Source organism: Pseudomonas sp. B7, from assembly GCF_016735645.1.
GTDB lineage: Bacteria > Pseudomonadota > Gammaproteobacteria > Pseudomonadales > Pseudomonadaceae > Aquipseudomonas > Aquipseudomonas glycinae.
This window is the reverse complement of record NZ_JAERRE010000001.1, coordinates 1-909,096: the sequence shown is the minus strand read 5'-3', so window position 1 is coordinate 909,096 and position 909,096 is coordinate 1. Positions and strand designations below refer to the sequence as shown.

844 protein-coding genes, 11 tRNA genes, 1 other RNA gene, 11 pseudogenes and 1 riboswitch (1 of these 868 only partly in view) are annotated in these 909,096 nt (G+C 60.2%); of the genes and pseudogenes, 507 read left to right on the top strand and 360 right to left on the bottom strand.

All coding sequences use genetic code 11. From position 1 onward, the window contains the following. Positions 1 to 119, bottom strand: partial view of an NADP(H)-dependent aldo-keto reductase gene (locus JKA62_RS04290; RefSeq protein WP_011335874.1) — the 5' end (the start) only. It extends 922 nt beyond the left edge of the window; 119 of the gene's 1,041 nt are visible here — the first part of the coding sequence; the start codon lies at positions 117 to 119; its stop codon lies off the left edge, out of view. A 244-nt stretch (positions 120 to 363) separates the two neighbouring features. Between JKA62_RS04290 and rplM the strand changes: the two genes are divergently transcribed. The 7 genes from rplM (at position 364) to JKA62_RS04255 (ending at position 5,250) form a co-directional block, all read left to right on the top strand. Beyond that, positions 364 to 792, top strand: coding sequence for a 50S ribosomal protein L13 (gene rplM / locus JKA62_RS04285; RefSeq protein WP_003228062.1), 429 nt, complete (start codon positions 364 to 366; stop codon positions 790 to 792). Between the two features lie 14 nt (positions 793 to 806). After that, positions 807 to 1,199, top strand: a complete 393-nt coding sequence (gene rpsI, locus JKA62_RS04280) for a 30S ribosomal protein S9 (RefSeq protein WP_007956794.1) — start codon at positions 807 to 809, stop codon at positions 1,197 to 1,199. Positions 1,200 to 1,467: 268 nt separating this feature from the next. After that, positions 1,468 to 2,061: a ubiquinol-cytochrome c reductase iron-sulfur subunit gene (gene petA / locus JKA62_RS04275; RefSeq protein ID WP_007917031.1), complete on the top strand. Its 594-nt coding sequence runs from the start codon at positions 1,468 to 1,470 to the stop codon at positions 2,059 to 2,061. Next, entirely contained in the window at positions 2,061 to 3,272 is a 1,212-nt protein-coding gene (locus tag JKA62_RS04270) for a cytochrome b (RefSeq protein WP_007956792.1), read from the top strand. Before petA ends, JKA62_RS04270 begins: the two co-directional genes overlap by 1 nt. Further along, entirely contained in the window at positions 3,272 to 4,054 is a 783-nt protein-coding gene (locus tag JKA62_RS04265) for a cytochrome c1 (RefSeq protein WP_011335873.1), read from the top strand. Before JKA62_RS04270 ends, JKA62_RS04265 begins: the two co-directional genes overlap by 1 nt. 148 nt (positions 4,055 to 4,202) lie before the next feature. Beyond that, positions 4,203 to 4,820 (top strand): glutathione S-transferase N-terminal domain-containing protein, encoded by a 618-nt coding sequence (locus tag JKA62_RS04260; protein ID WP_011335872.1) that lies wholly within the window; start codon positions 4,203 to 4,205, stop codon positions 4,818 to 4,820. 16 nt (positions 4,821 to 4,836) lie between these two features. After that, entirely contained in the window at positions 4,837 to 5,250 is a 414-nt protein-coding gene (locus JKA62_RS04255; RefSeq protein WP_007956787.1) for a ClpXP protease specificity-enhancing factor, read from the top strand. 51 nt (positions 5,251 to 5,301) lie between these two features. Here the strand turns inward: JKA62_RS04255 and JKA62_RS04250 are convergent, their stop codons facing one another. The 4 genes from JKA62_RS04250 to JKA62_RS04235 form a co-directional block, all read right to left on the bottom strand. After that, positions 5,302 to 5,880: a BON domain-containing protein gene (locus tag JKA62_RS04250; RefSeq protein ID WP_011335871.1), complete on the bottom strand. Its 579-nt coding sequence runs from the start codon at positions 5,878 to 5,880 to the stop codon at positions 5,302 to 5,304. Next, complete coding sequence (locus JKA62_RS04245) at positions 5,877 to 6,470, bottom strand: phosphoheptose isomerase (protein WP_007928463.1); 594 nt, start codon at positions 6,468 to 6,470, stop codon at positions 5,877 to 5,879. Before JKA62_RS04245 ends, JKA62_RS04250 begins: the two co-directional genes overlap by 4 nt. A 102-nt stretch (positions 6,471 to 6,572) precedes the next feature. Further along, a complete protein-coding gene (locus JKA62_RS04240) occupies positions 6,573 to 6,935 on the bottom strand; it encodes a YraN family protein (protein WP_011335870.1) in 363 nt (120 codons plus the stop codon). Then, entirely contained in the window at positions 6,935 to 8,746 is a 1,812-nt protein-coding gene (locus tag JKA62_RS04235; RefSeq protein ID WP_011335869.1) for a penicillin-binding protein activator, read from the bottom strand. The genes JKA62_RS04240 and JKA62_RS04235 overlap by 1 nt, the downstream gene beginning before the upstream one ends. A 177-nt stretch (positions 8,747 to 8,923) precedes the next feature. Here JKA62_RS04235 and rsmI point away from each other — a divergent pair, with 177 nt between their 5' ends. From rsmI to lpxC, 18 genes are all read left to right on the top strand, one after another. Then, positions 8,924 to 9,829 (top strand): 16S rRNA (cytidine(1402)-2'-O)-methyltransferase, encoded by a 906-nt coding sequence (gene rsmI / locus JKA62_RS04230; RefSeq protein ID WP_080511027.1) that lies wholly within the window; start codon positions 8,924 to 8,926, stop codon positions 9,827 to 9,829. Between the two features lie 73 nt (positions 9,830 to 9,902). Beyond that, positions 9,903 to 10,256, top strand: an RNA gene (gene rnpB, locus JKA62_RS04225) — RNase P RNA component class A. A gap of 402 nt (positions 10,257 to 10,658) precedes the next feature. Then, positions 10,659 to 11,114, top strand: coding sequence for a division/cell wall cluster transcriptional repressor MraZ (mraZ, locus tag JKA62_RS04220; RefSeq protein WP_007917012.1), 456 nt, complete (start codon positions 10,659 to 10,661; stop codon positions 11,112 to 11,114). Next, a complete protein-coding gene (gene rsmH, locus JKA62_RS04215) occupies positions 11,111 to 12,058 on the top strand; it encodes a 16S rRNA (cytosine(1402)-N(4))-methyltransferase RsmH (RefSeq protein ID WP_011335867.1) in 948 nt (315 codons plus the stop codon). Before mraZ ends, rsmH begins: the two co-directional genes overlap by 4 nt. Next, positions 12,055 to 12,348 carry a cell division protein FtsL gene (ftsL, locus tag JKA62_RS04210; protein ID WP_007956777.1) on the top strand — a complete coding sequence of 98 codons (294 nt, stop codon included), beginning with the start codon at positions 12,055 to 12,057 and terminating at the stop codon, positions 12,346 to 12,348. The genes rsmH and ftsL overlap by 4 nt, the downstream gene beginning before the upstream one ends. Continuing rightward, positions 12,348 to 14,087: a peptidoglycan D,D-transpeptidase FtsI family protein gene (locus tag JKA62_RS04205; protein ID WP_170929382.1), complete on the top strand. Its 1,740-nt coding sequence runs from the start codon at positions 12,348 to 12,350 to the stop codon at positions 14,085 to 14,087. The genes ftsL and JKA62_RS04205 overlap by 1 nt, the downstream gene beginning before the upstream one ends. After that, positions 14,087 to 15,550: a UDP-N-acetylmuramoyl-L-alanyl-D-glutamate--2,6-diaminopimelate ligase gene (locus JKA62_RS04200; RefSeq protein WP_011335866.1), complete on the top strand. Its 1,464-nt coding sequence runs from the start codon at positions 14,087 to 14,089 to the stop codon at positions 15,548 to 15,550. The genes JKA62_RS04205 and JKA62_RS04200 overlap by 1 nt, the downstream gene beginning before the upstream one ends. Continuing rightward, positions 15,543 to 16,910, top strand: coding sequence for a UDP-N-acetylmuramoyl-tripeptide--D-alanyl-D-alanine ligase (locus tag JKA62_RS04195; RefSeq protein ID WP_011335865.1), 1,368 nt, complete (start codon positions 15,543 to 15,545; stop codon positions 16,908 to 16,910). The genes JKA62_RS04200 and JKA62_RS04195 overlap by 8 nt, the downstream gene beginning before the upstream one ends. Then, the gene (gene mraY, locus JKA62_RS04190; RefSeq protein ID WP_007956769.1) at positions 16,910 to 17,992 is read left to right on the top strand and encodes a phospho-N-acetylmuramoyl-pentapeptide-transferase; all 1,083 of its coding nucleotides are present in this window, start codon (positions 16,910 to 16,912) and stop codon (positions 17,990 to 17,992) included. Before JKA62_RS04195 ends, mraY begins: the two co-directional genes overlap by 1 nt. Before the next feature lie 5 nt (positions 17,993 to 17,997). Further along, positions 17,998 to 19,344, top strand: a complete 1,347-nt coding sequence (gene murD / locus JKA62_RS04185; protein ID WP_201816470.1) for a UDP-N-acetylmuramoyl-L-alanine--D-glutamate ligase — start codon at positions 17,998 to 18,000, stop codon at positions 19,342 to 19,344. Beyond that, a complete protein-coding gene (ftsW, locus tag JKA62_RS04180; protein ID WP_007956765.1) occupies positions 19,341 to 20,558 on the top strand; it encodes a putative lipid II flippase FtsW in 1,218 nt (405 codons plus the stop codon). Before murD ends, ftsW begins: the two co-directional genes overlap by 4 nt. Next, on the top strand, positions 20,548 to 21,618 hold the full coding sequence (murG, locus tag JKA62_RS04175) for an undecaprenyldiphospho-muramoylpentapeptide beta-N-acetylglucosaminyltransferase (RefSeq protein WP_011335863.1): 1,071 nt from the start codon (positions 20,548 to 20,550) through the stop codon (positions 21,616 to 21,618). Before ftsW ends, murG begins: the two co-directional genes overlap by 11 nt. Then, positions 21,611 to 23,071 carry a UDP-N-acetylmuramate--L-alanine ligase gene (murC, locus tag JKA62_RS04170; protein WP_011335862.1) on the top strand — a complete coding sequence of 487 codons (1,461 nt, stop codon included), beginning with the start codon at positions 21,611 to 21,613 and terminating at the stop codon, positions 23,069 to 23,071. The genes murG and murC overlap by 8 nt, the downstream gene beginning before the upstream one ends. After that, the gene (locus JKA62_RS04165; RefSeq protein WP_007956758.1) at positions 23,068 to 24,042 is read left to right on the top strand and encodes a D-alanine--D-alanine ligase; all 975 of its coding nucleotides are present in this window, start codon (positions 23,068 to 23,070) and stop codon (positions 24,040 to 24,042) included. Before murC ends, JKA62_RS04165 begins: the two co-directional genes overlap by 4 nt. A 4-nt stretch (positions 24,043 to 24,046) precedes the next feature. Then, positions 24,047 to 24,913 carry a cell division protein FtsQ/DivIB gene (locus JKA62_RS04160; RefSeq protein ID WP_007956757.1) on the top strand — a complete coding sequence of 289 codons (867 nt, stop codon included), beginning with the start codon at positions 24,047 to 24,049 and terminating at the stop codon, positions 24,911 to 24,913. Positions 24,914 to 24,928: 15 nt separating this feature from the next. Next, positions 24,929 to 26,188 carry a cell division protein FtsA gene (gene ftsA / locus JKA62_RS04155; protein ID WP_011335861.1) on the top strand — a complete coding sequence of 420 codons (1,260 nt, stop codon included), beginning with the start codon at positions 24,929 to 24,931 and terminating at the stop codon, positions 26,186 to 26,188. A 67-nt stretch (positions 26,189 to 26,255) separates the two neighbouring features. Then, on the top strand, positions 26,256 to 27,452 hold the full coding sequence (gene ftsZ, locus JKA62_RS04150) for a cell division protein FtsZ (RefSeq protein WP_007956754.1): 1,197 nt from the start codon (positions 26,256 to 26,258) through the stop codon (positions 27,450 to 27,452). Between the two features lie 112 nt (positions 27,453 to 27,564). Further along, positions 27,565 to 28,476, top strand: a complete 912-nt coding sequence (lpxC, locus tag JKA62_RS04145) for a UDP-3-O-acyl-N-acetylglucosamine deacetylase (protein ID WP_007956752.1) — start codon at positions 27,565 to 27,567, stop codon at positions 28,474 to 28,476. Positions 28,477 to 28,537: 61 nt separating this feature from the next. Here the strand turns inward: lpxC and JKA62_RS04140 are convergent, their stop codons facing one another. From JKA62_RS04140 to JKA62_RS04110, 7 genes are all read right to left on the bottom strand, one after another. Beyond that, positions 28,538 to 30,043 carry a sensor domain-containing diguanylate cyclase gene (locus JKA62_RS04140; protein WP_201816467.1) on the bottom strand — a complete coding sequence of 502 codons (1,506 nt, stop codon included), beginning with the start codon at positions 30,041 to 30,043 and terminating at the stop codon, positions 28,538 to 28,540. A 109-nt stretch (positions 30,044 to 30,152) separates the two neighbouring features. After that, complete coding sequence (locus JKA62_RS04135) at positions 30,153 to 31,469, bottom strand: OprD family porin (RefSeq protein WP_201816464.1); 1,317 nt, start codon at positions 31,467 to 31,469, stop codon at positions 30,153 to 30,155. A 196-nt stretch (positions 31,470 to 31,665) separates the two neighbouring features. Continuing rightward, a complete protein-coding gene (locus tag JKA62_RS04130; protein ID WP_041475427.1) occupies positions 31,666 to 31,887 on the bottom strand; it encodes a hypothetical protein in 222 nt (73 codons plus the stop codon). A gap of 121 nt (positions 31,888 to 32,008) precedes the next feature. Beyond that, positions 32,009 to 33,373 (bottom strand): heavy metal sensor histidine kinase, encoded by a 1,365-nt coding sequence (locus tag JKA62_RS04125; RefSeq protein WP_201816461.1) that lies wholly within the window; start codon positions 33,371 to 33,373, stop codon positions 32,009 to 32,011. Then, positions 33,363 to 34,040, bottom strand: coding sequence for a heavy metal response regulator transcription factor (locus tag JKA62_RS04120; RefSeq protein ID WP_011335857.1), 678 nt, complete (start codon positions 34,038 to 34,040; stop codon positions 33,363 to 33,365). Before JKA62_RS04120 ends, JKA62_RS04125 begins: the two co-directional genes overlap by 11 nt. A gap of 8 nt (positions 34,041 to 34,048) precedes the next feature. Continuing rightward, on the bottom strand, positions 34,049 to 37,150 hold the full coding sequence (locus JKA62_RS04115) for a multidrug efflux RND transporter permease subunit (RefSeq protein WP_011335856.1): 3,102 nt from the start codon (positions 37,148 to 37,150) through the stop codon (positions 34,049 to 34,051). Beyond that, the gene (locus tag JKA62_RS04110) at positions 37,147 to 38,307 is read right to left on the bottom strand and encodes an efflux RND transporter periplasmic adaptor subunit (protein ID WP_201816458.1); all 1,161 of its coding nucleotides are present in this window, start codon (positions 38,305 to 38,307) and stop codon (positions 37,147 to 37,149) included. The genes JKA62_RS04115 and JKA62_RS04110 overlap by 4 nt, the downstream gene beginning before the upstream one ends. Before the next feature lie 1,009 nt (positions 38,308 to 39,316). On the opposite strand from JKA62_RS04110, the gene JKA62_RS04105 reads away from it, so the two are divergent. The 4 genes and pseudogenes from JKA62_RS04105 (at position 39,317) to JKA62_RS04095 (ending at position 41,775) form a co-directional block, all read left to right on the top strand. Next, positions 39,317 to 39,676 carry a DUF6124 family protein gene (locus tag JKA62_RS04105; RefSeq protein WP_011335854.1) on the top strand — a complete coding sequence of 120 codons (360 nt, stop codon included), beginning with the start codon at positions 39,317 to 39,319 and terminating at the stop codon, positions 39,674 to 39,676. Positions 39,677 to 39,810: 134 nt separating this feature from the next. Then, positions 39,811 to 40,038, top strand: a complete 228-nt coding sequence (locus tag JKA62_RS04100) for a hypothetical protein (RefSeq protein ID WP_039765632.1) — start codon at positions 39,811 to 39,813, stop codon at positions 40,036 to 40,038. Positions 40,039 to 40,185: 147 nt separating this feature from the next. Further along, positions 40,186 to 40,467, top strand: a pseudogene (locus tag JKA62_RS29165) (PAS domain-containing protein); the annotation flags it as partial. Between the two features lie 243 nt (positions 40,468 to 40,710). Continuing rightward, a complete protein-coding gene (locus tag JKA62_RS04095) occupies positions 40,711 to 41,775 on the top strand; it encodes a methyl-accepting chemotaxis protein (RefSeq protein ID WP_373423138.1) in 1,065 nt (354 codons plus the stop codon). Here JKA62_RS04095 and JKA62_RS04090 read toward each other — a convergent pair. The 5 genes from JKA62_RS04090 to norR form a co-directional block, all read right to left on the bottom strand. After that, positions 41,772 to 42,521 (bottom strand): YkgJ family cysteine cluster protein, encoded by a 750-nt coding sequence (locus JKA62_RS04090; protein WP_201816455.1) that lies wholly within the window; start codon positions 42,519 to 42,521, stop codon positions 41,772 to 41,774. The genes JKA62_RS04095 and JKA62_RS04090 overlap by 4 nt on opposite strands. Before the next feature lie 87 nt (positions 42,522 to 42,608). Then, complete coding sequence (locus tag JKA62_RS04085; RefSeq protein ID WP_011335850.1) at positions 42,609 to 42,926, bottom strand: hypothetical protein; 318 nt, start codon at positions 42,924 to 42,926, stop codon at positions 42,609 to 42,611. A 61-nt stretch (positions 42,927 to 42,987) separates the two neighbouring features. After that, positions 42,988 to 43,446, bottom strand: coding sequence for a GNAT family N-acetyltransferase (locus JKA62_RS04080; RefSeq protein ID WP_011335849.1), 459 nt, complete (start codon positions 43,444 to 43,446; stop codon positions 42,988 to 42,990). Between the two features lie 27 nt (positions 43,447 to 43,473). Next, entirely contained in the window at positions 43,474 to 44,376 is a 903-nt protein-coding gene (locus JKA62_RS04075) for a chemotaxis protein CheV (protein ID WP_011335848.1), read from the bottom strand. A 124-nt stretch (positions 44,377 to 44,500) separates the two neighbouring features. Further along, positions 44,501 to 46,054: a nitric oxide reductase transcriptional regulator NorR gene (gene norR / locus JKA62_RS04070; RefSeq protein WP_011335847.1), complete on the bottom strand. Its 1,554-nt coding sequence runs from the start codon at positions 46,052 to 46,054 to the stop codon at positions 44,501 to 44,503. Positions 46,055 to 46,217: 163 nt separating this feature from the next. Here norR and hmpA point away from each other — a divergent pair, with 163 nt between their 5' ends. From hmpA to JKA62_RS04025, 9 genes are all read left to right on the top strand, one after another. Continuing rightward, positions 46,218 to 47,399 carry an NO-inducible flavohemoprotein gene (gene hmpA, locus JKA62_RS04065; protein WP_011335846.1) on the top strand — a complete coding sequence of 394 codons (1,182 nt, stop codon included), beginning with the start codon at positions 46,218 to 46,220 and terminating at the stop codon, positions 47,397 to 47,399. Between the two features lie 164 nt (positions 47,400 to 47,563). Further along, positions 47,564 to 48,124, top strand: a complete 561-nt coding sequence (locus tag JKA62_RS04060; RefSeq protein WP_201816453.1) for an ester cyclase — start codon at positions 47,564 to 47,566, stop codon at positions 48,122 to 48,124. A 25-nt stretch (positions 48,125 to 48,149) separates the two neighbouring features. Continuing rightward, on the top strand, positions 48,150 to 48,659 hold the full coding sequence (locus JKA62_RS04055; RefSeq protein WP_201816442.1) for a disulfide bond formation protein B: 510 nt from the start codon (positions 48,150 to 48,152) through the stop codon (positions 48,657 to 48,659). Positions 48,660 to 49,483: 824 nt separating this feature from the next. Further along, complete coding sequence (gene cyoA, locus JKA62_RS04050) at positions 49,484 to 50,425, top strand: ubiquinol oxidase subunit II (RefSeq protein WP_011335843.1); 942 nt, start codon at positions 49,484 to 49,486, stop codon at positions 50,423 to 50,425. A 3-nt stretch (positions 50,426 to 50,428) separates the two neighbouring features. Further along, positions 50,429 to 52,459 (top strand): cytochrome o ubiquinol oxidase subunit I, encoded by a 2,031-nt coding sequence (gene cyoB / locus JKA62_RS04045; protein WP_007956721.1) that lies wholly within the window; start codon positions 50,429 to 50,431, stop codon positions 52,457 to 52,459. Between the two features lie 3 nt (positions 52,460 to 52,462). Then, entirely contained in the window at positions 52,463 to 53,089 is a 627-nt protein-coding gene (locus JKA62_RS04040) for a cytochrome o ubiquinol oxidase subunit III (RefSeq protein WP_007956720.1), read from the top strand. After that, positions 53,089 to 53,424 carry a cytochrome o ubiquinol oxidase subunit IV gene (cyoD, locus tag JKA62_RS04035; protein WP_011335842.1) on the top strand — a complete coding sequence of 112 codons (336 nt, stop codon included), beginning with the start codon at positions 53,089 to 53,091 and terminating at the stop codon, positions 53,422 to 53,424. The genes JKA62_RS04040 and cyoD overlap by 1 nt, the downstream gene beginning before the upstream one ends. A 10-nt stretch (positions 53,425 to 53,434) precedes the next feature. Beyond that, positions 53,435 to 54,322: a heme o synthase gene (gene cyoE / locus JKA62_RS04030; protein ID WP_007956716.1), complete on the top strand. Its 888-nt coding sequence runs from the start codon at positions 53,435 to 53,437 to the stop codon at positions 54,320 to 54,322. Between the two features lie 230 nt (positions 54,323 to 54,552). Continuing rightward, positions 54,553 to 55,044, top strand: coding sequence for a RidA family protein (locus tag JKA62_RS04025; protein WP_011335841.1), 492 nt, complete (start codon positions 54,553 to 54,555; stop codon positions 55,042 to 55,044). Positions 55,045 to 55,113: 69 nt separating this feature from the next. On the opposite strand, the gene JKA62_RS04020 is transcribed toward JKA62_RS04025, so the two are convergent. The 6 genes from JKA62_RS04020 to JKA62_RS03995 form a co-directional block, all read right to left on the bottom strand. Then, entirely contained in the window at positions 55,114 to 55,818 is a 705-nt protein-coding gene (locus JKA62_RS04020; protein ID WP_011335840.1) for a hypothetical protein, read from the bottom strand. 173 nt (positions 55,819 to 55,991) lie between these two features. Further along, positions 55,992 to 56,516: a DUF6622 family protein gene (locus JKA62_RS04015; protein ID WP_201816429.1), complete on the bottom strand. Its 525-nt coding sequence runs from the start codon at positions 56,514 to 56,516 to the stop codon at positions 55,992 to 55,994. Between the two features lie 78 nt (positions 56,517 to 56,594). Next, positions 56,595 to 57,722, bottom strand: a complete 1,128-nt coding sequence (locus JKA62_RS04010) for an alginate O-acetyltransferase AlgX-related protein (protein ID WP_201816426.1) — start codon at positions 57,720 to 57,722, stop codon at positions 56,595 to 56,597. A 10-nt stretch (positions 57,723 to 57,732) separates the two neighbouring features. Then, positions 57,733 to 59,214: an MBOAT family O-acyltransferase gene (locus tag JKA62_RS04005; protein WP_011335837.1), complete on the bottom strand. Its 1,482-nt coding sequence runs from the start codon at positions 59,212 to 59,214 to the stop codon at positions 57,733 to 57,735. 185 nt (positions 59,215 to 59,399) lie between these two features. Further along, positions 59,400 to 59,804: a GNAT family N-acetyltransferase gene (locus JKA62_RS04000; protein ID WP_011335836.1), complete on the bottom strand. Its 405-nt coding sequence runs from the start codon at positions 59,802 to 59,804 to the stop codon at positions 59,400 to 59,402. 45 nt (positions 59,805 to 59,849) lie between these two features. After that, positions 59,850 to 60,755, bottom strand: coding sequence for a LysR family transcriptional regulator (locus JKA62_RS03995; RefSeq protein ID WP_011335835.1), 906 nt, complete (start codon positions 60,753 to 60,755; stop codon positions 59,850 to 59,852). Between the two features lie 102 nt (positions 60,756 to 60,857). On the opposite strand from JKA62_RS03995, the gene JKA62_RS03990 reads away from it, so the two are divergent. Next, entirely contained in the window at positions 60,858 to 62,030 is a 1,173-nt protein-coding gene (locus JKA62_RS03990; RefSeq protein WP_201816423.1) for an aspartate aminotransferase family protein, read from the top strand. Between the two features lie 8 nt (positions 62,031 to 62,038). On the opposite strand, the gene JKA62_RS03985 is transcribed toward JKA62_RS03990, so the two are convergent. From JKA62_RS03985 to JKA62_RS03970, 4 genes are all read right to left on the bottom strand, one after another. Continuing rightward, positions 62,039 to 62,293 (bottom strand): Txe/YoeB family addiction module toxin, encoded by a 255-nt coding sequence (locus JKA62_RS03985; RefSeq protein ID WP_011335833.1) that lies wholly within the window; start codon positions 62,291 to 62,293, stop codon positions 62,039 to 62,041. Continuing rightward, entirely contained in the window at positions 62,290 to 62,544 is a 255-nt protein-coding gene (locus JKA62_RS03980; protein WP_039765667.1) for a type II toxin-antitoxin system Phd/YefM family antitoxin, read from the bottom strand. The genes JKA62_RS03985 and JKA62_RS03980 overlap by 4 nt, the downstream gene beginning before the upstream one ends. Positions 62,545 to 62,743: 199 nt before the next feature. Beyond that, a complete protein-coding gene (locus tag JKA62_RS03975; RefSeq protein WP_201816420.1) occupies positions 62,744 to 64,663 on the bottom strand; it encodes an alkaline phosphatase D family protein in 1,920 nt (639 codons plus the stop codon). Between the two features lie 71 nt (positions 64,664 to 64,734). Beyond that, complete coding sequence (locus JKA62_RS03970; protein ID WP_011335830.1) at positions 64,735 to 65,481, bottom strand: hypothetical protein; 747 nt, start codon at positions 65,479 to 65,481, stop codon at positions 64,735 to 64,737. 130 nt (positions 65,482 to 65,611) lie between these two features. Between JKA62_RS03970 and JKA62_RS03965 the strand changes: the two genes are divergently transcribed. Then, entirely contained in the window at positions 65,612 to 66,361 is a 750-nt protein-coding gene (locus tag JKA62_RS03965) for a hypothetical protein (RefSeq protein WP_011335829.1), read from the top strand. A gap of 24 nt (positions 66,362 to 66,385) precedes the next feature. Here the strand turns inward: JKA62_RS03965 and JKA62_RS03960 are convergent, their stop codons facing one another. From JKA62_RS03960 to JKA62_RS03950, 3 genes are all read right to left on the bottom strand, one after another. After that, complete coding sequence (locus JKA62_RS03960; RefSeq protein WP_011335828.1) at positions 66,386 to 66,751, bottom strand: hypothetical protein; 366 nt, start codon at positions 66,749 to 66,751, stop codon at positions 66,386 to 66,388. Positions 66,752 to 66,861: 110 nt separating this feature from the next. Continuing rightward, entirely contained in the window at positions 66,862 to 67,191 is a 330-nt protein-coding gene (locus JKA62_RS03955) for a hypothetical protein (protein WP_007956700.1), read from the bottom strand. Between the two features lie 94 nt (positions 67,192 to 67,285). Next, positions 67,286 to 67,370 (bottom strand) — tRNA-Leu (locus JKA62_RS03950). Between the two features lie 108 nt (positions 67,371 to 67,478). Here JKA62_RS03950 and queA point away from each other — a divergent pair. The 6 genes from queA to JKA62_RS03920 all read left to right on the top strand — a co-directional run bounded on the left by queA (position 67,479) and on the right by JKA62_RS03920 (position 73,567). Next, positions 67,479 to 68,528, top strand: coding sequence for a tRNA preQ1(34) S-adenosylmethionine ribosyltransferase-isomerase QueA (gene queA / locus JKA62_RS03945; RefSeq protein ID WP_085610925.1), 1,050 nt, complete (start codon positions 67,479 to 67,481; stop codon positions 68,526 to 68,528). Between the two features lie 14 nt (positions 68,529 to 68,542). After that, the gene (gene tgt, locus JKA62_RS03940) at positions 68,543 to 69,658 is read left to right on the top strand and encodes a tRNA guanosine(34) transglycosylase Tgt (protein WP_161794909.1); all 1,116 of its coding nucleotides are present in this window, start codon (positions 68,543 to 68,545) and stop codon (positions 69,656 to 69,658) included. A gap of 43 nt (positions 69,659 to 69,701) precedes the next feature. Next, positions 69,702 to 70,037: a preprotein translocase subunit YajC gene (gene yajC, locus JKA62_RS03935; protein WP_007956696.1), complete on the top strand. Its 336-nt coding sequence runs from the start codon at positions 69,702 to 69,704 to the stop codon at positions 70,035 to 70,037. A gap of 64 nt (positions 70,038 to 70,101) precedes the next feature. Continuing rightward, positions 70,102 to 71,973 carry a protein translocase subunit SecD gene (secD, locus tag JKA62_RS03930; RefSeq protein WP_011335820.1) on the top strand — a complete coding sequence of 624 codons (1,872 nt, stop codon included), beginning with the start codon at positions 70,102 to 70,104 and terminating at the stop codon, positions 71,971 to 71,973. A gap of 9 nt (positions 71,974 to 71,982) precedes the next feature. Continuing rightward, positions 71,983 to 72,897, top strand: a complete 915-nt coding sequence (gene secF / locus JKA62_RS03925) for a protein translocase subunit SecF (protein WP_064383915.1) — start codon at positions 71,983 to 71,985, stop codon at positions 72,895 to 72,897. Between the two features lie 121 nt (positions 72,898 to 73,018). After that, positions 73,019 to 73,567, top strand: coding sequence for a glycine zipper 2TM domain-containing protein (locus tag JKA62_RS03920; RefSeq protein ID WP_011335818.1), 549 nt, complete (start codon positions 73,019 to 73,021; stop codon positions 73,565 to 73,567). A gap of 97 nt (positions 73,568 to 73,664) precedes the next feature. Here the strand turns inward: JKA62_RS03920 and suhB are convergent, their stop codons facing one another. Next, entirely contained in the window at positions 73,665 to 74,483 is an 819-nt protein-coding gene (gene suhB / locus JKA62_RS03915; RefSeq protein WP_007941397.1) for a type III secretion system regulator SuhB, read from the bottom strand. A gap of 145 nt (positions 74,484 to 74,628) precedes the next feature. Between suhB and trmJ the strand changes: the two genes are divergently transcribed. The 21 genes from trmJ (at position 74,629) to JKA62_RS03810 (ending at position 93,380) form a co-directional block, all read left to right on the top strand. After that, positions 74,629 to 75,399 (top strand): tRNA (cytosine(32)/uridine(32)-2'-O)-methyltransferase TrmJ, encoded by a 771-nt coding sequence (trmJ, locus tag JKA62_RS03910; RefSeq protein ID WP_007956692.1) that lies wholly within the window; start codon positions 74,629 to 74,631, stop codon positions 75,397 to 75,399. A 2-nt stretch (positions 75,400 to 75,401) separates the two neighbouring features. Beyond that, positions 75,402 to 76,178 carry a serine O-acetyltransferase gene (cysE, locus tag JKA62_RS03905; RefSeq protein ID WP_011335816.1) on the top strand — a complete coding sequence of 259 codons (777 nt, stop codon included), beginning with the start codon at positions 75,402 to 75,404 and terminating at the stop codon, positions 76,176 to 76,178. Between the two features lie 168 nt (positions 76,179 to 76,346). Continuing rightward, complete coding sequence (gene iscR / locus JKA62_RS03900) at positions 76,347 to 76,838, top strand: Fe-S cluster assembly transcriptional regulator IscR (protein WP_007956690.1); 492 nt, start codon at positions 76,347 to 76,349, stop codon at positions 76,836 to 76,838. Between the two features lie 50 nt (positions 76,839 to 76,888). Continuing rightward, positions 76,889 to 78,103, top strand: a complete 1,215-nt coding sequence (locus tag JKA62_RS03895) for an IscS subfamily cysteine desulfurase (RefSeq protein WP_007956689.1) — start codon at positions 76,889 to 76,891, stop codon at positions 78,101 to 78,103. A 101-nt stretch (positions 78,104 to 78,204) separates the two neighbouring features. Then, complete coding sequence (gene iscU / locus JKA62_RS03890) at positions 78,205 to 78,591, top strand: Fe-S cluster assembly scaffold IscU (protein WP_003227907.1); 387 nt, start codon at positions 78,205 to 78,207, stop codon at positions 78,589 to 78,591. Between the two features lie 34 nt (positions 78,592 to 78,625). After that, positions 78,626 to 78,949, top strand: a complete 324-nt coding sequence (gene iscA, locus JKA62_RS03885; protein WP_003227904.1) for an iron-sulfur cluster assembly protein IscA — start codon at positions 78,626 to 78,628, stop codon at positions 78,947 to 78,949. Positions 78,950 to 78,957: 8 nt separating this feature from the next. Beyond that, positions 78,958 to 79,479, top strand: a complete 522-nt coding sequence (gene hscB, locus JKA62_RS03880; protein WP_011335815.1) for a co-chaperone HscB — start codon at positions 78,958 to 78,960, stop codon at positions 79,477 to 79,479. A gap of 51 nt (positions 79,480 to 79,530) precedes the next feature. Further along, positions 79,531 to 81,396 carry a Fe-S protein assembly chaperone HscA gene (hscA, locus tag JKA62_RS03875; protein WP_201816418.1) on the top strand — a complete coding sequence of 622 codons (1,866 nt, stop codon included), beginning with the start codon at positions 79,531 to 79,533 and terminating at the stop codon, positions 81,394 to 81,396. Beyond that, on the top strand, positions 81,396 to 81,737 hold the full coding sequence (gene fdx, locus JKA62_RS03870) for an ISC system 2Fe-2S type ferredoxin (protein ID WP_007956685.1): 342 nt from the start codon (positions 81,396 to 81,398) through the stop codon (positions 81,735 to 81,737). The genes hscA and fdx overlap by 1 nt, the downstream gene beginning before the upstream one ends. A gap of 14 nt (positions 81,738 to 81,751) precedes the next feature. After that, positions 81,752 to 81,952: a Fe-S cluster assembly protein IscX gene (gene iscX, locus JKA62_RS03865; protein WP_011335813.1), complete on the top strand. Its 201-nt coding sequence runs from the start codon at positions 81,752 to 81,754 to the stop codon at positions 81,950 to 81,952. An 88-nt stretch (positions 81,953 to 82,040) separates the two neighbouring features. After that, on the top strand, positions 82,041 to 82,466 hold the full coding sequence (ndk, locus tag JKA62_RS03860) for a nucleoside-diphosphate kinase (RefSeq protein WP_039765715.1): 426 nt from the start codon (positions 82,041 to 82,043) through the stop codon (positions 82,464 to 82,466). Between the two features lie 28 nt (positions 82,467 to 82,494). Continuing rightward, positions 82,495 to 83,643 carry a 23S rRNA (adenine(2503)-C(2))-methyltransferase RlmN gene (gene rlmN / locus JKA62_RS03855; RefSeq protein ID WP_011335811.1) on the top strand — a complete coding sequence of 383 codons (1,149 nt, stop codon included), beginning with the start codon at positions 82,495 to 82,497 and terminating at the stop codon, positions 83,641 to 83,643. Positions 83,644 to 83,655: 12 nt separating this feature from the next. Further along, positions 83,656 to 84,414 (top strand): type IV pilus biogenesis/stability protein PilW, encoded by a 759-nt coding sequence (pilW, locus tag JKA62_RS03850; protein WP_011335810.1) that lies wholly within the window; start codon positions 83,656 to 83,658, stop codon positions 84,412 to 84,414. After that, positions 84,414 to 85,472 (top strand): RodZ domain-containing protein, encoded by a 1,059-nt coding sequence (locus JKA62_RS03845; protein WP_011335809.1) that lies wholly within the window; start codon positions 84,414 to 84,416, stop codon positions 85,470 to 85,472. Before pilW ends, JKA62_RS03845 begins: the two co-directional genes overlap by 1 nt. Positions 85,473 to 85,475: 3 nt before the next feature. Further along, positions 85,476 to 86,585: a flavodoxin-dependent (E)-4-hydroxy-3-methylbut-2-enyl-diphosphate synthase gene (ispG, locus tag JKA62_RS03840; RefSeq protein ID WP_007956680.1), complete on the top strand. Its 1,110-nt coding sequence runs from the start codon at positions 85,476 to 85,478 to the stop codon at positions 86,583 to 86,585. Between the two features lie 22 nt (positions 86,586 to 86,607). Further along, the gene (hisS, locus tag JKA62_RS03835; protein WP_011335808.1) at positions 86,608 to 87,897 is read left to right on the top strand and encodes a histidine--tRNA ligase; all 1,290 of its coding nucleotides are present in this window, start codon (positions 86,608 to 86,610) and stop codon (positions 87,895 to 87,897) included. 41 nt (positions 87,898 to 87,938) lie between these two features. Further along, the gene (locus tag JKA62_RS03830; protein ID WP_011335807.1) at positions 87,939 to 88,580 is read left to right on the top strand and encodes a tetratricopeptide repeat protein; all 642 of its coding nucleotides are present in this window, start codon (positions 87,939 to 87,941) and stop codon (positions 88,578 to 88,580) included. Then, the gene (gene bamB / locus JKA62_RS03825) at positions 88,573 to 89,724 is read left to right on the top strand and encodes an outer membrane protein assembly factor BamB (RefSeq protein WP_041475426.1); all 1,152 of its coding nucleotides are present in this window, start codon (positions 88,573 to 88,575) and stop codon (positions 89,722 to 89,724) included. The genes JKA62_RS03830 and bamB overlap by 8 nt, the downstream gene beginning before the upstream one ends. A gap of 136 nt (positions 89,725 to 89,860) precedes the next feature. Then, positions 89,861 to 91,333 carry a ribosome biogenesis GTPase Der gene (gene der, locus JKA62_RS03820; protein WP_007956675.1) on the top strand — a complete coding sequence of 491 codons (1,473 nt, stop codon included), beginning with the start codon at positions 89,861 to 89,863 and terminating at the stop codon, positions 91,331 to 91,333. Between the two features lie 119 nt (positions 91,334 to 91,452). After that, complete coding sequence (locus JKA62_RS03815; protein WP_011335805.1) at positions 91,453 to 92,601, top strand: pyridoxal phosphate-dependent aminotransferase; 1,149 nt, start codon at positions 91,453 to 91,455, stop codon at positions 92,599 to 92,601. Further along, positions 92,589 to 93,380, top strand: a complete 792-nt coding sequence (locus tag JKA62_RS03810) for an amidohydrolase (RefSeq protein WP_041475425.1) — start codon at positions 92,589 to 92,591, stop codon at positions 93,378 to 93,380. Before JKA62_RS03815 ends, JKA62_RS03810 begins: the two co-directional genes overlap by 13 nt. Before the next feature lie 110 nt (positions 93,381 to 93,490). On the opposite strand, the gene leuA is transcribed toward JKA62_RS03810, so the two are convergent. After that, the gene (gene leuA / locus JKA62_RS03805; protein WP_108563179.1) at positions 93,491 to 95,170 is read right to left on the bottom strand and encodes a 2-isopropylmalate synthase; all 1,680 of its coding nucleotides are present in this window, start codon (positions 95,168 to 95,170) and stop codon (positions 93,491 to 93,493) included. 165 nt (positions 95,171 to 95,335) lie between these two features. Between leuA and JKA62_RS03800 the strand changes: the two genes are divergently transcribed. Beyond that, a complete protein-coding gene (locus tag JKA62_RS03800) occupies positions 95,336 to 95,536 on the top strand; it encodes a hypothetical protein (protein WP_201816550.1) in 201 nt (66 codons plus the stop codon). Here the strand turns inward: JKA62_RS03800 and JKA62_RS03795 are convergent. Genes JKA62_RS03795 through JKA62_RS03785 form a run of 3 tightly spaced genes read right to left on the bottom strand, consistent with a single transcriptional unit; the run spans position 95,514 to position 98,616 of the window. Beyond that, positions 95,514 to 96,335 (bottom strand): peptidoglycan DD-metalloendopeptidase family protein, encoded by an 822-nt coding sequence (locus JKA62_RS03795; RefSeq protein ID WP_201816415.1) that lies wholly within the window; start codon positions 96,333 to 96,335, stop codon positions 95,514 to 95,516. The two genes, JKA62_RS03800 and JKA62_RS03795, sit on opposite strands and share 23 nt — an antisense overlap. Positions 96,336 to 96,338: 3 nt before the next feature. Then, entirely contained in the window at positions 96,339 to 97,718 is a 1,380-nt protein-coding gene (xseA, locus tag JKA62_RS03790) for an exodeoxyribonuclease VII large subunit (protein ID WP_201816413.1), read from the bottom strand. 10 nt (positions 97,719 to 97,728) lie between these two features. Then, positions 97,729 to 98,616, bottom strand: a complete 888-nt coding sequence (locus JKA62_RS03785) for a LysR family transcriptional regulator (RefSeq protein WP_011335801.1) — start codon at positions 98,614 to 98,616, stop codon at positions 97,729 to 97,731. Positions 98,617 to 98,716: 100 nt separating this feature from the next. Here JKA62_RS03785 and JKA62_RS03780 point away from each other — a divergent pair, with 100 nt between their 5' ends. The 4 genes from JKA62_RS03780 to guaA all read left to right on the top strand — a co-directional run bounded on the left by JKA62_RS03780 (position 98,717) and on the right by guaA (position 103,351). Then, positions 98,717 to 99,484: a sulfite exporter TauE/SafE family protein gene (locus tag JKA62_RS03780; RefSeq protein ID WP_011335800.1), complete on the top strand. Its 768-nt coding sequence runs from the start codon at positions 98,717 to 98,719 to the stop codon at positions 99,482 to 99,484. Between the two features lie 73 nt (positions 99,485 to 99,557). Then, complete coding sequence (locus JKA62_RS03775) at positions 99,558 to 100,106, top strand: hypothetical protein (protein WP_011335799.1); 549 nt, start codon at positions 99,558 to 99,560, stop codon at positions 100,104 to 100,106. Positions 100,107 to 100,221: 115 nt separating this feature from the next. Next, positions 100,222 to 101,691, top strand: a complete 1,470-nt coding sequence (guaB, locus tag JKA62_RS03770; RefSeq protein ID WP_011335798.1) for an IMP dehydrogenase — start codon at positions 100,222 to 100,224, stop codon at positions 101,689 to 101,691. A gap of 82 nt (positions 101,692 to 101,773) precedes the next feature. Further along, complete coding sequence (gene guaA / locus JKA62_RS03765) at positions 101,774 to 103,351, top strand: glutamine-hydrolyzing GMP synthase (RefSeq protein ID WP_011335797.1); 1,578 nt, start codon at positions 101,774 to 101,776, stop codon at positions 103,349 to 103,351. A 79-nt stretch (positions 103,352 to 103,430) separates the two neighbouring features. On the opposite strand, the gene JKA62_RS03760 is transcribed toward guaA, so the two are convergent. Beyond that, positions 103,431 to 106,574: a membrane-targeted effector domain-containing toxin gene (locus JKA62_RS03760; protein WP_011335796.1), complete on the bottom strand. Its 3,144-nt coding sequence runs from the start codon at positions 106,572 to 106,574 to the stop codon at positions 103,431 to 103,433. Positions 106,575 to 106,708: 134 nt separating this feature from the next. Between JKA62_RS03760 and JKA62_RS03755 the strand changes: the two genes are divergently transcribed. Beyond that, complete coding sequence (locus JKA62_RS03755; RefSeq protein ID WP_041475607.1) at positions 106,709 to 108,085, top strand: multicopper oxidase family protein; 1,377 nt, start codon at positions 106,709 to 106,711, stop codon at positions 108,083 to 108,085. Beyond that, positions 108,085 to 108,582 (top strand): tRNA adenosine(34) deaminase TadA, encoded by a 498-nt coding sequence (gene tadA, locus JKA62_RS03750; protein WP_011335794.1) that lies wholly within the window; start codon positions 108,085 to 108,087, stop codon positions 108,580 to 108,582. The genes JKA62_RS03755 and tadA overlap by 1 nt, the downstream gene beginning before the upstream one ends. Positions 108,583 to 108,715: 133 nt before the next feature. On the opposite strand, the gene cmoB is transcribed toward tadA, so the two are convergent. The 8 genes from cmoB to JKA62_RS03710 all read right to left on the bottom strand — a co-directional run bounded on the left by cmoB (position 108,716) and on the right by JKA62_RS03710 (position 119,450). After that, complete coding sequence (cmoB, locus tag JKA62_RS03745) at positions 108,716 to 109,672, bottom strand: tRNA 5-methoxyuridine(34)/uridine 5-oxyacetic acid(34) synthase CmoB (protein WP_011335793.1); 957 nt, start codon at positions 109,670 to 109,672, stop codon at positions 108,716 to 108,718. Next, positions 109,669 to 110,376 (bottom strand): carboxy-S-adenosyl-L-methionine synthase CmoA, encoded by a 708-nt coding sequence (gene cmoA, locus JKA62_RS03740; protein ID WP_218888027.1) that lies wholly within the window; start codon positions 110,374 to 110,376, stop codon positions 109,669 to 109,671. The genes cmoB and cmoA overlap by 4 nt, the downstream gene beginning before the upstream one ends. 121 nt (positions 110,377 to 110,497) lie before the next feature. Beyond that, positions 110,498 to 111,142, bottom strand: coding sequence for a lysoplasmalogenase (locus JKA62_RS03735; protein ID WP_011335792.1), 645 nt, complete (start codon positions 111,140 to 111,142; stop codon positions 110,498 to 110,500). A 2-nt stretch (positions 111,143 to 111,144) separates the two neighbouring features. Then, positions 111,145 to 111,537, bottom strand: coding sequence for a protease inhibitor I42 family protein (locus JKA62_RS03730; protein ID WP_011335791.1), 393 nt, complete (start codon positions 111,535 to 111,537; stop codon positions 111,145 to 111,147). A 110-nt stretch (positions 111,538 to 111,647) separates the two neighbouring features. Next, positions 111,648 to 114,071: an endopeptidase La gene (gene lon, locus JKA62_RS03725; protein WP_011335790.1), complete on the bottom strand. Its 2,424-nt coding sequence runs from the start codon at positions 114,069 to 114,071 to the stop codon at positions 111,648 to 111,650. Between the two features lie 696 nt (positions 114,072 to 114,767). Then, on the bottom strand, positions 114,768 to 115,136 hold the full coding sequence (locus tag JKA62_RS03720; RefSeq protein WP_011335789.1) for a DUF6124 family protein: 369 nt from the start codon (positions 115,134 to 115,136) through the stop codon (positions 114,768 to 114,770). Positions 115,137 to 115,540: 404 nt separating this feature from the next. Further along, complete coding sequence (locus tag JKA62_RS03715; protein ID WP_011335788.1) at positions 115,541 to 117,952, bottom strand: glucose/quinate/shikimate family membrane-bound PQQ-dependent dehydrogenase; 2,412 nt, start codon at positions 117,950 to 117,952, stop codon at positions 115,541 to 115,543. 136 nt (positions 117,953 to 118,088) lie between these two features. Beyond that, positions 118,089 to 119,450, bottom strand: a complete 1,362-nt coding sequence (locus JKA62_RS03710; protein ID WP_201816411.1) for a carbohydrate porin — start codon at positions 119,448 to 119,450, stop codon at positions 118,089 to 118,091. A 300-nt stretch (positions 119,451 to 119,750) separates the two neighbouring features. Here JKA62_RS03710 and JKA62_RS03705 point away from each other — a divergent pair, with 300 nt between their 5' ends. Beyond that, complete coding sequence (locus JKA62_RS03705; RefSeq protein ID WP_007956650.1) at positions 119,751 to 119,981, top strand: VF530 family DNA-binding protein; 231 nt, start codon at positions 119,751 to 119,753, stop codon at positions 119,979 to 119,981. 1 nt (position 119,982) lies between these two features. Then, complete coding sequence (locus JKA62_RS03700) at positions 119,983 to 120,621, top strand: Pr6Pr family membrane protein (protein WP_011335786.1); 639 nt, start codon at positions 119,983 to 119,985, stop codon at positions 120,619 to 120,621. An 18-nt stretch (positions 120,622 to 120,639) separates the two neighbouring features. On the opposite strand, the gene JKA62_RS03695 is transcribed toward JKA62_RS03700, so the two are convergent. After that, entirely contained in the window at positions 120,640 to 121,425 is a 786-nt protein-coding gene (locus JKA62_RS03695) for a siderophore-interacting protein (protein WP_011335785.1), read from the bottom strand. Further along, complete coding sequence (locus tag JKA62_RS03690; RefSeq protein ID WP_011335784.1) at positions 121,422 to 121,997, bottom strand: PadR family transcriptional regulator; 576 nt, start codon at positions 121,995 to 121,997, stop codon at positions 121,422 to 121,424. The genes JKA62_RS03695 and JKA62_RS03690 overlap by 4 nt, the downstream gene beginning before the upstream one ends. 503 nt (positions 121,998 to 122,500) lie before the next feature. Here JKA62_RS03690 and JKA62_RS03685 point away from each other — a divergent pair. The 6 genes from JKA62_RS03685 to JKA62_RS03660 all read left to right on the top strand — a co-directional run bounded on the left by JKA62_RS03685 (position 122,501) and on the right by JKA62_RS03660 (position 129,480). Further along, complete coding sequence (locus JKA62_RS03685) at positions 122,501 to 122,995, top strand: CS1 type fimbrial major subunit (protein WP_011335783.1); 495 nt, start codon at positions 122,501 to 122,503, stop codon at positions 122,993 to 122,995. Between the two features lie 83 nt (positions 122,996 to 123,078). Continuing rightward, positions 123,079 to 125,601 (top strand): CS1-pili formation C-terminal domain-containing protein, encoded by a 2,523-nt coding sequence (locus tag JKA62_RS03680; protein WP_041475422.1) that lies wholly within the window; start codon positions 123,079 to 123,081, stop codon positions 125,599 to 125,601. A 3-nt stretch (positions 125,602 to 125,604) separates the two neighbouring features. Then, complete coding sequence (locus JKA62_RS03675) at positions 125,605 to 126,828, top strand: hypothetical protein (protein WP_011335781.1); 1,224 nt, start codon at positions 125,605 to 125,607, stop codon at positions 126,826 to 126,828. Between the two features lie 33 nt (positions 126,829 to 126,861). Next, the gene (locus JKA62_RS03670) at positions 126,862 to 127,602 is read left to right on the top strand and encodes a molecular chaperone (protein WP_201816410.1); all 741 of its coding nucleotides are present in this window, start codon (positions 126,862 to 126,864) and stop codon (positions 127,600 to 127,602) included. A 59-nt stretch (positions 127,603 to 127,661) separates the two neighbouring features. After that, the gene (locus JKA62_RS03665; protein ID WP_011335779.1) at positions 127,662 to 128,165 is read left to right on the top strand and encodes a CS1 type fimbrial major subunit; all 504 of its coding nucleotides are present in this window, start codon (positions 127,662 to 127,664) and stop codon (positions 128,163 to 128,165) included. A gap of 52 nt (positions 128,166 to 128,217) precedes the next feature. Continuing rightward, a complete protein-coding gene (locus JKA62_RS03660; protein ID WP_011335778.1) occupies positions 128,218 to 129,480 on the top strand; it encodes a hypothetical protein in 1,263 nt (420 codons plus the stop codon). Positions 129,481 to 129,532: 52 nt separating this feature from the next. Here the strand turns inward: JKA62_RS03660 and JKA62_RS03655 are convergent, their stop codons facing one another. Then, a complete protein-coding gene (locus JKA62_RS03655; protein WP_050761172.1) occupies positions 129,533 to 134,587 on the bottom strand; it encodes an NEL-type E3 ubiquitin ligase domain-containing protein in 5,055 nt (1,684 codons plus the stop codon). A 151-nt stretch (positions 134,588 to 134,738) separates the two neighbouring features. Continuing rightward, a complete protein-coding gene (locus JKA62_RS03650) occupies positions 134,739 to 137,864 on the bottom strand; it encodes a transglycosylase domain-containing protein (RefSeq protein ID WP_041475421.1) in 3,126 nt (1,041 codons plus the stop codon). Positions 137,865 to 138,177: 313 nt separating this feature from the next. Between JKA62_RS03650 and JKA62_RS03645 the strand changes: the two genes are divergently transcribed. The 3 genes from JKA62_RS03645 (at position 138,178) to JKA62_RS03635 (ending at position 144,755) form a co-directional block, all read left to right on the top strand. After that, positions 138,178 to 141,357 (top strand): dermonecrotic toxin domain-containing protein, encoded by a 3,180-nt coding sequence (locus JKA62_RS03645; RefSeq protein WP_146615284.1) that lies wholly within the window; start codon positions 138,178 to 138,180, stop codon positions 141,355 to 141,357. Between the two features lie 301 nt (positions 141,358 to 141,658). Continuing rightward, the gene (locus JKA62_RS03640) at positions 141,659 to 143,080 is read left to right on the top strand and encodes an amino acid permease (RefSeq protein ID WP_011335773.1); all 1,422 of its coding nucleotides are present in this window, start codon (positions 141,659 to 141,661) and stop codon (positions 143,078 to 143,080) included. A 169-nt stretch (positions 143,081 to 143,249) separates the two neighbouring features. Continuing rightward, positions 143,250 to 144,755: a glucosyltransferase domain-containing protein gene (locus tag JKA62_RS03635; protein WP_011335772.1), complete on the top strand. Its 1,506-nt coding sequence runs from the start codon at positions 143,250 to 143,252 to the stop codon at positions 144,753 to 144,755. A 32-nt stretch (positions 144,756 to 144,787) separates the two neighbouring features. Here the strand turns inward: JKA62_RS03635 and JKA62_RS03630 are convergent, their stop codons facing one another. Together JKA62_RS03630 and JKA62_RS03625 are read right to left on the bottom strand one after the other, a co-directional pair. Next, the gene (locus JKA62_RS03630) at positions 144,788 to 146,407 is read right to left on the bottom strand and encodes an FMN-binding glutamate synthase family protein (RefSeq protein ID WP_011335771.1); all 1,620 of its coding nucleotides are present in this window, start codon (positions 146,405 to 146,407) and stop codon (positions 144,788 to 144,790) included. A 36-nt stretch (positions 146,408 to 146,443) separates the two neighbouring features. Further along, the gene (locus JKA62_RS03625) at positions 146,444 to 147,244 is read right to left on the bottom strand and encodes a helix-turn-helix transcriptional regulator (protein ID WP_011335770.1); all 801 of its coding nucleotides are present in this window, start codon (positions 147,242 to 147,244) and stop codon (positions 146,444 to 146,446) included. 125 nt (positions 147,245 to 147,369) lie between these two features. On the opposite strand from JKA62_RS03625, the gene JKA62_RS03620 reads away from it, so the two are divergent. After that, entirely contained in the window at positions 147,370 to 148,191 is an 822-nt protein-coding gene (locus tag JKA62_RS03620) for a carbon-nitrogen hydrolase family protein (protein ID WP_011335769.1), read from the top strand. Positions 148,192 to 148,398: 207 nt separating this feature from the next. Further along, a complete protein-coding gene (locus tag JKA62_RS03615) occupies positions 148,399 to 149,724 on the top strand; it encodes an APC family permease (RefSeq protein ID WP_011335768.1) in 1,326 nt (441 codons plus the stop codon). A gap of 7 nt (positions 149,725 to 149,731) precedes the next feature. Here JKA62_RS03615 and JKA62_RS03610 read toward each other — a convergent pair whose 3' ends face one another. From JKA62_RS03610 to JKA62_RS03590, 5 genes are read right to left on the bottom strand one after another with little or no spacing between them, the layout of a single operon-like run. Beyond that, positions 149,732 to 151,135 carry an ATP-binding protein gene (locus tag JKA62_RS03610; RefSeq protein ID WP_201816408.1) on the bottom strand — a complete coding sequence of 468 codons (1,404 nt, stop codon included), beginning with the start codon at positions 151,133 to 151,135 and terminating at the stop codon, positions 149,732 to 149,734. Further along, complete coding sequence (locus JKA62_RS03605; protein ID WP_409438510.1) at positions 151,132 to 152,946, bottom strand: DAHL domain-containing protein; 1,815 nt, start codon at positions 152,944 to 152,946, stop codon at positions 151,132 to 151,134. Before JKA62_RS03605 ends, JKA62_RS03610 begins: the two co-directional genes overlap by 4 nt. Next, on the bottom strand, positions 152,943 to 153,887 hold the full coding sequence (locus tag JKA62_RS03600; RefSeq protein ID WP_011335765.1) for a cytochrome-c peroxidase: 945 nt from the start codon (positions 153,885 to 153,887) through the stop codon (positions 152,943 to 152,945). Before JKA62_RS03600 ends, JKA62_RS03605 begins: the two co-directional genes overlap by 4 nt. Beyond that, complete coding sequence (locus JKA62_RS03595) at positions 153,884 to 155,758, bottom strand: putative bifunctional diguanylate cyclase/phosphodiesterase (protein ID WP_201816406.1); 1,875 nt, start codon at positions 155,756 to 155,758, stop codon at positions 153,884 to 153,886. The genes JKA62_RS03600 and JKA62_RS03595 overlap by 4 nt, the downstream gene beginning before the upstream one ends. Next, complete coding sequence (locus JKA62_RS03590) at positions 155,755 to 158,028, bottom strand: EAL domain-containing protein (RefSeq protein WP_201816403.1); 2,274 nt, start codon at positions 158,026 to 158,028, stop codon at positions 155,755 to 155,757. Before JKA62_RS03590 ends, JKA62_RS03595 begins: the two co-directional genes overlap by 4 nt. Before the next feature lie 255 nt (positions 158,029 to 158,283). Here JKA62_RS03590 and JKA62_RS03585 point away from each other — a divergent pair, with 255 nt between their 5' ends. The 4 genes from JKA62_RS03585 to JKA62_RS03570 are packed head-to-tail and all read left to right on the top strand — an operon-like array spanning position 158,284 to position 161,329. Next, positions 158,284 to 159,639, top strand: coding sequence for an HD domain-containing phosphohydrolase (locus JKA62_RS03585; protein WP_201816395.1), 1,356 nt, complete (start codon positions 158,284 to 158,286; stop codon positions 159,637 to 159,639). A 60-nt stretch (positions 159,640 to 159,699) separates the two neighbouring features. Beyond that, positions 159,700 to 160,134: an NUDIX hydrolase gene (locus JKA62_RS03580; RefSeq protein WP_201816393.1), complete on the top strand. Its 435-nt coding sequence runs from the start codon at positions 159,700 to 159,702 to the stop codon at positions 160,132 to 160,134. A 23-nt stretch (positions 160,135 to 160,157) separates the two neighbouring features. Next, complete coding sequence (locus JKA62_RS03575) at positions 160,158 to 160,796, top strand: LysE family translocator (protein WP_011335760.1); 639 nt, start codon at positions 160,158 to 160,160, stop codon at positions 160,794 to 160,796. A 2-nt stretch (positions 160,797 to 160,798) separates the two neighbouring features. Next, positions 160,799 to 161,329 (top strand): GNAT family N-acetyltransferase, encoded by a 531-nt coding sequence (locus tag JKA62_RS03570; RefSeq protein ID WP_011335759.1) that lies wholly within the window; start codon positions 160,799 to 160,801, stop codon positions 161,327 to 161,329. Here the strand turns inward: JKA62_RS03570 and metR are convergent. Then, a complete protein-coding gene (gene metR / locus JKA62_RS03565) occupies positions 161,313 to 162,230 on the bottom strand; it encodes a transcriptional regulator MetR (RefSeq protein WP_011335758.1) in 918 nt (305 codons plus the stop codon). The genes JKA62_RS03570 and metR overlap by 17 nt on opposite strands. Positions 162,231 to 162,341: 111 nt before the next feature. Here metR and metE point away from each other — a divergent pair, with 111 nt between their 5' ends. After that, on the top strand, positions 162,342 to 164,654 hold the full coding sequence (gene metE, locus JKA62_RS03560) for a 5-methyltetrahydropteroyltriglutamate--homocysteine S-methyltransferase (protein ID WP_201816390.1): 2,313 nt from the start codon (positions 162,342 to 162,344) through the stop codon (positions 164,652 to 164,654). Positions 164,655 to 164,696: 42 nt separating this feature from the next. On the opposite strand, the gene JKA62_RS03555 is transcribed toward metE, so the two are convergent. After that, positions 164,697 to 170,231, bottom strand: coding sequence for a dermonecrotic toxin domain-containing protein (locus tag JKA62_RS03555; RefSeq protein ID WP_201816388.1), 5,535 nt, complete (start codon positions 170,229 to 170,231; stop codon positions 164,697 to 164,699). Positions 170,232 to 170,436: 205 nt separating this feature from the next. On the opposite strand from JKA62_RS03555, the gene JKA62_RS03550 reads away from it, so the two are divergent. Together JKA62_RS03550 and JKA62_RS03545 are read left to right on the top strand one after the other, a co-directional pair. After that, positions 170,437 to 171,468 (top strand): alpha/beta fold hydrolase, encoded by a 1,032-nt coding sequence (locus JKA62_RS03550; RefSeq protein WP_011335755.1) that lies wholly within the window; start codon positions 170,437 to 170,439, stop codon positions 171,466 to 171,468. A 175-nt stretch (positions 171,469 to 171,643) separates the two neighbouring features. Next, a complete protein-coding gene (locus tag JKA62_RS03545) occupies positions 171,644 to 172,093 on the top strand; it encodes a hypothetical protein (RefSeq protein ID WP_146615285.1) in 450 nt (149 codons plus the stop codon). A gap of 42 nt (positions 172,094 to 172,135) precedes the next feature. Here JKA62_RS03545 and JKA62_RS03540 read toward each other — a convergent pair whose 3' ends face one another. The 11 genes from JKA62_RS03540 to JKA62_RS03490 form a co-directional block, all read right to left on the bottom strand. Further along, positions 172,136 to 172,465, bottom strand: coding sequence for a GlpM family protein (locus JKA62_RS03540; RefSeq protein WP_162831789.1), 330 nt, complete (start codon positions 172,463 to 172,465; stop codon positions 172,136 to 172,138). Positions 172,466 to 172,485: 20 nt separating this feature from the next. Further along, entirely contained in the window at positions 172,486 to 173,814 is a 1,329-nt protein-coding gene (locus tag JKA62_RS03535) for a sigma-54-dependent transcriptional regulator (RefSeq protein WP_085606770.1), read from the bottom strand. Beyond that, positions 173,811 to 175,724, bottom strand: a complete 1,914-nt coding sequence (locus tag JKA62_RS03530; RefSeq protein WP_011335752.1) for a sensor histidine kinase — start codon at positions 175,722 to 175,724, stop codon at positions 173,811 to 173,813. Before JKA62_RS03530 ends, JKA62_RS03535 begins: the two co-directional genes overlap by 4 nt. A 64-nt stretch (positions 175,725 to 175,788) precedes the next feature. Continuing rightward, positions 175,789 to 176,523: an amino acid ABC transporter ATP-binding protein gene (locus JKA62_RS03525; RefSeq protein WP_007953170.1), complete on the bottom strand. Its 735-nt coding sequence runs from the start codon at positions 176,521 to 176,523 to the stop codon at positions 175,789 to 175,791. Further along, positions 176,520 to 177,191 (bottom strand): amino acid ABC transporter permease, encoded by a 672-nt coding sequence (locus JKA62_RS03520; protein WP_011335751.1) that lies wholly within the window; start codon positions 177,189 to 177,191, stop codon positions 176,520 to 176,522. The genes JKA62_RS03525 and JKA62_RS03520 overlap by 4 nt, the downstream gene beginning before the upstream one ends. Beyond that, positions 177,191 to 177,937: an amino acid ABC transporter permease gene (locus tag JKA62_RS03515; protein WP_007953174.1), complete on the bottom strand. Its 747-nt coding sequence runs from the start codon at positions 177,935 to 177,937 to the stop codon at positions 177,191 to 177,193. Before JKA62_RS03515 ends, JKA62_RS03520 begins: the two co-directional genes overlap by 1 nt. 194 nt (positions 177,938 to 178,131) lie before the next feature. Continuing rightward, positions 178,132 to 179,046: a glutamate/aspartate ABC transporter substrate-binding protein gene (locus JKA62_RS03510; RefSeq protein ID WP_011335750.1), complete on the bottom strand. Its 915-nt coding sequence runs from the start codon at positions 179,044 to 179,046 to the stop codon at positions 178,132 to 178,134. Positions 179,047 to 179,385: 339 nt separating this feature from the next. Further along, positions 179,386 to 180,924, bottom strand: a complete 1,539-nt coding sequence (gene glpD, locus JKA62_RS03505; protein ID WP_201816386.1) for a glycerol-3-phosphate dehydrogenase — start codon at positions 180,922 to 180,924, stop codon at positions 179,386 to 179,388. Between the two features lie 199 nt (positions 180,925 to 181,123). Then, entirely contained in the window at positions 181,124 to 181,879 is a 756-nt protein-coding gene (locus tag JKA62_RS03500; protein ID WP_007953179.1) for a DeoR/GlpR family transcriptional regulator, read from the bottom strand. 95 nt (positions 181,880 to 181,974) lie between these two features. Continuing rightward, positions 181,975 to 183,477, bottom strand: a complete 1,503-nt coding sequence (gene glpK, locus JKA62_RS03495) for a glycerol kinase GlpK (RefSeq protein ID WP_011335748.1) — start codon at positions 183,475 to 183,477, stop codon at positions 181,975 to 181,977. Between the two features lie 78 nt (positions 183,478 to 183,555). Then, positions 183,556 to 184,407, bottom strand: coding sequence for an MIP/aquaporin family protein (locus JKA62_RS03490; protein WP_011335747.1), 852 nt, complete (start codon positions 184,405 to 184,407; stop codon positions 183,556 to 183,558). Between the two features lie 360 nt (positions 184,408 to 184,767). On the opposite strand from JKA62_RS03490, the gene ybaK reads away from it, so the two are divergent. Then, a complete protein-coding gene (ybaK, locus tag JKA62_RS03485; RefSeq protein ID WP_011335746.1) occupies positions 184,768 to 185,238 on the top strand; it encodes a Cys-tRNA(Pro) deacylase in 471 nt (156 codons plus the stop codon). 89 nt (positions 185,239 to 185,327) lie between these two features. Beyond that, positions 185,328 to 186,110, top strand: coding sequence for a PhzF family phenazine biosynthesis protein (locus JKA62_RS03480; protein WP_011335745.1), 783 nt, complete (start codon positions 185,328 to 185,330; stop codon positions 186,108 to 186,110). A gap of 50 nt (positions 186,111 to 186,160) precedes the next feature. Here the strand turns inward: JKA62_RS03480 and JKA62_RS03475 are convergent, their stop codons facing one another. Further along, positions 186,161 to 187,270, bottom strand: a complete 1,110-nt coding sequence (locus JKA62_RS03475; RefSeq protein ID WP_011335744.1) for an ABC transporter ATP-binding protein — start codon at positions 187,268 to 187,270, stop codon at positions 186,161 to 186,163. Then, positions 187,267 to 188,187, bottom strand: a complete 921-nt coding sequence (argF, locus tag JKA62_RS03470; RefSeq protein WP_039765834.1) for an ornithine carbamoyltransferase — start codon at positions 188,185 to 188,187, stop codon at positions 187,267 to 187,269. Before argF ends, JKA62_RS03475 begins: the two co-directional genes overlap by 4 nt. 406 nt (positions 188,188 to 188,593) lie before the next feature. Between argF and JKA62_RS03465 the strand changes: the two genes are divergently transcribed. From JKA62_RS03465 to grxD, 3 genes are all read left to right on the top strand, one after another. Continuing rightward, entirely contained in the window at positions 188,594 to 188,884 is a 291-nt protein-coding gene (locus JKA62_RS03465; protein WP_007963969.1) for a hypothetical protein, read from the top strand. A 129-nt stretch (positions 188,885 to 189,013) separates the two neighbouring features. Continuing rightward, positions 189,014 to 191,119 (top strand): molybdopterin oxidoreductase family protein, encoded by a 2,106-nt coding sequence (locus JKA62_RS03460; RefSeq protein ID WP_201816384.1) that lies wholly within the window; start codon positions 189,014 to 189,016, stop codon positions 191,117 to 191,119. Positions 191,120 to 191,216: 97 nt separating this feature from the next. Next, on the top strand, positions 191,217 to 191,558 hold the full coding sequence (gene grxD / locus JKA62_RS03455; RefSeq protein WP_011335741.1) for a Grx4 family monothiol glutaredoxin: 342 nt from the start codon (positions 191,217 to 191,219) through the stop codon (positions 191,556 to 191,558). Between the two features lie 105 nt (positions 191,559 to 191,663). On the opposite strand, the gene bfr is transcribed toward grxD, so the two are convergent. Together bfr and JKA62_RS03445 are read right to left on the bottom strand one after the other, a co-directional pair. Next, on the bottom strand, positions 191,664 to 192,140 hold the full coding sequence (gene bfr / locus JKA62_RS03450; protein ID WP_011335740.1) for a bacterioferritin: 477 nt from the start codon (positions 192,138 to 192,140) through the stop codon (positions 191,664 to 191,666). 199 nt (positions 192,141 to 192,339) lie between these two features. Continuing rightward, a complete protein-coding gene (locus tag JKA62_RS03445) occupies positions 192,340 to 192,558 on the bottom strand; it encodes a bacterioferritin-associated ferredoxin (protein WP_007953193.1) in 219 nt (72 codons plus the stop codon). A gap of 291 nt (positions 192,559 to 192,849) precedes the next feature. Here JKA62_RS03445 and JKA62_RS03440 point away from each other — a divergent pair, with 291 nt between their 5' ends. After that, complete coding sequence (locus tag JKA62_RS03440) at positions 192,850 to 193,452, top strand: peroxiredoxin (RefSeq protein ID WP_007963972.1); 603 nt, start codon at positions 192,850 to 192,852, stop codon at positions 193,450 to 193,452. 74 nt (positions 193,453 to 193,526) lie between these two features. Here JKA62_RS03440 and rnt read toward each other — a convergent pair whose 3' ends face one another. Together rnt and pyrC are read right to left on the bottom strand one after the other, a co-directional pair. Next, positions 193,527 to 194,201, bottom strand: a complete 675-nt coding sequence (gene rnt / locus JKA62_RS03435; protein WP_011335739.1) for a ribonuclease T — start codon at positions 194,199 to 194,201, stop codon at positions 193,527 to 193,529. After that, on the bottom strand, positions 194,198 to 195,244 hold the full coding sequence (pyrC, locus tag JKA62_RS03430; RefSeq protein ID WP_011335738.1) for a dihydroorotase: 1,047 nt from the start codon (positions 195,242 to 195,244) through the stop codon (positions 194,198 to 194,200). The genes rnt and pyrC overlap by 4 nt, the downstream gene beginning before the upstream one ends. A gap of 160 nt (positions 195,245 to 195,404) precedes the next feature. Here pyrC and JKA62_RS03425 point away from each other — a divergent pair, with 160 nt between their 5' ends. Together JKA62_RS03425 and JKA62_RS03420 are read left to right on the top strand one after the other, a co-directional pair. Continuing rightward, the gene (locus JKA62_RS03425; protein WP_007953200.1) at positions 195,405 to 196,313 is read left to right on the top strand and encodes a flagellar protein MotY; all 909 of its coding nucleotides are present in this window, start codon (positions 195,405 to 195,407) and stop codon (positions 196,311 to 196,313) included. A gap of 129 nt (positions 196,314 to 196,442) precedes the next feature. After that, on the top strand, positions 196,443 to 197,660 hold the full coding sequence (locus JKA62_RS03420) for an argininosuccinate synthase (RefSeq protein WP_011335737.1): 1,218 nt from the start codon (positions 196,443 to 196,445) through the stop codon (positions 197,658 to 197,660). 163 nt (positions 197,661 to 197,823) lie between these two features. Here the strand turns inward: JKA62_RS03420 and JKA62_RS03415 are convergent, their stop codons facing one another. Beyond that, a complete protein-coding gene (locus tag JKA62_RS03415) occupies positions 197,824 to 198,408 on the bottom strand; it encodes a hypothetical protein (protein ID WP_011335736.1) in 585 nt (194 codons plus the stop codon). A 398-nt stretch (positions 198,409 to 198,806) separates the two neighbouring features. Between JKA62_RS03415 and JKA62_RS03410 the strand changes: the two genes are divergently transcribed. Beyond that, positions 198,807 to 199,433: a response regulator transcription factor gene (locus tag JKA62_RS03410; RefSeq protein WP_011335735.1), complete on the top strand. Its 627-nt coding sequence runs from the start codon at positions 198,807 to 198,809 to the stop codon at positions 199,431 to 199,433. An 88-nt stretch (positions 199,434 to 199,521) separates the two neighbouring features. Here JKA62_RS03410 and JKA62_RS03405 read toward each other — a convergent pair whose 3' ends face one another. The 8 genes from JKA62_RS03405 to metG form a co-directional block, all read right to left on the bottom strand. Continuing rightward, entirely contained in the window at positions 199,522 to 199,701 is a 180-nt protein-coding gene (locus JKA62_RS03405) for a PA3496 family putative envelope integrity protein (protein WP_011335734.1), read from the bottom strand. Between the two features lie 107 nt (positions 199,702 to 199,808). After that, positions 199,809 to 200,447 (bottom strand): endonuclease III, encoded by a 639-nt coding sequence (gene nth / locus JKA62_RS03400; protein WP_007953205.1) that lies wholly within the window; start codon positions 200,445 to 200,447, stop codon positions 199,809 to 199,811. Beyond that, the gene (locus JKA62_RS03395) at positions 200,444 to 201,025 is read right to left on the bottom strand and encodes an Rnf-Nqr domain containing protein (protein ID WP_011335733.1); all 582 of its coding nucleotides are present in this window, start codon (positions 201,023 to 201,025) and stop codon (positions 200,444 to 200,446) included. The genes nth and JKA62_RS03395 overlap by 4 nt, the downstream gene beginning before the upstream one ends. After that, a complete protein-coding gene (locus JKA62_RS03390; RefSeq protein ID WP_201816382.1) occupies positions 201,022 to 201,627 on the bottom strand; it encodes an RnfABCDGE type electron transport complex subunit G in 606 nt (201 codons plus the stop codon). The genes JKA62_RS03395 and JKA62_RS03390 overlap by 4 nt, the downstream gene beginning before the upstream one ends. Continuing rightward, entirely contained in the window at positions 201,624 to 202,607 is a 984-nt protein-coding gene (locus JKA62_RS03385) for an RnfABCDGE type electron transport complex subunit D (protein ID WP_011335731.1), read from the bottom strand. Before JKA62_RS03385 ends, JKA62_RS03390 begins: the two co-directional genes overlap by 4 nt. Next, positions 202,594 to 203,808, bottom strand: a complete 1,215-nt coding sequence (gene rsxB / locus JKA62_RS03380) for an electron transport complex subunit RsxB (RefSeq protein ID WP_011335730.1) — start codon at positions 203,806 to 203,808, stop codon at positions 202,594 to 202,596. The genes JKA62_RS03385 and rsxB overlap by 14 nt, the downstream gene beginning before the upstream one ends. Next, positions 203,805 to 204,374, bottom strand: a complete 570-nt coding sequence (locus JKA62_RS03375) for an electron transport complex protein RnfA (protein ID WP_011335729.1) — start codon at positions 204,372 to 204,374, stop codon at positions 203,805 to 203,807. The genes rsxB and JKA62_RS03375 overlap by 4 nt, the downstream gene beginning before the upstream one ends. 131 nt (positions 204,375 to 204,505) lie before the next feature. After that, a complete protein-coding gene (gene metG / locus JKA62_RS03370) occupies positions 204,506 to 206,557 on the bottom strand; it encodes a methionine--tRNA ligase (protein WP_039765864.1) in 2,052 nt (683 codons plus the stop codon). Positions 206,558 to 206,712: 155 nt separating this feature from the next. Between metG and apbC the strand changes: the two genes are divergently transcribed. Beyond that, positions 206,713 to 207,807, top strand: a complete 1,095-nt coding sequence (gene apbC / locus JKA62_RS03365; protein ID WP_011335727.1) for an iron-sulfur cluster carrier protein ApbC — start codon at positions 206,713 to 206,715, stop codon at positions 207,805 to 207,807. Positions 207,808 to 207,875: 68 nt separating this feature from the next. On the opposite strand, the gene JKA62_RS03360 is transcribed toward apbC, so the two are convergent. Further along, positions 207,876 to 208,634, bottom strand: a complete 759-nt coding sequence (locus tag JKA62_RS03360) for an SDR family oxidoreductase (protein WP_011335726.1) — start codon at positions 208,632 to 208,634, stop codon at positions 207,876 to 207,878. 160 nt (positions 208,635 to 208,794) lie between these two features. On the opposite strand from JKA62_RS03360, the gene JKA62_RS03355 reads away from it, so the two are divergent. The 4 genes from JKA62_RS03355 to groL all read left to right on the top strand — a co-directional run bounded on the left by JKA62_RS03355 (position 208,795) and on the right by groL (position 212,319). Beyond that, a complete protein-coding gene (locus JKA62_RS03355) occupies positions 208,795 to 209,526 on the top strand; it encodes a HugZ family pyridoxamine 5'-phosphate oxidase (protein ID WP_201816371.1) in 732 nt (243 codons plus the stop codon). Between the two features lie 65 nt (positions 209,527 to 209,591). Continuing rightward, complete coding sequence (locus JKA62_RS03350; protein ID WP_007953217.1) at positions 209,592 to 210,068, top strand: FxsA family protein; 477 nt, start codon at positions 209,592 to 209,594, stop codon at positions 210,066 to 210,068. 259 nt (positions 210,069 to 210,327) lie between these two features. Beyond that, positions 210,328 to 210,621 (top strand): co-chaperone GroES, encoded by a 294-nt coding sequence (locus tag JKA62_RS03345; RefSeq protein ID WP_011335724.1) that lies wholly within the window; start codon positions 210,328 to 210,330, stop codon positions 210,619 to 210,621. 51 nt (positions 210,622 to 210,672) lie between these two features. Further along, positions 210,673 to 212,319: a chaperonin GroEL gene (groL, locus tag JKA62_RS03340; protein WP_011335723.1), complete on the top strand. Its 1,647-nt coding sequence runs from the start codon at positions 210,673 to 210,675 to the stop codon at positions 212,317 to 212,319. A gap of 75 nt (positions 212,320 to 212,394) precedes the next feature. On the opposite strand, the gene JKA62_RS03335 is transcribed toward groL, so the two are convergent. Continuing rightward, positions 212,395 to 213,138: a phosphatase PAP2 family protein gene (locus JKA62_RS03335; protein ID WP_201816368.1), complete on the bottom strand. Its 744-nt coding sequence runs from the start codon at positions 213,136 to 213,138 to the stop codon at positions 212,395 to 212,397. 51 nt (positions 213,139 to 213,189) lie between these two features. Then, a complete protein-coding gene (locus tag JKA62_RS03330; RefSeq protein ID WP_201816355.1) occupies positions 213,190 to 215,139 on the bottom strand; it encodes an LTA synthase family protein in 1,950 nt (649 codons plus the stop codon). A gap of 203 nt (positions 215,140 to 215,342) precedes the next feature. Here JKA62_RS03330 and colR point away from each other — a divergent pair, with 203 nt between their 5' ends. The 5 genes from colR to JKA62_RS03305 all read left to right on the top strand — a co-directional run bounded on the left by colR (position 215,343) and on the right by JKA62_RS03305 (position 219,068). Further along, entirely contained in the window at positions 215,343 to 216,026 is a 684-nt protein-coding gene (colR, locus tag JKA62_RS03325; RefSeq protein WP_007953224.1) for a two-component system response regulator ColR, read from the top strand. Then, entirely contained in the window at positions 216,016 to 217,290 is a 1,275-nt protein-coding gene (locus tag JKA62_RS03320) for a sensor histidine kinase (RefSeq protein ID WP_011335720.1), read from the top strand. Before colR ends, JKA62_RS03320 begins: the two co-directional genes overlap by 11 nt. Positions 217,291 to 217,451: 161 nt before the next feature. After that, on the top strand, positions 217,452 to 218,120 hold the full coding sequence (locus tag JKA62_RS03315; RefSeq protein ID WP_011335719.1) for a class I SAM-dependent methyltransferase: 669 nt from the start codon (positions 217,452 to 217,454) through the stop codon (positions 218,118 to 218,120). Positions 218,121 to 218,124: 4 nt separating this feature from the next. Next, the gene (locus JKA62_RS03310) at positions 218,125 to 218,838 is read left to right on the top strand and encodes a lipopolysaccharide kinase InaA family protein (protein WP_201816343.1); all 714 of its coding nucleotides are present in this window, start codon (positions 218,125 to 218,127) and stop codon (positions 218,836 to 218,838) included. 2 nt (positions 218,839 to 218,840) lie between these two features. After that, positions 218,841 to 219,068: a hypothetical protein gene (locus JKA62_RS03305; RefSeq protein WP_011335717.1), complete on the top strand. Its 228-nt coding sequence runs from the start codon at positions 218,841 to 218,843 to the stop codon at positions 219,066 to 219,068. A 72-nt stretch (positions 219,069 to 219,140) separates the two neighbouring features. On the opposite strand, the gene JKA62_RS03300 is transcribed toward JKA62_RS03305, so the two are convergent. The 10 genes from JKA62_RS03300 to JKA62_RS03255 form a co-directional block, all read right to left on the bottom strand. Continuing rightward, on the bottom strand, positions 219,141 to 222,170 hold the full coding sequence (locus JKA62_RS03300; RefSeq protein WP_201816342.1) for a multidrug efflux RND transporter permease subunit: 3,030 nt from the start codon (positions 222,168 to 222,170) through the stop codon (positions 219,141 to 219,143). Between the two features lie 13 nt (positions 222,171 to 222,183). Further along, a complete protein-coding gene (locus tag JKA62_RS03295; protein WP_064383816.1) occupies positions 222,184 to 223,332 on the bottom strand; it encodes an efflux RND transporter periplasmic adaptor subunit in 1,149 nt (382 codons plus the stop codon). A 146-nt stretch (positions 223,333 to 223,478) separates the two neighbouring features. Beyond that, positions 223,479 to 224,579, bottom strand: coding sequence for a DUF1513 domain-containing protein (locus JKA62_RS03290; RefSeq protein WP_201816339.1), 1,101 nt, complete (start codon positions 224,577 to 224,579; stop codon positions 223,479 to 223,481). A 14-nt stretch (positions 224,580 to 224,593) separates the two neighbouring features. Beyond that, positions 224,594 to 225,658: an imelysin family protein gene (locus tag JKA62_RS03285; RefSeq protein WP_007953243.1), complete on the bottom strand. Its 1,065-nt coding sequence runs from the start codon at positions 225,656 to 225,658 to the stop codon at positions 224,594 to 224,596. Between the two features lie 26 nt (positions 225,659 to 225,684). Further along, positions 225,685 to 227,112 carry a di-heme oxidoreductase family protein gene (locus JKA62_RS03280; protein ID WP_201816337.1) on the bottom strand — a complete coding sequence of 476 codons (1,428 nt, stop codon included), beginning with the start codon at positions 227,110 to 227,112 and terminating at the stop codon, positions 225,685 to 225,687. Between the two features lie 155 nt (positions 227,113 to 227,267). Next, positions 227,268 to 228,623, bottom strand: coding sequence for an imelysin family protein (locus JKA62_RS03275; protein ID WP_201816335.1), 1,356 nt, complete (start codon positions 228,621 to 228,623; stop codon positions 227,268 to 227,270). Positions 228,624 to 228,820: 197 nt separating this feature from the next. Next, on the bottom strand, positions 228,821 to 230,872 hold the full coding sequence (locus tag JKA62_RS03270) for a putative bifunctional diguanylate cyclase/phosphodiesterase (RefSeq protein WP_064383811.1): 2,052 nt from the start codon (positions 230,870 to 230,872) through the stop codon (positions 228,821 to 228,823). A gap of 354 nt (positions 230,873 to 231,226) precedes the next feature. Further along, positions 231,227 to 231,823 carry a superoxide dismutase gene (locus JKA62_RS03265; RefSeq protein ID WP_003227660.1) on the bottom strand — a complete coding sequence of 199 codons (597 nt, stop codon included), beginning with the start codon at positions 231,821 to 231,823 and terminating at the stop codon, positions 231,227 to 231,229. 175 nt (positions 231,824 to 231,998) lie between these two features. After that, positions 231,999 to 232,601: a LysE/ArgO family amino acid transporter gene (locus tag JKA62_RS03260; RefSeq protein ID WP_011335710.1), complete on the bottom strand. Its 603-nt coding sequence runs from the start codon at positions 232,599 to 232,601 to the stop codon at positions 231,999 to 232,001. A 5-nt stretch (positions 232,602 to 232,606) separates the two neighbouring features. After that, positions 232,607 to 233,008 (bottom strand): ACT domain-containing protein, encoded by a 402-nt coding sequence (locus JKA62_RS03255; protein WP_011335709.1) that lies wholly within the window; start codon positions 233,006 to 233,008, stop codon positions 232,607 to 232,609. 96 nt (positions 233,009 to 233,104) lie between these two features. Here JKA62_RS03255 and JKA62_RS03250 point away from each other — a divergent pair, with 96 nt between their 5' ends. From JKA62_RS03250 to JKA62_RS03235, 4 genes are all read left to right on the top strand, one after another. Continuing rightward, positions 233,105 to 233,998 carry a LysR family transcriptional regulator ArgP gene (locus JKA62_RS03250; protein WP_011335708.1) on the top strand — a complete coding sequence of 298 codons (894 nt, stop codon included), beginning with the start codon at positions 233,105 to 233,107 and terminating at the stop codon, positions 233,996 to 233,998. 54 nt (positions 233,999 to 234,052) lie between these two features. Further along, positions 234,053 to 235,045, top strand: coding sequence for an NAD-dependent epimerase/dehydratase family protein (locus JKA62_RS03245; protein WP_201816333.1), 993 nt, complete (start codon positions 234,053 to 234,055; stop codon positions 235,043 to 235,045). Between the two features lie 117 nt (positions 235,046 to 235,162). Then, the gene (locus JKA62_RS03240) at positions 235,163 to 236,038 is read left to right on the top strand and encodes an ATPase (RefSeq protein WP_201816331.1); all 876 of its coding nucleotides are present in this window, start codon (positions 235,163 to 235,165) and stop codon (positions 236,036 to 236,038) included. A 124-nt stretch (positions 236,039 to 236,162) separates the two neighbouring features. After that, positions 236,163 to 237,011, top strand: a complete 849-nt coding sequence (locus JKA62_RS03235) for a cache domain-containing protein (RefSeq protein WP_011335705.1) — start codon at positions 236,163 to 236,165, stop codon at positions 237,009 to 237,011. Positions 237,012 to 237,055: 44 nt separating this feature from the next. Here JKA62_RS03235 and JKA62_RS03230 read toward each other — a convergent pair whose 3' ends face one another. Both JKA62_RS03230 and pobA read right to left on the bottom strand, forming a co-directional pair. Continuing rightward, positions 237,056 to 238,573, bottom strand: coding sequence for an MDR family MFS transporter (locus JKA62_RS03230; protein WP_011335704.1), 1,518 nt, complete (start codon positions 238,571 to 238,573; stop codon positions 237,056 to 237,058). A 79-nt stretch (positions 238,574 to 238,652) separates the two neighbouring features. Beyond that, on the bottom strand, positions 238,653 to 239,846 hold the full coding sequence (gene pobA, locus JKA62_RS03225; protein WP_201816329.1) for a 4-hydroxybenzoate 3-monooxygenase: 1,194 nt from the start codon (positions 239,844 to 239,846) through the stop codon (positions 238,653 to 238,655). Between the two features lie 178 nt (positions 239,847 to 240,024). Here pobA and JKA62_RS03220 point away from each other — a divergent pair, with 178 nt between their 5' ends. Next, a complete protein-coding gene (locus JKA62_RS03220) occupies positions 240,025 to 240,921 on the top strand; it encodes a helix-turn-helix domain-containing protein (RefSeq protein WP_011335702.1) in 897 nt (298 codons plus the stop codon). Positions 240,922 to 240,930: 9 nt separating this feature from the next. Here the strand turns inward: JKA62_RS03220 and JKA62_RS03215 are convergent, their stop codons facing one another. Beyond that, the gene (locus tag JKA62_RS03215) at positions 240,931 to 241,107 is read right to left on the bottom strand and encodes a hypothetical protein (RefSeq protein ID WP_007953274.1); all 177 of its coding nucleotides are present in this window, start codon (positions 241,105 to 241,107) and stop codon (positions 240,931 to 240,933) included. Between the two features lie 86 nt (positions 241,108 to 241,193). After that, the gene (locus JKA62_RS03210; protein ID WP_201816327.1) at positions 241,194 to 242,099 is read right to left on the bottom strand and encodes a LysR family transcriptional regulator; all 906 of its coding nucleotides are present in this window, start codon (positions 242,097 to 242,099) and stop codon (positions 241,194 to 241,196) included. 115 nt (positions 242,100 to 242,214) lie between these two features. On the opposite strand from JKA62_RS03210, the gene JKA62_RS03205 reads away from it, so the two are divergent. Together JKA62_RS03205 and JKA62_RS03200 are read left to right on the top strand one after the other, a co-directional pair. After that, complete coding sequence (locus tag JKA62_RS03205; RefSeq protein WP_201816325.1) at positions 242,215 to 243,093, top strand: MBL fold metallo-hydrolase; 879 nt, start codon at positions 242,215 to 242,217, stop codon at positions 243,091 to 243,093. Positions 243,094 to 243,139: 46 nt separating this feature from the next. Beyond that, positions 243,140 to 243,754 carry an NAD(P)-dependent oxidoreductase gene (locus tag JKA62_RS03200; protein WP_102687223.1) on the top strand — a complete coding sequence of 205 codons (615 nt, stop codon included), beginning with the start codon at positions 243,140 to 243,142 and terminating at the stop codon, positions 243,752 to 243,754. Between the two features lie 227 nt (positions 243,755 to 243,981). Here JKA62_RS03200 and JKA62_RS03195 read toward each other — a convergent pair whose 3' ends face one another. Next, entirely contained in the window at positions 243,982 to 244,860 is an 879-nt protein-coding gene (locus tag JKA62_RS03195; protein WP_201816323.1) for a LysR substrate-binding domain-containing protein, read from the bottom strand. A gap of 139 nt (positions 244,861 to 244,999) precedes the next feature. Between JKA62_RS03195 and JKA62_RS03190 the strand changes: the two genes are divergently transcribed. The 6 genes from JKA62_RS03190 to JKA62_RS03165 all read left to right on the top strand — a co-directional run bounded on the left by JKA62_RS03190 (position 245,000) and on the right by JKA62_RS03165 (position 252,302). Further along, the gene (locus JKA62_RS03190; RefSeq protein ID WP_201816320.1) at positions 245,000 to 246,637 is read left to right on the top strand and encodes a 5-guanidino-2-oxopentanoate decarboxylase; all 1,638 of its coding nucleotides are present in this window, start codon (positions 245,000 to 245,002) and stop codon (positions 246,635 to 246,637) included. After that, complete coding sequence (locus JKA62_RS03185) at positions 246,637 to 248,085, top strand: aldehyde dehydrogenase family protein (RefSeq protein WP_201816318.1); 1,449 nt, start codon at positions 246,637 to 246,639, stop codon at positions 248,083 to 248,085. Before JKA62_RS03190 ends, JKA62_RS03185 begins: the two co-directional genes overlap by 1 nt. A gap of 216 nt (positions 248,086 to 248,301) precedes the next feature. Beyond that, on the top strand, positions 248,302 to 249,405 hold the full coding sequence (locus tag JKA62_RS03180) for an ABC transporter substrate-binding protein (RefSeq protein WP_011335694.1): 1,104 nt from the start codon (positions 248,302 to 248,304) through the stop codon (positions 249,403 to 249,405). Positions 249,406 to 249,476: 71 nt separating this feature from the next. Then, positions 249,477 to 250,385: an ABC transporter permease gene (locus JKA62_RS03175; protein ID WP_201816315.1), complete on the top strand. Its 909-nt coding sequence runs from the start codon at positions 249,477 to 249,479 to the stop codon at positions 250,383 to 250,385. Continuing rightward, a complete protein-coding gene (locus tag JKA62_RS03170; protein ID WP_007960165.1) occupies positions 250,382 to 251,230 on the top strand; it encodes an ABC transporter permease in 849 nt (282 codons plus the stop codon). Before JKA62_RS03175 ends, JKA62_RS03170 begins: the two co-directional genes overlap by 4 nt. Before the next feature lie 16 nt (positions 251,231 to 251,246). Continuing rightward, positions 251,247 to 252,302: an ABC transporter ATP-binding protein gene (locus JKA62_RS03165; protein WP_011335692.1), complete on the top strand. Its 1,056-nt coding sequence runs from the start codon at positions 251,247 to 251,249 to the stop codon at positions 252,300 to 252,302. On the opposite strand, the gene JKA62_RS03160 is transcribed toward JKA62_RS03165, so the two are convergent. Continuing rightward, the gene (locus JKA62_RS03160; RefSeq protein ID WP_011335691.1) at positions 252,303 to 253,232 is read right to left on the bottom strand and encodes an AraC family transcriptional regulator; all 930 of its coding nucleotides are present in this window, start codon (positions 253,230 to 253,232) and stop codon (positions 252,303 to 252,305) included. Between the two features lie 335 nt (positions 253,233 to 253,567). Between JKA62_RS03160 and JKA62_RS03155 the strand changes: the two genes are divergently transcribed. Both JKA62_RS03155 and JKA62_RS03150 read left to right on the top strand, forming a co-directional pair. Further along, positions 253,568 to 253,921 carry a putative quinol monooxygenase gene (locus JKA62_RS03155; RefSeq protein WP_201816313.1) on the top strand — a complete coding sequence of 118 codons (354 nt, stop codon included), beginning with the start codon at positions 253,568 to 253,570 and terminating at the stop codon, positions 253,919 to 253,921. Between the two features lie 43 nt (positions 253,922 to 253,964). Continuing rightward, a complete protein-coding gene (locus tag JKA62_RS03150; protein ID WP_007960172.1) occupies positions 253,965 to 254,207 on the top strand; it encodes a hypothetical protein in 243 nt (80 codons plus the stop codon). Positions 254,208 to 254,211: 4 nt separating this feature from the next. Here the strand turns inward: JKA62_RS03150 and JKA62_RS03145 are convergent, their stop codons facing one another. After that, positions 254,212 to 254,841, bottom strand: a complete 630-nt coding sequence (locus JKA62_RS03145) for a flavin reductase family protein (RefSeq protein WP_011335689.1) — start codon at positions 254,839 to 254,841, stop codon at positions 254,212 to 254,214. A 124-nt stretch (positions 254,842 to 254,965) separates the two neighbouring features. After that, positions 254,966 to 255,283: a hypothetical protein gene (locus JKA62_RS03140; protein WP_011335688.1), complete on the bottom strand. Its 318-nt coding sequence runs from the start codon at positions 255,281 to 255,283 to the stop codon at positions 254,966 to 254,968. A 348-nt stretch (positions 255,284 to 255,631) separates the two neighbouring features. On the opposite strand from JKA62_RS03140, the gene JKA62_RS03135 reads away from it, so the two are divergent. Further along, the gene (locus JKA62_RS03135) at positions 255,632 to 256,390 is read left to right on the top strand and encodes a COG4705 family protein (RefSeq protein WP_201816310.1); all 759 of its coding nucleotides are present in this window, start codon (positions 255,632 to 255,634) and stop codon (positions 256,388 to 256,390) included. A gap of 63 nt (positions 256,391 to 256,453) precedes the next feature. Here JKA62_RS03135 and JKA62_RS03130 read toward each other — a convergent pair whose 3' ends face one another. The 8 genes from JKA62_RS03130 to JKA62_RS03095 all read right to left on the bottom strand — a co-directional run bounded on the left by JKA62_RS03130 (position 256,454) and on the right by JKA62_RS03095 (position 275,597). Further along, complete coding sequence (locus JKA62_RS03130; RefSeq protein ID WP_011335686.1) at positions 256,454 to 257,773, bottom strand: MFS transporter; 1,320 nt, start codon at positions 257,771 to 257,773, stop codon at positions 256,454 to 256,456. A 214-nt stretch (positions 257,774 to 257,987) separates the two neighbouring features. After that, a complete protein-coding gene (locus JKA62_RS03125) occupies positions 257,988 to 259,316 on the bottom strand; it encodes a sigma-54-dependent transcriptional regulator (RefSeq protein ID WP_201816307.1) in 1,329 nt (442 codons plus the stop codon). Continuing rightward, positions 259,316 to 261,076: a sensor histidine kinase gene (locus JKA62_RS03120; RefSeq protein WP_201816304.1), complete on the bottom strand. Its 1,761-nt coding sequence runs from the start codon at positions 261,074 to 261,076 to the stop codon at positions 259,316 to 259,318. The genes JKA62_RS03125 and JKA62_RS03120 overlap by 1 nt, the downstream gene beginning before the upstream one ends. 76 nt (positions 261,077 to 261,152) lie before the next feature. Further along, the gene (locus JKA62_RS03115) at positions 261,153 to 263,828 is read right to left on the bottom strand and encodes an RHS repeat domain-containing protein (RefSeq protein WP_011335683.1); all 2,676 of its coding nucleotides are present in this window, start codon (positions 263,826 to 263,828) and stop codon (positions 261,153 to 261,155) included. Between the two features lie 6 nt (positions 263,829 to 263,834). Next, positions 263,835 to 266,669 (bottom strand): RHS repeat-associated core domain-containing protein, encoded by a 2,835-nt coding sequence (locus JKA62_RS03110; protein ID WP_201816301.1) that lies wholly within the window; start codon positions 266,667 to 266,669, stop codon positions 263,835 to 263,837. A 1-nt stretch (position 266,670) separates the two neighbouring features. Continuing rightward, positions 266,671 to 269,457: an RHS repeat-associated core domain-containing protein gene (locus tag JKA62_RS03105; RefSeq protein WP_201816299.1), complete on the bottom strand. Its 2,787-nt coding sequence runs from the start codon at positions 269,455 to 269,457 to the stop codon at positions 266,671 to 266,673. Then, the gene (locus JKA62_RS03100) at positions 269,454 to 273,920 is read right to left on the bottom strand and encodes a SpvB/TcaC N-terminal domain-containing protein (RefSeq protein ID WP_201816297.1); all 4,467 of its coding nucleotides are present in this window, start codon (positions 273,918 to 273,920) and stop codon (positions 269,454 to 269,456) included. The genes JKA62_RS03105 and JKA62_RS03100 overlap by 4 nt, the downstream gene beginning before the upstream one ends. 153 nt (positions 273,921 to 274,073) lie before the next feature. Further along, positions 274,074 to 275,597 carry a fumarate hydratase gene (locus tag JKA62_RS03095; RefSeq protein WP_007960181.1) on the bottom strand — a complete coding sequence of 508 codons (1,524 nt, stop codon included), beginning with the start codon at positions 275,595 to 275,597 and terminating at the stop codon, positions 274,074 to 274,076. Positions 275,598 to 276,118: 521 nt separating this feature from the next. Here JKA62_RS03095 and JKA62_RS03090 point away from each other — a divergent pair. From JKA62_RS03090 to JKA62_RS03080, 3 genes are read left to right on the top strand one after another with little or no spacing between them, the layout of a single operon-like run. Then, on the top strand, positions 276,119 to 277,225 hold the full coding sequence (locus tag JKA62_RS03090; protein ID WP_201816295.1) for a GGDEF domain-containing protein: 1,107 nt from the start codon (positions 276,119 to 276,121) through the stop codon (positions 277,223 to 277,225). After that, a complete protein-coding gene (locus JKA62_RS03085; protein ID WP_201816293.1) occupies positions 277,218 to 278,153 on the top strand; it encodes an iron-sulfur-binding ferredoxin reductase in 936 nt (311 codons plus the stop codon). Before JKA62_RS03090 ends, JKA62_RS03085 begins: the two co-directional genes overlap by 8 nt. Positions 278,154 to 278,182: 29 nt before the next feature. Beyond that, positions 278,183 to 278,932: an enoyl-CoA hydratase-related protein gene (locus JKA62_RS03080; protein ID WP_201816291.1), complete on the top strand. Its 750-nt coding sequence runs from the start codon at positions 278,183 to 278,185 to the stop codon at positions 278,930 to 278,932. Positions 278,933 to 279,070: 138 nt separating this feature from the next. Here the strand turns inward: JKA62_RS03080 and pyk are convergent, their stop codons facing one another. Next, positions 279,071 to 280,522 carry a pyruvate kinase gene (pyk, locus tag JKA62_RS03075; protein ID WP_007951250.1) on the bottom strand — a complete coding sequence of 484 codons (1,452 nt, stop codon included), beginning with the start codon at positions 280,520 to 280,522 and terminating at the stop codon, positions 279,071 to 279,073. 173 nt (positions 280,523 to 280,695) lie between these two features. On the opposite strand from pyk, the gene JKA62_RS03070 reads away from it, so the two are divergent. Together JKA62_RS03070 and JKA62_RS03065 are read left to right on the top strand one after the other, a co-directional pair. Beyond that, the gene (locus JKA62_RS03070) at positions 280,696 to 281,082 is read left to right on the top strand and encodes a tetratricopeptide repeat protein (RefSeq protein WP_011335675.1); all 387 of its coding nucleotides are present in this window, start codon (positions 280,696 to 280,698) and stop codon (positions 281,080 to 281,082) included. A gap of 218 nt (positions 281,083 to 281,300) precedes the next feature. Further along, on the top strand, positions 281,301 to 281,660 hold the full coding sequence (locus JKA62_RS03065; RefSeq protein WP_007951248.1) for a PilZ domain-containing protein: 360 nt from the start codon (positions 281,301 to 281,303) through the stop codon (positions 281,658 to 281,660). Between the two features lie 44 nt (positions 281,661 to 281,704). Here the strand turns inward: JKA62_RS03065 and JKA62_RS03060 are convergent, their stop codons facing one another. The 8 genes from JKA62_RS03060 to JKA62_RS03025 all read right to left on the bottom strand — a co-directional run bounded on the left by JKA62_RS03060 (position 281,705) and on the right by JKA62_RS03025 (position 289,784). Continuing rightward, positions 281,705 to 282,109 carry a DUF6124 family protein gene (locus JKA62_RS03060; RefSeq protein ID WP_011335674.1) on the bottom strand — a complete coding sequence of 135 codons (405 nt, stop codon included), beginning with the start codon at positions 282,107 to 282,109 and terminating at the stop codon, positions 281,705 to 281,707. Positions 282,110 to 282,651: 542 nt separating this feature from the next. Then, the gene (locus JKA62_RS03055; protein WP_041475416.1) at positions 282,652 to 282,867 is read right to left on the bottom strand and encodes a hypothetical protein; all 216 of its coding nucleotides are present in this window, start codon (positions 282,865 to 282,867) and stop codon (positions 282,652 to 282,654) included. A 194-nt stretch (positions 282,868 to 283,061) separates the two neighbouring features. After that, positions 283,062 to 284,396 carry a DUF58 domain-containing protein gene (locus tag JKA62_RS03050; RefSeq protein ID WP_201816289.1) on the bottom strand — a complete coding sequence of 445 codons (1,335 nt, stop codon included), beginning with the start codon at positions 284,394 to 284,396 and terminating at the stop codon, positions 283,062 to 283,064. Next, entirely contained in the window at positions 284,393 to 285,394 is a 1,002-nt protein-coding gene (locus JKA62_RS03045) for an AAA family ATPase (RefSeq protein ID WP_085610826.1), read from the bottom strand. The genes JKA62_RS03050 and JKA62_RS03045 overlap by 4 nt, the downstream gene beginning before the upstream one ends. Next, on the bottom strand, positions 285,391 to 286,557 hold the full coding sequence (locus JKA62_RS03040) for a DUF4350 domain-containing protein (RefSeq protein WP_201816275.1): 1,167 nt from the start codon (positions 286,555 to 286,557) through the stop codon (positions 285,391 to 285,393). Before JKA62_RS03040 ends, JKA62_RS03045 begins: the two co-directional genes overlap by 4 nt. Next, complete coding sequence (locus JKA62_RS03035) at positions 286,554 to 288,098, bottom strand: DUF4129 domain-containing protein (protein ID WP_201816272.1); 1,545 nt, start codon at positions 288,096 to 288,098, stop codon at positions 286,554 to 286,556. The genes JKA62_RS03040 and JKA62_RS03035 overlap by 4 nt, the downstream gene beginning before the upstream one ends. After that, entirely contained in the window at positions 288,085 to 289,062 is a 978-nt protein-coding gene (locus tag JKA62_RS03030; RefSeq protein ID WP_201816269.1) for a stage II sporulation protein M, read from the bottom strand. The genes JKA62_RS03035 and JKA62_RS03030 overlap by 14 nt, the downstream gene beginning before the upstream one ends. Continuing rightward, positions 289,059 to 289,784 (bottom strand): RDD family protein, encoded by a 726-nt coding sequence (locus tag JKA62_RS03025; RefSeq protein ID WP_011335668.1) that lies wholly within the window; start codon positions 289,782 to 289,784, stop codon positions 289,059 to 289,061. The genes JKA62_RS03030 and JKA62_RS03025 overlap by 4 nt, the downstream gene beginning before the upstream one ends. Before the next feature lie 180 nt (positions 289,785 to 289,964). Here JKA62_RS03025 and sbcB point away from each other — a divergent pair, with 180 nt between their 5' ends. After that, on the top strand, positions 289,965 to 291,395 hold the full coding sequence (gene sbcB / locus JKA62_RS03020) for an exodeoxyribonuclease I (RefSeq protein ID WP_011335667.1): 1,431 nt from the start codon (positions 289,965 to 289,967) through the stop codon (positions 291,393 to 291,395). 101 nt (positions 291,396 to 291,496) lie between these two features. On the opposite strand, the gene mvaT is transcribed toward sbcB, so the two are convergent. Beyond that, positions 291,497 to 291,874, bottom strand: a complete 378-nt coding sequence (mvaT, locus tag JKA62_RS03015; RefSeq protein WP_007951234.1) for a histone-like nucleoid-structuring protein MvaT — start codon at positions 291,872 to 291,874, stop codon at positions 291,497 to 291,499. 339 nt (positions 291,875 to 292,213) lie between these two features. On the opposite strand from mvaT, the gene purU reads away from it, so the two are divergent. Together purU and JKA62_RS03005 are read left to right on the top strand one after the other, a co-directional pair. Further along, positions 292,214 to 293,062: a formyltetrahydrofolate deformylase gene (gene purU, locus JKA62_RS03010; RefSeq protein WP_011335666.1), complete on the top strand. Its 849-nt coding sequence runs from the start codon at positions 292,214 to 292,216 to the stop codon at positions 293,060 to 293,062. Positions 293,063 to 293,155: 93 nt separating this feature from the next. Continuing rightward, the gene (locus JKA62_RS03005; RefSeq protein ID WP_011335665.1) at positions 293,156 to 293,332 is read left to right on the top strand and encodes a hypothetical protein; all 177 of its coding nucleotides are present in this window, start codon (positions 293,156 to 293,158) and stop codon (positions 293,330 to 293,332) included. Here the strand turns inward: JKA62_RS03005 and JKA62_RS03000 are convergent. From JKA62_RS03000 to JKA62_RS29155, 5 genes and pseudogenes are all read right to left on the bottom strand, one after another. Continuing rightward, positions 293,316 to 294,314, bottom strand: a complete 999-nt coding sequence (locus JKA62_RS03000; protein WP_011335664.1) for a lysylphosphatidylglycerol synthase transmembrane domain-containing protein — start codon at positions 294,312 to 294,314, stop codon at positions 293,316 to 293,318. The genes JKA62_RS03005 and JKA62_RS03000 overlap by 17 nt on opposite strands. Continuing rightward, the gene (locus JKA62_RS02995) at positions 294,311 to 295,087 is read right to left on the bottom strand and encodes a DUF2334 domain-containing protein (protein WP_011335663.1); all 777 of its coding nucleotides are present in this window, start codon (positions 295,085 to 295,087) and stop codon (positions 294,311 to 294,313) included. Before JKA62_RS02995 ends, JKA62_RS03000 begins: the two co-directional genes overlap by 4 nt. Next, positions 295,080 to 296,192 (bottom strand): glycosyltransferase family 4 protein, encoded by a 1,113-nt coding sequence (locus tag JKA62_RS02990; protein WP_011335662.1) that lies wholly within the window; start codon positions 296,190 to 296,192, stop codon positions 295,080 to 295,082. The genes JKA62_RS02995 and JKA62_RS02990 overlap by 8 nt, the downstream gene beginning before the upstream one ends. 157 nt (positions 296,193 to 296,349) lie before the next feature. Next, positions 296,350 to 297,114: a methyl-accepting chemotaxis protein gene (locus JKA62_RS29160; protein WP_371915539.1), complete on the bottom strand. Its 765-nt coding sequence runs from the start codon at positions 297,112 to 297,114 to the stop codon at positions 296,350 to 296,352. A 93-nt stretch (positions 297,115 to 297,207) separates the two neighbouring features. Beyond that, positions 297,208 to 298,239, bottom strand: a pseudogene (locus JKA62_RS29155) (HAMP domain-containing protein); the annotation flags it as partial. A gap of 187 nt (positions 298,240 to 298,426) precedes the next feature. Between JKA62_RS29155 and JKA62_RS02980 the strand changes: the two are divergent. Next, positions 298,427 to 299,914 carry a helicase HerA-like domain-containing protein gene (locus tag JKA62_RS02980; RefSeq protein WP_011335660.1) on the top strand — a complete coding sequence of 496 codons (1,488 nt, stop codon included), beginning with the start codon at positions 298,427 to 298,429 and terminating at the stop codon, positions 299,912 to 299,914. A 10-nt stretch (positions 299,915 to 299,924) separates the two neighbouring features. Here the strand turns inward: JKA62_RS02980 and JKA62_RS02975 are convergent, their stop codons facing one another. Further along, on the bottom strand, positions 299,925 to 300,380 hold the full coding sequence (locus JKA62_RS02975) for a DUF721 domain-containing protein (RefSeq protein ID WP_011335659.1): 456 nt from the start codon (positions 300,378 to 300,380) through the stop codon (positions 299,925 to 299,927). 307 nt (positions 300,381 to 300,687) lie between these two features. Here JKA62_RS02975 and secA point away from each other — a divergent pair, with 307 nt between their 5' ends. The 4 genes from secA (at position 300,688) to JKA62_RS02955 (ending at position 306,402) form a co-directional block, all read left to right on the top strand. After that, complete coding sequence (gene secA, locus JKA62_RS02970; RefSeq protein WP_041475415.1) at positions 300,688 to 303,426, top strand: preprotein translocase subunit SecA; 2,739 nt, start codon at positions 300,688 to 300,690, stop codon at positions 303,424 to 303,426. Between the two features lie 122 nt (positions 303,427 to 303,548). Beyond that, on the top strand, positions 303,549 to 304,766 hold the full coding sequence (gene argJ / locus JKA62_RS02965) for a bifunctional glutamate N-acetyltransferase/amino-acid acetyltransferase ArgJ (RefSeq protein ID WP_011335657.1): 1,218 nt from the start codon (positions 303,549 to 303,551) through the stop codon (positions 304,764 to 304,766). A 62-nt stretch (positions 304,767 to 304,828) separates the two neighbouring features. Next, positions 304,829 to 305,461: a glutathione S-transferase family protein gene (locus JKA62_RS02960; protein ID WP_201816267.1), complete on the top strand. Its 633-nt coding sequence runs from the start codon at positions 304,829 to 304,831 to the stop codon at positions 305,459 to 305,461. Continuing rightward, complete coding sequence (locus JKA62_RS02955; protein ID WP_011335655.1) at positions 305,458 to 306,402, top strand: Nudix family hydrolase; 945 nt, start codon at positions 305,458 to 305,460, stop codon at positions 306,400 to 306,402. The genes JKA62_RS02960 and JKA62_RS02955 overlap by 4 nt, the downstream gene beginning before the upstream one ends. Positions 306,403 to 306,469: 67 nt before the next feature. On the opposite strand, the gene JKA62_RS02950 is transcribed toward JKA62_RS02955, so the two are convergent. The 3 genes from JKA62_RS02950 to JKA62_RS02940 are packed head-to-tail and all read right to left on the bottom strand — an operon-like array spanning position 306,470 to position 310,057. Next, a complete protein-coding gene (locus tag JKA62_RS02950; protein WP_201816264.1) occupies positions 306,470 to 307,054 on the bottom strand; it encodes a cob(I)yrinic acid a,c-diamide adenosyltransferase in 585 nt (194 codons plus the stop codon). Between the two features lie 3 nt (positions 307,055 to 307,057). Beyond that, complete coding sequence (locus JKA62_RS02945; RefSeq protein WP_011335653.1) at positions 307,058 to 309,094, bottom strand: sensor histidine kinase; 2,037 nt, start codon at positions 309,092 to 309,094, stop codon at positions 307,058 to 307,060. Positions 309,095 to 309,139: 45 nt separating this feature from the next. Next, positions 309,140 to 310,057, bottom strand: coding sequence for a putative 2-dehydropantoate 2-reductase (locus JKA62_RS02940; RefSeq protein ID WP_011335652.1), 918 nt, complete (start codon positions 310,055 to 310,057; stop codon positions 309,140 to 309,142). A 140-nt stretch (positions 310,058 to 310,197) separates the two neighbouring features. On the opposite strand from JKA62_RS02940, the gene JKA62_RS02935 reads away from it, so the two are divergent. Beyond that, positions 310,198 to 310,683 carry a YajQ family cyclic di-GMP-binding protein gene (locus tag JKA62_RS02935; protein ID WP_011335651.1) on the top strand — a complete coding sequence of 162 codons (486 nt, stop codon included), beginning with the start codon at positions 310,198 to 310,200 and terminating at the stop codon, positions 310,681 to 310,683. A gap of 136 nt (positions 310,684 to 310,819) precedes the next feature. Beyond that, complete coding sequence (locus JKA62_RS02930) at positions 310,820 to 311,659, top strand: mechanosensitive ion channel family protein (protein ID WP_007951217.1); 840 nt, start codon at positions 310,820 to 310,822, stop codon at positions 311,657 to 311,659. Positions 311,660 to 311,782: 123 nt separating this feature from the next. Here the strand turns inward: JKA62_RS02930 and JKA62_RS02925 are convergent, their stop codons facing one another. Continuing rightward, positions 311,783 to 313,129, bottom strand: a complete 1,347-nt coding sequence (locus tag JKA62_RS02925; protein WP_011335650.1) for an OprD family porin — start codon at positions 313,127 to 313,129, stop codon at positions 311,783 to 311,785. Positions 313,130 to 314,028: 899 nt separating this feature from the next. On the opposite strand from JKA62_RS02925, the gene JKA62_RS02920 reads away from it, so the two are divergent. Both JKA62_RS02920 and JKA62_RS02915 read left to right on the top strand, forming a co-directional pair. Continuing rightward, complete coding sequence (locus JKA62_RS02920; RefSeq protein ID WP_041475414.1) at positions 314,029 to 314,454, top strand: HIT family protein; 426 nt, start codon at positions 314,029 to 314,031, stop codon at positions 314,452 to 314,454. A 3-nt stretch (positions 314,455 to 314,457) separates the two neighbouring features. Beyond that, the gene (locus tag JKA62_RS02915) at positions 314,458 to 314,664 is read left to right on the top strand and encodes a SlyX family protein (RefSeq protein WP_007951214.1); all 207 of its coding nucleotides are present in this window, start codon (positions 314,458 to 314,460) and stop codon (positions 314,662 to 314,664) included. Between the two features lie 90 nt (positions 314,665 to 314,754). On the opposite strand, the gene JKA62_RS29060 is transcribed toward JKA62_RS02915, so the two are convergent. Then, a complete protein-coding gene (locus JKA62_RS29060) occupies positions 314,755 to 315,357 on the bottom strand; it encodes a cold-shock protein (RefSeq protein WP_011335647.1) in 603 nt (200 codons plus the stop codon). Between the two features lie 307 nt (positions 315,358 to 315,664). On the opposite strand from JKA62_RS29060, the gene JKA62_RS02905 reads away from it, so the two are divergent. The 19 genes from JKA62_RS02905 (at position 315,665) to nadA (ending at position 330,772) form a co-directional block, all read left to right on the top strand. Then, positions 315,665 to 316,135, top strand: coding sequence for a Dps family protein (locus tag JKA62_RS02905; protein ID WP_085697174.1), 471 nt, complete (start codon positions 315,665 to 315,667; stop codon positions 316,133 to 316,135). Positions 316,136 to 316,377: 242 nt separating this feature from the next. Beyond that, positions 316,378 to 316,725, top strand: a complete 348-nt coding sequence (locus JKA62_RS02900; protein ID WP_011335646.1) for a ribbon-helix-helix domain-containing protein — start codon at positions 316,378 to 316,380, stop codon at positions 316,723 to 316,725. A 113-nt stretch (positions 316,726 to 316,838) separates the two neighbouring features. After that, on the top strand, positions 316,839 to 317,060 hold the full coding sequence (locus JKA62_RS02895) for an FmdB family zinc ribbon protein (protein ID WP_007951210.1): 222 nt from the start codon (positions 316,839 to 316,841) through the stop codon (positions 317,058 to 317,060). 108 nt (positions 317,061 to 317,168) lie between these two features. Further along, a complete protein-coding gene (gene aspS / locus JKA62_RS02890; protein ID WP_201816255.1) occupies positions 317,169 to 318,944 on the top strand; it encodes an aspartate--tRNA ligase in 1,776 nt (591 codons plus the stop codon). A gap of 124 nt (positions 318,945 to 319,068) precedes the next feature. Next, entirely contained in the window at positions 319,069 to 319,815 is a 747-nt protein-coding gene (locus JKA62_RS02885; protein ID WP_003227527.1) for a YebC/PmpR family DNA-binding transcriptional regulator, read from the top strand. Between the two features lie 140 nt (positions 319,816 to 319,955). Continuing rightward, the gene (gene ruvC, locus JKA62_RS02880) at positions 319,956 to 320,483 is read left to right on the top strand and encodes a crossover junction endodeoxyribonuclease RuvC (RefSeq protein WP_007951206.1); all 528 of its coding nucleotides are present in this window, start codon (positions 319,956 to 319,958) and stop codon (positions 320,481 to 320,483) included. 114 nt (positions 320,484 to 320,597) lie between these two features. Next, positions 320,598 to 321,206: a Holliday junction branch migration protein RuvA gene (gene ruvA / locus JKA62_RS02875; protein WP_007951205.1), complete on the top strand. Its 609-nt coding sequence runs from the start codon at positions 320,598 to 320,600 to the stop codon at positions 321,204 to 321,206. Next, positions 321,207 to 322,268, top strand: coding sequence for a Holliday junction branch migration DNA helicase RuvB (gene ruvB / locus JKA62_RS02870; protein ID WP_064383750.1), 1,062 nt, complete (start codon positions 321,207 to 321,209; stop codon positions 322,266 to 322,268). It abuts the gene before it with no gap. Between the two features lie 127 nt (positions 322,269 to 322,395). Then, positions 322,396 to 322,863: a tol-pal system-associated acyl-CoA thioesterase gene (gene ybgC / locus JKA62_RS02865; protein WP_007951203.1), complete on the top strand. Its 468-nt coding sequence runs from the start codon at positions 322,396 to 322,398 to the stop codon at positions 322,861 to 322,863. After that, complete coding sequence (gene tolQ / locus JKA62_RS02860) at positions 322,853 to 323,548, top strand: protein TolQ (RefSeq protein ID WP_039766018.1); 696 nt, start codon at positions 322,853 to 322,855, stop codon at positions 323,546 to 323,548. Before ybgC ends, tolQ begins: the two co-directional genes overlap by 11 nt. A gap of 23 nt (positions 323,549 to 323,571) precedes the next feature. Then, positions 323,572 to 324,024 carry a protein TolR gene (gene tolR, locus JKA62_RS02855; protein WP_162130475.1) on the top strand — a complete coding sequence of 151 codons (453 nt, stop codon included), beginning with the start codon at positions 323,572 to 323,574 and terminating at the stop codon, positions 324,022 to 324,024. After that, positions 324,024 to 325,103 carry a cell envelope integrity protein TolA gene (tolA, locus tag JKA62_RS02850; RefSeq protein WP_011335641.1) on the top strand — a complete coding sequence of 360 codons (1,080 nt, stop codon included), beginning with the start codon at positions 324,024 to 324,026 and terminating at the stop codon, positions 325,101 to 325,103. The genes tolR and tolA overlap by 1 nt, the downstream gene beginning before the upstream one ends. Before the next feature lie 17 nt (positions 325,104 to 325,120). Next, a complete protein-coding gene (gene tolB / locus JKA62_RS02845; protein ID WP_166742344.1) occupies positions 325,121 to 326,401 on the top strand; it encodes a Tol-Pal system beta propeller repeat protein TolB in 1,281 nt (426 codons plus the stop codon). A 52-nt stretch (positions 326,402 to 326,453) separates the two neighbouring features. Then, the gene (gene pal, locus JKA62_RS02840) at positions 326,454 to 326,951 is read left to right on the top strand and encodes a peptidoglycan-associated lipoprotein Pal (protein ID WP_003178634.1); all 498 of its coding nucleotides are present in this window, start codon (positions 326,454 to 326,456) and stop codon (positions 326,949 to 326,951) included. A gap of 6 nt (positions 326,952 to 326,957) precedes the next feature. Further along, positions 326,958 to 327,797 (top strand): tol-pal system protein YbgF, encoded by an 840-nt coding sequence (gene ybgF / locus JKA62_RS02835; RefSeq protein ID WP_201816242.1) that lies wholly within the window; start codon positions 326,958 to 326,960, stop codon positions 327,795 to 327,797. A 164-nt stretch (positions 327,798 to 327,961) separates the two neighbouring features. Next, positions 327,962 to 328,609 carry a 7-carboxy-7-deazaguanine synthase QueE gene (gene queE, locus JKA62_RS02830; protein WP_007951198.1) on the top strand — a complete coding sequence of 216 codons (648 nt, stop codon included), beginning with the start codon at positions 327,962 to 327,964 and terminating at the stop codon, positions 328,607 to 328,609. Between the two features lies 1 nt (position 328,610). After that, positions 328,611 to 329,303 (top strand): 7-cyano-7-deazaguanine synthase QueC, encoded by a 693-nt coding sequence (gene queC, locus JKA62_RS02825; protein WP_011335637.1) that lies wholly within the window; start codon positions 328,611 to 328,613, stop codon positions 329,301 to 329,303. Positions 329,304 to 329,366: 63 nt separating this feature from the next. Continuing rightward, positions 329,367 to 329,442: transfer RNA gene (locus JKA62_RS02820), tRNA-Lys, on the top strand. Positions 329,443 to 329,713: 271 nt separating this feature from the next. Next, the gene (nadA, locus tag JKA62_RS02815; protein ID WP_011335636.1) at positions 329,714 to 330,772 is read left to right on the top strand and encodes a quinolinate synthase NadA; all 1,059 of its coding nucleotides are present in this window, start codon (positions 329,714 to 329,716) and stop codon (positions 330,770 to 330,772) included. A 58-nt stretch (positions 330,773 to 330,830) separates the two neighbouring features. On the opposite strand, the gene JKA62_RS02810 is transcribed toward nadA, so the two are convergent. The 12 genes from JKA62_RS02810 to arcD (JKA62_RS02755) form a co-directional block, all read right to left on the bottom strand. Then, positions 330,831 to 331,319, bottom strand: coding sequence for an RDD family protein (locus JKA62_RS02810; RefSeq protein WP_011335635.1), 489 nt, complete (start codon positions 331,317 to 331,319; stop codon positions 330,831 to 330,833). A 97-nt stretch (positions 331,320 to 331,416) separates the two neighbouring features. Further along, entirely contained in the window at positions 331,417 to 331,629 is a 213-nt protein-coding gene (locus JKA62_RS02805) for a cold-shock protein (protein ID WP_011335634.1), read from the bottom strand. Between the two features lie 404 nt (positions 331,630 to 332,033). Next, positions 332,034 to 333,158, bottom strand: coding sequence for a glycine cleavage system aminomethyltransferase GcvT (gene gcvT, locus JKA62_RS02800; RefSeq protein WP_011335633.1), 1,125 nt, complete (start codon positions 333,156 to 333,158; stop codon positions 332,034 to 332,036). Positions 333,159 to 333,251: 93 nt separating this feature from the next. Continuing rightward, on the bottom strand, positions 333,252 to 334,628 hold the full coding sequence (locus JKA62_RS02795) for an L-serine ammonia-lyase (protein ID WP_011335632.1): 1,377 nt from the start codon (positions 334,626 to 334,628) through the stop codon (positions 333,252 to 333,254). Between the two features lie 142 nt (positions 334,629 to 334,770). Next, the gene (gene gcvP / locus JKA62_RS02790) at positions 334,771 to 337,623 is read right to left on the bottom strand and encodes an aminomethyl-transferring glycine dehydrogenase (protein WP_201816238.1); all 2,853 of its coding nucleotides are present in this window, start codon (positions 337,621 to 337,623) and stop codon (positions 334,771 to 334,773) included. Between the two features lie 10 nt (positions 337,624 to 337,633). Further along, positions 337,634 to 338,017, bottom strand: coding sequence for a glycine cleavage system protein GcvH (gene gcvH / locus JKA62_RS02785; protein WP_011335630.1), 384 nt, complete (start codon positions 338,015 to 338,017; stop codon positions 337,634 to 337,636). A gap of 306 nt (positions 338,018 to 338,323) precedes the next feature. Next, complete coding sequence (locus tag JKA62_RS02780) at positions 338,324 to 339,832, bottom strand: sigma-54-dependent transcriptional regulator (RefSeq protein WP_011335629.1); 1,509 nt, start codon at positions 339,830 to 339,832, stop codon at positions 338,324 to 338,326. Positions 339,833 to 340,111: 279 nt separating this feature from the next. Further along, complete coding sequence (locus JKA62_RS02775; RefSeq protein WP_011335628.1) at positions 340,112 to 340,474, bottom strand: DUF5064 family protein; 363 nt, start codon at positions 340,472 to 340,474, stop codon at positions 340,112 to 340,114. Between the two features lie 62 nt (positions 340,475 to 340,536). Further along, a complete protein-coding gene (arcC, locus tag JKA62_RS02770; RefSeq protein ID WP_064383742.1) occupies positions 340,537 to 341,466 on the bottom strand; it encodes a carbamate kinase in 930 nt (309 codons plus the stop codon). A 73-nt stretch (positions 341,467 to 341,539) separates the two neighbouring features. Continuing rightward, positions 341,540 to 342,550 (bottom strand): ornithine carbamoyltransferase, encoded by a 1,011-nt coding sequence (locus JKA62_RS02765; RefSeq protein ID WP_201816234.1) that lies wholly within the window; start codon positions 342,548 to 342,550, stop codon positions 341,540 to 341,542. A gap of 69 nt (positions 342,551 to 342,619) precedes the next feature. Further along, positions 342,620 to 343,876 carry an arginine deiminase gene (gene arcA / locus JKA62_RS02760; protein WP_011335625.1) on the bottom strand — a complete coding sequence of 419 codons (1,257 nt, stop codon included), beginning with the start codon at positions 343,874 to 343,876 and terminating at the stop codon, positions 342,620 to 342,622. A 34-nt stretch (positions 343,877 to 343,910) separates the two neighbouring features. Next, positions 343,911 to 345,338: an arginine-ornithine antiporter gene (gene arcD / locus JKA62_RS02755; RefSeq protein ID WP_011335624.1), complete on the bottom strand. Its 1,428-nt coding sequence runs from the start codon at positions 345,336 to 345,338 to the stop codon at positions 343,911 to 343,913. A 448-nt stretch (positions 345,339 to 345,786) separates the two neighbouring features. On the opposite strand from arcD (JKA62_RS02755), the gene arcD (JKA62_RS02750) reads away from it, so the two are divergent. Further along, entirely contained in the window at positions 345,787 to 347,214 is a 1,428-nt protein-coding gene (gene arcD, locus JKA62_RS02750; protein ID WP_201816231.1) for an arginine-ornithine antiporter, read from the top strand. A 74-nt stretch (positions 347,215 to 347,288) separates the two neighbouring features. On the opposite strand, the gene JKA62_RS02745 is transcribed toward arcD (JKA62_RS02750), so the two are convergent. From JKA62_RS02745 to gap, 9 genes and pseudogenes are all read right to left on the bottom strand, one after another. Then, on the bottom strand, positions 347,289 to 348,635 hold the full coding sequence (locus JKA62_RS02745; protein WP_201816217.1) for a CoA transferase: 1,347 nt from the start codon (positions 348,633 to 348,635) through the stop codon (positions 347,289 to 347,291). Positions 348,636 to 348,673: 38 nt separating this feature from the next. Next, a pseudogene (locus tag JKA62_RS29150) lies at positions 348,674 to 349,201 on the bottom strand (methyl-accepting chemotaxis protein); the annotation flags it as partial. A 330-nt stretch (positions 349,202 to 349,531) separates the two neighbouring features. Continuing rightward, a pseudogene (locus JKA62_RS29145) lies at positions 349,532 to 350,539 on the bottom strand (PDC sensor domain-containing protein); the annotation flags it as partial. A 453-nt stretch (positions 350,540 to 350,992) separates the two neighbouring features. After that, positions 350,993 to 351,388 (bottom strand): YbaN family protein, encoded by a 396-nt coding sequence (locus tag JKA62_RS02735; protein WP_108563072.1) that lies wholly within the window; start codon positions 351,386 to 351,388, stop codon positions 350,993 to 350,995. 91 nt (positions 351,389 to 351,479) lie between these two features. After that, positions 351,480 to 352,076 carry a biliverdin-producing heme oxygenase gene (locus tag JKA62_RS02730; RefSeq protein ID WP_201816213.1) on the bottom strand — a complete coding sequence of 199 codons (597 nt, stop codon included), beginning with the start codon at positions 352,074 to 352,076 and terminating at the stop codon, positions 351,480 to 351,482. 109 nt (positions 352,077 to 352,185) lie between these two features. Then, positions 352,186 to 354,771 carry a TonB-dependent receptor gene (locus JKA62_RS02725; RefSeq protein WP_201816211.1) on the bottom strand — a complete coding sequence of 862 codons (2,586 nt, stop codon included), beginning with the start codon at positions 354,769 to 354,771 and terminating at the stop codon, positions 352,186 to 352,188. A gap of 122 nt (positions 354,772 to 354,893) precedes the next feature. Beyond that, positions 354,894 to 355,859: a FecR family protein gene (locus JKA62_RS02720; protein WP_011335617.1), complete on the bottom strand. Its 966-nt coding sequence runs from the start codon at positions 355,857 to 355,859 to the stop codon at positions 354,894 to 354,896. Positions 355,860 to 355,983: 124 nt separating this feature from the next. Then, positions 355,984 to 356,502: an RNA polymerase sigma factor gene (locus JKA62_RS02715; protein ID WP_201816208.1), complete on the bottom strand. Its 519-nt coding sequence runs from the start codon at positions 356,500 to 356,502 to the stop codon at positions 355,984 to 355,986. A 119-nt stretch (positions 356,503 to 356,621) separates the two neighbouring features. After that, positions 356,622 to 357,623 (bottom strand): type I glyceraldehyde-3-phosphate dehydrogenase, encoded by a 1,002-nt coding sequence (gene gap, locus JKA62_RS02710; protein ID WP_085689348.1) that lies wholly within the window; start codon positions 357,621 to 357,623, stop codon positions 356,622 to 356,624. 220 nt (positions 357,624 to 357,843) lie between these two features. Here gap and edd point away from each other — a divergent pair, with 220 nt between their 5' ends. The 11 genes from edd to JKA62_RS02655 all read left to right on the top strand — a co-directional run bounded on the left by edd (position 357,844) and on the right by JKA62_RS02655 (position 371,130). After that, on the top strand, positions 357,844 to 359,670 hold the full coding sequence (gene edd, locus JKA62_RS02705; RefSeq protein ID WP_064598951.1) for a phosphogluconate dehydratase: 1,827 nt from the start codon (positions 357,844 to 357,846) through the stop codon (positions 359,668 to 359,670). Next, positions 359,667 to 360,623: a glucokinase gene (locus JKA62_RS02700; protein WP_201816205.1), complete on the top strand. Its 957-nt coding sequence runs from the start codon at positions 359,667 to 359,669 to the stop codon at positions 360,621 to 360,623. Before edd ends, JKA62_RS02700 begins: the two co-directional genes overlap by 4 nt. Positions 360,624 to 360,702: 79 nt before the next feature. Then, a complete protein-coding gene (locus tag JKA62_RS02695) occupies positions 360,703 to 361,434 on the top strand; it encodes a response regulator (RefSeq protein ID WP_011335612.1) in 732 nt (243 codons plus the stop codon). Positions 361,435 to 361,465: 31 nt separating this feature from the next. Further along, the gene (locus JKA62_RS02690) at positions 361,466 to 362,893 is read left to right on the top strand and encodes an ATP-binding protein (protein ID WP_201816532.1); all 1,428 of its coding nucleotides are present in this window, start codon (positions 361,466 to 361,468) and stop codon (positions 362,891 to 362,893) included. 104 nt (positions 362,894 to 362,997) lie between these two features. Further along, on the top strand, positions 362,998 to 364,257 hold the full coding sequence (locus JKA62_RS02685; RefSeq protein ID WP_201816202.1) for a D-mannose isomerase: 1,260 nt from the start codon (positions 362,998 to 363,000) through the stop codon (positions 364,255 to 364,257). Positions 364,258 to 364,375: 118 nt separating this feature from the next. Further along, positions 364,376 to 365,677, top strand: coding sequence for an ABC transporter substrate-binding protein (locus JKA62_RS02680; protein ID WP_007951167.1), 1,302 nt, complete (start codon positions 364,376 to 364,378; stop codon positions 365,675 to 365,677). A gap of 93 nt (positions 365,678 to 365,770) precedes the next feature. Continuing rightward, entirely contained in the window at positions 365,771 to 366,679 is a 909-nt protein-coding gene (locus JKA62_RS02675) for a carbohydrate ABC transporter permease (RefSeq protein WP_011335609.1), read from the top strand. Further along, positions 366,672 to 367,517 carry a carbohydrate ABC transporter permease gene (locus JKA62_RS02670; protein WP_007951164.1) on the top strand — a complete coding sequence of 282 codons (846 nt, stop codon included), beginning with the start codon at positions 366,672 to 366,674 and terminating at the stop codon, positions 367,515 to 367,517. Before JKA62_RS02675 ends, JKA62_RS02670 begins: the two co-directional genes overlap by 8 nt. A 2-nt stretch (positions 367,518 to 367,519) precedes the next feature. After that, complete coding sequence (locus JKA62_RS02665) at positions 367,520 to 368,680, top strand: ABC transporter ATP-binding protein (protein WP_201816199.1); 1,161 nt, start codon at positions 367,520 to 367,522, stop codon at positions 368,678 to 368,680. A 132-nt stretch (positions 368,681 to 368,812) separates the two neighbouring features. Further along, entirely contained in the window at positions 368,813 to 370,159 is a 1,347-nt protein-coding gene (locus tag JKA62_RS02660) for a carbohydrate porin (RefSeq protein ID WP_201816196.1), read from the top strand. A 116-nt stretch (positions 370,160 to 370,275) separates the two neighbouring features. After that, a complete protein-coding gene (locus JKA62_RS02655; RefSeq protein ID WP_201816194.1) occupies positions 370,276 to 371,130 on the top strand; it encodes a D-hexose-6-phosphate mutarotase in 855 nt (284 codons plus the stop codon). 248 nt (positions 371,131 to 371,378) lie between these two features. Here the strand turns inward: JKA62_RS02655 and JKA62_RS02650 are convergent, their stop codons facing one another. Then, positions 371,379 to 372,239 carry a MurR/RpiR family transcriptional regulator gene (locus tag JKA62_RS02650; RefSeq protein ID WP_169842436.1) on the bottom strand — a complete coding sequence of 287 codons (861 nt, stop codon included), beginning with the start codon at positions 372,237 to 372,239 and terminating at the stop codon, positions 371,379 to 371,381. Positions 372,240 to 372,465: 226 nt separating this feature from the next. Here JKA62_RS02650 and zwf point away from each other — a divergent pair, with 226 nt between their 5' ends. The 4 genes from zwf (at position 372,466) to JKA62_RS02630 (ending at position 376,199) form a co-directional block, all read left to right on the top strand. Continuing rightward, on the top strand, positions 372,466 to 373,932 hold the full coding sequence (gene zwf, locus JKA62_RS02645; protein ID WP_201816191.1) for a glucose-6-phosphate dehydrogenase: 1,467 nt from the start codon (positions 372,466 to 372,468) through the stop codon (positions 373,930 to 373,932). After that, complete coding sequence (gene pgl, locus JKA62_RS02640; protein WP_201816176.1) at positions 373,919 to 374,632, top strand: 6-phosphogluconolactonase; 714 nt, start codon at positions 373,919 to 373,921, stop codon at positions 374,630 to 374,632. The genes zwf and pgl overlap by 14 nt, the downstream gene beginning before the upstream one ends. Before the next feature lie 17 nt (positions 374,633 to 374,649). After that, positions 374,650 to 375,315: a bifunctional 4-hydroxy-2-oxoglutarate aldolase/2-dehydro-3-deoxy-phosphogluconate aldolase gene (locus JKA62_RS02635; RefSeq protein WP_064383724.1), complete on the top strand. Its 666-nt coding sequence runs from the start codon at positions 374,650 to 374,652 to the stop codon at positions 375,313 to 375,315. 167 nt (positions 375,316 to 375,482) lie between these two features. Next, on the top strand, positions 375,483 to 376,199 hold the full coding sequence (locus JKA62_RS02630) for an intradiol ring-cleavage dioxygenase (RefSeq protein WP_201816161.1): 717 nt from the start codon (positions 375,483 to 375,485) through the stop codon (positions 376,197 to 376,199). Here the strand turns inward: JKA62_RS02630 and JKA62_RS02625 are convergent. After that, on the bottom strand, positions 376,196 to 377,377 hold the full coding sequence (locus tag JKA62_RS02625; protein WP_201816159.1) for an aminotransferase class V-fold PLP-dependent enzyme: 1,182 nt from the start codon (positions 377,375 to 377,377) through the stop codon (positions 376,196 to 376,198). The genes JKA62_RS02630 and JKA62_RS02625 overlap by 4 nt on opposite strands. 30 nt (positions 377,378 to 377,407) lie before the next feature. Further along, entirely contained in the window at positions 377,408 to 377,644 is a 237-nt protein-coding gene (locus JKA62_RS02620) for a DUF3820 family protein (RefSeq protein WP_003213031.1), read from the bottom strand. A 205-nt stretch (positions 377,645 to 377,849) separates the two neighbouring features. Here JKA62_RS02620 and JKA62_RS02615 point away from each other — a divergent pair, with 205 nt between their 5' ends. Continuing rightward, positions 377,850 to 378,317 (top strand): PA2169 family four-helix-bundle protein, encoded by a 468-nt coding sequence (locus JKA62_RS02615; RefSeq protein ID WP_007951153.1) that lies wholly within the window; start codon positions 377,850 to 377,852, stop codon positions 378,315 to 378,317. A 75-nt stretch (positions 378,318 to 378,392) separates the two neighbouring features. On the opposite strand, the gene JKA62_RS02610 is transcribed toward JKA62_RS02615, so the two are convergent. Together JKA62_RS02610 and JKA62_RS02605 are read right to left on the bottom strand one after the other, a co-directional pair. Then, a complete protein-coding gene (locus JKA62_RS02610; RefSeq protein WP_003227420.1) occupies positions 378,393 to 378,863 on the bottom strand; it encodes a MaoC family dehydratase in 471 nt (156 codons plus the stop codon). Positions 378,864 to 378,907: 44 nt separating this feature from the next. Beyond that, complete coding sequence (locus JKA62_RS02605) at positions 378,908 to 379,852, bottom strand: alpha/beta hydrolase (RefSeq protein ID WP_201816158.1); 945 nt, start codon at positions 379,850 to 379,852, stop codon at positions 378,908 to 378,910. 248 nt (positions 379,853 to 380,100) lie between these two features. Between JKA62_RS02605 and fadD2 the strand changes: the two genes are divergently transcribed. Further along, complete coding sequence (gene fadD2 / locus JKA62_RS02600) at positions 380,101 to 381,789, top strand: long-chain-fatty-acid--CoA ligase FadD2 (protein WP_201816156.1); 1,689 nt, start codon at positions 380,101 to 380,103, stop codon at positions 381,787 to 381,789. A gap of 352 nt (positions 381,790 to 382,141) precedes the next feature. After that, positions 382,142 to 383,839, top strand: a complete 1,698-nt coding sequence (fadD1, locus tag JKA62_RS02595; RefSeq protein WP_011335597.1) for a long-chain-fatty-acid--CoA ligase FadD1 — start codon at positions 382,142 to 382,144, stop codon at positions 383,837 to 383,839. 52 nt (positions 383,840 to 383,891) lie between these two features. Here the strand turns inward: fadD1 and JKA62_RS02590 are convergent, their stop codons facing one another. Then, on the bottom strand, positions 383,892 to 384,269 hold the full coding sequence (locus JKA62_RS02590) for a hypothetical protein (protein WP_007951149.1): 378 nt from the start codon (positions 384,267 to 384,269) through the stop codon (positions 383,892 to 383,894). Between the two features lie 197 nt (positions 384,270 to 384,466). Between JKA62_RS02590 and JKA62_RS02585 the strand changes: the two genes are divergently transcribed. The 3 genes from JKA62_RS02585 (at position 384,467) to def (ending at position 386,328) form a co-directional block, all read left to right on the top strand. Next, a complete protein-coding gene (locus tag JKA62_RS02585) occupies positions 384,467 to 384,658 on the top strand; it encodes a CsbD family protein (RefSeq protein ID WP_011335596.1) in 192 nt (63 codons plus the stop codon). Positions 384,659 to 384,835: 177 nt separating this feature from the next. Beyond that, positions 384,836 to 385,786 carry a YihY/virulence factor BrkB family protein gene (locus JKA62_RS02580; protein ID WP_011335595.1) on the top strand — a complete coding sequence of 317 codons (951 nt, stop codon included), beginning with the start codon at positions 384,836 to 384,838 and terminating at the stop codon, positions 385,784 to 385,786. Positions 385,787 to 385,788: 2 nt separating this feature from the next. Beyond that, the gene (def, locus tag JKA62_RS02575; protein WP_007951144.1) at positions 385,789 to 386,328 is read left to right on the top strand and encodes a peptide deformylase; all 540 of its coding nucleotides are present in this window, start codon (positions 385,789 to 385,791) and stop codon (positions 386,326 to 386,328) included. Here def and JKA62_RS02570 read toward each other — a convergent pair whose 3' ends face one another. Further along, the gene (locus JKA62_RS02570) at positions 386,329 to 386,748 is read right to left on the bottom strand and encodes a GNAT family N-acetyltransferase (RefSeq protein WP_011335594.1); all 420 of its coding nucleotides are present in this window, start codon (positions 386,746 to 386,748) and stop codon (positions 386,329 to 386,331) included. Between the two features lie 337 nt (positions 386,749 to 387,085). Here JKA62_RS02570 and JKA62_RS02565 point away from each other — a divergent pair, with 337 nt between their 5' ends. From JKA62_RS02565 to JKA62_RS29135, 6 genes and pseudogenes are all read left to right on the top strand, one after another. Then, complete coding sequence (locus JKA62_RS02565) at positions 387,086 to 388,027, top strand: fatty acid desaturase (protein WP_201816154.1); 942 nt, start codon at positions 387,086 to 387,088, stop codon at positions 388,025 to 388,027. A gap of 7 nt (positions 388,028 to 388,034) precedes the next feature. Then, positions 388,035 to 388,826 carry a phosphate/phosphite/phosphonate ABC transporter substrate-binding protein gene (locus JKA62_RS02560; RefSeq protein ID WP_201816152.1) on the top strand — a complete coding sequence of 264 codons (792 nt, stop codon included), beginning with the start codon at positions 388,035 to 388,037 and terminating at the stop codon, positions 388,824 to 388,826. A 127-nt stretch (positions 388,827 to 388,953) separates the two neighbouring features. Continuing rightward, positions 388,954 to 389,499, top strand: a complete 546-nt coding sequence (locus JKA62_RS02555; RefSeq protein WP_201816148.1) for a sigma-70 family RNA polymerase sigma factor — start codon at positions 388,954 to 388,956, stop codon at positions 389,497 to 389,499. Beyond that, entirely contained in the window at positions 389,496 to 390,509 is a 1,014-nt protein-coding gene (locus JKA62_RS02550; protein ID WP_201816147.1) for an ABC transporter substrate-binding protein, read from the top strand. The genes JKA62_RS02555 and JKA62_RS02550 overlap by 4 nt, the downstream gene beginning before the upstream one ends. A gap of 515 nt (positions 390,510 to 391,024) precedes the next feature. After that, positions 391,025 to 391,795 (top strand): annotated as a pseudogene (locus JKA62_RS29140) (PAS domain-containing protein); the annotation flags it as partial. A gap of 9 nt (positions 391,796 to 391,804) precedes the next feature. Next, complete coding sequence (locus JKA62_RS29135; RefSeq protein ID WP_442962195.1) at positions 391,805 to 392,344, top strand: methyl-accepting chemotaxis protein; 540 nt, start codon at positions 391,805 to 391,807, stop codon at positions 392,342 to 392,344. A 46-nt stretch (positions 392,345 to 392,390) separates the two neighbouring features. Here the strand turns inward: JKA62_RS29135 and JKA62_RS02540 are convergent, their stop codons facing one another. From JKA62_RS02540 to JKA62_RS02525, 4 genes are all read right to left on the bottom strand, one after another. Beyond that, positions 392,391 to 392,804 (bottom strand): hypothetical protein, encoded by a 414-nt coding sequence (locus JKA62_RS02540; RefSeq protein WP_108563056.1) that lies wholly within the window; start codon positions 392,802 to 392,804, stop codon positions 392,391 to 392,393. Between the two features lie 180 nt (positions 392,805 to 392,984). Then, a complete protein-coding gene (locus JKA62_RS02535; protein WP_201816134.1) occupies positions 392,985 to 393,551 on the bottom strand; it encodes a hypothetical protein in 567 nt (188 codons plus the stop codon). Between the two features lie 153 nt (positions 393,552 to 393,704). Next, complete coding sequence (locus JKA62_RS02530; RefSeq protein WP_201816131.1) at positions 393,705 to 395,126, bottom strand: MFS transporter; 1,422 nt, start codon at positions 395,124 to 395,126, stop codon at positions 393,705 to 393,707. Positions 395,127 to 395,251: 125 nt separating this feature from the next. Further along, positions 395,252 to 395,692, bottom strand: a complete 441-nt coding sequence (locus JKA62_RS02525; RefSeq protein WP_201816129.1) for a PACE efflux transporter — start codon at positions 395,690 to 395,692, stop codon at positions 395,252 to 395,254. A gap of 120 nt (positions 395,693 to 395,812) precedes the next feature. Here JKA62_RS02525 and JKA62_RS02520 point away from each other — a divergent pair, with 120 nt between their 5' ends. Further along, positions 395,813 to 396,685, top strand: a complete 873-nt coding sequence (locus JKA62_RS02520) for a LysR family transcriptional regulator (protein WP_201816121.1) — start codon at positions 395,813 to 395,815, stop codon at positions 396,683 to 396,685. 1 nt (position 396,686) lies between these two features. Here JKA62_RS02520 and JKA62_RS02515 read toward each other — a convergent pair whose 3' ends face one another. Then, positions 396,687 to 397,718: a LacI family DNA-binding transcriptional regulator gene (locus JKA62_RS02515; protein ID WP_039766142.1), complete on the bottom strand. Its 1,032-nt coding sequence runs from the start codon at positions 397,716 to 397,718 to the stop codon at positions 396,687 to 396,689. Between the two features lie 216 nt (positions 397,719 to 397,934). Between JKA62_RS02515 and JKA62_RS02510 the strand changes: the two genes are divergently transcribed. After that, positions 397,935 to 398,468, top strand: a complete 534-nt coding sequence (locus tag JKA62_RS02510) for a gluconokinase (protein ID WP_011335582.1) — start codon at positions 397,935 to 397,937, stop codon at positions 398,466 to 398,468. An 83-nt stretch (positions 398,469 to 398,551) separates the two neighbouring features. Further along, complete coding sequence (locus tag JKA62_RS02505; RefSeq protein ID WP_011335581.1) at positions 398,552 to 399,904, top strand: GntP family permease; 1,353 nt, start codon at positions 398,552 to 398,554, stop codon at positions 399,902 to 399,904. A 76-nt stretch (positions 399,905 to 399,980) separates the two neighbouring features. Here JKA62_RS02505 and alaC read toward each other — a convergent pair whose 3' ends face one another. After that, a complete protein-coding gene (gene alaC / locus JKA62_RS02500) occupies positions 399,981 to 401,189 on the bottom strand; it encodes an alanine transaminase (RefSeq protein ID WP_201816119.1) in 1,209 nt (402 codons plus the stop codon). Between the two features lie 139 nt (positions 401,190 to 401,328). Between alaC and JKA62_RS02495 the strand changes: the two genes are divergently transcribed. The 3 genes from JKA62_RS02495 (at position 401,329) to JKA62_RS02485 (ending at position 403,360) form a co-directional block, all read left to right on the top strand. After that, on the top strand, positions 401,329 to 401,991 hold the full coding sequence (locus tag JKA62_RS02495; RefSeq protein WP_201816113.1) for a LysE family translocator: 663 nt from the start codon (positions 401,329 to 401,331) through the stop codon (positions 401,989 to 401,991). Positions 401,992 to 402,059: 68 nt separating this feature from the next. Next, positions 402,060 to 402,554, top strand: a complete 495-nt coding sequence (locus JKA62_RS02490; protein WP_201816109.1) for a GyrI-like domain-containing protein — start codon at positions 402,060 to 402,062, stop codon at positions 402,552 to 402,554. A 317-nt stretch (positions 402,555 to 402,871) separates the two neighbouring features. Then, positions 402,872 to 403,360 carry a GNAT family N-acetyltransferase gene (locus tag JKA62_RS02485; protein WP_201816106.1) on the top strand — a complete coding sequence of 163 codons (489 nt, stop codon included), beginning with the start codon at positions 402,872 to 402,874 and terminating at the stop codon, positions 403,358 to 403,360. 75 nt (positions 403,361 to 403,435) lie between these two features. On the opposite strand, the gene JKA62_RS02480 is transcribed toward JKA62_RS02485, so the two are convergent. The 5 genes from JKA62_RS02480 to JKA62_RS28875 form a co-directional block, all read right to left on the bottom strand. Further along, on the bottom strand, positions 403,436 to 404,122 hold the full coding sequence (locus JKA62_RS02480; protein WP_201816099.1) for a dTMP kinase: 687 nt from the start codon (positions 404,120 to 404,122) through the stop codon (positions 403,436 to 403,438). Then, a complete protein-coding gene (locus JKA62_RS02475; protein WP_201816098.1) occupies positions 404,119 to 405,255 on the bottom strand; it encodes a radical SAM protein in 1,137 nt (378 codons plus the stop codon). Before JKA62_RS02475 ends, JKA62_RS02480 begins: the two co-directional genes overlap by 4 nt. A 23-nt stretch (positions 405,256 to 405,278) precedes the next feature. Beyond that, entirely contained in the window at positions 405,279 to 406,115 is an 837-nt protein-coding gene (locus JKA62_RS02470) for an inositol monophosphatase family protein (RefSeq protein ID WP_108563049.1), read from the bottom strand. Then, positions 406,112 to 406,963, bottom strand: coding sequence for a hypothetical protein (locus JKA62_RS02465; protein ID WP_236676402.1), 852 nt, complete (start codon positions 406,961 to 406,963; stop codon positions 406,112 to 406,114). Before JKA62_RS02465 ends, JKA62_RS02470 begins: the two co-directional genes overlap by 4 nt. 278 nt (positions 406,964 to 407,241) lie before the next feature. Further along, a complete protein-coding gene (locus JKA62_RS28875) occupies positions 407,242 to 407,862 on the bottom strand; it encodes an MATE family efflux transporter (RefSeq protein ID WP_236676401.1) in 621 nt (206 codons plus the stop codon). Between the two features lie 298 nt (positions 407,863 to 408,160). Here JKA62_RS28875 and JKA62_RS28870 point away from each other — a divergent pair, with 298 nt between their 5' ends. Continuing rightward, the gene (locus tag JKA62_RS28870; protein ID WP_234420583.1) at positions 408,161 to 408,481 is read left to right on the top strand and encodes a hypothetical protein; all 321 of its coding nucleotides are present in this window, start codon (positions 408,161 to 408,163) and stop codon (positions 408,479 to 408,481) included. Between the two features lie 123 nt (positions 408,482 to 408,604). Here JKA62_RS28870 and JKA62_RS02455 read toward each other — a convergent pair whose 3' ends face one another. The 3 genes from JKA62_RS02455 to JKA62_RS02445 all read right to left on the bottom strand — a co-directional run bounded on the left by JKA62_RS02455 (position 408,605) and on the right by JKA62_RS02445 (position 410,995). After that, positions 408,605 to 409,663, bottom strand: coding sequence for a hypothetical protein (locus tag JKA62_RS02455; protein ID WP_201816092.1), 1,059 nt, complete (start codon positions 409,661 to 409,663; stop codon positions 408,605 to 408,607). Positions 409,664 to 409,886: 223 nt separating this feature from the next. Further along, positions 409,887 to 410,492, bottom strand: a complete 606-nt coding sequence (locus tag JKA62_RS02450; protein WP_201816090.1) for a pyridoxamine 5'-phosphate oxidase family protein — start codon at positions 410,490 to 410,492, stop codon at positions 409,887 to 409,889. A gap of 17 nt (positions 410,493 to 410,509) precedes the next feature. Continuing rightward, positions 410,510 to 410,995, bottom strand: a complete 486-nt coding sequence (locus JKA62_RS02445) for a GNAT family N-acetyltransferase (RefSeq protein ID WP_011335575.1) — start codon at positions 410,993 to 410,995, stop codon at positions 410,510 to 410,512. 141 nt (positions 410,996 to 411,136) lie between these two features. Between JKA62_RS02445 and JKA62_RS02440 the strand changes: the two genes are divergently transcribed. From JKA62_RS02440 to JKA62_RS02430, 3 genes are read left to right on the top strand one after another with little or no spacing between them, the layout of a single operon-like run. Then, on the top strand, positions 411,137 to 411,562 hold the full coding sequence (locus JKA62_RS02440) for a YybH family protein (RefSeq protein WP_201816087.1): 426 nt from the start codon (positions 411,137 to 411,139) through the stop codon (positions 411,560 to 411,562). A gap of 40 nt (positions 411,563 to 411,602) precedes the next feature. Then, entirely contained in the window at positions 411,603 to 411,947 is a 345-nt protein-coding gene (locus JKA62_RS02435) for a YciI family protein (RefSeq protein ID WP_007951101.1), read from the top strand. Next, a complete protein-coding gene (locus tag JKA62_RS02430) occupies positions 411,940 to 413,184 on the top strand; it encodes an RNA polymerase sigma factor (protein WP_011335573.1) in 1,245 nt (414 codons plus the stop codon). The genes JKA62_RS02435 and JKA62_RS02430 overlap by 8 nt, the downstream gene beginning before the upstream one ends. A 195-nt stretch (positions 413,185 to 413,379) precedes the next feature. Here JKA62_RS02430 and JKA62_RS02425 read toward each other — a convergent pair whose 3' ends face one another. Then, positions 413,380 to 414,105, bottom strand: a complete 726-nt coding sequence (locus JKA62_RS02425; RefSeq protein WP_201816074.1) for an SDR family oxidoreductase — start codon at positions 414,103 to 414,105, stop codon at positions 413,380 to 413,382. Positions 414,106 to 414,216: 111 nt separating this feature from the next. On the opposite strand from JKA62_RS02425, the gene JKA62_RS02420 reads away from it, so the two are divergent. Then, entirely contained in the window at positions 414,217 to 415,053 is an 837-nt protein-coding gene (locus JKA62_RS02420) for a LysR family transcriptional regulator (RefSeq protein WP_201816071.1), read from the top strand. A gap of 1 nt (position 415,054) precedes the next feature. Here the strand turns inward: JKA62_RS02420 and JKA62_RS02415 are convergent, their stop codons facing one another. Then, positions 415,055 to 415,909, bottom strand: coding sequence for a LysR family transcriptional regulator (locus JKA62_RS02415; protein ID WP_011335570.1), 855 nt, complete (start codon positions 415,907 to 415,909; stop codon positions 415,055 to 415,057). An 88-nt stretch (positions 415,910 to 415,997) separates the two neighbouring features. Between JKA62_RS02415 and JKA62_RS02410 the strand changes: the two genes are divergently transcribed. Beyond that, complete coding sequence (locus tag JKA62_RS02410; RefSeq protein ID WP_011335569.1) at positions 415,998 to 416,435, top strand: multidrug/biocide efflux PACE transporter; 438 nt, start codon at positions 415,998 to 416,000, stop codon at positions 416,433 to 416,435. Positions 416,436 to 416,495: 60 nt separating this feature from the next. Here the strand turns inward: JKA62_RS02410 and JKA62_RS02405 are convergent, their stop codons facing one another. Further along, on the bottom strand, positions 416,496 to 417,251 hold the full coding sequence (locus JKA62_RS02405) for an SDR family NAD(P)-dependent oxidoreductase (RefSeq protein ID WP_011335568.1): 756 nt from the start codon (positions 417,249 to 417,251) through the stop codon (positions 416,496 to 416,498). Positions 417,252 to 417,371: 120 nt separating this feature from the next. On the opposite strand from JKA62_RS02405, the gene JKA62_RS02400 reads away from it, so the two are divergent. Next, the gene (locus tag JKA62_RS02400; RefSeq protein WP_011335567.1) at positions 417,372 to 418,268 is read left to right on the top strand and encodes a LysR family transcriptional regulator; all 897 of its coding nucleotides are present in this window, start codon (positions 417,372 to 417,374) and stop codon (positions 418,266 to 418,268) included. A gap of 53 nt (positions 418,269 to 418,321) precedes the next feature. Here JKA62_RS02400 and JKA62_RS02395 read toward each other — a convergent pair whose 3' ends face one another. Next, positions 418,322 to 419,935, bottom strand: a complete 1,614-nt coding sequence (locus JKA62_RS02395; RefSeq protein ID WP_201816068.1) for an inorganic phosphate transporter — start codon at positions 419,933 to 419,935, stop codon at positions 418,322 to 418,324. 108 nt (positions 419,936 to 420,043) lie between these two features. Next, a complete protein-coding gene (locus JKA62_RS02390) occupies positions 420,044 to 421,066 on the bottom strand; it encodes a transporter (RefSeq protein WP_201816060.1) in 1,023 nt (340 codons plus the stop codon). A 274-nt stretch (positions 421,067 to 421,340) separates the two neighbouring features. Here JKA62_RS02390 and JKA62_RS02385 point away from each other — a divergent pair, with 274 nt between their 5' ends. Next, entirely contained in the window at positions 421,341 to 422,963 is a 1,623-nt protein-coding gene (locus JKA62_RS02385; RefSeq protein WP_236676400.1) for a methyl-accepting chemotaxis protein, read from the top strand. A 112-nt stretch (positions 422,964 to 423,075) separates the two neighbouring features. Next, positions 423,076 to 423,519, top strand: coding sequence for a hypothetical protein (locus JKA62_RS02380; RefSeq protein WP_011335563.1), 444 nt, complete (start codon positions 423,076 to 423,078; stop codon positions 423,517 to 423,519). A 280-nt stretch (positions 423,520 to 423,799) separates the two neighbouring features. Here the strand turns inward: JKA62_RS02380 and JKA62_RS02375 are convergent, their stop codons facing one another. Both JKA62_RS02375 and JKA62_RS02370 read right to left on the bottom strand, forming a co-directional pair. Continuing rightward, positions 423,800 to 424,105 carry a PepSY domain-containing protein gene (locus tag JKA62_RS02375; protein WP_011335562.1) on the bottom strand — a complete coding sequence of 102 codons (306 nt, stop codon included), beginning with the start codon at positions 424,103 to 424,105 and terminating at the stop codon, positions 423,800 to 423,802. Positions 424,106 to 424,243: 138 nt separating this feature from the next. Continuing rightward, positions 424,244 to 425,371 carry a glycerophosphodiester phosphodiesterase gene (locus JKA62_RS02370; protein ID WP_201816054.1) on the bottom strand — a complete coding sequence of 376 codons (1,128 nt, stop codon included), beginning with the start codon at positions 425,369 to 425,371 and terminating at the stop codon, positions 424,244 to 424,246. A gap of 215 nt (positions 425,372 to 425,586) precedes the next feature. Between JKA62_RS02370 and JKA62_RS02365 the strand changes: the two genes are divergently transcribed. Next, complete coding sequence (locus JKA62_RS02365; RefSeq protein WP_011335560.1) at positions 425,587 to 425,913, top strand: DUF2025 family protein; 327 nt, start codon at positions 425,587 to 425,589, stop codon at positions 425,911 to 425,913. Here JKA62_RS02365 and JKA62_RS02360 read toward each other — a convergent pair whose 3' ends face one another. Continuing rightward, positions 425,914 to 426,234: an antibiotic biosynthesis monooxygenase family protein gene (locus JKA62_RS02360; protein ID WP_011335559.1), complete on the bottom strand. Its 321-nt coding sequence runs from the start codon at positions 426,232 to 426,234 to the stop codon at positions 425,914 to 425,916. Then, positions 426,231 to 426,938 carry a CTP synthase C-terminal region-related (seleno)protein gene (locus tag JKA62_RS02355; protein WP_201816051.1) on the bottom strand — a complete coding sequence of 236 codons (708 nt, stop codon included), beginning with the start codon at positions 426,936 to 426,938 and terminating at the stop codon, positions 426,231 to 426,233. The genes JKA62_RS02360 and JKA62_RS02355 overlap by 4 nt, the downstream gene beginning before the upstream one ends. 15 nt (positions 426,939 to 426,953) lie before the next feature. Here JKA62_RS02355 and JKA62_RS02350 point away from each other — a divergent pair, with 15 nt between their 5' ends. Further along, the gene (locus tag JKA62_RS02350; RefSeq protein ID WP_041475409.1) at positions 426,954 to 427,895 is read left to right on the top strand and encodes a LysR family transcriptional regulator; all 942 of its coding nucleotides are present in this window, start codon (positions 426,954 to 426,956) and stop codon (positions 427,893 to 427,895) included. Here JKA62_RS02350 and JKA62_RS02345 read toward each other — a convergent pair whose 3' ends face one another. The 5 genes and pseudogenes from JKA62_RS02345 to JKA62_RS02330 all read right to left on the bottom strand — a co-directional run bounded on the left by JKA62_RS02345 (position 427,896) and on the right by JKA62_RS02330 (position 431,790). Further along, positions 427,896 to 428,426, bottom strand: coding sequence for a DUF1003 domain-containing protein (locus JKA62_RS02345; RefSeq protein WP_011335556.1), 531 nt, complete (start codon positions 428,424 to 428,426; stop codon positions 427,896 to 427,898). 61 nt (positions 428,427 to 428,487) lie between these two features. Further along, positions 428,488 to 428,925: pseudogene (locus tag JKA62_RS29130) on the bottom strand (methyl-accepting chemotaxis protein); the annotation flags it as partial. A 108-nt stretch (positions 428,926 to 429,033) separates the two neighbouring features. Continuing rightward, a pseudogene (locus JKA62_RS29125) lies at positions 429,034 to 429,717 on the bottom strand (PAS domain-containing protein); the annotation flags it as partial. Between the two features lie 265 nt (positions 429,718 to 429,982). Beyond that, positions 429,983 to 431,035 (bottom strand): diguanylate cyclase, encoded by a 1,053-nt coding sequence (locus JKA62_RS02335; RefSeq protein ID WP_201816048.1) that lies wholly within the window; start codon positions 431,033 to 431,035, stop codon positions 429,983 to 429,985. Between the two features lie 146 nt (positions 431,036 to 431,181). Beyond that, on the bottom strand, positions 431,182 to 431,790 hold the full coding sequence (locus tag JKA62_RS02330) for a TetR/AcrR family transcriptional regulator (RefSeq protein WP_201816035.1): 609 nt from the start codon (positions 431,788 to 431,790) through the stop codon (positions 431,182 to 431,184). A 212-nt stretch (positions 431,791 to 432,002) separates the two neighbouring features. Between JKA62_RS02330 and JKA62_RS02325 the strand changes: the two genes are divergently transcribed. Continuing rightward, complete coding sequence (locus JKA62_RS02325) at positions 432,003 to 433,076, top strand: MBL fold metallo-hydrolase (RefSeq protein ID WP_201816033.1); 1,074 nt, start codon at positions 432,003 to 432,005, stop codon at positions 433,074 to 433,076. Between the two features lie 112 nt (positions 433,077 to 433,188). Beyond that, the gene (locus JKA62_RS02320) at positions 433,189 to 434,706 is read left to right on the top strand and encodes an amidase family protein (protein WP_201816030.1); all 1,518 of its coding nucleotides are present in this window, start codon (positions 433,189 to 433,191) and stop codon (positions 434,704 to 434,706) included. Between the two features lie 49 nt (positions 434,707 to 434,755). On the opposite strand, the gene JKA62_RS02315 is transcribed toward JKA62_RS02320, so the two are convergent. From JKA62_RS02315 to JKA62_RS02305, 3 genes are all read right to left on the bottom strand, one after another. Beyond that, positions 434,756 to 435,076 (bottom strand): helix-turn-helix domain-containing protein, encoded by a 321-nt coding sequence (locus tag JKA62_RS02315; RefSeq protein WP_011335550.1) that lies wholly within the window; start codon positions 435,074 to 435,076, stop codon positions 434,756 to 434,758. Positions 435,077 to 435,119: 43 nt separating this feature from the next. Next, the gene (locus JKA62_RS02310) at positions 435,120 to 435,437 is read right to left on the bottom strand and encodes an XRE family transcriptional regulator (RefSeq protein WP_201816027.1); all 318 of its coding nucleotides are present in this window, start codon (positions 435,435 to 435,437) and stop codon (positions 435,120 to 435,122) included. Between the two features lie 93 nt (positions 435,438 to 435,530). Further along, positions 435,531 to 436,298 (bottom strand): AraC family transcriptional regulator, encoded by a 768-nt coding sequence (locus JKA62_RS02305; protein WP_201816026.1) that lies wholly within the window; start codon positions 436,296 to 436,298, stop codon positions 435,531 to 435,533. 113 nt (positions 436,299 to 436,411) lie between these two features. Between JKA62_RS02305 and JKA62_RS02300 the strand changes: the two genes are divergently transcribed. After that, positions 436,412 to 437,227: a sulfite exporter TauE/SafE family protein gene (locus JKA62_RS02300; RefSeq protein ID WP_201816529.1), complete on the top strand. Its 816-nt coding sequence runs from the start codon at positions 436,412 to 436,414 to the stop codon at positions 437,225 to 437,227. Next, complete coding sequence (locus JKA62_RS02295; protein WP_330932737.1) at positions 437,215 to 438,471, top strand: hypothetical protein; 1,257 nt, start codon at positions 437,215 to 437,217, stop codon at positions 438,469 to 438,471. The genes JKA62_RS02300 and JKA62_RS02295 overlap by 13 nt, the downstream gene beginning before the upstream one ends. Positions 438,472 to 438,474: 3 nt before the next feature. Here the strand turns inward: JKA62_RS02295 and JKA62_RS02290 are convergent, their stop codons facing one another. From JKA62_RS02290 to JKA62_RS02270, 5 genes are all read right to left on the bottom strand, one after another. Next, complete coding sequence (locus JKA62_RS02290; RefSeq protein WP_201816024.1) at positions 438,475 to 439,461, bottom strand: hypothetical protein; 987 nt, start codon at positions 439,459 to 439,461, stop codon at positions 438,475 to 438,477. Positions 439,462 to 439,581: 120 nt separating this feature from the next. Next, a complete protein-coding gene (locus tag JKA62_RS02285; RefSeq protein WP_085654873.1) occupies positions 439,582 to 440,295 on the bottom strand; it encodes an HNH endonuclease in 714 nt (237 codons plus the stop codon). 114 nt (positions 440,296 to 440,409) lie between these two features. After that, positions 440,410 to 440,940, bottom strand: coding sequence for a BRO-N domain-containing protein (locus JKA62_RS02280; RefSeq protein ID WP_011335543.1), 531 nt, complete (start codon positions 440,938 to 440,940; stop codon positions 440,410 to 440,412). A gap of 347 nt (positions 440,941 to 441,287) precedes the next feature. After that, the gene (locus tag JKA62_RS02275) at positions 441,288 to 442,538 is read right to left on the bottom strand and encodes a ribonucleotide-diphosphate reductase subunit beta (RefSeq protein WP_007951068.1); all 1,251 of its coding nucleotides are present in this window, start codon (positions 442,536 to 442,538) and stop codon (positions 441,288 to 441,290) included. A gap of 555 nt (positions 442,539 to 443,093) precedes the next feature. Next, a complete protein-coding gene (locus JKA62_RS02270) occupies positions 443,094 to 443,354 on the bottom strand; it encodes a DUF2790 domain-containing protein (RefSeq protein WP_011335542.1) in 261 nt (86 codons plus the stop codon). Between the two features lie 451 nt (positions 443,355 to 443,805). On the opposite strand from JKA62_RS02270, the gene acs reads away from it, so the two are divergent. The 7 genes from acs (at position 443,806) to argR (ending at position 451,575) form a co-directional block, all read left to right on the top strand. After that, positions 443,806 to 445,761, top strand: a complete 1,956-nt coding sequence (gene acs, locus JKA62_RS02265; RefSeq protein ID WP_007951065.1) for an acetate--CoA ligase — start codon at positions 443,806 to 443,808, stop codon at positions 445,759 to 445,761. A 558-nt stretch (positions 445,762 to 446,319) separates the two neighbouring features. Next, positions 446,320 to 447,093: an ABC transporter substrate-binding protein gene (locus JKA62_RS02260; RefSeq protein ID WP_011335541.1), complete on the top strand. Its 774-nt coding sequence runs from the start codon at positions 446,320 to 446,322 to the stop codon at positions 447,091 to 447,093. Between the two features lie 91 nt (positions 447,094 to 447,184). Beyond that, complete coding sequence (locus tag JKA62_RS02255; RefSeq protein ID WP_007951063.1) at positions 447,185 to 447,874, top strand: ABC transporter permease; 690 nt, start codon at positions 447,185 to 447,187, stop codon at positions 447,872 to 447,874. Further along, positions 447,871 to 448,569 carry an ABC transporter permease gene (locus tag JKA62_RS02250; RefSeq protein ID WP_011335540.1) on the top strand — a complete coding sequence of 233 codons (699 nt, stop codon included), beginning with the start codon at positions 447,871 to 447,873 and terminating at the stop codon, positions 448,567 to 448,569. The genes JKA62_RS02255 and JKA62_RS02250 overlap by 4 nt, the downstream gene beginning before the upstream one ends. Position 448,570: 1 nt before the next feature. After that, positions 448,571 to 449,695 (top strand): succinylglutamate desuccinylase/aspartoacylase family protein, encoded by a 1,125-nt coding sequence (locus JKA62_RS02245; protein WP_011335539.1) that lies wholly within the window; start codon positions 448,571 to 448,573, stop codon positions 449,693 to 449,695. Positions 449,696 to 449,718: 23 nt separating this feature from the next. After that, a complete protein-coding gene (locus JKA62_RS02240) occupies positions 449,719 to 450,483 on the top strand; it encodes an ABC transporter ATP-binding protein (RefSeq protein WP_003227281.1) in 765 nt (254 codons plus the stop codon). 111 nt (positions 450,484 to 450,594) lie between these two features. Then, positions 450,595 to 451,575: a transcriptional regulator ArgR gene (gene argR / locus JKA62_RS02235; protein ID WP_011335538.1), complete on the top strand. Its 981-nt coding sequence runs from the start codon at positions 450,595 to 450,597 to the stop codon at positions 451,573 to 451,575. Positions 451,576 to 451,633: 58 nt separating this feature from the next. Here argR and JKA62_RS02230 read toward each other — a convergent pair whose 3' ends face one another. After that, positions 451,634 to 459,376 (bottom strand): dermonecrotic toxin domain-containing protein, encoded by a 7,743-nt coding sequence (locus JKA62_RS02230; protein ID WP_201816021.1) that lies wholly within the window; start codon positions 459,374 to 459,376, stop codon positions 451,634 to 451,636. A 308-nt stretch (positions 459,377 to 459,684) separates the two neighbouring features. On the opposite strand from JKA62_RS02230, the gene JKA62_RS02225 reads away from it, so the two are divergent. The 7 genes from JKA62_RS02225 to astE all read left to right on the top strand — a co-directional run bounded on the left by JKA62_RS02225 (position 459,685) and on the right by astE (position 467,456). Beyond that, positions 459,685 to 460,905 (top strand): aspartate aminotransferase family protein, encoded by a 1,221-nt coding sequence (locus tag JKA62_RS02225; RefSeq protein WP_011335536.1) that lies wholly within the window; start codon positions 459,685 to 459,687, stop codon positions 460,903 to 460,905. Between the two features lie 131 nt (positions 460,906 to 461,036). Beyond that, complete coding sequence (gene aruF, locus JKA62_RS02220) at positions 461,037 to 462,056, top strand: arginine/ornithine succinyltransferase subunit alpha (protein ID WP_064598807.1); 1,020 nt, start codon at positions 461,037 to 461,039, stop codon at positions 462,054 to 462,056. Positions 462,057 to 462,107: 51 nt separating this feature from the next. Then, complete coding sequence (gene astA, locus JKA62_RS02215) at positions 462,108 to 463,133, top strand: arginine N-succinyltransferase (protein ID WP_011335534.1); 1,026 nt, start codon at positions 462,108 to 462,110, stop codon at positions 463,131 to 463,133. Next, positions 463,130 to 464,599 (top strand): succinylglutamate-semialdehyde dehydrogenase, encoded by a 1,470-nt coding sequence (astD, locus tag JKA62_RS02210; RefSeq protein ID WP_201816523.1) that lies wholly within the window; start codon positions 463,130 to 463,132, stop codon positions 464,597 to 464,599. The genes astA and astD overlap by 4 nt, the downstream gene beginning before the upstream one ends. Before the next feature lie 137 nt (positions 464,600 to 464,736). Then, positions 464,737 to 466,083 (top strand): N-succinylarginine dihydrolase, encoded by a 1,347-nt coding sequence (astB, locus tag JKA62_RS02205; protein WP_011335532.1) that lies wholly within the window; start codon positions 464,737 to 464,739, stop codon positions 466,081 to 466,083. A gap of 59 nt (positions 466,084 to 466,142) precedes the next feature. Continuing rightward, complete coding sequence (locus JKA62_RS02200; protein ID WP_011335531.1) at positions 466,143 to 466,433, top strand: hypothetical protein; 291 nt, start codon at positions 466,143 to 466,145, stop codon at positions 466,431 to 466,433. A 12-nt stretch (positions 466,434 to 466,445) separates the two neighbouring features. Beyond that, positions 466,446 to 467,456: a succinylglutamate desuccinylase gene (gene astE, locus JKA62_RS02195; protein ID WP_201816018.1), complete on the top strand. Its 1,011-nt coding sequence runs from the start codon at positions 466,446 to 466,448 to the stop codon at positions 467,454 to 467,456. A 46-nt stretch (positions 467,457 to 467,502) separates the two neighbouring features. On the opposite strand, the gene JKA62_RS02190 is transcribed toward astE, so the two are convergent. Further along, entirely contained in the window at positions 467,503 to 468,012 is a 510-nt protein-coding gene (locus JKA62_RS02190) for a 6,7-dimethyl-8-ribityllumazine synthase (RefSeq protein WP_011335530.1), read from the bottom strand. A gap of 102 nt (positions 468,013 to 468,114) precedes the next feature. Next, a riboswitch (FMN riboswitch) is annotated at positions 468,115 to 468,286 on the bottom strand. Positions 468,287 to 468,483: 197 nt separating this feature from the next. Here JKA62_RS02190 and ltaE point away from each other — a divergent pair. The 8 genes from ltaE to JKA62_RS02150 all read left to right on the top strand — a co-directional run bounded on the left by ltaE (position 468,484) and on the right by JKA62_RS02150 (position 474,601). After that, complete coding sequence (gene ltaE / locus JKA62_RS02185; RefSeq protein ID WP_201816015.1) at positions 468,484 to 469,488, top strand: low-specificity L-threonine aldolase; 1,005 nt, start codon at positions 468,484 to 468,486, stop codon at positions 469,486 to 469,488. 146 nt (positions 469,489 to 469,634) lie between these two features. Then, complete coding sequence (alaS, locus tag JKA62_RS02180) at positions 469,635 to 472,259, top strand: alanine--tRNA ligase (RefSeq protein ID WP_129974031.1); 2,625 nt, start codon at positions 469,635 to 469,637, stop codon at positions 472,257 to 472,259. 90 nt (positions 472,260 to 472,349) lie between these two features. Then, positions 472,350 to 473,591, top strand: a complete 1,242-nt coding sequence (locus JKA62_RS02175) for an aspartate kinase (RefSeq protein WP_007951048.1) — start codon at positions 472,350 to 472,352, stop codon at positions 473,589 to 473,591. 186 nt (positions 473,592 to 473,777) lie between these two features. Next, entirely contained in the window at positions 473,778 to 473,966 is a 189-nt protein-coding gene (gene csrA / locus JKA62_RS02170) for a carbon storage regulator CsrA (protein ID WP_002554426.1), read from the top strand. 62 nt (positions 473,967 to 474,028) lie between these two features. After that, positions 474,029 to 474,119: transfer RNA gene (locus JKA62_RS02165), tRNA-Ser, on the top strand. A 107-nt stretch (positions 474,120 to 474,226) separates the two neighbouring features. Continuing rightward, positions 474,227 to 474,303: transfer RNA gene (locus tag JKA62_RS02160), tRNA-Arg, on the top strand. A gap of 72 nt (positions 474,304 to 474,375) precedes the next feature. Next, a tRNA-Arg gene (locus tag JKA62_RS02155) sits at positions 474,376 to 474,452 on the top strand. Positions 474,453 to 474,524: 72 nt separating this feature from the next. Further along, positions 474,525 to 474,601 (top strand) — tRNA-Arg (locus JKA62_RS02150). 19 nt (positions 474,602 to 474,620) lie between these two features. Here the strand turns inward: JKA62_RS02150 and JKA62_RS02145 are convergent. After that, a complete protein-coding gene (locus JKA62_RS02145; RefSeq protein ID WP_201816006.1) occupies positions 474,621 to 475,139 on the bottom strand; it encodes a cell envelope protein SmpA in 519 nt (172 codons plus the stop codon). Positions 475,140 to 475,459: 320 nt separating this feature from the next. Between JKA62_RS02145 and mgtE the strand changes: the two genes are divergently transcribed. Next, positions 475,460 to 476,902 carry a magnesium transporter gene (mgtE, locus tag JKA62_RS02140; RefSeq protein WP_011335525.1) on the top strand — a complete coding sequence of 481 codons (1,443 nt, stop codon included), beginning with the start codon at positions 475,460 to 475,462 and terminating at the stop codon, positions 476,900 to 476,902. Between the two features lie 114 nt (positions 476,903 to 477,016). Here the strand turns inward: mgtE and JKA62_RS02135 are convergent, their stop codons facing one another. Beyond that, a complete protein-coding gene (locus tag JKA62_RS02135) occupies positions 477,017 to 477,343 on the bottom strand; it encodes an Arc family DNA-binding protein (RefSeq protein WP_003178899.1) in 327 nt (108 codons plus the stop codon). A 389-nt stretch (positions 477,344 to 477,732) separates the two neighbouring features. Here JKA62_RS02135 and phnN point away from each other — a divergent pair, with 389 nt between their 5' ends. After that, complete coding sequence (phnN, locus tag JKA62_RS02130) at positions 477,733 to 478,302, top strand: phosphonate metabolism protein/1,5-bisphosphokinase (PRPP-forming) PhnN (RefSeq protein WP_011335524.1); 570 nt, start codon at positions 477,733 to 477,735, stop codon at positions 478,300 to 478,302. Here phnN and JKA62_RS02125 read toward each other — a convergent pair. Then, positions 478,277 to 478,456 carry a PA3371 family protein gene (locus JKA62_RS02125; RefSeq protein WP_007960291.1) on the bottom strand — a complete coding sequence of 60 codons (180 nt, stop codon included), beginning with the start codon at positions 478,454 to 478,456 and terminating at the stop codon, positions 478,277 to 478,279. The two genes, phnN and JKA62_RS02125, sit on opposite strands and share 26 nt — an antisense overlap. Before the next feature lie 20 nt (positions 478,457 to 478,476). Further along, entirely contained in the window at positions 478,477 to 478,704 is a 228-nt protein-coding gene (locus JKA62_RS02120) for a hypothetical protein (protein ID WP_011335522.1), read from the bottom strand. A gap of 285 nt (positions 478,705 to 478,989) precedes the next feature. On the opposite strand from JKA62_RS02120, the gene JKA62_RS02115 reads away from it, so the two are divergent. Next, a tRNA-Arg gene (locus tag JKA62_RS02115) sits at positions 478,990 to 479,066 on the top strand. Positions 479,067 to 479,120: 54 nt separating this feature from the next. Here JKA62_RS02115 and JKA62_RS29120 read toward each other — a convergent pair. Both JKA62_RS29120 and JKA62_RS29115 read right to left on the bottom strand, forming a co-directional pair. Next, the gene (locus JKA62_RS29120) at positions 479,121 to 479,984 is read right to left on the bottom strand and encodes a methyl-accepting chemotaxis protein (RefSeq protein WP_409438513.1); all 864 of its coding nucleotides are present in this window, start codon (positions 479,982 to 479,984) and stop codon (positions 479,121 to 479,123) included. Beyond that, positions 479,979 to 480,761, bottom strand: a pseudogene (locus JKA62_RS29115) (MCP four helix bundle domain-containing protein); the annotation flags it as partial. The gene JKA62_RS29120 and the pseudogene JKA62_RS29115, both read right to left, overlap by 6 nt. 363 nt (positions 480,762 to 481,124) lie before the next feature. On the opposite strand from JKA62_RS29115, the gene JKA62_RS02105 reads away from it, so the two are divergent. Genes JKA62_RS02105 through JKA62_RS02095 form a run of 3 tightly spaced genes read left to right on the top strand, consistent with a single transcriptional unit; the run spans position 481,125 to position 484,714 of the window. Further along, positions 481,125 to 482,525 (top strand): cytochrome c, encoded by a 1,401-nt coding sequence (locus JKA62_RS02105; protein ID WP_201816004.1) that lies wholly within the window; start codon positions 481,125 to 481,127, stop codon positions 482,523 to 482,525. Positions 482,526 to 482,528: 3 nt separating this feature from the next. Further along, entirely contained in the window at positions 482,529 to 483,083 is a 555-nt protein-coding gene (locus JKA62_RS02100) for a sugar dehydrogenase complex small subunit (protein WP_011335519.1), read from the top strand. Beyond that, entirely contained in the window at positions 483,080 to 484,714 is a 1,635-nt protein-coding gene (locus JKA62_RS02095; RefSeq protein ID WP_011335518.1) for a GMC family oxidoreductase, read from the top strand. Before JKA62_RS02100 ends, JKA62_RS02095 begins: the two co-directional genes overlap by 4 nt. A gap of 81 nt (positions 484,715 to 484,795) precedes the next feature. Here JKA62_RS02095 and JKA62_RS02090 read toward each other — a convergent pair whose 3' ends face one another. Next, positions 484,796 to 486,178 (bottom strand): lysozyme inhibitor LprI family protein, encoded by a 1,383-nt coding sequence (locus JKA62_RS02090; protein ID WP_041475407.1) that lies wholly within the window; start codon positions 486,176 to 486,178, stop codon positions 484,796 to 484,798. Between the two features lie 215 nt (positions 486,179 to 486,393). Between JKA62_RS02090 and JKA62_RS02085 the strand changes: the two genes are divergently transcribed. From JKA62_RS02085 to JKA62_RS02070, 4 genes are all read left to right on the top strand, one after another. Continuing rightward, a complete protein-coding gene (locus JKA62_RS02085; protein WP_011335516.1) occupies positions 486,394 to 487,998 on the top strand; it encodes a tetratricopeptide repeat-containing response regulator in 1,605 nt (534 codons plus the stop codon). Beyond that, positions 487,995 to 488,687: a sensor histidine kinase gene (locus JKA62_RS02080; protein ID WP_011335515.1), complete on the top strand. Its 693-nt coding sequence runs from the start codon at positions 487,995 to 487,997 to the stop codon at positions 488,685 to 488,687. Before JKA62_RS02085 ends, JKA62_RS02080 begins: the two co-directional genes overlap by 4 nt. Before the next feature lie 219 nt (positions 488,688 to 488,906). Further along, positions 488,907 to 490,148, top strand: a complete 1,242-nt coding sequence (locus JKA62_RS02075) for a glutamine synthetase family protein (RefSeq protein WP_181457874.1) — start codon at positions 488,907 to 488,909, stop codon at positions 490,146 to 490,148. 68 nt (positions 490,149 to 490,216) lie between these two features. Beyond that, complete coding sequence (locus JKA62_RS02070; RefSeq protein ID WP_011335513.1) at positions 490,217 to 491,575, top strand: MFS transporter; 1,359 nt, start codon at positions 490,217 to 490,219, stop codon at positions 491,573 to 491,575. Positions 491,576 to 491,634: 59 nt separating this feature from the next. Here JKA62_RS02070 and JKA62_RS02065 read toward each other — a convergent pair whose 3' ends face one another. From JKA62_RS02065 to flgA, 4 genes are all read right to left on the bottom strand, one after another. Further along, complete coding sequence (locus JKA62_RS02065; protein ID WP_011335512.1) at positions 491,635 to 492,369, bottom strand: flagellar brake protein; 735 nt, start codon at positions 492,367 to 492,369, stop codon at positions 491,635 to 491,637. Positions 492,370 to 492,464: 95 nt separating this feature from the next. Next, positions 492,465 to 492,932, bottom strand: coding sequence for a flagella synthesis protein FlgN (locus JKA62_RS02060; protein ID WP_011335511.1), 468 nt, complete (start codon positions 492,930 to 492,932; stop codon positions 492,465 to 492,467). Positions 492,933 to 492,980: 48 nt separating this feature from the next. Further along, positions 492,981 to 493,307, bottom strand: a complete 327-nt coding sequence (flgM, locus tag JKA62_RS02055; protein WP_007960324.1) for a flagellar biosynthesis anti-sigma factor FlgM — start codon at positions 493,305 to 493,307, stop codon at positions 492,981 to 492,983. A gap of 206 nt (positions 493,308 to 493,513) precedes the next feature. After that, a complete protein-coding gene (gene flgA / locus JKA62_RS02050) occupies positions 493,514 to 494,275 on the bottom strand; it encodes a flagellar basal body P-ring formation chaperone FlgA (RefSeq protein WP_084777063.1) in 762 nt (253 codons plus the stop codon). An 82-nt stretch (positions 494,276 to 494,357) separates the two neighbouring features. Here flgA and JKA62_RS02045 point away from each other — a divergent pair, with 82 nt between their 5' ends. The 6 genes from JKA62_RS02045 (at position 494,358) to flgE (ending at position 499,364) form a co-directional block, all read left to right on the top strand. After that, entirely contained in the window at positions 494,358 to 495,290 is a 933-nt protein-coding gene (locus JKA62_RS02045) for a chemotaxis protein CheV (protein ID WP_201816002.1), read from the top strand. A gap of 47 nt (positions 495,291 to 495,337) precedes the next feature. Then, positions 495,338 to 496,165 (top strand): protein-glutamate O-methyltransferase CheR, encoded by an 828-nt coding sequence (cheR, locus tag JKA62_RS02040; RefSeq protein WP_007960327.1) that lies wholly within the window; start codon positions 495,338 to 495,340, stop codon positions 496,163 to 496,165. 238 nt (positions 496,166 to 496,403) lie between these two features. Further along, entirely contained in the window at positions 496,404 to 496,811 is a 408-nt protein-coding gene (gene flgB, locus JKA62_RS02035) for a flagellar basal body rod protein FlgB (RefSeq protein ID WP_007960328.1), read from the top strand. Between the two features lie 3 nt (positions 496,812 to 496,814). Beyond that, a complete protein-coding gene (flgC, locus tag JKA62_RS02030) occupies positions 496,815 to 497,258 on the top strand; it encodes a flagellar basal body rod protein FlgC (RefSeq protein WP_007960329.1) in 444 nt (147 codons plus the stop codon). Between the two features lie 15 nt (positions 497,259 to 497,273). Further along, the gene (gene flgD, locus JKA62_RS02025) at positions 497,274 to 498,002 is read left to right on the top strand and encodes a flagellar hook assembly protein FlgD (RefSeq protein WP_011335508.1); all 729 of its coding nucleotides are present in this window, start codon (positions 497,274 to 497,276) and stop codon (positions 498,000 to 498,002) included. 30 nt (positions 498,003 to 498,032) lie between these two features. Next, the gene (gene flgE, locus JKA62_RS02020; protein ID WP_197871820.1) at positions 498,033 to 499,364 is read left to right on the top strand and encodes a flagellar hook protein FlgE; all 1,332 of its coding nucleotides are present in this window, start codon (positions 498,033 to 498,035) and stop codon (positions 499,362 to 499,364) included. A gap of 686 nt (positions 499,365 to 500,050) precedes the next feature. Here the strand turns inward: flgE and JKA62_RS02015 are convergent. Further along, entirely contained in the window at positions 500,051 to 502,945 is a 2,895-nt protein-coding gene (locus tag JKA62_RS02015; protein WP_011335505.1) for a ribonucleoside-diphosphate reductase subunit alpha, read from the bottom strand. 735 nt (positions 502,946 to 503,680) lie between these two features. Here JKA62_RS02015 and JKA62_RS02010 point away from each other — a divergent pair. Both JKA62_RS02010 and JKA62_RS02005 read left to right on the top strand, forming a co-directional pair. Continuing rightward, the gene (locus tag JKA62_RS02010; RefSeq protein WP_201816000.1) at positions 503,681 to 504,403 is read left to right on the top strand and encodes a response regulator; all 723 of its coding nucleotides are present in this window, start codon (positions 503,681 to 503,683) and stop codon (positions 504,401 to 504,403) included. After that, positions 504,400 to 506,010: an ATP-binding protein gene (locus tag JKA62_RS02005; protein WP_201815989.1), complete on the top strand. Its 1,611-nt coding sequence runs from the start codon at positions 504,400 to 504,402 to the stop codon at positions 506,008 to 506,010. The genes JKA62_RS02010 and JKA62_RS02005 overlap by 4 nt, the downstream gene beginning before the upstream one ends. Positions 506,011 to 506,016: 6 nt before the next feature. On the opposite strand, the gene JKA62_RS02000 is transcribed toward JKA62_RS02005, so the two are convergent. Together JKA62_RS02000 and JKA62_RS01995 are read right to left on the bottom strand one after the other, a co-directional pair. After that, entirely contained in the window at positions 506,017 to 506,742 is a 726-nt protein-coding gene (locus tag JKA62_RS02000; protein ID WP_201815979.1) for a 4'-phosphopantetheinyl transferase family protein, read from the bottom strand. Positions 506,743 to 506,834: 92 nt separating this feature from the next. Beyond that, positions 506,835 to 507,626 carry a dienelactone hydrolase family protein gene (locus JKA62_RS01995; protein ID WP_201815977.1) on the bottom strand — a complete coding sequence of 264 codons (792 nt, stop codon included), beginning with the start codon at positions 507,624 to 507,626 and terminating at the stop codon, positions 506,835 to 506,837. 142 nt (positions 507,627 to 507,768) lie between these two features. On the opposite strand from JKA62_RS01995, the gene JKA62_RS01990 reads away from it, so the two are divergent. From JKA62_RS01990 to JKA62_RS01975, 4 genes are all read left to right on the top strand, one after another. Further along, positions 507,769 to 508,374, top strand: a complete 606-nt coding sequence (locus JKA62_RS01990) for a hypothetical protein (protein ID WP_064598671.1) — start codon at positions 507,769 to 507,771, stop codon at positions 508,372 to 508,374. Between the two features lie 104 nt (positions 508,375 to 508,478). Then, the gene (locus JKA62_RS01985) at positions 508,479 to 509,156 is read left to right on the top strand and encodes a response regulator transcription factor (protein WP_011335499.1); all 678 of its coding nucleotides are present in this window, start codon (positions 508,479 to 508,481) and stop codon (positions 509,154 to 509,156) included. Continuing rightward, positions 509,153 to 510,499 (top strand): ATP-binding protein, encoded by a 1,347-nt coding sequence (locus tag JKA62_RS01980; protein WP_201815976.1) that lies wholly within the window; start codon positions 509,153 to 509,155, stop codon positions 510,497 to 510,499. Before JKA62_RS01985 ends, JKA62_RS01980 begins: the two co-directional genes overlap by 4 nt. Before the next feature lie 148 nt (positions 510,500 to 510,647). Next, positions 510,648 to 511,703, top strand: a complete 1,056-nt coding sequence (locus JKA62_RS01975) for a hypothetical protein (RefSeq protein ID WP_201815973.1) — start codon at positions 510,648 to 510,650, stop codon at positions 511,701 to 511,703. Between the two features lie 40 nt (positions 511,704 to 511,743). On the opposite strand, the gene JKA62_RS01970 is transcribed toward JKA62_RS01975, so the two are convergent. Continuing rightward, complete coding sequence (locus JKA62_RS01970; RefSeq protein ID WP_201815969.1) at positions 511,744 to 512,739, bottom strand: AraC family transcriptional regulator; 996 nt, start codon at positions 512,737 to 512,739, stop codon at positions 511,744 to 511,746. 353 nt (positions 512,740 to 513,092) lie between these two features. Here JKA62_RS01970 and JKA62_RS01965 point away from each other — a divergent pair, with 353 nt between their 5' ends. Together JKA62_RS01965 and JKA62_RS01960 are read left to right on the top strand one after the other, a co-directional pair. Next, positions 513,093 to 514,427: a dicarboxylate/amino acid:cation symporter gene (locus tag JKA62_RS01965; protein ID WP_007957758.1), complete on the top strand. Its 1,335-nt coding sequence runs from the start codon at positions 513,093 to 513,095 to the stop codon at positions 514,425 to 514,427. 145 nt (positions 514,428 to 514,572) lie between these two features. Continuing rightward, entirely contained in the window at positions 514,573 to 515,754 is a 1,182-nt protein-coding gene (locus tag JKA62_RS01960; protein ID WP_201815965.1) for a CaiB/BaiF CoA transferase family protein, read from the top strand. Between the two features lies 1 nt (position 515,755). Here the strand turns inward: JKA62_RS01960 and JKA62_RS01955 are convergent, their stop codons facing one another. Together JKA62_RS01955 and JKA62_RS01950 are read right to left on the bottom strand one after the other, a co-directional pair. After that, the gene (locus JKA62_RS01955) at positions 515,756 to 516,250 is read right to left on the bottom strand and encodes a SprT family zinc-dependent metalloprotease (RefSeq protein ID WP_007957760.1); all 495 of its coding nucleotides are present in this window, start codon (positions 516,248 to 516,250) and stop codon (positions 515,756 to 515,758) included. Between the two features lie 158 nt (positions 516,251 to 516,408). Next, positions 516,409 to 517,011: a Yip1 family protein gene (locus JKA62_RS01950; protein ID WP_007957761.1), complete on the bottom strand. Its 603-nt coding sequence runs from the start codon at positions 517,009 to 517,011 to the stop codon at positions 516,409 to 516,411. Between the two features lie 289 nt (positions 517,012 to 517,300). On the opposite strand from JKA62_RS01950, the gene ttcA reads away from it, so the two are divergent. Together ttcA and JKA62_RS01940 are read left to right on the top strand one after the other, a co-directional pair. After that, entirely contained in the window at positions 517,301 to 518,125 is an 825-nt protein-coding gene (gene ttcA, locus JKA62_RS01945; protein ID WP_011335493.1) for a tRNA 2-thiocytidine(32) synthetase TtcA, read from the top strand. Between the two features lie 68 nt (positions 518,126 to 518,193). Continuing rightward, positions 518,194 to 518,868, top strand: a complete 675-nt coding sequence (locus JKA62_RS01940; protein WP_085683575.1) for a DNA-3-methyladenine glycosylase I — start codon at positions 518,194 to 518,196, stop codon at positions 518,866 to 518,868. A 129-nt stretch (positions 518,869 to 518,997) separates the two neighbouring features. On the opposite strand, the gene JKA62_RS01935 is transcribed toward JKA62_RS01940, so the two are convergent. From JKA62_RS01935 to arsC, 3 genes are read right to left on the bottom strand one after another with little or no spacing between them, the layout of a single operon-like run. Next, on the bottom strand, positions 518,998 to 519,423 hold the full coding sequence (locus JKA62_RS01935) for a DUF2069 domain-containing protein (protein WP_039772886.1): 426 nt from the start codon (positions 519,421 to 519,423) through the stop codon (positions 518,998 to 519,000). A gap of 1 nt (position 519,424) precedes the next feature. Next, complete coding sequence (wrbA, locus tag JKA62_RS01930; protein WP_007957765.1) at positions 519,425 to 520,021, bottom strand: NAD(P)H:quinone oxidoreductase; 597 nt, start codon at positions 520,019 to 520,021, stop codon at positions 519,425 to 519,427. Beyond that, the gene (gene arsC / locus JKA62_RS01925; RefSeq protein WP_011335489.1) at positions 520,018 to 520,371 is read right to left on the bottom strand and encodes an arsenate reductase (glutaredoxin); all 354 of its coding nucleotides are present in this window, start codon (positions 520,369 to 520,371) and stop codon (positions 520,018 to 520,020) included. Before arsC ends, wrbA begins: the two co-directional genes overlap by 4 nt. A gap of 114 nt (positions 520,372 to 520,485) precedes the next feature. Here arsC and JKA62_RS01920 point away from each other — a divergent pair, with 114 nt between their 5' ends. Continuing rightward, a complete protein-coding gene (locus JKA62_RS01920; protein WP_011335488.1) occupies positions 520,486 to 520,953 on the top strand; it encodes a TlpA disulfide reductase family protein in 468 nt (155 codons plus the stop codon). Between the two features lie 62 nt (positions 520,954 to 521,015). Here the strand turns inward: JKA62_RS01920 and JKA62_RS01915 are convergent, their stop codons facing one another. Together JKA62_RS01915 and JKA62_RS01910 are read right to left on the bottom strand one after the other, a co-directional pair. Then, positions 521,016 to 521,420 carry an META domain-containing protein gene (locus JKA62_RS01915; RefSeq protein WP_007957769.1) on the bottom strand — a complete coding sequence of 135 codons (405 nt, stop codon included), beginning with the start codon at positions 521,418 to 521,420 and terminating at the stop codon, positions 521,016 to 521,018. Next, positions 521,420 to 521,854 (bottom strand): hypothetical protein, encoded by a 435-nt coding sequence (locus tag JKA62_RS01910; protein ID WP_007957770.1) that lies wholly within the window; start codon positions 521,852 to 521,854, stop codon positions 521,420 to 521,422. The genes JKA62_RS01915 and JKA62_RS01910 overlap by 1 nt, the downstream gene beginning before the upstream one ends. A gap of 133 nt (positions 521,855 to 521,987) precedes the next feature. Here JKA62_RS01910 and JKA62_RS01905 point away from each other — a divergent pair, with 133 nt between their 5' ends. After that, positions 521,988 to 522,428, top strand: coding sequence for a hypothetical protein (locus JKA62_RS01905; RefSeq protein ID WP_011335487.1), 441 nt, complete (start codon positions 521,988 to 521,990; stop codon positions 522,426 to 522,428). Positions 522,429 to 522,438: 10 nt separating this feature from the next. Here JKA62_RS01905 and JKA62_RS01900 read toward each other — a convergent pair whose 3' ends face one another. Then, on the bottom strand, positions 522,439 to 523,428 hold the full coding sequence (locus tag JKA62_RS01900) for a 2-hydroxyacid dehydrogenase (protein WP_011335486.1): 990 nt from the start codon (positions 523,426 to 523,428) through the stop codon (positions 522,439 to 522,441). 83 nt (positions 523,429 to 523,511) lie between these two features. Then, positions 523,512 to 526,265: a response regulator gene (locus JKA62_RS01895; RefSeq protein ID WP_201815962.1), complete on the bottom strand. Its 2,754-nt coding sequence runs from the start codon at positions 526,263 to 526,265 to the stop codon at positions 523,512 to 523,514. Positions 526,266 to 526,481: 216 nt separating this feature from the next. Between JKA62_RS01895 and JKA62_RS01890 the strand changes: the two genes are divergently transcribed. The 7 genes from JKA62_RS01890 to JKA62_RS01860 all read left to right on the top strand — a co-directional run bounded on the left by JKA62_RS01890 (position 526,482) and on the right by JKA62_RS01860 (position 534,813). Further along, positions 526,482 to 527,204: a response regulator transcription factor gene (locus JKA62_RS01890; protein WP_201815959.1), complete on the top strand. Its 723-nt coding sequence runs from the start codon at positions 526,482 to 526,484 to the stop codon at positions 527,202 to 527,204. Beyond that, on the top strand, positions 527,191 to 528,615 hold the full coding sequence (locus JKA62_RS01885) for a sensor histidine kinase (RefSeq protein WP_201815946.1): 1,425 nt from the start codon (positions 527,191 to 527,193) through the stop codon (positions 528,613 to 528,615). The genes JKA62_RS01890 and JKA62_RS01885 overlap by 14 nt, the downstream gene beginning before the upstream one ends. A 170-nt stretch (positions 528,616 to 528,785) precedes the next feature. Beyond that, positions 528,786 to 529,688, top strand: a complete 903-nt coding sequence (gene cysM / locus JKA62_RS01880; protein WP_041475402.1) for a cysteine synthase CysM — start codon at positions 528,786 to 528,788, stop codon at positions 529,686 to 529,688. After that, on the top strand, positions 529,688 to 531,073 hold the full coding sequence (rlmD, locus tag JKA62_RS01875) for a 23S rRNA (uracil(1939)-C(5))-methyltransferase RlmD (RefSeq protein WP_011335481.1): 1,386 nt from the start codon (positions 529,688 to 529,690) through the stop codon (positions 531,071 to 531,073). Before cysM ends, rlmD begins: the two co-directional genes overlap by 1 nt. Positions 531,074 to 531,161: 88 nt before the next feature. Then, positions 531,162 to 533,405 carry a GTP diphosphokinase gene (gene relA, locus JKA62_RS01870; protein ID WP_007957789.1) on the top strand — a complete coding sequence of 748 codons (2,244 nt, stop codon included), beginning with the start codon at positions 531,162 to 531,164 and terminating at the stop codon, positions 533,403 to 533,405. A gap of 5 nt (positions 533,406 to 533,410) precedes the next feature. After that, the gene (gene mazG / locus JKA62_RS01865; RefSeq protein ID WP_041475600.1) at positions 533,411 to 534,244 is read left to right on the top strand and encodes a nucleoside triphosphate pyrophosphohydrolase; all 834 of its coding nucleotides are present in this window, start codon (positions 533,411 to 533,413) and stop codon (positions 534,242 to 534,244) included. Positions 534,245 to 534,270: 26 nt separating this feature from the next. Further along, a complete protein-coding gene (locus JKA62_RS01860; protein ID WP_011335479.1) occupies positions 534,271 to 534,813 on the top strand; it encodes a DUF2058 domain-containing protein in 543 nt (180 codons plus the stop codon). Positions 534,814 to 534,910: 97 nt separating this feature from the next. Here JKA62_RS01860 and JKA62_RS01855 read toward each other — a convergent pair whose 3' ends face one another. From JKA62_RS01855 to JKA62_RS01830, 6 genes are all read right to left on the bottom strand, one after another. Beyond that, a complete protein-coding gene (locus JKA62_RS01855; protein ID WP_007957795.1) occupies positions 534,911 to 535,099 on the bottom strand; it encodes a hypothetical protein in 189 nt (62 codons plus the stop codon). Between the two features lie 278 nt (positions 535,100 to 535,377). Further along, positions 535,378 to 536,598, bottom strand: a complete 1,221-nt coding sequence (fabB, locus tag JKA62_RS01850) for a beta-ketoacyl-ACP synthase I (protein WP_007957797.1) — start codon at positions 536,596 to 536,598, stop codon at positions 535,378 to 535,380. Between the two features lie 11 nt (positions 536,599 to 536,609). After that, positions 536,610 to 537,125 (bottom strand): 3-hydroxyacyl-[acyl-carrier-protein] dehydratase FabA, encoded by a 516-nt coding sequence (fabA, locus tag JKA62_RS01845; RefSeq protein ID WP_003227150.1) that lies wholly within the window; start codon positions 537,123 to 537,125, stop codon positions 536,610 to 536,612. 247 nt (positions 537,126 to 537,372) lie between these two features. Continuing rightward, a complete protein-coding gene (locus JKA62_RS01840; protein ID WP_201815943.1) occupies positions 537,373 to 539,274 on the bottom strand; it encodes an ATP-binding protein in 1,902 nt (633 codons plus the stop codon). Continuing rightward, positions 539,271 to 540,203 (bottom strand): ABC transporter substrate-binding protein, encoded by a 933-nt coding sequence (locus JKA62_RS01835; RefSeq protein ID WP_201815942.1) that lies wholly within the window; start codon positions 540,201 to 540,203, stop codon positions 539,271 to 539,273. Before JKA62_RS01835 ends, JKA62_RS01840 begins: the two co-directional genes overlap by 4 nt. Continuing rightward, positions 540,204 to 542,267, bottom strand: coding sequence for a TonB-dependent receptor domain-containing protein (locus JKA62_RS01830; RefSeq protein ID WP_236676427.1), 2,064 nt, complete (start codon positions 542,265 to 542,267; stop codon positions 540,204 to 540,206). Between the two features lie 256 nt (positions 542,268 to 542,523). On the opposite strand from JKA62_RS01830, the gene JKA62_RS01825 reads away from it, so the two are divergent. The 9 genes from JKA62_RS01825 (at position 542,524) to JKA62_RS01785 (ending at position 550,397) form a co-directional block, all read left to right on the top strand. After that, positions 542,524 to 543,549 carry an NAD(P)H-dependent glycerol-3-phosphate dehydrogenase gene (locus JKA62_RS01825; protein ID WP_041475401.1) on the top strand — a complete coding sequence of 342 codons (1,026 nt, stop codon included), beginning with the start codon at positions 542,524 to 542,526 and terminating at the stop codon, positions 543,547 to 543,549. An 18-nt stretch (positions 543,550 to 543,567) separates the two neighbouring features. Continuing rightward, positions 543,568 to 543,915, top strand: a complete 348-nt coding sequence (locus JKA62_RS01820; protein WP_011335474.1) for a DUF4389 domain-containing protein — start codon at positions 543,568 to 543,570, stop codon at positions 543,913 to 543,915. After that, complete coding sequence (gene sixA / locus JKA62_RS01815) at positions 543,912 to 544,364, top strand: phosphohistidine phosphatase SixA (RefSeq protein WP_085655763.1); 453 nt, start codon at positions 543,912 to 543,914, stop codon at positions 544,362 to 544,364. Before JKA62_RS01820 ends, sixA begins: the two co-directional genes overlap by 4 nt. Positions 544,365 to 544,445: 81 nt before the next feature. Continuing rightward, positions 544,446 to 546,101, top strand: coding sequence for an AMP-binding protein (locus tag JKA62_RS01810; protein ID WP_201815938.1), 1,656 nt, complete (start codon positions 544,446 to 544,448; stop codon positions 546,099 to 546,101). Positions 546,102 to 546,132: 31 nt separating this feature from the next. After that, positions 546,133 to 546,576, top strand: coding sequence for a hotdog fold thioesterase (locus JKA62_RS01805; protein ID WP_007957810.1), 444 nt, complete (start codon positions 546,133 to 546,135; stop codon positions 546,574 to 546,576). A gap of 118 nt (positions 546,577 to 546,694) precedes the next feature. Continuing rightward, positions 546,695 to 547,501, top strand: a complete 807-nt coding sequence (locus JKA62_RS01800; protein ID WP_085683559.1) for an alpha/beta fold hydrolase — start codon at positions 546,695 to 546,697, stop codon at positions 547,499 to 547,501. Next, a complete protein-coding gene (locus tag JKA62_RS01795; RefSeq protein ID WP_201815937.1) occupies positions 547,498 to 548,352 on the top strand; it encodes an alpha/beta hydrolase in 855 nt (284 codons plus the stop codon). Before JKA62_RS01800 ends, JKA62_RS01795 begins: the two co-directional genes overlap by 4 nt. Positions 548,353 to 548,479: 127 nt before the next feature. After that, positions 548,480 to 549,286, top strand: a complete 807-nt coding sequence (locus tag JKA62_RS01790; protein ID WP_007957816.1) for a DUF4892 domain-containing protein — start codon at positions 548,480 to 548,482, stop codon at positions 549,284 to 549,286. A gap of 70 nt (positions 549,287 to 549,356) precedes the next feature. Continuing rightward, positions 549,357 to 550,397, top strand: a complete 1,041-nt coding sequence (locus tag JKA62_RS01785; protein WP_011335470.1) for an AI-2E family transporter — start codon at positions 549,357 to 549,359, stop codon at positions 550,395 to 550,397. A gap of 648 nt (positions 550,398 to 551,045) precedes the next feature. Here the strand turns inward: JKA62_RS01785 and xopAW are convergent. The 3 genes from xopAW to JKA62_RS01770 all read right to left on the bottom strand — a co-directional run bounded on the left by xopAW (position 551,046) and on the right by JKA62_RS01770 (position 553,809). Next, positions 551,046 to 551,900 carry a XopAW family type III secretion system calcium-binding effector gene (gene xopAW, locus JKA62_RS01780; protein ID WP_201815935.1) on the bottom strand — a complete coding sequence of 285 codons (855 nt, stop codon included), beginning with the start codon at positions 551,898 to 551,900 and terminating at the stop codon, positions 551,046 to 551,048. 110 nt (positions 551,901 to 552,010) lie between these two features. Further along, on the bottom strand, positions 552,011 to 553,060 hold the full coding sequence (locus tag JKA62_RS01775) for an ATP-binding protein (protein WP_011335468.1): 1,050 nt from the start codon (positions 553,058 to 553,060) through the stop codon (positions 552,011 to 552,013). Further along, positions 553,060 to 553,809 carry a response regulator gene (locus tag JKA62_RS01770; RefSeq protein ID WP_039772900.1) on the bottom strand — a complete coding sequence of 250 codons (750 nt, stop codon included), beginning with the start codon at positions 553,807 to 553,809 and terminating at the stop codon, positions 553,060 to 553,062. The genes JKA62_RS01775 and JKA62_RS01770 overlap by 1 nt, the downstream gene beginning before the upstream one ends. Positions 553,810 to 554,104: 295 nt before the next feature. Here JKA62_RS01770 and pyrF point away from each other — a divergent pair, with 295 nt between their 5' ends. After that, a complete protein-coding gene (pyrF, locus tag JKA62_RS01765; RefSeq protein ID WP_007960372.1) occupies positions 554,105 to 554,803 on the top strand; it encodes an orotidine-5'-phosphate decarboxylase in 699 nt (232 codons plus the stop codon). Between the two features lie 52 nt (positions 554,804 to 554,855). Here the strand turns inward: pyrF and JKA62_RS01760 are convergent, their stop codons facing one another. Beyond that, positions 554,856 to 555,860, bottom strand: coding sequence for an NADP-dependent oxidoreductase (locus JKA62_RS01760; protein ID WP_201815932.1), 1,005 nt, complete (start codon positions 555,858 to 555,860; stop codon positions 554,856 to 554,858). A 228-nt stretch (positions 555,861 to 556,088) separates the two neighbouring features. On the opposite strand from JKA62_RS01760, the gene JKA62_RS01755 reads away from it, so the two are divergent. The 4 genes and pseudogenes from JKA62_RS01755 (at position 556,089) to JKA62_RS29105 (ending at position 560,517) form a co-directional block, all read left to right on the top strand. Next, entirely contained in the window at positions 556,089 to 556,850 is a 762-nt protein-coding gene (locus tag JKA62_RS01755) for an SDR family oxidoreductase (RefSeq protein WP_007917441.1), read from the top strand. 193 nt (positions 556,851 to 557,043) lie between these two features. Continuing rightward, the gene (locus JKA62_RS01750; RefSeq protein ID WP_011335464.1) at positions 557,044 to 558,444 is read left to right on the top strand and encodes an aminotransferase-like domain-containing protein; all 1,401 of its coding nucleotides are present in this window, start codon (positions 557,044 to 557,046) and stop codon (positions 558,442 to 558,444) included. Positions 558,445 to 558,552: 108 nt separating this feature from the next. Continuing rightward, positions 558,553 to 559,656 (top strand): annotated as a pseudogene (locus JKA62_RS29110) (HAMP domain-containing protein); the annotation flags it as partial. Further along, a complete protein-coding gene (locus JKA62_RS29105; protein ID WP_371921047.1) occupies positions 559,636 to 560,517 on the top strand; it encodes a methyl-accepting chemotaxis protein in 882 nt (293 codons plus the stop codon). The pseudogene JKA62_RS29110 and the gene JKA62_RS29105, both read left to right, overlap by 21 nt. 589 nt (positions 560,518 to 561,106) lie before the next feature. Here JKA62_RS29105 and JKA62_RS01740 read toward each other — a convergent pair. Continuing rightward, positions 561,107 to 561,865, bottom strand: a complete 759-nt coding sequence (locus JKA62_RS01740) for a hypothetical protein (RefSeq protein ID WP_011335462.1) — start codon at positions 561,863 to 561,865, stop codon at positions 561,107 to 561,109. Positions 561,866 to 562,253: 388 nt separating this feature from the next. Between JKA62_RS01740 and JKA62_RS01735 the strand changes: the two genes are divergently transcribed. The 4 genes from JKA62_RS01735 (at position 562,254) to JKA62_RS01720 (ending at position 562,665) form a co-directional block, all read left to right on the top strand. Then, positions 562,254 to 562,329, top strand: a tRNA-Glu gene (locus JKA62_RS01735). A gap of 2 nt (positions 562,330 to 562,331) precedes the next feature. Beyond that, positions 562,332 to 562,407: transfer RNA gene (locus tag JKA62_RS01730), tRNA-Gly, on the top strand. 104 nt (positions 562,408 to 562,511) lie between these two features. Next, positions 562,512 to 562,587 (top strand) — tRNA-Glu (locus JKA62_RS01725). A gap of 2 nt (positions 562,588 to 562,589) precedes the next feature. Beyond that, positions 562,590 to 562,665, top strand: a tRNA-Gly gene (locus JKA62_RS01720). A gap of 125 nt (positions 562,666 to 562,790) precedes the next feature. On the opposite strand, the gene JKA62_RS01715 is transcribed toward JKA62_RS01720, so the two are convergent. The 4 genes from JKA62_RS01715 to JKA62_RS01700 all read right to left on the bottom strand — a co-directional run bounded on the left by JKA62_RS01715 (position 562,791) and on the right by JKA62_RS01700 (position 566,853). Next, complete coding sequence (locus JKA62_RS01715) at positions 562,791 to 564,530, bottom strand: dipeptidase (protein WP_201815928.1); 1,740 nt, start codon at positions 564,528 to 564,530, stop codon at positions 562,791 to 562,793. A gap of 195 nt (positions 564,531 to 564,725) precedes the next feature. Further along, positions 564,726 to 565,364: a LysE family translocator gene (locus tag JKA62_RS01710; protein ID WP_201815926.1), complete on the bottom strand. Its 639-nt coding sequence runs from the start codon at positions 565,362 to 565,364 to the stop codon at positions 564,726 to 564,728. Position 565,365: 1 nt separating this feature from the next. Further along, positions 565,366 to 566,136: a 2OG-Fe(II) oxygenase gene (locus tag JKA62_RS01705; RefSeq protein WP_007952184.1), complete on the bottom strand. Its 771-nt coding sequence runs from the start codon at positions 566,134 to 566,136 to the stop codon at positions 565,366 to 565,368. Positions 566,137 to 566,226: 90 nt separating this feature from the next. Then, on the bottom strand, positions 566,227 to 566,853 hold the full coding sequence (locus JKA62_RS01700) for an alanyl-tRNA editing protein (RefSeq protein WP_201815924.1): 627 nt from the start codon (positions 566,851 to 566,853) through the stop codon (positions 566,227 to 566,229). Positions 566,854 to 566,943: 90 nt separating this feature from the next. On the opposite strand from JKA62_RS01700, the gene JKA62_RS01695 reads away from it, so the two are divergent. After that, complete coding sequence (locus tag JKA62_RS01695; protein WP_201815922.1) at positions 566,944 to 567,939, top strand: LysR family transcriptional regulator; 996 nt, start codon at positions 566,944 to 566,946, stop codon at positions 567,937 to 567,939. 57 nt (positions 567,940 to 567,996) lie between these two features. On the opposite strand, the gene JKA62_RS01690 is transcribed toward JKA62_RS01695, so the two are convergent. Beyond that, positions 567,997 to 568,404 carry a PA2817 family protein gene (locus JKA62_RS01690; RefSeq protein ID WP_007950758.1) on the bottom strand — a complete coding sequence of 136 codons (408 nt, stop codon included), beginning with the start codon at positions 568,402 to 568,404 and terminating at the stop codon, positions 567,997 to 567,999. Between the two features lie 74 nt (positions 568,405 to 568,478). Then, on the bottom strand, positions 568,479 to 570,926 hold the full coding sequence (locus tag JKA62_RS01685) for an acyl-CoA dehydrogenase (RefSeq protein WP_201815920.1): 2,448 nt from the start codon (positions 570,924 to 570,926) through the stop codon (positions 568,479 to 568,481). Between the two features lie 251 nt (positions 570,927 to 571,177). On the opposite strand from JKA62_RS01685, the gene JKA62_RS01680 reads away from it, so the two are divergent. From JKA62_RS01680 to JKA62_RS01665, 4 genes are all read left to right on the top strand, one after another. After that, positions 571,178 to 571,837, top strand: a complete 660-nt coding sequence (locus tag JKA62_RS01680; protein WP_201815919.1) for a transglutaminase-like domain-containing protein — start codon at positions 571,178 to 571,180, stop codon at positions 571,835 to 571,837. Positions 571,838 to 571,880: 43 nt separating this feature from the next. After that, positions 571,881 to 572,504 (top strand): glutathione S-transferase family protein, encoded by a 624-nt coding sequence (locus tag JKA62_RS01675; RefSeq protein ID WP_041475399.1) that lies wholly within the window; start codon positions 571,881 to 571,883, stop codon positions 572,502 to 572,504. Positions 572,505 to 572,637: 133 nt separating this feature from the next. Continuing rightward, positions 572,638 to 573,570 (top strand): ABC transporter ATP-binding protein, encoded by a 933-nt coding sequence (locus JKA62_RS01670; RefSeq protein WP_201815918.1) that lies wholly within the window; start codon positions 572,638 to 572,640, stop codon positions 573,568 to 573,570. Further along, complete coding sequence (locus tag JKA62_RS01665) at positions 573,567 to 574,346, top strand: ABC transporter permease (protein ID WP_011335453.1); 780 nt, start codon at positions 573,567 to 573,569, stop codon at positions 574,344 to 574,346. Before JKA62_RS01670 ends, JKA62_RS01665 begins: the two co-directional genes overlap by 4 nt. A 54-nt stretch (positions 574,347 to 574,400) precedes the next feature. On the opposite strand, the gene JKA62_RS01660 is transcribed toward JKA62_RS01665, so the two are convergent. Then, positions 574,401 to 574,919, bottom strand: a complete 519-nt coding sequence (locus tag JKA62_RS01660; protein WP_007950764.1) for a DUF2062 domain-containing protein — start codon at positions 574,917 to 574,919, stop codon at positions 574,401 to 574,403. Between the two features lie 136 nt (positions 574,920 to 575,055). Here JKA62_RS01660 and JKA62_RS01655 point away from each other — a divergent pair, with 136 nt between their 5' ends. The 12 genes from JKA62_RS01655 (at position 575,056) to JKA62_RS01600 (ending at position 586,508) form a co-directional block, all read left to right on the top strand. Next, a complete protein-coding gene (locus tag JKA62_RS01655) occupies positions 575,056 to 577,299 on the top strand; it encodes a DNA internalization-related competence protein ComEC/Rec2 (RefSeq protein ID WP_201815916.1) in 2,244 nt (747 codons plus the stop codon). A gap of 78 nt (positions 577,300 to 577,377) precedes the next feature. Then, the gene (locus tag JKA62_RS01650) at positions 577,378 to 578,013 is read left to right on the top strand and encodes a MotA/TolQ/ExbB proton channel family protein (RefSeq protein ID WP_011335450.1); all 636 of its coding nucleotides are present in this window, start codon (positions 577,378 to 577,380) and stop codon (positions 578,011 to 578,013) included. Next, on the top strand, positions 578,010 to 578,438 hold the full coding sequence (locus JKA62_RS01645) for an ExbD/TolR family protein (protein ID WP_007950767.1): 429 nt from the start codon (positions 578,010 to 578,012) through the stop codon (positions 578,436 to 578,438). Before JKA62_RS01650 ends, JKA62_RS01645 begins: the two co-directional genes overlap by 4 nt. Next, positions 578,438 to 579,448: a tetraacyldisaccharide 4'-kinase gene (gene lpxK / locus JKA62_RS01640; RefSeq protein ID WP_011335449.1), complete on the top strand. Its 1,011-nt coding sequence runs from the start codon at positions 578,438 to 578,440 to the stop codon at positions 579,446 to 579,448. Before JKA62_RS01645 ends, lpxK begins: the two co-directional genes overlap by 1 nt. A gap of 24 nt (positions 579,449 to 579,472) precedes the next feature. Then, positions 579,473 to 579,658: a Trm112 family protein gene (locus tag JKA62_RS01635; protein ID WP_003179363.1), complete on the top strand. Its 186-nt coding sequence runs from the start codon at positions 579,473 to 579,475 to the stop codon at positions 579,656 to 579,658. Then, positions 579,655 to 580,419, top strand: a complete 765-nt coding sequence (gene kdsB / locus JKA62_RS01630) for a 3-deoxy-manno-octulosonate cytidylyltransferase (protein ID WP_201815914.1) — start codon at positions 579,655 to 579,657, stop codon at positions 580,417 to 580,419. The genes JKA62_RS01635 and kdsB overlap by 4 nt, the downstream gene beginning before the upstream one ends. After that, a complete protein-coding gene (locus JKA62_RS01625) occupies positions 580,419 to 580,883 on the top strand; it encodes a low molecular weight protein-tyrosine-phosphatase (RefSeq protein ID WP_007950772.1) in 465 nt (154 codons plus the stop codon). Before kdsB ends, JKA62_RS01625 begins: the two co-directional genes overlap by 1 nt. Beyond that, on the top strand, positions 580,880 to 581,899 hold the full coding sequence (gene murB / locus JKA62_RS01620) for a UDP-N-acetylmuramate dehydrogenase (RefSeq protein WP_011335447.1): 1,020 nt from the start codon (positions 580,880 to 580,882) through the stop codon (positions 581,897 to 581,899). Before JKA62_RS01625 ends, murB begins: the two co-directional genes overlap by 4 nt. Positions 581,900 to 582,146: 247 nt before the next feature. Next, complete coding sequence (locus tag JKA62_RS01615; protein ID WP_039770687.1) at positions 582,147 to 582,617, top strand: (2Fe-2S)-binding protein; 471 nt, start codon at positions 582,147 to 582,149, stop codon at positions 582,615 to 582,617. Further along, the gene (locus JKA62_RS01610; RefSeq protein ID WP_201815912.1) at positions 582,614 to 584,935 is read left to right on the top strand and encodes a xanthine dehydrogenase family protein molybdopterin-binding subunit; all 2,322 of its coding nucleotides are present in this window, start codon (positions 582,614 to 582,616) and stop codon (positions 584,933 to 584,935) included. The genes JKA62_RS01615 and JKA62_RS01610 overlap by 4 nt, the downstream gene beginning before the upstream one ends. Then, a complete protein-coding gene (locus JKA62_RS01605) occupies positions 584,935 to 585,915 on the top strand; it encodes an XdhC family protein (RefSeq protein WP_011335444.1) in 981 nt (326 codons plus the stop codon). The genes JKA62_RS01610 and JKA62_RS01605 overlap by 1 nt, the downstream gene beginning before the upstream one ends. Beyond that, entirely contained in the window at positions 585,912 to 586,508 is a 597-nt protein-coding gene (locus JKA62_RS01600) for a nucleotidyltransferase family protein (protein WP_201815910.1), read from the top strand. Before JKA62_RS01605 ends, JKA62_RS01600 begins: the two co-directional genes overlap by 4 nt. 67 nt (positions 586,509 to 586,575) lie before the next feature. On the opposite strand, the gene rne is transcribed toward JKA62_RS01600, so the two are convergent. Then, the gene (rne, locus tag JKA62_RS01595; RefSeq protein ID WP_201815908.1) at positions 586,576 to 589,806 is read right to left on the bottom strand and encodes a ribonuclease E; all 3,231 of its coding nucleotides are present in this window, start codon (positions 589,804 to 589,806) and stop codon (positions 586,576 to 586,578) included. Between the two features lie 699 nt (positions 589,807 to 590,505). Between rne and rluC the strand changes: the two genes are divergently transcribed. Genes rluC through sppA form a run of 3 tightly spaced genes read left to right on the top strand, consistent with a single transcriptional unit; the run spans position 590,506 to position 593,131 of the window. Beyond that, the gene (rluC, locus tag JKA62_RS01590; RefSeq protein WP_011335441.1) at positions 590,506 to 591,468 is read left to right on the top strand and encodes a 23S rRNA pseudouridine(955/2504/2580) synthase RluC; all 963 of its coding nucleotides are present in this window, start codon (positions 590,506 to 590,508) and stop codon (positions 591,466 to 591,468) included. Next, a complete protein-coding gene (locus JKA62_RS01585; RefSeq protein WP_041475397.1) occupies positions 591,455 to 592,117 on the top strand; it encodes an HAD-IA family hydrolase in 663 nt (220 codons plus the stop codon). The genes rluC and JKA62_RS01585 overlap by 14 nt, the downstream gene beginning before the upstream one ends. 24 nt (positions 592,118 to 592,141) lie before the next feature. Beyond that, on the top strand, positions 592,142 to 593,131 hold the full coding sequence (sppA, locus tag JKA62_RS01580) for a signal peptide peptidase SppA (protein ID WP_011335439.1): 990 nt from the start codon (positions 592,142 to 592,144) through the stop codon (positions 593,129 to 593,131). 48 nt (positions 593,132 to 593,179) lie between these two features. Here sppA and JKA62_RS01575 read toward each other — a convergent pair whose 3' ends face one another. Continuing rightward, complete coding sequence (locus tag JKA62_RS01575) at positions 593,180 to 593,758, bottom strand: Maf family protein (RefSeq protein ID WP_201815906.1); 579 nt, start codon at positions 593,756 to 593,758, stop codon at positions 593,180 to 593,182. A 106-nt stretch (positions 593,759 to 593,864) separates the two neighbouring features. Here JKA62_RS01575 and JKA62_RS01570 point away from each other — a divergent pair, with 106 nt between their 5' ends. The 27 genes from JKA62_RS01570 (at position 593,865) to JKA62_RS01440 (ending at position 618,570) form a co-directional block, all read left to right on the top strand. Next, positions 593,865 to 594,392 carry a YceD family protein gene (locus JKA62_RS01570; RefSeq protein ID WP_003204262.1) on the top strand — a complete coding sequence of 176 codons (528 nt, stop codon included), beginning with the start codon at positions 593,865 to 593,867 and terminating at the stop codon, positions 594,390 to 594,392. 13 nt (positions 594,393 to 594,405) lie between these two features. Next, a complete protein-coding gene (rpmF, locus tag JKA62_RS01565; protein ID WP_003179396.1) occupies positions 594,406 to 594,588 on the top strand; it encodes a 50S ribosomal protein L32 in 183 nt (60 codons plus the stop codon). Positions 594,589 to 594,592: 4 nt separating this feature from the next. Beyond that, on the top strand, positions 594,593 to 595,603 hold the full coding sequence (gene plsX, locus JKA62_RS01560) for a phosphate acyltransferase PlsX (protein ID WP_201815904.1): 1,011 nt from the start codon (positions 594,593 to 594,595) through the stop codon (positions 595,601 to 595,603). Positions 595,604 to 595,728: 125 nt separating this feature from the next. Then, complete coding sequence (gene fabD, locus JKA62_RS01555) at positions 595,729 to 596,667, top strand: ACP S-malonyltransferase (RefSeq protein WP_011335436.1); 939 nt, start codon at positions 595,729 to 595,731, stop codon at positions 596,665 to 596,667. 16 nt (positions 596,668 to 596,683) lie between these two features. After that, positions 596,684 to 597,427, top strand: coding sequence for a 3-oxoacyl-ACP reductase FabG (gene fabG / locus JKA62_RS01550; RefSeq protein ID WP_007950790.1), 744 nt, complete (start codon positions 596,684 to 596,686; stop codon positions 597,425 to 597,427). Between the two features lie 196 nt (positions 597,428 to 597,623). Continuing rightward, positions 597,624 to 597,860 (top strand): acyl carrier protein, encoded by a 237-nt coding sequence (acpP, locus tag JKA62_RS01545; protein ID WP_003175607.1) that lies wholly within the window; start codon positions 597,624 to 597,626, stop codon positions 597,858 to 597,860. 108 nt (positions 597,861 to 597,968) lie between these two features. After that, positions 597,969 to 599,213, top strand: coding sequence for a beta-ketoacyl-ACP synthase II (gene fabF, locus JKA62_RS01540; RefSeq protein WP_041475396.1), 1,245 nt, complete (start codon positions 597,969 to 597,971; stop codon positions 599,211 to 599,213). Next, on the top strand, positions 599,213 to 600,028 hold the full coding sequence (gene pabC / locus JKA62_RS01535) for an aminodeoxychorismate lyase (RefSeq protein WP_011335434.1): 816 nt from the start codon (positions 599,213 to 599,215) through the stop codon (positions 600,026 to 600,028). The genes fabF (JKA62_RS01540) and pabC overlap by 1 nt, the downstream gene beginning before the upstream one ends. Positions 600,029 to 600,031: 3 nt before the next feature. After that, positions 600,032 to 601,213 carry an endolytic transglycosylase MltG gene (gene mltG, locus JKA62_RS01530; RefSeq protein ID WP_201815902.1) on the top strand — a complete coding sequence of 394 codons (1,182 nt, stop codon included), beginning with the start codon at positions 600,032 to 600,034 and terminating at the stop codon, positions 601,211 to 601,213. 19 nt (positions 601,214 to 601,232) lie between these two features. After that, positions 601,233 to 601,865 (top strand): dTMP kinase, encoded by a 633-nt coding sequence (tmk, locus tag JKA62_RS01525; protein ID WP_011335432.1) that lies wholly within the window; start codon positions 601,233 to 601,235, stop codon positions 601,863 to 601,865. Next, on the top strand, positions 601,858 to 602,841 hold the full coding sequence (locus tag JKA62_RS01520) for a DNA polymerase III subunit delta' (protein ID WP_201815900.1): 984 nt from the start codon (positions 601,858 to 601,860) through the stop codon (positions 602,839 to 602,841). Before tmk ends, JKA62_RS01520 begins: the two co-directional genes overlap by 8 nt. Before the next feature lie 42 nt (positions 602,842 to 602,883). Further along, on the top strand, positions 602,884 to 603,240 hold the full coding sequence (locus JKA62_RS01515; protein ID WP_011335430.1) for a PilZ domain-containing protein: 357 nt from the start codon (positions 602,884 to 602,886) through the stop codon (positions 603,238 to 603,240). A gap of 15 nt (positions 603,241 to 603,255) precedes the next feature. Then, positions 603,256 to 604,041 (top strand): TatD family hydrolase, encoded by a 786-nt coding sequence (locus JKA62_RS01510; RefSeq protein ID WP_201815898.1) that lies wholly within the window; start codon positions 603,256 to 603,258, stop codon positions 604,039 to 604,041. A gap of 341 nt (positions 604,042 to 604,382) precedes the next feature. Continuing rightward, the gene (locus tag JKA62_RS01505; RefSeq protein ID WP_201815896.1) at positions 604,383 to 605,021 is read left to right on the top strand and encodes a TetR/AcrR family transcriptional regulator; all 639 of its coding nucleotides are present in this window, start codon (positions 604,383 to 604,385) and stop codon (positions 605,019 to 605,021) included. Between the two features lie 138 nt (positions 605,022 to 605,159). Continuing rightward, positions 605,160 to 606,128 carry a GTP 3',8-cyclase MoaA gene (locus tag JKA62_RS01500; RefSeq protein ID WP_102686506.1) on the top strand — a complete coding sequence of 323 codons (969 nt, stop codon included), beginning with the start codon at positions 605,160 to 605,162 and terminating at the stop codon, positions 606,126 to 606,128. Positions 606,129 to 606,250: 122 nt separating this feature from the next. Then, on the top strand, positions 606,251 to 606,856 hold the full coding sequence (locus tag JKA62_RS01495; RefSeq protein ID WP_007950810.1) for a DUF4823 domain-containing protein: 606 nt from the start codon (positions 606,251 to 606,253) through the stop codon (positions 606,854 to 606,856). A gap of 15 nt (positions 606,857 to 606,871) precedes the next feature. After that, entirely contained in the window at positions 606,872 to 607,432 is a 561-nt protein-coding gene (locus JKA62_RS01490) for a DUF1285 domain-containing protein (RefSeq protein ID WP_201815894.1), read from the top strand. A gap of 101 nt (positions 607,433 to 607,533) precedes the next feature. After that, positions 607,534 to 608,250 (top strand): FadR/GntR family transcriptional regulator, encoded by a 717-nt coding sequence (locus JKA62_RS01485; RefSeq protein ID WP_064383471.1) that lies wholly within the window; start codon positions 607,534 to 607,536, stop codon positions 608,248 to 608,250. Positions 608,251 to 608,275: 25 nt separating this feature from the next. Next, a complete protein-coding gene (locus tag JKA62_RS01480; RefSeq protein WP_201815886.1) occupies positions 608,276 to 609,151 on the top strand; it encodes an SMP-30/gluconolactonase/LRE family protein in 876 nt (291 codons plus the stop codon). Between the two features lie 270 nt (positions 609,152 to 609,421). Then, on the top strand, positions 609,422 to 610,240 hold the full coding sequence (locus tag JKA62_RS01475; RefSeq protein WP_011335425.1) for an SDR family oxidoreductase: 819 nt from the start codon (positions 609,422 to 609,424) through the stop codon (positions 610,238 to 610,240). A gap of 144 nt (positions 610,241 to 610,384) precedes the next feature. Continuing rightward, complete coding sequence (locus JKA62_RS01470; protein ID WP_197869173.1) at positions 610,385 to 611,389, top strand: substrate-binding domain-containing protein; 1,005 nt, start codon at positions 610,385 to 610,387, stop codon at positions 611,387 to 611,389. A 56-nt stretch (positions 611,390 to 611,445) separates the two neighbouring features. After that, complete coding sequence (gene araG, locus JKA62_RS01465; protein WP_201815884.1) at positions 611,446 to 612,990, top strand: L-arabinose ABC transporter ATP-binding protein AraG; 1,545 nt, start codon at positions 611,446 to 611,448, stop codon at positions 612,988 to 612,990. Between the two features lie 12 nt (positions 612,991 to 613,002). Beyond that, positions 613,003 to 613,971 carry an L-arabinose ABC transporter permease AraH gene (gene araH / locus JKA62_RS01460; protein ID WP_011335422.1) on the top strand — a complete coding sequence of 323 codons (969 nt, stop codon included), beginning with the start codon at positions 613,003 to 613,005 and terminating at the stop codon, positions 613,969 to 613,971. A 283-nt stretch (positions 613,972 to 614,254) separates the two neighbouring features. Then, positions 614,255 to 614,968, top strand: a complete 714-nt coding sequence (locus JKA62_RS01455; protein ID WP_011335421.1) for a GntR family transcriptional regulator — start codon at positions 614,255 to 614,257, stop codon at positions 614,966 to 614,968. Continuing rightward, positions 614,965 to 615,963: an ADP-ribosylglycohydrolase family protein gene (locus JKA62_RS01450; protein ID WP_201815882.1), complete on the top strand. Its 999-nt coding sequence runs from the start codon at positions 614,965 to 614,967 to the stop codon at positions 615,961 to 615,963. Before JKA62_RS01455 ends, JKA62_RS01450 begins: the two co-directional genes overlap by 4 nt. Before the next feature lie 218 nt (positions 615,964 to 616,181). Next, complete coding sequence (locus JKA62_RS01445; protein ID WP_201815879.1) at positions 616,182 to 617,648, top strand: purine-cytosine permease family protein; 1,467 nt, start codon at positions 616,182 to 616,184, stop codon at positions 617,646 to 617,648. Then, on the top strand, positions 617,641 to 618,570 hold the full coding sequence (locus tag JKA62_RS01440; protein ID WP_201815870.1) for a PfkB family carbohydrate kinase: 930 nt from the start codon (positions 617,641 to 617,643) through the stop codon (positions 618,568 to 618,570). The genes JKA62_RS01445 and JKA62_RS01440 overlap by 8 nt, the downstream gene beginning before the upstream one ends. 60 nt (positions 618,571 to 618,630) lie before the next feature. On the opposite strand, the gene JKA62_RS01435 is transcribed toward JKA62_RS01440, so the two are convergent. From JKA62_RS01435 to JKA62_RS01420, 4 genes are all read right to left on the bottom strand, one after another. Continuing rightward, entirely contained in the window at positions 618,631 to 619,011 is a 381-nt protein-coding gene (locus tag JKA62_RS01435; protein ID WP_201815868.1) for a Rho termination factor N-terminal domain-containing protein, read from the bottom strand. An 88-nt stretch (positions 619,012 to 619,099) separates the two neighbouring features. Then, positions 619,100 to 619,354, bottom strand: a complete 255-nt coding sequence (locus JKA62_RS01430) for a hypothetical protein (RefSeq protein WP_011335416.1) — start codon at positions 619,352 to 619,354, stop codon at positions 619,100 to 619,102. A gap of 52 nt (positions 619,355 to 619,406) precedes the next feature. Then, entirely contained in the window at positions 619,407 to 619,751 is a 345-nt protein-coding gene (locus JKA62_RS01425) for a hypothetical protein (RefSeq protein ID WP_011335415.1), read from the bottom strand. Between the two features lie 82 nt (positions 619,752 to 619,833). Next, complete coding sequence (locus JKA62_RS01420; protein ID WP_011335414.1) at positions 619,834 to 620,502, bottom strand: HD domain-containing protein; 669 nt, start codon at positions 620,500 to 620,502, stop codon at positions 619,834 to 619,836. Between the two features lie 111 nt (positions 620,503 to 620,613). On the opposite strand from JKA62_RS01420, the gene JKA62_RS01415 reads away from it, so the two are divergent. The 10 genes from JKA62_RS01415 (at position 620,614) to JKA62_RS01370 (ending at position 628,669) form a co-directional block, all read left to right on the top strand. Then, positions 620,614 to 621,093 (top strand): GNAT family N-acetyltransferase, encoded by a 480-nt coding sequence (locus tag JKA62_RS01415; protein ID WP_041475599.1) that lies wholly within the window; start codon positions 620,614 to 620,616, stop codon positions 621,091 to 621,093. A 328-nt stretch (positions 621,094 to 621,421) separates the two neighbouring features. Continuing rightward, entirely contained in the window at positions 621,422 to 621,676 is a 255-nt protein-coding gene (locus JKA62_RS28865) for a hypothetical protein (protein ID WP_011335412.1), read from the top strand. Then, positions 621,673 to 622,167 (top strand): PAAR domain-containing protein, encoded by a 495-nt coding sequence (locus JKA62_RS01405; RefSeq protein WP_011335411.1) that lies wholly within the window; start codon positions 621,673 to 621,675, stop codon positions 622,165 to 622,167. Before JKA62_RS28865 ends, JKA62_RS01405 begins: the two co-directional genes overlap by 4 nt. A gap of 6 nt (positions 622,168 to 622,173) precedes the next feature. After that, a complete protein-coding gene (locus tag JKA62_RS01400; protein WP_201815866.1) occupies positions 622,174 to 622,914 on the top strand; it encodes an alpha/beta fold hydrolase in 741 nt (246 codons plus the stop codon). Further along, the gene (locus JKA62_RS01395) at positions 622,907 to 623,401 is read left to right on the top strand and encodes a hypothetical protein (RefSeq protein WP_201815864.1); all 495 of its coding nucleotides are present in this window, start codon (positions 622,907 to 622,909) and stop codon (positions 623,399 to 623,401) included. The genes JKA62_RS01400 and JKA62_RS01395 overlap by 8 nt, the downstream gene beginning before the upstream one ends. Before the next feature lie 169 nt (positions 623,402 to 623,570). Then, on the top strand, positions 623,571 to 624,560 hold the full coding sequence (locus tag JKA62_RS01390; protein WP_201815862.1) for a 2-dehydro-3-deoxygalactonokinase: 990 nt from the start codon (positions 623,571 to 623,573) through the stop codon (positions 624,558 to 624,560). 19 nt (positions 624,561 to 624,579) lie between these two features. Further along, positions 624,580 to 625,200: a 2-dehydro-3-deoxy-6-phosphogalactonate aldolase gene (locus tag JKA62_RS01385; protein ID WP_011335407.1), complete on the top strand. Its 621-nt coding sequence runs from the start codon at positions 624,580 to 624,582 to the stop codon at positions 625,198 to 625,200. A 48-nt stretch (positions 625,201 to 625,248) separates the two neighbouring features. Then, positions 625,249 to 626,397 (top strand): galactonate dehydratase, encoded by a 1,149-nt coding sequence (gene dgoD / locus JKA62_RS01380; RefSeq protein ID WP_007950849.1) that lies wholly within the window; start codon positions 625,249 to 625,251, stop codon positions 626,395 to 626,397. A 97-nt stretch (positions 626,398 to 626,494) separates the two neighbouring features. Beyond that, positions 626,495 to 627,805, top strand: coding sequence for an MFS transporter (locus JKA62_RS01375; RefSeq protein WP_011335406.1), 1,311 nt, complete (start codon positions 626,495 to 626,497; stop codon positions 627,803 to 627,805). A gap of 60 nt (positions 627,806 to 627,865) precedes the next feature. Continuing rightward, positions 627,866 to 628,669 (top strand): IclR family transcriptional regulator, encoded by an 804-nt coding sequence (locus JKA62_RS01370; protein ID WP_007950852.1) that lies wholly within the window; start codon positions 627,866 to 627,868, stop codon positions 628,667 to 628,669. Between the two features lie 4 nt (positions 628,670 to 628,673). Here JKA62_RS01370 and JKA62_RS01365 read toward each other — a convergent pair whose 3' ends face one another. After that, positions 628,674 to 629,726 carry an NAD(P)-dependent alcohol dehydrogenase gene (locus JKA62_RS01365; RefSeq protein WP_011335405.1) on the bottom strand — a complete coding sequence of 351 codons (1,053 nt, stop codon included), beginning with the start codon at positions 629,724 to 629,726 and terminating at the stop codon, positions 628,674 to 628,676. Positions 629,727 to 629,917: 191 nt separating this feature from the next. Between JKA62_RS01365 and JKA62_RS01360 the strand changes: the two genes are divergently transcribed. Further along, on the top strand, positions 629,918 to 630,808 hold the full coding sequence (locus JKA62_RS01360) for an AraC family transcriptional regulator (RefSeq protein WP_201815861.1): 891 nt from the start codon (positions 629,918 to 629,920) through the stop codon (positions 630,806 to 630,808). Positions 630,809 to 630,874: 66 nt separating this feature from the next. On the opposite strand, the gene JKA62_RS01355 is transcribed toward JKA62_RS01360, so the two are convergent. Then, positions 630,875 to 632,539 (bottom strand): electron transfer flavoprotein-ubiquinone oxidoreductase, encoded by a 1,665-nt coding sequence (locus JKA62_RS01355; protein WP_007950858.1) that lies wholly within the window; start codon positions 632,537 to 632,539, stop codon positions 630,875 to 630,877. 525 nt (positions 632,540 to 633,064) lie between these two features. On the opposite strand from JKA62_RS01355, the gene JKA62_RS01350 reads away from it, so the two are divergent. The 10 genes from JKA62_RS01350 to JKA62_RS01305 all read left to right on the top strand — a co-directional run bounded on the left by JKA62_RS01350 (position 633,065) and on the right by JKA62_RS01305 (position 642,509). Continuing rightward, positions 633,065 to 633,814, top strand: coding sequence for an electron transfer flavoprotein subunit beta/FixA family protein (locus tag JKA62_RS01350; protein ID WP_007950859.1), 750 nt, complete (start codon positions 633,065 to 633,067; stop codon positions 633,812 to 633,814). Positions 633,815 to 633,816: 2 nt separating this feature from the next. Next, positions 633,817 to 634,746, top strand: a complete 930-nt coding sequence (locus JKA62_RS01345; protein WP_011335403.1) for an electron transfer flavoprotein subunit alpha/FixB family protein — start codon at positions 633,817 to 633,819, stop codon at positions 634,744 to 634,746. Between the two features lie 80 nt (positions 634,747 to 634,826). After that, a complete protein-coding gene (locus JKA62_RS01340) occupies positions 634,827 to 635,663 on the top strand; it encodes a substrate-binding periplasmic protein (RefSeq protein ID WP_201815860.1) in 837 nt (278 codons plus the stop codon). Between the two features lie 9 nt (positions 635,664 to 635,672). Then, the gene (locus JKA62_RS01335; protein ID WP_170929392.1) at positions 635,673 to 636,029 is read left to right on the top strand and encodes a DUF4398 domain-containing protein; all 357 of its coding nucleotides are present in this window, start codon (positions 635,673 to 635,675) and stop codon (positions 636,027 to 636,029) included. Further along, the gene (locus tag JKA62_RS01330; protein WP_201815859.1) at positions 636,026 to 636,838 is read left to right on the top strand and encodes an OmpA family protein; all 813 of its coding nucleotides are present in this window, start codon (positions 636,026 to 636,028) and stop codon (positions 636,836 to 636,838) included. The genes JKA62_RS01335 and JKA62_RS01330 overlap by 4 nt, the downstream gene beginning before the upstream one ends. 201 nt (positions 636,839 to 637,039) lie before the next feature. After that, positions 637,040 to 638,479 (top strand): aminotransferase-like domain-containing protein, encoded by a 1,440-nt coding sequence (locus JKA62_RS01325; protein WP_007950868.1) that lies wholly within the window; start codon positions 637,040 to 637,042, stop codon positions 638,477 to 638,479. Positions 638,480 to 638,553: 74 nt separating this feature from the next. Beyond that, positions 638,554 to 639,033 (top strand): hypothetical protein, encoded by a 480-nt coding sequence (locus JKA62_RS01320; protein ID WP_011335399.1) that lies wholly within the window; start codon positions 638,554 to 638,556, stop codon positions 639,031 to 639,033. 166 nt (positions 639,034 to 639,199) lie between these two features. After that, the gene (locus JKA62_RS01315) at positions 639,200 to 639,454 is read left to right on the top strand and encodes a YkgJ family cysteine cluster protein (RefSeq protein ID WP_007950870.1); all 255 of its coding nucleotides are present in this window, start codon (positions 639,200 to 639,202) and stop codon (positions 639,452 to 639,454) included. A gap of 41 nt (positions 639,455 to 639,495) precedes the next feature. Then, positions 639,496 to 640,101, top strand: coding sequence for an START domain-containing protein (locus tag JKA62_RS01310; RefSeq protein WP_011335398.1), 606 nt, complete (start codon positions 639,496 to 639,498; stop codon positions 640,099 to 640,101). 314 nt (positions 640,102 to 640,415) lie between these two features. After that, complete coding sequence (locus tag JKA62_RS01305; protein ID WP_201815858.1) at positions 640,416 to 642,509, top strand: LTA synthase family protein; 2,094 nt, start codon at positions 640,416 to 640,418, stop codon at positions 642,507 to 642,509. Positions 642,510 to 642,569: 60 nt separating this feature from the next. Here JKA62_RS01305 and JKA62_RS01300 read toward each other — a convergent pair whose 3' ends face one another. Continuing rightward, positions 642,570 to 642,728 (bottom strand): DUF3309 family protein, encoded by a 159-nt coding sequence (locus JKA62_RS01300; RefSeq protein ID WP_169432680.1) that lies wholly within the window; start codon positions 642,726 to 642,728, stop codon positions 642,570 to 642,572. A 256-nt stretch (positions 642,729 to 642,984) separates the two neighbouring features. Between JKA62_RS01300 and JKA62_RS01295 the strand changes: the two genes are divergently transcribed. The 3 genes from JKA62_RS01295 (at position 642,985) to csrA (JKA62_RS01285) (ending at position 644,519) form a co-directional block, all read left to right on the top strand. Beyond that, positions 642,985 to 643,800 carry an SDR family oxidoreductase gene (locus JKA62_RS01295; RefSeq protein ID WP_201815857.1) on the top strand — a complete coding sequence of 272 codons (816 nt, stop codon included), beginning with the start codon at positions 642,985 to 642,987 and terminating at the stop codon, positions 643,798 to 643,800. A 64-nt stretch (positions 643,801 to 643,864) separates the two neighbouring features. Then, positions 643,865 to 644,197, top strand: a complete 333-nt coding sequence (locus JKA62_RS01290) for a YnfA family protein (RefSeq protein ID WP_197869157.1) — start codon at positions 643,865 to 643,867, stop codon at positions 644,195 to 644,197. 136 nt (positions 644,198 to 644,333) lie between these two features. Then, a complete protein-coding gene (csrA, locus tag JKA62_RS01285; protein WP_201815855.1) occupies positions 644,334 to 644,519 on the top strand; it encodes a carbon storage regulator CsrA in 186 nt (61 codons plus the stop codon). A 6-nt stretch (positions 644,520 to 644,525) separates the two neighbouring features. On the opposite strand, the gene JKA62_RS01280 is transcribed toward csrA (JKA62_RS01285), so the two are convergent. The 11 genes and pseudogenes from JKA62_RS01280 to JKA62_RS01230 form a co-directional block, all read right to left on the bottom strand. After that, the gene (locus JKA62_RS01280; RefSeq protein WP_003192759.1) at positions 644,526 to 644,753 is read right to left on the bottom strand and encodes a YheU family protein; all 228 of its coding nucleotides are present in this window, start codon (positions 644,751 to 644,753) and stop codon (positions 644,526 to 644,528) included. Between the two features lie 59 nt (positions 644,754 to 644,812). Next, positions 644,813 to 646,003: an osmoprotectant NAGGN system M42 family peptidase gene (locus tag JKA62_RS01275; RefSeq protein WP_007950879.1), complete on the bottom strand. Its 1,191-nt coding sequence runs from the start codon at positions 646,001 to 646,003 to the stop codon at positions 644,813 to 644,815. 61 nt (positions 646,004 to 646,064) lie between these two features. Beyond that, the gene (gene ngg, locus JKA62_RS01270; RefSeq protein ID WP_201815853.1) at positions 646,065 to 647,810 is read right to left on the bottom strand and encodes an N-acetylglutaminylglutamine synthetase; all 1,746 of its coding nucleotides are present in this window, start codon (positions 647,808 to 647,810) and stop codon (positions 646,065 to 646,067) included. A 3-nt stretch (positions 647,811 to 647,813) separates the two neighbouring features. Then, on the bottom strand, positions 647,814 to 649,586 hold the full coding sequence (locus JKA62_RS01265) for an N-acetylglutaminylglutamine amidotransferase (protein ID WP_201815850.1): 1,773 nt from the start codon (positions 649,584 to 649,586) through the stop codon (positions 647,814 to 647,816). A 36-nt stretch (positions 649,587 to 649,622) separates the two neighbouring features. Beyond that, positions 649,623 to 650,807 carry a tyrosine-type recombinase/integrase gene (locus tag JKA62_RS01260; protein WP_201815843.1) on the bottom strand — a complete coding sequence of 395 codons (1,185 nt, stop codon included), beginning with the start codon at positions 650,805 to 650,807 and terminating at the stop codon, positions 649,623 to 649,625. 267 nt (positions 650,808 to 651,074) lie between these two features. Continuing rightward, positions 651,075 to 651,812 carry a hypothetical protein gene (locus JKA62_RS01255; RefSeq protein WP_201815841.1) on the bottom strand — a complete coding sequence of 246 codons (738 nt, stop codon included), beginning with the start codon at positions 651,810 to 651,812 and terminating at the stop codon, positions 651,075 to 651,077. After that, on the bottom strand, positions 651,805 to 652,002 hold the full coding sequence (locus JKA62_RS01250; RefSeq protein ID WP_201815840.1) for a hypothetical protein: 198 nt from the start codon (positions 652,000 to 652,002) through the stop codon (positions 651,805 to 651,807). Before JKA62_RS01250 ends, JKA62_RS01255 begins: the two co-directional genes overlap by 8 nt. Beyond that, entirely contained in the window at positions 651,999 to 652,268 is a 270-nt protein-coding gene (locus JKA62_RS01245) for a hypothetical protein (protein WP_201815839.1), read from the bottom strand. Before JKA62_RS01245 ends, JKA62_RS01250 begins: the two co-directional genes overlap by 4 nt. Positions 652,269 to 652,447: 179 nt before the next feature. Beyond that, positions 652,448 to 652,636 (bottom strand): annotated as a pseudogene (csrA, locus tag JKA62_RS28860) (carbon storage regulator CsrA); the annotation flags it as partial. Positions 652,637 to 652,723: 87 nt separating this feature from the next. After that, positions 652,724 to 653,104: a LuxR C-terminal-related transcriptional regulator gene (locus tag JKA62_RS01235; protein ID WP_201815837.1), complete on the bottom strand. Its 381-nt coding sequence runs from the start codon at positions 653,102 to 653,104 to the stop codon at positions 652,724 to 652,726. A gap of 128 nt (positions 653,105 to 653,232) precedes the next feature. Beyond that, complete coding sequence (locus JKA62_RS01230; RefSeq protein ID WP_126359956.1) at positions 653,233 to 654,009, bottom strand: LexA family transcriptional regulator; 777 nt, start codon at positions 654,007 to 654,009, stop codon at positions 653,233 to 653,235. A gap of 61 nt (positions 654,010 to 654,070) precedes the next feature. Between JKA62_RS01230 and JKA62_RS01225 the strand changes: the two genes are divergently transcribed. The 12 genes from JKA62_RS01225 (at position 654,071) to JKA62_RS01170 (ending at position 660,791) form a co-directional block, all read left to right on the top strand. Next, a complete protein-coding gene (locus tag JKA62_RS01225; protein ID WP_201816514.1) occupies positions 654,071 to 654,406 on the top strand; it encodes a Cro/CI family transcriptional regulator in 336 nt (111 codons plus the stop codon). A 472-nt stretch (positions 654,407 to 654,878) separates the two neighbouring features. Continuing rightward, a complete protein-coding gene (locus JKA62_RS01220; RefSeq protein WP_201815834.1) occupies positions 654,879 to 655,238 on the top strand; it encodes a DUF3077 domain-containing protein in 360 nt (119 codons plus the stop codon). Beyond that, positions 655,235 to 655,480: a hypothetical protein gene (locus JKA62_RS01215; protein WP_201815832.1), complete on the top strand. Its 246-nt coding sequence runs from the start codon at positions 655,235 to 655,237 to the stop codon at positions 655,478 to 655,480. Before JKA62_RS01220 ends, JKA62_RS01215 begins: the two co-directional genes overlap by 4 nt. Next, positions 655,477 to 655,737, top strand: a complete 261-nt coding sequence (locus JKA62_RS01210) for a hypothetical protein (RefSeq protein ID WP_201815830.1) — start codon at positions 655,477 to 655,479, stop codon at positions 655,735 to 655,737. Before JKA62_RS01215 ends, JKA62_RS01210 begins: the two co-directional genes overlap by 4 nt. After that, positions 655,734 to 656,498 carry a BRO-N domain-containing protein gene (locus JKA62_RS01205; protein ID WP_201815829.1) on the top strand — a complete coding sequence of 255 codons (765 nt, stop codon included), beginning with the start codon at positions 655,734 to 655,736 and terminating at the stop codon, positions 656,496 to 656,498. Before JKA62_RS01210 ends, JKA62_RS01205 begins: the two co-directional genes overlap by 4 nt. Further along, positions 656,495 to 656,827 carry a hypothetical protein gene (locus JKA62_RS01200; protein ID WP_201815828.1) on the top strand — a complete coding sequence of 111 codons (333 nt, stop codon included), beginning with the start codon at positions 656,495 to 656,497 and terminating at the stop codon, positions 656,825 to 656,827. The genes JKA62_RS01205 and JKA62_RS01200 overlap by 4 nt, the downstream gene beginning before the upstream one ends. Further along, on the top strand, positions 656,824 to 657,048 hold the full coding sequence (locus tag JKA62_RS01195) for a hypothetical protein (RefSeq protein WP_201815827.1): 225 nt from the start codon (positions 656,824 to 656,826) through the stop codon (positions 657,046 to 657,048). Before JKA62_RS01200 ends, JKA62_RS01195 begins: the two co-directional genes overlap by 4 nt. 2 nt (positions 657,049 to 657,050) lie before the next feature. After that, positions 657,051 to 657,782, top strand: a complete 732-nt coding sequence (locus JKA62_RS01190) for a helix-turn-helix domain-containing protein (protein ID WP_201815825.1) — start codon at positions 657,051 to 657,053, stop codon at positions 657,780 to 657,782. Continuing rightward, positions 657,763 to 658,566, top strand: a complete 804-nt coding sequence (locus JKA62_RS01185) for an ATP-binding protein (protein ID WP_201815823.1) — start codon at positions 657,763 to 657,765, stop codon at positions 658,564 to 658,566. The genes JKA62_RS01190 and JKA62_RS01185 overlap by 20 nt, the downstream gene beginning before the upstream one ends. Then, a complete protein-coding gene (locus JKA62_RS01180) occupies positions 658,563 to 659,936 on the top strand; it encodes a replicative DNA helicase (RefSeq protein WP_201815816.1) in 1,374 nt (457 codons plus the stop codon). Before JKA62_RS01185 ends, JKA62_RS01180 begins: the two co-directional genes overlap by 4 nt. Before the next feature lie 184 nt (positions 659,937 to 660,120). Further along, positions 660,121 to 660,405, top strand: a complete 285-nt coding sequence (locus tag JKA62_RS01175) for a hypothetical protein (RefSeq protein ID WP_201815814.1) — start codon at positions 660,121 to 660,123, stop codon at positions 660,403 to 660,405. Next, the gene (locus tag JKA62_RS01170; RefSeq protein ID WP_201815812.1) at positions 660,402 to 660,791 is read left to right on the top strand and encodes an antiterminator Q family protein; all 390 of its coding nucleotides are present in this window, start codon (positions 660,402 to 660,404) and stop codon (positions 660,789 to 660,791) included. The genes JKA62_RS01175 and JKA62_RS01170 overlap by 4 nt, the downstream gene beginning before the upstream one ends. A gap of 108 nt (positions 660,792 to 660,899) precedes the next feature. Here the strand turns inward: JKA62_RS01170 and JKA62_RS01165 are convergent, their stop codons facing one another. Further along, positions 660,900 to 661,232 (bottom strand): hypothetical protein, encoded by a 333-nt coding sequence (locus JKA62_RS01165; RefSeq protein ID WP_201815810.1) that lies wholly within the window; start codon positions 661,230 to 661,232, stop codon positions 660,900 to 660,902. A gap of 543 nt (positions 661,233 to 661,775) precedes the next feature. Here JKA62_RS01165 and JKA62_RS01160 point away from each other — a divergent pair. The 24 genes from JKA62_RS01160 to JKA62_RS01045 all read left to right on the top strand — a co-directional run bounded on the left by JKA62_RS01160 (position 661,776) and on the right by JKA62_RS01045 (position 677,953). Then, positions 661,776 to 662,105 (top strand): phage holin, lambda family, encoded by a 330-nt coding sequence (locus JKA62_RS01160; protein WP_201815808.1) that lies wholly within the window; start codon positions 661,776 to 661,778, stop codon positions 662,103 to 662,105. Continuing rightward, on the top strand, positions 662,105 to 662,266 hold the full coding sequence (locus tag JKA62_RS01155) for a hypothetical protein (protein ID WP_201815802.1): 162 nt from the start codon (positions 662,105 to 662,107) through the stop codon (positions 662,264 to 662,266). Before JKA62_RS01160 ends, JKA62_RS01155 begins: the two co-directional genes overlap by 1 nt. Beyond that, on the top strand, positions 662,227 to 662,592 hold the full coding sequence (locus tag JKA62_RS01150) for an HNH endonuclease (protein ID WP_442962194.1): 366 nt from the start codon (positions 662,227 to 662,229) through the stop codon (positions 662,590 to 662,592). The genes JKA62_RS01155 and JKA62_RS01150 overlap by 40 nt, the downstream gene beginning before the upstream one ends. 262 nt (positions 662,593 to 662,854) lie before the next feature. Beyond that, entirely contained in the window at positions 662,855 to 663,190 is a 336-nt protein-coding gene (locus JKA62_RS29100; RefSeq protein ID WP_201816511.1) for a phage terminase small subunit P27 family, read from the top strand. After that, complete coding sequence (locus JKA62_RS01140) at positions 663,144 to 664,940, top strand: terminase large subunit (RefSeq protein WP_236676397.1); 1,797 nt, start codon at positions 663,144 to 663,146, stop codon at positions 664,938 to 664,940. The genes JKA62_RS29100 and JKA62_RS01140 overlap by 47 nt, the downstream gene beginning before the upstream one ends. Then, positions 664,937 to 665,128, top strand: coding sequence for a hypothetical protein (locus tag JKA62_RS01135; RefSeq protein ID WP_201815797.1), 192 nt, complete (start codon positions 664,937 to 664,939; stop codon positions 665,126 to 665,128). Before JKA62_RS01140 ends, JKA62_RS01135 begins: the two co-directional genes overlap by 4 nt. Beyond that, complete coding sequence (locus tag JKA62_RS01130; RefSeq protein WP_201815796.1) at positions 665,128 to 666,339, top strand: phage portal protein; 1,212 nt, start codon at positions 665,128 to 665,130, stop codon at positions 666,337 to 666,339. The genes JKA62_RS01135 and JKA62_RS01130 overlap by 1 nt, the downstream gene beginning before the upstream one ends. Continuing rightward, positions 666,317 to 666,976, top strand: coding sequence for an HK97 family phage prohead protease (locus JKA62_RS01125; RefSeq protein WP_201815791.1), 660 nt, complete (start codon positions 666,317 to 666,319; stop codon positions 666,974 to 666,976). Before JKA62_RS01130 ends, JKA62_RS01125 begins: the two co-directional genes overlap by 23 nt. 10 nt (positions 666,977 to 666,986) lie before the next feature. Continuing rightward, on the top strand, positions 666,987 to 668,192 hold the full coding sequence (locus JKA62_RS01120; protein ID WP_201815789.1) for a phage major capsid protein: 1,206 nt from the start codon (positions 666,987 to 666,989) through the stop codon (positions 668,190 to 668,192). Between the two features lie 41 nt (positions 668,193 to 668,233). Continuing rightward, positions 668,234 to 668,659 (top strand): hypothetical protein, encoded by a 426-nt coding sequence (locus JKA62_RS01115; RefSeq protein WP_201816548.1) that lies wholly within the window; start codon positions 668,234 to 668,236, stop codon positions 668,657 to 668,659. Beyond that, entirely contained in the window at positions 668,652 to 668,969 is a 318-nt protein-coding gene (locus JKA62_RS01110; protein WP_201815787.1) for a head-tail connector protein, read from the top strand. Before JKA62_RS01115 ends, JKA62_RS01110 begins: the two co-directional genes overlap by 8 nt. Further along, the gene (locus tag JKA62_RS01105; RefSeq protein WP_330932748.1) at positions 668,966 to 669,298 is read left to right on the top strand and encodes a head-tail adaptor protein; all 333 of its coding nucleotides are present in this window, start codon (positions 668,966 to 668,968) and stop codon (positions 669,296 to 669,298) included. The genes JKA62_RS01110 and JKA62_RS01105 overlap by 4 nt, the downstream gene beginning before the upstream one ends. Before the next feature lie 10 nt (positions 669,299 to 669,308). After that, on the top strand, positions 669,309 to 669,476 hold the full coding sequence (locus JKA62_RS01100) for a hypothetical protein (RefSeq protein ID WP_201815785.1): 168 nt from the start codon (positions 669,309 to 669,311) through the stop codon (positions 669,474 to 669,476). Positions 669,477 to 669,479: 3 nt separating this feature from the next. Further along, positions 669,480 to 670,058, top strand: coding sequence for an HK97-gp10 family putative phage morphogenesis protein (locus JKA62_RS01095; RefSeq protein WP_201815784.1), 579 nt, complete (start codon positions 669,480 to 669,482; stop codon positions 670,056 to 670,058). Continuing rightward, positions 670,051 to 670,437: a DUF3168 domain-containing protein gene (locus JKA62_RS01090; RefSeq protein ID WP_201815782.1), complete on the top strand. Its 387-nt coding sequence runs from the start codon at positions 670,051 to 670,053 to the stop codon at positions 670,435 to 670,437. Before JKA62_RS01095 ends, JKA62_RS01090 begins: the two co-directional genes overlap by 8 nt. Before the next feature lie 55 nt (positions 670,438 to 670,492). Further along, positions 670,493 to 670,990 (top strand): hypothetical protein, encoded by a 498-nt coding sequence (locus JKA62_RS01085; RefSeq protein ID WP_127648850.1) that lies wholly within the window; start codon positions 670,493 to 670,495, stop codon positions 670,988 to 670,990. Positions 670,991 to 671,029: 39 nt separating this feature from the next. Continuing rightward, positions 671,030 to 671,356: a hypothetical protein gene (locus tag JKA62_RS01080; protein ID WP_201815780.1), complete on the top strand. Its 327-nt coding sequence runs from the start codon at positions 671,030 to 671,032 to the stop codon at positions 671,354 to 671,356. A gap of 92 nt (positions 671,357 to 671,448) precedes the next feature. After that, positions 671,449 to 671,607, top strand: coding sequence for a hypothetical protein (locus tag JKA62_RS01075; protein WP_236676396.1), 159 nt, complete (start codon positions 671,449 to 671,451; stop codon positions 671,605 to 671,607). A gap of 49 nt (positions 671,608 to 671,656) precedes the next feature. Further along, complete coding sequence (locus tag JKA62_RS01070; protein ID WP_201815778.1) at positions 671,657 to 672,004, top strand: hypothetical protein; 348 nt, start codon at positions 671,657 to 671,659, stop codon at positions 672,002 to 672,004. A gap of 47 nt (positions 672,005 to 672,051) precedes the next feature. Beyond that, positions 672,052 to 675,486: a tape measure protein gene (locus JKA62_RS01065; protein ID WP_201815776.1), complete on the top strand. Its 3,435-nt coding sequence runs from the start codon at positions 672,052 to 672,054 to the stop codon at positions 675,484 to 675,486. Further along, positions 675,486 to 675,830 carry a phage tail protein gene (locus JKA62_RS01060; protein WP_201815774.1) on the top strand — a complete coding sequence of 115 codons (345 nt, stop codon included), beginning with the start codon at positions 675,486 to 675,488 and terminating at the stop codon, positions 675,828 to 675,830. Before JKA62_RS01065 ends, JKA62_RS01060 begins: the two co-directional genes overlap by 1 nt. A gap of 54 nt (positions 675,831 to 675,884) precedes the next feature. Continuing rightward, positions 675,885 to 676,586 carry a phage minor tail protein L gene (locus JKA62_RS01055; protein WP_201815773.1) on the top strand — a complete coding sequence of 234 codons (702 nt, stop codon included), beginning with the start codon at positions 675,885 to 675,887 and terminating at the stop codon, positions 676,584 to 676,586. A gap of 3 nt (positions 676,587 to 676,589) precedes the next feature. After that, on the top strand, positions 676,590 to 677,372 hold the full coding sequence (locus JKA62_RS01050) for a C40 family peptidase (RefSeq protein ID WP_201815769.1): 783 nt from the start codon (positions 676,590 to 676,592) through the stop codon (positions 677,370 to 677,372). Beyond that, positions 677,369 to 677,953, top strand: a complete 585-nt coding sequence (locus JKA62_RS01045) for a tail assembly protein (protein ID WP_201815768.1) — start codon at positions 677,369 to 677,371, stop codon at positions 677,951 to 677,953. The genes JKA62_RS01050 and JKA62_RS01045 overlap by 4 nt, the downstream gene beginning before the upstream one ends. 22 nt (positions 677,954 to 677,975) lie before the next feature. Here the strand turns inward: JKA62_RS01045 and JKA62_RS01040 are convergent, their stop codons facing one another. Next, positions 677,976 to 678,380 (bottom strand): hypothetical protein, encoded by a 405-nt coding sequence (locus JKA62_RS01040; protein ID WP_201815766.1) that lies wholly within the window; start codon positions 678,378 to 678,380, stop codon positions 677,976 to 677,978. A gap of 136 nt (positions 678,381 to 678,516) precedes the next feature. Here JKA62_RS01040 and JKA62_RS01035 point away from each other — a divergent pair, with 136 nt between their 5' ends. The 8 genes from JKA62_RS01035 to JKA62_RS01000 all read left to right on the top strand — a co-directional run bounded on the left by JKA62_RS01035 (position 678,517) and on the right by JKA62_RS01000 (position 686,309). Next, entirely contained in the window at positions 678,517 to 682,182 is a 3,666-nt protein-coding gene (locus JKA62_RS01035; RefSeq protein WP_201815764.1) for a host specificity protein J, read from the top strand. Beyond that, on the top strand, positions 682,182 to 682,478 hold the full coding sequence (locus JKA62_RS01030; RefSeq protein ID WP_201815763.1) for a hypothetical protein: 297 nt from the start codon (positions 682,182 to 682,184) through the stop codon (positions 682,476 to 682,478). Before JKA62_RS01035 ends, JKA62_RS01030 begins: the two co-directional genes overlap by 1 nt. A gap of 8 nt (positions 682,479 to 682,486) precedes the next feature. Continuing rightward, positions 682,487 to 683,212 carry a hypothetical protein gene (locus JKA62_RS01025; protein ID WP_201815762.1) on the top strand — a complete coding sequence of 242 codons (726 nt, stop codon included), beginning with the start codon at positions 682,487 to 682,489 and terminating at the stop codon, positions 683,210 to 683,212. Positions 683,213 to 683,276: 64 nt separating this feature from the next. Beyond that, entirely contained in the window at positions 683,277 to 684,500 is a 1,224-nt protein-coding gene (locus JKA62_RS01020) for a pyocin knob domain-containing protein (protein ID WP_201815760.1), read from the top strand. Between the two features lie 11 nt (positions 684,501 to 684,511). Next, entirely contained in the window at positions 684,512 to 684,925 is a 414-nt protein-coding gene (locus JKA62_RS01015) for a hypothetical protein (RefSeq protein ID WP_201815759.1), read from the top strand. A 58-nt stretch (positions 684,926 to 684,983) separates the two neighbouring features. Further along, entirely contained in the window at positions 684,984 to 685,409 is a 426-nt protein-coding gene (locus tag JKA62_RS01010; protein ID WP_201815758.1) for a cell wall hydrolase, read from the top strand. Beyond that, complete coding sequence (locus JKA62_RS01005) at positions 685,409 to 685,930, top strand: lysis system i-spanin subunit Rz (RefSeq protein ID WP_201815757.1); 522 nt, start codon at positions 685,409 to 685,411, stop codon at positions 685,928 to 685,930. The genes JKA62_RS01010 and JKA62_RS01005 overlap by 1 nt, the downstream gene beginning before the upstream one ends. A gap of 16 nt (positions 685,931 to 685,946) precedes the next feature. Next, positions 685,947 to 686,309 (top strand): hypothetical protein, encoded by a 363-nt coding sequence (locus JKA62_RS01000; RefSeq protein ID WP_201815756.1) that lies wholly within the window; start codon positions 685,947 to 685,949, stop codon positions 686,307 to 686,309. 62 nt (positions 686,310 to 686,371) lie between these two features. Here the strand turns inward: JKA62_RS01000 and JKA62_RS28855 are convergent, their stop codons facing one another. Then, positions 686,372 to 686,863, bottom strand: a complete 492-nt coding sequence (locus tag JKA62_RS28855) for a DUF4224 domain-containing protein (RefSeq protein WP_236676395.1) — start codon at positions 686,861 to 686,863, stop codon at positions 686,372 to 686,374. Between the two features lie 66 nt (positions 686,864 to 686,929). Continuing rightward, entirely contained in the window at positions 686,930 to 687,160 is a 231-nt protein-coding gene (locus tag JKA62_RS00990; protein ID WP_201815754.1) for a hypothetical protein, read from the bottom strand. Between the two features lie 681 nt (positions 687,161 to 687,841). Here JKA62_RS00990 and JKA62_RS28845 point away from each other — a divergent pair. Then, positions 687,842 to 687,937: pseudogene (locus JKA62_RS28845) on the top strand (lysis protein); the annotation flags it as partial. Positions 687,938 to 688,063: 126 nt separating this feature from the next. Here JKA62_RS28845 and JKA62_RS29095 read toward each other — a convergent pair. Continuing rightward, positions 688,064 to 688,300, bottom strand: coding sequence for a type II toxin-antitoxin system HicA family toxin (locus tag JKA62_RS29095; RefSeq protein ID WP_368388961.1), 237 nt, complete (start codon positions 688,298 to 688,300; stop codon positions 688,064 to 688,066). Between the two features lie 9 nt (positions 688,301 to 688,309). Continuing rightward, positions 688,310 to 688,633 carry a hypothetical protein gene (locus tag JKA62_RS00980; protein ID WP_201815750.1) on the bottom strand — a complete coding sequence of 108 codons (324 nt, stop codon included), beginning with the start codon at positions 688,631 to 688,633 and terminating at the stop codon, positions 688,310 to 688,312. A 755-nt stretch (positions 688,634 to 689,388) separates the two neighbouring features. Here JKA62_RS00980 and JKA62_RS00975 point away from each other — a divergent pair. Continuing rightward, a complete protein-coding gene (locus JKA62_RS00975) occupies positions 689,389 to 694,224 on the top strand; it encodes an NEL-type E3 ubiquitin ligase domain-containing protein (protein WP_201815748.1) in 4,836 nt (1,611 codons plus the stop codon). A 20-nt stretch (positions 694,225 to 694,244) separates the two neighbouring features. Here JKA62_RS00975 and mnmC read toward each other — a convergent pair whose 3' ends face one another. Then, the gene (gene mnmC / locus JKA62_RS00970; protein ID WP_201815746.1) at positions 694,245 to 696,224 is read right to left on the bottom strand and encodes a bifunctional tRNA (5-methylaminomethyl-2-thiouridine)(34)-methyltransferase MnmD/FAD-dependent 5-carboxymethylaminomethyl-2-thiouridine(34) oxidoreductase MnmC; all 1,980 of its coding nucleotides are present in this window, start codon (positions 696,222 to 696,224) and stop codon (positions 694,245 to 694,247) included. 172 nt (positions 696,225 to 696,396) lie between these two features. Between mnmC and pap the strand changes: the two genes are divergently transcribed. Next, positions 696,397 to 697,911: a polyphosphate:AMP phosphotransferase gene (pap, locus tag JKA62_RS00965; protein ID WP_011335390.1), complete on the top strand. Its 1,515-nt coding sequence runs from the start codon at positions 696,397 to 696,399 to the stop codon at positions 697,909 to 697,911. A gap of 102 nt (positions 697,912 to 698,013) precedes the next feature. Continuing rightward, positions 698,014 to 699,198, top strand: a complete 1,185-nt coding sequence (locus tag JKA62_RS00960) for a thiolase family protein (RefSeq protein ID WP_201815744.1) — start codon at positions 698,014 to 698,016, stop codon at positions 699,196 to 699,198. On the opposite strand, the gene JKA62_RS00955 is transcribed toward JKA62_RS00960, so the two are convergent. Beyond that, positions 699,195 to 699,395 carry a DUF6316 family protein gene (locus JKA62_RS00955; protein ID WP_011335388.1) on the bottom strand — a complete coding sequence of 67 codons (201 nt, stop codon included), beginning with the start codon at positions 699,393 to 699,395 and terminating at the stop codon, positions 699,195 to 699,197. The two genes, JKA62_RS00960 and JKA62_RS00955, sit on opposite strands and share 4 nt — an antisense overlap. Positions 699,396 to 699,609: 214 nt before the next feature. Here JKA62_RS00955 and JKA62_RS00950 point away from each other — a divergent pair, with 214 nt between their 5' ends. Then, the gene (locus tag JKA62_RS00950; protein ID WP_011335387.1) at positions 699,610 to 700,569 is read left to right on the top strand and encodes a DMT family transporter; all 960 of its coding nucleotides are present in this window, start codon (positions 699,610 to 699,612) and stop codon (positions 700,567 to 700,569) included. Between the two features lie 36 nt (positions 700,570 to 700,605). Here JKA62_RS00950 and JKA62_RS00945 read toward each other — a convergent pair whose 3' ends face one another. Next, positions 700,606 to 702,000, bottom strand: coding sequence for a class II fumarate hydratase (locus JKA62_RS00945; RefSeq protein ID WP_011335386.1), 1,395 nt, complete (start codon positions 701,998 to 702,000; stop codon positions 700,606 to 700,608). A gap of 193 nt (positions 702,001 to 702,193) precedes the next feature. Here JKA62_RS00945 and JKA62_RS00940 point away from each other — a divergent pair, with 193 nt between their 5' ends. From JKA62_RS00940 to JKA62_RS00920, 5 genes are all read left to right on the top strand, one after another. Next, positions 702,194 to 702,712: a DUF2059 domain-containing protein gene (locus JKA62_RS00940; protein WP_011335385.1), complete on the top strand. Its 519-nt coding sequence runs from the start codon at positions 702,194 to 702,196 to the stop codon at positions 702,710 to 702,712. Positions 702,713 to 702,724: 12 nt separating this feature from the next. Continuing rightward, a complete protein-coding gene (locus JKA62_RS00935) occupies positions 702,725 to 703,024 on the top strand; it encodes a BolA family protein (RefSeq protein ID WP_007950896.1) in 300 nt (99 codons plus the stop codon). A 117-nt stretch (positions 703,025 to 703,141) separates the two neighbouring features. After that, entirely contained in the window at positions 703,142 to 704,083 is a 942-nt protein-coding gene (trhO, locus tag JKA62_RS00930) for an oxygen-dependent tRNA uridine(34) hydroxylase TrhO (RefSeq protein ID WP_011335384.1), read from the top strand. Positions 704,084 to 704,118: 35 nt separating this feature from the next. Next, positions 704,119 to 704,721 carry a DsbA family protein gene (locus JKA62_RS00925; RefSeq protein ID WP_170928299.1) on the top strand — a complete coding sequence of 201 codons (603 nt, stop codon included), beginning with the start codon at positions 704,119 to 704,121 and terminating at the stop codon, positions 704,719 to 704,721. Then, positions 704,714 to 706,531, top strand: coding sequence for an ABC transporter ATP-binding protein (locus JKA62_RS00920; protein ID WP_011335382.1), 1,818 nt, complete (start codon positions 704,714 to 704,716; stop codon positions 706,529 to 706,531). Before JKA62_RS00925 ends, JKA62_RS00920 begins: the two co-directional genes overlap by 8 nt. A 1-nt stretch (position 706,532) precedes the next feature. On the opposite strand, the gene JKA62_RS00915 is transcribed toward JKA62_RS00920, so the two are convergent. Beyond that, positions 706,533 to 710,696 (bottom strand): hypothetical protein, encoded by a 4,164-nt coding sequence (locus JKA62_RS00915; RefSeq protein WP_011335381.1) that lies wholly within the window; start codon positions 710,694 to 710,696, stop codon positions 706,533 to 706,535. Between the two features lie 212 nt (positions 710,697 to 710,908). Here JKA62_RS00915 and JKA62_RS00910 point away from each other — a divergent pair, with 212 nt between their 5' ends. Both JKA62_RS00910 and JKA62_RS00905 read left to right on the top strand, forming a co-directional pair. After that, the gene (locus JKA62_RS00910) at positions 710,909 to 713,371 is read left to right on the top strand and encodes an EAL domain-containing protein (RefSeq protein ID WP_011335380.1); all 2,463 of its coding nucleotides are present in this window, start codon (positions 710,909 to 710,911) and stop codon (positions 713,369 to 713,371) included. Positions 713,372 to 713,417: 46 nt separating this feature from the next. Then, positions 713,418 to 714,212: a TenA family transcriptional regulator gene (locus tag JKA62_RS00905; protein ID WP_011335379.1), complete on the top strand. Its 795-nt coding sequence runs from the start codon at positions 713,418 to 713,420 to the stop codon at positions 714,210 to 714,212. A gap of 63 nt (positions 714,213 to 714,275) precedes the next feature. On the opposite strand, the gene JKA62_RS00900 is transcribed toward JKA62_RS00905, so the two are convergent. From JKA62_RS00900 to JKA62_RS00880, 5 genes are all read right to left on the bottom strand, one after another. After that, a complete protein-coding gene (locus JKA62_RS00900) occupies positions 714,276 to 715,202 on the bottom strand; it encodes a GGDEF domain-containing protein (RefSeq protein WP_011335378.1) in 927 nt (308 codons plus the stop codon). Between the two features lie 362 nt (positions 715,203 to 715,564). Continuing rightward, complete coding sequence (locus JKA62_RS00895; protein WP_201815742.1) at positions 715,565 to 716,305, bottom strand: YciK family oxidoreductase; 741 nt, start codon at positions 716,303 to 716,305, stop codon at positions 715,565 to 715,567. 80 nt (positions 716,306 to 716,385) lie between these two features. Continuing rightward, entirely contained in the window at positions 716,386 to 717,057 is a 672-nt protein-coding gene (gene mupP / locus JKA62_RS00890; RefSeq protein WP_011335376.1) for an N-acetylmuramic acid 6-phosphate phosphatase MupP, read from the bottom strand. A gap of 4 nt (positions 717,058 to 717,061) precedes the next feature. After that, positions 717,062 to 717,760, bottom strand: coding sequence for a bifunctional 2-polyprenyl-6-hydroxyphenol methylase/3-demethylubiquinol 3-O-methyltransferase UbiG (gene ubiG, locus JKA62_RS00885; protein WP_007950906.1), 699 nt, complete (start codon positions 717,758 to 717,760; stop codon positions 717,062 to 717,064). Between the two features lie 57 nt (positions 717,761 to 717,817). Further along, on the bottom strand, positions 717,818 to 719,152 hold the full coding sequence (locus JKA62_RS00880; RefSeq protein ID WP_011335375.1) for a TRZ/ATZ family hydrolase: 1,335 nt from the start codon (positions 719,150 to 719,152) through the stop codon (positions 717,818 to 717,820). 108 nt (positions 719,153 to 719,260) lie between these two features. Here JKA62_RS00880 and mtnA point away from each other — a divergent pair, with 108 nt between their 5' ends. The 8 genes from mtnA to rpsA all read left to right on the top strand — a co-directional run bounded on the left by mtnA (position 719,261) and on the right by rpsA (position 731,521). After that, positions 719,261 to 720,337, top strand: coding sequence for an S-methyl-5-thioribose-1-phosphate isomerase (mtnA, locus tag JKA62_RS00875; RefSeq protein WP_011335374.1), 1,077 nt, complete (start codon positions 719,261 to 719,263; stop codon positions 720,335 to 720,337). 424 nt (positions 720,338 to 720,761) lie between these two features. Continuing rightward, positions 720,762 to 723,425, top strand: coding sequence for a DNA gyrase subunit A (gyrA, locus tag JKA62_RS00870; RefSeq protein WP_011335373.1), 2,664 nt, complete (start codon positions 720,762 to 720,764; stop codon positions 723,423 to 723,425). Positions 723,426 to 723,489: 64 nt separating this feature from the next. Beyond that, the gene (gene serC / locus JKA62_RS00865; protein WP_041475390.1) at positions 723,490 to 724,575 is read left to right on the top strand and encodes a 3-phosphoserine/phosphohydroxythreonine transaminase; all 1,086 of its coding nucleotides are present in this window, start codon (positions 723,490 to 723,492) and stop codon (positions 724,573 to 724,575) included. Continuing rightward, positions 724,575 to 725,669, top strand: a complete 1,095-nt coding sequence (pheA, locus tag JKA62_RS00860) for a prephenate dehydratase (RefSeq protein WP_007950913.1) — start codon at positions 724,575 to 724,577, stop codon at positions 725,667 to 725,669. The genes serC and pheA overlap by 1 nt, the downstream gene beginning before the upstream one ends. Before the next feature lie 12 nt (positions 725,670 to 725,681). Further along, a complete protein-coding gene (gene hisC / locus JKA62_RS00855; protein ID WP_007950914.1) occupies positions 725,682 to 726,794 on the top strand; it encodes a histidinol-phosphate transaminase in 1,113 nt (370 codons plus the stop codon). 28 nt (positions 726,795 to 726,822) lie between these two features. Then, positions 726,823 to 729,030, top strand: a complete 2,208-nt coding sequence (locus tag JKA62_RS00850; RefSeq protein ID WP_011335370.1) for a bifunctional prephenate dehydrogenase/3-phosphoshikimate 1-carboxyvinyltransferase — start codon at positions 726,823 to 726,825, stop codon at positions 729,028 to 729,030. Beyond that, positions 729,027 to 729,716, top strand: a complete 690-nt coding sequence (gene cmk / locus JKA62_RS00845; RefSeq protein WP_011335369.1) for a (d)CMP kinase — start codon at positions 729,027 to 729,029, stop codon at positions 729,714 to 729,716. The genes JKA62_RS00850 and cmk overlap by 4 nt, the downstream gene beginning before the upstream one ends. Before the next feature lie 119 nt (positions 729,717 to 729,835). Continuing rightward, entirely contained in the window at positions 729,836 to 731,521 is a 1,686-nt protein-coding gene (gene rpsA / locus JKA62_RS00840; protein ID WP_011335368.1) for a 30S ribosomal protein S1, read from the top strand. A 118-nt stretch (positions 731,522 to 731,639) separates the two neighbouring features. Here rpsA and JKA62_RS00835 read toward each other — a convergent pair whose 3' ends face one another. Genes JKA62_RS00835 through JKA62_RS00790 form a run of 10 tightly spaced genes read right to left on the bottom strand, consistent with a single transcriptional unit; the run spans position 731,640 to position 744,799 of the window. Continuing rightward, positions 731,640 to 732,650, bottom strand: coding sequence for an NAD-dependent epimerase (locus tag JKA62_RS00835; RefSeq protein WP_011335367.1), 1,011 nt, complete (start codon positions 732,648 to 732,650; stop codon positions 731,640 to 731,642). Positions 732,651 to 732,661: 11 nt separating this feature from the next. Beyond that, the gene (locus JKA62_RS00830; RefSeq protein WP_011335366.1) at positions 732,662 to 734,011 is read right to left on the bottom strand and encodes a UDP-glucose dehydrogenase family protein; all 1,350 of its coding nucleotides are present in this window, start codon (positions 734,009 to 734,011) and stop codon (positions 732,662 to 732,664) included. Positions 734,012 to 734,054: 43 nt separating this feature from the next. Then, entirely contained in the window at positions 734,055 to 735,227 is a 1,173-nt protein-coding gene (locus JKA62_RS00825; protein WP_181457891.1) for a glycosyltransferase, read from the bottom strand. A 44-nt stretch (positions 735,228 to 735,271) separates the two neighbouring features. Further along, positions 735,272 to 737,308: a class I SAM-dependent methyltransferase gene (locus tag JKA62_RS00820; RefSeq protein ID WP_011335364.1), complete on the bottom strand. Its 2,037-nt coding sequence runs from the start codon at positions 737,306 to 737,308 to the stop codon at positions 735,272 to 735,274. Then, positions 737,305 to 740,535 carry a glycosyltransferase gene (locus JKA62_RS00815; RefSeq protein ID WP_011335363.1) on the bottom strand — a complete coding sequence of 1,077 codons (3,231 nt, stop codon included), beginning with the start codon at positions 740,533 to 740,535 and terminating at the stop codon, positions 737,305 to 737,307. The genes JKA62_RS00820 and JKA62_RS00815 overlap by 4 nt, the downstream gene beginning before the upstream one ends. Beyond that, on the bottom strand, positions 740,532 to 741,563 hold the full coding sequence (locus JKA62_RS00810; RefSeq protein ID WP_011335362.1) for an acyltransferase family protein: 1,032 nt from the start codon (positions 741,561 to 741,563) through the stop codon (positions 740,532 to 740,534). Before JKA62_RS00810 ends, JKA62_RS00815 begins: the two co-directional genes overlap by 4 nt. Positions 741,564 to 741,613: 50 nt before the next feature. Then, on the bottom strand, positions 741,614 to 742,372 hold the full coding sequence (locus JKA62_RS00805; protein WP_011335361.1) for an ABC transporter ATP-binding protein: 759 nt from the start codon (positions 742,370 to 742,372) through the stop codon (positions 741,614 to 741,616). Then, the gene (locus JKA62_RS00800; RefSeq protein WP_011335360.1) at positions 742,369 to 743,166 is read right to left on the bottom strand and encodes an ABC transporter permease; all 798 of its coding nucleotides are present in this window, start codon (positions 743,164 to 743,166) and stop codon (positions 742,369 to 742,371) included. Before JKA62_RS00800 ends, JKA62_RS00805 begins: the two co-directional genes overlap by 4 nt. Continuing rightward, complete coding sequence (locus tag JKA62_RS00795) at positions 743,163 to 743,675, bottom strand: GNAT family N-acetyltransferase (protein ID WP_011335359.1); 513 nt, start codon at positions 743,673 to 743,675, stop codon at positions 743,163 to 743,165. The genes JKA62_RS00800 and JKA62_RS00795 overlap by 4 nt, the downstream gene beginning before the upstream one ends. Next, on the bottom strand, positions 743,672 to 744,799 hold the full coding sequence (locus JKA62_RS00790) for a DegT/DnrJ/EryC1/StrS family aminotransferase (RefSeq protein ID WP_011335358.1): 1,128 nt from the start codon (positions 744,797 to 744,799) through the stop codon (positions 743,672 to 743,674). Before JKA62_RS00790 ends, JKA62_RS00795 begins: the two co-directional genes overlap by 4 nt. A gap of 835 nt (positions 744,800 to 745,634) precedes the next feature. Between JKA62_RS00790 and JKA62_RS00785 the strand changes: the two genes are divergently transcribed. The 9 genes from JKA62_RS00785 to JKA62_RS00745 all read left to right on the top strand — a co-directional run bounded on the left by JKA62_RS00785 (position 745,635) and on the right by JKA62_RS00745 (position 752,684). Then, entirely contained in the window at positions 745,635 to 745,919 is a 285-nt protein-coding gene (locus tag JKA62_RS00785; protein ID WP_011335357.1) for a hypothetical protein, read from the top strand. 177 nt (positions 745,920 to 746,096) lie between these two features. After that, complete coding sequence (gene ihfB, locus JKA62_RS00780; protein ID WP_011335356.1) at positions 746,097 to 746,393, top strand: integration host factor subunit beta; 297 nt, start codon at positions 746,097 to 746,099, stop codon at positions 746,391 to 746,393. 27 nt (positions 746,394 to 746,420) lie between these two features. Further along, on the top strand, positions 746,421 to 746,660 hold the full coding sequence (locus JKA62_RS00775; protein WP_041475389.1) for a lipopolysaccharide assembly protein LapA domain-containing protein: 240 nt from the start codon (positions 746,421 to 746,423) through the stop codon (positions 746,658 to 746,660). Positions 746,661 to 746,887: 227 nt separating this feature from the next. Then, positions 746,888 to 747,964, top strand: coding sequence for a dTDP-glucose 4,6-dehydratase (gene rfbB, locus JKA62_RS00770; RefSeq protein WP_011335354.1), 1,077 nt, complete (start codon positions 746,888 to 746,890; stop codon positions 747,962 to 747,964). Continuing rightward, entirely contained in the window at positions 747,961 to 748,854 is an 894-nt protein-coding gene (rfbD, locus tag JKA62_RS00765) for a dTDP-4-dehydrorhamnose reductase (RefSeq protein WP_011335353.1), read from the top strand. Before rfbB ends, rfbD begins: the two co-directional genes overlap by 4 nt. Continuing rightward, complete coding sequence (rfbA, locus tag JKA62_RS00760; protein WP_011335352.1) at positions 748,851 to 749,741, top strand: glucose-1-phosphate thymidylyltransferase RfbA; 891 nt, start codon at positions 748,851 to 748,853, stop codon at positions 749,739 to 749,741. Before rfbD ends, rfbA begins: the two co-directional genes overlap by 4 nt. A gap of 53 nt (positions 749,742 to 749,794) precedes the next feature. Continuing rightward, entirely contained in the window at positions 749,795 to 750,718 is a 924-nt protein-coding gene (locus JKA62_RS00755; RefSeq protein ID WP_011335351.1) for a glycosyltransferase, read from the top strand. Continuing rightward, entirely contained in the window at positions 750,715 to 751,677 is a 963-nt protein-coding gene (locus JKA62_RS00750) for a UDP-glucose 4-epimerase family protein (RefSeq protein ID WP_011335350.1), read from the top strand. The genes JKA62_RS00755 and JKA62_RS00750 overlap by 4 nt, the downstream gene beginning before the upstream one ends. Beyond that, on the top strand, positions 751,674 to 752,684 hold the full coding sequence (locus JKA62_RS00745; protein ID WP_011335349.1) for an MraY family glycosyltransferase: 1,011 nt from the start codon (positions 751,674 to 751,676) through the stop codon (positions 752,682 to 752,684). Before JKA62_RS00750 ends, JKA62_RS00745 begins: the two co-directional genes overlap by 4 nt. 39 nt (positions 752,685 to 752,723) lie before the next feature. On the opposite strand, the gene JKA62_RS00740 is transcribed toward JKA62_RS00745, so the two are convergent. Next, positions 752,724 to 753,713: a glycosyltransferase family 2 protein gene (locus JKA62_RS00740; RefSeq protein WP_011335348.1), complete on the bottom strand. Its 990-nt coding sequence runs from the start codon at positions 753,711 to 753,713 to the stop codon at positions 752,724 to 752,726. A 296-nt stretch (positions 753,714 to 754,009) separates the two neighbouring features. On the opposite strand from JKA62_RS00740, the gene JKA62_RS00735 reads away from it, so the two are divergent. The 12 genes from JKA62_RS00735 (at position 754,010) to fabF (JKA62_RS00680) (ending at position 766,575) form a co-directional block, all read left to right on the top strand. Continuing rightward, positions 754,010 to 756,004 carry a polysaccharide biosynthesis protein gene (locus JKA62_RS00735; protein ID WP_011335347.1) on the top strand — a complete coding sequence of 665 codons (1,995 nt, stop codon included), beginning with the start codon at positions 754,010 to 754,012 and terminating at the stop codon, positions 756,002 to 756,004. 445 nt (positions 756,005 to 756,449) lie between these two features. Beyond that, positions 756,450 to 757,268: an ABC transporter permease gene (locus tag JKA62_RS00730; RefSeq protein WP_011335345.1), complete on the top strand. Its 819-nt coding sequence runs from the start codon at positions 756,450 to 756,452 to the stop codon at positions 757,266 to 757,268. Beyond that, positions 757,258 to 758,574 (top strand): ABC transporter ATP-binding protein, encoded by a 1,317-nt coding sequence (locus tag JKA62_RS00725; protein WP_011335344.1) that lies wholly within the window; start codon positions 757,258 to 757,260, stop codon positions 758,572 to 758,574. Before JKA62_RS00730 ends, JKA62_RS00725 begins: the two co-directional genes overlap by 11 nt. Continuing rightward, complete coding sequence (locus JKA62_RS00720; protein WP_011335343.1) at positions 758,561 to 759,490, top strand: methyltransferase domain-containing protein; 930 nt, start codon at positions 758,561 to 758,563, stop codon at positions 759,488 to 759,490. Before JKA62_RS00725 ends, JKA62_RS00720 begins: the two co-directional genes overlap by 14 nt. Positions 759,491 to 759,510: 20 nt before the next feature. Then, positions 759,511 to 760,593: a DegT/DnrJ/EryC1/StrS family aminotransferase gene (locus JKA62_RS00715; RefSeq protein ID WP_011335342.1), complete on the top strand. Its 1,083-nt coding sequence runs from the start codon at positions 759,511 to 759,513 to the stop codon at positions 760,591 to 760,593. Positions 760,594 to 760,619: 26 nt separating this feature from the next. After that, positions 760,620 to 761,288, top strand: a complete 669-nt coding sequence (locus tag JKA62_RS00710) for an acetyltransferase (protein ID WP_011335341.1) — start codon at positions 760,620 to 760,622, stop codon at positions 761,286 to 761,288. Further along, positions 761,285 to 761,752: a MaoC family dehydratase gene (locus tag JKA62_RS00705; protein WP_011335340.1), complete on the top strand. Its 468-nt coding sequence runs from the start codon at positions 761,285 to 761,287 to the stop codon at positions 761,750 to 761,752. Before JKA62_RS00710 ends, JKA62_RS00705 begins: the two co-directional genes overlap by 4 nt. Further along, positions 761,745 to 762,704: a glycosyltransferase family 2 protein gene (locus JKA62_RS00700; RefSeq protein ID WP_011335339.1), complete on the top strand. Its 960-nt coding sequence runs from the start codon at positions 761,745 to 761,747 to the stop codon at positions 762,702 to 762,704. Before JKA62_RS00705 ends, JKA62_RS00700 begins: the two co-directional genes overlap by 8 nt. Further along, on the top strand, positions 762,701 to 763,777 hold the full coding sequence (locus JKA62_RS00695) for a glycosyltransferase (RefSeq protein WP_011335338.1): 1,077 nt from the start codon (positions 762,701 to 762,703) through the stop codon (positions 763,775 to 763,777). Before JKA62_RS00700 ends, JKA62_RS00695 begins: the two co-directional genes overlap by 4 nt. A gap of 144 nt (positions 763,778 to 763,921) precedes the next feature. Further along, entirely contained in the window at positions 763,922 to 764,257 is a 336-nt protein-coding gene (locus JKA62_RS00690) for a ComEA family DNA-binding protein (RefSeq protein WP_011335337.1), read from the top strand. Between the two features lie 216 nt (positions 764,258 to 764,473). Then, entirely contained in the window at positions 764,474 to 765,268 is a 795-nt protein-coding gene (locus tag JKA62_RS00685) for an SDR family NAD(P)-dependent oxidoreductase (RefSeq protein ID WP_011335336.1), read from the top strand. A 32-nt stretch (positions 765,269 to 765,300) separates the two neighbouring features. After that, positions 765,301 to 766,575: a beta-ketoacyl-ACP synthase II gene (fabF, locus tag JKA62_RS00680; protein ID WP_201815741.1), complete on the top strand. Its 1,275-nt coding sequence runs from the start codon at positions 765,301 to 765,303 to the stop codon at positions 766,573 to 766,575. Here fabF (JKA62_RS00680) and JKA62_RS00675 read toward each other — a convergent pair. Further along, on the bottom strand, positions 766,572 to 767,129 hold the full coding sequence (locus JKA62_RS00675; RefSeq protein ID WP_011335333.1) for a TetR/AcrR family transcriptional regulator: 558 nt from the start codon (positions 767,127 to 767,129) through the stop codon (positions 766,572 to 766,574). The genes fabF (JKA62_RS00680) and JKA62_RS00675 overlap by 4 nt on opposite strands. A 175-nt stretch (positions 767,130 to 767,304) precedes the next feature. Here JKA62_RS00675 and JKA62_RS00670 point away from each other — a divergent pair, with 175 nt between their 5' ends. After that, complete coding sequence (locus JKA62_RS00670; protein WP_011335332.1) at positions 767,305 to 768,156, top strand: urea carboxylase-associated family protein; 852 nt, start codon at positions 767,305 to 767,307, stop codon at positions 768,154 to 768,156. Positions 768,157 to 768,202: 46 nt separating this feature from the next. Here the strand turns inward: JKA62_RS00670 and JKA62_RS00665 are convergent, their stop codons facing one another. After that, positions 768,203 to 768,370 (bottom strand): DUF2897 family protein, encoded by a 168-nt coding sequence (locus JKA62_RS00665; RefSeq protein ID WP_007950938.1) that lies wholly within the window; start codon positions 768,368 to 768,370, stop codon positions 768,203 to 768,205. A 119-nt stretch (positions 768,371 to 768,489) separates the two neighbouring features. Then, positions 768,490 to 769,854, bottom strand: coding sequence for an ethanolamine permease (gene eat, locus JKA62_RS00660; protein WP_011335331.1), 1,365 nt, complete (start codon positions 769,852 to 769,854; stop codon positions 768,490 to 768,492). A gap of 417 nt (positions 769,855 to 770,271) precedes the next feature. Here eat and kdpF point away from each other — a divergent pair, with 417 nt between their 5' ends. The 7 genes from kdpF (at position 770,272) to JKA62_RS00625 (ending at position 778,954) form a co-directional block, all read left to right on the top strand. Beyond that, positions 770,272 to 770,361 carry a K(+)-transporting ATPase subunit F gene (gene kdpF, locus JKA62_RS00655; RefSeq protein WP_007950940.1) on the top strand — a complete coding sequence of 30 codons (90 nt, stop codon included), beginning with the start codon at positions 770,272 to 770,274 and terminating at the stop codon, positions 770,359 to 770,361. Positions 770,362 to 770,369: 8 nt separating this feature from the next. Further along, positions 770,370 to 772,064, top strand: coding sequence for a potassium-transporting ATPase subunit KdpA (gene kdpA / locus JKA62_RS00650; RefSeq protein ID WP_201815740.1), 1,695 nt, complete (start codon positions 770,370 to 770,372; stop codon positions 772,062 to 772,064). 10 nt (positions 772,065 to 772,074) lie between these two features. Continuing rightward, positions 772,075 to 774,141: a potassium-transporting ATPase subunit KdpB gene (kdpB, locus tag JKA62_RS00645; protein WP_011335329.1), complete on the top strand. Its 2,067-nt coding sequence runs from the start codon at positions 772,075 to 772,077 to the stop codon at positions 774,139 to 774,141. A gap of 57 nt (positions 774,142 to 774,198) precedes the next feature. Further along, a complete protein-coding gene (gene kdpC, locus JKA62_RS00640; RefSeq protein WP_011335328.1) occupies positions 774,199 to 774,744 on the top strand; it encodes a potassium-transporting ATPase subunit KdpC in 546 nt (181 codons plus the stop codon). 34 nt (positions 774,745 to 774,778) lie between these two features. Beyond that, positions 774,779 to 777,430, top strand: coding sequence for a sensor histidine kinase (locus JKA62_RS00635; RefSeq protein ID WP_201815739.1), 2,652 nt, complete (start codon positions 774,779 to 774,781; stop codon positions 777,428 to 777,430). Positions 777,431 to 777,478: 48 nt separating this feature from the next. Next, positions 777,479 to 778,204, top strand: coding sequence for a response regulator (locus tag JKA62_RS00630; protein ID WP_011335326.1), 726 nt, complete (start codon positions 777,479 to 777,481; stop codon positions 778,202 to 778,204). 153 nt (positions 778,205 to 778,357) lie between these two features. Next, positions 778,358 to 778,954 (top strand): Ig-like domain-containing protein, encoded by a 597-nt coding sequence (locus tag JKA62_RS00625; protein ID WP_201815738.1) that lies wholly within the window; start codon positions 778,358 to 778,360, stop codon positions 778,952 to 778,954. A gap of 78 nt (positions 778,955 to 779,032) precedes the next feature. Here the strand turns inward: JKA62_RS00625 and JKA62_RS00620 are convergent, their stop codons facing one another. Continuing rightward, the gene (locus JKA62_RS00620; RefSeq protein WP_064383337.1) at positions 779,033 to 780,070 is read right to left on the bottom strand and encodes a patatin-like phospholipase family protein; all 1,038 of its coding nucleotides are present in this window, start codon (positions 780,068 to 780,070) and stop codon (positions 779,033 to 779,035) included. 217 nt (positions 780,071 to 780,287) lie between these two features. On the opposite strand from JKA62_RS00620, the gene JKA62_RS00615 reads away from it, so the two are divergent. From JKA62_RS00615 to JKA62_RS00605, 3 genes are all read left to right on the top strand, one after another. Then, positions 780,288 to 780,566: a hypothetical protein gene (locus JKA62_RS00615; RefSeq protein ID WP_201815737.1), complete on the top strand. Its 279-nt coding sequence runs from the start codon at positions 780,288 to 780,290 to the stop codon at positions 780,564 to 780,566. Positions 780,567 to 780,642: 76 nt separating this feature from the next. Then, on the top strand, positions 780,643 to 781,410 hold the full coding sequence (locus tag JKA62_RS00610; RefSeq protein WP_201815735.1) for a CHAD domain-containing protein: 768 nt from the start codon (positions 780,643 to 780,645) through the stop codon (positions 781,408 to 781,410). A 121-nt stretch (positions 781,411 to 781,531) separates the two neighbouring features. Then, a complete protein-coding gene (locus JKA62_RS00605; protein ID WP_011335321.1) occupies positions 781,532 to 782,326 on the top strand; it encodes an acyl-CoA thioesterase in 795 nt (264 codons plus the stop codon). A gap of 1 nt (position 782,327) precedes the next feature. Here the strand turns inward: JKA62_RS00605 and JKA62_RS00600 are convergent, their stop codons facing one another. The 3 genes from JKA62_RS00600 to JKA62_RS00590 form a co-directional block, all read right to left on the bottom strand. Further along, positions 782,328 to 782,693, bottom strand: a complete 366-nt coding sequence (locus JKA62_RS00600) for an Mpo1-like protein (protein WP_007950951.1) — start codon at positions 782,691 to 782,693, stop codon at positions 782,328 to 782,330. A gap of 120 nt (positions 782,694 to 782,813) precedes the next feature. After that, positions 782,814 to 784,295: a methyl-accepting chemotaxis protein gene (locus JKA62_RS00595; protein WP_011335320.1), complete on the bottom strand. Its 1,482-nt coding sequence runs from the start codon at positions 784,293 to 784,295 to the stop codon at positions 782,814 to 782,816. A 108-nt stretch (positions 784,296 to 784,403) separates the two neighbouring features. Continuing rightward, positions 784,404 to 785,210 (bottom strand): TatD family hydrolase, encoded by an 807-nt coding sequence (locus JKA62_RS00590; RefSeq protein ID WP_201815734.1) that lies wholly within the window; start codon positions 785,208 to 785,210, stop codon positions 784,404 to 784,406. Between the two features lie 236 nt (positions 785,211 to 785,446). Between JKA62_RS00590 and JKA62_RS00585 the strand changes: the two genes are divergently transcribed. From JKA62_RS00585 to JKA62_RS00575, 3 genes are all read left to right on the top strand, one after another. Continuing rightward, the gene (locus JKA62_RS00585) at positions 785,447 to 786,868 is read left to right on the top strand and encodes a transglycosylase SLT domain-containing protein (RefSeq protein WP_201815728.1); all 1,422 of its coding nucleotides are present in this window, start codon (positions 785,447 to 785,449) and stop codon (positions 786,866 to 786,868) included. Between the two features lie 107 nt (positions 786,869 to 786,975). Further along, positions 786,976 to 787,410, top strand: a complete 435-nt coding sequence (locus tag JKA62_RS00580) for a DoxX family protein (RefSeq protein WP_007950955.1) — start codon at positions 786,976 to 786,978, stop codon at positions 787,408 to 787,410. Positions 787,411 to 787,660: 250 nt separating this feature from the next. Continuing rightward, positions 787,661 to 787,969: a hypothetical protein gene (locus tag JKA62_RS00575; RefSeq protein ID WP_011335317.1), complete on the top strand. Its 309-nt coding sequence runs from the start codon at positions 787,661 to 787,663 to the stop codon at positions 787,967 to 787,969. 3 nt (positions 787,970 to 787,972) lie between these two features. On the opposite strand, the gene greB is transcribed toward JKA62_RS00575, so the two are convergent. From greB to JKA62_RS00560, 3 genes are read right to left on the bottom strand one after another with little or no spacing between them, the layout of a single operon-like run. Then, positions 787,973 to 788,470, bottom strand: coding sequence for a transcription elongation factor GreB (greB, locus tag JKA62_RS00570; protein ID WP_039770483.1), 498 nt, complete (start codon positions 788,468 to 788,470; stop codon positions 787,973 to 787,975). A 34-nt stretch (positions 788,471 to 788,504) separates the two neighbouring features. Continuing rightward, positions 788,505 to 791,009 (bottom strand): ABC transporter permease, encoded by a 2,505-nt coding sequence (locus tag JKA62_RS00565; protein WP_011335315.1) that lies wholly within the window; start codon positions 791,007 to 791,009, stop codon positions 788,505 to 788,507. Then, complete coding sequence (locus tag JKA62_RS00560) at positions 791,009 to 791,692, bottom strand: ABC transporter ATP-binding protein (RefSeq protein WP_011335314.1); 684 nt, start codon at positions 791,690 to 791,692, stop codon at positions 791,009 to 791,011. Before JKA62_RS00560 ends, JKA62_RS00565 begins: the two co-directional genes overlap by 1 nt. A gap of 10 nt (positions 791,693 to 791,702) precedes the next feature. Here JKA62_RS00560 and JKA62_RS00555 point away from each other — a divergent pair, with 10 nt between their 5' ends. From JKA62_RS00555 to JKA62_RS00545, 3 genes are all read left to right on the top strand, one after another. Next, positions 791,703 to 792,308: an arylesterase gene (locus JKA62_RS00555; RefSeq protein WP_011335313.1), complete on the top strand. Its 606-nt coding sequence runs from the start codon at positions 791,703 to 791,705 to the stop codon at positions 792,306 to 792,308. A gap of 57 nt (positions 792,309 to 792,365) precedes the next feature. After that, positions 792,366 to 792,659: a hypothetical protein gene (locus tag JKA62_RS00550; protein WP_003226812.1), complete on the top strand. Its 294-nt coding sequence runs from the start codon at positions 792,366 to 792,368 to the stop codon at positions 792,657 to 792,659. Between the two features lie 152 nt (positions 792,660 to 792,811). After that, entirely contained in the window at positions 792,812 to 793,783 is a 972-nt protein-coding gene (locus tag JKA62_RS00545; protein ID WP_011335312.1) for a L,D-transpeptidase family protein, read from the top strand. 123 nt (positions 793,784 to 793,906) lie between these two features. Here JKA62_RS00545 and oprI read toward each other — a convergent pair whose 3' ends face one another. Then, positions 793,907 to 794,158, bottom strand: coding sequence for an outer membrane lipoprotei OprI (gene oprI, locus JKA62_RS00540; RefSeq protein WP_011335311.1), 252 nt, complete (start codon positions 794,156 to 794,158; stop codon positions 793,907 to 793,909). Positions 794,159 to 794,795: 637 nt separating this feature from the next. Between oprI and JKA62_RS00535 the strand changes: the two genes are divergently transcribed. Continuing rightward, the gene (locus JKA62_RS00535) at positions 794,796 to 795,077 is read left to right on the top strand and encodes a GNAT family N-acetyltransferase (RefSeq protein WP_007955658.1); all 282 of its coding nucleotides are present in this window, start codon (positions 794,796 to 794,798) and stop codon (positions 795,075 to 795,077) included. 67 nt (positions 795,078 to 795,144) lie between these two features. On the opposite strand, the gene JKA62_RS00530 is transcribed toward JKA62_RS00535, so the two are convergent. Together JKA62_RS00530 and JKA62_RS00525 are read right to left on the bottom strand one after the other, a co-directional pair. After that, positions 795,145 to 796,221, bottom strand: coding sequence for a 3-deoxy-7-phosphoheptulonate synthase (locus tag JKA62_RS00530; protein WP_007908583.1), 1,077 nt, complete (start codon positions 796,219 to 796,221; stop codon positions 795,145 to 795,147). 130 nt (positions 796,222 to 796,351) lie between these two features. Then, on the bottom strand, positions 796,352 to 796,795 hold the full coding sequence (locus JKA62_RS00525) for a PilZ domain-containing protein (RefSeq protein WP_011335308.1): 444 nt from the start codon (positions 796,793 to 796,795) through the stop codon (positions 796,352 to 796,354). Between JKA62_RS00525 and JKA62_RS00520 the strand changes: the two genes are divergently transcribed. The 5 genes from JKA62_RS00520 (at position 796,794) to cysB (ending at position 800,752) form a co-directional block, all read left to right on the top strand. Beyond that, positions 796,794 to 797,180, top strand: a complete 387-nt coding sequence (locus tag JKA62_RS00520; RefSeq protein WP_011335307.1) for a thioredoxin family protein — start codon at positions 796,794 to 796,796, stop codon at positions 797,178 to 797,180. The genes JKA62_RS00525 and JKA62_RS00520 overlap by 2 nt on opposite strands. Continuing rightward, positions 797,177 to 798,133 carry a putative 2-dehydropantoate 2-reductase gene (locus JKA62_RS00515; RefSeq protein WP_181457892.1) on the top strand — a complete coding sequence of 319 codons (957 nt, stop codon included), beginning with the start codon at positions 797,177 to 797,179 and terminating at the stop codon, positions 798,131 to 798,133. Before JKA62_RS00520 ends, JKA62_RS00515 begins: the two co-directional genes overlap by 4 nt. Before the next feature lie 23 nt (positions 798,134 to 798,156). Further along, on the top strand, positions 798,157 to 799,062 hold the full coding sequence (locus JKA62_RS00510) for a 5'-nucleotidase (RefSeq protein ID WP_007955682.1): 906 nt from the start codon (positions 798,157 to 798,159) through the stop codon (positions 799,060 to 799,062). Between the two features lie 98 nt (positions 799,063 to 799,160). After that, positions 799,161 to 799,664 carry a universal stress protein gene (locus tag JKA62_RS00505; RefSeq protein WP_007955683.1) on the top strand — a complete coding sequence of 168 codons (504 nt, stop codon included), beginning with the start codon at positions 799,161 to 799,163 and terminating at the stop codon, positions 799,662 to 799,664. Positions 799,665 to 799,777: 113 nt separating this feature from the next. Continuing rightward, positions 799,778 to 800,752: an HTH-type transcriptional regulator CysB gene (cysB, locus tag JKA62_RS00500; protein WP_007955684.1), complete on the top strand. Its 975-nt coding sequence runs from the start codon at positions 799,778 to 799,780 to the stop codon at positions 800,750 to 800,752. 8 nt (positions 800,753 to 800,760) lie between these two features. On the opposite strand, the gene JKA62_RS00495 is transcribed toward cysB, so the two are convergent. Both JKA62_RS00495 and JKA62_RS00490 read right to left on the bottom strand, forming a co-directional pair. Beyond that, the gene (locus JKA62_RS00495) at positions 800,761 to 801,243 is read right to left on the bottom strand and encodes a GreA/GreB family elongation factor (RefSeq protein ID WP_011335305.1); all 483 of its coding nucleotides are present in this window, start codon (positions 801,241 to 801,243) and stop codon (positions 800,761 to 800,763) included. 2 nt (positions 801,244 to 801,245) lie between these two features. Further along, on the bottom strand, positions 801,246 to 801,653 hold the full coding sequence (locus tag JKA62_RS00490; protein WP_011335304.1) for a hypothetical protein: 408 nt from the start codon (positions 801,651 to 801,653) through the stop codon (positions 801,246 to 801,248). A gap of 124 nt (positions 801,654 to 801,777) precedes the next feature. Here JKA62_RS00490 and earP point away from each other — a divergent pair, with 124 nt between their 5' ends. Then, complete coding sequence (gene earP / locus JKA62_RS00485) at positions 801,778 to 802,920, top strand: elongation factor P maturation arginine rhamnosyltransferase EarP (RefSeq protein WP_011335303.1); 1,143 nt, start codon at positions 801,778 to 801,780, stop codon at positions 802,918 to 802,920. A gap of 48 nt (positions 802,921 to 802,968) precedes the next feature. Beyond that, entirely contained in the window at positions 802,969 to 803,538 is a 570-nt protein-coding gene (locus tag JKA62_RS00480) for an elongation factor P (protein WP_007955690.1), read from the top strand. Between the two features lie 65 nt (positions 803,539 to 803,603). On the opposite strand, the gene JKA62_RS00475 is transcribed toward JKA62_RS00480, so the two are convergent. The 4 genes from JKA62_RS00475 to JKA62_RS00460 form a co-directional block, all read right to left on the bottom strand. After that, entirely contained in the window at positions 803,604 to 804,617 is a 1,014-nt protein-coding gene (locus JKA62_RS00475) for an alpha/beta hydrolase (RefSeq protein WP_011335302.1), read from the bottom strand. Positions 804,618 to 804,650: 33 nt separating this feature from the next. Beyond that, entirely contained in the window at positions 804,651 to 805,070 is a 420-nt protein-coding gene (locus tag JKA62_RS00470; RefSeq protein WP_201815721.1) for an organic hydroperoxide resistance protein, read from the bottom strand. Between the two features lie 273 nt (positions 805,071 to 805,343). Further along, positions 805,344 to 805,808 carry a MarR family winged helix-turn-helix transcriptional regulator gene (locus JKA62_RS00465; RefSeq protein WP_011335301.1) on the bottom strand — a complete coding sequence of 155 codons (465 nt, stop codon included), beginning with the start codon at positions 805,806 to 805,808 and terminating at the stop codon, positions 805,344 to 805,346. A gap of 83 nt (positions 805,809 to 805,891) precedes the next feature. Further along, positions 805,892 to 806,848: a LysR family transcriptional regulator gene (locus JKA62_RS00460; RefSeq protein ID WP_201815719.1), complete on the bottom strand. Its 957-nt coding sequence runs from the start codon at positions 806,846 to 806,848 to the stop codon at positions 805,892 to 805,894. A 112-nt stretch (positions 806,849 to 806,960) separates the two neighbouring features. On the opposite strand from JKA62_RS00460, the gene JKA62_RS00455 reads away from it, so the two are divergent. Next, positions 806,961 to 807,710: a sulfite exporter TauE/SafE family protein gene (locus JKA62_RS00455; protein ID WP_201815717.1), complete on the top strand. Its 750-nt coding sequence runs from the start codon at positions 806,961 to 806,963 to the stop codon at positions 807,708 to 807,710. Here the strand turns inward: JKA62_RS00455 and JKA62_RS00450 are convergent. Further along, positions 807,700 to 808,554: a LysR substrate-binding domain-containing protein gene (locus tag JKA62_RS00450; RefSeq protein WP_172829543.1), complete on the bottom strand. Its 855-nt coding sequence runs from the start codon at positions 808,552 to 808,554 to the stop codon at positions 807,700 to 807,702. The genes JKA62_RS00455 and JKA62_RS00450 overlap by 11 nt on opposite strands. A gap of 97 nt (positions 808,555 to 808,651) precedes the next feature. Here JKA62_RS00450 and JKA62_RS00445 point away from each other — a divergent pair, with 97 nt between their 5' ends. Both JKA62_RS00445 and JKA62_RS00440 read left to right on the top strand, forming a co-directional pair. Then, positions 808,652 to 808,867 (top strand): DUF1127 domain-containing protein, encoded by a 216-nt coding sequence (locus tag JKA62_RS00445; protein WP_007955702.1) that lies wholly within the window; start codon positions 808,652 to 808,654, stop codon positions 808,865 to 808,867. Positions 808,868 to 808,931: 64 nt separating this feature from the next. Then, positions 808,932 to 810,152, top strand: coding sequence for a winged helix-turn-helix domain-containing protein (locus tag JKA62_RS00440; protein ID WP_201815715.1), 1,221 nt, complete (start codon positions 808,932 to 808,934; stop codon positions 810,150 to 810,152). A gap of 17 nt (positions 810,153 to 810,169) precedes the next feature. Here the strand turns inward: JKA62_RS00440 and JKA62_RS00435 are convergent, their stop codons facing one another. Then, entirely contained in the window at positions 810,170 to 811,516 is a 1,347-nt protein-coding gene (locus tag JKA62_RS00435; protein WP_007955704.1) for a class II 3-deoxy-7-phosphoheptulonate synthase, read from the bottom strand. Between the two features lie 150 nt (positions 811,517 to 811,666). Between JKA62_RS00435 and JKA62_RS00430 the strand changes: the two genes are divergently transcribed. Then, positions 811,667 to 812,422, top strand: coding sequence for a spermidine synthase (locus JKA62_RS00430; protein WP_201815713.1), 756 nt, complete (start codon positions 811,667 to 811,669; stop codon positions 812,420 to 812,422). 3 nt (positions 812,423 to 812,425) lie between these two features. Here JKA62_RS00430 and JKA62_RS00425 read toward each other — a convergent pair whose 3' ends face one another. Then, positions 812,426 to 813,217 (bottom strand): crotonase/enoyl-CoA hydratase family protein, encoded by a 792-nt coding sequence (locus JKA62_RS00425; protein WP_064383294.1) that lies wholly within the window; start codon positions 813,215 to 813,217, stop codon positions 812,426 to 812,428. Between the two features lie 423 nt (positions 813,218 to 813,640). Here JKA62_RS00425 and JKA62_RS00420 point away from each other — a divergent pair, with 423 nt between their 5' ends. Beyond that, entirely contained in the window at positions 813,641 to 815,314 is a 1,674-nt protein-coding gene (locus JKA62_RS00420; protein WP_007955707.1) for a DEAD/DEAH box helicase, read from the top strand. Between the two features lie 77 nt (positions 815,315 to 815,391). Here the strand turns inward: JKA62_RS00420 and JKA62_RS00415 are convergent, their stop codons facing one another. After that, positions 815,392 to 816,159 (bottom strand): DODA-type extradiol aromatic ring-opening family dioxygenase, encoded by a 768-nt coding sequence (locus tag JKA62_RS00415; RefSeq protein ID WP_011335294.1) that lies wholly within the window; start codon positions 816,157 to 816,159, stop codon positions 815,392 to 815,394. A gap of 102 nt (positions 816,160 to 816,261) precedes the next feature. Between JKA62_RS00415 and JKA62_RS00410 the strand changes: the two genes are divergently transcribed. Then, positions 816,262 to 816,915, top strand: a complete 654-nt coding sequence (locus JKA62_RS00410) for a thiopurine S-methyltransferase (protein WP_011335293.1) — start codon at positions 816,262 to 816,264, stop codon at positions 816,913 to 816,915. Between the two features lie 59 nt (positions 816,916 to 816,974). Here JKA62_RS00410 and htpX read toward each other — a convergent pair whose 3' ends face one another. Together htpX and JKA62_RS00400 are read right to left on the bottom strand one after the other, a co-directional pair. Continuing rightward, positions 816,975 to 817,862 carry a protease HtpX gene (htpX, locus tag JKA62_RS00405; protein WP_011335292.1) on the bottom strand — a complete coding sequence of 296 codons (888 nt, stop codon included), beginning with the start codon at positions 817,860 to 817,862 and terminating at the stop codon, positions 816,975 to 816,977. Positions 817,863 to 818,166: 304 nt separating this feature from the next. Beyond that, positions 818,167 to 819,378 carry a pyridoxal phosphate-dependent aminotransferase gene (locus JKA62_RS00400; protein WP_007955711.1) on the bottom strand — a complete coding sequence of 404 codons (1,212 nt, stop codon included), beginning with the start codon at positions 819,376 to 819,378 and terminating at the stop codon, positions 818,167 to 818,169. Positions 819,379 to 819,603: 225 nt separating this feature from the next. Between JKA62_RS00400 and msrB the strand changes: the two genes are divergently transcribed. The 3 genes from msrB (at position 819,604) to JKA62_RS00385 (ending at position 821,045) form a co-directional block, all read left to right on the top strand. Further along, positions 819,604 to 819,999 (top strand): peptide-methionine (R)-S-oxide reductase MsrB, encoded by a 396-nt coding sequence (gene msrB / locus JKA62_RS00395; protein ID WP_011335291.1) that lies wholly within the window; start codon positions 819,604 to 819,606, stop codon positions 819,997 to 819,999. A 102-nt stretch (positions 820,000 to 820,101) separates the two neighbouring features. Beyond that, a complete protein-coding gene (locus JKA62_RS00390; RefSeq protein ID WP_011335290.1) occupies positions 820,102 to 820,587 on the top strand; it encodes a glutathione peroxidase in 486 nt (161 codons plus the stop codon). Continuing rightward, a complete protein-coding gene (locus JKA62_RS00385) occupies positions 820,584 to 821,045 on the top strand; it encodes a MarR family winged helix-turn-helix transcriptional regulator (RefSeq protein ID WP_011335289.1) in 462 nt (153 codons plus the stop codon). Before JKA62_RS00390 ends, JKA62_RS00385 begins: the two co-directional genes overlap by 4 nt. Here the strand turns inward: JKA62_RS00385 and JKA62_RS00380 are convergent. After that, on the bottom strand, positions 821,029 to 823,350 hold the full coding sequence (locus tag JKA62_RS00380; protein ID WP_201815711.1) for a hybrid sensor histidine kinase/response regulator: 2,322 nt from the start codon (positions 823,348 to 823,350) through the stop codon (positions 821,029 to 821,031). The genes JKA62_RS00385 and JKA62_RS00380 overlap by 17 nt on opposite strands. A gap of 166 nt (positions 823,351 to 823,516) precedes the next feature. On the opposite strand from JKA62_RS00380, the gene JKA62_RS00375 reads away from it, so the two are divergent. Both JKA62_RS00375 and JKA62_RS00370 read left to right on the top strand, forming a co-directional pair. Continuing rightward, positions 823,517 to 824,407 carry an ATP-binding protein gene (locus JKA62_RS00375; RefSeq protein WP_201815709.1) on the top strand — a complete coding sequence of 297 codons (891 nt, stop codon included), beginning with the start codon at positions 823,517 to 823,519 and terminating at the stop codon, positions 824,405 to 824,407. After that, positions 824,404 to 824,886: a GAF domain-containing protein gene (locus tag JKA62_RS00370; RefSeq protein WP_011335287.1), complete on the top strand. Its 483-nt coding sequence runs from the start codon at positions 824,404 to 824,406 to the stop codon at positions 824,884 to 824,886. The genes JKA62_RS00375 and JKA62_RS00370 overlap by 4 nt, the downstream gene beginning before the upstream one ends. On the opposite strand, the gene JKA62_RS00365 is transcribed toward JKA62_RS00370, so the two are convergent. From JKA62_RS00365 to JKA62_RS00330, 8 genes are all read right to left on the bottom strand, one after another. After that, on the bottom strand, positions 824,887 to 827,829 hold the full coding sequence (locus tag JKA62_RS00365; RefSeq protein WP_201815707.1) for an HD domain-containing phosphohydrolase: 2,943 nt from the start codon (positions 827,827 to 827,829) through the stop codon (positions 824,887 to 824,889). Positions 827,830 to 827,877: 48 nt separating this feature from the next. Next, positions 827,878 to 831,522: a transporter substrate-binding domain-containing protein gene (locus JKA62_RS00360; RefSeq protein WP_201815705.1), complete on the bottom strand. Its 3,645-nt coding sequence runs from the start codon at positions 831,520 to 831,522 to the stop codon at positions 827,878 to 827,880. Positions 831,523 to 831,530: 8 nt separating this feature from the next. Further along, on the bottom strand, positions 831,531 to 832,157 hold the full coding sequence (locus JKA62_RS00355) for a response regulator transcription factor (RefSeq protein ID WP_011335284.1): 627 nt from the start codon (positions 832,155 to 832,157) through the stop codon (positions 831,531 to 831,533). Between the two features lie 348 nt (positions 832,158 to 832,505). Then, on the bottom strand, positions 832,506 to 833,834 hold the full coding sequence (locus JKA62_RS00350) for a deoxyguanosinetriphosphate triphosphohydrolase (RefSeq protein WP_011335283.1): 1,329 nt from the start codon (positions 833,832 to 833,834) through the stop codon (positions 832,506 to 832,508). Between the two features lie 68 nt (positions 833,835 to 833,902). Then, positions 833,903 to 835,066, bottom strand: a complete 1,164-nt coding sequence (locus JKA62_RS00345; protein WP_011335282.1) for an EAL domain-containing protein — start codon at positions 835,064 to 835,066, stop codon at positions 833,903 to 833,905. A 124-nt stretch (positions 835,067 to 835,190) separates the two neighbouring features. Next, the gene (locus tag JKA62_RS00340) at positions 835,191 to 835,529 is read right to left on the bottom strand and encodes a hypothetical protein (RefSeq protein ID WP_011335281.1); all 339 of its coding nucleotides are present in this window, start codon (positions 835,527 to 835,529) and stop codon (positions 835,191 to 835,193) included. Then, a complete protein-coding gene (locus JKA62_RS00335; RefSeq protein WP_011335280.1) occupies positions 835,526 to 835,912 on the bottom strand; it encodes a phage holin family protein in 387 nt (128 codons plus the stop codon). The genes JKA62_RS00340 and JKA62_RS00335 overlap by 4 nt, the downstream gene beginning before the upstream one ends. A 2-nt stretch (positions 835,913 to 835,914) precedes the next feature. Further along, positions 835,915 to 836,229, bottom strand: coding sequence for a DUF883 family protein (locus JKA62_RS00330; RefSeq protein WP_007955729.1), 315 nt, complete (start codon positions 836,227 to 836,229; stop codon positions 835,915 to 835,917). A gap of 318 nt (positions 836,230 to 836,547) precedes the next feature. Here JKA62_RS00330 and JKA62_RS00325 point away from each other — a divergent pair, with 318 nt between their 5' ends. Next, a complete protein-coding gene (locus tag JKA62_RS00325) occupies positions 836,548 to 837,756 on the top strand; it encodes an ammonium transporter (protein ID WP_201815703.1) in 1,209 nt (402 codons plus the stop codon). On the opposite strand, the gene JKA62_RS00320 is transcribed toward JKA62_RS00325, so the two are convergent. Next, on the bottom strand, positions 837,753 to 839,465 hold the full coding sequence (locus JKA62_RS00320; protein ID WP_011335278.1) for a cation:proton antiporter: 1,713 nt from the start codon (positions 839,463 to 839,465) through the stop codon (positions 837,753 to 837,755). The two genes, JKA62_RS00325 and JKA62_RS00320, sit on opposite strands and share 4 nt — an antisense overlap. 190 nt (positions 839,466 to 839,655) lie before the next feature. Here JKA62_RS00320 and JKA62_RS00315 point away from each other — a divergent pair, with 190 nt between their 5' ends. From JKA62_RS00315 to JKA62_RS00305, 3 genes are all read left to right on the top strand, one after another. After that, on the top strand, positions 839,656 to 839,892 hold the full coding sequence (locus JKA62_RS00315; RefSeq protein WP_011335277.1) for a glutaredoxin family protein: 237 nt from the start codon (positions 839,656 to 839,658) through the stop codon (positions 839,890 to 839,892). 165 nt (positions 839,893 to 840,057) lie between these two features. Beyond that, on the top strand, positions 840,058 to 840,375 hold the full coding sequence (locus JKA62_RS00310; protein ID WP_007955735.1) for a hypothetical protein: 318 nt from the start codon (positions 840,058 to 840,060) through the stop codon (positions 840,373 to 840,375). Between the two features lie 69 nt (positions 840,376 to 840,444). Then, positions 840,445 to 841,338, top strand: coding sequence for a pseudouridine synthase (locus tag JKA62_RS00305; RefSeq protein ID WP_011335275.1), 894 nt, complete (start codon positions 840,445 to 840,447; stop codon positions 841,336 to 841,338). 82 nt (positions 841,339 to 841,420) lie between these two features. Here the strand turns inward: JKA62_RS00305 and JKA62_RS00300 are convergent, their stop codons facing one another. Together JKA62_RS00300 and mobA are read right to left on the bottom strand one after the other, a co-directional pair. Then, positions 841,421 to 841,642, bottom strand: coding sequence for a YgdI/YgdR family lipoprotein (locus tag JKA62_RS00300; RefSeq protein WP_007955739.1), 222 nt, complete (start codon positions 841,640 to 841,642; stop codon positions 841,421 to 841,423). A 78-nt stretch (positions 841,643 to 841,720) separates the two neighbouring features. Then, positions 841,721 to 842,323, bottom strand: a complete 603-nt coding sequence (gene mobA / locus JKA62_RS00295; RefSeq protein WP_011335274.1) for a molybdenum cofactor guanylyltransferase MobA — start codon at positions 842,321 to 842,323, stop codon at positions 841,721 to 841,723. Positions 842,324 to 842,404: 81 nt separating this feature from the next. On the opposite strand from mobA, the gene moaB reads away from it, so the two are divergent. Continuing rightward, on the top strand, positions 842,405 to 842,944 hold the full coding sequence (moaB, locus tag JKA62_RS00290; protein ID WP_011335273.1) for a molybdenum cofactor biosynthesis protein B: 540 nt from the start codon (positions 842,405 to 842,407) through the stop codon (positions 842,942 to 842,944). Then, positions 842,928 to 844,154 carry a molybdopterin molybdotransferase MoeA gene (locus JKA62_RS00285; RefSeq protein ID WP_041475386.1) on the top strand — a complete coding sequence of 409 codons (1,227 nt, stop codon included), beginning with the start codon at positions 842,928 to 842,930 and terminating at the stop codon, positions 844,152 to 844,154. The genes moaB and JKA62_RS00285 overlap by 17 nt, the downstream gene beginning before the upstream one ends. Before the next feature lie 56 nt (positions 844,155 to 844,210). Here JKA62_RS00285 and JKA62_RS00280 read toward each other — a convergent pair whose 3' ends face one another. Beyond that, positions 844,211 to 844,519, bottom strand: coding sequence for a hypothetical protein (locus tag JKA62_RS00280; RefSeq protein ID WP_011335271.1), 309 nt, complete (start codon positions 844,517 to 844,519; stop codon positions 844,211 to 844,213). A gap of 314 nt (positions 844,520 to 844,833) precedes the next feature. Here JKA62_RS00280 and yegS point away from each other — a divergent pair, with 314 nt between their 5' ends. After that, positions 844,834 to 845,751, top strand: coding sequence for a lipid kinase YegS (gene yegS / locus JKA62_RS00275; protein ID WP_041475384.1), 918 nt, complete (start codon positions 844,834 to 844,836; stop codon positions 845,749 to 845,751). Here the strand turns inward: yegS and JKA62_RS00270 are convergent. From JKA62_RS00270 to JKA62_RS00260, 3 genes are all read right to left on the bottom strand, one after another. After that, the gene (locus JKA62_RS00270; protein ID WP_007955750.1) at positions 845,735 to 846,394 is read right to left on the bottom strand and encodes a response regulator; all 660 of its coding nucleotides are present in this window, start codon (positions 846,392 to 846,394) and stop codon (positions 845,735 to 845,737) included. The two genes, yegS and JKA62_RS00270, sit on opposite strands and share 17 nt — an antisense overlap. Beyond that, positions 846,391 to 847,284: a sensor histidine kinase gene (locus JKA62_RS00265; protein ID WP_041475383.1), complete on the bottom strand. Its 894-nt coding sequence runs from the start codon at positions 847,282 to 847,284 to the stop codon at positions 846,391 to 846,393. Before JKA62_RS00265 ends, JKA62_RS00270 begins: the two co-directional genes overlap by 4 nt. Positions 847,285 to 847,765: 481 nt before the next feature. Then, positions 847,766 to 848,236: a hypothetical protein gene (locus JKA62_RS00260; protein ID WP_011335268.1), complete on the bottom strand. Its 471-nt coding sequence runs from the start codon at positions 848,234 to 848,236 to the stop codon at positions 847,766 to 847,768. A 452-nt stretch (positions 848,237 to 848,688) separates the two neighbouring features. Here JKA62_RS00260 and JKA62_RS00255 point away from each other — a divergent pair, with 452 nt between their 5' ends. Further along, positions 848,689 to 849,624, top strand: a complete 936-nt coding sequence (locus JKA62_RS00255; protein WP_003226705.1) for a chemotaxis protein CheV — start codon at positions 848,689 to 848,691, stop codon at positions 849,622 to 849,624. 90 nt (positions 849,625 to 849,714) lie between these two features. Further along, positions 849,715 to 850,521 carry an MOSC domain-containing protein gene (locus JKA62_RS00250; RefSeq protein WP_011335267.1) on the top strand — a complete coding sequence of 269 codons (807 nt, stop codon included), beginning with the start codon at positions 849,715 to 849,717 and terminating at the stop codon, positions 850,519 to 850,521. Positions 850,522 to 850,592: 71 nt separating this feature from the next. Here the strand turns inward: JKA62_RS00250 and ppnP are convergent, their stop codons facing one another. The 8 genes from ppnP to JKA62_RS00210 all read right to left on the bottom strand — a co-directional run bounded on the left by ppnP (position 850,593) and on the right by JKA62_RS00210 (position 859,924). Then, positions 850,593 to 850,877, bottom strand: a complete 285-nt coding sequence (ppnP, locus tag JKA62_RS00245) for a pyrimidine/purine nucleoside phosphorylase (protein ID WP_011335266.1) — start codon at positions 850,875 to 850,877, stop codon at positions 850,593 to 850,595. 82 nt (positions 850,878 to 850,959) lie between these two features. After that, positions 850,960 to 851,502, bottom strand: coding sequence for an exonuclease domain-containing protein (locus JKA62_RS00240; RefSeq protein ID WP_011335265.1), 543 nt, complete (start codon positions 851,500 to 851,502; stop codon positions 850,960 to 850,962). Positions 851,503 to 851,571: 69 nt separating this feature from the next. Next, positions 851,572 to 853,533 (bottom strand): acetyl/propionyl/methylcrotonyl-CoA carboxylase subunit alpha, encoded by a 1,962-nt coding sequence (locus tag JKA62_RS00235; protein WP_011335264.1) that lies wholly within the window; start codon positions 853,531 to 853,533, stop codon positions 851,572 to 851,574. 117 nt (positions 853,534 to 853,650) lie between these two features. After that, positions 853,651 to 854,448 (bottom strand): enoyl-CoA hydratase/isomerase family protein, encoded by a 798-nt coding sequence (locus JKA62_RS00230; RefSeq protein ID WP_011335263.1) that lies wholly within the window; start codon positions 854,446 to 854,448, stop codon positions 853,651 to 853,653. Then, positions 854,445 to 855,602, bottom strand: coding sequence for a citronellyl-CoA dehydrogenase (gene atuD / locus JKA62_RS00225; RefSeq protein ID WP_007908685.1), 1,158 nt, complete (start codon positions 855,600 to 855,602; stop codon positions 854,445 to 854,447). Before atuD ends, JKA62_RS00230 begins: the two co-directional genes overlap by 4 nt. 29 nt (positions 855,603 to 855,631) lie before the next feature. Continuing rightward, positions 855,632 to 857,248: a geranyl-CoA carboxylase subunit beta gene (gene atuC, locus JKA62_RS00220; RefSeq protein ID WP_011335262.1), complete on the bottom strand. Its 1,617-nt coding sequence runs from the start codon at positions 857,246 to 857,248 to the stop codon at positions 855,632 to 855,634. A gap of 3 nt (positions 857,249 to 857,251) precedes the next feature. Next, positions 857,252 to 858,121: an SDR family oxidoreductase gene (locus JKA62_RS00215; protein ID WP_011335261.1), complete on the bottom strand. Its 870-nt coding sequence runs from the start codon at positions 858,119 to 858,121 to the stop codon at positions 857,252 to 857,254. A 12-nt stretch (positions 858,122 to 858,133) separates the two neighbouring features. Continuing rightward, positions 858,134 to 859,924: an acyclic terpene utilization AtuA family protein gene (locus tag JKA62_RS00210; protein ID WP_011335260.1), complete on the bottom strand. Its 1,791-nt coding sequence runs from the start codon at positions 859,922 to 859,924 to the stop codon at positions 858,134 to 858,136. Positions 859,925 to 860,118: 194 nt separating this feature from the next. Between JKA62_RS00210 and JKA62_RS00205 the strand changes: the two genes are divergently transcribed. From JKA62_RS00205 to JKA62_RS00195, 3 genes are all read left to right on the top strand, one after another. Then, positions 860,119 to 860,742: a TetR/AcrR family transcriptional regulator gene (locus JKA62_RS00205; protein WP_041475382.1), complete on the top strand. Its 624-nt coding sequence runs from the start codon at positions 860,119 to 860,121 to the stop codon at positions 860,740 to 860,742. A gap of 90 nt (positions 860,743 to 860,832) precedes the next feature. After that, complete coding sequence (locus tag JKA62_RS00200; RefSeq protein WP_080511040.1) at positions 860,833 to 861,630, top strand: substrate-binding periplasmic protein; 798 nt, start codon at positions 860,833 to 860,835, stop codon at positions 861,628 to 861,630. Positions 861,631 to 861,717: 87 nt separating this feature from the next. Continuing rightward, positions 861,718 to 862,731, top strand: a complete 1,014-nt coding sequence (locus JKA62_RS00195) for a GNAT family N-acetyltransferase (protein WP_201815701.1) — start codon at positions 861,718 to 861,720, stop codon at positions 862,729 to 862,731. Between the two features lie 73 nt (positions 862,732 to 862,804). On the opposite strand, the gene JKA62_RS00190 is transcribed toward JKA62_RS00195, so the two are convergent. After that, positions 862,805 to 863,359 (bottom strand): RNA polymerase factor sigma-70, encoded by a 555-nt coding sequence (locus JKA62_RS00190; protein ID WP_011335256.1) that lies wholly within the window; start codon positions 863,357 to 863,359, stop codon positions 862,805 to 862,807. Positions 863,360 to 863,738: 379 nt separating this feature from the next. Between JKA62_RS00190 and JKA62_RS00185 the strand changes: the two genes are divergently transcribed. Together JKA62_RS00185 and JKA62_RS00180 are read left to right on the top strand one after the other, a co-directional pair. Further along, positions 863,739 to 876,737 carry a non-ribosomal peptide synthetase gene (locus JKA62_RS00185; protein WP_201815699.1) on the top strand — a complete coding sequence of 4,333 codons (12,999 nt, stop codon included), beginning with the start codon at positions 863,739 to 863,741 and terminating at the stop codon, positions 876,735 to 876,737. Positions 876,738 to 876,883: 146 nt separating this feature from the next. After that, entirely contained in the window at positions 876,884 to 877,696 is an 813-nt protein-coding gene (locus tag JKA62_RS00180) for an alpha/beta fold hydrolase (protein ID WP_201815697.1), read from the top strand. A gap of 31 nt (positions 877,697 to 877,727) precedes the next feature. Here JKA62_RS00180 and dsbG read toward each other — a convergent pair whose 3' ends face one another. From dsbG to dsbD, 3 genes are read right to left on the bottom strand one after another with little or no spacing between them, the layout of a single operon-like run. Continuing rightward, positions 877,728 to 878,498, bottom strand: coding sequence for a thiol:disulfide interchange protein DsbG (dsbG, locus tag JKA62_RS00175; RefSeq protein ID WP_085655122.1), 771 nt, complete (start codon positions 878,496 to 878,498; stop codon positions 877,728 to 877,730). Beyond that, on the bottom strand, positions 878,474 to 879,346 hold the full coding sequence (locus JKA62_RS00170) for a TlpA disulfide reductase family protein (RefSeq protein WP_201815695.1): 873 nt from the start codon (positions 879,344 to 879,346) through the stop codon (positions 878,474 to 878,476). The genes dsbG and JKA62_RS00170 overlap by 25 nt, the downstream gene beginning before the upstream one ends. Next, positions 879,346 to 881,076, bottom strand: coding sequence for a protein-disulfide reductase DsbD (gene dsbD, locus JKA62_RS00165; protein ID WP_201815694.1), 1,731 nt, complete (start codon positions 881,074 to 881,076; stop codon positions 879,346 to 879,348). The genes JKA62_RS00170 and dsbD overlap by 1 nt, the downstream gene beginning before the upstream one ends. A gap of 153 nt (positions 881,077 to 881,229) precedes the next feature. Here dsbD and JKA62_RS00160 point away from each other — a divergent pair, with 153 nt between their 5' ends. The 5 genes from JKA62_RS00160 (at position 881,230) to JKA62_RS00140 (ending at position 885,689) form a co-directional block, all read left to right on the top strand. After that, a complete protein-coding gene (locus JKA62_RS00160; protein WP_201815693.1) occupies positions 881,230 to 881,910 on the top strand; it encodes a response regulator in 681 nt (226 codons plus the stop codon). Further along, complete coding sequence (locus JKA62_RS00155) at positions 881,910 to 883,232, top strand: ATP-binding protein (protein ID WP_201815692.1); 1,323 nt, start codon at positions 881,910 to 881,912, stop codon at positions 883,230 to 883,232. The genes JKA62_RS00160 and JKA62_RS00155 overlap by 1 nt, the downstream gene beginning before the upstream one ends. A 108-nt stretch (positions 883,233 to 883,340) precedes the next feature. Further along, positions 883,341 to 883,826: a GNAT family N-acetyltransferase gene (locus tag JKA62_RS00150; RefSeq protein ID WP_201815691.1), complete on the top strand. Its 486-nt coding sequence runs from the start codon at positions 883,341 to 883,343 to the stop codon at positions 883,824 to 883,826. Between the two features lie 142 nt (positions 883,827 to 883,968). Continuing rightward, the gene (locus JKA62_RS00145) at positions 883,969 to 885,381 is read left to right on the top strand and encodes an aspartate aminotransferase family protein (protein ID WP_201815690.1); all 1,413 of its coding nucleotides are present in this window, start codon (positions 883,969 to 883,971) and stop codon (positions 885,379 to 885,381) included. Positions 885,382 to 885,464: 83 nt separating this feature from the next. After that, entirely contained in the window at positions 885,465 to 885,689 is a 225-nt protein-coding gene (locus JKA62_RS00140; RefSeq protein WP_011335246.1) for an MbtH family protein, read from the top strand. Positions 885,690 to 885,759: 70 nt separating this feature from the next. On the opposite strand, the gene JKA62_RS00135 is transcribed toward JKA62_RS00140, so the two are convergent. The 11 genes from JKA62_RS00135 to soxR form a co-directional block, all read right to left on the bottom strand. After that, a complete protein-coding gene (locus JKA62_RS00135) occupies positions 885,760 to 886,659 on the bottom strand; it encodes a metal ABC transporter substrate-binding protein (RefSeq protein WP_201815688.1) in 900 nt (299 codons plus the stop codon). Further along, complete coding sequence (locus JKA62_RS00130; protein WP_011335244.1) at positions 886,660 to 887,559, bottom strand: metal ABC transporter permease; 900 nt, start codon at positions 887,557 to 887,559, stop codon at positions 886,660 to 886,662. After that, the gene (locus JKA62_RS00125) at positions 887,559 to 888,302 is read right to left on the bottom strand and encodes a metal ABC transporter ATP-binding protein (RefSeq protein WP_011335243.1); all 744 of its coding nucleotides are present in this window, start codon (positions 888,300 to 888,302) and stop codon (positions 887,559 to 887,561) included. Before JKA62_RS00125 ends, JKA62_RS00130 begins: the two co-directional genes overlap by 1 nt. After that, positions 888,299 to 889,228, bottom strand: coding sequence for a metal ABC transporter substrate-binding protein (locus tag JKA62_RS00120; protein ID WP_011335242.1), 930 nt, complete (start codon positions 889,226 to 889,228; stop codon positions 888,299 to 888,301). Before JKA62_RS00120 ends, JKA62_RS00125 begins: the two co-directional genes overlap by 4 nt. Before the next feature lie 35 nt (positions 889,229 to 889,263). Further along, positions 889,264 to 889,830 carry a DUF6162 family protein gene (locus JKA62_RS00115; RefSeq protein WP_011335241.1) on the bottom strand — a complete coding sequence of 189 codons (567 nt, stop codon included), beginning with the start codon at positions 889,828 to 889,830 and terminating at the stop codon, positions 889,264 to 889,266. Next, positions 889,827 to 890,135, bottom strand: a complete 309-nt coding sequence (locus tag JKA62_RS00110; protein WP_236676411.1) for a hypothetical protein — start codon at positions 890,133 to 890,135, stop codon at positions 889,827 to 889,829. Before JKA62_RS00110 ends, JKA62_RS00115 begins: the two co-directional genes overlap by 4 nt. Positions 890,136 to 890,155: 20 nt before the next feature. After that, a complete protein-coding gene (locus tag JKA62_RS00105; protein ID WP_011335239.1) occupies positions 890,156 to 890,698 on the bottom strand; it encodes a hypothetical protein in 543 nt (180 codons plus the stop codon). Beyond that, entirely contained in the window at positions 890,695 to 891,894 is a 1,200-nt protein-coding gene (locus JKA62_RS00100) for a PepSY-associated TM helix domain-containing protein (RefSeq protein WP_011335238.1), read from the bottom strand. The genes JKA62_RS00105 and JKA62_RS00100 overlap by 4 nt, the downstream gene beginning before the upstream one ends. A gap of 252 nt (positions 891,895 to 892,146) precedes the next feature. After that, positions 892,147 to 893,022 (bottom strand): alpha/beta fold hydrolase, encoded by an 876-nt coding sequence (locus JKA62_RS00095; protein WP_011335237.1) that lies wholly within the window; start codon positions 893,020 to 893,022, stop codon positions 892,147 to 892,149. 141 nt (positions 893,023 to 893,163) lie between these two features. Continuing rightward, complete coding sequence (locus tag JKA62_RS00090) at positions 893,164 to 893,622, bottom strand: VOC family protein (RefSeq protein ID WP_201815681.1); 459 nt, start codon at positions 893,620 to 893,622, stop codon at positions 893,164 to 893,166. A 153-nt stretch (positions 893,623 to 893,775) separates the two neighbouring features. Further along, on the bottom strand, positions 893,776 to 894,234 hold the full coding sequence (soxR, locus tag JKA62_RS00085; RefSeq protein ID WP_064378554.1) for a redox-sensitive transcriptional activator SoxR: 459 nt from the start codon (positions 894,232 to 894,234) through the stop codon (positions 893,776 to 893,778). Between the two features lie 90 nt (positions 894,235 to 894,324). Here soxR and JKA62_RS00080 point away from each other — a divergent pair, with 90 nt between their 5' ends. Continuing rightward, complete coding sequence (locus tag JKA62_RS00080) at positions 894,325 to 894,690, top strand: antibiotic biosynthesis monooxygenase (protein ID WP_011335234.1); 366 nt, start codon at positions 894,325 to 894,327, stop codon at positions 894,688 to 894,690. On the opposite strand, the gene JKA62_RS00075 is transcribed toward JKA62_RS00080, so the two are convergent. From JKA62_RS00075 to msuE, 4 genes are read right to left on the bottom strand one after another with little or no spacing between them, the layout of a single operon-like run. Then, the gene (locus JKA62_RS00075) at positions 894,687 to 895,790 is read right to left on the bottom strand and encodes a sigma-54 interaction domain-containing protein (protein WP_201815679.1); all 1,104 of its coding nucleotides are present in this window, start codon (positions 895,788 to 895,790) and stop codon (positions 894,687 to 894,689) included. The two genes, JKA62_RS00080 and JKA62_RS00075, sit on opposite strands and share 4 nt — an antisense overlap. Positions 895,791 to 895,814: 24 nt before the next feature. Next, positions 895,815 to 897,002: an acyl-CoA dehydrogenase family protein gene (locus JKA62_RS00070; protein ID WP_201815677.1), complete on the bottom strand. Its 1,188-nt coding sequence runs from the start codon at positions 897,000 to 897,002 to the stop codon at positions 895,815 to 895,817. Positions 897,003 to 897,012: 10 nt separating this feature from the next. After that, on the bottom strand, positions 897,013 to 898,158 hold the full coding sequence (gene ssuD, locus JKA62_RS00065; RefSeq protein WP_108562874.1) for an FMNH2-dependent alkanesulfonate monooxygenase: 1,146 nt from the start codon (positions 898,156 to 898,158) through the stop codon (positions 897,013 to 897,015). 10 nt (positions 898,159 to 898,168) lie between these two features. After that, positions 898,169 to 898,732 (bottom strand): FMN reductase, encoded by a 564-nt coding sequence (msuE, locus tag JKA62_RS00060; RefSeq protein WP_197869054.1) that lies wholly within the window; start codon positions 898,730 to 898,732, stop codon positions 898,169 to 898,171. Between the two features lie 388 nt (positions 898,733 to 899,120). Between msuE and JKA62_RS00055 the strand changes: the two genes are divergently transcribed. From JKA62_RS00055 to JKA62_RS00040, 4 genes are all read left to right on the top strand, one after another. Further along, positions 899,121 to 899,390 (top strand): hypothetical protein, encoded by a 270-nt coding sequence (locus JKA62_RS00055; protein ID WP_011335229.1) that lies wholly within the window; start codon positions 899,121 to 899,123, stop codon positions 899,388 to 899,390. A gap of 101 nt (positions 899,391 to 899,491) precedes the next feature. Continuing rightward, the gene (locus JKA62_RS00050) at positions 899,492 to 900,106 is read left to right on the top strand and encodes a LysE family translocator (RefSeq protein WP_201815675.1); all 615 of its coding nucleotides are present in this window, start codon (positions 899,492 to 899,494) and stop codon (positions 900,104 to 900,106) included. Between the two features lie 206 nt (positions 900,107 to 900,312). After that, a complete protein-coding gene (locus JKA62_RS00045) occupies positions 900,313 to 901,479 on the top strand; it encodes an aminotransferase class V-fold PLP-dependent enzyme (RefSeq protein WP_201815674.1) in 1,167 nt (388 codons plus the stop codon). A 57-nt stretch (positions 901,480 to 901,536) separates the two neighbouring features. Next, positions 901,537 to 903,345 carry an aminopeptidase P family protein gene (locus tag JKA62_RS00040; RefSeq protein WP_201815673.1) on the top strand — a complete coding sequence of 603 codons (1,809 nt, stop codon included), beginning with the start codon at positions 901,537 to 901,539 and terminating at the stop codon, positions 903,343 to 903,345. On the opposite strand, the gene JKA62_RS00035 is transcribed toward JKA62_RS00040, so the two are convergent. Continuing rightward, the gene (locus tag JKA62_RS00035) at positions 903,338 to 904,246 is read right to left on the bottom strand and encodes a LysR family transcriptional regulator (protein WP_011335225.1); all 909 of its coding nucleotides are present in this window, start codon (positions 904,244 to 904,246) and stop codon (positions 903,338 to 903,340) included. The genes JKA62_RS00040 and JKA62_RS00035 overlap by 8 nt on opposite strands. A 112-nt stretch (positions 904,247 to 904,358) precedes the next feature. Between JKA62_RS00035 and JKA62_RS00030 the strand changes: the two genes are divergently transcribed. After that, a complete protein-coding gene (locus JKA62_RS00030; RefSeq protein ID WP_201815672.1) occupies positions 904,359 to 905,357 on the top strand; it encodes a zinc-dependent alcohol dehydrogenase family protein in 999 nt (332 codons plus the stop codon). On the opposite strand, the gene JKA62_RS00025 is transcribed toward JKA62_RS00030, so the two are convergent. Both JKA62_RS00025 and JKA62_RS00020 read right to left on the bottom strand, forming a co-directional pair. After that, the gene (locus tag JKA62_RS00025; protein ID WP_011335223.1) at positions 905,354 to 905,944 is read right to left on the bottom strand and encodes a 2-hydroxychromene-2-carboxylate isomerase; all 591 of its coding nucleotides are present in this window, start codon (positions 905,942 to 905,944) and stop codon (positions 905,354 to 905,356) included. The two genes, JKA62_RS00030 and JKA62_RS00025, sit on opposite strands and share 4 nt — an antisense overlap. Before the next feature lie 33 nt (positions 905,945 to 905,977). Further along, positions 905,978 to 906,706: an SDR family oxidoreductase gene (locus tag JKA62_RS00020; RefSeq protein ID WP_201815671.1), complete on the bottom strand. Its 729-nt coding sequence runs from the start codon at positions 906,704 to 906,706 to the stop codon at positions 905,978 to 905,980. Positions 906,707 to 906,798: 92 nt separating this feature from the next. Between JKA62_RS00020 and JKA62_RS00015 the strand changes: the two genes are divergently transcribed. Further along, positions 906,799 to 907,368 (top strand): TetR/AcrR family transcriptional regulator, encoded by a 570-nt coding sequence (locus tag JKA62_RS00015; protein ID WP_201815670.1) that lies wholly within the window; start codon positions 906,799 to 906,801, stop codon positions 907,366 to 907,368. Between the two features lie 10 nt (positions 907,369 to 907,378). Here the strand turns inward: JKA62_RS00015 and JKA62_RS00010 are convergent, their stop codons facing one another. Both JKA62_RS00010 and rhtA read right to left on the bottom strand, forming a co-directional pair. Next, positions 907,379 to 907,660 (bottom strand): hypothetical protein, encoded by a 282-nt coding sequence (locus JKA62_RS00010; RefSeq protein WP_011335220.1) that lies wholly within the window; start codon positions 907,658 to 907,660, stop codon positions 907,379 to 907,381. A 168-nt stretch (positions 907,661 to 907,828) separates the two neighbouring features. After that, complete coding sequence (rhtA, locus tag JKA62_RS00005) at positions 907,829 to 908,716, bottom strand: threonine/homoserine exporter RhtA (RefSeq protein WP_011335219.1); 888 nt, start codon at positions 908,714 to 908,716, stop codon at positions 907,829 to 907,831. Between the last annotated feature and the right edge of the window lie 380 nt (positions 908,717 to 909,096).

Sequence of the window (909,096 nt, the reverse complement as noted above, 5' to 3'; positions counted from 1 at the left end):
TTTGCCCGTTCGATCTGGGCGAAGGCTTCAGCTTCAGTGTTTTGCTCGCCCCAGGTCATGGTGCCGAGGCAGATTGCACTCACGTTCAGGTCGGTACGGCCTAGCTGGCGATAGTCCATCGGGTGCTCCTTGGGCAAAACAAGCATAAAAGCAGGTTGAAATTTTTTTCGCAATCTGCATAATTGCCGACCTCTTTCTGCAGTGGAAGTGATGCCCCGCCGCCGAAGAATCTTGCCGTTGAACGGACGCGCCGACCCGAGCCCCCGAAAGCGTCTGTATCCGGCTGCCTTTGACTTGTCAAAGTACGCACTATTCAGTAAGATCCGCCGTCTTATTTACAGGCGGCCCCTGAGGCTATAAAGAATGAAAACTTTTACTGCTAAACCGGAAACAGTAAAGCGCGACTGGTTTGTCGTCGACGCTGCTGGTCAGACCCTGGGTCGTCTGGCCACCGAAATCGCGAGCCGTCTGCGTGGCAAGCACAAGCCTGAGTACACTCCTCACGTTGACACCGGCGACTACATCGTCGTAATCAACGCTGAGCAGATCCGTGTTACCGGCGCTAAAACCACTGACAAAATGTACTACTCCCACTCCGGTTTCCCGGGCGGCATCAAGTCGATCAACTTTGAAAAGCTGATCGCCAAGGCCCCTGAGCGCGTGATCGAGACCGCGGTTAAAGGCATGCTGCCTAAAAACCCACTGGGTCGCGACATGTACCGTAAGCTGAAAGTCTATGCGGGCGCTGCACACCCTCATACTGCTCAGCAGCCCCAAGAACTGAAGATTTAACGGAATAGTTCATTATGTCGGCGACTCAAAATTACGGCACTGGCCGTCGCAAGACCGCAACCGCACGCGTTTTCCTGCGTCCGGGTACTGGTAACATCTCCATCAACAACCGCTCCCTGGACACGTTCTTCGGTCGCGAAACTGCCCGCATGGTAGTTCGTCAGCCGCTGGAACTGACTGAGACTGTCGAGAAGTTCGACATCTACGTCACCGTCATCGGTGGTGGTGTAAGTGGTCAGGCTGGCGCAATCCGTCACGGCATCACTCGCGCTCTGATGGACTACGACGAAACCCTGCGTAGCGCTCTGCGCAAAGCTGGCTTCGTTACCCGCGACGCCCGTGAAGTTGAACGTAAGAAAGTTGGTCTGCGTAAAGCGCGTAAGCGTCCGCAGTACTCGAAGCGTTAATTTCGCTTCCACGTTCAAAAAGAACGCCCGATTCCTCACGGAACCGGGCGTTTTTTTATGCGTGCGATTTCTTGAATAATTGCGCTGTGACAACTTGCCACATTCGTAGACCCCCTATACTACAAGGCTTGAGGGCCAGCCCTCCGGGTAATTACCTTGTCAGAATTGGGGGTTTTCATTACCATTCGGCAAAATTTTTATAAGTACATAGTTTCAATTTAGTAGACGCCTGATTTAACAGGCCACAAAGCTGATGGGAGAGGACTGAATGAGCAATGACGGCGTGAATGCAGGCCGGCGTCGCTTCTTGGTAGCAGCCACATCCGTGGTGGGTGCTGCAGGAGCGGTGGGGGCTGCGGTCCCGTTCGTGGGGTCATGGTTTCCCAGTGCCAAGGCGAAAGCTGCCGGAGCACCGGTGAAAGTGAATGTCAGCAAAATCGAGCCAGGACAGCAGATGATTGCTGAATGGCGCGGCCAGCCGGTGTTCATTGTCCGCCGTACCGAGGAAATCCTGGGGAATCTCAAAAAGATCGAAGGCCAACTCTCCGATCCGACCTCCAAAAACTCCACGCAACCCACTTATGTCGACCCTGAAGTGCGTTCGATCAAGCCGGAAATCCTCCTGCTGATCGGGATCTGCACTCACCTGGGTTGCTCACCGACCTTCCGTCCCGAAGTGGCACCCGCGGATCTGGGCAAAGACTGGGTAGGCGGTTATTTCTGCCCTTGCCACGGTTCCCACTACGATCTGGCTGGCCGCGTCTACAAGTCGCAACCTGCGCCTTTGAACCTGCCAGTACCCCCGCATTCCTATGAGACCGATGACCTGATTGTCATTGGCGTCGATACGGAGAAAGCGTGATGAGCAAGTTCATGGATTGGGTTGATGCACGCTTCCCCGCCACCAAAATGTGGGAAGACCATCTCAGCAAGTATTACGCGCCAAAAAACTTCAACTTCTTCTATTTCTTCGGCTCGCTGGCGCTGCTCGTTCTGGTCAACCAGATCGTCACCGGCGTCTGGCTGACCATGAGCTACACCCCGTCGGCGGAAGAAGCGTTCGCTTCCGTCGAATACATCATGCGCGACGTCGAGTACGGTTCGATCCTGCGCCTGCTGCACTCCACCGGCGCTTCGGCGTTCTTCATCGTGGTCTATCTGCACATGTTCCGTGGCCTGCTCTACGGTTCGTACCAGAAGCCGCGTGAGCTGGTGTGGGTCTTCGGCATGCTGATCTACCTGGCGCTGATGGCTGAAGCCTTCATGGGTTACCTGCTGCCGTGGGGCCAGATGTCCTACTGGGGTGCCCAGGTGATCATCTCGCTGTTCGGCGCGATTCCGGTCATCGGCAACGACCTGACCCAGTGGATCCGTGGTGACTACCTGATTTCCGGAATCACCCTGAACCGCTTCTTCGCCCTGCACGTGGTTGCGCTGCCTATCGTGATTCTCGGTCTGGTGGTGCTGCACATCCTGGCATTGCACGAAGTCGGTTCGAACAACCCGGACGGCGTGGACATCAAGAAGCACAAAGACGAAAACGGTATCCCGCTGGACGGCATCGCCTTCCACCCGTACTACACCGTGAAAGATATCGTCGGCGTTGTGGTGTTCCTGTTCATCTTCTGCTTCATTGTGTTCTTCTTCCCGGAAATGGGCGGTTACTTCCTCGAAAAACCTAACTTCGAGCAGGCCAACCCGTTCAAGACCCCAGAGCACATTGCACCGGTCTGGTACTTCACACCGTTCTACGCAATCTTGCGGGCGGTCCCTGACAAGCTCATGGGCGTTATCGCCATGGGTGCCGCGATTGCGGTGCTGTTCGTCCTGCCGTGGCTCGACCGCAGCCCGGTCAAGTCGATGCGTTACAAAGGCTGGATGAGCAAGATCTGGCTGGTGGTGTTCTGCATTTCGTTCGTGATCCTCGGCATTCTGGGCGTTCTGGCCCCGACGCCAGGCCGTACGCTGCTGTCGCAGGTCTGCACCTTCCTGTACTTCGCCTACTTCATTCTGATGCCGTTCTACACCAGGCTCGAGAAGACCAAACCGGTTCCGGAAAGGGTGACTGGCTGATGAAAAAGTTATTTTTTGCTCTGATTTTTGCTGCTCTGCCAGTGCTGTCTTTCGCGGCCGAACACGGTGGTCCGGAACTGGAAAAGGTCGACATCGACGTTTCCGACAAGGCTGCCCTGCAGGATGGCGCGCGTACTTTCGCCAACTATTGCATGGGCTGCCACAGTGCCAAGTTCCAGCGTTACGAGCGTGTGGCCGATGACCTCGGTGTTCCGCACGAACTGATGCTGGAAAAACTGGTGTTCACCGGCGCCAAGATCGGCGATCACATGAACATCGGCATGCAGCCGGCCGACGCCAAGACCTGGTTCGGCGCAGCGCCGCCAGACCTGACGCTGGTGGCTCGTGTTCGCGGCACCGACTGGCTCTACGGTTACCTCAAGTCGTTCTACGAAGATCCTGCGCGTCCATGGGGCGTGAACAACAAGGTCTTCCCGAACGTCGGCATGCCCAACGTGCTGGTCGGCCTGCAAGGTCGCCAGGTTGTGGGTTGCAAACAGGTACAGATCGTCGAGGACGGCAAGAAGCAATATGACCCGCTGACCGGTACGCCTCTGACTCATGAAGCGTGCGATCAGTTGACCATCGTGCCGAAAACCGGAAGTCTCAACGAAGAGCAGTTCGATGAGAAGGTCAAGAATCTGGTAACCTTCCTGGCTTACTCGGCTAACCCGGTTAAGCTGCAACATCAGCGCATCGGTACTTACGTCTTGCTGTACCTGGCGTTCTTCTTTGTGTTCGCCTACCTGCTCAAGCGTGAATACTGGAAAGACGTGCACTGATAACGCTTCAAGCAATTGCTGTTAATCGCGCGCGCCCAAGGGCGCCTCTGAAAACGCAACGCCTGGTTCGCCAGTCGTTGCGGGAGGTGCCCTCTGGGCGCGCGCGTTTTTCCGGCTCCGACTATTTCAACAAGCGAGGAGGATCGCCATGGGCGTGACCAATCGGTTGGCCTGTTACTCCGACCCCGCCGACCACTATTCCCACCGAGTGCGCATCGTGCTTGCAGAGAAGGGTGTCAGCGCCGAAATCATTTTTGTGGAGGCTGGTCGTCAGCCGCCTAAACTGATTGAAGTGAACCCTTACGGCAGTCTGCCCACGCTGGTCGATCGAGACCTGGCGTTGTGGGAGTCGACCGTGGTGATGGAATACCTGGATGAGCGTTACCCGCATCCACCGTTGATGCCTGTGTACCCGGTGGCGCGTGCCAACAGCCGTCTGCTGATTCATCGTATTCAGCGCGACTGGTGTGGTCTGGTGGATCTGATTCTGGATTCGCGCACCAAGGAAGCGGCCCGTGCCGTGGCGCGCAAGGAATTGCGCGAAAGCCTGACGGGCGTGTCGCCGCTGTTTGCCGACAAGCCGTTTTTCCTCAGTGAGGAACAAAGTCTGGTGGATTGCTGCCTATTGCCAATACTCTGGCGTTTGCCGATTCTGGGTATAGAACTGCCGCGGCCGGCCAAGCCGCTGCTTGATTATATGGAGCGTCAGTTTGCGCGTGAGGCATTCCAGGCGAGTCTGTCTGGTGTCGAACGTGACATGCGCTAAGGCTTAAGGAGCCGCTATGAACTCCAGTCGACCTTATCTGGTCCGCGCGCTCTACGAGTGGATTGTGGATAACGATTGCACCCCGCACATGCTGGTCAATTCCGAGTACCCGGCGGTGCAGGTGCCACAGGGCTTTGCCAGTGACGGGCAGATTGTCCTGAACATTTCGCCAAGTGCCGTGCGGCACTTGCACATGGACAATGACGTTGTGACCTTCGAAGGTCGCTTCGGTGGCGTCCCGCACAGTCTGTACGTGCCGATTGCTGCGATTCTGGGGATCTATGCCCGGGAGAACGGTCAGGGCATGGTGTTCGATCTGGAGTCGCCGATGGATGACGAAGACGAGATCGAGCAGGATGACGATGTTCCGCCACCGGACAGCGAGCCACCGCGCCCAAGCGGTCGGCCAAGTCTGAAAGTGGTGAAGTAATAAAAAAGGCGATCCGGTTGGATCGCCTTTTTTGTGCCTGCGTTTTGCGGGTCAGTCGATGTATTCGAACAGCTTCACAATCTTCTGTACGCCGGAAACACCCTGCACCAGGTTGGTCGCCTGGGCGGCTTCCTGTTTGGTCAGCAAGCCCAGCAGATAGACAATACCGTTCTCGGTCACGACCTTGATGCGCGAGCCGGGAATGCTGGCGTCAGTGAGCATCTGGGTCTTGATCTTGGTGGTCAGCCACGCATCGTTCTGGCGAGCCAGCAGGGAGGAGGGCTGCAACACTTGCAGTTCGTTATGGACCTTTTTCACGCGCTGAACGTTGGCGGCGGCCTGTTCGGCCTTTTCCTTGAGATCTGCGCGCGGGGTCTGGCCGGCCAGCAGCACGACACCGTTGAAGCTGGTCACGACGATGTGCGAGTCGTTGTCCAGGGCCGGATCGGCCTTGGCTACGTTGACGCCGACTTTGGTTTCGATCAGCGAGTCATCGATCTTGCTGCCGAAAGTGCGGGTGCCGCGGTCGTCTTCGATCGGCGCTTCACGGCTGGCATTCACCACCGAGGTGCAGCCACTGATGCCGAGGCACAGGGTCAAGGCCAGAAGGCCAAGGCGATTAGGGGTCATTCTTCACTCCCGAACAGTTGGCTGTCGATCAGATCGCAAAGGCAATGGATCGCTAGCAAGTGGACTTCCTGAATACGTGCGGTGACGTTGGCCGGTACGCGAATCTCGACGTCTTCGGGCAGCAGCAGTGAAGCCATGCCTCCGCCATCGCGTCCGGTCAATGCTACGACAATCATTTCGCGATCATGTGCGGCCTGGATCGCCTGAATAATGTTCGCCGAGTTGCCGCTGGTCGAAATCGCCAGCAATACGTCGCCCGGCTGGCCGAGTGCGCGAATCTGCTTGGAAAACACTTCGTTGTAGCTGTAGTCGTTGGCGATCGAGGTGATGGTCGAGCTGTCGGTGGTCAGCGCGATCGCCGGCAGGCTCGGGCGCTCACGCTCGAAACGGTTGAGCAGTTCCGAGGAGAAGTGCTGGGCATCGCCGGCCGAGCCGCCGTTACCGCACGAGAGCATTTTGCCCTCGTTGAGCAGGGCGTTGACCATCACCTGGCTGGCTTGCTCGATGTGCGGTGCAAGTACGTCCATCGCCTGTTGCTTGGTGTCGATGCTGGCCTGGAAAAGCTGGCGAATTCGGGATTGCATGTCCATCTGTGTGACCTTAATTAGCGCGGCTGTCCGGCACGTGAATGTGCAGCCCGCAAAGCAAAGAGCAAAAGTGTTGAGTGAAAGTGTCCGGGTCGGGGCAGGTGGTCAACTGTCGAACGCATTCTGCAACCAGTTCAGCTGATCCTGGTGACTGTCGATGGCCACCACGTCGAAGCGGCAGGGGGAATTGGCCCAACGCGATTCGCGCTGAAGAAAATACTGTGCGGCGAAAATCAGTTTCTGCCGCTTGCGCCCATCGATGCTGTCGAGTGCGCCACCCCATTGAGTGTTCTTACGGTAACGGACTTCGACGAATACTACTGTATCGCCATCAAGCATGACCAGATCAAGCTCACCGCGTTTGCATAACCAGTTCTGCGCCAGCAGGCGCAGACCCTGGTGTTGCAGATGCTCGAGCGCCTGGCGCTCGGCATCCTTGCCGCTTTGCAGGTGTGACCTGTCGGGCATCAGCGTGGAGTGTCCGGCAGGCGCTGGATCTGACCGCTGACGAACTGTGCCCATGGCAACTGACGTACGACTCGCTGGGACTGAGTCATGCCCAAGCTGCCCGACTGACCTTCAATGCGGCTGTCCGGCAGTGCCTTGAGCTGATCCAGGCGCGGCGCGAGGCGGTAGGCATCGACGCCCATCGCGTACAGGCGGCCGAGGCTGCCGGCGGCTTGTGGCCATTGCGCGGTGACCTGCTGACGCAGCGGATCGCTGGTTTCCAGCAGCCACGGGGTTTCGCAGAAGCGCACGCCGTTCATGTCGTTGTACTGGTTCACGTCGCCGCTGGCGCTGAACACGTGGGAGGTCGCGTAGACCGGCACGTCACCGGCGTACTGGAAATTCAGGGTCGGCTTGATTTGCTGCGCCTGTTGTGGTGTGGCGGCGAGGAAGATGAATTCGATGTCCTGGCGACGCGAAGGCTGGGCGGCAACGTTGGTGCCGGCAGCATTCTGCAGGCTCTTGGCGCGAGCTTCGCTCTGACGCAGTTGGAACATGTCGGCGATCTGCTGGGCCAGTTGCACCGGCTGATCGACGCGCTCGGTGGCGACAATGCTGCCGCCGTTGGCTTGCCAGTCCTGGCTGAACGCGCGCAGGACGCGGTCGCCCCATTCGCCTTTCGGCACCATGATCGCGGCGCGGTGCAGGCCGTCTGCACGGGCGCGGCGGGAGACTTCGCGGGCTTCGTCTTCAGCGGCCAGACCGAACTGGAACAACTGCGCCGGGCCTTGATCGCCTTCGCTGTAGTTCAGGGCGAGGGTGGTGATCGGCAGTTGCGGGCGAGTGCTCAACTGTTTGACCAGCGGCTTCTCCAGCGGGCCGACGACCAGTTGCACGCCATCGGCCTGGGCCTTGCGGTAGAACTCGTCGAGATTGGTCAGTTTCGAGCTGTCGTAGAACTCGATGGCCGGTGGTTTCTGGCCGGCTTGCTGAGCCTGATAGTGTGCGGCCATGAAGCCGTCACGCAGGGCCTTGCCGACCGAGGCCAACTGGCCGTCCTGTGGCAACAGCAGGGCGATCTTGCTCAGGGGCTGGCTGGCCAGTTCCTTGAGTTTGGTCAGGGGCAGCGGCAGGTTGATCGCGGCTGGGTGCTTTGGATGCTGGTTGCGCCAGTTGTCGATGGCGGCTTGCTGCTGTTCCAGGGTGCCGGCGGTTTTCACGGCCAGGGCCAGGCTCATCCAGCCGCCGAGGTCATCGGTGGTGTTCGCTTGCAGTTGATCGGCCGGCAGCGACGCAATCAGGGTCCAGATCGCTTCGTGGTTCTTGCTGGCTGCTTCGCCTTCCAGCATCGGCGCGATGAAGATGCGCTCGCGGGCAGCGGCCAGGGTCTGGCCGTCGGCTTCAAGGGCGCGGGCGTGAACCGTGCCGGCGCGAACTTGCAGCGGTACGGACAGTTCGCTCAGGCGTTGCAGGCTTGGATGGCTCAAGGCAGTCAGCGCGGCTTTCGGCTGGTTGCGGGTCATGGCCAGTTCAGCAGACAGGGTGCTGGCGAATGCCTGCTGGCCCGGCTGGAGTTGTTCCATCGGCACTTGCTGCAGGATTTGCGCGGACTGTCCGGCATTGCCCTGGCGGTACGCCATGTCTGCCGCACTCAGGCGCAACAGCGCAGCCTTGTCCGGCGATTTGGCCTGGGCAGCCTGTTCGAGCAATTGCTCGATGGTGGCATCCGGGGTCCGAGGAAGTTCGCCAAGGCTGGAGGAAGGGGAGCTGGCGCAAGCCGCCAGCAAGGCAGCGAGGCAGAGGGCAGTGAACAGCCGCAGGCAAGCGATCATGTAAGTGTTCCTGATACTCGATCAAATTAGCGTCGAATTGTACCCAAGCACTGGCCGGGGCGCGATGTTACTGGCGTGAAACCGTCAATTTAGCTGATACAAAGAGTGCGCAGCCTCACAATGGTGCGACAAACCGTGTCCGACCCGAGCGCATCGTTCGACGTACTACGCGCTACAATGGCGGTTTTTACCGATCATGAGGTGTGCGCTTTGACTGCTCCAGGTCCTTTGAATTCCGCTGCGGGCTCGCTTTATGTGGTGGCGACGCCCATCGGCAACCTGGATGACATCAGTGCGCGGGCGTTGAAGATCCTGCGCGAGGTGGCGCTGATCGCCGCCGAAGACACGCGCCACTCACAGCGCCTGATGCAGCACTTCGGCATCTCCACACCGCTGGCGGCCTGTCATGAACACAACGAGCGGGATGAAGGCAGTCGCTTCATAACTCGTCTGTTGGCAGGTGACAACGTTGCACTGATTTCCGATGCCGGTACGCCGCTGATCTCCGATCCTGGTTATCACCTGGTGCGTCAGGCGCGTGCCGCCGGGATCAATGTGGTGCCGGTGCCAGGTGCGTGCGCGTTGATCGCGGCATTGTCGGCTGCCGGTCTGCCATCCGACCGTTTTATCTTCGAAGGCTTTTTGCCGGCCAAGGCCGTAGGGCGCAAGGCGCGGCTGGAAGCTATCAAGGAAGAACCGCGCACGTTGATTTTCTACGAGGCGCCGCATCGTATTCTGGAATGCCTGCAGGATATGGAAGCGGTGTTCGGCGCTGACCGTCCGGCATTGCTCGCTCGTGAAATCACCAAAACCTTCGAAACACTCAAGGGATTACCGCTGAGCGAGTTGCGGGCATTCGTCGAGGCCGACAGCAATCAGCAGCGCGGCGAGTGCGTTGTTGTGGTGGCGGGCTGGACCGCACCGGAATCCGAAGACGCTGTCAGCAGCGAGGCGATGCGTATCCTTAACCTGTTGCTGGAAGAGATGCCGCTCAAGCGTGCGGCAGCCCTGGCAGCGCAAATCACCGGTGAGCGCAAAAACGTGCTGTATCAGGTCGCGCTGGATCAGCAAAAAGATGCGTAACCCGTCGCGCAGACCGGTTTGCGGGCTATTAGCGCTTGTTCTTCGGCCGCTCTGCCGTTAACCTGCGCGGCGGAGAGTCGATCGGACAGTCGCTGCCCTCTATGAAAATTAGGGGGGGGAGGAAAGTCCGGGCTCCATAGGGCGAAGTGCCAGGTAATGCCTGGGAGGCGTGAGCCTACGGAAAGTGCCACAGAAAATAACCGCCTAAGCGCTTCGGCGCCGGTAAGGGTGAAAAGGTGCGGTAAGAGCGCACCGCACGTCTGGCAACAGTTCGTGGCTAGGTAAACCCCACTTGGAGCAAGACCAAATAGGGTCCCAAGGCGTGGCCCGCGCTGGGACCGGGTAGGTTGCTAAAGATGTCCAGTGATGGCCATCGTAGACGAATGACTGTTCAAGACAGAACCCGGCTTACAGATCGACTCTCCACCTTTTTCTTTTCCCTGCTTGAATTAAAGGCGACAGGGCTGTTTATTATCAGCAGGCCTGCGCTGGAAACCGGCAGCGGCAAACGCAGTAATAGCCATTTCCCACCTTGCTTCAATCAACAGCAGAAGCGCTTTTGTAATACCGAAAAAATCTTACTCTTAACAAATTACTTTAACTTTCGAGCGCAGCTTTCAGTGCTGCTTCAAGTTATTGGATAAAAGCATCCGCCAGATTCTCGTTGCTCCTCCTTTTATGCTCCTAAATCTCCGTTCTGTAAGGGTTTTCCTTTAATCCGCGCCTTGACGGTGTGGTGGGCGCATTCCTATAGTGTGCGCAAGTGGCGGAAAGTGGCATGAAGTGGGTTTTTTGAGCTCAAAACGATAAAAATTGGAGAAACGCAGACGTGTTTCGCGGAGCTAACGCTATCAGTCTCGACGCAAAGGGCCGTCTCGCCATGCCGAGCCGGTACCGTGACGAGCTCGATTCGCGCAGTTCCGGCCAGTTGATCGTGACCATTGATGCCGTTGATCCATGTTTGTGTGTCTACCCGCTCGATGAGTGGGAAATTATCGAAACCAAGTTGCGCGCGCTTCCTTCGCTTCGCGAAGAGAACCGTCGTCTGCAGCGTTTATTGATTGGTAATGCCGTTGACCTCGAGCTCGACGGCAGTGGTCGTTTCCTGGTGCCGCCGCGCCTGCGCGAATACGCGAAGCTCGACAAGCGCGCGATGCTGGTGGGCCAACTGAACAAGTTCCAACTGTGGGACGAAGATGCCTGGAACGCGGTTTCTGCCGCTGACTTGGCTGCCATACAACAACCGGGCGCCATGCCTGACGAATTGCGTGATCTGATCCTGTGACTATTGATAGCGGCTTTAACCACATCACCGTACTGCTTGACGAAGCCGTCGAGGCTCTCGCCGTACGCCCTGATGGCTGCTATCTGGACGGCACGTTCGGACGCGGCGGGCATAGCCGGTTGATCCTGAGCAAGCTCGGGCCGGACGGTCGGCTCATCGGATTCGACAAGGATCCTCAAGCGATTGCCACCGGGCAAACGCTAGCGGCCGAAGACGGCCGCTTTGTCGTTGTGCAGCGCAGCTTTGCCGAGCTCGGTTCGGTCGTTGCCGAACGGGGGCTGACAGGCAAGGTCAGCGGCATTCTGCTGGATCTGGGCGTGTCTTCGCCGCAGCTCGATGACGCCGAGCGCGGCTTCAGTTTTCTCAACGACGGCCCGCTGGACATGCGCATGGATCCGTCCCGTGGCATCAGCGCAGCCGAGTTCGTCAACACCGCGCCGGTGGAAGAAATTGCCCGTGTCTTCAAAGAGTACGGCGAAGAACGTTTCTCCGGTCGCATGGCCCGTGCCGTTGTCGAGCGCCGTGATGTCACGCCGTTCGAGCGCACCGCCGATCTGGCCGAAGTCCTGAAAGTCGCCAACCCGGCGTGGGAAAAGGGCAAGAACCCGGCAACCCGCGCTTTCCAGGGCCTGCGCATTCAAGTCAACAACGAACTGGGCGATCTGGAAGCGGGTCTTGAAGCCGCGCTCGAATGCCTGGAAGTGGGCGGTCGTCTGGTCGTGATCAGCTTCCACTCGCTGGAAGACCGTATTGTCAAACTGTTCATGCGCAAGCTGGTGAAAGGCGAAGCCGACAACCTGCCGCGCAACCTGCCGGTTCGCCACGTTGCGTTCGAACCGAAAATCAAAGTCCATGGCAAAGCGCAGACGGCCTCCGACGCCGAACTCAAAGCCAACCCACGTTCCCGTAGCGCCGTCATGCGCGTCGCGGAGAAGCTGCGGTGAGCAAGCTTTTCGCCAAGCCACTGCCCGGCGGCAGCTTTTTCATGCTGCTGCTGTTCATCGGCGTGCTCGTGTCGGCCATCGGCGTGTCTTACAGCGCCCACTGGAACCGGCAGTTGCTCAACACCCTTTACAACGAACTGAGCGTGCGCGACAAGGCGCAGGCCGAGTGGGGGCGTCTGATCCTGGAGCAAAGCACCTGGACCGCCCACAGCCGGATCGAAGTGCTGGCCACCGAACAACTGAAGATGCACATCCCCGGCGCAGCTGACGTGAAGATGGTGGCGCCATGATGAAACTCGAAGGGGCTCTCTTCCCGTGGCGCTTCCGTCTGATGGTGGCACTGCTCGGCGTGATGGTCGCGGCCATCTGCTGGCGCATCATCGACCTGCAAGTGGTTGACCGAGACTTCCTCAAAGGCCAGGGCGACGCGCGCAGTCTTCGGCACATTCCGATTCCGGCTCACCGTGGTCTGATCACCGACCGTAACGGCGAGCCGCTGGCCGTGAGTACCCCGGTGACCACGCTCTGGGCGAACGCCAAGGAAATGCAGACCGCCAAAGAGAAGTGGCCGGCACTGGCCGCCGCGCTGGGGCAGGATCCGAAAGCCCTGGCCGAACGTCTCGAAGCCCAGGCCAACAAAGAATTCATTTATCTGGTGCGCGGGTTGACCCCCGAGCAGGGCCAGGCCGTGCTCGACCTCAAAGTCCCGGGTGTCTACGGCATCGAAGAATTCCGCCGGTTCTACCCGGCCGGTGAAGTGACGGCGCACATGGTCGGGTTCACCGATATCGATGACCACGGTCGTGAAGGTGTCGAACTGGCCTACGACGAATGGCTGGCCGGCGTGCCCGGCAAGCGGCAAGTCATCAAAGATCGGCGCGGTCGGCTGATCAAGGATGTCCAGGTCACCAAAAACGCCAAGGCCGGCAAGCCCTTGGCGTTGTCGATTGACCTGCGCCTGCAATACCTGGCCAACCGCGAACTGCGCAACGCGATCATCGAGAACGGCGCCAAGGCCGGCAGTCTGGTGATCATGGACGTGAAGACCGGCGAGATTCTCGCCATGGTCAACCAGCCGACCTACAACCCGAACAACCGTCGCAACCTGCAACCGGCGATGATGCGTAACCGCGCGATGATCGACGTGTTCGAACCCGGTTCGACCATGAAAGCGATCTCGATGAGCGCCGCGATCGAAACCGGCCGCTGGAAACCGAGCGACACCGTCGAGGTGTATCCGGGCTCCCTGCAGATCGGTAAATACACGATCAAGGACGTATCGAAGACCGAAGGTCCGGTACTCGATCTGACCGGCATTCTGATCAATTCCAGTAACGTCGGCATGAGCAAGGTCGCGTTCGACATCGGCGGCGAAACCATTTTCCGCCTCGCACAGAAAGTCGGCCTCGGTCAGGACACCGGCCTCGGCTTCCCGGGCGAGCGTGTCGGCAACTTGCCGAACTACCGCGAGTGGCGCAAGGCCGAGACCGCAACGCTGTCGTACGGCTACGGTATTTCGGTGACTGCGATCCAGCTGGTGCATGCATTCTCGGCGCTGGCCAACAACGGTCGTCTCGCACCGCTGACCCTGATCAAAACCGACAAGGCACCGCAGACCACCCAGGTGCTGCCGGAGGCCGTCGCGAAAACCATGCAAGGCATGCTGCAACAAGTGATCGAAGCCCCGCGCGGCGTGTTCCGTGCGCAGGTGCCGGCGTATCACGTGGGCGGCAAGTCCGGTACCGCGCGTAAAACGTCGGTCGGCACCAAGGGCTACGCCGAAAACTCTTACCGCTCGCTGTTCGCCGGTTTCGGCCCGATGAGCGATCCACGTTATGCAATCGTCGTGGTGATCGATGAACCGACCAAGGCCGGTTACTTCGGTGGTCTGGTTTCGGCGCCGGTGTTCAGCCGTGTGATGTCGGGCACCCTGCGCCTGATGAACGTCACCCCGGACAACCTGCCGACCACACAACAGGCCAACGCCACCCCGGCCGTTCCGCTGAAAGCCAATGGAGGGCGCGGCTGATGTCTCTGAGTCTGAACAAGATTTTCCCCCACGCCGGCCACGATCTGTTGATCCGTGAACTGGCGCTCGACAGCCGCAACGTGCGCGCGGGTGACCTGTTCCTCGCCGTGCCGGGCGGCAGGTTCGACGGTCGTGCGCACATTGCCGACGCCTTGCAGCGCGGTGCTGCTGCCGTGGCTTATGAAGTGGAAGGCGCCACCGTGCTGCCGATCACCGAAGTGCCGCTGATTCCGGTCAAGGGCCTGGCGGCGCAGTTGTCGGACATCGCCGGGCGTTTTTACGGTGAGCCGAGTCATCATCTGAATCTGATCGGCGTCACTGGCACCAACGGCAAGACCAGCGTGACTCAACTGGTGGCGCAGGCGCTGGATCTGCTCGGTCAGCATTGCGGCATCGTCGGCACCTTGGGCTCCGGTTTCCATGGCTCGCTGCAAAGCGGCCTGCACACGACGCCGAATCCGATCGCCATGCAAGCGACCCTGGGCGACCTGAAAAAGGCCGGCGCCAAAGCCGTGGCCATGGAAGTTTCGTCCCACGGCCTGGATCAGGGCCGGGTTACTGCGCTGGCGTTCGACGTGGCAGTGATGACCAACCTGTCCCGCGATCACCTGGATTATCACGGCACCATGGAGGCCTACGCGGAAGCGAAGGCCAAGCTGTTTGCCTGGAATGACCTGAAGTGCCGCGTGGTCAACCTCGACGACGACTTCGGCCGGCAACTGGCCGCTGAAAAGCGCGAGTCGCGGCTGATCACTTACAGCCTGCTCGACAGCAGCGCCTATCTCTATGTGCGTGAAGCGCAGTTCGACGACCATGGCGTGCGCGCCACGCTGGTCACGCCACAGGGCGAGCACCATCTGCGCAGCACGCTGCTCGGTCGTTTCAACCTGAGCAACGTACTCGCCGCCGTCGGCGCCTTGCTCGGTCTCGACTACGCGCTCGACGAAATCCTTAAGGTATTGCCGAAACTCGAAGGCCCGGCCGGACGCATGCAGCGTCTCGGCGGCGGCACTCAGCCGCTGGTGGTGGTCGATTACGCGCATACCCCGGACGCCCTGGAAAAAGTACTGACCGCGTTGCGTCCGCACGTCAAAGGTCAACTGCTGTGCCTGTTCGGCTGCGGCGGTGATCGCGATCGCGGCAAGCGTCCGCTGATGGCCGAAGTGGTCGAGCGTCTGGCCGACCGCGTGCTGGTGACCGATGACAATCCGCGCACCGAAGACCCGGCGGTAATTTTCGATGACATCCGCGCCGGCTTCACGGCTGTGGATAACGTGACGTTCGTGGCTGGCCGTGGCCAGGCCATCGCGCAACTGATCGCCGGCGCTTCGGCCGACGACGTGATTGTCCTGGCCGGCAAAGGTCACGAGGACTATCAGGAAATCAACGGCGAGCGCCATGCATTCTCGGATCTGGTCGAGGCGGATCACGCCCTGACCGCGTGGGAGGTGGCCCATGCTTAAGGCCCTGAAACTCAGCGAACTGACCAACGCGCTCGACGCCCGTCTGATCAGCGCCGATGCCAGTTTTGACGGTGTGAGCATCGACAGCCGCGCGATCAAGGCTGGCCAACTGTTTATCGCCCTGACCGGTCCGCGTTTCGACGGTCATGACTATTTGAATGAAGTCGCCGCCAAAGGCGCCGTTGCGGCATTGGTCGAACGTGAAGTCGCCGACAGCACGCTGCCGCAATTGCTGGTCAAGGATACCCGTCAGGCTCTCGGCCAGTTGGGTGCCTTGAACCGTGCCGCATTCACCAAACCGGTTGCGGCAGTCACCGGCTCCAGCGGCAAGACCACGGTCAAGGAAATGCTCGCGAGCATCCTGCGCACACGCGGTTCGGTACACGCGACCCGTGGCAACCTGAACAACGACCTCGGCGTACCGCTGACCCTGCTCGAACTCGCCCCGGAACACAGCGCGGCAGTGATCGAACTGGGCGCCTCGCGTCTAGGTGAAATCGCCTACACCGTAGGGCTGACCAAGCCGCACGTAGCGATCCTCAACAACGCCGGAACCGCCCACGTCGGTGAGTTCGGCGGGCCGGAGAAAATCGTCGAAGCCAAAGGCGAAATCATCGAAGGGCTGGCGGCCGACGGCGTCGCTGTGCTGAACCTCGATGACAAGGCGTTTGGCATCTGGAAGACCCGCGCTGCCGGTCGCAAAGTGCTGACTTTCGCATTGAGCAACACTCAGGCGGACTTCCATGCCAGCGATCTGGCCACCGATGCCCGTGGCTGCCCGGCGTTCAACCTGCACAGTCCTGAAGGTGTGGAACGGGTTCAACTGAACCTGCTCGGCACTCATAACGTCGCCAACGCCATGGCCGCTGCTGCTGCTGCGCACGCCTTGGGTGTGTCGCTGTTCGGCATCGCCACCGGGCTTGGCGCGGTACAACCGGTCAAGGGTCGCACCGTCGCGCAACTGGCGAAAAACGGCATGCGCGTGATCGATGACACTTACAACGCGAACCCCACCTCGATGTGCGCGGCCGTTGATATACTCGCCGGCTTTTCCGGCCGCACCGTCCTGGTGCTCGGGGATATCGGCGAGTTGGGCGACTGGGCGGAGCAGGGGCATCGCGACGTGGGCGAATACGCCCGGGGCAAGGTTTCCGCGCTATACGCCGTCGGGCCGAACATGGTCCACGCCGTGAGCGCATTCGGTAACGAGGCGCAGCACTTCGGCACACAGGCCGAACTGATCCAGGCTCTCGGCGCCGAGCAGGACACAAACACCACCATTTTGATCAAGGGTTCGCGCAGCGCAGCGATGGAAAACATCGTTGCGGCCCTGTGCGGGTCCAGTCTGGAGAAACATTAATGCTGCTGCTGCTAGCGGAGTATCTGCAACAGTTCTACAAAGGCTTCGCGGTCTTCCAGTACCTGACCCTGCGCGGGATCCTCGGTGTGCTGACCGCGCTGGTCCTGTCGCTGTGCTACGGCCCGTGGATGATCCGCACCCTGCAGAACCGTCAGATCGGTCAGTCGGTTCGTAACGACGGCCCGCAATCGCACTTGTCCAAGTCCGGTACGCCGACCATGGGCGGTGCGCTGATTCTGTCTTCGATCGGCGTCAGCACTCTGCTGTGGGCTGACCTGAGCAACCGCTACGTGTGGGTCGTGCTGCTGGTGACCCTGCTGTTCGGCGCCATCGGCTGGGTCGACGACTACCGCAAGGTGATCGAGAAGAACTCCCGTGGTCTGCCGAGTCGCTGGAAGTATTTCTGGCAATCGGTGTTCGGCCTCGGTGCGGCGATCTTCCTTTATATGACTGCCAGCACTCCGGTGGAAACCACCCTGATCCTGCCGATGCTCAAGGACTACAGCATTCCGCTGGGCGCGGGTTTCATCGTGCTCACCTACTTTGTGATCGTCGGTTCGAGCAACGCAGTCAACCTCACCGACGGCCTCGACGGTCTGGCGATCATGCCGACGGTGATGGTCGGCGGTGGTCTGGGCATCTTCTGCTACCTGTCGGGTAACGTGAAATTCGCTGAATACCTGCTGATCCCTTACGTACCGGGCGCAGGCGAGCTGATCGTGTTCTGCGGCGCATTGATCGGTGCCGGCCTGGGCTTTCTTTGGTTCAACACCTACCCGGCGCAAGTCTTCATGGGTGACGTCGGCGCACTGGCGCTGGGCGCAGCCCTGGGCACCATCGCGGTGATCGTCCGTCAGGAAATCGTCCTGTTCATCATGGGCGGCGTGTTCGTGATGGAAACCCTGTCAGTCGTCATTCAGGTTGCGTCCTTTAAGCTGACCGGTCGCCGTGTGTTCCGCATGGCGCCGATTCACCACCACTTTGAACTCAAGGGCTGGCCCGAGCCGCGCGTGATCGTCCGTTTCTGGATCATCACCGTGATTCTCGTGCTGATCGGCCTTGCCACCCTGAAGCTGAGGTAGAACGAGTGTCTCTGATCGCTTCTGACCACTTCCGCATCGTTGTCGGCCTCGGCAAGAGCGGCATGTCCCTGGTTCGCTTCCTGGCGAACCGGGGCGTGGCGTTTGCCGTGGCCGATACGCGGGAAAATCCACCGGAACTGGCCACGCTCCAGCGTGACTATCCGCACGTGGAAGTGCGTTGTGGCGAGCTGGACGTCGAGTTCCTGTGCCGTGCCGACGAGCTCTACGTGAGCCCCGGCCTGGCGCTGGCGACCCCGGCCCTGCAAGCCGCCGCGGCCCGTGGCGTGAAGCTTTCCGGCGACATCGAGCTGTTCGCGCGTAACGCGAAGGCGCCGATCGTGGCCATCAGCGGTTCCAACGCGAAAAGCACCGTCACCACCCTGGTCGGCGAGATGGCGGCTGCGGCCGGCAAGCGCGTGGCCGTGGGCGGCAACCTCGGTACGCCGGCGCTGGATCTGCTCAGCGATGACGTCGAGCTGTACGTGATGGAACTGTCGAGTTTCCAGCTGGAAACCACCGACCAGCTCAACGCCGAAGTGGCGACCGTGCTCAACATCAGCGAAGACCACATGGACCGCTACAGCGGTCTGCCGGCCTATCACCTGGCCAAACACCGGATCTTCCGTGGCGCCAAGCAGTTCGTGGTCAACCGTCAGGATGCGTTGACCCGTCCGTTGATGGGCGAGGGCCAGCCGTGCTGGACCTTCGGCCTGAGCAAACCGGATTTCAAGGCGTTCGGCCTGCGTGAAGAGAATGGCGAGAAATACCTGGCCTTCGAATTCCAGAACCTGATGCCGGTGCGCGAACTGAAGATTCGCGGCGCCCACAACCAGTCCAACGCCCTGGCGGCGCTGGCACTCGGCCACGCGGTCGGGCTGCCGTTCGACGCCATGCTGGTGGCGCTGCGCACCTTCGCCGGTCTCGAACACCGTTGTCAGTGGGTGCGTGATCTGGACGGCGTCGGTTACTACAACGATTCCAAAGCCACCAACGTGGGCGCCGCACTGGCCGCCATCGAAGGCCTGGGTGCCGACATCGACGGCAAGGTCGTGCTGATCGCCGGTGGCGACGGCAAAGGCGCCGAATTCAAGGACCTGCGCGATCCGGTGGCGACCCATTGCCGCGCCGTGATCCTGATGGGCCGTGACTCCGACAAGATCGGCGAAGCGATCGGCGATGCCGTTCCGCTGATTCGCGCCACCACGCTGGTCGATGCGGTTGACCAGTGCCGCGCCGCCGCCCAGCCGGGTGATGTGGTGCTGCTGTCGCCGGCCTGCGCCAGTTTCGACATGTTCAAGAACTACGAAGACCGTGGTCACCAGTTCGTCCGCGCCGTGGAGGATCTGGCATGAGCTTGAGAAACATCATCAAGCCATACCCGTCGCCGCTCATTACCGGACGCGGAATCGACCTCGACTTCCCGATGCTCGCCGGTTGCCTGGCGTTGCTCGGTCTGGGCCTGATCATGATCGCCTCGGCATCGACAGAAGTCGGCGCAGCGCAGTCGGGCAGTGCTCTGTATTACATGACCCGTCACCTGATCTACGTGGTGCTGGGCCTGGGCGCGTGCGTCGTCACCATGATGATTCCGATCGCCACCTGGCAGCGGCTGGGCTGGCTGATGCTGATCGGCGCGTTCGGCCTGCTGGTGATGGTGATCATCCCCGGGATCGGCCGTGAGGTGAACGGTTCGATGCGCTGGATCGGTTTCAGCTTCTTCAACGTGCAGCCGTCCGAGATCGCCAAGGTGTTCGTGGTGATCTACCTCGCCGGTTATCTGGTGCGTCGCCAGAAAGAAGTGCGCGAGAGCTGGATGGGCTTCTTCAAGCCGTTCATCGTGCTGCTGCCGATGGCGGGCCTGCTCCTGATGGAGCCGGACTTCGGTGCCACCGTCGTGATGATGGGCGCTGCGGCGGCGATGCTGTTCCTCGGCGGGGTCGGGCTGTTCCGGTTCTCGCTGATGGTGGTGCTGGCCGTCGGTGCGGTGGTGTTGCTGATTCAGATGCAGCCGTACCGGATGGCGCGTCTTACCAACTTCGCCGACCCGTGGGCCGACCAGTTCGGCGCCGGTTATCAGTTGTCGCAAGCCCTGATCGCGTTCGGTCGCGGTGAATGGCTGGGCGTCGGCCTGGGAAACAGCGTGCAGAAGCAGTTCTACCTGCCGGAAGCGCACACCGACTTCGTGTTCTCGGTCCTGGCCGAAGAGCTCGGCGCCGTAGGCTCGCTGTGCACCGTGGCGCTGTTCGTGTTCGTGTGTATTCGCGGCATGTACATCGGTCTGTGGGCCGAGAAAGCCAAACAGTTTTTTGCCGCTTACGTTGCCTACGGCCTGTCGTTCCTGTGGATCGGCCAGTTCCTGATCAACATCGGTGTGAACGTCGGCCTGTTGCCGACCAAGGGCCTGACCTTGCCGTTCCTCAGTTATGGCGGCAGTTCCCTGGTGATCTGCTGCGCCTGCCTTGGCCTGTTGCTGAGGATCGAGTGGGAGAGCCGGACCCACCTGGGCAGTGAAGAGATGGAATTCCATGAGAGCGACTTCGCCGAGGAGCCGAACCATGGGCGCTAACGTATTGATCATGGCCGGCGGCACCGGTGGCCACGTGTTCCCGGCGCTGGCCTGTGCCCGCGAATTCCAGGCACGCGGCTACACCGTGCACTGGCTCGGTACGCCGCGCGGGATCGAGAACGATCTGGTGCCGGCGGCGGGTCTTGAACTGCACCGCATCAACGCCACAGGACTGCGTGGCAAGGGCAAGCTGTCGCTGCTCAAGGCGCCGTTCATGCTGCTGAAATCGGTGTGGCAGGCGCGGGCGATCATTCGCCGCTTGCGGCCGGTGTGCGTGGTCGGATTCGGCGGCTATGTGACCGGCCCCGGTGGTCTTGCCGCCAAACTGGCCGGCGTGCCGGTGATCGTTCATGAGCAGAACGCCGTGGCCGGCACCGCCAATCGGTTGCTGGTGCCGTTCGCCGCCCGGGTGTGTGAAGCCTTCCCCGACACCTTTACCCTGTCGGACAGCCGCCGTACCACCGGTAACCCGGTGCGCAGCGAGCTGTTCCTCGAAACACCGCGCCCGGCCCTGGCCGGACGCAAGGCGCGTTTGCTGATCCTGGGCGGAAGCCTGGGCGCAGAGCCGTTGAACAAGTTGCTGCCTGAAGCCCTGGCACAAGTCGCTGCCGACTTGCGTCCGGAAGTGTTCCATCAGGCTGGCAGAAACCACGATGAAGTGACTGCAGAGCGCTACCGCGCCGCCGGCGTGGATGCGCAGGTGCAGCCGTTCATCAAAGACATGGCCCAGGCCTATGGCTGGGCTGACCTGGTGGTGTGCCGCGCCGGCGCATTGACCATCAGCGAACTGGCCGCCGCCGGTCTGCCCTCGATGCTGGTGCCCTTGCCCCACGCGATCGACGATCACCAGACCCGCAACGCCGATTATTTGGCCCGCGAAGGCGCTGCCTTCCTGATGCCGCAAAGAACGACTGGTGCCGCGGACCTTGCCGCGCGCCTGACAGAGGTCTTGATGCAACCGCAACGACTCGAACAAATGGCCCAAGCGGCCCGCCGTCTGGCGAAACCCGAAGCCACCCGTAGCGTGGTCGATACCTGTCTGGAGGTGGCCCATGGTTGAGAATCAGAAAGCCATGCCGCAACCGGAAATGCGCCGCATCCGTCGCATCCACTTCGTCGGGATCGGCGGCGTGGGCATGTGCGGCATCGCCGAAGTGCTGCTGAACCTGGGCTATGAAGTGTCCGGTTCGGACCTGAAAGCTTCGCCGGTGACCGAGCGCCTGGAATCCTTCGGTGCGCAGATCTTCATCGGCCACCGTGCCGAGAACGCCGCTGCCGCCGATGTGCTGGTGGTGTCGAGCGCCGTCAACACCTCCAACCCGGAAGTGGCGACCGCACTGGAACGCCGCATCCCGGTGGTGCCGCGTGCCGAAATGCTCGCCGAACTGATGCGCTACCGCCACGGCATCGCCGTCGCCGGTACCCATGGCAAAACCACCACCACCAGCCTGATCGCTTCGGTGTTCGCGGCGGGTGGCCTGGATCCGACCTTCGTCATCGGTGGCCGTTTGAATGCTGCGGGCACCAATGCCCAGCTCGGCACCAGCCGTTATCTGATTGCCGAAGCCGATGAAAGCGACGCAAGCTTCCTGCATCTGCAGCCGCTGGTGGCTGTGGTCACCAATATCGACGCCGACCACATGGCGACCTACGACGGTGACTTCAACAAACTGAAGAAAACCTTCGTCGAGTTCCTGCACAACCTGCCGTTCTACGGTCTGGCGGTGATGTGCCTGGACGATCCGGTGGTGCGTGAAATCCTGCCGCTGGTCAAGCGTCCGACCGTGACCTATGGCTTCAGCGAAGACGCCGACGTGCGCGCGATCAATGTTCGTCAGCAGGGCATGCAGACCTTCTTTACCGTGCTGCGCCCTGATCGCGAGCCTCTTGATGTGTCCGTGAACATGCCGGGCAATCACAACGTGCTCAATTCCCTGGCGACCATCTGCATCGCCACCGACGAAGGCGTCAGCGACGAGGCCATCGTCCAGGGCCTGTCCGGCTTCCAGGGTGTCGGCCGACGCTTCCAGGTCTACGGCGAACTGCCGGTGGACGGCGGCAATGTGATGCTGGTCGACGACTACGGTCACCACCCGACCGAAGTCGCAGCCGTGATCAAAGCCGTGCGCGGTGGCTGGCCGGAGCGCCGTCTGGTGATGGTCTACCAGCCGCACCGTTACAGCCGCACCCGCGACCTGTACGACGATTTCGTCAATGTCCTGGCCGACGCCAACGTGCTGCTGCTGATGGAAGTCTACCCGGCCGGCGAAGAGCCGATCCCGGGCGCCGACAGCCGCAAGCTGTGCAACAGCATCCGCCAGCGCGGTCAGCTCGACCCGATCTACATCGAGCGCGGCGTCGATCTGGCGCCACTGGTCAAGCCGCTGCTGCGTGCCGGCGACATTCTGCTGTGCCAGGGCGCCGGTGACATCGGCGGTCTCGCACCGAAACTGTTGAAAAGCGAGTTGTTCGCCGGTGCCGTGGCGGCATCGGTCGAGGGGAAGTTGAAATGACTGCTGCCTACGCCAATCTGTTCTCCACCATCGCCCCGAAGGATTTCGGCCGTGTGGCCGTGTTGTTCGGTGGCCTGAGTGCCGAGCGTGAAGTCTCGCTGAAGTCCGGCAATGCCGTGCTCACTGCGCTGCAAAGCGCAGGTGTGGACGCGTTCGGCATCGACGTCGGCGCCGACATTCTGCAGCGCCTGCTGAGCGAGAAGATCGACCGCGCGTTCATCATCCTCCACGGTCGTGGCGGTGAAGACGGCAGCATGCAGGGCCTGCTCGAAGTGGCCGGCATTCCGTACACCGGCAGTGGCATCCTGGCTTCGGCACTGGCGATGGACAAGTTGCGCACCAAGCAGGTCTGGCACACGCTCGGGATTCCGACGCCGCGTCACGCCGTGCTGCGCAGCGAGGCCGATTGTATTTCGGCGGCGACGGAACTGGGCTTCCCTTTGATCGTCAAACCGGCGCATGAAGGTTCAAGTATCGGGATGGCCAAAGTGAGTTCTGCGTCCGAGTTGATCGACGCATGGAAAGCGGCCAGTACCTACGATTCGCAAGTGTTGGTCGAGCAATGGATCCACGGTCCGGAGTTCACCATCGCCACCCTGCGTGACCAGGTGTTGCCTCCTATCGCTCTGGGTACGCCGCACACGTTCTACGACTACGACGCCAAGTACATCGCCAACGATACCCAGTATCGGATTCCGTGCGGGCTCGATGCCGCCAAGGAAAAAGAACTCATGGACCTCACGGCGCAAGCCTGCGAGGCGCTGGGTATTGCCGGTTGGGGCCGGGCGGACGTGATGCAGGACGCCGACGGCAAATTCTGGTTCCTGGAAGTCAACACCGCTCCCGGCATGACCGATCACAGCCTGGTACCGATGGCGGCGAAAGCGGCCGGTCTGGATTTCCAGCAGCTGGTCCTGGCCATTCTGGCCGCCAGTGTCGATGCCGACGGCAAGAAAGAGGCGCGAGGTTAAAACCATGCAAGGCGCACAGCTCAGACATCAGCCACCCGCACCCGGCCGCAAGCCGGTGCCGCGGGGTGCCAGCCGAATGGTGGCCAAAGAGCCGATGTCCGCGCGCCTGCCAAAAGCCAACTTCGGCTTTTTGAAAGGTCTGTTCTGGCCGGTGCTGCTGGTGGCCCTGGGGTTCGGCACTTACGAAGGCGCGCAGCGATTGCTGCCGTACGCCGACCGGCCGATCACCAAGATCGCGGTGCAGGGCGACCTGAGTTACATCAGCCAGCAGGCGGTGCAGCAGCGAATCGCCCCGTACGTGGCGTCGAGCTTCTTCACCATCGACCTGGCGAGCATGCGCACCGAGCTTGAGCAGATGCCTTGGATCGCCCACGCCGAAGTACGTCGGGTGTGGCCGGACCAGGTGGTGATCCGCCTCGAAGAGCAACTGCCGGTGGCCCGTTGGGGCGACGAGTCGTTGCTCAACAACCAGGGCCAGGCGTTCACGCCCAAGGAACTGGCGAACTACGAACACCTGCCGCAGCTGTTCGGTCCGCAGCGGGCCCAGCAGCAAGTGATGCAGCAATACCAGGTGCTGAGCCAGATGCTCCGGCCATTGGGCTTCTCGATTGCGCGGCTGGAGCTGCGTGAACGTGGCAGCTGGTTCCTGACCACCGGTGCCGGCAGTTCCGGCCCCGGGATCGAGCTGCTGCTGGGACGCGGCAACCTGGTGGAAAAGATGCGCCGCTTCATTGCCATCTATGACAAGACGCTCAAAGAACAGATTACGAACATTGCGCGCATCGATCTGCGCTACGCCAACGGCCTCGCTGTTGGCTGGCGGGAACCAGTAGCGCCGACGACAGCCCAACCCGCTGTCGCAAAGAATTAAGAAGAGGCAGGACCCATGGCAAACGTGCAAAGCGGCAAAATGATCGTCGGTCTCGATATCGGCACCTCCAAGGTGGTGGCGCTGGTCGGCGAGGTTGCGGACGACGGCTCGCTGGAAATCGTCGGGATCGGCACTCATCCGTCCCGCGGCCTGAAGAAAGGCGTGGTGGTCAACATCGAGTCCACCGTGCAGTCGATCCAGCGCGCGATCGAGGAAGCCCAGTTGATGGCGGGCTGCCGCATTCACTCGGCGTTCGTCGGCGTGGCGGGCAATCACATCCGCAGCCTGAACTCCCACGGCATCGTCGCGATCCGTGATCGCGAAGTCAGCGCGGCGGACCTGGAGCGTGTACTCGATGCCGCCCAGGCCGTGGCGATCCCGGCCGACCAGCGTGTGCTGCACACCCTGCCGCAGGATTACGTGATCGATAACCAGGAAGGCGTGCGCGAGCCGCTGGGCATGTCCGGCGTGCGTCTGGAGGCCAAGGTTCATGTGGTCACCTGCGCCGTCAACGCCGCACAGAACATTGAAAAATGCGTGCGTCGCTGCGGTCTGGAAATCGACGACATCATTCTCGAGCAACTGGCCTCGGCCTACTCGGTTCTGACCGACGACGAAAAAGAGCTGGGCGTTTGCCTGGTCGACATCGGCGGCGGCACCACCGACATCGCGATCTTCACCGAAGGCGCCATCCGCCACACGGCCGTGATCCCGATTGCCGGTGACCAGGTGACCAACGACATCGCCATGGCGTTGCGCACCCCGACCCAGTACGCCGAAGAGATCAAGATCCGCTACGCCTGCGCCCTGGCCAAACTGGCCGGTGCCGGCGAGACCATCAAGGTGCCGAGCGTCGGCGACCGTCCGCCGCGTGAACTGTCCCGTCAGGCCCTGGCCGAAGTGGTCGAGCCGCGTTACGACGAACTGTTCACCCTGATCCAGGCCGAGCTGCGTCGCAGCGGCTACGAAGACCTGATCCCGGCCGGCATCGTGCTGACCGGTGGTACCTCGAAGATGGAAGGTGCCACCGAGCTGGCCGAAGAAATCTTCCACATGCCGGTCCGCCTGGGCGTGCCGCATGGCGTGAAGGGGCTGGATGACGTGGTACGCAACCCGATTTATTCCACTGGCGTTGGCTTGTTGATGTACGGCCTGCAGAAGCAGTCCGACGGGATCTCGTTCTCGGGCATCGGCAGCCGCGACAGCTACAGCAACGATGAGCCGCAGGCGCCGTTGCTGGACCGTTTGAAGAAGTGGGTTCAAGGCAACTTCTAACGCTTTACCGCAGCACCGCAACAAACAGCAGTAGGCGAAAAAACTAGAGAATGTAAGGAGAGGGAAAATGTTCGAACTCGTAGACAACATCCCCGCAAGCCCGGTAATCAAAGTTATCGGTGTTGGCGGTGGCGGCGGCAACGCTGTCAACCACATGGTCAAGAGCAACATCGAAGGTGTGGAATTCATCTGCGCCAACACCGATGCTCAAGCGCTGAAAAACATCGGCGCGCGCACCATTCTGCAACTGGGCACCGGCGTGACCAAAGGCCTTGGCGCCGGCGCCAACCCGGAAGTCGGCCGTCAGGCTGCGCTGGAAGATCGCGAGCGCATCGCTGAAGTGCTGGCCGGCACCAACATGGTGTTCATCACCACCGGCATGGGCGGCGGTACCGGTACCGGTGCTGCGCCGATCATCGCCGAAGTGGCCAAGGAAATGGGCATCCTGACCGTTGCGGTCGTGACCCGTCCTTTCCCGTTCGAAGGCCGCAAGCGTATGCAGATCGCCGACGAAGGCATCCGCATGCTCTCGGAAAGCGTCGACTCGCTGATCACCATTCCGAACGAAAAACTGCTGACCATCCTCGGCAAGGACGCAAGCCTCTTGTCGGCTTTCGCCAAGGCTGACGACGTACTGGCCGGTGCCGTTCGCGGTATCTCCGACATCATCAAGCGTCCGGGCATGATCAACGTCGACTTCGCCGACGTACGCACCGTGATGAGCGAAATGGGCATGGCGATGATGGGCACTGGCTGCGCCAGCGGTCCGAACCGTGCACGTGAAGCGACCGAAGCGGCCATCCGCAACCCGCTGCTGGAAGACGTGAACCTGCAAGGCGCACGCGGCATCCTGGTGAACATCACCGCCGGTCCTGACCTGTCCCTGGGTGAGTACTCCGACGTGGGTTCGATCATCGAAGCCTTCGCTTCCGAGCACGCGATGGTCAAGGTCGGTACCGTTATCGATCCGGACATGCGCGACGAATTGCACGTGACCGTGGTTGCCACCGGTCTGGGCGCGAAAATCGAGAAGCCTGTAAAGGTCATCGACAACACCGTTCACACCTCGATGGCGGCTGCTCAAGTGCAGCAACCGGCACCTGCTCGTCAGGAACAGCCAGCGGTGAACTACCGTGACCTGGACCGTCCGACCGTCATGCGCAACCAGGCTCAGGCCGGTGCTGCGACTGCCGCGAAGATGAATCCGCAAGATGACCTGGACTACCTGGACATCCCGGCTTTCCTGCGTCGTCAGGCCGATTGATGAAATGTATCAGGGGTATTCAGGTGATTGGTGTTCAGCAAAGGCTCGGTCTGCTATCATCGCCAGCCTTTGTTGATACCAGTTCGCAATTTGCGCTGAAGCGGCCCATGCCATGATTAAACAACGCACACTGAAAAATATTATCCGTGCCACCGGTGTAGGTCTGCACTCCGGGGAGAAGGTTTACCTGACCCTCAAGCCTGCACCTGTCGACACCGGGATCGTCTTTCGTCGTGCCGATCTCGATCCGGTTGTCGAGATACCGGCTCGTGCGGCCAACGTCGGCGAGACAACCATGTCGACAACGCTGGTCAACGGTGACGTGAAGGTAGACACGGTGGAGCACCTGCTCTCGGCCATGGCTGGCCTGGGCATCGATAACGCCTACGTCGAGCTCTCCGCGTCTGAAGTCCCGATCATGGATGGCAGCGCAGGACCTTTCGTATTCCTGATTCAATCGGCTGGCCTGGAAGAACAGGACGCCGCCAAGAAATTCATCCGCATCCTGCGTGAAGTGACAGTGGAAGACGGCGACAAGCGCGCCACTTTCGTCCCTTTCGAAGGGTTCAAGGTGAGCTTCGAGATCGATTTCGATCACCCGGTTTTCCGGGACCGCACCCAAAGTGCAAGCGTGGATTTTTCCAGCACTTCGTTCGTAAAAGAAGTCAGCCGCGCCCGTACTTTCGGTTTCATGAGTGACATCGAGTACCTGCGCAAGCACAACCTCGCACTCGGCGGCAGCGTGGAAAACGCGATTGTGGTCGATGCCGATGGCGTACTGAACGAAGACGGCCTTCGCTATGAAGACGAATTCGTGAAGCACAAGATCCTCGATGCAATTGGCGACCTGTACCTGCTGGGCAACAGCCTGATTGGTGAGTTCAAGGGCTTCAAGTCCGGCCACGCACTGAACAACCAGCTGCTGCGCAAGTTGATTGAGCAGAAAGATGCCTGGGAAGTCGTGACGTTCGAAGACGCCAGCACTGCACCAATCTCTTACATGCGCCCGGTTGCGGCGGTGTAAGTAAAAAACCTCTCTAGTTTTTTGAAGGCCACCTTTGGGTGGCCTTTTTTTATGCCTGTTCTCAGGCCACGACGACCCGGTTTCGCCCACCTTCCTTGGCCTGGTACAACGCCTTGTCCGCCGCGAACAACAGCTGCTCCAGGCTGATCTCGCTCGTCGCCGTCCAGGTGCTGATGCCGATACTCACGGTCATCGGTGACTGGTCTTCATTCACGCTCGACAGTTGTTCCACCGCTGCGCGAATGTGCTCGGCGATCTGCTGCGCCCCGACACTGTCGGTTTCCGCGAGGATCACCGAAAACTCCTCACCGCCATAACGCGCCACCAGGTCCGCCGGGCGCCGCACATTGGTGGTGATTACCCTGGCCAGTTCACGCAACGCCTGATCCCCGGCCTGATGCCCATGCCGGTCATTGAAGGCCTTGAAGTGGTCGGCATCGATCATCAGCAATGACAGTGGCTTGCCCGAGCGCTGGGCGCGGAACCACTCGTGGCGCAGCGACTGATCAAGCATCCGCCGGTTGGCGACCCCGGTCAGGGCATCGGTCGCCGCGAGCTGCGCCAGTTCGCGTTCGGCACGCTGACGCAGGCGCAGCTCCCGGGCCAGCAGCCAGGTCAGCCACAGCAGCCCGGCACACAGCACGCCGGTGGCGCTGCTGATCAGGATCGCCGTGCGTCGCCACGCGCCGAACACTTCCTCGCTGGACAGGGCAACGATCACCGTCAGCGGCAGATTGCCGACCCGCGAGTAGGTGTACAGCCGTTGCTGATGATCCATGCTCGAGATGCTGTTGAAACTGCCATTGCCGCTGCTGTCGCGCAGGATCCGCACCACATTGGGCCGCGCGGCAAAGCTCTTGCCGATCGAATCGCTCTGCAGATAAGGCTTCTGTGCCAGCAGGATGCCGTCGTTATTGATGATGTTGAGGGTGCTGTCGATGCCGATGTCGAGGCTGTTGAACAGCTGATCGAAGTAATCGAGTTTCATCGACGCCACGGCCACGCCGAGGAACTCGCCGGTGTCCGACGAGATGCGCCGACTGAAACTGATCCGCCACTGGTCCGCGTCATCGCAGTCGCAGCGGGGCTTGAACGGACGGCTGATGAACATGCCGGTGTCGCGGTTGAAGGCGTGGGCGAGGAAATAGTCACGGTCGGCGAAATTGCCTGGCAGCGGATCGACCCGTGAGGAATCGGCGATCACTTCGCCATGCTTGTCGAGCAGCAGGATGTCGCCCTTGAAGCGCGCCGTGGTGGAGCGATCAAACAACGCCAGATGGCGGATCTGCGGCGACACATCTTTCAGGTCGTCACGCTGAGCGGCGGCGATCAGCCCTTGCAGCGTCAGGTCATACAGCTCGACGGTGCGCAGCACGTCGGCGTCGATCAGTTGGGCGATGGTGGTGGCGCCACGGGTCGCCGACTCCTGAGCGTTGGCGTGTTCGCGGATCAGCAGGAACGTCACGATGCACACAATCGCGATCACGCTCAGCAGGCTGCCGAGGATCAGCAGCAGCTCGGAGCGTCCGGTCGTGCCGGGAACGGTAGGGGTGCGGCTCGCGATCATGGTTCGGTTTCGGTAAGGGATTCTTGTAAGCGTAGTTGTACCCGCTTCGCTGCCGCAGGCAAGAAAAAGGCCAGCGCATCAGGCTGGCCTTTTTACTGTAGCGCCGATCTTAGAAGACGTTGATCGGGTAGTCGATGATCACACGGTATTCATCTGTGTCTGAATCCAGTGCGCCGTAACCGTTGCCGCCACGGTTGGTCGCCCATTGCAGGCGCACCGCCAGGTCTTTGGCCTGACCGCTCTGCACCACATACTTGAGGTCGATGTCGCGCTCCCAGTGCTTGGCGTTGCGGCCTTCGGCGCTGTACCACGAGGCGTAACCCTTGCTGTGCGGATCGACCTTGGTCAGGTCCAGCGTACCGCGCGAGTAAGACAGCGCCGAGGTCAGACCCGGCAAGCCGACGCCGGCGAAGTCGTAGGCGTACTTCAGCTTCCACGAACGCTCGTTCGGGCCGTTGAAGTCCGAGTACTGCTGCGAGTTGTCGAGGTAAACGCTGTCGCCCTGGCTGATGTAATCGAACGGCGTGTTGCCGTTGACCCGCTGGTACGCGGCGGTGACGCTGTGACTGCCGACGCCGACGGTGAAATGCAGGCTGTAGGTGTTGTTGTCGATGTTGCCCAGCAGCGCGTCGCCGGTGTCCTGGGTGTGATAGAAGTGCAGACCCGGGTTGAGGGTCACCCGATCATTCAGCGCCCATGTGTAGTCGAGGTCGTAGTAGTACTGGTTCCAGATGTCCTTCAGCTCGGACGCGTACAGGCTGCTGGTCAGGCCTTCGACGCCGCTCCAGGCCACGCCGGCCCAGTTCAGGTGCTGGCTCTTGTCGCCGTCGGCGAGGGTGCCGTAAGAGGTGCCGATGCGTTTGTGGCCGCTCTGGTTGTAGGGTTTGGTGAAGCTGGCCTGGCCGCCTTCGATCATCCAGCCGTCGAAGCTGTGGTTGGTCAGGCTGAGGCCGCGAAAGGTCTGCGGCAGCATGCGCGTCTCGCCACCGGCGATCACCGGGTTGGCGAGGAACAGATCGCCGGCCTTCAGCTCGGTATCGAACGCGCGCATTTTCAAGGTGCCGCCCGCCGTGGAGAACGCGCCCGGCGCTTTGCCGCTGCCGTCACTGACCGGCAGGATGCTGGAGTTGTCCGTTCCGCCACCGCCGTCGAGTTTCAGACCGAGCATGGTGTGGGCATCGAGGCCGAAGCCGACCGTGCCTTCGGTGTAGCCCGACTCGAATTTGCCGAGGAAACCCTGGCCCCACTCGATGTTGTCATCCGCCTGCTGCAGACGGTTACGGTTCATGTAGTAGTTGCGGGCATTGAGGTTGAGGCTCGCACCTTCGACGAAACCCTGTTTCTCGGATTCGGCGGCGTGGGCAGTGGGGGCAATCGTTGCGGCAATTGCAATGAACAGCGGGGTGAAGCGAACTGGGTAACGCACGTGCGGTAAAGCTCCTTGGGTCAACTGACACTTCAATGTCTTGAGGTGCGGGATGTTTCCAGTTGTTAAAGACGAACCAGACAGCGTTCAGACCACAACGAAAAAAGGCCGCTGAAAATCAGCGGCCTGCAAGGACGACGGTTGAACGGGAAGAGCCAAACAACCGCGTCGAGGGAAACGTTGCGCGGTGCGGTACTCAGCTGTCTTTCTCAGAAGCTTGAGCCTGCGAAGTTGCGGCCTGAGGGGCTTGCGTGGCGTCTTGAGCCTTGGCCATCACTTCTGCCTGATGCTGTTCGAATGCGTGAGCGCGAGCGGCGTTTTGCGCTACAAACGTCTGGGATTCTTCAGCCATCGCCAGCGGCGACAGGATCAATGAGGACAAAACGAAAGCGCTGGCAATACCCATACTGTTGGACATCTTGAAAACCTTCTTGCTTGGCAAGTGCTGTTTGGTGCGGGCAAAGATAAGGTTGCCGGGCGTTGGGAAACAGCGTGATTTTCATAAATGACTGTTGCGGGAATGGCAATGATCCCTGACCTCAGACCGGAAGGTGGATCCCGAAGGTGTTCATCCCGCGATCACTGCGCACAAACACATCGCCGCCATGCATCAGCGCAATCGCCTTGACGATCGCCAGCCCCAACCCGTGATTGTTGCCGCTGTTGCTGCGCGACGCATCGACCCGGTAAAAGCGCTCGAACAAGCGCGGCAAATGCTCGCTGGCAATCGGCAAACCGGGGTTGGCCACGCCGATGCTGACCTGATGTTCCTCGGCCGCGATCTGTACTTCGATCACCTGACCGGGCGCGGTGTGTTGTACCGCGTTGCTCAGCAGATTGATCAAGGCCCGGCGCAGATGGGCGATCTCGATCTGTACCCGCGCGTCGCCGCTTACCCGCACCTGGACCTGCGCATCTTCGAGAATGAAGTCGAGGTATTCGAGGGTGGTTGCCACTTCATCGGCCAGCGACGTTGAGGTCAGTTTGGTGGCTTTACTGCCCTGATCGGCGCTGGCCAGGAACAGCATGTCGTTGATGATCGAGCGCAGGCGTTCCAGCTCTTCGAGGTTGGATTGCAGCACTTCGAAATAATGCTCGGCAGAGCGCCCGCGCGTCAGGGCGACCTGGGTCTGGCCGATCAGGTTGGTCAGCGGCGAGCGCAGTTCATGGGCGACGTCGGCGTTGAATGATTCGAGCCGCGAATAAGCCTGTTCGACCCGCTCCAGCGTCGAGTTGAACGACTCGACGAACTGCTCCAGTTCCGGTGGCAACGGTGACAGACGCAGGCGCCCGGCCCGCAACGGCGGGGCCAGACGCTGGGCTTCGTGGGACAGTTTGATCAACGGTTTGAGGCCGATCCGCGCCACCCAGTAACCCAATGCCGACGCCAGTAGCACACCGATCACCGCCAGACTCACCAGCGCGATCAGCAACTGATGCTGGGTCTGGTGAAAGGTCTCGGTGTCGATGCCGATCATGAAGCGCAACGGCGGGCGTTGATCCTTGGCCGGCAATTCGGTGAGCAGCACTTTCAGCGGATAAGGATGGTCGGGCAGTTGCAGGTCGCGCATGCCCAAGGGGCCTTGGGCAAACGCGCGGATCAAGGCATCCGGCTCGCCAAACTCGTAGCCCGGATTGCCGCTGACCACCCAGAAGCGGATGCGCTTGTCCTCTTCGCCGAGCAGCTTGAGCTTGGCGTTGATCTTCACCCAGTGCTCAGGGGTGCCATAGCGGTTGAGCGCGGATTCCAGCACGCTGTAACGCGCATCGAGCTCCGCTTCCGGCAGCAGGCCGAGGCCTTTGTCCACTTGTTGATACAGCGCGCCGCCGATCAACAGGAACACCAGCAGCGCCACCAGCGTGAACATCCCGCTCAAGCGCAGCGCAATGGAATTACTGGACACCACGGCTCTCCAGCACATAACCCATGCCACGGATGGTGTGCAGCAGTTTCTCGTCGAACGGCCCGTCGAGCTTGGCCCGCAGGCGTTTGATCGCGACTTCGACGACGTTGGCGTCGCTGTCGAAATTGATGTCCCAGACCATCTCCGCAATCGCGGTTTTCGAGAGGATTTCGCCTTGGCGCCGGGCCAGCACGCTGAGCAGTGAAAACTCTTTCGCCGTCAGATCCAGCCGCGTGCCGGCGCGGGTGGCCTTGCGGCTGATCAGGTCGATCCACAGGTCGGCGATGCTCACTTGTACCGGTTCGTGGCCGCCACTGCGCCGGGTCAGCGCTTGCAGGCGCGCCACCAGTTCGAGGAAGGAGAACGGTTTGCCGAGGTAATCGTCGGCGCCGTCGCGCAGGCCGCGGATCCGGTCTTCGACCCGTTCGCGGGCGGTGAGCATGATCACCGGTGTCTGCTTGCGCGCACGCAACGCCCGCAATACGCCGAAGCCGTCGAGGCCCGGCAGCATCACGTCGAGGACGATCACCGCGTAGTCGCTTTCCAGCGCCAGGTGCAGGCCCTCGACGCCGTCGCGGGCCCGATCCACGGTGTAACCCTGTTCCGTCAGGCCGCGGTGCAGGTAGTCCGCGGTTTTCTCTTCGTCTTCGATAATCAGAACGCGCATGACCCGCCTCAGTCTGTCGTTGCCAGCGCCGCGACGGGCGCAGGTTTGGGCTTGTGGAACAGCCGCTCAAGCCACAAGTATATGACCGGCGTGGTGAACAGCGTCAGCATCTGGCTGACCAGCAGCCCACCCACCACTGCGATCCCCAGCGGCTGGCGCAGTTCGGCGCCGGTGCCGTAACCGAGCATCAGTGGCAGGGCGCCGAGCAGGGCGGCGAGGGTGGTCATGATGATCGGCCGGAACCGCGTGATACATGCCTCGAAAATCGCATCCTGCGGCGACAAGCCGCGATGACGCTGCGCTTCCAGGGCGAAGTCGATCATCAGAATACCGTTCTTCTTGACGATACCGATCAGCAGCACCAACCCGATCAACGCCATGATCGAAAAGTCCTGCCCGCAGATCCACAGCATGATCACCGCGCCGAGACCCGCCGCCGGCAAGGTCGAAATGATCGTCAGCGGATGGACGAAGCTCTCGTAGAGCACGCCAAGGATGATGTACACCGCCACCAGCGCCGCGAGAATCAGCCACGGCTGACTTTTCAGCGAGCTCTGAAACGCCTGCGCCGCGCCCTGGAAGTTGCCGCTGATCGCGGTCGGCATGCCGATCTCGGCCTTGGCCTGATTGAGCAGGATCACCGCGTCGCCCAGTGCCACGCCGGGCGCCAGGTTGAACGACAGGTTGGCGGCCGGGAACATGCCGTCGTGGGCGATGGACAGCGGACCGATGGTCGGCGCGTCGAATCGGGCCAGTGCTGACAGCGGCACCATCTCTCCGCTGAGCGGCGAGCGCAGGTAGAAATAGTTGAGGCTTTCGGCCTTGCCGCGCTGCTTGGTGTCCAGCTCCAGAATCACGTTGTACTGGTTGACCTGGGTCTGGAACTCGTTGATCTGCCGCTGGCCGAAGGCGTCGTACAGCGCCTCGTCGACATCACTCGCCGTCAGGCCGAAACGCGCGGCGGCGCTGCGGTCGATGCTGATGTGGGTGATGCTGCCGCCCAGTTGCAGGTCGTTGGAAATGTCACGGAACGCCGGGATGCTGCGTAGCTTTTCGGTGAGTTTCTGGGTCCAGGTGGCGAGGGTCGGCCCGTCGTTGCTCTTGAGCACGTATTGATACTGCGCACGGCTCGGGCCGGAACTGAGGTTGATGTCCTGGCCGGCGCGCAGGTAAAGCACGATGCCGGGGACTTTCATCAGTTGCGGACGAATACGGTCGATGAACTGGCTGGCTGAAACATCGCGGTCACCGCGTTTTTTCAGGGCGATCCAGAAGCGGCCGTTGGCGATGGTCTGGTTGCTGCCGGACACGCCGACCGAGTGGGAAAACGCCTGGACGGCAGGGTCGGCAGCGACGATTTCGGCCATCGCCAGGTGTTTTTTCACCATGTCGCTGTAGGAAATATCGGCGGCGGCTTCGGTGGTGCCGAGGACGAAACCGGTGTCCTGCACCGGGAAGAAACCCTTGGGGATAAACACGTAGCCGCCAATCGCCAGCGCGACGGAAATGCCGAACACGCCGATCATCAGTTTCTGGTGGGCGAGGGCGCGGCGCAGGCCTTTTTCGTACCAGCCGAGCAGGCGTTCGCTGAAGCCCGGTTTGTCATGGGCGTGATGCACCGGTTTGCGCATGAACAGCGCCGCCAGTGTCGGCGCAAGCGTCAGGGATACCACCACGGAAATCATGATGGTCGAGGTGGCCGTCAGGGCGAACTCCTTGAACAGGCGCCCGACCACGCCGCCCATGAACAGCAGCGGAATGAACGCCGCCACCAGCGAGAAACTGATCGACACCACGGTAAACCCGATCTCGCCGGCGCCCTTGATCGCAGCGTCGCGCATGCTGTCGCCGGCCTCCAGATGGCGGTGAATGTTTTCCACCACCACGATGGCGTCGTCGACCACGAAACCTACCGCCACCACGATGGCCACCAGCGTCAGGTTGTTCAGACTGAAGCCGAGTAAATACATCAGCGCGAAACTGGCGGTCAGCGACACACCGAGCACCGCCGACACAATCATCGTCGCCGACAACTGGCGCAGAAACAGCGCCATCACCGCCACCACCAGCAGGATCGCGATCAGCAAAGTGATTTCCACTTCGTGCAGCGAGGCGCGGATGGTCTGGGTGCGGTCGATCAGTGTCTTGACCTGCACCGAGGCCGGCAGCATGGCTTCGAGGCCGGGCAGGGCGGCCTGAATCCGGTCCACCGTTTCGACGATGTTGGCGCCGGGCTGGCGGGAGATCACCAGGTTCACGCCCGGCCGATCGCCGGCCCAGGCCTGCACGTAGGCATCTTCCGAACCGTTGACGACTTTCGCCACATCCTTGAGGTGAACCGGGGCGCCGTCCTTGTAGGAAACGATGAGCTGGCTGTATTCCTCGGGGTGGAACAACTGGTCGTTGGTCGACAACGTGGAAATGCTCGAGTCGCCGTACAAGGCGCCCTTGGCGAGGTTGAGGCTGGTCTGCTGGATCGCCACACGAATGTCGGCGAGGGTCAGGCCGATGGCCGCCAGTTTGTCCGCCGAGGCCTGTACGCGGATTGCCGGACGTTGCTGACCGGTGATGTTGATCTGGCCTACACCGTCGATCTGACTGATCTGACGCGCAAGCAGGGTTTCCACCAGGTCGCTGAGTTCAGTGCCGGGCATTTGCGTGGAGCTGACGCTGAGGATCAGCACCGGGCTGTCGGCCGGGTTGACCTTCTTCCAGGTCGGCAGGGTCGGCATGTCTTTCGGCAGTTTGCCGGCGGCGGTGTTGATCGCGGCCTGCACTTCCTGGGCGGCGGTGTCGATGCTCTTGTCGAGGGTGAATTGCAAGGTCAGCAGGGTCGAGCCCAGCGCACTGCTGGAGGTCATCTGGGTCATGCCGGGGATGGCGCTGAATTGCACCTCCAGCGGCGTGGCCACGGAAGAAGCCATGGTGTCGGGGCTGGCGCCGGGCAGTTGGGCGGAGACCTGGATCGTCGGAAATTCCGCTTCCGGCAGCGGGGCAATCGGCAGGCGCGGGAAGGCAATCACCCCGACCAGCACCAGCGCGATGGTCAGCAGAATCGTCGCCACCGGGTGATCGATGCACCAGGTCGAAACGCCTTTGTGCTGCTTCATGGCTTGGGCTCCGCTTGCACCACCTGCGGCGGTTCGCTCATGACCTGCACGGTCGAACCGGGCTTGAGCCGCGACTGGCCGTCACTGACCAATACGTCGCCGGGTTTCACGCCTTTGATGATGTCCTGACCGCTGCCCTGATAAACCATTTGCACCTGCACCGCTTCAACCTTGTCGCCGTTGACCCGGTACACGAAGTGCTGATCGAGTCCGCGTTGTACGACAGTGGGCGGGACCACCAGTGCATCTTTATCCAGCGCTGTCTGAATCTTTACCGTCACCAGCAGGCCGGGCCAGAGCTTCTGGTTGGGATTGTCGAACTCAGCCTTGGCGCGGATGGTGCCGGTGTTGGCGTTGATCTGGTTGTCGATCAGGGTCAGGTGACCTTCGCCGAGCAGGTTGCCGGTTTCGCCATCGGTGTCGGCGCCGATGTAGGCCTTGACCTGCGCGCGCTGCGGGTCGCTGATCAGGCCTTGCAGGGTCGGCAGCATTTGCTGGGGCAGGGAAAACTCGACGGCGATCGGGTCGATCTGGGTCACGGTGAACAGACCCTGGGTGTCGGTCATGCGCAGGAAGTTGCCTTCGTCGACCGTGCGAATCCCGACGCGGCCGGTGACCGGGGAACGAATCTGGGTGTAGGAAAGTTGTACCTGTGCCGCGTCAATCGCGGCCTGATTGCCCTGGGCGGTGGCTTTGAGCTGGTTGACCAGTGCCTGCTGCTGGTCGTAGGTCTGCTTCGATACACCGTCGTCGACGCTGAGCAGTTTGTAGCGCTTGAGGTTGACCAAAGCGACTTGCAGTTGCGCCTGGCTTTCGCCCAGTTGCGCCCGGGCCTGGTCGAGGCTGGCGCGGATCGAGCGGTCGTCGATGGTGGCGAGCAGGTCGCCCTGTTTCACCAGTTGGCCCTCTTTGACCAAAAGCTTGGTGAGGATGCCGTCGATCTGTGGGCGCACCACGACGCTGTGCAACGAGAGGACCGAGCCGATGCCGCTGGTGTAGCGGGGGACGTCTTTTTCGCTGACGGCGACGACTCGCACCGGGATGGCGGTGGGGGTTGCCAGTTTGGCCGGGGCGGGTTTCAGGGTGAACCACAGGGCCCCGACTGCGAAGGCGATCAGCAGGATAGCGAGCAGGGCTTTTTTCTTCTGGGTTTGCATGCTTGTGGGGCGCCAGGGGGACGGGGTTTGGGCAGGTTTTGTCTTTATAAACTTGTTTGGGGGTCAGGAGGGTGACGGCTAGCTGACGGCGCTGTCAGTTTCGGCTTTTGACTTGGCGGCCTTTGGGCCGACCATGCTGTTTTGGGTTTGGGTGAATATCCGTTTCTTCGGGTGTTGCGGATGGCGGTTTCGCTCTTACAGCGAGTCACTTTTGCAGACGCCCAAAAGTAACCAAAACGCTGGGCCCCGGCGTTCGGCGCCTCGCTGTGGCTCGGCGTTCGGCGCCTCGCTGTGGCTCGGCGTTCCTTCGTTCCGGGATTCATCCGGGGGCATCGCCTACGGTTTGCTTCGCTGCACCTCCTCTCGATGCATGCGGCTGCGCCGCACGGTCGCTGCGCTCCCACCCCCGGATAAATCCCTCCACTCAGCCTTCCGATGGGGCCGGCACGTCAAGAGCGGTACTCGAGCTAACGCTCATCGTGCTGAGTGGTGAAGGGCGTGCGGTCGGCTTTTGGTTTTTGTTGGGTTTGCTCACCTCGGCCCTTTCTCGAGGGAGTGGAGGACAACACAGGAGCTTTTCAAAAGCTGAATTCACCTCGGTCTTTCACGTCGGCGTACCTCCTCCAAACACCTCGGTCAGTCCCCTCTCCCCCTGGGAGAGGGCTAGGGTGAGGGGGCTTTTGAGGTTGTTTAAATCTCAACAACCAAACCGGATACTTCCCACAATGTTTTCAGGTTGTCCGTCGGAAGCACGCTCTCTAGTCTTTGGCTGTCGCTGCCAATTCAGCGAACAGGCGTGGAAACCTGATTTCAAGTAGTTGCAAAGCATCTCCCCGTAATCGTTGCCGATGTCTTCTTTCGTCTGCAAACTGCGTCGCGGCGGCTGTGCGCAGGCAGACTTCGGTCTGGCCGGTTGCCTACTTATCGGTTTTCCACCCTGCGTACAGCTGCCACCTTTTGTCGTGTGGAAACGACAAGGGATGGCTCCATAGCCAAGTAGGAGCTTTTCATGGACAAACTGATACCCGACCCACCCCTCGAATCACCCACCCCTCTCGAAGAGGCCATGCGCGCCGAAGACCTCGCCCGTAACCGCGAAGCAATCAAACGCGCCCTCGACTACTACCTCTGCCCCAACCCCACCAAGCCGCGCCCGAGCACGATGTACATGGTCACTCCTAACGTCGACACCGAAAGCCTGCTGGCCAATGCCTGCGAGTCCCTGGCGTCGGCCAGTACCATCGCCAGCAATTTCGCCAATGAGCTTTCGGGCCCGCAGCGCAGTACGGCGTTGGGAATCCAGCAGATCATCATGCTGGCGGAGCTGGCGGTGAACCGGGCGCTGGATCGGGTTGATCCGCAAACGTGATCCGCTAGTCGAAGAGTCCCGAAAAGAAACCGGTCGTACCCTTTTGGGGGCTCTTTAAAGTCCGCACACGCAGGTATACTGCGCGCTTTCGCGGCTCGTCCACCGGGCCGGACTTTTTGCTTCGCGGAGCTTTCATGACTTCCCCAATCGACAACGCTGTGAGCGATGTCCCGGCAGAGCTGGCCGAGGCCGGCGAATCCAAGCCGACCATTCCTGCGTTCAAGTTTCCGTTCAAACCAGGTGAGCTGGCGGCTGCCAAAGCGGCGAAGCAGCCGCAGTTCAAGGGCAAGGACGGTGATCGCCATGCCAAGATTCCGGGTGTGGCACCTTCGGGCACTCGCCGTTCGATGGGCAAGCGCTGATTCAATCCCGCTTCGGCCGTTGCTGTGATTTTCGGTCACAGTGATGGCTAATTGCTCAGTTCCTGAGCCAGATCAACGTTTCACCAGTGAGTGCGCTTAGAGTCAGCAGCCCTGCCGACTCTTTCCAATAAAACGAGCGCGCTTTCCATGAAGATCAATCTCCCGGTGACCGGGCGCAATGTCGATGTTGCGCCGGATGCGAACATTCTCTCGACCACCGATCTGACCAGCGCGATCACCTACGCCAACAACGACTTCATCAGGATCAGCGGTTACAGCCGCGACGAGCTGCTGGGTGCGCCGCACAATTTGCTGCGTCATCCGGACATGCCCGCGCAGGCGTTTGCCCATATGTGGCAGACGCTCAAGGGTGGGCGGTCGTGGATGGGGCTGGTCAAGAATCGTTGCAAGAACGGTGATCACTACTGGGTCAGTGCTTATGTCACGCCGGTCACGCAGAACGGTGCGGCGGTGGAGTATCAGTCGGTGCGCACGCGGCCGGATACGCGGCAGATTGCGGCAGCGGAGCGGGCGTATGCGCAGTTGCGCGAGGGGCGGGTGGCGCGGTGGCCGCGGCTGCCGAGCCTGAGTTTGCGGGCGAAGATCATGGCGTTGACCAGTTCGTTGCTGGCGCTGGTGCTGGGGATGGAAGCCTGGCTGCGGCCGGAGTCCATGGGCATCGAAGCCGCTGCGCTGGTGGCCGGCAGTGGCGCGTGTGCGCTGGGCGTGGGTTGGTTATTGCGGCCGCTGGAGCATTTGACCGAGCGTGCCCGGCTGATTGCCGATAACCCGTTGAGCCAGGGCATTTATACCGGGCGGCGGGATCAGTTCGGGCAGATCGAGTTTGCCTTGCAGATGCTTGAAGCGCAGGTCGGCGCGGTGGTGGGGCGGATCGGTGATGCATCGCAGCGGCTGGCCGGGCATGCGGCGCAATTGGTCGATCATCTGCACAGCAGTCACACCAGCACGTTGGCGCAGCAGGCGGAAACCGATCAGGTGGCGGCGGCGATTCATCAGATGGCGGCCAGTGTGGCCGAGGTGGCCAGCCATGCGCAGCAGGCGTCGGTGGCGGCGGACATGGCGGGTACGGAAACCCGTGAAGGTCATCTGCTGGTGGGCGAGAGTCGCAGTGCAGTGTTGCGGCTGGCCGAGGAGTTGGGGCGGGCGACCGAGGTGATTCATCAGCTCGAAGGCCACAGCATCGAGATTTCCGGGGTGCTGGAGGTGATTCGCAGCATCGCCGAGCAAACCAATCTGCTGGCGCTCAACGCGGCGATCGAAGCGGCGCGGGCCGGGGATGCCGGGCGTGGGTTTGCGGTGGTCGCCGATGAGGTGCGTGGTCTGGCTCAGCGTACTCAGCAGTCGACCAACGAGATTCAACGGATGATCAGCACCCTGCAAAACGGCGCGCGGGATGCGGTGCTGGTGATGCAGCAGAGCAGTGAGCATGTGGATAACAGCGTCGAACAGGCCCAGCGTGCGGCCCGGGCCCTGGACGGGATCAGCGGCCGGGTCGAGCAGATCACCGAGATGAGTCTGCAGATTGCGGCGGCGGTTGAAGAACAGAGCGCGGTGAGCGAGGACATCAACCGCAACATCGTCAGTATTCGCACGGCCTGTGAACTGACGGTGGATGAGGGGCGCCAGAGCCAGCTCAACTCACAGGATGTGGCGGGGCTGGCGGGGGATTTGCGTTCGCTGGCGCGGGAGTTCTGGGGGCGGCGGCAGGGCGCTTAGGCCGCTCGCAACGAAATGAACGCGTAGGTCTGCGGCGGCTCGGACACCACCTGTGCCCCGGCCGCCCGCACTTGCCCGGCAATGTCGTCGCCGGAGACATGGAACAGCCATTCGCTGGAAACTTCGCTCAATGGCTGCGCCGCGACCTGATCGATCACTGAGGCAAACGCGCCCATGTCCGGCAGGTACGCGGTAAACCCGTCGCCCTTGAGCGCTGTGGTGCGGATGCCGAGCAAGCCGCAGATCGCATCCTTGATCCGGATGTCGTCGCGATCCGCCTGACGCGAGCGCTGGATCAGCGTCACCAGTTCCTGATCCACCAGTTCACCGCCGACGATCAGGTCTGGCCCTTGCTCCCAGGACTCTGGCGGGCAGTCCTTGGCGGCGGGGTTGAGCGGGATGTGCGGATTGATTTCGGCGGGATAGATGCGGCACACAAGTGGCCGGCGCTCGTAGATGCGGCACAGCTTGTCGTCGTCAAGATTCCGGCAGGGGCCGACGTTGTAGGCGGCGAAAGTGATCGCCACATGGGCGTCGGACATTCCGCTGCGGACAACTGCAGAACGGCGTTGCGCATGCTCGCGCTGCTGCTCCGGCAGCCCAAGGCCGTTGGCAAGAAACGCCTCCACCAGCACGATCACCTGACCGCCGTCGGCCGCCCACATGCGGGCTTCCGCCAGGGTCAGGGGCACATGGTGATCGGTGCAGCATTTGCCGCAGCCTACGCAGGAAAAGGTCGTATTCATTGAGCGGGCAATCTTCAATCAGGGTGTGAATCGGCGACATAAGGCCGCCGTACAGGCCCGAAGTGAAGCAAGTTGTGCGCCATTCGCTCAGGGTTTGGCGGTGGGGCGGATCGAGTCCCATTCGGTGACGAACGCGGTTTTCGACTTTTTGTTGTACAGGCACAGCTCGGTGCCTTGCTGGCCCTTCATGTGCTTTTGCGGGTACTGGCCTTGCAGCAACAGCGCGGTGTAGCCGACGCGGTCATCGAATTGCGCGGCGTTGCCGACCGGTTTGGCGTTTTTCAGGCCGCTGGCCTTGGTGCAGCTGGTGAGCACGGCTTTGTCGTAGGCCGCCCAGGCGTCGGGGCTGGAGGCGTGGGCAAGCGGGGCGATGAGGCAAAGTACGGAGAGGGCGAGGCGTTTCATGGTTCGGGCATCCTTGGAAGTTGATCGCCAAGGTTGGAGTATGCCGCAGGATTTTAGTTTGTCAGTCCGGCACCAGTTCCCGGCGAACCACATACATTCCAGACATTTCGTACAAGCGCTGCGCTCGCTGATTGCTCTCCAGCACCTTCAGGTCGACAAATCCTTCACGCCGATCCTGAAACGTCTTGAACGCATGAAGCAGCAACGCCCGACCCAATCCCCGACCTTGCCCCCGAGGATGCACCACCAGATTCTTGATATAGGAACTGGTCCAGCACTGCGCCAGGCCAATGACGCCTTCGGCATCGCTGGCGATGAAACACAGTGCCGGATCGTATTCCGGATCGGTTTCGAACTGCTGTTGCCAGACGTCCGGCGCCGGCACCCGGCCACCGCCTTCGCGGTAGCCGATCTGCATCAGTTCATGCACGGCGGATGCGCGTTCGGCGCTGTAAGTCGTGAGTTCGATGCCGTTCGGCCATTCGATGGTCGGCACGTCCTGGCTCAGGTCGCGCCGCATCAGGAAGCAGAACGTCTCGCTCAAGACTCAGTGACCCTGAGCAGCGACATGCTTGGCCGCTTCGATCAGGCAGTGGGTCAGCTCCGGCGAGGAGAACTTGGTCAGCACGCCGTTGGCTCCGGCGAGGCGGGCCTTTTCGCTGTTCATCGCGCTGTCCAGCGAGGTGTGCAGCAGCACGTAGAGGTGGGCGAAGTCCGGGGTTTCGCGCAGGGTACGGGTGAAGGCGTAACCGTCCATCTCGGACATTTCAATGTCGGAGACGATCAGGTTGATCTGCTGCGCCGTGCCTTGCAGGTCCAGCAGGCAGTCGATGGCTTCCTTGGCGCTGCGCGCAGTGTGGCATTGCAGGCCGAGGTTGCGCAGGGTGTGCACCGATTGCTGCAACGCCACCTGACTGTCGTCGACCACCAGGATCCGCGCGTTGCCCAGCACTTCGGCGTCTTCCATGCTCAGCTCGGTCGGGGCCATTTCGATCTGTGCCGGGGCGATGCCGTGGATGACTTTTTCAATGTCCAGCACCTGCACCAGCGTGCCGTCCACCGAGGTCACGCCAGTGATGTAGGCGCGCGAACCGCCGGAACCGAACGGCGGCGGTTTGATGTCGGTGGTCAGGCAATGCACGATCTTGCTCACTGCCTGCACGTGCAGGCCCTGTTTCGAACGGCTGACGTCGGTGACGATCAGGCAGCCGCCGTTCGGGTCTTCCAGCGGCCGCTCGCCGATGGCGCGGCTCAGGTCGATCACCGACAGCGAAGCGCCGCGCAGGGTGGCGATTCCTTTGACGTGCGGGTGCGACTCCGGCAGCTTGGTCAGCGGCGGGCAGGGGATGATTTCACTGACCTTCAGCAGGTTGATCGCCATCAGCTTGCCGCTGCGCAAGGTAAACAGCAGAAGCGAAAGTGAATCTGCGCGGGCTTTGTTGGAAGACATAAAAACCTTCTGTGGAAAAAGGTGAGCGGCGATCGCACGGATCGCCAGCAGGTATCGATGCCGGGTTATCGACTTGTAACCGGCAGGCTTTAGGGATTCTGGCGCCAATCCGACGGCGGGACTTTTATTTCATCCCCAAGCGCTTGGCCATCCGCCCCAGATTCGCCCGGTCCAGCCCCAGTTCACGGGCGGCACTGGCCCAGTTGTCCTGATTGCGCTCAAGCGCTGCACTGATCAACTGCCGCTGATACTGCTCGGTGGCGGTGCGCAGATCGCCGCTGATCAAGGGCAGAGCGGCAGTCGCTTCGGACGGCATCGGCGAGTTATCCACAACCTCGCGCGGCAGATCGAGGTCCATCGCGCTCAGGCTGAGAATCTTCGGTCGCACCTTGCAGTTGCCCAGCGCCTTCAGCGCGCTGCGTCCGATCAAGTGCTCCAGTTCCCGCACGTTGCCTGGCCAGGTGTAGGTCAGCAGCGCCTCCTGGGCATCGCTGTTCAGGCGCAGGCTGTTGAGGCCCATGCGCGAGCGGTTCTGTTCCAGGAAATAGCCGCTGAGCAACAACACATCGCGCCCCCGGTCACGCAGCGCCGGCACTCGCAATGGGTAGACGCTGAGGCGATGGTAGAAGTCGGCGCGGTAGCGGCCGCTGCGCACTTCTTCGGCCAGGTCGCGGTTGGTCGCGGCGATCAGGCGCACGTCGACCTGATGCTCCTTGTCCGAACCCAGACGCTGCAACTGGCCGCTCTGCAAAACCCGCAACAGTTTGGCCTGGACGGTCAGCGACAACTCGCCGACTTCATCGAGAAAAAGCGTGCCGCCGTTGGCCAGTTCGAACTTGCCGCGCCGGTCGCTGGTGGCGCCGGTGAAGGCGCCGCGCACGTGGCCGAACAGTTCGCTTTCCACCAGCGTGTCCGGCAGGGCCGCGCAGTTGAGGCTGATGATCGGTTTGTCGGCGCGCTTGGAGGCGGCGTGGATCGCCTGGGCCACCAGTTCCTTGCCGACCCCGGTTTCGCCGGTGATCAGCACGGTCAGGTCGCTGCCGCCCACCAGATTGATTTCTTCGACCAGCCGTTTATGCGCTTTGCTCTGGCCGATCATTTCGCGATTCTGCTGACCGCTGGCCTGGCGATAGACCTCGGCGCGCTGGTGTTCGTCTTCGGCGCGGGTCGCCAGACGCTCGATGCGTTCGGCGGCGTTGACCGTGGCCGAAGCGAGGCTGGCGAAGGCTTGCAGGGCGTCGAGTTCGATCGGTTCGAAGCGCTCCGGATCGAGGGCGTCGAGGGTGATCAGCCCCCACAGCTTTTCATCGACGAACAACGGACAGCCGAGGCAATCGTGAACTTCAAGATGATCGTCGAGGCCGTCGACCAGTCCGTCGTACGGATCGGGCAGATCGCTGTCGGCGGCGAAACGGGTCGGCCCTTCGCCGGCCAACAGCACTTCAAAGCGCGGGTGTTCGCTGACCTTGAAACGGCGGCCGAGGGTGTCGGTACTCAAGCCGTCCACGGCCAGCGGCACCAGCCATTCACCGTCGAGGCGCAACAATGCGGCGGCATCGCAGGGCAGCAGGGCGCGCATGGCTTCGAGCAGGCGTCGGTAGCGCTCGCCTTCGGGCAATTCGCGGGACAGGTCGGAGACCAGTGGGAGCAGGGCGGTGAGCAATGATTTGGCGGACATAGGCTTGTAGTCAAAGAGACACGTTGTAGTCGAAGCGACTATAGAGGCACTTGTGTCGATCTGACTACATAATTTTCAAGCTATTGATTTATATAGAAAAAATAGTTGGCACGAATACTGGAATGGATAAGGCACTTTTAGAGAAGGCTCAGGAGTCACCCTTATGCTTAGCGTCCAGGATCGTGCCATCGTCAAATCCACTGTGCCTCTGCTGGAAAGCGGCGGTGAAGCGCTGATCACCCATTTCTACCGGATGATGCTCTCCGAGTACCCGGAAGTCCGCCCGCTGTTCAACCAGGCCCACCAGGCCAGCGGTGACCAGCCTCGCGCCCTGGCCAACGGCGTGTTGATGTACGCCCGTCACATCGATCAACTCGACCAGTTGGGCGATCTGGTGGCCAAGATCATCAACAAGCACGTGGCGTTGCAGATTCTGCCGGAACACTACCCGATCGTTGGCACCTGCCTGCTGCGCGCCATCTCCGAAGTGCTCGGCGAAGAAATCGCCACGCCGGAGGTGATGAGCGCCTGGGGCGCGGCTTACGGTCAGTTGGCCGAGATTCTGATCGGTGCCGAAACCGCCATTTATGACCAGAAAGAGCAAGCCGTCGGCGGCTGGCGCGGGGCACGGGAGTTCATCGTCGCGGCCAAGGTTGAGGAGAGCGCGGAAATCATTTCGTTCTACTTTGAACCGGCGGACAAAGGCCCGATCCTCGCCGCCGAGCCAGGCCAGTACATCGGCATGAAGCTGGTGCTCGACGGTGAGGAAATCCGCCGCAACTATTCGCTGTCGGCCCTGGCCAACAAAGGCCAATACCGCATCAGCGTCAAACGCGAACCGGGCGGCCGTGCCTCCAATTACCTGCATGATCAACTGCATGTCGGCGCCAGTATTCAGCTGTTCCCGCCATCGGGTGAGTTCACCCTGACTGCCAGCGACAAACCGCTGGTGCTGATCAGCGGCGGCGTCGGCATCACTCCGACACTGGCGATGCTGGAAGCGGCGCTGGAAACCGAGCGTCCGGTGTACTTCATCCACAGTGCGCGCAATGGCAGCGTGCATGCGTTCCGCGACTGGATCGACGGGCTGGCCGCGCGTCATCCGCAGCTCAAGCGCTTCTATTGCTACGCCGAAGATGATGGTGTGAGCCCGGCGGCGGACAAGGTCGGGTTGTTGAGCGAGGAGCAACTGGGCGAGTGGCTGCCGGCGGAGCGTGATGTGGACGCTTACTTCCTTGGGCCGAAAGGTTTCATGGGGGCGATCAAGCGTCATCTGAAGGCGCTGGGTGTGCCTGAGAAGCAGAGCCGGTATGAGTTCTTCGGACCGGCTGCTGCTTTGGAATGATCTGAAACCGGGTTGCCTTCATCGCGGGCTTGCCCGCGATGGGGGCATCGCTAACTTGATTCTTAAATTCTGTTTAAAGGTTAATCGTTTCTTAACCGGTTTATCGTTTATTCCCCGATGCTGATGATAGGCGCTCGTTCGTTTACATGATCAGGATCGCCCCCATGTCGCACTTCGCCTCTTCCCGTCGTTTCAGCCTGGCCACTTTGGGCCTGTCGGTTGCCTTGCTGTCCAGTCCGTTCGCGTTCGCCGAATCCGCCTTGATCGAACCCCAGACCCTGATCGTCGATCAGAGCCTGCCCAAGGCGCAGCGAGATGCAATGGAACTGGCGGCGCGGCGTTACGGCAGTTTCTGGAACACGGGCGAAGAGGCGTTGGCCACCGCTGCCCTGTCGCCGCAGTTCGTCGACAAGACCCCGCCGGAAGGCCGGGTGCAGGGGCCGACCGGGCCGCTGCTGGCGTCGAAGTTCTTTCGCACGGCGGTGCCGGACTTGAGATGCGAGATCGAGCAAATGATCGTTGCCGGGGATCACGTGGTGGTGCATCTGCACTTTCGCGGGCATTTCACCGGCACGTTCAAGGCTCTCAAAGGGCAGGGCCAGCGTGTAGACTTCCGGGCAACCGATATCTATCAGATCGACAACGGTCGCATCGCGGCCAATTGGCATATCGAAGACAACATCAGTCTGATGGCGCAACTGCAAGCGCAGCCGCCGGCCAGCTGAACCATGGACATGAAAGGGAAACGCGATGAGCGAGGAAACGATTCGATTGGGACGTGAGCGGCGCTATCTGGTGTTGCTGGGCATCATCTGCCTGGCACTGATCGGCGGCGCGCTGTACATGCAGATCGTGCTGGGCGAGGCGCCGTGCCCGCTGTGCATCCTGCAGCGTTATGCGTTGCTGCTGATCGCGCTGTTCGCGTTCATCGGCGCGGCCATGCGCACCCGGCGCAGCATCACCGTGTTCGAGGTGCTGGTGGTGATTTGCGCCATCGCCGGCGCTGGTGTCGCCGGGCATCACGTGTACACCCAGTTCTATCCGGCGGTGAGCTGCGGCATCGATGTGTTGCAGCCGATCGTCGATGACCTGCCGCTGGCGAAGATCTTCCCGCTGGGCTTCCAGGTCGACGGTTTCTGCTCGACGCCGTACCCGCCGATCCTCGGTCTGTCGCTGGCGCAATGGGCACTCGTGGCCTTCGTGCTGGTGGTGATCCTGGTGCCGCTGCTGATCTCGCGTAACCGAAAAGCGTTGCGCTGAATCAACTTTTCGGCGCGTGCGCCGATAAAACAAACGCCTCGATTTGCGGTGACGCGAATCGAGGCGTTTTGCATTTCAGGGTCTGTGTGAAAACACCGTGACGAACGGCAAGGAAGGGTGCGACAGGTGTGCGACATGTTGTCACACAGGCCGGGTCGCAGCTCGTTTCACAGGCCCGGATTGGAGTGCTGTTACAAAAAAGGATTGGTCTGTTTCAGCGTTTTTCGGTTTTTGCACGCGTGTGCCGGATCAGGCAGTTTTAACAGACGCTGGCAGATGGCCAAAAGCCTTGGCATATCGGGCTTTGCGCGGATTGCGCCGTGGGAAAAAGCCCTCGGAGCTGTCTGAACTGAGGCCGATAGACCTACATTTTTTGGTGTTTTTGTTGAGAATCGATTTCGATAACATACGGAACTTTTGCAAAAACGGTGATGGATTGTTGCTCTGAGCGATAAAAATTATTTCGGGATAAGACATGGTGTATAGGGCGCTACCTATCTACAATCGCCCGCACTGAATTCCCGGCACTGTTCAGCCTTTATTAAGGAGGCGAGCAGGAAGTCGGGTGTCGAGCGGCCGAGAGGCTTGCGAGACACCCAGGTGTCGGTGCCTTCCAACTTTCCGCACCAAATGGAATTGGTCTGTGACAAGGCCTTTGACCACGAATTCGAATAAGAACTGACCGCTGTCCCAGGTTTTGTCGAGCGTCTGACGCGCGACGGGCAGCCCTTATTCAATCCAAAGAAAATGCCAACCCTTGGCAGGGTGAAGTGTTGGCGATCAAAACCCAACTGCATTGCGCAAGCTGCTTTAGAGGTCGTGAGATGAGTAAAAACAGGTACCCCAGATTACTAGGCCTAGTGCCGCTGCTCGGCACGTTGTTGCTGGGAGGCTGCAACATGACCTTGCTCAATCCAACGGGCCAGGTCGGCCTGGAACAGCGCAACCTGATCATCACCGCCACGCTGCTGATGCTGTTGGTTGTTGTGCCGGTCATCGTCATGACCTTCCTGTTCGCCTGGAAGTACCGCGCCTCGAACAAGAACGCCGTCTACACCCCGAAATGGTCGCACTCGACCAAGATCGAAGTGGCCGTCTGGACCATCCCGGTCCTGATCATCATTGCCCTGGGTTACATCACCTACAAGTCGACCCACTCGCTGGATCCGTATCGTCCGATCGAATCCGACGTCAAGCCAGTGACTATCGAAGTGGTCGCGCTGGACTGGAAGTGGCTGTTCATCTACCCGGAACAAGGCATTGCCACGGTCAACAAGATCGTGTTCCCGGCGCACACGCCAGTTAATTTCCGGATCACTTCGGACGCGGTGATGAACTCGTTCTTCATCCCGGGCCTGGGCGGCCAGATCTATGCGATGGCGGGCATGACCACCAAGCTGCACCTGATCGCTGACCGCAACGCTGAAATGGACGGTATCTCCGCCAACTACAGCGGCGCTGGTTTCACCGGTATGAAATTCAAAGCGATCGCAACTTCTCAGGAAGATTTCGACGCCTGGGTAAGTGAAGTCAAAAAGGCACCTAAACAGCTTGAAGCCGCTGAATACGCAGCCCTTGCCAAGCCAAGCCAGAACAATCCAGTCGAGCTCTACTCCTCGGTCACGCCGAACCTGTTCCAGACCATCGTCGACAAGTACGAAGGCATGAAACCAGGCAAGCCGCTGAAGCACGAGAAGAAAGAGAAAGAAGTGGCGGCAACGGATATGGACTCGAATTCGCATTCAGCTGCCGGGGCAGAGGAGTAAACGATGTTTGGTAAATTAAGTTGGGAAGCGATCCCTTTCCACGAGCCGATCGTGATGGTCACCATCTCGATGATCGCGCTCGGTGGTCTGGCGTTGTTCGCTGCAATCACCTACTTCAAGAAGTGGACTTACCTGTGGACCGAGTGGCTGACGTCGGTCGACCACAAGAAAATCGGCGTGATGTACATCATCGTCGCCATGGTCATGCTGCTGCGCGGTTTTGCCGACGCCATCATGATGCGTACCCAGCTGGCCATGGCCACCGAGGGTTCGCCTGGCTATCTGCCACCTGAACACTATGACCAGATCTTCACCGCTCACGGTGTGATCATGATCATCTTCATGGCGATGCCATTCTTCACCGGCCTGATGAACCTTGCAGTGCCGCTGCAGATCGGCGCACGTGACGTTGCGTTCCCGTTCCTGAACTCCCTGAGCTTCTGGCTGCTGGTGTCCGGCGTCGTGCTGATCAACCTGTCCCTGGGCGTCGGCGAATTCGCCAAGACCGGCTGGGTTGCCTATCCACCGCTGTCGGGTCTGCAATACAGCCCTGGCGTGGGGATGGACTACTACATCTGGGCGCTACAGCTATCGGGTCTGGGTACAACGTTAACCGGGGTCAACTTCCTCGCGACCGTGCTGAAAATGCGTACCCCTGGCATGAAACTGATGGACATGCCGATCTTCACCTGGACCTGCACCTGGGCAAACGTTCTGATCGTGGCTTCGTTCCCGATCCTGACCGCTACCCTGGCACTGCTGACCCTTGACCGTTACATGGATTTCCACATTTTCACCAATGAACTTGGTGGCAATCCAATGATGTACGTCAACCTGTTCTGGGCATGGGGCCACCCTGAGGTTTACATCCTGATCCTGCCGGCATTCGGCATTTTCTCGGAAGTCATCTCGGCCTTCACCGGCAAGAAACTGTTCGGCCACCACTCGATGATCTACGCCTCGGGCGCGATCTCGGTACTGGGCTTCATGGTTTGGCTGCACCACTTCTTCACCATGGGTTCGGGTGCCAGCGTCAACGCCTTCTTCGGTCTGGCGACGATGCTGATTTCCATCCCGACGGGTGTGAAACTGTTCAACTGGCTGTTCACCATCTACCAGGGCCGTCTGCGCTTCACCAGCCAGGTTCTGTGGACCCTGGGCTTCATGGTGACCTTCGCCATCGGCGGCATGACCGGCGTACTGCTGGCCATCCCGGGTGCTGACTTCGTTCTGCACAACAGCCTGTTCGTGATCGCTCACTTCCACAACGTGATCATCGGCGGCGCGGTATTCGGCTACATCGCAGGTTTCGGCTTCTACTTCCCGAAAGCGTTCGGCTTCAAGCTGCACGAAGGCTGGGGTAAAGCAGCGTTCTGGTTCTGGATCTCGGGCTTCTTCGTCGCGTTCATGCCGCTCTACGCTCTGGGCTTCATGGGCATGACCCGTCGTCTGAACGCCACCACCAACCCTGAGTGGGTACCGTACCTGTACGTTGCCATGTTCGGTGCGGTGATGATCGCTGTGGGTATCGCCTGCCAGCTGATCCAGCTGTACGTGTCGGTGCGTGACCGCAACAAGCCGGAAAACATGTGCGAACACGGTGACCCGTGGAATGCCCATACCCTGGAATGGTCGACCTCGTCGCCACCTCCGTTCTACAACTTCGCTGTACTGCCAAAAGCAGACTGCATCGATCCGTTCACCGAGGCCAAGGAAAACGGTACCGCGTACAAGGCACCAGCCAAGTACGAACCGATCCACATGCCGAACAACACCGCCACTGGCGTGGTGATGGGCGCACTGCTGACCGTGTTCGGTTTCGCGATGATCTGGCACATCTGGTGGTTGGCGATCGCCAGCCTGGCCGGCACTGTCATCTACTTCGTGATCCACGCAGCACGTGACGATCAGGGCTACATGGTGCCGGTTGAAACAATCGAGCGCATCGAAGCCGAGCAGCACAAGCGTCTGGTAGCGGCCGGGAAGATCCCTGCTTCCGCAACCCGTGTTGAAACCAAGTTGGAACAGGCTTAAACAATGTCGAACTTAGTGACCAATGCTGGACACGCCCATGGTCATGACCATGGGCACGATGACCATCACCACGACTCGGGCGAGATGACCGTATACGGTTTCTGGCTCTACCTGATGACCGACTGCATTCTGTTTGCGTCGATCTTCGCGGTGTACGCGGTACTGGTAAACAACGTCGCCGGTGGCCCGTCGGGCCACGACATCTTCGAACTGCCATACGTGCTGGGCGAAACCGCTCTGCTGTTGTTCAGTTCGATCACCTACGGCTTCGCCATGCTGGCGTTGTACAAGGGTAAAAAGCAGCAGGTTCTGGGCTGGTTGTTCATGACCTTCCTGCTCGGCGCAGGCTTCATCGCCATGGAGATCAACGAGTTCCACCTGCTGATCTCCGAGGGCTTCGGTCCTAGCCGTTCGGGCTTCCTGTCGGCGTTCTTCACGCTGGTCGGTACCCACGGTCTGCACGTGTCCGCCGGTCTGATCTGGATGGGCATCATGATGTACCAGGTCAACAAGCACGGCCTGACGGCGACCAACAAGACCCGTCTGAGCTGCCTGAGCCTGTTCTGGCACTTCCTGGACGTGGTGTGGATCTGCGTATTCACCGTTGTTTACCTGATGGGGACCCTGTAATGGCTAATGCACACTCCCATGACAGCCATGATGCTGGCCACGGCAGCGTAAAGTCGTACGCCATCGGCTTCATCCTGTCGGTAATCCTGACCGTCATCCCGTTCGGCCTGGTGATGTACCCGACCCTGCCGAAGTCGACGACGCTGGCAATCGTCCTGCTGTTCGCGGTGATCCAGGTGATCGTTCACCTGTATTACTTCCTGCACCTGGATCGTTCCATCGCTCAACGTAACAACGTGATTGCGTTCGTCTTTACGGCCATCGTGATCGTGCTGCTGGTCGGTCTGTCGCTGTGGATCATGTTCAGCATCCACACCTACATGATGGCGAAGTGAGGTAAACCCGATGTCGCTCAAGCACTTTATCCAAATCACCAAACCGGGGATCATTTTCGGTAACGTGCTTTCTGTGGCAGGCGGGTTCTTCCTGGCCTCGAAAGGGCATGTCGATCTGGCCGTGTTTCTGGCAGCCATGATCGGCACTTCCCTGGTTGTGGCCTCCGGTTGCGTGTTCAACAACTGCATCGACCGCGACATCGACCTGAAGATGGAACGCACCAAGAACCGGGTGCTGGTCCAGGGCTTGATCTCCCTGAAACTGGCCCTGGTCTATGCAACCGTCCTGGGTGTCGCCGGCGTTGCGTTGCTGTACAAGGTGGCCAACCCGTTGGCCGCATTGTTCGCCGTGATCGGCTTCATCATCTACGTCGGCTTCTACAGCCTGTACCTCAAGCGCAAGTCGGTTCACGGCACGCTGGTGGGCAGTCTGTCGGGCGCCATGCCGCCGGTGATCGGTTACGTGGCCGTGACCAATAGCTTCGACATGGCCGCGCTGACCCTGCTGGTGATGTTCAGTCTGTGGCAGATGCCGCATTCCTACGCCATCGCGATCTTCCGCTTCAACGATTACCTGGCCGCATCGATTCCGGTGCTGCCAGTGAAGCGCGGAATCCAGGTGGCCAAGAAGCACATCCTGATCTACATCCTGGCCTTCCTCGTGGCGACCTTGATGCTGACCTTCAGCGGTTACGCCGGCATGAGCTACCTCGCCGTCGCCGCGGCCATGGGCATGTACTGGCTGTACATGGCCTGGACCGGCTACAAGGCGGTGGATGACACGGTCTGGGCACGCAAGCTGTTCGTCTTCTCGATCTTCACCATCACCGCGTTGAGCGTCATGATGTCTCTGGACTTCAAGGTGCCGACCGAGCTGCTGCTGACGTACGCGCCGTAAGGTTCGAACGTTGTACGAGAAACCCCGTTCATCGAGAGATGAGCGGGGTTTTTTGTTGCTCGGATGATGGAGAAACGACGTCCTTTGTCGTTAACAGACTCTCTCCCAAAAGGGTGGGGTAATCAGCCATTCCCTCGAAACGACTAGCTAGAAATCGACAGGTTGCGGTCGATAGGCAAAAGCCCTAGATTCGGATCCAACTACATGCATCGATCAAGAGGCTGGGCGAAATGACTGAGAGGATGACCTGCGACGAGCGCTTCATTGCCCTGGCAAAAGAGCTGAATTACGACATCAACGGTGAGAACACGGTGGGTGGCAATTACGCGCCATTGATCCGTCATCGCGATGAAATCTACATCAGCGGCATGGTGCCGCGCACCGAGGGCAAGATTCAGTATCCTGGGCGAGTGGGGCAGGAGTTGACGCTCAAGGATGCGCAGGCGGCGGCAAGCATCAGCGCGATGCGCTGTCTGGCCTTTATCGTCGATGCAGTCGGTTCGCTGGACAAGGTCAGGTCGTTGTTGCGGGTCACGGTGTACGTGAAGTCCACGCCGGATTTCGTTGACCTCAGCGAAGTCGCCAACGGCGCATCGGATGTATTCAGTTATGTGTTGGGCGATGTCGGGCGACACACCCGCACCACCGTCGGCGTCTATCAGTTGCCGAAAAACGCAGCCATCGAAGTCGATATGATCGCCGCAGTGCATCCTTCGGCGTAATCGCTGAAAGCCGCACAACAAAAAGCCCCGCCTGAATGTCAGAGCGGGGCTTTTTCGTCAGCGCCGGTATTACTGGGCGGCGATGCTGTAGCCATCAAACGCGGTCTGCTGTTGCAGCGCGGTGATGATGTTCTTGCGGTTGATTGCGTGCTCGGTGCCGGCGTTGTCGACGAAGGTTTCGCCTTCGATTTCTGCTTCGTCGCCTTCACCGACGAAGGTGAAGCCGAGGAACTCCAGCGCCTCGCGATCCACGCTCAGGCGCGAACGCGGTGTGCGCATTGGGAGGGTCACGCTGATGCCGTCCTTGCTGATGCTGAACACTTCGACGTCTTTCTTGGCGCGTGCGGTCTTGCTCTTGCCGCCGCTCGGGTTGCTGATCGCTTGATGGGTCTGGTTCAGCACCTTGAGTGCCAGGCCATAGACGATTTCCTGGAACGCCGGATCGTCCTTGAAGCTGGACAGGATGCGGCTGATCGGGAACTTGCTGCTGAGGTCTTCGAGGGCGGCGATGTCGGCAGCCTCGGCGTCCTTCAGACGCTTGAGTTCGCCCATCAGCTCGTAAGCCTGGTCGTCATCGAAGCGGTCGTGGGCCTGACGGATCGCGGCGCGCAGTTCGCGGATCTGATCGCTCTCGCGGCTCGACTGGAACGCGTCCAGCACCATCTCGCTGATGATCTTCGCCTGTGGGATGTGTTGTGAAAGATTGATGGAGTTTTCGTATTCCGCTTTGGACGACAGAGTGACTACGGATTCAGCGGTGTTGAAATCGGACATTGAAATTTCACTACTTTTTTAACTTGAGATGAGACGAGAAAGCGCTGGGGGCTTTTTCAGGCCGACTAATTTAGGGGAGCGCGACGGCGTTGTCACGGAACAAGGGGCCGGTGGTGCCGATTATTTATCCGGATGATTTGTGATGAGCAACCAGACACCGCGCGTGCCTTGTCTCATTCATTGGCGACAGCGTTCTCGGGTAGTCGCCGGGACGTCAGGCCACGCAACGTCCAGTAGAGCTTCAGAGAACGGGTGCTGATCAGGCCGCACATGAAACCCGCAATGCCGGACTTGAGCAGCAGCATGTCCGGGGACGCGGAACGCTCCGGATTCACGTCATGCTGGTAACCGAAGTAGTAGTTCGCGGAAAAGAACATCAGGTACATGATCAGGATTTTTACCGTGCCCGGCATGATCAGCCCTGTCGCAGAGTCGTCGAGCACCACGCCCCGCCGAGAGAACACCAGCCATGCCGAGAGACCGCCCAGCAACAGCGCGGCGAGCCAGGTGCTGAAAAACAAGACCGGGTTGATCGACAGGTTCAGGGAATACAGCGACCACGCCAGAAACGCCGGGGGTGTTATCAGCATCGAGGCACGGCTCTCTCGGCGGGGAGAGAACGCCTTGATGCCGAAATAAACCAGCAGGAGAAAAATCAGGTAAACCCGTATCGGGGTGTTTTGCAGAATCGTGAGCATTGCGCAGCATCCATGCTGGAAAGAGAGAGACGAGCATAGCCGTTGCCGAGTTCAAGGCAAACGCATCTGCCTGTTGGGCTAGTTGATCACGGCTGCATCGACGTGGGTGACGGGAGGGCCCGACTGGAAAAAATCACCGCGAATATCGCGCTCGACACTGGTGATGAACACATAGTCCGGTTGAAACCGTTCAACGAGGGCGACAAGTGCTTCGGGTTTGAGCAGCAAGTAATACACATGCAGCGTCTCGGTGAAGGTCGCGGTCATCAAGGGAGTCATGGCTGTGCCAAACGAATCACGTAGCCAAAGCACTTTTTTCGAGTTCAAGGCTTGCGGGGAACTGACCAGAAGGGGCGACGCCGGGGATGCGATACCGATGTTCTGACCGGAGAAGGTCATTTCACCGGAGTTGAAGTCATGGTGTTCGACCGGCAGCGAGTACTCGTCGGGGAAGTTGAGTAGGACTTCATTGTCGCTCAGCGACTCCTGGATCCGTAGAAAGTGCGCGAGGTCGCCGCCAGCGCGCTTGTGAGTGGTCAGGGTCAGGGGTTCCCGGGCCTGTGGCCAGGTCAGCCGAGCCTGGGTTTTATCCAGGCTCTTGCGTAATTCATCGAAGGCTATCCAGGCTCCGGCGTTGTTCCAGTGCGTGTCGGTCTGGTAGTAGAGCGGATGAGCGAACTGTAGTTTGGCTTGTACCACCGCCTTTGTGGGGTCGACATAAATATTGCCCCGGGCGTGGCGCAGTAGCACGTCGGTTGGTCTGGGGCTTGTGTGTGACGACCATTCCGGAAGGTATTCCGGATATACGGAGTCTTTGTCCGGGCCTATGACAATGCGAAAGGCAGTTACGCCTTTGCTGCTTAGCCGCTGATCCCAGGACTCCATGGATCGGGCGACGCTTTCGATGATTTGCGTTTCTTTCTGGTCAACACCTGCGCGTTTTACAGAAATCTTGTCGGCATATTCATCGCCGAGAAACAGCCAGCCTTCCTTTCCGATGATGACCTTGCCCGGATGAATCGATATCCCCATGGGATAGATCAGTTTGCTGATGAGTCCATGAAACAGGTCCATGTTGTACAGCACCTTGGCCTTCCACCATTTCACGTCGCTCTGTGTCGTAAACACCTGGTACAGATTGACGGTCGGAACAGTGCACATGATCAATGCAGTCAGGGTGAGTGCCGCATATAACTGTCTTTTCACAGGCGAGCCCCTAGAAGTTGAAGTAGAGGAAAACGGGGCTTTTGCTTTGCACGCTGGCGTACAGCGAAAGACAAAACAGCGTGGACATGGCGAGCGTCTTCGCCTTGCCAAAATCAGTGTGAGCGGTGAGTTCGAAAGCGTTTTTACAGCGGATGATCAACAGCGCGACGGCAATCATCAATGTCGGAGCAAGATTGGCTGTCAGGCCTGTGGGAAGGGTCTCGAGCAAGCGATCGGATAGCGTCCCTCCCCAGGCAAGGTTGGCAGTCGGGACGGTGTTTACGGAGAGCTGATCGATAGAGTCGAAATCAATCATCCCGTGCAATATGCGCAGTGCGTCGTCAACGGAATCGGCTCTGAAAAACACCCATGTGATGTTCACGAACATGAACGTGACGAACCATCCGACAGGGTCGGGCAGCGACAGGCCCACTTGTTTCCAGATCCGGTGCATGACAATGGCGCCGCCATGCAATGCCCCCCAGATGATGAACATCCAGCTCGCACCATGCCAGAGCCCGCCGAGAACGAAAGTCACCATCAGATTGAAATACAAGCGCTGCCGGCCGCACCGGTTACCGCCCAGCGGTACGTATAGGTAGTCGCGAAGATAACGGCTCAACGTCATGTGCCAGCGCCGCCAGAAGTCCTGGATGTCCAGCGCCTTGTAAGGTGAGTTGAAGTTCAGCGGCAGCCATATGTTGAACAGCAACGCGGCGCCTATTGCCATGTCGCAGTAACCGCTGAAGTCGAAGTAGAGCTGAAAGGTGTAGGAAAGACTGGTCGTCCACGCGCTGAAAAAATCATGACTGACACCCTGAGCGAATCCGGCATCCGCCCAAATGGCAAAGGTGTCGGCAATCATCACTTTCTTGAACAGACCGATGCTGAAAATGAACAGGCCCATGACCACGTTTCTGTGGCGAATGACGAGCGTCCAGCGTGACTGGAACTGACTCATCATTTCTTTATGGTGAAGAATCGGCCCGGCGATCAGGTGAGGGAAGAACGTTACGAACAGCGCATAGTTGACGAAGCTGTACTCTTTCGCGAGGTTCTTGTAGCAGTCCACCAGAAAGGCGATTTGCGTAAACGTGTAGAAGCTGATGCCCAGAGGCAAAATGACCTGGTAGAAAAACAACTCGGTTCCGAGCACCGAGTTGATGTTGTTGACCAGGAAATTGGTGTATTTGAAATACCCGAGCAAGGCCAGGTCAGTGACTATTCCAATGCCCAGAATGGCCCTTTTCGACAGGCCTGACGGCAGGGTGTTGTCGGGGGCGGCGAGGGCTTTTCCGACTATGAAGTTGAAGCCGATGGAGAACATGAGCAAGGGAATGTAAGCGACGCTCCAGCGCCCATAGAAAATCAGACTGGCAATGACAAGCCAGACTTTTCCAGCTGTGACCAGCCGCTGACGATTCAGGAAGAAGTACACAAAAAAGACAATGGGCAGGTAGATCAGGAAGAACTTGGGTGAGCTGAAGGTCATGAGGGGCCTTGAATGCGTCCGCGCTTTCAGAAGTCGGCGGATTGTATTCAGGCTCGATGAGTGTGCGAATGCCGAAAATGCAGGTCGAGACGGTTCCTACGGACATCTCGGAAATGGCATTCAAGGTTGTTGAATAATTGAACAAGCGCAATGAACGATCAGTGTTTAAGCGTCGATTGTGCAGGCTATTTCAGCCGTAAACGCTCCATCGCGATCACCGACGTTTCAAACCCCAGGCTGGCAAAAAACGCCTCCGCACCTTCGCGCCCGGCACGCAAAACCCAGGTAATGTCGCTGTTATCCCCCATCACATGTTCGACCAGCGCCCGCCCGATGCCCGCGCGCCGATGTTGCCCGTCGACCACCACCATCGACAGGTAACCGTTGGACAAACCATCGGTGATGCCACGGGCGAAACCGACAATTTGCTGGCCGCTCAGTGCCACGGCGGTGCGCTGAGAGTTCTGAACAAGCTGTGCGAAATGTTCGGCGGTACCGGTGCGATGAGCCCAGCCGTGCCGCTCAAGAAACTGCCTTGCCGCCTCCACTTCCGTGGGCAGGAGGTCGCGTATTGAAATGTCTTTGTTCATTCCTTGATCCCGTCCCTGGTGTATTTCCAACAGTAGTCGCGTTGCTTACGGTCTGCCCCACATCTGCAGGGCGAACTCGACGAAGCGACGCAGTTTAGGCAGCCGATAGCGATCCGGCGCATAGAGCAGATGCATCGGGCGGTTCGGCGGCTGGTAGTCAGGCATCACGACGACCAGCCTGCCATCGCGCAGGTCCTGTTCCACCAGCGCATCCGGCAGCATCACGATGCCCATACCGGTGCGTGCAGCCTGATGCAGACCGGCGGAGCTGTTGATCAGCATCGGACCTTTGACGTCGACCATGATTTCGCCGTCCGGGCCGCTGAGGCGCCACTGTTTTTCCACCGATTGCCAGTCATCGCCAGCGGGGTAGGCGAAGGACAGGCAATCGTGCTGACGCAGTTCCTCAGGGGTGAGCGGCATGCCGCGTCGGGCCACGTACTCCGGGGAGGCGCAGACCGTCAGGGTGTAGTCGATCAGGGGGCGGGCGATCAGGTTGGACTGGTCGAAGTGGCCCAGTCGGAAGGCCACGTCGAGACCGCTTTCCAGCAGATCCGGACGGCGGTTGGTCAGGATCACGTCGAGTTTGACCTGCGGACATTGCAGGGAAAACTCACTGAGTGCCGGGGCCAGGCGTTCGACACCAAAGGTCAGCGGCGCGGTCACCCGCAGGATGCCGCGCGGTTCATCCAGCGTCTGCTCGGCGAGGCGTTCGGAGTCGGCGACCAGGCCAAGTACTTCCAGACAGCGCTGGTAGTAAACGCTGCCGAACTCGGTCAGCCGCTGGCGGCGGGTGGTGCGTTGCAACAGTTGCACGCCGAGCCGTTGCTCCAGCGCCCGCAGGTGATTGCCCACCATGGTCGTGGACATTTCGCACTGCAGCGCGGCCGCCGTCATGCTGCCGGACTCCACAACCTTGACGTACACGCTCATCGACTGGAACAGATCCATTATCAAGCCCGGCTTTTAAATGATTGAAGTTTTGCCGAGTTTATCCAGTTCAGGTGGATAACCATACTGCCAGCACCTCTCACCTCGCTGGAGTTTGCCGACATGACCGCCGCCCTGATGAACACCTATCAACCGCTGGACTTGAGCTTCATCAAAGGCCTGGGCACCCGACTCTGGGATCAGTCGGGCCGCGAGTATCTGGACGCGGTGGCGGGCGTGGCGGTGACCAATGTCGGCCACTCGCACCCACGCATCGTGTCGGCGATCAGCGAGCAGGCGGGATTGCTGCTGCACACCTCCAACCTCTACAGCATCGACTGGCAACAGTCGCTGGCGCGGAAGCTGACGCAGCTGGCGGGGATGGAGCGGGCGTTCTTCAACAACTCCGGTGCCGAGGCCAATGAAACCGCGCTGAAACTGGCGCGTCTGTACGGCTGGCACAAAGGCATCGAGCAGCCGCTGGTGGTGGTGATGGCCAACGCGTTTCATGGCCGTACCCTTGGCACCTTGTCCGCCAGCGATGGCCCGGCGGTGCGCCTGGGTTTCAATGAGTTGCCCGGGGATTTTGTCAAGGTGCCGTTCGGCGATCTTGAGGCGCTGGAGCAAGTGCAGCGCAAGCATGGCCAGCGGATCGTGGCGATTCTGGTCGAGCCGATCCAGGGTGAAAGCGGCGTGCAACTGGCGCCTCCCGGCTACCTCAAGGCCCTGCGTGAATTGTGCAACCGCCACGCCTGGCTGTTGATGCTCGACGAAATTCAGACCGGCATCGGTCGCACCGGTCGCTGGTTCGCGTTTCAGCGCGAAGGCATCGTTCCCGACGTCATGACCCTCGCCAAGGGCCTGGGTAATGGCGTGCCGATCGGTGCCTGCCTGGCACGGGGTCGGGCGGCGGATCTGTTCACCCCCGGCAGCCACGGCAGCACCTTCGGCGGCAATCCACTGGCGTGTCGGGTGGGTTGCACCGTGCTCGAGATCATCGAGGAACAAGGCCTGCTGGAAAATGCCAGGGTCCAGGGCGAGCGCCTGCTGACTCGCTTGCGTGCAGAGCTGACGGACAATCCGAATGTGCTGGCGATTCGCGGGCAAGGGCTGATGATCGGCATCGAACTCAAACAGCCGATCCGCGACCTGACACTGATTGCCGCACGGGATCATGGACTACTGATCAACGTCACGCGCGGCAAGACGATCCGGTTGCTTCCGCCGCTGACGATTGATGAGCGGGAGGTGGGGATGATTGTCAGAGGGGTGGGCCGTTCCCTGAGCCATGTCTGATCCCTCGGTCAGTAGTGAAATCTGCAAGTTATGACGCAGATTTCGCCGTCTACGATCGCATAGACCAAGCGATGCTCGGCAGTTATCCGCCGTGACCAGAAGCCGCTCATGTTGTGCTTGAGCGGCTCCGGTTTGCCCAAGCCTTCAAAGGGTTGGCGCTGGATCGCTTTGATCAGAAGATTGATTCGTTTGAGACCGGCCTTATCGTTTTGTTGAAACCATAAGTAGTCTTCCCAGCCCGTTGGCGTGAACTGGATTTTCATTCTTCAATCAGTTGCCTGACTTTGGCTTTTCCAGCGCGCATTTCGCCAATTGATTTGATCAAGCGCTCGGCATTGGCCGGAGAACGCAGCAGATAAGCCGTTTCTTCCAGCGCGTTGTATTCGGCCAGAGACATCATCACTACAGGCTCGCCTTTTTGTCGGGTTACCAGAAGCGGGGCGCAGTCTTCATTCACGCGATCCATGGTTTCAGCCAAGTGCGCACGAGCTGTGGTGTAGTTGATAGTGTCCATGTTGTAGTCCTCGCTTGATGCAAAGAACGTACAGAAATGAGTACAGGATGACAAGGCGATACCTATCATTGGTTGTGCCACAGACGGGCTGCCTGCGGTGTGCTGAGTATCACCGAAGTCTCGTCGAGACGTTTCTGGGTCTTTTGTAAGCTGATTCCGACGCGCCTGCCATCCCTCTCACTCTCTACGTGAGATTTTTCTAATCAGGGTAGTCCGACAAATCCGGCGCCAGCATCCGGGTCTTCGGTGCGCCGTTCGCGTTGTGCTGGATGATGTCGCTCGGCTGTCCCTGATGATTGAAAAATACCTGGCCGATCCCCGCCGAATTCCACAGTCGCTCACCCGCTTCTGCGTGTTCCGGCACGTACGGGACGATGCGCATGCGGCGGCGTTTGGTCAGCCAGTTGAGCGGCGAGCGTGGTGAGTAGAGCCAGCGGTTGAGACGGTCGAACCATTCCAACAGGGTCGGGGGAAATTCGTTCTTGATGCCGCTGCTGGTGATTTGCCAGATGCGCGGGCCGGCCTTGCGGTGTCGGATCAAGACTTCGTAGACGAAGGAATAATGCACGTCGCCTGACAGCACCACGTAGCTGCCCGGTGTACGCGAGTGTCGGAAAATGTTCAGGATCACCTGGGCGGCGCCGCGATGGGCCATCCAGTTTTCTGCGTCCACCAGCAGTGGATAACCGCACCAGCTGAATACTCGCTGCACGGTTTCGATCAGCTTCACGCCGAAGATCGGTGCCGGCGAAACGATGATCGCCGAAGGATGGTCGAGCAGTTCCTGCTGCAGTTCGCTCAAGGCTTCCCAGTCCAGCAGGCCCGACGGCTGCTTGAGTGCCATTTCGCTGCGCCAGCGTCGGGTGCGGGTATCGAGCACCACCAGCGCCGGGCTGGTCGGCAATACGAAATGCCATTGCTGAAAGCGCAGCAATTCCTCAATCAATTCGTCCTGCACGGGAGCGTCGAGGTAGCGGTCGTCACCGTTGGCGCTCAGGCCGCGGGTTTTCTCCAGCACTGCGCTGAATGCATCCGGATTGTTGCCCCAACCCTGACACAGCATGTAGGCGATCAGCGCGTTGCCGATGATGCGTTTGGAGAACGGGTGGCCGTAGGCCGTTTCCTCCCATTGCGCAGACAGGTTCCAGTCGTCGGTGATGTCGTGGTCATCGAAGATCATCAGGCTCGGCAGATGCGCCAATGCCCGGGCCACTTGGCCGAGGCCGGCCTTGAAACCGTCGATGCGGGTCTGCTCGAGGGCGTAGCGCTTGAGGCGTTCAGGCGTCAGTGCCGGTGGCTGCGGATTGACCAGTGTCCAAGGTGTTGGCGACCACACCAGCAAATACATCGCCATGACTTCGGCAAACGTTACGAGGTGATTGTCGGCGCTGCTGCTGGTGAAAATCGGCTTGCGCGCACCGCCGAAGAAACGCTCGCGCAGTGTCTCGTTGCTCTCGAGTGCAGGCAGCAAATCCGCGCGATGGTAGTAACTGGCCGGGTGTTCGTAGAGTTTCGCGCTGTCGCTGACCACCGCGCCTTCGAGGTGCTCACCGAACAGGCCGAGGCGCTCGATCAGGGCGTGAATCGCTCGTAACATCGGGCCGGCAACGTCGTCGGCGTAGACCTGATCACCGCTCATCATCAACAGGGCGGGACGTTGCTGCGGATCGGTTTCGGCGGCCAGTAAGCGGTCAACGCAAAGCAAACCGTCGGCGGCCGGATGATGGGGCTTGCGACAGGAACCGTGGAGCAACTGGTCAATGCGCGAGCGCGGGACGAAGTTCGGGCTGGTGGCGTTGTCGTAGAGCAGGTGCGGCGCCCAGTCGGCGATCGGCTGCTGGCCATCGATCAACAGGTCGTAGTCGATGCGGGTGTCGCAGGGCGGGGCGGTTTCCAGCGGAACGTCGATCAGGTGAACAAACGCCCGGGTGCCTATCGGAATGACCGTGCATTTCCCGCTATCGAGAGGAATGTCCCCTACGCCTTGCAGGCGCAGGGTCAGCGACAGCTCGCGGCTGCCGACCAGCCAAAGAACGATGCGCGTCGGTTCCAGCCGTCGCAGCAACGGCCCGGCCAGAACAGCGGGCAGCGGGCTCAGGTCATCAGGTGTCGGAGGCATCGGGGGAAAAGCTCAAGGCGCACAGGCCGGCGATGATAGCGCAGCCGGCGCCTCGAACCCTTAAACCAGGCTTAAGAGCCCGTTTTTTCCAGCTTCAACGCCAACAGGCGCCATTCGGCAGGCGTCGCATCGACTCTTGGCTGTTCCTGTACGGAGCAGTCGAAACGGTACGTCACATCGTCGCCATTCATGTTTCGTGCGGTGACGGTGTTGCTGAAGGTGTAAACCTGATCCTTGAAGCGTTGCGGCGTCAGGCTTTTGCTGTCGGCAAACCGGGCAGATGCGGGGAAGCGCAATGTGCTGGTCACGAACGGGCTGCACATGACATACGCGAGCATCGATTTGTCGCCGTGGGCGTCGGCGCGCAGTTTTTTGCTCAGCGCCGTCAGGGCCTTGCGCCCCTCATCGTCACTCTGGTCGATTACGGTTTGCACCGACATCGTCTTCGGCGCCCGACTGGCGTAGTTCGGCAGCAACGCGGAATCCGCTGGAGAGGGCTTGTTGTCCGGCACGATAGCGGCAAACACCGGCGCATCTTTCAGCGCAGCAGGGCTCGCAACCGCCTCGGCTTCCGGCAGCAACGAGGTCGGCTCGGCTTCCCGCTGCGCCACGACGTTTTCAGTCTGCGCGGCTTCGTAGCGATGCGCCGACGGGAACAGTGAAAAAGTGATCGCCAGCACAACCATCGAAACAATGAAACCGCCCGCGACACCGACCAGGTTGGCGTAAAACAGATTCCAGCTGCCGCGGTTTTTCACCACCCAGCGCCACATGAAACCCCAGGCCGCGACAAATGCCAGAAAACGCAGAAACTCCATTCGATCCTTTCCTTAATCCTGCAAAAAAACTGAAATCAGTGCGTCGCGCAGATTGACTACTGACGATGGACGGCAAGATAACAAAATAGTAGCTTCGCGCCACTTTCCTGATTCCTGTAATGGACTACTCATGTCAAAAGTCGCCCCTGTTTTGCGTCTGCTATGTGCAATCACTTTCGCCAGCGCCATGACCCCGGCATTCGCCGCCTGGAAAGAGCACCCGGAAAACAGCTGGAAGTATTACCTCGCCAACTGTCAGCGCATGCAGGAAAAAATGGCCGACGTCCAAAGCGGTCGCGTGCCCGGCGCCTTTGAGGTGATGGGCGATCTGGAGAACAGCCAAGGGAGCATGAATGAGCACCGCCCGAACCTGCCGCCCCAGTACCTCGCCTCCCGGGAATTCGCTCAATGCGAAAACGTGGCGGCCGAGGCCGATGCGATGATTGCCCGTGGCAAAGCCGAGTTCGCCGACAGAATGAACCAGGCCGCGGAGCAAGGCCGCATCGCCCACCAGAACTCCCCCGAATACCAACGCGCCCGTTCACTCGGCTACAGCGATGTCGGCGAAATCTCCTTCCTCAAACTTCACGAAGACATGGACGGCGAAGCGCGCCTGAAAACCATGCTGATTACCGTCGATGAAGTCTGCGGCCAATATTTTCGTGCCACGCAATATGTGAAGCCGTATGTGATCTACACCGTGCGGCCGTCGGATGGCGGGTGTGGTGAGGAAAAGCGCGTGGCGATCGTCGGCGGCAGATCGGTGGAGAAGGGCGATTACATCGATGAGCGGGGCGAGTTCCAGTATGTGGGCTGGAAGAAAATTGTCGGCGCGGATGGGTTTGCGACGGATATTCGGGTGTTGAAGGCTCGGCGCTGACTGCAAAGCAGTCACGCCGTCCTGTCATGTGTGGGGGAAATAATTCACTGCGAGGAACATCAGAGTCGCCATGCCAGCGGCCAAGCCACACACCGCGCCGAGCAACTGACGTGCAACCGGATGTTCGGGTTGGCGACGATTGGCAATCCACAGCCATACCCCCGCCAGAACGCCCGCGCTGGTGATGAACACCACCAGACTGCGATGCAGGTTGGGTGTCGCCATCGACGTACCAATGATTGCGTCGTAAATCAGCGTGAACACAATGCCGGTAACCACGCCGCTGCCGGCGCCGGCAAGGTTGGCCAGCAACAGGTTCCACTCACCCCGTTGCTTCACCACCCATAACCAGGTTCCAGCCATCACCAGCAAGCACAACACAGCATCCATTTTGGTTTACTCCCGAGTGCGCGATAACAGAGGCGGTTGACCGGCCTCTGGCGAGTGGGCGGCAAGATATCAAAATAGAACCTTCGCGCCACTTTCTTCATCTGCGTAGCTTAAAGAATGTCCTTCAAATAACCCTTGAGCGCGAGGAGCGGCTGATCCAGCTGCTCCAGCGACTGCGCCTGACTGAAGTCGGTCGACAACTTGTGCAGTTCGCGCCCCAACGGTTTCTCGACGCCACCCAACGCATCCATCGCCAGCGCCAGACACTCGTTCATCTTGAACTGGATCGTCTCGACATCACCCCGGCGCACCAGCAGTTCGAACACGTCTTTCTGGTAGTCGCCCATGACCATGTCATCGCGCAGAATCGGGCTCAGGCCTTCTTCCTCATACGCGAGTTTGAGGGAGAACAGGGCGACGGTTTCCAGTGACGTTTCCATGCGGTGAACCTGTGTGAGATCTCGCCGGGAGGGCCAGCGGCACTTTCCGACAGACGAAAAAAAAGGCCTTGCTAAGCAAGACCTTTTCTAATTTTGGTGCCCCGAGGGAGACTCGAACTCCCACTCCTTTCGAAAACGGATTTTGAATCCGCCGCGTCTACCAATTCCGCCATCAGGGCTCAATGGCGGCGAAGTATAGAGAGGTGCCTACCGTTGGTCAATCACGTTTCATGGTCAATTTTCGATATTTCCGCTAGACTTTCCGGCCCTGCTAGACGAACCCCATCATGCGCGTTGCTGACTTTACCTTCGAGCTTCCTGATTCGCTGATTGCCCGCCATCCTTTGGCCGAGCGTCGCGGTAGTCGCCTGTTGACCCTGGATGGGGTCAGCGGCGCCCTGGCACACCGTCAATTCACTGATCTGCTGGAGCATTTGCGCCCCGGCGATCTGATGGTGTTCAACAATACCCGGGTGATTCCGGCGCGCTTGTTCGGGCAGAAGGCGTCCGGCGGCAAGCTGGAAATCCTCATCGAACGCGTGCTCGACACCCACCGCGTGCTGGCCCATGTGCGTTCCAGCAAGTCGCCGAAACCGGGCTCGAAGATCCTGATCGACGGCGGCGGCGAAGCCGAGATGCTGGCGCGTCACGATGCGCTGTTCGAGCTGGGATTTGCCGAAGAAGTGCTGCCGCTGCTTGATCGCGTCGGGCACATGCCGTTGCCTCCTTATATAGATCGCCCGGACGAAGGTTCGGATCGCGAGCGCTATCAGACCGTGTATGCCGAGAAGCTCGGCGCGGTGGCGGCACCGACCGCCGGGCTGCATTTCGATCAGACGCTGATGGAGGCGATCGCCGCCAAGGGCGTCGAGACGGCGTTCGTCACGCTGCACGTCGGCGCCGGCACGTTCCAGCCGGTGCGCGTCGAGAAGATCGAAGATCACCACATGCACAGCGAGTGGCTGGAAGTCGGTCAGGACGTGGTCGATGCCGTCGCCGCTTGTCGTGAGCGTGGCGGTCGAGTGATTGCTGTCGGCACCACCAGCGTGCGTTCGCTGGAAAGCGCCGCCCGCGATGGCGTACTCAAGCCGTTCAGCGGTGACACCGACATCTTTATCTACCCGGGCCGGCCGTTCCATGTGGTCGACGCCCTGGTCACCAATTTCCATTTGCCCGAGTCCACGCTGTTGATGCTGGTTTCGGCGTTCGCCGGTTATCCGGAAACCATGGCCGCCTACAAAGCCGCCGTGGACAACGGATACCGCTTTTTCAGCTACGGTGATGCGATGTTCATCACCCGTAATCCCGCGCCGCGCGGCCCAGAGGAAACAGTATGAGTCGCACCTGTCGTATGTCGTTCGAGCTGCTTGCCACCGATGGCAAGGCCCGTCGTGGTCGTCTGACCTTCCCCCGTGGCACCGTCGAGACCCCGGCGTTCATGCCGGTGGGCACCTACGGCACGGTCAAGGGCATGTTGCCGCGTGACATCGTCGCCACGGGCGCGGAGATCATTCTGGGCAACACCTTCCACCTGTGGCTGCGCCCGGGTACCGAAGTGATCAAGGAGCACGGCGACCTGCACGATTTCATGCAGTGGAAAGGCCCGATCCTGACCGACTCCGGCGGTTTCCAGGTGTTCAGCCTCGGCGCCATGCGCAAGATCAAGGAGGAGGGCGTGACCTTCGCCTCCCCGGTCGACGGCTCGAAAGTGTTCATGGGCCCGGAAGAGTCGATGCAGGTCCAGCGCGACCTGGGCTCGGACATCGTGATGATCTTCGACGAATGCACCCCTTACCCGGCTGACGAAGACGTGGCCCGCGTGTCCATGGAACTGTCGCTGCGCTGGGCCCAGCGTTCGAAGAATGCCCATGGCGACAACACGGCGGCACTGTTCGGCATCGTTCAGGGCGGCATGCACCAGGACCTGCGCATGCGCTCGCTGGAAGGCCTGGACAAGATCGGCTTCGACGGCCTGGCCATCGGCGGTCTGTCGGTGGGCGAACCCAAGCACGAAATGATCAAGGTGCTGGACTATCTGCCGGGCATGATGCCGGCTGACAAACCTCGTTACCTTATGGGCGTTGGCAAACCGGAAGATCTGGTTGAGGGTGTGCGCCGCGGTGTGGACATGTTCGATTGCGTGATGCCAACCCGTAATGCCCGCAACGGGCATCTGTTCATTGATACAGGCGTGCTGAAGATCCGTAACGCGTTCCATCGCCATGATGATTCGCCACTGGATCCGACCTGCGATTGCTATACCTGCCAGAACTTCTCCCGCGCTTATCTGCATCATCTGGACAAGTGCGGCGAAATGCTCGGCAGCATGCTCAATACCATCCACAATTTGCGCCATTATCAGGTGCTGATGGCTGGTTTGCGCGAGGCTATTCAACAGGGTACATTGGCCGCCTTTGTCGATGCCTTCTACGCCAAACGCGGGCTTCCCGTTCCGCCTTTGGACTGAGTTTTCTGACCCCAAGATTCAACATTTGCAACTGGAGTGCTAAATGAGCTTTTTTATCTCTAATGCCATGGCTGACGCGGCTGCACCGGCTGCAGCGCCTATGGGCGGCGGCTTCGAGTGGATTTTCCTGGTCGGCTTCCTGGTCATCTTCTACCTGATGATCTGGCGTCCACAGGCCAAGCGCGCCAAAGAGCAGAAGAACCTGCTGAGCAGCCTGCAGAAGGGCGACGAAGTGGTCACCACCGGCGGCATCGCCGGCAAGATCACCAAAGTGGCCGATGACTTCGTGGTTCTGGAAGTTTCCGACACCGTGGAAATGAAGTTCCAGAAGGGCGCCATCGCCGCCACGCTGCCAAAAGGCACGCTGAAAGCGATCTAAGGTTCCAACTTCTACTCAATCGACGGGGCGCGCAAGGCGCCCCGCGTTCATAACGGGCGGCGTGATGCTGAACAAATATCCTCTGTGGAAATACATTCTGATCCTGGCGGTGCTGGCGATCGGTCTGATTTATTCCGCTCCGAATCTATACCCCGATGACCCGGCCATTCAGATCAGCGGCGCCAGCACGGCCCTGCAGGTCAATCAGGCCGATCTGGATCGCGTGAGCACCGCGCTCAAGGAATCCGGGATCAACGTCAAGGCTTCGAGCCTGGCTGCGAACGGCAAGGGCGGTCTGATCCGTCTGACCAAGGCTGAAGACCAGCTGCCGGCAAAAGACGTTGTTCGCAAGGCATTGGGTGATGACTACGTCGTCGCGCTGAACCTGGCACAAACCACCCCGCAATGGTTGCGCAACCTGGCTGCGCATCCGATGAAGCTGGGTCTGGACTTGTCCGGTGGTGTGCACTTCCTGCTGGAAGTGGACATGGACAAAGCCCTCGACGCCCGCCTGAAAGTCTACGAAGGCGACGTCAAGAGCCTGCTGCGCAAAGAGAAGCTGCGTTATCGCAGCCTGCCGCAACTCAATGGCGCCATTCAGCTGGGCTTCAGCGATGCTGATTCCCGCGAACAGGCCCGTGCGCTGATCCGCAAGAATTTCAACGATTTCGACATTGTTCCGGCCGACCTCAACGGTCAACCGGTGCTGCGTCTGGCGATGACCCCGGCCAAGCTGGCGGAAATCCGTGAATACTCCATCAAGCAGAACCTGACCACGGTCCGTAACCGCGTCAACGAGCTGGGTGTTGCCGAACCGATCGTCCAGCGTCAGGGTGCCAACCGTATCGTGGTTGAGCTGCCGGGCGTGCAGGACACTGCCGAAGCCAAGCGTATCCTCGGCAAGACGGCCAACCTGGAGTTCCGTCTGGCTGCAGAGCCGGGCGCTTCGAAAGCCACTTCCGAGACCTTCGAATTCCGTGAAGGCAAGCGTCCTCCTGCGCAGATCGAGCGTGGTCTGATCATCACCGGTGACCAGGTGACTGACGCCAAGGCCGGTTTCGATTCGCAGCACGGTACGCCTGAAGTGAACATCCGCCTGGATGGTCACGGTGGTGATCTGATGAACCGCGCGACCCGCAGCAACGTCGGTCGCAGCATGGCGGTGATCTTCATCGAACAGCGCCCGGTCACTACTTACGTCAAGCAAGTGGTCGACGGCGTCGAAAAAGACGTGCCGGTGCAGACCTTCAAGGAAGAGAAGAAAATCATCAGCCTGGCGACCATTCAGTCGCCGCTGGGTGCGCAGTTCCGTATCACCGGCCTGAACGGCCAGGGCGAGTCGTCCGAACTGGCGCTGTTGCTGCGTGCCGGTGGTCTGGCTGCTCCGATGTACTTTGCTGAAGAACGCACCATCGGCCCGAGCCTGGGTGCGGACAACATCACCAAGGGTATCGATGCATCGCTGTGGGGCATGTTGTTCGTCTCGCTGTTCATCATCGCCATCTACCGCTTCTTCGGCCTGATCGCCACCGTTGCACTGGCGGTGAACATGGTGTTGCTGCTGGCGCTGATGTCGCTGCTGGGTGCTACGCTGACCCTGCCGGGTATCGCCGGTATCGTGTTGACCATGGGTATGGCGGTCGACGCCAACGTGCTGATCTTCTCGCGGATTCGTGAAGAGATCGCCGCCGGCATGACCGTGCAACGTGCAATCAACGAAGGCTTCGGCCGGGCATTCACTGCGATTCTCGACGCCAACCTGACCACCTTGCTGGTCGGCGGCATCCTGTTCGCCATGGGCACCGGCCCGGTGAAGGGCTTTGCAGTGACCATGTCCCTCGGGATCTTTACCTCGATGTTCACGGCCATCATGGTGACCCGCGCAATGGTCAACCTGATCTTTGGCGGACGTGACTTCAAGAAGTTGTGGATTTAAGGGGCTGCCATGTTACGTACAATCAACTTCATGGGCGTCCGCAACTTTGCGTTCGGCGTCACCGTATTTCTGACCTTGCTGGCAATCTTCAGTGTGTTCCACAAGGGCATGAACTGGGGGCTGGACTTCACCGGTGGTACGCTCATCGAGCTGACCTACGAGCGTCCGGCTGACGTCACCAAGGTGCGCGAGCAACTGGTGACTTCGGGTTACCACGAGGCCGTCGTGCAGAACTTCGGTGCAACCACCGACCTGCTGGTGCGTATGCCGGGTGAAGACCCGCAACTGGGTCATCAGGTTGCAGAAGCGCTGCAAAAGGTCGGCGGCGATAACCCCGCTACCGTCAAGCGTGTCGAGTTCGTCGGCCCGCAGGTCGGTGAAGAGCTGCGTGATCAGGGCGGCCTCGGCATGCTGCTGGCACTCGGCGGCATCCTGATCTACCTGGCTTTCCGCTTTCAGTGGAAGTTCGCGGTCGGCGCCATCGTATCGCTGATCCACGACGTGATCGTGACCATCGGTATCCTGTCGTTTTTCCAGATCACCTTCGACCTGACGGTGTTGGCGGCGGTGCTGGCGATCATCGGCTACTCGCTCAACGACACCATCGTCGTATTCGACCGGGTGCGTGAGAACTTCCGTGTCCTGCGCAAGGCTTCGCTGATCGAGAACATCAACATCTCGACGACTCAGACCTTGCTGCGGACCATGGCAACGTCGATCTCCACCCTGCTGGCGATCGCGGCGCTGCTGTTCTTTGGTGGCGATAACCTGTTCGGCTTCTCCATCGCCCTGTTTATCGGTGTTCTGGCGGGTACCTACTCGTCGATCTACATCGCGAACGTGGTGTTGATCTGGCTGAACCTGAGCACTGAAGATCTTATTCCACCGGCCAACACCGAGAAGGAAGTCGACGACCGTCCATAACGGCCATCGATTTTCCGGCGGTCAGTCAAAAAAGACGCGAGTTGAACTCGCGTCTTTTTTTTTGCTCCAAGGCTGGGAGAAGCGCGGGCGCGTTCCCGCATGTGATGGTCAGGAGGTTCATGTGAACAAGTCGTTGCTGGTTGGTGCGGTATTGGGTGCTGTCGGTGTAACTGCCGGGGGTGCTGTTGCCACCTACAGCCTGGTTAAAAGCGGCCCTGAGTATGCGCAAGTGCTGGCCGTAGAGCCGGTCAAAACACAGATCAAGACTCCACGTGAAGTGTGCAAGGATGTGACGGTGACCCGGCAGGCACCGGTGAAAGATCAACACCAGATCGCCGGCACCGTGGTCGGTGCGTTGGCGGGTGGTCTGCTGGGTAATCAGATCGGCGGCGGCACCGGCAAGAAGATTGCCACGGTGGCCGGTGCGGTCGGTGGTGGTTACGCCGGCAACAAGGTTCAGGAGGGTATGCAGGAGCGTGATACCTACACCACGACTCAGACTCGCTGCAACACGGTGAATGACATCAGCGACAAGGTCGTGGGCTATGACGTCCGGTATTCGCTGGACGGCAAGGAAGGCAAGGTGCGCATGGATCGTGATCCGGGCAACCAGATCCCGGTCGACAAGGAAGGCAAGCTGATCCTGTCGCAGAACCAGCCAGGCCAGTAATTGGCTGACGGCTTATAAAAAAAGCACCCTTCGGGGTGCTTTTTCATGCCCATAAAAAAACACCCCGAAGGGTGTTTTTTTTGGTTTCGCGAAACGCTTAGCGCTTCAGCGAGGCCGGCAAGTGCGGCTGGATCGCCGTCAGAACTGCCTTGAAGCATTTGGTGTTGCCGGCAACGACGTGGCCTTTTTCAAGGAAGTCGTGACCGCCGGTGAAGTCGCTCACCAGGCCGCCTGCTTCCTGAATCAGCAGGGCGCCAGCGGCCATGTCCCACTCGGACAGACCCGACTCCCAGAACGCGTCGAAACGGCCGGCGGCTACGTAAGCCAGGTCCAGGCTTGCCGAACCGGCGCGGCGGATGCCGGCAGTCTGGCCAACCAGGGCGCGGAACATGCCCAGGTAGTTGTCGAGGTTGTCCATCTGGTCGTCACGGAACGGGAAACCGGTGCCGAGCAGGGCGCCGTCCAGGCTGGTGCGACCGCTGACACGCAGGCGACGACCGTTCAGTTGAGCGCCGCGACCACGGCTGGCGGTGAATTCTTCCTGACGAACCGGATCCAGAACAACGGCGTGTTCCAGGCGACCACGGTATTTGCAGGCAATGCTGACAGCGAAGTGAGGAATGCCGCGCAGGAAGTTGGTGGTGCCGTCCAGTGGATCGATGATCCACAGGTATTCTTCGCCTTCGATGCCGGTGCCGGCATGCAGGCCGGTCTCCTCACCCATGATCGAGTGATTCGGGTAAGCCTTGCGCAGGGCGTCGATGATTTTCTGTTCGGCGGCGCGATCGACCTCGGATACGTAATCCTTGGCGTCTTTTTCGTCGACCTTGATGGTATCCAGGCGCTCGATGGAGCGGAAGATCAGTTCACTGGCGCTGCGGGCGGCGCGCAGCGCGATATTCAGCATGGGCTGCATGGATGTGTCACCTAAGGTTGTTAAAGAAAGCCGCGCATTCTATCAGAACTTTTCTTCAGGTGAAGGTCGCTGTTCGCTTTCATAGCTTAACGGTAGGCTGTTCTGTAAGATTTGCACCCCTTTGCCGAGTCCGAGAGCGCCCGCCGTGCTGCAAAATATTCGTGTCGTCCTGGTCAATACCAGCCATCCGGGAAACATCGGCGGGACCGCGCGCGCCATGAAAAACATGGGCCTGTCGCGTCTGGTGCTGGTTGATCCGCGAGTCTTTCCGCATCACGAAGCCGATGCCCGTGCTTCCGGTGCTGGTGACATCCTTGAAAACGCGCAAGTCGTCGCCACCTTGGAAGACGCCTTGGTCGGTTGCAATCTGGTGCTCGGCACCAGTGCCCGTGACCGGCGCATTCCCTGGCCATTGCTGGATCCGCGCGAGTGCGGGACCAAAGTGGTCGAGGAGGCCGGGCAGGGCGCGGAAATCGCGCTGGTGTTCGGTCGTGAGGATTCCGGCCTGACCAATGACGAGCTGCAGCGATGTCACTATCACGTGCACATCCCCTCCGATCCTGAATTCAGCTCGCTGAACCTCGGGGCGGCGGTGCAGGTGTTGAGTTATGAAGTGCGCATGGCGTGGCTGGCTGCACAAGGCCAGCCGACCAAGATCGAGAAGGAAGAAGTGGCCTCCGTGAAAAGCGCAGAGCTTGCGACCATGGATGAGCTGGAGCGGTTCTATGAACACCTGGAGCAGACCCTGGTGGCCATCGAATTCCTCGATCCGGAAAAGCCGCGGCACTTGATGGCGCGCCTGCGCCGGTTGTATGGACGCAGCTCGGTCAGCCGGGCGGAAATGAATATTTTGCGTGGCATCCTCACGGAAACCCAGAAAGCGGCCCGTGGCGAGCTCCTTAAGCGGAAGGATTAATGATGTTCGAGCGTTTGCGTGAAGATATCCAGAGCGTATTCCACCGAGACCCGGCGGCGCGTAACGCTTTTGAAGTCCTGACCTGCTACCCCGGCATGCATGCGATCTGGATTCATCGACTGGCCGGGATGCTCTGGCGCAACGATCTGAAATGGCTGGCGCGGCTGGTGTCGAACTTCGGTCGCTGGCTGACCGGGATCGAGATCCATCCGGGTGCCAAGGTCGGTCGACGCTTCTTCATCGACCACGGCATGGGCATCGTGATTGGCGAAACCGCTGAAATCGGCGATGACGTGACGATCTATCAGGGCGTGACGCTCGGCGGCACCAGCTGGAACAAGGGCAAGCGTCATCCGACCCTCGGTGATGGCGTGGTGGTGGGCGCAGGTGCGAAGGTGCTCGGCCCGTTCACTGTGGGTGCCGGCGCCAAGGTCGGGTCCAATGCTGTCGTCACCAAAGAAGTGCCACCGGGTGCCACCGTGGTCGGGATTCCGGGACGGATCATCGTCAAGTCCGATGATGAGGCCGACGCCAAGCGCAAGGCGATGGCCGAGAAGATCGGCTTCGATGCCTACGGCGTCAGTGAAGACATGCCCGATCCGGTGGCGCGTGCCATCGGCCAGTTGCTTGATCACCTGCAAGCGGTGGATGGGCGTCTGGAAGGAATGTGCGGCGCGCTGAAGGATCTGGGCAGCAATTACTGTGCGAAAGATCTGCCCGAGCTGCGTGAAGAAGACTTCGCCTGCGTCAAGGGCAAGGGCGAATCCAAGCTCCACTGACGCACTTGCAGGGCTGCTGCCGACCGGTGTGCCATTAGGCCGCAGACCCTGCTATCATTCGCGCGCTCTTTTGCGGGTAAACCCGACTAAAGCACTAGGTCTTATAGTTGACTTAAATGCTCGGGAATTGCATACTCCCGCCCATTCCGAACTCCGTGGTAATTGTCCATGCGACTGACTACAAAAGGCCGATACGCCGTGACCGCCATGCTTGACCTGGCGTTGCACGCGCAACACGGGCCGGTGTCCCTGGCCGATATCTCCGAGCGCCAAGGCATCTCCCTGTCCTATCTCGAACAGCTTTTCGCCAAGCTGCGCCGCAGTAACCTGGTTTCCAGTGTTCGCGGTCCGGGCGGTGGCTACCAGTTGTCCCGCGACATGCAGGGCATCCAGGTGGCTCAGGTGATCGATGCGGTGAACGAATCGGTCGATGCAACAAAATGCCAGGGCCAGGGCGACTGCCACTCCGGTGACACCTGCCTGACCCATCACCTGTGGTGCGACCTGAGCCTGCAGATTCACGAATTTCTCAGCGGTATCAGCTTGGCCGACCTCGTAACTCGCCGTGAGGTGCAGGAAGTGGCCCAGCGTCAGGATCAGCGTCGTTGCAATGGCAAGGCGCCGCGCCTGGACAAGATTGAAGCGTCCGCCGTCGAATGACAGCCAGAGAGCTAGCGGCACGCCAGCCAGCCTGATTTAGGAGATAGTCCATGAAATTGCCGATTTACCTTGATTACTCTGCGACCACCCCGGTCGATCCGCGCGTTGCGCAAAAAATGAGTGAATGCCTGCTGGTCGACGGAAACTTCGGTAACCCGGCGTCCCGTTCCCACGTGTTCGGCTGGAAAGCCGAAGAGTCCGTCGAAAACGCCCGTCGTCAGGTGGCCGATCTGGTCAACGCCGACCCGCGTGAAATCGTCTGGACCTCCGGTGCCACCGAGTCCGACAACCTGGCAATCAAGGGTGCGGCACATTTCTATGCCTCCAAGGGCAAGCACCTGATCACCTCCAAGATCGAACACAAGGCTGTTCTCGACACCATGCGCCAGCTGGAGCGTGAAGGTTTCGAAGTCACCTACCTCGACCCGACCGAAGATGGCCTGATCACCCCGGCCATGATCGAAGCCGCGCTGCGCGAAGACACCATCCTGGTGTCGGTAATGCACGTGAACAACGAAATCGGCACCGTCAACGACATCGCCGCCATCGGCGAGTTGCTTCGTTCCAAAGGCATCCTGTTCCACGTTGACGCCGCTCAGTCCACTGGCAAGGTCGAAATCGACCTGCAGAAACTGAAAGTCGACATGATGTCGTTCTCCGCCCACAAAACCTACGGCCCTAAAGGTATCGGCGCGCTGTACGTTAGCCGCAAGCCGCGTGTGCGCATCGAAGCGACCATGCACGGTGGCGGTCACGAGCGTGGCATGCGTTCTGGCACCCTGGCGACTCACCAGATCGTCGGCATGGGCGAAGCGTTCCGTGTGGCCAAGGAAGACATGGCTGCCGAAAACGTCCGTATCAAGGCATTGAGCGACCGCTTCTACAAGCAGGTCGAGCACCTGGAAGAGCTGTACGTCAACGGCAGCCTGACCGCCCGCGTTCCGCACAACCTGAACCTGAGCTTCAACTACGTTGAAGGCGAGTCGCTGATCATGGCGCTCAAGGATCTGGCGGTTTCGTCCGGTTCGGCCTGCACCTCGGCGTCGCTTGAGCCTTCGTACGTACTGCGCGCCCTGGGCCGCAACGACGAACTGGCACACAGCTCGATCCGTTTCACCTTCGGCCGTTTCACCACCGAAGAAGAAATCGACTACGCCGCGCAGAAAGTCTGCGAGGCCGTTACCAAGCTGCGCGCTCTGTCGCCGCTGTGGGACATGTACAAAGACGGCGTCGATATCTCGAAGATCGAGTGGGCGGCACACTAAATATAGAAGCCGCCGGATACAGATCCTGTAGCGACGCGGCGGTTTACGCAGCGCAGTTGCAGGGTCTCAAGAGCGGCCCTGATGAGTGAGGATTGAGAATCATGGCTTACAGCGAAAAGGTCATCGACCACTACGAAAACCCGCGCAACGTCGGCAAGATGAACGCGGAAGATCCTGATGTCGGCACTGGCATGGTCGGCGCTCCGGCGTGCGGCGACGTGATGCGTCTGCAAATCAAGGTCAACGATCAGGGCGTTATCGAAGACGCCAAGTTCAAGACCTACGGCTGCGGTTCGGCTATCGCCTCCAGCTCCCTCGCTACCGAGTGGATGAAGGGCAAGACTCTGGACGAAGCTGAAACCATCAAGAACACTCAGCTGGCCGAAGAACTAGCTCTGCCGCCAGTGAAAATCCACTGCTCGGTTCTCGCTGAAGACGCTATCAAAGCGGCCGTTCGCGATTACAAGCAGAAGAAAGGCTTGATCTGACTTTCAAGATTTGGCGACGAGTAAGGAGTCAACGATGGCTATCAGCATGACAGAAGCGGCTGCTCGACACGTGCGGCGCTCCCTCGACGGGCGCGGCAAGGGTGAAGGGATTCGTCTGGGTGTTCGCACCACAGGCTGTTCCGGCCTTGCCTACGTGCTGGAGTTTGTCGACGAGGTGGTTGCAGAAGATCAGGTGTTCGAAAGTCACGGCGAGAAAGTGATCATCGACCCGAAAAGCCTGGCCTACCTCGACGGCACCGAGCTCGACTTCGTCAAGGAAGGATTGAACGAAGGCTTCAAGTTCAACAATCCCAACGTACGCGGTGAATGTGGCTGCGGCGAAAGCTTCAACATCTGAGGCTTGTCGTGGGTATTCCTTGTCATTTCGCTTTATTCGAGCTGCAACCGGGCTTTCGTCTGGATCTCGAGCAGTTGGCCACGCGCTATCGTGAGCTGGCGCGCGGTGTTCATCCTGACCGCTTTGCCGATGCTTCCGAGCGCGAGCAGCGGTCAGCGCTGGAGCAGTCTGCGCGGCTCAACGATGCCTACCAGACACTCAAGAGTCCGGCCCAGCGTGCACGCTACCTGCTGACCATCAGCGGGCATGAAGTGCCGATGGAAGTTACCGTTCACGATCCCGAGTTTCTTCTGCAGCAGATGCAATGGCGCGAAGAGCTCGAAGATCTGCAGGACAGTGCCGACCTGGCCGGTGTCGCGGCTTTCAAGCGTCGCCTGAAAACCGCCCAGGAAGAGCTCAACGAAAGCTTCGCAGCCTGTTGGGATGATGCAGCGCAACGCGAACAGGCCGAACGCCTGATGCGGCGCATGCAGTTCCTCGACAAGCTCACCTACGAAGTGCGCCAGTTAGAAGAGCGCCTCGACGATTAACCCAGTGCCGCTCCGGTCGCACGCCTGATATACAGATAAGTCCTGATCACGATGGCCCTACTGCAGATCGCCGAACCCGGCCAAAGTCCTCAACCACACCAGCGTCGTCTGGCTGTGGGAATCGACTTGGGCACTACCAATTCGCTGGTCGCTGCGTTGCGCAGTGGTCTTTCCGAGCCGCTGGCCGATGCCGAAGGGCGGGTCATCCTGCCTTCCGCCGTGCGTTATCACGCCGATCGCGTCGAAGTCGGCGAGTCGGCCAAGCTGGCCGCATCCTCCGATCCCCTGAATACCGTGCTGTCGGTCAAGCGCCTGATGGGTCGTGGTCTGTCCGACGTCAAGCAATTGGGCGATCAGCTGCCGTACCGCTTTGTCGGCGGCGAATCGCACATGCCGTTCATCGACACCGTGCAGGGCCCGAAAAGCCCGGTCGAAGTGTCCGCCGATATCCTGAAAGTATTGCGTCAGCGCGCTGAAGCCACCCTTGGCGGTGAGTTGGTGGGCGCGGTGATCACCGTTCCGGCGTACTTCGACGATGCTCAGCGCCAAGCTACGAAGGACGCGGCGAAACTTGCCGGTCTGAACGTGTTGCGTCTGCTCAACGAGCCGACCGCTGCGGCGGTGGCATACGGTCTGGATCAGCATGCCGAAGGCCTGGTCGCGATTTATGACCTGGGCGGCGGCACCTTCGATATTTCGATTCTGCGCCTGACTGGCGGTGTCTTCGAAGTCCTGGCCACTGGCGGCGATAGCGCGCTGGGCGGCGATGATTTCGATCACGCGATTGCCGGCTGGATCATCGAGAGCGCCGGTTTGTCCGCCGACCTCGATCCGGGCGCACAGCGCAGCCTGCTGCAAGCTGCCTGCGCAGCCAAAGAAGCCCTGACGGATTCTGACAGTGTTGAAGTTGCTTACGGCGACTGGAAGGCTCAGCTGACTCGCGAAGCCTTCGATGCGCTGATCGAGCCAATGGTCGCCCGCAGCCTGAAAGCCTGTCGCCGCGCCGTTCGTGATTCCGGCGTCGAGCTGGAAGATGTGCACGCCGTGGTCATGGTCGGTGGTTCGACCCGGGTTCCACGTGTTCGCGAAGCCGTCGCCGAAGCCTTCGGTCGTCAGCCGCTGACCGAAATCGACCCGGATCAAGTGGTGGCCATTGGTGCTGCGATCCAGGCCGATACGCTGGCCGGCAACAAGCGCGATGGCGGCGAACTGCTGCTGCTCGACGTGATTCCGCTGTCCCTGGGGCTGGAAACCATGGGCGGCCTGATGGAGAAGGTGATTCCGCGCAACACCACCATCCCCGTCGCTCGCGCCCAGGACTTCACCACTTATAAAGACGGCCAGTCGGCCATGGCGATCCACGTGTTGCAAGGCGAGCGTGAGCTGATCAGCGATTGCCGCTCTCTGGCTCGCTTCGAGTTGCGCGGCATCCCGGCGATGGTGGCCGGTGCGGCGAAAATTCGCGTGACCTTCCAGGTCGATGCCGACGGTCTGCTCAGCGTCTCTGCCCGTGAATTGGGTTCGGGCGTTGAAGCGAGCATTCAGGTCAAGCCATCCTATGGCCTGACCGATGGCGAAATCGCCAAGATGCTGAAAGATTCGTTCCAGCACGCCAACGATGACAAAGTCGCCCGCGTTCTTCGCGAGCAACAAGTCGATGCCCAGCGCCTGATCGAAGCGGTGCAGGGCGCTCTTGAGGCGGATGGCGAGCGCTTGCTAGATGCCGAAGAGCGCATGGTCATCGATCTGCAGGTGCAGGAACTGACCGAACTGATGAAAGGCACTGATGGTTATGCCATCGAGCAGCAGACCAAGCGTCTGTCGCAAGTGACCGATGCTTTTGCAGCCCGTCGTATGGATCAGACGGTGAAAGCCGCTCTGTCGGGGCGCAATCTGAATGAAATCGAGGATATCTGATGCCGCAGGTCATTTTTCTGCCCCACGAGAAGTTCTGCCCTGAAGGCATGGTCGTCGACGCTGCGCCTGGCACGTCGATCCTCGAACTGGCTCACGAGCACCACATCGAGATGGAAAGCGCCTGCGGCGGCGTCTGCGCCTGCACCACTTGTCACTGCATCATTCGCGAGGGTTTTGACTCGCTGGAAGAGGCCGACGAGTTGGAGGAAGATTTCCTCGATCGTGCCTGGGGTCTGGAAGCCCAGTCGCGCTTGGCTTGCCAGGCGATCGTCGGTGAAGAAGACATCACCGTCGAGATTCCGAAATATTCGCTTAACCATGCGGCCGAAGCGCCGCACTGACTGGTAAGACTGTCATGAGCTACGGTTGGAATGATGTTCAACGTATTGCAGAAGAGCTGGCTGAGGCCAAGCCGGGTGTAGATCCGTATTCTGTCAATTTCGTCGAGTTGCAGCAGTGGATCCAAGAGCTGCCGGACTTCGACAATACCTCTGGTCGTGTCGGCGAGAAGGTATTGGAGGCGGTGCAGACTCTCTGGGCCGATGAATTGGACTGATCGTCCTCGCAGGTTAGGCAATACCCAAGAACCCGCGTATAATTCGCGGGTTTAATTTTTCGCAAATTACCGTTTCTGGAGTTACACCATGGCTGTTCAACGTACTTTCTCCATCATCAAGCCTGACGCCGTTGCTAAAAACGTGATCGGCAAGATCACCACTCGCTTCGAAGACGCTGGCCTGCGCGTTGTAGCTTCGAAACTGAAGCAACTGTCGAAAGCCGAAGCCGAAGGCTTCTACGCTGAGCACAGCGCTCGTGGTTTCTTCGGCGACTTGGTTGCCTTCATGACTTCGGGTCCTGTTGTCGTTCAGGTTCTGGAAGGCGAAAACGCCATCGCTCGCAACCGTGAGCTGATGGGCGCTACCAACCCTAAAGAAGCTGCTCCAGGCACCATCCGTGCTGACTTCGCTGAATCGATCGACGCCAACGCCGTTCACGGTTCGGACTCCGAAGCCGCTGCTGCTCGCGAAATCGCTTACTTCTTCGCAGCTACTGAAGTAACCACTCGCTAAGCATTGGCTTAAGAGTGAAGGTGAATCCATGACGACATCGACTGTTAAAAACAACCTGCTGGGTCTGACCCAGCCGGAAATGGAAAAATTCTTCGACTCAATCGGGGAGAAGCGTTTCCGTGCCGGTCAGGTAATGAAATGGATTCACCACTTTGGCGTCGATGATTTCGACGCCATGACGAACGTCAGCAAGGCCTTGCGCGAAAAGCTCAAGGCTGTTGCTGAGGTCCGTGGTCCCGAAGTGGTCAGCGAGGACATTTCCAGCGACGGCACCCGCAAATGGGTGGTGCGCGTGGCGTCCGGCAGCTGCGTCGAGACCGTTTACATTCCCCAGGGCAAACGCGGCACTCTGTGCGTTTCGTCCCAGGCAGGCTGTGCCCTGGACTGCAGTTTCTGCTCCACCGGCAAGCAAGGCTTCAACAGCAACCTCACCGCCGCCGAAGTCATCGGCCAGGTGTGGATTGCCAACAAATCCTTCGGCAGTGTTCCGGCTACCATCGACCGCGCCATCACCAACGTGGTGATGATGGGCATGGGCGAACCGCTGCTGAACTTCGACAACGTCGTGGCCGCCATGCATCTGATGATGGATGACCTGGGCTACGGGATCTCCAAGCGCCGCGTGACCCTGTCCACGTCGGGTGTGGTGCCGATGATCGATGAGCTGGCCAAGCACATCGACGTATCCCTGGCGTTGTCCCTGCACGCACCGAATGACGCATTGCGTAACCAATTGGTGCCGATCAACAAGAAATATCCGCTTAAGATGCTGCTCGAGTCGTGCCAGCGCTACATGTCCGCCCTTGGCGAGAAACGTGTGCTGACCATCGAGTACACCTTGCTCAAGGACGTCAACGACAAGCTTGAGCACGCGGTGGAAATGATCGAGCTGCTCAAGGATATTCCGTGCAAGATCAACCTGATTCCGTTCAACCCGTTCCCGCATTCCGGGTACGAGCGGCCGAGCAACAACGCCATCCGCCGGTTCCAGGATCAGCTTCACCAGGCCGGTTTCAACGTCACCGTGCGCACCACCCGTGGTGAAGACATCGACGCGGCTTGTGGTCAATTGGTAGGGCAGGTGCTGGATCGCACCCGTCGCAGCGAACGTTACATCGCCGTCCGCGAATTGAGCGCCGACAGCGATCTGGCACAGAACGCCGCGAACACTAACTAAGAGAGGATCTCTATGTCCCTGCGCTTTGCGCTGCTGTTGCTGTTGGCCAGCCTGTGTGCTGGTTGTGTCCTGTCGGGCGACTACAACCCGATGAAGACCAGCAAGGGCCGTGACGAAGCGCGAGCTGCCTACGTGCAGCTGGGATTGGGATACTTGCAGCAGGGCATGACCGAACGGGCCAAGGTTCCACTGAAGAAAGCCTTGGAGCTGGACGGGTCGGATCCCGACGCCAACGCCGCGCTGGGGCTGGTGTTCCAGGCCGAAATGGAACCTGGGCTTGCTGACGAACACTTCCGCAAAGCCTTGTCCTCCCGTCCCGCCGATGCGCGCATCCTCAACAACTACGGCAGTTTTCTCTACGAAGAACAGCGTTACAAGGAAGCCTACGAGCGTTTTGAACAGGCGGCCGCCGATACCCTGTATCCTGAGCGTTCGCGGGTGTTCGAGAACCTCGGCATGACGGCGGCAAAGCTCGGTCAGCGTGATCTGGCGCAGCAGCAGCTGGAAAAGGCGCTGCGTTTGAACCGCCAGCAGCCACGGGCATTGCTGGAAATGGCTGAGTTGTCATTCGAAGACAGGCATTATGTGCCCGCGCGTGACTATTACGACCGTTTCAGCCAGCTCTCCGAGCAAAATGCACGTAGTCTGTTGCTCGCCGTTCGGTTGGCAAAAGTATTTGAAGATCGCGACAAGGCCGCCAGTGCGGGCCTGCAATTAAAACGACTCTATCCCGGTACGCCGGAATATCAGCAATACCTGTCGGAGCAATGATGAAAGCGGCGCATCCCGAAGTTGTAGCAGCGAATCGCGTTAACCCCGGTGAGACCCTGCGCCAGGCCCGCGAAAGCAATGGCTGGTCGCTGGCCGAAGTGGCCCTCAAGCTCAACCTCACCGTGACTTCCCTGAGCAATCTTGAAGCCGGCGCATTCGACAAGTTGCCCGGGCATACCTTCGCTCGCGGCTACATTCGCGCCTACGCCAAATTGCTCGGCATGGATCAGACCGTTCTGGTCCAGCAATTCGACCAGTCTACCGGCACCGATTCCCAAGGCAGCAACGTCCACGCTCTGGGCCGTATCGAAGAGCCGGTACGGGTTTCCCACACCATTTTGCGTATCGTCAGCCTGTTGCTGCTGATCGCAGTCATCGGCGGTGGTTTCGTCTGGTGGCAGGATCAGACTTCGCAGCGCACCAAGGACCTGATTGGCCTGGCCCCGGAGCACGTCGAAGTCGAAGGCGCCGATGGCACCACCCAGATTCATCCGCTCGACGAGCCGGAAGATCAGGCAGTCGCGGAAGGCGAAGCCGAGGGCTCGACCGCTCTGGCACTGCCTCAATCGGAATCCACGGCTGAATCGACCGGCGCCGAGACCGATGCCGCGGCTCCAGCGACTGCACCGGTTGCTCCGGCACCTGCTGCGCCAGCCGCTACTCCGACTGCACCGGCTCATACGCCAGCGCCTGTGGTTGCTGCTCCTGCAAATCCGGCACCTGCCGCTCCGGCCACGCCTGCACCGACCGTTACTGCCCCGGCAGCTCCGGCCGTCGCGGCACCCGCGCCGACAGCGCCCGTTGCTCCGGCTGCTGGTCAAGGCCAGGTTCAGGTGCAGTTCATCGCCGATTGCTGGACTCAAGTGACCGATGGCAGCGGCAAAGTGCTGTACAGCGGCCTCAAGCGTAAGGGCGACAGCTTGTCTGTCGTCGGCAAGCCTCCGTTTGCCGTGCGTCTGGGCGTTGCCCGTGGCGCGCAGGTCAGCTACAACGGCCAGCCGGTCGATGTCGCTCCGTTCACCAGTGGCGAGACTGCTCGCCTGAAGTTGGGTCAATAAGTCATGCACGGCGAATCTCCAATCAAACGTCGCGAATCGCGCAAGATCTGGGTCGGTAACGTGCCCGTGGGCGGCGATGCCCCTATCGCTGTGCAGAGCATGACCAACAGCGACACCAATGACGTCGCTGCCACCGTCGCGCAGATCAACCGTCTGGAAGCCGCCGGCGTCGACATCGTCCGCGTTTCGGTGCCGGACATGGACGCCGCCGAGGCGTTCGGCAAGATCAAGCAACTGGTCAAGGTGCCGTTGGTTGCCGACATCCATTTCGACTATAAGATCGCTCTGCGCGTGGCCGAACTGGGTGTGGACTGCCTGCGCATCAACCCGGGCAACATCGGTCGCGAAGACCGCGTGCGTGCGGTGGTCGATGCCGCCCGTGACCGCGGGATCCCGATCCGCATCGGCGTCAACGCCGGCTCGCTGGAAAAAGACCTGCAAAAGAAATACGGCGAGCCGACGCCGGCCGCGCTGGTCGAGTCCGCCCTGCGTCACGTCGAGCATCTCGAACGCCTGAATTTCCAGGACTTCAAGGTCAGCGTGAAGGCTTCCGACGTGTTCATGGCCGTTGAAGCCTACCGTCTGCTGGCCAAGGAAATCGTTCAGCCACTGCACCTGGGCATCACCGAGGCCGGTGGATTGCGCTCTGGTACAGTGAAATCCGCCGTGGGCCTAGGTATGCTGCTCGCCGAGGGGATTGGCGATACTATCCGCATCTCGCTGGCGGCCGACCCGGTCGAGGAAGTGAAGGTCGGTTACGACATTCTCAAGTCTTTGCATCTGCGTTCCCGTGGCATCAACTTCATCGCCTGCCCGAGCTGCTCGCGGCAGAACTTCGATGTGGTCAAGACCATGAACGAGCTGGAAGGGCGCCTTGAAGACCTGCTGGTGCCGCTGGATGTCGCGGTGATCGGTTGCGTGGTCAACGGCCCCGGCGAAGCCAAGGAAGCCCATATCGGCTTGACCGGCGGCACGCCAAACCTGATTTACATCGACGGCAAGCCGTCGCAGAAACTGACGAATGACAATCTGGTGGACGAGCTGGAAAAGCTGATCCGCGAGAAAGCGGCCGAGAAGGTCGAAGCTGACGCAGCGGTTATCGCGCGCGGCTGATCGAACGAATTAAGGAATTTCTGTGAGCAAGTCTCTGCAAGCCATTCGTGGCATGAACGACATCCTGCCGGAACAGACGCCGGTATGGCGTTATTTCGAAGGCACCGTTTCGCGTCTGCTGGATAATTACGGTTACAAGCAGATCCGCATGCCAATCGTCGAGTTCACCGAGCTGTTCAAACGCTCGATCGGTGAAGTGACCGACATCGTCGAAAAAGAGATGTACACCTTCGAAGACCGCAACGGCGACTCGCTGACCCTGCGTCCGGAAGGCACGGCCGCGTGCGTACGTGCGGTGCTCGAACACGGCATCACCGGCGGTGGCCAGGTACAGAAACTCTGGTACATCGGCCCGATGTTCCGTCACGAGCGTCCACAGAAAGGCCGTTATCGCCAGTTCCACCAGATCGGTTTGGAGGTGTTCAACCTCGACGGTCCGGACATCGACGCCGAACTGATCATCATGACCTGGCGCCTGTGGGGCGAGCTGGGCATCCGCGATGCGGTCAAGCTTGAACTCAACAGCCTCGGCACCAGCGAATCCCGCGGCCGTTATCGTGAAGCGCTGGTCGAGTACCTCTCGGCGCACCACGACAAACTGGACGAAGACAGCCAGCGTCGCCTGAAAACCAACCCGCTGCGCGTGCTCGACACCAAGAACGCCGACACTCAAGCGGTGTTGGTCGATGCGCCGAAAATGGCCGACTACCTGGATGACGAATCCCGTGCCCACTTCAAAGGCCTGAAGGCCCGTCTGGATGCCGTCGGTATTCCTTACGTGCTGAACCCGAAGCTGGTGCGTGGTCTGGATTACTACAGCAAAACCGTATTCGAATGGGTCACCGACAAGCTCGGCGCCCAGGGCACCGTTTGCGCGGGTGGGCGCTATGACGGTCTGGTCGAGCAGATGGGCGGCAAGCCGACCCCGGGCGTCGGTTTCGCCATGGGCATTGAGCGTCTGGTACTGCTACTGGAAACCCTGGAGCAGATCCCGGAAGAAATCTCCCGTCAGGTCGACGTCTATCTCTGCGCCTTCGGCGAAGAAGCAGAGCTGGCCGGTCTGGCCCTGGCCGAGCGTGTACGCGACCAACTGCCCAACCTGCGCCTGCAAGTCAATGCCGGCGCCGGCAGCTTCAAGAGCCAGTTCAAGAAAGCCGACAAGAGCGGTGCGCTGTACGCACTGATCCTCGGTGACGACGAAATGGCCCAGCAAGTGGTAGGTTTCAAACCCCTGCGTGGCCAGGGCGAACAACAAAGCATTGCCTGGGATGCGCTCGCTGCACACCTGGCCACCTGCGTCGTGCAGGGTTGAAGCTGTCCAAACAGCCGATTTAGCGATTAAGGAGTATTGGGGTGTCGAGTACCGAAGACGAACAGTTGGCGGATTTGAAGGACTGGTGGACACGCAACGGCAAACCTCTGGTCACCGGCGGCCTGTTGGCGCTGGTCATCGTGTTCGGCTGGCAGGCTTATCACAAGTATCAGAGCAACCAGTCGCAAGGCGCCTCGGTGCTCTATCAGCAATTGCTGGAAACCACGCTGACCCCGGACGGCAAGCCTGACGCCGCGCGCGTTGCGGATCTGGCCGGCAAGCTCAACAGCGAATTCGGCGGTTCTGCCTACGCGCAGTACGGCAGCCTGTTCGTGGCCAAGGTAGCGGTCGACAGCGGCAAGCTGGACGACGCGGCGACCGAACTCAAGGCCATCGTTGCCAAACCGGCCAACCCGGCGCTGGGCGAAATCGCCCGTCAGCGTCTGGCGCAGGTACTGGGCGCACAGAACAAGGCCGACGAAGCCCTGAAACTGCTCGAAGGCGATGCCGACAAGTCGTTCCTGGCCACTCGCGAAGAACTCAAGGGCGACCTGCTGGTACAGCTGGGCCGTACCGACGAAGCGAACGCGGCGTATCAAAAAGCCAAGGCAGCACTGTCGGATGAAGCGGCGGTCGGTGGCCTTCAAATCAAGCTGGACGACCTGGCCAAAGGGGATGCGTGACGTGATCCGTTGGAAGCATGCAGCATTGCTGGCTCTGGCCATTCTGGCCGCGGGTTGCAGCAGCAACAGCAAAAAAGAACTGCCACCGGCCGAGCTGACCGACTTCAAGGAAGAAGTGGTCCTGCACAAGCAGTGGAGCCGCTCGATCGGTGACGGTCAGGGCGAAACGTACAACATGCTGGTGCCGGCGATCGACGGTGACACCATCTACGCGGCCGACGTGACCGGTATCGTGATGGGCCTGGATCGCGGCAACGGTGACGTGAAATGGAAGAAAGACCTCGAACTGCCTGTGTCCGGCGCCGTTGGCGTGGGTTACGGTCTGGTCATGGTCGGCACCCTGCGCGGTGAAGTCGTTGCCCTCGACGCCATCAACGGCGAAGAGAAGTGGCGCTCGCGCGTCAACAGCGAAGTCCTCGCGCCACCGGCCAGCAACGGTGACGTGGTGGTGGTACAGACCCAGGACGATCGTCTGATCGGTCTGGACGCGTCCACCGGCAACCAGCGCTGGGTGTATGACAGCACGCCGGCCGTACTGACCCTGCGCGGCACCAGCGCACCGATCGTCACCAACCGCCTCGCGGTGGCTGGCCTGTCGACCGGTAAAGTGGTCGCTCTCGACATTTCCAACGGCGTGCCGGTCTGGGAACAGCGGATCGCGATTCCACAAGGTCGTTCGGAACTGGAGCGCGTGGTCGACATCGACGGCGGTCTGCTGCTGTCCGGCGGTACCCTGTACGTCGCTAGCTATCAGGGTCGCGTTGCGGCACTGGACCTGGAAAGCGGCCGTCAACTCTGGCAGCGCGACGCGTCGAGCTACGCCGGTGTTGCCCAGGGTTTCGGCAACGTCTACGTAAGCCTGTCGTCGGGTACCGTTGAAGGCGTCGACGAGCGTTCCACCACAGCACTGTGGAGTAACGACTCGCTGGCCCGTCGTCAACTGTCGGCGCCGGAAGTGTTCTCCAGCTACGTTGCAGTCGGTGACCTGGAAGGTTACCTGCACCTGCTGAGTCAGGTGGACGGTCGCTTCGTCGGCCGCGAGCGCATCGACAGCGACGGCCTGCGTGCCCGTCCGCTGGTGGTGGGTGACACGATTTATGTGTATGGCAACAGCGGCAAACTGGAAGCCCTGACCATCAAGTAACAACTATGCTTGGGGTTAATTCCCCAGGCGGCCTTGCTTCTGCAGGGTTTGCAGCACCCACGGGTGTTGCCCCGAGCACCAGCCGCTGCCTCGCAGCGGCTTTTGTATTTTCTGAAATAACGAAGTGGAGAGCCGCATGGTTCCCGTAATCGCCCTGGTGGGCCGACCGAACGTCGGCAAGTCCACCTTGTTCAACCGCCTGACCAGGACTCGCGACGCCATCGTCGGCGACTTGTCCGGTCTGACCCGTGATCGCCAGTACGGTGAGGCCAAGTGGCAAGGGCGTTCCTACATTCTGATCGACACCGGCGGTATCTCCGGTGACGAGCATGGTATGGACGAAAAAATGGCCGAGCAGTCGCTGCTGGCCATCGAAGAAGCGGATGTCGTTCTGTTCCTGGTAGATGCCAAGGCCGGTTTCACCGCCGCCGACCAGATGATCGCCGAACACTTGCGCAAACGTAACAAGCGCTCCCACGTGGTGGCCAACAAGGTCGACAACATCGACCCGGAAATGGCCCGCGCCGAATTCGCCCCGCTGGGCATGGGCCACGCGATCCCGATCGCCGGCGCCCACGGTCGCGGCATCACGCAATTGCTGGAAGCCGCCCTGAGCGACTTCCCGCGCGATGATGACGAGCCGGCCGAAGGTGAAGAGGAAGAAGTGGTCGCCGAAGGCGAGGAAGCCAAGCGCATTCCTGGGCCGAGCGAAAAAGACGGGATCAAGATTGCCATCATCGGCCGTCCGAACGTCGGCAAGTCGACCCTGGTTAACCGCATGCTTGGTGAAGACCGGGTAATCGTCTACGACCAGCCCGGCACCACCCGCGACAGTATCTACATCCCGTTCGAGCGTAACGACGAGAAGTACACGCTGATCGACACCGCCGGTGTGCGCAAGCGCGGCAAGATCCACGAAGAAGTCGAAAAATTCTCCGTGGTCAAAACCCTGCAGGCGATCAAAGACGCCAACGTGGTGATCTTCGTGATGGACGCCCGCGAAGGCGTGGTCGATCACGACCTCAACCTGCTGGGCTTCGCCCTTGAAGCAGGTCGTGCGCTGGTGATCGCGATCAACAAATGGGACGGCATGACCCCGAGCGAGCGCGACTTCGTGAAGGTCGAGCTACAGCGTCGGTTGTTCTTCGTTGACTTCGCCGATATCCACTTCATCTCGGCACTGCACGGTACTGGCGTGGGCAACCTCTACGCCTCGGTGCAGAACTCGTTCAAGTCCGCGGTCACCCGCTGGCCGACCAGCCGCCTGACGCAGATTCTCGAAGACGCGGTCAGCGAGCACCAGCCGCCGATGGTCAACAGCCGCCGGATCAAGCTGCGTTACGCTCATCTGGGTGGTGCGAACCCGCCGATCATCGTGATCCACGGCAACCAGATCGAGAAAGTGCCGAAGTCGTACGTGCGCTATCTGGAGAACACTTATCGCCGTGTGCTCAAACTGGTCGGTACGCCGATCCGTATCGAGTTCAAGGGTGGCGAGAACCCGTACGAAGGCAACAAGAACACGCTGACCGACCGCCAGGTCAACAAGAAGCGTCGCTTGATGTCGCACAACAAGAAAGCCAGCAAGAAGCGCCGCGACAAGAAGTAAGGTCGTTGCGAACAAAGAGAAGGGGCGCCGTTTGGCGCCCTTTTTTTATGGGCGCCGGATGGGCTATCCTCGGGCTCTCCCGCGCCGTCGTCAGAGCCGGGGCAGAGCAGGGAACCCCGATGATCACCAGCAAGCTGCCGAATGTCGGCATCACTATTTTCACGCAGATGTCTCAGCTCGCGGCGCAGACCGGAGCGATCAACCTTTCCCAGGGTTTTCCCGATTTCGACGGCCCGCAGGCACTGCGCGATGCAGTCGGTCGACACATCGCCAGCGGCCATAACCAGTATTCGCCCATGACCGGCCTGCCGGCGCTGCGCCAGCAGATCGCTGCGAAAATCGCCCGCAGTTATGGCGCCAACGTCGATGCCGACACTGAAGTGACCGTGACCCCGGGCGCAACCCAGGCGATCTTCTGCGCTATCCAGGCGGTTATCCGCACTGGCGACGAAGTCATCGTGTTCGACCCGGCCTACGACAGCTACGAGCCGGCGGTGGAACTGGCCGGCGGGCGCTGCGTGCATGTGCAGCTGGGCCTGAAAGATTTCTCCATCGACTTCGACAGACTCAGCGCAGCCCTGAGCCCGCGCACGCGGATGATCATCCTCAACACCCCGCATAACCCGAGCGGTGCTTTGATCAGTCGCGCCGAACTGGATCAGTTGGCGGCGTTGATCCGTGATCGCGACATCTATGTGATCAGCGACGAAGTCTACGAACACCTGGTGTTCGACGGTGTGCCGCACGTCAGCGTGCTGGCCCATGAAGAGTTGTATCAGCGCGCATTCGTGGTCAGCTCGTTCGGCAAGACCTATCACGTCACAGGCTGGAAAACCGGTTACGTCGTGGCGCCGCCGGCCCTGACGGCGGAGCTGCGCAAGGTGCACCAGTACGTCAGTTTCTGCGGTGTGACACCGTTGCAGTATGCCCTGGCCGATTACATGGCCGAGCATCCGGAACACGTTGAAGAGCTGCCAGGCTTCTATCAGGCCAAGCGCGATCTGTTCTGTGATTTGCTCGCGCCGTCGCGATTCAGCTTCACCCGGGTCACCGGCACTTATTTCCAACTGGTCGATTACTCGCAGATTCGCCCTGACCTGAACGATGTCGAGATGGCGATGTGGATGACCCGCGAGCACGGCGTGGCAAGTATTCCGGTGTCGGTGTTCTACCAGCATCCACCCGAAGGCCAGCGCTTGGTGCGCCTGTGCTTTGCCAAACGTGAGGAGACGCTGCGGGAAGCGGCGGCCAAACTATGCGTGATTTGAGTGCGTTGCCCGATCTCAATCTGGCGCTGATCCAGACCAGCCTGGCCTGGCATGACCGTCAGGCCAACCTCGAGCATTTCGACGCCTTGCTGGAGCAGGCGCGCGGTGCGGATCTGATCATCTTGCCGGAAATGTTCACCACCGGATTCTCCATGGCGTCCGAAACCCTGGCCGAATCCGAAAACGGCCCGACCAGCAAATGGCTGCGGATCCAGGCGGCGAAACTGAACGCGGTCGTCACCGGCAGCGTGATCATCCAGGCCGCCGACGGCAGTCATCGCAACCGCTTGCTGTGGGCGCGGCCGGACGGCGAAGTGCTGCATTACGATAAACGTCACCTGTTCCGCATGGCCGGCGAGCACAATCACTACACCCCCGGCGAGCGTCAGGTGCAGTTCGAGCTCAAGGGCTGGCGGGTGCGTCCGCTGATTTGCTACGACTTGCGCTTCCCGGTGTGGAGCCGCGACGCTCAGGACACCGATCTGTTGCTGTACACGGCCAACTGGCCGGGCGCGCGGCGTCAGCACTGGAACCGCTTGCTGCCGGCCCGGGCCATCGAAAACCTGTGCTATGTGGCGGCGGTCAACCGGGTTGGCACCGATGGCAAGGGCTTTGCCTATACCGGCGACAGTCAGGTGCTGGATTTTCAGGGCGAGACGTTGCTGGCGGCGGGAGAGGCTGACGGGGTGTTCAAGGTGGTTCTGGAAGCGGCTTCACTGGCGGCTTACCGCGAGCGGTTCCCGGCGAATCTGGATGCGGACACCTTCGAGTTCACCTGATAGTCACGAGGCGCCTGATCGTTCCCATGCTCTGCGTGGGAACGATCAGAAGAAGCAATAAAAAGGCCCCGGGGTGCAAACCCCGGGGCCTTTTGCATTGCAGCGGTCAGTTACGCCGCTTTCGCTTCCGGTTGGCTCAGCGAGCGGTTCAGCGCGCTGAACAGTGCCTTGAAGCTGGCGGTGGTGATGTTTTCATCGATGCCCACGCCGTGCACCGCACGTTCGCCGTTCACACGCAGCTCGATGTAGGCTGCCGCCTTGGCGTTAGTGCCCGCGCCGATGGCGTGTTCGTTGTAGTCCATGATTTCCACCGGAATCGGCAGACCGGCCACCAGCGCTTCCAGCGCGCCGTTGCCCTTGCCGCGCCAGTGCAGGTTGGTTTCGCCCTGACCCTTGCTCGCCACTTCCACTTCGACGGCGCTGTTACCGTTTTCTTCCTGCAGGCGATGGCTGACCAGCGCGTACGGGGTGTTGGCTTGCAGATATTCGCTGTGCAGCAGCGCGTGGATTTGCTGCGCGGTCATCTCCAGGCCCAGGCGATCGGTTTCACGCTGCACGACCTGGCTGAATTCGATCTGCATGCGACGTGGCAGGCTGATGCCGTATTCCTGCTCCAGCAGGTAGGCGATGCCGCCCTTGCCCGACTGGCTGTTGACGCGGATCACCGCCTCGTAGCTGCGGCCGATGTCGGCCGGGTCGATCGGCAGGTACGGCACTTCCCACAGGGTGTCCGGTTTCTGCTGGGCGAAGCCCTTGCGGATCGCGTCCTGGTGGGAGCCGGAGAACGCTGTGTGCACCAGGTCGCCGACGTACGGGTGACGCGGGTGAACCTGGATCTGGTTGCACTCTTCGACGACTTTGCGCACGCCGTCGATGTCGGAAAAGTCCAGCTCAGGATTGATGCCCTGGGTGTACATGTTCAGTGCCACAGTCACGAGGTCGACGTTACCGGTACGCTCGCCGTTGCCGAACAGGCAGCCTTCGACGCGATCGGCGCCGGCCATCAGGCCCAGCTCGGTGGCGGCCACGCCAGTGCCGCGGTCGTTGTGGGTGTGCAGGCTGATGATCACGCTGTCACGGCGGTTGATGTTGCGGTGGAACCACTCGATCTGGTCGGCGTAGACGTTCGGGGTCGCACATTCAACGGTGGCCGGCAGGTTGAGGATGATCTTGTGCTCAGGCGTCGGGTTCCAGACCTCGATCACCGCGTCACAGACTTCCTTGGCGAATTCCAGTTCGGTGGCGCTGAAGGTTTCCGGCGAGTACTCGAAGGTCCACTCGGTGTCCGGCTGCATGGCCGCGTATTTGACGAACAGCTTGGCGGCGTTCACGGCGATGGCCTTGATCCCGTCCTTGTCCTGGTTGAAAACGATGCGACGGAAAGAAGGGGAGGTGGCGTTGTACAGATGAACGATGGCTTTCTTCGCCCCGCGCAGGGATTCGAAGGTGCGCTCGATCAGGTCTTCACGGCCCTGGGTCAGCACCTGAATGGTGGTGTCGTCCGGGATGTGGCCGTCCTCGATCAGGGTACGCACGAAGTCGAAGTCGGTTTGCGAAGCGGCCGGGAACGACGCTTCGATTTCCTTCACGCCCACCTGCACCAGGGTTTTCCAGAAGCGCAGCTTTTTCACCGCGTCCATTGGCTCGATCAACGACTGGTTGCCGTCACGCAGGTCGGAGCTGCACCAGATTGGCGCGGCATCGATGGTTTTCGACGGCCACGTGCGATCCGGCAGGTTGATCACTGGAAACGCGCGGTATTTCGAAGACGGGTCTTTGAGCATGCTCATCGGGAAATTCCTTATTGTCTGGGCCGAAAAGAGGCGGCCTGCCGGTGGAACGAACGTTCCTGGAAAAGCGTGGGACGAGGTGCAGCGATTCAGCCCGGCAGTCGTGCGCTGACGAGGCACAGGCTGCGGTGCTGGCGAAGCTGAATGAGGGTGTGAGAGGTTTTCATGCCTTCAACCCTAACCGCGGGGGATGAGGATGGCAAGCAGTCGAAAAAAATTGAGAGGAATACCCGGAAAGCGGTTTTTTCCGAGATTTTATTCTTGATATGGCTGTATTTGTTTGCGGGGATTGCGCGGACCAATCGTCGTGCGCAATCCCTGCTGGAAGGGCTTCAGCCTGAAATCAAGGCTGGAAAGCCCCAATGAAAATCGCCGGATCGACCCGCGCATCGTTCAGGCTGACGTTCCAGTGCATGTGCGGCCCGGTCGCGCGACCAGTGGCGCCCACCTTGCCAACCACCGCGCCGCGCGCCAGTTGCTGGCCGTTCTGCACATCGATTTTCGACATATGACAGAACATGCTGATGAAGCCCTGGCCGTGGTCGACGAACACGGTGTTGCCATTGAAGAAGTAGTTACCGATCAGGATCACCTTGCCCGCTGCCGGAGTCTTGATCGGCGTGCCGGCCGGCACCGCGAAGTCCAGACCTGCGTGCGGATTACGCTCTTCACCGTTGAAGAAACGGCGCACGCCGAACTTGCTCGACAGCGGCCCGTTGACCGGTTTGTCCAGCAGCAGGTTGCTCGGGGTGTTCGGGCTGAAACTGCGGTAGGCCTTGATCTGTTCGGCCAGCTCGCCCTCGATACGCTTGAGGTTGGCCGGGTTCGGATTGACCTGCTGGGTGTTCTTCAGGGTGATGTGCTGTTCCGGGTATTTCTTGTTGCCGACACTGAAATTGAGGTTGCGGCCGCCACTGCTGATCTGCTGAATGCCGGGTTTGACGGTCAACGCAAGGCCGACAATCGCCAGCCAGTTGTTCTGTTCCTTGACCACCAGCACCGGTTTGCCCTGATACGTGGCTTTCGGCGCTTGCGCAGCTGTCCCCAGATCGACGACAGCCACGCCGCCCGGCACCGGTTTGTTCAGCAGGCGGGTGATGTAACTGTCGGCGTGGGCGTTGAAGGTCAGGCACAGCAACAGCAGCGGAGCGAAAAAACGCGGCATGGATCAGTCCAGTAAAGAGAGAGTGACGGGCGTCAGGTGATTGTCCTCGACGCGCACTTGCAGTTCGCCTTCGCCCAGTCTGGCCTTGAGGCGCTGACCGGTGTGAGTTTGCGCGGCGTTGCGGATCGCGTTGCCGCGTTCATCCAGCAGAATGCTGTAGCCGCGACCAAGAGTCGCCAGCGGGCTGACCACGTGCAGGGTCTGCATCTGGCTTTGCAACTGCAGGCGACGGCGTTTCAGGCCTTCGTTCATGGCGCGTGGCAGGCGCTCGGCAAGACTGTCGAGGCGCTGGCGCAACAGGGCCAGTTGGCGCCCCGGGTGTTGCCCGGCGAGGCGGGTTTCCAGGCGGATCAAGCGTTCGCGACGGGTATTGAGCTGGCGCTCGAAGGCGCGGCGCATGCGCATGTCCAGGTCATCCAGACGCTGTGCCTGCTGGCGCAGACGTTCGCCGGGATGGCGCAAGCGGCGGGTCATGCCTTCGAGGCGCAATCGATCGCGCATCAGGCGATCACGCATGCGCATCACCAGCCGGCGATGCAGGCTTTCGACCTGTCGGATCAGGTGGCTGGAATCCGGGGCAAGCAGTTCAGCAGCAGCGGACGGTGTAGGCGCGCGCACGTCAGCCACAAAGTCGCTGATCGACACATCGGTTTCATGCCCGACTGCACTGACGATCGGCGTAACGCAGGCATCCACCGCCCGGGCCACCGCCTCTTCATTGAAGCACCACAGGTCTTCCAGCGAGCCGCCGCCACGGGCCAGGATCAGCGCGTCGAAGCCACGGGTATCCGCCAGTTTCAGGGCGCGGACGATCTGCGCGGTGGCTTCGCGGCCCTGAACGGCGGTGGGTATCAGCGTCAGTTGTACTTGCGGCGCGCGGCGGCGGAACACGCTGATAATGTCGCGAATCACCGCGCCGGTCGGCGAACTGATGATGCCGATGCGCTGCGGATGGGCCGGCAGCGGCACTTTGCGCTCGGCACTGAACAGGCCTTCGGCGCTGAGCTTCTCCTTCAAGGCATCGAAGGCCAGACGCAGGGCACCGTCACCAGCCGGCTCCACGGTGTCGAGGATCAGCTGATAGTCGCCACGCCCTTCGAACAGCGAGACCTTGCCGCGCACTTTGACCGCCAGGCCGTCCTTCAGCGCCTGACGCACCCGCGCCGCATTCTGCCGGAACAGTGCGCAACGCACCTGCGCGCCGCTGTCCTTGAGCGTGAAATACACGTGGCCGGACGCCGGGCGGGCGAGGTTGGAGATTTCGCCTTCGACCCAGATGTTGCTGAACACGTCTTCGAGCAACACCCGCGCGCGGCCGTTGAGCTGGCTGACGGTCAGGACTTCGCGGTCGAGGCCGAGTCTTGCAAAGGGATCTTTAATCATGGGGCGCAGTTTAAAGGCATTCGCCGGTGAATGTCTGGAGGAAGTGTTGCACCAGAGGTGTGGGATTTTGCCGAGAAGCGAGGGCGACAGTGCTTTGGCAATCGCCGGTCAGCGGCAGAAATCTCACACCAGCGGGCGCGATGTCCTGCATCGATTCCGGCAGTAGAGCGATGCCGAATCCGGCCTGGATCAACTGCAATTGCGTGGTCTTGCGCGACATCACCCTCGCAGCCTGGGGGAAGAAACCGTGACGCATGCACAGATCGGCGCACAAATAGCTCAGCCCGCCGCGCTGCGGATGCGGGATGGAGATGAATGCTTCGTCCTTCAATTGCGCCAGATCGACTGCCTCCATCAAAGCCAGTCGATGATCCGCCGGCACGGCAAGCAGCAAGCGTTCGTTATAGAGCGGCACAACCTGAACGCCCTCGCGCTGGCGCAGCACCGGCAGACGCAGCAGACCGATATCGAGCCGACCCTCGGCCAGTTCTTCAAGTTGCGCCTCCGAGGAGAGCGTGCCGATGTCCAGCGAAACGCCGGGCTGCTGCTCCAGATATGCGCTCATGTCGCGCAACAGTCGGCCACTGATCGGCACGGTGCTGGAGTGACAAAGGCGCAAGGTGCCGCGCTGCCCTTGGCCGATTTCCGTGGCCAGGGTGCTGGCCTTGTTCAGTTCATTGAGCAGATTTTTCGCCCGGGGCAGGAACGCTTCGCCAGCGGCGGTGAGTCGGGGCTGGCGCGCGGTGCGTTCGAACAGCGGCGTTTGCAGGCGGGTTTCCATGTCCTTGATCTGTCGGCTCAACGCCGATTGAGCAATGAACAGCCGTTCGGCTGCAGCACTGAAGCTGCCGCTCTCGGCGATTTCCACGAAGTAACGCAATTGACGGGTTGAAAGCACGAGACATGCCTTTTCGAGATGGCTTGGCGGTTTCGAAGATATTAGTCGCAACCCTCGGCGCTGGCTAAAGTCATCGCAGGCTTATAAAGGAAGCGAGCGAATGAGCGTGGCGGGGTTGTTGAGCGAATGGTCGTGGGGCGCGCAGGGCTGGGTGGTGATCGGACTGGCCATCGCGCTGGCCTACATCGTGTTCGGGATTGCCGGTTTCGGCACGGCGCTGGTGGCGGGGCCGATTCTGATTCTGTTCATGCCGCTGTCGAAGATCGTGCCGTTGCTGGTGCTGCTGGATTTCGTCGCGGCGTTCGGCAATCTGCTGCCGTCGCGGCGGGATGTGGCGAAACCGGAGTTGCTGCGGCTGCTGCCGTGCATGGCGGTGGGCTGCACGCTGGGGGTGATTTTCCTGCTTAACCTCAAGTCCGATCTGCTGTTGCTGCTGATGGGGTTGTTCATCAGTGCCTACGCGGTTTACAGCTTGTGGATCAAGGCACGACCGGCGCAGTTGTCCGCTGGATGGGCGTTGCCGATGGGAACCGTGGGCGGGTTGTTCGGGGCGTTGTTCGGCAGCGGCGGCTTTCTTTATGCGATCTACCTCAACAGCCGACTGCCCAAGGACGCGGCACGGGCCACGCAGAGTGCGCTGATCAGTTGCAGCACGGTGGTCCGCTTGAGTCTGTTTGCCATCGCCGGGGTGTATGCCGAGCTACCCTTGTTGATGCTTGCAGTGTGTCTGTTGCCAGCCATGGCGCTGGGCTTGTGGGGCGGGCGACGTTTGACCATGCGCCTGTCCCGCGAGGCCTTCGTGCGGCTGGTGACCTGGCTGGTGCTGGCGAGCGGGATTGCTCTGATCGGCCGCTATTTAAGCACTTGACCGGATTTTGTCAGGGATTAAGCTGCCGGCCGCGTTCGTCGCAGAACATCCTTTGACGTAGCAGGCTTGCACCATGAATTCCCAAAGCATCATCGTCCCGAAAATCTCCAACCTGCCGGTGCACGAGCCCCGCGCCCGGGCGATTCTGCGCTGGCTGGTGCGCAAGAACATCGTCAAGGAAGAACTGAGCACCTGCGGACGCACCGGCAATCGCATGGCCTACGCCATCGCCGATGGCGCCCGCGCGGTGGTGCTGCATCCCGAGGCGTTACCGTTCGGTGAGCCGATCAATGGGCTGGAAGTCATCACCAAGCGCTGCATCTACACCCCGGCCAAGGGTTTTCTCGAAGAGGCCGGTTGCGCCGAGTGCCGGCAGGAGATCGGCGAAGCGCTGTTCGAAAGTCTGGAAGACTGGATGCCGGGGCGCACCGACAACTTCACCTGCCCCGAATGCGGGCATGAAGACGATATCAACGGTTTTCTGTATTTACAGGAATGCGGGTTTTCCAACCTCGGTTTCATCTTCAACAACTGGCTCGAGGCGGGGTTCAAGCAGAGTTTCATCGACGAATTCGCCGACTGGCTGGATCAGCCGGTGAGCTGGGTCAAGGTCGAGTTGTAAGGGGCGTTTTTCCCGTACATCAGCAACATTGATATAAGACAAGTTTTACATTGAGCCCGGTAGGGTGTCTGAGTATAATGGCGCGCTTCCATTTTCCCGCTCGGGAGCCCCCGCGATGCTGCGTATCAGCCAAGAAGCTCTGACCTTCGACGACATTCTCCTAGTGCCCGGTTATTCCGAGGTACTTCCTAATGAAGTCAGTCTGAAGACCCGCCTTACCCGTGGCATCGAGCTGAACATTCCTCTGGTTTCTGCCGCCATGGACACCGTCACCGAAGCCCGTCTGGCAATCGCCATGGCTCAGGAAGGTGGCATCGGCATTATCCACAAGAACATGACCATCGAGCAGCAAGCTGCCGAAGTTCGCAAGGTCAAGAAGTTCGAAGCCGGTGTGGTCAAGGACCCAATCACCATCGAGGCTGACGCCACGGTTCGTGATCTGTTCGAACTGACCCGCATGCACAACATTTCCGGCGTTCCGGTGCTGCACGATGGCGACCTGGTCGGCATCGTCACTTCCCGTGACGTGCGTTTCGAAACCCGTCTGGACGCCACCGTTCGTGAAGTGATGACGCCTAAAGAGCGTCTGGTCACTGTTCGCGAAGGCGCCGACAAGAACGAAGTCCGCGAGCTGCTGCACAAGCACCGCCTGGAAAAAGTCCTGATCGTCGACGACAAGTTTGCCCTCAAAGGCATGATGACCGTCAAAGACATCGAAAAAGCCAAGGCCTACCCGCTGGCCAGCAAGGATGATCAAGGTCGTCTGCGTGTCGGCGCTGCGGTCGGTACCGGTAAAGACACCGGTGACCGCGTTGCAGCCCTGGTCAATGCCGGTGTGGACGTGGTGGTGGTCGATACCGCACACGGTCACTCCAAAGGTGTGATCGACCGCGTTCGCTGGGTCAAAGAGAACTTCCCTGAAGTGCAGGTGATCGGCGGCAACATCGCCACCGGCGCAGCCGCCAAGGCCCTGGCCGAAGCCGGCGCCGACGCGGTCAAGGTCGGTATCGGCCCTGGCTCGATCTGCACCACCCGTATCGTCGCCGGTGTCGGCGTTCCGCAAATCAGTGCCATCGCCAACGTTGCCGCTGCCCTTGAAGGCACCGGTGTTCCGTTGATCGCCGACGGCGGCATCCGTTTCTCCGGTGACCTGTCCAAGGCCATCGTGGCCGGTGCGTCCTGCGTGATGATGGGCTCGATGTTCGCCGGTACCGAAGAAGCACCGGGCGAGATCGAACTGTTCCAGGGCCGTTCGTACAAGGCTTATCGCGGCATGGGTTCGCTGGGCGCCATGTCCCAGGCTCAAGGTTCCTCCGACCGTTACTTCCAGGACTCCTCGGCAGGCGCCGAGAAACTCGTTCCGGAAGGCATCGAAGGCCGTGTGCCTTACAAGGGCACCCTGAGCGCGATCATTCACCAGTTGATGGGCGGTCTGCGTTCCTCGATGGGTTACACCGGCAGCGCCAACATCGAAGAAATGCGCACCAAGCCTGAGTTCGTGCGGATCACCGGTGCCGGCATGGCCGAATCCCACGTTCACGACGTGCAGATCACCAAGGAAGCGCCAAACTACCGCGTAGGTTGAGGCTTCAAGCAAAACGTTAAATGACCGGGGCTGTTTTATTCAGCCCCGAGTCGTTTCTGAATTACTTAGACGAGACTGAATCATGGCCCTCGACATTCACGCTCACCGCATCCTGATCCTCGACTTCGGTTCGCAATACACCCAACTGATCGCCCGCCGCGTGCGCGAGATCGGTGTGTACTGCGAACTGCACCCGTTCGACATGGACGAAGATGCGATCCGCGAATTTGCGCCAAAAGGCGTGATCCTCGCCGGCGGTCCCGAGTCCGTGCACGAAGCCAACAGCCCGCGCTGCCCGCAAGCGGTGTTCGACCTGGGCGTACCGGTCTTCGGTATCTGCTACGGCATGCAGACCATGGCCGAGCAACTGGGCGGCAAGGTTGAAGGCTCCGAACTGCGTGAGTTCGGTTATGCCCGCGTTGACGTGGTCGGCAAGAGCCGTCTGCTCGACGGCATCGAAGACCACATCGACGCCGACGGCCTGTTCGGCCTCGACGTGTGGATGAGCCACGGTGACAAGGTCACCAAGATGCCAAGCGATTTCCACATTCTGGCCAGCACCCCGAGCTGTCCGATCGCCGGCATGTTCAACGACGAGCGCGCTTACTACGGCGTGCAGTTCCACCCGGAAGTGACCCACACCAAGCAGGGCGGTCGCATCCTGTCGCGTTTCGTTCTCGACATCTGCGGCTGTGAAGCCCTGTGGACCCCGTCGAAGATCGCCGAAGACGCCATCGCCAACATCCGCGCACAGGTCGGTACCGACAACGTGCTGCTGGGGCTGTCCGGCGGTGTGGATTCCTCGGTGGTTGCGGCGCTGCTGCACAAGGCCATCGGTGATCAGCTGACCTGCGTCTTCGTCGACAACGGCCTGCTGCGTCTGCACGAAGGCGAGCAGGTGATGGCCATGTTCGCCGAGAACATGGGCGTCAAGGTGATCCGCGCCAACGCGGAAGACCAGTTCCTGAATAACCTGGCCGGCGAAGCCGATCCGGAGAAGAAGCGCAAGATCATCGGTCGTACCTTCATCGACGTGTTCGATGCCGAATCCTGCAAACTGGACAACATCAAGTACCTGGCTCAGGGCACCATCTACCCGGACGTGATCGAGTCGGCTGGCGCGAAAAGCGGCAAGGCCCACGTGATCAAGTCGCACCACAACGTGGGCGGCCTGCCGGAAGAAATGAACCTGAAACTGGTCGAGCCACTGCGCGAACTGTTCAAGGACGAAGTCCGTCGTCTGGGTCTGGAACTGGGCCTGCCGTACGACATGGTCTACCGTCACCCGTTCCCGGGCCCGGGCCTGGGCGTACGGATCCTCGGTGAAGTGAAGAAGGAATACGCCGACCTGCTGCGTCGCGCCGACCACATCTTCATCGAAGAACTGCGCAAGGCCGACTGGTACCACAAGGTCAGCCAGGCGTTTGTCGTGTTCCAGCCGGTGAAATCGGTGGGCGTGGTCGGCGATGGCCGCCGTTACGCCTGGGTCGTGGCCCTGCGTGCCGTGGAAACCATCGACTTCATGACCGCACGTTGGGCACACCTGCCTTACGAACTGCTGGAAACCGTTTCCGGCCGAATCATCAATGAAATCGAAGGCATCTCCCGCGTGACTTACGACGTGTCGAGCAAGCCGCCGGCGACGATTGAGTGGGAGTGATCCCGCGACACCGGTTGTATTGATGCAATGAAAAACCCTGGCTTCGGCCAGGGTTTTTTTGTTTGTGGCAATGGGCAGGTCAGTGGGGAAGGCGGCTTTGCAGTTGCAGCCCCATCTGTTTCAGTGCGCTGGATAACTGCTCAAGATTATCGTAGGGGACGCGGTGTACCGGACCCCAGGACGGGCGATCAATGTAATAGCGCCCGTCTGCGAAGGTCTGGACAGGGGTTTGTACAATCTCGCCGTTCACACTTCTGTGGAACAACCGATAGGTACCTTGTGAACGTTCGAAAACATACATGCCCGCGCGGTACAGCAGTCGGTGTATTTGCAGTTCGCTTCGGCTGACCGGCGCCGCTTCCAATTGCACCAGCGCGTCGACGTAATGGGTATCGAAAGTCCCGCGTTGTACCAGCGTTTCTGAATGCGGGCCCCGTTCTATATCGATACCTGGGTCCGGTGAGACACGTTCGCCCAGTCCCGGATCAACTTCTTCAATGCGCAAACCAATGCCGCCTTCCAGTTCGCTGATGCCGGCAACGCCCCTGAACGTATTGGTGTTTTCCACGCCTGTCAGTACCACCCACTTGCCGACGTCATTCAGGTTCTTGTCGATAAACATGATGTCGGCTGTCAGGTGATTGGTCATGATTTGTTCCTCGGGCCGTGCGAGCGTATCGGGCCTTTTGTAGGAAGCCGCGCAATCGGTTGCCTGGACTCGAATACCGTTTTCTCGGGCACTTTTGACCAGTGCCAGTTCGTCGAACCGCCCTGCCGGATCGGTACCGAGGCGACTCAGGTACTGCTGCAAGTCCTCGGACATGACGCCGGACTTGAAGTATGCATTCAGGTCAGCCTGGGCAAAGTCGCTGAGCAGTCGGCGCACATAAAGCGTCTTGACGCCTTCGCGCGCCAGAGCAGGCATGTTTTCAATGATCAGTCGCATGCTGGTGATACGGCCAGGCGTTTCGCCGATCACCAGACCGGGCGCTTCCTTGAGTGCCTGTGCTACGAATTCCATGAAGGTCATTGAAGAGGTAATTGCAGGTATCGGCGGGCGTGGCGGCAGGTTTGCCCATGGCAGATTCTTGTAGAAGCGCCTGGCGGAGATCCGAAGCGCGCGGGCTTTATCGGCGAAATACAGGGCATAGCGATCCGGAGCGATCAGCCCGCCGTCAGGACCAATTCGCAGTTGAATATGGGTTTCACGTAATTGCAGGGCCCAACGCCTCAGTTCGAACTCCCGCTGCGGATCGACTGCGTAAGGCGTCTTGACCAGTCGGATGTTCAGGGGCTCGCTGGGCGCAGGGTTTGACGGTCCAGGTTGTGTGACCAACGGCTCCGGCTCAGCGGGCGAGGGTTCGCGTGTATCAAGTTCAAGTGCCACATCGACGGTGCATTGCCTGCCCAGACACTGACCGCCCCCCTTGAGTCCCAGTTGAGTCATGCGCTCCCACAGACCTTCACTGTTCAAGCGCACGGGTATTGCGTGAATCAGCTGGTTCGGTTTTGCCGGGTCGATGATCGCCCAGAATCCGCCACCCAGTGAGTCGTTGAAGTAACGGACGCAGTAGGCCGTGTCGTTCATCTGGATGGCGTAGGGAGGATCGGTGTCGAGTCTGTAGATGCCGCGATATTTGCCCGGCTCCGTAACCGGATCAAGACCGTCGAGGATTGCGTTGGATTGAAAGCGTTGCGGGATTTGTGAAGCTTGCACTGGTTCGGATATGACCGAGGGCTGTTCTGGCAGAACAGGCACGATGTCATTCGGTTGTTCTGGCTCCAGTTCCGCTGCTGTATCGGCTTCTGTCAGTTCGCTTGCTTCGATGGCTTCTGACGGCATGTCGAGCTCCGCCAGTGAGCCTGTGCCCTTGAGAAACGGAATATTGAACAGCGCATCGATACCGCTGAAAACGGCCCCCAGGACACCTTCCTTGCGCTCCGCGGAAGTCTTGCCGTTGACGGCCTTGTCGATGTTCAGCCCCATGTCGGCGAGGCTGGCGCCAATCACCGGCAATGCAACAGGCCAGCCCACCACGGCCATCGGGCCGAAGACTTTCAGACCAGCGCTCAGATAGCCGATCCAGAGTTTCTTGCGCAGATCACCGTTCGAGGTCAGGGAAAGATCCGCTTCGGCGAACATCGCGCTATGGGCACAGTCACGCAGCCAGCTGAATGCATCCACCGTGACCGTGTGATCGTTACGGTTGATCAGATGATGATCCGAATGCCCCCAGGTGCTGACCAGTCGATTCATCAGGTCACTGATGTGTTCGGTCATCCAGTGCCGGTCAGCCAGCGAGAAGTGTTTGAGGAACAGTTCGCGCGGTGCTTTCTCGTTCAGCTGTTGCAAGGCCCACCAGTGCATGTCAGTGGGGGTGTCCAGCACATGAAATGGTTGGTTGTCGCCGGGCACATAGAGGATCTGCCGGCCTGTCGAGTCAATGATGCGCAGGATATCGGTGGCCATACGGCCGTCGATATCCAGCGTGCAAACCCGCAGGCCATGGCCGGGGATGAACTCGGTTTGCAGACTGTGCAGGCTCACTGGCCAGCTCAGCAGGCCGATGACCGCGCTGATTGCAGTCTGGAAGTCCTCGTCGTTCAGGTGGCCGAATTCCCGGGCTTCAACGGCTTTGCCGAGAAAGTTGCATTTGGCCAGCGTGCGGAATTCACGGGAGTGCTGATCCCAGAACGACTGCAGCTCGTTGCGGTAACGCTCGCTGAAGTTGATGTTCCAGAAGTCGTCGAGTACCTCGTTACCGTGCAGCCGGACTTCGTTGGTTGTATCGAAGTTTTCGGTGTCCGGCCCTGCGCTGTAAAACCCGCCGTATACATCGAGCAAGTCGGCGTTGTCCTGATCCGTGGCGCGGAACCGGTGTATCACCAGTTGCGTCAGGGTCAGGCTTTCATAGGGTTTTTCACCATAATGCTGCCAACCGGTGAATGATGTGGAAAGACTCTGAGCAGTTCTGAATCGATGGTAATAGACGTGATCGGGATCGAGGCCGGTAAGGCCATGTCTGGCGAGCATTTCAATGGCAATCTGACGGGCCGTGTCGTTCAGGCTCGGGCACGCCGTGATCACCTGTGTGGCCATGACCTTGAGTGCAGCTCTGTCGGCGTCGTTGGGCAGCGGACGTTGTTCTGTCGGGTTCATTCGTTCTATTCCTTGAGAGGGAAGAGAAGGGTGATCCACTCGCTCAAGGGGTGTGCGGTACATGATTACCACCCGATATTGTCCCGGATGTGCGGCCATCCGCCGCGCCGCCCTTACTGTTTCCCAGGCGCAGGTGTATCGTATTCGCCTTTTGCGGGCGCCCTGGCCCGCGGCTGATACGTGAGGTAGTTGTGTCCATCTCCTTTACCCGTCGACAAATTCTCGGTGGCCTGGCCGGTCTTGCAGTGGTTGGCGCGGGAGCCGGTGGTGCGACGCGTTACTGGTTGGGCAAGGTGGCGGATGCCAACGCGGGACACGACTACGAACTGATCGCTGCGCCTCTGGACGTCGAGCTGGTGCCGGGACACAAGACCGAGGCCTGGGCGTTCGGTCCGTCGGCGCCGGGCACCGAATTGCGTGTGCGTCAGGGCGAGTGGCTGCGGGTGCGGTTCATCAACCATCTGCCGGTGGCGACGACCATTCACTGGCACGGCATCCGCCTGCCGCTGGAGATGGACGGCGTGCCCTATGTGTCGCAGTTGCCGGTGCTGCCGGGCGAATACTTCGATTACAAATTCCGTGTGCCGGACGCCGGCAGCTACTGGTATCACCCGCACGTCAGCAGCAGCGAAGAACTCGGTCGCGGGCTGGTCGGGCCGTTGATTGTCGAGGAGCGCGAGCCGACCGGGTTCAAGTACGAAAAGACCCTGAGCCTGAAAAACTGGCACATCGACGACGAGGGCAACTTCGTCGAGTTCAGCATTCCCCGTGAAGCGGCCCGAGGCGGTACGGCGGGGCGGCTGTCGACGATCAACGGCGTTCCGACCCCGGTGATCGAGTTGCCGGCGGGGCAGATCACCCGCGTACGCCTGCTCAACCTCGACAATACCCTGACCTATCGCATCAACATTCCCGGCGTCGAAGCGCAGATCTATGCGCTGGACGGCAACCCGGTCGAGCCGCGCCCATTGGGCAAGGAATACTGGCTCGGCCCGGGCATGCGCATCTGCCTGGCGATCAAGGCACCGCCGGCCGGTGAAGAACTGTCGCTGCGCAACGGCCCGGTTCGCCTGGGCACCCTGCGTTCAGTGGCCAACACTGACGCGCCGACCGACTGGCCGAAAGCACTGCCGGCCAACCCGGTGGCCGAGCCGGACCTGGCCAATGCCGAGAAACTCAACTTCAATTTCGAATGGGTCGGTTCGGTGTCGGTCAACGTCGACAACGGCAAGCCACCGAGCCTGTGGCAGATCAACGGCAAGGCTTGGGACATCACCGACAAGACCTGCGCCGACCGGCCAATCGCCAGCCTGAAACTCGGCCAGAGCTATATTTTCGAACTGAAGAACATGACTCAGTACCAGCACCCGATCCACTTGCACGGCATGAGTTTCAAGGTGATTGCGTCGAACCGGCACAAGATCGTGCCGTACTTCACCGACACCTACCTGCTGGGCAAGAACGAGCGCGCGCAAGTGGCGCTGGTGGCGGATAACCCCGGGGTGTGGATGTTCCACTGCCATGTGATCGACCACATGGAAACCGGCCTGATGGCCGCCATCGAGGTGAAGTGATGCGCCAGATTCGCCCCGCGGCGATCATCGACCGCAGCCGTGACCGCGACTTCATGCGCGAGGCGCTGGAGTTGGCAGCCCAAGGCGCGGCCCTCGGCGAAGTGCCGGTGGGCGCGGTGCTGGTGCAGGATGGCGAGATCATTGGCCGTGGTTTCAACTGCCCGATCAGCACCAGTGATCCCAGCGCGCACGCAGAAATGGTCGCGATCCGCGCTGCCGCGCAAGCGGTGGATAACTATCGACTGCCGGGCAGTACGCTCTACGTGACGCTCGAGCCGTGCAGCATGTGCGCCGGGCTGATCGTGCATTCGCGGGTTTCGCGGGTGGTGTTCGGCGCGCTGGAGCCCAAGGCCGGGATTGTGCAGAGCCAGGGGCAGTTCTTCACTCAGGGCTTTCTCAACCATCGAGTGTTGTATGAAGGTGGGGTGTTGGCGGAGGAGTGTGGGGCGGTGTTGACCGAGTTCTTCAGGGCGCGGCGGGCAAAACCCGCAGACTGAAGAACAACACAAACCCTGTGGGAGCTGGCTTGCCGGCGATGGCGTCGGCACATCAAGCATTGATGTCGACTGATCCACCGTTATCGCTGGCAAGCCAGCTCCCACAATTTTTTGCAGTGTCTGGAAGGGATCGTTACTTCTTCGCGACGATGACCGCCCGCATCGGCGCCGGCAGCCCTTCAATCGTCTTGCTGTGGTCATCCGGATCAAGGAAATCACTCAGCGACTGATACTTCATCCACTCGGTCCCACGCTGTTCATCGACCGTTGTCATGCTGACATCCACGCAACGAACGTCGGTGAACCCCGCACGACGCAGCCACAATTCCAGCGCCGGCACCGACGGCAAGAACCACACGTTACGCATCTGCGCATAACGATCTTCCGGCACCAGCACCTGATGCTTGTCGCCTTCGACCACCAGCGTCTCCAGCACCAGTTCGCCACCCTTCACCAGGCAATCCTTCAGCGCCAGCAAATGCTCGATCGGCGAACGACGGTGATAGAACACACCCATCGAAAACACCGTGTCGAAGCCTTCCAGATTCGGCGGCAGGTCTTCGAACGGGAACGGCAGGTGCCAGGCATTCGGCTCTGACAGATAACGCTGTACCGCTTGGAACTGGCAGAAGAACAGCCAGTTCGGATCGACACCGATCACGCTGTCGGCGCCGGCACCGAGCATTCGCCACATGTAATAGCCGTTACCACAACCGACATCGAGGATGCGCTTGCCCTTCAGATCCAGATGCGGAGAGACCCGCGACCACTTCCAGTCCGAGCGCCATTCGGTGTCGACGTGCACGCCGAACAGATCGAACGGCCCCTTGCGCCACGGCGACAGCCCCATCAGCGCCGTACGCATTTGCGCGCGGGTTTCGTCGTCGCAATTGGTGTCCAGCTTCAGGCCGTCGAGCAGGTCGACTTCGGTCGGCTGGATCTTCGGCAGGGCGTCCAGCGCACTTTGCCAGCGCTCCAGATCGCCGTGGCCTTTCTCCATTTTTTTGTCGAGCTGCACTTGCAGGGTGTTGGCCCATTCGGCCAGCGGCGTGCCGGCCAGACGGCGGGCGAGGGGGGACAGATCAATCATGGCAAGGCAATCAACGAGGCAAAGTTAAGACACTGGAACCACGGCACGACCTTCGAGAACCCGGCGGCCAGCAGGCGCTCGCGGTGTTCTTCGAGGCTGTCGGGCTTCATGACGTTTTCGATGGCGCTGCGCTTCTGGGCGATTTCCAGTTCGCTGTAACCGTTGGCGCGCTTGAACGCGACGTGCAGATCGGTCAGCAGCGCATGTTCTTCGGCATCGTTGAAGCGCAGCTTCTCCGACAGAATCAGCGCGCCGCCCGGCAACAATGATTGGCGAATGCGCGACAGCAATGCCGTACGCTGATCCGGAGCGATGAATTGCAGGGTGAAGTTCAGCGCCACCACCGAGGCCGGTTTGAAGTCGAGGGCGAGGATGTCGCCTTCGATCACCTCGACCGGCAGCAACTCCTGGAACATCGAATCCTGACCGTTGAGGTACTCGCGGCAGCGCTCGACCATCGCCGCCGAGTTATCCACCGCGATCACCCGGCAACCGTCGGTGCGCACGTGGCGACGTAATGCCTGGGTCACCGCTCCGAGGGAGGCGCCGAGGTCGTAGAGCACGCTGTTCGGCTGAGCAAATTGTGCCGCGAGCACGCCGAGATTTTCGACGATGGTCGGATAACCCGGCACCGAGCGCTTGATCATGTCCGGGAACACCCGCACCACGTCTTCGTTGAAGGCGAAGTCAGGCACCTGGGCCATCGGCTGGGCGAAAATGCGATCGGGTTCTTTGCTCACGGCGGTTCCGGCGGTGTCGATGAAAAGGCCGGCATTTTAGCCAAACTGGCGCGCAGATGCGCGGGTTGTCTGATAAACCGCTGGTTCAAAGCTCCGGACGTTTGCTCTGTGAAAACGCCGACGCCGCAATCCCCCACTGCCCCAGCCAGTAACTGAGAATGATGATGTAGGGCGCTGCATTGAACGGTGAGACAAACCGGTTGATGCCGATCACGCTGTCGGAGAACACGAACGCTACTGCGCCGCCCGCCGCCAGCAGTGCCGAACGTTGCGGTACGTCGCTGCCGAGGCGGGCGAGAGCGCGCCAGAGCATGGCGCTGATGGCCGTTCCGTAAACGATCACCGGCACGGTCAATGGCCCGAGTCCACTGGAAATCAGAATGCCCAACAACACGGCACCCACGCTGAGCGCCAGAACCAGCGGCAGTAATGCCGGGCGCCGGCAATCGCTGAGGTAAGCCTTGAGGTACGCCAGATGCGCGACCAGAAACGCGCCCAAACCGAAGACGAACAAATCCCCCGGCCACGCCAGCAGTACATCACCGACCAGCGAGAAAATCAGACCGAGGCTGATCCAGCGGCGATAGTCGCTGGGTGGCGCGTCATGCAGCCAGCCGAGCAACGCCAACACCGGCAACGGTTTGACCAGCAGACACAGCAGCGCCGCATGGGTACTGAGGCCATAGAGAAAGGTCACTGCGCCCATCAGCGCGAGGATCAGCCAGCCCACGATCAGTTCACCGAAATGGCGCAGTCAAAAGTTTCCACCGGCAACACTTCCGGCGCCCACGGTTGCTGCGAAGTCAGGCGCAGGCGCCCGGTGCCGGTGGCGAAGGCCTGGAAGCGCCAGGTCGAGAGCCCGGCCGCGCCGACCACGCCGGCATCCTCCGGATTGCTGTAGACCTCGGGGCTGAGGGCGCGCAATACGCCACCGGCAGAATCCTGGATGGCCCAGCGGTAGCCGGTAGTGGGGTTGCTCGGGAGCATGACGATCAGGTTTTGCCCGTTGGTCAGGCGCACCGGGCATTCGCTTTGTTTCTCCACGGTCACGTTGGTTTTCGGTTGCGTGGCGCAGGCGGCCAGCAGGGCGAGGGACAGGGGGACAAACAGGCGAAGGTAGGACATGGATTCAGTGGCTCCAGCGTTGGCGACGAACGGCGAGCATAACTGAAGATGAGGCAAAGTGTGACGGTGAGGGGGAGCGATGGCAGCCCCCTCGATAGCTCAAGAAGAAATCAGAAAAGCACCTTCGCCACATCCGAAAACTTCTTGGCGAAGTGCACGGTAATGCCTTCCTTCAAGTAATCCGGCAGTTCCTCGAAGTTACCCCGATTGGGTTCCGGCAGAATCAACTCGAAAATCTTCTGCCGCCGCGCCGCAATCACCTTCTCGCGCACCCCGCCAATCGGCAGCACATGGCCGGTCAGCGTCAGTTCACCGGTCATGGCCACGCCTTTTTTCGGCGGCTGATTACGGGCGAGGGAGAGCAGGGCGCTGGCCATGGTCACGCCGGCGCTTGGGCCGTCTTTCGGTGTGGCGCCTTCCGGTACGTGCAGGTGGACGAAAGCTTCGTCGAAGAATTTCGCGTCACCGCCGAACTGTTTCAGGTGCGAGCTGACGTAGCTGTAGGCGATCTCCGCCGACTCCTTCATCACATCGCCCAGTTGCCCGGTGAGTTTGAAACCTCGATTGAGCGTGTGAATCCGCGTCGCTTCAATCGGCAGTGTCGCGCCGCCCATGCTGGTCCAGGCAAGTCCCGTGATCACGCCAGTGCCGGACAGCACTTGCTCGTTGCGGAACACCGGATGGCCGAGGGACGCTTCGAGGTCTTTCGGGCCGATCTTGATCGCCGCTTTCGGGTCGTCGATCAGCTTCATCACCGCTTTGCGCACCAGTTTGCCCATCTGTTTTTCCAGCTGGCGCACGCCGGCTTCACGGGCATAACCGTCGATCAGAGCCTTGAGCGCCGTGTCGCTGATGCTCAGGCTGCCTTTGGACACGCCAGCCTTTTCCAGCAGTTTCGGCCACAGGTGACGCTTGGCGATGGCGACTTTTTCTTCGGTGATGTAGCCCGACAGGCGAATCACTTCCATCCGGTCCAGCAACGGGCCGGGAATCGAATCCAGGGTGTTGGCGGTGCAGACGAACAGGACTTTCGACAGGTCCATCCGCAGGTCCAGATAGTGGTCGAGGAATTCGACGTTCTGTTCCGGGTCGAGGGTTTCGAGCAGCGCCGAGGCGGGGTCGCCCTGGTAGCTCTGGCCCATCTTGTCGATCTCGTCGAGCATGATCACCGGGTTCATCACTTCGACGTCTTTCAACGCCTGCACGAGTTTGCCCGGCTGCGCGCCGATGTAGGTGCGGCGGTGGCCCTTGATCTCGGCTTCGTCGCGCATGCCGCCGAGGCTGAAGCGGTAGAACGGCCGGCCGAGGGATTCGGCGATGGATTTGCCGACACTGGTTTTACCCACGCCCGGCGGGCCCACCAGCAGCACGATGGAGCCACTGATCTCGCCTTTATAGGCACCGACCGCTAGGAATTCGAGAATCCGGTCCTTGATGTCGTCGAGGCCGGCGTGGTGTTTGTCCAGCACCTTGCGCGCGTGCTTGAGGTCGAGTTTGTCCTCGCCATACACGCCCCACGGTACCGAGGTTGCCCAGTCGAGGTAGTTGCGGGTGACCGCGTACTCCGGCGATCCGGTTTCGAGGATCGACAGTTTGTTCATTTCTTCTTCGAGGCGCTTTTGTACCTGCGTCGGCAGGACCTTGCCTTCCAGACGCTGCTCGAACTGCTCGAGGTCGGCGCTGCGGTCGTCCTTGGTCAGGCCCAGCTCTTGCTGGATGACCTTGAGCTGTTCCTTGAGGAAGAACTCGCGCTGATGCTCGCCGATCTTGCGGTTCACTTCGGCGGAGATTTCTTTTTGCAGACGCGCGACTTCGACTTCCTTGCGCAGCATCGGCAGGACTTTTTCCATGCGCTTGAGCATCGGCACGCAGTCGAGCACTTCCTGCAGCTCATTGCCGGTCGCCGATGTGAGGGCGGCGGCGAAGTCGGTCAGCGGCGACGGATCGTTGGGGCTGAAGCGGTTGAGGTAGTTCTTCAGCTCTTCGCTGTACAGCGGGTTGAGCGGCAGCAGTTCCTTGATAGCGTTGATCAGCGCCATTCCGTAGGCCTTGACCTCGTCGGTCGGCTCGGTGGGCTGGTGCGGGTATTCGACTTCAACGAGATACGGCGGGCGATGGTGTTTGAGCCAGGTCTTGATGCGTACGCGGCTCAGGCCCTGCGCGACGAATTGCAGTTTGCCGTTTTCGCGGCTGGCGTGATGCACCTTGACCAGGGTGCCGTATTGCGGCAACGCCTTGGTGTCGAAGTGGCGCGGGTCTTCCTGGGGTGTGTCCATGAAGAACAGGGCCAGGGAGTGGTGTTCGGATTTGCTGACCAGTTCAAGGGTTTCGGCCCAGGGCTCTTCGTTGACGATAACCGGCAGGACCTGGGCCGGGAAGAACGGGCGGTTGTGGATCGGGATGATGTAGACCTTGTCCGGCAGGTTCTGGCCGGGCAGGGCCAGGCCTTTGCCGGGGACGTGGTGTTCGATGTGTTCGGCGTCGGTTTCGGTGATGTCGTCGGGGTTTTCGGGGAATTCTTGCTGGTCGCTCATGGGGCACCTGCGCAATTGGGTATGGCTGTTAGATGGGGCAGGGGTTGGGTGGTTTCAATGGGGGTGAATGTTTCTGCTTGTGTGTTCAGGGTTTTGACAGGGTTTTGAGCTTGGCGGCCTTTGGGCCGACCATGCTGCGGTTTTATCGAGTACATATCCGTTTCTTCGGGTGCGCCCGCTGGCGGTTTCGCCCTTACGGCGAGTCCCTTTGGCAAACGCCCCAAAGGAACCAAAGGTCTGGGCCCCTGCGTCCGGCGCCTCGCTGTGGCTCGGCGTTCCTTCGCTCCGGGATTCATCCGGGGGCATCGCCTACGGTTTGCTTCGCTGCACCTCCTCTCGATGTGTTTGGCTTCGCCAAACGGTCGCTGCGCTCCCACCCCCGGATAAATCCCTCCACTCAGCCTTCCGATGGGGCCGGCAGGTCAAGAGCGGTACTCGAGCTAACGCTCATCGTGTTGAGTGGTGAAGAGCAGGGAAGAGCAGGGAACAGCAGGGAAGAGCAGAGTGAGAAGGTGATGGTGAGAGGAGGGAGCCGATTGGGGCTCTAAAACCTGAGTTCGACTCGGTATCTCACGTCGGCGTACCTCTCCCAGACAACGCGGTCAGTCCCCTCTCCCTCCGGGAGAGGGCTAGGGTGAGGGCAGCGTCCTGACTGACTCACCACAAGCCTGGCTCCCGCAGAAACCTCATCAGCATTTACGCCGGATATCGACTGACCTCGACATTATCCAGCACCCGATTCACCGCCAGTTCCGCCAGCATGATCACCTGCTGAATGCCCAGGATCCGATGCCGCTGCGGCGTATCGACAAAAGCCGCTACATCACTGGCCATGACACTTGCGGTAGCCAGGGACTCACAGGCATGGGCCAACAGGCTTTCATCGTCCATGTCTGGCGAGATCTGGAACATCTGGCTCGGTCGGCGACCGGGGCATTTTTTTGGAATCGGATTGAAATGGTGGTCGAGCGCGCGTTCGGCGGCGTCGTGGAGTTTCATTGAATCAGGGGATTCGTATGGCGAGGTGTCGTTTGATTCGGGGGGATTGGGTGTTGGTTTTTTCATGGTGAATACTCAGTTGGTGAAATTGGAGCTGCCTTCGATTGCCGCGACGCAATCTGAGGTGGCAGCTGTACGCGGGTTCGCGGACCGATAACTGAGGAATCGGCATACCTCCAAGGAAGGTATCCCGCGCACAGCCGCCATGAAACAAACAACAGGCACCGAGGTGCCGTGAGGTTGGCGATTATGCATCAGTTATCGGGCCGCGACGCCCGTTCGCTGAATTTGCAGCGACCCCCAAAGCCTATCCACCCCATTTCCGAGCGACAACCGACGCGACATGTCAGAAACATCCCCCGCAAACACCCCTTCTGTAGGACATAAACACCTCGTTTAGAAACCGCAGTCCACAAAAAAAGGCGACACCCCTCACAGGGCATCGCCTTTTTCCTTACCGCCGCTAAAGCTTATTCCGGCAGTTTGTAGGCAATCACATAGTCACCCATCTTGGTGCCCAGCGAGCCGTGACCACCCACCACGAGCAGGACGTATTGCTTGCCGTCCTTGCCGGTGTAGGTCATTGGGGTCGCCTGGCCGCCGGCCGGCAGACGCGATTTCCACAGTTCTTTACCGGTGTTCACGTCGTAGGCGCGCAGGTACTGGTCCAGCGTGCCGCTGAGGAAGCCGACGCCGCCGGCAGTGACGATCGAGCCGCCCATGCTTGGCACGCCCAGGGTGAAGCCGATCGGGATTGGCGAGCTGTCGCGGCTGGTACCGTTTTTGCGTTTCCAGACGACTTTGCCGGTGGTCAGGTCGATACCGGCGACGTAGCCCCAGGCCGGGGCCTGGCACGGTACGCCCAGTGGCGACATGAACGGGTGCATGGTCACGGCATACGGCGCACCGGTGTTTTTCTGGATGCCGGAAGTTTCGCTTTCGCGCTTGCTGTCGGCGGGTACGTCGGCACGTGGGATCATCTTGGAGACGAAAGCCATGTAGTTCGGGCTGGTGAACAGCATCTGGCGAACCGGGTCGACAGAAACACCGCCCCAGTTGAACACGCCGACGTTACCCGGGTAGATCAGGCTGCCCTGTTCCGACGGAGGCGTGTATTGGCCTTCGTAGCGCAGTTCCTTGAACTGGATGCGGCACAACATCTGGTCGAACGGGCTGGCGCCCCACATGGCTTTTTCGGTCAGTTCCGGGGCCAGCAGGTTCAGGTCCGAACGGGCCTGGGTCGGGGCGGTGTGGTCGCCTTTCACGGCGCCTTGCGGCACCGGGATCTCGCGGATCGGGATGATCGGCGTGCCGTCACGACGGTCGAGGACGTACAGGCTGCCCTGCTTGGTCGGGGCGATCAGCGCAGGCTTGATGCCGTCGGCGGTTTTCATGTCCAGCAGGGTTGGCTGGCTGCCGACGTCCATGTCCCACAGGTCGTGGTGGGTGAACTGGTAGTTCCAGCGCACCTTGCCGGTCGCCAGGTCCAGCGCGACCAGGCCGGCGCTGAATTTCTCGGCACCGGGGGTGCGATCGCCGCCCCACTGGTCAGGCGTCTGGTTGCCCAATGGCAGATAGACCATGCCGAGTTTTTCATCGACGCTGGCCAGCGACCACATGTTGGCCGAGTTGCGGCTGTAGGTCTGGCCCGGGGCCAAGGGTTCGGTGGCGTCCGGGTTGTTGCTGTCCCAGTTCCAGACCAGATGGCCGTCGCGCACGTCGTAGGCGCGGATCACGCCGGACGGCTCGTTGGTCGATTCGTTGTCGGTGACGTGACCGCCCATGATCACCAGATCACGGGTGATCGCGGCAGGAGAGGTGGAGTAGTAACCGCCAGCGGTGAACGGGCCGATGCCCTGGGTCAGGTCAACCACACCGTTGGTGCCGAAGCCTTCGCAGATCTTGCCGGTGTCGGCGTTCAGTGCGATCAGGCGGGCATCGGCGGTAGGCAGGTACAGGCGACGCGGGCAGGCCTGGGCGACGGCTTTGCCGGCCTCGGAGATCACGGTGGACGCCGCGTTTTCAGACTTGGCGTACGCGGCTTCGTCGTAGTACGACACGCCACGGCAGGTCATGTGGGCGAAGCCCTTGAAGCCTTCCGGGCTTTTGATCTGCGGATCGAAGCGCCATAGTTCCTTGCCGGTGTCCGGGTCCAGTGCCAGCACTTTGCTGTGCGCAGTGCAGGCGTAAAGCATGCCGTTGGCTTTCAGCGGGGTGTTTTCGTTGGTCAGCTCGACCGGGTCGTCGGCAGTCGGCAGGTCGCCGGTCTGGATGCGCCAGGCTTCTTGCAGCTTGCCGACGTTGGCCGGGGTGATCTGTTTCAGTGGCGAGTAGCGGTCACCGAATTCGGTGCGGCCGTAGGCCTGCCAGTCGCCGTCCGGCATTTGCGGGGCGGTGCTGGTGGTGTCGGCGGTGTCGCGACCCAGTTCGCCGAAGGTTTCGCCCGGGTGGGTGAACAGGCTGGCCAGGGCAGTGACGCCGGCCAGAATCACAGCCACGGTCAAACCGCCGGTGCCCATCGGCGCAGGGCCTGCGAGCAGCAGCGGACGACGGAACCACGGCAGCAGCATCACGAAACCGAGGACAAACCACAGCGCCAGACGCGGCACCAGTTGCCACCAGTCCAGACCAACTTCCCACAGCGCCCAGACAGTGCTGGCGAACAGCACGATGGCGTACAGGCCCAATGCTGCGCGACGGCGCATCAGCATCAGAATGCCGGTCAGCGTGATGCCGATACCGGCCAGCAGGTAATACAGCGAGCCGCCGAGCGTACTCAGCTTGATTCCCCCGGCCAGCATGGCCAGGCCCATCAGCAGAAGCAGAATGCCGAGCAGGTTCGGCAGAAGACGGCTTCGACTCGAAGCACCTTCAGTGCTCATAGTGTGGTTCTCCGTGACGTTTCAAGTAGTCCCGCGCTGTAGTCACTGTAGATGACGATTTGGCGCGGGCAGGGTTCAGATAAAAACTTGTCTTGCTATCGAATTTCTTTCGCAGGGCTGAGCCGCGTGCGCTGGGTCAGAACGACGACTGGATTTTGATCCCGCCAATCAGCGCGTCGTCGACCTTGTCCACACCGCCCGGATGGCGGATGTATTGCAGGTTCGGGCGCACGGTCAGCCAGTTCGTGACGTGCACGCCGTAGTAGAGTTCGGCGCTGTATTCGGTGTCCTGCGGTGGCAGGAACGACGGATCGTCGTAGTCGTAGACGGCGCGGGCCTGGTTGGTCGCTTCGGCGTTCTTGCGGTACGCCGGGTTGACGTGAACGCGAGCCAGAGCGAAACCGATGTCGTCCCTGGCGCGGGCGTCGAACAGGCCTTTGTAGACCACGCCGGCCTGGACGTAGTTGTCGATGGCGTTGGTCTTCTTGTCGTGCATCGTGCCGTTGGCGAACACGCTCAGGCCACGGGAATTGTCGCTGGCGACGCTGGTGATCTGCTGCTGCACACCGAGCCACACACCGTGTTTGCTCGAAGCGCTGCGATAGGCTTCGCCGCTCAGGGCCGCCGGCTGGCCGTTGCTGTCTTTATAGGCATCGGTGGCCTTGGCGTTGCTGTAGTAGTAACCGGCGCGGTATTCGCCCGGCAGGCCGTTGAGCTTGGGCTTCCACACCAGTTCGATCGGCAGGATCGCGCCCTGGGTGCCGCTGCCGCTGAGCTTGAAGCCGTTACCGCGATCGAGGTTCGACGGGTTTTGCTCGTAGGCGCCGACCTGCGCGTACAGCTCTGGCGTCAGGTGATATTTGACGCGCAGTGCCCATTGGCTGACCGGCCAGTTGTACCAGATGCCACCGACCCAGTTGCCGACCTGCGAGCCGCAGAACGCCAGGTTCTGGAAGTCGCACGGGAAGCTGTTGAAGTCTTCGCCTTCGCCGAAACGGCCGACCTTGATGTCGAGCTTCTGGTCGAAGAATTTCTGCTGGTACCACATTTGTGTCAGGCGGGTGGTCTGGCCACGGCCCCAGACTTCCTGGGCCGAGGTGAAGCCCCCGACGCGCGGGTCGTTGATGCGGTCGTTGCTGATGTTGTTGCCGCTGCGCTTGGTTACGGTCAGCTGGAATTCAGCGTCGTTCCAGCCGAGCAGTTTTTGCAGGTCCAGATGAGTGCCGAGGCCCCATTGGTCGCTGTAGCGCGCGGTGCGGTCGTGGTCGTAGCCGCCGTGCAGGTTGCTGCCCATTTCGCCGGTGTAGTCGAGCTTGAAGTCGATGCCTTTTGCCGCGAGTTCGTTACGGGTGCCGTTCCAGTCACCGAGCATCCACGGTGATTCACTGTCGAAGGCCGGAGCGGCCTGGGTGCAGGTGGCGAGGCCAAGGGCGGTGCAGCCGCCGATCAGGCGCAGGGTTGAGATAGCGCTGTCTCGGGAGAACGGAAAATCGGGCATTGAATAGGTCTTTCTTGATCTTTTTGGGGGATAAACTGGCCGCTACGATTTGACGCAGGCAGTGAAGCGGTTCAGCAGAAGGGCGGCAGGATAATGTCCTGTTACAAAAACACAAAGGGCTTTTGCTGACATGAACCCTTTCGGATTCGGTAACAGTGCGGCAATACAGCGCATTGCAGGTGTTAGCGCAGGCTGCGATCTTCTCCGGTTGGCCTACATTTAACCCAAGGCCTTCCACCCGCCCATGCCCTCGGCTAAGGTGCGCGGCTTCTGCATTTTTACTTCGCCCAAAGGCCCGGCATGAACGACCACAACCCCGATCCGCTGCACGGCGTGACCCTCGAACAGATCCTCAATGCGCTGGTGACCCACTACGAATGGTCGGGCCTGGCCGAGCGCATCGACATCCGTTGCTTCAAGAGCGATCCGACCATCAAGTCGAGCCTGACCTTTCTGCGCAAGACGCCTTGGGCGCGGGAGAAAGTCGAGCGGCTGTACGTGAAACTGATGCGCACCAAGCGTCCGCTCTGAGATGAACGCCGTCTTGCGGCGACGCCTGATCACTTCGGTTGCGGTGCTGGGCTGGGCCGGGCTGGGAATTCAGCTGTACCTGATTTTCTTCGCACGCCTGAGTGTCGGCGCCAGCCTGCTCGGCGGGCTGGTGAGTTTCTTCAGCTATTTCACCGTGCTCACCAACACCCTGGTGGCGGTGGTGCTGACCTGCGCGGTGACCGATCGTGAATCCACCGCGCGGCGCTGGTTTCTGCAACCTTGGGTCAGCAGTGGAATTGCCGTCAGCATTGCGGTGGTTGGCCTGGCCTACAGCATTCTGCTGCGGCATCTGTGGCATCCGCAGGGCTGGCAGTTTATCGCGGACGAATTGCTCCACGATGTGATGCCGCTGCTGTTTCTGGCTTATTGGTGGTTGTGTGTGCCCAAGGGCAGCTTGCGTCTGAAGCACCTGCCGCTGTGGCTGATCTATCCGCTGGTGTACTTCGCCTATGCATTGCTGCGCGGGCATTTGCTGGGGGCTTACGCGTATCCGTTCATTGACGTGGCACTGCTGGGTTATCCACAGGTGTTCATCAATGCCGGGGGCATTCTGCTGGGGTTTGTGCTGATGGCGTTGCTGGTGATCGGGATTGATCGCTGGCAGGGGCGGCGCCTTTAGCAGCGCCGCCGCGCGTATTCACTCCTCTTCGGAGCCCTCGGCGCGCCAGTAACCGACCGCTTTGACGAACTTCTCGTCGAGTCCGTGTTCATCGAGCAGCACCCGGCGGATCTGCCGCGAGACTTTCGTTTCCGTCGCCACCCACGCATACAGATTGCCCTTGGGCACCTGCAATTGTTTGACGGTCGCCAGCAGGTTGTCCTTGCCGCCCTCGCGCAGTACCCAGATCACATTGACCTGTGCCGCGCTTTCCAGCGTTTGCTGCTCCTTGCCGTTTTCCACTTCGATCACCACCAGCGCCTTGCGATTGGCCGCCAGGCCTTCGAGGCGGCGGGCGATGGCGGGCAGGGCGGTTTCGTCGCCGATCAGCAGGTAGCTGTCGAAGATGTCCGGCACGATCATCGAACCGCGCGGGCCGCCGATGTGCAGGAACTGTCCCGGTCTGGCCTGTTCAGCCCAGGTCGAGGCAGGGCCGTCGCCGTGCAGGACGAAGTCGATGTCCAGCTCAAGCTTGTCGAGGTCGTAACGGCGCGGGGTGTAGTCGCGCATCTCCGGCATCGGCACATCGCTCTTGCCGGCACCCAGCACCAAAGTTTCCAGCGCGGCGGCCTGTTCGGCGTTCTGCGGGAACAGCAGTTTGACGTGATCGTCGGTACCGAGGCTGATGAACCCGGCCAGTTCCGGACCGCCAAGAGTGATGCGGCGCATGCGCGGGGTCAGATCGACCACTCGCAAAACCTCGAGTCGGCGGCGTTTGATTTCATGCATCACACGGTGGATGCCTTGGGTCTGGACTTCAGTCATTCGGCTTTCTCCGGGGCAGATTGAACGGCGGGGCCGTCGACGATGGCTTTGGCGGTGTCGTTGAGCAGGTCGCGCACTCGCAGGATTTCTTCCGGGCTCCAGCGCCCGTGGTGCATTTGCAGGGCGTGGCGCAGGTTGTGCACCGCTTCATGAATTTCCGGCGGCCGGTCGTGGCCGCGAAGCGAGCGCTTGCTGACGTCGATGCGCATGCGCACGCCGTCCAGCGCCACCGCCTGTTCGCTGAGGGATTGGCGGCCGGCATCGGTCACCGCGTAGCGCTTTTTGCCGCCCTCGGCGTCGCCGGTGATCATTTCGCTCTCTTCGAGGAATGTCAGGGTCGGGTAGATCACGCCGGGGCTGGGGCTGTAGGCGCCGTCGAACATGGTTTCGATCTGGCGGATCAGGTCATAGCCGTGACACGGCTGTTCGGCGATCAGCGCCAGCAGCAGCAATTTCAGATCGCCCGGGGCGAATACCCGCGGGCCGCGACCTCCGCGTTCGCGACCATGGCGTTTTTCGAAGCCGTCACGGCTGTCGCCGTGGTCGCGGTGGGGGGAATGATGGTCTCTCATTTAAGTCTTCTCTCGTCGTATTTAGATACAACGTAAGATATATCTTTTGCAGTGAGCAAGCGGTTTTTTACTGAGCGCGCGTCCGCCCTGACCAACGGTAAGCAGATCTGGAGACGCATTTTCGTAATTCGGAAACACCACGAAATATCTGTATCAATGACCAAAAAGTTAAAGTTTAAACTCTACAGGTGGTTGAGAAGATGCTCTGGAAAGTGCAATTATCCCGCGTTGATTAGTTGAAAGTGCTGTATGGTTTTTTATCTTTAACTGTATGTAGTCTTAAACTTACAGCTATTGTTTTGAATATTGAAAATATCGCGTTTTTTCTTTCTGGTCATAAGCTGGTTTAACTACAAGCTTGTGGGAAGTTGCCTGCTTACATTCCAGAGTGAACAGTCGATCATGCCCCGGCGTTGAAACTTCAGGTCAATACGGCCCTTGTCGGCTTGAATGACTTGAAAGTTCAACGCTTCGATCCTTTAAAAGAAGACAGGTACTGACCGATGTTCAAGAAAATCGCTTTCGCTGCCCCACTGGCTGTTCTGGCTCTGAGCTCTTCCGTGGTCTTCGCCGCCGGTGAAGCACGTCACTCCATCAGCCTGGTGGCGCATGTGCCAACCAATGGTTTCTATGTGGTGCCAACGGATGCTGACCTGGTCAACAAGGATCAGGACATGAGCTTCAGCCCGATTACCGGAACCATGAAACCCGTGGAAGGTTTCTTCGATGTGCGCAACACCAACGGTTCGGTTCATGGCTATCTGGAAGGCGTGCCGAAACTGGTCGGCGGCTCAAGCATCATTGATCTCAAAGTCGAGTTCAATAACAAGGTTCTGACCCAGACCCCGCAAATGGTTGTTGGCGAGGCCGAGTCCGATGTGAACTACCGTGCACCGCTGCGCATCACCGCCGCCGGCACCAACTTCACCCCGGGCGATTACACCGGCGCAGTCACCATGATGTTCGACGCTGTTCCTCCCGTCGGCGCCGCGCTCTAACCCGTGAAGTAACAAAAGCCGGCTGGCTGACGCGAATGTCTGTCAGCCGGACTTTTTTCCGTTCGCAATCAGAGTCCGTGTTCATGTTCCCGATGACCCCCGTCGCGGCTGCGCTTGCGCTGTTGTTGTGTGCTGGCGCAGTAGTGGCTTCCGAACCTGCCGGTACGACGCCGCGTAGTTTGCTCGCGCAAGCCAAAGGCTTGCCGAAAGACTTCGAGGAGCACTTTTTTGATGTCCCTCTGGCTGTTCGGGTCGAACTCGACCATCAGCCGTTGGGCGAAGCGATGATTGTGCTGTCTCGTGATGACCGCCTCACCCTGCTCGAATTCACCGACACCAGCGAGAACCGTTTCGGCGCTGTCGAACGGGAAAAGTGGGCGAGCTATCTCAAGCCCGGCGTGGCGCTGGGATCATGCGCCGGTCAATGCCCCGAGCAAATGCTGGCGGTGCATTACAACCTGGAAAACTCCCTCGTCTCCATCCTGACCGAGAATGCCGAACGCGACGTCGAAGCCAAGCGTTTCTACGACCAGCCGGAAAATGGCAGCACCGGTCTGATCGTGCGTAACCAGCTCAACCTCAACGGCGGCCAGGAGCAGGATCTGGGTGGGCGTTTCGGCCTGGAGGCCAACGGCAGCCTGGGCAACTGGAGCCAGACGTTCAACATGCAGCTGGCCCGTCTCGGTGGTCCGGACGACAAGCTCTATCACGCCGTCTACGAGCTGCATACCCAGCGCGAGCTGCAAGGCAGTTTTCTGCGACTGGGCTATTTCACCCCCACGTCGGAAGGCTTGACCCGTCAGCTGCGCTCATTCGGCACCAGCCCCGATACCACCGTGGGCTTGATGTACGGCAGTTCCGACAGCCTGGCGATCGACCTGCAAAACCCGAGCGTCTACCCGATCTATGTCACCGCCAACCGTCAGGCCTCGGTGGAAATCTACCGCGACGGTCTGCTCATCAACACCCAGTCGGTGCCCGCCGGTTTGCAGACCCTCGATACCCGGCCCTTGCCCGGCGGGATTTATGAAGTGGAAGTGCGCCTGATCGAGGACGGTCAGACGACATCGAGCACCCAGGAGCTGGTCTACAAGCCGAGCAACTGGCGTAACCCCGACGAGCGCTGGCGCTACAACCTGTTTGCCGGTCAGGAAACCAAACTGCTCAGCAACTGGGACAAGCAGGCCAGTGGCGACGCCACCGCAGGGGCTTCGCTCAACTATTTGCTGCACCCGCGGGTCGTCCTCGGGCTGTCGGCGCGTCAGGTTCGGGAAAAGCTGCAATACGGCACCTCCATCGACTGGACCCTGGCCAACAGCACCAGTCTGTACGCCAACTTCTACCAGACCGAAGACCATGGCACCGGCATCGATCTGCAGGGCCTCTACAACTATGGCGCCGGCAGTCTGGTGATCAGTCACAACCGCAGCTGGCTGGACACCACCAATATTTACGACACGCTGCCGGACGGCACGCGCATCCGTCAGCGCAACGTGTTCACCGGGCAGACCAGCAATTCCTCTCTGGCCCTGAACCATCGCGTCAGCCGCAACAGTTCGCTAAATGCCCGGGTTGCCCACAGTGAAGGTAACGTCGAAGGCATTGGCGTCGACCTGGGCTGGACCCAGCGCACGACGGTGTTTGGCAGTGATTCGAACTGGCGGCTGTCGGTGTTCGACCGGCCGGGCAGTTACAGCAGTGGCGATGCGCGCAACCGGGGTATTGATCTGAGCCTGAACGTGGCGCTCGGCGGACCGGGGCAGCAGATTTCCGGCAGCATCGGCACGCGCACCGCACGGGACGGCAGCCGGGACAACAACGCTTCGCTGGGTTACCGCAAAACCCTTGAGGATCACGTGCTGCAAAGCGTGGCGGCGACCATGATCACCGACACCTACGGAATCGGCTTGAACGGTCAGGCTTATTTCAGCACCGACACGGTCAACGGCGATGGTTTCGTCCAGCGCTCGTCCTATAACGGCAATTACACCGGTGGCCTGAACCTCGACAGCACTGTGGCCATCGGTAGGCAGCAGATCGTGATGACCAGCCAGCACCAGGGGCGCGGAGCGGGAATGATCGTGGATGTCGAGTCCGATATCGACGGCATCGCTTTGCGCGCCGACGACTTGAGTGGTGGCAGCGCATCCCTGCGGCCGGGACGCAACTTCATTCCCCTTACGGCCTACAAGAACAGCTCGGTCAGCTTCGACTTCGAAGGCAACGACGTGCCGGCAGCGTCCATCGAACCGCCGCGCGCCCGTTATCACTTGAACAAGGGCGGCGTGGAGTATCGCAAGGTGAAAGTGATGAAAACCCTGACCGTGCTCGGCCGTCTGCTCGACCCCCAGGGGCGACCGCTCAAGGGGCACCACGTCATCAATCACGCCAGCCGCGGGGTGAGCGAAGTGGACGGGTTCTTCTCCATGGAAATGAACGAGGGTTCTCCGACGCTGGAGGTTCGCTACGCGGACCAGTTGCTGTGCCAGTTCCGCCTCGATCCGCAACAGGGGCGAGTGGAGAACAACGTGCTGATGATTGGTGACCTGCGTTGCAGCCCCGACACCCTGGCCGATGCCACATTCACCGAACAGAAGGCGGGCTGAGCGATGAAGAAAACAGCGTGTTGGCTGGGTTTGCTGACAGTGCTGGGCATGTCAGGGGCGCAGGCAGCGAACCAGGAGATCCGGGCGCTGTTCCAGCCCGATCCGTCGCAACCCAATAAAAACGTGTTCATCAACAAGACGCCGAACAGTGGTTATTGCGCCAGTCATCCGGCCCAATGCGCGGACAACAACATGTTCAGTATTCAGGTGCCGATTCGCTTCAGCACCTTCACGCCCATGTTTTCGGGTAACGGCGTGTGGGTAAAAGTGCCGTCCGAATGGCGACAGTTGAACGTGATCAATCATGAAACTCAGCAAACAAGCATCGTTGAAGTCCGTATCAGCGGTATCGGGTCGAAGTTTCAACTGAGTAAACCGGTCACCGAACTGACGGGACAGACCGATGTGCTTGAGGGGCATCGAAAGTTGTGGACCGGCAATTCCTGGGTATACGCACCGCCGCCATGCGAGTACAGCGGCGTTGGCTATTACAGCCCGACCACTTACCAGTTTTTCTGGAAAACGCCGCAGCCGGGAACCTGCATCAAGACGGCGGCGTTCGACGTGGGGCACATGTCCTTCGACTACCTCGATATCGCCTATGAGTTGCGCACGCCTGATCCCTTGAGCATGTCGTCCGGGTTGTACACCGGATCGTTGACCTACAGCGTCGGTCGAGGCAGCGCCGATTTCACGATGGGGCCGTTCATGGGGGCGGATGACGGCAACCTCACGCTGGATTTCGTGCTGGACGTACAGCACACACTGAAGGTGGATCTGCCACCGGGTGGCAACCGGATTACCTTGCAGCCCGAGGGCGGGTGGCAGCGCTGGTTGAATTCAGGGCGGGCCCCGGAACGCCTGTTCAGTGACCAGACCTTCCACATCTCGGCCAGCTCCAGATTCAAGATGTACCTGGAGTGCGGCTCCGGAACGGTAACGGCCTGTGGATTATGGAATGAGGGGACCAACTACGGCACACCGATCATCGTCAGTGTGACCCTGCCCAACGGTTTGACCGACACCAGTGGACGGCCAGTCAAGCGACAGGAACTGTTCCCGCAGGAGTCGAGGGCCATCTTTTTTCAACCGGGAATCTATGTCGATCGCAAGCCCGGAACCCTGCATTTCGAAATCGACAAGGCCAACACCGAACGAATACTCAAGGCTGATCGTGGAAACAGGTATTCCAGTACGGTCGTGGTGATTTGGGATTCGGAAATCTGATCGAGTCACTGTACTCAAATCGAGGTTCTGCTGATGAAACAACTCGTTGCTCTGCTGGTGGCAGGTTTGCTTTTTCAAAGTGCGTACGCCGGTCCGAACATCAATATCGGCGTCGTCTACGACTATCTGGCCGGTGATAAAAGCACGTATCTGAAACGTGTCTACAACAGCGGTGACAGCACGGCATTCGTCAAGATCAATGTGCTGGAAATCATTTACAACGCCGATGGCACATCCTCCGAAGTGCCCGTGAAAGTCCAGGCCGATGCCAGTGCGCGGGACGGTCTGATGGCCAGCCCGGCCCGCTTGATCATTCCGGCCCAGGGCATGCAGGGCACCCGGTTACTGTTTATGGGCGAGCGGGACAAGGAGCGTTATTTCCGGGTGCGGTTCGTGCCGGTGGTGCCGGAAAAGGAAGACGAATTCGCGGTTTCTCAGGAAGAGCGCGAGGACTACAAAAAGACGCTGACGGCGGGCGTGAACGTCATGGCCGGCTTCGGCACCATTTTCTTCGTGCGTCCGGCCAATACGCGTTTCGACAGCGTGATCGAAGACAGTGCCGGTGCTTACAAGGTGCGTAACAACGGCAATACGGTGGTGGTGATCGACGAGTTCAAGAGCTGTTCGAAAACCGATGAAACCGACTGCGAGCCAACTACCAAGCACCATGTCATGGCCGGCAAATCATTCGAATTCGAAAAGAAGCCGGGACGTGAGTACCGCTTCATCCTGGTCGAAGGTGAGGCGAAGAAAAACCTGCGTGTCACCGGCTGACAGCGCCCGAAGGCACAGGCAATTGCTCTTCATTCATGCAAGTAACGGGTATCGGAAAAATGATCAGACAATGGATCGCTCTGACCTCAGCCAGCGGGTTGGCGTTGACGGGCACCTGGGCATTCGCCGCACGCGAGGAAATCGAATTCTTCGTTTCGGTGGATATCCCCACCTTGAACTTCTATGTCATCCCCAGCGAGCCGGACTGGATACATCGTGAACAGCGCCTGCACTGGAATGTGCACACTTCGAAGCTGGGAACGCTGCGTCGCAACTTTGATGTGAAACATGACAGCAGTGCCATAGAAGCACGCCTGGAGAGTTTTCCCTATCTGACCAATGGCCGCGATTCTCGGGAAAACATCAATTTGCGGGTGACATTCAACGGCAAGGAACTCACCAACAATCCGTTCCCCCAACAAGTGGTGTCGGCCGAAGAGGCAAAGCTCGGCGTGCGGGTGCCCCTGGAGATCGAGCCCAGGGAGCAGGCCGGAGGCTACAAGCCGGGTGATTACTACGGCACCGTCAACATCATGTTCAGCGCGGCAGCTCCGGCGGGGTAATTGAAGGACAACCTCAAGCAATCACCACGGCTTTCAGTGCAAGGAAGGGTCAATGGATTTCAGCTTTGGAACAGTCAGGACGTTCGGTAAAGGATGGTTTTTTGTTCACGTGCTCGCAGGAGTGTTTTCGTCCTCGGCGCTGGCGGTCACTCAAGAGATTCGCGCCAGTTTCATTCCCGATCCCGCCAATCCGCAAAACAATCAATTCATCAACCAGACCCCGCAGAGTGGTTATTGCGCCACGTACGTCAATGATTGCAAGGCCTACAACCTGTCCGGTCTACGGTTGCCACTGCGTTTTTCCGCAATCCACGCCATCGAACCCGGAGCGCCCGAACGGGCCGGGGCGACGCTCAAGGCGCCAGCGCAGTGGCGAAGTCTGAACGTCTCGAATGTGGTGACGGGGGAGTCGCATCCCGTGGAAATCCGGATCGGAGCCCTTGGATCGCAATATGTCCTGAGCGACACCGTGACCGATCTGACGGGTGCCTCGAACGATCTGGAGGGACACAATCGATTGTGGGTCGGTGGCTCATGGGGAGGTGCGCCCGGCTCCTGTCAGCATGGCGCGATGGCCACCTACGGGCCTGACAGTTATACGTTTTTCTGGCGGACCCCGAGCGATTCGGCGTGCAGCAAGGCAGCAGCCTACTCCATTCCGTGGATGACCTACGACTACCTGGATCTGGGTTACGAACTGCGCACCCCCGATCCCTTGGTCATGTCGGCGGGGCTGTACACGGGGGAACTGAGTTACTCCATCGCGCCTGGCGGCGACTTTGACATGGGCGACAACATGCTGCCGGACAATTCGAGCCTTACCTTTCGCTTCGTACTGGATGTCCAGCATGTACTCAAGGTCGCCCTGCCGCCGGGTGGCAACAGGATCGAACTGGTGCCGCAGGGCGGCTGGCAGGCCTGGCTTCAGGAAGGACGCCGGCCTGCACGACTGTTCCGGGATCAGACCTTCAACATTTCCGCCTCTTCGAAATTCAAGATGTTCTTCCAGTGCGAGTATGGCGGTATCGGTGCCTGTGCCCTGCGTGATACCGAAACCGGCTCGACGTTCCCGCAGGTCTACCTCAGCGTGAGCCTGCCTCACGGCATCACCGACATGGCCGGTCAACCGGTCAGACAAAGGCCTCTGACGGACGATTCGCAGGGGACGATCTTTCAACCCAAGCGCGTTCTGGAGCGGGCGGCGGGCACCTTGCACTTTGAAATACCGGCGTTCTACGTGGAGCAGATGTTGCAACCCGGCAAGGCCAGACGGTATGCCGGTAACATCACCGTGATCTGGGATTCGGAGGTCTAGGTCGCGCCTGTGCCACGCCCTGAAGGCAGCTGCCTTCAGGGCGTGGCGAGGGTCAGATCCTCGCCCGGCTCATGGCTTCGCGGGTCAGCCTTCTGCTCAGTTCCTTCTCCTGATAGCCGATGTCTCGCAGCAAGCGTTCGTAGGTCTGGTCGCTCATCGGTTCTGGTGTGAAGACTTCCTCCTCGGGTACGGACAGTTTGCGGGCAAGCTCACTGAGGGCATGCCTGCGCAAATAACGTTGCTCCGGCGGCAGGTGTGCCGAACGAACCCAGTCCTCCTGGGCCGAGCGCAGATCCTCCAGCAGATCGAATTTTTCCAGGTGAACACGTTTATTGCTTTCGTATTCTCCAGGCCAGGTCTCACGCAAGTACGCTTCCCAGAACGGCTGCTCGATCATCTGGTTGACCAGACCGTCGCCTGTCTCGCGCTCGATCACTGTGTCGTACGCACGGTCGATGGTCGCGTCATCGACCCCGGCGACCGGGCGAAACTTCATGGCTTCGGACTGCCAGGGCAGTTCCAGGCGTTTGGCCAGACCGGTTTCATAGGCCAGATGCACCTCGACCTCATCGGGGTTGCCCTCGCGCGCCCGGATGTCTGCCCGGGCGATCTCGCCGACTTGTCCAAGGCGCGCCGAGCCCTTGGCCAGCGTTACCAGCTTGCTTTCCAGTTCCGCGCGGTGGGTGGAAAACGAGCGGGCCTCGGAGGCAAGTACCTTGACGCCCATGTTGTTGAACAGTTGGGCGCCGGCATCCTCGCAGCCTTCAGGATCGGTCGACATGAGGAACAGGTCTTCGCGCAGCGGCGTATCGATGTCCATGGCACCTATCATTCGCCATACACGGTCGGTCAACTGGTCCTGCGCCTCTCCCCCCTGCTCGTAATCGGCGGAACGGGTCAGGTCTTGCAGAACCCTGAAAAATCCGTCGGAACCGGGTTCGCTGGCCACCGCATGCCAGGCTTCCGCCCGGTAGGCACCCACGCCCGCCGTTTCTTCCATAAAGGACGTGTCGACAGAGACGGGCCACCGTTCGAGCAGGTCATCGGCGACAGTGGAATAGGTGTCGTGAGGGGCCCTGCCCACCGACGTTCTGTACGCCTCGAATGTGGCGCGCGCGGACGACGACAACCGGTCCCCGTGAAGTCGGGAACGTGCAATCAGCTGCGCTTCATTGGAGCCCAGAGGTACCTGGGGGACATCCCTGATCGTGTTCATCCGCAGGTCCAGAAAGAAGCCTCGAGGCCGGGCCTTCGCAAACAAACCCTCGGGCCAGGCGTCGATATGGGCGTTCACCAGGCTCAACACCTTGAGTCTGGGCATCCGCTCGATATTCGGCGGCGTGCCCAGAGGGTTGTCATCCAGCCTGAGGGTTTCAAGGCGTGTCAGATTACGCAGTTGCTCGAGGGCGGGAGGCGTCAACCGGATCTGATTGTCGTTCAGGCGCAGTGTCTCGAGCAGCCGCATCTTGCCGACGCTTTCAGGGAGTGCGGGCAATCCACAGCCTCTGGCGCTGAACTGACGCAGATGATGAAAGTCCTTGAGCAGACCGTTCGGTGCCGGGGAGAACCGTGAGCCATCCAGGTTCAGGGTCGTGACCTGTTCGAGCCAGGGCTTGAGCTCGCTCGGCATCTCCCGCCACCAACGTTCAAGATCATGGGCGAGAAACTCCTTGGACAGATCCAGCGCATAGCCGCTCTCCAGGCTCGTGGAGCGCTCGCCGAACACTTCGGACTTTCTTTCGAAACACTCCAGCAGCCGGTCGGCGATGAAGCGTCCGCCCTTGCGATGATAGTCCCAGTAGCCTTGAGGCAGGTTGGTATCGGCGGCATCGGGATCCCAATTGCTAAGGTAGCGTTGTCGCCACTGTTCGAGTTCCTGCTTCAACGTCTTGAGCTCGCGTTCAAGCCGATCGATATGCGCATGAGGATCGCCATTGGCATGCAGCGATCGGCTGAAAGCCGCTACTTCGTTTTCGTTGAAATGCGGATAGAGGTTCCTGACTTTTTCTTCCACGGTCCGGGCATCTCTGGACAGTCCCCCTCCGCGCAGCAGCAACTCGGTTTCCAGTGGTACGACCGGGCGGATCGGGGGCCGGGCGAGTAATGTCCTGCGCTCGGCGGGCGCCTGGGTTTTGGCCATCACCCATTGCCTGAACATTTCTCCCTGCCCGGTGCGATAGCCCAGGGCCGCGCGCTTGTCAGCAGGCAGCGCCAGCAGGATGGCCTCATACAAGTCGCCGGCCTCGTGCAGTTTATTGTTCGTGCCGTCGCGCACTTCATATTGGCCATGTTCGTCCCTGATCAACACACGTCGGGTCGTGGCCTCTGTACTGCCTGCGCTGCAGCGTAGCGGACCGTCGTAAGTGCCTTCGCGCACATCCATGCGTAAATCGGCAAACGTGTCGGTATGAAACTTCAGGGCATTGAGGGTCAGGCGTTCGGTGTCGACCCCGCTCAGTGCCGGCTCATGCAAGCCTTCAGCCGCGCGCGCAGCGCTGATCTCAAAAGCGCTTTCCCGGGCCTGGACCTTAAGGCGCAGCGGGATGCGTCGCTCCTCGAGCATGACCTGCTGTTCATCGGGAGTCGCTCTTGTCAGCAGGGTTTCAGCGACCCTGGAAGGCAGTTGCGGATACTGCTGCTGCAGCAGTTGAACCCGGGCATCGCTGTTGTGATCCTTGAGTCGGTACTGGTACTGGAAGATGTCCGGCGTGCGGGTTTCCACGATATCCGCCAGTTGGTTGCGCAAGACCTGTGCCCGCTGGTTTTTCGGATACTGGTTGCCGAGCAAGGTCTTCATATCGGCATCGTCCAGAAAATTCACGAGCCGCTCCGGGAGCTTGCCGGCCATCATGTCGGCCAGGCTGATGCCGAGCGTCTGCCGGTCCGTGGCTTGCCGGTTGCCGTACTGTCGATAACTACCGCTCAGATCGGCATTTTCATAAACCTTCAGGGCTTTGTCGGCCGGCCAGCCGGGCATGTCCGGCACCATTCGTTCAAACCAGTACGAGGCCGGGTCCAGCGACTGCCCCGAGCGGATCAGCCGACCCACGTTTTTGGCCTCATTCCAGGTGTTGAAGCGTGTGAGCGTGTCGGTCAGCAGGGGCGGGGGAGCGGCATTTTCGACGTGCATGCGGCGCAGCGAAGCTTCCGGCGTCCCGCTGATATTGCGCAGGTGATCCTGTTCGGCGGTGGTATAGCCATCGACGCTATGACCAAGGCGTTGCATGAGCCTGGGCCCGTGCCAGTCCTGCGGTTTTTCGCCCTCATGGACCCAGGCTCCCTGACCGTTATGGCGCAGCTCGGGCGAATAGGCGTTTGGGCGTGTCGGGTGGCGAATCCGATGAAGTCCGCTGCGCGGGTCGCGCTGCACTTCGTAGTGCTTGCCCTCGAGTGGCAAAACAATCTTGCCGGCATGCCTGTGCAGCCCCAGTGCATCGGGGCGTGATGTCTTCGGTGGCGCCAGCTGCGGTTGTTCGTAAGGTCTGAGGTCCGGGTGCCAGAGACGGGTTTTGCCGTCGAACGACTGTACCGGTTTCATCCCCTCGACCAAGAGTGACGGTTTGAGCCCCAATGCGTGACCGGTTTCGGAACCGGCGGCAAAGATTTCCAGTTGCAGGACATCGGTCAGGACTCCCACCACATATTCTGCCGCCTCGACCCAATGCCCCTGGATCATGTCCACCACGCTCTCGACGGCGTCGTTGACTATCTGATAAGCGGTATAGGCCATCATCAGTTCGCCCAGTCCCGGAACAAAGGGCGTCATCACCAGTAGCGCGGCATTGAAGATGTCCGAGGCGATCTTCTTGAAGTTCTCCCACCAGGCCCAGCGCGCCTGGCTGTCGGCATCGGCGGTCGATACTGCGAGACCGCGCGCGTCGTTGAGAATTTTATTGAGTCGTTGCTGGTACAGATACGTCCACAGGGGGGCTGTGATCGGCGGTGCGCTGAATTGCAGCTGAGGTTTCTCGACCGGAGTTTCCCGCCAGGACGGTCGCGGATCCCCCGGTTCCCTGGCGTACCACTTGACATACGTCAGGCGCTGCTCGAGCCCGGCGAAAAAGTGCCCGCGCTGTTCCTGATCAACAAACTGGCTGAAAAACTGGCGATAGCTGATACCGGAAGACGGCAGCGTTCTGTTTGCCCGTAACTGGCGTGTCAGCTCGTCCATGAACGCCAGTGTGGAGGCATATTCCTTGAGCGGGTGGTCGGGGTCGTGCGGCACGTAGGCAATCATTTTCCGAGAGTGTTGTGCCTGTGCCGGGTCGGGGCGAATGATCAAGATCCCCGTCAAGGTCAGGTCCATCAGGCCCAGATCGCAGACGCACATGGCCTGACCGTCCAGTACCAGATTCTGCCGGCCCAGCAACAGCTCGCGAATCAATACGTAGGCATCGGGGCCAATGTCCTTTTTGATCTGCGCCATGCGGGCGGCAGCCTTCAGCGCAGCTTGCTGACTTTGCTCGACCCGTGTGCGCAGATAGGTCTCGGCGACTGGCTCCTTGTTCAGCAGGAATGTTTCGAGATGTGCCCTGTACTGGGCCCCGATGTCCAGTTCCCGGCACAGCGTCTGAAACTGGCTGATGCTGATTGTTTTGCCAATCGGCGAGACGTCGAACAAGTCGCGGGCCGCATCGGTTTTGATAATGAATGTTGAGTAGTGTTGATAGGTTTCACCGTGCGCGAAGTTGTGCAGTGCGGCATCGAGCATTGAAACGGTGCGGGCCCGTGACGCTTCCGTGATATCAATCACGTACCAGGGGGTTGTCGCCGCCGCGTAGAGTCTGACGTATGTATTTCTCACATCGACTTCGATATTGAACTGTTCGAGCAACTTCTTCTTCAGCAAAGGCTCGGCAAATGCATAAACGTCCTGCAGGCTCCCGAGCAGTCGATCAATGCGGTTCTGCGCACCCCAGGCGCGACGGTTGTCGGCTGACAGGCGTTCCAGCTCGGTTGCCGGCGCCGTCATCATCCAGGGCTCACGGTTGAACGATGTCTTTCTCAGCGTTCGGGCACGGTGCAACTGCATATCGCGGAATACCGGATCGATGCGCGATTTAATTAAATCGTAATGTTGCCCTTTATATGTGGATGTTGCTGTCATTGTGCAGGCCTTGAACAAGTAATGAATTCTCAGCCTAACGTTCAATGTCTCGATTAATTAGTTTAAATGCCTGTTGTCTCCGTGTCGGGTTGATACGTTAATCATTGAATATTGATATGTATAAAACACATAACTACCGCCCACTATCGGTTCAATCTGAAGCCAGGGCCACGGTCGTTGTCTGCGTGGCACGGCACTGTGAGTCGCTGCCCGGTTGCAGGTAAGGCATCAGAATCGGCGCCATGCCCTTGAGGACCTGTACCGGCAAGGCCGAGGTGAACTTGAAGTTCTCCGCCGAACGCCCCGGCACGAACGCGGTGAGCGTGCCGAAATGGTGGTCGCCGATGTAGAACACGAAGGTCGCCGTGCGGTTGATCGATTTCGAGCTGAGAATTCGCCCGCCGGAGCCGATGGCCTCGATCCGGTTGTCACCGGTACCGGTTTTTCCACCCATGGTCAGCGGTGTTCCATCAGCCAGTTTGAAACTGCCGGAAACACGTTTGGCCGTTCCCGAGTCCACCACCTGCGACAGCGCTTCACGCATCGCCGTGGCCACTTCGGACGGCATCACCCGTTTGCCGACGTGAGGATCATTGACCAGTTTCGTTTCGTAAGGCGTGCCGGCGGCAAAGTGCAGACTGTCGATGCGCAGGGTCGGCATGCGCACACCGTCGTTGAGGATGGTGCCGATCAGTTCGGCCAACGCCGCGGGGCGGTCGCCGGAGCTGCCGATGGCGGTGGCCAGCGACGGCACCAGGTGATCGAACGGATAGCCGACTTTCTGCCAGCGCTGATGGATCTCGAGGAACGCCTCGATCTCCAGCATCGTGCGGATGCGACTGTCACGGGCACCCTTGTGCCTGCTCTTGAACAGCCAGCTGTAGACTTCCTGACGCTCGAACTGGCTGGCCTTGACGATGTCCTTGAAGGTCGCGTCGGGGTGGTTGAGCAGGTAGCCGATCATCCACAGGTCCAGCGGGTGAACCTTGGCGATGAAGCCCTGATCCGGTAGGTCGTAGGTGCCGGGACCGTAGGCCAGATACAGCCGTTCCAGGCGTTCGTCGGTGAGTTTTTCGGTGATTTTGACGCCCTTGAGGTGCGAGCGCACAAAGGTGTTGAAGTCTTCCTGGCTGGCGTTGGGCAGCAGGTAACGGTGCACGGCGGCCATGCGGATCGGGGTCGGGCGCATGCTGTCGAGGAAGGTGTCGAGCCGGGCCTGGGTGTCCTTGTTCCGGTACTTTTTCCAGAACTTGAGCAGGAACGAGGTGCCCTCTCGGTCGGCAAACGAGGCGAGGTATTCCTGACGTCTTGGGTCGCGGTCGTCCTTGAGCAGTTCGGCGCTGTTGTTGGGACCTGAGTAGGTGGTGTAGCGCACCAGATCGCGCATCAGGCGAATGAACGGCAGGTTGATCGATTCGCGCAGGGCATCGCGCAGCGTCGGCAGGCGACCGTTGTCTTCCTTGCGAAAGTTATGGAACACATGCAGGCCGCCACCGGTGAAAAACGCCTCGCCAGGACTGGCCGAGTATTTGCGGTCGAGGGCGGAGGAGAGCATCTTCGACAGGTCGTGATCCTTGTTCTGGATCAGGTAGTCGATCACCCACTGGCTCAGGCGATCCTGATCCGGTACCTCGACTTTCTTCAGTTCCGGCACGCTCATGGCGCCGTACTTGTCATGCAGCTCCGCGATGATTTGCAGGTAGGTGGTGAGCACCCGCATCTTGGCGGTGGAGCCCAGTTCCAGTTTGCTGCCCTCATTGATGTCGAACGGCTGATCAGTGCTGTCGGTCTGCACCCGCACGCGTGAACCGTCCGGGGTCAGCTCGAACAAAGTGAAGCTGTAGCGCACCTGAGTGGTGCTGGTGGGCGTCAGGAGGCGTTCGCCCATCAGGCCGATTTCAGCGGCATAGGCCGGGTCGGCCAGTCGTTTCAGGTATGCAGTGGCCTGGGTTTGCAGCTCGCCTTGCAGGGTGCTGGTAGCGGACAAGTCGAGGCGGTCAAGGTCGTACAGCGGACGGTTGAGCATCGACGCCAGCCGGCTGCGGGCGACACTGATGCCCTTGTTGGTTTCGATCGGCTGAATCGTCGGCTGGGTCTGCCAGTCGCGGTAGCTGATGGTGCTGGCCAGCGCGGCATCGGCCAGGGCAGCGTCGATCACGCCGTTCTGCTTGAGCAGGCGCAAGTGGCTGTTGGTCAGTTCGACCAGTTCTTCACGACCCTTGGTCAGGTAATGCGAAGGGCGGCGCTGGGCGATCATCAGCGAGAGCATCTCGCGCAGGGCCAGGCCCTTGTCCGCCATGGATTTCGGATCGGTGGCGGTACTGGCGAGTGTTCGGTTGGCCTCGTTGAAGTCGGCGCCATACCAGACCCGCAGGCCCTCGGCCATGCCATGTACCTCACCATGCCCCGGCACCGCCGACAGCGGCACGCTGTTGAGATAATCGCGAACGATGTTCTGCCGCGCCGGCAAGGTGTCCGGGCCACCCTGATAGGCGCGCACGCTGGCGGAAATCATCTGGCGGATTTTCTCCGCGCCGGACACCGTCAGGCCATCGGGTGAATGGCGGTATTTCTCCAGTTGCGTGGCCAGGGTACTGCCACCGGCCGACTGCCCCGGCAAGTGCAGCAGCTTGGCAACTTGCGACCACGCGGCCATGCCGAAGCGCGGCCAGTCCACCGCCGGGTTGGCCATCGGTTGTTTTGGATCAAGTAGAAAACGGTTTTCGATGAACAGCAGGCTGTTGACCACCACCGGCGGGATCGAATCGAAACTCGCGTACAGCTGCTGCGGATAGTTGTACTGATACAGCGGCGCGGCGCGGCAATCGGTGATCGACAGCCCGGCCTGGATCTTTTCGGAATAGGGCACGAACAGGCCCTTGTCGGTGTAGTTGAGCAGGGCCGGGGAGAAGCGCGTCTGCTCGGTGATCACGTAGTTGCGCTTGATCAGCCGCGGCAGGAACTCGTCCAGCGAGCTGTAGCCCAGACGCAGATCGAACGGCCCGTTGCCCGGATAGCGGATCGCTTCGCTGGGCCCCGGTTGCAATTCGTACTTGAGTTTGGCGGCGTACTGGCTGACCTCGCGGGACTGAAAACGCGAGGTGCGCATTTCCTTCATCGCGGCCAGGCCCACGACAATCGCGATGATCACCAACAGGAGCCAGAAAGCCTTCCACCCATGCCGGTTGCGACGGGGTTTCTCAGGTACAGGCGCTTCATCCACACGTTCAGTCGGAACCACTTTTTCACTCGAATCGGTTTGCCACAAAGCGCCCATAGTCGATTGATCCATTCACGCAGATTGATCGGACTTGACTGAAGCTTAGTCGCTGGTTGGCGTCGGTGAAAAAATTGTGAAGGTCATCGAGCGGTGACAGGACCGAGCGACGGGGCGGTGAGGATCCGAAGCGCACAGGTATCGTCGCGCCTGTATCGGGAAACATAACAAGGTGAGCAAAAAGCTTCTGACTGACGCTCGCCAATCTGAAAAAAGTTGTCTGGATTTGCAATTGGTTGATGTTTTTTTCAAGTGTCAAATTCAAGTTGAGTGATGTTTATTAAAGTCTCATTTCTTGATTTGGAGTTGCATCGTGGGTACGTACTTCCGGTCTTTTGCACGCTTCGCGCCTGCAGTAGTTAATAATCTTGAAAGTTTAAACGATGAGTATTCCGAGGTGGTGCTGGCAGCAACTCCACCTGCGCTTGTTAATATGTCGAAGTCCAATCTTGAGATGTTGAAAAAGATTACGCCGTCGAGACCTGATTGGCTGACAAGCGCGTCGCCTCAACAACTGGCGGAGGCACGCAGGGCCATAGAGGAAAGCGTGGCCGCGCATACTGCTTTCAGTGACCTGATGGACCAGGTCAAGTCCCCGGAGGCGTTCGCCGAGCCACTGCTCAGGGCGAAGCTGAAGGGCGAGACGGGATCTGATATCGAGGTGCAAAGCTTGTGGCTGGCTTTCTCTCCTTCTTCGATATCCCCTTCGCGTCCGCCGACTGAACGTTATACGTTTTTGCAAGCTGCCCTTCATAACTTCGATGAAGCAGAAACGGACTTCAGGTCATTTTCCCGTATCGGCTGGGAAGGCGATCAACCGACCGATAGGAGGATCAGTGCGCTTCGTTTCATCGAATTGTGTCGAGAGCTGGATGTCGGCCGGCTTTATCAGGCCCATATCCGGCAAGCACTGAAGCTGGATGATGCGACGGGTCTTAAAGCGCTGAGTGATGCCTTCACTGCTTATCAGAGCGCTTCGTTGAAAGCGTCAAGTCATGTTGCTGTGCTCAAGGGCGATATTGAGGCCAGACATCATCGGGCCCTGCTTGAAGTGGCAAACGGCAAAAAAGATGTGAAGGTCGACGGCAAGTCGCTCTGGTATCGCGGCATGAGCTTCATGAATATGCCATTGCACGGTTGCGCGATTTTCGAGATTGCCGATCCGGAAGACGATAGCGTTCTCGATAAATTGCTGCCAACAGTTGATGGATTCTGGCCAAACGACTTGATCGCCTGGATTCCGGATGATCCCGATCATCCGCTGAAACTTTATCCGAAGTTGACGGCACTCAAGACTCAACTTGTCAGCCAGTTTGTGCGCAAGTCCCAGGATGAAAAGGCCGACCCGCAAGCACCGACCGACTATCAGGTGTTTTTTAGCCGCTTCGTAAAACATAAAGACCGGCCGAAGTTTTTTTCCAGCTTTACCGAACTCGTCACTGCGAACGATCCGAGAACCCGTCGTCAAAAAAAGGCGCCGGACTTTCTCCTGCAGGAGCTGATAGTGAGCCCTTCAGGCGATCGCTGGGATACGAGCCTCGACATCTGGCAGGTGTCTTTCAGACGCTTCAGGCATCGATTACTGGCTGATGCACGCAGTGCCGCTGTGCCTACCGCTGACGCTGATGCTCGCGGGCGCCGTGCCTGGTTTGCACAACTCCTGGACATTGGTTTGATGGCGTTGAACCTGCTGTCCTTCACGGTACCCGCAGTCGGAGTTCTGATGCTCGGCGTCACGGCGATCCAGCTGATGGATGATGTTTTGGAGGGGCTTGAGGATTTGAGTCTCGGCGACCGGGAAAATGGCTGGCGGCTGATCAACGGGGTTCTGGAGAATGTGGCGATTGCGGCGGCTGGGGGCGCGTTGACAGGGAGCATTGCATCGGGAGGCCGCACGGAGTTCTTGCCGATCAAACTTGAGAGCGGACAGAAACGTTTGTGGAAACCAGACCTGACGGAGTACCGGAGCAACGTGTCGCTCGCCGATATCGAGCCCAATGTTCGCGACCAGTTTCTTGTCGCGAACAAACTGTATGTGCGTGTCGAGGGGCACGTTTATGAAAAACGTTTCGATCCAGCAACCAACACCTGGCGCATCATCCACCCCCGCAATGCCAGCGCGTATCAGCCTTTCCTTACTGAAAACATGAACGGCTGGAGCCACAGTCCGCATCGGCCCGTACCGGTGCTATCGCCCGAATCCGCATCTGACGCATCCGTTTACGGTCCGCTTGTAACAGGCGAAGCGGCTTCGCTGGATGTCGCTGCCGCACATCCCGCTGCGGCGTCGGGCATCGATAATCGATTCAATGCCCGATATGCAGTCGAGGAGTCACTGATTCTGGGCCTTCAACCGAGCAAAGGCATTTACCGCAGTGTCGACGGACAATGGTGTTACATCCGCAATATCGACGACAGTGGGGTTGTGGCGGTGTATCAGATTCGTGATGCGTTCAATCTCAATGCCGAGATCGTGGACGTCAACATTGTCGATCCGCAGAGCAATCGGGCGACGGAGCTGCGCCTGCGGGAAGTAGCGCCCGACCGATGGCAGCCTCTGTCATTGAGAGGGGGCGCCAGGTCTGACAGTTCACTGGCTGACGGTCCTTCCTTCTTGCGCAAGCGACTGCCCAATGGTTTGTGGGAGCCGGAAATCGAAGTGGTTTCCAGCGCCGACGTGAGGCACCTGCCATTTGATTGGGGGGAGATGCATCAGCTTCCCTATTCCATCGAACCGACCAGCATTCATCAGGCGCTTGAGATGCCCGAGTTGGGTCGACTGCCCATTGCAACCGATCTGATGGAAGAAATCACGGGGGGATTGTCGAAGGGGACTGCGTCGCAACTCGACATGCGAAAAGGCGGGGGCAGCTTCCTGTTTACCATGCAGCGCATGAAGTATTCAGGTGCCGTGGAAGGGGAGTTCAATGCACTCAAAGTCCTCGATCTTGAGGCGGGTGATCTCCCTGAGCGTACGAACGCGATTTCCGCATACTGGTCGCCGCAGGGAGGTTACGTCGATATCCCCGTTCACCCTGGATGGGCGCAACCGGATCATGTCTTCACACCCGGTTTCAGCGGTTGCTCCCTGGTGGTGGATCAGATGGATGAAAACCTGCTTCGGGTCCGGCATGTCGAGGGCGGCAAGGAAGCTGCCCAATACAACGATCTGGCCCGGGAAGAGCATGGATGGGGACTGAGTGTCGCCATGGAGTATCCGGACTACGGACTCCGTCTGGACCAGAACGGCAATCCCGACTCGATCCTGACGGGCTTCGCCTTCATGAGGTACGACCGAACGGCTCGCGTCTGGAAACTGCACTATCAATCCAATCAGGGGGCGACCGCCATTGCCCGCTATTCGATGGCGCAACCGGGCTGGTTTTCCCGTCCCGATACGCTGGCTCGAGTCTTTGGCCGGACGAAAGTCTGGAGGGTCGAGACCCGGCCAGTGACGACCATCGAAAGGTCTGTCGCACCGGCCGGCCTGTGACGTTGCACCATTGCTGTGCAATACTCGGCGCCCATTTGCGCGGTGAATAATCCTCGAAATGCAGGATGGTTTGTCTCGTAAACCTGTTAATTGACGAGGTTTACGTCTGAATCAGATGCCTTATAGAGTGAAAAAACCTGTCGCAAGCTTTTTATACTGCACGCCCCGCTGATCCCGCAGGTTGCTTCTGCGGGACGGTTCTGCCCACGAAGCAGGGCCGGTATTTACCCAGGCGCAGGCTTATCGGCCGACGCTTGAACACTCGGTGGTCACATCCAATAACAAGACGAGGAAGTCCCCCATGCCAGTCGGCAATCACCCGCCCCATGGCGAAACCGCTCAAGGCGGTCCGCTCAAACGCGAACTCGGTGAACGGCATATTCGCCTGATGGCGCTCGGCGCCTGCATCGGTGTCGGTCTGTTTCTCGGTTCGGCCAAGGCCATCGAAATGGCCGGCCCGGCGATCATGCTGTCTTACATCATCGGCGGTCTGGCGATCCTGGTGATCATGCGCGCCCTCGGCGAAATGGCCGTACACAACCCGGTCGCCGGCTCCTTCAGCCGTTACGCACAGGATTATCTCGGCCCGCTGGCGGGCTTTCTCACCGGCTGGAACTACTGGTTCCTGTGGCTGGTGACCTGCGTCGCCGAAATCACGGCGGTGGCGGTGTACATGGGCATCTGGTTCCCCGATGTCCCGCGCTGGATCTGGGCGCTGGCGGCGCTGGTCAGCATGGGCTCGATCAACCTGATCGCGGTGAAAGCCTTCGGTGAGTTCGAGTTCTGGTTCGCCCTGATCAAGATCGTCACCATCATCGCCATGGTGCTCGGCGGCATTGGCATCATCGCCTTCGGTTTCGGCAACGACGGTGTGGCACTGGGGATTTCCAACCTGTGGGCCCACGGCGGCTTCATGCCCAACGGTGTGACGGGCGTGCTGATGTCCCTGCAAATGGTGATGTTCGCCTATCTGGGCGTGGAGATGATCGGCCTGACCGCCGGTGAAGCGAAGAACCCGCAGAAGACCATCCCGAATGCGATCGGCTCGGTGTTCTGGCGGATCCTGCTGTTCTACGTCGGCGCGCTGTTCGTGATCCTGTCGATCTACCCGTGGAACGAAATCGGCACCCAGGGCAGTCCGTTCGTGATGACCTTTGAGCGTCTGGGCATCAAGACCGCCGCCGGCATCATCAACTTCGTGGTGATCACTGCAGCGCTGTCGTCGTGCAACGGCGGCATCTTCAGCACCGGTCGCATGCTCTACAGCCTGGCGCAAAACGGCCAGGCGCCGGCCGGTTTCGCTCGCACCTCGAGCAACGGCGTACCGCGTCGGGCACTGCTCCTGTCGATCTTCGCGCTGCTGCTGGGCGTGCTGCTCAACTATCTGGTACCGGAAAAAGTCTTCGTCTGGGTGACGTCCATCGCCACCTTCGGCGCGATCTGGACCTGGGTGATGATCCTGCTGGCCCAGCTGAAATTCCGCAAAGGCCTGAGCGCCAGCGAACGGGCGGGCCTGAAGTACAAGATGTGGCTGTTCCCGGTCAGCTCCTATCTGGCGCTGGCGTTCCTGGTGCTGGTGGTCGGCCTGATGGCGTACTTCCCGGACACTCGCGTGGCGCTGTATGTCGGCCCGGCGTTCCTGGTGCTGCTGACCGTGTTGTTCTACGTGTTCAAGCTGCAACCGAAGGATTCGGTACAGGGCGCGATGCGTTCGGCTTCGTAATTCGTTGTCGCTGAAACCTGAAAGCCCCGGTCGAAAGTCCGGGGCTTTTTCATGGGTGTGAGTTGATGCCGCTGGTCTGAAATCAGCGCAAAAAACGACTTCTGATTCAGAGTCATGTTCGAAGGTTTATCTACTTCGTTTCCAGCGCAGCCGTGAACAGAGGCGCAGTATGAGGATCAGCGATTTTCTCGTACGAGAACTCGGCCGCCGTCAGGTCGTGCTGTTCTTCCTGCTTGCCACAATGCTGTACATCCTGCCGCTGATCCTCGCTGACTTCCCCTACATCGATGACAACTGGCGCACGCTGGCAGCCGGCAACGCCTGGGCCGGGCAGGGGCGGTTGTTCATGGACTGGCTGTATCAGGCGCTGACCTTTACCGGCGCTGCACCGAACATTTTTCCATTACCGCTGTTGCTCGCCACCGTAGCGATGTCGTTCGCTCTGACCCGGCTGACCTTCCACTATTTTCCCGAACCGACGGTGGCCTGTTGCCTGGTGCCCTTGCCGCTCTGGTACAACCCGTTCCTGTTGCAGAACCTGTCCTATCAATACGACGGGGCCGGCATGGCACTGAGTCTGGTCGCGGTGATTTACGCGATCACTTTTTGCGGCGCTTCACGCATTCAGCGATGGCTGGTGCCGTCGGCGTTGCTGGCGCTGGCGATCGGGCTGTATCAGATCAGTCTCAATGTGTTTCTCGGTCTGTGCTGCCTGGAATTGCTGCGCAATGTCCATCGGCGAGTACCGTGGTCGGAGCTCTGGCACCAGTCAGGCTGGCGGCTGGCGCAACTGCTGCTGGCAGTGTTGATTTACAGCGTCACGGCCTATCCGTTCACTGACCACGGACGCACGCAATTGCTGAAGGCAAGCGCTGATCCGTTGCTGCAGATCGGCATCAATATCGCTCGGGTGATGGAGAAGGTAGCGCTGCTGTTTCACGGCGGTTACACGGCGGTTTTTATTGCGCTGGTGCTGTGTGCTGTGATCGGCGCCGTGCAGTTGGGGCGGCAGATTCGCGAGCGCCACCTGTCGCGCGCCAAGGGCTTGCTGCTGAGCTTCAGCTGCCTGCTGGCAATGCCGCTGATTGTGCTGCTGGTGCCGGGCATGACGCTGCTGTTTCGCGACTTCAATGAAGGCGCGCGCACCCTGATGGGGTTCGGCGTGCTGCTGATGTTGCTGTTCTATCTGGCCTATGTCGGATTGACGTCGCTGCACTCGCGATTGCCCCTGTTGTTGGCAATTCCGCTTCTGGCAACCTTGTCGCTGTCCTTCGCTTACGGGCGGGTGCTGATGATGGAAAAAACCTTTGCCAATAGCGCCCTGTTCAGCCTCAGTCAGGACATTTCCTCTCATCGCGAACTGCGCGAAGCCAAACGTATTTACCTGTCGGTCACTTACTCCGACCGTTGGCTGGCGGGTGCGGAGGGCACCTTCAAACAGCTACCGGTGCTGCGCTATCTGTTGAACATCGACTACTTCATGCTCGCCGAAAACCTGCCGTCGGCCGGCATCACCAACGTGGTTGCAGAGCGCGAACGGCGCAATGCCACCCGCGTCGGCTATCAGGGGTTTCCAGCCTTGGTGGATCGCCTCTATTACCGCATCTATCTGACCGGCGATTACGGTTTCATCGTCATGAAAGAGCCGCCCCATGGTCGGCTCTTGAGTTGGTGAGTATCCGAGGTGCTATGCCCTGAGCGTTACTGCTAGGCGGCCGCGATCTCCTGCGGCTCAAAACTGTCCGCCCTAGCCATCTGCCACATCCGCGAATAGAACTCGCCGTTCACTTCCCCGGTGAGCAACTCACCCGGTTTCAGGAACACATGCAGCTGCGAGAACAGTTTGATTTCGGTGGCCGACATGCGCCGCACCAGATGCTTGGCCGACAGTTGCGACGGGTGATCGAGGCCGGCGGCGGCGAGCATTTCCGCCAGGGCCTTGAGCGTATTGCGGTGGAAGTTGTAGACCCGCTGGGCCTTGTCCGGCACCACCAGCGCACGCTGGCGCAGGGTGTCCTGAGTGGCGACGCCGGTCGGGCATTTGTTGGTGTGGCAGCTTTGCGACTGGATGCAGCCGATGGCGAACATGAAGCCGCGCGCCGAGTTGGCCCAGTCGGCGCCGATGGCCAGCACGCTGGCGATGTCGAAGGCGCTGACGATCTTGCCGCTGGCGCCGAGTTTGATCTTGTCGCGCAGATTCAGACCGACCAGGGTGTTGTGCACGAACAACAGGCCCTCGCGCATCGGCACGCCGATGTGGTCGGTGAACTCCACCGGCGCGGCGCCGGTGCCGCCTTCCTTGCCGTCGACCACGATGAAGTCCGGCAGGATGCCGGTTTCCAGCATGGCCTTGGCGATGCCCATGAACTCCCATGGATGGCCGAGGCAGAACTTGAAGCCCACCGGTTTGCCACCGGACAGTTCACGCAGCTGCTGGATGAAATGCATCATCTCGATCGGTGTGGAGAACGCGCTGTGTCGCGACGGTGAAATGCAGTCTTCGCCCATCAGGATGCCGCGGGTGTCGGCGATTTCCTGGGTGACCTTGTGCTTGGGCAGGATCCCGCCGTGGCCGGGTTTGGCGCCCTGGCTCATTTTGATTTCGATCATCCGCACTTGCGGGGTCTGCGCCTGGGCGGCGAAGCGTTCCGGGTCGAAGCGGCCGTCGCTGGTACGGCAGCCGAAATAGCCGCTGCCCAGTTCCCAGGTCAGGTCGCCACCGTGTTCGCGGTGATAGGGGCTGATGCTGCCTTCGCCGGTGTCGTGGGCGAAGTTGCCGAGTTTGGCGCCCTGGTTCAGCGCGCGGATCGCGTTGGCGCTGAGCGAGCCAAAACTCATGGCCGAGATGTTGAACACTGACGCCGAGTACGGCTGGGTGCACTGCGGGCCGCCGACGGTGACGCGGAAACTGCTCGGGTCGCTCAACGGCGCCGGGCGCATCGAGTGGCCGATGAATTCGAAACCGGATTGATAGACGTCGATCAGGGTGCCGAACGGTTTGTCGGCGGTTTCATTCTTGGCCCGCGAGTACACCAGCGAACGCTGGGCGCGGGAGAAGGGCAGGGCGTCGCTGTCGGATTCCAGCAGGTACTGGCGGATTTCCGGGCGGATGCCCTCGACCAGATAACGGATGTTGCCCAGGATCGGATAGTTGCGGCGCACCGCGTGCGGGCTCTGCATCAGGTCGAACAGACCGATCAGGCTCAATACGCCGGTGACCGCGGTGATCGGCCACAGCCAGTCGTGTTCGAGAAAGGGCAGGCTGGCGAGGGTGAACATCACGCAGACGGCAAAGAAGGCGTAGCGGCTCAGGAGTGACAGGCTCATACGGTTTCCTTGGTTCGGACGGTTTTTTTGCGGCAGTCAGGCGTTCTGCGCCTGCAGAAAGATCGAAAACAGCTCCGACTGGGATTTGATCCCCAGCTTGCTGTACATGTGTTTCTTATGGACTTTCACGGTTTCAACAGAGATTTCCAGCTTACGGGCGATTTCTTTACTGGAGCAACCGCTGAGCATCAGGCGCCCGACGTCCAGTTCCCGGGCGGTCAGTTGCGCGCCCTTGAGCTGCTGCACCGACGCTTCGAGCTGTACCCGCCAGTCCGGTTGCGCAGGCGCCGGGGCCAAGGCCACGGTTTCGTTGATTTCATAGGGCAGGCGCTGGCGCAACAGGCCGAGCACCCACGGCTGGATCAGCGACAACAGGGCAATCTGCTCGCCGGTGAAGCGTTGCTGGCTGCCCAGTGACAGACACAGCGTGCGGTCGCCCTCGAGCTGGCAATTGAACTGGATTTCGTCGGCCACCACATTCAGACGAAAGTATCGCTGGTAATACTCGGTCAGTTCGAAGTGCTCCGGTGCGACCTCCGACAGGCGATACAACCCGGTGCGCGATTGCTCGCGGCAGGCGATGTAGAACGGGTCGAGCAGGTACAGACCGCGCAGGTAGTCCTGAAACAATTGGTCGGGACTGCCGTCGGCACCGGGGCATTCGGCGAACACCTGCGGGTGGCGGTCGGCGCTGAACAGCAGCGCCACCCAGCTATCGAACGGCACGTACTGGTCGAGCAGGCGCACCAGTTGCGCCCAGAAATTCGGCTTGTCGAGGGCGTCGATCAACTGCCCCACGGCGCGGTGCCAGGTGATGTCGTCAAACGAAAGAGTCATGCCTCTACCCCTATCGGGTTACCCCGGCCGCGTAATTCCCGGGCCGGTCGAATGCGAAGCATACTGGCCCACAGACAGCCGCCGGGCAATCTTTCGGCGCCCGGCGCTCATAACAAGGACTACCCATGAAAGTCGAACTCGCCCAGTTGGCGGGCCGTGACAAAGACACGGCGTACAACCTCGAACGCGCCCTCGCGGCGATGGCGGCCTGCGCCGCCGACACGCAATTGATCGTGTTCCCCGAGACCCACCTGATGGGCTTTCCGACCGCCGACACCGTGGCGCAGATCGCCGAACCGCTGGACGGCCCGACCGTCAGCACCGTGCAGGCTGCCGCCCGTGAGCGCAACATTGCCGTGGTGATCGGCATGGCCGAAAACGACAACGGCCGCTACTACAACACCACGCTGCTGATTACTCCCGAAGGCATTGCCCTGAAATACCGCAAGACCCACCTCTGGGCCTCTGATCGCGGTGTGTTCGAGGCAGGCGACCGTTACGCCACCTGCCTGTGGAACGGCGTGCGCGTCGGTCTGCTGATCTGCTACGACATTGAGTTCCCCGAGTCGGCCCGCGCCCTGGCGCAACTGGGCGCCGAATTGCTGATCGTGACCAACGGCAACATGGACCCCTACGGCCCGACCCACCGCACCGCGATCATGGCCCGGGCCCAGGAAAACCAGGCGTTTGCGCTGATGGTCAACCGGGTGGAAGCCGGGGATGACGGGTTGATGTTTGCCGGCGGCAGTGCGCTGGTGGATCCGCTGGGCACGCTGCTGTTCGAAGCCGGGCGTGAGGAAGGGCGGTTCAGTGTCGAGCTGGATTTCGGCCAGCTGGAGCTGGCACGCAAGGATTATCGGTATCTGGATGATCAGCGGTTGAGGTTGCCGGGGGAGGTGGTTGAACACGCCTGCGGAGTACGTGAGCTGCTGATCCCCTCGCGCTGATCCTGATCCTGTGGCGCCACGGCTGGCGCCATCGCGAGCAAGCTCGCTCCCACAGGGGAACGCGGTCACTGTTGGAGCGAGCTTGCTCGCGATGGGGCCCGTCCAGACAACACATCTGTTTGACCCAAGAACAACAACGCAACACCCGAAACATTCGCCGAACTCGGCCTCTGCCATAAATCCAATAAAATCCGGAGTAAGTCGCCCATGGCTCGTTTGCAACGCACCCTTTCACTAGGGTCGGTGGTGCTGTTCGGCATCGCCTACATGACGCCGATCATTGTCCTCGGCACGTTCGGCATCCTCGCCCAGTCCACCGCCGGCATGGTGCCCGCCGCGTATCTGGCGGCGCTGGTGGCGATGTTTTTCACCGCCATGAGCTACGGTCGCATGGCCGCTGCGTTTCCGGTGGCCGGCTCGGCCTACAGCTACGTGCGCAAGGCCATCAGCCCGAAACTCGGCTTCATCGCCGGTTGGGCGGTGCTGCTCGATTATCTGTTTCTGCCGATGGCGATCTGGCTGATCGGCGCCGCGTACCTCGCGTCGGCCTTCCCGTCGATCCCGCAGTGGATCTGGGTGCTGGCGTTCATCGGCATCACCAGCGCGATCAACATCATCGGCCTGAAGCTGGCCAACGGCATCAACGCCTTGCTGATGCTGGTGCAGTTCCTGGTGCTGATCGCCTTCGTCGGGCTGTGCGTGCATTACGTCGGCGGCGATGCCAGCCAGCCGCTGTGGTCGATCAAACCGTTCTTCAATGGCGACATGCAAATGCCGCTGATCATGAGCGGCGCGGCCATCGCTTGCTATTCGTTCCTCGGTTTTGATGCGGTCAGCACCCTCACCGAAGAAACCCGCGATCCACGTCGCACCATCCCTCGGGCAATCATGTTGATCACCCTGATCGGCGGGCTGATTTTCGTCGGCGTCTCGTACTTCGTGCAGATCGCCCATCCTTCGTTCCAGTTCGACAGCGTCGACTCGGCGGCCTACGAGATTGCGCGCAACATTGGCGGTGATCTGTTCGTGTCGATCTTCCTGATCGGCCTGATCGTCGGTCAGTTCGCCTCGGGTCTGTCGGCGCAGGCCAGCGGTTCGCGTTTGTTGTTCGCGATGGGCCGTGACGGTGTGCTGCCCAAGTCATTCTTCGGCACCTTGCACGAGCGCTTCGGCACGCCGGTCAACAGCATCCTGCTGTGTGCGGTGGTGGCCTTGCTGGCGCTGAAACTAGACGTGACCACCTCGACCTCGTTCATCAACTTCGGCGCGTTTCTGGCGTTCAGTCTGGTCAACCTGTCGGTGATTTTTCACTACTGGATCGGCGGCGAGAAAAAAGGCCTGCGCGAGTTGATCCTGTTCCTGATCTTCCCGTTCATCGGCCTGGCGGCGGACTTGTGGCTGATGGTCAGCCTCGATCACCTGGCGGTGTATCTGGGCCTGAGCTGGCTGGCGATTGGCGTGGTGTACCTGGCGGTGCTTACGGGTGGCTTCCGCCGGCAGCCGCCGGAGATGGATTTCCAGGAAGCCGCCTGACCCGGCATCAGGCCGCCGGGCGGGTCTGGCGCAACGGCAACTGCACGCGGAACGTCGTGCCGGCGCCCAACGTGCTGCGCACGGAAATATCGCCGCCGTGTTTCTTCACGATGCCATACGACAGGGACAGGCCCAGGCCTGTCCCCTGGCCCACCGGTTTGGTGGTGAAGAACGGGTCGAAGATTTTCTGCAAGGTCTCGGGGGCGATGCCAGAACCGGTGTCGGCCACTTCGATGATTGCCGTTTCGCCCTGCACGCCGGTGCGCAGGGTGATGGTGCCGCGCTCCGGGCCCATGGCCTGCGCCGCGTTGACCACCAGGTTCATGATGACCTGATTGATTTGCGAGGGCAGGCATTCGATGTCCGGCAGATCCTGATATTCCTTGACCACATCGGCCTTGTACTTGAGCTCGCCGGCGACGATATTCAGGGTCGATTCGATGCCTTGTTGCAGATTGGCCCACTGCCATTCCTGATGGCTGTCGACTCGGGAGAAATCCTTGAGATCCCGGACGATCTGTCCGACCCGACCAATGCCCTCCTTGGATTCGCGAATCAGCGTCGGGATCTCTTCCAGCAGATAGTCCAGTTCAAGACGCTCGCGCAATTGCTGCAACTGCGCGGCGGCTTCGGCGGGCAAGTTCTGCCCGGCGGTGTGATAGGCGCCGAGCATCGCCAGCAGTTGCTGGAAGTAGCCGTCGAGCGTACCGAGGTTGGAGGAGATGAAGCCGATCGGGTTGTTGATTTCATGGGCGACCCCGGCGGCCAGTTGACCCAGCGAGGCGAGTTTTTCCGATTGCACCAGTTGGCCTTCCAGCTGTTTGCGCTCATCGATTTCCCGCTGCAAGGCTTCACTGGCCTGCCGGAACTGGGCGGTGCGCTGATCCACCAGATGTTCCAGGTGATGCATCTGCAGGGACGCGCGTTCGGTCATCTGCCATTTGGTCAGCAGGGTGTTGGCCATCTGCTGGACTTCGATGTTGTCGAAGGGTTTTTTCAGGATCAGCAGTCGGTCATGGGCGTGCAGACGATCCAGCAATTCGTCCCAGGAGTAATCGGAATAGGCGGTGCAGACCACCACCTGCAACTGCGGATCCTGCTTCCAGAGTTCTTCGATGGTGCGCGCTCCGTCCCAACCGTCCGGCATGCGCATGTCGACGAAGGCCAGGGCATACGGGCATTGCTCCTGCAGGGCCAGGTTGAGTTTGGCCAGGCCTTCCTCTCCACCGTAGGCCGAATCCAGCTCGAAAGGTGCTTGCCGGGGTTTGGCGGGCACGCCGAACAGGGCGGCTTCCATCTCGTCCAGTTTTGCCGAGTGCGCCGGCGCCGGGGCGAGGATCTTGCGAAAGTCCTCGTGAATCGACGGCATGTCATCGATCAGCAGGATGCGGCGGTTAGACAGCTCGCTCATGCGTTCTCCGTAACGGTGATCAGCGGAATCTGCAGGGTGAACAAGGCGCCCAGCCCCGGTCCGTCGCTGTGGGCGGTGAGGTGGCCGTTCATCTCGATGGCCGCCAGCGCGCAGCTGTGCAGGCCGAAGCCGTGGCCTTCCTTGCGGGTGGTGAAACCGTGGGCAAAGATCCGCGTCATGTTTTCCGGTGCGATGCCTTCGCCGTCGTCCCTGACGCTGATTTCCAGAAAACTGTCGTCGACGATCTTTACCCCCAGGGTCATGGTGCGCGGGCGGTTGCTGAGGTCGGACATCGCGTACTTGGCGTTGCTGATCAGGTTGATCAGGATCAGCAGCAAACGGTGTTTGTCGCCCATCACCTGGGGGACTTCGGCGTATTCCTTGACCACCGTGACGTGGTGCCGGGTGAGGGCGCCGGCGTTCATGCGCAGCGCGTCTTCGAGCAGCTCGTTGATGTACAGCGGCTCGGTCATGCTGTTGGCCCCGGCGTAGGATTGCTGGGTGGCGACGATGTCCTTGATGTGATCGACGCTTTTGTTCATCTGGTTCAGTTCGTCGACCATCTCCTGCTGTTCCTGGGCGATGGCGCCAACCAGTTGATTGAGGTAGCCGGGCAGCAGCTTGCCCTTGGGGTCTTCGCTGAGGAAATGGCCGAGATCGTCCGGGTGTTCGTTGATCAGTTGCATGGCCTTGCCCAGCCCCTGCGCCTTGCTGCTGCGCAGTTTGCGCGAGATCAGGTCGGAGGAGATGTTCACGCTGTTGAGCACGTTGCCGACGTTGTGCAGCACGTTGGTCGCGATCTCGGCCATGCCGGCCTGGCGTGCGGCGTCGAGCAGTTCGCTCTGGGCGTTCTTGAGCTCCCGGGTGCGCTCGTCGACCCGTTGCTCCAGCACATCGTTGGCGGTTTGCAGGGCCGCGTTGACCCGGTTGATCTCGGCAAAGCTGCGGATCAGGCGGATGGCCAGCCACAACAGCGACAACATCAGCAGGACCGAGAACAGCAGCAGATAGAAGTGGTATTTGCGGTCGATTTTTTCGGCCTGTTGCTGATCCTGGTTGAGCATGGTGGTGATGTTGTCCAGACGCTCGGCCACGGGGATCGCCTCTATCTCCTCGAGCAAGCGGTTGACGATCGGCTGCTCGCGCAGAATCAGGCTGATGTGATTGCTCAGGATCCGGATCGGGGCCTGGAAGTCCTGGGGCAGGCGTTGCGCATTCACCGCCAGTTTGTTCAAGCCCAGTACGATGTCGGCGGCCTTGTCGTCGGAGGTGACCTGGGAAAACTCCAAGGCGCTGAGCAGCAGGTCATAGGTGTCGGTGGCGATGTTATGCACCTGGATCTTGTCGAGGTCGGACAGGTCAGCCAGTTGCGCCTGAATGTCATCTTCGGCTGTGGGCAGAAACGCCAGGGAATTGCGCAACAGGGCGTTGTGCGACTTGAACTGTTCCACCAGCCGGGTCTTTTCCTGCATGGCCGTGAGAAAACTGTCGTGAGCCTCGTTCCATTGTTGCGAGTCGCTGCGCCCGTGGCCGGACTCCATGGTGTCAAAGCGTTCCCACAAACGGTTCATTTCGTTCATGGGTGAAATCAACGGATCGTAATTGTGCGAAAGCGCCACCCGGGCCTTGAGGATTTCGTTTTCCCACAACGAATCCTGTTGCTTGATCTGGCGGATCAGATCCCGGGATTCGGTATAGGCCGTCGTCTGCTCGGAACTCGATTTCAGGTACAGAAACACCAGAATCGAGGCCAGCAACACGGTGACGAGACCGAGCAACAGCAGGCTGACACGGCGTGAAACCTTCATCATGGCTTGCCCTCCCACTGGCCGGTCAGGGTCTTGAGAAACAGGATGATCAGGGTCTTGTCTTCTTCGCTGGGCATGCGCCCCAACTGATACTGGAACATCACGTCAACCGCCCGTTCGAGGGTGGGCGCCGAACCGTCATGGAAGTACGGTGCGGTCAGGGCGACATTGCGCAGACTCGGCACCTTGAACACGGCGCGATCGGCTTCGTCACCGGTCACGTTGAAGCGGCCCTGGTCGGCTACTGTCGGGTTGCCGCGATCGGCGATGTAGTCGCCGAACACGCCGAACTTCTGGAACATGTTGCCGCCAATGTTGACGCCCTGATGGCAGGCAATGCAGCCGTACTCCTTGAAACGCTGATAGCCGTATTTTTCTTCGAGGGTCAGGATATCGGTATTGCCCAGCAGGTACTGATCGAAACGGGAGCCGGGGGTCAGCAGCGTGCGCTCATAGGTGGCCAGCGCATTCTGGATATTGGCCCGGTTCACGGCATCGGGGTAGGCGGCACGAAAGCTTTGACCATAGGCTGCGTCGTCAGCGATCCGTTGCACGACCGTGTTCCAGTCGCTGCCCATTTCGTGGGGGCTGGTGATCACGACGTTGCTCTGTTCTTCCAGGGTTTCGACGCGACCGTCCCAGAACTGGCGGAAATTGAGGCTGGCGTTGAACACGGTCGGTGTGTTGACGGCGACCGGTTGTCCACCGAAACCATTGGAGAAGGCGCGGGTGTCGGCGCCGCCTTTATCCAGTTGATGGCAACTGGCGCAAGACAGCGTGTTGTTGATCGACAGCCGTGGGTCATGGAACAGCTGACGTCCCAGTTCGACCCGCTTGGGGTCTTGTGACGGGATGGCCGGCAAGGGCTTGAGCGGCTCGTCCAGTGGCGCGGCGAGGGTGTTTGCGCATAGCGCGAACAGTAGAAACAACGCCGGACGATTCATGAAACACCCCACGGACCAGGCTGAGCGGACGCCAGCAATCGGGCAAAGGCGTCCACCGGCAAGGCTTTGCTGAAGTAGTAGCCCTGACCTTCCTCACAGTGGTGGTCCTTGAGGAACGCCAATTCTTGCGCGGTCTCCACCCCTTCGGCGATGACGTTCAGGTTCAGGCTCTTGCCCAGGCTGATGATCGCGCCGACCAGCGCCGCATCGCTGCTGTCGTGACTCAGACCGCGAATGAACGACTGATCGATCTTCAGCACATCGATGGGAAACCGGCGCAGATAGCTGAGGCTGGAATAGCCGGTGCCGAAGTCGTCGATGGCCAGTCGGACGCCCAGCGCCTTCAGCCGGTTCAGCGCGCTCATCGTCGCGTCGACGTTCTGCATCAGCACGCCTTCGGTGATCTCCAGTTCCAGCAGACGGGGATCCAGTCCGGTCTGTGCCAGCACCTGCTCGATGCCCTCGACGAAGTGACGCTGACGAAAGTCGATGGCCGAGGTGTTGACCGACATGCGAATCGGCGGCAAGCCCGCCTGTTGCCATTCACGGGTCTGACGACAGGCCTCGGCCAGCACCCATTTGCTCAGCGGCACGATCAGGCCGCTGTCTTCGGCCACCGGTATGAACTCCGAGGGATAGACCCAGCCATGCCCCGGTTTCTGCCAGCGCACCAGTGCCTCGGCACCGACTACCCGGCCGCTGGCCAGATCGATTTTCGGCTGGTAGTGCAAGACGAATTCCTGGCGTAGCAGGGCCTGGCGAATGCCCGACTCGATGCTTTGCTGTTCCCGGGCGCGCTGGTTCATGGCTTCGATGAAGAAGCCGATTTCGTTCGGTCCGTTTTCCTTGGCGCTGCGCATGGCCGTTTCAGCTTTCTTGATCAGCTCGATGGCCTCGAGCCCGTCATCGGGGTAGAGGCTGATGCCCAGACTGGCCGTGACGCTCACGTCATGCCCGACGATTGTCTGTGGAGCGCGGATGGCGCTCAGTAGTTTCTCGGCGATGCTGCGCGACTGCTGCGGGTGATTGATGTCGCTGAGCATCACCACGAATTCGTCGGAGCCATAACGAAAGACCGAATCCGATTCGCGCACGCAGGCGAGCAATTGCTGGCCGACCCGTTTGAGCATCTCGTCGCCCGCCGGATGGCCCAGGGCATTGTTGATGCGCTTGAAGCGATCCAGCCCGAGAAACATCACCACCAGTTGTTTGTCATGGCGCCGGCAAGCGGCCAGCGATTGAGTCAGACGGTCACCGAGCAAGGTGCTGTTGGGCAGACCCGTGAGGCTGTCGTACTGCAACAGGCGCGAGACCTTGAGTAATTCGTGCACGCGGGCCTCGATGGTCTGCTCGAGGTTGAGCATCTTCAGTGCCGCGTCCTGGGCGAGCTGCCATTTCCACGTCAGGGCATTGGCCATCTGGCGGATTTCCAGGGTGTCGAACGGCTTTTTCAGGATCAGCAACTGATCGCCGAACTCCAGGCGTTCGGCCATGGCCTCCCAGCTGTAGTCGGAATAGGCGGTGCACAGCGCAATTTGCAGATTGGGGTCGACTGCCCAGAGTTTTTCGATGGTTTCCAGGCCGTCCCAACCGGGCGGCATGCGCATGTCGGTGAAGGCGAGGGCATAGGGCCGGCCTTCGTCCAGTGCGTTTTGCACCAGTTTCAGTGCTTCCTGGCCCTGATAGGCGGAGTCGAGCTGGAACGTCAGGTGCGGCGATTGGCGGGTGCCGAACAGCGTTTGCTCAAGCGTGTTCAGATCCGCTTCACCGTGGGTGTCCGGGGTGAGGATCTTGCGAAAGTCGGCATGGATCGCCGGGGTGTCATCGACGATCAGAATGCGCCGGTTGGTCTGGGGAAAAGGTGTTTTCATCCCTCATCCTCCCTGGGCAGCGGGGCAGTCGCGTTCCCGCCCTTCAGCAGACGCGCCGCTTGTTCGGGGCTGATCGCTTCCCTGAAGCAAACGCCTTGCACGTTTTTCAGCGGTGCCGACGAGGCCAGGGCGTCATCCCGATCTGTGGGCCGGACGCCTTCGGCGCTGATGTCGATCGCCAGATCCCGGGCGAAATTGACGATCGCGCGCAGGGTATTGGCGCTGCCTTCATCCTGGGCCGCACTGTCGATCAGGGATTGGGAGAGTTTGAGGTGATTGACCCGGTAGGTTTTCAGGTAATCGAACGATGAGTATTCGGTGCCGAAATCGTCGATGGCGATCTTCACCCCTAGCTCACTCAGGCGCGGCAGCACATCGTTGTGAGTCCATTTGGTCTGGGCCAGGGTCGCTTCGGTGACATCGAAACGCAGATCCCACGGTGCCAGCTCCCAACGGGCGGTGGTGCGCAGCACGTCATAGATGAGCTCGGGCCCGCTCTTGAGTTGCGCCAGGGAAATCCTGATCGCCATCACCGGAGGCGCCACTCCCTCGTTTTGCCATTGGCGCATCTGCCAGCAGGCGTGATCCAGTATCCAGCGACCGAGCGGGATGATTGCACCGGTCTTTTCCGCTGCCGGTACAAAGGCCGACGCCGGCAGCAGACCCAGCCTGGGATGTTGCCATTTGACCTGCGCGGCCATGCCGAGAATCCTGCCGCTGTGCATGTCCACTTCCGGCGTGTAATCGAGCTTCAGTCCTCCCTGAATGAGCGCTGTCGTCAACTCTTCGGCAAGGGTAATGCGCTCGGCCACTTCCCGGGTGATTTGCTCGGAGTAGAACTGGTACTGATTGCGCCCGGTTTCCTTGGCGCGGTACAGCGCCATGTCGGCGCCGGCCAGCAGGCTGTCGGCATCCAGACTTGTGGACCGGTAGAGGCAGATGCCGATACTGACGGAGGTGTGCAAGGCATTGCCCGTCAAGTGGTAAGGCTGCGACAGTGCATCGCGGATCTTGGTGGCAACGGTGGCGGACTGGGTCGGGTCGCTGACATCCAACTGCAGGATCGCGAATTCGTCACCGCCCAGCCGCGCGACTACGTCGTTTTCCCGCACATTCGATTTGATCCGCTGCGCCACTTCCTGCAAAAGCAAATCGCCGACCGGATGGCCGAGGGTGTCGTTGATCCGCTTGAAATGGTCCAGATCCAGATAAAACACCGCAAAAGGTGCCGCGCCCCGACGCGCGGCGGCGAAGGCCTGATGCAGACGCTCGATCAGGGTGGCGCGATTGGCCAGCCCGGTGAGACCGTCGGTACGGGCCAGCAGGTTCATCTTTTCTTCGGCCAGACGGCGTTCAGTGATATCGAGAATGATCCCCTCGACTTCCAGCAGTCGGCCGTCGTGATCGCGCACCGGGATGTAGCGGTTTTCCACCCAGCGCCAGTCGCCCGCGCCTGTGCGCAGGCGAAACTCGATGGAGGCGCCCTCTGCATGGCGATCGAGCACCCGGCCCATGGCGGTATCGACACTGACCTGATCGTCCGGGTGAATCAGCGTCTGCGCCCAGTTGGCCGAACCCACCAGATCAGCCGCGACATGCCCGTATCGGGTGATGTTGTGGGAGATGTACATCAACGGAAACGACGGCTCGCCGCGCAGCCGGTACAGGATGGTCGGGCTGTTCTGCACGATGATGTTGGCGTCGGACAACTCCCGCGTGCGTTCCTGAACAGCCTGCTCCAGCAGGTTCATTTTCATGGCGGCGTCTTCGGTCATCTGCCACTTGACCGTCAGGGCACTGGCCAGCTGCCGGATCTCGATCGCATCGAAGGGTTTTTTCAGGATCAGCAGGCGATCGGTCAGGGCCAGCCGCTGGTCAATGTCCTCCCAGGAGTAATCGGAATAAGCGGTACACAGGGCCACTTGCAGCTTGGGGTCGACCTGCCACAGTCGCTCGATGGTTTCCAGGCCATCCCAGCCCGGCGGCATGCGCATGTCGATGAAGGCCATGGCGTAGGGACGCCCCGCGGCCAGTGCGGCTTCGACCTTGTCCAGCGCTTCGCGGCCCTGATAGGCCGAGTCCAGCTCGAAAGGATCCCTGGGGGCGGCGGGAGCGGAGGTCGGATCGCCGAACAGCAGGTTTTCGGTTTCGTCCAGACTGTCGTCTGTAACTGTGGCCGACTTGAGGATTTTCGCGAAATCCTCATGGATCGACGCGGTATCGTCGACGATCAGCACACGACGGTTGATAGGGCTGGGTTGCGCACTCATGACGCAATACCCGCCTGTACACGCACATTCGTCATCGGGAGCATCCCTTTCCCCTCATCCCATGCCTGCGCGCAGGCCGATGGTGTCGTCCCGCCACTTGAGCATAGTTGCAGGGACGCAACTTCGCCTGTCGCGGTGTAACAGAGGATTTACACGGCCCCGGCGAAAATCATCTAGCCTTTGGTTCAGGCGCGGGCAAGCGGGGAGGTCTGTCGGCGCATCAGTCATGTCCAACGTTTTTCACGAGGCTTCGCCATGGAAGAGCCGTCCGCCCCGATTTCGCCGCCCCGGCCCAAAGTGCTGCTGGTCGATGACGAGGAACCGATCCTCAACAGCCTGCGCCGTCTGCTGCGCGGCCAGCCTTATGACGTGTTGCTGGCCACCAGCGGTGCCCAGGCTCTGGAAATCCTTGAGCAGCAACCGGTGAATCTGGTGATGAGCGATGCGCGCATGCCCAACATGGATGGCGCCACGCTGCTGGCTCGCGTTCATGAGCTGTACCCGGCGACCGCGCGGATCATGCTCACCGGCTACGCCGACCCTTCGGCGATCATCAAGGCCATCAACGAAGGGCAGATCCACCGTTACATCAGCAAACCCTGGAACGACGAGGAAATGCTCCTGACCTTGCGTCAGGCCCTCGAGCATCAGCATCTGGCACGCGAGCGCGAACGTCTGGAAAAACTGACGCGAGTGCAAAACGAACAATTGAAATTGCTCAACAGCACCCTGGAAAAACACGTTGCCGCCCGTACCGCCGAACTGCAGCAGACCGCCGACATGCTCGACCTGGCCTACGAGGAGCTCAAACACAGTTATGTGACCGGCACCGAAGTGTTCTCGCTGCTGGCGAATTTGCGTCTGCCGCCGGCCAAGCAGACCAACCGGCAGATCATCGAGCTGGTACGCGGCTACTGCAAGGTTCATCGGCTGGACGAAGCCGCCAGCCGCGACCTGACCATGGCGGCGGCGCTCTACAACATCGGCAAACTGAGCTGGACTGACAGCATGATGACCACGCCCTCGGACCTGCTGCACTCCACAGAGCGCGACCGCTACCGTGCCTATCCGAAACAGAGCGAATCGTTATTGATGACCCTCGACCCGATGAAGGACGCGGCGCGGCTGATCCTGCACCATCAGGAACACTGGGACGGCACAGGCTTCCCGGACCGGCTCAAGGGCGAGGCCATTCCCCTGGGCTCGCGGCTGTTGAAACTGGCGGTGGATTTCGTCGAGTTGCAGCGCGGGCTGATTCTCGAACGGCAGATGAACAGCGATGAAGCGCTGTTGTACCTGCGCCAGTACGCCGGCAAAGTCTATGATCCTGAGCTGATCGAGGACTTCGTCAAGGTGTGTGCGACGGTCAGCGATATCACGCTGATCGATCCGAGCGTCAGGGTGCTGGGCACCCGGGAGCTGGCAGCGGGGATGATCCTGGCGCGCAATCTCAACGCCGACAACGGCATGTTGCTGCTCAATGCCGGCAAGGTGCTGAGTGCTTTGCTGGTGGACAAACTGATCAGTTTCGAAGCCATGGAGGGCGCTAAATACAAGGTGTTCGTGAAAGTGCCGGAGGAGGGGGAGAGCGTACTTCTGGCCCAGGGATGATGACGCTGACGCGACCGGCATGGGATCCTTGCGGTTTTTCTCAAGGCCGGTGGCTGCCCCATGACCTCTGTATTCGCTGTTTCCCCTCGCATCATTCGTATTGCCGCCGCGCTGCTGCTCAACTCCGCCGGCCAGACCCTGCTGGTGCGCAAGCGCAACACCACGGCGTTCATGCAACCGGGCGGCAAGATCGAGGCCCACGAGCTGCCGGTGCATGCGCTGGCCCGTGAGCTGGAAGAAGAGCTGGGGCTGGTGATCGATCCGGTGCAGGCGAGCTTTCTCGGCCAGTTCTCGGCACCCGCCGCCAACGAGCCGGGATTCGTCGTGCAGGCCGAGATCTTTCAGCTGACCATCGACGCCAAGGTGTCTCCAGCCGCCGAGATCGAAGAGGTGATCTGGATTGATCCTGCCACCGACGGCGATGTGGTTCTCGCCCCATTGACACGCGACCTGATCCTGCCGTTTTATCGAGCCTCGCTGACCGCGATCGCCTGATCATTCGTGCAAAGGACTTCGTCATGATCCCGCTTCAAGACCTGCTGATTTTTGCCGCCGCCGCCCTGCTGATGGTACTGACGCCGGGGCCGAACATGATCTACCTGATCTCGCGTTCGATCTGTCAGGGACGCCGTGCCGGGGTGACTTCGCTGCTCGGCGTGGTGGCGGGGTTCTTTGTGCATCTGTTCGCGGCGGCTGCCGGTTTGACTGCGGTGTTTCTCGCGGTGCCGATGGCCTATGAAGTGTTGAAATGGGCCGGTGCGCTGTACCTGTTGTGGCTGGCCTGGCAGGCGGTGAAGCCCGGCGCCCGTTCGCCATTCGAGGCGCAGCAACTGCCGGCGGATTCGTCGCGCAAACTGATCACCATGGGCTTTCTAACCAGCGCCCTGAACCCGAAAATCGCGGTGTTCTACCTCTCGGTATTTCCGCAGTTCATTACCCCGGAACACGGCTCGGTGTTCACTCAAAGCATCATTCTCGGCCTGACCCAGATCAGCGTCAGTTTCAGCGTCAATCTGTTGATCGCGCTGTTCGCGGCGGGCATCGCTTCGTGGTTCGTCAGCAATCCGACCTGGCTGGCGGCGCAGCGTTATTTCATGGGGTTTGTGCTCGGCGGTCTGGCCGTACGGCTGATGCTTGAACAACGCCGCTCGGCTTGAGCATGTGGATCGAGCGGCTGGACGCCAGTCATGCGCTCGCTTATCGCGAACTGATGCTGGAAGCCTATGACCGGCATCCGCAGGCGTTCACCTCCAGCGTGCGCGAGCGCGCAGTGATGCCGCTGAGCTGGTGGGAATCACGCCTGACCAGCAAGCTCGACGCGGTGTTCGGCGCGTTCGAGGACGGCCGGCTGGCGGGCATCGTCGGCCTGGCGTTTGAGCCTCGTGAGAAGGCCCGGCACAAGGCAACGGTGTTCGGCATGTATGTGTCGGCCGAGTATCGCCAGCGCGGTCTGGGTTTGAAACTGATGGAGGCGGTGCTGGGTGAAGCGCAGCAGCATCCGGCGCTGAAAGTCATTCAACTGACCGTCACCGCCGGCAATGACGCGGCGTTCAAGTTGTACCAGCGCTGCGGCTTCATCCAGTTCGGCCTCGAACCGATGGCGGTGCGGGTCGGCGAGGACTACTTCGACAAGATCCACATGTGGTGCGCGCCTTTCGTGCCAACCGCCAGCCTCAACGAACCGCGCTGACCCCATCCAGGGTCGAGAACGAAGTGTCCTTGGCCGTCAGCAGGAAGTCGCGCATGTACGGCGCATCCAGCATGTCGGCGCGGATCGCTGCGTACAGCGTGGCAAACAGACCTTTCTCGCCCAGCCGCTTGCCCTTCACGTAACCCCGCGAGCTGTATTCATGCAGCGCCCAGTGCGGCATGCCGCACACGCCACGGCCGCTGGCCACCAGCTGCATCATCATCACCGTCAGCTCCGAGGTGCGTACCTGCGCCGGTTCGATGTCGGCCGGTTCGAGGAAACGGGTGAAGATGTCCAGGCGATCGCGTTCGACCGGGTAGGTGATCAGGGTTTCGGTCAGCAGGTCTTCGGGAACGATGTACGGTTTGCTTGCCAGCACGTGCTGATTGGCGACCGCGAGCATGGCTTCGTAGGTGAACAGCGGCACGTAGGTGATGCCGGCGATTTCCAGCGGGTCGGACGTCACCACCAGATCCAGATCGCCCCGGGCCAGCGCCGGCAGCGGTGCAAACGAGAAACCCGAAGCGAGGTCGAGTTCGACTTCCGGCCAGGCATCGCGGAACTGATCGATGGTCGGCATCAGCCACTGGAAGCAGCTGTGGCATTCGATGGCCATGTGCAGACGTCCGGCAGTGCCACCGGCCAGACGCCCAATGTCACGTTCGGCGGCACGCAGCAGCGGCAGGGTCGCGTCGGCCAGTTGCAACAGGCGCAGGCCGGCGCTGGTGAAGCGCACCGGTTTGGTCTTGCGCACGAACAACGGCATGCCCATGCGCTCTTCCAGCTCCTTGAACTGGTGGGACAGCGCCGACTGGGTCAGGTGCAGGCGGTCGGCTGCATCGACCAGGCTGTCGGCTTCACGCAGGGCATGCAGGGTTTTCAGGTGACGGATCTCAAGCACTGCAGGCTCCATGAGGAAAATTTGTGATCAACACGAAAAGGTTGAGTTTGTCTCATGTTGCCCTGGCTGTCGACAATGGCGCCATCTTTTACGCAATGGAGAACACTCGACATGGCCGTGGCACACACCCTGGGTTTCCCGCGCATCGGCGCCGACCGCGAACTGAAAAAAGCCCTCGAAGCCTGTTGGAAAGGTGATCTTGATCAGGCCGCCCTGAATCAGGTCGGCCGCCAACTGCGCGCCAGACACTGGCAACTGCAGAAGGACGCCGGCATCGACCTGCTGCCGGTCGGCGACTTCGCCTGGTACGACCAGGTGCTGACCCACTCGCTGACCTTCGGTGTGATCCCCGAGCGCTTCGACGCTGTGCGCGACGAGCGCGGCCTGGCGACCCTCGACACCTTGTTTGCCATGGCTCGTGGCGCCACGTCGTCCTGCTGCGGCGGTGAGCACGGCAAGACTCAATACGCCCAGGAGCTGACCAAGTGGTTTGACACCAACTACCACTACCTGGTCCCGGAATTCAGCGCCGACCAGCAGTTCAAGCTGAGCTGGGAACAGCTGTTCGATGAAGTCGAAGAGGCCAAAGCCCTCGGTCACAACGTCAAACCGGTGATCATCGGCCCGCTGACCTACCTGTGGCTGGGCAAGGCGAAAGGCAACGGCTTCGACAAGCTCGATCTGCTCGAGCGCCTGCTGCCGGTGTACAACCAAATCCTCGGTCGTCTCGCGGCACAGGGCGTGGAGTGGGTGCAGATCGACGAGCCGATCCTCACCCTCGACCTGCCGCAAGCCTGGAAAAGCGCTTTCGAACGCGCCTATCACATCCTTCAGTACTCGCCATTGAAGAAACTGGTGGCGACCTATTTCAGTGGTCTGCAAGACAACCTCGGTCTGGCCGTCGGCCTGCCGGTGCAAGGCCTGCACATCGATGCGGTGCGTGCACCGGAGCAACTCGGTCAGGTGCTCGATCGTCTGCCGACCTACAAGATTCTGTCGGTCGGTCTGGTCAACGGACGCAACGTCTGGCGCTGCGAACTGGAGCAGGCGCTGGCGCAACTGCAACCGGCGCAGGAGCGTTTCGGCGACAACCTGTGGGTAAGCAGTTCCTGCTCGTTGCTGCACAGCCCGGTGGATGTCGAGCGTGAAGACAAGCTCGATCCGGAACTGAAAAGCTGGCTGGCGTTCGCCGTGCAGAAGTGCAGCGAAATCTCGGTGTTGCGTGATGCGCTGAACGACCCGCAAGCGCCGAACGTGCAAAGCGCACTGGCCGCAAGCCGCGCCATTCAGCAAAGCCGCGCCCGTTCGCCGCGCATTCACAAGGCCGAAGTTCAAGCGCGGATCGAGGCGATCAACGCCAGCGACAGCCAGCGTCATTCGCCGTTCGCCAAACGCATCGCCGCGCAACAGGCGCGTCTGAAATTGCCGACGTTCCCGACCACCACCATCGGCTCGTTCCCGCAGACCGGTTCGATCCGCCTGGCCCGTCAGGCGTTCAAGCAGGGCAAGCTGTCGGCCAACGATTACCACGATGCCATGCGCAGCGAAATCCGCCACGCGGTGCAGGTGCAGGAACGCCTGGGCCTGGATGTGCTGGTGCACGGTGAAGCCGAGCGCAACGACATGGTCGAGTACTTCGCCGAGCAGCTCGACGGCTACCTGTTTACCCGCTTCGGCTGGGTGCAGAGCTACGGGTCCCGTTGCGTGAAACCGGCGGTGATTTATGGCGATCTGTCCCGTCCGAACGCCATGACCGTGGACTGGATCACTTACGCTCAGAGTCTGACCGACAAGGTCATGAAAGGCATGCTGACCGGTCCGGTGACCATGCTGATGTGGTCGTTCCCGCGCGAAGACGTGTCGCGCAAAGTCCAGGCGCAACAACTGGCGCTGGCCCTGCGGGACGAAGTGGTGGACCTGGAAAACGCCGGGATCAAGATCGTGCAGATCGACGAAGCCGCGTTCCGCGAAGGCCTGCCGCTGCGCCGTGAACAATGGCAGGAATACCTCGACTGGGCGGTGCAAGCGTTCCGCCTGACAGCCTCGGGCGTGAAGGATGAAACGCAGATTCATACCCACATGTGCTACAGCGAATTCAACGATGTGATCAAGGCGATTGCCGACATGGACGCCGACGTGATCACCATCGAAACCTCGCGTTCGGACATGGAATTGCTCGAGGCCTTCGAAGCGTTCGACTACCCGAACGACATCGGCCCGGGTGTCTACGACATCCACTCGCCGCGGGTGCCGGACACTGCCGAGATGGTCAAGTTGATGAGCAAAGCGGTAAAACGGATTCCGGCGCAGCGCCTGTGGGTCAATCCCGACTGCGGGCTGAAAACCCGCGCCTGGCCGGAGACCGAAGCAGCGCTGGTCAACATGGTCGCGGCGGCGCGGCAGTTGCGCAGTCAGTTGGCGTAACACGCAAGAGACAGGGAGCGGCGAACCGCTCCCCGGGTCGTGTCAAAGCGCTTCGAACCAGGGCAGCACTGGCGAACGCTTGCCGATGTCGGCGTAGGGTAACGTTTGATCGTCAGCGTGGGTCTTGCCACGGTGTTCAGGCAGTTTCAAATGGGCTTTTTCGAAGTCGCCGAACGCTGGCCTGGCTTTGCTGTAGTGAAAATGTGCATACCACAACAGCCGGGGCGGCTGGAGGCTCAGATCGCGAATTTCGTATTCCTGCAGGTAATCTGGCCGGCCGTCGGTGCGATTGCGCAGTTGCTTCATCAGCGCGACCTTGCGGACCTCCACGGCATTTTGTTGCAGCAGATCTTCGAGCATGCCATCGGTGGGGCTTCGGCTGGCAAGGGTCTGCCGGGTGCGCATTTGCCGTCCTTGAATACGCATTCGGGCCGCCATGGCGTTCAGTTCTGCGATCACCGGATGTCCGGCGGACAGGGCTTCGATATCTTTGGCCCGGCGCGACAAGTCATTGGCTTCACTGACCATCATGTGTTCCAGATCCACCGGGAGCATGTCGTGTTCGGCATAGGTCTGCACCTTTGCCTGATAGGCCGGTTGTCCATCAAGCCGCTTGCGCGCATCGGCCAGCAGTGACGGCAGATGGCGGGGCGCCGGCGGCAGTGTTTGTGGCTGTGGCGTCACCTGGCGATACCGGCCGTTGGTCGCCTGTTCCCAGACTTGCTGCCCGGCTTTGCCATGGTTCAGGACGAATTGCCGTTTGCGGGTTCTGAGTTCCCAGTTCTCCACCCCGATCAGCCACTGATCGTTTTCGGTCCGGAAGATTTTCTTGTCGCGCTGCCCGCCAGGGCGAGCGGGTACCGGAAGGTCGATGGCCTTTCTGGCACGCTCGGCCATGGCTTCCACGCCGGCCATCAACGGTTCGAACTCTTCCATATGAAAGTACTGGGGGTAACTGGCGGTCCACTGGTTCATTTCCCGGCGATATTTTGCATAGGTGTCGAGGCAGTCAGTCAGTATCTGCATGCGCTGCGCCCGCGTGGCGCTGACTTCCGACAGACTGAACTGAGTGAAGAGGGCTCGGTCCATGTCGGCCCGCAATTGCCAGGCACTTTGTTGCAGATAACGCCAGGAGATATCGCCGGTGTGTTCGAAGTTCTGCACCGTCTCCAGGCGTTGCGAAGTCTTGACGTACCCGAGATTGAAATCGGTCATGCGTCGGTTCATGTCATCGACCACCGCCCTCAGTCTGGCCCTGTCCGTTTGCACGGTGATGAGGCTGTACCAACGGTTGAGATCGCTCATGAATCCTTCGACGTCCTCGATAGCGCTGATGATCTCGAGACGGGTCCGGTGCATGTCCTGACGCTGTCTCCAGCGCGCGTCGATCGACTCCGCCGGCAGCGCATCGAGGGCCTCATGCTGTGCATCGAGGTCATCCAGTCTTTTCCTGATGCGCTGGTTGGTGATCAGCGCGCGGTGTTTGAGGCGGTCGGTGATCAGTTTGGCGTCGCGGCTCTGTATATCCAGCAAGGCACGCAGCTTGTTGCCGTGGGAAAGGGGACGCAGCTCGGCCACTGTCTGAAACTGACGCTTGGCCAAGGCAATGTCATCCCGGCAGCATTTTTCTGCGGCCAGTCTGAACAGCAGATTATCGGGGTTCTGATAGTGGGTATTGATCACCACATCGCTTCTTCGGACCTGGGCGTCGATGCGGTTGCTCAAGCTGTCACATTCAAGGGTCAGCCGATGGTGCAACCGATAAGCGCGGTCGACCCACCGGCGCGGCAGGCGGTTGCGGATGGCTTGCGGCCAGACCGGATCGAGGGTGTCGGCGATGTACCCCAGCACATTGCCGCCACCGAGTCCCCCGCCCTCGAACGTGGTGCCGTAGACACCGAACCAGGTATCCCACTCACCTGCCTCGTTCAGGGCGATGGGTTGTTTATAGGTCTTGCGGGGGGTGCCGCTCAAACGCCAGTTGCGTGAATCACGACTCCATTCGACCTTGTAGACCCTGCCCTGGCGGACGATGAAATTCCCGTCGGCATGCCGGTAAATGTTTCGCCACACGCCACTGTCGACCGGTTGCACACCGGCCAGCGAGAGCGGGTTCTCATATTCGTATCCGGCGAATCGTTCGACGATGCGGCGCGTCTGGGTTTGATTGCGCAGCGTCAGCGCTGCTGAGTCTGTCGCCAGGTTCCGAAGCAGGCGGGTGCGGGTCGCCGAACGGGCTTTGAGGCTCGCGCCGGCGCCGGGCAAAAGATCGATGGCGGCATCGATCAGGCACAGCAGCAGCGATTCGACCTCGGCCAGCCCATCGCCGACCTTGCCCCGCAGAAACGCCGCGACGGCCTGATTGCCGGCGATCCAGGCGTCATACAGCGCGATTGCCGTACCCACGAAGGGCACCAGCCCCAAGGCCATTTTCAGGTAGTTGAATACTCGGGGACCATTGAGGGCATAGCGCTCTTGGTACAGCGCTTCATTTGAGCGCGAGGTGCCGCGATGGGCCTCGATCAGGCGGCCCATGTGGGCATCGAGCAGATGCGCGGCGAGCGATGTGGTGGGTGGCCATTTCAGTCCGACGCCGATCATGCCGTCAAAGCGTTTATCCACTGCTTCAGCGATACGTTTTTCGTGGGCCCGGACGCTGCCCTGCAAGGCGCGGCCGGCGAGATAGCGGATCATCGTGTCCTGGCTGCAGCGATGGAACAGATCCTTGCGAGCCGCTTCGAGGCTGTCGTAACCACGCAGGAATCGACCGTCGGGCGCATCCGGCAGGTACAGCAATGTCGTGCCGCCTGCCTGTTCTTCGATAAAGGTCACGCCGGACAGCGTAGCGGGCCCTTCGCCCGGTGTGTCCGGACCACCGGCGGACAGGAACGCCGGGCGCAGCACGATACGTCGATCACCATGGTTCCAGGCTTCGTCGGTGTCGGCATCGATGGCCGTATCGAAGATCTGCAACGCAGATTGGTCGATCTGATGTTGCAGCCATGCGCATCGACCTTGCAGCCTGAGCATCAGGCGCCAGGGTTCGAGCAGACATTCGCGCCGATGATCCCGCCGGAACGGCGGCTCGTCGGTCGCGCCTTTGAAGGTGGAGTGAATCAGTTGCTCGTAGGCCTTGGGCAGATCCAGCTCCGGCAGCAGCTTGCGCAGATAGGGAAGGGTGATCCCCTCAAGCAGGGTGGAGCGTTCGCGGTCGTCGCTGGCACTGACTTCGACCTGCATGAAGTCCAGGCGCATCAGCAAGGGTTCCAGATTCATCGACGGTGTATTGTCGATGTTGAGCTGCGCCAGGGTCTCCAGCGACAGGCTGCTGCGGGTGGCGCTGGGTATCGCCACCAGTTTCTGAGGTGTGCCGGGGGCGCCGGGCGCGTTGAATGTCTGCTTCTGCAGTGCCACCGAATCCGGCAGGTTCAGTTGCACCGAAAAATGCCCTTCAAGGGAGAAGTCCCCACGCAGCCGTTCCTGCAGACGCTGGCGGGTGAAATCCTCACGAGGCGGCAACGTGACGGCCAGCAAAGCGTGACTGCGGTTCATCGCAACGATCCAGGCCTGGATCAGTTCCTTGAGGGGGCGTTGTTCGGTTTGCGGCAGATTGCGCAGCCAGTCGGGCAACTGTGTGGCGAGGGTGGCGCTGCGTTGCTGATCCAGTCGAAAGTCCATGGCCAGCCGTCGGGCTGCGTGGATTGGCACTTGTAGAAGGGCAAGCGTCTGGCTGCGCAGGTGTTGCAGCTCATCTGCACGCTGTCGTGCCCGCGAGGGTTCGCTGTTGCGTTGGCGAATGGTAGCCGCCCGGGTTTCGAACTCGCCGGTCAGCTGATTCAACGCGTATTGCAGCGGATCGCCTGAGAGGGGTGTCAACGCCAGCGCCGGGCTGTCTGCATTTGCATGCACCTTGAACAACTGCTGTTCCAGGGCCTGGCGATCGGCGAACCGTTGCAGTCCGCCGCCGCTGCCGGGCCAGTAGAGCATCAGGCTTTGCGCGTGGTCTGGCGGGCGCTGCCCGCGCATCAGCACGAACGCGCCGTTGATCTCTTGATGGTTGATCGTGGTCCTGTTTTCCTCGGACTCGGTCAGCGACAGAGTGAGGCTGGCTGCTACAAATTCGCTATCGGCGCTGTCGGCTGTGCCAAGCATTGCTGTGAGCAGGTGATGTTCTTCAACGCTGATCTGATTCAGCGCCCTTTGCATTTGCGCTTCGGCAATCAGCCCTTGTCTGTGGGCGTTGTACAGCGCGGTGAACTGCCGATTGAACGTGGGGATGTCCAACGTTCGCTCGCGCTCGAGCAGTGCCCGCGCGGCGAGGTCGGCGGCTTGCTCGGCGTTTTCCTGCATCGTTTGCAGCGCTCTGAACGATCGCAGGGCTTCATCATCCGCCAATGACTCCAGTGCATCGAACGCTCGCTTGACGGCAACCTGTCGCAGGGACCAGGGCACATCGGCCTGCAGGTTGCCGAACAGTGACGGTTCATCTTCGCTCTCCGGCGTTGGGGCCGGGCTGTCCAGGCCGGGAGGCGCACTGAACGTGGCGAGGTTGCGCTGTCGGTCGATCCGCTCGGCGACGTCCAGCGAGCGAGGACCGTGTTCGGCCAGATTGCGTTTGCCGTCCGATCCGTTGCGCAACGCAGCGACTTGGGTCATTTGCTGCTGCGACAGCCACTCGTTGAAGACCATCGTCAGTGAGCGGCCGACCGCGGCATATTCGACCTGGAGGTTCTCGACCGGCAGTCCGGCGGGCACGAATGGCGGCTGCGCCAGCCAGGTCTGCACATCACTGCGTCGGGCGAAGGCCTGGATCGCATCCGCCTGGTCGGGCACGTACAGCAAGTGCGCAGCGTCGTCTGCGCGACTGATGACCCAGGCGGCCGCCGGTCTGACCCGCACGCCGTTGTGCAGTCGCAGGGTCGGCAGTTCGATGCGCAGGGTATCGTCCGAAGCGCTGCGTGTTTGCGCCCCGTCCATCAGCGCCCACAGGGGTTCCAGCTGTTCAGCCGTTACCGTGCGCCGGGCAAAGGCCATTTGTGCGGCGGCCTCGACATGTCCCCGATACAGACGATCGGCCTGATCCCGGCGGGACAGCGGCGTGCCAGGCGCTCGGGAGCTCCAGTAAGCCTGCCAGCGCTCATCGAGCGCCAGTGCCGGTTCGAGAGCCTTGATTTGTTCAAGCAATTGCGACGGGGTGAGTGTCGACAGGGCGTGGGCGCTGTTCACACCGGTCATCCGGCATCGGTTGTCGAGCCATTCTTCCAGTCGCGGATGCTGGACGACGAAGGCGCAGGCTGCCGTGAGACTGACAAAACGCTGCGCATGCCTGTTGGTCGGGTGAAACAGCAAGCCGCACTGCTGACCGTCCAGCCCCAGTTTCTCGTGGAGCAAGCGGTCGAGGGTATCGCGTACCGAGGGCGCGCCGGCGCACAGTTGGCGCAGCCCTTCGCTGCATGTCCGCCGACGGATTGCCGCGCTCTGTAGCAGGCTTTCATCGACAGAGACGGGCAGACGGGGGAACTCGTGCTGCAGGTTCAGCGGGGCAGGGAGATTTTCTAAAAAGGATCGTTCGACCATGGCGACAAGCTCAGACAAAGAGCGGCGGATCCGCTCATTCAGGCGTCATTCAAGAGCAATGGTCAGGGAGCGGGTGGTGCATGGTTATCGGGTCCAGCCGACCGCTCGGCACTCTTCATCAAACTGTCATCGAACTGTGGCAGCGCGCTTGAACAAACTTCATCAGACTCGCGCTCTACTGGGGTTCTGCGTTTCGGTGTTTTTCATGTTCAAGGGATTTTTTGCAGTCGCGGCGTTGTTGGCCGCGGTTTTTTTAGTTCCGGCGTCCTATGCGGCGTCGCGTTGCGACGTCAATGTACCGACCGAACGGGTCGATCTGCAGCAGGTGAGCCTGGCGTACCAGAGCATCGGTCGTGCGTCGGATCCGGCGTTGCTGCTGGTGATGGGGCTGGGCGGACAGTTGATCCACTGGCCGGATGAAGTGGTGGTTGCGCTGTGTCAGCAGGGGTTCCGGGTGATCCGCTATGACAACCGCGATGTCGGTCTTTCGACCTGGCGCCAGGCGCCGGCCGACGCCAACCTTACCTTTGAAGTGCTGCGCTACAAACTCGGCCTGCCGGTGGCGGCGCCTTACAGCCTTACAGACATGGCCGACGATGCGCTGGGCCTGATGGACGCGCTGCACGTCGAGCAATTCCACGTGCTCGGCGCGAGCATGGGCGGGATGATCGCTCAGCACATGGCGGCGATGGCCCCGCAACGGGTCGAGAGCCTGACGCTGATCATGACCAGCTCCGGCGCCGAAGGGCTGCCGGCGCCGAGCGCGGCGTTGGTGCAGTTGTTGTCACGGCGCGGTGCTCCCAATCGCCAGATCGCCTTGGAGCAACAGGCGGATCTGCTGGCGGCGCTGGGCAGTCCGACGGTCACTGATGATCGCCAGATGTTGCTGCATCAGGCGGCGCTGTCCTATGACCGGGCGTTCAACCCTGAAGGCGTGAAGCGCCAGATCATGGCGATCCTCGCCGAACCGAGTCGGGTGGCGTTGCTCAATCAACTGCGCGTCCCGACCCTGGTGGTGCATGGCACGGCGGATCCGCTGCTGCCGGTGATGCACGGCGTGCACCTGGCGGCGCACATTCGTGGCAGTCAGTTGCGACTGATTCCGGGGCTGGCGCACCGTTTTCAGGAAGCGTTCAAGGAGCCGTTGCTGGCGGCGGTGTTGCCGTATTTGCGCGAGCATCGCGAAGACACGTCGCACTGGGCGCAGATTTTAGGCTCGGGATCTGATTTTCTCTGAATGTAGATCGTTAGTTTTATTTCTATAATTTTAGAAAGTTAGTTGGATTTGCTCTTAGCAAGGGTTTCTTATTTCATTTTTATCTTGCGAACTGTTATTTCTGACAGTGGCGTGCTTGTGGTTGTCCGTTTATTTTTATATTGCGATGACGCATTGGTTTTATAAGGAAAGTGACATGAGAAATGGAAAGTTGTGGATGCTGGTGTTGTTTTTGCTGCAGGTAATATCGGGTCACGCTTATGCCATGACGGAGGATGAAATGGAAGAGGCGTATTGGGCTGATCCCGGAAAGTTTGATGCGGCCGCAGCAGCGTGGGATGAAGCTAGAAAGCCAAAACCACCAAATGCGTGTGAGACTGCCTGGAATAATAACACTGCTAATCATAGTTGCCTGACACATACGATTGCGGTTGAGCCAAATGGCAAATGCACTTTTGACTCAATTACGTGCAAGGATGGTGGGACTAATCCGACTAGTAATTGGACAGGCAACACAATTAGTGAAGCTCTTTCGGTAGTGCATGTGAATTCTTCTACCACCTATCTGGATTTAACAACTACACCCGAAATAGTTGGTCATTTGAACAACTGCCATGGGGCCCTTACAACTAGTCAATGTAAATAGCTGGACTCACGGTAAACGGTAAACGGTGACGAGCGTGATTTTTTATGCATGCAGCCGCACCCACACCGACACCAGCACCGTCGCCGCCATCAGCCACGCCACTGCCGCGACCGCCAGCGAAGCTTCGAGGCGCATGCGGTCGACCATCACGTACAGCGTCGCCAGATAGACGAAGTACGGAATGATCGACCACATGCCGAAGACGATGGTGGTCTTCAGGTCGTCGATCGAACGGCCCTTGCCGACGATGTAGTGGGCGATCAGGGCGAAGGTCGGGAACAGCGGCACCAGCCCGGCAATGTAGTAGTTTTTGGTCTTGGCCAGCATGGCGAGGATCACCACCACGGCCGCACCGAGCATTGCCTTGAAAATCAGATCCACGTTGTTCTCGCTTAATGGCTCAGGCCGTATTTTTTCACTTTGTCGAACAGCGTGGTCTTGGCCATGCCCAGTTCCAGGCTGGCCTGGGTCAGGTTGCCGCCGCTGCGTTGCAGGGCGTCGCTGAGCAGGTTGCGTTCGAACGCTTCCACCGCTTCGGCGAACGCCAGGCCCTGACCTGCGCTGCCCGCGCCGGTTTTCTTGAACGCCGGCAAACCGAGGGCAAAACGCTCGGCGACGTTGCGCAGTTCGCGCACGTTGCCCGGCCAGTCGTGGCTCATCAGGCTCGACAACGTCTGGTTGTCCAGCTCCGGCAGCGCCCGGTCGAAACGCAGGGCCGATTGCTGGGTGAAGTGTTCGAACAGTTGCAGGATGTCTTCGCGGCGTTCGCGCAGGGGCGGCAGTTCCAGCGTCACCACGTTGAGGCGGTAGTACAAGTCACTGCGAAATTCCCCGGCCTTGCTCGACTCGTCGAGGTCGGACTTGGTGGCCGCAATCACCCGGCAATCCACCGCCACGCTCTGGTTCGAGCCGAGGCGTTCGAGGGTGCGCTCCTGCAACACCCGCAGCAGTTTGATCTGCAACGGCAGCGGCATGCTTTCCACTTCGTCGAGGAACAGCGTGCCGCCGTCGGCGTGCTCGATCTTGCCGATCCGCCGTTTGCCGGCGCCGGTGAAGGCGTTGGCTTCGTGACCGAAGATTTCGCTTTCGAACAGGTTTTCCGGCAGACCGCCGCAGTTCAGCGCGACGAACTGTTTGGTGTGGCGTCGGCTGAAATCGTGCAGGCAGCGGGCGACCAGTTCCTTGCCGGTGCCGGTCTCGCCTTCGATCAATACGTTGGCCGAGGTGTCGGCGACGTTGGCGATCAGTTCGCGCAGGTTCTGCATGGCCGGCGAACGCCCGATGATCCGCCCTTCAAGGGAATCGCGTTCGGCCAGTTGCCGGCGCAGGGACGAAACTTCGCGATTGAGGCTGCGTTGCTCCAGCGCACGACGGGCCACGTCCACCAGTCGTTCAGGGGAGAACGGTTTTTCCATGAAGTCGTAGGCGCCTTTCTGCATCGCGCCGACGGCCATGGAGATGTCGCCGTGGCCGGTGATCAGCACCACCGGCAGGCTGCGGTCGCGTTGCTTGAGCCGGGTCAGCAGTTCCAGGCCGTCGATGCCCGGCAGGCGAATGTCGCTGATGACGATCCCGGCGAAGTTGTCGCCGACCTGCTCCAGCGCTTCTTCGGCACTGCCGACGCCGATGCAGGGGATGTCTTCGAGGGTCAGCGCCTGCTGGCAGCCGAGCAGGACATGGGGGTCGTCTTCGACGATCAATACACTGAGGTCGTTGTTCATATTGGCTCGGCAGGAGTAGGGCTTACCAACGGTAAACTGAGGACGAAAGTGGTACCACCGCTGGCCGGGTGCTCGACACCCAGATGCCCGCCGGTGGCGGCGGCGAGGCTGGCCGACAGGGTCAGGCCGAGGCCCAGGCCCTGTTCGCCGGGTTTGGTGGTGAAGAACGGTTCGAACAGGTGCTTGCGCGCTTCGGCGTCGATGCCGTGGCCGTTGTCGCGCACTCGCAGGCGATATTTGCCGTTGAATTCTTCACCTTCCAGCCACAGTTCCGGCAGCGGTTGCGCCTGCATGGCGTCGAGGGCGTTGCCGATCAGGTTGACCAGAATCTGTTCCAGGCGGGTCTGGTCGATCTGCACCTGCACATCGTCGAATTGGCGATGCAGTTGCAGGGATGCACTTTCGACGCGGGCGCCGAGCACTTGCAGTGCGGCATCCACCGCTTTGCCGAGGCTGGCGCGGCCCTTGTCGTCGCCGCGCCGGGCGAAGGAACGCAGGCTGGCGGTGATCCGGCCCATGCGGTCGATCAGGTCGTTGATGGTTTTGAGGTTGGTGCTGGCGACATCGAGCTGGCCGCGCTCAAGGAAGCGAATGGTGTTGCCCGACAGCGTGCGCATCGCCGCCAGCGGCTGGTTCAGTTCGTGGGCGATGCTGGTGGACATCTGGCCGATGGCCGCGAGTTTGCCGGCCTGCACCAGTTCGTCCTGGGCGCGGCGCAAGGTTTCTTCGGCCTGACGCCGTTCGCGGATCTGGCTCTTGAGCCGGTCATTGCTGGCGCGCAGGTCGGCGGTGCGTTCGGTAATCCGACGCTCCAGCTGATTGTTGGCTTCCTGCAGGGCTTCGCGGGCGGCGAGGCGGGTGGCGATGACCTTGCGCCGTTCGTTCCAGGCGATCAGCAGGAACGCCACCAGGGCAAACGCCACGGCTACCAGAATCCCCTGATTGATCGCTTCGCGCCGCAGATCCTGCAACGGGGTGAGCAGGGTGAAATTCCACGGGGTATCGCTCAGCGGTCGGGTTTGCGCCAGATAGCTGATGTTTTCCTCATCGCCATCCTGTTGGCTCGGCACTTCGCTGTTGGCCGGGAAGGTGAGCTTTTCCACGCCTTCGGACAGGGTTTCCCGGGCCAGCGGTTGCAGTTCGTTCAGCGGGAACCAGTAGTACTGCAGGCTGCGGGCGAGTTTTTCCTTGGTCTCGTCGCTCAGCGGTATCACCGATTTCAGGCGCCGGGCCGGATCGCTGGACAGAATGATGATGCCGTTTTCATCGCTGACGAACGCTTCGAGGCGCGCCCGCTGCCAGCGTTCCTCCAAGGCTTCCAGGCGCACCTTGACCACCGCGACGCCGATGATCTTGCCGTGTTCTTCGAGGCCGTGGGCCAGGTAGTAACCGGGTTCGCCGTTGGTGCTGCCGATCCCGTAGAAACGTCCGGGCTGGCCGCGGATGGCGTTCTGGAAGTAGGCGCGGAACGACAGGTCTTCACCGAGATAACTGTCGACGTCGCGCCAGTTGCTGGTGGCCATGACCCGGCCGGTGGTGTCCATGACGTAGATGGCCCGACTGCGGCTGCGCCGGTTCAGGCCTTCAAGGTAATCGTTGACCGTTTGCCGGTGTTCCGGGGTCGGGTCGTCCAGCAGCAGCGAAACGCTCGACTCGAGTTCCAGCAGGCTGGGCAGGTAGGTGTATTTGCTGATCTCGCTTTCGACCGCGCGGGCGTGCAGTTCCAGCTGGCGCTGGCCGTTTTCGCCGAGGCTGCGGATGCCGAAATGTTCACTGGTCCAGAAGCCGATGTAACCCAGTCCGATCATCAGGGCGATGACCAGCGGCGGCAGGAACAGGTGGCGGATCAGACGGGGTTTCACGGCAAGTGATGGCGGCGTGGCGCGATAGAGAGTGGGGTCGCATTTCATCACAGATGCCTTGGGTCAACCACCTGCATTCCCCGACAGAGGATGTCGGGGAATGCAGCCGTTTTTAGTGCTGCAGGATTTTCTCGAGGAAATGCTGCGCGCGTTCGGAGCGTTGGCTGATGTCGCCAAAGAACTCTTCTTTCTTGCAGTCTTCGATGATCTTGCCGGCGTCCATGAAGATCACGCGGTCGGCCACTTTACGGGCGAAGCCCATTTCGTGGGTCACGCACATCATGGTCATGCCTTCGTGGGCCAGTTGCACCATTACGTCGAGCACTTCGTTGACCATTTCCGGGTCCAGCGCCGAGGTCGGTTCGTCGAACAGCATGACGATCGGGTCCATCGCCAGCGCACGGGCGATCGCCACACGCTGTTGCTGACCGCCGGACAACTGGCCCGGATGTTTGTGGGCATGAGCCGACAGGCCGACGCGCTCGAGCAGTTGCAGGCCTTTCTTGGTGGCTTCTTCCTTGCTGCGGCCCAGCACCTTGATCTGCGCGATGGTCAGGTTTTCGGTGATGGTCAGGTGCGGGAACAGTTCGAAATGCTGGAACACCATGCCGACGCGCGAGCGCAGTTTCGGCAGGTTGGTCTTCGGATCGGCAATCGACGTGCCGTCGACCACGATGTCGCCTTTCTGGAACGGCTCCAGTGCGTTGACGCACTTGATCAGGGTCGACTTGCCCGAACCGGACGGACCGCAGACCACGATCACTTCACCCTTTTTGACCTCGGTGCTGCAATCGGTCAGCACCTGGAAGTCCCCATACCACTTGTTGATGTTCTTGATAGAGATCATACGGCGAACCTTTTTTGCAGACGCTTGACCAGCACCGAGGCGGCAAAGCTGATGGTGAAGTACACGAGACCTGCGAAGATCAGGAACTCATTCGAGCGGCCAATGATGTCGCCACTGGCGCGCGAGGCGTTGAGGAAGTCCACCAGGCCCACGGTGTAGACCAGCGAGGTGTCCTGGAACAGGATGATGCTCTGCTGCAGCAGCAGCGGGGTCATCTTGCGGAACGCCTGGGGCAGGATGATCAGGCGCATCATCTGGCCGTAGGTCATGCCCAGTGCCTGCGCCGCGCCCATCTGGCCTTTCGGGATCGACTGCACGCCGGCCCGGACGATTTCGCAGAAGTAGGCCGCTTCGAACATCATGAAGGCCACGATGCACGAGGTGAACGCACCGATCGGGGTGTCCTCGCCGGTGATCCAGCGCAGCACGAACGGCACTGCCAGGTAGAACCAGGTGATCACCAGCAGCAGCGGGATCGAACGGAAATAGTTGACGTACGCGCCGGCGATGCTCGACAGCAGTTTGCTGTGGGACAGACGCATCAGCGCGAGGAGGGTGCCGAGGATGATCCCGCCGACCACGCCCAGCGCCATCAGCTTGAGGGTCATCAGCATGCCGTTCCACAGGCCGGGAATGGCCGGAACGATGCCACTGAAATCGAATTCCATTATTTACCCCCCACGGAGATCAGGCCGGGCACGGCGACTTTCTTCTCGACCATGCGCATCAGCAGCATCAGGCTCATGTTGAGGGTGAAATAGATCAGGGTCGCCAGGGTGAAGGCTTCAAACAGGTTGGCCGAGAATTCGGCGGTCTGTTTGGTTTGCGCCAGCAGCTCCATCAGACCGATCAGGGACGCCACGGAGGAGTTCTTGAACACGTTCAGGAATTCCGAGGTGAGCGGCGGAATGATGATCCGGTAGGCTTGGGGCAGCAGCACGTTCCAGTAGATCTGCGGCAGCTTGAAACCCATGGCGCGGGCGGCGGATTCCTGGCCGCGTGGCAGTGCCTGGATACCGGTGCGAACCTGTTCGCAGACCCGGGCGGCGGTGAACAGGCCCAGGCACACGACAACACTCAGGTAGGCCGAAGTGGTCGGGTTCAGGTCCTGCTTGTACCATTCCTGCAGATCCGGCGGCAGCAGATCGGGCACCAGGAAGTACCAGATGAACAGCTGAACCAGCAGCGGCACGTTGCGGAACAGTTCGACGTAGCAGGTCGCGATGCCCGACACGATGCGGTTCGGCACGGTGCGCATGATGCCCAGCAGCGAGCCGAGCAACAGGGCGATGATCCAGGCCACGATGGCGATGGCGATGGTCCAGCCCAGACCGGAAATGAACCAGTCGAGATAGGTCTCGCTGCCCACGCCGGTGGACTTGAAGAACACGCCCCAGTCCCAGTTGTAATTCATTAGGGTCTCCCCTCGATTCGATCGATGTACAAGTGCCCGCCTGGGGAAGCTCCGTTCCCACCCTGATTGTGAAAATCAGGCACACGCGATCGGCTCGACAGCCACCGGTTCGAGTGTTTCCAATAAGTGCCAGCAGGGAGTGACCATCCCCTGAGAAGGCAGGCGCCTCCTCAGGGGATAAGGTTAGTCAGAAATCAGGATTTCTTGTCGTCAGCCGCTTTGTCGGTCGGATTGGCGATCAGGGCCTTGAGCTCGTCGCTCATCGGGAAGTTCAGGTTCAGGCCTTTTGGCGGAATCGGCTGCATGAACCATTTTTCGTAGATCTTGTTGATCTCACCCGAAGCGTAGGTCGCCTTGATGGCGTCGTCGACAGCCTTTTTGAACGGCTCGTCGCCCTTGCGCATCATGCAGCCATAGATTTCGTACGACTGTGGAGTGCCGGTCACGGCCCAGTCGGAGGCTTTCTTGGCTTTGGCGGCTTCGCCGGCCAGCAGGGCGTCGTCCATCATGAACGCGACGGCACGACCCGATTCCAGCATCTGGAAGGATTCACCGTGGTCCTTGGCGGAGATCACGTTCATGCCCATCTGCTTGTCGGCGTTCATTGCCTTGAGGATGCGCTCGGAAGTGGTGCCGGCGGTGGTCACGACGTTCTTGCCTTTCAGATCGTCGAAGTCCTTGTACTTGGAGTCAGCCTTGGACAGCAGACGGGTACCGATTTCGAAGATGCCGACGGAGAAGTCGACCTGTTGCTGACGCTCGACGTTGTTGGTGGTGGAGCCGCACTCGACGTCCACGGTGCCGTTCTGCACCAGCGGGATACGGGTTTGCGAAGTGACGAGGTTGTATTTGACCTGCAGGTTTGGCAGGTCGAGGTCTTTCTTGATCGCTTCGACGATGGCCAGCTGGATATCGTGGGAGTAGCCGACCGGCTTGCCGGAAGCGTCAGCGATGTAGGAGAAAGGAATGGAAGCGTCACGGTGGCCCAAAGTAATGACGCCGGACTCTTTGATCTTCTTAAGGGTGCCGGTGAGTTCGGCAGCGAAAACTGGTGTGCTGATCAGAGCGGCAGCAATGGCTGCGCCCAGGATATGGGGAACGATGCGCATCAAATTTTCCTCGACATTGTTTTTTTTATGGAGCCGGTTGAGCGGGCCCTTTGTACTTCGAATGCCTGACGGCTCCTGCTGTGTTGGCGCAACAGGCATTCGTCGAAGGAGTGTAGAGCATGAGTCGTGCCAGACCAGTCGATAGGCGTTAATGCATTGATTTATAACGTTATTAAAGTTTTGTGATGGTGTTTTTCCATGAATCTGATCCGGTTAACCGAATTGACCGTCAGGTCGCGTTCGGAAAACCGAACGTCTTCGCTGCGCCTTGTTTCAGCCTGAATGCAAAAAGCCCCTGAATCTCTCGATTCAGGGGCTTTTTGTTCAACGACGAACGGATCAGGCCGCTTCGATCTTGCTGCGGTTCTGCTCGACCTTGGTCAGGTACGCCGCCAGTCTTTCTTGCTCGGCTGGCGTGGTGAACAGGCCCAGTTTGCTGCGACGCCACAGAATGTCACGCGCGGTGGTGGCCCACTCTTCAGTGCACAGGTAATCGACTTCACGGGTGTAGAGCCCGCCGCCGATGTGTTCGCCCAAGTCGGCCAGGGTGTCGACGCCTTCGAGCATGCGCCAGGTGCGGCTGCCGTAGGTGGTGGCCCAGCGGCGGGCAATTTCGGTCGGTACCCAGTCGAACTTGTCGCGGATCAGCGCGCTCAGGGCCTGTGGCGTAGTCATGTCTTCGCCGCCGGGCAGGGTGGCGGTGGCGGTCCAGCTCGGGCGCATCTGGGTGAAGAACGGCATCAGCTGCGCCATCGCCGACTCCGCAAGCTTGCGGTAGGTGGTCAGCTTGCCGCCGAACACCGACAGCAGCGGCGCCTCCTCGGTGCTGCCGGACAACGCCAGGGTGTAGTCGCGGGTCACGGCCGAGGGGTTGTCGGATTCGTCATTGCACAGCGGGCGCACGCCCGAGTAGGTGTGCAGGATGTCGCCACGGCTGATCTGCTTCTTGAAATGGGCATTGACCACTTTGAGCAGGTAATCGGTTTCGCCGTCGGTGATCGCCACTTTGGCCGGATCGCCGGTGTACTCGCGGTCGGTGGTGCCGATCAGGGTCAGGTTGTTCAGGTACGGGATGGTGAAAACGATGCGCTGATCTTCGTTTTGCAGAATGTGCGCGTGATCGCCTTCGTACAGCTTCGGCACGATGATGTGGCTGCCCTGGATCAGACGGATGCCGTACGGCGATTCCATCTTCAGGTCGTCACGGATGAACTTGGCGACCCACGGGCCGGCAGCGTTCACCAGCGCTTTGGCGGTGATCGAAAACAGGCTGCCGTCGGCACGCTCCAGGTTCAGGTGCCAAAGACCCTTGGCGCGGCGGGCGCTGACACAACGGGTCTGGGTGTGAATATGCGCGCCTTTTTCACGGGCGGCCATGGCGTTCAGCACCACGAGGCGGGCGTCGTCGACCCAGCAATCGGAGTATTCGAAGCCTTTGCTGATTTCGCTTTTCAGTGCGCTGTCGGCGCCGAATTTCAGGCTTTTCGAGCCAGCCAGTTTTTCGCGCTTGCCGAGGTGGTCATAGAGGAACAGACCCGCGCGGATCATCCATGCCGGACGCAGGTGCGGACGGTGCGGCAGCACGAAACGCATTGGCTTGACGATGTGCGGGGCTTTGGCCAGTAGCACTTCGCGTTCGGCCAATGCTTCGCGCACCAGACGGAATTCGTAATGTTCGAGGTAGCGCAGGCCACCGTGGATCAACTTGCTGCTGGCTGACGAAGTGTGGCTGGCCAGGTCGTCCTTTTCGCAAAGGAACACCGAAAGACCGCGACCGGCGGCATCCGCTGCGATCCCAACGCCATTGATCCCGCCGCCGATGACAGCGATGTCGTAGATCTCGGAGATAGGGGGCGTACGCAAGGTAGATGTGGACATCGGCTGGCCTCGGGCTCTTTTGATTTTCTGTCTTGGAAATCGAACATGAATGTTCATTTGCGAAAATGGTAGCCCATAAAGACGCGCACAGCCAGTCGACTTCGATTGAAAAAACTCATCGAAGGGCCGAGAAAGGAAAATATTCGAACATCAGATGCGCATAGGGCGCCGGTGCAGGCGCCTTATGCGGAGGAGAGGGTTAAACGACTTCCAGGCGAATCTTGTGCTGGCTCAGCAGTTGCGCCAGGGCTGGCACCGGCTGCTGATCGGTCACCAGGCAATCGATCAGGCTGATCGGGCCGAGGCGGATCATCGCGTTACGGCCGAACTTGCTGGAGTCCGCCGCCAGGATCACCTGCCGGGCATTGGCGATGATCGCCTGGGACACCCGCACTTCCTGGTAATCGAAGTCGAGCAGGCTGCCGTCTTCGTCGATGCCGCTGATGCCCACCAGCGCAAAGTCGACCTTGAACTGATTGATGAAGTCCACGCTCGCCTGGCCCACCACGCCGCCATCGCGACGCACATTGCCGCCGGTCAGCAGCACATCGAAATCATCCTTGGCACTGAGCATCGAGGCGACGTGCAGGTTGTTGGTGATGATCTTCAGATGGCTGTGATTGAGCAGGGCGCGGGCAATCGATTCGGTCGTCGTGCCGATATTGATGAACAGCGAGGCGTGGTCGGGGATCTGCGCGGCGATGGCTTCGCCGATGCGTTGCTTTTCATCGCGCATCTGATCGGCGCGCATCGCGTAGGCAGTGTTTTCGACGCTGGAATCATAGGCGGCGCCGCCGTGGTAGCGACGCAGCAGATTGGCTTCCGCCAGTTGATTGATATCGCGGCGGATGGTTTGCGGGGTAACAACGAACAGCGTGGCCATTTCCTCGATGCTCACATAGCCGCGTTCGCGGACCAGTTCGAGGATTTGCTGCTGACGGGGAGGCAGATTCATGGGGCTTCCTTTGGGCTGCCGTGCAAAATTTGCCCATGATGCCGCAGGAATCCGCTCCCTACCAGTTACATACGGATACGAGTACTCAGGTTGGCTTATTCAGCGTCTTCACGCGCCCAGTCACGGGTACGGCTGACAGCTTTTTTCCAGCCTTTATACAGCTTCTCTTTCTCGACTTCGTCCAGGCTCGGTTCGAATTCGCGCTCGATCACGGCCTTGCCGCGCAGTTCTTCCAGGCTGCCCCAGAAACCGCACGCCAGACCGGCCAGATAAGCTGCGCCCAGTGCCGTGGTTTCGCGCATTTTCGGACGCTCGACCTGAGTGCCGAGAATGTCGGCCTGGAACTGCATCAGGAAGTTGTTCGCCACCGCACCGCCGTCCACGCGCAGAGCCTTGAGGCGTTCGCCGGAGTCCTGTTGCATGGCGTCGAGGACGTCGCGGGTCTGATAGGCAATCGATTCCAGAGCAGCGCGGATGATGTGATCCACGCGCACGCCACGGGTCAGGCCGAACAGGGCGCCACGGGCATACGGATCCCAGTAGGGCGCACCGAGGCCGGTGAAGGCTGGCACCAGATACACGCCGTTGCTGTCCTTCACTTTATTGGCGAAGTATTCGGTGTCGTGGGCGTCGTTGACGATCTTCAGTTCATCGCGCAGCCACTGCACGGTCGAACCGCCGTTGAACACGGCACCTTCCAGGGCGTAGGCCACTTCGCCGCGCGGGCCGCAGGCGATGGTGGTGAGCATGCCGTGCTGGGATTTCACCGCTTTGTCGCCGGTGTTCATCAGCAGGAAGCAACCGGTGCCGTAAGTGTTTTTTGCCTGGCCCGGCTCGACGCACATCTGGCCGAACAGCGCAGCCTGCTGGTCGCCGGCGATACCGCCGATGGCGATGCCGCTTTTGGTACGGCCGTAGATTTCCGAAGAGGCTTTGACTTCCGGCAGCATCTCGCGCGGGATGTCGAGGATCTCCAGCATCTTCGCGTCCCACTCCAGGGTGTGGATGTTGAAGAGCATGGTGCGCGAGGCGTTGGTGTAGTCGGTGACGTGGACTTTACCGCCAGTGAATTTCCAGATCAGCCAGCTGTCGACGGTGCCGAACAGCAGTTCGCCGTTGCGCGCGCGCTCACGGCTGCCTTCGACGTTGTCGAGGATCCACTTCAGTTTGGTGCCGGAGAAGTACGGGTCGGTGACCAGTCCCGTAGTGTCGCGGATGTAGTCTTCATGACCGTCGCGCTTGAGCTGCTGGCAGATCTCGGTGCTGCGCCGGCATTGCCAGACGATCGCGTTGTACACCGGGCGGCCGGTGGTCTTGTCCCAGACCACGGTGGTTTCGCGCTGGTTGGTGATGCCGATGGCGGCGACCTGGTCATGGTGCAGGCCGGCCTGGGCCAGCGCTTCGACCATCACCGCGCTCTGGGTGGCGAAGATTTCCATCGGGTCGTGTTCGACCCAACCGGCTTGCGGGTAGTGCTGGGCGAATTCGCGTTGTGCGGTGCAGACCACGTTCGCGTCGCGGTCGAAAATGATCGCGCGGGAGCTGGTCGTACCCTGATCGAGGGCAATGATGTAGTTCTTATTCTCAATGTCGGTCATGTCGATTGCCTTGGACGAAATAAGGGAGAGTGGGCCGTGGCGCGGTCTCTATCAGGGCAGGAGTCCGCGCCGACTGTTTCAAGAAGTTCTTGGTTTGCCGTCAATGGCCGGTTCTGCATCCTTTGTAGCAGGTGTGGCGCCGGTCAGGTGACGGGCAATCAGCCCGCGATACCCGGCAGCGCCGAGGCAGGCACCGACAATCGGTGCAAAAATCGGAATCAGGAAGTACGGGATTTCACGTGCGCCGGTGAAGGAAATTTCACCCCAGCCGGCGAAGAAAGTCATCAGTTTCGGGCCGAAGTCCCGGGCCGGGTTCATCGCGAAACCGGTCAGCGGGCCCATCGAGCTGCCAATCACGGCAATCAGCAGACCGATCAGCAGTGGCGCCAGCGGGCCTTTCGGCAGGCCGTTGTTGTCGTCGGTCAGGGACATGATCACGCCCATCAGAATCGCAGTGATGATCACCTCGACCAAGAACGCTTGCGCAGTCGACAGCGCAGGGTTCGGGAAGGTGGAGAACACCGATGCCAGTTCGAGGCTGGCTTCAGTGCCGCGAACCATATGGTGAGTTTGTTCGTAATCGAAGAACAGGTTGCTGTACAGCGTGTAGACCAACAGCGCGCCGCAGAAGGCGCCGGCGACCTGGGCCAGAATGTAGAACGGCAGTTTGCGCTTTTCGAAGTCGGCGAAAATGCTCAGGGCGATACTGACGGCAGGGTTCAGGTGCGCGCCGGAAACGCCGGCGGTGAGGTAGATCGCCATGCTGACGCCGACGCCCCAGATGATGCTGATTTCCCAGAGACCGAAGCTGGCGCCCGCGACCTTGAGCGCGGCGACACAACCCGTGCCGAAAAAGATCAGGAGTGCAGTACCCAGAAACTCGGCCAGGCACTGGCTCGAGAGCGAAGGTTGCTGTAACGCAGTTGTCATTGAAAACCTCGGTTTTTGTTGTTGTCTGGCGCGTTGCCGACAGGGCAAGGCGCGATTTTCGCCGAGGCAGGATCCCCATCCTGTTCCCGGTTTACTGCTGGGTGCTGCGATGACCATAATTCTTACATTATTCAGATTCGAAAAAATATAGACAAGAAACAAACCTGTCAAAGGTCGAAAGTGAACCACCAGTCACAAATAAACTATCAGTCATGTGAATGATCCTGCGGATCACCCGGCCTGCCCGGCTGTTATCCGCCCGCAAACCCCGGGAAACGTGGCGCGTGGTAGAGCCTTTTGCCCAGCGATGGCCTAAAATCCGCCGCAGGATTTTTTGCCACTGCCGAGCCCGGAGCTGCCATGACCCCTGCGTTGGACTTGTTGAAAAAAGTTCGTGCCGAACATCACGTGCACAGTTACGAACATGACCCGAAGGCCGCGTCATATGGCCTGGAGGCCGCGGAGAAACTGGGGCTCGATCCGGCGCAGGTATTCAAGACGCTGCTGGCGGCCAGCGAGAAGGGTGAGTTGCTGGTGGCAGTGGTGCCGGTCGTCGGAAGTCTCGACCTCAAGGGGCTCGCCCACGCCGCCGGCGTGAAAAAAGTCGAGATGGCCGACCCGGCCGCCGCGCAACGCTCCACCGGTTATCTGTTGGGCGGCATCAGTCCGCTGGGGCAGAAAAAACGCCTGCGTACCTTCATCGATAATTCGGCCCAGCCTTTTGCGACCATTTATGTCAGTGCCGGCCGGCGAGGGCTGGAAGTGGAACTGGCGCCGGCAGTATTGGCAGAACACACCCAGGCGAAATTTGCCGACATCGGTCGCCCTTGACGTCTGTATGAAGAAAATTGGCCGGCACTGTCACTGGCGCTGATCCGGCCGGCGCTGCATGCTCGTTCGACTGACACAGGGAGAAGGTTATGCAGCTCGAGTTTCATCAGGTCGACGCGTTCAGTGATCGGCCCTTCAGCGGTAATCCGGCAATGGTCTATCGGCTCGACGCGTGGCTCGCGGACGAACTGATGCAGAAGATCGCCGCCGAGCACAATCTGGCGGAAACCGCGTTTCTGGTGCGCGAGGGGCAGGTGTGGCACATCCGCTGGTTCACGCCGACCACCGAAGTGCCGCTGTGTGGTCACGCGACCCTGGCCAGCGCCTACGTGCTGTTCGAGATCTATAAGGAAACGGCCGAGCGTCTGGACTTCACCTGCAAGTCCGGGCCGTTGAGCGTCAGCCGCGAAGGCGACAGGCTGTGGCTCGATTTCCCGGCCATCGAAGCGGTGGAGAAAGGCGTCACCCTGGAGATCGAGCGGGCGCTGAATGTTCAGGCGGTGGACGTCCTGAGTTCCAACGAACTATTTGTGGTGCTGGAGTCCGAGCAGGCGGTGCTCGATTGCACGCCGGACATGATCGCCCTCGCCAAGCTGCCGTGGCTGGGCGCGATCGTCACCGCGCGGGGCAATCAGCATGATTTTGTCTCGCGCTATTTCGCCCCGGCGATCGGTATCAATGAAGACCCGGTCACCGGCTCGACCCATTGCAGCCTGATTCCGTACTGGTCGAAACGTCTGGGCAAATCCAGCCTGACCGCGTGCCAGCGTTCGGCGCGGGGCGGTGAACTGTTCTGTCGGCTGGAGGGCGAGCGAGTGAAGATCGGTGGGAATGCGACGCTGGTGGCCAGCGGCACATTGATGCTGGGCTGAGAGCAAAAAAACAAGGGAGCCATCAGGCTCCCTCATTGTTTGGGTGCAGATCAGTGCGCAGTACTGTAACGGCGGACGCCGTTTTCCACCGCCGGAATCTGCGCCGCCGTGCTGCCGGAGGCCTGGAACAACACCAGATGTTCCGCTGCCACTCGAATCCCGACATCCGCACCCACCTGATGGTCGGCATGGCTTGGGAAGATCGATTCCAGCTGCGCACCGGTCGGCAGTTGCAGGCGATACAGGGTCGAGGCGCCGAGGAACGTCTTGCCGACGATCCGCGCTTTCAACCCGCTGTCCGGCGCGTAAACGATGTCGTCCGGCCGCAGCAGCACATCCACTGCGCCACCGACCGGCCAGGTGTAGGCGCGATTGCCGCGCAATTCGCCGAGTTCGGTCTGCACCGATTCCGGGCTGCCGAGCTGGCCGCGAATGAAGTAACCCTGACCGATGAAGCTTGCGACAAATGGCGTCGCCGGCTCGTGATAGAGGTTGTACGGCGTGTCCCACTGTTCCAGCCGGCCTTCCTTGAACACGCCGACGTGATCGCTGACGGCGAAGGCTTCTTCCTGGTCGTGAGTCACCAGAATCGCGCTGGTGCCACGGGCCTTGAGGATGTCGCGCACTTCATGGCTGAGCTTGCGGCGCAACTCGCCATCGAGGTTGGAGAACGGCTCGTCGAGCAGCAACAGCTGCGGCTCCGGTGCCAGGGCGCGGGCGAGAGCGACACGTTGTTGCTGGCCGCCGGACAGCTCATGGGGGAAGCGCTTGCCGAGGTTCTTCAGGTTGACCAGTTCCAGCAGCTCTTCGGTGACGCGCTCCTTGTTCGGGTGCTTGCGGATACCGAAGGCGATATTGTCCGCGACACTCAGGTGCGGGAACAGCGCGTAGTCCTGGAACACCATGCCGATCCGGCGCTTTTCCGGAGCGAGGGTGAAACCGGCGCTGGAGATCACTTCACCGCCGAGAGAGATTTCCCCTTCGTGCACCGGCTCAAAACCGGCAATCGCGCGCAGGGTGGTGGTCTTGCCACAGCCGGACGAGCCGAGCAGGCAACCAATGTCACCGGCGTTGAGGTGCAGGTTGAGGTTCTGCACCACACGTTGATCTTGATAGCCGCAAGCGAGGTTGCGCAGGTTCAGCAGTAATTCATGACTCATGCGTGGTGATATGCCGGTTCGACGAGGAACTCGAGCAGGGCCTTCTGTGCGTGGAGACGGTTTTCTGCCTGATCCCAGGCGACGGAGCGCGGATCATCGAGCAGGTCGAGGCTGATTTCCTCACCGCGGTGAGCGGGCAGGCAGTGCATGAATAGCACGTCATCGGCAGCCAGGTCGAGCAGGGCGCGGTTGACCTGAAACGGCGCGAACAGTTTGAGGCGCTTGGCGGTTTCCTCTTCCTGCCCCATGGAGGTCCAGACGTCGGTGCTCACCAGATGCGCGCCGCGCACGGCGTCTTTCGGGTCGCGGACGATGGTCACGCGGTCACCGGCCTTGGCCACGAATTCAGGGTTTGGCTCATAGCCTTCCGGGCAGGCCACGCGCAACTGGAAGTCGAACTGGATCGCCGCTTCTATATAGCTGTTGCACATGTTGTTGCCGTCGCCGATCCAGGCCACGGTCTTGCCCTGGATGGAGCCGCGGTGTTCGAGGAAGGTCTGCATGTCGGCCAGCAACTGACACGGATGCAGGTCATCGGACAGGCCGTTGATCACCGGCACGCGGGAGTTGGCAGCGAATTCGGTCAGGGTGCTGTGGGCAAAGGTACGGATCATCACTGCGTCGAGCATGCTCGACATGACGATGGCGCAGTCGCCGATCGGCTCGCCACGACCCAGTTGGGTGTCGCGCGGCGACAGGAAGATCGCCTGGCCGCCGAGCTGGATCATGCCGGCCTCGAAGGAGATCCGGGTACGGGTCGAGGATTTCTCGAAGATCATCCCCAGGACGCGGTTTTTCAGAGGCTCGAACAGTACGCCGCGGTTACGCAGGTCCTTGAGCTCAACGCCTCGACGGATCACGCTGACCAGCTCTTCGGGCGTGCAATCCATCAGGGAGAGAAAGTGCCTTGCGCTCATCATTGACTACCTTTTTGCTACAAACCGCAGATGCTCAAAGCCTTGTTTATCGGAACAACGGGCGAGACCTGCGGCGTAAGCCGCACGGGGGCGACGAAATAGGGGAAGGCGCGATATTGACACTAAATGTCGCGTTTTTCCAATAGGCTACGGTTTTTGCAGAAATGCGCCGGGGTTGGAACAGTGCGAACACTGTGATTTCCGGTAAGTTTTCGAGAGGGCAGCAAGGCATTTGTACACTGGCCCCACCGGGCTTGGCAATCAGGCGCGGCGGGGATGGCACGGCTCTGGTCGGTTTGCGACCGGTGAACCACCGATTCGCTTGGTCGGATGCGCAGGTTGAAACATTTGCTAAAGCAAAGTGCTGGGTTATAAATAAATCACGAGCGACGCAGGAAGCCTCCGCATGGAATCGAAAGAAAAACTGTTAATGGAACTGCTGGGCCACACGGCACGCTCATTGACCCACCTCACCGCCTCGATGACTTCGATGTCCTTCGAACTGCTGCGCAGCGAAGACGACGTGGTCAAGGCCGCCAGCCGGCAGATGATCGACCGCATGGCGACCATCAGCGCCGGGCTCGACGAGCATTGGCGACTGATCGGCGAACTCACCGGCGTCCACGTCGCCCACGAGCAGATCGAGACCATCCAGGAAATCCAGCTGGCCGCGCCGCCACAGCTTCCGGCGAACTGACGCGTCTATCGGCGGGCCTGATGGCCGCCGATTCACAAGACGAACGTCGCTGGCGCTGCACCGGGTCGCGGGCCATAGTTTTGTTCCCGCAGGCGTGATTGCCTGCCCAGAACAAGACAGAGACTGGCCATGACCAAGACTCTCCACCACCGTGCCTGCCACCTGTGTGAAGCCATCTGCGGCTTGACCATCGAAACCACCGAAACCGACGGCCAGGTGCAGATCACCTCGATCAAGGGCGATGCCCTGGACACGTTCAGTCGTGGGCACATCTGCCCCAAGGCCGTCGCGCTGCAAGATATCCAGAACGATCCGGATCGCCTGCGTCAGCCGATGCGCCGGGTCGGCAGCGAATGGCTGCCCATCGAGTGGGACGAGGCGGTCGAGCTGGTCGCCGAAAAACTCTCGGCGATTCAGGAGCGTCATGGGCAGAACGCGGTCGCCGTGTATCAGGGCAACCCCAGCGTGCACAACTACGGGTTGATGACCCACAGCAATTACTTCCTCGGCCTGTTGAAAACCCGCAACCGCTATTCGGCGACGTCGGTCGATCAACTGCCCCATCACCTGACCAGCTACCTGATGTACGGCCACGGCCTGCTGCTGCCGATCCCGGACATCGATCACACCGATTTCATGCTGATCCTGGGCGGTAATCCACTGGCCTCCAACGGCAGCATCATGACTGTGCCGGATGTCGAGAAGCGTCTGAAAGCGATCCAGGCCCGAGGCGGCAAAGTGGTGGTGGTCGATCCACGGCGCAGCGAGACGGCGGCGATGGCCGATCAGCATCTGTTCGTGCGCCCCGGCGGCGATGCGGCGTTGTTGTTTGGTGTGCTCAATACGTTGTTCAGCGAAGGACTGACGTCTGACAGTCATTTGCCGGTGGACGGTCTGGACGACGTGCGCGCGGCGGTGGCGGGATTCACCGCTGAAGCCATGAGCCCGTTGTGCGCCGTTCCCTCCGAACAGATCCGCCAACTGGCCCGGGACTTCGCCGCCGCGCCAAGCGCCGTTTGCTACGGTCGGATGGGGGTTTCCACTCAAGCCTTCGGCACGCTGTGTCATTGGGTTGTGCAGTTGATCAATCTGGTCACCGGCAACCTGGACCGCGTCGGTGGTGCCTTGTGTACCGAGCCGGCGGTGGATCTGGTCGCCTCGACTTCAGGCGGGCACTTCAATAAATGGCAGAGCCGCGTGTCCGGACGTCCCGAGTACGGCGGTGAGCTGCCGGTCTCGGCGCTGGCTGAAGAAATGCTCACCGAAGGCGAGGGGCAGATTCGCGCGTTGATTACAGTGGCTGGCAATCCGGTGTTGTCCACGCCCAATGGCCGGCAACTGGAGCAGGCGCTGGACGGGCTGGAGTTCATGGTCAGCGTCGACCTGTACATCAACGAAACCACGCGCTATGCCGACCTGATCCTGCCGTCGACTTCGGCGCTGGAGAACGATCACTACGACACCACTTTCAATCTGTTTGCGGTGCGCAACGTCACTCGATTCAACCGGGCAATCCTCGCCAAACCCGAAGGGGCGCTGCACGACTGGGAAATCTTCGTCGGCCTGGCCAAGGCCTTCGCCGCGAAGACCGGCAAGGAGCTGAAACCGACGATGCCGCCGTCGAAGATGATCGACACGGGATTGCGCATGGGCGCCTATGGCGATGCGTCCGAGCATAAATTGTCGCTGGCGACGCTGTTCGATCATCCGCACGGTGTTGACCTGGGAGCGCTGAAACCCAACCTGACACCGCGATTGAAGACCTTCAATCAACGAGTTCAGGCGGCGCCGCCGGAAATCCTCGCCGACCTGGCGCGCTTCGCCGCGTTGCAGGCGCCGGCCGCCGATGAGCTGTTGATGATTGGTCGCCGTCATGTACGCAGCAACAATTCGTGGATGCACAATTACCACCGGTTGGTGAAGGGCAAGCCGCGTCATCAGTTGTTGATGAATCCGGACGATCTCGCCAGTCGCGGGCTCAGTGATGGTCAGCTTGTCCGGGTCAGTTCGCGGGTCGGGCAGATCGAGGTCGAGGTGCTGGGCAGCGCGGACATGATGAAGGGCGTGGTCAGTCTGCCGCACGGATGGGGCCATGCCCGGCCGGGTGTGCAGATGTCGATCGCCAGCGGTCAGCCGGGCTCCAGCGCCAATGACCTGACCGATGAATGCCAGCTCGACGAGCTGTCAGGCAATGCGGCGCTCAATGGCGTGCCGGTGAAGGTGGCGGCGGCTTGAGCAAGTCTGTCGGGGAGACCGAGCAGGGCGCTCGGGATTCCGTTACAATGCGCCACCGTGCCGACCCATGAGTCGGAAAGTTCAGCCGAGGTGCTCCATGGATATCATCGAAACGATTAAAGAGCAGATTGCCAACAACACCATTCTGCTTTACATGAAAGGCTCGCCGAATGCCCCCCAGTGTGGCTTCTCCGCGAAAGCTGCGCAGGCTGTGATGGGCTGCGGCGAGAAGTTCGCCTACGTCGACATCCTGCAGAACCCGGAAATCCGCGCCAACCTGCCGAAGTACGCCAACTGGCCGACTTTCCCGCAGCTGTGGGTAGCCGGTGAACTGGTCGGCGGCAGCGACATCATGGCTGAAATGTTTGCCAACGGTGAGCTGCAGACCCTGGTCAAGGAAGCATCCGCCAAGGCTGCTGCGGCCAAGTCCCAAGCCTGATTGGCTTCTGCCCGGATTTCGGCGAGCTGAAGTCCGGGCAATAAAAAGCCCCGCCTCTCGAAAGAGGGCGGGGCTTTTTAGTGTCGCGAGTTTAGCGCTGGCTAATTACTCGTCTTCGCCCATCTGCGATTGCAGATAGTTCTCAAGACCGACTTTATCGATCAGGCCCAGTTGGGTTTCCAGCCAGTCGATGTGTTCTTCTTCGGATTCGAGGATGTCTTCGAGCAATTCACGGCTGCCGAAGTCACCCACCGATTCGCAATGCGCGATGGCGGCTTTCAGGTCAGCGTGGCCGGTCTTCTCGATACGCAGGTCGCACTCCAGCATTTCCTTGGTGTGCTCGCCGATGTGCAGCTTGCCCAGGTCCTGCACGTTCGGCAGGCCTTCGAGGAACAGGATGCGCTTGATCAGCTTGTCCGCGTGCTTCATCTCGTCGATGGATTCGTGATACTCGTGCTTGCCGAGCTTGTTCAGGCCCCAATCTTCATACATGCGCGCATGCAGGAAGTACTGATTGATCGCGACCAGCTCATTGGCAAGGATCTTGTTGAGATGCTGGATGACTGTTACGTCGCCTTTCATGATGGGAGTCCTGCCCTAAGTAACGGTATATAAGGCAGAGTTTGAGCTTGGTATTTATAAGTGTCAAACCTAAGTTATTGAATAATAAATGAAAATTAATCTGAATAAGAATGTTTGTGTTCCGCGTCTAGACGCTAAGCAGTTGATTTTCAGGCATAAAAAAACCGGACATAAGTCCGGTTCTTCGAATTCTGGATAATTACGCGGCGGTAAATTCTGCCGGGTAGGGGATCGCAGCCTGGGCGGTTTGCAGCTTGGTCAGGGTTTCGCGGACCACTTCCTTCGCCAGGCACGCACATTTGCCGCATTGGCTGGCGACGCCGGTGGCCTGACGGACTTCTTTATAGCTGCAGCAACCTTCATAGATCGCTTCGCGGATCTGTCCGTCGGTGACGCCAGTGCAGAGGCAAACATACATAAGTGAGAACCGTCGCTGGTTGTGACTCAATTGCGATGGATCTTAATGTTAACGAGAATGATTGTCAAAGTGCTTTCCCAGTGGTTTTCATCGCCACAGCCTGTGACTGACGAACGGTGGTGCATGGCCGGATGCCAGCCGGGATTTCGCGAAAAACCTTTAAGGACAGTCGAAAAACGCAGTGTATGATGGTCGGCCCTTGCGAAGGGGGTTCGTGTCACAGGGCTGTCGCCTGAGGGTGGCAGGCTGGCCCGAACCCTGAACTTCAAGTTTCTACACCAGGAGATATCAATGAGCGTACTCGTAGGCAAACAAGCCCCTGACTTCACCGTCCCGGCCGTACTCGGCAATGGCGAGATCGTTGACAGCTTCACCCTGTCCTCGGCCATCAAAGGCAAATACGGCCTGGTGTTCTTCTACCCGCTGGACTTCACCTTTGTCTGCCCGTCCGAGCTGATCGCTCTGGACAACCGCATGGCCGACTTCAAGGCACGCAACGTTGAAGTAGTCGCCGTTTCGATCGACTCGCACTTCACCCACAACGCCTGGCGCAACACACCGGTCAACAATGGCGGCATCGGCCAGGTGAAATACACCATGGCTGCCGACATGAAGCACGAAATCGCCAAGGCCTACGACGTTGAGTCCGAAGGCGGCGTGGCTTTCCGTGGCGCGTTCCTGATCGATGACAAAGGCGTTGTCCGCTCGCAGATCATCAACGACCTGCCGCTGGGCCGTAACATGGAAGAGCTGATCCGTCTGGTCGACGCTCTGCAATTCCACGAAGAGCACGGCGAAGTCTGCCCTGCCAACTGGAAAAAAGGCGACAAAGGCATGAACGCTTCGCCAGAAGGCGTTGCGGCTTACCTGACCGAGAACGCTGCTGCCCTGTAAGGCGCAACGTCGAGGTACAAAAAAACCGGCTCTTGAGCCGGTTTTTTCATGCGCGGGATTTAACCCGACGACCCTCAGTCGTCGAAGTCTTCCCAGCCGCCCATCTGTTTCCAGCGGTTGACGATGCCGCAGAACAGCTCGGCCGTCTTCTCGGTGTCGTAACGCGCGGAGTGCGCTTCACGGCCGTCGAAGTCGATGTCGGCTGCCTGACAGGCCTTGGCCAATACGGTTTGACCGTAGGCCAGACCCGCGAGGGTCGCAGTGTCGAAGCTGGAGAACGGGTGAAACGGATTGCGCTTCATGTCCAGCCGCGCGACGGCAGCATTGAGGAAGCCGAGGTCGAAGCTGCTGTTGTGGCCGACCAGAATCGCCCGCTTGCAGCCGTTGGCTTTCAAGGCCTTGCGCACGCCACGGAAGATGTCGGTCAGCGCTGTTTCTTCGCTGACAGCCATGCGCAACGGATGATCGAGCTTGATCCCGGTGAACTCCAGTGCCGCCGGTTCAACGTTGGCGCCTTCGAACGGCTCGACGCGGAAGAAGTAGGTGTGATCCGGATAGACGAAACCCTTTTCATCCATGGCGATGGTAGTCGCGGCAATCTCCAGCAGAGCGTCGGTGGCCGAGTTGAAGCCACCGGTTTCTACGTCGACGACAACCGGCAGGTAGCCGCGAAAGCGTGCTGCCATTGGATGACGGGAACCGCCGCCACCTTGACCGTCCAGTTCGTCGTCGAAATGGTCTTCACTCACGCGTGTTCCTCCAGCAGGCGCCAGCGCAGTTTTTCACCGGCGCGCAGCGGGATAACGGTCAGCTCGCCGAAAGGCAGGCTGGTCGGGGCGGTCCATTCATCACGAACCAGGGTGATGCGATCGGTGTTTGCCGGCAGGCCATAGAAACGCGGGCCGTTGAGGCTGGCGAACGCTTCGAGCTTGTCCAGCGCATTACGCTGTTCGAAGGCTTCGGCATACAGCTCGATGGCGGCATACGCGGTGTAGCAGCCGGCGCAGCCGCAGGCGGCTTCCTTGGCGTGCTGGGCGTGCGGCGCCGAATCGGTACCCAGGAAGAATTTCGCGCTGCCGCTGGTGGCGGCGTCGAGCAGGGCTTCCTGGTGAGTGTTGCGTTTGAGGATCGGCAGGCAATAGAAGTGCGGCCGGATCCCGCCCACCAGCATGTGGTTGCGGTTGTAGAGCAGGTGATGCGCGGTGATGGTCGCGCCGACGTTGGCCGAAGCCTCGTTGACGAACTGCACGGCATCGCCGGTGGTGATGTGTTCGAACACCACTTTCAGTGTCGGGAAACGCTCGACCACGCGGCGCATGTGCTCGTCGATGAAGATTTTTTCGCGGTCGAACACGTCGACGTCGCCACGGGTGACTTCGCCGTGGATCAACAGCGGCATGCCGGCTTCGGCCATGGCTTCCAGCACCGGGAAAATCTTGTCGATGCTGGTGACCCCGGAATCGGAGTTGGTGGTGGCGCCAGCCGGATACAGCTTGGCGGCGTGCACGAAACCGCTGGCCTTGGCCTCACGGATTTCTTCGGGCTGGGTGCGGTCGGTGAGGTACAGCACCATCAGCGGTTCGAAACGACTGCCGGCCGGGCGGGCAGCGAGAATCCGCTGGCGATAGCCGTCGGCTTCAGCGGCGTTGCGCACCGGAGGTACCAGGTTGGGCATGATGATGGCGCGACCAAAGGTGCGCGCGACATCCGCAACGGTATTGGTCAACACGGCACCATCGCGAAGATGAATGTGCCAGTCGTCGGGACGCAGCAGGGTCAGGCGGTCGGACATGAGGGGATTCCAGGCGGGTCAAACTGAGGCGAATGCTACCGGAAAAGACTCTTGCAGGCACTCGCTATCAAGTTTTGCGACGAGCGTCCGATATCCCATAGGTATGCCGTAAAGATGTATGTCTCGGTCTTTTTTGTTGTAGAAGCCAATGGAGCCTCCCGTGCGCCAGCGATATTTAGCCTTGCTCAGTGTGTTTGCCAGCCTCCCCGCGATGGCACTGACCTACCAGACCCGTCTGGAGAACATTGAGTGGACGGTCGAGGGCGACAAGTTCGAGTGCCGTCTGACGCAGCCGATCACTGATTTTGGCTCAGGGCAATTCGTGCGCAAGGCCGGCGAGCAGGCGACCTTCCGCCTGAACGCCTACAACGCCATGCTCGGCGGTGGTTCGGCGACCTTGCTGGCAGCGGCTGCGCCGTGGCAGCCGGGTCGTGGCGACATCAATCTGGGCACGGTTCGACTGGGCAGCGGCAACGTGCTGTTCAACAGTTCTCAATCCCAGGCCGGGCAGTTGATCAGCGGGCTGATGGACGGTCGCAGCCCGGTGGTGCGCCGGGCATCGGGCGATGGTCGGGTGTCGGAAGTGCGCCTGTTGCCGGTCAAGTTCAGCAAGGCGTTCAATGACTATCAGACCTGCGTGGCGAAACTGCTCCCGCAGAATTTCGATCAGGTCAAGCAATCGCAGATCGGCTTCCCCGGCGAAGGCATCGAACTGGACGCCGCCGCCAAGGCCAAGCTGCAAGTGATGCTCGAGTACATGAAGGCCGATCCGACGGTCAATCACATCGAACTCGACGGCCACTCGGACAACAGCGGCAATCGCCTGACCAATCGCGAACTGTCGCGCCGCCGCGCGCTGGCCGTGGTCGACTTCTTCAAGGCCAACGGCATCCAGGAGTCGCAGATCACCGTGCGTTTCCATGGTGAGCGTTATCCTCTGGTGCCGAACACCAATGCCGCCAACCGGGCCAAGAACCGTCGGGTCAATGTGCACCTTGCGCGGGTGGCACCGACGACTGCTCCAGCGCCTCAGGCCAGCACACCTGCCAACACTGCGGCGACTTCCTGACCTGCCGGTCATCGTCGCTCTCTCGACAGATTCTGTCGCTTTGTCGTCTTAAGCTGTCGCGCCTCTGTAAATTATCGCGTTTGAGCGGTAGACTCCTCGGCTTTCCGTAGAACCCCGTGGAGTGATGGCATGGCGGACGTAAACAAGGTCGTTCTGGCGTATTCCGGCGGCCTGGACACTTCGGTGATCCTCAAGTGGCTGCAGGATACTTATAACTGTGAAGTCGTGACCTTCACCGCTGACCTGGGTCAGGGCGAAGAGGTCGAGCCGGCTCGCGCCAAGGCGCAGGCCATGGGCGTCAAAGAAATCTACATCGACGACCTGCGCGAAGAATTCGTGCGTGACTTCGTGTTCCCGATGTTCCGCGCCAACACCGTTTACGAAGGCGAGTACCTGCTGGGTACTTCCATTGCGCGTCCGCTGATCGCCAAGCGTCTGATCGAAATCGCCAACGAAACCGGCGCCGACGCCATTTCCCACGGCGCAACCGGCAAGGGCAACGACCAGGTGCGTTTCGAACTGGGTGCCTACGCGCTCAAGCCAGGCGTGAAAGTGATCGCCCCTTGGCGCGAGTGGGACCTGCTGTCCCGCGAGAAACTGATGGACTACGCCGAGAAGCACGCGATCCCGATCGAGCGTCACGGCAAGAAGAAATCCCCGTACTCGATGGACGCCAACCTGCTGCACATCTCCTATGAAGGCGGCGTGCTGGAAGACACCTGGACCGAGCACGAAGAAGACATGTGGCGCTGGACCGTCTCCCCGGAGAAGGCTCCCGACACCCCGCAATACCTGGAACTGACCTACCGCAACGGCGACATCGTCGCGCTGGACGGCGTCGAAATGACTCCGGCCACCGTACTGGCGACCCTGAACAGGATCGGTGGCGAGCACGGCATCGGCCGTCTGGACATCGTCGAGAACCGTTATGTCGGCATGAAGTCCCGTGGCTGCTACGAAACCCCGGGCGGCACCATCATGCTGCGCGCTCACCGCGCCATCGAATCGATCACCCTGGACCGCGAAGTCGCTCACCTCAAAGACGAGCTGATGCCGAAGTACGCCAGCCTGATCTACACCGGTTACTGGTGGAGCCCTGAGCGTCTGATGCTGCAACAGATGATCGACGCTTCTCAGGTCAACGTGAACGGCGTTGTGCGCCTTAAGCTGTACAAGGGCAACGTGATCGTGACCGGCCGCAAGTCCGACGATTCGCTGTTCGACGCCAACATCGCGACCTTCGAAGAAGACGGCGGCGCCTACAACCAGGCCGACGCGGCGGGCTTCATCAAGCTCAACGCACTGCGCATGCGTATTGCTGCCAACAAGGGCCGCAAGTTGTTCTAAGTTCTTCGGGCCTGATGGAAAGAACGGCCTTGTCGTAGCGACAAGGCCGTTTTTTTTTGGAGCGGGGGCTCGTTTGACTTGATAGGTACCTGTCAGCGTTACTGTCATCATCGGCTGTACATCGTGCATTGCATGGATGTCTTCCTCCACGCTTTATCTCCTTTCATATCTTTCCCAATACAGATGTATTCAACGAATGAGTGTTGTAAACAATACAGAAGGTTGTTCCTTGTGTTCTTTTGAGTTTTTTTTCCAGATTGTCGATATGTTCTTTAAGTAAAATATCTGACACAGCGTCGGTTAAAAACAGAAACAGCCTCAGCGAATGCTTGTTTGGATGTGGGAACTTTTCCAGTAGCTCCGCTATTACCGAACTCGTGTGTATCTGTCGAATGTCAATGATGTACACCCTGTCCAACGGTTTTGGTAGTTTGACAGCGTGTAAATCGACATTCGGCTGAGTGGGTGCAACCTTGTTCGGAAGATTGATTTCTTCTTCGAAAGCCTTGAGAAAGTTCTTGTCGTTGTCGAAGTCGGATGGAGCATACAGAGAGCGATAGTTGAAGTTCAGGGTGATGAAGAACAGAAACAACAGGTAGAACGGAAAACTGATCAGGAACCAGACGTACAGCTCCCGTTCATTATTATTAAGAAATGGCAGTGATACGGCGGCGGAGGTTTCCGATATAAAAGCGAAGATGGCAATGACGGTAATGGGGTTGGGGATCTTCCTGTTGATTTTTAGCATGGTATTTACTCATGAATGGTCTTTCTCGTCGTCTTGATTGAGTGAGTGGTCGAGTTTCAAGTTGTCGGATAAACAGGATTCTCGGTGTTTGGTGTTTATATTAAATTCCAGGAGTGCGATATGTGTAAGGTGTTTCTGTTTTTTAATGTGTGGTCGCTGATCTTCGTTTCGGTGTTTAGCCTGTCATGAACGCTATCGAGAAGGGCGGGGTAGGAGCCGAACTTCCGGATGGGAGTTCATGTTTTTCTGTGAGTGAGTCTTTTCTGTAGGAATAATCTTTATTGGCTGTAGGAGGCGTCTCTCGGTGCTGGTGTAGAGGAACTTATCCATGCCATGGAGGAAATGACTGAGTTATTGTGCCGGTTCTAAAAATTCGAACAGCGAAACTGGACTTGCCCATGAATAAAGTGCTGATCGTGGATGATCACCCCGTCATTCGTCTTGCGGTACGTATGCTGATGGAACGTCATGGCTACGAAGTCATTGCAGAAACGGATAACGGCGTGGATGCATTACAACTTGCTCGTGACCAGATGCCGGATATCGTCATTCTGGATATCGGCATACCGAAACTGGATGGTCTGGAAGTCATTGCGCGTCTTACGACCATTGCAATGCCATTGAAGGTGCTGGTGCTGACGTCCCAGTCACCGGGACATTTTTCCATGCGCTGCATGCAGTCGGGGGCGGCGGGCTATGTCTGCAAGCAACAGGATCTGACGGAGTTGCTGAGTGCCATCAAGGCGGTACTGTCCGGATACAGCTATTTTCCGAATCAGGCGCTGCATACCGTGCGGACCAGCCTTGGAAACGCCAGCGAAGCGGACATGGTCGATCGCCTGTCCGGGAGGGAAATGATGGTGTTGCAGCAGTTGGCGCGCGGCAAGACCAACAAGGAAATTGCCGACGGAATGTTCCTCAGCAACAAGACCGTGAGTACCTACAAAACCCGGTTACTATTGAAGCTCAACGCGCGCTCGCTGGTGGATCTGATCGAACTGGCGCAGCGAAACGGTCTGGTCTGAGAGTTTCAGTGGCTGACGGATCATGGGCGGATCGGAATCAGCGTGTGACAGAAACAGAAAAGCCTCCGTTTCGGGAGGCTTTCAAATGTCAGAGATCAAAATCGTAATCGGCCAATTGCTTTTGCAGTCGGCGCTCCTCAAGCAGGTTGTCGATGGTTCGGCGTTTGCTCAAGTTGGTCTTGGCGACTTCAACCACAGGATCGGCATCATCGGCCTCCGTGGCGATAAAGTCGTCATCCGCTTCCAATTGCTCTTTGCTGGTGCTCATAAGGTCAACTCCAGGCTAAGACTGCCTTTGGCGCTCCTTATATCGATATTCCAGCAGATGGTAAAAAAGATTTTTTCAATCGATAAATCAATAAAACCAATAGTCGCTCAATCGTCAGAAGTTTTGTGCTTGTAATCGCACAGATCTTCAATCCGACAGCTGCCACAACGGGGTTTGCGTGCCAGACACACATAGCGTCCGTGAAGAATGAGCCAGTGGTGCGAGTCGAGCAGGTATTCTTTTGGCACAAACTTCATCAGCTTCTTTTCCACCTCGACCACATTTTTACCCGGTGCAATGCCGGTGCGGTTGCTGACCCGGAAGATGTGGGTGTCCACGGCCATGGTCAACTGGCGGAACGCGGTGTTGAGCACGACGTTGGCGGTCTTGCGGCCAACGCCGGGCAAGGCTTCCAGTTCTTCACGCGTCTGCGGGACTTCCCCGTTGTGTAATTCGACCAGCAGGCGGCAGGTCTCGATCACGTTTTTGGCCTTGCTGTTATAGAGGCCGATAGTCTTGATGTACTCGGACAACCCTTCGACGCCCAAGGCGTGAATGGCCGCCGGTGTGTTCGCCACCGGAAACAGCTTCGCCGTCGCCTTGTTCACCCCGACGTCCGTGGATTGCGCGGACAGAATCACCGCAATCAATAGTTCGAAGGGCGAGGAGTAGGCCAGTTCGGTCTTGGGCTCGGGGTTGTCCTCGTGAAGCCTGCGGAAAATCTCCAGACGTTTTGCGGCATTCATGGGTGATGCGTTTCCTCGGGTAAGGCGGCAGGGCGAGTCCAGGCCTGACGGGCGGCCAGTAACAATCCAAGCAATATGAAGGCGCCGGGAGCCAGCGTCGCGAAATGCAGGCCGTCGCCGAACAGAATCAAACCTTGCCAGTGTTCGGACAGATGATGGCCGATGCTGCCCTGACCGATCAGCTCACGCAACACTGCGAGCACAATCATCAGCGCGGTAAACAGGCCGCAAAGTTTTAGTCGATTACGGACAGGCCGGCGAAAAAATCCATTGTGTTCCAGCACGACGCACTGCAAGCCAATCAGCCCGGCATAAAGACTGATCAGTTGATGCCACTGCATCGCAACGCGTTGCAGAAAAATATCGGCGCAGCCGGCCAGAGTTGCGGCCAGTATCAGGCTGACCGGCAACAGGCTCTCGCTGCTCAGGCGCGAGCGCAGCGGTGTCATGCACAAACCGTAAACGCCCACGACAACCGCAAACATCAACAGAGTCGCCAGCGCACCCGCAACGGAGTCGGTGGCACCGATCAGCAGCACCAGCATCATTGAGTTCGACAGAGTCGCTGACGTATTCATGGAGCGCTCCCGAGCAGGGTCGTCCGGTGTTCATCGAAGTAACGCAGGGCATCGTGAATGGCATTGATCGCCGCGCGAGAGGTAATGGTTGCGCCCGCGATCTGGTCGAATTCTCCCTGATCCTTTTTCAGCGCCCATCCGGCGTCGGTCGGTTGGTTGCTCGATTTTCCGCTAAAAGTCTCAAGCCAGCCATTTGGCCAGTCGCCGATATGCCCACCCAGCGAAGGCGTTTCGTTTTGCTCGAGGGTTTTGACTCCGAGCAATCGGCCGTCGGCATCGATGGCAATCAGCAACTCGATATTGCCGGCATAACCTTGGGTCCGGCTGCGCAACAGTGCCGCCACGGGGTGGCCGCTTTTGGTCGCCCGATAACCGCCCAGCATCAGACTGTGGCTCAGGTTGATGTCGGTCAGCGTCAGAGGTTGTTCCAGCGGCTGATTGTCGTAAGCGTCGACCGGCAGCACGTCCAGCAATTTACGATTCTCGAACAGACGCTGTGCGGCGGCAATCTGCGGTGCGTTGCTGCGTTGCACCAGCCACGTCACGCCGATGCCCAGCGCGGTAATCAACGCTAGTGTGATCAGGCTGTTCGTTCGGTTCATGGTGTCACCTGCGCCTGACGGGCCATCGCGAAGCGCTCCAGCGCCGGCACGCACAGGTTCATCAACAGCACCGCAAACGCCACGCCGTCGGGGTAACCCCCCCAGGTGCGAATCACGTAAGTCAGCAACCCCACGCCGATGCCGAACAGCAGGCGGGCGAGCGGACTTTTTGCCCCCGAGACCGGTTCAGTGACAATAAAAAATGCCCCGAGCATGGTAGCGCCACTCAGCAGGTGAAACAGTGGCGAGCCGTGGGAGTCCGATCCCGAACCGTTCCAGCACAACAGGCTGATCACGAACAGGCTGGCGAGCATGCCGACCGGCGCGTGCCAGCCAAACACCCGGCGCTGCAACAAAAACAGCCCACCGGCGAGGAACGCCAGATTGATCCATTCAACGCCGTGCCCGCCAAAGCGACCGAATGCCGGATTACCGGCAAACAATTCGTTCATGGTCAGGCTTTTATTGATGCGCAGACTGTCCAGCGCGGTGGCCTGAACCCAGGCATCCGGTTGCGCGCCCAGACTGAACACCTGACCAAAAGCCGCCGTCAGATCCATGCCATGGGCCGGCCAATGGGTCATCGGCTGAGGAAACGTCACCATGGCCAGCGCGAAGCCGAGCATGGCCGGATTAAATGGATTTCGGCCAACACCACCGTAGAGATGTTTGCCCAGCAGCAGGCCCGAGGCGATCGCCGTAACCGTCAGCCACCACGGGCAATAAGGCGGCAGGGCAATCGCCAGCAGCGTGGCGCTGACCACCGCGCTGCCATCGGTCAAGGTGGCCTGCATGGGTTGCTGACGCAGGTGTGTCACGGCGGCTTCAACACCCATAGCCGTGACGACGGACAGGATCAGGTTGATCAGCACGCCCCAACCGTAAAACCAGAACAACGCCAGCCAACCCGGCAATGTCGCCAGCAAAACCAGCTTCATTGCCTGTTGCAGGCGCTCGTCTCTGGTTTCAATGGATGACATGGGCTTGTACCTGCCGCTCTGCTTCTTGCAGGCGGGCGCGGGCTTTTTCGAGGATGTCGGTGGGCGTGCCGTCGCGCCGTTGCAGTTTGTTAAGGTCGGCGCGAGCGTAGGCCAGTTCGGTTTTCAGCTGGCGCAACTGGTCGTCGATCGGACGTTTCTCGACACGCACAAGCTCCGGCGCCGGTTGATTGCTGGCGGCTTCGGCATTGTGCAGCGCCTGTTCGGCGTCACGCAGCGCTTGCTCCAGCGCGGCGATCTCGGCTGGCGGGGCCTCTGCGGTTTGCGCCTTCTTCAGCTCGGCGCGGCGCATCGCCAACTGGATTTTCGCTTTTTTCAGATCGGCGTCCTTTGCAGGGGCGGCTACGACTGGCGCAGGTGCCGCGCTTTTTTCCAGCTGCGCCAGTGCCTGTTCGGCCGCTTCGAACTGCTGTTGAAGGACGATCAACTGCGATTGCTGATCGTAGGTCGGCGGATGACCAAACGCCTTCAGCGACTTGTTCAATTGCGCTCGGCTCATGGCCACGTCGATCTTGGCTTTTTTCAGTGCAGCATCGGCGGTCGCGGCTTTTTGTGCGCGCACCCGTTCGAGCGCTGCTTGCACTGGATCGAGCGTGGTGGCGGCGACTTCGGCCTGTGCCGCGCGCTGCGCCCGGGCCTCACGTTCGGCTTGCTTCTGCTGTTCTTCGCGTTGCAGGCGAGCATTGCGCCGTTCAAAGCGCTGACGGGCGTGATCGCGTTTGGCCGCGCGGGCCTGCTGTTCTTCAAGGCTGATGGCCAGACCACCCACCACCGGCAGTGTGCCCAAAGGCAGCGGGTGCATCTCGATGCAATCGACCGGGCAGGGTGCCACGCACAGATCGCAACCGGTGCATTCGTCGATGATGACGGTGTGCATCAGTTTTGCCGCGCCGACGATGGCGTCGATCGGGCAGGCCTGGATGCACTTGGTGCAGCCGATGCATTCGGCCTCGCGGATGTAGGCCACTTGCGGCGGCGCCGAACCACGACTGATGTCCAGCTCCAGCACCGGGATTTTCAACAGTTCGGCCAGCGCCGCGATGGTTTCGTCGCCACCCGGCGGGCACTTGTTGATCGGCTCGCCGTCGGCGATGCCTTCAGCGTAGGGTTTGCATCCGGGATGGCCGCACTTGCCGCATTGGGTCTGCGGCAGCAGGGCATCGATGCGTTGAATCAGACTCATGTTTTGATCAGTCCACTGAATCCGAGAAAAGCCACGGCCATCAGTCCGGCGCCGATCAACAGGATCGGCAGGCCACGAAAGGGCAGGGGAATATCGTTGTCGGCCGTGCGCTCACGCAAATCGCTGAACAGGCTCAACACCAGCCAGAAACCCAGGCCGGCGCCAAGGCTCAGCGCAATTGCATGAAACAGGCCTTTGTCCGCTTGCGCGTTGATCAGTATCAGCCCCAGCACACCGGCATTGCCCAGCAGCAGCGGCCACAAACCATCGAATGGCAACGCCGGGAGCCAATGCGCCAACAGCTTCAGCAACGGCGTGATCAGCAAGATGCTCAACGGCATAAACACAAACAGGCGCAGGAATTCCAGTTGCAACGGCACCAGTAGCCAATGCCAGAGCACGTAACCCGCCACACCGACAAGCAGCATCAGACACAACGTTGCCAGCCCCAGCGCATGCACTTGTCGACGCTCACTGCCCAGCAGCGGAACGACGCCCAGCGGCCAGTGCAACACGAAGTTGTTGATCAGCGCAGCACTGAAGAGCGTAAGCACGAGTTCGGTCATGGTTCTGCCGGTGGCAACGGGCGTGTGTCATTTAAGGTTAGGCATTATCCGGCAGCCGTGGAGGGTGGGCCAGATATGAAAAATCCCACAGGCGCACGGAGCACGCCTGTGGGATCTGTCAGGGCAGAACCTTACTTGATGCGCTGACCCGGCTTGGCGCCGCTGTCCGGGCTCAGCAGGTAGATTTCTTCACCACCAGGGCCGGCTGCCATCACCATGCCTTCGGAGATGCCGAACTTCATTTTCCGTGGCTTGAGGTTGGCGATCATCATGGTCAGGCGACCGTCGAGCTTGGACGGATCCGGGTAGGCGCTCTTGATCCCCGAAAACACGTTGCGTTGCTCGTCACCGATGTCGAGGGTCAGACGCAGCAGCTTGTCCGCACCTTCAACGTGTTCGGCCTTGACGATCAGCGCCACGCGCAGGTCGACGGCGGCGAAGGTGTCGAAGTCGATTTCCGGCGACAGCGGATCCTTGGCCAGTTCGCCATTGCCGGCAGGTGCGGCGGCACCGGTGTCGGTCTGGCTGGCGGTCAGGTCTTCTTTCGAGGCGTCGGTCATGGCTTGCACTTTTACCGGGTCGATGCGGGTCATCAACGGCTTGAATTCGTTCAACTGGTGGTTGGCCAGCAGGGTGGTGTGGTCGTTCCAGGTCAGCGGGGCGACGTTGAGGAACGCCTCGGCATCGGCAGCCAACACTGGCAGCACCGGTTTGAGGAAGATCACCAGCTGGCGGAACAGGTTGATCGCCGTGGCGCAGACCGCCTGGACTTCATCCTGCTTGCCTTCCTGCTTGTTCAGCGACCATGGCGCCTTGTCGGCGATCCAGGCGTTGGCGCGGTCGGCCAACGCCATGGTTTCGCGCATGGCACGGGCGAAGTCGCGGGCCTCATAGGCGTCGGCGATGCTCGGCGCAGCGGCCAGGAAAGCTTCGGTCAGTTCCGGTGCGGCGTTGGTGTCCACCAGCAGACCGGCGTTGCCCTTCTGGATGAAACCGGCGCAACGGCTGGCGATGTTGACGACTTTGCCAACCAGGTCGGAGTTGACCTTCTGCACGAAGTCTTCGAGATTCAGGTCGAGGTCGTCCACGCCACGGCCGAGTTTGGCCGCGTAGTAGTAGCGCAGGTATTCCGGCGACAGGTGATCCAGGTAGGTACGGGCCTTGATGAAGGTGCCGCGGGACTTGGACATCTTCTGACCGTTGACGGTCAGGTAGCCGTGCACGTTGATTCCGGTCGGCTTGCGCAAACCCGCGCCTTCAAGCATCGCCGGCCAGAACAGGGCGTGGAAGTTGACGATGTCCTTGCCGATGAAGTGATACAGCTCGGCGGTGGAGTCCTTGCCCCAGAACGCGTCGAAGTCCAGCTCCGGCGTGCGGTTGCAGAGGTTCTTGAAGCTGGCCATGTAGCCGATCGGCGCGTCCAGCCACACGTAGAAGTACTTGCCCGGCTCGCCCGGGATCTCGAAACCGAAGTACGGCGCATCGCGGGAGATGTCCCACTGTTGCAGGCCGGCGTCCAGCCATTCGGCGATCTTGTTGGCCACGGCGTCCTGCAGGGTGCCGCTGCGGGTCCAGGCCTGCAGCATTTCCTGGAAGTCCGGCAGCTTGAAGAAGAAGTGCTGGGAATCCTTGAGCACCGGAGTGGCACCGGAGATCGCCGACTTCGGATCCTTCAGGTCGGTCGGCGCGTAGGTCGCACCGCATTTTTCGCAGTTGTCGCCGTACTGGTCTTCGGTGCCGCATTTCGGGCACGTGCCCTTGATGAAGCGGTCGGCCAGGAACATTTTCTTTTCCGGGTCGAAATACTGGGTGATCGAACGTTGGGCGATGTGCCCGGCGTCACGCAGCTTCAGGTAGATCTGGCTCGACAGCTCACGATTTTCTTCGGCGTGAGTGGAGTGGAAGTTGTCGAAGTCCACCAGGAACTCGGCAAAGTCGGCGCTGTGTTCGGCCTGGACGTTGGCGATCAGTTGTTCCGGGGTGATGCCTTCCTTTTCCGCGCGCAGCATGATCGCCGAACCGTGGGCGTCGTCGGCGCAGACATAAATGCACTGATTGCCGCGATGCTTCTGGAAGCGCACCCACATATCGGTCTGGATGTATTCCAGCATGTGGCCAAGGTGGATCGAACCGTTGGCGTAGGGCAGGGCGCTGGTGACGAGAATCTTGCGTGGTTCGGACATGTGGGGCTTCGCTACTTGATGAAACGGAGGTCGGCCACTATAAAGCGCCGGGAAAGATATTTCACCTCTGCAAATCGTTGCCGGACATGCCGTCCGGAGGACAGAAGGGGTAGGATACCCGCCATCTTTTCCCAGTCTTGTTATCGGAGTTGCCCATGAGTGCCGTCACTCGCGCAGCGGTGGAAGCCGTCCTCAGCCAATACACCGACCCTTACCTGAACCAGGATCCGGTCAGCGCCGGTTGCGTGCGCAACATCGAAATCACTGGCGATCGCGTCAGCGTGCAGCTGGAAATCGGTTATGCCGCGGGTCTGTTCAAGAGCGGCTGGGCGCAATTGCTGCAACTGGCCATCGAAAACCTCGACGGCGTGGTGACTGCCAGGGTCGAGGTCAACAGCGTGATCGCCGCGCACAAGGCCCAGGCGCAGATTCCGGGGCTGGCCAACGTCAAGAACGTGGTCGCCGTGGCCTCCGGCAAGGGCGGTGTGGGCAAATCCACCACCGCTGCCAACCTGGCGCTGGCGCTGGCTCGCGAAGGCGCGAAGGTCGGAATTCTCGACGCCGATATCTACGGCCCGAGCCAGGGCATCATGTTCGGCATCCCCGAGGGCACCCGTCCGCAGGTCAAGGATCAGAAATGGTTCGTGCCGCTGCAGGCCCATGGCGTGGAAGTGATGTCGATGGCGTTCCTGACCGACGACAACACACCGATGGTCTGGCGCGGGCCGATGGTCTCCGGCGCGCTGCTGCAACTGGTCACGCAAACCGCCTGGGGCGATCTGGATTACCTGGTGATCGACATGCCGCCCGGCACCGGCGACATCCAGCTGACCCTGGCGCAGAAAGTCCCGGTAGCTGGCGCCGTGATCGTCACCACACCGCAGGATCTGGCGCTGCTCGACGCGCGCAAGGGCGTGGAAATGTTCCGCAAGGTCAACATCCCGGTGCTGGGCGTGGTGGAAAACATGGCCGTGCACATCTGCTCGAACTGCGGTCATGCCGAGCATCTGTTCGGTGAGGGCGGTGGCGAGAAGCTGGCGACCCAGTTCGGCGTCGAGCTGCTGGCTTCGTTGCCGCTGTCGATGCTGATCCGCGAACAGGCCGATGGCGGCAAACCGACGGTGATTTCCGAGCCGGACAGCCAGATCGCCATGGTTTACCAGGAACTGGCTCGCCATGTCGGCGCGCGGATCGTATTGCAGGAAGCAGCCTCGCCGGCGATGCCGAACATCACCATCAGCGACGATTGATGCCTGCGGTTTAAACAAAAACGCCCCGGTGCCTGTGCACCGGGGCGTTTTTCATTGCGCGGCAGGGGTCAGATACGCAACCCGCCGTCCATCTCCAGAATCCGGCCGGTGTAGTAGTCGTTCTCGAAGATGTACGCCGCCGAATGGGCTATCTCTTCCGGCTTGCCCATGCGCTTGAGCGGAATGCCCGAGGTCATTTTTTCCAGCGCTTCAGGCTTCATGCCCAGGGTCATCTCGGTTTCGATGAAGCCCGGCGCGATACCGGCCACGCGAATGCCGTAGCGCGCCAGTTCCTTGGCCCAGGTCACGGTCGCTGCAGCGACGCCGGCCTTGGCGGCGGAGTAGTTGGTCTGGCCGACGTTGCCCGCGCGGGAGATCGACGAGATGTTGATGATCGCGCCGCTGTTCTTCAGCTCGACCATTTTCGCCGCCACTTCACGGGTGCAGAGGAACACGCCGGTCAGGTTGACGTCGATCACCGCCTGCCATTGGGCCAGGCTCATCTTGGTCATTTCGCCGTCCTTGACCTTGAGCAGCAGGCCGTCGCGCAGGATCCCGGCGTTGTTGATCAGGCCGTGGATCGCGCCGAAGTCTTCGGCGACCTGAGCGACCATGTGCGTCACCTGCTCTTCGTTGGCGACGTTGCACAGATAGCTGCGTGCCTCGACACCCTTGGCCTTGCAGGCCGCGACGGCGTCATCGAGTTTTTCCTGGTTCAGGTCGACCAGCGCCAGCTTCGCGCCCTTGCCCGCGAAATACTCGGCCATCGAGCGGCCCAAGCCTTGGCAACCGCCAGTGATAATGATTACTTTGTCGTTGAGTTGCATTCGCATGCCCCCGAGAGCAGGTCAGAGTGGTCCTTATAGGTAGCCTCTCGATCTGCACCGGCCTGGGGCCTGTTGCACATGAGAACTGCCCGATGGCGTGTGGAACAAATTCCATGCGCCTGTCCGTTTTTTCGACGGATTCTATTTAAGGAGTCATAAATTGAGCGTTGAAGCGGCTAAGAATGCCCGAGAATTGCTTCTCAAGGAATACCGTGGCGTGCTGTCGACCCACTCCAGATCGATGCCCGGTTTTCCATTCGGCTCCGTGGTTCCCTACTGCCTGGACGAGCAGGGCCGGCCGCTGATCCTGATCAGCCGTATCGCCCAGCACACCCACAACCTGCAGAAAGATCCGAAATGTTCGCTGCTGGTGGGTGAGCGCGAGGCCGACGATGTGCAAGCCGTTGGTCGCCTGACCTATCTGGCCGAGGCGGAAAAACTCGAAGACGCGGCCGCCATCGAAGCTGCCGCCGAGCGCTACTACCGTTATTTCCCCGATTCGCAGAATTACCACAAGGCCCACGATTTCGATTTCTGGGTGCTCAAACCGGTGCGTCATCGCTACATCGGCGGTTTTGGCGCGATCCATTGGGTCGATCACCTGACCCTGGCCAACCCGTTCGCCGGCAAGGCCGAAGTCAGCATGGTCGAGCACATGAACAGCGACCACGCCAAGGCCATTGCGCATTACGTCGACCTCGCCGGCCTGCCGAAAACCGTCCCGGCGCAACTGGCCGGGATCGACACCGAAGGCATGCACTTGCGCATCGGTCAGGCGCTGTACTGGCTGCCGTTTCAAGCGCCTTGTCATACGCCGATACAAGTGCGCGAGGCCTTGGTTTCTCTGGCTCACGCCGAGGTCTGGCCAAAAAATGCGGTGGCCGACGCTTGAATTCACGAAAGGGCGACGTCATCTAAGGCTTACTGCAAGGCATTTCTTGCGTTGAGGAAACTTTGATGCGCCCTTTTTTGTTGCTCTTTCTGCTGTTCCCGGTGTTGGAGCTGTTCGTATTCGTCAAAGTGGCAGGATCGATCGGATTTTTCCCGGCCCTGCTGCTGATCATTCTCGGCTCGATGTTCGGCGTGTTCGTGCTGCGCGTCGCCGGGCTGGCCACCGCACTGCGTGCCCGTGAAAGCCTGAACCGCGGCGAGCTGCCTGCGCAAACCATGCTCGAAGGCCTGATGCTGGCCCTGGCCGGCGGCCTGCTGATCCTGCCGGGCTTCATCAGCGACGTGGTCGGTCTGGTGCTGTTGTTGCCGTTCAGTCGTCGACTGGTCGCCAACAAAATGCGTCAGCGCGCCGAAGAACAGGCCATGCGCCAGCGAGCGTTCGCCGATGACCTGCAACCTCGCGGCGGTCCTGCGCCGCGCCAGCCTCTGGGACGCGAAGGTGATGTGATCGAAGGCGAATTCGAACACCGCGACACCAAGTAACTTCTGCATCGACACGGCACCTTCGGGTGCCGTGTTCGTTTGTGGAGCTAATTCATGCAGCTTGCGTGAAAATTTTTTAGCCCCCGCCCTTGTAATAAGCTTATGCGCCCTTATGTATCGGTCACCGAAAGGTTTCCGGTATTTGAACCGGACAGACTTCCGCGGTTCGCTCGACGAGCCGCAACCGGCGCAGGCCGGATTCGTTAAACCCGCCGGGACTACACCGGCCGATGAAAACCACAATTAGGAGAGATCGACAATGAAGCTTCGTCCTCTGCATGACCGCGTCGTCATCCGTCGCAGCGAAGAAGAAAAGAAAACCGCTGGCGGTATCGTCCTGCCAGGTTCGGCTGCTGAAAAAGCCAACCACGGTGAGATTCTGGCTGTAGGCCCGGGCAAGGCACTGGAAAGCGGTGAAGTGCGCGCACTGTCCGTGAAGGTAGGCGACAAGGTTGTGTTCGGTCCGTACTCCGGCAGCAACACTGTGAAAGTCGACGGCGAAGACCTGCTGGTAATGAGCGAGAACGAAATCCTCGCCGTTATCGAAGGCTGATTACCCCCGTTCATTTTCCCGCTACTACAAAGTATTTAAGGAATATCGATCATGGCTGCTAAAGAAGTTAAATTCGGCGATTCCGCCCGCAAGAAAATGCTGGTTGGCGTAAACGTCCTGGCTGACGCGGTAAAAGCGACCCTGGGCCCGAAAGGCCGTAACGTGATCCTCGAGAAGAGCTTCGGCGCTCCGACCATCACCAAGGACGGCGTTTCCGTTGCCAAGGAAATCGAGCTGGAAGACCGTTTCGAAAACATGGGCGCGCAGCTGGTCAAAGACGTTGCCTCCCGTGCCAACGATGACGCTGGTGACGGTACTACCACCGCTACCGTTCTGGCTCAGTCGATCGTCAACGAAGGCCTGAAAGCCGTCGCTGCCGGCATGAACCCGATGGACCTGAAGCGCGGTATCGACAAAGCGACCATCGCTGTCGTTGCCGAGCTGAAAAAACTGTCCGCACCATGCACCGACACTAAAGCGATCGCTCAGGTTGGCACCATCTCCGCCAACTCCGACAACTCCATCGGCGACATCATTGCCGAAGCCATGGAAAAAGTCGGTAAAGAAGGCGTGATCACCGTTGAAGAAGGCTCGGGCCTGGAAAACGAACTGTCGGTTGTAGAAGGCATGCAGTTCGACCGTGGCTACCTGTCCCCATACTTCGTCAACAAGCCGGACACCATGGTCGCCGAGCTGGAAGGCGCGCTGATCCTGCTGGTCGACAAGAAGATCTCGAACATCCGCGAAATGCTGCCAGTACTGGAAGCCGTTGCCAAAGCCGGCCGTCCACTGCTGATCGTTGCCGAAGACGTTGAAGGCGAAGCCCTGGCGACTCTGGTAGTGAACAACATGCGTGGCATCGTTAAAGTCGCAGCCGTCAAGGCTCCAGGCTTCGGCGACCGTCGCAAGGCCATGCTGCAGGACATCGCCGTTCTGACCGGTGGTACCGTTATCTCCGAAGAGATCGGCCTGAGCCTGGAAAGCACCACCCTGGAACACCTGGGTAGCGCCAAGCGCGTGACCCTGTCCAAGGAAAACACCATCATCGTTGACGGTGCTGGCAATGACGGCGACATCCAGGCGCGTATCGCTCAGATCCGTGCCCAGGTTGCCGAGACTTCCTCGGACTACGACCGTGAAAAACTGCAAGAGCGTCTGGCCAAGCTGTCCGGCGGCGTTGCAGTGATCAAGGTTGGCGCCGGTTCCGAAGTTGAAATGAAAGAGAAGAAAGCCCGCGTTGAAGACGCCCTGCACGCAACCCGCGCAGCCGTTGAAGAAGGCGTGGTACCTGGCGGTGGCGTTGCGCTGATCCGCGCTCTGAACGCGATCATCAACCTCAAAGGCGACAACGCCGACCAGGACGTAGGTATCGCTGTTCTGCGTCGTGCCGTTGAAGCACCGCTGCGTCAGATCGCTGCCAACAGCGGCGACGAGCCAAGCGTTGTGGTCAACGAAGTCAAGAACGGCAAAGGTAACTTCGGTTACAACGCTGCGACTGGCGAATACGGCGACATGATCGAAATGGGCATCCTGGACCCAACCAAGGTAACCCGTTCCGCTCTGCAAGCTGCATCGTCGATCGGCGGTCTGATCCTGACCACCGAAGCTGCTGTTGCTGACGCACCGAAGAAAGACGGTGCTGCTGGCGGCGGTATGCCAGACATGGGCGGCATGGGTGGCATGGGCGGCATGATGTAAGCCAGCCTTACCCAGTAACGAAAAACCCCGTCTGCGTGAGCAGACGGGGTTTTTTATTGCCCGCGTTTCAGAGTTTCATGCATTGACCGGACGGGCCTGTGTCGCTGTTTCACCCTTTACTGCCGGACGATACAGAATCCAGTAATACGACCCCAGACAGATCAGCCAGCAGAAGATCGCCGTCCACACGTTGTGGGAAAAGAAGTGCGCGCCCTGCATCATCCGGCTGATCGAGAACACCGACCCCAGTGCAAAGGCAAAGATGAACGCCTGACGGGCCAGCCGCGGGCGACGGTCACGCAGCACGAAGAACAGCGCAAACAAGGTAAAACCTGTAGCCGCATGACCACCCGGCCAGCAACGACCGGGCTTGTCGGTAGGCGGGCGATGCTCCAGCAGTTTGCTGTAGGTTTCGTGGCCGCCGAACTGTTCGAGGCTCCATGGGCATTGCACTGCCGTCACCGCTTTCACCGGCGTGACAAACGAGGTGGCCAGCCCCAGCGACAGCACCAGGCAGCCCAGCTCACGCTTGAACGGTTTGAGCCGCTCGATGAAAAACGCACCGATGAACCCGAGGATGGCAAACACCGAAAAGGCGATCACCACTTGTTTGGCGCGGTCGTGGAGGATGTTTTCCAGGAAGTAACTGTGGCGGCCGATGAAGTCGCCGGCAGCCGGGTCATAGAAAAGCCGGGCCAGATCCATGTCCAGATCGGTCAGCTCCAACAGAACCAGAATGACGGCCGCCACGACGGGAATCCCCAGGCACAACCAGAAATTCAGCGGGCGAGGGGCAGGGCGTACAACGCTTGATGACATGACATATCCAGAGCGGGAAACGCCCCGGGGCATCAGCCCGGGGCGCTTCAATTAACGTTCGCTGACTTGCTCGGCGCCCTCCTTGGGCGCTTTCCAGCCAAGCAGCTGTTGCTTGAAGCCATAACTGGCGGTTTGGTAATAGGTGATGGCGCGGCTGATCAGCGGGTCGTCGCTGGCGGCTTTGGACTCGCGGCTTTCGGTCAGTGCATCGTCATGCCGACGCAGGCCCTGGCGCGGGCTGAGGATCGCCAGATCCTTGCCGTCGAACAGTCCCAGATGTTGATAGTTGCCGACCACGACCCGGGGTGGCAGCGGGTTGTCCTGCAGCAGGTTGCGACCGAAGAACGTCGATTGGTAATCCAGGTTCAGCAACCCCAGCAGGGTTGGCGCTAGATCGATCTGGCTGGCCAGTTGCGCGTTTTCCCGTGGCTCGATCAACTTCGGTGCATAGATGAACAGCGGGATCTGGTAGTTGCTGATCGGCAAGTCTTCCTTGCCCGCGCTGCCGGCGGTGTGGTCGGCGACGAAGATGAAGATCGTATTGTCGAACCACGGTTTCTGCCGCGCCTGCTCCAGGAACTGGCCGATGGCGTAGTCGGTGTATTTCACCGCGCCGTCGCGACCGTTGCCGGACTTGATGTCGATCCGGTTGTCCGGATAGGTATAAGGACGGTGGTTGGACGTGGTCATCAGCTGCAACAGGAATGGCTGCTGTCTGGCGTGATCGGCATCGGCCAGTTTCAGCGTCTGCTTGTACAGATCCTCGTCGGCCATGCCCCAGGCATTCTTGAAATGAATTTCCGATTCGTCGACGCTGCTCTGATCGACGACGCGGTAGCCGTTGCCGCTGAAGAACGCGTTCATGTTGTCGAAATAACCGCGCCCGCCGTAGACGAACACGCTGTCGTAGCCGACGGCGCTGAGTTGCTGGCCGAGGCTGGCGAAGCCGCTTTCGCGGCCGATGCGCTTGACGATCGAACGGCCGGGCGTCGGCGGAATGGCCAGGGTGATGGCTTCCAGGCCGCGATCGGTGCGGGTGCCGGTGGCGTAGAAATTGTTGAAGTACAGACTCTGCTTGCGCAAGGCATCCAGATTCGGTGTCAGGTTGCGTTCATCGCCATTGCTGCCCAGGTACTTGGCACTCAGGCTTTCGATGGTAACCAGCACGATGTTCGGTTTACGCACAGTGCCCGGGTTGTCGATCAACCGGCGGATGTCCTGTGGATCCTGACCGATGAAGCGCGCGTTGGGTTCGCTCAATTCAGCGCGAATCTGGCCGGCGACTTTTTCCGGCGACAGACTGCTGTAGAACTGGCCATAGTCCAGTTCATTGTTACGGAACGCGGCGAAAAACTGATACGGGCCATTGCTCGCCAGTTCATTCTGATAGGCATTGCCGCCCTGAGCGCGCGGCGCGTCCTGACTGAGCAGTTGCAGGCTCAGTCCCGCGACCACCAACAGACCGAGGGCATTGAGCAGGCGACCGCGCAGTGGCGGCAGCGGGGCGTCCAGCGCCGCGTTGAAAGGTTTGCGCAACGCGAAACTCAATGCGACGGCGAGCAGCGCAAGGATGCTCAGCAACATGCCGATGGGATACGACTCCAGCACGTTGTTCAGGACTTCATCGGAATACACCAGATAGTCGACGGCGATGAAATTGAAGCGCACGCCGAACTCGTCCCAGAACAGCCATTCGGCCACGGAGGTGAACAGCATGGCGAACAGACTGACCGTCAACAGTCCCTGAAGGAACCAGCGATGACCGCGCCGGCGCCACAAGGCCGGCGGACACAGCAGTAAATACAGGCCCATCGGCAGCGCGGCATAGGCGAGAAAGCCCAGGTCATACAGCAAGCCGATGCCGAACATGGAAAGCGCGACGCCGCCGGCCTCGTCCAGATGAGTCAGCAACAGCACGGTTCGGGTCAGGAGAAACACCACCAGCCAGGCGCCGGTGACCAGCAGCAAAAAGCGCACAGGCGCCGTCTTGAGGAAGTCCATTGTCTAAATTCCTTATATCTAATGGCGCGAGAGTCTCGCGTTGTCACTGTAGTCAGGTTGTGAACCGATAGTGAAAAACTTGTTAAGGGATGAATTTGGTTGAAAGACTCGATTTGTGGGGCTTGCCGCCCTAGCCCTGAGCCGGCGATGGTCGTAAGCTGCGCGGGCCAAGACGGCCGCTACCGTGTACGGAGGAGGTGCCCATGCGAATTCTATTGGTCGAAGACAACCGCGATATCCTGGCCAATCTGGCCGATTACCTGGGGCTCAAAGGCTACACCGTCGATTGCGCCCAGGACGGTCTGTCGGGCCTGCATCTGGCCGCCACCGAGCATTACGACCTGATCGTGCTCGACATCATGCTGCCGGGCATCGACGGCTACACCCTGTGCAAGCGCTTGCGCGAAGACGCCCGTCGCGATACGCCGGTGATCATGCTCACCGCCCGCGATCAGCTCGACGATCGCCTGCAGGGCTTCAAGTCCGGGGCCGACGATTATCTGGTCAAGCCGTTCGCGCTGTCGGAACTGGCGGCGCGGGTCGAAGCGGTGATGCGTCGCACCCAGGGCGGCGGTCGCCGGGCCCTGCAGGTCGGCGATCTGAGCTACGACCTCGATACCCTAGAAGTGACCCGCGAAGGCAAATTGCTCAAGCTCAACCCGGTCGGCCTCAAGCTGCTGGCAGTGCTGATGCAAAAGAGCCCGCATGTCCTGCGTCGGGAAATTCTCGAAGAAGCGCTGTGGGGCGATGACTGCCCGGACAGCGACAGCCTGCGCAGCCATGTCCACCAGTTGCGCCAGGTGATCGACAAACCGTTCGCCAAGCCATTGCTGCACACCGTGCACGGCGTGGGATACCGCTTGGCCGAGGGCCGCGATGGAGTTTAAGCAAAGCCTTGCCCAGCGGATCATCATCGCCTTTGCGTTGATGAGTGCGCTGGTGGCCGGGGCGTTTGCCATGGGCATCGTCGCGACCGTGCATCTGGTCGAGGAAAAACTGATTTCCGCCGGGCTCGGCGGCGACCTGCAACGACTGCTGTTGATGGACAATGTTTCGGACTGGAGCCACCGGCCGGAACCGGATCAGTTGTTCTACTTCAGCGGCGGGCCGGGCGACTTCGAGCTGCCCAAGGACCTGCGTCACCTGGATTCAGGTTTCCATGAAGTCTTTCGCGAGCAGCTGTCGTACCACGCGATGGTCGAGGTGGTCGACGGTCGCCGCTATGTGCTGCTGCAGGATCAAAGCGATTTCGAGGAGCGCGAGCGTGTGCTGTTCGCCGTGGTGCTGGTGGGCTTTGTGCTCAGTCTGGCACTGGCGGTGTTCCTTGGCTGGGTGCTGGCGCGCAAGGTGATGGCCCCGGTGGTGCGGCTGGCCCGCCAGGTACGTCATCGCGATCAGTTGCTCGGACTGGCGCCTCCGCTGGCGCCGGATTATGCGGCAGACGAGGTGGGTGAACTGGCGGTGGCATTCGACGCTACGCTCGGGCGCCTGCGTCAGGCGCTGACGCGGGAGCGTTTGTTCACCAGTGACGTCAGCCACGAATTGCGTACACCGCTGATGGTATTGGCCAGCTCCTGTGAACTGCTGCTGGAAAATCCAGGTATCGATCAGCGCGGCAAGGCTCAGGTTCAGCGCATTGCGCGGGCCAGTGAGGAAATGCGTGAACTGGTGCAGACCTTCCTGATGCTCGCCCGTGCCCAGCGTGAGGACGCAGGCGCGGCACCCCAGCATAACCTCTCGCAAGTGGCTGAGAGTTTGCTGTGCCTGTGGCGCGAGCCCATCGAAGCCAAGGGCTTGCAGCTGATTTTCGAGCCGGGCAATCCGCCCGACACCCGTTACAACGCGACGCTGCTCAATGCCGTGATGGGCAATTTGCTGCGCAACGCCTTGCATTACACCGAGCAGGGGTTCATTCGCCTGACGCTCAACGAGAATGGTTTCGTGGTCGAGGATTCGGGTGTAGGCATTCCCGAAGAAAAACGCGAAGCCATGTTCCAGCCGTTTGTACGTGGCAACGAAAAACGCGGCGAAGGGCTGGGGTTGGGTCTGTCATTGGTTCAACGCATCTGCGAGAACCAGGGCTGGAGCGTCACCCTGAGCACGATGGAGCCCAATGGCTGTCGTTTCAAGGTCGATCTGGGCAAGCGCTGAGAGCATTGAATCTCACACGAGAGTGCCGCCAACCTGTCTAATTCCTGTATAACCTTGAAATAGTTTGCCGATTTACATGACGTTTTTTTCACAAAGGGATGACCTGACGCTGACACGTCACTGCTTAAGGTGGCGTCATCAGTAATTCAGGAGTCCTGGTGATGGCCGGCCCGATCAAACTCGATTTTTCCGAAAAGTACGACGACAACCATGCGCAGAAATACTTGCGCAAGCATCAGGACGGTCTGGGTCGTCGTTTGTCCAACTGGCGGGATCAGCAGTTGGCCCGCAAGGCGTTGACCCTTGTCGGCGAGCCGGGACTGGTGCTCGACCTGCCATGCGGTGCAGGGCGTTTCTGGCCATTGCTGGCGGAAAAGCCCAACCGGGTGATCATCGGAGCGGATAACTCCGAGTCGATGATCAAGACCGCCATGCAGGCACAACCGGCGGATGTGGTGAAACGGGTACAACCCTTGCACACGTCTGCGTTCGACATTGCCTTGCCTGATAACGCCGTCGACAGCATTTTCTGCATGCGACTGCTGCATCACATCGGCGAAGCCGAGCACCGTCGGGCGATTTTGCGCGAATTCGAGCGTGTCACCCGCGACAGCGTGATCATTTCGCTGTGGGTAGACGGCAATTTCAAGGCCTGGAAACGCAAGCGCGCCGAACGCAAGCGTGGGCAGGAGGGTTACCAGAACCGGTTTGTGTTACCGGCCGCAACAGTTGAAAAGGAATTCGAGGAAGCAGGATTCCGGATCCAGGAACAACTGGACTTTATTCCGCTCTATGCCATGTGGCGAGTCTACGTATTACGCAAGAGGTAAGAGGATGGCAGTGCAATTTGCAGCAGAAACGGAAGTCGCTCCCGAGGATCGCTTCGACTACTACTGGAACCAGCGCGGTGAGTGGGTGGAAGAACCCAACGTGCGTCGTGGTGGCGAAAGTGGTGTGCAGCGGGTGGTGGGGCGCGATGGTCAACTGCTGTATGCCAAACGCCAGACCGGACATATTTATCGCAGTTGGCTGCATCCGTTCGGGCGACCGACCGTGTTGCGTGAACTGGATGCGCTGACCGGGGTTTCCCGTCTCGGGGTCCGGGTGCCAGAAATCGTCTTTTGCGGTGCTCAACCCGATCCTCAGCACAAGTGGCGGGCGCTGTTGGTGACCAAATCCCTCGATGGCTTTCAGGAGCTTGAGCAATGGGTGGCCGCCGGCGGTCGTGAGCAATATGGCGAAGCCGTCTATGAACGCGTGCTCAAGGACCTCGCCGAAAACCTGGCTCGCATGCACAAAGGTCGCTGGCAGCACAGTTGCATCTACATCAAGCACGTCTTTGTCAGCGTGACCGGCGAAGGTGAATCGGCCAAGGTCGAAGTCGCTCTGATCGATCTGGAAAAATGCCGTCAGCGTCTGACCGCTCATCGCGCGGCCGCCCATGACATGAAGCAATTACGCCGCCACTCGTCGTTCAGCGCTACCGACTGGAAAAAACTCGTCTACTTTTATGAGACGGCGTTTGGCAGCGCTATCAAAGGTTTATAGCGATGAAACTAGAAATTGCACGAGGTTTGTTTCTGGTAGGAGCCTTGGCAGTTGCATCATTGGCGGTGGCGGCCTGGGAACAGCCACGCATGCAGGTCATTGGCGCATCAGCCAGCGACCCGCATTGCCCGATGCCACGGGTGGCAAAAGCCGCCGTGGCGACTCAGCCGGACCATGATCTGTTGCTGTTCATGTTCGGACTTTCTCAAGGGATGAGGCCGCAGAGTTGAATCGTTCGACAAGAGCCAAAGGCCTCGCCAATGCGAGGCCTTTTTTATTGCGTCATGGCTCGTGTTACTGCGTCATGCCTTGGGATCGGGTTTCGCCAGCACGGTATAAACGCACGGCAGGACAAACAGCGTAAACAGTGTCCCGATCGACATCCCCGTGGCAATCACCGTCCCGATGTCGAAGCGGCTGACCGCACCGGCGCCGGTAGCCACGATCAACGGCACCATGCCGAACACCATCGCCGCCGTGGTCATCAACACCGGGCGCAGACGAATCGCCGCCGCTTCCTCCACCGCCTCCCGAGGCGTGAGGCCCTTCTCCTTGCGCAACTGGTTGGCGAACTCGACGATCAGGATCCCGTGTTTGCTGATCAGCCCGATCAGTGTCACCAGCCCGACCTGAGTGTAGATGTTCATGCTCGACCAGCCGAGGAACAGCGGAATCAGCGCCCCGCAGATCGACAGCGGCACGGTCACCAGAATCACCAATGGATCGCGGAAGCTTTCGAACTGCGCCGCCAGCACCAGGAAAATGATCGCCAGTGCTAACGCGAAAGTCACCCACAGCGCACTGCCTTCCTGGACGAACTGCCGGGAGGCGCCGCCGTAATCGAAGGCAAAACCGGCCGGGGCTTCCTCCCGGGCGATCTGCAGCACACTGTCGATGGCTTCCCCCATGCTCACCAGCGGGAACCCGGACAGCTTCGCCGCGTTGAGTTGCTGGAACTGGTTGAGTTGTCGCGGTCGCGCGCGGTCGGTCACGGTGATCAGGGTCGACAGCGGCAGCAGTTCGCCCTGGGTGTTTTTCACGTAGTAATTGTTCAGCCAGTCCGGGTTGTCGCGGTAGGCCCGTTCGACCTGGGCGATGACCTTGTAACTGCGGCCTTCGATGGTGAACCGGTTGATCTCGGCTTCGCCGAGCAAGGTCGCGAGGGTGCCGCCCAGATCCTGCATCGACACGCCCATCTGCGCTGCCTTGGCGCGGTCGATGTCAACCACCACTTCGGGTTTGTCGAAGGCCAGGTCAAGGTCGACGAAGGCGAACTTGCCTGACTCCATGGCGCGCTTCTTGATCCGGTCGGCCACTTGCAGCAACAGCTCGTAGTCGTTGGCGGTGTTGATCACGAATTCGAACGGCAGACCTTCACCGGTGCCGGGCAGGGATGGCAGGTTGAAACCGAAGATCTGCAGGCCCGGAATGCCCTCGAGTTTGCCCTGCACCTCGGGGAGAATTTCCATTTGCGTGCGGCTGCGCTCGTTCCACGGCTTGAGCAGGAAGCCGCCGATGCCGCTCTGCACGCCGTTATAGCCGTTGATCTGGAACGATGAATAGTACTCCGGGAACTCCTTGAAGATCTTGATGAACTCGTCGGTGTAGGTGTTCAGGTAGTCGAGGTTGGTTGGCTGCGGCGCGTTGGCCATCATGAAGATGATGCCCTGATCCTCGTCCGGTGCCAGTTCCGACTTGGTGAACTTGAGCAGCACCGGAATCAGGCACAGCACGATCACCGCAAACACCAGCACCACCGGCCGGGTGTTGAGCGTGCCGTGCAGCATGCGCTGATAGCGCCGCTTGAGGCTGTCGAAAATCCGGTCGAGGCGGTGGGCCAGACCCGTGGGATTTTCGTCATGGCGCAGCAGCATGGCGCACATCATCGGCGACAGGGTCAGGGCGACGACGCCGGAGATCACCACCGCCCCGGCCAGGGTCAACGCAAATTCCTTGAACAGCGCCCCGGTCAGCCCGGTCAGGAAACCGATCGGTGCGTACACCGCCGCGAGGGTGATGGTCATCGACACCACCGGCATGGCGATTTCCCGGGCGCCTTCGAGCGCGGCTTCCAGTGGTGTCTTGCCTTCCTCGATGTGCCGGTGGATGTTTTCCACCACCACAATCGCGTCGTCGACCACCAGCCCGATGGCCAGCACCATCGCCAGCAGGGTCAGCAGGTTGATCGAGTAGCCCATCATCTGCATGAAGAACATCACGCCGATCATCGACAGCGGAATGGTCACCACCGGAATCACTACCGAACGCAGGGCGCCGAGGAACAGGAACACCACCACGATCACGATCAGCACCGCCTCGAACAGGGTTTTCACTACCTCGTCGATGGAGGCCTGAATAAACAGCGTGGCGTCGTAGGCGATTTCGCTCTTGAGGTTGGGCGGCAGCTGGGCTTCCAGCTCCGGCATGATCTTGCGCACTTCCTTGATCACGTCCAGCGGGTTGGCGCCGGGCGTGGCCTTGATCCCGATGTACACCGAAGGCGTGCCGCCGAACGAACTGATCGAGTTGTAGTTTTCCGCGCCCATCTCGACCCGCGCCACATCGCTGAGCAGTACCCGGCTGTCACCGCTGACCTTGAGCGGGATCTTGCCGAAGGCTTCGGCGGACTTCAGTTCGGTGTTGGCGTTGATGCTGGTGACCACGTACTCGCCTTTCACCTCGCCGGCGGCGGAGAGGAAGTTGTACTGGCGCACCGCGTTGGTCACGTCACTGGCACTGAGGCCGAAGCCGGCGAGTTTCACCGGGTCGATCCACAGGCGCATGGCGAACACCTGGTTGCCGAGAATCTCTGCCTCGGCCATACCCGGCAGGGTCGCCAGTTTCGGCTGTATCACCCGCGACAGGTAGTCGGTGATCTGCGGATTGTTCAGCTCCTTGCTGAAGAAGCTGATGTACATCAGCGCCGAGGCATCGGCGGCTTCTTTGCTCAGTACCGGGTCTTCGGCATCCTGAGGCAGTTTGTTCTTTACCTCGTTGGCCTTGGCCAGCAGTTCGGTGAACAGGCGGTCGCTGTTGGAGCCGATGCGCGCGTAGATCGAAATCACCGAGAAGTTCTGGCGACTGACCGAGGTCATGTAGTCGATGCCCTCGGCGCTGGCCAGGCTCTGTTGCATCGGCTGGGTGATATAGCCCTGGATGGTTTCGGCGTTGGCCCCGGGGTACGCGGTGGTCACCGTGATCAGGGCGTTTTCCATTTGCGGGTACTGGCGCAGCGGCAGCTTGCTCCAGGCCTGAAAGCCCAGCAGCACAATCAGCAGGCTGACCACGGTGGCTAGCACCGGGCGGCGGATGAACGGATCGGTAAAAGCCATGGGGTTTCCTTGATCAGTCGGCGCGGGGCGGACTGTTCTGCTCGCCGAGGGTCTTGTCGTCGCTGATGGCAATGTGGGCGCCGTTGTCCAGTTTGATCTGGCCGGCCGTCACCACCTGTTCGCCGCTCTGCACGCCCTTGTTGATCATCACCTGGCCATCGCGGCGTTCGCCGGTCTCGACGAACCGACGCTCGGCGATCAGCACCGGTTGGCCCTTGTCGTCTTTCTCGACGGTACCGTCTTCGGCTTTCTTCTGGGTGACCACGTACGTTGAGTTGCCGTAGAGGGTGTAGGTGATCGCGCTTTCCGGGACCACGATGTGTTTCTGCGGATCCGGCAGCAGCACTTCGACGCTGGTGAACATGCCCGGCAGCAACTTGCCGTCGGGGTTGGCCAGGGTGGCGCGCACCAGAATGTTGCGGGTGGTGCTTTCGACGATCGGGTTGATCGCGCTGATGGCACCGGTGAAGTTCTGGCCGGGATACGCCGCGACCGTAATCTGTACCGGTTGCCCGATGGCCAGTTTCGGCACCGACTGTTCGGGCACGTAGAAGTCGGCGTAGAGGCTGCTCAGATCCTGCAGGGTGGCGATCTTGGTACCGCTGGCGAGGTAGTCGCCGATGTCGACAAGGCGGATGCCGATGGTGCCGCTGAAGGGCGCGACGATGCGTTTTTTGGCCAGCGCCGCATTGAGTTGATTGACCGTGGCCTTGTTCTTTTGCAGCTGCGCCGAGAGCCGGTCGAATTCGCCTTTGGAGATGGCGCTGCTGCCGACGAGCTGGCTGCCGCGACCGTAATCCAGCTGCGCGAGGCCGAGATCGGCCTTGGCGGTTTCGAGGAAGGCGGCTTCGACGGCGCTGTCCAGTTGCAGCAAGGGTTGGCCGGCCTTGACCTTCTGCCCCGATTCAAACTTCAGCTCGGTGACGGTGCCGGCGTTCTCCAGACTCAGGTCGACGCCTTGCAGCGCTTTCAGCGTGCCGACGGTGGGCAGACGCATCTGCCACGGGCGCTCGACGGCGGTGGCCACGGCGACGCTGATCGGCGGCTTCGGTTTTGAAAAGCCCTGGATCATCGTATAGATCGAGAAGGCCTTGTAACCGGCGAGAAGCAGAACGATCAGCAGTACAACACCCAACATGATCAGCATGCGGCGACGCAGCATATTTCCAGTTCCTTGGAGAAAATCAGGCGAGACAGGCGGGCACATTACCGCGAGTCCGGCAGGGATTCCAACTGCCAGTTTTACCGGGTGTAAGGGAAGAAGGTGGAGAAAAGCGGGGCCGCCGACCGAACGGTCGGCGGCGAATTTCAAGCCATCAGATGAAGATGGTTGTCCCAGAGCCCTGCGGGCAAATCCAGCGGTTTGGCCAGCAGATCGTCCTGACGGCAATCGTAGTAGCGGCAACGTCCCTGACCGGAGGTCACGACAAACCCGTCCTTCACCGCACCGACGCCGGCGCAGTCGGGCAATGGGGCGTCGAGGCGCACTTCGCCGCTGTCCAGGTCCCAGATGAAGAAGCGGTTGCCGCGCGGTGCGGTCAGTGCCACCAGACGCAGGTCGCTGTGCACGGCGACGCTGGCGGTGTAATGCCCCATCGACTGCAACTGATGCTCCGGCACCGGGAACGCCACGAATGGCTGGCCCGGTCGCTTGATCGCCAGCAGCTCCGAGCGCTCGTGGGAAGGCCCCATGAATTGCTGGCCGGCAACGATGGTGCCGTCGCTGGCGATCCCCAGGTGGCGCACGCTGTTCATCTGCTGGGCGAGGGTTTCCTTGCTCAGCAGGGTGCCATCGCGCTGCATCAACACCAGGCTTGGTTCCATGGCGTCGAGGTTCATGTCGACCCGGCTTTCGGCCTCGGTGCGGATCCCGCCGTTGGCCACCACCAGGGTTTCACCATCGGGCATCCACGACACCTGATGCGGGCCGAGACCGTGGGTGGAAATCTCGCCGCTGTGCACCAGCCGTTCGCCTTCGAACTTGTACACCCCGAGCAGTCCACGGCCCGGATCGGTGGTGTCGTTTTCGGTGGCGTACAGGTAGTCGCCGCTGTGGTGGATCACCGCGTGGCCGTAGAAATGCCGGTTCGGCTGCGACGTCACGGTTTGCAGCAATGCACCGCTGCGCAGGTCGATCAGGTAGCTCTCGGTGCCCGGCCGGCGGGCGACGAACAGCGCGATCGGCAGCGTCGGGTGATTGATGATGTCGTGGCAGCGCTGGCCGACTTCGGTGGCGAACACCTGGGTGCCGTCCAGCCGATAGCCGACGGCGTAGTGCTTGCCGTCGGTGTCGTCCCGCGCCGACAGCAGCAGCGGGCTTTGGTCCTTGCGTTTGAGCAGCGTCCAGCCGCCCAGTGTCACTGCTCCCAGCAGCAAACTACCTAAAGTCAGAGCCTGGCGTCGCAGCATGGCACGTGCCCTCATCAGTCACCGTCGTTGGCGTTGAAGCCCAGTTGGATGCCCAGCGCCTTGGCCAGCTCGCCTTCGTGCAGGCGGTGGACGACGTTGAGGCTGTCGTAGATGTCGTTGAGCTGCTGGCGACCGGCGTCATCGTTGAGCATTTCGGTCAGCGAGCGCTGAGTGCTGCCGAACAGTTTGAGCGACGCCGCGTAGGCAGCATCGATCTTGTCCGCCAACGGCTTTTGCTCAGCCGGCAACAAGCCGCGCAGGCCTTTGTTGTCGACGCCTTCCCAGACGGTTTTGGCCGCTGCGAGGCTGGCTTCCAGCGACTCCATGGACGACTGGCTGCGCCATGCGTCAGCCTGGAACGGCTGAGGTACGCCCTTGCTCTGGCGGCCCATCGGCGTGCCGAGTTTTTTCTTCAGGGTGTCGAGGGCGGTGACCTGTACCCGCAGCAGATCGGCGATCGCTTCGTGGGAGTCGGCGTAGCGCTGGTTCGGGAACTTGCTCATCTGCGCGAGCATGCCGTCGGTGTTGTTCCAGCTGCTGAGGATCTCTTCGGCCAGTTGTTTCTGACGCTCGCCGATGGCCACCAGCAGTGGGCAGTACTTGGCTTTCTGTGCGTCGTTGGCCACGTCAGGCTTGGCGTCAAACAGGATGTACTCGTAAGCGGACAGGCCTTGCACCACGACGCTGGACTTGGCCAGTGCGGCGGCATCGATCTGCGGCTGCGCGGTGACCAGTTGCTCGACCTGACGGCCGACCAGGTTTTTCTTGTCCGGCCAGAACTGCACCTGCCACGAACGGTTGCCCTCGGCCAGCGGGCCGATCAACAGCGGTTGCAACTCGGCCCAGGCTTTCTGCGCGTGCAGGAAGTCGGCACGGGCGGTGTCCAGCGACTCTTTGCCCTGGCAGTAGGCGAGGGCGCTCACGGCCAGTTGCTTGTCGGCTTCGACCCAGCGGGTGTAGGTCGGCAGGATCACCGATTTGGCGATGGCCGCCGAGGTGACGGCTTGCGGATCCTGCGGCGAGCACGCGCCGAGGGCCAGTGCGGCAAGACTGGTGAACAACAGCTTGGGACGGAACATGTCGGGCTCCCGATTCTTTTAAGTGTTTAAAGTGAGTTCAAGAACGCCAGCAGCGCGGCACGCTGCTCGGCGTTGAAAGACAAAACCTGTTGCTGCGCCGCTTTCGCTTCGCCGCCGTGCCAGAGCACGGCTTCGAGCAGATTGCGGGCGCGGCCGTCATGCAGAAACTGAGTGTGGCCGCTGACCGTCTGCGTCAGGCCGATGCCCCACAGCGGCGGGGTGCGCCAGTCGCGGCCGGAAGCCTGGAATTCAGTGCGGTTGTCCGCCAGACCTTCGCCCATGTCGTGCAGCAGCAGATCGCTGTACGGGCGAATCACTTGATTGGCCAGTTCAGGTTCGGCCGCGTTGGCGGCGGTGGTGTATTTCGGTGTGTGGCAGGACTGGCAACCCGCCTGGAAAAACAGATTCTTGCCGGCCAGCACCTGCGCATCATTGACGCCACGGCGGGCGGGAACGGCGAGGTTGCGGCTGTAGAACAGCACCAGGCGCAGGATGTTGTCGCTGACTTCCGGTTCGCCGACCGGGCCATTGCCGTTCGGCGCCTGTTTGCAGGCGGTTTGCGCGTCGGTGCAGTCATCAAACGGTCTCAGGCTGGTGGTGAGGCCCATATCACCAGAAAACGCGTGAACATTTTGTTGATTGAGGTTCGGTTGGCCGGCTTTCCAGCCAAATCGGCCCATGACGGTCTTTTGCTGCTCATCGTCCCAGACCCGGTTTGGCCGGCCGTTGATGCCGTTGTTTTCTTTGGCCTGCGCGGCGGCGTTGGCGAGGATCGCTTCTTCCGGGATCGCTTCAAGCAGGCCCAGGCCGATCATCGGCGGCGCAACGCGGGCCGAGAAACGTGTGTCCGGGTGCATCGGGCCGTAGCCGAGCTGGGTGATCTGCAAGACCGGTTTACGCAGCTCAACCTCGGTGCCGTCCTTGAAGCGCACCGGCACCGGCGTGTAATCGACCCGCACCTTGCCTTCCGGCGCGACACCGGGGACGGCCATGTCCTGGAACTGGCCGCCGTAAACCGGCTCGGGCACCACGCCCACCTGTTCGATAACTTTGGCATAGGCCGGCGCATCGGGAATCGACAGACGCACCAGCATTGAAACCGCGTTGGCCGCATCCGGCGTCGGCGGATGGCCGCGGCCGTCCTTGATATGGCAGTTCTGGCAGGCGTTGGTGTTGAACAGCGGGCCGAGGCCATCGCGGGCGGTGGTGGTCGACGGCGCGATCACCCACGGGCTGCGAAAGAAACTGTTGCCGACACTGAAGTCCACCCGCCGCGAAGGCGGCAGGTTGGCCGACGGCAGGGAAAACGCGTTCTGATCGCTCTTGCGCACGGTCGCCGCGCCGCCGGAACGGGCCTCACCCGGCTCGGCCTTGGTGAAACGCGGGGCGTCATCGCAGGCACTCAGGCCCAGGGCCAGAAACAGTGCGGACAAGCGAAGAGGCAGCGAGGGCATCAGACTTCCTGCAAGAGGGGCGAATTTAAAGGCGCAAAGTCTAACAGGGCGAGGGGGTTTGAATAAGAGGAATTATCGTTTGCTTGATGCACGTCAGGTCAGCCAGAACGAAAAAGGCGACCCGAAGGTCGCCTTTATTAACGCGGACGCTGTGATCAGAACTCGTGATCGGCGTTGTCCGGGTTCAGGTCGCTGATGCCCAGTTTGCCGGCAGCGGCTTCGATCGAACCGGTCTGCTTGACCAGCGAAGCGATGGCGTCGCGGACGATCTGGTTGCCGGCGGTGTTGCCGGCCGCGATCAACTGGTCGTAGTGCTCACCCTTGTTGGCGTGATCGACCATGACCTGGATCTTGGCTTCGGTGGCGGCCAGATCGGCTTTCAGCGCGGTGTCGGCAGCCGGATCAACCTTGGCCACCAGCGACGACAGGCTCGCGCCGGTCATTTTGGTGCCGTCGACGCGGGTGTACTCGCCCAGGTAAACGTTACGAATGCCCTTGGCATCGTAGAAGTGCGAGTTGTGGGTGTTGTCGCTGAAGCAATCCTGTTCGTCTTCCGGGGAGTTTGCTTCCAGGGACACCTTCATGCGCTCGCCGGCCAGCTCGCCCAGGGACAGGCTGCCCATGCCGAACAGCATTTTGCGCAGGCCGCTTTCAGCCGGTTCGGCTTCCAGGGTGGCGCGGTAGTTGTCGGCCACGTTCGGCTTCCAGTTACCGACCATTTCTTCCAGGTCGCTGACCAGCAGCTGGGTCACGGATTTCAGGTAGGCACGACGACGATCGTTGTGACCGCCAGTGGCGCCTTTGCCTTCCAGGTAGTCCGAGGCCGGACGGTTGCCGGCGCCAGGGCCGGTGCCGTTCAGGTCCTGGCCCCAGAGCAGGAATTCGATGGCGTGGTAGCCGGTGGCAACGTTGGCTTCGGAACCGCCCAGCTCGTTCAGGCTGGCGAGTTTTTCCGGGGTGATGTCTTTGACGTCGACCTTGTCTTCGCCGACCTGTACTTCGGTGTTGGCGATGATGTTGGCGGTGGCGCCCGGGTTGCCCAGTGCGTGCTCGTAGGACTTGTCGACGTAGTCGATTAGGCCTTCGTCCAGAGGCCAGGCGTTCACTTGACCTTCCCAGTCGTCGATGATGGTGTTGCCGAAGCGGAACACTTCGCTCTGCAGGTAAGGAACGCGGGCGGCGACCCAGGCAGCCTTGGCGGCTTTCAGGGTGTCGGCGTCCGGCTTGGCGAGGAACGCGTCGATGGCGGTTTGCAGGGTTTTCGCGGTGGATTCGGCATCGCTGTAAACGGCGAAGACCATGTCGGCGTAGTGCGAGACAACGGCTTTGCCGGCGGCCTCGTCGACTTTACCGGCAGCAGCAGCAGCAGCAGGCGCAGCCGGTGCAGCGGTGCTCGCAGCCGGAGTCGGCGCAGGAGCGGCGGCCTTTTCTTTGTCTTTACCTTCGCCGCAACCGGCGAGGGAAATAGCGATGGCCAGCAGACTGGCGGTAGCCAGAGGCATACGAATCATGGCGAACATCCTGCTTCGGTAATTGAGTGGACAGGCGCGGGGGTGCGCAAAAGCTGCGACATAATGCAAATCTTTCGCATTATGTGTAAAGGGTTGTAGCTGGAAATATTTCCTATTTGCGCGGGGGTTGCGCTGGATCAACAGCGTAGAGCACGCCCGGCGGATCAAGGGGTTTGCCGGGCTTCGCAGGGGAGATTTCAGAGAATGGCCGCGTTGCTGCGCTGGGCCTGCTTGAGGTAAATGCTCAACTCGCGTGCCGGCAGCGGTTTGCTGTAGTGGTAGCCCTGACCTTCGTGGCAGCCTTCGGAGATGATGTAGGTTTCCTGTTCGGCGGTTTCCACGCCCTCGGCGATCACCTGCATGCCCAGGCTCTTGCCCAGTTGAATGATGGCGCGAACGATGGTCGCGTCATCGTCGTCATCCAGCAGGTCCTGGACGAAGCTCTTGTCGATCTTGATCTTGTCCAGCGGCAGACTCTTGAGATAACTCAGCGACGAATAGCCGGTGCCGAAGTCGTCGATGGCGATCAGGGCGCCGGAGCGGCGCAGGCTCAGCAGGTGCTGGGCGGCGGTGCTGATGTCTTCCATCAGGCCGGTTTCGGTGACTTCCAGCTCCAGGCTGCGCGGTGGCAGGCGGTACATCTGCAACAGGTTGTTGACCACGCGGGGCAGCTCGGCGTGGTGCAGTTGCACGGTGGACAGGTTGACCGCCATGCGCAAATCGACGAAGCCCTGATCGTGCCAGTCGCGCAGTTGCTTGCAGGCCTGATCCAGCACCCATTCGCCGATGGCGATGATGGTGCCGTTCTGTTCCGCCAGCGGGATGAACAGGTCCGGCGGCACCAGACCGTGTTCCGGATGCTGCCAGCGGATCAGGGCCTCGACCCCGACCACGCGATGATCGCGGTAGCTGATCTGCGGCTGATAGACGAGGTAGAACTGATCGCGCAGCAAAGCGTCGCGCAGGTCTTTTTCCAGCTCGCGACGGCGGCGCATCTCGCTGTCGACGCTGGCGATATAGAACTGATAGCGGTTGCGCGATCGGGTCTTGGCCAGGGTCATGGTCTGCTCGGCTTTCTGCAACAGCTTCTCGGTGCTGTCGCCGTCCTCCGGGAACAGGGTGATGCCGATGGTCGCGCGCAGGCGAATTTCTTGATGATCAAGGGCGAACGGCGCTTCCAGGTCATCAAGGATACTTTGCGCCAGTTCCGCCGCTTCGTAGGGTTGCTCGATATCGGCCTGCACCAGCGCGAACTGGTCGCCGCCGAGACGGGCGAGGGCGCCGAGGCGACCGCTGTGGGCGCGTAGCCGGTCAGCCAGGGCGAGCAATAACTGATCGCCGGTCTGGTAGCTGAATTGTTCGTTGATGCCTTTGAAATCGTCCAGACCTACGCAAAGCACGGCGACCCTGCGTTGCAGCTTTCCGGCATCCACCAGGATCTTGTCCAGTTGCTGCTGTAATTGCTGGCGGTTCGGCAGGCCGGTGAGGAAATCGTACTGGGCCATGCGCAGCAGGCTGTTTTCCGCTTCGTGGCGCAGGTGGGTATTGCGTTCGATGGATTCGAGCAACTGATTGGCGGTGTTGATCCAGATCCCCAGTTCGTTTTTCTCGTGGCCCTTGAGCTGCGGAATCTTGTGTTCGCTGGGGCGGTCCGGGTTGATCTCGGTGAGGTGTTCGATGATCCGCGACAGCGGTTTGGTCAGCAGCCAGTGATAGACCAGATACAGCACCAGGCCCATGGCCAGGGCGCGCAATACACCGGAAATGAAGATGATCACCGAGCTGACGATGAAACCCTGACCGTAGGTGGCCGTGTCGAGGGTGATGCTCAGATCGCCGTAATATTCGCTATACGGCCCACGTCCCACCAGTTGGGTGGTAAACGTGCGTTCCTGGCCGAGGATCAGGTCGGTCAGCCAGCGGCTGTTGGATTGCTGCAGCTCACGGGATTTTTGCGCGAGCATCGCTTCGTTGGGATGACCGATGGACGCCTGACGCACAGCGTCGTCCTGGAACAGACCTTCGATCACCTGCATGCCCATCTCCCGGTCCAGGCTATAGACCGCCTGGGTGGAGGGATCACGGAACATGTCGAGGATGCGTTCGGCATCGCCGGCGACGGCCTGGCGTGTTTTATAGGCATCGAAAACGATCTGCGCGCAGCTCAAGACCACACCGACGATCAATGCCGACAGGAGCACGACCCGGAGCAACTTCACCGACAAGCTGTTCTTGAGTTCCAGCTTCAAAGGGTTATTCCTTGTTCCGTGCGGGTAGCGTCAAGTTGCCATGAGTATTGGCAATCCCGTGTTGGCAGTCAAAGGGACAATCGAGCCGCGGAAAATTTGTCCGTGGCCTTGGCCGAAATGCTGCTGTCTGGAGTATTTGCCCTGGTTGTACTGTGTCGGTAGTTTTGGCCTCCAACTTGAGGGGTGTCGGACAATTTTTCCTCTTTTGATGGTAGTTCGCCGTGGCTTGGGAGCAAGGCGAGAAGGGCTGCTTTGCGTGTGGGAAAAGGCCTGTTTGTGATGGGACGCACCCGAGATGATTTCTGCGGGCAGAAAAAAACCCGGCAATGGCCGGGTTTTTGTCTGGCGTGCAGCTTAAGCGGTGAAGGTCTTGCCTTCGAACTGCTCGGCCACGAACTTCCAGTTGACCAGGTTCCAGAACGCCTCGACGTATTTTGGACGCAGGTTACGGTAGTCGATGTAGTAAGCGTGTTCCCACACGTCGCAGGTCAGCAGCGGGGTGTCGCCGCTGGTCAGCGGGTTGCCGGCGCCGATGGTGCTGGCCAGAGCCAGGGAGCCGTCAGCCTTTTTCACCAGCCAGCCCCAGCCGGAACCGAAGGTGCCGATCGAGGTTTTGCTGAATTCTTCCTTGAACTTGTCGAACGAACCGAAAGCCGCGTTGATGGCTTCAGCCAGTGCGCCGGTTGGTTGACCGCCAGCGTTTGGCGCCAGGCAGTTCCAGTAGAAGGTGTGGTTCCAGACCTGAGCGGCGTTGTTGAAGATGCCGCCCGAGGAAGTCTTGACGATTTCTTCCAGGGTCTTGCCTTCGAACTCGGTGCCTGGCACCAGGTTGTTCAGGTTCACGACATAGGTGTTGTGGTGCTTGTCGTGGTGGAATTCCAGGGTTTCCTTGGAAATGTGCGGCTGCAGGGCATCGTGTGCGTAAGGCAGCGGCGGCAATTCGAAAGCCATGATGATTCTCCTAATCAGGTCTGTTGCGGTGAGCGCAAGGCCGATCACGGGCGGCCAGAAATGCACCGGCGAGTTTTTACTCTTTGCGGCGCAGGGTTCGGATCATAGCACCGGGGGTGCGGCTTAACCACGCAACAACTGTGTGGGATAGAGGTTCCAGAGCTGTTTGGAATAATCACGAAGCCAGAATGAGCTGACCCGCTACCGTGAACATCATCACCGCCACCAACAGATCCAGAATCCGCCAGGTACTCGGCCGTGCCAGCCACGGCGCGAGCCATGCCGCGCCGAACGCCAGAGTGAAGAACCACAGCAGTGAAGCACTCGCCGCGCCGACCACATAAGCGCCGGGCACCGACTGTTGCGCACCGAGGGAGCCGATCAGCAAAACGGTGTCGAGATAGACGTGCGGGTTGAGCAGGGTCACCGCCAGAGCGCTGAGCATCACCGCCCGCAGCGAACGTACGGTCTGGTTTTCACCCTGTTGCAGGCTCTGTTTCGAACAGGCCCGGCGCAGCGCCTGGCTGCCGTACCAGATCAGGAACACCGCGCCGCCCCAGCGGGCAACCGCCAGCAAGGTCGGGTTCTGCGCCAGCACCGTGGCCAGACCGAACACACCTGCCGCCACCAGCAGCGCATCGCAGGCGACGCACAATGCAGCGACCGGCAGGTGATGTTCACGCCGCAGGCTCTGCGCCAGGACAAAGGCATTCTGGGTGCCGATCGCCATGATCAGCCCGAACGCCACCAGCAAACCGTTGGTATAGCTTTGCCACATGACGGTTACTCCGCGTTGGCTGCGAGGTCGCGCAGCACTTGCATGGCGCGTTCGGCGTCCGCCTGACCGACGAACAAATGATCGTGGTAGTAGCCGGCAATCACATTGCAGCTGATCCCGGCCTTGCCCAGTGCGGTGGCGAATGCGGCGGTCAGACCAACGGCTTCCAGCGCCGAATGCACGTTCAAGGTGATCCACGCTGCGACATAGTCGAAGCTGAAACCGGCGCGTTCGGCGTGGGAACGTTCCAGGATCACCGTCAGGCCTTCCTGTTCACGGAAACTGCCGACGACTTCCAGGCCGCTCGGCAACTCGCCGTCGGACAAGGTGCAGAACACGTATTCGCCGGCATTGAGCTGCGGGCTCATGCTGCGCAGCAGGGTGGTCAACGAGGTTTCGCCAGCCATGGGGGGGGTCCTTGATAAAGAGTGCTTGCTGGCTATTCTCCCGGTTGACGCTGTATAAGAAAAACCAATAGTGCTGATCGCTCATTAGGAAAACTGATGTTCGACTACAAATTGCTTTCCGCTCTGGCCGCCGTGGTCGAGCAGGCCGGCTTCGAACGGGCGGCGCAGGTGCTGGGCCTTTCGCAATCGGCGATATCCCAGCGGATCAAACTGCTGGAAGCACGGGTCGGCCAGCCGGTTTTGGTGCGCGGCACGCCACCGTCGCCCACCGAGATTGGCCGGCGTCTGCTCAACCATGTGCAGCAGGTGCGCCTGCTCGAACGGGATTTGCAGACGCTGGTGCCGGCACTGGACGAAGAGGGGCTGCCGGAACGCCTGCGCATCGCCCTGAATGCCGACAGCCTCGCCACCTGGTGGGCCGAGGCGGTGGGCGACTTCTGCGCCGAACAACATCTATTGCTCGATCTGATCGTCGAAGACCAGACCGTCGGCCTCAAACGCATGCGCGCCGGTGAAGTGGCCGGTTGCCTGTGTGCCAGCGAGCGTCCGGTAGCAGGCGCGCGCAGTGTGCTGCTCGGAGCGATGCGCTATCGGGCGTTGGCCAGCCCGGCGTTCATCAAGCGGCATTTTCCCGACGGCGTGCGGGCCGAACAATTGCCGCGCACCCCCGCATTGGTCTTCGGCCCAGACGATTTTCTCCAGCATCGATACCTCGCGTCCCTCGGCGTCGATGGCGGTTTCGAACATCACCTGTGCCCGTCGTCCGAAGGTTTTATTCGCCTGACCGAAGCCGGGCTCGGCTGGGGACTGGTGCCGGAATTACAGGTGCGCGAGCAACTGGAGCGCGGCGTACTGCGCGAACTGTTGCCAGATAAACCGATCGATGTGCCCTTGTACTGGCATCATTGGCGCAATGGCGGTCAGTTGCTCGGGCTGTTGACCGAGCAATTGGTGCGCTCGTCGGCGCAATGGCTGGTGCCGTTGGACTGACGGCCAGCGTCAAGACTCACGAATCAGGCAAAACGAAAGACAGCGGAGCTCTACATGAAAATTCTGGTCACCGGCGCAAGCGGCTTCATTGGCGGACGCTTTGCGCGTTTCGCCCTGGAGCAGGGCCTGGAGGTGCGGGTCAACGGTCGCCGGGCCGAGGGTGTCGAGCATCTGGTACGTCGCGGTGCCGAGTTCGTTCAAGGCGATCTGAGCGATCCGGATCTGGTGCGTGCGCTATGCAGCGATGTCGAAGCCGTGGTGCATTGCGCCGGCGCGGTCGGCTTGTGGGGCCGTTATCAGGACTTCCATCAGGGCAACGTGCAAGTCACCGAAAACGTGGTCGAGGCCTGCCTGAAACAACGGGTTCGGCGGCTGGTGCATCTGTCGTCGCCCTCGATCTACTTTGACGGTCGCGACCACCTCGGCCTGACCGAAGAGCAAGTGCCCAAGCGCTTCAAACATCACTACGCCGCGACCAAATACCTGGCCGAGCAAAAGGTCTTCGGCGCCCAGGAATTCGGCCTCGAAACCCTCGCTCTGCGCCCGCGCTTCGTCACCGGCGCCGGCGACATGAGCATCTTTCCGCGCCTGCTGAAGATGCAGCGCAAGGGCCGTCTGGCGATCATCGGCAACGGTCTGAACAAGGTCGATTTCACCAGCGTGCACAACCTCAACGAAGCATTGCTCAGCAGCCTGCTGGCCGATGCCTCCGCGTTGGGCAAAGCCTACAACATCAGCAACGGAGCTCCGGTGCCGCTGTGGGATGTGGTCAATTACGTGATGCGCAAGATGGAAGTCCCACAGGTCACCAAGTACCGTTCCTACGGTCTGGCCTACAGCGTGGCGGCGCTCAACGAAGGTGTGTGCAAGCTCTGGCCCGGGCGTCCCGAGCCGACCCTGTCGCGCCTGGGCATGCAGGTGATGAACAAAAATTTCACCCTCGACATCAGTCGCGCCCGGCATTATCTGGACTACGATCCGAAAGTCAGTCTGTGGACGGCTCTCGATGAGTTCTGCAGTTGGTGGAAAGCCCAGGACATTCGTTGAAACGAATCGGCCGGCCGGCAATGAACCGCCCTGCCGCTTGAGGGTCAATCCTTGCGGCTGAGAGGTTTATACTTCGCCCCCAATCTGCCATCACTGCGTTTCACAAAGGTTGCCTCAATGTCCATGCGTAACGATGCCCACGACGATTTCGACGATGTACCGAGCCTGCGCGCCGATACTCTCGATGACGACGATTTTCCAGCCACCGCCCGGACCACCGTGCATTCGCGCACGCCGCCGGCGGTCAAGGTCAAGGCCGCCAGCACCGGGCCGTTGTGGGCATTGGTCGGTGCATTGTTCTTCGCATTCATTGGTCTGGCCTGGTGGAGCTTCCAGCAGATTTCACTGATGGAGCAGCAACTGGTGGCGACCCAGGAAAGTTTCGCGCGCATCAGTGAGGAAGCGGCGGGGCGTTTGCAGGACATTTCCGGCAAGGTCGTGGCCAGCCAGACCAATGTCACCACCGACAGCGAAGCCCTGAAGCTGCAGATCAAACAGCTGCAAAGCGCCCTTCAGGATCAGAGCAAACAGCAGCAGGGCGTGGCCGGGCAGGCGACGGATCTGGACAAGCGTCTGGCGCAGATGACCGCCCAGGCCAGCGAACAGCAGAGCGCCAACACTCAGTTGCAAGCCCAGGTCAAAGCCCTGAGCGCCGAGCTGGCAACGCTGAAAAGCACGCCGGCCGACACCAGCAAGGTCGACGCCCAGCTCAAGAGCTTCGATGCACAGGTGAAGGGGTTCGATGCGCAGTTCAAGAGTCTCGGCGCGGACATCACGGCCCTGAAGAAACAAGGCAACCCGAGCGCCGCGATTGATCGTCTGGAACAGGAAATCGTTGTACTCAAGAGCGAACAGGACAACCGTCCGGCCGCTGCCCAGGGTGGCACCAACACCGCCGAATTCGACGCGTTTCGTGGGCAGATGACCCGCAACATCAACACCCTGCAAGCGCAGATCCAGAACCTGCAGCAGCAACTCAACGCCCGTCCGTAAGCCTCTCGTGTGGCGAGGGAATCAACACCCTCGCCACAGCAACATTCAGAAGCCATCTGAATATCCATACATGCCTTCAGGCCGTCTACGCTCTTGAAACACCAACAAGAACGAGGGATGCGTCATGGGGTTTGTGCACAAGCTGGCCTGGCTCGGCGCGGTGCTGCTGTTGAGTTTCGGTCAGGCCAACGCGGCCATTACGGAAAAAGACGACAGCAAGGCCGCCATCGCCTTGCTGGAAAAGGCTCTGGCCTATTACCACGACAACGGCGACAAGGCGTTCGCGGCGTTCAGCCGCCAGGGCGAATTCGTCGACAAGGACCGTTACGTGTTCGTGGTCGACACCAAGGGCGTGATGCTCGCCAGCGGCGGGCCGTCGTCGGCATTGATCGGGCGCGACGTCAGCGAAGTGCTCGGGCCGGACTTGCAGAAGTCCTTCAAGGACGCCTTGAAAGTGCCGGAAGGCAACGGCATCCAGCAGGCCGAATACCGCTGGCAGAACTGGTCCGACGGCAAGGTCGAGCGCAAGCACGTTTACTATCAACGCATCGGTCAGCGGATTCTGGCGGTAGGTTATTACTTGCCGCGTGCGTCGGCGGAACAGGCGAAAGCGTTGCTCGACAAAGCGGCCACCGACCTGGCCAAAGACGAGAAGGGCACGCTGTCCGCGATCAACTCGCTCAAGGGCGGATACTTGCAGGATGACCTGTATGTGTTCGTGGTCAATCTCGACAACAAGCGCTACGTCGCCCACGGCACCAATCTGCGGTTGATCAACACCGATTTCGCCAAGGTCGATGACCCGGAAGGCAAACCGGTGGGCGAACCGATTCTGGCGCTGATTGGCAAACAGGATGAGGGCGAGTACGAGTACCGCTGGAAAAACCCGGTGACCGGCAAGGTCGAGGACAAGCATGCCTACCTGAAGAAGGTCGGGAACATGCTGGTGGCGGTCGGTTACTACAGTGCCTGATTCGTGAGCGCTCCCACGCAGCGCGTGGGAGCCATCGGCATCAATCAGCGGGCGCCGTGCTCACGGCCCCGCAGCAACCGGTTCGGCATCGCGATCGCCGCCGCCAGCCCAAGCAGCGAAACCGCCGCGCTGACCATCAGCAAATGCCGGAACGTCACCAGCAATTCGGCACGCAAGGCATTCTGCGCATCGCCGGGTGCCGCGTTCAGGCCATCGAGCAACACGTTGCCGGAATGCCCTTCGCTCATCAGCGAGCTGCCGGCCAGGTGCGCGAAACTGGAGTCCTGCAACAACGCCAGCAACAGCGCCGACATCAACGCTACGCCCACCGCGCCGCCCAGGGAGCGGAACAGGTTGGTGGTGCTGGTGGCGACGCCAATGTCCTTTTGCTCGACCGAGTTTTGGGTGCCGACCAGCGAGGTCGGGAACTGCATGCCGCCGGCGATCCCGCTGAGCAACATGAACAGGCTGCTGAGCAGCGTCGCATCGGGCGGGCTGAAGGCCATGCCGAGGATCGAGACCGGCATCAGCAGCGCGCCGGTCAGAATCTGCGGTTTGTAGCGCCCGGTGATCGAGGTGCGACGTCCGGCGAAATACGCGCCGATCGGCAAACCCATCGCCAGCGGCAGCAGGTGCAACGCAGCGCTGTCGGCGCCGGCACCGGTTACGCTCTGAAAGCGCAGCGGCATCAGCACGATCAGGGAAATCGCCTGGAAGCTGCAAAAGAAAATCGTGCACCAGCACAGCAGCGCACTGCGATTGGTGAACAAGTGCATCGGCAGCAACGGCTCCCGCGCGCGTCGTTCATGCCAGACGAACACCGCCAACACTGCCATCGCGCAAGCGAACAGACCGAGCACTTCACTGCTGCGCCACGCATGGCCCTGGCCGACCTGAGTGATCGCCAGCAACAGTGCCGTCAGGCCGATGATCATCAACAGCGTGCCGAGATAATCGATGACTGGTTTGCGCTGCGGAATCGGCAGGCCGATCAGATTGCGTCGCGCCACCCAGTAAGCGCCAAGGCCCAGCGGCAGGTTGATCAGAAACACCCAGCGCCACGACAGGTACTCGGTCATGTAACCGCCGAGCACCGGGCCGGCCACACTGGCCACCGCGTACATGCTGGAGAAATAGCCCTGATAACGCCCGCGTTCGCGAGGTGGCACGATGTCGCCGATGATCGCCTGACTCACCGAAATCATCCCGCCAGCGCCGATGCCCTGGAAAATCCGCGCCAGCACCAGTTGCTCCATGCTCTGGGCCATGCCGCAGAACAGCGACGCTAGGGTGAACATGCCCATGCCGAACAGCATCAGTTTGCGCCGCCCGTACAGATCGCCGAGCTTGCCGTAGATCGGCACCGCCACGGTCATCGCCACCATGTAGCCGGAAATCACCCATGCCAACAGGCTGACGTCCTTGAACTGGGCGGAGATGGCCGGCATGGAAACGGCGACGATGGTCTGGTCCAGCGCGCCGAGAAAGATCGCCATCATCAGCGCGACCAGCACGCTGCGAATGGCCGGTTTGGGCGTTTCGGGATGGTTGAGATTGGTCACGGGCAAAACCTGCGGGCAGTGAGGGTCCCGCAGATCGCCAGGCGAGCGGGGATGCTCGCCAGTGTAAGTCGGTAGGAAGCTATTCGATAGCCTCATAAGGAAGCCCGACGTAATTTTCTGCAATGGTTTTTTGGCCGGCCTCCGAGCTGACAAAGTAGTCCAGTTCCGAAGCACAGATCCGCTGACTGAAATCATCGTGCTCGTCGAAGCGGTGCAGCATCGAAGTCATCCACCATGAAAACCGCTCGGCTTTCCACACCCGGCGCAGGCAGATCTGCGAGTATTTCTCCAGCAACTCAGTGCGACCTTCGCGGTAGACCTTCAGCAGAATCCTGAATAACGTGCTGACGTCGCTGGCTGCCAAGTTCAAACCCTTGGCCCCGGTCGGCGGAACGATATGCGCCGCGTCGCCCACCAGAAACATCCGCCCGTACTGCATCGGCTCGACCACAAAACTGCGCAGCGGCGCGATGCTTTTTTCAATCGACGGACCGGTCACCAGTTTCTGCGCCAGATCCTCCGGCAGACGATTGCGCAGCTCATCCCAGAAACGCTGATCCGACCAGTCGTCGACGTTTTCCTCGGCGGGCACTTGCAGGTAATAACGGGTGCGCGTCGCCGAGCGCATGCTGCACAGGGCGAAGCCGCGCTCGTGGCGGGCGTAGACCAGTTCATCGTGGATCGGTGGCGTGTCGGCGAGAATCCCCAGCCAGCCAAACGGATAAACCCGTTCGAAGACTTTCAGGCAGTCCTCGGGAATCGACTGCCGGGCCACGCCGTGGAAACCGTCGCAACCGGCGATGTAGTCGCAATCGACGCGCCAGGTTTCGCCGTCCTTTTCGAAGGTCACATAAGCTTCGTCGCTTTTCACGTCACAGGGAACGACATGGCGGGCTTCGTAAATTGTCTGCCCACCGGTCTCCCGACGAGCGGCCATCAGGTCGCGGGTGACCTCGGTCTGGCCGTAGACCACCACGGTTTTTCCATCGGTCAGAGCTTCCAGATCAATGTGGATCCGGCGCCCGTCGAGGGCCAGTTCGAATCCACCGTGCACCAAACCTTCGGCGTCCATCCGCTGACCCACGCCAGCTTCGCGCAACAGCTCTACCATGCCCTGTTCAAGCACGCCGGCGCGGATTCGGCCGAGCACATAGTCAGGTGTCTGACGCTCCAGAATCAGGGTGTCGATGCCGGCGTTGTGCAGCAGTTGGCCGAGCAATAATCCGGACGGACCGGCGCCGATGATGGCGACTTGGGTTTTGAGCGTTTTCATTGTTTTTATGACTCGCAAGCTTCACGCGACAAACGCCGGTGAATGATTTTCAGGATTCGAGTGCTTGCATTTTTCCCTTGCGGGTCTGTCAATTGAAGGTGAAAACTGAGCCGATACCTGTACATTCTGCCAATCGGTGCGATTATCGCCCGCAAACCTCGAGGCCTGGATTGAAGTGATGAACAAGCCTGACCTGCCTTCGATTCCGGTGTTCAAGCTCTACGGTGAAAGCCTGGACTGGCCGACCCCTGACTTGCTGCACTGTGAAACCATTTCCAAACGCAGCCGCGAACACCATTGGGAAATCAAACCCCACCGCCACGCCGATTTGTGCCAGTTGCTCTTCGTATTCAAAGGTCAGGCAGAGCTTGAAATCGAAGGCCAACGCACGCAACTGAACGAAGCCGCGATCCAGATCCTGCCGCCGTTATCGGTGCATGGATTCCGTTTTTCCGAGGACGTCGAAGGATTCGTCGTCACCCTCGCTACACCATTGATCAACCATTTGCAGGCGCAACTGGGCAGCGCGGTGCAGGCCCTGGCCCAGGCCGAGAGTTATCCGGCGGGCAAGGACGCGGAGTACCTCAACAGTCTGTTTGCCGCGTTGCAGGCCGAGTACAACGGCCATCAACCGGCGCGGGAAATGCTCATGCATTCGCTGGTCAGCGTGATCATGGTCTGGGTCAGCCGTCAGGCGATCCGCCGTCACAACGCCACGCAACGGCCGCAACGCCAGCGCGAATACCTCAACGGATTCATTCAGCTGGTGGAAGAGACCTACCGCCAGCACGTCAAGGTCGAAGACCTGGCCCATCGCCTGGGGATTTCCGTCTCGCACCTCAACGGCACCTGCCGTGAACTGGCGGGGCAGCCGGCGTTGCAGATCATGCACGAGCGTCAATTGCTGGAAGCCAAGCGTCTGCTGACTTACACCAGCATGACGATTTACGAGATGTCCGAGGTGTTGGGGTTTTCCGATCCGACCAACTTCACGCGCCTGTTCCGGCGTCGGGTGGGGATCTCGCCAAAGGCGTTCCGCGACCGCTTGAAGGCCGAGCAGAACGACGACGCCTGACGTCCTGTGTTACCGCAGGGCGTTGAGGGTGGCGTTGTGAGGGATGCAGCGCTCGAAGTTGCAGCTCGCGTACTCACGGGGCAGTTGCCGCAACTGCTCCACGCGCCACGCCGCGGTGCCGTACAGCGCCAGCGTGGCCGCGCAGGTGATGAAAATCGCGAGGTATCTTCTTGTTCTGGTGTTCATGGCGTTGACCTCTGAACGAATACCCTTGGGTACTACTTTCAGCATAGGTCAGCGCCGTGGAGTTGCCAGCGGCTCTGTGAACGGCTTTACAGTCCGATATCCCACTGCGGGTTTTCGGGAAAACGCTGCACCAGAAAGTCCAGCATGCAGCGCAACGCCGCCGGCATGTGCTTGCGCGAGGCATACACGGCATAGATGCTCATCTGCCGGGGCTCGGCGTGGGGCAGCAGGCGCACCAGTTCGCCGCTGTGAATATGTGCCCCGGCCAGATAGGTCGGCAGCATCGCCACGCCGGCGCCGGCCAGGGTCGCGCGCAGCAGGGTGCTGGCCTCGTTGGCGCTGATGTTGCCCTGCACCGGCACCGAGACCGGTTCGCCATCCTCCTCGAAATGCCACAGGCTTTTGCCGAAATAGGAATGGGTCAGGCAGTTGTGCCGGCTCAGATCTTCAACCCGCTGCGGCTGCGGATGCTCCTGCAGATAGGCAGGTGCGGCGCAGACTACCGAGCGGCACACCGTCAGGCGCCGGGCGATCAGGTTGGGGTCGAGGTCGTTGCTGGTGCGGATCGCCAGGTCGATGCGCTCGTCCACCAGGTTCACGGTGCGATCGAGCATTTGCAGGTCGATGTTCACCCCCGGATAGGCTTTGACAAACGCCGCCATGGCATCGGCCAGTTGCGCCTGACCGAACGAGGTGCTGACGCTGATTCGCAGCAATCCTCGCGGGGCATCGGCAGGTTCGCTGACAGCGGCCTGCATGTCGCCGGACAGTTCCAGCATCTGCCGGCAGCGCGGCAGGATTTCGTTGCCGGCGGCGGTCAGGCTCAACTTGCGCGTGGTGCGGTGCATCAGGCGCGCGCCGACCCAGTCTTCCAGTTCCGCCAGATAGCGCGACACCACCGGCCGTGACAGGTCCAGGTGATCGGCCGCCGCCGACTGGCTGCCCAGATCCACTACCGTGACGAATACCCGCATTGCTTGGAGACGATCCATGATTTGCCCGCTTTCAGAAACAAACTATGTCCAAGCATCGCATTTTTTGTAACGAGTCTGGCAACTAAGCTTTGTCCCCATCGCCAAGCACGGCATACGAACAGCGGAGCAACCCATGATCGGCTTCACCACCCTCAAGCGCGTTTTACTGGCCACCGCCACCCTCGGCTTTGCTGCCCACGCAGCGGCCGCGAATCTGACCCTCGATGTCTACAACCCAGGCACCCATGCGATCTTCCCGGTGACTTCGGTGCTGGTCAGCGGCGAGAAAGACGCGATTCTGGTGGACGCCCAGTTCGGCAAGTCCCAGGCCGAGCAAGTGGTGGAAAAGATCCGCGCCAGCGGCAAGCAACTGACCACCATCTACATCAGCCACGGTGACCCGGATTACTACTTCGGTCTCGACACCCTGACCAAGGCCTTCCCGAATGCCAAGGTGCTGGCCTCGCAGCCGACCGTTGATCACATCAAGCAAACCGTCGACGGCAAACTGGCTTTCTGGGGTCCGAAAATGGGCGCCGACGTGCCGGCCAAAACCATCGTGCCGGGCGTGCTCAAAGGCGACACCCTCATGCTTGAAGGGCAGAAACTGCAGGTGGTCGGCCTGGACGGCAAGCAACCGAATCGTAGCTTCGTGTGGATTCCTTCGTTGAAAGCCGTGGTCGGTGGTGTGGTTGTCGCCGAGAACATTCACGTGTGGATGGCCGACACCCAGACCGCGCAATCCCACGCCGACTGGCTGCAAACCCTGCACTCGATCGAAACCCTGAAACCGAAAACCGTGGTGCCGGGTCACTACCTGGGTGACAGCGCCCGTTCGCTGGCAGCGGTGAAATTCACTGCCGACTACATCAAGGCATTCGATGCCGAAACGGCCAAGGCCAAGGACTCTGCCGCGCTGATCGCCGCGATGAAAAAACGCTACCCGACACTGGGCGAAGAAAGCTCGCTGGAGCTCAGCGCGAAAGTCGCCAAGGGCGAGATGAAGTGGTAACCCGATTCTGAAAAACGCAGCACTCTCAAGCCAACTGGAGAATGTCATGAGCAAGATCGCAATCATTGGTGCCACCGGCCGTGCCGGCAGCCAACTGCTGGAAGAAGCCCTGCGTCGTGGCCACAGCGTCACCGCCATCGCCCGGGATACCTCGAAGATCGGCGCCCGCGCCGGTGTGGTCAGTAAGAATGTCGACGTGCTGAATGCAGCCGCGCTGCAAGACGCCGTCGCCGGTCACGATGTGGTCATCAGCGCTGCGCATTTCGCCACGGTGCCTGCCAGCGCGCTGATCGGTCCGGTGAAACAGGCCGGGGTGAAACGTCTGCTGGTGGTCGGCGGTGCCGGCTCGCTGTTGCTGCCGGACGGCACCCGCGTGATCGACAGCGCTGGCTTCCCGGCCGAGTACAAGGCAGAGGCCAGCGCTGGCGCGGCGTTTCTTGAGGCCTTGCGTCAGGAGAAGGAACTGGACTGGACGTTCCTGTCGCCGTCGGCGCTGTTTGTCGAAGGCGAGCGCACCGGTAAATTCCGCGTGGGCAAGGATGACTTGCTGGTGAGTGCTGAAGGGCAGAGCTCGATCAGCTTTGCCGACTATGCGATTGCGCTGATCGACGAAGTGGAAACGCCGAAGCATTCGCGTCAGCGGTTTACTGTCGGTTATTGAGGGGTTGGGTGGTTTTCGGGATTTGTGTCTGATCCGAGAACTACCCCTCACCCTAACCCTCTCCCGGAGGGAGAGGGGACTGATCGTGGGATGCTTGTGAACTCCGCCGACTTGAACGGGGTGTATTGAATCCATAATCGCCCAGATTTTTCAGGTCGATGTATTACGTAAGACACTTCGGTCAGTTCCCTCTCCCCCTGGGAGAGGGTTAGGGTGAGGGCAAGGCGTCACCGCGTATGAGCCTGCTCCACCAACCACCCCATCAATTCCTGCAATTTCGCCGACGGCTCCGACGCCGGCGCCACGATGTAATAGCCCAATCCCGTCTTCACCTTCAGATCGAACGGCATCACCAGTCGCCCGGCGTTCAAGTCGTCGCCGATCAGTGACCAGTCGCCGATCGCCACCCCCGTCCCGTGGGACGCCATCGACATCGCCTGATCCAGCGTCTCGAAATGCTGACCGCTGGCGATATTGCTCAAGTGCAGTTCGGCGGCTTTGAGCCAGAGCGTCCAGTCGTCATCCGTATGAGTCGGGTGCAGCAGCAGATGCTGTTGCAGATCTGCCGGTGTATGCAGGGCCGGCCATCCGTTGAGCAGTGTCGGCGAACAGACCGGCGTCAGTTGTTCATCGAACAGATGCAGGGTCGCAGGCGAATCGTGGGGCGCGCTGCCGTAGATCACCGCCGCGTCGAACTGCTCGCGATGAAAGTCCACCCCGTGTTGCAACGACGCGGTGAGTTTCACCGGCACGTCCGGGCGCTCGCGCTGCCATTGCAGCAGGCGTGGCAACAACCAGCGCATCACGCAGCTCGGCGCCTTGAGTTGCAGGGTTTCGCGTTTGGCGCCGATCTGCTCCACCGAGTCGCCGATCAGGCTGAACACCTGCTGCACCCGTGGCAGCCATTCGCGACCTTCGGCCGTCAGCTCCAAACCCCGGGCCAGGCGAATGAACAGCTCATAACCCAGATGTTCCTCAAGCCCGGCGATCTGCCGGCTCACCGCGCCCTGGGTGATGTGCAACTGCTCGGCGGCCCGGGTGAAGTTGCAGCACTGCGCGGTGATCAGAAACGTATGCAGAGCGGGCAGGGGAGGCAGTCGTTTCATGTGGATCCAAGGTATGACGTGAGGACATGGCTAGTATGAGCTTTTATCGATTGTTGCGGCTACGGGTCGCCCGTTTCAATGAGGCCAATCACCGGTTCCTTTACAGCCCGGTGCCTCAACGAACAAGAAGGGCAAAGACATGGCGACGTGTGGCGAAGTACTGGTCAAGTTACTCGAAGATTATGGGGTCGAGCAGGTGTTCGGCATTCCCGGGGTGCATACCGTGGAGCTGTATCGCGGGCTGGCCCGTTCGAGCATCAACCACGTCACGCCGCGCCATGAACAGGGCGCCGGCTTCATGGCCGACGGCTACGCCCGCACCAGCGGCAAACCGGGTGTGTGCTTCATCATCACCGGCCCGGGCATGACCAACATCACCACCGCCATGGGCCAGGCGTACGCCGATTCGATCCCGATGCTGGTGATCTCCAGCGTGCAGTCGCGCAGCCAATTGGGCGGCGGTCGCGGCAAGCTGCATGAACTGCCGAACCAGAGCGCACTGGTCGGCGGCGTGGCGGCGTTCTCCCACACCCTGATGTCGGCGTCCGAATTGCCGGGTGTGCTGGCCCGTGCGTTTGCGCTGTTCCAGGCCGGGCGTCCGCGTCCGGTGCACATCGAAATCCCGCTGGACGTGCTGGTCGAAGAAGCCGACGAACTGCTGACCAGCGTGCCGGTCCACATCGACCGCGCCGGTGCTGCGCCGGCCGCCGTGAGCCGCATGACCGAACTGCTGGCCGGCGCCCGGCGTCCGCTGATCCTCGCCGGTGGCGGTGCCATCGATGCCGCTGCCGAACTCACCGAACTGGCTGAGCTGCTTGATGCACCAATGGCTCTGACCATCAACGCCAAAGGCATGCTGCCGTCCAGCCATCCGCTGTTGATCGGTTCGACTCAGAGCCTGGTGGCGACCCGTGCTCTGGTGGCCGATGCCGACGTGATCCTGGCGATCGGCACCGAGCTGGCGGAAACCGACTACGACGTGACCTTCGCCGGCGGTTTCGAAATCCCCGGCAAGCTGCTGCGTGTGGACATCGATCCCGACCAGACCGTGCGCAACTACCCGCCTCACGTGGCGCTGGTGGCCGACTCGCGCAATGCCGCACAAGCGTTGCTCAGCGCGCTGTCGCACAAACCGCTGGCCGAGCGCCGCAACGATTGGGGCCAGGTACGCGCCGCCCGTCTGCGTGAAGACCTGGCCGCGACCTGGGACGCGCCGACCCTGGCCCAGACCCGGTTCCTCGAAACCGTGCTGCACGAATTGCCGAACGCAGTGTTCGTCGGCGACTCCACGCAACCGGTGTACACCGGCAACCTGACGTTCAACCCGGAGCGTCCGCGCCGCTGGTTCAACTCGTCCACCGGTTACGGCACCCTCGGTTACGCCTTGCCGGCGGCGATTGGCGCATGGCTCGGCGGCTCTCTGGAACATGGCGCGCGTCCGCCAGTGGTGTGCCTGATCGGCGACGGCGGTCTGCAATTCACCCTGCCGGAACTGGCCAGCGCCGTGGAAGCGCGCACCCCGGTGATCATCCTGCTGTGGAATAACCAGGGTTACGAAGAGATCAAGAAATACATGGTCAACCGTGCCATCGAGCCGGTGGGTGTTGACATCTACACCCCGGACTTCATCGGCGTGGCCAAGGCCCTGGGTTGCGCGGCGCAAGCGATCAGCTCCGCTGAACATCTGCGCGGTGCACTGCGCGCCGCCACCGATCGTCAGGGCCCGACCCTGATTGAAATCGACCAGACCCAATGGATGAAGGCGGTGGCCCAATGATGAATTTCCCGACCACACTCGACGGCCTGTACATCAACGGCCAATGGTCCGCCGGCCGCGAACACCTGCGCGTCATCAATCCGGCCACCGAAGCGCTGTTGACCACGGTCAACGGCGGTGACGAACGCGCCGTCAATCAAGCGGTAACGGCGGCGACCGAAGCCTTCAAGGGCTGGTCGAAAACCACCGGTGCCGAGCGCGGCGCGATCCTGCGCAACATCGCCAATGGCGTGCGCAACGGCCGCGAACATTTGATGAACTTGCAGTCGAGCAACAACGGCAAACCGCAGTTCGAGGCGGGCATCGATGTCGACGACGTGATCGCCACGTTCGAGTACTACGCCGAACTCGCCGAAGGCCTCGACGCCAAACTCGACAGCAACGTGCCGCTGCCCAGCGACGATTTCAGCGCACGTCTGCGCCGCGAGCCGTGCGGTGTGGTCGGGCTGATCGTGCCGTGGAATTTCCCGATGGTCACCACCGCGTGGAAACTCGCGCCAGCTCTCGCCGCCGGTTGCTGCGTGGTGCTCAAACCGTCTGAAGTCACGCCGCTGCCGGAGCTGGAACTGGCGACCATCATCGCCGAATCCGGTCTGCCCAAAGGCGTGTTCAACCTGGTGTGTGGCACCGGTCTGGCGGTCGGTGCGCCGCTGTCGGCGGACCCGCGCATCGCCAAGGTTTCCTTCACCGGCAGCAACGCCGTCGGTGTGCAGGTGATGCAGCGCGCCGCTGAAACCGTGAAGGGCGTGAGCCTGGAACTGGGCGGCAAATCCTCGCTGCTGATTCTGGAAGATGCCGACCTGGATCTGGCGGTGGAGCTGGCCTGCGGTGGTGGTTTCTTCAACGCCGGGCAGATGTGCTCGGCCACCAGCCGGGTACTGGTCGCCGATGAACTGGCCGATGAATTCCTGATTCGTCTGAAGGCCCGCGCGGAAAAAATCCGTGTGGCCGATCCGTTCGATCCTGAAGTCGAGATGGGCGCGCTGGTCAATCAGGCGCAGTACCAACGCGTACTCGGCCACATTGACCGTGGCCTCAGTGCCGGGGCCAAGCTGATCTGTGGCGGCAACCGTCCTGCCGATCTGCCGCGCGGCTATTTCTTGCAGCCGACAATCTTCACCGAAGTGCCCCTCGACAGTGCGCTGTGGTGTGAAGAGATTTTCGGCCCGGTGATCTGCGTGCGCAGTTTTGCTACGGAAGCCGAGGCGATTGCCCTGGCCAACGACAGTCAGTTCGGGCTGGTCGCCAGCGTGGTCACGCGCAATGCCGAGACCGCGGATCGGGTCGCCAACGCCTTGCAGGCGGGGTTGGTGTGGCTCAACGCGCCTCAGGTGATCTTCCCGCAGACGGCGTGGGGCGGCTACAAACAGAGCAGCATCGGCCGCGAATTGGGGCCGTGGGGTCTGGCGGCATTTCAGGAAATCAAGCACGTGATCCGCGCGCTCTGAATGCCCGAAAAAGGTCAGCGCATGCCTCGCAACGAGGCATGCGCCGGCGTCATGGCTTCAATGAGTTTTTATCGATAGTCAGGTGTTTTGCACGACCTCAGGATGAACCCGCTGATCACGTTCAAGCCCTTTGAAATCGGGGGGTTGGGCGGTTCCGATCACGCACGGCAAGGGTTGCGGTCAATCTCATACTTACAAAAATAATGGGAGTCCTAAATGGGCGAGCACGATCTGAACAGGCGTCAATTCATCAAAACCGTCGGCGTGGCCTCGGTGGCTGCGGCGGCCATGAGCATGCCCTTCATCCGGGCCAGTGCCAGCGACACCCGTTTTGCCGGCAAGACCCTGCGCCTGTTGACCTGGTCCGATGACACGGGCCTGGCCGCACTGCGCAATATCGCGGCAACGTTCGAAGCCAAGACTGGCGCCAAAGTGATTGCCGACCGCACTGGCAGCACCTCGGAAATGGTCGCCAAACTCAAGGCCGGCGGTGATCGTCCGCAGTACGACATCATCACTCTGGCTGGCGTTGGCGCCGAAGGTCTGGCCGCTGCCGGGCTGCTGGAAAAACCCGACCTCAACCGCATTCCCAACCTGATCGATGTCCCGGAAAAATACCGCACCGGGGCCAACGGTCACGGCATCGGTTACCTGTTGTGGTGCAACAGTCTGGTCTACAGCACCCGCACTCAGAAGGAAGCGCCGGACAGTTACGCCGCGCTGTGGGACGCCGATCTGGCACCGAACATTTTCCTGCCACCGCCGAACTGGACCGAGGCGATGGACCTGATCATCATTGCCGCCAAACTGGCCGGTGGTGACGAGCACAACATCGAGCCGGGCTTCAAGAAACTCGCGGAGCTGAAAGACCGCGTGGTGACCCTGGGCGAAAACCCCAACCAGATCGCCGAGCTGTTCCGCACCGGCTCCCTGGACATGGGCGGCCTCTACGCCCCGGCGTTTTTCCCCAAGCAGATCCGCGACCCGAACTATGGCCTGGGCGCCACGTTCGGCATGAAAGAAGGTTTCTACACCGACCTGATGCTCTCGGTGATGCCGAAGAACCGTCCGGGCGACACCGACCTGGCCTACGCCTTCATCGATCACTCCCTCGACCCGCTGGTGCAGGGCAAGATGGCCGAAGACATCTTCAACGGTCCGGTCAACGCCAAGGCGATCATCTCCGCCGAAGCACGCAAGAGCCCGTTCATCCTCACGCCGGAGCAGATCGCGGAGAAGGCGATCATGCACGACAACGCCTTCCTGGCGACCGTGCATGACCAGTGGATTCGTCGCTACACGGAAATCTTTTCTTCCTGACGCCGACCTTCCGGGGCACCGCATGATCGGGGTGCCCGGGAGATTCGTTTTCCATTGACGAGATCATTGCTATGGAACATCAATCCCTGACCCAACCGGTCGGCGCGGGTGACGTGCGCCCGGCGCGCGGTGTTTCGCCGACGGCGCGGGCGTGGTTTTTCCTCACGCCGTCGATGCTGTTTCTCGGCGTGCTGATTGCCGCCAGCCTGCTGGTGCTGCGCATGAGCGTCGGCACCAAGGGCGCGGAGTGGTCCGGTTTCAGCCTGGCCAGTTACGCGCAGTTGCTTGAACCCTACTACCTCAAATCGTTGCTGCTGACCTTGCGTCTGGCGCTGATCAGCGCGGTGGTCGCGGTGGTGCTGGCGATCCCGGTGGCGTACACCATGTCGCGCCTGACCTCGCCATTCGTGCGGCGAATTTTTCTGGCGGCGGTGTTGTTGCCGCTGCTGGTCAACCTGCTGCTGCAAAGCTATGGCTGGCTGGTGATCCTCGGTCCCGGCGGCATGCTCAACCAGACCCTGATGGGCCTCGGTCTGATCAAGCGCCCGATCATGTTGCTGTACAACCAGAACGGCGTGCTGATGGGCCTGGTGCAGACCGCGTTTCCGCTCGCCGTGTTGCCGATTGCCAGCGCCATGCGCGGTGTCGCCCGCAGCTACGAAGAAGCTGCCGCGACCCTCGGCGCCAGTCGTTTTCAGGTGTTCCGCCAAGTGGTGTTGCCGATGAGTCTGCCAGGCATCATCACCGGCGCGACCCTGGTGTTCGCTTACAACGCCAGCAGCTTCGTGGTGCCGCTGTTGCTCGGCGGTCGGCGCGTGCCGATGCTCGCGGTGATGGTGCATGACCAGATCGCCCCGCTGATGAACTGGCCTGCCGCGTCCGCCGCCGGGGTGGTGCTGATCGTCACTACGCTCGCCATCATGACCTTGTCCGAATACATCACCGGCCGCCGTCGCCGTCTGCTGGAGGCTTCGCAATGAGTGCCCTGATCAAGAAGCGTCAGTCGCTGTTGCCGGGCGACACCGGCAAGTTCGCCGGCATCCTGTCCGGGATCATTTTGTTCCTGGCCGTGTTGCCGATCCTGACCATGATCGTGATGTCGTTCAGCGGCGCGTCGAACCTCGACTTCCCGCCGAGCAGCTACAGCCTGCAGTGGTACAAGGCGGCGTGGCACACCTTCGTCTCGCCGGATGCCAGCGATGTGCTGAGCCTCGGCCAGGCCATGGGCACCAGTTTGCTGGTGTCGTGCCTGACGATGATTTTCGCCACGCTGATCGCGGTGCCGGCCGCCTACGCGCTGACCCGCTGCGAGTTCCGTGGCAAGGGCGTGGCGCTGCAATTGATGTCGCTACCGCTGGTGTTCCCGATGGTGGTGCTGGGGCTGGCCTTGCTGCTGGTGTTCGACAGCCTGCCGTTCCACATGACCACCTCGCGGCTGGTGATCGCCCACGTGATTCTGGCGCTGCCGTTCGTGGTGAAGAACTGCACGGCTGCGATGCTTTCGATCGGCAGCGAAGTCGAAGAGGCTGCGCAGATGCTCGGCGCTTCGCCGCTGCGGGCCATTGTCGACGTGGTGGTGCCGCTGATGAAATCGGGGATTCTGGCGGGGATGCTGCTGGCGTTCATCGTCTCGTTCAACGAATTCACCGTGACCTATTTTCTCTACACCATCGACGTCATGACCGTGCCGATCTGGATGTACAGCCGCACCGTGTCATCGCTCGACCCTACCGTGTTCTCGTTTGCCGTGCTGATCGTGCTGATCGACTTCGTCCTGATCTGGGCGCTGGAGAAGCTGGTCGGTGAGGGTGGCGTTTCGTTTTGATTTCTTGAGGTGATTTATGTCTGGTCTGATTCTGGAAAACGTCGAGAAACACTACGGCTCGGCCTGTGCGGTAAAAGACGTCAATCTGCATTTGCCCGAGGGCAAACTGGTGTGTTTCCTTGGCCCGTCGGGCTGCGGCAAAACCACGTTGCTGCGCATGATCGCCGGGCTGGAAACTCTCACTGGCGGCGAGATCCGCCTGGACGGCGAGGACATCGGCCACACCCCGGCGCACCTGCGCAACTTCGGCATGGTGTTCCAGTCGCTGGCATTGTTCCCGCACATGACCGTGGGCGAGAACATCGCCTATCCGCTGAAACTGCGCGGTGTGAGCAAGTCTGATCAACAGACACGGGTGGTGGAGTTGCTTGAGTTGATCCAGCTGCAACCGATGATCGATCGCCCGGTGGCCAAGCTGTCCGGCGGTCAGCGTCAGCGGGTGGCGATTGCCCGGGCGATTGCCTCGCATCCGAAAATCCTGTTGCTCGACGAACCGCTGTCGGCGCTGGACGCCAAATTGCGTGAGTCGATGCAGGTGGAAATCCGCCAGCTGCAACAACGCCTGAACATCACCACCATCATGGTGACCCACGATCAGCGCGAGGCCATGACCATGGCCGATATCGTGGTGGTGCTGGGTGAGCATCGGGTGCAGCAGGTGGGGACGCCGATTGAAATCTATCGGCATCCGGCCAACGAATTCGTCGCGGATTTTATCGGCTCGGGGAATATTTTTCCGGCCACCGCGCTGGGCGATGGCAAGGTTGTGCTGCCGGGCGGCGATGCCCTGCAAGTGCCGATCTGCAGCAGCATCGTGGTCGGGCAGAAGGTGAAAATGCTGATCCGCCCCGAAGACCTGCAACTGTCACCGCCCCAGGCCACGGCGGGCAATCGTCTGCTGGGCAAGGTGACGTTCGTGCGGGATATTGGCGCGACGATCGAGACTACGGTGGAGTGTTCCGGCGTGACCTTCACGGCGCTGAGCACGCCGTGTCAGGGCTTCGGGCTGGGGATCGGGCATCCGGTGTCGGTGACATTGCCGAGTGAGGCGTGTCGGGTACTCGGCGCCTGATCAGACACTCAATCGCAGGCGCGCCAGATCCCGCAACGGCGGCGCGCCAAACAACCGGCTGTACTCGCGACTGAACTGCGACGGACTTTCATACCCCACCCGATACCCCGCCGCCGAAGCCTCCAGCCCCTCAGCCAGCATCAACCGCCGCGCCTCTTGCAGGCGCAGCTGCTTCTGATACTGCAACGGGCTCATCGCCGTCATCGCCTTGAAGCGGTGATGCAAGGTCGAGACGCTGAGGTTCACTTCCTTCGCCAGGTCATCAATACGCAGCGGTTGCTCGAAGTTGCCGTTGAGCCATTTGATCGCCTGGCTGATGCGGTGGCTCTGGCTGTTGGCGATGGCGATTTCGTACAGCCGATGGCCCTGAGGACTGCGCAGCAGACGATAGAGAATCTCCCGACGGATCAGCGGCGCAAGCATGGCGATGTCTTTCGGTGCGTCGAGCAGGCGGGCCAGACGCAGCACCGCATCGAGCATCGCACTGTCGATTTTCTCGACATACAGACCACGTCCGGTCGGCCGGGTCGGTACGCCCATCGGGCCGGCGTCGGCGATCAGCGCGGTGATTTCCGCAGGATCAATGTCCAGGCGTACGGCGAGGATCGGCTCTTCGGGCGAGACATTCACCACCCGACCGCTCAACGGCATCGAAACCGACACCACCAGGTAATTCAGCGGATCGTAATTGAAGAATTCGTCCGCCAGCCGTACCTCTTTGCGACCCTGGGCCATGATGCACAGCGCCGGTTGCGCGAGCACCGGGGCGAAATCATGGGACTGGGTGTGGCGCGACATGAACAGCGAGCCGACGGCAGTGGCATAACTGCCATCTTCGGACGTGTTGCGGCGAATGATGGCCGCCAGTTCCGCGCGCTGCTTTTCCATGTCGGCATCGGGGGGCCCCTGAAAACGATCGAATGACGTCATGCACAGCCTCCTCGGCAAGGGATGGAATGGGAGCAGAGCATAAGTTTGTGCAAGCGCGAGCGGTAGACACATCCTGTCAAATGCTTGCCTGATCCTGCATGGGTTTGTTGGCTCGTCCAGCCATAGCAGGACGCAGGTCGGCAGAGTTGCCCGAAACCGGTGTGACAGGACGGTGACAGCAATTCACGACTTGTTACAGGTCTGCAAGACAGTCTCGCAGGATTGTGCAACGCGACGGCAGGAATCGACTAACGGCGAGCCGTGCCCGGCCCTTAACCTTGGATCCTGTCGCAGCACGTCCCCGGCTGCCACGCAACTTCCTGGGAGGGTTGAACATGTCCAAGCAGATTCCCGTCAGTCATATGGCCTTCGTTCGAGCGCGTGCCGGACGCTCGGCGGAACTCGGCATGCGCTTGAGCGCCCTGATCGAGCCATCCCGCGCCGCCCCCGGTTGCCTGAGCTTCGCCTTGCAGCATTCGCAGTGTGATCCGGAGTTGTGGCTGGTCTCCGGTTTCTGGAGCAACCAGCACTCGATGACCGCTTATTTCAGCAGCCCGTCGATGGAAATCTTTGCCGAGCTGGTGCAGGACCTGGTGGTCAACAGCCTGGATTTCCACACGTTCAAGGAAGTCTCGGCTGCACAGGCCGTAGGGCAATGCACTGCGCCGATACACAAACTCGCCGGTTGAATGTTTAATGTCCGGCTTATCTGACTGAGCCAGGACCTGCGATATGGCACGTAAAGAGTTCGAACACTTCGAAGCGGTTTCCGCTGTCGTCCCCGTCGAGTTGGGCGGCAACAAGGGTTATCACGCGGCGATTGCCGTCAAGGCCCTGGTCGACGGCGGCGCACCGCGCTTTCACAAACTGCTGAACGATCAGGTTTTTCCCGGCGCCATCGCCGCCGATGAAGCCGCGATCAATGAGCTGGACAAGCTCAAGGGCGTCACCGACGACGCCGAGCTGATCTGGTAAGCGCTTACTTCGTCGCCCCCGGGCGCCACATCTTGAACAACGCCTCCGGCCCCAGCTGGAAGTAGTCCGCCGGCCCGCCGCCCCGCAGTATCGGTTCGGCGGCGGCGGTGTCGTAGATCCCGTCCTTCAACAGCCATTTGGCAATGTGCACGGCAACCACTTCGCCGAGCACCAGCCAGCTCGGCACGGTCTCGCCGTCGGCGCGCTGCAACTGAATGATCTGGGTGACCTTGCATTCGAAGGACACCGGGCTTTCGGCCACGCGCGGCACGGCAATCACTTTCGACGCCACCGGCGTCAGCCCCGCCAGTTCGAACTCGTTGACCTCCGGCCCGACCATCGCGCAGCTCTGGTTCATCTGCTCGGCCAGCGGGCGGGTGGCGAGGTTCCAGACGAATTCGCCGGTCTGCTCGATGTTGTTCAGGCTGTCTTTGCGACCGACGCTGGAGAACCCGATGATCGGCGGAATGTAGTTGAACGCGTTGAAAAAGCTGTAGGGCGCCAGGTTCAGCCGGCCCTCGGCATCCTGCGAAGAAATCCAGCCGATGGGACGCGGGCCGACGATGGCGTTGAACGGATCGTGCGGCAGGCCGTGGCCGTTGGCCGGTTCGTAGAAATGGATGTCATCGGGCATGGCGGGTGTTCCTGGAAACGGCTGTCAGAGAGCGGCCATAGTGCAAGGACGGGCGGCTGATTTCCAGCCCTCCAGACATGACTAAGCCCGGCCGAAGCCGGGCTGTGGTGTGTGTATTTGATGATCAGCCGATGGCTTCGGCAGTTCCGGTTTTATCAAAGCCGTCAGCGGCGATGGCGTTGGCGGTACCGGTCTTATCGAAACCGTCAGCAGCGATGGCGTTGGCAGTGCCGGTTTTATCGAAACCGTCAGCGGCAACGGCTTTGCCGACGTTGGTCTTGTCGAAGCCGTCGGCAGCGTAGGTGCCGGTGTGGCTGGTTTCGATGGCAGCGCTGGCGCCGGAAATGAAGTCGGCGGATTTGGTTTTGTCCGAACCGTCGGCGGCAAAGGTGTTGGCGGCCAGTACGGACAGGGTCAGGGCGAGGATCAGTTTGGTTTTCATGGTCGTTCTCCAGATTCGGAATTCGTTGGCGATGTGTTTCGCATGGGGTTCATGCTACGCCAACTAAATTGATTAAAAAGCGCAAAATAATGCTAAAAACAATCGATTAACTTGATATTAAGGGCGACGCATTCAATTCGCTTTCGTCGTCGGAGCGAGCGTCGCGCAGGTAATCGATCAGGTAGGTGCAGGATGCGGCAGGGGCATTAACCGGTGATTAATCGCCGTTTTTTGCGTGCGTGACAGATTTTTCATGGATTCCCGACCGGTTTTTCACCCGAGCAACGCCAGTCTGCCCACGGCCATAAAGCCAAAAACCGGCCGTCACACACTGGAGCGTTGCCCGCGATGAATAAACTGCCTCAAATCACCCTGGCCTTCTGGGTCATGAAAATCTGCGCGACGACCCTGGGGGAAACCGCGGGGGATTTGTTGTCGATGACCCTTAACGTCGGCTACGCCATCAGCTCGCTGATCCTGATCAGCGTGTTTGTCCTGACCCTGATCACGCAATTGATGTCCAAGACCTACAAGCCGCTGCTGTACTGGATCGTGATCCTGTCGACCAGCACCGCCGGCACCACCATGTCGGACTTCATGGATCGCACGCTGGAACTGGGTTACGCCACCGGTTCCATGATTCTGATCGCGATCCTGCTGGCGATCTTCGCGGCATGGCGCCTGAGCGGCGACTCGCTCAACGTCACCAAGGTGCAGAGTTTTCGCGGCGAGATGTTCTACTGGATGGCGATTCTGTTCTCCAACACCCTGGGCACCGCGCTCGGCGATTACCTGGCGGACGACTCCGGCCTGGGCTTTGCCGGTGGCGCGCTGTTGATCGGTTCGGCGATTGGCGTGGTCGTGCTGCTCAAGTACTTCACGAAGATTTCGTCGGTGGCGCTGTTCTGGGTGGCGTTCGTGCTGACCCGGCCGTTTGGCGCAACCCTGGGCGACTTGATGACCAAGTCCCATGAGAAGGGCGGTCTGGACTTCGGCACCATCGGTTCGTCGGCGGTACTGGCGGGGATTCTGCTGGTGATGATCGTCGGGGCGTCGTATGCGCAGAAGCGCTATGGCAGCAAACAGGGCGTTGCCGAGTTGTCCTGATCGGGAAATCGGACAGGAAAGAAAACGCGCGAAGGTCTTGCACCTTCGCGCGTTTTTTTGTGATCAGTCAGTGACGATCCGAGAATGTTTCTGCGTGTCTTTCATGGTGATGTACACCAGCAGGGACACCGCGATGCACGCGGTCACGTACCAGTAGTAACCGGTTTCCATGCCGATGCTCTTGAACCACAGTGCGATATATTCGGCGGTGCCGCCGAAGATCGACACGGTGAGTGCGTACGGCAGGCCGACGCCCAGGGCGCGGATTTCGGTCGGGAACAGCTCGGCTTTCACCACGGCGTTGATCGAGGTGTAGCCGCTGACGATGATCAGCGCCGCCATGATCAGGAAGAACGCACCCCACCAGGTCTGGATGGTGTGCAGGGTCATCAGGATCGGCACGGTGAAGATCGTCCCGAGCACGCCGAAGGCGATCAGGATCGGGCGACGCCCGATTTTATCGGAAAGGCCGCCGATGATCGGTTGCAGGCACATGAACAGGAACAGCGTGGCGGCGGAAATGGTGGTGGAGTCGGAGATGCTCATGCCGACGGTGTTCACCAGGTATTTCTGCATGTAGGTGGTGTAGGTGTAGAACGCCAGCGTACCGCCCATGGTCAGGCCGACCACGGTCAGCAGTTCCTTCGGATGACGAAGCAAGGTGCGCATGGCGCTTTCCTTGGACTTCTCTTTCTTGGTGAACGACTCGGTTTCTTCCATGCCACGACGCAGGTACAGCGCCACGATTGCGCACAGCGCACCGATGGCGAACGGAATACGCCAGCCCCACGCGTAAAGCTCTTCGGTGGTCAGGAACTGTTGCAGCACGATCAGCACGCCCAGCGCGATGAGCTGGCCGGAAATCAAAGTCACGTACTGGAAGCTGGAGAAGAAGCCGCGACGATCCTTGGTCGCCATCTCCGACAGGTAGGTCGCCGAGGTGCCGTATTCGCCACCGACCGACAGGCCTTGCAGCAGGCGGGCGAACACCAGCAGGATCGGCGCGCCGACACCGATGGTTTCATAGCCCGGGCTCAGGGCGATGATCAGCGAGCCGAAGCACATCAGGTAAACCGAGGCCATCAGGGCTTTTTTGCGTCCGACCTTGTCGGCGTACAGCCCCATCAGCCAGCCACCGATCGGGCGCATCAGGAAGCCCACGGCGAAGATCGCGGCGGTGTTGAGCAGTTGGGCGGTGGTGTCGCCTTTGGGGAAGAAGGCTTTGGCGAAATACAGCGAGAAGGCGGCATAGACGTACCAGTCGTACCACTCGACCATGTTGCCGACGGAACCGCTGAAGATCGACTTGATGCGACTGGCGGTGGTTCGTTCTTTGGCCGGCACGGCAGCCGACCCAAGAGGCAGGGCGTTGGAGTTATCCATTGAAGGATCCTTCGTTTAATTGTTTTTGTGGAGCGCGTTGGAACGCAGCCTGCGAGGGCTATAGCAGGAGCTGTGCCAACGGGGGGAGGGCCGGTTTAGAGGGGTTGGGGAGATGGGTTGAGCGGGATTTTGCCGATAGGAACTTGGCGATGAGCGGATTTCCGCCTATCTGATCGTTCCCACGCGGAGCGTGGGAACGATCAATCAAGAAGGATCAATCGGGAATAAACATTTCCCGGGTCAATCCATGGCGCTGCATCTTTTCATTAAACGTACGACGCGGCAGTTGCAGTTCCTCCAGCACGGCTTTCACATCGCCCTTGTGCCGGGTCAAAGCAGCCCGCAAACACTGCGCCTCAAACGCCTCTTGCTGCGCCGCCAGCGACTGCCCCGGATCGATACCCTGCACCGGTTCATCCAGCCCCAGCACCTGCCGCTCGGCCACGTTCGCCAACTCGCGCACATTGCCCGGCCAGTCGTGACTGAGCAGGTGGCTCAACTGCGCGCCACTGAGCGGCGGAAAGGTCCGGCCCAAACGCTGGGCGGCACTCTGGGCGAAGGATTCGAACAACAGCGGAATGTCTTCCCGACGATCACGCAGCGGTGGCAATCGCAGCTCTGCGACGTTCAGCCGATACGCCAGGTCCTCGCGAAAACGCCCGGCCCGCGCTTCATCCAGCAAGTCGGGTTTGGTCGCCGCGACGATCCGCAAGTCCACCCGGATGCTCTGGTTCGACCCCAGCCGCTCCAGCTTCTGCTCCTGCAACACCCGCAGCAGTTTCACCTGCTGGGCCAGCGGCATGCTTTCGATTTCATCGAGAAACAGCGTGCCGCCATCGGCGTATTCCAGCTTGCCGATGCGCTTGCCCGAGGCGCCGGTGAACGCGCCGCTCTCATGCCCGAACAACTCGGCTTCGAACAACTGCTCGGGGATCGCCGCGCAGTTCAGCGCCACGAACGGCTTGTCGGCGCGCGGGCCGAAGTCGTGCAGGCAGCGGGCGACCAGCTCCTTGCCGCTGCCGGTTTCGCCACGGATCAGCACATTGACCGGCAGCGTCGCCAGATCAAGTACCTGCCGGCGCAAGGTCTGCAAGCCACGGGACACACCGAGCAGTGTCGCATCCAGTCTGGCGCGGTTGTCGGCCTGCTCGTGCAGGGCACGGTTTTCCAGCACCAGCCGACGCTTGTCGAGCGCCCGGCGCAGGCTGCCGAGCAGAGTCTCGGGGCTGAACGGTTTTTCCAGAAAATCGTAGGCGCCGTCGCGCATCGCTTCGACCGCCATCGGCACATCACCGTGGCCGGTCAGCAGAATCACCGGCAGATCGGCATCCCGGCGCTGCACTTCGGCCAGCAGTTCAAGACCGCTGAGGCCGGGCATGCGCACGTCGCTGACAATCACCCCGGCAAAATGCGCCGGCAGCGCCTCCAGGCATTCCTCGGCGCGGCTGAACAGCTGCACCTCGAACCCGGACAGGCTCAGCCATTGCTCGACGGCACTGCGAATGCTGCTTTCGTCATCCACCACCATCACGGAATTGAGCATCAGATGTGCGCCTCCAGATCGATCGGCAAGGTCAGGCTGAACACTGCGCCATTGTCACCATTTTCGACGCACAGGCGCCCGCCGGATTCATGGACGATGGCGAAGGATACCGCCAGTCCCAGGCCCAGTCCGTCACCCACCGGTTTGGTGGTGAAGAACGGATCGAACACCTGACCCAGATGTTCGTCGGCGATGCCGCCGCCGTTGTCGATGACGCTCAGGCGCCACAGTTGCTCGTCGGCTTCCAGGCGGATTTCCAGACGCTTGCACGGCTTGCCCTGCATGGCATCGAGGGCATTGCGCAGCAGATTGATCAGCACCTGCTCCAGGCGGATCGCATCGCCGCGCACCCAGGCCGGACGGGTCAGGTGCAGCACCAGACTGACCTGCTCATCGCGAAGACGCGCATCGAGCAATTGCAGGGCCTGATCGACCACCGTCGCCAGATCCAGCCGTTCGCGCAAACCGCTGGGGCTCTTGCGGGCGAAGGTTTTCAAGTGGCCGGTGAGGGCGGCCATGCGCGTGAGCATGTCATCCACCGGTTTGAGTGCCTTGTAGGCGTCATCGACCCGGCCATGATCGAGCAGCAGGCGCAGGGTCGCCAGTTGCATGCGCTGGGCGGTCAACGGCTGATTGATTTCGTGGGCCAGCGCGGCGGACATCTGCCCCAGTGCCGCCAGTTTCGCTGATTGCACCAGACCGTCCTGGGCGGTGCGCAAGTCGCGGGTGCGTTCCTCGACCAGTTGCTCAAGCTCTTCGCGGCTGCGCTGGCGCATCTTCGCCAGACGCCAGCGCTGGTTGAGGAACAGCAACAGGAACACCAGCGCCAGCCATACCCCGGCAGCGGCGAGCCCGGCATTGCGCTGATCCTCGAAGGACAGTTGCGGACGGCGCAGCAGATGCAGGGTCCAGCCTTCGGCGCTCAGCGGCAGCGATTCCCACAGGTAATCCGCCGTGCCTTGCGGGCCTTCGACGCGGCGCAGATCACTGTTGTCGTCGAAGCTGCGCAGCGCCAGATGCGTCAGCGGCACCAGCGACTGTTTGTCGTATTGGCGGGTGGCCTTGATCTCGCGGTAATCGGCCGGGCTCAGCGGGTGCAGCAGGCGATAGCGCCAGCCGGGCTGGTTGGCGATGAAGATGATCCCGCGTGCATCGCTGACCAGCAGGGTGTCATTGCCCTGGCTCCATTCGCGTTCGAGTTCGGGGAATTCGAGCTTGACCACCATCGCCCCGAGGAACTCGCCGTTGTCGCCGAGCACGGCGCTGGACAGGAAGTAACCGGGAATCCCGCTGGTCACACCGACTGCGTAGAAACGCCCGGTGCCCTGAGTGCGGGTCTGACTGAAATAGGGGCGAAAGCCGTAGTTGTGACCGACGTAACTGCTGGGCAGACGCCAGTTGCTGGCCGCCACCGCCAGGCCGGTGCGGTCGAGCAGTTCAAGGGTCGAGGATTGTGCAGCGCCGTTGATCTTTTCCAGTTTCAGATTGAGCGCCGTTTGCTGTTCGGTACTCACAGGACCGGCCAGCGCCGCGCGTAATTGCGGGTCCAGTGCGAGCACGGCGGGCAAGGCGCGATAGCGGTCGATCAGGGTGTGCAGCGAGTTGGCATACAGCGCCAGCTGTTGATTGGCCCGCGCGGCGTCTTCTTCCAGCGCCTGGCGCTCGGCGTGGCGGATCGCAAGCGTCGCGGCGAGGGCGGCGCCAGCGATGATCAGCAGGGTATACAACGACAGACGCAAGGTACGGGAAGTCGGCAGCATGCTGGGTCAAAGGGGTGGCAGGACGGGCGGGCACGATAGCATGTGCCCGCTCGGTACGGCGTATTGTCGAAGCGACTCAGACGTACGTTTCGCTCATCCTGCGTTGCAATTGCGGCTGCATTTTTGTCCTGGGTTTGGGGATCGGCTTTTTCAGTGGCCGATGACTGTCTTGCTGTGCCGATTGGAGCAGTTCGGCCAAGCGTGCCGTTACCCCGTCTGCTTCGCTCGGGGAGTCGACAAGCTGGCGCGCGGTACTCAATACCTGATCAATGGCGTCAAACGGATCGAGCCCGGTTTTGAGCAGTTTCATGACTTCGCGTTGTTGATCGCCCATCAGGTCATCCAGCTGACGATAGAACATTTCCTGAAGCCGTTGCGGATAAGAACCGAGATTGTCAGCTGCAGCCTTGATCCTCTGCTGGAGTTCACCGGCACCGTTGATCAGGTTCTTCGTCCCTTCCACAACATTGGCTGCGGTATCGGCGACAGCTGTCACTCCCGCGGCGATTTCCCGGGTGCGAAGGGTTTCCACGGCCTTCAGGCTTTTTTTGAAAAAGTGGTAACGCAACAGCGGAAAAGCGATGGCCCCGACGAGCGTGCCCACGGCTGTGCCGATCAGGTTGCCAATACCCGGTAAAGCGGTGCCTAAAACCGCGCCGACACCCGCACCTTTTGCCGCGCCGTAGAGGGCAGATTTGATCCCGTGCCGGGACTTCATGAATGTGCCAAAAGTGATGCTTTCGCGCAGTTCGTTGATGTCGGCGTCTTCGGGAACAAGGCCGTCGAATTCTCTCGCAAGGTAGTCCAACTGACCTGCTGCGGTTGCCGCTTTGTCGAGCACGCCGATAAAGCCTTTCGCCACATCAAAAAGCACCTTCACATTGCCCGTTTTGTCGACATGGATAATCGGATTGTTCCCCACGAACGCATAGAGATTCAGTCCGTCGACAGTGCCCGCCCGATCGGCACTGACCCAGCGCCCCAGCCAATCGGCGTAGTAGCGGGCGCCGTAGTAATACAGCCGGGTGACATCCATTTCCTTGCCCGAGTAACGGACGGTCTTGTAATCGACCTCCACGGCGGAGTGCCTGGTATAAACGGCTGTGCCGCCGAATGGCAGATAGCGCTCGTCGGTGATCAATCGCGCCTGTGCATCGAGTTCCCTGACAGCCGAACCCAGGTGATCCGGCAGCGTGAATCGCAGCTGGTCGGCACCGATTTTTGCCGGATCCTTCTTCCAGTGCAGGCAGCGCGCTGCGCCAGATCCGATATCGAGCGTGATGACGTGCAACTCCTCGCCGTTGTCCTTGGTGCGGATCTCCAGCCCCGGCAAATAGCGCACTTCATGAAAGTGACTGACTTTCGTTGTGTGGGTGTCGTGGCGTTTGTAGACCCGCTGGCCCCGGCTGTAGCGGTAATACTCTTCATCGTTGGCGCTGCTGCCGTTGCGATCGACGAGCGTCACCTTGTCCAGTTCGCCATGGGCGTTCCAGTGCATCGGCACGCCGGGTTGCAGGGCCCGCAGGTTGCCGGCAGGATCGAACCGTTGGCTGAAATCCGGCGGCGGATCGCCGGGTTTCCAGCGCACGCCGCGATTGCTGGCGGGGTCGATGCACATCTCGAAGGTGTGGCTGGTGCCGTCGCGCACGTGGATGGTTTTGACAAGATTGTCGCCGTGGTCGTAATCGTAGTGCTCGACGTAATTGCGTCGGTCATCGGGATTGGTCGACTGGGGCAAACCGAGCCTGTCCGAGGGCGGGGCGTCGCTGTAGCCGGTGGCGCTAATCAGTCGGTACAGCGTGTCGTAATCGAACTCCTGATGGCCATCGACCCGCTGGTTGCTGAAGTAGGTCGGCGTGTAGGCGTGATCGAGAATGCGGACGATATTGCCCACCCGGTCGTATTCATACTTGAAGTCCTGAAGCACCGGTCCCGAGCCCTTCTGCGCGCGGTGACAGTGCAGGCGCCCATCGGCGGCGCGGTAGTGCCAGTGGCTGGTCACACCGTTGCCGGCCTGTTGTTCGATGAGCTGTCCGGAGGCGTTGTACTGCGCATCCTGCAACACGGTTTGCCAGGTGGTCTGTCCGTTGATCTGCAATTGCACGCGATTGAGTTGACCGGCCACGTCGTATGTCGACTGTTGCTGGTGTCCCCCGGCATCGGTCTGCGTCAACACCGCGCCCAGCGGGCTATAACGGCGACCGCTGACGAACGCGTTGCCATCGTGAAAGGTGCGGGTCTCGCGCAGTGCCTGACCGGACAGTCCAAAGCTGCGAACATCCACGGAACCCGACGGATCTTCCCGCCGGATCAGTTGCCCGCGCAGGTTGTGTCCGGGATCGGCCGAGCGATCAGCGTAGGTGAAGGTCTCGATATCCGGCGTGCCGTTCTCTTCAACGGTCAACGGGCGCAATTGGTTGTCGTAGGTCGTAAGCCAGTGATTGCCCCGTGCATCCCAGCGCCGAGTTTCTTCTCCCGACCGACCGGGCAGAACCAGGCTTGTGCCGGCATCGACACTCTGGACCCTTAGTGGCTGGCCACTCAGCGCAAAAACGGTCACCTGACTGGCAATGGACAGACGCGGATCGCGTTCAGTCACGGTTCGTCCGCCAACATCATGGTGTTGACGGGTAATGAGTGCCTGCGCGTCCTCGCCCGCCACCTTGCGCAGGTAGGCAATTTGTCTGATGGCCTGACCTTGAGGGTGAGTGGCCGACACTGATGGTGTGTACGAGTCAATGGATGGGTTCATTTGAGTTCACGCTGCAGCTTTTTGGCTGGCCCGGTGGTGTCGAACCGTGTCAGCCAGACCATGGAGCATGTCAGTGATGTGCCTTGTCTGCCGATCCAGGTCATCCAGGTCAATCCCGCCGATACTGGTCGTGGAGAGTGCATTGGCAAATCCATGAATCGTGGCATTGCTCGATTCGATCTCATCAACGAGCCCAAGAATCTGGCGTTCGAACTCCAGCATCTTCGCGCCTGATTTGTCCGAGAGCGCGCCCATGGTTTCATCCACAATCTCTGGCAATCCCAGCAGCACAGCAACGCCGGTGCCGATAGCGCTGACCGCTTCGGAAGGCATGGAGGTCAGCGCCGACTTCAAGATATACCCGGAAGCCTGAGTCGCAGCTTCCTTGGAAAACTTCAGCTGGGATTTCTGGCTGTCCGGTTTCATGTTCTGGTATTTGGCTTTCAGATATTCAAACGGCTCCATCTGCTTGTATTCGGCTTTTTGAATGATCTTTTTCGCCGTCAGTTTGCTGGTTTTCAAGTTGACCGGCGCGCTCATGCCCGTTCGTTCGGCCACATAGTCGATCAGGCCGCTGACCGCAATTTTTGCGCCGATGCCCAAGCCGGCCCCCACCACATTTCCCACGCCGGGCGCTACGGCTCCCAGGGCCTGGGCGCCGATCCCGACGCCGACTCCCACGCCATAGCTGATGCCCTTGCCGATGATCAGCGTCAGGGTTCTGCGGGTTGCGGCAAGCGCCACATCAAGACCGGAACCCATTCTGTCGAGTTGTTTTGCAGCGTCGCTTGCGCGCTCCTTGGTGAGCCCGAGTATTTCAATGTGACGCGTCACCTGTTGGCTCATCTGGTCTTTCATGTGACGCGTTGCGATGGCCTGCCTGTTTTTGGAGTAGCTGGCGTTTTGCGAGGCAATGATCCGGTCTACGCCTGCATTGATATCTGCCACGGTGGGCCATTTGACTTTGGCTTCGCCGTTGACGTCGACGTGATTGACCGGGTTGTTCCCCACGAACGCGTACAGATTAGGCCCGTCTACAGGGCCTGCCGGATCGGCGCTGACCCAGCGCCCCAGCCAGCAGGCGTAGTAACGGGCGCCGTAGTAATACAACCGGGTGACATCCATTTCCTTGCCCGAGTAACGGAGGAACCGGTAATCCACTTCGATCAGCGCACGCGCCGCCATCCAGGCCGTGGCACCGAATGACAAGTAGCCTTCCCGGCTGATTATCTGCGCCTGTCGATCCAGTTCCAGCGAGACCGACCCCAGATGATCTGCGAGGGTATAGCGCAGTTGATCGGCATCGATCCGCGGCGGTTTTCCGGCCTTCCAGTGCAGGCAGACCGCGTTGCCGCTGGCCAGCGACAGGTTGATCAGGTGCAGCTCCTCACCGTTGTCCCGGGTGCGAATCTCCAGCCCTGGCAAATAACGCACTTCATGGAAGTGGCTGACTTTTGTCGTGTGGGTGTCGTGTCGCTTGTAGACCCGCTCGCCCTGGCTGTAGCGGTAATACTCTTGGTCATTGGCACTGCCGCCATTGCGATCGACGAGGGTGATCTTGTCCAGTTCGCCGCGCCTGTTCCAGTGCATCAGGACGCCGGGTTGCAGGGCCTGCAGGTTGCCGGCACGGTCGAACAGCCGGCTGAAATCCGGTGGTGGATCACCGGGTTTGCAGCGCACGCCGCGATTGCTGGCGGAGTCGATGCACATCTCGACGGTGTGGCTGGTGCCGTCGCGCACGTGGACGGTCTTGACGAGATTGTCGCCGTGGTCGTACTTGTAGTGCTCGACGTAATTGCGTCGGTCATCGGGGGCGGTCGGCTGCGGCCGTCCGAGGTTGTCCGAGGGCGCGGCATCGCTGTAACCGGTGGCGCGAATCAGCCGGTACAGGGTGTCGTAAGTTAACTCGCGGTGACCATTGATCCGCTGATTATGGAAATAGGTGGGCGTGTAGGCATGATCGAGAATGCAGGTGATGTTGCCCATCCGGTCGTATTTGTACTCGAAGTCCTGAAGCACCGGTCCTGAGCCCTTATGCGCGAAGTGGCGATGCAGGCGCCCGTCGGCGTGGTAATGCCAGTGACTGATCACGGCATTACCGGCCTGTTGTTCGATGATCTGCCCGGAGGCGTTGTACTGCGCATCCTGCAACACGGTTTGCCAAGTGCTCTGACCGTTGATTTGCAATTGCACGCGATTGAGTTGACCGGCCACGTCGTATGTCGACAGTTGCTGGTGTCCCCCGGCATCGGTCTGCGTCAACACCGTGCCCAGCGGGCCGTAGGCGCGACGGCTGACAAACGCTTTGCCATCGTGAAAGGTGCGGGTTTCACGCAATCCATGCCCCGTCATCCCGACGCTGTGAAACTCGACGGTACCGGACGCGTCGCTCTGTTCGATCAACTGTCCGCGCAGGTTGTACCCGGGATCGGCCGAGCAGTCGGCGTAGGTGAAGGTCTCGATATCCGGTGTGCCGTTTTCTCTGACGTTCAACGGTCGCAGTTGATGGTCGTAGGTCGTGAACCGGTGATTGTCCCGTGCATCCCAGCGCTGAAGTACTTCTCCCGACCGACCGGGCAATACCACGTTAGTGCCGGCATCGACACTCCGGACCTTGAGTGGCTGGCCACTCAGCGCAAAAACGGTTATCTGACCGGCAACGGACAGACGCGGATCCTGCTGCTCGATCGGGTGCCCGGCAACATCGTTGCGCAAGCGAGTGATCAGGGTGTCCACGGGACCGTCTGGGACTGTGCGTAGATAGGCAATCTGCCTGAGCGCCAGGCCCCGGCCATCATTGGCAGTGACCGAGGGCGTGCGCAGGTGAATGCTATTTGCCATTTCACGTGGTCCGGTTGCGGGACGGCGATTTAACATGAGCCTGGCTCAGCAAGTATTGATTGTCCGTGGTGCCCATCTCCTTGTAGTAGGCCAGTCCTCTTTTGGCGTGCGCGATATCCGCCATGACGGCTCTGGTTTGCTGCCGCAAACCGGCTCTGCTGATCGGTGCCAGCGTGTCTTTTGAGGTCGTCATGTTGACGTTGGGAAGCACATCCGCCGGATAGAGCACGTCGCTGCCTAATGCATCAAAGGCATTCTCGACCCATGTCGAGCGTTCCTGTAGAGCGGTTTGCCAACCGTTGAGCATGTCTTCGATCTTCTGGATCTTGACCGGGTCAAGGCGATTCTTGATGTCCTCAACCTCGATTGCCCGGGCAAACAACTCCAGAGCGGCGGGGATGATCGATATCCAAGAGCCCATTACTCTGCTCATCAGGAAGTAAGGGTTGATCACCGAGTTGAGCGCCGGATGCACGACCTCATCCTTGAAATCGCTCCAGTTGCGTATTTCCTTGACGGCACCCGTTATGCCGAGGTCGCTGTCAATCGCTGCCACGGACAGTTTCGAGGTCTGTGGGATCAGCGGGCCGATATGGAACGGCATCTTCCTCAACGGTACGTCTGCGATCGCTCCCGACACATCGCCCCCGATGTTGCCGCCGATCACTCCACCGGGTGTGGTGTAAGGCGTAGTGGTCGGGAACCCCGGCATGACCATGTCGATTTGTCCGCCGCCGATCAGGCCGGCCTCATAGCCGATTGCACCTTTCAGGCCTTCGACCGCCACGTTGGCCATCAGGCTTAGTGTGAAGCCTTTTTGCTTGATGATGTTGTGCAGCCTGTGGAGTGTGTATTCGGCATTCCCGGACACCTGGGAAACAAAACTGTTGTACAGCATGATGGTCGCCTCCGCCCTGGTACCTCCCGCAGGATCCACGTAGCGCAGTGGGCTGTTCCCGACAAACGCATATCGATTCGGCCCGTCCTCATCTCCCGTCGGGTCAGTGCTGACCCAGCGTCCCAGCCAAGGCGCGTAATACCGCACCCCATAATGATAAAGCCCGCTGCGATCCATCTCCTTGCCCGAGTAGCGGATGAACTTGTAATCCGCCTCCACGAGTTTGTCTGCGACCATCCACGCGGTTGCACCGAAGGCGAAATAGCCTTCCTGGCTGATCAGTCGCGCGTTCTGGTCGAGCTCGGTCACGCTTGAGCCCAGATGATCCGGCAGGGAGTAACGCACCTGATCGGCGTCGATGCCGGGCGGTTTGCCGGCGACCCAATGCAGGCATGTCACTTCGCCGACGCCGGTGGCTACGGTGATCCGGTGCAGCTCTTCACCCGAGCTTTTGCTGCGGACCTCCAGATTGCCCACGTAGTGCACTTGCTCGACATGGCTGACCTTGCGAGTGTGGGTTTCGAGGCGTTTGTAGACCCTGGCGCCCTGGCTGTATTGATACAGCTCCTGGTCAGGTGGACCGCTGGCATGTTCCACCAGGGTCAGTGACTCCAGTTGATTGCGGCTGTTCCACCGCATGGGTTGACCCCGCTGCAGCGCTAGCTGATTGCCGGCACGGTCGAACAATGCGCGGAAGTCCGGAGCCGGATCGCCCGGTTTCCAGCGCACACCACGGTTGCTGCCCGGGTCGATGCACATCTCGAAGGTATGGGCACTGCCGTCGCGGACATGGGTGAGCAGGGTCAGGTTTTTGCCTTCGTCGTATTCGTAGGTCTCGACATAGTTGCGCCGGTCCCGTGGGTCGGTTGGCTGAGGCCGGCCCGGGTTGTCTCTGGGCGGGGCGTCGCTGTACCCGGTGGCGCGGATCAGCTGATAAGTCGTGTCATGGTCAAACGTGCGCTGGCCGTCGACCCGCTGGTTGCGGAAATATGTCGGTGTGTAGGTGTGGTCAACAATGCGGGTGGTGTTGCCCACCCGGTCGTATCCATACCCGAAATCCTGAATCGCCTGCCCTGAAGCCTTTTGCGCGTACTGTCGCAGCAGGCGTCCGTCGGTGTCCCGGTAGCACCAGCGGTTGGTCACGTCGTTGCCGAGCCGTTGTTCGGTGATCTGGCCGGCGGCGTTGTAATCCGCACCTTTCAAAACCGGCTGGAAGGCTTGTCCGTCGAGTTGCAGTTGTACCTGGACGAGTTGCCCGGCGATGTCGTAGGTCGACTGTTGCAGGTGCCCGCCGGCGTCAGTGGTTTGCAACAGTGCGCCGACGGCGCTGAAGACCCGACGGCTGGTGCAGGTTTTGCCGTCCTTGAAGGTGCGGGTTTCTTCCAGCGTCTGTCCGTGCATGCCGAAGCTGTCGAGGGCGAGCGTGCCTGATGGATCGCTCAGCGCCGTCATCTGTCCGCGCAGATTGTGTGTCGGGTCGGCCGAAGCGTCGAGGTAGTGGAAGGTTTCGAAGTTCGCTGCACCGTTTTCCGTGACGGCCCGCAGACGCAGTTGCGGGTCGTAGGTCATTTCCCGGTGATTGCGGTTAGCATCCCAATTCTGAAGAAGCTCGCCACCGACACCCTGCAGCACCGTGTTTTCGCCACCGTCAACGTTGATCGTCCTGATCGCCACGCCGTCCAGCCTGTGCACCGTTGTGGTATTGGGCGTGGGCAGACGCGGATCGCGCAGCGCGACCAGTCGGCCGGCAACGTCATATTGCTGTCGGGTAATGAGCGCCTGCACATCCTCTCCAGCCACCCTGCGCAGGTAATCGATGTGTCTGTAGGTCTCGCCGCGCGGTCCGTTGACGGCCACCGTCGGGGTGTGCCAGTGCACGCTGGCGTTCATGGCTTGACTTTCTTCGCAGGTTTGACGGGCTGTTTGGCGGGTTTCGCAGACTTGCTCGCCGGTGTGTCGTCGGTGTCATTGAAGTCGTAGCTGCATTTGAACCACGGGTGCAGGAGGTCGAACGCCAGGTGGCCCAGCGCATTGATCGTCTGTATCGGCCGCCCCAAGGCGTCGTAGAACATCCGGTCGTGATAGCCGTGCTCGCGCATCGCGCTGTCGTTGATACAGCGGTGGGTATTGAGGAAGTAGGCGCGGTAGACCCGGATGGTTTCGCCCTTGTGGTTGTATTCCACGCGACTCTGCACCCGCCAGCGCGAGCCCCGGGTGGCCGGCATTTCGATCGGTTTGCCATCGGCGCCGGTCACGAGGTCATCCTCAGGGGTGGCGACAAAGGCATCGCCCTGCGGGACGAGCTGTTTGCTTTGCAGCGCGCGGCCGAAGCCGTCGAAGTAGCGGATCGTCATTTGAATCTGTTGCTGCGGGTCGGTGGGGTAGCGGTCGGCAACCAGGTTGAGGCTGTGTACCGGCTGCTTGAGGGTGGTTCGGATGAACTTGAGCAGGGCCTGTTCGCTGGTGCTGCGTTTTTTCAGCTGGTTCAGCCAGCGCAGGGCCGAGGCGCGGATGTGGCCGTCGGGCAGAATCAGCCCCTTGGCGATCCATTCCTTTCTTTTGATGGGCAGCGTTTTGAGCGGGAGTACCGGCATCCAGCTTTGCAGGTCGGTGCGCACCACGCTGGCAGCGGATGCCAGGGCGGTTTTCGGATTGGCGAGGGCGTATTCGACACTCAGGTCAGGCTGAGGCGGGTAAGCGGAAAGGGGAGCGAAACCGGCCTGAGCGCCGTTTTCGGTGCCATAAGAACTGAGGGCGGTGGGTTGCCTGTCTGCGTCGTACAGCACTTCCTGAATGTTCTCGTTGGCATCCTTGACACTGCACGGCAGAAGGGTGTGCCAGTCGTATGCCATGATTGTGGCGCAGCCGTCCGGCAGGGTGAGGGTCTTGGTCACCAGATGGAGCGGGTCCCAGGCGATGTGCGTCACGCCATGGCTGGCGGTCTGCTGCACATCGGTGACGTGGAAAAATTGGCTGGCATCGGCGTAGGTGAAAAAACCGCTCAGGGATGACCACAGGTTTTTCAGTTTGTCCTCTTCCGAATCTTCGGGGAGAAACAGATTCATCGGCTCATAGCCGATCTTGATCAGCTCGTCCCGAATGACAATCGGGACGTCGTCGTAGGCAGACAGTGCTTTCTTGTCGAACACAGCCTGTTCCATCGGGCCTGCCAAAGGTGGGTAAAGCATTTTGCCGGCGGCCTCCAGATAGGTCTGCTGCGAAAGCGAGGTCAGTTCGCGCGCGGCTTTCCATGCGGCGCTGTCTTTATGCCGATCGAAATTTTCGAAACTGATGTCCGCTGCGCGCAAACCGCCCGGCAGAGAGCCTTTGGGCAGCCTCATCGCATTACCACGCTGGCGGCAGGGCAAACCGAGCAGCCAGTGGCCGTTACTGGTCAAGTGAGTGAATTCGGCGAGAGCTTCCGTCAGATAAAAGCATTGCTGTTGCTCATCGTGGCTGTCCAGCCAGGCGCGTCGTTGATCTTCCTGATCGAAGGGCGGTTCGTCATTCTCGGTGCGGCGACGAGCACAAGCGACGGTAAAACCTTGTGTCAGATGACCGTATTCGTCCCACGCCAGATTGACCCTGTGTTCAACGCGTGGATCGTCCATGAAGCGTTCGTATTGATGGCTGCGGTTTTCCAGTTCCAGCACCAGCAGACTGGAGGGAGTTATGTTCACCTCTCGCACCAGATAGCGCGTTTCGCTCAGAGAGAACAGGCGCGCGGGGGCGGGGTCGTCTGCCTGGCAGACTTCGGTGCGAAGCAGGCGACCGGCAAGGGCGTAGGCGGTTTCGCGATCATCCTCGGCTTTGCGCCGCTTGCGAATGCGCTCTTTACGGCGTTTGGCATCGAACGCTGAAAAGACCGTGGGGCCCAGCGATGTGATTTCAGGGTCGAGTTCGCAGATACCTTTCAAAACGGGGTCAGTGCATTGACCGGTATGAAACCAGTGCGTCACCTTCATCGGCGCCGTATGGCCGTCTTCAGCCTTGCCAGGTTCCAGTTCACTGTCGATCTGACAGACCCGGCCGAAGCCACGGAATTCCCGTTCGATACCGTCGTAGGAACCTTCTTGATAGTCGAATGACTGCTTCAAGCGGTTGCCGGTGATTTCATCGAGTTGTTCCAGCCAGTGGAGCACCATCTGAGGAAACGGCAACCGGCTGACCGGATGCCTGCGAGCCATCAGTTCCCGGCGTTTTTCGTCCAGCCAGAATTGCGCACTGCTGCGATGTTGCAGCGTGGCGCTGTAGCCCATGTTGTTGTTGCAGCCGGTGAGCAGGTAGGGCCGTTTACTGACGAAGTGATACACCCAGTGCTGCGGTTTCATGTGGGGTTTGGTCAACAGCAGGCTGGCGCAGCCAATGCCTTGCAGATCGGCGAAGGTCACCTGGCAGAGGTTGTCGTAGCGAATGCCGGCAGGCCACGGGACACGCACGGGTGTCGGGGCCAGGCCGTTGCCACCCTGGTTGAACCAGATCTCGAAGTAATCCGAAAACAGGTAAATGAAGGCCGGGGCGCCGGAGCCGTCCAGGTCGGCGATGCGTACCCGGTCGGCATCGAATTTGCCATAGTCGAACAGCAAGTCGCTCAGTTTGAAACCTTCTCCAAACCGGCCATGTCCGAGGCTGGCCCAGCAGCGGATTTCATCGTGACGGATCCGGCACAGCTCCATGCCGCTGGCGCCCATGCCACTGAATGACACCAGTTCGCTGCGGGCATTGCCGAACAGCGGCAATCTGTCCGGGGTATGGGGCACATCCTGGCCGGGAGCAAATCCTTTTTCCCGCAGGTTGGCATACACCCGCACGCTGTTCGGGCCGATCAACGCCATGGAGTCCAGGCCATCGCCGCGCAGGTCGCCCAATTGTGCCAGTTGATGGAAAAACTCCACGGGAAACTGGTCGAACGATTTGAAAGGCGCCCAGCTGCCATCCGGCTTGAGCGTGTAACACCCGCTGCCACCGGGCTGCGCGACGACCCAGTCCAGACAGCCGTCACCGGTGAGGTCGGTAAGAATCTGCACCACCGGTTTGCTGCTGTCGGCGTTCGGAATCAGCGGCAGCAGGGTCCAGGGGCCGTAGACGATTTCGTCTGTGCCGGGCGTGCCGCGCAAGGGTTCGCGGAAATACCAGGCCCCGTCGTGCTGGCAGAGAAAACCGGGCAGGGCTTCACCGTAAAGATCGACACAATGGTAGGGCTGGCCGTCGTTGAGACCGGGCATGTGATCAAGTTGCAGAAAGGGTTTGGGGGTGGTGTCGAGTATCAGCGCCTCATAAAAATATTCGAGGGGCGGCATGTGTTTGACGTGACCTGTAGCGTCGTAACTCATGTAGTGCGCTGCTTTCAGATGATTGTATCGATGCGATGTGGATTCGTGCTCCAGTAACAGGCGATTGACCAGCGCCGGAGCGGGGCCGATGGCATTGAACAGCAGGAACTGTCGGCACAGGCGCCGAGTGCCGACTTCAAAGCCATGGCGATGCATTCGAAACGGATCGGAACGCACCGTCCAGGCATCTTCATTGGCGGGGTACGGTGGAACATCGTCATGCCCGGAGACGCGTTCGCCGTAGTCAATGATCAGTCGGAACAGCCAGTCGAGTAATTCGGGTTGAGCGTGATCAAGACAGTACAGATCGGCACTGGCGGTCTTGTTGCAATAACAGACCTGGCGCAGATAGCGTTGAGCACTGTAGTCAAAACGGGCGTCAGTGGTTTTGTCGTCGGTCTTGTACTGGTAAAAGATGTTTTCGCCCACGGGGTTCCTGACTTCCGTCAGCAACCACACAGCGATATGCGCCGGGGCTGCCGGGTCATGGATGCAGGAATCCAGGGTGTTGCCATAGCAATATCGAGTGCCATCGGCTCCAGAGACCACCCAGAACGGATGACCGCCATCGGTGGGCGTCCAGAGTTCGTAGCGGGTGAATGTCGTTTCCAGACGTGGAATGTAGAGCACCACTGAATAGGTTCTGGCGCTCCTGCCTTTACCGCGCGTACGCTTTTTTGCCTTGATCCTGCCGCGCGTTGTCCGTTCGGGCCGCAGGTCGGTTCCGTCAGCCTGCATGACATCGTCGGCTGCATATTTCGGCACGCCCTTGCTGGTCTTGCGCGAAATGGAAGCCACCGACAGATCCCAGCCAAGTCCGCATTTGCCGTTGCCCGCATTGCCGTCATAAACCAGCTGCAACTCGGGATTGAGCGTACGGGCGTTCAGGATCGGCAGTGGCAAGGTGTAAGACCGCTGCCCGGTCGCACCGATCTCTCCCCAACTGCGCCCGTTCGTAGCAATGGACGCTGTCTTGGCAATGGAAGGAGGAGTAACGAGCGCCTCTGCATCAAGGGCCATGGCAACGCAACCTGTGAACGTTCAGATTGCACGCTAACAGTGGGGGGTTGGCCGCGGCACCTGTCAGATCTGACAGGTGCCGACTGACGGCAGGCGAAAAAAAACCGGGCGGTCATCGCTGGCCGCCCGGTTTTTTACAAGCAGATGAAGTGCTTACTGCACTTCCACCGCCAGGCTTTCGCTGATCTTCTGTTGCCAGATCGCAGGACCGGTGATGTGCACCGATTCACCTTTGCTGTCCACCGCAACGGTGACCGGCATGTCCTTGACCTCGAACTCGTAGATCGCTTCCATGCCCAGTTCGGCGAACGCCAGAACCTTGGACTTCTTGATCGCTTGCGCCACCAGGTAAGCGGCACCGCCGACGGCCATCAGGTACACAGCCTTGTTGTCCTTGATCGCGTCGATGGCGGTCGGGCCGCGCTCGGACTTGCCGATCATGCCCAACAGGCCGGTCTGCTCAAGGATCTGACGGGTGAACTTGTCCATCCGCGTGGCGGTGGTCGGACCCGCCGGGCCAACCACTTCGTCACCGACCGGATCAACCGGGCCGACGTAGTAGATGAAGCGGCCCTTCAGATCAACCGGCAGGGTTTCGCCCTTGTTCAGCATCTCGACCATGCGCTTGTGCGCAGCGTCGCGACCGGTGAGCATCTTGCCGTTGAGCAGGACGGTTTCGCCCGGCTTCCAGCTCTGCACGTCTTCCGGGGTCAGGGTGTCGAGGTTGACGCGACGGGCCGACGGGCCGGCTTCCCAGACGATTTCCGGGTAGGCGTCCAGCGGTGGCGCTTCCAGCGAGGCCGGGCCGGAGCCGTCCAATACGAAGTGCGCGTGACGGGTGGCGGCGCAGTTCGGGATCATGCACACCGGCAAGGAAGCGGCGTGGGTCGGGTAGTCCATGATCTTCACGTCGAGGACGGTGGTCAGGCCACCGAGGCCCTGGGCGCCGATGCCCAGCTGGTTGACCTTCTCGAACAGCTCCAGACGCATTTCTTCGATGCGGTTCTGCGGGCCACGGGCCTTGAGCTCGTGAATGTCGATGGATTCCATCAACACTTCTTTCGCCATCACAGCGGCTTTCTCGGCGGTGCCGCCGATGCCGATACCCAGCATGCCCGGCGGGCACCAGCCGGCGCCCATGGTCGGAACGGTCTTGAGTACCCAGTCGACGATCGAGTCGGACGGGTTGAGCATGGCCATTTTCGACTTGTTCTCGGAACCGCCGCCCTTGGCCGCTACGTCCACTTCCACGGTGTTACCCGGAACGATGGAGTAGTGGATAACGGCCGGGGTGTTGTCCTTGGTGTTTTTACGAGCGCCCGCCGGGTCGGCGAGGATCGAGGCACGCAGGACGTTTTCCGGCAGGTTGTAGGCGCGGCGCACGCCTTCGTTGATCATGTCGTCCAGGCTCATGGTCGCGCCATCCCAACGCACGTCCATGCCCACCCGCACGAACACGGTCACGATGCCGGTGTCCTGGCAGATCGGCCGGTGGCCGGTGGCGCACATGCGCGAGTTGATCAGGATCTGCGCCATCGAGTCACGGGCCGCTGGCGATTCTTCGCGCAGGTAGGCTTCGTGCATCGCCTGGATGAAGTCCACGGGGTGGTAGTAGGAAATGAACTGCAGGGCGTCGGCAACGCTCTGAATCAGGTCGTCTTGCTTGATCACGGTCATGAGTCGCGCTCCTCCAAAAGACGGGAACATTCAATAAGGTGCCTGCGGCTTGGGTGCATCGGTCGGTCGCAGACACCTTTCAAGGCACGCCGGGGCTGCTGGCGCGACGCTAAAAAGGCGCGGCAGTATACCGCGCCTCCCCGGTGGTGACACGCGCCGGTAGTCATTCGTTGGTCGCATGGTTGGGGGAAGATTTGGCATCGGTTTTCACTTTCATATCGCTGCCCTCACCCCAACCCTCTCCCGGAGGGAGAGGGAGCTGATTTGTGTAGAGCTTGAAATAGATGTCTGACGCGATATTTCAGGATGCCGACATTCGACAAAATATCACGGTCAGTCCCCTCTCCCTCCGGGAGAGGGTTAGGGTGAGGGCGCTCTTGGCGGTACGCGAAGGTCATGCCTTTGACGCCAAATACCCGGCCCGAAAATCAATGGTCATTTATCGCCTGCGCCACTAAAGTGGCAGCCGGTCTGTAGAGTAGGACACTCGGTCAGCCTCTTATCGCACGGTGAGTCAACGATTGACCCATAACGCCATTCAACGTCTTTTGCTCAAACGCTTCGCCCTCGCTGCAGCCACCTATGGATTGGCCTTGCTGCTGCTGTGGCTGGCGTATTTCACCGGACATTACGAAGATTCGCTGGCTGGTGTCGCCGTCGGCAGCGCCCTGGTGGTCATCAGCCAGGCAATCCTGTTCGCGGTGTTTTTCTCAGGCTGCAATCTGCGCTTTTCCGACCCGAGCCTGACCGAAGCACAAGTGCTGCTCGGCCTTGGTTGGCAAACGTGGCTGATCGCGCATCTGGAAGAAGCCCGGGGCGAGTTCCTGGTCTTCTATGTCCTGATCCTGCTGTTCGGCCTGTTCCATCTGTCACAGCGGGCGTTCGTACGCTGCGCAATGCTGGTGTTCTTCAGTTTTTGCGCCATCACGCTGTGGGACGGTTACCACTTGCATCTGCACGATCCGGCGCTTTCCGCGTTGCAGGCTTGCATCCTGTTGATCGTGCTGGCGTGGCTGGTGATTTATGCGCGCTTCGTCCAGACCTCGCGCCAACGCATGCGTCAGCGCCGGTTCGCCTTGCAGGCGCATCAGGACACCCTGCGCGGGATGATGCGCCAGCTCGAAGACCTGGTGGCCACCGACGAACTGACCGGGCTGTTCAACCGCCGGCATTTCCTGCGCCTGGCCACCCGCGAGCTGAATGCGATGGAGCCCGACGTGGTGCATGGTCTGGCGCTGATCGACCTCGACCACTTCAAACGCATCAACGATATTCACGGCCACGCGGCTGGCGATCAGGTGTTGCAGGCTTTCGCCGGCGTGGCCGGGGCCTGTCTGCGCGACGGCGATGTGCTGGCGCGATATGGTGGTGAGGAATTCGTGGTGCTGCTGCCCGATTGCAACGCCGAGCGCCTGACCGCCTGTTGCGAACGGCTGCGCATCGCCTTCACCGACGTTGAACTGGTGGGCCTGAATGTGAAAAACCTGAGCCTGTCCGCCGGCATGACCCTGCTGGAATTGGGCGATGATCTGGACGATGCCTTGCAACGTGCCGATCAGGCGCTCTATCGGGCCAAGCGTGACGGACGCAATCGTTGCGCGGCGGCATGGGAGAACGTCGATGCCTGAACTGCGGGTCGGTGATCGACAGTGGTCGGTGGCGGCGGGCAGCAACCTGCTCGATGCCCTCAACCGGAACGGTGTGGCGGTGCCTTACAGCTGCCGCGCCGGCAGTTGCCATGCGTGTCTGGTGCAATGCGTGCAGGGCTTGCCCGCCGACAGTCGCCCGGATGCCCTGAGCGTCGAACAGCGTGATCAGGGCTGGCGGTTGGCCTGCCAGTGTCAGGTGATCGAAGACTTGCAGGTGCACACCTTCGACCCCGTCACCGATGGGCGCCCGGCCACGGTCGAAGCGCTGGACTGGCTCGGCGACAGCGTGTTGCGCCTGCGCCTGACACCCCAGCGGCCGCTGCGCTACAGCGCCGGCCAGCATCTGGTGCTGTGGGCCGGCCAGATTGCGCGGCCGTATTCGCTGGCGAGCCTGCCGGAAGAGGATCGCTTTCTTGAATTTCACCTCGATTGCCGCCAGCCCGGCGAATTCAGCGAAGCCGCGCGCCGCTTGCAGATCGGTGATCCGATCCGTCTCGGTGAACTGCGCGGCGGCGCGCTGCATTACGACCCGGACTGGCACGACCGGCCGCTGTGGCTGCTGGCCGCCGGTACCGGACTCGGCCCGTTGTTCGGCGTGTTGCGCGAGGCCTTGCGTCATGATCATCGGGGCGCCATTCGCGTCATTCACCTGGCTCATGACGCCGACGGGCATTACCTGGCCAAACCCCTTGAAGCACTGGCCGCGCAGCGCCAAAACCTCAGCGTCGAACGGTGGACCGCGGCCGAGTTGCCGGGCGCTTTGGCGCAACTGCGCCTTGTCTCCCGACAAACCCTGGCCTTAGTCTGCGGCTCGACGGCCAGCGTCGACGCGTTTGCCAAGCGTCTGTTCCTGGCCGGACTGCCGCGCAATCAACTGCTGGCCGATGTCTTCCTGAGCCGTGGTTGAGCGCTGAATTCTCAGACGCGAGACCTGCCATGCCCGAAGCCATCCTGCTGCACCGCGAACGCGGTTTGCTGACCCTGCGCCTCAACCGCCCGGACAAGAAAAACGCCCTGACCCGCGCCATGTACAGCCAGTTGGCCGACGCGCTGAAACAGGCTGATAGCGACCCTGAAATCAACGCCGTGCTGATCACCGGCAGCGCCGAGTGTTTCACCGCCGGCAACGACATTGCTGACTTCATCCAGCAACCGCCGAGCGACCTCGACAGCCCGGTGTTTCACTTCATGCTCAATTTGCTGGAGTGCCGCAAACCGGTGATCGCCGCGGTGGCCGGGGCGGCGGTGGGTATTGGCACGACGCTGTTGCTGCATTGCGATCTGGTGTACGTGGCGCGGGATGCGCGGTTGCGCATGCCGTTCGTCAATCTCGGTTTGTGCCCGGAGTTCGGCTCCAGCCTGATCCTGCCGCGTTTGCTCGGGCAGGCCAAGGCATCGGAGCTGTTGTTGCTGGGTGAAGGCTTCACCGGTGAGCAGGCGGCGCAATGGGGCATCGCAACCGAGGCGCTGGGCAGTGGCGAAGCCGCGTTGGCCAAGGCGCGGGAGATGGCGTTGTGGTTTGACGAGTTGCCGGCTGAAGCGGTGCGCATCAGCAAACAGTTGATGCGCGCGCCGGATCGCGAGTTGATTCGCAAGGTGATCGAGGAGGAGGGCGCGCTGTTCACTCAGCGGCTGAGGTCGCCGGAGGCGTTGGCGGCGTTGACGGGGTTCATCAAACGGCATTGAGATATCCGCCGAACGCACTCCGCGCACTGATCGTTCCCACGCGGAGCGTGGGAACGATCAAACTAGTAACGATCAGTCTGAAATGAAAAAGCCCCGCCATTCACATGGCGGGGCTTTTCGTTTTCAGCAACCGGTCACTCAGACCTGCGGGTCGCCCACGTGCAGGATTTTCATGCCGTTGGTGCCGCCGGTGGTGTGGTAGCTGTCGCCCTTGGTCAGGATGACCCAATCACCTTTCTCCACCACGCCGCGCTTGACCAGCTCGTCGATGGCTTTCTGGCTGACTTCGTTCGGGGCCAGCGAAGCCGGGTCGAACGGCACGGTGTACACGCCACGGAACATCGCTGCGCGGGCCTGGGCTTCGCGGTGCGGGGTGAAGCAGTAGATCGGCACCGACGAACGGATACGCGACATGATCAGCGGGGTGTAGCCGCTTTCGGTCAGCGCGATGATCGCTTTCACGCCCGGGAAGTGGTTGGCGGTGTACATGGTCGCGAGCGCGATGCTTTCGTCGCAGCGCTCGAATTCCTTGCCGATGCGGTGGCTGGAAGTCTTGCTGGTCGGGTGCTTTTCAGCGCCGACGCAGATGCGCGCCATCGCCTGCACGGCTTCCAGCGGATAAGCGCCGGCAGCGGATTCGGCAGACAGCATCACGGCGTCGGTGTAGTCGAGCACGGCGTTGGCCACGTCGGACACTTCGGCGCGGGTCGGCATCGGGTTCTGGATCATCGACTCCATCATCTGGGTCGCCACGATCACCGCCTTGTTGTGGCGGCGTGCGTGCAGAATGATTTTCTTCTGGATGCCCACCAGCTCGGCGTCGCCGATTTCCACACCGAGGTCACCACGGGCAACCATCACCGCGTCGGAAGCCTTGATCAGACCGTCGAGGGTTTCGTCGTCGGCCACGGCTTCGGCGCGTTCGATCTTCGCCACCAGCCAGGCGGTGCCGCCGGCTTCGTCGCGCAGTTGACGGGCGTAGTTCATGTCGGCGGCGTCACGCGGGAAGGACACGGCGAGGTAGTCGACTTCCATTTCAGCGGCGAGCTTGATGTCGGCCTTGTCTTTTTCAGTCAGGGCCGGCGCGGTCAGGCCGCCACCGCGACGGTTGATGCCTTTGTGGTCGGACAGCGGGCCGCCGATGGTCACGACGCAGTTAAGCTCGGTCGCGGTGGCGGTTTCAACGCGCATCACCACGCGGCCGTCGTCGAGCAGCAGCTCGTCGCCCACGCCGCAGTCCTTGACCAGGTCCGGGTAGTCGATGCCGACCACTTGCTGGTTGCCTTCGGTCAGCGGATGGCTGGTGGAGAAGGTGAACTGGTCACCGATCTTCAGCTCGATGCGCTTGTTGGCGAATTTGGCGATACGGATTTTCGGGCCTTGCAGGTCACCCAGCAGGGCGACGAAGCGACCGTGCTTGGCCGCGAGGTCACGCACCAGCTTCGCGCGAGCCTTGTGCTCGTCGGGGGTGCCGTGGGAGAAGTTCAGACGGGCGACGTCCAGGCCAGCCAGAATCAGCTGTTCGAGAACTTCCGGCGAGTTACTGGCCGGGCCAAGGGTAGCGACGATTTTGGTACGACGGACGGACATGCAAAGACTCCTCAGGTTCAAGCGCCAGCGAAGGCTACTATGCTCGAAGGGTGTAGTCATTGTTCGTTTGCACTACTTAATACTTTCTTTATTGAACACGGCAACTTTGGGACAAACGCGCCTGAAGATTTCCGACCAGGGGTCGATACAGAGCACAAGACAGGAGAACCCCCATGCGATTCGTGCCCATTGCCGCCCTTGCCCTCAGCGTCCTCGCCGCTTCGGGCTGCACCCGTTGGTCGATGAACCATCATTTGAACAACGCCTACAGCGCCTATGACCGGGGCAATTGCGAGCAGGTGATGCTTGAACTGTCCAAGGTCGAACGCGCCAGCCGCGCCCGCCCTTATGTGTGGCCGGAAGTGTCGATGATGCGCGGCCAGTGCCTCGAACGGCAGAAAATGTTCGTCGATGCGGCGCAGACCTATCAGTTCATCATCGCCTCGTACCCCAACAGCGAATACGCCTACCGCGCCCGCGCGCGTCTGGAAACCCTGCAGAGCTTGGGTCACTACCCGACGCGCAGCGCTGCCGCCGTGGTACGTCCAACCCGGTTCTGATGGCGGTTGCCATACAAAAGCTGGCTGCTTGTATAGGGTGAGCTATAGTCGAATGACACCGGTGCAGATCGATATCTGTACCGGCGCAACACCTGCGACTGGCATGAGATGCGCGTAGCGAGCGTCACACCGGGTGCGGGGAGAGCGAACCTGACGCACAGGTCCGTTCCGAAGCGAGAGTGCGGCTCTGTAATGGAGCCTTGCATGGCGAATTGCTTATGTTTACCGACCGTCGAATCGAACGGCATCAGCTGCCGTATTTTCTGCGAGTATTCAACAGCGTCACCGACAAACCCATCGGCTTTCTGGGCAACGTGTCCGAAGACGGTTTGATGCTCATCAGCCAGTTGCCGATGATGATCGGTGCCGAGTTCAACCTGCGCCTGAAAATTCCCTTGGGCGAGGGCTGTCAGCAGGTCATCGACCTCACCGCGTGCTGCCTGTGGTGCCACGAAGACGCGACCCCCCGACACTACGACGCCGGCTTCAGCCTGTACCGGACGCCGCCCGAGTATGGGCAACTGGTCGAGGCGTTGAAGCAGTACTTCAGCTTTCAGCCGTTGCCGGCCTCGGCTTGAAAACCAAAAGGGCCACAACCTGCCGAAGGTTGTGGCCCTTTTTCTTACTCGTTTATCGCAATCGCCCGTTCGTTATCCAGTGTCTTCTCCACCAGCAACAACCCCAATTCACTCAACTGATAGATCGCCATCGCCAGATGCCGCGGCTTGTCGTCCAGGCTGTCGGCCAGATCCAGCAACAGAATGCTGACCGAGGAAAAGGTTTCGTAGGTCTGGATGGCGATGGCTTCCGGGTTGATGTCCGGATCGACTTTGAACATCTGCATGCCACGATCCACGGAGTTGCGTGATTTTTCAGCTTTGGGGTTGAGGTAAAAGTCGAGGGCCCGATGGGCCGCGTCGTGGAGTTTTTTTGAATCGACGGAGGCGTAGGGGGAGACCGGATCGGTTTGATCAGTCTTGTCAGTTGGATCGATATCCGAAGGCGGATTTGGTGTAGCTTTGAACATACCTAACTTCCTAATAAGTTGGGCTGTTACCGCTTCGCGACTAAACGAGGGGGTGGCAGCTGTAAGCAGGTTAGTCGACCGGGGAAGTAGGCTTTTCCGGCGTGCCCGGGGGCACCCTGCTCACAGCCACCATCGAGTGCAGGGATAGGGAATACCCGACTGGACGATGCGTTTGCAAACCTATCTTACCTCGGGCGACTAAACCCGGCCGCTGATTGGCAGCGACGGGGATCAAGTTACGGGGCAACGCCAAGGTGCACAAGCCGGCGGATTCGCGCTTACATGTAGGCAAAAGCGTCACGTGTTGTAGCCTCAATTCCACCGTTTTTTTGTTGTCCACAAAAAGTGAGAGAACAACAGTTTTGCATCTCTTTTGAAGGTTTTTACACGTGGGGCAGAGCTAGTGTAGTCGTAGGCAAAGGGAGTTTTCTTGAGAACCGAGCTGTAAGAAAACCCCCAGTTAATTATTGGTTCTAGAGGACACGAACCGTAGAAGAAATACATCGAAAGATCTTGGAGACATAGGCGAAAGTCCGAAAGCTTTAGCTGGGACGTTTTCCTTTCAGCTTGGCCAAACCTTGATTGATGAAGCCAGCGTTTTCTCCGATTGTAAAAAGTGCTTCTCGGACGTTGTTTCCGGTATCCACCATTCCCTGTGCTTCGACCAGGAGTACTAATTCCATTAGAGCGGCTTCCAAGCCGAGTTGATTCTGATACATCCTTTCCAACACGTCTGATAGAGAGTATTGAACGGCCATTCTTAGGCTCCTTTTTGCAAAAAAACAAGCATAGCAGTGGCATCTGCGAGTGTTAGTTGGCTAGCGATTTCTACTCGACTGGTGAGATGCATCAGCTTGTGATGCTCCTCGGGTGAACTGAGCCAGCTTATTGTTTAGAGCTTTTGATTTTTCGTAGTTTTAATCTGGCCTTCCCGTGTGAATTTCACAATGTGTTAGCAGAGTGCTCCAGATTTTTTCCAGCTCAGATACCGCGAAATTACGTCTGTACTCAATTCACTTGGGGGGGCATCTATCACTTGCACTCCTTGGGCACTCAATTTTTCATGGAGCACCGATCGGGCGTTCAGGTAATCCACTGTTGCGCAGTATTCAAGCGCTTGCTCAATCGTTTGCACCTGCGAATGCCGTCTATCTTCAAGCGTGCTTTCACGCAGGCTGGCCACGAGTACTTGATGCTGTTGGCTTAATTGTCTGACGGCGTTCAGCAATTCCTCATCATCCTTATCCCGCACATTCGTCACCAACACCACCAGCGCCCGACGCTTCTGCCTCGCCAGCAACTGATTTACCGCCGCCGGATAATCCGCCGAACGCCGCGTGCTATCCAGGTCATAAACACCGTTGAGCAACACCTTGAGCTGCCCCGCACCTTTGACCGGTGCAATGAACCGCGGCTGATCGCTGGCGAAGGTGGACAAGCCCACCGCATCCCCCTGCCGCAACGCCACATAACTCAACAGCAGACACGCATTCAACGCATGATCAAAATGCGAAAGCTCCCCATCCTGACTGCGCATCTGCCGCCCGCAATCGAGCATGAAAACAATCTGCTGATCCCTCTCGTCTTCGTACTCCCGGGCAATCGGTGTGCGGTGGCGGGCGGTGGCTTTCCAGTCGATCTGACGCAGGCTGTCGCCTTCGCGAAATTCCCTGAGCTGATGGAATTCCATTCCCAGGCCACGACGCTGGCGCTGACGCACGCCGAGCTGGCTGAGCCAGTTGTCGACCGCCAGCAACTGGCCGCCGTAGAGGCGGGCGAAGTCGGGGTAGACGCGGGTGTGGTCGGTGATGGTCAGCAGGCGTTTGCCGGACCACAGGCCGAAGGGGCTCGGCAGGTTGAGTTCGCAGGTTTCGAAGGTGTAGTGGCCGCGTTTGAGCGGGCGCAGGCGATAGCCGATCAGGCTGCGCTGGCCGGGTTGCAGCTCGGTGGAGAGCGGCAGGTTTTCGTAGCCGAGGCTGTCGGGTACGTGGTCGAAGATTTGAATGGCCAGTGGCTGGTCGAGCTCGTGTTCGACTTCCAGCCGGATATCGCTCCAGCGACCGAGGGCCAGGCTGCCGGGCACCTGTCGTTGCACGCGGGGCGAGGGCAGACGCTTGAGACGCAGCGCGTCCAGCAGGCTCAGCGCAAACAGCGCCAGCAACAAACCCCAGTTGATCGACAACAGGCTCGATGGCACTTCCACATCCAGCGCCTGCAACGCGCCCAGCACAATGCCGATGGCCAGCAGGATCGCCAGCCAGATCAACAGCAGGCGCGAGGGTTTCACAGGCGCGGCGCCGGGATCTGGTCAAGCAGTTGCTGAAGGACTTGATCGACTTGCAGGCCTTCGATGTCCAGCTCTGGCGCGAGGCGTACCCGGTGACGCAACACCGCCAGTGCGCAACCCTTGATGTCGTCGGGAATCACGAATTCACCACCGCGCAGCAAGGCCCGGGCGCGGGCGCAACGGACCAGTGCAATGGAGGCGCGTGGCCCGGCGCCTAGGCTCAGCCCCGGCCAGGTGCGGGTGCTGCGCGCCAGACGCACGGCGTAATCGAGCACCTGATCGTCCAGCGGCAAATCGCTGGCGATGCGTTGCAGGGCCTGCACGTCCTTGGCCTGCAACACGGTGCGCAGCGGTTGCACGTCAAGCATGTCGGCACGGGTCGAGCGGCTGACCTGCCGCACCATGTCCAGCTCCTGATCGGCGTCGGGGTAATCCATGCGCACCTTGAGCATGAAGCGATCAAGCTCGGCTTCGGGCAGCGGATAGGTGCCTTCCTGTTCGATCGGGTTCTGCGTGGCGAGCACCATGAATGGCTGGGCAATCGGCAGGGCCCGGCCTTCGAGGGTGACCTGACGTTCCTGCATCGCTTCGAGCAGGGCGGCTTGGGTCTTGGCCGGGGCGCGGTTGATCTCGTCGGCCAGCAGCAGGTTGGTGAACAGCGGGCCCTTGCGCAGTTTGAACTGCTCGGTTTGCAGGTCGTAGACCGCGTGGCCGGTGACGTCGCTGGGCATCAGGTCCGGGGTGAACTGAATGCGCGCGAACTCGCCGCCGAAGCATTTTGCCAGGGCGCGTACCAATAGGGTCTTGCCGAGGCCGGGAACGCCTTCGAGCAGCACGTGGCCGCCGGCGATCAGCGCGGTCAGCACATCGTCGATCACCGGGTTCTGGCCGATCAGCGCTTTCTGCAATTCGCCGCGTACGGCCTGGGCCAACTGGCTGGCGCGTTGGCGTTGCTGGGCCACATGGCTGGGCGAGCCGGGTTCGATGTGTTCGGTCATAGCGTGTTCCTCAAGGCTTGCAGGTGGGCGACCTGACGGCAGAATTCGGCGCTGGACAGGCGCCGCTTCGGTGCCGGGCTCAGGGCCTGGCTGATGGCACGGGTCGGTTGGCGGGTCAGGCGCGACAGCACCAGCCATTGTTCGGCGACATTCAGTTGGTCGAAACCGGGATGTCGATGACGGGCGCGGCGCAGAACGTCCTGCTGCAACGCTTGCAGCAAGGTCTGCTGGCCGTTGTGACGCAGGATGAAATCGGCACTGGCGCGCAGGTGTTCCATCAACTGTCGACGACCACTCGGAGACGGCGCCTGCACCGGGCCGTGACGCACGCCGACATGCCACAGCCACAGACCGATCAAGGCAATCAGGGCCACGATGGCTTGCGGAAAATACCGCCAGAGCAGGGCCGGCAGACTGTCGTGCTCGGTGTTGAACAGCAGGGTCACAGCGGTATCGGCGCTCAGATACCAGAGCAGCCAGGCATTGTCGTGTTGCGCAATGGCCGGGGTTTTCCACAGATCGGCATCGGTGATCACGGTGATCGTGCCGAGGCCGAAAGCCAGTTGCATCATGTGCGTGGCTTTCGCGCTATTGGCCCAGGCCTGGGCGAGGTTTTTCGGGTCGTCGAGGTGGAACGCGGTGTCGAATCCGGCGTAGGCGGGTGCGTCTTCGTCTTCCAGATAGAGTTTGGTCAGATTCGGGAACGGGTCTTCGGCGGCATCCGGCGGCGGATCCTTGAGATCCTTGCTGAAGGATTGACGCAGTTGCACGCGGTCGAGCAGCAGGTCGTTGCTCTGGCCGGTCTTTTCATTCCAGATCGATTCGGCGACGAACACCAGCCTTCCGCCGGCCCGGGCCCAGTTCAATACCTGGTCAACCTGACGCGGAGTCATTTTCGAGCGGTCGTTGAACATCAGCAACGTGTGCTGGCGCGGATCGATTTCAGGTAGCACGGCAAGGCTTTCGGCATGGCTGACGTCGATCCCGCGCTCGCGCAGAAACATCTCCGCCGCCAGATAAGGGTTGGCTTGCGCAGCGGGGGACGGGCCGTGATCGACTTCGGTCTGGTACGGCGTGGCCTTGAGGTACAGATAAATGCCCAGCACAGCGAGCAGGGCGACGATCAGCGCACCGCCCAGAAGCCACAGCGCGCGCCGGTTCAACGGGCGGCTCCGTGGCCGAACAGGGAGCGCCAGCCATCACACAATTCCTGTTGCAGATGTGCCGCCGGTACGCGGTGCCCGTAGGCCATGTTCTGCCAATGGCCGGTGAGGTGACGGCTATAAGTGAGCAGATCCGGACGTTGCAACTGTTCGATCCGGGCCAGCACTTCGTTTTCGGTATCGGCGGGTTTCAGGGTCAGGTTGAAATCGTGCAGCAGATGACTGAGCAGTGCCCGGTACAAAAGCCCCAATGCCGCACGCGGCTCGGTTTGCCAGAGCTGTTCCGCGTGGCTGGCGATGTCATCGGGCAAGCTTTCCTTTTGCAGATCCAGACCGAAGGCTTGTTGTGGCAAGGGTCTTCCGTTCGCTTCGGGCAAGCGCGGACGGCGGCCGACGAATGCTTGCAGAAAATCCCGATAACGCCGGATCAGCCAGCCAGCCCCGGCGATCGCCGCGCCCCACAGCACGACTTCGATCGCCTTGGCCAGGCCATCGAGGTGTCGGCCATCCAGCCAGTCGAGCAGTGTTTTCAACCATTGCGGTGCTTCACTTTCCCTGGCTTTTTCGGCGGCAGCGGGATCTTCGCCGAAGTGATAACGGGTGACGGTTTCCTTGTTCTTGAATGGCGGTTGATCGAGCAAGGCCTTGATGCTGTTACGGGATGCCTCGCTGGTCAGTGGCTGGTTCAACAGACGCGGTGCATCAGGCGCAGTGGCAGGTTCGGCAGCCCAGGCTGAGGGCAACCCCGGCAACAGCAGACACACCGCCAGCAGCAAGCCGATTGCGCTGCTGTTCAAACGCTGGCGCAAGCGGCGGAACACCAGTTCGATGTCCCACGCTTCGAGGACGGTGCGGCGGTTCAGATACAGGCTGAACCCGCAGGCGACATACACCGGTTCCCAGATCACCAGGATCAGCGCATAGAACGTATTGGTCAGATGCTCCAGCCAGCGCCATTCGTGGTCGGCCGCGAAGATCAGGCTTTGCCAGTCCCAATTGGTTTCGACCTGTTGCGGCAGAAGCAGGTAGAACAACACCATCAGGCCGATCCACAGCGCCGTTTCCAGATGCACGCCGATGATCGTCAGCCACTGCGCGGTGCCGGCATTGCGTTGCAGCAGTACTTGCAAGCGCTGCTGGCGCGCCGTGCTGTCGAGGCCTTCGAGTTGCAGCACCGGCAGCAGGAAGCTGCGACTCAGGCTGAACCGGCGCCAGGTCAGGCTGGCGATGAGTTGCGGCTTGAGCAGGCGCGGCCATTGGCGCAAGGCCTGTTTCAAGGTGGGTGTTTCGCCGAACAGCGCCTTGGACAGGATGTACAGCGGCAAGCGTTCGTAGGCCGGTTTCAGCCACCAGAAGATGAACACGGCGAGTGACGGTGAATCCCACAACAGCAGGCTGAGCACCGCGAACAGCGGCAGGGTGACGATGGCCCAACTGGTCATCAGCAGGCGCCGATGTTGCTGGCTCATGAGCACGCCCAGGTCCATGGCTTCCCAATTGGTGCGCGGACGGATTGCCACGGTTGCGTCACTCAGGCGCATGGCGGGTCCTTCCGGCGAACAGCAGATAGAGCGCCACGCAGAGCCAGAGCCCGGCGCCGACCAGGTATTTGGTCTGCGGCGAAACCCCGGTGCGCGACGACCAGTAGGCTTCGATAAACGCGGCGATCAACAGGAACAGCATCACGCCACAGATCAGCAGGATGCTCCGGCGCGCCGCAATCTGCAGCGCCTCGATTCGTGTAAGGCGTCCCGGCGCAATCAACGCCCAGCCCAGTTTCAGCCCCCCCGCACCGGCCAGAACAATCGCACTGAGTTCAAATGCCCCGTGCCCGATCACGAATGACCAGAAGGTCTGGCCGAAGCCGATTTCACTCAGGTGCCCGGCCACCGCGCCGATTATCAGGCCGTTGTAGAACAGGAAAAACGCGCTGCCCACTCCCAGCAGCAAACCACTGGCGAAGGTCTGAAAAGCAATGCCGATGTTGTGCATGATGTAGTAGCCGAACATCACCCAGTCTTCGCTCGCCGCGCGTTCGGCCGAACGCCCGAGGTGGCCGGCGACCGGGTCGTACATGCTTTGCATCTCGCGGACCTGCTCGGCCGGGATCAGGCTGTAGATCAATTCGGGACTCAGATACACCAGCACCCCGAAACCGATCAGGCTGCCGAAGAACAGCAGGGCGGCGGCCAGCACGAAGCGCCATTCGGCGCGCACCAGTTGTGGAAAACCGGCCAGGATGAAACCCGGCACGTCCGCGCCGATCCGGCTGCGATGCCGGTAAAGCTGTTGATGACCGCGCAGCACTTGCTGTTGCAGGGAGTCGACCAGAAAACTGCTGTAGCCGCGTTCCTGCGCCAGGGCCAGATGCTGGCAAAGGCGCCGATAAGCCTTGGGAAATTCCGCCACCTGCGAGGTGCCCTTGCCGCGTTCCAGGCGTTCGAGAGCAAGCGTGAAACGCTCCCATTCAGCCTTGTGGCGGGATTCGAAAAGGCTTTGCTTCATGTCGGCCCCAACAGGCCGCGAGCGATGCCGTTGAGCTCACCGACGGCTTTCGGCGCGCTGATGTGCAGCGGCTGAGCGAGCAATGCAGCGAGTTCATTGACCCGTGCCGTCGAAAGCTCGCCCTGGCGCTCGGCGAAAGCGAGCAGGGCACGTTGTTCAGTCTGGGTCAGCGGGATCGGCGAACGACGGGGGGCGGCATCGGGTAATTGCGGGCGCTTGAGCGGGCGTTCGCTGTAGATCACCAGCGTGCCGGCCGCGATATCGCCGAGGCGTTTGAAGGTCGGGTGTTGCAGGCAACTGATCGCACCGAGGAAATAGCCGAACGGCATCAGGTCGACAAAGCGCAGCAGATTGCGCAACAGGGAGGCCGGCCAGCCGACTGGCGTGCCATCGTCGTGCACCACCCGCAGGCCCATCCATTGTTTCCCCGGCGAGCGACCCTGACGCAGTACTTCGAACAGCACCATGTACCACCAGCTCACCCCGAACAACAGCAGTGAGCCCAGGCCGATACCGAGTTTGCCGAGCAGCGCCAGTAACATGAAAAGCAGTCCCAGGATCAGCCCGCGCAACCCCAGATCGACGGTGAATGCCACGGCGCGCACCATCAGGCCGGCGGGACGCAGCGGCAGATCGATGCCTTCCGGCGTTTCGACCTGGTGCCGCGTGTCCAGTGGCGGGGCCAGCGGTGCTTTCCTTGGCGGTGCTGTGGTCTCGAGCATGGGCTACCTGATGTTGCCGGATCGGGATGCAAGTGCGTCCGATGCTAGCAGTCTCTCGGGGGGAAACGACATCACTATGTCATACACATCCTTCAACCAAAGGTGACTGAATGATGCGGTGCTGGCCGCGACGGCGGTCGAACGCCTAGACTTTGCCGATCTTCAGTTCAGGAACCGCCCGTGACTTCCATCTTCTGGTACGACTACGAAACCACCGGCATCAACCCCCGATGCGACCGTCCGTTGCAGGTGGCCGGGATCCGCACCGACCACGAACTCAACGAAATCGACGCGCCGGTCAATCTCTACTGCCAGCCCAGCGAAGACATCCTGCCGCATCCGGCGGCGTGCGCGATCACCGGCATTACCCCGAGCCGCCTCGCCGAGCAAGGTTTGAGCGAAGCCGACTTCATGACCCGGGTTCACGCGCAGCTCGCGGCTCCCGGCACCTGCGGTGCGGGGTACAACACCTTGCGCTTTGACGACGAGATGACCCGCTACAGCCTGTACCGCAACTTTTTCGATCCCTATGCCCGTGAATGGCAGGGCGGCAACAGTCGCTGGGACCTGATTGACGTAGTACGCGCCGCCTACGCGTTGCGCCCGGACGGGCTGGTCTGGCCGACCGATGACGAAGGCAAGGTGACGCTCAAGCTCGAACGTCTGACCGCCGCCAACAACATCGATCATGGCAATGCCCACGAAGCCCTGTCGGACGTGCGCGCCACCATTGCCCTGGCCCGGTTGATCCGCGAGAAGCAGCCGAAGCTGTATGACTGGTTGTTCCAGCTGCGCAGCAAGCAGAAGGTCATGGACCAGATTCGTCTGTTGCAGCCGATGGTGCACATTTCCGGCCGCTTCTCGGCTGCGCGCAGTTATGTTGGTGTGGTGCTGCCGCTGGCCTGGCATCCGCGCAACAAGAACGCGTTGATCGTCTGTGACCTGCACCTGGACCCGCAGGGGCTGCTCGACCTGGATGCCGAAACATTGCGTCAGCGCCTGTATACCCGGCGTGACGACCTGGCCGAAGGCGAGTTGCCGGTACCGCTCAAACTCATCCATATCAACAAGTGTCCGGTGGTGGCGCCATTGTCGGTGTTGCGTGCTGACGATCAGCAGCGCCTGGGTCTGGACATGGCCTTGTATCAGGCGCGCGCCTTGCGACTAAGTGACGCACAACAAGTTTGGAAAGATAAAGTCTCGGCGATTTATGCCAGCGAAGATTTCACCTCGAATGAAGATCCCGAACAACAGTTGTACGACGGATTTATCGGTGATCGTGATCGTCGTTTATGTGAGCAAGTGAGGGCGACCGATCCTGGCCAATTGGCGCGAGAGCAATGGCCGTTCGATGACGAACGTTTGCCTGAATTGTTGTTTCGATATCGAGCACGTAACTTTCCCGATACGTTGAATTTCGAAGAGCAAGAGCGCTGGAGAATCTTTTGCCGGCAACGCTTGTCAGCGCCGGAGTGGGGGGCGCCTAATACCTTGCAATCTTTTGCCGAGGCCATGGAGCAATGGCTGCTTAGTGCTGCGCCGATGCAGGCCGAGGTGTTGGTTGAATGGCAGAACTATGTCCAGGCATTGCGCAAACGTTTGGATCTTTGAAATCGAACATATCCGGCGCTTGAATGCCGGGCATAAAAAAACGCCAGCATTCGCTGGCGTTTTTTTGTGTCACAGAAGCGCTCTGCGACAAGGGTTGCGGCTTAGCCCAGCAGGGTAGCCCAGCCTTCAACCACGTCACCGCCCCACTTGGCTTTCCACTCTTTCAGAGTCTTGTGGTTGCCACCTTTGGTTTCGATGACTTCGCCGTTGTGCGGGTTTTTGTATTGTTTAACTTTGCGAGCACGCTTGGTGCCGGTAGTTTTGGCTGCGCCGCCACGTGGTGCTTTGGTTTTGGACTCTGGATCCAGCAGCGCGATGATGTCACGCAGGGATTTGGAATATTCGCCCATCAGTGTGCGCAGTTTGCCTTCGAATTCCAGCTCGGCTTGCAGTTTGTCGTCTTGCGACAGGTTCTTCAAACGGGCTTGCAGCTCTTTGATAGCTTCTTCAGTGGCACGATATTCGTTGATCAAGGACATGATTACTACCTTATGTGGGAGTGCGCGATGGCAGGGGACAGTGCTGCAATAATAGTCAGGCTGTTTCATCAAGTAAACATTTAACCGGAGTTTTTATTTGAATTAGTTACGTTGAAAAGCCCTGAATTGAATGTTCAGTTAAATAATGTGATGGAGTCTTCACAGATATTCACACAGGTCTGTTCAAGCTTGGCTTTTGCAGTGCCATCATTCTGGCGTTTACGGGCGTCAAAAAAGCTGCGACGGGGTGCCGTAAGCCTCCGAGGGTCATCAATACTGCAGTTTTCCCGCGCAGTCGCTAGAATGGCCGCCTTTGCGAAGTTCTGGAGTTTCCCCCTCATGCGCACTTTTCGGCTGGTGATTTCTTGCCCGGACCGCGTTGGCATCGTTGCCAAAGTCAGTAACTTTCTGGCGGCCCACAATGGCTGGATCACCGAAGCGAGCCACCACTCGGATAACCAGGTCGGCTGGTTCTTCATGCGTCACGAAATCCGTGCCGATTCCCTGCCTTTTGGTATCGAGGTGTTGCGCGAGAAGTTTGCACCGATCGCCGAAGAGTTCTCGATGGACTGGCGCATCACCGACACCGAGCAGAAAAAACGCGTGGTGCTGATGGCCAGCCGCGAATCCCACTGCCTGGCCGACCTGCTGCACCGCTGGCACAGCGACGAGCTCGATTGCGAGATCTCCTGCGTGATTTCCAACCACGACGACCTGCGCAGCATGGTCGAGTGGCACGGCATTCCTTATTACCACGTGCCGGTCAATCCGCAGGACAAGCAACCGGCCTTCGATGAAGTGTCGCGCCTGGTCAAGCAGCACGACGCCGAAGTCGTGGTGCTGGCGCGCTACATGCAGATCCTGCCGCCGGACATGTGCCGCGAATACGCGCACAAGGTCATCAACATTCACCACAGCTTCCTGCCGTCGTTCGTCGGTGCCAAGCCGTACCACCAGGCTTCGATGCGCGGCGTGAAGCTGATCGGTGCGACTTGCCATTACGTGACCGAAGAGCTGGACGCCGGCCCGATCATCGAGCAGGACGTGGTACGTGTCAGCCACAGCGACAGCATCGAAGACATGGTGCGTTTCGGCCGTGACGTCGAGAAGATGGTGCTGGCCCGTGGCCTGCGCTATCACCTGGAAGACCGCGTGCTGGTGCACGGCAACAAGACCGTGGTGTTCTGATCAGACCTTTCGGTTGAAAAACAAAGGGCCTGGGCGTTCAATCGCCTCAGGCCCTTTTTTTATGACTTGTTGCAGCCCTGTAAGGAAGCGTTCATGAGCGATCCACTGGACAAAGCCACTTCCAAAGCCCCCGCCACCCTCGGCGAAGGCTGCCTGAGCCGCTATGACCCGGATGACCTGAGTCCGGAGGACGGCACGGAGTTTCCCGGCGCTGCCGAACTGTGGGAACAACTCAAGGACGAAGACGATGACCTCAAGAAGCCTGTCTGACGCTCAGCAGCTTTTTCAGCAATGGCCGGCCCAGCATCAGTAGAAACACCGGGCCACCGACCAGCAGATAGAAGTAATACGTCACCACCCGCCAGATCAGAATAGCCGCCGCCGCGGTGGATTTGCCGACCATCGGCGCCAGCAGCGCCGCCGAGGTCAACTCCGCTGCACCGGCACCGCCCGGCAACAGGCTGAATTGCCCCGCCCCCAGCGAAAGCATCTGGATCAGAAACGTCCAGGCCCACTGCACATCCGCCCCCAGACCGCGCAACGCCAGATACAGCACGCTATAGCGCAGCGACCAATGCACGCAGGTCAGGACGAACACCTTGATCAACGTCTGCCACGGCAATTTCAGCGCATCGGTGAACGCGGCCAGAAAGTGCAGCAACTGCCGCGCCCAGCGCCGTCGGGTACGCGGTTCGACGTTCATCCCGGCCAGCAGTCGTCCGCTCAAACGGATCAAACGGCGGTGATAGCGCGCGACCAGCACACAACTGAGCAAGCCCCCGGACAATGACACGGCGCTGACAGTCAGCAGCCATTCCATACGGTCGCTGAGATGCTGGAACAGCGCGTAGATCAGGATCCCGCTCAGGGCGCAGAGAAAAAACAGCAGATCACTCAACTGATCCATCGCAAACACGGCACTGCCCCGGGCCGGGCGCACGCCGCTGCGGGCCAGCAATGCCATGATCGTCAACGGCCCGCCGCTGCCGCCGGGCGTGGCGCACCAGGCGAATTCGGCAGCCATTACTACCCCAAGACTTTTGACGGGCGTGACCCGCTCACGCTGATCGCCGAGCAATAGCCGCAAGCGCAAGGTGTTGATGCCCCAACACAGCAGAACCATGGCGAACATGATCAACAGCCAGCGCAGCGGAAATGCCTGCAGGCGCTCCCAGGTTTCGCCGCCCCCGAGCAGGACGGGAACCGCCACGGCCACCAGCAGGCCGATCAGCAACAGAATGCCGCGACTCAAGCGGCACGCTCGGCTTGAATGCGCTGGCGCGTCAGCCAGTCGATTTTGGTCATGGGCACGCGTCCGTCCGCCAATAGTCGTTCAAGGGTGCGCCACCAGTAATCCCGGGAAAACCGGTGGCGCATGTCCACCGGGTGCAAGCCTAGACGAATCACCGGCGCCTGACGCCAGCGCTGCTCACGCTGTTCGCTGATGACCTTCGACATGCCGCGACGCCAGGCGCTGCGTGCGCTCCAGACCAGTCCCGGAGCCTCGACCGCAGTGAAATCCGGCAAGTGATAAAGATGCTGCGGATCGCTGGTGTAGCGCAGTGGCAATTCGCGCAATGCCTGGCGTGTGCCGGCGCTCATCAGCCAGGCCGGGGCAACGAAACCATGCAGTGGCCAGCCGTGGCGCCGAAACAGATCGATGCCCGGGCGCAGGCGGGCGAGGGCGGCTTCACGGGACAGCTGATAGAACTCGCCTTCATGGGTGTAGACCCGACGCATGAACCAGTCGCGCGCTGTACGCGGGCCGGGCTCGGTGTCTTCATGGAAATGGCCGTGCAGCGCCAGTTCATCGCCGCGGGCGACGCGCTCGTCGAGCATTCGACAGAACTCCGGGTGGGCCTCGAGGGCATCGTGTCGATGGAAATTCGGGACCACCAGCCACGTCATCGGGACGTTGCCCAACCGGTCAACGGCTTCGACAAATTCTCGATAATCGGCCCACGTGGAGGGTGCCACGTCATGCAGCACCAGCATTAACGTCGGGCGCTCGTGAGATTCAGCCATTGGCCACCCGCGGAACCGATTCGCCGAGTACGGCGTGGTAGTGGCCCAGCAGGCTGTCGACCACCGTGTTCCAGGCGTAATGCCGCTCCACGTGCTGGCGTGCCTGTTGACCAAGTACGCCAGCCCCGCGACTGAACAGCTCACGCACGGCATTGGCCATGGCTTGCGCATTGTTCGGTGCGCAGAGCAGGCCACAGGATTCGCTGACGATTTCCTCGAACGCCCCGGCCGCCACCGCCACCACCGGAATGCCGCAGGCCATGGCCTCCAGAATCACCAGGCCGAAGGTTTCCTGATCGCCGGCGTGGATCAGTGCGTCGGCACTGGCCATCAGCCGCGCGACCTGTGCGGCCGGGCAGAACCGGTCGATCACGCTGACGTTGTCCGGGACGGACGCCGGCATCGATGAACCGACCAGCAGCAAGTGATAACGCGGGCCCAGGCGCTTCATGCAGTCGAGCAGCACCGGCAGGTTTTTCTCCTTGGAGCCCCGGCCGGCGAAGATCAACAGGCGCGAGTCCTCGGCGATCCCCAGTTCGCTACGCAGCGCGGCGTCGTGGGCATCGGGGTGGAAGGTCTGAAGGTCAACGCCCAACGGTTGCACGAAGACATTACGCACGCCCAGCCCGCTGAGCTTGTCGGCCATGACCTGGCTGGGCGCGAGCACCCGGTCGAAATTGCCGTACAACTTGCGCACATACGCATCGACATTCGGCGTGACCCAGTGGCCCATGCGGTTGCCCACCAGCAGCGGCAGGTCGGAGTGATAGAAGCCGATCACCGGTACATCCAGTTGTCGCCGTGCATCGAGCGCGGCCCAGGCGGTGAGGTAGGGGTCGCCGACTTCGATCAGATCGGGTTGCAGATCCTGCAGTACGTTTCGCCAAGGGGCCAGTCGCAAGGGGAACCGATAGCCCTTGCCGAAAGGCAGGGCGGGGGCGGGAACCGTGTAGACGCCATCATCTTCACCGAAATGCGCGCCGGGTATCAGCAGGCTGTGGCGGATCCCGGGCTTCACACCCAGGCGACGGTGCTTGGCATCCAGATAGGTGCGCACGCCGCCGCTGGCCGGGGCGTAGAACATGGTGATGTCGGCGATATGCACGGTGAACGTCCCTCCGCGTTGATCTCCCTTGGTTGACCTTTATCAAGAATAGATGTTCGGTCGGGGTTTCGCGGTGGGGTGCAAGGCCGGTTTCGGAGGGATGTTGGTCGTCTTCGTCGGACAGTTGTGAACGACGAAGACGACCGGCAGAGCGGCTTTAAATGCGGAAGCTGCCAACAAGTTGCTTCAATCGCGAAGCCTGCTGTTCCAGATCCGAGCAAGCCCGCAACGTCGCCTGCAAGTTCTCGACGCCTTCCTGGTTCAGCGTGTTGATCTCGGTGATATCCACGTTGATCGACTCGACCACGGCAGTCTGTTCCTCGGTCGCGGTGGCCACCGACTGGTTCATCCCGTCGATTTCACCAATGCGCTGAGTCACGCTGTTCAAACGCTCGCCGGCGAGGTTGGCGATCTCTACGCTGTCCTGGCTGTGGCGCTGGCTGTCGCTCATGGTGCTGACGGATTCGCGGGCGCCGACTTGCAGCTCCTCGATCATGGTCTGCACCTGTTGCGCCGATTCCTGGGTGCGGTGGGCGAGGTTGCGCACTTCGTCCGCCACCACCGCAAAACCACGACCGGCTTCACCGGCACGGGCCGCTTCGATGGCGGCGTTGAGCGCCAGCAGGTTGGTTTGCTGGGAAATGCTGGTGATCACTTCCAGGATCTGGCCGATGTTCACGGTCTTGCTGTTCAGCGATTCGATATTGCTGCTGGACGCGCTGAGCATGCTCGACAGCTGGTTCATGGCCTTGATGCTGCGTTCCACCACTTGCTGGCCGTCTTCGGCCAGGCCACGGGCGTCGCTGGCCTGGGTCGAGGCTTGCGCGGCGTTGCGGGCGATTTCCTGGGCGGCGGCGCCGAGTTGGTTGATGGCGGCGGCCACGCTGTTGGTGCGCGAGGCTTGCTGGTCGGAGTTGTACATCGACGAGTTGGAGGCCGCGACCACGCGCAGGGCGACTTCGTTGACCTGGCCGGTTGCCGACGACACTTCGCGGATCGAGCCGTGGATACGTTCGACGAAACGGTTGAACGCCGTGCCGAGCACGCCGAACTCGTCCTGGTTCTGGATGGTCAGGCGTTTGGTCAGGTCGCCTTCGCCATCCGCAATGTCTTCCATGGCGCGGGTCATCACGTGCAGCGGCTGGATCAGAATGCGGATCAGCATGCCAAGCAGGGCGATGATGATCGCCACGGCAATCACGGTCGCGATCACGGCGGAGGTGCGGAATTCGCTGAGCATCGAGAAGGCTTTGTCCTTGTCCACCGACAAGCCGATATACCAGTTCACCGACGGCAGGCCCTTGATCGGGGTGAAGTTGACGATGCGGGTCTTGCCGTCGACGGTGACTTCACTGAAATCGCTGCTGATGCGCGGGGTGTCCTGCGGATAGGCTTCCTTCAGGGACTTCATCACCAGGGCTTTATCCGGATGCACCAGGATCTTGCCGTCGGCGCTGACCAGGAACGCGTAGCCCATGCCGGAGAAATCCCGGGCGCTGAGGGTGTTGATCAGGGTTTGCAGGCTCAGGTCGCCGCCCACCACGCCGACGCTCTGGCCGGCCTTCTTCGCGGCGGTGGCGATGGAAATGATGGTCTGGCCGGTGGCCGCGTCGATGTACGGTTCGGTCAGGGTCGAGGTGCTGCTGCTTTCGGCACCTTTATACCAAGGGCGAACACGCGGATCGAAACCGTCCGGCATCTTCGCGTCCGGGCGGATGGTGAAGTGCCCGGTGGCATCGCCGAGGTAGGACGCCATGAAGGTCGAGGTCAGGGCTTTCTGTTCCAGCAGGCTGGCGACGGCGGCAGGCTCGGGATTGATGGCGATATTCTGGGCAGCGTTCTCGATCAGCAGGATGCGCCCGCTGAGCCAGGTCTGGATATTGTCGGCTGTGACCTCGCCCATCTCGTTGAGGTAATTGTCCAGATCCTCGCGAATCGCATTGCGCTGCAACCAGTCGTTGTACAGCGTGAACGAGGCGAAGGCGGCAATGACGATGAGGGCGGCGGCAAGCAAAATTTTGTGGCTGAAACGCAGATTTTTGTTCATGGCTTGGGGTTCCGCTAAGGTCTTATTATTCAGGGCGTGCTTCTATAGATGCTCGCTAGGTGGGCTTGATGAGTACAAGCAGGTATTTCCGCTTCTCCTTAGGGAAATCTCCGATGCGGATGTCAGTCGCATCTGTCACCTTTAGCTATCGGCCATGATCGACAAAGATTAACCATTGGGTGACCAAATGCCTGACTCCTCGCAACTCGTAATCGGCGCCGACCTCGCCGGGCAACCGATCGCTCAGGCCATGCGCCTGGCCAACCGTCACGGACTGGTGGCCGGGGCTACCGGTACCGGCAAGACCGTCACCTTGCAGCGCCTGGCCGAGGCGTTCAGCGACGCCGGGGTTGCGGTGTTCGCCGCCGACGTCAAGGGCGACCTGTGCGGCCTCGGTGCTGCCGGCAACCCTCAGGGCAAGATCGCCGAGCGCATCGCCGGCATGCCGTGGCTCAATCACAAGCCTCAGGCGTATCCTGTGACCTTGTGGGACATCCACGGTCAGTCCGGTCATCCGCTGCGCACTACGTTGAGTGAAATGGGCCCGCTGCTGATCGGCGCCTTACTGGAACTGACCGACAGCCAGCAGTCGGCGCTGTACGCAGCGTTCAAGGTGGCGGATCGCGAAGGCCTGTTGTTGCTGGATCTCAAGGATCTGAAGGCACTGCTCAATCATCTCAAGGACAATCCGCAACTGCTGGGCGAAGACGCGGCGCTGTTCACCACCGGCTCCAGTCAGGCGCTGTTGCGGCGTCTGGCGACGCTGGAGCAGCAGGGCGCCGAGGCGTTGTTCGGCGAGCCGGCGTTGCAACTCGAAGACATTCTGCAGCCGACCGCCGACGGTCGCGGACGCATTCATCTGCTGGATGCCAGTCGTCTGGTGCATGAGGCGCCGAAGGTCTATGCAACGTTCCTGCTGTGGCTGCTGGCCGAACTGTTCGAGCAATTGCCTGAGCGTGGCGATGCCGACAAACCGTTGCTGGCGCTGTTTTTCGATGAGGCGCATTTGTTGTTCGGTGACACGCCCAAGGCATTGCAGGAGCGGCTTGAGCAAGTGGTGCGGCTGATTCGCTCGAAAGGTGTGGGCGTGTATTTCGTCACCCAGTCGCCGGGCGATCTGCCGGACGATGTGCTGGCGCAACTGGGGCTGCGGATCCAGCACGGCCTGCGCGCATTTACTGCCAAGGAGCAGAAATCCCTGCGGGCGGTGGCGGATGGCTTCCGGCCGAATCCGGCGTTCGACACATTGTCGGTGCTCACCGAACTCGGGATTGGCGAGGCCCTGGTCGGCACCTTGCAAGAAAAGGGCACGCCGGAAATGGCGCAGCGGGTGCTGGTGGCGCCGCCGCAATCGCGGATCGGGCCGTTGACCGAGACTGAGCGCACAATGCTGATCGCCGGTTCGCCGTTCAAGGGCCGTTATGACAAACCGATTGATCGCGAGTCGGCCTATGAAATCCTGATGGGGCGCAAGGGGCTGGCGCCGGAGGCTGAAGCGGCGCCGGGCAAACCGGCCGCTGAAGAGCCAAGCCTGGCGGACAGGGCCGGAGAATTTCTCGGCACGGCGGCGGGGCAGGCGCTCAAGTCGGCGATGCGCCAGGCAGCGAACTCGCTGGGTAAACAATTGGTGCGCGGCCTGATGGGGTCATTGCTCGGTGGCAGCAAACGCCGCTGATCAATAAGGCTCAGGCCTTGGGTTTGGCGTGGGCGGCCAGTCGTTCCAGTGCTGCCCGCAGATTCGGATCGCTGATCCCGTCGGCGGTGGCCTGGATGGTCGCCGCCGCATCCGTCGACAGATCGATCGTCGGCCCGTTCGCCTCGCGCTGGAGGGTCGGTGGCCGCACGGCGAACTTGATCCGCGTCAGATTGGCGAACTCGTCGAACATCTGCAGTTGCCGTTGCAGACGTTTCTGCTGATAGCGCAGACGCGTGGCCCAATGACCGTCGGTGACGATCAGCAACAGTTCGCCTTCGCGCCACTTGGCGACGTGGCAGTGTTCACGGGCGGCGGGTTGCAGTTGGCTTTCGAGCAGACGTTGCAGATGAGCCAGGCGCTGGGCGTGACCGAGGATGGCTTTCAACGGCCTGGCTTCGCGTAGCAGAACGGCGGGCGCTCTGGCTGTGAGAGGGCGAAATGCCATGATCTAGGACCTGAAGTTGCAGAGGCGCCATGGTAGCAGATAGCACCCATTTCACTCGCCCATTGCTTTTGTCCCTGCTTTGCCCATTAAATCAACGACTAACTTCTTCGCTGTACGGCTTGAAGTTGAGCAAAACGCCCCTATTTTAAGTGAGCCCCGTCAAAGCGCAGTGCCAGCATCGTGGAATATCCCCACTTTCCTCACCACCGTTTCCGGGTAGAATGCTCGTTCGCATGCGGCCATGAGGGCTGCACGGGCGACTCACGGGGCCGCCCTCCATCCCTTTAGTGTGGAAGATCCTGCCGATATGTTTGCGCCTTTGTTAAAGAAACTTTTTGGAAGCAAGAACGAGCGTGAAGTCAAACGCATGCTCAAGACGGTGCAGCTCGTCAATGCCTTCGAAGAGAAGATGGTCGCCCTCTCGGACGATCAACTGCGCGCCAAGACCGCAGAGTTCAAAGACCGCATTGCCAAGGGGGAGACCCTTGATCAGCTGTTGCCGGAAGCCTTTGCGGTTGCCCGCGAAGCCGGCAAGCGGGTCATGGGCATGCGCCACTTCGACGTCCAGCTGATTGGCGGCATGACCTTGCACGAAGGCAAGATTGCCGAAATGCGCACCGGTGAAGGCAAGACCCTGGTGGGTACCCTGGGCGTTTACCTCAACGCGCTGTCCGGCAAGGGCGTGCACGTTGTGACCGTGAACGATTACCTGGCCCGCCGCGACGCCAACTGGATGCGTCCGCTGTATGAATTCCTCGGCCTGAGCGTCGGCATCGTGACGCCTTTCCAGCCGCCGGAAGAGAAACGCGCCGCCTACGCCGCCGACATCACCTACGGCACCAACAACGAATTCGGTTTCGACTACCTGCGCGACAACATGGCGTTCAGCATGGAAGAGAAATTCCAGCGCGAACTCAATTTTGCCGTGATCGACGAAGTCGACTCCATCCTCATCGACGAAGCGCGTACCCCGCTGATCATTTCCGGTCAGGCCGAGGACAGTTCCAGGTTGTACATCGAGATCAACAAGCTGATCCCGAAACTCAAGCTGCACGTCGAAGAAGTCGAAGGCGAAGTCACCCAGGAAGGCCACTACACCGTTGACGAGAAGACCCGTCAGGTGGAACTCAACGAAGCCGGTCACCAGTTCATCGAAGACCAGCTGACCAGCATAGGTCTGCTGGCCGAGGGCGAGAGCCTGTACTCGGCGCACAACCTGAGCCTGCTGACTCACGTCTACGCCGGTCTGCGTGCGCACAAGCTGTTCCACCGCAACGTTGAATACATCGTGCAGGACGGTCAGGTCGTACTGGTCGACGAACACACCGGTCGTACCATGCCCGGCCGTCGTCTGTCCGAAGGCCTGCACCAGGCCATCGAGGCCAAGGAAAACCTGAACATCCAGGCCGAGAGCCAGACGCTGGCATCGACCACGTTCCAGAACTACTTCCGTCTGTACGACAAGTTGTCCGGCATGACCGGTACCGCGGACACCGAAGCGTTCGAATTCCATCAGATCTATGGCCTGCAAGTCGTCGTGATCCCGACCAACAAGCCGTTGGCCCGTAAGGACTACAACGACCTGGTGTTCCTGACCGCCGAAGAGAAATACGCGGCGATCGTCAATGACATCAAGGAAAGCATGGCCGCCGGCCGGCCGGTGCTGGTGGGTACTGCGACCATCGAAACCTCCGAGCACATGTCCGCATTGCTCGAGAAGGAAGGCATCGAACACAAGGTTCTGAACGCCAAGTTCCACGAAAAAGAAGCTGAAATCATCGCGCAGGCCGGTCGTCCGGGCGCACTGACCATCGCTACCAACATGGCCGGTCGTGGTACCGACATCCTGTTGGGCGGCAACTGGGAAGTTGAAGTCGCGTCGCTGGAAAACCCGACCCCTGAGCAGATCGCCCAGATCAAGGCCGACTGGCAGAAGCGTCACCAGCAAGTGCTGGAGTCCGGCGGCCTGCAGGTGATCGCGTCCGAGCGTCACGAATCCCGTCGTATCGACAACCAGCTGCGTGGCCGTGCCGGCCGTCAGGGTGACGCCGGTTCCAGCCGCTTCTACCTGTCGCTGGAAGACAGCCTGATGCGCATCTTCGCCTCTGACCGGGTGAAGAACTTCATGAAAGCCCTGGGCATGCAGTCCGGTGAAGCGATCGAGCACCGCATGGTGACCAACGCCATCGAGAAGGCACAGCGCAAGGTTGAAGGCCGCAACTTCGATATTCGCAAGCAACTGCTCGAGTTCGACGACGTCAACAACGAACAGCGTAAAGTGATCTATCACATGCGTAACACGTTGCTGGCTGCGGACAACATCGGCGAAACCATCGCTGATTTCCGTCAGGACGTCCTGAACGCCACCGTCAGCGCACACATTCCGCCGCAATCGCTGCCAGAGCAGTGGGACGTGGCCGGTCTGGAGGCGTCGATCGCCAGCGACTTCGGCGTGAAGCTGCCGATCCAGCAATGGCTCGACGAAGACGATCACCTGTACGAAGAAACCCTGCGTGAGAAGCTGATGAACGAGCTGATCGCCGCGTACAACGAAAAAGAAGACCAGGCCGGCGCCGAAGCCCTGCGCTCCTTCGAGAAGCAGATCGTGCTGCGTGTGCTGGACGACCTGTGGAAAGACCACCTGTCGACCATGGATCATCTGCGTCACGGCATCCACCTGCGTGGTTATGCGCAGAAGAACCCGAAGCAGGAATACAAGCGCGAGTCCTTCACGCTGTTCTCCGAGCTGCTGGATTCGATCAAGCGCGACTCGATCCGTGTGCTGTCGCACGTTCAGGTTCGCCGCGAAGATCCGGCCGAAGAAGAGCAACGCCTGCGTCAGGAAGCCGAAGCGCTGGCCGCGCGCATGCAGTTCGAACACGCCGAGGCTCCTGGCCTGGAAGCGCAACCGGAACTGGTCGGTGAAGAGGTCGACGTGGCCCTCGCTGCCGCGCCGGTTCGCAACGAGCAGAAGCTGGGCCGCAACGAACTGTGCTACTGCGGTTCGGGCAAGAAATTCAAGCATTGCCACGGGCAGATCCAGTAAACCCCGTTTCAATCGCTGAAATACCCGCGCCGCGACCGGCACCAGCCGTCGCGGCGTTTTGCCATTTACACCACCGTCACTACGCTTGGCGGTGCTGACATCATTGAGTAAGGAGCGCATTCATGGCTGTTGGTCTTGGTCCTTTGCCAACGTTGCACCCGGTTGCCGGTTTTGAACTCGGTATTGCTTCGGCCGGTATCAAACGCCCGGGGCGCAAGGATGTCGTCGTGATGCGTTGCGCCGAAGGTTCCACCGTGGCGGGCGTGTTTACGTTGAACGCTTTCTGTGCAGCGCCGGTGATCCTGGCCAAGAAGCGCGTGCAGAACGCTGTGCGCTACCTGTTGACCAACACCGGCAACGCCAACGCGGGCACCGGCGAGCCGGGCCTGGCCGCCGCCGAGCGTACGACCGCGAAGCTGGCCGAGCTGACCGGCGTCGATGCCAGCCAGATTCTGCCGTACTCCACCGGCGTGATCGGCGAGCCGCTGCCGGTCGAGAAGATCGAAGGCGCCTTGCAAGCCGCGCTGGACGATCTGTCGGAAAACAACTGGGAAGCTGCCGCCACTGGCATCATGACCACCGACACACTGCCAAAAGGCGCGAGCCGCCAGTTCCAGCATGACGGCGTGACCATCACCGTCACCGGCATCAGCAAGGGTGCAGGCATGATTCGTCCGAACATGGCGACCATGCTCGGCTACATCGCCACCGACGCCAAAGTCTCTCGCGACGTGCTGCAAAACCTGATGCTGGACGGCGCCAACAAGTCGTTCAACCGCATCACTATCGACGGCGACACCTCGACCAACGACTGCTGCATGCTGATCGCTACCGGCAAGGCCGCACTGCCGGAAATCAACCGCGCCGAAGGCGAACTGTTCGCCAAGCTGAAACAGGCCGTGTTTGAGGTGTGCATGGACGTGGCCCAGGCCATCGTGCGTGACGGCGAAGGCGCGACCAAGTTCGTGACCGTTGAAGTCAACGGCGGCGGCAATCACCAGGAATGCCTGGACGTCGGCTACACCGTGGCCCACTCGCCGCTGATCAAGACCGCGCTGTTCGCCTCGGACCCGAACTGGGGTCGCATCCTCGCCGCTGTCGGCCGTGCCGGCGTGCCGGACCTGGATGTGAGCAAGATCGACGTGTTCCTCGGCGAGGTGTGCATCGCCAGCCGTGGCGCGCGCGCCGCGACCTACACCGAAGCCCAGGGCTCGGCGGTGATGCAGCAGGAAGAAATCACCATCCGTATCGAACTGGGTCGCGGCGATTGCAGCGAAACCATCTGGACCACCGACCTGTCCCACGAGTACGTGAAGATCAACGCCGAATACCGCACCTGATCCCTGCTGAAGAGGGAGGTCTGCGGACCTCCTTTTCTTCTGTCCCATGAAAGGACCCGAACATGAGCCTTCACCTGATCATCGGCGACAAACTGCTTTCCTCCTGGTCCCTGCGCGCGGCGCTGGCGCTTGAACTGACCGGCGCACCCTACACCGAAGAATTGGTCAAGCTCGGTAGGCCCGACACCCGCGAGCGGCTGCTCACGCACTCGCCGACCGCTAAGGTGCCGCTGCTGAAAACCGCCCGTGGCACCATCGCCGACTCTCTGGCGATTGCCGAATACCTGGCCGAACAGTTTCCTTCCGAACAACTCTGGCCGACCGATATCGCCGCCCGTGCCCAGGCGCGATCCGCCTGCGCACAGATGCACAGCGGCTTCTTCGCCATGCGCAATCACATGCCGTTCAACCTGAGCCACGATGCGCCGCTCAATCCGGTGCCGCCGGAGGTGAAGGTCGACATCGAGCGCATGCTCGCGCTGTGGGCCGAATGCCGCGCTGTCGCGACCGAGCCTGGGCCTTATCTGTTTGGTCGAGTGTCGCTGGCCGATGCGTTCTTCGCGCCGATTGCCGTACGCCTGCGCACCTATCAGGTGAAGCTGCCGGCCGACGATCAAGCCTATGTTGAAACCGTCTACCAATGGCCGGCCTTCAAGGCCTGGCAAAAGGCTGGACTGGAGGAATTGCAGTCGTGAAACGTGTACACGTCGCCGCCGCCGTCATTCGTGACGGCAGTGGCAAGATTCTGATCGCCCGTCGTGCCGATACCCAGCATCAAGGCGGCCTCTGGGAATTTCCCGGTGGCAAGGTCGAGGCCGATGAGTCGGTGCAAACCGCGCTGGCCCGAGAGCTGCACGAAGAGTTGGGCATTGTCGTTGGCGCCGCTCGGCCGCTGATCAAGGTGCGTCATGACTACCCGGACAAGCAGGTGTTGCTGGATGTCTGGGAAGTTTCGAGTTTTACCGGTGAGCCCCACGGCGCTGAAGGTCAGCCCTTGGCCTGGGTGTCGGCCAGGGAGCTGACGGATTACGAATTCCCGGCGGCCAACCAGCCGATCGTGGCGGCGGCGCGTCTGCCTGCCGAATACCTGATCACCCCGGAAGACCTGGAAACCCCGGCCTTGCTGCGCGGTATCCAGAAGGCAATCGCCGGTGGCATCAAGCTGATCCAGCTGCGTGCGCCCAATGGTTATGATCCGAAGTACCGCGATCTGGCGGTCGATGCGGTCGGCCTGTGCGCCGGCAAGGCGCAGTTGATGATCAAGGGCCCGTTCGAGTGGCTGGGGGATTTCCCGGCGGCCGGCTGGCACATCACCTCGGCGCAGTTGCGCAAATACGCCGCTGCGGGGCGTCCGTTACCGGCGGAGCGCTGGTTGGCAGCGTCCTGCCACAACGCTGAAGAACTGGCACTGGCCGAGCAGATGGGCGTGGATTTCGTCACTCTGTCGCCGGTGCAGCCGACCCTGACTCACCCGGATGCACAGCCGTTGGGCTGGGAGCAGGCGTCGACGCTGATCGAAGGCTTCAGCAAACCGGTGTTCCTGTTGGGCGGAGTCGGCCCGGCGGAGCGCGAAAAAGCATGGAATGCCGGGGCTCAGGGTGTCGCGGGGATTCGGGCGTTCTGGCCTGAGGCCTGAGGCCTGAATTAGCATTGATGCGACTGCCCCCTTCGCGAGCGGGCTCGCGAAGGGGGCCTGACTGGCGCTACTGATCCGAAGGTTTCGCCGCCGGTTGCCACAGAATCTCGGCAATACCCTGGCGCCGGGCGATCAGCCTGGCCGCCACAAACAACAGATCCGACAAGCGATTGATATACGCCAGGCCAACCCCGGCCAACGGTTCGATCGCATTCAAATGCTGACAACGCCGCTCGGCACTGCGCGCCAGGCTGCGGCAGACGTGGGCCTGGGCAATCAGCATCGAACCGCCCGGCAGAATGAAATTCTCCAGCGGCCCCAGTTCCTCGTTCCAGACATCGATAGCGGCTTCCAGCCGTTCGATTTCTGCTGCGTTCAATGCCTGATATTCCGGCATCGCCAGCTCGCCACCGAGATCGAACAATCGGTGCTGGCAGGGCGCCAACACATCGATCAGCTCATTCAGCCCGGGGCAGGTTTCGCGCTCGGCGATCAATCCGGCCAGCAGTACACCGACCTGACTGTTCAGCGTATCGACCTCGCCAATGGCTTCGATGCGCGGGTGATCCTTGGGCACCCGGCGGCCGTCGCCGAGTCCGGTTTCGCCCTTGTCGCCGGTGCGGGTGTAGATCTTCGACAGGCGAGAGCCCATGGTTTACCTCGGTAGTTGATTGGTTTCGGCGGCGATGGGCGCCGGTTGCGCCAGTGGCAGGCGCAGGGTGAAGCAGGTGCCTTGCCCCGGCGCCGACTGCACTTCCATCTGGCCTTTGTGGTTGTTGGTGATGATGAAGTACGACACCGACAGCCCGAGGCCCGTGCCCTGGCCGATTTCCTTGGTGGTGAAGAACGGCTCGAAGGTGCGCTTGCGCACGTTCTCGCTCATGCCGATGCCGTTGTCCTCGACTTGAATCTCGGCCCACGGCGGATTGAGCCGGGTGCGCAAGGTGATTCGCCCTGGCTCGCTGTCATCTTCGCGCTGGTGGATCGCCTGCGCGGCGTTTTTCAGCAGGTTCAGCAGCACCTGTTCCAGTTCGTTGGCAGTGCCGGGCACCGGGCCCAGCGCCGGGTCGAACTGGCGAATGATCGCCTGACCCTTGAAGTCGAACCCGATGGCCAGGTCGAAGTCGTTACCGGCGATTTCCACGGCTTGATCGATCAGCGCCGGCAGGTCGCACGGCGCCATCTGGCGGTTGCTGCGACGGCTGAAACTGAGCATGTGGGTGACGATTTTCGCCGCCCGGGCGCCGGCCTGCTGGATGCCGTCGAGCAATTGCGGGACTTCCCGGCCTTGCAGATAACGGTTCACGGTATCGAGTTCGATGCCCAGTTGCTCGGCCTGCTCGAGGTTCTTCGGCAGGTCCGGCGACAGGCGTCGGCGAATGTTCTGCACGTTGTGCAGGATCGCCCCCAGCGGGTTATTGATCTCGTGGGCCATGCCGGCGGCGAGGCCACCGACCGACAGCATTTTCTCCGACTGCACCATCATTTCTTCCAGCGACAGGCGCTGGGTGATGTCGTCGATCCGGATCACCACGCCGCGCCCGGCGCCGCCCATCAGCGGGTAGAAGGTGAGGGCGTAGTGTTTGGGCTCGTCGTCCTTGAACCAGGTCACTCGCTCGATTTTCGCTACCGTGTGTTGTTCGACGGTCTGCTTGAGTTGCGGCAGGAATGGCTTGAGCGGCTCGAACGCGAGGAAGATCGGCTGGTTCAGCGCTTCGTCCAGTCGTGTACCGGAAAGGGCGCTGGCCTCCTGGTTCCACTGCGTGACGTAGAGCTGTTCGTCGAGGGCGATCAGCGCCGAGGGCATGGAGTCGATGATGCTGTTGAGGTAGTTCTGGAACCCGGTGAGTTTCTTCTCGATCTTGCTGCGCACCTGGACTTCCAGTTCCAGCTTGCGGTTGGTGTGGCGGGTTTCTTCGGCCAGCCCCTGGGCCTGATCGTAAGCCGCCTGGGAATCATCGCGGGCACGCTTGAGTTGCTGCTCCCTCGCCTCGATGCGCGAAAGCATGGTGTTGAACGCCTCGGCGAGGCTGCCGATTTCGTCATGGTTGCCCCGGGAGGCGCGCAGGGCATAGTTCTCCTCGCGGGTTACCTGACGGGACAGTTCTTCCAGTTGATGAATCGGCCGGGTGATCAGGCGCTTGATCTGCCGGGCGATGACCAGCCACAGCAGCACACTGAAAATCAGGATCCCCAGGCTGGCCGTGAGTGTGCCGGTATAGAACGCCACCGGCAGCTCGCTGCTGGCCACCAGCAACAGATGGCCCGGCGCGGTGCCGGGGCGGGGCAGGGTGATCAGTTGATTGCTGCGAAACTCGGTCAGTTGCCAGGCTTCGATGTGCCGGTAGCGTTCCGGCAGGTTGAGTTTGTCGCCGTGTTGCAACTGCGCCAGACGTTCGCCTTTGCCGTCATATAAAGCGGCTGCACGCAGCGGAGAATAGCTGTCGAGCTCCTTGAGCAGACGCTCGGCGCTTTGTGGCGATTGCAAGGCTTCGGCCACCAGGCTCGGGTTCGACACCAGCCGGCCGATGGTCTGCAACGCCTGGGGCGCCATGCTTTCCTGGGAAATGTAATAGGCGGCGCTGATAAAGGTCAGGTTGGCGACCAGCAACACGGTGGTCAACAGCACCAGCAGGGCGGCCAGCAGTTTCTGGCCGACCGGCAGGTTTTCAAGACGCTGGCGCAATGGCATCAGGTTTATCGCAGCAAAGGAACAAGTGGCCAGCGTAGCCGCTGCTCAGTCGACGGGCAATCCGAGACTGTGCAGATGGGCAGTCAGGCGCTGCTGCAACTGCTTGAGATGCGGCAGGTTCAACTGATGACGCTCTGCAACCTTGCAGGCATGCCCAAGCAAATAGCTGATCTCGGTGCGGCGCTGGCTGGCCACGTCCTGATACATGGACGAGAAATTCGCCGCCGTGGCCTGGATCACCCGCTCCACTTCCTGTTGCAGGTTGTCCGCCGCCGCCGGTTGCCCGCAGCGTTCGAGCAGCTCGGTCAGTTCGCCGCACAGCGTGGCGACTTCGCAGTGATGTTGCTGCAAGCCACCGTTGCGGCAGTCGTGCAGCACCGTCAGCGGATTGATTGCACAGTTGAGTGCCAGTTTGCGCCACAGACGAGTGAGGATATCGGCGCTCCATTCATGGGGGATTTTCGCCGCCTCGAGATCGTCCAGCCAGATCGGCGCTACCGGATGACCGGCGTCCCCCAGCCAGGTGTAACCGTGGCCGGCGAACACCACGCGCCAGTCGCCGTCGCGAAAGGCGCCTTCGGTGCTGGAGGCGCTGATGCAGCGGGCCTGCGGGACTCGCGCGGCGACCGCTTCCTGGCTGCCGAGGCCGTTCTGCAAGAGGATCAGCTCGGCGTCCGGTGCCAGGCGATGGGCAAGTCCGGCCACAGCCGCTTCGGCGTCGTAGGCCTTACACGCCACGAGCAGGCGGCGGATCGGTTCGGGGCTGTCCGGGGTTTCGCCGGGGATGGCGTAACTGCTGGCCACGCCTTGTTCGACGAGGGTCAGGCCGCCCGCCGTTGCATAGTCGTGCAAGCGGTCAATGTCGCGCAGGATCAACCGAACCGGCAGGCCGGCCCGGGCCAGGCGCGTGGCCCAGAGCGTGCCGAGACTTCCGGCGCCGAGGACATGCCAGGGGGTGGACATCAGTTTTTCACTCGGTAAGGTACAGGCATGCAAGGCTCGCCGTGTCGGTGGGAAAAGACCCGTTATAATGAGCCCGATTTTAACCGCAAGCCAAGCGCGCCGCGTCCCGTACGAGCGCGCCTTTTTATTGGAGAGATTACATGCCGTCGTTCGACGTGGTATCCGAACTGGACAAACACGAACTCACCAACGCGGTCGAGAACGCCGTGAAGGAACTCGATCGTCGTTATGACCTGAAAGGCAAGGGCAGCTTCGAATACAAGGAAAAGGATCTGACCGTCCACCTGACCGCTGAAGCCGATTTCCAGCTGGAAGCGATGATCGAGATCCTCAAGCTGGCCCTGGTCAAGCGCAAGATCGACGTGCAGTGCCTGGAAGTCAAAGACTCCTTCGCCTCGGGCAAGCTGATGAAGCAGGACGCTGTCCTCAAGGAAGGCATCGACAAAGAACTGGCGAAGAAGATCGTCGGCCACATCAAGGAAGCCAAGCTCAAGGTGCAGGCCGCCATTCAGGGCGAGCAGGTGCGTGTGACCGGCAAGAAGCGTGACGACCTGCAGGAAGCCATCGCGGCCCTGCGTGCCAAGGAATTTGGCATGCCACTGCAGTTCAACAACTTCCGCGACTAAGCTTTTCGGTCGGAACCTCTCGGCGTTTAATGCGTCCGAGGCCCAAGCAACGGCAGAAACGATTGAGCCCTGTTCGGTTCGGTCTTTCTGCCGCTGGTTTTTACAGCCCGGGAAGCCGGCAATCAGGAGATGAAAGATGGATTTGAATGCTGAGGTGGACAACCTGGTCAAGGCATCCCAGGCGTGGATTCCGATGATCATGGAATACGGCAGCCGTGTGCTGCTGGCGGTGATCACCCTGGCCATTGGCTGGTGGCTGATCAACAAGGTCACGCAAAAGCTCGGCGGCCTGCTGGCCCTGCGCAATGCCGACCTGGCGCTGCAAGGTTTCATCAGCAGCCTGGCCAACATCATTCTCAAGGTGCTGCTGATTGTCAGCGTGGCGTCGATGATCGGCGTCGAGACCACTTCGTTCGTTGCGGCGATCGGTGCGGCCGGCCTGGCCATCGGTCTGGCGCTGCAGGGCAGCCTGGCGAACTTCGCCGGCGGCGTACTGATTCTGTTGTTCCGTCCGTTCCGCATCGGTGACTGGATCGAAGCCCAGGGTGTGGCGGGTACCGTCGACAGCATCCAGATCTTTCACACCGTGCTGCGCACCGGTGACAACAAGACCATCATCGTGCCAAACGGCAATCTGTCGAACGGCATCATCACCAACACCAACCGTCAGCCGACCCGCAAGGTTGTGTTCGACGTGGGTGTGGATTACGAAGCCGATCTGCAAAAGGCCCGTCAGGTGCTGCTGGATCTGGCCAAGGATGATCGTGTTCTGCAGGATCCGGCACCCCAGGCCGTTATTTCGACACTGGGTGACAGTTCGATCACTGTTTCCCTGCGCGTCTGGGTTAAAACGGCGGATTACTGGGATGTGATGTTCATGTTTAACGAACAATCCCGTGATCGTTTAAAAACTGCCGGAATTGATATCCCGTTTCCGCAACGAGTGATTCGTGTGGTTCAGGAATCGGCAGTGTAATGATAGGTTGCTAATTAATTGCCTGACTTATCGGTCAGGCATCTATTACAAGTGACAGGCAATAAAAAAGGCCCATCCGAAGATGGGCCTTTTTGTTTTGTTACCGCAACTAACTCGGTGCGATTACAAAAGCGACAGCGGGTAGTCGACGATCAGACGGAACTCTTTGGTATCGCCTTCACCTTCGTCGGCGTTAGCGAAGTGCCAGGCTTGGCGAATACGGAAGGACAGGTCTTTGGCCGGGCCAGACTGAACTACGTATTTGGCTTCGAAGTTGGTTTCGTTGTGTTTGCCATCTTCGCCATACAGACCAGCGTAGGCGCTGCCTGCTGGAGTGTGGGTACCGTCGATGTCCCAGCCTTTAACGTAGCGGGTCATGAAGCTCAGACCTGGAACGCCGTACTCGGCCATTTTGATGTCGTAACGGATCTGGGCAGACTTCTCGCCCGGGGCGTTGAAGTCAGAGTACTGGATGGAGTTGGCGAGGAAGATCGAGTCGCCGCCACGGTTGTTCTTGCCCACGCCGATGTAGTCGAACGGAGTGTCGCCGTTGACCTTCTGGAAGGCCAGGGTGATGGTGTGCGCTTTCAGGAACGAGAGAGCGGTGGCCAGGGAGAACGCGGTGTTGCTGATGTCACCGGCTTTCGCGCTACCGGTGTCGGTGGTGCGATAGATGTTGAAGTCGGTGTTCAGCGAAGTGTCACCACCAAATGGAGTGGTCAGGTTCACGTTGGCGTAGTACTGGTTCCAGATGTCTTCCAGTTTGGCGCCGTAGAGCGATGCGCTCAGGTTTTCGGTGATGCCGTACTTGCCACCGAAGTAGTCGATGGTGTTGGCTTCAACACCAGCGTAGGTCGCGTACAGACCACCTTCACGGGCGTTGCGGTCCTGGCTGGTTGCCGAGTAGAAGTGACCGGCTTCGAGGTCAAGGTCTTTGATCTCGCTGCTCTGCAGTTGGAAACCGCTGGCAGTTTGCGGAAGGATACGGGAGCCGCCGACAGCGAACACCGGAGCGGTGCTAGGCTGCATGTCACCGATTTTCAGCTCGGTTTTCGATACGCGGAACTTGATGGCAGCGCCGGCTTTGCCTTGGCTGTCGTCAGGGTCGCGGGAACCGTTTGCATTGAACTCGTTGCTGCGGCTCATGTTGCCGGAGCCGCTGGTGCCGGCACCGCCGTCCAGTTTGATGGCCAGGTAGCCGAACGCATCAACGCCGACGCCAACAGTACCTTGGGTGTAACCGGAGCTGAAGTTGCCCCAGATACCCTGGGTCCAGTCTTTTACGTCACGGGCACCGTCTTTGTTGTCACGGTTGAAGTAATAGTTGCGAATCAGCAAATCAGCTTTCGCGCCTTCAACGAAGCCTTTGGCTTCTGCCTGGTCACTTACGAACGGTGCGGCCGTAGCCATCTGAGTACTGGCGGCTGCTGCAACTGCCAGTGCGATCATGCTCCACTTCATCACGCGCATCGTGATTTGCTCCTTTGGTTTTAGAAGAGTACTGCCGTCCCACCTGTTTTATTATCTGGGCGGCTCTTTCTTTTTGTGTCGGCGCAAACTTATATCACGCCGACCATGTTGGCGATACTTGCGCATTCAACCTTTCAGCTTCTTTACGAGCGTGTCGCAATCGGCTTGGTAGATGTCGCAAATTTACAGTCCAAATGCAATGGGACTGACAACTTCAGCGCTGTTTTACAGGGCTTGAGCATCGGTAAAAAAGAGTCCCTTGGCAAAACGCTTGAATCTCCATCGGGCAACCCTGCCACTGTTTTTATTGGGCTCAAGGCATCCACTTCTTGTGATGCGCTTATAGTCCATATGGGTATGAATGCAACAAGCGTGCACAAACCGCTGAATTGTTCCGGTTTTTTTCAGAGCGCTCGTCTGACGCTGTAAAAACCTCATAAAACCGGGGGCTTCGAGGGCCTGTCAGTCAGGCTTGACGCCATCCTTCGCATGGTGTTGCTCCGTGAGTTTTGCTACGCGACAACCAAAAACGTTACCGGTTCACCCCGTCAGTGAGTATTCGGCGGATGCCCGACGCACTGAGCGTAGACGCACTGTGCGGTTTTGGTGCAAAAAATTTCAATGGCTGTACTGAATTCATACAGTTGGGTCGCTGGATGAACGTAGAGGCTCAGGTGTCAGGCGGTCATATTGCTCGGTTCGTTCGCGCTCCCGGTTCCGTTCTGGTGCGCATGAGTCATAAATGTCACATCCCGGGGCGTGGAGGAATTCTTGCCGCAACCCTGTTCGCCGTGAAGGTCGCTCCAATCGCAGGTATGCTGCCGTCCAGTCGCTTGGTGCACTGCTTTCAAAGCAGGGCGCTAAGCTGTAAACAGGTCATTTCGCCGGGAGTGCGCGCAGTGTTTGCTTTAGATTCACGACTTCAACAGGACACGCTGACCATCGGCGATTTCCCGCTGTGCCGACTGCTGTTGTCCAATGACGCCAACTACCCGTGGTTCATCCTGGTGCCACGCCGCGACGATATCAGCGAGTTGTTTCAGTTGGATGTCGCCGACCAGCAGCGCCTGTGGCAGGAAACCACCGCATTGGCCGAGGTGCTAAAGGATTCCTTCGACGCCGACAAGATGAATGTGGCGACCCTGGGTAACGTGGTCAGCCAGTTGCATATGCATGTGATCGTGCGTAAGCGGGACGACGCCGCCTGGCCGGCGCCGGTCTGGGGCAAGCACCCCGCCAAGCCTTACAGCGCCGAGCAAGTGGCCGCGATCCGCGAGCGCCTGCGCCTGGTGCTGGACGAAGATTTCACCTTTCTGGAGGGCTGAGTCATGAGCCTCGAACAACGTGTTACCGAGCTGGAAAGTCGTCTGGCATTTCAGGACGACACCATTCAGGCATTGAACGATGTGCTGGTGGAGCAGCAGCGAGTGGTCGAGCGTCTGCAATTGCAGATGGCAGCCGTACTCAAGCGCCAGGAAGAGATGGTGGGGCAGTTCGGTTCTTTTGAAGAAGACGCACCGCCGCCACACTATTGAGAAGTGCGCGGGCATGCTCCCGTTAAAACGCATTCATTAAAAAACCGCGAACAGCCAGGCTGTTCGCGGTTTTTTATTGCGGGACGTGGATCAGCGGCGCGGCAGGGCGGCGATCACGTCTTCGGCCTGCAGGCCCTTGTCACGGTTCATCACCGAGAACTCCACACGCTGGCCTTCGACCAGAACGCGGTGGCCTTCGCCACGGATGGCGCGAAAGTGCACGAAAATATCATCGCCGGAATCCCGGGAGATAAAGCCGAAGCCCTTGGAGGTGTTGAACCACTTGACGGTGCCGGTATCGCGGTTGCTCATGTCGTAGCTTTGCGTAGCGGCGGCCGGTGAAGATTTATAGAAGCTGACCGCCAGGTGCAGAACCACGGCGACCAGTGCGATCACCAGGCTGAACAGCACGGCTGGCTGGCCGGCGATGACAGGCATCGGCGCGATCAGGGTCAGGGTTTGCAGGACGACAGTCAGGACCAGCAGGGCGCTGACCAGATTTTGCAGATGCTGGCGCGGACCTTTGTTCCAGTAAGGGATGACTGGCGCAAGGATCAGGTTCAGCAGGCCGAAAAAGGCCAGGTAAAGTGCATCGGGTTGTTGCAGGTAAGGTACCGCTTCGGACTTCAGGCTGGGTATGAAGGACAGCAGCAAGGCTGCTGCGCCCATTAGCAGGTGGACGATTTTCAACATTTTTATTGACTCACGTTATGACGGCTCACAAGGAAGAGCTGAAGGCGCACGGTTCGCTTCGGAACAATAAGAGGCGTTGGACACGTGCACGACATCAGCCTATGCGCAGGCCCGGAAAACGGGGCGTAGCGACACACTGCCTATTTAACAGCAAAGCCTGCAGCTACTCAAATTACCCCGGCCAGTGGCAGGTACCGGACGATTTGTCGCGTCTATCGGGTTCATACGGGGGCTGCGGGGCAGGGGTGGCCTTGCTACAGTGAACCGACACCTGCTGGATGAATTCAATCGCCGTTAGGGGGTAAGCATGGCAATCGATATCGGTATCAGTGAAGAAGACCGCAAATCCATCGTCGAAGGGCTCTCGCGCCTGCTGTCGGACACCTACGTGTTGTATCTGAAGACCCACAACTTCCACTGGAACGTCACCGGACCGATGTTCCGGACCCTGCATTTGATGTTCGAGGAGCAATACAACGAACTGGCCCTGGCAGTGGACTTGATCGCCGAACGCATCCGGGCGCTGGGGTTTCCGGCGCCGGGCGCGTACGCGACCTACGCGCGCCTGTCTTCCATTAAAGAGGAGGAGGGCGTGCCGAGTGCCGAGGACATGATCAAGCAATTGGTCGAGGGTCAGGAAGCGGTCACCCGCACGGCGCGGGGGATTTTCCCTCTGCTGGACAAGGTCAGTGACGAACCGACCGCCGACCTGCTGACCCAGCGCATGCAGGTTCATGAGAAAACCGCGTGGATGTTGCGCGCGCTGCTCGAGGCTTGATGACGGAAAGCGCACGGATCCTTCGCTCGTGCGCTTTTCTCTTTTTTTCCGGAAAAATCATTCGCGACGGTAGGAAACAAGGAATACGCCCCACCGCTCCACGATCCTCCGTATCGCGTTGGCTTATCCTACGTGGATGGTCAAAAAGTCATCTGGATCTGCCTTTGCACCTGCGCTTTTAATGAGGTCACAGGAAATCGCCTTGATCACAGGCGCAGGAATGACAAAGGAGTGTCAGCGATATGGAAGGTGGAGACAGGCGAGGCGGCATTGCCGTCGGTTTGCAGCAGGACAAGTTCGGGGAGCCGTTTCTCGGCGGGTTCGACATGGCGTTGATCCGGCCGCTGTCCCGATCGGTACGCTTGAACGGTTTCGCGACCTGCATGCGGCTGGAGCAGGTTTACTGGAACATTCTGGGCCGGATGGCCGAGGACAATTGCTGTTCGGTCGGCACGCTGTTGTCCCGTGTCGATCGTGAAGTGCACCTGCGCCATGGCGGGGTGAAAAACTTTAGCGGTCTGGTGCGGGTGGTATGTGTGGTGCATGGCCTGCGGGATTCTCCGGGTATGCACGACGCGGGTTGTCACTGACGAGACGGCCTGTGCAGTCTTCCGGCTGCACAGGCCGCATTTAATGGATATAATCCCGCCCTTTCGCCGCACAGCCCTGCGCGTGCTGGCAATCTGATTGCCGAGACAACCCCATGCCGATGTACGATTACCAATGTGCTTCCTGTGGTCATCAGTTGGAAGCCATTCAAAAGATCAGCGACGCACCACTGGTCGATTGCCCTGCCTGCCAGGCGCCGGAACTCAAGAAGCAACTGTCGATGCCGGGCTTTCGCCTCAGCGGCAGCGGCTGGTACGAAACCGATTTCAAGACCGGCGCGAAGAAGAATCTGGCCGGTGGCGACAAATCTGACTAGGGTTCAAACCCAGGTCGAACGACACGCGCGAGTTTCCACAGGTTGCACAGTGCTTGAGTGCAGCGGGATCTCCACCGAATTTCGAATTACGAGAAGCGAACCACTACCATGATGCGCAGCCATTATTGCGGCCAACTGAACGAAAGCCTGGAAGGCCAGGAAATTACCCTTTGCGGATGGGTTCACCGTCGTCGCGACCACGGCGGGGTGATTTTCCTCGATATCCGTGATCGTGGCGGTCTGGCCCAGGTAGTGTTCGATCCGGATCGCGCCGAGAGCTTCGCCGCCGCCGATCGCGTGCGCAGCGAATACGTCGTGAAGATCACCGGCAAGGTGCGTCTGCGTCCGGCCGGTGCCACCAACGCCAATATGGCGTCGGGCATGATCGAAGTGCTGGGCTACGAACTGGAAGTGCTGAACGAGTCGGAAACCCCGCCGTTCCCGCTGAACGAGTTCTCCGACGTCGGCGAAGAAACCCGCCTGCGTTATCGCTTCCTGGACCTGCGTCGTCCGGAGATGGCCGAGAAGCTGCGTCTGCGCTCGCGTATGACCACCAGTATCCGTCGCTATCTGGACGAGAACGGCTTCCTCGACGTCGAAACGCCGATCCTGACCCGTGCCACTCCGGAAGGCGCGCGCGACTACCTCGTACCGAGCCGTACCCACGCCGGCTCGTTCTTCGCGCTGCCGCAATCGCCACAGCTGTTCAAGCAACTGCTGATGGTCGCCGGCTTCGACCGTTACTACCAGATCGCCAAGTGCTTCCGCGACGAGGACCTGCGTGCCGACCGTCAGCCTGAGTTCACTCAGATCGACATCGAGACCAGCTTCCTCGACGAAAAAGACATCATGGGCCTGACCGAAGGCATGATCCGCAACCTGTTCAAGGAAGTGCTGGATCTGGAATTCGGCGAATTCCCGCACATGACGTTCGAAGAAGCCATGCGCCGTTACGGTTCCGACAAACCAGACCTGCGTAACCCGCTGGAACTGGTAGACGTGGCCGACCAACTGAAAGAAGTGGATTTCAAGGTCTTCAGCGGCCCTGCCAACGACCCGAAATGCCGTATCGCCGCGCTGCGCGTTCCAGGCGGGGCGAGCATGCCGCGCAAGCAGATCGACGACTACACCAAGTTCGTCGGCATCTACGGTGCCAAGGGTCTGGCGTACATCAAGGTCAACGAGCGTGCTGCCGGTGTTGAAGGTCTGCAATCGCCGATCGTGAAAAACATCCCGGAAGCCAACCTGAACGTGATCCTCGACCGCGTTGGCGCAGTCGACGGCGACATCGTGTTCTTCGGCGCCGACAAGGCCAAGATCGTCAGCGAAGCCCTGGGCGCGCTGCGTATCAAGCTCGGTCACGACCTGAAGCTGCTGACCTGCGAATGGGCTCCGATGTGGGTTGTCGACTTCCCGATGTTCGAAGAGAACGACGACGGCAGCTTCTCCGCGCTGCACCACCCGTTCACCGCACCGAAGTGCTCGCCGGAAGAGCTGGAAGCCAACCCGGCCGGCGCTCTGTCCCGTGCCTACGACATGGTGCTGAACGGCACCGAACTGGGTGGCGGTTCGATCCGTATCCACCGTAAAGAGATGCAACAGGCGGTGTTCCGTCTGCTGGGCATCAACGAAGCGGAACAGGAAGAGAAGTTCGGCTTCCTGCTCGACGCCCTGAAATACGGCGCACCGCCACACGGTGGTCTTGCCTTCGGTCTGGACCGTCTGGTGATGCTGATGACTGGCGCCCAGTCGATCCGTGAAGTGATCGCCTTCCCGAAAACCCAGAGTGCTGCCGACGTGATGACGCAGGCGCCGGGTGTCGTGGACGCGAAGGCATTGCGCGAACTGCACATTCGTTTGCGCGAAACGCCGAAGGCTGAGTAAGACGGGCCTGAAGGCGCATCTTCGGATGCGCCTTTTTTCTTTCTGCAGTGATTGAAAACAAGATTTTTTTGCTGGCCGATGCACCTGCATGGCGGGCATTGTTCAAGAGAATTCGGAGCGAGTTATGGCAGGTCATTCCAAGTGGGCGAACATCAAGCACCGCAAAGAACGCCAGGATGCCAAGAGAGGCAAGATCTTCACCAAGTGGATCCGCGAACTGACCGTTGCGGCCCGTCAGGGCGGCGGTGATCCGGGCTCCAACCCGCGTCTGCGTCTGGCGCTGGACAAGGCGCTGGGCGCCAACATGAGTCGCGACATCATCGACCGTGCCGTGGCCCGTGGCGCCGGTGCGACCGAAGCCGACAACGTTGAAGAACTGACCTATGAAGGTTACGGCCCAGGCGGCGTGGCGGTGATGGTCGAGTGCATGACCGATAACCGCAACCGCACCGCAGCAGCTGTTCGCCACGCGTTCAGCAAGTGTGGCGGCAACCTCGGTACCGACGGTTCGGTAGCCTACCTGTTCGAACGCAAGGGCCAGATCAGCTTTGCCCCGGGCGTGGACGAAGACGCGCTGACGGAAGCGGCGCTGGAAGCCGATGCCGACGACGTGGTCAGCCACGAAGACGGCTCGATCGACGTGTTCACCTCGTTCACCAGTTTCTACGCGGTACGCAATGCCCTGGAAGCCGCCGGTTTCAAGGGTGATGACGCGGAAATCGTCATGCAGCCGACCACCAGCGCCGAACTGGATCTGGAGGGTGCCGAGAAGGTGCTCAAGCTGATCGACATGCTGGAAGACCTGGACGACGTGCAGAACGTCTACTCCAACGCGGACATTCCGGAAGACGTGGCCGCTCAGCTCGGTTAAGAGCGACTAGGCTCAATGTGGGAGCTGGCTTGCCAGCGATGGCGTCGGCACATCAGCTAATGATGGTGCCTGACACACCGTCATCGCTGGCAAGCCAGCTCCCACATTTGTTTTTTGTGTTTTTTCGAACCAGCAGGCTTATGACTTTAATTCTTGGTATCGACCCCGGTTCGCGCATTACCGGTTACGGCATTGTTCGCGATACCGGACGCGGCGGTTGCATCTACGTCGCCTCGGGTTGTATCCGCACCGGTGCCGGCGAGCTGCATGAGCGGTTGCAGATTGTCTACCGCGGCGTGCGGGAAATCATCCAGACCTACGGCCCGGTCACCATGGGCATCGAAAAGGTGTTCATGGCGAAAAACGCTGATTCGGCGCTCAAGCTCGGGCAGGCCCGTGGGGCCGCTATCGTTGCCGGCGCCGAAGAAAGCCTGGAGATCGCCGAGTACACGGCCACTCAGGTCAAGCAGGCTGTGGTGGGAACCGGTGCTGCCAATAAAGAGCAGGTGCAGATGATGGTCATGCACATGCTCAAGCTGACCAGCAAACCGCAAATCGACGCATCGGATGCCCTGGCGATTGCCATTTGTCACGCCCACACCCGCTCCAGTCTGTTACCGCACGGCTTGGGAACGGCACGCAGTCGTGGCGGGCGCCTGCGTCTCTGATAGCATCAGCAGTCATTTTTACGGAATGTGGATTTCGTGCCTGGGTTGTCGGCCGTGAATCCATGCTCTGTCGGTCGCCAGCCCACGGCTGGCCAACGCTCAAGGATCTGAAACGTGATTGGACGCTTGCGCGGTACTCTGGCTGAGAAACAGCCGCCGCACCTGATTCTGGATGTAAACGGCCTCGGGTATGAGCTGGAAGTGCCCATGACCACCCTTTATCGTCTGCCGTCGGTCGGTGAACCGCTGACCTTGCACACCCATTTGGTCGTACGCGAAGACGCACAGTTACTCTATGGTTTTGCCGGCAAGCGTGAGCGAGACTTTTTTCGCGAGTTGATCCGTCTCAACGGTGTAGGGCCGAAACTGGCCCTGGCCTTGATGTCGAGTCTGGAAGTCGACGAACTGATCCGCTGCGTACAGTCCCAGGACACCTCGGCGCTGACTAAGGTGCCGGGCGTGGGCAAGAAAACCGCCGAGCGTCTGCTGGTCGAGCTCAAGGATCGCTTCAAGGCCTGGGAAACGTCGCCGGCCATGTTCGCGCTGGTGCCGAACCAGCCGGACGGCCCGGCGCCAGTCAATACGGCCGAGAACGATGCGGTCAGCGCGCTGATTTCCCTGGGCTACAAGCCACAGGAAGCGAGCAAGGCGATTTCCGCGATCAAAGAGAAAGGCCTGAGCAGCGAAGACATGATTCGACGCGCCCTGAAGGGAATGATTTAAGTGATTGAAGCTGATCGTCTGATCGCCGCCACGCACAGTCCGCGTGAGCGCGAAGAAGTCCAGGATCGGGCGATACGTCCCGTCAGCCTGGCCGAGTACATCGGCCAGCCGACCGTTCGCGAGCAGATGGAACTGTTTATCCAGGCCGCCCGTGGCCGTAGCGAATCCCTCGACCACACCCTGATCTTCGGTCCGCCGGGGCTGGGTAAAACTACCTTGGCGAACATCATTGCTCAGGAAATGGGTGTGTCGATCAAGAGCACTTCCGGCCCGGTGCTGGAACGTCCGGGTGATCTGGCGGCGCTGTTGACCAATCTTGAGCCGCACGACGTGCTGTTCATCGATGAAATCCATCGTCTGTCGCCGATCGTCGAAGAAGTGCTGTACCCGGCCATGGAAGATTTCCAGCTCGACATCATGATCGGTGAAGGTCCGGCGGCGCGTTCGATCAAGCTCGATCTGCCGCCGTTCACCCTGGTTGGTGCGACCACGCGGGCGGGTATGCTGACCAACCCGTTGCGCGACCGTTTCGGCATCGTCCAGCGTCTCGAGTTCTACAGCACCGCTGACCTGGCGACGATTGTCAGCCGTTCGGCGAATATCCTCGGTTTGCCGCTGGATCCGGAAGGATCTTTCGAGATTGCCCGCCGCGCTCGTGGTACGCCGCGGATCGCCAACCGACTGCTGCGTCGGGTGCGGGATTTCGCTGAAGTCCGGGCCAAGGGCCACATCACCAAGGCTGTCGCGGATCTGGCGCTGAATCTGCTGGATGTCGACGAGCACGGTTTCGATCATCAGGACCGACGTCTGCTGTTGACCATGATCGAGAAATTCGACGGTGGTCCGGTGGGCATCGACAGTCTGGCAGCGGCGATCAGCGAAGAGCGCCACACCATTGAAGACGTGCTCGAGCCGTACCTGATTCAGCAGGGCTACATCATGCGTACGCCGCGGGGCAGGGTGGTTACCCGTCACGCGTACCTGCATTTTGGTTTAAACATTCCGACACGAATGGGCGAAATGCCCGTGGTAGACGAGTTTCTCGATGCCGTGGACGATTGATACACATTTATTGTCGATTTATTCAGCGTTTGTACTGTCACAGGACGGTACTTTTGCGGTAAAGCCTTCTAACAATGAAAAACAGTTGCCTGGCCGGATTGGCAACCCGAGGAGTAAGCACTAGAGTATGCGCGCGCAAAACGGGCTTGAGCCGTTCGCACATCGTTGTCGCGTTTATTACGAGGACACCGATGCGGGCGGCATCGTGTATTACGTTAATTACCTCAAGTTTATGGAACGGGCTCGAACCGAGCGGCTCCGGGAGCTGGGCTTTGCCCAGTCGGCGCTGGCAGGGGAGGACCTGTTGTTCGTCGTGCATTCCAGCGAAGCGCGTTATCACGCGCCGGCGCGACTGGATGACGAGCTTCTGGTAAGCGCTGATGTAATCGAATTGAACCGTGCCAGCCTGCGCTTTCGACAGCAGGTCAGGCGGGCAACGGATAATGTGCTGCTCTGCGAAGGGCAGTTTCTGGTGGCCTGTGTGCGCACTAACAGTTTGAAACCCCGGGCCCTTCCCGAAGACCTGCGTGCGGCCTTTGCCGACGCGGTCGGCACGGGTACACACTCAAAGCAGGAGATAAAGCGTGGAAGCTAACGTCGTCGACCATTCCTCCATGTGGAGCCTGGTCAGCAATGCCAGCATCGTGGTGCAGTTGGTAATGTTGACTCTGGTGGCCGCATCGGTGACCTCATGGATCATGATCTTTCAGCGCAGCAATCTGATACGCGCCGGTCGACGTGCCCTCGAGAGCTTCGAGGAGCGATTCTGGTCGGGTATCGACCTGTCCAAACTCTACCGTCAGGCCGGCAGCAACCCGGATCCGGATTCCGGCGTCGAGCAGATTTTCCGTGCCGGCTTCAAGGAATTCTCCCGTCTGCGTCAGCAGCCAGGTGTCGACCCTGAAGCGGTGATGGAAGGTGTGGCTCGTGCCATGCGTGTCGCCATCTCCCGTGAGGAAGAGAAACTCGAGCAGAGCCTGCCGTTCCTCGCCACCGTAGGTTCCGTCAGCCCGTACATCGGTCTGTTCGGTACCGTCTGGGGGATCATGAACTCCTTCCGTGGTCTGGCCAGCGCCCAGCAGGCCACTCTGGCCACCGTCGCACCCGGCATCGCCGAAGCCCTGATCGCCACCGCGATCGGTCTGTTCGCCGCGATCCCGGCCGTTATTGCTTACAACCGTTTCTCTGCCCGCAGCGAAACCTTGCTGAGCCGCTACTACACCTTCGCCGATGAGTTCCAGGCGATCCTGCACCGCAAAGTGCACACCAGCGAAGAATAAGCAGGTATTTCCCGATGGCTTTAATCACTCGAGCCCGACACAAGCGCAAGCCGGTCGCCGAGATGAACGTAGTGCCTTACATCGACGTGATGCTGGTGCTGCTGGTCATCTTCATGGTGACTGCGCCGATGCTCAATCAGGGCGTGAAAGTGGATCTGCCCAAGGTTTCCAGCGAAGCCTTGCCGCAGGACAATAACACCCAGGTGCTGACCATTTCGATCAAGTCGGACAAGACCTACTACTGGAACCTTGGCAGCGAAGTCGACACCGAGAAGCAGCAGGATCGGGCCATGACCCTGCCACAGATGACCGACGCGGTGACCAAGATCATTCGCGCCGGCACTGAAGGCGGCAAGCGTACCCAGGTCTTCATCCGTGGCGACAAGTCCGTCGATTATGGCTCCGTCATGGGCGCCATGGGCGGGTTGCAGAAAGCCGGGGTCGGTAACGTTGGCTTGATCACCGAGGCCCCCTGATGCAGCAACAGCGAGAGCCGTCCGCCTCGGAAAGCTACTTCTGGCCCAGTGTCTGGGCGATTGGCTTGCACGTGCTGGTGTTCGGCATGCTGTTCGTCAGTTTCGCCCTGACCCCGGAGCTGCCGCCGGCCAAGCCGATTGTCCAGGCGACCCTGTACCAGCTGAAATCGAAAAGTCAGGCAACCACCCAGACCAATCAGAAGATTGCGGGTGAGGCGAAGAAATCCGCCGCACGCCAGACCGAAGTCGAGCAGATGGAGCAGAAAAAGGTCGAGCAGGAAGCGGTGAAGGCTGCGGAACAAAAGAAAGAAGAAGCGGCTCAAAAGGCCGAGGAAGCCAAGAAGGCCGATGAGGCGAAGAAAGCGGACGAGGCGAAGAAGGCTGATGAAGCCAAGAAAGCCGACGACGCCAAGAAAGCCGCCGAAGCCAAGAAGGCAGAAGAGAAACAATTGGCTGATATAGCCAAGAAGAAAGCCGAAGAAGAAGCCAAGAAGGCTGCTGAAGAAGAGGCCAAGAAAGCGGCCGCTGAAGAAGCCAAGAAGAAGATCGTCGAAGACGCGAAGAAGAAAGCCGCCGAAGACGCCAAGAAGAAAGCTGAAGCTGAAGAGGCGAAGAAGAAAGTCGCCGAAGACGCGAAGAAGAAAGCTGCTGCCGATGCTGCGAAGAAGAAAGCGCAGGACGCGGCACGTAAATCCGCCGAAGACAAAAAGGCTCAGGCCCTGGCAGATTTGCTTTCCGACACGCCGCAGCGCCAGCAGGCCTTGGCCGATGAGCAGGGCGATGAAGTCGCGGGCAGTTTCGATGACCTGATTCGTGCGCGGGCAGCGGAAGGCTGGGCACGTCCACCTTCGGCACGCAAAGGCATGACGGTTGTACTGCAGATCGGCATGTTGCCGGACGGTACGGTGACTTCGGTCAGCGTGGCCAAGTCCAGTGGCGACGGTCCGTTCGATGCGTCGGCAGTGGCAGCGGTCAAGAATATTGGACGTTTGACGGAAATGCAGGGAATGAAGCCGAGCGATTTCGCTCCGTATCGTTCATTCAAGATGACATTCACACCTGAGGATCTAGCCTTGTGAGAAACCTTCTTCGAGGAATGCTGGTCGTGATCTGCTGCATGGCAGGGATCGCGATGGCGGATGAAAAGAACATTCTGGTCACCAGCGGCAGCGATCGGGCAACGCCGATCGCCGTCGTGCCGTTCGGTTTCCAGGGCGGTGCTGTTCTGCCGGATGACATGGCTGAAATTATTGGTAACGATTTGCGCAACTCGGGCTATTACTCGCCGATTCCAAAGCAAAACATGATCAGCCAGCCAAGCCAGCCGAGCGAAATCATCTTCCGTGACTGGAAGGCGGTGGGCGCGCAATACATGATGGTCGGCAGCATCGTGCCGGCCGGCGGCCGTCTGCAGGTGCAGTGGGCTCTGTTCAACGTCGCCACCGAACAGAAAGTGGCTGACGGCAGTGTGTCCGGTACCACCGAACAGCTGCGTGACATGGCGCACTACATCTCCGATCAGTCGTTCGAAAAACTGACCGGCATCAAAGGTGCATTCTCGACTCGCCTGCTGTACGTCACGGCCGAGCGTTTCTCCGAGAAGAACACCCGTTACACCCTGCAGCGTTCGGACTATGACGGCGCCCGCGCCGTGACCCTGCTGCAATCGCGCGAGCCGATCCTGTCGCCGCGTTTTGCACCGGACGGCAAGCGTATCGCCTACGTGTCGTTCGAACAGAAGCGTCCGCGCATCTTCATGCAGAACATCGACACCGGTCGCCGCGAGCAGATCACCAACTTCGAAGGCCTGAACGGCGCGCCAGCCTGGTCGCCGGACGGCAATCGCCTGGCGTTCGTGCTGTCGAAGGACGGTAACCCGGACATCTACGTGATGAACCTCGGTTCGCGTCAGATCACCCGCGTGACCGCAGGTCCTGGCATCAACACCGAACCGTACTGGGGCAAGGATGGTTCGACCATCTACTTCACCTCCGACCGTGGCGGCAAGCCGCAGATCTACAAGACCAGCGCCGGTGGCGGCGGTGCCGAACGTGTGACGTTCGTAGGCAACTACAACGCCAACCCCAAGCTTTCGGCGGATGAAAAGACCCTGGTGATGATCCATCGTCAGGACGGTTTCACCAATTTCAAAGTGGCGGCCCAGGATTTGCAGCGCGGAAGTGTAAAAATCCTCACTGATAGCACTCTGGACGAGTCGCCTACTGTTGCGCCCAACGGCACCATGGTAATCTACGCCACCCGCCAGCAGGGCCGGGGAGTCTTGATGCTCGTGTCCATTAATGGACGCGTGAGGCTCCCGCTTCCTACCGCTCAAGGCGAAGTCAGAGAACCGTCCTGGTCCCCTTACCTGAACTGACGCGGCGCTTTACGTTTTACTTAACACACTGGGGTTCATTAGGAGTTTCACGATGGAAATGCTGAAGTTTGGTAAATTTGCTGCGCTGGCTCTGGCCATGGCTGTAGCTGTAGGTTGCTCGTCCAAAGGCGGCGACAACGCCGGTGAAGGCGCTGTTGATCCAAACGCTGGTTACGGCGCAAACACTGGTGCAGTTGACGGTTCCCTGAGCGAAGAAGCTGCTCTGCGCGCAATCACCACCTTCTACTTCGAATACGACAGCTCGGACCTGAAGCCAGAAGCCATGCGCGCTCTGGACGTTCACGCCAAAGACCTGAAAGCAAACGGCGCTCGCGTTGTTCTGGAAGGCAACACCGACGAACGTGGTACTCGTGAGTACAACATGGCACTGGGCGAGCGTCGTGCGAAAGCCGTTCAGCGCTACCTGGTACTGCAAGGTGTTTCCCCAGCTCAGCTGGAACTGGTTTCCTACGGCGAAGAGCGTCCAGTTGCTACCGGCAACGACGAGCAGTCCTGGGCTCAAAACCGTCGCGTCGAACTGCGTAAGTAATTCGATATGCGAACGTGCCGTCGTGCTGTAACTGTTCTGGCTCTCAGCCTCGCGCCGCTTGCGGCGTGGGCTGCGGTTCCTGTGGTCGATGACAACTCCGGTTATAACAATAGCGGGAGCAGTTATCCGCCTGCAGGTTACGGTACGAACGGCGCCTATGCCGGGGGAGCGGCTTCGGCCCCTGCCTCGGCACAAGGCATGCTGTTCAACCAACTGCAACAAATGCAGGATCAACTGGCGCGCCAGCAAGGCGTGATCGAAGAACTGCAGAACCAAGTTTCGCGCATGAAGCAGGAATCCCTGGAGCGATACCAGGATCTTGATCGGCGCATAGGATCCGGCGTTGCACCAGCCGCGACTCCCGAGAATTCTTCTGCCGGTGGCGATGCAAGTGCTGCTGCCGGTGCCGCCGCTGGAGCCGGGGCTGCTGCGGCCGCCCAGGCACCTGCCGCAGGTGGCGAACCGGCTGATCCGGCCAAGGAAAAGCTGTATTACGATGCAGCTTTCGACCTGATCAAGGCCAAGGATTTCGACAAGGCCAGCCAGGCGTTTGCCGCTTTCCTGCGCAAATACCCGAACAGCCAATACGCGGGCAACGCCCAGTACTGGCTGGGCGAAGTGAATCTGGCCAAAGGCGATCTGCAAGGTGCAGGTCAGGCTTTCGCCAAGGTGTCGCAGCTGTATCCCAAGCACGCCAAAGTGCCGGATTCGCTGTACAAGCTGGCTGACGTAGAGCGCCGCCTCGGTCATACCGACAAGGTCAAGGGCATTCTGCAGCAGGTGGTGTCCCAATATCCGGGCACGTCCGCCGCGCAGTTGGCCCAGCGCGATCTGCAACGCATGTAACAGCTTTGACCCGTTTGGAAGAAACCCGCGCTTGTCGCGGGTTTTTTCGTTAGAATTCACGCCCTTTTATGAAACACGCTTCTGGTGATCTACGCGTTGGCGGGGTTGCCAGAGGTGCCTGACGGAGGCGGACAGCCTGTTTAGCTGTTACGCCCGTGGCGACTATGCAAGACACATTGAGAATCACCGAAGTTTTCTACTCGTTGCAGGGGGAAACGCGGACTGCCGGGCTGCCCACTGTTTTTGTGCGCCTGACCGGTTGCCCATTGCGTTGCCAATACTGCGACAGCGCCTACGCATTCAGCGGTGGCACGATCCGCACCCTCGACGACATCCTCGAGCAAGTGGCCGGCTTTCGCCCGCGCTACGTCTGTGTCACGGGCGGTGAGCCGCTGGCACAGCCCAATGCCATCCCTTTGCTCAAACAGTTGTGCGATGCCGGCTACGAAGTCTCGCTGGAAACCAGCGGCGCCCTCGACATCTCGGCGGTCGATCCACGGGTCAGTAGGGTGGTCGACCTGAAGACGCCTGACTCCAAAGAAGCCCATCGCAACCGTTACGAGAACATCGAACTGCTGACGCCCAACGATCAGGTGAAGTTTGTCATCTGCTCGCGGGAGGACTATGACTGGGCGGTATCGAAGCTGATCCAGTACGGTCTTGAGCGACGTGCAGGTGAAGTGCTGTTTTCCCCAAGTCACCACGACCTGAACGCTCGGGATCTGGCGGACTGGGTGGTGGCGGATAACCTGCCAGTGCGCCTGCAACTGCAGCTGCATAAATATCTATGGAATGATGAGCCGGGGCGCTGAGATGACTGAACAACTGAACACTAGCCAAAAACGTGCGGTAATCCTGCTGTCGGGTGGTCTGGACTCGGCTACGGTGGTGGCCATGGCCCGCGCTGAAGGCTACGCCTGCTACACCATGAGTTTCGATTACGGTCAGCGTTCCCACGCCGAACTGCATGCCGCTGCGCGCGTTGCCCGCGATCTGGGTGTGGTCGAGCACAAGGTGATCGGCCTGAACCTGAACGGCATGGGCGGCTCGGCCCTGACCGACACCAGCATCGACATCCCGGAAGAGCTGGGCGAAGGCATCCCGGTGACTTACGTGCCGGCACGCAACACGGTATTCCTGTCGCTGGCTCTCGGCTGGGCTGAAGTGCTCGGCGCCCGTGACATCTTTATCGGCGTCAACGCAGTGGATTACTCCGGTTACCCGGATTGCCGTCCCGAGTTCATCGAGTCGTTCGAGCGCATGGCCAATCTGGCGACCAAGGCTGGCGTCGAAGGTAATGGTTTCCGCATCCAGGCACCGCTGCAGAACTTGAGCAAGGCGCAGATCGTCCAGGCGGGCGTGAAGCTTGGCGTTGATTACGGGCTGACCGTTTCCTGCTATCAGGCTGACGATGACGGCCGTGCTTGCGGTAAATGCGACAGCTGCCGACTGCGTGCAGAAGGCTTCGCGGCGGCCGGAATCAGCGACCCGACACGTTATTTTTGATTTTTTTCAAATTAGGTGTTGAATAGTCCTTAAAAATCAGTATTATACGCGCCACCACACAGCGGGTCGTTAGCTCAGTTGGTAGAGCAGTTGGCTTTTAACCAATTGGTCGTAGGTTCGAATCCCACACGACCCACCATATTTGGCGGTTTAGAAAATCCGGAAGGCCCACTAAAGTGAGGATTTCCGGGTTTTTTTTTGCCTGTGATTCGGGCATCTCTCCCTTCGTTTCTTCCTGCCGTGACGCAGGTCAGAATCATCTTTTGTATCAACGGGATATTCTGTAGCCTTGCGCAGCTTCAATGCTGTCCGTGCCTGATAATACTCACTCTCCCGGCGGTACCCTCAAGCGGTCCGGAGCCGGGTGTATACTCGACTTTCGCGCGAATGCGCCTGCAGGTCTTGCGAACATGACGCAGATTTCCGAACGCCTTCTGGTACAAGCCCACCTCGACGCCAAACAGCCCAAACCGCTGACGGCCGAGGAAGAGGCTTATTACCGTTCCGCCATCGCCGCCGAGCTCAAGGCTCAGGACGCGGTGCTGGTTGCCCACTTTTATTGCGATCCGATCATCCAGGCCCTCGCCGAAGAGACCGGCGGTTGCGTTTCCGATTCACTGGAAATGGCCCGCTTCGGCAACGCCCATCCGGCCAAGACCGTGGTGGTCGCCGGCGTGAAATTCATGGGCGAGACCGCGAAGATTCTCAACCCTGAAAAGCGCGTGCTGATGCCGACCCTGGAAGCGACCTGCTCGCTGGATCTGGGTTGCCCGGTGGACGAGTTCTCGGCGTTCTGCGATCAACATCCGGAGCGCACCGTGGTGGTGTATGCCAACACCTCGGCCGCCGTCAAAGCCCGGGCCGACTGGGTGGTGACCTCCAGCTGCGCACTGGAAATCGTCGAAAGCCTGAAGGACAACGGCGAAACCATCATCTGGGGGCCGGACAAGCACCTGGGCACCTACATCCAGCGTCAGACCGGCGCCGACATGCTGCTCTGGGATGGTGCATGCATCGTTCACGAGGAATTCAAGTCCAAGCAGCTGGAAGACATGAAAGCGCTGTACCCGGACGCCGCCATTCTGGTGCATCCGGAGTCGCCGACCTCGGTGATCGAGTTGGCGGACGCTGTCGGTTCCACCAGTCAGTTGATTGCCGCCGCTCAATCGCTGCCGAACAAGACTTTGATCGTCGCTACCGACCGCGGCATCTTCTACAAGATGCAGCAGCTGTGCCCGGACAAGGTCTTCATCGAAGCGCCAACCGCCGGTAACGGCGCGGCATGCCGCAGTTGCGCACATTGCCCGTGGATGGCCATGAACACCCTTGAGCGCACGCTCAAGTGCCTGAAGGAAGGTTCGAACGAGATCTTTGTCGACCCGGCTCTCATTCCTCAAGCGATCCGCCCGCTCAAGCGCATGCTCGACTTCACTCAAGCCGCGCGGATGAAACTGGCCGGCAACGCCTGACCTTGCGACGCAAACAAAAACGCCCCGATTGGATCGGGGCGTTTTTGCATCTGGAGGATTATTTGGCTTTCTTCGGAATTCGCACGAGCTGCGTGTCGGAGTAGATGTCATGCCAGGCGCGTTTCTGTTTGTCGAACAGTGACCAGAAGAACCCCAGGCCCAGGCAGAGCCACGATGCAATCGACACCATGAACCGCAGCAACGCCTGCCACAGGCTGATTGCAGTGCCATCAGCGTTCTGCACGCGAATGCCCCAGACCTGCATGCCCAGCGTCTGCCCGGCGTGAGTCCAGAACTTGGCGAAGAAACCAAACAGCACCAGCAGCAGCACCGTGGAGTAGAGAGGATCGCCATCCAGCTGCCCGGCGTCGGTCAGAACCCGCAGACGCTCCTCACCGATGATCGCGGCCTGGATCATCTTGTAGACGCCACCGGTCACGATCAGCAGGGCGGTGCACAGCAGAAAGTCATAGAACATCGCTGCCAGACGACGGCCCAGGCCGACGGCGGGGAAATTGCCCTGGGGCGTGAGCAGGTGTTTCGACATGGCAGCCTCTGGACGGAAAGTGAAGCGCCATTTTACGGATTTGCGCCCACAAAAAAGCCCCTGATATCAATATCAGGGGCTTTTTCGTTACAGAAAATCAGGCTTCTGCGATGACTTCGTCAGCTTGCATGCCTTTCTGGCCTTGCACTGCAACGAAGGTCACTTTCTGGCCTTCTTTCAGGCTCTTGAAGCCGTTGCCCTGAATGGCGCGGAAATGCACGAACAGATCCGGACCGCTTTCTGGAGTGATAAAACCAAAACCTTTCTCGTCGTTAAACCACTTGACGGTACCGCTCTGACGTTGGGACATTTCTTATTTCCTTTGACGCAAAAATTGATGACAGTCTCTTCCTCATGAAAGAGTACTGGGGCTGGTTGCAGGAGAGTAAGAAGACGTCGAACGGGATGTAGCTAACTTGTAGGCTACTGCCCAGGTCACGATTCCAAGCTGACCCATGCAAACTCAGTGGACAAACTCTACGCCAACTACGGGAGGAAAAACAAGCCCCGCGAAGGCCCCGGTTTTCCTGCCCTTGCCGGCACTTAGTCGATTCACTAGTCCGGCTTATACGATTAGCTTGTTCAATTGTTTTCGAACGTTATAAGCCAAGTTCATATTCGAATCGAATGTAAACAGAGTGCACTGTTTTATGGCGATTGCGTTACACATTAGTGCACGCATAACGCAATCGCGTTACTTATAGAAACAGTCAATCAACCGCGATAGTAGCGTTGTGGAACAAATGGCATTTTGCTTACAAGCAATGGCACCTTTTTCCCACGGACAATCGCCCAGACTGGCGTATCGAGTGCGACGTAGGCGCTGTCCAGGTAACCCATGGCCAACGGGCCACCCAGGGTCGGGCCGAAACCGCCACTGCACACGCTGCCGATGATCTCGCCCGCTTCGTTGACGATCTCTGCACCTTCTCGGACCGGCGTACGCTCTTGCGGCAGCAGGCCGACGCGTTTGCGCGACACGCCGTTTTGCTGTTGAGCGAAGACTTGCTCCGCACCCGGGAAACCACCGGCGCGCGCACCATCGGCACGCCGAGGTTTGGAGATTGCCCACAGCAGGCTGGCTTCGATCGGGGTGGTCTCGGTGTTCATGTCGTGGCCGTACAGGCACAGGCCGGCTTCCAGGCGCAGCGAGTCACGGGCGCCGAGGCCGATGGCGGCGACTTCCGGTTCGGCCAGCAGGGCGCGGGCGAGTTTTTCCGCGTCGACTGCCGGAACCGAGATTTCGAAACCGTCTTCACCGGTGTAGCCCGAACGGCTGACAAAGCAGTCAACGCCCAGCAGCTTCACGCGAGTGAATTGCATGAAAGTCATTTTCGCCACTTCCGGTGCCAGGCGTGCCAGCACGGTCACGGCGGCGGGGCCTTGCAGGGCGAGCAGGGCGCGTTCTTCGAACAGTTGCTCGATCTTGCACTGGTCGCCGATGTGTTTTTGCAGATGGGCCAGATCCTGGTCCTTGCACGCGGCGTTGACCACCAGGAACAGCTCGTCGTTGCCGAGATTGGCGACCATCAGGTCATCGAGAATACCGCCGGTTTCGTTGGTGAACATCGCGTAGCGCTGCATGCCCACCGGCAGATCGATGATGTCCACCGGCACCAGGGTTTCCAGGGCTTTGGCGGCATTGGCGCCGGTCAGGCGGATCTGGCCCATGTGCGAGACATCGAACAGCCCGGCCTGCTCACGGGTGTGCTGGTGTTCTTTCATCACGCCCAGCGGGTATTGCACCGGCATGTCGTAGCCGGCGAACGGCACCATGCGGGCGCCGAGTTCGAGGTGCAGAGCGTGCAGCGGGGTTTTCGACAGTTGTTCGGTGGACATGCGTGACTCCTTGATTCACACCAACCCTCTCCCGGAGGGAGAGGGGGCCAGTTTTGTGTTCTCTCCCAAAGGGAGAGCGAGTTTATGGCGCGATCAGCACTCGATAATGTTGACCGCCAGACCGCCACGGGCGGTCTCCTTGTATTTGCTTTTCATGTCGGCGCCGGTCTGGCGCATGGTGCGGATGACCTTGTCGAGGGAGACGAAGTGCTGCCCGTCTCCGCGCATGGCCATGCGCACGGCGTTGATCGCCTTGACCGAACCCATGGCGTTGCGCTCGATGCACGGCACTTGCACCAGTCCGCCAATCGGGTCGCAGGTCAGGCCGAGGTTGTGTTCCATGCCGATTTCGGCGGCGTTTTCCACTTGTTGCACGCTGCCGCCGAGGACTTCGCACAACGCGCCGGCCGCCATCGAACAGGCCACGCCGACCTCGCCCTGACAGCCGACTTCGGCACCGGAAATCGAGGCGTTTTCCTTGTACAGAATGCCGATGGCCGCGGCGGTGAGCAGGAAACGCACCACGCCGTCATCGTTCGCGCCGGGAATGAAGCGCATGTAGTAATGCAGCACCGCAGGAATGATCCCCGCCGCGCCGTTGGTCGGTGCCGTGACCACGCGCCCGCCGTTGGCGTTTTCTTCGTTGACAGCGAGGGCGTAGAGGTTGACCCAGTCCAGCACCGACAGCGGATCGCGCAGCGACGATTCCGGGTTCTTGCACAGTTGCCGGTGCAACGCCGCCGCCCGCCGCTTGACCTTGAGGCCACCCGGCAGAATGCCTTCGTTGCGACAGCCGGCGGCCACACAGTCCTGCATCACTTGCCAGATTTTCAGCAGGCCGGCACGGGTTTCCGCCTCCGGGCGCCAGGCGCTTTCGTTGGCCAGCATCACCTGACTGATCGACAGACCATAGGTGGCGCAATGACCGAGCAAGTCCTTGGCACTTTTGAACGGGAAGGTCAGCGGGGTGGCGTCTTCGACGATCCGGTCGGCGCCGGCCGCGTCTTCGTCGACCACAAACCCACCGCCGACCGAGTAGTACTCGCGGCTGCGGATCTGCAATCCCGCCGCATCGAAGGCGCGGAAGATCATGCCGTTGGGGTGATAGGCCAACGGCTTGCGGATCATTGCCAGGTGTTCTTTCTCGTTGAACGCAATGCTGTGTTCACCGAGCAGGATCAAACGCCCGTTGCCACGAATCTCCGCGAGACGGGCGGCGACGGTTTCAGTATCCACGGTGTCCGGGTGTTCACCTTCCAGGCCCAGCAGCACGGCCTTGTCGCTGCCGTGACCCTTGCCCGTGGCGCCGAGGGATCCATACAACTCGACCCTGACGCTGGTGGTGGCCGACAACAGGTTTTCCCGGCGCAGACCTTCCACGAAGCGCGCAGCTGCGCGCATCGGGCCGACGGTGTGGGAGCTGGAGGGGCCGATGCCAATCTTGAACAGGTCGAACACGCTTAACGACATGGTTGTTCTCCGGTTTCTTGTTATAGGAATTGGCGGGATTTCAGGCTTGATGCATTTCCTTGTGGGAGCGAGCAAGCCCGCTCCCACATGGGGAACTGTGGTGTAGCTGAAGTCGGGGCAGGTTTACCTGCCCCTCATTCGTTTAAGCGTAGCTTTCGATCGACGGGCAGGCGCAGACCAGGTTGCGGTCGCCGAACACGTTGTCGACGCGACCGACCGGCGGCCAGTACTTGCCTTCGATCAACGACGCCACCGGGTACACCGCTTGTTCGCGGCTGTACGGGTGAGTCCACTCGCCGACCAGTTCCCCTGCGGTGTGCGGAGCGTTCTTCAGCGGGTTGTCGTCCTTGTCCAGCGTGCCGTTTTCCACCGCGCGGATTTCTTCGCGGATGCGGATCATAGCGTCACAGAAGCGGTCCAGTTCTTCCTTGGATTCGCTTTCGGTCGGCTCGATCATCAGCGTGCCGGCCACCGGGAACGACATGGTCGGGGCGTGGAAGCCGAAGTCGATCAGACGCTTGGCGACGTCATCGACGCTGATGCCGCTACTGTCTTTCAAGGGACGCAGATCGAGGATGCACTCGTGCGCCACCAGACCGTTGCTGCCGGTGTACAGCACTGGGTAGTGCTCTTCCAGGCGACGGGAGATGTAGTTGGCATTGAGGATCGCCAGTTGCGAAGCGCGCTTCAGGCCTGCGCCACCCATCATGCGAATGTACATCCAGGTGATCGGCAGAATGCTCGCGCTGCCGAACGGTGCTGCGCAGACCGCGCCTTCCTTGCGTTCCATGTGGCCGTGGCCCGGCAGGAACGGGGTCAGGTGCGATTTCACGCCGATCGGGCCGACGCCCGGGCCGCCACCGCCGTGCGGAATGCAGAAAGTCTTGTGCAGGTTCAGGTGCGAGACGTCGCCGCCGAACTTGCCCGGTGCGCAGAGGCCGACCATCGCGTTCATGTTGGCGCCGTCGATGTACACCTGGCCGCCGTTGTCATGAATGATGCCGCAGATTTCGCGGATGCCTTCTTCGAACACGCCGTGGGTCGACGGGTAGGTGATCATCAGCGCCGCGAGGTGTTCGCGGTGCTCGATGGCCTTGGCGCGCAGGTCTTCGATGTCCACGTTGCCACGGGCGTCGCACGCGGTCACGACCACGCGCATGCCGGCCATGTTGGCGGTCGCCGGGTTGGTGCCGTGGGCGGACGACGGGATCAGGCAGATGTCGCGACGGTCTTCGCCACGGCTCTGGTGATAGGCGCGAATCGCCAGCAGACCTGCGTACTCACCCTGGGAACCAGCGTTCGGTTGCAGCGAGATCGAGTCGTAACCGGTGGCGGCGCAGAGCATTGCTTCCAGCTCGTCGGTCAGTTGCTGGTAACCGGCGCTTTGCTCGGCCGGGGCGAACGGGTGCAGGGCGCCGAATTCGGCCCAGGTCACCGGGATCATTTCGCTGGCGGCGTTGAGTTTCATGGTGCACGAGCCCAGCGGGATCATGGTGCGATCCAGCGCCAGATCCTTGTCCGCCAGTTTGCGCAGGTAGCGCATCAGCTCGGTTTCCGAGTGATAGCGGTTGAACACCGGGTGGCTGAGGATCGGCGACTGACGAACCAGCGAAGCCGGAATCGTGCTTTGCGCGGCAGCGGCCAGCGCAGCGAAATCCGGCAGAGTCTTGCCGTCGGCGAACAGGCCCCACAGGGTTTCGATGTCGGCCTGGGTGGTGGTTTCGTCGACCGACAGGCCCAGACGCTGAGCGTCGATCACACGCAGGTTGATCTGTTGAGCGCGAGCCTTGTCATGCAGCGCGGCGGTTTGTGCGCCGGTGGCCAGGGTCAGGGTGTCGAAGAAGCTGGTTTGTTCGACGGTCACGCCCAGTGCGCTCAGGCCCTTGGCCAGCATCGCGGTCAGGTGATGCACGCGGTTGGCGATCTGGGTCAGGCCTTTCGGGCCGTGATACACGGCATACATGCTGGCGATGTTGGCCAGCAGCACTTGTGCGGTGCAGATGTTCGACGTGGCTTTCTCGCGGCGGATGTGTTGCTCGCGGGTCTGCATCGCCAGACGCAGGGCCGGCTTGCCGAAGCGGTCAACCGAAACACCGACCAGACGGCCCGGCATGTCGCGCTTGAACGCATCTTTGGTGGAGAAATAAGCCGCGTGCGGGCCACCGAAGCCCAGCGGCACGCCGAAGCGTTGCGCGCTGCCGATGGCCACGTCTGCGCCGAATTCGCCCGGCGGAGTCAGCAGGGTCAGGGCCAGCAGGTCAGCGGCCACGGCGACCAGTGCGTTGGCAGCGTGGAAGCGTTCGGTCAGTTCGCGGTAGTCGAACACATCGCCGTTGCTGGCCGGGTATTGCAGCAGTGCGCCGAAGAACGGCGTCACGTCGGTCAGTTCGCGCTCATCGCCCACCACCACGTCGATGCCCAGTGGCTCGGCACGGGTGCGCAGCACGTCAAGAGTTTGCGTGTGGCTGTGGATCGAGGCGAAGAACTGGTGGCTGCCCTTGTTCTTGCTCAGGCGTTTGCAGAAGGTCATGGCTTCGGCAGCGGCGGTAGCTTCGTCGAGCAGGGAAGCGTTGGCGATCGGCAGGCCGGTGAGGTCGCTGATCAGGGTCTGGAAGTTCAGCAGCGCTTCGAGACGGCCCTGAGAAATTTCTGGCTGGTACGGAGTGTAAGCGGTGTACCAGGCCGGGTTTTCCAGCAGGTTGCGCAGGATCGGCGACGGCGTGTGGCAGTTGTAGTAACCCTGGCCGATGTAGGTCTTGAACAATTGATTCTTGCCGGCGATGCCTTTGATCATTGCCAGGGCATCGGCTTCGCTCAGGCCGTCGTCCAGACCGAGCACGCTGGTGCCCTTGATGCTTTCCGGGATGACGCTGGCGCTCAGGGCTTCGAGCGAGTCGAAGCCGAGGCTGTTGAGCATGGCTTGCTCGTCACCGGCGCGCGGGCCGATGTGACGGGCGATGAATTCGTTGGCAGTGCCGAGATTTACTTGGGTCATGTCAGGTTCCTCAGGCTTCGGCTTGGGCTTTGATCAGGCGGTCGTAGGCGTCCTGATCCAGCAGCTTGGCGACGGCGGTCGCGTCGGCTGGCTTGAAGCGGAAGAACCAGCCTTCGCCCAGCGGATCTTCGTTCACCAGTTCAGGGCTGTCTTCCAGGGCCGGGTTGGTGGCCAGGACTTCACCGTCCAGTGGCATGTAAACGCCGCTGGCGGCTTTTACCGATTCCACGGTGGCGGCTTCGGCGCCTTTCTCGTAAGCCTGCAATTCAGGCAGTTGCACGAACACCACGTCGCCCAGGGCGTTCTGCGCGAAAGCGGTGATGCCAACGGTGACAGAACCATCGGCTTCGGCGCGCAGCCATTCGTGATCTTCAGTAAAACGCAACTCGCTCATGGAATCTCCTAGGGGCCAGACTCGTCTGGTGGACGCGGTGGAATACTCGGGCGGCAATGCCCTGATTTTATGAACGGTTACTTAGCAAGAACGCGGCCAACGTAAAAATATCTTTATAAATCAATAGTTTGATTGATTTGAGGGCGAGCGCGAGTGCGCTGTCTGTAGCGAAATCGCTACAGCGTGAGGCGAAGAAAAAAGCTGAACCGGATCAAAGCCTTGCACAGCGGTGATCGGAGGAGGGTGTAGCGATATCGTTCCGCTGTAGCGCTTTCAGTACAGATGGAGGTCGTTTTTGGCGCGATCTCAGGCTTTGCCCGGAATCCCGTACTTGCGCAGCCGATGGGCAATTGCGGTGTGCGAGGTCTGCAGGCGGCTGGCCAGTTGGCGGGTCGAGGGGTAGCTGACGTAGAGCTTTTCCAGCAGCGATTTTTCGAAGGCTTCGACCGCTTCTTCCAGGCTGTCGACGTCGGTGTCGGTCTGGCGTGCCACGGAGGTGCCGGCGATGTCGAGGTCGCCGATGTCCACCAGGCTGCTTTCGCAAATGGCGGCGGCGCGGAAGATCACGTTCTGCAATTGCCGCACGTTGCCTGGCCAGCGGTTACCGAGCAGCGCCGGATAGGTGCCCGGGGCCAGGCGGCAGACCGGGCGCTGGATCTGCGCGCAGGCCTGCTGCATGAAATAGCGCGCCAGCAACAGAATGTCCTGACCACGTTCACGCAGTGGCGGCACTTCGACGTTGAGCACGTTGAGGCGGTAGAACAGGTCTTCGCGGAACAGGCCTTCGCTGACCATTTTTTCCAGGTCGCGGTGGGTGGCGCTGAGGATCCGCACGTTGACCTTTACCTCTCGGTCACCGCCAACCCGACGGAAGCTGCCGTCGTTGAGAAAGCGCAGCAGTTTGGCCTGCAAGTACGGCGACATCTCGCCGATTTCGTCGAGGAACACCGTGCCCTGGTTGGCCAGCTCCATCAGCCCCGGTTTGCCGCCGCGTTGTGCGCCGGTGAAGGCGCCGGGGGCGTAGCCGAACAGTTCGCTTTCGGCGAGGTTCTCCGGCAGGGCCGCGCAGTTCAGTGCGAGGAATGGCGCACTGTGCCGGGCGCTGATGGCGTGGCAGGCGCGGGCCACCAGTTCCTTGCCGGTGCCGGTTTCGCCCTGGATCAGCAGCGGCGCGTCGAGGGCCGCGACGCGTTGGGCGCGAGCCTTGAGGGTGCGGATTGGCGGCGATTCACCGAGCAGCGCATCAAAGCCTTCGGCATGGTCGTGGTGCAACGCCGAGAGTTGTTCGCCGATGCGGTTGGGTTGATACAGGGTCAGCAGGGCGCCGGCGTCGGTGATCGGCGTGGCGTCCAGCAACAGGGTCTGGCCGTTGACGGTGATTTCCCGCAGCGGCAGGCGGAAGCCTTGTTCGAGCAGGGTTTCGAGCAGGCCCGGATCGTTGAACAGTTCCGAAACGCTTTCGCCAGCCGGCTCGCGGCCGTACAGGGCGATCAGTGCCGGGTTGGCCAGCAGCACCTTGCCGGCGCTGTCCAGTGCCAGCACCGGGTCGGTCATCGCCGCGAGCAATGCGTCGAGCTGCAAGTGCCGACGCTGGCCGGGGAGGATGTCGACCACGGTTACTGCTTCTACACCACGCACGCGAAACAGCGCATCTTTCAGTTCTTCGAGCACTTGCGGGCTCAAGGTCGGGGCGTCGATGTAGACGTTGGGCGGGATCATTTCCACCGCATCCAGATTGAGATTGCGCCCGCCGAGGATAGCCAGGACTTCCTGGGTGATGCCGACGCGGTCGATGAAGCTGACGTGGATACGCATGGGGCGGTTCTGGGTTCTGGAGTGCGGAGGGTGGCAAGTATGCCTTGATGGGGGACTGGGGTGAAATCTTGAGAATGGCGTCGTGCTCGAAATCCACCCCTCACCCCAGCCCTCTCCCCAGAGGGGAGAGGGGGAAAGGGAGCAGATTGGGGGCTTTTCAAAACTTGAGTTCGGCTCGCTATTTCAGGTCGGTGTACCTTGAGCAAGCAACTCGGTCAGCTCCCTCTCCCTCCGGGAGAGGGCTGGGCGGGCGGCGTTCCGATGAGGGGGCTTTTGGGGTTATTCGAAATGCTCGGGATTGACCGGATCCCCGGATTTCATATTCAACTTCATGCGGATGTCCTCAAACATCAGGTCGTAATGCTTGTGCACCGAGCCGATCTGGCTGTGGCTCTTGGGAATGCCGTACTTTTCGGCAATCTGCGTTACGTTGCGGGCGAAGTTGTAGGCTTCCTCCTTGGGCAGAAAGAACGGTTCGTTGACCTCTTTGCCCTGCATGCTGCCATGCAGGGTGAACTGTATCCCTTTGCCTTTCTGAGGATCGGTGAACACTTCATAGTCGAGGTGCACGTTGTAATTGACGTCGTCGTCAGTCAACGCGTGCCGCTCGATATGCAAATGACCGGGTTCGAACTGGGCCATGGTTTTCTCCTTTCAAGGCATGGGAGAAGGGCAGACCTGAGGTCTGCCCCCGGAGTTTCTTTTTATCGGTAGGTGATGCCCGGTGTCGCCGTGCTGACTCGCGTCCCGGCGGTGCCCTGGACGATGGCTTCGATGTCCGAGAGCGAACCGATCACCGCGACCTTGCCAGTATGGCGCGCAAATTCACAGGCTGCCTGCACCTTCGGCCCCATGGAGCCGGCGGCGAAGCCCAGGCGTTCGAGTTCGTCCGGGTGGGCCTGGGCGATGGCTTTCTCGGTGGGTTTCTTGAAGTCGATGTACGCCGCGTTGACGTCGGTGGCGATCACCAGCAAGTCCGCCTCCAGTTGTTCGGCCAGCAGCGCCGAGCACAGGTCCTTGTCGATCACCGCTTCGATGCCTTGCAGCTTGCCGTGAGCGCCATACATGGTCGGGATGCCGCCACCGCCGGCGCAGATCACGATGCTGCCCTTGTCCAGCAGCCACTTGATCGGACGGATTTCGAAGATGCGTTTCGGCCGGGGGCTGGCCACCACACGGCGGAACTTGTCGCCGTCCGGGGCGATGGCCCAGCCTTTTTCAGCGGCGAGTTTTTCTGCTTCGGCCTTCTCGTAGACCGGGCCGATCGGTTTGGTCGGATTCTTGAAAGCCGGGTCGTTGGCGTCGACTTCGACCTGGGTGAGCAGGGTGGCGAACGGGACTTCGAAGTCCAGCAGGTTGCCCAGTTCCTGTTCGATGATGTAGCCGATCATGCCTTCGGTTTCGGCGCCGAGCACGTCCAGCGGGTAAGGGGTGACAGAGGTGTAGGCCGCTGCCTGCAACGACAGCAGGCCGACTTGCGGGCCATTGCCGTGGGCGATGACCAGTTGGTTGCCAGGGTGGATCTTGGCGATTTGCTCGGTGGCGATGCGGATGTTGGCGCGCTGGTTGTCAGCGGTCATCGGCTCACCACGGCGGAGCAGGGCGTTACCGCCCAGAGCTACGACGATACGCATAATGCAGTCCTTTCAGAATTCGGTGAGCCTGCGGGCGCAGCCTTCGGCGACGCCCGCAGGTCAGGGTCAACGCTTACAGATCAGCCAGGGTCGACACCAGAATCGCCTTGATGGTGTGCATGCGGTTTTCCGCTTGCTCGAAGGCGATGCAGGCCGGCGACTCGAACACGTCGTCGGTCACTTCGATGCCGTTGGCCAGGTGCGGATACTGTTCGGCGATCTGTTTGCCGACCTTGGTATCGCTGTTGTGGAACGCCGGCAGGCAGTGCATGAACTTGGTGCGCGGGTTGCCGGTGGCTTTCATCAGCTCGGCGTTGACCTGATACGGCAGCAGTTGCTGGATACGCTCGGCCCAGGCTTCCACCGGCTCGCCCATCGATACCCAGACGTCGGTGTGGATGAAGTCCACGCCTTTGACCGCCGCTTTCGGGTCTTCGGTCAGGGTGATGCGGGCGCCGCTTTCCTCTGCGTATTTTTTGCAGCGATCGACCAGATCGTCGTGCGGCCACAGGGCTTTCGGCGCGCAGATGCGCACATCCATGCCGAGTTTGGCGCCGATCAGCAGCAGCGAGTTGCCCATGTTGTTGCGCGCGTCGCCCAGGTAGGCGTAGCTGATCTCGTGGATCGGCTTGTCGGCGTGCTCACGCATGGTCAGCACGTCGGCGATCATCTGCGTTGGGTGATACTCATCGGTCAGGCCGTTGAACACCGGTACGCCGGCGAACTTGGCCAGCTCTTCGACGATTTCCTGCTTGAAGCCACGGTACTCGATGGCGTCGTACATGCGCCCCAGAACGCGGGCGGTGTCCTTCATGCTTTCCTTGTGGCCGATCTGCGAGGAGTTCGGGTCGATGTAGGTGACGTTGGCGCCCTGGTCATAAGCGGCGACTTCGAACGCGCAGCGGGTGCGGGTCGAGGTTTTTTCGAAGATCAGGGCGATGTTGTTGCCCTTCAGGTGTTGCTGCTCGGTGCCGGTGTACTTGGCGCGCTTCAGGTCGCGGGACAGGTCGAGCAGGTAGCGCAGCTCACGTGGGGTGTGGTGTTCCAGGCTGAGCAGGTTACGGTTGTGAATGTTGAACGCCATGATGATTCTCCTTGGATTCGGTAATCGGCCCGGCCGCGACAGGGTCAGTGCGGCCGGGGAGATGGTCGTTTAGTAATCGATAGGGTCGCGGATGATCGGGCAAGTCATGCAGTGGCCGCCGCCACGGCCGCGACCGAGTTCGCCGGCGCTGATGGTGATGACCTCGACCCCGGCCTTGCGCAGCAGGGTGTTGGTGTAAGTGTTGCGGTCGTAGCCGATGACCACGCCCGGCTCCACGGCCACCACGTTGTTGCCGTCGTCCCATTGCTCGCGTTCGGCGGCGAAGCTGTTGCCGCCGGTTTCGACGACGCGCAGTTTCGGCAGGTTGAGGGCTTTGGCCACGACGTCGAGGAACGTGCCTTCTTCGCGACGGATGTCGATGCCGCCCTGTTTGCTTTCGTCAGGGCGCAGGGTGAAGGCGACGATCTGGTTGACCACTTCCGGGAAGATCGTGACGAGGTCGCGGTCGCAGAAGCTGAACACGGTATCGAGGTGCATCGCGGCGCGAGACTTCGGCAGGCCGGCGACGATGACTTTTTCCACGGCCTTGTTCTTGAACAGGTTCAGCGCCAGTTGGCCGATGGCCTGACGCGACGAGCGCTCGCCCATACCGATCAGCACCACGCCGTTGCCGATTGGCATGACGTCGCCGCCTTCGAGGGTCGAGCTGCCGTGATCCTTGTCCGGGTCGCCGTACCAGATCTCGAAATCGGCGTTGGTGAACTGCGGATGGAATTTGTAGATGGCGGTGGTCAGCAAGGTCTCCTGACGACGCGCCGGCCAGTACATCGGGTTCAGCGTCACGCCACCGTAAATCCAGCAGGTGGTGTCGCGGGTGAACTGGGTGTTCGGCAGCGGCGGCAGAATGAAACTGGAGTGGCCGAGGAAGTCGCGGAACATCTGGATGGTCTTGCCACCGAAGCTGTCCGGCAGGTCATCGGCGGACACGCCGCCAATCAGGAATTCGGCGATGTGTCGCGGCTCCAGGCTTTTCAGCCAGGATTTGACTTCGTTGATCAGGCCCAGGCCCACCGAGTCGGCGGTGACCTTGCGCTCGAGGATCCAGTCCAGCGCTTCGGGGTTGCCGACGATGTCGGTCAGCAGGTTGTGCATTTCCAGCACGTCGATTCCGCGCTCACGCATCTTGGTCACGAAGTCGAAGTGGTCGCGCTTGGCCTGAGCGACCCACAGCACGTCGTCGAACAGCAGTTCATCGCAGTTGTTCGGGGTCAGCCGCTGATGGGCCAGACCTGGGGAGCAAACCATGACTTTGCGCAGTTTGCCGGCTTCGGAATGGACGCCGTACTTAGCTTTTTCCGTGGTCATTTCGGTGATCCTCCAGAGTGAAAACGTTGGGCAATTACAGAGTCAGGAAGCCGTCATACAGTCCGTAGGCAGCCACCAGGGCGCCCACGACCACTGCGGCGAAAATCAGCTTCTCGACGTTGGTGAAAACCGGTTGTTTGAGTTCGAGCTTGGCCTTGGCGAACAGGATCGCGCCGGGGGCATAGAGCAGGGCCGAGAGCAGCAGGTACTTCACGCCACCGGCGTAGAGCAGCCACACCGCATAGATCAGGGCGATGGCGCCGATGATCAGGTCCTTGCGCCGTTCGGCCGCGAAGCCTTCGTAGCTTTCGCCGCGCACCGCCAGCAGCAGGGCGTAGGCCGCCGACCACAGGTACGGCACCAGAATCATCGAAGTGGCGAGGTAGATCAGCGACAGGTAAGTGCTGGCCGAAAACAGAGTGATGATCAGGAACAGCTGCACCATCGCGTTGGTCAGCCACAGGGCGTTGACCGGCACGTGGTTGGCGTTTTCCTTGCGCAGGAACTCCGGCATGGTGTGGTCTTTGGCAGCGGCGAACATGATCTCCGCACACAGCAGCACCCACGACAGCAACGCCCCCAGCAGCGAGATGATCAGACCGACGCTGATCAGCACCGCGCCCCAGTGACCGACCACGTGTTCCAGCACGGCGGCCATCGACGGGTTCTGCAGTTTTGCCAGTTCCGGCTGAGTCATGATGCCCAGCGACAGCACGTTCACCAGCACCAGGAACAGCAGCACGGTGATGAAACCGATCACGGTCGCCTTGCCGACGTCCGAACGTTTTTCCGCCCGGGCCGAGAAGATGCTCGCGCCTTCGATGCCGATGAACACCCACACGGTGACCAGCATCATGTTGCGCACCTGGTTCATCACGCTGCCCAGATCCGGGTTTTTCACGCCCCAGATATCGGCGGTGAAGATGTCCAGTTTGAAGGCGAAGATCGCGATCAATACGAACAGCAGCAGCGGCACGACCTTGGCGACGGTGGTCACGAGGTTGATGAACGCCGCTTCCTTGATCCCGCGCAGTACCAGAAAGTGCACGCCCCACAGCAGGACAGAGGCGCCGATCACGGCTGCAACGGTGTTGCCCTCCCCAAAAATCGGAAAAAAATACCCGAGAGTGCTGAACAGCAGAACGAAGTAACCGACGTTGCCCAGCCAGGCACTGATCCAGTAACCCCAGGCCGAAGAGAAACCCATGTAATCGCCGAAACCGGCCTTGGCGTAGGCGTAGACACCGCCGTCCAGGTCAGGCTTGCGATTGGCCAGGGTTTGGAAGACGAAAGCGAGGGTGAGCATGCCGACAGCGGTGATGGCCCAGCCAATCAGTACCGCGCCGACATCGGCACTGGCGGCCATGTTTTGTGGCAAAGAGAATATCCCGCCACCGATCATTGAGCCGACTACCAACGCGACCAGTGCACCTAGTCGTAGTTTTCCGGGAGCTTCAGACATTGCATGACTCCATTGCAGGAGAGAAGAGTTCACAGCGTAGTTCTGTTGGCTTTTCAAACAGCTGACTTAGATCAGTGCATGGTCACATTCCATTGTTAATGAATGACTTATGAAACGTCTGATGGCATAAGGCTTCTGCGTGTAAAGCCTGTCCTAGAGGCTTTCGGCATATATAGTTGGGAACTTTTCCTATTACTTTCGAGTTATCACGCTAGTCCGTTTTCAAGGTTTGGCAAATTTTTCGCCTCTGTTTCCAGTACAGAATCGAATTATCAGGATTCGCACACAAAATTGCCTATCCGTGCTAGGCATTAGTGCCATCCGCTATATATAAAAGACGTTGATTGGCGTTATTCAATAAACGTACTTACGCTCTAACCGTTTGGTTAATACCGGTTACATGACCATGGGCGGCCAATGCCGACCTCGGGAACCTGGAGACGCTGGAATGTCGCAACCGACGCAAAAACTGCGCCTTGGCGCACTGATCGCCCTGGTGGTGGGTTCGATGATTGGCGGGGGGATTTTTTCCTTGCCGCAAAACATGGCAGCCCGGGCCGATGCCGGCGCCATCCTGATCGGCTGGGGCATCACGGCGATCGGCATGCTCACCCTGGCGTTCGTGTTCCAGACTTTGGCCAATCGCAAGCCGGAACTGGACTCCGGCGTGTATGCCTACGCCAAGGCCGGGTTCGGCGATTACATGGGCTTTTCTTCCGCGTGGGGTTACTGGATCAGCGCCTGGCTGGGCAACGTCGGGTATTTCGTGTTGCTGTTCAGCACCCTCGGCTACTTCTTTCCGGTATTCGGCCAGGGCAATACGCCGATTGCGATTGGCTGCGCTTCGGTGTTGCTGTGGGCCGTGCACTTTCTGGTGATGCGCGGGATCAAGGAAGCCGCGCTGATCAATCAGTTGACCACCGTGGCCAAGATCATTCCGCTGATCATGTTCGTGGTTATCGCCGCCGTGGCGTTCAAGGCCGATATTTTTACCCGCGACATATGGGGCCGCAGCAACCCGAATTTCGGTGGCGTGATGGATCAGGTGCGCAACATGATGCTGGTCACGGTGTTCGTGTTCATCGGTATCGAAGGCGCCAGCGTTTACTCGGCTCGGGCGGAGAAGCGCACCGATGTGGGCCGTGCCACGGTGATCGGTTTCATCGGTGTGCTGGCGCTGCTGGTGCTGGTCAATGTGTTGTCGCTGGGGATCATGAGCCAGCCGGAACTGGCGACCTTGCAGAATCCGTCGCTGGCCGCCGTACTGGAACATATTGTCGGGCCATGTGGTGCGCTGCTGATCAGCGTGGGCCTGGCCATTTCATTGCTCGGTGCGTTGTTGTCGTGGGCGCTGTTGTGCGCCGAGATCCTGTTCGCCACTGCCAAGGACAACACGATGCCGGCGTTCCTGAAAAAGGAAAACGCCAACCATGTGCCGGTCAATGCGTTGTGGCTGACCAACGTGATGATCCAGATTTTCCTGCTGATCACGCTGTTTTCCGCCGGTACTTACACCAGCCTGATTTACCTCGCCTCGTCGATGATTCTGGTGCCGTATCTGTGGTCGGCAGCCTACGCCGTGTTACTCAGCGGACGGGGTGAGACCTATGAACATGCCTCCGCCGAACGTACCAAGGATCTGCTGATCGGCGGTATCGCGCTGTGCTACGCGGTGTGGCTGTTGTATGCCGGCGGGGTGAAATACCTGCTGCTGTCGGCGCTGTTGTATGCGCCGGGCGTGATCCTGTTCGCCAAGGCCAAGCATGAGCAGGGCGAGCCGTTGTTCACCACGCTCGAGAAGGGGATTTTCACCTGCGTCATCGCCGGGGCCGGGCTTGCGGCCTACGGGTTGTACAGCGGCGTGTTGTCCCTGTGAGATTGCGGCTCGACTTTCAGGGGCCTTACGACTGGCCGGCGATGCTCGGGTTTCTCGCGAAAACGGTGGAGAGGTCACCACTGCGCCCGATGTGAACCCAATTCAGTTGCCGGCAAAGTCCACTGCAACGGCGTTCCAGCAATACGCAGCGGCGCCTGAAGCCGATGTGCCGGCCCCCATGGTGTCTGCTCCAAGCTCAAGCTCTGATCCTGTGGATATTCCGGAAGCAACGCCTGGTCAGTCCCCGGTCCATGCTCAATCAACAACTTCGCCGTCCGCGCCAGCGACAACCGCGCCGATCCACCTCGACCACTGCGTAACCGTTCAGCCAGCAACCGAATCACACTCGCCGCCATCAGATACCCCGTCGCATGATCCAGCGCCTGCACCGGCAGCGGTGTCGGTTTGTCCGCCTGCTTCCAGCGCTGCCCGGCCTCGGCGATTCCGCTGCTCATCTGCACCAGACTGTCGAAGCCCCGACGGTTCTGCCACGGGCCGCTCCAGCCGTAGGCGTTGAGGCAAACGTCGATCAGCCCCGGCGCCAGTTGTCGGCGGCGTTCGACGCCGAAGCCGAGATGTTCAAGGGCGTCGGCGCGATAGCCGTGCAGCAGAATGTCGGCATCCTTGAGCAGGCTTTCGAACACTGTGCGATCTGCCGGCACATGCAGATCCAGTCGCGCACAACGTTTGCCGAGGGTCACTTCCGGCACCACGCCGGGTTCGTTCCAGGTCGGCGGGTCGATGCGCAGCACGTTGGCGCCGAGCCCCGCGAGGAAGCGGCTGGCGGTCGGGCCGGCCAGTACGCGGGTCAGATCGAGCACCTTGAGCCCGGCCAATGGCCGCGCCACCGAGCCTTGCCAGGGTTGATGACTTTCTTCTTTCCCGTCACTGAAATGCACCAAGGGTTCGGCATTCACCGCCAACCCTTGGGGATGTTTCTGCCACTGTTCCCAGCTGCGCATCTCAGCCGCACAACCCTTGGCCTCGACCACCGCTTGCTCCAGATCGGCACTGGCCCATTGCGCGACTTTCGCCGCCATCGCTGCGCGGTCTGCACAGGCGCCGAGCACGCGTTCAGCAGCGGCGCGGTGATGCGGGGCGTTGGTGTGCAGGCGGATCCAGCCGTCTTTGGTCGCATAGTCGCCGGCCACCGGATCCCACAGCGGCGGCACTTCCCAGCCGATGGGTCGTAGCGAGGTGGCGAACCAGAACGAGGCGAGGCGACGGTCGACTTCTACGCCGGGCAAGTGACCGGTCTGCTGCTGAAGGAGTTCGGCGACTGCCTGCCCGGCAGCGGCAATGCTCGCGCAGGCAAGGTCAGTAACGGCAAACGCCGAGGGCAGGGCGCCCTCGCCGGTGAACGGAATCGGCGTGGGGGACAAGCCGAGTGCGGCTTGAATGGACGTGAGCAGATCAGTCATCGAAGGCCCTCCGGAAGAGGGCCTGATCATAGATCAAATCAGACGCGGAACTGATCCATCAATTTCATCTGCTGGCTGGCCAGGGCGTTGAGCTGGCTGCTGATCGCCGCCGATTCGGTGGCCTGTTCGGTCAGGGTTTCGGTGACGGTGCGGATCGCCGAGACGTTGCGGTTGACCTCTTCGGCCACCGCGCTCTGCTGTTCGGCGGCGCTGGCGATCTGCAGGTTCATGTCGCTGATCACGGTGACCGCGTCGCTGATCTTGCCGAGGGCGTCCACGGCCTGGCGGATCTGCCCGGCGTTGTTGTGAGCCTGGGTCTGGCTCGAGTGCATGGTCGCGACCACGCCACGGGTGCCGGTCTGGATGCGTTCGATGACCACGCGGATTTCTTCCACCGAATCCTGAGTGCGCTTGGCGAGGTTACGGACTTCGTCGGCCACCACCGCAAAACCACGACCGCTTTCACCGGCACGGGCCGCTTCGATCGCGGCGTTCAGTGCCAGCAGGTTGGTCTGTTCAGCGATGCTGCGGATCACTTCCAGCACCGAACCGATCTGCTCGCTGTTGACTGCCAGCTCTTCGACTTCGGTCACCGCTTTGCTGACTTCGTCCGCCAGTTGATTGATGTCGCGGGTGCTGCGCTCGATGATCGACATGCCGTCCTTGGCCGACTGGTCGGCGCCTTTCGCCGCGTTGGCCGCATTCGAGGCGCTGTTGGCCACGTCGTGGGCGGTGGCGCTCATCTCGTTGGAGGCGGTTGCCACCTGATCGATCTCGCGGAACTGCACCTGCATGCCTTCGCTGGTCTGGCGGGCGATTTCCGACGATTGATCGGCGGTGCCACGGGCCTCGGTGATGCTCTGTTTGATCTGGGCGATGGTCGGTTGCAGCTTGTCGAGGAAGCGGTTGAACCAGTTCACCAGTTCGCCCAGTTCGTCTTTCTTGGTGTAGTTCAGGCGCTGGGTCAGGTCGCCTTCGCCGCTGGCGATGTTCTTCAGCATTTCGGCGACGCTGTTGATCGGGCGGGTCACGCCGGAGGCGGTGAGCCAGATCAGCAGCAGACCGATCAGGCCGGCGATCACGGCCACCGCCAACGCGGTAATCATGCCGGTTTCCTGCGCGTCGTCGAGCACTGCCTGGAGCTTGACCGAGTCGGCCAGCAGCACTTGTTTCGGCAGGTCGATGACCACGCCCCAGGCCCGGGAGTTGCCAATCGGATCGACCGGGTACACGGCGCGGATCAGGTCGCCCTGTTCGAGAATCTTCGGCGTGCCGGCGCTCAGCAGTTGCAAGATGTCCTTGCCTTCGGCACCGAGGGTTTCGGTGATGCCTTTGCCGACTTTGGTTGCGTCGGTGCTGTAGGCGCCCAGCACGCCGCTGCCGGAGACGATCAGCATGTGTCCGGCACTGTTGAACAGCTCACGCTGGGAATTGACGGCCGCCGCTTGCAGCGCATCCAGGGCAATGTCGATGCCGACCACGCCGATGGCCTTGCCGTCCACCAGCAACGGTACGGAAATGGTGGTCATGAGCATTTCCTTGCCGCCCACGGTGTCGGCGTAAGGATCAAGCAGGCAGGTGCGCTTGTTGTCGCGAGGGCAGGTGTACCAGCTGTTGTAAGGCGTGCCGCTGACGCTGAGGGTGGTCTTGTTCATGTCGTCTTCGACCATGATCGTGTTCAGCGACGGACCCGCAGCACGGCTCCAGTAACTGGCGAAACGCCCCGCCTCGTTGGACTGACGCGCGGCATCGTTGGCGAATTCGCTGTCCTTGCCGTCCAGTCCGTTGGGTTCGAACGCCAGCCAGATGCCAAGCACCTTGCTGTTGCGTTCGAAGGCGGTTTTCAGGCTCTGGTTCAACTCTTCACGCAGGGCGCCGGCGTCCAGCGAACGCTTGGCAGCCATGACGCGCATGTCCTTGACCTGGTCGGCCAGGGCGGTGATCACCAGCAGGCTCTCGCCGAAGGTTTTCTGCACTTGCACCGCCTGTTCGGCCGCCTTGGCCTGCAGCAGGTCCTGCACACTGGCGGTGAGCATCTTGCTGCTGGAAGTGCTGACCAGTTCGTCGTTCTGGTTGGTCTGGTAAATATTGATGCCAACGATCAGCGCGACCACACCGAGCAGGCACAGGCCGGAGAGCAGGACGATTTTCAGGCGAATGGACAGAGAGTCGAACATGGGACGTTCTCGCGAATGGATGAACTGTTGGCTAAGAGGCAGGAAGGTGCCCGGTTCGCCAAATCCATTCAGCGCCATTCAATGCTCATCGGCGCGGGGCGGACAGGCATGAATCACAAGCCGACGAGCGGTCGCGGCTAAACGTTTGCGCGGGTAAATACCCTTAAAACAAGGGAAAAATCAGGAAATCTTCGGCAACGCTTCCGGTCGTGACCAGATCCACAGGTTGCCCATCGTCATCCCTGCAATCGCCAGATAAATCGGCCAGCCGTGATCGAGCATCACCAGCATCAGCGTGGCGCACAGCAACATGCTGACGGTGGCGCTGACCTTGGCCTTGCGGGCGATGATCTTGCCGTTGCGCCAGTTGCTCAGGATCGGGCCGAACAGACGATGGTTTTCCAGCCAGGCACTCAGGCGCGGCGAACTGCGGGTCGCGGCCCAGGCAGCGAGCAGGATGAACTCGGTGGTCGGCAGGCCGGGCACGACGATGGCGATCAGGCCGATGCCGAGGCTGACATAGGCGAGCAGGCCGAACAGCAGGCGGGCGAGTCGGGAGGCGGCGGGTTGGGGCATGGGCTCAGCGAGAGACTTATGAAGCGGGATGGGAATCTTACAGGCTTATGCAGTTCCCTGTGGAAGCCAGGCTTCCACAGGAATTAAGCAATCAGGCCGGTTCGGCTTCAGTCGAGTAAGCCTGTTCCAGCAACACGGTGAAGCGGTTGAACGCGTCGATCGCGCCTTGCTCCACTTCGGCTTCCTCTTCAGCGCTGAATTGCAGCGAATCGAGGGTGCGTACAAAGCGCTTCCAGCCTTCGGCACGACCGCCTTCAGGTTCGCCCAGATGACGGGCGCCAAAGGTTTCGCTCAGGTCCAGCGCCACCGCGCGTTTGATCAGGAACGCAGCGCCAAGCTTTGAACCCTCGGACACGAAAATCCAGCCGAGGGCGCGGGCCTTGCTCGGGTTTTTCACCGCGCCGGCGACTGGCGCAGGCACTTCGGTGTCGAGGTCGGCGAGGTCGGCTTTTGCCGCTTCGGCGCGGCAGCGGGTCGGCAGGTCAGGGACGATGGCGGTCAGTTCGGCATCGTTGTACAGCGACACCAGCTCCGACTGGAACAGGTACTGCGCGACCACGAAACGGGCGAAATTGGCGCGGGTCTCGAACGGCGCGTGGGCCTTGACCAGCGCATCGAGCTTGCTGTGCGGCTCGTGGGTGATCTGGTTCAGGCGTTGCGAACGCAGGGCTTTTTCCGGGGTGCTCATGAGATGTCCTTGAAAAGAAGAGGCGCTTGATAACGAGACGTACGGGCAAGCGCCGGACAGTAAAAAAACCTCACGGCGCGGCCATGCGCGCGCCGTGAGGTCATCCGGATCAGATATCCCAGACCAGATTGATCGCGAAGTTGCGACCCGGCTGGGTCAGGCGATCGAGGTTGGCCGGTTGCGTCACCGAGGCTTCGCCGACGCTGTCGTAACCGCGCACGTCATCCCACAGCCAGTATTTCTTGTCGGTCAGGTTGTAGATGCCGCCGCTGACGGTGACGTCGTCGGTGACCTTGTAATAACCGGCCAGATCGAGAATGCCGAAGCCTGGAGTCTTGAACTGACTGCTGACCCCGTCCGGCGATTTGAAGTTGCTGTCGTCGACGCGATCCTTCTTCTTGACCACGGTCCAGCTCAGCAGGCCGCCGTAGTTGTCCTGGTCGTAACCGAGGCCGAACACGCCGGTCAGCGGGTTGACGCTGTTCAACGGCTCGCCGTTGTCGTTGTTGCGTCCGTAGGCGTAGGAGATCGAACCCTGGGTATACAGGCCTTGCGGCGCGCCGAAGGAATCGAGGTTCAGACGACCTTTGACTTCGGCACCCTTAATGGTGGCGTGCTTGATGTTGCTTGACTGGAAGGTCAGCTCGTCGTAGCCAGGGGTGACGGCGTCTTCGTTGATGAAGTCGCGGTACTTGTTATAGAACACCGCCACGTCGAACGAGCCTTGCTCGAAGTTGCCGCGCAGGCCGGTTTCATAGCTTTTGCTTTTTTCCGGTTCCAGGTCCGGGTTCGGCGCCACGTTGTAGCCGGTGGTGCTGTTCTCGAAGCGCCCATACAGCGCTTTCGCGGTCGGGGTGCGGAAGCCTTCGGCGTACTGACCGTACCAGGTGTAGTTTTCGGTCAGTGCGTAGGTCAGGCCGAATTTCGGCGAGACTTTATGCCAGGTCTTGTTCTCGTCGCTGACCGTGCCGTTGCCGTCGGCGGCCACGGTGTTGAGGAACTCCTGGGTGATGTGCGGCTTGAGCTGGGTGTAGTCGTAGCGCAGGCCCGGCAGGAAGGTCCAGTTGTTCCAGCTGATCTGATCCTGGGCGAACAGGCTGTAGGTGTTGATGGTCGGGTCCGGGAAGTCGCTGGACTTTTTCAGCACGTCGGCTGCGCTGGTAGCGCCGATGGCGGTGCAGCCGCGACCGACCGCCAGGCACTTGCCGTCGCCGCTGCGCGAGCCGGTGACTTTCTGCTGCTTGATCGTGGTGCCGTAGGTCAGCACGTGATCGGTGTCACCGATGGCGAATGCCTTGTCCAGTTGCGCGTCGAAGACCCACTGTTTTTCTTCGTAGATCGTGTCGCGGGTGCGCAGGACTTTACGAGTGATCGGGTAATAGAACTCGTCGGTGCTCTGGTCGGTCTTGGCGGTCTGGTGGTTGAGGCTCCACTTCACGTTGTCCGCCAGCAGGCTGTCGAGCTCGAAGCTGTGCTCCAGGCCGAAACGCTCGCGGGTGATGGTGTCGTTGCCGGTGCGCCACTGGTACATGCCGCCGGGCAGCACGCTGTTCGGGATCGTCGGAGCACCGTTGAAGTACGGGCCGCCGTAGGCGCTTTTCTGATCGGTGTCGCGATCATCCTTGTACTTTTCGTAGGTCAGGCCCAGGCGCGAACCTTCGTTGTAGTTCCAGCCGATCTTGGCCAGCACGTTAGTGGCTTTCACGTCTTCCGGGTTGGCGGCGGTGCGTTCCAGGCCCGTGCCGTTGTTGCTGCCGTAGGAATCGGTTTCATGACCGTCGCGCTGGCTGTAGTGCAGCAAGCCGTCGAACTGGTCGGCGCGACCGGCGACGGTGGCGGATTTCAGCCAGCTCTCGTCGGCAGAGCTGTAGCCGGTTTTCAGGCGGGCGCCGACGTCTTTGCCGGGCTTGATGATGTCGTCCGGGTCGAGGGTGTAGTAGCTGACCGCGCCGCCGATGGCGTTGCTGCCGTACAGCACCGAGGCTGGGCCACGGAGGATTTCGACGCGCTTGACGATTTCCGGGTCAACGTAATTGCGCTGGGTCTTGGCGTAAGGGCCATTGAAGAAACCGTCCGGCACTTCGACGCCGTCGACCTGAGTCAGGATGCGGTCGCCGTCGATGCCGCGAATGTTGTAGCCGCTGATCCCGCCGCGCTGGCCGGCGCCGCCGACGGACACGCCCGGCTCGTAGCGCACCAGATCCTTGATGGTGTTGACGTTGTTGCGGTCCAGATCCTGACGGGTCTGTACGGTGACGGTGGCCGGCACGCTGTTGATCGACTGTTCCTGACGGGTGGCGCTGATGGTCACCTGATCAAGATTGAGTGCGCCGCTGCTGGCGCGTTTTTCCAGCACGACGTTGTTGTTGCTCAGTTTGCGGAAGCTCAGGTTGGTCCCCACCAACAGGCGCTCCAGGGCTTTTTCCGGTGGCAGCGAACCGCGCACGCCCGGCGACGACACATCCTGACCCAGTTCCGCCGGCAAACCGACCTGCCAGCCGGTGACCGCGGTGAACGCATTGAGCGCCGACACCAGCGGCTGCTGGGGAATGGCGAACGAGTAGTCGCCCATGTTGCGCGTCGGCTGTTCGGTGGCGGCCATCAGCGGCGCGGTGCCGGCCATCAGAATGGCGGCGGTCAGCAGCGACAGCACGCGGGAAGGGGAAGAAGTCTGGCGGGTAAGGCGAGAGGACATCGATAGCGCTCCGTGTCGCACGAATCTTTATAGGTGCTGATTGATCTCGCGAGATGCGAATCAATTGCATTGGCTATAACGAGACGAACGAGCTTTGGCTATCGAGTAAAAATAATTCTCATTTAGTTCAGAATCACCAGCGCTGGGAATTCCTGAAGCTTGGCCGAGGTGATGTGAGCGAGCGAACGCACCACGTCCAGCGGCTGGTCGAGACGGTAATTGCCAGTGACGGCGACGTCGGCTAACTGTTCGTTGGTGTTGATGATGAAGCCCGGATAGTAGCGGCGCAGTTCCGCCAGCACCTGGTTCAGCGGGCAGTTCTCGAAGATCAGCCGACCCTGCACCCACGCCAGATCGGTAGCGGCGTCGACCTTGGCCGGGTGGTCGAAACCGTTCGGGCCGATGCGGATGCTTTCTCCGGCGGACAGCCGCACCCGTGCATCATCACGGGTCGCACGCAGATCGACATCGCCACGCTGCACCCGCACCTGCGCCACGCCGTCGAGATAACGTACGGCGAACGCGGTGTCGCGCACGCTGGCTTTCACCGGGCCGGCGTCGATTTCCAGCGGCTGACTGCGGCTGGCCGGAATCTCGAAAAATGCTTCGCCCTGATACAGCCGCGCGACCCGCTGCTGATCGTTGATCGTGCTGGAGAAGGCGGAGTTAGTGTTGAGCAGGACCTTCGAACCGTCCTCGAGCTGCAAGCGCTGACGCTCGCCGACCACGGTCAGGTGATCGGCCTGCAGACGCATCGGCAGGTCGCTGAAACTGAATAGCCCGAGCAGCAGCACCGCGGCGGTGGCCAGCGGTTTCCAGTGCGGGCGCAGACGTGTGAGGACGGTGACTTTCTTCGGTTTGGCCGCGAGGTTCTGCGCGCACTGGGCGATCTGCGGGCCGTCCCAGATTGCCTGGGCCCTGGCGAACGCCTCGGCATTCAACGGATCGGCCGCCAGCCAGGCATGGAATTGCCGGGTCTGCTCCTCGTCCGGACTGCCGAGCACGATGAGCCAGTCCAGAGCCTGGTCCATTGCGCTGGCGGCGTCCTGCGCCGATGAAGGCGAAGGGGAGCGGTGGGTGTCCGTCACGGTGTTTCCTCGGCAGTGTCTGTGCACGGCTGTTTTTTTAGTGAAGCGTAAAAGTCGGGCAAGGGTAACAAAGCCCGATGATCAGTGCAGTCGATCCTGAGGTTTACAGAAAAGCCCTACGGCATCAGTCGCCATTCAAACGCTCGGCGACACCGATGCAGATGGTCATGATCAGTTTGAGTTCTTTCTGCACCGTGCTGAGAGAGACGCTCAGTTCTTCGGCGATTTCCTGATAGCTGCGCCCGTGCAGACGGCTGAGGATGAAGATTTGTTGTTGGCGGGGGCTGAGTTCACCGAGGCTCACGTTCAGACGCTCCAGCAATTGTTCGGCGTGGGCGGCGTCTTCGGCGCTGCTGGCGGGGGCGGCGACGCTGTGCACCACGTCCTGCGGCACGTCGTCGACCATGGTGCGTGAATGAATCTTGCGCGCACGCAAATGGTCCAGCGCCAGGTTGCGCGCGGTCTGGAAGACAAAGGGTTCAAGGTGATCGATGGCCCGTTCGCCCAGCGCCCGGGTGACGCGCAGGTAGGTTTCCTGCAACAGGTCTTCGGCGGTGCTGTGGTTGTTGACCATCCGTTCCAGGGTCCGCAGCAGCGAGGTGCGCTGGGCGAGGAAGACGTGATTGAAGTGTGATTGACTCACGGGAGGACCTGATCCATTTCGAGCGAATGATAATGCTTATCATCCGCCCGAATGGTCAAGTGTTGATTTGTCAAAGGTGGGTAAAGCTTTTGCCCGCTCTCAAAAGGGCGGCAGCGGTTTTATTCCGCGTTGCACAGCGCCAGGCAGTTATCGAGCATGCGGTTGGAGAAGCCCCACTCGTTGTCGTACCAGGCAAGTACTTTCAGCAGTTTGCCGCTGGCTTTGGTGTGGTTGGCGTCGAAGATCGACGACAGCGGGTTGTGGTTGAAGTCGCTCGAAACCAGCGGCAGAGTGTTGTAGCCAAGGATCTTCGAATGCTGGCTCGCGGCTTTCATCAGTGCATTGACTTCATCGGCCGAGGCTTCGCGCTTCAACTGCACGGTCAGGTCAACCAGTGACACATTGATCACCGGTACGCGCACGGCCATGCCGGTCAGCTTGCCCGCCAGTTCCGGCAGCACCAGGCCCACGGCTTCGGCAGCGCCGGTCTTGCTCGGGATCATGTTCTGGGTGGCGGAGCGCGCTCGGTACGGGTCGGTGTGATAGACGTCGGTCAGGTTCTGGTCGTTGGTGTAGGCATGAATGGTGGTCATCAGACCGCTTTCGATGCCCAACTCGCGGTGCAGCACTTGCGCGACTGGCGCGAGGCAGTTGGTGGTGCACGACGCGTTGGAAATGATCTGGTGCGACTGGCGCAGAATGTCGTGGTTCACACCGTAAACGACGGTGGCATCGGCGCCTTTGGCCGGGGCCGAGATAATCACTTTGCGTGCGCCGGCGGTAATATGCGCAGCGGCTTTGGCCCGGTCGGTGAACAGACCGGTGCATTCGAACACCACATCAATCTTTTCCGCGGCCCATGGCAGGTCGGCCGGGTTGCGGATGGCGCTGACCGAAATGCGGTCGCCGTTGACGGTCAGGCTCTCGTTGTCATGAGCCACTTCGGCGTCGAATGTGCCATGAACGGTGTCGTACTTGAGCAGATGCGCATTAATCGCGCTGTCGCCCAGATCGTTGATGGCGACGATCTGCAAATCCTGACGATAGCCTTGGGTATACAGTGCGCGCAGGACATTACGGCCGATGCGGCCAAAACCATTGATTGCGATTCGAAGAGTCATTGAACAGCGCCGCCGTCGTTTTGTTGTTGGAATTACAAGATTATTCGCATAAAAATAGAAAACAAGCCTTTTTAGTGGCAATATTTTGTTTTATCTACAACGAGTGACCTGAATCAACTGGTCCGAATGATCAACAAAACCGTTCGTCATCCCACGCGAACGGGCTTTTGATCAGCATAGACAATCAGGTCGCCACATCCGTTAGCCTGGAGTTCTACACATGCATCCCCGCGTTCTTGAGGTCACCGAACGGCTTATCGCCCGCAGCCGCGCCACGCGTCAGGCTTACCTTGCGCTGATTCGCGGCGCTGCAACTGACGGGCCGATGCGCGGCAAACTGCAATGCGCCAACTTCGCCCACGGCGTGGCCGGGTGTGGCAGCGAAGACAAGCACAGCCTGCGGATGATGAACTCGGCCAACATCGCGATTGTTTCGTCATATAACGACATGCTCTCGGCGCACCAGCCGTACGAAGTCTTCCCGGAACAGATCAAGAACGCCCTGCGCGAAATCGGTTCGGTCGGCCAGTTCGCCGGCGGCACGCCTGCCATGTGCGACGGCGTGACCCAGGGCGAGCCGGGCATGGAGCTAAGCCTGCCGAGCCGCGAAGTGATCGCAATGTCGACGGCGGTGGCGCTGTCCCACAACATGTTCGACGGCGCGCTGATGCTCGGCATCTGCGACAAGATCGTGCCGGGCCTGATGATGGGCTCTCTGCGTTTTGGTCACTTGCCGACGATTTTCGTCCCGGGCGGGCCGATGGTCTCGGGGATTTCCAACAAGGAAAAAGCCGACGTGCGGCAGAAGTACGCCGAAGGCAAGGCAACCCGCGAAGAGCTGCTGGAATCGGAAATGAAGTCCTACCACAGCCCCGGCACCTGCACCTTCTACGGCACCGCCAACACCAACCAGTTGCTGATGGAAGTCATGGGCCTGCACTTGCCGGGCGCATCGTTCGTCAACCCGAACACGCCGCTGCGTGAGGCCCTGACTCGCGAAGCCGCGCATCAGGTCACGCGCCTGACCAAACAGAATGGCAACTTCCTGCCGATCGGCGAAATCGTCGACGAGAAGGCGCTGGTCAACTCGATCGTCGCGCTGCACGCCACCGGCGGCTCGACCAACCACACCCTGCATATGCCGGCCATCGCCATGGCGGCAGGCATTCAACTGACCTGGCAGGACATGGCCGACCTCTCCGAAGTCGTGCCGACCCTGAGCCACGTATATCCGAACGGCAAGGCTGACATCAACCACTTCCAGGCGGCGGGCGGCATGTCGTTCCTGATCCGCGAACTGCTCGAAGCCGGCCTGTTGCACGAAGACGTCAACACCGTGCTCGGCCACGGCCTGAGCCAGTACACCAAGGAGCCGTTCCTCGATAACGGCAAGTTGGTGTGGCGCGAAGGCCCGACCGACAGCCTCGACGAAAACATCCTGCGCCCGGTGGCCCGTGCGTTCTCGGCAGAGGGCGGCTTGCGCGTGATGGAGGGCAACCTCGGTCGCGGCGTGATGAAAGTGTCCGCCGTCGCGCTGGAAAACCAGATCGTCGAAGCGCCGGCCATGGTGTTCCAGGATCAGCAGGATCTGGCCGACGCCTTCAAGGCCGGTTTGCTGGAGAAGGATTTTGTCGCGGTGATGCGCTTCCAGGGCCCGCGCTCCAACGGCATGCCGGAACTGCACAAGATGACGCCGTTCCTCGGCGTGCTGCAGGATCGAGGCTTCAAGGTGGCGTTGGTGACAGACGGGCGCATGTCCGGCGCTTCGGGGAAAATCCCGGCGGCGATTCACGTCAGCCCCGAGGCTTATGTCGGCGGCGCTTTGGCGCGCGTGCAAGAGGGCGATATCATCCGCGTCGATGGCGTCAAAGGCACTTTGGAACTCAAGGTGGACGCTGCCGAATTCGCAGCGCGCGAACCCGCCAAAGGCCTGTTGGGCAACAACATCGGCAGCGGTCGCGAACTGTTTGGCTTCATGCGTTTGGCCTTCAGCTCGGCGGAGCAGGGCGCCAGCGCCTTCACTTCTGCCCTGGAGACGCTTAATTGAAACTGGCTTTGGTCGGTGACATCGGAGGCACCAACGCGCGGTTCGCGTTGTGGAAAGATCAGCAGCTCGAATCGGTTCAGGTGCTGGCCACGGCCGACCATGCCAGCCCGGAAGAGGCGATCAGCCTCTACCTCAGCAGGCTCGGTCTGGCGCCGGGCGCCATCGGTTCGGTGTGTCTGTCGGTGGCGGGGCCGGTGAGCGGCGATGAGTTCAAGTTCACCAACAACCACTGGCGCCTGAGCCGCAAGGCGTTCTGCCAGACCTTGCAGGTCGATCAGTTGTTGCTGATCAACGACTTCTCGGCGATGGCGCTGGGCATGACCCGTTTGCAACCCGGCGAATTCCGCGTGGTCTGCGAAGGCACGCCGGAGCCATTGCGCCCGGCGGTAGTGATCGGCCCTGGCACTGGCCTGGGCGTCGGCACCTTGCTCGATCTCGGTGAAGGGCGGTTTGCCGCGTTGCCGGGCGAGGGCGGTCATGTCGATCTGCCGCTGAGCAGTCCGCGTGAAACCCAGCTCTGGCAGCACATCCACAACGAAATCGGCCACGTCAGCGCGGAAACCGCGTTGAGCGGCGGCGGCTTGCCGCGGGTCTACCGGGCGATCTGCGCGGTGGATGGTCATGAACCGAAACTCGATACGCCGGAAGCCATCACTGCGGCGGGGCTTGCAGGCGACCCGATTGCCCTGGAAGTGCTGGAGCAGTTCTGCTGCTGGCTCGGTCGCGTGGCCGGCAACAACGTGCTGACAACGGGCGGCCGTGGCGGGGTGTACATCGTGGGCGGCGTGATTCCGCGTTTTGCCGATTTCTTCCTCGAAAGCGGTTTCGCCCGCAGTTTTGCCGACAAGGGCTGCATGAGCGATTACTTCAAGGGGATTCCGGTGTGGCTGGTGACGGCGCCGTACTCGGGGCTCGTCGGTGCAGGAGTGGCGCTCGAACAATCCGGTCAATGATCATTCCCACGCCGGGCGTGGGAACCCTCGACACATCAGGCATAATCCGCCCAATTCCAACAACAAGGATGCCTTCGAAGTGAGCTCAGTCAACAAGTCGATTTTGTTGGTCGATGACGACCAGGAGATACGCGAGTTGCTGGAAACCTACCTGACCCGCGCGGGTTTTCAGGTACGGGCCACGGCGGATGGCGCCGGTTTTCGTCAGGCGCTTAACGAGGCGCCGAGCGATCTGGTGATCCTCGATGTGATGCTGCCGGATGAAGATGGCTTCAGCCTGTGCCGCTGGGTGCGCCAGCATCCGCGTCAGGCCCAGGTGCCGATCATCATGCTCACCGCCAGTTCCGACGAAGCCGACCGGGTCATCGGCCTGGAGCTCGGCGCCGACGATTACCTCGGCAAACCTTTCAGCCCCCGCGAACTGCAGGCCCGGATCAAGGCCCTGCTGCGCCGCGCCCAATTCGGCCAGGAACGCGGCGGCAGTGAAGTGCTGGCGTTCGATGAATGGCGGCTGGACATGGTCAGCCATCGGCTGTTTCACGCCGACGGCGAGGAGGTGATTCTGTCCGGCGCCGACTTCGCCCTGTTGAAACTGTTTCTTGATCATCCCCAGGAAATCCTCGACCGCGACACCATCGGCAACGCCACCCGTGGCCGCGACCTGATGCCCCTCGACCGCATCGTCGACATGGCCGTCAGCCGTTTGCGCCAGCGTCTGCGCGACACCGAAAAACCGCCGCGCCTGATCCGCACCGTGCGTGGCAGCGGCTACCAACTGGCAGCCAATGTGGTTGCCGGCAATGGTCACTGAGTTCCTGCGCACCACCGCGCGCAAAGTGCCGATGCCGCGTTCGCTGCTCGGGCGGATGCTGCTGCTGACGTTGCTCGCGGTGTTGTTCGCCCAGACGCTGTCCAGCGTGATCTGGGTGTCCCAATTGCGCGCGACCCAGCTCGAAGGCCTGGTCACCAGCGCCCGCAGCCTCGCCCATTCGATGACCGCCAGCGTCAGTTATTTCCGCTCGTTGCCGGTGGCTTATCGGCCGCTGGTGCTCGACCAATTGCGCAGCATGGGCGGCACGCGTTTTGTGGTGACACTGAATGACAAACCGCTGGGCATGGAGGTGTTGCCGGTGACGCCGCGCAAGGCCGCGGTGCTGAAAGCGGTGGATGAAGTGCTGCGCCAGTCGCTGGGCCAGGACACCGACATTCTGGTGACCTTCGTCAGCCCCGATGACTTACGGATCTTCAACGCCGGGTTGAAACTTGATGAGTTGCCGCGTTCGTGGGCGCATTACGCGTTGACCCTGGAACCGGTGAATCCACCGGTGCTGGTGACCCAGATTCAATTGGCGCCGGGTGAATGGCTGTACATCGCCTCGCTGCTGCCCGAACCCTACACCAGTCTTGAAGAACAGGGTCTGCCGACCCAGCAAGTGTGGTTCATCGTCTTCACCAGTGGTTTTCTGTTGTTGTTCATCGGTCTGCTGGTGCACTGGCAGAGCCGGCCGCTAAAGCGTCTGGCGCGAGCCGCGCGGGATTTGTCGCTGGGCGCCGACGTCGAGCCGGTGGCCGAGGGCGGCGGCAGTGAAGTGGTCGAAGTGGGCCGCGCCTTCAACACCATGCGCGAACGCATCAGCCGTTACCTGACCGAGCGTAGTCAGTTGTTCAGCGCGATTTCCCATGACTTGCGTACACCGATTACGCGACTGCGCCTTCGGGTCGAACTGCTGGAAGACGAGAAGCTGCAAACCAAGTTCGGCCGCGATCTGGACGAACTGGAGCTGCTGGTCAAAGGCGCGCTGCAATGCGTGAAGGACACCGACATCCACGAAAACATCGAGCCGGTGGATCTCAATCATGTACTCGACTGCCTGGTGGAACCGTATCTGGCGCCCAACGGCAATGGCCGCGTGACCCAGCAGGGGCGGGCGCTGGCGGCGTATCCGGGCAAGCCATTGGCGCTCAAGCGCTGCATCGGCAACCTGATCGACAACGCGTTGAAGTACGGCCAGAACGCGCACCTGCACATCGATGACGACGAAAGCGCATTCGTGCTGCATGTCGACGATGAAGGGCCGGGCGTGCCGGAGCAGCGGCTGGAGCAGGTGTTCGAGCCGCACTTCCGCTTGGCGGGACAGCAGCAGGGTTACGGGCTGGGGTTGGGGATCGCCCGCAACATTGCTCATAGCCATGGGGGGGAGGTGACGTTGCAGAATCTGCGTGAGGGTGGATTACGCGTGACCCTGCAATTGCCGCGTTCGGCGGATTGATCTGATTGTCACCGCTCGGTGACAAAACCCGCCCCCTTCGTTACAAGACCCTCCCGGCCCGTTGTTTAGACTGCCCGCAGTCATAACAACAAAAAAGGCCACCCATGGATCACTTCAATCCGGGCTTCAGCAGTTGGCTGAACGCCCCTGCCCACCAGCAATGGCTCGCCGATGAAGGCCTGCGCCTGCTGGCGTTCGCCAAGGCTTCACGGTTGCCCGAGGGCTTTGGCAATCTCGATGAGCGCGGCCAGCTTCAGGCCGGCGCGCAAGCCGAAACCATGAACACCGCGCGCATGACCCACAGCTTCGCCATGGCCCACATTCAGGGCCTGCCGGGATTCGCCGAGCTGGTCGATCACGGCATTGCGGCCCTGCGCGGCCCGTTGCGTGATGCGCTGCACGGTGGCTGGTTCGCCGTCGCCGAACACCGTGATGGCAACACCGGCAAGAACGCCTATCTGCATGCTTTCGTCGCGCTCGCGGCCAGTTCCGCTGTGGTCGCCCAGCGTCCCGGCGCGCAGGCGTTGCTGGATGACGCCATCGACATCATCGACACGTATTTCTGGAGCGAAGAAGAGGGCGCCATGCGCGAGTTCTTCAATCGCGACTGGCGCGAAGAGGAAGCCTATCGCGGCGCCAACAGCAACATGCACGCCACCGAAGCGTTCCTCGCTTTGGCCGATGTCACCGACGACCCGCGCTGGCTGGTGCGTGCGCAGCGCATCGTCGAGCGGGTGATTCACGGGCACGCCGCTGCCAACGATTACCTGGTGATCGAGCATTTCGACCGCAACTGGCAGCCGCTGCGCGACTACAACCATGACAATCCCGCCGACGGTTTCCGTCCCTACGGCACCACGCCGGGGCACGGTTTCGAGTGGGCGCGGCTGTTGCTGCACCTCGAAGCCGCGCGGGTCCAGGCTGGCATGCTCACCCCCGGCTGGCTGGCCACCGACGCGCAAAAGCTGTTCGAACAAAACTGCCGCCATGGCTGGGACGTCGACGGTGCGCCGGGCATCGTTTATACCCTCGACTGGAACAACAAAGCCGTGGTGCGCCATCGCCTGCACTGGACCCACGCCGAGGCCAGCGCTGCCGCCAGTGCCTTGCTCAAACGCACCGGCGATGCGCAGTACGAAACCTGGTATCGCCTGTTCTGGGAATTTTGCGAAACGTATTTCATCGACCGCTGCGACGGCAGCTGGCATCACGAACTTGACCCGCAAAACCGCCCGAGCGCCGATATCTGGGCGGGCAAACCGGATCTGTACCACGCCTGGCAGGCCGTGCTGATTCCGCGTCTGCCGCTGGCGCCGAGCATGGCCAGTGCTCTGGCACACCTGTCTCGAAGCGTTCCTGTGTAACCATGTGGTGACATTCGCGCGTCCCTTCGTTACCTGCGGGGGGAAACGCTCTGTTTAAACTCGTGTGCAGCGCAAGCACCAGACTTGCATGCATAACAACAAGAAAGGTACATCTCAGATGAATGCGATTTCTCGCCTCGCTACTGTCATTTCTGTCGCCTCCCTGTTCCCGCTCGCTGTGCTGCCCCTGAGTGTTTCCGCTGCCGAATCCAAAGGTTCGGTGGAAGTCGTGCATTGGTGGACGTCCGGTGGCGAAAAAGCTGCCGTCGATGTGCTCAAGGCACAAGTCGAGAAAGACGGTTTCACCTGGAAAGACGGCGCTGTCGCCGGCGGTGGCGGTGCGACTGCCATGACCGTGCTGAAAAGCCGCGCGGTAGCCGGCAACCCGCCGGGCGTTGCCCAGATCAAAGGCCCGGACATCCAGGAATGGGCGTCGACCGGTCTGCTCGACACTGACGTCCTGAAAGACGTTTCCAAGTCCGAGAAGTGGGACAGCCTGCTCGACAAGAAAGTCTCCGACACCGTGAAGTTCGAAGGTGATTACGTAGCCGTACCGGTGAACATTCACCGCGTGAACTGGCTGTGGATCAACCCGGAAGTCTTCAAGAAAGCCGGTATCGAAAAAGCCCCGACCACCCTCGAAGAATTCTACGCCGCCGGCGACAAGCTGAAAGCGGCGGGCTTCATTCCGCTGGCCCACGGCGGTCAGCCATGGCAGGACAGCACCGTGTTCGAAGCGGTCGTGCTGTCGGTGATGGGTGTTGATGGTTACAAGAAAGCCCTGGTCGACCTGGACAACGCTGCCCTGACCGGCCCGGAAATGGTCAAGGCCCTGACCGAGCTGAAGAAAGTCGCGACCTACATGGACCAGGACGGCAAAGGCCAGGACTGGAACCTGGAAGCGGCCAAGGTCATCAACGGCAAGGCCGGCATGCAGATCATGGGTGACTGGGCCAAGTCCGAATGGACCGCCGCCAAGAAAGTCGCCGGCAAGGACTACGAGTGCGTAGCGTTCCCGGGCACCGACAAGGCGTTCACCTACAACATCGACTCCCTGGCCGTGTTCAAGCAGAAGGACGCGGGCACCGCGGCCGGTCAGCAGGACATCGCCAAAGTCGTGCTGGGTGAAAACTTCCAGAAAGTCTTCAGCATCAACAAGGGCTCGATCCCGGTGCGTAACGACATGCTCGCCGACATGGGCAAGTACGGTTTCGACTCCTGCGCGCAGACCGCTGCCAAAGACTTCCTGGCAGACGCCAAGAACGGTGGCTTGCAGCCAAGCATGGCGCACAACATGGCGACCACGCTGGCCGTGCAGGGTGCGTTCTTTGATGTCGTGACCAACTACATCAACGACCCGAAAGCCGACCCGGCCGACGCTGCGAAGAAACTCGGCACCGCCATCAAGGCTGCCAAGTAACGTCAGCGTAGAGCAGCTGCAAGCTTCAGGTCGCGCATCGGCCTGAAGCCTGCAGTTTGCAGCGGTCCTTCATTTTCTTTACTGGATCTTCCCATGAGTTCTGTTGCTGTGTTCAGCAAGGCCTCGCCGTTCGACGCATTGCAGCGCTGGCTACCGAAACTGGTGCTGGCGCCGAGCATGTTCATCGTTCTGGTGGGCTTCTATGGCTATATCCTCTGGACGTTTGTCCTGTCGTTCACCACGTCGACCTTCCTGCCGAACTACAAATGGGCAGGCCTGGCGCAATACGAGCGCCTGTTCGACAACGACCGCTGGTGGGTGGCGAGCAAGAACCTGGCCGTGTTCGGCGGCATGTTCATCGGTATCACCCTGGTGATCGGCGTATTGCTGGCAGTGTTCCTCGACCAGCGGATCCGTCGCGAGGGCTTTATCCGCACCATTTACCTGTACCCGATGGCGCTCTCGATGATCGTCACCGGTACCGCGTGGAAATGGCTGCTCAACCCGGGCATGGGCCTGGACAAATTGCTGCGGGACTGGGGCTGGGAAGGCTTCCGTCTCGACTGGCTGATCGACCCGGATCGCGTGGTGTATTGCCTGGTGATCGCGGCGGTCTGGCAAGCTTCGGGCTTTATCATGGCGATGTTCCTCGCCGGTCTGCGTGGCGTTGATCAGTCGATCATCCGTGCCGCCCAGATCGACGGCGCGAGCATGCCGCGCATCTACTGGAAAGTGGTGCTGCCAAGCCTGCGTCCGGTGTTCTTCAGTGCGGTGATGATCCTGGCGCACATCGCGATCAAGAGCTTCGACCTGGTAGCGGCCATGACGGCCGGCGGCCCGGGTTATTCCTCCGATTTGCCGGCGATGTTCATGTACTCGTTCACCTTCAGCCGTGGACAAATGGGCATGGGTTCGGCCAGTGCAATCCTGATGCTCGGTGCGATCCTCGCGATCATCGTGCCTTACCTGTACTCCGAGCTGAGGACCAAGCGTCATGACTAGTCTCGCTTCGAAACCCGCCATCAGCCTGAGTCGCATCGCGATCTACGCGGTGCTGATCCTCGCGGTCCTGCTGTATCTGGTACCGCTGGTGGTCATGCTGCTGACCAGCTTCAAGACCCCGGAAGACATCTCCACCGGCAACCTGCTGAGCTGGCCGACCGTGGTCAGCGGCATCGGCTGGGTGAAAGCCTGGGCGACCGTTGACGGCTACTTCTGGAACTCGATCAAGATCACCGTTCCGGCCGTGATCATCTCCACCGCCATCGGTGCGTTGAACGGTTACGTACTGTCGTTCTGGCGCTTCCGCGGTTCGCAGCTGTTCTTCGGTCTGCTGTTGTTCGGCTGCTTCCTGCCGTTCCAGACGGTGTTGCTGCCGGCGTCGTTCACCCTCGGCAAGATGGGCCTGGCGAGTACCACCACCGGCCTTGTGTTCATCCATGTGGTCTACGGTCTGGCGTTCACCACGCTGTTCTTCCGTAACTACTACGTGAGCATTCCGGATGCGCTGATCAAGGCGGCGCGCCTCGATGGCGCGGGCTTCTTCACCATCTTCCGCCAGATCATCCTGCCGATGTCGACGCCGATCATCATGGTCTGCCTGATCTGGCAGTTCACCCAGATCTGGAACGACTTCCTGTTCGGCGTGGTGTTCTCCAGCGGTGATTCGCAACCGATCACGGTGGCGCTGAACAACCTGGTCAACACCAGCACCGGGGCCAAGGAATACAACGTGGACATGGCGGCGGCGATGATCGCCGGGCTGCCGACCCTGCTGGTCTATGTGGTCGCAGGCAAGTATTTCGTGCGCGGGCTGACGGCCGGCGCAGTCAAGGGGTAATCATGGCTACGCTCGAACTTCGCAATGTAAACAAGACCTACGGTGCCGGCCTGCCGGACACCCTGAAGAACATCGAACTGTCGATCAAGGACGGTGAGTTCCTGATCCTCGTCGGGCCTTCGGGCTGCGGCAAGTCGACCCTGATGAACTGCATCGCCGGCCTGGAAACCATCACCGGCGGCGCGATCATGATCGGTGACCAGGACGTCAGCGGCATGAGCCCCAAGGATCGCGACATCGCCATGGTGTTCCAGTCCTACGCGCTGTACCCGACCATGAGCGTGCGCGAGAACATCGAGTTCGGTCTGAAGATCCGCAAGATGAGCCAGTCGGCGATCGACGAAGAAGTCGCCCGCGTGGCCAAGCTGTTGCAGATCGAGCACCTGCTCAATCGCAAGCCGGGCCAGCTCTCCGGCGGTCAGCAACAGCGCGTGGCGATGGGCCGTGCGCTGGCGCGTCGACCGAAGATCTACCTGTTTGACGAACCGCTGTCCAACCTCGACGCTAAGCTGCGCGTCGAGATGCGCACCGAAATGAAACTGATGCACCAGCGCCTGAAAACCACCACGGTCTACGTGACCCACGACCAGATCGAAGCGATGACCCTGGGCGACAAAGTGGCGGTGATGAAGGACGGGATCATCCAGCAGTTCGGTACGCCGAAAGAGATCTACAACGACCCGGCCAACCTGTTCGTGGCGAGCTTCATCGGTTCGCCGCCGATGAACTTCATCCCGCTGCGCCTGCAACGCAAGGACGGCCGTCTGGTGGCGCTGCTCGACAGCGGCCAGGCCCGTTGCGAATTGCCGATGGCGATGCAGGACGCCGGTCTCGAAGACCGCGAAGTGATCCTCGGCCTGCGCCCGGAGCAGATTGTCCTGGCCAATGGCGAGGGCAATGGCTTGCCGAGCATCAAGGCTGAAGTGCAGGTCACCGAGCCGACCGGTCCGGACACCCTGGTGTTCGTCAACCTCAACGACACCAAGGTCTGCTGCCGTCTGGCGCCGGATGTGGCGCCGCAGGTGGGTGAGACCCTGACCCTGCAATTCGATCCGTCGAAAGTGCTGCTGTTCGATGCCAAGTCCGGCGAGCGCCTGGGGGGTGCGGGCCTGCCGAAAACCGAGTCGCACAGCGCCAACGTGGCCCAGTTCAAGGGTCGCTGATCAACAAATGCGGGAGCGGGCTCGCCCGTTTCCGCAGGGAGCACGCGGTGCGTGGCCTGTCGCGCACCGCATCAGATGTAAACCGCGTTAGATAAGAAGAACAGTTAATAACAATAAAACGAGGATGTAGGGATGAAGAAGAACAACAACGCTCAGCGAATCGGCCAGTTGTCAGCGGTTGCGGCAATGATGCTGGCCGGCAGCGTCCACGCGGCTGACGCGTTCAGCTCCGATTCGGAGTGGATGACCGGGGACTGGGGTGGCGAACGTACCAAGCTGATCGAGCAGGGTATCGACATCAAGATGGACTACGTCGGTGAGGTGGGCGGCAACCTGCACGGCGGCTACAACAACGACAAGACGGCGCGTTACTCCGACCAGTTCGGTCTGGGCGTGGCGCTGGACCTGCAGAAACTGTGGGGCTGGGACAACACTCAGGCCAAGATCCAGCTGACCAACCGTAATGGCGAAAACATTTCCAACGACCGTGTTGGCGATCCGCGTGCTGGCACACTCAGCTCCTCGCAGGAAGTCTACGGTCGTGGCCACATGGTGCGTCTGACCCAGTTGTGGATCAAACACCAGTTCTTCGACAACAAGCTCGACGTCAAGGCCGGTTACTTCGGCGAAGGCGAAGACTTCAACACCTTCCCGTGCGAGTTCCAGAACCTGGCGTTCTGCGGTTCGCAAGTGGGTAACTGGGCGACCAACATCTGGTACAACTGGCCAGTCAGCCAGGCGGCGATTCGCGTCAAGTACAACATCAACGACGAGCTCTACGCGCAGATCGGTGCGTACAACCAGAACCCGTCGCAGCTGGAACACGGCAACGGCTTCAAGTTGAGCGGCAGCGGCACCAAAGGCACCGTGTTGCCAGTGGAACTGGTCTGGTCGCCTAACCCGAACGGCCTGCCGGGCGAATACCGTGTCGGTTACTACAAGAGCACGGCCGATGCCGACGACGTTCGCGAAGACGTCAACGGTTTCGACGCTGCGACCACCGGTGATGCCTACCGTACCCACAGCAGCAAGCACGGTTACTGGTTCGTTGCACAGCAGCAACTCACCAGCCACAACGGTGACAAGAGCCGTGGTCTGAGCATTGCTGCCAACGCTACGTTCCACGACAAGGACACCAACTTCATCGACAACTACCAGTCCGTGATGTTTGTGTACAAAGGCCTGTTCGATGCGCGTCCGAAGGATGACTTCGGTATTGGTGCTGCGCGTATTCACGTCAACGATGACGTGAAGAAAAACGCCGAACTGCTCAACGTCTCCAACGGTGTTTCGGACTACGACAATCCGGTGTTCGCGCCGATTCGTGAAACCGAATACAACTACGAGATCAACTACGGCTTCCATGTGACCAACTGGCTGACCGTACGCCCCAACCTGCAATACATCACTCATCCTGGCGGTGTGGATGAAGTGGATAACGCTTTGGTCGCTGGCCTGAAAATTCAGTCTACGTTCTGACGCGTCTGCGATAAGCTCCTCTCTATGTGCGCATATTTGCGGACAGCCAAGGCTGTCCGCTTTTTTTTGGACAGGGGTGTCGCAGCCCATGAAAGTTGAATCTGGAACCGTGGCCCATGCATGAGCATCCGCTGCAACGCTTCTTCAAATCCCTGCGCGAACGACCGGTGTTCGCCTGGGAGCGCTATCAGATGCGCGATGTGCTGGTGATCGATCATCCGCTGTGTCAGGCGGTGTTCAGTCGTCAGGGCGCGCAGTTGCTGCACTTTCAGCCGCGCGGGCAAAAACCGTGGCTGTGGTGCGCGGCGAAGTGGCCGCATGTCGGCGCGATTCGCGGCGGCGTGCCGGTTTGCTGGCCGTGGTATGGCCGTCACCCGAGCGAAAACGCGTGGCCGTCCCATGGCTGGGCGCGATTGCTCGACTGGAAACTGCTCGACAGCAGCACCAGCGATGATGGCGTGCGCCTGCATTGGCAATTGCAACTGTGCGACTGGCAGGTGGATCTGCACGCGCACCTGGGCGAACGCATGGAATTGCGCCTGAGCACCGAGCATCAGGACGACATGCCGTGCCAGTTGAGCCAGGCTTTGCACGCGTACTGGCGTATTGGCGACGTGAGTGAGATAGCGCTGTCTGGGCTCGAGGGCGCGCAGGGATACGACCAGTTGAACCGTGAGGTTTGCCAGCAGGAAGGTGAGTTGCGGGTCGATGGTGGCTGTCAGCGGGTGTTCCAGCACGACGGCGAACTGCAGCTCAAGGATCACGCCTGGCAGCGCGAGTTGTGCATCGATACCGGTGACAGCGCGGACACGGTGGTGTGGCATCCGGGGGCGCGGCCGCTGTTGGGCGTGAGCTGGGATGAGATCTCGGAGTTTGTCTGTGTTGAAGCGGCGGCGGGTGGCACCGACAGCCTGCATCTGGCGCCGGGGGAGAAGGCGCATTTGAGTTTGCAGGCTTGGGCTGGGGTTTGAGTGTGTCAGTTAGACCGCTGCCCTCACCCTAACCCTCTCCCGGGGGGAGAGGGGACTGACCGAGTTGGATTGGCTATGTACATCGACCTGCGACTGCGGCGGTGATCTTGGCTTGGCCAAGCCAGAGGTCGCGGTGACCGGAATCCATAATCAACTCGGTCGTTCAGGTCGATGTCTAGCGCAAGACACCTCGGTCGGCCCCCTCTCCCTCCGGGAGAGGGCTGGGGTGAGGGGCTTTTGATCTCTAGTTAGTTGAACTCGTCACCCACCGGATACCGGCTCGCATTCAAGCTCTCTTTGATCTTGCGCAGATGCGGCTGGAAATCCACCCCGCGACGCAACGTCATCCCCGTCGCCAGCACATCCAGCACGGTCAACTGAATGATCCGCGAAGTCATCGGCATATAGATGTCAGTGTCTTCCGGCAGCGGAATATTCAGGCTCAGCGTACTGGCCTTGGCCAGCGGCGAATTCTCTGCCGTCAGGCCGAGCACCGAAGCGCCGTTCTCGCGGGCGATGCGCGCCACTTCCACCAGCTCGCGGGTGCGCCCGGTGTAGGAAATGATCACGAACAGCTCGCCGGTGTGCGCCACCGAGGCAATCATCCGTTGCATCAGCACATCGGCGTGGGCGGTGACCGCCAGGTTGAAGCGGAAGAACTTGTGCTGTGCATCCAAAGCCACCGGAGCCGAAGCACCGAGGCCGAAGAAGTGGATCTGCCGGGCCTGGATCAACAGGTCGACGGCGCGGCTGATCAGGTTCGGGTCCAGCGCCTGGCAGGCGCTGTCCAAAGACGCGATCGCACTGCCGAAAATCTTCTGCGTGTAAGCCTCGGGATTGTCGTCGGCTTCTACTGCACGGCTGACATACGCCGCGCCGCTGGCCAGACTCTGGGCCAGTTGCAGCTTGAGTTCGGGGTAGCCGCTGACACCGAACGAACGGCAGAAACGGTTGACCGTCGGTTCACTGACCGACGCCGCCTGGGCGAGGGCGGCGATGCTGAAGCGGGTGGCCTGCTGTGGGTTGAGCAGGATCACTTCGGCGACTTTGCGTTCGGCCTTGTTCAGCTCTTCAAGGCGACTCTGGATCTGTTCCAGTAAATTTCGCACGCGGTCCATAAGAATTCCTAGATTCACCGGCGCCGATAAGCGCGCGGCTATGCAAATTGGGCCTTTGATGTGGCCCGTGACGGTGGCCTATCCTACTGATGGCTCCGACCGACCACCACTCGGAATCTGTATTTTGCGAAAATGTTGTGGTTATTACTACATTTTCCCTTGAGTGATGCCTTGAAAAAAGGTATTTGTAGCTTAACTTGATAAAAGAACAAACATCATGCCTTCGATTACGGTTGAACCGTGCACCTTCGCCTTGTTCGGCGCCTTGGGCGATCTGGCCCTGCGCAAGCTGTTTCCTGCCCTTTATCACCTGGATGGCGCCGGCCTGCTGCACGAGGATACGCGCATTATCGCACTGGCCCGTGAGGCGGGCACCGAGCAGCAGCACCTGGCGTTCATCGCCGCCGAGCTGCGCCGTTACGTGGGCAAGGAACTGGACGAGGCCGTGGCCGAGCGCTTTCTGGCGCGCCTGACCTACCTGCACGTCGACTTCCTCAAGGCTGAAGATTACATGGCGCTGGCCGAACTGGCCGGCAGCACGCAACGCATAATTGCCTACTTCGCCACCCCGGCGGCGGTGTACGGCGCGATCTGCGAGAACCTGGCGAACGTCGGTCTGGCGGAAAACACCCGCGTGGTACTGGAAAAACCGATCGGCTCCGACCTCGAATCCTCGCGCAAGGTCAACGACGCCGTGGCGCAGTTCTTCCCGGAGAACCGCACCTACCGCATCGACCACTACCTGGGCAAAGAAACCGTTCAGAACCTGATCGCCCTGCGTTTCGCCAACAGTCTGTTCGAAACCCAGTGGAACCAGAACTACATCTCCCACGTGGAAATTACCGTGGCCGAGAAGGTCGGTATCGAAGGCCGCTGGGGGTACTTCGACAAGGCCGGCCAGCTGCGGGACATGATCCAGAACCACCTGCTGCAACTGCTCTGCCTGATCGCCATGGACCCGCCGGCCGACCTGTCCGCCGACAGCATCCGCGACGAGAAGGTCAAGGTGCTCAAGGCCTTGGCGCCGATCAGTCCGGAAGGCCTGACCACGCAAGTGGTGCGCGGCCAGTACATCGCCGGGCACAGCGAAGGCAAGTCCGTGCCGGGCTACCTCGAAGAGCCGAATTCCAACGCCCAGAGCGACACCGAAACCTTTGTCGCCCTGCGTGCCGACATCCGCAACTGGCGCTGGGCCGGGGTGCCGTTCTACCTGCGTACCGGCAAGCGTATGCCGCAGAAACTGTCGCAGATCGTCATCCACTTCAAGGAACCGTCGCACTACATCTTCGCCCCCGAGCAGCGCCTGCAGATCAGCAACAAACTGATCATCCGCCTGCAACCGGACGAAGGTATTTCCTTGCGCGTGATGACCAAGGAGCAAGGCCTGGACAAGGGCATGCAACTGCGCAGCGGTCCGCTGCAACTGAATTTTTCCGACACCTGGCGCAGCGCCCGGATCCCCGATGCCTACGAGCGGTTGTTGCTGGAAGTGATGAACGGCAATCAGAACCTGTTTGTCCGTAAAGATGAAATCGAAGCCGCGTGGAAATGGTGTGACCAGCTGATCGCCGGGTGGAAAAAGTCCGGTGACGCGCCCAAGCCGTATGCGGCCGGGTCGTGGGGGCCGATGAGCTCCATTGCATTGATCACGCGGGACGGGAGGTCGTGGTATGGCGATATCTGATGTGAAACTGCCCGAGGGCGTGAATGCCCATGAATTCAAGAGCCCGGTGCTGCTCGCCGAAGGCCTGGCGCTGAATGTCGCCAAGCAATTGAGCGAAGCGTTGGCGGCACGCGGCAACGCCGTGCTGGTGGTGTCCGGCGGCCGTAGTCCGGTGGCGTTTTTCCAGCACCTGGCCAAGCAGGAACTGGACTGGTCGAAGGTCGTCGTGACCCTCGCCGACGAACGCTGGGTGCCGGTCGAACACGCCGACAGCAACGCCGGTCTGCTCAAGCAGTATCTGCTCAAGGGCCCGGCGGCCAAGGCGCAGTTCCTCAGCCTCTACAGCACGGCGGCCAATGTCGAGCAGGCTGCGGAGCAGGCCGATCGTTTGCTCGCCGAGTTGCCGCCCATCGACGTGCTGGTGTTGGGCATGGGCGATGACGGTCACACCGCCTCGTTGTTCCCGGACAGCCCGAACCTGGCCGAAGCCCTGCAAGCCGACGGCACCCGTCGCTGCTGGCCGATGCTCGCGCCGAGTGTGCCGCGTCAACGCCTGACCATGAGCCGTGCACTGCTGGCGTCGGCGAGGCACAAGATTCTGTCGATTTCCGGTCAGTCGAAACTGACCACCCTGAATGCCGCACTGGCATCCAACGACGTCGCCGCCATGCCGGTTCGCGCGTTTCTGCAACCTACGTTAGAGATTTACTGGTGCCCATGAGCCAAGGAACAGCCGCTATGAAAACCCCATCCCCGACCGTTTCCATGGCGGACAAAGTTGCCCTGATCGACAGCCTCTGCGCCAAGGCGCGGATCCTGCCGGTGATCACCATCGCCCGCGAACAGGACGTGCTGCCGCTGGCCGACGCCCTGGCCGCCGGCGGTCTGACCGCGCTGGAAGTGACCCTGCGTTCGCAGTTCGGCCTCAAGGCGATCCAGATCCTGCGCGAACAGCGCCCGGAGCTGGTGACCGGTGCCGGCACCGTGCTCGACCGCAATATGCTGGCCGCGGCTGAAGCTGCCGGTTCGCAGTTCATCGTCACCCCGGGCATCACCCGTGACCTGCTGGAAGCCAGCGTCGAGAGCCCGATCCCGCTGCTGCCGGGCATCAGCAATGCCTCCGGCATCATGGAAGGCTATGGCCTGGGTTATCGCCGCTTCAAACTGTTCCCGGCGGAAGTGAGCGGCGGCGTGGCGGCCATCAAGGCCCTCGGCGGCCCGTTCGGCGAAGTGAAATTCTGCCCGACTGGCGGCGTCGGCCCTGCCAACATCAAGAGCTATATGGCGCTGAAAAACGTCATGTGCGTGGGCGGTAGCTGGATGCTCGATCCTGAGTGGATCAAGAACGGCGACTGGGCCCGCATTCAGGAATGCACTGCCGAGGCTCTGGCGCTGCTGGACTGATCTTCAACTGACACTTCGTTGTGTGTTCTACGGCTTTACGGTGCGCTTGGTCGGTGCACCGTTTTTTTTTGCCCGAAAACCTTCGTTATCTCGAGATACATAGTTACCGCACCTGGCTGCGCGTGTGGCGTTAACCTGCGTTCATCTTATGGAAGAGAGAGCGCGTCATGGATCACCAGCCTTCAGCTCCAACGGTTTATCAACTGGCCCCCGAGCAAGTCGCCGGGCCATATTTCCGCAATCCCAAGCTGCTGCGTCGCAACATCAGCGAAGGCGCCGAAGGCCTGCCGTTGCTGCTGCGCCTGACCATCGTCGATGCCATGACCGCCGAGCCGGTCAGCGGTGCGCTGGTGGATATCTGGCACTGCAACGCACGCGGCGCCTATTCCGGCTGGAGCCGGGTGAACCCGGATCTGGAAGTCGACGTTGAGGATATCGGCTCGATCCCGCGAACCGACGACGACACTTATTTGCGCGGCGGTCAGTTCAGCGACCACAAGGGCAGGGTGCGCTTCACCACGATCTATCCGGGTTTCTACGCCGGTCGCACCCTGCATGTTCACGTGGCGGTGCGCATCGTCGCCGGCAACGAATACCTGGAGGAGCGCAATGTGGCCTGGGTCGGGCAGCTGTATTTTCCGGAGGTGGTTTCCCGCGGCGTGCTCAATGCCAAGGCCTACCGCGGGCGCAGTTCGCTGCCGGTGTGCAACAACGACGATGCCTACTACGCCAACATGGGCGGCGAAGAGTCGACCCTGACGGTGTGGCCGATCGGTCGTGATTCACACGAGGACGGGTACTTCGGCCACCTCACGATCGGCATCGACACCTTTGCGGTGTCGTCGCAGATCAAGCCCGAGGACTTCGACAAGTACACGGTTTAACGCAGTTCATTCAACGCCAGAACCAGCTGCTGAATCTCCGCCGCCGTCGTGGTCAGCGACGGCGTGACACGGATGCACGGCCCGCAGGCAGCGCCGTTGCGCACGACAGTGAACAGGTTGTAGTCGTTGAGCAGGCGTTCGACCATCGCCTGCTGGTCGGCATGCCGGGTAAAACGCATCGAGGTGATGCCGCAATACAGGCGAGGATCGTCCGGGGTCATGACTTCAATGCCCGGCAGGTTGCGTACGGCACTCACCCAAAGGTTGCGCAGGTAGTTCACCCGCGCGCCCTTGGCGGCCGCGCCACCCAGTGAGCGGTGTTCCTCGAACACCAAAGGCAGGGTCATCAGTGCCGGAATGTTCGGCGTGCTGTAGGGCGTGCGTGAGCGGATATCGCCCGCCGAAAAATGCATCTCGCCCATGTCCGGGTCGATGTCGGCCAGGCGCTGTGGAGCTATGTAGAGAAAACCGAGAGTCAGCGGCGAGCCGATCCACTTGTGCAGGTTGTACCCGGCGAAGGCGATCCCCAGCGCTTCGAGATCGAACTCGATCTGGCCAAGGGCATGGGCACCATCAAGGATGATATCGACCCCATGTTCCTTGGCCAGCGCGGCAATGGCCTGCACCGGCATCACCAGCCCGGTACGGTGAGTGACGTGAGTAAGGGCCATCAGCTTGAGCTTTGGATGGCGGATGAAGGCTTCGCGGTACGTGGCCAGCAGGCTGTCGAAGCTGGCGGGGTGGGCGTGCTCGATCTCGATCACCTCGACCCCGCGATGCTGTGCCAGCCAGCGCATCGCGCCCTTGACCGTGTCGTACTCCAGATCGCAGATCAGCACCTGGTCGCCAGGTTGCAGGCGGTTATAGTTGCGGATCAGCGATTGCAGGCCGGCAGTGGCGTTGTGGGTGAAGGCCACACTTTGCGCGCGCACGCCGATCAGCTCTGCCAGTTGCGCACGGATGTCGAGGCTGTCGTGCTGCTCGAAACGCTGTCGCACGTAGATCGAGTTGCTGTTGTTGATCAGCTCGATGTTGCGCTGGTACTCCTCGACCACGGTGCGCGACATGCGCCCGAAATAGCCGTTCTCCAGATTCACCGGGCCGGGGTGGCGGTCGTAACGGTCGGCGAAGGTTTGCCAGAAAGCTTCGTCTCGGGCGCGGCGGGTGTTATCGGGCATGGTCGACTCGACTCGGATCAGGGTGACGCCTCAGTGGCGCGGGGCAGGTTTGCCGTGTTTGGCGCGCAGCGGTTCGAGCAGTTCCGACAGGCCGTTGTGATCGATTTCCTGCATCAACGCCAACAGCCCGCCCAGTTCGCCATGGGGAAATCCTTCCCGGGCAAACCAGTTCAGGTACGGGCCCGGCAGGTCGGCAATGATCCGGCCCTTGTATTTGCCGAAGGGCATTTCGCGGGTGATCAGCAGTTCGAGCTTTTCAGGGTTCATCGTTGGAATCGTCTGGCTTTGAAAACACTTCGGAAAATACAGGCATTCTGCATGCAGGCCAAATGACAGATCATGCAAATAACAGGCATACAGATTTCTGGATTATTTGTAAGTTATTGAAAATCAAAGATTAAATTCTTTTAGTGAAGCTGGCACGACCACTGCAACACTCCTTGCATCTTTCACCCACGCAAGGAATTGAAAAATGACTGACATGAATAAAGAAGCCATCTCCGTCCTCAACGACCTGATCGAAACCAGCAAGGACGGTCAGGAAGGGTTCAAGACCTGCGCTGAGGACATCAAGCACCCAGAGCTGAAAACCCTGTTCGTGAAACGCTCCGCCGATTGCGCAACCGCTGCGGCCGAGTTGCAAGCCGCCGTGCGTTCGATGGGTGGCGATCCGGAAACCTCGACCAGTGTCAGCGGTGATCTGCACCGTCGCTGGGTCGACGTCAAAGCGATGTTCACCGGCAAGGACGAAGAAGCGGTGCTCAACGAAGCCGAGCGCGGTGAAGACCACGCCCTGAAGGCTTATCGTGAAGCGATCGAGAAGATCAACAAACACAATCTGGTCGGCATTCGTGACCTGGTCGAACGCCAGTACCACGGTGTGCAACGCAATCACGACCAGGTGAAGGCGCTGCGTAACCAGGCTCGCGCACGCTCGTAAGCGTTCGAAGCCCACAAAAAACGCCAGCTGGTCTGGCGTTTTTTTGTGCCCGGATTTGATCGAGGGCGAGGGCGATCAACCGATGCTGATGGCCGGCAGCGTCGGCAGGGTAACGGTCTGTTGCTTGCGCGGCGCCAGGATCTCGGCCTCGCCGTCCACCACCAGCTCATCGCGCTGATTGAATACGCGAGTGGCGATGCGCACGCGGAATTTCGGCAGTTTCTCAAGGATTTCCAGGCGCACGGTCAGGGTGTCGCCGATCTTCACCGGCTTCTGGAAGCTCATCTGCTGGCCGATATAAATGGTGCCCGGTCCAGGCAGCTCGCAAGCCACTGCGGCACTGATCAGCGCGCCGCTGAACATGCCGTGGGCGATGCGCTCCTTGAACATGCTGGCGGCGGCGAACTCGGCGTCCAGGTGCACCGGGTTATGGTCACCGGACATCGCGGCGAACAGCTGAATGTCGCGTTCTTCGACAGTCTTGCTGTAGCTCGCGGTCTGGCCCACTTCGAGGGCTTCGTAAGGGATGTTGGTAACCTGGGTCATGGGTCTGAATTCCTGTGACGGATGAAATGAATCCACAAAAAAAATTATTCGCTGCGGTGTGGCCGGCGATGGCTCAGGGCCTGTTTGATCCAGGCCAGCACATCGGCGGTCACTTCGTCGCGGTTGCTCTCGTTGAACAATTCGTGCCGGGCTTGCGGGTAGATCTTGAGTTGCAGGTTCTGGCTGCCGGCTGCGCGCAGGGCGTTGGCCAGATCAGTCAGACGCTTGCCTTCGCTCACCGGATCACATTCGCCGCCAATCACCAGCAGCGGCAGGCCCGGATCAATCTGGGCGAGATTGGACGCTTTGCTGATTTGCTGCAACCCGCCGAGCAGGTCGATCCACAACTGATTGGTGCAACGAAAGCCACACAACGGGTCGGTGGCGTACTTGTCGACCTCGACCGGGTCGCGACTGAGCCAGTCAAACGCGGTGCGCGCCGGTTTGAATTTATTGTTGAACGAGCCAAATGACAGCCACTCGATCAGTGCGCTGCGGCCCTTGGCGCCCTGGCGCAGCTTTTCGAACCGGGCGATCTGCCGGGCCGCGCGGTACAGCGCGACCGGCTGGAAATTCGAGCCGCTGAGAATCGCGCCGTGCAGGCTGGCGCTGTGATGCAGCAGATAAGCCTGGGCAATGTAACTGCCCATGCTGTGCCCGAGCAGCACGATCGGCACGCCCGAATGACGTTGGCCGAGGAACTGGTTGAGACTCGCGAGATCCCCAACCACCTTGCACCAGCCGTCGTCGTCAGCGAAGTGCCCGAGCGTCCCATGATCGGCCGTCTTGCCATGGCCGCGTTGATCGGGTGCGTACACACCGTAGCCTTCAGCGCAGAACGCCTCTGCCAGCCGTGCATAGCGACCGCTGTGTTCGGCCATGCCATGGGCCAGCAGAATCACCGCTTTCAGCGGCGCGTTCGGCAGCCAATGGTTGACGAAGAGGCGGCTGCGGTCACTCGCGTCCAGCCAGAAGGTGTCGTGGATCATGGCGATTCCTTTTGCGGCCTGTTTTTGCTCAAGCGTCGTGCAGAGGTTGCATTGTATAGCGCGTCCGATCAGCTCACGCCACGGCAGGAAGATTCACACGATCAATGACGACCTTGCCCATATTTGCCTGATTGACCATAGCTGCTAGTGTCCGTGAAGCCCCGCTTTTTGCTCTCGGCTTTTTCAGGGACAGAAAGAAATGACAGCGAAGCGGCCCCGGATCGGCTCAGGTAAAGAGGACAAGAACAATGCAACCTGATTTCTGGAATGACAAACGCCCGGCGGGCGTACCCCTGGACATCGACGCGGGTGAGTTCAAGTCGGTGATCGAGGTGTTCGAGCGTTCCTGCAAGAAATTCGCTGATCGCCCGGCGTTCAGCAACATGGGCGTGACCCTGACCTACGCCGAGCTGGAGCGCCAGAGCGCCGCCTTCGCCGGTTATCTGCAAGCCCACACCGACCTGGTGCCGGGGGATCGCATCGCGGTGCAGATGCCCAACGTCCTGCATTATCCGATTGCCGTGTTCGGTGCTCTGCGCGCCGGGCTGATCGTGGTCAACACCAACCCGCTGTACACCGCGCGGGAGATGCGTCACCAGTTCAAGGACTCCGGTGCCCGGGCGCTGGTGTACCTGAACATGTTCGGTCAGAAGGTCCAGGAAGTGCTGCCGGACACCGACATTCAGTACCTGATCGAAGCGAAGATGGGCGACCTGATGCCCACCGCCAAGGGCTGGCTGGTCAACACCGTGGTCAGCAAAGTGAAGAAAATGGTCCCGGCGTACTCGCTGCCCCAGGCGATTTCCTTCAAGAGCGCGTTGCGCATGGGCCGGGGCCTGGGCATCAAGCCGCTGAAGGTCGGCCTGGATGACATCGCCGTGCTGCAATACACCGGCGGCACCACCGGCCTGGCCAAGGGCGCAATGCTGACCCACGGCAATCTGGTGGCGAACATGCAACAGGTGCGCGCCTGTCTCGGCCAGTTCGGCAGCGACGGCCAGCCGCTGCTGCGCGAAGGGCAGGAGGTAATGATCGCGCCGCTGCCGCTGTACCACATCTATGCCTTCACCGCGAATTGCATGTGCATGATGGTGTCGGGCAACCACAACGTATTGATCACCAACCCGCGTGACATCGGCGGCTTCATCAAGGAGCTGAAGAACTGGAAGTTTTCGGCGCTGCTGGGGCTCAACACGCTGTTTGTCGCGTTGATGGATCATCCGGACTTCAAGACCTTGGATTTCTCCACCCTCAAGCTCACCAACTCCGGCGGCACCGCGCTGGTCAAGGCCACCGCCGAGCGTTGGGAGCAGATCACCGGTTGCCGGATCACCGAAGGCTATGGGCTGACTGAAACCTCGCCGGTGGCCTGCACCAATCCGTACGGCGAGCTGTCGCGGATCGGAACGGTCGGCCTGCCGGTGCCGGGCACCTTGTTGAAAGTCATCAACGACGACGGCGTCGAGCAGCCGCTGGGCGAGCGTGGCGAACTGTGCATCAAGGGCCCGCAGATCATGAAGGGCTACTGGAACAAGCCCGAGGCCACCGCCGAAGTGCTGGATGCCGAGGGCTGGTTCAAGTCCGGCGACATTGCAGTCATTGACCCGGACGGGTTCGTGCGCATCGTCGACCGCAAGAAAGACATGATCATTGTCTCCGGTTTCAACGTGTACCCGAACGAGATCGAAGACGTGGTGATGGCCCACCCGAAAGTCGCCAACTGCGCGGTGATCGGGGTGCCGGACGAGCGCTCAGGCGAGGCAGTGAAGCTGTTTGTGGTGGCGCGGGAAACCGGCGTGAGCCTGGAAGAACTGAAGGCTTACTGCAAAGAGAATTTCACGGCGTACAAGGTGCCGAAACATATCGTGCTGCGCGAGTCGTTGCCGATGACGCCTGTCGGGAAAATTCTGCGGCGGGAGTTGCGCGATATCGCATAAACAGACTGCGCCAAGCGCAATCGTCGGATCGCCGCCCGAAGCGGGCTCGCTCCCCCCAGGTTCACTGGTGACCCTGTGGGAGCGAGCCCGCTCGCGTTTCAAGCCCCCGAAAACCGGGACTTTCAAGGTGTTATAGGATTTTTGCTCTAAAATGACTGCCAATAGTTCTTGAGTCATTAAAGTGACCATGTGGGCCGCTTTTGGCTCTGGTCGACCCTTGGCAAAGCTGCTACTCTCGGCGCGCTTTGTGACTTCTCGGCCTTGTAAAAAGCCAGACTCACCAATAAACAAACACCAATAATAATCGCATCAAATGCGGTGCTGAATTCGCGTTGCTGAGGAGTGGGCTTCCATGATCGAAGACTTTTGGAAGGATAAGTACCCCGCTGGAATTGCTGCCGACATCAATCCAGACGAGTACCCGAATATTCAGGCAGTGTTGAAGCAATCCTGCCAACGCTTCGCCGACAAACCGGCGTTCAGCAACCTGGGCAAGACCCTCACCTACGGTGAACTGTACGAATTGTCCGGTGCGTTTGCCGCTTATCTGCAACAGCATACCGATTTGCAGCCCGGTGATCGAATCGCCGTGCAACTGCCCAACGTGTTGCAGTACCCGGTTGCCGTCTTCGGTGCCATCCGTGCCGGGCTGATCGTGGTCAACACCAACCCGCTGTACACCGCGCGGGAAATGGAACACCAATTCAACGACTCCGGTGCCAAGGCGCTGGTATGCCTGGCGAACATGGCGCATCTGGCCGAAACCGTGGTGCCGAAAACCGGTGTCAAACACGTCATCGTCACCGAAGTCGCCGACCTGCTGCCGCCGATCAAGCGTCTGCTGATCAACAGCGTCATCAAGTACGTGAAGAAGATGGTGCCGGCCTATCACCTGCCAAAAGCCGTCAAGTTCAACGACGTGCTGAGCAAGGGTCAGGGCCAGCCGGTTGCCGAAGCCAACCCGGACAGCGGCGACGTCGCGGTGCTGCAATACACTGGCGGCACCACCGGCGTGGCCAAGGGCGCGATGCTCACCCATCGCAACCTCGTCGCCAACATGCTGCAGTGCAAGGCGCTGATGGGCTCCAACCTCAATGAAGGTTGCGAGATCCTGATCACGCCGCTGCCGCTGTATCACATCTATGCGTTCACCTTTCATTGCATGGCGATGATGCTGATCGGCAACCACAACATCCTGATCAGCAACCCGCGCGACCTGCCGGCGATGGTCAAGGAACTGTCGAAGTGGAAGTTCAGCGGCTTCGTCGGCCTCAACACCCTGTTCGTGGCCCTGTGCAACAACGAAGGTTTCCGCAAGCTGGACTTCTCGGCGCTGAAAGTCACCTTGTCCGGCGGCATGGCCCTGCAACTGGCCGCAGCCGAGCGCTGGAAAGCGGTCACCGGTTGCCCGATCTGCGAAGGGTACGGCATGACCGAAACCAGCCCGGTGGCCACGGTCAACCCGATCCAGAACATCCAGATCGGCACCATCGGCATTCCGGTACCGTCGACCCTGTGCAAAGTCATCGACGATGCCGGTGTCGAGCAGCCGCTGGGCGAAATCGGCGAGCTGTGCGTCAAGGGCCCGCAAGTGATGAAGGGCTACTGGCAGCGTCAGGAAGCCACCGATGAAATGCTCGACAGCGAAGGCTGGTTGAAAACCGGTGACATCGCGTTGATCCAGCCGGACGGCTACATGCGCATTGTCGATCGCAAGAAAGACATGATCCTGGTCTCCGGTTTCAACGTGTACCCGAACGAGCTGGAAGACGTGCTGGCGGCCCTGCCCGGCGTGTTGCAGTGCGCGGCCATCGGCGTTCCGGACGAAAAATCCGGCGAGGCGATCAAAATCTTCATCGTCGCCAAACCGGGCGTCACGCTGACCAAGGAGCAGGTGATGGAGCACATGCGCGCCAACGTCACCGGCTACAAGGTGCCGCGTTCGGTGGAATTCCGCGATGCGCTGCCGACCACCAACGTCGGCAAGATCCTGCGCCGCGAACTTCGCGACGAAGAGCTGAAGAAGATCAAGGCGAAGAGCGCCGCATAAAACAAAAAGCCCCGCAGATGCGGGGTTTTTTGTTGGTGCAGGGCTTGAACGCTTACTGGCGGAACGGCGCGAAGTTCACATTGGTCCCCGCCGGGCGCATGTCCTGCAGGTACGAGTCCTTGTCGGCGCTCAGTTCCAGGCTCAGGGCGGCCTTGCGCTTGCCTTCGTTGCGGATCACCAGGCCTTCGAGTTTCTCGCGCAGGAACACGGTCGGCACTTTCAGGTGCAGCAGTTCGTCGGTGGCCGGGGTGTGCATCAACAGGTGAATCCACTCGTACTGACCGATGGCCAGGCGCGACACCGGCAAGTCGAACCACCAGATGTTGCGGTTGCGGTTCAGTTCGGCGAAGTGGCAGTTGTTGGTGCCGAGCACGGCACCGCCCAGTTCCTGGTTGCGACGGGCGATGGCCTGCTTTTTATCGAGTTTCATAACATTCCTGCGGGATCGGTTCTGTGGCGCCTGGCGCCCTTGTGGTGGGCATTCTCGGGGCAACGCTCGCAAACATAAAGCCCAACCTGCACGTCGCGACGAAATGAAACCCTGAAAATAAATGAAACTTGGCGCAAACCGGGCCAGTCAATCATTACGTACTGACTTTCCCCGTTAATGTTCCAAGGAGAATCACCATGGGTAGCACGAGCGATAAAGTGAAAGGCATGGCCAACGAAGCGGTCGGCAACGTCAAGCAGGGTGTCGGCAAAGCCACCGACAACACCAAACTGCAAGCCGAAGGCAAATTGCAAGAGAAGAAAGGCGAGGCCCAGCAAGCGGTGGGCAAAGCCAAGGACGCGATCAAGAAAGGCGTCGACAAGGCTTGATCAGGCCTTGAACGAAACAGCGAAGCGGCCATCCAAGGATGGCCGTTTTCGTATCCCGCTCACATGCGGTCACGGAACACAGTGTTTCAAAGTCGCCAAGTAAGCTACTTTGATGAGAGAAAAACGGCCCCTGAGTCGCCACGACTTCAACCTGTTTTGCGGCGAAAGGAGACGCGAATGATTTTTCCCGACATGAAAGGTCTGCCCCTGCACCGGGTGATGGTGCGCACGATCACCGAATTCGTCGACGACGAGATGTCGACCTATGCCTCGGCATTGGCCTACCAGATGCTGTTCTCGCTGTTCCCGTTCATTCTGTTCCTGATTGCCCTGATCGGTTTCCTGCACCTGCCGGACTTCTTCTCCTGGCTGCGCCTGCAATCGGAACTGGTGTTGCCGCCCCAGGCGCTGGAGCAGGTCAACCCGGTGATCGATCAACTGCAGCAATCCAAGGGCGGCCTGCTTTCGGTGGGTATCGTCATCGCCCTGTACACCGCGTCTGCCGGCGTGCGCCTGATGATGAGCGCGATGAACGCCGCCTACGATGTGGTCGAGGGCCGGCCTCTGTGGAAGCGTTTTCCGCTGTCTGTCATCTACACCGTGGGCATCGCCGGCATGTTGCTGGTGGCCGCTGCGCTGATGGTGCTCGGCCCGCAGGTGATGGGCTGGATCGCCGCGCAGGTCGGGTTGGAAGAAGTCATCGTTACCTTGTGGACCATCGCCCGCTGGCCGGTGATCGTGATCCTGATGATGGTGGCCGTGGCGCTGATCTACTACGTGATGCCCGACGTCAAACAGGAATTCCGCTTCATCACCCCCGGCTCGGTGTTGGCGGTGGTGGTGTGGATCATCGCGTCCCTGGGCTTCGCGTTTTACGTCAAGACGTTCGCCAACTACAACGCCATGTATGGCAGCATCGGTGCGATCATCGTGCTGTTGCTGTATTTCTATATTTCCTCCGCCGTGTTGTTGCTCGGCGCGGAGATGAATGCGGTCATCGAACATATGTCCAGCGAGGGCAAGGATTCGGGCGAGAAAGTCCCCGGCGAACTCGATGAACATCCCAAACAACACGTTTCCGGCCTCGGGCGCGATCATTCGCTCAAGCCGAACACTGACGAAGTCTGACCATGATCCGTGAAATCCTGAAGATGGGCGACGAACGCCTGCTGCGCATCGCCCCGCCAGTGCCCGCTGAAATGCTCGACAGTCCCGAGCTGTGGCAACTGATCGACGACATGTTCCAGACCATGGAAAGTGTCGGCGGTGTCGGCCTGGCCGCGCCGCAGATCGGCGTCGACCTGCAATTGGTGATCTTCGGTTTCGAGCACAGCGAACGCTACCCGGACGCCGAAGCCGTGCCGCAGACGATCCTGATCAACCCGCTGATCACGCCGCTCAGCCCGCTGATGGAAGAGGGCTTCGAAGGTTGCCTGTCGGTGCCCGGCCTGCGGGGCGCGGTGGATCGTTATCAGCAGATCCGTTACGAGGGCGTCGATCCCAAAGGCGAGCCGATTGTGCGTGTGGCCTCGGGGTTCCATGCGCGGGTGGTGCAGCACGAATGCGATCACCTGATCGGGCGGCTGTACCCGTCGCGCATTACCGATTTCAGCAAGTTCGGTTTCACCGAAGTGATGTTTCCGGACCTCGATCCCAACGCCGACGACTGACTAGTCCGTGCGCGGCGCCAGCTCCATGGCAATCATCGGTTTGCTCCGCGCATAACGGCTCAAGCGCTCGGCCATGGCCTGGGGCAGGGCGGGGTCGAAGGTGAAGCCGCGCCGCTCGTAGAATCCACGCAAGTCCGGATGGCAGAACAGCCACACCGGCGCCTCCACATCTTTCACCGCCGCCGCGATCAATTGCGCAGCGATGCCCTGTTCGCGGCAGGCCGGATCAACGAACAACCCGGTCAGCCAATGCCCGCCGAACACCGGCCGCAGGCACAGCGCCGCCACGATTTCCTCCCGCCGCGCCACCCACCATTGCGCCTCGCGCACCGCTTTCATCGACGATTGATGCTGGCGGTAGAACTTGTTCATCAAGGGCCAGGACAGGTCGTCGAGCTGGCTGTAACGGATGTCGGTCATGAATCGGACTGCCGGTGCAAAAGCTGCGGATTATAAAACAACGTGCCCGCCGGGATAGGTGTATACCTGATCTCACATCCCCTCTGAGTGGAGTACGCATCATGTCCAAAGGTATGGATTCGAAAAAAGCCGCGAAGAAGAAACCGGCCAAGACCGCCATCGAAAAGCGCCACGAAAAAAGGGCGAAAAAAGTCGACATTTTTGGCCATTGATCGCGCTGTACGGGAGCCCGGATCCGGGCTCCTGTCCTGTCCTTGAAAACAGCTCGCAAAAATAATCTGCAAGATTTCCCGCCGGTGTTGCACAGAACGATCAGACCCTCGTTCCGAGCCACGCCATGCCCCACTATTTTGACGATGCCCATCGCCAACAGATCGAAACCCTGCGTCAGCGCTTCACCGCGCGCACCGAGTGGCCGACCTGGCTGCTGCTGATCGGCGTGTACGTCGGCTGGTTTGCGATTGTGCTGGGCAGCGAACGGCTCGGCGTCTGGTGGAGCACGCTGCTGCTGATTCCGCTGCTGGTGCTGTGGCTGTCGGTGCAGCACGAATTGCTCCACGGACATCCGACGCGCTGGACCTTCGTCAACAAACTCCTCGGCTATGCGCCATTCGCGGTGTGGTATCCGTACACGCTCTATCGCGACAGCCATTTGCAGCACCATCGCGACGAAGACCTGACGATTCCCGGCGTCGATCCCGAAAGCCGTTACCTGAGTGCCGAACGCTGGCAGGGCAGTTCGCTGTTCGAACGCAGCCTGCACTGGCTGAACAAGACCGTATTGGGCCGCTTCATTCTTGGCGCACCGCTGGCATTGCTGACGCTGGCCGGTGAGGAATTGCAACGTCTGAAAAGCGGCGAGCGCCAGGCCTGGCTGATGTGGCTGACCCACGGCGCCCTGACCGTGCTGATGCTGTTTTTCATCGCCCGCTACAGCGTGTTGTCGGTGTGGCATTACCTGTTTTTGATCAGCGTGCCGGCGCTGTCGATCGCGATGGTTCGCTCCTACTATGAACATCGGCCGCATACGCAACCGGAGCAGCGTACGGTGCTCAACGAAGCCGGATGGCCGTGGCGCTGGCTGTTCCTGAACCTGAATTTCCATCTGGTGCATCACGACCTGCCGAAGCTTTCGTGGTACGACTTGCCCGAGGCCTACCGCATGCGCCGGGAGCAATGGGTGGCGCGCAGTGGCGGATTTCTGGTGCAAGGTTATGGGCAACTGTGGCGCCGGCACGGCATCAAGCCGATCGACAGCCCGCAGCATCCGTTTATTTGAGGCGAGCATGACGTCAGGTTACGCAGAGTTGTTGATGTACATCGCACCCGAGCCGATCCGCGCGGCGAACGAGCAATGGCTGGCGCGGATTCTCGAACACCTGGGCCATTCGCGGCTCGATGCCGAAGGCCTGTCGCTGCTGGAACTCTGGCGTTCACCCGAGTTGCTGCTGACCCAGACCTGCGGCTATCCGCTGATGACCGCGCTGCGTGGTCAGGTGAGGATTGTCGGCCGTCCGCGCTACGAATTGCCGGACGCCAGCGCCGGCAACCATTGCAGCCTGATCCTCGCCCGCGCCGATGATTCGCGCCGCAGTCTGGCGGCATTTTTCGACAGTCGCGGGGTGATCAACAGCGACGACTCCAACAGCGGCATGAACCTGTTGCGTCAGCGTCTGGCGCCGTTGCACCGGGACGGGCAGTTTTTCGCCACGGTCGGCATCAGTGGTGGTCACCGCGAAAGCCTGCGCTGGTTGCGTGAAGACCGTGCCGATCTGGCGGCCATCGACAGCGTGACCTTTGCGTACCTGGCGCAATACGCCGCCGCAGAGGTCAGCGGATTACGGGTGGTGGCGCGCAGTGCGTTCAGCCCGACCTTGCCCTTTATCACCGCCGCCAGCACGACGGACGAGCAGATTGAACACTTGCGCCGGGCGATGAATAGCAGCCTTCAAGACCTGCCCGATGTGGCTCGCATCCTCGGTTTGCCCGAAGTCCTGCCCGCCAGCGAAAGCGATTACCTCGTCCTGCTGGATTACCAGCGCGAGGCCGAAGAGCTGGGTTATGGCCGCCTGCGCTAGCGGCTTCTTGTAATTCGTTAATGGAATATAAAAATTCTTTTTAAGTATTTTTAACGCATAAGGCACCTTGCTAGGATCGCGCCACCGGACGACCGGACATTCAGCGACCCTTGACCAAGGAGCCCCCATGTCCGGCGCCGACTCATCCCATCGCAATCATGTGAACACGTTGTTTCGCGACCATTACCAGTGGTTGTGCACACGTCTGCGTCGGCAATCGAATGATGCGGCCACCGCTGAAGACATAGCCGCCGAAACCTTTGCGCAATTGCTCGAAGCGCCGGGCCTGACCGCCATCCGCGAACCCCGCGCGTTGCTCACCACCATTGCTCAACGCCTGCTGTACGAGCGCTGGCGGCGGGGCGATCTGGAGCGTCGGCATCTGCATCAATTGCAACAGGGCGACCTCGATCACCCCCCGTCTCCTGAAGAGCTCGCCGACCTGTCGCAGAGTCTCAAACACCTGGATCGGACGCTCCAGCGCCTGCCGGGCAAGGTGCGCTCGACCTTTCTGCTGGCGCGCATCGACGGCCTGACCTACCCGCAAATCGCTGCCGAACTGGGCATCTCCCAGCGTTCGGTGAGCCAGTACATGACCCGTTCCCAGGCTCTGTGCAATCGCCACAGCGCCAACCAAACCCTGATTTCCTCCCAGAACAAGAGGTTCGCATGAGATCGCTCAAAACCCTGCTCGGCAGTTCGCTGCTGGCCCTGACCCTGACGGCCGGCCACGTGGTGGCAGCGGAAAAAACCGCGCCGATCCACTTCGGCGACATCACTTGGGAAAGCGGGAGTTTCATCACCGAAGTGCTGCGCCTGATCGTCGAGAAAGGCTACGGCTACCCGACCGATACGCTACCGGGCAGCACCGTCAGCCTGGAAGCGGCGCTGGCGAAAAACGATATTCAGGTGATCGGCGAAGAGTGGGCCGGGCGCAGTCCGGCGTGGGTCAAGGCTGCCGCCGAGGGCAAGGTGTTCGGCCTCGGCGACACGGTGAAGGGCGCCACCGAAGGTTGGTGGGTGCCGGAATACGTGATCAAGGGTGACCCCGAGCGCGGGATCAAACCGCTGGCGCCGGAGCTGAAATCGGTGGCCGACCTGCCGCGCTACAAGGATGTGTTCAAGGACCCGGAAGACCCGAGCCGTGGGCGTTTCCTCAACAGTCCGACCGGCTGGACCTCGGAAATCGTCAACAGCCAGAAGCTCAAGGCGTATGCGCTGAACGACAGCTTCGTCAACTTCCGCACCGGCTCCGGCGCGGCGCTGGATGCCGAGGTGGCGTCGTCGATCAAGCGCGGCAAACCGGTGCTGTTCTACTACTGGTCGCCGACGCCGCTGCTCGGTCGCTTCAAACTGGTGAAGCTGGAAGAGCCGCCGTTCGACGCCGAAGCCTGGAAAACCCTGGCCGATGCCAACAACCCCAATCCGAGAGGCACCCGCTCGATGCCGGCGAGCCTGGCGATTGGCGTTTCGGCGCCGTTCAAAGCGCAGTATCCGGAACTGGTGACGTTCTTTGAGAAAGTCGATTTGCCGATTGATCTGCTGAACCAGACCCTGGCCGGGATGAGCGAGAAGCGCCAGCAGCCACGCCAGGTCGCCGAAGCGTTTCTGCGCGATCAACCGCAAGTGTGGAAGCCTTGGGTGCCGGATGATGTGGCGAACAAGGTTAGTGGGAGTCTGTAGTTCTTTTCCGATATTGGTGTCGTTTCAAAAGTTGCCATTGCGAGTCGGTCGCAATGGCAATCAACGCCCACGCCGCTGAACCGTTTCTCGTCCGCTTCCTGTCCGAATTCCCTCATTACTGGCCGACTAGTGGCCTTGCGCAAGCATTCGCGCTGTCTATGCTCATTCATAACTAACTATGCCGAACGCCATCCAATGCGTTTCGACCGCTAGTGGTTACCGATCTCAAAGCTGCCAGAGTGCGCAATCCAAGGCACCGACACTTGACCGACAGGGAGCTGTTTTTTAAATGGAAGTTCTTCTGCATGTTAGGAATGGCCCATTACCGGGCTATCAAGAAAAGGATGCCTTGATTAGAGCGTCGTCGCATGGACTCTCCGATTAATCATCGTTTATCACCTGACAACTTCCTCCCGTGGAGGAAGGCGTGTGCCTGTTCTGTGGAACGTAGTGGTGGATTCTGAAAGACCTGAACTTTCATCAAATCAAAAGAACGCGCGGAAGGTGATCGAGACATGTTCAACCTACATCACAAGGCTGATCTGCAGGAAATCGAACGTTTCAGCTGTGCCCTGACCGAAGCCAACGCCAAGCTGGCGGCGATCAGCCGTTCGATGGCAATGATCGAATTCACCCCCGAGGGCATCGTGCTGGATGCCAATGACAACTTCTGCAAGACCATGGGCTACAGCGCCGAAGAAGTGCGTGGCAAACATCACCGGATTTTTTGTGAAGAAGAATTTTATCGCAGCGAGGAATACGCCAAGTTGTGGCGTGACCTGGCCCGTGGCGAACCCATCAGCGGGACTTTCCTGCGCTTGAACAAAAGCGGTCGGGAAATCTGGCTCGAAGCCAGTTACATGCCGGTGTATGGCCCGGACAAACAGGTCCGCAGTGTGATCAAAGTGGCGGCGGACATCACCGCGCGAGTGAACAAGGAAAAAGAAGAAGAAAGCATGCTGGCCGCCATCGGCCGTTCGATGGCGGTGATCGAGTTCACCCCGGAAGGCAATGTGATCACGGCCAACGACAACTTCCTCAAGACCATGCAGTACTCGCTCAACGAAATCGTCGGCCATCATCACAGTCTGTTCTGTCACCGGGTCGAGGCCGAGTCCGCGCAGTACAAGGCGTTCTGGGCCTCGCTCAATCGCGGCGAATATCACTCGCACCGCTTCGAACGCAAGAACAAGTCGGGGCAGACCGTTTACCTCGAAGCCTCGTATAACCCGTTGTTCGATGCCAAAGGCCGGTTGTACAAAGTGGTGAAGTTCGCCAGTGACATCACCCACCAGATGACCACCTTGCAGACCGCTGCGGAATCGGCCCACAGCACCTCTGTACAAAACGACGCCTGCGCGCAAAAAGGCTCACAGGTCGTGCAGCAAACGGTGCAGATCATTCAGGACATTTCCCGCGACCTCAACGAAGCGGCGCTGAGCATCGATGCGGTCAGCAAGCAGTCGGACATCATCGGCACCATCGTCCAGACCATTCGCGGGATTGCCGACCAGACCAACCTGCTGGCGCTCAACGCGGCGATCGAAGCGGCAAGGGCGGGTGAGCACGGGCGTGGTTTTGCGGTGGTGGCGGACGAGGTGCGCAGCCTCGCGGCGCGAACCAGCCAGGCGACCGTGGAGATCGTCGACGTGGTGCGCAAGAACCATGAGCTGTCACTGAGCGCAGTGTCGAGCATGCAGTCGAGCCTGAGCCGCACCGGGCTCGGGGTGGAACTGGCGAACGAGGCGGGGGATGCGATTCGGGAGATTCAGCAGGGCTCGCGGCATGTGGTGGATGCGATCAGTCAGTTCAATGAGACGTTGAAACTCGAGTAGCAACTGCACGGTTGCCCCTCATTTTTGAGGGGCAGATTTTTTGTGGTTACTGTGCACCTGTTAAAGAAAAATTGAAGTCAACTTCGGCGTATGAGTCGTCGTACTTGCTAACTGCTTTGAATTTGGCAGTGCCTCTGACGAATTTTTTCGTGAGGTCGACCTCAATCAAGGTGATTTCACCTCCCACGTCACCATTCCAGGAATTTTGCATTCGTGGAGTATAAAAGCCGGCAACTCTAAAATCTTCTGTAAAGAAATAGGTGCCAGGTTGGATGTGTTGTTCATGAATATCAATTTGTGCACCTTCCAGTCCTTCGGGCTCGATATTGTAGCCACCGATACTCAAATTGTTACTTTTGAGGTCAAGCGTAATGAACGGTGTCGACATCGTTTGTGATGGTTCGCCGTTCTTGGCTATCTTGATTGATAACAAGCCTATGGCATTACCTTTAGTGGTCATGAAGTTCTCCTTTTGAAATGCAAACTGAACGCTTGCATGAGCCATGTTGGAGGCAGAGAAAATCCAGGACAACTGTCAGAACTTACAGGTATCGACTCTCGGGAGTAAGAAATCGACTAGCGGTAACCGGACGGTGAGGTCAGAGTCTCGAGTGAGACTCTGCTGAGGGAAGGGATCGTCTTAGAGCGAAGCGAGGAACTTGTCCGCCGACTGGTCGCTGATCTTCGTCGAGTTGGCGTCTTGCTTGTTCTGTTTTTCGGCTTCGGCCAGCTTGATCTTGTCCTGTAGACGCTCGGCGATCTCTTTGCCGATTGCCAGTTGTTTCTCCGGCGGCATCGCTTTGATGTCGTCTTCGGTCAGGCCCATTTCCTTGAGGATACTGTCACGCAGACGCTGTTCCGGCGTTTTGCTCATGTAGTCCTTGAATTCATCCAGGGCCGATGAGCCTGTGGATTTGCTCGGCGAAGTATCGGAGGTTTGCAGGGCGACGCGGGTCTTGGCGAACGCTTCGTCGACGTTGTCGCTGATGCGCGCGGCTTCGCTGACTTGCTGGGTCGCCAGTTGGGTAGCCGATTCCTGCACTTTGGCGGTGGCTTCGGCGGTTTGCGCCTGGGCCTGGTTTTGCAGGGTCTGCAGCATTGCGCCATGCAGACCGCCTTGCAGGCCGGCCGCAGCGGTGGCGGTTGCATCGTCATTCAGCGGCTTGGGCAGGTGAATGATTTGCTGTTGTTTTGCACTGACCAACATGATGAAAGGACCTGTAGGTAATGACTGTCAGTCCTAGGGAGCAATTACCATGCCCATCTAATAAGTTCTTTTATTTCAATGGCTTGTGGTTTTTGGTGAACCGGCAAAGCGGTCATCCCTTGCCGGAGGGCGGCAGAGGATGACCGTTGTCCGTCAGCGATGGGCGATGTTTTCCAGCGCCAGGTTTCGGGTGCGAGGACCGAAACAGCCGATGGTCAGCATCACGATCAACATGCTGGCGACGATGAACGCCAACACGCCCGGTGTCCCGAAGTGGTCGAGGAACAGACCGATCAACAGGCTGCTGAACACCGTCGACAAACGACTGAACGAATAGCAGAACCCGACGGCCCGAGCGCGGATGTTGGTGGGGAACAGTTCGCTCTGATAGGAGTGGTAACTGAAGCTCAGCCAGGCGTTGCAGAAGGTGATCATCACACCGCAGAAGATCAGGCCGACGGCGCTGGTCTGCAACGCGAACAGGGTGCCGAAAGTCATGGCGCCGAGGGCCGAGCCGACGATCTGCCACTTGTTCTCGAAGCGGTTGGCGAATTTGACGAACAGCAACGGCCCGAGCGGGTAGGCGAGGGTGATGATGAACGCGTACATCAGACTGTGGGTGACGCTGACACCCTGACCGGAAAGCAGCGCTGGCAGCCAGTTGCCGAAGCCGAAGAAACCGATCGCCTGGAAGATGTGGAAGACAATCAGCATCAGCGCGCGGCGCCGGTACGGTGGCTGCCAGATATCGGCGAAACGGCCCTTGCCCTCGACATCGACGGCTACTGCTTCCGGCGCATCCAGTGGCTGACGGTGATCCTTCTCACAACGCGCCTCGATGCCGTCGAGAATCCGGTTCGCCTCATCGAAGCGGCCATGCTGCGCCAGCCAGCGCGGCGACTCCGGCAGACGTTTGCGCAGCCACCAGATGAACAGCGCAAACACCGCGCTCGCCAACACCACCCAACGCCAGCCACTGATGCCGAACGGCGCCTGCGGCACCAGCCACCAGGACATCAGCGCCACCGCCGGCACCGACAGGAACTGCACGAAAAACGCGAAGGCAAACGCCGAACTGCGCATGCGCTTGGGCACCAGTTCCGAGAGGTAGGCGTCGATGGTCACCAGTTCGATGCCGAGGCCGATACCCACCAGAAAACGCATGCAGATGATCCCCAGCGCTGAACTCTGTACGCCCATTAAAACTGTGGCGACGGTGTACCAGACCAGCGCGAAAGTGAAGATCGCCCGCCGCCCGAAGCGATCCGCCATCGGGCTCAGCAGACTGGCGCCGAGAAACAGTCCGAGGAACGTCGCCGAGGCGAACGCGGCCTGATCGGAGAAACCGAACACGCCCTGATTGCCGGTGGCGAAGATGCCATCGCGGATCAGGCCGGGGCTGATATAGGCGGTCTGGAACAGGTCGTAGAGTTCGAAGAAACCACCGATCGACAGCAGCGCCACCAGCCGCCAGATCGTGGCGACTGCCGGGAGGCGGTCGATGCGGGCGGAAATCTGTGCGGCGCGTATGGGGTCGATGCCGTCGCGTTGCGCGGCGGGGGCGTGTGCAGTCATGGGCTGATCCATTTTTTATTGATGGAAAAGCTTAGCCTGCTATCGGAAATCAAGGATTGTTTATATCGGCGGTTGGCGAGGTAAAACCGACGATTTCTTGCAATATCCGCTTACCAATTAACGATTTATGTCGCAGGCTGCGGATCCGGCAATGCCGATGCCGGAAGGCCGAACACCTTATCGAACAGCCAGTTGAACGCGAAGGTGTAGCAAGGGATGAACACAATCAGTGCCAGATCCAGCAAAAAGGCTTGCACCAGACTGATGTTCATCCACCACGCGATCAGCGGAATCAGGAACACGATCAGCGTCAGCTGGAACCCGACGGCGTGGGCGATGCGCCGTTTCACCGTGCGGGTGCGCGACACCTGGCGGCTTTCCCAGCGCTCGAACAGCGAGGTGTAGATGAAGTTCCAGGTCACGGCGATGCTGGTAATGATCACCGCCAGCGGGCCGGTGCTGCCGGGCGAGGTGCCGGACAACAAGGCCAGGCCGAGGGCCGAGAAGGTCATGCCGATCACTTCATAGAGCGACACATAGACCAGTTTGCGTTTGACGCCTTGCATGGGAATTGCCTCTTTCTTGCGACTTGTGGCCAACGGGGCTGGCGAAGGTGACGAAAGATAGCTTCAATGGCGGTGACAGAAAAAGTCAGAAGCTTTCAGTTTTATTGATAGGTAAATGAAGTGAATTTCAACAGCGAAAGCATCGAGCTGTTTCTCGCCGTGATCGAGCGCGGCTCGTTTTCCGCCGCTGCAAGGGCGTTGGGCAAAGTCCCGTCGGCGGTGAGCATGGCGATCGGCAATCTCGAGGCCGAACTCGGTTATGCGTTGTTCGACCGCAGTCACCGCGAACCGCAACCCACGGCGATGGCGCTGTCGCTGGTGCCACACGCGCGGCTGATCGCCGATCAGCTCAAGCAATTGCAGGTGCATGCGGTGCAGTTATCGCTGGGGCTGGAGAGCAAATTGTCGATTGGCGTGGCGGCGGACATTGACCGTCGACGGTTGTTGGCGGCGATCAAGGACCTCAGCGAGCGCCATCCGCTGCTCGACATCGAAGTGCTGACTGCGCCGCAGGATGATGTGCTGGCAATGCTTCACAGTGGCCGGGTCAGCGTGTGTCTGGCGTTCGCCGGGTTGAGCGTGAATGTGCTGGAACGGTTTCAGTTTGTCGGCAGCGAACGAATGATCGCCACGCTGGCGGCGGATAGCCCGTTGTTGCAGGGGCAGGATCTGTTTCTCGAGGATCTGGTGCATGTGCGGCAGATCGTGGTTGGCAGTCGCGATTTGCCGATCAGCGAAACCCGGCCACTGGTGGCCGAGTCCCACTGGCGCACCGACAACCTGGAGACGGCGCTGGAAATGGTCGAGGCGGGGTTGGGCTGGGGCAATTTTCCGCTGTCGGTGGTGCAGCCGTGGCTCGATAGCGGACGACTGAAACGGCTGAATTTCCGCAACATCGAAAACGGCCTGGTGCTGCCGGTGCACGCGGTGTGGCTCAAGAGCCAGCCGCTGCAGAAGGGCGCGCTGGCTCTGGTGGAGTTGCTGGGCGGTTGAGTCAGGTGCTCTCGCGAATCTTCAGCTCGAAGCCCATGTCTTCGACCGGCCGCGCCACGCTGTTGCCGGCCATCAGTGTCAGCATCTGCTCCGCCGCACGCTTGCCGATCGCTTCGCGGGGCGTATTGATGCTGCTCAGGCGCGGCACCATGTGCTCCGACATCGGCAGGTCGTTGAAGCCGAGGATCGCTACTTGCTCGGGGATCCTGATCCCGTTGCGCAGCGCTTCGAGCAAGGCGCCCTGAGCCAGGTCGTCGTTGCCGAAGAAGATCGCATCGACATCCGGATGCGCCGCCAGCAATTGCAGGAACAACTCGCCACCCAGGCCCACGGACGATGAACGCGGGGTCAGCACTTCCAGATCCGGGTCGTAGCGACCGGCCTTCTGCAACGCCTTGCGAAAGCCTTCACCGCGCAGCAGGGTGCGCTGATCGAGTTGCGCGCCGATGTACGCCAGACGCTTGCGGCCACGGGACAGCAAATGTTCGGCAGCCGTTTCCCCGGCGCTGAGCTGGGAGAAGCCGACACAGTTCACCCCGGCGGCGCTGTCCAGTTCCATCATGTACACGCAGGGAATATTGCTGGCCTCGATCATCCGCCGCGAACTTTCGGTGCGGTCAAAGCCGGTCAGCAGCAAGCCGCGTGGCTGATAGGCCATGTAGTTGCGCAGCAGGTTTTCTTCTTCATCGCGGGAATAGTGGAAGTTGCCGATCAGCACCTCGAAACCTTTGGGCGTCAGTACCCGATGAATGGCTTCCAGGGTGTCGATGAACAGCAAGTTGGACAGCGAAGGCACCAGAACCACCACCGAATGGCTCTGGGCCGAGGCCAGAGCGCGGGCGGCGGGGTTAACCACATAGTTGAGTTCCAGCGCGGCTTTCTGGACTTTTTCCACCAATTCGGTGGCGACCGTGCTGACCCCACGCAGGGCGCGGGAGGCGGTAATCGGGCTGACGCCGGCCAGACGGGCGACTTCATTAAGGGTGGGACGGCCGGTGGTGCGGGTGTTTTTATCGTTTTTAGGGGTGGTCATCGGGCGGCTTGCCAAACAAAAATCAAGGCACTAAGGTAGCGCTGTCCTTATGCAGCTGCAAATGCGTAAGCGAGGTCCTGCCTGATCCTCGCTTTTTGGCGTACGGACAAAACCTGCTGCAACCCAAAAAAACGACAAGAAGGCGTCGGCAACTTCTGCCTGTGCACTAGAGTCATAGCTAGCAAAGGTAGCGCTGTCTGCGCGCTGAGGTGTTACATGAATCATCCCATCACCGCCCTGGTCATCATGGGCGTTGCCGGTTGCGGCAAGACGTGCGTCAGCGAGGCCCTGTGCCAATTGAGCGGCGCCACTGCCATTGAAGGCGATACTTTCCATCCGGCCGCGAACATCGAAAAGATGAGCGCGGGGATCCCCCTGAACGACGAAGACCGTGCCGGCTGGCTCGACAGCCTGTGCGATGAACTGCGTCGCGTCGATGCCCTGGGCGAACGCCCGGTGCTGACTTGCTCGGCCCTCAAGCACAGTTATCGCGAAGTGCTGCGCAGCGCCTTGCCGGGCCTGGGCTTCGTGTTCCTCGAATTGACGCCTGAAGTGGCCGCCGAACGTGTGTCCCACCGTCCGGGCCACTTCATGCCGGCCACCTTGATCGAAAGCCAGTTCGCCACCCTCGAATCGCCCAAGGGCGAGCCGTTGACCCTGGCCCTGAATGCTTCGATCCACAGCGTTGAAGAACTGGCGGCGCAAGCCCACGTCTGGTGGCAGGCCCATGGCCTGAAACAGGCGGTATGAGTGTGATTGTGAAGACAGCGCTGTCCTTTCGACTTCTGATTAACCCGCTTTAATAACAACAACAAACCAGGAGACACCCCCTCATGTTTGGCATGTCCCATGACGCCTACCTGCTGCTCGATGCAGTGGTTACGGTGATCGGACTCATCGTCCTGATCACCAAGTTCAAGATTCACCCCTTCATTGCCCTGACCATCGCCGCCGCGTTCCTTGGCCTGACGTCCGGCATGCCGATCGGCACGATCATCAAGGCGTTCCAGGACGGCTTCGGTGGCGTGCTCGGTTTTGTCGGCATCATCCTCGCCCTGGGCACGATGCTCGGCAAGATGATGGCCGAATCCGGTGGTGCCGATCAGATCGCCCAGACCCTGATCCGCGCCTTCGGCAAGGACAAGGTGCAGTGGGCGATGATGTTCGCCGCGTTCCTGGTGGGCATTCCGCTGTTCTTCGAAATCGGCTTCGTGTTGCTGATTCCGCTGGTGTTCATCGTCGCTCGCCGCACCGGTGTGTCGATCATCAAGATCGGTATCCCGCTGCTCGCCGGTCTGTCCGCCGTGCACGGCTTGGTGCCGCCGCACCCGGGCCCGCTGCTGGCCATCGGCGTGTTCGGTGCCGACATCGGCAAGACCATTCTGTACGGTCTGATCGTCGCGCTGCCGACCGCCATCATCGCCGGCCCGATCTTCGGTACGTTCATCGCCAAGCACATTCCCGGTACGCCGAACCAGGAACTGGTCGATCAACTGGCCCGTGAAAACGATTCGGCCAACCTGCCGAGCTTCAGCATCACCCTGGTCACCGTGCTGCTGCCGGTGTTCCTGATGCTGCTGAAAACCTTCGCTGACGTGGCCCTGCCGGACGGTCATTTCTTCCGCACCTGGATGGACATGATCGGTCACCCGATCTCGGCACTGCTGCTGGCATTGCTGCTGTCGCTGTACACCTTCGGTCACAAGCAGGGCATCGGTTCTCAGCAGATGCTCAAATGGCTGGACGCGAGCCTGGCGCCGACCGCGGCAATCATTCTGATCATCGGCGCCGGCGGTGGCTTCAAGCAGATGCTGGTGACCAGCGGCGTGGGCGACGTGATCGGCCACATGGCGGTCAGCGCGCAGATCTCGCCGATCCTGCTGGCGTGGCTGGTGGCGGCGGTGATCCGCATCGCGACGGGTTCGGCTACTGTGGCGACCATCACTGGCGCGGGCATCGTGGTGCCGGTGGTGGGGATGATCCCGGGCGTGAACCGTGAGCTGCTGGTGCTGGCCACCGGTGCCGGTTCGCTGATCCTGTCCCACGTCAACGACGCCGGTTTCTGGCTGGTGAAGCAGTACTTCAACATGACCGTGGCCGAGACCTTCAAGACCTGGACGGCGATGGAAACCATCCTGTCGGTGGTGGGTCTGGGCTTTATTCTGTTGTTGTCGCTGTTCGTTTAAGACTCTCTTCGTTCAAGAAGATGCAGACACAAAAAAACCGCAGTGATGCGGTTTTTTTGTGGGTGCAATTCGCGAGTTACTTGGTGCCCAGAGCATCCGCCCGGAACATTCCGCGAATCCCGCGTACCGCCTGGCGAATCCGGTCCTGGTTTTCGATCAGCGCGAAGCGCACGTGATCGTCGCCGTACTCGCCAAAGCCGACACCTGGCGAGACGCAGACCTTGGCCTCGGCCAGCAGCTTCTTGGCGAACTCCAGCGAGCCGAGGTGCGCGTAGGCTTCGGGAATCTTCGCCCACACGTACATCGAGGCTTTCGGGTTCTCGACCATCCAGCCCAGTTCATGCAGGCCTTTGACCAGCACATTGCGGCGCTGGCGATATTGCTCGGCGATGTCGCGCACGCACTGCTGATCACCTTCCAGCGCAGCAATCGCGGCCACCTGCAGCGGGGTGAACGTGCCGTAGTCGTGGTAGCTCTTGATCCGCGCCAGGGCGCTGACCAGTTCCGGGTTGCCGACCATGAAACCGATGCGCCAGCCCGCCATGTTGTAGCTCTTGGACAGGGTGAAAAACTCCACCGCGATGTCCTTGGCGCCCGGCACCTGCATGATCGACGGGGCTTTCCAGCCGTCGTAGACGATGTCGGCGTAAGCCAGGTCGTGCACCACCAGCACGTCGTACTGTTTGGCGAGGGCGATCACCCGTTCGAAGAAGTCCAGCTCCACGCACTGCGCGGTCGGGTTCGACGGGAAGCCGAGGATCATCATCTTCGGTTTCGGGATCGAGCCGCGAATCGCCCGCTCCAGCTCGGCGAAGAAGTCCACGCCCGGCACCAGCGGCACCGACCGCACCTGGGCGCCGGCAATCACGGCACCGTAGATGTGAATCGGGTAGCTCGGGTTCGGCACCAGCACGGTGTCGCCCTGATCCAGGGTCGCCAGCATCAGGTGCGCCAGGCCTTCCTTGGAACCGATGGTGACGATGGCTTCGCTTTCCGGGTCGATCTCGACCTCGTAGCGTTCCTTGTACCAGTTAGAAATCGCCCGGCGCAGGCGCGGAATGCCCTTGGACGTGGAGTAACCGTGGGTGTCTTCGCGTTGTGCAACCTGCACCAGTTTTTCAACGATGTGCGGCGGCGTGGCGCCGTCGGGGTTGCCCATGCTCAAGTCGATGATGTCTTCGCCGCGACGTCGGGCAGCCATCTTCAGCTCGGCGGTGATGTTGAAAACGTAAGGGGGGAGTCGATCTATGCGCGCAAAGCGGCGCGGCGAACCTTGTTCAGCCATTGTTGCCTCGGATAACGTAAGCGCCCGGAACCGTCCGAGCGACGCTGGTCACTGCGGTGACCTGTGGCGGACGATAAGGGCAGCGATGGCAGACTGTCCAGCGCCTTTGTAAACAAATTTTTCCCAAGGAAATCGGTTAATGGAATTCACCAGCGGCTTCTTGCTGAGCCTTTCGCTGTGCCTGGACATCGGCGTGGCCAACATCGCGATGATCACCCTGGCCATGCAGCGCGGCTATTTTCAGGGCTTCGCCCTGGGCCTTGGCACCTGTGTCGGCGACCTGATCTACGCGGTGCTGGCGCTGGCCGGAATGACCGTTCTGCTGCAATACGAAACCGTGCGCTGGGTGCTGTGGATCGGCGGTTCGGCGCTGTTGATCTACTTCGCGGCGAAGATGATCTATTCGGCGATCCACCACGAAGCGCAATTGGCGGCGACCGCCGAAGTGGGCCAGAACTCCCATCGCAGGGAATTCTTTCGTGGGATTTTTCTGGCCATGTCGTCGCCGAGCGCCATCCTCTGGTTCGCGGCCGTGGGCGGCACGTTGATCGCCCGCTCCGGTGGCGGCGGTCCTTTGAGCTCGACGCTGTTTCTCGGCGGTTTCCTGTGTGCCGGGCTGTTGTGGTCGGCGGGTCTGTGCTTCGCCGCGAGCCATGGCGGCAAGTTGCTGGGCGACAAACTGCTGCGCTATTCCTACATGGCATCGGCAGCGATCTTCTGCTATTTCGCGGTCTACGTGATCGTATCCGGTTATAACGAGTTCGTCGGTTCCGGCGCCGCCGAGGCCCTGCATACGCTGTAAATGTGCGAATCGGGTTTGGCTTCTATACTCCCAGCCGAACCCACTTTTTTCGTTCAAGGAGTCGAGTCATGGATGAGCAAAAACGCGTCGAAGTGGCTGAACCTCGCTTCGAACATGGACACTTCCTGCTGATTGCAGGATTTCGCGATCGCTTCACCAAAGAGACCGTTCAGGACATCTCTGCACTGTGGGAAAAACTGATCCCGCACATCGGACATATTCCGGGGCAGAAGGGCGAAGTGACCTACGGCGTTTGCAGCAATTTCGACGGCAACGGTGGTTTCGATTACATGGCCGGGGTCGAAATCCGCAAGCTGGATGACTTCCCGCAGGAGAAGTATCCGTGGATCGAAATCCTCCCGCGCCAGTACGCGGTGTTCGAACACAAGGGTTCGCTGGATCAGTTGCCGCAGACCATTGATTACATCTACAAAACCTGGCTGCCAGCCTCCGAATACAAGGGCCTCAACGCCCCGGAGCTGGAACGCTACAGCGCCGATTTCAACCCGAAGCTCAATACCGGCAAGCTGGAAATCTGCGTCCCGGTCGAAAAGAAACCCTGATGAATAACCGGCAGCGCGAACCCGCTTCGCGCTGCCGGTCGATCTTTACTTGCCCTTGATCCGTCGTGCCCGCAACAGGTCGATGCCCAGGGTAATGAAGCCGAAGAAGCTGATGCCCAACACCATCAACAAACCGATTTCCACGCTGCTCATAAACGGTTCCCTCCTCGGGTGATAAGAGTCAGGGCTCAGAAATAGACCGTTCCGAATCCGAAGAAAAGCGCTTATACGCAGGCTTTACGCCCCCCGTGCGGATCGATATGAACACCTTATTCCTTTATCCTTGGCCGCCTTGTTTCCTCTGATTTCGAGTCGCCATGAACACCCTCATCCGCCACGTCACCGCCGCCGACCTGGACCGCTGCTACGCCATCGAAACCCTCGCCTATGAGGGCGACGAAGCCGCGACCCGCGAAAAGATCGCCACGCGCATCGCCACCTGGCCGGACGGTTTCATCGTCGCCGAGATGGGCGGGCAGGTGGCCGGCTTCATCAACTCCGGCGCAGCGTTTGACGTGCAGATGTCCGACGAGGCGTTCAAGGAACTGATCGGCCACGACCCGGCCGGGCCGAACGTGGTGATCATGTCGGTGGTGGTGCACCCGGACTATCAGGGCCTGGGTCTGGCCAAGCGTCTGCTCGGCGAATTCATCGACCGCATGCGCGAGCAGGGCAAGGCGACGATTCACCTGATGTGCAAAGAGCGGCACATCCCGCTGTACGCCGGGTTCGGTTTTGCCTACATCAAACCGTCCGAGTCCGACCACGGCGGGATGGCGTGGCACGAGATGATCTTCACTCTGTGAGCCAACGCTAAACCCCTGTGGGAGATTGGTTACTCATTTGTACGTGTCATGCACTCACCCTGGCAGGCGGGATTGCTAGTTTTTAATAAGGATTTTTTGTACCGCGCCTACCGCTCTATCAAGTACTGCCTCTTCACTTAAATCGGTGGTGTCAATCACCACCCAATTTGCCAAACCACAGCGCTCATAACTGGATCGGACTCGGTTCTGATATGCAATGAAACTTTTAAGGCGATCCTCATTGCCACCGTCATAAGCTCCGCTCTCGCTAAGACGGAACGATCCCTTTCTTTGTGCCGCGAGAGCCGGGTCAACATCGAGAAAAATCACGAAGTCTGGCTTTCTAATTGTTGAGAATACTGTTAGGGCTTCTTCTGCTAAATCTGTACTTTTAAGCAAGAAGCGCGCTAGGTATTTGTGGTACCAGCCATCTGCGATGCAATTTTCGCCAGAGCTAACTATTGGAGATATAGCAGCATGGTCTGTCGCTTGAAACCATGCCGTTATAAGGCTCATCCAGTGTTTGTCGCCTAATTGCTCAAGAGGGGCGTTGTCCGGATAGTCCCAAAGAACTTCCCGGAGTCGTGACATGTGAAATTCGGTATATCCTGAAGAAACGGGTGGGCGGTTTTTGTCGACGTAGTGCAAATCTATATTAGAGTGGGAGAGGATTTCGTATGTTGCTCTTGCGATAGTCGACTTTCCTGCACCATCCGTTCCTTCAAATGCGATAAATATTCCTTGCTCAGAGGTGTAGTTCATACGAACGCTCCTAGGTAAGCCTCAGTATCTAGAGAGTTTCTACCGCTACCCTCTATCAATGGTCGAAATCCTTCTCTTTGATAAATTTCTGACATCTTTTTACCAATTGCACTCAGAAACTCTACGGAAGGTCGTTCTCTCGCACTGTATTGCGAGCCAGCATCTGGGTGAAATGCTGCCACTGCTGGAACTACGCCCATCTGACCAAAGTATTCGATACCCTCTATGATTGACTCTAATGGCTCCATTCCGGCAACGAATCCGGCATATACGTTGCCGCGCCCGAGAGTTTCTACAGCGGCTTCAAAAGCTTCGAGGAACCGATCCCGAGTGTAGTCACGAGATTTGCCTGGGCATACTTCTGAAAAAAGGCCAGGGTCGAATACTTCCAGGCTCATTGACATATTATTGCCGACAGACTTGAATTTTTCGAAAAGACGGAAGTCTTTGGGTGGCATAGAAATCAAGTGGTAGTCCAAGTGGTTATGCGCATTCTTTTCTTTTACTCTATTCAGCAAATCGATATGCATCCCATACCCTTTGTCGTAGTTACGGATTGTACCTCCGTTTAATAATACCCTACGGTATCGGCTACTCTCATCTTTGACAGCCATCGCTACTGCTTCTCCAGCAATGTCACCTTTAATTCGCATTCTATGATCTGACAGGCTTTCTCGAGCTGAACCCAGAGAGCAAAATTTACATTCATGACCGTCATTGAAGTAGTAGCAATGGCCGGGGGAGAAAATTCCAAGCGTAGAGTTTCCGTATATAGTCAGATGTTTTTCAAATAACTCGCCATTACTTAAAATTTTTCCGTAAGATTTAGGCCTGGCTGGAAAAGTAATTTTAATGATGTTTTTATTGTGGCTTAGTGCGGGAGCGTTTCGCTCTAAGATGATTTTGTATTTTGAGTGTGGGTTGTAGTTGGCGGCAGTAATGATATCGCCATCAAGAACAATTTCTTGTGGGGTTCGGATCGTTGGGTTGATTATGACGCTGTCACCTGTTCCGTATGCACGTCTTTTTTCAATATGATTCACCTCTGTTTGGAAATGCTCTAAGAAATCCCGGCTGAAATTAACGCCGTTAGCCAGTAGGGCGAGTTTCAATTTTACTGTATCGAATAGCATGATTCGGCTTCCAGTTAATTGCACTACAAAAATATTTTTATTAGATCTTCTGAAGATAAAGCAATCAATGTTCCATTATCCTTCAGGGCTTCTATGGATGGCGGTAAGCAATGCCTTGAGTGACCTTTTTCATCGAATAATGCTCCGCCTGACTCTCTCAAAATAAGTTCTGCCGCCGCAATATCACAGCTTCTCTCATGTCCAGGTGAGCCGATATCAATAAACGCATCAAGAACCCCAGCAGCAATCAGGCAGATTTCCAGCGAAGAGCAAGAGTAAACACGAACTTTGTCCGCTGACCATAAAAGCCGTTCTATTTTATGTCTTTCTTTACTGCCACGAGGACGGTGAAATGAAAGTCGCATTTGTTCTAATGATTCGGTTTTTCGTGTGTTTAACCGTTTTACAATTATTGCGGACTGAAGATACGCTCCTTCACCAAGTGAAGCGGTATAGACTAAATCTCTAGAGATGTCGTAAATCCATCCAAATACGTACTCATTACCATGATAGATGGCAACACTAGATGTGTAGTTCGGGAAACCCATAAGCGCATTGTGTGTGCCATCTAGGGGGTCAATAAGAGCGTAAAGGTCACCTTGGTCTCCAAGTTTTATTGGTGAAGTGCTTTCTTCTGAGTAAATTGTCATTTTGATACGAGATTTTGACAGGCAACTAAAGAGTATGTTCTGGCAATCTATGTCGTATTGTGTTTGGTTGAAATGCTGGTCTGCATTGGTTTTGTTAAAATCTGGAAGGCTGGACAATGTGCCGGCCCAATAGCGCCGCAACTGCTTTCTGGCTTCATAAAGACTTACTTCCAGTTCTGGAATGTATTCGCGCTTGAATAGAGCTCTCATACCGACTTCTCAGATATTAATTGCGTATGCCAGTTTTTCCGGTTGAGTTTAGATGCGTAGACTTTTACGTCGAATAGTTTTCCTGCGTAAACGGCGTAGTCTGCACTCATAAAGGCGCTGAACGTTTTGGGGGGAAGTGCTAGTGTTTTAACTTCGAAATTATAACCAAGTTTCTTTCTGATCATGTTCGCCGCTTGCCTGAGGCTTCCACCGGTATAGGCCTTGTCTATAATCAGCCATGAATCATTCGACGAAGTTGTATGAGGGAATATGTCTAGAAAATTTTCATCTCTAGTTAAAAGGCTCGGGTCATTTTGGCGATGAATTTCAGAGAAAAATATATCTGTATCTTTGGTAGCTGCCAAATATCCAAGTGCAAGCGGTAGGCCGGCTGACAATAAAAAGAGCTTATTTTTTGATATGTTTTTGATTTTCAGCCAGATAGAGTGGTCGTCATAGATGTATCTGGTATTGAGAGCAAGACTGCTATCCCAGTGTTCATAAGAAATGTATTTGCTGTAGAAAGCGCAGAATTTATTGTGGAAATCCAAGGTTTCATTATCAGTATCTATTAGCAGTCTGGTTTTTGTAAGGCCCCTATTCGTTGGCTTTACGCAGGAGAAGGGCTGGTGGGATGTCGCGAGTGCTTCTTTAATCAGGTCGCTCTTGAAATCTAATAGTTTGGTTTTGGAAGGTCCTGAAACGGCTAGTTCTGGTGAGAGACCATCTCCCTTTATCTTGCAAATGTCAGATGATTGTAATTGGGTTGTCCTTGAGTTTAAGTACTCCCATATTCGTATTACCTCTTCGTCTGACATGCCATCATAAATTGGGTCGAGGTTGCTCAAGTCGCAAACCATGACTTCCGGATGGCGGAGTTCAAAGGAGGCTCTCTGGAGATGGCACCCGCTCATTAGCGCTTTGCGGTAAGCGTAATAATCACTGGTTTGTAAACCGGTCAGAGTTCTCCATGCGTGATGTTCGCTAATAATGGTCGTGGAATTTAAGTGCGAGTTGTAGAACAAAGGTAACGCGCTAGCATGATTCATGTTTGGAGTCTCACGAAAATGCAATCGGTTAGGTGTTTTAACTTGCGTTGTCAATTAGTAAAAACGCGATCAAGTATCTAAAGTTTACCTATTGGCTGGCTGCTGTGTATTTTCAATAAAAATGTTAATCGCCAAAACATTGTCAGCATCAGAATGAATGAACAGATTGTTAAGGTTATAAATATAGAATGTATGTTGCGGTAAAAATTTAGAAGAATTGCGCAAAGGGCGATGCCAAAAGTGTTCAACGTCAGAATGGTTAAAAGTGTGGGAGCCCAGAAATCGTCCATGCTTCTCAAAATCGTCCTGGTTAAAACATAGACGAACTCAAAAGTTAAAAAAGGAATCGAGTAAAGAGTATTGGTTTCAATTAGTTTCCTGATCGTTGAATCTGATGTATAGGTCATGGAAATGTTTTCTTTCCAAAGGACACTGGCTAGCAAAAAGGGCGCTAGTGTTAACAGGCCTGATTTTAGACCTTGGATATAAGTTTTTTTTAGTGAACCTAAATCCCTCCTGGTAAAGTGACGGGCGGCGATAAGCCCCGTCGCATTCCCTATTCCAATTGATATCATATATATGATGCTTATAAAGTGTAGTGATGCTTGGTAGGCGGATAAATTGTTTTCACCTAAGTTTTTTGAAATGAATGATAAGATGAAAAATAGAAAGCTTTCACCTCCAAAGCATAAGGCCATTGGCAAGCCTCGAGCTATATACTTAAGATACTGTTCTTTCGGTATTTGTATGGATTTTTGAGAGTTGTTGATGTAAAGGTGGATTTTAGAGTTGAAGTAGAAGAGTGCGAGAGTTGCGAAAGCACATCGTAAGCAAGAATATATGAGTATGAAGTCAGGTAGCGTGATTGCCGAGTTCGTGTTAATCAAGACTATGCAGGCGGAAGTGAGGCAAATATTCAATGTCCACGTATAAATTACTTCATAGTGTGTTTTTTGAACTCCATTAAAAAAATTGAATATTGTAACCTGTAGATATATGGCTGGAATTGATAGGGATATCAGCAACAGTGCTTGGATGTCTTCCGTGTTGGTTAGGTTTGTGATTGGCGTGAGTGCGATTTTGTGCACAAAAAAAATTATACATATGATCAAGACTCCAAATAAAATCGAAAGCCTGAGTGATATTGTTATTTCGGATTTTATGTTGTTTGTGTTCAGATCATTTGATCCTGCTATCTTAATCAGTGTTGGAGAAAAAAATCCGATACCGATGACAGTAATAAATGATATTGATGCCAAGGCAAATGAAGCGGAATCAAGTGAGTCAACAATAAAATGGCCAGCGAAGGAAAAGTAGATCAGTGAAGCTGTCATGTCGCCCAATCTAGAGAATATGAGCGGAATTGCTATTTTGTAAATTTCCATAAGCGGGCCGCCAGCAAGTAGCACCAATTAACAAGCATAGTGTTGTAGAAGCTCTTTATTCCCACTCTTTCAGTAAACTCAAAAGCGGCGGAGTGTCCTTTGCGGCAAAGTATTTTTTTCTGAAATAGTATTCGGACTTTGAAACTTTGTGCGTGGTCTGCTTGCGCTCATTGAATTCATTGTCGAGGGCGGCAAGAGACTGTTCTGCAGTTGGATAAATTTTTGAGCTATTTAGAATTTTTTCAATTTCTAGAAATAGCAGATCCATATATTGGAGGGTTTCTTGAATGTACGACCTGCATTCGTCTCTTGTGCTGGCGCCTTGTCTGGCTAGTGTGAAGAATTTATTCTTGATCTCATCAAATCCTTCAATGCGGTACATGTTTGAGTATACCCACTTGTAATGCTTGTTTGTTGTGCCCGTAAGGTAGGTGAAACTCATCGCGGTTTTAAACATCATGTCTCTAGCTATCTCGCAACCCATCCATAAATTTTCTGATTGCCAGCAACCTTGAACATCCTGGAAAGCATAAAATACTGGAAGTTTCTCTCGGTGAGCTAAGTAGATATGTTTCTCTACGGGGATTCTTGATTTAAGTTTAAAGAATTTTTCATCGTTATTCAGAGCATGCCCGATTATTAGTCTATGGATTACATTGTTTTCTGTGTTCGTCAAAGCAGGGGCGTAAAGAAAACGTTGGTCGGAGGCAATTTCTTCAAATGTTTGTTCAATTTTGAAAAATATATTATCTATTTCTGAGTATGTTACATAGTCGGCATCAATGTGAATGCTGGTATCACCGTAGAAGTCTGTTGTATTGTGGACTTCTTCATCTTTAGTGATGTGGCGATAATTAATATCGGTAACAAACGCATGTTCGATGTGTTTCATGTTTTGCGCTTTTGGACGTTTTTCGCAAATGATAATGCAGTCGATGTCAGAATGAATTGTTCCGATCCCCTCAATTAAAGAGCCTGAAACAATCAGAGTGCTTGTGTGCTCCAAGTGTGCTTTATCGAGTAAATAGCTTTTTGGTAATGATAATTTCCCATCCAATATTGTTACGTTGTTCTCCGAAATTGAGGATTTTGATGTTTTTATTAAGGTTTCCATATTGGATGTCCTGTGTGTTTAAATTTTCTGTAAACCTCGCTCATGAAGAAGAAAGCCTAGTTTTTACTCGAGTCTTCCGTCAATGTTTGGATCCAGAATCAGAAGAGCCCTACAAGTTGTTGAAGGGCGAGAGTGTTTTTGGTGAAGGAAAATTCTTTTTATTTAAGTTAACTCCTACAGATAGTTTCCGCAGAATCTGTAGGAGCTTGGCTGAGATGTTTTCTTAATAAAGACTGTCGTGCACTCTGGCCGGGGCCTCGCGATCATAGGCCTCGGCATCAAACTGCCCATCATTCAGCCGCTTGTGAAACGCACCCGCCGTCGGCAGCGCCGAGCGCGGCAGATGAGTTTGCGGATTCCACGCATCCGAACGTACGAATGCCTTGGAGCAATGAAAGAACGCCGCCTCCACCGTCACCAGCAGCACCGTGCGCGCCGGTTTGCCGTTCACCGCGAAGCTTTCCAGTAACTCGGGGTCAGCGCTGATGGTCGCCGTGCCGTTGACCCGCAACGTCTCGCCGATCCCCGGAATGATGAACAGCAGCGATACCCGCGGATCGTGCAACACGTTGCGCAAGGTATCGATGCGGTTGTTGCCCGGACGATCCGGCAGGGCAAGCGTGCGCTCGTCAATGATCCGCACAAACCCTGGCGCATCGCCGCGCGGAGAACCGTCGATGCCATCGGCGCCGACCGAGCTGACAATCACCAGCGGCGAGACCCGGACCATCGCCTGATAGTCCTCGTTGAGAAAACCGATCTGTTTGCGCACCGCCCGTTCGTGGGGCAAGCCGTAGATGGCTTCCAGCGCTTCGATTGAATCGATCATCGTTGCTCCCCCGACAATTAGAAGAACAGCCCCATGCGCCGCTCGTAGCCGATGCGGCCCTTGTACGCTTCGCCGCTGTCGACGAAGCCGTACTTGGCGTACAGCGCAATCGCGGCGTCGTTGTCGGCGTCCACTGACAGCTCCAGCCCTTTGATCTCCGGCCAGGCCTGGCGCGCAGCGTCAGGCAACGCCAGCAGGCAGGCCCTGCCGTAACCCTTGCCTTGGGCGCGGTGATCGACCTGCAATGCATGCAGGGTGGCGCTGTGTTCATCGGCCCATTCCGGTAACACCGGTGGGCGTTTGAGCAGCAGGAAGGCCACCGGCACGTCTTCGGCCAGCAGGGCAAAACCTTTTACGCCGGGGCCGGGTTTCGACAACAGCGTATGCAAGGCGCCGTGGATATCGCCGGAGAACTTGATCTGCTCGGCGTGGATTTCAATCGCTTCGACTTGCTGACGCTGCAAGGCGTTAAGGCTCTCGTACGGCACGAGTTTGGCTGACAAGGGAATTTCCTTTTTCCTACAAAGATGAGCCTCGGATTCTAGCGACTTTGCGTTCGCTGGAATTTTTTTGTTTCAGCTGTCGATCCGGCAAATCGCCGAACGACCAAGGGTGTCTTCACAACAAAAATCACGGAGAACACCATGAGCGCACAAAGCGATATCCAGACCCTGATCAACACCTACCGCGAAGCCGTCATGACCAAGGACGTCGAGAAAGTCATGGCGCTGTACGCCGACGACATCCTCTCGTTCGATGCGATCAAGGCCCTGCAATTCAAGGGCAAACCGGCCTACCGCGCGCACTGGGTGGATTGCATGGAAATGTGCCCCGGCCCGCACATCTTCGAGTTCCACGAAATCGCGATCGAAACAGGCGACAACATCGCCTTCGCCCACTGGGTCGCCAACTGCGGCGGGACCAATGAAAAGGGTGAAACCCAGAGTTGCTGGATGCGCGTCACCGCCTGCTACCGGCAGGTCGGCGGAGCGTGGAAGATCGCCCACGAACACTGGTCGGCACCGTTCGACCCGATGAGCGGCGCGACCCTGTTCGATGTGAAACCCTGATCTTCAGCCATAGTTGAACCGTCCGATTCAGGAGAACGCCATGAAGTATTTATGCCTGGTCTACAGCGATGAGCGCCTGCTGCATTCGTCGCCCGACAGCCCGGAAGATGCCGAGTGCTGGGCCTACGCCGAGTCGATCCAGGGCAGCGGCCGGATGGTCGCCGCCGAAGCGCTGGAGTCGGTGCAGACCGCCACCACGGTACGGATGCGCAACGGCAAACTGTCGATCACCGACGGCCCGTTCGCCGAGACCAAGGAGCAGTTGGCCGGTTTCTACCTGATCGACGCGCGGGATCTCAACGAAGCGATTCAGGTCGCCGGGAACATTCCGGCGGCCCGGGTCGGCAGCGTCGAAGTGCGTCCCGTGCGCCAGTTGAATGTCTGAGGTCAGGGCGCGGGTCGAGCAGGTCTATCGCGAAGACTCGCGGCGGATCCTCGCGACCCTGATCCGCCTGCTCGGCGATTTCGACCTCGCCGAAGAAGCCTTGCACGAGGCGTTCTTCGTCGCGGTCGAGCGCTGGCAGCGCGACGGCGTGCCGGACAATCCGCGGACCTGGCTGGTGTCCACCGGGCGCTTCAAGGCGATCGATGTGTTGCGCCGTCGCGCACGGTTCAAGGCCTCGCAGCCGTTATTGCTGGCGCAACTGGAAGAACTGGAACAGTCCGAATGGGACGCTGAAGACGTGGAAGACGATCGCCTGCGCCTGATCTTCACCTGCTGCCACCCGGCGCTGGCGGCGGATGCGCAAGTGCCGCTGACACTGCGTGAAGTCTGCGACCTCACCACCGAGGAAATCGCCCGGGCATTCCTCTCGGCCCCGGCGGCGATTGCCCAGCGCATCGTGCGCGCCAAGGCCAAGATTCGCGATGCGAAAATCCCTTATCAAGTTCCAGCCCTCAGCGAACTGCCCGAGCGCCTCGACAGCGTGTTGCGGGTGATTTATCTGGTGTTCAACGAAGGCTACTCGGCATCCGGCGGCGCTCAGGTGACCCGCGAGGATTTGACTCGTGAGGCGATTCGTCTCGGGCGGTTGTTGCTGGAGTTGTTGCCGGATCCAGAGGTCATGGGGTTGCTGGCGTTGATGCTGCTGCATGAATCGCGGCGCTCGGCGCGGTCGACGCCGGATGGAGAACTGATTCTGCTGGATGATCAGGATCGCGGATTGTGGAATGCCGAGTTGATTGCCGAAGGCTGCGATCTGGTGGAAAAAGCGCTGACCACGGGACGTTTCGGGCCGTACTGCCTGCAAGCGGCGATAGCGGCGGTGCACGCCGAAGCGCCGACGGCGGGGGAGACGGACTGGGCGCAGATCGTCGGGCTGTATGACGTGTTGCTGCGGGCGGTGCCGTCGCCGGTGATCGAGTTGAACCGGGCGGTGGCGGTGTCCAAGCGTGATGGGGCGTTGGCCGGGTTGACCTTGATCGAGGGGATTCTGGATCGGGGGGATTTGCAGGATTACCACCTGGCGCATTCGGCGCGGGCGGAGTTTTGTCGGCAGTTGGGACGGGTTGAGGAGGCGCGGGTGGCCTATTCACGGGCACTGGAGTTGACGCGGCAGGAGCCGGAGCGGCGGTTTATCGAGGGGCGGCTTTCGGCTTTGGATCGCTTGCCCTCACCCTAGCCCTCTCCCGGAGGGAGAGGGGACCGATCCGGGGATATTGGGGATATACGCCGACCTGAGCGGTTCGCTGTGAATCCATAATCGACCAGATCTTTCAGGTCGATGTATGACGTAAGACACCTCGGTCAGTTCCCTCTCCCTCCGGGAGAGGGTTAGGGTGAGGGCGCTTTTGATTTTGCCTTTCGCCTTTAGCTTTTAGGCCTGCTGCCGAGTCGCAGCCATCACAATCTCGCGAATACAAACCCCCTGCGGCTGCCCATACGCATAGGCAATCGCCGTCGCCACATCCTCGGCGCTCAACACCGTGCCACCCATGTCCTGCTTCCACGCCTGATAACCGGTCTTGATCGCCTCATCCGTGGTGTGGCTCAGCAACTCGGTTTCCACCGCACCCGGCGCAATCGTGGTCACCCGCACGTTATGCGGCGACAGCTCTTCACGCAGATTCTCCGACAGCCCATGCACCGCAAACTTGGTCCCGACATAGGCCACATGGTTGGGGAAGGTCTTGCGCCCGGCCACCGAGCTGACGTTGATGATCGTGCCGTGCTTGCGCTTGATCATCCCGGCGACCACCGCGTGCACGCCGTTGAGCAGACCTTTCACGTTGACGTCGAGCATCTGGTCCCACTGCGCCGGATCCTGTTTGCTCATCTCGCCCAGCAGCATCACCCCGGCGTTGTTGATCAGCGCATCGGCCGGACCGAACTGCGCTTCCGCCTCGGCAACAGCGGCCAGCAATGCGGCGCGGTCGGTGATGTCGACGCGGCGGCTGAGAGTGTTCGGCAGGGCCAGTGCTTCCAGGCGTTCGATGCGCCGGGCCAGCAACAGCAGCGGATGGCCGGCCGCGCTCAAGCGGCGGGCGGTGGCTTCGCCGATGCCCGAGCTGGCGCCGGTGATGATGATCAATGGCTTGCTCATGGTTGAACTCCTGAGATAAGAAAAACAAATAACCAGATTCGCGGCGCAGTATATTTAGCCCGCTGGAGGCTGAAAAATGCCTTATTCCTCTGTCTGCTATCGGAATCTCCTATGGATATCCGCCATCTCAAAGCCTTCCTCGCGGTGTTCGAAGAACGCAACATCACCGCTGCCGCGCAACGGCTGTTCATCAGTCAGCCCACGTTGTCGGTGACCATCAAACAGCTGGAAGAAGAACTCGGTGCGACGCTGTTCGTACGTCAGCCCCGTGGTGTGGAGGTTAGCGACGAAGCGCGTCTTCTCTACCCGCAGGCGCGGCGGATGGTGGCCGAATCCGAGGCACTGAGCCGGATGTTTCGCGGCCGCGAAAATCGTGCGCCGCTGACTCTCGGCATCGAAGGCGACATCGCCGCCAGCCACATTGAAGCCTTCGTCCGGATGGCCCATCAGGCGTTGCCCAATCTGTTGCTGACCCTGGAGGAGGGCTGCCATGGCGATGGTCGATTGGCCGTCGAGGAAATGTGCTGCGAAGACGAACTGTTCCTGCCGCTGTGGGAAGAATCCTATGTGATGGCGCTGCCCCTCGATCATCCGATGGCCAACGCGCAAGAGGGCTGGGCGCCGATTGAGGACTGGATCACCTGCCCGCAGCATCCGTCCCATCAGCGCTTGATGGCGCTGTACGGACGTTCGCCGGAAGCGGTGGCGGGGCATGCCGGTTCACTGCAACAGGCGTTGCACATGGTGGCGGCAGGTGTCGGTGTGGCCATGTTGCCGCAGTCGCTGGTCAGCGGGCATGAGCGCATCGTCGTGCGTGCGTTGCACCTGCCGGCGCCGACCCGGCGAGTGGGATTGTGTTACGCGGCGCAGGCGCTGGAGTTGCCGACGATGCGCGGGTTGCACGCGTATTTTCAGGTCAATCGCCCGGCAGCGATCGAGGCGGCCTGAGCTATTCCAGCATCTTGCTCAGCAACCAGCTCCCCGCCGGCCCCGGCGGGTACAGCCGCGACCATAGGGCATCGACGAACACCGGTTTCGGCCAGCCGCGCACCTTCAGTTCCACCAGCAAGTCATTGCCGAAACGCTCCACCAGCCAGCGCGGCAGCGGCGCCCAGCCGAAACCTTTTTCAGCCATTTCCAGCAGCATCAGATAACTCGGCGCCGACCACACCCGGCCTTTGCCGCGACTGTCATAGGGATTGACGATGGTGGCCAGGCGCAGCTCGCGATGCTGTTCAAGGACCGTTTGATCGATGGATTCCTGCGTCGCCAACGGATGCCCACGGCCCACGAACAGGGCGATTTCAGTGCGTTCGGCGACGGTCGCGGTCGCGAGGTCCGGCGGGTAGTTGTCCTGCATCTCGGCGAATGCCAGATGCGCCCGACCGCGCTGCACCAGTTCGACCAGGTCATCGCATTCAGCGATCAGGCATTCCAGCTCCAGATCCGGGTAACGCTGCTCGAAACCCACCAGCGCCGCTTCGAAACGGTCGGACTGATAAGTGTCGGAAATCGCCACCGTGAGTTTCGGCTCGACGCCCTGGGCCAGTTGCCGGGCGGTCATTTCCAGTCGGCTGGTGGCGGACAGAATCGCCTCGGCCCGTTGCAGCATCACGTGCCCGGCCGGGGTTAGCGTCGGCTTGCGGCTGCTGCGGTCGAACAGGATCAAATCCAGATCAATCTCAAGACTGGCCACCGCCGCACTCACTGTCGACTGACTGCGCCCGAGTTTGCGCGCTGCCGCCGAAAACGAGCCTTGAGTCGCCGCCTGGACAAATGCCAGCAACACTTCCTGAGATGCCATGAACTATCGCCTTGATCGATGGTTATTGGTTATGAAGTATCGGTGTGGTGCTGGATCATGGCAACCATCTTCACAGAGGACTTCGGCCATGACTGCCAACAAATCCATCACTGAACGTATCTTCCAGGCCATCGGTTTCGAACTGCTGGCGATCCTGATCTGTACCCCGCTGCTGGCGTGGATCATGGGCAAACCGCTGGTCGAAATGGGCGCCGTCACTATCGCCATCGCGATGCTGGCCCTGGGCTGGAACGTGGTGTTCAACGGCTTCTTCGACCGCATGCTCAAGCGCTGGAACATCGCCCACAATGCCTGGGTGCGAGTGGCGCACGCGCTGCTGTTCGAAGGCGGGTTGATCGTGATGGGCGTGCCGCTGATTGCCTGGTGGCTGTCGGTCAGCCTGTGGCAGGCGTTCCTGCTCGACATCGGCGTGCTGCTGTTCTTCCTGCCGTACACCTACGTCTACCACTGGGGTTATGACGTGGTGCGCGAGCGACTGGTGATGCGGAGCGTCTGCCAGAGCTGAAAACAAAAAATCGCCGCCTGTGAGGGCTGCGATTTTTTTTGTCCGGGATTTTTGCAGGGTTTAGAGAAACATCCCGCCCGACGCTTCAATCCGCTGACCGTTGATCCACTGCGCCCCCGGCGACAGCAGCAGCGCCAGTGCGCCACCAATGTCATCCGGCTGCCCGGCACGGCCCAGGGCGGTGTTGCTGGCGACCATGGCGTTCAGTGCCGAATTGTCGCGCACCGCGCCGCCGCCGAAGTCGGTTTCGATGGCCCCCGGTGCCAGGATATTCACGGCGATCTGCCGCGCGCCCAGCTCCTTGGCCTGATAACGGGTCAGCACTTCCATCGCGCCTTTCATCGCAGCGTAAGCGGCATAACCCGGCAGGGTGAAACGGGCCAGACCGCTGGAGATGTTGATGATCCGCCCGCCATCGTTGATCAGCGGCAGCAATTGCTGAGTCAGGAAGAACGGCCCTTTCAACTGCACGTTCATCAGCAGGTCGAACTGTTCCGGCGTGGTGTCGGCGAAGGAGGCATGCACGCCAATCCCGGCGTTGTTGATCAGGAAATCGAAGCGCGGACGTTCAAGTTGTTGCAGCGCCTGCTCGACCCGCACGGCGAACTCGGCAAAACCTTCGCTGCGCCCGACATCCAGTTGCAGCATCACGGCGTTGGCGCCGAGTGCTTCCAGTTCCTGCACCAGCGCCTGGGCTTCATCGGCGCGGCTGTTGTAGGTGCCGATGATGTCCACGCCTTGCGCGGCGAGGTGCAGGGCGGCGTTCTTGCCCAGGCCACGGCTGGCACCTGTGATCAATGCGATTTTGCGGTTCATGGGTTTTCCTCAATGGCGATGACGGTTGATGGGGCAAAGTTTATTTATCCGCCATGAGGTGATAAACAGACTGAAACCGGAATCACTGGTCGGATTGTCCGAACAATCAATGGGTGGCACATGAACAAACTGGAACTGCTGCGCACCTTCGTCCGGGTCAGCGAATTGTCGAGTTTCACGATGGCGGGAGAGAGTCTCGGGCTGCCGCGTTCGACGGTCTCCGAGCAGGTGCAGGCGCTGGAAAATCTGCTCGGCACGCGCCTGCTGCAACGCACCACGCGCAAGGTCCAGCCCACTCAGGACGGCCTCGCGCTGTATGAGCGGAGCAAGGATCTGCTGTCGCACATGGACGAAATCGAAAACCTGTTCCGTCAGGACGAAGCGTCGCTGACCGGGCGGATCCGGATTGACATGCCGAACATTCTGGCGCGGCGGCTGATCATGCCCAAGCTGCCGGAATTCATGGCGCGCCATCCGAACCTGGAGCTGGAAATCAGCAGCACCGATCGCCGGGTCGACCTGCTCGCCGAAGGCTTCGATTGCGTGGTGCGCATCGGCGCGCAGCCGGATCAGTCGGTGGTGGCGCGGCACCTGGGGGACTTCAGCATGATCAACTGCGCCAGCCCCGCGTACCTGGAGCGCTACGGCGTGCCGCAGACCTTGGAAGATCTGGCGCAGCATCGGTTGGTGCACTACGTCGGTGTGCTGGGTTCGCGTTCGGAAGGGTTTGTCTACGAGCAGGACGGACAGGTGCACCGGGTGCCGATGCCCGGCAGTGTGACGGTCAACAGTACCGATGCCTACGAGTCGGCGTGCCTTGGCGGGTTTGGTCTGATCCAGGTGCCGCGAACCGGCATGAACACCTATCTGGACAGCGGCGAGATCGTCACCGTGCTGCCGCAGTACACCGCGCCGGCGATGGGCATTTCACTGTTGTACGCGAGGCAGCGTCATCTGCCGTTGCGGGTGCGGGTGTTCATGGACTGGCTGGGGGAGTTGATTCGTTCGACGCTGTGATTACTGCCGCAAACCCCTGTGGGAGCAAGGGCTCTCACAGGGATTGGGATGGATCAGAAGATCTGGGTAAACAGCCAATACAGGCTGCCCGACAGCACAATCGCCGCCGGCAAGGTCAGCACCCATGCCATCAGCAGATTGCGGATGGTCTTCATCTGCAAGCCGCCACCGTTGGCGACCATGGTCCCGGCCACGCCCGAGGACAACACATGGGTGGTCGAGACCGGCAAGCCGAACATGTCGGCGGCGCCGATGGTCAGCATCGCCACGGTTTCCGCCGAGGCGCCCTGGGCGTAGGTCAGGTGGGTCTTGCCGATCTTTTCGCCGACCGTGACCACGATCCGCTTCCAGCCGACCATGGTGCCCAGCCCCAAGGCAATCGCCACGGCGATCTTCACCCACAGCGGAATGAACCGCGTGGCGTTGTCGATCTGCTGTTTGAACAGTTGCAGCTTGCCGCTGGTGTCGGCGTCGAAGCTGCCGACCTTGTTCTTGTCCATCAGGCGAATGGTTTCGCTGGCCAGGTACATGTCGTTACGCACGTTACCCATGGCCTCGGCCGGGACTTTCGCCAGCGAGCCGTAGCCTTTGACTTCTTCACCGATGTGTCCGGTCAGCGAGGCGAGGGCGGGGATCAGTTGCGGCGTGGCTTCCTTGCTGCGCATGTAATCCGAGAGCACGGCGCGTGGATCGGCCGCTGTCGGCAGTGGCGCACTTTTCACCAATGCTTGCTGGGTCACTTGGGCGACGGCGGCGAATTGCAGCGACTGTTCTTCCGGCATGGTGCGATTCAGCGCATAAGCCATCGGCAGGGTGCCGACCAGAATCAGCATGATCAGGCCCATGCCTTTCTGGCCGTCGTTGGAACCGTGAGCGAAGGACACGCCGGTGCAGGTCAGGATCAGCAAACCACGAATCCACCACGGCGGCGGGGTATTGCCTTCCGGTGCCTTGTACAGCGAACGGTTCTTCACGAACGCGCGCAACGCCAGCAGCAACAGCGCCGCACAACCGAAACCCACCAGCGGCGACAGCAGCAGTGCGTAACCGATCTTGGTCGCCTGGGCCCAGTCCACACCGCTGGTGCCGTCGCGACCATGCATCAACGCGTTGGCCACGCCGACGCCGATGATCGAACCGATCAGGGTGTGCGACGACGAGGCCGGCAGGCCCAGCCACCAGGTGCCGAGGTTCCACAGGATCGCCGCGATCAGCAGGGCGAAGATCATCGCGAAACCGGCGGACGAACCCACTTGCAGAATCAGTTCCACCGGCAGCAGGGCGATAATGCCGAACGCTACCGCACCGCTTGAAAGCAGTACCCCGAGGAAGTTGAAGAATCCCGACCACACCACGGCCACATTCGGCGGCAGCGAGTGGGTGTAGATCACCGTGGCCACGGCGTTGGCGGTGTCATGGAAGCCGTTGACGAATTCAAAACCCAGTGCAATCAACAGCGCCACGCCGAGCAGCAGGAACGGCGTCCAGGTGGTGACCACCGTGCCGAGTTCGTGCATGTCATGCATCAGACTGTAGGCGGTGAACAGCATCCCCATGGCCAGCACGGCGAAAAACACCACGTAAGTAAAGGGGCCGGTTTTTTTGTCGAGCGCCGGCCTGCCGCTGGCAGCGGAGGCCGGGCTGACGGTCAGGGAGGGAGTAGCCATGGGCGGACAAACCTGAGCGAGGGAAGGAGTGTCGCCCATGATCGTTGCTAAATATTACAGAGACGCTGCGACAGATCAGTGTTTGGCGGATTAGCCGCGCCGCTGGTCTTAATAATCCCGCCGCTTGCGAAACGCCCAGCGTCCGGCGATCACGGTAAACGTCGCCACCAGCGCTACCAGAATCCAGAACCCCTCCGGATCAGTGGCCAGCGGCACGCCGCCGACGTTCATGCCGAAGAACCCGGCAATGATGTTGATCGGCAGCGCCAGCACCGTGACCACGGTCAGGGTGAACAGCGTACGGTTGCTCTGTTCGTTGAGGTTGGCGGCGATCTCTTCCTGCAGCAGCTTGATCCGCTCGCCTAGGGCGGTCAGGTCGTTGATGATCAGCGCGAACTCCTCGGTGGACTTGCGCAGCTCCTTCACGTCGTCCTTCTGCAACCACGGTGGCGGCCGGTTGAGCAGGCGCAACAGCGAACCCGGTTCCAGCGCCAGCAGTCGTTGCAGGCGCACCAGCACCCGCCGGTTGGCGCCGAGTTCGGCGCGGTTGGTCGACAGTCGCGAGGACAGCAATTCGTCCTCGACCTGATCGACGCTCATGCTGGTCTTGCGCACGATCTGGGTCAGCACTTCGCCCTGATCGCGCAGTAGGTGCACCAGCAGTTCCGACGGCGAGCGAAAGCACTCACCGGCCTTCACCGAAGAACGCAGCTTGTCCACCGAATGCAGCGGTTGCAGACGCGCACTGACGATCAGTTTGCTGCGTACGCAAACCCACAGCGTCGACACGTCCGACGACACCATGCTGCTGAGGTTGAACACCACGTCGTTGACCACCGCCAGCAACGCCGAATCGACATGCTCGATGCGGGTCGAGCGCGAACCTTCGTGCAGCGCTTCGAAAAACTCTTCGGGCAGTTGCAGATGGCTTTTCATCCAGCGCTCGCACGCGGCATGAGCCAGGTTCAGGTGCAACCAGAGAAACTCATCGCCCTCGCTGTCGTCTTGCAGGCAGCGCAGGGCGGTCGCCGAATCCACCTCGCGCCCGCGTTCGCCAGGGCGAAAGCGAAAGCCGTAAAGCAGGCCGAACAGGTCAGGATCACGATGACTGATATCGAGGCTGTGGTTCATGAAGGCTCGCTGCGAGGAGGCGTCTGTCGCGGGATTTGCAGATTCACCTGAGCCGCATCATCGCAATGTCACATGACGCTTGTGTGACAGCAAAATGATGTCAAATCAACGCGTTACCGGCGGTCGGATTTTTCTCAAGAAGGGCGCTGGCACGCCGATCACGCATGCGTTAGGTTGCGCGCCTTCGGCCATGAGCCAAGGTCCGCCGACACGGATGTCCGGCACCAATTCACGTCTTACCGGGCGTGCCTCATCCCTGTCCTGAGTACCTGTGATGCTGCAAAAATCCCTGAGAGCGCAAATTCTCGCCCTGCTGAGCGGCAGCCTGCTGGCGATGCTGTTGATCGCGCTGGCCTGCTTTCATTTCCTGTCCAACGGCGTGCAGAACTACAGTCAATTGATTGCAGGTCCGTTGCACACCTCGCAACTGATCGATGAAGCCAACCTGCAATTCAAGGTGCAGGTTCAGGAGTGGAAAAACGTTCTGCTGCGCGGCAAGCAACCGGCGGATCTGACCAAGTACTGGGGCCAGTTCGAAGACCGTCAGCGCGATGTGCAGAGCATCCTCGGTGAGCTGGCCAACCAGAAAGGCCTCGAGCCTGCGCTGAAAACCCGTATCGAACGCCTGCGCGAAGAACATCGTTTGCTCGGCGCTGCGTATCAGAAGGGCCGTGATGCCTACGTCGCCGCCGGTGCCGATCCGACTGCGGGCGACGCTGCTGTCAAAGGCGTCGACCGTGCCGCCAGCGACCAGATGAGCGAACTGGTCGCCGAGCTGCGCAAGCAGGGCACCGAGCAATCGGCGCAGATCAGCGCCAGTGCCGATCGCACCGTGTGGCTGGGTCTGCTGGTGATGCTCGCGTCCGGTCTGCTGATCGGTTTGCTGAGCCTGTGGCTGGTCAACCGCAACCTGGTCGAGCCGATCAGCAAACTGATCGACTACGTCACTCAACTGAGCAAGGGCCGTCTGGTCGAGCGCGTGGCCAGTGACCGTCAGGACGAGCTGGGCAACCTGGCCGCCGCGGCCAACACCCTGCGCGATTTCCTCGCCGAAACCTTCAATCACCTGCAACGCAGCGCCAAGGATCTGGACAGCGCCAGCGGCGAGTTGAACGCCATCGCCACGCTGATGGCCGGCGGCACCAACGAGCAGTTCAACCGCACCGATCAGGTGGCCACGGCGATGAACGAAATGTCCGCCACTGCCCAGGAAGTCGCCCGTCATGCGGCCGACGCTGCGCGTGCGGCCGACGATGCTGACCAGTCCGCGCAGCAGGGCGAGAAGGTCATGCAGAGCACCATCCACAGCATCACCCAGATGCGCGGCGAAATCGCCAACACCGCCACGGTCATCCGTCGTCTGGAAGCCGACAGCGGTCGCATCGGCAAAGTGCTGGAAGTGATTCGCGGGATCGCCGAGCAGACCAACCTGCTGGCGCTCAACGCCGCCATCGAAGCGGCCCGCGCGGGTGAGGCCGGGCGTGGTTTTGCAGTGGTCGCCGATGAGGTGCGCAACCTCGCGCAGCGTACGGCGGAGTCGATCATCGAGATCAACCAGATCATCCACAGCGTGCAGACCGGTGCGGTGGACGCGGCCCAGGCCATCGACAGCGGCCAGACCCGCAGCGATGAAAGCGTCGAGCAAGTGACCCAGGCCGGCGCCATGCTTGAGCGCATCACCCACGCGGTGGAAGCGATTCGCGACATGAACCGTCAGATCGCCACGGCGGCCGAAGAGCAGACTTCGGTGGCCGAAGACATCTCGCGCAACCTGACCGAGATCACCTCGATCGCCAGCACCAACCTCGACAACGTGCAGCGCACCGAGAGCGCCAGCCAGAACCTGCACGGCCTGTCCGGCCAACTGAACGACGTCACCGCTCGCCTGAGCGTCTGACCGGCCAGTGACTGTGTACCGGTTCGGATACCGAGTCGGTACACAGTCGATCTCAATGGGTGCAGACCGCCGCCGATGCCCGGTTATCCATAACCGGCATTGGAGATTTCCCATGGTCAGCATCACGTCTGTTTCGATCAATCAGACCGTTACCACGCCCACCAGCAAAACCTCGATTGCCGACACCGGTGACGACACCTCGACCACCGCGGCGGCCAGCACCGGCGTGAAAGCCGACACCAGCCAAGTGGCGGCGGGCGGTGGCGCGGCGCCGGCGGGGGACAGCAGTTCCAGCAGCGATGAATCGGACACCGTGAAAGAACTGCGCAAGCAGATTGCCGAGCTGCAGAAGCAATTGCAGGAAGAACAACAGGCGCTGCAAGCGGCTCAGGCGAAGCAGGAAAGCCAGGATGCCAAGGCGGCGGATGTTGCGGCGGCGCAGTCGCAGATCGCGACGACATCGGCTTCGTTGCAGACGGCGACGGCGGCGTTGTTGGCGGCTTTGCAGGATTCGGATTCGAGTACGTCGGGTTCGCTGGTCAGTACCTCCGCGTGAAGCCTTTTCCCCTCACCCTAGCCCTCTCCCGGAGGGAGAGGGGACTGACGGAGTTGAATGTTCGAGTTACGCCGACCTGAAAATCTTGTGTCGAACTCAGGTTTAGAAACCCATGGAGATCGGCTCCCCTTCCCCCTCGCCCCCTTGGGGGCGGTCCGACGTTTCGGGAGGGCTGGGGTGAGGGGGTAGGGGCTGACTGACGAAACATGGTTTCAGCCAGACACCAGACACAAAAAAGCCGCACAACCCAAAAGTCATGCGGCTTTGTTTTATCAACCAATCAAGTGTCTTGCTTGTCGCTCAGCACCTTGCCGGTGGTCGCATCGAAGTCCACATCGAACTCCTTGCCATCAGCAGTACGCAACTCAACTTCGTACTCATAACCATTGAAGTGGTTATCCAGATCCGTGTCAGTGATGGTCGCGCCCGGATGTAGTTTCAGCGCTTGTTCGTTCATCGACTCCAACGACTTGATCTTGCCCTCCTTGACCAGTTGCGGGATCTGGTCAACGCGAACGTCAGCCTGGGCCAGGCCAGCGGTGAGGGTCAGGGCGGCAGCGGTAAACAGGGCAGTCAAAGTTTTCATCGGTTATTCCTTTGGGTGATTCGTTTAAGTGAGTTCAGGTTAATGGCCGCAACTTAACTCACCCTTAAAACGCAGCGAGCAGGCCGGACTCCCCGAGGGAGCGAGCCTGCTCGCGATACTGACGCCCTGATTTACAGATCAGAAGCCGTTGTTCTTCAACACCTGATCCACACTGGCGGCGGCCGGGCGTTTGTAGAACTTCAGCAGCTCGCTGGCGCGGTTGGTGAAGATGCCGTCGACACCAGCGGCCATGACTTTTTCGAAGTCCACCGGCTCATCCACGGTATAGACATGGACCAGCAGACCCTTGTCGTGGGTGTACTTGTTCATCCATGGCTGCACCAGATCCGAATAGCTCTGATCGCCGCCGTGGGTCAGCTTCGCCGAAGGGCCGGTGCCGATTGCACCCTGAGCCTTGGCGTAGTCGATCCATTGCTTGAATTCGGCTTCGGATTTCGGCTCTTGCTTGCCGTAGAACGCGTTCTTGTCCTTCTCGCCGGATTCGGCAAAGGTCACTTTGGATTTCGGCTCGATGCTGCCTTCACCCACCCACAGCAACAGGATCTTCGGCACCTGCGGCATTTCCTTTTGCAGCATTTCAAGGCTGCTCTTCTCGAAGGTTTGCAGGATCACCTTGCCGTTGCTTTCGCCGACGCTGGCGGCGTTTTTAGCCGGTTTGGCGCCGGCCGGAACCAGCCAGCCACGGGCCTGGAGTTTTTCCTTCAGGTCATGCTCGATCCCCGGGAACAGCTTCGGCTCCTTGGTTTCGATGTACAGGCCCGGCTTGTGCTTCGGATTGGCCTGGGCGATGTCGATGATTTCGTCGAGTGTCAGAATCTTCAGACCGACATAGGACGGACGCGCGCGATCGGGGTACTTGGCGTTGTACCAGCTGCCGGCGTCGAGGGTTTTCAGTTCGGCCATGGTGAAGGCATTGGCCGGGCTGTCCTTGCGCTCCGGGAACTTGGTAGCGACGTCGGTGGTGCGTTGCAGGTTGTCGTCGTGCAGGGCGAACAGCACGCCGTCCTTGCTGCGCTGCAAGTCCATTTCCAGGTAGTCGGCGCCCAGGTCGCGGGCCAGTTTGTAGGAGGCGGCGGTGGATTCCGGGGCATCGAAGGACGCGCCACGATGGGCGATCACCGCCGGGTGCGGAATGCCCTCGGAGGCAGCGAGCGCAACAGGGCTTGGCTGGCTGGCGGCGTGGGTCTGGCCGAGGCCGAGCAGCAGGCTCAGCAGCAGTGCGCTTTTGGTGAACGTGGCGGGCATGTCGAGGTCCTTTCGCAGGTATTTTCGAAGATGTACCTTTTAGCAACTCAAACGAAAACCTGCTATCGCGAGACCGACATAAACGTACTGAAAGCGAAAATTTGCGCACTTTTGTGCGTTCGTTTGCAGTACGCTTGGCCACGGCAACCGCCCCGGCAGAGGGCGCGCCTCTATGCCCTGCGTGTAAACCTTCGATCACTCTTGTGAGGTTTACCATGCGCATCACATCGCAACTCATCTGCCAGGCCGCCGACGACCTCAATGGCTTTGTCGGCCTCAACCGCAAGACCGGCCAGTACATCGTGCGTTTCAGCGAAGACTCGTTCGGCATGGACGTGGCCGATGACGGCATCATTCCGTGCAGCGAATTCGTCTGGGCACCGGCCACTGAACAGACCATGACCCTCAAGCGCGAACTGATCCAGTTGCTGCTGGACCAGAACATCGATGACCGGATCAACATCACCGAGCCGCTGCGCGTTTATATGAATAAGCGCGAAGTGCCGGAGATTGAGGCGGTGCGTAGTCTGGTGAAGGGCTGATCATCCGAATCGATAATCGCGTTCCACTTTGCACACCCGCGTATGAAAACCCGAGTACCAGGTCGAACGTCCGCGTTCACGAATCGCCTGGTGCTCGGGATGATGTTTCCACGCCAGGATCGCCGCTTCACTTTGCCAATATGAAACCGTAATTCCGAGCCCGTCCGCGCCGCGAGCCGACTCGACACCGAGAAAACCCGGTTGCTCGCGCGCCAGTTCCAGCATGCGTTCAGCGGCTTCAGCGTAGCCCTGATCACCATCGGTGCGGTTTGAAGTGAAGATCACTGCGTAGTACGGCGCTTTCGGTGTTTCGGCGATCATGCCCGCGCCTCGACACAGGCTTCGACAAACGCCCGCACCAGTGGCGGCAATTGCCCCTTGAGCGCTGCGCGTTCCGGCTGGAACAGTGTGGCGACGAAGAACACATGGTTTTTCAGTTCAATGGCGCGCAAGTCGCCTGACGAATCGTGACCCACGGCGTGCAGGTCATGGGTCAGCAACTCCCGTTCGAATTGCGGATTCACACCGTAGCGGCAGCGATAGCCTTCACGAATTTCCGACGTTTCGTACGCACTTGCGATCAACGAACCGTGCACCAGATGAATGCTGTCCACCGCTTCCACCAGCGAGCAGGTCAGCGGCGTGAGTACCGCGCGGCTGGCGTCTGGCGAGGTTTCGCCGTGCTCGGCATCGGTCCAGCCCAGCACGTGGCGGGAAAACTCCAGCACGGCATGTTGAAAACCGCCGCAGGTGCCGAGGAAAGGGCGCTGCCGCTCGCGGGCAAAGCGGATGGCTCGCAAGGCACCGACTTCGCTTATATAAGGGCTGGCCGGGACACACCAGAAGCCGTCGAAAGGTTCCAGCGGTGTCTCGGGCAGGATTCGGTCGGTGGCCAACCATTCGAAATCGACCGGACGGCGAAGGTGTTCCGCCGCCATTCCGAGGGCGACCGGGATGGCTTGGTGGGCAGTAACTTGCGGGTCGAAGTCACCGATCAGGGCGATGCGCAGGGCTCTGGATTCCATGAGTACTCACTGTGCTTGTTGAGGGATGAAGCTCACTATAGATTGGCGTTCACGCACTCTAAATCGGCGTTTGCCCAAGTGATCAATGCAACCACGCAATACCGACTCGATTTCCCGGATCTGGCCCTGATCCTCGCTTTAGTGCGCGGCGGCTCTCTGGCCCGGGCCGCACAGCTGATGAAGGTCGATGTGTCGACGGTGTTTCGCGCCGTGCGCCGACTGGAAGCATCACTCGGCCAGCAACTGTTCGAAAAAAGCCGCGCCGGTTACCTGCCCACCAGCCTCGCGCAGACCCTGGCCGAGCAGGCCGAACGCGCCGAGCAAGCTTTGGAAGCGGCGCGAATCGGCGTGGAGCAGGGCGGTGAAGTGGTCAGCGGCACGGTGCGCCTGACTTGTACCGACTCCGTGCTGCAAGGTCTGCTGCTGCCGGCGCTGGCGCAGTTCATGCCGAACTACCCGGCGCTGAGCATCGAACTGAGCACCTCCAATGATTTCGCCAACCTCAGCCGCCGCGATGCCGACATCGCCCTGCGCCTGACGCGCACACCACCGGAGCATCTGGTCGGACGGGAGCTGGCGAAGATTTCCTACCGGGTCTGCGCCAGTCAGCGTTATCTACAAAAGGTTGAAGCGGCCGATCTGGCGGCGCTGACCTGGATCGCCCCGGACGACTTTTTGCCCGATCACCCGACCGTCGCCTGGCGCCGCCAGCAGTTGCCGGGGGTGACTCCCAACTATCGCTGCAACAGCATGCTGTCTGTCACGGAGTTGGTCCGCGCCGGACTGGGCGTAGCGGCGTTGCCGGACTTTCTCATCAATGAGGGGCTGCTGGCCCTGAGCGAACCACTGCACGGTTATGACACCGCGCTGTGGCTGCTGACCCGCCCGGACTGCCGCGCGTTGCGCTCGGTGGTCACGCTGTTCGATGAACTGGGGCGGGCGCTGAGGGTTTCGTGATCAGCCCTGCTGGGTCTGGCGCATGTGATCGTGCAGTTCGCGGGTCAGGCCTTCGATGCGCTCGGTCAGGTTCTTGGTCATCTCTGTGAGTCGGGTGTTCTGCTCCAGCAGCTCAAGCAGTTGCGCGGTGTTCTTCGCCGCTTGCGCCTGGCGTTCGCTGTTGGCCACGGCCAGGGCTTCGCGATGTTGCGCGTCAGCGTCCGATTGCGCTTTGTCGCGTGCAGCCTGACGAGTCTGTGCCAACAGAATCAGCGGCGCGGCGTAGGCGGACTGGAGGCTGAAAGCCAGGTTCAAGAGGATGAACGGATAAACGTCGAAATGGGTCACGCCAAAGATGTTGAGACTGATCCACAGCACCACGATCAGCGTCTGCGCGCCGAGAAAGGTTGGCGTGCCGAAAAAACGCGCAAACGCCTCGGCCCGCAAGGCGAATTTGTCGTTACCGAAGGTTGTGTTGAGGTGGGCGTGGGGGCGATGAAAGCGCAGGTGATCGACAGGGGCGGTGGATGATTCGGTTTTTTCGGTGGTCATGACGGACTCGGCAGGGCTTGGGACGTTGAGTCACTATAGCCCTGCGTCGCCCGTGTTGGCCTTATCCCGGCGCACGCTCGTTGGCAAACATGCTCACCGCTTCCACCGCCTCGCTGGCGCCGTCCCGAATCTGCAGAATCACCGTACCGGCCTGATCCGCCAGCTCCACACCTTGCGCCGCACGCCCTCGGGTGCCGTCCATGCTCTTGATCGCCTGACGGGTTTCGGTCTGGATCAGGCTGATCATGTTGGAAATTTCCGCAGTGGAGCCGCTGGTGCGCGCTGCCAGCTGCCGCACTTCATCGGCCACCACGGCAAAACCGCGACCCTGCTCACCGGCTCGGGCGGCTTCGATTGCAGCGTTCAGGGCCAAAAGATTGGTCTGATCGGCAATCGCGCGGATGGTGTTGACGATGGCAGTGATCTGCTCGGAGCGTTCGCCGAGCTGCGCGATGAGGGTTGAGGATTCGGCAATGTCGTCGGCAATCTCGCGCATTTCACTGGCGGCTTGCTGAATCACTTGCGTACCTTGCTCGGCGACTTTTCGGGTGGCCACCGAGATGTGATAGGCCGCGCTGGCACTGCGCGCATCCTGCTCGTGCTGTTCGACCCGGGCGGTCACGTCCGACGCGAACTTCACCACTTTGCACAAGCGGCCGGCGGCGTCGTAGACCGGGTTGTAATTGGCTTCAAGCCACACGGTCTGACCGCGTTTGTCGACGCGTTCGAACTGGCCCTGAAACAGTTCGCCCTGATTCAACCGGCGCCAGAAATCCTGGTAGGCGCTGCTGTTGACCAGTTGCGCGGGGCAGAACAAGCGGTGATGTTTGCCTTTGAGTTCGGCAAGGGTGTAACCCATGCGCGTCAGGAAATTCTGATTGGCGGTGAGAATATTGCCGTCGAGATCGAATTCGATCACCGCCATGGCGCGGTCGATCGCCTGCAATTTCGCATTGGCTTCGCTTTCCTGCTGCACTTTGGCGGTGACATCCATCGCGTACTTGACCACTTTCACTACGCGGCCCGAGTCGTCCTTGATCGGGTTATAGCTGGCTTCGAGCCAGATCGGACGGCCCTGACTGTCGATGCGTTCAAAGGTGCCGGACTGGAACTGGCCGCTTTTCAATCGCGACCACAACTCGGTGTACTGATTGCCACGGGCAAACTCTGGAGAACAGAAATGACGATGGGGCTGCCCGACCACCTGTTCGCGGGTGTAACCCATGGTTTTCAGGAAGTTGTCGTTGGCGCGCAGAACGATACCGTCGACATCGAATTCGATCACTGCCATGGAGCGGTTGATCGCTTCCAACAGGCCGGCTTGTTGGTTGATGGTGTTTTGAAGATCGACGAGGACGGTCTTGTGACGATTGAAAATCATGCTCGTGGCACTCTGGAAATAGGGCTGAAGGTGGGGTCCCTGTTTCCGCGTCAGCCAGCCAGATATCTCGATGGCTGGAAGCAGTGTGCCAGCATCCTGGCTGGCGGATTAACTTATACAAAACTTTATAAACTTGTACAAGAAATCGATTTTTCTCAGTTTTGTACAAGTTTTTTCAGGCGGGTGATCGGGTCAACGCTACGCTGATTGTGTTACGTCCCGTGTGCTTGGCCGTGTACAACGCCTTGTCGGAATCTTCGAACCACTCAAGGGCATCGGCGTAAGAGGTTTGATAGCGAGCAAGCCCGATACTCAGGCTGACCCGCAGCTCGGAAACGTCGGGATGGCGGTATCGATCCAGTGCCTGACGCAGTTGCTCCATCAGCGCTTCAGCCTTGCTCAGGGGCAGGTTGGGCAGGATCACGCAGAATTCATCGCCACCGTAACGCCCGGCCAGCTTGCTTTCGTCGAGTACGAATTTCAGCTCATGGCTTAACTGCCGCAGCACCGCGTCGCCGACGATGTGCCCGTAACTGTCGTTGATCGACTTGAAATGATCGATGTCGATCAGCGCCAGGATGGCTTGGGAATTGTGCTGGCGGCACTGTTGGAACTTGAGGTGCAACAGGTCTTTCCAGGCGCCGTGGTTGAGCAGTCCGGTCAGGCTGTCAGTACGGCTCAGGGCGCTCAGGGTGCGTTTGTGTTCGGCGAGTTTGATCGCCAACCGGTAGCAAACCATTCCCAAAGCCAGCGGATAAAGGGTCAGCATCGGCAGGCAGGCCCAGACCTGAGTCTGCGTGGCCGTCAGGGTGAAATGGACCCCGAACACTGACCAGCCCAGCAGCACGCCGATCACCTGGGCGAGGGCGCCCAGCCAGAACAGGCGCACGCCACCGGCGGCCACGTTGTTCATGGTCATCATCGACAGAATGGTCACGGTTGTCAGCGGGTTGAACTGGAAACACGCGGTCCAGAAACCGCCGCACACCGAGTCATAGAGCAGGTTGCGGCGTTCAGCGCGATAGGGGAAAGCCGAGCGGGTCGAGCATTGATAGGCCACATGCGGCCAGAGAAAACCGTTGAACAGCAACAGCGCCCAGAGCCAGCCCGGCATGTTCAACGGATACAGCGCGGCACCGACACTGAAGAAACCGATGCCCAATCCGATGGACCGTGGCAAGTAAATGCGCCTGGCGAATGACAAACCTTTGCCGCGTTGGTTTTCCATGATGTTCTACGCCAGATTCATTCTGAAACACTTTGCAGTGTAATTCTTCAGACAGACCGTTCATCGGCCAATGACAGACATTGTCATTTATTCCAGCGGGAAAATTCAGTGTCCTTGCGAGCCATTTACCATGGCGCAGGCCTGAGCTAGAGCTGATAGCAGGTCAGGAACATGTCGAGTGCAGAGTCGACCACGGCATTTTGCGCTGTGCTGTCGAGCGAGGGTTGGCCCAGGGAGATCTGTGGCCAGAAGGCAAAGGTTTTCAGCAGCCCTTGCACTTGATGGGCGGCGAACGCCGGATCGACCGGTTTCAATCGACCATCCGCCTGGGCGGCGCGAATCCACACCGTCACGCTTTCCTCACGTTCGCCCATGCGCGCCACCATGTTCTGCGCGCGCTCCGGCGAGTGGATCGCCGCCGCGATGGCAACGCGGGCCAGATTCATGAAATTGTCGTCCGCCATCATCTGCAGTTTGGCCAGCAGCATGGTTCGCAATTGATCGCGCAATGGCTGATCGGGCTGATACGAGACGGTTTGCTCGGTGCTGATCCGTGCCCACAACTGGTTGAGAATTTCGGCGAACAGCTCTTCCTTGCTCGGAAAATGGTTGTACACCGTACGCTTTGACACCCCGGCAGTGGCCGCAATCTTGTCCATGCTGGTGACCTCGAAACCGTTGGTACGGAATTCGGCGATCGCGGCCTGGATGATGGCTTCGCGTTTACGGTCGGTGAGGCGCTGGGGAGCTGTCATAAATTCGATTCGGCAGGAAAAGGTTAAATTACACTCGGCAGTTTACTTGTCATCCGGTTTGTTGCAACCTAGAAACTACACCGATCAGTGTAATGCTGGGTTAATCGGTGCAACCTAAAAACAGATGTCCGGCTGATGCGTGCGTGCCTTGGCCATTATCGTCCCACCGTGGAAAACCGTGAATTGCGCGGCGTTTCCGGAGTCATTCAGTCATGGCCAAATCAAATTCTCCCGCGGTTAGTCCAGCACCTGAAGCTTCGCGCCAGGCCGAAGGGACTTTCCGCAACCACGCGCCGGTGCAGCGCGAAGGTTTGCGCAAGATGCTGCGCATCATGTGGAACATGATCTTCCACAAGCCGCGCAACACCCGTCCTGCGTCGGCCATCCCAGTGCAGCCAATGACCCGCGCCGACCTGATCGCGGCACCCAACCACAGTGTTTATCGCCTCGGCCATTCGACCTTGCTGCTCAAGCTGCAAGACAAATTCTGGATCACCGATCCGGTGTTCGCCGAGCGTGCCTCGCCGGTGCAATGGGCCGGGCCGAAACGCTTTCACCAGCCACCGATCAGCATCGATGAATTGCCGCCGATCGAAGCGGTGATCCTGTCGCACAACCACTATGACCACCTCGACTATGAAGCGGTGCTGAAACTGGCGGACAAGGTCAATGTGTTCCTGACCCCGCTGGGCGTCGGTGACACCCTGATCAAATGGGGCATCGATGGCAGCAAGATCCGCCAGTTCGACTGGTGGCAGGGCACCGAAGTCGCCGGCATCCGCTTCATCGCCACCCCGTCGCAGCACTTTTCCGGTCGGGGCCTGTTCGATAGCAACCAGACGCTGTGGGCATCCTGGGTCATCATCGACGGTGACAAACGCATCTTCTTCAGCGGCGACAGCGGCTACTTCGACGGGTTTAAACGCATTGGTGAAGAGTACGGACCGTTCGACCTGACGCTGATGGAGACCGGCGCCTACAACGTCGAATGGCCTCACGTGCACATGCAACCTGAAGAAACATTGCAGGCTCACCTCGACCTCAAGGGCCGCTGGCTGTTCCCGATCCACAACGGCACGTTCGATCTGGCGATGCACGCCTGGCATGAGCCGTTCGACCGCATTCTTGCGCTGGCATGGGAACGCAGCGTGTCGATCACCACGCCGAGAATGGGCGAGGCTTTTAACCTGATGCAACCGCAACGTGGGGACGCGTGGTGGTTGGAAATGGAACAAGAGATGTCAGAAAAAGGGCGTGTTGCTTGTAGCGGCTACAAGGCTGGGTGAGTTTTCCTACCGGCACTGGTTCTTGTTGCTGACAGCCGTTTCCTGCGGCTTCGGTAGGCTTGGTCGCGAGTGAAATGACTCACTCGTGATTGGCTTAAACAAGGATTAGAAAATGAAATTCCGCTTTAAACGCAGCATGAATGCGCTGGCGCCGGCCATCCTGCTTTCGCTGAACAGTAGCGTCGCCCTCGCAGCGTCCTCCAGTGCGCCACTTGAATACGCAAGCGCCAGCGAGCTGAGTGCAATGATGGCCAGCAACGAACTGACCTCGGTCGCGCTGGTTCAACACCTCATCACACGCATTGCGGATCTGGACAAGCAAGGCCCGACCCTCAATGCCATCATCGAAATAAACCCCCAGGCTCTCGACATCGCGACCGCGCTGGATGAAGAGCGTGCGCAAGGCAACCTCCGTGGCCCGCTGCACGGAATCCCGGTCCTGTTGAAGGACAACTTCGATACTGCCGACAGCATGCAAACCGGTGCCGGTTCGTTGGCCATGATCGGGCAGCCGGCGGCTCAGGATGCGTTCACGGTCAAACAATTGCGCGATGCCGGCGCCATCCTGCTGGGCAAGGCCAACATGAGCGAGTGGTCGGGAATGCGGGACTTGTCACTGCCCTTGGGGTGGAGCGGGCGCGGTGGTCAGGGGAAAAATCCTCATGTCCTCAGCGAAAGTACTTGTGGTTCCAGTTCAGGTTCGGCGGCAGCGGTTGCCGCAGGGCTCGCTCCACTGGCCATGGGAACTGAAACCAACGGCTCGATCAGTTGCCCGGCGTCGGCCAATGGTGTGGTTGGCGTCAAACCGTCGCTCGGATTGTTCAGCCGCGCCGGCATCGTGCCAATCACCCGCTTGCAAGACACGCCGGGCACAATGACCCGAACCGTGCGGGATGCCGCGCTGTTGTTCAACGTCATACAAGGCGTTGACGCCTCGGATAGCGCCACTGCTGACGCGCCCACTGGCGTCGACTACACCGCATTGCTTTCCAGTGAAGCCCTGCAAGGCAAACGGATCGGTTATCCGATTGCATACACTGGAACCCACGCTACGGTACTGAACCCGAGTCTGGAGATGCTTGCCGCGATGGCCACCCTGGAAGAGCAGGGCGCTACGCTGGTCCCGCTGACTGTGCGTCTGCCGGACATCGATGACTACGTTAACGGCCTGATGGGCGCGATGAAGCATGAGCTGCCCGAATATCTCGCCAGCCGCCAAGGCTTGCCGGTCGACTCCTTGCAGGCTCTGATCGACTTCAACCTGGCCAATCCCGGTGAGGAGCAACATGGCCAGCAGACGCTCGAGACCATCAACGCGTCGGCGCTTTCCCACCAGGAGGCGAGCGCACTGATTACCACCATCAGCCAGAACTTCAAGGACGCTATCGATGAGCAGGTGCGTGAGCACAATCTGGATGCCCTGTTCGCCGAAGCGGACGGCTTTTCCCAGTTCTCCGCCGCCACCGCAGGCTACCCGGCAATCACCTTGCCCTCGGGCATGAACGATGACGCCACGCCGACCTCCGTGACCTTCTACGGCCAGCAGTGGAGCGAGCCACATTTGTTTGCCATGGCGTACAGCTACGAACAGGCTTCGATGGAATTGCGTCATCCGGGGTTCAAGGAGTAAACACCTTGTTGGCAGTGCGTTGTCTTCGACTATTTCAAGCACTGCCGTATCAAGCGAACACCACCTCAATTCGGCCCTCTTTGCGAGAGCGGGGGGCCGGTTTGACCACAATCTGCACATCTCGGCCGAGGTGGGAAAGGCATTCCATCATCTTGGCCTCACTGATGCCGCGGAATTTTCCTCTCAGCATTTCGGATAGCTTGGGTTGTGATAACCCCAAGATTTCAGAAGCTTGAGATTGAGTGAGATGACGCGCTTTGATGATTTCACCGATCTTTGAGGAAAGCTGTGATTTGATCCTCATCTCATTGGCGTTTGGTATCTCTAGATCCTCGTAGATGTTCCCTCTGCTTTCTTCGATTCCAATCAATTTCGAGTTCCTTCCGCGTGTGGGCCGACCTCAACGGGTCTTTTCAATCAGCCATTGCATAAGTTTCGCGATCAACCGACGTGGGTATCGCACCTCCGACATTCCCCCCACGCCCCGGCGCAAACCCCGGGAAGAACACCAACCCCTGCGCCTCAAACCGATAGGTCAACGCCAGCCGCACCGCATCCGCCACGTCCTGCTGCGCTTCGAATCGCTGAATGTCGTCTACTGAAACCTTGGCCTCTCGCGACAACTGTTCAACGCTCCAGCCCAACATCCCTCTGGCCTGGGCGCAATGGGTCGGGGTGAACTGGAAAAGGGCGATACGTTCGAGGATGAGGTTCATCGCTGAAGAGGCCATGGTGTGCTCCGGGCTCGAGAGTGCTGATGGAAAATGTACTGTGTTTTTGTACAGTTGTTTTCGGCCGGGATCAAACGCATTTTTTGATTTGCCCTAGTTCGCCGCCTCCAACCAGACGGACGGTGCCTGACCGAGGATCCGGCGGAACATCGTCGAGAACGCCGCCGGGCTGTCATAGCCGAAATCCAGGGCAATCCGCGTCACTGCTTCACCCGCCGCCAGCCGTGCCAGTGCCAATACCACGCAGGCGCGCTGGCGCCATTGACTGAAACTCAGGCCGGTCTGTAGACGAAACAATCTGTTGAAGGTGCGCAAGCTTACGTGCAGCTGATCGGCCCAATGCTGGGGCGATTGGTGGGCATTCGGCTGATGCAGAAAGGTCTGACACAGTTCGAGCAGTCGTCCGTCAGACGGCAGCGGGATATGCAACGGTAACGGTGCACTGCGCACCAATTCATGCAGCAACAGATCGATCAGCACGCCGTCGCGCCCGGTCAGGTCATAGGTCAGCGGCAACTCCACGGCTTCCATCAGCAAATGCCGTATCAACGGCGAGACACTGATCACCTGACAACGCTCACCCAGATCCACCGCCCCCGGTTCGATATACAAACTGCGCGTGCTGACCCCCAGCATCAACACCTCATGCGCCACCCCCGGCGGAATCCACACCGCCCGCTGCGGCGGCACCACCCAGTTGCCGTCATGCGTGCTGACCTGCATCACCCCGGTCGCGCCGTACAACAATTGCGCCCGCCGATGCGTATGACGTGGCAACAGATAGCCGTGGGAATAATCCGTACCGATCGCCACCACCGGGCGCGGCGTGTCATCCAGCAGATTGATCGAAACATTGCGCATCGAGCGGCACCCAGCAGTTGGCGTAAACGCAAACATTATTGGCTGACTTGCTGAAGCAGGCCAAGCGCAGCGGCTCTATCGTCGACGGCTCCCCCATCAACGGACGACGCGCCATGTTCTTCCTCCTGCTGACACTCTTCGGCTGCCTGACCGGCGTCACTGCCGTGCTCTTCGGTTTCGGTGGCGGCTTCGTCGTCGTGCCACTGCTGTACCGCATGCTCACCGCGAGCCACGGCGCCGACGACCCGATCAGCCAATCCGCCATGCACATCGCTGTCGCCACCTCGACCTGCGTGATGATCGTCAACGCACTGGTCGCCACCGACAAACACCGCCGCGCCGGCAACCTCATCCGTGATTACCTGTGGCCCTTGGGCGGATTCATCGGATTGGGCGCTATCGTTGGCGCAATCGCAGCGGTGTGGGTCAGCGGCGAAGTCATTCGTTATGCCTTCATCGCCTACCTCGGAGTGACGATTGTCGACTGCCTGCTGCGACGCGGCTTTCTTACGCAATCCGAAGGCGTTATCCCACGGCGACTGGGAACGGTGGAAACGTCCGGCGGCGGTGTAGGCATCGGCGCCATCGCAACCTTTCTCGGCGTAGGAGGAAGCGTCATGACCGTGCCGTTATTGCGGCGTTGCGGGTTGAGCATGTCTCAGGCGACTTCGATGGCCAATCCGTTGAGCGTGCCCGTGGCATTGGCGGGGACGCTGACTTACATGTTGTTGGCGGGGGGCAGCGAGACAGAACTCGGGCCATGGTTTGTCGGATATGTGGATCTGCTGGCGTTTGCGGTGCTGACGCTGGGCTCGATGCTGGGGATTCGACTGGCTACGCCGTGGATCGGGCGGATAGCGGATCGGGTGCATGCTTGGGTTTATATCGGGTTGCTGGTGATTGTGATGATCAGTATGTGCGTGAGTTGATCCCGACGAAGCTCGATTCCCCGTTACAACATCGACATAATCCGCGATCACTTTTTGCGGACTTTGCCCGCTTGCTCAAGGACGAATTGATGTTTCACGGATTGCTGCGCCTTTCTGGCATTTTGGTACTCGCCATTTTTTTCCATCCTCTGGCATGGGCGGAAAACGCTACGCAGGTTTACACGGGAACGCTGGGCAAGACGGCGATCGTTCTGGAGATGAATACCCGAACGGGAGAGGGGCGTTACTTCTACCAGAAGTACCGCAAGGATCTGAAACTCGAAGGTTCCAGGGATGGGGACACGCTCGAACTCAGCGAAGGCTCGATGATGGACGGAGACTCCCGTCCAACGCTTCGTTTACAGGCGATCGGGAGCAATTGGTCCGGTGAGTGGAGTAATCCGGCCGGGAAAACCCTCAAAGTTGAGTTGCAGCCCGCAATGATTCCGCAAGCCCCCATCGACTCATTGCCTTATATCGTCAGCCTGCGTGAAAAGGCCCCTTACGAGTATCTGCGGTTGCAAGGGATGAAACTGCAAAAGGGCAAAACCGAAACTTTCATGGGCTACACACTGCAATGGTGGAGCGAGCCCAAATCACAAGCTTCGCTTTTTGAAGTGGTGTCCGGTTATTCCCCGCAAGTGCTTCAACGCATCAACCAACAATTGATGGGCCGATTGTGGGGGGAGGTAATGGCGTATTTCAGTTGCTCGGGTGATTACTCTCAATCCGGCCAACCTCTGTGGATGACGCCTTCGGTAATGAGTGTGCGGATTTCAACGGATTATTACTGTGGCGGCGCCTACCCGGACCAAAGCAACGACGCGCTCAACTTCGATACCACAACCGGTCAGACACTGACGCTCGAGGACGTCTTGTGGGTAGGGCAAGGTCAACCGCTGCACTATGAACAACACGATGATTTCAATGCGGGCTCACCTGGTTCTTCTGATGCCTGGTCGAAATACCGGACTACAGAGTTGGCGCCCTGGCTGGTCGCACAGTTGCTGAAACTGTACCCCCGGCAAATGACTGTCACCGCAGAGGGCGATAACGACTGTCATTACGATGAGAGCGATCCCTGGCAATTCATGGGGTGGTACTTCACGGAGCAGGGCATCAAGTTTGATCCGTCGTATCCCCATGTCGCGGCAGTGTGCGGATTCGTCGACTGGAGCATCCTGCCGTACTCAGTCGTCAACCAACACCCCGGCGCAGTCAAACTGCAACTGCCCCAGGGCTAACCATCACGCCAGACCCGGCGCTTCACGAATGATGAAGTGATCCAGATTCTCGATATTGGCATTGAAAACCTCGAAAGGCTTTTCGGGGTTCTTCTTGCCCGGCACCTGCTTCAACTCCGGCGTCACGCCATAAAAGAAGCAGAACAACTCCTTGTCGCTGTCGATCGCGTGCTTGATCTCTTCCAGAAACGCCTTGCGCTTGCGGTAGTTGTCGATCAGCTTTTTGTTGAGATAGACACTGACCGGATAAGGCTTCTTCTTGCTGTCCTCCGGCTTCTTGAACCAGACCTTGTCCTCGAAATCGATCCGGAAACTGGCGCTGTGAAAGTCCTCGATCTTCTTGATCCGACCCCAATAAATCAGCCCCTTGTTGTCCATCAAGTACTCGATCTTCTTGAAGAACGAACTGTACGGCGCCGTATGTTCGCCAATCTTCAACGGCATGCGCTTGAGCAAATCCTTGTCCGCGAAGTTCGAAACGAAACACTCCACGGGATGGGCGAAGACACTGGTCTTGTCCGGCGCAGTCTCACGACTCTGCGCTTCTTTTGAAGGGGAAGTCGCCACCCGCACCGGATCATCCCGTAACACATCCGCCGCCCCCGCAGGCGCGGCAGGCTTGCGCACATACTCACGGCGTGTCAGCAACAACTCCGACGGAAAATGCTCCTCCCGCCCGTCATCCAATTCCCCATCCGCCGCCTCAACCCCCGACGCCGACGTCTTCAAACTCACATACGGACAACCCGCCACATGCTGCGTACCGGGCAGATTCTTGAAGTGCGGCGTGCGCACGTAATTCACGTTCTTGGCGTTGAACGTACCCAACTCGTTGGACGCATCGAACGCCGAACGACAGGCGTCGTTGGGGCACTGGAAATGTTCCTTCGCAGAATCGAACGCCACCGTCTCATCGAAATTGAGATCGCGAACGTCATAGATCGACAGTTTGTCGTCGAGGCTGAGGCAGTAGGCGAGGTCGAATTTCATGGTGGGGCTCGGGTCCTTGAGTGGGGGGAGGGGTATTATCCCCGATGGGTTGTGAAGCTGCCCCAAAACGGACAACTGGGTGAACGCGTTCTAACTGGCTGACTGCCAAATACCTTGTAGCTATTCAGCCTCTAACCCCTCGACGCTCCTATAAAACTTAGCAGTGAACTCTTCTTTGTCGCTCGAGTAATGGCAACGTCGATGGCAGTTCGGGCAGAGGGCTACTGCGTTGCTCGTACGGTCTGTCCCCCCGTTAACGAGATGTTTCAGATGATGAACTTCAAGAAAAGGTTTGCCATCAGCATCTTGGAATGGCGCTTTTTGGCCACACCCTTCGCAAATACCTTGAGAACGTTTCAGAACCCATTTTTTCACATTTAATTTGCGCGAAAGCCTAACTACCGTCGCGCTAGTCTGCTTCGGGTTGAGTACACCCGGGGGCGCATCATTCAATTCAGGTGCGGAAGGTTCGATCAGCCGGAATCGAGTCAGCTGAGTGCCTCTTCGTGAGCTGTTTCGTATCGCTTCCATGTCTTTTTTAGCCAGGATCTCTTTGATACGCGTAATGACACCGGAGCCGAGATTCTTCGCCGAAACATAGCCTGTAATTCTCGGCAGTCCCAATAAATCCATCACAGCAGAGATGTTCTGCATGCGGTACTCGACTGACGAGGCACTGCGTTTGCTCAGCGGGCCTTTTCGCAAGAGTCGATTCTCGTCCGCTTTATTGAATGGCTGATTTTGTTGTTCAAGAACCAGCATTTTTAGATAAGCGTCTACAGAAGCTTCTAGCTCCTCATCACTCCAGCCAGTTTTTTCTTTCGAAGTGTCCATACAGTCGCCGAGGGTTGAAAACCCTCGGACGATACTGAGTGGCCACCACAGCTGTCTACGAAAATTCCTACAGAAAATATCGACGGATCTTGCAAGGTCCTACGACCACCATCACTAGCCCATCGAATGCTTTGAAGCCTGAAACACCTGCACAACCTTTCTCCACCAAGGCTTCCCCGGTGTCCGTCGTTGCGTCTGATCGTTCAGCAGATAAGGCATATCCCGCAGTCGAATCCAGCCTTCATCCTGCCAATGAAGCAAGCTCAACGACATCTCCGGCCAATCCAACAAACTCAACATCGGTCGTTCCGAATGTCCTGAGTGCTCTGCATCGCGCAAGGCCGGCACCACTTGCAGAGTCAACCACTCTCGCAACAACCGGTTCCCCGGAACGTAGTGGTACACAAGCAGCGCATACACACCTGATTCGCTGAGCATCAATTGCTTTTCGGGTTGCCGAAAATACTCAATCCACAAAACGCGACGTTGATCCTTATCTAGCTTGTTGACCATGCGTTCGCACAGATGGAACCCCATCAAGCGGCCGACATCGCGGGCGCAGAACCACGTTTGGTTTTCGAGTAGAAGGGCGTGTAGTGCGAGGTTGTGACGGGAGAAGACTGTTACAGAAAAAGGATCGGGCATATCCATTACCTCTACGTTCAGAATTTTGGAGGGCCTGGCCCCAACGTAGAGTGGACTTAAGAAATCCCAACGAGCGAGGCAGCTCCACTGACGGCATATGCGTCTGTGTGACTGATCAAGCTTTCTACGTTGGGTGTTTCTTAGGCACCTGCAATTGAGCTTAGAGGTGCTTGCAGTTGGCTTCAATGCGAAGCGGCTGTAAGTGCTGTAGGAGATTGAGCGCTGCAATGTAGGGATGGAAAAGGACTACCAGCCGCCCATAAAAAAGCCCCGATCAAATCGGGGCTTTTTGCTTTCTCAATTCGACGACTCAAGCAGCAATCGTCAAATCGTGGCGAGCGAGACCATTAGTCCCAGCTAAGCGCACCACCAGTTTGGTATTCGATCACACGAGTCTCAAAGAAATTCTTCTCTTTCTTCAAGTCCATGATCTCGCTCATCCAAGGGAACGGGTTAGTCGTCCCTGGGTACTCTTCCTTCAAACCGATCTGCGACAGACGACGGTTAGCGATGAACTTCAGGTAGTCCTCCATCATCGCCGCGTTCATGCCCAGTACGCCGCGAGGCATGGTGTCACGCGCGTATTCGATTTCCAGCTGAGTGCCTTGCAGGATCATCTGCGAAGCTTCTTCCTTCATTTCAGCATCCCACAGGTGTGGGTTTTCGATTTTGATCTGGTTGATCACGTCGATGCCGAAGTTCAGGTGCATGGATTCGTCGCGCAGGATGTACTGGAACTGCTCGGCGACGCCGGTCATTTTGTTGCGGCGGCCCATGGAGAGGATCTGGGTGAAGCCGCAGTAGAAGAAGATGCCTTCCAGAACGCAGTAGTAGGCGATCAGGTTGCGCAGCAGTTCTTTGTCGGTCTCTACGGTGCCGGTGTTGAATTCCGGGTCGGAGATGGCGCGGGTGTATTTCAGGCCCCAGGCGGCTTTTTTCGCGACCGACGGGATCTCGTGGTACATGTTGAAGATCTCGCCTTCATCCATGCCCAGCGATTCGATGCAGTACTGGTAGGCGTGGGTGTGGATCGCCTCTTCGAAGGCCTGGCGCAGGATGTACTGGCGGCATTCCGGGTTGGTGATCAGGCGGTACACGGCCAGGGCCAGGTTGTTGGCAACCAGGGAGTCGGCGGTGGAGAAGAAGCCGAGGTTGCGCATCACGATGCGGCGCTCGTCGTCGGTCAGGCCTTCCGGGTTTTTCCAGAGGGCGATGTCGGCGGTCATGTTGACTTCTTGCGGCATCCAGTGGTTTGCGCAGCCGTCCAGGTATTTCTGCCAGGCCCAGTCGTACTTGAATGGCACGAGCTGGTTGAGGTCGGCGCGGCAGTTGATCATGCGCTTTTCGTCAACGGCGACACGGGCGGCGGAGCCTTCGAGTTCGGCGAGGCCTTCGGCGACGTCGAGGGAATCCAGTGCAGCCTTGGCGCGGGCCACGGCGGCCGAGTCTTCGGCGGTCACGGCGCGGGCTTCGAGGGCGGCGGCACCGCCGGCGCTGTCGAGGCGGTCCATGTTGGCTTCGCTAGCGTGGCCGGCGTTGGCGCCTTTCACTGCTGCTACTTCACTGTCTTCTTTGTCGAATTCGTCCCAGCTCAGCATGACGTGTCGTCTCCTGCGTGAGGGCCTGTGCCCGTGTGAAAACTGATTGGTTGGTTTTTCACACGGCCGTACAGGCCGCGTTGGATGTCGTTTTTTGCAGCGGTGCTACGCAGGCAATAAACAGAAAATTTTTACGGGTTTCCGAGAGCCTCTGACGGGCGCAGGTCAGCGTTGTCGCTGCTGCGGGGCTTCAGAATGGCTTTGATCCCTGTAAGGGAATATTGCTGACCCGATTAGGGCGGCATTATAGGGAAAAAAACACGGGCGTGGGGGAGGGCGAAACAGCGCAGGGCGGTCGAGCGCGCGGGTGATTTCGATCGGAGCGAGGGTTTACAGGGCTTTCGCCGGGATTGGCCCCGGAGAAAATTTTTTCATTAATTTTTTGGCGTGTGATTGATTGCTCAAAAAACGAGCAAAAAACCGCGTTTTTCACTATATCTTGTGTTTTGCAACCCTTTTGCGCCGCTTCAAACACAACTGAGCCCGACCGAAGCCGGGCTGGAATCGACCCTCGATGTTGCGCTGAGTGATCCGATTCGGTGCAGTCTCAACGCATCAATTGGTGCAGCCGTTACCCATGATGCTGTAACGCAGGATGTGACGCTGACCTTTGGAGTCGTCGTACTCCATTTTCGCCGGAACAACTTCGCAGACATTCGGAACTTCGCTCATCGATACAACTTTGGCGATGTCCAGGTGAGTGGAGTAAGTGTATTCCTCGATAGCCGGTTGTTGCTGTGCGACATCAGTCGGAACCTCGTCTGCCATGGCGGTTGCGCACAGACTGCTGAGGGCCAGAACCAATAAAGCTTTCATTTGAAATTTACCTTCTTGAGGTCGAGTGGGGTCACGCAACCTTTTTGGGGTTGCGTGTGGAACTTCATCGTTTGGTTTGTTACTTCAGAGCTGGATTAACGGCCTTCGTGGGGGCTGTAACCTTGTTAATCGCTTTGCCTTGTCGGCGAGGTGAATTTTAGGGAGGCGGGGCAGGGGTAAACAGACCCGGTTTTGATAAACACCTTTGGCAGATTTGGTAACAATCCGTGGAGAGCGTGTTGCCGGTGCTACGGCTTTCCCGGGAAAACGAGGCGTCTGAATCGCTGGCAAGCCAGCTCCCACAAGGGTTGCGGGGTTTGCTTCGGAAGTGGTTCGGGCATTTCAGGATGTTTTGTAGGGGCTTGTTACTACCATCGTCGAATGGTTCTATACGGGCGCCCCGGCTACAACAGGGTCATACAAAAACAACTATTACACCGAGGTAGGAAAGATGAGTGCGGCTTCCCTGTATCCCGTTCGTCCCGAGGTTCTGGCCAATACGCTGACCGATGAGGCGACCTACAAAGCCATGTACCAACAGTCGGTCGTCAACCCTGACGGCTTCTGGCGCGAACAAGCCAAGCGCCTCGACTGGATCAAGCCTTTCACCACGGTGAAACAGACTTCGTTCGACGATCACCATGTCGACATCAAGTGGTTTGCAGACGGCACCCTGAACGTTTCCTACAACTGCCTCGACCGCCATCTGGCCGAGCGCGGCGATCAGGTCGCCATCATCTGGGAAGGCGACGACCCTTCCGAAAGCCGCAACATCACCTACCGCGAGCTGCACGAACAAGTGTGCAAGCTCGCCAACGCCCTGCGTGGCCAGGACGTACACCGCGGCGACGTGGTGACCATTTATATGCCGATGATCCCCGAAGCCGTGGTCGCCATGCTGGCCTGCACCCGGATCGGCGCGATTCACTCGGTGGTGTTCGGCGGCTTCTCGCCGGAAGCCCTGGCCGGTCGCATCATCGACTGCCGCTCGAAAGTGGTGATCACCGCTGACGAAGGCATCCGTGCCGGCAAGAAGATTTCCCTCAAGGCCAACGTCGACGACGCCCTGACCAACCCGGAAACCAGCAGCATCCAGAAAGTCATCGTGTGCAAGCGCACCGGCGGCGACATCAAGTGGAACCAGCATCGTGACATCTGGTACGAAGACCTGATGAAAGTGGCGGGCACCGTTTGCGCGCCGAAAGAGATGGGCGCCGAAGAAGCACTGTTCATCCTTTATACCTCCGGCTCCACCGGCAAGCCGAAGGGCGTGCAGCACACCACCGGCGGCTATCTGTTGTACGCGGCCATGACTCACGAGCGCGTGTTCGACTACCGTCCGGGTGAAATCTACTGGTGCACCGCCGACGTCGGCTGGGTCACCGGTCACTCCTACATCGTCTACGGCCCGCTGGCCAACGGCGCGACCACGCTGCTCTTCGAAGGCGTGCCGAACTATCCGGACATCACCCGGGTGGCGAAGATCGTCGACAAGCACAAGGTCAACATCCTCTACACCGCACCGACCGCGATCCGCGCGATGATGGCTTCCGGCACCGCCGCTGTTGAAGGCGCGGACGGCAGCAGCCTGCGTCTGCTCGGTTCGGTGGGCGAGCCGATCAACCCGGAAGCCTGGGACTGGTACTACAAGAATGTCGGCAAGTCCCGTTGCCCGATCGTCGATACCTGGTGGCAGACCGAAACCGGCGGCAACATGATGAGCCCGCTGCCGGGCGCCCATGCGCTCAAGCCAGGTTCGGCCGCACGTCCGTTCTTCGGCGTGGTGCCGGCGCTGGTGGACAACCTCGGCAACATCATTGAGGGCGAGGCCGAAGGCAATCTGGTGATTCTCGATTCGTGGCCGGGTCAGGCGCGCACCTTGTACGGCGACCACGACCGTTTCGTCGACACCTACTTCAAGACCTTCCGTGGCATGTACTTCACCGGTGACGGCGCCCGTCGCGATGCCGACGGTTACTACTGGATCACCGGTCGCGTGGACGACGTGCTCAACGTCTCCGGCCACCGCATGGGTACTGCCGAGATCGAAAGCGCGATGGTCGCTCACCCGAAAGTCGCCGAAGCGGCGGTGGTCGGTGTGCCGCACGACATCAAGGGGCAGGGCATTTATGTCTATGTCACCCTGAAAAATGGCGAAGAGCCGAGCGAGCAACTGCGCCTGGAACTGAAAAACTGGGTGCGCAAGGAGATCGGGCCGATCGCTTCGCCGGACGTGATCCAGTGGGCGCCGGGGCTGCCGAAGACTCGTTCGGGCAAGATCATGCGCCGCATCCTGCGCAAGATCGCTACCGCCGAATACGAAGGGTTGGGCGACATCTCCACCCTGGCGGATCCGGGTGTGGTGCAGCATCTGATCGATACGCACAAGACCATGAACGTCGCGTAAGCGGCGGGTCTGAAGGCTGAAAAGCCCCGCCCGGCATTGTGCCGGGCGGGGCTTTTTGTTTTCCAATAATTATCGGTTTCGTCCGTCAGGCAATTCCCACTGTTACCCGTCCGCCTTCAAGTAACTGAATGTGTAACCGCCCGCTCCGCAACGGGGCGTCCGGAAACGCATTGCCCCGTTTTTGGGCCTCAAAACCCCCGGTGAAAAATAAGACACAACCCCGCGCTTGCCGGATTAGAAGGGTTTGCGAATAATAGGCCCGCAATTTGCAGCATAGATCGGTTCACTGTCTTTCGCTCTTGCATGAAATTGCAGGGCTGTCAATGTGCTCAAGCGGGTTTCTCAGTGCATCTGTAATTAGTTGTCGCATTGAAGAAATATCGGCTTCGGGCCTGTCGTTAGAATGCCGATCACTCGCTCGTCGTGGCTTGCGTTGAAGCCTTCGCGGTTTTGACTGGAATTGTCCCACGCACGCAGCAACCGATTTCGTTACACCCATTCGCATATTGGGCTGTCGCTCACTCTGCCGTTTTTGCCCTTTACCGATGGAGTCCCAAGATGAAGAAACTTGTGCTGCTTGGCGCCCTGGCACTGTCCGTGCTGTCCCTGCCGACATTCGCCGATGAAAAGCCTCTGAAAATCGGTATCGAAGCGGCTTACCCTCCATTCGCCTCCAAAGCGCCGGACGGCAGCATCGTCGGTTTCGACTACGACATCGGCAACGCGCTGTGCGAAGAGATGAAGGTCAAGTGCCAGTGGGTCGAGCAAGAGTTCGACGGTCTGATCCCGGCACTGAAAGTGCGCAAGATCGACGCGATCCTGTCGTCCATGTCGATCACTGACGACCGCAAGAAGTCCGTGGACTTCACCAACAAGTACTACAACACCCCGGCCCGCCTCGTGATGAAGGAAGGCACTCAGGTCAGCGAAGGTCTGGCTGAGCTCAAGGGCAAGAACATCGGCGTGCAACGTGGTTCGATCCACGAGCGTTTCGCCCGCGAAGTCCTGGCCCCGCTGGGTGCCGAGATCAAGCCTTATGGTTCGCAGAACGAAATCTACCTCGACGTGGCCGCCGGCCGCCTCGACGGCACCGTGGCGGACGCTACGCTGTTGAATGACGGCTTCCTGAAAACCGACGCCGGCAAAGGCTTCGCGTTCGTGGGTCCGGCGTTCACCGACGTCAAATACTTCGGCGACGGCGTAGGCATCGCGGTACGCAAGGGCGACGCCCTGAAAGACAAGATCAACACCGCCATCGCGGCCATCCGCGAGAACGGCAAGTACAAGGCAATCCAGGACAAGTACTTCGACTTCGACATTTACGGCAAGTAAAGACGTCGCTCGACCCGTCCGAAATGGCGCAAGCAACAGGATCTCTGCGGTTTGCGCCATTTTTTCATCCCAACTTTCGAGGACCTGAATCATGTTGAAAGGCTACGGGGCTGTCATCCTCGATGGCGCTTGGCTGACGCTTCAGCTCGCCTTGTCGTCCATGGCCCTGGCCATCGTTCTCGGGCTGATCGGCGTCGCGTTGCGCCTGTCGCCGGTGCGCTGGCTGGCGTGGCTGGGCGATCTGTATTCCACGGTGATTCGCGGGATTCCCGACCTGGTGCTGATCCTGCTGATCTTCTACGGCGGTCAGGACCTGCTCAACCGCGTTGCGCCTATGCTCGGCTATGACGACTACATCGACCTGAACCCGCTGGCCGCCGGTATCGGCACCCTCGGCTTCATCTTCGGTGCGTACCTGTCGGAAACCTTCCGCGGCGCGTTCATGGCGATCCCCAAAGGTCAGGCCGAGGCCGGCATGGCGTACGGCATGAGCAGCTTCCAGGTGTTCTTCCGGGTGCTGGTGCCGCAGATGATTCGTCTGGCGATTCCGGGCTTCACCAACAACTGGCTGGTGTTGACCAAGGCCACCGCGCTGATTTCCGTGGTCGGTCTGCAAGACATGATGTTCAAGGCCAAGCAGGCGGCCGACGCCACCCGCGAGCCTTTCACCTTCTTCCTCGCAGTGGCGGCGATGTACCTGGTGATCACCAGTGTCTCGTTGCTGGCGCTGCGTCACCTTGAGAAGCGCTACTCGGTAGGCGTAAGGGCGGCTGATCTATGATCTTCGACTACAACGTCATTTGGGAGGCCCTGCCGCTGTACTTCGGCGGTCTGGTCACGACCCTCAAGTTGCTCGCGCTGTCGCTGTTCTTCGGTCTGCTCGCGGCCCTGCCGCTGGGGCTGATGCGCGTATCCAAGAACGCTGTGGTCAATGGCGCAGCCTGGCTCTACACCTACGTGATTCGCGGCACGCCGATGCTGGTTCAACTGTTCCTGATCTACTACGGTCTGGCCCAGTTCGAAGCGGTGCGCGAGAGCTTCCTCTGGCCGTGGCTGTCCAGCGCAACGTTCTGTGCGTGCCTGGCGTTCGCGATCAACACCAGCGCCTACACCGCCGAAATCATCGCCGGCAGCCTCAAGGCCACGCCGAACGGCGAGATCGAAGCGGCCAAGGCCATGGGGATGTCGCGCGTCAAAATGTACAAGCGCATCCTGCTGCCATCGGCCCTGCGCCGGGCGCTGCCGCAGTACAGCAACGAAGTGATCATGATGCTGCAGACCACCAGTCTGGCGTCCATCGTGACCCTGATCGACATCACCGGCGCGGCCCGCACCGTCAACGCGCAGTTCTACCTGCCGTTCGAGGCGTACATCACCGCCGGCGTGTTCTACCTGTGCCTGACCTTCATTCTGGTGCGCCTGTTCAAGCTGGCCGAGCGTCGCTGGCTGAGCTACCTGGCCCCGAGGAAGCACTGATATGGAACGCATCGACCACGTTCTGCCGTGGAGCCACCTGGGCAGCGAGCGCCGGATTTCGGTGTTCAGCTTTGGAAATAGAGAGCGCAGTGGTGGGCGCAAGGCCTACATCCAGGCCAGCCTCCATGCTGACGAACTGCCCGGCATGCGCACCGCCTGGGAACTGAAAAAACGCCTCGGCGAACTCGAAGCCAAGGGCCTGCTCAACGGCGTCATCGAGCTGGTGCCGGTGGCCAACCCGCTGGGTCTTGGCCAGTTGCTGCAAGGCAACCACCAGGGCCGTTTCGAGGCCGGCAGCGGCAAGAATTTCAACCGTGATTTCGTCGAGCTCAGCGCCCCCGTGGCCGCCAGGCTGGAAGGACAACTCGGTGATGATCCGCACGCCAACATCCGTCTGATCCGTCAGGCGATGGCCGACCATCTGGCCGAATTGCCTGAAGCGAGTAGCCAGTTGCAAGGCATGCAGCGCATCCTGCTGCAACACGCCGCCACAGCCGATGTGGTGCTGGATCTGCATTGCGACTGCGAGGCCGCGCTGCACATGTACGCCTTGCCGCAGCACTGGCCGCAGTGGCGTTCGCTCGCTGCGCACCTGGACGTGAAGGTCGGCTTGCTGGCGGAAGATTCCGGCGGCAGCTCGTTCGACGAAGCCTGTTCGCTGCCGTGGCTGCGTCTGTCGCGTCTGTTCCCGGACGCGCAAATTCCACTGGCGTGCCTGGCAACCACCGTCGAACTCGGCGGTCAGGCTGACACCACGCCGGCGCAGGCCGAAGCCTGGGCTGAAGGCATTCTGGCGTTCCTCGCCGAGCAGGGCCTGATCCGTGGCGAGTGGCCGAGCGCGGCGCACGAACCATGCGAAGGCATGCCGTTCGAAGGCACCGAAATGCTCCTGCCGCCGCATCCCGGTGTGGTGAGTTTTCTGCGCAAGCCCGGCGAGTGGGTTGAAGCCGGTGACAAGATTTTCGAAGTGATCGATCCGCTGTCGGATCGGGTCAGCACGGTGTGTGCTGGTACGTCCGGGGTGCTGTTTGCCATTGAGCGGCTGCGTTACGCCCAACCCGGTTTCTGGCTGGCCAAAGTGGCGGGGCGCGATGCGCTGCGCGACGGCCCTTTGCTCAACGACTGACTGTTTTTGTGAGAACCGACCGCATGTACAAACTTGAAGTCCAAGACCTGCATAAACGCTATGGCAGTCACGAAGTGCTCAAGGGCGTTTCCCTGAAAGCGGCCGCCGGCGATGTGATCAGCATCATCGGCTCCAGTGGCTCCGGCAAAAGTACTTTCCTGCGCTGCATCAACCTGCTCGAGCAGCCGCACGCGGGCAAGATCCTGCTCAACAACGAAGAGCTGAAACTGGTGGCGAACAAGGACGGCGCGCTGAAAGCCGCTGATCCGAAACAGCTGCAGCGCATGCGTTCGCGCCTGTCGATGGTGTTCCAGCACTTCAACCTGTGGTCGCACATGACCGCGCTGGAAAACATCATGGAAGCGCCGGTTCACGTGTTGGGCGTGTCCAAGGCCGAAGCTCGCGAGAAAGCCGAGCACTACCTGAACAAGGTCGGCGTGGCTCATCGTAAGGATGCGTTCCCGGGGCACATGTCTGGTGGCGAACAACAGCGTGTGGCAATCGCCCGTGCGCTGGCGATGGAACCGGAAGTGATGCTGTTCGACGAGCCGACTTCGGCCCTCGACCCGGAACTGGTCGGCGACGTGCTGAAAGTCATGCAGGCCCTCGCTCAGGAAGGCCGGACCATGGTGGTGGTGACCCACGAAATGGGCTTCGCCCGTGAAGTGTCGAACCAGCTGGTGTTCCTGCACAAAGGTGTCGTCGAAGAAAGCGGTAACCCGCGTGAAGTGCTGGTCAATCCGCAATCGGAACGTTTGCAACAATTCCTCTCGGGCAGCCTCAAGTAATCGCTCCCGTTATGCACCAGATTAGGTCATGCTGCGCAGCGCGCCAGATGGTCTAATTTGGTTGCAGCCGATTTCGGTTTTTCCCTCTGTTTACGTTTCGGATCGCCCGCCATGACTGCCCATCGAATTGGTTTCCTGATTTGGCCCAGCACTAAAGCTCTGACTTTGGCGCTGGCAGAGGAGGCCTTGCGTGTTGCCCAGCGTGTGCATCCGGACGTGGTTTACGAGTTGTCCTTCCTGCAGGCCGAAGCACCGGCCGAGGGTGAATGGCAACTGCCCGGCGAACCCTGGGCCGGCAAGCTCGAAAACTTCCAGAAACTGTTCCTGCTCGCCGATGAGCCACCGACCACGTTGGCGCCGGCACTCAGCAGCGCACTCAAGCAACTGGTGCGCGCCGGTTGTGTGATCGGCGGTCTGTCGGCCGGTGTGTATCCGCTGGCGCAACTCGGTCTGCTCGACGGTTACCGCGCGGCGGTGCACTGGCGCTGGCAGGACGATTTCGCCGAACGCTTCCCGAAAGTCATCGCCACCAGCCATTTGTTCGACTGGGATCGAGATCGCCTGACCGCGTGCGGCGGCATGTCGGTGCTCGATCTGTTGCTGGCAGTTTTGGCTCGCGATCACGGTGCGGAACTGGCCGGTGCGGTCTCCGAAGAACTGGTGGTCGAGCGCATTCGCGAAGGCGGCGAGCGTCAGCGCATTCCGTTGCAGAACCGTCTCGGCTCCAGCCATCCAAAGCTCACCCAGGCGGTGCTGCTGATGGAAGCCAACATCGAAGAGCCGCTGACCACCGACGAAATCGCCCAGCACGTGTGCGTGTCCCGTCGGCAGCTGGAGCGGATCTTCAAGCAATACCTCAACCGCGTGCCGAGCCAGTACTACCTGGAACTGCGCCTGAACAAGGCCCGGCAGATGTTGATGCAGACCAGCAAGTCGATCATCCAGATCGGCCTGTCGTGCGGATTCTCGTCGGGGCCGCATTTCTCCAGCGCCTACCGCAACTTCTTCGGCGCCACGCCGCGGGAAGACCGCAACCAGCGGCGCAGCAGCAGTCCTTTCGAACTGTCGTCGGTGCCGCCAGAGCGCGGTTGACCGGTTAGCCCCTGCGCCATGGAGATCGACCCCATGGCGCTGGCGTTTCAGATGTCCTTCAATCTTCGATTTCGGCACTGGGGCGAGTTTGCACCTGTGGATGTTCCATGACGTCGTCAACGTTCAGGGTCATCCCCGTTTCCTGGTAGTAAGCCCGAATTCGCTGCATGGCCTGGGCGGAGAAGGGATTGCCGTACAGGTCGTAGCGATCGCCGACGTGGGCAGGCACCTCCATGAGTGCATCGGGCATTTCAGTGATTTCATTGCCCGACAGATCCACTTCCATCCAGTTGAAGTTCTCCAGTACACCCTTGGGGATTTCCCTGATGCCCGTGGTGCTCAGGTCCAGGTCGGTGAGGTTCTGCAAATTGCTGAGGTCAGGTGTCAGTCCGAGCGGGTTATTGTGCAGATGCAGCAGATCAAGTTGGTCCAGACTCGCCAGCCCGGCCACGTCCTGCGGCGATAACGTGAGATTGCAGGTCGGCAGGCTCAAGGTGGTGAGTCGCTTCATCCGGAACACGGCTTCGGGGATGGAGGGCAGGTCGTAACCTTGAATATCGACGCTTTCAAGGTGGGTAAAGGCCTCGAGGAATCGACCGATCCGCGGCGAGTGATTACTGGTGCTGACCAGATAGAGATCCGAAACGTGGCCGAAGTCGGCGGTCAGTGTTGGCAACTCCCCCATGATCGGCAGCCTGAACGCAAACTGGTGGTCACTGGCGTCTGCTCCTTCGACCGGGGTTTTGCGCCAGCAAGTCAGCAATGCTTCTCGCAATGCCGTTCTGATTTGCTCTTGCATCAGGCGCTGGTCCGGGGGGAGTGGCAGCCCGGTCACCGGATGATCGGGTATGTCGTTTTCCCAGGCGGCAAGATCACCCAGCAATTGCTCGAGTTCGGCTTCCCGGCGTGCCAGCTCGATCCGGCCATCGGCCAGTGTGCCTTCGAGGTGATAGATGAAATTACTGGCCTGTTTATCGCTCAGGGCCGGGTAGAGCGTCTGGACGCGTGCGATGTCCGACGGCTCGGCCAGCACGCCAAGGTCTTCCCCGGTTCGGCGGAAGTAATCCTTGATGCGCTCGCGGGTGGCCGCGTCCAGCGGATTGTCGCCCAGGTCAATGCCGTTGCTGGCGGAGGCAGGCAAATCGAAAAGCTCGGCGGGCAGTTCGGTCACGCGATTGCCGCTGAGGATGGCGGTTTCCAGCCAGGGAGGATCCAGCAAACTCGATGGCAGCCGGGTAATCCCGGTGTTCGACAGATCGAGAAATTCCAGTTCCGGCAGGCCGCGGATATCCGGCAGCCGGCCCAGCGGATTGCTGTAAAGATCGAGTCTGACCAGTTGCTTCAGTGACGCCAGCGTAGCGCTGCCCTTGTCATCCAGTACGACCCCGCAGTTGCTCAGCACCAGTTGCTGAAGATCCGGCATTGCGGTCAGTGCGGGTGGCACTTCGGTCAATGCCAGATCACGCAATTCGAGCGAGTCGAGGCCGGTGAACCCTCGCAGGAAGCCTGTGCCTGCCCGTAGCTGAGCATTGCCGGTGATCGATAGCGTTGTCACATGAGAAAAGTCGGCACTCAAGTCCGGCAGGTCACCGATGAAGGCCGGATTGAGGTTGAGCACCGTGCTTCGCCTCTCGGGGTGTTCGCGAGACCTTTCGCGCCAGAACGATTCGATCTCCTGTCGGAACATCCTGCGACTGGCATGCTCTGCGGATCGATCACTGGCGGTCAGCTCGATGCCGCTTGCCGGATAACGATCAGGGACGTCGGTCACCCATTTTTCGAGGTCGCCTTCAAGCTGCCGCAGTTCGGTCTCCCAGCGCTCGATCTGTAATCGACCGAAGTCGAGAGTTCCCGGCAGCAGGTACAGCACTCGATTGGCGTCATCATCGCTCAGGGATGGAAACAGCTCACGGATCCGCTCGAGGTCTTCTCGAGGCATTGAAACGCCGAAGTGCTGCCTGAACTGCTGGTAACAGAGCTTGATGCGTTCGCGCGTGGCGGATGACAACGGGTTGTCGGCGAGGCTGAGTTGCTTGGGTGGGCGGGCGGAAATATCGAAAAGGATGTCGGGCAGATCGCGGATCCGGTTGCGTTCGAGCATGGCGACGAGCAGTCGTGGATGACCGAGCAAACCGTCGGGCAGGCTCGAAATCCCGGTATCGATCATGCGCAGTTGCACCAGGGCTGGCAGCGCTTCGAGGGGCGGGTGGGCGCCCAGCGGGTTTCGGCTCAGATTCAAATACCGAAGATCTTCAAGAGACGACAGGGATGTGCGGCTTTGCGGGGTCAGCGTCAATCCACAATGCTCCAGAACCAGGCGCTGCAGTGAAGGCATGCGCATGGACGTCAGCGGGTTCTGGCCCAGGTTGAAATCGTGCAGTTCCAGGTGGCGCAAGGTGTTGAAGGGTTGCAGGAAACCGTCGACGTTGCCGAGAGCGTCATGCCCTGTGAGTGAGACTTCGCGGATGTGGCTGAAGTCGGTCGTCAGGGTGGGCAGTTCGCCGATGAATGTCACACGTGCTACCAGTGAATCGCCCCGCTGCCTGGGGTTTTCCGGCATTCGTGAGCGCCACAGGGTTTGCAACTGTTCGGCAAACGCTGTTCGTGCCGAATGTTCGGCGAGGAACTCCCGTGGTGAGAGGGGTTGATGGCTGAAAGGATGCTCGTGGGGCACTGCCATTTTCCATTGCGACAGATCGGCGGTGAGTTGCTCGAGCTCGGCTTTCCAGTGCCTGAGCTGGCGGCGTCCGTGTTCCAGGTCACCGGGTAACCCGTAAAACACCTCGCTGGCCTCTTCGCCGTCCAGGTCGGGAAACAGCGCCTGGGTGGCATCGATGTCAGCCTGTTTGGCGATCACGCCGAAATCCATGCCGGTGTCGCGCGAGTAACGTTTGATCCGTTCCAGTGTGTCGGCGGTCAACGGATTGCCGGAGAAATCGAATCCTGCGCTGGCTTCGGCGGGCAGGTCAAAGAGCGCCTCGGGCAACTCGCTGATCCGGTTATCACTGACAATGGCCGTTTTCAATCTCGGATGGCCGGCCAATCCGGGAGGAACATCGCTGATGCCTGTGCGAGAGAGGTCCAGATACATGAGCGCTGGCAGACTGCCTGCGTCGGGCGCACTGCCCAGCGGGTTGTTGGGCAGTTCGAGTGATTCAAGCTCGCGCATCCCCGCCAGTGCAAGCTGCAGCTCGCCAGTCAAGGTCACGCCGCAGTTGTTGAGAACCAGGGTATCGAGCACGGGCAGGGCCGCCAGGGACTGTGGCAGTTGTTCAAGTGCAAAGTCATGCAGGATCAGGCGTTTCAACCGGGGAAAGCTACGCAGAAAGGGTGAGGTGGCACGTATTTGTTTGTTCCCGTTGAGCGACAGTGCGGTGATGTGGCTGAAATCCGCCGACAGCTTCGGCATGTCACCGATGAAATTGGCTTGCGCCGATAACACATCCGCTCTCGTCAGCGGATGTGCCGACGAGCGGTGACGCCACAGCCGCTCAATTCTTCCGGCGAAAACTTCTCGCTCATAAAACTGATTGAAATGTTCGTTGGGGGTCAGCATTTCACCCGTGGACGGATCACGATTGGGTGTGTCCCGCGCCCATGTGGCCAGCTCGCTGGTCAGCCGGGTTATTTCGCTCTCCCAGCGATCCAGTTGAAGCCGACCCTGTAACAGCGAGCCGGGCAGGCTGTAAATCAGTTCGCTGGATTGACGGTCATTCAGGTCGGGAAACAGTGCCTTGATCCGGTTTATATCCGTTTGCTCGGGACGAACGCCCAGATCGCTGCCGGTCCGGTTGAAGTAGATCTTCACGTTTTCACGGGTCGCAGCAGAAAGCGGGTTGCCGAAAAAATCGTACCCTGCGGTGGAAGCAGCCGGCTGTTCGAACAAGGCATCGGGCAGTGTGGTGATCTGGTTATCGGTAAGCCATGCGCTGGTCAGGCGTGGGTGATCCAGGACGCCGCTGGGGATTTCGGAGAGGCCGGTACTGGAAAGGTTCAGATGCGTCAGGTTCGGCATGAAGGTGAAGTCGAACGTCGCGCCCAGTGGATTGCCTTCCAGATCCAGCGCGGTCAGCCCGTTGAGGCTCGACATGATCGACCGGTTTTCCGGTGTCAGGACGACGCCACAGTTTTGCAGTGTCAGCTGTTTCAGACCTGCGAGCGTTGTCAGGCGCGGCGGCAGATTGTGCAGGTCGAAGTCGCGCAGGTCCATGCGTACAAGTCCCGAAAAACTTTCGAGGAAGTGGTCAAGGGCACCGGGCTCGCCGCTGCCGATCAGTTCCAGATTGTCGACGTGGGAAAAGTCGGCCGTCAGGGCAGGAAGGTCACCCACGATCGGCTGTGAAAAACGCATCTGGTAACCATGCGGGCCATGCATCTCTCTGCGCCAGCAACTACGCAGGTCGTTGGCGAACGTCTGGCGATCACGGATGGCGGCCATCTGTTGGTCATCCGTTCGACGGAGGCCATCAGCCGGGTTGATCTCCGGTAGGTCGAACAGCCATTGATTGAGATCGCTGTCGAGTTGCGCGTATTCCAGTTGAAGCCGGGACAGTTCGGCGATCGCGCCGTTCGGATGGTTGGCCAGGCGCTGCGCCATGGCGATTCGTTCGACTTCAGGCATTCTCGGGTAGATCTGCCTGATCCGGTTGTCCAGCGTGCGAGGTGCTCGCAGCGCCGGTGGCGGGTTGCGTGAGTAACCGTCCGTGCCCAGCAACCGCAAGGTATCCATGACGGGGGGCGGCACGGGGTCGGGCGTGATCGCCAGCCGCAGTTCGGTACGTGGCAGCGGATTGTCAATGATGGCTTGTCTGAGTTTTTCCCCCTCGCCGATCTGCAGGTTCAAGGCGTTTCTTTGCGCGTCCGGCAGGGCTTGCAGGACGGCAGTGTAGAAATCGGTGGAGCCGTGCAGTTGCAGTCCCTGCTCGTCGTACGGCTGCCAGAGCCCATCGGATTTGCGTACCAGCACCTTCTGAATGGCGGCATCGACCGGGCCGGTGCTGTCGATCAGCTGTCCCTGGGGATCTTGACCGCGCACTTCAAGGCGTACGTCTGCGGACCAGCCTGGCAATCGTTGCAGGCTGTGCAGCGCCAGCGTATCGGTATCAGGATTGCGCACAGAATCCAGCAACAACCCTTCGAAGGCGCGAGTGACGCGCAGTTCCTGCCTGGCATGTTCTGCCAGCGCCTGTTGCCGTTCGGGCCATTGTCCTTTGCTGATCATCACCAGTTCCGAACCGGTGGCCGTGTTCAGCAACTCTTCAGTCACCCTGGCAGGCAGCTGCGGCTCATGCAGGGCCGCACGCCTGATCAAGGGCTCGTCGCGCTGTTGGAGCGCCTGGTAGCGTTGCTCGAAAAGCGAAGTGCGCTGCTCTCGGGCGATCTGCGCCAGTCTGGCTCTGAGCTTGCGCGTGCGCGCTTCGATAGCGTGCATCTCTGCGAAATCCTCTCCCAGCAGCGTATTGATTTCCGGCTCGCTGAGCGTTTGCAGCAGCGTCTTGAGGACGTCGCCATCGGAGAGGCTGTCCTGTCGAATCTCAGTCATAGGAAGCTGTTCGTCGGCAGAGGATTGCCATGCAATCTCACCTTGAGCGTTGATGAAACGCAATGTCTTGCGCTGCGGCCAGGGCGTTTGCTCTGCGATAAGCCGGAGCTGGAGCAGCGGATCCGCACCTGAATAATCCTCGGGGCGGTCGCTGGCCATCCGGTCGATGAAGTCCTGCAGGTCCTGATCAATCCGGCAGCGCTGAATGCTGTCAGCCAGCAGGGGGGGCAAGCGCTCCTGGTTGACGTGCATTTTGCGCAGTGCGTCTTGCGAATAACCGCTGACCTTGAGGATCTGCTCACGTCGCACCGCAGGGAACGACTCGACGCTGTGACCGATCCGTTGCAATACGGTAGGGGCGTCCCATTCAAGCGGTCGTTCAAGCTCGGTATGAAAGGCGCCTTCGCCGTTATGGCGCACGATGGGACGGTAGGCATCTGCCCGTGCGGGGTGTTCGATGTAGAGTTTGCCGGGATGTTCATGCGGACTGACGAGGTAATGCGTCTGCTCGAGTGGCAGCAGGCTTTCGCCCTGATAGTGATGCAGGCCCTGGCGGTCGGGCCCGGTCCCTTCGGGTGGCTTGACCTGGCGCTCGTAAGGTTTCAGATCCGGTTTCCAGTAGAGGGTTTTGCCATTGCGCAGTTTGACGGGCTGGAACCGGTCAATGAATGACATGACTTCTGCCGGCAGTATTTTTGGAAGTTCTGCCAGGGCAATCCCGCCACCGAGGGCGAAGGCTCCCAGCTGAATCAATGATTCCAATGCGGTGAAAAAATGCTCGGCGGCCTCTGTAATCTGCCCTTCGGCCCAGTCGACAATCCACTCGAAGGCTTCGTCGAGAAATTGGTAGGCCATGTAGGCCATCATGATTTCTCCGAGAAACGGTACGAACGGCATCAGGACGAAGGAGGCGATCTCGAGAATCGATGACGCCACGTTGACGAAGGAGTCCCAGAGCGCCCAGCGGGCGTTAGCGTCCGTCGTGGCCGTTGATACGGCGATAGTCGCTGCGTCATTGAGGATCTTGTTCAGCTTGCCCTGGTAGAGGTGTTCCCATAGTTCTGTGGTGATGGGCGTGACGGCAAGTTGCAGTTTCGGCTTGTTTACAGGGGTGTCTCGCCAGGCAGGCAGCGGGCTTCCCGCCTCAGGCTTGTGCCATGTCACCTTGCTCAGTCGCCGGTTCAGTTCGCTGAAGAAATGACCACGTTGTTCATGGAGTACGAAACGGCTGAAGAAATGCTGATAGTCGGGGGCGCGCAATTGGCGGGTCAGTTCCTTCTCCATTTCGACGGGCGAGGCGTATTCCTTGATGGGGTGCTCGGGATCATCGGGTATGTAAGCAACCACCCGGGTCGAGGCCCTGGCCTGTTCCAGATCCGGGGTGAATATCACGATGCCGGTCAGTGTGGCCGACATCATCGTCAAGTCGTGACAGCGCAGCGGTTGGCGGTCGATCCGCATGCCTTCCAGACCATCGAGCAAGCCACCGATCAGTCGAAAATATAACTCTCCGATGTCCTGGTTCATCCGTGCCAGTTGGAGGGCGGCCCTCAGTGCGGCTTTCTGACTGTCCTTGACCTCGCGGGATAACACCGCGGCGGCGACCGGACTGGTGAAACCGAGGCTGTCTTCAAGGTAGTTTTTGTAGCGGGCGCCGATGTCCAGCTCCCGGCAAAGGCTGGTGAAGGCCGGGATAGTGATTTTGCCGTTGACCTGCGGCAGCGGCTCGAACTGCCCTGTCGCAGTCGGTCTGGAAATAAAGGACGAGCCACTTTCGTAAGCCCCTTGCCGTGTTTCCTTCTCTTCGAAATTGTGCAGCGCCGCCTCTACCAGCGATACGGTCCAGACCCGGGCGCCGGTTTTGATCGCAAAGCCGGACACGGTCACCGGTATGTAGAGGCGCAGGAAGGTTTCCTTGACATCCACTTCCACGCCGAACCGGGACTTCAACGCTTGCGCAAGCAGCGGTGTTGCAAACGCGCTGGCGTCCTGCACGCGTTCGAGCCTCTGATCCACGGTGTTCTGAGCTGACATGTGGTTGGCGATCGCGGCTCTCAATTCGTCGTGATCCGCCTGCGGTGCAGTCTTGAGGGTGTCGGGAAGTGTCTTGCGATTGTTCTTCAGTGCCTCGCGCCTTTTGTCCGAGGCATTGCCCAGCCATGAGGGCATGGCGTTGACGAGCGGTTGATAATGAGAGGGCGGGTTGTGTCGGTCGTCGGTGTCGGCCGTGGCGCTGGCCCGATTGATCGGAGATTGCATGGTGATCCTGCCTTCGGCATCCGGAAAAGGAGCCCAGCAAATCAAATTGCTTTCGACAAAGTGCGGTACATAGATATGACATTGGCGGCTGCCGCAATTGATATCCTCTCAGGCCTGCTGCAATTGCTGGCGACGGTTTAAACTGCGCCTTTGCGACGCTATATGTCGCATTGCCGTAAACCCGGGAAAATCCGGGGTTTGCGCTATAAGAAGTTGTCGCTTGGCGGCAAGGCCGGGCACAAAACTGTCCTTACAATCCCCCCATCGCTCGCCAGTTTCAGGCGGGTGGCCCTCATCAGGAGACTCCGATGTCCGTTGAGCACGCTGCGGTACAACGCGCCGATTTCGACCAGGTTATGGTTCCCAACTACGCGCCTGCCGCTTTCATTCCGGTGCGTGGCGCCGGGTCCCGCGTCTGGGATCAGGCCGGCCGCGAGCTGATCGACTTCGCCGGCGGCATCGCCGTCAACGTATTGGGCCATGCGCACCCGGCGCTGGTCGGTGCCTTGACCGAGCAAGCGAACAAGCTGTGGCACGTGTCCAACGTGTTCACCAACGAACCGGCCCTGCGCCTGGCGCACAAGCTGATCGACGCCACCTTTGCCGAGCGCGTGTTCTTCTGCAACTCCGGCGCCGAAGCCAACGAGGCCGCCTTCAAGCTGGCCCGTCGTGTCGCGTTCGACCGTTTCGGCACCGAGAAATACGAAATCATCGCCGCGCTCAACAGCTTCCACGGCCGTACTCTGTTCACCGTGAACGTTGGTGGCCAGTCGAAGTACTCCGACGGTTTCGGTCCGAAAATCACCGGCATCACCCACGTACCGTACAACGATCTGGCGGCGCTGAAAGCCGCTGTTTCGGACAAGACCTGCGCGGTCGTTCTGGAACCGATCCAGGGCGAGGGCGGCGTGCTGCCGGCCGAGCTGGCTTACCTGCAAGGCGCCCGTGAATTGTGCGACGCCAACAACGCGCTGCTGGTGTTCGACGAAGTGCAGACTGGCATGGGCCGTACCGGCAACCTGTTCGCCTACCAGCATTACGGCGTGACCCCGGACATCCTGACCAGCGCCAAGAGCCTGGGCGGCGGTTTCCCGATCGCGGCGATGCTGACCACCGAAGCGCTGGCCAAGCATCTGGTCGTCGGCACTCACGGCACCACTTATGGCGGCAACCCGCTGGCGTGTGCCGTGGCCGAAGCGGTGATCGACGTGATCAACACCCCTGAGGTGCTGAACGGCGTCCATGCCAAGCACGACAAGTTCAAGACCCGCCTGCAACAGATCGGTGAGAAGTACGGCCTGTTCACCCAGGTGCGTGGTCTCGGTCTGCTGATCGGTTGCGTGCTGAGCGACGCCTGGAAAGGCAAGGCCAAGGACATCTTCAACGCCGCTGAACAAGAAGGCCTGATGATTCTGCAGGCGGGTCCGGACGTGATCCGTTTCGCCCCGAGCCTGGTGGTGGAAGACGCAGACATCGACGCCGGTCTGGATCGTTTCGAGCGTGCTGCGGCGAAATTGACCCAAGCCTGATTCATGCAAGACCGCCCGGCGTCTGTCGTCATCGACAGGTGCCGGGACCATTTTCCTGTGCCGGGCCTGCCCGGCATTTTTTTCCCGAGTCGGCGCTTTCGCCGACCTGAAGTAGAGAAAGGAGTGACACCATGCTGGTGATGCGCCCCGCGCAAATGGCTGATCTGGGCGAGGTACAGCGTCTGGCTGCGGACAGCCCGATTGGTGTCACTTCCTTGCCGGATGACGTTGAACGCCTGAGCGACAAAATCGCTGCGAGCGAAGCCTCGTTTGCCGCCGAAGTGAGCTTCAACGGCGAAGAAAGTTACTTCTTCGTCCTCGAAGACACCGCCACCGGCAAGCTGGTGGGCTGCTCGGCGATCGTCGCGTCGGCCGGTTACTCCGAGCCGTTCTACAGCTTTCGCAACGAGACCTTCGTGCACGCCTCCCGCGAGCTGAAGATCCACAACAAGATCCACGTGCTCTCGCAATGCCACGACCTGACCGGCAACAGCTTGCTGACCAGTTTCTACGTGCAGCGCGAGCTGGTGGGGTCGCCGTGGGCCGAGCTCAACTCCCGTGGCCGTCTGCTGTTCGTCGCCAGCCATCCGGAGCGGTTCGCCGATTCAGTGGTAACCGAGATCGTCGGCTATAGCGATGAAAACGGCGACTCGCCATTCTGGGACGCCATCGGTCGCAACTTCTTCGATTTGAACTACGCCGAGGCCGAACGTCTGTGTGGCCTGAAAAGCCGGACGTTCCTCGCCGAGCTGATGCCGCATTACCCGATCTACGTGCCGCTGCTGCCGGACTCCGCTCAGGAAGCGATGGGCCAGGTACACCCGCGTGCGCAGATCACCTTCGACATCCTGATGCGCGAAGGCTTCGAGACCGATCACTACATCGACATCTTCGACGGTGGCCCGACCCTGCATGCGCGTGTCTCGGGGATCCGTTCGATCGCCCAGAGCCGTGTGGTGCCGGTGAAGCTCGGCGAGCCGGTCAAAGGTGCCGGTCGCCAGTATCTGGTGGCCAACGCCCAGTTGCAGGATTACCGCGCGGTATTGCTCGAGCTGGATTACGCGCCGGGCAAACCGGTGACCCTGGATCTGGAAGCGGCCGAAGCCCTGGGCGTCGGTGAAGGTGCCAGCGTGCGCCTGGTGGCGGTTTAACGCCTTAGCGAGTTTCACGGGTGGCCACGGCGGCCCGTTTGAGGAGATAGCATGATTGTTCGTCCCGTACGCAGCAGCGATTTGTCCGCTCTGATCGACCTGGCCCGCAGCACCGGCACCGGCCTGACCACCTTGCCGGCCAACGAAGAGCGCCTGACCCACCGGGTTGGCTGGGCCGAGAAGACCTTTCGCGGTGAAGCCGGTCGTGGCGACGCGGATTACCTGTTCGTGCTCGAAGACGACAACGGTCGCGTGGTGGGGATTTCCGCCATCGCCGGCGCGGTCGGTCTGCGCGAGCCTTGGTACAACTTCCGCGTCGGCCTGACCGTCAGCGCCTCGCAGGAATTGAACATCTATCGCGAGATCCCGACGCTGTTCCTGGCCAACGACCTGACCGGCAACTCCGAGCTGTGCTCGCTGTTCCTGCACGCTGACTACCGCACCGGCCTCAACGGCCGTATGTTGTCCAAGGCGCGGATGCTGTTCATCGCCGAATTCCCGGAACTGTTCGGCAACAAGATCATCGCCGAGATGCGCGGCGTGTCGGATGACGCCGGCCGTTCGCCGTTCTGGGAAAGCCTGGGCCGTCACTTCTTCAAGATGGAATTCAGCCAGGCCGATTACCTGACCGGTGTCGGCAACAAGGCGTTCATCGCCGAACTGATGCCGAAATTCCCGCTGTACACCTGCTTCCTGTCGCCGGACGCGCGCAACGTTATCGGTCAGGTTCACCCGGACACCGAGCCGGCGCTGGCAATGCTCAAGAGCGAAGGCTTCAGCTATCAGGGTTACGTCGACATCTTCGACGCCGGCCCCGCCATCGAGTGCGAGACCAGCAAGATCCGCGCGGTGCGTGACAGCGAAGCGCTGGTGCTGGCTATCGGCACGCCGGGCGACGACGCCACGCCGTTCATCATCCATAACCGCAAACGCGAAGACTGCCGCATCACGGCTGCGCCGGCCCGTCTGGCCGCCGGCACCCTGGTGGTCGATCCGCTGACCGCCAAACGTCTTCAACTCAACGCTGGCGATCAGGTGCGCGCCGTAGCGTTGTCCGCTGCCCGGGAGTCGAAATAATGAATTCGCTATACATCGCAGGTGAGTGGCTGGCCGGTCAGGGCGAGGCCTTTCAATCGCTGAACCCGGTGACCCAGCAAGTGCTGTGGTCGGGGGAGGGCGCCACCGCCGCTCAGGTCGAGTCGGCCGTGCAGGCTGCGCGTCAGGCGTTCCCGGGCTGGGCCCGGCGTACCCTGGAAGATCGCATCAGCGTGCTCGAAGCATTCGCCGCTGCGCTGAAAAACCATGCTGACGAACTGGCCCGCACCATCGGTGAGGAAACCGGCAAACCGTTGTGGGAAGCCGCGACCGAAGTCACCAGCATGGTCAACAAGATTGCGATCTCGGTGCAGAGCTACCGCGAACGTACCGGCGAGAAGAGCGGCCCGTTGGGCGACGCCACCGCCGTGTTGCGCCACAAGCCCCACGGCGTGGTCGCGGTGTTCGGCCCTTACAACTTCCCCGGCCATTTGCCGAACGGCCACATCGTGCCGGCGCTGCTGGCCGGTAACAGCGTGCTGTTCAAACCAAGCGAGCTGACCCCGAAAGTCGCCGAGTTGACGGTCAAGTGCTGGATTGAAGCCGGTCTGCCGGCCGGCGTGCTGAACCTGCTGCAAGGCGCCCGCGAAACCGGTATCGCTCTGGCGGCGAACCCGGGCATCGACGGTCTGTTCTTTACCGGCTCGAGCCGTACCGGCAATCACCTGCACCAGCAGTTCGCCGGTCGTCCGGACAAGATTCTTGCGCTGGAAATGGGCGGCAACAACCCGCTGGTGGTCGATCAGGTCGCCGATATTGATGCTGCGGTGTACACGATTATTCAATCGGCGTTCATTTCCGCCGGTCAGCGCTGCACCTGTGCCCGTCGTCTGCTGGTGCCGGAAGGCGCGTGGGGCGACAGCCTGCTCAAGCGTCTGGTGGAAGTCAGCTCGACCATCGAGGTCGGTGCGTTCGATCAGCAGCCGGCACCGTTCATGGGTTCGGTGGTTTCCCTTGGCGCGGCGAAAGCGTTGATGGATGCCCAGGCGCATCTGCTGGCCAACGGCGCTGTGTCGTTGCTGGCGATGACTCAGCCACAGGCGCAATCGGCACTGCTGACCCCGGGCATCGTTGATGTGACGGCGGTTGCCGAGCGTTCCGATGAAGAACTGTTCGGCCCGTTGCTGCAGGTGATCCGCTACGCCGATTTCGCGGCGGCGATTGCCGAAGCCAACGACACTGCGTTTGGCCTGGCCGCAGGTCTGCTGTCGGATTCCGAAGAGCGCTACCAGCAGTTCTGGTTGGAAAGCCGTGCCGGGATCGTCAACTGGAACAAGCAACTGACCGGTGCTGCAAGCAGCGCACCGTTCGGCGGTGTCGGCGCTTCGGGCAACCACCGCGCCAGCGCCTACTACGCGGCGGATTACTGCGCGTACCCGGTGGCCTCGCTGGAAACCCCGAGCCTGGTGTTGCCGGCGGCCCTGACGCCTGGCGTGAAGATGGCGTGATGCCCATCGCTGGCAAGCCAGCTCCCACAAGGGCGATGAGATCCCTGTGGGATCTGGCTTGCCAGCGATGGCCGCGCCGCGGTCTCAAAGAATAGTTACTGAAGCCTATAACAACAGATTCTCGTGGAGCCTCGCTGATGAAATCCTATGAAGTCAATTTTGACGGTCTAGTGGGGCCGACCCATAACTACGGTGGTCTGTCCTACGGCAACGTTGCGTCCCAGAGCAACAGCCAGCAATCCTCGAACCCGAAGGAAGCGGCGCTGCAAGGTCTGGCGAAAATGAAAGCGCTGATGGAAATGGGCTTTCAGCAGGGCGTTCTCGCACCGCAGGAGCGTCCGGACGTGGCTGCTCTGCGCCGTCTGGGTTTCAGCGGTACCGACGCTCAGGTGATCGAGCGCGCCGCCAAAGAAGCGATGCCGTTGCTGGTCGCCAGCTGCTCGGCGTCGAGCATGTGGGTGGCCAACGCCGCCACGGTCAGCCCGAGTGCCGACACCGCTGACGGTCGCGTGCATTTCACCGCCGCCAACCTGAACTGCAAATACCACCGCAGCATCGAGCACCCGACCACCAGTCGCGTGCTGGGCGCGATGTTCGCCAACCAGCAACACTTTGCTCACCACGCCGCGTTGCCGGCAGTGGCGCAGTTCGGTGACGAAGGCGCAGCCAACCACACGCGTTTCTGCCGTGAGTACGGCGATGCCGGTGTCGAGTTCTTCGTGTTCGGTCGCAGTGCGTTCGACACCCGCTACCCGGCGCCGCAGAAATACCCGGCGCGTCAGACCCTCGAAGCGTCGCAAGCGGTCGCTCGTTTGCACGGTCTGCGTGACGACGGCGTGGTCTACGCGCAACAGAATCCCGCCGTTATCGATCAGGGCGTGTTCCACAACGACGTGATCGCGGTGGGCAACGGCGAGGTGCTGTTCTATCACGAGGACGCGTTCCTCGACACCGATCAGATGCTGGCTGAACTGCAAGCCAAACTGGCCAAGGTCGGCGGCAAGTTCCAGTCGGTCTGCGTGCCGCGTTCGGCGGTCACCGTGGACGACGCGGTGCGTTCCTACCTGTTCAACAGCCAGTTGCTGTCGCGTCCTGACGGTTCGATGCTGCTGATCGTGCCGGAAGAGTGCCGTGGCAACGAGCGCGTGTGGAATTACCTGCAAGGCCTGACCAGCTCCGGCGGCCTGATCCGCGAAGTGAAAGTCTTCGACCTCAAGCAAAGCATGCAGAACGGTGGTGGCCCGGCGTGCCTGCGACTGCGCGTCGCGCTCAACGAAACCGAGCTGGCGGCCGTCAACCCAGGGGTTATCATGACTGCCCCGTTGTACGGTTCGTTGACCGCATGGGTTGAAAAGCACTACCGCGACCGCCTGACCGAAAGCGATCTGGCGGATCCGCAATTGCTGCTTGAATGCCGGACGGCACTGGATGAACTGACGCAAATCCTTAAACTGGGCGCGGTTTATCCATTCCAGATCAATTGATGACCGATGCGCCGCCTCGTCGCGGCGCACGGTTCCATCTCCCCAAGAGAGCGTAAAACATGAGCGATTCCCTGCAGCTGATCCTTGAAGACACTGACGGCACGCAACTGCAAACTTCCTGCACCCGCGTCGCGGTCATGTGGCAAGGCAAAGAGCTGTGGATCCAGCAGGACGGCCGCGGCCAACTGTTGATCGGCGTGGACGTCGAAGAGGGCGACGAAGAGTACGCCAACCTGCTGTTGCGCCCATTGGCGACTAATCTGGTAAGTCTGCAACTGGAGATGGAACCGGCTGACCTCGGCGACGATGACGGCCACGTGCACGGCCCGGATTGCAATCACGACCACTAAGGAAACCGCTCTATGCTCGCCCTCGGCAAACTGCTTGAACTGACCCTCGCCGGCCGTGAACCGGCGGAGAAGACTCAACTGACTGTCGAAGGCGTGCGCATGCGCTGGTTGAGCGAGGGTGCGCTGGAAGTCCGGCCACCCGAAGCGCGCGACAATGGCCTGGACCTGCTGCTGTCTGCAGGCATCCACGGCAACGAAACGGCACCGATCGAATTGCTCGACCGGTTGCTGCATGACATCGCCCGCGGCGATCTGAAGCCGCGCGCACGCATTCTGTTCCTGTTCGGCAACCCGGAAGCGATTCGCAAGGGCGAGCGTTTCGTCGAGCAGGACGTCAATCGGTTGTTCAACGGCCGTCACGAACAAAGCAGCGGTTCCGAAGCCCTGCGCGCCTGCGAGCTGGAACGTCTGGCGGCGAGTTTCTTCAGTCTTCCTGATCGTCAGCGCCTGCACTACGACCTGCACACCGCGATTCGCGGTTCGAAGATCGAGCAGTTCGCCCTTTATCCGTGGAAGGAAGGTCGCCAGCATTCCCGTCTTGAGCTGGCCCGCCTGCGCGCCGCCGGCATGGAGGCGGTGCTGTTGCAGAACAAGCCGTCGATCGTGTTCAGCTCTTACACCTACGACAAGCTGGGGGCCGAGTCCTTCACGCTGGAACTGGGCAAGGCGCGGCCATTCGGGCAGAACGCCGGGGTCAATGTGTCGCTGCTGGAAACCCGCCTGAAGCAGATCATCGAAGGCACCGAACCGGAGATGGCCGAGCAGGGGCTGGATGGTCTGCAACTGTTCAGCGTGGCCCGGGAAATCATCAAGCACAGCGATGCGTTCCGCCTGAACCTGCCGGCGGACATCGAAAACTTTTCCGAACTGGATGTGGGTTATGTGCTGGCCGAAGACCTGGCCAATACCCGCTGGATCATCGAAGAGCAGGGCGCGCGGATCATCTTCCCCAACCCCAAGGTCAAGAACGGCCTGCGGGCGGGTATTCTGATCGTGCCGACCACTGACGAAAGTCTTGCCTGACACTGAAATCTCCCCCACGCAGCGCGCGGGGGAGATCGTTATTGCATCAGACCGCTACAGCACGCGGCTCGGTGCGGCGCAATGCACGCACTTTCTGCAACGTATCGGCGCAGGTCTTCGCCGCTTCCTGACCCTTGTGCACGAAATGCTCGAAGAAGAACTTCTGGTGTTCTTCGCCGGCATGGAAGTGGTGCGGGGTCAGCGACACCGAGAACACCGGCACTTCGGTTTCCAGTTGAACCTGCATCAGGCCGCTGACCACCGACTGGGCAACGAACTCGTGACGGTAGATTCCGCCGTCCACCACCAGCGCGGCGGCAACGATACCGGCATAACGACCGGTCTTGGCCAGCAGCTTGGCGTGCAGAGGCATTTCAAAGGCGCCGCCGACTTCGAAGAAATCGATGTCCGATTCCTGATAACCCTGAGCGATCATTTCGGCGAGGAAGCCTTTACGGCTCTGGTCGACGATTTCCTTGTGCCAGCAGGCCTGGATGAACGCGACGCGCTCGCCGTGGGTGTGTTTGCTTTTGCTGTCGATAGCGGTGGGTTGCATGTTCTGACTCCTGTTTGTGTGAAAAACAGGGCGTTATGAATCGAAAGGGATTCAAGGGTACGCACGCTCGCGCGAACACGGCGGACGGCCCTTTGGCGTCAATCCCGTTCTCTCTTCATCCGGACTGTGACCGTCGGCCCCGGAATCACACCGGGTCTGCTGACCTTGCTGCCGCTCACGGCTTATGCCGTGTCCGTCACCAAGCGCTCGCGGGCTATGCACATTGCGCGCAATTACCGCCGGTGGGGAATTGCACCCCGCCCTGAGAACGTTTCGCCGCCCTTTATCGGACGGCGCAGCGTTTTTAACACAGATTGCCGGGCTGTGCATTGCGCCTTTGTGATGATTGCCATCGGATTATTCGAAGCGTGAAAACGACTTTTCCTTGCGCAAGGGTTGATTAATCCGCGCCATGCCCGCAGTAATTCCTCTTCGAAAAGGGATTTCCCCTGCTGACTTGAGGCCAGGTTCATGAGCGTTATCGATCTTCGCAGCGACACCGTCACTCAACCGACTCCCGCCATGCTCGACGCGATGACCCGCGCCGACACCGGTGACGACGTGTATGGCGAAGATCCGACGGTCAATCGTCTGGAAGCCGAACTGGCAAAACGGCTCGGTTTTGCTGCCGCGCTGTTCGTCCCGACCGGCACCATGAGCAACCTGCTGGGCTTGATGGCGCACTGCGAGCGCGGTGACGAGTACATCGTCGGTCAACAGGCACACACCTATAAATACGAAGGCGGCGGCGCAGCGGTGCTCGGCTCGATTCAGCCACAGCCGCTGGAAGTGCAGGCCGACGGCTCGCTGGACCTGGATCAGGTGGCCGCGGCGATCAAGCCCGACGATTTCCACTTCGCCCGTACGCGCCTGCTGGCGCTGGAAAACACCATGCAGGGCAAAGTGTTGCCGCTGGACTATCTGGCCCGGGCCCGCCAGTTCACTCGGGACAACGGCCTGCAACTGCATCTGGACGGCGCGCGGCTGTACAACGCGGCGGTCAAGCTCGGGGTCGATGCCCGGGAAATCACCCAGTATTTCGATTCGGTCTCGGTGTGCCTGTCCAAAGGCCTCGGCGCGCCGGTCGGTTCGGTGCTGTGCGGTTCGTCGGCGTTGATTGCAAAGGCCCGGCGCCTGCGCAAAATGGTCGGTGGCGGCATGCGTCAGGCCGGACTGCTGGCGGCGGCGGGGCTGTATGCGCTGGATCACAACGTGGAGCGTCTTGCCGATGACCATGCCAACGCACAGTTGCTGGCCGAAGGCTTGCGCGAGGCCGGTTTCAGTGTCGAGCCGGTGCAGACCAACATGGTTTACGTGCAGATGGGCGACCGTGCCGAGGCGATCAAGGCATTTGCCGCCGAATGCGGGATCAAGTTGAGCGCTGCCGCCCGTCTGCGGATGGTCACGCACATGGACGTCAATCGCTCGCAAATCGAGCAAGTGATCGCGACATTCGTCGAGTTTTCGCGCAAGTGACAGCGTTAGCGGCCCAATTGACCGTTTCTATCGTATAAACACGCTGTACCCCGCGCGCAGGGCCGATATAATGCGGCCCTTTGCCGTCGTTTCGTCTGTTGACGTTTCGTACAGGCCTTTGGCCGCAGCCTCCGTGGAAGAACCTAATGAAAAGCGCAGAAATCCGTGAAGCCTTCCTTCGCTTCTTCGAAGAGCAAGGCCACACCCGTGTAGCCTCCAGCTCTTTGATTCCGGGCAACGACCCAACCCTGCTGTTCACCAACGCGGGGATGAACCAGTTCAAGGACTGCTTCCTGGGCCAGGAAAAGCGCGCCTACACCCGCGCCGTCTCCAGCCAGAAATGCGTGCGCGCCGGCGGCAAGCACAACGACCTGGAAAACGTCGGTTACACCGCCCGTCACCACACCTTCTTCGAAATGCTGGGCAACTTCAGCTTCGGCGACTACTTCAAGCGTGATGCCATCACCTACGCCTGGAACTTCCTGACCTCCGAGAAGTGGCTGAACCTGCCGAAGGAAAAACTGTGGGTCACCGTCTACGCCAGCGATGACGAGGCCTACGACATCTGGACCAAGGAAGTCGGTGTGCCGGCCGAGCGCATGGTGCGCATCGGCGACAACAAAGGCGCGCCTTACGCGTCCGACAACTTCTGGACCATGGGTGATACCGGCCCGTGCGGTCCTTGCACCGAGATTTTCTACGATCACGGCGCCGACATCTGGGGCGGCCCACCGGGCTCGCCGGAAGAAGACGGCGACCGTTACATCGAAATCTGGAACAACGTATTCATGCAGTTCAACCGCACCGCCGATGGCGTGTTGCACCCGCTGCCAGCCCCGTCGGTGGACACCGGCATGGGTCTTGAGCGGATCAGTGCCGTGCTGCAGCACGTTCACTCGAACTATGAAATCGACCTGTTCCAGAGCCTGCTGGCCGCATCGGCCAAGGCGATCGGCTGCACCAACGACGCTCAGGCATCGCTGAAAGTCGTGGCTGACCACATCCGTTCCTGCGGCTTCCTGATTGCCGACGGCGTGTTGCCGTCCAACGAGGGTCGCGGTTATGTGCTGCGCCGGATCATCCGTCGCGCCTGCCGTCACGGCAACAAGCTGGGCGCCAAGGGCAGCTTCTTCTACCAGATCGTTGCCGCACTCGTGGCCGAGATGGGCGAAGCGTTCCCGGAACTGAAATCCCAGCAGGCGCACATCGAGCGCGTACTGAAAGCCGAAGAAGAGCAATTCGCCAAAACCCTGGAACAGGGCCTGAAAATCCTTGAGCAGGATCTGGCCGAGCTCAAAGGCGACGTGGTGCCGGGCGACGTGGTGTTCAAACTCTACGACACCTACGGTTTCCCGATGGACCTGACCGCGGACATCGCCCGCGAGCGTAGCCTGACCATCGACGAAGCCGGTTTCGAGCGTGAAATGGAAGCCCAGCGCGTCCGTGCACGTTCCGCCAGCTCGTTCGGTCTGGACTACAACAGCCTGGTCAAGGTTGACGTCGATACCGAGTTCACCGGTTATCACGCCACCAGCGGTTCGGCGAAAGTCGTTGCTCTCTATAAAGATGGCCAGTCCGTGGACGTCTTGAGTGAAGGGCAGGAAGGCGTTGTGGTTCTGAACCAGACCCCTTTCTACGCCGAATCCGGCGGCCAGGTCGGCGATTGCGGTTACCTGCAGGCCGGCAACAGCCGTTTCGACGTGCGCGACACCACCAAGACCGGTGGCGCGTTCCTGCACCACGGCGTACTGGCGTCGGGCAGCCTGATCGTTGGCGCACCGGTGGAAACCCACGTCGAAGCCGACGTGCGTCACGCTACTTCGCTGAACCACTCGGCCACTCACTTGCTGCACGCTGCATTGCGCAAAGTGCTGGGCGACCACGTTCAACAGAAAGGTTCGTTGGTCGACAGTCAGCGCCTGCGTTTCGACTTCAGCCACTTTGAAGCGATCAAGCCGGAGCAGATCAAGGCACTGGAAGACATCGTCAACGCCGAGATCCGCAAGAACTCCGCCGTTGAAACCGAAGAAACCGACATCGAAACCGCCAAGCAGAAAGGCGCGATGGCGCTGTTCGGCGAGAAGTACGGCGACAACGTGCGCGTGCTGAGCATGGGCGGTGATTTCTCCGTCGAGCTGTGCGGCGGTATCCATGCCAACCGTACCGGTGACATCGGTCTGCTGAAAATCATCAGCGAAGGCGGTGTGGCATCGGGTGTGCGTCGTATCGAAGCGGTCACCGGCGCTGCGGCGCTGGCTTACTTGAACGCTGCTGAAGAACAACTCAAGGAAGCGGCCAGCCTGGTCAAGGGCAGCCGCGACAACCTGATCGACAAGCTGTCGGCGGTGCTGGAGCGCAACCGTGCGCTTGAAAAGCAGCTCGAGCAGTTGCAGGCCAAGGCCGCTGCTGCCGCGGGCGACGATCTGTCGGCCTCGGCCGTGGACGTCAAGGGCGTGAAAGTGCTGGCCGTGCGTCTGGATGGTCAGGACGGCAAGGCGCTGCTGGCGCTGGTCGATCAGCTGAAAAACAAACTCGGCCGCGCAGTGATCCTGCTCGGCAGTGTCCATGAGGAAAAGGTCGTACTGGTCGCAGGCGTGACCAAGGACCTGACTGGCCAACTCAAAGCCGGTGATTTGATGAAGCAGGCTGCTGCGGCAGTGGGCGGGAAGGGCGGTGGTCGTCCGGACATGGCGCAGGGCGGCGGTGTCGACGCCGGCGCACTGGATGGCGCACTGGCGCTGACCGTTCCATTCGTCGAGCAGGGTTTATAAGACGGCCCGTCGGGCCCGCAGTCTAGTGGCGGACCCGGCGGCTGTTCGAGTGATTATTGGGCGCCCTTCATGGGCAGAGGCGGCTTTGAAATGGCTTTGATCGTACAGAAATTTGGAGGCACCTCGGTCGGCACTGTCGAGAGAATCGAGCAGGTCGCCGACAAGGTTAAGAAATTCCGCGATGCCGGCGATGACCTGGTGGTTGTGCTGTCTGCAATGAGCGGCGAAACCAACCGTCTGATCGATCTGGCCAAGCAAATCAGTGGCGAAGATCAACCGGTTCCGCGCGAACTGGATGTGATCGTTTCCACAGGTGAGCAGGTGACGATCGCCCTGTTGGCCATGGCGCTGATCAAGCGCGGTGTGCCGGCGGTGTCGTACACCGGCAACCAGGTGCGGATTCTGACGGACAGTGCGCACAATAAAGCGCGTATCTTGCAGATTGATGACCAGAAGATTCGCGGTGACCTGAAAGCCGGTCGCGTGGTGGTGGTCGCTGGTTTCCAGGGCGTCGACGAGCACGGCAACATCACGACCCTGGGTCGTGGCGGTTCCGACACCACCGGTGTGGCGCTGGCCGCTGCGCTGAAGGCTGACGAGTGCCAGATCTACACCGACGTCGATGGTGTCTACACCACTGACCCGCGTGTGGTATCGGTTGCTCAGCGTCTGGACAAGATCACCTTCGAAGAGATGCTGGAAATGGCCAGCCTCGGTTCCAAGGTGCTGCAGATCCGTGCGGTGGAATTCGCCGGCAAGTACAACGTTCCGCTGCGCGTACTGCACAGCTTCAAGGAGGGTCCGGGCACCCTCATTACTATTGATGAAGAGGAAACCATGGAACAGCCGATCATTTCCGGCATCGCTTTCAACCGCGATGAAGCCAAGCTGACCATCCGTGGCGTGCCAGACACCCCGGGCGTGGCGTTCAAGATTCTCGGCCCGATCAGTGCCGCGAACATCGAAGTCGACATGATCGTGCAGAACGTCGCGCACGATAACACCACCGACTTCACCTTCACCGTGCACCGCAACGACTACCAGTCCGCGCAAACCGTGCTGGAAAACACCGCTCGCGAGATCGGTGCCCGTGAAGTGGTGGGCGATACCAAGATTGCCAAGGTCTCGATCGTCGGCGTCGGCATGCGTTCCCACGCAGGCGTGGCCAGCCGCATGTTTGAATCCCTGGCAAAAGAAAGCATCAACATCCAGATGATCTCGACCTCGGAAATCAAGGTTTCCGTGGTGATCGAAGAGAAGTACCTGGAACTGGCCGTGCGCGCCCTGCACACGGCTTTCGAACTCGACGCTCCGGCCCGTCAGGGCGAGTGATGCGTTGTCTGAAGGGCGCGGTCTGACCGCGCCCTTTATTTTTTGAATGGCGTGAGCCCTGAACTGTTCTTTTGCTCGCGCTGGTCAATACTCAGGCATGTAGGGCTACGATCGCTCCGGTTGTAGGTCGGGTGCCTTTTTTTTGCAGACTGTTGTCCCTGAAATGATTCGCGTGAGGAGAAAGGTATGCTGATTCTGACTCGTCGGTGCGCAGAAAGCCTGATTATCGGTGATGGCGAAATCACCGTGACCGTGCTCGGCGTTAAAGGAAATCAAGTGCGTATCGGCGTCAACGCCCCGAAAGAGGTGGCCGTGCACCGTGAAGAAATCTATCTGCGTATAAAGAAAGAGAAGGACGAAGAACCAAGCCATTAATTTTTATCGATTTTTATGTTTGCAAACGGGGAAGAAGGTGGTTAATATACGCCCCGTGTTGCGGAGAGCTGGCCGAGTGGCCGAAGGCGCTCCCCTGCTAAGGGAGTACACCTCAAAAGGGTGTCGGGGGTTCGAATCCCCCGTTCTCCGCCATTATTTGCTTAGTACGTTGTAATCTGGCTTTTTCTGTAAGTTGTTGAAATTTATAGAAAAAGTGGTTGGAATAGAGATTAGACGGGCTATAATGCGGCGCAACAAATGCACTCGTAGCTCAGCTGGATAGAGTACTCGGCTACGAACCGAGCGGTCACAGGTTCGAATCCTGTCGAGTGCACCATTTAAGAGTCAATTGCAGCGATGTAGATGACTCGGCTTCAACCAGTTGTGATCTGGTCTAAAAACACAAAATGCACTCGTAGCTCAGCTGGATAGAGTACTCGGCTACGAACCGAGCGGTCACAGGTTCGAATCCTGTCGAGTGCACCATTTAAGAGTTAGTTGCAGTAATGCAGATGACTTGGTTACAGCCAGTTGTGGTCTGGTCTAAAAACACAAATTGCACTCGTAGCTCAGCTGGATAGAGTACTCGGCTACGAACCGAGCGGTCACAGGTTCGAATCCTGTCGAGTGCACCATATACCGAAAAGCCCGCGTTTAACGCGGGCTTTTTGCTGTCCGGAATTTGGCTTTTCCCGTCACACATCCTTTCTCATCAAAATCGATTTGAGCACTGCGGCCTCGCTTGAGGTCGTAACGATAACTCGTTGCCGAATTACGGATGCTCACTTTGTCGGGTTTGCCCAAGGCGCTTTCAACATCCTGTTGGCTCATGCCGGCGATGATTCGTTGATTGATGATCGCCTCGCGTTTCTGTCGCGCGTCGATCAAGTCTCCGCATTTGTCCTGGGTGCGCCCGACGACGGCCATTTCTCGCTTTCTGATATTCATACCGGATATTTCTTCGTGCCGGGCTTCGGGTATCAGTGTCACGGTCGAGCCAGGCGAGTAGGGGCGAACTTCCTGCAATGAAAGGTGCTCATCGTTCGCGCAGCTCAATGTGGTGAACGTGACGCTACCATCAGAGGCTTCGCAGCGATGAAGTGTCGTTGCGCTGCCGATGGTGGGCAGGCAGAGCAGGGTGGTCAGCATGAATCGGGATGTTTTCGATGGCATTCGGCGTCCTCCATGACGATCCTGATCAAGCCTAGCTGGCAGTTTTTTTACCGTCGGTGTGTTTTCTTTTCAGGATGAGTCGTCGCAGTGTGAAGGATCAGGACAGCGCTCAGCTTTGTCTCGCAAGCGCTTGTTTCAGCCACGATTTTTTAGCGTTTAAAACCGTCAGGCGGTGTATCATTGCGCCCGTCAGCCCCGCCGGGGCTTATGGAAAACCTCCATGGACTTACCCAGTAGTTATTCAGTAACCCGTTTCACCAATCATGAATTGACTGATTGATCCTTCCGGCGTGCCCCGCTGCTGGGAGTGGAGTTCGCCTATGTCCGAAATCGAAGTAAAGAAAACACAGGAAAGCCTGCAGGATCGCTTGGCTCAGGTCGTCGAGCTGCTGCAGCGCCAGCGGGTCGTCGAAGACCTGACTCATCGCCAGGAAGGCCCGCATCATGACCGGGTCGAGAACCTGGTCCACCGGCAAAACCTCGTCGAGCTGCAACGCAAGCTCGATGATCTGCACTCCGCCGACGTCGCCTACATTCTTGAAGCCCTGCCGCTGGACGATCGTCTGACGCTCTGGCAGCTGGTCAAGGCCGATCGCGACGGCGACATTCTTCTCGAAGTATCCGATTCCGTCCGTGAAACGCTGATCGCCGACATGGACGATCATGAGCTCCTGGCTGCGGCCAAGGACATGGATGCCGACGAACTTGCTGACCTGGCCTCCGAGCTGCCGCGAGACGTCGTCCATGAGCTGATGGAGACTCTGGATCAGCAGCAACGTGAGCGTGTGCGTTCGGCTCTCTCCTACGATGAGGAGCAGGTCGGTGCGCTGATGGACTTCGAGATGGTGACCATCCGTGAGGACGTCAGTCTTGAAGTGGTTCTGCGTTACCTGCGCCGCCTGAAAGAGCTGCCGGGTCATACCGACAAACTGTTCGTCGTCGACTACGACGGCGTGCTCAAGGGCGTGCTGCCAATCAAGCGTTTGCTGGTCAATGATCCGGAAAAACAGGTTTCCGAAGTCATGGCCAGTGATCCGGTGAGTTTTCATCCGGATGAAGATGCCTACGACGCCGCTCAGGCGTTCGAACGTTACGACTTGATCTCGGCCCCGGTGGTCGACAAGAACGGCAAGCTGATCGGCCGTCTGACCATCGACGAAATGGTCGACCTGATTCGTGAGGAGAGCGAAAGCGAAGTCCTCAACATGGCGGGTCTGCGCGAAGAAGAAGACATTTTCGCTTCGGTCTGGAAGTCCCTGCGCAACCGTTGGGCGTGGCTGGCGATCAACCTGATCACAGCATTCGTCGCTTCGCGGGTGATCGGTCTGTTCGAAGGTTCAATCGAGAAGCTGGTGGCTCTGGCGGCGCTGATGCCGATCGTTGCGGGCATTGGCGGCAACTCGGGCAACCAGACGATCACCATGATCGTTCGCGCCATGGCGCTCGACCAGGTCAGCACCGGCAACACCTCGCGCCTGATGCGCAAGGAACTGGCCGTGGCGTTGATCAACGGCCTGGTCTGGGGCGGTGTGATCGGTGTGGTGGCTTACATGCTCTACGGTAGTTGGTCGCTGGGCGTGGTGATGACGGCCGCCATGACGCTCAATCTGCTGCTGGCAGCGTTGATGGGGGTGTTGATCCCGATGACGCTGGCCAAGATGGGTCGCGATCCGGCGATGGGCGCCAGTGTGATGATCACGGCCATGACCGACAGTGGTGGCTTCTTCATCTTCCTGGGGCTGGCGACGATTTTCCTGCTCTGATTGCCTGTATCGAAACAGCCCGCCGATTGGCGGGCTTTTTTTCGCCCCTGAAAAACCCGAATTGCGGGCAAAAAAAAGCCAGCATTCATGCTGGCTTGAGATATTCGGTTTGACTCAGGATGCGTCTGCGGCCATTTCGGCGTCGTGGGCGATCAGAGAAACCAGCGCGTTCTGCTGGCGATGGGAAAGTTGACGGAAGCGTTGCAGCAGCTCGCGTTCGTGCAGCGAAAGCTCCGGGCTGTCCAGGCGCATGCTCAACTCTTCGCCCAGTGCACCTTCCTGAATAAGACTCTGCTCAAGGCGCGCAATGATCTCGGAGTTCATGCTGCGATGATGATTGCGAGCCACCTCGGCAATGCGTTCACGCATTCCGTCTGGCAGACGTACGACGAACTTGTCAGCCGTACGGCTGGAATAAATTGCCTGTTTCAATGGGCGCATATATTTAACCGGTTAGTTCAGGGGAGCGGTTCTCGGGATTGGCCGCAGGATGTGTGGTAGGACAAGCATCCGCGCCAAATGGTTCAACCTGAATTGTTAAGAGGCGCGCATCATGCCTCAAAATTGCCAGATCATTGGCGTCAATTCTGTGACAAATATTGATCCGGGTAAAGGCGTAATGCCAGCACCAATTATCAGAAATGCGGACTGGTTTGAAAAGAAAGCATCGGCCCGTATCACTGACCGCGTCCTGAAGCATATCGACTGATGCCCGAAGGCGTCAGAACGTGCATGCTGTGCGGGTTGAATCCTTGTTCCTTACCTTGTACAGGATAGTGGCAAATGGCCGATTTACTAGGGGCAAATGCCCGCCGGAGGGCGTTTTCAGGATGGATGGCAGGCTGATTTACCTCATGGGCCCTTCCGGCTCCGGCAAGGACAGTCTGATCGAGGCTGCGCGCGAACCCTTACGAGCGTTGAACTGCGAAATCATTAGACGAGTGATCACCCGTTCAGCCGAATCCGTGGGCGAGGATGCGATTGGTGTGACGCCGCAGGCGTTCGAGCAGCGTCTGCGGGCTGGCGAGTTTTCGCTGGCGTGGGAGGCCAATGGTCTCGCCTACGGGATTCCGGTGGAAATGGACCAATGGTTGAAAACCGGTAAGCACGTCCTGGTGAACGGCTCTCGGGCGAACCTTCGGCAAGCGCTGGAAAGCTACCCGACACTGGTGCCTGTGTTGTTGACGGTTCGGGATGATGTCCTGCGTGAGCGCCTGCTCCGGCGTGGCCGGGAGACGCTTGAGCAGATCGATGCGCGGCTGGCCCGCAACACGCTGTTCAAGGACAGGCGTTCAACTGACAGTCCTGTGCACCTGATCGATAACTCAGGCGATCTGGCCGATGCCGTCAATCATCTGCTGGAGCTGGTCAGGTTCAGCGCAATACCGGATCAAACTTGATCTTGCGCCCGGCCACCAGCGCCAATACAAACAGCGCCGAAAAGACGCCGCACCCGATCAGGGGCAGGGATATTTCAGTTTCCTCGAACAGCGAAAAATGCCCGAGGCCACTCAATAAGGCGAGGATCAGAAATCCTGCAGCTGACTTGGACATGCTGTACTCCTGAAGAAATTTCAAAACACCAGACGTTCAGTCGAATGCGCCGGCAGCGCCTGTTCAGACTGGCTGACCGCTTGCGGGGCGAAGCTCTGATCGCTCAACACCGCCCATTGCGGCGCCTTCTGCACTTGCAGGTAATGCGGCATGCGCCCGGCCACTTTCTCGTTGTCCTCGGGGACGAGGTGAAAGCCCATCAGGACGGCCAGTGCGATTGCATTTGCGAACACGAGGGCGCTGTTCATGAGACGAGTCTCCGATTGTTCTTGTATAAGAACCGGTAAAGCAGCCGTCGTGCCAATAGTCTAACCGCTGTTAAGTCCTTTAAAAACAAGCATTTAAGAGGGTTCTTCGAAGAGAAAGCATTGCATTCTGCAATGATGGCTTTTTGGGAGGGATGCAAAATGCACGGTAAAACGTCCGGCACCCTTGCAAGGCGCCTGCCTACACTTAAAAAGCCCTGCGGACGACATGACAAATCAGGGCCCGGCCGTTAACATGCACGCCGTCTGTCGCACCGACAGTCCTGTGTCCCAGTAGCTCAATTGGATAGAGCATCCCCCTCCTAAGGGGAAGGTTGGCAGTTCGAACCTGCCCTGGGACACCATCCATTGAAAAGCCCCGCGCAGGTAATCTGGCGGGGCTTTTTGTTGTCGCCATTTTATAAGCGGAAGCGACTGACCATGGTGTTGAACGACGCCGCCAGGTTGGAAAGTTCCTGGGTCGAGGCGCTGGTCTGATGCGCACCTGCCGCCGTTTGGGTGGACAGATCCTGGATGTTGACCAGATTACGATCCACTTCGCGAGCGACGTGTGCCTGTTCTTCCGAAGCAGTGGCGATGACGAGGTTGCGATCGTTGATCTGCGAGATGCCGTCGGCAATCAGCTCCAATGCCTGGCCGGTCGCTTGCGCCAGTGACTGGGTTTCGCTGACCAGCGCCTGGCTTTTCCCCATGGCGCCAACGGCTTCGTCTGCACTGTTGCGAACGTCGTTGATCATACCTTCGATTTCCCCTGTCGAGGCTTGGGTTCTTGCCGCCAGGGCTCGTACCTCGTCGGCGACCACGGCAAAACCTCGACCTTGCTCACCCGCGCGTGCAGCCTCGATAGCGGCGTTAAGCGCCAGCAGATTGGTTTGCTCGGCAATCCCCCGGATCACATCCAGCACCTTGCCGATGTCTCGAACCTTCTCCGCCAGGTCTTTGACCATGGTGGTGGAGGTGGCGATTTCCGTGGTTGCATGGTTGATCGCGGCGACGGCGCTTCGCGCTTGATCGCGTCCATTGCCGGCTTCCCGGCTGGTGGCTTGGGAGGCCTCGGAGGTGGATACCGCATTGCGCGCGACTTCCTCCACGGCGGAGGTCATTTCCGTGACAGCGGTCGCTGCCTGCTGGATCTCGTCGTTCTGACGGATCAGACCACGGCTTCCGTTGTCGGTGACGGCGGTGAGTTCTTCGGCAGCTGAAGCCAGTTGATCTGCCGCGTTGGCGATCTGCTGAATAGTGCCTTTCAGGCTGCCCTGCATCTCGGCCAGGGTCGTGAGCAACTGACCGGCCTCGTCGCGGCCGGTGCTGACGATGTTTTGAGTCAGGTCTCCCCCAGCGATGCTTCGGGCGCTTTCAACGGCTTTTGAGATGGGGCGGCTGATCAGTCGGCTGATGAACAGGCCGAGCAAAATCGCAGCGACGAAGGCCAGCACGATGCCGATGTACAGCGACGTCTTGGCGGACGACTCCGTCAGAACCGATCGCTTTGCGGCTTCGCTGACTTGCATATCGTTGGAGTTGGTCATGATGGTCAATTCGTCCATGACGACGCGGTAGTTCTTTTGCAGGTCGCCGAGCAGCAGTTCGCGGCCGTTTTCCAGGTCGCCGGCCTTCATCAGGGCCAGATACTTTTGCACGATCGCCTGGTAAACGGGCCAGGCTTTTTCCATTCGGTCGCCTGCTGCACGTTCGTCGTCGGCAAGCTTGGTTTTTCGATATTCGGCAAAGGCTTTTTCACTCGCCAACTGGTTCGCGCTCATCGAGGCGAGGAATTCGTCTTTGGTGCTCTGTGGCAGGTTGGCGGCAGTGGCGACGTAAAGCCGATACATGTCACGGGTCTGTCCGACAGCCTTGATTTTGGTCTGCGCGATGTTGGCGACGGCGACGAGGTTGTTGCCGAACACCGATCTGAGGCTTGTCGAGAGCTCGGTCACTCCCCGGCTTCCCAGCAGGCCCACCCCCAGGGTGATGAAGGCGCACGCCGCGAAGGCGGTGATCAATTTCGTGGAAAGTCTTGCGTCATTCAACCAACTCATAAGGGGCATCCTGCTGACATGTGGGGTCGGGACAATATCGAGTGCAGCTCGTAAGAAAACGGTATGTCGTCGTACATCTTTCGGCTGCTGAGTCCACAACTGTAGGGTTACCAGTTGTTTCTCACGTAAATATATTCTGCATGAAATCCCTTGTAACCACAGTTTTAGAGCGCTCAGCACATACATACAAAAGATGGCACTTGGCCTTTTCTACTTATTGCCAAGTGTTACATTGTGTGGAATATTCCAAAAAATACGTACGACATCGTACCTCTTCGCCCTTAGCTTCCGAGATGGCGAGGATGCCGTGTTCGTGATTTCCAGAACCGTGAAAAAAGAACGAAGCAGCCTAGGGTAGGACTCATGTCGCGTCGCATTGATAAAGGGAAAAGCAGGGGGTACACCTTTGCCGGATGGGTCACGCTGTTGATCGCCACCGTCGGAACAGCGAATGGCGAGGCACTCGAAAGCACAGCATCGGTGGGCAAGCGTCTGGCGGTAGCGGCTGACTGTGTGGCTTGCCACACGGCGCCAGGCGGCAAGGCTTTTGCGGGCGGCTATCCGCTCAGTTCGCCGATGGGCACCATTTACTCGACCAACATCACACCTTCGAAAGCGGCGGGTATTGGCCATTACACCTCAGAGCAATTCGCCCGCGCGGTGCGTGACGGGGTGACGGCCGATGGCACTCGGCTGTACCCGGCGATGCCCTACACCTCCTATTCGAAGATGACCGACAGCGACATTGCTGCGCTCTACGACTACTTCATGCATGAAGTGGCGCCGGTCGATACGCCGAACCAGAAAACCGCACTGGATTTCCCGTTCAATATCCGTGCATCGATGATTGGCTGGAACGCGCTGTTCCACAGCAAAACACGCTTCACGCCGGATCCGGCCAAGTCCGCCGAGGTCAATCGCGGCGACTATCTGGTCAACGGCCTGGCTCACTGCGACACCTGCCACACACCGCGCAATGTCCTGATGGCGGCCGACAGCGCAAAACCGCTGGCCGGCGGATTACTGGGCAGTTGGTATGCCCCCAATATCACCTCCGACAAAGTCAGCGGAATCGGGGCCTGGTCGAGCGACGAGATCGTGGCCTATCTGCGTACCGGTCACGTCGAGGGCAAGGCCCAGGCGGCGGGGCCGATGGCCGAGGCGGTGGAGAACAGTCTGCAGCATCTGAGCGATGTGGATCTCAAAGCCATCGCGGCCTTTCTGTTGCAGACCACGCCGATCAAGACCGGGGAGAGCAAGGCCCGGCACGAGTTTGGTCAGGCTTCGGCTGATGAGCTGACGCTGCGCGGAGGCAAGCCGGGCGACAACCCGGGCTGGCACATATTCAGTGGCACTTGCGCCAACTGCCATCAGCCGAACGGTCAGGGCACCCGGGAATACCCATCACTGTTTCATAACACTGCCACCAGTCGCAGCGACAACCTGATCGCGGCCATCGTGTACGGCGTGCATCGTGAAGTCGACGGTGTGGCCATCGACATGCCGGGTTTCGGCCCCGACGCGCTATTCACCGACCGCCTGAACGACCAGCAGATTGCCGACGTCAGCAACTACGTGCTGTCGCGCTACGGCAATGCCGACACGGTTGTCACCGCCGCCGATGTGGCACAGGTACGCAACGGTGGGCCCCAGGCGCCACTGGCAGTGATGGCGAAGTTTACGATCCCGGTCATCATTCTCGTGTGCTTGTTGATCGGCCTGGGCGCATGGGCCTTGATGGCACGTCGGCGCAAGGAGGCCTGAGCAATGGACACTTCAATGACGCACAAACACGTAAAAAATCAAAACGAAAGCTCGGCGGGGCTCACTCGCCGCAATCTGTTGCGCGGTTCCGTGACGCTGGGCCTGGCGGCGATGATCGGCAGTGCGCTGCCCTGGCAGTCGGTGCTGGCAGCCCAGGTATCGAGCGACGATTTCATTGCGCTGTCGCAGTTTCTGGTCAGCCGTGCGGTCAATCCGGTCCTGGCCGGTCGTTACTACGCTGCGCTGGACAAGCGCGCGCCGAATTTCTCGACCAACGTGATTGCCCTGAAGCAATTGATCGGCGCACAGGGGTACCGGCATGTCGATGAATACCTGGCGCAGCCGAACCCGGATCCGTCGCTGCGGGCCACGGCCACCAGCATCATTTCCGCCTGGTATCTGGGCATTGTCGGTGAGCCGGCGGATGCGGAGCTGATCAGCTATTCCCTCGCCATGATGTATCAGCCCACTCACGGCATTCTCATCATTCCAACCTACGGTGGCGGCCCGGATTCATGGGGTCCCAAACCATCAGTCATTCAGGACTCGACAGTATGAGCAGCGATCAATTCGATGCCGATGTGGTGATCATCGGTTCTGGTGTCATGGGCGGTCTGATCGCCACGGGCCTGGCCAAAGCAAACAAGTCGGTGATCGTGCTCGAGGCCGGGCCTCGGGTGAATCGTCGTGATGTGGTGGAAACGTTCCGCAATGCGCCGGTGAAACTCTCGCTGGCCAATGCCAAGCTGCAGGGCGCCGGGTCGCCTTATCCGAGCCTGCCCCACGCGCCGTCGACCTACGGCGACTATTTGCAGCAGGTAGGGCCGGTGAAATACAACACCTCGTATCTGCGTGTAGTGGGTGGGACCACCTGGCATTTCGGTTCCTCGCTGTGGCGCATGCTGCCCAATGATTTTCGTCTCAAGTCGCTGTATGGCCGTGGTCGCGACTGGCCGATCAGTTATGACGAACTCGAACCGTACTACGCTCGGGCTGAAATCGAACTGGGCGTTTCCGGTGTCGACGGCCAGGACGAAAGCGGGCAGGGCGGGGACGCCTATCCGCCGCGCTCGATTCCCTATCCGATGGAGGGCCTGAAACCGAGCTACATGTTCAAGCGCCTTTCCGAATTGCTCAGCAAGGGTGGGTATAACCCGATCCTCGAGCCGAATGGCCGGGCGACCCGCCCCTATGGCAAGCGGCCTCCCTGCGCTGGCAACAACAACTGCAATCCGGTGTGTCCGATTGCCGCCAAGTACGACGGTTCGATGCACATCGATGAGGCCGAGCGCCATGGCGCCAAGGTGCTGGACAACTCTGTCGTCTACAAGATCGAGGCGGGCGACGACGGCAAGATCACCGCGATCTGGTACATGCGCCCCGACAAGTCCAAACACAAACTGACCGCCCGGGCCTTTGTACTGGCGGCGTACGGTATCGAGTCGCCGAAGCTGCTGTTGATGTCGACCTCGGAAAAGTACCCGAACGGGATTGCCAACTCCTCGGATCAGGTCGGGCGCAACCTGATGGACCACACCGGCATCAGCATGAACGTCATGACCAAGGAAGACATGTGGCCGGGCGAGGGGCCGACGCAATTGCTGGTCTATCTGAACAGCCGCGATGGCGCGTTTCGCAACGATTACCCGAGCTACAAGATCAAGGTGCGCAACACCGTGCCGACGTCGCAAATCACCTCGAACCTGATCGCCAAAGGTGTCCTGGGCTCGAAGCTCGATGAGCAGATCCGCCTGCAATCGGCGCGCTCCCTGAACTGGGCTGTCGACTTCGAAACCCTGCCACTGCCGGAAAACCGGGTCACCCCGAGCAAGACCAAGTTCGACGCCATCGGTCTGCCGGTTCCCGAGATCTACTACAGCGTTCCCGACTACTGGCACGCCGGTAAAGAGAAGGCGCTGGAAGACTTCAAACAGTTTGCGAAATTGCTCGACGCCGACATCGTCAGTACGGACACGGGCTTCCAGAACCGTCAGCACATCATGGGCACCACCATCATGGGCGATGACCCGAAAGACTCGGTGGTGGACCGCGATTGCCGCAGTCACGACCATTCCAACCTGTTCATCGCTGGCACGAGCGTCATGCCATCGTCCTCCTGCGTGAACCCGACGCTGACGGGTGCGGCGTTGAGTATTCGGATTGCCGATGTGTTGGTGGCGGAGGTCTGAGAAGCGCCCTGAAGTACAAAGCCCCACGCAGAGGTGTCTGGTGGGGCTTTTTTGTGTCTTTCAATCTTGCAGGAGGAAGGGCTAGAAAATTTCAGCTCCACCCTCTGCCTTTCCAATCGAGGTTGTGACGTTCGTGAAATGTCGGCGGCCGTTGACTGAGAAGCCCCGTTCGGGATCCTGAGACCCAGGCTTGCGCAAAGTCAGCAAGGCGGGCAATCCGTCTTTCTCGCTGTAACTACCAAACCAATTGTTCAGCCTTGCGATGAAGCACTCGTTGTCGATGAAAACTGGCAAGTCCATGACGGTTTCTACTGCGTAGTAACCTGCGCCGTAACTGTAATAATCATCGTCACCCGAGCCCGATGCAGGAATGGGGCAGAGGGGGCCTTTGTGTTGGCTGGGTTGTTGAGGTTTACCCGCACCCGATTGGGTCAGGGCTTTTATGAGAGTCTTTCGCAAGACTGGGTCCAGTACGTAGCTGGTACTGCTTTCCTCGGAGTATTGATTGCTCGGCACGATCAACTTGTAGTCATACCGAACCGTCACTGTTGGTATTTGGCTGTTGATCTTCAGGGGATTGAGCAGGTAGATCTGATCGACACCGTATGACCCGTTGCGATAGGCGAGATACATCCTTCCATGAGATTTGATCCAGGCTGCCGATTGGTTGGCGCCTCGATCATTGGTGGAGAACAACGAGCTGCCGGCGCTGGCGTCCGGATCATAGGGAGCCAGCCTTCTGGTGAACCGTTCTCCATCGCGACGGAAGGTTTCATAGAAGCTGAAGAGGCCTGTACCACCGGTGTAGGTTGAAACGATCAGATCCCGTTGACCGTCGCCGTTCAGGTCTATCAATGAGTAATTCGCCTGGCCCTGCTCGGCATCAGCGTCAAGACCGGAAGCTTTAAGCGCCTTCCATTCATTCGGGGTTACACCCTTGGGAATGCTTTTGGGAAACAAGGTCTGATCGTAAGTGTTGTCGTCGCTGGGATCACCGGAGAACGAAGTTTCGCCGTCGTCGGTTGAGAGAGAATCCAGCGCCCGCTCCAGCGCAAACTCCGGGTTCTCCTTGCTCATCTCCCGGATCCGTTGCTGCAGATCCTCCATGACCTGTTTATCGATCTCGTCCGGTTTGTAGGCCACCGCGTCGATCCACTGCGCGTGCAACACCTGCAAACGATCCTGATAACGCTGGTTCAGGCAACTGACCTCCTCGCCACATCGATCACGCTCCTTCAGCCACTGGCGCTGGGCGTTTTTCACTTCGGCCTGCGCCGGGGCAGCTTTCATAAGCTTCCGATAAGCCGCCCCCATCTGCGCATCCAGCTCATACAAAGGCTTGTCCGCGCAAATCGCCTTCTCCACAGCACTCGCCGCCTTTGTGCAGTCCATTCCGCTCGCCACTGCCTGCTGAAAAAACAGCAGCGCACAGACCGACACGATGTAGCGTCCCTTGATGTACACGATGAATCCTTTGCCGTTGGAAGGTGTGAACCGCCGCGCAGGGTAATCCTTGCGCAACGAATCTTGAACCCCCGCTTCAAGAGAATCGCTGATCCGGCCGATAACCCGTTCGGTGACTACAGAGTCGCGCGAAATCGCTTGATAGCATTTGGCCGGCAGCTATCATCTGCGCGCCTGGAAATGGTCCATCCTCTTCAATTGCCTGGAAATCCTCGATGCTGTCGTATCACCAAAAGAGTTTTCTGATCGTCGATGATTTCTCGGATTTCCGCAGTTCCGTGCGTTCGATGTTGCGCGAGTTGGGCGTCAAGGATGTGGACACCGCCGACACCGGCGAGCAGGCGCTGAAAATGTGTGCGCAGAAGTCCTACGATTTCATCCTCCAGGACTTCCACCTCGGTGACGGCAAGAAGAACGGTCAGCAGGTGCTGGAAGACCTGATGATGGAGAAGCTGATCAGCCACGAAGCGGTGTTCGTGATGGTCACGGCCGAGACCAGTCAGGCGATGGTGCTCAGTGCTCTGGAGCATGAGCCGGACGCGTACCTGACCAAACCTTTCAATCGCTCCGGCCTGGCTCAGCGCCTGGAGCGTCTGGAGCAGCGCAAGACGCTGCTCAAGCCGATCCTGCAAGCCCTCGACCGGGGCAAGCCGATGGAGGTGCTCAACGCCTGCATCGCCCTGTGTAAACAGGACATCCGTTATTCGCCGCTGTGCCTGCGCTATCGCGCGGATGCGCTGCGCGACATGAACCAGAACGAAGCGCTCGAGCGCCTTTACGACAGCATCATTGCTGACCGGCCGTTGCCGTGGGCGTTTGCCGGGTTGGGCAAATTGCTGTTCAAGCGCGGGCAGGTCAGTCAGGCCAAGGGCGTTTACGAAAAAGCCCTGAAGGTCTTCCCGATGATGCCGGCGCTGTATGACGGCATGGCTGACGTGCTGGTCGCCGAAGGCGATACCAAAGGCGCGCAGCAAGTGCTGGAGGAGGCGATTCGCCTGTCGCCGCTGGCCGTGCGCCGTCAGGCGTTGCTGGGCAAGCTGGCGATGGCCAACGAAGATTTCGACACCGCCTCCCGGGCTTATCGCCAGGCGGTGAATCAGGGCGCGCAATCGCGCTTCAAGGATCCGGAAAGCAATCTCGGCCTGGCTCACGCGCTGATCAGCAAGGGCAGCGAGCGCGGGCTCGACACCCGCACGCGGCTGGAGATCAATACCACCCTCAGCGCCGTGGCCAAGGAAAACCCGACCGATCCGGGCCTGCAGATTCGCGCGCGTCTGATGAAGGCCACGAGCCTGTTGCTCAACGATGCCGAAACCGCCGAAAAACTCACCGAGCAAGCGCTGATGCGCCTCGACGGCATGGAGCAGTTCATGAGCCCCGAGGCGGCGTTGCTGGTGGCCAAGCAATTGCAGATGCTCGGCCAGGCCGAGGCGGGCACCTCGATGCTCAAGAGTTGTGCGGAAATCTACGGCGATGACCCGACGGTGATGAAAGACATCGCCAAGCTCACCGACGACCCGACTATCCTCAGCTCCAGCAACGCTGCCGCCGACCTCAACCGTCAGGGCGTGCGCGTGTATAAGACCGGCAATCTGGTCGAGGCCCGCGAGGTGTTCCGCAAGGCGCTGAAGATGCAACCGAAGAACATCAGTATCGCGCTGAACATGGCCCAGTCGCTGCTGCACGGCACCGACACCAATGTGCCGTCGGCGGAGCTGGAAGAATGTCGGGCCTGCCTGAAACTGGTGGGTCTGATGCCCGACACCGACGCGCGTTATCCGCGTTATCAGAAGCTGAAAAGCAAGGCGTTTGGCGAATGAACCAAGACGAGCAGGCACTGGATTTTTCCACGGTGATCGCCTCCACCGTGCACGACATGAAGAACTCTCTGGCGATGCTGATGCAGGCCCACAGCCAATGGCTGGCACGCTTGCCCGAAGCGCAGCGCCAGGGGCCGGAGCAGGGCGTGATCGACTTCGAGTTCGCCCATCTCAACGGCATGCTGGTGCAGCTGCTCGGGCTGTACAAGCTCGGGGTCAATCAGATGCCGTTGCAGCCGGCTTATCACGAGCTGGACGACTTCATCGAGGCGCAACTGGCGGCGCATCAGGACGTGTTCGCCAGCCGTGGAATCATCGCCACTTACGAAGTCGATCCGCTCAGTCCCCTGGGCTTCTTCGATCGCGAACTGATCGCCTCGGTGCTGGGCAATTGCATCAACAACGCGATCCGCTACGCCCGCGAATCGCTGCTGATCACCGTCAGCGACGAAGCCGGGCAATTGGTGCTGAGCATCAACGATGACGGCGACGGTTACCCGGCCGAAATGCTCGAACGTCAGTCCGATTACGTGCAGGGCATCAACCACAGCAGTGGCAGCACCGGCCTCGGTCTGTACTTCGCCGGACGCATCGCCGCGCTGCATCAGCGCAACGGTGTTGGCGGCCGGACCGAGATCCGTAATGGCGGCCCGTTGGGCGGCGGCGTGTTCAGTATTTACCTGCCCTGAATCACGGATTCATCGACCGGAATTCTTTTTGTTGGCTGCTGCTTGATATTCCGAACAGCCGAAGCCTATTTTGTCCGGGTCGCCGTTCGCGGCTCGCACAATAACAAGGATTGCGTCATGACAACCGATGGCCAGCGTTCACTCGCGCAGCGATTGACGGGCATTGATGAGATTGAATGTGTCACGCCGGATTTGAACGGTGTGCCACGGGGCAAGGTAATGACCGCCGAGGGCTTCCTCGAAGGGCGGCGTTTGCAGTTGGCCCGAGGGGTGCTGCTGCAATGCATCATGGGCGGCTATCCCGCCGCCAAATTCTATGGCAGCGATGACGGCGATCTGGCGCTGGTGGCCGATCCTGCGCAGATTCACCCATTGCCATGGAGTGAAGAGCCACGGGCCTTGGCAATCTGTGATGCCGACGAGCTGACCGGCGAGAGCTCCAACCTGTCGACCCGTGGTCAGCTCAAGAAGGTCATTGCCCGCTACGCAGCCCTCGGTCTGGCGCCGGTGGTGGCGACCGAACTTGAATTCTTTGTATTCGCCCCGAACACCGACCCGACCCAACCGTTCCAGCCGCCAGTCGGTCTCGACGGTCGTCGCGAGGACGGTCATTCGGCGTTCAGCGTCAGTTCCAACAACGGTCTGCGACCGTTCTTCAGTGAAGTCTATAAATGCATGGCCGCCCTCGGTCTGCCGCGCGATACTTTCATGCACGAAATGGGCGTCAGCCAGTTCGAGATCAACTTGCTGCACGGTGATCCGCTGTTGCTGGCCGACCAGACCTTCCTGTTCAAGCACCTGCTCAAGGAAGTCGCGCTCAAGCACGGCCTGACCGTGGTGTGCATGGCCAAGCCGCTGGCGCACACACCGGGCAGTTCGATGCACATTCACCAGAGCATCGTCGAAATCGGCAGCGGCAAAAATGTGTTCAGCGACGCGGATGGCCAGCCGACCGCGATGTTCCGCCACTTCATCGGCGGGCAGCAGGCAGGCATGGCTGATTTCACCGCGCTGTTTGCACCAAACGTCAATTCGTACCAGCGCCTGTGCCATCCGTTCGCGTCACCGAACAATGCCTGCTGGTCCCACGACAACCGCGCCGCCGGCCTGCGCATTCCGGCCAGTTCGCCGGTCGCACGCCGTGTCGAGAACCGTTTGCCGGGCGCCGATGCCAACCCGTATCTGGCCATCGCTGCGAGCCTGGCTGCCGGCTTGTACGGCATCGAGCATGAGCTGGAACCAAGCGAAGCGATTCAGGGCGAGTTCGACGTGCCGGACCATCTTTCGCTGCCGTGTACCTTGCACGCGGCGCTCGAACGTCTGAAGCGCAGCCAGCTTGCAAAGGAACTGTTCGGCACGGAGTTCATCGAAGGCTACATCGCTTCGAAGACCATGGAGTTGACCAGCTTCTTTGATGAAATCACTCCCTGGGAACGCCGTGTTCTAGCAGCCCAGGCCTGACGAAATGTCGCCGTCGGGCTATCGTTTGATAGCCCGATACTTACTGCAAGGAGCCGCTCGGAACGCCGATGCGCCAAATCTGGAAATCCTTTCGAGCGCTGTATTTCGCCTCGCTGATGATGTTGATCGGCTCGGGCCTTCTTTCTACTTATCTGGCTTTGCGTCTGGCTGCCGACCATGTCGACGGGTTGTGGGTCGGTGCGTTGATGGCCGCCAACTATTTCGGTCTGGTGCTGGGCGGCAAGATTGGTCACCGCTTGATTGCCCGGGTCGGGCATATCCGCGCCTACTCGGCGTGTGCCGGGATCGTCGGCGCGGCGGTGCTCGGTCACGGGCTGGTGGACTGGTTGCCGGCGTGGCTGGTGCTGCGGACCATCGTCGGTCTCGGCATGATGTGCCAATACATGGTGATCGAGAGCTGGCTGAACGAGCAGGCCGACGCCAATCAGCGCGGTCTGGTGTTCAGTGGCTACATGATCGCGTCGTACCTGGGGCTGGTGCTCGGTCAGCTGATTCTGGTCATGCACCCGGGCCTTGGCCTGGAACTGCTGATGCTGGTCGCGCTGTGTTTTGCCCTGTGTCTGGTGCCGGTGGCGCTGACCCGTCGGATTCACCCGGCACCGCTGCATCCGGCGCCGATGGAGCCGCGCTTCTTTATCAAGCGTGTGCCGCAGTCGCTGAGCACGGTGCTCGGGGCCGGGCTGATCATCGGTTCGTTCTATGGTCTGGCGCCGCTGTATGCCTCCCAGCAGGGGCTGTCCACCGAGCAGGTCGGTCTGTTCATGGGTAGCTGCATTTTTGCCGGGCTGGTGGTGCAGTGGCCGCTGGGCTGGTTGTCCGACCGCTATGACCGGGCGCTGTTGATCCGCTGTTTCGCGCTGTTCCTCGCGGTTGCTTCGTTGCCACTGGCGATCCTGCCGCAAGTGCCGCTGGAGGTGCTGTTCGTGGTCGGCTTCCTCTGTTCGCTGGTGCAGTTCTGCCTGTACCCGTTGGCGGTGGCGTTCTCCAACGACCACGTCGAAGGCGAACGTCGGGTGTCGCTGACGGCGATGCTGCTGGTGACCTACGGCGTGGGCGCCAGTATCGGGCCGCTGGTGGCCGGGGTGCTGATGAAGCTGTTCGGGCCGCAGAGCCTGTACGCGTTCTTCACCTTTTTCGCGCTGGTGCTGGTGTGGCGGATCCGGCCGAAAGCCGTGACCAATCTGCACCAGGTCGACGATGCACCGCTGCATCACGTGGCGATGCCGGACAGCATGTCCAGCTCGCCGCTGGTGGCTGCGCTTGATCCGCGGGTGGATGAACAAGTGGTGCAGGAGCAGATGCAGAATACGGTCGCTCCGGAGCCTGAACCCGAGCCAGAACCTGTCGCGCCAACCGACTCGACAATCGAAGGCGAAGGGCCGGACATCAGCCCCGCCAGACCGTGATTCAGGCATAAAAAAACGGGCAGTCACCGCAGTGACTGCCCGTTTTTTATGCTTGCCGATCAGAGGTCGTCTTTATCGAACCGACGCGCTTCGCGTTGCAGTTGATAAACGAAACGCTCGACGTTGCGGGCCGCCGGGCCGCTGATGTTGTGAAAACGCAGGCCGGCGAAAGTGATGTTGAGTTTTTCTTCGAAGTGCAGGTAACGCAACTCGACCGAGGTCGGCTGGTTGCCGAACAACGGCGCGGCGATCAGACGATCATAAACCTGGCCCAATTGCAGACGGTCGGTGATGTCGCCTTCGAAACGCAGTTTGCAGCCAGTGGCGGAGATATCCAGCAGTTTGCCGTCGATCGGTGCCTTGAGCTTTTCGCCACCGAGCACAACGCTGACCAGATCGGTCAGCTTGAGGGCTGCGCGGAAGGCGTTGCGGCGCTGGTGATAAACCACTTCGGTGGGCAGGTCGCCGGTGTAGAAGCGGTCGCCACTGGATTCTTCGATGTTCAGCGTGCCGTTGCATTCCCAGGCAATGCGCACACCGTCATGAAAACCTTCGACCTTGAACGGCTCGCCGGCGAGCAGGAAGCGTTCGCCATCGCGCGGGATCATCTCGTCCAGGGCAATCGTGGCGGTTTCCCGGTCAACCTTGATCAGATAGCTCTGGAAGCGCTGGCTGCGCTCGTGGAAGGTGATGATCAGCGGATCATGGCTTTCAAGCAGCTGGCGCAGATTGCTGGAGATCTCCAGGGGCGTGGTAAGCACCTTTGGGGGCTGCGGAGCGTCATCATTGGACACGTTAAATCAATCTCCAGACAAAATTTGACTACGGCTGGCCAGTATTTTGCCAGCATGTTTCGCACGTTGATAGGGCGCAAGCATGGAAGAAAGCATCACGCCTGGCTGAGCGCGCGTGGTTTCTGCAGTTTGGAGAAGGTGCCACTGGCATCGTAGAGCGCGGGAGGCTCGCCGCCGGTGAGGATTTTCAGCTGATTGGCCGTGGCGGCCTGCTGCATGACGATCGATTGGCCATTTCTGGCATTGGCTGCCTGGCACTGGGCGATCAGATCGGTCAGGACATCGCTCTGGCTCAGCAACTGGTCGCCGATGCTCGACTGGCTGGCCAGTTGTTCCAGGCCGGCGCGGTCGATCGACAGATTGAGGCTGGCGAGGATTTCGCTGCGTTTGCGGCCATGCTGTTCGAGCAGAATGATCAATGCCTGCTTGTTCGCCAGAATTTCTTCCAGCAGAGGCATGTCGCGACCGTGCAAGGCGAGGGACTCGGTTTGCAGTAACTCCAGCAATTGTTGAGCTGGAGCAAAGTCGTCGATGATCAGTTGCAATAGATTAGTGTCGTGCATGGCTGGCCTTGGGTTTTAAGCGTCCAAAAGCCTGGCGCAGACCGAGGCCTAGCGCTGGGCTTCGAAGTTGAGCAGTTTGCTGGCTACACGGTTGCTGTCGACTTTATAGCTGCCATCGGCAATCGCTGCTTTCAATTCGGCCACGCGGGCTTTGTCGACGGCAGGCTGATCGCGCAGCTTGTCAGTGACCTTCTGCAACTGTTGAGCCTCATTGCTGAGGTGTACCGATTCCCCGCTTTTTGCGGTACTGGCCTGTTCGGCCGGGGTATTCAGCGGCGCGGAAGTGCCGGTTTCGGCGGTTTCCTTGGCGTTGCTGGTACGTGTACTGCCCGTAAGTGACGAGGAGCTGTTCAAACGGCTGAAATCGATGACCATGTTAAAAACCTCTGGGAATTTGGACGCTTGCCATGTTCTCGGCCATCCCCTGGAAAACTTTAGGCTCATTTAGCAATGAGCTTGCATGCGCCGTTGCAGATCCTGCTGCGGCACAGTTTAGGGAACAGCTCTGGTCAGCGCCAGTTTTCTGCTTGAGTACTCAGGGGCTTTTCAAATATCCGTTCATTCTGCCGCTCACTCGCCGCTTACATCGCTACTTCCACCTGGCCGGGCGCCACAACCTGCGCCTTGATGACCCGTTGGGAGTTGAGGTTTTTCACCCGAATCTGTTCTTTCAGGCCGCCGTTGGCCAGCGCTTCGCCCGGCATCCGCACGGCGAGGGTACCGCTGCGGGCGGTGATCACCACCTGATCGCCCTTGCGAACCACTTCCGCCTGTTCCAGATGCACCAGGGTGATGACTTGATCGGCGACCGTTGGTCGGGTCAATTTCTGTCCGATGGCTTCATCCACCGACGTCAGGAAACCCTGGTTGATCGTGCTGACGTCGCGCTCGCGCAAGGTCACGTCCTGCGGCTCGATGATGCCGGCGCGTTTGAGTGGCCGCGTGGTCGTGACAATCTCGCGAAACAGGCGGACTTGAGCGGGCACGAACACCGTCCAGGGGGAGGCGCCTTCGCAGCGGACCTTCACCGTGACACGGCCCAAAGGACGTGCCGGACTCTCCAGTGTCGCTGTCAATTCCTTGTCGCACATAGGCATGCGCATGCGTGGATCGAGCTGGTTGACCTCGATTTCATAACGGCCTTCCGTTTGACTGGTAGCCAGATAGTCTTCTACGGTGAATTCAAGAAAGCCCTGAGTGACGCCGATAAGCATGTCAGGCAAGGTAACCGCATCAGCAATGGCAGGGCTGCCAGCGAAAAACAGGCAAACGGCGGACATCGCGCAAAGCCCTCTGCGGAGGGGAGATGTCAGGCGTCGGAAAAATGTCGTTTGAGCGTTCATACGAGTTAAAAAGCAAGCGCCGTGCCGTTTAGCAATGAATGTGCGTCGCAACAACACTTGGCGTTGGTGTAGGAGTCTGGGCATGGCTGGTGTAATGGATTCGGTGAACCAGCGCACGCAACTGGTGGGGCAGAATCGCCTGGAGCTGTTGTTGTTCCGTCTTGACGGCCAGCAGCTCTACGGGATCAACGTGTTCAAGGTTCGGGAAGTGCTGCAGTGCCCGCAACTGACGCTGATGCCCAAGTCCAGTCCTGTCGTGTGCGGGGTGGCGAATATCCGGGGGGCGACCATTCCGATCCTTGATCTGGCGATGGCGACCGGCTCCGGTGCTTTGAAAGACAAGAACAGTCCGTTCGTGATCATCACGGAATACAACACCAAGACCCAGGGTTTTCTGGTGCGCTCGGTCGAACGTATCGTGAACATGAACTGGGAAGAGATTCATCCGCCGCCCAAGGGCACCGGACGCGATCATTACCTGACCGCTGTGACTCGGGTCGACAATCAGTTAGTCGAAATCATCGACGTCGAGAAGGTGCTGGCGGAAGTTGCGCCGACACCGGAAGCGATTTCGGTCGGCGTGGTGGATGTCGAGACCCAGAGCAAGGCGTTGTCTCTGCGGGTGCTGACGGTCGACGACTCGTCGGTGGCGCGCAAGCAGGTGACGCGTTGCCTGCAGACGGTCGGCGTCGAAGTGGTGGCGTTGAACGACGGCAGGCAGGCGCTCGATTACCTGCGCAAGCTGGTCGACGAGGGCAAGAGGCCGGAAGAAGAGTTCCTGATGATGATCTCCGACATCGAAATGCCGGAGATGGACGGGTACACCCTGACGGCCGAGATCCGCAGCGACCCTCGCATGCAAAAGCTTCATATCATCCTGCATACTTCGTTGTCGGGTGTGTTCAATCAGGCGATGGTCAAGAAAGTCGGTGCCGATGACTTCCTGGCCAAGTTCCGTCCTGATGACCTGGCATCCCGGGTAGTCGACCGGATCAAAGCAGCAGATATCAGCTAAGGGCCTTTTGTCCCTGGCGTTCAACACGATTTAAGAGGCGGCATCATTTGTCTACGGGTAATTTGGATTTCGAACAGTTCCGGGTCTTCCTGGAAAAAGCCTGTGGCATTTTGCTCGGTGAAAACAAGCAGTACCTGGTCTCGAGCCGTCTCAACAAACTGATGGAGCAGCAAGGCATCAAGTCCCTGGGTGAGCTGGTACAGCGCATCCAGACCCAGCCGCGCAGCGGTTTGCGTGAGCAGGTGGTCGATGCCATGACGACCAACGAAACCCTGTGGTTTCGCGACACCTATCCGTTTGAAGTCTTGAAGAACAAGGTGCTGCCCGAAGCGATCAAGGCCGCTCCCAACCAGCGTCTGCGGATCTGGTCGGCGGCCTGTTCGTCGGGTCAGGAACCGTATTCGCTGTCGATGTCGATCGATGAGTTCGAGCGGACCAACATCGGCCAGTTGAAGATGGGCGTGCAGATCGTCGCTACTGATCTGTCCGGCAGCATGCTGACCAACTGCAAGACCGGCGAGTACGACAGCCTGGCGATCGGTCGCGGTCTGTCCGCCGATCGCCTGCAGCGCTACTTCGACCCGAAAGGGCCGGGGCGCTGGGTGATCAAGGCGCCGATCAAGAACCGTGTGGAATTCCGCTCGTTCAACCTGCTCGACAGCTACGCAAGCCTGGGCAAGTTCGACATCGTGTTCTGCCGCAACGTGCTGATCTACTTCTCCGCCGAGGTGAAGAAAGACATCCTGTTGCGCATTCATAGCACGCTGAAGCCGGGCGGTTATCTGTTCCTTGGCGCTTCCGAAGCGCTGAACGGTCTGCCGGATCATTACCAGATGGTTCAGTGCAGCCCGGGGATCATCTACCAGGCGAAGTGATCAAGACCGGCAACACAGGAAACGGGAGTCCTCAGGGCTCCCGTTTTTTTATGCCCAAAGGTTTTGCCGGTGGGCAGGCGGCAGAAAAGCGGCATCCGGCGGAAACCGGTTGCCGCTTTTCTGGCATTGCCGCGTTGCCGTTTCCGCGCAAGGCCCCGTAATCCGGGGCTTTCTCAAACTGGCACGACGCTTGCTATAACCCTGTTACGAAAAATCCGGTCACCTGAAGGTTCCCGACATGAGCATCAGCTTCGATAAAGCGCTCGGCATTCACGAAAAGGCTCTGGGCTTCCGCGCCCAGCGTGCCGAAGTGCTGGCCAACAACATCGCCAACGCCGACACCCCGAATTACAAGGCGCGGGATCTGGAGTTCTCCAAAGTGCTCGAAGCACAGAGCCAGAAGAACGCCAACGGCACCATCGCCCTGAACATGACCAACAGCCGTCACATCGAAGCTGAAGGCCTGGGCAATGGCGACGAGTCGCTGATGTATCGCACGCCGATGCAGCCGTCGATCGACCAGAACACCGTGGACGCCCAGCTGGAACAGTCGAACTACGCGGAAAACGCCGTCGGCTTCCAGGCCAGCTTCACCCTGCTCAACAGCAAATTCAAAGGGCTGGTGTCAGCCCTGCGCGGAGAGTAATCCATGTCCCTGTCCAGCGTTTTCAACATTGCCGGCAGCGGCATGAGCGCCCAGACCACCCGTCTCAACACCGTGGCCTCGAACATCGCCAACGCCGAGACCGTCTCGTCGAGCATCGACCAGACTTATCGCGCCCGTCACCCGGTGTTCGCCACCATGTTCCAGGGCGGCCAGAGCGGCGGCAGCAATTCGCTGTTCCAGAACCAGGACGCAGCCGGTCAGGGCGTGCAGGTCATGGGTGTGGTCGAAGACCAGAGCAACCTCGAAGCGCGCTACGAGCCGAATCATCCGGCGGCCGACGCCAAGGGCTACGTCTACTACCCGAACGTCAATGTGGTGGAAGAAATGGCTGACATGATTTCCGCGAGCCGTTCGTTCCAGACCAACGCCGAAATGATGAACACCGCCAAAACCATGATGCAGAAAGTGCTGACCCTCGGTCAGTGATAAGGGGCGACTGCCATGAGTGTTTCCGATACCACCAGCAGCCTGACGATGAAGGACATACTGGCCAACTCTTCGAAGAAGACCAGTAGCACCACCACCGGCGGCATTGCTTCGGCCACCAATAGCGCGACCGGCGGTCAGGCGCTTGGAAAGGACGCGTTCCTGCAACTGCTGGTGACCCAGCTGAAGAACCAGAACCCGCTGGACCCGCAGGACAACAGCGCATTCGTTGCCCAGTTGGCGCAGTTCAGCAGCCTCGAGGGGATCACCACCCTCAACAGCACCGTCAGTTCGCTGGCCGGCAACTACAACTCGTCGCAAGCCCTGCAGGCTTCGTCGCTGGTGGGCCGCAACGTGATCGTGCAGACCAACACCGCGCAACTCGATGATCCGAGCAAAGGCCTGACCGGTACGGCGACTGTTCCGTCGTCCATCGCCGGCGGTACCGTGACCATTACCGACAGCAGCGGCAAAACCGTCCGTACCATCGATCTTGGCAGTCGCGCTGCCGGTCCTGCCAGCTTCACTTGGGACGGCAAGGATTCGTCCGGCACCCTGGTGCCAGTCGGTACTTACACCTTCAAGGCCAACGCGTCGATCAACGGCACCGCGACGGACCTGGCAACTTATCTGCCGGCCACCGTCAACAGCGTGACGATCAGCCAGACCGGCGGCGAGCTGATGCTCAACCTGTCCGGCAAGGGCACGGTCGCCCTGTCCAAAGTACAAACCATTGGTATATAGAGCCGACTAACCGGCACAAAGGAGTGGAATATGTCTTTCAATATCGGCCTTAGCGGTCTCTATGCAGCCAACAAACAACTGGACGTGACCGGCAACAACATCGCCAACGTCGCGACCGCCGGTTTCAAATCCTCCCGCGCGGAATTCGAAGACGTGTACTCGTCGACTCGACTGGGCAGCGGCAGCAAGGTCATCGGCAACGGTGTGCGCCTGGCCAACGTTTCCCAGCAGTTCACCCAGGGTGACATCAACAACACCGGCAACGTGCTGGACATGGGCATCAACGGTTCCGGTTTCTTCACCATGAGCAACAACGGCTCGATTTCCTACACCCGTGCCGGTACGTTCAAGGTCGACAACAACGGCTTTATCACCAACACCGACTACACTTCGCGCCTGCAAGGTTACGGTGTGGACTCCAACGGCAAGATCATCAACGGCGTGTTGACCGACCTCAAGATCGACACCTCGAACCTGGCGCCGAAGTCGACTTCGTCGGTGACGTCGACGATCAACCTGAACTCGTCGGAGAAGCCGATCGATCAGACTGCTTTCCCGTTCGATCCGTCCAAGCTCGAGTCCTACACCAAGCAGTTCAGCACCCCGATCTATGACACCCAGGGCAACTCCCACGTCATGGATCAGTACATGGTGAAAACTTCCGACAACACCTGGAAGGTTTACACCCTGGTAGACGGGCGCAACCCGGATGCAACCGGCAGCAACCCGGTCACTACGCCACCAGTCGCGTCGACCCTGACCTTCGACAGTTCTGGCAAGTTGCTGCAGGTCAGCACGCCAAGCACGTTGCCGCCTCCTGCACCGAACCCGATCATCAGCAGCGACCTGAAGCTGACTGGCTGGGTACCGGGCACCGTGACCAACGGCGTCTTCACCCCTAACGGTGCGGCAGCCAACCCGGCAGGTGTGACCATTTCCCTGGCCAAGACCACTCAGTACAACGCTGACACCGCGCGTTCGATCCCGACTCAGGATGGTTACGCCACCGGCCAGATCACCAACCTGACCATCGACGGCACCGGCACGCTGTTCGCCAACTTCAGTAACAACCAGAGCAAGGCCATCGGCCAGGTTGCACTGGCCAGCTTCACCAACGAGCAAGGCCTTCAGCCGATCGGTGGCACCGGCTGGAAAGAGACTTTCGCATCGGGTGTCCCGGGTTACGACGCGCCGAAAACCGGTACGTTGGGTGAGGTGGTATCCAACTCGCTGGAAGAGTCCAACGTTAACCTGACCAACGAGCTGGTTGATCTGATCAAGGGCCAGAGTAACTATCAGGCGAATGCCAAGACCATTTCGACTCAGAGCACTATCATGCAGACCATTATTCAGATGACCTGATTTCTGGGTTTGGTTTTGTATGGGAGCCCCTCTTTTTGAGGGGCTTTTTTTTGGCTGCGGTTTGGGGTGTTTATCCGTTTCTGCGGGTGTTGCCGCTGGCGGTTTCGCCCTTACGGCGAGTCCCTTTTGCAAACGCCCAAAAGGAACCAAAACGCTGGGCCCCGGCGTTCGGCACCTCGCTTTGGCTCGGTGTTCCTTCGTTACGGGATTCATCCGGGGGCATCGCCTACGGTTTGCTTCGCTGCACCTCCTCTCGATGCATGCGGCTGCGCCGCACGGTCGCTGCGCTCCCACCCCCGGATAAATCCCTCCACTCAGCCTTCCGATGGGGCCGGCATGTCAAAAGCGGTACTCGAGCTAACGCTCATCGTGTTGAGTGGTGGAGAGCGGAAGCAGAAGCAGCAGCGGAAGTGGAAGCAGGAGCAGAGAAAGCAGGAGCAGAGAAAGCAGGGGTTGAGTTGTATGCGTTTCAAAACCCAAGTTCAGCTCGGTATTTCACGTCGGCGTATCTCTATAAAACACCTCGGTCAGTTCCCTCTCCCTCTGGGCGGTCCGACGTTTCGGGAGGGTTAGGGTGAGGGGTTTTGCTTTTGCTTTTTCGTGGGCAAAAGAAAACCCCCGACAAACCAGAAGTCTGTCGGGGGTTTCTCGGATCAGGCGTTTTGCAACGCCCGATTCAGCTCAGCTTATTGGCAAGCTTCGCAATCCGGCTCGTCGATGGCGCAAGCCTTCGGTACTGGAGCAGGGCCGGCAGGGGCTGCCAGGACCGAGTCGTCACCGTGGTTGCCGCCGCTGGATACAGCGTTCAGCTTGCCGGTGTTGATGGTCGACTTCTCGGTGCTGGTCGCGGCCAGGGCACGGAGGTAGTAGGTGGTTTTCAGACCACGGTACCAGGCCATGCGGTAGGTCACGTCCAGCTTCTTGCCCGATGCGCCGGCGATGTACAGATTCAGCGACTGGGCCTGGTCGATCCACTTCTGACGACGGCTGGCGGCGTCAACGATCCACTTGGTGTCCACTTCGAACGCGGTCGCGTAGAGCTCTTTGAGTTCTTGCGGGATGCGCTCGATCTGCTGAACCGAACCGTCGTAGTACTTCAGGTCGTTGATCATGACCGAATCCCACAGACCGCGAGCCTTCAGGTCGCGAACCAGGTACGGGTTGATCACGGTGAATTCGCCCGACAGGTTCGATTTCACATACAGGTTCTGGTAAGTCGGTTCGATCGACTGCGATACGCCGGTGATGTTGGCGATGGTCGCGGTCGGTGCGATGGCCATGATGTTCGAGTTACGGATGCCTTTCTGTACACGGGCGCGAACCGGTGCCCAGTCCAGGGACTCGGTCAGGTCGACGTCGATGTACTTCTGGCCGCGTGCTTCGATCAGGATCTGTTGCGAATCCAGCGGCAGTACGCCTTTGGACCACAGGGAACCCTGGAACGTCTCGTACGAGCCGCGCTCGTCGGCCAGGTCGCAGGAAGCCTGGATCGCGTAGTAGCTGACCGCTTCCATCGACTTGTCGGCGAACTCGACGGCAGCGTCGGAACCGTAAGGGATGTGCTGCAGGTACAGCGCGTCCTGGAAGCCCATGATGCCCAGACCGACCGGACGGTGACGGAAGTTGGAGTTCTTCGCCTGCGGTACCGAGTAGTAGTTGATGTCGATCACGTTGTCGAGCATGCGCACCGCAACGTCGATGGTGCGCTTGAGCTTGGCGGTGTCCAGCTTGCCGTCGACGATGTGGTTCGGCAGGTTGATCGAGCCCAGGTTGCAGACCGCGATCTCGTCCTTGTTGGTGTTCAGGGTGATCTCGGTGCACAGGTTCGAGCTGTGAACCACGCCGACGTGCTGCTGCGGGCTGCGCAGGTTGCACGGATCCTTGAAAGTCAGCCATGGGTGGCCGGTTTCGAACAGCATCGACAGCATCTTGCGCCACAGGTCTTTGGCCTGGATGGTCTTGAACAGCTTGATCTTGCCCGGGTATTCGGTCAGGGCTTCGTAGTACTCGTAGCGCTCTTCGAAGGCCTTGCCGGTCAGGTCGTGCAGGTCCGGAACTTCGGATGGCGAGAACAGGGTCCACTTGCCGTCATCGAAGACGCGCTTCATGAACAGGTCAGGAATCCAGTTGGCGGTGTTCATGTCGTGGGTACGACGACGATCATCACCGGTGTTCTTGCGCAGCTCGATGAACTCTTCGATGTCCATGTGCCAGGTTTCCAGGTAGGCACACACAGCGCCTTTGCGCTTGCCACCCTGGTTAACGGCGACGGCGGTGTCGTTCACCACTTTCAGGAACGGAACCACGCCTTGCGACTTGCCGTTGGTGCCCTTGATATACGAACCCAGCGCACGAACCGGGGTCCAGTCGTTGCCCAGGCCACCGGCGAATTTCGACAGCATGGCGTTGTCGTGGATCGCGTGGTAGATGCCCGACAGGTCATCCGGCACGGTGGTCAGGTAGCAGCTCGACAGTTGAGGACGCAGGGTACCGGCGTTGAACAGGGTCGGGGTCGAAGCCATGTAGTCGAACGAGGACAGCAGGTTGTAGAACTCGATCGCACGGTCTTCTTTCTGCTTCTCTTCGATGGCCAGGCCCATGGCCACGCGCATGAAGAAGATCTGCGGCAGTTCGAAACGCACGCCATCCTTGTGGATGAAGTAACGGTCGTACAGGGTCTGCAGGCCGAGGTAGGTGAATTGCTGGTCGCGCTCGTGGTTGATCGCCTTGCCCAGTTTTTCCAGGTCGAAGGAGGCCAGCACAGGGTTCAGCAGTTCGAACTCGATACCTTTGGCGACGTAGGCCGGCAGGGCCTTGGCGTACAGGTCGGCCATTTCGTGGTGAGTGGCGCTCTCGGCCACGCCCAGGAAGCCCAGGCCTTCGGCACGCAGGGTGTCCATCAGCAGGCGGGCGGTCACGAACGAGTAGTTGGGCTCGCGCTCGACCAGGGTACGGGCGGTCATTACCAGAGCGGTGTTGACGTCGTTCAGGGCCACGCCGTCGTACAGGTTCTTCAGGGTTTCGCGCTGGATCAGGTCGCCGTCGACTTCGGCCAGGCCTTCGCAGGCTTCGGTGACGATGGTGTTCAGGCGGCCCATGTCCAGCGGCGCGAGGCTGCCGTCGGCGCGGGTGATGCGGATCGACGGGTGCGCCTGTACCGGAGCTTCGGCGGTGGTGCGGGTAGCGCGTTCCTTGGAACGGGCATCGCGGTAGATCACGTAGTCGCGAGCCACTTTCTGCTCGCCGGCACGCATCAGGGCCAGTTCGACCTGGTCCTGGATTTCTTCGATGTGGATGGTGCCGCCCGACGGCATGCGACGCTTGAAGGTCGCGGTGACCTGTTCGGTCAGGCGGGCAACGGTGTCGTGGATTCGCGACGAAGCGGCAGCAGTGCCGCCCTCAACTGCGAGAAACGCTTTGGTGATAGCGACGGTGATCTTGTCATCGGTGTAAGGAACGACAGTGCCATTACGCTTGATCACGCGCAGCTGACCAGGCGCGGTGGCAGCCAGATCCGAATTCGAATCGGCGGCCTGCGGCAAGGTGCCCTGCGGGTTCTCGCGAGTTGTGTCGGTTTGCATGGGTGTCTCCACGTTCTCTATGTTTGTTTGGGCACCATCACGGTGCCCACCGTTCCGTCCTGAAGCACTACAACCGGCAGTTGCCGGGTAACGACTTCGGGACAGTTCAGGAAGGGGGCCTTGTGGGCGCCGCTTCCATGCCGAAGTCTTCGGTTCGCGCGATACGCGTGAAACCGCATTCCTTTCGGGGAGCAGTTCGGGACTGCAACACCCGTACCGTTTACGCCGCGCGCGACTGAAAAACGGTAGCCATCCGCAGGCGCGGTTTGGGCTTCTGAAAATACGTTTGGTTCAACCCGACAATGGCAATAAAAAGCCTTGAATTCACTGTCCGGTTTGTGTTTGGTTTTTTGGCCTCAACCCCTACATGTAGGGTTTTTTCAAGCGCGGGCTACAAGATAATGCGTTTTGGGGGAGGAATGCAACGGACAGCCTGTGGATAACCCTGTGCGTAAATTGTGTGCGAAATGTCGAATTCACGTGTAGGCCGCGAACCTGCTGAGCTAGACCGTTTGTCACTGTTTTTTCGCCGGGAAAAACGCTTCAGCGGATTTTTAAGGGCGCGAACCCTATCACAAAAATCCGCCTTGTCCGAACGCATTTACCGACTTGTGTTCTGGCTGTACGCCGTTTATACAATCGGCCCATGCGCACGCATTCTTATCCTCCTTAAAGATGACAAAAAGACGGGAGGATCCTTCCTTTATAAGCAGCATCGGCAAGCAGAGGTCACCCGTGGAGCAAGAAGCCTGGCAGGTATTGATAGTCGAGGACGACCAGCGTCTGGCCGAACTGACCCGTGAATACCTGCAAGCCAACGGATTGCGCGTGGAGATCGAAGGCAACGGCGCGCTGGCGGCGGCGCGGATCATCAAGGAGCAGCCGGACCTGGTGATCCTCGACCTGATGCTCCCCGGCGAAGACGGCCTGAGCATCTGCCGCAAGGTTCGCGATCGCTACGACGGGCCGATCCTGATGCTCACCGCGCGCACCGACGACGCCGACCAGATCCTCGGCCTCGACCTCGGTGCCGACGACTACGTCTGCAAACCGGTACGCCCGCGACTCTTGCTGGCGCGAATCCAGGCGCTGCTGCGACGCAGTGACACACCGGAGCCGGCAGCGGGCAATCCGCGTCGGCTGCAATTCGGCCCGCTGGTGGTGGACAACGCCTTGCGCGAAGCGTGGCTCAGCGACAGCGGCATCGAGCTGACCAGTGCCGAATTCGATCTGCTCTGGCTGCTGGTGTCCAACGCTGGACGGATCCTGTCCCGGGAAGAAATATTCACCGCGTTGCGCGGTATCGGCTACGACGGCCAGGACCGTTCGATCGATGTGCGCATCTCGCGCATCCGCCCGAAGATCGGCGACGACCCCGATCACCCGCGCCTGATCAAGACCATTCGCAGCAAAGGCTACCTGTTCGTACCGGAAGCCTGTGTAGAACTGCCGCTGTGAATTCGATCTTCCTGCGCATCTATGGCGGCATGTGCGCGGCGCTGATTCTGGTGGCGGTGCTCGGCGTGCTGGCGCTGCACCTGCTCAACCAGGTGCGCAGCGAGCAATACCGCGAGCGTCTGGCCCACGGCACGTTTTCGCTGATGGCCGACAACCTGCAGCCGATGAACGAAACCGAGCGCCATCGCGCCTTGCTGGTGTGGGAGCGGCTGCTCGGAATTCCGCTGGCATTGAAAACCTTTGCTCAGACCGATCTCGACCTCACCCAGCGCACTCGCGTGCAGCGCGGCCAGGCCCTGGTGGAGCAGACCGGGCCGCATGCGGCCAAGGTCTATCGGCTGGTCAGCGACAAGGAGCAGCTTGTGCTGGTGGGCGAGGTCCAGCAAATCAGCGAGCAACTGGCCCGGGCGACCATTTACCTGTTGGCCGATGAGCTGGTGCGGGTGCCGGTGGGCGAGCAACCCAAACGCCTGGCGCAATTGAAGGAAGACAAAGGCTTTGGCTTTGATTTGCGGCTGGTCACCGTCAGCGACGCGGACATGGACGAAGACCAGAGCCGTCGGGTATCCGAAGGCGATACGGTGATGGCGCTGGGCAAGGGCGGCGATTCGATCCGGGTGTTCGCCGGGATGGTCGGCACGCCGTGGGTGCTGGAAATCGGGCCGCTGTATCAGATGAACCCGTACCCGCCGGAATGGCTGGTTTTGATCGCCGCCCTCGGCCTGACCCTGATCGGCCTGATCGTCTATTTATTGGTGCGCCAGCTCGAGCGGCGTTTGCGTGGACTCGAAGCTGCGGCCACGCGCATCGCCAAAGGCAGTCTGGAAACCCGGGTGCCGGCCCGTGGTGCCGACTCGGTGGGCAAGCTGGCAGCGGCGTTCAACGGCATGGCCGAGCACTTGCAGCAGTTGCTCGCCATTCAGCGTGAACTGGTGCGCGCGGTGTCCCACGAACTGCGCACGCCGGTGGCGCGTCTGCGTTTCGGGCTGGAGATGATCGGCTCGGCCACCACCCCGCAGGCGCTGGAAAAATACCGCGAGGGCATGGACCACGACATCGAGGACCTCGACAAGCTGGTCGACGAAATGCTCACGTACGCCAGACTGGAACAGGGCTCGCCGGCGCTGACCTTCCAGCGCATCGACCTGGATGCGCTGGTCAATCAGGTGATCGAAGAGCTGGCGCCTCTGCGCGCCGAGGTCACGGTGCAGCGCGGTCTGTGCCTGTCGGCGGCGGATTGCGATGATGCCTGGGTCGAGGCCGAGCCGCGTTACCTGCACCGCGCCTTGCAGAATCTGGTGAGCAACGCCATGCGCCATGCGCGTTCGAAGGTCACGGTCAGTTATCAGGTCGGGCAGATGCGTTGCCGGGTGGATGTCGAGGACGACGGCCCCGGCGTGCCGGAAACCGCCTGGGAGAAAATCTTCACGCCGTTCCTGCGTCTGGACGACAGCCGCACCCGGGCGTCCGGCGGACACGGGCTGGGCCTGTCGATCGTGCGGCGGATCATCCACTGGCACGACGGCCGGGCGCTGATTGGCAAGAGCAAGAGCCTGGGCGGGGCGTGTTTCAGTCTGAGCTGGCCGAGGAATCAGGAGCGGCGCTGAAACTGCTTACGCCTGGATGCTGACCAGACTGAGCAACTGCCCGTCCTGCACGCCGAATTGCGCATCGAGCTCCGTGCCGTTGCGCCATTCGCTGGAGAGATCCGTCAGCAACCGCAGCCGCACCTGACCCTGTTCATTCCACTCCAGAACCTCGGCGTGTTCGAAGTAGAAGCGCTGCTGCACGATCGGGTACAGCGCCTTGAACAGGCTTTCTTTCACCGAAAAGGTCAGGGTCACCCAGAGTGCGATCTGATCCCGGGAACCGGCGGCCATGCGCTGCAATTCCGGCGGGGTCAGGATCTCTCCGGCCAGTCGTTCGGCGCGTTCGGCGTTGAGCAGGTTTTCCAGGTCCATGCCCAGCCCGCGCCAGTGCTGTTTGTTGGCGACAATCGCCGCCGCACGGCCGGTGCTGTGGGTGATCGAGCCGCAGATGTGCGCCGGCCAAATGGGCGCGCGATCCTCGCCGATCGCCGGAACAATGCTCGAGCCTTCCAGCTGCTGCAACGCCGCCCGTGCACAAATCCGCCCGGCAAGAAATTCCGCCTGCCGCTTGGCCACCGAACGCTGGATGCTCGACGGCGGCTCGATGGCGCTGCGGCGGAAGTCATCGCCGAGCAGTTGCGACGGGTCGAAATGGGTGCTCATAAACACGGTGTCGGGCAATGCGGTCGGCAGCGGCCAATGGGCATCGAGCGGAGTGCAGCAGGCGGGGAGGAAAGGGCTGGCAGTCATGTCGGGCATTTTGCCGGGTTGTCTTCAGGCTGGATAGTGCAGAGGAAGTGATCGTTCCTACGCAGAGCGCAGGAACGATCGGTTAACTGGAATCAGCCAAAGATTTTCTTGAAGAACGCCTGCATGTCCGACCAGGATTTTTCATCGGCGGCCTTGTTGTAGCCGATATCCGGGCCACCGTGATCGCCGTGGCTCAGGCGATCCGCGTCAGGATTGCTGAAGCCGTGCTTGGCACCGTCGAGACTGACGAATTGATAGTCGGCGCCGGCCTTGTCCATTTCCGACTTGAACGCCGCGACGTTGTCCGGGGTGACCATGCTGTCCAGCGCGCCGTGCTCGACGAGGACTTTCGCCTTCACGCTGCCCGGCGTAGCCGGCGTCTTGGTGGCCAGCGCACCGTGGAAGCTCACCACGCCGGCCAGCGGCACACCCTGACGCGCCGCATTCAGCACTACGCCACCGCCGAAGCAGTAACCGATGGCGGCGATTTTATCCTTGTCGGTCTGCGGCTGTTTCTTCAACAGATCCAGCCCGGCCTGAAAGCGCTTGCTCGCTGCATCGGCGTTCTGCGTGGCCGCCTGCATGAAGGCCATCGCGTCTTTCGGGTGCTCGGTGTTCTTGCCTTCACCGTACATGTCGATGGCCAGCGCGCTGTAGCCGAGCCCGGCAAGGTCCCGGGCGCGACGCTTGGCGTAGTCGTTCAGGCCCCACCATTCATGCACCACCACCACGCCGGGGCGCGGGCCCTTGATCGCGTCGTCGTAGGCGTAGTAACCGATCAGCTGGGTGCCGTCAGCACTCTGATAGGGGATTTCCTCGGTCTTGATCGCAGCCTGGCTGAGGCCGCTGAAGACAAGGAGGGCGAGGGTTAGAAGCAGGCGCATGATCGGGTCTCCTGACAATAAAGGGTCAAAACAGCCTAGTTCATTTCATTCAGGCCAGGTTCAGAGAGCGTTCAGGGGCGGTACAGGGGAGGGGCAGTAACCTTGCGCCATACCCAAACAGCACTGTGAAAGAGGAAACTCCATGACTCGTTTAAATAAACTGCTGCTGGCTTTTACCGTAATGAGCGCCAGTATCGCGGCCCATGCCGACACCACCAGCAACTTCGCCGGCCTGACCTTTGGCCAGACCAGCGACAAGATCAAAAAATCCAACGCCCTGAACGACAACCTCGGCCACCCGGACGCCACTGCGGCCATCGACGGCAACAACACCTACGGCCTGCGCCTGGGTCAGCAAAACAGCCAGGGTCGCTACTACGCCACCTACGACAACGTGTCGGGCTCGCACAATGGCATTAAACTGCGCCAGGAAAACCTGCTGGGCAGCTACGATCTGTTCTACCCGGTGGGCGGCAGCACCAAGCTGTTCGGCGGTGCCACGGCCGGTCTGACCAAGTTGACCCAGGATTCGCCGGGCTACAGCCGCGACAGCGACATCGGTTACGCGGTCGGCGGTCAGTTCGGTGTGCTGCAGCAAGTCTCGCAGAACACCTCGGTCGAACTCGGTTACCGTTACCTGCGCAGCAACGCCAGCACCGAGATGAAAGAGAGCGGCGGCAGCAAGCAAGGCTCGCTGGACTTGACCAGCAGCGCCCAGACTTACCTGTCGGCCAACTACGCTTTCTAAGCGATTGGCGTCAGGCCCGCGCCGGGTCGTCCTTCGAGGGGCGACCCGGCGCAGCCATGTGAGGCGAAAGCCTTTGGAGTTGTCGATTTACCCGGGAGAGCGTCATGAAACTGTTGGTCGTCGAAGATGAAGCGCTGTTGCGCCATCACCTGCAAACCCGCCTGACGGAGAGCGGTCACGTGGTCGAGTCCGTGGCCAATGCCGAAGAGGCGTTGTACCAGACCGGGCAATTCAACTTTGACCTGGCGGTGATCGACCTTGGACTGCCGGGCATGAGTGGCCTCGACCTGATCCGCCAGCTGCGCTCGGGCGGCAAGACGTTTCCGATCCTGATCCTCACCGCGCGCGGCAACTGGCAAGACAAGGTCGAAGGTCTGGCAGCCGGGGCTGACGATTATCTGGTCAAGCCGTTCCAGTTCGAAGAACTTGAAGCGCGACTCAATGCCTTGCTGCGCCGCTCCAGCGGTTTCACCCAGTCGACCATTGTCGCCGGCCCGCTGTTGCTCGACCTCAATCGCAAGCAGGCGACCCTCGACGAGCAACCGCTGGCGCTGACCGCCTACGAATACCGGATTCTCGAATACCTCATGCGTCATCACCAGCAAGTGGTGCCCAAGGATCGGCTGATGGAGCAGCTGTACCCGGATGACGACGAGCGCGATCCGAACGTGATCGAAGTGCTGGTCGGCCGTCTGCGCCGCAAGCTCGAAGGCCCGGCCGGGTTCAAGCCGATCGACACCGTGCGCGGCCTCGGTTACCTGTTCAATGAGCGTTGCACTTGATCCGTTCCCTTCGCGTCCGGCTGATGCTCGCCGCCACCACCCTGGCGGTGTTGTTCATGCTCGCCTTGCTCCCGGCGATGCAGGGCGCTTTCAGCCTGGCGCTGCAGGACTCGATCGAGCAACGGCTGGCGTCCGATGTCACCACGCTGATCTCCGCCGCACGGGTTGAAAACAACCGCTTGATGATGCCGGCACAGTTGCCCGACGAGCGCTTCAACCTCACGGACAATCGCCTGCTCGGCTACATCTATGACCGCGAAGGGCACCTGGTCTGGCGCTCGAAGGGTACCCAGGAAGAGAAGATCAACTACACGCCGCGCTACGACGGCCTCGGCAACGAGTTCGCGCGTATCCGTGAAGCCAACGGTCAGGAATTCTTCGTCTACGACGTTGAAGTCAAACTGCTTGGTGGCAAGAGCGCGGCCTTCAGTATCGTGGCCCTGCAACCGGTGCGCGAATACGAAACCACCCTCGAAGGCCTGCGGGAAAATCTCTACCTCGGTTTCGGCGCGGCGCTGCTGGTGCTGCTCGCGCTGCTGTGGATCGGCCTGACCTGGGGCCTGAAAGCCTTGCGCCGGCTCAGTCAGGAGCTCGACGAAATCGAAAGCGGAACCCTCGAAAGCCTCAGCGAACAGCACCCGCGCGAACTGTTGCGCCTGACCGGTTCGCTCAACCGCCTGCTGCACAGCGAACGCCAGCAACGCAGCCGTTACCGCGACTCCCTCGACGATCTGGCCCACAGCCTGAAAACCCCGCTGGCGGTGTTGCAAGGCGTCAGCGAAGACATGGCACAGCGCCCCGAAGACCGCGATCAGGCCTGGGTGCTGCAAACCCAGATCGAACGCATGAGCCAGCAGATCGGCTACCAGTTGCAACGCGCCAGCCTGCGCAAAAGCGGTCTGGTGCGCCATCAGGTGCGCCTGCGCCCGGTGCTGCAAAGCCTGTGCGACACGCTGGACAAGGTCTACCGCGACAAACACGTACGCGTCGCCTTCGATCTGCCGGAGCATTGCTATGTGCCGATCGAGCAGGGCGCCTTGCTGGAAATGATGGGCAACTTGCTGGAAAACGCCTACCGCCTGTGTCTGGGCGAAGTGCGCATCAGCGTGCGTGAAAGCCATTCCGGAATGGAGCTGTGCATCGAAGACGACGGCCCCGGCGTACCACCGGATCAGCGCGCACGGATTCTCGAACGCGGCGAACGCCTGGACCGCCAGCACCCGGGGCAGGGCATCGGGCTGGCGGTGGTCAAGGACATCATCGAGAGCTACAGCGCGAAATTGACGCTGGGGGATTCACCGATGGGTGGGGCGGCGTTCAGGATTCATTTCCCGGCTGTGTGAAGCCGAGTCTCTTTCAGGTGGCGCCGGGGTTATGGCCATTCATCGCCACTGTCAGATCTGACAGTGGTTCATTCCGCGTATTTCCAACACTCTGTTTTTGTCCATCATGGGATCGAGCCGTGATGCTTTCGGAACAGGGAGACTGGAAATGGTTGCGTTCATCACTGCTCAAGAACAGAAAAAAATTGTTCAGGCGAAGCGCCGACGCAGAATTGATCTTCCTGCATCTTCGATTGATGGAGCGAAGAACGGAGTGATTCCCCTTACTGTGTCGAGTAAGGACATGACATTTCGAATTCCTTATTTTTCAGGACAAAAGGTCGGGGCACCTTTGGTTGCTCATGTTCGTACGAGATATTCGTCGTCGGATTGGGCGAACGTCACAACCATCACGACGGCTGATAAGGATACGACTCTCGTCATACCCGCCAATCGTGCGATTGACCTCAGAGGCCAACCTCTGGAACTCTCCTACGACTATTTATTCATTGATCCTCCCTTTTCACCCAAGACCTTGTATCTGGCTGAGGGCGTGATTTATTGGCCTGAGTTGGATGAGGTCGAAGGCACTCGCATCTCTTCGGAATTGGCTGACAAGGGGGTGAGTCTAAGGATCAGGGCGTCAGATGCGCTCTCACCTGGTGCACTGGTTGCCCTTTTCTGTCATGGGTCTGATTGCGAGTCCAGTTGGGTCAAGTACTTTCGGATCGAGGCGAGTGATGCAGGCAAGGACGTCATAATTCCTGTTGAACCCCGTCACCTGAAGGCGAACAAGTATGGCCATGTTGCGTTTGTATACACCGTGAACAATGGTGGGCAGCAATGGACCAGTCCCGTTTCGGAGTTTCAAGTTGAAGGTGACTTGCGGAGCCCGGTTCCTGACCATGGCTCGTTGGGAGCCTTCGAGAGTGGCCGTCTTGAGATAATCGATGAAAGTGGAAAGACTCCAATCACGCTCCGCACTCACGGAATGAGTATCGGAGATGTACTTACCTTTGTTTTTTGGGGGAGTGCCGTCGGAACCGTGTATGCCTTGCAACAGACATTGGGAGCGCACCAGATCGGTAAGGATCTGAAAATCAGGGCTCCATACAGGCCTGATCAGTTAGGCGGTGCCGCCAAGGCTTTCAGCATTGTCGAACGGGCGTCGGGAGGTGCCGTTGGCTCTCCATTGATGTGGCTTTCTGTATCGACAAACAGATAATCAACGCTTGGAGCTTCGGCCCATCGGCTTGTATTGATACTCACGCCTGCGCCCGATAAGCCCCCGGCGTCAGCCCCGTCCACTTCTTGAACGCCCGATGAAACGCCGACGGCTCGGAGAAACCGAGTTGTTCGGCGATCTGTTGCAACGACAGATCCGCGCGCCCCAGGTGATAAATCGCGATGTCCCGGCGCAACTGATCCTTCAATTCCTGAAAACTGGTGCCTTCCTCGCGCAAATGCCGGCGCAGGGTTTGCGGGCTGATGTGCAGGTGCGCCGCCACCGCTTCGAGGTCCGGCCAGCGTGCGCTGTCATGGCTGAGCAAGCGACGCAGCCGGCTGCTCAGGCTGTTGCCGTCGTCCGGGCGGGACAGCAGGTCGGCGGGGGAGCGTTCGAGGAAATGCTTGAGGGTGCGTTCGTCCTGCAACAGCGGCATGTGCAGATAGCGACTGTGAAACACCAGGCTGCTTTGCGCTGCCGAAAATTCCAGCGGGCAGGAAAACAGCAGGTCGTATTCCGCCCCGTGCGCCGGTTTCGGGTAGCTGAAGCTCGCCTGTTCCAGACGAATCCGCTGGCCGATCAGCCAGCTGCCGAGGCGATGCCAGATCACCAGCAGGCTCTCGCTGAGAAAGTGATCCGGGTCCCACAATTGCGCATCGTCGAGACTCAGGCGCACCCATTCGTCTTCATGGGTCAGGGTCAGACGCGGAGCTTCGGGGAATAGGCTATAAAACAATAAGCCGCGTTGCAGAGCCTTTTCCAGGCTGCGGCAATGAATGATCGCGTGGCACATCATGGCGAAGCTGCCGGGTTTGCTCGGTGCGTTGCCAAAACCCAGGTATTCGTCGTCCAGGGCCAGCCACAAGTTCTGGATCAGTTGGGTGAATTGTTCCGGGGCGATCCGCGCGCGCGGCTCGTCGAGCAGTTCGGGGCTGATACCCAGTTGCTGCAGCAGGTCCGAATAGTCGTAACCCGAGCGCCCCGCGCCACCGAGGGCGGCGCGGGCAAAGTGACTGGCGATGGTGCGTTCGCGCATGGGCGGCAGATCCTTCCTCGGGCGACCGATGGTAGCTGCTGCCTTTGATCGGTAACAAGGCGGATTTCCGCCAAATTGTAGGACGAGGTCGGGCGAGTTGGCGGAAATCCGCCACACTTGAGTCACCGAATGGTGACACAGAAAAAGCCGTATCCCCTGATATCAAAAGGCTTGCAGCGATTTGCACCAAAGTGGCACGACGTTTGCGATAAGAGCGACAGAAGCGTGCGCCGAGCCGGTCCGGAACAGCGCCGTTCGACACAACAAATCCCTCCAGTGCAGGAGGGTTCGCAATTCAGGTGTCGCGTTCAACAGATGGATGTTGCCGCGCGGGACTCTTGAGGAACTTTGCAATGACGACTCGTCAGCCACTGTACAAATCCCTGTATTTCCAGGTGATCGTCGCAATCTGTATCGGTATTGCGCTCGGCCACTACTACCCGCAGTTCGGCGTGGCCGTAAAGCCGCTGGGTGACGGGTTCATCAAACTGATCAAAATGATCATCGCCCCGATCATCTTCTGCACCGTGGTCAGCGGCATCGCCGGCATGCAGAACATGAAATCGGTCGGCAAGACCGGCGGCTACGCACTCCTGTACTTCGAAATCGTTTCGACCATCGCACTGCTGGTGGGCCTGATCGTGGTCAACATCGTGCAACCGGGCAACGGCATGCACATCGACGTCAGCACCCTCGACGCCTCGAAAGTCGCGACCTATGTTGCTCAAGGCGCAGACCAGAGCGTTGTCGGCTTCCTGCTCAACGTGATCCCGACCACCATCGTCGGCGCGTTCGCCACCGGTGACATCCTGCAAGTGCTGATGTTCTCGGTGATCTTCGGTTTCGCCCTGCACCGCCTGGGTGCCTACGGCAAGCCGATCCTGGACTTCATCGATCGCTTCGCTCACGTGATGTTCAACATCATCAACATGATCATGAAGCTCGCGCCCATCGGTGCCTTCGGTGCGATGGCGTTCACCATCGGTGCCTACGGTGTCGGCTCGCTGGTACAGCTGGGTCAACTGATGATCTGCTTCTACATCACTTGCCTGGCGTTCATCCTGATCGTGCTCGGCGGTATCGCCCGCATGCACGGTTTCAGCGTGCTGAAAATGATCCGCTACATCCGTGAAGAACTGCTGATCGTGCTGGGTACTTCCTCTTCGGAATCGGTACTGCCACGCATGCTGATCAAGATGGAGCGTCTGGGCGCGAAGAAATCGGTGGTAGGTCTGGTGATCCCGACCGGCTACTCGTTCAACCTCGACGGCACCGCAATCTACCTGACCATGGCGGCCGTGTTCATCGCTCAGGCGACCGACACCCACATGGACATCACTCACCAGATCACCCTGCTGGTGGTGTTGCTGCTGTCCTCCAAAGGCGCCGCCGGTGTGACCGGTTCGGGCTTCATCGTGCTGGCGGCCACCCTGTCGGCGGTAGGTCACCTGCCGGTGGCCGGTCTGGCGCTGATCCTGGGTATCGACCGCTTCATGTCCGAAGCCCGTGCCCTGACCAACCTGGTCGGCAACGCCGTTGCCACCATCGTTGTGGCCAAGTGGGTCAAGGAGCTGGACACCGACGTGCTGGACGCCGAGCTGGCCTCGGGCGGTCGCGGTATCGCCGATACCCGTCCTGAAGATGACCTGGGCGTGGCCGAAGGCCCGACCCCGAGCAATGTGAAGTAAGCATCGCTTGAATGGAAAAACCCGCTTCGGCGGGTTTTTTCTTGCCTGCTGTTTGAGCGCAACGGTCAGCACAACTGATGCATCCGGTAATTGCCCCATCGCCGAGGGCTGCCTAGGCTGCATGCATCGTTGATGGAGATTGCCCATGTCTGCACCGTTGGCCTCACTGAAGATTCTGGATTTCTCGACCCTGCTGCCGGGGCCGTTCGCCTCGCTGCTGCTGGCGGACATGGGCGCCGAAGTGCTGCGCATCGAGTCGCCGACCCGTCTCGACCTGGTGCGGGTGTTGCCGCCCCACGATCACGGTGGCTCGGCCAGTCACGCTTATCTCAATCGCAACAAGCGCAGCCTGGCCCTGGACCTCAAGCAGCCCGAGGCGCTGGAGCTGGTGAAGCAGTTGCTGGTGGATTACGACATCGTGCTGGAGCAATTCCGACCCGGAGTGATGGAGCGCCTGGGGCTGGGTTACGAGACGCTGAAGGCGATCAATCCGAAGCTGATTTATGTGTCGATTACCGGTTACGGCCAGACCGGGCCGTACAAGGATCGCGCCGGCCACGACATCAACTATCTGGCGCTGGCCGGGCTCTCCAGTTACACCGGCCGCGCCGACAGCGGGCCGTTGCCGCTGGGCATGCAGGTGGCGGATGTCGCCGGCGGCTCGCTGCACGGGGTGATCGGCCTGTTGGCAGCGGTGATTTCCCGTCAGCAAACCGGGCAGGGCACCCATCTGGACGTGAGCATGACCGACTGTGCATTCAGCCTGAATGCCATGGCCGGTGCCGGGTATCTGGCCTGCGGCGAGGAGCCGGGCTGGGAAGATCAGATGCTCAATGGCGGCAGCTTCTACGATTACTACCGCTCCCGCGACGGGCGCTGGATGTCGGTGGGCAGTCTGGAACCGGCCTTCATGCAGCAACTGTGTGCGGCGCTGGGCCGGCCGGAACTGGCGGCGCAGGGTTTGTCGCCCAGACCCGAGCAGCAGCGGGCGCTCAAGGACGCCTTGAAGGTCGAGTTCGAGAAGCATGACTTTGCTGAACTGTGCGAGCTGTTCGCCGCGATCGACGCCTGTGTCGAACCGGTGTTGAACCTGGGCGAGGCGGTGCAGCATCCGCAATTGCAGGCGCGGGAACTGGTGACTCAGGTGCCGCGTGGAGATGGTTCGGCGCAGGCGCAGATCGCTTGCCCGCTGAAGTTTTCCAAGGCGTTGCCGGCGCCGCGGCATGTGGGGGCAGCGCTGGGGCAGCATACGGATCAGGTGTTGGGGGAGTTGGGCTTGAGTGTTGAGCGTATTGCCGAATTGCGGCGAGCCAAAGTGATCGCCTGACTTACTCGACCCGCATCTCGCCACTGAACACCAGCGTGTTCCGGCATCGGCGGCACAGATAGCGCCGCCCCTGCCGGACCAGACTATGGCGCTGCGCCGAAAACGGAAAATCGCTATCCGCACACGGGCATTTATAGATGTAGCGCGTCACGCTGCGCCGTTTGACTTCATAGGTATGGCAACGGTCCGGCGGCAATTCGTAAACGCCGCGCATGATCAGTTGCCACTCCTCGCCGTGGGGCTGTATGCGGTCGCCGAACAGTTGATGGGCGATCAGGTGCGCAACTTCGTGGGCCACGGTCTGCTTGAGGAAATGTTCGGTGTTCTCCCGGTACAGCTGCGGATTGAAGCGCAGCAGGTTCTCGTGCAGATGCGCGACTCCGGCTTTTTGCCCGCGCAGCTTGAGGCTCACCACGGGGCGTTTGAAGGGACGTTTGAAAAAGGATTCAGCGAGTTGGAAACAGTCTTCGACGCGGGTATTGAGTTGCTCGGGCATGCTTGATGGATCTCCAGAGATTTGGAGTATGCCGCAACCTTTCGGCGTTGCGTATCGCCAAACTGCCGAATGGTCGCGACGTTTATTCAAGGCATGAGAAGGCCGCCTTGCGGCGGCCTGTGTTGGCGGATCTTGTTCTTCTCGAGACGAACCGGTCGCTAGTTGGTGTAGACGGGCCCCACGCCCAGTCCCCAGACAATCACAGTAAACGCCATGATGGCGACCAGCACCACCAGCCCCACCGCCAGCACCGAGCTGGAAAACAGGAAGCCCTCGTCGGACGGAATGTTCATGAAGGTCGGCAGCCCCACATACAACAGGTACACCGTGTAGCAGATGGCCGCCGTGCCGACGATCATCCCCAGCCACATGTGCGGATAGAGCGCCGCCAGCCCGCCGACGAACAACGGTGTCGCGGTGTAGGTGGCAAATGCCACGCAACGGGCCAGGCTCGGGTTGGCGTCATACGTGCGGGCCATCCAGTGCACGAATGCACCCATGACCGCGACCCCGCCGAGCATTGCCAGATAAGACATGATCGTCATCCACAACGCGCTTTCGACGGTGAGCATCACCGGTGCGCGGTTGCCGATCACCCAGCCGACCTGAGTCGTGCCGATAAATGCCGAAACAGCGGGGATCGCCGCCAGAATCAGTGTGTGCGTCAGGTACATGTGGCTGATGCTTTCTTCCTGGTCGCCACGGATTTCCTTCCATTCCTGATCGGGGTGGGTAAAAAGTCCCACTACGTGATGGATCATGCCAGTCACTCCTCTCGTTATTGCCATCGCCCCCCAGCGGAGCGCCTACGGGCCAATGCGGCCGAGCAAATACAGGTCTTCAGATTGTGTGCGACCTTATGTCGCAGTATAGAAAGGTCTTAACCGCACAGGTGGTAGGGGCTTAGAGCAAATCGCGCTGTAAAACTTCGGGGTAATCGCGTCGGGGTCTGTGCAAACGGGCATTCGAGGGGGCGACAACCTGTGGCCACAAGCCAAGTGTTTTTGCGTAAAATGCCCGCCTTTCGTCACACCTCACGGATTTCGCGTCATGGGCACTCTTACGGTCAACCAGAACAAACTGCAAAAGCGCCTGCGCCGCCTGGCCGGCGAAGCCGTCACCGACTTCAACATGATCGAAGACGGCGACAAGGTCATGGTCTGCCTGTCCGGGGGCAAGGACAGCTACACCATGCTCGACGTGCTGATGCACCTGCAGAAGGTTGCACCGATCAAGTTCGAGATCGTCGCCGTGAACATGGACCAGAAGCAGCCGGGTTTCCCCGAGCACGTGCTGCCGGCCTACCTGAAAGAGCTGGGCATCGAGTACCACATCGTCGAGAAGGACACCTACTCGGTGGTCAAGGAGCTGATCCCGGAAGGCAAGACCACCTGCTCGCTGTGCTCGCGCCTGCGTCGCGGCACGCTGTACACCTTCGCCGACGAAATCGGCGCGACCAAAATGGCCCTCGGTCATCATCGCGACGACATCGTCGAGACGTTCTTCCTCAACATGTTCTTCAACGGCAGCCTCAAGGCCATGCCGCCGAAGCTGCGCGCCGATGACGGGCGCAACGTGGTGATCCGTCCGCTGGCCTACTGCAACGAGAAAGACATCCAGGCCTACTCGGACTTCAAGCAATTCCCGATCATCCCGTGCAACCTCTGCGGTTCCCAGGAAAACCTGCAACGCCAGGTGGTCAAGGAAATGCTCCAGGACTGGGAACGCAAGACCCCGGGCCGCACCGAAAGCATCTTCCGCAGCCTGCAGAACGTGATCCCGTCGCAACTGGCTGACCGTAACCTGTTTGACTTCACCAGCCTGAAGATCGACGAGACGGCGGCTTCGCGTTTCGTCAATGTGGTGAACCTGTAAGTGATCTGATCGCTCGAAAGAAACGGCGCTCGCGGGCGCCGTTTTCAATTCATTTTTTAGGAGAGGGCATGCGCGACTACAAGTGGCTGCACGAATACTGTCTGAACCGCTTCGGTTCGGCGGCTGAACTGGAAGCCCATCTGCCCGTTCCCAAGACCCCGGCGCAACTGCGCAAGATCAGCGACGACCGTTATCTCTCGACCATGGCCCTGCGGGTATTTCGTGCCGGGCTCAAGCACAGTCTGGTGGACGCCAAGTGGCCGGCCTTCGAAGAAGTGTTCTTCAAGTTCGACCCGGAAAAGGTCGTGCTGATGAGCGCCGAACACCTTGAACGGCTGATGCAGGATGCGCGGATCATCCGTCATCTGGGCAAGCTCAAGAGTGTGCCGCGCAATGCGCAGTTCATTCTGGACGTCGAGAAAGAGAAGGGCAGTTTCGGCGCGTTGCTGGCCGACTGGCCGGTGACCGACATCGTCGGCCTGTGGACCTACCTGAAAAAGCACGGCCATCAATTGGGCGGGCTGTCGGCGCCACGGTTTTTGCGGATGGTCGGCAAGGATACGTTTGTGCCGAGCTACGACGTGGTCGCGGCGTTGAATGCACAGAAGATCGTCGACAAGGTGCCGAGCAGTCTGCGGGATCTGGCGACGGTGCAGAACGCGTTTAACCAGTGGCATGAAGAGAGCGGTGGACGGCCGATGAGCCAGATCTCGATGATGCTGGCGTACACCGTCAATCATTGACTCTAGGGTGATCGTTCTCACGCTCTGCGTGGGAATGCCGCCCGGGACGCTCTGCGTCCCTGAGACGCGGAGCGTCTCTTGATGCATTCCCACGCGGAGCGTGGGAACGATCTTGGAGTTGGAGCGCAGTCAGGCGACGGAGATTTCGCCTTCGCCCGCCAGTTTGCGGTTCAGCTGATACCGCCACCGCACATACAACAGCGCCGAGCAGAACACCGCCAGACTGGCGATCATCTCCAGCACGCCGAACAGCTGCCGGCTCGGGTCGTAAGCGGCCAGCGCGCCCTTGATGAAATACAGATTCACCACAAAGCACATCCACGAATGCCCGCGTGCGCTGCCCATGATCATGCCCGGTGCGAGCACGATCCACGGGATCAGCTCGATCAGCAGAATCACCCACGGCCGCGCGCCGTGCAGGTCGGCGAACACCAGGTAATACGCGGCGAGCAGTCCGGCCAGGCCGAAAAAGCACAGCAGACTGATCACCCGCATCGCCCGCACCCGTGGCTCCAGCCATTCGACGGCGGGCAGGACTTTCGGCTTTCTGGCCATCTCAGTTCCCCAGTTTCTGGGCGGTCTTGGCCAGACGTGCGCCGAGTGCGCGGCACAGCGCCACTTCGTGCTGATCGAGACCGCTTTTGCCGTCGGCCCCGGCGTGATGGCTGGCGCCGTACGGCGTGCCGCCGCCCTGGGTTTCCAGCAGCGCCGACTCGCTGTAAGGCAGGCCGGTGATCAGCATGCCGTGGTGCAGCAGCGGCAGCATCATCGACAGCAGGGTGGTTTCCTGACCGCCGTGCAGGCTGGCGGTGGAGGTGAACACTCCGGCCGGCTTGCCGACCAGCGCGCCGGTCAGCCACAGGTTGCTGGTGCCATCGAGGAAGTATTTGAGCGGCGCGGCCATGTTGCCGAAACGGGTCGGGCTGCCGAGGGCCAGGCCGGCGCAGTTCTTCAGGTCATCCAATGTGGCGTACAGCGCGCCTTCATCCGGAATGTCCGGCGCCACGGCTTCGCACTCGGTGGAGATCGCCGGCACGGTGCGCAGGCGCGCTTCGAGGCCGGCCTGCTCGACGCCACGGGCAATCTGCCGGGCCATCTCGTTGGTCGAGCCGCTGCGGCTGTAATACAGAACCAGAATGTACGGCGCACTCACGGCAGCAGCTCCAGGATCTGCTCCGGTGGACGGCCGATGACGGCTTTGTCGCCGGCTTCGAGAATCGGTCGCTCCATCAGCTTTGGATGGGCCGCGATCGCTTCAATCAATTGTTTCTCGGTGAGACTGGCATCGGCCAGATTCAAGGTCTTGTACTCGTCTTCGCCGGTGCGCAGCAGTTGCCGTGCGCTGATGCCCAGCTTGCCGAGCAGGGCCTTGATCTGCGCGGCGTCCAGCGGGGTTTCGAGGTAGCGCACCACGTTCGGCGTCAGGCCACGGGCTTCGAGCAGTTCGAGCGCACCGCGGGATTTCGAGCAGCGCGGGTTGTGATAAAGCGTCAGATCGGTCATGGGCGGGTCGCTTATTGCGTAGAGTGGCGGCTATTCTAACTGTGCAGCGCGCAATCCAGAACCTTGGGAGGCGATGGGTCGCAGGCGCATTCAATTTTTCACAAGGAACACGACATGACACGGGCACTGGCAGCGGCATTGACGATCATCGGGGCGTTGATGCTGGGGGGCTGCGGTAACGACTACGGCATCGACCAGAACGGGCAGAAAGTGGCGTCCGAGCGCCTCGACAAACAATGGATCGTGCTCAATTACTGGGCCGAATGGTGCGGCCCGTGCCGCACGGAAATCCCGGAACTCAATCACCTGGCGGACGAACTCAAGGGCAAGAAGATCGGCGTGTTCGGGGTCAACTTCGACAACGTGCAAGGTGAAGAGCTGAAGAGCGCCAGCGAGAAGCTGGGCATCAAGTTCACCGTGCTGGCGCAGGATCCGGCGGAACTGTTCGAGCTGCCGCGCAGTGAAGCCTTGCCGGTGACTTACATCATCGACAACAAGGGCAAGGTGCGGGAACAGTTGATGGGCGAGCAGACGGCGGCGGGGGTGATGGCGAAGCTCGAGGCATTGCAGGCGACCAATTGATTCGTCTTGGCTGATCATTCCCACGGCGGAGCGCGGGAATGATCGAGGGGCGATCTAAAGGATCAACCCTCTTCCAGCCACCAGCGCAACGGCTTGCCTTCAGCCGGCCAGAAGCGCATCTGCTCGATCGGCGAGATGTCCCAGCGCTCCACGTGCTCCAGGGCCTGGAGGAAGCGTTGCTCCTGCTCCATCAGCGCCGGCGCGCAGAGTTTGCGGGTCTTGCCGATCTTGCCGAAGCTTAGTTTGTCGCCTTCCAGGGTGTACGGCGCGAACCAATGGTTGCAGCCGCCGTTGCCATACGCCCGGCCATCATCGCCGAGGGTCACGGTCAGGTGGCTGTAGTCCATCAGCGGACGCTCGCCGATCCACTCCAGAATGTAGCTGCGGTTCTGCTGCAGTTGCACAGGCTCTGCGGCGCAACCCATCAGGCCGGCGCCGACAGCGGCGGTCAGGGCCAGGTGTTTCATCACGCCGGCTCCTGGCATTTCGGGCACAGATGTTTGTCGCCGACGGCTTTCCAGCCCAGCTCCGCAATACGTGCCGTGGCGGCCGGTTTTTCCGCAGGCTTGCCCAGCTTGGCGTCCACCGCGAATTCGAAGCTCAGCTCCTTGGCGCAGCTGTCGCAGTTGACCTGCCAGGTGTGGATCGCCAGTTCACCGAACACCGGACCGGTGGTCATTGCGGTCCATTGACCCGGTGGGTTGATCAGGTGGCGGACGGTGTCGACGGTCAGACGCATGGACAAGTCCTTGCTGCCTTTGAGGGTCACGACCAGCACGTCGCCGATGCGGATCGAGCCCCCGTTGCCGGTGACCTGATAGCGGCCCGGAACCAGGGCGCGGCATTCGGTGAGGGTGTGTTGCGGGTTCATCAGGGTGTAGCGAAAATCGTGTTCGACCATGGGTCCTCCAAATATGCGCGACATGCTAGCACGGGCTTGATTGCAGAATGATGCGCGCGTGCGACCTTCGATCCGGTTCAAATCGACACCGCAGTCGTGGCAAACTGCCGCCTTCATTTTCAAGGAACGGAACATGGCGCTGATCGAATGTTATGAATGCAAGCGGAGCATCAGCTCCGAAGCCACGGCGTGCATTCATTGCGGAGCCCCGCTGGCAGAGGCGCAGGCGCCTCAAGCCGAAAAGGGCACGTCGACAATTTCCTTCGGTAGCCTGCCGCGCAACAAGGCCGTGCCCGAGGCCTACGTTCCGCCGCCGGCCCCCGAGCGGCCGAAGATCATGCCGGCCGCTGCGGGGCGACGCCGTCGTTCGCAGCCGGTCGAGCCGGTGCTGAACCCGGATGGCTCGCGTCCGGTGGAAGGCTGGCTGAAGATCATGGCGTTTCTGATGCCGCTGGTGTTTGTCTGGTTCCTGCTGCGCAGCGGGCACTCCTTCAAGCAACGTTTGCTGGGATTCGGCTGGCTGGCGCTGTTGAGCCTGTGCGTGGCGATTACCCCGACGCCGCCTCCGGTCTGAGTCCGTTCGTTCAGCCTTCGACCTGGTTCTGCGGCGTGCCCGTCGCCCAGGTCGCGATGTTGTGCAAGGTGGTCGCGGCAATCGCGCCCAGCGCCTCATGGGTCAGGAACGCCTGATGCGCGGTGACGATCACATTCGGGAACGTCAGCAGCCGCGCCAGCACGTCGTCCTGTAGCGGCAGGTCGGAGCGGTCCTCGAAAAACAGCTGCGCTTCCTCTTCATACACATCCAGTCCCAGATAACCGAGCTGACCGTCTTTCAGGGCGTCGATCAGCGCCGGCGTGTCCACCAGACCGCCGCGCCCGGTGTTGATCAGCATCGCCCCCGGTTGCATGTGCGCCAGCGAATCGCGGTTGATCAGGTGTCTGCTCTGTTCGTTGAGCGGGCAGTGCAGGCTGATGATCCGCGACTGCGCCAACAGATCCGGCAGGCTCAGGTAGCGTGCGCCCAACGCTTCGACGGCAGGATTTGGATACGGGTCGTAGGCCAGCAATTCACAGCCGAAGCCGTGCATGATCTTCGCGAAGGTTGCGCCGATCTGTCCGGTGCCGACGATGCCGACCGTTTTGCCCACCAGATCGAAACCGGTGAGGCCGTGCAGGCTGAAATCGCCTTCGCGGGTGCGGTTGTAGGCGCGGTGCAGGCGTCGGTTGAGGGCGAGGATCAACGCCACCGCGTGCTCGGCCACCGCATGGGGCGAGTAGGCCGGTACGCGCACTACGGCCAGCTCCAAGCGTTTGGCGACGGCCAGGTCCACATGGTTGTAGCCGGCCGAACGCAAGGCAATCAGGCGTGTCCCGCCCGCAGCCAGGCGTTCGAGCACCGGGGCGCTGAGGTCATCATTGATGAACGCGCAGACCACCTCGTGATGTTCGGCCAGCGCGGCCGTGTCGAGGCTGAGCCGGGCCGGCTGGAAATGCAGTTCGATCCCGGCCGGGCAGTCGGCGGCGAGGAAACTGTCGCGGTCGTAGGACTGGCTGCTGAAAACGATCGTGCGCATGAAATCCTCCTGGAGCATCGACGCGGGCGCAAATCACCCGCAACAACTGTAGCTGCGTCGACGTTGACCGGCATTGCGCTGGATCAGGCGCTGATCTTCGCCTGGGCCGCCAGACGATTGATCGCCCGTTCCAGCTCGTCCAGCGCGGCCGAGGCCTTGGGATCGTCCTGCTTGAGCAGGGTTTCGCTGCGTTGGCAGGCGGCGCGCAATTGCGGCACGCCGCAGTAGCGAGTGGCGCCATGCAGGCGGTGCACCCGTTCAAGCAGAGCGTTCTGATCCTGATGGTCGCGGGCGGTGCGGATGGCTTCCCGGTCGGCTTCGAGCGAGGCCAGCAGCATCGCCAGCATGTCCGCCGCCAGATCCGCCTTGCCGGCAGCCAGGCGCAAACCTTCTTCGTGATCGAGAATCGGCAGTTCCTGATTGCCCAGCAGGCTTTCACCGCCTCGGTCCGGCGCCTGATTGCGCAGTGCAAGACCCGTCCACTTCAGCACCACCTGCGCCAGTTGCCGCTCGCTGATCGGCTTGGTCAGGTAGTCGTCCATGCCGCTTTGCAGCAGCGCGCGTTTTTCATTGGCCATGGCGTGGGCGGTGAGGGCGACGATCGGCAGCGGCGTGCAATGGCGCTCGCTTTCCCACTGGCGAATGGTTTCGGTGCTCTGGCGTCCGTCCATGCCGGGCATCTGCACATCCATCAGCACCAGATCGAAGCTTTCGCTCTGTACCGCCTTGACCGCGGCGTAACCGCTTTCAACGGCCAGCACCTTGGCGCCCATGTCTTCGAGCAGGGTCTGAACCAGCAACAGGTTGGCCGGGTTGTCGTCGACACACAGCACTTTCGGCGCGCGGCTCGACAGCGGTTCGCCCGGTTCGCTGCGCGACTGGCGCGGATTGACCATGTCCGACAAGGCCCGGCGCAGTTTGCGGGTGCAGGCCGGTTTCGATTGCAGCTGGCTGTGAGGGTTGGGCACTGAAAGGTGGTACAGCGTCAGTTCGGTGGTCGGGCACAACACCAGCACCCGGCAACCGAGGTGCTCAAGATCCCAGATATGCTGGTTGAGGCGTTCCGGCGGCATGTCGTTGCTGGTGATGCCGAGCACCGCCAGATCGATGGCCTGATCGGTCTGATGGGCGCCGGTGACGCCATTGGTCAGACTTTCCAGGGTATTGAACGGCGTGACGTCGAGGCCGCAGTCTTCCAGTTGATGCTGCAGGGCCTGACGCGCCAGCTCGTGATTTTCCAGCACCGCCACCCGGCGCCCGAGCAATGGCGCGGCGGGCAGGTCTTCGGCGTCGTCGCGGGTCTTGGGCAGGTTCAGGCTGATCCAGAATTCCGAGCCTTCGCCCGGCGTGCTGTCGACCCCGATTTCGCCGCCCATCTGTTCGATCAGGCGCTTGGAAATCACCAGCCCCAGACCGGTGCCGCCGGGTTGGCGCGACAGCGAGTTGTCGGCCTGGCTGAAGGCCTGGAACAACGCGCGTACATCCTGGTTCGACAGCCCGATACCGGTGTCCTGAATGCTGATGCGCAACTGCACGCTGTCGTCGTTTTCTTCTTCGAGCATGGCGCGGGCGACGATGGTGCCTTCGCGGGTGAACTTGATCGCGTTGCTCACCAGATTCGTCAGGATCTGCTTGAGGCGCAGCGGATCGCCGACCAGCGACAGCGGCGTGTCGCGGTACACCAGACTCACCAGTTCCAGCTGCTTGGCGTGGGCAGCGGGGGCGAGGATGGTGAGGGTGTCCTGCAACAGGTCGCGCAGGTTGAACGGGATATGGTCGAGCACCAGCTTGCCGGCCTCGATCTTCGAGAAGTCGAGGATCTCGTTGATGATCCCCAGCAGGCTGTCGGCGGATTTTTCGATGGTGCCCAGGTAGTCGAGCTGGCGCGGGGTCAGCTCGCTTTTCTGCAACAGGTGGGTGAAACCGAGAATGCCGTTGAGCGGTGTACGGATCTCGTGGCTCATGTTGGCGAGAAATTCGGATTTGATCCGGCTCGCTTCCAGCGCTTCCTTGCGGGCCAGGTCCAACTCGATGTTCTGGATCTCGATGGTTTCCAGGTTCTGGCGCACGTCTTCGGTGGCCTGATCGACGCTGTGCTGCAATTCTTCGCGGGCGTTTTGCAGGGTGCCGGCCATGCGGTTGATGCCGGACGCCAGTTCATCCAGCTCCTGACTGCCCAATGGCGGCAGACGGGTTTCCAGGTGACCGTCCTTGAGCTGGGCGACGGCCTGTTTGATCTGGCTCAGCGGGCGGTTGATCGTGCGGCCCATGCGCAAGGCCAGCAAGGCGGCGCCGGCCAGCCCCGCGCCAATCAGCAACAGACTGGCGAACAGGCTCCGGTAGCCGCGCAACAACATGCCGTTGTGCGACAGCTCCAGTTCCACCCAACCGAGTAAACGGTCGGACTCTTGCGGGATCAGCTCGCCGGCGAGGTTGCGGTGTTTGCCGAAGACCGGGAGCAGATAGCGGGTGGCGTCGTTGCCGCTGCGTCGCAGCAAATGCGCGCTGTCGCCACTCGGCGCCTGATTGAGCATGGTCGGGCCGGCGTGGGCGAGGGGCGAGCGGTCGGGCGCGAGGAAGGTCACGGCGCGTACGTCCGGTTGCTCGAGGGACTGAGTGGCGATGCGCTCGAGCAATTCGGCATCGCCGTGGCCCATGGCCGGGGCTACCAGCGGGGCCAGTTGCTCGGCGATCATTTCGCCGCGCTGCATCAATTGGGCTTGCAGGTCGGACTGCTGCGTCCAGGTGAAATACCCGCCCAGCACCAGTGCCATCAGGCTGGTCGGCAACAGGGTCAGCAACAATACGCGACCTTTGATTCCCAGTTTCTTGAGCACGCCTTTCTCCTGCATCCCGCTGATCGTTGACTCACACGTGCGTCCGGCACGCGGTATCGGCGCAGTGTAGCGATTTGCTTGCGGGCAATCTTGGGAAAAATGATGTCGTCGTCCTTCGCTTGGGGAGCGGTCATCTGTCCGACAGGTCAAGCTTGGGTTGCCGGGCGCCGGGCAATCTTGAATAATCGCCAAACTGAGAATTATTTGCAGATAGTCATGACTCCTGTCTCTATTGGCCAGCCCCGCATTCTTTCCATCGAAGACGATCCCGTCCTCGGTGCTTATGTCCATGAACAACTGGGCCGCAGCGGCTTCCAGGTCACCTGGTGCCAGAACGGTAGCGAAGGCCTGAGCATCGCCCGGCGCCAGCCGTTCGACGTGGTGTTGATGGATATTCTGTTGCCGGGGCTCGACGGATTGAATGTCCTGACCCAACTGCGTCAGAGCCATTCCACGCCGGTGTTGCTGATGTCAGCCCTCGGTGCTGAGGCCGACCGTATCAGCGGATTCCGTCTCGGCGCCGACGACTACCTGCCCAAACCCTTCAGCATGGCCGAGCTGCATGTGCGGATCGAAGCGATCCTGCGCCGGGTCGCCCTCGACCGTCGTCCAGCTGCCGTCGCCCCGGTAGTGCCGGTCGGCGGGCTGCGTTTCGACGACGAGCAGTGCGACGTGTTCTACCTCGACCAGCCCGCCGGCCTGACCCGCAGCGAATACCGCCTGCTGGAAACCCTCAATCGCAACGACGAGGAAGTGCTGAGCAAGGCCTTCCTTTATCAGCACGTTCTTCAGCGCGGTTATGCGGCCCACGATCGCAGCCTTGATATGCACATCAGCCAGATTCGCCGCAAACTCAAGTCGGTCGGCTACACCGAGCGCGAAGTGCGCACGGTGTGGGGCAAGGGTTACGTTCTGAGTGCCGTCGATGAAAGTGTCTGACCTGCCGGGCCGGCACTCGCTGTTCTGGAAGCTCGCCTGTCTGCTGGTGGCGTTCTGTCTGCTGATGATCTGGCTGAGCTGGTCCTGGGGCTGGTACATGGAGCAGCGCAATCAGTTCCTCTCCGACGACGCCCGTCGCACCCTGAGCCGTTATGCCGCCGAGGCGGAGCGCGCCTGGCAGCAGGGCGAGCGCGATGGCATCGATAGCTGGTTGCAAAGCATGGAGCTGCGCGAGGCCGGCTGGGTCGGCGTGATCGGCGGCAACCTGCAGTCGCTGGGCAGCCAACCGTTCAACGCTCAAGAGCTTCAGCACCTGACCTTCCTGCGAGGTCTGGACTGGCCGATTCATAAAAGGGGCCGACCGTGGCTGCGGGTTCCGTTCCCCACTGACCCGACTGCCGGCAGTCTGGTCATCGAGTTGCCCGAGCGATTCCTGCCGGGGAAATACCGGGTGTTCTGGCGGGTCATCACCAACGGTGTGATTCCCGGCCTGTTCACCCTGCTGCTGTGCGTCGGCCTGTATCGCCTGCTGGTGGTGCCGCTTAACAATCTGCGCGAGCAGGCCAACGCCTGGCGCGCCGATGAACTGAATGTGCGGTTGTCGAGCGGCATCACCCAGCGCCCCGATGAACTCGGCGAACTGGCCCGCGCCTTCGATTCGATGTCCGAACGCCTGCAGTCCACCGTGGCCTTGCAACAGCAACTGCTGCGCGACCTGTCCCACGAACTGCGCACGCCCCTGAGCCGGTTGCGGGTCGCCAGTGAAAGCGAGCAACAGCTGCAACCGTTGCGCGAGCGCATCGGTCGCGAAGTCGACGTGATGCAGCGACTAGTGGAGGACACCCTGCAACTGGCCTGGCTCGACACCGAACGCGCACCGTTGCCGGACGAAGCGATCCAGATTCAGGCGCTGTGGGAAATGCTCACGGAAAACGCCTGCTACGAAAGCTGCTGTCCGGTGGGGCAGTTGCAGTGCGGTGTTGAAGCTTCCTGCTGGGTACGCGGCAATCTCAACACCCTGGCACAGGCTCTGGAAAACATCCTGCGCAATGCGATTCGTCATTCGCCACCGGGCGGCATCGTGCGGCTCGACGGTCGACGGGAGGGCGATTACTGGCACCTGTGGCTGGAGGACGAGGGCGGTGGTGTGGCCGACGCGGATCTTGAGCGGATCTTTTCGCCCTTCATCCGCCTCGACGGCTCGCGGCCGGGGGATGGTGGATTCGGTCTGGGCCTGAGCATCGCGAGGAACGCGGTGCAACGCCAGGGCGGTACTTTGTGGGCTGAGAATGGCCCGTCGGGATTGCGACTGAATCTGCGCTTGGTGGCGGAGGACAGTGCTGTCATTCCTGAAGTCTTCGCTGGCAAGCCAGATCCCACAGTGGACATGGGCCGCCCGCAGATTGTGTGAGCGGCACAGGAAAGTGTCAGCACTGCCGACACTCTTTAAAAAGTCTCACCACTGGTGAGACTTTTACTGCTTATTCCAAGAAACCATAAGCACCACACTTTGCGTGATATGGCCTGCGCAGGTTTGCCGGTATGATAGGCGCCCCCGCTGTCCGGATTGCGAAAAACGCCATGACCTTGCAGTACCCAACCATCGCCGATTGCGTCGGCAACACGCCGCTGGTGCGTTTGCAGCGCCTGCCCGGTGTCACCAGCAACACCCTTTTGCTCAAGCTTGAAGGGAACAACCCGGCGGGTTCGGTCAAGGATCGTCCGGCGCTGTCGATGATCACCCGTGCCGAGTTGCGCGGGCAGATCCACGAAGGCGATACGCTGATCGAAGCGACCTCGGGCAACACCGGGATCGCCTTGGCGATGGCCGCCGCGATCAAGGGTTACAAGATGATCCTGATCATGCCGGACAACTCCAGCGCCGAACGTAAAGCGGCGATGACCGCTTACGGCGCAGAGCTGATTCTGGTCAGCCAGGAAGAGGGCATGGAAGGCGCTCGCGATCTCGCCCAGCGGATGGAAGCCGAAGGCCGTGGCAAGGTGCTGGATCAGTTCGCCAACGGCGACAATCCTGAAGCGCACTACACCACCACCGGCCCGGAAATCTGGCGTCAGACCCAGGGCTCCATCACCCATTTCGTCAGCTCCATGGGTACCACCGGCACCATCATGGGCGTGTCGCGCTACCTCAAGGAGCAGAACGACAACGTACAGATCGTCGGCCTGCAACCGATGGAAGGCTCGGCCATTCCCGGCATCCGCCGCTGGCCGCAGGAATACCTGCCGAAGATCTATCAGGCCGACCGCGTCGACCGCATCGTCGACATGGCGCAAAGCGAGGCCGAAAACGTTACCCGGCGTCTGGCCCGCGAAGAAGGCATCTTCTGCGGCGTGTCCTCGGGCGGTGCAGTGGCAGCGATGCTGCGCCTGTCCAAAGAAGTTGAAAACGCGGTGATCGTTGCGATCATCTGCGACCGTGGCGACCGTTACCTGTCGACCGGCATTTTCGACGCGCCCAACTGATGGCCAAGCACGAGAGAGGCCTGCGCTTCCAGCCCACCGGCGGCAGCAAGGCCCCGCAAATCCCGACCGGCAAAAAGCAGCGCCTGAGCATCGAGCGCCTGGCCAATGACGGTCGCGGCATCGCGTTTTTTGAAGGCAAAACCTGGTTCGTCCTCGGCGCCCTCGCCGGTGAAGAGGTCGAAGCGCGGGTGCTAGGCGCCCACGGCAAAGTGGTCGAGGCGCGTACCGAGCGCGTGTTCAGCGCCAGTGAATTGCGTCGTCCCGCACCTTGCCAGCACGCCGGCCGCTGCGGCGGTTGCAGCGTCCAGCATTTGCCCCACAACGAACAGCTTGCCCTGAAACAGCGCATGCTCGCCGAGCAGTTGTCGCGAGTCGCCGGAGCCGAACCCGAGGAGTGGGCGGCGCCGTTGACCGGTCCCGAATTCGGCTACCGTCGCCGCGCCCGGATCGCCGTGCGCTGGGACAGCAAGGCCAAAAAGCTTGAAGTCGGTTTCCGTGCCGCCGGCAGCCAGGACATCGTTGCGATCAGCGAATGCCCGGTGCTGGTACAGCCCTTGCAGCCGATCATGACCCGCTTGCCGGAGATGCTGCGTCGCTTGAGCAAACCTCAGGCGCTGGGGCATGTGGAATTGTTCAGTGGCTCGTCACTCGCCGTCCTGCTGCGTCACATGGCGCCGCTGTCCGAAGCCGACCTGACGATTCTCAAGGATTTCTGCGCGTTCCATGAAGCGCAGCTCTGGCTGCATGGCGAAGGCGAACCGCAGCCGGTGGATGATGCACAGTCGCTTGGCTATCACCTGGAACAGTGGGATCTGCAATTGGCTTACCGGCCGGGGGATTTCATCCAGGTCAATGCCGGGGTCAACGAGGCCATGGTCGCCCAGGCGCTGGAGTGGTTGAAACCGACAGCGGATGAGCGCGTGCTCGACCTGTTCTGCGGTCTCGGCAACTTTGCCTTGCCGCTGGCAAAAGCTGCGCGTGAAGTGGTGGCGGTCGAAGGCGTGCAGACCATGGTTGATCGCGCGGCGGCCAATGCCGCCAGTAACAATTTGCATAACACAAAGTTTTTTCAGGCCGATTTATCCCAGCCTTTGACCGATGCCGAGTGGATCGGAAACGGCTTTTCTGCGGTACTCTTGGACCCACCGCGCGACGGTGCTTTCGAGGTGGTGCGCAAGCTGGCGGCCTTGGGCGCCAAACGGTTGGTGTACGTGTCGTGCAACCCTGCAACTCTGGCGCGCGATACGGTCGAATTGATCAAGCAGGGCTACCGGTTAAAACGTGCCGGGATTCTCGATATGTTTCCTCAGACGGCACATGTCGAGGCCATGGCGTTATTTGAAGCGAGCCAGGATGGCTCGTCTGATCCGACTGGTCGTCCGTAGCGCTCGCCTTGGCCCCGCGAGCGCGAACGGGCATTGACGGTCAGTGATTTGACGCATTGAATCTGCGTCGTAGGGAAGGTAAAGCAAGATGGTACAGGTGAGAGCACACCAGCCGATCAACACTGACGGCAGTATCAATCTCGAGGCTTGGCTCGATCATGCGGTCAGTGTCGATCTGGCACTGGATCGCGAAGCCTTGAAAGAGGCCTGCGAGTACGCTCGCCAGGCCGAGCAACAGTCCAATGCAGCGAAGAATCTCTGGTCCGAAGGCAGCGGCAGTTTCAGCACTGGCCTCGAGATCGCCGAGATCCTTGCCGACCTCAAGCTCGATCAGGATTCGCTGGTGGCTGCGGTTCTCTATCGCGGCGTGCGCGAAGGCCAGATCGAACTCGCGGCGGTCAGCCAGCGCTTCGGCCCGGTGGTCGCCAAGCTGATCGACGGCGTGCTGCGCATGGCGGCAATCAGTGCCAGCCTCAGCCCCCGCCAGTCGATGGTGCTCGGCACCCAGGGCCAGGTGGAAAACCTGCGCAAGATGCTGGTGGCGATGGTCGACGACGTGCGTGTCGCGCTGATCAAGCTCGCCGAACGCACCTGCGCGATCCGTGCAGTGAAAACCGCCGACGACGAAAAACGTAACCGGGTCGCCCGGGAAGTGTTCGACATCTATGCGCCGCTCGCGCATCGACTCGGCATCGGCCATATCAAATGGGAACTGGAGGACTTGTCCTTCCGTTACCTGGAACCCGATCAATACAAACAGATCGCCAAGCTGCTGCATGAACGGCGGCTGGATCGTGAGCGTTTCATCGCCGATGTGATGACCCAGCTCAAGGACGAGCTGCAAGCCACCGGCGTCGAAGCCGACATCAGCGGTCGGGCCAAACACATCTATTCGATCTGGCGCAAAATGCAGCGCAAGGGGCTGGAATTCAGCCAGATCTATGACGTGCGTGCGGTGCGCGTGCTGGTGCCGGAAATGCGCGACTGCTACACCGCGCTCGGCATCGTCCACACCCTGTGGCGGCATATCCCGAAAGAGTTCGACGACTACATCGCCAACCCGAAAGAGAACGGCTACCGCTCGCTGCACACAGCGGTGATCGGCCCGGAAGGCAAGGTGCTGGAAGTCCAGATCCGGACCCATTCGATGCACGAAGAGGCCGAGCTCGGCGTCTGCGCGCACTGGCGCTACAAGGGCACCGACGTCAAGTCCGGCTCCAATCACTACGAAGAGAAAATCTCCTGGCTGCGTCAGGTCCTCGAGTGGCACGAAGAGCTGGGCGACATCGGTGGTCTGGCCGAACAGTTGCGGGTCGATATCGAGCCGGATCGGGTCTACATCTTCACCCCGGACGGTCACGCCATCGACTTGCCGAAGGGCGCGACGCCGCTGGATTTCGCCTACCGCGTGCACACCGAAATCGGTCACAACTGCCGTGGCGCGAAGATCAACGGGCGCATCGTTCCGCTCAACTACAGCCTGCAGACCGGCGAGCAGGTCGAGATCATCACCAGCAAGCACGGCACCCCAAGCCGCGACTGGCTGAACCCGAACCTGGGCTACGTCACCACGTCCCGGGCGCGGGCGAAGATCGTGCACTGGTTCAAGCTGCAGGCACGCGACCAGAACGTCGCGGCGGGCAAGACCCTGCTCGAGCGCGAACTCAATCGCCTCGGCCTGCCGGCGGTGGATTTCGACAAGCTGGCCGACAAGGCCAACATGAAAACCGCCGAAGACATGTTCGCCGCCCTCGGGGCCGGCGACCTGCGTCTGGCGCAACTGGTCAACCTGGCGCAACAGCTGGTCGAGCCGGAACGCGGCAACGAACAGCTGGAACTGATCCCGCGCAAGGCCACCGGCTACAAGCCGGGCAAGCGCGGCGACATCCAGATCCAGGGCGTCGGCAACCTGATGACCCAGATGGCCGGCTGCTGCCAGCCGTTGCCGGGCGATGCGATCGTCGGCTACATCACCCAGGGCCGTGGCGTGAGCATTCACCGTCAGGACTGCGCCTCGGTGCTGCAACTGGCCGGGCGCGAGCCGGAGCGGATCATCCAGGTCAGCTGGGGGCCGGTGCCGGTGCTCACCTATCCGGTGGACATCGTCATCCGCGCCTACGACCGTTCCGGTCTGCTGCGTGACGTTTCGCAGGTGCTGCTCAACGAGCGGATCAACGTGCTGGCGGTCAACACCCGCTCGAACAAGGAGGACAACACCGCGCTGATGTCCCTGACCATCGAGATTCCGGGTCTGGACGCGCTGGGGCGGTTGCTGGGGCGGATTTCCCAGTTGCCGAACATCATCGAAACGCGGCGTAACCGGACTCCATGAAACCGATCTACAGCCTTGAAGACCTGCTGCACCTGATGAATCGTCTGCGCGACCCGCAGTATGGTTGCCCGTGGGACATCAAGCAGACTTACGCGACCATCGTCCCGCACACCCTTGAAGAGGCTTACGAAGTCGCCGATGCCATCGAGCGCGGCGACTTCGACCACTTGCAGGGGGAGTTGGGCGATCTGCTGTTTCAGGTGGTGTATTACAGCCAGCTGGCGCGGGAAGAGGGGCGGTTCGAATTTGCCGGGGTGGTCGATAGCATCACGCGCAAGCTGATTCGTCGTCATCCGCACGTATTCCCGACCGGCGATCTGTATGCGCCGCTGGACGTGCCACGTTTGAACGAAGAGCAGGTCAAGCAGCGCTGGGAGGAGATCAAGGCCGAAGAACGTGCCGAGAAGTCCGCCGAGCCGCAGCAACTGTCACTGCTCGACGATGTGCCGGCTGCGTTGCCGGCACTGTCCCGCTCGGCCAAGTTGCAGAAGCGCGCAGGGCAGGTCGGTTTCGACTGGCCGGATGCGTTGCCGGTGCTGGACAAGGTCCGCGAAGAACTCGATGAAGTGCTCGAAGCCATGTCCGAAAATGACCCGCAAGCGGTGGCGGACGAGATCGGCGACCTGCTGTTTTCGGTGGTCAATCTGGCCCGGCACCTGAAGGTCGATCCGGAAACTGCATTGCGTGGCGCCAACGCCAAGTTCGAGCGACGTTTCCGTTTTATCGAACAGGCATTGCGCGACACCCATCGACCCATGGAAGATTGCACCCTCGAAGAGTTGGACGCCCTGTGGGGCGAAGCCAAACGTCAGGAAAAGAATTTGCCCAGCTGCGGCTGAGCCGTTGCCCAAGTGAGTAAGCATCAATGAGCCTTTCCCTTCGCGACCAGTTGCTCAAAGCAGGGCTGGTCAACCAAAAGCAGGCCAAGCAGGTCAGCAAAGACAAACAGAAACAACAGCGTCTGGCCCACAAAGGCCAGATCGAACTGGATGACTCCCAGCAGCGCGCCGCCCAGGAAGCCATGGCCGAGAAGGTCAAGCGCGATCAGGAGCTGAACCGTCAGCAGCAGGAGAAGGCCGAGGCCAAGGCCCGCGCTGCGCAGGTCAAGCAGTTGATCGAAGTCTCGCGTCTGCCGAAGCTGACGACCGAGGACTACTACAACTTCGTCGACGACAAGAAGGTCAAGCGCATCTCCGTCAACACGCTGATGCGCAACAAGCTCAGCAGCGGCTCGCTGGCGATCGTGCACCATGCCGGCGGCTACGAAGTGATTCCTCGTGAGGCGGCCCTGAAGATCCAGGAGCGCGATCCACAGCGCATCGTGCAGCTCAACGAGAAGGTTGAAGAGGTCAATGCCGAGGACGATCCGTACGCGGCCTATGTGATCCCTGATGATCTGATGTGGTAATCGGGTCTCGTCTGGCTGCGAAGCGGCCCTGAAGCACCCAACAACGACAAACCCCGCTCATGGCGGGGTTTGTCGTTTTCAATGCTGTGGTTTTGCTTCAGGCGGATTTCAGATCCCGCTGGCGTTCCTGCAGTTCCAGTTCGGCCTTGTAGTTGTGGGCGTCGATCTCGTTGTGGAACATGCCGACCAGCAAGTCTTGTTGATGCACATCCCAGATCCGTACGCCGGCGGCTACGCCTTCATGGGACATGTGTGAATCGTCGCGTTCAGTTACTTTTACAGTCATCTGCTAGCTCCAAATCTCAAGTTATCTGCAGCAAGGCGTGTGCAGGCCTCTTTTATAGATTTTGTTAGCCTGCTAAGTAAATGTCCGATTCGTGCAATGTATTCTTGCGAAATCTGCAACAGCGCTGGAGCCCGCGGAATCCGCGACATTCAGTCGCAGGGCGGTAAGTTGCATGACAAACGTTTCATCTTGGCGCCGCTGAAAATGCCTTTCTCCAAGCGAAAAAAAACGCCCCGAACCGGTCGGGGCGTTTTCATGTGCGGCTCAGCGGGAGGGAATTACTTGCCTTCCCAGCGCTTCAGCACGAGGGTGGCGTTGGTGCCACCGAAGCCGAAGCTGTTGCTCATCACGGTGTTGATGGTGGCGTTCTCGCGGGTCTTGGTCAGCACCGGCAGATCGGCCACTTCAGGGTCCAGTTCGTCGATGTTGGCCGAACCGGCGATGAAGTTGCCTTCCATCATCAGCATGCAGTAGATCGCTTCGTGAACGCCGGCGGCGCCCAGGGAGTGACCCGACAGGCTCTTGGTGGAGCTGATGGCCGGGGCCTTGTCGCCGAATACTTCACGCACACCTTTCATTTCCGCGACGTCGCCGACCGGAGTCGAAGTGCCGTGGGTGTTCAGGTAGTCGATCGGGGTATCGACGGTGGACAGCGCCTGCTGCATGCAGCGGATCGCGCCTTCGCCGCTCGGGGCCACCATGTCGTAGCCGTCGGACGTTGCGCCGTAGCCAACGATTTCCGCGTAGATTTTCGCGCCACGGGCCAGAGCGTGTTCCAGCTCCTCGACCACGACCATGCCGCCACCGCCAGCGATGACGAAACCGTCACGGTCGGCGTCGTAGGCGCGGGAGGCTTGTTCCGGGGTGTCGTTACGCTTGCTGGACAGAGCGCCCATTGCGTCGAACAGGAACGACTGGCTCCAGTGCTCCTCTTCACCGCCGCCGGCGAACACGATGTCCTGCTTGCCCATCTGGATCTGTTCCATGGCGGTACCGATGCAGTGAGCACTGGTGGCGCAGGCAGAAGCGATGGAGTAGTTCAGGCCCTTGATCTTGAACGGCGTGGCCAGGCAAGCCGAAACGGTGCTGCTCATGGTCCGCGTTACACGGTATGGGCCGACGCGCTTGACGCCTTTCTCGCGCAGGATGTCCAGCGCTTCCATCTGGTTCAGGGTCGACGCGCCGCCGGAACCTGCGATCAGGCCGGTACGCGGGTTGGACACTTGCTCTTCGGTCAGACCGGAGTCGGCGATGGCGTCTTTCATGGCCAGGTAGGCGTAAGCCGCTGCGTGGCCGACGAAGCGATAGATCTTGCGATCGATCAGCTCTTCAAGGTTGAGGTCGATGGAGCCGGAAACCTGGCTACGCAGACCCATTTCGGCGTATTCCGGGTTGAACCGGATGCCAGGGCGGCTTGCACGCAGGTTAGCGGAGACGGTCTCTTTGTCATTGCCCAGGCACGAAACGATGCCCAGACCAGTGATAACGACGCGGCGCATGCGAATAACCCTTAGAAGTTGTCAGTGGAGGTGAACACGCCGACGCGAAGGCCTTCGGCGGTGTAGATTTCGCGACCGTCGACAGTCACCGAACCGTCGGCGATGGCCAGGTTCAGCTTGCCCTTGAGGACGCGCTTGATATGAATGTTGTAGGTGACTTTCTTGGCGGTCGGCAGGACCTGGCCGAAGAATTTCACTTCGCCCGAACCCAGCGCACGGCCACGGCCCGGCAGGCCTTGCCAGCCCAGGAAGAAACCGACCAGTTGCCACATGGCGTCCAGACCCAGGCAGCCCGGCATCACCGGATCGCCTTCGAAGTGGCACGCGAAGAACCACAGGTCAGGGTTGATATCCAGCTCGGCGACCAATTCACCTTTGCCGTACTTGCCGCCTTCTTCGCTGATCAGGGTGATGCGATCCACCATCAGCATGTTCGGGGCGGGCAGTTGCGCGTTACCTGGGCCGAACAGCTCACCGCGACTGCAGCGCAGCAGGTCTTCCCGAGTAAAGGCGTTTTGTTTGGTCATGCGAGCTCCTCAATAATCCCATGCGGCAGGTGGGGCAAATCTTCCCGGCCGATCGACGCGTTCATGCCTCGAACCGGCAGCCTACTCATAGACTATTGCGTTGTGGTGAAAGTCACAGCACCAAGGACATGAATGTACACTTGTGCACTGAAATTTTTAATCAAGCCCCTTTTGAGGCTCGTTCGGGTGCCTAAGACTGCCGCACTTTCGCTTTTCACGCCAGTCGCAGATGCTCGAAAGGGCCCTGTTACTGCACCCATCGCTGCAGAATCTGCTGCAGATCATTGCGTTTGAATGGCTTGGCCAGGTAATCGTTCATGCCCGCCGCGAGGCAGTTTTCCCGGTCGCCCTGTAAAGCATTGGCGGTCAGGGCGATGATCGGCACCTGGCCGCAGCCGGGCAGCTGCCGGATCCGCCGGGTCGCTTCGTAACCGTCGATCAGCGGCAAGCGGCAATCCATCAGAATCGCTTCGAAACGGTTGTCCCCGGCACTGCGCACCGCCTGCACGCCATCGGTGGCGACGCTGACGGTAAAGCCCAGGCTGCGCAGCATCGCTTCGATCACCGTCTGGTTGACCGGGTTGTCCTCGACCAGCAGCACATTTCGGCCTTCGCCGTGACTTGCACCGTTCAATGTGCGCGGTGCGGCAAGCGCGGGCAGCGCCTGCTTATATAGGGCCAGTGGTATTTCCAGGGTGAACACCGAGCCGCGACCTTCTTCACTCTGGGCGCGCAAGGTGCCGCCCATCCGTTCGGCGAGCGTGCGGGCAATCGGCAGGCCCAGGCCGGTGCCGCCATAACGACGGGAAATCGAACTGTCAGCCTGCTGGAACGCGTTGAACATCAGCTCCAGGCTCTCCGGCGAAATACCGATGCCACTGTCACGCACCGCACAGGTGAACCACAGCAACTCGTGATCCAGCGACTGCCACTGCGCCTCGATGCTGACGCGTCCCTGTTCGGTGAACTTCAAGGCATTGCCGACCAGGTTGACCAGAATCTGCCGGATCCGCGTCGGATCGCCCTGGACCTGCAAGTCGCGCAAGTCTTCGGGGATTCGCAGCTGCAGGGCCAACCCGCGTTGCGCCGCGCTGTGCTGGAACGACTGGGCGCAGGCGCCGATCACTTCGGCGAGGTTGAACGGAATGTGCTCCAGCTCCAGTTCCGAACGCTCGATGCGCGAGAAATCCAGAATGTCGTTGATCACCTTGAGCAAATGCTCGGTGGACTCGGAAGCCAGCGCCGCGTACTCGACCTGCTCCTCAGTCATGTCGGTGGTTTCGAGCAATTGCAGCATGCCCAGCACACCGTTCATCGGGGTGCGCAGTTCATGGCTCATCATCGCCAGGAAATCCGATTTCGCGTTGTTGGCTTTCTCGGCCTCTTCGCGGGTCTGGATCAGTTGCGCCATCGCCTGATGCTGCTCGCGGCTGGCCTGTTCCAGCGCCTGGGCCAGGTTGTTGATGTGCTGGGACAGGGCGCCCAGTTCGGTGTCGTCTACAATCGGCAGTGGGGTCTTGTAATCGCCGTCCTGAATCGCCTTGACCGCATTGCCGATGTCGCGAATCGGCTGCGACAGACTGCCGGCCAGCCGCCGCGCCAGGACGAACGTGAAGAGCAGGGCGAACAACGCGAGAATCCCGGCCTTGAGCAAAATTTCCTGTTGGCGCTGACTGAACGCGTCATTCGACAGACCGACGATCACCCGTCCCAGATAGTCCTCGCTGGCCACGCCGGGGCTGCTCTTGCCGTCCTGAAAGAAATCGTTGTGCAAGGCGATGCGTTGCAGCCGCACCGGCGCCTGGAACACTTCGACCTGATGCGGACGATTGTGCGCATCCGCCGGCTGTTCGACGTAAGAGAGAATCCGATTGGCGCTGTCCTGCACTTCCAGAAACCGCACGTTCGGCGTGGCCAGCGTGGCCTTGAGCAGGCTTTCCAGCACTTCGTTGTTGCCGGAAATCACCCCGTACTCGGTGGCCGGTGCGAGCTGGTTGGCGATCAGTTGGCCGGTGTGGTTCAGCTCCTGACGCAAATCCTGAATGCGCACAAAGGTGAAAAAGCTGATCAGCAGCAAGGTCAGCAACAGCGCAGGGCCCAGGCTGATCAACTGGGTGCGGGTGTTGATGTCCCAACGGCGGAAAATCATGGGCGGCGCTCTCCTTCGGCCAGCTCTGCGGCGACAGACGCTTCATTGATCGGTTCTATCCCTAAGGAACGAGCCACCTGCGCATTACTTGAGACTTTAAAACGCCCGGGATAGAGCGTGCGCGGCCAGGTGGCCGGTGGCCGGTCCAGCAACTCGTCGAGGACGGCCAGCCAGTCGTTCTGATCGCTGTAGGTACTGGCCAGGCTGCCGGCGCGAACGAAAGCGACATTCGGCCCGACCAGCGCCAGTTGCCGAGAGTAACTGCTGAGCAACAGGTTCTTCGCGGTTTTCGGGTTGTACAGGTCAGGGTCGTCGAGGCCCAGCAACACGTCGCTGTTTTTCAGCACTGTCTGCAAGGGACGGCTGTCGTGGGTGTTGTCCCAGCGCTGTGGGACGATTTGCAGCTTCAGCGGCTGGGCGGCCGATTGCAGCTCCTTGAGCAGGAACTCGCTGTGCTGATCGAACAGCACGCCCACTCGTCCAGCCTGGGGCAGAATCCGGCTGATCAGTTGCAGCTGACGACTCAGCGGCGGATCGGCCCACAGCAGGCTCAAGTGGGGTGGTTGCGCGTCGCCGAAGCGTTGCCGGGCCTGCAGGCGGCTGATGCGCAGCACCAACGTCGCCGGGCCCTGGCTTTCCTGCATGCGCCAGTCGAGGCTCGGCAGATCCAGCAGGATCAGGCGCAGGCTCGACGGCAACTTGCCCGGCGCCGGCAGGCTGGCCAGCGGCTGGAAATGCACGCGGTCGGTCGGGCGCAGTTCGCTCAGTGCCTGGACGAAGGACTGCACGCCGGGGCTTTCTTCGGCGCCAGTCAGCAGAATGTCGGCCGCCTGCACCGCCACGCCATGCAGCCACGCCGTCAGGAACAGACACAGCCCGGCCAGCCATTGGCCGAGCGTTGGCATCTTCCGTGACATGGCGTAACGCATCTAGAACTCCAGCTCGGCGCTGAAATACACCACGCGGCGTTCGTCGTAATTGTTGTCGACGAACGTGGTCGGCTCATGGTCGAGGCGTTGTTGCAGCACGCCGGCCAGTTGCAGCTGGGCCTTGCCCAGGGCGATGCGTTTGGCGATCCGCGTGTCGACCCGCTCGAAGCGGTAACCGTTGAGCGCGTTGTCACCGTAGTAGAAGAGGGCGCTGTTCCAGCCGTGGCCCCAATCGCGCAGCCAGCCCGCCGAACCGCTGTTGCGTGCGGTGAATTGCTGATCCAGCGGGTTGCTCGCCTCGGCGTCGACGAAGGCGTAGGTCAGGCGTAAGCGGTCGGCCGCACTCAGGCGCCAGTCCAGTTGCGTTTCGGTGCCGCGAAAGCGCGAGTCGTTGGCGTTGCTGGCGATGTACTGATTGTTGCGCAGCGGCTCGCTGATCATCCCGGTGATTTCGTCGTAGAACAGCTTCACATCCAGCGCCAGGCCCCACTCCGGGAAATAGCCGTTGTAGCCCAGTTCCCGCGAGCGCATGTGCTCCTGGTCCAGATCGCCGGGGCCCCGGGTCTTGACGAAGTAGCGGGCCGAAGACTGGCCATAGGCGGCGGGCCGCAGGTTGGTCACCTGATAACTCCAGTTGACGTTGTTCTCGAACATGTCCGGCGAACGGATGGCTTCCGAGTACACCGCTCGCAGGCTGTGGCGCGGGTTGAACAGGTAGTTGATCGCAAACCGGGGCGTCAGTGAGCTGCCGATCAATTGCGTGTCTTCGAACATGGCGCCGCCCTGTAACAACCAGTGTTCGCTGGCGCGCCACTCCAGTTGGCCAAAGGCGCGCCACGTGGTGTCATCGAGCGTGCCGTTGAAATAGGTCTCGGAATCGGCCCGGTCGTAACGATAGTTCAGGCCGCTGACCAGACGCAGGCTATCGGACAGGCTGAGGGTGTCCTGCAATTCCAGGTCGTAGCGCGATTCCCGGGCACTCTGGTCGATGTCGCCGCACAGGGTCTGGCGAGCGCCGTTGCGCCATTGGTCCAGCACTTGATTGGCCAGGGCCATTTCCTGCGGTGTACCGGCGGGTGCGCCGGGGCCGGTGAACAGCGTCATGTTGCGCGCCAAGCGCTCGGTGTAGTTCGGGTTGAGTTGCCACAGCTCCGTCAATTGCGGGCTGAACGACACTTCGGCGTCACAGGCGCGCCAGGTTTGCTGGCGATCCCAGTGTTGCGCAGAACCTTGCACATAAAGGCTGTGATCGGGATTGAGGTCCAGATTCCAGCGCACCGAACCGGCATAGTCCTTGGCAACCACGTCGGAATTGTTCCCGGCAGCGGTAATCCCGGAGAACACCGGTCGGTAGGTGTAAGGCCGCTGATTGGTCCCGTCCTTGGCGTTGATCTGCCAGTCCAGGCTCTGGTTGTCGCTCAGGGTCTGGCTGACCGCGAGGCTGAAGCGGTTCAAGCGGCGGTTGTCGCGGTAATCGGCGCCGGTGCGGTCGCTGTCAAAGCCGTCGTCTTTCTGGCCGGACAGCGACAGACGCAGATCGCCGCCATTCCAGCCGGTACTCTGACTGGCGTAGAAGTCGTTGATGCCGCGTTGGCCGCGCGTCAGCTTCAGCCGCGTGCCGTGGCTGTCCGCCGGGTTACGGGTGATGATGTTAACCACTGCCATCAGCGCGTTGGCGCCGTAGCTGACGGTGTTCGGGCCGCGAAAGACTTCGATGCGCTCGATGTCTTCCATGGCCACCGGGATGTCGCTCCAGTCCACGGTCGCCAGACCGGCGCGGTACACCGAACGGCCGTCGATCAGCACCTGCATGCGTCGGGCTTCAGTGGCGTTGGTTCCGTGATAATTCACCACGGCCTGATTGCCGCTGATATTGCCGACCATCATCCCCGGCACCAGCCGCAGCAGTTCACTGATGTCCCGGGCGCCACTGGCGCTGATCAGTTCGCTGTCGAGCACGGTCATGCTGCCGGGGACTTCCGCCGGCGACTGTTTCAGCCGCGTGGCGGTCAGGATCTGCGGCAAGGCCTCACTGTCGACAAACAGGTCGTCCGCCAGCAGCATTGGGCTGAACAGCAGCGCCAGCAGCAGGGACGAACGCGGGGAAGGGGGGCCAGAAAACACGACGCTGCCTTGATAGCAAAGAATTGGCGCGCATGTTAACCGAGGTCGACGACTTTTCCAGTCACGTTGCAGGCATTTTCCTCGGTTTTATTGGTCTTCTTCCTACAAGTGCGGGTAATTGACGCCGGGGCTGTCCGAGAAGGGGACGCTCCGTATAATGCCGGCATCGCCACTGGTATGGATTAACGGATTACATATGACTGAACAGCGCCCGATTGCGGTCCTGGGAGGCGGAAGTTTCGGTACCGCCGTGGCCAATCTGTTGGCCGAGAACGGCCATCAAGTCCGGCAGTGGATGCGTGACCCGGAACAGGCCGAGGCTATCCGGGTCAATCGCGAAAACCCGCGTTACCTCAAAGGCATCAAGATTCTGCCCGGCGTGACCGCGGTCACCGACCTGCAGGAAACCCTCGACGCCTGCGAGTTGTGTTTCGTCGCGTTGCCGTCCAGCGCACTGCGCACAGTGCTGGCGGCGCATGCCGAACGCCTGAGCGGCAAGATGCTGGTCAGCCTGACCAAAGGCATCGAAGCGCAGACCTTCAAACTGATGAGCCAGATTCTCGAAGAAATCGCCCCGCAGGCGCGCATCGGCGTGCTGTCCGGGCCGAACCTCGCGCGGGAAATCGCCGAGCACGCGCTGACTGCCACCGTGGTTGCCAGTGAAGATGAAGAACTCTGCAAAGCCGTGCAGGCCGCATTGCATGGCCGCACTTTCCGCGTCTACGCCAGCGCCGACCGTTTCGGCGTGGAGCTGGGCGGCGCACTGAAAAACGTCTACGCGATCATCGCCGGCATGGCGGTGGCGCTGGAAATGGGCGAGAACACCAAGAGCATGCTGATCACCCGCGCCCTGGCCGAAATGACCCGGTTTGCGGTGAATCAGGGCGCCAACCCGATGACCTTCCTCGGTCTGGCCGGTGTCGGCGACCTGATCGTCACTTGCTCGTCGCCGAAAAGCCGCAACTACCAGGTCGGTTTCGCCCTCGGTCAGGGCTTGAGCCTCGACGAAGCGGTGTCGCGCCTGGGTGAAGTGGCCGAAGGGGTCAACACCCTGAAAGTACTCAAGGCCAAGGCCCAGGAGGTCGGCGTGTACATGCCGCTGGTCGCCGGACTGCATGCAATCCTGTTCGAAGGGCGCACGCTTGAGCAGGTGATCGGTCTGCTGATGCGTGCCGAACCGAAAACCGATGTCGACTTTATTTCCACCAGTGGTTTCAACTGATTCAGCAGGGAGCAGGCCATGAACGATCCGAAAACCGAAGCCAAATATGAATCCATCCTCCTGCGGGTGTTGTGGATGATTGTTTACATCCTGGTCTGGCAGGTGGCGCAGTTCATCCTCGGCGCGGTGGTGCTGGTGCAGTTGATCTATCGTTTGATCTATGGCGCCCCGAGCGCCAGCCTGATGAATTTCGGCGACAGCCTGAGCCAGTTTCTGGCACAGATCGGTCGTTTCGGCAGTTTCCACAGCGACCAGAAACCTTGGCCGTTCGCCGACTGGCCGGCGCCGCGTACACCGGAAGGTGAGGCGCCACACGTCGTCGCGCCGGCACCGCATCCGGTTCGGGATGAGGAACCCAAGCTATGAAACTCTGGGTATTGCGTCACGGTGAGGCCGAGCCCTACGGCTCGCGCCCAGATTCCGAGCGGGAGCTGACCGCCCACGGTCGCCAGGAAGTGTTGAGCAGCGCGGCCCGCTTGATCGGCCAGCCGCTGACCGCCATCTACGCCAGCCCGTACTTGCGGGCGCAGCAGACGGCGCAACTGGTGCGCGAAGCCCTTGGATTCGAGCCTGAGATCCGCACGGTCGAGTGGCTGACCCCGGAAGTTGACCCGGACCGCGTTGCTGAACAACTGGTGTCGGTGAGCAATGTCCTGTTGGTCAGTCACAATCCGCTGGTTGGAAACTTGCTCAGCTACCTGCAACACGGCGCGGGCTACCCACCGGAAAAGGTCAGCACCGCCGGGCTGGCCGAGCTCGAACATAGCGAGTTGCTGATCGGTTCGATGACGCTAAACAGCCTTAAACATCCCTGAAATTTTTTGTACGAAATAGTCAACCAAGCACTTGCTTGGTTGACTACGCTTGCTCCAGACCAAAAAACAGGAGCGAGTCGAATGTCTTCCGCCTTCCGTTTGCCGCTGGACGTGTTTTACGAACGCGAGGCCCGGCACCCGCGTCAGCGTTTTCTGGTGCAGCCGATCGGCGGCGGGCAGGTCGAGACACTGACCTGGGCCGACGTCGGCCATCAGGCTCGCTGCGCGGCGCACTGGCTGCGATCCCGGGAATTGCCGCAAGGCAGCCACATCGCCCTGATCTCGAAAAACTGCGCGCACTGGATCATCGCCGATCTGGCGATCTGGATGGCCGGGCACGTTTCGGTGCCGCTCTATCCGAACCTCACCGCCGAATCGGTGAATCAGGTGCTGACCCACTCGGAAAGCGTGCTGGCGTTCATCGGCAAACTCGATGACTGGCCGGGCATGTCGCCGGGTGTACCGGCCGGCCTGACCACCGTCAGCCTGCCGCTGCATCCACCGGGCACATTCGATTTCAACTGGGATGACCTGCAACGCAGCTCGCCGATCCAGGACGATCCACGTCCCGCCGCCGAGCAACTGGCGACGATTATTTACACCTCCGGCACCACCGGCCTGCCCAAGGGCGTGATGCACAGCTTCGCCAATCTCGGATTCGCGACGACGCGCGGTACGCAGCTGTTCGGCCTCAATGAGAACGACCGGCTGCTGTCGTATTTGCCGCTGTGTCATGTCGCCGAACGGATGTTCGTCGAGCTGGCGTCGATCTATACCGGGCAAACGGTGTTTTTCGCCGAGAGCCTCGACACCTTCCTTGCCGATCTCAAGCGGGCGCGGCCGACGGCGATGTTCGGTGTGCCGCGGATCTGGACCAAGTTCCAGATGGGGGTCTACAGCAAGATTCCGGCAAAACGTCTGGATTTCCTCCTCGGTTTGCCCTTCATCGGCAAACGGATCGGCCACAAGGTGCTGGCCGGATTGGGGCTGGATGCCTTGCGCGTAGCGCTGTCTGGCGCGGCGCCGGTGCCGCTGACCCTGTTGCGCTGGTATCAGAAACTCGGGCTCGACGTGCTGGAGGTCTACGGCATGACCGAAAGCTGCGGTTATTCGCACATCTGCCTGCCGGGGCAATACAAGGAAGGCTGGATTGGCCGGCCGTGTCCCGACGTCAAAGTGCGGATCGACGAGTCCGGCGAAGTGCAGGTGCGCAGCCAGGCGAACATGCTCGGCTATTTCAAGGAACCGCAGAAAACCGCCGAAACTCTCACTGAAGACGGCTTCCTGCGCACTGGCGACAAGGGCGAGCAGGACGCCGAAGGGCGCTTGCGCCTGACCGGGCGGCTCAAGGAAATCTTCAAGACCAGCAAGGGCAAATACGTCGCCCCGGCGCCGATCGAAAACCGGCTGGCGGTGCATTCGCGGATCGAACAGGTCTGTGTGGTCGGTGATGGCCTGAGTGCACCGCTGGGGTTGTGCGTTCTTTCCGCCGTGGGCCGGGAAGAGCCCCGCGCGCCGCTGCATTCGAGCCTGGAAAAACTGCTGGAGGAGGTCAACGCCGTGCTCGACAAACACGAGCGTTTGCGCCGGCTGGTGGTGGTCAAGGACAGCTGGGCGGTGGAGAACGGCTTCCTCACGCCGACCCTGAAAATCAAACGCAACATCATCGAAGACACCTACGGAGCACGCTTCGAAGAATGGAGCGAGCGCAGCGAGGCGGTGCTGTGGCAGGATTGAGCGTCGATCAAAACAACAAAGGAAGCCTGCGATGACCTTGTGGCGCACCACTCCGAACATCGAGCAGCTGAACGCAATCCAGAAAAACACCATCGGCGAAGTGCTGGACATTCGCTTCGAGTCCTTCGACGAGGAATCGCTGACGGCCAGCATGGTCATTGACCATCGCACCCACCAGCCTTACGGCCTGCTGCACGGCGGCGCCTCGGTGGTGCTGGCCGAGACGGTCGGCTCGATGGCCAGTTACCTGTGCATCGACGCCAGCAAGTTCTATTGCGTGGGCCTGGAAATCAACGCCAACCACTTGCGCGGCCTGCGCAGCGGACGGGTCACGGCGGTGGCCAAACCGATCCACATCGGCCGTACCACCCACGTCTGGGACATTCGCCTGACCAGCGATGAAGGCAAGGCCAGTTGTGTGTCGCGCCTGACCATGGCGGTGGTGCCGCTGGGAGAACAACCGCCGGCGCGTTGATGGCGCGAGCGTCATAGCCCTGACCGGACTGTCATCATTCCTGGCAGTTACGGTCATTGCTGTGGGACGCGGTCTTACGGACAATCAACGCCTGTTTTTCGCTCATGGATTTGCCGGTATGTCGCAACCGATCTTCTTCGCCCACGCCAACGGTTTCCCTTCGGGTACCTACGGCAAACTGTTCGCGGCGCTGGCGCCCGAGTACCGGGTCGCGCATCTGGAACAACACGCCCATGACCCGCGTTTCCCGGCGGGTGACAACTGGTACCACCTGGTCGACGAACTCATCCATCATCTGCAACAGCAAGATGAACCGGTGTGGGGTGTTGGCCATTCCTTCGGCGGCATGCTGCATTTGCACGCCGCACTGCGTTGCCCTGAACTGTATCGGGGCGTGGTGATGCTCGACTCGCCGGTGCTGACCCGCACCGATCAATGGGTGATCCGTGCCGCCAAGCGCTTTGGTTTCATCGACAAACTGACCCCGGCCGGCCGCACGCTGGGGCGGCGCGAAGAGTTTGCCGATCTGGACAGTGCCCGTGGTTATTTTGCCGGCAAGACGTTGTTTCGCAGCTTTGATCCGGAATGTTTCGATGCCTACCTGCAGCACGGTCTGCACAAGGTCGGCGACAAACTGCGCCTGCGCTTCGATCCTGCAACCGAGATCAGCATCTATCGCGGCGTGCCGCACACCAGTCCTGCTCACACCCGGCAATTGAAAGTGCCGCTGGCGGTGGTGCGCGGGCACAAGAGTCGCGTGGTGATGAACCATCACACCCGCTTCGTCGGCCGTCTGCCTCAAGGCGAGTCGCTGACCGTGCCTGGCGGCCATATGTTTCCGCTTGAGCGCCCGCAGGACACCGCTCAATTACTGAAAAACCTGTTCGATCGCTGGGAGCGCCGGCAAGACAAGGATTGCGCATGAACCCCGCCGTCGAAGAAGTGCGCCTGAGCCTGCCGCATATCGAACTGGCGGCGCACCTGTTCGGCCCGGAAGACGGGTTGCCGGTGATCGCCCTGCACGGCTGGCTGGATAACGCCAACAGCTTCGCGCGTTTGGCGCCGAAGCTCAAAGGCTTGCGCATCGTGGCGCTGGACATGGCCGGTCACGGGCATTCCGGGCACCGGCCGAACGGCGCCGGTTACGCGCTGTGGGATTACGCCCATGACGTGCTGCAGGTCGCCGAGCAACTGGGCTGGAAACGTTTCGGCCTGCTCGGGCATTCCATGGGCGCAATCGTGTCGCTGGTGCTGGCCGGGTCGTTGCCCGAACGCATCACCCATTTGGCGTTGATCGACGGGGTAATTCCTCCTACCGACAAAGGCGAGAACGCCGCCGAGCGTATGGGAATGGCACTACAGGCGCAGCTCGATCTTCGGGAAAAGCGCAAACCGGTCTACAACACTCTCGACCGGGCCATCGAGGCGCGGATGAAAGGGCTGGTGGCGGTCAGTCGCGAAGCCGCCGAATTGCTGGCCCAGCGCGGTCTGATGCCGGTGCCCGGCGGTTACACCTGGCGCACCGACAACCGCCTGACCCTGCCGTCGCCGCTGCGTCTGACCCAGGAACAGGCGATGGCTTTCGTCCAGCGCATTGCCTGCCCTGCGCAATTGGTGGTCGCAGCTGACGGCATGCTGGCCAGACATTCGGAGCTGCTGGAGCGTCTACCCTTTGACCGGGAACAGCTGCCGGGCGGGCACCATCTGCACCTGAACGATGAGGCCGGGGCCGGCCTTGTCGCAGACTGTTTCAATCGGTTCTTCGCCATTCCTTGACTTGCTCCCGGCAACTGTCGAGGCTGGGCAGGTTGAAATGGGAGACAACCAAGATGGATTTCTACACCGCTGCGACTTCGAACTGCCCTCAAGGCACCCAGGCCATGCCCCTGCGATGAGCCTGTCCATGCGATCTATCAGTCTGCTGGCGCTGTGCTGTTTCAGTCCCTTTCTATTCGCTGCCGACCTGCCGGGCAGTCAGGACCTGCCGATCGTGCCGCGTGTGGCCGATGCGCAGATCGTCGACTATCGCCCCGCCGTGGAGCTGGAGCGGATCTACCCGCTCGGCTCGATCCGCAAGATCAGCGGCCAGTTGCGTTTCGACGGCCAGGTCAGCGCTCGGGGGCAAACCACCTCGGTGACCTACGAATTGCCGCCGGAACATTCCGCCACCGAAGCCTTCACCCTCGCTCGCGAAGCCCTGCAAAAACAGGATGCCCAGCTGTTGTTCTGGTGCCAGGCCCGGGATTGCGGCGAGAGCAGCCTGTGGGCCAATGAGGTGTTCGGTAATGCCAAGCTGTACGGTGCCGACGAGCAGCAGGCCTATCTGCTGCTGAGGCTCGCGGCCCCGCGCGACAACACGCTGGTGGCGCTGTACAGCATCACCCGGGGCAATCGCAAAGCCTATCTGCACGTCGAACAGTTCGAGGCGCTGGCACCGCTCGGTGACCTGCTGCCGACCTCGGCCACGCTGCTGCGGGAGCTGAAAAGCACCGGCGAACTGGACTTTCCGAAGCTCGCCGGCGATCCGGATGACACCTGGCTGCGCTTGCTGTCCCGTGGTCTGAACCTCGACACCACGTTGCGGGTGACAGTGTCCGGGCCCAAGGCCGAGGCCTGGCGGCAGGCGCTGATCGGGCAGGGCGTGCGCGCCGCGCGAATGGAAACCGGCAGTGTCGACGGCGAAGGTCTGCGCATCGATCTGTTGCGATAAGGTGTTTTTGGCGGACACGCTCGACGTGTTCGCCTACTCTTTGCCTGATTGATTTTTTTCGAGATTTTACATGCCCAATAATGATCGTCTGCTGGTGCAGATCCTGTTGCTGGTGCTGTTTGGTGCCAGTTTCTGGGTGATGGCGCCGTTCTGGTCGGCGCTGTTCTGGGGCGCGGTGCTGGCGTTTGCCAGTTGGCCGCTGATGCGCTTGCTGACCCGCTGGCTCAATGGCCGGGAATCCCTCGCGGCGCTGTTGCTGACCATGGGCTGGATGCTGCTGGTGGCGGGGCCGCTGGTGTGGCTGGGGTTCAATCTGGCCGATCACGTGCGCGATGCCACGGCGTTTATCAAGGATGTGCAGGTCGACGGATTGCCTGAGGCGCCGAGCTGGCTGGGCGGCGTGCCGTTGGTGGGTGAGCGTCTTGTCGGGATCTGGAACAGCATCGATCAGCAGGGTGCGGCCCTGATGGTGACTGTAAAACCTTATCTGGGGCAGGTCGGCAACTGGTTGCTGGCGCGCAGTGCGCAGATCGGCAGCGGGATTCTCGAGCTGACCCTGAGCATTGTCTTCGTGTTCTTTTTCTACCGTGACGGGCCGCGACTGGCGGCGTTCGTGCACAGTCTGCTGGAACGCCTGATCGGTGATCGGGCTGGTTACTACATCGATCTGGTGGCCGGTACGGTGCAGCGGGTGGTCAACGGGGTGATCGGTACAGCGGCGGCGCAAGCGGTGCTGGCGCTGATCGGTTTCCTGATTGCCGGGGTACCGGGGGCGCTGGTGCTGGGGATCGTGACGTTCCTGCTCAGTCTGATTCCGATGGGACCGCCACTGGTGTGGATTCCGGCCACGGCGTGGCTGGCCTGGAAGGGCGAGTACGGGATGGCGGTGTTTCTCGGGATCTGGGGGACGTTCATCATCAGTGGCGTGGATAACGTGCTCAAGCCGTATCTGATCAGCCGGGGCGGGAATCTGCCGTTGGTGATTGTGTTGCTTGGGGTGTTTGGGGGGCTGATTGCGTTTGGGTTTATCGGGTTGTTTATTGGGCCTACGCTTTTGGCGGTTGCTTATAGTTTGTTGACGGATTGGAGTAAGAGTCAGGCTCGGGTTTGAGGCTTTGGACTTGGCGGCCTTTGGGCCGACCAGGCTCTTTGGGATTGGGTGAATATCCGTTTCTTCGGGTGTTGCCGCTGGCGGTTTCGCTTTTACAGCGAGTCCCTTTTGGCAAACGCCCCAAAAGGAACCAAAAGGGCTTGCCCCAATGTTCGGCCCCTCGCTGAGGCTCGGGGTTCCTTCGCTCCGGGATTCATCCGGGGGCATCGCCTACGGTTTGCTTCGCTGCACCTCCTCTCGATGCATGCGGCTGCGCCGCACGGTCGCTGCGCTCCCACCCCCGGATAAATCCCTCCACTCAGCCTTCCAACGGGGCCGGTACGTCAAAAGCGGTACTCGAGCTAACGCTCATTGTGTTGAGTGGTGGGAAGCCAAAGCGAAAGCAGATTCTGGTGCTGGTGCCAATGTCGATGCAGGAGCAGGAGCAGGAGCAGGCGCGGGGGGCGGGGGCATTAGTGAACTTATGTGTTTCAAAACCCGAGTTCACCTCGGTATTTCACGTCGGCGTACTTCTCCCAAACACCTCGGTCAGTCCCCTCTCCCTCCGGGAGAGGGTTAGGGTGAGGGCGCTTTGTTGACACACCGCCAAGTCAAAGCAAACCACTTACCCCGTCCAACCTCAGTCGTCCCTCAAATCCTCACCCAATCTCAAGTCGCGACATTCAAATACTTGCCCACCGACGCAGTGTTTTCGAGCGAGTACTGCTTGCTCAGATTGGCAATCATCCGGTTCAGCGCCTCGGTAGTGGTTTGAGTATTGCTGGCGGTCCGTTCGTCATCCGGGCGCTCACGACCTGCATGCAGTGCAGCTTTCAGTTCATCGCTGCTGACGCCTCCACTGCTGTCGCTGTCCAGCACTTTGAGCAGGGCGGCGGCGTTGTCGGTGTTGTTCGATGAGGTGCTGTCGCTGGCTTGCAACGCACTGCTCAACTCGGTGGCGGTGGCGGTGACGCTGCCGTCGCCGTCGGCATCGAGTTGGCTGAACAGTTCGTCGCTGGTGGCTTGAGGGGGCGGGGGCGGTGGGGTGAGGCTGGCGGCGAGTTCGTCCTGGCTGACGACGCCGTCTTCGTTTTTGTCCAGGGCCGAGAAGATTTTGCTGCTGTCGGCGGTGCTGCCGGCGCTGGTCAGGCCGTTGCTCAGTTCGTCGCTGCTGATGGCGCCGTCGCCGTCGGCGTCCAGGGCGCTGATCAGGGCGTCGGCGAGTTCGGTGTTGGGGGCCTGGTCGCCTGGGGGCGGTGGAGGTGGGTCCATGGCGGTCATTTCTTCGGCGCTGAGGCTGCCGCTGGCGTCGCTGTCCAGATCGCCGAATTGTTTGCTCAGGCTGATCAGCAGGCCGTCATTGGACTTTTGTGACAGGGCACTGCCCAGTTCGTCCTGGTCCACGGCGCCGTCGCCGTTGCTGTCGAGCTTGGCGAACAGTTCCTTTTGCAGTTGCTGGCTGCGGGCGTTTTGGGTGGAGGTGCTGCTGGTATAGCTCGTGTAGTTGCTGACGCTACCGATCATCGGGCTCGCTCCTTGGACTGGAAAACCGGTGGGTGTACCGGCTTATGCAGCCTCAAGGTGCAAGGTGTCGTGGGTATGTGAGGTTTGTACCGGCCGGTACACAGTCGGGCTCAGCGGCGAGGCAGTTGGATCACGGCGGTCAGGCCGCCGCCGGGCGTTTCTGCCAGGGTCAGTTGGCCACTTTGGCGCTGTGCGGCTTCCCGGGCGATGGTCATGCCCAGGCCGACGCCGCCGGAGTTGCGATTGCGTGAGCCTTCGAGGCGGAAGAACGGTTCGAACACGGCTTCACGCTTGTCCGCCGCGATGCCCGGGCCGTGGTCGATGACGCGGATCAGCAGTTGTTCGCGTTGGTCTTGCAGTTCGATGTGCGCTTGGCCGGCGTAGCGCAGGGCGTTGTCCATCAGGTTGTTGATGCACGAGCGCAGGGCCATCGGCTGTACCTGCAACGGGGCGCAGTGGCCGCTGACCTGCACGTCGGCGCCTTGATCCTGGGCGTTTTCGCACAGTGATTCGACCAGCGCCTGCACGTCCATCAACTGCAACGCTTCGCTGGTGCGTTGTTCGTGCAGGTAGGTGAGGGTGGCGTCGAGCATGCCGATCATGTCGTCCAGATCCTGGCGCATCTGGCCCTGCAGCTTGTCGTCGTTGATGTTTTCCAGGCGCAGTTTCAGCCGCGACAGCGGGGTGCGCAGGTCGTGGGAGACGGCGCCGAGCATGCGTGCCCGTTGCTGCACCTGTTCGCGGATGCGGTGTTGCATCAGGTTGAACGTGTGTGCGGCCTGCCGGGCTTCCCGGGGGCCGGTTTCGTCCAGCGGCGGGCTGTCGAGGTCTTCGCTCAGGCGCTCGGCGGCATCGCTCAGGCGCTGGATCGGCCGGGTCAGCAGCTTGGCGCCGTACCAGGCGGCGATGATCAGCGAAATGAACTGGAAGGTCAGCGGCACGATCGGCCCGCCGAACCAGGGGCGCGGTGGACGGGGCGGGTAGCGTGGATCCTGAGCCGGCTGTTGACCGTCGAGGTTTTGCGAGAACTCCGGCGGGGGGGGCGGGGGGGGCGGGCCGTAGAGGCGGAACCAGGCGAAGGCCAGCAAGTGCGCCAGGACGATCGCCACCAACAGCATGCCAAACAGGCGGCCGAACAGCGTGTCGAAGCGCGCTCGCATCAGCCAATGTCCCGGGCGTCGAACAGGTAGCCTTCACCACGTACGGTCTTGATCAGTTGCGGGGCTTTCGGGTCGTCGCCGAGTTTTTGCCGCAGACGCGAGACCAGCAAGTCGATGCTGCGGTCGAAGGCTTCGATCGAGCGGCCACGGGCGGCGTCCAGCAACTGTTCGCGGCTGAGCACCCGACGCGGACGTTCGATGAACACCCAGAGCAGGCGGAATTCGGCGTTGGACAGTGGCACCACAAGGCCATCGTCAGCGATGAGCTGGCGCAGGACGCTGTTCAGGCGCCAGTTGTCGAAGCGAATGTTCGCACGCTGTTCGCTGCGGTCGTCGCGCACCCGACGCAGAATCGTCTGGATCCGCGCCACCAGCTCCCGTGGTTCGAACGGTTTGGCCATGTAGTCATCGGCGCCCAGTTCCAGGCCGATGATCCGGTCGGTGGGTTCGCAGCGGGCGGTGAGCATCAGGATCGGGATGTCGGACTCCGCGCGCAGCCAGCGGCACAGCGACAAGCCGTCTTCGCCGGGAAGCATCAGGTCGAGCACCACCACGTCGAAATGTTCGGCCTGCATCGCCTGGCGCATGGCCGCGCCGTCGGTGACGCCGCTGGCGTGAATGTTGAAACGGGCCAGGTAGTCGATCATCAGTTCGCGGATCGGCACGTCATCGTCGACGATCAGAGCACGGATGCTCCAGCGCTTGTCGTCTTTCTGCTCGTCGTTCACGGAGGCTTGGGAGTTGTGCATGAGGCTGTTCATCTGCCAGTAGGCCGCCAACCACAAAGATAGGCTGCGAGGTTGTGGTTTCAGCATAGGCGTCCGGCCGTGAGGCGGGAAGGGCTGCTGTAAGGACTTGTTGCGGCTGGCGAGGCTAGCGCGGGCGCATGTTGTCGGCGTGTCGGTTGTGTATCGGGTTCGACACAATACCCTGCAAGGCTATGCTGATCACGGTTGGCGCGACGATTTACCGATCATCGGGTGCCGCGCCGCCGCCGGTTCCGCTACAATGCGCGCCGATTTCGACTTGCCTGAGAGCCCATCCATGTCCGCCTGCCAGACTCCTATCATCGTCGCCCTGGATTTCCCTACCCGTGACGCCGCACTGAAGCTGGCCGACCAGTTGGACCCGAAACTGTGCCGGGTCAAAGTGGGCAAGGAACTGTTCACCAGTTGCGCCGCGGAAATCGTCGGCACCCTGCGTGACAAGGGTTTTGAAGTATTCCTCGACCTGAAATTCCACGACATTCCCAACACCACCGCGATGGCGGTCAAGGCCGCGGCCGAGATGGGCGTGTGGATGGTCAACGTTCACTGCTCCGGCGGCCTGCGCATGATGGCGGCCTGCCGTGAAGAACTGGACAAGCGCAGCGGTCCGCAGCCGTTGCTGATTGGCGTGACCGTGCTGACCAGCATGGAGCGTGAGGATCTGGCAGGTATCGGTCTGGACATCGAGCCGCAGGAGCAGGTGCTGCGTCTGGCGGCACTGGCCGAGAAGGCCGGGATGGACGGTCTGGTGTGCTCGGCGCTGGAAGCCACCGCGCTGAAAACCGCGCACCCGTCGCTGCAACTGGTGACCCCGGGGATCCGTCCGGCGGGCAGTGCGCAGGACGACCAGCGTCGCATCCTGACTCCGCGTCAGGCGCTGGATGCCGGCTCCGACTATCTGGTGATCGGCCGTCCGATCAGTCAGGCGGCGGATCCGGCCAAGGCCCTGGCCTCGGTGGTTGCCGAACTGGCCTGAGCGAACAGCTGAAGATGCAATGAAGGGAGCCCGATGGCTCCCTTCATTGTTTTCAGACTTTCAATACCAGTTTGCCGAAGTTCTCGCCGCTGAACAGTTTGCCCAGGGTTTCCGGGAATGTTTCCAGGCCTTCGACGATGTCTTCCTTGCTCTTGAGCTGACCCTTGGCCATCCAGCCGGCCATTTCCTGGGCGGCGCTGGCGTACTGCGCGGCGTAATCCATCACCACGAAGCCTTCCATCCGCGCGCGGTTGACCAGCAGCGACAAGTAGTTGGCCGGGCCTTTGACCGCTTCCTTGTTGTTGTACTGGCTGATCGCGCCGCAGATCACCACGCGTGCTTTCAGGTTGATACGGCTGAGCACGGCGTCGAGGATATCGCCGCCGACGTTGTCGAAATACACGTCCACACCTTTCGGGCATTCGCGTTTAAGGCCGGCCAACACGTCTTCGCTCTTGTAGTCGATGGCGCCGTCGAAGCCCAGTTCATCGACCAGGAACTTGCACTTGTCCGCGCCGCCGGCGATCCCGATCACCCGACAGCCTTTGATTTTGGCAATCTGCCCGGCAATGCTGCCGACCGCGCCCGCTGCACCAGATAACACCACGGTATCGCCGGCCTTCGGTGCGCCGACATCGAGCAGGGCGAAGTAGGCGGTCATGCCGGTCATGCCCAGTGCGGACAGATAAACCGGTAGCGGTGCCAGTTTCGGATCGACCTTGTAGAAACCTTTTGGCTCGCCGAGGAAATAATCCTGCACGCCAATGGCACCGTTGACGTAGTCGCCGACGGCAAACCCCGGATTGTTTGACGCGACGACTTTACCCACGCCCAGTGCGCGCATGACTTCGCCCAGACCCACCGGCGGAATGTAGGATTTGCCTTCGTTCATCCAGCCGCGCATGGCCGGATCGAGGGACAGGTATTCGTTCTTGACCAGAATCTGCCCCGCCGCCGGCTCGCCGACCGGGAGTTCCTGATAGGTGAAGGTCTCGCGGGTGGCGGCGCCCACCGGGCGTTTGGCGAGCAGGAACTGACGATTGGTCTGGTTGGTCATGACTGGCACTCGAGTTGAATGAAGCCTTGTTGATAGACCTTCATGAGCGATGCCGCAAGGTTGGCTCACGGGGCGAATGCAGGCCGATCCAGTACGGTGATAGTCGATCCATGGGTTTCATCACTGCGATTCATGCAAGCCTAACCGGCCTTTTGATAGTGCTGACGTCACTCAGGCCCCTGTGGCTATGCTGCCTTCATCAATCCCCCCGCATTCGAGGACATAACAATGAGCATGACGTTTTCCGGTCAGGTAGCCGTCGTCACCGGCGCGGCCAACGGCATCGGCCGCGCGACGGCCCAGGCGTTCGCCGCCGAAGGTCTGAAAGTGGTGGTGGCCGATCTGGATGCGGCCGGGGGCGAGGGCACCGTGGCGCTGATTCGTACAGCCGGCGGCGAAGCGACCTTCGTGCGCTGCAACGTGACCGTCGAAAGCGAAGTGAAGAATCTGATGGACGAGGTGATCAATACCTACGGCCGTCTCGACTATGCCTTCAACAATGCCGGGATCGAAATCGAGAAGGGCAAACTGGCCGAAGGCTCGATGGACGAGTTCGACGCGATCATGGGCGTCAACGTCAAGGGCGTGTGGCTGTGCATGAAGTATCAGCTGCCGTTGCTGCTGGCGCAGGGCGGCGGGGCGATCGTCAACACCGCGTCGGTGGCTGGATTGGGCGCTGCGCCGAAGATGAGCATCTATGCCGCCTCCAAGCACGCGGTGATCGGTCTGACCAAGTCGGCTGCGATCGAATACGCCAAGAAGAAAATCCGCGTCAACGCCGTATGCCCGGCGGTGATCGACACCGACATGTTCCGTCGCGCCTATGAAGCGGACCCGAAGAAAGGCGAATTCGCCAACGCGATGCACCCGGTCGGTCGCATCGGCAAGGTCGAGGAAATTGCCAGTGCCGTGCTGTACCTGTGCAGTGATGGTGCGGCGTTTACCACCGGCCATTCGCTGGCGGTGGATGGTGGCGTGACTGCCTTCTAAGGTAGCGTCGGCTGGTACAAAAAGGACCCGCTCATCGGCGGGTTTTTTTTGCCTCGGGAGCGGTTTTGTGAATCCGCTAAACAATGTGTTTCAAATGGTTAGAACGGAGGCTTTTGACGGTTTTGTCGCACAGCCCGAACGGAGCGGCTGTGATTTACTGCCGCCAGCAAAACGGACAGGAGTTTGCGTGCTCATGGAATTGAGAATTGACCGACAGGCGATGGTGCCGGTTGTACAGCAGATTGTTGACGGGTTGACCGAGTGGATCGTGCAGGAACAGGTGCCGCCGACGACGCGGCTGCCCTCCGTACGACAGATCGCTCGACGCAATCTGCTCAGCCAGTCCTGCGTCATGGAGGCTTGCGAGCGTCTGGTGGCGCAGGGAATTCTGGCGTCGCGCCAGGGCTCGGGATTCATGGTGGCGGCGTTGTTGCCGGATTATTGCCGGGGGAGTAATGGCTCCGAGGCAGGCGACGAGCAGCACGGTCGCGTTACGCAATCGCCCTGGCGCGGCGGATTGAAGCTGGGCGCTGGTGTCCTGCCGGAGAGTTGGCGTGAGCCGGATGATCTGAGTTATGCGATCCGACAGGTGGCGCGCGCCGATATGGCCAGCCTGTTCAACTACAACGACCCCCTCGGTCTTCCGGCGTTGCGGGAGCAGATTGCCAAGCGTCTCGGATTGCTGGATATCAAGGCCCTCGATGAACAGGTGCTGACGACTGCCGGTGCCAGCCACGCTCTGGACCTGATCATGCGAACCCTGTTCAAGGCCGGCGATTGCGTGGTGGTCGAAACGCCCGGACATGCGCCGCTGTTCGAACTTTTGCGCTTGCACGGCATTCGCATGCTGGAGGTGCGCCGCACTCCGAGCGGTCCGGACATCGAAGCGCTCGAGGCGTTACTGCAACAGTTCAGGCCGACAGCGCTGTTCATCAACAGTCATCACCACAATCCCACGGGCAGTTGCCTGGCGCCGGCGGTGGCGCGACAAGTCTTGCAATTGAGCAGAACCTACGATCTGCGGGTGATTGAAGATGATGTCTACGCCGATCTGCACAATGGCAGCGGTACTCGTCTGGCCGCGCTGGATGACGGGGAGCGGGTGATCTATGTCGGCAGCTTTTCCAAGACGCTGAGCAGCTCGCTACGGGTCGGTTTTGTCTTGGCCAGTGACAAACTGATCGAGCGTATGGCGCGGGTCAAGATGATCAGTTGCATGGGCACCTCGAGGTTCTGCGAGGCGGTTCTGGCCGGATTGCTGGCCAGTGGTGCCTATCGAAAACTGGTACAGCGTCAGCGTCAGCGACTTTCCACTGATCGTGTGGCTGCCCTTCAGGCGCTGGAGGACGCTGACTGGGAGGTGTTCGGCAAGCCCACGGGCGGCCTGTTCATCTGGGCACGTTCGCCAGTGGCCGATGAGACACGTTTGCGCGGGCATGCTCTACGCTGCGGTGTTCAGTTGTCCTGCGCAACGTCGTTCAGTCCCAGTGGCGAAGCCTGCGACTGGCAGCGGATCAACGTGGCTTACGCCTGTGATCCACGGGCACGGCAGTTTTTTCGCGATACAGCCATGGATCGACCTCGAACGTTCTGAAAACGACGCGTGCGTAGCTTTTTGCCATTATTCCGACGCCAGAGACTTGTGCTGGTTCAAGGCCGTTGCGAATCTTCGGCAACAGACTATGGCAGGGGGCTACGCGCAATGATTTCGGCCGTGCAAGGACGTTTTGCCAACCTCGGTATGGCAAAAAAACTGGGTATCGGGTTTGTGTTGGTGTTGTTGCTGACTGCACTGGTGGCGGCGATTGGCGTCTGGTCCCTGCAAACCATCAGTCAGCGCTTCGACGGCCTCAAGCAGATGTCATCGCTCAACAGTGGCTTGCTCAAGGTGCGGCTGCTGGAGCAGGACTACGCCTTGCACGGCAACCCGAAAACCGTCGATGCCTTGCACGAAGGTGTGGACGGTCTGATTGCCATGGCCAATGGGCTCAAGGCGCAATCCTCGGCGAATGTGCCGGTGATGAGCGACGTAGAACAGTCGCTGGTTGCCTATCGCAAGGCGTTTGATGAATTCGTCTCGTTGTCCCAAGCCAAGGACCTGGCGCTGGAAATGGCCAGTTGGTCGGTGTCCAGCGTCGCCAACAATCTCGATGTGCTGCAGGCCGGTCTTGCCGATGACGGCGCGTACACCCTGAAAGACAGCGAAGGCAAGGACGGGGCGCAATTCATCGAGCAGGCTGGCCAGGTCAGCCAAGTCTCACGCTTGATGTTGCAGGCAATGAACGAAGCACGGGTACGTCTGGATCAAAGCCGCAAGGGTGATGACGGTGCAGGTCAGGGCAATATCGAGCAGGCTGCCCAAGCTCAGGCCCAGGCCGAGCAGCTCAAATCCACGGTCAAGGACGAGGGTTACCTGACGGTGCTCAATGAAGTGTCCGGGCACATTGCCGGTTTCAGCGACAAGCTTGCCGAGTACACCGGGTTGCTGGCTCAGGAAAAGACTGTCTATCAACAGTTGCACCAGCGGGCCGATGAAGTCGTGGCGCGGGTCGATCAGGCCTATGTCGCGCAAGACGGCGCGATGCAGGGCGAACTGAAAAAGAATTCGGTACTGATCATTGGCTCATCGGCGCTGGCGTTGCTGGTCGGGCTGATTGCGGCGTGGGTGATCACCCGGCTGATCGTGGCGCCATTGCGCAGCGTGATTCATGTGGCGCAGCAAATTGCGGCCGGTGATCTGAGCGCAACGATCGAGGTCTCCCGCCGCGATGAAATCGGCCAACTGATGCTGGCCATGCAGCAGATGGGCGCGGGCTTGAGTACGATTGTCAGCGGGTTACAGGCGGGTATCGAACAGTTGGCCAGTTCGGCGCAATCGCTGTCGGCGGTGACCGAGCAGACCAACCTTGAGGTCAGCAGCCAGAAAGAGGAAACCGAACAGGTCGCCACGGCGATGAATCAGATGACCGCCACCGTTCACGATGTGGCGCGTAATGCCGAAGAAGCGGCGCTCGCGGCGCAGACCGCTGATGGCAAGGTCGAAAGCGGCCAGCAGGTGGTGCGCCAGAGCATGGCGCGGATCGAGCAACTGGCGGATTCGGCGACGTCGGCCAGTTCGAGCATCGAAAGCCTCAGTGCGGAAATCCAGAACATCGGCACGGTGCTGGGGGTGATCAAGAGCGTTGCCGAGCAGACCAACCTGCTGGCGCTCAACGCGGCGATCGAAGCGGCGCGGGCGGGCGAGCAGGGCAGGGGCTTTGCGGTGGTCGCCGATGAAGTGCGGGCGCTGGCCCGGCGCACGCAGCAGTCGACCGAGGAGATCGAGCGGCTGGTCAGTGCCTTGCGTTCGGCGGCGCATTCGTCTGTGCAGCAGATTCAGAGCAGTGGCGAACTGGTGAAGCTGGCGGTGAGTGATGCGTTGCAGACCGAAAGTGCGTTGGGGAGTATTGCGGCGGCGGTTTCGTTGATTCAGCAGATGAACCAGCAGATTGCGGCGGCGGCCGAGGAGCAGAGTTCGGTGGCCGAGGAGATCAATCGCAGTGTGACGAGTATTCGGGCGAGTGCGGATCAGTCTTCGATTGCCATGCGGGGGAATGCGGCTTCGAGTGTTGAGCTGGCGCAGTTGGGGAGTGAGTTGCGGGGGATGGTGGGGCACTTTCGGCTTTGACCTTGGCGGCCTTTGGGCCGACCAGGTTGTTGGTTGTTTGGGGTGAATATCCGTTGCTTCGGGTGCTGCCGCTGGCGGTTTCGCCCTTACGGCGAGTCCCTTTGGCAAACGCCCCAAAGGAACCAAAGGTCTGGGCCCCTGCGTTCGGCCTCTCGCTGAGGCTCGAGGTTCCTTCGTTCCGGGATTCATCCGGGGGCATCGCCTACGGTTTGCTTCGCTGCACCTCCTCTCGATGCATGCGGCTTCGCCGCACGGTCGCTGCGCTCCCACCCACGGATAAATCCCTCCACTCAGCCTTCCGATGGGGCCGGCACGCCAAAAGCGGTACTCGAGCTAACGCTCATCGTGTTGAGTGGTGAAAGCCAAAGCCAAAGCCAAAGCCAAAGCTAAAGCCAAAGCAGGAGTCGAGTTGCATGCGTTTCAAAAACCGAGTTCGACTCGGTATCTCACGTCGGCGTACCTCTCCCAAACACCTCGGTCAGTCCCCTCTCCCTCCGGGAGAGGGTTAGGGTGAGGGCGCTTTTTATTTTGATCTTTCCCGCTACCAATAAAAAAGCCACCTCTCGGTGGCTTCTCTCTCTGACTGCACTCAGTCGTAAATCACTTTCTTCTTCCAGTCCGCGTCAGCCTCGACATCTTTGAGGCCGGCGGTCAGCTGGTTTTCTTCGCCTTCGACCGGGGCGATCTTGTCCATGACCTGGGCGTTGGCGCGGGCCAGGAGTTTTTCCAGGTATTGGAGTTGTTCGGCGTAGATTTGCGGGTCCTGCTGTTTGCGCAGGTATTGCACGCCGCGTTCGAAGGCGAGGCGGGCCTGGCCTGGCTGGTTTTGCTGGAGGGCGTGCTGGCCGAGGTTGTTGAAGAACTCGATGTGCAGCAATACGAGGATGTGGCGGACTTCGCGGATCCAGTGTTTGGCTTCGTTCGGTGGCAGGAAGCCGTCCTGCGCGGCGCGGGTGATCTGGCCGTGGAGGGCTTCGAGGAGGAAGCGGACGTCTTTGGCCTTGGCTTCGGTCTGGATCGGGGCCGGTGGGTTGTTGACCGGGATCGATTCGCCCTGGGCGACCAGGGCGCTGAGTTCGGTGATGCGGGCCTTGGTGGTGGCGCTGGTCTTTTCCAGGTTCAGCAGGCGCTGGCAGACGTTCAGCTCAAGGCGGGTCAGCAGCAGCTTTAGGGCCGGGGTCATGAACTGGCCGGGGAAGGTTTCGGTCAGTTCGCCGCAACGGCGCAGGCGGTCGTTGAGTTCGACCTTGGTGCGGGCCTTCTCCAGTTTGGTGTTTTCCACCACATGGTTCATGTAGCCAATGGCGATCAAGATTGCGATCCCGGCTATGACTAGCAGGGTGATCATGAGTGGTGTCACCGGTAAGACCTCTTTATAGGGTTCGCGTGCGAGTGTAGTGGCTTGGCATACAGGAGCCTAGCGCCGCTCGACGGGTTTGGATCGGCGAAGCTGTATCTGTATCGGCCAGGAACCGGCTTATATAAATGCTGGCCCTTGGGGTGCAGATTGCCATCACCTGTGCCGTGGACTATAACGCCTTGGCGAGTGTCGGAATATAGGCGTCAATCGTCGGGCGACGCAAAACCCGGAAACGGTGCGTAAAGCAGGTCGAAGTCATTGATTTAAATAAATTTATATCTGGGGGTTGACGACCTTTCAATCCATCCATAGAATGCGCGCCACTTGCAGCGTAAAGCACACAGCGAAACGCGGCAGGGAGTGAATGTTGTAGTGTGTCCCCTTCGTCTAGTGGCCTAGGACACCGCCCTTTCACGGCGGTAACAGGGGTTCGAGTCCCCTAGGGGACGCCAATGCGGGAATAGCTCAGTTGGTAGAGCACGACCTTGCCAAGGTCGGGGTCGCGAGTTCGAGTCTCGTTTCCCGCTCCAATTTTAAACAGCAACGCTTCAGGGCGGTGCTGAGTGAAACCAGAACCCAATCTTCGGAGATGGATCTGGACACCGAAACACACACCTTGTGTTCCGGGTAGCGTGTCCCCTTCGTCTAGTGGCCTAGGACACCGCCCTTTCACGGCGGTAACAGGGGTTCGAGTCCCCTAGGGGACGCCATTGCGGGAATAGCTCAGTTGGTAGAGCACGACCTTGCCAAGGTCGGGGTCGCGAGTTCGAGTCTCGTTTCCCGCTCCAAATTCACAAAAACGCCGCTCAGTAATGAGCGGCGTTTTTGTTTGTGCATTTTTTGTCAGGCACTAGAAAAGGACCTCGCGGTCCTTTTTTTGTGGGCCCGCCAATCTGGCGGGCCCGACACGCGATCAGAGCTTCGGCAGCTGCCCGATGCGTCCCATCATTTCGGTGACGATCTGCAGGTCCAGCAGGAACTGGTCAACGGTCTTGAACTCGCCGTCGGTGTGACCGGTGTACTTGACCTCAGGTCGTGCCAGGCCGAACTGCACACCGTTGGGCAGTTCATGCACCGAGGTGGCGCCGGCCGAGGTACCGAATTCGTGTTTCATGCCCAGGTTTTCGGTGGCCACGGCCAGCAGCGCCTTGACCCACTCGCCTTCCGGGTTGCGATACATCGGTTCGGCAATCGAGTAGTCGAAGTTCACCGCGACATGGTTTTTCTTGCTCCAGGCCGCCAGTTTGTCGGCGATTTCTGTTTTGAGCACTTCCGGCGACTTGCCCTTCGGTACGCGCAGGTTGACCGCGAGTTTGAAGGTTTTGTCGTCCATGCCGACGTAGGTCAGGGAGGTGGTCAGCGGGCCCATGAAGTCATCGGCGAAACCGACGCCCAGCTTGCCGCCCTTGTAATCCAGGCCCCAGTTGTCGGCGGCGTAGTGCGCAGCGTCGGTGATGTGGTTGTGCTTGAAGGCGATCTTGCCGTCCACGCTGTGGATGAAATCGAGCATGCGAGCGACCGGGTTGACGCCGGACTCTGGCTCGGACGAGTGCGCGGAAACACCGGTGACGGTAAGTTTGACGTCTTTGCCATCGACCTTGGCGTTCACTTCAAAATCGCCGCCATTGCGCTTGGCGTATTCGGTGCCCGCCTTTTGCAGGCTGGCCGCCAGGTCGGCGGGTTTGTCGGTCACCAGCGTGACGACCGAAACCGAAGGGATCTGGTTGGTCGCCAGGCCACCGGTCATCGAGATGAGTTCTGCGCCTTTGCCCTCGGCTTTGCGCTTGGCGAACTTGGCCATGACCGTGCCGTAGCCTTTCTCGGCAATCACTACCGGGTAGCCACCGTCCAGTGCCAGGTTGTACTCCGGCGTTGGGTTGCGTTCGAAGTAGTAAGGAATCGCGTCGCCGGTGGTTTCTTCGGTGGTGTCTACCAGCAGTTTGAAATTGCGCGCCAGTGGCAGCTTCTCTTCCTTGATCACCTTCATGGCATACAGCGTCACGACGATGCCGTTTTTATCGTCCTCGGTGCCGCGGCCGTACATGCGGTCGCCGATCAGCGTGACCTTGAACGGATCAAGTTTGGTGCCGTCCTTAAGCACCCAGTTCTCCGGCGTTACCGGCACCACGTCGGCGTGAGCATGAATGCCGACTACGTCCTTGCCGCTGCCGTCGAGGGAGATTTCGTAGACGCGGTTGTCGATGTTGCGGTAGTTCAGGCCGAAAGACTCGGCCAGATCCTTGATCTTGCCGGCGATCTTGATGAATTCGGGATTGTCGTGCTGGTCGACACCGTCCTTGCGGAAGGTCGGGATTTCCACCAGTTCACGCAGGGTTTCCAGCGCAGCGTTGCCGTACTTCAAGCGTGTGTAGAGGCCGAGCAGGCGATGAATTTCGTTCTGCTGTTCGGTGGTCAGCGTCTTGTTGTCGAGGAAAGCGCTGATGGCTGGACGCAGTTCGTCGGCCTTGCTCAGGTCGTTCTTGGCCAGATCGCCGAGAAACGCTCTGAAATCACTGACCTTTGCCTCATTGAATGTCTTGAGGATGGTCGCGCTCTGCTGCTCGGTAAGGTTGGCGTGGGCTGGCAGTGTGACAGACGAAAGGCTGGCCAGAATCAGCGTCGACGCGGCCAGTTGCTTGAGTGAAAAGTCCATTGCTAAGGGCATTCCTTTGCAGGCAGTGAGTAGGAAGTGTCTGATCGATGCGTCAGACGGTTTCGCAAACTAACACCACCAGCGAGTGATAGGGGAGCCCCCGAAGTGGGACGCGTCGCACAGAAATGCAAAAGCGGCGCAGAATCGAAAAAGCCCGCCCAATCTGTCTGGATCGGGCTTCTCCGATCAATGTGCTTACATCGACAGCACCAGACGCCCGGCAAACAGGATCAGAATCACCCCCATGCTGCGCTCGAACCAGTGGCCCATGCGCATGAACAGCACGCGCACTTTGCTGCTGGAAAAGAACAGCGCGACGATCACGAACCACAACGCATTCACGCCGCACATCCACAACCCGTACAGCGCCTGGATTTGCAGCGGTGTGCTGGCGCTGATGATCGTGGTGAAGATCGCCAGGAAAAACAGCGTGGCCTTGGGGTTGGTGGCGTTGGTCAGGAAACCGGTGGAGAACGCCTTGAACAGCGATTGCTCGACCAGCGGCTCGTCGCTGGTTTTTTCGCCTTCCAGTGCCGTCTTGGGTTTGCTGCGGATCAGGCTGACGCCCAGGTAAAGAATGTAAGCGCCGCCGATCACTTTGGCGACGGTCAGCAGCCAGGGCGTGGTGTGCATCAAGGCACCGACGCCCAGCAGGGTGTACAGCACGTGCACGGAAATTCCCGCGCCGATACCCAATGCCGTGCAGATGCCGACCAGTCGGCCGAAGCGCACACTCTGGCGTATGGTCACGGCGAAGTCCGGTCCGGGAGCGACCACGGCCAGAAAGTGGATGGTGGCCAGCGCCAGAAACTCGCCCAGGTAATTCGATGTCATTTCAGCTCCAGAAAGTCAGGGGTGAAGCATTGCCGCGATAGCCGACAAAAAACGAAAGGCTCAAGCGCGGATCGGCCACGCCCGGCGTGACCGAGTGCATGCGACGCGAATTGAACATGATGAAATCCCCCGGTTCCGGGCGTACTTCGAGGGCGGGAGGGCCGAGCAGCGCCGGGTCGATGCCGTAGCTGTCGCCGCGCATTTCGTCGAAGCGGTCCGGGGAAATGTCGTCTTCCCACATCTGCAATGCGCCGCCTTCGGTTGGCATGTTGAGGTAGACGTTGCAGGCGAACTGCGCCTCTAGGCTGCGGGCCTGAAAACTCTCCGGGGCGTCCTTGGCGAAGATGTCGTGATGGGCGAGGAAGCACACCCCCGGTTTCACTACCCGGGACAGGCCGACGTACATCTTGCGACCGTAGAGGTTTTCCAGGTGGGCACCCGCCGGCCAGGATTCGTCGAGCATGCAACGCAGGGTGTCGACCGGTGACGAATAGGGCGCGCAGCGGTTGCGCAGTTCGGCGATGTTGCTGGTGGCGCGCTCGAAGTAGTCTTCGATCAGCAGCGGCTGGTTTTCCGCCTCGTAGAACGCCATGCCGATGCGGCCGATGCTGGGGGCGTTGATGTAGCCCTCGAAGCCGGGGGCGAGAATCTTGTCGCCAATCTGGATCGCCTGCGCCTGGGGCAGAAAGCCCTTGACGCGGATGGCGAGGACTTCTTCGTTGGCCAGTTTTTTTATGCACGTCTCATCGAGACGCTCGACGTCAAGCATCATGGTGTCAGGTCCATCTATCGAATAGTCAACGGAACCGGCGAATGCGGTTCCCCCGGCGTCGGACGCTGCATCTGGCAGCGCCCGAAATCCTCAATCCACGCTGTAGTGGACGGACAACGTGCCTTTCTTCTGCGAAAGGGACGCGATCGTGACTGTGCCCAGATCCTTCAGGCTGCGTACATGGGTGCCACCGCAGCCATAGGCTGGCAGTTCACCGAAACCGATTTCCCGCGCGCCTTCGCGCAGAGACGTCAGGCGTGGCAGATCGTGCTCGATCCATTGGCCGATGCCGTATTGAACGATTTGTGCATCGACTTCCTGGGCCGAATCACCGGGTTTGAATTGCACCCGGCCTTCGTCCGGCCAGTGGTGTGCCTTGATCGGCATCCAACCCATGGCCTGGACAAAGTGGCCGATCAAATGCCCGGCAGAGTGCATGCGGGTGTTGAAGCGGCGGCGTTCTTCGTCGACGCGAATCTGGGTCATGCCCAGTGGCATCGGTTGATCGACGAAATGAATGATCCGGTCCGGTTCCTGGACGACCCGCAGCACTTGGCTGTCGCCAATCCAGCCGGTGTCACAGGGTTGGCCACCGCCCTGGGGATGAAAAAGCGTGGCGCGCAACACAACGGCGAACTCGTTCTCGTGGGGCGTGCAGTCGAGGACTTCCACATTGGCCTTGAGGTCATCACTATGGAAAAAGAGGCGAAGCGTCATATTCCATGCCCTTATTAAAGTTTCTTTTTTAATTATATGAATCGTGCAATAACGTGATAATCCGTTCAAACATCAAAGGACTGTTGCGCTGTGAGCATAAATCTTCCCCTGCCGCTGCTCGGTGAAATGGCGATTTTCGTCAGGGTCGTCGAGACCGGCAGCTTCTCCGAAGCCGCTCGCCAATTGGGTTCATCGCCGTCGGCAGTCAGCCGCAGCATTTCCCGGCTGGAGAAGGCGCTGGCTACGCGGCTGCTGCAACGCACCACGCGCAAACTGCGCTTGAGCGATGGCGGGGAAGAGGTGTTCAAGCGTTGCCAGGAAATGGTCAGCGCGGCGAAGTCGGTGATGGAGATCAGCGGCCAGTTCACCCACGAAGCCGAAGGACTGGTGCGGGTCAGTGTGCCGAAAGCGGTGGGGCGTTTCGTGATTCATCCGCACATGCCGGAGTTTCTGCGGCTCTATCCGAAGGTCGATGTGGAGCTGTTGCTGGAAGACCGCCAGGTGGATCTGATCGACGACCATGTCGATCTGGCCATTCGCATCACGGATCGCCCACCGGCCGGACTGGTGGGGCGACAACTGCTGACCATCGACCATTTGCTCTGCGCCACGCCGCAGTATCTGGCCGAGCACGGGACTCCAACTCATCCCCACGACTTGCTCAACCACAGTTGCATTTACCTGGGCGAAACCCCGAGCGATGCGCGCTGGAAATTCAAGAAAGGCACCAAAGCCGTCACCGTCGGCGTGCGCGGCCGGTATGCGGCCAATCACACCGGCGTTCGTCTGGGTGCGGTGTTGCAGCACATCGGCATTGGCAGCCTGCCGTATTTCACCGCGCGTTATGCCCTGGAGCAGGGGCTGATCGTGCAGGTGTTGCCGGACTGGACGTTCCTGGCGTCGTACCACGGCGGATTGTGGTTACTGCACTCGCCGACGCGCTATCTGCCGCCGAAGTTGCGTGTGTTCATCGACTATCTGGTGGAGTGCCTGGAGAAAGAGCCGACCCTGAGCAAACCGGGAAAGTCTGGCGGTGCAAAACCGTTGGCCGAGTACGAATTGCCCGAGAGTGAAGGGTTGCTTTGACCTGATAAAAAAAGGCCCGCATGGATCACCATGCGGGCCTTTTTTATCGGGCGAAAATCAGTGCTTGCTGTCCTGGGCGGACATCGCCAACAGCTGTTTTTCCTGGTTCCAGTCGAACGGTTCGTCGTTCTGTTCGGCTTCGTAGCGGCGTTCTTCCAGCGCCTGATACATGTCGATTTCTTCGTCGGACAGGTAATGCAGGCAGTCGCCGGCGAAGAACCACAGCAGATCCCGCGGGATCAGGTGGGCAATTTGCGGGTAACGGGTAATCACTTGAGTCAGGATGTCCTGGCCCAGGTATTGGCTTTCGATCGGCTCGATCGGCAGGGATGCCAGCAGTTCGTCGAAACGCTCCAGGAACAGGGCATGGCTTTCTTCGGGAACCTGATCGGCCTCACCTACGGCGACCAGGATACTGCGCAGGTGGTCGAGCAAAACCAGATGATCGGCAACGACGTTGGACACGAGATAAGTCCTCAAGAGCAAAACGGGCGCGGGAGTATAAAGCCCCTGCGCCCGTTTTTCACTGATTGAAGGGATCAGCGGATTTTGCCGTCCGCCGGTTTCAGTTGCTCCTTGTCGAAATCATCGACATCGATCACCTTGCGCCGCGCCGCTTCGGCATCACGCAGGGTCTGGGCTTCCACGGCCTGCAACACCCCGGCCTCCAGTGCGGCATCGATGGCGTGTTCGCCGGCAACCGGTTTGACCTGACCGCTCTTGAGCGACGTGTGCAGCTTTTTGTGCAGCGGTTGCGCAGCGTTCAACTGATCGCAGGCGTGTTGCAGAGCACCGACCGCATCGTCGGCCGATTGCGGGCGATAGCAGCCGGCAAGCAGTTCTTCCAGCGCCGGATCGCCCTTGGCCCGGCCGATGACCGCAGCCACTTCGGCGCCGAGTCTGTCCGACGGGCCTTTGTGACGGCGACCGAACGGGAACACGATCACGCGCAGCAGGCAGCCAAAGACCCGGTTCGGGAAGTTGGTCAGCAGTTCATCCAACGCTTTTTCCGACTGGCCGAGGCTTTCTTCCATGGCCCATCGGAACAGCGGTTCCATGTACGCCGGGGAATCGAGGTCGTGGTAACGCTTGAGCGCCGCCGAGGCCAGATACAGGTTGCTCAGCACATCACCTAGACGCGCCGACAAACGCTCGCGCCGTTTCAGCTCGCCACCCAGCAGCATCATGCTCAGGTCGGCGAGCATGGCAAACGCGGCAGCCTGACGGTTGAGAGCGCGGAAGTAACCTTGGCTGAGCTTGTCTCCCGGTGCATGTTCGAAATGACCGAAGCCGAGGTTCAGCATCAGCGTGCTGGCGGCGTTGCTCACGGCAAATCCGATGTGCTTGAGCAGCAGGCCATCGAATTCCTTGAGCGCCTGGTCCTTGTCCTCGCGTCCGGCGAGGGCCATTTCCTTGAGCACGAACGGATGGCAGCGGATGGCGCCCTGGCCGAAGATCATCAGGTTGCGCGAAAGAATGTTCGCGCCTTCCACGGTGATGAAGATCGGCGCGCCGTTCCAGCTGCGGCCCAGGTAGTTGTTCGGGCCCATGATGATCGCCTTGCCGCCGTGCACGTCCATGGCGTGGCTGATGCACTCGCGACCGCGTTCGGTGAGGTGATATTTGAGGATCGCCGACAGCACAGAAGGTTTCTCGCCCAGATCCACCGCATTGGCAGTCAGCATCCGTGCGGCGTCCATCATCCAGGCGTTGCCGCCGATCCGCGCCATGGCTTCCTGAATGCCTTCGAACGCTGACAGTGGCACGTTGAACTGCTCGCGAATCTGCGCGTATTGCCCGGTCACCAGACTGGTGAACTTGGCCGCGCCGGTACCCACTGCCGGCAGCGAGATCGAACGCCCGACCGACAGGCAGTTCATCAGCATCATCCAGCCTTTGCCGAGCATGTCCTGGCCGCCGATGAGGTAGTCCAGCGGGATGAACACGTCCTTGCCGGAGTTGGGGCCGTTCATGAACGCGGCGCCCAGCGGCAGGTGGCGGCGACCGATTTCCACGCCGGGAGTATCGGTCGGGATCAGCGCGAGGCTGATGCCGAGGTCTTCTTTGTCGCCGAGCAGGTGATCCGGGTCATAGGCCTTGAAGGCCAGGCCGAGCAAGGTCGCGACCGGGCCGAGGGTGATGTAGCGTTTTTCCCAGTTCAGGCGCAGGCCGAGGGTTTCCTGGCCTTCCCATACGCCTTTGCAGATGATCCCGGTGTCGGGCATGGCGCCCGCGTCTGAACCGGCGAGCGGGCCGGTCAGCGCAAAGCACGGAATATCGTCGCCCCGGGCCAGCCGTGGCAGGTAATGATTGCGTTGTTCGTCGGTGCCGTAATGCAGCAGCAGTTCGGCCGGGCCGAGGGAGTTGGGCACCATCACGGTGGAGGCGAGGTCGCCGCTGCGGGTCGCCAGTTTCATCGCCACCTGGGAGTGGGCGTAGGCGGAAAAACCCTTGCCGCCGAACTCCTTGGGAATGATCAGGGCGAAGAAATCGTGTTCCTTGATGTGGGTCCAGGCTTCGGCCGGCAAGTCCATCGACTGGCCGATCTGCCAGTCGGTGACCATCGCGCAGAGTTCTTCGGTCGGGCCGTCGATGAACGCCTGTTCCTCTTCGCTCAGTTGCACCTTGGGATAGGACAGCAGCTTGTCCCAGTCCGGGCGGCCGCTGAACAGTTCGCCGTCCCACCACACCGTGCCGGCGTCGATCGCGTCGCGTTCGGTCTGCGACATCGGTGGCAGGGTTTTCTGGAACCAGCTGAACAGCGGCGCGGTGAAGTGTTTGCGGCGCAGGTCAGGCAGCAGCAGCGGGGCGGCCACCAGGGCCAATACGACCCAGAAAATCAGCAGCAACCAGCCCGGTGCGTGGCTGAAAATCCCCATCGCCAACAGGTAAGCGGCCACGATGCCCAGTGCCGGCAGCGGGGCGATGCGCCGATGGGCCAGATACGCCACGCCGACGATCAGAACCAGTATCCACAACAACAGCATATTTAATCCTCCGTGAACCAGGGCGACGAACCGACCCACCAGAGCTTAGACGGCATCTGCAAAACGGGGCGGTCAGAGCAAGGTGATTGAAATCGTGGGAAACCCCGGATGTCTTTTGTAGGTTCGGTGGGCAACACGCGTGGGAAATCGTTCGCAGCTTCCGCGTCTTTGCGTGCATGTTTGGCCGAAACGTCGTTATCTCTGTGCTGAACCTCTCGCTAGACTCGGGGCTCAATCAGGAGAATGTCGTCATGCACGAGTATCTGAGCCCCGGCCGCTTCATCGATAGTGACCACCCCTCGGTGGTGGAGTTCGCCGAGCAGCACCGTGGTGCTAGTCGCGATCGGCTCGCGCAGGCGATCAGTCTTTATTACGCAGTGCGCGAGGCGGTGCGTTACAACATGTACACCTTCAGCCGCGACCCGCAGACCTTGCGCGGCAGCTACGCGCTGGCGGCGGGTGAAAGTTATTGCGTGCCCAAGGCCACGTTGCTCGCCGGTTGCGCGCGCCATTGCGGGATCCCCGCGCGCATCGGTCTGGCGGATGTGAAAAATCATCTGTCGACGCCGCGTCTGCTTGAACTGCTGAGAAGCGAAGTGTTCGCCATGCATGGTTATACTGAGCTGTTTCTCAATGATCGCTGGGTCAAAGCCACCCCCGCGTTCAACCAGAAGCTCTGCGAAATGTTCAACGTTGCACCGCTGGAATTCGACGGCATGAACGACAGCGTTTTCCACCCGTACAACAGCGATGGCGCGCTGCTGATGGAGTACCTCGTCGATCACGGCCAGTTCGCTGATGTACCGGAATCTTTTTTCTTCGAACATCTGCAGAAATGTTATCCGCACCTGTTCAACGATCAGCAGACGCCCCTGTCCAGTGACATGCGCGGTGATGTCGGCCGCTTCTGATCCGGCGTATGCTGCCTGCCCATTTACTGGAAAAGAGGCGGACATGCTGAAGATCTGGGGTCGCAAGAATTCGTCGAATGTCAGAAAACCGTTGTGGGCGGCCGAAGAGCTCGGGCTGGCCTACGAGGCCATCGATGCCGGTGGCGCGTTTGGTGTGGTCGACACGCCGGAGTATCGGGCGATGAACCCGAACGGGCGGGTGCCGGTGATTCAGGACGACGGTTTCGTGTTGTGGGAATCGAATGCCATCGTGCGTTACCTGCTGGCAAAACATGCGGCCGATACCTCGTGGTACCCGGCGGATCCGCAGACCCGCGCCACCGCCGACAAGTGGATGGACTGGACGACTTCCAGTTTCGCAGGGCCGTTTCGCACGGTGTTCTGGGGCGTTTTGCGTACCCCGGCAGACAAGCAGGACTGGCCGGCAATCCATGCGGCGATCAAGGAGTGCGACAGCTTGCTGGCGATGGCCGATCAGGCGCTGAAGCACCAGCCGTATCTGTCCGGGAGTGAAATCGGCATGGGCGATATCCCGCTCGGCAGTTTCATTTATGCCTGGTTCGAGATGCCGATCGAGCGCGCGCCACAGCCCAATCTCGAAGCCTGGTACGCGCGGTTGAAGCAGCGTCCGGCGTATCAGAAAGCCGTCATGACCGCGTTGACTTAATACCTACTATCGACACACTTGACTGTACTTGTGCGGCGACGGCAAGCACCATTGCGCTCGAGCGCTGCGGTTGTCTTCCTCGCCGCCGGCTTTTTATCAGTCCTTTTTTCCTTACTGGGTGCGTAAATCCGATATGAGTTCCGCTCTGTCCATCCGGCAGCTAACCAAAACCTACGGCAACGGGTTCCAGGCCTTGAGTGGTATCGATCTGGACGTCGCCGAAGGTGACTTCTTCGCCTTGCTCGGCCCCAACGGCGCCGGCAAATCCACGACCATCGGCATTCTCTCGACCCTGGTCAACAAGACCAGCGGCACCGTGAACATCTTCGGCCACGACCTGGACAAGAACCCGGCGGCGCTCAAGCGCTCCATCGGCGTGGTGCCCCAGGAGTTCAACTTCAACCAGTTCGAAAAGACTTTCGACATCGTCGTGACCCAGGCGGGTTACTACGGCATTCCGGCGAAGGTCGCCAAGGAACGCGCCGAGCAATACCTGACCCAGCTCGGTCTTTGGGACAAGCGCGATGTGCCGTCGCGTTCGCTGTCCGGCGGCATGAAGCGTCGCTTGATGATCGCGCGGGCGCTGGTGCATGAACCGCGTCTGTTGATCCTCGATGAACCGACCGCCGGCGTCGACATCGAACTGCGTCGCTCGATGTGGACGTTCCTCACCGAACTGAACCAGAAAGGCATCACCATCATCCTCACCACGCACTATCTGGAAGAGGCTGAGCAGTTGTGCCGCAACATCGGAATCATCGACCACGGCACCATTGTCGAGAACACCAGCATGCGTCAGCTGCTCGGCCAGTTGCATGTGGAGACCTTCCTGCTGGACCTGAAGAACGACCTGAGTGCCGCGCCGCAACTGGCGGGTTATCCAGCGCGTCTGCTGGACGGCCATACCCTGGAAGTCCAGGTCGACAAGTCCGTGGGCATTACCGCGCTGTTCGGCCAACTGGCCCTGCAGAACATCGAAGTGCTGAGCCTGCGCAATAAAACCAATCGCCTCGAGGAGCTGTTCGTGTCCCTGGTGGAGAAAAATCTGTCGAAGGTGGCGGTATGAGTTCCGAGCTGCGCCCCAACCTCGTTGCCCTCAACACCATCGTTTACCGCGAAGTCAGACGCTTCACCCGGATCTGGCCGCAGACCCTGCTGCCGCCGGCGATCACCATGGTTTTGTACTTCGTGATCTTCGGTAACCTGATCGGCCGGCAGATCGGCGACATGGGTGGCTTCACCTACATGGAGTACATCGTGCCGGGTCTGATCATGATGTCGGTGATCACCAACTCCTACGGCAACGTGGTGTCGAGCTTCTTCGGCAGCAAGTTCCAGCGCTCCATCGAAGAACTGATGGTGTCGCCGGTGTCGCCGCACACGATCCTGATCGGTTACACGATCGGTGGCGTCTTGCGAGGCCTGATGGTGGGTGTGATCGTGACGATTCTGTCGTTGTTCTTCACCCATTTGCAGGTACACCACCTCGGTGTCACGGTGCTGGTGGTGGTGCTGACGGCAACGATCTTCTCATTGCTGGGTTTCATCAACGCGGTGTTTGCGCGCAACTTCGATGACATCTCGATCATCCCGACCTTCGTGCTGACCCCGCTGACCTACCTCGGTGGCGTGTTCTATTCGATCACCTTGCTGCCGCCGTTCTGGCAGACCGTGTCGCTGGCCAACCCGGTGCTGCATATGGTCAACGCCTTCCGTTACGGCATCCTCGGTGTGTCGGACATTCGCATCGGTATCGCGATCACCTTCATGCTGGTGGCGACCGTGGTGCTGTATTTCGGTTGTGCGCGGCTGCTGGTGAGCGGGCGCGGCATGCGCACCTGATCCCTTCAATGCTGCAATGAAAAACGGCCTCCCACAGTGGAGGCCGTTTTGCATTCACGCCTGACGTCTTTTCTTGCGTCGCGCCCATTGCCGGGCCACCCACCAGCGCCAGTACATCATCACCAGACAATAGGCGAGGGCGCCCAGTGCCAGCCCGACCACCACCGAACCCAGCAGGAACGGTTGCCACAAGGTCGAGAGCTCGCCGCTGATCCATTCCCAGGTCAATTCGTCTGGGAGCGTGCGGGCGGGCACATCCATCAGCCAGGCCCCGGCCTGATACGTGCAGAAGAACACCGCCGGCATGGTGATCGGATTGGTCAGCCAGACCAGACTGACGGCAATCGGCATGTTGCCGCGCACCATGATCGCGAGGACGGCGGCCACCAGCATTTGCGCGGGAATCGGCAGGAACGCGGCGAACAGGCCAACGGCCATGGCGCGGGCCACCGAGTGACGGTTGAGGTGCCAGAGGTTCGGGTCATGCAGCAACGTACCGAGAAAGCGTAAGGATTTGTGTTCCCTGATGCTCGTCGGGTCGGGCATGTAACGTTTGAATAAGCGCCGGGGCATAAGGCTTCTCGGTCGGTTAAGGCGGCAAGTATGTCTGGATTCTACGAACCGCCCATTCAGACTTTGTGACAATTGATAACGACGCCCTTGCCCCGCAACCGCTATGCCTGAGGGTGGGACTCTCAAGGACGGGCTTATGCGCACAGGGATGATGGCGCTGGCGGTCGGTCTGCTGGCTCCGGTTTTTTTACCGGCCTTGCCGCCGGTCGGGTTATTGCTGCTGTTGCCGTGGGTGGCGCTGATGCTGCTGCCGTTTCGCAGCTATCCACTGGCTTTTTTACTGCTTGGATTCACATGGGCGAGTTTCAACGCGCAGTTGGCGTTGAATGATCGACTGCCTTCCCGGCTGGATGGCGAAACGCGCTGGGTGGAAGGACGGGTCGTCGGCTTGCCGCAGAATGCCGAGGGCGTCGTGCGCTTCGAACTGGCCGATGCGCGCTCGCGTCACGAGAAACTGCCGTCGCTGATGCGTCTGGCGTGGTACGCCGGGCCTGAGATCAAAAGTGGCGAACGCTGGCGACTGGCGGTCAAGCTCAAGCGTCCCGGCGGCCTGCTCAATCCGGATGCGTTCGATTACGAAGCCTGGCTGCTGGCGCAGCGCATCGGTGCCACCGGGACGGTGAAAGATGGCCAGCGTCTGGCGCCGGCGCAGTGGGCCTGGCGCGACAGTATTCGCCAGCGCCTGCTTGCGGTGGATGCCCAGGGACGTAACGGCGCCCTGGCTGCGTTGGTCCTCGGTGATGGTTCGGGTCTCGGCCGCGAAGACTGGCAGATATTGCAGGACACCGGCACCGTGCATCTGCTGGTGATTTCCGGTCAGCACATCGGGCTGTTGGCTGCGTTGATGTATGCGCTGGTCGTCGGGCTGGTGCGGGTCGGGATCTGGCCGTTGCGTTGGCCCTGGCTGCCCTGGGCGTGTGGTCTGGCGTTCGCGGCGGCGCTGGGTTACGGACTGCTGGCCGGGTTCGACGTGCCGGTACGGCGAGCCTGCGTGATGGTTGCGCTGGTGCTGTTGTGGCGTTTGCGCTTCCGCCACCTCGGCGCATGGTGGCCATTGCTGTTGGCGTTCGACGGCGTGTTGTTGATGGATCCGCTGGCCAGCCTGCGCCCGGGGTTGTGGCTGTCGTTCGTGGCGGTGGCTGTGTTGATCTTCACCTTCGGCGGCCGTCTGGGGCCGTGGCGCTGGTGGCAGACCTGGACGCGCGCGCAGTGGCTGATCGCGATTGGTTTGTGCCCGGTGCTGCTGGCGCTGAGCCTGCCGATCAGTCTCAGCGGGCCGCTGGCCAATCTGCTGGCGGTGCCATGGGTCAGTTTTGCGGTGCTGCCGCCAGCGTTGCTGGGCACATTGTTGCTGCCGATCCCTTATGTCGGGGAAGGGCTGCTGTGGCTGGCGGGCGGACTGATCGATGGATTGTTCCGGGCGCTGGCCCTGATTGCCGGGCGGTGGCCGGCGTGGATTGCGGCGTCGATGCCGGGATGGGTTCTGGCGCTGGGTTGCATCGGTGCACTGCTGTTATTGCTGCCCCGAGGCGTACCCCTGCGCCTCTTAGGCTGGCCATTGCTGCTGGTGCTGGCATTTCCGCCTCGGGAACGCCTGTCCGAAGGCGTGGCCGATGTCTGGCAACTGGACGTCGGTCAGGGCCTGGCGATTCTGATCCGCACCCGGCATCACACCTTGCTGTACGACAGTGGCCCGCGTTTCGGCGACTTCGACCTCGGCGAGCGAGTGGTGCTGCCGGCATTGCGCAAACTGGGCGTGGAACACCTCGACCTGATGCTGCTCAGCCATGCCGATGCCGATCATGCAGGTGGCGCACTCGCGGTGGCGAAAGGATTGCCGGTCAGTCGGGTCATCAGCGGCGATCCGTCGGGGCTAGCCGAAGCGCTGAACGCCGAGGCTTGTGAAAGTGGTCGGCAATGGCAGTGGGACGGCGTGGCCTTTCATCTATGGCAGTGGACCGACGCCCATGACAGCAACCAGCGTTCCTGCGTGTTGCAGATCGAAGCCAATGGCGAACGGTTGCTGCTGAGCGGTGACATCGACAGCGCCGCCGAACGGGACCTGCTCAACAGCGCACTGGCAGTTCATACCCAATGGCTACAAGCCCCGCACCATGGCAGCCGCAGTTCTTCGTCGATGGCCTTGCTCAAGGCTTTGCAGCCACAGGCCGTGCTGATTTCCCGAGGGCAGGGCAATTCGTTCGGCCACCCGCACCCGACGGTCATCGCCCGCTACCGCAAACAGGGCATACAAATCCATGACAGCGCCGAGCAGGGTGCCATTCATCTGCAACTGGGGCGGTTTCAGCCGGCCCGGTCGATGCGTCAACAACGCCGGTTCTGGCGCGACCCGCCGTTGCCGGGGGCGAAGTACCGTTGAGCACGGTCGTCGGGGCGACGAGTCTTTATCGCGAACCGGTATGGTAAAGTGGCGCACTTTTTCGAGGGGGCTGTCACTGTGTGGGAATTGGTCAAATCCGGCGGCTGGATGATGTTGCCGATCATTCTGAGTTCCATCGCCGCCATGGCGATCGTCGCCGAGCGCCTGTGGACCCTGCGCGCCAGTCGCGTCACCCCTGAGCATCTGCTGGGTCAGGTCTGGGTCTGGATCAAGGACAAGCAGCTCAACAAGGAAAAACTCAAGGAATTGCGCGCCAACTCGCCGCTGGGTGAAATCCTCGCCGCGGGCCTCGCCAACTCCAAGCATGGTCGCGAGATCATGAAAGAGTGCATTGAAGAAGCCGCCGCCCGGGTCATCCACGAGCTGGAACGCTACGTCAACGCGCTGGGCACCATCGCTGCCATGTCGCCGCTGCTGGGTCTGCTGGGTACGGTGCTGGGCATGATCGACATCTTCAGTGCCTTCACCGGCGCCGGCATGACCACCAACGCTTCGGTCCTGGCCGGCGGTATTTCCAAGGCCCTGATCACCACCGCAGCGGGCCTGATGGTCGGTATTCCGGCGGTGTTCTTCCACCGTTTCCTGCAACGCCGCATCGATGAACTGGTGGTGGGCATGGAACAGGAAGCGATCAAACTGGTGGAAGTGGTGCAGGGCGACCGTGACGTCGATCTGGCCGGGGGCAAAGCGTGAAATTCCGTCGCAAGCCCCGGGAAACCATCGACATCAACCTCGCGTCGCTGATTGACGTGGTGTTCATCCTGTTGCTGTTTTTCGTCGTGACCACCACCTTCACCCGCGAAACCCAGTTGCGCGTCGATCTGCCGGAAGCGGTCAGCGGTTCGCCGGCCGAGGATCAGCAGGTCAAGCAACTGGACGTGGCCATCAGCGCCGAAGGCGTGTTCTCGGTGAACAACAAGATTCTGCCGAAGAACGATCTGGCGACCCTGATGGAAGCCATGCAGAAAGAAGCCAACGGCGACACCAATATGCCGTTGTCAATCAGTGCTGACGGCAAGACTCAGCACCAATCCGTGATCACCGCCATGGACGCGGCCGGCAAGCTCGGTTTCAGCCATCTGCGCATGACCACGGTCGAGGCGGCGCCCAAATCCTGATGGCCATGTCCGATCGTCTGCTCGCCGCGTGGTACCACGGGCACCCGGCCCTGACGCTGTTGCGGCCGTTGGAGTGGCTGTACCGCCGCGTCGTGGCCGGCAAGCGTCAGCGTTTTCTCGACGGCGAAGGTGAGATCTATCAGTCACCGGTGCCGGTGATCGTGGTTGGCAATATCACCGTTGGCGGCACCGGCAAGACGCCGATGATCCTGTGGTTGATCGAGCACTGCCGACGCCACGGGCTGCGGGTCGGTGTGGTCAGTCGTGGTTACGGCGCCAAACCGGCGCAACTGCCATGGCGAGTCCAAGCCGATCAGACTGCCGACATCGCCGGCGACGAACCACTGCTGATCGTGCAGCGCACCGGCGTACCGCTGATGATCGACCCCGATCGCAGCGCCGCCGTCAGAGCCCTGCTGGACAGCGAGCCGCTGGACCTGATCCTGTCCGATGACGGCATGCAGCATTACCGCCTCGCGCGGGATCTGGAACTGGTGCTGATCGACGCCGCCCGAGGGCTTGGCAACCGGCGCTGTCTGCCCGCCGGCCCCCTGCGCGAACCGGCAGAGCGCCTGCAAAGCGTTGACGGTGTGCTGTTCAACGGCGCCCTTGAGGACCGCGACGGCGGATTCGCTTTCCGCCTCAAGCCGTCGGCGCTGGTCAATCTGCGCAGCGGCGAACGCCGGCCGCTCGATCATTTTCCGCCCGGTCAGGCCGTGCACGCGGTAGCCGGGATCGGCAATCCGCAACGTTTCTTCAATACCCTCGAAGCGCTAGACTGGCGGCCTGTGCCCCACGCGTTTGCCGACCACGCCGAATACAGCGTGCAGGCCTTGAGTTTCACGCCGTCATTGCCAGTGGTGATGACTGAGAAGGACGCGGTGAAGTGCCGTGCCTTCGCCGCCGACGACTGGTGGTATCTGACGGTCGATGCCGTGCCGTCGCCGGCCTTCGTGGCCTGGTTCGACACGCAGTTGATGCGCCTGTTGCCGGATCGTCTTTTGCCTTAATCCGTTTTTATCCAGGGAATGTTCATGGACACCAAATTGCTCGATATCCTCGCCTGCCCGGTCTGCAAAGGCCCGCTCAAACTCAGCGCCGACAAGACCGAACTGATCAGCAAGGGCGCCGGTCTGGCGTACCCGATCCGCGACGGCATCCCGGTCATGCTGGAAAGCGAAGCCCGTACCCTGACCACCGACGAGCGTCTGGATAAATGACCACCGCCTTCACCGTTGTCATCCCGTCGCGTTACGCCTCGACCCGCCTGCCGGGCAAGCCGCTGCTGGACATCGCCGGCAAGCCGATGATCCAGCACGTCTGGGAGCAGGCGAGCAAAAGCAGCGCCAGCCGTGTGGTGGTGGCGACCGACGATGCGCGGATTGTCGAGGCCTGCAAGGCCTTCGGCGCCGAAGTGGTGCTGACCCGTGAAGATCACAACTCCGGCACCGATCGTCTGGCTGAAGTGGCTGCCAAGCTGGGTCTGGAGCCGGTTGCCATCGTGGTCAACGTGCAGGGTGACGAACCGCTGATCCCGCCGAGCGTGATCGATCAGGTCGCCGCCAACCTCGCGGCCCACACCGAAGCGCGCATGGCCACCTTGGCCGAGCCGATCGAAGACGTGGAAACCTTGTTCAACCCGAACGTGGTCAAGGTCGTCAGCGACCTCAACGGTCTGGCGCTGACCTTCAGTCGCGCGACCCTGCCATGGGCTCGCGATGCGTTCGCCAAGCGCCGCGACGTGCTGCCGGAAGGCGTACCGTATCGTCGCCACATCGGCATCTATGCCTACCGCGCCGGTTTCCTTCAGGACTTTGTGAGCTGGGGCCCGTGCTGGCTGGAAAACACCGAATCCCTCGAACAACTGCGTGCCCTGTGGCACGGCGTGCGGATTCATGTGGCTGACGCGTTGATCGCGCCGCCGACCGGGGTCGACACCGCCGAAGACCTCGAGCGCGTCCGTCGCCTGCTGGAGGCCTGATGCGCGTTCTGTTCGTGTGCCTGGGCAACATCTGCCGTTCGCCCACCGCCGAAGGCGTTTTGCGCCACAAGTTGCGCGAAGCGGGGCTGGCGGATCAGGTCGAAGTGGCCTCTGCCGGCACCGGTGACTGGCACGTCGGCAATCCGCCGGACAAGCGCAGTCAGGCTGCGGCCAAGCTGCGCGGTTATGACCTGTCGGCGCAACGCGCGCAGCAGGTCAGCCGCGCCGATTTCGCCAGTTACGACCTGATCCTTGCCATGGACAACAGCAACCTGCGCAACCTCAAGGCCTTGCAACCGTCCACCGGCAAGGCCGAGCTGGACCTGTTTCTGCGCCGCTATGCAGGCGTGGTCGACGAGGTGCCGGATCCGTACTACGACGGCGATCAGGGTTTCGAGCAGGTGCTGGATCTGATCGAGCGTGCCTGCGATCAGTTGCTGATCGAAGTGAAGGGGCGGTTATGAGTTTGCAGGTACAGCCGCAGGTTTCCCTGAAACCCTTCAATACCTTCGGCGTCGACGTTCGCGCGCAGCTGTTTGCCGAAGCCCACAGCGACGCCGATGTGCGCGAAGCCCTGGCATATGCGAGTGCCCATGATGTGCCGTTGCTGGTGATCGGCGGCGGCAGCAATCTGTTGCTCACGGCGGACATCCCGGCGCTGGTGCTGCGCATGGCCAGCCGTGGCATCCGCGTCATCAGCGACGACGGCAACCGCGTGGTGATCGAAGCCGAAGCTGGCGAGCCGTGGCACCCGTTCGTGCAGCACACGCTGGCGCAGGGTTTTTCCGGGCTGGAGAATCTCAGTCTGATCCCCGGCACTGTCGGCGCCGCGCCGATGCAGAACATCGGTGCCTACGGTGTCGAGATCAAGGATGTGTTCGCCGGCCTGACGGCGCTGGATCGCCAGACCGGCGAGCTGCGTGACTTCAGTCTGGAGGAGTGCCGGTTCGCCTACCGCGACAGCGTGTTCAAACAGCAGCCGGGTCGTTGGTTGATCCTGCGAGTGCGCTTCGCATTGAATCGAGTCGCGCATCTGCACCTGGAATACGGCCCGGTGCGGCAGCGCCTGACCGAGCAGGGCATCGAGCAGCCGACGCCGACGGATGTCAGCCGCGCCATTTGCAGCATCCGCAGTGAAAAACTGCCGGATCCGGCGGTGCTCGGCAATGCCGGCAGCTTCTTCAAGAACCCGCTGGTGTCGGCGGCCGTGGTCGCACAGATCAAGGCGCAGCACCCGGATCTGGTGGCCTACGCGCAACCGGACGGGCAGATGAAACTCGCGGCCGGCTGGTTGATCGAGCGAGCGGGCTGGAAAGGTTTCCGCGAGGCCGATGCCGGCGTGCATAAATTGCAGGCGCTGGTGCTGGTCAACTACGGCGCGGCGACCGGGCTGCAATTGCTCGATCTGGCCCAGCGCATCCAGAAAGACATTGCAGAACGTTTCAATGTCGAGCTGGAAATGGAGCCCAATCGCTATTGAGGCTACGCTTTCAAGTCTGGACTCAAAGCCCTGCACTATTTAAAAAAGTGCAGGGCTTTTTTGTTAATCGCGGGTTAACGTAGCCAGCTAACGATACCAGTCATTTGCTTCACCAAAGGCCCGGTGCAGACGTTCCCGTCGGTACAAGAGAGCCTGATTAGCCTGAGCCGATCTGCGCGAACCACTACCGTCCCTGCGGTGGCAGATGGCTCGACCCCATAACCTCCAAGAATATGCGGGCGTGCCCATGATTACCCTGAAACTCAATGGTCAAGATCATCCACTCGATGTCACCGAGGACATGCCACTGTTGTGGGCGATCCGTGACGTCGCTGGCTACAACGGCACCAAGTTCGGCTGCGGCATGGGCCTGTGCGGTGCATGCACCATTCATATCGACGGCGCGCCGGCGCGCAGTTGCATCACCCCGATCGGTTCGGTGGTCGGGCAGAACGTGACCACCATCGACAACCTGCATGCCGACCCGGTCGGTCAGATCGTCCAGCAAGCCTGGCTCGACACCGCCGTGGCCCAATGCGGTTACTGCCAGGGCGGGCAGATCATGTCCGCCACCGCGTTGCTCAAGACCAACCCGAACCCGAGCGACGAGCAGATCGAAGAGGCGATGGTCGGCAACATCTGCCGCTGCGGCACCTACAACCGGATCAAGACCGCGATCCGTCAGGCATCCACTCACCTGAAGGAGGCCAAGGCATGAGCCGTCTACCGAACGATTTCGCCCTGAGCAACCTGAGCCGTCGGGGCTTCCTCAAGGGCGTCGGCGCCACCGGGGCGTTGGTGCTGGCGGCGAGCTGGGGCTGGCAGGATGCGCTGGCCGAAGACAAATCGAAGCAGTTCGGCGCCGACGGCATGCCCAACGGCTGGATCGACGATCCGAAGGTCTACGTCAGCATTGCCGCCGACGGCACGGTGACCGTGGTCTGTAACCGTTCGGAAATGGGCCAGGGCGTGCGCACCAGCCTGACCATGGTGGTTGCCGATGAGCTGGAAGCCGACTGGGCGCACGTCAAGGTTCAGCAGGCGCCGGGTGATGAAGTGCGCTTCGGCAACCAGGACACTGACGGCTCGCGCAGCATGCGTCACTGGTACGAACCGATGCGCCGTTGCGGCGCCGCCGCCCGGACCATGCTGGAACAAGCGGCCGCCGCCCAGTGGAAGGTGCCGGTCGGCGAATGCCGCGCGCAACTGCATAAAGTCATTCACACACCGTCCGGACGCGAGCTGGGTTACGGTGAGCTGGCCGCTGCGGCCAGTGCGCTGACGGTGCCGGCCCGTGACAGCCTGCGGCTAAAGCAGCCGTCGGAATTCCGCTATATCGGCAAGGAAGGTACCAAAGCCATCGACGGTGCCGACATCGTCAATGGTCGCGCGGTTTACGGGGCTGACGTGCATTTCGACGGCATGCTGTTTGCGGTGATTGCGCGTCCGGCGGTGTACGGTGGCAAGGTCAAATCGGTGGACGACAGCGCCGCGCTGAAAGTGCCGGGCGTCCTCAAAGTCATCCAGATCGAGCCTCGGCCATTGCCTTCCGAATTCCAGCCATTGGGCGGCGTGGCCGTGGTGGCCAGCAACACCTGGGCGGCATTGAAGGGCCGTGAAGCGCTGAAGATCGAGTGGGACGATGGCCCGAACGCCACGTATGACTCGGTCGCCTATCGCAAAGAGATCGAAGCCGCTTCGCTGAAACCGGGCAAAGTGGTGCGCAATACCGGTGACATCGACAAAGCCATCGGCAGCGCCGCCAGCACGCTGGAAGCCTCTTATTACTTGCCGCATCTGGCCCAGGCACCGATGGAGCCGATGGTCGCCATCGCCCGTTACAAGGATGGCACCTGCGAGGCCTGGGCACCGAGCCAGGCGCCGCAGGTCACCCGCGAGCGGATCGCCGAACGCCTGGGGCTGCCGTTCGATAACGTCACCTTCAATGTCACGCTGTTGGGCGGTGGCTTCGGCCGCAAGTCCAAACCGGACTTCGTCGTTGAAGCGGCCGTGCTCGCCAAGGAATTTCCTGGCAAAGCCGTGCGCGTGCAATGGACTCGGGAAGACGACATCCACAATTCGTATTTCCACACGGTGTCCGCCGAATACCTCAAGGCCGGTCTGGGCAAGGACGGCTTGCCGTCCGCCTGGCTGCACCGCACGGTGGCGCCGAGCATCACCGCGCTGTTTGCGCCGGGCATGAACCACGAGGCCGCATTCGAACTGGGCATGGGCTTTACCAACATGGCCTACGCGATTCCCAACGTGCGCCTGGAAAACCCTGAGGCCACGGTGCATACGCGGGTCGGCTGGTATCGCTCGGTGTCGAACATTCCCCATGGTTTTGCGATCCAGAGTTTCGTCGACGAACTGGCGCACAAGGCCAAGGAAGATCCGCTCAAGTACCAGATCAAACTGCTCGGCCCGGATCGGCAGATCGACCCACGCACGCTCAGTGAAGAATGGAATTACGGCGAATCCCCCGAGCGTTATCCGATCGACACCGGGCGCATGCGCACCGTGCTGGAAACGGCAGCCAAGGCAGCGGGTTGGGGTCGTCAACTGCCCAAGGGTCGTGGTCTCGGATTGGCCGTGCATTACAGCTTCGTCACCTACGTGGCGGCGGTGATCGAAGTCGAGGTCAAGGACGACGGCACGCTGATCGTGCACAAGGCCGATATCGCCGTGGATTGCGGCCCGCAGATAAACCCCGAGCGCATCCGTTCGCAGTTCGAAGGCGCCTGTGTGATGGGCCTGGGCAACGCGGTGTGGGGCGAAATCAGCTTCAAGGACGGCAAGGTGCAGCAAGACAACTTCCATATGTATGAAGTGGCGCGCATGTCGCTGGCGCCGAAGGAAGTTGCGGTGCATCTGGTGACGCCGCCGGGCGAGGTGCCGTTGGGCGGTGTCGGTGAGCCGGGCGTACCGCCGATTGCGCCGGCGCTGTGCAACGCGATCTTCGCTGCCACCGGTCAGCGCATCCGTAACCTGCCGGTGCGTTACCAGTTGCAGGGCTGGCAGAAGGCGCAAGCGTGATGGACAGCGCCGATCTGAATGTCCTGCGCAGTGTGCTCGAATGGCGTCGCGCCGGGCAGCGAGTGATGTTGTTCAGCGTGGTGCAGACCTGGGGCACCGCGCCCCGAGCGCCCGGCGCAATGCTCGCGTTGCGCGAAGATGGCGTGGTGATCGGCTCGGTGTCCGGCGGTTGCGTCGAGGACGATCTGATCGCCCGGCTGCACGACGGACGGATTCCCGCCGACGGGCCGCCGGTGCAGTTGATTACCTACGGCGTGACGCAGGAAGAGGCGGCGCGTTTCGGCCTGCCGTGCGGCGGTACTCTGCGCCTGACTGAGGAGCGAGTCGGCGATCCGGCGTGGGTCGCCGAGTTGCTGGATCGCTGCGAAGCCCACGAAATCGTCGCTCGCGAGCTGAACATCGGCACTGGTGAGGTGGTGCTGCGACCGGCCGGCAAGAGCGACGCCTTGAGTTTCGACGGCCAGACTTTGCGTGCCATTTACGGCCCGCGCTGGCGCCTGCTGTTGATCGGCGCCGGGCAGTTGTCGCGGTACGTGGCCGAGATGGCGCGGCTGCTGGATTTCGAAGTGCTGATCTGTGATCCGCGCACCGAATTCGTCTATGGCTGGGAAGAGCAGCATGGGCGGTTTGTCCCCGGCATGCCGGATGAAGCGGTGCTGAATATCCAGACCGATGAGCGCACGGCGATTGTCGCGCTGACTCACGATCCACGTCTGGACGACATGGCGCTGCTCACGGCGCTCGACTCCAAAGCGTTCTACGTCGGTGCGCTCGGCTCGCGGATCAACAGCCGCAAGCGTCGGGAAAATCTCGCTGAGCTAGGCTTGTCAGAAGCGGCCATCGCCCGTTTGCACGGGCCGATCGGTTTGCATATTGGCAGCCATTCCCCGGCGGAAATCGCCCTGTCGCTGTTGGCGGAAATCGTCGCGATCAAGAATGGTGTCGAGCTCAAGCAGAAGAAGACAGTGGAGAGTGTATGAGCCGATCCATCGGAGTGATTGTGCTGGCAGCGGGCGAGGGCAGCCGCTTTCGCAAAGTGGCGGGCGCCGACAAGGACAAGCTGCTGGCCGATTGCACCGGGCGCGATGGCGCGGTGCGTTCGGTTATCGAGCAGGTGCTGGTGAATCTGCCGGCGAGCCTTGATCAGCGAGTGCTGGTAACGACCGAGGCGCGACCGCAGGCGATGCGCATGGCGCAGGCTTACGGGTGTGACATTGTCGCGATCGAGTCCATGGGAATGGGCGATAGCATCGCGGCGGGTGTGGCGGCTTGCCCGGATGCCGATGGCTGGCTGATTGTGCTGGGGGATATGCCGTTCATCCTGCCGTCGAGTATTGAGCGGGTCGTGGCGGCGATTGCCGAGGATGCGGTCAGCGTACCGACGTTGAACGGTGATTATGGGCATCCGGTCGGGTTTGGTCGCTCGTTCGCCGCAGGATTGATGGCATTGTCCGGTGATCGGGGCGCGCGGCCGTTGTTCGCCCAAGGGCGGGTGATTGAAGTCGCGGTGGATGATCCGGGTGTGTTGTGGGATATCGATGTGCCCGACGCGCTGGTTTTCCCGCCGTCCTGATAAAACCTTGAGATATAAAAAAGCCCCGCCTGGATCACCAGACGGGGCTTTTTAGTGGCTTCTGGAATCAGACGAGGGGTTTAGGCTCGTGTTCTTTTTCCTGAGCCTCTGCGTGTTGCTCGACCGCTTCCTGAACGGAGCGTGGTGCTTCGGCAATCACGGCTTCAACGGCCACTTCCTCAGCGACCGGGGCAGGAGCCGCCTCGACCACTTCGGCAGCTGGAGCAGCAGCGGCGGCAGCGGCAGCCAGTTCGGCTTCCTTCTGCAGACGCTCTTCTTCACGCTTGCGACGACGCACTTCACGCGGGTCGTTCGGCGCGCGGCCGCTTGGGGTCAGGGCGCTGACCGGAGCAGCTTCAACCACAGGGGCTGGCGCTTCGGCAACCACTGGCGCCTCGATGACCGGTGCTTCTGCGACAGGAGTCGGTTCGGCAACCACCACTGGCTCGGCAGCCTTGGCTTCTTCAACAACAGGCGCTTCAACCACTGGCGCTGGTGTTTCAGTGACAGCCGGCTCGGCGACCCAGTTGAACGCGGTCTGTTCTTCGCGAACTTCACGCACTGTTTCGGTCACGGTTTCAGCGACGGTTTCGACAACCGACTCTTCAACTACGGCTGGTGCTTCGAAGGTCACCGCTGGTTCGGCAGCTGCTTCAACCTGAGGCTGAGCTTCGCGAACCGGAGCCACTTCGACTTCCGGAGCGGCAGCTGCTTCTACCGGAGTGGTTGCTTCAACAACCGGCGCTTCTACTGGAGCAGTTTCCAGGGTTGCAGCGGTGGCGCGTTCAGCTTGCTCGTGGGCCTGAGCTTCAGCCGGAGCGCTGATCACGGTGCTGGCAACAGCAGCGGTAACAGCCAGACCAGCAGCCAGATCGGCAGTGCTTGGCGCCTGGGCGTTTTCGCCGGACTCGGACTCCTCCGAACCTTCGATCACGTTGCCGTTGGCATCACGCTGACGCTCGCGACGGTTGCTGCGACGACGCTGACCACGGGAGCGGCGGCGTGGACGATCGCCTTCGGCGTTCTCCGAACCGTCTTCCGGCAGTTGCTCTTCGTTGGTGGTGATTTCTTCTTCAGCGACGGCAGCAGCGGCCTGTTCGGCGCGCGGTTGACGCTCTTCGCGCGGAGGACGTGGCGCACGCTCTTCACGTGGCTGACGGGCCGGACGCTCTTCAGCGGTGGCGGCGGCAGCAACGGCCGGAGCGGCATCCAGCGGCTCGCGCAGTTCACGTACGCGTTCTTCACGCTCGCCACGCGGCTTGCGATCTTCACGCGGAGCACGTGGTGCACGTTCTTCACGAGGGGCGCGTGGTGCGCGTTCTTCGCGGGCTACCGGTGCTTCGTCACGGGATTCGCGTGGCTCGCGGACTTCACGTGGTTCGCGCGGCTGACGCTCTTCTCGCGGCTCACGTGGTGCGCGCTCTTCACGCGGTGCACGTTCTTCGCGCGGTTTGCGTTCTTCATCGCGGCGACCGTTACGGTTACGGCTCTGCTGACGACCGTTGCGACGCTCTTCGTTGCGGGCCGGACGCTCGGTGGCAGGTTTTTCAACCACCACCGGAGCAACTGGCTCTTCCTTGGTGGCGAACAGGCTGACCAGCGACTTCACCAGGCCTTTGAACAGGCTTGGCTCTGGCGCGGCAACCGGAGCAGGTGCCGGGGCCGGTGCGGCGACTTCGGTCGGAACCGGAGCGTTGGCGCGAGCCGGAGCGGTCTTGACCGCGGCTTCCTGGCGAACCAGGGTGCGGGTCGCGGCGGCTGGCTGAACGTCTTCGACATCGGCAGCGGCGGCAGCGATTTCGTAGCTGGACTGGTTGGTCGCGGCTTCCGGACTGTCGTCACGCAGACGCTGAACTTCGAAATGCGGGGTTTCGAGGTGATCGTTCGGCAGGATGACAATGCGGGCGCGGGTGCGCAGTTCGATCTTGGTGATCGAGTTGCGTTTTTCGTTGAGCAGGAACGCGGCCACCGGGATCGGCACTTGAGCGCGAACTTCGGCGGTACGGTCTTTCAGGGCTTCTTCTTCGATCAGGCGCAGGATCGCCAGGGACAGCGATTCGACGTCACGGATGATGCCGGTGCCGCTGCAACGCGGGCAGACGATGCCGCTGCTTTCGCCCAGCGAAGGACGCAGGCGCTGACGGGACATTTCCAGCAGGCCGAAGCGCGAGATGCGACCGATCTGCACGCGAGCGCGGTCGGCTTCCAGGCATTCGCGGACTTTCTCTTCCACGGCGCGCTGGTTCTTGGCAGGGGTCATGTCGATGAAGTCGATGACGATCAGGCCGCCGATGTCGCGCAGGCGCAACTGACGGGCGATTTCTTCGGCGGCTTCAAGGTTGGTCTGCAGGGCGGTTTCTTCGATGTCGCTGCCTTTGGTGGCGCGCGCCGAGTTGATGTCGATGGACACCAGGGCTTCGGTCGGATCGATGACGATGGAGCCGCCGGACGGCAGTTCGACGACGCGCTGGAAAGCGGTCTCGATCTGGCTTTCGATCTGGAAACGGTTGAACAGCGGAACGCTGTCTTCGTAAAGCTTGATCTTGCTGGCGTACTGCGGCATCACCTGACGGATGAAGGTCAGGGCTTCGTCCTGGGCTTCAACGCTGTCGATCAGCACTTCGCCGATGTCCTGGCGCAGGTAATCGCGGATGGCGCGGATGATCACGTTGCTTTCCTGGTAGATCAGGAACGGCGCGGAACGATCCAGCGAGGCTTCCTTGATAGCGGTCCAGAGTTGCAGCAGGTAATCGAGGTCCCACTGCATTTCTTCGCTGCTGCGGCCAAGGCCTGCAGTGCGCACGATCAGACCCATGTCGGCCGGAGCGACCAGACCGTTCAGCGCTTCACGCAGTTCGTTGCGCTCTTCGCCTTCGATGCGACGGGAGATGCCGCCGGCACGCGGGTTGTTCGGCATCAGAACGAGGTAACGACCGGCCAGGCTGATGAAGGTGGTCAGGGCTGCGCCCTTGTTGCCACGTTCTTCTTTTTCGACCTGAACGATGACTTCCTGGCCTTCGCTCAGGACGTCCTTGATGTTGACGCGGCCTTCAGGGGCTTTCTTGAAGTATTCGCGGGAGATTTCTTTGAGGGGCAGGAAGCCGTGGCGCTCGGAGCCGAAATCGACAAAGGCAGCCTCAAGGCTTGGTTCGATGCGAGTGATGCGGCCTTTATAGATGTTGGCCTTCTTCTGCTCGCGTGCACCGGATTCGATGTCCAGGTCGTAGAGGCGCTGGCCATCTACCAGTGCAACACGCAACTCTTCGGGTTGAGTTGCGTTAATCAGCATTCTTTTCATGTAGTACCGTCGGTTTCCGGGCTGCCGGAAACGGCGTTCGGCACACACGACTTCTCACGGTCGGTGTCAGGTGCGTCGGGAGTGGTTGGCCATTCCCGTGTCCAGCGATGTCCGGCCAATTGGGCCGTTATCGCGACGTACGCGTCCTGCTTGCTGTGGCTACTTAAGCACTCAGTCAGGAGGAGGAATCAACCGGTGGCTGTGGACGAGATGAAGCGTCTTGATAAAGCCTGTTGCTACACAGTCCAGCGGTTGTGCATCTCCACCCTACACGTATCCCTGATAATTCGGGTGCTGCCGCGCGCAGAATCCGCAGCGGGTTGGCATTTACCGTGAGCTCCGAAAGGGGAGGTCACGCATCATGGCTAATTCAGGCGGTGTTTCCGGAGCCTTCGCTCGGGGTCATCCGCGGCTGACTGCACTTTGTGAACTGGCCGTGAATATGGCTCGCGTGGCGAGTGAAAACTCTGCTTTGCGGCGTGATTCAGGCCTCATGTCACCTGCGCTTGTTACAGCTGCAAACTCCACCGTTACGTAGCAAAAGCCCCGTAGGACGGCCTCGCGTCCTGGTGAATTGCGTTGGTCAGGGCCGGTTTTTGACCGTGGTTCCGCTGTCCAGGCCGCTTTTGGCGGCGTTCGCGACTATAGCAGCAATGATTAAGTGCTTCAATTCCATAAAAAATTGTTATTATCCGCGCCATGACGACTACTGCCCCCTCGACTCCAGGCGTTCAACTGCTTGAGGTCTCGCCGGAATATGCCGGCCAACGAATCGACAATTTCCTCCTCGCCCGGCTCAAAGGCGTGCCCAAGACTTTGATTTACCGCATTTTGCGCAAAGGCGAAGTGCGTGTTAACAAAGGTCGGATCAAGCCCGAATACAAGCTGCAGGCCGGCGATATCGTCCGCGTGCCGCCGGTGCGCGTGCCTGAGCGTGACGAACCGGTGCCTTTGGCCCAAGGCCTGTTGCAGCGCCTGGAAGCCTCGATTGTCTACGAGGACAAGGCCCTGATCGTGATCAACAAGCCCGCCGGGATTGCGGTTCACGGTGGCAGCGGCCTGAATTACGGTGTTATCGAAGCCTTTCGTCAGTTGCGCCCCGATGCCAAGGAGCTCGAGCTGGTCCACCGCCTCGATCGTGATACCTCCGGTCTGCTGATGATCGCCAAGAAGCGCAGCATGCTGCGTCACTTGCATGCCGCGTTGCGCGGTGACGGTGTCGACAAGCGCTACATGGCGCTGGTTCGCGGCAACTGGGCGACCTCGATCAAGCAAGTTCGCGCGGCGCTCGGCAAGAGCAATCTGCGCTCCGGTGAGCGCATGGTCGAGGTCGACGAGGAGGAGGGCAAGGAGTCTGTGACCGTGTTCAAGGTTCTGCGTCGCTTTGGCGATTTTGCCACTTTGATCGAGGCCAAGCCGATTACCGGTCGCACGCACCAGATCCGCGTCCACACGTTGCACGCCGGACACTGCATTGCTGGTGACACCAAATACGGCGATGACAATTTCAGTAAGGAAATCCGTGATCTGGGCGGCAAGCGCCTGTTCTTGCACGCCTACATGTTGACTGTGCCGCTGCCCGATGGCGGTGAACTCAAGTTGCAGGCGCCGGTCGATGAAATGTGGGCCAAGACTGTGGAGCGATTGAGTGCGCCCATCTGATTACAAACTGCTGATTTTTGATTGGGACGGCACGCTGGCCGATTCCATTCATCGGATTGTCGAGGCGATGCACTCGGCGTCCGGGCGTTCAGGTTTCGAGTTGCGTGATGATTTTGCAGTCAAAGGCATTATTGGTCTGGGCTTGCCCGAGGCGATCCGCACGCTGTATCCCGAAATCAGCGATGCCGAAATGACCTTGTTCCGCGAGTATTACGCCGATCACTACATCGCTGCAGAAGCCGTACCTTCGCCGTTGTTCGAAGGCGTAGTCGAGTCGATGGAGTCCTTTCGCGAGCAGGGCTATCACCTGGCGGTCGCGACCGGCAAGAATCGTCGCGGGCTGGATCGGGTGCTCAAGGCCAATGGCTGGGAAGATTATTTCGATATCACCCGTGCTGCCGATGAAACTGCGAGCAAGCCGCACCCTCTGATGCTGGAGCAGATCCTCGCTCACTGCGGTGTGCGTGCCGAGCAGGCGCTGATGGTCGGTGACTCGTCCTTCGATCTGTTGATGGCGCGCAATGCGGGGATGGATTCGGTGGCGGTCAGCTATGGCGCGCAATCGATCGAATCGCTGCAACAGTTCGAGCCGCGACTGTCGATCGACCATTTTTCCGAATTGCATGCCTGGCTGGGGCAGCAGGCTTAATACGTTTTTGCTGGGGTGGATGGCATGACCGACGAATGGAAAGCACCGGCCAAGGCAACTGCCGACGACGGTGATGCGAAAAGCTGGAAGCTCCTGGAAAAGACCCTGCTGGCCGGCGTGCAGGAGCAACGTCGTTCGCGGCGCTGGGGCATCTTCTTCAAGCTGTTGACCTTTATTTATCTGTTTGTTGCGTTGATTCTGTTTACGCCGTTGATGGATATGGAGAAAAGCGCCACGCGCAGTGGCAACTACACCGCATTGATCGACGTTACCGGCATGATCGCTGATAAAGAACCTGCCAGTGCCGACAATATCGTAGGTAGTCTGCGCGCGGCGTTCGAGGACAAGAAGGTCAAGGGCGTAATCCTGCGCATCAATAGTCCGGGCGGCAGTCCGGTGCAGTCGGGTTACGTGTATGACGAGATCAAGCGTCTGCGCGGCCTGCACCCCGACACCAAGCTGTACGCGGTGATTTCCGACCTGGGCGCTTCCGGTGCCTATTACATTGCCAGTGCGGCGGATCAGATCTATGCCGACAAGGCCAGTCTGGTGGGTTCCATTGGTGTGACGGCAGCCGGTTACGGCTTTGTCGGCACCATGGAGAAGCTTGGTGTCGAGCGCCGCACTTACACTTCCGGCGAGCACAAGGCTTTCCTCGATCCGTTCCAGCCGCAGAAGCCGGAAGAGACGGCGTTCTGGCAAAGTGTGCTGGATACCACGCACAAGCAGTTCATCAACAGCGTCAAGCAGGGGCGTGGCGATCGACTGAAGGACAAGGAGCATCCGGAGCTGTTCTCCGGGCTGGTCTGGTCGGGTGAGCAAGCGTTACCGCTGGGCTTGATCGATGGCTTGGGCAATGCGAGTTCGGTGGCGCGTGATGTGATTGGCGAAAAAGAGCTGGTGGACTTCACCGTTCAGGAATCGCCGTTCGACCGCTTCTCTAAGAAGCTCGGAGCAAGCGTTGCCGAAAAACTGGCAATGTGGATGGGTTTCAACGGCCCGTCGTTACGCTGATCGAATGCTGCAAGAAAAACCGGCCTGAGGGCCGGTTTTTTTTGTGGGTCAGGGAATCTGTACGCCTTCCGCCAGCAGCATGTCGATCAGGCGAATCAGTGGCAGGCCGATCAGGCTGGTAGCGTCCGGGCCTTCGGTGGATTGAAACAGGCTAACGCCCAGTCCCTCGGCCTTGAAGCTGCCGGCGCAGTCGTAGGGCTGCTCGGCGCGCAGATAGCGCTCGACGCGGGCCTGATCCAGTACGCGCATGTGCACGGTGAAAGGCACGTAGTCGACCTGACAGTGGCCCGTCTGGCTGTTGAGCAGGGCAAGGCCGGTGAGGAAGGTCACGCTGGCGCCACTGGCGGCCATCAGTTGTTCGCGAGCGTTCTCGAAGGTGTGTGGCTTGCCGATGATGCGCTCGCCGAGTACCGCAACCTGATCGGAACCGATGATCAGATGAGCAGGGTGGCTGTCGGCCAAAGCTCGGGCCTTTTGTTCGGCGAGGCGCTTGACCAGCTCGATTGCCGACTCGTCCGGGCGATGGCTTTCATCGATATCCGGCGAGCTGCAGACGAACGGCAGGCGCAGGCGGCTGAGCAATTCCCGACGATAGGTCGAGCTTGAAGCGAGTAATAAAGGCAGCATTCGCATCTCCAGAGGCAGGCGACAGATTCTAGCGGAGCCGCGCAAGTGACGGACAGGGCACAATTTCCTTTGACATGGGTGGGTGCATCCCTATAATGCTGCGCCTATGTTGAATGACCCGATTCCACCTCACGTTGACCCGCGCAAATTGGCTGACCGTGGCACCACCCTTCAAGGTGAACTGCTGCTGGCCGATTTGAAGAGACTCTGCGACCCGCTTTCCGACGATGTCGGTACGGTGCAGGCCAAATTCGTTTTTGAACGAGATGAACGTAAATCTGTGGTGATCCACAGCTTTATCGACACCGAAGTCAAAATGGTTTGCCAGCGTTGTCTTGAGCTGGTCACCCTGCCGATCCACAGCGAATGCAGTTACGCTGTTGTGAAGGAGGGTGCGAATACCCAGTCGTTACCGAAAGGTTATGACGTGCTGGAACTGGGCGAAGATCCATTGGATCTGCAGTCACTGATCGAGGAGGAGCTTCTGCTCGCCTTGCCCATTGTGCCTGCTCATCATCCGGAAGAATGCCAGCAGCCGGCGGGAGCAGATGAGCCCGAACCGAGCGAGGACGAGGTAACGCGGTCCAACCCGTTCAGTGTATTGGCGCAGTTAAAGCGTGACCCAAACGTTTAGGAGTTAATCAATTATGGCTGTTCAGCAGAACAAAAAATCCCGCTCTGCCCGTGACATGCGCCGTTCGCACGACGCTCTCGAGGCTAGCACCCTGTCTGTAGAAAAAACCACTGGTGAAGTTCACCTGCGTCACCACGTATCGCCAGAAGGCGTATACCGTGGCCGTAAAGTGATCGACAAGGGCGCTGACGAGTAATCACTTGTCCGCTCAAGTCATCGCGATTGACGCAATGGGCGGGGACTTCGGTCCCCGCAGCATTGTTCAGGCCAGCCTTGCTTGCCTTTCTGCTACGCCCTCGCTGCACCTGACCCTCGTCGGTCAACCCTCCCTTCTTGAAGAACTGATCACTGGCCAATCGGCTGCCGATCGCGCGCGCCTGACGATTGTTCCGGCGTCCGAAGTCATCACCATGGACGAAAAACCTGCCCAGGCCCTGCGTGGCAAGTCGGACTCGTCGATGCGTGTCGCCCTCGAGTTGCTGCGTGACGGCAAGGTTCAGGCCTGTGTCAGTGCCGGCAATACCGGTGCGTTGATGGCCCTGTCGCGATTTGTGCTCAAGACCCTGCCGGGGATTGATCGTCCGGCCATGGTCGCTGCGATTCCTACTCAGAAAGGCTACTGCCAGTTGCTCGATCTGGGCGCCAACGTCGATTGCAGTGCCGAGCACTTGTTGCAGTTCGCCGTGATGGGGTCCGTGGCGGCGCAGACCTTGGGCATTGCCCGCCCGCGCGTTGCGCTGCTGAATATCGGCACCGAAGACATCAAGGGCAATCAGCAGGTCAAGCTGGCTGCGACGTTGTTGCAGGCGGCCCGGGGCATCAATTACATCGGTTTCATTGAAGGTGACGGCTTGTATCGCGGCGAGGCGGACGTGGTGGTTTGCGACGGTTTCGTCGGCAATATCCTGCTCAAGTCCAGCGAAGGCCTGGCGACCATGATCGCTGCACGCATCGAGGCGTTGTTCAAAAAGAATCTTGCTTCCCGCGCGGTCGGCGCACTGGCGCTGCCATTGATGAGGCGACTGCAGGCTGATCTGGCACCCGCGCGACACAATGGCGCAAGCTTCCTCGGTTTGCAGGGTATTGTCGTGAAAAGTCACGGTTCGGCCGGAGTTCAGGGATTTCAAAGTGCCATTCAGCGGGCGCTGATCGAGATTCAGGAAAACCTTCCCGAGCGCCTGCACGGCCGTCTGGAGGATTTGTTGTCTTAGGCGTTTTCGTCGGACAATGCTTAAATGTGACCGCCCGGTTCAAAGGGCCATCCAACTGTCAGTTTCTTGCGTCCCTCTAGCGGGATGCCATTTTTCCGACGACAAGATCATTAGGGGCTTGTTACATGTCTGCTTCCCTCGCATTCGTCTTTCCAGGACAGGGTTCGCAGTCCCTCGGCATGCTGGCCGAGCTGGGCGCGCAACATCCACTGATCCTCGAAACCTTCAAAGAAGCATCCGATGCTCTGGGCTATGACCTGTGGGCGCTGACCCAGCAGGGTCCGGAAGAGCTGCTCAATCAAACCGACAAAACCCAGCCGGCCATTCTGACCGCTTCGGTCGCCTTGTGGCGTCTGTGGCTGGCGGAAGGTGGCGCGCGTCCGGCCTTCGTTGCCGGTCACAGCCTGGGTGAATACAGCGCGCTGGTCGCTGCCGGCAGTCTGAGCCTGGCTGACGCGGTAAAACTCGTCGAGCGCCGTGGCCAGTTGATGCAGGAAGCCGTTCCGGCCGGTCAGGGCGGCATGGCTGCCATCCTCGGTCTGGAAGATGCCGACGTGCTGGCGGCCTGTGCTGAAGCGGCGCAAGGCGAAGTGGTCAGTGCGGTGAACTTCAACTCCCCGGGCCAGGTGGTGATCGCCGGTGCCAAGGCAGCCGTTGAGCGCGCCATCGAAGGCTGCAAGGCCCGTGGCGCCAAGCGTGCCATGCCGCTGCCGGTCAGCGTGCCGTCGCACTGTGAACTGATGCGCCCGGCTGCCGAGCGTTTCGCCGAGTCCATCGCTGCCATCGACTGGCAGGCGCCGCAGATCCCGGTGGTACAGAACGTAAGCGCCCAGGTGCCGGCGGATCTGGAAACCCTCAAGCGTGATCTGCTGGAGCAGCTTTACAAGCCGGTCCGCTGGGTTGAGTCCGTACAGACCCTGGCCGCCAAAGGCGCGACCAATCTGGTCGAGTGCGGCCCTGGCAAGGTGCTGGCCGGTCTGAACAAACGTTGCGCCGAAGGCGTTTCGACTTCCAACCTCAATACCCCAGACGCTTTCGCTGCTGCTCGCGCAGCGGCTGTCTGAATCAGGAGAAGCTTGCATGAGTCTGCAAGGTAAAGTTGCACTGGTCACCGGCGCAAGCCGTGGCATCGGCCAGGCTATCGCACTGGAACTGGGTCGTCAGGGCGCCATTGTTGTTGGCACCGCGACTTCCGCTTCGGGCGCCGAGCGCATTGCTGCGACCCTGAAGGAAAACGGCATACAGGGCGCAGGTTTCGAACTGAACGTCACCAGCGACGAATCGGTTACCAAAGTGCTGGCGAGCATCCAGGAGCAATTCGGTGCGCCGGTGGCGATTCTGGTCAACAATGCCGGCATCACCCGCGATAACCTGATGATGCGCATGAAAGACGACGAGTGGTACGACGTGATCGATACCAACCTGAACAGTCTGTATCGCCTGTCCAAGGGCGTTCTGCGCGGCATGACCAAGGCGCGTTGGGGCCGAATTATCAGTATTGGCTCGGTGGTGGGTGCCATGGGCAACGCTGGCCAAGTAAACTATGCAGCCGCCAAGGCCGGTCTGGAAGGTTTCAGCCGTGCCATGGCGCGTGAAGTCGGTTCGCGTTCGATTACGGTCAACTCGGTAACCCCAGGGTTCATCGACACCGATATGACTCGCGAGCTGCCTGAAGCACAGCGTGAAGCCTTGCAGACGCAGATTCCGCTGGGTCGTCTGGGACAAGCTCAAGAGATCGCGTCCGTGGTCGCTTTTCTTGCATCCGACGGTGCGGCATACGTGACCGGGGCTACAATCCCGGTTAACGGCGGGATGTACATGTAATTCAAATGTGACGGATTGCTTCAAAAAAATGTCATACGAGCTGTCTAAAATCCGTTATAAAGCTGCAATCTATTTATAGGCAGAGGGCCGCAGGGTTTGAGGAGTGAAGCTTTCAGTTGAAAAGCTGAAAAGTCTTTCTATACACTTACCCACTGGCCAGCTGCCTGAATTTGTCCATTAGGAGTGAAAACAAGGTATGAGCACCATCGAAGAGCGCGTCAAGAAAATCGTTGCCGAGCAACTGGGTGTTAAAGAAGAAGAAGTGGTCAACACCGCTTCCTTCGTAGAAGACCTGGGTGCCGACTCCCTTGACACCGTTGAGCTGGTGATGGCTCTGGAAGAGGAATTCGAGACCGAAATCCCTGACGAAGAAGCTGAGAAGATCACTACTGTACAAGCTGCAATCGACTACGTTACTAGCCACCAGGCGTAATAGTTTGTAATCGTTGCTTGCTGTCATGGAAAAACCGCACTGCCATCATGGCGTGCGGTTTTTTCTTTAGGCCTGATGCAAAGTCGTCATTTGAAAAAGGAGAGTGCTGTGTCGCGTAGACGCGTCGTAGTCACCGGTATGGGTATGTTGTCGCCACTGGGCACGGATGTGCCGAGCAGTTGGCAGGGCATTCTGGCTGGCCGCAGTGGCATTGGTCTGATCGAACACACCGACCTTTCTGCCTATTCCACCCGCTTTGGCGGCTCGGTAAAGGGCTTCAATGTCGAGGAATACCTGTCGGTCAAGGAAGCGCGCAAGCTCGACCTGTTCATTCAGTACGGTCTGGCGGCCGGCTTTCAAGCCGTACGCAATGCCGGTCTGGAAGTCACCGATGCCAACCGTGAACGCATCGGCGTGGCCATGGGGTCGGGTATCGGCGGTCTGACCAACATCGAAGAAACCAGCCGCACCCTGCACGAGACTGGCCCACGCCGGATTTCTCCGTTCTTTGTGCCTGGCTCGATCATCAATATGATTTCCGGTTTCCTGTCCATCCACCTGGGTGCACAGGGGCCTAACTATGCCATCGCCACGGCGTGTACCACCGGTACGCACTGCATCGGCATGGCGGCGCGCAACATCATGTACGACGAAGCCGACGTGATGATTGCCGGCGGTGCCGAGATGGCCGCGTGCGGTCTGGGCATGGGCGGCTTCGGTGCTTCCCGTGCGCTGTCGACCCGCAACGACGAGCCGACCCGCGCCAGCCGTCCGTGGGACAAGGGCCGTGACGGCTTCGTGCTGTCCGACGGCGCCGGTGCGCTGGTGCTCGAAGAGCTCGAGCACGCCAAGGCCCGTGGCGCGACCATCTACGCCGAGCTGATCGGTTTCGGCACCAGTGGCGACGCCTTCCACATGACTTCGCCACCCGCCGACGGCGCCGGTGCTGCACGCTGCATCACCAACGCGCTGCGCGATGCGAAGATCAACGTCGATCAAGTTCAATACATCAACGCCCACGGCACTTCGACCCCGGCCGGCGACCTTGCCGAAGCCAACGCGATCAAGTCGGTGTTCGGTGATCACGCCTACAAACTGGCAGTCAGCTCCACCAAGTCCATGACCGGTCACCTGCTGGGTGCGGCGGGCGCGGTCGAGGCGATCTTCAGCGTCCTGGCGATCAACAGCCAGGTGGCGCCACCGACCATCAACCTCGAAGAGCCGGACGAAGGCTGCGACCTCGATTTCGTGCCGCACACCGCGCGCAATATGGATATCGATGTCGTGCTGTCCAACTCGTTCGGGTTTGGCGGCACCAACGGCACGCTGGCGTTCCGTCGGTTCGCCGGCTGATGGACTGCTGGGTCGACGGTCTGCCGGCTGACGCTCTGTCGCTGAAAGATCGCGGCCTGGCTTACGGCGACGGTCTGTTCGAGACCATCGCCGTGCGAGGTGGCCAGCCATTGCTGCTGGATCGGCATCTGACGCGTCTGGCCGACGGCTGTGCACGTCTGGCCATTGCCGCCGACATCGAGCGGGTTCGCCATGAGCTGCAATCCTATGCCGCCGCGATGGGTGAGGGCGTGCTCAAACTCATCCTCACCCGTGGCGACGGATTGCGCGGTTATGCACCGGATCCTTCGGCGCAGGGCCGACGCATTCTGCAAGGCAATCCTCCCGCCGCTTACCCGGCTGCCTACGCCGAGCAGGGCGTTCGCCTTTTCCCGTGCAGCACGCGTTTGTCGATTCAGCCGTTGCTTGCCGGGCTCAAACACCTCAATCGACTGGAGCAGGTCATTGCCCGCGCCGAATGGCAGGACAGTGAGCATGCCGAAGGTTTGATGCTCGACCAGGCCGGTCGGGTAATCGAAGGTGTGTTCAGCAATCTGTTTCTGGTGCGTGACGGTGTGCTGATCACGGCGGACCTGAAACGCTGCGGCGTAGCCGGTGTGATGCGCGCAGAAATATTGTTTCAGGCCAAGTCCCTGGGCATTCCCGTACAAATCACCGACATCCCCCTCGAACAGCTGCAATGGGCCGATGAAGTCTTTGTCTGCAATAGCGTGTATGGCGTCTGGCCGGTACGCGCCTGTGCTGCTCTGAGCTGGCCGGTTGGCCCGCTCACCCGTAAACTGCAAACCATTGCCCGCGCGCTACTGGATGCCTGATTCGTGAGACGTAAACTTTTGCTGCTGCTGGAAACCGGACTGGTTCTGGCAGGGCTGCTGTTGGGCGCCAGCGCCTGGAAGATTCATTCGGCACTGGAACAGCCCCTGAACATCACGCAGGAAGAACTGCTGGATGTGCCCAAGGGATCCACCCCGACCCGTACTTTTCTTGGACTTGAAGCCGATGGCGTCATCAAGGACGCGTTCTGGCTGCGGGTCTACTGGCGTTTCAATCTGGCCGGCACGCCGATTCACAGTGGTGAATACCGCATGCAGCCGGGCATGACCGTCAACGGCCTGATCGACCTGTGGAAGCGCGGCGATGTGGTTCAGTACAGCCTGACCCTGGTCGAAGGCTGGAATTTCCATCAAGTGCGCGCCGCGCTGGCCAAAGATGAAAAGATCGAGCAGACCCTCAACGGTCTGAGCGACAGTGATGTGATGGCCAAAATCGGTCACAAGGGCCTGTTCCCTGAAGGGCGCTTCTTCCCCGACACCTACCGCTTCGTGCGCGGTGTGACCGATACCGAACTGCTGAAAAAAGCCTTTGATCGCCTTGACGAAGTGCTGGCCAAGGAGTGGGAGAAACGCTCCGCCGACGTGCCTTACACCGAGCCTTATCAGGCGCTGATCATGGCGTCGCTGGTGGAGAAAGAAACCGGCGTGCCTCAAGAACGTGGCCAGATTGCCGGCGTCTTCGTGCGCCGAATGGCGTTGGGCATGCAGTTGCAGACCGATCCGACGGTGATCTACGGCCTGGGCGACCGCTACAACGGCAAACTGACCCGCGCCCACCTCAAGGAAGCCACGCCGTACAACACCTACATGATTCCCGGCCTGCCGCCGACGCCGATCGCCATGGTCGGACGTGAAGCCATTCACGCGGCTCTCAACCCGGTGGATGGCACCAGCCTCTACTTCGTGGCCCGTGGCGATGGCAGCCACGTGTTCTCCGATGACCTGGACGCGCACAACAACGCGGTGCGCGAATACCAGCTCAAGCGGCGCGCGGATTACCGCTCCAGCCCGGCGCCGACGACTGCGCCCGACGCCGCTCCGGCAGCCGAGGAGGCGATTCCTGCCGCCTCGCCCGATACCGCACCGGAATCGTTGCCGCAGCCGCCTGCTCAAGCGCCTGCGCCGACGCCGGAACCGGAAGCCTCCGATCCCCAAAACACGCAATGACTTTGATTAAGGACTGCCTGTGACTGGCTTGTTTATTACCCTGGAAGGCCCGGAAGGCGCCGGCAAAAGCACCAACCGCGAATACCTCGCCGAGCGCCTGCGCGCCGCCGGTATCGAAGTGGTGCTGACCCGCGAGCCCGGCGGTACACCGCTGGCCGAGCGCATTCGTGAGGTGTTGCTGGCCCCGGTCGACGAAGTGATGAACCCGGACACCGAGCTGCTGCTGGTGTTCGCCGCCCGTGCCCAGCATCTGGCCGAAGTCATTCGCCCGGCACTGGCCCGTGGTGCGGTGGTGCTGTGTGACCGTTTCACCGATTCGACTTATGCCTATCAGGGTGGCGGTCGCGGTTTGTCGCTGGAGCGCATCGCGGCGCTTGAGACTTTCGTGCAGGGCGACCTGCGTCCCGACCTGACGCTGATTTTCGATCTGCCGGTGGAAATCGGCCTGGCCCGCGCAAGTGCCCGAGGTCGTCTGGATCGTTTCGAGCTGGAAGGCCGTGAGTTTTTCGAGGCCGTGCGCAATGCGTTCCTCAAGCGTGCCGAAGACGATCCGGCGCGTTACGTGCGGATCGACGCCGGTCAGCCGTTGGTCAAGGTTCAACAATCACTGGATACCCTGATTCCGAATTTGCTGGAGCTGAGCCGTGGCTGAGGCCTATCCGTGGCAGGACAGCCTCTGGCAGCAACTGGCGGGGCGCACTCAGCATGCCCACGCTTATCTGCTGCACGGCCCGGCCGGGATCGGCAAGCGCGCGCTGGCCGAGCGGCTGATGGCCAGCCTGCTGTGCCAGCGTCCGACGCCTGAAGCCTGCGGCGAATGCAAATCCTGCCTGCTGCTCAAGGCCGGCAGCCATCCGGACAATTACATCCTCGAACCGGAAGAAGCGGACAAGGCGATCAAGGTCGACCAGGTGCGCGATCTGGTCAGTTTCGTGGTGCAGACCGCGCAACTGGGCGGGCGCAAGGTGGTGCTGATCGAGCCGGTGGAGTCGATGAACATCAACGCCGCCAACGCCTTGCTCAAGAGCCTTGAAGAGCCGTCCGGCGATACCGTGCTGTTGCTGGTCAGCCACCAGCCGAGCCGGTTGTTGCCGACCATCAAGAGCCGCTGCGTGCAACAGGCCTGTCCGCTGCCGAGCGAATCCGTGAGCCTGCAATGGCTGGCTCAGGCACTGCCGGAATGTTCCGAAGACGAACGTGTCGAACTGCTGACCCTGGCCGCCGGCTCGCCGTTGGCCGCCGTCACGTTGCAGGGGCAGGGCGTACGTGAACAGCGCGCGCAGGTGGTGGAAGGCGTGAAGAAGCTGCTCAAGCAGCAGCAATCGCCGACGCAACTGGCCGAGGAGTGGAAAAACATTCCGATGCTGCGGCTGTTCGACTGGTTCTGCGACTGGTCGAGCCTGATCCTGCGCTATCAATTGACCCAGGATGAAGCAGGCCTCGGTCTGACCGACATGCGCAAGGTCGTGCAGTACCTGGCGCAGAAAAGTGCCCAGCCTAAAGTGCTGGATATTCAGGACTGGATTCTCGCTCAGCGCCAGAAAGTCCTGAGCAAGGCCAACCTCAATGCGGCGTTGCTGCTGGAAGCATTGCTGGTGCAATGGGCGAGCTTGCCTGGCCAAAGATAAGAATGTGTACCTAGACTCTGAACGTCAGCAGTGGAGGTCAGCATGAATGAACCTGTCAGCCCGGGGCCGCGCAACGGCATCTTGTCCCTGACCATCAAGGACAAGTCGGTCCTTTACGCCGCCTACATGCCGTTCATCAAGAACGGTGGCCTGTTCATCCCGACCAACAAGAGCTACAAGTTGGGCGACGAGGTGTTCATGCTGCTGAACCTGATGGACGAGTCGGAGAAGATTCCGGTGGCCGGCAAAGTGGCCTGGATCACCCCCAAAGGCGCCCAGGGCAACCGCGCGGCCGGCGTCGGCGTGCAATTCAACGATGGCGACAACACTGCGCGCAGTCGCATCGAAACTCATCTGGCCGGAGCCCTGAAATCCGACCGTCCCACTCATACGATGTAAGTTGCAGTCCTTTTTATGCTCGTAGATTCCCATTGTCATCTTGATCGCCTCGACCTCGCTGCTCACGACGGTTCCCTGGATGCCGCGCTGGATGCGGCCCGCGAACGCGGCGTCGGGCATTTCCTGTGCATCGGCGTCAGCGCCGACAACGCGGCCGATGTCAAAGCCTTGGCCGAGCGTTACGACGACGTCGATTGCTCGGTCGGCGTGCATCCGCTGGATGTGCAGCCGGGCGCGGCGCCGGCGCTGGACTGGCTGCTGCACGAGCTCAATCACCCGAAAGTGGTAGCGATCGGTGAAACCGGTCTGGACTATCACTATGAGCCGGAAGCCGCCGAGCTGCAGCAGGAATCGTTCCGATTGCACCTGCAAGCTGCGCAGCAGACCGGCAAACCGGTGATCATCCACACCCGTGGCGCCCGCGCCGACACACTCGAACTTTTGCGCGAAGCCGCGTTGCCTCAGGCGGGTGTGCTGCATTGCTTCACCGAAGACTGGGACATGGCCAAGGTGGCACTGGACATGGGTTATTACATTTCCCTGTCGGGCATCGTCACCTTCCGCAACGCCGATGCGTTGCGCGATGTGGCGAGCAAGGTTCCGGCCGATCGGCTGCTGGTTGAGACCGATTCGCCGTACCTGGCGCCGATCCCGTATCGCGGCAAACCGAACCTGCCGCAATACGTGCGGGAAGTGGCAGAGTTTCTGGCGATGCTGCGCGGCGAGAACTACGAGCGTTTTGCCGAGCAGACCACCGAGAACTTCAAGCGACTGTTTCCGCTGGCGCATGTAAAAGCCTGAATCGCAGGCAAAAAAAACCCGGGTTCTGGGGGGTGAATCCGGGTTAAGACCATTAGGAGTAAAACAAAGGCACGCGGTCCCTTGGTACCTTTACCGGCGCGACACTTGGGGGAGATGTCGCCCGACAGTTCAAGTATTGATCAGTCTGGCGCCGAGTCCAGTTGGCCGGCCGGGGTTTTTAAACAAATTTGGAATACGTTCGCTTCGGTTATGTTCTCATTCCCCCCGAAACGTTCGTGAAATGAACAAGAAACACAGATATGGTCGGATGATCCGTGCATTTTTGCGCAAGTTAGGCATAATACGCGGCTTCGAATTTTGACCCCTACAGACCTTTTCTTATGCACAAAGAACCTCGTAAGGTCCGTGAGTTTCGTCGCCGCGAGCAAGAAATTCTCGATACCGCGCTCAAGCTGTTCCTCGAACAAGGTGAAGACAGTGTCACCGTCGAGATGATTGCTGATGCCGTGGGTATCGGCAAAGGCACGATCTACAAGCATTTCAAGTCCAAGGCCGAGATCTATCTGCGCCTGATGCTCGATTACGAGCGCGACTTGAACGAGCTGTTGCACTCGGCCGATGTCGACAAGGACAAGGAAGCGCTGTCCCGTGCCTACTTTGAATTCCGCATGCGCGACCCGCAGCGCTATCGGCTGTTCGATCGCCTGGAAGAGAAGGTGGTCAAGGGCAATCAGGTCCCTGAGATGGTCGAGGAGCTGCACAAGATCCGTGCCTCGAACTTTGAACGCCTGACCCTGCTCATCAAGGGCCGCATCAGCGAAGGCAAGCTCGAAGACGTGCCGCCATATTTCCACTACTGCGCATCCTGGGCGCTGGTGCACGGCGCGGTGGCGCTGTATCACTCGCCGTTCTGGAGCAATGTGCTGGAAGATCAGGAAGGTTTCTTCCAGTTCCTGATGGATATCGGCGTGCGCATGGGCAACAAGCGCAAGCGCGACCCTGAAACGCCAAGCGGCTGAATCATTCAGTCGCCTTATGCGCCGTGTTTTTCGCTACATGGCGCAGTACCGAAGGAATATACTCAGGCATAGGGCTTGCTAAAACTTGAATTGTGAGTCAAGTTTTAGCCGCTCGATTTTCCATCGCCGGAGTGCTTCATGATCGTTGACCGTCAAGGCAGGCGTTTTCGCAATTTGCGGATCAGTCTGACTTCAGCCTGCAATTACGCCTGTACCTACTGCGTGCCCAACGGCAAGCGGCTGGTGGCTGCGCAGGATGAACTGTCGGCCGAGGCCATGGCGCGCGGCGTGGCTTATCTGATCGAAGCCGCCGGCATCGAGCGCCTGCGCATCACTGGTGGCGAGCCGCTGGTCAGTCCCAAACTCGAATCGTTCATGAGCGCCGTCGGCAAGATGGGGCTGGAAGACATCAGCCTGACCACCAACGGCCAGCTCCTGGCGAAAAAACTCCCGTTGCTGGTTGATGCCGGCCTGCGACGCCTCAACGTTTCCCTCGATACTCTGGACGCCGGCGCGTTCCGCAGCATCGCCCGTGGCGGCGATCTGGCCACCGTGCTGGATGGCATGGATCAGGCCGCAGCGGCGGGGATGAAGATCAAGGTCAACATGGTGCCGTTGCGCGGGCAGAACCTCGACCAGGTGATGCCGTTGCTCGATTACTGCCTTGAACGCGGCTTTGAACTGCGCTTCATCGAGCTGATGCGCATGGGCCACCTGGCCACTGATTCCAACGCCTTCCTGCAGCAGTTCGTCAGCCTGCAACAGCTGCTGAGCCTGATCGGTGAACATTACGAGTACGCGCAAACCGATGCGCCAGTGGATGCCACGGCAGTTCGCTATGCGATTCCCGGTCGGGGCAACTTCGGCGTGATCGCCAACGAAAGCGTACCGTTCTGCCGAACCTGCTCGCGCCTGCGCCTGTCCTCCACCGGATGGCTGCATGGCTGCCTGTCGTCGAGCAATCGCCACTACGTCGGTGACCTGCTCGACAAGCCGCGTCATGAGGCGCTGCCAGCGTTGCAACGGCTGCTGGTCAAGGCGCTGGGCGACAAGCAGGAAGTCGCGTTCTCCGGCGGCGCCACCGTCATGAAGATCATCGGCGGCTGAACCCGGTTTAGCCACGAAGTCTTATTTCAAAGCGGATACCTGCACATTTCCAAGGACTGGCGCAAAAGCTGCATCCTACGGCCATTCGCCGGTTTTCCGTCACCGGCTTCTGGAGGATTAGGATGCGTAGCCTGGTTTTGCTGCTGGCCGTTTTGGCGCTGGGCGGCTGTATGACTGTCAGTGACATGGCCGAAGGGACTCGCTACCAGATGAGCGACGCGGGTCTGCTGGACCACAGCGATAGCCGTCGCGTAAACAATTTCCGCATTCAACCGGATTCGTTCATCTACATCGCGCAAGGTTCGTTCGCGCCGCCGGGTGGTTCTTACCCGCGTCCCAACGTGGTGGCCGAAGAGGCCTTCAAAGGCTTCGTCGAATATTTCCCGATGGTCCGCCGCGCCCGTGCGCCGGAAGGCCTGGACCAGGCGATGGGCGAAGCCCGCGACGCCGGTGCCCACTACCTGCTGTACACCCGTTTCGCCAAGGCCGACGACCGCATCGGCAACTCCGATGAGTGGCTGGATCAGGAAGCCGTGGATCGCCTCGGTATCGACGGCGGCGTGATTCAGATCATGTTGATCGAGACCAGCACCCAGTATTTGATTGATACTGCACGGATCAAGAGTCGTGGCGGTTTACTGACGTTCCACGACAACAAACCCGAAGACCTGATCGGCCCTCCACTGGCGCAGTACGCGCGCAGTTTGCTGGGCGTCGGGGACCAGTAATTCAAGGAGTACGCCATGAGTGGCCCGCAAAAAGCCAATGACCTGCTGGGGCAAATCCCCAAAACCAAAGGCTTGCCGCCGGTGCACTTGTGGAACCCGGATTTCTGCGGCGACATCGACATGCGCATCGCCCGTGATGGCACCTGGTATTACCTGGGCACGCCGATCGGGCGCAAGCCGATGGTCAAGCTGTTCTCCACGATCATCCGCCGCGACGGCGATGACTACTTTCTGATTACTCCAGTGGAGAAAGTCGGAATCAAGGTCGATGACGCGCCCTTCGTGGCGATTGCCGTCGAGGTGGAAGGCGAGGGTGAGGCGCAACTGCTGCGCTTTACCACCAATGTCGATGAAATCACCGAGGCCGGCGCGGAACATCCGATCCGCGTCGAGATCGACCCGGTCACTCAAGAACCTGCGCCTTACGTGCATGTCCGCACCAACCTCGAAGCGCTGATCCACCGCAACGTGTTCTACCAATTGGTCGAGCTTGCAGTCAGCCGTGAAATCGAAGGTCAACGCTGGCTCGGCGTCTGGAGCGGCGGCGAGTTCTTCCGCATCGGCCTCGAACCATAAAAAACCGCAGTCTGTGAAAGCAGGCTGCGGTTTTTTGTCGTTGACTCTCAATCGTATGATGATTAGCGTAGGCACCCACAGCGAATCGCTTCGGGGTGTCCATGTCGAGCAGTTTTCACGCATCAACGGTTGACTGGCTGGGCGCCTGGATTGCTGCCGGCCAGGTGAAGCCGGGGCAGGCGATCAAGGTCGAGGCCGATCTGGGCGAGCAGCTCGGGGTCAGCCGCACCGTGATCCGCGAAGCCATCAAGACTCTGGTCGCCAAAGGCATGCTCGAAGTCGGGCCGAAAGTCGGCACGCGGGTGCTGCCGATCAAGCGCTGGAACCTGTTCGATCCGCAAGTCGTGGGCTGGCTGTCACGCAGCGGCCTGCCGGAAAATTTCGTCGATGACCTGCTCGACCTGCGCCGCACCATCGAACCGATGGCGGTGCGCTGGGCCTGCGAGCGGGCGACCGTTGAACAGGTGCAAGCCGTGCGGCAGGCCTACAACGCGCTGGAACGGGCGGTCGACAGCGGCATCGATTACAACCGCGCCGACCAGTTCTTCCACGAATGCATTCTCGCCGCCAGCCACAATCAATTCATCGAGCAAATGGTGCCGGCCCTCGGTGCGCTGCTCGCCGTGTCCTTCGAAGTCTCGGCGGCCGATCCCGACGAATTGCGCCGCACACTGCCTATCCATAAAGACATGGCCGATGCCATCGCCGCCCGGGATGCCGCGCGGGGGGTGTGGGCCTGCATGACCCTGATCGACAATGCCGACCTGGCCATCAAGCGGTTCTACCCGCAGGTGATGGCCGACAAGAAAGCCAGCTGACAAAAACAACAAGACAGGAGGTTGCATGACGTGGACTGCGGTGACAGAGCATCGGGCGCAACTGGGCGAGGGCCCGTTCTGGGACGCACCGACCCAGGCACTGTACTGGGTCGACATTGCCGGCAGGCAGGCGCTGCGGCTGATCGGGCAGAACGTGCAGATCTGGCAGATGCCGGAGCACGTCTCGGCGTTCATTCCCTGCGCCAGCGGCGACGCACTGGTGACCCTGAGCAGCGGCGTATACCGGCTCGATCTCGATTCCCCCGGACTCGAGCCGCGACTGACGCTGTTCTGCATCGCCGATCCGCAACCGGGCAATCGCGCCAACGAAGCACGTTGTGATGGCCAGGGCCGTTTGTGGCTCGGCACCATGCAAAACAACATTGGCGAGCAGGGCGAGGATCTGCCGATCATCCGTCGTTCCGGCGGGCTGTTCCGGATTGATCCGGATAAAAGGGTCACACCCTTGTTACGGGGGCTGGGCATTCCCAACACGCTGCTCTGGAGCGACGACGGCACCACGCTGCTGTTCGGCGACAGCCTGGACAGCACCTTGTACCGCTATTTCATTCACACCGACGGCAACCTCGACACTGCCCAGCCTTGGTACAGCGCCGATCAGCACGGTGGCCCGGACGGTTCGGCGATGGACGCCGAAGGCTACGTGTGGAACGCCCGCTGGGACGGCAGCTGCCTGCTGCGCCTGACACCGGATGGCCAGATCGACCGCAGGATCGAACTGCCAATCAGCCGCCCGACCAGTTGCGTGTTCGGCGGTGCCGACCTGAAAACCCTGTACATCACCAGCGCTAAAAGTCCGCTGAACCACCCGCTGGACGGCGCCGTGCTGTCTTTGCGAGTGGACGTCGCCGGAAAGCTCTGTACGCGATTCGCTGGTTAAATCCCAAAATATGGGATGCAAAATTATATATTGAGATTATTTGGCGGTCGGGTTTATAGTCGGCTCCAGCAGTAACACGCACTCACACTTAAAAAGAACAAAACAGGTGAAGTGATGCAGCGAATTTTCATCGCACTCCACAGCGGAGTCAGCGCTTCGGGCCGTTTCGGTACCGCGGCGTGCGCGCGCCTGTTTTGTTCCACAAGCCTTCCAGACCGGACATCGTCAGATGCCCGGTTTTTTTATGCTTTCGAACAGGAGTCCTGATTCATGGCTGAACCTCTGTCCCTGCCACCGGTGCCCGAGCCACCAAAAGGCGAGCGTCTGAAAAACAAGGTTGTGTTGCTGACCGGCGCCGCCCAAGGCATCGGCGAAGCAATCGTCGCGACCTTCGCCTCGCAGCAGGCCAAACTGGTGATCAGCGATATCCAGGCCGAAAAGGTCGAGAAAGTCGCCGCCCACTGGCGCGAGCAGGGCGCCGATGTACAAGCGATCAAGGCCGATGTATCGCGTCAGCAGGATCTGCATGCCATGGCCAAACTGGCCATCGAGCTGCACGGTCGCATCGACGTGCTGGTCAACTGCGCCGGTGTCAACGTGTTCCGCGATCCGCTGGAAATGACCGAAGAAGACTGGAAACGCTGCTTCGCCATCGACCTCGACGGCGCCTGGTATGGCTGCAAGGCCGTGCTGCCGCAGATGATCGAGCAGGGCATCGGCAGCATCATCAACATTGCGTCGACTCATTCCACCAACATCATTCCCGGCTGCTTTCCGTACCCGGTGGCCAAGCACGGCTTGCTCGGGTTGACCCGCGCGCTGGGCATCGAGTACGCGCCGAAAGGCATTCGCGTCAACGCCATCGCCCCGGGCTACATCGAAACCCAGCTCAACGTCGATTACTGGAACGGCTTCGCCGACCCACACGCCGAACGTCAGCGCGCCTTCGATCTGCACCCACCGAAACGCATCGGCCAACCGATCGAAGTGGCAATGACTGCTGTATTCCTGGCCAGCGATGAAGCGCCGTTCATCAATGCCTCGTGCATCACCATCGATGGCGGTCGCTCGGTCATGTACCACGACTGACAAAAGCGGGTTCCAGGTGGAAAGGTCCGCCTGAAATCCAATCATCATACGATATGACTATTGTCGTCATGATTCGCAGGAAACGCTTTGACCGCTTTAACGTTTTTCAAATAACGCTCAAGAAAAATAACAAGGAGTCTGCTTATGAAACGTCGTTTCGGGATTCGTACCCTGTGCAGTACCGCGCTGGCGGTCACTGCGTTCAGCCTGAGCAGTGCCCTGCTGGCCGCCGATCCGGTGAAGATCGGGTTTCTGGTCAAGCAGGCCGAAGAGCCGTGGTTCCAGACTGAATGGGCCTTCGCCGAGAAAGCTGCCAAAGACAAAGGCTTCGAGCTGATCAAGATCGCCGTGCCGGACGGCGAGAAAACCCTCTCCGCTATCGACAGCCTTGCGGCCAACGGCGCCAAGGGCTTCGTCATCTGCCCGCCGGACGTGTCGCTCGGCCCGGCGATCATGGCCAAGGCCAAGCTCAACGACCTGAAAGTGATCGCCGTCGACGACCGTTTCGTAGATGCCAACGGCAAGTTCATGGAAGACGTACCGTACCTCGGCATGGCCGCCTTCGAAGTCGGCCAGAAGCAGGGCGCCGCCATGGCTGCCGAGGCGAAAAAGCGTAACTGGGACTGGAAAGACACCTACGCGGTGGTCAACACCTACAACGAACTCGACACCGGCAAGAAGCGCACCGACGGCTCGATGAAGGCCCTCGAAGACGCGGGCATGCCGAAAGATCACATTCTGACCGCCGCCCTGAAAACCCTCGACGTACCAGGCAGCATGGACGCCACCAACTCGGCGCTGGTCAAGCTGCCGAGTGCGGCGAAGAACCTGATCATCGGCGGCATGAACGACAACACTGTGCTCGGCGGCGTGCGCGCCACTGAAGCCGCCGGTTTTGCCGCGGCCAACGTGATCGGCATCGGCATCAACGGCACCGACGCCATCGGCGAGCTGAAAAAGCCCAACAGCGGCTTCTACGGTTCGATGCTGCCGAGCCCGCACATTGAAGGCTACAAGACCGCCGAGATGATGTACGAGTGGGTCACCACCGGCAAAGAACCGCCGAAGTACACCGCAATGGACGACGTCACCCTGATCACCCGCGACAACTTCAAGCAGGAGCTGGAGAAGATCGGTCTGTGGAACTGACGGCAGCGGCGGCCCGGCCAGCCGGGCCGCTTGAACGGTGTGATGAGGTGGCTTAAATGCACGCGCAAGTACAGACACAAGAACACAGCGCCAGCGGCAGCCTGCGTTTCAACGGGATCGGCAAGACCTTCCCGGGCGTGAAGGCGCTGGACGGCATCAGTTTCGTCGCGCATCCCGGGCAGGTTCACGCCTTGATGGGCGAGAACGGCGCCGGCAAATCGACCCTGCTGAAGATCCTCGGCGGTGCCTACATCCCGAGCAGCGGCGAGCTGCAGATCGGCGAGCGGACGATGGCCTTCAAGTCCACTGCCGACAGCATCGGCAGCGGCGTGGCGGTGATTCACCAGGAACTGCATCTGGTGCCGGAAATGACTGTGGCCGAGAACCTGTTTCTCGGTCACCTGCCGGCCAGTTTCGGCCTGATCAATCGCGGCGGGCTGCGCCAGCAAGCCTTGGCTTGCCTCAAAGGCCTGGCCGATGAAATCGACCCGCAGACCAAGGTCGGACGCCTGTCCCTCGGTCAGCGGCAACTGGTGGAAATCGCCAAGGCGCTGTCCCGTGGCGCGCATGTGATTGCCTTCGACGAACCGACCAGCAGCCTCTCGGCGCGGGAAATCGACCGGTTGATGGCGATCATCGGCCGGCTGCGCGACGAGGGCAAAGTGGTGCTCTACGTCTCCCATCGCATGGAAGAAGTGTTCCGCATCTGCGACGCGGTGACGGTGTTCAAGGACGGTCGCTACGTGCGCACCTTCGACGACATGAGCCAGTTGACCCACGATCAACTGGTGACCTGCATGGTCGGGCGCGACATTCAGGACATCTACGATTATCGCGGTCGCCCGCGCGGTGCCGTGGCGCTGAGAGTCGATGGCTTGCTTGGCCCGGGCCTGCGCGAGCCGATCAGTTTCGATGCCCACAAGGGCGAGATTCTGGGTTTGTTTGGGCTGGTCGGGGCCGGGCGCACCGAGCTGTTCCGGCTGCTCAGCGGTCTGGAGCGCAACACCGCCGGACGCCTGGAATTGCGTGGCCATGAACTGAAATTGCGTTCGCCCCGCGATGCGATTGCCGCCGGGATTCTGCTGTGCCCGGAGGATCGCAAGAAGGAAGGCATCATTCCGCTTGCCAGTGTCGCCGAGAACATCAACATCAGTGCGCGCGGTGCGCATTCCGGGCTCGGCTGCCTGCTGCGCGGGATTTGGGAAAAGGGCAACGCCGAGAAACAGATCAAGGCTCTGAAAGTGAAGACGCCCCACGCCGGGCAACAGATCAAGTTCCTGTCCGGCGGCAATCAGCAGAAGGCAATTCTCGGTCGCTGGCTGTCGATGCCAATGAAAGTCCTGCTGCTCGACGAACCGACACGGGGCATCGACATCGGTGCCAAGGCCGAGATCTACCAGATCATCCATAACCTGGCCGCCGACGGTATTTCGGTAATCGTGGTGTCCAGCGATCTGATGGAAGTGATGGGTATTTCCGACCGCATTCTGGTGCTGTGCGAGGGCGCCTTGCGTGGCGAAGTCAGCCGCGACCAGGCCAACGAATCCAACCTGCTGCAACTGGCTTTGCCGCGCCACCGCGCTGACGGCGTGGCGAACTGAGAGGTGACTATGATGACAACCCAAAACGAAACCCTGCCGACCGAGCGCAAACCTCTGGATATGCGGCGCTTCCTCGACGACTGGGTGATGCTGCTGGCGGCGGTGGGCATTTTTGTCGCCTGCACCTTGCTGATCGACAACTTCCTCTCGCCGCTGAACATGCGTGGCCTGGGCCTGGCGATCTCCACTACCGGGATCGCCGCGTGCACCATGTTGTACTGCCTGGCGTCGGGGCATTTCGACTTGTCGGTGGGTTCGGTAATCGCCTGCGCCGGGGTGGTCGCGGCGGTGGTGATGCGCGACACCAACAGCGTGTTTCTCGGCGTCAGCGCCGCGCTGGTGATGGGCCTGATCGTCGGCCTGATCAACGGCATCGTGATCGCCAAGTTGCGGGTCAACGCGTTGATCACGACGCTGGCGACCATGCAGATCGTCCGTGGCCTGGCTTACATCTTTGCCAACGGCAAAGCGGTGGGCGTATCGCAGGAATCGTTCTTCGTGTTCGGCAACGGTCAGTTGTTCGGTGTGCCGGTGCCGATCCTGATCACTATCGTCTGCTTCCTGTTTTTCGGTTGGCTGCTGAACTACACGACCTACGGGCGCAACACCATGGCCATCGGCGGCAACCAGGAAGCGGCGCTGCTGGCGGGGGTCAATGTTGATCGCACGAAGATCATCATCTTCGCTGTGCATGGAGTGATCGGTGCGCTGGCGGGGGTGATTCTGGCTTCGCGGATGACTTCGGGGCAGCCGATGATCGGCCAGGGTTTTGAGCTGACGGTGATTTCGGCTTGCGTGCTGGGCGGGGTGTCGCTGAGTGGCGGGATCGGGATGATCCGGCATGTGATTGCCGGGGTCTTGATTCTGGCGATTATCGAGAATGCGATGAACCTGAAGAATATCGACACGTTTTATCAGTATGTGATTCGTGGGTCGATTCTGCTGTTGGCTGTTGTCATTGACCGTCTGAAACAGCGCTGAGATCAAGAGCTCCCTCACCCCCCGCCCTCTCCCGGAGGGAGAGGGAGCTGACCGAGGTGTCTTGCGCTCTACATTGACCTGAAGAATTCAGTCGATTATGGATTCAGCGAGCGGGCTCAGGTCGGCGTATCTCCCAAATATCCCCCATTCAGTTCCCTCTCCCTCCGGGAGAGGGCTAGGCGGGCGGCGTTCCGATGAGGGCGCTCTTGATCTTCCCGCCTTCCGTCACCCCACCCAAAATTTCCCTTGCCCGTCTCAACCCGTTTCGGTTATCACTTTGTACATGATTAGACAGGTACGATTTGACAAGAAACAACGGGTGGTCGACGAGCTCGTCCGACGCATCGAAAGCGGCCTCATGGAGGACGGCTTTCTGTTGCCCGGCGAGCATCAGTTGGCTCAGGAGTTCAACGTCAGCCGAGGCACGTTGCGCGAAGCGCTGGCCGAACTGAAGCGGCGCAATTACATCGCCACGCAAAGCGGGGTCGGTTCGATCGTCACGTTTGACGGGGTGGTACTCGACCAGCGCAGCGGCTGGGCCCAGGCCTTGGCCGACAGCGGGGCGCTGATCAATACCGACGTGTTGCGCCTGGAAGCCGTGACCCGCGAGGATCTGTTGCCGCGTTTCGGCTCCGATCAATTCATTCTTCTCGAACGTCGCCGCCGTTCCAACGATGGCACGGCGGTGTCCCTTGAACGCTCTCTGATGCCCGCCAGCGGAGGCCTGGAAAGCCTGCCGCGAGTGGGCCTGATCGATAACTCGCTGACCATCACCCTGGCCGCCTACGGCTACATCGGCGAGCGCGGCGATCAGTGGATCGGTGCCGAACCGCTCAACGCCGTGGATGCCAAACTGCTCGGCCGTCCCGAAGGCACGGTATTCCTCAAGGCGCTGCGCACCACGTATGACCGGCAAAACCGTTTCATGGAACAGGTCGAAAGCCTGCTCGACCCGGTGCATTTCCGGCTGCACCTGCAATTTGGAGAATCGAAATGACCGCCCTTGACCGTGCCCTGGGCGCGTTTTACGGCCTGGCCCTCGGCGACGCGTTGGGCATGCCGACCCAATCCCTGAACCGCGAAACCATCAAGCAGCGCTTCGGCCAGATTACCGAACTGCAGGACGCCGGCCCCTTGCAGCCGATTGCCGCGAACATGCCCAAGGGCTCGATTACCGATGACACCGAACAGGCGATTCTGGTCGGCGAGTTGCTGGTTGAAGGCAAGGGCCGGATCGAACCGGCGGTGCTCGCGCAACGGCTGATCGAATGGGAAGCCGAGATGCAGGCCAAGGGCTCGCAGGACTTGCTCGGTCCGTCGACCAAACGTGCGATCGAAATGATCCTCGCCGGCCACTCGCCGGAAGAGGCCGGACGTTACGGCACCACCAACGGCGCAGCGATGCGCATCACCCCGGTGGGGATCGCGGCGGATGTCGCCGACTCCGAACGCTTTATCGCGGCGGTGGTGCAGGCCTGTCAGGTCACTCACAACACTACGCTGGGGATTTCCAGCGCAGCGGCGGTGGCGGCGGTGGTTTCGGCCGGCATCAACGGTCTGGATCTGGGTGAGGCGCTGAACCTCGGCCAACAGATCGCCCAGCAAGCGGAGTCTCACGGGCACTGGGTGGCCGGCGGGCGTATCGCGTCGCGGATCAGTTGGGCGCGCAGCATCAGTGTCGAAAGCGACCCGGTGTTGCTCGCGGATCTGCTGTACGACGTGATCGGCACCTCGGTGGCGTCGCAGGAATCGGTCGTAGTGTCGTTCGCCCTCGCGCAGCAGGTCGCGGTCGGTGAAATGACGCCGTTCGATGCGCTGTGCATGGCCGCGAGCCTGGGTGGCGACACCGACACCATCGCCGCGATTCTCGGCGCGATGCTCGGGGCCTGCCTGGGCTTGCAGAGCTGGCCGGCGCCGATGATCGAGACGGTGAAGGCCGTCAATGGTCTGGAGCTGGAACCGTTGGTGACAGGGCTGTTGGCCTTGCGCTGATTGAACTGACGCCATCGTCGGATCGCCGCCCGGAGCAAGTTTGCTCCCACAGGGGTAACGCCGTACTTGTGGGAGCGAGCCTGCTCGCGATGGCCGCGCCGCAAATCCTGAATACTCACCCGCAATGGATCGCGCAGACAGGCCCAGGAAGGGGCGGGATGTCTTGTCGTTCTGCGTCATTGCCACAACCACAATAAAGGCAAACAGGAGCATTTTTCATGAGTTCATCGAACACCGGGCAAAGCGCCGGGCAACTGGAAACCCGGGGCATCGAACCGGTGCCGGAAGGCGAGTGCAACGGCCATCCGCTGCAACTGTTCTGGGTCTGGTTCGCTGCCAACATTTCCATCCTCGGCCTGCCGCTGGGCGCCACGCTGGTTGCGTTTCGCGGCCTGGCGATCTGGCAGGCAATCATCGTCGCGATCCTCGGCGCTGCCGGTTCGTTCGCGGTGGTGGGGATCATCTCGATCGCCGGCCGTCGCGGTCGTGCGCCGAGCCTGACGCTGTCGCGGGCGATCTTCGGTGTGCGCGGCAATATCGGCCCGACGCTGGTGTCGCTGATGTCGCGCCTGGGCTGGGAAACCGTCAACACCACCACGGCGGCGTTCGTGCTGCTGTCGTTGTGCTCGATCCTGTTCGGCTCGCCGGTGGAAGCCAAAAGCGCGCCGGTGCTGACCCTGATTTTCATCGCGATTTTCGTGCTGCTGACCCTGTCGGTGTCCGGCCTCGGCCACGCCACCTTGCTGGTGATCCAGAAGTGGGCGACCTACGTGTTCGGCGCCCTGAACATTCTGGTCGGCGGCTTCCTCTGCGCGACCATCGACTGGAGCGCGGTGTTCAACGCCACGCCGGCACCAATGAGCGCGATGATCATCGGTATCGGCACCATGGCCGCCGGCACTGGGATTGGCTGGGCGAATGCCGGTGCCGACATGTCGCGCTATCAGCATCGCAGCGTCAAAGCCGTGCGCCTGGTCGCTTCGGCGGCGTTCGGCGCGGGGATTCCGCTGGTGTTGCTGATCACCCTCGGCGGCCTGCTGTCGGTGGGCAACAACGATCTGGCGTCGGCGACTGATCCGATCGTGGCGATCCGCGACATGCTGCCAACGTGGATGGCCGTGCCATACCTGATCACCGCATTCGGTGGTCTGCTGCTGTCGAACAACCTGTCGGTGTACTCCGCCGGTCTGACCACGCTGACCCTTGGCCTGAAGGTCAAGCGCGTGTACGCGGTAGTGGTCGACATCGTTGCGATATTCGCCGGTTCGATCTACTTCATGCTGATCGCCGACAGCTTCTACGGCCCGTTCATTACCTTCATTTCCCTGCTGGCGGTGCCGATCACCGCGTGGGTCGGGATCTTCGTGGTCGACCTGATTCACCGTCACTACTACAGCCCGAAAGACCTGCTCGACGTCAGCCCGAGCAGCGCCTACTGGTACAGCGGTGGCATCGAATGGCGCGCATTCGGCGCGTGGGCGATCGCCATCGTGCTGGGCTTCAGTTTCACCACCATCGGCACCACGGCTGAAAATGTCTGGTTCAAGGGCTTCCTGTCCGACTCGTGGCTGGGCCACAACGGCCTCGGCTGGATCGTGACGTTTGTGGTCGCCGGCGGCATTTACTTCGTACTCGGCGGGGCAAGAGATCGCCGCGCTGCGCAATCCGAGAATGCTCATGCCTAAGATGTTGCACACCGGCCAGGTCATCATCGACCTGGTCATGGCCGTGGATGCGCTTCCGCAAATCGGCGGTGACGTGCTGGCGCAGTCCGCCAGTTTCGAAGCCGGCGGCGGCTTCAATGTGATGGCTGCCGCCGCGCGCAATGGCTTGCCGGTGGTCTATCTCGGCCGCCACGGCAACGGTCGGTTCGGCGATCTGGCGCGGCAGGCGATGAACGCCGAAGGCATCCGCATCGGCATCGAACAACCTGCAGAACGTGACACCGGGATCTGCGTGGCGCTGACCGATGCGTCGGCCGAGCGCAGTTTCATTTCCTACATCGGCGCCGAAGGCGAGGTCACGACGGCGGAGCTGAACAGCGTCACCGCCGAGGAGGGGGACTACGTCTACGTCAGCGGCTACAGCCTGCTGCACAGCGGCAAGGCCCAGGCGTTGCTGGACTGGACGCTGGCGCTGCCGAGGACGATCAACGTGGTGTTCGATCCGGGCCCGCTGGTGGAATCGCCGGACTCACCGATGATGCAGGCGTTGCTGCCGCGCATTGATGTGTGGACCAGCAACAGCGTCGAGGCACTGCGCTTCACTGGCGCGGCGGATATCGAAACCGCGCTGGACCGGTTGACCATGCACCTGCCACTTGAGGTGCTGATGGTCGTGCGCGACGGCCCGCAGGGTTGCTGGATTCATCAGTGCGGTGAACGTCAGCATGTGCCGGGTTTCAAGGTGCAGGCAGTGGACAGCAACGGCGCGGGCGATGCGCATGCCGGCGTATTCGTCGCCGGGCTGGCACAAGGACTGGCCGCTCACGAAGCCGCAAGGCGCGCCAACGCTGCGGCTGCGTTAGCGGTCACTCGCTGGGGCCCGGCGACCGCTCCTGGCACTGCGGAGGTTGATGTGCTGATCAGCAAAAAATGCACTGACTGAACGATCGCAATCGCTGGCTTGCCAGCGATAAGGCCTTCATCCATTACATCCAGTCTGGACCTAGCCGGCTCTGCGCAACGCCGCAATCAACTCATCTTTACGCATCGACGAACGCCCGGGGATTTTCCGCTCCCGGGCCTCCTTGCGCAGGCTGTCGACCGTCTGCACTTCGCGTGAAGCCTTGCTGTCGCGCGAATGTCCATCACGACTCACAGCCGCGCGCCGCGCTGATTCCTTGCGATCCTCGGCCTTGGCGCTGGCCGGTTTCCGACGCCCGGAACCTCCGGCCTTCTCGCCGCCGCCGGACTGTTTGTTCACCGTCGCCCAGGCGCGGGCCTCGGCTTCGTCCTTGGACATCCCTTTGTTTTGATAACTGTCTTCGATGTGTTCGGCTTTGCGCTTCTGTTCTTCAGTGTATTTGGCTTTGCTTCCACGAGGCATGGCGAGTCTCCTGGTGGCTGGATGAATCTCGGTATGAACCGGCGCAGGCATTGCATTCGAACACTGCTTGCGCCAGTGACTGGAGGCGTCAGGTATCGAGTTTACGGGCCGCTTCCACACCCGCAGCGCTGAGCTTGATCGGCAGATTCAGCGAATGCTCTCCCGCTTCATTGCACGTGATGTGTCCGTGGTGAATCAGTCCACGCTCCTGCAGGGCGGCGAGGGCACTGGCCACGACTTTCTCGCCGCGATAATTGTCCAGCACCTCTTTGCCGAGGCCGCTCGGATGGGCATGCAACAGGCGGGTGAGGACTTCTTTTTCCAGGTTTTTATCGACGTTCATGGTTACCTCTTCAGGGAAGTGGATAAGACACGTTGCGTGGATGAAGCATGGATCACTGTCCTGCGCCTTCAGAACCCGAACCACCCGTGGTGGTTTTCGAGCCGACGCCGGGACCGGCGTTGTCGGGGGCGGCCGGAGCGTCGGGGGTGTTCATGCCGCCCTGGCGACCGGGATCGCTGCCCTGGGTGCGAGGATCGGTTCCCGTCGCGGGTGGCTGATTGATCAGCGGTACACCCGAACCGTCGGTATTCATACCGGGGGCACTGTTGATGGCGGGGGCTCTTGGCTGGGTAACCGGATCGGTCGGCCCGGTGCCGGCGGCGGTAGTCGAGGCGGCGAATACCGCCGGACTGAGGAGGGTTGCGAATACGAGCGCAGTCAACCTTGACGGGATCATAGGGGGTCTCCAGTGATTGAAATCCTTACCTCACGTTGGTCTGCCCTCGTGAAAGATTGGTGCCTGATGAGCGACGAACGGTTCAGAAGGGCTGAGCGCTTTCGAGGCCGATCTCTTCATTGAATTGCTCCATGAAGCCTTTCAGGCGTTGATGGCGGAGCTGTGCCAGACGTTGACCGGCAGCGGTGTGGAAACCGTCGGCAAGGTGCAGCAGTTTGATCTGGAAATGGTCGAGGCAGAATCGCTTGTCGTCGTAGTCCCTGTCCCGGGCCTCGGGATCGTGCGGGTCATACAGCGCGCTGCCCATCCGTCCGGCTGTGTAGAAGGTGCGGGCGACGCCGAGCATGCCGAGGGAATCGAGACGGTCGGCGTCCTGCATCAGTCGGGCTTCGAGGGTTAGCGGGGTGATGTTGGCGGAAAAGCTGTGGGCTTCGATGGCGTGGGTGACGGCATCTATTTTGGCCTCGGGCCAGTTCAGGTTTGTCAGCACCTTTGAAGCTTTTTCCGCTGCCAGACGCGATGCCTGTGAGCGCAGTGGCGAGTTCTTTTCCACCGCCACGCAATCGTGCAGCAGCACGGCCGCGAGCAGTACTTCAAGGTCGCCACCTTCCTCGATCTGCAAGGTGCGCGCGTTGTGCCAGACCCGTTGCAGGTGCGACAGATCGTGGGCGCCGTCCTCCGACGGTTCCAGCGCGTGGGGCAGCAGTTCGGCGGCGAGCTCCGTGAGAGGTGAAAAAACGAGATTGTTCATGGGAGTCCTTGCGAGTCATCGGCCGCGCTAGCCTAATCCGTGGATTGCCATGTGACGAGCGCCGCGCGCCGCCTTAGTATGGCGTTTTACTTTTTCCGACAAGGCCCGTCCATGACGATCGAGATCCGCCCGGCGACCCCCAGCGATGCACCGCAAATCCTCGCGTTCATCACCGAATTGGCAGACTTCGAAAAGGCCCGTCACGAAGTCATCGCCAGCGTCGCGGACATTGAACGCAGCCTGTTCAGCGAAGGCGCCACGGCACATGGCCTGATCTGCCTGCGCGACGGCTTGCCGATCGGTTTTGCGGTGTTCTTCTTCAGCTATTCGACCTGGCTGGGCAGCAACTGCCTGTACCTCGAAGACCTCTACATCACCCCGGAACAACGGGGCGGCGGCGCCGGAAAAACCCTGCTGCGCCACCTCGCAAAAATCGCCTGCGCCAACGACTGCGGCCGCTTCGAATGGAGCGTGCTGGACTGGAACACCCCGGCCATTGAATTCTACAAATCCCTCGGCGCCCAGCCGCAGGAAGAGTGGGTGAGGTATCGCATGGATGGCAAGGTATTGCGGGAGTTTGCCGAGGGCTGAATAAATAGTGGCAATCTGATTATTGATTCGATTGTCCAAACCGCTCTGGTCCGGCATTCTACGCGCCATTTTTGCGCGCTCACGGACGACACCTGCAATGCCTCTGGCACTCTTTCTCCACGCCCGTGGAGCCTTCGCTGCGTCAACGAGTGACCGGCGATGAGCGGACTACGGGCGTCGATCCGCCTGTACGGTCTGGTCAAAAAACTCGGTTCAAGCGACAACCCGAACCGCCAACTGGTGGACATCCTCTGCACCGTTAACCGCCTCGGTGGCAAAGCCATCCGTGCGTTTTTCTCGGGCCTCGATGCCGAGCTGATGACGCCTAGTGCAAACCACCTACGACCAGCATCGACTGACCGGCTACAACACCTTGCTCAACCAGCTCGACGACGCCACATCTACCGAGCTGAACTGGTTTGCCGATGAAACCTGGCAACAACTGCAAACCCTCACCCCGAACAGCCGCGAGCATTGTCACGCGCTTTTCGATTCCGTCGACAACCGCTGGCGTTTCGCCGCGACCGATGTCGACCTCTATCAGCCACACCTGGAACCTCTGAAGCAAGGAGCTTTGAATTGAGTGGTAAACCCGCTGCACGCGTCACCGACCCAACCGGCTGCCCACTGCCTGGTCATGGCAACAACCCGATCGTCTCCGGCTCGCCGGACGTGTTCTTCGACGGGCTCCCCGCCGCGCGCATGACCGATAAATCGGCGTGTGGCAGCCCGATAACCGGCGGTGTTTCCGCCACGGTCTTCATCAACGGCCTGAATGCCGCGATGCTCGACAGCACCGGCGGGCACGGCAATGTCGTGGTCGGTGGGTCGGGGACGGTGATTATTGGACAGAGCGGGGGAGGGGCGGCGTTTAGCGGGTTGTCGCCGATGCCGGTGCATTTCAATGATCGGATGCAGGTGATTAACGAAATTACTGGTGAGCCCATGCCAAATCACCCTTACGCGATTCAACGCGCTGATGGGAGCGTGGAGCACGGCGTAACCAATGACGCGGGGTTTACCCATACCGTGAGTTCGCATTTGCCTGAGTCGATCAAGCTGTTCGTGGAGTAGGAAGATATGACTACTGAAAATCCTGCTCTGAAAGGCTGTAAAAGACTGGTCGTGACCCACGACCTGACCTGCAAAACGGACGGAACAGTCAAGCAGGCCACGATCACTCCCAAAAAGATTGTTCTGTTTTTTGTGGGTGGTGCGGGTGATAAAGAAAGTTATTACGGCACAGGCCCCAATAATAACGTTGCTGACGTCATGAAGGTGTTCGTCAGGGATATGGAGGCTGAGGGTATTTGTTCTGGTAATTATGATATCCACCATGTTGGTTATAACTATTTTATTAGTGAAGATGATCTGAAAAAGAATGTGCTGGAGAAGATTGCTGATGTGACCACGCCTGTATATATCATTGGGCATAGCTTGGGCGGATGGAATGGTGCGCACCTGTCAGCTGTATTGACTGATAAGGGATATCGAATTCCGTGTCTGGTTACACTCGATCCGGTTGGCGAAGGAAAAATTGTGTGGGGAGTTTCTAACATCTACCGTCAGGAGCCGAAGCCGAAGGCGGAATATTGGGTTAACGTCAGAGCCGATGCCAAAGACTGGAATTTTTCCGATCTCGTAGCCGATTTTGGAGAGCAATGGGATATGAAAAATGGGCCCAATATGAACGGGCGAGTGAATGTGAATCACGCCGATGCCTGGGTTATCTTCACATCAGTCCTGCAAAGTGGCATCTCGGCCAGAGACGCTTTGATGCAGGTTGTTGTTACTCATTTTAAAGGACGGAAATGTGCGTAATATAATTTTATGTGTGGCTTTCTTGCTTTGCACTTCCTGTGCGATGAATCATGGTAAGCCCATTGCTCATTTACGATACGTTGGTGTTGAACGTTATTTGGATAGGAATATTTATCAGGTGCGTTTTACGTCTGATGTTGATGTTGTCAATCTTTTTAAATCAAAAATAAGCCAGACGCTGCTGTGTTCTTTTGAGGACGATTTTGATTTTTCGGCACCTCACTCTGCGGGTAGATACGGAGAGGGTTTTGTCGAGCCTGAAATTTCAAGTGCCGGGCCGGTTTACAGGGCGGATGTTTTATTTTTCAAAAGAAAAAACGATACCAGTGAAAAAATCATTGAAGGTGAGGCATTGAGGTCTTTATTAGTGGGCCGAGAGTCTATTGTCTGTAAGGTCAGAATTAATTCCTACTCCTATAAAATATATTTGTCGGAGGACATGAAAGTTCCAACGGCAGATCTGTTAAGAGAGATCGATAAGTTTTAAACGGGATGCGATCCGTCCGGACAGGCGGTGCTCGTTGCTCAATTCGCTGTCCGGGCTTTTAAGAAAGGCAAATCCCAAAATATGGGATGCAAAATTACATATTGAGATTTCCCGCCTGAGAGGTCTATAGTCCAGCTCACTCACTGCCAATAACAAAACAGGTGAAGCGATGCTGGCGCAATTGATCGCGCTCGATTGGGGGACGACCTCACTACGTGCTTACAAACTCGCAGCGGGCGGGCAGGTGCTGGCGCAGCGGTCGCTGTCGTTCGGGATCATGCAGTTGCCGAAGACGCCGCGGGTCATCAACGGTCGTGAATGCGCTGATGGTTTTGAACTGGCGTTCGACGAGGCGTGCGGCGACTGGCTCGACGCGCAACCCGACTTGCCGGTGATTGCCTGTGGCATGGTCGGCAGCGCCCAGGGCTGGCGCGAAGCGTCCTACCGCGATACGCCGGCCAACGTGGCCGATCTCGGAAAATCCCTGCAAACCGTTCACAGTCTTCGCGGTGTCGACGTGCATATCGTGCCGGGTGTGATTCAGCGTTCGGCGCTGCCGAACGTGATGCGCGGCGAGGAAACCCAGGTCCTCGGCGTCCTGCAGAATCTGCCGGTCGAGGCGGGCACTGATCTGTTGATCGGCCTGCCCGGCAGTCATTCGAAATGGGTGGAAGTGGCCGACGGCTGCATCACCCGTTTCGACACCTTCATGACCGGCGAAGTGTTCGCCGTGCTCAGCGAACACAGCATTCTCGGCCGTACCCAACAGCACAGCGCGACGTTCGACGCCGCCGCCTTCGATCGCGGCGTACAGGTGGCGTTGTCGGCAGAGGGCGAGATTGGCGTGCTGTCGACGCTGTTCAGCGCCCGCAGCCTGGGCCTGACCGGTGAACTCAGCGCCACTGCGCAACCGGATTATCTGTCCGGCCTGCTGATCGGCCACGAGCTGACGGCGCTGGCCGCCGTGCAACGGCGCCGGCGCAACAGCACAGATCTTCCTTCGATCATCCTCATCGGCAACGCACAGTTGTGCGCCCGCTACAGCCGTGCCCTCGACACCTGCGGTTTTGCCCGGGTGACCCTGGCCGAGCAAGCCACCGAGCGTGGACTGTGGCAACTGGCGCTCGCCGCCGGACTGATCGATTCCTCATCCCGTTAACCCTGACTGGAGGCCTGACATGCTCAAGCAAGCACTGGCGCAAAACGGTCTGATCGCGATTCTGCGCGGCCTGCATCCGCAGGAAGCCGCCGCTGTCGGAGAAGTCCTGTATGCGGCCGGATTTCGCGTCATCGAAGTACCGCTCAATTCCCCCTCGCCGTACGAAAGCATCCGTATTCTGCGTAAGGCCTTGCCCGCCGATTGTCTGATCGGTGCCGGCACGGTGCTGACCCCGGAACAGGTCGAATTGGTGAAGGAGGCCGGCGGCCAGGTGATCGTCATGCCCCACAGCGATGCCAAGGTGCTGCGGGCGGCGAAAGCGGCGGGGCTGTACCTGTCGCCGGGCGTTGCCACACCGACCGAAGCCTTTGCGGCACTGGAGGAGGGTGCTGACATTCTCAAGCTGTTCCCGGCCGAACAGATGGGCCCGGCGGTGGTGAAAGCCTGGCTGGCGGTGTTGCCCGTCGGGACGATCCTGGCGCCGGTCGGTGGCATCACGCCGGACAACATGCAGGCGTTCATCGACGCCGGCGTCAAAGGCTTTGGCCTCGGTTCCGGGCTGTTCAAGCCGGGCATGACGACTGAGCAAGTGGCGACCAATGCCAAGGCCTACGTGGCGGCCTGGAAAGCCCTTCGCTAAGACTTTTCCGGCGCTGCGTGCGCTGCATCTAACAAGAGAGACAAGCAGATGAAAATCACCAAACTCACCACCTTCATCGTCCCGCCGCGCTGGTGCTTCCTGAAAGTCGAAACCGACGAAGGCGTGACCGGTTGGGGCGAGCCCGTGGTCGAGGGCCGCGCCCACACGGTCGCTGCTGCGGTTGAGGAATTGTCCGACTACCTGATCGGCAAAGACCCACGCAATATCGAAGACATCTGGACCGTGCTGTATCGCGGTGGCTTCTACCGAGGCGGCGCGATCCACATGAGCGCGCTGGCCGGTATCGATCAGGCGCTGTGGGACATCAAGGGCAAGGCCCTCGGTGTATCGGTCAGCGATCTGCTCGGCGGTCAGGTGCGGGACAAGATCCGCGTGTATTCGTGGATCGGCGGCGACCGCCCGGCGGACACTGCGCGGGCCGCGAAAGAGGCGGTGGGCCGAGGTTTTACGGCGGTGAAAATGAACGGCACCGAGGAACTGCAATTCCTCGATACCTTCGAAAAGGTCGATCTGGCCCTGGCCAACGTTGCCGCCGTGCGCGATGCGGTCGGGCCGAACGTCGGCATCGGCGTCGACTTCCATGGCCGGGTGCACAAACCCATGGCCAAGGTGCTGATGAAGGAACTCGACCCGTACAAACTGATGTTCATCGAAGAGCCGGTGCTCAGCGAAAACTACGAAGCGCTGAAAGAACTGGCTCCGCTGACCAGCACCCCGATTGCCCTCGGTGAGCGGCTGTTTTCGCGCTGGGACTTTAAACGGGTGTTGAGCGAAGGTTACGTCGACATCATCCAGCCGGACGCGTCCCACGCCGGCGGCATCACCGAGACCCGCAAGATCGCCAACATGGCCGAAGCCTACGACGTGGCGCTGGCACTGCATTGCCCGCTGGGGCCGATTGCACTGGCGGCGTGTCTGCAACTGGACGCCGCTTGTTACAACGCGTTTATCCAGGAGCAGAGCCTGGGCATCCATTACAACGAGAGCAATGACTTGCTCGATTATGTGAAGGATCCGCGGGTGTTCGACTACGACAAGGGCTTCGTGAAAATCCCGAACGGCCCGGGCCTGGGGATCGAGATCAACGAGGAATACGTGATCGAACGCGCGGCGGTCGGTCATCGCTGGCGCAACCCGATCTGGCGGCATGCCGATGGCAGTTTTGCCGAGTGGTGAGTCGCTGACTCTCTGCCGCATCCAGTAAGTCAGATCTCCAGGGAGCGGAGATCTGCATAACCCTCGACCTCAATAAACATAAAAAGAGGCGCTCCCCATGCAACCGCAAACCCTCACCGGGCAAGCGACGTTAGTCACGCCCAGCCGCAAGCGATTTTTCATCATGGTGTTGCTGTTCATCACCGTGGTCATCAACTACCTCGACCGCAGCAACCTGTCGATTGCCGCCCCGGCTCTGACGACGGATCTGGGCATCGACCCGGTGCACGTCGGGCTGATCTTCTCGGCGTTCGGCTGGACCTACGCCGCCATGCAGATCCCCGGCGGCTGGCTGGTGGACCGGGTGCCGCCGCGCATCCTTTATAGCGTCGCACTGTTGCTGTGGTCGCTGGCTACGGTGATGCTCGGGTTCGCCGCCAGTTTCATCGCGCTGTTCGTGCTGCGCATGGCGGTCGGTGCGCTGGAAGCGCCGGCGTATCCGATCAACAGCCGCGTGGTGACGACCTGGTTCCCCGAGCGTGAGCGGGCCACGGCCATCGGTTTCTACACCTCCGGGCAGTTTGTCGGGCTGGCGTTTCTGACCCCGGTGCTGGCGTGGCTGCAGCATGAATTTGGCTGGCACATGGTGTTTGTCGTGACCGGCGCGGTAGGCATCATCTGGGCGGCGATCTGGTACGCGGTGTATCGCGAGCCGCGTGATTTCAAAGGCGCCAACCAAGGCGAAATCGACCTGATCCGCGAGGGCGGCGGGTTGGTGGACATCGCCGCCGAAACCGCCAAGGTGAAGGCGAAATTCAGCTGGACCGATCTCGGCATCGTCCTCAGTAAACGCAAGTTGTGGGGGATCTACCTCGGCCAGTTCTGCCTCAACTCGACGCTGTGGTTTTTCCTGACGTGGTTCCCGACCTACCTGGTGAAGTATCGCGGCATGGACTTCATCAAGTCCGGTCTGCTGGCGTCGCTGCCGTTTCTCGCCGCGTTCATCGGCGTGCTGTGCTCCGGGTTCTTTTCCGACTTCCTGATCCGTCGCGGCTGCACCGTCGGGTTTGCGCGCAAGCTGCCGATCATTGGCGGGCTGCTGATTTCCACCTCGATCATTGGTGCCAACTTCGTCGAGTCGACGCCGTTGGTGATTGCCTTCCTGGCCTTGGCGTTTTTCGGCAACGGGTTGGCGTCGATCACCTGGTCGCTGGTCTCGACACTGGCGCCGGCGCGGTTGCTGGGCTTGACCGGTGGGGTGTTCAACTTCATCGGCAACCTGTCGGCGATTGCCACGCCGATTGTCATCGGCTTCCTCGCCAGCGGCGATTCGTTCGCTCCGGCGATCACCTACATCGCGGTTCTGGCATTGATCGGTGCTTTGTCCTACGTGCTGCTGGTGGGCAAGGTCGAGCGCATCGAGTTGTAGTCGGCTATGTCGGGCGACCATAATGCCGCCCGTTCCCTCGCTCAACGCTAAAGGCTGGATATGCAGGAAGACGCCCCGAAAACCGCCAAGGACGCCGCGCCGACCGGCACCCAGACCCTGCTTCGCGGGTTGGGTGTGGTGCAGGCCGTCGCCAGTGGCGCCCGCGATCTCAAAGAGATCGCCCGCCTGATCGGCACCACGCGCAGCACCACCCATCGTCTGGCCAGTTGTCTGGTGGACGAACGTTACCTGCGCGTCGTGCCGCAAGTCGGTTATCTGCTGGGGCCGAAGCTGATCGAACTGGGTTTCCAGGCGCGCGAAGAGTTACCGCTGGTGACCCTGGCCGGGCCGTATCTTGACGAGTTGTCGGCGCTGACCGGCGACACCGTTCACCTGGGCATTCGTGAAGGCGACGAGGTGCTTTATTTGCTGAAGAATCCGGGGCGCAACGGCCCGGAAATGCGCTCGCGGGTCGGCCATCGCATGCCGCTGGCGCGAACCGGGATCGGCAAGGCGCTGATGCTGGATGACGCACCGCAGGACTGGCAGCGTCTGTACGACATCAGCCTGCCGGCGGGTGGGAAAAGTCAGTTCTGGCCGCAGCACCCTCAGCAGTCGTGGGAACAGCTGGAGCAGCGGATGACCGAATACGTGGCCGGCGGCTACGCGTTCGATCTGGAAGACAACGAGCCGTCGATCCGCTGCGTCGCGGCGCCGATCCGCGACGCGAGCAAACGCATCGTCGCGGCGATCAGCATCGCCAGCACCGTGCCGTACATGCCGCTGGAAAAAATGGCCGAGCTGATTCCCCTGATCAAAGGGGTCACGGCCCGGCTCTCGGCGGAGCTTGGCTTGAAGGTCTGAGGCATCAGAGCTTCAGAGTCGCCATATCGATCACGAAGCGGTACTTCACATCGCCAGCGATCATGCGGGCGTAGGCCTCGTTGATCTGGCGGATGTCGAGCATTTCGATGTCGCAGCTGATGTTGTGCTCGGCGCAGAAATCCAGCACTTCCTGGGTTTCGGCGACGCCACCGATCAGCGAACCTGCGAGCACGCGACGACCCAGCACCAGTTTCGCGGCGTGGACCGGCGGATCGATCGGTTCGATCAGACCCACCAGAATGTGCACGCCGTCGAAGCGCAGGGTGTCGAGGTACGGGTTCAGATCGTGCTGCACCGGAATGGTGTCCAGCAGGAAGTCGAAACGACCGGCAGCGGCTTTCATCTGCTCTTCGTCGGTGGAGACGATGACGTGATCGGCACCCTGACGACGACCTTCTTCGGCCTTGCTTGCCGAACGAGTGAACAGCGTCACTTCGGCGCCCATGGCCTTGGCGAACTTGATGCCCATGTGGCCGAGGCCGCCCATGCCGAGAATCCCGACCTTGTCGCCGGCCTTCACGCCGTAGTGCTTGAGCGGCGAGTAAGTGGTGATGCCGGCGCAGAGAATCGGCGCGGCAGCCGCCAGATCCAGCTTCTCGGGAATGCGCACCACGAAGTGCTCGCTGACCACGATGCTGTCCGAATAACCGCCCATGGTGTTGCTGCCATCGACCCGGTCGGGGGTGGCATAGGTCATGGTCGGTCCTTCGAGGCAGTATTGCTCAAGGTTCGACTGGCAGGCTTCGCAGGTGCGGCAGGAGTCGACCATGCAACCGACGCCGACCAGGTCGCCTACTTTGTGTTTAGTGACATTCGCACCGACGGCGGTGACTTTTCCGACGATCTCGTGGCCGGGCATCAACGGGTAAACGGCGATGCCCCATTCGTTGCGCGCCTGGTGGATGTCGGAGTGGCAGACGCCGCAGTACAGGATCTCGATGGCGACGTCGTCGGCCCGTGGGCTGCGGCGTTCGAACTTCATCGGGGCGAGGGGGGTGGTGGCCGTTTGAGCGGCATAGCCGATGGCGGTGTACATGTGAAACCTCGCAAAAGCAGTGACAGGTGAGGCGGCGCATTCTGGGCGCCGTCCGGTCGTCCGGCCATGGCGATTCCTCCGGGTGTCATGCCTAATCCTCCGGCATGCGGGGTTGATCGGCCGCATTGGCAAAAGGATCTGCGATGATGCTTTTATCCCTTTTTCCGTGATTTTTTCTGAAGAGCCACCCGATGCAATTGACCCGTCACCTTGATGCCAACGCCACCCTGGTTTCGCTGATCGAACCGCTGGCGCTGCGCGATGGTTACAGCCAGACCGGGCTGCCAGGCGTGCAGGTGTTGCGCGCCAGTTGCGACGTCGCCCGTGGCCCGCACATTTATGAGCCGAGCCTGATGATCATCGCCCAGGGCAGCAAACTGGCGTATCTGGGGCCGCGCACCATGGAATACGGCGCCGGGCATTACCTGATTCAGGCTTTGCCGGTGCCCTTTGAGTGCGAGACCTACGCGTTGCCGGACGCACCGCTGCTTGGCGTATCGGTGGCGATCGACCGGGTGCTGCTCGGTGAACTGGTGCTGGCCATGGGGCTGGCGCCGGGGCGGCATATTCCGGCGCAGACACCTGAGTCGATGACCTCGGTGGTGCTCGACAATGACATGCGTGGTTGTGTCGAACGCTTGCTGCGTTGTCTGCACGATCCGCTGGAATGCCAGATTCTCGGACCGGCGCGGGTGCGAGAGTTATTGTTTGTGGCGTTGCGCGGTCCCCAGGCGGATGTGTTGCGAGCGCTGGTGGAGCAGCAGGGGCAGTTCGCCCGGGTGGCGGCTTCGATCAGTCATCTGCATGCGCATTACACCGAACCGTTGAACGTCGAGACATTGGCCAGTTGCGCGAACATGAGCGTTTCGACCTTTCACGAACACTTCAAACGCAGCACGTTGCTGTCGCCGGTGCAGTACCTGAAGCGTTTGCGCTTGTTGAAGGCGCAGACGTTGTTGATCGCCGAAGGACTGGGGGTGGCGCAGGTGGCGCATCGGGTGGGATACCAGAGCACGTCGCAGTTCAGTCGCGAATACAAACGCTATTTCGAACGCAGTCCGGGGGATGAGCGTGCTGCGTGATTTTCACCAAATCGCGGGGAACAAAAAGGCCCCCGTTTCGGGAGCCTTGATGTTCAGCAATTCGACTTACATGTTTGGATAGGTCGGGCCGCCAGCGCCTTCCGGCGTCACCCAGGTGATGTTCTGCGAAGGATCCTTGATGTCACAGGTCTTGCAGTGCACGCAGTTCTGGGCGTTGATCTGGAAGCGCTTCTCGCCGTCTTCCTTGGTGATCACTTCATACACGCCGGCCGGGCAGTAGCGCTGCGCCGGCTCGTCGTACAGCGGCAGGTTCTTGCTCAGCGGGATGGTCGGATCGGTCAGTTTCAGGTGGCACGGCTGTTCTTCTTCATGGTTGGTACCGGAGATGAACACCGAGCTCAGCTTGTCGAAGCTAATCTTGCCGTCGGGTTTCGGGTAGTCGATCTTCTTGCAGTCGGCCGCGAGCTTGAGGCAGGCGTAGTCCGGCTTGGTGTCGTGCAGGGTGAACGGCAGTTTGCCGCCGAAGATGTTCTGGTCCAGCCAGTTGAAACCGCCGCCGACGATAGCGCCGAACTTGTGGATCGCCGGGCCGAAGTTGCGGCTGGCGAACAGTTCTTCGTAGAGCCAGCTCTTCTTGAAGGCGTCGACGTAGGTGGTCAGCTCTTCCGTGCCGTCCTTTTCAGCGAACAGCGCGTCGGCCACGGATTCAGCGGCGAGCATGCCGGACTTCATCGCGGTGTGGCTGCCTTTGATCTTGGCGAAGTTCAGAGTGCCGAGGTCGCAACCGATCAGTGCGCCGCCCTTGAAGACCATTTTCGGCAGCGAGTTCAGGCCACCCTTGCAGATCGCACGTGCGCCGTAGCTGATGCGCTTGCCGCCTTCCAGATATTGCTTGAGTACCGGGTGATGCTTGAGGCGCTGGAATTCGTCGAACGGCGACAGGTAGGTGTTGCTGTAGGAAAGGTCGACGATCAGACCGACCACCACCTGGTTGTTTTCCAGGTGATAGAGGAAGGAGCCGCCGGTGTTCTCGGTGCCCATGATGTCCATCGGCCAACCGGCGGTGTGCACCACCAGGCCTGGCTGGTGTTTGGCCGGGTCGATTTCCCAGATTTCCTTCAGCCCGATGCCGTAGTGCTGGGCGTCGGCATCGCTGTCCAGGTTATAGCGCTTGATCAGTTGCTTGCCGATGTGGCCACGGCAACCTTCGGCGAACAGCGTGTACTTGCCACGCAGTTCCATGCCCGGGGTGTACAGGCCTTCTTTCGGATGGCCTTCGCGGTCGACGCCGAGGTCGCCGGTGATGATCCCGCGCACCACGCCGTTTTCATCGATCAGCGCTTCCTGAGCGGCGAAGCCCGGGTAGATTTCCACGCCCAGGTTTTCGGCCTGCTGAGCGAGCCAGCGGCACAGGTTGCCGAGGGAGATAATGTAGTTGCCTTCGTTGTGCATGGTCTTGGGCACAAAGAAGTCAGGAATTTTCTGCGCGCTTTCGGCGTTTTTCAGCACGAAGATGTCATCGCGGGTGACTGGCGTGTTCAGCGGGGCGCCGAGTTCTTTCCAGTCCGGGAACAGTTCGTTCAGGGCCCGTGGTTCGAATACGGCACCGGACAGGATGTGTGCGCCGACTTCGGAGCCTTTTTCGACCACGCAGACGCTGATTTCCTTACCGGCTTCGGCGGCCTTCTGCTTCAGACGGCAGGCGGCGGACAGGCCAGCGGGGCCGGCACCGACGATGACCACGTCGAATTCCATGTATTCGCGTTCCACAGGCTATCTCCTACTCAAGGCTCAACAGTTTTTTTTCTAATTTGGAGGTTCGGTGTCGTATCCGTTATTGCCTTTACGTTAACGTCAAGGGTAATAATGGGCAAACCACCTTTCTCTCTAGGCGGCGCATTATATCTACACCACTCCTAGCGTCCAATACAAACGTTTGTTTGAATCGGCTCCAGCCCAGAGAAATCAAAGAAGCGCGGCTTATGACAGGGCATTTTGGCGTATTGACCAGAATGGGCGTTCCGGTCAAGATACGGGCGGTTTTGCGCTCGCCGTAGGCTGAATGGTGGTTTCAAGAGCACCTCTAAAGACAGGGCGTAGGCGGTAACCGGTGATGCGCAGCGCAGGTTCGGCGCGCAGTTTACACACCGCGAAGCGGCATGACTCGTCGGTCACGACTGACGAACGGTCATCCCGTTCAGCCGGCGTTTTTAGAGGTGCCCTTGTGCCCGATGAGCATCAACCGCCAGGTTCGCCTAGGCGACTTTCTTTTCACCGGAGAGTAACGAGGAATCCATGAAGGTTCTTGTAGCTGTCAAACGCGTTGTGGATTACAACGTCAAGGTTCGCGTCAAGGCGGACAATTCCGGCGTAGACCTCGCCAACGTCAAGATGTCGATGAACCCGTTCTGCGAAATCGCAGTGGAAGAAGCCGTACGCCTGAAAGAAAAAGGCGTTGCGACTGAAATCGTCGTCGTCTCCATCGGCCCGTCCACCGCTCAGGAACAGCTGCGTACCGCACTGGCTCTGGGTGCCGACCGCGCCATCCTCGTCGAATCCGCTGAAGACCTGACTTCCCTGGCCGTGGCCAAGCTGCTCAAGGCCGTGGTCGACAAGGAACAGCCTCAGCTGGTGATCCTGGGCAAACAGGCCATCGACAGCGACAACAACCAGACCGGCCAGATGCTCGCTGCACTGAGCGGCTACGGTCAGGGCACTTTCGCCTCGAAAGTCGAAGTCTCCGGCGACAGCGTTGCCGTGACCCGCGAAATCGACGGCGGCGCGCAGACCGTTTCTCTGAAACTGCCAGCGATCGTCACCACCGACCTGCGTTTGAACGAGCCGCGCTACGCGTCCCTGCCAAACATCATGAAAGCCAAGAAGAAGCCTCTCGAGACGCTGACTCCGGACGCTTTGGGCGTTTCCACCGCCTCCACCAACAAGACCCTGAAAGTCGAAGCGCCAGCTGCACGCAGCGCGGGCATCAAGGTCAAGTCGGTGGCTGAACTGGTCGAGAAACTGAAAAACGAAGCGAAGGTAATCTGATCATGACTATCTTGGTAATCGCCGAACACGACAACAAGGTGCTGGCTCCGGCCACCCTGAACACCGTGGCTGCCGCTGCCAAAATCGGCGGCGACATCCACGTTCTGGTTGCCGGCCAGGGCGCTGGCGCCGTGGCTGAAGCCGCTGCGAAAATCGCTGGCGTGAGCAAAGTCCTGAACGCTGACAATGCTGCCTACGCGCATCAGCTGCCGGAAAACGTTGCTCCGCTGGTAGCCGAACTGGGCGCTGGCTACAGCCACATCCTGGCTGCCGCTACTTCCAACGGCAAAAACATCCTGCCGCGCGTTGCCGCCCAGCTGGACGTTGACCAGATCTCCGAGATCATCTCGGTAGAAAGCGCTGACACCTTCAAGCGTCCGATCTACGCCGGTAACGCCATCGCTACCGTGCAATCGACCGCAGCGATCAAAGTGATCACCGTGCGTGCCACCGGTTTCGACCCGGTTGCCGCTGAAGGCGGTTCGGCTGCCGTTGAAGCGGTTGCTGCTGCTCACAACGCCGGCACTTCCAGCTTCGTCAGCGAAGAACTGGCCAAGTCCGATCGTCCTGAGCTGACCGCTGCCAAAATCGTCGTTTCCGGCGGCCGCGGCATGCAGAACGGCGATAACTTCAAACACCTCTACGCGCTCGCCGACAAGCTGGGCGCTGCTGTGGGTGCTTCGCGCGCCGCGGTCGACGCAGGTTTCGTACCGAACGACATGCAGGTCGGTCAGACCGGCAAGATCGTTGCGCCACAGCTGTACATCGCCGTCGGTATCTCCGGCGCGATCCAGCACCTGGCCGGCATGAAAGACTCCAAAGTGATCGTTGCGATCAACAAGGACGAAGAAGCGCCGATCTTCCAGGTGGCCGATTACGGTCTGGTGGCGGATCTGTTCGAAGCCGTACCTGAGCTGGAGAAGCTGGTCTAATCCGGCCGCTTCACTTATAAAGAGCCCGACCTTTTGGTCGGGCTTTTTTTTGTCTGGGATTTGAGTGGGAGCGTTTCGCCATGGATCTGCATCGTCGGTTGGGCTGCTCGTGGTTGCTGGGGCTGGCATTGTTGCCAGGTCTGTCGGTGGCGGCGGGCAAGTGCGAACGGCTGGTCGTCACCGGCAGCCCGGATGCACCGCCGTACCTATGGCAGGATCCGCAAAACCCCAAACAACTGATGGGTGCCAGTGCCGACCTGTTGCAACAGGTGGCCAAGGAGTTGGGGATCAAAGTCGACCTGCTGTACGCCGGCAAGCGTTCACAGGCCCTCGACGAAGTGCGCAGCGGGCGCATGGACATGCTGGCCGACGCGCCGCTGACCTTCAATGAGCTGGAAAACCTCGACTACATTCACCCGCCGTTGCTGGAAAACGATTACCTGGTGTGGACGCGCAAGGGCTCGACGCTGGTTTATACCGAAGCCAGGGATCTGCACGGGCATACCGGCGGCTTGTCGGAAAAGTCTCGAATGACCCCGGCATTCGGCACTTTCGCCGAGCAGCAATTGACCCTGACCCGTACGGCAAACCTGACCCAGGCGTTTCAGAAACTTCTGCTGGGCGAGGTGGAATATGTACTCGCCGGACGCTACTCGGGCATGGCGGCCGCGCAGGCATTGGGCATGGCCAATGACCTGCTGGCCTTTGAACAACCCATCGACCGCCCCGGTCTGTTCCTCGCGGTTTCGCACAACTCGGCCTGCAACGATCCGTGGTTGCGCGGACAGCTGGCCAAAAAGATGACAGAATTGCCCGCGTCCGGCCTGACGGAAGCCGCGCTGCAACGCAACATCGAGCGCTGGAAGGCGCAGCAGCAACAGCCGCCGCAACCACCTGTCAGCGCCCCAAAACAGTAGGGATTCTTAGTGAGTAATCGACTTCTTTTCGCGGCCATGGCCGTTCTGGCCCTGGCCGGTTGCGCCAGCGATCCGGCGCCCAACGAACAAATGCGCCTGACTGAGCAGGCCCTTGAGCAAGCCAAAGCCGTGGGCGCCACCGCCGAAGATGTGCCGGAAATGAAACTGGCAGAAGACAAGTTCAACCGGGCCAAAGGCAGCATGGCGGGTGAGTCCTACAAGAATGCGCGGATGCGCTTCGAACAGGCTGAGCTCGACGCACGTCTGGCGGAAGCCAAAGTGTTGACCCAGAAGAGCGAAGAGCAAGTGAACGTGCTCAACACCCGCATCGTCCGACTGCGCAAGCAACTGGGGGATGCCCAATGAGCCTGAAGTCCAAAACCCTCGGCGCTCTGATCCTCGCCGGTTGCGCCAGCCTGTACGGCTGCGCCGCTCAGCACAGCGAATCCGCATTGCAGCAGGCCAGCACCGACTTCCAGAAGGTCAAGGAAGATTCCAACGTGCTGCGTATCGCGCCGAAAGACGTGATCCGTGCCGGTGAGTCCCTGGCCCGCGCCGATCGTCTGTCGACGTATTGGGGCAGTGGCTCGGACGTGGTGCATTACGCCTACCTGAGCCAGCGGTACAGCGAAATCGCCCGTGAGCACACCAATCAGGTGCTCAACGAAGAACGTGTGGCGAAGCTGGAACTTGAACGCCAGCGCCTGCAACTGGCCCTGCGCGAGTCGAAACTGCTGAGCGTGCAACAGCAGGGCAAATGGCTGGAAGAGCAGATCGTTGCGCTGGCCACCACACAAACTGATCGTGGCCTGGTGATGACCCTGGGCGACGTGCTGTTCGACACCGGCGAAGCCGAGCTGAAAAACTCGGCCAACCGCGTGGTGCTGAAGATCGTGCAGTTTCTGCAACTCAACCCGAAACGCATCGTGCGCATTGAGGGCTACACCGACAGCACCGGCGGCAAGCAGGAAAACCTCAAGCTTTCCCGCGACCGCGCACAGTCGGTGGCCGACGTGTTGACGGACCTGGGCATCGACGAAAAACGCATTCAGGTCGAAGGCTACGGCGATGAATACCCGGTGGACGCGAACGCTTCCGAGCGTGGACGTGCGCAGAACCGTCGGGTGGAAATCGTGTTCTCCGATGAAAAAGGCCAGCTCGGCGCCGCCCGCTAAGGGGGGCGTTACTGGAAAGCCCGGGCTGTCAGGCAGCGCCGGGCTTTTTTACGTCTGTCGATTACCTCACAAAGCAGTACAGATTTAACCGACACAGCACTGTATGGTTGACTAATATGGCAACTGTCCCAGTACACTTCCAAACTGTTCCGGTATTGTTTCACACAAGAATAAAACGCCCGTGAAATCGAGTGCTGCGTCATGACCAATCTCTTGCTCTACCAACGTATTGCTCAACAGCTGGCCGAAGATATCCGCCGTGGCGTCTATCAACCGGGCGAGCGCGTACCTTCGGTGCGCAAGATGAGTTCGCAGCTCAACGTCAGCCATGCCACGGTGTTGCAGGCTTACGCCAACCTTGAGGATCAAGGCCTGATCCGCGCGCGGCCGCAGTCCGGTTACTACGTGCACCAGACTCCCGCACTGACGGCGCCCACGCCGGACATTGCCCGGGTCGAGCGGCCAGGCCTGGTCACCCGCAGCAGTATCATTCAGCAAGTGCTGGTCGAATCCCGTCGTGAAGGCGTGTTTCCGCTGGGTGCGGCGGTGCCGAGTGTCGATTACTTGCCGGTGCGCGCCCTGCATCAGCAACTGGCCAAGGTCACCCGGTTTCATAGTCCCCGGGCGTTCAGCTACATGTTCAGCCCCGGTTTCGAGCCGCTGCGCCGGCAGGTGGCGATTCGCATGCGTGATGCAGGCGTGGTGGTCGACCCTTCGGAAGTGGTGATCACCCACGGCTGCGTCGACGCATTGCAGATGTCCTTGCGAGTGCTGACCCGCCCCGGCGACCTGATCGCCGCCGAATCACCGACCTATTACGGCCTGTTGCAACTGGCCGACCTGCTGGGCCTGAAGGTCATCGAGATTCCCAGCGACCCCGCCACCGGCATGAGTCTCGAAGCCCTGCAACTGGCGGCCAATCAATGGTCGATCAAGGCGCTGGTACTGACCACTCGCCTGAGCAATCCACTCGGCGGCACCATGCCCGAAGAGCGGCAGAAACAGCTGCTGCGCCTGGCCTCGGATTTCGATATCCAGATCGTCGAAGACGACATCTATGGCGAATTGATGTTCGAGCAGGGCCGCACCAAGTCGCTCAAGGCCTACGACCGGCTCGATCGGGTGATCTACTGCTCGAGTTTTTCCAAGACCTTATCGCCCGGTGTGCGTATCGGCTGGATGATCGCCGGCAAGTACCAGCAGGAAATCCAGCGCTTGCAGACCTTCAGCACTCATTCGGCGTGCAGCGTCACCCAAATGGCCATCGCGGCGTACCTGGAAAACGGCGGCTATGACCGGCATTTAAGGTATATCCGCCAGGAATACCGAAAAAATCTCAGCGCGTTCCAGCTGGCAGTCCAGCAGTACTTTCCTGAAGGCACGCAGATGACCCGGCCCACCGGCGGATTCATTCTGTGGGTCAGCCTGCCGGGGCGGGTCAACACCCAGGAATTGCATGTGCGGGCGCTGCAACAGGGCATCAGCATTGCGCCGGGCCTGATCTTCAGCAACACCGAACAGTTCAACCACTGCATCCGGTTGAACTGCGGCATCCCGTGGAATCGCGAGGCGGAACGGGCGCTGATGACCCTCGGCATGTTGGCAACTCAGCTCTGCCAGGAGATGGCCGGCGGATTTTGAAACAATGGCGGAGCTTGTCATGTGACGTCCAACAGGCGAGCATATGGCCCTCTGCCGTCAGCTTCGTTGGGTTCATGAAAGCGAAATTTTCTGCCGCCTGGGTTGTGCTATGCCTGCTGTTGATGGGTCATGTACCCGGTGTTTTGGCGGCTGCAGCGCAGGAAAAGGCGCCGGCCACTGCCAACGCGAAGAAACCGGCGACGACCAAAAAAATCGCTCCAGCGAAAACCACGCATCAGAAAAAGGCTGCTCCGGTCAAGAAGCGCGCACCGGTCGCTACCAAGTCAAAGTCGGCGAAAGAAGTGGCCAAGACGCCATTGCCGTCTGCGAAGCTCGACTTGAGTCTGCCCAGAGACATGGTTCAGGAATTGAAACCCCCCGGCTCCGTGACGCTGCCCAAGCGCGAAGCGATCCTGCCGCAGATGTTCGGTGACAAGAACAGCGGGTTCCAGCTCAATGGACGCTTGCTCAGCAACGAAATGCAGCTGCAACTGCGCAATGAAGAGCGTCGGGAAGTCGAAGGCGCGGCGCTGGATTTCGAGTTCAAGCAATAAATCGTCCCCATCGGTGACCCGCAGACCAGACGCTTTGTCGGAGACTGGTCAGTCACTTTCGTTTCTGCGTAAAAACCCCGGTTCAGGCAATTTAAAACAGCCGTTTAAGCGGTTACCCTGTTCCGTGTCCCTTTAACACATTGCCCGCTGCGAGGAACGCGTCGTCATGAAATGCCGTGAAGGCTGTGGCGCCTGCTGCATTGCCCCTTCCATCAGTTCGCCGATTCCAGGCATGCCCGATGGCAAACCTGCCGGTGAACGCTGCGTTCAGTTGTCGGTCGATAACCTGTGCAATATTTTCGGCCGACCGGAGCGTCCGGCGGTCTGTTCAGGATTCAAGGCCGATCCGGAAGTCTGCGGCAGCAGCCAGGAAGATGCGATCAGACTGCTCGGCTGGTGGGAGCAGATGACGGCGGCGTGATGTGTCAAACGAACGGAACTTCAACAATAAGGAATAAGACTATGGGTTCGCTGCATCGTATCGCTGTGTTGTGTGGTTTGACTGCCGTGCTGGCCACCTCGGCCGCCCAGGCTGAAGACTGGAAAGTCGCCAAGAACGAAGACGGCATCAAAGTCGCCCTGAGCGAAGTGCCGGGTTCGGACTACAAGTCTTATCAGGGCGTGACCGTGATGAAGACCACCATCGCCAAATTGCGCGCCCTGCAGGAAGACGTCTCCGGTGCCTGCGCCTGGATTCACGAGTGCAAGACCCAGAAACTGCTCAAGCACGAAGGTGACCAGAGCTGGACGTACACTCAGTTCAACACCCCATGGCCAGTGACCCCGCGCGATTCCATCCTGCATGTCACCACCGTTGAAGGCGCCGATGGCAGCCTGACCCGTAATCTCGAAGGTTTGCCGAAGTACCTTCCTGAAGAAAAAGGCTTTGTGCGGGTTGCGCAGGTCAAAGGCTTCTGGAAGTTCGTGCCAAAAGGCGATCAGGTTGAAGTGACCTATCAGGTACACACCGAGCCAGGTGGCAGCGTGCCGTCGATGATCGCCAACAAGTTTGTGGTCGACGCACCGTTCAATACCCTGAAAGCCTTGAGAGAACGCGCGGAGAAGTAACTGTCGCGTTCATCTGTAAACGCCCCGAAGACTCGGGGCGTTTTGTTGTGCAGGTTTTATTGTGTTTCCGAATATGCGTTGAACGAAATTTTCACAAACGCTTCAAGACAATTCGCCCGCACTGTTCGCACCTGTATCGATGCAGCATGCCTTGAATGAAAGCGTCCGGCGGCGGGCACTAATCAATGGCAATGCCGTCGGTGATCGTGCAACATTTGCGCTCCGCGCAAGCCCCGGGGCCTGGAATGGCCAACAGAGGGCAGGGCGCAGCCGTATTTTTTGCAACTTCAACTTCCAATGGGTCCTAAAACGACATGGCAAACCCGGACGCCCTGAGTCAGCAGCGATCTTCCAGTCGCCTGCTGCAACCGACCGTCAAATCGCATCTGGCCTACACGCTTCTGTGCGCGCTGGTCATGATGGTGATGTTTTCCGTGCTGCGCCTCGCGCTGCTGGTCTACAACCGCGAGATGATCCTCGACACCCCGGCCTCGACTTTCCTCGAAGCCTTCGCCAACGGCCTGCGTTTCGATGTGCGCCTGGTGGTGTATGTCTGCATTCCGCTGGTGCTGGCGCTGTTCAGTGCCCGGGCCATGGCGGCGCGCGGGTTCTTCCGTCTGTGGCTGACCATCGCTTCGAGCATCGCGCTGTTCCTCGGCCTGATGGAGATGGACTTCTACCGCGAATTCCACCAGCGCCTTAACGGCCTGGTGTTCCAGTACGTGAAGGAAGACCCGAAAACCGTGATGAGCATGCTCTGGTACGGTTTCCCGGTGGTGCGTTACCTGCTGGCGTGGGCCGTGGGCACGCTGATCCTGACCCTGGCGTTCAAGGGCGCCGACCGTCTGACCCGGCCGCGTGGCCCGTTCAGCGGCGGCAACGTCGGCACCCGTCAAGTGGCGCCATGGTATGCGCGTCTGGCGGTGTTCGTGGTGTGCCTGCTGATCTGCGTGGTGGCCGCTCGCGGCACCCTGCGTCAGGGCCCGCCGCTGCGCTGGGGTGACGTGTACACCACCGATTCGAACTTCGCCAACCAGCTCGGCCTCAACGGCACGCTGTCGCTGATCGCGGCAGCCAAGGACCGGATGGGCGAAGATCGTGACAACATCTGGAAAGCCACACTGCCGCAGGATCAGGCGCAGAAAGTGGTGCGCGAGATGCTGGTGATGCCGGACGACAAACTGGTGGATGCCGATATCGCCGCCGTGCGTCGTGAATACACACCGCCTGCCGACAAGACCCTGCCGATCAAGAACGTCGTCGTGATCCTGATGGAAAGCATGGCCGGTCACTCGGTGGGCGCACTGGGCGCGCCGGGCAACATCACGCCGTACCTCGACAAGCTGTCGAAGGAAGGCCTGCTGTTCGACCGTTTCTTCTCCAACGGCACCCACACCCACCAGGGCATGTTTGCCACCATGGCGTGCTTCCCGAACCTGCCGGGTTTCGAATACCTGATGCAGACCCCGGAAGGCAGCCACAAACTGTCCGGCCTGCCGCAGTTGCTCAGCGCTCGTGACTATGACGATGTCTACGTCTACAACGGCGACTTTGCCTGGGACAACCAGTCCGGTTTCTTCAGCAACCAGGGCATGACCAACTTCGTCGGCCGTAACGACTTCGTAAACCCGGTGTTCTCCGATCCGACCTGGGGCGTGTCCGACCAGGACATGTTCGACCGTGGTCTGGTGGAGCTCAAGTCGCGGGAAAACGGCAAGCCGTTCTACGCGCTGCTGCAGACCCTGTCCAACCACACGCCGTACGCCTTGCCGACGCCGCTGCCGGTCGAGCGCGTCACCGATCGTGGCCCGCTCAACGAGCACCTGACCGCCATGCGTTACGCGGACTGGGCGCTGGGCCAGTTCTTCGAGAAGGCCCGCAAAGAGCCGTACTTCAAGGAAACCCTGTTCGTCATCGTCGGCGACCACGGTTTCGGCAACGAGCGTCAGATCACCGAAATGGATCTGGGCCGCTTCAACGTACCGATGCTGATGATCGCACCGGGCATCCAGGAAAAATTCGGTACCCGTGACCACACCGTGGGCACGCAAATCGACATCGTGCCGACCATCATGGGTCGTCTGGGTGGCGAAGTGCGCCATCAGTGCTGGGGCCGCGATCTGCTGAACCTGCCGGCAGGCGACACCGGTTTTGGTGTGATCAAACCGTCGGGCAGCGAGCAGACCACCGCTATCGTTACCGCCGACCAGATTCTGGTGCTGCCGAAAGAGAAGGAAATGGCGCCGAAGATCTACCAGTACCAACTGGGCGCGAACCCTTCTGCCGAAATCATTCCGGACGCCCCGCGTACTGCCGAGCTGAAACTCAAGCTCGAAGCGTTCCTGCAAACGGCCACCAAGAGCCTGATCGACAACACCGCCGGTGTCATAAACGGCAAGCCGGACTGATCATTCGGCGCAATAAAAAAGAGGCCCTCTAGAGGGCCTCTTTTTTTGTCGGTCAAACAGTCATATCCGACCGAGTAACAACAGCACCAGCAGTACAACCAGCACTACGCCGATAATGCCCGAAGGACCATAACCCCAACTTCTGGAGTGCGGGAAGACCGGCAGACCACCGATCAGCAACAGGATCAGGATAATGATAAGAATTGTGCCCATGTCGATTTCCTTGTTGATAGCGTCTGAGAAGTCTTGGTGTTCAAGGGCAGCTGGAAGTTGAACTAAATCCAGCCGGCTTATAAATTCCGACTGGTGCGCATGAAAGAAAATTCAATGTTTTTTTAAGGTATTTGGCTCGCGCTCTTATTTCGTTTGCTGTCGCGGTTTGCTCTCGCCATTCAGCAATCTGATGGAGCGTGGGTCGCCCCGTATCCTTCGCTACACTCCGCGGATCTTCCCCGGAACAACAAGGCTGTCTGCTATGCAAAATCGCATGATGATCACTGGCGCGGGCTCAGGCCTGGGTCGCGAAATCGCGCTGCGCTGGGCGCGTGAAGGCTGGCAACTGGCCTTGTCCGACGTCAGCGAGCCCGGTTTGCAAGAGACCCTGAAGCTGGTTCGCGAGGCCGGCGGCGACGGCTTCATCCAGCGCTGCGACGTGCGCGATTACAGCCAGCTGACCGCGTTTGCCCAGGCTTGCGAAGTGAAACTTGGCGGCATCGACATCATCGTCAACAACGCCGGTGTCGCCTCGGGCGGTTTCTTCAGCGAGCTGTCGCTGGAGGACTGGGACTGGCAGATCGCGATCAACCTGATGGGCGTGGTCAAGGGTTGCAAGGCGTTCCTGCCGCTGCTGGAGCAGAGCAAGGGCAAGATCATCAATATCGCGTCCATGGCCGCGCTGATGCAGGGCCCGGCGATGAGTAACTACAACGTGGCCAAGGCCGGGGTAGTGGCGCTGTCGGAGAGCCTGTTGATCGAACTGGCCCAACAGGAAGTCGGGGTTCATGTGGTCTGCCCGTCGTTCTTCCAGACCAATCTGCTGGATTCTTTCCGTGGCCCGACGCCGGCGATGAAAGCCCAGGTCGGCAAGTTGCTGGAAAGTTCGCCCATCACCGCCAGCGATATTGCCGATTACATCTACAAACAGGTCGCAGCCGGCGAGTTCATGATTCTCCCCCACGAACAAGGGCGCATGGCCTGGGCGCTCAAACAGAAAAATCCGCAGCTGCTGTACAACGAAATGACCGCAATGGCCGAAAAGATGCGCGGCAAGGCCAAACAGAACAACGGCTGAACTTGCCCGGGGTTCGCCGCATCGTTAGGGTGGCCGCAACAGTCACCCTGACGAGATGTCTTGCATGCTCAATTACCTGTGGTTTTTCCTCGCCGCGCTGTTCGAAATCGCCGGCTGTTTCGCGTTCTGGATGTGGTTGCGCCAGGGCAAGAGCGCCTTGTGGGTGATCCCGGCGCTGATCAGCCTGACCCTGTTCGCGCTGCTGTTGACGCGCGTCGAAGCGACCTACGCCGGTCGCGCCTACGCCGCTTATGGCGGCATCTACATCATTGCTTCGATTGGCTGGCTGGCGGTGGTCGAACGCATCCGCCCGTTGGGGTCGGACTGGATCGGTGTGGCGCTGTGTGTGATCGGGGCGAGTGTGATCCTGTTCGGTCCACGATTCACTGCGACTTGAATGGCTGGCTTGAAGGAAATGTCTGAAGGCTTGCGCGCCTTGCTGTGTAGGGAATGACTGAATTGCCCACAGCGCATTGTAGGGCGGTCGAAACCCGCGCATCTTCAAGGCTCGCAAACCTTGAAGGACACCTCCCATGCTTGTACTCAGCCGTGTTGTCGGTGAACTGATTTCCATCGGCGACAACATCACTCTGCGCGTTCTGGCGGTCAACGGCTCCAGCGTGCGGTTCGGCGTCGAAGCGCCGGAGCAGGTCGGCGTGCACCGCGCCGAGGTCTACGAACGGATCCAGCGCAAACAGGCCAGCGGCAAGGCCCGCTGACCGTTTTCAGTCGAACAGGTGCTTGGGCACGTCGTGCTTGAGCATCAACTGGCATTGCTCGCTTTCCGGATCGAAGACAATCAACGCCTGGCCTTTGGTCAGCGCCTGGCGAACCCGCAGTACGCGAGTTTCCAGCGGCGTGTCGTCACCGTTGTCGGTACCGTCGCGGGTGACGAAATCCTCGATCAGGCGGGTGAGGGTGTCGACTTCAAGCGCGTCGTAGGGAATCAGCATGGGCACCTCGGCTAAATCAATGTCGGGATGCTACGGCGAATGATCGCCGAGGGCCAGACTCAACTGTCCGAACGCTGCCCCACCAGGCTGTCCACCGACGGCACACGGGTGTCGCTCTCCATCTGCGTTTCGTGTTCGATCTGATGACTGAAGCGATCCAGTGACCCGGTGGCCGGTTGCGCATCGCTGGCGAACACCGGCGGACTCAGAATGTACGCTCCCAGCAAGCGACTGAGCGCCGCCAGGCTGTCGATGTGCGTGCGCTCGTAGCCGTGGGTCGCGTCGCAGCCGAAGGCGAGCAGGGCGGTGCGAATGTCGTGACCGGCGGTGACCGCCGAGTGGGCGTCACTGAAGTAATAGCGGAACAGGTCGCGGCGCACAGGCAGTTCGTGCTCACCCGCCAGACGCAACAAGTGCCGCGACAAGTGATAGTCGTAGGGCCCGCCGGAATCCTGCATCGCCACGCTCACCGCGTGTTCGCTGGAGTGCTGGCCCGGCGCGACCGGGGCGATGTCGATGCCGACGAATTCGCTGACGTCCCACGGCAACGCCGCCGCTGCGCCGCTGCCGGTTTCTTCGGTGATGGTGAACAGCGGATGGCAGTCGATCATCAGTTCCTGGCCGCTGTCGACGATGGCTTTCAACGCGGCCAGCAGCGCCGCGACGCCGGCCTTGTCGTCCAGGTGACGGGCGCTGATGTGGCCGCTTTCGGTGAACTCCGGCAGCGGATCGAAGGCCACCACGTCGCCGACGCTGATACCCAGCGAATCGCAATCGGCACGGGTCGCGCAGTAGGCGTCCAGACGCAGCTCGACGTGATCCCAACTGATCGGCATCTCGTCCACGGCTGTGTTGAAGGCATGCCCGGACGCCATCAGCGGCAACACGCTGCCGCGAATCACACCGTTGTCGGTGAACAGGCTGACGCGGCTGCCCTCGGCGAATCGGCTCGACCAGCAACCCACCGGCGCCAGGGTCAGACGCCCGTTGTCCTTCACCGCGCGCACGGCGGCGCCGATGGTGTCCAGGTGCGCCGAGACCGCACGGTCGGGGCTGTTTTTCTTGCCTTTAAGGGTGGCGCGGATCGTGCCGCGACGGGTCATCTCGAAGGGAATGCCGAGTTCTTCCAGACGCTCGGCGACGTAGCGCACGATGGTGTCGGTGAACCCGGTCGGGCTCGGGATGGCGAGCATTTCCAGCAGGACTTTCTGCAGGTAGTTCAGATCCGGTTCGGGAATTTGGGTGGTCATGGAAACTCCTGTTGCGGGGCGTCATTCGCGCGTTGAACGCGTGAATGACGCTGAAGAGAGATCAAACGGCCGGCTGACTGTGCGGAAACAGCAGATCGACAAACCGCTCCGCCGTCGGCTGCGGCTCATGGTTGGCGAGCCCCGCCCGTTCGTTGGCTTCGATGAACACGTACGTCGGTTGATCCGCCGCCGGCACCATCAGGTCGAGGCCGACCATCGGGATCTCCAGCGCCCGAGCCGCGCGCACGGCAGCCTCGGCCAGGGTCGGGTGCAGAATCGCCGTGACGTCTTCCAGTGTGCCGCCGGTGTGCAGGTTCGCCGTGCGCCGCACGAACAGATGCTCACCGGCCGGCAGGATGCTGTTGTAGTCGTAACCGGCCGCGTGCAAGGTGCGTTGGGTTTCGTGGTCCAGCGGAATCTTGCTTTCGCCGCTGGTCGCCGCTTGCCGTCGCCGGCTCTGTGCTTCAATCAGTGCGCCGATGGAATGATGACCATCGCCGACCACCTCCGCCGGGCGGCGAATCGCCGCTGCAACTACCTCGAAACCGATCACCAGAACCCGCAGGTCGAAGCCTTCGTGGAAGCTTTCGAGCAGCACGCGCGTGTCGAACTGCCTGGCCGCTTCGATGGCCTGCTGCACTTCCTCGATGGTTTGCAGGTCGACCGCCACGCCCTGGCCCTGTTCGCCATCCAGCGGTTTGACCACCACTCGCTGGTGTTCATCGAGGAACGCCAGATTGTCGTCCGCGTTACCTGCCAATTGCTGCGACGGCACATTCAACCCGGCGGCTTTCAAGACTTTGTGGGTCAGGCTCTTGTCCTGGCACAGGTTCATGCTGATGGCGCTGGTCAGGTCGCTCAGCGATTCGCGGCAACGCACCCGGCGCCCGCCATGACTGAGGGTGAACAGCCCGGCATCGGCATCATCCACTTGCACGTCGATGCCGCGTCGATGGGCTTCCTCGACGATGATTCGCGCGTAAGGGTTGAACTGCGCCTCCGGGCCAGGGCCGAGAAACAGCGGCTGATTGATGCCGTTCTTGCGCTTGATGGCGAACGTCGGCAGGTTGCGAAAGCCGAGTTTGGCGTAGAGGTTTTTCGCCTGGCGGTTATCGTGCAGTACCGACAGATCGAGATAGCTCAGACCGCGACTCATAAAGTGTTCGATCAGATGCCGTACCAGCACTTCGCCGACACCGGGACGCGAACACTGCGGATCGACCGCCAGGCACCACAGGCTGCTGCCGTTTTCCGGGTCGTTGTAGGCTTTCTGGTGATTGAGCCCCATGACGCTGCCGATCACCGCGCCGCTGTCATCGTCTTCCGCCAGCCAGTACACCGGGCCGCCCTGATGGTGCGGGGTGAGCAGGGTGGCGTCGATCGGCAACATGCCGCGCGCCTGATACAGCTGATTGATCCCCTGCCAGTCCGCGTCACTTTGTGCGCGGCGAATGCGAAAGCCACGAAACACGCGGGTGGCCTGGCGATAATCGCTGAACCACAAACGCAGGGTGTCGGACGGGTCGAGAAACAGTTGGGTCGGTTCCAGCCCGAGAATCTGCTGCGGCGCGGCGACGTACAAGGCGATATCGCGTTCGCCCGGCTGCTCGTTAAGCAGTTCCTGAGCAAGGCTGGCCGGATCGGGGAATGTGTGGCCGATCAGCAGCCGGCCCCAGCCGCAGTGCACTGCAATCGGCTCGGCAGCCGGCTCGCTGCCATCTTCGGCCAGACGCGCCTGCAAGCGTTCGTAGGACGGCGTCTGGCCGCGCAGCAGTCGCTGGCTGTAAGCCGTGGCGTGAGGTTTCATCAATCAGATTCCTTGTTCGCTGAGCCACAGGTTCAAAGCCGCCAGTTGCCACAGCTTGGAGCCGCGCAGCGGGGTCAACTGGCCTTGTGGATCGGTCAGCAATTGGTCGAGCATGGCCGGGTTGAACAGGCCGCGATCCTGACTCGGATCCAGCAGCAGTTCGCGCACCCAGCTCAGGGTCTCGCCCTGCAAATGCTTGAGACCCGGCACCGGGAAGTAGCCTTTCTTGCGGTCGATCACTTCACTCGGAATCACCCGTCGCGCGGCTTCTTTCAACACCTGCTTGCCGCCGTCCGGCAGTTTGAACTGGCCCGGAATGCGGGCCGACAATTCCACCAGGCGATAGTCGAGAAACGGCGTGCGCGCCTCCAGGCCCCAGGCCATGGTCATGTTGTCGACGCGTTTGACCGGGTCGTCCACCAGCATCACCGTGCTGTCCAGGCGCAGGGCCTTGTCGACCGCCGCATCGGCGCCGGGCTGTGCGAAATGTTCCTTCACGAAGTCGCCGGCAGCGTCATTGGCGGTCAGCCATTTCGGCTGCACCGTGGCCGCATAGTCGTCGTAGCTGCGGTCGAAAAATGCCTCGCGATAAGCCGCATAGGGATCGGCTGCACCGTCGACTTGCGGATACCAGTGATAACCGGCGAACAACTCGTCGGCGCCCTGGCCGCTTTGCACAACCTTGCAGTGCTTGGCCACTTCGCGGGACAGCAGATAGAAGGCGATGCAATCGTGGCTGACCATCGGCTCGCTCATCGCGCGGAACGCGGCGGGCAGTTGCTCGATGATTTCTTTTTCGTCGATGCGCAGTTGATGGTGTTGCGTACCGTAATGCTTGGCGATCAGATCGGAGTACTGGAATTCGTCGCCGCGCTCGCCGCCGGCATCCTGAAAACCGATGGAAAAGGTCGACAGGTTTTCCACGCCGACTTCGCGTAACAGGCCGACGAGCATGCTCGAATCGACGCCGCCGGAAAGCAGCACGCCGACATCCACCGCCGCCCGTTGGCGGATGGCTACGGCTTCGCGGGTGCTGTCGAGTACGCGGTCACGCCAGTCTTCCAGGGTCAGGTTTTTCTCGTCGGCGTGTGGGCCGTAGGGCAGGGTCCACCAGGTTTTCTGCTCGGTGGTGCCGTCCGCTTCAATGCGCATCCAGCTCGCGGGTGGCAGCTTTTCGATGCCCGCCAGCAAGGTGCGCGGCGCGGGCACCACGGCGTGGAAATTCAAGTAATGGTTAAGCGCCACCGGATCGAGGATCGGGTTGATGTCACCGCCCTTGAGCAGTGCCGGCAGGGCCGAGGCAAAGCGCAGGCGCTGGCCGGTGCGCGACAGGTACAGCGGCTTTACGCCGAGACGGTCGCGAGCAATGAACAGACACTGGGCATCGCGCTCCCAGATGGCGAAGGCAAACATGCCGTTGAGTTTCGGCAGCAGCGCTTCGCCCCAGGCGTGATAACCCTTGAGCAGCACTTCGGTGTCGCCACCGGAGTAGAACGCGTAACCCAGCGCTTCGAGTTCGGCGCGCAGTTCCGGGAAGTTGTAGATCGCGCCGTTGAAGGCCAGGGACAGGCCCAGTTGGCTGTCGATCATCGGCTGCGCCGAGCCGTCCGACAGGTCCATGATTTTCAGGCGTCGATGGCCCAGGGCAATCGGCCCTTGGGCATGGAAACCCCACGCGTCGGGGCCGCGAGGCGCCAGGTGATGGGTGATTCGCTCGATGGCTGCAAGGTCTGCAGGTTGTTGATCAAAACGTAACTCGCCAGCTAATCCGCACATGTACCGTAAACCCTTTGTATTTCGGCGTTCATGTCGCTACTGGTGATTCTCCCGTACCGGTTTTGTACCACTTTCCAATCGATCCAGCTTCTCAAGCTCCGCCCAGTCACTCGGCGAGCTGATCCACTTGGCATAGGTGGAGAGCAGTACCTGAACGCTGTGCCCGAGTTGTGCGGCGATGAACGCTGGATTCATCCCCGACATCAAACACATCGTTGCGTACGTGTGGCGCGTGTCATACATCCTGCGATGCCGAATACCTAACTTTCGCAGCGCGCTCAGCCAGTAGCGTTTTGGGCCAGTCTCGGATCGGATATACAACTCTGACTTATCTCCCGATCCCTCCGGCGCGAACACATAATCCGAACGCGCCGCCGTGAGTGGCCTGGCTTTTTCGAGCGCCTTGATCGCGCGATCGTTCAATAAAACTTCGCGGGAGCGCTTTGTCTTAGTTCGCTCCTGGATCTTTCCATAGATGCGAATACGGCAAACTTTTGCAGTCTTCTTGCGCATGTCGATCTCTTCCCAGCGCAGCGCCATTGCCTCTCCCGGGCGCATTCCGGTGTAGAACGAGAACTCGAAGAAGATCGCGTAAATCTGTTGCAGGCCGCTCGTCAGTTCGTACAGCTTGGCGATGATCAGGTCTGCCTCGGCGCGCGCGAAGGGATCGATTTCACGCTTCGTCACGCGGGTTGGCGGGATCGAACTGGCCGGATTGCGGTGGATCAGCTCATCACGCACGGCCTGGGCGAAGATGGTGGTCATCAGCCTAATTGCATCCTTGCGCCGGACGGGGGACGTCCACTGGATGTCGTTGACGACCTTGCGCAGGATCACAGGCGTGATCTTGTCCAGCGGCTTGGCCGCGAGGTAGGGCACCCAGTAGTTTTGCAGGGTGGATCGGTAATTTTTGCGCGTGCTTTCGACGATCTGGAGGCTGTCGAGCCAGTCCTGGGCGTAGTCGAAGAAAATCGGCATGGTCTGCACTTCTGCGCTGCGCGTGCCCGGGAACAGCTCGGCGTACTTCTGCGGGGTCAGCGCGCCGAGCTTGTCCAGTTGCTTTACCTGAGAACGAAGGCTTGCCGCTGCGGCGATTCCTTTCGCGGTCTGAGGGAAGGGGAGCGTTTCACAGCACCGCTTCTTGTTCCAGGAGAAACGAATTCGGATTGATGGTCCGACAAACTCAACCCCTGTTGGCAAGTCCACAGACTTTCGATCCATTCGTCATACCTCCGTTTGCTGTACATAATCCGGCCGTCAATCTTCGACCAGACGCCTTGCGGGATGATCTTCCGCTCTCTCTTTCGCTGCAGCGCCTTCGCTGTGGTGCCCACCAGCTCGGCCATTCGCTTCTCGGTCACCTTGTCGTGGCCGTCCCCTTCGGGCAATTTTTCAGCAGCCCCCATCAATCACCTCCTACGTGTCGCGACACGTTTTCGTCATTCGCTATTTGTGTCGCGTCATTGTTCTGATCCCAAGCCCATCTCGTCATGGGCGACCTTCTGCAATCGCTGTCAGCTCTGCCACCAGCGCATCGGTGCGCCCGTAAAACTTGCCGGCGTCCTCGTTCACGAATCGCTCGATCACGCTGGCCACTGCCGCAGCGTTGGAAAGCCCGCGCAGATCCGTTTCTGCTGTTGGCGCATCTGTCGATGGGGCGTGCACGAAGGCGCCGGCCTTGATCTGCAACGAGCGCACCGGACGCACAGCCTTTTCTTTGCTCGTCCAGTTCGTGTCCGGAGTGCACCATGGCAGCATGTGGAGACACCAGGCACTACCGGCGGATGATTTCTGCGTGCTCGACCAGTACTCGCGCAATGCGAATGCCTGAGCTGGCCCGCCCGCACCATCTGCTGGCCAGTGCTTGCCCCACGGCTCGAGCTGCAGCAGGTTGGCTCGCATCACCTGCAGCTCCTCAATCGCCGGGATGTGCCAGCCCCGGTGCCCACGGATCGACATGGTCAGCACCTTCTGCGCGATCGCGCTTCCGGCCTCGGCCATTGCCCGGGTGTTGGCCAAACCGTCGTGGTATGACTTGCTGCCGCGAACATTCAGCCGCGGGCCTGACCGATCCCACCATTGCGCGGGCTGCTCGAACTCTCGGCCGGCATCAATAAGGGCGTGCTCAGCGCCACCAAAGAACAGGCGTCCAGCGAAGAAGCCGCCGGCGAATGGCTGGCCGATTGCGGGGAGCGCTGCGGGCGAAATTGTCTGGCATTTATTCATCCTCGCGATCCCCCGAATCAGCCACCGCACGCAGCTTCAACTTGATCCCGTAGGAGTCGGCGAGCTTGCTCAACTGGCCGACAGTGGTGTCGGGGCTCTTGAGCGCCTGGCCCAACCTGATCAGTCGCTCGCCGAGTTTCTCCAGATCGCTCTGCAGATGTAGGTGTGTTACTTGGGTAACGATCGTCATAGCTTGAGCCTCTCATCCTGTGGGAGCGGAGTGGTCACCGAAAGCCCTTTTTCAGATACCGGGCTGGCCTGAGAGGCCCGGCCTGGCTCGCGCTCTGTAGTGCCGCTCTGTGGGAGCGAACTATCCGGCAAGCAGCTGATACCGGTGTTATTCAGGATCCAGCAGGTAACGCCGCGAGCGCTGTCGTGCTGGACGCTGACGAACTGCTCTCCCGCGCTGGCTTGGCCGGCGATCAGCAGCAGTGCGGCGATGATCATTGCTCGCATGGGGCGCTCTCCATGAGATTGCCGGCCGAGTACCCGAATACTTCTGCCTCGGTGCCCAAGGCTTTTTCACGGAAAGGCAAGTGTTCGAGCAGGGCTTTCGCTTCGCTCAGGCTCGGCAGCTTGAACACCACCGTGAGGAAGGCCGGCTCGGCGTTGACCATCCGGACGCGATCGTCGATGTGCATCGGCTTTTGATCCTTCGGAATACCTGCCTGAATGCGCTGGTGAATTTCCTCGCGGTGCACTGCGACCGACTCCGGCGCGGATATACCGAGGCGCACCTGCTGGCCAGTGATACCCAAAACAGTGACGCTGACGTCATTGCCAATACGGATCGTCTCGCCAGATCGGCGGGTAAGAATCAACATTGTCCTGCTCCTTTGAGTTGGGAGAAGCTTTCTCAAGGCCGAGCGAATCCCGGCCGCGGTGTTGGCTTTCGCGAAAATCAGGTTGGGTTAAGCGGTGAGGGCAACCTCGATGCGGCGCACGGCCACGCGAGTTTCAATGCGGCGCTCGCCTGGGCGGCGGATGCGCCCAAACTGTTCGGTGTTAGCTTGCTGGGCAGTCATCACCAAGCACACCAGGACCACGAGGGGCGCGATGATCTGGCGCTTGAATGCCTCCAGCACAAGGCCGCGCATCGTCTTGACACCAAGCTTGAAGCGGGCGCTTTCAAGACGTTTTTCAGCGGTGGCTGGACTGATACTCATTGCACGACCAATTTGCTTCACCGTCATATCGGCAGCAGCCCACAGGGTGGCTTCAAGCTCCCGAGGAGCCAGGCCCATCTTGAGGTTGCCCTGCCAGTTGCCGGCGGTCAGAGTGCTGGTGGTCATTTCGTGAAGCTCCATGCTGGGTGCGATGGAGTAAAAATTACCAAAGGTAATTATTTATGTAAATACCTTTGGCAATATTAATTTTTACTGGGCAAAAAAAACCGCTCAATAGCGGCGGCTTTTTGCGACTAGGGTCTGGATACCCTCACACTCCCTCCGCGCCATACCACTCTTCCTATCAAGGGGAGATCGACGGCTGCTGAACTCGGGATCACCTCGTCGGGGAATAGCTGCTTGTCCTGGTTGTCGCATCTGAGCGTCCAGTTTCCAGAAATTTGCTGCGCTACCCGCCTGACGCTAGTCCTACCATCAGGCATGCGGACGAGATAGACCTCACCATCCTTTAGGGCCGGCTTGTACGTGTCAATCATGACCACGTCGCCGGACAAAATATGTGGGGCCATACTGTCGTCGCCGGCGTAAACGATGTTGAGACTGCTAAACGAAACTCCCATTTCTTGGAGCCAGCCGCGCCTGAATACCATGCCCTCGGTCAACCCGCGATGTTCGTCGTTCACGTTCGGAACGAAAGAGTTATCGTCTAAATACTGCGGTATCAGGACATATTGCTCGCGTGGCGGGGCATCAATGATGCGAGCGGCTTTAGCCCAGGTTGTTCGAAATGAGTCTGCGGTGACGCGTGACGACGCAACCATCTCGATGATCGCCGCTAGACGCGGACTGAAGTCAGAAACCGGCACATCCAAAATTTTGGCGAATGCAGCCGCGATCTCGGTGTTCAGCGGATTCACACCGTTCAGATAGTGTGAGACAGAGCTTTGGTTGATGCCGAGTTGCTCAGCCAGTTTTTCCTGAGTCAGCTTCAGCTGTTTCTTTTTGGCTGTGAAAATTGCCTTCAAGCGTAGGCATTCTTCTTTGCGGTCAGCAGGTAATGGTTTTTTCATCAGTCGATAATATTCCCATCGGTAATAGTTTAACAAATGCCAAAGGTATTGCTTTGTGAAAATGCCAAAGGTACTATTTTGGCAAAGTTCTGTTTGGAGATTTGCTGTGAAACATACCCAGCTGAAAGATTTCGCGAAGGCTCGCGGCCAGCCAGAGGCAGCGTCTCTTTTGGGAATTACCCAAGGTGCGCTGAGCAAGGCATTACGCGTGGGCCGCGACGTTTTTGTCATCGAACACGCTGACGGCAGGTTTACCGCTTTTGAAACCAGGAGCTTTCCATCGCGGCTCAGCTCAAATCCGCGTGTTGCCCCGACCATGAGCCAAAAGATACGCGCCTCATTGCCGCTTGAAGAGTCTGGTGAACCATCTGTTTATCTATCCAGTGCTGGGCAGTGAGTATGAAAGTTTTCGCATGCGATCAGGTCAATGATTCCGCGCATGCGCGGTTTCCTGAGTTATTTGTATGCCATTACCGCCAAATCGTGTGTGGTTTCAGCCAAATGGCTCTATGCCGAAATTTTCTTTCCTTATCGGGGGTAGTTGCCAGGCACTACCTAGGTAAAGGCAAGAAATTTCGGAGGAATTACATAATGCCGCTGGCATGCGTACTCGAAAACTCGCCCCTCCTGAGGCCCTCGATTCATGGGTACCTTACGGATTTGCACAATACGGGTGAAAAGGGAAGGCCCTCGCCAGGGCCTGCTGAGCGACTTCCACTGGTTGGCTTTTGCCTGCCCAATGAAAAGGAATACGGCATGAGCCAGCACGCCCCCGCCAAGTTTTTGCTGTCCGGCTGACTTTTCTCCGGGCAACAAAAAGCCCGCTGTAGGAAGCGGGCTTATCACGCCACTCGGTAGGACGAGTGGTTATGTACTTCTTCGTTCTGGAGAACGATATGACGCACCCGAAAAATAGCACCGGACATAACCGGATGCAACAGCAGATGCTCACCACGCATTCGAATTTCTACCACCAGAGCGTCAGCGCAGACGGCATTCACTCGCGTCCTCTTCTTGCTGTTCAGGCCGGGCAAGACTGCGAGGAGGCTTTGAATTCAGCCTCAATGCTGCTCGGCGCCGTCGATGAAATCATGACAGCGCTCACTGATGAAGGGATGGAAACGAACGCCATCTTCGGCTTGCGCTTTCTGATTGAGAGCTCCAAAGCTCTGGTGGACTCGACCACCAATGCCGTGATGCATGGGAAAAGCCAAGGCGGTGCCCAATGAGCGCGCCGGTATCGATCGACGTAATTGAAGCGCAGCGCAATCACCGCGCAGGCCTTGGTGCTTATCACCTGGCGAAACTGCTTCGCGATAACCATGGGACGGGCGACACCGCCGAGGATCGCGCGCTCTCACCGAACGAGGAGTACGGGGTGTTGCTGGCGCTCGAGTTCATCACGTACAGCCTGTACGCGACGCTTGAGCAGCAGATGCTCGACGCAGAAGCGGCGGAGGTACGGCCATGACTTCGATCTCTGTTGGTCGCCTCAAGATCGAGGCCGAGGCAATGAGTCAGGCCGGTTACTTCGTTGATGCGCTGGCGAAGTTCATCGGCACAGTGGGCACCCATGATCCGGAACTCTGCGACCAGGCACTGGACGGATACGTGGTTGGTGGCTTGGCGGCAGGGCTGCGCCTGATCGGCAGCGAGCTGATGAACCGTGGTGATGAGTTCGCCACGCTCATTGCCAAGTCCGAGAGCGTTGGGGGAGGTGTTCAATGAACCTGACACCATTCAATTTCAGCGGCGCCGAGATCCGCGTGGTCACCGATGAGCAGGGTGAGCCATGGTTTGTCGCCAAGGACGTCGCCGATCTGCTCGAGTATTCCGATACCGATCAAGCCGTGCGCTCCCACTGCAAGGCAGCGAAAACCTACCCCGTCGAAATGACGGGTCAGGTGCGTAACGTCAAGGTGATCCCGGAGCGAGATCTTTACCGACTTGTCATGCGTTCGAAGATGCCAGCGGCTGAGGCATTCGAAGAGTGGGTGGTGGGCGAAGTCTTGCCGAGCATCCGCAAGACGGGGGGCTATCAGAGGAAGCTGAGCCCGGCCGAGCAACTGCTCGCTAACGCCCAACTGCTGGTCGACATGGAGCGCCGCCAGCATCAGACCGAGCAGGCGGTGGTGGGTATCGAAACCCGTGTAGCCCAGGTCGAGAAGATTCGTTACCTCGACTCGCGGCCTGCCGGCTTCGAATCCATGACCGCCATCCGCGAGCGCATCAACCTGCGCCACGGCCTTCCGCACTGGGTGATCAACGCGGTGATGCGCGATATCGCTGGCGCGCCGCTGCCATTCGCCATGGTTCGCAGCGCGCACTCTGACGACGGCGCCCAGCCGTACCCGATCTGGCCCACGGCTGACATCACTCGCCGCTTCGACCGGTTCGCCGCCGAGTGCACGTTTGAGACGGCAGAGCGCGCCACCCATCCCGACATTCAGCAAGGCCGGTTCAAGCTGCGCCAGAGGAAATCCGCATGAGTGAGAAAACAGCGAATTCGACTACGGAGCCTACCGTGATCGACGAGGCGTACATGGAGCGATTCACGAACGACCAGCTCGCCTACAAGGCGTGGATCGGTGCCGACCTGGTGCGGGAAATCCTTTTCGACGAAGAGGGCATCGAGAACTGCATGCAGGACGCGAAGTTTGAGACTGCGCACGCTGCTATGGCGCTTCGTGTTCTGGTGCGGCGGCTGACCGGTATGAACCCGGATGTGCTTCGGAAGGCGGTTCAGCAAAGGCAGCTTGAAGCGGTGGTGCTGGAACCTGAAACGCCTCAGCTCCCAGCCTGGGAGACGGTGCAATGAACCGTCTCCCGCATACCTCATCCACCGAACAAGGTCCGGTGTCCGTGATCGCCGGCCCGTGGCCAAGCTACGCGGCGTTTAAGGGCCTGCCAGAGCGTGATCGCTGGGTCATGTACTCAAGCGCCAAGGCCTACCGTCAGGCGCTTGAGGATCAGGGGCTGGTGATGGCTGAGACCTACGACGCTTTCATCCGTCGCGTCTGCGCCGAGCTGGAGATCTGATCATGAGCATGGATTTGATGGTCAAGGCCATGAAAACGAAGGTGGGAAACCCGCTGCGCAAGCTGGTGCTGGTCAAACTAGCTGACAACGCCAGTGATCAGGGCGAGTGCTGGCCTTCCTACCAACACATTGCCGACCAGTGCGAGATCGGCCGATCCACCGTGAAACTCCATATCCGCGAGCTGGAGAAGGCTGGTTTTCTCCGCCGTGAGTATCGCCGGAAAGGTGAGCTGAATCAGTCGAACGTCTTCCATTTGTCGCTGGATGGTGGGGCAGATCCTGCCCTAGGGGGTGGGGCAGGAGATAACCCACCTGGGGCAGGAGGTGACCTAGGGGGTGGGGCAGGAGCTGCCCCCAGAACCAGTCACTCTTATGAACCAGTCAAGGAACCTAAACCTATGGTCACCACGATTGAGGATGACGGGTTTGCACAGTTCTGGAAGCTGTACCCGAAAAAGAAGTCTCGCAAGGACGCTGCCAAGGCCTGGGCGAAGTTGAAACCGAACGAGGAGCTGCACCAGACCCTGATCACTGCTTTGGGTAGCCACTGCATTTCGGAGGATTGGACGAAGGACGGCGGTCGTTATGTTCCGAACGCCGCCACCTGGCTCAACGGTGAGCGCTGGCATGACGAGCTCAAGCCCGCGCCCGGGAAAACTTCGACGTTTACCAACCTGCCGCAACACGAACCAAACGCTTATCCGGAGGTGCCGCATGGCCAAACCAATTTCTAACTTCGGCCGCGTGCCGGATGTTCGCTTCTTCGAGGCTCAGTGCCCGGTACACGGCACAGTCGACGGCGCCGAGGTCGAGCAGTTCGACGGCTCGTATCTGGTGCGTACCTGCCGCCGGTGCCAGTGGGAGGCGATGAACACTGCCGACACCCGCAGCGAAGCCCACACGCAGGCGCTGGCGCGCCGCAAGGCTACGGCGCTGAATGAACTGTTGATCGGCTCGGGTATCACTCCGCGCTTCGCTGGATGCACCCTGGACAACTTCACCACTGGCGCGGTGCTGGAAAAGGTTCGCGCCTTGGCGACTTGTCAGTCCTACGTCGACCAGTTCGAGGAGAACTACCGTGCCGGCCGCTCACTGATCCTGTCCGGCAATATCGGCACCGGCAAGACCCACCTCGCCAGCGGAATGGTCCAGCAGGCGATCCGGAAATTCGGCGCGGCGGCGGTTATCACGTCGGCGGCGGAGATCATCCGCATTGCCAAGGGCTCGATGGTGCGTGGCGCCGAATACACCGAGCGCGACGTGATCAACGAACTGGCCGGGGTCGACCTGCTGGTGATCGACGAGGTTGGCGCGCAGAAGGGCAGTGAGTACGAACTCGGCCTGCTGCACGAAGTCATTGATCGCCGGTATCAACTGGTGCGCCCGACCGTGGTGGTGTCGAATCTGCCGGCCAGCACTCTGGGCCAGTTCATCGGCGATCGAGCGCTTGACCGCCTGCGCCAGAACGGCGGCCAAGCCGTCGGCTTCAGCTGGTCCTCGATGAGGGCCACGGCATGAGTGAGTATCGCGAACTGTTCAGCGATGAGGCTGAACACGCTCTGTTGGGGGCCATGCTGCTGGACTCGAACTTGTTCGACTCGATTACCGGCCAGGTGCAGGTGGCGGACTTCCACGATCCGGAGAATGCCGCGCTGTTCCAGGCAATGGTCGGCTGCCACGCGGCAGGGAACCCTGTCGATCCCGTCACGCTGCATGACTACGCCGAGTTTTTGCCGAGCGGCGCCCGTACGATGGCTTACGCCGCCGAGCTGGCGCGCAACACGCCAAGCACCGCCAACTGGAAGGCCTACGCCAAGGTGGTGACAGAGCGCGCCGTGCTGCGCCGCCTGGTGGACGCTGCCGACGCGGTGCGCGAGCTGGCCACCGAGAATAGGCCGGTCGCCGAGATCATCGCCAGCGCTCAGCAAGCAATGGCGGATCTGCGCGACCTACAGACCGGAGAGCCCGACTACAAGCGCATGGACGAGGTGGTGACGCGCAACATCGACATCATCGACTCCAAGTTCAACGGCACCCTTCAATCTGGCCTATCGACCGGCCTGGTGGATCTGGACAAGCTCATCCGTGGCCTGCGGAAGAAGACCGTCACCATCGTGGCCGGCCTGCCAGGGAGCGGAAAAACCACGCTCGGTCTGCAGATCGCCCAGCACATCACGTGCAGCGGTGCCGGCGTTGGAATGGTGTTCTCGTTGGAGATGCCGGAGGAGGAACTGGGCAATCGTGCGCTGGCGTCCATCGGCGGTATCGACCTTCGAAAACTCGATGACGGACAGCTGCAGGACGACGACTGGCCTCGCCTGACCTCGGCGGTGAGCAAAATCATCGATAAACCGCTGTTCGTTTGCGACAAGTCCGGCCTGACAGTGGCGCGCATTCGCAGCATTGCCCGCCAGGTTCAGCGCACCCACGGCCTCGACGTGGTGGTGATCGATTACATCGGTCTGATTGGGTCAGACGTTAAGGCATTCAACCGCACTTCGGAGCTGGGCAAGATCTCGACCGGGATCGTGAACATCGCCAAAGAGCTGGAGGTGCCGGTGATCCTGCTGGCGCAACTCAACCGCGATTCGACGAAGCGCCCAGGCAAGAAGCCAATCGCTTCCGACCTGCGCGACTCTGGCCAGATCGAGGCCGACGCCCACTGCATCATCCTCGTCCACCGGGATAACGACTCGGAGGAGGGCCAGAACGGCGTCACCGAGCTGATCATGCCGAAGTGCAGGCACGCGCCGGTCGGTTCGTGCCTCGTTCAGCAGCAGGGGCAGTACGCCCGATTCGTCAACTTCGCCTGTAACCGCGAGCCGAGTAACGAGGAGGTCGAAATGGGACGATCGTTTGCCAGTCAGTACCGGGAGAGAAAGGCATGATCCAGATGAAGGAGCTTTTTCGCCGGTTGACCGGCTTTAGATCTGAGAATTCTGCCAACTCCCTTAAAGGCTCGGCGCAGACGCCTCGCGCATCAAATGACGAAACAACCAACTGCGAGGTTTCAATTCGAGCTCACACCGACACCATGCCCAACGAAATTTTGCACATATGGAGTGCCGCACAATGAGTCACGTAACTGCGGCACTGCCGCGCAAGAGCTTGACGAAGGTCGAGTGCCAATTCCTGAAACAGGGCAATCGCCTGCTGCTGGAAAAAACCAATGGCCGGATCGGTTCGGCGGCGCTCATGGACATCATTGCCGACTGGCATGCCTTGCGCGCCGATTTGGGCTTCGAGGCATTCGCTCGGCGCTGGATAACTGAAGGCAACGCAAAAAACAAGATCGCTGACAAGCTGCTGCGGGAGCTGTTCGGCATGGATGAGCCAAACCCGAGGAAGGCAGCATGAAAAAACGAACGTACGCAGATAAGCCGCTTGGCGACACCGAGTACCTGCTGGAGCAATGGGGGTGGTGGCGCATGGACGGCATGGGGGTGCCTCGGTACGTTTCGCCGCTGTATGCGCTGATCCGCGACAACAACGTCACTGAAGGCGGCGTGAAAAACTACTGTGTCACGGACGACGTTGCCCTGGTGGTGGATCGCGCGGTAGCCAAGCTGGCCCAGCGTGACGAGCAGATGGGTAATTTCATCTGGCTGTACTTCGGTGCGAAGTGGACGATGGTCCGGGTTGGTGAGTCGGCGAGAATGTCCGAGCGTTCAGCCCGGGAAGTGATCAAAGCCGGCGTTGCGTGGATTGATTGCGCCGTGGAAGAAATCCGCCTTGCGGCGTAAAAAGTTCTTTCCTGCCGGATAAACACCTGTTTTCATGGCACCGTGTTCAGCTTTTCAAGCGCGACACAACAGACAAAGCCCGGCCAACATGACCGGGCTTTTTGTTCACTACCGAGCTATCAGTGGGGCTTTGCATTCTGGATCTATCTGCTGAAGCGCCTTAAGGCCGTCACTGGTCAGCACATGGCTTGGACCGAATTGGTAATTCCGGTCAACAATAAAGCCCTCATCGATTAGCCAGAGCAATACAGCGCGAACTTCCTTAGCGAGCGCTTTGTATTCGTCGCTTACTTTTTCCTCCCCGTGCACAAACTCTGGTTTTTCATCGGTGAGACCGATGGATTCAGGTGTTGCGTAATGAGGTGTCGGGAAATTTCGGTAAAAGTCTTTTAAAAGCTTTGCTGAGACTTCGTTGAATCGATCAATCTGGCTTGAACTCATGTTTTTGCCTTTTTTGTGGGGGGGCGTTCGGACAGGCATGCAGCCAACATCGTGGAGTACGCGCTAACGGCGCCTAGCCACGTTTCAATAGGTCAGCCGAGAGCTGGCCTTTTTTGTTTCTGAAGCATTCGATGCGGACCTACAACTGAAAAACACTCCAGCCTCTGAAGTCATGCGTTGGCCTTGGTCCATTCCGAGAGAGCCCACTCCTTGAGCTCAGCCACGGTCAGCGAGTCAATGTTGTCCGGAGCTTTCGGGTGAAACGTGGTGGTCGCCTGGGATGGCCCAATTACAGTGATTGCTGGCTGGCAGAGGCCGTGATTCAGATTGCTAAGTGTCACATGTACCAACTTCCATTTTTCGCTCATGAGATTCCCTTTTTAAGGCTGAATCGTTAGTGGAATTTCGATAGTAGCTCTAAGCATTGGTCCGCAGGTAGCGGGCTTTTTATTCCCGCCCAGGCGAATCCTTATCGCTATAGGGGATTCCCTGTCGGCCTATTGGGTCGTTTTTCTTCTTACTCCCTGACGGGGAGGAACTGAGATGCCAAACATGCCAGATAAACCAGACACATGGGCGATAGCGCTTGCGTGGCTGAGCCAGCATTCGCCGATCCTTTACCCGGCCGGGCTGTCCTTTGCCATGGCCGTGCTACGCATCACTTACGGTGGCGGCTCGCGCCGCCAGATGATCGTGGAGGGCGTGCTGTGCGGCGGGTTGACCCTCACCATCATCAGCGGTCTGGAATTCTTCGGGCTGCCGCAGAGCATGGCCACCTTCGTAGGTGGATGGGTTGGCTTCCTCGGTGTGGAGAAGATCCGGTCGATAGCTGATCGTGTGACCGACTTCAAGCTGCCAACGAGGTCATCGTGATGGCTCAGATAAACGTGACACTCAAGACCACGCTCCGCTGGTGGGTCTCGCCGCTGATGAGTTGCGGCGTGGTGTGGTACTGGCTCACCGGTCGAGACAAGTTCGCACAGGGCTTTATCGAATGGGTTGTGAAGCACGGTATCAGGGTCGAGGTGGAGTGATGGCGAGCACATCTGCCTGGCACCATCTCTACAAGACGAAGGAGTGGTACCGGCTCAGATGGAGCCAGCTCCAGGCAGAGCCGTTGTGCCGTCGCTGCGCCTCACATGGCCGCGTTGTAGCCGCCAACATTGCTGACCATATCAAGCCACACCGTGGTGACGTGACGCTGTTCTTTGACGCGACGAACCTGCAAAGCCTCTGCAAGCTTTGCCATGACAGCGCGAAGCAGCGAGAGGAAAAGTCGGGCGTAGTGGTTGGTTGTGACGTCAATGGGCTGCCCATCGACCCGAACCATCACTGGAATCGCTCGAAGTCTCGGAAATGAGAACGGTTTTCACGATTCGCGAACCGTTTCGGTGTGGCACGCCACTGCCCCTAGGGGGAGGGTGAAAAGTTCGGATTTCCGCTGCATAGGACCGCCCTCGACCCTCTTTACGCAAAAAGCCAGAATTGGAGAGTTTTTTTTGAAGGGAAGAACCCCCGCCCCGACAACCCAGAAAAAGGTCACCGGCACGTTGCGTGCCAGTCGGGAAAATAAGCGGGAGCCTCAGCTCGCAGTAGCATCGTACCAGTCGCCGCCGTCAACGATGACGGCCGATGGACAGGCAGTGTGGAAAATCTTCTGCCCTCTCGCTACGTCCATGGGCGTGCTCACCGAAGCAGATCTTCAAACCCTCGAGCGTCTGTGTGAAGTCGCCGCCGAGGTTCGCCGCTTAACCAAAGTTATTTCCGAAGAGGGCCACACCTACTCGACCGAAGCCGGGCTGATTAAAGCGCACCCGGCGGTGGCGATGGCGGCTGACGCCGACCGCCGGCTGCTCTCTTACCTTACCCATTTCGGCATGACACCCGCCGCCCGATCCAAGGTCCAGGCCATTGGCGAACCTCCAGAAAAAGACCCGGAAGACGAGTTCTTCAATTGAGGTCAAGAAGGTTTCCTATGCGGTCGACCCAGTAACGGCCTGGGCTCAAGAGGTTTACTCCGGCAAGGTTTTGGCCGGGCCCGATATTCGAAACGCCTGCGGCCGCCACTTGCGCGACCTCGAGGACGGCCCGAAGCGTGGGCTGACTTGGAATCTCGAAAAAGCCAACCGGGCGATCCGCTATTTCAAGACGGTGCTCAAGCTTAATGGCGGCGAGCACGAAGGGTTGCCATTCGTTCTTTTGCCTTGGCAGGCATTCATCGTCGGCTCGATCTTCGGCTGGATGGCGCCAGATGGCTTCCGCCGCTTCCGGACTGTTTACATTGAGTCAGGTAAGGGTTCAGGCAAGTCACCGCTGGCGGCTGGGATTGGTCTCTACTGTATGACCTCCGACGGCGAACCTCGCGCCGAGGTGTACGCAGCCGCAACGAAGCGTGACCAGGCAATGATCCTGTTCCGCGATGCGGTGGCAATGGTTGATCAATCGCCGTCGCTGAAGAAGAAAATCAAGAAGTCAGGGCGCGATGAGAAAGTCTGGAACCTAGCCTATTTGGCGACCGGCTCGTTCTTTCGCCCTATCAGTTCCGACGATGGACAGTCCGGCCCGCGTCCTCACTGCGCTCTTATCGACGAAGTTCACGAGCACAAAAACAACAAGACCGTCGAATTCATGCGGGCAGGTACTAAGGGCCGGCGCCAAGCGCTGATCCTGATGATCACCAACAGCGGGCATGACCGAAACTCGGTTTGCTATAGCTACCACCAGCTCGGCGTGAACGTCTGTGAGGCTGGCGCCAAGGGCGTGACAAAGAGGCACCGTCACTTCAACGACGGTTTCTTTGCCTTCATCTGTTCGTTGGATAAGGGCGACGATCCGTTCAAGGATGAGAAGTGCTGGGGCAAGGCCAACCCATCGCTAGGCCATACCTTCCAGCCGAAGTATCTGCGCGAGCAGGTGACCGACGCGAAGGGGATGCCCGCCAAGGCGAGCACTGTCCGGCGCCTGAACTTCTGCCAGTGGGTGGATGCTGCAAATCCATGGGTCGATATCGACACCTGGCTGTCGTGTTGCACGAAGTTCGATCCCGAGAAGCTGGCTGGTCAGGTTTGCTATGGAGGTCTCGACCTTTCAGGTAAGCGCGACCTTACGGCGCTGAACCTGTATTTCCCGGAGCAGGGCAAGTCTATTGCTGAGTTCTGGACGCCAAAGGACACGTTGCTTGATCGTGCCGCGATTGACGGCGTGCCTTATGACATTTGGCTTGAGGATGGACACATCCACGCGCCGCCAGGTAAGGCAATCAACTACGCCTTTGTCGCCAAGCGGCTGGGCGAACTCGCCGCGAAGTTCGAAATAAAGGCGTTGGCGTTTGACCCGTACCACATGACTTATCTGGAGGTAGAGCTTGAGGCTCAGGGCATCGAGTTGAATCTGGTGCCGCATGGCCAAGGCTTTCGCCCGGCGCGCGAGTCGAATCTGTGGATGACTCACTCCATTGATCTGGTCGAGGACTTGATTCTCACCGGGCAAATCCAAGTGCTGGCAAACCCATGCCTTACCTGGAACGTCGCTTCCGCTGTGATGGAGGCCGACGCCCAGGAAAACAGAATCTTCTCCAAGCGCAAAAAGACCGGCCGCATTGATGGTGCCGTCGCTATGGCTATGGCCGTCGGCGCGGCCAACGCTACAGAGAAAGTGGCTGAGAGCCTTTCAGACCACATCTCTAAACATGGAATTCGAACCCTATGACCGATGAAATCAAACCTACAAAGCTGGAGGCGTTGAAAGAGGCTGCTCCTGATCTCGTCGGCGTACTTGGTTTGGCCTTGTTGACGCGGGGGCTTTGGGCCTGGATGGGGGAACCACTGGCTTTGACGGTCTGCGGTCTCTTGCTGATCGTCTTGTCGGTTGTCTCGATACTGCGGGGTGGTCGCTGATGTTTCGTGCACTTCTTGGAAGAAAGGCCGGGCCACAGGTCATCGATACACCGGAGAAACTTGCCCAGGCGCTGGGGGCTGGCTACGAAAGCAATGCCGGTCAGCGGGTGACTACAACCAGCGCTATGCAGCAGTTGGTCGTATTCAACTGCGTGCGGGTTCTGGCCGAATCGATGGGAATGCTGCCATGCAGGCTATTGAAACAGACTGGCCGGGTTCGACTGCCGGCAACTGCGCATCGCCTCTATTCGCTGATCACCATGGCCCCCAACAGCTACATGACTGCCCAGGAGTTCTGGGAAATGCTGGTGGCGTGCTTGTGTCTTCGTGGCAATTTCTACGCCTACAAAGTGAAAGCGTTGGGCAATGTGGTTGAGCTTCTGCCGCTTAACCCGGACATCGTCACCCCCAAGCTCAAGGACGACTGGACGGTTGAGTACACCGTCAATTTCAAGTCGGGCACGAAAACGCTAACCCAAGATGAGATCTGGCATGTGCGATTGTTCACGCTGGACGGTCTCAACGGACTAAACCCCATCGCATACGCTCGACAAGCGCTGGGCCTGGGCCAAGCAATGGATGCTCACGCCGCCAAGCTCTTCACCAACGGAGCGGTAACGAGCGGTGTTCTGCGCACAGAACAGCAGCTCACCGATGAAGCTTTCGGTCGTCTCAAGACGGAGTTCCAAGGCGAGCACATGGGGGTGGCCAACGCCTATAAACCCATGATTCTGGAGATGGGACTGGACTGGAAGCCAATCAGCCTCAACGCCCAGGACACCCAGTTCATCGAGTCCAAAAAATTGACCGAGTCGCAGATCTGCGGCCTGTTCCGTGTGCCGCCACACTTGGTGGCCAGCATGGAAAAGATGACGCTCAACAACATCGAGCACATGGGTATGAGCTTCGTGAACTACTCGCTGGTTCCGATCATGACCCGTATCGAGCACCGCATCCAAGTGGGGCTGCTCAATGAGAAAGACCGCCTGACGCATTACGCCAAATTCAACGCCGGCGCGCTGATGCGCGGCGATCTGAAAGGCCGGTATGAGTCCTACGGCAAGGGCATTCAATGGGGGATTTTGAGCCCGAACGACTGTCGCGAACTGGAAGACGAAAACCCCCGCGATGGCGGCGATATCTATCTCACTCCGATGAACATGACCACAAATCCAGAGGCTGCCGACGATGCAGACAAAACAGCGCCTTGACGTGCCGCTGACCATTAAGTCGGTCAGCGACAGCGGCGAGTTTGAAGGCTACGGCTCCGTGTTCGGTGTCGTGGACAGCTACAGCGATGTGGTTGTCCGCGGTGCATTTGCGGCAAGCCTCGCCAGGTGGAAGGAAAAAGGACGTCTGCCGGCGATGCTTTGGCAGCACCAAATGAGCGAGCCGATCGGAGTCTACACCGAGATGCGCGAGGACGACGTGGGCCTGTACGTCAAAGGCCGGCTTCTGGTTGAAGCTGACCCGCTGGCCAAACGCGCGCACGGGCACATGAAGGCGGGAAGCCTTACCGGGCTATCCATCGGCTACATGCTCGAAGACGGCGGCTACGAGTACGACAAGGAAAAGGGCATCTGGCTGTTGAAGGCTATCGACCTCTGGGAAGTTTCCCCGGTCACCTTTCCGGCCAACGATGACGCCCGGATTACTGATGTGAAGTCTCTGCTGGCCCGCGGCGAAACACCGCCGCCCAGCAAAGTGGAGCGAGCCCTTCGAGAGGTTGGGTTTTCTGGCTCCCAGGCCAAGGCCTTTATGGCCAAGGGCTACGGCGCAGTTTCACCGCGAGAGGCGGATGCCGACGAAGCAATGCAATCCCTCAAATTACTATTGACCCGCATTTAAGGAGCCTCTCATGGCTGTTGAAAAGAAAGATATCGAAGACGTCGCCGAAGCCTTGGGCAAGAAGTTCGACGAATTCAAGAAGACCAATGACAAGCGCATCGATGGGCTGGAAGAAGAAAAGGGCAAGCTGTCTGGCCAGGTCGATACGCTCAACGAAAAATTGAGCGAATTGGATGCGCTGAAGAGCGATCTCGAAAAAGAACTGCTCGCCCTCAAGCGTCCAGACGCCACTGGCACCAAGGCGGCCAGCGAGCACAAGACCGCGTTTATGCAGTTCGTGCGCAAGGGTATCGAAACCGGCCTGGGTGAGCTTCAGGCCAAAGCGCTGCAGGTCGGCGTTGATGCTGATGGTGGGTTCGCGGTTCCTGAAGAGCTGGATCGCAGCATCATCGAGTTGTTGCGCGATACATCCCCGATGCGTCAGGTCTGCAACCAGATCACCGTTGGCAGCCCAGACTACAAGCGTCTGGTGAACCTCGGCGGCAACGGCGCTGGCTGGGTGGGTGAAACCGATGCTCGTCCCGCAACCAACACTCCAAAGCTCGGCAATATCTCTGCGTTTATGGGCGAGCTGTACGCCAACCCACAAGCCACTCAGGCCAGCCTCGACGACATCTTCTTCGATGCTGAGGGTTGGTTGAATGGCGAGGTTGCTCGCGACTTCGCTGAGAAGGAAGGCAATGCCTTCCTGAAAGGTGATGGTGTCAACAAGCCTAAAGGTCTGCTGGCTTACGGTCTGGACGTGAAAGACGACGACGCTCGCGCCTTCGGCGTTTTGCAAAAGCTCTTGAGCGGCACCGCCGGTGCGATCACTGGTGACAGCCTGATCAATCTGATTCACGCCCTCAAGGCGGGCTACCGCGCCAATGGCACCTGGATGATGGGCAACCTGACCGTTGCCTACGTCCGCAAGCTGAAGGACAGCGAGGGCAACTATCTGTGGCGCCCAGGCCTGGAAGCGGGAGCACCCTCGGTCCTGCTGGGTTACGGCATCACCGAAAACGAAGACATGCCAGATGTTGCGGCTGACGCCAATGCCATCGCATTCGGCGACTTCAAGCGCGCCTACACCGTGGTGGATCGCATCGGTACCCGCGTGCTGCGTGACCCGTACACCAACAAGCCGTTCGTTGGCTTCTACACCACCAAGCGCGTCGGCGGCATGCTGGTCGACTCCCAGGCCGTGAAGATTCTCACCCTGAGCGCCGCTGCCTGACTGGGCGGGCGCCTACGGGCGCCCAGACTGCTGGAGGATTTATGCCGATCATTATTGTGAAAAAGCCGTTCCCATTCTCTGCAGATGGCAACCATGTAGTTGAGGTTGCAGTCGGCGAGCAGGATGTTTCGGAGCGATGCGCTCTGGTGGCGGTCGAGCACCTATGCGTGGCGTCCTACGCCAACCAACTGGACGCAAATGGTCTGAAGTTGGATGGTCCGACCGTTGCTGAGTTTGTTGAGGCTGGCTACCAGGCCGTCAACTATCCGCCCGAAGGTTACGCGTCGCGCAGTTCTCAGGATGAGATTGATGCCGCGGTAGAGGCTCAGAAAAATGCGGATAGCGAGACTGATCCGCTCAAGATGACCGTGCCAAAGCTGAAGGATTGGCTCATCGCCAAAGGCATCGCTTTCGAGCCTGGCGCAAACAAACCGACGCTTCAGGCGCTGGTGCCGGCTGGTGATTGATCTTCCCATCGTCAAGGCTCACTTACGGGTCGACCATGACGACGAGGATGCGCTGATTCAGGGCTACACGGATGCAGCCCTCAGCGCGTTTGAGACCTGGACCAATCGTACGCTAGTCGACCCTGAGACGGCTTTGCCTGACCCAGTCGGCAATGCGCTGTTGATGACCAAGGCGATTAAGCAAGGAGCGCTGTTGCTGATCGGACATTGGTATAGCAGCCGCGAGACAGTGGTGATCGGAACGATCACTGCGGAACTGCCAATGGCAACCAATGCCCTGTGGAAGCCCCACCGCTGGGTGAATTTGTGAGAGCCGGTCCATTGCGCCACCGGTGCACGATGTTGAAGCCGGTGCTGACCAAAAACAAATCAGGCGGCTTCGACGTCACCTGGGCTGAAATTGGCAAACTTTGGTCGGAAATCACAATGCCGACGGGCCGGGTTTCACCCGTTGCTGAGCAGCTTAAGGCCGTGGTCACTGCCGAGATCCGCATCCGCCCGCGGGCCGATGCTGTCGCCGGCAATCGCCTTGTCCACACGGCGAAAGGAATCACCACGACCTACCTGATCGGCGCAGCGCTGATCGACAACGAGCACAGCATGCTCCGGCTGCTCTGCTCAAACGTCCCCAACCCTTGAGGGTGAATTTATGAAAGTAGTTGCACTGGGCGCCTTGTCGGGCGCCACTGGCGATCGGGAAAAAGGCGAAGAGTTCGTGGTCGATGCCAATCTCGGCGCCGACCTCATTCAGCGCGGGCTGGTGAAGCCAGTGGCCGAAGCTGCTCCAGCAGATAAACCGGCCAAGGCCAAGGAGTAACCCATGGCTGCTCGCCGGTCGCGCATGTCTGGCGATTTCAAATTGCGCAAAACCCTGCGCAACATCCATGCAACGATGGATAACGAGCTGGTCGGCGTGATGAAGGAAGGCGCTGACAAGATCCTGGCAACGATGAGGCAGCTGATACCGAAAGACACAGGCGCCGCCTCGGCTGCATTGAAGGTATTCGTGTCGAAGAGCGGCCTCAATGCCGAGATCGGCATTCGGGGCAAGCGCGACACGCAGCGCTTCTTCTACCTCCGCTTCCTTGAGTACGGCACCAAGGGTTACAGCGGCACCCTGTACCGAAGGGCTGATAAAAACGCGGTGGGCGGTGAGCACACCAACAACCGCGACAAATCAAAGCTGTCTGGTCGACGCAATGCGTTGCGCGCCCGGGACACGAAGAACAAGTCTGACGGCTCCACGTTCTACGGCAAGTACCCGGATATCCCCGCCCGGCCGGCTCATCCATGGTTGCGGCCGGCTAAGGATGTGAACCGCGAATTCGTTCTGGCCAACATCCGCGAAGCGGTGGCCAGGACGCTACGTAAGGCCAGCATGGGAGCAAGCGATGAGTGATCCTTCGGTTGCGCTGCAGGAAGCGCTGTTCGCCCGGCTTGAGGCCGAGGTCTCGTGTCCGATCTACGACGGCGCGCCCATGGATACGGATATGCCCTACGTCTCGATTGACCGGGAGATCTCCACCAACACCACGCCGATTGCCGGCAGGAAGCGCGAGCAGCGCCTGATCTACCTTTCGGTCTGGTCGGATGCTCACGGCCAGGCCGAGGTGAAGCGCATCCTCGGCGAGGTTGTAGCAGCCCTTGATGAACGCCGCTTACCGTTGTCCGTCGGCCGCGCTGTATCGGTCCGGGTCGAACAAGCTGACGCCCAGCGTGATGCCGATGGTGTCACGTACCAGGGATCGATCACGGTCCGCGTTATCACCACCCACTAAACCCCAACCCCGGCCGCACCGCGGCTTTATCCAACGTGCCTTTGGAGGAACCCCCATGGCCGAAGACAACCTCAACACCGCCGCCGGCTGCCGGATCGGCATCGGCAGTAAGAACGGCGCTGATACCGAAGCGCTCTACAAGGCAGACACCTACGTCGATATCGGCGAAGTGGAAGACCTGGGCGAGTTCGGCGATACGTTCAGCTCCGTGACCTTCACGTCGCTGCGCGATGGCCGCGTGCGCAAGTACAAGGGCACCGCCGACGCTGGCGACCTGACCCTGACCGTAGGTCTCGACAACGGCGATCTTGGCCAGGCCAAGCTGAAGGTTGCGCACAAGGACCGCAGCAAGGGCGACTACAACATCAAGATCACCCTGAACGATGGCGATCCGGATGCTACCCCGGCGCTGCTGCCGACTACGTTCTACCTGCGCGGCAAGGTCATGAACAACACCGTCGCCGCCGGCGCCGCTGACAACGTGGTTCGCCGCAACGTCACGATCGGCATCAACTCCGACATCCTGGAAATTCTCCCGGCTGCCGCCGCCTAACCTGCGGGGCTTCGGCCCCGAAACCCAAGGATTCGCGACATGAGCAAAACCCTTTACGGTACCGTCGAGATCAAGCTTGGCGACGAGACTTACACCCTGACCCCAACGCTCGGTGCCGTGCGTGCGATTGAAGCCCACTTCGGCGGGTTGCGCGGCGCGTCCCAAGCGCTGAATGCGCTGAGCATCGACGGCTGCGCGGTGATCATCGCCGGTGGCGCAGGCTTGAAAGGCAAGGCAGCCGAGGCGGTCGCCGAGCAGGTCTGGCAGACCGGCGTGCTGGAAGTATCGGTGCAGTTGAACGCCTACCTGGTGGCGCTGTACAACCCGAAAGGCCCCGACGCGGGAAAGGGCGAGCCGGCGGCGTAAGTGCCGTAGAAGACGGCAGCTATGTTGACCGGCTCTACGCGGTGGCCACGGGCTGGCTGGGCTGGTCTCCCGACTTGGCCTGGCGCACGCCGATGCCTGAGCTCTTTCTGGCGATGGACGCCAAGATCGAATGGGCCCATATGACCAACCCTTTCGGCGGCGGCAAGACGAAACCCAAGGAGGGCAGGCCATCGCCTTCTACTGTTGCTGACAAGCTCCGGCAGGCGCTGACGGGGCGGCAGGTTGTTTAGTGCTTTTTGATATGCTCCGTTTTTCTAAAGAATAAATGGAGCGTCGCGCATGAAACGGAGTGTCTTCCTAACTATCCCGTTGATCTTTAGTTCTGCTGTTTGTTTTGCGGGTGGAAAGCCTGCCACGGCGTCTGACATTGCAGGTATCAAAGAGGCAATGGAGGATCGCCTGAAAGATTCCGACAGTGCCAAAATAAAGGATGTGCGCCTAACTGGCGATGAAAAGTCAGGCTGGCAATTCTGCGGTAGCGTGAACGCTAAAAATTCTTACGGCGCTTATTCTGGATTCACTCCATTTATGGGAATGAAGCTGAAAGGAACTGATGGGAATATCTCCTATGTCGTTTTAGGAGTTGATGATTCAGTAGAGCAAGTCTGTAGGAAATACGGACTTTGAACTTGTAAGACCCGCTCCGGCGGGTTTTTTATTGCCCGGAGAAAAGTATGGCTGACACAGACGTTCAGGGGATGCTGGTCCGCATCGAGGCGACCACTGCGCAGCTCCGTCAAGAAATGGCGCGCGCAGATTCCAGCGTTGCCCAAGCGTCTGGGAAGATCGATAAAAGCCTTGGGCGGATTGATGAGGCTTTTGACCGTGCTGGGGAGCAGGCAACGCATGCTTCCGGACTGATCAAAAGCGCGCTTGCGGCAGCAGTTGGTGCTGCCTCGGTCGGGAAAATCATTGAGGCTGCCGACTCGTATGGCCAGATGTCTGACCGTATTGGCATGGCCACGGCCAGTGTTGGTGAGTACGACCTAGTGCAGGGGCGCCTGCTGGAGACTGCGAAGCGCACCTACCGTCCCCTGAGTGAGGCTCAGGAGCTTTACATCCGCACAGCGGACAGCCTGAAGTCGATGGGCTACAACACCAGTCAGGCACTGGACGTGATGGACAGCTTCAGCTTCCTGTTGGTGACAAACTCTGCATCCGCCGACAAGGCAAGCGCCGCTATCGACGCCTATTCGAAGGCGCTTCAGACCGGAAAGGTCGAGGCAGATGGTTGGCAGTCGATCCTCGCCGCGATGCCGACAGTAGTCGACACGATCGCAAAGTCTACTGGCAAGACGGCCGAAGAGATCCGCAGTCTCGGTGCCGAAGGCAAGCTCAGCTTGGACGTGCTGACCGAGGGCCTACAGAAATCCTCCGAAGCCAATGGCATTCTGGCCGACAGCATGAGCGTTGCGGTGCGCGACGCAGTGCAGAATTTGTCGAACGCCTTCACGGTTTACGCGGGTCGCCTGAATGAAACGACTGACTTTACGGGCATCTTGGCTAGTGGAATCAGCGTTCTGGGCGATAACTTCCAGACCCTGGCCGATGTGGCCCTTGTCGCCGCGATTGCCGCCCTAACCCGCTACGGCGTTACCGCTGCTGACTCCGCGGCGGTGGCTGTGTATTCAGCGGTCAAGGATGCTGCTGCACGCAAGGCCCAAGCCGCCGCCGTTCTGCTCGCTGCCCAAGCCGAACAGCAGAAGGCACAGACCTCTGTTTTTCTCGCCGAGAAGGAAGCCTTAGCTGCGCGCGGTACTGCGGTGCAGACCCAAATGTCGATCCAGCTGGCGGAGGCCAGGATGGTCGAGGCGCGGGCAACGAACGCGGTGGCAGCAGCACAGCTTGGAGTCAGTAAGGCCGGCGGTGTGATCATGGGGGTTCTGGGTGGGCCGCTTGGTATTGCATCGGTTGCGGTCGGCGCCGCGATCGCTTTTCTGACTCTTCGTGACAACACAAGCGTCCTTGAGGAGAAACTGGGCAATCTAAATGACCCGCTCGACAAACTGACAGAGCGGTTCAACAAGCTTAATCGGGCGACTCAATCCGTTACCTTGCGCGAACTCCGCTCATCGATTGCGGATACGGAGAAAGACCTTTCAGCAGCCGCCGGCTCCATAGCGTTTGAGTTCCAAGCCAGTCTGACTAATGCCGGCCTAGCTGGCGCTTCTGGTTTTATGGGTGGCATTGCTCCGCTGCCTGCCGAGTTTCAGTCGGCGATGGATATCGTCAACAAGGCTGTCTCCGATTCGTCTAAAGGGCAGGCCGTAGATTGGAAAGTAGTGGCGGATCAGGTTAGGCAGATTCCTGGCGTTACTGAAGAAATGGCTCGGTCCATCGAGACCGGGCAGATCAAGGTTTCCGATCTGACGGAAATTCTCGATAAACAGCGGAAGACGTTGGCTGAGCTTACCGGAGAGACCGATGCCAACACCGCAGCTCGCGGCAAGAACAATGCGGCGGCAGCCGCAGCGACGGCTGCAGGTGAAAAATATCTTGAGCAACTCGATAAGCAGCTTGGAGCTCTGCAGGACAAAACGGCCGCGGAGGCAGCAGAGCGTGTAATTCTCAAGGAGAAGATCGATACCAATAGCGCTGTCGCCGCCTCCATTCGCGCTCGCGCAAAAGCTATTGATGAACAGAAAGCGGCGGACGCCGAAGCGACAAAGGCGAGAAACAAAAACGCCAGTGTCACGGAGTCTGCGGCGAAGAAGCAGCTAAAGGATTTCGAGTCGACCGAGGAGAGTTACAAGCGTCAGATCGAGCTAATCAACACCACCGGTGACAAACAGAAGGACGCCACCGAGGTTCAGAAACTGTCGTTCGAACTTCAGGAAGGGAAGCTTGGCAAGCTCAGCGAGGCGCAAAAGAAACGGCTGATGGGAATGGCTGCGGAGCTGGACGCGCTGAACAAGCTGAAGAAGGCCAACGAAGATGACCTGAAGCTGACGGCGTTCAAGAACGCCCAGACTCTGACGACCCAAACCACGAAGGATGGCTTCGACAAAGAGCTTGCCGGCGTTGGCATGGGCGACAAGACCCGCGACCGAATGCGCGCTGATCTAGCGATGCGCCAGAAGTACGCCGCCGATGTCGCAGCTCTCAACGAGCAGCGCAACACCGATCAGATCACACCGGAGCTTTACGCCAAAGAGACCCAGGTATTACAGGACGAACTGAACAAGCGGCTGCTGGCGCAGGAGAACTTCTACGCGGCGACCGATGAACAGCAAATCAACTGGATGAATGGCGTCAACGAGGTGTGGGCCAATTATGCGGATTCCGCGCGGGACTACTCGGCACAAGCTGCTGACGTCACCAACACCGCCTTGAGCGAGGCGACCGGTGGGCTGGGCACGTTCTTCTCGGATGTGGCCAGCGGCGCGGAGGATGCCGGTGATGCGTTGGGTGATATGGTCGGCAACTTTGCCAAGTCGATGCTGAAGGCGTTGGGGGACATGGCGGCACAGTGGCTGATTTATCAGGGCGTGCAACTGCTCGTGGGCAAGTCCACCCAGGCGAGCGCCGCCGGCGCGCTGGGGGCAAACGCTCAAGCTATGTCTCTAACGGCTGGTCTCAATGCCTTTGCCTCTACCGCGGCCATTCCTATCATCGGCCCAGCAGCAGCGCCGGCGGCAATGGCGACCGCGATGGCTGTTACCGGTCCTCTGGCCTCGGCTGTTGGCATGACTGCGTTGGCGGGTATGGCGCACGACGGTATCGACTCGGTGCCCGAGGACGGCAGCTGGTTCCTGCAAAAAGGCGAGCGGGTAACGACCGCTCAGACCAGTGCAAAACTCGATGCCATGCTGTCGCGGATCGACAACAAGCTGGGCGGCACTGATCCGCAAGCGCAAATCGGTGTGGGGAGCCTGGAGTCGATAGGTAATGGCCGGGGTGCATTGATTGGTGCTGGCGCCCAGTCAGCGCCGGGCAGCAATGTACAGATCGCGTTCAGTGCCCCTGTCACCGTGCAAGCCCAGCCCGGCATGACGGATCAGCAGGCGCAGATGCAGGGCGAATCGATCAGCGCCGGTCTGGAAGCGCAGTTCGGCCGGTTCCTCGATCGGGAAATGGGCCAAGGCGGGCGACTCTGGAGGCGGATCTGATGGCCGAGGAATTTATCTACGACGTTGAGGTGGGCGCCGATGGCGATATCTCCCAGCGAACCTGGGAAAACGAATTCGGCGACGGTTACGTTCAGGCCGGCGGTATCGGTATCAACACGAAAAGTCAGGTTTGGAACCTCACGCACACCGGCTCGATGGAGCAAGGAGAGGAACTGCCGCTGATCTGGGCGTTCCTCGATCGGCACGAAGGCTACAAATCTTTCCTTTGGACTCCCCCGGGTGGCGCTCGAGGAAGATACCGGTGCAACGGCTACAAACCGAAGGCCGTCGGCCCCGGACTGTTCACGCTGACGTTCTCGTTCAAGCAGGTCTACACCCCCTGATCGAATTCGATCACCGACCCCGCCAAGTGCGGGGTTTGTTGTTTCTGGAGCCCTATGAATTACAACACTGATATTCAGAAACTCGAGCCGGGTAATCAGATCCGGTTATTCGAGCTGGATGCCACGCGCCTCGGCGCAAATATCTGGCGCTTCCATGGCCACGCCCAGGAGGGCGACATCATCTGGCAGGGGAAGGTCTACTCCCCGATCCAGATCACCGCGAAGGGTTTCGACATTCGTGGTGATGGTCGGCCGGCAACACCGACGCTCCAGGTCGTCAATGAGCTGGACGGTATACCTGGAGCCATCACGGCGCTGTGTTTGCAGTTCCGCGACCTTGCTGGCGCCAAGGTTCGAGTCATCGAGACGTTCAGGCATTTCCTCGACGCGGCCAACTTCCCCGAGGGCAACCCGGACGCCAGCGACCAGAGCAAAGTCAACCTCTGGTACATCGAGCAGAAGACGGAAGAAACGCGCGCCGCGGTGGTGTTCTCGTTGTCGAGCCCCACGGACATGGAAGGGCAGCAACTGCCATCCCAGCAAATCACCAAGCTCTGTCGGTGGGCCTGCCGGGGTGGTTACCGTGGCGAGGCCTGCGCCTACATGGGCGGCGCGATGTTTACCAAAAAGAACGAACCCACCGACAACCCTGCGCTTGATCGCTGTGGCGGCTGGTGGAGCAGCTGCAAGCTACGCGGCAACACTCGCCGGTTCGGCGGCTCAATGGGCGCGAGCCTGATCACCAGTTCGAGGTAATCCATGCGCATCAATAAACAGCTGCAGGACGCGATTCGCGCCCACGCGGAGCAGGCGTATCCGGCAGAAGCCTGCGGCCTACTGATCAGCACCGCCGGCGGTCGTGAGTACGTGCCATGTGCCAACCTGGCAAAGACCGATCGCGAAAACTTCCAAATCTGCGAGCGCGACCAGGCCGCGGCAGAGGATCGCGGCGAGGTGCTGGCCATCATTCACAGCCATCCAGACAAAGCGCCGACACCGAGCATGGCCGACCGGGTCAGCTGCGAGTTGCACGAATTGCCCTGGGGTATCGTTGGATGGCCCGGTGGCGAGTTCGAATGGTTCAAGCCGTCGGGTTTTCAGGCCCCGCTGTTGGGCCGCGACTTCTCCCATGGCCTGCTCGATTGCTGGGCGGCGTGCCGCGACTGGTACGCACGCGAGGCAGGGCTGCTGTTGCCGAACTTCGAGCGACACGATCTGTGGTGGGAAGACGAAGCCGGCCCGAGCCTCTATGAGGACAACTTCAAGGCCACGGGCTTTTACCAGGTGAGCGAGGCGCGCCGCGGCGACATGCTGGTGTTACAGATCCCGACGCCGGGCCGCAACTGTTTCCACCCGAACCACGCCGCGATCTACCTAGGCGACGAGCCTGCACTGGTCAGCGAGTCTGCGGCCACCATCGGGGGCGCTGGACCGTTCATTTACCACCACATGGCCGGGCGACTTTCCGGTCGTGAGATCTACGGCTGGTCGATGGCCAACCGGTTAAAGCTGATTCTCCGGCACAAGGACTATCGACCATGAAGCGCACCATCAAGCTTGGCGGCGTGCTGGGCAAGCGGTTTGGGCGCGAGTATGTCCTAGATGTCAACGGCGTGCTGGATGCAACGAGCGCACTGTGCAACCTGAAGCCGGGCTTCGAGCAGTTCATGCGCACCGCAGAAGAGCGGGGCCTGGTCTTCGCTGTATTCGTCGACGAGCGCAATATCGCCCCGGAAGAACTGGACCTGAAAGACTCAGGGGACGGCGCTATCCGCATCATGCCGATCATTCAGGGCAGCAAGCAGGCCGGCATGTTTCAGACCCTGCTTGGCGTGGCGCTGATCGTCGCGGGCATGTTCACCGGCGGCACCACCTCGGCGCTGGGCATGGGGCTGCTCGCCACCGGCGCAGCTGTCGGATTGGGCGGCGTGGTGCAGATGCTTTCACCGACCACCAAGGCCAACACCAGCGACCGTAACGAAGACGGCAACAACCCAAGCTATGGCTTCGGCGGCGCGGTGACCACCATCGCCCAGGGCAACCCCTATCCGTTGCTGTACGGCGAGCGCGAGATAGGCGGGGCCATCGAGTCCGGTGGCATCTACACCCAAGACAACATCTAATTCGTATCGTGAATGCCTGATATTAGATCTTGTTTTTGCTGCTGGACGAGGCCGGATTGTTGTTTTGCGAGTCATTGGAACTCGCTTTTTGCAGGTTTTCTGGAGTTTGCTGGGCGGGATCTGGAAGGGGGGTTCTGAGTGTTTGAGACATTAACCATTTCATATTGCGCAGAGTTACCTTTGCAAATAGAGACGTGGCTTCGGCTCTGGCTCCTCCCAGCTCATAAAATTCATGTTGCACCTCGGTGCATCGTTTTTGGGGGGGAATTGTTGTGCTTTTTATATTTTCGAGTATCGCTAATGCTTGTTTTGGGTCAGTGCATTTGAAATGAACGTAGTCTCCTTCCAGTACGTACCAGACTCCATTCGGCGCATCTTCAAGCGGTTCTCCAGTAGCATTCGTTGGAGATAATGTAAAAACAGTCATGAGTGAACTCCCTGTATTAAGACCGATGTTTATAGCAAGCTGATGGAAATGTTCACAGCCATGCACCGACTTTTTACCAATCTAAATTGCTATTTCCCCAACCCGCCTCGGCGGGTTTTTGCATTCTGGAGGGCGCATGAGCGCAGAAGCAAAGAAGGCCTCGCGCCCGGCGCCGAGAAAGCGCCGTTCCGTCGCTGGTAGCAAGGGCGGGCAGGCCAAGCAGAAGCAGCCGAGCATTGCCACCAATAGCGTACCGTCCATTGCAACTGCGCGGATTGTATATCTGTGGAGCTGGGGCCCTATTGTCGGCCCGGTCAATGGGCTGCGCTCCATCAAGCTCGATGGCACCCCGGTGCAGGCCGAGGACGGTACGCTCAACTACCCAGGTGTGAAGTGGCAGTTCCGTTCCGGTGAGTTGAATCAGCCAAGGCTCGAAGGCATCTCGGAAGCGAGCAACGAAATTCAGGTCAACCAAGAGTTGCGCAGCACCAGCCCTTGGCTCCACAGCATCACCAATGCGCAGATCGATGCTGTGCGGATTCGCTTCGGGTGGCCACAACTGCAGAGCCAGGATGCCAGCGGCAACATCAACGGCGTTCGGATCGAATATGTCGTTGAGGTCTCGACGGACAGCGGCCCATATTTGCAAGTCCTGAGTTCGTTTGTTGACCGGAAAAACGTCACCAAGTACGAGCGATCGCATCGGATCGACTTGCCTGCCGGCAGTCGCTGGACGATCCGCGCCCGGCGCCTGACGCCAGAGGCGAACAGCTCGCTGGTGCAAGACGGGATGCTGGTCGAGGCTATTGCCGAGGTTGTCGACAGCGATCAGGAATACCCGCTCACCTCCGTGGGTTGCCTTGAATACGACGCCCAGCAGTTCGGCGGTGATATCGCCAAGGTCGCGGTATTGATGCGTGGCCGGATTGTACGTGTGCCCGCCAACTACGACGCTGCAACCAGAATCTATCGCACCAGTGGGACCGGAACCAGCAACGGTATATGGGACGGCACCTTTCAGGAGGCGTACACCAATAACCCCGCCTGGGTGTTTTACGATCTGGTGCTGCACCCGTACTACGGCCTCGGCGAGCGTATCGACGCCACAATGGTGGATCGCTGGTCGCTGTACCGCATCGGCCAGTATTGCGATCAGATGGTTCCGGACGGGAAGGGCGGACAGGAGCCGCGTTTCACCTGCAACGTGTACTTTCAAAAGCAGGCGGAAGCCTATGCGGTGCTCCAGGATTTGGCGTCGATTTTCCACGGCATGGCTTACTGGGACGGTAGTCAAATCGTCATCAATGCCGACATGCCAGGCGATCCCGTCTACACCTACAGCCCTTCGCAGATCCTGAACAACGGCGAAATCAAGTACGAAGGCACCCGGGCGCGAGATCGACACACGCTGGCCATGGTTGCCTGGGACAACCCCGATCAGGGATTCGAGACGGACAAGGAGCCGGTGTTCGACGATGACGCCATGGCCGAGTTGGGGATGGTGCGGGATCTGTCTGTCGATGCCATCGGCTGCACGTCGCTGGGGCAGGCCCAGCGCGCCGGGCAGTGGGCACTTCTGACTGAGCAGCTACAGACCCGCGGCGCGACAATGCGCGTTGGGCTGGATGGGCAGATTCCCAAGCCAGGCCAAGTGATCGCGGTGGCCGACCCTTCGTTGGCTGGCCGTGCAAATGGCGGGCGTATCTCGGCCGTTGCCGGCCGTGTGATCACCCTTGACCGGGACACACTGGTCCCACCGGGTGCTCGACTCCTCGTCAACTTACCGAGTGGCAAATCGGAAGCCAGCGTGGTGCGGTCTGCTGCCGGCCGGTCGATTACCGTAATGGCGGATTACAGCGAAACTCCAGAGCCCGAATGCGGGTGGGCGCTCGATTACGACGACCTGAAGCTGATGCAGTTCTACGTGCGCAACGTGACTCGCCCCGAGTGGCACCAGTTCCAGCTGGAAATGATTCAGCACGAACCCAGTAAATTTAACGCCATCGACTTCGGCGCCGTTGTTGATACTCGGCCAATCACCGGGATACCTATCGGAACCCAGGCTGCACCGTCCCGGGTGTTGATCAGTCAGAACGTCGTGGTCGAGCAAGGAATTGCCGTGACCAGTATGTCGATCGCTTGGGACGCTGCGCCTGGCGCAGTCGGGTACGACGTCGAATGGCGCTGGGGGGCTCGGGAGTGGATCAAGGTGCCGCGCACCGGTGAACTTATGGTCGACGTGCGCGGGATCTATTCGGGGCAGTACTTGGCGCGCGTGCGGGCAGTCAGCGCGATGAATGTCTCATCCGTTCCGACCAATTCGGTTCTGACCGACCTTCAAGGGAAAAACGGTTTGCCGCCGGCGGTCGCCTTCTTGCGCACCACCAGCAAGGTTTATGGCATCGGCATTGAATGGGGCTTTCCTTCAGGCGCGGAAGACACGCAGCGCACCGAGGTCTGGAACAACAGGACCAACGATCTCGCCACCGCTGTGAAGCTGGCGGATTTTGCCTACCCCCAATCGAACCACGAAATGCAGAACGTAGTGCCTGGGACCAGCCTGTTTTTCTGGGCGCGTCTCGTCGATCGCACCGGCAACATCGGGCCGTGGTATCCCGCGGTAAATGGCATCAATGGCCAGGTGAGCATTGATCAGTCGGAGTATGAAAAATATTTCCTCGGGAAAATTAAGGAGTCGGCGCTCGGCGAGCAGTTGCTCAATGAGATCGGCAAGATCTCTGGTGACGGCGAGGGCTCGGTCAATGAACGACTTGAGCAAGCGAAGCAAGAACTCGCCGAGCTGATCGGTGAAATCACTGACGCGATGGTCTACGACCCGAGCAAGCCCTATCTGAAAGGTGAGGTGGTGCGGCTAGAGGGCCGATTGTTCTCGGCGCTGAAAGCCGTACCTGTCGGGACTGCGCCGCCCAATGCAGAGTTCTGGTATGACATGGGCAGCATTGCCGAGACCACCAACGCCCTGGCCTTGCAAGTTCAACAACACTCCGCACAGATCGACAACATCGACGGCAAAGTCACGGCAGTCGCATCGTCCATGCAGGCTCTCCAAGCGGCATGGCGGCCGGACGACGGCACTGGAGACATGGCAGACGCGCTCAATGAGTGGAAAAACAAATCGAGCATTGTCACCAATGACAAAGTCAGGGCTGAGGAGAGCCTTGCATCGGCGACCCGGATAACCACCCTTGATGCAGCGGTCGGGCAAAACGCGGCCAACATCACCACACTCGAATCGGCAGTAGCCACGGACAAGGAAGCGACGGCTCGGCGAATCGAAACGGTCACAGCGACAGCAAACGACGCAACGGCCAAGGCTGAAACGGCAAGCACGGTAGTGGCCGGGCTCAACGGCAAGGTATCGGCACTGACCACCATTAAGACTTCGACCACGGTCGGTGGGCGGACAGTGATGGCTGGGCTGGCGATTGGGGTCGACGGAGAATTGCAGGAGTCGCAGATCCTCGCATTTGCCCAGCGCTTCGCCATTCTCGACGAGGTCAGCGGGCAGATGATTGCGCCCTTCGTGGTTCAGGGCGGTCAAGTGTTCATGAACACGGCGATCATTAGCCAGGCCTTCATCAAGGAGCTGGTGCTGGGCATGACGCTGCGGTCTGCTGCGCTCAATTCGCAAGGATTGCCGCTACTGGAAATCAACATTCCAGCAGGGACGTTCACGTTGCGCGGCCAGTCCAGCACCGGCTACACGCTCCTCAACAACAACGGTATCTACGTCTACGACCTGAACTACATCGAGCGCGCCGCACTCGGGAAGATGACTTGATGGACTACTACGGTGCGCGGACGAAAAACGCATTCGGGGTGGTGACACTTGAGACATCGACCATGACGGTGCGGTCGATCGTGACGAAACAAATCACAGTGCCTCCCATCACCAGTGATTTCACCAGCTTCATCAACATGCCTGAGATCACCGCACAGTCGTTTGTGTGTGTGACGCTCCCTGACCCTACAAATGAGTTTGCTGCTCTGCCGGCCGTATTCTGGTCGGTGGGGCAACTGAGGGTTCGGCGCGGGCAAGGAATGGTACTCAACGTTTTTATCCTGACCTACCAATAGGAGGGGGCATGGATTATGGATTCAGGTCACGCAACGGGCTGAACTTCTTTCAGATAGACAGTGAAAACAGGGTGCTCAATGTGGCCGCATCTGGCAGTTACACCATCGGAAAGCCAGCCAGCGCTCCGGTCACAATCACCCAGGCGGTGATCACGTATCCGGCGCCGATCACCACCATTGAAGCTCCACATGTTTTTCTTAATCCGACCAATCAGGGGATGTATCACTCGCTGGTACAGATGGGCGGTCCGGGTAACTGGACCGGGTTTTATTTCAAGCTTCACCTGATGGCGCCGTTCAACAGTTCGGACTGCAGCGGGCGCTGGTTGGTGGCGACGTTTCGTTCAACATCACCGCCCAACGAATACGACTTGCGGCTGCGAAATGCAGCTAACGAGCAAATATTTGTGGGCGCTGACAACCTCCTTGTCATGACCGGCTTTCCTATCAACGAAGGCTGGTCACTCGACAATCGAGGGGGGGAGGCTTCAGGCGTCTACTGGAGCGGTTACCAGATGCCGTGGACGGGGTCCTATGACGATTACTTTCTTGCATCAACGCTACTCGGCGGAAAAATTTACAACGGCAACACCACACTCGAAACCCCGTGCGGCTTCCACGCCGGAGTGCGCACAACGCTCAATGGGTACGTCGGGGCACTGGTAAGCACGGAGGGCGGGACCGCGAAAAACGGAAGAACCACATTTGCTGCCCGGCCTATGCGCCCGTTGTAGCGTTGCAGCAAATTCACAAGCCCGCCGATTGCGGGTTTTTTATTGCCAAAAAATAGGAGGCGCCATGCCTTGGCTGAGAGGTGGGACGGTCGCCGTTACCAATGGCTCCACAACGGTAGTCGGAACGAATGCGGATTTCGCCGCGAACGCGCGCAGCGGTGATGCATTTGTCGGCCCGGACGGCTTGAACTATGAGATTGGCAACGTTGCCAGTGCGACAGTGATTTCTATCATTCCGGCATACAAGGGCCCCACGGTCAGCGGATCGGCTTACGCGATCATGCCGGTCCAGGGCTACCCGAAGACGCTGACGGACGAGTTCAGAAATATCAGTCTGCAGTGGGGGCAGAAGCTCGCCGCGCTGGGCACGACCGGCAACTATGAAACCCTGCCGATCAGCAAAGGCGGCACCGGAGCGACAACGCAGGCCGCTGCACAAACGGCTCTGGGGCTGGTGCCTACATCCAGCCGTCTCGACACCACGGCGGGTCGCATGGTGAAGGTCGGCGACTACGGACGTAACGGTGGGGCGAACATCGTTCAGGCCGCAAACGTCGATGCAAACGCGCTCACGGTGCCGGCCAGCTATGTGTTCAACGGCGGCGGCATCAACGTGCCGGAGTCGGCTTACCTGGACGTGATCAACCACGCGGCTGCCGGTTATTCCAAGCAGTTTGCGACTGGCCTGCTCACCGACAACTGTTACACCCGCGTCCAGAACAATGGGAGTTTCGGGGCTTGGCGCCAGTTCGTTACCCGGCCGATCGGCGGCGCAATCGCGATAGCCGAGGGCGGCACGGGCGGCACTACACCGGCCACGGCCCGAACAGGGCTCGGGCTCAAGTCAGCGGCGGTGGTGGATATTGTGGGCCCGGTCAGTCAAGCGGCGGGCGTGCCGACCGGTGCCGTAATGAGCTATTCCATCGACACCACCACCGGCGACAGGAAAACGCTGTATGCCAATGGGCAGATGACCTTTGACGGCACCCGGCAGGCGAACGTTGCGGTGGGGCCCGGAGCATTTATTGCACCAGCGATTGCCCGCCCGGCGGAATTTGTAGGAAACGTATCGTCGTCCAGCGACCTTGCGTTTTTCACTGGCGGATCCGCAACCGGGAACCAGCTCTATGCAACACGCCAGTCGCTGACATCTTCTACCAACCTGTATTTGGGGGCGTTCATCAACATGGGCCGCTCTCCAGCGACAGAGACCCCAAACCTTGCGCTTGGCTCGACGACAGCACAGAGCTATCTGTTCTGGTTCTCGTCCGTCGGACGCTGGTTCTAATCGAGGTTCACATGCCATACGCAGCAACCAACCAGATCAGCACGGCACCCATTGAGGGCGGCATCGAGATCACCGAAGAACAATACGCCGAGGCCGTGGCCAGCATTGAGGCCGGCAATTTCCTGTTCGTTTCGGTAGAGGGTGGGATTTTCAGCACCAGTCCGGCGCCACAACCGCCTGAAAGCCAGACTCCCGAAGAGCAAGCGCACTGGGACCGGCTCAGCGAAATCGCGGGCGAGGGCGCTTGGCGCGCCGCCGAGGTGGCTTTCATCACCGATCAGCTCATTGCGCTTGAGGACGGCGACCCATCGGCCATGCCCGGAACGGTTCAGCAATGGCGCGAGTACCGCATCGCCGTCCGAGGATGGAAGGACGGGGCGCCGGGATTCCCGGAACCATCGGCCAGGCCATCCCGCCCGGCGTAATCAGCTGAACCACGTCAACCCGCCGTCGAGCGGGTATTTTTTTGCCTGGAGAAAAGTGATGCCTGTAACCGAGAAAGACCGCGACGTCCTTGCTCGCACCCTGTGGGGCGAGGCGCGCGGCGAGAGTCTGGCCGGAAAGATTGCCGTGGCCTGGACGATTCGCAATCGCGTGTTCGACGGCAAGACCAATTCATGGTGGGGGGAGGGCTACGCCGGCGTGTGCCAGAAGCCGTACCAGTTCAGCTGCTGGAACAAAGGTGACCCGAACTATCCATTCCTGAGTGGCGCGCGGGAGATCCCGTTCCGCGAACTGGCGCAGTGCCGGATCGCTGCCGACCAGGTGATCGACGGCAAGGTGCCGGATCCGACCGGCGGCGCCACGCACTACTACGCGCTCAGCATGAGGACGGCGCCCGGGTGGGCGGTGAAAGCCAAGCAGACCCTGAAGCTGGGCGGACACGTCTTTTTCAAGGATGTGCCGTGATGTTCGTGCCGTGGAAGGTCATCGGCGCGGTGGTGCTGGCGCTCGCCGGCGCTGCCTTGGCTTGGCAGGTTCAGGACTGGCGATACGGCGAACAGCTGGCCCAGCAGTCCAGGCTGCACACCGAAACCCTGAATCAGCTGACCAAGGCAGCCGCCACCGCGCAGCAGGCCGAGCAGGACAAGCGGCTGGCGCTCGAGCAGCGGCTGGCGGCCAGTGAGAAAACCCACTTCGAGAAAATGACCGATGCCCAACGTGACCAAGATCGCCTGCGCGATCGCCTTGCCACTTCTGATCTGCGGCTGTCAGTCCTCATCGATGCGGGTTCAGCCGGTGGCTGTTCAGTGCCTGCCGCCGCCGGCCCCGGCGGCGTGGATCATGCAACCGTACGCGCCCAACTTGACCCAGCGCATGCTCAACGAATTGTCGCCATCACCGACGAAGGTGATCGGGGATTGATTGCGCTGCAGGCCTGCCAAGATTACGTGAAGGCGATCGGCTCTCGCGCTCCCGCGCCTCCCTGAGAAGGCGCTGGTTTTCATGGAAGAGGTGCGTGTTCTGACGCTTGATATCGTTGAACACGCGAAGCAGGCTCGAAAGCTCGGTAGTTTGAGACTGAAGGCGATTCACATCGGCCTGGGCTGCCAGCAACTGCTTCCGGAATGTGTCGCGGTCGTTTCCGATTTCAGTGTTCATCTCAACCAGCTTGAATATCCGCTCCCGCTCTGCTCGGAGCTGTCGGTTCAGTTCCTCAAACTCATTTTCGTAAAGCCTGAGCTGCTGCCGGCAGGTCTCGAGTGGCGTCGGGCAGCCGAGCCAGTCGTCAGTGTTTTCGATATCGGAGGGATCCACGGGAGTGCCTTGCTTTGTACTGTTTGGATATACAGTAATCGAGGCGATTGATGTGGGCGAGGGTGAGGCGACGAGCTGTAGGATTTCGGGGGGGGATGTCGGCAGGACGTAGTTCAGACGAGCAGCGTGACGGGCGCTTGTTGGTTTTTGTTCTTTTTTCTTCTTATGTTTTTTGCTACCGGTGACGTCGATGTCTGCGCAACGGGGATATATGTGGGCCACTGGGATTCCAAAAAATCCTCATACCGCTTCAGGCTATACATGATTGAACCATCAATTTTCGACCATACATTTTCCGGTGTTATGCCTCTCGCTCGTTTCCCTTGCAGGGCTCGCGCGGTTGTACCCAAAAGCTCTGCCATCATTGACTCAGATACCTTATCCCAGTTTTCCGTGACCTCGATTAGCCCACAAATTGGGTACTCCGTTTTCTCCTCCTGAGATTTGGAGCGTTCGATTTTGTCTAGCAATGATTGCCTGGGCACTTTGGGTTGACCATCGCCACCGATAATGAACGGTATGCAGTTGGTTCGAAGCCAGCGAGATTGAATAACTGGGCGTGCATGACCGGTCAGATCTGCGACTTCTTCCTTCGTCAAGAACATCGAGCTACTCCTGGTGCGCCGTTCGATTCAAGGGAAACCTTTCCATCCCGGTTTACCTATCCTGCATCAGTCAAGCCTAAGCATCTGTGCAAGTAACGGATCATTTGATCCAAGTACCGCCGCCTGTATATCCACGAAGTACATTCCGCCCGTGATTTCTCCGACTATCTCGCCTTCCTCAATCCATTTTTTCAGCTGCTGGAGACTTGGTTTATTACCTGCATAGCGCAGCTTGCGATACTCGCCGACTTCCATAAGTCTAGGAAGTCTCACTGTGACCTGAGAAAGAATTTTCATACTCCTTGCCCTCTTCGAGCTGCCTCTATTCTCTCAACCAGACTGCTTCCAGTCGTCCTATCAAGCCGCGCCGGTTCACGGTAGTGAGCATTGGGGGGGGGCGACTGGGCAGCTATTGATCAGTCATTGGATATCTCTGTTTTTTGCGTCGACGATCTTTTTTGACCCCAGATCTTCCTAAGATTTCGTCCACCAATTTATAGAACTCTTCTGAAGTGGAAGGCTTATGGAGGGATATCCGGGAGCCTTTGCCTATCATCGTGGGGGCACGCTTTTTCCGCCCTGATTGCAGTGTGTCAATCAGAGGATGTGGCGCCTCTAAACTCTGAAATTTTTTAATCGAGTTTTCCGCGATGTAAGCATCTGCCCACTTGTCTAGCTCTATCCGATCAAAGCCGACGCCTTGCTGTCCGATTGGGAATTCGCTCACATGGGGCCGCACGATCCTGTTGAAAACGTCGCGACACATGCCGAGATATCTAGGTGCCTCCTTTGCCCTGATTATGCGAGGTTGAAGGGAGGACTTATTCATGGGGGCTCCCTACCGTGGTGGGAGGCCCGGCCTCCATTGAACTCTGCAGCGAGCGCCCGGGGATTAACCTAGGGGATGGAGGCCGCACCAGCTTCAAATCTTAGCATCACCTACTGAACGCAAACGGCTACCCGCCGAATGGATGCTGCGCTCAACGAATTGTCGCCATCACCGATGAAGGTGATCGCGGATTGATTGCGCTGCAGGCGTGTCAGGCTTACGTGCGTGAAATTCAGAAGGAATAAATCCGGAAGGAAATCCGCTTTGAGAACGTTGGCGGTTCTGACCTACATTCGCGGGAGAAAAAATTAGCATGCCTCGGTGGCTCGGCAGGGAAAGCACCGTAATGAAAAAGCCCGGCGGGAGCCGGGCTATTTCACAAGGGCATAGAACTGTCTTTTGCTGACACCTGCCTGAAGACACATGTATTTAATCAAGTCGCCGTGGAATGGCTGTTTTGGCTTGTCGACGGTAACTTTGCGAAAGGGATCACCTTCTCGTACCCATTGCTCATGACTGCCTTCTTGATTTCGGAAGGAGAACCCTAGCTCCTTCAACACCGCTGTCACCTCTCTGTAGGTGAGCGGTCTGTGCCTCCCTGCAAACATTTTCGATCCTTAGCAACCAACGTACTGGAGGGCTGGTTCTTCAAAGAATCTGACTCGCTTGCTTCGACCATGGCGAATCGACGACCAGAACGCCTGGGCGCGATACTGAAGGCGCATCAGCAGCGGTGCTTGGCGACCGAGAAGTTGAGCAGCGTGCTCGCGATCTACGGTCAACGCCTCAACAATGTACGACTTGATTTGTGCTTCCAATTTTCCCTTGGCTTCGTCGAAGTCGACTCCCTGTGCCGCGAGGGTGAACTGTGGGCACGCGGCAATCCACAAACCGCCTTTCTTCTGCGCGTAGCACAGGAGAACGAATGGGTTGCTAGACATGGCGCAATTCCTCTGAGTAATACTGACAAAGCATCCACGTTCCTGTGGATAACTCCGGATGGCGATTATGGACAAGCGAATTGGCTTGTCAATTAACAAATTGTGTCAACGCTCGTAAACACAATTCGTCCCACATTCCATCCGACCGGTGGGAGATCGGTAAGGTTCTCCCAGATTTTTTGGATCCATTTCACGGTAGCTATAACCGCTTGCTGGGAGTCTAGCCCCAACCTCTGCGGTTTATTTTTTCTTTTTTGTATCGGCACGATTCAATTAATAAATAGGTGTTTTAACGGATTTTTTCAATAGCATTTCTACTGCCTTAGGCTCCGTGAACACACTCTAATTTCGTACCACTTTTTGTACCAATTCAGCGTTTTTGAGGGGGATTTAGGGGCTTGAATGCCCCCTGAAGCCCTTTAAAAGCCCCAGACCAAAAACGCCAGCTAATCCGCACATAAAGTCCTTACCGGTTTTTCCGTTGGGGAAGGTGTCGCTGTACCGCGCCGAAATGGCCGGTACCCAGAAACTGACCCGGCTCGGATGTGGGAGTTTTAGAACGATCAGTTATAAGTACATCGATCTGACCGGTGGGCCGTTAACATCTGGGTTGAGGTTGCGGGTGGTAGATATGTATTCAAAACATACGGATTGCTGCTGGTTTTCCGGCTCGAACATGCAGGTTTTCGTGTTTTTTATTCGCCCTCGGGATCGCTAGGGTGGGGAGACTCAATAGCAATAAAGGAATATTGCCCATGACCACTCCACCGCTATCGGGGACACCGGCCACCCTCACGGAAGAACAGACACTGAGCATTTTGCTGGAGGCCACCGGCGATCTGGACACGGCCCAGGCCTTGCAGAAAAACCTGCCTCCCGCGCTGCTCAAAACCGGTGCCGACACACTGGCCGCGCTGGATAAGGCTGCGCGTGATCTGCAGGCCATTCAGTGGAAAGTCGAGACGCATCTTGACCGGCTGCAACCGCTGAACAGTTTTTGCATTGATGTATTGAACCGCGCTCTGAGCGCCCGATGGCCCGCAGTGTTCAATGTCGAGAAAGATCATCTGCAATTGCCCGGCAATTACTGTGGATGCGAGCCCGTGGTCCCGCCGGGGGGCGGTCCGGCGATCATTCCGTTCGCCACGCCCACGCTGCTCGAGGCCGCGATGCAGAACTTCACGGAGGACGAGGCGCAACCCGATTATTTCCCCGAGGGCAGTGTGATACGGATCTCCAGCGCGCCTGCCGGGGTTCCTGGCCTGACGCCCACATCGTTCGCCGCCTTTTGTCGAGAGCTGAACCTGGGGCAGCGGTATCAGCAACACTTCCTGCAGGTGTTCGGTGTCAAGGAAGTGGATGGAAACCTGGCGGCCACCGGTCCCGTGGTTCTCGACATCACCGCAATGAAAAAACAACTGCTGCAACTGGACCTGCATCTGGCGATGTTGAGGGAACACGTCTCTCGGGAGGGGGTGCAGACGATACAGCGCTTGATTGATGCCGGTGGCGTCGCCACTGCCAGAAGCCTTCAGTTCAAGGGGCGTGCGCTGATCATGCAAGGGATCGAATTGCTCGGCAGTTGTATCTGGGGTGTGGTGGTGTTCTCTGAGTCTTCGGTCGAGCTGGACCCGGAACAATGGTGCCTGGTGTACATGCCGGGAGAGCCGGATCAACCCCTTTACGAGTACACCCGTTTCACGGCGTTCATGGCGTATCTTGAGTTCAGGCTGAGGGTGGGCAGCTACAGAAGCTATTTCACGCATTGCATCGGCGAAGGCGACAGGCTCGACTTTTTCAAGACCTTCGCGGATAACGGCAGCCTGGGGCACGTCAGGCAATTGGAGATGCCTGGTCCGCTGTTCGAGTTCATGCTCAAGAGTCATGTCGGCAAGCTGCAACTCGATGCCCGTGTGCTCGCTGTACCGACTGAAGATGTCGATGAGGAGGCGCGCAGGACGCGACTGCTGCATTACCTGGACGCCGGCATGACGGTGGCTAACGTAGCGGGTTTTGTCGTACCGGTGCTGGGAGAGTTGATGATGGGCGTTGCCATCGGGCAGATGCTCGCCCAGGTATATGAAGGCGTCGATGACTGGAGCCGGGGAGATCGTCAGGAAGCGTTTTCACACCTGCTGAGCGTCGCCGAGAACCTTGTCCTGATGGCCGTCGTGGGGGCCGGCATCAAAGGCTTGAAATCCCTGGCGATCAGAACGGTTCGAAAACATCCTGATTTCTTCCAGCCATTCACTGCCATTCTCGACGGGAAGGGGCAGTCACGGTTGTGGAAGCCGGACCTGCAAGCATATGAACAATCCTTACCGGTGGGGGCTGCCCCCGATTCTGAAGTCATGGACTTGTACCGGGGCGACGACAGGTTTTTTGCCCGTGTCGACCAACGCTTCTATGAGGTGGTGCATGATCCGGCTTCCGATACCTGGAGTATCCGGCATCCTGTCCGTCCCGATGCTTACGCTCCGCCACTCAAGCCCCATCGACATGGAGGCTGGCGCCATGCCTGGGAGGAAAGCGAGCAGTGGAGCGGTGCCTACACCCTCAGGCGCATCGACCCGAGCCTGGGCAGGTTCGAGGACAGTCGCCTGGAGATGATCCGGCGGTTGACCGACACTCGATTCGATGAGTTGCACCGTCTGAGTGACGACAATCTGTCTTGGCCCCCGCGTTTGCGCGACATGATCGAGCGCTTTGGCATCGAACGCAGATTGCGTGATTTCGTTTCCGCGATGGAACGGGGCGAGGCAACCGATGCCCGTCATGTTCAGGAGCAATTGCACGCGTTGCCCGAACTCGCCAACTGGCCGACTGATCGCTACATCAAGGTCGTGGACGAAAAAGGCCGTCTCACCGCGACCTATCCTCCCGTGTCAATTGACGATGACACTCTGAGCATTGTCGTGAGCCATGAGCAACTGGAAAAAGGCGAGTTGCTGCAAACCGTTCTGGACGGCATCTACCCCAGTGAAGCCGAAGCATTGGTGGGTGCGAACATTGCCCCGGCTGATGCAAGCGTCAAGTTGGCGCAAGTGATCGGGGCGGCGGTCAAGGCTGATCGTCGCTCGGTTTTCGAGCACCTGTACCGGCAGTTCGATCGTGTTCTCGCCGGTGAGTCGGTCAAGCTGCACAGCGCCTTTCCCGGGCTGCCGGTACGGTATGCGCGAGAATTGCTCAGGCGCACGCCGACTGTCGAGCGGATGCACCTGCGCAGCACCGGGCGAGTGCCCATGGGCCTGGCACAGAGGGCCCGTCAGGCCTTGAGCGATGTCCGTGTGGATCGGGCGCTGGCCGGCTTTTACCTGGCGGACATCGCCAGTGCCGATACCAGGAAACTGGCGCTGCGCCTGTTACCCCGGCTCGCTGGCTGGAATACCGAGTTCTACCTTGAACTGCGGGCCAACACACTCAACGGTGAGGTACTGGAGACGTCAGGCGAGAAACCGCTTTTGACTTCGAATTCATGCACGCTGGTCCGACTCGACAATGGTTACGAAGTGTTCGGCAGCGACAGGAAGTCGCTCGGCAAAGTGGTGCCCGGACCGGAGGACGTCTATCTCGCGATCCTCAAAGGCCTTCCAATGCGGCAGCGCAAGGCCATCGGATTTGCGCAGCCGAAGCCGGAAGATGGCTGGCGCTTGCGCCATAAACTGTTGGCAAGCGCTCTGGATGAGCGTGAAGGCTGTGCCCGGGTGTTGGCAGGCGGTCGGATGCCACCGGCGATTTCCGAGCCTGCGTGTACGCTCGCCAATTCGCCCGTCGGGCCGGCAAGGCATTCGCAACGTTTGCTGCGCAAAGTGAAGAAACTCTATCCCTTGATGACTGACGTACAAGCCGATGAGTTTCTTGACCAGGCGGGCAGCGAGCCAGTGACCAGGGCGATCCGGGTTCGGCAGTTGCAGGAGGATCTGCGCCGGCTGCAGGAAGTTCTGGACATCTGGAGCGAGGATGAAACGGCCATGAAGGCCTTGGACGGCGATCTGAATGAGGTACACGAGTGTCGACAGGTCGTGGCGTTCGAAATCGAAGACTGTTTTCGACGTCTGGTTTTCCTGCCTGATGACTTTCAGCGTCCCGTCTACGGTCTGAAACTCGACGGCATGCAATTCGGCAAGTTTCCGACCTTGCCGACCGGCCTGAATTTCGATCATGTCAGGCAATTGTCGCTGCGGGACATGCAGCTGGACAACGACGCCGCTTACTTTCTCAAGGCCTTCAGGCAAGTCGAATCGCTGGAACTGGACCGTAATCAACTGACCTTGTTGCCCGAGGTCATTTCGCATATGCCCAACCTCAAACGACTGAGCCTGGCCAACAACAGGATTCAATTGACCGAGCATTCGCTGGTGAAACTGGCGAAGTTGTACTCCCTGCAGAGCCTGAATCTGAGTGGCAATCCCCTGGGGGCGACAGTGGATGTCAGTCGTCTGTTCGAGTTGACTCACCTCTCCTTGCGCAATACCCGCACCACAGAACTGCCCGAAGGCCTGCAGTTTCTACCCAACCTGGATTGGGTGGACCTGCGTGACAATGAAATACGCGATCTGCCTGCCTGGCTTTTTGAAACGCCCCGACGTTTCAGTGAAACCATCAATCTGCGTCACAACCCGATTTCCGCTGCCAGCAGAATTCACCTCGATGACTACCGGAAGACCTTCGGAGTCGGCATGGGCTATCTGGATAACGATATCGCGCGACTGGACGAATACCAGGCCCGCTCGATCTGGCTGACTGAAACGGGAGGGGAGGAGGGCTCCCGGCATCTGCAGACGTGGAACGCGATCAAGGATGATACGAGGGCCGAAGGACTGTTCAGTCTGCTGGCGGAACTGGGCAATTCCGCCGAATCCGCCAGCGTACGCGAGGATATGACCCGGCGGGTCTGGACGGTGCTGGATGCGACACAGGCCGATACCGAACTGAGGGAGCAGATTTTCGATCTGGCGGCCAATCCGATCAATTGCACGGACAATGCGGCGTTGAACTTCAGCCACCTGGAAGTGGCGGTGCAAGTGCACCATGTGACCCGTGCCTCAAGGGGGCAACGGTCTTCTGCGGCGGCGCTCGTGAAGCTGGCGCGAGGGTTGTTCCGGCTTGAGCAGATTGACCGGATCGCAGCCGAACATACGCAGGCACATGGGGCCGCTGATCCTCTGGAAGTGACGCTGGCTTACCGCTCCGGTCTGGCGCAGGCACTTGAACTGCCCGGGCAGCCTTCGCACATGCGTTATGCCTCGCTTGCGCAGGTGACAGGAGCGGATCTGGTGGCGGCGATCAATCGAATCCAGACCGCGGAGCTGTCTTCCGAGTGGTTGGCGTTTCTGGTTCGCCAGCCCTTCTGGAGTGAATACGTGAAAAGCAGTTTTACCCGGCAGTTCGACGATGCGCGCGCACCTCACCAACAGGAAGCACTGGCGTTATTCGAGAAGGCTGAAACACTCAGCTCGGCCGACTACCTGAGTGAGATGCACCTGTGTGCCGCCCGACAGGAGCGAACGGAAAGCGCCTTGCTCGAGCAACTGACCGACCAGGTGTTGCGGCTGCTGGAGGGCAACCTCTGCGTGTTGCCCGCTGGTTGATCATTCTCCCGATGATCCGCTCATTTGCCCCGGATCAGTCGCCGCAAGGCAAACCGGTTCGGATGACACGCCTCTGCGACACTTCTGGGCAGGGGCAGCGGTTCGTTGTCCAGCCAGGCCGCAAGCAGTTCACCGGACAAGGGTGCGGTGATCAGACCTCGGGAGCCATGACCGCTGTTGACGTACAGTCCGTCGAGCCAGGGACAAGGCATGTCCGGCACCTGCCGTGCATCCTTGCTCAATGCGGCGTAGATCCGGGTAAACGCTTCGCGGTCGGCGAGCGGGCCGACCATCGGCAGGTAATCGGGGCTGGTGCAACGGAAGGCTGCCCGGCCCTGAAGACTTTCGGCGTCGCGCTCGCTGACGTGCAGGCGCGCGACCAGATCGGTGGAGATCTCTTCGAGCATCGCCAGATTGCCCAGGTGTTCGGCGGTGGTCGGGGTCAGGTCGTCGCTGCTGAAGTCGAAACTGGCGCCGAGGGTGTGCTCGCCCCATCGTGCCGGTGCGACATAACCTTCGGCACACACGACAGTGGCCAGCGCCTGGCTTTGCGCAGTCTGCGCCAGGCGGGTGATCTGCCCGCGAATGCGCTTGAGGGGCAGCTCGCCGCTTTGGGCAAAACGCTTGATTTCGGCGGCACCGGCCAGCACCACGACGGGCGCTGTTGCAATCAATCGTTCACCGTCGAAGGCTTGCCATTGATCGCCCACTTTGCGCAGCTCGACGGCTTCCTGATGGGGAAGCAGTGTGACGCCCGGCTGTGCCGATTGCGCCTGACACAACGCCGGCGGATGTACCCAGCCACCCTCGGGGTAATACAAACCGCCGTGAGCCAGACCGACTCCGGCGCGGGCCTGTGCCTCGGGTTGATCGAGCCATTGCAGCAGGTCTTCGGGAAACGCGGCTGCCAGTTGTGCCTGACGCTCGCGCTCCTTCTCATTGAACGCCAGTTGCAGCACCCCGCAATCATCCCAGTCGGTGCCACGCTGCAAGGTTTCCAGCACGCGCCGGGTGTAGCCGAAACCGCTGACGATCAACTGCGAAAGTGCCGTGCCATGGGCGGACAGTTTCAGATACAGCACGCCCTGCGGATTGCCCGACGCTTCCTGTGCCACCGCGTCATGCCGTTCCAGCAGACTGACCTGCCAGCCCCGCGCCGCGAGGCTGGCCGCCGTGGCACAACCGGCCAGACCGGCGCCGATCACCAGGGCTCGACGGTCACCTGTCAACGGTGTCGGGCGGGCGAACCACGGTTTTGCCGCCGCAGGTGGCGCAACACCCTCGGGCCAGCCGAGAAATTCGCCGCGCAGGATTTCCCATTTGTGGCCGATGCCCGGCGTGCGTTTCATCTTGAAGCCGGCGGCGTTGAGCAGGCGTCGCACCCAACCGGTGCTGGTAAACGTGCTGATGGTCGAGCCGGGTGCCGCCAGCCGGGCCAGTTCGGCGAACAGTTCGGCGGTCCACATCTCGGGGTTTTTCGCTGGCGCGAAACCGTCGAGAAACCAGGCGTCGATCTGGCCGTCCAGTTGTGGCAACTGCTCCAGCGCGTCACCGATCAACAGGGTCAGGGTTATGCGCCCGTTATCCAGAACAATGCGCTGAAATCCCTGATGGATTGCCACGTAATGCTTGAGCAACTGATCGGAGAATCGCTTCAGGTCGGGCCACAACGCCAGCGCCCGTTGCAGGTCGGCAGGGCTCAACGGAAATTTTTCGATGCTGACAAAATGCAGTCGCGCACCGGCCACCGCGTGCTGTTCGAACAACTGCCAGGCGCAGAGAAAATTCAGCCCGGTGCCGAAGCCGGTTTCACCGATCACCAGTCGCCCACCCGCCGACAACGCGGCAAAACGCTCGGCCAGACGGTTCTGTTCAAGGAACACGTAGCGGGTTTCATCCAGCCCCGACTGGTCGGAAAAATACACATCGTCGAACACTCGCGAACGCGGGCGTCCCTGGTCATCCCAGTCGAGTTGGGCGTGGGGCATTACAGGTTTCATGGCAGGCTCGGCAACGGCAAGGCGGCCATTCTAGCCGATCACGCGGGCGGCGCTTGATCCATGGCAAACCTTGCCACAGATGACTCAAGGACAATCCGCCGCCGGCGGGAATTTCTGTGCCGCGTCAGAGCCCAATCCGCTAGTCTTGCTGAATCCTGGAAGGAGCCGTCCCATGTTCGAATCCGCTGAAATCGGTCACGCCATCGACAAAGACACCTACGAAGCCGCCGTGCCCGCCCTGCGTGAAGCGTTGCTTGAAGCCCAGTTCGAGTTGCAGCAGCAAAAGCGTTTCCCGGTGATCGTTTTGATCAACGGTATCGAAGGCGCCGGCAAGGGCGAGACGGTGAAGTTGCTCAACGAGTGGATGGACCCGCGCCTGATCGAAGTACGCACCTTCGATCAACAGACCGATGAAGAGCTGGCGCGGCCACCGGCCTGGCGCTACTGGCGGATGCTGCCGGCCAAGGGGCGGATGGGGATTTTCTTCGGCAACTGGTACAGCCAGATGCTGCAGGGCAGGGTACACGGCTTGTTCAAGGACCCGCGTCTGGATCAGGCGATTGCCGGCGCCGAGCGCATGGAAAAGATGTTCTGCGATGAAGGCGCGCTGATCTTCAAGTTCTGGTTCCACCTGTCCAAGAAACAAATGAAAGCGCGGCTCAAGGCGCTGGCCGATGACCCTCTGCACAGCTGGCGCATCAGTCCGCTGGACTGGCAGCAATCGCAGACCTACGACAAGTTCGTCAAATACGGTGAACGCGTGTTGCGCCGCACCAGTCGCGATTACGCGCCGTGGCATGTCATCGAGGGTGTCGACCCGTATTACCGCAGTCTGACGGTCGGCAAGATTCTGCTCGAAGGCCTGCAAAACGCTTTGAAGCGTCCCGATGTGCATCCCCATGAGGTCAACGCTGCACCGCTGGGGACTTCCGTAGACCAGTTGAACCTGCTCGATAGCCTCGACCTGACCCAGCGTCTTGAGAAGAAAGACTACGAAGAACAACTGATCACCGAACAGGCGCGGCTGTCCGGCCTGATGCGTGACAAACGCATGCGCCGGCATGCGCTGGTGGCCGTGTTCGAAGGTAACGATGCGGCGGGCAAGGGTGGTTCGATTCGCCGGGTCGCGGCGGCGCTCGATCCGCGCCAATACAGCATCGTGCCGATTGCCGCACCGACCGAAGAAGAGCGGGCGCAGCCTTATCTGTGGCGGTTCTGGCGGCACATTCCGGCGCGGGGCAAATTCACCGTGTTCGACCGCTCGTGGTACGGGCGGGTGCTGGTGGAGCGGGTTGAGGGCTTTTGCAGCACCGCCGACTGGATGCGCGCCTATGGCGAGATCAATGACTTTGAGGAGCAACTGGCCGATGCCGGGGTGATCGTGGTCAAGTTCTGGCTGGCGATCGACAAGGACACGCAGATGGAGCGGTTCCAGGAGCGCGAAGAAATCCCGTTCAAGCGCTTCAAGATCACTGAAGACGACTGGCGCAACCGCGACAAGTGGGATGCCTATCGTGCCGCCGTGGGCGACATGGTCGACCGCACCAGCACCGAAATTGCGCCGTGGACGTTGGTCGAGGCCAATGACAAGCGCTGGGCCCGGGTCAAGGTGCTGCGCACGATCAACCGCGCGTTGGAAGAGGCTTTCGAGAAGTCCGACAAGCGAGCCAAAAAGCACAAGGACTGAACCGATGGGCCCGCATACGCGAGGTGAATGATTGTCGCGGTCGGCGATCGGGTGGACTTATGCTCGGTCCACTCTCAACCGATTGCAACAATGAGGTATGCCATGCGTGAAGTGGTGATCGTCGACAGCGTACGGACCGGCCTGGCCAAGTCCTTTCGCGGCAAGTTCAACCAGACCCGTCCCGATGACATGGCGGCCCATTGCGTCAATGCGTTGCTCTCGCGCAACGACATTGACCCGGCCAGCGTCGAGGATTGCATCGTCGGCGCCGGCTCCAACGAGGGCGCCCAGGGCTACAACATCGGCCGTAACGTGGCGGTGCTCTCGCAATTGGGCACGGGCACGGCGGGCATGACTCTCAACCGTTTCTGCTCTTCGGGCTTGCAGGCGATTGCGATTGCCGCCAACCAGATCGCGTCGGGTTGCAGCGACATCATCGTCGCCGGCGGCGTCGAGTCGATCAGCCTGACCCTGAAAAGCGTCAACACCGATCACCTGATCAACCCGTTGCTCAAGCAGCAGACGCCGGGCATCTACTACACCATGGGCCAGACTGCCGAAGTGGTGGCGCGCCGTTATGGCGTCAGCCGCGAGGCGCAGGATCGTTACTCGCTGCAAAGTCAGATCCGCACCGCCCAGGCGCAGGCAGCCGGCCTGTTCAACGATGAAATCGTGCCGATGGCGGTGAAGTACCGCGTTGAAGACAAGACCAGCGGTGACGTGCAGATCCTCGACGGCATCGTCGATCGCGACGACTGCAATCGCCCGGACACCACCTATGAAAGTCTCGCCGGGTTGAAACCGGTGTTCGCCGAGGACGGGTCGGTGACCGCCGGCAACTCGTCGCAGTTGTCCGACGGCGCCTCGATGACGCTGGTGATGAGCCTGGAAAAAGCCCTGCAACTGGGGCTCAAGCCGAAGGCGTTTTTCCGGGGGTTCACCGTGGCCGGTTGCGAGCCGGACGAAATGGGCATCGGCCCGGTGTTCTCGGTGCCGAAGCTGCTCAAGGCCAAGGGCTTGCAGGTAGCAGACATCGATCTGTGGGAATTGAACGAAGCGTTTGCCTCGCAGTGCCTGTACGCCCGTGACCGGCTGGAAATCGACAACGAGAAGTACAACGTCAACGGTGGCTCGATTTCCATCGGTCACCCGTTCGGCATGACCGGGTCACGGCAGGTCGGGCATCTGGTGCGCGAGTTGCAGCGGCGCAATCTGCGCTACGGAATCGTGACCATGTGTGTGGGCGGGGGGATGGGCGCGACCGGGTTGTTTGAGGCCGTACGCTAGGCCGGCCTGCCGGAATCCATCAATCGCATCCGCGCGATGTACGCGCGGATTTCCTGCTCGGCTTTCTCGGGGCTGTCGAACGGCCCTTCGAGGGTGTTTTCCCGGGTGCTGAAATACAGTTCGCCGTTGACCCGGCACACGCGGTCGCTGCGAAAGTGCGTGGCGGGGGCGGTGTCCTGGGCGCGCATGCCTAACATGTCGGGGTCTCCTTGGTGAGTGTTGTCCCGGGCTGGATCCAATCAGCTTATGCCTGAACCACTTACCTTGCCCGGCCGGCCGATCAACGGCCCATCGTCAATTTTCTGCTGCGACCTGCACAGTTTCATTTGCGGCTGGAGCGCAACTGTCCCTGTGTCGGGTCGGTCTGTGCGCCTAGAATGAGCGCTCCTGTCTCTGGCGCTTGGGGTTCTCATGCACGTTTCATCGGGTCGTTGGGTGTACGGCATGTTCCTGGCGTTATTGACGGCGTTTCTGTGGGGAATCCTGCCGATCAAGCTCAAACAGGTGCTGGTGGTGATGGACCCGGTCACGGTGACCTGGTTTCGCCTGCTGGTGTCCGGCGGCTGTCTGTTCATTTATCTGGCGGCGACCAAACGCTTGCCGAGTCGCAAGGTGCTGGGGCCGAAGGGCGGCTGGCTGGTGCTGATGGCGGTGCTCGGGCTGGTGGGCAACTACGTGCTTTACCTGATGGGCTTGAACCGGCTCAGCCCCGGCACCGCGCAACTGGTGGTGCAGATGGGGCCGATCATGTTGCTGATCGCCAGTCTGTTCGTGTTCAAGGAACGCTTCAGTATTGGTCAGGGCATTGGTCTGGCAGTGCTGCTGATCGGGTTCGCGCTGTTCTTCAATCAGCGTCTGGCGGAATTGCTCACGTCTTTGTCTGATTACACCGCTGGTGTGTTGCTGGTGCTGCTGGCCTCGACCGTCTGGACCTTCTATGCGCTGGGCCAGAAACAACTGCTGACTGTGTGGAATTCGCTGCAGGTGATGATGGTGATCTACCTGTTCTGCGCCCTGTTGCTGACGCCTTGGGTGCATCCGCTCGAAGCACTGTCGCTGAACCCGCTGCAGGGCTGGCTGCTGCTGGCGTGCTGCATGAACACCCTGATCGCCTACGGCGCGTTTGCCGAGGCGCTGGCGCATTGGGAGGCTTCGCGGGTCAGTGCGACGCTGGCGATCACGCCGTTGGTGACGTTCGGTGCGGTGGCCGTGGCGGCGGGGGTGTGGCCTGAATATGTGCATGCCGAGCAAATCAATCTGCTGGGGTATGGCGGGGCGGTGCTGGTGGTGCTGGGTTCGGCGCTGGTGGCGCTGGGGCCTTCGTTGATTGCCGGGCTCAAGGCCCGGCGGGCAAAACTGTTGGTCGGATGACCTTCCCGTGCGGGGCACGGGAAGGATCGGTATGACTCAGCCCTTGGCGCCGGCTTCGATCATGTTCTCCGGCCGCACCCAGGCATCGAACTCTTCATCGGTCAGATAACCCAGCTCCAGCGCCGCTTCGCGCAGGGTCTTGCCTTCGCTGTAGGCTTTCTTGGCGATTTCCGCCGACTTGTCGTAGCCGATGTGCGGGTTGAGCGCCGTCACCAGCATCAGGCCGCGTTCCAGATGTTTCGCCATGACGTCGGCATCCGGCTCAAGACCGGCGATGCAATGCTGCTGGAAGTTGCTGCAGCCATCAGCCAGCAGGCGGATCGATTGCAGCAGGTTGTGGATGATCACCGGTTTGAACACGTTCAGTTGCAGGTGACCCTGGCTGGCGGCGAAACCGATCGCCACGTCGTTGCCCAGCACCTGACAGGCCAGCATCGACAACGCCTCGCACTGGGTAGGGTTGACCTTGCCGGGCATGATCGAGCTGCCCGGTTCGTTGGCCGGCAGGCGCACTTCGGCGAACCCGGCTCGTGGGCCGGAGCCCAGCAGGCGCAGATCGTTTGCAATTTTCATCAGCGCCACGGCGAGGGTTTTCAGGGCGCCGGAAAGGGTGGTCAATGGTTCATGACCGGCAAGGGCGGCAAACTTGTTCGGCGCGGTGACGAACGGCAGGCCGGACAACGCCGCCAGTTCAGCGGCAATCGCTTCGCCGAAGCCGTGGGGCGAGTTGAGCCCGGTGCCGACGGCAGTGCCGCCCTGCGCCAGTTCGCAGACCGCCGGCAACGCCGCGCGAATCGCCCGTTCGGCGTAATCCAGCTGCGCTATGAATCCGGAGAGCTCCTGACCAAAGGTGATCGGCGTGGCGTCCATCATGTGGGTGCGGCCGGTCTTCACCAGCTTCATGTGTCGCGCCGAAAGTTCGGCCAGTCCGCCCGACAGCTCGGCGATCGCTGGCAGCAGTTGGGTCTGCACCGCTTGCGCGGTGGCGATACTCATGGCGGTGGGGAAGCAGTCGTTGGAGCTCTGCGAGCGGTTGACGTGATCGTTGGGGTGCACCGGCGTCTTGCCGCCGCGCGGGTTGCCGGCCAGTTCGTTGGCGCGCCCGGCAATCACTTCGTTGACGTTCATGTTGCTTTGCGTGCCGCTGCCGGTCTGCCAGACCACCAGCGGGAACTGGTCGTCATGCTGGCCGTCGAGCACTTCGTCGGCGGCCTGTTCGATCAGGCGGGCAATGTCGGCGGGCAGGTCGCCGTTGCGGTCGTTGACCCGGGCCGCGGCTTTCTTGATCAGGGCCAGCGCGTGCAGTACCGGCAAGGGCATGCGTTCCTGACCGATGGCGAAGTTGATCAGCGAGCGTTGCGTCTGAGCGCCCCAGTAAGCGTCGTCCGGGACCTCGATCTGGCCCAGGCTGTCGGTTTCGATACGGCTCATCGTGCACACTCCTGTTGGTCTGTTTGCGCAGTTTAGGCCCGGCTCACGCCGGGTGGTTCCATCCCTTCGATTGTTGACCCGCCGGCCCCCGCCAATCAAGCACGGCAAGGGCCAGGGGTTGAGCCGCAGCGTTATTCAGGCGCAGAATGGTCGCCCTTGGGGTTTTACCTCGCCTAGCTGAAAAGGAAACTCGATGACTCGTCTTCGTGCCATCTGCACCGCGGTTGCCCTGGTCTGCGCCAGCGGCCAGGTGCTTGCCGATACCGCCAGCCACAACGCCAGTGCCGAAACTTTCCTGACCCTGGCGCACGCTGACAAGCTGGGCACTCCGGTGTACATGCAGGTGCAGCAGATGTTTGCCCAGCGTTTTGAACAGACCAAGGCGCCGGAATCCAAGAAAGCCGTGCTGGATACCTACCAGGCCAAGGCCAACGCCGCTCTGGACCAGGCCATCGGCTGGAACAAGCTGAAACCGGACATGGTCAAGCTCTACACCAGCAACTTCAGCGAGCAGGAATTGAAAGATCTGGTCGCGTTCTACCAGTCGCCACTGGGCAAGAAAGTCCTGGAAAAAATGCCGCAACTGACCCAGCAGTCGGCTCAGATGACCCAGGCCAAACTGGAAAGCGCCGTACCGGTGGTCAACAAGTTGCTGGACGACATGACCAACGAGCTGGCACCGAAAGGCGCAGCTCCAGCCAAGAAGAAGTAAGCGGAGTTCGTGATGACCATGCAACAACGCATCGAATCGACGCTGGCGCTGCTTCAGCCTGAGCATCTGCAAGTGCTGGACGAAAGCCACATGCACAGTCGCGGGTTGCAGACCCACTTCAAGGCAGTGGTGGTCAGTGCGCAGTTCGAAGGCCTGAACCGGGTCAAGCGCCACCAGAAAGTCTACGGCACGCTTGGCGAGCTGATGGGCGAGTTCCATGCGTTGGCGCTGCACACCTACACCCCGCAGGAATGGGCAGAGACAGGCGTCGCTCCGGCGTCGCCGACCTGTGCCGGCGGCAGCAAGCATTGAGCCTTGCAGCAATGAACTGAGGTTTTTTGCTAGAATCCGCAACGCGCCGCTCACCCGGCGCGTTTTTTTTCGCATCCGGTTCACCCTTTACGAGGGTAGCCACCTGGAGAAATACCCATGACACAACCGATTGTCGTGGCGGCACTGTACAAGTTCGTCACCCTCGAAGATTACGTCAACCTGCGCGAGCCCCTGCTGCAAGCGATGGTCGACAACGGCATCAAAGGCACCCTGCTGATCGCCGAAGAAGGCATCAACGGCACGGTTTCCGGCAGCCGTGAAGGCATCGACGGCCTGCTGGCCTGGCTGCGCAACGATCCGCGCATGGTCGATATCGATCACAAGGAATCGTACTGCGACGAGCAGCCGTTCTATCGCACCAAGGTCAAGCTCAAGAAAGAGATCGTGACCCTGGGCGTTGAAGGCGTCGACCCGAACAAGAAAGTCGGCACCTACGTCGAGCCCAAGGACTGGAACGCACTGATCAGCGATCCGGAAGTGCTGCTGATCGACACCCGTAACGATTACGAGGTCTCGATCGGCACCTTCGAAGGCGCCATCGATCCGAAAACCACCAGTTTTCGCGAATTCCCCGACTACATCAAAGAACACTTCGATCCGGCCGTGCACAAGAAGGTCGCGATGTTCTGCACCGGCGGCATTCGCTGCGAGAAGGCCTCGAGCTACATGCTCGGCGAAGGCTTCGAAGAGGTCTATCACCTCAAGGGCGGCATTCTGAAGTACCTCGAAGAAGTGCCGCAGGAAGAAACCAAATGGCAGGGCGACTGCTTCGTCTTCGACAACCGCGTGACCGTGCGGCATGACCTGAGCGAAGGCGACTACGATCAATGTCATGCCTGCCGTACCCCGGTCAGCGTTGAAGATCGCGCCTCCGAGCATTACGTGGCCGGCATCAGCTGCCCGCATTGCTGGGACACCCTGAGCGAGAAGACCCGCCGCAGCGCCATCGACCGTCAGAAGCAGATCGAACTGGCAAAAGCGCGCAACATGCCGCACCCGATCGGCTACAACTATAAGCAAGCATCCACCGAGGCTTAATCATGTCTGCACGCCTGCTCTATGTGATGGATCCGATGTGTTCGTGGTGCTGGGGATTTGCCCCGGTGGCCAAGGCATTGGTGGAGCAGGCGCAGGCCGCCGGGGTGGAACTGCACCTGGTGGTCGGCGGGTTGCGCACCGGTAGCGGTTCGGCGCTGGAGCCAACCACCCGGCGCTACATTCTCGAACACTGGCAGGCGGTCACCGAGGCCACCGGCCAGCCGTTCAAGTTCGAAGGCGCGTTGCCCGACGGTTTTGTCTACGATACCGAGCCTGCCTGCCGGGCCATCGTTACGGCGCGCAGCCTGGCGCCGGATTGCGCGTGGAAACTGGTCGGGCTGATCCAGCACGCGTTTTACGCTGAAGGTCGCGATGTCACCCAGGCCAGCGTTCTGGTGGAGCTGGCGGAGAAGGCCGGCGTCCCGCGCATCGAATTTGCTGCCCTGTTCGATCATGCCGATCAACACAAGGCGACCCAGGCCGATTTTACTTGGGTCCAGGATCTGGGCATCGCCGGATTCCCGACCCTGCTCGCCGAACGCAACGGCCAACTGGCGTTGCTGACCAACGGCTACCAGCCGCTCAGTGAACTGTCGCCGCTGCTCGGTCGATGGCTGGAGCGCGCGGCCTGTGTCTGACCCGGCCGATGACACGCCAGCCGTCAAGCGTGTCGACCGGCTGAGCTGGGCTGAAGTCCGGCGACTGGCACTTCATCACAAAAAATCCCTGTGGATCGCCAACGGCGTGGCCGTACTGGCGACGCTGTGCAGCGTGCCGATTCCGCTGCTGTTGCCGTTGCTGGTGGACGAAGTCTTGCTCGGCCATGGCGACGCCGCGCTGAAAGTCATGAACCACCTGCTGCCCTCGATGTGGCAGCAGGCGGCGGGCTATATCGGCCTGATGCTGGTGGTGACGCTGACCCTGCGTTGCAGCGCCCTGTGTTTTGGCGTGTTGCAGGCGCGATTGTTTGCGCGACTGGCCAAGGACATCGTGTACCGCATCCGCGTGCGGCTGATCGAGCGTCTGAAACGGATCTCGCTGGGTGAATACGAAAGCCTGGGCAGCGGCACCGTTACCACGCACCTGGTCACCGACCTCGACACCCTCGACAAGTTTGTCGGCGAAACCCTCAGCCGTTTTCTGGTGGCGATGCTGACGCTGGTCGGCACTGCCAGCATCCTGATGTGGATGCACTGGAAACTGGCGCTGCTGATCCTGCTGTTCAACCCCTTGGTGATTTACGCCACGGTGCAGTTGGGCAAACGGGTCAAACACCTGAAGAAACTGGAGAACGACAGCACCTCGCGTTTCACCCAGGCGCTGAGCGAAACCCTCGATGCGATCCAGGAAGTGCGTGCCGGCAACCGTCAGGGCTTCTTCCTGGGGCGCCTTGGCCTGCGGGCTCAGGAAGTGCGCAACTACGCGGTCAACTCACAGTGGAAGACCGACGCTTCGAACCGCGCCAGCGGCCTGTTGTTTCAGTTCGGCATCGATATCTTTCGCGCGGCAGCCATGTTGACGGTGTTGTTCTCTGACCTGTCGATTGGCCAGATGCTCGCGGTGTTCAGCTACCTGTGGTTCATGATCGGCCCGGTCGAACAACTGCTGAACCTGCAATACGCCTACTACGCGGCAGGCGGGGCGCTGTCGCGGATCAACGAACTGCTGGCCCGCGCCGACGAGCCGCAATACCCCGGCGGCGTCGACCCGTTCAAGGGCCGCGATACGGTCGGGATTCAAGTGCAGGGTCTGAGCTTCGGTTACGGCGACGAACTGGTGCTGGATCAGTTGAACCTGTCCATCGCCCCCGGTGAAAAAGTGGCGATTGTCGGCGCCAGCGGTGGCGGCAAAAGTACCCTCGTGCAATTGCTGCTGGGCCTGTACACGCCACTGGCGGGGACGATCCGTTTCGGCGGCTCGAGCCAGCAGGAAATCGGCCTGGAAACGGTTCGGGAAAACGTCGCTGTGGTGTTGCAACATCCGGCGCTGTTCAACGACACCGTGCGCGCCAACCTGACCATGGGTCGTACCCGCAGCGATGAAGCCTGCTGGCAGGCACTGGAAATCGCCCAGCTCGAACCCACCATCCGCGCCTTGCCGGACGGCCTCGACAGCATCGTCGGCCGCTCCGGCGTGCGTCTGTCCGGGGGGCAGCGGCAACGGCTGGCTATCGCCCGGATGATCCTCGCCGAACCCAAAGTGGTGATCCTCGACGAAGCGACGTCAGCCCTCGATGCCGCGACCGAGTACAACCTGCACCAGGCCATGGCGCGCTTCCTCCATGGCCGCACAACGCTGATCATCGCCCACCGCTTGTCGGCGGTGAAACAGGCAGACCGGGTGCTGGTGTTCGACGGCGGGCAAGTGGCCGAAGATGGCGACCATCAGCAACTGATTGCCGATGGTGGGTTGTACGCCAAGCTTTATGGGCATTTGCAGCGGTTGTAGGTCAGTTCCATAAAACCTGTAGCGCGCCTGCTTCGCCTTTATGCCCGAACTCCTTCATGACCAGTGAACATGACCCGCAGGGTGGCATCGTGGTCGCGACGTCCACCGACTTCAATTCCAGCGGGTCAGGATATTTCTCGCGTATCACGCGAATCAGCTTGCTTTCACTGTCCAGAGAGGTCGGCCGGGCTGCCAGCTCAGGTGTGTAGTTGTCGATGTCCTTGATGGTCAGCGGTACCGCAGCCAGACGCCCTCTATCCGTCAATTCCAGGTTGGTCTTGCCGACAGTCAGGCTGTAGTCGATGTTGATGTAGGTGGTGTCGCCGATTTTTACGTGATTGGCACCCAGATGGCGGAAAACCGGCAGGTGTCTGGTTGTGCCCTGAGCACCGGAGACGCTGACGTAAACCTCTCGCATGCCTTTTGCGTTGATGACTTCGGCATAGGCGATGTTTCGAGCGTTGCCTGTACGGTCAAATCTGCGCATCAAATGTTGCAACTTTTGCATCGTGACCTCGATGCGCAGCGCCGCGTTGGTGTCCGGTGGTTTGATCACCGGTGACAGGAACAAGGTGTCGAAAATTTCTGCTGTGCGCTTTCGCAAGGCTTCTGGTGCGTCTTTGCTTCGCGCCCAGGTCGTGGCGCCTTCGGCACGGCGGGCGACGATCATCCGCGTCGAATGGTCGAACATCAGGGCTTCGCCGGGGCTGGTATCCACTTTGAGCCATTTCATCCCGGCCGGCGGGCTGGCTGCGGTGCCCAGCGCAATCGCGATGTCGTCCATGGTTGTCAGGGCGCGTTCGACCTCTGCAGCCGAATGGATTCGTGCGGTGTTGTTGGCGTTGAGCGACCCGGTATAAACCCTCTTCAATTCTTCGGCCAGGTCAGCGGGCAGGGTTTGAGCCTTGCGCAAAACCAAGGGGTCGGAAAAGGCCTGTGTCGGCAAGCGCTCGGTGACGTAGAAGTCTGCGGCGTTCAGTCGGGTAAATACATAGTGCTTTGAATCGTCCTTCGCAGGCACGATGATCGCCCCGACCTCAAGCGTATCGAACCGTTTTGAACCTTTGGACGGGAGGCTGACCTTGATTCGTGCATAGATTCCCTTTTGAAACGCTATCGAGGCATTGAGTTGTTTGTAGGTCCTTATGACACTTTTCGGCAAGGGTCGCGTCGAGTTGGCCGGTCTATAGAGGGTATCCCCGAACCAGGGGGCCCAGCCTTTGCTGTCATCGAAGCTCCCGGCTGCGGGCGTCGGCGCCGGATTGCGGGTGACATAACTTGTTCGGCAAACGTCCCCTGGCGCACGGCTCACCCGACATGGCAGGGGTTTGAAGAGGGCCTTTTCCTCAATCAGATCGGCCCGACGCAATTCATCGCCATCCAGACGATAGGGGATGTCATCAATCAACAGCGTGGTTCGGCCATCGACCTCCAGCATTTCACGAACATGGGCGTGTTCCGGGACTTCGGCCAGAGCGTGGGATTCGGTGGGCGGCAGCTTCCTGAAAGTGGATCTGCCCTGGATGAGATCCCGGCTGTTGTTGCGCAGGCGCGGGCCATAGGGCAGGGATGTCAACGGGTCGACCAGATGCAGTTGTTCCAGATCCAACGCATTTGTGTGACGCACAATGACGTCATCGATGCCGTTGACCGTTGCCAGCTCGTCAGTATTGGCCAGCGGCTTCCAGTTCCCCGGATCGATGGCCTGGGGCAGGTTATGAACCAGTCGGTAGCCGTCAGCATGTCCCGTGAGTTTTCTGATGCCGCCGATACTCGCCCGACCGATGAACAGCAGTCCTCTGCCGGCACCGCTTCCCAGACTTTTAAGCAGTGTGGGAATGCCATCGAGCGGGTTGAGATTTGCCAGTGAATTGGTCAGAAGCTTGCGAGTCAGCGTCGAGAAGGACGGCAGGCTCGCTTTGATAGCCATTCGACTGCTGCCGACAGTGGCACGAAGCAGGCGCACCGAGCCCGAGATGAATTTGCCGATAGGGCAAAGGAACGATGCGAGATCAAACAGGAGTCCGACCCCGCCCATGATTTTGCCTGAGGTGCTGTCCGACAGTAGATCATCGATGCTGCCCCAGAAAGGCACGAATCCCTTGACGATGGAAACGAACGTTTCCAGGCGCTTCTCGGTTTTCGCCCGAGCGGCGTCGAAGGACGTCATGCCGCGGGCCTGTATGTGCAGTTGCTGTTCATCTACATAGAGAAAGTTCGTTGCGATATAACCCGCCAATTCATTCAGTCGGGATGTCGTCAGGAGGGCTTCACCCTCGGCATCCGTCGAGCCGGATGATACCGCTGCCGGCATGAACCCCATGATATCGAGGTATCCCGGACACGATGCCCGCTCTGCCGGCACTCTGCCGTGGAAGTGGGCGGACCAGTCGAGCAGGAGGGAAGTGCTCAGATTGCGCTCGGGCGAATAGCTTTGTCCCGGGATCGAGGCGTGCAGTGGAAACTCTGTTCGAACGCCATCGATTGTGGAAAACCTCAAACCGGTTCGCTGACGAACGACGCCCGCGCTCGGGATGAGCTCGTAGTAAGTGATGTCTGTGTTGTAAATCACTTTCAGAACGAATCCCTTCCTTGCCCGGATCTGCTCCGACTTCTCGTTCGGCGCGGTTTTCTGCCGCAGGCTCAGCACCTGGACTTCACCTCGAGCCAGCGCCCGGCGATCTGCCGCTGGCAGTGATCTCAGCAAGCTGGCAATCAGCGATTGATAAGCCTGCCTGATGGTTGTCAGGTAGTCGTTGAACGCAGTTTCGAACCGGGCGTTGATGTCAGGCAAGAAATTGCCGGCCCAACTGTAGACGCCGTCTTCGACCCGGTCATAACCGCCGCGCCAGTTTTCCCGCTCGGCATGGAGCACTCGCTGTCCATCGAGCCTCAGTGCTGTGGTCGAACGCGTTGTACCATCGGGCATGGAGACGATCCATCGCTTGCTGCCATCAAGCTGACCGTCTGCATAGACGTCGAGAAAGTCCTGGCCCTGCTGCTTGTTCAGATCCAGTGGTGCCCTGGAATGGCTGTGACTCGGATCCGCCGACAACAATTTGCGCCCGTCCCGTGCGAACGTGACGCCTCTGAAAACGTTCGTCATGACCTGCCTGGCCATCTGCAGTCGCTCAGGTGGACGCAAGTCCAGTGTCTTCACGGCGTTGTTCAGGCGCTCGGTGTGTTCTTCCAGAGCCGACAGTGCGCGGTTGATATCTTCCTGGTCGTAAGCGGTTGTCGTTCGCTGCGCAATGGCGCCCGTGCAGACGGCCCATTCCAGGGCAGGAGCCATACGCAGTCGTGCAATCGCCTCGAGTTGTTCGGCCGATGCGCCGGCGCTGCGTTGCAGCGGCAGATCAACCAGTTGCTGGAAGGACAAGGGCGCTGATTGATCCAGACCGGTTTCCTCGGCCAGCAGTACGCCGTGCATGAAGTTCACCCAGACCACGGAGGTCTTGTAACGAAGCTCCGGTGGTACATCGCGCACGCTGAAGTCTTTCGAAAGGCGGGTCTGGAATACCCGAGCCAGAAGGATCGCCTCTTTGGTGTTGGCAACCCGGCCGCTGCGCAGCAAATGCTGTTCGAATTCGTGGCGCAAGGTCTGGTAGCTCTTGCCCCAGTGGGCCGGGTCTTGCCAGTGAAAACCGGCGAGCGCTTGCGGCTCGTCAGCTGAGGGGGTGTGCAGATAGAGGCAGATGGCTTTGCAGATCAATTGATAACGCACCGACGCCGGCGTCTGTTCGCCTGGGGAAGCGCCGTACCATTTGAGCTTTTTCAGTAGCCGTTCTGTCAGATCCAGTGATTCCGGGGTATTGAGTATTCGCTGGAGGAAAACCGAAGGTGTTGCGCGCAGCGCTTCCGGGGCTGCGAGGCGCAGGATATCGCCGCTCAAATGACGAATCAGCGAGGGCTTGCCGATCAGAAAGGATTTGACCGTTTCGATCATTCGTTCATTGATGCTTTTCGCCGTGTACTGTTCAAGGGTCATGGAGGGCGCAGGGGCTGGTGTCGCAAGCTGCGCGGCCTTGAACCTTTTCCGGTCCCGGGCGGTCGGTCGGGGAACCAGGGATTCGATATCCGGGCCGGCATCCAGACCCAGCGTCTTGCGAGCGCTCGATTCTGCAATTGCCGATGGATCGATTGAAGCTGGAGACGTCGAGGTCATGTCACACTCCTTGTGAAAGCATTCCCGCCAAAAAGGGAGAATGCCTGGAGTGCCCAGTTAATCGGTCCGGCCTGCGAGTGTGGCCGTATATATGTCTATCCGGCTTCTGTTCTGAACTGAGGCGGATCCGTCGCTTGCCGGAACCGGGAAGGCCTCCTAGTCTTGGGGGGATGTTCGCAGGACGATCAGGCAGTGCTCATGCAAGGAATACCATGAAGCAAAAGCGGACTCTCGGAACGCCTCGGTTGTTGGGCATCGTCTGGCCATTCATCGCCGTCGTGTTGTTTCAGGCGTTGCTGGGGGGCGTGAGTCTTTATGTCCTGTCGGCCGTTCGCGGTTATGTGGCGGGCGAGAGCCTGTGGTCCAAGGGCCAGAAAGACGCCATCTATTACCTCAATCTGTACGCCGACAGCCGCGACGAGGCGATCTACCTCAAGTACCAGAACGCGATTGCCGTGCCTCAGGGCGGTCATCAGTTGCGCCTGGCACTGGACAAGCAACCGCCCGACCTGCAAGCGGCGCGTGAGGGCATTCTCAAGGGCGGCAACCACCCGGACGATGTCTCCAGCCTGATCTGGCTGTACCTGAATTTCCGTCACTTCAGTTATCTGGAAATTGCCATCGACCGCTGGACCCTGGGCGACGCCTATCTGGTGGAACTTGATGGCGTGGCGCAGGAGATGCATCAGCGCATCACTGCCAATGCGGCGACCGAGGCCGATATCCGCCGCTGGAAAGACCGGATCTTCGCGATCAACGACGGCGTGACCCCGGCCGCCAAGGCGTTCAGCGATGCCCTGGGTGAAGGCTCGCGGATGATTCTGCGTCTGCTGCTGTTTACCAACCTGGCCACCGCACTGGGCCTGATCGTGCTGGCGCTGCTGCGCACCCGCAAACTGCTCAAGCAGCGTCATGCTTTCGCCGAAGCGTTGCAACTGGAAAAAGATCGCGCGCATGTCACCCTGCATTCGATTGGCGACGGTGTGATCACCACCGACGTGAGCGGGGCGATCGACTACATGAATCCGGCCGCCGAAGCGTTGACCCACTGGAAGGCCGAGCAGGCGTCCGGTCTGCCGCTGGCGGCGTTGTTCAATTTGCTGGATGACAACGCCCAGACGGAAGGGCTGACCCTGATCGAGCACATTCTCAGTGGCCAGCTGACCGGCGGCAGCGAACACTCGAAGCTGATCCAGCGACTGGACGGCAGCACGGTGTCGGTGACCCTGGTCGGCGCGCCGATCCGCAATGCCGGCAAGGTCAGTGGGGCGGTGCTGGTGCTGCATGACATGACCCAGGAGCGGCAATACATCGCCAATCTGTCATGGCAGGCCACCCACGATGCACTGACCGGGCTGGCCAATCGTCGCGAGTTCGAATACCGGCTCGAACAGGCGCTGCACAACCTGACGCGCCAGGCCGGGCGGCATGCGCTGATGTTCCTCGATCTGGATCAATTCAAACTGGTCAATGACACCTGCGGGCATGCGGCCGGCGATGAGTTGCTGCGGCATATCTGCGCGTTGCTGCAATCGGGTTTGCGCGAAGGCGACACTTTGGCTCGGCTGGGCGGCGACGAGTTTGGCATCCTGCTGGAGAACTGCGCACCGGAGGCGGCGGAGAAGATCGCCGAGAGCCTGCGTCAGACCGTGCAAAACCTGCATTTTGTCTGGAAGGGGCGGCCATTCCTGACCACCGTCAGTATCGGGCTGGTGCACGTCGCTCAGAACCCGACCACTCTCGAAGCCTCGTTGCGGGCCGCCGATATGGCTTGCTACATGGCCAAGGAAAAGGGTCGCAACCGGGTGCAGGTCTACCATGCCGACGACTCGGAATTGTCCCTGCGCTTTGGCGAGATGGCCTGGGTGCAACGCCTGCACATGGCCCTGGAAGAAAACCGCTTCTGCCTCTACGCCCAGGAAATCGCCCCCTTGGGTTCGGCTGCCGGTGGCACTCGCGGACATATCGAAATTCTGCTGCGTCTGCATGACGAAGCGGGCCGGATGATTCTGCCGGACAGTTTCATACCAGCGGCGGAACGTTACGGTTTGATGACCTCGCTGGATCGATGGGTTGTGCAGAATGTATTTAAGGTTATTGCTCAATGTATTAACGATAAGTGCGAAGGCCCTCTGGCAATGTGTGCGATTAATCTTTCAGGCATTACTATCGGAGATGACGCGTTCTTGCACTTCCTGCGAGAACAGTTTGATAACTACGGCGTACCGCCTGAAATGATTTGTTTTGAAATTACAGAAACCAGTGCCATTGCAAATCTCGGGAGCGCAATCAGATTTATTAATGAACTCAAAGGCTTGGGCTGTTATTTCTCACTGGATGACTTTTGTGCCGGAATGTCTTCATTCGCTTATCTGAAACATTTGCCTGTAGACTTCCTGAAGATCGACGGGAGTTTCGTAAAGGATATGCTGGACGACCCGATTAACCGTGCAATGGTCGAAGTGATCAATCACATCGGGCATGTCATGGGTAAGCAGACAATTGCCGAGTTTGTCGAAACAGCGCAGATCGAGCAGGCATTGCTTGAAATCGGCGTGGATTACGCTCAGGGTTATGTAGTGGAGCGTCCGCAGTTGTTTACCTGTGACAGTTTGCAAAGTCGGCCCGCCAGACCGCAGCCGTTGTTATTCAAGGCGCCTGGCACGTTCCGTTGAAGTCTCTTGCCGATCCTTACAATCACAAATCAAAAGGAGCCGAACAGTGATCGACACATTCAACCGAACCGGACCACTCATGGAAGCTGCAAGTTATCCCGCCTGGGCGCAACAGTTGATCCAGGATTGCAGCGAGAGCAAACGCCGGGTTGTCGAACATGAACTTTATCTGCGCCTGCGTGATAACAAGCTCAGCGCCAAAACCATGCGCCAGTACCTGATCGGGGGCTGGCCCGTCGTTGAGCAATTCGCGTTGTACATGGCACAGAATCTCACCAAGACCAAATTTGCCCGCCACCCGGGTGAAGACATGGCGCGGCGCTGGTTGATGCGCAATATTCGCGTCGAACTCAACCACGCCGATTATTGGCTGCATTGGAGCCGGGCCCATGGGGTGAGCCTGGAAGATCTGCAGGCGCAGCAAGTACCACCGGAGTTGCACGCCCTGAGCCACTGGTGCTGGCACACCAGTTCGGCGGATTCACTGATCGTGGCCATCGCAGCCACCAACTACGCCATCGAAGGCGCGACCGGGGAGTGGTCGGCGCTGGTGTGTTCGACGGGGGTCTATGCTGCGGCCTTCCCTGAAGAGGACCGCAAGCGGGCGATGAAGTGGCTGAAGATGCACGCCCAGTACGACGATGCCCATCCTTGGGAAGCGTTGGAGATCATCTGCACCCTGGCCGGGATGAACCCGAGCAAAGCCTTGCAGGCGGAGCTGCGACAGGCCATCTGCAAGAGTTATGACTACATGTACCTGTTCCTCGAGCGCTGCATGCAGCTCGAACTGTCGGAGCGGGTGATGGTCGGGCGTGAGCGTCGGGCACTGGTCGAGAGCTAGTTTCGGCGACATCAATAAAAAAAACGGGAGCCCTGGCTCCCGTTTTTTGTTGGCAGCGAATATCTAGCCCGCCATGGTCAGGCGATTGCGGCCCTCACGCTTGGCGACATACAGCGCGCTGTCGGCGCGGCGCAACAGGCTGTCGGCAGATTCACCCGGCAACAGGGTCGAACAGCCGAGGCTCACGGTCAGTTCGATCAATTGGTTATTGGCGTAGTAATCCTGGGCCTGGGCTGCCTGACGCAGGCGCTCACCGACCATGGCGGCCGCGTCGCGACCGGTGTTGGACAACAGGATCAGAAACTCTTCCCCGCCATAACGGAAGACCATGTCGACGTTGCGCAACTGGCCCTTGATCGATGCGGCCACAGCTTTGAGCACGTCGTCGCCGGCGCTGTGACCATGGAGGTCGTTGACCTGCTTGAAGTGGTCGATGTCCAGCATCAGCAACGACAGCGGTTGCAGGTGCCGGCGGGACATCTCGATTTCGCGGTGCAGCGTCTGCTCCATGGCAATGCGGTTGCCGGCACCGGTCAGCGGATCACGCAGCGCGCTTTGCGTGGCGGCGCGGTACAGCAGGGCATTGCGCATCGGATACAGCAGCGCAGACAGCAACGATTCGAGATTGCCCAGTTCCTGTTCGCTGAAGCGCTGGTTGCGGCGGAACACCAGCTCACCCATGTGCTCGCCTTCGTGGCTGAGGCGGTAGCTGGCCGAGTGGTGGCCGCGGGCACCGAACTCCAGGCGCAGGTCGCAACCGTTGTGCACGTAGGTCAAGGCGTCCAGCGGCACCAGACGCTGAACTTCGCGGAAAAACAGACCGAGGATGCGTTGAGGCTCAAGGCTGGTTTGCAGTTGCAGGCTCATTTGCTGGCGCAATTGCGCCAGGCTGACAGGTCGCGCCAAGAGAGGCGGCTGCTGACCAAAGCCCAGGCGTTGCAATTTGGCACTGTCGAAGTCAATTGCAGTGGTCTGGGAGGGTGATTTCATATGGCGTGAGCCCCTAAGCAGTAAGTCTGTCTTACAGGCTGGGTGAGAGCGGCTATGGGCTGCGCGTCATACTGATCCATCAGTCCCGTAGGACATTTGGCGTAAGTTTAGTCTGCCCGATGACGATTAGTCAGCTATCGAATCAGGCCTTGCCCGACTGCCTTCACACGGCGTGCTTTGAGGAAATGTAGAGCGAAAGTCGTGCCATACGGTTCATATTTTATTAAAACCGTTTTGGATCAATGGCTTGAGATACTTTCGAAAGGAGGGGCGGTGGTTATTTGACTGAATTTGCCGCGTTCAGAGCGGCAATTGCATGCCGCGACGGTATTCCGCCACGGCAACAAATGCGACGTATGGCACTACTGGGCGTTGAAGGCCTGGCCATTGATACCGGTGCTGTCCGGGCCCATCAGGTACAGGTAGACCGGCATGATCTCTTCCGGTGTCGGGTTATTCAGCGGGTTTTCGCCCGGGTAAGCCTGCGCACGCATGCTGGTGCGAGTGGCGCCCGGATTGATGCTGTTGGAGCGTACCGGAGCGACGTTTTCGACTTCGTCGGCCAGTGTTTGCATCAGGCCTTCAGTGGCGAACTTCGATACGCCATAGGCGCCCCAGTAAGCACGACCCTTGCGCCCGACGCTGCTGGAGGTGAACACCACCGAGGCATCCTGCGAAAGTTTGAGCAGTGGCAACAGCGTGCTGGTGAGCATGAACATCGCGTTGACGTTGACCTGCATGACACGCATGAAGTTTTCACCGGACAACTGCTCGATCGGCGTGCGCGGGCCGATGATCGAGGCGTTGTGCAGCAGACCGTCGAGGTGGCCGAACTCGGTTTCGATCATCGCCGCCAGCTCATCGTATTGATGGGGCAGGGCGGTTTCGAGGTTGAACGGGATCACGGCGGGCTGTGGATGCCCGGCTGCTTCGATTTCGTCGTAGACTTCGGTCAGGTTGGCTTCGGTCTTGCCCAGCAGCAATACGGTCGCGCCGTGGGCGGCGTATGTCCTGGCGGCAGCCGCGCCGATGCCGCGCCCGGCACCGGTGACCAGAATGATCCGATCCTTGAGCAATTCGGGGCGAGCGGAGTAATCAAACATAAGAAACCTCTAATCCATTAACTTCTGATCGCTCCCGCGTCTTGCGCGGGAATGCAGCGATGGTCGCTTTGCAGCACCACTCAGCAACTGCACAGAGCGTTATCCAGCACCTTGCGCAACTCCAGCGGATGATCCACCACCACGTCCGCGCCCCAGTGCCGAGGGTTGTCGTCGGGGTGAATGTAGCCATAGGTCACGGCTGCGGTCCTGGTGCCGGCGTCACGGCCGGATTCGATATCGCGCAGATCATCGCCGATAAACAGCACGGTCGACGGATCCAGATCAAGCATCTTGCAGGCCAGCGTCAGCATCTCGGGATCCGGCTTGCTGTTCTTCACGTGATCCGGGCAGATCAGCAGGGCAGAGCGTTCGGCCAGCCCCAGTTGCCGCATGATTGGCTCGGCGAAGCGCAGCGGCTTGTTGGTGACCACGCCCCAGACCAGATTGGCCTTCTCGATGTCGGCCAGCAATTCGCCCATGCCGTCGAACAGCTTGCTGTGCACGGCGCAACCGACGAGATAGCGTTCGAGGAACTCAAGACGCAGTTCCTCGAAGCCCGGCGACTCCGGATCCATCGAGAACGTCACCGCGACCATGGCCCTGGCGCCGCCGGAGATTTCATCGCGGATGTGTTTGTCGTTCATCGGCGGCAAGCCACGATCCGCGCGCATCGCCTGGCAGATGGCGATAAAGTCCGGCGCGGTGTCGAGCAGAGTGCCGTCCATGTCGAAAAGGACTGCTCTGATGGCCATCGGCTTACTCCTCGCGCAGGGTCTGGATCATGTAGTTGACGTCAACGTCCGCCGCCAGCTTGTAGTGCTTGGTCAGCGGGTTGTAAGTCAGGCCGATGATGTCCTTGACGGTCAGGCCGGCCATACGGCTCCAGGCGCCGAGCTCGGACGGGCGGATGAATTTCTTGAAGTCGTGGGTGCCGCGCGGCAGCAGCTTCATGATGTATTCGGCGCCGACGATGGCGAACAGGTACGCCTTCGGATTGCGGTTGATGGTGGAGAAGAACACCTGGCCGCCGGGCTTGACCATGCGGAAGCAGGCACGGATCACCGAGGACGGGTCCGGCACGTGTTCGAGCATTTCCAGGCAGGTGACGACGTCGAACTGCTCGGGCATTTCTTCGGCCAGGGCTTCGGCGGTGATCTGGCGGTACTCGACGTTCACCCCGGATTCCAGTTGGTGCAGTTGCGCGACCGCCAGTGGCGCTTCGCCCATGTCGATACCGGTCACGGTCGCGCCGCGCTGGGCCATGGCTTCGCTGAGAATGCCGCCGCCGCAACCGACGTCGAGAACCTTTTTGCCGGCCAGATTTACGCGCTCGTCAATCCAGTTGACCCGCAGCGGGTTGATGTCGTGCAGCGGTTTGAACTCGCTTTCGCGGTCCCACCAGCGATGGGCCAGGGCTTCGAATTTGGCGATTTCGGCGTGGTCGACGTTGCTCATGATTCAATCCTCTAAAACTTGAAAAAGGCTGTAGCCCCGGAGTTTGCCCCGGGGTGTTTACGATTCGGTGTGGCCGCTGATGCGTCGGCCCCAGGCCCGGGCGGTTTCGCCGAGCTGTTGTTCGTCCAGTCGGGTCAGGCGGCGGTCGTCGAGCAACTGCTTGCCGGCGACCCACAGGTGTTTCACGCAGTCGCGACCGGTGGCGTATATAAGCTGCGAGACCGGGTCATAGACCGGTTGTTGCGCCAGACCGGACAAGTCGAAGGCGACAATGTCTGCGGCCTTGCCGAGCTCCAGCGAGCCGGTCTCGGCTTCGATTCCCAAGGCTCGCGCGCCATTGAGCGTGGCCATGCGCAGTGCCCGGTGGGCGTCCAGCGCGGTGGCCGAGCCGGCGACGGCTTTGGCCAGCAGGGCGGCGGTGCGGGTTTCGCCCAGCAGATCCAGGTCATTGTTGCTCGCGGCGCCATCGGTGCCGACCGCGACGTTGACCCCGGCCTGCCACAGGCGCTCCACCGGGCAGAAGCCGCTGGCCAGCTTCAGGTTCGACTCCGGGCAATGGATCACGCTGGTGTTGCTTTCTACCAGCAACGCCAGGTCGTCATCGCTGATCTGGGTCATGTGCACGGCCTGGAAGCGCGGGCCGAGCAGGCCGAGACGACCGAGGCGGGCCAGCGGGCGTTCGCCGTGCTGTTCGAGCGCTTGCTGCACTTCGAAAGCGGTTTCGTGGACGTGCATGTGGATCGAGGCGTCCAGTTCTTCGGCGATCACGCGGATTTTTTCCAGGTTCTCGTCGCCCACGGTGTAGGGTGCATGAGGGCCGAAGGTGATCTTGATGCGCTCGTGATGCTTCAGGTCGCCGAACAGTTCGACGCCCTGACGAATGGCTTCATCGGCGCTGGCGGCACCCGGAATCGGGAAGTCGAGGATCGGAATCGCGATCTGCGCACGGATTCCGCTGTTGTGCACGCGCTCGCTGGCAACCTTGGGGAAGAAGTACATGTCCGAGAAACAGGTGATGCCACCTTTTATCTGCTCGGCGATGGCCAGATCGGTGCCGTCACGCACAAAATCTTCATCGACCCATTTGCCCTCGGCCGGCCAGATGTGGTTTTCCAGCCAGGTCATCAGCGGCAAATCGTCGGCCAGACCACGGAACAGCGTCATCGCGGCGTGGCCGTGGGCGTTGATCAGGCCGGGGCTGAGCAGCACGTCCGGCAGATCGCGGACTTCGGCGGCGTTACACTTCAGCGCTTCGGCACGCGGGCCGATGAACACGATGCGCCCGTCGCGGATGCCCAGGCCGTGCTCCTTGAGCACAACGCCTGCGGGTTCGACGGGTACCAGCCAGGTCGGCAGCAATAATAAGTCGAGCGCAATGGCAGGTTTCGGCATCGAGGGTCGGTTCCAGTGCTTTTGTGAAGGATGGCGAAGTATACCCGAGCGTCTTCGCGGGGGGATCGCTATAATCGGCGGCTTTTGTTCATGAGTGCGGGGTGAGGGATGCGCGATCGACTGTTGGCTGCGGAGAAAGTAAAGGCCATCGATTGGCGTGATGGCGCGCTCCACCTGCTGGATCAGCGCGTTTTGCCGTTCGAGGAAAACTGGATCGCCTACACCAGCGCCGCCGGCGTGGCCGAAGCGATTCGTTCGATGGTGGTGCGCGGTGCGCCGGCCATCGGCATCAGTGCCGCCTACGGCATCGTACTGGCGGCCCGTGCCCGGATTGCCGAGGGGGGCGACTGGTATGCGGCGCTGGAAGAGGATTTCATGCTGCTGGCCGATTCCCGGCCGACAGCGGTCAACCTGTTCTGGGCGTTGAATCGCATGCATGACCGGCTGGACCGCTTGAAGGAAAACGCCGATCCGCTGGCGGCGCTGGAAGCCGAAGCCATCGCTATCCATGAAAGCGATCGTGAAGCCAACCTGACCATGGCCCAGCTCGGCGTCGACCTGATCCGCAAGCATCAGGGCAATGCCCAGGCGATTCTGACTCACTGCAACACCGGCGCCCTGGCCACTGGCGGTTTCGGCACGGCACTCGGGGTGATTCGCGCAGCGTTCATCGAGGGCATGGTCGAGCGTGTCTACGCCGACGAAACCCGGCCGTGGCTGCAAGGCTCGCGGCTGACCGCGTGGGAGCTGGCCAACGAAGGCATTCCGGTGACCCTGAACGCTGACTCCGCCGCTGCGCACATCATGAAAACCAAAGGGGTGACCTGGGTGATCGTCGGCGCCGACCGGATTACCGCCAACGGTGACGTGGCGAACAAGATCGGCACCTATCAACTGGCGGTCAACGCCATGCACCACGGCGTGCGTTTCATGGTGGTAGCACCGAGTTCGACCATCGACATGAATCTGGCCAGCGGTGATGACATCCCGATCGAAGAGCGCGACGGCGCCGAGTTGCTGGAGGTTGGCGGCAAGCGTGTCGGGGCTGACGTTGAGGCGTTCAACCCGGTGTTTGACGTGACCCCGGCGGATCTGATCGATGCGATCGTCACCGAAAAAGGCATCGTCGAGCGCCCGGACACCGCGAAAATGGCGCAGTTGATGTGCCGCAAGCGCTTGCATTGATTGGTTTGATGTCTACGTTGTCTTCTTCGCGAGCAGGCTCGCTCCCACAGGTTTTGTGATCGTTACAGAACCTTGTGAGAGTAAGCCTGCTCGCGAAGAGGCCTTGAAAGTCAATAAACATCCGCAATTTCGTCCCGAAATTTGCATTCAGGGAAGCTCTGAGCCTCTCTCGTCCCCGTTAAGCCTGTCATCGGTCATCTAACTATGCTCCATGCGCATCTGGGGGATAGGTGCGTGGCGGCTCTTGTGATAACATCCGGCGTTTTCCGAGGCAGTCCCACGGGGTTGTCTTCACTGCGCAAATCCAGGGTCAACTTGTCGATTTGTCGTAAGTCGGCGCATGGCACTCGGCCTGCATCGACGAGCTTCGTGCGTCCCCTATGGATATGGCGAAGTTTCACCAGAAAAAGGAATCAGGCTTCTCATGGGCGAACTGGCCAAAGAAATCCTCCCGGTCAATATCGAAGACGAGCTGAAACAGTCCTATCTCGACTACGCGATGAGCGTGATCGTCGGCCGTGCACTGCCGGATGCGCGCGATGGCTTGAAGCCCGTGCACCGTCGCGTGCTGTTCGCGATGAGCGAGCTGGGCAACGACTTTAACAAGCCGTACAAGAAATCTGCCCGTGTCGTCGGTGACGTGATCGGTAAGTATCACCCGCACGGTGATACCGCGGTGTACGACACCATCGTCCGCATGGCGCAGCCTTTCTCCCTGCGTTACCTGCTGGTCGACGGCCAGGGCAACTTCGGTTCGGTGGACGGCGACAATGCCGCGGCCATGCGATACACCGAAGTGCGCATGACCAAGCTGGCGCACGAGCTGCTGGCCGACCTGCACAAGGAAACCGTGGACTGGGTGCCGAACTACGACGGCACCGAACTGATCCCGGCGGTCATGCCGACCCGCGTACCGAACCTGCTGGTCAACGGTTCCAGCGGTATCGCCGTGGGCATGGCGACCAACATTCCGCCGCACAACCTTGGTGAAGTCATCGACGGTTGCCTGGCCCTCATCGACAACCCCGAGCTGACCGTCGATGAGCTGATGCAATACATTCCCGGTCCGGACTTCCCGACTGCCGCGATCATCAACGGTCGCGCTGGCATCATCGAAGCCTACCGCACCGGCCGTGGCCGCATTTACATGCGCGCCCGCTCGATCATCGAAGACATCGACAAGGTCGGTGGCCGTCAGCAGATCGTCATCACCGAACTCCCTTACCAGCTGAACAAGGCGCGTCTGATCGAGAAGATCGCCGAGCTGGTAAAAGAGAAGAAACTCGAAGGCATCACCGAACTGCGCGACGAGTCCGACAAGGACGGTATGCGCGTCGTGATCGAACTGCGTCGCGGCGAAGTGCCTGAGGTGATCCTCAACAACCTCTACGCCCAGACCCAGCTGCAATCGGTATTCGGCATCAACATCGTTGCGCTGATCGACGGCCGTCCGCGGATCCTGAACCTCAAGGACCTGCTGGAAGCCTTCGTCCGTCACCGTCGCGAAGTGGTTACCCGCCGTACCGTGTTCGAACTGCGCAAGGCGCGCGAGCGTGGTCACATCCTCGAAGGTCAGGCCGTTGCCCTGTCGAACATCGACCCGGTCATCGCTCTGATCAAGGCTTCGCCGACGCCGTCGGAAGCCAAGGAAGCGCTGGTCAGCACGCCGTGGGAATCCACTGCCGTGGTCGCGATGGTGGAGCGTGCCGGTGCCGATTCTTGCCGTCCCGAAAACCTCGATCCGCAATACGGTCTGCGCGACGGCAAGTACTTCCTGTCGCCAGAGCAGGCGCAAGCCATTCTGGAACTGCGTCTGCACCGCCTGACCGGTCTGGAACACGAAAAGCTGCTGGCCGAGTATCAAGAGATCCTCAATCAGATCGGCGAGCTGATCCGCATCCTCAACAGCGCCGTGCGCCTGATGGAAGTGATCCGCGAAGAGCTGGAAGTGATCCGCGCCGAATACGGCGACGTGCGCCGCACCGAGATCCTCGATGCCCGTCTCGACCTGACCCTGGGCGACATGATCCCGGAAGAAGAGCGCGTCGTGACCATTTCCCACGGCGGTTATGCCAAGACCCAGCCGCTGGCGGCTTACCAGGCCCAGCGTCGTGGCGGTAAAGGCAAATCGGCTACCGGCGTGAAGGATGAGGACTACATCGCTCACCTGCTGGTCGCCAACAGCCATACCACGCTGCTGCTGTTCTCCAGCAAGGGCAAGGTGTACTGGCTGAAAACCTACGAAATTCCGGAGGCGTCCCGCGCCGCCCGTGGTCGTCCGCTGGTCAACCTGCTGCCGCTGGATGACGGTGAATACATCACCACCATGCTGCCGGTCGAGGAATACACCGAAGGTCACTACATCTTCATGGCCACCGCCAACGGCACCGTGAAGAAGACCCCGCTGGAATCCTTCAGCCGTCAGCGCAGCGTCGGTCTGATCGCGCTGGAACTGGACGAAGGCGACGTGCTGATTTCTGCCGCCATCACCGATGGCGAGCGTGAAGTGATGCTGTTCTCCGACGGCGGCAAAGTGACCCGCTTCAAGGAATCCGACGTGCGTGCCATGGGCCGTACCGCCCGCGGTGTGCGCGGCATGCGTCTGCCGGAAGGGCAGAAGTTGATTTCGATGCTGATCCCGGAAGAAGGCAGCCAGATCCTCACCGCTTCCGAGCGTGGTTATGGCAAGCGTACCGCGATCACCGAGTTCCCTGAGTACAAGCGTGGCGGCCAGGGCGTGATCGCCATGGTCAGCAACGAGCGTAACGGCCGTCTGGTCGGTGCGGTCCAGGTGCTCGACGGCGAGGAGATCATGCTGATTTCCGACCAGGGCACGCTGGTGCGTACCCGTGTCGACGAAGTCTCCAGTCTGGGTCGTAATACCCAGGGCGTGACCCTGATCAAACTGGCCAAGGATGAAACCCTGGTCGGTCTGGAGCGGGTTCAGGAGCCGTCGGAAGTCGAGGGTGAAGAGCTTGAAGGTGAAGAAGGTGTCGAACTGGAAGATGGCGTGATCGGCGCCGAGCCGGACGATGCGGTCGACAACCTGCAGGCGGACGCCGCAGACGAAGAAGAGTCGCAAGACTAACCAAATCGTAGCAGGGCAGAGTGTTTGCTCTGTCCGCTACCGTGATTGCATAGCGAGAGTGGATGTGAGCAAACGAGCCTTTAACTTCTGCGCAGGTCCCGCTGCGCTGCCTGAAGCTGTCCTGTTGCGTGCCCAGTCCGAGATGCTCGACTGGCACGGCAAGGGTCTGTCGGTCATGGAAATGAGCCATCGCAGTGATGACTACGTGGCCATCGCCGAGAAGGCCGAACAAGACCTGCGCGACCTGCTGTCCATCCCCTCCAATTACAAAGTGCTGTTCCTGCAGGGCGGTGCGAGCCAACAGTTCGCCGAGATTCCGCTGAACCTGCTGCCTGAGAACGGCACTGCCGACTATGTCGAAACCGGCATCTGGTCGAAGAAAGCCATCGAGGAAGCGCGTCGCTTCGGCAACATCAACGTTGCTGCCAGCGCCAAGCCTTATGACTACCTGGCCATCCCTGGCCAGAACGAGTGGAAGCTGACCCCGGGTGCGGCCTATCTGCACTACGCATCCAACGAAACCATCGGCGGCCTGCAGTTCGACTGGGTTCCCGAGGCCGGTGACGTTCCGCTGGTGGTCGACATGTCCTCCGATATCCTCTCGCGTCCGATCGATGTGTCGCAGTACGGCCTGATCTACGCCGGCGCGCAAAAGAACATCGGCCCGAGCGGTCTGGTGGTAGTGATCGTCCGTGAAGACCTGCTGGGCCGCGCCCGCAGTTCGTGCCCGACCATGCTCGACTACAAGATCTCGGCCGATAACGGTTCGATGTACAACACCCCGGCCACCTATTCCTGGTACCTCTCGGGTCTCGTCTTCGAATGGCTCAAGGAGCAGGGCGGCGTCGCCGCGATGGAGCAGCGCAACAAGGCGAAGAAAGATCGCCTGTACGCCTTCATCGACAACAGCGACTTCTATACCAACCCGATCAGCGTCAACGCCCGTTCGTGGATGAACGTGCCGTTCCGCCTGGCTGACGAGCGTCTGGACAAGGCGTTCCTGGCCGGCGCCGACGCCCGTGGCCTGCTCAACCTCAAGGGTCATCGTTCGGTCGGCGGCATGCGTGCCTCGATCTACAACGCCCTGGGTCTGGACGCCGTCGAAGCGCTGGTCGGCTACATGGCTGAATTCGAGAAGGAGCATTCCTGATGTCCGAGCAGGAGCTCAAGGCGCTGCGCGTTCGCATCGATAACCTGGATGAGAAGATCCTCCAGCTGATCAGCGATCGCGCGCGCTGCGCCGAAGAAGTTGCCCGGGTCAAGATGGCCAGTCTGGCCGAAGGCGAGCAGCCCGTGTTCTATCGTCCCGAGCGTGAGGCGCAGGTCCTTAAGCGCGTGATGGAGCGCAACAAGGGACCACTGGGCAACGAAGAGATGGCGCGCTTGTTCCGCGAAATCATGTCTTCGTGCCTGGCCCTCGAGAACCCGCTGAAAGTGGCTTATCTCGGTCCGGAAGGCACCTTCACCCAGGCGGCGGCCATGAAGCACTTCGGTCACGCGGTGATCAGCAAGCCGATGGCGGCGATCGACGAAGTGTTCCGTGAAGTGGCGGCCGGTGCGGTGAACTTTGGCGTGGTGCCGGTGGAGAACTCCACCGAAGGCGCGGTCAACCACACCCTCGACAGCTTCCTCGAGCACGACATGGTGATCTGCGGCGAAGTCGAGCTGCGCATTCACCACCACCTGCTGGTCGGTGAAAACACCAAGACCGACAGCATCAGCCGTATCTATTCCCACGCCCAGTCGCTGGCCCAGTGCCGCAAATGGCTGGACGCCCATTATCCGAATGTCGAGCGCGTGGCGGTTTCCAGCAACGCCGAGGCGGCCAAGCGGGTCAAGGGCGAATGGAACTCGGCGGCGATCGCCGGTGACATGGCGGCCGGGCTCTATGGCCTGACCCGTCTGGCCGAGAAGATCGAGGATCGCCCGGACAACTCCACGCGCTTCCTGATGATCGGTAATCAGGAAGTGCCGCCGACCGGCGATGACAAGACTTCGATCATCGTGTCCATGAGCAACAAGCCCGGCGCTCTCCACGAGCTGCTGGTGCCGTTCCATGACAACGGGATCGACCTGACCCGGATCGAAACCCGTCCGTCGCGCAGCGGCAAATGGACCTACGTGTTTTTCATCGACTTCGTGGGCCATCACCGTGATCCGCTGATCAAGGGTGTACTGGAAAAGATCAGTCAGGAAGCAGTAGCACTCAAGGTGCTGGGTTCCTACCCGAAAGCAGTTCTTTAAGGGGTGGTAGCAATGAGTGGCAACTTCCTCGCTCTGGCACAGCCGGGCGTGCAGCAACTTTCGCCATACGTGCCGGGCAAGCCTGTGGACGAACTGGCCCGCGAACTGGACCTGGATCCGGCAAGCATCGTCAAGCTGGCGAGCAACGAAAACCCGTTGGGCGCCAGCCCGAAAGCGCTGGCCGCGATCCGCGAGGCGCTGGATGAGCTGACCCGTTATCCGGACGGCAACGGCTTTGCCCTGAAATCCCTGCTGGCCGAGCAGTGCCGTGTCGAGCTGAACCAAGTGACTTTGGGCAACGGTTCCAACGACATTCTTGAACTGGTGGCGCGCGCCTATCTGGCGCCGGGCCTGAATGCGGTGTTCAGCGAGCACGCGTTCGCGGTTTACCCGATCGCGACCCAGGCGGTCGGTGCGCAGGCCAAAGTCGTTCCGGCCAAGGATTGGGGGCATGACCTGCCGGCGATGCTGGCGGCCATCGATGCGAACACCCGTGTCGTGTTCATCGCCAACCCGAACAACCCGACCGGCACCTGGTTCGGCGCCGAAGCGCTGGACGAGTTTCTGCAGGACGTGCCGGAGCATGTGCTGGTAGTGCTGGACGAGGCCTACATCGAATACGCCGAAGGCAGCGATCTGCCGGACGGTCTGGATTTCCTCGCGGCTTATCCGAACCTGCTGGTCTCGCGCACGTTCTCCAAGGCCTACGGTCTGGCGGCGCTGCGCGTCGGTTACGGCCTGTCCACCCCGGTGGTGGCGGACGTGCTGAACCGTGTACGCCAGCCGTTCAACGTCAACAGCCTGGCCCTGGCCGCGGCGTGTGCGGCGTTGAAAGACGAGGAATATCTGGCGCAGAGCCGCCAGCTCAACGAATCCGGCATGCAACAGCTGGAGGCGGGTTTTCGCGAGCTGGGTCTGAGCTGGATTCCGTCCAAGGGCAACTTTATCTGCGTCGACCTTGGTCAGGTGGCGGCTCCGGTGTTCCAGGGCCTGCTGCGTGAAGGCGTGATTGTGCGTCCGGTGGCCAACTACGGCATGCCGAACCATCTGCGGGTGACCATCGGTCTGCCGGCGGAAAACAGCCGCTTCCTCGAAGCGCTGCGCAAGGTTCTGGCTCGTGGGTGATGTCACTGCGCTGCAATCTGCTGCACCTATGATCGGGCGCCTGGTGGTGGTTGGTCTGGGGTTGATCGGTGGTTCGTTTGCCAAAGGCTTGCGTGAAAGCGGCGTCTGTCGCGAAGTGGTCGGGGTCGATCTCGACCCGCAATCGCGCAAGCTGGCGGTCGAGTTGGGCGTGGTGGATCGTTGCGAAGACGACCTGGTGGCGGCTTGCCGGGGCGCGGACGTGATCCAGTTGGCGGTGCCGATCCTGGCCATGGAAAAAGTGCTGGCCCGTCTGGCCGGCATGGATCTGGGGCAGGCGATCCTGACGGATGTCGGCAGCGCCAAGGGCAATGTGGTGCGTGCGGCGACCGAAGCGTTCGGCGGCATGCCGGCGCGTTTCGTGCCGGGCCATCCGATTGCCGGCTCCGAGCAGAGCGGGGTGGAAGCTTCCAACTCAGAGCTGTTCCGTCGTCATAAAGTGATTCTGACCCCGTTGGAGCAGACCGATCCGGCCGCCCTGGCCGTGGTCGATCGCTTGTGGCGTGAGCTGGGCGCCGACGTCGAGCACATGCAGGTCGAACGTCACGATGAAGTGCTGGCCGCGACCAGTCATCTGCCGCACCTGCTGGCCTTCGGTCTGGTCGATTCACTGGCCAAGCGCAATGAAAACCTTGAGATCTTCCGTTACGCTGCGGGCGGTTTCCGTGATTTCACAAGAATCGCCGGAAGCGACCCGGTCATGTGGCATGACATCTTTCTCGCCAACCGCGAGGCTGTCCTGCGCACACTCGATACATTTCGCAGCGACCTCGACGCCTTGCGCGACGCGGTCGATGCAGGGGATGGGCACCAATTGTTGGGCGTCTTCACGCGCGCCCGGGTTGCCCGCGAGCATTTCAGTAAAATCCTGGCCCGCAGGGCCTATGTGGACGCTATGAATTCCAACGATCTGATTTTCCTGGCTCAACCTGGTGGCCGCCTGTCCGGTCGGATTCGCGTACCGGGTGACAAATCGATTTCCCACCGTTCGATCATGCTCGGTTCCCTGGCTGAAGGCGTCACCGAAGTCGAAGGCTTCCTCGAGGGCGAAGACGCCCTGGCGACCTTGCAGGCGTTCCGCGACATGGGCGTGGTCATCGAAGGCCCGCATCACGGCCGCGTGACCATCCACGGTGTCGGCCTGCATGGCCTGAAGCCTGCGCCGGGCCCGATCTATCTGGGCAACTCCGGCACTTCGATGCGCCTGCTGTCCGGCCTGCTGGCCGCGCAGGATTTCGACAGCACCCTAACCGGTGACGCTTCGTTGTCCAAGCGCCCGATGAATCGCGTCGCCAACCCGCTGCGGGAAATGGGCGCCGTGATCGAAACCGCTGCCGAGGGTCGTCCACCGATGACCATTCGTGGCGGTCACAAGCTTAAAGGCCTGACCTACACCATGCCGATGGCCAGTGCTCAGGTTAAATCCTGCCTGCTGCTGGCGGGTCTGTACGCCGAAGGCAAGACCACCGTGACCGAGCCGGCACCGACCCGTGATCACACCGAGCGTATGCTGCGCGGCTTTGGCTATCCGGTGAGCGTCAACGGTGCCACGGCATCGGTTGAGTCTGGTGGCAAGCTGACCGCGACCCACATCGAAGTGCCTGGCGACATCTCGTCGTCGGCGTTCTTCCTGGTGGCCGCATCGATCGCTGAAGGCTCGGAGCTGGTGCTCGAGCACGTCGGCATCAACCCGACCCGCACCGGCGTGATCGACATCCTGCGTCTGATGGGCGCCGACATCACTCTGGAAAACCAGCGTGAAGTGGGTGGCGAGCCGGTTGCCGACCTGCGTGTGCGAGCAGCTAAACTCAAGGGTATCGAGATTCCGGAAGCGCTGGTTCCACTGGCCATCGACGAATTCCCGGTGCTGTTCGTGGCCGCGGCCTGTGCTGAAGGGCGCACCGTGCTGACCGGCGCCGAAGAGCTGCGGGTCAAGGAGTCTGACCGTATCCAGGTCATGGCGGACGGTCTGCTGGCGCTGGGCGTCAAGTGCGAACCGACCCCGGACGGCATCATCATCGACGGCGGCCAGATCGGCGGCGGCGAAGTGCATGGTCATGGCGATCACCGTATCGCGATGGCTTTCAGCGTGGCCTCGCTGCGCGCCACGGCACCGATCCGCATCCATGACTGCGCCAACGTCGCGACATCGTTCCCGAACTTCCTGGCGCTCTGCGCGCAGGTCGGCATTCGTGTGGCGCAAGAGGCTCAGTCGTGAACAACATTGCACCGGTCATCACCATCGACGGGCCAAGCGGCTCGGGCAAAGGCACCGTAGCCGGGATTCTGGCCAAGCGTCTTGGCTGGAACCTGCTGGACTCCGGTGCGTTGTATCGCCTGCTGGCGTTCGCGGCGCACAACCATGGTGTCGACCTGACCAATGAAGAGTTGCTGAAGAAACTGGCCGCTCATCTGGATGTGCAGTTCATCGCGGCGACCGACGGTCAGTTGCAACGCATCATTCTGGAAGGTGACGAAGTCAGCGATGTCATCCGCACTGAAAGCGTCGGTTCCGGCGCTTCTCAGGTGGCGGCATTGCCGGCTGTACGCGAAGCGCTGTTGCAGCGCCAGCGTGCTTTTCAGGAAGCCCCTGGCCTGGTGGCCGATGGTCGCGACATGGGTACGGTAGTATTTCCGAATGCCCCCCTGAAGATTTTCCTGACCGCCAGTGCCGAGGAGAGGGCGCGCCGTCGATATTTGCAGTTGAAGGGCAAAGTCGAGGGTGTTAGTCTGTCGAGTCTGCTAGATGAGATCCGTGCGCGCGACGAGCGTGATACCCAGCGAGCGGTGGCCCCGCTCAAGCCGGCGGCTGACGCCATACAGCTGGATTCCACGGAGTTGTCCATCGATCAGGTGCTTGAACGCATCATGAGCGAGATCGCCATTCGCGATATCGCCGGGTGACCAAGAAGGCCGCAGGGGACCAGTCATAGTCCTGTGGCGCTTCTTTTAAATGAAACTAACCCACATTGTCTGGGATGTGGAGATGGGCGTATTTTTCGCCCTAATCAACAGGAATTAAAATGAGCGAAAGCTTTGCGGAACTCTTTGAAGAAAGCCTAAAGACCCTGAACCTTCAGGCAGGCTCCATCATCACCGGTGTTATCGTTGATATCGATTACCAGGCTCGCTGGGTAACCGTTCACGCTGGCCTGAAGTCCGAAGCACTGATCCCTCTGGAGCAGTTCTACAACGACGCTGGCGAACTGAACATCAACGTCGGTGACGAAGTTCACGTTGCTCTGGACTCGGTTGAAGACGGTTTCGGTGAAACCAAGCTGTCCCGTGAAAAAGCCAAGCGCGCTGAATGCTGGATCGTTCTGGAAGCAGCCTTCGCAGCTGAGGAAGTGGTCAAGGGCGTTATCAACGGTAAGGTTAAAGGCGGCTTCACTGTCGACGTTAACGGCATCCGTGCGTTCCTGCCAGGTTCCCTGGTTGACGTCCGTCCAGTGCGCGACACCACGCACCTGGAAGGCAAAGAGCTGGAATTCAAGGTCATCAAACTGGACCAGAAGCGCAACAACGTTGTCGTTTCCCGTCGCAGCGTCCTGGAAGCCGAGAACTCCGCCGAGCGTGAAGCTCTGCTGGAATCCCTGCAGGAAGGCCAGCAAGTCAAAGGTATCGTCAAAAACCTCACCGATTACGGCGCATTCGTCGATCTGGGTGGCGTGGACGGCCTGCTGCACATCACCGACATGGCCTGGAAGCGCATCAAGCATCCTTCCGAGATCGTCAACGTTGGTGACGAAATCGACGTCAAGGTTCTGAAATACGATCGCGAACGCAACCGTGTTTCCCTGGGCCTGAAGCAACTGGGCGAAGATCCATGGGTTGCTATCAAAGCCCGTTACCCAGAAGGCACTCGCGTTACCGCTCGTGTAACCAACCTGACCGACTACGGCTGCTTCGCTGAGCTGGAAGAAGGCGTTGAAGGTCTGGTACACGTTTCGGAAATGGACTGGACCAACAAGAACATCCACCCTTCGAAAGTCGTACAAGTCGGCGACGAAGTGGAAGTCATGGTTCTGGACATCGACGAAGAGCGTCGTCGTATCTCCCTGGGCATCAAGCAGTGCAAGTCGAACCCATGGGAAGACTTCTCTGGCCAGTTCAACAAGGGCGACAAGATCTCCGGTACCATCAAGTCGATCACCGATTTCGGTATCTTCATTGGTCTGGACGGCGGCATCGACGGTCTGGTTCACCTGTCCGATATCTCCTGGAACGAAGTGGGCGAAGAAGCCGTACGTCGTTTCAAGAAGGGCGACGAGCTGGACACCGTTATCCTGTCGGTTGACCCGGAGCGCGAGCGTATCTCCCTGGGTATCAAGCAACTGGAAAGCGATCCGTTCTCCGAGTACGTCTCGGTTAACGACAAAGGCGCAATCGTTAAGGGCACTGTGAAAGAAGTTGACGCCAAAGGCGCCATCATCGTTCTGGCCGACGATATCGAAGCGACTCTGAAAGCCTCCGAAATCAGCCGTGACCGCGTTGAAGACGCGCGCAACGCTCTGAAAGAAGGCCAGGAAGTAGAAGCCAAGATCATCAGCGTTGATCGTAAGAGCCGTCAGATCAGCCTCTCCATCAAGTCGAAAGACGACGCTGAAGAGAAAGAAGCCATCCAGAGCCTGAAAGCAGCTCCGGAAGGTGAAGCAGCTGACACCACCATGGCGGCACTGCTGCGTCAAGCAATGGCCAAACAGAACTGAGTTCTGTCTGATCATTAAAAAGGGCGACTTCGGTCGCCCTTTTTTGTGCCTGGAATTCGACAAAAAAAACGCCGGATCACAATATCCGGCGTCTTTTGATGGCTGAACGATAAGAGCATCAGCTGATGTTGTAGAAGTCCTTGTACCAGTTCACAAAGCGCTGTATCCCGCTTTCAATCGGCGTGTCGGGTGCATACCCGGTATCGATCTTCAACTGCTCGACATCGGCATAGGTGTGTTCGACATCGCCCGGCTGCAACGGCAGAAGCTCTTTATGAGTGGTTTTGCCGAGCGCTTGTTCGATGTGCTTGATGTAGTCCAGCAATTCGACCGGTTGACTGTTGCCAATGTTGTAAAGCCTCCAGGGCGCCGCACTGGAGGCCGGATCCGGCTTGAGTCCTGACCATTGAGCGTTCGGTGCAGCCACATGGTCCAGGACCCGTATGACGCCGTCGACGATGTCGTCGATGTACGTGAAGTCTCGGCGATGCTTTCCGTAATTGAAAACCTTCAGCGGTTTGCCTTCAAGGATTGCCCGCACGAACAGGAACGGCGACATGTCCGGCCGGCCCCAAGGGCCGTAGACCGTGAAAAAGCGCAATCCGGTAGTCGGCAACCGATAGAGATGACTGTACGAGTGCGCCATCAGTTCGTTGGCTTTCTTCGTGGCGGCATACAGCGAGACGGGATGGTCAACGTTGTCTTGCACGGCGAAGGGCATGCTCTCGTTAGCGCCATACACTGAACTGGACGAGGCATATACCAAGTGTTTGACGTGAGTTTGTCGACAGCCCTCGAGAACGTTCAAGAAGCCTGTAAGGTTGCTGTCTGCATACGCGTGAGGATTCTCCAGCGAGTACCGCACGCCGGCTTGCGCCGCGAGATGGACAACTTTTTCAAAGCCTTCTGTCTCGAACAGTTCCGCCATCGCAGTCCGGTCGCCGATATCCATGCGGATAAACCGGAAGCCCTCCTGCGGCGTCAATTGCGCGAGGCGAGCATCCTTGAGAGCCACTTCGTAATAGTCGTTCAGATTATCGATGCCAACGACTTCATCGCCGCGGGCAAGCAGCGCCTGGCTGACATGAAAGCCGATGAAACCGGCTGCGCCAGTCACGAGTATCTTCATGGGACAGCTCCTTAAGGTTGCAGAACGGGCATGAGCGAGTCAGCACGACCGATTGCGTAGTACATGAACCCTGCCTCCTTGGCCGCGGCAGGGTCAAACAGGTTACGCCCGTCGACCAGTACCGGGTAATTAAGGCAGGTTTTCAGCTTCTTGAAGTCGACAGTGCGAAATTGTTTCCATTCTGTGCAAATTACCAGGGCATCGGCGCCTTCCAGTGCCATTTCACGATTGGCTGTCAGTTGCAGATCGTCGCGTGCTCCGTAAATGCGCGTGGCCTCGCTCATGGCGGCCGGGTCGAATGCCTGGACTTTTCCACCTGCCGCCCAGATTGCTTCGATCAGATTGCGACTGGGCGCTGCGCGCATGTCGTCAGTGTTGGGTTTGAAAGACAAGCCCCAGACAGCGATGGTCTTGTTCTTCAGGTCGTGATCGAAGGCGAGGGACAGCTTCTCGAACATCACGTTCTTCTGGCGGTTGTTGACGGCCTCGACGGCGTTCAACAGTTGCGCCTCATAGCCGATTTCCTGAGCCGTGCGGGCGAGCGCCTGAACGTCTTTCGGGAAGCATGAGCCGCCGTATCCACAACCGGGGTAAATGAACTGGAAACCGATACGTGGATCGGAGCCGATACCCAGCCGGACCTGTTCGATATCGGCCCCCAGCCGCTCTGCCATCTGTGCGATTTCGTTCATGAAGCTGATCTTGGTCGCCAGCATCGCATTGGCCGCATACTTCGTCAGTTCGGCGGCGCGCACATCCATGAAAATCAATTTGTCGTGGTTGCGGCTATAAGGTGCGTAGCACTCGCGCATGATTGCTTTGACCGTTTCGGATTCGGTCCCGACGATAATACGGGCACCTTTGGCAAAGTCCTCGATGGCCGAGCCTTCCTTGAGAAACTCGGGATTGGAACAGACATCGAAGTCGAGCCCGGCGTCTCTGGCCTGCAGGATCGCGTCGACGGTCCGGCTGACTTTGTCGGCAGTGCCTACCGGAACCGTCGACTTGTTCACGATCACTTTGTGCTCGGTCATGTACTCGCCGATGGTGCGAGCGACGGCCAGCACATGCTGCAGGTCGGCAGAACCATCCTCGTTGGGCGGGGTGCCCACCGCGATCATTTGCAATTGGCCAAAGTCCACGGCTTGCCTGGCGTCGGTTGTGAAGTGCAGGCGGCCCTCGCGTTGGTTCTGTGCCACCAGTGCGTCCAGTCCCGGTTCGTAGATCGGGATGATGCCTTGCTTCAAGCTCTCGATTTTCGCGTTATCGACATCGACACACATCACGTCATGTCCAACATCTGCAAGGCAAGCGCCCGTGACGAGTCCGACATACCCGGTGCCGAAAACTGTAACTCGCATAATTTACATCCTGATAAATTCGGGGCCGCTATCAAGGGGCTGATTAAAGAGAATCACTGCGTGAGAAGGCGAATTTGATCCGATTGATCAGTTTGTGTACCAGCAAACGTATTCCGCCTTGGGAATACACGGTTGCTGCGCGTACCCAAAGCGATTCGAATCGAAGAAAGCGCGTCATGACGTAGGATCTGAGTCGGTTGGTTCGCAACGGACTGATCTTGCGGCGTTTCATGTGCTGATGAACTTGAGCGAAGTGCTCGGACCATATGGTCGCCACGTGGGCGACCGAGTGTTTTTTGAAAACATCGTCGTAGGCTTTTGCTGCGATGCGTTCTCGCAGCGTCTTGTCTTCAATCAACCGACTGATCGCCGAATACCACGCGTCGGAGGTATTGGGCGAAAGAACCCCGGTTTCACCCTGGACGATTGATCGTTGATAGGGCGGCATGTCCGAATAGACACCGGGCAGGCCGCATGCCGAGTATTCCCTGTACTTGTTATTGGTCTTGCAGCGATTCGATGCATTGTCGATGAGCGGCGCGAGGCCTATCGACCATTGGCGCTCCTGCTTGAAATGCAGGAAGCCCGCATAGTCCGCAGTGTGGGGGAAGCAGCGAATACGATCGTTGAGCTCAAGATCGTTTGGGGCAGCACCGATAAACTCGAAAACGACCTGCGGGTAGGCTTGAAGAAGAGGGGATATGACAGGCTTGATAATATCCAGATCGTCAGCCCTCGAAGGGCTGCCGGCAAAACCTATTCGCAGTTCATCAAGCTCGATCTTTCGGGTGGGCTGCAACAAGGAAAAATCGAAGAACGAAGGCAATATTTCGATCTTTTCATTGAACTGAAATAAAAACTCCGCAAGCAAGTCAGAATTCGTCAGTACTCTGTGAGCGCTTGAAACGGCCATTTCCAGTGTGTGCCGAATCAATGGGTGCTGGTAATACTTGGCGATCGGTGAGTCGCCTTCGATTTTCCAGAAGTTGTCATCGATGTAGTAAATGTAAGGATGATTGGCGTTCTGCAGTTTCTCTATCCACAGTCGCAGGGAAGGATCGCCGCTGCGCACGAACAGTGGAATAGTGGTTTTGCGAATATCCGCTATCGTCAGTTCGGACAGAAACTTCTTCCGGTAGACAACACCATAGGATCGACAGGCGGACAGCATGTGCTCAATTAAATGAGTCGTTGCTATCTCGCCTTCGATAACCATCAGGATATCTATTTTTCCCTTCATCAAGCTGCGACCTTTGACCATTACTGGAGAGCAGCAAACGGGAAGTATTTGGTGCGCTTTTTCATGATGGAATACTGGCTGACTTCGTAAAGGGCAACCGGTACATCGGAGTCCCTGACGAAGACACGCAGATACCAATTGGCGTCCAGGGTGGCCGCTGTCGGAAGTTCGAATCGAGTCGGCACCTCGGGATCGATGTCGGCGAGAGGTAGAACGACATGGGCAACAACTTCGTCATTGCTGGAGACGATCTCTACGCCCAGCAGGCCGAGTTGCCCGCGCATCAACGGTCGAACCGCGAGCAATACGCCGCCCAGGTTCTCCTGACGAAGTGGCATCAGGTATTCGCGATAGGGAACGTTGCGCAAGTCATCGCCAAGTGTCAGCACGGGCCGAGAGGTCTTGAGCAGGTGTTTCTCAGTAAAGCTTCTGAGCGGCGTGAAGGCCGGGGAAATCGAATTCCACAGCGAGCTTTTACTCTTGTACAGCGACACCAGTTGCAGGGAACGCGAGGAGCGATACTCCCGGACTTCCGATTGAAGACTGTCAATGACCTGCAATGCTTCGTGGCGCGATTGACTGGCCTGGCTCTTTGCAGTGCTGAGAGCCAGGTTCAGATGTTGCACTTCCTGGGCGAGAGGCGATTGAGTCAGTGCTGCTTTCTTCGTCGCCTGCTGGGCGTTGATTACGTCCTGCTGGAGGCGATGCTGTTCGATGTTCCAGGTTTCTTCCTTGGCGCGATACCAGTCGATGATGCCGTTGGCTGCAACGAGTTCGGCTTTGACCAGAGCAACTTTGGCATTGGCAATGGCCGACACTTCCAGGCGGGAGCGCAGCTCCTTGTTTTCCTGCGTCTGATCCAGCAGGGCCTGATGAGCCGCCGAGGTATTGGACTGGGCTTCTGCCAGGCGTTCATGCAGTTCATTGACGAGCAGCAAGGCGTCGACATTGTCGCTTTCAAGTTTGGCGTTCTGTTCGCTCAGGCGGTTTATCTGTTCGCTCAGTTGTTCCTGTTCCAGTTGAGACTTCATCAACCGGGTCTTGCCTTCGTGGATCTGAGCCGAGAGGGCTTCAGCCTTTTCATAGGCACTCATCACCTGCAACCGCAACTGGTGGTTGTCCGCCCGGGCTTCATGCAGCAGACGGTCAGTCAGTGCACGGTCCTCGGTCAGCTCATTGATGCGCCGCTCCAGCAGCGTATCGGTGGTAATCGCCGAGGCCGCCGCAGCGGCTTGTGCTGCCAGTGCCTGAGCAGCTGCGGCTGCTGTCGATTGTTCCGCCGCCGCGGCTTGTGCCGCGTTTGTCGCTTGTGCCAGTTCGGTTTTCAGGCCCTCGATTCGCTGACGAAGAGCGGCTTCCGACTGAGTGAACTTCTGGATGATTTCGTTTTGCTCGTGCATCTTGAGGTGCCTGATGTAATGAGGTTCATAAGGTTTGAATGCGCTGACGTGATCTTCGTAGCTGACGCCAGGCGAGCATTCATCACCTTTCCAAACGATCAACTGGTACATGATCTGGTCACATACGTTGAAGCGCTCGTTACGAAACTTTCTCTTTTGCTCGAGCGGTAGATGCAGGTACTCGGGGAAGTAGAAGAACTCCATGTTGATCAGTCGAATATCGAGACCGGGATTGGAGTTGTCTGACTTTGAAAGTCCCCAGGGGCGCTTTACCGGATCCGCATAGTCCGCTTCATCCACCGGTGTTTCCGTGTGGTCAGTCCAGAAGCGAGGCGTGTGCTCGTTGAAAATCGTGATGTGGTAAGGGTTGGCGATATTCAGTTTCTGTTCGTTATAGGGGGCGATAATGCATACCTGTGCCCCATGCTTACAGACGCGATAGATTTCGCGCATGGTGAACATCAGATCCCGGGCGTGTTCCAGGAAGTGCGACGAGAACAACATATCGACCGAATCATCTTGCAGCGGAATGCCAAGATCGATATCGGCCAGCATATCGACTTCCGGCATCGGGAATCGATCGATGCCGAAAAATCCTTCCTGTTTGCGTTTCCCGCAACCCAGGTCAACGTTCACCACTTCATTCTCTAATGTCATTTATCCAGCGCTCTGCTTAATTGGCTGATCTGACTGCGGGTGGTGTTCAGAGTTGCAAGCAGCATCTGTTCATACGAAGACGCCGAGGTCCTGGACGAGTTGTCGCCGGGCTTTTGTGCAGCTTTGCGGTGCCGGGCGAACTCCTCGAATGCCTGGTTGTACAGATCCACCAGTTCGGAGCGGACGTAGGTCGGGCGGGCAAGGAATTTCATGGATCGCTGCGCACGATCGATGATTTCCAGACGCTGCAATTGTGACAACCGGATGTACTGCGATACTGCCGCTGCCATGGCCTCTGGACTGTCGTCCTGGGCGAGGAAGCCGCTGTAGCGATGTTTGATGATTTCCCCTACGCCGCCGACAATTGTTGAAACAACGGGTATACCCATGGCCATTGCCTGCAACATGGTTTGAGGCATGGACTCATCGGTAGCCGATATCAACAACAAGTCGCACTTATCATAAAACGGTTTTGGATCATCGATAAAACCATGAATGATGAATTTATCTTTATATTGGCTGGCTTCAATTAATGAAGTGCACTCGGCCAGGTATTGATTGTGAAACACCGTGTAGCCGATCAGGTCCAGCGAAACATCGAAGCCGGCATCGTTGAGCAGGATTGCCGCCTGAATTGCGCCGAGTTGGTTCTTTCGCGGCTGCAGCGTGCCGGAGACAAGAATTCGCAAGGCATTGCCGCTCTTGGCTGCACGGGCGCGATTGGTAGCGAAACTGGCGAAGTAATCGTCGGCGACCGGGCAGACGATACGCCGGGCCGGACTTTTCGACAGGCTCGACCATTTGAAGCCATGAGTCAGCGAGGAGCAGTGGATCGAGTCGGCAAAGTGAACGATGGAGTTGCCGGCGCCCTCATAAAACTGGTGGACACTGGCGCTGCAGGGAATGCCCAGTTGTTTGGCCAGCAGGCTCATGGTCGGTGACCATGTCGCAAAGTGCAGGAAGCCGACTCTTTCCGGCTCGAGGCAATTGGACAGATGCCTTGCTGCCGCCTCATCCTGCGGCTGAAACGGACGCTGCGGTTGCGGACTGTCGATATACCCCGAAGGCCATTGCTCTTCGAGCAGGCACGCCCCATTCGTTGCGGCGTCCCAGCGCGCCTTGAAGATCGGGCCGTAGGTGGCATCCTGCGGAACGATGCCGACAACGCGGAAACCCAGCGAAGCCACGAGGCTGGCGTGGCGGATCAGGTGCAGCGTGGCGCCGCCCAGCGCTGTTTCGTGGAAGGCATAGGCAATGGCTTTGTCACCCAGTCTGGAATGCAGGCGAACGGCTTCGCAGCTGGCAAGGAAGTCGTAGAACTGCGATTCGGTGGTATAGCGCGAAAGCACCAGTTCCCGGGCGTTTTCCAGCATCTGGTCACGCTTTTGCTGGCCCATTTCGTAGCAATGATTCAGCGCCTGTTCCCAGGCCTCGACCGTGTTTTCGACCTTCACACAACAGGCATCTGGAATGTCGGAGTAGGGTACGGCATCGGTGAAGATGCCGATGGCGCCGGCGGCGACTGATTCCAGCAATTTGACCGGGCTTTTGCTGCGCGCGGCGCGGGTGCTGAAGTCCAGGGGAACCAGTGCGATGTCGAAGCTGGTTTCGCTCAGGTCGCGAATATAGCTTTCGTAGACGTGAGTGAACGGTTTGAAGAAGACCGGACATTCCAGTGTGCCGAATTTCTCCGGATCCAGACCCCAGAAGTGAAACTCTACCGAATTGGCGTGGGCGCTGGCGAAGTTCGCAAGTGCTTGCCAGAGCTCGCGCAGAATATCCTCGCGCACGGCACCGGACATGATTGCAACTTTCAGACGCTTGCCGCGGCTATAGGTGCGTTTTTGCACGAACCGGGCATGAATGTTGGTATTGAGCCGAACTGTTTTACTGTTGAGCTCGCGCAGGTCTTCATTGATTGCATCGCTGTAACCGATGCAGGTGTCGACCGACTGGATCTGTTGCGCGATGTTCTGATAGGTCGGTGTGCCAGGCGCAAGAAAGCTGTGTTGGGGACCGACTTCATGGAAGTGCAGCATGTTGTCGTCCATCAAGTAGGCCAAAGGCATATTGCCTTTCTGGTTCTTGACGAACTGGCTGCCGGCAACGCCGACAGTGCGATAGAGCACGGTCACATCCACGCCCGCCAGATCGATGACCGGCAGGTCGTTTTCCTTGACGAAAGTGCTGGTGATCGCCCGCTGTTCTGCCAGTTGCGTGAAGTTGTGGATCGTGACATCCACCGATGTCGAATAATCCGGTTTCACGGTCAACAAGTGCAGCTTGCGTCCTCGAGCGGCCGCTGCGACCGCCATTTCGGAGTCGCTGCAGTAATCATTGAACTTGGTCAGGAACGGCGCGGCTTCCATGCGCCGGTATTCAATGATTTCCGCATCGGTGAACGTATCGGCAAATTGCGACAGATCGATGACGTCGTAGTCGTTGATTTTTGCAGGGGTCAGCAAATGATCGCGTGGTATCGCCAGGCTCTTTCTGTACCGCGCGAAGAACAATGGAATTTCCTTGCCCAGCGAGTCGACCAGGTTGGCCCGTACATGCGACGTCACTTCGTCGACCCAGATAAAGTCGGCGTGTTTGGCGAATCGCAACCACAGATCATAGTCCGAGTAACGGCGCATCATGACGTGCGAGTCATACATGCCTGCGATATCAAACAGGGACTTGTGGTGCATGACCGTGTTGTTGGCAATGTAGTTGCCGTTCATCAACAGGCCATAGTTGAACGGTCCGCCCAGCTTGCGGGTAGTGATCGACCCGTCGGCGAGAGCGATGTCGACGCTGGCGTTGGCATAGGCCACTGCAGGTCTGGTGCACTTTTCCAGCTGCTCGACACGCACTTGCAGGCTGTGCTCGGTCCACATGTCGTCGTCGAACTGGTAGGCAATGTATTTGCCTTTCGCCCGCAGTGCCGCCTGGTTGACGCGCAAGGCCGGCAGGCCGCTGTTCTTGTGGTACGAATGAACAATGATGCGCGGATCTTTCTTCAGGTATTCCTGCAGGACGGCCGCAGAGCCGTCCCGTGAACCGTCGTCGACAATGATCAGTTCAAAGTTTCGGTAACTTTGTGCCAATACACTGTCGATGGATTCCTGCAGCGGCCCGTGGCCGCGGGAATAGGTCGGGAGAATCACCGTGACCTTCGGTTTCGACGGTGCCTTGGAACTGGCATGAATCTTCAGGTCAGAGGAGAAATCACTAAATTTCATGGCTGCTCCAGGGGCTGGTTCTGATGAAGCGAGCTTTGGCGGGTCAGAAGTTTATCTACGGCCGGGCGAATTTTGGTCTGATAGAGCCAGTACTCGAACTTGCCGAACAGAAAGGCTGCCGGCAATGCAATCGCGGTCATGATCGCAATCGAGGTGTAGAGATCCACACCGTGAGGTTTGAGGGCCAGGAACAGGCAAAAGATCACCGGCATGTGCATCAGGTAGATGCCGTAGGAGTAGTCGCCCAGTTTGATGAGAAATGCTGGAAGTGCGGGCAGTCTGATCAGTGCCAGGATAGCGATGGCGCCCATTGTGCAGATGATGGCGGTATAGCGCTGTTCAGGAAAATACACCGCCTCCAATGCCATGACGAAGAGAGCGGCATAGGCAATCCCGTTTGTCGGCTGGAAAAGCAGGCGCGACAGGAAGAAACCGACGATGAAGTAAATGTTCAGCGTCGAAATAACGATTTCACTCAATGTCGGCATGGCGACACTGGTCTTGATGCCTGCATTGGCAAACCCAAGGATGACCAGCAACCAGGCAAACATGGCAATGTTCAACAGTTGTGGTCTGGCCTTGAAGGCAATCATCGCCAGGAACACCAGTGCGTAGAAAAATACTTCGTAGATCAATGTCCAGTATGGGATCTGGAACGTCCCGTTCAGCGAGCCGACCGGAATCAGCAGCATCGAAAGTGTGCCGCTGTTCAAAACAGGACGGTAACTGGAGAAAACAAGGAAAATCAGCGAGGCAACAATGACGGCAATGAAAAAGGCCGGGTAGATGCGCGCGAGTCGGTGCGCAGCGAACAGGCTTGGTTTCTTGTCTGTCTGCAAGGCGATGACGAAGCCGGAAATGATGAAAAATACGAAGACACCGATCGATCCGAAGCTCAGTCGCAAGAAGCCTTGCAGGGAATCGTTATTGATTTGTCCGGAGAAGTACACCGCGTGTTGAATGAAAACCAGCAGTGCAGCAAGCCACCGCAGGGCTTGAATGTTCTTTAAGTTATAGGGGGTCGTCATGTTGGCTCGCTATCCTAGCTGTAAGTCTTGGCCGGAAAAGGTTGAGATTTTTATTGAGCGTTGGTGTGCGCTTCGTTGTAACGCTTGACGATTTCGTCGGTCGGGCCATCCGCGACAATCTGGCCTTTATGCAGCCACACCGTGCGGGTGCAGAAGTCATTCAGCAGATTGAAGTTATGGGTGGTGAACACCAGGATTTTTCCCTGTTCCATAAATTCGAACATGCGGCGTTTGGCTTTTTCCGCGAAGGAAATGTCACCGGCGCCCATGACTTCGTCGATCAGCAGGATTTCCGGGTTGATGCTGGTCGACACGGCAAATGCCAGACGAATGAACATCCCGGAGGAGTAAGTACGTACCGGGTAGTCGAGAAAGTCGCCGAGCTCAGTGAACGCGGCGATTTCCGGCAGCTTTTCTTCGATGGCATCGGCGGACATGCCCAGCAACAGTCCGCGAATACGGATGTTGTCCCAGCCCGACTGATTCATCTCGAAACCGGTGGCGAACTCGAACATCGGGCAGACGTGCCCTTTGATCGAAACCGATCCTGCGGTGGGCGGATAAATGTCCGCCATGACTTTGAGCAAGGTGCTCTTGCCGGCGCCATTGAGCCCGATCAGCCCGACACGCTCACCATGGTTGATTTCCAGGTTGATGCCTTTGAGCGCTTCGATACGATAGTTGGTGGCCGTATCGACATTGCGCGTCAGCAACTTGCGCTTGAGCCAGCTTTTCAGTCCCTCTTCACTGCTGAGTGCACCTTCGAAGGTGATGTCAACGTTTTTCAGAATCAGCGATGCACGAGTCATAAGAGGAAAACCACACGAGAATCAAGCTTGTAGGCGACAAGCAAAGCGGCTACCCAGGTGGCCAGTACATACACACCGGCGTACAGGTAGTTTTCCGGCAGGGCAAGTTCACCCTGAATGATGGGGTGTCGTACCACGTCGATGAGGTAATAGAGCGGGTTGAACTGATAGATGAACCCAAGTCCTTTCTCATGGAGCAGTTTGATCGGGAACATGATCGGCGTGATGAAGAACATCATCTGCAGCATGACGGCCATGGCATGGGGAAAGTCGCGAAAACGTGCGCCCAGATAGGCGCTGACCGCGATATGACCCAGTGCCGCCATGATCAGCAGGGCCAGCCCCGGAAGAGCGTACAGCCAGCCGAGCGGAGTGATCTCGTTGAAGAACAGTTGCACGGGGATCACGACGGCAATGCCGATCAACAATACGATCACGCTCGAGATCAGCGTTCTCAGCAGGTAAATCTGCTTTGGATAGGAGAACTGTTTTATGTAGCCCTCGGCCCTGACGAACGTGGCGCTGGCATCGGTGATCGATGCCACGATAAAGCCCCAAAGGGCGAAACCGCAGGCCAGGTAAGGCAGAAACTCGTGAACAGGTTGGCCGAACAGCAGACCGTAGATGAGCCCGACACCCGTCACAAAAAAACCGGTCGTCAGCACGATCCACAGGGGACCGAAGAATGACCGGTGAAATTTTGCCTTGATGTCCTGAACGCCCAGGTAAGTCCAGACGCGCCACATTTTCAATGCGCGCGTGCTATCGATAAACAGCCTCGTGACACTCGTCATTCAGTTCTCGCCTGTTTTTTTCGAAGGCCCATTCTGATGAGGCCGTCGTAACGCTGCTCTTCACAAAAACCGTGTTTGCGGTAAAGGTGAATGGCGCGATCGTTGGTCTCGATGACTTCGAGAAAGACATAGTCCAGATCAAGCGTGTGCCAGCAGATATCCAGCAGTACACCACAGGCACGACCGATATGGCCGCGACCCGCCTGATCGGCGTCAACCAGAAAACGACCGACTTCAGCGGTGCGGTTCTGCCAGTCGATGCCATAGACGGACGCCTGGCCGACCAGCTTGCCGTCTGCTTCGACGACAAACAGAAAGTCGGTCTCGCTCGGCTGATAACGCTGATGAAACCAGTTGGCATGCTGCTCGTAAGTGAGAGGCGTCGAAGTTTTGAACCAGACACGTGCCTCGTCCCGGTTTCTCCAGGACAAGGTCTCGTGCAGGTCACTCTCTTCGATCAAGCGAAGGCGCATTGCGCCTTCATCAAACGAGGGGAGTGAGCGCTTCATTTTGCGTAGCGGATCAGCAGTTCGCACACGGTGTCGACGTCGGCACGGGTCAGCCCCAGATGCATCGGCAGCGACAGGATTTCCTGGCTGGCCTTGGCTGCATTCGGGCAGGTGCCGGCACCGAACGAATACATCGAGTACTCGGTGTTATCGCGGTAGTGCACGCCCGGGTAGATCTGGTGCTCGTTCAGCGCGAGCATCAGAGCATCGCGATCCTTGACGCGAATCTGCAGCAGGTGGGTCGAGGACTCGCAACCTGGTGTTACGTTGACGATGTCGATCTTGGTCTGGCCGGCCAGGTTCTCACGGTACCAGCTCGCCAGCTGACGACGGTAGGCGTTGTCCAGGTCCAGGTATTTGAGCTGAACCAGGCCCATGGCCGCCATGATCGAGTTGCCGTGGTATTTGTAGCCCAGCTCTTCAACGTCGTACATCCACTTGTACGCGCCTTGTGCGGCGGTGCGAGCGAAGGTGTCTTTGTTGATGCCCAGCCAGCTCAGCTTGCGAACCCGCTCGTCGTCTTCTTTACTCTTGAAGCAGATCATGCCGGAGTCGGCGGTCGGCAGGTTTTTCACAGCCTGGAAGCTGAACACGACGCAGTCGGCTTCTTGGCCAACATGTTTGCCGTTGACGCGAGTGCCTGCCATGTGGGCGGCATCCAGGATCAGCTTGATGTCGTGCTCTTTGCAGATTTCGACGATTTTCTGGTACTGGCCGATGTTGCCACCGATGCCGACAAAGATCAGAGCCTTGGTTTTTGGCGTGATGCGCTCGATAACGCTTTCCGGGTCAAGGCACAGCGATGCGTCGACGTCCGCGAATACAGGCTTCATGCCCGCATACAGAATGGCGTGGTTGGTCGAAATGAAGGTCAGTGGCGTGGTGATGACTTCATCTTCATCGCTCCAGCCGAACTTGGTCTTGTACAGTTCTACTGCCAGGTGCAGGCCAACGGTGTTGGAGCTCAGGAAGTGGGCATTCGGCAAACCAGTATAGGTTTTCCATTCCTCTTCCATGGTCGCGGTTTTGAAGCCGAGACCGGTCCAGCCTTTTTCGAGGCATTCGCGAATGGCAGCGAGGCATTCATCAATACGGAATTTTGGTACGAACAGCTGAATCGACATGGAATGTCCTTATAGGTAGATCAGGCTACAAACTGGGGGGTTGCCTTACTTACCGATCGAGGTTGTGCAAGAGTTGGGCGTATGAACCTGGATCAATGCGGTGACATCGACACCAGATCGCAATTTTTTTGAGGGTGGATCCGGTCAAGCTGGGTATCGCGGTGCTGGCAGATATGTGAACTCCATGTCTCGACTCCAGTAAAAGCTGGAGAAAAGTCTTCTCACAGGTGAACGTCAGTTTTTGCAATGACTCTGCTGGCCTCGCAACGTCAGAAACACGTATACGCTTTTGAGCCAAACCTCGGCATTCGAGCTGCGGAGGCTTTGAAAAACTTCGTGAGTTGCCTATATGCAAGGTAAAACATCAGCGCTTTTCGTGGGGGCCAAGTCGGCTTTTTCATCACTTAACTCGTGACTTTTCCGATGATGCGTACAGGTTTTTCCTACGCTTGGCGCGGCGATAATAACCATTTATGACGGTCTAGACCATCATTGGGATCCGACTGGTATCGGTTCTCGTCTGAAAGTGGATTGCATTTCGCGCCCCCGTGGCGGCAGGTTTGGGGCGTGACAGGCTGTGCTTTTGTGGTGTTTGGAAGTGTTCATTGAATTATTTTGTAACAAGAATGGGGTAAGGTTTTAAGGGGGTTGGTCGGGCTGAATCCGTCTTTTTTCTCGTGAGGCGTGCGTCCCGTTCTGCCTGAGGTGAAATGGGCTTTTTCAAGTGACGGGCATTAAAAAGGAAACCAAGTTCGGTGCCTTGTGGTCTTTTCTGGACGGGGCGGATCTGAGCTGCCTTTGCAGGGTGTTGGTTGTGTCGGGGGTAGGTAGGGGGATGAACAGGTTTATCGTTGTTGCGATGTTGCTGATCCTGGCGGGCTGTACAACCAACAGTAAAACCCATGTCGTTCGTGGCGAAACCGGTGTACGTATCGATTGTTCGGGGCTTGGCTCCAGTTGGGAGAAGTGCGAAAAGCGTGCGGCTCGCGAGTGTCCGGCGAAGGGGTACAAGGTCGTGGCCAGGTCCAGTGATTCCAAGGAGGACGCCGAGGACTATCCATTCGGCTGGAACCCGGCCGGATACCTGACGCGAACGATGTTTGTGATCTGCAAACCGTGAAAAACACTGCCGGGACGGGGTCGGAGTTCCTGAGGTTCGGGCTGGCGCCCGCCGCGGCTCCGGGCCCTGTAAAGTTGAACTTGCGGGTTCGTCAATACTCAGGCTGTTCAAAATCTTCAGCGCATGCTAAAACCCTTTGTAGCGCGGATCTAGCTGCTTGAAAAAGAAGGGAAAAACATGACGAAGTCGGAGTTGATCGAACGAATTGTCACCCATCAAGGGCTGCTCTCATCCAAAGATGTGGAGTTGGCCATCAAGACCATGCTTGAGCAAATGTCCCAATGCCTTGCTACCGGTGATCGCATAGAGATCCGCGGGTTTGGCAGCTTCTCCCTGCACTATCGCGCACCGCGTGTTGGGCGGAACCCGAAAACCGGGCAATCCGTCAGCCTTGACGGTAAGTTCGTTCCACATTTCAAGCCGGGCAAGGAGTTGCGTGACCGCGTGAACGAGGAAGAGGAGGGCGAGCTTTGATTTCGTCGAGATTTCGGAGTGTCGGTCATGCGTAACTTCAAGCGTGCAGGCTTCGTCGTATTTTTCCTGTTATTGGTCCTGATGCTGCTGGCATTTGTCCTTGAGAATCAACAATCGGTCTCGTTGCTGTTTCTGGGATGGGCGGGGCCCCAGTTGCCTGTCTCTTTGATCGTGGTGCTGGCATTGCTGGCGGGCATGATAGTTGGCCCGCTTATAAGAGGTATTCTACGTATTGTGCCGCGTGTTTCACGCAAGCGGCCTGTTTAAGGCCGATGCCCTTCAGACGTGCGTATGAAATTGCACAGCAGCTTGTCCATATCCATTAGTAAATCTTCCGGTAAACTGTAAAATGCTACGCCGTTCCGATGGTGGTTATCCCTGTCGGTGCAGGCTGTTTCTATCGAAAGCCTCCGCAAAGTTGATGGCTTTTGCATTCATGGATCAGGCAGGGCCCGGTTGGCGGTCCTCTCAGTAACTCAAGGGTATGGTTTCGCGTGAAAATTCTAGTCACCGGCGGTGCAGGTTTTATCGGTTCGGCAGTCATCCGACACATCATTTCCAATACCACCGACTCCGTTGTCAATGTCGATAAGCTCACCTATGCCGGCAACCTTGAGTCGCTCGCCGAAGTCAGCCAGGATTCGCGTTACGCATTCGAGCGAGTCGATATCTGTGATCGTGATCAGATCGACCGTGTTCTGCGTGAACATCAACCAGATGCCATCATGCACCTGGCGGCCGAATCCCACGTCGATCGTTCCATTTCCGGCCCGTCCGAGTTTATCCAGACCAATATCATTGGCACCTACACTCTTCTCGAAGCGGCCCGCCACTACTGGGCGGCCCTCGATGATCAACGCAAGGCCGCTTTCCGTTTTCACCATATCTCCACCGACGAAGTTTACGGAGACCTTGAGGGTCCCGAAGATCTCTTCACGGAAACCACGCCGTATCAGCCAAGTTCGCCTTACTCGGCCAGCAAGGCCAGCTCCGACCACCTGGTTCGCGCCTGGGCTCGTACCTATGGCCTGCCAACGCTCGTTACCAACTGCTCGAACAACTATGGTCCTTGCCACTTCCCCGAGAAGCTGATCCCGCTGATCATTCTCAACGCGCTGGAAGGCAAGCCGCTGCCTGTTTACGGCAAGGGTAACCAGGTGCGTGACTGGCTTTATGTCGAGGATCACGCACGCGCCCTGTACAAGGTCGTGACCGAGGGCGTTATCGGCGAGACCTATAACATTGGCGGCCACAACGAAAAGCAGAACATCGAAGTGGTGAATACCCTTTGCGCCCTGCTTGACGAACTGCGTCCTGACTCCGCTCACCGTCCGCATGCCAGCCTGATCACCTATGTTCAGGATCGTCCGGGACACGATCAGCGTTACGCGATTGACGCCAGTAAAATCCAGCGTGAGCTGGGCTGGACGCCCGAGGAGACCTTTGAAAGTGGAATCCGTAAAACGGTCGAGTGGTATTTGAGCAATACTGAGTGGGTCGCTCACGTGAAGAGTGGCAGCTACCAACAGTGGATTGACCAGAACTACGCAGGTCGTTCGACAAAGGCATGAGAATCCTCCTTCTAGGAAAAAATGGCCAGGTGGGCTGGGAGCTGCAACGCTCCCTGGCGCCACTGGGCGAGCTGTTGTCCCTTGATCGTCAAACCGTGGGCGGTTTGTGTGGTGATCTCACTGATCTCGAAGGTCTGCGCGCGACCATTCGCACGGTCAGGCCAGACGTGATCGTTAATGCCGCCGCCTACACTGCCGTAGACAAAGCCGAATCCGAGCGGGAGCTGGTTGATCTGGTGAACGTCAAGGCGGTGCAGGCCTTGGCCGAGGAGGCATTATCCCTGGGCGCATGGCTGGTTCACTATTCAACGGACTACGTTTTCAGCGGAGAGGGCACTACCCCCTGGCTGGAAGACGCTGCAGTTGCACCGGTCAATCACTACGGTGCCAGCAAGTTTGCCGGGGAAGAGGCGGTCGTTGCATCCGGCTGCAAGTACCTGATCTTTCGTCCAAGCTGGATCTACAGTGCTCGCGGCAACAACTTCGCCAAGACCATGCTTCGCCTGGCCAGAGAGCGTGAAGAACTGAATGTGATCAACGATCAGATCGGTGCGCCGACCGGTGCGGATCTGATCGCCGATGTCACTGCACACGCCATTCGCCAGGTTTTGCAGCGCCCGGATCTGGCAGGTGTCTACCACCTGGCGGCGGCGGGTGAGGTGTCATGGCATGGCTATGCCCAACATGTTGTCGAAGTGGCGAAAGCGCATGGCGAGACGCTGGCTGTGATGTCGATCAATCCGATTGAAACGGCAGCCTATTCGACGCCTGCGCGTCGTCCCCGGAATTCGCGATTGAATACCCGGAAGCTGCGTGACAATTTTTCTCTACACTTGCCGGATTGGCAAAGTGGTGTAACCCGAATGCTTATGGAAGTTCTGAATAAATGACCACGACAAATCGTAAAGGCATCATCCTCGCTGGCGGCTCGGGCACTCGTCTGCATCCGTTGACCCTTGGTGTTTCCAAGCAGATGTTGCCGATTTACGACAAGCCGATGATCTTCTATCCGTTGTCGGTACTGATGCTGGCCGGCATGCGTGAAATCCTGATTATCTCCACGCCGGAAGATTTGCCCTGTTTCAAGAAGCTGCTGGGTGACGGCAGCCTGTACGGTATCAAGTTGAGCTATGCCGAACAGCCATCTCCGGATGGTCTGGCGCAGGCGTTCATCATCGGCGAAGAGTTCATCGGCAAGGATCCTTGCTGCCTGATTCTGGGCGACAACATCTTTTACGGTCAGCACTTCTCGGACAATCTGCGTTCTGCCAGTGCCCAGGCGTCCGGTGCTACCGTGTTTGGCTACCACGTTTCCGATCCGGAGCGTTTCGGTGTCGTCGAGTTCGACAAGACGGGCCAGGCACTGAGTATTGAAGAGAAGCCACTGAAGCCGAAGTCCAACTACGCTGTTACCGGCTTGTACTTCTACGACAACGATGTGGTCAAGATCGCCAAAGGCATCAAGCCATCGGAGCGCGGAGAGCTGGAAATCACCGACGTCAACCGTGCCTATCTCGAGCAGAAGTCGCTCAAGGTGGAGATGTTGGGTCGTGGTTTTGCGTGGCTCGACACCGGTACGCATGACTCGCTGCTTGAGGCCAGTCACTTCGTTCATACGATCGAGCAGCGTCAGGGCTTGAAAGTGGCATGTCTCGAAGAGATCGCCTATCACAATGGCTGGATCACTGCCGAGCAGCTGTCCGCTCAGGCCGACGCGTTGAAGAAAACCGGATACGGGCAATACCTGCAGAAACTGCTGGATTCACCTGCTCACTGATTGGAAATTCGTTTTCCTTTCAATGCTGCGTTCAACCGGTAAGCAGGATAGGCATGCCAGTAAACCCTCCTAAAGTTGCCGTGTTGCTGGCGGCCTACAACGGCATGCAATGGATCGAGGAGCAACTTTGCTCGATCCTTTCTCAGACAGGCGTTGATGTGACTATTCACATCAGCGTCGATCCCTCCAATGATGGCACCGAATCCTGGTGCGCATCGTTCGCCGCTCGGCATTCGAATGTCGTTCTGTTGCCGCCGGCAGGGCGTTTCGGAGGAGCATCGCGCAACTTCTTTCGTTTGATGCGTGATGTCGAGCTGGGCGCTTACGATTATGTCGCTTTCGCCGATCAGGACGACATATGGCGTCTCGACAAGCTGGAGCGTGCCTGCCGTTTGTTGCGCCAGCAGAGCGCGGACGCTTACTCGAGCAATGTGTCGGCTTTCTGGCCTGATGGTCGTACTCACTTGCTGGACAAGGCTCAGGCTCAAGTCGAATGGGATTATCTGTTCGAGGCTGCCGGCCCCGGCTGCACTTATGTTTTCACTCGGTCATTGGCAGGCGCGATCAAGGCGTCCATGGTTGCCAACTGGCAGGCGTTGCAGGAGGTCAGTCTGCATGACTGGTATTGCTATGCATTTGCCCGAAGTCATCGGTATTCATGGGTGATCGATCCTGAATCGACCCTGCAATACCGGCAGCATGAGCGCAATCAGGTCGGTGCCAACACTGGGCTCGGTTCATTGGTTGTCCGGTACAAGAAAATCCACAACGGTTGGTGGTTTTCCCAGGCTCGACTGATCGCCCTGCTGGTTGGTAAGGAGCAGGATCCTTTCGTTCGTGGCTGGCAGGATTTGCGACGCTGGCAGTTACTGAAGCTGTCCCTGAGTGCCTGCAGGTGCCGGCGCCGGGGCAGGGACAAGTTGTTCTTTTTCTTCGTGTGCTGGCTGACCGCGCTGGTTGGAAACAAGGCCGAATGAACATGCCAAGAGTGTTGGTAACCGGCGCCAGAGGATTTGTCGGTGAGGCGGTGGTCTTCAGGTTGCTGCTTGATCGGCGAGTGGTTCCGGTGGCTGCCGCCAGGGGCGAGACGCGTCTCAAGGGTTTGTGTCCGATTGTGTCGCTGGAGCTCGGCGATCAAGCTGCGCTTCCTGATTTGAACGGCATTGACGTCATTGTGCATGCCGCTGCGCGGGTGCACGTCATGGACGATTCGTCCTCTGATCCGCTGGCGGAATATCGGCGGGTGAATGTCGATGGGACCCTCCAGCTGGCGCAGCAGGCCTCAGCGGCGGGCGTCAAACGGTTTATTTTCATCAGCAGTATCAAGGTCAATGGCGAGCAGACCGAGCCTGATCGGCCATTTACTGCGCTGGATCGGCCCATGCCGAAAGACCCGTATGGCGTTTCCAAGCTGGAGGCGGAGCTTGCCTTGCAAAAGCTCGCTCAGGAGACCGGCATGGAAGTGGTCATCATCCGGCCGCCGTTGGTCTACGGGCCGGGAGTCCGGGCAAACTTTCTCAGCATGATGCGCTGGCTCGATAAAGGCGTGCCGTTGCCGTTCGGTGCGATCGATAATCGTCGAAGTCTGGTTTCGCTGACCAATCTTGTCGATCTCGTGGTGACCTGTATCGATCACCCGAAGGCTGCGGGGCAGGTGTTTCTTGTCAGTGATGGCGAGGATCTGTCGACGACCACGCTCTTGAGCGGCATGGCGCGTGCGCTCGGGAAAACAGCGGCGCTGGTGCCGCTCCCTGCGGTATTGCTGACATGGCCTGCCAAGCTGCTTGGAAAAGGAGCGTTGGCGCAGAGGCTCTGTGGCTCCTTGCAAGTCGATATCAGGCATACACGAGAGGTGTTGGGTTGGACACCTCCCTCTAGGGTGGAGAGGGCATTGCGCCAGACCGCTGACTACTACCTGGATACCAAGAACAGATGATTTTCTGGAGTATTTTGCTTGTCGTTTTTCTCCTGTCCTGGGGGTTGACGCTGGTCTTGCGGCGTTACGCGCTGGCCAGAAGCCTGATGGATGTGCCGAATGAGCGCAGTTCCCATTCGATTCCAACGCCCAGGGGAGGCGGTGTTGCGATTGTGGTGGCATTTGCCCTGGCTTTGCCGTTGCTGGTCGCGGCAGGGCTTTTCGAACAGGCCGCGATGATCGGTATTCTGGGCGCCGGATTGTTGGTTGCAGTGATTGGCTTCGCCGATGATCACGGACATATCGCTGCCCGTTGGCGTCTGCTTGGGCACTTTATTGCTGCCGGCTGGGCGTTGTTCTGGATCAAGGGTCTGGCGCCTGTCCCATTGTTTGGCGCACTGGTTGACCTGCGATTGCTTGGCGACCTGCTTGCCGTGATCTATCTGGTGTGGATGCTCAATCTGTATAACTTCATGGATGGCATTGACGGCCTGGCCAGTGCTGAAGCCATCAGTGTCTGTCTGGCGGTCTGCGTTGTTTACGGCTGGTGCGGCCATCCCGACTTGATCGGTGGCGCGCTGGTTCTGGCTGCGGCTGTCGCCGGTTTTCTTTGCTGGAATTTCCCGCCTGCACGGATCTTCATGGGGGATGCGGGCAGCGGGTTTCTCGGCATGGTGCTGGGAGCCATGGCGCTTCAAGCGGCGTGGGAGAAACCGGAGCTGCTGTGGAGTTGGTTGATTCTGTTGGGGGTTTTCATTGTTGACGCTACCTGGACGCTGGTCCGGCGGTTGCTAAAGGGCGACAAGGTGTATCAGGCTCACCGTAGTCATGCCTATCAGCATGCTGCGCAACGCACTTCGAGTCATCTGGCCGTCACATCGGCGGTGGTGGTGATCAACGTGGTCTGGTTGTTGCCATGGGCGTTGCTGGCTGGAACCGGTGTTGTGCCAGGTGTTCTGGGCTGTATGGTCGCCTACGTGCCGTTGGCATTCATCGCCTGGAAGTACAGGGCTGGCCTGGCAGCGTAAATCGTCGTACTGACAGGCGCGGGCCCGTCAGTCGTCCGCTTAGATCTTGTTCATCAGCGTAGCGACGATCAGGCTGATGTTGCCTTTGAGTGTCTGGCGGTGGACTCCGCTTTTTCGCATCCGGTAAAGCCGTCCCGGCAGGCTGCTGCGTCGAGCGGTTTCGAACAGCTCCAGTACCTGCCTGTTTCTGTCGGTCAACCTGTCGCGAACGGTATGCAGGATGCTGAGGTTCTGGGTGCTCCACTGGCTGAAGCGTCCCGTGAACATTTTGCGCAGTCGCAGGATCTGGTTTTTCAGATCGGCGTTGGCGCCGATCAGATTCCCTTCATGCTGACGGTAATGGAGAGAGGGGGTCGGGTCGTAGATTACCCGTCCGCCGCAGCCGGTGACCAGCAAGTAGGTCAGCCAGTCATGTGCGACGACCGGAGCGTCATCGGCTACTCGCAGCAAAAGTGCGCGTGCAGCATTATTGATCAACATTGTGTTGGCGCCGGCGATGCTTTGAACCAGTGCGTTCTCGAAGCAGGGTGTTCGCAGAAACAGAGGCGAATAGCCGATAGGCTCGAGACTTGAATTGACCAGTGCAGTTCGAGAGCAGTACAGGGCGGGGGCATTCCCTTCTTCAGGCAGCAAGTCGAGACTTCGGCTAAGTTTGTTTTTAAACCATATATCGTCTTGGTCGCTGAAACAAAAATAGTCGGCAATGATTGACGGGTTTTTCACAAGTGACAGAAAGTTTCTGGCAAACCCCTTTCGAGGTCCCTGCAGAATGACCAGTCGCTCACTGCCCAGTCGAAGTTGGTAGTCTTTCAATATGTCCAGTGTTTCGTCAGACGAACCGTCATCCGAGACGTAGATTGCCCAGTTCTGATGGGACTGTTCAATAAATGAATCGAGTTGCTCTTTTAGAAAACGCGCGCCGTTATAGGTACAGACCAGAATTGCAATTTTCTTGTTGTTTTGATCAGGCGTATCGGGTGCTGAGGAGTGCTGTATTTCAGGGGTTGATTCTTGGTTCGGCTTGTCCATGAATTTGATCTCTGGCTCCCTGATCATGCAGCGATTCGACATGAAGATATTACGGAAAGAAAAAGGCGTTAACGGCTGGCTTTGATATCGGGCGGGGTCGCTGAGCAGCAGGCGTCGAGCGCCGGAAAAGGGGTGCAGCTTAACAGACGCGCCGGGGTGCTGACGAGCGGTCAGGGCGCAGATGGCGTAACGCGGGGCGCCGGCCGGTCACTTGGCAGTCGTATTCTCTGGTTGAAGGAGGATACAATGCAGGTTGGTTTATAGTTCATGGAGTGGGACGGTGATCGGGCGATTCAATGGATAAAATGCGAGCATTTCTGCTGGGTTTGCCGCGTCGTCAAAAACGACTGCTGCAGGTGGCCACCGACGTCGTTCTCGTCTGGGGGGCGCTGTGGCTGGCATTCATCGTTCGCCTCGGAATCGATGATATGTACAACCCCATCAAAGTGCATGCCTGGCTATTCGTCTGTGCCCCGCTTGTTGCAATACCGCTGTTTATTCGATTTGGCATGTATCGCGCGGTCATGCGCTACTTCGGCAATGATGCACTAATTGCCATCATCAAGGCGGTCAGCCTTTCTTCACTGATACTCGCAGTAGTTGTCTACTGGTACAGCAATCATGAAAGTGTTGTCCCCAGATCCATCATTTTCAACTACTGGTGGCTGAGTCTGGTGATCATTGGCGGATTGCGCCTGTGCATGCGTCAGTATTTCATGGGTGACTGGTTCACCGCAGCCCAGCACGTACCGTTCACCAGTCGCGACGATGGCCTGACCAAGGTGGCGATCTATGGTGCCGGAGTCGCCGGTAATCAGTTGGTCGCGGCTCTGCGAATGGGGCGAGTCATGCGCCCGGTGGCGTTCATCGATGATGATGCGAGTATCGCTGATCGGGCCATTTCGGGTCTGCAGGTCTATAAGCCCAAGCACATTCAGCAAATGATCGACGTGACGGGAGCGCAGGAAATTCTCCTGGCGCTGCCTTCATCCACTCGTGCCCGTCGCCGGGAAATCCTCAATTTGCTGGAAGGATTCCCACTGCATATTCGCAGTGTTCCAAGTTTTACCGACCTGGCCAGCGGCCGGGTGAAGGTCGATGACATTCAGGAAGTCGACATCGCGGACCTGCTGGGGCGCGACTCGGTGCCGGCCCAATCCGATCTGCTGGCTCACTGCATTACCGGCAAAGTGGTGATGGTGACAGGCGCGGGCGGGTCGATCGGTTCGGAGCTCTGCCGGCAAATCTTTCTGCTTGGGCCGATAACGCTTCTGCTGTTCGATCACAGTGAGTTCAATCTATACAGCATTCTGTCCGAGCTCGAACAGCGCATCGCGCGCGAGTCTGTCTCCATTCGTCTACTGCCGATTCTCGGTTCCATCCGGCATCCTCACAAGCTCCTGGATGTCATGAAGACGTGGGGCGTGGACACTGTCTATCACGCGGCCGCCTATAAACATGTGCCCATGGTTGAACACAATATTGCCGAAGGTGTGCTGAATAACGTGATCGGCACCCTCAATACGGCGCAGGCAGCACTGCAGGCAGGTGTTTCCAACTTTGTTCTGATTTCCACCGACAAGGCTGTGCGCCCCACCAATATCATGGGCAGCACCAAGCGACTTGCCGAGCTGACCCTGCAGGCGCTGAGTCGTGAGCTGGCCCCTGTACTGTTCGGCGACAAGGCCAATGTGTCTCGCGTCAACAAGACGCGATTCACCATGGTGCGTTTCGGAAATGTGCTGGGTTCGTCGGGGTCGGTGATTCCGCTGTTCCATAGCCAGATCAAATCCGGCGGTCCGCTGACGGTCACTCATCCCAAGATCACCCGCTATTTCATGACGATCCCGGAAGCCGCGCAGTTGGTGATCCAGGCCGGCTCCATGGGGCAGGGGGGAGATGTCTTTGTGCTGGACATGGGAGAGCCGGTCAAAATTGTCGAGCTCGCTGAAAAGATGATTCACCTGTCCGGCCTCAGTGTGCGTTCGGAAAAGAATGTGCACGGCGATATTGCAATCGAATTCACCGGGTTGCGGCCAGGGGAGAAGCTCTATGAAGAACTCCTGATCGGTGACAATGTTTCGGCGACGCCTCACCCCATGATCATGAGTGCCAACGAGGACCTCATTCCCTGGGACGTGCTCAAGGTTCGGCTGTCGGAATTGCTGGCTGCAGTCGAAAAGGACGACTACTCCCGCGTTCGGCAGATTTTGCGCGAAACCGTCAGTGGCTATGCGCCTGATGGAGAAATTGTCGACTGGATCTATCAGCAGCGTCGCCTCGACCCTTGAACGTGCGCGTGTGAGTAAAGAACGCGTTGCGAGTGATAGCTGATCCGGCCTGTAAGCGTCATTGCCAGCCGCCCGGTTGGTGGAGCCCCAACCGGGCGGCGGTGTTCTCCGATGTCGTTTTACGGTATCCTCGGCGGGCCTTTCTGGCTGGGGTCAGGGCGCTGTTTTTTATATTTGCACAGGATTGCGCGGATGTCCGGATTCAACAAATCTCATGCTTCTCATTGATAATGAAGGCATGGATTTTTCATATTTCGAGAAACTTTCGAACTGTAAACCTTTAGATGCTATTTCGTGGCCATGGACTGCAATAAAAAGGGCGGCGTTGTTGTGAATGTCGCGTTTTTTTGTCGTTCGTTTTTGTATTCAAAGAATGGAAGATGTTTGGTATGACGGGCAGTGCGGTCCAGCGTAAGTTTGGTGTCAACTCAGAGGCCATTGCCTGATGCAAGATTTTTCTACATTACCGCGTGAAATGGTTGCCAGTCTGGTTCGTAACCGGACGTTGATAAGGGCATCTATCAAGCGGGAGGTACTGGGGCGCTATCGTGGATCGGTTCTGGGTGTGCTCTGGTCGTTTTTCAACCCGGTCTTCATGCTGGCTGTCTACACATTTGTCTTCAGTGTTGTATTCAAGGCGCGCTGGAGCGGTGGCAGCGATTCGAAAACCGAGTTTGCCCTGATCCTGTTCGCCGGTCTGATGGTATTCAGCCTGTTTGCGGAATGCATCAACCGGGCGCCGGGCCTTATCGTGTCCAATGCCAACTATGTGAAAAAGGTGGTGTATCCCCTGGAAATTCTTCCCTGGGTAAGCCTCGGCGCAGCCATGTTCCATGCGTTGATCAGCCTGGGTGTGTGGATGCTGGCCTACCTGATTTTCTTCGGCGTGCCACACCTGACGGCTCTGTATCTGCCCCTGGTGATCATGCCCCTGGTGTTGGTGATGATGGGGCTTTCCTGGGGATTGGCGTCTCTGGGAGTCTATTTGCGGGATATCGCGCAGTTCATCGGCATTCTCACTTCCGTGCTGATGTTTCTGTCGCCTATTTTCTATCCGGCCAGTGCGTTGCCCGAGGCGTATCGGCCGGTACTGATGCTTAACCCGTTGACGCCAGTCATCGAGCAGGCCCGGGATGTACTGTTTTTTGGCCGTGCTCCGGATTTTTCAATTATCGGTATTTATTTCCTTATAGGGCTGCTGGTCATGTGGTTAGGCTTTGCCTGGTTCCAGAAAACACGCAAGGGGTTTGCCGATGTCCTCTGATTCGGATATTGCGATCAAGGTTGAAAATCTGAGCAAGTGTTACCAGATTTACGACCAGCCCCACGATCGTCTGAAGCAGTTCCTGGTGAAGGGCCGCAAATTCTATCGAGAGTTCTGGGCGCTCAACGACGTTTCCTTTGAGATCAGGAAAGGTGAGACAGTCGGTATCATCGGTCGTAACGGCAGTGGCAAGTCCACGCTGTTGCAGATGATTTGCGGCACGCTCAATCCAACCAGCGGCAGTGTACAGACCCATGGTCGTATCGCTGCGCTTCTGGAGCTGGGTTCAGGGTTCAACCCCGAGTTCACCGGACGCGAAAACATCTACATGAATGCTGCGGTGCTGGGTTTGAGCACCGAGGAAACCGACGCCCGCTACGACAGAATCGTCGAGTTCGCGGACATCGGCAGCTTTATCGAACAGCCTGTCAAAACCTATTCCAGCGGGATGATGGTGCGTCTGGCGTTCTCGGTGGCGATTCACGTGGAACCGGACATCCTGATCGTCGATGAAGCGTTGTCGGTCGGCGACGCCTACTTCCAGGCCAAGTGCGCAAAAATGATCCAGGGGATCATCGCGGCAGGCTCGACGGTCTTGTTCGTCAGCCATGACACCGCCTCAGTCAAGTCACTTTGCAGTCGGGCCCTGTTGCTCGAGTCCGGGCGAAGTCAGTATCTGGGCGATGTGAACACGGCAGTGGAAAAGTATTACTCTGCCTTGATCGAAAGCCAGCGTGTGGACCGAGGCCCCGAGGAAGTTGTCAAGCAGACTGCGGCGGTGGCGTCGGAATATACCGATGGTGTCGAGTCATTCCAGTCCATGGCCAGTTTTCAGCGGATACAGAACGGTGTTGCCGAATTCATCAACGTAGCGTTGCTGAACGAAAGCGGTCTGATGATCGACACTGTGGACTTCGGGCAGAAGGTGGTGCTGCGCCAGGTAGTGCAGGTCCACAAGTCTGTTCCCAGCCTTGGCCTGGCGTACCACATCCGTGACAAGAATGGGCAGGACATCATCTACTCCGATACCGGTATCGAAGGTAACCGGCATCTGGTCGATGTCAAGGCCGGCAGTGTGCACGTGATTGAGTGGACGTTTACCGCGCATCTGAGAGAAGGACACTACTCTGTTTCTTCCATGCTCGCAGAACCGGTCAATCTGAATATCGGTGAGGTCGTCGTCGCGGACTTTGTTCCCATTTCGACGAAGTTCTCACTTTCCAGCGCGGGACATCCACAGATTTACGGAGCCGCGTACTGGGGTAACAAGGTAAGCATGCGAGAAATCAAAAATGGCACAGACTGATCAGAAACTTCACCTCGGATGTGGCTCGGTCACATTCCCCGGCTGGATCAATATCGATCTTGACTCCCCCACGGCCGATCGATTGCTCGATCTCACTGAGCCATTGCCGTTTGCGGATTCCTCGGTCAGCCATATTTTCAACGAGCATTTCATTGAACATGTCACTCGGGAACAGGCCGTAGCGTTCCTGAAAGAATGCTTTCGGGTACTGACGCCTGGTGGCGCGATTCGGATCACCACGCCCAACCTGCGCTTCCTGACCCACTCCTATTTTTCGGACAGCAAAAACGAGTGGGGCGATCTCTGGCAACCGAATTCGCGATGCCAGATGATGAACGAGGGAATGCGTTCCTGGGGGCATCAGTTTGTCTACGATGCGGAAGAGCTGACCCGGGCGATTGGTGAGGCCGGATTCAAGTCCATTGTCTTTCAGTCGTATCGCAAGAGTGCGGATGAAGTTTTTTCCGGCCTTGAGTCCCGTCCGTTTCACAACGAGCTGATTGTCGAGGCACGCAAGTCTTCGGCCGTTGACGTGGACGTCGATTTTTCCGCGGTCACTGAAAATGAAGCGACCTGGCTTTCAAGCGGCGCCGGCAGCGTACAGGCCAATGAACACGCTTCGGTGCAAATGGCGCTGGAGTCTGCTGCACGCGCGGAGTTCATCGAAGTTCAGTCCGCGCGCATTCGCGAGGTCGAAGCGGAGTTGCTTGCCCAGCAAGCGCTCGTTCAGCAACAGGCCGGCAATGCCGATGCAAGGGTTGCGGAAGTTGCGGGCATCTCCCGATCGCTAGCGGCTCAAGTGCAGGCGAACGAAGCGCTCAAGTCGCAACTCGATGAGGCCAGGGCTGAGCTGCAGGCCTATCAGGCGTCCTGGTGTGGACGCATCAAATCTTTCTTTAACAGAACTGCACAATAAGTTTCGATTTCGGGGCGCGCATGAATATTACTGTTACCAAGCCGTTTGTTCCTCCTTTCGACGAGTATGAAAAGTACCTGCGAGGGGTTTGGGGCCGTGAATGGTTCACCAACAATGGACCATTGGTTAACGAGCTTGAATTGAAGCTCAAGGAAAAGCTCGACGTCGATCATCTGCTGTTTCTGAGTAACGGTACCATTGCCCTGCAAATTGCAATTCGAGCCTTGGAACTGAAAGGTGAAATCATCACCACGCCTTTCAGCTATGTAGCCACGACGTCCAGCATCGTCTGGGAAAATTGCACGCCGATCATGGTGGATATCTGCCAGGACACGCTGAATATCGATCCGGCGAAAATCGAACAAGCGATCACTCCGCGAACCACGGCCATTCTGGCTACCCATGTGTTCGGCAATCCCTGCGATGTCGAAGCGATCGATGCGGTGGCCAAAAAGCATGGCTTGAAAGTCATCTATGATGCCGCTCACGCCTTTGGTACGACCCATAAAGGGCGTTCCCTGCTGGCGTACGGCGATATTGCAACTTGCAGTTTTCATGCAACCAAGCTTTTTCACACCATCGAAGGTGGCGCGGTCGTTACTTCCGATCCTGAAATCCTGAAAAGCATGGCCATGAAGAGAAACTTCGGCCATACCTCGTTGACTGATTTCGGTGGCGTCGGCGTCAATGGCAAGAACTCGGAAGTTCACGCTGCAATGGGACTGACGAATCTGAAGTACGTCGAAGAGATCCTGGAGAAGCGCAAGGAACTCTGCGACTACTACAAAGAGAACCTGACTGACCTGCCTGTCGAGTTCCAGAAGATTGCAGCGGATACGCAATACAATCACTCCTACTTCCCGGTGATCTTCGAAAGTGAGAAAGTGCTTCTGGCTGTCATGGAAGTGCTCAACCTCCACAATATTTATCCTCGGCGCTATTTTTACCCGTCGCTTTCCGAGCTTCCGTACGTCGAGGGGCAAAGTTCTCCGATCTCGGAGGATGTTTCCCGCCGCATCATTTGCCTGCCGCTCTACCACACCCTGTCGCGGGAAGAGATCGACATGATCTGCCGACTCATCAAGCGCTCTGTCAGGTATTGAGTGAATTTTCGGATCAGGAGATTTTGATGAAAAAGTATTACGGAATCATCGGTGCAGGAGGTTATGGCAGAGAGGTCATTCCCCTGGCGCGTGCTTCTCTTTCAGCATCGCTTGCAGGCGGTGACGCGGAGCTGTTTTTCGTTGTTGAGGGCGAGGGTTCGGCCGAAACGGTCAATGGCTTTCCGGTGGTGAGCATGGATGCGTTCCTGGCGCTGTCCGGGGAGCGTTATTTCAGTATCGCTATTGGTGCTTCCGATGTCAGGGAGCGTATCGCCCGGCTGTGCGAAGAACAGGGCGCGATGCCTTTTTCCGTGATTGCTCAAAACGTCGTGATCCTCGATGCCAATGAAATCGGTGAGGGGGCGGTGCTGTCCCCGTTCGTGACCGTGACGTCGAACGCGAAGATCGGCAAACATTTTCACGCCAACCTCTATTCCTATGTGGCGCACGACTGTGTGGTCGGCGACTTCGTGACCTTTGCCCCTGGCGTCAAATGTAACGGCAATGTCGTCATCGAAGATCATGCCTACATCGGTACTGGCGCCGTGCTCAAGCAAGGCACGTCCAAGCGACCCTTGACGATCGGGCGTGGGGCCATTGTCGGGATGGGGGCCGTGGTGACCAAGAGTGTCGCGCCAGGCGACACGGTCATCGGCAACCCCGCACGGCCTCTGCGCGAGGCGCTGCGCAAATGACAACGCTGAATGATTTTCTGAGCGGGCTCTCCATCGAGCAGATTGAAGTCGGGATGCAGGTTTCCTATTCCCAGACCATCACGGATGCCGATGTGAAAGCCTATGCCGGGTTGTCCGGAGACAATAACCCGGTGCACATGAGCGACGAGTACGCGAAGGACTCGCGGTTCAAGGCGCGTATTGCTCACGGGCTGTTTTCCGCCGGGTTCTTTTCCGCATTGTTCGGCACCCGATTGCCGGGTCCGGGTTGTGTGTATGTCTCGCAGAATCTGGTGTTCAAGGCGCCGGTCTATCTGCAGGACACCGTCGTTGCCATCGTCTGTGTCAAAGACGTCAACGTGCGCAAGAGAATTGTCACGTTCCGTACCTACTGCACGGTCAAGGACCAACTGGTCATTGATGGTGAGGCGCAAATCTATGTTCCGAAGAAACCAGCAGCTGCAGAGGGTTCGGTAAGTGCTTAAGGAAAAGGTTGCTCTCTCGGTTCTACTGGTTTCCTACAACCATGAAAACCATATCCGTCAGGCGTTGAATGCCTTGTTCGGGCAGGTTTTCGACGGGCCGATAGAACTGGTGGTCGCGGATGACAAATCGACGGACAGTACGCTTTCCATCATCAGGGAATATGAAGGAATCGACAGTCGCTTTACATTCAAGTATCTGGATTACAGCGAAAACCTCGGTATTACCAAAAACTATAAACGCGGCTTCAATGCCTGTTCCAATGAATACGTGGCAGTGCTTGAAGGCGACGATTACTGGGTCAGTCCGCACAAGTTGAGTCGCCAGGCAACATTCCTCTCGGAACATTGGGAATCCGACGTGTGCGGGGTCAACTACTTTGTCTACGAAGAAGACCGCGCCCAGCTTACCCCGCGGGTGCCTGTTTCCACCGGGCACCGGTTCATCACCGCCAGAGAGCTGATTGCCGACAACATCATCGGCAATTTTTCCACGTGCATGTATCGCCGCTCGGCGTTTGCCAGGCTGCCGGATGCCTTGTTCGATATCAAATCCTACGACTGGATCACCAATATCGTACTGGCACGCACCAGCGTGATCGGTTTTCTACAGGAGCCCATGTCTGTCTATCGTCTGCACACCGCCGGCGTCTGGACGCAAACACCTCACGTGGAAAAGCTCAAGGCCCAGCTCGATGTGTTGCCTGCGTACGATGAACTGACCGACGGCGTGTTCCATGAGGACTTTGAACTGCTTGCCAGTCGTCTGCGCCACGTCATTACCGCGTCGCAGATCGGACACGTGGCCGAGACGGTCAGTCAGCCGGTCATTCGTGCCGTCCCGACGCTGCTCAACTTCATGCCGCCGATCCTGATTGTCGTGATCAAGGCGCTCATGCCTGTTGCGCTCAAAAATCTTATTGTCAGAGTTGTGAAGCGGAGTCGGTCGGTATGAGTTCCCCTACAGTTTCCGTGATCATGGCGACCTATAATCACGCCCCTTTTGTGGCCGAGGCAATCCAGAGTGTCCTTGGGCAGACCGGTGTGGATTTCGAGTTCCTCATCTCTGATGACGGCTCGGCCGACAACACGCGGGACGTGGTTGCGTCCATCAAGGACGAGCGGATCAGGTTCTATCCCAATGAAGTCAACCGCGGCGCCGGTGTCGTCACCAATGAACTGATCCAGCGTGCATCGGGCGAGTTCATCGCACTGCTCAACTCGGACGATTACTGGTGCGACAGCGACAAGCTGGCTGTCCAGGTTCAGTTCCTTCGGGATAACCCACAGGTAGGCGCCTGCTTTGGCCGGGCTCGTTTTGTCGATAAGGACGGCCGCCCAATGGACAAGGCGAGCATTCCGTCCGGCGATGTATTCGACCAGCCGAACCGCTCTCAGGGTGAATGGCTGCGGCGGTTCTTCGAGCTGGGCAACTGCATCTGTCATCCGACCATGCTCATCCGCAAAGCGTGCTACGACGAGTTGGGCATGTACAGCAACAGGATGCGCCAGCTCCCCGATCTGGATATGTGGATACGTCTGCTCAAGCATTACCAGATCCATATTTTCGACAAGGAAATGATTACGTTCCGTTTAATGCCGGGTGAAAACGCCAGCAGCCAGACCGTGACCAACTCGATCCGGACCATCAACGAACATTACCTGATTGCCGAGAATTTCTTTGAGGGTGTGACGGCCGAGCAGTTGACTGACGGGTTCTCGGATCTGTTGCGCATCAAGCCCATCGCGTCCGACATCCACCTTGATATCGAAAAGGCACTTCTATACCTGGCTCACAATCAGTGGCTCGGAAAGCCTTACCAGATGATCGGAATCCTGAAACTCAATGCACTGCTGAACAGTCCTGAGCACCACAAGGTCATGGTCGAGCAATACGGGATGGATGACCGCTGGTACCAGAAGGAGCTGGGGGAAATCGATGTGCTGCGGCCCCGGGTCGTGGCGGTCATGAGTCAGCAGAAATCCCGGGCGAGACATTTTCTGCAGCGTTTTTTTCCCAAGGGATAAGTGCTGATGATCGGGTTTGCTTGAAGATCTGATTGTTACATAAGCGGTAACAGATGCGTTTTTGACATCGCCCATCCATCGCCTAAGTTTGAGAGGCAGCTTCGGAAAAGCTGCTTTCTCAAAACATGTCATGGAGCGTCAATTATGCGTACCGGTTATTTCTACTCGTTGCTCTTCGCTTTTCTCGCCAGCGCCTCGATTGCCGCCGTTGCGGCGCCAGGGGTGTCCTCCGAGAACATCAGGGCGCCATTGGTGCTTGACGCTGCCGCTTCATCCCAAAGCGAAAAGGTCGATCTCAACGGTGCCGATGCAGCGACGCTGCAAAAGGAGTTGGCCGGGGTGGGAGAGGCGAAGGCAAAAGCGATTGTTGCCTATCGTGAGGCTAATGGACCTTTTGCATCGGTGGACGAACTGCTTGAAGTGAAAGGTATCGGCAAGGCGATCCTCGATCGCAATCGCGACAAGCTGGAAGTGAACTAAGCTGATTGTTCAACGCCAAGGGGCCGGTCATTGACCGGCCCTTTTTGCTTCCGGGTTCCTTGAACCGTCGAAGGAGGTGGATTGCCTTTCCGTCGGATAATGGAAAATTACGGCTATCATATTAGTGTGAGATTATGCCTATAATAATTTCAGTCCCCCTGAAGCCCTCTGCTTTTCAGCGGTCGCCCATTCCTTACGCATTCCAGGAGTATCGTCATGAATTCCCCGAAATCCCAAGGCACGGCGCTGGTCACCGGCGCTTCTTCCGGCATCGGTGCGGTGTATGCCGAGCGATTGGCGGCACGTGGTTTTGACCTGTTGCTGGTGGCTCGCGATCAGGAGCGTCTGGAGTCCGCGGCCAGTAAGCTGCGAGACGCACATGGCGTTCAGGTCGAAGTGCTGAAGGCCGACCTGACGCAAAAGGGTGAAGTGCTCAAGCTTGAACAACGTCTGCGCAGCGATTCCAGTATCAGCCTGCTGGTCAACAATGCGGGCGTAGCGGTCAATGGCTTGTTGGCTAATGCCGACCCCGAGACCCTGGAGCAACTGATCCAGTTGAACGTCACCACGCTGACCCGACTGGCAGCCGCAGCCGCCTCGGCGTTCACCCGCGCCGGGCGCGGCACGATCATCAATATCGCGTCCGTGGTCGCACTGTTCCCCGAACGCTTCAACGCCACCTACAGCGCCAGCAAGGCTTACGTGTTGAGTCTGACTCAATCGCTCAATACCGAACTCGAAGGCACCGGGGTCAAGGTGCAAGCGGTATTGCCCGGTGTGACCCGCACTGAAATCTGGGAGCGTTCCGGATTCGATGCCAGCGGTATCCCTGCGGAGATGGTCATGGAGGCGGGCGAGATGGTCGATGCCGCGCTGTCCGGTCTGGATCAGGGCGAACTGGTCACGATTCCTTCGCTGCCCGATGCGGGCGAGTGGCAAGCCTTTGTCGCCGCCCGCCATGTAATGGCGCCCAACCTGTCCCACAGTTCGGCGGCCAGCCGCTACAAGTAAAAGACTTTTGAGTCGCGAGAGGTCAACCCGATATGGATCAGCGTCGAGTAGTTGTCACGGGTATGGGCCTGGTATCGCCCTTGGGAAGCGGCGTCGAAGTGGTCTGGCAGCGCTTGCTGGCCGGGCGTTCGGGATTGCGAAACCTGCCGGACGCGGTCATCGCCGATCTGCCGACCCGGGTCGGCGGCGTGGTGCCGACGATGGAGGAGGATGCCGAAGCCGGTTTCGATCCGGATCGCGCCACGCCGCCCAAAGAACAGAAGAAAATGGATCGTTTCATTCTGTTCGCGATGGAGGCTGCGCGGCAGGCGCTTGAACAGGCCGGCTGGCACCCGACCGAATCCGGCGCTCAGGAACGCACCGCCACCATCATCGGCTCCGGTGTCGGCGGCTTCGGCGCTATCGCCGATGCGGTGCGCACCACCGACAGCCGTGGTCCGCGACGGTTGTCGCCGTTCACCATTCCCTCGTTTCTGGTCAATCTCGCCGCAGGGCATGTCTCGATCCAGCACGGTCTCAAGGGCCCGCTCGGCGCTCCGGTCACCGCGTGTGCCGCCGGCGTGCAGGCGATCGGTGACGCTGCGCGATTGATTCGTGCCGGTGAGGCCGACATCGCGGTGTGCGGCGGTGCGGAAGCCTGCATCGATCGCGTCAGTCTTGCCGGTTTTGCGGCAGCGCGGGCTTTGTCCAGTGGCTACAACGACACCCCTGAGCGCGCCTCGCGCCCGTTCGACAGCGGACGTGACGGTTTCGTGATGGGCGAGGGCGCCGGTCTGCTGGTGATCGAGTCGCTGGAGCACGCGCTGGCGCGCGGCGCACAGCCGTTGGTCGAACTGGTCGGCTACGGCACGAGCGCTGACGCCTATCACCTGACCGCCGGGCCGGAGGATGGTAGCGGTGCCCGCCGGGCGATGGCATTGGCGCTGGCCCAGGCCGGTATCACGCCGGATCAGGTGCAGCATCTGAACGCCCATGCGACATCGACGCCTGTGGGCGACCTCGGTGAGCTGGCGGCGATCAAGTCGGTGTTTGGCGCGCAAAGCGCAATCGCCGTGACCTCGACCAAATCCGCGACGGGGCATTTGCTGGGTGCGGCGGGGGGGCTGGAAGCGATCTTCACGCTGTTGGCGATCCGCGATCAAATCGTTCCGCCGACCCTCAACCTGGAAAATCCAGATCCGGTGAGCGAAGGCGTGGATATCGTCCACGGTCAGGCGCGGTCGATGCCGATCGAGTATGCGTTGTCCAACGGGTTCGGTTTCGGCGGGGTCAATGCCAGCGTGCTGTTCAAGCGCTGGCAGGCTTAGTCTTCCGAGCGTTTGAGGTGTTCGCGGGTGACGTCCAGGATGCGTTGCGCCAACCCGGCATCCGCGACACTGCGTGACAGCAGGAGCGCCCCGACCAGTGTCGCCATGATGACGACGCTGCGCTCGGCGGTGCTCTCGCCTTCAAGGGTGCCTTCGATCTGGTCGAGGCGAGCCTTGAGCACTGCATCGCTGGTCGGGCTAGGCTGGCCGCGCAACCCCAGTTCCGACGAAATGGTCAGCAACGGGCAGCCTTCGTCGGGCGTGGTCTGATGCCATTCGGACAGGTAAGTGTCGATAAAAGCTTCCAGCGGTTTTTCCTGGGCGAAGAGTTCGGCACATAACCCCGCAACCTGATCGCCGGCGGCTTGCAATGCCTTTTCAACGAGTTCGTCCTTGGACTTGAAGTGCGAGTAGAAACCGCCGTGCGTCAGGCCCAGTGCTTTCATCAACGGCTGCAGGCCGGTCGCACCAATGCCGTCCTTGCGAAACCGCTCGGACGCTTCCTTGATGATGCGTTGATGGGTCTGGGCTTTATGATCCTGCGAGTAACGCATTTAAACTCTCCGCAACAAGAGCGCCATCTTAACCAATGCAAATTGAATGGTGACTGTACTTCTACTTCTAAAAAAACGGCCGGTGACTCCGACATGTTCGTGACAGCCATCAACGGTTGGCACGGATAGTGGTTGCAGCTTGCAAAGTTGCCATCACTTGAGGAGCAGGAGAATCATGTACAAAGACTACCCGGCCGCCTATCAGGTCAGCAAAGGCTCGGCGTTACAGGTCAATACACCTTTCTACGAACGGATTCGCGACCGCAAGGACGGGCGCACGCTGATCGAACAATTCGAAGTGCCGATCCGCACCGGGCGTGCCTGGCATGTTCCGGCGGGGCATGTGTTTCGTGTCACCACACCGGTCGGGCCCCAGGTGGGCGATTTCAATGTGTGGAACGCACACGATCCGCGTGAACGGATGTGGGCGGCACGCACCCGGCAGTTGCAGGGCGCGCATGTCAGCACCCACGACCGGTTGTGGTCGAACCTGCCTTTTCTGCGACCTCTGGTGACCATCACCGATGACAGCCTGGCCGACTATGGCATCGACGAGCACGGCGGGCGCCTGCACGATTTGCTCGGCACGCGCTGCGATCCGTATGTGAACAAAATGCTCACTGGCGAGGACTTCCATCATCACTGCCATTCCAACCTGACTCGTGCCGTGTTGCCTCATGGCCTGACCGAGTTCGACGTGCATGATGTGCTGAACATCTTTCAGTGCACAGGCCTGAATCACGATGATCTGTATTTCATGAAGGCCTGTCCGGCGCAGAAAGGTGACTACCTGGAGTTCTTCGCCGAAATCGACTTGCTGTGCGCTTTGTCGACCTGCCCGGGTGGTGACCTGTCATTGGCGATGTGGGGGCCGGACGCGCAGGATCCATTGACCGTGTGCCGCCCGCTCGGCGTGGAAATTTATCGTCTGGACGAGGCGCTGCTCGAAGGCTGGAGCCAGCCTGAACGCGCGGCTTACAAAGGCCTGCACGGGTTGCACATCGCCAAGGCCGACTGGGAAAAGTAACCGCGACAAAAAAACAAACCCCGCCGATTCAGGCGGGGTTTTTCGTTCAGCGGTCCTGCGCGTCCTTGATGTCCGCTTCGGCATTGCGTTCAGCGACACGCTTGCGTTGTTCATCGGTCAGTTCGACCTTGTTGGCGGTGTCACGCAACATCATCAGACCGCCGACGATCGAGCCGATTGCAACGACCAGAATCAACCAGGCATACCAGGGCATAACGGCTCTCCTTAAAGGCAGGTCGACGGGCGAGGGTTTCGCCGTGCAACGCTGCATACCACTTTGAGCGAAGTGCATTCGCAGTGGTTCCATTCTAGGCCGGTTATGCCCTTCGCGGTTTACAGTCCGGTGAGCATGGCGTCTGCCGGGGCGTTGGCGCGCAATTGGCCGGTCAACAGGAAGTAGCCGAAACCGACCGCCATGAAGCCGAGGAAGATCAGCCCGATCAGCGCATTGAACCAGGCCATCGCCACCAGACACACCACGGCCAGCACCAATGCAATCAGCGGGATCAGCGGATAGCACGGCGCGCGGAAGGTGCGCTCCAGATTCGGTTCGGATTTGCGCAGTTTGAACAGACTGAGCATGCTCATGATGTACATCACGATCGCCCCGAACACCGCCATGGTGATCATCGCGGCGGTGAGGGTCATGCCGCCGAGGTTGATCAGGCCGTCGCTGTAGATCGCCGCGATGCCGATCACGCCGCCGGCGATGATGGCGCGGTGCGGAGTCTGGAAGCGCGACAGTTTCGCCAGCGAGGCGGGCAGGTAACCGGCGCGTGCGAGGGCGAAGAATTGCCGCGAGTAGCCAAGAATGATCCCGTGGAAACTCGCCACCAGCCCGAACAGACCGATCCAGACCAGCATGTGCAGCCAGCCGGAGTTGTCACCGACCACGGTTTTCATTGCCTGAGGCAGCGGGTCGTTGATGTTCGACAGGGTGCGCCAGTCACCGACGCCACCGGCGAAGAACATCACGCCCATGGCCAGCAACACCAAGGTCAGAATGCCGCTGATGTAGGCCTTGGGAATCGTGCGTTTCGGGTCCTTGGCTTCTTCGGCGGCCATGGCGGCGCCTTCGATGGCGAGGAAAAACCAGATCGCAAACGGAATCGCCGCGAACATCCCGGCGATCGCCGGAGCACCAAAGACGTCCGAACCGGCCCAGCCGTTGAGGGCGAAGTTGCTGAAGCTGAAGGCCGGGGCGACGACGCCCATGAACACCAGCAATTCGGCAACGGCCAGGATGCAGACGATCAACTCGAACGTTGCGGCCAGTTTCACGCCAAGAATGTTCAGACCCATGAACACGATGTAAGCGCCGACCGCCGCATGTTTCGGGTCGAGGGCCGGAAACTGCACGTTCAGATACGCACCAATCGCCAAGGCAATCGCCGGCGGGGCGAAGACGAATTCGATCAGTGTCGCCAGTCCGGCAATCAATCCACCTTTTTCACCGAAAGCCCGGCGACTGTAGGCAAACGGCCCGCCCGCGTGGGGGATCGCCGTGGTCAGTTCGGTAAAGCTGAAAATGAAGCAGGTGTACATGGTCGCGACCATGAACGAGGTCACCAGGAAACCCAGGGTTCCCGCGACGCCCCAGCCGTAACTCCAGCCGAAGTACTCCCCGGAAATCACCAGCCCCACCGCGATGCCCCACAGGTGCAAGGTGCCCAGCGTGGGTTTGAGTTGTGTGTTCATGTGTTTGCTCCCTGAACGGTTTGGAAAGCTCGGGGAAGGGCGTGTGCAGTGGGCGTGCCATTTTGTATTGGCGGGTCGTAAAGAGCTGAAAGCTGTCGTATCGGGGATGTTCGCGGCTTGATGGCTGCATTGTTGTGCGCCAGTTGGGTGCGATGTTGTCAGTGCTGCCGTCTTCGCGGGCAAGCCCGCTCCCACAGGTGTCAGCGGTGCCTGGACGCGCGCATTTCAAATTGTGGGAGCGAGCCTGCTCGCGAAGAGGCCCGTCCACACGACGCAAAACTCACCTGTAACGCCCGCGTAAACCCACTCTTTACGCTTTCTTTATGCCCCGCGCGCACCCTCGCTCTCGTTCCTTTACAGCCTCCTTTTCGACAATGCCTCCACACGCGGCAATACGCCGTAACACGGAGATCTTCCATGAGCGTTCTGGACGGGGTGTCACTGCTATTGGCAGTGGGGCTGTTCATTTATCTGTTGGTTGCGCTGTTGCGCGCGGATCGGACTTAGGAGCGGCTATGCACAGTTATGACTATTGGCTGATCCTCGCTTTCTTCGCGGTGGTCTTGCTGCCGGCGCCGTTCCTCGGGCGCTTCTACTACAAGGTGATGGAGGGCCAGAGCACCTGGCTGACGCCGATTCTCGGCCCGGTGGAGCGCGGCTGTTACCGCATCGCCGGGGTCAATCCGCAGGACGAACAGAGCTGGCAGAAGTACACGCTGGCGCTGCTGGCATTCAACCTCGCCGGTTTTCTGCTGCTGTTCGCGATCCTGCTGTTTCAGGATCACCTGCCGCTGAACCCGCAAAACCTGCCGGGTCAGGAGTGGACCCTCGCGTTCAACACCGCCGTCAGTTTCATGACCAACACCAACTGGCAGGCCTACAGCGGCGAAGCGTCGCTCAGCTACCTGAGCCAGATGGTCGGCCTCACCGTACAGAACTTTGTCAGCGCCGCCACCGGCCTCGCCGTGCTGGTTGCCCTGTGCCGTGGCATCGGGCGCAAGTCCACCAAGACTCTCGGCAACTTCTGGGTCGACATGACCCGCGCCACCCTCTACGGCCTGCTGCCGCTGTGTCTGCTGCTGGCGCTGTACCTGGTGTGGCAGGGCGTGCCGCAGACCTTCGCGCAATATGTGAATGCAGTGACGATGCAGGGTGTTGATCAAGTGATCCCGCTCGGCCCGGCCGCCAGCCAGATTGCGATCAAGCAACTGGGCACCAACGGTGGCGGCTTCTTCGGCGTCAACTCGGCGCATCCGTTCGAGAACCCGACTGCCTGGAGCAACCTGTTCGAAGTAGCGTCGATCATTCTGATCCCGGTAGCGCTGGTGTTCACCTTCGGCCACTACGTGAAGGATCTGCGTCAGAGCCGCGCCATCATCGGCTGCATGCTCGCGCTGTTCATCATCGGCGGCGCCACTTCGCTGTGGGCCGAGTATCAACCGAACCCTGCCTTGAACAACGTCGCCGTTGAACAGACCGCGCCGCTGGAAGGCAAGGAAGCGCGCTTCGGCACCACTGCCACTGTTCTTTGGTCGGTGACCACCACCGCAGCGTCGAACGGTTCGGTCAACGGTATGCATGACAGCCTCAACCCGCTCAGCGGCATGGTTGCGCTGGTCAACATGATGGTCGGCGAAGTGATCTTCGGCGGTGTCGGCGCGGGGCTCTACGGCATGTTGCTGAACGTGCTGATCGCGGTGTTCCTTGCCGGTCTGATGATCGGCCGCACCCCGGAATACCTCGGCAAGAAACTCCAGGCCCGTGAAGTGCAGCTGCTGGTCGTCACCCTGCTGGTGATGCCGGTCGGCGTGCTGGTGCTGGGCGCGATCGCTGCGAGCCTGCCCGGCCCCGTGGCGGCGGTGAGCAACCCCGGCCCGCACGGTTTCAGTCAGTTGCTCTACGCCTACACCTCGGCCAGTGCGAACAACGGTTCGGCGTTCGGCGGCTTCGGCGCCAACACCGCGTTCCACAACCTGATGCTCGGCCTTGGCATGTTGATCGGTCGCTTCGGTTACATCCTCCCGGTACTGGCCCTGGCCGGCAGCCTGGCGATGAAGAAAACCGCACCGATTGGTCAGAACAGCTTCCCGACCCACGGCCCGCTGTTCGTGACCCTGTTGACCGTGACCATTTTGCTGGTGGGCGGCCTGACCTTCTTGCCGACCCTGGCGCTCGGCCCGATTGCCGAACACCTGAGCATGGGCTTCTAAGGAATCCATCATGAATATGCATGTTCCAGCTTCAAAACCAGCGGCAGCTGCCAAGTCGGCTGAAGCTCCGAAAACCGCGATCAGCGCCCTGTGGCGCCCGGCGCTGGTGCAAGCGTTCGTCAAGCTCGACCCGCGTCAGTTGCAGCGCTCGCCAGTGATGCTGGTGGTCGAACTGACAGCGATCCTGACCACCGTGCTGTGCTTCATTCCCGACAGCAGCGTGCCGACCTTCGTTGCTGCGCAAATCGCCCTGTGGCTGTGGTTCACCGTGCTGTTCGCCAACTTCGCCGAAGCGCTGGCCGAAGGTCGCGGCAAGGCCCGCGCCGACAGCCTCAAGGCCGGCAGCGAAGGCCTCAGCGCCCGACGCAAACTGGCCAACGGCAGCTTCCAGGTCGTACCGGCCAGCAGCCTGCGCAAGGGCGATGTGGTGCGCGTTGAAGCCGGCGAAATGATCCCCGGTGACGGCGAGGTCATCGAAGGCATCGCGGCGGTCAACGAAGCGGCGATTACCGGTGAATCGGCGCCGGTGATTCGTGAGTCCGGCGGCGACCGTTCCGCCGTTACCGGCAACACCCGGCTGGTGTCCGACTGGCTGTTGGTGAAGATCACCGCCAATCCTGGTGAATCGACCCTCGACCGCATGATCGCGCTGGTCGAAGGCGCCAAACGCCAGAAGACCCCGAACGAAGTGGCACTGGACATCCTGCTGATCGGCCTGACCCTGATCTTCCTGCTGGTGGTCGTGACCCTGCAACCGTTCGCCCACTTCGCCAACGGCAGCCTGCCGCTGGTGTTCCTGGTGGCGTTATTGGTCACGCTGATTCCGACCACCATCGGCGGTCTGCTGTCGGCGATCGGTATCGCCGGGATGGATCGTCTGGTGCGCCTGAACGTGATCGCCAAGTCCGGTCGCGCGGTGGAAGCGGCGGGTGACGTGCACGTGTTGCTGCTGGACAAGACCGGCACCATCACCTTCGGTAACCGTCGTTGCAGCGCGGTATATGCCGCGCCGGGTGTGAACGCCCGTGAGCTGGCCGAAGGCGCGCTGTTCGCCTCGCTGGCCGACGAAACCGCTGAAGGCAAGTCCATCGTCGAGTACCTGCGCGGCTCCAATCCGCAGCCGGAACCTTCGCCGGAAACCCTGACTGCCGTGCCGTTCAGTGCGGAAACCCGTTTGTCCGGTGTCGACTACCAGGGCCGTGTGTTCCGCAAGGGCGCGGTGGATTCGCTGCTGGCGTTCCTTGGTCAGCAACGCAAGGATCTGGCCCCGGCGCTGTCCCGGGAAATCGACAAGATCGCCCAGAGCGGCGGCACCCCGTTGCTGGTCTGCGCCGACGGCAAACTGCTTGGTGCGATCCACCTCAAAGACGTGGTCAAGCCGGGCATCCGCGAGCGCTTCGCCGAGCTGCGCAAACTGGGGATTCGCACGGTGATGGTGACTGGCGACAACCCGCTGACCGCTGCCGCGATTGCCGCTGAAGCGGGCGTCGACGATGTATTGGCCGAAGCCACACCGGAGAAAAAACTGGCGCGTATCCGTCACGAGCAGAACGACGGTCGTCTGGTCGCGATGTGCGGCGACGGCGCCAACGATGCTCCGGCGCTGGCCCAGGCTGACGTCGGCATGGCGATGAACGACGGCACACAAGCCGCGCGTGAGGCGGCCAACATGGTCGACCTCGACAGCGACCCGACCAAGTTGCTGGACGTGGTGCAGATCGGCAAGGAATTGCTGGTGACTCGCGGTGCGCTGACGACCTTTTCCATCGCCAACGACGTGGCCAAGTACTTTGCGATCCTGCCGGCACTGTTTGCTGCGATCTACCCGCAACTGGGTGTGCTGAACATCATGCAGTTGAGCAGCCCGCAGAGCGCGATCCTGTCAGCCATCGTGTTCAACGCTTTGATCATCGTGGTGCTGATTCCGTTGGCCCTGCGTGGTGTGCGGGTGCAGGCGGCGAGCGCGGCGGCGCTGCTGCGTCGCAATCTGCTGATCTATGGCCTGGGCGGGATTCTGGTGCCGTTCGTGGGGATCAAGGCGATCGACATGCTGTTGACGGCGTTGCATCTGGTTTGAACCTGAACAGCGGTGTGCCGGGCACACCGCTTCAAGCATGAATTCGAGGATTTTGAAATGTCCACAATGTTACGTCCGGCCCTGAGCTTGCTGGTGCTGATGACCTTGGTCACCGGCGTTGCCTATCCGCTGGTAGTCACGGGCGTCGCGCAAGTTGCCTTCCCCGAGCAGGCCAACGGCAGTCTGGTGCGCGACGCCGAAGGCAAGGTGCGTGGCTCGTCGCTGATCGCTCAGGATTTTGTCGGCGATGCCTGGTTCCATCCGCGTCCATCGGCCGGTGCCTTTGCCACCGTGTCGAGCAGCGCGAGCAACCTGTCGCCAAGCAATCCGGCGCTGGCCACTCGGGTGATCGATGACGCCAACAAGCTACAGGTGCCCGGCCAGGGCCCGGTGCCGCTGGCGCTGTTGACCACCTCCGGCAGTGGCCTCGATCCACACTTGCCACCGGCGGCGATTGCCTATCAACTGGCGCGTGTTGCGGCAGCGCGCAATCTGCCGGTGGCGACCTTGCAGCAATTGCTCGACGCGCACATCGAACAGCCGCTGGTGGGCCCGCCGGTGGTGAATGTGCTGGCGTTGAACATGGCGCTGGAAAAGCTGTGAATCGCGATGACATCAGGAAGAGAGAGCTTCAAGCATGAGTGACTCCGGCCGCGCCGACGCGCTGTTAGCAGAACTGCCCCGCGACGGACGCGGCCGGCTCAAGGTTTTTCTCGGCGCAGCGCCAGGCGTGGGCAAGACCTACGCGATGCTGCAGGCCGCCCACAGCCAGCTGCGCCAAGGCGTGAAAGTCATCGCCGGGGTGGTCGAAACCCACGGCCGCGCCGAAACCGAAGCGCTGCTCGGCGGCCTGCCGCAACTGCCGCTGGTGCGCTCGGAATACCGTGGCGTGACGCTCGAAGAAATGGACCTCGACGGCCTGCTCGCCGCCAGGCCGAAACTGGTGCTGGTCGACGAACTCGCCCACAGCAACGCCCCCGGCAGCCGTCACGCGAAACGCTGGCAGGACATTCAGGAGCTGCTCGCCGCCGGCATTGACGTCTACACCACGGTCAACGTCCAGCACCTGGAAAGTCTCAACGATCAGGTGCGCGGCATTACCGGCGTGCAGGTGCGCGAAACCCTGCCGGACTGGGTACTGCAAGAAGCCTACGAACTGCTGCTGATCGACCTGCCACCCCGGGAACTGCTTGAGCGCTTGCGCGAAGGCAAGGTCTACGTGCCGGAACAGGCGCGGGCGGCGATCGATGCATTTTTCACCCAGACCAACCTCACGGCGCTGCGCGAACTGGCGATGCAGACCGCTGCCGCGCAGGTCGATAACGATCTCGCTCAGGGCTATCGCCAGCTCGGTCAGGCGGCGCCAGCGGTGCGCGGGCGCTTGCTGGTTGGGGTCGACGGCGATGCCCAGGCCGAACGGCTGGTGCGCCATGCCAGCCGGGTCGCCCAGCGTCGGCATTTGCCGTGGAGTCTGGTGCACGTCGACAACGGCAGCGTGCGCGACGAGCAATCGCGCCTGCGCCTGCAAAGCGCCCAGCAACTGGCCGAACGCCTCGGCGGCGAAGTGGTGCTGCTGCGGGCCGGTGAGGTGGCGAAAACCCTGATCCAGCATGCCGCTGAACGGCGGGCAAGTCTGGTGCTGGTCGGCCAGTCGCGACCGCGCCTGCGCAGGCGTCTGTTCGGTGGTGGGCTGGCGGCGCGCTTGCTGCGTCAGGCCCACGGTCTGGAAATCAACGTGCTGGACAGCGATCAGCAACAGCATCAACCGCGCCCGCGTTCAGCACCGACGCTGGTGTGGTTCGACTATGCGCTGGCGCTGGTCGCCACGGTATTGGCCAGTGCGCTGGCGTGGGCGGTGTCCAGCGTGCTGCCGCTGCCGAACATCTCGCTGGTGTTTCTGGCGGCGGTGTTGCTGGTGGCGGTGCGCAGCAGTCTCGGCCCGGCGCTGGCCTGTGCGGCGCTGTCGTTTCTGACCTATGACTTTCTGTTCATCCCGCCGAATTTCTCCTTCAGCATCCAGCGCGAAGAAGACGTGCTGACCTTGCTGTTCTTCTTGTTGATGGCGGCGCTCACCGGCAACCTCGCGGCCCGCCAGCGCCGGCAATTGCAGGCGTTGCGCGACACCCAGGAAGAGACCACCGAATTGCTCGACCTGTCGCGCAAACTCACTGCCGCCACTGACCGTCAGGCCGTGGTCAGCGCCGCCGCGCAGCACCTCAATGGCTGGAGCGATCTGCAACTGTGTCTGCTCAATCGCGACGGGCAGGGCGGCTGGAAAGTCGAAACCGGCGGCCCGCTGCAATTCACTGAATCCGAGCGCGCCGCCGCCGACTGGGCCTGGCAACACGATCAACCGGCAGGCATGGGCACCGGCACGTTGCCGTTCGGGCGCTGGTGGTGGTGGCCGCTGTCGGTGGAAGACGGGCCGCTGGCGCTGCTCGGTGTCTGTGCCAAAGAGGGCCAGACCTTGAGCGGGCAACGCCGTCGTTTGCTGACCGCGTTGAGTCAGCCGCTGGCTCAAGCATTGGCCCGGGCGCAACTCGCCGATGACCTGGAAGCCGCGCGCCTGCACGGCGAAACCGAACAACTGCGCAGCGCCTTGCTGGCCTCGGTGTCCCACGATCTGCGCACGCCGCTGACCTCGATGCGCGGCAGCATCGACAGCCTGCTGGCTCTCGGCGAAGCGATCCCGCTGGAGGATCGCCGCGAGTTGCTCGAAGGCACCCGCGATGAAGCCGAACGTCTCGACCGCTACATCCAGAACCTGCTGGACATGACCCGTCTCGGCCACGGCGCCCTGAAGCTGGCGCGGGACTGGGTGTCGCCGGCGGACATCGTTGGCAGTGCGCTCAATCGTCTGCGGGCGGTGTTGTCGTCGTTGCAGGTCGCGATTGACGTTCCGGCCGAATTGCCGCTGCTGTTCGTGCATGCCGCGCTGATCGAGCAGGCGCTGGTGAACGTGCTGGAAAACGCCGCCCGCTTCTCGCCATCCCACGGCCGTCTGCAATTGCGCGCCGGGGCGGATGACAGCGAAGTGTTTTTCTCGGTCAGCGATGAAGGGCCGGGGATTCCGGTCGATGAGCGAGCGAAGATTTTCGACATGTTCTACACCGCCGCCCGAGGGGATCGGGGCGGGCAGGGCACCGGCCTGGGGTTGGCGATCTGTCAGGGCATGGTCGGCGCCCATGGCGGGCGGATCAGTGTCGGCGACGGCATCGACGGGCGCGGCACCTGCATCACCTTGCACCTGCCGTTGCAGACGCAACCGGGGATGGACGGTGAAGCCTGATCCGCGCTGCGCTACTCTCTTGCCACTCTTTTGTGTTGATGTGAATTCATGAGCCAGACCGCGACCATTTTGGTCATTGATGACGAACCGCAGATCCGCAAGTTCCTGCGCATCAGCCTCGCTTCCCAGGGCTACAAAGTGCTGGAGGCCGGCACCGGCGCCGAGGGCCTGGCCCAGGCGGCGCTGAACAAACCGGACCTGCTGGTGCTCGACCTCGGCCTGCCGGACATGGACGGCCAGCAGGTACTGCGCGAGTTTCGCGAATGGGCCACGGCGCCGGTGCTGGTGCTGTCCGTGCGCGCCAGCGAAGGGCAGAAAGTCCAGGCGCTGGATGGCGGCGCCAATGACTACGTGACCAAGCCGTTCGGCATTCAGGAATTTCTCGCCCGGGTGCGCGCGTTGTTGCGTCAGGCACCGGCGGGGGAAGCGCAGCAGGCCGCGTTGAATTTCGGCCCGCTGACCGTGGATCTGGCGTATCGGCGGGTGCTGCTCGACGGTGTCGAAGTCGGCCTGACTCGCAAGGAGTACGCGGTGCTGGCGCAACTGGCGCGGCATCCGGGGCGTGTGATCACCCAGCAGCAATTGCTCAAAGACATCTGGGGCCCGACTCACACCGAGGACAGCCACTACCTGCGGATCGTGGTCGGGCATCTGCGGCAGAAGCTGGCAGACGATCCGACCCGGCCCCGGTTTATCGTGACCGAGGCGGGTGTGGGGTATCGGTTGTTGGATAATCAGGTTCCATCGACAATCGAAATATCCGATGGGATCTGAGTGCTCTTTACCGGGTTACCGTTCATCGTGACTGTCAGTTCTGTCAGGTGCGATGCGTGAGTTGCCAGCTGTAAGTTCTCTATCGAATGATCAGGGCCATTGGTTCGGTTATTCGTTCGATCAACCTGGCGGGCCTATCGCATCGGAGTGCTTATGGACACTGATAAAAGATTTGAAATGGACGAATCGGATGTCTCGATATTGGGGACAGTTCACTGGTTGCAGGCGCATTCCGATTTGATGCCGGAAGCTTCTGCCTATACGTGTTATCAGCGACAGCCTAAGGGTGGCGAAAAACCGTACACGTACGATGTGAGCAATACCCGACGTGCTAAAGTCGACGGTTACGGCCTTGTCGTTGCGTTGAGTGCAGGTCGGGACCCGATTACTGTGACAGTTACCGAAGCAGGAGGTCAGTCGAAAAGCTACCGCTTGTTTATCCCCAACGGACATGCCTTCTTTGCCTTCGGTTCGGGCCGATTGGGCTCCTTGATTCAGGACGCGAACCGGGAACAAGTCAGGTTGGCCACTCTTGAAGATTTAAGGGTTCTGCATCAGCGTTTTGGTCGTGTGTGGCCATTGGGGGCCGGACAGTTCTGGTCGACGACGGGCTCGGCGGAGAAGCCCGAGCCTCCACCTCCACCGCCATACGAGACCGGAGTCAATTACTACACCAAGGACATGGAGAGCGGGGGTGAGCAGACCAACGACAGCGGGCATGTGTTCACCGCTTTGGGTAGGAACCTGTAGAGACTCGCCTGCGAGGACCGCAGTTGGCTTCGGGAGCTGACACCCGCTCCCGGAGCCGACTCATGCCCTTCACGCTCCTCAGTTCTGCTCGCTCTCGTAGCGATCCAGCGTATCCCTGGCAATCTCGCGACCCAGCGCAATCAGCTCCGGCGCCTTGTAGAACTCGAAGAACCGGCACACCCGCTTCGGCACGTTGATCAGGATGTCCGGCGGATACCCGGCGATCTTGTACTGCGCCAGAGAGGTCTGCATCACCTCGAAACTCTGGTTGATCAGATCAAGCAATGAAGCCGGCCCGACGTTATCGACGATGAATGATCCGGTGGCGGATTTCGGTGCGCCGTCGCGCTCTGGCGCGGCGGCCGGTTGCTGGGCTTCCGGTTCGGCGCCTTCGACCCATGGATTGATCTCCGCCGCTTCGGCACGCAGCGCTTCCTGTTCCAGCATCAGCAGTTGCTCGGCCTGTTTGCGGCGAAACGGCATCTTTGAACCCAGCGAAGTGATCAGGCTGTCGAAGCGCGTACGGAACGCGGCAGGACGCTGGATCACCGGCAGTTTGTAATGGCGCTGGTTGGTCGAGTTGAGATTGACCGCGATGATCAGATCGCAATGGCTCGACACCACCGGCACGATCGGCAACGGGTTGAGAATGCCGCCGTCCACCAGCATCCGGTTGCCCTGCATCACCGGGGTGAACAGGCTGGGAATCGCCGCCGAAGCTCGCATGGCCTGATGCAGGCAGCCTTCCTGGAACCAGATTTCCTGTTGGTTGGTGAGGTCGGCGGCTACGGCGGTGTAGGGAATGCGCAGGTCTTCGATGTTGATCTCGCCGACGATCTTGCGGATCTGGCCGAAGACTTTTTCGCCACGGATCGCACCGAGGCGGAAGCTGACGTCCACCAGACGCAGCACGTCGAGATAATCCAGGCTTTCGATCCAGTTGCGGTACTCGTCGAGCTTGCCGGCGGCGTAGATTCCGCCGACCACGGCCCCCATTGAACAGCCGGCAATACAACTGATGTCATAGCCCCGTCGTTCGATCTCTTCAATGACCCCGATATGGGCATAGCCCCGGGCGCCACCGGAGCCCAGCACCAGTGCGACACGCTTTTTCATCCAACTTCCTCCCGACAAGGTTGCACAATGCACCCATCGAGGGCCGGGCTTCAATCGGCGGGGTCGCTCGGGGCGGCGATGGCGTCGTTTTTTCGATACTTCATGACCCGTCGGCGTTATCTTTTGCAGTGCGGCGCAATGGCGGGGCCCAAGGCACTTTTTCGCTGGCGCACCGTCTTACCTGCACGACTGTTGACCTATCTCTGAGGTGTGAGTGATGAAAGCCTGGATCTGTGTGCCGTTGATTGCTTTGGCATTGGCCGGTTGCGCCGGCAAGACCGCTTATCGCGACAGCTGTGGCAGCCAGCTCGACGCGGCGTGGCATGAACTGGATCTGGCCAAGGCCGAGGGTTTCGCCGGCACGGTCAGTTACTCCAAGGCGTTGTCGTTGCTGACAGCCGCCAAGACCCAGCAGCAATTCGAGGGATTCGAAGGTTGCACCAGGAAAGCCGAAAAAGCGCGTTTCTACATTCGCGAATCCCGCGCCGGACGCTAAGCTGCTGACGTGGCGCAAGGCACCTCGTTTGCGCAAGTGCACACTCGTGCAAAGCCATTGAATTCAGGAGCAAGCGATGTCTGCGTGGGTTGATCGGCTGGTGGCTCATGTCCTGAGCCTGGAAGTGCGGCTGCTGGCCTGTCAGGCGCGTCTGTCCGCGCGGACCGACCCAGAAGCGTTGCACGATCTGCGCACCACCGTACGGCGTTTGCGCAGTCTGTTGCGACCGTTGCGCGGCTTGCCAGGTGTCGAACAGTTGGAAAGCGCGGCGGCCAGCGTCGGACAACTGACCACGCCGTGGCGCGACCGCGAGGTGCTGGCGGCGTGGTTGATCAAGCATGATCAGCCCGAAGCCGCGCAGCGCCGCATGGTGCAGATGGCCGAGGCGTACCCGACGCTGGCGGCCAGTGCCGAAGTGGCGTCGCTGCTGATGATCCTCGATGCCTTTCCGCGTTTTCTGCGCGCGTCCCAGCGCCAGGGACTACTCAAGCGCCTGGACAAACGCATCGAGAAACGTCTGGGCAAACAATGGAAAAACCTCGACGTGGCGCTGCACGACCCGGCCCACGACCGCCATCGCCTGCGTCTGCTGATCAAGCGCGTGCGTTACGGCATCGAGGCCTACCCGGAACTGGATCGTTTGCCGGAAGCCGCATTACCCCGATTGAAATCCGCACAAGGCGCTCTCGGTGACTGGCACGATTGCTGGCAGTGGCTGGCCCGCGCTGAACTGGAGCCGGATCTGCAACCCTGCGTCGCCACGTGGCAGGCGACCGTGGCCAAGGCCGAAATCAAGGCCGACCGGGTGCTGGAAAAACTCAGCGCGACCTGCTTCAAGTCCTGAAACCCGCTGGCGCGCGGCAGCGCTGTCTTATCTGTCAGTCTCTTTGACCGGAATGGACGCTGCGCCGCTCTGCCGCGCTGGTTAAGATCCGCTCATTCCCTTTTTCGTGTCCGAGGTTTCCATGCGCTTTTGCGATCTGATCGATGCTGTCCGTCGTCAACCGGAGGTCACGATTCCGGCGGAGTGGGGCCAGGGCCGGGCCAGTTTTGGCGGGCTGGTGGCCGCGCTGCAATTTGAAGTGATGCGCACCAAGGTTCCGACCGATCGGCCGGTACGTTCGCTGGCGATCACCTTCGTCGGCCCGGTCGAGCCCGAAGTGCCGGTGAGTTTTGAAGTCGAGGTACTACGCGAAGGCAAAGCGGTCAGCCAGGTGCTGGGGCGTGCTGTGCAGAACGGTCAGGTGGTGACGATGGTGCAAGGCAGCTTCGGGGCTTCGCGGCCATCGGAAGTGGCGGTTGAAGCCTATCCCGCGCCGGAAATGAAGCACTGGGACGATTGCCAGGAACTGCCGTACATCAAAGGCGTAACCCCCGAGTTCATGCGTCATCTGGCGATGCGCTGGAGCGTTGGCGGGATGCCGTTCACCGGCAATCAATCGCGGCTGATGGGTGGCTGGGTGCGTTTGCGGGGTGATGTGAAGGAAGAGTCGGTCAACGAAGCGCACCTGCTGGCGCTGGTCGATGCCTGGCCACCAGCGCTGTTGCCGTACCTGAAGAAACCGGCACCGGGCAGTACGCTGACCTGGACCATCGAATTCGTTCAGCCGTTACGCGATTTGAGTACGCTGGATTTTTGCCAATACCTGGCGGACATCGAGTATGCCGCCGACGGTTACGGCCACGTCGCCGCCAAGCTGTGGAGTGCGAAGGGTGAACTAATTGCCATGAGTCGGCAGACGGTGACGATCTTCGCCTGACTCAATGCCGGCGATGGCGTTCACGCCAAGCGCGAAACCAGCCGCCACTGAGGAAGAACCGCGGAAACGTCAGGAACTGCTCGACCAGCAGACGCGAGACGGCGTCCTTGCGATCACTGAACGGCTCGGAGGCTTGCGCCTCCAGGCTGTGGCCGTGACGCTGCAGACCCAGCGCCGCGATGATGCCGATCACGCCGATCGCCACGCTGGCCAGACTCAGGCTGAACACGCCCGAGACGATCAACAGAAACGCGACGATGAACAGCGGCACGGCAATCAGGTGCAGCACCAGATTGGTCGGGTGCTGATGGTTGTTCGGGTACGCGCGCCATTGCCACGCGGGAAGGTTGGGGTGACGTTTGCCCATGTTGCTGCTCCTCGATCCATGTTCAGTACATGGTTGAAGAATAGGCCCGGGCAGCGAGGGCGGCGAATCAAGGTTGGCTATTGAAGTGATAGGGACAATGGCCAATCTCGATGTTGCCCCCTAGAGCTTCAACTGACCGATCGCCTTGTTCAGCTCCCCGGCTAGCGTCGCCAGTTCATTGCTCGTGGTCGCCGAATCCACGGTCTGTTGCACAGTGTTTTCGGTCACGTCGCGAATGCTCACCACCGCGCGGTTCATCTCTTCGGCCACCTGACTTTGCTGTTCCGCCGCCACCGCAATTTGCGTGTTGCTCTCGCGCATTTGCGCTACCGCTCCGGTGATTTCCGCCAGCGCTTCACCGGCCTCCTGCGCCTGCTGCACGCAGTCGTCGGCCTTGTACGAACTCTCCTGCATGAAGTCCACCGCATCACGGGTGCCAGCCTGCAACGCCGAGACCATGGTGGTGATTTCATCGGTGGAGGTCTGCACACGTTTGGCGAGGTTGCGTACCTCGTCGGCGACTACCGCGAACCCGCGACCCATTTCCCCGGCACGCGCCGCTTCGATCGCGGCGTTGAGTGCCAGCAAATTGGTCTGTTCGGCGATGCTGTGGATCACGCTGACCACACCGTTGATCTTCTGGCTGTCCTCGGCCAGACGCTGGATCATCTCGGCAGTCTGCTGCACGCCGCTGGACAGGCCGGCAATCGACGTCTGCACCCGGCTCACCACTTGCTGGCCGCTGCCGGCCAGGCCGTCGGCGGTCTGCGACAGATCGCGAGTGGCGCCGGCGTGCTGGGCGATGTGGTAGACAGTCGCGGTCATTTCGTTGATCGCCGTGGCGGCCTGATCGGTTTCACTCTGCTGGCCAAGCATGCCGTGACGCACCTCGTTCATGCTCGACGCCAGTCGCGCAGCGCCGACGTCGAGTTGCCGCGCGGTGTTGGCCACGGTGGTCACCACTCGCTGATAACCGGCCTGCATCGCATTGAACGCGTTGGCCATTTGCCCGACTTCGTCCTTGCAGGCCAGCGGCACCCGGGCGGCGAGGTCGCCGGTTTTCTCCACGTGCAGCATCACGTCCTTGAGCGTATTGAGCTGGCTGAGCAGAAAGCGGATCAGTAGCTGCGAGGCACCGAGCATCGCCAGCATCAGGATGAACACCGCCACCGCGTAGTTGGCGAAGCGCTCGCTGAACACCTGGCTGAGGCTGGGGGCGTAGGCGATCACGGCGACCTGCTGGCCATCGGCACGGCTGAAGACTTCGGCGCCGAGCAGCGGATTTTCGCCGAACAACGGCAAATGACTGATCTCGATCCAGCCGCTGCTGTCGGTTATCTCCAGCAGCGGTTGATCGTTGAGGCGCGGCGCTTCACCGCGTTTAAACGTCAGTACCTGATCGGATTTGGGCAGCGCCTGCCCGACCGGCCAGGCCTTGAGCAATTGCGCCTGGGCCTGGGCCGAGGTTTGCGCGGCGTGGCTGCGGGCCTGTTGTTCGAGCTGCACGGCGTACAGCACCAGCAACAGGGTGGTGACAAAGGCGACCGCGTTGACCGCCCAGAATTTGTATTTCAGCGAGATATTGCTAAGCCAGGCACCCATGGAGGTCTTCTCTGATAGCGGAAACAGTTTTGGCAAGGTGCCATTATTGTGCCGCTACCCAGGCGTCCGGTTCTTGATATGCATCAACAACCGATGCATCTGCCTCTTTCAGGGCAGGATAGGTAAACCGTAGAACGCCCGTGCGCACGCGGTTGTGTGGGCGGCCAGGTCTGCTTCGGTTTCGCCTCGATGCAACGCGACTTCACGCAACACTTCGGTCAGGTAGGCTGGCTCGTTGCGCCCGTTTTTCGGCTTTGGCCGCAGTGTGCGCGGCAGCAGATATGGCGCATCGCTTTCAAGCATCAGGCGACCGCGCTTGATCTCCTTCACCAGCGGATGCAAATGGGTGCCGCGACGCTCGTCGCAGATCCAGCCGGTGATGCCGATGTGCAGGTCCAGGTCGAGGTAACTGAACAGCGCTTTCTGTTCGCCGGTAAAGCAATGCACCACGGCGGCCGGCAACTGATCGCGGAAGTCACGGAGGATTTCCAGCAGGCGCTGGCTTGCATCACGTTCATGCAGGAACACCGGCAGTTGCAGTTCGGCAGCCAGCGCCAGATGCTCTTCGAGGACTTTTTCCTGCTGCGGGCGCGGCGAGAAATCGCGGTTGAAATCCAGTCCGCATTCACCCACCGCCACCACGTTCGACTCCTGCAGCAGGCTGCGCAGACGCCGCGCGCTGTCGGCGTTCCAGTCACTGGCCGAATGCGGGTGAATGCCGGCGGTAGCAAACAGTCGCTGACCGTCCGGATCCAGTTGCTGGCACAGCTCCAGCGCCTGTTCGCTGCCCTCGACGCTGGTGCCGGTCAGCACCAGTTGGCAGACCCCGGCAGCGTAGGCGCGGTCGAGCACGGTCTGGTGTTTGTCGGCGAAACTGGGGTTGGTCAGGTTGACGCCGATATCGATGAGTTGCATGGTGCTACCTCGGGCCGAAGGCCGGAAAGCATATCAGAGCTGTAGATTTATAAGAAAAGCCAAGAACTACAACGGCTTATGGCTGTCTGTTGAGGCCGCGAGGCAGGCTGGGCTGGCAGAGTTGCCATCACTGTGCCAGTCTCTCGCACTTTATCAGCGCTCCAGGCGCTCTGTTTTCGTCGGTGTTTTGCGACCGCTCAGCGGTGCAAACGCCTCATATTCTTTCCGGAGAGTGGATGGTTCGTCCCTCGGTTTTGCTCCTGCTGTGTGGTTCGCTGCTGCTGCCGATGACGGCGGTCGCGCGGCTGCCCGGACCGCTGCAAGCCGTGCCGGCCGCCAAGGTCCGCGACCTGACCGAGATCCGCAGCAGCCGCGTGTTGCGGGTGCTGGTCAACCAGAGCCGCAACAGCTCCGGCGAAGTCCAGGGCCAGGCCATCGGCATCGAATACCACCGTCTGCGCGCCTTCGAGCAATACCTCAATGGCCACGCTCGCGACGGCCAGGAAATCACCCTCAAGATCATCCCCAAAGCCAAGGATCAATTGCTCGGTGCGTTGCAGCGCGGCGAAGGCGATCTTGTGGCGCCGGGCGAACTGCTCGAGCTGCAACCGGGCCACGCGGTCGCCAGCAGCGAGCCGATTGCCAGCAACGTGCCGCTGGTGCTGGTCGGCATCAAGGGTGAAAAACGCTACACCAAGGTCGAGCAACTGGCCGGCAAAACCCTGGCGCTGCCCACCGGCAGTGCGGCGGGGGAGGCGGTCAGTCAGCTCAACCAGAAGCTGGCGCTGCACAAACTGGCGCCGATCAGGATCGAATGGGTCGATCCGACCCTTGCGGTCGAAGACGTGCTGGAGATGGTTCAGGGCGGGATCTTCCACCTGACCATTGTCGAGCAACCGATTGCCGAGCGGTGGGGCAAGATCCTGCCCAAGCTGCGTTTCGACCGTCAGGTGATGATCAGCGAACCGGGCGAGGAATACTGGTTCGTGCGCCGTGATGCGTCGATGTTGCGGGCCAGCATCGACCGCTTCCTGACCGGCTACAAAAAACCATCGAACGAAGATGCGGCGTTCCTGCGGATCTACCGCCGCCTCTATCAAGTGCACTATCCGTTGGCCAAGGCTGACCGTCAGCGTCTGGAAAAACTGCGCCCGACCCTGCAGAAACACGCCGAAGCGCAAAACATGGACTGGCTCAACCTGGCGGCGCTGGCCTTCAAGGAGTCGGCGCTGCAGCCCAACGCGCGCAGCGGCAGCGGGCCGACCGGGCTGATGCAGATCACCCCGTCCGCGGCACAGCGGGTTGGCGTCAACAACATCCAGAATCTCGATGCGAATGTGCAGGCCGGGGCCAAGTACCTGGCGATGATCCGCCGCAAGTTCTTCAACAGTCCGAAACTCAATGAGCGCGAGCGCATGGCGTTCACTCTGGCGGCTTACAACATCGGCCCGGAACGGGTGCAAGGCATGCGTGCCGAGGCGCGGCGTCGCGGCCTGAATCCCAACCAATGGTTCTTTCAGGTCGAGCGCATCGCCATGGAGCAGGTGGGAATGGGCGCCGTCAGCTATGTTAATAGCGTGAACAAGTATTACTTGGCGTTCGACCGGGAGCGGGAGTCGTTGGAGCCCGGGGGGCAGAAAGTTGCCTCACGCAAATGATCAAATAAGTTGATTGTTATGGCGGAATTTTTGCGCTTTTAACATGAAAATAACTGATTAATATAGCGGCCAACCAACAAGCACTTCTGACAACAAGGAAACGCAACATGAGCTCTCTGATCAACAAGGTTCTGTTCACACGCGCCGGCTACGGTCTGACCATTCTGCGCATTGCCGTCGGCGTGATCTTCGCCGCCCACGGTTCGCAGAAACTCTTCGGCCTGTTCGGTGGCTACGGTCTGGCAGGCACCGCGCAATACATGGAAAGCATCGGCCTGACCCCGGGTTACCTGATGGCTACCCTCGCCGGCGGCACCGAGTTCTTCGCCGGTCTGGCGCTGATCATCGGCCTGCTGGTTCGCCCGGCGGCGCTGGGTCTGACCTTCCTGTCGCTGGTGGCGATCTTCACCGTGCATATCAGCAACGGTCTGTTCATGGCCAACAACGGTTACGAGTTCGCTCTGGCCCTGCTCGGCGGCAGCCTCGCGGTGCTGATCGAAGGCGCCGGCAAGCTCTCGGTGGATCGCGCCATCGCTGGTTGACCGCTCTGGCTCAAGCAAAAGGCCCGCATTGTGCGGGCCTTTTTTGTTGCGGCTGATTCTTGACACTGGCCGGTCACGTTCTCTAGGATGCCGCTCATGCGCCGATTTAAACAGCTACTTGCGGGGCGCCAGGTGACTATTCTTCAGTTGCCGTCAGAAGCCGGAACAGGGCTTCGAAATACCGCTAAAGCGCTGGTTCGGTGTTGCCTCTCACCTGCCATGCAGACTTTTGAGGCAGAGACACGACACGATGAATGCACTACGCCCTCCAGCACGTCCCGCGCCGATCACGGCACACATCACCCAGCGCAATCCGAAAATCCTGCTTGGCGGCAAACATCAGCCGACGCTGTTGCGTTATCTCGATGGCTGGCCACGTCGCAGCGGTGGTCCTGCCGCGTTCCTGATCCAGTTCGTTGAAGACGGTGAGTCGCTGGCGCGTTTTGCCGATGACAGTTTCGATCTGGCCGTCATTCAGGCCCCGAGCCGTGAAGAGGCGCCGGAAATGATTCGACAACTGACCCGCGTCGCACGCCAGGGCCTTATCACCCGGCGCTGAGCGTCAGGGATATTCGATCGCCACGATGTAGACGAACTGTTCGCCGGTCGGCGTCTGTACCCGAACTTCTGCATCCAGCGCCTTGCCGATAAGGGCGCGGGCCAGCGGTGAGTCGATGCTGATCAGGCCGAGCTTCAGATCCAGTTCGTCCGGGCCGACGATACGATAGCGCGACTGTTTGCCGTCCTCGTCTTCGATGGTCACCCAGGCACCGAAATAGACCTTGTTCGGATCACTGGGTTTTTCGCTGACCACTTTCAACGCCTCAAGGCGTTTGGTGAGAAAGCGCACACGGCTGTCGATCTCGCGCAGCATTTTCTTGCCGTAGGTGTACTCGGCATTTTCCGAACGATCACCCTGAGCCGCCGCCTCGCTGACCGACTGCGTCACCTGCGGGCGGCGCACGTGCCACAGCTCATGGAATTCGGCGCGCATCCGCGCTTCACCTTCAGGGGTGATCAGCGCAGTGCCGGCGGTGCGGGGAGGACGATAACGGCTCATGGCAACTTCTTTTGATCAAGACGGCTGGAGTCTATCAACCCTCGCGCAACACTGTCAGCGGGCTGGCGTTCAGCGCACGCCGTGTGCCGAATACCCCGGCGCCACCAATCAGCGCCGCGCCGATCAACGGCAACAGCAGCAACCACGGATGGGGATGCCATGGCAGGTCGAAGGCGAAGCGATACAGCACCAGACTCACCACTTCCGAACCGATCGCCGCGAGCAATCCGCTGACCGCGCCGAGCAAACCGAACTCGATGCGTCGCGCCTTGATCAACAACTGCCGCTCGGCACCCAGCGCACGCAACAGTGCGCCCTGGCGAATGCGTTCATCCAGCGTTGCCTGCAAACCGGAAAACAGCACCGCCATCCCCGCCGCCAACACAAACAACAACACATACTCCACCGCCAGGGTGACCTGGGCGAGGATGCTGCGCAGCTGTTCGAGCAAGGCTTCGACCTGCAGAATGGTCACTGCCGGGAATGCTCGCGACAGCTCGACAATCTGCTGATCGTGACCGGGCGCCAGATAGAAGCTGGTCAGGTAAGTCGCCGGCAGATCCTTCAAGGTGCCGGGCTGGAAGATCATGAAGAAGTTCGGCTGGAAGTTGTCCCAGTTGATCTCCCGCAGGCTGGTGACCTTCGCTTCACGATTGACCCCGCCGACGCTGAACACCATGTGATCGCCCAGCTTGAGCTTGAGACTCTCGGCCACCTTGCCTTCAACCGAGACGCCCGGAACGTCGTCCGAAGGTTGCCCGGCCCACCACGAACCGGCGGTGATCTTGTTGCCGGCCGGCAGGTCGGCCGCCCATGTCAGGCTCAGGTCGCGCTGGATGGCGCGGTCGCCGGCCGAATCCTTACTGACGATTTGCTGCACCGCTTCGCCATTGATGCTGATCAACCGTCCCGGCACCACCGGATACAAAGGAGCGGCCTGGGCCGAGACATTGATCAGGTGATCGGTAAAGGCCTGTTTGTCCGCCGGCAGGATGTTCAGGGCGAAATAGTTGGGGGCGTTTTTCGGCAGCTGGTTTTGCCAGGTGTCGAGCAGTTCGCCACGCAGCAAGGCGATCAGCGCCATGGACAGCAGGATCAGCCCGAAGGCCAATGACTGGCCGGCGGCCGCCAAAGGATGACGCAACAACTGACCCAACCCGAGACGCCACGGCAAGGACGCGCGCGCCAGCAGACGACGCAGGCTTTGCAGCAGCAACAGCAGCAAACCGCCGAGCACCAGCGCGGCGACCACACCGCCGCCGAGCAGGGCGAATGTCAGCAGCAGATCCAGACTCAGGCGCCACATGATCAGCCCGAGCGCACCGAGTGCCGCGCCGTAGACCATCCAGGTGCTCGATGGAATCGGCAGCATGTCCCGGCGCAATACTCGCAATGGCGGAACCCGGCCCAGTGCGGCGAGCGGTGGCAGGGCGAAACCTGCCAGAGCGACCAGTCCGGTGCCGATTCCGGCGAGCGCCGGCAGCAAGCCTCCCGGCGGTACGTCGGTCGGCAGCAGATCATGCAGCAGCGCGAACAATCCCAATTGCGCGAGCCAGCCGAGCAGGGCACCGCTGAGGCTGGCGAGCAGGCCGAGTACCGTCAGTTGCAGACTGAACAGCACCAGGGTTTCCCGGCGCGACAGACCCAGGCAACGGAGCAGGGCGCTGGCATCGAAACGCCGACTGGCGAAGCGGTTGGCCGACAACGCGACCGCCACACCGGCCAGAAGCACGGCGACCAGGCTGGCCATGTTCAGATAGCGTTCGGCCTTGCCCAGTGCGCCGCCGATCTGCCGGTTGCCATCGCGGGCATCCTGAATTCGCTGGTTGGCGGCAAGGCCCGGTTTGATCAGTTGGCGATAGGTTTCCAGCGCCTGCGGCTCACCGCGCCACAGTTCGCGGTAGCTCACCCGGCTGCCGGGTTGTACCACGCCGGTCGCGGCGAGGTCGTCAAGGTTGATCAGTACTCGTGGCGTGAGGCTGTAGAAGTTGCCGGCGCGATCCGGTTCGTAAGTCAGCACTCGCGTCAGTTTCAATGTCTTCATGCCGACGTCGATGCTGTCGCCGATCTTCAGGTCCAGCGCCGTCAGCAGGCGCGCTTCGACCCAGGCTTCACCGGGCTGCGGCTCGCCTCCGGCTTCCTCTGTCGCGTAAGGAGCGGGAGCGCTTTTCAGTTCGCCGCGCAGCGGATAGGCGCGGTCGACGGCTTTGATACTGGAGAGCTGAATGCCGTTGTCCGTGGCGATGACGCTGGAAAACTCCACCACCTGCGCATGATCCAGGCGCAGCTCGGTGCCGCTCCGGATCTGTTCCGGGCGGGCCGGCGAGCTGCCTTCGAGCGACAGGTCGGCGCCTAAAAACTCGGTCGCACGCAGCATCATCGCGCCGTTGAGACGGGCACCGAAATAGCCGATCGCGGTACTCGCCGCGACCGCCACGACCAAGGCGAAAAACAGCACCCGCAGTTCACCGGCGCGGGCATCGCGCAGCAGTTGGCGCAGGGCGAGACTGAACAGACGCAACAGCGGCAGACGTGCCATCAAGGCTCCAGAGGGGCGACCAACAGGCCGGCTTCAAGACGGATCAGGCGCCGGCAACGATGGGCCAGGCGTTCGTCGTGGGTCACCAGCACCAGGGTGGTGCCGCGTTCCTTGTTCAATTCAAACAGCAAGTCGCTGATGCGCTCGCCGGTGTGGCTGTCGAGGTTGCCGGTGGGTTCGTCGGCGAACAGCACATCGGGCTCGGCGGCGAACGCCCGGGCAATCGCCACACGCTGCTGTTCACCGCCGGAGAGCTGACGTGGCGAGTGCGTCAGGCGCTGGCCGAGTCCGACCCGTTGCAGTAACTCGGTGGCGCGGCTTCGCGCGTCTTTGCGGCCGTCGAGTTCCAGCGGCAGCATGACGTTTTCCAGCGCGTTGAGGCTGTCGAGCAGCTGGAAAGATTGAAAGACGAAACCCACGTGTTCGGCGCGAATGCGTGCGCGCTGGTCTTCGTCGAGATGACTCAGGGCTTGTCCGGCGAGCGTCACTTCGCCGCTGCTTGGCAGATCAAGGCCGGCGAGCAGGCCGAGCAGGGTGGATTTGCCGGAACCGGACGCGCCGACGATGGCCAGGCTGTCGCCCTTGTTCAGTTCCAGGCTGAGTTCGTGCAGGATGGTCAGTTCACCTTCCGCGCTGGGAACCACTTTGCTAAGGTTCTTCGCGGTGAGAATGCTTGCGCCCATGGAGAATCCGATGCGTGTGTGGTTTTTGAGTGCTGGCCTGGCCTTGATGTGCATGGCCCAGAACGCAGCGGCGGGTACAGTCCTGATCGTTGGCGATAGTATCAGCGCCGGTTTCGGACTGGATACCCGGCTGGGGTGGGTGTCGTTGCTCGAACAGCGGCTCAAGAGCGAAGGTTTTGACGACAAAGTGGTCAATGCGTCCATCAGCGGTGACACCAGTGCCGGAGGCCAGGCGCGGCTGCCGGCGCTGCTTGCAGAGCACAAGCCGGAACTGGTGATCCTCGAATTGGGCGGCAACGATGGCCTGCGCGGAATGCCGCCGACGCAATTGCAACAAAATCTTGCTTCGATGATCGACAGCTCCCGTCAAAGCGGTGCCAAGGTGCTGTTGCTCGGCATGCAGTTGCCGCCCAATTACGGCAAGCGCTACACCGATGCCTTCGCCGAGGTCTACGGCAAACTCGCCGAGGAGAAAAAAATCCCGCTGGTGCCGTTTTTTCTCGACGGTGTGGGCGGGCATCCGGACTTGATGCAGGCCGACGGTCTGCACCCGGCGGCCGGGGCTCAGGGCAAGTTGCTGGAAAATGTCTGGCCGACGCTAAAACCGCTGTTATGAGGCTTTTCTAGCGGCAGGCTTTCGGCTAATGTGGCGCCCCCTAATTTGGAGCCCCCGATGCCGCGCCCTGCCTGGTCCCTGTTCGCCTACCAACTGATCGAGCCTGACGAACAGCTGGATCTGTTCGCCTGCCAGGAAGTGCGGGTGCATCTGGTGACCCGTCAGCTGGAACTCGGTGGTTCGGCTGACCGAACCCTGTGCGGCAGTCTGCTGCCGGCGCAACCGCGCTGGTCCAGCGTGGATCGCCGGGTGTTCCAGGATCAGCGCCTGTGCTCGCTGTGCCGGGCGATCCTCGAATCGCAGAAGCGCGGCACCTCGCCGATCTGGCCTGAGCTGCGTTTCGAACTTTAAACGCAACCGTTCTTTCGAATGCAGTTTGGGCGAGCGGCAGCTTCAACCATGAAGAGTGATGCCAGCCCATCGGCGCATCTCCCCGAATTCTCTGGGCGCGGTGTACAATCGCGTTCTTATTACCCTTGTCGATCTTGCGAAGGATTCTCCGGATGTTGCCGCGTTTTCCTGCCGTCACCCGCTGCCTGTCTCTTGCCGCCCTGTGTGTGGCCGGTCCCGTTGCCGCACTGGAGTTTCCACTGCCACCGCCTGGTGAAGACATCATCGGCCAGGTGCAGGTGATCAAGGCCAAGTACGAAGACACCTTTGCCGATCTGGGCACCACCTACGATCTGGGTTATTCGGAAATGGTCGCGGCCAACCCGGGCGTCGATGCCTGGTTGCCGGGCGCCGGCACCGAAGTGGTCCTGCCGACCCGTTTCATCCTGCCGCCGGGGCCGCGTGAAGGCATCGTGATCAACCTGGCCGAGTACCGCCTCTATTACTACCCGAAAGGCCGGAACGTGGTGTACACCTTCCCGCTGGGTATCGGCCGTGAAGGCTGGGGCTCGCCGATCGCTCACACCACGATTACCGCGAAGACGCCGAACCCGACCTGGACGCCGCCAGCTTCGATCAAGGCTGAACATGCTGCCGATGGCGATCCGCTGCCGAACGTGGTGCCGGCCGGTCCGGACAACCCGCTGGGGCCGTTCAAGTTCACCCTGGGCACGCCGGGCTACCTGATCCACGGCTCGAACAAGAAGTTCGGTATCGGCATGCGCACCAGTCACGGCTGCTTCCGCATGTTCAACAACAACGTGCTGGAAATGGCCAGCATGGTTCCGGTGGGGACTTCGGTACGGATTCTCAACGACGCCTACAAGTTCGGTCGCAGTGGCGGCAAGATCTATCTGGAGGCGCACACGCCGATCGATGACAAAGGCAACCCGTCGGTGGTCGACAAGCACACCGCCGTGATCAACGCGATGCTCAAGCGCGAAGACATCACCAACAACCTTCGCATGAACTGGGATGTGGTGCGTGATGTGGTGGCGGCCGAAGATGGCCTGCCAACCGAAATCGGCACACCGAACACCTCGGCGCCGATGGTCTCCAGCGCACCGATCGACCTGCAGCAATAAGCTGGAAGACAAAACCCGCCGAGGCTTGCGCCGTGGCGGGTTTTTTATTGCCCGCAGAAAACTGCAGGCACAAAAAAGCCGACCCGAAAAACGGGTCGGCTTGATAACAATCCCGAAGGACTATTACTTGCGGCTAGCTTTTTCCAGCATGCGCAGAGCACGCTCGTTAGCTTCGTCAGCAGTCTGTTGTGCTTTTTGAGCAGCAGCCAGAGCTTCATCAGCTTTACGGTAAGCTTCGTCTGCACGAGCCTGGGCGCGAGCAGCTGCGTCTTCAGTAGCGGTCAGACGTGCTTCGGTTTCTTTCGATGCGCTGCTGCAACCGGTAGCCAGAACTGCGGCCAGAGCCAGAGCAGAGAATTTCAGAACGTTGTTCATCGTGTTCCCCTTCAAGGACTTTCAATTAAGTGGCTGTCTCCTCCGATTGAGGAAATAGCCGGCGTACATACTACCCATTACTTGTAGTAAGTAAACTGACGTGAGGCAAGAAGCAAAAAAAATTGTAGGCGTTGATTCTTTTTCGAGCAACTTTTAACTGGGCTGTATAAAAAATATCCAGCTGTAAGCCCCGAGATGAGCGAGTTAATGAGAAAAAGTTCCCGTTGCTGTGCGCTGTTTTGCAGGTAGTGGCCGAAGTCTGTCTATATGGATTCGTCCACACTTTTGTTGAGAATCTGCGCAGCGCCTCGCATATCTTTGTCCATGTTGAGGTGACTTTAAAACAGGCGGCTCGTCTTAAGTCTCAACATCCGGCGATGTTCAGCCTTTCGGCTCGGGAAGATCGTCTCCCGAACCGGCCCTGAGTCCACCGGAACTGCCCCGTCAATCCGCATGTTGACGAGCGTACCTTGAGCATTTTCGCCAATGGTGCCTACTATTTGATACGTGCTCGGGTTGCGCGAGATCGGTGCAGTTCTTCTCGGTGTCCATCAGGCACGGGGTGGCGTAGATGTTCCTTCGCCGGGAAAACATCGGTAAGGTAGGGGTCAGAATTCGAGACCCGCGAGGAGTAGTGATGAGCGAGGCGTTGTCCATCCACCATGACCAGGCTGGTCATCAGTTCGAGACCAATGTGGACGGTCATCGTGCCTACCTGACCTATATGGATCTGGGGAAACAGACCCTGGATATCTACCGCACCTTCGTGCCCAACGCCTTGCGTGGCCGAGGCATCGCGGCAGCCCTGACCGAGCGGGCGTTGCAGTACGCCGATGAAATGGGCTACACAGTCATTCCATCGTGCTCCTACGTGGAGCGCTACATGGAGCGTCATCAGCGGCGCACCGCCAAGATCTGACTGACCTCACCGCACACACAAAAACGCCGGGCAATGCCCGGCGTTTTTTATGCCTGTGAAACGCCTGTCAGCTGCGCTGACGTTTCGGCAGGACATCCTTGAGCTTGGCGTGCATGCTGCGCAAGGTGTTTTCGGTAGCGGACCAGTCGATGCACGCATCGGTGATCGACACGCCGTATTGCAGGTCGGCGAGGTCTTTCGGGATCGCCTGGCAGCCCCAGTTCAGGTGACTTTCGACCATCAGGCCGATGATCGACTGGTTGCCTTCGAGGATCTGGTTGGCGACGTTCTCCATCACCAACGGTTGCAGGGCCGGATCCTTGTTGGAGTTGGCGTGGCTGCAGTCGACCATGATGTTCGGCTTGATCTTCGCCTTGTTCAGCGCCTGCTCGCACAGGGCGACGCTGACCGAGTCGTAGTTCGGCTTGCCGTTGCCGCCGCGCAGCACCACATGACCGTAGGCGTTGCCTTTGGTGGTGACGATCGACACGCCACCTTCCTGGTTGATACCCAGGAAACGGTGCGGGCTGGAAACCGACTGCAAGGCGTTGATCGCCACAGTCAGGCCGCCGTCGGTGCCGTTCTTGAAGCCGACCGCCGAAGACAGGCCGGAAGCCATCTCGCGGTGGGTCTGGGATTCGGTGGTACGGGCGCCGATGGCCGACCAGCTGATCAGGTCCTGCAGATACTGCGGGGAGATCGGGTCGAGGGCTTCGGTTGCGGTCGGCAGGCCTTTCTCGGCCAGGTCCAGCAGCAACTGGCGACCGATGTGCAGACCGTCCTGGATTTTGAACGAGTCATCCAGGTACGGGTCGTTGATCAGGCCTTTCCAGCCGACGGTGGTCCGTGGTTTCTCGAAATACACGCGCATGACCAGATACAGGGTGTCCGAGACTTCTGCCGCCAGCACCTTCAGGCGATCGGCATATTCGTGGGCAGCCTTGATGTCGTGGATCGAGCAGGGGCCGATCACCACGAACAGACGATGGTCGGTGCCATCGAGAATGTTGCGGATGACCTCGCGACCCTTTGTGACGGTGCGCAGGGCAGCGTCGCTCAGAGGGATATCACGCTTGAGCTGATCGGGAGTGATCAGGGTCTCGTTGGAAGCGACGTTCAGGTCGTTGATCGGTAAATCAGCCATCGTTTACTCGTCAGGTCACGGGTGCCGGCCGCCAGCGATCCCCGCGCGGCGGAGCACAGCGGATTTAAGCGCGTCGGGGAGCCGAACCTTATCGCGTTAGACGCCTGCTAGACAATGGGCAAGTCACTGTTCAGTCCAGCACAGGCTGCGCAAACGCCTTGCGAACGGTGTCGTGGGAGAACTCGTCGGCGTGTTGTTCGACCCATTGCAGGGCCAGGGCCTGAATATCCTGGAGGTCGTCGTGGGCGTCGTTGAGTCGGCAATAGCGTTCGATCTGACACACCTGCTCACCCATTCGCGCGCTGAACAGCGTCTGTTCGTCGGTGAAGGCGATGCCCACCAGATAGCCTTTCTTGCGACGCAGGCACCAGGCCACGTAGCCCGGATAACAGATGTCGGCATTGAGAGTCGGCATGCGCACCTGCAGCGCGGTGCCATGGCGCCAGGCACGGTGGTAATTGCAAGCGATGCCGCCGAGGCTGATAGTGTGCAGCCGTTGACGCGAAATACACTCCGGTGTGAGCAAGGTCAATTCAACGGGCACATCATCCGGATGAGGAATAAACCGTCCCATGAGCACAGACTCCCTGTGTCGGCCATTTGACATTGTTTCCCCCAGTATAGTGGTCGAATCGCAACTGACCGATTTTGACGCCGACCAACGGCTGCTGGCGATGAATGGCGTTTCGCTGGTGATCTTCACCAGCGTCGGCTGCGCCAGTTGCCGCTATGCCCGCGAAGTGTTGCCGGGACTTGATCTTGCCGTCGATCGCGTGTGCTGGATCGATGCCGGTGACAACGGCGGACTGGTCGAGCGTTATCAGGTCTTTCATTTGCCGGCGCTGTTTGTGGTGCGTGACGGCGAGTTCTTTGGGGCTGTGCACACGCGTCTGAATGTCGATGAGCTGAATGCAGCCGTGACGCAGGCGCTAGGTCGAATTGCAGAGGAGTTGCCGTGATGGGAGCAGTGAAAAAACCGGTGGTGGGGATTATCGGCACCGGCGCCATCGGAGGGTTCTACGGGGTGATGCTGGCCCGGGCCGGGTTCGATGTGCACTTTTTGTTGCGCAGTGAATTTTCCGCAGTCGCCGAGCGCGGCTTGCAAGTGGACAGTGCTGTGCATGGCGCATTGGCGCTGAACCCGGTGCAGGCTTATTCGTCGGCTGAAGACATGCCGCCCTGCGACTGGCTGCTGGTTGGCGCCAAGACCACCAGCAATGCCGGGTTGGCGCCGTCGATCATTCAGGCGGCGAAGCCCGACGCGAAAGTGCTGGTGCTGCAAAACGGCCTCGACGTCGAAGACAGTTTGCGTGCGTTGCTGCCCGATTCCCTGCATTTGCTGGGCGGCTTGTGCCTGATTTGCGTTCATCGCGAGGGGCCGGGCCAGATCACCCACCAGGCGCTGGGCGCAGTGAACGTCGGCTATCACAGCGGCCCGGCAGCGGATGACGCGGCGCGCATGGCAATCGTCGAAGAGGGCGCCAGCCTGTTCCGCGCCGCCGGTCTTGATTCCCAGGCGATGCCGAACCTGCATCAGGCGCGCTGGCAGAAACTGGTGTGGAACATTCCCTACAACGGCCTTTCGGTGTTGCTAGGCGCCGGCACCACGCCGTTGATGGCCGACACGGACAGCCGCGCATTGATTCAGGCGCTGATGGCTGAAGTGGTGCAGGGCGCCAAGGCCTGCGGCCACGACATGCCACCCGGTTACGCCGAATACCTGTTCATGATGACCGAGAAAATGCCCGATTATTGGCCGAGCATGTACCACGACTTTTTACACAAGCGACCGCTGGAGCTGGAGGCGATCTACGCTCGTCCTTTGGCGGCGGCGAAAGCGGCAGGCTGCGAGTTGCCGCGAATCGAATCGTTGTATCGCACATTGAGCTTTATCGACCGGCGCAACGTTTAAACCGGTCGCACTGGGGGAAAGGCATGGCCAAGAACATCGATGACAAACTGGTGCTGGCGATCTCGTCCCGTGCCCTGTTCGACCTGAGCGAAAGCCACAAGGTGTATGAGTCGAGCGGCGTCGAAGCCTACCGGCAATATCAGATCGATCACGAAGACGAAATTCTCGCGCCGGGCGATGCCTTTCCGCTGGTGGAAAAACTCCTCAACCTGAACAGTCGTCTCGGCCGCGCCCGGGTCGAGGTGATTCTGGTGTCGCGCAACAGCGCCGACACCGGCCTGCGTGTTTTCAACTCCATTGGTCACTACGGCCTGGCGATCTCCCGTGCGGCGTTCGTTGGCGGCCGCAGTCCTTATCCGTATCTGAAGGCTTTCGGTTGCGACCTGTTTCTCTCCACCCATGCCGAAGATGTGCGCGCTGCGCTGGATGCCGGTTTCGCGGCGGCGACCATTCTGTCCGGCGGCGCCAGTCGCGCGGCCAGCGATGAATTGCGTATTGCCTTCGACGGTGACGCAGTGCTGTTTTCCGATGAGTCGGAGCGCGTCTATCAATCCGGTGGCCTCGAAGCCTTCCAGGCCAAGGAGCGTGAATCCGCTCGCGAACCGTTGCGCGGCGGACCGTTCAAGGGCTTTCTTGCGGCGCTCAACCTGTTGCAGCGCGAGTTCTCCGATGAGGAGTGCCCGATCCGCACCGCCCTGGTCACCGCGCGTTCGGCGCCGGCCCACGAGCGGGTGATCCGCACCTTGCGCGAATGGGACATTCGTCTGGACGAGTCGCTGTTTCTCGGTGGCCTGACCAAGTCGGCATTCCTCGAAGCCTTTGCGGCCGATGTGTTTTTCGATGATCAGGCCGGCCACTGCGAGCTGGCCCGGGAGGTTGTGGCAACCGGTCACGTGCCCCACGGCATCAGCAACGAACCGGCGGTCTAAAGCCCTCGTGGTTCAAGACGTTGCGTCGCACGTCGTACTCGCCAAGGCACTGCTAAGCTGAATCAAATCTCCGCCATGTTGGCTTGCGAGGAGGTCATATGATTCGTTCGATGCTGTATGCCACTGACCTCGGTCTGTACGCACCGTTAGTGATGCAGCATGCCCTGGCGATGGCGCGAACGTTCAATGCCGACCTGTACGTAGTGCACGCAGTGGAACCCATGGGGCTGTTCGCCGAATCGGTGTTGCAGAGCTATCTCGACGAACAGGCATTGAACGAATTTCACAGTCAGGGTCTGAAAACGGTCATTGCCAATATCGAGCAGCGGGTGCTCGACAGTTTTCGCGAAGAACTGGGGGATGAGGGCGAGCAGGACCTGCAGCGGATACGCGCGGTGCGGGTGCTGCAGGGCGATCCGTCACAGGTGATTCTCGATCAGGTGCAGAAACTCTCTGTCGATTTGCTGATCGTAGGAAGTCACAGCCACGGGGTCGGGGCGGAAACACCTTTGGGGCGAACGGCGGCCCGGCTGCTGCAATTGTCCAAGGTGCCGGTTTATCTGGTGCCGCTGGTGGAGCGTCGCCGTCGGGAGGATCGCTGAAGCGGGAATAATGGCACTTTGATAAAAAAGTTCTAGATTTATTCTTCAAACCATTAATATAGTTATATACCGTCGCTGATGCCCGTGGCGTCTACCTGCTTTGAGGGATTCATATGAAGCTTCAACAACTGCGCTACATCTGGGAAGTGGCGCACCACGACCTCAACGTTTCCGCTACAGCCCAAAGCCTCTACACCTCGCAACCGGGCATCAGTAAACAGATCCGTCTGCTGGAAGACGAACTGGGCGTCGAAGTGTTCGCCCGCAGCGGCAAGCACTTGACCCGCGTCACTCCGGCCGGCGAGCGTATCATCACCACTGCCGGTGAGATTCTGCGCAAGGTCGAAAGCATCAAGCAGATCGCCCAGGAATTCTCCAATGAGAAGAAAGGCACCCTGTCGATCGCCACCACCCATACCCAGGCACGTTATGCACTGCCGCCGGTGATCAGCAATTTCATCAAGCAATACCCGGACGTGGCGCTGCATATGCACCAGGGTTCGCCGATGCAGATCGCCGAAATGGCCGCTGACGGCACCGTCGATTTCGCCATCGCCACCGAAGCGCTGGAGCTGTTCGGCGATCTGGTAATGATGCCGTGCTATCGCTGGAACCGTTGCGTGGTCGTGCCTCAGGGCCACCCGCTGACCAAGCTGCCGAAACTGACCCTCGAAGCGCTGGCCGAATACCCGATCGTGACTTACGTGTTCGGTTTCACCGGCCGTTCGAAACTCGACGAAGCCTTCAGCCATCGCGGCCTGACGCCGAAAGTGGTGTTCACCGCTGCCGACGCCGACGTGATCAAAACCTACGTGCGTCTGGGCCTGGGTGTCGGCATCGTGGCGAAAATGGCGGTCGACACCAAGCTGGATAACGATCTGGTGGTGCTCGATGCCAGCGAACTGTTCGAGTCCAGCGTGACCAAGATCGGTTTCCGTCGCGGTACTTTCCTGCGCGGCTTCATGTGCGACTTCATCGAGAAGTTCGCGCCGCACCTGACCCGCGAAGTCATGGCCAAGGCCATTCAGTGCCACAACAAGCAGGAGCTGGAAGAGCTGTTCGAAGGCGTCGAACTGCCGGTTCACTAAGCCCCTGTCTACAGCACCTCGGTGACAGCAAACTGTTGCCGGGTGCCCGCCACCAGAATCTCCACCTCGTCCCCCTCAAACTTGCCCAGCAGGCTTTTGCCCAGCGGCGAGCGGGGGGTGATGACGGTAATCGGCTGGCCCACCACGTCGACTTTCACGCCCGCCGCATCCGGCGCCAGAAACAGCCATTGCTCGCGACCCTTTTCATCCTCCAGACCGAGCAGGGCGCCGACTTCAATCCCTCGTTGAGCGTCATACGCGCGCAGCGTCAGGTTCTGGCACAGCGCCAGTGACTGTCGAATTTCCTCGACCCGTTTCGCCTGGCCTGCCGCCAGGTACGACGCCTCGAGTCCCAGGGTGTCGTACTTGTTTTCGGCGATGTTCTCTTCGTGGGTCGCGGTTTCGTAAGCGGTTTGCGCCGCGCGTTCGGCGATGTCGAGATCGACGCGCAGCTTGTCGAGAATCAGTTGGTGAACCGTCTGTTTATTCATGATCAATCGCAGAATTGCAGGACATTGGCGCGGCTCTTTTCGCTAGGGGCCGTCTGATCCTGTTGCAGCCAGAACTGGCATTTGGGGTTCGACAGGTTGCGTGTGCTGCCACGGGCCTGATCCAGGCGTGCCTGTTGCTCGTTCTTGCGCAGGTTTTCTTCGTACTGCTCGAACAGGCGGTTTTGTGGTTCAGGTTCTGGCTGTGGCTGGGCGGCCACCGGAGGCTTGCTCAGTTGTTGCACCGCCTCCGCCACGGGTTGCAACTGACGGCTGAAGAGTAAAGAAGCGAGCCAGCATGTCAGCGCGATGGCCAGGAAACCCAGCCACACACCCAGGGCAATGCTGCCGGTCAATTGCAGCGCGCTAAGCTGAACAGGCAAGGGGCGACGCGGGTTGGGACGATAGGGCATGACTGCCTCCTGGCGGATGAGTGCGGGCGGGAGTCGATTGTCGCACGAAGATTAATTGTCGTCGGCTCTTCTGCATGGAGGGATTTATGCGGACAATCGGTGCTTTTGCCAACGGGAGCCTTGAATGCCGCAACTGAACACCCGCTGGGACATTTTTTGTACGGTCGTCGACAACTACGGCGACATCGGCGTGACCTGGCGTCTGGCCCGACAACTGGTCAGCGAGCACGCAGTGGCGGTGCGACTGTGGGTCGATGATCTGCGCGCTTTCGAACGCATTTGTCCCGAAATCGACATCGGCCTCGATCAGCAATGGCAGCAGGGCGTCGAAGTCCGGCACTGGCCAGCCGAGTGGCAGGAGGCCGATGCGGCCGACGTGGTGATCGCTGCGTTTGCCTGCCAGTTGCCAAGCGTCTACATGGACGCCATGGCCGCAAGGGAAGAACCGCCGTTGTGGATGAACCTCGACTACCTCAGTGCCGAAGACTGGGTGGTCGGGTGTCACGGACTGCCGTCGGTGAAGTACAAGTCGGTGCAGAAGTACTTTTTCTTTCCGGGATTTCAGCCTGGAACTGGCGGCTTGTTGCGTGAAAGGGGTTTGCTGGAGCGGCGTCAGCAGTTTCAGCAGGATCCCAAGGTGCAGCGACAATTCTTGCACGGTCTGGGGATCGTTCCTGCTCCCGATGCGCAACTGATCTCGCTGTTTGCCTACGAGAATGCCGGACTCGCCAGCTGGCTTGATGTGCTCGCGGCTGACTCGACGCCCACTCATCTGCTGGTGCCGGAAGGGCGGATTCTCGGTGATGTCGCCCGTTGGCTCGGGGTCGAGTCGCTGGCGGTCGGGGCGACGCATGTTCGTCAGTCGCTGACCGTGCAGGTGCTGCCGTTCGTCCGTCAGGATCAATACGATCAATTGCTCTGGTGCTGCGATTTCAACGCGGTGCGCGGCGAGGATTCTTTTGTCCGGGCGCAGTGGGCTGGCCGTCCCATGTTGTGGCACATCTATCAGCAGGACGAAGACATCCATCTGGACAAGCTCGACGCCTTCCTTGCGCTCTACACAAAACGCCTTTCGCCCGCTGCCGCCGAGGCGATGAACGGTCTTTGGCGTGCCTGGAGTGCCGGGCAGCCTATCGGCGACCACTGGCTCGAGGCCCGCAAACACTGGCCCGAACTGCAGGAAAATGCCCGCGCGTGGTGTCTGGAACAGGCCTTGCAGGCGGATCTTGCGACGGCGCTGGTACAGTTTTACCGAAATTGGATATGATACGCGGCCTAGATTTTTGTAAATCCCATCCAAATTCGGATATTCGCAATGAAAACTGGTAAAGAACTCAAACCCGGTACCGTGATCCGTATCGACAACGATCCTTGGCTGGTTCAGAAAGCTGAATTCACCAAGTCGGGCCGTAACAGCGCGATCATGAAGACCAAGCTGAAGAACCTGCTGACCGGTTACAAGACCGAAACCGTTTACGGTGCGGACGACAAGCTGGACGACGTGATCCTGGATCGCAAAGAAGCGACCCTGTCCTTCATCAGCGGTGACTCCTACACGTTCATGGACACCACCGACTACACCATGTACGAGCTGAACGCCGAAGACATCGAAAGCGTTCTGCCATTCGTGGAAGAAGGCATGACCGACGTTTGCGAAGCCGTATTCTTCGAAGGCCGTCTGGTTTCCGTAGAGCTGCCGACCACCATCGTGCGTCAGGTCGACTACACCGAAGGTTCCGCTCGCGGCGACACTTCCGGCAAGGTGATGAAGCCTGCCAAACTGAAGAACGGTACCGAGCTGTCGGTTGCTGACTTCATCGAAATCGGCGACATGATCGAGATCGATACCCGCGAAGGCGGTTCCTACAAAGGCCGTGCCAAATAAGCACTGCTTTTTGTGGAAAGAAAAAGCCCGACCATCGAGTCGGGCTTTTTTGTGCCTGATGAAAATTACTTCTTCAGGTGCTGCTTCAGTTCTTCCGAGGCCTGCAGCATCGCCGAGCGCACTGCCGGCACCTGGCTGACCACGTTGAGCAAACCGTAGTCGTGGATCATGCCGTTGTAGCGCACCGAGGTCACCGGCACCCCGGCTTCGTCGAGTTTGCGGGCGTAGGCTTCACCTTCGTCACGCAGCACGTCAGCCCCCGCAGTCTGCACCAGCGCGGGCGGCAGACCTTTCAATTGCGCGGTGGTTGCCCGCAGCGGCGAGGCGTAGATCTCGTTCCGCTGGTTGGCGTCGGTGGTGTAGTTGTCCCAGAACCACTTCATCATATTGCGAGTGAGGAAGTGCCCCTCGGCGTACTGGTTATACGAACCAGTGTCGAAATTGGCATCGGTCACCGGCCACAGCAGCACCTGGAATTTGATCGCCGGAGTGCCTTTGTCTTTGGCCATCAAGGCGACGACTGCCGCCATGTTGCCGCCGACGCTGTTGCCCGCCACCGCCAGACGCTTGCCGTCGACGTTGATTTCTTTGCCGTGTTCGGCCACCCATTTGGTAGCGGCATAAGCCTGGTTGATCGCCACCGGGTAATGCGCTTCCGGTGAAGGGGTGTAATTGACGAACACCGCCGCCGCACCCGAGCCGACCACCAGATCCCGCACCAGACGTTCGTGAGTCGGGAAATCCCCCAGCACCCAGCCGCCGCCGTGGAAGAACATGAACACCGGCAGCTCGCCCTTGACCCCGGCCGGCCGGACGATGGTCAGGCTCAACGGTTGGCCATCGACCTGGATGGTTTTCTCGCTGACGTCCGCCTTGGGCAGCGTCAGTTTGACCCCGGACTGCGCGCCCGTCAGCACGGCGCGGGCCTCCTTGGGTGTCAGCTGTTCCATCGGTTTGCCGGTGCCGGCATTCAGCACATCGAGAAACGCCTGAGTGTTGTGTTCAACCTCCCCGGCAAATGCGCTGTGGATGGACAGGGCGAGAAGGGTACCGGTCAAGACTTTGCTGAAAGTGTTCATGTTCATTTCCTGTACGGGCTTGAGCGTCAGTGATTACACGGTGACGTGCAGACGCACATCGACGTTGCCACGGGTGGCGTTGGAGTACGGGCAGACCTGGTGGGCTGCGTCGACCAGGCTTTGTGCGTCAGCCTGTTCCAGACCCGGCAGGCTGATGTGCAGGTCGATGTCCAGACCGAAGCCGCCAGGAATCTGGCCGATGCCGACGTGAGCGGTGATCGAGGCCTCGTCCGGGATTTTGCGTTTGGTCTGGCTGGCGACGAATTTCAGGGCACCGATGAAGCAGGCCGAGTAGCCGGCGGCAAACAGTTGCTCAGGGTTGGTAGCCGCGCCACCGGCACCGCCGAGTTCCTTCGGGGTGGCCAGTTTGACGTCGAGGATGTTGTCGCTGGAGATCGCACGACCGTCACGGCCGCCAGTGGAAGTTGCGATTGCGGTGTAGAGAGTTTGCATGGTGTGAGCCTCATCAAGTGTGGTTTGTTGCGCTAATTGTTTGCGCGCTAACTAGGTGCGAAGTGAATGTACTGCGCAAATATTTAGCGCGCAAGATAAATTTTTGAAGAGAGCGGGAATTGGCACTTGGATCGGGCAGGGTCGTGATCTCAAGTTTTTGATATAGAAGGTTTTTTTGAATCTGAAACGAGAGGAAATTTTTTTCGAGGATAAGCGGGGGAAGGTGCGATACGCCTGCGGGCGCAAGGCAGCGCCCACAGGAAAGGGGAACCTTTAAGTGAGGCTGTCCTGCAAATGACCCCGCAAGGCCTGCAACTCGGCTTGCAGGTTTTGCAGGCGCTCCAGCGTGAAGCCGCTGGCCCCCAGGATGCATTGCGGCACGGTTCGGGCCTTGTCTTTCAAGGCGCGTCCCTGGGCAGTCAGTTCAACGATCACCACACGCTCATCTTCCCGGCTACGGGTTCGGCTGAGCAATCCTTCACCTTCCAGACGCTTGAGCAATGGGGTCAGCGACCCTGGATCGGTCAGCAGGCGCGTGCTGATTTCTCCGACGGTCAAACCATCCTTCTCCCACAGCACCATCATCGCCAGGTACTGCGGATAGGTCAGACCAAGCGCTTGCAGCAGTGTCTTGTAGACCTTGGTCATCATCAGCGAAGTGGAATGCAGGGCGAAGCAGGCCTGATTGTCGAGCAGCAGGTCTTCGCAATGATCGGTGGTGCTACGGTCGGTGGTCATGTCGGTGCCTTGAACGGTAATGCAGATGAATCTAGCGCTCGAATCTTTAATGCGCCAGACAATTGTCCCCGGTGGTGAATTGGTCAGTGCCGGCCCAGCTCCCGTTGCAGGGCCAGATCCCACGGCGGCACGGGGCTGAACCGGGTCTTGAGGTACTCCAGCAACAGGCGGCTGCGGGAGCTGGCCTGCTGTTGCAGCCGCAGCGCGTAAATGCCGGCGCTTTCCGGCGTTGGCAGGCCATTTTCACAGAACAGCGGCAGCAACTCGCCACGCAACAGGTATTCGCTGGCCAGCCAGGTCGGCAGATGCGCAATCCCAAGCCCCGCCAGTGCGCCGCACACCAGCGCCTCGGCGTTGTTGGCGCTCATGCGCACCCGCGCCGGGCGGTGCAGTTGCATCTGCCCGTTCTGTTCGAAGCGCCAGGCGAAGGGCGGAGCGAGGCCGTCCCAGTCGAGGCCGTCATGCTCGCTCAATTGCGCGGGTTCGCTCGGCACACCGCGGCGCTTGAGATAGTCGGGGCTCGCGCAGGCGATACGGACTATGCTCGCCAAAGGGGTGGCCACCAACCGGGTATCGGCCATCTGCCCGGCGCGCAACACCAGATCGACCTTGCCCAGGTTCGAACCGTCCATATCGACAAAGCTGTCGATCAGATGCAGTTGCACGTCGAGCCCCGGATACAGCACCAGAAAATCGGCAATTACCGGCGCCAGATGCCGCCGCCCGAAGGCTGCCGGCGCATCCACCCGAATCAGGCCTTCCGGGGCGCTGCTCAGGGACACCGCTTCGGCCCGGGCCAGTTGCAACTCGGCCACAATCCGCCGCGCCCGTTCGGCAAATGCCAGACCCGCCGGCGTGGCCCGCACCGCATGGGTACTGCGGATGAACAGCTGACTGCCGACAGCGCTTTCCAGACTGTCTATGCGCCGGGCAACGGCGGATGGCGTCAGCGGATGTCGCCGTGAAGCAGCAGAAAAGCTGCCGCTCTCCAGCACATCGAGAAACAGCCCGAGTTGTTCGGTCAATTGATTGGGATTCATGAATCAGTCCAGTGCCTATGCGGATTTGGCACAGCCATTGTGCGTTGCTGTGCGTTTCCGTGCCAGCGCCGACTGCGTACGATGAGCTGACTGACGTATGAGGAATTCTGCTGTGATCGAGTTTTTGCTGTACCTGATGTTTGGCGCCGCCCTCGGTACTTTGGGCGGAATTTTCGGCATCGGTGGTGGCTTGATCGCCATTCCGCTGCTGGGCGTGTGGTTCGGGCTTGATCAGCAAATCGCCCAAGGCACGGCGCTGGTGATGGTGGTGCCGAACGTGATGCTCGCGCTGTGGCGTTATCACCAGCGCAACCGCATCGAACTCCGCCATGCGTTGCCGCTGGCGGTGATGGGATTCTGCTTTGCCTGGATCGGCTCGATCTGGGCCGTGGGCATCGACGCGCAGACCATGCGTATCGGTTTTGTCGCGTTCCTTGTGGCGTTGTCGGCCTACAACCTGGTGCGCATGTTCGGCGCGCGTCCGGCAGCGACGTCGGAGATGCGTTATTCATGGCCGTGGCTGGGCGTGCTCGGTGCGGCGTCGGGCACCATGGGCGGTTTGTTCGGTGTCGGCGGGGCGGTGGTGGCAACGCCGGTGCTGACCAGTCTGTTCGGCACCACTCAGGTGGTCGCTCAGGGTCTGTCGCTGGCGCTGGCATTGCCGAGCACCGGCGTCACGCTGGTGACGTACGCGGTGCACCACGAAGTGGACTGGATGATCGGCCTGCCGCTGGCCATCGGCGGTCTGGCCAGCATCAGTTGGGGCGTGAAAGTGGCCCACGCGATGCCGGAAAAACTCCTGCGTGGGCTGTTCTGCGGGTTCCTGGTGCTTTGCGCGGTGATGCTCGCCTTTAAAGTTTGAAGCCTTCGATGATGTGCTCGGCCAGGCATTCGGTGATCGGCGAGGGATTGTTGAGGTTGCGGATCAGCATGATGCTGGCCTCGGGCAGCAGCGGCAGATTTTCGGCATCTCCAAGAATCCGCATGTCGGGGGTAATCAGGCTTTCCAGCTGCGCGGTGATCGCCAGTCCGGCGCTCACCACCGCCATCAATGCCGACAGGCTGGTGCTGTTGTAGGCGATCCGGTATTCGCGGCCCATAGCGTCCAGCGCATTGCAGGCCCACAGGCGACAGAAGCAATCACTGTTGAACATTGCCAGTGGCAACGGCGTCTGCTCGTGGGCGCTGAAGTTCTGCGCCTCGGCCCAGACAAAACGCTCCTTGCGCAGCAGTTGGCCGATCTCGTTGCCTGGCTCGCGGGTGACGATCGACAGATCCAGGTCCGTGCGTTGCAGCAATTGCTTGGTCGACTCGCAGTGCACTTCGATCTGGATCAGCGGATAGAACTGGGCGAAGCGCGACAGGATCCCCGGCAGAAACCGCATCACGTAATCGTCCGGCGTGCCGATCCGCACCGTGCCGACCATGTGCGGCTCGCGCAGGGTGTTGAACACCTCGCTGTGCAATTTCAGGATGCGCCGCGCGTAACCAAGCAACACCTGGCCTTCGGCGGTCAGGCGCACCTGACGTCCGTCGCGCTCGAACAACTGGCGCTGCAACACGTCCTCTTCCAGACGCTTCATCTGCATGCTCACCGCCGATTGGGTGCGGTTGACCATTTCGCCGGCGCGGGTGAAACCGCCCTGATCGGCAATCGCGACAAAGGTGCGCAGAACATCGGTATCGATACTGGGGTACGCCGACAATTGATGAATCTCCGTGATGCATGCCATCAGAAACATTCGTTGGATTGATCGTAGCGCCGGCGCGAGACTTGAGCCATCCCTAAAGGAGGGCAACACGATGAAAGGTCAAAAACTGTATGTGAGCGATGAAAGAGTGCCGGTCCATCTGATTTCCGATCTGCTGCACAAGTTTAGCCGCTGGTACGAACTTCACCGCGAACGCGAGTTGCTTGCCAGTCTGAGCGACGAAGCGTTGAAGGACATCGGGGTCAGCCGTGCCGATGTCGAACATGAGTCGGTGCGGCCGTTCTGGGACGATCCGATGCATAAATGATGAGGCCATTGCTACACAAACCACTTTCAAGTGAGGTAGGTTGCGAGCAGACATGGAGGTACACATGCCCGCGACACTGTCCTTTTCCCTTAAACAGGCTCGACGTCTGGCACTGGCTGCCCAAGGGTTTCACGGGCGCCAGCCGCCGGCTGTCAAGGCCATGCACCTCAACCGGCTGATCGAACGCCTCGGTCTGTTGCAGATCGACTCCGTCAACGCCGTGGTGCGCTCGCACTACTTGCCGCTGTTTTCCCGTCTCGGTTCCTATTCTGCTGACTTGCTCGACCAGGCTGCCTGGAGTTCGGGGCGACGTAGTTCGCTGTTCGAATACTGGGGCCATGAGGCGTCTTTGCTGCCGTTGTCGATGTACCCGCTGATGGGCTGGCGCATGCAGCGGGCCAAGCGCGGTGAAGACATTTATCAGCAACTGGCGCGGTTTGGTCGCGAGCAACAGGACACCATTCGCCGGGTGCTGGCGTCGGTCGAAGAGCAGGGCGCATTGGGCGCCGGCAGCCTGTCGACCCGCCAGGAAAAGGCCGGACCGTGGTGGGACTGGAGCGCGGAGAAGCACGCGTTGGAATGGTTGTTCGCTGCCGGCGAAGTCACTGTGGCCGGGCGTCGTGGTTTCGAGCGGTTGTATGACTTGCCGGAGCGGGTGATTCCGGCTTCTGTGCTGCACCAGCCACTGCTCGATGAAGCCGAGGCGCAACGCGTTTTGCTGTTGCATGCAGCGCAGGCGTTGGGTGTCGGCACGGAAAAGGACCTGCGTGACTACTTCAGGCTGAACCCCTCCGATGCGCGCCCGCGCCTGGCGGAACTGGTCGAGGACGGACAACTGCTGACCTGCGAAGTCGCCGGATGGCGCCAGATTGCTTATTGCCTGCCCGAGCCGAAAGTCCCGCGCAAGGTCGAGGCCAGTGCATTGCTGTCGCCGTTCGATTCACTGATTTGGGAGCGCAGCCGCACCGAGCGGCTGTTCGATTTCCGCTATCGGCTGGAGATTTACACGCCGCAGGATAAACGGGTCTACGGCTATTACGTGTTGCCGTTTCTGCACAACGAACGGATCGCTGCGCGGGTTGATCTGCGCGCCGAACGGGCGGCTGGGCGGTTGGCGGTGCATGCGGTGCACGAGGAAGAAACGGGGCTGGACGAGGCGGGGATGCTGGCGCTGGCGCTGAACTTGCGGCGCATGGCGGACTGGTTGGGGCTTGAGCAGGTGCAGCTCAATTGTCAGCGGGAAAGTGCAGGGAGGTTGCGGATGGCGCTGGCTCAAATTGACTGAGCCCGCGCCATCGCAATTCAGCGTTTGACCTGTTTCAACGTCTCGGCAATCAAGAACGCCAGTTCCAGCGACTGATCGGCATTCATCCGTGGGTCGCAGTGAGTGTGATAGCGATCCGACAAGCCATCCTCAGTGATCGGCCGCGCGCCACCGATGCACTCGGTGACATTCTGCCCGGTCATCTCGATGTGGATGCCGCCCGCGTAGCTGCCTTCCGCTTCATGTACCTGGAAGAACTGTTTCACTTCGCCAAGGATCTGCGCGAAGTCGCGGGTCTTGTAACCGCTGCTGGCCTTGATGGTGTTGCCGTGCATCGGGTCGGAGCTCCACAGCACCTGCTTGCCTTCGCGCTGTACCGCGCGGATCAGCGCCGGCAGGTGATCGCCGACCTTGTTCGCGCCCATCCGCGCGATCAGGTTCAGACGGCCCGGATCGTTGTCCGGGTTGAGCACGTCGATCAGGCGGATCAGGTCGTCGGGGTTCATGCTCGGGCCGACTTTGACCCCGATCGGGTTGTTCACCCCGCGCAGGAATTCGACGTGGGCGCCGTCGAGCTGACGGGTGCGGTCGCCGATCCACAACATGTGCGCCGAGCAATCGTAGTAATCGTTGGTCAGGCTGTCGCGGCGCACGAAGGCTTCTTCGTAGTTCAGCAGCAGCGCTTCGTGGGCCGTGAAGAAACTGGTCTCGCGCAGTTGCGGCGAGCTGTCCATGCCGCAGGCGCGCATAAAGGCCAGGGTTTCATCGATGCGGTCGGCGAGGTGGCTGTACTTCTCCGCCAGCGCCGAGTTGGCGATGAAATCGAGGTTCCACTTGTGCACCTGATGCAGGTCGGCAAAACCGCCCTGGGCGAAGGCGCGCAACAGGTTGAGGGTGGCGGTGGACTGGTGATAGGACTGCAGCAGACGCTCCGGATCCGGTACGCGGCTGGCCGAGTCGAAACCGATGCCGTTGACGATGTCGCCCCGGTAGGCCGGCAGGGTCACGCCGTCGATGGTCTCGTCGTTGGCCGAGCGGGGCTTGGCGAACTGACCGGCCATGCGCCCGACTTTCACCACCGGGCAGCCGGCGGCGAAGGTCATGACGATCGCCATTTGCAGCAATACTTTAAAAGTGTCGCGAATCTTCGCGGCGGAGAACTCGGCGAAGCTTTCCGCGCAATCGCCGCCCTGCAGCAGGAACGCCCGGCCCTGGGTGACTTCGGCAAACTGACGACGCAGCTCGCGCGCTTCGCCGGCAAATACCAGCGGCGGATAGCTGGCCAGCGTCTGCTCGACCTGGCGCAGATGCGCGGCGTCGGGGTATTGGGGTTGTTGCTGGATCGGCAGGGCGCGCCAGCTGTCAGGGCTCCAGGGTTGGCTCATCACGGTCTCTAAGGTTCTACGCACGGACGGCCATGTTAGCAGCAATTAGTGCGTGACCTGCTCCCGCCGCTTCGCCGACAATCGCCGCTTTGCCACGGCACCACAGCGGTGCCATCGCGTCACCGCGCCCGGTGACCACCAGGAGACGAAATGACTGAGGAGCGCGTCGAGCTGTTGCTCGCCGAGGTACAGGATGAGTTCGGCGTGATTCGCGTGCTGGAAGTGGCCGACTACCGCTTTCTGGAGTTCGGCGATGCGATCGAGCAAAGCTGTGTGTTCACCGCCGACCCGAGCTGGCTGGAGTATGACTACACCCGGGCGATGCTGATCGGCGCGTTGTGCCACGAGCAACCGGAGAGCGCGCTGTTTCTCGGGTTGGGCGCAGGAACGCTGACCCAGGCCTGCCTCAAGTTCCTGCCGCTGGAAGATGTCGAAGCCATCGAGCTGCGCCCCGACGTACCGCGTCTGGCCATCGAATACCTCGGGCTGGATGACGATCCACGGCTGTACATTCGCGTCGGCGATGCCCTCGAACTGCTGCCGACGGCTGAACCGGCGGATCTGATCTTCGTCGACCTTTATACCGATGTCGGCCCCGGCGCCGGGCACCTTGCGTGGAATTTCCTCGGCGATTGTCAGAAACGTCTGAATCCCGGTGGCTGGCTGGTGATCAACCAATGGGCCACCGATGACGGCAAACCCTTGGGCGCGGCGCTGCTGCGCGGGCTCTATCACCGGCATTACTGGGAGCTGCCGGTGAAGGAGGGCAACGTGGTTCTGATCGTGCCGGCGGATCTCGATCAGGTGCTGGACATGCAGGCGCTGACTGCCCGGGCTGAAGCGCTGGCGCCTAAGCTGGGCTACTCGTTGCAGACGTTGATCAACTGCATACGTCCGGCGACCTGATCTTCAAAGGCCTTTGAAAACGCCGGGCCTGCGCTCCACCAGCGAGCGCACGCCTTCCTTGGCATCTTCGGTGGCCAGCAACTTCTTCACCAGCGGCGGCAAGCTCTTAGCCGCTGCGGTCTCGCCTTCATAGCGCGCCTGACGCGCCGACATCAGCGTCGCCTGCACGCCCAGCGGCGCCTGCCGGGCAATCCGTTCGGCCAGTTCGATGGCGCGTGGCAGCAGATCCTCGCTGGCCATGACTTCCTGCACCAGCCCCAGGCGCAAGGCGTCATGGGCATCAAACTCATCGCCGGTCAGCAGCCAGCGCATCGCATTGCCCCAGCCGGCGATCTGATGGAAGCGCAATGTCGCACCGCCGAACGGAAAGATCCCGCGCTGTACTTCCATCTGCGCGAATCGAGTATTGCTGGCGCACAGGTTGATGTCGGCGGCGAGCATCAGCTCGATGCCGATGGTCAGGCAGTAACCCTGCGCAGCGACGATCACCGGTTTGCTGACCCGTGGTCCGACGAAAACGCCCCACGGATCGCAACCGCCGGGCGGCACCTGCCAGCCCTGGGCGAGGGCAGAACTGGCGTTGACCAGATCGAGCCCCGCGGTGAAATGCTCGCCATGCCCGAACACCACCGCCACGCGTGCGTTACTGTCGGCCTCGAATTCGCCATAGGCCAGGGCCAGGTCGTTGAGGAGGTCGAGGTCGAAGGCGTTGCGCTTGGCAGCGCGGTCCAGACCGATCAAATGCACATGACCGTGGCGCGCACGGCTCACGCGGCCGGGGCAGGGCTGATTCATGGGTGTTTCCTCGCAGGGGAAGAAAGGGTGCAGCGACCAGATGCCGCACATCGGTGAATCGTTTAAGCGCCATCGCCCGCAGGGCCGGGGTCTTTGAAAAGTAGACCTTTGCCCGATTATCCGCAAAACCCCGTTACACAGCGGTGACAACTGTATTTTGCCGATAAAAAAATGCTCCCTTTTTGGGCAAATTCCGGTATAGTGCGCGCCGGCCTTTAACCGGGCCGCGTTTAGGTAGCGCAATTCCCCGAAGTCAGCTTCGGCTGCACGTCCGCACTGCGGGCTCTTCCTTGACGATTCTTTTTCATTCATTCGTTTTCGCAAATCCCCGCCGACAAAGCTGCCAGGGCGACTCTTGAGTCTCAACACGGCATGTGCAGCTTTGGAGCATGGGTCTTTGCGGATGCACTTAGAGGCAGACCCATGACCCAGGAAATCGGCGGCTTCGCCGCTCTTGAACTTCATCCCAATATTGTCGCTGCAGTAGTCGCTACCGGCTATGAAGAGCCTTCGGCCATTCAGCAGCAGTCGATCCCGATCATCCTCGCCGGTCACGATATGATTGGTCAGGCGCAAACCGGTACCGGTAAAACCGCTGCCTTTGCCCTGCCTATCCTGCACCGCATTGATCCGTCCAAGCGCGAGCCGCAAGCTCTGATCCTGGCCCCAACTCGTGAGTTGGCGCTACAAGTTGCAACCGCTTTCGAAACCTACGCCAAGCAAATGCCGGGCGTGACTGTTGTGGCTGTCTACGGCGGCGCGCCGATGGGCCCACAATTGAAAGCAATCCGTAATGGCGCACAGATCGTTGTCGCCACTCCGGGCCGTCTGTGCGACCACCTGCGTCGCGACGAAAAAGTGCTGCAGACCGTGAACCACCTGGTTCTCGACGAAGCAGACGAAATGCTCAAACTGGGCTTCATGGACGACCTCGAAGTGATCTTCAAGGCCATGCCGGAAACCCGTCAGACCGTATTGTTCTCGGCGACCCTGCCGCAATCGATCCGTGCCATCGCCGAGCGTCACCTGCGCGATCCAAAGCACGTGAAGATCCAGAGCAAGACCCAGACCGTTACCGCGATCGAACAGGCTCACCTGTTGGTTCACGCTGACCAGAAGACCTCTGCCGTTCTCAGCTTGCTGGAAGTGGAAGATTTCGACGCTCTGATCATGTTCGTGCGCACCAAGCAAGCGACCCTGGATCTGGCCAGCGCCCTCGACGCCAAAGGCTACAAAGCCGCCGCGCTGAACGGCGACATCGCCCAGAACCAGCGTGAGCGCGTGATCGACTCGCTCAAGGATGGCCGTCTGGACATCGTTGTGGCGACCGACGTTGCCGCCCGTGGTCTGGACGTTCCGCGTATCACCCACGTGTTCAACGTGGACATGCCGTACGATCCGGAATCCTACGTGCACCGTATCGGCCGTACCGGCCGTGCCGGTCGCGAAGGCCGCGCGCTGCTGCTGGTGACGCCACGTGAGCGCCGCATGCTGCAGGTGATCGAGCGTGTGACCGGTCAGAAAGTTGCCGAAGTGCGTCTGCCCGACGCCCAGGCCGTTCTTGATGCCCGCATCAAGAAACTGACCAACAGCCTGTCGCCGCTGGTGGCTGACGCCGAATCGACTCACGGTGATCTGCTGGATCGCCTGACCGCTGATATCGGTTGCACCCCACGCGCCCTGGCTGCCGCACTGCTGCGCAAGGCCACCAATGGTCAGGCGCTGAACCTGGCAGCGATCGAGAAGGAACGTCCACTGGTGCCGAACAGCGCGCCACGTGGCGACCGTCCTGAGCGTTCCGGTGATCGTCCGGACCGTGGTGACCGCGAGCGTCGTGCTCCGATGCCACTGGGCGAAGGCCGTGCACGTTGCCGTACCGCGCTGGGCGCGCGTGACGGTATCGCGGCGAAAAACCTGCTGGGCGCCATCCTCAACGAAGGTGGTCTGGCACGTGAAGCCATCGGTCGCATCCAGGTGCGTGACAGCTTCAGCCTCGTCGAGCTGCCGGAAGATGGTCTGGACAAACTCCTGACCAAGCTGAAGGACACTCGCGTTGCCGGCAAGCAGCTGAAACTGCGTCGCTACCGCGAAGATTGATCCGCCTCTGGGCTGATTGATCGAACATAAAAAATCCCCGACTGGTTCGGGGATTTTTTTTGCCTGCGATTTGGGCATCAGTCGAAGCGGTAGATGTCCATGCCCAGCGCACCCATGGTGAAACCTTGATGGGCAACGCTGAAGTCGCCACCAGCACCTCGGGCGAAGTAAAGCGGCAGCAGATGTTCATCACTTGGATGGCTGCGCACGGCGTTCGGTGCCTGCTGGCGGTAATCGTGCAATGCGGCTTCGTCGTTGGCAGCCAGTTTGTCGACAATCCAGTCGCGGAAGTCCCGGGCCCACGGCTCGACGCTTTCCGGGCCGGCGTGCCAGTCCAGTTCTCGCAGGTTGTGGGTGATGCTGCCGGAGCCGATCAACAGAATGCCCTGTTCGCGCAGTCTGGCCAGCGCCTGGCCGACGCGGTTCTGCAACGCCGGGCCGCCACGGCTGGGCAGGGAAACCTGAACCACCGGGATATCGGCCTGCGGGTACATCAGCGACAGCGGCACCCACACGCCGTGATCGAACGGTCGTTGCGGGTCGAGGCGCGCCGGCAGGTTGTTGGCAGTCAACAGGTCGGCAACCTCGCGGGCCAGTTGCGGATTGCCCGGGGCCGGATATTGCACTTCAAACAGCGCGCGAGGGAAACCGCCGAAGTCGTGCCAGGTTTCCGGTTGCGGATGGCTGCTGACCAGCAGTTCATGGCTTTCCCAATGGGCGGAAACGATGATGATGGCTTTCGGGCGTGGCAGTTCGGCCGCCAGCCGCGCCAGTGCCGGGCCACTGGCGCCGGGCTCCAGCGCCAGCATGGGCGAGCCGTGGGAGATAAACAGGCTGGGAAACATGGAAGGGTTCCTGAGCGTTAAGATGGCTCATCTTCAGTCAGTTCATTGATCTAATTCCAATATAAGTTTTAACGCCTTTTGATCGAATTCTTAGGAGGATGCATGCAGCCGGAGTTTTGGCACAAGAAGTGGGAATCGAACCAGATCGGCTTTCACCAGCTTGAGGTGAACCCGTATTTGCAGCGGCACTGGCCCGATCTGGCCATCCCGGTGCAGGCGCGTGTGTTGGTGCCGTTGTGCGGTAAAAGTCTGGATCTGCTGTGGCTCGCCGGCCGTGGTCATCAGGTGCTGGGCGTCGAGCTTTCGGAAAAGGCAGTGGAAGACTTTTTCCATGAGCAGCAATTGCAGCCGCAGGTGAGCGAGCAGGGCGACTTCAAGGTTTATCGCGCCGACGCGGTCGAGTTGTGGTGCGGGGATTTCTTCTCGCTGACGATGGCTGACGTGGCGGGTTGCACCGCGTTGTATGACCGTGCGGCAGTGATTGCCTTGCCGCCAGCGATGCGCGAGCGTTATGCGGCGCATCTGCAGAGCATTCTGCCGGCGTGTCGAGGGCTGTTGGTGACGCTGGATTATGACCAGTCGCAGATGCCAGGGCCGCCATTTTCCGTAGACGATGCCGAAGTGCAGCGTTTGCTGGGCAGTGTCTGGCGCGTCGAGATGCTGGAGCAGCAGGATGTACTCGGTGACAGCTGGAAGTTCGTGCAGGCCGGCGTAACCCGGCTTGAGGAACGGGTTTACCGGATTCGCGGGGTGTAAACGACAGGCAAAAAAAGGCCCGCATCACTGCGGGCCTTTTCATTGGTGCGCCGGTTTGATCAACCGCGACGACGCAGGGCGTCGATACGCTCTTCCAGCGGCGGGTGGCTCATGAACATGCGGGCGAACCCTTGTTTGATGCCACCGTTGATGCCGAAGGCGTTCAGGGTGTCCGGCATGTGCACCGGCAGGCCCTGTTCGGCGCGCAGGCGTTGCAATGCGTTGATCATCGCGCCGGTACCGGCCAGGCGGGCACCGGCATCGTCGGCACGGAACTCGCGCTTGCGCGAGAACCACATCACGATCGCGCTGGCCAGAATGCCCAGTACCAGTTCGGCGAAGATGGTCGCGATGTAGTAGGCCATGCCCTGGCCTTCTTCGTTCTTGAAGATTACCTTGTCGACGAAGTTGCCGATGATCCGCGCGAAGAACATCACGAAGGTGTTCACCACGCCCTGGATCAGTGCCAGGGTAACCATGTCGCCATTGGCCACGTGACCGATCTCGTGAGCCAGCACGGCCCGCACTTCGTCTTCCTTGAAGCGTTCGAGCAAGCCCTGGCTGACCGCAACCAGTGCGTCGTTCTTGTTCCAGCCGGTAGCGAAGGCGTTCGCTTCGTAGGCCGGGAAAATCCCGACTTCGGGCATCTTGATTCCGGCTTCCCGGGACAGTTGCTCGACGGTTTGCAGCAGCCATTGCTCGTGACGAGTGCGTGGCTGGGTGATGATCTGGGTGCCGGTGCTCATCTTCGCCATCCACTTGGAGATGAACAGCGAGAACAGGGAACCGGCAAAACCAAAGACTGCACAGAAAACCAGCAGCTGACTGAGGTTGAGATCAACCCCGTTGGCCGCCATGAACCCGTTGAAGCCAAAAAGGCTCAGGGTGATGCTGGCTATCAGCACGACCGCCAGGTTAGTGGCCAAAAACAGCAGGATGCGCATCATGGTTGTAGAAGTCTCCTCAAGCTAAAGATGTAGCGTACTGCGGGGTATATAAGGTGCGGCACCTGGCGATTCAACCGAGTGACTATTTCAAACTGTGTCCTACACCGGATTTGCCGGGCTATGGGACATTTCCCACTTCTAAATCCGGTATGGATGACAGGCACGCGCCACCCGGTCTCATTGCGTCAGGCACGCATGATTCGTATGAGTCGCAAGTGTAGAAGGTGCTGGAGTAGGGGCGCAGCAGAAGTGTTGCTGAATCAGACAGTGCGCAACGTTCGGGCCGTTGCGCACTGAGCGCCGGTTACTGGCGGTAGGACTTGAGGAAGTTGCCGATGCGACCGATGGCCATGTCCAGGTCATCGACCCGCGGCAGGGTGACCACGCGGAAGTGGTCAGGCCACGGCCAGTTGAACGCCGTGCCCTGCACCACCAGCAGCTTCTCGGAGAGCAGCAGGTCGAGCACGAATTTCTCGTCGTTGTGGATCGGGCAGACTTTCGGGTCGATCTTCGGGAACGCGTACAGTGCGCCCATCGGCTTCACGCAGCTAACGCCGGGAATGTCGTTGAGCAGCTCCCAGGTGCGGTTGCGCTGTTCCAGCAGGCGACCTTGCGGCAGTACCAGATCGTTGATGCTCTGATAGCCACCCAGGGCGGTCTGGATCGCATGCTGACTCGGCACGTTGGCGCACAGGCGCATGTTGGCCAGCATGTCGATGCCTTCGATGTAGCTGTGAGCGTTGTGTTTCGGCCCGGAAATGGCGATCCAGCCGGAACGGAAACCCGCCACGCGATACGACTTGGACAGGCCGTTGAAGGTCAGGCACAGCAGGTCCGGGGCCAGCGAAGCGGTGCAGATGTGCACGGCGTCGTCGTAAAGAATCTTGTCGTAGATTTCGTCGGAGAACACCACCAGATTGTGCTGGCGAGCCAGTTCGAGCATGCCCAACAGCACTTCCTTCGAATACACCGCGCCGGTCGGGTTGTTCGGGTTGATGATCACCATCGCCTTGGTGTTCGGGGTGATCTTGGCCTTGATGTCGGCCAGGTCCGGGAACCAGTCGGCGCCCTCGTCGCACAGGTAATGCACAGCGTTACCGCCGGCCAGGCTCACGGCTGCGGTCCACAGCGGGTAGTCTGGCGCCGGCACCAGCACTTCGTCACCGTTGTTGAGCAGTGCCTGCAGCGACATCACGATCAGCTCGGACACGCCGTTGCCCAGATAGATGTCTTCGATGCCGACACCTTCGACCTGCTTCTGCTGGTAGTACTGCATCACCGCCTTGCGCGCGCTGAACAGGCCTTTGGAATCGCTGTAGCCCTGGGCGGTCGGCAGGTTGCGGATCACATCCTGGAGAATTTCGTCTGGCGCTTCGAAACCAAAGGGTGCCGGGTTGCCGATGTTCAGCTTGAGGATGCGATGGCCTTCCTCTTCCAGGCGTTTGGCGTGCTTGAGCACCGGGCCGCGAATGTCGTAGCAGACGTTGGCGAGCTTGTTCGATTTGCTGAACTGCATGGCGATGTGATCCCGAAAATGAACGATCCAGGCGGCGGGTGGACAACCGTGCTGGGAATCCTGCGTCTTCACACAGGCAAGTGTCTCGAGCGGCGGTTTCCAACAATCCGTTTGAATGCGCAGGAACCCGCTGCCAGACTGGCGTGTGACGAGGCGCAATCATACGTGCCGCCCGATCCGTGGAAAAGGTACAGATCGGGCTTTTTCAGCCGCTGAGGTGTGATGATGGAAAAGATTGAAAAGACCCTGGAAGAATGGCGGGCGATGCTCGACCCCGAGCAGTTCAACGTGTGCCGCCTGAGCGCCACCGAGCGACCGTTCTCCGGCAAGTACAACGCCACCAAGACCGATGGCGTCTACCACTGCATCTGCTGCAACGAACCGCTGTTCGACTCCAAGACCAAATTCGACTCCGGCTGCGGCTGGCCAAGCTTCTACGCGCCGATCGGCGACAACGCCATGACCGAAATCCGTGACACCAGCCACGGCATGATTCGCACCGAAGTGAAATGCGCCAAGTGCGATGCGCACCTTGGCCACGTCTTCCCTGACGGCCCGCCGCCGACCGGCCTGCGTTACTGCATCAACTCGGTGTGCCTGGACCTGGTGCCGCGCGAGTAACCGATACGGGCGATCCACGGGTCGCCTTTCGAATAATTAAATTGCACGCAATTCAATTGCTCGCTATTTTTGCCGTCTATCCATTTTTCAAGAGTGCGCACCATGAGCGATAACCTGCTGAATATTCCGTGCACCACCATCAAGGGCGAGCAGAAGACCCTCGCCGATTTCGCCGGCAAGGCGGTGCTGGTGGTTAATACCGCCAGCAAATGCGGTTTCACTCCGCAGTACAAAGGCCTTGAGGAACTGTGGCAGACCTACAAGGATCAGGGCCTGGTGGTGCTGGGTTTTCCGTGCAATCAGTTCGGCAAGCAGGAGCCGGGCAACGAAGGCGCCATCAGCGAGTTCTGCGAGCTGAACTACGGTGTCAGCTTCCCGCTGTTCAAGAAGATCGAAGTCAACGGTACCGGCGCGCACCCGCTGTTCGTGCAGTTGAAGAAGCGCGCGCCGGGCGTGCTGGGCTCCCAGGGCATCAAGTGGAACTTCACCAAATTCCTGATCGGCAAGGACGGCCAGTTGGTCAAGCGCTTCGCCCCGGCCACCAAGCCGCAGGATCTGAGCCGTGAGATCGAAGCCCTGCTCAAATGAACAACCTGTCCGCCGATTCGCTGAAACTCGACAGTCAGCTGTGCTTCAAGTTGTACGCCGCATCGCGGGCGGTGATCCGTGCCTACAAACCGATGCTCGATCAGCTCGGCCTGACCTATCCGCAATATCTGGCAATGCTGGTGTTGTGGGAATGGCAGCAAACTGCGCCGGAGCAACCGACAGTCAAGGCGCTGGGTGAGCGTCTGGCACTGGACTCCGGCACGCTGACGCCGCTGCTCAAGCGATTGGAGCAACTGCAACTGGTTCAGCGTCAGCGCTCGGCCCGGGACGAGCGTGAAGTTCATCTGAGCCTTACGCGGCAAGGGCAGGCGCTGCGTGAACAGGTCGGGCCGTTGAAGGCGCGGCTGTTGTGCGACAGCGGGGTTGATCTGGACCGGCTCAATGACTTGCGTAGCGGTCTTGATCACTTGCTGGGGCAGATCAAAGCACTGTCGTAGTCGGAATCCACTGGTCCAGCAGCGCCGCCAATTCTTCACGACGGAACGGCTTGGCCAGATAGTCGCTCATGCCCGCCGCCCGGCAACGTTCGCGCTCCTCGGACATGGCGTTGGCGGTCAGGGCGACGATCGGCAGATGCGGCCAGCGTCCGCTTTGACGAATCTGGCGGCTGGCTTCGTAACCGTCCATCACCGGCATGTTGCAGTCCATCAGTACCAGATCGAACTCGTCGTGTTCCAACTGATCCAGCGCCTCCACGCCATGGGCGGCAACCACCACATCGCAGCCGAGTTTGCCCAGCATGCCCTTGGCCACCAGTTGATTGACCGGGTTGTCCTCCACCAGCAGTACCCGACCGCGCCGCTGCGACGGCACGCTTTCGAGGCGTGCGCGGTCGATGGTGGTGAGGTCCGGCTGCAGTGTCCGACGCAGATTCTGATACAGCGCGTTGCGGGCCAGCGGTCGAGCCTGCTGCTGCAATGGGGCAAGGGCAGTGGCTTCTTCACCCGGCATGAAACTGCCATAAGCCGTCACCAGCAGAATCGGCGCCGTCATCGCCGGACGCAGACCGAACAGGCATTCGGGGCAATCGGTGATGATGACGTCGGGGGACAGGCCGAGCAGCGGGTCGTCGAGGGTTCGCTGTTCGTAGGTCAGCCCCCAGACCGGCAGCAGGCTTTCCAGCAGCTCCGCCAGCCCGCTGACCGCGTTGGTGATCGCCAGCACCTTTCCGTGCAACGGGGGTGGAATCACCGCGCGGGTGTGGCAGGGCAGTGGCAGCTCAGCGCAGAACTGACTGCCGAAACCCACTTCGGAACTGATGGTCAGACGCCCCTGCATGGCTTCGCACAGGTTATAGGTCAGTGCCAGACCGAGCCCGGTGCCGCCGTACTGGCGAGTGATCCCGGCACCCGCCTGGGTAAACGGCTGGAAAATCTTCACCTGCGCTTCCTGGGCGATGCCGATGCCGGTGTCGCAGACCTCGATCCGGACGCCGTCCTTCCAGGTGGACAAACGCACATCGACCCGGCCGAAACGAGTGAATTTCAGGGCATTGGACAGCAGGTTGCTGACGATTTGCCTGACCCGGGTCGGATCGCCAAGCACCAGCGCCGGGAAGTGCGGATCGATCAGGCAGGTCAGTTCCACACTCGGCGCCGCGTTTTGCGACAGCAGGTTGGCAGTGTCTTCGATCAGTGAGCCGAGATCGAAGGGAATGTGTTCGAGCTCCAGCTGCCCGGCATCGAATTTGGACAGGTCGAGAATGTCGTTGAGCAATTCCACCAATACCTTGCCGGAGTCGTGGGCGATGGACAGTTGTTGCTGCTGTTCGGCGTTGAGCGGACCATCGAGCGACAGAGCGATCATTCCCAGCAAGCCGTTGAGCGGGGTACGGATCTCATGGCTCATGTTGGCGAGGAATGCCGAGCGAGCCTCGGCCATGTCCAGTGCCGTACTACGGGCCACTTCCAGTTCCTGGTTGGACTGGCTGAGTCGCGCGTTGATCGCCTTGAGCTCGGCGGTACGCGCCGAGACGATGTCTTCGAGTTGTGCGAGGTAGTCGGTGAGACGGTTTTCCGCATTGCGCCGTTGCTGGATTTCCGTGGCGATGTTCTCGAACTGCTGATTGGCAACTTTGACCAGCACGCCGATCTCGTCATTGGCGTGCCCGCCCGGACATTCCAGGGTGGTCGGCTCGGCACTGCGCGGGTCGCGGCCGCTGAGTTCACGGATCACTCGCACCAGGGGTTTGGTCAGCATCACGTAGAACAGCGCGAGCAGGATCCCGGTCAGGATCAGGCTGCGGGCGAAACCGTTGAGCAGCGTGACTTCCGCGCGGCGCAGAAAGCGGCTGCCAAAGGCGAAGGTATCGACTTCCAGGCTCAGGGTGCCGAGGGATTCGTTGGGCAAGTGATCGAGATAAAGACGGTCTTCGAACTGACGTTTGGCGCCAAACAGGAAGTCGCTGATCATCCGGTAGCCGCTTTGCAGCTCCGGACGTTTGACGCTGGCCAATACGGTCTGGTTGTTATCGGTGAGTCTTGCAGAAATGATGGCCGGCGAGCGCAGCAGGCCCAGGGTCAGCTCCTGCGCCAGTTCGGCATCGATGTTGTAGGCGATGCGTGAGGCCGGGTTATGGCTGATTTCCAGCAAAGACAGGATTTCACGGTTGATGGACGCGTCTTCACTGGCATAATCGATGCCGATTTGCAGCAGGCTGAGCAGCGTGCCCAGAATGAACCCGACCAGCACGGTAAGCCGCGCCTGTTTGTACGACAGCCGGTGGGTGAATTTGATATCCATGGGGTGTTGAACCACTTCCGTTTCCCTTCGCTGCTCAAGCATAGTCGATCATGCACGGATTCCGGGGTTCCCGAAGCGCCTTGTAACAAGGCCCGGGACAGGTTTCGGACGCTGTCTGTCTTTGCTGCACCGCCATCATCACTGTGAACGAGCCCGAGGAGAAGACGTGGATTCCCGATTGAATGCTTTTCTTGAGCGCGCCGAGTCGGTTCTGGCGCGGATCGAACCGCTATTGCCGGCTCCACGCCCGGTCATCGACTGGGGCACCTGCCTCGCCGCACGCTGGCAGCGTGACGGGCGCAGCGGTTATCTGCTGCCGCTGGAAGTCAGCCTCGACATGCGCCTGTCGGACTTGATCGGCGTCGACCGCCAGCTGGAGCAACTGGGCCGCAACACTCAGCAATTTCTCGACGGCATGCCGGCCAACCATGCGCTGCTGTGGGGTTCGCGCGGTACCGGTAAATCGTCGCTGGTCCGCGCGCTGCTGGCTGAACACGCCAAGGCCGGTTTGCGTCTGATCGAAATCGAGCGCGATCACCTGGCGGACCTGCCAAGGGTGGTGGCGCAGATCGCCAAGCTGCCGCAGCGTTTTGTGCTGTTCTGCGACGACCTCTCGTTCGAGTCCGGCGAAGGCGACTACCGCGTACTGAAAAGCGTGCTGGACGGCTCGCTCGAACAGGCGCCGGACAACGTGTTGCTTTACGCCACCTCCAACCGTCGTCATCTGGTGCCGGAAAAGGAGAGCGACAACGAAAACTGGAAGCGCGTCGATGGTGAGCTGCATCCGAGCGAAGCGGTGGAAGACAAGATCGCGCTGTCGGATCGCTTCGGCCTGTGGCTGTCGTTCTATCCGTTTACCCAGGAACATTTCCTCAACGTCGTCGAGCACTGGATCGGCCAGTTGGCCGCCAAGGCCGGTCTGGACTGGCAGCGCGACGAACAACTGGACATCCTCGCCGTGCGCTGGGCAACCGGCCGTGGCAACCGCAACGGACGTTGCGCTCACCAATTCGCCCGTTACTGGGTGGGACTGAAATTGTTGGAGCACAAGGCATGATTGATTTGCAACAGAGCGGCCAAGGCCTCGAAGGTTATGGCATGTTGGCCGCGCAACTGGAGTCGCTGCTGGCGGACGAACGCGATTTCATCGCCAACGCCGCACAGTTTTCGGCGTTCCTGTTCAACCAGCTCGATGACCTGAACTGGGCCGGTTTCTACCTCAATCGCAACGAAGAGCTGGTGCTCGGTCCGTTCCAGGGCCAGATCGCCTGCGTGCGCATTCCGTTCGGTCGCGGTGTGTGCGGCGCGGCGGCTGCCAGCCTGCAGACACAACGGGTCGAAGACGTTCATGCGTTTCCTGGCCATATCGCTTGCGACAGTGCGTCGAACAGCGAACTGGTCGTGCCGTTGGTCAAGGACGGCCGTCTGATCGGCGTGCTCGACCTCGACAGCCCGAAGCTCGCGCGTTTCGGTGCCGACGATCAGGCCGGGATCGAACAACTGGCGGCGATTTTCCTGCGCCTGACCGACTGCTGATCACGCCGCCAGGCCTGCCTTGAGCAGCACGGCCGCCGGGTCCACGGCATCGATCTGCCGTGGATCGAGAAACCGTGTGGCGTACTGCAGATACACGCCATCGCGGATGAACAGCTCGAACAACTCGGCATCGATGTGCGCTTCACGGCACATGGTGGCCATGATCCCCAGCGCCTCACTGAGGGACTTGGCCTTCTTGTATGGACGGTCGGCGGCGGTCAGGGCTTCGAATATATCGGCAATCGCTATCATGCGCGCCGGCAGGCTCATGTCCTCGCGTTTCAGGCGCTTGGGATAACCGGTGCCATCCATCTTTTCGTGATGCCCGCCGGCGATTTCCGCGACGCTGTTCAAATGCCCGGGGAAGGGCAGATGACTGAGCATCAGGATCGTCTGCACCATGTGGTGGTTGATGATGTAGCGTTCTTCGCGGGTCAGCGTGCCCCGGGGGATGCTCAGGTTGTACAGCTCGCCGCGATTGTATTTGTAGGGCGGCACGTCGAGCTTGAATCCCCACGGATTGTCCTCCGGAATCAACTCGCCTTCGGCGCGTTCCAGCAGATGCTCCGGCTTGTCTGCCAGCAACGGTTCGGTGACCGGCAAGTGCGGTGCCGGGGTGCGTGCCTGACGCCGGTTCTCTTCCCATGACAGGCCCAGCCGATCATCCAGCGTGCGCGTCCAGGTACGTCGGGCGATGCCTTGCAGACGTTGCAGGTCGGCCTCGGCCATCGCTTCACTGCCCAGATTGCAGTGGGCGACGAATGCAAAATCATCATCCAGCGCTGTCAGGGTTGCGTCGCGCAGATCGGCCAGTTGCCGCTCTTCGCCGCCCATGGCCAGGGCTTGCCAGTAGCTGACCCAGGCGTCGCGCTTGAGCACTTCGAAGCGGGTGCGGATTTCGTGCAGGCGATCGTTCAGGGTTTCCAGTTTGGTGGCTTTGTCGACCACGTATTCCGGGGTCGTGACTTTGCCGCAATCGTGTAGCCACGCGGCGATGTGCAAGGCCTCCCATTCATCTTCGTTCGGCTGGTAAGCGCTGAAGGCCGGCGCCTGACTGGCTGCAGCGGCCTGGGCGAGCATCAGGGTCAGTTCCGGCACGCGCTGGCAATGCCCGCCGGTATAAGGGCTCTTGGCATCGATGGCGCCGGCCAGCAATTGAATGAACGCGTCCAGCAATTGTTTCTGCCGGGCTTGCAGGCGCTGGCTCTCTATACTCACCGCCGCCGCCCCGGACACTGCTTGCAGGAAGGCGATGCGGTCGGGCCGCAGCTTTTCCAGATCACTCGCCGTGCCGCTGTCATTGATCAGCAGCACCAGCAGGCCGACGGTTTCGTTGTGCCGGTTATGCAAACGGATACCGATCAGATGAACCCTCGGTGACGCCATGGCCAGCAGCACTTTGCGCAGATCGGTGGCCTGTTCGAAGCCCAGATTGCTCACGACTGTGTCGGCGCTCGCCAATTGCCGAAACCATTCGGGCCCCTGAGTAGCGTCAAGGTTGCGTCCCTGAATGTCGAACGCGGTCAGGGCTTGAGAGGCGCCATCGACCACCAGTCCGTAGGGCTCCATGCGATTGCCGTCGTTTTCCCGCAGATAGATCAGGCCCGCCTGAGCCTGGGCGATCTGCACGGTCTCGAACAGGGCCCGCTGCAGCAGCGGTTCGAAGCGGGTTTCAGCAGTCAGGCTGTCGGTGATCCGAAAGAAGCTGGCCAGGGTGTCCTTCATGCGCGCCATCGACAGGCTCAACTGGTCAATCTCCAGTACCAGCGATCGACGGGTCACGGGAAAATTGAAATCGAAACTGCGGATCGCATCGGCTTCCTTGACCAGTGCGTGTAGCGGTTTGACCAGAATTCGCGAGATCAGCCACCCGAGCGGCAGGCATAGCAGCAGAGTAGCCAGCGTGATCAACGCGCCCTGCCAGCGCATGCGATAGGCGTCGACCAGCAACTCGTCCTCCGGCACCAGCAACGCCATTTGCAAACCTTTCGGCCCGCCTTCCTGCAACTGGCTGCGGGCGACGATCCATAGCCGGCCGTCGGCCTTGAGTCGATTGCCCTGATGGCCGGACAACAAGGCGTCAAGGGCGGGGCTCAAGTCGGCAGCCTTGGCCAGACGCGCCGTTCGGTCATCGACGATCAGCCGGCTGCTGTCGGGGTAGGCCACGGCGTTGCCATCGGCATCGAACAGGACGATTTCCGTGGCCGGCGTCACCACGTGTTTGATCAGGGTTGCGGAGAGTGCATCAAGGGTCAGGTCGGCGCCGATCACTGCGCCATCACCGCTGCGCCGGGCCAGCGTCGTGCCGACGTTATGGGTGGAAAAAAAGACGTAGGGTTCGGTAGTGATCTGTTCGGTCTGCTGCCGTGCGTTGATGTACCACGCTCGGCTGCGGGGATCATAAGGATCGTCGGGGTTGTCCTGCCGGCCGACCGGGGACAGTGCCTGGTCGAAGAACAGCGACTGCGAATGCGCCTGACCGCTGGCGTCATGTTCGATGCTCCAGACCTGAAACGCCGCTGCGTCCGGTGCCTTGAGCAGGGTTTTCAGCGCCGGCGTGCGCAAAGGACGAACCATGAAGAAGTCGCCGTTGCCATACCCCAGGTACAGCGAGGCCAGATCCGGATTGTCCGTCAGGGACTGGCTGAACGGCTTGAGCAGCGCCAGGCGTGGTTCGAGGCCGGAAGAGCGGGCGGCGGGATTGTCCGCCAGCAGGCTCAGCAGGTGTCTGATCGGTTCATAGGTGGCCTGCAGATCGAGGCGCACATCCTGCTCGATGCGGTTGAACAGCTTTTCGCTGCTCGACAGGATGATCTGCGTGGTCTGCCGATAGTTGAACAGACCCAGCACCACCCCGGTGAGCAAAAGCAAAAAGGTGAACATGACGCTGATGTGCACATGCAGCGGAAACCGGCGTTGTTCCGGGCGCAGTGGGCTGGGCATTGCGGACTCTCCGTGTAGGTAAGCACACTGCTCAGCGTCCAAGCATAGTTAAGCCCGGGTCACTTTGCTTTGACTGATCCGGTTCAGTTGCTGTTCCAGTGCCTGCTCCAGTTCCAGGATGGCGAGACGGCTGGCCTGGCAGCGACGCTCGATCTCATCCCCCGGCAGCGCTTGCTGACAAGCCTGTTCAAGCGCCTCGCAACTGTCGATCAGGCGCGAGGCCTGGACAATGCGTGCGGCCCCCTTGATCTTGTGGGCGATGATGGCCAGTGCGGGGGGATCCCGGGTGAGGGAGAGGGCCTGCAATTCCTGTCGGTCAAGGCGACTGCTGTTGAGCAGCTCTGCGAGCAGGCGGTGAGTCTGGGAGGGGTTGCCTCCGGTGAGCAGTGTGAGGCCTTGCAGATTGAACACCGGCGCACGGAACAGCGGCTGAACACTGTTGACCCATTCGCTCAGGCTGTTCAGGCTCAGGGGTTTGAACAGGCAGTCGTTCATGCCCGCCTGTTTGCAGCGCAGGATCTCTTCCGGCTGGGCATTGGCGGTGAACCCCAGCACCGTGCAGGCAGGGCGTCGGGTGAGCGTTTCGTGCTTGCGAATGGCCCGGGTCAGATCGTAACCGTTCATGACGGGCATGTTGCAATCGGCGATGACCAGATCGAATTCGCCGTTCTTCCATTGTTCCAGCCCTTGCTGGCCATCTTCGGCGATACAGAAACGATGGCCGAAGTATTCCAGCTGCTGGCACATCAGCAGCCGATTCGCAGGATGGTCATCGACCACCAGAACGGTCAACGGGATGAGGGATGCCTGAATCTTCGGTTCGTCCTCTGCTCTCGCCACTTGTGCAGGCAGGATGACCACCGGCAGCGAAACACTGACTTGGGTGCCGATTCCCGGCAGGCTGCTCAACCGCAGTTTTCCACCCATCATTTCACACAGGTTGCGGCTGATGACCAGCCCCAGGCCTGCGCCGCTGAAGGTTCGCTGCCCGCCGTTGGCGGCTTGGGCAAAGGGTTCGAACAAACGCGACTGATCCTGCGTCGTGATCCCGATGCCGCTGTCCTGTACGGTCAACTGCACCATCGAGCGTTCCGGATCATCCGTGGGTAGAACATCCAGCGTGATTCTGATGTGTCCTGCTTCGGTGAACTTGATGGCATTGCTGATCAGATTCGACAACACCTGCTTGAAGCGCAGCGGGTCGAGGTGAACATCGACATTCAATTCAGGCGGAGAGACGGACACCGCCAGTGAGAGCTGCTTCTGCCGGGCGAGACCTTCGAAGATTCTGACCACCGAGCCCACGGTATCGATCAGGTTGATTCGCTCGGGGGTCAAACTCAGCCGCCCGGATTCGATGCGGGCAATGTCCAGGATGTCGCCGATCAGGCCCAGCAGGTCCTTGGCCGAGTGGTACGCCGTTTCGATGCCGGAGCGATCCGGGTGATTCTGATCCATGCGCTTGAGCGTCAGTTCGAGCATGCCGATCACGGCGTTCATCGGGGTGCGGATCTCATGGCTCATGGTCGCCAGAAACGTACTCTTGGCCCGGTTGGCATCGTCTGCTCGTTCCTTGGCTGCGCGGAGTTCATCGAGCAGTTCGCGGCGTTCACTGATGTCGATCCAGCCGCCAATGATCCCCTGGACTTCACCGCTGGAGTCCCGGTACGGCAGGATCCAGTGATAGATCGTCAGCTGCCGGTTGCCGATCTGCAGCGGCCGGTCAAGCACCAGCGGTCTGCCCTCCGCCATCACCCGTTGATAGTCGGCCTGATATGTCTGGGCCTCGAAAGCATTGTTCAATGCACCCTGCATCACGCTTTTGCCGATGACGTCTTCGCGCCGGGCATTGAACGCCTGGAGATAACTGTCGTTGCAACTTTGCAGAAGACCCTGTCGGTCACGCACGTAAATCGGGTGGGGCGTGCCGTTGACCAGTGAACCCATGAATTCCAACTGGTCATTCAACGCCCGTTCGGCTGCCTTGCGCTGTTTGATCTGACGGCGCATGTAGGCATTCCAGAGCAGCGACAGGAGTAACAGCAGGCAGGCGCCGCCGATCACCTGATAGAAAAAGCGCTGGTATTGGCGCCAGGTGCCTTGCGAAACACTTGAGTAGCCACGCCAGCGCCCGTTGATGATGCCCAGTTCTTCGGGCGTGATGCTCATCAGTGACTTGTCGATGATCGAGCTCAGTTCTGTGTTGTCCCGCGCAGTCGCCAGTGAGAACGCCGCCTGTCGGGTGCCGATGGTGGTGGTGATCTGCAGGGGATGTTCGAAGGTTCGCGATGCAATGAAGTAGTTTGCGATGACCAGGGAGTTCACTGCGCCTTCGACCTGGCCTTCGTCAAGCAGCGCCACGGCACTGAAGGTATCTGGCGTTTCGATCAGTTGAATGCGTGGAAACTCGCTGCGCAGGTATTCGATCATCGGATTGCCCTGAGCGATCGCCAGACGCTTGCGTTTGAGTTGCCCAAGGTGCGTGGGACTGTCGGCGGCCTTTCGGGTCAACAGTACGTATGAATTTTCCAGGTAGGGGCGGCTGAAGTTCAGGGTTTCCTCGCGCTGGGCGGTAGGCAGCAGGGCTGCGATCAGGTCAGCCTGGTGATGCTCGACCTGCTTGATCATTTCGGCGTCACTGCGGCTGCGGCGGATTTCGAAGCGCAGTCCGGTGCGCAACCGGATGAGTTCGAGCAAGTCGGCGCTGATGCCGCGAAAATTGCCGTCACTGTCAAAGAACGTCAGAGGTGCGAACGCTTCGTTGACCACTACCCTCACGACCGAATGTTTTTTCAGCCATTGCTCTTCACGTTTGGTCAGTTGCAATTTCTGGTCGGTCAGAAGTGTGTCGCTGCCGACACTCCAGCGCTTGGCGATGTTTTCGCGCTCGCTGCCCGGTACGGCCTTGAGCACGGTATCGATGATGGCGAGCAGCTGTGGATTGTTGCGATGCACGGCAAAGCTGAAACCGTGGGCCTCGTGCTTGCCGAAATTGGCCATGCGAATGTTGTTCAGGTATCCCTTGCTGATCATGTAGTGGGTGGAAATGGTGTCACCGAGAAACACGTCTGCCTGATCGAACGCTACCGCATTGATTGCGTTCTGATAGGACGGATAGGAGGTGATGAGCGCTTTGGGATACATCGCCTTGACATCGTCCAGCGGCAAGTAGTGATACAGCATGCTCAGCCGCATGCCTGCCAGGCCTTCGGTCAGTGTTCGGGTTTCGCCCTCGCGCGTCACAAGCACCGGTTGATCGATGGCGTAGGGCCTCGACAGCACGATATCGGCGTTCTCTGCTTCAAATCCGTTGGCGGTGCCGAGCATGTCGATGTGACCGTCGATCAATGCCCGTATGGCGGCTTCCCGCGAGGCGAAACGTTTGACTCTAATCGGCAGACCGATCGCCTGACCAACGAGTACGGCGTAATCCGCCGTGAAACCTTCGTAGTCGTGCCCGCTGGCTGTCATGTCGAAGGGCGGATAGTCTGGAGCGGAAGTCCCCAGAATCAACTCATTGCGAGTGTGTGCCCACGCCACCTGCGATGGGTCGAACAAAGCCTGCACCGACCGGTCGGCCGACCGACCAAGCAGGGTGAAGTCTTGCGAGGCGGGTGATGCGGCGGTTGAAGAGGTGCAGAAACCCAGACATGCACTCCATGCAATCAGAAAACTCATTAAACGGCTGGACATGTTGACTCTCACACGAGTGCGTTACGTTTGGCCATTTCGATAAGTTCTACGAGAGACTTGGCTTTGAGTTTTTGCATCAGTCGTTTTTTATAAGTGCTTACAGTTTTGTTACTGAGAAACATGCCTTTTGCAATTTCCTTGTTCGTGCGGCCCTGGGCAAAGAGTTGCAAGACCATAAGTTCCCGGTCATTGACGGATTTGAAGAGTTCCAGTTCTGCATAACGCACGTCATCGTGACGAACAGGGTTCAAGGCCTGGCTGGGAAAATAGTTGTAGCCGGAAAGGACAGCCTTGATCGCACTGACCAGTTCGCTCAGGTCTTCCTGTTTGCAGACATAACCCGATGCACCTGACTGCATGCAACGAATGCCGAACAGGGTCGGGCATTGCGCAGTCAATACCAGCGTCTTGAAGGGCGAACTCATGGCGTTGAAGCGGGCCAGGACTTCCAGGCCATCGAGCTTGGGAATGCTGATGTCGAGAATGATCAGGTCGGGCATGCATTCGCGAACCATCTGCATGGCATCGACACCGTTATCGGTTTCTCCAACGACTTTATAACCTTCATGTTCCAGCAGCATTCGAACGGCAAGGCGGATGACCGGGTGATCGTCGACAATAAAAACGGAGTTCATAATCAAATCCCATACGAGCGCAAATAAAGGGCGAACCTTAGCTCAGATGAATGAACGCTCGCATGAACTGACGGGGGGGTAGTGGCAATCTAGGAGAAATCCTACAAATATAGAGGAATCAGACTACGTGTTAACTGGGTTTGACGTAGGTAGGGACGTGAGATGTTCAAAGTTTGTTCTTGAATAAGTTTATAGATGCCGGCGGGATTTAAAGGGATGAGGCTGAATTGAGTGTTGCTGCTTTTGACTTTGAGCTTCCTGAACAAGTACCAGAAGAAGGGTTTGTAGTTTCGCTTGCGCCTCACCACGCCCGACCGATCCCCTTGCAGATCGGTCGGGCGGCAGGCGTCAAGGGCTGGAGCGCCCGGTCATTTCCAGCGCCATGTCACTGGCGTAGCTGTCGGTCATGCCGGCGATGAAGTCGATCATGCGCAGGAACGACGCGTGCAGAGGACCGTGCGGGTCCGGCGCGTTGTTGCCCAGCAAATCGAGAATCCGGCGGCTCTTGAACGATGGCGTGCGGCCATTGTGCTGTTCCAGGGCGGCACCACAGAAGGCGTTGAGCAAAATCTCCAGGGTCGTATAGGCGCCGATCTCGTGGAGGGTCTTGCGCTTGTCCTGGAAGATTTTCTTGCGGGCGATGTCCTTGGCGTTCAACACGCAACGCTTGGCCGGGCCGTGCATGTGTTCCACCAGATCCCCCGACAGCGTACCGGCCAGCAATGCGTCCTGTTGTTCGACGAAGGCCCGGGCGGCGGCGTTGGTCAGGTGCTCGATGGCTTTGCCGCGCAAGATCGCCAGTTTGCGCCGGCGCGAATCCTGCGGGCCGAGCTGGCGATAGGTTTCCGGCAGATCATCGCCGACCAGACCGAGCAGCAGCGACTCGACTTCGGCGTACTCCAGCAGCTCCATTTCCAGGCCGTCTTCCAGATCGATCAGGGCGTAGCAGATGTCGTCTGCGGCCTCCATCAGATACACCAGCGGATGGCGCGCCCAACGCTGCTCTTCCAGCTGCGGCAGACCCAGCTTATGGGCGATCTGCTCCAGCAACGGCAGCTCGCTCTGGTAGCAGCCGAACTTGTGCTTCTTGTAACCGAGGGAGTCGGCGTGACGGGCCGTCCACGGGTACTTCAGATAGGTGCCGAGGGTGGCGTAGGTCAGTCGGGTGCCGCCGTCGAACTGGTGATACTCCAGTTGCGTGAGCACCCGGAAGCCCTGCGCATTGCCTTCAAAGTTCAGGAAGTCACCGCGTTCGGCGTCACTCATCGCATCCAGCCACCCGCGCCCCGCAGCCTGCTGGAACCAGTGACGGATCGCGTCCTCCCCGGAATGGCCGAACGGCGGGTTGCCGATGTCGTGCGCCAGGCAGGCCGATTGAACCACCATGCCCAGATCGCTCGGCTCGCACCATTCGGGTAGAGCGCGGCGCAGGGTTTCGCCGACACGCATGCCCAGCGAACGGCCGACGCAACTGACTTCCAGCGAGTGGGTCAGGCGCGTGTGAATGTGATCGTTGCTCGACACCGGATGCACCTGGGTCTTGCGCCCCAGGCGGCGGAAGGCGCCGGAGAAAATGATGCGGTCATGGTCTTTATGGAACGGGCTGCGGCCAAGTTCCTGCGGGCTGTGCAACGGTTTGCCGAGACGTTCGCGGTTGAGCAGGGTATGCCAATCCAAGGCTGATTCTCTCCGTCTGGTGACTGATTCCCTAGCTTCCCGGTTCAGGCTGGCATCTGCAAGCGCAACTACAGCCCCGCGGCATCGATGTCGATCAGCAGCAGGCGCTCGCCGTTATCGAAGAACTGCCCGGCAGTCAGGCAATACTGGTTGCTGGTGGCATCGCGATAGGTGTTGGAAAGGGTCAGGCGCCGTTCCTCCCAGCCCTCGGCCAGCAGGTGATAGAAGTAAGGGCGCCACGACCAGTTGTGGCCCAGGTAGCGGTTGTCGGCTACCCAGCCGCTTTGTCGCCATTCCAGATTCGGCGTCAGTTGGGTGCCGTGACGGTCGCACTGATAAAAGCGCAGCAGCCAGGGAAAGGCGTCGAGTTGCGGCAGGGCACTGAGCGGGGCGCGGGCCTGGGCCCAGGTTTGCAGGATGGTCATGAGTTCGCTGAGTTGCTGGCGCATGAACATCAGCTTGCTGCGTTCGGCCAGTTTCTGGCGCACGTAAGACTGGCGCAGCTCGGCAAAGCACTCGACGAAGTCATCCGCACCGAAAAACGCCTCCTGCGCCCGGGCGAACAGAAAACCCTGCACGTAACGCGAACCGCACTCCAGAGCGAAATTGAGTTGCGCCGCAGTTTCCACGCCTTCGGCAATGATCCAGCAGCCGGTTTTTTCGGCCATTTGCGCGAGGGCCTTGACCACATCACTGCTCGGCCCGCCAAGTGCCGCAGCCTGGAACAGGCGCATGTCGAGTTTGAGAATGTCCGGTTGCAGCGCCAGCACTCGATCGAGCTGCGAATAACCGGCGCCAAAATCGTCGATGGCGATCCGGGCGCCGGCATCGCGATAGCGTGCCACGACTTCGCTCAGGCGCTGACTGTTACCGCCGAGTTCGGTGATCTCGAAAACAATCCGTTGCGGGTCGATACCATGCCGGGCGAGCTGTTTCAGGCTCGGCAGTGCCTGGTCGGCCCGCAAGCGACTGATCCAGCGCGGTGACATGTTCAGGCTGAGAAACCAGTCCGGCGGCGCTTCGTGCAGTCGGCTCAGCGCGTTGTCGCGGATTTGCCGGTCCATTCGGCGCAGTGCGATGGCAGGCGTGCGCGGGTCGGCGAACAGCGGTCCGACCGACGCCAGTTGGCCATCGGCCTGGCGCAGTCGACCCAGTGCCTCGACCCCTGCAATGCGTCCGGTGGCGGTATCGATGAACGGTTGAAAGCAGGCGAGCGGTTGCCCGTCGATCACGGGGCCTCCTTGTCGTTCTTGTTCTGGTTGAATTCTGCCGGCCGGATAGGCAAGCGGGATTGAACCTCCGGATAAGAGATTCAATCCCGCCGGTATTGCAAGAATGCAGCCAGATGCGAGGGGATCAGCGCTTGCTCGAACTCTGCATGACCAGCTTGATCAGCGGAGCGAGGCTGCTGCCCAGGCGGATCAGTCGGGTCAAACCGCCGACGCCACCGCTCTTTGCCCCTTTACCTGTGATGAAACCCAGTAGCGTCACAGCCGCCATGCCCCACAACGGCGCGTGCTTGATGCCGAAACCGCCTTGCAGGTTTTGCGTCATGCCACGCATGCGTTGCAGAGGTTGCAGGACCTGGCCGGTTTCGTGGCGGATTTCCTGACGATGCATTTCCATGCGCAAACGGATCAGTGCCTTGCGCATTTCCCGGCGTGAGCTGTTGTGCGGAAGTTCAGGCAGGCTCATGGCAGCAGGCGCTCCCGGTCATTGGCCAGTTCTTCCAGCGTGCCGTGGAAGGGCGAGGATTCATCGAAGATTGCGGCCTTCAGACGCAGCGCACAAAAGATTGCCGCCAGGGTGTAGAACACGCACAGACCAATGATTGCAGCCAAGCGATACGTATCCCAGAACACGATCAGTACGAGGGTCGACAGGCCGACCAGCAACAGCAGCGCAAACACCAGCGCCAGGCCGGCGAACAGCAACAGGCTGACGGTGCGTGCTTTCTGTTCCTGCAGTTCGATGCCGAACAGTTCGACGTGGCTGTGCAGCAGGCCGAGAACGGCAGCACCCAGACGACGCGTGGAGGAGGCGGTGCCCGAGTTCGGGCCGGATTCACCGATCGACATGATCAGCGCCGCGTGGCCAGCAGGCCGATCAGAAAGCCGACGCCGGCGGCGATGCCCACCGATTGCCATGGGTTGGCCGATACATATTCCTCGGTGGCGGTGACCGCAGCCTGACCGCGCTCGCGCAGGGTGTCTTCGGTCAGCTTCAGGGTTTCCCGTGCGCGCAGCAGGCTTTCGTGGATCTGTTCGCGCAGCTCGTCAGCCTGATCACCGGCCAGCGTGGCGGTGTGTTCCAGCAAGCGTTCAGTGTCGCTGACCAGAGTCTGGAAGTCGTTCATCAGGATTTCTTGAGCAGTCTTTGCCTTGATGCTGGCCATGGGGGATCTCCGTAAGTGGCGTTCTGAAGCGGTGTTCTGAAGCGTTCGAGTATGAGCCAAGTGTGAAGGTTCAGTACAAGTGCTTGGTACAGCTTTTGCTGTGTCGTGGTGCGTCGACCGGTGGCAGTGCGCTGTTGCCGGGCGCGAAACCGGGCAGAGCAAGGCCCGGATGATGAGGGTTCATGTCAGCCCATCGACCTTGTGCGCCAAAGCGGTTCACCGGACTACCGGATCAGTGATCGCGCAGTCGCAACTTGGTGCATGAAATGTGCGCATGAACCGCTTTGGTGCCTTTTTCAGCCTTGGGTCTGCCTCCTCATGGAAAATCTGCAAAGCGCTGTGGACACGCTGGTTCACAGTTCCAACACGTTGTTCATTCTGATCGGTGCGGTCATGGTGCTGGCCATGCACGCCGGGTTCGCATTTCTGGAGGTCGGAACGGTTCGCCAGAAAAACCAGGTCAACGCACTGTCGAAGATTCTCAGTGACTTTGCGGTGTCGACGCTGGCTTATTTCTTTATAGGCTATTGGCTTTCGTACGGGGTGACCTTCTTGCATCCGGCGGCGGTGCTCAGTGCCGATCATGGTTATGGACTGGTGAAGTTTTTCTTCCTGCTGACCTTTGCGGCGGCGATCCCGGCGATCATCTCCGGCGGCATCGCCGAGCGGGCGCGTTTTGTGCCGCAGTTGTGCGCCACGGCGCTGATCGTGGCGTTCATCTACCCGTTTTTCGAAGGGATGATCTGGAACGGCAACTACGGTCTGCAAGCCTGGCTGACCGCACAGTTCGGCGCCCCTTTCCATGATTTTGCGGGTTCGGTGGTGGTGCATGCCATGGGCGGCTGGCTGGCGCTGGCGGCGGTGTTGCTGCTCGGCCCGCGCAACGGACGCTATCGCGATGGCAGGCTGGTGGCGTTCGCGCCCTCGAGCATTCCGTTTCTGGCCTTGGGGTCGTGGATCCTGATCGTCGGCTGGTTTGGCTTCAACGTGATGAGCGCGCAAACCCTGCAAGGGGTCAGCGGACTGGTGGCGGTCAACTCGCTGATGGCTATGGTCGGCGGCACGGTGGCGGCGTTGATCGTCGGGCGCAACGATCCGGGCTTCCTGCACAACGGCCCGTTGGCCGGGCTGGTGGCGGTGTGTGCCGGTTCCGACCTGATGCACCCGGTCGGCGCGCTGGTGACCGGCGCGATTGCCGGCGCCCTGTTTGTCTGGTGCTTTACGGCGGCGCAGGTCAAATGGCGCATCGATGACGTGCTGGGTGTCTGGCCGTTGCACGGTCTGTGTGGCGTGTGGGGCGGCATTGCCTGCGGGATCTTCGGCTCGACCACGTTGGGCGGACTCGGCGGCGTCAGCCTGATCAGCCAGTTGATCGGCACCGCCCTCGGTGTGGCGGTGGCGCTGATCGGCGGTTTCGCCGTCTACGGTTCGATCAAGGCGCTGCATGGTCTGCGCCTGAGCCAGGAACAGGAGTACTACGGCGCCGACCTGTCGCTGCACAAGATCGGCGCGGTGAGCCAGGACTAGGTTTCCTCATCGTCGGCTCCGGGGTAAAAGCCGTGAAGCAGGCGATAACGATCGATGCGCACCTGATCGACTTTCTCCTGCACCCGGTGCGCGGGAAACCCCAGCAGGATCAGGGCATGGGAACCGAGCATCAGGCTCGACTCCAGCAGTTCCGGCACCACTTCGCTGGCGCCGGCTGCTTTCAGCTCGGCCGACTGGCTGTCGTCCCGGGTGCGCACCAGGATCGGCACTGTCGGGTTGAGACGTCGAGCCTCCTTGAGAACACGCAGGGCCACGTCGGCTTGATCCACAGCAATCACCAGCAACCTGGCGCGCAGCAAACCGACGGCGGTCAGCAGATCGCCGCGGGTTGAATCGCCGTAGTGGACGTCGCGCTCGGCGGTGGCGGCTTCCTGAATTCGCACCGGATCGTTGTCCAGCGCGACGTAGGATTGCCCGGCATTGCGCATGAAGCGTCCGATCGACTGGCCGACGCGGCCGTAACCACAGATCACCACATGCCCGTCGAACCCGGCATTGAGGGCACTGATTTCCTCGATCTGTGCTTCCTGATTGGGTTTGCGGTGCAGGGCGGCGGCGATGCGCGGAGCGGCGCGTAACAGCAGGGGCGTCAGCAGCATCGAGCAGAAGGTGGCGGCGAGCAGCAGAGCACCGAGTTCGGCTGGGAGCAGCCGGGTCTGCTGCATCTGCGCCATCAGGGCGAAGCAGAACTCACCGCCCTGGGCGAGGGCGAGGCCGCTGCGCCAGGCCGTTTCACTGTCGCTGCCGCGCCATTTCACCAACAGCGCCACCACCAGACCTTTGATAACCAGCAATCCCAGAGTCATGCCGATAATCAGCAGGCTGTGGCTGGCGAACAGCTGCAGGTCGATCAGCATGCCGATGCTGACGAAAAACAGTCCCAGCAGAATGTCGCGAAACGGCCGGATATCGGCCTCGATCTGATGCCGGTAATGGCTCTCGCCCAGCAGCATGCCCGCGAGGAACGCGCCGAGGGCCGGAGACAGGCCCAGCAGGTGGGTCAGCCAGGCCGTCAGCAACACAATCACCAGGGCCAGCAGCACGAACAGCTCCGCCGAGCGCGACGCCGCGACTTCCTGGAACAGGCGGGGCAGCAGCCAGCGGCTGGCCAGCAACAAACCGAAGAACAGCAATACGGTCTTCAACAAGGTCAGGGGCAGCGCCCAGTACCAGGCCTGATCACTGCTCCCGGCAAATACCGGCACCAGCGTCAACAGCAACACGGCCACCACGTCCTGGAACAACAGGACGCCTACCGCGTTCTGGCCGTGGCTGCTGAAGATTTCGCCGAGACTGCCCAGCTCCTTGGTCACAATCGCCGTGGATGATAGCGAGAGGCCGGCGCCCAGCAGCAAGGCTGGTGTGGCGGGCATGCCCAGCAACATAAGCACGCCTCCCAGCAGGAGTGTGGTGATCATCACTTGCTGGCTGCCCAGACGGAAAACCACCTGGCGCAGGGCAATCATTTTCGACAGGGAGAACTCCAGCCCCAGGGAAAACAGCAGAAACACCACGCCCAGTTCGGCAAGATCCGGCAGATGTTCGCTTTCATTGATCCAGTCGAATGCCTTCGGCCCGACCATCAAGCCCACGCACAGGTAACCCAGCACAGGCGGCAGGCGCAGGCGTCGGAACAGGGCAATCATCACCAGGGACGACGCCAGAATGATCAGCAGATTGGCAAACACGAGACACTCCGGGACAGGTCAGGCTCTTCAAGCGTAGAGGTAAAAAACACCGGAGCATCGCGTAAATGGCGATTTTGTGGGCTGATTTACATCAGGGTTTTACGAGGGGCGGGATCGAACCCGGAGGGTGGGTCGACGGGCTTTGCGGGCAAGCCTAGAATGGTTACTCGATTTTTGGGGTTGAGCGCACATGCTTCCTGAATGCCAGTTGTTCGGCACCCTGGGGTGCCATTTGTGTGAGGTCGCGGAGGCCGAACTGATGCCTTTTGTCGAGCATGGTCTGCTGGTGGAGCTGGTGGATATTGCTGACGACGAATCGTGGTTCGAGGCCTACAGCCTGCGGATCCCGGTCTTGCGCAGGGTCGATACCGGCGCGGAATTGGGGTGGCCGTTCAACGCCGATCAGGTGGTGGCATTCCTGCGTTGATGGTCTTTTCTCTTCTGCGTTGATGGCGCTCGTCACCTTCGTTCAATCACGGCTTGGCACTTTTCGGGTTATTCGGTTACTGTATGTGTATACAGTAATTGAGTTGGCCTGCCATGTCGTTTCCGGGCATTCGTCAGGGCAAGCCGGATGTCAGAGGGAGCAGTCGTGGTCAATGTCGAACAGTTGAAAAGCAGCGTGAACGGGATGTCGGTTGACGTGGTGCGCGAGGCCGTCCACGAATTGCGTCTGGACGGTCTGGTCACGGAAGGCAAGACTCCCTTCAACAAGCTGCATTTCAATACCTGCTTTGCCGAGATCGAGGCCTTGTTCCAGCGTGCCGGTTATCACAAACAACTGGATGTAGTCGGATATCAGGGGCTTTTGTACGCCTTGTACGATCCGGGCCGTTGGGACGCCGTGGATGTGTTGCGCTGGCTCAAGGAGTTCACCGAAGCGGCGGCGCTCAAATCGATCCCCGCCTGATTCTGCACTAGGTCTGCTGCGCCCGGTGTTGGATAATGCCACTCTGCTTTGAAGCTTCGAGTTCTCCGCATGTCCAACGCACCCACATTTTCCGCAGCACAGAATCAGGCCAGCACGCTGTATCTGCCCCCCGGTAGCTGGCAGACAGTGCTCGACTGCCTGTGTGAGCATTTCAGTGCCATCGGGCGTGATCAATGGCTGGATCGAATCGCCCGGGGCCGGGTGCTCGATGGCCAGGGTCAGCCGATTGCACTGGACTTGCCCTACAAGGAAGGGCTGCGCATTCATTATTTTCGTGAAGTGCCGGATGAAAAGCCGATCCCGGTGGTCGAGTCGATCCTGTATGCGGACGACCATCTGGTGGTGGCCGACAAGCCGCATTTCCTTCCGGTGACCCCGGCGGGCGAATATGTCGAGCAGACGCTGCTTCGCCGATTGATCCGGCGCCTGGACAATCCCCATCTGGTGCCGCTGCACCGAATTGATCGGCACACGGCCGGATTGGTGATTTTCTCTGCCAACCCACAGACGCGGTCGGCGTATCAGTCACTGTTTCCGACACGGCAGATCGAAAAACGCTATGAAGCCATTGCGGCTGCGCTGCCTGGGCTGGATTTTCCGTTGGTACACAAGAGTCGCATGGTCGACGGTGAACCGTTTTTCCGCATGCAGGAGGGGCCGGGTGTAAGCAACACCGAAACGGCGGTGGAGGTTCGTGAAAAGAACGGCGAACTCTGGCGTTACGGCCTGTATCCGGTGACCGGAAAGAAGCATCAGTTACGTGTGCACATGACGGCGCTGGGGGCGAGCATCTGCAATGATCCGTTTTACCCTGAAGTGCTCAAAGACGTTGAAGATGATTACGCCAATCCGCTCAAGCTCCTGGCGCAGGGGTTGCGATTCATCGACCCGGTCACGGGGCAGGTGCGCGAATTTGAGAGCCGGATCACGCTGGACTGGTGATCCGGGTATCGACCCTTTTCTGCCAGACACGAAAAAGCCCGCATATTGCGGGCTTTTCTGTATCCGCTGTCGAACTGAAGACTTACAGCTCTTTGACAGTGCGGATCTGATCCTTGTTGATGCGGGTGTGCTTGCCGTCCAGTTGTTCGAACTCGTAGAAGCCCGAATCTTCATCATACTTGGGGGCGTCGACAGCCTGGATTTCGCGACCGTCATTCAAGGTGATCACTGTTGGCGAAGCGCAACCGGCGAGAGTGGCGAGGCCCAGTGCGAGCATGAAAGTGGCGAGGGTCCGTTGAGTCATGAGTGTGTCTCCGAAGGGAAATTCTTTTGGTTACTGAGCTTGAGACGTATACAAGGCGTGCAAGTTCCTTGAATGCTGTCAGTCTGACACAGTGTTGTGCGAACTCAACAGTTCAGGGGTGTTGAGATTGGCCAGGCGTGGATCGTTGTCAGGGCAAACCAGGGCCTGGGCATCAAGATTGCGCATCACCCGGCCGGGGCTGCGCTCTCCTGCGTTCCAGGCATTTTCGAATGCCGGCAGGAGTGCCACCGGGATCACGCAAAGCAGTGGTTCCCAGTGATCGTCATGTCGCAACATTAAAGGTTTTTCAGAATTCAGACCGGCCGCCTCCCGCATGTTGTGCAGCAGCGCAAGGTCGATGCGCGGGACATCGCAGGGCAGTACCAGCAGATGGGTGTGGCGCGCGGCTTTCAAGCCGGCACGAATACCGGCCAATGGTCCGGGAAAGTCCTCCTCGTCATCGCTAACCAATCGGTCGGCGAACGGCGCATAGCGTTCACGATTGCGGTTGCAGGAGATGATCAGGTCATCCGTCAACGGCCGAACCTTGCGATGCAGATGTACGATCAGTGGTTCACCGTGCCATTCCACAAGTCCCTTGTCCTGGCCACCCATTCGTTGTCCGCGTCCACCGGCCAGCAACAGAATGGAGCAGGGGGGTAATGGCGTGTTCGAAGTCATGGCAGCTCTCCGCAGGGGCGGCGAAAAAAGGGGGCGCTGTGATATAACACCAGGCTGTTTCTCATACAACTGGACGAGCCTATGAAAGCCAAGGCTGATGTACCTTTCGTGCCGCTCAATATCGCGGTGTTGACGGTCAGCGACACCCGCACCCTGGAAACCGACACCTCCGGCCAGGTCTTCGTCGACCGGCTGACAGCCGCGGGCCACCATCTGGCGCAGCGGGTGCTGCTCAAAGATGACCTGTACAAGATTCGTGCGCAAGTCGCCCACTGGATTGCCGAAGACGTCGTGCAAGTGGTGCTGATTACCGGCGGAACCGGTTTTACCGGTCGCGATAGCACCCCGGAAGCGGTCGCTTGCCTGCTGGACAAACAGGTCGACGGTTTTGGTGAGCTGTTTCGCCAGATCTCGGTGCCTGACATCGGCACCTCCTCCGTGCAATCCCGGGCTTTGGCGGGACTGGCCAATGGCACGCTGGTCTGCTGCCTGCCTGGCTCGACCAACGCAGTGCGCACCGGTTGGGATGGCATCCTCGCCGAGCAACTGGACTCACGCCACCGCCCGTGCAATTTCGTCACTCATTTGAAACAGGCGGCGCCTTGTGAATCCCGTGGGTAAGCCGGGCAAGACTGGCAGCCTGATGCCTGTCGAAGCAGCATTGACGCGGTTGCTGGAAATGGCCGAGGGCTCGCGGATTGTCGAGAGTGAGTTTTTGCCTCTAGCGCAGGTTCAGGGGCGGGTGCTGGCGCAGGATCTGGTTTCGACGCTGGATCTGCCGCCATGGCCGAACAGCGCCATGGACGGTTATGCCTTGAATCTGGCCGACTGGACCGGCGAGCCGTTGCCGGTCAGCCAGAAAGTCTTCGCCGGACAGGCACCGGAACCCTTGAAACCACGCACCTGTGCCCGGATCTTTACCGGCGCGCCGGTGCCAGCCGGTGCAGACTGTGTCGAGATGCAGGAAAACGTCGAGATTCATGCCGACGAGCGCGTGAGTTTCACCGAGACGATGGTGTCCGGGCAGAACATTCGTCCACAAGGCCAGGAAACGACTGTCGGTGAGTTGGTCTTGCCTGCCGGAACCCGGCTGGGTCCGATCGAGCAAGGGCTGGCTGCGTCGCTGGGATGCGCTGGGCTCGAGGTGGTTCGTCGGGTTCGTGTGGCAGTGCTGTCCACGGGGGACGAGCTGGTTGAGCCGGGCACGCCACTCGGGCCGGGACAGATCTACAACAGCAACCGGGTGTTGTTGTGCAGCTGGTTGCAGCGCCTCGGATGTGAAGTGGTGGATGCCGGCATTCTGCCTGATGACCTGTCCACCACTCGGGCGCGACTTGGGGAGTTGCAGGACGTAGACCTGATTCTGTCGACAGGTGGCGTGTCGGTCGGGGAAGCGGATTTCCTCGGAATCGCTTTGAGGGAAGAAGGCGAGCTGACACTCTGGAAACTGGCAATCAAACCCGGCAAGCCGCTGACGGTCGGGCATTTTCGTGGAGTTCCGGTGATTGGATTGCCGGGAAATCCTGCCTCGACACTGGTGACTTTTGCTTTGTTGACCCGACCTTATCTGTTGCGTCTCCAAGGCGTGCAGGATGTCGAGCCGCTGAAGTTTTCAGTTCCTGCAGGATTTGTCTGGCCTCAGGCCGGTAACCGCCGTGAATTTCTGCGTGGGCGCCTGGAGCAGGGACAAGCGATTATCTACCGTAACCAGAGTTCGGGTGTTTTGCGCAGCGCTGCCTGGGCTGAGGGGCTGGTGGAAGTGCGGGAAGGGCGAGTATTGGTCAAGGGAGACCAGGTGCTATTCATTCCACTCAGCGAGCTCCTCGGTTGATTGCAGGCATTTGAAAGGCAGGCACAGTCGCTAAACGATGCCTGCCTTTCAGCGGGTCAACGGCTGAGCAGTGTGACGAGTTGATCGAACCGGCTGTTGGCAATCCAGCCCAGCAGTCCGAGCACCATCGCTGTCGCACCTGCCGAGTAGGCAAGACGATGTTTGATGGCTTTGACGTCTCCTCTGACTTCGTCCATATCGCGTCGAATGTACTTGAGGTGAGTTTCCAGCTCGGTGACACGCGGTTCCATATCGTTTTCTCCAGTATTTCTGGCGCTGCATTTGAATTCGTCTTTAAGGCTGGCGCGACTTTCGGAGAGAGAGGCAACCGGACTCACGGATAATCTTGCTTCATGGCTTTGCATGGAAAAAACCGCCTGATGCGATGGGGTTCTGTCGGCAAATGCCGGAATGCAAATTATCGAAAGTCCTGAAACTGTATGCACTCATTACATGCACATCCTTGTGTAATTGAATTGAAGATTGCTGACGCTGCGACACGTTGTACCAATGAGCGGGCTTGGTCAATTGAGCCGATTCCTTACGTTCTGTACGAAAAATTACAGGCATGTAGGACAGGCAGAAGGAGCTTCAGGAATTAATCAGAACGTGTGCGACTTTTTTACCCGCGTTGAGGGTCAAGATGTTTCGTACTGATTCAATTCCGGGAGTAACCGCAATGAGTGAACGTAAGGCACTGTTGATTCTGCATGGCAAGCAGGCACTCAACGAGGCGGTTCGTGCCGCTGTCGAGAACAAGCGAAAGCAGGGTTGGAAACTGGCTGTGCGCCTGACCTGGGAGGCCGGTGATGCCCAGCGGCTGGTGGAGGAGGCACTGGCGGCGGGATACCGTCAGATCATCGCCGGTGGTGGGGATGGCACTCTGCGCGACATCGCCGAAGCGCTGGCGAAGCAACCGGGCAAGGCCAGTCTGGTGCTGTTGCCGCTGGGAACAGCCAACGACTTTTCCCGCGCGGCGGCTATTTCGCTGGAGCCGGCCGAAGCGCTCGAATTGCTTGAGGCGCCCGCCCATGACATTGATCTGGGTGAAGTCGGCGGGCAGATCTTCCTGAACATGGCCACCGGCGGATTCGGCAGCCAAGTAACAGCCAACACGTCGGAAGATCTGAAGAAAGTGCTGGGCGGTGCGGCCTATCTGTTCACCGGTTTATCGCGGTTCAGTGAGCTGCATGCTGCTTATGGTGAATTGCAGGGGCCGGATTTTCACTGGCGTGGCGAACTTCTGGCGCTGGGGATCGGCAATGGCCGTCAGGCCGGTGGCGGACATGTGTTGTGCCCGGAAGCGCTGGTGGACGACGGTCTTCTGGATATCAGCATCCTGCCGGCGCCACAGGAACTGGTCGGCACGCTGAAAAATCTGCTCAGTGACGGCTTCGGCATCGACAACATGTTTGTGCGCGCCCGTTTGCCATGGGTTGAAATCAAGGTCGCCGAAGGGCTTTACATCAATCTCGACGGCGAGCCACTGGAGGGCGAAAGTTTGCGGTTTGCGGCGCGCGCCGGGGCGTTGCGTGTGCATCTGCCGAAGGATTCGCCGCTGTTGAGCGCAACACACCGGATCAGTCATCCAGACTGATGATCTGTTCGCGCACGGCAAACAGCACCAGACCCGCCACATCGTAGATCTGCAGGCGTTTCATGATCTGCGAACGGTGGGTTTCGACCGTCTTGATGCTCAAGCCCAGGCCGTTGGCGATTTCCCGCGTGGACTTGCCGCGCACGATGAGGCGCAGGATTTCCAGTTGGCGTGCTGTCAGGTTGTGCGACTCGGCGACTTCCGGTTGCTGCTTCAGGTTACGGGTCAGCGCCTGGTTGATCACGGTATGGGCGATGGCTGGGCTCAAGTAGCGCTCGTTGTTGCGCAGCGCTTCGAGTGCATGTTCGAGCTCGGTGGCCGTGGTGTCCTTGAGCAGGTAGCCGTGAGCGCCGGACTCCAGCGCCTGCATGATCAGCGCGGGGTCGGTGTGCATCGACAGAATCAGCACTTTGGCGTGCGGGCGTACGCGTCTGAGTCGCTGCAGGGCTTCCAGACCGCCGGTTTCTTTCATGGAAATGTCCAGCAACACTATATCGGGAGACAGCAGCTCGACCATTTCGAGCAGCTGCGAGCCGTCATTGGCCTCGCCGATGACCGCATAACCGGGAATATCCAGCACCAGGGCGCGCACGCCGGCCCTGATCAGCGAGTGGTCATCCACCAGAAGTAAGTTACAAGTCAACGCATAACCTTATTCGTACTGGCCCGCTCGAGTGCACGGGGCGCCCAGGGGAATAGTGCTTCGATTTGAGTGCCTTTGCCCGGCTCGCTGGTCACGCTCAGTGTGCCGCCCAGTTGCTCGATCCGTTCGGCCATTCCGGCCATGCCTCGCTGTCCTTCGCGACCCGGATTCGCCGCCGGGGAAAAGCCCAGTCCATCATCGCTGATCAGCAGGGTCAGGCCCTGCGGTAAACGTTGCACGCGGATCAACAGGTTTTTGGCCTGCGCGTGGCGAAGGATGTTGGTCACCGCTTCCTGAGTGATGCGAAAGGCGGCGACGGCCATTTCTTCGGGGATTCCGTTCAGGCGCTGCTGGCAGTCAAGGCTCCAGTGCACCGAAGTATTGGTCAGTACCTTGAGCAGGTGCGCACGCAAGCTCGCTTCCAGACCAAGGCTGGTCAGTTGCCGCGGGTTGAGAATGGCCGAAACGTCGCGAACCTTGTTCAGGGTTTCTTCGAGAGTCTCGCAAAGGACCGAACAGTGTTCCTGCATATCCGCGGGCAAGCGACGCTTGAGCCATTCGCTTTGCAGCTTGGCGGCCGTCAGCAACTGGCCGATATCGTCATGCAGTTCACGGCTCAGGCGATGGCGCTCGTTTTCCTGGACTTCCAGCAAACGGTCGGCCAGTTCCTGAGGCTGGAACTTGATGGATTTGCGCGACAGGCGATGTTGTGTCCAGACGCAGCCCGCAGCCGCCACATTGATCAGCAGCAGGCCGAGCGGCAGCTGCGCTGACAATCCATAGGTCAACAGACTGCCCAGAGCCGAGCCTGTACACAGCAGAAGTGTGAACCTGCGGGCATTTTCTCGGGAGGGAGGCCATGTGGTGATTGACTTGAGGCTGGCGTACATAGCGGATGGAGCCAATGGATGTTCGCTGCGGGCAGACCGGTCAGAAGGGCTGGCGGTCTCTGTCTGGAAAACTGTCATTCAGGTTGTTGATTTCAAAATGGTTCAGTGATCGATAATTGAGCGCCAACTTCGGTGGGATCACTCATGGAAGTCACAATGCCATTAACTGAAACAACTAACGGTCGGCATAATACCACTTAACATACCGTTGGTCGCGTTTGGCCTATATGTCCAAAGAGTCAGGAAACAGGCCATGTTGGACGAAGGTTCCATAATGGAAAGTTGAAATACCTGATCCGATAATTATCGATGCGGTCGCAAGTTTTCTTTTACACAGGAAAACCCTGATATCAGCAGAGGGTAGTCTGCATTCAGTGAGCGTAATTATTTATTGGGGGGTGTCGCAGGCAGGCATGAACTATTCATTAGCGACATTCGACTGCGAAAGCTGACCGGCTCAAACGGCCCAAGGCGTGCCCGATTACGCTTGCCGTTCCGACCAGGCTACGAGGGTCAGGGACTTGCCAGTGTGCGGCAATTGAAAGTGGGTCTGGCCGACCTGGCAGGCAAAGGCTTCGATCAGCGACGCCTGCTCGCTTTCATCCAAGCCTAATTGGCCGGTACTTGGGTCAACCAGTTCCAGTTGCCAGGCCATCAGGGTGAAGCAGTCTTTGAGCGCTTCCAGGGCCTGCGCATGCAGATCCACATGATCCTGAACCTGGGTGAGCAGGCCATGCAGGTGCAGGGAAAATTCGGATATCGCCTCAAGTGCCAGGGCATCGGCCTTGTTTGCCAATTTGAGGAGAGTACTGAGCATGCAGTCAATCGCGTCCCTGTCATTGCTGATCAGCTGCAAGTGACTGAGGCATTCTTCAGACTTGGCCAGGAGCGTTTCAGCCTCGACGAGAAATTCGGGGAACCGCTGCGCCCAGTCACTACGGTCGTTCGGCATGCTTATCTCCACCACGTCATGTCTGATGAGGGAATGCCGTGTGTGTCGACGATCGTGAACCGTCGCGAGACCGCGCCCCGGTGTGCATTGGCACAGACCTGGGGTTTCAAGAGGATGTGTTTCCACTGAACTGCGATCGCACACAATAGCCTGACTCCGTTCATGCAATGAGAATGGCGTCACATTAATGGCTATTGGATATCGCGAACATCAGGTTGGGCCTGATTGTCACTAGGGGATTCCCTTAGGCACGGGAACCTGTGGCGCAAATCGGGGTCGCGCCGAAGAGAATGTAGCAGATGATTTCACCGAGCCAGTAAAGCATGATGTTAATGTGACATCAATGCTTGTGCATGGCATTTTGTTGGTGATTTGTGACGGGATCAAGATCCGCCAGATTCAGCCGATAACCCCCAATAGTGAATTCATCAGAACAAGCCCAGGAGTCATTGATGGCCGGCATTCTCGACACGGTAGACCAACGCACGCAACTGGTGGGTGAGAATCGCCTGGAAATTCTCATGTTTCGACTGGCCGGACGCCAATTGTTCGCGATCAACGTGTTCAAGGTTCAGGAAGTCCTGCAACTGCCGAAGCTGACCCTGATGCCCCAGCGTCACCCGTTTGTCTGCGGTGTGGTCAACCTGCGTGGCCAGACGCTGCCAGTGATCGACCTGTCCCAGGCGATCGGCATGCGCCCGCTGGTGCCGGGCCCGAACAGCACGATCATCGTCACCGAGTACAACCGTTCGGTGCAGGCGTTTCTCGTCGGTGGCGTGGACCGCATCGTCAACATGAACTGGGAAGCCATTCTGCCGCCGCCGACCAGTGCCGGTCGCCAGCATTACCTGACAGCCATCAGTAAGGTCGACGATCAACTGGTGGAAATCATCGACGTCGAGAAAGTCCTCGCCGAAATCGTGCCGTACAACGCCAAGGTCTCCCGCGACAAACTGGACGACCCGGTGCTGGAACGCGCCCGTGGCCGCGAAGTGTTGCTGGTGGACGACTCCAACGTGGCGCTCTCGCAATTGCGCGACACCCTCGGCCAGTTGGGCGTGAAGATGCACATCGCCAGCGACGGCCTGAAAGCCCTGAACATGCTCAAGGCCTGGGCGGACACCGGGGTGAACATGACCGACAAACTGCTGATGGTGTTCACCGACGCCGAAATGCCGGAGATGGACGGCTATCGCCTGACCACCGAAATCCGCAACGACCCGCGCCTGCGTGGCCTGTATGTGGTGCTGCACACTTCGCTGTCTGGCAGCTTCAACGATTCGATGGTGAAGAAGGTCGGGTGCGACAATTTCCTCTCCAAGTTCCAGCCGGACAAATTGGTCGACGTGGTGCGCCAGCGTTTGATGCTCGACGAAGTACCGGCCTGATCAACCTGTCGAGGCTGACCTCGCGTCAGCCTTTGATTCGCTGACAAAGCTCGTATAGGGTGGCGTTTTTGACCCACCAGGGAGCTGGCCATGCTGCGTCTGAGCGCGCTTTATCGTTACCCGTTGAAATCCGCCAAGGGCGAGGTCCTGCAAGGGATTGGCCTGGACAAACTGGGGCTTGAGGGCGACCGACGCTGGATGCTGGTGGACGAGGCCAGCGGACGGTTCCTGACCCAGCGTGCCGAAGCGAAAATGAGCCAGCTCTCGGCGCTATGGAATGCCACTGGCGGCCTGACGCTCAGCGCGCCGGGGCATTCGGCAATCGATGTCGCCTTGCCTGGCGGTGACGACGACCTGCGTGGCGTAACCATCTGGCGCGATACCTTGCGCGTACCGGATGCCGGTGAGGAGGCGGCCCGTTGGGTCAGCGATTTCATCGGCAAACCGACGCGCCTGGTGCAAGTGCCGCTTGAACGCGCTCGTACGACTCAGGCCGGGTACGGCAACGACGACGATCAAGTGGCGTTCGCCGACGGCTTTCCACTGTTGCTGATTGGTGAGGCATCACTGCAACACCTGTCGCAGGAAGTCGGGCGCCCTCTGGAAATGCTGCGGTTCCGGCCGAATCTGGTGATCGAAGGCAGTGATGCTTACGCCGAGGATGGCTGGAAGCGGATTCGGATCGGCGATGTCGAGTTCCGCGTGGTCAAGTCCTGCTCGCGGTGCATTCTCACCACGATCGATCCGCAGACCGGTGAGCGCAGCGCTGACCGCGAGCCGCTGGCAACCTTACAGAAGACCCGCGCCCAGGCCGACGGCGCGATGTTTGGCCAGAACCTGGTCAATGACAGCAATGGCCGGCTTGAAATCGGCATGCCGGTGGAAATCCTCGAATAACCGCTCCTGAAACGAAAAATGCCCGTGTCCTTGGACACGGGCATTTTTCATGACCGCAGGAAACCGGGGTTTCAGCCGCGGTATTCGCACAGGTAGGCGGTGTCGACGGCGACTTTCAGCTGGAACTTGCTGTTGGCTGGCACGTTGAACTGGCTACCGGCAGCGAAAGTTTCCCAGTCGCTGCTGTCCGGCAGTTTGACGGTCAGTGCGCCCGAAACCACGTGCATGATTTCACGCTGGCTGGTGCCGAATTCGTATTCGCCCGCGGCCATGACGCCGATGGTCGCAGGGCCTTCAGCAGTGCCAAAAGCGATCGACTTGACGGTGCCGTCGAAGTACTCGTTGACTTTAAACATGGGCGATTCCTCTCGAAAAGGGCTTAAAAGGGTCAAAAAGGGGCGGCCAGTATGCACAAGGCTTCTGGCGCCGTCACCTGCGCTAGAGCGGCAGCACCAACGGCAATAATCGGGCGGTATTGCGCGCATCCTCCAGCGCTCGATGCTGCTGGCCGGTGAACTGCATGCCCGCCAGTTGCAACGCGCCATTGAGGCCCAGCGGCCGTTCGAGGCGTCGGGCCTTGGCAAAGCGCTGTTTCAGATTCATGTGCGGCACCCGGCTCAGGGCGCTGTCGAGTTGCAGTCGCTGCCATTCCTGAAGCAACTGCTTGCGATCGTAATCGCCCCAGCTGGCCCAGCCTTCAAGGCGTGTCTGGTGCTGACCGAGCCAGCGTTCGAACGCCGGCCACACTTCACTCAACGGCTGCGCCGCGTCGATGTTGGCCTGGGTGATGTGCGTGAGTTCGCGGCAAAACGGCGTCAACAAGGGGCGCCGCGTCGGTTTGACGAAGCGCTGAAAGTGATCCTGCTCGCGACCCGCGCGATCCACCAGGGTCGCGCCGATCTCGATGATCTCCATTTCCGTAACCGGCCAGCCACCCTCATCGGTGGTGGCTTCCAGATCTATGACCAGCCAATGGGGCATCGCAGGGTTCCTGATTTCCGCGTCCTGATTATTCAGAGCGTAGTCAAACCTTGCGAATGCGCGCGGCGACTACTCGACCTGCAACAGAACCTGACGATTTTTCACCTGATCGCCGACCTTGACCTGCACCCGCTTGAGCACGCCGTCGATGCCGGCCTTGAGCGGGTGCTCCATTTTCATCGCCTCCAGCACCACCAGCAACTGGCCCTTGCTGACCGGGCTGCCTTCGCTGACGAGCACATCGATGATGGCGCCATCCATCGGGGCTTTCAACGTGCCGGAACTGACGCTGGTCTGACTGTCGATCACCGCATGAGTTCGATCCACCAGGTGCAGGCTGCCGGGATGGGTGAACAGCCAGAGCTGCTCGTCGCACAGGCGATAAGCGCGGCGCTGGCGCAGGCCATCGACCTCCAGCGTCACGGCCCCGGCGGTGTGCTCGATCAGTTTGAGTTCGATAACGCGCTCCACAACCTGAACTTCGAAAGCGTTGTCCGGGCTGGCGCGCAGTTGCACGTTCCAGTCGCGGGCGTCGAGACCGATGCGATAGAGCAACGGCGCACCGGCGTTGTTGCGCCATCCGGACAACGTGGCGCGGTGTTGCTGTGCGGCGGATCGGTAAAACAGCAGCGCCGCGATGGCCAGCTCTTCGTTACTGGGCGAATAGGCGTGCAGGCAATCGTGATCGGCGAAATGTTGAGGGATGAAGCCAGTACCGAACTCGCCGCTGATGAATTGCGGATGCTGCAACAGGCTGGCGAGCAACCGCTGATTGCTTTGCACGCCAAGCAACACGCTGTCCTGAACTGCGCACAGCAGTTTGCGCCGGGCCTCTTCACGGGTTGCGCCATGAGCAATCAGTTTGCCGAGCATCGGGTCGTAGAACGGTGAGATCGACTGCCCTTCGATCAGCCCGTGATCAATCCGTGAACCGCGATCCAGTGCCGGCGCCCAGGCTTCGACACGCCCGGTCTGTGGAAGAAAACCCTGGGTCGGATCTTCGGCGTAGAGGCGCACTTCCATCGCGTGGCCATCGAGTTTCACCTGTGCCTGGGTCAGCGGCAGCGGCTGACCTTCGGCGACCGACAGTTGCCATGCCACCAGGTCCAGCCCGGTAATCAGTTCAGTCACCGGGTGTTCGACCTGCAACCGGGTGTTCATCTCCAGAAAGTAGAACCGGCCATCAGTGTCGAGCAGGAATTCTACAGTGCCGGCACCGACATAGTTCACCGCACGCCCGGCCTTGAGTGCCGCTTCGCCCATCGCCTGGCGCAGTTCTTCGGTCATCACCGGGCAGGGCGCTTCTTCAATGACTTTCTGATGGCGGCGCTGAATCGAACAGTCGCGCTCACCGAGGTAGATCAGCTGGCCGTGGTGATCGCCGAACAGCTGAACTTCGACATGGCGCGGCTCGATCAGCGCCTGTTCGAGGATCAGTTCATCGCTGCCGAATCCGTTCAAGGCTTCGGAGCGCGCCGTGCGCAATTGCGCCGGCAATTCTTCGGCGCTGTGCACCAGCCGCATGCCGCGTCCGCCACCGCCGGCGCTGGCCTTGATCATCAATGGATAACCGATGCGTTCAGCTTCGCGTGTCAGGGTTGCGTCGTCCTGCTCGGCACCTTGATAGCCGGCGATACATGGCACACCGGCGGCGAGCATGGCGATTTTCGATTGGCGTTTGCTGCCCATCAGTTCGATGGCTTCGACGCTGGGGCCGATGAAGGTCAGGCCGGCCTGTTTGCAGGCGCGGGCGAATTCGGCATTTTCCGAGAGAAAACCGTAGCCCGGATGGATGGCGTCGGCGCCGCTGCGGCGGGCGGCGTCGAGAATGGCCGGGATGTTCAGGTAGGACTGTTGCACGGGTGCCGGACCGATGTTCACGGCCTCGTCCGCCATTTCGACATGCAGTGCGTCAGCGTCGGCATCGCTGAAAACGGCGACGGTGCGATAACCGAGGGCCTGGGCGGTGCGCTGGATGCGGCAGGCGATTTCACCGCGGTTGGCGATCAGGATTTTATGGATGACGGGCATGGTGGTTTTTCCTGAATGTTGGCGGTGGATTGAAGGGCCTCATCGCGGGCAAGCCCGCTCCCACAGGATTCAGTGGTGCTCACAAAAACTGTGGGAGCGGGCTTGCCCGCGATGCTTCTAAGGGGCCCACCTCGGTTTGCGCTTTTGCACAAACGCCATCGTGCCTTCGATGCCTTCGGCACCGGTCACCGCTTCGCTGAACCACTGCGCGGCTTCGTCCAGCAGTTCACTCGACGGCTGGCCGGCGCTGGCCAGCAGCAGTTTTTTCGTCACGGCATTCGCTTCGGGGGCGCAGCAGAGGACATGGTCGAGCACTTCATCCAGTCGCTCGGCGAGCGCCTGTGGATCCTGCTCGACAAAATGCACCAGCCCCAGACGCCGGGCCTGATGGCCGTCGAAACGGGCGGCGGTCAGGGCCAGGCGTCGGGTCTCGGTCAGGCCGATGCGCTGCACCACAAACGGCGCGATCTGCGCCGGTAGCAGGCCGAGACTGGTCTCCGGCAAACCGAATTGCGCCTGATGATCGGCGATGGCGATATCGCTGACACAGGCCAGCCCGAAGCCGCCCCCGAGCACCGCGCCCTGCAACACCGTGATCAGCACTTGCGGCGTGTGCTGCGCTTCTTCCAGCAACAACCCGAACGCTCGGTTCAATTCGCGATAGGCATCGCTGCCCTGGGCGCGGGCGTTGGCCATGTCCTTGATGTCGCCGCCGGCACAGAAATGCCCGCCGGCACCGCTGAGCACCAGTGCGCGAACGCTGCGATCATCGCGCACGCTGGCCAGCACGGCGCGCAACTCGGCGACCATTTGCAGGCTCATGGCGTTGCGGCTTTCCGGGCGATTGAGGGTGATGTGCAACACGCCGTTGTGCCGTTCCAGCAGCAGCGTCTGGCAATCGGGCAGGGCGCTCATTTCTTTTTCCCCGGCAGAATGCCCATCAGTTTGCAGATGATCCCCAGCATGATTTCATCGGCGCCGCCGCCAATCGATACCAGCCGCACGTCGCGGTAGGCGCGGGCCACCGGGTTGTCCCACATGAAGCCCATGCCGCCCCAGTATTGCAGGCAACTGTCGCTGACTTCCCGACCGAGACGTCCGGCCTTGAGCTTGGCCATCGACGCCAGTCGGGTGACGTCCTGGCCTTTGACGTATTGCTCGGTGGCCTGATAGACCAGCGCCCGCAGGCATTCGATTTCGGTCTGCAACTCGGCGAGGCGGAAGTGAATCACCTGATTGTCGATCAGCGCGTTGCCGAAGGTCTTGCGCTCCTTGCAGTACTCGATGGTGCTGTCGACGCAGTATTCCAGGCCCTTGATCATGTTGGCCGCACCGAACAGGCGTTCCTCCTGGAACTGCAGCATCTGCATCATGAACCCGGCGCCTTCGTGGCCGATGCGATTGCGCTGGGGCACGCGCACGTTGTCGAAAAACACCTGGGCGGTTTCCGAGCTGCGCATGCCGAGCTTGTCCAGGTGCGAACTGAGGCTGATACCCGGCGTGTTCATCGGCACCATGATCAGCGATTTGTTGATGTGCGGCTTGTCGTCCGAGGTGTTGGCCAGCAGGCAGATGAAGTCGGCGCTCGGCGAGTTGGTGATCCACATCTTGCTGCCGTTGATCACATAGTCGTCGCCATCCTTGCGCGCGGTGGTCTTGAGCCCGGCGACATCGGAGCCGGCGCCGACTTCCGAGACACCGATGCAGCCGACCTGCTCGCCAGTGATGGCTGGGCGCAGAAACTCTTCGCGCAACTCATCGGAACCGAAGCGGGCGAGGGCCGGAGTGCACATGTCGGTCTGCACGCCGATCGACATCGGAATGCCGCCGCAGTGGATGGTGCCGAACTCTTCGGCCGCGACGATCGAATAGCTGTAATCCAGACCCATGCCGCCGAATTTTTCCGGCTTGGAAATCCCCAGCAGACCGAGGTCGCCGGCCTTGCGGAAAATCTCGTGGATCGGAAAGCGCCCGGCCTTTTCCCATTCATCGACATGGGGGTTGATCTCGTGCTCGACGAACTGGCGGACGGTGCGGCGCAGAGCTTCGTGTTCCGGGGTGAAGATCATTGTTGTTGTTCTCCTTTGATCCGAGGCGATCAGAACCGGCTGACGCCGAAGCTGTTGGGTTGCAGCCTGCGTACGTCGGCTTCGTGGCAGATGTCCAGCAGGTAGCCGAGCAGGGTGCGGGTGTCGCGCGGATCGATCAGCCCGTCATCCCACAGGTTGGCGCTGCCGTAGAGGGCGGTGGACTGGCTGTCGAGTTTCTGCGCGGTGACCTGCTCCAGCATGTCGAGCATTTTCGGGTCGGGCACCAGGCCGTCCTTGAGCTGTTTGGCTTCGGTGACGATGCGCAACACCTTGCCGGCCTGGGCGCCACCCATCACGGCGGTGCGGCTGTTGGGCCAGGCGAAGATGAAACGCGGATCAAGCCCGCGTCCGCACATCGCGTAGTTGCCCGCGCCGTAGGAGCCGCCGACCACTATCGTCAGTTTCGGCACCCGCGCATTGGCCACGGCCTGGATCAATTTCGAGCCATGCTTGATCACGCCGTGCTGTTCCGATTCGGTGCCGACCATGAACCCGGTGGTGTTGTGGAAAAACAGCAGCGGCGTCTGGCTCTGGTCGCACAGTTGAATGAACTGCGCCGCCTTGCTCGCGCCGTTGGGCGTGATCGGGCCGTTGTTGCCGATGAAACCGCAGGCGCGGCCCTGAATTTTCAGGTGGCCACAAACGGTCTGCTGATCGAACTCGCCTTTGAATTCCAGGAAGCGTGATTCATCGGCGATCCGCGCAATGATTTCGCGCACGTCGTAGGGTTTTTTCGGGTCGTCCGGGATCAGCCCGAGGAGTTCGTCGATGGGGTACAGCGGCTCCTTGAATTGTGGTTCGGGCAGCCACGGCAGTTGCTCGTTCCAGTTCAGCAGGCTGACGATTTCCCGTACCTGACGCACGCCGTCGGCATCGTTTTCGGCCAGGTATTCCGCGGTGCCGGCGACTTGCGCGTGCATCTCGGCACCGCCCAGTTCTTCGTCGGTGGCGACTTCACCGGTCGCTGCTTTAAGCAACGGCGGGCCGGCAAGAAACAGCTTGGCCTTGCCGCGCACCACCACCACGTAATCCGACAGCCCCGGCTGATACGCTCCGCCAGCCGTAGCCGAGCCGTGCACTACGGTGATCTGCGGCAAACCCATGGCTGACATCCGCGCCTGATTGGCAAAACTGCGCGCGCCTTCGACGAAAATCTCCGCCGCGTAATTGAGGTTGGCGCCACCGCTTTCGGCGAGAGTGATGACCGGCAGTTTGTTTTCCTGGGCGATCTGTTGCAGGCGCAGGGATTTTTTCAGGCCCGACGGGGAAATCGTCCCGCCCTTGATCGCGCTGTTGTTCGCCACGATCAAGGCGCGCACGCCGGACACATAGCCAATGCCGGCGATCAAGCCGCCACCGGCCGAGCTGCCGTCCTTGTCGTCGTGGAGCTTGTAGCCGGCCAGGCTCGCCAGTTCGAGGAATGGCGCGCCGGGGTCGAGCAACAGATTCAGACGTTCACGGGGCAACAATTGTCCGCGTTTGTCGAATTTGGGTTTGGCTTCGGCGGCCTTGTGCAGCAGGTTCTGTTCCAGCTGCTGGACTTGCTCGATGGCGGCGAGCATCGCTGCGCGATTGCGGGCGAAGGCTTCGCTGTGCGGGTCGAGTTGGGACTGGATCTGCGGCATGGCTTACTCCTTGTCCTTCAAAACGTCTGGCATGTAGGCCCGGTGAAAACCGTTGAAGGATTCGCTGTGGGTCGCCTTGTGCAACGGCCATGCGCGGTTGCCCAGGCTGGCCGCGCCGTCGATGCGCAAGGTGCTGCCGCTGATGAACGCGGCAGCCGGGCTGAGCAGAAACACGATCGCCGCGCTGACCTCTGATTCGGTGCCGATACGCTTGAGCGGCACGTGTTCGCGCAGGGTCGGGATCACGGCTTTGAACGCACCTTCATAGGTGTCCATGCCGCTGGACGCGATCCAGCCCGGCGCCACCGCATTCACCCGAACCCCGGCATAACCCCATTCGAATGCCGCTGTTTTGGTGAAGTTGTCCATGCCCGACCGTGCGGCGCCGGAGTGGCCCATGCCGGGCATGCCGCCCCACATGTCGGCGAGCATGTTGACGATGTTGCCGCCGTGTTTGCTCATCGATTGATTGAACACTTCCCGGGCCATCAGGAAGCCGCCGACCAGATTGGTGCGCAGTACGGTTTCGAAGCCTTTCTGATTGATCGAGGCCAGGGGCGACGGGTACTGCCCGCCGGCATTGTTGACCAGTCCGTGGATCGGCCCGTGTTCACGGATCAGTTCGCTGACCAGCGCCTTCACCGCTTCTTCGTCACGGATATCGCAGGCCTGCCAGTGCGCCCGACCGCCGTCCTCGGCAATTTCGGCGGCGACGGTTTGCAGCTTTTCCGGTTTGCGCCCGACCAGCACCACGTTGGCCCCCAGCGCCGCCAGTTCATGGGCGGTGCAACGCCCGATGCCACTGCCGCCCCCGGTGACGATGACGGTCTGACCGCTGAACAGATCAGCCCTGAAAATCGATTCGAACGCCATGCTGCCAATCCTCTAGTCGAACTGTTCGGCGATGCTTTGCGGCACCGGGATCTGGATTTCCAGTAATTGCTGGGCGAAAGCCTTGCCTTGCGGGTCGATGCGCAGGCTCGCCACGCCGCCGCCACCAAGGGCGTTTTCCAGCAGGAAGTTGAGGCTGTGGGTGCCGGGCAGATACCAGCGTTCGACCCGGCCGTGAATCGGGTCGAGGACATGGTTCATCCAATCGACGACCACCGCCGGGGTCAGCGCTTCGACGATCCACGGTAGGTATTCCGGACGACGCGGCAGGACGCCGATGTTGCTGTGATTGCCCTTGTCGCCGGAACGCGCCACGGCCAGTTTCACCAGCGGCACACTCGCGTCGGCGCGGCCCTGGGGTTTAGGCGTTTCGTGGGGCAGGGGCAGATCCTGACTGTCGAGGGTGGCGGGGGCGGGCAGGGTGAACGGGTGAGATTCGCCGGCGATGTCGATCTGCAAGGTGCAGGCGCTTTTGTCGATCAGGAACGAGAACAGCCGGATCAGCGGATACACCGTCGGCCGCCCGCCGACGATGCCGGTCAGGCCCGGCGCCATGCCGGTGGCGGCCTGGGCTATCTCGCGGGAGAACAAGATCAGCGCCTGTTTGTTCGGGTGGCGCACGGCGAGTTTGATCACCACTTCGCGGCTGTCCCGGCGCTGGCCGTGAGGGCCGTAGGTGGCTTCGCTGCCGAGCAGTTCGACATCGGTTTCGGTGTACGGTCCCAAGCCTTTTTGTTCGAGCATTTCCGAAGTCTTGTCGAGGATCGCCCGACTGACGCGCCGGGCTTTTTCCACGGCATCGATGCCGGCGATCAGGCAACTGGCGGTGCAGCGGAAACCATCCGGATACGTGGCGCTGACCTTGTATTGGTCGCTGGGCGGCAAGCCTTTGGCGCCGTGGACCCGGACGGCGTTTTTGCCTTGTTGCTGGAGTTTGACCTGGCTGAAATCGCAGACCACATCGGGCAACAGATAGGCCTGCGGATCACCGATTTCGTAGAGCATCTGCTCGCCGACGGTCAGCGGCGTGACCAGCCCGCCGGAGCCTTCGGGTTTGCTGACGATGAACTGGCCGTCGGCGTTGACTTCGACGATCGGAAAGCCGATGTGCTCGTAATCCGGCACGTCGCGCCAGTCGGTGAAATTACCGCCGGTGCATTGCGCGCCACATTCGATGATGTGCCCGGCCAGGGCGGCTTGCGCGAGTTTGTCGTAGTCATGCCACGACCAGCCGAATTCATGCACCAGCGCGGCGCTGACCACCGCGCTGTCGACCACCCGGCCGGTGATCACGATGTCGGCACCCAGGCGCAGGGCTTCGACGATGCCCGGCGCGCCGAGGTAGGCGTTGGTCGACACGCACATCGGCGGCAGCGGGGCGCCGCTGAACATTTCCGTAATGCCTTGGGAGGCGAGGTGTTTGAACTGGGGTTGCAGGTCATCGCCCGACAGCACGGCGATTTTCAGTGCTACGCCAGCCTTGTCGCAGGCCGCTTGCAGGGCGGCCGCGCAGGCCTTGGGATTGACCCCGCCGGCATTGCTGATGACGCGAATGTTCTGTTCGGCCAATAGCGGCAGCAGGGGCGTGAGGACTTCGATGAAGTCGGCGGCAAATCCGGCCTGCGGATCCTTCATGCGCGCGCCTGCCATGATCGACATGGTTATTTCGGCCAGGTAGTCGAAGACCAGATAATCCAGCTGTCCCCCGGCCACGAGCTGCGCAGCGGCGGTCGAAGTGTCTCCCCAGAATGCGCTGGCGCATCCGATGCGAACCGTGGTGGGCATTTTGATCTCCGACTCAGCAACCTGTGACAGAAGTGCATCGAGGCTACCAAGCAAGCGCTTGGTTTGTAAACACCTGAAGTTTTCTTCTGCCCAAGCGCTTGCTTGGTCGCGGGTGGCGGCTTAAATTGCCCGCGCAACCCCGCCGTTTCTGCGGCGTACGGCACACTTGAATGATCGACTGTAGGAGACAATGGGTGGATGAGCAAAAAGCCCTGAGGGTCATGCGTGAACTGGTCGATGCCGGCCAGCTGACCGATCCGGACAGCGCTCGCGGCAAACTGCTGCAAGTGGCGGCCCACCTGTTTCGCAACAAGGGCTACGAGCGCACCACGGTGCGCGATCTGGCCGGTGCCGTGGGGATTCAGTCCGGCAGCATCTTTCATCACTTCAAGAGCAAGGATGAAATCCTGCGCGCAGTGATGGAGGAAACCATCCGCTACAACACCGCGCTGATGCGCGCAGCCCTTGCCGAAGCCGCCGATGTGCGTGAGCGGGTGCTGGCGCTGATCCGCTGCGAATTGCAGTCGATCATGGGCGGCAGCGGCGAAGCGATGGCGGTGTTGGTGTATGAGTGGCGCTCGCTGTCCGAAGATGGCCAGGCCAAAGTGCTGGCGCTGCGAGACATTTATGAAGACCTCTGGCTGCAAGTGCTGGGCGAGGCCAAGGAGGCGGGGTTCATCCGTGGCGACGTGTTCATTACCCGACGTTTTCTCACGGGGGCGCTGTCCTGGACCACCACCTGGTTCCGTGCCGGCGGCAGTCTGAGCCTGGATCAACTGGCCGAAGAGGCGCTGATTCTGGTGCTCGAAGAGCGCTAGGCGCTTTCTATCGGGCCGGGAAACTGGCTAACTTGGCGAAACCGCCTAGCTTGAATGCATGATCGGTACTTTTTCGGGGAGTGGGGTGTTTTGAAGTCTTCGCCAATTCGGATGGCCGCCGGGCTGATGCTCGCAGCGCTGGCTGCATTATGGGTATTGCCCGCTCCGGCGGCGCAAGTGGTTCGGGTGGGCGCGGCGCATTTTCCGCCCTACACCATTCGCCCGGAAAACGGCGCCGACACCGGCCTGCTGCCGGAACTGGTCGCGGCTTTGAACAGCGCCCAGAGCGACTATCGTTTCGAACTGGTGCCCACCTCGATCCCTCGCCGGTTCGGTGATTTCAAGGATGGCCGCACCGACATGGCAATCTTCGAAAATCCGGAGTGGGGCTGGAAGGACATCCCCCACACCACCGTCGACATGGGTCTTGAGGACGCGGAGATTTTCGTCGCGCAGAACAAACCCGGACGCCAGCAGAATTACTTCGCCGATCTCAAGGGCAAACGGCTGGCGCTGTACAGCGGTTATCACTATGAATTCGCCAATTTCAACGCCGATCCCAAGTACCTCGCAGAAACCTACAGCGCCACGCTGACCTATTCCCACGACAGCAACCTGCTGATGGTCTTGCGCGGGCGCGCGGACATTGCCTTGGTGACTCGCTCGTATCTGTTCGATTACTTGCTGCGCAACGAAAAGGTGCGTGACGAGTTGCTGGTGTCCCAGCGTATCGACCAGATCTACCACCACTATGCGATTCTCAGTCCGAAGGCGCCGATCACCGGCGAAGCGTTCGGCAGGCTGCTGCAAGGCCTGCGCGACAACGGGCAGATGCTGAAGATCTTCGATCCGTACAAGATTGCGGTGGTGCCGGTAGCGCATCAATGACCGGCGGTTTTGGCCGAACGGCCTAAATTTCCCGCCCCGGCTCACGTCCCATCGTTGAACTGTCGACGATTATCGTGAGCCCGACCCATGTCCAATCTGAATGACCTGACTGCCCTGGCCCTGCCTTCGGGCAGCCAACTGGTAGCCGATGCCACCGAAAGCCGTCTGAGCCTGAGCCTGGAAGGGCAACCGCTGATTCGCCTGCGCCTTGATCGTGAAGGTCAGGGGCCGATCCAGATCGATGAACGCTACGCACTGCCGCCGGGCCAGGCGCTGTGGGCAGCCTGTTATTGGCTGTTTGCCCGGGATCCGGCGTGTCAGCGATTGATCTGGCAACTGGATCAGGCGCCGACCGAAGCCTTGCTCAGTGGTTTGCTGGTGAGCACTGAAGTGGCGGGTGAATATCGCTGTGAGCGCACGCTGTTCTGGCAACTGCCGCAGCCGTGGCTCGGCACCTCGCTGACCGGCAGTTATCCGCAGCAGATGGTTATCAGCAACGGCAAGCGCCATCCGTTGCGACCGGTGAAACCGCGCGGTGAGGTTTATCGGCGCTTCGATGCGCGCCTCGGTGCCAGGATTTCCCTGCGAACGGTGGAGATCGAGCAGGATCTGGCGCGTTTCAATCGCTGGCAGAACAGCCCGCGAGTCGCCAGTTTCTGGCAGGAAGAGGGCAGCCTCGAACAGCATCGCGAGTACCTGAGCAAACTCGACGCCGATCCGCACACGCTGACCATGATCGGTTGTTTCGATGATCAGCCGTTTGCCTATTTCGAAGCCTACTGGGCTAAGGAAGATCGCATCGCACCGTTCTACGATGCCGACAATTACGATCGCGGCATTCACATGCTGGTCGGGGAAGAAGACCATCGCGGCCCGCACAAGGTGGCGAGCTGGCTGTCGGCGCTGGTGCACTACCTGTTCCTGGATGATCCGCGCACGCAGCGGGTGGTCGCCGAACCCCGTGCCGACAACGCGAAAATGATTGGCCACATGCACAACCAGTGCTTCCACTGCGAGAAGGAATTCGACTTCCCGCACAAACGCGCGGCGCTGATGATTCTCGGGCGCGAGCGCTTTTTCGACCGCTGCACGCTGGTGTGATATTTCGCTGAAGACAAAAAAAGATCGCAGCGCTTCGACGAAGGCTGCGATCTTTTTTTGCGGCCGATTTTTATCAGCGACGGTTTGCGGTCACTGCATCAGCGCGACTGCTCGACACCTTGCGGCAATGCACCAGTGCGTCGCGAATCATGAAGTTGACCAGGGTCGGGGAAACGCCGAGTTCCTTGGCGATGTCCTTCTGCGGCACGCCGTGCAGACGGTACATCTCGAACGCATAGCGGGTACGGACCGGCAGCTCGGTCAGCGCGTCGGCGATGTGTTCCAGGGTCGAGAAATTGATGTGCGAGGTTTCCGGCGAAGCGCCCTGAATGACCACGTTCAACCCTTCCTCCTCGGGGCCGGCGTACTTCTGCTCCAGCGCCTGTTTGCGGTAGTGATCGATCGCCAGGTTGCGCACGATCTGGAACAGATAACTCAGCTGGGCCTTGATCGACGACGTGATCGGCGGGGCCGATTGCAGTCGGAAGAACGCATCCTGCACCACGTCTTCGGCGCGTGACCGGCAGCCGGTAATGCGGGCTGCAATCTTGACCAGAATCAGTCGATTGTCGACGAATGCCTGAAGTAGCGGTGAATCGCACCTGCTTGTGGATACTTGTTCCGTCATGGAAATCACCTTGCTGCCAATAGGTTAGTGGGACGCCTGGGGGCGGGGTCGTCCTACACATCGAGCGACAAATTATGTTGAATGATAATGATTGTCAATTGAGAAAGAGAACTAATGATCCATAACAGTGCGAACTGAGAACTGCGACACGCCGCCGCACTTGCCCAAGCGCCCAGCCACGTTGGCGATCCAGCCTGCCGACTAATTATTTCAAGACGTCATCCGTTCTCATTGGTGAATGGATCCGGGGACGCAGCCCCGGACCTACCGCATTCCAATGCCTTGCACGGTCGGCGAAGACCGTGTCCCGCATGCCTTGCACAGGCATGCCGCAGCCAACCCGATTCCACCAGCAAGCCGATTTCAGGCAGGAAACCTCATGACCGACGCGTTCGAACTCCCCAGCACCCTGGTCCAAGCCCTCCAGCGCCGCGCGGCCCTGACGCCGGATCGGCTGGCCCTGCGCTTTCTCGCCGAAACCGAGGAGCAGGCTGTGGTGCTCAGTTATCGCGAACTCGATCAGCGCGCGCGCACTATCGCTGCGGCGTTGCAGGCCGAGGCCGGATTCGGTGATCGCGCGGTGTTGCTGTTTCCGAGCGGTCCGGATTACGTCGCGGCGTTCTTCGGTTGCCTGTACGCGGGCGTGATCGCGGTGCCGGCTTATCCGCCGGAATCGGCCAAGCGTCACCATCAGGAACGCCTGCTGTCGATCATTGCTGACGCCGAGCCGCGCTTGCTGCTGACCAGCGCCGACCTGCGCGACGCCCTGCAGCAAATCGAAGGCGCGCCGCCGCTACTGTGCGTCGATACCCTCGACAATGCGCTGGCCGAGTGTTGGGTCGAACCGGCCTTACCGCAAGACCACATCGCCTTCCTGCAATACACCTCCGGTTCCACCGCGCTGCCCAAGGGCGTGCAGGTCAGCCACGGCAATCTGGTGGCCAACGAGCTGCTGATTCGCCACGGTTTCGGCATCGACGTGAACCCGGACGACGTGATCGTCAGCTGGCTGCCGCTGTACCACGACATGGGCCTGATCGGCGGTCTGCTGCAACCGATCTTCAGTGGCGTGCCGTGCATCCTGATGTCGCCGGCGTACTTCCTCGGACGGCCGTTGCGCTGGCTCGAAGCGATCAGCCAATACGGCGGTACCATCAGTGGCGGCCCGGACTTCGCTTATCGTCTGTGCAGCGAGCGGGTCAGCGAATCGGCGCTGGAACGCCTCGAACTGAGCCGTTGGCGCGTGGCCTATTCCGGCTCCGAGCCGATCCGTCTCGACACCCTCGAACGCTTCGCCGAGAAATTCACCGCGTGCGGTTTCAGTGAAGACAGCTTCATGGCGTCCTACGGTCTGGCCGAAGCGACCCTGTTCGTCGCCGGCACACCGCGCGGCACCGGGATTCCTGCACTGCGCGTCGATGATCAGGCTCTGGCACAGAACCGTGCCGAAGCGGGCGAGGGCAGTCCGATCATGAGCTGCGGCATCAGTCAGCCCGATCATGCGGTGCTGATCGTCGAGCCGAACACCCTCGAAGAACTGGCCGACACCGCCGTGGGTGAAGTCTGGGCCGCCGGCCCGAGCATCGCCCTCGGCTACTGGCGCAACCCCGAGGCGACTGCCAAGACCTTCGTCCAGCACGCCGGCCAGACCTGGCTGCGCACCGGTGACCTGGGCTTCATGCGCGACGGTGAACTGTTCATCACCGGCCGCCTGAAAGACATGCTGATCGTGCGCGGCCACAACCTCTATCCGCAGGACCTCGAAAAGACGGTCGAGAACGAAGTGGAGGTGGTGCGCAAGGGCCGCGTTGCGGCGTTTGCGGTCAATCAGAATGGCGAGGAGGGCATCGGCATCGCGGCGGAAATCAGCCGCAGCGTGCAGAAAATCCTCCCGCCCGAAGCGCTGATCAAAGCCATCCGCCAGGCCGTGGCCGAGGCGTATCAGGAAGCACCGAGCGTGGTTGTGCTGCTCAATCCGGGCGCATTGCCGAAGACTTCCAGCGGCAAGCTGCAACGTTCGGCCTGCCGCAATCGCCTGGCCGACGGCAGCCTCGACAGCTACGCGGTGTTCCCGTCGACCACCGCTGAAACCAGCGAGTCGACGGCGTCCGTCTCCGAACTGGAAACCGTGATCGGCAAGATTTGGGCCGAGCAACTCAACGTCAAACAGGTCAACGGCGACGATCATTTCTTCCTGCTCGGCGGCAACTCGATCGCCGCCGCTCAGGTGATCGCCAAGGTCCGCGAAGAGCTGAGCCTGGAGCTGAACCTGCGTCTGCTGTTCGAAGCCCCGACCCTGTCCGCGTTCGCCGCCGCCGTGGCGCAACAGCAACAGGACGGCGGCAGTGCCCAAGGCGAAATCACCGCACTGTCGCGCAACGAAGCCTTGCCGCAATCCCTGGCGCAAAACCGACTGTGGATCACCTGGCAGCTCGACCCACAAAGCAGCGCCTACAACATCCCCGGTGCCCTGCGCCTGCGCGGCGAACTGGACGAAGACGCCCTGCGCGCCAGTTTCCAGCAATTGATCGAGCGCCATGAATCCCTGCGCACGCGCTTCTTCGAGCGCGACGGCGTAGCGCTGCAACAGGTCGAAGCGGCGGGCGAATTCAACCTACAACTGATCGACATCAGCGACCTGGCCGTCGCCGAACGTGAAGCCCGCGCACAACAGATCCGCGAGGACGAAGCCCGAACCCAATTCGACCTAGAGAGGGGCCCGCTGCTGTGGGTGACGCTGGTTCGCCTCGACGATGAAGATCACCAGTTGCTGGTGACGATGCACCACATCATCGCCGACGGCTGGTCGCTGAACGTTTTCATCGACGAGTTTTCGCGCCTGTACGCCGCCGCTTCCCAAGGCCAGCGTGCCGAACTGGCGCCGCTGCCAACCCAATACGCCGACTACGGCAGCTGGCAGCGCCAATGGCTGGCGCAGGGCGAGGGCGAACGGCAACTGGCGTACTGGAAAGCGCAGTTGGGCGATGAGCATCCGACCCTGGAACTGGCGACCGACCATCCGCGTTCTGCCAAACAAATTCACAGCGCCGCACGCCACAGCGTTCGTCTGGGGATCAGCCTCAGCGACGCCATTCGTCAGACCGCTCAGGCCTATCAATCCACGCCATTCATGCTGCTGCTCTCAGCCTTCCAGAGCCTGTTGCATCGCTACAGCGGCCAGCGCGACATCCGCATCGGTGTGCCCAACGCCAACCGTCCGCGCCTGGAAACCCAGGGCCTGATCGGCTTCTTCATCAACACCCAGGTGCTGCGCGCCGACGTCGATTCGCGTCTGCCGTTCACCGAACTGCTGGCGCAAACCCGACAAGCTGCGCTCGGTGCCCAGGCGAATCAGGACCTGCCGTTCGAACAACTGCTTGAAGCCTTCCCGCAGGCCCGCGAACAAGGTCTGTTCCAGGTCATGTTCAACCACCAGCAACGCGACCTGAGTGCGCTCAAGCGTCTGCCGGGCGTGCTCGCCGAGGAGCTGCCGTGGCACAGCCGCGAGGCCAAGTTCGATCTGCAACTGCACAGTGAAGAAGACCGCAACGGTCGCCTGACGCTGTCCTTCGACTACGCCGATGAGCTGTTCGACGCCACGACCATCGAACGCCTCGCCGAGCATTTCAGCAACCTGCTGCGTGCAGTCTGCGAACGTCCGGAACAAGCCGTCGGCGATCTGCAACTGCTGACCGCCGCCGAACACTCTCAGCAAACTGCGTGGAGCGTCGCCCCGTGCACCCCGGCGCAACAATGGCTGCCGGAACTGCTCAACGAACAAGCGCGGCAGACGCCTGAGCGCACCGCACTGGTATGGGACGGCGGCAGCCTCGACTTCGCCGAACTGCACACTCAGGCCAACCGTCTCGCCCATTACCTGCGCGACAAAGGCGTCGGCCCGGACGTGTGCGTGGCCATCGCTGCCGAGCGTTCGCCGCAATTGTTCATCGGTCTGCTGGCGATCATCAAGGCCGGTGGCGCCTACGTGCCGCTGGACCCGGAATACCCGGCCGAGCGCCTGGCCTACATGCTCAGCGACAGCGGCGTCGAACTGCTGCTGACCCAGACTGCATTGCTCGACCGCTTGCCGGCCAGCGAAGGCGTCAGCGTGATCGCCATGGACACCCTGCACCTGGAAAACTGGCCGAGCCAGGCACCGGGCCTGCACCTGCACGGCGACAACCTCGCCTACGTGATTTACACCTCGGGCTCCACCGGCCAGCCGAAAGGCGTGGGCAATACTCACGCGGCGCTGGCCGAGCGTCTGCAATGGATGCAGAACACTTATCGCCTGAACGACACCGACGTGCTGATGCAAAAAGCGCCGATCAGTTTCGACGTGTCGGTGTGGGAGTGCTTCTGGCCGCTGATCACCGGCGCGCGCCTGCTGATCGCCGGCCCGGGTGAACACCGCGATCCGCATCGCATCGCGCAGCTTGTTCAGCAGTACGGCGTGACCACGCTGCACTTTGTGCCGCCGCTGCTTTCGCTGTTCATCGATGAAACGTTGAGTGCCGAATGCACCAGCCTGCGCCGCGTGTTCTCCGGCGGTGAAGCGCTGCCGGCGGAACTGCGCAACCGCGTGCTGGCGCAGCTGCCGGCGGTGCAACTGCACAACCGTTACGGCCCGACCGAAACCGCGATCAACGTTACTCACTGGCATTGCAGCGTGGCGGATGGCGAGCGTTCGCCGATTGGCCGTCCGCTGGGCAACGTGGCCTGCCGCGTGCTCGACAGCGATCTGAATCCAGTGCCGGCCGGTGTGCCGGGTGAGCTGTGCATCAGCGGCATCGGCCTGGCCCGGGGTTACCTCGGTCGGCCGGCGCTGACCGCCGAGCGTTTCGTGGTCGATCCGCTGGGCGAGCAGGGCGCGCGTCTGTACCGCACCGGTGACCGCGCACGCTGGACCCACGATGGTGTGATCGAATACCTCGGCCGTCTCGATCAGCAGGTCAAACTGCGCGGCTTCCGCGTCGAGCCGGAAGAGATCGAAGCGCGTCTGCTGGCTCAGGCCTGCGTGGCTCAGGCCGCCGTGCTGGTTCGTGAAACCGTCGCCGGCCCGCAACTGATCGGCTATTTCACCGCCACCGACGCCAGCGAAGATCAGGACGCGCAAACTGCTCGCCTGAAAACCGCACTGGCCGCCGAACTGCCGGAATACATGGTCCCCGCGCAACTGATGCGTCTCGACGCAATGCCCCTGAGCCCAAGCGGCAAACTCGACCGCCGCGCCTTGCCCGAGCCGCAATGGCAGGTGCGCGAACACGTCGAGCCGGTCACCGAGCTGGAGCAACAGATCGCCGCGATCTGGCGCGAAGTGCTCGGCCTGAAACAGGTCGGGCTGCGCGACGATTTCTTCGCCCTCGGCGGTCACTCGCTGCTGGCCACGCAAATCATCTCCCGCACCCGGCAGGCCTGTGACGTCGAGCTGCCGCTACGCGCCTTGTTCGAGCACAGCGAACTCGGTGAATTCGCCGAGCAGATCCGCCAGATCCAGGCCAGCGGCCGCACCAACAAACAGCCGCCGATCGACAAGGTTGATCGCAGCAAACCGGTGCCGCTGTCCTACTCGCAGCAGCGCATGTGGTTCCTCTGGCAGATGGAACCGGACAGCCCGGCGTACAACGTCGGCGGCATGGCGCGCCTGCGTGGCGTGCTGGATGTCGGGCGTTTCGAGGCAGCATTGCAAGCGTTGATCCAGCGTCACGAAACCCTGCGCACCACGTTCCCGAGTATCGACGGCGTGGCCCGTCAGCAGGTGCATGCCGAGACGGGCGTGCGCATGGACTGGAAGGATTTCTCGAAATTCGCCGCCGATGTGCGCGAGCAGAAAGTCCAGCAACTGGCCGACGACGAAGCGCACCTGCCGTTCGATCTGGAAACCGGTCCGCTGCTGCGCGCCTGCCTGGTCAAGACCGCCGAGCAGGAGCATTACTTCGTCCTGACCCTGCACCACATCGTCACCGAAGGCTGGGCGATGGACATCTTCGCCCGTGAACTCAGCGCGCTGTACGAAGCGTTCGTCGACGACCGCGAATCGCCGCTTGAACCACTGCCGGTGCAGTACCTCGATTACAGCGTGTGGCAGCGCCACTGGCTGGAATCCGGTGAGCGTCAGCGGCAGCTCGACTACTGGACTGCGCAACTGGGCCGCGAACATCCGCTGCTGGAATTGCCGGGCGACCGTCCTCGTCCACCGGTGCAAAGCCACCAAGGTGAATTATTCCGTTTCGACCTCAGCGACGATCTTGCCGCGCGGGTTCGGGCGTTCAACGCGCAGAACGGCCTGACCCTGTTCATGACCATGACCGCCGCCCTCGCGACCTTGCTTTACCGCTACAGCGGCCAGACCGATCTGCGCATCGGCGCGCCGGTGGCCAACCGTATCCGCCCGGAAAGCGAGGGCCTGATCGGTGCGTTCCTCAACACTCAGGTGCTGCGTTGCCAGCTCGACGGCCAGATGTCGGTCGGCGAATTGTTCGAGCAGGTGCGTCATACCGTGATCGAAGGGCAGTCCCATCAGGATTTGCCGTTCGATCATCTGGTTGAAGCCCTGCAACCACCGCGCAGCGCGGCGTACAACCCGCTGTTCCAGGTGATGTGCAACGTGCAGCGCTGGGAATTCCAGCAAAGCCGCATGCTCGCCGGCATGACCGTCGAGTACCTGGCCAACGATGCACGGGCGACCAAGTTCGACCTCAACCTGGAAGTTACCGATCTCGACCATCGCCTCGGTTGCTGCCTGACGTACAGCACTGATCTGTTCGACGAACCGACCATTGCACGCATGGCCAGGCACTGGCGCAATCTGCTTGAAGCGTTGATCGCCGACCCGCAACAGCGTCTCAGCGAACTGCCGTTGCTCGATGCGCCTGAACAACAGCAATTGCTCGACAGCCTCGGCGTCGAGCCGGGCGAGCGTCGTCTCGATCAATGCATTCATCATCTGTTCGCCGAGCAGGCACTGGCGCGCAAGGACGCACCGGCCCTGACCTTCGCCGGGCAGACCCTGAGCTACGCCGAACTCGACGCCCGCGCCAACCGTCTGGCCTGGGCCCTGCGTGAGCGCGGTGTCGGCCCGCAAGTGCGGGTCGGTCTGGCGCTGGAGCGTTCGCTGGAAATGGTCGTCGGCCTGCTGGCGATCCTCAAGGCCGGCGGCGCCTATGTGCCGCTGGACCCGGAATACCCGCTCGACCGCCTGCATTACATGATCGAAGACAGCGGCGTCGGCCTGCTGCTCAGCGACCGGGCGATGTTCAAGGCCCTCGGCGAACTGCCGTCGAACGTGGCGCGCTGGTGCCTGGAAGATGACAGCGCCGCGCTGGCCGATTACCCGGCTACCGAGCTGCCCTTTATCAGCCTGCCGCAGCATCAGGCGTACCTGATCTACACCTCGGGTTCCACCGGCAAGCCGAAAGGCGTGGTGGTGTCCCACGGTGAAATCGCCATGCATTGCCAGGCTGTGATCGAACGCTTCGGCATGCGTCCGGACGACTGCGAGCTGCATTTCTATTCGATCAACTTCGACGCCGCCACCGAACGTCTGCTGGTGCCGCTGCTCAGCGGCGCGCAGGTGGTGCTGCGTGCGCAGGGTCAGTGGGACGCGGAACAAATCTGCGGCCTGATCCGCGAACATCGGATCAATATCCTTGGTTTCACCCCGAGCTACGGCAGCCAGTTGGCGCAGTTCCTCGCGACGCAATACGACATCCTGCCGGTGCGTATGGTCATCACCGGCGGCGAAGCGCTGACCGGCGAACACCTGCAACGAATTCGCGCGGCGTTCAAACCGAGCCTGTTCTTCAACGCCTACGGTCCGACCGAAACCGTGGTCATGCCGCTGGCCAGCCTTGCACCCGAGGTGCTGGAAGAGGGCGCCGGCAGTGTGCCGATCGGCAGCGTGATCGGTGATCGCGTGGCCTACATTCTCGACGCCGATCTGGCGCTGGTGCCGCAAGGCGCGACCGGTGAACTGTTCGTCGGTGGCGCCGGTCTGGCGCTGGGGTATCACGAGCGTGCGGGCATCACTGCCGAACGTTTCGTCGCCGACCCGTTTGCCGCCAATGGCGGGCGCATGTACCGCACCGGCGACCTGGTGCGCCAGCGCGCCGATGGCTTGGTGGAGTATCTGGGGCGGATCGACCATCAGGTGAAAATCCGAGGTTTCCGGATTGAACTGGGCGAGATCGAAACCCGCCTGCTCGATCACGATTCGATCCGCGAAGCAGTGGTGCTGGCGCTGGATGCACCGAGCAGCAAGCAACTGGTCGGCTATCTCGTGACCGAGGTCGCTTCGCGAAGCGAAGCCGAGCAGGCCGAACTGCGCGACGCGCTGAAAGCGCACCTGAAGACGCAACTGCCGGACTACATGGTGCCGACCCATCTGATTCTGCTGGAGAGCATGCCGCTGACCGCCAACGGCAAGCTCGATCGCCGCGCGTTGCCGGCGCCGGATCCGGAGCTCAATCGTCAGGATTACGTGGCGCCAAGCAACGAGCTTGAGCAGACCCTGGCGCAGATCTGGTGCGAGGTGCTCAACGTCGAGCAGGTCGGTCTGAACGACAACTTCTTCGAACTGGGCGGCGACTCGATTCTGTCGATTCAAGTGGTCAGCCGTGCGCGCCAGCAAGGCATTCACTTCAGCCCGCGCGATCTGTTCCAGCACCAGACCGTGCAGACACTGGCTGCTGTCGCCAGTCGTACTGAAACCGTCACCGCCGAGCAAGGTCTGGTGTCCGGCGAATCGAGTCTGACGCCGATCCAGCACTGGTTCTTCGACACCGAGATTCCCGAGCGTCAGCACTGGAACCAGGCGTTGCTACTGGAGCCGACTGTTGCGCTGGAGCCGCACCGTCTGGAACAGGCGTTGCTGGCCGTGATCGAGCAGCATGACGCCTTGCGCCTGCGCTTCAGCGAGGTCAACGGCGCATGGCAGGCAACCCATCAACCGGTCACCGATGCCGCCGTGCTGTGGCAGGTTCGCGTGCCGTCGATGGACAAGTGCACCGAGCTGTTCGCCGATGCTCAGCGCAGCCTCGACCTTGCCCAGGGCCCGTTGCTGCGTGCCGTGCTGGTCGATGGGCCGGAAGGTCAGCAACGGCTGTTCATCGCGATCCATCACCTGGTGGTCGACGGTGTGTCGTGGCGCGTGCTGCTCGACGATCTGCAAAACGTGTATCGCCAACTCGACGCCGATCAGTCGGTGAAACTGCCGGCGAAAACCAGCGCCTTCAAGGACTGGGCGGCGCGCTTGCAGGCTTACGCCGGCAGCGAATCCCTGCGTGAAGAACTGAGCTGGTGGCAAGCGCAACTGGCTGGTCCGAATGCCGATTTGCCGTGCGAACACCCTGAGGGCGGTCGCGAGAATCGGCATGCGCAAACCGTCAGCGTGCGTCTGGATGGCGAGCGCACCAGGCAACTGCTGCAACAGGCACCGAGCGCCTATCGCACGCAGGTCAATGACCTGTTGCTGACCGCGTTGGCCCGTGTGCTGTGCCGCTGGAGCGGTCAGCCGTCGGCGCTGATTCAGCTGGAAGGCCACGGCCGCGAAACCCTGTTCGACGAGATCGACCTGACTCGCACCGTCGGCTGGTTCACCAGCGCCTATCCGCTGCGCCTGGCCCCGCACAACATCGAAGAGGCTGCCGGGCAGGGCGCTTCGATCAAGGCGATCAAGGAACAGCTGCGCGCCGTGCCGCACAAAGGTCTGGGCTATGGCGTGCTGCGTTATCTCGCCGATGATGCCAGCCGTCAGAGCATGGCGGCGTTGCCGAATGCGCCGATCACGTTTAACTACCTCGGCCAGTTCGACCAGAGTTTCGGCAGCGATGCGCTGTTTCGTCCGCTCGACGAGCCGGTCGGTGCCGCCCACGATCCGCACGCATCGCTGCCGAACGAGTTGAGCGTCGACAGTCAGGTGTACGGCGGGGAACTGCTACTGCGCTGGACCTTCAGCGCCGAACGCTACGACGCGCAGACCATCAACGAGCTGGCCGATGCCTACGTCGGCGAGTTGCAGAGCCTGATCGAACATTGCCTGCAGGACGAGGCCGGTGGCCTGACGCCGTCGGACTTCCCGCTGGCAAAATTGACCCAAGCCCAGCTCGACGCACTGCCGGTGCCGGCGGCACACATTGAAGACGTGTACCCGCTGACGCCGATGCAGGAAGGCATGCTGCTGCACACCTTGCTCGAGCCGGGCACCGGTCTGTACTACATGCAGGATCGCTACCGCATCAACAGCGAACTCGACCCCGAGCGTTTCGCCCAGGCGTGGCAAGCGGTGGTCGCCCGTCATGAAGCGTTGCGTGCGTCGTTTTGCTGGAACGTCGGCGAAGACATGCTGCAAGTGATCCACACCCCGGGTCGCACGCCGATCGAGTACCTGGACTGGAGCGCCATCGCTGACGCCGAGCAGGAGCCGAAACTGCAAGCGCTGCTCAAGGCCGAACGCGAAGCCGGGTTCGATCTGCTCAATCAGGCACCGTTCCACCTGCGCCTGATCAAGGTCGGCGCGGCGCGTTACTGGTTCATGATGAGCAACCATCACATCCTGATCGATGCCTGGTGCCGTTCGCTGCTGATGAACGATTTCTTCGAAATCTACACCGCGCTGGGCGAAGGTCGCGAAGCACAATTGGCGGTGCCGCCGCGCTACCGCGATTACATCGGCTGGCTGCAACGCCAGAGCCTGGCCGAGGCGCGTCAGTGGTGGCAGCGGAACCTGCAAGGTTTCGAGCGCACCACGCCGATCCCGAGCGACCGTCCGTTTCTGCGTGAACACGCCGGTGAAAGTGGCGGCATGATCGTCGGCGACCGCTACACCCGACTGAATGTCGAGGACGGCGCCCGTCTGCGTGAACTGGCCCAGGCCCATCAACTGACCATCAACACCTTCGCCCAGGCGGCGTGGGCGCTGGTATTGCGACGCTTGAGCGGTGATCGCGACGTGCTGTTCGGCGTGACCGTGGCCGGGCGTCCGGTGGAAATGCCGGAGATGCAACGCACCGTCGGCCTGTTCATCAACAGCATCGCGCTGCGGGTGCAGATCCCGGCGGACGATCAGCGCGCCAGCGTGCGTCAGTGGTTGAGCGCTCTGCTCGACAGCAACATGCAACTGCGCGAGTACGAATACCTGCCACTGGTGAACATCCAGGAACAAAGCGAACTGCCGAAAGGCCAGCCGCTGTTCGACAGCCTTTTCGTGTTCGAAAACGCCCCGGTAGAAGTCTCGGTGCTGGACCGCGCGCAGAGCCTCAACGCGACCTCGGACTCGGGCCGTACCCACACCAACTTCCCGCTGACCGCCGTTTGCTATCCGGGTGATGACCTCGGCCTGCATCTGTCCTACGACCAGCGTTACTTCGACGAGTCGACCATCGAGCGCATGCTCGCTGAGTTCAAGCGTCTGTTGCTGGCGCTGGTCGATGGCTTCCATGGCAACATGGCCGACCTGCCGCTGCTGGGCCATGAGGAACAGGACTTCCTGCTCCACGGTTGCAACCAGAGTGAGCACGACTATCCGCTGGAGCAGAGCTACGTCGAGCTGTTCGAAGCACAGGTCGCGCAACATTCGCAACGCATTGTGGCCAGTTGCCTTGATCAGCAGTTGAGCTACGAGCAACTGAACCAGAACGCCAACCGTCTCGGCCATGCACTGGTCGCGGCCGGGGTGCAGAGGGATCAACCGGTGGCGCTGCTGGGCGAGCGTAATCTGGATCTGCTGGGCATGATCATCGGCAGCTTCAAGGCCGGTGCCGGTTACCTGCCGCTGGATCCGGGTCTGCCGAGCCAGCGTCTGCAACGCATCATCGAGCTCAGCCGCACGCCGGTTTTGGTGTGCACCGAGGCTTGCCGTGAACAGGCGACGACCTTGCTGGATGAATTCAGCTGCGCTAACCGTCCACGCTTGCTGGTGTGGGAAGAGGTTCAGGCCGGCACGGTTTCGTCGGCGAATCCGGGGATCTTCAGCGGGCCGGACAACCTGGCCTACGTGATCTACACCTCGGGCTCCACCGGGTTGCCGAAAGGCGTGATGGTCGAGCAGCGCGGCATGCTCAACAACCAGTTGAGCAAGGTGCCGTACCTGAACCTGAGCGACGCCGATGTGATCGCCCAGACCGCTTCGCAAAGCTTCGACATTTCGGTCTGGCAGTTCCTCGCCGCGCCGCTGTTCGGGGCGCGGGTGGACATCGTGCCGAACACCATCGCCCACGATCCGCAAGGCTTGCTGGTGCATGTGCAGCAGCAGGGCATCACCGTGCTGGAAAGCGTGCCGTCGTTGATTCAGGGCATGCTCGCTTCGGATCACCTGAGCCTCGACGGCCTGCGCTGGATGTTGCCGACCGGTGAAGCCATGCCGCCGGAACTGGCGCACCAGTGGCTGCTGCGTTATCCGCAGATCGGTCTGGTCAACGCCTATGGCCCGGCGGAATGCTCGGATGACGTGGCGTTCTTCCGCGTCGACCTGGCCTCGACTCGCGGCAGTTACCTGCCGATCGGTACGCCGACTGACAACAATTTGTTGTACCTGCTCGATGGCGCGCTGGATCTGGTGCCGCTGGGTGCGGTGGGTGAGTTGTGTGTGGCGGGCACCGGGGTCGGTCGCGGTTATGTCAGCGATCCGATGCGCACCGCGCCGGTGTTTGTGCCGAATCCGTTCGGTACGCCGGGCGAGCGTCTGTACCGCACCGGTGATCTGGCGCGCCGTCGCAGTGACGGGGTGCTGGAGTACGTCGGCCGGGTCGACCATCAGGTGAAGATTCGCGGTTACCGGATCGAGCTGGGTGAAATCGAGGCGCGTCTGCACGAACAACCGGAAGTCCGCGATGGTGCGGTCGCTGTGCAGGAAGGCGTCAACGGCAAGCATCTGGTTGGCTACCTGGTCGCCGCAGATTCTGCACTGAACCAAAGCGAACGTCTGGAGCGAATCAAGCAGCGCTTGCGCGCCGAACTGCCGGAATACATGGTGCCGCCGCACTGGTTGTGGCTCGACCGGTTGCCGCTCAACGCCAACGGCAAGCTTGATCGCAAGGCCTTGCCGGCACTGGAGATCGGCCAGTTGCAGAGCCAGGATTACCTGACGCCGCGCAGCGATCTGGAGCAGACCCTGGCGGATATCTGGGCCGAGGTGCTGAAGGTCGAGAAAGTCGGGGTACGCGACAACTTCTTCGAACTCGGCGGCCATTCGCTGCTCGCCACGCAGATTGCCTCGCGGGTGCAAAAAGCCTTGCAGCGGGATGTACCGCTGCGAGCGATGTTCGAGTGCAGCACGGTGGAGGAACTGGCCGGGTACATCGAAGGGCTGGCGGCCAGTGACATTACCGAGGAGAAGGTTGATCGACTGAATGATCTGATGGCGGAGCTGGAGGGGCTGTAAAGCACAGCCCGCGGCAATGGCTACCGAAACGAGTTTCGCTGTGGCCGTTGTCGCAAATCGGGCTTTGTAATCCTTTCATATCATTGACGGCCGAGGCGCGCCCGCTCAGTCTTCGTGCTCCAGTTTCTTTGCCACGGGGGGTATCCATGCCTTTTTTCACGGTTGACGGACAGGCGCTTCACTACATTGATCAAGGCACGGGCCCGGCGGTGCTGTTGGCCGGCAGTTACCTGTGGGACCAGGCCATGTGGGCCCCGCAAATCGCAGCGTTGTCGGCGCACTATCGGGTGATTGCACTGGATCTGTGGGGCCACGGCGAATCCGGTCGCTTGCCTGAAGGCACCGCTTCGCTGGACGACATCGCCCGTCAGGCACTGGCCTTGCTCGATCATCTGGACATCGACCGGGTGACCCTGGTCGGGTTGTCGGTCGGCGGCATGTGGGGCGTGCGTCTGGCGTTGTCGGCGCCGCAGCGGCTCAACGGTCTGGTGCTGATGGACACTTACGTCGGCGTCGAGCCGGAGCCGACCCGCCAGTACTATTTCTCGCTGTTCAAACAGATCGAGGAAAGCGGCGGGATCTCCGAGCAACTGCTGGATATCGTGGTGCCGATCTTCTTCCGTCCGGGCATCGATCGAGCATCGGCGCTGTATCAGGACTTCCGCGCAAAACTCGCCGGCTATTCCGCCGAACGCCTGCGCGACAGCATCGTGCCGATGGGGCGCATCACCTTTGGCCGTGATGACCTGTTGCCGCGTCTGGGCGAGCTGAATGCGGCCACCACGCTGGTGGTCTGCGGCGATCAGGACAAGCCACGCCCGCCGTCGGAAGCACGGGAAATGGCTGAGCTGATTGGCTGTCCGTGTGTGCTGGTGCCGGAGGCGGGGCATATCTCCAATCTGGAGAATCCGTCGTTCGTGACCGACACGCTGCTGAAGTTTCTGACTGAGCTGAAGTAACGAAAACGCCCACGCATTGCGTGGGCGTTTTTTATTTCGGGCCGAGAATCTTCGCCAGTTTGTCCGGCGTCGGCGCGCCTTGCTGTTGTTGCAGCTCGCCCTTGTCGTCCATGTAGAAGATCGCCGGGGTGGCCTGCAAGTCCAGGTCTTCCATCAGCTGCATGTTCGCTGCGAGTTTGGTCTGCACGGCGACCGGAATGTCCTTCAAGGCCTTGAGGGTGCTGGCCTTGCCGGCTTTCTCGTGATCTTCCAGGGCCTTGCTCGGATCCTTGGCGGCGAGCAGGGCGGCGGCTTTGGCCGGGCTGTCTTCGCGGATGATGCCGACCATGATGTGTCGCAGCTGCACCTTGCCGGCCTTGACCCAGGGACGGGCCTGTTCCCAGAACATGTTGCAGTACGGGCAGTTCGGGTCGCTGAACAGGTACACCGTGCGTGGTGCATCCTTGTTGCCGTCCTGAATCCAGTTGCTGGCCTCGAACTTGGCCCAGACTTCCTTGGCCATCGGCGCGTAGACCAGTTTTTGCAGCGGCGCGCTGCTCAGGTCGTTGCCGTCGGCGTCGTACAGGTTGCCCAGCAGCACATGCTTGCCGTCCGGCGTCAGGTACAGCGCCATGCCACGGTTCTGGTATTGCGCGGCGTAACCACGCAAGCCGTCCGGCGCGTCGAACTGGCCGACGATTTTTGCGCCTTTGGCTTCAATCTTCTTGATCGCTTCAGGCAATTCTTCGGCGGCCTGTACCGACGGCAAGTGCAGCAGGGCTGCGCTCATGGTCAGCGTCAGCAGGTGGCGGAGGCGGGGCATGGCAGTTTCCTTGAAGAAGAGGTGGCCGGATTCGGGCTGGAAGCCGGGGTGTCGAAGTTTTCCAGGGCGCGGGCCAGGCTGGCGTTCGACAGCTCGCCCAGATGGCTGCCCAGCAGACGACCGTCCGGGCTGTAGAACAGGGTAGTCGGCAGGGCCATGGAACCCACGGCCTGACCGAGGCGTCCGCTGCGGTCGAACAACACGTTGTTCAGGCTCAAGCCCTGGGTTTCGAGAAAAGTCGCAACGCTTTGCATGCTTTCGGCCTGGTTGACGAACAGGAACGTCAGGTCCGGGCGTTGTTGCTGGGCGTTTTCCAGCACCGGCATTTCCCGTCGGCACGGCGGGCACCAGGTGGCCCACAGGTTGATCACCAGCGGCCCGCCCTGATAGTCGGTGAGTTTCACGGTTTCCCCGGCGGCGTTGCGCAGGGTGATGTCCGGCAGGCGCGTGCCTTGCTCGTAGATGTTCAGCGACAGGGTCGCCAGCACCCAGAACGCCACACCGCTGACCACGCCGAAGCCCAGCGGTCGACGCAAACCCGGCCGGCGCCAGCCGCGATACAGTGCCGCCAGCAACAGCACGATCACCCCCGGCCAGGCGAGAAAACCGCCGTCGCGCAGGTCGATGATCTGCCACAGATCGTTGCGATAGTGGCCCCAGTACACAGCGACAAATGCAACGCGCGCCGCCAGCATGCCGAGCAGAAACAGGCTGAACAGCGCCGACTCGGGGTTGTCACCACCGCGCTTGGCCACCCGCCAGCCGACGAAGGTCGCCAGCGCCAGCGCGCTGATCAGCAGCAGATGGTTGAGGGCGATGGCAAAGGTGCCGAGGGTGAAGGTCAGCATTAACGGGCGTCTCGGGTGGTGGTCCAGCGTTGCAGGAAAGTGTCGGCATCGACCTCGCCGGTGATGCGCTGGCTGCGGCGCTCTTCGCCGTCGGCGCCGATCCACACGAAACTTGGTGGCCCCGGCACTTTATAACGGCCGAGCAGTTCGCGGCTGGCGGCATTGTCGGCGGTGACGTCGAGTCGGAGCAAGCGCACATCGCTCAGGGCCTGCATCACCCGCGCCTGGCCGAACACCTGTTTCTCCATGACTTTGCACGACACGCACCAGTCGGCGTAGTAGTCGAGCAGCACCCACTGGCCCTGCGCTTTGGCGGTGTCGAGCTCGCGTTGCAGGGCAGCGGGATCCTTGATCGTCGTGAAGCCTTCGTGGCCGTTCGGGGCCGCCGTGCCGACGCGGCCGGCGCTGTATACCTGCAGCGGCTGATACGGGTCTTCACTGCCGCCCGCCGCACCGACCACCAGCAGACTGCCCCACAGACCCAGCAACAGCGAACCGGCACCGAACAATTGCGCTACGCGACCAAAGCCCTCGGACTGTTTCCATGCGCTGTAAGCGGCGATCAACAGCAGCGCGCCGCACAGACCCAGCCACAGCGACGGATCCAGCACCGGTCGCAGCATCAGCAGCGCGGTGGCGAGGAACAGGAAGCCGAACACGCCTTTGAGCAGATTCATCCACGCGCCGGGCTTGGGCAGGAAGCGATTGCCGACCGTCACCAGCAACAGCAGCGGCACGCCGATGCCGATGCCAAGGGCAAACAGGATCAGGCCGCCGTGCAGTGCGTTGCCGCTTTGCGCGATGTAGAGCAGGGCGCCGGCCAGCGGTGCGGTCATGCACGGGCCGACCAGCAGACCGGACAGCGCGCCTAATACGCCGGCGCCGACCAGGCTGCCACCGCGCTGACTGCGCGAGGCGTGTTCCAGTCGATCCCGCAGGGCCACCGGCAATTGCAGCTCGAAGAAGCCGAACATCGGCAGCGCCAGAACCACAAACACGGCCGCGAACGTCCCGAGCAGCCACGGGTTCTGCAACCACGCCTGCAGGTTCGCCCCCAGCAGCGCGGCGATGACGCCCATCGCCGCATACACCAGCGCCATGCATACCACATAGCTGCCGGCCAGCGCGAAACCGCGACGCGGCGTGGCGCCGCTGCCCACGACCATGCCCGCCAGAATCGGCAGCATCGGCAGCGAGCACGGCGCAAACGCCAACAGCAGACCGAGACCGAAGAACACCAGCAGACTCCAGCCCAGCGAGTGCTGTTGCAGACCGCTGGCCAGTGCCTGATCCGGTGCTTCATCTGTCGTTGCTGAGGCTTTGCCGCCGAGGTCGATCACTCGCGTCTGCGGGGGATAGCAAAGACCGGCGTCGGCGCAGCCCTGATAACTGACCTTGATCTGGCCTTGGGCGGCTGCCGGGATTTTCAGCTCGAGGCCTTGACGATAGACCGGTTGCTCGCCGAAATACTCGTCGCTGTGGGACTCGCCTTCGGGCAGGGCCGGGACGTTTTGCGTCGCCAGCCCGTCGAATTTCAGACGCTTCTGATACAGGTAGTAGCCGTCGGCGATTTGCCAGAACAGTTGGGTCTCACCGGAATCCAGACGTTCCGAGGTCAACACGAATGCCTTGTCGACCGGAAGAAACTCCGGTTTTGAAGCAAAGGGATCGTTCCCCGCCTGGGCCAGACTTGAAATCAACAGTGCAAAAAACAGAAAAAAATGACGCATGGAGGAGCCTTGTCCCTGTGCAATTGAGGGGCACAGTGGCGGGCGGCGATTAACCGATGATTAACCGCGACGCCCTTGTCGGTGTGGCGTTCGGGGCATAATGTCGGCTTAATCGGCCAGCGGCCTAATCAGCACTTTTCTACGGGACTCACCATGCACGTACTGGTTTGCGAAGACGATGAGTTGATCGCCAGCGGGATCGTCGCCGGGCTGACGGCGCAAGGCCTGACGGTCGAGCACGTCAACACGGCCTCCAAGGCGCGGGCGATTCTCAAGGTTGCCGAATTTGACGTGATGGTGCTCGATCTCGGGCTGCCGGACGAAGATGGTCTCAAGTTGCTGCAACAACTGCGTCAGCAAGGCCTGGAGATTCCGGTGCTGATCCTGACTGCACGGGATTCGGTCACGGATCGGGTCGACGGCTTGCAATCCGGCGCCGACGACTACCTGCTCAAGCCGTTCGACCTGCGTGAGTTGTTCGCCCGTCTGCAAACCCTGCTGCGTCGGGTAGCCGGGCGCAGCGTCAACCTGATCGAACACGGTGCGCTGACCTACGACCCGAGCAGCCGCGAAACCATGCTGGCGGGCCGCCCGGTGGACCTGTCCCGTCGCGAGCAATCCCTGCTGCAAGCCTTGCTGCACAACCGTGGCCGGGTGCTGTCCACCGAGCAGTTGAAGGACAGCGTCTACGGTTTCAACGATGAACTGGAGAGCAACGCGCTCAACGTGCACATCCATCACCTGCGCAGCAAACTGGGTAAAGGCATCGTCGAAACCGTGCGGGGTCTGGGCTATCGCCTGGGCCCGGCCGATGGCGGGGAACCTGACAAGTGATGAGTCTGCGCCTGCGCCTGAGCCTGACCCTCGGCGCCGCGTTCGCGCTGATCTGGGCCCTGGCGGCCGCCTGGATGCTCAGCGACCTGCGCAACCAGATGATGTTTTCCCTCGACCAGCGCCTGGTGGCGTCGGCGCGGATGGTCGCCGGCTTGCTGGAACAATTGCCGGCCATTCCGAGCAAAGGCGAGGGTACGCATTTCAGCGCCGAGCAACTGAACATTCCGGGCGGCATGGCCTGTCAGGTCAGCTCGCTGCGCGGAGAAATCCTCGCTCGCAGCCACAACAATCCGGAACAGGCACTGGAAGCGCAGAAAATGGGTTTCCACGATCAGATGATCGATGGCGCGCCTTGGCGCAGCTTCACCCTGGCTCGGGGCGATGTGCGAATTACCACTGCCGACCGGGTGATTGAGCGCGAAGCCCTGAACATGTCGATCCTGCTGGCGGCCTCGGTGCCGGTGGGCGTGGCGTTGCTCGGCTGCCTGTGCCTGTTGTGGCTGGGGATCGGCCAGGGTCTGGCACCGCTCAACCGCTTGCGTGAAGCCTTGATGCGCCGCAACGCCGACTCGCTTGAGCCGTTGCAGTTGCAGTCATTCCCCAGTGAACTGAAACCGCTGCTCGAAACCCAGAACCAGCTGTTCCAGCGCATTGGCAAGACCATCGAACGTGAACGTCGCCTGACCGGCGATGCCGCCCATGAACTGCGCAGCCCGCTGACCGCAATCAAGACCCACCTGCAAGTGGCGCGCATGACCGAGGGCAGCGCTCGCGATCAGTCCCTGGCCCGGGCCGAGGAGGGCGCCGACCGTCTGCACCGGACCCTTGAGCAATTGCTGTTGCTGGCGCGGGTCGAGGGCAGTCTGTCGTTCGACGACGGTGTGCAATGCAGTGCCGAGCAGGTGGCGAAACTGGCGATTCAGGACTCGGCCAGCGACCAGCGCCAGCGCATCAGGCTGCACCTGCCAGAACGCTTGTCCGGTGCGCCCCTGCAAATGCCGGCGGTGCTGTCGATCGCAGCCTTGCGCAACCTGCTGGACAACGCCCTGCGTCATACACCGACCGACGGGGCGGTGGAGCTGAGCCTGGAAACCACCGCCAATCGCGTGCGTTTCGTGGTGCGCGATCACGGGCCTGGCATTGCCCCGGACGATCTGCAACATCTGACCCAGCGCTTCTGGCGCAACGGCCAGAGCACCGGCTGCGGACTGGGGTTGGCGATTGTCCAGGCGATCGTTCAGCGTTGCGCCTGCACCCTGCATTTCGATAGCCGCCCGGACGGTTTGCGGGTCGAGTTGACCATGCCGCTGCAATCGGTCTGACAGTTACTCAGGCACATCAAATGTAACCTCTCTCCATTAGTCATCCGCCGGCCGCGACGTTATTGTCGCCCCCAGCCTCTGACTCAATGGATTGAGGGAAACAGCGCCATGGAAGCACCCATCTACATCTGTCCCGCCACCTCCGCCGACGCCGGCATCATCAGCCGGATCCTCGAACGCTCGATCCGCGTCGGTTGCGCGCTCGACCATCGCAACGATCCACAACTGGTCGACCGCTGGGTCCGCCGACAATCGGCGGAACATATCAGCGGCTGGCTCGCTGATCCGCATCTCTATCTGAATATCGCGCTTCTTCACGATAAACCGGTCGGCGTCGGTATGGCCGCAGCCAATGGCGAGGTCACGTTCTGTCACGTGCAGCCGGAGTGGTTTCGCCGGGGTGCGGGTCGCGCGCTGATGGGCGATCTCGAGGGTTGGCTGAGGATTCGTGGCCGTCCTTGCGTCACGCTCGTCAGCACGCGAACCGGCGAGGCGTTCTGCCGGCGTCTGGGGTATCGCGAAGCGGCGTCTGCCTTCACGCATCACGGCGTTTTGAGCCTGCCGATGCACAAGCCGCTGGCATTGTCGGCCTGACAGTCGATCAAGGGTGTAAATCCTCGACACGCTGGTGCGTTTCCAGAACAGGAAAACCAGCATGTGCGCCCCGCGACCGGGACGCGCACCTGCCCGGTATGCAGTTTTGGTCACTATCCATAGCGTATTGAGGGGTCGAGAGATGTCAGTCGCCACCAGCCTTATCGAAGAGTCGTCGGCCCGGATCGCCTCCGCGCCGGCGGAAACGCTGTATCAGTTCAATGAGTCACCGTTGCTGGCCCGTCAGAGCCAGCAGGAATCCAATGCCCGCAGCTACCCGCGGCGGATTCCGCTGGCGTTGAAGCGCGCCAAAGGTCTTTACGTCGAAGACGTCGAGGGCCGCACTTTCATCGATTGCCTTGCCGGTGCCGGCACTCTGGCGCTGGGGCATAACCATCCGGTGGTGATCGAGGCGATCCAGCAGGTACTGGCCGATGAACTGCCGCTGCACACTCTGGACCTGACCACGCCGGTGAAGGATCAATTCGTTCAGGACTTGTTCGGCCTGCTGCCACCTGCACTGGCCAAGGAAGCGAAAATCCAGTTCTGCGGCCCGACCGGCACCGACGCGGTGGAAGCCGCGCTGAAACTGGTGCGCACCGCCACCGGGCGCAGCACTGTGCTGTCGTTCTCCGGCGGTTACCACGGCATGAGCCAGGGCGCCTTGAGCCTGATGGGCAGCCTGGGCCCGAAAAAGCCGCTGGGTGCGCTGCTCAGCAGTGGCGTGCAATTCATGCCGTTCCCGTACGACTACCGTTGCCCGTTCGGCCTCGGTGGCGCGGCGGGTGTGAAAGCTAATCTGAGCTACCTGGAAAACCTGCTCAATGATCCAGAGGCTGGCGTGCAATTGCCGGCAGCGGTGATCGTCGAAGCGGTGCAGGGCGAGGGCGGTGTGATCCCGGCTGACATCGAGTGGCTGCGCGGTCTGCGCCGTATCACCGAAAAGGCCGGCGTGGCGCTGATCATCGACGAAATCCAGAGCGGTTTCGCCCGCACCGGCAAGATGTTTGCCTTCGAGCACGCCGGCATCATTCCGGATGTGGTCGTGCTGTCCAAAGCCATCGGCGGCAGCTTGCCGCTGGCGGTGGTGGTGTATCGCGAATGGCTCGACACCTGGCAGCCGGGCGCCCACGCCGGTACGTTCCGTGGCAACCAGATGGCGATGGCTGCCGGTTCCGCGGTGATGCGTTATCTGGTCGAGCACAAGATCTGCGAACACGCTGCCGCCATGGGCGAGCGCCTGAGTGAGCACCTGCGCATTCTGCAGCGCGATTTCCCGCAACTGGGCGACATTCGCGGTCGTGGTCTGATGCTAGGTGTCGAACTGGTCGATCCAAACGGCACGCCGGACGCTCTTGGACATCCGCCGGCGTTTGCGCGTCTGGCGCCGCTGGTTCAGCGTGAATGCCTCAAGCGCGGGCTGATTCTGGAGCTGGGCGGGCGCCATGGTGCAGTGGTGCGGTTCCTGCCGCCGCTGGTGATCACCGCTGCGGAAATCGACCGCGTCGCCGAGATCTTCGGTCGTGCACTCAGCGCGGCGACCGCCGCCCTGTAAATTTTTCGCCGCGTCGAACGTTCTTTCTACATACCCGGCTGCACCCGTCGTGCAGCCCACCCTTACAGCGATGGAGACACAGCATGACGTCAGTATTCGACCGCGAGGACATCCTCTTTCAAGTCGTGGTCAACCACGAAGAGCAGTACTCGATCTGGCCGGACTACAAGGCTATCCCGGAAGGCTGGCGCACCGTGGGCAAGAGCGGCCTGAAGAAGGAATGCCTGGCCTACATCGAAGAGGTCTGGACCGACATGCGCCCGCTGAGCCTGCGCCAGAAGATGGAAGCGCAAGCGGCTGCCCAGTAAGTCATCAGCCAAAAAGAAACCCGCTGGACTGGAAACAGTCAGCGGGTTTTTTCATGTCCAGAGGACTGGCTTACGCGCCGCTCAGGCCCTTGAGCAGCGCATCCACATTGCCTTCCAGCTCTGCCACCGGATCCGCCGCATCGGTGCTCAACACCAGCAGATGACTGCCCGATTCGGCAATCGCCGATTTCACCGCATCCGACGGCTGGCGATGGTGCAGCACCACTGCTACGTCGTTGTCTTTCAGGGTCGCGGTCAGTTTTTTCAGATCTTCCGGCGTCCACTCGGCATCCGGTCGGGCGTCCTGTCCGGTCAACTCCAGATTCAGGCTGCCGATCAGGTAACCGAAGTGATCGCTCAGGCTCATCACGCTCAGGTTGTCGGCACTGGCCAGGCGCGCCTCGCTGTCGGCACTGAGTTTCAGCAGGCGCTGCTTCAGTGCTGCCAGATTGGCTTCGATCTTCGGTTTGTCCTGCGGTGCCAGGCGCACCAGATCCGCCGCCATCACATCGGCCATGCGCCCCATGTTGTTGCTCGCCAGCCACGGCTGGCTGTTCAGGCCGTCGACCTTGAGCCCCGGTTGCACAGCAATGCCGGGCAGGGCGCCGTCCACCGGGCGGGCGGCGTCGACTTCGACGATGCGGATGTTGCTGCGACGGGCGATCGGGTACAGCGGATCATCGGCCCACAGCGAACGCACGCCGATCACCGCATCGGCGCCGGAGGCCAGTTTGCTCAGCGCCGGGGCGCCGCGACCGGTGAAGTAGGCAGTCTGACGGCTGCCCGGCAGATTCGCCGGCGCCGCGCGCTCGAGGCTGATGTCGGTGCCCTTGAGCAGGACTTCGCCCAGACCGTAAGTGATGGGCAGCGAGGCCAGCACCCGCAACGGTTTCTCGGCAGCCAGCAGGGGGCTCGAAACCGCGCCGCTGAGGGCGATGGCCAGGGTCAGTTGTCGCAATGAAAAAGCCATTTATCCAAGGTTCCCTTTCAGACTGGGGACGACGCCCCGGGCAATCGCGGCGAGGGCGAAGGCGATACCGGCGACCAGAATGATCGCGGCGCCGGACGGAATCGGCAGGTCGAACACGATCGGCGCAAGAATCCCGCACAGGGTACTGACCGTGGCGATCAGCACCGAGCACCAGAAAAAGCCCTTGAGCGACTGGCTGAGCAGACGCGCTGCCGCCGCCGGAATCACCAGCAGCGCACCGACCAGAATCGCACCGATGACTTTCACCGCTGCAACCGTAATCAGCGTCACCAGAATCACGAACAGGTAATCCAGGGTCTTCACGGCGACGCCGCGTACCGCCGCCAGTTGCGGGTTGAAGCTGGCGAGCATGATCCGGTTGTACAGCGGCAGTGCCAGCGCCATGACCAGTGAGCCGACAATCGCCAGCACCAGCAGATCGTTCCCGTTGACCGTCAGCACCGAGCCGAACAGTACGTTTTCCAGAATGTGCACGTTGATCTTGCCTGCCAGAATCAGCAGCAGGCTGGCACCCAGCGCAAGGGACACCGACAGGAACACGCCGATCAGCGTGTCCGGGGCCAGGCCGGTACGGTTGCGCAGATAGTTGAGCAGAATGCCGAACAGCAGGCAGTAGCCGAACAGGCTGCCGTACGGCCCGGTGTAGGGCTCGCCGAGCAGAATGCCGATGGCCACGCCGGTCAGTGCCGCGTGGCCGACCGCCTCGGAGAAAAACGCGAAGCGCTTGACCACCACCAGCGTGCCGAGGCCGCCGAGCACCGGGCCGATCAACATACCGGCGAGCAGCGCATTGACCACAAACCCGTAGGCCAGGGCTTCCGGCAGGTAACCGGAGGAAGCCCAGCCTTGCACCATCAAACGAAAGGCTTCGTAACTCATCAGGCAGCGCTCCGTGGATGGGTCGAGAACAGGGTCAGCAGACGTTCCGGGGTCAGGGCCTGTTGCGGCGAGGCGTCGAACAGCACCCGGCGGTTGAGGCCGGTGACGCGATTGGCCAGACGCCCGACCGCTTCCAGATCGTGCTCGATCCACAGCACGGTGATGCCCGCCGCGCGCCAGTCACCCAGCAAACGCTCGAACACCTGGATTCCGGCTTCGTCGAGGGCCGACATCGGTTCATCCAGCACCAGCAGTTGCGGCGCCGGAATCAGGCCCTGGGCGAGCAATACCCGCTGGCGTTCGCCACCGGACAGCGCACCCATCCGGCGCTTGCGCTTGTCCTGCATACCGACCCGCTCCAGCGCATCACCGATAGCGCCGGCGTAGCGTTTGCTCAGGCCGAGAAAGGCCGGGCGGCGCTGGCACATGGCAGCCATGAAATCGTCGACGGTCATCGGCAGGCCCCGATCGAACTCCAGCGCCTGCGGCACGTAACCGATGGTGCCGGGCTCGCCGGGCCATTGCAGGCTGAGCCGGCCCTGATGGGGCATCTGCCCGAGCAGGGTCTTGATCAGCGAACTCTTGCCGCCGCCGTTGGGACCGACCAGCGCATGCACGCTGCCGGGCTGCACCTGGAAGGTGACCTTGTCCAGAATCGTCGTGCGGCCGAGGGTCAGGCTGATGTCAGCGAAATCCAGGGTCGGGCCGCTGCTGGCTATCGACAGGTTTTCCTGAGCTGTCATGCGCCGGACTCCTGAATCGCCCGAACCACGGTGTTGAGGTTGCCGGTCATTTCCTTTTCGTACTTGTCGGCGGTGTATTCGCCGTAGGAAATGTGCGACAGCGGGTACAACTTCACACCGGATTCACGCTGGATGGTTTCGACGTAAGTGGACGGGAAGTCCATTTCGGAGAAGATCACTTTCACGTCCAGTTCCCGCAGTTGATCGATGGTTTTCTTCAACTGGCTCGGGCTCGGCTCGATGCCGTGGGCCGGCTCGACCACGGCGGTGACTTCCAGACCGAACTCGCGCAGCAGGTAGTCGTAAGCGGCGTGCACTGTGGCCACTCGCAGTTCGGCGTTCGGTGCCTGGGTCAGCTTGGCCAGGGCGTCGGCGCGCATCTGCCGCAGGCGTTTGCCATAGGCGCGGGCGTTCTGGGTGTAGGTCTTGGCGTTGTCCGGGTCGAGCTTGCCCAGCTCCCGGGCGATGTTGTTGACCTGGGCAATCGAGGCGCTGATCGACAGGAACGTGTGCGGGTTCACCACTTTGCCGGCACCGCGCGCGGCAACCCCGGTGGCGGCCAGCAACGGCACGTTTTCGTTGGCTTCGATGGTCTTGATGTTCGGCGTTTCGCTGGCGGCGATCATGCGGTCGGCGAAGTCGTCATGGCCAACCCCGTTGAGCACGATCACATCCAGCCCGCTGATGCGCTTGATGTCTTCGGCGCGCGGCTCGTAGGCGTGCGGGTTGAAGCCGGCGGGAATCAGCGGCACGACCTCGGCCCTGTCGCCGACGATGTTCGCCACGTAGCTGTAATAAGGATGCAGGGTGATGCCGATGCGCAGGCGCTTGGCCTGATCGGCGCTGGCCAGCGGGCTCAGCAGGCTGGCGCACAGGCCGATCAGCAGCAGGCGCAGGAAAGGACGGCGTTGAGATGAACTAGGCATGGGCAAGCGGTCTTCTCTCGAATGAAGGCGAGGGTTCAATGACGATGTTCGCGGGTCACCCCGGCATCGAATTGCGCGACGATCTGTTTCCAGCCGGCAGCGCTTAGCGCTGCATCGGACAGGTCTGTCGGCGCTTGCAGATCGGTGGCGCGGTTGAGCCAGATGTCCGGCCCGGCGTTGTTCAGGCGCATCAGAAACGAACCGGCCACGGTCGGGACCTGGCTCTGGCCGAAGTAGGCACTGTCCGCCAGCAATTGCCAGACGTGACCGCCACGACTGACCGAACTGGCGTCCTGGGCAAACGGGGCGAAGCCTTCATCAGCCAGATTCTGTGGTGTGGGCAACGCTTGCTGTTCTTCGCGCAACAGGTGGATCTCGTCGAGGGTCACCCGCAAGTCGGCATAGATGCCTTGCTCGCTGGCGCCAAGGTCGCGACGGGCGTCCAGTTGATGGCTGGAAACCGGCTCCGGTTCGTGGGATACACCGCGCCATGCGACCACGGAACCGGCAACCGCAAGGATCAGCAGGCACATCAGCAGCACATTGAGGGTTTCGTGCCCGGCACCTGCCGGGCGTACAACCTGGGTGGTCGGCGTGGTCATGGGGCTTCGATATCCGCTTGGTCGATTTCGACCACATGGCCGGGGCCTGCGTCGAACAGCACATAAAACTCGGCGCCGGGTTTCTTGAAGGTCAGGGTCGAATCGGCGCCGAGCTTGCCCGGCACCAGGATGGTTTCGTCGTAGCCGATCACGTCCAGGGTCACCCCCGGCGCGCCGCTGCCGTCGGAGAAGCCGCCGGTGCATTTGATCTGCTCGGCGTCGATGGCCTTGCACTCGCACATCGGGTTGTGGGCCAGGGCGCTGGCGCTGAAACCGGCGCACAGCGCCAGCAATGCAACGCTCATGTTCAAGCGGGAAGGGTGGCTCATGGTTTGGCTCCTTGTTTGTTCAGCCAGGCAACGGTGGCGGGGGAGGCCTGGCTCAGCGGAATCGAGGCTTGGTGCATGCTGCCGTCCCAGCCTTCCATGGTGATCCACAGTTCGGCGTCGGCTCTGGTTTTGTCCGGGACGGGCATCTGCGTACCCATGCTGTAAGGCGTGCCGAAGAAGATCGAACCCGCGGCGCGCAGACTGCGCGGCTTGCCGATACGCAGGTAGGTGGCCTTGACCTGTTCGACACAGGCGTCGCACAGGGCGGCGCTAAAGCCCTTCAGATAACCGGCCGCGCCGTCGGGAAGCGGTGGTTCGTTGCGAAACTCGGCCAGCCTCAGGCTCCAGGGACCCACCTGGACTTCGCCGATCTCGCGTTCGCCCAGTCCGCTGTCGCCGCGAAACAGCGCCTGGTCGGCGAAATACCGGGGCATGAATCCCAGCGGAATCAGCAACAGCAGCACGTTGATGTGGAAGCGCCATTTATGCCAGATCACGCTCAGTCGCGAAGGTTGAACCACTGTGGTGGACTTGCTCACAGATGGACCTCCGACGGTTCACGGTGCAGGGCCGGTTGTGCCTGACCGCGCTGTTTCTTGTGCTCGCGCTTGAGGGCGTTGGCGGTCGCCAGCGCGGTGCGCTTGGTCCAGATCAACAGCCCGCTGAGGACCATCATGCTCAGCACCAGTCCGAAGAAGAACCAGATCAGCTTGATCCACAGTCCACCGAAGTCGCCGGTGTGCAGCGGACGCATGGATTCGGTGACGAACTCCAGGGAGGTCCGGTCGGAGAGCAGGCGCGAGGCTGCCACTTCACCGCTGTAAGGGTTGAGCGTGGCTGACTGGAACATCAGCGGATACCAGCCGCGTCCCCGGATATCGAGGTGGCTGTAGGCATTGCCGGGCAGATTGATGGTGCTGGCTTCGAACCCGGGAATCCGTTGCTGGGCAATTTCGATGGCGTGATCCAGGCTGACCCGTGGCGGTGGCGAACCATCGGCGGACAGCGGCACGCCTTCACGGGACATGGCTGCGATGACCGGCTCGCTGGAGATGGAGATGTGGTTGTCCGAAAGAATGGCTTCGATCAGGAACCACACGGCGGTGACGGAGATCACCGCGATAAACCAGATCGACCAGATGCCGCTGAGACGGTGGAAATCGCCCCAGAATATCCGCGCACCGTGACGCAGGCGCAGGGTCGGGCTGAAAAAGCCCTTCCAGAAACGTTTGTAGACCACCAGTCCGGTCACCAGCGAAGCCAGCATCGGCAGTGCCAGGAAGGACACCAGATACCAGCCCCAGCTGTAACCGTTGGTGAACGGTACCAGCCACCAGCCATGCAAGGCCCGGGTGAAGGCCCGGAAATTGAAGTCGGGCGCGGTGCCCTGGATCACACCGGTGTAAGGGTTGACGTAGACCGTTACCGAGCGCCCGTCAGGTTGACTGACGTTCACCTCCAGCGCGAAATGCGATTCGTCGGGACGACTGATGCGTTCGACCAGCAACTGTGGTTCGGCGGTCTTGATCGCGCTGATGATCTGGTCATAACCCAGCAGCGGGGCATCGTCCGATGGTTGGGTGGCGCGCATTTGCGGATTCACCAGCCAGACGATTTCCTGGCTGACCACCGCCAGGGTGCCGGTGACGCAGACGATCAGGACAAAAAACCAGATTGGCAACGCCAGCCAGCTGTGTACCAGGAACCACAGTTTCGAGCGGGATTTCTTCGACATGATGACGGGTCTTGATTCGGTGAGAGGACTCGGCCACTACGGGCTTCGCAGCGCGGCAGTCCCTGAAGGGCCCGTCGTGGCTTTTGCCTACGCGACCGGCCCGCATCTCTATAAGACGGATGACCGAAGCAAATCCCGATAAACGATATGAAAGTAAATGTTTCGCGATTGCAGGTTGCTGTCGCGTGGGCGGATTTCTGCGGGGGAGGCGAAGCAGTCCGACGGCGCATGCCGCCGGATTGAAGGAGGGAGTCAGCGGAGAAAATCGAGCGCTTCGGCGAGCAACAGTTCAGGGACTTCTTCGGCGAGGTAATGCCCGGCAGGCAGGGCCTTGCCCCGTACGTCGGTGGCAACCTGTTGCCATTCCCCGAGCGGATCGAAGCACCGACCGACAATGCCCTCGGCGCCCCACAGCACCAGTAACGGCAGGTCCAGGTGACGACCGGCCGTGATGTCGATGCGGTCATGTTCCAGGTCGATGCCGGCGCTGGCGCGGTAATCCTCACAAATCCCCCGAGCACTGCCGGGACGTTCAAGACAACGCCGGTATTCGCTGAACGCCTCGTCGGTGAAGGGCGCGAGCCCGGCGCTGCGACTGCCCATGACGCTGCGCAGATAGCCTTCAGGGTCGGCTTCGATCAGGGTTTCCGGCAGCGGTGCCGGACGAATCAGGAAAAACCAGTGCCAATAGGCCCGTGCAAAAGCTTCGTTGGTCTGGCTGTACATCGCCAACGTCGGCGCGATGTCGAGCAGGACCATGCGCCGCACGACGGCGGGATGATCGAGCGCCAGACGATGGGCGACTCGCGCGCCACGGTCGTGGGCAAGGATCGAGAACTGCTCGAAGCCCAACGCGTTCATCAATTCCACGCCGTCACGGGCCATCTCGCGCTTGGAATAGTTGAGGTGAGCTTCATCCGCCGGCGGACGACTGCTGTCGCCGTAACCACGCAGGTCGGCAGCGACCACAGTGAAGTGTTCGGCCAGTTGCCCGGCGATCTTGTGCCAGATGACGTGGGTCTGCGGGTGCCCATGCAGGAGCAGCAGGCCCGGGCCGCTGCCTTTGATGCGGTAGGTGATGTCCACACCGTTGACGTGGCGCTGGTCTTTGACGAATCCGGCAAACATCGGGTGATCCTTTATTCAGGCGCGTGGCCTGCATCCTGAAATCGCCGGGCGTTCATGACAAGACGTGAAGCGTGGTTCGACGGTTCATGAATCGTGTTCGCCCATCCCCGCGCGTTGCGCGGGAATGGATATTCGGCGTGGCTAACCTTGCTGAAACATCTCTTTTGCCCGTTGCTCGATCTGCTCTTGGGTCAGGTCCTCCTTGCGCGTGGCGAGGAACCACAGATGCCCGTACGGATCTTTCAACGTCCCACTGCGGTCGCCGTAGAACTGATCCTTGACCTCGGACACCGAGGTCGCGCCGGCCTCCAGCGCACGCTGAAAGGATTTGTCGACATCGGTCACGTACAGATGCAAACCGACCGACACCGCTGTGTCCGGATTGCTCAAAGGCCCTTGATCGCATGGCGAGCCGAGCATGATCGCACTGTCGCCGATGCGCAGTTCGGCGTGGCCGATGCCGCCGTCGGGCATGCTCAGGCGCATGACTTCGGTGGCACCGAACGCCTTTTTATAGAAGTCGATGGCTTCGGCAGCTTTGTGAATGCCGAGGTACGGGGTAATGCTGTGATACCCCTCGGGAATGGGTTTGACGCTCATGGCGGTACTCCCTGTTATTTGTTGCCTGGTTTTTATTAGCGGTTGAAGGTGTGCCTTCGCCGGGGTTGCCGGTCGCTCAACTATAGATCTGTGCCGCCGCCATGACCTAGCAGCCGACGAGCAGCCCTCGCGATGCCGGAGCGGAGCGAGTCCTCAGTCGGGAACGTCGAGAAAGTGCGCTCCCGGCCCTCGCTCGCCCAGCACATCGCCCTGATTGCGCAGCGGGCAGGCCTCCATCGACAGGCATCCGCAACCGATGCAACCGGTCAGCCGGTCCCGCAGCAGCATCAACTGATTGATCCGCTCGTCCAGCTCCCGCCGCCACTGCTCCGACAACACTTTCCAGTCCGCCGCGGTGGGGGCGCGGTTGTCCGGTAGCTGTTTCAACGCCTCTCCGATTTCCGCCAGTGGAATCCCCAGACGTTGCGCCACCTTGATCAACGCCACCCGCCGCAGCACTTCCCGTGGATAGCGCCGCTGGTTGCCGGCATTGCGCTGGCTCTTGATCAACCCCTTGGATTCATAAAAGTGCAGGGCGGTGACTGCCACGCCGCTGCGGGCCGCGACTTCGCCGACGGTCAGTTGCTTGTGCACATTTTGCGCAGTGATCATTTGAAAAATGTCCCTTGACCTCTAGTTAACTCGAGGTTTTACCCTGCTGGCCTTCGAATCGCAAGATTCGCCTGACCGAGTGGGGATCTCATGCAAGCACCAGCGAAAAACCGCAGCTTTACCCAATTGATCGAATTTGAAATCGAACCCGGCCAGCAACCAGCGCTGGTGTCGGCGCTGGCGCTGCAGACCGAACGTCTGGCACAGCGTTACTCAGGCTTCGTCAGCGCGAGCGTCCAGGCCAGCGACGATGGCCGGCGAGTGTTGAGCTTTCTGCAATGGCAGTCCCGCGAGGCGGGGGAGGCGGCGTTCCAGAGTTTCGAAACCGGCGAGCAGGACTTCTGGCAACTGATCCGCACTCATCAGGCGCGCACCGTGACCTTCGGTTCATTCCAGGTGCTGAGCAGCATCGCCCGCAGTCATGACGACGGCTTGCACTGCCAACTGGTGGGTTAGATCGACAGCTGGATCAAGCGCTCGCCTTGCAGGTTTTCCGTGGGCCGCCGCTTGTTCACTGCCAGTTCGCCGATCTTGATCAGGCGCGTGCGGGTGACGTTGCGACTCAGGCCGAGCAGGGACGCGGTGTGCACCTGGTTGTAATGGCAGAAGCGATAGGCCGCACGCAGCAACGCGTCTTCGACTTTTTCATGCAGGGCGCCGGCCTGTTGCTCGAAGAGTTTCTGGAAGGCGCGTTCCAGCAGCGCTTCCGGTGAGTCGTCGGCGGTCGCGTGCTGATCGTCGGGCCGGTCGATGCGCAGGTTCGACAGGCGCAGATCGTCGCGTTCGATCACGCCGTTACGGCAGATCAGCAGCGTGTGATGGATGACGTTTTCCAGTTCGCGGATATTGCCCGGCCAACTGTAGCCGCGCAGCTTGTGTTCGGCGCCGGGACTGATGGTGACGCGTCCGTAACCCAGGCGCTGACTGTAGGCCTCGATGAAATGCCGGGTCAGCGGCAGGATGTCGCCGGGGCGGTCGCGCAACGGGCTCAGCTCCAGATTCACTACGTTCAGCCGGTAATACAGATCCTCGCGGAAATGCCCGGCGTTGATGGCTTTCTCCAGTTGCACGTTGGTTGCCGCCAGCACCCGCACATCGATGGGAATGCTCTTGCGCGATCCGAGGCGCACCACTTCGCGTTCCTGCAACACCCGCAGCAATTTGACCTGAATGGCCATCGGCAGATCGCCGATCTCATCGAGGAACAAAGTGCCGCCATCCGCCTCTTCGAACCATCCGGCCTTGGCGCTGAGGGCGCCGGTGAAGGCGCCTTTTTCGTGGCCGAACAGTTCGGCTTCCACCAGCGATTCGGAAAACGCCCCGCAGTTGACCGCGATGAACGGCCGGTTACGCCGGTTGCTCAGGTTATGGATATGCCGCGCCACCAACTCCTTGCCGGTGCCGGTTTCGCCGATGATCAGCACGCTGGCCTCGCTCGGGGCGACCTGTTGCAAATGCGTGAGCAGGGCCTGGGATTTCGGGTCTTCGAAGACCTGAGCGGTGGCGCGGATTGAGGTGGCCAGGGCGGGTGAAGGCGGCAGGGTCAGCAGTTGCATGGGGTCTCGCTCCACGAAAGAAAATCAGGAATAGAACGTCGGCACCGGCAGGGACTGGTTCAGCGCCCAGTCGCCCAGCTCGTGGAGTTTGTAATCCAGCGGGTCGTGCAGGGTTTGCGTACGCAGGTTGCGCCAGTGTCGGTCCAGACGCAGCGACGCGTGGGTCGAACGGGCGCCGGTGACTTCAAACAATCGGCTGCAAATCTCCAGGCCCTGGCGACTGGCGGCGACCTTGGCCGTGGCAATTGCCGTGGCCAGATGGCCGCGTTCTTCGGCGCTCAGGTTCGGGCCCTTGGCCCAGGCCTCGTCGAGCAACGCGGCAGCGCGTTCCACCAGCAGACGGATGCCTTCAAGCGCAACCCAGAATTCGCCGTAATGGGCGAGCACATAAGGATCTTCGCGCACCTCGCGCACCGAGGATTTGTGCCAGACACGGGTTTCGCTGAGGGTGTATTGCCGCGCTTCTTCAAAGGCCCCTTCGGCGATGCCGAGATACATGTGGGTGAACGTCAGTTGCGCGATCAACGGGCGCAAGCAGGCGAACGCTGTGCTCAGCGGCCCCGGATCCAGCAGCAGCTCCGATTCTTCGACCCGCACCCGTTCGAACGTGGCGCTGCCGCTGTCGGTCTGGCGCTGGCCGATGTTGTTCCAGTCGTTGTGCAGGGTGATGCCGCTGCGCCCGCTGGGGATCGCCGCGATCAGCAGTTTGCCGCCGTTGCTTTCGTCCACCGCCGAGGCGATCAGCATCTGTGAATCGCTGGCGCCGGAGCAGAAACTCTTCTTGCCGGAAAACTCGCGCCAGCCGCCGAGGTCCTTGACCACGGTGCGGGTGTCCAGCGGATTGAGCGCGTTGCCCCAGAACCAGTTCTGCCGCGCGGTCTGTTCGAACCACGGCTGCCATTGTTCCGGGCGAGAAAACAGCCGCACGGTGGCGAGCATCAAATGATGAAAACCGAAGACATGGGCGATCGAGCTGTCGACCTTGGCGAACTCGCGCACGACTTGCAGGGTTTCGCTCCAGCGCGCGCCGAGGCCGCCGTAACGGGTGGGAATGCTCAGGGCCAGCAGACCACTGTCGCGCAGGGCGTCGCGTTCGGCTTTCGGCGTGCCGCCACGCTCGTCGCGCTCGACGGCGGTCAGGGCAAATTCAGCGGCCAGTTGGCGGGCGGTCTGCAACGGGGAAAGCAGGGTGCTTTGCGGTTTGGCAGTCACTCGGTCTTCCTCAGGCGTTGGCTTTGGCGGGCAGAACATCATTGGCGATCATTTCGCCGAACGGCCCGGTGAGGTTGGTGACACCGCGTCCAGCCAGGCTCGCGTACGGCTCGGGCAACAGCGGGAAGACCAGTTCGGCAAAGCGGTAGGCTTCTTCGAGATGCGGATAACCGGAGAAGATGAAGCTCTCGATGCCCAGATCCGCGTATTCCTTGATTCGCGCCGCCACTTGCTGCGGATCGCCCACCAGCGCAGTACCGGCGCCACCGCGCACCAGACCTACGCCGGCCCACAGGTTGGGGGCGATTTCCAGGTTGTCGCGGCGCCCGTCATGCAGGGCGGCCATGCGCCGCTGGCCTTCGGAGTCGAAACGGGAAAAGGATTTCTGTGCAGCCTCGATGGTTTCGTCGCTGATGTGCTCGATCAGTTTGTCGGCGGCTTTCCAGGCTTCTTCGGCGGTCTCGCGCACGATCACGTGCAGGCGGATGCCGAACTTCACTTTGCGCCCGTGACGGGCGGCGCGTTCGCGCACGTCGGCGAGTTTCTCGGCGACGGCGGCCGGTGGTTCGCCCCACGTCAGGTACACGTCGACCTGCTCGGCGGCCAGATCGTGAGCCGCGTCGGAGGAACCGCCGAAATACAGTGGCGGGTAGGGTTTCTGCACCGGCGGATACAGGGCTTTGGCGTTTTGTACCTTCAGGTGTTTGCCTTCGAAATCCACCGCCTCGCCTTGCAACACGCGGCGCCAGATCTTGAGGAATTCGTCGGTGACTTCGTAGCGTTCGCTGTGGCTGAGGAAACTGCCGTCGCCACGGTTTTCGTCCGGATCGCCACCGGTCACAACGTTGATCAGCAAGCGGCCGTTGGACAGTCGATCCAGGGTCGCGGCCATGCGCGCCGAGACGGTCGGCGAGATGATCCCCGGACGGATCGCCACCAGATAACGCAGGCGTTCGGTCAGCGGCACCAGCGCCGATGCGATCACCCACGAATCCTCGCAGGAACGCCCGGTGGGAATCAGCACGCCGTGGTAGCCGAGGCTGTCGGCGGCTTGCGCCACTTGTTTCAGGTAATTGAGGGTAACCGGGCGCGCGCCTTGGGTGGTGCCCAGAAAGTGACCGTCGCCGTGGGTCGGCAGGAACCAGAAAACATCCATGAACTGCTCCTTAAGCGATCTTCAGCAACGGTTTGAGGTGAGCACCGAACAGCGGCGCGGCGCGTTCGGCGGCCAGACGGATGCGCGCTTTTAGCGGTTCGCTGGTGATCTGGTAGTCGGCGAAGTCAGCTTCGGTGGCGTACACGCCGATCGGCAGGGTCACGGCCTGGAAGAAGCTGAACAGCGGGCGCAACTGGTGATCGAGGACCAACGCGTGCCGTTCGCTGCCACCGGTGGCGGCGAGCAGCACAGGCGTGTCGATCAGCGCATTCAGGTCGATCAGGTCGAACAAATGCTTGAGCAGGCCCGGATAGGAACCGCGATAGACCGGCGCGGCGACGATCAGCAAATCAGCCTGTTCGATGGCTTGCAGTTCGGCTTCGATCTCGGCCGGCAGCTCCTGACGGGACAGTGCGGCGCCCAGCGGGCGGGCGATGTCACCGAGTTCGATCAGATGGCTCTCGACCGGCAGGTGCCCGGACAATTCGGCCAACAGGGCCTGGGTCAGCACCAGGGTGCGGGACGGACGCCAGGTTCCGCCGGACAGGGCGACGACTTTCAATGGACGCGACATGGTCAGTTCCTTTTTCAACAGTTGCTCGACGAGCAGTGAGTAGTCACCGGAGCAGAGCAAGCGCTGTACCAATTCCTGTAAGGCCCGTATTCCGGGGCTTTGAGCGTAGTCGGCGGCTGTACTCGTGTGACTTTCAGGCCGGTTTGTTGAACCGCTGTTGCCTGGGAAACAGTTGCTGGAGCAACAGTGCCGAACGCGATGAAGGATTTATAAAGGCTGACTGTTATTCCGCAAAAGACTGTTAATTGATATTGATAGGTCTTTTGAGAATATGAGGGCGAATCCTGCCCGAATTCTGATAGCCACTATTGAGAGCGTTGATTTCTGCCAAAGCGTGCCCGGGCGTAGCCTTTCTCCATCGACCCACACTGCTCGCCAGGACGCTCCCATGAATCGTTTACTGACTGTTTCGCTGATGCTCGCTGTCTCCGTTCTCGCTGGTTGCGCGAGTCATGTTTCCCCGGAACTGCGCCCTTACACGGCGGAGGAAACCCGCGAACTGGCGCTTGAATCGCTGAACCGTCGCGGTCTGTCCTTCGAGGAATACCACGCGAAAAAAGCCGAATTGCTCGGCCAGCCACAGAAGACATTCGGTTTCGATACCAAGGGTGAAATGAGCGCCGAACGGGCCGTACAGCTGCACGGTCGTCCGAGCTGATCGCGAACTGTACCGCTCGAAGTTTTTCCCAACTGTCCGTGGGTTTGCGCGGCGCCGTGGGATAGGGTCAACACCTGAATGACCCTGACGGACTGCCTGCCATGACCCTCTCGCTCGACCTGCTGCTGGGCTTCGCCCTGTTTGCCCTTGTCACCTCGATCACACCGGGGCCGAACAACACCATGTTGCTGGCATCGGGCGTGAATTTCGGCTTTAACCGCACCATCCCTCATATGCTCGGCATTACTTGCGGCTTCTTCGTGCTGGTGGTGGCGGTGGGTTTTGGCCTGGGCGCGGTATTCCAGACTTATCCGCTGCTTTATGCGGTCCTGCGTTATGTGGGGGCGGCGTACTTGCTGTACCTGGCTTGGAAAATCGCTCACTCCGGCCCGGTCGGCGACAGCGGGCAGGGCGAAGCGAAGCCGATCAGCTATCTCGGCGCGGCCGCTTTTCAGTGGGTCAATCCCAAGGCGTGGATCATGGCCATCGGCGCCATCAGCACCTACACGCCGATGCAGGGTTACTTCACCAATGTAGTCGTGATTGCGGCGGTGTTCGCCATCATCAATCTGCCGAGCGTCGGTGTCTGGGCGGCGTGCGGGACTCTGTTGCGCAACGTACTGAAGGATCGCCGCTGGTTGCGGCTGTTCAACTGGGGCATGGCGGCGCTGCTGGTGATTTCGCTGTATCCGTTACTCCTTGAAAGCTTTGGCTGACGCAGTGCTACAACCGCCGGCCCGATGCCTGTTAAAGTCGTGTTCAGGAGCGTTCCTACGCACTTTTAAATGAAGTTGTTCTTCTTTAACGGCATCCGATCAGGTATTGATGACGCTCTCGAACCCGGACGCAGCTCACAAGGCTGCGTCGTGCCGTTTGTAGACACGAGCTTCCTGATCCCGGAACACGCTCTGCGAGTCTTTTTATGAACACACGTCCGCTGTATTTCGATTACGCCGCCACCACCCCGGTGGACGAGCGGGTCATCCAGGTGATGATCGAGTGTCTGGGTTTCAACGGTAACTTCGGCAACCCGGCCTCCAGTTCCCACGCTTTCGGCCAGCAGGCCCGGCAAACGGTCGAGAACGCTCGCCGGCAAGTCGCCGAACTGGTCGGCGCCCAGGTGCAGCAGATCGTCTGGACCTCCGGCGCCACCGAATCCAACAACCTCGCCCTCAAAGGCGTGGCCCAGGCCCGTGGAGTTCCCGGCGGGCACATCATCACCAGTCAGATTGAACATAAAGCCATCCTCGACACCGCCCGGCAATTGCAGGACGCCGGTGTCGCCGTGACCTATCTGGTGCCGGACGCCGAAGGCCTGATCACCCCGCAAGCGGTCAGCGAAGCGATGCGCGATGACACCTTTCTGGTGTCGCTGATGCTGGTCAACAACGAACTCGGTACCGTCAACGACATCCCGGCCATCGGCGAAGTAGTGCGTGGGCGCGGGGCGTTGTTCCATGTCGATGCGGCGCAAGGCGCCGGCAAGGTCGCGATCGATCTGGCGCAATGGCCGGTGGATCTCATGTCGTTTTCGGCACACAAGCTCTACGGCCCCAAAGGCATCGGCGCGCTGTATGTCGGACCCCGTGCGCAACAGCGCTTGCAGGCGCAGATTCACGGTGGTGGTCACGAGGGTGGGTTGCGTTCCGGTACGCTGGCCACTCACCAGATCGCCGCCATGGGCTCGGCCTTTGCCTTGGCCGCCGAGGCCTTTGATGACGAGAAGAAAACCATCGTCGCGTTGCGCGAGCGACTGCTCGAACAGCTCTTGAGCCTGCCCGGCGTACGCCTCAACGGCAGCAGCACCCAACGTATTCCGCACACCTTGAGCCTGACCTTCAGCGAAGGTGAGTTCAACCCGGCGGCGCTGAGCCATTCGATCGCGTTTTCCGCGACCTCGGCCTGCAATTCCGCCAGCAATACACCGTCCCACGTGCTGCTGGCATTGGGGCACGACGCGCACCTGGCCGGCCGCACCATTCGCCTGAGCCTCGGCCGTTTCACCACCGCCGAAGACATCGACAAGGCTGTAGAACTGATCAAGACCGCCTGCGCCAGTGCTCCGGCATTCTGGGCGACAGGGCTTTAACGAGCCGAATTCGAACGGCACCAAACAATAACGATGAAGTGATTCGCAGGAGACATGATGAGTACCCAGACCTTTACCGAAGGAACGGTTCCCCAGCGCCTCGCGCACACCCGTGAACTGATGCGTCGCGAAGGTATCCACGCGTTGCTGGTGCCGTCCGCCGACCCGCACCTGTCGGAATACCTGCCGGGTTACTGGCAGGGTCGGCAATGGCTGTCGGGTTTCCATGGCTCGGTCGGTACGTTGATTGTCACCACAGACTTCGCCGGGGTCTGGGCCGACAGCCGTTACTGGGAACAGGCGACCAAGGAACTCAAGGGCAGCGGCATCGAGCTGGTGAAACTGCAACCGGGTCAGCCGAGCCCGCTGGACTGGCTGGCCGATCAGACGCCGGAAGGTGGCGTGGTTGCGGTTGACGGTGCGGTGATGGCCGTTGCGTCGGCGCGCACGCTGGGCAGCAAGCTCGAAGCCCGGGGTGCCAGCCTGCGGACCGACATCGACTTGTTGAAAGAAGTCTGGAGCGACCGTCCGGCGTTGCCGAACGCGCCGATCTACCAGCACCTGCCGCCGCAGGCGACTGTCAGCCGTGGCGAAAAACTCGCCAAACTGCGCGAAACCCTGCAGGAACGCGGTGCCGACTGGCACTTCATCGCCACCCTTGACGACATCGCTTGGCTGTTCAACCTGCGCGGTGGCGATGTGTCGTTCAACCCGGTGTTCGTTTCCTTCGCGCTGATCAGCCAGCAACAAGCCGCACTGTTTGTGGCCTTGAGCAAGGTCGATGCTGAGCTGCGTGCCGTGCTGGAAAAAGACGGCGTAACCCTGCGCGACTACAGCGAAGTCGCTGATGCCTTGCGTGCGATTCCGAACGGCGCGAGCCTGCTGGTGGATCCGGCGCGGGTTACCAGCGGTCTGTTGGATAACCTCGACACTGGCGTGAAACTGGTCGAAGGCCTGAACCCGACCACACTGGCCAAGTCGCAGAAGAGTCTTGCAGACGCCGGCCACATCCGTCAGGCGATGGAGCAGGATGGCGCGGCGCTTTGCGAGTTTTTCACCTGGCTGGAATCGGCCTGGGGGCGCGAGCGCATCACCGAACTGACCATCGACGAAAAGCTCACGGCGGCCCGTGAGCGTCGTCCGGATTATGTGTCGCTGAGTTTCAACACCATCGCTGCGTTCAACGCCAACGGCGCGATGCCGCATTACCACGCCACCCCGGAAGAACACGCGGTGATCGAGGGTGATGGCCTGCTGCTGATCGATTCGGGCGGCCAATACTTGGGCGGCACCACTGACATCACGCGCATGGTGGCAGTTGGTACGCCAACGGATGAGCAGAAGCGCGATTGCACTCGTGTGTTGAAAGGCGTTATTGCTTTGTCCCGCGCGCATTTCCCGAAAGGCATTCTGTCGCCGCTGCTGGACGCCATCGCTCGTGCGCCGATCTGGGCTGAGAACGTGGATTACGGCCATGGCACCGGACACGGCGTGGGTTACTTCCTCAATGTTCACGAAGGTCCGCAGGTGATCGCTTATCAGGCAGCGCCGGCGCCACAAACCGCCATGCAACCGGGAATGATCACCTCCATCGAACCGGGCACTTATCGTCCGGGCCGCTGGGGTGTGCGGATCGAGAACCTGGCGATGAACGTATTGGCTGGAAGCAGCGAATTCGGCGAGTTCCTCAAGTTCGAAACCCTGACCCTGTGCCCGATCGACACCCGTTGCCTGGAACCGTCGTTGCTGACGCAGGAAGAGAAACAATGGTTCAACGCCTATCACGCCGAAGTGCGCGAGCGCCTGAGTCCGCTGCTCGATGGCGCGGCACTGGAATGGCTGAACACGCGTACTGCCGCTATCTGATCGGTTGAAGCTCGGGCGCTGCAGCCAGCGCCTGGGTCATGAAGTCGACAAACGCGTTGACCCTGGCGGACTGGCGACGGTTCGCCGGGGACACGGCGTGAATCGGCAATGATCGGGTCTGGTAGTCCTGCAACAGGGCGATCACTCGACCCGCCTTCAAATCTTCGCTGAACAGCCAGACCGGTGACAGCGAAACCCCCAGTCCTCCCAAGACCATTTCGCGGATCGCTTCGGAGTTGTTGCTCTGGGCGTTGCCCTGGATGCGTACGTCGTGGTGTTGGCCATCCTTCTCGTAAGTCCACAGGTTCTGAGTGCTGAGCAGGTTGAATTGCAGGCAGTTGTGCTGCGCAAGATCCTGAGGTGATTGTGGGTGGCCGTGGCGTCGCAGGTAATCGGGCGTCGCCACCGTGAGCCGGTGGGTGGTGCCGATGCGTCGGGCGATCATGCCGCTGTCGTTCAGCTCGCCGATGCGCAGGCTGACGTCCAGGCCTTCGCTGACCAGATCCAGATTCTGATCGCTCAGTTGCAGGTCGACCTGCACCTGCGGAAAGCGCTGCAGAAACTCCGCCAGCCGCGAAGCGATATGCAAGCGGCCGAAACTGACGGAGGAGCCGATCCGCAAAGGTCCGGCGACGGTTTCCCTGCCGGACTGGAAACTGTGCTCGGCAGCGTCCACGGCGGCGAGGATATTTCGACATTCGTTGTAGTACCGCTGACCTTCATCGGTCAGTGACAGCTTGCGTGTACTGCGGGCAATCAGCTTGCCGCCCAATTCATTCTCAAGGGCGCGCAGCACTTTGCTGATGGTCGGCTGGGTGGTGTGCAGTTCCCGGGCAACGGCGGAGAAACTGCCGCGTTCGACCACCCGGACGAAGATGGCCATTGCGTTGAGCTTGTCCATGAAGCGCCTCATTCATGCCGATTTGGCATGCTTACTATAGTCATTTGACGTCTTATCGGCATGGAGCTGCTGCGGGAACATGGCTTCACTTTCTCCCATAGGAATGACCGAAATGACTGACTCACTGCACATGAAAGCCCTGATAGTGGACACCGCTAACGGGCCGTTACGCTTGGTTTCCCTTGAGCGCCCAGTGGCTGGGGCTGGACAGGTACTGGTGCGGATCAAGGCCAGTGGTGTTAATCCGCTGGATCTGAAAATCCGTGCAGGGCAGGCCGCCCATGCCCGGCAACCGTTGCCAGCGGTGTTGGGGCTTGATCTGGCGGGTGTGATCGAAGCGGTGGGTGAGGGCGTGCAGGATTGGGTGCCGGGCGATGAGGTGTATGCGTTGGCCACGGGCATTGGTGGCGCGCAAGGTTCGTTGGCCGAGTTTGCAGTGGTGGACGCACGACTGCTGGCGCGTAAGCCTTTGAACCTGAACCAGCGTGAGGCTGCGAGCCTGCCATTGATATTGATCACGGCGTGGGAAGGCCTGGTGGATCGGGCTCGGGTGAGTGCGGGGCAGAAGGTGTTGATTCACGGTGGTGCGGGTGGTGTCGGGCATGTGGCCGTTCAACTGGCCCGAGCATTCGGTGCAGATGTTTATGCAACAGGTTCTGTGAGGCAGCGCTCGATCATCGAGGGTTACGGTGCGACGTTCATCGATTATCTAGAGAGCTCGGTGGAGGAGTATGTCGCCGAGTTCACGGCGGGGGAGGGGTTCGACATTGTCTATGATACGGTCGGCGGCGAGACGCTGGACGTTTCCTTCAAAGCTGCACGGATCTACAGCGGACATGTACTGAGTTGTCTGGGCTGGGGGCAGCACAGTCTTGCGCCGTTGTCGTTTCGTGGGGCGACGTATTCGGGCGTGTTCACCTTGCTGCCGTTACTGACCGGCAGTGGGTGTGAGCATCATGGCGAGATTTTGCGCCAGGCTGCCGCGTTGATTGAGTCCGGGCAGCTGCGACCGCTGCTCGATCCGCATCGGTTCATGCTGGAAACCGCAGCAAAAGCCCATGAGCTGCTTGCAACGAAAGCAGCTCAGGGGCGTTTGGTTGTGGAGATTTAGCGAAGGGCTTCCAGCACGAAGTCGAGCCGGTCCTGACCGAAGAACAACTGGTTGTCGATGAACATGCTCGGCGCGCCGAAGACGCCGCGCTTCACTGCGGTCTCGGTGTTGTCCTTGAGCATGGCCTTGACTGCGTCATCGTTGGTCAATGCCAGTACCTCTTCAGGATTGAAGCCATGTTCGGTCAGCACGGCGGCAACCGCTGCCGGCTCATCGAGGGGGCTCCCTTCAACCCACAGCGCTTTGAACAGGCAATCGATGAACGGCTGAAAGCGATCGGGATGTCGCAGCTGAATGCCGGTGACCGCGCGCATCAACATCAGGGTATTGATCGGAAAATGCGGGTTGAATTTCAAGGGTACACCGTAGCGTTTGGCGTAGCGGTCCAGGTCCTGAAACATGTAACGACCCTTGGCCGGGATCATTGCCGGCGACGCGTTGCCGGTGGCTTTGAAGACGCCGCCCAGCAACATCGGAATGTAGATCAACTGGCTGCCGGTCTCGGCGCAGATTTTCGGCAGTTGGGTGTACGCCAGGTAAGTGGCGGGGCTGCCGAGATCGAAATAGAACTCCACGCTTTTGCTCATGTTCGCTGCACTCTGTTTTTGTTATTGGGGGAATTACCAGCGTTCGTTCCACGGACGCAGATCCAGCTCGAACGTCCAGGCGTCCCGTGGCTGGCTATGCAGATACCAGTAGTTCTCGGCGATATGCTCTGGATTGAGAATGCCGTCCTGGTCCTTGGTGGCATATTTGTCAGGGAAATTGTCGCGGATGAAATCGGTATCGATGGCGCCGTCGACCACGACGTGGGCGACGTGAATGTTCATCGGGCCAAGCTCTCTGGCCATGCTCTGTGCCAGAGCCCGGATACCGTGCTTGGCTCCGGCAAACGCGGCGAAGCCGGAGGCACCGCGCAATCCGGCAGTCGCGCCGGTGAACAGGATCGTGCCGCGGCTACGGGTCACCATCCGTTTGGCGACTTCCCGGGCATTGAGAAACCCGGAGAAGCAGGCCATTTCCCAGATCTTGAAATACTTGCGGGCGGTTTCTTCGAGGATGCTGCAGGGCACGTTGGCGCCGATGTTGAAAACGAATGCTTCAATTGGTCCGAGACGCGTCTCGATATCCTCAATCAGTGCAATGACGTCTTCTTCCTTGCGCGCATCGCAGGCAAAGCCGTGTGCTTCGCCGCCGGCCGCCTGAATGGCTTCCACCAACGGCTGCAATTTGTCGGCGCTGCGCCGCGTTACGCAAGCGATGAATCCTTCCCTGGCGAACCGTTTGGCGATGGCACCGCCCGTGGCATCACCTGCACCGACGACCAATACGACCTTCTTGTTATTCATGGGTGGATCCCTTTAGTAAACGATCGTTAAGTGAACGAACGTTATGCTAGGATTTGCTCAGCGTCAAGGCACTCAATTGTGAGGACAAATACATGCGGTACTCCGCCGGTCACAAGCTGGAAACCAAAGAAAAGCTCCTGCAAAGCAGTTCGCTTTCTGCGAAAAGAAGCGGGTTCTCATCAATGGGTGTCGATGGCCTGATGAAGGCGATCGGTCTGAGTGGGGCGGCGTTCTACAGTCACTTCTCGTCCAAGGACGCGTTGTTTGCGGCGATCGTCGAGCGGGAGTTGTGCCAGAGTCTGGAACGCTTGGGCGGGCAGGGTACACAGGATCACGAACGGCTGGAGCGGTGCCTGAAACTGTATTTGAACATGGCCCATGTCGAGCAGCCTGAACTGGGCTGCGCATTGCCTGCGCTGGGCGCCGAGATAGCGAGGTCGGATATTGTTGTGCGGGAGCAGGCCGAGCTGTGGATTTGTAAGCTTCAGGAAAGTTGGGCGCAGATTCTGGAAAGCGACAGCCTGGCTTGGGCCATTCTGTCGCAATGTGTCGGGGCACTGGTGGTGGCGCGTATGTTGGCGTCGCCCAAGATTCAGCAGCGTGTGCTGAAGTCCTGTCATGAAGAGATCGGGAACCAGCTCGCCGCTTCGCGAGTGCAGTAGCGGCGATGGTTTATTTGCAGATGACGATCATGCTGCGGCTGGTGTAACCGGCGGGGTTGAGACCGAAGGGGTAATCACCCGGTTCTTCCACGGCATCACCTGATTTTGCGATGACCTTGTAGCCCTTCGGCGCGCAAGAGTTCGCGGCGCTGGTGTAGCACTTGTCCCAAGAGGAGGACAACCCCGAACAGTTGATGTGCAGCCCTTTCTTGCCATGCTTGACCTGGGTCTTCGACGTCGCCGCGCAGCCTGCAACGGCCAGTATGGCGATCAGAATCAAAATTCGTTTCATTACCGTCCTTATGGCGGCCTCGAGTCTGGCGCTCGGGTCTGCCTGTATTCGCTCTCGCTTGAAGCGTTCCGATGTCCCTGTCCGAAAAAATCCATGTCTGGCATTGGGTTGCGAGGCTAAACATGGCCTAAATGAGCGCCAATTGCCAGACCTTCGTTCAATCCCTTTTCAATCCGCCGCGATGGCGGGTTTGGCAGTGTTGCCCATGGTCATGGTTGCACCGACGGAGGCCAGAATAATGCACAGGATCGCCATCCATTGTGACAGAGAGAGGTATTCCTGAAGGAATAGCAGGCCCGACAGCGCTCCAAAGGCCGGTTCAATACTCATCAGTGTGCCGAAGGTGCGGGCGGGCATGCGGGTGAGGGCGACCATTTCCAGAGTGTAAGGCAGGGCAGTGGACAGGATCGCCACGCCAATAGCGATCGGGATCAATGCGGGAGTCAGCAATGCGCTGCCAGCGTGGACGATACCGATGGGGGCGACGAACAGGGCTGCGATCATCACGCCAAGCGCCGCGGTGGTCACACCGTTATCTGCGCCGGCCTTCTGGCCAAACAGAATGTACAGCGCCCAGCAAAAGCCAGCTCCCAGCGCATAGCCTGCACCGACCAGATCGATACCTGATGTCGTAGCGCCTGTGGGTATAAGCAACAGCAACCCAATGGCTGCAAGGGCAATCCAGAGAAAGTCGATCGCGCGACGCGAGGCATAGATGGCGACCGCGAGAGGGCCGGTGAACTCCAGGGCAACTGCGATGCCGAGCGGAACAGTGCGTAACGACATATAGAAGAGGAAGTTCATGCCTCCTAGCGCCATTCCATAGACAATCACCGTGCGCAGTGACTTGGCCGTCAGCTTCGCTCTCCAGGGTTTGAGCAATACCAGCATGATCACGCTGGCGAAGATGAGGCGCAGTGTTGTAGTACCTTGAGCGCCAACGATGGGGAACATGCTTTTGGCCAGTGAGGCGCCGGACTGAATCGATGCCATGGCTATTAATAGAAGGCCAACCGGAAACAAGGTTGAGGCAAGGCTGCGAGGCTGGTCGTTCATTGCGTGGCATCATCCGGGGAGGGAACTGGGGTGTGTTGGGCAATATAGTGCGCACTCACTGCGTTCGCGTCTATATAGAAGCGGCCTTTTTCACTTTCTTGATAGAAAAAGCAAATTAAGGGTTGACGGCAGATTCTGAGTCTCTATAATTCGCCCCACTTCCGGCGCAGTCGAAACGGAAAACTCCTTAAGATTCAATGAGTTAAGTAGGTTTCGAGCGTGGGTCGCTTCAGTTCATCGAAGCCTGGAAGGAGTTGGAAATGCCGGTTTGTTGGGTGCTTTCAACGGTTCGATCTTCTCGGTCGAAAGCGGAGAAAAGAGGTGTTGACAGCAGCGTGTAACGCTGTAGAATTCGCCTCCCGCTAACGAGAGATCGGAAG

Excerpts from the sequence above, each read along its gene's own strand:
- JKA62_RS00575 (WP_011335317.1), top strand. The coding sequence starts at position 787,661 with ATGAATGCACTACGCCCTCCAGCACGTCCCGCGCCGATCACGGCACAC.
- pheA (WP_007950913.1), top strand. The coding sequence starts at position 724,575 with ATGTCCGAGCAGGAGCTCAAGGCGCTGCGCGTTCGCATCGATAACCTG.
- JKA62_RS00815 (WP_011335363.1), bottom strand. The coding sequence starts at position 740,535 with ATGAAATTTAGTGATTTCTCCTCTGACCTGAAGATTCATGCCAGTTCC.
- kdsB (WP_201815914.1), top strand. The coding sequence starts at position 579,655 with ATGACCACCGCCTTCACCGTTGTCATCCCGTCGCGTTACGCCTCGACC.
- mtnA (WP_011335374.1), top strand. The coding sequence starts at position 719,261 with ATGCGCGATCGACTGTTGGCTGCGGAGAAAGTAAAGGCCATCGATTGG.
- JKA62_RS01435 (WP_201815868.1), bottom strand. The coding sequence starts at position 619,011 with ATGCCTCGTGGAAGCAAAGCCAAATACACTGAAGAACAGAAGCGCAAA.
- JKA62_RS00535 (WP_007955658.1), top strand. The coding sequence starts at position 794,796 with ATGAGCGAGGCGTTGTCCATCCACCATGACCAGGCTGGTCATCAGTTC.
- JKA62_RS03390 (WP_201816382.1), bottom strand. The coding sequence starts at position 201,627 with ATGAACCGAACGAACAGCCTGATCACACTAGCGTTGATTACCGCGCTG.
- JKA62_RS02580 (WP_011335595.1), top strand. The coding sequence starts at position 384,836 with ATGATTTTTCCCGACATGAAAGGTCTGCCCCTGCACCGGGTGATGGTG.
- JKA62_RS00080 (WP_011335234.1), top strand. The coding sequence starts at position 894,325 with ATGCAAGCACCAGCGAAAAACCGCAGCTTTACCCAATTGATCGAATTT.
- JKA62_RS03180 (WP_011335694.1), top strand. The coding sequence starts at position 248,302 with ATGGGCGAGCACGATCTGAACAGGCGTCAATTCATCAAAACCGTCGGC.
- JKA62_RS01575 (WP_201815906.1), bottom strand. The coding sequence starts at position 593,758 with ATGCTGCCTTTATTACTCGCTTCAAGCTCGACCTATCGTCGGGAATTG.
- rlmD (WP_011335481.1), top strand. The coding sequence starts at position 529,688 with ATGGCCAAGCACGAGAGAGGCCTGCGCTTCCAGCCCACCGGCGGCAGC.
- JKA62_RS01130 (WP_201815796.1), top strand. The coding sequence starts at position 665,128 with ATGTTTCGTGCACTTCTTGGAAGAAAGGCCGGGCCACAGGTCATCGAT.
- JKA62_RS03240 (WP_201816331.1), top strand. The coding sequence starts at position 235,163 with ATGTCCATGCGTAACGATGCCCACGACGATTTCGACGATGTACCGAGC.
- cyoA (WP_011335843.1), top strand. The coding sequence starts at position 49,484 with ATGAGTAAAAACAGGTACCCCAGATTACTAGGCCTAGTGCCGCTGCTC.
- JKA62_RS00955 (WP_011335388.1), bottom strand. The coding sequence starts at position 699,395 with ATGTTAGGCATGCGCGCCCAGGACACCGCCCCCGCCACGCACTTTCGC.
- JKA62_RS03680 (WP_041475422.1), top strand. The coding sequence starts at position 123,079 with ATGTTCCCGATGACCCCCGTCGCGGCTGCGCTTGCGCTGTTGTTGTGT.
- JKA62_RS28855 (WP_236676395.1), bottom strand. The coding sequence starts at position 686,863 with ATGTTCTTGACGAAGGAAGAAGTCGCAGATCTGACCGGTCATGCACGC.
- JKA62_RS00775 (WP_041475389.1), top strand. The coding sequence starts at position 746,421 with ATGCGTAACTTCAAGCGTGCAGGCTTCGTCGTATTTTTCCTGTTATTG.
- JKA62_RS00040 (WP_201815673.1), top strand. The coding sequence starts at position 901,537 with ATGAGTACCCAGACCTTTACCGAAGGAACGGTTCCCCAGCGCCTCGCG.
- JKA62_RS01795 (WP_201815937.1), top strand. The coding sequence starts at position 547,498 with ATGAACCCCGCCGTCGAAGAAGTGCGCCTGAGCCTGCCGCATATCGAA.
- JKA62_RS02780 (WP_011335629.1), bottom strand. The coding sequence starts at position 339,832 with ATGCGTATCCACGTCAGCTTCATCGACCGCGTCGGCATCACCCAGGAA.
- JKA62_RS01885 (WP_201815946.1), top strand. The coding sequence starts at position 527,191 with ATGAAAGTGTCTGACCTGCCGGGCCGGCACTCGCTGTTCTGGAAGCTC.
- JKA62_RS02620 (WP_003213031.1), bottom strand. The coding sequence starts at position 377,644 with ATGAACCCTGAAAAGCTCGAACTGCTGATCACCCGCGAAATGCCCTTC.
- JKA62_RS01705 (WP_007952184.1), bottom strand. The coding sequence starts at position 566,136 with ATGATGCTTGACGTCGAGCGTCTCGATGAGACGTGCATAAAAAAACTG.
- pyk (WP_007951250.1), bottom strand. The coding sequence starts at position 280,522 with ATGTCCGTCCGTCGTACCAAAATCGTCGCTACCCTTGGCCCGGCCAGT.
- secD (WP_011335820.1), top strand. The coding sequence starts at position 70,102 with ATGCTGAACAAATATCCTCTGTGGAAATACATTCTGATCCTGGCGGTG.
- ssuD (WP_108562874.1), bottom strand. The coding sequence starts at position 898,158 with ATGGATGTTTTCTGGTTCCTGCCGACCCACGGCGACGGTCACTTTCTG.
- JKA62_RS01760 (WP_201815932.1), bottom strand. The coding sequence starts at position 555,860 with ATGACCAACCAGACCAATCGTCAGTTCCTGCTCGCCAAACGCCCGGTG.
- JKA62_RS01080 (WP_201815780.1), top strand. The coding sequence starts at position 671,030 with ATGAGCAAAACCCTTTACGGTACCGTCGAGATCAAGCTTGGCGACGAG.
- JKA62_RS02100 (WP_011335519.1), top strand. The coding sequence starts at position 482,529 with ATGGACACTTCAATGACGCACAAACACGTAAAAAATCAAAACGAAAGC.
- pgl (WP_201816176.1), top strand. The coding sequence starts at position 373,919 with ATGGCGATATCTGATGTGAAACTGCCCGAGGGCGTGAATGCCCATGAA.
- JKA62_RS03545 (WP_146615285.1), top strand. The coding sequence starts at position 171,644 with ATGAGAAATGGAAAGTTGTGGATGCTGGTGTTGTTTTTGCTGCAGGTA.
- JKA62_RS02660 (WP_201816196.1), top strand. The coding sequence starts at position 368,813 with ATGAAGAAGAACAACAACGCTCAGCGAATCGGCCAGTTGTCAGCGGTT.
- JKA62_RS01670 (WP_201815918.1), top strand. The coding sequence starts at position 572,638 with ATGAGTTCCGCTCTGTCCATCCGGCAGCTAACCAAAACCTACGGCAAC.
- JKA62_RS04165 (WP_007956758.1), top strand. The coding sequence starts at position 23,068 with ATGACTGCTGCCTACGCCAATCTGTTCTCCACCATCGCCCCGAAGGAT.
- JKA62_RS03700 (WP_011335786.1), top strand. The coding sequence starts at position 119,983 with ATGAACGCCGTCTTGCGGCGACGCCTGATCACTTCGGTTGCGGTGCTG.
- mgtE (WP_011335525.1), top strand. The coding sequence starts at position 475,460 with ATGTCCGAAATCGAAGTAAAGAAAACACAGGAAAGCCTGCAGGATCGC.
- JKA62_RS02325 (WP_201816033.1), top strand. The coding sequence starts at position 432,003 with ATGGCCAAATCAAATTCTCCCGCGGTTAGTCCAGCACCTGAAGCTTCG.
- ubiG (WP_007950906.1), bottom strand. The coding sequence starts at position 717,760 with ATGAGCAACGTCGACCACGCCGAAATCGCCAAATTCGAAGCCCTGGCC.
- groL (WP_011335723.1), top strand. The coding sequence starts at position 210,673 with ATGGCTGCTAAAGAAGTTAAATTCGGCGATTCCGCCCGCAAGAAAATG.
- JKA62_RS00715 (WP_011335342.1), top strand. The coding sequence starts at position 759,511 with ATGAATATTACTGTTACCAAGCCGTTTGTTCCTCCTTTCGACGAGTAT.
- JKA62_RS02685 (WP_201816202.1), top strand. The coding sequence starts at position 362,998 with ATGGATCACTTCAATCCGGGCTTCAGCAGTTGGCTGAACGCCCCTGCC.
- JKA62_RS02725 (WP_201816211.1), bottom strand. The coding sequence starts at position 354,771 with ATGTCCTCTCGCCTTACCCGCCAGACTTCTTCCCCTTCCCGCGTGCTG.
- JKA62_RS02655 (WP_201816194.1), top strand. The coding sequence starts at position 370,276 with ATGCATGAGCATCCGCTGCAACGCTTCTTCAAATCCCTGCGCGAACGA.
- arcD (WP_201816231.1), top strand. The coding sequence starts at position 345,787 with ATGTCGCAACCGACGCAAAAACTGCGCCTTGGCGCACTGATCGCCCTG.
- JKA62_RS00315 (WP_011335277.1), top strand. The coding sequence starts at position 839,656 with ATGCTTCCTGAATGCCAGTTGTTCGGCACCCTGGGGTGCCATTTGTGT.
- JKA62_RS00120 (WP_011335242.1), bottom strand. The coding sequence starts at position 889,228 with ATGCCTAGTTCATCTCAACGCCGTCCTTTCCTGCGCCTGCTGCTGATC.
- JKA62_RS00950 (WP_011335387.1), top strand. The coding sequence starts at position 699,610 with ATGCACGTTTCATCGGGTCGTTGGGTGTACGGCATGTTCCTGGCGTTA.
- murG (WP_011335863.1), top strand. The coding sequence starts at position 20,548 with ATGGGCGCTAACGTATTGATCATGGCCGGCGGCACCGGTGGCCACGTG.
- JKA62_RS01310 (WP_011335398.1), top strand. The coding sequence starts at position 639,496 with ATGGGTTCGCTGCATCGTATCGCTGTGTTGTGTGGTTTGACTGCCGTG.
- JKA62_RS01340 (WP_201815860.1), top strand. The coding sequence starts at position 634,827 with ATGGATCTGCATCGTCGGTTGGGCTGCTCGTGGTTGCTGGGGCTGGCA.
- guaA (WP_011335797.1), top strand. The coding sequence starts at position 101,774 with ATGGCCCTCGACATTCACGCTCACCGCATCCTGATCCTCGACTTCGGT.
- JKA62_RS00420 (WP_007955707.1), top strand. The coding sequence starts at position 813,641 with ATGACCCAGGAAATCGGCGGCTTCGCCGCTCTTGAACTTCATCCCAAT.
- JKA62_RS04040 (WP_007956720.1), top strand. The coding sequence starts at position 52,463 with ATGTCGAACTTAGTGACCAATGCTGGACACGCCCATGGTCATGACCAT.
- JKA62_RS03960 (WP_011335828.1), bottom strand. The coding sequence starts at position 66,751 with ATGGATGCTGTGTTGTGCTTGCTGGTGATGGCTGGAACCTGGTTATGG.
- JKA62_RS03575 (WP_011335760.1), top strand. The coding sequence starts at position 160,158 with ATGATCCCGCTTCAAGACCTGCTGATTTTTGCCGCCGCCGCCCTGCTG.
- JKA62_RS03205 (WP_201816325.1), top strand. The coding sequence starts at position 242,215 with ATGATCGGCTTCACCACCCTCAAGCGCGTTTTACTGGCCACCGCCACC.
- JKA62_RS02505 (WP_011335581.1), top strand. The coding sequence starts at position 398,552 with ATGTTTGGCATGTCCCATGACGCCTACCTGCTGCTCGATGCAGTGGTT.
- JKA62_RS03695 (WP_011335785.1), bottom strand. The coding sequence starts at position 121,425 with ATGACTGAAGTCCAGACCCAAGGCATCCACCGTGTGATGCATGAAATC.
- JKA62_RS02280 (WP_011335543.1), bottom strand. The coding sequence starts at position 440,940 with ATGCCCGATCCTTTTTCTGTAACAGTCTTCTCCCGTCACAACCTCGCA.
- JKA62_RS01305 (WP_201815858.1), top strand. The coding sequence starts at position 640,416 with ATGGCAAACCCGGACGCCCTGAGTCAGCAGCGATCTTCCAGTCGCCTG.
- secA (WP_041475415.1), top strand. The coding sequence starts at position 300,688 with ATGTTTGCGCCTTTGTTAAAGAAACTTTTTGGAAGCAAGAACGAGCGT.
- JKA62_RS02675 (WP_011335609.1), top strand. The coding sequence starts at position 365,771 with ATGAGTTCTGTTGCTGTGTTCAGCAAGGCCTCGCCGTTCGACGCATTG.
- JKA62_RS00810 (WP_011335362.1), bottom strand. The coding sequence starts at position 741,563 with ATGACGACCCCCTATAACTTAAAGAACATTCAAGCCCTGCGGTGGCTT.
- JKA62_RS00790 (WP_011335358.1), bottom strand. The coding sequence starts at position 744,799 with ATGTCGATTCAGCTGTTCGTACCAAAATTCCGTATTGATGAATGCCTC.
- JKA62_RS01950 (WP_007957761.1), bottom strand. The coding sequence starts at position 517,011 with ATGATCCATCACGTAGTGGGACTTTTTACCCACCCCGATCAGGAATGG.
- JKA62_RS03055 (WP_041475416.1), bottom strand. The coding sequence starts at position 282,867 with ATGGCCGTTCAATACTCTCTATCAGACGTGTTGGAAAGGATGTATCAG.
- JKA62_RS03320 (WP_011335720.1), top strand. The coding sequence starts at position 216,016 with ATGGAGTTTAAGCAAAGCCTTGCCCAGCGGATCATCATCGCCTTTGCG.
- JKA62_RS00560 (WP_011335314.1), bottom strand. The coding sequence starts at position 791,692 with ATGGGCGCAAGCATTCTCACCGCGAAGAACCTTAGCAAAGTGGTTCCC.
- metG (WP_039765864.1), bottom strand. The coding sequence starts at position 206,557 with ATGTCCGAACCACGCAAGATTCTCGTCACCAGCGCCCTGCCCTACGCC.
- mobA (WP_011335274.1), bottom strand. The coding sequence starts at position 842,323 with ATGACTTCGAACACGCCATTACCCCCCTGCTCCATTCTGTTGCTGGCC.
- JKA62_RS01175 (WP_201815814.1), top strand. The coding sequence starts at position 660,121 with ATGAGTCACGTAACTGCGGCACTGCCGCGCAAGAGCTTGACGAAGGTC.
- JKA62_RS02060 (WP_011335511.1), bottom strand. The coding sequence starts at position 492,932 with ATGCACGACACTAATCTATTGCAACTGATCATCGACGACTTTGCTCCA.
- tgt (WP_161794909.1), top strand. The coding sequence starts at position 68,543 with ATGTCGTTCGAGCTGCTTGCCACCGATGGCAAGGCCCGTCGTGGTCGT.
- JKA62_RS03535 (WP_085606770.1), bottom strand. The coding sequence starts at position 173,814 with ATGAACAACGACCTCAGTGTATTGATCGTCGAAGACGACCCCCATGTC.
- JKA62_RS00250 (WP_011335267.1), top strand. The coding sequence starts at position 849,715 with ATGCTGCGTCTGAGCGCGCTTTATCGTTACCCGTTGAAATCCGCCAAG.
- JKA62_RS01015 (WP_201815759.1), top strand. The coding sequence starts at position 684,512 with ATGCCATACGCAGCAACCAACCAGATCAGCACGGCACCCATTGAGGGC.
- kdpC (WP_011335328.1), top strand. The coding sequence starts at position 774,199 with ATGTCCACAATGTTACGTCCGGCCCTGAGCTTGCTGGTGCTGATGACC.
- JKA62_RS03410 (WP_011335735.1), top strand. The coding sequence starts at position 198,807 with ATGAATAAAGTGCTGATCGTGGATGATCACCCCGTCATTCGTCTTGCG.
- JKA62_RS03625 (WP_011335770.1), bottom strand. The coding sequence starts at position 147,244 with ATGACTCTTTCGTTTGACGACATCACCTGGCACCGCGCCGTGGGGCAG.
- ndk (WP_039765715.1), top strand. The coding sequence starts at position 82,041 with ATGGCTGTTCAACGTACTTTCTCCATCATCAAGCCTGACGCCGTTGCT.
- JKA62_RS03465 (WP_007963969.1), top strand. The coding sequence starts at position 188,594 with ATGGAATCGAAAGAAAAACTGTTAATGGAACTGCTGGGCCACACGGCA.
- phnN (WP_011335524.1), top strand. The coding sequence starts at position 477,733 with ATGGATGGCAGGCTGATTTACCTCATGGGCCCTTCCGGCTCCGGCAAG.
- JKA62_RS04240 (WP_011335870.1), bottom strand. The coding sequence starts at position 6,935 with ATGCCCGACAGGTCACACCTGCAAAGCGGCAAGGATGCCGAGCGCCAG.
- JKA62_RS00510 (WP_007955682.1), top strand. The coding sequence starts at position 798,157 with ATGGCCAAGAACATCGATGACAAACTGGTGCTGGCGATCTCGTCCCGT.
- JKA62_RS01445 (WP_201815879.1), top strand. The coding sequence starts at position 616,182 with ATGAGTTCATCGAACACCGGGCAAAGCGCCGGGCAACTGGAAACCCGG.
- rhtA (WP_011335219.1), bottom strand. The coding sequence starts at position 908,716 with ATGAACGACCAGCCTCGCAGCCTTGCCTCAACCTTGTTTCCGGTTGGC.
- JKA62_RS00990 (WP_201815754.1), bottom strand. The coding sequence starts at position 687,160 with ATGAAAATTCTTTCTCAGGTCACAGTGAGACTTCCTAGACTTATGGAA.
- JKA62_RS01115 (WP_201816548.1), top strand. The coding sequence starts at position 668,234 with ATGCCGATCATTATTGTGAAAAAGCCGTTCCCATTCTCTGCAGATGGC.
- pilW (WP_011335810.1), top strand. The coding sequence starts at position 83,656 with ATGTCCCTGCGCTTTGCGCTGCTGTTGCTGTTGGCCAGCCTGTGTGCT.
- JKA62_RS00400 (WP_007955711.1), bottom strand. The coding sequence starts at position 819,378 with ATGCAGTTCAGCAAATCGAACAAGCTCGCCAACGTCTGCTACGACATT.
- JKA62_RS02275 (WP_007951068.1), bottom strand. The coding sequence starts at position 442,538 with ATGCTGAGCTGGGACGAATTCGACAAAGAAGACAGTGAAGTAGCAGCA.
- JKA62_RS01150 (WP_442962194.1), top strand. The coding sequence starts at position 662,227 with ATGGGTTGTGAAGCACGGTATCAGGGTCGAGGTGGAGTGATGGCGAGC.
- JKA62_RS01610 (WP_201815912.1), top strand. The coding sequence starts at position 582,614 with ATGAGCCGTCTACCGAACGATTTCGCCCTGAGCAACCTGAGCCGTCGG.
- JKA62_RS04085 (WP_011335850.1), bottom strand. The coding sequence starts at position 42,926 with ATGAAACGCCTCGCCCTCTCCGTACTTTGCCTCATCGCCCCGCTTGCC.
- JKA62_RS00235 (WP_011335264.1), bottom strand. The coding sequence starts at position 853,533 with ATGCCCGTCATCCATAAAATCCTGATCGCCAACCGCGGTGAAATCGCC.
- JKA62_RS00625 (WP_201815738.1), top strand. The coding sequence starts at position 778,358 with ATGGACACTGATAAAAGATTTGAAATGGACGAATCGGATGTCTCGATA.
- JKA62_RS02135 (WP_003178899.1), bottom strand. The coding sequence starts at position 477,343 with ATGCGCCCATTGAAACAGGCAATTTATTCCAGCCGTACGGCTGACAAG.
- JKA62_RS00740 (WP_011335348.1), bottom strand. The coding sequence starts at position 753,713 with ATGGACAAGCCGAACCAAGAATCAACCCCTGAAATACAGCACTCCTCA.
- hisC (WP_007950914.1), top strand. The coding sequence starts at position 725,682 with ATGAGTGGCAACTTCCTCGCTCTGGCACAGCCGGGCGTGCAGCAACTT.
- JKA62_RS03460 (WP_201816384.1), top strand. The coding sequence starts at position 189,014 with ATGACCAAGACTCTCCACCACCGTGCCTGCCACCTGTGTGAAGCCATC.
- JKA62_RS01315 (WP_007950870.1), top strand. The coding sequence starts at position 639,200 with ATGAAATGCCGTGAAGGCTGTGGCGCCTGCTGCATTGCCCCTTCCATC.
- JKA62_RS29105 (WP_371921047.1), top strand. The coding sequence starts at position 559,636 with ATGCTGGCCATGCAGCAGATGGGCGCGGGCTTGAGTACGATTGTCAGC.
- JKA62_RS03975 (WP_201816420.1), bottom strand. The coding sequence starts at position 64,663 with ATGCCTCCGACACCTGATGACCTGAGCCCGCTGCCCGCTGTTCTGGCC.
- JKA62_RS00150 (WP_201815691.1), top strand. The coding sequence starts at position 883,341 with ATGGAAGCACCCATCTACATCTGTCCCGCCACCTCCGCCGACGCCGGC.
- JKA62_RS03690 (WP_011335784.1), bottom strand. The coding sequence starts at position 121,997 with ATGAGAGACCATCATTCCCCCCACCGCGACCACGGCGACAGCCGTGAC.
- JKA62_RS03555 (WP_201816388.1), bottom strand. The coding sequence starts at position 170,231 with ATGGTCGAACGATCCTTTTTAGAAAATCTCCCTGCCCCGCTGAACCTG.
- JKA62_RS02735 (WP_108563072.1), bottom strand. The coding sequence starts at position 351,388 with ATGCCCCAACCCGCCGCCTCCCGACTCGCCCGCCTGCTGTTCGGCCTG.
- JKA62_RS01635 (WP_003179363.1), top strand. The coding sequence starts at position 579,473 with ATGGACACCAAATTGCTCGATATCCTCGCCTGCCCGGTCTGCAAAGGC.
- JKA62_RS00725 (WP_011335344.1), top strand. The coding sequence starts at position 757,258 with ATGTCCTCTGATTCGGATATTGCGATCAAGGTTGAAAATCTGAGCAAG.
- JKA62_RS03155 (WP_201816313.1), top strand. The coding sequence starts at position 253,568 with ATGTCCAAGCAGATTCCCGTCAGTCATATGGCCTTCGTTCGAGCGCGT.
- JKA62_RS00380 (WP_201815711.1), bottom strand. The coding sequence starts at position 823,350 with ATGGATATCAAATTCACCCACCGGCTGTCGTACAAACAGGCGCGGCTT.
- JKA62_RS01195 (WP_201815827.1), top strand. The coding sequence starts at position 656,824 with ATGAACCGTCTCCCGCATACCTCATCCACCGAACAAGGTCCGGTGTCC.
- JKA62_RS29120 (WP_409438513.1), bottom strand. The coding sequence starts at position 479,984 with ATGCAGGGCAGCCTGAAAGGCACTATTCAGCAGATCGCCAACGCGGCA.
- tolB (WP_166742344.1), top strand. The coding sequence starts at position 325,121 with ATGCTGGTCGTGATCTGCTGCATGGCAGGGATCGCGATGGCGGATGAA.
- JKA62_RS03260 (WP_011335710.1), bottom strand. The coding sequence starts at position 232,601 with ATGTGGCAAAGCTATACCAACGGTTTGCTGGTGGCGTTCGGGCTGATC.
- JKA62_RS02900 (WP_011335646.1), top strand. The coding sequence starts at position 316,378 with ATGGAAGGTGGAGACAGGCGAGGCGGCATTGCCGTCGGTTTGCAGCAG.
- dsbD (WP_201815694.1), bottom strand. The coding sequence starts at position 881,076 with ATGCGTCATTTTTTTCTGTTTTTTGCACTGTTGATTTCAAGTCTGGCC.
- JKA62_RS03335 (WP_201816368.1), bottom strand. The coding sequence starts at position 213,138 with ATGTCATCAAGCGTTGTACGCCCTGCCCCTCGCCCGCTGAATTTCTGG.
- JKA62_RS02355 (WP_201816051.1), bottom strand. The coding sequence starts at position 426,938 with ATGGAATCCAGAGCCCTGCGCATCGCCCTGATCGGTGACTTCGACCCG.
- JKA62_RS03200 (WP_102687223.1), top strand. The coding sequence starts at position 243,140 with ATGAGCAAGATCGCAATCATTGGTGCCACCGGCCGTGCCGGCAGCCAA.
- JKA62_RS01210 (WP_201815830.1), top strand. The coding sequence starts at position 655,477 with ATGACTTCGATCTCTGTTGGTCGCCTCAAGATCGAGGCCGAGGCAATG.
- pyrF (WP_007960372.1), top strand. The coding sequence starts at position 554,105 with ATGTCCGCCTGCCAGACTCCTATCATCGTCGCCCTGGATTTCCCTACC.
- JKA62_RS00155 (WP_201815692.1), top strand. The coding sequence starts at position 881,910 with ATGAGTCTGCGCCTGCGCCTGAGCCTGACCCTCGGCGCCGCGTTCGCG.
- JKA62_RS01715 (WP_201815928.1), bottom strand. The coding sequence starts at position 564,530 with ATGGACTTTTCACTCAAGCAACTGGCCGCGTCGACGCTGATTCTGGCC.
- rpsA (WP_011335368.1), top strand. The coding sequence starts at position 729,836 with ATGAGCGAAAGCTTTGCGGAACTCTTTGAAGAAAGCCTAAAGACCCTG.
- JKA62_RS03670 (WP_201816410.1), top strand. The coding sequence starts at position 126,862 with ATGAAACAACTCGTTGCTCTGCTGGTGGCAGGTTTGCTTTTTCAAAGT.
- fabB (WP_007957797.1), bottom strand. The coding sequence starts at position 536,598 with ATGCGCCGCGTCGTTATCACTGGTCTGGGCATCGTTTCGTGCCTGGGC.
- JKA62_RS03170 (WP_007960165.1), top strand. The coding sequence starts at position 250,382 with ATGAGTGCCCTGATCAAGAAGCGTCAGTCGCTGTTGCCGGGCGACACC.
- def (WP_007951144.1), top strand. The coding sequence starts at position 385,789 with ATGATCCGTGAAATCCTGAAGATGGGCGACGAACGCCTGCTGCGCATC.
- JKA62_RS03300 (WP_201816342.1), bottom strand. The coding sequence starts at position 222,170 with ATGGCTTTTACCGATCCGTTCATCCGCCGCCCGGTGCTAGCCACCGTG.
- JKA62_RS02560 (WP_201816152.1), top strand. The coding sequence starts at position 388,035 with ATGACGTCAGGTTACGCAGAGTTGTTGATGTACATCGCACCCGAGCCG.
- JKA62_RS00900 (WP_011335378.1), bottom strand. The coding sequence starts at position 715,202 with ATGAAATCACCCTCCCAGACCACTGCAATTGACTTCGACAGTGCCAAA.
- ttcA (WP_011335493.1), top strand. The coding sequence starts at position 517,301 with ATGGGCACTCTTACGGTCAACCAGAACAAACTGCAAAAGCGCCTGCGC.
- JKA62_RS03615 (WP_011335768.1), top strand. The coding sequence starts at position 148,399 with ATGGCTCGTTTGCAACGCACCCTTTCACTAGGGTCGGTGGTGCTGTTC.
- JKA62_RS01750 (WP_011335464.1), top strand. The coding sequence starts at position 557,044 with ATGGAATTGAGAATTGACCGACAGGCGATGGTGCCGGTTGTACAGCAG.
- JKA62_RS00185 (WP_201815699.1), top strand. The coding sequence starts at position 863,739 with ATGACCGACGCGTTCGAACTCCCCAGCACCCTGGTCCAAGCCCTCCAG.
- JKA62_RS00585 (WP_201815728.1), top strand. The coding sequence starts at position 785,447 with ATGGTTCGTCCCTCGGTTTTGCTCCTGCTGTGTGGTTCGCTGCTGCTG.
- JKA62_RS02565 (WP_201816154.1), top strand. The coding sequence starts at position 387,086 with ATGCCCCACTATTTTGACGATGCCCATCGCCAACAGATCGAAACCCTG.
- JKA62_RS01375 (WP_011335406.1), top strand. The coding sequence starts at position 626,495 with ATGCAACCGCAAACCCTCACCGGGCAAGCGACGTTAGTCACGCCCAGC.
- JKA62_RS01605 (WP_011335444.1), top strand. The coding sequence starts at position 584,935 with ATGGACAGCGCCGATCTGAATGTCCTGCGCAGTGTGCTCGAATGGCGT.
- JKA62_RS02960 (WP_201816267.1), top strand. The coding sequence starts at position 304,829 with ATGAGCCTTCACCTGATCATCGGCGACAAACTGCTTTCCTCCTGGTCC.
- ftsA (WP_011335861.1), top strand. The coding sequence starts at position 24,929 with ATGGCAAACGTGCAAAGCGGCAAAATGATCGTCGGTCTCGATATCGGC.
- JKA62_RS00925 (WP_170928299.1), top strand. The coding sequence starts at position 704,119 with ATGTGTTCGTGGTGCTGGGGATTTGCCCCGGTGGCCAAGGCATTGGTG.
- JKA62_RS01510 (WP_201815898.1), top strand. The coding sequence starts at position 603,256 with ATGCTCGTAGATTCCCATTGTCATCTTGATCGCCTCGACCTCGCTGCT.
- JKA62_RS03775 (WP_011335799.1), top strand. The coding sequence starts at position 99,558 with ATGAATTCCCAAAGCATCATCGTCCCGAAAATCTCCAACCTGCCGGTG.
- JKA62_RS01740 (WP_011335462.1), bottom strand. The coding sequence starts at position 561,865 with ATGATCACCCTGCTAGTCATAGCCGGGATCGCAATCTTGATCGCCATT.
- JKA62_RS02175 (WP_007951048.1), top strand. The coding sequence starts at position 472,350 with ATGGCTTTGATCGTACAGAAATTTGGAGGCACCTCGGTCGGCACTGTC.
- JKA62_RS01265 (WP_201815850.1), bottom strand. The coding sequence starts at position 649,586 with ATGTGCGGATTAGCTGGCGAGTTACGTTTTGATCAACAACCTGCAGAC.
- JKA62_RS03245 (WP_201816333.1), top strand. The coding sequence starts at position 234,053 with ATGAAAATTCTGGTCACCGGCGCAAGCGGCTTCATTGGCGGACGCTTT.
- JKA62_RS02935 (WP_011335651.1), top strand. The coding sequence starts at position 310,198 with ATGCCGTCGTTCGACGTGGTATCCGAACTGGACAAACACGAACTCACC.
- msuE (WP_197869054.1), bottom strand. The coding sequence starts at position 898,732 with ATGTCGCGTCCATTGAAAGTCGTCGCCCTGTCCGGCGGAACCTGGCGT.
- JKA62_RS02225 (WP_011335536.1), top strand. The coding sequence starts at position 459,685 with ATGTCCGTTGAGCACGCTGCGGTACAACGCGCCGATTTCGACCAGGTT.
- JKA62_RS03045 (WP_085610826.1), bottom strand. The coding sequence starts at position 285,394 with ATGACCGAACACATCGAACCCGGCTCGCCCAGCCATGTGGCCCAGCAA.
- JKA62_RS03980 (WP_039765667.1), bottom strand. The coding sequence starts at position 62,544 with ATGGACACTATCAACTACACCACAGCTCGTGCGCACTTGGCTGAAACC.
- JKA62_RS01685 (WP_201815920.1), bottom strand. The coding sequence starts at position 570,926 with ATGCTGTTGTTGTGGATACTGGTTCTGATCGTCGGCGTGGCGTATCTG.
- JKA62_RS03250 (WP_011335708.1), top strand. The coding sequence starts at position 233,105 with ATGTTCGACTACAAATTGCTTTCCGCTCTGGCCGCCGTGGTCGAGCAG.
- JKA62_RS03150 (WP_007960172.1), top strand. The coding sequence starts at position 253,965 with ATGGCACGTAAAGAGTTCGAACACTTCGAAGCGGTTTCCGCTGTCGTC.
- iscX (WP_011335813.1), top strand. The coding sequence starts at position 81,752 with ATGAGCTACGGTTGGAATGATGTTCAACGTATTGCAGAAGAGCTGGCT.
- JKA62_RS01935 (WP_039772886.1), bottom strand. The coding sequence starts at position 519,423 with ATGGCCAGAAAGCCGAAAGTCCTGCCCGCCGTCGAATGGCTGGAGCCA.
- JKA62_RS01215 (WP_201815832.1), top strand. The coding sequence starts at position 655,235 with ATGAGCGCGCCGGTATCGATCGACGTAATTGAAGCGCAGCGCAATCAC.
- JKA62_RS00960 (WP_201815744.1), top strand. The coding sequence starts at position 698,014 with ATGCGTGAAGTGGTGATCGTCGACAGCGTACGGACCGGCCTGGCCAAG.
- JKA62_RS01290 (WP_197869157.1), top strand. The coding sequence starts at position 643,865 with ATGCTCAATTACCTGTGGTTTTTCCTCGCCGCGCTGTTCGAAATCGCC.
- JKA62_RS01955 (WP_007957760.1), bottom strand. The coding sequence starts at position 516,250 with ATGCCCGAGCAACTCAATACCCGCGTCGAAGACTGTTTCCAACTCGCT.
- JKA62_RS01700 (WP_201815924.1), bottom strand. The coding sequence starts at position 566,853 with ATGACGCTTCGCCTCTTTTTCCATAGTGATGACCTCAAGGCCAATGTG.
- JKA62_RS03110 (WP_201816301.1), bottom strand. The coding sequence starts at position 266,669 with ATGGCAAATAGCATTCACCTGCGCACGCCCTCGGTCACTGCCAATGAT.
- JKA62_RS00215 (WP_011335261.1), bottom strand. The coding sequence starts at position 858,121 with ATGGCGTTCGAATCGATTTTCAGGGCTGATCTGTTCAGCGGTCAGACC.
- JKA62_RS02555 (WP_201816148.1), top strand. The coding sequence starts at position 388,954 with ATGTCCGGCGCCGACTCATCCCATCGCAATCATGTGAACACGTTGTTT.
- JKA62_RS04195 (WP_011335865.1), top strand. The coding sequence starts at position 15,543 with ATGCTTAAGGCCCTGAAACTCAGCGAACTGACCAACGCGCTCGACGCC.
- JKA62_RS03275 (WP_201816335.1), bottom strand. The coding sequence starts at position 228,623 with ATGATTCGTATGCCTCTGGCTACCGCCAGTCTGCTGGCCATCGCTATT.
- JKA62_RS02285 (WP_085654873.1), bottom strand. The coding sequence starts at position 440,295 with ATGGACACTTCGAAAGAAAAAACTGGCTGGAGTGATGAGGAGCTAGAA.
- fabG (WP_007950790.1), top strand. The coding sequence starts at position 596,684 with ATGAGTCTGCAAGGTAAAGTTGCACTGGTCACCGGCGCAAGCCGTGGC.
- JKA62_RS03025 (WP_011335668.1), bottom strand. The coding sequence starts at position 289,784 with ATGCTCGAGACCACAGCACCGCCAAGGAAAGCACCGCTGGCCCCGCCA.
- rpsI (WP_007956794.1), top strand. The coding sequence starts at position 807 with ATGTCGGCGACTCAAAATTACGGCACTGGCCGTCGCAAGACCGCAACC.
- JKA62_RS03210 (WP_201816327.1), bottom strand. The coding sequence starts at position 242,099 with ATGGATCGTCTCCAAGCAATGCGGGTATTCGTCACGGTAGTGGATCTG.
- JKA62_RS02670 (WP_007951164.1), top strand. The coding sequence starts at position 366,672 with ATGACTAGTCTCGCTTCGAAACCCGCCATCAGCCTGAGTCGCATCGCG.
- JKA62_RS02415 (WP_011335570.1), bottom strand. The coding sequence starts at position 415,909 with ATGGCATCTCAGGAAGTGTTGCTGGCATTTGTCCAGGCGGCGACTCAA.
- JKA62_RS01475 (WP_011335425.1), top strand. The coding sequence starts at position 609,422 with ATGGCTGAACCTCTGTCCCTGCCACCGGTGCCCGAGCCACCAAAAGGC.
- JKA62_RS01660 (WP_007950764.1), bottom strand. The coding sequence starts at position 574,919 with ATGCCCCGGCGCTTATTCAAACGTTACATGCCCGACCCGACGAGCATC.
- JKA62_RS03520 (WP_011335751.1), bottom strand. The coding sequence starts at position 177,191 with ATGGAATTCGATTTCAGTGGCATCGTTCCGGCCATTCCCGGCCTGTGG.
- JKA62_RS00465 (WP_011335301.1), bottom strand. The coding sequence starts at position 805,808 with ATGACCACCGACCGTAGCACCACCGATCATTGCGAAGACCTGCTGCTC.
- JKA62_RS01075 (WP_236676396.1), top strand. The coding sequence starts at position 671,449 with ATGCCTGAGCTCTTTCTGGCGATGGACGCCAAGATCGAATGGGCCCAT.
- flgC (WP_007960329.1), top strand. The coding sequence starts at position 496,815 with ATGTCCCTGTCCAGCGTTTTCAACATTGCCGGCAGCGGCATGAGCGCC.
- greB (WP_039770483.1), bottom strand. The coding sequence starts at position 788,470 with ATGAGCCGTTATCGTCCTCCCCGCACCGCCGGCACTGCGCTGATCACC.
- JKA62_RS00335 (WP_011335280.1), bottom strand. The coding sequence starts at position 835,912 with ATGTCGATCGGTGAATCCGGCCCGAACTCGGGCACCGCCTCCTCCACG.
- JKA62_RS00390 (WP_011335290.1), top strand. The coding sequence starts at position 820,102 with ATGAGCGATAACCTGCTGAATATTCCGTGCACCACCATCAAGGGCGAG.
- secF (WP_064383915.1), top strand. The coding sequence starts at position 71,983 with ATGTTACGTACAATCAACTTCATGGGCGTCCGCAACTTTGCGTTCGGC.
- JKA62_RS02330 (WP_201816035.1), bottom strand. The coding sequence starts at position 431,790 with ATGACAGCTCCCCAGCGCCTCACCGACCGTAAACGCGAAGCCATCATC.
- JKA62_RS01900 (WP_011335486.1), bottom strand. The coding sequence starts at position 523,428 with ATGCGCACGATCGTTTTCAGCAGCCAGTCCTACGACCGCGACAGTTTC.
- JKA62_RS03585 (WP_201816395.1), top strand. The coding sequence starts at position 158,284 with ATGGAAGAGCCGTCCGCCCCGATTTCGCCGCCCCGGCCCAAAGTGCTG.
- JKA62_RS00745 (WP_011335349.1), top strand. The coding sequence starts at position 751,674 with ATGATTTTCTGGAGTATTTTGCTTGTCGTTTTTCTCCTGTCCTGGGGG.
- JKA62_RS04160 (WP_007956757.1), top strand. The coding sequence starts at position 24,047 with ATGCAAGGCGCACAGCTCAGACATCAGCCACCCGCACCCGGCCGCAAG.
- JKA62_RS00045 (WP_201815674.1), top strand. The coding sequence starts at position 900,313 with ATGAACACACGTCCGCTGTATTTCGATTACGCCGCCACCACCCCGGTG.
- JKA62_RS02430 (WP_011335573.1), top strand. The coding sequence starts at position 411,940 with ATGTCTGAGGTCAGGGCGCGGGTCGAGCAGGTCTATCGCGAAGACTCG.
- JKA62_RS01245 (WP_201815839.1), bottom strand. The coding sequence starts at position 652,268 with ATGCGAGCAATGATCATCGCCGCACTGCTGCTGATCGCCGGCCAAGCC.
- JKA62_RS01320 (WP_011335399.1), top strand. The coding sequence starts at position 638,554 with ATGAAAGCGAAATTTTCTGCCGCCTGGGTTGTGCTATGCCTGCTGTTG.
- JKA62_RS01090 (WP_201815782.1), top strand. The coding sequence starts at position 670,051 with ATGAGTGATCCTTCGGTTGCGCTGCAGGAAGCGCTGTTCGCCCGGCTT.
- der (WP_007956675.1), top strand. The coding sequence starts at position 89,861 with ATGGTTCCCGTAATCGCCCTGGTGGGCCGACCGAACGTCGGCAAGTCC.
- cysE (WP_011335816.1), top strand. The coding sequence starts at position 75,402 with ATGTTCGAGCGTTTGCGTGAAGATATCCAGAGCGTATTCCACCGAGAC.
- JKA62_RS01990 (WP_064598671.1), top strand. The coding sequence starts at position 507,769 with ATGACTCGTTTAAATAAACTGCTGCTGGCTTTTACCGTAATGAGCGCC.
- JKA62_RS01675 (WP_041475399.1), top strand. The coding sequence starts at position 571,881 with ATGCTGAAGATCTGGGGTCGCAAGAATTCGTCGAATGTCAGAAAACCG.
- aspS (WP_201816255.1), top strand. The coding sequence starts at position 317,169 with ATGATGCGCAGCCATTATTGCGGCCAACTGAACGAAAGCCTGGAAGGC.
- JKA62_RS01915 (WP_007957769.1), bottom strand. The coding sequence starts at position 521,420 with ATGAAACACCTGGCCCTGACCGCCGCTGTCGGCGCCGGCCTGATGGGT.
- lon (WP_011335790.1), bottom strand. The coding sequence starts at position 114,071 with ATGAGCGACCAGCAAGAATTCCCCGAAAACCCCGACGACATCACCGAA.
- JKA62_RS00490 (WP_011335304.1), bottom strand. The coding sequence starts at position 801,653 with ATGCCCTATCGTCCCAACCCGCGTCGCCCCTTGCCTGTTCAGCTTAGC.
- JKA62_RS01890 (WP_201815959.1), top strand. The coding sequence starts at position 526,482 with ATGACTCCTGTCTCTATTGGCCAGCCCCGCATTCTTTCCATCGAAGAC.
- JKA62_RS01970 (WP_201815969.1), bottom strand. The coding sequence starts at position 512,739 with ATGCGCGAACGCACCATCGCCAGTCACTTTGCCCGCGCCGCCCTCGGT.
- JKA62_RS00195 (WP_201815701.1), top strand. The coding sequence starts at position 861,718 with ATGTCCAATCTGAATGACCTGACTGCCCTGGCCCTGCCTTCGGGCAGC.
- JKA62_RS03760 (WP_011335796.1), bottom strand. The coding sequence starts at position 106,574 with ATGTACCGCACACCCCTTGAGCGAGTGGATCACCCTTCTCTTCCCTCT.
- JKA62_RS01020 (WP_201815760.1), top strand. The coding sequence starts at position 683,277 with ATGCCTTGGCTGAGAGGTGGGACGGTCGCCGTTACCAATGGCTCCACA.
- JKA62_RS02455 (WP_201816092.1), bottom strand. The coding sequence starts at position 409,663 with ATGGAAACCTTAATAAAAACATCAAAATCCTCAATTTCGGAGAACAAC.
- JKA62_RS00240 (WP_011335265.1), bottom strand. The coding sequence starts at position 851,502 with ATGCCCCATTGGCTGGTCATAGATCTGGAAGCCACCACCGATGAGGGT.
- JKA62_RS04090 (WP_201816455.1), bottom strand. The coding sequence starts at position 42,521 with ATGAATACGACCTTTTCCTGCGTAGGCTGCGGCAAATGCTGCACCGAT.
- bfr (WP_011335740.1), bottom strand. The coding sequence starts at position 192,140 with ATGAAAGGCGACGTAACAGTCATCCAGCATCTCAACAAGATCCTTGCC.
- JKA62_RS01170 (WP_201815812.1), top strand. The coding sequence starts at position 660,402 with ATGAAAAAACGAACGTACGCAGATAAGCCGCTTGGCGACACCGAGTAC.
- JKA62_RS03080 (WP_201816291.1), top strand. The coding sequence starts at position 278,183 with ATGCCCGAAGCCATCCTGCTGCACCGCGAACGCGGTTTGCTGACCCTG.
- JKA62_RS03415 (WP_011335736.1), bottom strand. The coding sequence starts at position 198,408 with ATGCTAAAAATCAACAGGAAGATCCCCAACCCCATTACCGTCATTGCC.
- JKA62_RS01490 (WP_201815894.1), top strand. The coding sequence starts at position 606,872 with ATGAGTGGCCCGCAAAAAGCCAATGACCTGCTGGGGCAAATCCCCAAA.
- JKA62_RS01000 (WP_201815756.1), top strand. The coding sequence starts at position 685,947 with ATGGAAGAGGTGCGTGTTCTGACGCTTGATATCGTTGAACACGCGAAG.
- JKA62_RS00110 (WP_236676411.1), bottom strand. The coding sequence starts at position 890,135 with ATGAGCGTTGCATTGCTGGCGCTGTGCGCCGGTTTCAGCGCCAGCGCC.
- JKA62_RS29135 (WP_442962195.1), top strand. The coding sequence starts at position 391,805 with ATGACCACCTTGCAGACCGCTGCGGAATCGGCCCACAGCACCTCTGTA.
- nth (WP_007953205.1), bottom strand. The coding sequence starts at position 200,447 with ATGAATGCCGCAAAACGTCTGGAGATTTTCCGCAGGCTTCACGAGGAC.
- JKA62_RS02885 (WP_003227527.1), top strand. The coding sequence starts at position 319,069 with ATGGCAGGTCATTCCAAGTGGGCGAACATCAAGCACCGCAAAGAACGC.
- JKA62_RS02410 (WP_011335569.1), top strand. The coding sequence starts at position 415,998 with ATGACTGCCAACAAATCCATCACTGAACGTATCTTCCAGGCCATCGGT.
- JKA62_RS00805 (WP_011335361.1), bottom strand. The coding sequence starts at position 742,372 with ATGACTCGTGCATCGCTGATTCTGAAAAACGTTGACATCACCTTCGAA.
- hscA (WP_201816418.1), top strand. The coding sequence starts at position 79,531 with ATGGCCCTACTGCAGATCGCCGAACCCGGCCAAAGTCCTCAACCACAC.
- kdpA (WP_201815740.1), top strand. The coding sequence starts at position 770,370 with ATGCACAGTTATGACTATTGGCTGATCCTCGCTTTCTTCGCGGTGGTC.
- edd (WP_064598951.1), top strand. The coding sequence starts at position 357,844 with ATGCATCCCCGCGTTCTTGAGGTCACCGAACGGCTTATCGCCCGCAGC.
- JKA62_RS00435 (WP_007955704.1), bottom strand. The coding sequence starts at position 811,516 with ATGAGCCAACCCTGGAGCCCTGACAGCTGGCGCGCCCTGCCGATCCAG.
- JKA62_RS02535 (WP_201816134.1), bottom strand. The coding sequence starts at position 393,551 with ATGTTGGTCAGTGCAAAACAACAGCAAATCATTCACCTGCCCAAGCCG.
- JKA62_RS01415 (WP_041475599.1), top strand. The coding sequence starts at position 620,614 with ATGACGATCGAGATCCGCCCGGCGACCCCCAGCGATGCACCGCAAATC.
- JKA62_RS02775 (WP_011335628.1), bottom strand. The coding sequence starts at position 340,474 with ATGGCCCAGTTCGAACCCGGTCATTTGCATATCGAGCGGCACGCGTTG.
- rplM (WP_003228062.1), top strand. The coding sequence starts at position 364 with ATGAAAACTTTTACTGCTAAACCGGAAACAGTAAAGCGCGACTGGTTT.
- JKA62_RS01810 (WP_201815938.1), top strand. The coding sequence starts at position 544,446 with ATGTCTTCCGCCTTCCGTTTGCCGCTGGACGTGTTTTACGAACGCGAG.
- JKA62_RS02515 (WP_039766142.1), bottom strand. The coding sequence starts at position 397,718 with ATGACCACCCCTAAAAACGATAAAAACACCCGCACCACCGGCCGTCCC.
- JKA62_RS03065 (WP_007951248.1), top strand. The coding sequence starts at position 281,301 with ATGTTTACCGACCGTCGAATCGAACGGCATCAGCTGCCGTATTTTCTG.
- JKA62_RS01450 (WP_201815882.1), top strand. The coding sequence starts at position 614,965 with ATGACCGCCCTTGACCGTGCCCTGGGCGCGTTTTACGGCCTGGCCCTC.
- gyrA (WP_011335373.1), top strand. The coding sequence starts at position 720,762 with ATGGGCGAACTGGCCAAAGAAATCCTCCCGGTCAATATCGAAGACGAG.
- eat (WP_011335331.1), bottom strand. The coding sequence starts at position 769,854 with ATGAACACACAACTCAAACCCACGCTGGGCACCTTGCACCTGTGGGGC.
- argR (WP_011335538.1), top strand. The coding sequence starts at position 450,595 with ATGACTGCCCATCGAATTGGTTTCCTGATTTGGCCCAGCACTAAAGCT.
- JKA62_RS02930 (WP_007951217.1), top strand. The coding sequence starts at position 310,820 with ATGGATTTGAATGCTGAGGTGGACAACCTGGTCAAGGCATCCCAGGCG.
- JKA62_RS00475 (WP_011335302.1), bottom strand. The coding sequence starts at position 804,617 with ATGAACACTTTCAGCAAAGTCTTGACCGGTACCCTTCTCGCCCTGTCC.
- JKA62_RS03035 (WP_201816272.1), bottom strand. The coding sequence starts at position 288,098 with ATGCGCCTGAGTGACGCAACCGTGGCAATCCGTCCGCGCACCAATTGG.
- JKA62_RS02590 (WP_007951149.1), bottom strand. The coding sequence starts at position 384,269 with ATGAAACTCGATAAAAAGCAGGCCATCGCCCGTCGCAACCAGGAACTG.
- JKA62_RS04105 (WP_011335854.1), top strand. The coding sequence starts at position 39,317 with ATGGACAAACTGATACCCGACCCACCCCTCGAATCACCCACCCCTCTC.
- JKA62_RS00555 (WP_011335313.1), top strand. The coding sequence starts at position 791,703 with ATGCGTGTGTGGTTTTTGAGTGCTGGCCTGGCCTTGATGTGCATGGCC.
- suhB (WP_007941397.1), bottom strand. The coding sequence starts at position 74,483 with ATGCAGCCCATGCTGAATATCGCGCTGCGCGCCGCCCGCAGCGCCAGT.
- JKA62_RS28875 (WP_236676401.1), bottom strand. The coding sequence starts at position 407,862 with ATGGCCTTATGCTTTGGAGGTGAAAGCTTTCTATTTTTCATCTTATCA.
- JKA62_RS01470 (WP_197869173.1), top strand. The coding sequence starts at position 610,385 with ATGAAACGTCGTTTCGGGATTCGTACCCTGTGCAGTACCGCGCTGGCG.
- JKA62_RS03315 (WP_011335719.1), top strand. The coding sequence starts at position 217,452 with ATGGCCGGCCCGATCAAACTCGATTTTTCCGAAAAGTACGACGACAAC.
- JKA62_RS00410 (WP_011335293.1), top strand. The coding sequence starts at position 816,262 with ATGCAGCCGGAGTTTTGGCACAAGAAGTGGGAATCGAACCAGATCGGC.
- JKA62_RS02200 (WP_011335531.1), top strand. The coding sequence starts at position 466,143 with ATGAGCGATTCCCTGCAGCTGATCCTTGAAGACACTGACGGCACGCAA.
- JKA62_RS03420 (WP_011335737.1), top strand. The coding sequence starts at position 196,443 with ATGGCGGACGTAAACAAGGTCGTTCTGGCGTATTCCGGCGGCCTGGAC.
- JKA62_RS03710 (WP_201816411.1), bottom strand. The coding sequence starts at position 119,450 with ATGCCCGATTTTCCGTTCTCCCGAGACAGCGCTATCTCAACCCTGCGC.
- JKA62_RS00430 (WP_201815713.1), top strand. The coding sequence starts at position 811,667 with ATGACTGAGGAGCGCGTCGAGCTGTTGCTCGCCGAGGTACAGGATGAG.
- JKA62_RS00325 (WP_201815703.1), top strand. The coding sequence starts at position 836,548 with ATGGAAAATCTGCAAAGCGCTGTGGACACGCTGGTTCACAGTTCCAAC.
- JKA62_RS01755 (WP_007917441.1), top strand. The coding sequence starts at position 556,089 with ATGAGCATGACGTTTTCCGGTCAGGTAGCCGTCGTCACCGGCGCGGCC.
- JKA62_RS03660 (WP_011335778.1), top strand. The coding sequence starts at position 128,218 with ATGGATTTCAGCTTTGGAACAGTCAGGACGTTCGGTAAAGGATGGTTT.
- JKA62_RS01005 (WP_201815757.1), top strand. The coding sequence starts at position 685,409 with ATGTTCGTGCCGTGGAAGGTCATCGGCGCGGTGGTGCTGGCGCTCGCC.
- zwf (WP_201816191.1), top strand. The coding sequence starts at position 372,466 with ATGCCTTCGATTACGGTTGAACCGTGCACCTTCGCCTTGTTCGGCGCC.
- JKA62_RS03395 (WP_011335733.1), bottom strand. The coding sequence starts at position 201,025 with ATGAATACGTCAGCGACTCTGTCGAACTCAATGATGCTGGTGCTGCTG.
- JKA62_RS00580 (WP_007950955.1), top strand. The coding sequence starts at position 786,976 with ATGAGCTCTCTGATCAACAAGGTTCTGTTCACACGCGCCGGCTACGGT.
- JKA62_RS00720 (WP_011335343.1), top strand. The coding sequence starts at position 758,561 with ATGGCACAGACTGATCAGAAACTTCACCTCGGATGTGGCTCGGTCACA.
- JKA62_RS03640 (WP_011335773.1), top strand. The coding sequence starts at position 141,659 with ATGCCAGTCGGCAATCACCCGCCCCATGGCGAAACCGCTCAAGGCGGT.
- JKA62_RS02925 (WP_011335650.1), bottom strand. The coding sequence starts at position 313,129 with ATGCGCGTGATGAAGTGGAGCATGATCGCACTGGCAGTTGCAGCAGCC.
- JKA62_RS00685 (WP_011335336.1), top strand. The coding sequence starts at position 764,474 with ATGAATTCCCCGAAATCCCAAGGCACGGCGCTGGTCACCGGCGCTTCT.
- ybaK (WP_011335746.1), top strand. The coding sequence starts at position 184,768 with ATGACCCCTGCGTTGGACTTGTTGAAAAAAGTTCGTGCCGAACATCAC.
- JKA62_RS02420 (WP_201816071.1), top strand. The coding sequence starts at position 414,217 with ATGGATATCCGCCATCTCAAAGCCTTCCTCGCGGTGTTCGAAGAACGC.
- JKA62_RS01035 (WP_201815764.1), top strand. The coding sequence starts at position 678,517 with ATGAGCGCAGAAGCAAAGAAGGCCTCGCGCCCGGCGCCGAGAAAGCGC.
- JKA62_RS03610 (WP_201816408.1), bottom strand. The coding sequence starts at position 151,135 with ATGAGCGAGCTGTCTAACCGCCGCATCCTGCTGATCGATGACATGCCG.
- JKA62_RS02380 (WP_011335563.1), top strand. The coding sequence starts at position 423,076 with ATGGTCAGCATCACGTCTGTTTCGATCAATCAGACCGTTACCACGCCC.
- gcvH (WP_011335630.1), bottom strand. The coding sequence starts at position 338,017 with ATGAGCGAGTTGCGTTTTACTGAAGATCACGAATGGCTGCGCGCCGAA.
- JKA62_RS00300 (WP_007955739.1), bottom strand. The coding sequence starts at position 841,642 with ATGACTCAACGGACCCTCGCCACTTTCATGCTCGCACTGGGCCTCGCC.
- JKA62_RS00675 (WP_011335333.1), bottom strand. The coding sequence starts at position 767,129 with ATGCGTTACTCGCAGGATCATAAAGCCCAGACCCATCAACGCATCATC.
- JKA62_RS00170 (WP_201815695.1), bottom strand. The coding sequence starts at position 879,346 with ATGCTGACCTTCACCCTCGGCACCTTTGCCATCGCCCTCAACCATCTG.
- JKA62_RS01060 (WP_201815774.1), top strand. The coding sequence starts at position 675,486 with ATGGCCGAGGAATTTATCTACGACGTTGAGGTGGGCGCCGATGGCGAT.
- JKA62_RS00880 (WP_011335375.1), bottom strand. The coding sequence starts at position 719,152 with ATGCCGAAACCTGCCATTGCGCTCGACTTATTATTGCTGCCGACCTGG.
- JKA62_RS01260 (WP_201815843.1), bottom strand. The coding sequence starts at position 650,807 with ATGGATCGAAAGTCTGTGGACTTGCCAACAGGGGTTGAGTTTGTCGGA.
- JKA62_RS01965 (WP_007957758.1), top strand. The coding sequence starts at position 513,093 with ATGACGACTCGTCAGCCACTGTACAAATCCCTGTATTTCCAGGTGATC.
- JKA62_RS00610 (WP_201815735.1), top strand. The coding sequence starts at position 780,643 with ATGTCTGCGTGGGTTGATCGGCTGGTGGCTCATGTCCTGAGCCTGGAA.
- JKA62_RS02605 (WP_201816158.1), bottom strand. The coding sequence starts at position 379,852 with ATGATCCACGACACCTTCTGGCTGGACGCGAGTGACCGCAGCCGCCTC.
- JKA62_RS01325 (WP_007950868.1), top strand. The coding sequence starts at position 637,040 with ATGACCAATCTCTTGCTCTACCAACGTATTGCTCAACAGCTGGCCGAA.
- JKA62_RS04080 (WP_011335849.1), bottom strand. The coding sequence starts at position 43,446 with ATGCGGCGCGACCTGAGCCAGGACGTGCCGACCATCGAATGGCCGAAC.
- JKA62_RS00210 (WP_011335260.1), bottom strand. The coding sequence starts at position 859,924 with ATGCCCACCACGGTTCGCATCGGATGCGCCAGCGCATTCTGGGGAGAC.
- astE (WP_201816018.1), top strand. The coding sequence starts at position 466,446 with ATGCTCGCCCTCGGCAAACTGCTTGAACTGACCCTCGCCGGCCGTGAA.
- lpxK (WP_011335449.1), top strand. The coding sequence starts at position 578,438 with ATGGCCATGTCCGATCGTCTGCTCGCCGCGTGGTACCACGGGCACCCG.
- purU (WP_011335666.1), top strand. The coding sequence starts at position 292,214 with ATGCGCACTTTTCGGCTGGTGATTTCTTGCCCGGACCGCGTTGGCATC.
- JKA62_RS04130 (WP_041475427.1), bottom strand. The coding sequence starts at position 31,887 with ATGTCCAACAGTATGGGTATTGCCAGCGCTTTCGTTTTGTCCTCATTG.
- argJ (WP_011335657.1), top strand. The coding sequence starts at position 303,549 with ATGGCTGTTGGTCTTGGTCCTTTGCCAACGTTGCACCCGGTTGCCGGT.
- JKA62_RS00145 (WP_201815690.1), top strand. The coding sequence starts at position 883,969 with ATGTCAGTCGCCACCAGCCTTATCGAAGAGTCGTCGGCCCGGATCGCC.
- ruvC (WP_007951206.1), top strand. The coding sequence starts at position 319,956 with ATGACTTTAATTCTTGGTATCGACCCCGGTTCGCGCATTACCGGTTAC.
- csrA (WP_002554426.1), top strand. The coding sequence starts at position 473,778 with ATGCTGATTCTGACTCGTCGGTGCGCAGAAAGCCTGATTATCGGTGAT.
- cysB (WP_007955684.1), top strand. The coding sequence starts at position 799,778 with ATGAAGCTTCAACAACTGCGCTACATCTGGGAAGTGGCGCACCACGAC.
- JKA62_RS02095 (WP_011335518.1), top strand. The coding sequence starts at position 483,080 with ATGAGCAGCGATCAATTCGATGCCGATGTGGTGATCATCGGTTCTGGT.
- araG (WP_201815884.1), top strand. The coding sequence starts at position 611,446 with ATGCACGCGCAAGTACAGACACAAGAACACAGCGCCAGCGGCAGCCTG.
- aruF (WP_064598807.1), top strand. The coding sequence starts at position 461,037 with ATGCTGGTGATGCGCCCCGCGCAAATGGCTGATCTGGGCGAGGTACAG.
- JKA62_RS02680 (WP_007951167.1), top strand. The coding sequence starts at position 364,376 with ATGAATGCGATTTCTCGCCTCGCTACTGTCATTTCTGTCGCCTCCCTG.
- JKA62_RS00255 (WP_003226705.1), top strand. The coding sequence starts at position 848,689 with ATGGCCGGCATTCTCGACACGGTAGACCAACGCACGCAACTGGTGGGT.
- gcvP (WP_201816238.1), bottom strand. The coding sequence starts at position 337,623 with ATGACCCAAGTAAATCTCGGCACTGCCAACGAATTCATCGCCCGTCAC.
- JKA62_RS04020 (WP_011335840.1), bottom strand. The coding sequence starts at position 55,818 with ATGTCCGATTTCAACACCGCTGAATCCGTAGTCACTCTGTCGTCCAAA.
- JKA62_RS02255 (WP_007951063.1), top strand. The coding sequence starts at position 447,185 with ATGTTGAAAGGCTACGGGGCTGTCATCCTCGATGGCGCTTGGCTGACG.
- JKA62_RS03530 (WP_011335752.1), bottom strand. The coding sequence starts at position 175,724 with ATGAAATGCGACCCCACTCTCTATCGCGCCACGCCGCCATCACTTGCC.
- JKA62_RS02085 (WP_011335516.1), top strand. The coding sequence starts at position 486,394 with ATGCTGTCGTATCACCAAAAGAGTTTTCTGATCGTCGATGATTTCTCG.
- JKA62_RS03070 (WP_011335675.1), top strand. The coding sequence starts at position 280,696 with ATGCGATTCGTGCCCATTGCCGCCCTTGCCCTCAGCGTCCTCGCCGCT.
- JKA62_RS00445 (WP_007955702.1), top strand. The coding sequence starts at position 808,652 with ATGAAAGGTCAAAAACTGTATGTGAGCGATGAAAGAGTGCCGGTCCAT.
- JKA62_RS03795 (WP_201816415.1), bottom strand. The coding sequence starts at position 96,335 with ATGCCGCGTTTTTTCGCTCCGCTGCTGTTGCTGTGCCTGACCTTCAAC.
- JKA62_RS04235 (WP_011335869.1), bottom strand. The coding sequence starts at position 8,746 with ATGATCGCTTGCCTGCGGCTGTTCACTGCCCTCTGCCTCGCTGCCTTG.
- JKA62_RS03650 (WP_041475421.1), bottom strand. The coding sequence starts at position 137,864 with ATGGGCGCTTTGTGGCAAACCGATTCGAGTGAAAAAGTGGTTCCGACT.
- JKA62_RS01055 (WP_201815773.1), top strand. The coding sequence starts at position 675,885 with ATGAATTACAACACTGATATTCAGAAACTCGAGCCGGGTAATCAGATC.
- moaB (WP_011335273.1), top strand. The coding sequence starts at position 842,405 with ATGAAAGCCAAGGCTGATGTACCTTTCGTGCCGCTCAATATCGCGGTG.
- JKA62_RS00945 (WP_011335386.1), bottom strand. The coding sequence starts at position 702,000 with ATGAGCCGTATCGAAACCGACAGCCTGGGCCAGATCGAGGTCCCGGAC.
- JKA62_RS02980 (WP_011335660.1), top strand. The coding sequence starts at position 298,427 with ATGCCTGACTCCTCGCAACTCGTAATCGGCGCCGACCTCGCCGGGCAA.
- JKA62_RS02585 (WP_011335596.1), top strand. The coding sequence starts at position 384,467 with ATGGGTAGCACGAGCGATAAAGTGAAAGGCATGGCCAACGAAGCGGTC.
- JKA62_RS00565 (WP_011335315.1), bottom strand. The coding sequence starts at position 791,009 with ATGGCACGTCTGCCGCTGTTGCGTCTGTTCAGTCTCGCCCTGCGCCAA.
- apbC (WP_011335727.1), top strand. The coding sequence starts at position 206,713 with ATGAGTGCCGTCACTCGCGCAGCGGTGGAAGCCGTCCTCAGCCAATAC.
- JKA62_RS03500 (WP_007953179.1), bottom strand. The coding sequence starts at position 181,879 with ATGAATCTGCCTCCCCGTCAGCAGCAAATCCTCGAACTGGTCCGCGAA.
- JKA62_RS04095 (WP_373423138.1), top strand. The coding sequence starts at position 40,711 with ATGGGCATCGAAGCCGCTGCGCTGGTGGCCGGCAGTGGCGCGTGTGCG.
- JKA62_RS01180 (WP_201815816.1), top strand. The coding sequence starts at position 658,563 with ATGAGTGAGTATCGCGAACTGTTCAGCGATGAGGCTGAACACGCTCTG.
- JKA62_RS02730 (WP_201816213.1), bottom strand. The coding sequence starts at position 352,076 with ATGAGCACCCCGGAAAAAGCCCTGCGTTCGCAACGCCTGAACCAGATC.
- JKA62_RS02080 (WP_011335515.1), top strand. The coding sequence starts at position 487,995 with ATGAACCAAGACGAGCAGGCACTGGATTTTTCCACGGTGATCGCCTCC.
- JKA62_RS00015 (WP_201815670.1), top strand. The coding sequence starts at position 906,799 with ATGCGGTACTCCGCCGGTCACAAGCTGGAAACCAAAGAAAAGCTCCTG.
- JKA62_RS03385 (WP_011335731.1), bottom strand. The coding sequence starts at position 202,607 with ATGTCATCCATTGAAACCAGAGACGAGCGCCTGCAACAGGCAATGAAG.
- dgoD (WP_007950849.1), top strand. The coding sequence starts at position 625,249 with ATGAAAATCACCAAACTCACCACCTTCATCGTCCCGCCGCGCTGGTGC.
- trhO (WP_011335384.1), top strand. The coding sequence starts at position 703,142 with ATGACACAACCGATTGTCGTGGCGGCACTGTACAAGTTCGTCACCCTC.
- JKA62_RS00125 (WP_011335243.1), bottom strand. The coding sequence starts at position 888,302 with ATGACAGCTCAGGAAAACCTGTCGATAGCCAGCAGCGGCCCGACCCTG.
- JKA62_RS03715 (WP_011335788.1), bottom strand. The coding sequence starts at position 117,952 with ATGAGCACTGAAGGTGCTTCGAGTCGAAGCCGTCTTCTGCCGAACCTG.
- JKA62_RS03130 (WP_011335686.1), bottom strand. The coding sequence starts at position 257,773 with ATGGATAACTCCAACGCCCTGCCTCTTGGGTCGGCTGCCGTGCCGGCC.
- astA (WP_011335534.1), top strand. The coding sequence starts at position 462,108 with ATGATTGTTCGTCCCGTACGCAGCAGCGATTTGTCCGCTCTGATCGAC.
- JKA62_RS00630 (WP_011335326.1), top strand. The coding sequence starts at position 777,479 with ATGAGCCAGACCGCGACCATTTTGGTCATTGATGACGAACCGCAGATC.
- JKA62_RS02300 (WP_201816529.1), top strand. The coding sequence starts at position 436,412 with ATGTTCTTCCTCCTGCTGACACTCTTCGGCTGCCTGACCGGCGTCACT.
- lpxC (WP_007956752.1), top strand. The coding sequence starts at position 27,565 with ATGATTAAACAACGCACACTGAAAAATATTATCCGTGCCACCGGTGTA.
- JKA62_RS01360 (WP_201815861.1), top strand. The coding sequence starts at position 629,918 with ATGCAATTGACCCGTCACCTTGATGCCAACGCCACCCTGGTTTCGCTG.
- astB (WP_011335532.1), top strand. The coding sequence starts at position 464,737 with ATGAAATCCTATGAAGTCAATTTTGACGGTCTAGTGGGGCCGACCCAT.
- JKA62_RS00230 (WP_011335263.1), bottom strand. The coding sequence starts at position 854,448 with ATGAGCGCCCTGCCCGATTGCCAGACGCTGCTGCTGGAACGGCACAAC.
- JKA62_RS03345 (WP_011335724.1), top strand. The coding sequence starts at position 210,328 with ATGAAGCTTCGTCCTCTGCATGACCGCGTCGTCATCCGTCGCAGCGAA.
- JKA62_RS03290 (WP_201816339.1), bottom strand. The coding sequence starts at position 224,579 with ATGCTGCGACGCCAGGCTCTGACTTTAGGTAGTTTGCTGCTGGGAGCA.
- JKA62_RS01190 (WP_201815825.1), top strand. The coding sequence starts at position 657,051 with ATGAGCATGGATTTGATGGTCAAGGCCATGAAAACGAAGGTGGGAAAC.
- JKA62_RS00385 (WP_011335289.1), top strand. The coding sequence starts at position 820,584 with ATGAACAACCTGTCCGCCGATTCGCTGAAACTCGACAGTCAGCTGTGC.
- JKA62_RS03965 (WP_011335829.1), top strand. The coding sequence starts at position 65,612 with ATGTCAAAAGTCGCCCCTGTTTTGCGTCTGCTATGTGCAATCACTTTC.
- rne (WP_201815908.1), bottom strand. The coding sequence starts at position 589,806 with ATGAAAAGAATGCTGATTAACGCAACTCAACCCGAAGAGTTGCGTGTT.
- JKA62_RS03185 (WP_201816318.1), top strand. The coding sequence starts at position 246,637 with ATGAATTTCCCGACCACACTCGACGGCCTGTACATCAACGGCCAATGG.
- JKA62_RS03705 (WP_007956650.1), top strand. The coding sequence starts at position 119,751 with ATGAACGACCACAACCCCGATCCGCTGCACGGCGTGACCCTCGAACAG.
- JKA62_RS03100 (WP_201816297.1), bottom strand. The coding sequence starts at position 273,920 with ATGGCCCTTGATGCAGAGGCGCTCGTTACTCCTCCTTCCATTGCCAAG.
- JKA62_RS01440 (WP_201815870.1), top strand. The coding sequence starts at position 617,641 with ATGCCTAAGATGTTGCACACCGGCCAGGTCATCATCGACCTGGTCATG.
- JKA62_RS03140 (WP_011335688.1), bottom strand. The coding sequence starts at position 255,283 with ATGAAAACCAAACTGATCCTCGCCCTGACCCTGTCCGTACTGGCCGCC.
- alaC (WP_201816119.1), bottom strand. The coding sequence starts at position 401,189 with ATGGCTGAACAAGGTTCGCCGCGCCGCTTTGCGCGCATAGATCGACTC.
- JKA62_RS01455 (WP_011335421.1), top strand. The coding sequence starts at position 614,255 with ATGATTAGACAGGTACGATTTGACAAGAAACAACGGGTGGTCGACGAG.
- sixA (WP_085655763.1), top strand. The coding sequence starts at position 543,912 with ATGAAACTCTGGGTATTGCGTCACGGTGAGGCCGAGCCCTACGGCTCG.
- JKA62_RS04245 (WP_007928463.1), bottom strand. The coding sequence starts at position 6,470 with ATGGACATGCAATCCCGAATTCGCCAGCTTTTCCAGGCCAGCATCGAC.
- JKA62_RS03635 (WP_011335772.1), top strand. The coding sequence starts at position 143,250 with ATGAGGATCAGCGATTTTCTCGTACGAGAACTCGGCCGCCGTCAGGTC.
- JKA62_RS00260 (WP_011335268.1), bottom strand. The coding sequence starts at position 848,236 with ATGCCGAACGACCGTAGTGACTGGGCGCAGCGGTTCCCCGAATTTCTC.
- JKA62_RS00755 (WP_011335351.1), top strand. The coding sequence starts at position 749,795 with ATGCCAGTAAACCCTCCTAAAGTTGCCGTGTTGCTGGCGGCCTACAAC.
- JKA62_RS01960 (WP_201815965.1), top strand. The coding sequence starts at position 514,573 with ATGTCTGCACCGTTGGCCTCACTGAAGATTCTGGATTTCTCGACCCTG.
- JKA62_RS00605 (WP_011335321.1), top strand. The coding sequence starts at position 781,532 with ATGCGCTTTTGCGATCTGATCGATGCTGTCCGTCGTCAACCGGAGGTC.
- JKA62_RS01125 (WP_201815791.1), top strand. The coding sequence starts at position 666,317 with ATGCAGACAAAACAGCGCCTTGACGTGCCGCTGACCATTAAGTCGGTC.
- JKA62_RS02000 (WP_201815979.1), bottom strand. The coding sequence starts at position 506,742 with ATGACTGCCAGCCCTTTCCTCCCCGCCTGCTGCACTCCGCTCGATGCC.
- JKA62_RS04110 (WP_201816458.1), bottom strand. The coding sequence starts at position 38,307 with ATGCAAACCCAGAAGAAAAAAGCCCTGCTCGCTATCCTGCTGATCGCC.
- JKA62_RS02940 (WP_011335652.1), bottom strand. The coding sequence starts at position 310,057 with ATGTCCACCCCCTGGCATGTCCTCGGCGCCGGAAGTCTCGGCACGCTC.
- bamB (WP_041475426.1), top strand. The coding sequence starts at position 88,573 with ATGCGTGACGTGATCCGTTGGAAGCATGCAGCATTGCTGGCTCTGGCC.
- fadD2 (WP_201816156.1), top strand. The coding sequence starts at position 380,101 with ATGCAACCTGATTTCTGGAATGACAAACGCCCGGCGGGCGTACCCCTG.
- JKA62_RS03085 (WP_201816293.1), top strand. The coding sequence starts at position 277,218 with ATGCCTGAACTGCGGGTCGGTGATCGACAGTGGTCGGTGGCGGCGGGC.
- JKA62_RS00360 (WP_201815705.1), bottom strand. The coding sequence starts at position 831,522 with ATGTCCAGCCGTTTAATGAGTTTTCTGATTGCATGGAGTGCATGTCTG.
- guaB (WP_011335798.1), top strand. The coding sequence starts at position 100,222 with ATGCTGCGTATCAGCCAAGAAGCTCTGACCTTCGACGACATTCTCCTA.
- JKA62_RS03845 (WP_011335809.1), top strand. The coding sequence starts at position 84,414 with ATGAAAGCGGCGCATCCCGAAGTTGTAGCAGCGAATCGCGTTAACCCC.
- acs (WP_007951065.1), top strand. The coding sequence starts at position 443,806 with ATGAGTGCGGCTTCCCTGTATCCCGTTCGTCCCGAGGTTCTGGCCAAT.
- mraY (WP_007956769.1), top strand. The coding sequence starts at position 16,910 with ATGCTGCTGCTGCTAGCGGAGTATCTGCAACAGTTCTACAAAGGCTTC.
- nadA (WP_011335636.1), top strand. The coding sequence starts at position 329,714 with ATGACGCAGATTTCCGAACGCCTTCTGGTACAAGCCCACCTCGACGCC.
- JKA62_RS00520 (WP_011335307.1), top strand. The coding sequence starts at position 796,794 with ATGAGCACAGACTCCCTGTGTCGGCCATTTGACATTGTTTCCCCCAGT.
- JKA62_RS00595 (WP_011335320.1), bottom strand. The coding sequence starts at position 784,295 with ATGGGTGCCTGGCTTAGCAATATCTCGCTGAAATACAAATTCTGGGCG.
- JKA62_RS01910 (WP_007957770.1), bottom strand. The coding sequence starts at position 521,854 with ATGGTCGAACACGATTTTCGCTACACCCTGATGAACCCGCAACACACC.
- JKA62_RS02120 (WP_011335522.1), bottom strand. The coding sequence starts at position 478,704 with ATGAACAGCGCCCTCGTGTTCGCAAATGCAATCGCACTGGCCGTCCTG.
- fdx (WP_007956685.1), top strand. The coding sequence starts at position 81,396 with ATGCCGCAGGTCATTTTTCTGCCCCACGAGAAGTTCTGCCCTGAAGGC.
- JKA62_RS03350 (WP_007953217.1), top strand. The coding sequence starts at position 209,592 with ATGCGCCCTTTTTTGTTGCTCTTTCTGCTGTTCCCGGTGTTGGAGCTG.
- JKA62_RS03665 (WP_011335779.1), top strand. The coding sequence starts at position 127,662 with ATGATCAGACAATGGATCGCTCTGACCTCAGCCAGCGGGTTGGCGTTG.
- JKA62_RS03630 (WP_011335771.1), bottom strand. The coding sequence starts at position 146,407 with ATGAGCCTGTCACTCCTGAGCCGCTACGCCTTCTTTGCCGTCTGCGTG.
- JKA62_RS02375 (WP_011335562.1), bottom strand. The coding sequence starts at position 424,105 with ATGAAAACTTTGACTGCCCTGTTTACCGCTGCCGCCCTGACCCTCACC.
- JKA62_RS02475 (WP_201816098.1), bottom strand. The coding sequence starts at position 405,255 with ATGCTATTCGATACAGTAAAATTGAAACTCGCCCTACTGGCTAACGGC.
- metE (WP_201816390.1), top strand. The coding sequence starts at position 162,342 with ATGGCCGTGGCACACACCCTGGGTTTCCCGCGCATCGGCGCCGACCGC.
- JKA62_RS01570 (WP_003204262.1), top strand. The coding sequence starts at position 593,865 with ATGTTGAATGACCCGATTCCACCTCACGTTGACCCGCGCAAATTGGCT.
- JKA62_RS03480 (WP_011335745.1), top strand. The coding sequence starts at position 185,328 with ATGCAGCTCGAGTTTCATCAGGTCGACGCGTTCAGTGATCGGCCCTTC.
- JKA62_RS00180 (WP_201815697.1), top strand. The coding sequence starts at position 876,884 with ATGCCTTTTTTCACGGTTGACGGACAGGCGCTTCACTACATTGATCAA.
- JKA62_RS02905 (WP_085697174.1), top strand. The coding sequence starts at position 315,665 with ATGGCAATCGATATCGGTATCAGTGAAGAAGACCGCAAATCCATCGTC.
- JKA62_RS03305 (WP_011335717.1), top strand. The coding sequence starts at position 218,841 with ATGAAACTAGAAATTGCACGAGGTTTGTTTCTGGTAGGAGCCTTGGCA.
- JKA62_RS02975 (WP_011335659.1), bottom strand. The coding sequence starts at position 300,380 with ATGGCATTTCGCCCTCTCACAGCCAGAGCGCCCGCCGTTCTGCTACGC.
- JKA62_RS01235 (WP_201815837.1), bottom strand. The coding sequence starts at position 653,104 with ATGACCACCAGCACTCTGACCGCCGGCAACTGGCAGGGCAACCTCAAG.
- JKA62_RS01515 (WP_011335430.1), top strand. The coding sequence starts at position 602,884 with ATGAATGAACCTGTCAGCCCGGGGCCGCGCAACGGCATCTTGTCCCTG.
- JKA62_RS03095 (WP_007960181.1), bottom strand. The coding sequence starts at position 275,597 with ATGACCGTGATCAAGCAAGACGACCTGATTCAGAGCGTTGCCGACGCC.
- JKA62_RS02435 (WP_007951101.1), top strand. The coding sequence starts at position 411,603 with ATGAAGTATTTATGCCTGGTCTACAGCGATGAGCGCCTGCTGCATTCG.
- cyoD (WP_011335842.1), top strand. The coding sequence starts at position 53,089 with ATGGCTAATGCACACTCCCATGACAGCCATGATGCTGGCCACGGCAGC.
- gap (WP_085689348.1), bottom strand. The coding sequence starts at position 357,623 with ATGACTCTTCGAATCGCAATCAATGGTTTTGGCCGCATCGGCCGTAAT.
- JKA62_RS03600 (WP_011335765.1), bottom strand. The coding sequence starts at position 153,887 with ATGAATCGTCCGGCGTTGTTTCTACTGTTCGCGCTATGCGCAAACACC.
- iscA (WP_003227904.1), top strand. The coding sequence starts at position 78,626 with ATGGCTATCAGCATGACAGAAGCGGCTGCTCGACACGTGCGGCGCTCC.
- JKA62_RS00850 (WP_011335370.1), top strand. The coding sequence starts at position 726,823 with ATGATCGGGCGCCTGGTGGTGGTTGGTCTGGGGTTGATCGGTGGTTCG.
- rfbA (WP_011335352.1), top strand. The coding sequence starts at position 748,851 with ATGACCACGACAAATCGTAAAGGCATCATCCTCGCTGGCGGCTCGGGC.
- JKA62_RS03620 (WP_011335769.1), top strand. The coding sequence starts at position 147,370 with ATGAAAGTCGAACTCGCCCAGTTGGCGGGCCGTGACAAAGACACGGCG.
- mupP (WP_011335376.1), bottom strand. The coding sequence starts at position 717,057 with ATGGCCATCAGAGCAGTCCTTTTCGACATGGACGGCACTCTGCTCGAC.
- JKA62_RS03160 (WP_011335691.1), bottom strand. The coding sequence starts at position 253,232 with ATGACGTCATTCGATCGTTTTCAGGGGCCCCCCGATGCCGACATGGAA.
- JKA62_RS03995 (WP_011335835.1), bottom strand. The coding sequence starts at position 60,755 with ATGGATCTGTTCCAGTCGATGAGCGTGTACGTCAAGGTTGTGGAGTCC.
- cyoB (WP_007956721.1), top strand. The coding sequence starts at position 50,429 with ATGTTTGGTAAATTAAGTTGGGAAGCGATCCCTTTCCACGAGCCGATC.
- JKA62_RS03800 (WP_201816550.1), top strand. The coding sequence starts at position 95,336 with ATGCCTTCAACCCTAACCGCGGGGGATGAGGATGGCAAGCAGTCGAAA.
- JKA62_RS01820 (WP_011335474.1), top strand. The coding sequence starts at position 543,568 with ATGAACGATCCGAAAACCGAAGCCAAATATGAATCCATCCTCCTGCGG.
- JKA62_RS02075 (WP_181457874.1), top strand. The coding sequence starts at position 488,907 with ATGACCGCCGAGGGCTTCCTCGAAGGGCGGCGTTTGCAGTTGGCCCGA.
- JKA62_RS02370 (WP_201816054.1), bottom strand. The coding sequence starts at position 425,371 with ATGCCCGCCACGTTCACCAAAAGCGCACTGCTGCTGAGCCTGCTGCTC.
- JKA62_RS03990 (WP_201816423.1), top strand. The coding sequence starts at position 60,858 with ATGACCGCCGCCCTGATGAACACCTATCAACCGCTGGACTTGAGCTTC.
- JKA62_RS00460 (WP_201815719.1), bottom strand. The coding sequence starts at position 806,848 with ATGAATCCCAATCAATTGACCGAACAACTCGGGCTGTTTCTCGATGTG.
- colR (WP_007953224.1), top strand. The coding sequence starts at position 215,343 with ATGCGAATTCTATTGGTCGAAGACAACCGCGATATCCTGGCCAATCTG.
- xseA (WP_201816413.1), bottom strand. The coding sequence starts at position 97,718 with ATGATTAAAGATCCCTTTGCAAGACTCGGCCTCGACCGCGAAGTCCTG.
- JKA62_RS00695 (WP_011335338.1), top strand. The coding sequence starts at position 762,701 with ATGAGTTCCCCTACAGTTTCCGTGATCATGGCGACCTATAATCACGCC.
- JKA62_RS00035 (WP_011335225.1), bottom strand. The coding sequence starts at position 904,246 with ATGGACAAGCTCAACGCAATGGCCATCTTCGTCCGGGTGGTCGAACGC.
- JKA62_RS02145 (WP_201816006.1), bottom strand. The coding sequence starts at position 475,139 with ATGCCATCGAAAACATCCCGATTCATGCTGACCACCCTGCTCTGCCTG.
- grxD (WP_011335741.1), top strand. The coding sequence starts at position 191,217 with ATGGATATCATCGAAACGATTAAAGAGCAGATTGCCAACAACACCATT.
- JKA62_RS01770 (WP_039772900.1), bottom strand. The coding sequence starts at position 553,809 with ATGCACAACTCCCAAGCCTCCGTGAACGACGAGCAGAAAGACGACAAG.
- soxR (WP_064378554.1), bottom strand. The coding sequence starts at position 894,234 with ATGATCACTGCGCAAAATGTGCACAAGCAACTGACCGTCGGCGAAGTC.
- JKA62_RS00160 (WP_201815693.1), top strand. The coding sequence starts at position 881,230 with ATGCACGTACTGGTTTGCGAAGACGATGAGTTGATCGCCAGCGGGATC.
- JKA62_RS00055 (WP_011335229.1), top strand. The coding sequence starts at position 899,121 with ATGAATCGTTTACTGACTGTTTCGCTGATGCTCGCTGTCTCCGTTCTC.
- JKA62_RS02525 (WP_201816129.1), bottom strand. The coding sequence starts at position 395,692 with ATGCAAGGCGTCAAACGCAAACTGGTCTATGTGTCGCTCTATGAAGTG.
- JKA62_RS03125 (WP_201816307.1), bottom strand. The coding sequence starts at position 259,316 with ATGCTCAATTCCGTGATGGTGGTGGATGACGAAAGCAGCATTCGCAGT.
- JKA62_RS01775 (WP_011335468.1), bottom strand. The coding sequence starts at position 553,060 with ATGCGAGCGCGCTTCGACACGCTGTTCGGCCGCCTGTTTGGCATGCTG.
- JKA62_RS01345 (WP_011335403.1), top strand. The coding sequence starts at position 633,817 with ATGACTATCTTGGTAATCGCCGAACACGACAACAAGGTGCTGGCTCCG.
- arcA (WP_011335625.1), bottom strand. The coding sequence starts at position 343,876 with ATGACCACGGAAAAAGCTAAGTACGGCGTCCATTCCGAAGCCGGCAAA.
- JKA62_RS01160 (WP_201815808.1), top strand. The coding sequence starts at position 661,776 with ATGCCAAACATGCCAGATAAACCAGACACATGGGCGATAGCGCTTGCG.
- iscR (WP_007956690.1), top strand. The coding sequence starts at position 76,347 with ATGCGACTGACTACAAAAGGCCGATACGCCGTGACCGCCATGCTTGAC.
- JKA62_RS03360 (WP_011335726.1), bottom strand. The coding sequence starts at position 208,634 with ATGCAACTCAACGACAAAGTAATCATTATCACTGGCGGTTGCCAAGGC.
- JKA62_RS01790 (WP_007957816.1), top strand. The coding sequence starts at position 548,480 with ATGCGATCTATCAGTCTGCTGGCGCTGTGCTGTTTCAGTCCCTTTCTA.
- JKA62_RS01350 (WP_007950859.1), top strand. The coding sequence starts at position 633,065 with ATGAAGGTTCTTGTAGCTGTCAAACGCGTTGTGGATTACAACGTCAAG.
- JKA62_RS00710 (WP_011335341.1), top strand. The coding sequence starts at position 760,620 with ATGAAAAAGTATTACGGAATCATCGGTGCAGGAGGTTATGGCAGAGAG.
- JKA62_RS00330 (WP_007955729.1), bottom strand. The coding sequence starts at position 836,229 with ATGGCCAGCATCAAGGCAAAGACTGCTCAAGAAATCCTGATGAACGAC.
- JKA62_RS04250 (WP_011335871.1), bottom strand. The coding sequence starts at position 5,880 with ATGACCCCTAATCGCCTTGGCCTTCTGGCCTTGACCCTGTGCCTCGGC.
- JKA62_RS00025 (WP_011335223.1), bottom strand. The coding sequence starts at position 905,944 with ATGAGCAAAAGCGTGGAGTTCTATTTCGATCTCGGCAGCCCCGCCACT.
- JKA62_RS02045 (WP_201816002.1), top strand. The coding sequence starts at position 494,358 with ATGGCTGGTGTAATGGATTCGGTGAACCAGCGCACGCAACTGGTGGGG.
- JKA62_RS01800 (WP_085683559.1), top strand. The coding sequence starts at position 546,695 with ATGTCGCAACCGATCTTCTTCGCCCACGCCAACGGTTTCCCTTCGGGT.
- csrA (WP_201815855.1), top strand. The coding sequence starts at position 644,334 with ATGCTTGTACTCAGCCGTGTTGTCGGTGAACTGATTTCCATCGGCGAC.
- JKA62_RS02105 (WP_201816004.1), top strand. The coding sequence starts at position 481,125 with ATGTCGCGTCGCATTGATAAAGGGAAAAGCAGGGGGTACACCTTTGCC.
- htpX (WP_011335292.1), bottom strand. The coding sequence starts at position 817,862 with ATGATGCGCATCCTGCTGTTTTTGGCCACTAACCTGGCGGTCGTGCTG.
- JKA62_RS02615 (WP_007951153.1), top strand. The coding sequence starts at position 377,850 with ATGACTGACATGAATAAAGAAGCCATCTCCGTCCTCAACGACCTGATC.
- JKA62_RS01010 (WP_201815758.1), top strand. The coding sequence starts at position 684,984 with ATGCCTGTAACCGAGAAAGACCGCGACGTCCTTGCTCGCACCCTGTGG.
- murB (WP_011335447.1), top strand. The coding sequence starts at position 580,880 with ATGAGTTTGCAGGTACAGCCGCAGGTTTCCCTGAAACCCTTCAATACC.
- hmpA (WP_011335846.1), top strand. The coding sequence starts at position 46,218 with ATGCTTAGCGTCCAGGATCGTGCCATCGTCAAATCCACTGTGCCTCTG.
- JKA62_RS03295 (WP_064383816.1), bottom strand. The coding sequence starts at position 223,332 with ATGCTGCGTCGCCGCATGCTGATCATGTTGGGTGTTGTACTGCTGATC.
- JKA62_RS02610 (WP_003227420.1), bottom strand. The coding sequence starts at position 378,863 with ATGACCCAGGTTACCAACATCCCTTACGAAGCCCTCGAAGTGGGCCAG.
- JKA62_RS01860 (WP_011335479.1), top strand. The coding sequence starts at position 534,271 with ATGAGCCTTTCCCTTCGCGACCAGTTGCTCAAAGCAGGGCTGGTCAAC.
- JKA62_RS00820 (WP_011335364.1), bottom strand. The coding sequence starts at position 737,308 with ATGACATTAGAGAATGAAGTGGTGAACGTTGACCTGGGTTGCGGGAAA.
- JKA62_RS00265 (WP_041475383.1), bottom strand. The coding sequence starts at position 847,284 with ATGTACGCCAGCCTCAAGTCAATCACCACATGGCCTCCCTCCCGAGAA.
- JKA62_RS02425 (WP_201816074.1), bottom strand. The coding sequence starts at position 414,105 with ATGAGCAAGCCATTGATCATCATCACCGGCGCCAGCTCGGGCATCGGC.
- JKA62_RS00090 (WP_201815681.1), bottom strand. The coding sequence starts at position 893,622 with ATGAGCGTCAAACCCATTCCCGAGGGGTATCACAGCATTACCCCGTAC.
- JKA62_RS01825 (WP_041475401.1), top strand. The coding sequence starts at position 542,524 with ATGACTGAACAGCGCCCGATTGCGGTCCTGGGAGGCGGAAGTTTCGGT.
- JKA62_RS03720 (WP_011335789.1), bottom strand. The coding sequence starts at position 115,136 with ATGAAAAAACCAACACCCAATCCCCCCGAATCAAACGACACCTCGCCA.
- JKA62_RS03445 (WP_007953193.1), bottom strand. The coding sequence starts at position 192,558 with ATGTATGTTTGCCTCTGCACTGGCGTCACCGACGGACAGATCCGCGAA.
- pap (WP_011335390.1), top strand. The coding sequence starts at position 696,397 with ATGTTCGAATCCGCTGAAATCGGTCACGCCATCGACAAAGACACCTAC.
- JKA62_RS01835 (WP_201815942.1), bottom strand. The coding sequence starts at position 540,203 with ATGCGTTACGCCATGTCACGGAAGATGCCAACGCTCGGCCAATGGCTG.
- cmoB (WP_011335793.1), bottom strand. The coding sequence starts at position 109,672 with ATGATTGATCTGTCCCCCCTCGCCCGCCGTCTGGCCGGCACGCCGCTG.
- JKA62_RS01400 (WP_201815866.1), top strand. The coding sequence starts at position 622,174 with ATGACTACTGAAAATCCTGCTCTGAAAGGCTGTAAAAGACTGGTCGTG.
- JKA62_RS01070 (WP_201815778.1), top strand. The coding sequence starts at position 671,657 with ATGAAACGGAGTGTCTTCCTAACTATCCCGTTGATCTTTAGTTCTGCT.
- JKA62_RS00140 (WP_011335246.1), top strand. The coding sequence starts at position 885,465 with ATGACGTCAGTATTCGACCGCGAGGACATCCTCTTTCAAGTCGTGGTC.
- JKA62_RS02240 (WP_003227281.1), top strand. The coding sequence starts at position 449,719 with ATGTACAAACTTGAAGTCCAAGACCTGCATAAACGCTATGGCAGTCAC.
- ftsW (WP_007956765.1), top strand. The coding sequence starts at position 19,341 with ATGAGCTTGAGAAACATCATCAAGCCATACCCGTCGCCGCTCATTACC.
- JKA62_RS00940 (WP_011335385.1), top strand. The coding sequence starts at position 702,194 with ATGACTCGTCTTCGTGCCATCTGCACCGCGGTTGCCCTGGTCTGCGCC.
- JKA62_RS01040 (WP_201815766.1), bottom strand. The coding sequence starts at position 678,380 with ATGACTGTTTTTACATTATCTCCAACGAATGCTACTGGAGAACCGCTT.
- JKA62_RS03655 (WP_050761172.1), bottom strand. The coding sequence starts at position 134,587 with ATGACAGCAACATCCACATATAAAGGGCAACATTACGATTTAATTAAA.
- JKA62_RS03605 (WP_409438510.1), bottom strand. The coding sequence starts at position 152,946 with ATGATGAAGGTTTCACGCCGTGTCAGCCTGCTGTTGCTCGGTCTCGTC.
- fabF (WP_201815741.1), top strand. The coding sequence starts at position 765,301 with ATGGATCAGCGTCGAGTAGTTGTCACGGGTATGGGCCTGGTATCGCCC.
- JKA62_RS02745 (WP_201816217.1), bottom strand. The coding sequence starts at position 348,635 with ATGACTGATCTGCTCACGTCCATTCAAGCCGCACTCGGCTTGTCCCCC.
- JKA62_RS00785 (WP_011335357.1), top strand. The coding sequence starts at position 745,635 with ATGAACAGGTTTATCGTTGTTGCGATGTTGCTGATCCTGGCGGGCTGT.
- JKA62_RS04140 (WP_201816467.1), bottom strand. The coding sequence starts at position 30,043 with ATGATCGCGAGCCGCACCCCTACCGTTCCCGGCACGACCGGACGCTCC.
- JKA62_RS02260 (WP_011335541.1), top strand. The coding sequence starts at position 446,320 with ATGAAGAAACTTGTGCTGCTTGGCGCCCTGGCACTGTCCGTGCTGTCC.
- yajC (WP_007956696.1), top strand. The coding sequence starts at position 69,702 with ATGAGCTTTTTTATCTCTAATGCCATGGCTGACGCGGCTGCACCGGCT.
- JKA62_RS01975 (WP_201815973.1), top strand. The coding sequence starts at position 510,648 with ATGGTTGCGTTCATCACTGCTCAAGAACAGAAAAAAATTGTTCAGGCG.
- rluC (WP_011335441.1), top strand. The coding sequence starts at position 590,506 with ATGACGACTACTGCCCCCTCGACTCCAGGCGTTCAACTGCTTGAGGTC.
- JKA62_RS04260 (WP_011335872.1), top strand. The coding sequence starts at position 4,203 with ATGGGCGTGACCAATCGGTTGGCCTGTTACTCCGACCCCGCCGACCAC.
- JKA62_RS01330 (WP_201815859.1), top strand. The coding sequence starts at position 636,026 with ATGAGCCTGAAGTCCAAAACCCTCGGCGCTCTGATCCTCGCCGGTTGC.
- JKA62_RS00190 (WP_011335256.1), bottom strand. The coding sequence starts at position 863,359 with ATGACGGAACAAGTATCCACAAGCAGGTGCGATTCACCGCTACTTCAG.
- JKA62_RS00975 (WP_201815748.1), top strand. The coding sequence starts at position 689,389 with ATGACCACTCCACCGCTATCGGGGACACCGGCCACCCTCACGGAAGAA.
- JKA62_RS02690 (WP_201816532.1), top strand. The coding sequence starts at position 361,466 with ATGCCGCGTTCGCTGCTCGGGCGGATGCTGCTGCTGACGTTGCTCGCG.
- flgE (WP_197871820.1), top strand. The coding sequence starts at position 498,033 with ATGTCTTTCAATATCGGCCTTAGCGGTCTCTATGCAGCCAACAAACAA.
- JKA62_RS03165 (WP_011335692.1), top strand. The coding sequence starts at position 251,247 with ATGTCTGGTCTGATTCTGGAAAACGTCGAGAAACACTACGGCTCGGCC.
- JKA62_RS02335 (WP_201816048.1), bottom strand. The coding sequence starts at position 431,035 with ATGGAAAACCAACGCGGCAAAGGTTTGTCATTCGCCAGGCGCATTTAC.
- araH (WP_011335422.1), top strand. The coding sequence starts at position 613,003 with ATGACAACCCAAAACGAAACCCTGCCGACCGAGCGCAAACCTCTGGAT.
- tadA (WP_011335794.1), top strand. The coding sequence starts at position 108,085 with ATGCGCCAGATTCGCCCCGCGGCGATCATCGACCGCAGCCGTGACCGC.
- JKA62_RS03330 (WP_201816355.1), bottom strand. The coding sequence starts at position 215,139 with ATGGACTTCCTCAAGACGGCGCCTGTGCGCTTTTTGCTGCTGGTCACC.
- JKA62_RS00615 (WP_201815737.1), top strand. The coding sequence starts at position 780,288 with ATGAAAGCCTGGATCTGTGTGCCGTTGATTGCTTTGGCATTGGCCGGT.
- atuD (WP_007908685.1), bottom strand. The coding sequence starts at position 855,602 with ATGATCTTCACCCCGGAACACGAAGCTCTGCGCCGCACCGTCCGCCAG.
- JKA62_RS03570 (WP_011335759.1), top strand. The coding sequence starts at position 160,799 with ATGTGGATCGAGCGGCTGGACGCCAGTCATGCGCTCGCTTATCGCGAA.
- norR (WP_011335847.1), bottom strand. The coding sequence starts at position 46,054 with ATGTCCGCCAAATCATTGCTCACCGCCCTGCTCCCACTGGTCTCCGAC.
- JKA62_RS01030 (WP_201815763.1), top strand. The coding sequence starts at position 682,182 with ATGGACTACTACGGTGCGCGGACGAAAAACGCATTCGGGGTGGTGACA.
- JKA62_RS01225 (WP_201816514.1), top strand. The coding sequence starts at position 654,071 with ATGCCAAAGGTACTATTTTGGCAAAGTTCTGTTTGGAGATTTGCTGTG.
- JKA62_RS03030 (WP_201816269.1), bottom strand. The coding sequence starts at position 289,062 with ATGAAGCAAAGCCTTTTCGAATCCCGCCACAAGGCTGAATGGGAGCGT.
- ngg (WP_201815853.1), bottom strand. The coding sequence starts at position 647,810 with ATGAAACCTCACGCCACGGCTTACAGCCAGCGACTGCTGCGCGGCCAG.
- JKA62_RS01050 (WP_201815769.1), top strand. The coding sequence starts at position 676,590 with ATGCGCATCAATAAACAGCTGCAGGACGCGATTCGCGCCCACGCGGAG.
- JKA62_RS01840 (WP_201815943.1), bottom strand. The coding sequence starts at position 539,274 with ATGATTTTCCGCCGTTGGGACATCAACACCCGCACCCAGTTGATCAGC.
- JKA62_RS03190 (WP_201816320.1), top strand. The coding sequence starts at position 245,000 with ATGGCGACGTGTGGCGAAGTACTGGTCAAGTTACTCGAAGATTATGGG.
- JKA62_RS02495 (WP_201816113.1), top strand. The coding sequence starts at position 401,329 with ATGGAATTCACCAGCGGCTTCTTGCTGAGCCTTTCGCTGTGCCTGGAC.
- mnmC (WP_201815746.1), bottom strand. The coding sequence starts at position 696,224 with ATGAAACCTGTAATGCCCCACGCCCAACTCGACTGGGATGACCAGGGA.
- JKA62_RS00895 (WP_201815742.1), bottom strand. The coding sequence starts at position 716,305 with ATGTTTGATTACTCCGCTCGCCCCGAATTGCTCAAGGATCGGATCATT.
- JKA62_RS02765 (WP_201816234.1), bottom strand. The coding sequence starts at position 342,550 with ATGGCGTTCAACATTCACAACCGTAACCTGCTCAGCCTGGAACACCAC.
- JKA62_RS03405 (WP_011335734.1), bottom strand. The coding sequence starts at position 199,701 with ATGAGCACCAGCAAAGAGCAATTGGAAGCGGATGACGACTTTATCGCC.
- JKA62_RS00935 (WP_007950896.1), top strand. The coding sequence starts at position 702,725 with ATGACCATGCAACAACGCATCGAATCGACGCTGGCGCTGCTTCAGCCT.
- JKA62_RS02795 (WP_011335632.1), bottom strand. The coding sequence starts at position 334,628 with ATGTCGTTAAGCGTGTTCGACCTGTTCAAGATTGGCATCGGCCCCTCC.
- JKA62_RS02360 (WP_011335559.1), bottom strand. The coding sequence starts at position 426,234 with ATGATCGCCGAAACACCGAAAGCGCCGTACTACGCAGTGATCTTCACT.
- rlmN (WP_011335811.1), top strand. The coding sequence starts at position 82,495 with ATGACGACATCGACTGTTAAAAACAACCTGCTGGGTCTGACCCAGCCG.
- JKA62_RS01135 (WP_201815797.1), top strand. The coding sequence starts at position 664,937 with ATGACCGATGAAATCAAACCTACAAAGCTGGAGGCGTTGAAAGAGGCT.
- ltaE (WP_201816015.1), top strand. The coding sequence starts at position 468,484 with ATGAGCGTTATCGATCTTCGCAGCGACACCGTCACTCAACCGACTCCC.
- JKA62_RS00550 (WP_003226812.1), top strand. The coding sequence starts at position 792,366 with ATGCCGCGCCCTGCCTGGTCCCTGTTCGCCTACCAACTGATCGAGCCT.
- JKA62_RS00705 (WP_011335340.1), top strand. The coding sequence starts at position 761,285 with ATGACAACGCTGAATGATTTTCTGAGCGGGCTCTCCATCGAGCAGATT.
- JKA62_RS04025 (WP_011335841.1), top strand. The coding sequence starts at position 54,553 with ATGACTGAGAGGATGACCTGCGACGAGCGCTTCATTGCCCTGGCAAAA.
- JKA62_RS00530 (WP_007908583.1), bottom strand. The coding sequence starts at position 796,221 with ATGGCTGATTTACCGATCAACGACCTGAACGTCGCTTCCAACGAGACC.
- JKA62_RS00130 (WP_011335244.1), bottom strand. The coding sequence starts at position 887,559 with ATGAGTTACGAAGCCTTTCGTTTGATGGTGCAAGGCTGGGCTTCCTCC.
- JKA62_RS03590 (WP_201816403.1), bottom strand. The coding sequence starts at position 158,028 with ATGAGTGCGCAACCCAGCCCTATCAACCGTCGTGTGCTGATCGTCGAC.
- JKA62_RS01430 (WP_011335416.1), bottom strand. The coding sequence starts at position 619,354 with ATGAACGTCGATAAAAACCTGGAAAAAGAAGTCCTCACCCGCCTGTTG.
- JKA62_RS02485 (WP_201816106.1), top strand. The coding sequence starts at position 402,872 with ATGAACACCCTCATCCGCCACGTCACCGCCGCCGACCTGGACCGCTGC.
- JKA62_RS03780 (WP_011335800.1), top strand. The coding sequence starts at position 98,717 with ATGAGCGTGGCGGGGTTGTTGAGCGAATGGTCGTGGGGCGCGCAGGGC.
- JKA62_RS02540 (WP_108563056.1), bottom strand. The coding sequence starts at position 392,804 with ATGACCACTAAAGGTAATGCCATAGGCTTGTTATCAATCAAGATAGCC.
- JKA62_RS02630 (WP_201816161.1), top strand. The coding sequence starts at position 375,483 with ATGGATCACCAGCCTTCAGCTCCAACGGTTTATCAACTGGCCCCCGAG.
- JKA62_RS03135 (WP_201816310.1), top strand. The coding sequence starts at position 255,632 with ATGAATAAACTGCCTCAAATCACCCTGGCCTTCTGGGTCATGAAAATC.
- JKA62_RS03815 (WP_011335805.1), top strand. The coding sequence starts at position 91,453 with ATGATCACCAGCAAGCTGCCGAATGTCGGCATCACTATTTTCACGCAG.
- JKA62_RS04265 (WP_011335873.1), top strand. The coding sequence starts at position 3,272 with ATGAAAAAGTTATTTTTTGCTCTGATTTTTGCTGCTCTGCCAGTGCTG.
- JKA62_RS00690 (WP_011335337.1), top strand. The coding sequence starts at position 763,922 with ATGCGTACCGGTTATTTCTACTCGTTGCTCTTCGCTTTTCTCGCCAGC.
- JKA62_RS00030 (WP_201815672.1), top strand. The coding sequence starts at position 904,359 with ATGACTGACTCACTGCACATGAAAGCCCTGATAGTGGACACCGCTAAC.
- JKA62_RS00800 (WP_011335360.1), bottom strand. The coding sequence starts at position 743,166 with ATGACGAGTGTCACGAGGCTGTTTATCGATAGCACGCGCGCATTGAAA.
- JKA62_RS03970 (WP_011335830.1), bottom strand. The coding sequence starts at position 65,481 with ATGGAGTTTCTGCGTTTTCTGGCATTTGTCGCGGCCTGGGGTTTCATG.
- petA (WP_007917031.1), top strand. The coding sequence starts at position 1,468 with ATGAGCAATGACGGCGTGAATGCAGGCCGGCGTCGCTTCTTGGTAGCA.
- JKA62_RS01185 (WP_201815823.1), top strand. The coding sequence starts at position 657,763 with ATGGCCAAACCAATTTCTAACTTCGGCCGCGTGCCGGATGTTCGCTTC.
- JKA62_RS02635 (WP_064383724.1), top strand. The coding sequence starts at position 374,650 with ATGAAAACCCCATCCCCGACCGTTTCCATGGCGGACAAAGTTGCCCTG.
- JKA62_RS02305 (WP_201816026.1), bottom strand. The coding sequence starts at position 436,298 with ATGCGCAATGTTTCGATCAATCTGCTGGATGACACGCCGCGCCCGGTG.
- queE (WP_007951198.1), top strand. The coding sequence starts at position 327,962 with ATGCAAGACACATTGAGAATCACCGAAGTTTTCTACTCGTTGCAGGGG.
- JKA62_RS01250 (WP_201815840.1), bottom strand. The coding sequence starts at position 652,002 with ATGACGATCGTTACCCAAGTAACACACCTACATCTGCAGAGCGATCTG.
- JKA62_RS03510 (WP_011335750.1), bottom strand. The coding sequence starts at position 179,046 with ATGCGCATCGTTCCCCATATCCTGGGCGCAGCCATTGCTGCCGCTCTG.
- JKA62_RS00915 (WP_011335381.1), bottom strand. The coding sequence starts at position 710,696 with ATGACCTCGACGTCTCCAGCTTCAATCGATCCATCGGCAATTGCAGAA.
- JKA62_RS02400 (WP_011335567.1), top strand. The coding sequence starts at position 417,372 with ATGAACAAACTGGAACTGCTGCGCACCTTCGTCCGGGTCAGCGAATTG.
- JKA62_RS04270 (WP_007956792.1), top strand. The coding sequence starts at position 2,061 with ATGAGCAAGTTCATGGATTGGGTTGATGCACGCTTCCCCGCCACCAAA.
- JKA62_RS02440 (WP_201816087.1), top strand. The coding sequence starts at position 411,137 with ATGAGCGCACAAAGCGATATCCAGACCCTGATCAACACCTACCGCGAA.
- JKA62_RS03895 (WP_007956689.1), top strand. The coding sequence starts at position 76,889 with ATGAAATTGCCGATTTACCTTGATTACTCTGCGACCACCCCGGTCGAT.
- JKA62_RS01230 (WP_126359956.1), bottom strand. The coding sequence starts at position 654,009 with ATGAAAAAACCATTACCTGCTGACCGCAAAGAAGAATGCCTACGCTTG.
- JKA62_RS03215 (WP_007953274.1), bottom strand. The coding sequence starts at position 241,107 with ATGAACACCAGAACAAGAAGATACCTCGCGATTTTCATCACCTGCGCG.
- JKA62_RS00825 (WP_181457891.1), bottom strand. The coding sequence starts at position 735,227 with ATGGTTATCGAAGGCGAGATAGCAACGACTCATTTAATTGAGCACATG.
- leuA (WP_108563179.1), bottom strand. The coding sequence starts at position 95,170 with ATGAGCATGCTCAAAGACCCGTCTTCGAAATACCGCGCGTTTCCAGTG.
- JKA62_RS00135 (WP_201815688.1), bottom strand. The coding sequence starts at position 886,659 with ATGGCTTTTTCATTGCGACAACTGACCCTGGCCATCGCCCTCAGCGGC.
- queA (WP_085610925.1), top strand. The coding sequence starts at position 67,479 with ATGCGCGTTGCTGACTTTACCTTCGAGCTTCCTGATTCGCTGATTGCC.
- JKA62_RS28870 (WP_234420583.1), top strand. The coding sequence starts at position 408,161 with ATGGCTGGAATTGATAGGGATATCAGCAACAGTGCTTGGATGTCTTCC.
- JKA62_RS01255 (WP_201815841.1), bottom strand. The coding sequence starts at position 651,812 with ATGAATAAATGCCAGACAATTTCGCCCGCAGCGCTCCCCGCAATCGGC.
- JKA62_RS03810 (WP_041475425.1), top strand. The coding sequence starts at position 92,589 with ATGCGTGATTTGAGTGCGTTGCCCGATCTCAATCTGGCGCTGATCCAG.
- flgM (WP_007960324.1), bottom strand. The coding sequence starts at position 493,307 with ATGGTCATCGATTTCAGCCGTTTGAACAGCTCCTCGTCACTTACGGGC.
- JKA62_RS01385 (WP_011335407.1), top strand. The coding sequence starts at position 624,580 with ATGCTCAAGCAAGCACTGGCGCAAAACGGTCTGATCGCGATTCTGCGC.
- JKA62_RS00795 (WP_011335359.1), bottom strand. The coding sequence starts at position 743,675 with ATGAAGCGCTCACTCCCCTCGTTTGATGAAGGCGCAATGCGCCTTCGC.
- JKA62_RS01600 (WP_201815910.1), top strand. The coding sequence starts at position 585,912 with ATGAGCCGATCCATCGGAGTGATTGTGCTGGCAGCGGGCGAGGGCAGC.
- JKA62_RS02805 (WP_011335634.1), bottom strand. The coding sequence starts at position 331,629 with ATGTCCCAACGTCAGAGCGGTACCGTCAAGTGGTTTAACGACGAGAAA.
- relA (WP_007957789.1), top strand. The coding sequence starts at position 531,162 with ATGGTACAGGTGAGAGCACACCAGCCGATCAACACTGACGGCAGTATC.
- JKA62_RS04000 (WP_011335836.1), bottom strand. The coding sequence starts at position 59,804 with ATGAACAAAGACATTTCAATACGCGACCTCCTGCCCACGGAAGTGGAG.
- JKA62_RS03145 (WP_011335689.1), bottom strand. The coding sequence starts at position 254,841 with ATGCCCGATGACATCCATTTCTACGAACCGGCCAACGGCCACGGCCTG.
- JKA62_RS03175 (WP_201816315.1), top strand. The coding sequence starts at position 249,477 with ATGGAACATCAATCCCTGACCCAACCGGTCGGCGCGGGTGACGTGCGC.
- JKA62_RS03375 (WP_011335729.1), bottom strand. The coding sequence starts at position 204,374 with ATGACCGAACTCGTGCTTACGCTCTTCAGTGCTGCGCTGATCAACAAC.
- JKA62_RS01500 (WP_102686506.1), top strand. The coding sequence starts at position 605,160 with ATGATCGTTGACCGTCAAGGCAGGCGTTTTCGCAATTTGCGGATCAGT.
- JKA62_RS02530 (WP_201816131.1), bottom strand. The coding sequence starts at position 395,126 with ATGACTGCACACGCCCCCGCCGCGCAACGCGACGGCATCGACCCCATA.
- JKA62_RS03475 (WP_011335744.1), bottom strand. The coding sequence starts at position 187,270 with ATGAGTCATGAATTACTGCTGAACCTGCGCAACCTCGCTTGCGGCTAT.
- JKA62_RS02245 (WP_011335539.1), top strand. The coding sequence starts at position 448,571 with ATGGAACGCATCGACCACGTTCTGCCGTGGAGCCACCTGGGCAGCGAG.
- kdpF (WP_007950940.1), top strand. The coding sequence starts at position 770,272 with ATGAGCGTTCTGGACGGGGTGTCACTGCTATTGGCAGTGGGGCTGTTC.
- JKA62_RS00730 (WP_011335345.1), top strand. The coding sequence starts at position 756,450 with ATGCAAGATTTTTCTACATTACCGCGTGAAATGGTTGCCAGTCTGGTT.
- JKA62_RS02405 (WP_011335568.1), bottom strand. The coding sequence starts at position 417,251 with ATGAACCGCAAAATCGCATTGATCACAGGTGCCAGCCGTGGCCTGGGC.
- JKA62_RS01905 (WP_011335487.1), top strand. The coding sequence starts at position 521,988 with ATGGCGCTGATCGAATGTTATGAATGCAAGCGGAGCATCAGCTCCGAA.
- JKA62_RS03255 (WP_011335709.1), bottom strand. The coding sequence starts at position 233,008 with ATGGCTGGCGAAACCTCGTTGACCACCCTGCTGCGCAGCATGAGCCCG.
- JKA62_RS02480 (WP_201816099.1), bottom strand. The coding sequence starts at position 404,122 with ATGAACTACACCTCTGAGCAAGGAATATTTATCGCATTTGAAGGAACG.
- rfbD (WP_011335353.1), top strand. The coding sequence starts at position 747,961 with ATGAGAATCCTCCTTCTAGGAAAAAATGGCCAGGTGGGCTGGGAGCTG.
- JKA62_RS02550 (WP_201816147.1), top strand. The coding sequence starts at position 389,496 with ATGAGATCGCTCAAAACCCTGCTCGGCAGTTCGCTGCTGGCCCTGACC.
- JKA62_RS00910 (WP_011335380.1), top strand. The coding sequence starts at position 710,909 with ATGAAGCAAAAGCGGACTCTCGGAACGCCTCGGTTGTTGGGCATCGTC.
- JKA62_RS02810 (WP_011335635.1), bottom strand. The coding sequence starts at position 331,319 with ATGTCGAAACACCTGCTCACGCCCCAGGGCAATTTCCCCGCCGTCGGC.
- JKA62_RS02625 (WP_201816159.1), bottom strand. The coding sequence starts at position 377,377 with ATGCCCGATAACACCCGCCGCGCCCGAGACGAAGCTTTCTGGCAAACC.
- argF (WP_039765834.1), bottom strand. The coding sequence starts at position 188,187 with ATGAGCGCAAGGCACTTTCTCTCCCTGATGGATTGCACGCCCGAAGAG.
- JKA62_RS01275 (WP_007950879.1), bottom strand. The coding sequence starts at position 646,003 with ATGACCACCCAAATTCCCGAACCGGATCTGAACTACCTGCAGAAAGTC.
- ybgC (WP_007951203.1), top strand. The coding sequence starts at position 322,396 with ATGCGCGCGCAAAACGGGCTTGAGCCGTTCGCACATCGTTGTCGCGTT.
- JKA62_RS00280 (WP_011335271.1), bottom strand. The coding sequence starts at position 844,519 with ATGCAAAGCCATGAAGCAAGATTATCCGTGAGTCCGGTTGCCTCTCTC.
- JKA62_RS01220 (WP_201815834.1), top strand. The coding sequence starts at position 654,879 with ATGTACTTCTTCGTTCTGGAGAACGATATGACGCACCCGAAAAATAGC.
- JKA62_RS29095 (WP_368388961.1), bottom strand. The coding sequence starts at position 688,300 with ATGTTTGCAGGGAGGCACAGACCGCTCACCTACAGAGAGGTGACAGCG.
- JKA62_RS00635 (WP_201815739.1), top strand. The coding sequence starts at position 774,779 with ATGAGTGACTCCGGCCGCGCCGACGCGCTGTTAGCAGAACTGCCCCGC.
- JKA62_RS01280 (WP_003192759.1), bottom strand. The coding sequence starts at position 644,753 with ATGCTGATTCCCTACGACGCGCTTGAAGTCGACACCCTCACCCGCCTG.
- JKA62_RS01665 (WP_011335453.1), top strand. The coding sequence starts at position 573,567 with ATGAGTTCCGAGCTGCGCCCCAACCTCGTTGCCCTCAACACCATCGTT.
- JKA62_RS29160 (WP_371915539.1), bottom strand. The coding sequence starts at position 297,114 with ATGTACAACTCCGACCAGCAAGCCTCGCGCACCAACAGCGTGGCCGCC.
- ppnP (WP_011335266.1), bottom strand. The coding sequence starts at position 850,877 with ATGTTTAAAGTCAACGAGTACTTCGACGGCACCGTCAAGTCGATCGCT.
- JKA62_RS02250 (WP_011335540.1), top strand. The coding sequence starts at position 447,871 with ATGATCTTCGACTACAACGTCATTTGGGAGGCCCTGCCGCTGTACTTC.
- JKA62_RS04005 (WP_011335837.1), bottom strand. The coding sequence starts at position 59,214 with ATGACCTTCAGCTCACCCAAGTTCTTCCTGATCTACCTGCCCATTGTC.
- JKA62_RS04100 (WP_039765632.1), top strand. The coding sequence starts at position 39,811 with ATGACTTCCCCAATCGACAACGCTGTGAGCGATGTCCCGGCAGAGCTG.
- msrB (WP_011335291.1), top strand. The coding sequence starts at position 819,604 with ATGGAAAAGATTGAAAAGACCCTGGAAGAATGGCGGGCGATGCTCGAC.
- JKA62_RS02395 (WP_201816068.1), bottom strand. The coding sequence starts at position 419,935 with ATGGCTACTCCCTCCCTGACCGTCAGCCCGGCCTCCGCTGCCAGCGGC.
- JKA62_RS02995 (WP_011335663.1), bottom strand. The coding sequence starts at position 295,087 with ATGGCTGAATCTCACGAGCGCCCGACGTTAATGCTGGTGCTGCATGAC.
- JKA62_RS02510 (WP_011335582.1), top strand. The coding sequence starts at position 397,935 with ATGAATCATCCCATCACCGCCCTGGTCATCATGGGCGTTGCCGGTTGC.
- JKA62_RS03060 (WP_011335674.1), bottom strand. The coding sequence starts at position 282,109 with ATGTTCAAAGCTACACCAAATCCGCCTTCGGATATCGATCCAACTGAC.
- JKA62_RS03440 (WP_007963972.1), top strand. The coding sequence starts at position 192,850 with ATGAGCGTACTCGTAGGCAAACAAGCCCCTGACTTCACCGTCCCGGCC.
- JKA62_RS01100 (WP_201815785.1), top strand. The coding sequence starts at position 669,309 with ATGAAAGTAGTTGCACTGGGCGCCTTGTCGGGCGCCACTGGCGATCGG.
- oprI (WP_011335311.1), bottom strand. The coding sequence starts at position 794,158 with ATGAACAACGTTCTGAAATTCTCTGCTCTGGCTCTGGCCGCAGTTCTG.
- JKA62_RS03675 (WP_011335781.1), top strand. The coding sequence starts at position 125,605 with ATGAAGAAAACAGCGTGTTGGCTGGGTTTGCTGACAGTGCTGGGCATG.
- JKA62_RS03105 (WP_201816299.1), bottom strand. The coding sequence starts at position 269,457 with ATGAACGCCAGCGTGCACTGGCACACCCCGACGGTGGCCGTCAACGGA.
- JKA62_RS04200 (WP_011335866.1), top strand. The coding sequence starts at position 14,087 with ATGTCTCTGAGTCTGAACAAGATTTTCCCCCACGCCGGCCACGATCTG.
- tolA (WP_011335641.1), top strand. The coding sequence starts at position 324,024 with ATGCAGCAACAGCGAGAGCCGTCCGCCTCGGAAAGCTACTTCTGGCCC.
- JKA62_RS04115 (WP_011335856.1), bottom strand. The coding sequence starts at position 37,150 with ATGAAGCAGCACAAAGGCGTTTCGACCTGGTGCATCGATCACCCGGTG.
- rsmI (WP_080511027.1), top strand. The coding sequence starts at position 8,924 with ATGGCGGTTTTTACCGATCATGAGGTGTGCGCTTTGACTGCTCCAGGT.
- JKA62_RS02320 (WP_201816030.1), top strand. The coding sequence starts at position 433,189 with ATGAAATTCCGCTTTAAACGCAGCATGAATGCGCTGGCGCCGGCCATC.
- ybgF (WP_201816242.1), top strand. The coding sequence starts at position 326,958 with ATGCGAACGTGCCGTCGTGCTGTAACTGTTCTGGCTCTCAGCCTCGCG.
- JKA62_RS03265 (WP_003227660.1), bottom strand. The coding sequence starts at position 231,823 with ATGGCTTTCGAATTGCCGCCGCTGCCTTACGCACACGATGCCCTGCAG.
- JKA62_RS01390 (WP_201815862.1), top strand. The coding sequence starts at position 623,571 with ATGCTGGCGCAATTGATCGCGCTCGATTGGGGGACGACCTCACTACGT.
- JKA62_RS03280 (WP_201816337.1), bottom strand. The coding sequence starts at position 227,112 with ATGCCCTCGCTGCCTCTTCGCTTGTCCGCACTGTTTCTGGCCCTGGGC.
- JKA62_RS00050 (WP_201815675.1), top strand. The coding sequence starts at position 899,492 with ATGACCCTCTCGCTCGACCTGCTGCTGGGCTTCGCCCTGTTTGCCCTT.
- JKA62_RS29100 (WP_201816511.1), top strand. The coding sequence starts at position 662,855 with ATGACGGCCGATGGACAGGCAGTGTGGAAAATCTTCTGCCCTCTCGCT.
- JKA62_RS03120 (WP_201816304.1), bottom strand. The coding sequence starts at position 261,076 with ATGCTGCCGACTTCCCGTACCTTGCGTCTGTCGTTGTATACCCTGCTG.
- gcvT (WP_011335633.1), bottom strand. The coding sequence starts at position 333,158 with ATGTCCACCGAACAACTGTCGAAAACCCCGCTGCACGCTCTGCACCTC.
- JKA62_RS01295 (WP_201815857.1), top strand. The coding sequence starts at position 642,985 with ATGCAAAATCGCATGATGATCACTGGCGCGGGCTCAGGCCTGGGTCGC.
- JKA62_RS00115 (WP_011335241.1), bottom strand. The coding sequence starts at position 889,830 with ATGACCACGCCGACCACCCAGGTTGTACGCCCGGCAGGTGCCGGGCAC.
- JKA62_RS02945 (WP_011335653.1), bottom strand. The coding sequence starts at position 309,094 with ATGCCATTGCGCCAGCGTCTTGAAAACCTGCCGGTCGGCCAGAAACTG.
- glpK (WP_011335748.1), bottom strand. The coding sequence starts at position 183,477 with ATGACCGACATTGAGAATAAGAACTACATCATTGCCCTCGATCAGGGT.
- JKA62_RS01365 (WP_011335405.1), bottom strand. The coding sequence starts at position 629,726 with ATGTACACCGCCATCGGCTATGCCGCTCAAACGGCCACCACCCCCCTC.
- JKA62_RS02895 (WP_007951210.1), top strand. The coding sequence starts at position 316,839 with ATGCCGATGTACGATTACCAATGTGCTTCCTGTGGTCATCAGTTGGAA.
- JKA62_RS00600 (WP_007950951.1), bottom strand. The coding sequence starts at position 782,693 with ATGGGCAAACGTCACCCCAACCTTCCCGCGTGGCAATGGCGCGCGTAC.
- JKA62_RS00525 (WP_011335308.1), bottom strand. The coding sequence starts at position 796,795 with ATGGGACGGTTTATTCCTCATCCGGATGATGTGCCCGTTGAATTGACC.
- cyoE (WP_007956716.1), top strand. The coding sequence starts at position 53,435 with ATGTCGCTCAAGCACTTTATCCAAATCACCAAACCGGGGATCATTTTC.
- JKA62_RS03685 (WP_011335783.1), top strand. The coding sequence starts at position 122,501 with ATGTTCAAGAAAATCGCTTTCGCTGCCCCACTGGCTGTTCTGGCTCTG.
- pabC (WP_011335434.1), top strand. The coding sequence starts at position 599,213 with ATGGACTGCTGGGTCGACGGTCTGCCGGCTGACGCTCTGTCGCTGAAA.
- JKA62_RS03220 (WP_011335702.1), top strand. The coding sequence starts at position 240,025 with ATGAACAAGCCTGACCTGCCTTCGATTCCGGTGTTCAAGCTCTACGGT.
- JKA62_RS01655 (WP_201815916.1), top strand. The coding sequence starts at position 575,056 with ATGCGCACAGGGATGATGGCGCTGGCGGTCGGTCTGCTGGCTCCGGTT.
- JKA62_RS01025 (WP_201815762.1), top strand. The coding sequence starts at position 682,487 with ATGGATTATGGATTCAGGTCACGCAACGGGCTGAACTTCTTTCAGATA.
- JKA62_RS02450 (WP_201816090.1), bottom strand. The coding sequence starts at position 410,492 with ATGATCGATTCAATCGAAGCGCTGGAAGCCATCTACGGCTTGCCCCAC.
- JKA62_RS01155 (WP_201815802.1), top strand. The coding sequence starts at position 662,105 with ATGGCTCAGATAAACGTGACACTCAAGACCACGCTCCGCTGGTGGGTC.
- JKA62_RS01830 (WP_236676427.1), bottom strand. The coding sequence starts at position 542,267 with ATGCTGCTGGCGGACGACCTGTTTGTCGACAGTGAGGCCTTGCCGCAG.
- JKA62_RS01805 (WP_007957810.1), top strand. The coding sequence starts at position 546,133 with ATGACCTTGTGGCGCACCACTCCGAACATCGAGCAGCTGAACGCAATC.
- JKA62_RS03595 (WP_201816406.1), bottom strand. The coding sequence starts at position 155,758 with ATGAAAACACCTTTTCCCCAGACCAACCGGCGCATTCTGATCGTCGAT.
- JKA62_RS00665 (WP_007950938.1), bottom strand. The coding sequence starts at position 768,370 with ATGCCCTGGTATGCCTGGTTGATTCTGGTCGTTGCAATCGGCTCGATC.
- JKA62_RS02345 (WP_011335556.1), bottom strand. The coding sequence starts at position 428,426 with ATGACCACCGAAAAAACCGAATCATCCACCGCCCCTGTCGATCACCTG.
- JKA62_RS02070 (WP_011335513.1), top strand. The coding sequence starts at position 490,217 with ATGCGCCAAATCTGGAAATCCTTTCGAGCGCTGTATTTCGCCTCGCTG.
- JKA62_RS01085 (WP_127648850.1), top strand. The coding sequence starts at position 670,493 with ATGGCCGAAGACAACCTCAACACCGCCGCCGGCTGCCGGATCGGCATC.
- iscU (WP_003227907.1), top strand. The coding sequence starts at position 78,205 with ATGGCTTACAGCGAAAAGGTCATCGACCACTACGAAAACCCGCGCAAC.
- JKA62_RS00305 (WP_011335275.1), top strand. The coding sequence starts at position 840,445 with ATGTCCAACGCACCCACATTTTCCGCAGCACAGAATCAGGCCAGCACG.
- JKA62_RS01505 (WP_201815896.1), top strand. The coding sequence starts at position 604,383 with ATGCACAAAGAACCTCGTAAGGTCCGTGAGTTTCGTCGCCGCGAGCAA.
- JKA62_RS01625 (WP_007950772.1), top strand. The coding sequence starts at position 580,419 with ATGCGCGTTCTGTTCGTGTGCCTGGGCAACATCTGCCGTTCGCCCACC.
- JKA62_RS00440 (WP_201815715.1), top strand. The coding sequence starts at position 808,932 with ATGCCCGCGACACTGTCCTTTTCCCTTAAACAGGCTCGACGTCTGGCA.
- arcD (WP_011335624.1), bottom strand. The coding sequence starts at position 345,338 with ATGTCTGAAGCTCCCGGAAAACTACGACTAGGTGCACTGGTCGCGTTG.
- JKA62_RS03490 (WP_011335747.1), bottom strand. The coding sequence starts at position 184,407 with ATGACAACTGCGTTACAGCAACCTTCGCTCTCGAGCCAGTGCCTGGCC.
- JKA62_RS03730 (WP_011335791.1), bottom strand. The coding sequence starts at position 111,537 with ATGTCCTACCTTCGCCTGTTTGTCCCCCTGTCCCTCGCCCTGCTGGCC.
- murC (WP_011335862.1), top strand. The coding sequence starts at position 21,611 with ATGGTTGAGAATCAGAAAGCCATGCCGCAACCGGAAATGCGCCGCATC.
- JKA62_RS00355 (WP_011335284.1), bottom strand. The coding sequence starts at position 832,157 with ATGAACTCCGTTTTTATTGTCGACGATCACCCGGTCATCCGCCTTGCC.
- JKA62_RS03235 (WP_011335705.1), top strand. The coding sequence starts at position 236,163 with ATGGGGTTTGTGCACAAGCTGGCCTGGCTCGGCGCGGTGCTGCTGTTG.
- fabA (WP_003227150.1), bottom strand. The coding sequence starts at position 537,125 with ATGACCAAACAAAACGCCTTTACTCGGGAAGACCTGCTGCGCTGCAGT.
- JKA62_RS01855 (WP_007957795.1), bottom strand. The coding sequence starts at position 535,099 with ATGACTGTAAAAGTAACTGAACGCGACGATTCACACATGTCCCATGAA.
- JKA62_RS01165 (WP_201815810.1), bottom strand. The coding sequence starts at position 661,232 with ATGAGTTCAAGCCAGATTGATCGATTCAACGAAGTCTCAGCAAAGCTT.
- JKA62_RS04015 (WP_201816429.1), bottom strand. The coding sequence starts at position 56,516 with ATGCTCACGATTCTGCAAAACACCCCGATACGGGTTTACCTGATTTTT.
- JKA62_RS00095 (WP_011335237.1), bottom strand. The coding sequence starts at position 893,022 with ATGTTTGCCGGATTCGTCAAAGACCAGCGCCACGTCAACGGTGTGGAC.
- xopAW (WP_201815935.1), bottom strand. The coding sequence starts at position 551,900 with ATGATCGGTAGCGTCAGCAACTACACGAGCTATACCAGCAGCACCTCC.
- JKA62_RS04255 (WP_007956787.1), top strand. The coding sequence starts at position 4,837 with ATGAACTCCAGTCGACCTTATCTGGTCCGCGCGCTCTACGAGTGGATT.
- JKA62_RS02230 (WP_201816021.1), bottom strand. The coding sequence starts at position 459,376 with ATGCAATCTCCGATCAATCGGGCCAGCGCCACGGCCGACACCGACGAC.
- JKA62_RS03985 (WP_011335833.1), bottom strand. The coding sequence starts at position 62,293 with ATGAAAATCCAGTTCACGCCAACGGGCTGGGAAGACTACTTATGGTTT.
- JKA62_RS02290 (WP_201816024.1), bottom strand. The coding sequence starts at position 439,461 with ATGAAATTCGACCTCGCCTACTGCCTCAGCCTCGACGACAAACTGTCG.
- cmoA (WP_218888027.1), bottom strand. The coding sequence starts at position 110,376 with ATGGCCCAGGTGCCTGACTTCGCCTTCAACGAAGACGTGGTGCGGGTG.
- JKA62_RS01710 (WP_201815926.1), bottom strand. The coding sequence starts at position 565,364 with ATGACATCGAATTACCTGGGCGAGTTTCTGGCGCTGGCCACCATCCAC.
- JKA62_RS03195 (WP_201816323.1), bottom strand. The coding sequence starts at position 244,860 with ATGAAACGACTGCCTCCCCTGCCCGCTCTGCATACGTTTCTGATCACC.
- JKA62_RS00545 (WP_011335312.1), top strand. The coding sequence starts at position 792,812 with ATGTTGCCGCGTTTTCCTGCCGTCACCCGCTGCCTGTCTCTTGCCGCC.
- yegS (WP_041475384.1), top strand. The coding sequence starts at position 844,834 with ATGAGTGAACGTAAGGCACTGTTGATTCTGCATGGCAAGCAGGCACTC.
- sppA (WP_011335439.1), top strand. The coding sequence starts at position 592,142 with ATGACCGACGAATGGAAAGCACCGGCCAAGGCAACTGCCGACGACGGT.
- JKA62_RS00340 (WP_011335281.1), bottom strand. The coding sequence starts at position 835,529 with ATGAGCCTGCCTGAACTTCCGCACAACAGCTCACGCCGGGAAATGCGC.
- JKA62_RS00365 (WP_201815707.1), bottom strand. The coding sequence starts at position 827,829 with ATGCCCAGCCCACTGCGCCCGGAACAACGCCGGTTTCCGCTGCATGTG.
- pobA (WP_201816329.1), bottom strand. The coding sequence starts at position 239,846 with ATGAAAACGCTCAAAACCCAAGTCGCCATCATCGGCGCCGGTCCGTCC.
- JKA62_RS02365 (WP_011335560.1), top strand. The coding sequence starts at position 425,587 with ATGCGCATCACATCGCAACTCATCTGCCAGGCCGCCGACGACCTCAAT.
- JKA62_RS01940 (WP_085683575.1), top strand. The coding sequence starts at position 518,194 with ATGCGCGACTACAAGTGGCTGCACGAATACTGTCTGAACCGCTTCGGT.
- JKA62_RS00425 (WP_064383294.1), bottom strand. The coding sequence starts at position 813,217 with ATGAATCAGCCCTGCCCCGGCCGCGTGAGCCGTGCGCGCCACGGTCAT.
- JKA62_RS01985 (WP_011335499.1), top strand. The coding sequence starts at position 508,479 with ATGAAACTGTTGGTCGTCGAAGATGAAGCGCTGTTGCGCCATCACCTG.
- mvaT (WP_007951234.1), bottom strand. The coding sequence starts at position 291,874 with ATGTCCTTGATCAACGAATATCGTGCCACTGAAGAAGCTATCAAAGAG.
- glpD (WP_201816386.1), bottom strand. The coding sequence starts at position 180,924 with ATGTCCACATCTACCTTGCGTACGCCCCCTATCTCCGAGATCTACGAC.
- JKA62_RS01615 (WP_039770687.1), top strand. The coding sequence starts at position 582,147 with ATGATTACCCTGAAACTCAATGGTCAAGATCATCCACTCGATGTCACC.
- ihfB (WP_011335356.1), top strand. The coding sequence starts at position 746,097 with ATGACGAAGTCGGAGTTGATCGAACGAATTGTCACCCATCAAGGGCTG.
- JKA62_RS00470 (WP_201815721.1), bottom strand. The coding sequence starts at position 805,070 with ATGCAAACTCTCTACACCGCAATCGCAACTTCCACTGGCGGCCGTGAC.
- JKA62_RS04205 (WP_170929382.1), top strand. The coding sequence starts at position 12,348 with ATGAAACTCGAAGGGGCTCTCTTCCCGTGGCGCTTCCGTCTGATGGTG.
- JKA62_RS04055 (WP_201816442.1), top strand. The coding sequence starts at position 48,150 with ATGAGCGAGGAAACGATTCGATTGGGACGTGAGCGGCGCTATCTGGTG.
- rsxB (WP_011335730.1), bottom strand. The coding sequence starts at position 203,808 with ATGAGTCTGATTCAACGCATCGATGCCCTGCTGCCGCAGACCCAATGC.
- JKA62_RS02310 (WP_201816027.1), bottom strand. The coding sequence starts at position 435,437 with ATGGCCTCTTCAGCGATGAACCTCATCCTCGAACGTATCGCCCTTTTC.
- JKA62_RS00670 (WP_011335332.1), top strand. The coding sequence starts at position 767,305 with ATGTACAAAGACTACCCGGCCGCCTATCAGGTCAGCAAAGGCTCGGCG.
- JKA62_RS02190 (WP_011335530.1), bottom strand. The coding sequence starts at position 468,012 with ATGCAACCCACCGCTATCGACAGCAAAAGCAAACACACCCACGGCGAG.
- JKA62_RS03525 (WP_007953170.1), bottom strand. The coding sequence starts at position 176,523 with ATGATCTCTATCAAGAACATCAACAAGTGGTATGGGGACTTCCAGGTG.
- JKA62_RS00735 (WP_011335347.1), top strand. The coding sequence starts at position 754,010 with ATGGATAAAATGCGAGCATTTCTGCTGGGTTTGCCGCGTCGTCAAAAA.
- JKA62_RS01785 (WP_011335470.1), top strand. The coding sequence starts at position 549,357 with ATGCCCAATAATGATCGTCTGCTGGTGCAGATCCTGTTGCTGGTGCTG.
- JKA62_RS01995 (WP_201815977.1), bottom strand. The coding sequence starts at position 507,626 with ATGCGCCTGCTTCTAACCCTCGCCCTCCTTGTCTTCAGCGGCCTCAGC.
- JKA62_RS01680 (WP_201815919.1), top strand. The coding sequence starts at position 571,178 with ATGCACGAGTATCTGAGCCCCGGCCGCTTCATCGATAGTGACCACCCC.
- JKA62_RS04120 (WP_011335857.1), bottom strand. The coding sequence starts at position 34,040 with ATGCGCGTTCTGATTATCGAAGACGAAGAGAAAACCGCGGACTACCTG.
- JKA62_RS02125 (WP_007960291.1), bottom strand. The coding sequence starts at position 478,456 with ATGTCCAAGTCAGCTGCAGGATTTCTGATCCTCGCCTTATTGAGTGGC.
- rpmF (WP_003179396.1), top strand. The coding sequence starts at position 594,406 with ATGGCTGTTCAGCAGAACAAAAAATCCCGCTCTGCCCGTGACATGCGC.
- JKA62_RS01425 (WP_011335415.1), bottom strand. The coding sequence starts at position 619,751 with ATGATCCCGTCAAGGTTGACTGCGCTCGTATTCGCAACCCTCCTCAGT.
- atuC (WP_011335262.1), bottom strand. The coding sequence starts at position 857,248 with ATGCCGCAGATCCAGTCCCAACTCGACCCGCACAGCGAAGCCTTCGCC.
- ispG (WP_007956680.1), top strand. The coding sequence starts at position 85,476 with ATGCACGGCGAATCTCCAATCAAACGTCGCGAATCGCGCAAGATCTGG.
- JKA62_RS02385 (WP_236676400.1), top strand. The coding sequence starts at position 421,341 with ATGCTGCAAAAATCCCTGAGAGCGCAAATTCTCGCCCTGCTGAGCGGC.
- flgB (WP_007960328.1), top strand. The coding sequence starts at position 496,404 with ATGAGCATCAGCTTCGATAAAGCGCTCGGCATTCACGAAAAGGCTCTG.
- JKA62_RS02950 (WP_201816264.1), bottom strand. The coding sequence starts at position 307,054 with ATGGGCTCTCGCCTGTCGAAGATCTACACCCGCACCGGCGACAAGGGC.
- JKA62_RS00370 (WP_011335287.1), top strand. The coding sequence starts at position 824,404 with ATGATTGATTTGCAACAGAGCGGCCAAGGCCTCGAAGGTTATGGCATG.
- JKA62_RS00495 (WP_011335305.1), bottom strand. The coding sequence starts at position 801,243 with ATGAATAAACAGACGGTTCACCAACTGATTCTCGACAAGCTGCGCGTC.
- JKA62_RS01495 (WP_007950810.1), top strand. The coding sequence starts at position 606,251 with ATGCGTAGCCTGGTTTTGCTGCTGGCCGTTTTGGCGCTGGGCGGCTGT.
- JKA62_RS02490 (WP_201816109.1), top strand. The coding sequence starts at position 402,060 with ATGGATGAGCAAAAACGCGTCGAAGTGGCTGAACCTCGCTTCGAACAT.
- JKA62_RS01205 (WP_201815829.1), top strand. The coding sequence starts at position 655,734 with ATGAACCTGACACCATTCAATTTCAGCGGCGCCGAGATCCGCGTGGTC.
- JKA62_RS00620 (WP_064383337.1), bottom strand. The coding sequence starts at position 780,070 with ATGAAAAAGCGTGTCGCACTGGTGCTGGGCTCCGGTGGCGCCCGGGGC.
- JKA62_RS04060 (WP_201816453.1), top strand. The coding sequence starts at position 47,564 with ATGTCGCACTTCGCCTCTTCCCGTCGTTTCAGCCTGGCCACTTTGGGC.
- JKA62_RS01485 (WP_064383471.1), top strand. The coding sequence starts at position 607,534 with ATGTCGAGCAGTTTTCACGCATCAACGGTTGACTGGCTGGGCGCCTGG.
- JKA62_RS00010 (WP_011335220.1), bottom strand. The coding sequence starts at position 907,660 with ATGAAACGAATTTTGATTCTGATCGCCATACTGGCCGTTGCAGGCTGC.
- JKA62_RS03115 (WP_011335683.1), bottom strand. The coding sequence starts at position 263,828 with ATGAACCCATCCATTGACTCGTACACACCATCAGTGTCGGCCACTCAC.
- JKA62_RS02270 (WP_011335542.1), bottom strand. The coding sequence starts at position 443,354 with ATGAAAGCTTTATTGGTTCTGGCCCTCAGCAGTCTGTGCGCAACCGCC.
- JKA62_RS03955 (WP_007956700.1), bottom strand. The coding sequence starts at position 67,191 with ATGGAAACGTCACTGGAAACCGTCGCCCTGTTCTCCCTCAAACTCGCG.
- JKA62_RS03550 (WP_011335755.1), top strand. The coding sequence starts at position 170,437 with ATGTTCAAGGGATTTTTTGCAGTCGCGGCGTTGTTGGCCGCGGTTTTT.
- JKA62_RS01045 (WP_201815768.1), top strand. The coding sequence starts at position 677,369 with ATGAAGCGCACCATCAAGCTTGGCGGCGTGCTGGGCAAGCGGTTTGGG.
- JKA62_RS01095 (WP_201815784.1), top strand. The coding sequence starts at position 669,480 with ATGGCTGCTCGCCGGTCGCGCATGTCTGGCGATTTCAAATTGCGCAAA.
- JKA62_RS01120 (WP_201815789.1), top strand. The coding sequence starts at position 666,987 with ATGGCTGTTGAAAAGAAAGATATCGAAGACGTCGCCGAAGCCTTGGGC.
- JKA62_RS02665 (WP_201816199.1), top strand. The coding sequence starts at position 367,520 with ATGGCTACGCTCGAACTTCGCAATGTAAACAAGACCTACGGTGCCGGC.
- cysM (WP_041475402.1), top strand. The coding sequence starts at position 528,786 with ATGACCTTGCAGTACCCAACCATCGCCGATTGCGTCGGCAACACGCCG.
- JKA62_RS03005 (WP_011335665.1), top strand. The coding sequence starts at position 293,156 with ATGAGCGATCCACTGGACAAAGCCACTTCCAAAGCCCCCGCCACCCTC.
- JKA62_RS01200 (WP_201815828.1), top strand. The coding sequence starts at position 656,495 with ATGAGTGAGAAAACAGCGAATTCGACTACGGAGCCTACCGTGATCGAC.
- JKA62_RS00835 (WP_011335367.1), bottom strand. The coding sequence starts at position 732,650 with ATGAAGATACTCGTGACTGGCGCAGCCGGTTTCATCGGCTTTCATGTC.
- JKA62_RS00830 (WP_011335366.1), bottom strand. The coding sequence starts at position 734,011 with ATGCGAGTTACAGTTTTCGGCACCGGGTATGTCGGACTCGTCACGGGC.
- flgA (WP_084777063.1), bottom strand. The coding sequence starts at position 494,275 with ATGAACGCTCAAACGACATTTTTCCGACGCCTGACATCTCCCCTCCGC.
- pyrC (WP_011335738.1), bottom strand. The coding sequence starts at position 195,244 with ATGTCCGACCGCCTGACCCTGCTGCGTCCCGACGACTGGCACATTCAT.
- JKA62_RS02470 (WP_108563049.1), bottom strand. The coding sequence starts at position 406,115 with ATGAGAGCTCTATTCAAGCGCGAATACATTCCAGAACTGGAAGTAAGT.
- fadD1 (WP_011335597.1), top strand. The coding sequence starts at position 382,142 with ATGATCGAAGACTTTTGGAAGGATAAGTACCCCGCTGGAATTGCTGCC.
- arsC (WP_011335489.1), bottom strand. The coding sequence starts at position 520,371 with ATGACCGATCTGACGCTTTATCACAACCCGCGCTGCTCGAAATCCCGC.
- JKA62_RS03285 (WP_007953243.1), bottom strand. The coding sequence starts at position 225,658 with ATGTTCCGTCCCAAGCTGTTGTTCACCAGTCTTGCCGCACTGGCCCTC.
- JKA62_RS04075 (WP_011335848.1), bottom strand. The coding sequence starts at position 44,376 with ATGTCTTCCAACAAAGCCCGCGCAGATTCACTTTCGCTTCTGCTGTTT.
- JKA62_RS00480 (WP_007955690.1), top strand. The coding sequence starts at position 802,969 with ATGAAAACTGGTAAAGAACTCAAACCCGGTACCGTGATCCGTATCGAC.
- alaS (WP_129974031.1), top strand. The coding sequence starts at position 469,635 with ATGAAAAGCGCAGAAATCCGTGAAGCCTTCCTTCGCTTCTTCGAAGAG.
- dsbG (WP_085655122.1), bottom strand. The coding sequence starts at position 878,498 with ATGCCCCGCCTCCGCCACCTGCTGACGCTGACCATGAGCGCAGCCCTG.
- JKA62_RS00980 (WP_201815750.1), bottom strand. The coding sequence starts at position 688,633 with ATGTCTAGCAACCCATTCGTTCTCCTGTGCTACGCGCAGAAGAAAGGC.
- flgD (WP_011335508.1), top strand. The coding sequence starts at position 497,274 with ATGAGTGTTTCCGATACCACCAGCAGCCTGACGATGAAGGACATACTG.
- JKA62_RS02915 (WP_007951214.1), top strand. The coding sequence starts at position 314,458 with ATGAGCCTCGAACAACGTGTTACCGAGCTGGAAAGTCGTCTGGCATTT.
- earP (WP_011335303.1), top strand. The coding sequence starts at position 801,778 with ATGCCGCAACTGAACACCCGCTGGGACATTTTTTGTACGGTCGTCGAC.
- pal (WP_003178634.1), top strand. The coding sequence starts at position 326,454 with ATGGAAATGCTGAAGTTTGGTAAATTTGCTGCGCTGGCTCTGGCCATG.
- fabD (WP_011335436.1), top strand. The coding sequence starts at position 595,729 with ATGTCTGCTTCCCTCGCATTCGTCTTTCCAGGACAGGGTTCGCAGTCC.
- JKA62_RS03515 (WP_007953174.1), bottom strand. The coding sequence starts at position 177,937 with ATGAATTACAACTGGGACTGGGGCGTGTTCTTCAAGTCCACCGGCGTG.
- acpP (WP_003175607.1), top strand. The coding sequence starts at position 597,624 with ATGAGCACCATCGAAGAGCGCGTCAAGAAAATCGTTGCCGAGCAACTG.
- JKA62_RS00020 (WP_201815671.1), bottom strand. The coding sequence starts at position 906,706 with ATGAATAACAAGAAGGTCGTATTGGTCGTCGGTGCAGGTGATGCCACG.
- JKA62_RS01480 (WP_201815886.1), top strand. The coding sequence starts at position 608,276 with ATGACGTGGACTGCGGTGACAGAGCATCGGGCGCAACTGGGCGAGGGC.
- JKA62_RS03580 (WP_201816393.1), top strand. The coding sequence starts at position 159,700 with ATGACCTCTGTATTCGCTGTTTCCCCTCGCATCATTCGTATTGCCGCC.
- JKA62_RS00505 (WP_007955683.1), top strand. The coding sequence starts at position 799,161 with ATGATTCGTTCGATGCTGTATGCCACTGACCTCGGTCTGTACGCACCG.
- JKA62_RS29060 (WP_011335647.1), bottom strand. The coding sequence starts at position 315,357 with ATGTTGAAAATCGTCCACCTGCTAATGGGCGCAGCAGCCTTGCTGCTG.
- JKA62_RS00100 (WP_011335238.1), bottom strand. The coding sequence starts at position 891,894 with ATGTCGAAGAAATCCCGCTCGAAACTGTGGTTCCTGGTACACAGCTGG.
- JKA62_RS00415 (WP_011335294.1), bottom strand. The coding sequence starts at position 816,159 with ATGTTTCCCAGCCTGTTTATCTCCCACGGCTCGCCCATGCTGGCGCTG.
- JKA62_RS00075 (WP_201815679.1), bottom strand. The coding sequence starts at position 895,790 with ATGCAACTGCTGACCCTGCCGCCTTCACCCGCCCTGGCCACCTCAATC.
- JKA62_RS00750 (WP_011335350.1), top strand. The coding sequence starts at position 750,715 with ATGAACATGCCAAGAGTGTTGGTAACCGGCGCCAGAGGATTTGTCGGT.
- kdpB (WP_011335329.1), top strand. The coding sequence starts at position 772,075 with ATGAATATGCATGTTCCAGCTTCAAAACCAGCGGCAGCTGCCAAGTCG.
- JKA62_RS03310 (WP_201816343.1), top strand. The coding sequence starts at position 218,125 with ATGGCAGTGCAATTTGCAGCAGAAACGGAAGTCGCTCCCGAGGATCGC.
- JKA62_RS01370 (WP_007950852.1), top strand. The coding sequence starts at position 627,866 with ATGCAGGAAGACGCCCCGAAAACCGCCAAGGACGCCGCGCCGACCGGC.
- JKA62_RS02390 (WP_201816060.1), bottom strand. The coding sequence starts at position 421,066 with ATGAACCACAGCCTCGATATCAGTCATCGTGATCCTGACCTGTTCGGC.
- queC (WP_011335637.1), top strand. The coding sequence starts at position 328,611 with ATGACTGAACAACTGAACACTAGCCAAAAACGTGCGGTAATCCTGCTG.
- JKA62_RS02015 (WP_011335505.1), bottom strand. The coding sequence starts at position 502,945 with ATGCAAACCGACACAACTCGCGAGAACCCGCAGGGCACCTTGCCGCAG.
- JKA62_RS01420 (WP_011335414.1), bottom strand. The coding sequence starts at position 620,502 with ATGAACAATCTCGTTTTTTCACCTCTCACGGAGCTCGCCGCCGAACTG.
- JKA62_RS01920 (WP_011335488.1), top strand. The coding sequence starts at position 520,486 with ATGACACGGGCACTGGCAGCGGCATTGACGATCATCGGGGCGTTGATG.
- JKA62_RS00590 (WP_201815734.1), bottom strand. The coding sequence starts at position 785,210 with ATGCAACTCATCGATATCGGCGTCAACCTGACCAACCCCAGTTTCGCC.
- JKA62_RS02570 (WP_011335594.1), bottom strand. The coding sequence starts at position 386,748 with ATGACCGACATCCGTTACAGCCAGCTCGACGACCTGTCCTGGCCCTTG.
- arcC (WP_064383742.1), bottom strand. The coding sequence starts at position 341,466 with ATGCGTATCGTCGTAGCTCTGGGCGGTAACGCCCTGCTCCGCCGTGGT.
- JKA62_RS01065 (WP_201815776.1), top strand. The coding sequence starts at position 672,052 with ATGGCTGACACAGACGTTCAGGGGATGCTGGTCCGCATCGAGGCGACC.
- ftsZ (WP_007956754.1), top strand. The coding sequence starts at position 26,256 with ATGTTCGAACTCGTAGACAACATCCCCGCAAGCCCGGTAATCAAAGTT.